Annotated in this window: 807 protein-coding genes, 9 tRNA genes, 16 pseudogenes and 1 other annotated feature (2 of these 833 running past the window's edge); of the genes and pseudogenes, 492 read left to right on the top strand and 340 right to left on the bottom strand. The window is 54.9% G+C overall.

Features of this window, described 5'->3' with window-relative positions:
- Nucleotides 1-958 carry the beginning of a methionine--tRNA ligase gene (gene metG / locus ACN28Q_RS04490; RefSeq protein WP_095845237.1) on the bottom strand. 1,070 nt of this gene lie to the left of the window's left edge, so the window shows 958 of its 2,028 coding nt (coding positions 1-958); its start codon is at nucleotides 956-958; its stop codon lies beyond the left edge, outside the window.
- 159 nt (nucleotides 959-1,117) lie between these two features.
- Between metG and apbC the strand changes: the two genes are divergently transcribed.
- Nucleotides 1,118-2,230 carry an iron-sulfur cluster carrier protein ApbC gene (gene apbC, locus ACN28Q_RS04485; protein WP_095845236.1) on the top strand — a complete coding sequence of 371 codons (1,113 nt, stop codon included), beginning with the start codon at nucleotides 1,118-1,120 and terminating at the stop codon, nucleotides 2,228-2,230.
- Between the two features lie 187 nt (nucleotides 2,231-2,417).
- On the opposite strand, the gene ACN28Q_RS04480 is transcribed toward apbC, so the two are convergent.
- Entirely contained in the window at nucleotides 2,418-3,071 is a 654-nt protein-coding gene (locus ACN28Q_RS04480) for a phosphatase PAP2 family protein (RefSeq protein ID WP_095845235.1), read from the bottom strand.
- A gap of 383 nt (nucleotides 3,072-3,454) precedes the next feature.
- Here ACN28Q_RS04480 and udk point away from each other — a divergent pair, with 383 nt between their 5' ends.
- From udk to asmA, 3 genes are all read left to right on the top strand, one after another.
- Nucleotides 3,455-4,096, top strand: coding sequence for a uridine kinase (gene udk / locus ACN28Q_RS04475; RefSeq protein WP_095845234.1), 642 nt, complete (start codon nucleotides 3,455-3,457; stop codon nucleotides 4,094-4,096).
- 121 nt (nucleotides 4,097-4,217) lie between these two features.
- Nucleotides 4,218-4,799, top strand: a complete 582-nt coding sequence (gene dcd, locus ACN28Q_RS04470; RefSeq protein ID WP_095845233.1) for a dCTP deaminase — start codon at nucleotides 4,218-4,220, stop codon at nucleotides 4,797-4,799.
- A 42-nt stretch (nucleotides 4,800-4,841) separates the two neighbouring features.
- The gene (gene asmA, locus ACN28Q_RS04465) at nucleotides 4,842-6,668 is read left to right on the top strand and encodes an outer membrane assembly protein AsmA (RefSeq protein WP_095845232.1); all 1,827 of its coding nucleotides are present in this window, start codon (nucleotides 4,842-4,844) and stop codon (nucleotides 6,666-6,668) included.
- Between the two features lie 534 nt (nucleotides 6,669-7,202).
- Here asmA and ACN28Q_RS04460 read toward each other — a convergent pair.
- Nucleotides 7,203-8,789 carry a TerC family protein gene (locus tag ACN28Q_RS04460; protein ID WP_095845230.1) on the bottom strand — a complete coding sequence of 529 codons (1,587 nt, stop codon included), beginning with the start codon at nucleotides 8,787-8,789 and terminating at the stop codon, nucleotides 7,203-7,205.
- Nucleotides 8,790-9,463: 674 nt separating this feature from the next.
- Here ACN28Q_RS04460 and galU (ACN28Q_RS04455) point away from each other — a divergent pair.
- The 18 genes from galU (ACN28Q_RS04455) (at nucleotide 9,464) to rfbD (ACN28Q_RS04370) (ending at nucleotide 30,762) form a co-directional block, all read left to right on the top strand.
- Nucleotides 9,464-10,363: a UTP--glucose-1-phosphate uridylyltransferase GalU gene (gene galU, locus ACN28Q_RS04455; RefSeq protein ID WP_095845229.1), complete on the top strand. Its 900-nt coding sequence runs from the start codon at nucleotides 9,464-9,466 to the stop codon at nucleotides 10,361-10,363.
- 45 nt (nucleotides 10,364-10,408) lie between these two features.
- Nucleotides 10,409-11,305: a UTP--glucose-1-phosphate uridylyltransferase GalU gene (gene galU, locus ACN28Q_RS04450; protein WP_095845228.1), complete on the top strand. Its 897-nt coding sequence runs from the start codon at nucleotides 10,409-10,411 to the stop codon at nucleotides 11,303-11,305.
- Nucleotides 11,306-12,093: 788 nt separating this feature from the next.
- Entirely contained in the window at nucleotides 12,094-13,230 is a 1,137-nt protein-coding gene (locus ACN28Q_RS04445) for a polysaccharide export protein (RefSeq protein WP_095845227.1), read from the top strand.
- Between the two features lie 24 nt (nucleotides 13,231-13,254).
- A complete protein-coding gene (locus ACN28Q_RS04440; protein WP_095845226.1) occupies nucleotides 13,255-13,689 on the top strand; it encodes an arsenate reductase/protein-tyrosine-phosphatase family protein in 435 nt (144 codons plus the stop codon).
- 14 nt (nucleotides 13,690-13,703) lie between these two features.
- The gene (gene wzc, locus ACN28Q_RS04435; RefSeq protein WP_095845225.1) at nucleotides 13,704-15,869 is read left to right on the top strand and encodes a tyrosine-protein kinase Wzc; all 2,166 of its coding nucleotides are present in this window, start codon (nucleotides 13,704-13,706) and stop codon (nucleotides 15,867-15,869) included.
- Nucleotides 15,870-15,941: 72 nt separating this feature from the next.
- Nucleotides 15,942-16,868 (top strand): glycosyltransferase family 2 protein, encoded by a 927-nt coding sequence (locus ACN28Q_RS04430; RefSeq protein WP_095845224.1) that lies wholly within the window; start codon nucleotides 15,942-15,944, stop codon nucleotides 16,866-16,868.
- Between the two features lie 24 nt (nucleotides 16,869-16,892).
- Nucleotides 16,893-17,981 (top strand): hypothetical protein, encoded by a 1,089-nt coding sequence (locus ACN28Q_RS04425; RefSeq protein WP_095845223.1) that lies wholly within the window; start codon nucleotides 16,893-16,895, stop codon nucleotides 17,979-17,981.
- Nucleotides 17,982-19,073 (top strand): glycosyltransferase, encoded by a 1,092-nt coding sequence (locus tag ACN28Q_RS04420; RefSeq protein WP_095845222.1) that lies wholly within the window; start codon nucleotides 17,982-17,984, stop codon nucleotides 19,071-19,073. It abuts the gene before it with no gap.
- A gap of 87 nt (nucleotides 19,074-19,160) precedes the next feature.
- Nucleotides 19,161-20,000: a glycosyltransferase family protein gene (locus tag ACN28Q_RS04415; protein WP_131928958.1), complete on the top strand. Its 840-nt coding sequence runs from the start codon at nucleotides 19,161-19,163 to the stop codon at nucleotides 19,998-20,000.
- 85 nt (nucleotides 20,001-20,085) lie between these two features.
- Nucleotides 20,086-21,111: an acyltransferase family protein gene (locus ACN28Q_RS04410; protein WP_095845220.1), complete on the top strand. Its 1,026-nt coding sequence runs from the start codon at nucleotides 20,086-20,088 to the stop codon at nucleotides 21,109-21,111.
- An 85-nt stretch (nucleotides 21,112-21,196) separates the two neighbouring features.
- A complete protein-coding gene (locus ACN28Q_RS04405) occupies nucleotides 21,197-23,044 on the top strand; it encodes a hypothetical protein (RefSeq protein WP_131928959.1) in 1,848 nt (615 codons plus the stop codon).
- 194 nt (nucleotides 23,045-23,238) lie between these two features.
- Entirely contained in the window at nucleotides 23,239-24,636 is a 1,398-nt protein-coding gene (gene wcaJ, locus ACN28Q_RS04400; protein WP_413541230.1) for an undecaprenyl-phosphate glucose phosphotransferase, read from the top strand.
- Between the two features lie 115 nt (nucleotides 24,637-24,751).
- A complete protein-coding gene (locus ACN28Q_RS04395) occupies nucleotides 24,752-26,077 on the top strand; it encodes a flippase (protein ID WP_095845216.1) in 1,326 nt (441 codons plus the stop codon).
- Nucleotide 26,078: 1 nt separating this feature from the next.
- Nucleotides 26,079-27,269, top strand: coding sequence for a polysaccharide pyruvyl transferase family protein (locus ACN28Q_RS04390; RefSeq protein ID WP_095845215.1), 1,191 nt, complete (start codon nucleotides 26,079-26,081; stop codon nucleotides 27,267-27,269).
- Nucleotides 27,270-27,419: 150 nt separating this feature from the next.
- Nucleotides 27,420-28,484 carry a dTDP-glucose 4,6-dehydratase gene (gene rffG / locus ACN28Q_RS04385; protein WP_165907007.1) on the top strand — a complete coding sequence of 355 codons (1,065 nt, stop codon included), beginning with the start codon at nucleotides 27,420-27,422 and terminating at the stop codon, nucleotides 28,482-28,484.
- A gap of 19 nt (nucleotides 28,485-28,503) precedes the next feature.
- On the top strand, nucleotides 28,504-29,373 hold the full coding sequence (gene rfbA, locus ACN28Q_RS04380) for a glucose-1-phosphate thymidylyltransferase RfbA (RefSeq protein ID WP_095845214.1): 870 nt from the start codon (nucleotides 28,504-28,506) through the stop codon (nucleotides 29,371-29,373).
- A gap of 1 nt (nucleotide 29,374) precedes the next feature.
- A complete protein-coding gene (gene rfbC, locus ACN28Q_RS04375; RefSeq protein WP_095845203.1) occupies nucleotides 29,375-29,911 on the top strand; it encodes a dTDP-4-dehydrorhamnose 3,5-epimerase in 537 nt (178 codons plus the stop codon).
- The gene (gene rfbD / locus ACN28Q_RS04370; RefSeq protein WP_095845213.1) at nucleotides 29,908-30,762 is read left to right on the top strand and encodes a dTDP-4-dehydrorhamnose reductase; all 855 of its coding nucleotides are present in this window, start codon (nucleotides 29,908-29,910) and stop codon (nucleotides 30,760-30,762) included. Before rfbC (ACN28Q_RS04375) ends, rfbD (ACN28Q_RS04370) begins: the two co-directional genes overlap by 4 nt.
- A gap of 606 nt (nucleotides 30,763-31,368) precedes the next feature.
- On the opposite strand, the gene ACN28Q_RS04365 is transcribed toward rfbD (ACN28Q_RS04370), so the two are convergent.
- The 4 genes from ACN28Q_RS04365 to ACN28Q_RS04350 form a co-directional block, all read right to left on the bottom strand.
- A complete protein-coding gene (locus tag ACN28Q_RS04365; RefSeq protein ID WP_095845212.1) occupies nucleotides 31,369-32,799 on the bottom strand; it encodes an MOP flippase family protein in 1,431 nt (476 codons plus the stop codon).
- A 705-nt stretch (nucleotides 32,800-33,504) separates the two neighbouring features.
- Nucleotides 33,505-34,740, bottom strand: a complete 1,236-nt coding sequence (locus ACN28Q_RS04360; protein WP_095845211.1) for an MFS transporter — start codon at nucleotides 34,738-34,740, stop codon at nucleotides 33,505-33,507.
- 34 nt (nucleotides 34,741-34,774) lie between these two features.
- Nucleotides 34,775-35,836, bottom strand: a complete 1,062-nt coding sequence (locus tag ACN28Q_RS04355; protein ID WP_165907139.1) for a mandelate racemase/muconate lactonizing enzyme family protein — start codon at nucleotides 35,834-35,836, stop codon at nucleotides 34,775-34,777.
- Between the two features lie 76 nt (nucleotides 35,837-35,912).
- The gene (locus ACN28Q_RS04350) at nucleotides 35,913-36,923 is read right to left on the bottom strand and encodes a LacI family DNA-binding transcriptional regulator (protein WP_095845209.1); all 1,011 of its coding nucleotides are present in this window, start codon (nucleotides 36,921-36,923) and stop codon (nucleotides 35,913-35,915) included.
- Nucleotides 36,924-37,348: 425 nt separating this feature from the next.
- Between ACN28Q_RS04350 and ACN28Q_RS04345 the strand changes: the two genes are divergently transcribed.
- Nucleotides 37,349-38,755 carry a sugar porter family MFS transporter gene (locus ACN28Q_RS04345; RefSeq protein ID WP_095845208.1) on the top strand — a complete coding sequence of 469 codons (1,407 nt, stop codon included), beginning with the start codon at nucleotides 37,349-37,351 and terminating at the stop codon, nucleotides 38,753-38,755.
- Between the two features lie 630 nt (nucleotides 38,756-39,385).
- Here ACN28Q_RS04345 and ACN28Q_RS04340 read toward each other — a convergent pair.
- Entirely contained in the window at nucleotides 39,386-39,997 is a 612-nt protein-coding gene (locus ACN28Q_RS04340) for a plasmid pRiA4b ORF-3 family protein (protein ID WP_095845207.1), read from the bottom strand.
- A gap of 275 nt (nucleotides 39,998-40,272) precedes the next feature.
- Between ACN28Q_RS04340 and galE the strand changes: the two genes are divergently transcribed.
- From galE to ACN28Q_RS04275, 13 genes are all read left to right on the top strand, one after another.
- Nucleotides 40,273-41,286 carry a UDP-glucose 4-epimerase GalE gene (gene galE / locus ACN28Q_RS04335; protein ID WP_095845206.1) on the top strand — a complete coding sequence of 338 codons (1,014 nt, stop codon included), beginning with the start codon at nucleotides 40,273-40,275 and terminating at the stop codon, nucleotides 41,284-41,286.
- A 198-nt stretch (nucleotides 41,287-41,484) separates the two neighbouring features.
- Entirely contained in the window at nucleotides 41,485-42,549 is a 1,065-nt protein-coding gene (rffG, locus tag ACN28Q_RS04330) for a dTDP-glucose 4,6-dehydratase (RefSeq protein ID WP_095845205.1), read from the top strand.
- 19 nt (nucleotides 42,550-42,568) lie between these two features.
- Complete coding sequence (gene rfbA / locus ACN28Q_RS04325; RefSeq protein ID WP_095845204.1) at nucleotides 42,569-43,438, top strand: glucose-1-phosphate thymidylyltransferase RfbA; 870 nt, start codon at nucleotides 42,569-42,571, stop codon at nucleotides 43,436-43,438.
- Nucleotide 43,439: 1 nt separating this feature from the next.
- Entirely contained in the window at nucleotides 43,440-43,976 is a 537-nt protein-coding gene (rfbC, locus tag ACN28Q_RS04320; protein ID WP_095845203.1) for a dTDP-4-dehydrorhamnose 3,5-epimerase, read from the top strand.
- Nucleotides 43,973-44,848 carry a dTDP-4-dehydrorhamnose reductase gene (gene rfbD / locus ACN28Q_RS04315; RefSeq protein ID WP_095845202.1) on the top strand — a complete coding sequence of 292 codons (876 nt, stop codon included), beginning with the start codon at nucleotides 43,973-43,975 and terminating at the stop codon, nucleotides 44,846-44,848. The genes rfbC (ACN28Q_RS04320) and rfbD (ACN28Q_RS04315) overlap by 4 nt, the downstream gene beginning before the upstream one ends.
- Nucleotides 44,849-45,612: 764 nt before the next feature.
- Nucleotides 45,613-46,446 (top strand): ABC transporter permease, encoded by an 834-nt coding sequence (locus ACN28Q_RS04310; RefSeq protein ID WP_095845201.1) that lies wholly within the window; start codon nucleotides 45,613-45,615, stop codon nucleotides 46,444-46,446.
- Complete coding sequence (locus tag ACN28Q_RS04305) at nucleotides 46,436-47,827, top strand: ABC transporter ATP-binding protein (protein WP_095845200.1); 1,392 nt, start codon at nucleotides 46,436-46,438, stop codon at nucleotides 47,825-47,827. Before ACN28Q_RS04310 ends, ACN28Q_RS04305 begins: the two co-directional genes overlap by 11 nt.
- A complete protein-coding gene (locus ACN28Q_RS04300; protein ID WP_095845199.1) occupies nucleotides 47,799-51,887 on the top strand; it encodes a glycosyltransferase in 4,089 nt (1,362 codons plus the stop codon). Before ACN28Q_RS04305 ends, ACN28Q_RS04300 begins: the two co-directional genes overlap by 29 nt.
- Nucleotides 51,884-53,707, top strand: coding sequence for an HAD family hydrolase (locus ACN28Q_RS04295; protein WP_095845198.1), 1,824 nt, complete (start codon nucleotides 51,884-51,886; stop codon nucleotides 53,705-53,707). Before ACN28Q_RS04300 ends, ACN28Q_RS04295 begins: the two co-directional genes overlap by 4 nt.
- Before the next feature lie 12 nt (nucleotides 53,708-53,719).
- Nucleotides 53,720-54,649, top strand: a complete 930-nt coding sequence (locus ACN28Q_RS04290; RefSeq protein WP_095845197.1) for a glycosyltransferase family 2 protein — start codon at nucleotides 53,720-53,722, stop codon at nucleotides 54,647-54,649.
- Nucleotides 54,650-54,662: 13 nt separating this feature from the next.
- On the top strand, nucleotides 54,663-55,481 hold the full coding sequence (locus ACN28Q_RS04285; protein ID WP_095845196.1) for a glycosyltransferase family 2 protein: 819 nt from the start codon (nucleotides 54,663-54,665) through the stop codon (nucleotides 55,479-55,481).
- A 286-nt stretch (nucleotides 55,482-55,767) separates the two neighbouring features.
- On the top strand, nucleotides 55,768-57,174 hold the full coding sequence (gene gndA, locus ACN28Q_RS04280; protein WP_095845195.1) for an NADP-dependent phosphogluconate dehydrogenase: 1,407 nt from the start codon (nucleotides 55,768-55,770) through the stop codon (nucleotides 57,172-57,174).
- 242 nt (nucleotides 57,175-57,416) lie between these two features.
- Entirely contained in the window at nucleotides 57,417-58,310 is an 894-nt protein-coding gene (locus ACN28Q_RS04275) for a LysR family transcriptional regulator (RefSeq protein ID WP_095845194.1), read from the top strand.
- A 406-nt stretch (nucleotides 58,311-58,716) separates the two neighbouring features.
- Here ACN28Q_RS04275 and ACN28Q_RS04270 read toward each other — a convergent pair whose 3' ends face one another.
- Entirely contained in the window at nucleotides 58,717-59,409 is a 693-nt protein-coding gene (locus ACN28Q_RS04270; protein ID WP_095845193.1) for an RraA family protein, read from the bottom strand.
- A 38-nt stretch (nucleotides 59,410-59,447) separates the two neighbouring features.
- The gene (locus tag ACN28Q_RS04265; RefSeq protein ID WP_165907131.1) at nucleotides 59,448-60,887 is read right to left on the bottom strand and encodes an SLC13 family permease; all 1,440 of its coding nucleotides are present in this window, start codon (nucleotides 60,885-60,887) and stop codon (nucleotides 59,448-59,450) included.
- Between the two features lie 535 nt (nucleotides 60,888-61,422).
- Between ACN28Q_RS04265 and ACN28Q_RS04260 the strand changes: the two genes are divergently transcribed.
- The 4 genes from ACN28Q_RS04260 to ACN28Q_RS04245 all read left to right on the top strand — a co-directional run bounded on the left by ACN28Q_RS04260 (nucleotide 61,423) and on the right by ACN28Q_RS04245 (nucleotide 66,671).
- Nucleotides 61,423-62,541, top strand: coding sequence for a LysR family transcriptional regulator (locus tag ACN28Q_RS04260; protein WP_131929009.1), 1,119 nt, complete (start codon nucleotides 61,423-61,425; stop codon nucleotides 62,539-62,541).
- A 91-nt stretch (nucleotides 62,542-62,632) separates the two neighbouring features.
- Nucleotides 62,633-63,676 (top strand): putative urea ABC transporter substrate-binding protein, encoded by a 1,044-nt coding sequence (locus ACN28Q_RS04255; protein WP_095845190.1) that lies wholly within the window; start codon nucleotides 62,633-62,635, stop codon nucleotides 63,674-63,676.
- Between the two features lie 4 nt (nucleotides 63,677-63,680).
- Nucleotides 63,681-64,370, top strand: coding sequence for a cysteine hydrolase family protein (locus tag ACN28Q_RS04250; protein ID WP_095845189.1), 690 nt, complete (start codon nucleotides 63,681-63,683; stop codon nucleotides 64,368-64,370).
- Between the two features lie 366 nt (nucleotides 64,371-64,736).
- On the top strand, nucleotides 64,737-66,671 hold the full coding sequence (locus ACN28Q_RS04245) for a TonB-dependent receptor family protein (protein ID WP_230469574.1): 1,935 nt from the start codon (nucleotides 64,737-64,739) through the stop codon (nucleotides 66,669-66,671).
- A 28-nt stretch (nucleotides 66,672-66,699) separates the two neighbouring features.
- On the opposite strand, the gene ACN28Q_RS04240 is transcribed toward ACN28Q_RS04245, so the two are convergent.
- Nucleotides 66,700-67,416 (bottom strand): Crp/Fnr family transcriptional regulator, encoded by a 717-nt coding sequence (locus tag ACN28Q_RS04240; RefSeq protein ID WP_095845187.1) that lies wholly within the window; start codon nucleotides 67,414-67,416, stop codon nucleotides 66,700-66,702.
- Nucleotides 67,417-67,562: 146 nt separating this feature from the next.
- Between ACN28Q_RS04240 and ACN28Q_RS04235 the strand changes: the two genes are divergently transcribed.
- From ACN28Q_RS04235 to ACN28Q_RS04215, 5 genes are read left to right on the top strand one after another with little or no spacing between them, the layout of a single operon-like run.
- Nucleotides 67,563-68,603: an ABC transporter substrate-binding protein gene (locus ACN28Q_RS04235; RefSeq protein WP_230469575.1), complete on the top strand. Its 1,041-nt coding sequence runs from the start codon at nucleotides 67,563-67,565 to the stop codon at nucleotides 68,601-68,603.
- Entirely contained in the window at nucleotides 68,596-69,615 is a 1,020-nt protein-coding gene (locus ACN28Q_RS04230) for a FecCD family ABC transporter permease (protein WP_095845185.1), read from the top strand. The genes ACN28Q_RS04235 and ACN28Q_RS04230 overlap by 8 nt, the downstream gene beginning before the upstream one ends.
- Complete coding sequence (locus ACN28Q_RS04225) at nucleotides 69,612-70,352, top strand: ABC transporter ATP-binding protein (RefSeq protein WP_095845184.1); 741 nt, start codon at nucleotides 69,612-69,614, stop codon at nucleotides 70,350-70,352. The genes ACN28Q_RS04230 and ACN28Q_RS04225 overlap by 4 nt, the downstream gene beginning before the upstream one ends.
- A gap of 37 nt (nucleotides 70,353-70,389) precedes the next feature.
- Nucleotides 70,390-70,731 (top strand): cupin domain-containing protein, encoded by a 342-nt coding sequence (locus ACN28Q_RS04220; RefSeq protein WP_095845183.1) that lies wholly within the window; start codon nucleotides 70,390-70,392, stop codon nucleotides 70,729-70,731.
- A 10-nt stretch (nucleotides 70,732-70,741) separates the two neighbouring features.
- Complete coding sequence (locus tag ACN28Q_RS04215; protein ID WP_095845182.1) at nucleotides 70,742-71,512, top strand: class I SAM-dependent methyltransferase; 771 nt, start codon at nucleotides 70,742-70,744, stop codon at nucleotides 71,510-71,512.
- 216 nt (nucleotides 71,513-71,728) lie between these two features.
- On the opposite strand, the pseudogene hisE reads toward ACN28Q_RS04215, so the two are convergent.
- The 10 genes and pseudogenes from hisE to hisL form a co-directional block, all read right to left on the bottom strand.
- A pseudogene (gene hisE, locus ACN28Q_RS04210) lies at nucleotides 71,729-71,899 on the bottom strand (phosphoribosyl-ATP diphosphatase); the annotation flags it as partial.
- Between the two features lie 223 nt (nucleotides 71,900-72,122).
- Complete coding sequence (hisIE, locus tag ACN28Q_RS04205; RefSeq protein WP_095845181.1) at nucleotides 72,123-72,737, bottom strand: bifunctional phosphoribosyl-AMP cyclohydrolase/phosphoribosyl-ATP diphosphatase HisIE; 615 nt, start codon at nucleotides 72,735-72,737, stop codon at nucleotides 72,123-72,125.
- Nucleotides 72,731-73,507 (bottom strand): imidazole glycerol phosphate synthase subunit HisF, encoded by a 777-nt coding sequence (hisF, locus tag ACN28Q_RS04200; protein WP_095845180.1) that lies wholly within the window; start codon nucleotides 73,505-73,507, stop codon nucleotides 72,731-72,733. The genes hisIE and hisF overlap by 7 nt, the downstream gene beginning before the upstream one ends.
- Nucleotides 73,489-74,226, bottom strand: coding sequence for a 1-(5-phosphoribosyl)-5-[(5-phosphoribosylamino)methylideneamino]imidazole-4-carboxamide isomerase (hisA, locus tag ACN28Q_RS04195; RefSeq protein ID WP_095845179.1), 738 nt, complete (start codon nucleotides 74,224-74,226; stop codon nucleotides 73,489-73,491). The genes hisF and hisA overlap by 19 nt, the downstream gene beginning before the upstream one ends.
- Before the next feature lie 5 nt (nucleotides 74,227-74,231).
- On the bottom strand, nucleotides 74,232-74,822 hold the full coding sequence (hisH, locus tag ACN28Q_RS04190; protein WP_095845178.1) for an imidazole glycerol phosphate synthase subunit HisH: 591 nt from the start codon (nucleotides 74,820-74,822) through the stop codon (nucleotides 74,232-74,234).
- Nucleotides 74,822-75,889 carry a bifunctional histidinol-phosphatase/imidazoleglycerol-phosphate dehydratase HisB gene (gene hisB, locus ACN28Q_RS04185; RefSeq protein WP_095845177.1) on the bottom strand — a complete coding sequence of 356 codons (1,068 nt, stop codon included), beginning with the start codon at nucleotides 75,887-75,889 and terminating at the stop codon, nucleotides 74,822-74,824. The genes hisH and hisB overlap by 1 nt, the downstream gene beginning before the upstream one ends.
- A gap of 68 nt (nucleotides 75,890-75,957) precedes the next feature.
- Entirely contained in the window at nucleotides 75,958-77,022 is a 1,065-nt protein-coding gene (hisC, locus tag ACN28Q_RS04180) for a histidinol-phosphate transaminase (RefSeq protein WP_095845176.1), read from the bottom strand.
- On the bottom strand, nucleotides 77,019-78,326 hold the full coding sequence (hisD, locus tag ACN28Q_RS04175) for a histidinol dehydrogenase (protein WP_095845175.1): 1,308 nt from the start codon (nucleotides 78,324-78,326) through the stop codon (nucleotides 77,019-77,021). The genes hisC and hisD overlap by 4 nt, the downstream gene beginning before the upstream one ends.
- A gap of 6 nt (nucleotides 78,327-78,332) precedes the next feature.
- Complete coding sequence (gene hisG, locus ACN28Q_RS04170) at nucleotides 78,333-79,232, bottom strand: ATP phosphoribosyltransferase (protein WP_095845174.1); 900 nt, start codon at nucleotides 79,230-79,232, stop codon at nucleotides 78,333-78,335.
- Nucleotides 79,233-79,302: 70 nt separating this feature from the next.
- Nucleotides 79,303-79,430: a sequence feature (His leader region), on the bottom strand.
- A complete protein-coding gene (gene hisL / locus ACN28Q_RS04165; RefSeq protein ID WP_110605893.1) occupies nucleotides 79,406-79,453 on the bottom strand; it encodes a his operon leader peptide in 48 nt (15 codons plus the stop codon). (Overlaps the previous feature by 25 nt.)
- 285 nt (nucleotides 79,454-79,738) lie before the next feature.
- Between hisL and ACN28Q_RS04160 the strand changes: the two genes are divergently transcribed.
- Nucleotides 79,739-80,563 (top strand): SDR family oxidoreductase, encoded by an 825-nt coding sequence (locus ACN28Q_RS04160; protein ID WP_095845173.1) that lies wholly within the window; start codon nucleotides 79,739-79,741, stop codon nucleotides 80,561-80,563.
- A gap of 92 nt (nucleotides 80,564-80,655) precedes the next feature.
- The gene (locus tag ACN28Q_RS04155; RefSeq protein ID WP_095845172.1) at nucleotides 80,656-81,759 is read left to right on the top strand and encodes a PQQ-dependent sugar dehydrogenase; all 1,104 of its coding nucleotides are present in this window, start codon (nucleotides 80,656-80,658) and stop codon (nucleotides 81,757-81,759) included.
- Between the two features lie 75 nt (nucleotides 81,760-81,834).
- Here ACN28Q_RS04155 and ACN28Q_RS04150 read toward each other — a convergent pair whose 3' ends face one another.
- Nucleotides 81,835-82,491, bottom strand: a complete 657-nt coding sequence (locus ACN28Q_RS04150) for an HAD family hydrolase (RefSeq protein ID WP_095845171.1) — start codon at nucleotides 82,489-82,491, stop codon at nucleotides 81,835-81,837.
- A 106-nt stretch (nucleotides 82,492-82,597) separates the two neighbouring features.
- Between ACN28Q_RS04150 and ACN28Q_RS04145 the strand changes: the two genes are divergently transcribed.
- Both ACN28Q_RS04145 and ACN28Q_RS04140 read left to right on the top strand, forming a co-directional pair.
- Nucleotides 82,598-82,834, top strand: coding sequence for a hypothetical protein (locus ACN28Q_RS04145; protein ID WP_095845170.1), 237 nt, complete (start codon nucleotides 82,598-82,600; stop codon nucleotides 82,832-82,834).
- A 55-nt stretch (nucleotides 82,835-82,889) separates the two neighbouring features.
- Nucleotides 82,890-84,095, top strand: a complete 1,206-nt coding sequence (locus ACN28Q_RS04140; RefSeq protein ID WP_095845169.1) for a serine hydrolase — start codon at nucleotides 82,890-82,892, stop codon at nucleotides 84,093-84,095.
- Between the two features lie 378 nt (nucleotides 84,096-84,473).
- Here the strand turns inward: ACN28Q_RS04140 and ACN28Q_RS04135 are convergent, their stop codons facing one another.
- The 4 genes from ACN28Q_RS04135 to ybjG form a co-directional block, all read right to left on the bottom strand.
- On the bottom strand, nucleotides 84,474-85,772 hold the full coding sequence (locus ACN28Q_RS04135; RefSeq protein ID WP_095845168.1) for an HAAAP family serine/threonine permease: 1,299 nt from the start codon (nucleotides 85,770-85,772) through the stop codon (nucleotides 84,474-84,476).
- Between the two features lie 458 nt (nucleotides 85,773-86,230).
- A complete protein-coding gene (deoR, locus tag ACN28Q_RS04130) occupies nucleotides 86,231-86,995 on the bottom strand; it encodes a DNA-binding transcriptional repressor DeoR (protein ID WP_095845167.1) in 765 nt (254 codons plus the stop codon).
- 75 nt (nucleotides 86,996-87,070) lie between these two features.
- On the bottom strand, nucleotides 87,071-87,751 hold the full coding sequence (gene deoC / locus ACN28Q_RS04125; protein ID WP_095845166.1) for a deoxyribose-phosphate aldolase: 681 nt from the start codon (nucleotides 87,749-87,751) through the stop codon (nucleotides 87,071-87,073).
- A 163-nt stretch (nucleotides 87,752-87,914) separates the two neighbouring features.
- Complete coding sequence (gene ybjG, locus ACN28Q_RS04120; protein ID WP_095848911.1) at nucleotides 87,915-88,520, bottom strand: undecaprenyl-diphosphate phosphatase; 606 nt, start codon at nucleotides 88,518-88,520, stop codon at nucleotides 87,915-87,917.
- Between the two features lie 316 nt (nucleotides 88,521-88,836).
- Here ybjG and eco point away from each other — a divergent pair, with 316 nt between their 5' ends.
- Nucleotides 88,837-89,340 carry a serine protease inhibitor ecotin gene (eco, locus tag ACN28Q_RS04115; protein WP_095845165.1) on the top strand — a complete coding sequence of 168 codons (504 nt, stop codon included), beginning with the start codon at nucleotides 88,837-88,839 and terminating at the stop codon, nucleotides 89,338-89,340.
- 72 nt (nucleotides 89,341-89,412) lie between these two features.
- Here eco and rcsB read toward each other — a convergent pair whose 3' ends face one another.
- The 3 genes from rcsB to ACN28Q_RS04100 form a co-directional block, all read right to left on the bottom strand.
- Nucleotides 89,413-90,063 (bottom strand): response regulator transcription factor RcsB, encoded by a 651-nt coding sequence (gene rcsB, locus ACN28Q_RS04110; RefSeq protein ID WP_095845164.1) that lies wholly within the window; start codon nucleotides 90,061-90,063, stop codon nucleotides 89,413-89,415.
- Entirely contained in the window at nucleotides 90,056-92,752 is a 2,697-nt protein-coding gene (rcsD, locus tag ACN28Q_RS04105; RefSeq protein WP_095845163.1) for a phosphotransferase RcsD, read from the bottom strand. Before rcsD ends, rcsB begins: the two co-directional genes overlap by 8 nt.
- Before the next feature lie 193 nt (nucleotides 92,753-92,945).
- Nucleotides 92,946-93,317: a DUF4186 domain-containing protein gene (locus ACN28Q_RS04100; RefSeq protein WP_095845162.1), complete on the bottom strand. Its 372-nt coding sequence runs from the start codon at nucleotides 93,315-93,317 to the stop codon at nucleotides 92,946-92,948.
- 737 nt (nucleotides 93,318-94,054) lie between these two features.
- On the opposite strand from ACN28Q_RS04100, the gene ACN28Q_RS04095 reads away from it, so the two are divergent.
- Entirely contained in the window at nucleotides 94,055-95,155 is a 1,101-nt protein-coding gene (locus ACN28Q_RS04095) for a porin OmpC (RefSeq protein ID WP_095845161.1), read from the top strand.
- 196 nt (nucleotides 95,156-95,351) lie between these two features.
- Nucleotides 95,352-95,810, top strand: a complete 459-nt coding sequence (tnpA, locus tag ACN28Q_RS04090) for an IS200/IS605 family transposase (protein WP_145957814.1) — start codon at nucleotides 95,352-95,354, stop codon at nucleotides 95,808-95,810.
- Between the two features lie 110 nt (nucleotides 95,811-95,920).
- Here tnpA and ACN28Q_RS04085 read toward each other — a convergent pair whose 3' ends face one another.
- Nucleotides 95,921-96,499, bottom strand: a complete 579-nt coding sequence (locus tag ACN28Q_RS04085; RefSeq protein ID WP_095845159.1) for a TetR/AcrR family transcriptional regulator — start codon at nucleotides 96,497-96,499, stop codon at nucleotides 95,921-95,923.
- Nucleotides 96,500-96,605: 106 nt separating this feature from the next.
- Between ACN28Q_RS04085 and ACN28Q_RS04080 the strand changes: the two genes are divergently transcribed.
- From ACN28Q_RS04080 to ACN28Q_RS04065, 4 genes are all read left to right on the top strand, one after another.
- The gene (locus ACN28Q_RS04080) at nucleotides 96,606-97,073 is read left to right on the top strand and encodes a nuclear transport factor 2 family protein (RefSeq protein ID WP_095845158.1); all 468 of its coding nucleotides are present in this window, start codon (nucleotides 96,606-96,608) and stop codon (nucleotides 97,071-97,073) included.
- Nucleotides 97,074-97,159: 86 nt separating this feature from the next.
- A complete protein-coding gene (locus ACN28Q_RS04075; RefSeq protein ID WP_095845157.1) occupies nucleotides 97,160-98,578 on the top strand; it encodes a PepSY-associated TM helix domain-containing protein in 1,419 nt (472 codons plus the stop codon).
- A 94-nt stretch (nucleotides 98,579-98,672) separates the two neighbouring features.
- Nucleotides 98,673-99,002: an osmotically-inducible lipoprotein OsmE gene (gene osmE / locus ACN28Q_RS04070; RefSeq protein WP_095845156.1), complete on the top strand. Its 330-nt coding sequence runs from the start codon at nucleotides 98,673-98,675 to the stop codon at nucleotides 99,000-99,002.
- Between the two features lie 155 nt (nucleotides 99,003-99,157).
- A tRNA-Ser gene (locus tag ACN28Q_RS04065) sits at nucleotides 99,158-99,245 on the top strand.
- Nucleotides 99,246-99,396: 151 nt separating this feature from the next.
- On the opposite strand, the gene ACN28Q_RS04060 is transcribed toward ACN28Q_RS04065, so the two are convergent.
- Nucleotides 99,397-101,784: a glucose/quinate/shikimate family membrane-bound PQQ-dependent dehydrogenase gene (locus tag ACN28Q_RS04060; RefSeq protein WP_095845155.1), complete on the bottom strand. Its 2,388-nt coding sequence runs from the start codon at nucleotides 101,782-101,784 to the stop codon at nucleotides 99,397-99,399.
- Nucleotides 101,785-102,700: 916 nt separating this feature from the next.
- Here ACN28Q_RS04060 and ACN28Q_RS04055 point away from each other — a divergent pair.
- The 16 genes from ACN28Q_RS04055 (at nucleotide 102,701) to ACN28Q_RS03980 (ending at nucleotide 123,879) form a co-directional block, all read left to right on the top strand.
- Nucleotides 102,701-104,170, top strand: coding sequence for an aldehyde dehydrogenase family protein (locus ACN28Q_RS04055; protein ID WP_095845154.1), 1,470 nt, complete (start codon nucleotides 102,701-102,703; stop codon nucleotides 104,168-104,170).
- 40 nt (nucleotides 104,171-104,210) lie between these two features.
- Nucleotides 104,211-104,879 carry a haloacid dehalogenase type II gene (locus tag ACN28Q_RS04050; protein WP_095845153.1) on the top strand — a complete coding sequence of 223 codons (669 nt, stop codon included), beginning with the start codon at nucleotides 104,211-104,213 and terminating at the stop codon, nucleotides 104,877-104,879.
- A 16-nt stretch (nucleotides 104,880-104,895) separates the two neighbouring features.
- On the top strand, nucleotides 104,896-106,173 hold the full coding sequence (locus tag ACN28Q_RS04045; protein WP_095845152.1) for an NAD(P)/FAD-dependent oxidoreductase: 1,278 nt from the start codon (nucleotides 104,896-104,898) through the stop codon (nucleotides 106,171-106,173).
- A gap of 33 nt (nucleotides 106,174-106,206) precedes the next feature.
- Complete coding sequence (locus ACN28Q_RS04040; protein ID WP_095845151.1) at nucleotides 106,207-107,811, top strand: ABC transporter substrate-binding protein; 1,605 nt, start codon at nucleotides 106,207-106,209, stop codon at nucleotides 107,809-107,811.
- Nucleotides 107,812-107,832: 21 nt separating this feature from the next.
- Nucleotides 107,833-108,786 carry an ABC transporter permease gene (locus tag ACN28Q_RS04035; RefSeq protein WP_095845150.1) on the top strand — a complete coding sequence of 318 codons (954 nt, stop codon included), beginning with the start codon at nucleotides 107,833-107,835 and terminating at the stop codon, nucleotides 108,784-108,786.
- Nucleotides 108,786-109,637 carry an ABC transporter permease gene (locus tag ACN28Q_RS04030; RefSeq protein WP_095845149.1) on the top strand — a complete coding sequence of 284 codons (852 nt, stop codon included), beginning with the start codon at nucleotides 108,786-108,788 and terminating at the stop codon, nucleotides 109,635-109,637. The genes ACN28Q_RS04035 and ACN28Q_RS04030 overlap by 1 nt, the downstream gene beginning before the upstream one ends.
- The gene (locus ACN28Q_RS04025; protein ID WP_095845148.1) at nucleotides 109,634-111,298 is read left to right on the top strand and encodes an ABC transporter ATP-binding protein; all 1,665 of its coding nucleotides are present in this window, start codon (nucleotides 109,634-109,636) and stop codon (nucleotides 111,296-111,298) included. Before ACN28Q_RS04030 ends, ACN28Q_RS04025 begins: the two co-directional genes overlap by 4 nt.
- Before the next feature lie 61 nt (nucleotides 111,299-111,359).
- Entirely contained in the window at nucleotides 111,360-112,691 is a 1,332-nt protein-coding gene (locus ACN28Q_RS04020; RefSeq protein ID WP_095845147.1) for an NAD(P)/FAD-dependent oxidoreductase, read from the top strand.
- A gap of 8 nt (nucleotides 112,692-112,699) precedes the next feature.
- The gene (locus tag ACN28Q_RS04015; RefSeq protein WP_095845146.1) at nucleotides 112,700-113,548 is read left to right on the top strand and encodes a GNAT family N-acetyltransferase; all 849 of its coding nucleotides are present in this window, start codon (nucleotides 112,700-112,702) and stop codon (nucleotides 113,546-113,548) included.
- Nucleotides 113,548-114,474, top strand: coding sequence for a 2-hydroxyacid dehydrogenase (locus tag ACN28Q_RS04010; protein ID WP_095845145.1), 927 nt, complete (start codon nucleotides 113,548-113,550; stop codon nucleotides 114,472-114,474). Before ACN28Q_RS04015 ends, ACN28Q_RS04010 begins: the two co-directional genes overlap by 1 nt.
- A 389-nt stretch (nucleotides 114,475-114,863) precedes the next feature.
- Nucleotides 114,864-116,183: a 4-aminobutyrate--2-oxoglutarate transaminase gene (gene gabT, locus ACN28Q_RS04005; protein ID WP_095845143.1), complete on the top strand. Its 1,320-nt coding sequence runs from the start codon at nucleotides 114,864-114,866 to the stop codon at nucleotides 116,181-116,183.
- A 280-nt stretch (nucleotides 116,184-116,463) separates the two neighbouring features.
- Entirely contained in the window at nucleotides 116,464-116,970 is a 507-nt protein-coding gene (locus ACN28Q_RS04000; RefSeq protein ID WP_095845142.1) for an Lrp/AsnC family transcriptional regulator, read from the top strand.
- 197 nt (nucleotides 116,971-117,167) lie between these two features.
- A complete protein-coding gene (locus tag ACN28Q_RS03995) occupies nucleotides 117,168-117,641 on the top strand; it encodes a GNAT family N-acetyltransferase (protein ID WP_095845141.1) in 474 nt (157 codons plus the stop codon).
- Entirely contained in the window at nucleotides 117,638-119,698 is a 2,061-nt protein-coding gene (locus ACN28Q_RS03990; RefSeq protein ID WP_095845140.1) for a hydantoinase/oxoprolinase family protein, read from the top strand. Before ACN28Q_RS03995 ends, ACN28Q_RS03990 begins: the two co-directional genes overlap by 4 nt.
- Nucleotides 119,688-121,673 carry a hydantoinase B/oxoprolinase family protein gene (locus ACN28Q_RS03985; RefSeq protein ID WP_095845139.1) on the top strand — a complete coding sequence of 662 codons (1,986 nt, stop codon included), beginning with the start codon at nucleotides 119,688-119,690 and terminating at the stop codon, nucleotides 121,671-121,673. The genes ACN28Q_RS03990 and ACN28Q_RS03985 overlap by 11 nt, the downstream gene beginning before the upstream one ends.
- Before the next feature lie 451 nt (nucleotides 121,674-122,124).
- Complete coding sequence (locus tag ACN28Q_RS03980) at nucleotides 122,125-123,879, top strand: ABC transporter ATP-binding protein (RefSeq protein WP_095845138.1); 1,755 nt, start codon at nucleotides 122,125-122,127, stop codon at nucleotides 123,877-123,879.
- Nucleotides 123,880-124,150: 271 nt separating this feature from the next.
- Here ACN28Q_RS03980 and ACN28Q_RS03975 read toward each other — a convergent pair whose 3' ends face one another.
- The 5 genes and pseudogenes from ACN28Q_RS03975 to ACN28Q_RS03955 all read right to left on the bottom strand — a co-directional run bounded on the left by ACN28Q_RS03975 (nucleotide 124,151) and on the right by ACN28Q_RS03955 (nucleotide 128,704).
- Nucleotides 124,151-125,974 carry a tyrosine-protein phosphatase gene (locus ACN28Q_RS03975; RefSeq protein ID WP_230469556.1) on the bottom strand — a complete coding sequence of 608 codons (1,824 nt, stop codon included), beginning with the start codon at nucleotides 125,972-125,974 and terminating at the stop codon, nucleotides 124,151-124,153.
- 242 nt (nucleotides 125,975-126,216) lie between these two features.
- Nucleotides 126,217-126,467 (bottom strand): annotated as a pseudogene (locus ACN28Q_RS03970) (transposase); the annotation flags it as partial.
- A 71-nt stretch (nucleotides 126,468-126,538) separates the two neighbouring features.
- A tRNA-Pro gene (locus ACN28Q_RS03965) sits at nucleotides 126,539-126,615 on the bottom strand.
- A 76-nt stretch (nucleotides 126,616-126,691) separates the two neighbouring features.
- Nucleotides 126,692-128,467: an LPS biosynthesis-modulating metalloenzyme YejM gene (gene yejM, locus ACN28Q_RS03960; RefSeq protein ID WP_095845136.1), complete on the bottom strand. Its 1,776-nt coding sequence runs from the start codon at nucleotides 128,465-128,467 to the stop codon at nucleotides 126,692-126,694.
- A gap of 9 nt (nucleotides 128,468-128,476) precedes the next feature.
- Nucleotides 128,477-128,704 carry a YejL family protein gene (locus tag ACN28Q_RS03955; protein ID WP_095845135.1) on the bottom strand — a complete coding sequence of 76 codons (228 nt, stop codon included), beginning with the start codon at nucleotides 128,702-128,704 and terminating at the stop codon, nucleotides 128,477-128,479.
- A 238-nt stretch (nucleotides 128,705-128,942) separates the two neighbouring features.
- On the opposite strand from ACN28Q_RS03955, the gene yejK reads away from it, so the two are divergent.
- Complete coding sequence (yejK, locus tag ACN28Q_RS03950) at nucleotides 128,943-129,953, top strand: nucleoid-associated protein YejK (RefSeq protein WP_095845134.1); 1,011 nt, start codon at nucleotides 128,943-128,945, stop codon at nucleotides 129,951-129,953.
- A 140-nt stretch (nucleotides 129,954-130,093) separates the two neighbouring features.
- Here the strand turns inward: yejK and rplY are convergent, their stop codons facing one another.
- Together rplY and radD are read right to left on the bottom strand one after the other, a co-directional pair.
- Nucleotides 130,094-130,378 (bottom strand): 50S ribosomal protein L25, encoded by a 285-nt coding sequence (gene rplY / locus ACN28Q_RS03945; RefSeq protein ID WP_095845133.1) that lies wholly within the window; start codon nucleotides 130,376-130,378, stop codon nucleotides 130,094-130,096.
- Between the two features lie 149 nt (nucleotides 130,379-130,527).
- Nucleotides 130,528-132,285, bottom strand: a complete 1,758-nt coding sequence (radD, locus tag ACN28Q_RS03940) for a DNA repair helicase RadD (protein ID WP_095848910.1) — start codon at nucleotides 132,283-132,285, stop codon at nucleotides 130,528-130,530.
- A gap of 527 nt (nucleotides 132,286-132,812) precedes the next feature.
- On the opposite strand from radD, the gene rsuA reads away from it, so the two are divergent.
- Together rsuA and ACN28Q_RS03930 are read left to right on the top strand one after the other, a co-directional pair.
- Nucleotides 132,813-133,526 (top strand): 16S rRNA pseudouridine(516) synthase RsuA, encoded by a 714-nt coding sequence (gene rsuA, locus ACN28Q_RS03935; protein WP_095845131.1) that lies wholly within the window; start codon nucleotides 132,813-132,815, stop codon nucleotides 133,524-133,526.
- A 526-nt stretch (nucleotides 133,527-134,052) separates the two neighbouring features.
- Nucleotides 134,053-134,397 carry a YejG family protein gene (locus ACN28Q_RS03930; RefSeq protein WP_095845130.1) on the top strand — a complete coding sequence of 115 codons (345 nt, stop codon included), beginning with the start codon at nucleotides 134,053-134,055 and terminating at the stop codon, nucleotides 134,395-134,397.
- Nucleotides 134,398-134,407: 10 nt separating this feature from the next.
- Here ACN28Q_RS03930 and yejF read toward each other — a convergent pair whose 3' ends face one another.
- The 7 genes from yejF to mepS form a co-directional block, all read right to left on the bottom strand.
- Entirely contained in the window at nucleotides 134,408-136,012 is a 1,605-nt protein-coding gene (gene yejF / locus ACN28Q_RS03925) for a microcin C ABC transporter ATP-binding protein YejF (RefSeq protein ID WP_095845129.1), read from the bottom strand.
- A 1-nt stretch (nucleotide 136,013) separates the two neighbouring features.
- A complete protein-coding gene (locus ACN28Q_RS03920) occupies nucleotides 136,014-137,039 on the bottom strand; it encodes an ABC transporter permease (RefSeq protein ID WP_095845128.1) in 1,026 nt (341 codons plus the stop codon).
- Nucleotides 137,036-138,130 (bottom strand): microcin C ABC transporter permease YejB, encoded by a 1,095-nt coding sequence (locus ACN28Q_RS03915; protein ID WP_095845127.1) that lies wholly within the window; start codon nucleotides 138,128-138,130, stop codon nucleotides 137,036-137,038. The genes ACN28Q_RS03920 and ACN28Q_RS03915 overlap by 4 nt, the downstream gene beginning before the upstream one ends.
- A gap of 11 nt (nucleotides 138,131-138,141) precedes the next feature.
- A complete protein-coding gene (locus tag ACN28Q_RS03910; RefSeq protein ID WP_095848909.1) occupies nucleotides 138,142-139,950 on the bottom strand; it encodes an extracellular solute-binding protein in 1,809 nt (602 codons plus the stop codon).
- Between the two features lie 104 nt (nucleotides 139,951-140,054).
- Nucleotides 140,055-141,629, bottom strand: coding sequence for a cyclic di-3',5'-guanosine monophosphate phosphodiesterase PdeN (locus ACN28Q_RS03905; RefSeq protein WP_095845126.1), 1,575 nt, complete (start codon nucleotides 141,627-141,629; stop codon nucleotides 140,055-140,057).
- A gap of 85 nt (nucleotides 141,630-141,714) precedes the next feature.
- Entirely contained in the window at nucleotides 141,715-142,386 is a 672-nt protein-coding gene (locus ACN28Q_RS03900) for a TetR/AcrR family transcriptional regulator (RefSeq protein WP_095845125.1), read from the bottom strand.
- Between the two features lie 148 nt (nucleotides 142,387-142,534).
- Complete coding sequence (gene mepS / locus ACN28Q_RS03895) at nucleotides 142,535-143,110, bottom strand: bifunctional murein DD-endopeptidase/murein LD-carboxypeptidase (RefSeq protein ID WP_095845124.1); 576 nt, start codon at nucleotides 143,108-143,110, stop codon at nucleotides 142,535-142,537.
- Between the two features lie 364 nt (nucleotides 143,111-143,474).
- On the opposite strand from mepS, the gene ACN28Q_RS03890 reads away from it, so the two are divergent.
- Complete coding sequence (locus tag ACN28Q_RS03890) at nucleotides 143,475-143,651, top strand: hypothetical protein (protein WP_165907126.1); 177 nt, start codon at nucleotides 143,475-143,477, stop codon at nucleotides 143,649-143,651.
- Nucleotides 143,652-143,751: 100 nt separating this feature from the next.
- On the opposite strand, the gene ACN28Q_RS03885 is transcribed toward ACN28Q_RS03890, so the two are convergent.
- Nucleotides 143,752-144,456 carry a phosphatase PAP2 family protein gene (locus ACN28Q_RS03885; RefSeq protein WP_095845123.1) on the bottom strand — a complete coding sequence of 235 codons (705 nt, stop codon included), beginning with the start codon at nucleotides 144,454-144,456 and terminating at the stop codon, nucleotides 143,752-143,754.
- A 45-nt stretch (nucleotides 144,457-144,501) separates the two neighbouring features.
- A complete protein-coding gene (locus ACN28Q_RS03880; protein WP_095845122.1) occupies nucleotides 144,502-145,476 on the bottom strand; it encodes a CobW family GTP-binding protein in 975 nt (324 codons plus the stop codon).
- Between the two features lie 322 nt (nucleotides 145,477-145,798).
- Here ACN28Q_RS03880 and ACN28Q_RS03875 point away from each other — a divergent pair, with 322 nt between their 5' ends.
- Nucleotides 145,799-146,107 carry a YmdA family protein gene (locus tag ACN28Q_RS03875; RefSeq protein ID WP_095845121.1) on the top strand — a complete coding sequence of 103 codons (309 nt, stop codon included), beginning with the start codon at nucleotides 145,799-145,801 and terminating at the stop codon, nucleotides 146,105-146,107.
- 79 nt (nucleotides 146,108-146,186) lie between these two features.
- Here the strand turns inward: ACN28Q_RS03875 and yeiP are convergent, their stop codons facing one another.
- Complete coding sequence (gene yeiP, locus ACN28Q_RS03870; protein ID WP_095848908.1) at nucleotides 146,187-146,759, bottom strand: elongation factor P-like protein YeiP; 573 nt, start codon at nucleotides 146,757-146,759, stop codon at nucleotides 146,187-146,189.
- Nucleotides 146,760-146,875: 116 nt separating this feature from the next.
- On the bottom strand, nucleotides 146,876-148,120 hold the full coding sequence (gene mtr / locus ACN28Q_RS03865; protein WP_095845120.1) for a tryptophan permease: 1,245 nt from the start codon (nucleotides 148,118-148,120) through the stop codon (nucleotides 146,876-146,878).
- 349 nt (nucleotides 148,121-148,469) lie between these two features.
- Here mtr and ACN28Q_RS03860 point away from each other — a divergent pair, with 349 nt between their 5' ends.
- On the top strand, nucleotides 148,470-148,724 hold the full coding sequence (locus tag ACN28Q_RS03860; protein ID WP_095845119.1) for a YkgJ family cysteine cluster protein: 255 nt from the start codon (nucleotides 148,470-148,472) through the stop codon (nucleotides 148,722-148,724).
- Between the two features lie 12 nt (nucleotides 148,725-148,736).
- On the opposite strand, the gene ACN28Q_RS03855 is transcribed toward ACN28Q_RS03860, so the two are convergent.
- Both ACN28Q_RS03855 and ACN28Q_RS03850 read right to left on the bottom strand, forming a co-directional pair.
- Complete coding sequence (locus ACN28Q_RS03855) at nucleotides 148,737-149,915, bottom strand: sugar efflux transporter (protein WP_095848907.1); 1,179 nt, start codon at nucleotides 149,913-149,915, stop codon at nucleotides 148,737-148,739.
- 144 nt (nucleotides 149,916-150,059) lie between these two features.
- Nucleotides 150,060-150,476 carry a nucleotide triphosphate diphosphatase NUDT15 gene (locus ACN28Q_RS03850; protein WP_095845118.1) on the bottom strand — a complete coding sequence of 139 codons (417 nt, stop codon included), beginning with the start codon at nucleotides 150,474-150,476 and terminating at the stop codon, nucleotides 150,060-150,062.
- A gap of 247 nt (nucleotides 150,477-150,723) precedes the next feature.
- Between ACN28Q_RS03850 and fruB the strand changes: the two genes are divergently transcribed.
- The 4 genes from fruB to adhP (ACN28Q_RS03830) all read left to right on the top strand — a co-directional run bounded on the left by fruB (nucleotide 150,724) and on the right by adhP (ACN28Q_RS03830) (nucleotide 155,940).
- Nucleotides 150,724-151,857, top strand: a complete 1,134-nt coding sequence (fruB, locus tag ACN28Q_RS03845) for a fused PTS fructose transporter subunit IIA/HPr protein (RefSeq protein WP_095845117.1) — start codon at nucleotides 150,724-150,726, stop codon at nucleotides 151,855-151,857.
- Nucleotides 151,854-152,795 carry a 1-phosphofructokinase gene (fruK, locus tag ACN28Q_RS03840; protein ID WP_095845116.1) on the top strand — a complete coding sequence of 314 codons (942 nt, stop codon included), beginning with the start codon at nucleotides 151,854-151,856 and terminating at the stop codon, nucleotides 152,793-152,795. Before fruB ends, fruK begins: the two co-directional genes overlap by 4 nt.
- Before the next feature lie 13 nt (nucleotides 152,796-152,808).
- A complete protein-coding gene (fruA, locus tag ACN28Q_RS03835; RefSeq protein ID WP_095845115.1) occupies nucleotides 152,809-154,509 on the top strand; it encodes a PTS fructose transporter subunit IIBC in 1,701 nt (566 codons plus the stop codon).
- A gap of 417 nt (nucleotides 154,510-154,926) precedes the next feature.
- Nucleotides 154,927-155,940: an alcohol dehydrogenase AdhP gene (gene adhP, locus ACN28Q_RS03830; protein ID WP_095845114.1), complete on the top strand. Its 1,014-nt coding sequence runs from the start codon at nucleotides 154,927-154,929 to the stop codon at nucleotides 155,938-155,940.
- Between the two features lie 108 nt (nucleotides 155,941-156,048).
- Here adhP (ACN28Q_RS03830) and nfo read toward each other — a convergent pair whose 3' ends face one another.
- Both nfo and ACN28Q_RS03820 read right to left on the bottom strand, forming a co-directional pair.
- Entirely contained in the window at nucleotides 156,049-156,888 is an 840-nt protein-coding gene (gene nfo / locus ACN28Q_RS03825) for a deoxyribonuclease IV (RefSeq protein ID WP_095845113.1), read from the bottom strand.
- A 98-nt stretch (nucleotides 156,889-156,986) separates the two neighbouring features.
- Nucleotides 156,987-158,069: a YeiH family putative sulfate export transporter gene (locus ACN28Q_RS03820; RefSeq protein ID WP_095845112.1), complete on the bottom strand. Its 1,083-nt coding sequence runs from the start codon at nucleotides 158,067-158,069 to the stop codon at nucleotides 156,987-156,989.
- A gap of 163 nt (nucleotides 158,070-158,232) precedes the next feature.
- On the opposite strand from ACN28Q_RS03820, the gene yieE reads away from it, so the two are divergent.
- From yieE to ACN28Q_RS03800, 4 genes are all read left to right on the top strand, one after another.
- Complete coding sequence (yieE, locus tag ACN28Q_RS03815) at nucleotides 158,233-159,099, top strand: DNA-binding transcriptional regulator YeiE (RefSeq protein WP_095848906.1); 867 nt, start codon at nucleotides 158,233-158,235, stop codon at nucleotides 159,097-159,099.
- 150 nt (nucleotides 159,100-159,249) lie between these two features.
- A complete protein-coding gene (locus ACN28Q_RS03810) occupies nucleotides 159,250-160,728 on the top strand; it encodes an amino acid permease (protein ID WP_095845111.1) in 1,479 nt (492 codons plus the stop codon).
- Nucleotides 160,729-160,968: 240 nt separating this feature from the next.
- Complete coding sequence (locus ACN28Q_RS03805) at nucleotides 160,969-162,051, top strand: FecCD family ABC transporter permease (protein ID WP_095845110.1); 1,083 nt, start codon at nucleotides 160,969-160,971, stop codon at nucleotides 162,049-162,051.
- A complete protein-coding gene (locus ACN28Q_RS03800; protein WP_095845109.1) occupies nucleotides 162,051-162,839 on the top strand; it encodes an ABC transporter ATP-binding protein in 789 nt (262 codons plus the stop codon). Before ACN28Q_RS03805 ends, ACN28Q_RS03800 begins: the two co-directional genes overlap by 1 nt.
- Nucleotides 162,840-163,673: 834 nt before the next feature.
- Here ACN28Q_RS03800 and ACN28Q_RS03795 read toward each other — a convergent pair.
- The 4 genes from ACN28Q_RS03795 to ACN28Q_RS03780 all read right to left on the bottom strand — a co-directional run bounded on the left by ACN28Q_RS03795 (nucleotide 163,674) and on the right by ACN28Q_RS03780 (nucleotide 168,811).
- A complete protein-coding gene (locus ACN28Q_RS03795) occupies nucleotides 163,674-165,659 on the bottom strand; it encodes a ligand-gated channel protein (RefSeq protein WP_095845108.1) in 1,986 nt (661 codons plus the stop codon).
- Between the two features lie 272 nt (nucleotides 165,660-165,931).
- A complete protein-coding gene (locus ACN28Q_RS03790; RefSeq protein WP_095845107.1) occupies nucleotides 165,932-166,927 on the bottom strand; it encodes an ABC transporter permease in 996 nt (331 codons plus the stop codon).
- Nucleotides 166,924-168,435 (bottom strand): sugar ABC transporter ATP-binding protein, encoded by a 1,512-nt coding sequence (locus tag ACN28Q_RS03785; protein WP_095845106.1) that lies wholly within the window; start codon nucleotides 168,433-168,435, stop codon nucleotides 166,924-166,926. Before ACN28Q_RS03785 ends, ACN28Q_RS03790 begins: the two co-directional genes overlap by 4 nt.
- Nucleotides 168,436-168,460: 25 nt before the next feature.
- On the bottom strand, nucleotides 168,461-168,811 hold the full coding sequence (locus ACN28Q_RS03780; RefSeq protein ID WP_131929007.1) for a hypothetical protein: 351 nt from the start codon (nucleotides 168,809-168,811) through the stop codon (nucleotides 168,461-168,463).
- 302 nt (nucleotides 168,812-169,113) lie between these two features.
- Here ACN28Q_RS03780 and ACN28Q_RS03775 point away from each other — a divergent pair, with 302 nt between their 5' ends.
- Nucleotides 169,114-170,481, top strand: coding sequence for an APC family permease (locus tag ACN28Q_RS03775; protein ID WP_095845104.1), 1,368 nt, complete (start codon nucleotides 169,114-169,116; stop codon nucleotides 170,479-170,481).
- Nucleotides 170,482-170,605: 124 nt separating this feature from the next.
- On the opposite strand, the gene ACN28Q_RS03770 is transcribed toward ACN28Q_RS03775, so the two are convergent.
- From ACN28Q_RS03770 to ACN28Q_RS03750, 5 genes are all read right to left on the bottom strand, one after another.
- Nucleotides 170,606-171,754, bottom strand: a complete 1,149-nt coding sequence (locus ACN28Q_RS03770) for an integrase core domain-containing protein (RefSeq protein WP_095845103.1) — start codon at nucleotides 171,752-171,754, stop codon at nucleotides 170,606-170,608.
- A gap of 109 nt (nucleotides 171,755-171,863) precedes the next feature.
- Nucleotides 171,864-173,291 (bottom strand): exodeoxyribonuclease I, encoded by a 1,428-nt coding sequence (gene sbcB / locus ACN28Q_RS03765; protein WP_095845102.1) that lies wholly within the window; start codon nucleotides 173,289-173,291, stop codon nucleotides 171,864-171,866.
- Between the two features lie 104 nt (nucleotides 173,292-173,395).
- Nucleotides 173,396-173,599 carry a DNA polymerase III subunit theta gene (locus ACN28Q_RS03760; RefSeq protein WP_095845101.1) on the bottom strand — a complete coding sequence of 68 codons (204 nt, stop codon included), beginning with the start codon at nucleotides 173,597-173,599 and terminating at the stop codon, nucleotides 173,396-173,398.
- A gap of 242 nt (nucleotides 173,600-173,841) precedes the next feature.
- Nucleotides 173,842-174,039, bottom strand: a complete 198-nt coding sequence (locus ACN28Q_RS03755) for a hypothetical protein (RefSeq protein ID WP_131928962.1) — start codon at nucleotides 174,037-174,039, stop codon at nucleotides 173,842-173,844.
- Nucleotides 174,040-174,488: 449 nt separating this feature from the next.
- Nucleotides 174,489-175,235, bottom strand: coding sequence for a S24 family peptidase (locus ACN28Q_RS03750; protein ID WP_095845100.1), 747 nt, complete (start codon nucleotides 175,233-175,235; stop codon nucleotides 174,489-174,491).
- Nucleotides 175,236-175,331: 96 nt separating this feature from the next.
- On the opposite strand from ACN28Q_RS03750, the gene ACN28Q_RS03745 reads away from it, so the two are divergent.
- The 3 genes from ACN28Q_RS03745 to tmaR all read left to right on the top strand — a co-directional run bounded on the left by ACN28Q_RS03745 (nucleotide 175,332) and on the right by tmaR (nucleotide 177,770).
- A complete protein-coding gene (locus ACN28Q_RS03745) occupies nucleotides 175,332-176,099 on the top strand; it encodes an N-acetylmuramoyl-L-alanine amidase (RefSeq protein WP_095845099.1) in 768 nt (255 codons plus the stop codon).
- 119 nt (nucleotides 176,100-176,218) lie between these two features.
- Nucleotides 176,219-177,289 (top strand): FUSC family protein, encoded by a 1,071-nt coding sequence (locus tag ACN28Q_RS03740; protein ID WP_095848905.1) that lies wholly within the window; start codon nucleotides 176,219-176,221, stop codon nucleotides 177,287-177,289.
- A gap of 163 nt (nucleotides 177,290-177,452) precedes the next feature.
- Complete coding sequence (gene tmaR, locus ACN28Q_RS03735) at nucleotides 177,453-177,770, top strand: PTS system regulator TmaR (protein ID WP_095845098.1); 318 nt, start codon at nucleotides 177,453-177,455, stop codon at nucleotides 177,768-177,770.
- Nucleotides 177,771-177,841: 71 nt separating this feature from the next.
- Here tmaR and ACN28Q_RS03730 read toward each other — a convergent pair whose 3' ends face one another.
- From ACN28Q_RS03730 to ACN28Q_RS03695, 8 genes are all read right to left on the bottom strand, one after another.
- On the bottom strand, nucleotides 177,842-178,234 hold the full coding sequence (locus ACN28Q_RS03730) for a c-type cytochrome (protein WP_095845097.1): 393 nt from the start codon (nucleotides 178,232-178,234) through the stop codon (nucleotides 177,842-177,844).
- A gap of 2 nt (nucleotides 178,235-178,236) precedes the next feature.
- Complete coding sequence (locus ACN28Q_RS03725; RefSeq protein ID WP_095845096.1) at nucleotides 178,237-178,719, bottom strand: TlpA family protein disulfide reductase; 483 nt, start codon at nucleotides 178,717-178,719, stop codon at nucleotides 178,237-178,239.
- A complete protein-coding gene (locus tag ACN28Q_RS03720) occupies nucleotides 178,706-179,401 on the bottom strand; it encodes an ABC transporter ATP-binding protein (protein WP_095845095.1) in 696 nt (231 codons plus the stop codon). Before ACN28Q_RS03720 ends, ACN28Q_RS03725 begins: the two co-directional genes overlap by 14 nt.
- Before the next feature lie 3 nt (nucleotides 179,402-179,404).
- Nucleotides 179,405-180,535: an ABC transporter permease gene (locus ACN28Q_RS03715; RefSeq protein WP_095845094.1), complete on the bottom strand. Its 1,131-nt coding sequence runs from the start codon at nucleotides 180,533-180,535 to the stop codon at nucleotides 179,405-179,407.
- On the bottom strand, nucleotides 180,525-181,811 hold the full coding sequence (locus ACN28Q_RS03710) for an ABC transporter permease (RefSeq protein ID WP_095845093.1): 1,287 nt from the start codon (nucleotides 181,809-181,811) through the stop codon (nucleotides 180,525-180,527). Before ACN28Q_RS03710 ends, ACN28Q_RS03715 begins: the two co-directional genes overlap by 11 nt.
- Before the next feature lie 2 nt (nucleotides 181,812-181,813).
- Entirely contained in the window at nucleotides 181,814-183,190 is a 1,377-nt protein-coding gene (locus tag ACN28Q_RS03705) for a Fe-S-containing protein (RefSeq protein WP_095845092.1), read from the bottom strand.
- 72 nt (nucleotides 183,191-183,262) lie between these two features.
- A complete protein-coding gene (locus ACN28Q_RS03700) occupies nucleotides 183,263-183,790 on the bottom strand; it encodes an iron transporter (protein ID WP_095845091.1) in 528 nt (175 codons plus the stop codon).
- A gap of 36 nt (nucleotides 183,791-183,826) precedes the next feature.
- Nucleotides 183,827-185,746 (bottom strand): FTR1 family iron permease, encoded by a 1,920-nt coding sequence (locus ACN28Q_RS03695; protein WP_095845090.1) that lies wholly within the window; start codon nucleotides 185,744-185,746, stop codon nucleotides 183,827-183,829.
- A gap of 228 nt (nucleotides 185,747-185,974) precedes the next feature.
- Between ACN28Q_RS03695 and ACN28Q_RS03690 the strand changes: the two genes are divergently transcribed.
- Complete coding sequence (locus ACN28Q_RS03690) at nucleotides 185,975-186,994, top strand: malate/lactate/ureidoglycolate dehydrogenase (RefSeq protein WP_095845089.1); 1,020 nt, start codon at nucleotides 185,975-185,977, stop codon at nucleotides 186,992-186,994.
- Nucleotides 186,995-187,055: 61 nt separating this feature from the next.
- Here the strand turns inward: ACN28Q_RS03690 and ACN28Q_RS03685 are convergent, their stop codons facing one another.
- From ACN28Q_RS03685 to ACN28Q_RS03670, 4 genes are read right to left on the bottom strand one after another with little or no spacing between them, the layout of a single operon-like run.
- Nucleotides 187,056-187,940 (bottom strand): ABC transporter permease, encoded by an 885-nt coding sequence (locus ACN28Q_RS03685; RefSeq protein WP_095845088.1) that lies wholly within the window; start codon nucleotides 187,938-187,940, stop codon nucleotides 187,056-187,058.
- Nucleotides 187,937-188,770, bottom strand: coding sequence for an ABC transporter ATP-binding protein (locus ACN28Q_RS03680; RefSeq protein WP_095848904.1), 834 nt, complete (start codon nucleotides 188,768-188,770; stop codon nucleotides 187,937-187,939). The genes ACN28Q_RS03685 and ACN28Q_RS03680 overlap by 4 nt, the downstream gene beginning before the upstream one ends.
- Before the next feature lie 25 nt (nucleotides 188,771-188,795).
- Nucleotides 188,796-189,683: a TauD/TfdA dioxygenase family protein gene (locus ACN28Q_RS03675; RefSeq protein ID WP_230469402.1), complete on the bottom strand. Its 888-nt coding sequence runs from the start codon at nucleotides 189,681-189,683 to the stop codon at nucleotides 188,796-188,798.
- A gap of 24 nt (nucleotides 189,684-189,707) precedes the next feature.
- On the bottom strand, nucleotides 189,708-190,679 hold the full coding sequence (locus tag ACN28Q_RS03670; protein WP_095848903.1) for an ABC transporter substrate-binding protein: 972 nt from the start codon (nucleotides 190,677-190,679) through the stop codon (nucleotides 189,708-189,710).
- 398 nt (nucleotides 190,680-191,077) lie between these two features.
- On the opposite strand from ACN28Q_RS03670, the gene cuyA reads away from it, so the two are divergent.
- Together cuyA and cuyB are read left to right on the top strand one after the other, a co-directional pair.
- Nucleotides 191,078-192,088 carry a D-cysteate sulfo-lyase gene (cuyA, locus tag ACN28Q_RS03665; protein WP_095845086.1) on the top strand — a complete coding sequence of 337 codons (1,011 nt, stop codon included), beginning with the start codon at nucleotides 191,078-191,080 and terminating at the stop codon, nucleotides 192,086-192,088.
- Nucleotides 192,085-192,828 carry a cysteate racemase gene (gene cuyB / locus ACN28Q_RS03660; protein WP_095845085.1) on the top strand — a complete coding sequence of 248 codons (744 nt, stop codon included), beginning with the start codon at nucleotides 192,085-192,087 and terminating at the stop codon, nucleotides 192,826-192,828. Before cuyA ends, cuyB begins: the two co-directional genes overlap by 4 nt.
- A gap of 8 nt (nucleotides 192,829-192,836) precedes the next feature.
- On the opposite strand, the gene ACN28Q_RS03655 is transcribed toward cuyB, so the two are convergent.
- Nucleotides 192,837-194,087, bottom strand: coding sequence for an LVIVD repeat-containing protein (locus tag ACN28Q_RS03655; protein ID WP_095845084.1), 1,251 nt, complete (start codon nucleotides 194,085-194,087; stop codon nucleotides 192,837-192,839).
- 9 nt (nucleotides 194,088-194,096) lie between these two features.
- Complete coding sequence (locus ACN28Q_RS03650; protein ID WP_095845083.1) at nucleotides 194,097-195,170, bottom strand: sugar ABC transporter substrate-binding protein; 1,074 nt, start codon at nucleotides 195,168-195,170, stop codon at nucleotides 194,097-194,099.
- A 389-nt stretch (nucleotides 195,171-195,559) separates the two neighbouring features.
- On the opposite strand from ACN28Q_RS03650, the gene ACN28Q_RS03645 reads away from it, so the two are divergent.
- The gene (locus ACN28Q_RS03645; protein ID WP_095845082.1) at nucleotides 195,560-196,648 is read left to right on the top strand and encodes an oxidoreductase; all 1,089 of its coding nucleotides are present in this window, start codon (nucleotides 195,560-195,562) and stop codon (nucleotides 196,646-196,648) included.
- Here the strand turns inward: ACN28Q_RS03645 and ACN28Q_RS03640 are convergent.
- Entirely contained in the window at nucleotides 196,645-197,586 is a 942-nt protein-coding gene (locus tag ACN28Q_RS03640) for a LysR family transcriptional regulator (RefSeq protein ID WP_095845081.1), read from the bottom strand. The two genes, ACN28Q_RS03645 and ACN28Q_RS03640, sit on opposite strands and share 4 nt — an antisense overlap.
- 84 nt (nucleotides 197,587-197,670) lie before the next feature.
- Here ACN28Q_RS03640 and ACN28Q_RS03635 point away from each other — a divergent pair, with 84 nt between their 5' ends.
- Nucleotides 197,671-198,603 carry a carbon-nitrogen hydrolase family protein gene (locus ACN28Q_RS03635; RefSeq protein WP_095845080.1) on the top strand — a complete coding sequence of 311 codons (933 nt, stop codon included), beginning with the start codon at nucleotides 197,671-197,673 and terminating at the stop codon, nucleotides 198,601-198,603.
- Between the two features lie 86 nt (nucleotides 198,604-198,689).
- Here the strand turns inward: ACN28Q_RS03635 and ACN28Q_RS03630 are convergent, their stop codons facing one another.
- Nucleotides 198,690-199,424 (bottom strand): IclR family transcriptional regulator, encoded by a 735-nt coding sequence (locus tag ACN28Q_RS03630; protein WP_165907019.1) that lies wholly within the window; start codon nucleotides 199,422-199,424, stop codon nucleotides 198,690-198,692.
- Between the two features lie 240 nt (nucleotides 199,425-199,664).
- Here ACN28Q_RS03630 and ACN28Q_RS03625 point away from each other — a divergent pair, with 240 nt between their 5' ends.
- Nucleotides 199,665-201,056 carry an NAD-dependent succinate-semialdehyde dehydrogenase gene (locus ACN28Q_RS03625; protein WP_095845078.1) on the top strand — a complete coding sequence of 464 codons (1,392 nt, stop codon included), beginning with the start codon at nucleotides 199,665-199,667 and terminating at the stop codon, nucleotides 201,054-201,056.
- Between the two features lie 119 nt (nucleotides 201,057-201,175).
- On the opposite strand, the gene ACN28Q_RS03620 is transcribed toward ACN28Q_RS03625, so the two are convergent.
- Nucleotides 201,176-201,814: a winged helix-turn-helix domain-containing protein gene (locus tag ACN28Q_RS03620; RefSeq protein WP_095845077.1), complete on the bottom strand. Its 639-nt coding sequence runs from the start codon at nucleotides 201,812-201,814 to the stop codon at nucleotides 201,176-201,178.
- Between the two features lie 637 nt (nucleotides 201,815-202,451).
- On the opposite strand from ACN28Q_RS03620, the gene ACN28Q_RS03615 reads away from it, so the two are divergent.
- From ACN28Q_RS03615 to ygjG, 3 genes are all read left to right on the top strand, one after another.
- The gene (locus ACN28Q_RS03615; protein ID WP_095845076.1) at nucleotides 202,452-202,841 is read left to right on the top strand and encodes a winged helix-turn-helix domain-containing protein; all 390 of its coding nucleotides are present in this window, start codon (nucleotides 202,452-202,454) and stop codon (nucleotides 202,839-202,841) included.
- Nucleotides 202,842-202,844: 3 nt separating this feature from the next.
- Nucleotides 202,845-203,450: a response regulator transcription factor gene (locus tag ACN28Q_RS03610; protein WP_095845075.1), complete on the top strand. Its 606-nt coding sequence runs from the start codon at nucleotides 202,845-202,847 to the stop codon at nucleotides 203,448-203,450.
- Nucleotides 203,451-203,850: 400 nt separating this feature from the next.
- Nucleotides 203,851-205,269, top strand: coding sequence for a putrescine aminotransferase (gene ygjG / locus ACN28Q_RS03605; RefSeq protein WP_183096534.1), 1,419 nt, complete (start codon nucleotides 203,851-203,853; stop codon nucleotides 205,267-205,269).
- A 142-nt stretch (nucleotides 205,270-205,411) separates the two neighbouring features.
- On the opposite strand, the gene ACN28Q_RS03600 is transcribed toward ygjG, so the two are convergent.
- Nucleotides 205,412-206,734, bottom strand: coding sequence for an APC family permease (locus ACN28Q_RS03600; protein WP_095845074.1), 1,323 nt, complete (start codon nucleotides 206,732-206,734; stop codon nucleotides 205,412-205,414).
- A gap of 736 nt (nucleotides 206,735-207,470) precedes the next feature.
- On the opposite strand from ACN28Q_RS03600, the gene ACN28Q_RS03595 reads away from it, so the two are divergent.
- From ACN28Q_RS03595 to ACN28Q_RS03535, 13 genes are all read left to right on the top strand, one after another.
- Complete coding sequence (locus ACN28Q_RS03595; RefSeq protein ID WP_095845072.1) at nucleotides 207,471-209,858, top strand: TonB-dependent receptor domain-containing protein; 2,388 nt, start codon at nucleotides 207,471-207,473, stop codon at nucleotides 209,856-209,858.
- Between the two features lie 64 nt (nucleotides 209,859-209,922).
- A complete protein-coding gene (locus ACN28Q_RS03590; protein ID WP_095845071.1) occupies nucleotides 209,923-210,951 on the top strand; it encodes a hemin-degrading factor in 1,029 nt (342 codons plus the stop codon).
- Between the two features lie 604 nt (nucleotides 210,952-211,555).
- On the top strand, nucleotides 211,556-212,497 hold the full coding sequence (locus tag ACN28Q_RS03585; RefSeq protein WP_095845070.1) for a sensor domain-containing diguanylate cyclase: 942 nt from the start codon (nucleotides 211,556-211,558) through the stop codon (nucleotides 212,495-212,497).
- Nucleotides 212,498-212,614: 117 nt separating this feature from the next.
- Nucleotides 212,615-213,412, top strand: coding sequence for an ABC transporter substrate-binding protein (locus tag ACN28Q_RS03580; protein ID WP_095845069.1), 798 nt, complete (start codon nucleotides 212,615-212,617; stop codon nucleotides 213,410-213,412).
- A gap of 75 nt (nucleotides 213,413-213,487) precedes the next feature.
- A complete protein-coding gene (locus ACN28Q_RS03575) occupies nucleotides 213,488-214,606 on the top strand; it encodes a succinylglutamate desuccinylase/aspartoacylase family protein (RefSeq protein ID WP_095845068.1) in 1,119 nt (372 codons plus the stop codon).
- Nucleotides 214,607-215,028: 422 nt separating this feature from the next.
- Entirely contained in the window at nucleotides 215,029-215,472 is a 444-nt protein-coding gene (locus tag ACN28Q_RS03570; protein WP_095845067.1) for a GlcG/HbpS family heme-binding protein, read from the top strand.
- Nucleotides 215,473-215,486: 14 nt separating this feature from the next.
- Nucleotides 215,487-216,215, top strand: a complete 729-nt coding sequence (locus tag ACN28Q_RS03565) for an SDR family oxidoreductase (protein ID WP_095845066.1) — start codon at nucleotides 215,487-215,489, stop codon at nucleotides 216,213-216,215.
- Nucleotides 216,216-216,238: 23 nt separating this feature from the next.
- Nucleotides 216,239-217,033, top strand: a complete 795-nt coding sequence (locus ACN28Q_RS03560) for a siderophore-interacting protein (RefSeq protein ID WP_095845065.1) — start codon at nucleotides 216,239-216,241, stop codon at nucleotides 217,031-217,033.
- Between the two features lie 78 nt (nucleotides 217,034-217,111).
- The gene (locus tag ACN28Q_RS03555) at nucleotides 217,112-217,654 is read left to right on the top strand and encodes a PadR family transcriptional regulator (protein ID WP_095845064.1); all 543 of its coding nucleotides are present in this window, start codon (nucleotides 217,112-217,114) and stop codon (nucleotides 217,652-217,654) included.
- A 201-nt stretch (nucleotides 217,655-217,855) separates the two neighbouring features.
- Complete coding sequence (locus ACN28Q_RS03550; protein WP_095845063.1) at nucleotides 217,856-219,337, top strand: UbiD family decarboxylase; 1,482 nt, start codon at nucleotides 217,856-217,858, stop codon at nucleotides 219,335-219,337.
- An 11-nt stretch (nucleotides 219,338-219,348) separates the two neighbouring features.
- On the top strand, nucleotides 219,349-219,927 hold the full coding sequence (locus ACN28Q_RS03545; RefSeq protein ID WP_095845062.1) for a UbiX family flavin prenyltransferase: 579 nt from the start codon (nucleotides 219,349-219,351) through the stop codon (nucleotides 219,925-219,927).
- A 20-nt stretch (nucleotides 219,928-219,947) separates the two neighbouring features.
- The gene (locus ACN28Q_RS03540) at nucleotides 219,948-220,664 is read left to right on the top strand and encodes a DUF554 domain-containing protein (RefSeq protein ID WP_095845061.1); all 717 of its coding nucleotides are present in this window, start codon (nucleotides 219,948-219,950) and stop codon (nucleotides 220,662-220,664) included.
- A gap of 73 nt (nucleotides 220,665-220,737) precedes the next feature.
- Nucleotides 220,738-221,610 (top strand): LysR family transcriptional regulator, encoded by an 873-nt coding sequence (locus ACN28Q_RS03535; RefSeq protein ID WP_095845060.1) that lies wholly within the window; start codon nucleotides 220,738-220,740, stop codon nucleotides 221,608-221,610.
- Between the two features lie 31 nt (nucleotides 221,611-221,641).
- Here ACN28Q_RS03535 and glyA read toward each other — a convergent pair whose 3' ends face one another.
- The gene (gene glyA / locus ACN28Q_RS03530) at nucleotides 221,642-222,883 is read right to left on the bottom strand and encodes a serine hydroxymethyltransferase (protein WP_095845059.1); all 1,242 of its coding nucleotides are present in this window, start codon (nucleotides 222,881-222,883) and stop codon (nucleotides 221,642-221,644) included.
- Nucleotides 222,884-223,084: 201 nt separating this feature from the next.
- Between glyA and ACN28Q_RS03525 the strand changes: the two genes are divergently transcribed.
- Both ACN28Q_RS03525 and ACN28Q_RS03520 read left to right on the top strand, forming a co-directional pair.
- A complete protein-coding gene (locus tag ACN28Q_RS03525; RefSeq protein ID WP_095845058.1) occupies nucleotides 223,085-224,491 on the top strand; it encodes an aminotransferase-like domain-containing protein in 1,407 nt (468 codons plus the stop codon).
- Between the two features lie 144 nt (nucleotides 224,492-224,635).
- A complete protein-coding gene (locus tag ACN28Q_RS03520) occupies nucleotides 224,636-226,147 on the top strand; it encodes an MFS transporter (RefSeq protein WP_095845057.1) in 1,512 nt (503 codons plus the stop codon).
- 64 nt (nucleotides 226,148-226,211) lie between these two features.
- Here ACN28Q_RS03520 and ACN28Q_RS03515 read toward each other — a convergent pair whose 3' ends face one another.
- On the bottom strand, nucleotides 226,212-227,375 hold the full coding sequence (locus ACN28Q_RS03515) for a dihydrodipicolinate synthase family protein (RefSeq protein WP_095845056.1): 1,164 nt from the start codon (nucleotides 227,373-227,375) through the stop codon (nucleotides 226,212-226,214).
- A 276-nt stretch (nucleotides 227,376-227,651) separates the two neighbouring features.
- On the opposite strand from ACN28Q_RS03515, the gene ACN28Q_RS03510 reads away from it, so the two are divergent.
- The gene (locus tag ACN28Q_RS03510; protein ID WP_095845055.1) at nucleotides 227,652-228,785 is read left to right on the top strand and encodes an acyl-CoA dehydrogenase family protein; all 1,134 of its coding nucleotides are present in this window, start codon (nucleotides 227,652-227,654) and stop codon (nucleotides 228,783-228,785) included.
- A 76-nt stretch (nucleotides 228,786-228,861) separates the two neighbouring features.
- Entirely contained in the window at nucleotides 228,862-229,707 is an 846-nt protein-coding gene (locus ACN28Q_RS03505; RefSeq protein ID WP_095845054.1) for a sugar phosphate isomerase/epimerase family protein, read from the top strand.
- Nucleotides 229,708-230,027: 320 nt separating this feature from the next.
- Here the strand turns inward: ACN28Q_RS03505 and ACN28Q_RS03500 are convergent, their stop codons facing one another.
- The 5 genes from ACN28Q_RS03500 to ACN28Q_RS03480 form a co-directional block, all read right to left on the bottom strand.
- Nucleotides 230,028-231,677: an electron transfer flavoprotein-ubiquinone oxidoreductase gene (locus ACN28Q_RS03500; protein WP_095845053.1), complete on the bottom strand. Its 1,650-nt coding sequence runs from the start codon at nucleotides 231,675-231,677 to the stop codon at nucleotides 230,028-230,030.
- A 23-nt stretch (nucleotides 231,678-231,700) separates the two neighbouring features.
- Entirely contained in the window at nucleotides 231,701-232,630 is a 930-nt protein-coding gene (locus tag ACN28Q_RS03495) for an electron transfer flavoprotein subunit alpha/FixB family protein (protein WP_095845052.1), read from the bottom strand.
- A 1-nt stretch (nucleotide 232,631) separates the two neighbouring features.
- Nucleotides 232,632-233,381 (bottom strand): electron transfer flavoprotein subunit beta/FixA family protein, encoded by a 750-nt coding sequence (locus ACN28Q_RS03490; protein WP_095845051.1) that lies wholly within the window; start codon nucleotides 233,379-233,381, stop codon nucleotides 232,632-232,634.
- Between the two features lie 114 nt (nucleotides 233,382-233,495).
- Complete coding sequence (locus tag ACN28Q_RS03485; protein WP_095845050.1) at nucleotides 233,496-235,082, bottom strand: GMC family oxidoreductase; 1,587 nt, start codon at nucleotides 235,080-235,082, stop codon at nucleotides 233,496-233,498.
- A gap of 22 nt (nucleotides 235,083-235,104) precedes the next feature.
- A complete protein-coding gene (locus tag ACN28Q_RS03480; protein WP_095848900.1) occupies nucleotides 235,105-236,622 on the bottom strand; it encodes an aldehyde dehydrogenase family protein in 1,518 nt (505 codons plus the stop codon).
- A gap of 317 nt (nucleotides 236,623-236,939) precedes the next feature.
- Here ACN28Q_RS03480 and ACN28Q_RS03475 point away from each other — a divergent pair, with 317 nt between their 5' ends.
- From ACN28Q_RS03475 to ACN28Q_RS03460, 4 genes are all read left to right on the top strand, one after another.
- Nucleotides 236,940-237,584, top strand: a complete 645-nt coding sequence (locus tag ACN28Q_RS03475) for a TetR/AcrR family transcriptional regulator (RefSeq protein WP_095845049.1) — start codon at nucleotides 236,940-236,942, stop codon at nucleotides 237,582-237,584.
- 379 nt (nucleotides 237,585-237,963) lie between these two features.
- Nucleotides 237,964-239,103, top strand: a complete 1,140-nt coding sequence (locus ACN28Q_RS03470; RefSeq protein ID WP_095845048.1) for a tail fiber domain-containing protein — start codon at nucleotides 237,964-237,966, stop codon at nucleotides 239,101-239,103.
- 96 nt (nucleotides 239,104-239,199) lie between these two features.
- Nucleotides 239,200-241,200, top strand: coding sequence for an S-type pyocin domain-containing protein (locus tag ACN28Q_RS03465; RefSeq protein ID WP_230469403.1), 2,001 nt, complete (start codon nucleotides 239,200-239,202; stop codon nucleotides 241,198-241,200).
- 13 nt (nucleotides 241,201-241,213) lie between these two features.
- On the top strand, nucleotides 241,214-241,468 hold the full coding sequence (locus tag ACN28Q_RS03460) for a colicin E3-like toxin immunity protein (protein ID WP_095845047.1): 255 nt from the start codon (nucleotides 241,214-241,216) through the stop codon (nucleotides 241,466-241,468).
- Between the two features lie 263 nt (nucleotides 241,469-241,731).
- Here the strand turns inward: ACN28Q_RS03460 and ACN28Q_RS03455 are convergent, their stop codons facing one another.
- On the bottom strand, nucleotides 241,732-243,240 hold the full coding sequence (locus ACN28Q_RS03455) for an acyl CoA:acetate/3-ketoacid CoA transferase (RefSeq protein ID WP_095845046.1): 1,509 nt from the start codon (nucleotides 243,238-243,240) through the stop codon (nucleotides 241,732-241,734).
- 205 nt (nucleotides 243,241-243,445) lie between these two features.
- Here ACN28Q_RS03455 and ACN28Q_RS03450 point away from each other — a divergent pair, with 205 nt between their 5' ends.
- On the top strand, nucleotides 243,446-244,474 hold the full coding sequence (locus ACN28Q_RS03450) for an aldo/keto reductase (RefSeq protein WP_095845045.1): 1,029 nt from the start codon (nucleotides 243,446-243,448) through the stop codon (nucleotides 244,472-244,474).
- Between the two features lie 72 nt (nucleotides 244,475-244,546).
- Here the strand turns inward: ACN28Q_RS03450 and ACN28Q_RS03445 are convergent, their stop codons facing one another.
- The 5 genes from ACN28Q_RS03445 to ACN28Q_RS03425 all read right to left on the bottom strand — a co-directional run bounded on the left by ACN28Q_RS03445 (nucleotide 244,547) and on the right by ACN28Q_RS03425 (nucleotide 250,295).
- Nucleotides 244,547-245,590 (bottom strand): zinc-dependent alcohol dehydrogenase, encoded by a 1,044-nt coding sequence (locus ACN28Q_RS03445; RefSeq protein WP_095845044.1) that lies wholly within the window; start codon nucleotides 245,588-245,590, stop codon nucleotides 244,547-244,549.
- A 15-nt stretch (nucleotides 245,591-245,605) separates the two neighbouring features.
- The gene (locus ACN28Q_RS03440; RefSeq protein WP_095845043.1) at nucleotides 245,606-246,622 is read right to left on the bottom strand and encodes an ABC transporter permease; all 1,017 of its coding nucleotides are present in this window, start codon (nucleotides 246,620-246,622) and stop codon (nucleotides 245,606-245,608) included.
- Nucleotides 246,623-246,642: 20 nt separating this feature from the next.
- The gene (locus tag ACN28Q_RS03435; RefSeq protein WP_095848898.1) at nucleotides 246,643-248,148 is read right to left on the bottom strand and encodes a sugar ABC transporter ATP-binding protein; all 1,506 of its coding nucleotides are present in this window, start codon (nucleotides 248,146-248,148) and stop codon (nucleotides 246,643-246,645) included.
- Nucleotides 248,149-248,153: 5 nt separating this feature from the next.
- The gene (locus ACN28Q_RS03430; protein WP_095845042.1) at nucleotides 248,154-249,116 is read right to left on the bottom strand and encodes an ABC transporter permease; all 963 of its coding nucleotides are present in this window, start codon (nucleotides 249,114-249,116) and stop codon (nucleotides 248,154-248,156) included.
- 63 nt (nucleotides 249,117-249,179) lie between these two features.
- Entirely contained in the window at nucleotides 249,180-250,295 is a 1,116-nt protein-coding gene (locus tag ACN28Q_RS03425) for a sugar ABC transporter substrate-binding protein (RefSeq protein WP_095845041.1), read from the bottom strand.
- 482 nt (nucleotides 250,296-250,777) lie between these two features.
- On the opposite strand from ACN28Q_RS03425, the gene ACN28Q_RS03420 reads away from it, so the two are divergent.
- Together ACN28Q_RS03420 and ACN28Q_RS03415 are read left to right on the top strand one after the other, a co-directional pair.
- Nucleotides 250,778-251,557 (top strand): 3-ketoacyl-ACP reductase, encoded by a 780-nt coding sequence (locus tag ACN28Q_RS03420; RefSeq protein ID WP_095845040.1) that lies wholly within the window; start codon nucleotides 250,778-250,780, stop codon nucleotides 251,555-251,557.
- A 20-nt stretch (nucleotides 251,558-251,577) separates the two neighbouring features.
- Complete coding sequence (locus tag ACN28Q_RS03415; protein WP_095845039.1) at nucleotides 251,578-252,738, top strand: glycerate kinase; 1,161 nt, start codon at nucleotides 251,578-251,580, stop codon at nucleotides 252,736-252,738.
- Between the two features lie 45 nt (nucleotides 252,739-252,783).
- Here the strand turns inward: ACN28Q_RS03415 and ACN28Q_RS03410 are convergent, their stop codons facing one another.
- The 8 genes from ACN28Q_RS03410 to ACN28Q_RS03375 form a co-directional block, all read right to left on the bottom strand.
- The gene (locus ACN28Q_RS03410) at nucleotides 252,784-254,457 is read right to left on the bottom strand and encodes an acetolactate synthase large subunit (protein ID WP_095845038.1); all 1,674 of its coding nucleotides are present in this window, start codon (nucleotides 254,455-254,457) and stop codon (nucleotides 252,784-252,786) included.
- Nucleotides 254,458-254,551: 94 nt separating this feature from the next.
- Nucleotides 254,552-255,484, bottom strand: a complete 933-nt coding sequence (locus ACN28Q_RS03405) for an AEC family transporter (protein ID WP_095845037.1) — start codon at nucleotides 255,482-255,484, stop codon at nucleotides 254,552-254,554.
- Between the two features lie 410 nt (nucleotides 255,485-255,894).
- Nucleotides 255,895-257,016 (bottom strand): M20 family metallopeptidase, encoded by a 1,122-nt coding sequence (locus ACN28Q_RS03400; protein ID WP_095848897.1) that lies wholly within the window; start codon nucleotides 257,014-257,016, stop codon nucleotides 255,895-255,897.
- Entirely contained in the window at nucleotides 257,016-257,771 is a 756-nt protein-coding gene (locus ACN28Q_RS03395) for a glutamine amidotransferase (protein ID WP_095845036.1), read from the bottom strand. Before ACN28Q_RS03395 ends, ACN28Q_RS03400 begins: the two co-directional genes overlap by 1 nt.
- Nucleotides 257,772-257,784: 13 nt before the next feature.
- On the bottom strand, nucleotides 257,785-258,864 hold the full coding sequence (locus tag ACN28Q_RS03390; RefSeq protein WP_095845035.1) for a phosphotriesterase family protein: 1,080 nt from the start codon (nucleotides 258,862-258,864) through the stop codon (nucleotides 257,785-257,787).
- Between the two features lie 3 nt (nucleotides 258,865-258,867).
- A complete protein-coding gene (locus ACN28Q_RS03385) occupies nucleotides 258,868-259,869 on the bottom strand; it encodes an ABC transporter permease (RefSeq protein ID WP_165907024.1) in 1,002 nt (333 codons plus the stop codon).
- A gap of 20 nt (nucleotides 259,870-259,889) precedes the next feature.
- Nucleotides 259,890-260,636, bottom strand: coding sequence for an ATP-binding cassette domain-containing protein (locus tag ACN28Q_RS03380; protein WP_165907023.1), 747 nt, complete (start codon nucleotides 260,634-260,636; stop codon nucleotides 259,890-259,892).
- Nucleotides 260,637-261,001: 365 nt separating this feature from the next.
- The gene (locus ACN28Q_RS03375) at nucleotides 261,002-262,021 is read right to left on the bottom strand and encodes a LacI family DNA-binding transcriptional regulator (protein ID WP_095845032.1); all 1,020 of its coding nucleotides are present in this window, start codon (nucleotides 262,019-262,021) and stop codon (nucleotides 261,002-261,004) included.
- Between the two features lie 390 nt (nucleotides 262,022-262,411).
- Here ACN28Q_RS03375 and ACN28Q_RS03370 point away from each other — a divergent pair, with 390 nt between their 5' ends.
- The gene (locus ACN28Q_RS03370) at nucleotides 262,412-263,359 is read left to right on the top strand and encodes an ABC transporter substrate-binding protein (RefSeq protein ID WP_095848896.1); all 948 of its coding nucleotides are present in this window, start codon (nucleotides 262,412-262,414) and stop codon (nucleotides 263,357-263,359) included.
- Nucleotides 263,360-263,368: 9 nt separating this feature from the next.
- Here ACN28Q_RS03370 and ACN28Q_RS03365 read toward each other — a convergent pair whose 3' ends face one another.
- Nucleotides 263,369-264,238 (bottom strand): ribokinase, encoded by an 870-nt coding sequence (locus tag ACN28Q_RS03365; protein ID WP_095845031.1) that lies wholly within the window; start codon nucleotides 264,236-264,238, stop codon nucleotides 263,369-263,371.
- Nucleotides 264,239-264,267: 29 nt separating this feature from the next.
- Between ACN28Q_RS03365 and ACN28Q_RS03360 the strand changes: the two genes are divergently transcribed.
- The 4 genes from ACN28Q_RS03360 (at nucleotide 264,268) to ACN28Q_RS03345 (ending at nucleotide 267,504) form a co-directional block, all read left to right on the top strand.
- On the top strand, nucleotides 264,268-265,110 hold the full coding sequence (locus ACN28Q_RS03360) for a BtpA/SgcQ family protein (protein ID WP_095845030.1): 843 nt from the start codon (nucleotides 264,268-264,270) through the stop codon (nucleotides 265,108-265,110).
- On the top strand, nucleotides 265,110-265,751 hold the full coding sequence (locus ACN28Q_RS03355) for a TenA family protein (protein ID WP_095848895.1): 642 nt from the start codon (nucleotides 265,110-265,112) through the stop codon (nucleotides 265,749-265,751). The genes ACN28Q_RS03360 and ACN28Q_RS03355 overlap by 1 nt, the downstream gene beginning before the upstream one ends.
- A gap of 131 nt (nucleotides 265,752-265,882) precedes the next feature.
- Entirely contained in the window at nucleotides 265,883-266,302 is a 420-nt protein-coding gene (locus tag ACN28Q_RS03350) for a TraR/DksA C4-type zinc finger protein (RefSeq protein WP_230469404.1), read from the top strand.
- Nucleotides 266,303-266,322: 20 nt separating this feature from the next.
- Complete coding sequence (locus tag ACN28Q_RS03345; protein ID WP_095845029.1) at nucleotides 266,323-267,504, top strand: CobW family GTP-binding protein; 1,182 nt, start codon at nucleotides 266,323-266,325, stop codon at nucleotides 267,502-267,504.
- On the opposite strand, the gene ACN28Q_RS03340 is transcribed toward ACN28Q_RS03345, so the two are convergent.
- Nucleotides 267,501-267,743, bottom strand: coding sequence for a hypothetical protein (locus tag ACN28Q_RS03340; protein WP_095845028.1), 243 nt, complete (start codon nucleotides 267,741-267,743; stop codon nucleotides 267,501-267,503). The genes ACN28Q_RS03345 and ACN28Q_RS03340 overlap by 4 nt on opposite strands.
- Before the next feature lie 276 nt (nucleotides 267,744-268,019).
- Between ACN28Q_RS03340 and ACN28Q_RS03335 the strand changes: the two genes are divergently transcribed.
- Nucleotides 268,020-270,074: a TonB-dependent siderophore receptor gene (locus ACN28Q_RS03335; protein WP_230469405.1), complete on the top strand. Its 2,055-nt coding sequence runs from the start codon at nucleotides 268,020-268,022 to the stop codon at nucleotides 270,072-270,074.
- 39 nt (nucleotides 270,075-270,113) lie between these two features.
- Here ACN28Q_RS03335 and ACN28Q_RS03330 read toward each other — a convergent pair whose 3' ends face one another.
- Together ACN28Q_RS03330 and ACN28Q_RS03325 are read right to left on the bottom strand one after the other, a co-directional pair.
- On the bottom strand, nucleotides 270,114-271,016 hold the full coding sequence (locus tag ACN28Q_RS03330; RefSeq protein ID WP_230469406.1) for a MurR/RpiR family transcriptional regulator: 903 nt from the start codon (nucleotides 271,014-271,016) through the stop codon (nucleotides 270,114-270,116).
- Between the two features lie 163 nt (nucleotides 271,017-271,179).
- A complete protein-coding gene (locus tag ACN28Q_RS03325; protein WP_095845027.1) occupies nucleotides 271,180-272,805 on the bottom strand; it encodes an ABC transporter ATP-binding protein in 1,626 nt (541 codons plus the stop codon).
- A gap of 381 nt (nucleotides 272,806-273,186) precedes the next feature.
- Here ACN28Q_RS03325 and ACN28Q_RS03320 point away from each other — a divergent pair, with 381 nt between their 5' ends.
- The 6 genes from ACN28Q_RS03320 to ACN28Q_RS03295 all read left to right on the top strand — a co-directional run bounded on the left by ACN28Q_RS03320 (nucleotide 273,187) and on the right by ACN28Q_RS03295 (nucleotide 280,152).
- Nucleotides 273,187-273,717 (top strand): MarR family winged helix-turn-helix transcriptional regulator, encoded by a 531-nt coding sequence (locus ACN28Q_RS03320; protein WP_230469407.1) that lies wholly within the window; start codon nucleotides 273,187-273,189, stop codon nucleotides 273,715-273,717.
- 94 nt (nucleotides 273,718-273,811) lie between these two features.
- Complete coding sequence (locus ACN28Q_RS03315; RefSeq protein ID WP_095845026.1) at nucleotides 273,812-275,143, top strand: NAD(P)/FAD-dependent oxidoreductase; 1,332 nt, start codon at nucleotides 273,812-273,814, stop codon at nucleotides 275,141-275,143.
- A gap of 52 nt (nucleotides 275,144-275,195) precedes the next feature.
- Nucleotides 275,196-276,866 (top strand): peptide ABC transporter substrate-binding protein, encoded by a 1,671-nt coding sequence (locus tag ACN28Q_RS03310; protein WP_095845025.1) that lies wholly within the window; start codon nucleotides 275,196-275,198, stop codon nucleotides 276,864-276,866.
- A 59-nt stretch (nucleotides 276,867-276,925) separates the two neighbouring features.
- Nucleotides 276,926-277,876: an ABC transporter permease gene (locus ACN28Q_RS03305; RefSeq protein WP_095845024.1), complete on the top strand. Its 951-nt coding sequence runs from the start codon at nucleotides 276,926-276,928 to the stop codon at nucleotides 277,874-277,876.
- Between the two features lie 8 nt (nucleotides 277,877-277,884).
- Nucleotides 277,885-278,769, top strand: coding sequence for an ABC transporter permease (locus tag ACN28Q_RS03300; protein ID WP_230469408.1), 885 nt, complete (start codon nucleotides 277,885-277,887; stop codon nucleotides 278,767-278,769).
- 54 nt (nucleotides 278,770-278,823) lie between these two features.
- Complete coding sequence (locus ACN28Q_RS03295) at nucleotides 278,824-280,152, top strand: NAD(P)/FAD-dependent oxidoreductase (protein ID WP_095845022.1); 1,329 nt, start codon at nucleotides 278,824-278,826, stop codon at nucleotides 280,150-280,152.
- 10 nt (nucleotides 280,153-280,162) lie between these two features.
- On the opposite strand, the gene yghU is transcribed toward ACN28Q_RS03295, so the two are convergent.
- Nucleotides 280,163-281,029 carry a glutathione-dependent disulfide-bond oxidoreductase gene (gene yghU, locus ACN28Q_RS03290; RefSeq protein ID WP_095845021.1) on the bottom strand — a complete coding sequence of 289 codons (867 nt, stop codon included), beginning with the start codon at nucleotides 281,027-281,029 and terminating at the stop codon, nucleotides 280,163-280,165.
- A 223-nt stretch (nucleotides 281,030-281,252) separates the two neighbouring features.
- On the opposite strand from yghU, the gene gss reads away from it, so the two are divergent.
- Nucleotides 281,253-283,124 (top strand): bifunctional glutathionylspermidine amidase/synthase, encoded by a 1,872-nt coding sequence (gss, locus tag ACN28Q_RS03285; protein ID WP_095845020.1) that lies wholly within the window; start codon nucleotides 281,253-281,255, stop codon nucleotides 283,122-283,124.
- Nucleotides 283,125-283,173: 49 nt separating this feature from the next.
- Here gss and ACN28Q_RS03280 read toward each other — a convergent pair whose 3' ends face one another.
- The gene (locus tag ACN28Q_RS03280; protein WP_413541185.1) at nucleotides 283,174-284,283 is read right to left on the bottom strand and encodes a YncE family protein; all 1,110 of its coding nucleotides are present in this window, start codon (nucleotides 284,281-284,283) and stop codon (nucleotides 283,174-283,176) included.
- A 381-nt stretch (nucleotides 284,284-284,664) separates the two neighbouring features.
- On the opposite strand from ACN28Q_RS03280, the gene ACN28Q_RS03275 reads away from it, so the two are divergent.
- Nucleotides 284,665-285,594 carry an aldo/keto reductase gene (locus ACN28Q_RS03275; RefSeq protein ID WP_230474294.1) on the top strand — a complete coding sequence of 310 codons (930 nt, stop codon included), beginning with the start codon at nucleotides 284,665-284,667 and terminating at the stop codon, nucleotides 285,592-285,594.
- A gap of 22 nt (nucleotides 285,595-285,616) precedes the next feature.
- Here the strand turns inward: ACN28Q_RS03275 and ACN28Q_RS03270 are convergent, their stop codons facing one another.
- Both ACN28Q_RS03270 and ACN28Q_RS03265 read right to left on the bottom strand, forming a co-directional pair.
- Nucleotides 285,617-286,123, bottom strand: coding sequence for a glycine zipper family protein (locus ACN28Q_RS03270; RefSeq protein WP_095848889.1), 507 nt, complete (start codon nucleotides 286,121-286,123; stop codon nucleotides 285,617-285,619).
- A 1-nt stretch (nucleotide 286,124) separates the two neighbouring features.
- Nucleotides 286,125-286,466 carry a hypothetical protein gene (locus tag ACN28Q_RS03265; protein ID WP_095845019.1) on the bottom strand — a complete coding sequence of 114 codons (342 nt, stop codon included), beginning with the start codon at nucleotides 286,464-286,466 and terminating at the stop codon, nucleotides 286,125-286,127.
- Nucleotides 286,467-286,837: 371 nt separating this feature from the next.
- Between ACN28Q_RS03265 and ACN28Q_RS03260 the strand changes: the two genes are divergently transcribed.
- The 24 genes from ACN28Q_RS03260 to kdpE all read left to right on the top strand — a co-directional run bounded on the left by ACN28Q_RS03260 (nucleotide 286,838) and on the right by kdpE (nucleotide 310,221).
- Nucleotides 286,838-287,224, top strand: coding sequence for a hypothetical protein (locus ACN28Q_RS03260; protein ID WP_095845018.1), 387 nt, complete (start codon nucleotides 286,838-286,840; stop codon nucleotides 287,222-287,224).
- 196 nt (nucleotides 287,225-287,420) lie between these two features.
- On the top strand, nucleotides 287,421-288,497 hold the full coding sequence (locus ACN28Q_RS03255; RefSeq protein ID WP_095845017.1) for a methyltransferase: 1,077 nt from the start codon (nucleotides 287,421-287,423) through the stop codon (nucleotides 288,495-288,497).
- 60 nt (nucleotides 288,498-288,557) lie between these two features.
- Nucleotides 288,558-289,286, top strand: a complete 729-nt coding sequence (locus ACN28Q_RS03250) for a beta-ketoacyl synthase chain length factor (protein WP_095845016.1) — start codon at nucleotides 288,558-288,560, stop codon at nucleotides 289,284-289,286.
- Nucleotides 289,279-290,073 (top strand): lysophospholipid acyltransferase family protein, encoded by a 795-nt coding sequence (locus ACN28Q_RS03245; protein WP_095845015.1) that lies wholly within the window; start codon nucleotides 289,279-289,281, stop codon nucleotides 290,071-290,073. Before ACN28Q_RS03250 ends, ACN28Q_RS03245 begins: the two co-directional genes overlap by 8 nt.
- Nucleotides 290,074-290,092: 19 nt before the next feature.
- Entirely contained in the window at nucleotides 290,093-290,350 is a 258-nt protein-coding gene (locus tag ACN28Q_RS03240) for a phosphopantetheine-binding protein (RefSeq protein ID WP_095845014.1), read from the top strand.
- A gap of 25 nt (nucleotides 290,351-290,375) precedes the next feature.
- Nucleotides 290,376-290,627: an acyl carrier protein gene (locus ACN28Q_RS03235; RefSeq protein ID WP_165907018.1), complete on the top strand. Its 252-nt coding sequence runs from the start codon at nucleotides 290,376-290,378 to the stop codon at nucleotides 290,625-290,627.
- A gap of 21 nt (nucleotides 290,628-290,648) precedes the next feature.
- Nucleotides 290,649-291,230 carry a COG4648 family protein gene (locus ACN28Q_RS03230; RefSeq protein ID WP_095845012.1) on the top strand — a complete coding sequence of 194 codons (582 nt, stop codon included), beginning with the start codon at nucleotides 290,649-290,651 and terminating at the stop codon, nucleotides 291,228-291,230.
- Nucleotides 291,182-292,567, top strand: coding sequence for an AMP-binding protein (locus ACN28Q_RS03225; protein ID WP_413541186.1), 1,386 nt, complete (start codon nucleotides 291,182-291,184; stop codon nucleotides 292,565-292,567). The genes ACN28Q_RS03230 and ACN28Q_RS03225 overlap by 49 nt, the downstream gene beginning before the upstream one ends.
- Nucleotides 292,554-292,904 carry a 3-hydroxyacyl-ACP dehydratase FabZ family protein gene (locus tag ACN28Q_RS03220; RefSeq protein WP_095845011.1) on the top strand — a complete coding sequence of 117 codons (351 nt, stop codon included), beginning with the start codon at nucleotides 292,554-292,556 and terminating at the stop codon, nucleotides 292,902-292,904. The genes ACN28Q_RS03225 and ACN28Q_RS03220 overlap by 14 nt, the downstream gene beginning before the upstream one ends.
- Complete coding sequence (locus tag ACN28Q_RS03215; protein ID WP_095845010.1) at nucleotides 292,895-294,604, top strand: glycosyltransferase family 2 protein; 1,710 nt, start codon at nucleotides 292,895-292,897, stop codon at nucleotides 294,602-294,604. Before ACN28Q_RS03220 ends, ACN28Q_RS03215 begins: the two co-directional genes overlap by 10 nt.
- Nucleotides 294,604-295,026 (top strand): acyl-CoA thioesterase, encoded by a 423-nt coding sequence (locus tag ACN28Q_RS03210; RefSeq protein ID WP_095845009.1) that lies wholly within the window; start codon nucleotides 294,604-294,606, stop codon nucleotides 295,024-295,026. Before ACN28Q_RS03215 ends, ACN28Q_RS03210 begins: the two co-directional genes overlap by 1 nt.
- Nucleotides 295,023-295,628: a LolA family protein gene (locus tag ACN28Q_RS03205; RefSeq protein ID WP_095845008.1), complete on the top strand. Its 606-nt coding sequence runs from the start codon at nucleotides 295,023-295,025 to the stop codon at nucleotides 295,626-295,628. Before ACN28Q_RS03210 ends, ACN28Q_RS03205 begins: the two co-directional genes overlap by 4 nt.
- Nucleotides 295,600-297,921 carry an MMPL family transporter gene (locus tag ACN28Q_RS03200; RefSeq protein WP_095845007.1) on the top strand — a complete coding sequence of 774 codons (2,322 nt, stop codon included), beginning with the start codon at nucleotides 295,600-295,602 and terminating at the stop codon, nucleotides 297,919-297,921. The genes ACN28Q_RS03205 and ACN28Q_RS03200 overlap by 29 nt, the downstream gene beginning before the upstream one ends.
- On the top strand, nucleotides 297,918-298,490 hold the full coding sequence (locus ACN28Q_RS03195) for a DUF3261 domain-containing protein (RefSeq protein ID WP_095845006.1): 573 nt from the start codon (nucleotides 297,918-297,920) through the stop codon (nucleotides 298,488-298,490). Before ACN28Q_RS03200 ends, ACN28Q_RS03195 begins: the two co-directional genes overlap by 4 nt.
- Nucleotide 298,491: 1 nt before the next feature.
- Nucleotides 298,492-299,649, top strand: coding sequence for a beta-ketoacyl-[acyl-carrier-protein] synthase family protein (locus tag ACN28Q_RS03190; RefSeq protein WP_095845005.1), 1,158 nt, complete (start codon nucleotides 298,492-298,494; stop codon nucleotides 299,647-299,649).
- Entirely contained in the window at nucleotides 299,642-300,115 is a 474-nt protein-coding gene (locus ACN28Q_RS03185; protein WP_095845004.1) for a hotdog family protein, read from the top strand. The genes ACN28Q_RS03190 and ACN28Q_RS03185 overlap by 8 nt, the downstream gene beginning before the upstream one ends.
- Nucleotides 300,112-300,843, top strand: coding sequence for a 3-ketoacyl-ACP reductase FabG2 (locus tag ACN28Q_RS03180; RefSeq protein WP_095845003.1), 732 nt, complete (start codon nucleotides 300,112-300,114; stop codon nucleotides 300,841-300,843). The genes ACN28Q_RS03185 and ACN28Q_RS03180 overlap by 4 nt, the downstream gene beginning before the upstream one ends.
- Nucleotides 300,840-302,072, top strand: a complete 1,233-nt coding sequence (locus tag ACN28Q_RS03175) for a beta-ketoacyl-ACP synthase (protein ID WP_183096672.1) — start codon at nucleotides 300,840-300,842, stop codon at nucleotides 302,070-302,072. The genes ACN28Q_RS03180 and ACN28Q_RS03175 overlap by 4 nt, the downstream gene beginning before the upstream one ends.
- Nucleotides 302,073-302,278: 206 nt before the next feature.
- Nucleotides 302,279-302,368 (top strand): K(+)-transporting ATPase subunit F, encoded by a 90-nt coding sequence (locus tag ACN28Q_RS03170; protein WP_121525186.1) that lies wholly within the window; start codon nucleotides 302,279-302,281, stop codon nucleotides 302,366-302,368.
- A complete protein-coding gene (gene kdpA / locus ACN28Q_RS03165; RefSeq protein WP_095845001.1) occupies nucleotides 302,368-304,059 on the top strand; it encodes a potassium-transporting ATPase subunit KdpA in 1,692 nt (563 codons plus the stop codon). The genes ACN28Q_RS03170 and kdpA overlap by 1 nt, the downstream gene beginning before the upstream one ends.
- Before the next feature lie 27 nt (nucleotides 304,060-304,086).
- Nucleotides 304,087-306,156, top strand: coding sequence for a potassium-transporting ATPase subunit KdpB (gene kdpB, locus ACN28Q_RS03160; RefSeq protein WP_095845000.1), 2,070 nt, complete (start codon nucleotides 304,087-304,089; stop codon nucleotides 306,154-306,156).
- A gap of 18 nt (nucleotides 306,157-306,174) precedes the next feature.
- Nucleotides 306,175-306,744, top strand: coding sequence for a potassium-transporting ATPase subunit KdpC (kdpC, locus tag ACN28Q_RS03155; RefSeq protein ID WP_095844999.1), 570 nt, complete (start codon nucleotides 306,175-306,177; stop codon nucleotides 306,742-306,744).
- A gap of 78 nt (nucleotides 306,745-306,822) precedes the next feature.
- Entirely contained in the window at nucleotides 306,823-309,516 is a 2,694-nt protein-coding gene (gene kdpD, locus ACN28Q_RS03150) for a two-component system sensor histidine kinase KdpD (protein WP_095844998.1), read from the top strand.
- A 15-nt stretch (nucleotides 309,517-309,531) separates the two neighbouring features.
- Nucleotides 309,532-310,221 (top strand): two-component system response regulator KdpE, encoded by a 690-nt coding sequence (gene kdpE, locus ACN28Q_RS03145; protein ID WP_095844997.1) that lies wholly within the window; start codon nucleotides 309,532-309,534, stop codon nucleotides 310,219-310,221.
- On the opposite strand, the gene ACN28Q_RS03140 is transcribed toward kdpE, so the two are convergent.
- The 4 genes from ACN28Q_RS03140 to ACN28Q_RS03125 all read right to left on the bottom strand — a co-directional run bounded on the left by ACN28Q_RS03140 (nucleotide 310,218) and on the right by ACN28Q_RS03125 (nucleotide 314,287).
- Nucleotides 310,218-311,528 carry an MFS transporter gene (locus tag ACN28Q_RS03140; RefSeq protein ID WP_095844996.1) on the bottom strand — a complete coding sequence of 437 codons (1,311 nt, stop codon included), beginning with the start codon at nucleotides 311,526-311,528 and terminating at the stop codon, nucleotides 310,218-310,220. The two genes, kdpE and ACN28Q_RS03140, sit on opposite strands and share 4 nt — an antisense overlap.
- 160 nt (nucleotides 311,529-311,688) lie before the next feature.
- Complete coding sequence (locus ACN28Q_RS03135) at nucleotides 311,689-312,324, bottom strand: N-carbamoylsarcosine amidohydrolase (protein ID WP_095844995.1); 636 nt, start codon at nucleotides 312,322-312,324, stop codon at nucleotides 311,689-311,691.
- Nucleotides 312,321-313,142 carry an alpha/beta fold hydrolase gene (locus ACN28Q_RS03130; RefSeq protein WP_095844994.1) on the bottom strand — a complete coding sequence of 274 codons (822 nt, stop codon included), beginning with the start codon at nucleotides 313,140-313,142 and terminating at the stop codon, nucleotides 312,321-312,323. Before ACN28Q_RS03130 ends, ACN28Q_RS03135 begins: the two co-directional genes overlap by 4 nt.
- The gene (locus tag ACN28Q_RS03125; protein ID WP_095844993.1) at nucleotides 313,139-314,287 is read right to left on the bottom strand and encodes an FAD-dependent monooxygenase; all 1,149 of its coding nucleotides are present in this window, start codon (nucleotides 314,285-314,287) and stop codon (nucleotides 313,139-313,141) included. Before ACN28Q_RS03125 ends, ACN28Q_RS03130 begins: the two co-directional genes overlap by 4 nt.
- A 312-nt stretch (nucleotides 314,288-314,599) precedes the next feature.
- On the opposite strand from ACN28Q_RS03125, the gene ACN28Q_RS03120 reads away from it, so the two are divergent.
- The 7 genes from ACN28Q_RS03120 to alr all read left to right on the top strand — a co-directional run bounded on the left by ACN28Q_RS03120 (nucleotide 314,600) and on the right by alr (nucleotide 323,566).
- A complete protein-coding gene (locus ACN28Q_RS03120; RefSeq protein ID WP_095844992.1) occupies nucleotides 314,600-315,652 on the top strand; it encodes a 2,5-dihydroxypyridine 5,6-dioxygenase in 1,053 nt (350 codons plus the stop codon).
- 80 nt (nucleotides 315,653-315,732) lie between these two features.
- Nucleotides 315,733-316,203, top strand: a complete 471-nt coding sequence (locus tag ACN28Q_RS03115) for a MarR family winged helix-turn-helix transcriptional regulator (RefSeq protein ID WP_095844991.1) — start codon at nucleotides 315,733-315,735, stop codon at nucleotides 316,201-316,203.
- A gap of 54 nt (nucleotides 316,204-316,257) precedes the next feature.
- Nucleotides 316,258-316,788: a (2Fe-2S)-binding protein gene (locus tag ACN28Q_RS03110; RefSeq protein ID WP_095844990.1), complete on the top strand. Its 531-nt coding sequence runs from the start codon at nucleotides 316,258-316,260 to the stop codon at nucleotides 316,786-316,788.
- Nucleotides 316,781-320,374 (top strand): molybdopterin cofactor-binding domain-containing protein, encoded by a 3,594-nt coding sequence (locus ACN28Q_RS03105; protein WP_095844989.1) that lies wholly within the window; start codon nucleotides 316,781-316,783, stop codon nucleotides 320,372-320,374. The genes ACN28Q_RS03110 and ACN28Q_RS03105 overlap by 8 nt, the downstream gene beginning before the upstream one ends.
- Nucleotides 320,375-320,947 (top strand): nucleotidyltransferase family protein, encoded by a 573-nt coding sequence (locus ACN28Q_RS03100; RefSeq protein ID WP_095844988.1) that lies wholly within the window; start codon nucleotides 320,375-320,377, stop codon nucleotides 320,945-320,947.
- Nucleotides 320,947-321,930, top strand: a complete 984-nt coding sequence (locus ACN28Q_RS03095; protein WP_095844987.1) for an XdhC family protein — start codon at nucleotides 320,947-320,949, stop codon at nucleotides 321,928-321,930. Before ACN28Q_RS03100 ends, ACN28Q_RS03095 begins: the two co-directional genes overlap by 1 nt.
- Before the next feature lie 406 nt (nucleotides 321,931-322,336).
- A complete protein-coding gene (alr, locus tag ACN28Q_RS03090; RefSeq protein ID WP_095844985.1) occupies nucleotides 322,337-323,566 on the top strand; it encodes an alanine racemase in 1,230 nt (409 codons plus the stop codon).
- A 57-nt stretch (nucleotides 323,567-323,623) separates the two neighbouring features.
- Here the strand turns inward: alr and ACN28Q_RS03085 are convergent, their stop codons facing one another.
- The 5 genes from ACN28Q_RS03085 to panE form a co-directional block, all read right to left on the bottom strand.
- Nucleotides 323,624-324,262, bottom strand: a complete 639-nt coding sequence (locus ACN28Q_RS03085; protein ID WP_095844984.1) for an RpiB/LacA/LacB family sugar-phosphate isomerase — start codon at nucleotides 324,260-324,262, stop codon at nucleotides 323,624-323,626.
- A gap of 33 nt (nucleotides 324,263-324,295) precedes the next feature.
- Nucleotides 324,296-325,057, bottom strand: coding sequence for a 2-dehydro-3-deoxy-D-gluconate 5-dehydrogenase KduD (kduD, locus tag ACN28Q_RS03080; protein WP_095844983.1), 762 nt, complete (start codon nucleotides 325,055-325,057; stop codon nucleotides 324,296-324,298).
- A gap of 438 nt (nucleotides 325,058-325,495) precedes the next feature.
- Nucleotides 325,496-326,635: a beta-galactosidase BglB gene (gene bglB, locus ACN28Q_RS03075; RefSeq protein WP_095844982.1), complete on the bottom strand. Its 1,140-nt coding sequence runs from the start codon at nucleotides 326,633-326,635 to the stop codon at nucleotides 325,496-325,498.
- A 24-nt stretch (nucleotides 326,636-326,659) separates the two neighbouring features.
- Nucleotides 326,660-328,249 carry an MFS transporter gene (locus ACN28Q_RS03070; RefSeq protein WP_095844981.1) on the bottom strand — a complete coding sequence of 530 codons (1,590 nt, stop codon included), beginning with the start codon at nucleotides 328,247-328,249 and terminating at the stop codon, nucleotides 326,660-326,662.
- A 353-nt stretch (nucleotides 328,250-328,602) separates the two neighbouring features.
- Nucleotides 328,603-329,517 (bottom strand): 2-dehydropantoate 2-reductase, encoded by a 915-nt coding sequence (panE, locus tag ACN28Q_RS03065; protein WP_095848886.1) that lies wholly within the window; start codon nucleotides 329,515-329,517, stop codon nucleotides 328,603-328,605.
- Nucleotides 329,518-329,814: 297 nt separating this feature from the next.
- Here panE and ACN28Q_RS03060 point away from each other — a divergent pair, with 297 nt between their 5' ends.
- From ACN28Q_RS03060 to ACN28Q_RS03030, 7 genes are all read left to right on the top strand, one after another.
- Nucleotides 329,815-330,795, top strand: coding sequence for a TIM barrel protein (locus ACN28Q_RS03060; protein ID WP_095844980.1), 981 nt, complete (start codon nucleotides 329,815-329,817; stop codon nucleotides 330,793-330,795).
- A 60-nt stretch (nucleotides 330,796-330,855) separates the two neighbouring features.
- Entirely contained in the window at nucleotides 330,856-331,896 is a 1,041-nt protein-coding gene (locus ACN28Q_RS03055; RefSeq protein ID WP_095848885.1) for a sugar ABC transporter substrate-binding protein, read from the top strand.
- A gap of 19 nt (nucleotides 331,897-331,915) precedes the next feature.
- Nucleotides 331,916-333,409: a sugar ABC transporter ATP-binding protein gene (locus tag ACN28Q_RS03050; RefSeq protein ID WP_095844979.1), complete on the top strand. Its 1,494-nt coding sequence runs from the start codon at nucleotides 331,916-331,918 to the stop codon at nucleotides 333,407-333,409.
- A gap of 49 nt (nucleotides 333,410-333,458) precedes the next feature.
- The gene (locus ACN28Q_RS03045; protein WP_095844978.1) at nucleotides 333,459-334,430 is read left to right on the top strand and encodes an ABC transporter permease; all 972 of its coding nucleotides are present in this window, start codon (nucleotides 333,459-333,461) and stop codon (nucleotides 334,428-334,430) included.
- Nucleotides 334,430-335,287: a MurR/RpiR family transcriptional regulator gene (locus ACN28Q_RS03040; RefSeq protein WP_095844977.1), complete on the top strand. Its 858-nt coding sequence runs from the start codon at nucleotides 334,430-334,432 to the stop codon at nucleotides 335,285-335,287. Before ACN28Q_RS03045 ends, ACN28Q_RS03040 begins: the two co-directional genes overlap by 1 nt.
- Before the next feature lies 1 nt (nucleotide 335,288).
- The gene (locus tag ACN28Q_RS03035) at nucleotides 335,289-336,152 is read left to right on the top strand and encodes a ribokinase (RefSeq protein WP_095844976.1); all 864 of its coding nucleotides are present in this window, start codon (nucleotides 335,289-335,291) and stop codon (nucleotides 336,150-336,152) included.
- Nucleotides 336,153-336,352: 200 nt separating this feature from the next.
- Nucleotides 336,353-337,789, top strand: a complete 1,437-nt coding sequence (locus ACN28Q_RS03030) for a glycoside hydrolase family 1 protein (RefSeq protein WP_095844975.1) — start codon at nucleotides 336,353-336,355, stop codon at nucleotides 337,787-337,789.
- A gap of 36 nt (nucleotides 337,790-337,825) precedes the next feature.
- Here ACN28Q_RS03030 and ACN28Q_RS03025 read toward each other — a convergent pair whose 3' ends face one another.
- Nucleotides 337,826-338,308 (bottom strand): GNAT family N-acetyltransferase, encoded by a 483-nt coding sequence (locus ACN28Q_RS03025; RefSeq protein ID WP_095844974.1) that lies wholly within the window; start codon nucleotides 338,306-338,308, stop codon nucleotides 337,826-337,828.
- A gap of 93 nt (nucleotides 338,309-338,401) precedes the next feature.
- Here ACN28Q_RS03025 and ACN28Q_RS03020 point away from each other — a divergent pair, with 93 nt between their 5' ends.
- The 3 genes from ACN28Q_RS03020 to ACN28Q_RS03010 are packed head-to-tail and all read left to right on the top strand — an operon-like array spanning nucleotide 338,402 to nucleotide 340,784.
- Nucleotides 338,402-339,343 (top strand): LysR family transcriptional regulator, encoded by a 942-nt coding sequence (locus tag ACN28Q_RS03020; protein ID WP_095844973.1) that lies wholly within the window; start codon nucleotides 338,402-338,404, stop codon nucleotides 339,341-339,343.
- 38 nt (nucleotides 339,344-339,381) lie between these two features.
- The gene (locus ACN28Q_RS03015) at nucleotides 339,382-340,224 is read left to right on the top strand and encodes a PhzF family phenazine biosynthesis protein (protein WP_095844972.1); all 843 of its coding nucleotides are present in this window, start codon (nucleotides 339,382-339,384) and stop codon (nucleotides 340,222-340,224) included.
- Nucleotides 340,225-340,268: 44 nt separating this feature from the next.
- The gene (locus tag ACN28Q_RS03010; protein ID WP_095844971.1) at nucleotides 340,269-340,784 is read left to right on the top strand and encodes a ClbS/DfsB family four-helix bundle protein; all 516 of its coding nucleotides are present in this window, start codon (nucleotides 340,269-340,271) and stop codon (nucleotides 340,782-340,784) included.
- A gap of 40 nt (nucleotides 340,785-340,824) precedes the next feature.
- Here ACN28Q_RS03010 and ACN28Q_RS03005 read toward each other — a convergent pair whose 3' ends face one another.
- The 3 genes from ACN28Q_RS03005 to ACN28Q_RS02995 form a co-directional block, all read right to left on the bottom strand.
- Nucleotides 340,825-342,147, bottom strand: coding sequence for a histidine-type phosphatase (locus tag ACN28Q_RS03005; RefSeq protein ID WP_165907017.1), 1,323 nt, complete (start codon nucleotides 342,145-342,147; stop codon nucleotides 340,825-340,827).
- Complete coding sequence (locus ACN28Q_RS03000) at nucleotides 342,137-342,820, bottom strand: oligogalacturonate-specific porin KdgM family protein (RefSeq protein WP_095844969.1); 684 nt, start codon at nucleotides 342,818-342,820, stop codon at nucleotides 342,137-342,139. Before ACN28Q_RS03000 ends, ACN28Q_RS03005 begins: the two co-directional genes overlap by 11 nt.
- Nucleotides 342,821-343,215: 395 nt before the next feature.
- Nucleotides 343,216-344,250, bottom strand: a complete 1,035-nt coding sequence (locus tag ACN28Q_RS02995; protein WP_095844968.1) for an FUSC family protein — start codon at nucleotides 344,248-344,250, stop codon at nucleotides 343,216-343,218.
- 629 nt (nucleotides 344,251-344,879) lie between these two features.
- Between ACN28Q_RS02995 and ACN28Q_RS02990 the strand changes: the two genes are divergently transcribed.
- The 4 genes from ACN28Q_RS02990 to ACN28Q_RS02975 are packed head-to-tail and all read left to right on the top strand — an operon-like array spanning nucleotide 344,880 to nucleotide 353,820.
- Complete coding sequence (locus tag ACN28Q_RS02990) at nucleotides 344,880-346,106, top strand: MdtA/MuxA family multidrug efflux RND transporter periplasmic adaptor subunit (protein WP_095844967.1); 1,227 nt, start codon at nucleotides 344,880-344,882, stop codon at nucleotides 346,104-346,106.
- Entirely contained in the window at nucleotides 346,103-349,300 is a 3,198-nt protein-coding gene (locus ACN28Q_RS02985; protein WP_095844966.1) for an efflux RND transporter permease subunit, read from the top strand. The genes ACN28Q_RS02990 and ACN28Q_RS02985 overlap by 4 nt, the downstream gene beginning before the upstream one ends.
- Nucleotides 349,297-352,395, top strand: coding sequence for a multidrug efflux RND transporter permease subunit (locus ACN28Q_RS02980; RefSeq protein WP_095844965.1), 3,099 nt, complete (start codon nucleotides 349,297-349,299; stop codon nucleotides 352,393-352,395). Before ACN28Q_RS02985 ends, ACN28Q_RS02980 begins: the two co-directional genes overlap by 4 nt.
- A 6-nt stretch (nucleotides 352,396-352,401) precedes the next feature.
- Nucleotides 352,402-353,820, top strand: coding sequence for an efflux transporter outer membrane subunit (locus ACN28Q_RS02975; RefSeq protein ID WP_095844964.1), 1,419 nt, complete (start codon nucleotides 352,402-352,404; stop codon nucleotides 353,818-353,820).
- Between the two features lie 45 nt (nucleotides 353,821-353,865).
- On the opposite strand, the gene ACN28Q_RS02970 is transcribed toward ACN28Q_RS02975, so the two are convergent.
- A complete protein-coding gene (locus ACN28Q_RS02970) occupies nucleotides 353,866-354,513 on the bottom strand; it encodes a TetR/AcrR family transcriptional regulator (RefSeq protein WP_095844963.1) in 648 nt (215 codons plus the stop codon).
- Between the two features lie 182 nt (nucleotides 354,514-354,695).
- Here ACN28Q_RS02970 and ACN28Q_RS02965 point away from each other — a divergent pair, with 182 nt between their 5' ends.
- Genes ACN28Q_RS02965 through ACN28Q_RS02955 form a run of 3 tightly spaced genes read left to right on the top strand, consistent with a single transcriptional unit; the run spans nucleotide 354,696 to nucleotide 358,092 of the window.
- Complete coding sequence (locus tag ACN28Q_RS02965; protein ID WP_095844962.1) at nucleotides 354,696-355,355, top strand: O-methyltransferase; 660 nt, start codon at nucleotides 354,696-354,698, stop codon at nucleotides 355,353-355,355.
- 8 nt (nucleotides 355,356-355,363) lie between these two features.
- A complete protein-coding gene (locus ACN28Q_RS02960) occupies nucleotides 355,364-356,740 on the top strand; it encodes a hypothetical protein (protein WP_095844961.1) in 1,377 nt (458 codons plus the stop codon).
- Between the two features lie 2 nt (nucleotides 356,741-356,742).
- Nucleotides 356,743-358,092: a carboxylesterase family protein gene (locus tag ACN28Q_RS02955; RefSeq protein WP_095844960.1), complete on the top strand. Its 1,350-nt coding sequence runs from the start codon at nucleotides 356,743-356,745 to the stop codon at nucleotides 358,090-358,092.
- Between the two features lie 105 nt (nucleotides 358,093-358,197).
- On the opposite strand, the gene ACN28Q_RS02950 is transcribed toward ACN28Q_RS02955, so the two are convergent.
- Both ACN28Q_RS02950 and ACN28Q_RS02945 read right to left on the bottom strand, forming a co-directional pair.
- On the bottom strand, nucleotides 358,198-359,742 hold the full coding sequence (locus ACN28Q_RS02950) for a nucleoside hydrolase-like domain-containing protein (RefSeq protein WP_095844959.1): 1,545 nt from the start codon (nucleotides 359,740-359,742) through the stop codon (nucleotides 358,198-358,200).
- Between the two features lie 189 nt (nucleotides 359,743-359,931).
- Entirely contained in the window at nucleotides 359,932-360,951 is a 1,020-nt protein-coding gene (locus ACN28Q_RS02945) for a NagC family transcriptional regulator (RefSeq protein ID WP_095844958.1), read from the bottom strand.
- A gap of 317 nt (nucleotides 360,952-361,268) precedes the next feature.
- Between ACN28Q_RS02945 and ACN28Q_RS02940 the strand changes: the two genes are divergently transcribed.
- The 3 genes from ACN28Q_RS02940 to ACN28Q_RS02930 all read left to right on the top strand — a co-directional run bounded on the left by ACN28Q_RS02940 (nucleotide 361,269) and on the right by ACN28Q_RS02930 (nucleotide 363,194).
- On the top strand, nucleotides 361,269-361,898 hold the full coding sequence (locus ACN28Q_RS02940) for a TetR/AcrR family transcriptional regulator (protein WP_095844957.1): 630 nt from the start codon (nucleotides 361,269-361,271) through the stop codon (nucleotides 361,896-361,898).
- A gap of 138 nt (nucleotides 361,899-362,036) precedes the next feature.
- A complete protein-coding gene (locus ACN28Q_RS02935; protein WP_095844956.1) occupies nucleotides 362,037-362,888 on the top strand; it encodes a TetR/AcrR family transcriptional regulator in 852 nt (283 codons plus the stop codon).
- Between the two features lie 144 nt (nucleotides 362,889-363,032).
- Nucleotides 363,033-363,194 (top strand): hypothetical protein, encoded by a 162-nt coding sequence (locus ACN28Q_RS02930; RefSeq protein WP_165907015.1) that lies wholly within the window; start codon nucleotides 363,033-363,035, stop codon nucleotides 363,192-363,194.
- A gap of 408 nt (nucleotides 363,195-363,602) precedes the next feature.
- On the opposite strand, the gene ACN28Q_RS02925 is transcribed toward ACN28Q_RS02930, so the two are convergent.
- On the bottom strand, nucleotides 363,603-363,932 hold the full coding sequence (locus ACN28Q_RS02925) for a DHCW motif cupin fold protein (RefSeq protein ID WP_095844955.1): 330 nt from the start codon (nucleotides 363,930-363,932) through the stop codon (nucleotides 363,603-363,605).
- A 581-nt stretch (nucleotides 363,933-364,513) separates the two neighbouring features.
- On the opposite strand from ACN28Q_RS02925, the gene ACN28Q_RS02920 reads away from it, so the two are divergent.
- The 5 genes and pseudogenes from ACN28Q_RS02920 to ACN28Q_RS02900 all read left to right on the top strand — a co-directional run bounded on the left by ACN28Q_RS02920 (nucleotide 364,514) and on the right by ACN28Q_RS02900 (nucleotide 369,446).
- A complete protein-coding gene (locus ACN28Q_RS02920; protein WP_095844954.1) occupies nucleotides 364,514-365,446 on the top strand; it encodes a nucleoside recognition domain-containing protein in 933 nt (310 codons plus the stop codon).
- A gap of 161 nt (nucleotides 365,447-365,607) precedes the next feature.
- Entirely contained in the window at nucleotides 365,608-366,270 is a 663-nt protein-coding gene (locus tag ACN28Q_RS02915) for a hypothetical protein (RefSeq protein WP_183096674.1), read from the top strand.
- Nucleotides 366,271-366,367: 97 nt separating this feature from the next.
- Nucleotides 366,368-366,543 (top strand): annotated as a pseudogene (locus ACN28Q_RS02910) (oxidoreductase); the annotation flags it as partial.
- 511 nt (nucleotides 366,544-367,054) lie between these two features.
- Nucleotides 367,055-367,885 (top strand): BglG family transcription antiterminator LicT, encoded by an 831-nt coding sequence (gene licT, locus ACN28Q_RS02905; protein ID WP_095844953.1) that lies wholly within the window; start codon nucleotides 367,055-367,057, stop codon nucleotides 367,883-367,885.
- Between the two features lie 157 nt (nucleotides 367,886-368,042).
- Nucleotides 368,043-369,446 (top strand): glycoside hydrolase family 1 protein, encoded by a 1,404-nt coding sequence (locus tag ACN28Q_RS02900; protein ID WP_095844952.1) that lies wholly within the window; start codon nucleotides 368,043-368,045, stop codon nucleotides 369,444-369,446.
- Nucleotides 369,447-369,498: 52 nt separating this feature from the next.
- Here ACN28Q_RS02900 and ACN28Q_RS02895 read toward each other — a convergent pair whose 3' ends face one another.
- Complete coding sequence (locus ACN28Q_RS02895; protein WP_095848884.1) at nucleotides 369,499-370,908, bottom strand: DUF1593 domain-containing protein; 1,410 nt, start codon at nucleotides 370,906-370,908, stop codon at nucleotides 369,499-369,501.
- A 450-nt stretch (nucleotides 370,909-371,358) separates the two neighbouring features.
- Between ACN28Q_RS02895 and ACN28Q_RS02890 the strand changes: the two genes are divergently transcribed.
- Nucleotides 371,359-373,260: a beta-glucoside-specific PTS transporter subunit IIABC gene (locus tag ACN28Q_RS02890; protein ID WP_095844951.1), complete on the top strand. Its 1,902-nt coding sequence runs from the start codon at nucleotides 371,359-371,361 to the stop codon at nucleotides 373,258-373,260.
- A gap of 304 nt (nucleotides 373,261-373,564) precedes the next feature.
- Nucleotides 373,565-375,043, top strand: coding sequence for a carbohydrate porin (locus ACN28Q_RS02885; RefSeq protein WP_230469410.1), 1,479 nt, complete (start codon nucleotides 373,565-373,567; stop codon nucleotides 375,041-375,043).
- Nucleotides 375,044-375,227: 184 nt separating this feature from the next.
- On the opposite strand, the gene ACN28Q_RS02880 is transcribed toward ACN28Q_RS02885, so the two are convergent.
- Nucleotides 375,228-375,350 carry an FCD domain-containing protein gene (locus ACN28Q_RS02880; RefSeq protein WP_230469416.1) on the bottom strand — a complete coding sequence of 41 codons (123 nt, stop codon included), beginning with the start codon at nucleotides 375,348-375,350 and terminating at the stop codon, nucleotides 375,228-375,230.
- 59 nt (nucleotides 375,351-375,409) lie between these two features.
- Between ACN28Q_RS02880 and ACN28Q_RS02875 the strand changes: the two genes are divergently transcribed.
- The 4 genes from ACN28Q_RS02875 to ACN28Q_RS02860 all read left to right on the top strand — a co-directional run bounded on the left by ACN28Q_RS02875 (nucleotide 375,410) and on the right by ACN28Q_RS02860 (nucleotide 377,827).
- On the top strand, nucleotides 375,410-375,655 hold the full coding sequence (locus ACN28Q_RS02875; protein ID WP_183096587.1) for an ABC transporter permease family protein: 246 nt from the start codon (nucleotides 375,410-375,412) through the stop codon (nucleotides 375,653-375,655).
- 124 nt (nucleotides 375,656-375,779) lie between these two features.
- Entirely contained in the window at nucleotides 375,780-375,974 is a 195-nt protein-coding gene (locus ACN28Q_RS02870; protein ID WP_257790440.1) for an ATP-binding cassette domain-containing protein, read from the top strand.
- Between the two features lie 112 nt (nucleotides 375,975-376,086).
- Entirely contained in the window at nucleotides 376,087-376,536 is a 450-nt protein-coding gene (locus ACN28Q_RS02865) for an aldehyde dehydrogenase family protein (RefSeq protein ID WP_268992143.1), read from the top strand.
- A 520-nt stretch (nucleotides 376,537-377,056) separates the two neighbouring features.
- On the top strand, nucleotides 377,057-377,827 hold the full coding sequence (locus tag ACN28Q_RS02860) for a YdcF family protein (RefSeq protein WP_095844949.1): 771 nt from the start codon (nucleotides 377,057-377,059) through the stop codon (nucleotides 377,825-377,827).
- A 372-nt stretch (nucleotides 377,828-378,199) separates the two neighbouring features.
- Here ACN28Q_RS02860 and ACN28Q_RS02855 read toward each other — a convergent pair whose 3' ends face one another.
- A complete protein-coding gene (locus ACN28Q_RS02855; RefSeq protein ID WP_165907014.1) occupies nucleotides 378,200-378,343 on the bottom strand; it encodes a hypothetical protein in 144 nt (47 codons plus the stop codon).
- Between the two features lie 90 nt (nucleotides 378,344-378,433).
- Here ACN28Q_RS02855 and ACN28Q_RS02850 point away from each other — a divergent pair, with 90 nt between their 5' ends.
- Nucleotides 378,434-379,246 (top strand): SDR family NAD(P)-dependent oxidoreductase, encoded by an 813-nt coding sequence (locus ACN28Q_RS02850; RefSeq protein ID WP_165907013.1) that lies wholly within the window; start codon nucleotides 378,434-378,436, stop codon nucleotides 379,244-379,246.
- A 212-nt stretch (nucleotides 379,247-379,458) separates the two neighbouring features.
- Here ACN28Q_RS02850 and ACN28Q_RS02845 read toward each other — a convergent pair whose 3' ends face one another.
- Nucleotides 379,459-379,590 carry an AraC family transcriptional regulator N-terminal domain-containing protein gene (locus ACN28Q_RS02845; protein WP_413541286.1) on the bottom strand — a complete coding sequence of 44 codons (132 nt, stop codon included), beginning with the start codon at nucleotides 379,588-379,590 and terminating at the stop codon, nucleotides 379,459-379,461.
- A 356-nt stretch (nucleotides 379,591-379,946) separates the two neighbouring features.
- On the opposite strand from ACN28Q_RS02845, the pseudogene ACN28Q_RS02840 reads away from it, so the two are divergent.
- Nucleotides 379,947-380,959 (top strand): annotated as a pseudogene (locus ACN28Q_RS02840) (MFS transporter); the annotation flags it as partial.
- A gap of 336 nt (nucleotides 380,960-381,295) precedes the next feature.
- On the opposite strand, the gene ACN28Q_RS02835 reads toward ACN28Q_RS02840, so the two are convergent.
- Nucleotides 381,296-382,141, bottom strand: coding sequence for an MBL fold metallo-hydrolase (locus ACN28Q_RS02835; protein ID WP_095844945.1), 846 nt, complete (start codon nucleotides 382,139-382,141; stop codon nucleotides 381,296-381,298).
- A gap of 63 nt (nucleotides 382,142-382,204) precedes the next feature.
- Nucleotides 382,205-383,395, bottom strand: coding sequence for an MFS transporter (locus ACN28Q_RS02830; RefSeq protein ID WP_095844944.1), 1,191 nt, complete (start codon nucleotides 383,393-383,395; stop codon nucleotides 382,205-382,207).
- Between the two features lie 215 nt (nucleotides 383,396-383,610).
- On the opposite strand from ACN28Q_RS02830, the gene ACN28Q_RS02825 reads away from it, so the two are divergent.
- Entirely contained in the window at nucleotides 383,611-384,555 is a 945-nt protein-coding gene (locus ACN28Q_RS02825) for a LysR family transcriptional regulator (RefSeq protein ID WP_095844943.1), read from the top strand.
- Between the two features lie 520 nt (nucleotides 384,556-385,075).
- Here the strand turns inward: ACN28Q_RS02825 and ACN28Q_RS02820 are convergent.
- On the bottom strand, nucleotides 385,076-385,921 hold the full coding sequence (locus ACN28Q_RS02820; protein WP_095844942.1) for a helix-turn-helix domain-containing protein: 846 nt from the start codon (nucleotides 385,919-385,921) through the stop codon (nucleotides 385,076-385,078).
- Between the two features lie 477 nt (nucleotides 385,922-386,398).
- On the opposite strand from ACN28Q_RS02820, the gene ACN28Q_RS02815 reads away from it, so the two are divergent.
- Nucleotides 386,399-387,799: an MFS transporter gene (locus tag ACN28Q_RS02815; protein WP_095844941.1), complete on the top strand. Its 1,401-nt coding sequence runs from the start codon at nucleotides 386,399-386,401 to the stop codon at nucleotides 387,797-387,799.
- 183 nt (nucleotides 387,800-387,982) lie between these two features.
- Here ACN28Q_RS02815 and ACN28Q_RS02810 read toward each other — a convergent pair whose 3' ends face one another.
- From ACN28Q_RS02810 to mtfA, 3 genes are all read right to left on the bottom strand, one after another.
- The gene (locus ACN28Q_RS02810) at nucleotides 387,983-388,270 is read right to left on the bottom strand and encodes an Arm DNA-binding domain-containing protein (protein WP_095844940.1); all 288 of its coding nucleotides are present in this window, start codon (nucleotides 388,268-388,270) and stop codon (nucleotides 387,983-387,985) included.
- 229 nt (nucleotides 388,271-388,499) lie between these two features.
- Nucleotides 388,500-388,575 (bottom strand) — tRNA-Asn (locus ACN28Q_RS02805).
- Between the two features lie 117 nt (nucleotides 388,576-388,692).
- Nucleotides 388,693-389,466: a DgsA anti-repressor MtfA gene (mtfA, locus tag ACN28Q_RS02800; RefSeq protein ID WP_095844939.1), complete on the bottom strand. Its 774-nt coding sequence runs from the start codon at nucleotides 389,464-389,466 to the stop codon at nucleotides 388,693-388,695.
- Between the two features lie 93 nt (nucleotides 389,467-389,559).
- Here mtfA and ACN28Q_RS02795 point away from each other — a divergent pair.
- Together ACN28Q_RS02795 and ACN28Q_RS02790 are read left to right on the top strand one after the other, a co-directional pair.
- Nucleotides 389,560-389,649: transfer RNA gene (locus ACN28Q_RS02795), tRNA-Ser, on the top strand.
- A 307-nt stretch (nucleotides 389,650-389,956) separates the two neighbouring features.
- A complete protein-coding gene (locus ACN28Q_RS02790; protein ID WP_095844938.1) occupies nucleotides 389,957-390,346 on the top strand; it encodes a DUF4260 domain-containing protein in 390 nt (129 codons plus the stop codon).
- 293 nt (nucleotides 390,347-390,639) lie between these two features.
- Here ACN28Q_RS02790 and yjiA read toward each other — a convergent pair whose 3' ends face one another.
- The 4 genes from yjiA to ACN28Q_RS02770 all read right to left on the bottom strand — a co-directional run bounded on the left by yjiA (nucleotide 390,640) and on the right by ACN28Q_RS02770 (nucleotide 395,253).
- Nucleotides 390,640-391,611 carry a GTPase gene (gene yjiA, locus ACN28Q_RS02785; RefSeq protein WP_095844937.1) on the bottom strand — a complete coding sequence of 324 codons (972 nt, stop codon included), beginning with the start codon at nucleotides 391,609-391,611 and terminating at the stop codon, nucleotides 390,640-390,642.
- Between the two features lie 18 nt (nucleotides 391,612-391,629).
- Nucleotides 391,630-391,833 carry a YbdD/YjiX family protein gene (locus tag ACN28Q_RS02780; RefSeq protein WP_004953088.1) on the bottom strand — a complete coding sequence of 68 codons (204 nt, stop codon included), beginning with the start codon at nucleotides 391,831-391,833 and terminating at the stop codon, nucleotides 391,630-391,632.
- A gap of 65 nt (nucleotides 391,834-391,898) precedes the next feature.
- Nucleotides 391,899-394,049, bottom strand: coding sequence for a carbon starvation CstA family protein (locus ACN28Q_RS02775; protein WP_095844936.1), 2,151 nt, complete (start codon nucleotides 394,047-394,049; stop codon nucleotides 391,899-391,901).
- Between the two features lie 283 nt (nucleotides 394,050-394,332).
- Nucleotides 394,333-395,253 (bottom strand): Kdo(2)-lipid IV(A) acyltransferase, encoded by a 921-nt coding sequence (locus ACN28Q_RS02770; RefSeq protein WP_095844935.1) that lies wholly within the window; start codon nucleotides 395,251-395,253, stop codon nucleotides 394,333-394,335.
- Nucleotides 395,254-395,769: 516 nt separating this feature from the next.
- Here ACN28Q_RS02770 and ACN28Q_RS02765 point away from each other — a divergent pair.
- Nucleotides 395,770-396,177, top strand: a complete 408-nt coding sequence (locus tag ACN28Q_RS02765; RefSeq protein ID WP_095844934.1) for a YidB family protein — start codon at nucleotides 395,770-395,772, stop codon at nucleotides 396,175-396,177.
- A 36-nt stretch (nucleotides 396,178-396,213) separates the two neighbouring features.
- Here the strand turns inward: ACN28Q_RS02765 and ACN28Q_RS02760 are convergent, their stop codons facing one another.
- Together ACN28Q_RS02760 and ACN28Q_RS02755 are read right to left on the bottom strand one after the other, a co-directional pair.
- The gene (locus tag ACN28Q_RS02760; RefSeq protein ID WP_095844933.1) at nucleotides 396,214-397,224 is read right to left on the bottom strand and encodes an NAD(P)H-quinone oxidoreductase; all 1,011 of its coding nucleotides are present in this window, start codon (nucleotides 397,222-397,224) and stop codon (nucleotides 396,214-396,216) included.
- A gap of 149 nt (nucleotides 397,225-397,373) precedes the next feature.
- The gene (locus tag ACN28Q_RS02755; RefSeq protein ID WP_095844932.1) at nucleotides 397,374-397,583 is read right to left on the bottom strand and encodes a hypothetical protein; all 210 of its coding nucleotides are present in this window, start codon (nucleotides 397,581-397,583) and stop codon (nucleotides 397,374-397,376) included.
- A gap of 384 nt (nucleotides 397,584-397,967) precedes the next feature.
- Between ACN28Q_RS02755 and cspE the strand changes: the two genes are divergently transcribed.
- Both cspE and dsrB read left to right on the top strand, forming a co-directional pair.
- Nucleotides 397,968-398,180: a transcription antiterminator/RNA stability regulator CspE gene (cspE, locus tag ACN28Q_RS02750; RefSeq protein WP_095844931.1), complete on the top strand. Its 213-nt coding sequence runs from the start codon at nucleotides 397,968-397,970 to the stop codon at nucleotides 398,178-398,180.
- 324 nt (nucleotides 398,181-398,504) lie between these two features.
- A complete protein-coding gene (gene dsrB, locus ACN28Q_RS02745; protein WP_095844930.1) occupies nucleotides 398,505-398,705 on the top strand; it encodes a protein DsrB in 201 nt (66 codons plus the stop codon).
- A 202-nt stretch (nucleotides 398,706-398,907) separates the two neighbouring features.
- Here dsrB and rcsA read toward each other — a convergent pair whose 3' ends face one another.
- Both rcsA and ACN28Q_RS02735 read right to left on the bottom strand, forming a co-directional pair.
- Entirely contained in the window at nucleotides 398,908-399,537 is a 630-nt protein-coding gene (gene rcsA, locus ACN28Q_RS02740; protein WP_095844929.1) for a transcriptional regulator RcsA, read from the bottom strand.
- 475 nt (nucleotides 399,538-400,012) lie between these two features.
- Nucleotides 400,013-401,425, bottom strand: coding sequence for a pyridoxal phosphate-dependent decarboxylase family protein (locus ACN28Q_RS02735; RefSeq protein WP_095844928.1), 1,413 nt, complete (start codon nucleotides 401,423-401,425; stop codon nucleotides 400,013-400,015).
- 96 nt (nucleotides 401,426-401,521) lie between these two features.
- Between ACN28Q_RS02735 and ACN28Q_RS02730 the strand changes: the two genes are divergently transcribed.
- Nucleotides 401,522-402,418 (top strand): LysR substrate-binding domain-containing protein, encoded by an 897-nt coding sequence (locus ACN28Q_RS02730; RefSeq protein ID WP_095844927.1) that lies wholly within the window; start codon nucleotides 401,522-401,524, stop codon nucleotides 402,416-402,418.
- On the opposite strand, the gene ACN28Q_RS02725 is transcribed toward ACN28Q_RS02730, so the two are convergent.
- The 3 genes from ACN28Q_RS02725 to ACN28Q_RS02715 all read right to left on the bottom strand — a co-directional run bounded on the left by ACN28Q_RS02725 (nucleotide 402,415) and on the right by ACN28Q_RS02715 (nucleotide 404,897).
- Nucleotides 402,415-402,597, bottom strand: coding sequence for a hypothetical protein (locus tag ACN28Q_RS02725; protein WP_095844926.1), 183 nt, complete (start codon nucleotides 402,595-402,597; stop codon nucleotides 402,415-402,417). The genes ACN28Q_RS02730 and ACN28Q_RS02725 overlap by 4 nt on opposite strands.
- Nucleotides 402,598-402,879: 282 nt before the next feature.
- A complete protein-coding gene (locus tag ACN28Q_RS02720) occupies nucleotides 402,880-403,371 on the bottom strand; it encodes a hypothetical protein (RefSeq protein ID WP_095844925.1) in 492 nt (163 codons plus the stop codon).
- Between the two features lie 77 nt (nucleotides 403,372-403,448).
- A complete protein-coding gene (locus tag ACN28Q_RS02715; protein ID WP_095844924.1) occupies nucleotides 403,449-404,897 on the bottom strand; it encodes an alkaline phosphatase in 1,449 nt (482 codons plus the stop codon).
- 351 nt (nucleotides 404,898-405,248) lie between these two features.
- Here ACN28Q_RS02715 and phnF point away from each other — a divergent pair, with 351 nt between their 5' ends.
- From phnF to ACN28Q_RS02635, 16 genes are all read left to right on the top strand, one after another.
- Nucleotides 405,249-405,965 carry a phosphonate metabolism transcriptional regulator PhnF gene (phnF, locus tag ACN28Q_RS02710; protein ID WP_095848883.1) on the top strand — a complete coding sequence of 239 codons (717 nt, stop codon included), beginning with the start codon at nucleotides 405,249-405,251 and terminating at the stop codon, nucleotides 405,963-405,965.
- Nucleotides 405,966-406,415: a phosphonate C-P lyase system protein PhnG gene (phnG, locus tag ACN28Q_RS02705; protein ID WP_095844923.1), complete on the top strand. Its 450-nt coding sequence runs from the start codon at nucleotides 405,966-405,968 to the stop codon at nucleotides 406,413-406,415.
- Nucleotides 406,412-406,987 carry a phosphonate C-P lyase system protein PhnH gene (gene phnH / locus ACN28Q_RS02700; protein ID WP_095844922.1) on the top strand — a complete coding sequence of 192 codons (576 nt, stop codon included), beginning with the start codon at nucleotides 406,412-406,414 and terminating at the stop codon, nucleotides 406,985-406,987. The genes phnG and phnH overlap by 4 nt, the downstream gene beginning before the upstream one ends.
- Nucleotides 406,987-408,063 carry a carbon-phosphorus lyase complex subunit gene (locus ACN28Q_RS02695; RefSeq protein WP_095844921.1) on the top strand — a complete coding sequence of 359 codons (1,077 nt, stop codon included), beginning with the start codon at nucleotides 406,987-406,989 and terminating at the stop codon, nucleotides 408,061-408,063. Before phnH ends, ACN28Q_RS02695 begins: the two co-directional genes overlap by 1 nt.
- The gene (locus ACN28Q_RS02690) at nucleotides 408,056-408,904 is read left to right on the top strand and encodes an alpha-D-ribose 1-methylphosphonate 5-phosphate C-P-lyase PhnJ (RefSeq protein ID WP_095844920.1); all 849 of its coding nucleotides are present in this window, start codon (nucleotides 408,056-408,058) and stop codon (nucleotides 408,902-408,904) included. The genes ACN28Q_RS02695 and ACN28Q_RS02690 overlap by 8 nt, the downstream gene beginning before the upstream one ends.
- Nucleotides 408,894-409,655, top strand: coding sequence for a phosphonate C-P lyase system protein PhnK (gene phnK / locus ACN28Q_RS02685; protein ID WP_095844919.1), 762 nt, complete (start codon nucleotides 408,894-408,896; stop codon nucleotides 409,653-409,655). The genes ACN28Q_RS02690 and phnK overlap by 11 nt, the downstream gene beginning before the upstream one ends.
- A 58-nt stretch (nucleotides 409,656-409,713) precedes the next feature.
- Complete coding sequence (gene phnL / locus ACN28Q_RS02680) at nucleotides 409,714-410,418, top strand: phosphonate C-P lyase system protein PhnL (RefSeq protein ID WP_095848882.1); 705 nt, start codon at nucleotides 409,714-409,716, stop codon at nucleotides 410,416-410,418.
- Nucleotides 410,415-411,551 (top strand): alpha-D-ribose 1-methylphosphonate 5-triphosphate diphosphatase, encoded by a 1,137-nt coding sequence (gene phnM, locus ACN28Q_RS02675; protein ID WP_095844918.1) that lies wholly within the window; start codon nucleotides 410,415-410,417, stop codon nucleotides 411,549-411,551. Before phnL ends, phnM begins: the two co-directional genes overlap by 4 nt.
- On the top strand, nucleotides 411,551-412,087 hold the full coding sequence (gene phnN / locus ACN28Q_RS02670; protein ID WP_095844917.1) for a ribose 1,5-bisphosphokinase: 537 nt from the start codon (nucleotides 411,551-411,553) through the stop codon (nucleotides 412,085-412,087). Before phnM ends, phnN begins: the two co-directional genes overlap by 1 nt.
- Nucleotides 412,084-412,833 carry a phosphonate metabolism protein PhnP gene (gene phnP / locus ACN28Q_RS02665; protein WP_095844916.1) on the top strand — a complete coding sequence of 250 codons (750 nt, stop codon included), beginning with the start codon at nucleotides 412,084-412,086 and terminating at the stop codon, nucleotides 412,831-412,833. The genes phnN and phnP overlap by 4 nt, the downstream gene beginning before the upstream one ends.
- A 105-nt stretch (nucleotides 412,834-412,938) precedes the next feature.
- The gene (phnC, locus tag ACN28Q_RS02660) at nucleotides 412,939-413,772 is read left to right on the top strand and encodes a phosphonate ABC transporter ATP-binding protein (RefSeq protein WP_095844915.1); all 834 of its coding nucleotides are present in this window, start codon (nucleotides 412,939-412,941) and stop codon (nucleotides 413,770-413,772) included.
- 46 nt (nucleotides 413,773-413,818) lie between these two features.
- Nucleotides 413,819-414,748: a phosphonate ABC transporter substrate-binding protein gene (gene phnD, locus ACN28Q_RS02655; protein ID WP_095844914.1), complete on the top strand. Its 930-nt coding sequence runs from the start codon at nucleotides 413,819-413,821 to the stop codon at nucleotides 414,746-414,748.
- Nucleotides 414,749-414,884: 136 nt separating this feature from the next.
- On the top strand, nucleotides 414,885-415,751 hold the full coding sequence (gene phnE, locus ACN28Q_RS02650; protein WP_095844913.1) for a phosphonate ABC transporter, permease protein PhnE: 867 nt from the start codon (nucleotides 414,885-414,887) through the stop codon (nucleotides 415,749-415,751).
- The gene (phnE, locus tag ACN28Q_RS02645) at nucleotides 415,751-416,629 is read left to right on the top strand and encodes a phosphonate ABC transporter, permease protein PhnE (protein ID WP_095848881.1); all 879 of its coding nucleotides are present in this window, start codon (nucleotides 415,751-415,753) and stop codon (nucleotides 416,627-416,629) included. The genes phnE (ACN28Q_RS02650) and phnE (ACN28Q_RS02645) overlap by 1 nt, the downstream gene beginning before the upstream one ends.
- A 79-nt stretch (nucleotides 416,630-416,708) precedes the next feature.
- Nucleotides 416,709-417,332, top strand: coding sequence for a LysE family translocator (locus tag ACN28Q_RS02640; RefSeq protein WP_095844912.1), 624 nt, complete (start codon nucleotides 416,709-416,711; stop codon nucleotides 417,330-417,332).
- Nucleotides 417,333-417,374: 42 nt separating this feature from the next.
- Entirely contained in the window at nucleotides 417,375-417,698 is a 324-nt protein-coding gene (locus tag ACN28Q_RS02635) for an isochorismate lyase (RefSeq protein WP_095844911.1), read from the top strand.
- Between the two features lie 84 nt (nucleotides 417,699-417,782).
- Here ACN28Q_RS02635 and ACN28Q_RS02630 read toward each other — a convergent pair.
- Together ACN28Q_RS02630 and ACN28Q_RS02625 are read right to left on the bottom strand one after the other, a co-directional pair.
- Nucleotides 417,783-418,280: pseudogene (locus ACN28Q_RS02630) on the bottom strand (alkaline phosphatase); the annotation flags it as partial.
- 19 nt (nucleotides 418,281-418,299) lie between these two features.
- Nucleotides 418,300-420,087: a sigma-54-dependent Fis family transcriptional regulator gene (locus ACN28Q_RS02625; RefSeq protein ID WP_095844909.1), complete on the bottom strand. Its 1,788-nt coding sequence runs from the start codon at nucleotides 420,085-420,087 to the stop codon at nucleotides 418,300-418,302.
- 277 nt (nucleotides 420,088-420,364) lie between these two features.
- Between ACN28Q_RS02625 and exaC the strand changes: the two genes are divergently transcribed.
- From exaC to ACN28Q_RS02585, 8 genes are all read left to right on the top strand, one after another.
- Nucleotides 420,365-421,885: an acetaldehyde dehydrogenase ExaC gene (gene exaC, locus ACN28Q_RS02620; RefSeq protein ID WP_095844908.1), complete on the top strand. Its 1,521-nt coding sequence runs from the start codon at nucleotides 420,365-420,367 to the stop codon at nucleotides 421,883-421,885.
- Nucleotides 421,886-421,923: 38 nt separating this feature from the next.
- Nucleotides 421,924-422,949, top strand: coding sequence for an alcohol dehydrogenase AdhP (gene adhP, locus ACN28Q_RS02615; protein WP_095844907.1), 1,026 nt, complete (start codon nucleotides 421,924-421,926; stop codon nucleotides 422,947-422,949).
- An 89-nt stretch (nucleotides 422,950-423,038) separates the two neighbouring features.
- On the top strand, nucleotides 423,039-423,749 hold the full coding sequence (locus ACN28Q_RS02610) for an extensin-like domain-containing protein (protein ID WP_095844906.1): 711 nt from the start codon (nucleotides 423,039-423,041) through the stop codon (nucleotides 423,747-423,749).
- A gap of 1,251 nt (nucleotides 423,750-425,000) precedes the next feature.
- A complete protein-coding gene (locus tag ACN28Q_RS02605) occupies nucleotides 425,001-426,119 on the top strand; it encodes a branched-chain amino acid ABC transporter substrate-binding protein (protein ID WP_095844905.1) in 1,119 nt (372 codons plus the stop codon).
- A gap of 107 nt (nucleotides 426,120-426,226) precedes the next feature.
- Complete coding sequence (locus ACN28Q_RS02600; protein WP_095844904.1) at nucleotides 426,227-427,141, top strand: ABC transporter permease subunit; 915 nt, start codon at nucleotides 426,227-426,229, stop codon at nucleotides 427,139-427,141.
- 10 nt (nucleotides 427,142-427,151) lie between these two features.
- Entirely contained in the window at nucleotides 427,152-428,441 is a 1,290-nt protein-coding gene (livM, locus tag ACN28Q_RS02595; protein WP_095844903.1) for a high-affinity branched-chain amino acid ABC transporter permease LivM, read from the top strand.
- Nucleotides 428,434-429,309, top strand: coding sequence for an ABC transporter ATP-binding protein (locus ACN28Q_RS02590; protein WP_095844902.1), 876 nt, complete (start codon nucleotides 428,434-428,436; stop codon nucleotides 429,307-429,309). Before livM ends, ACN28Q_RS02590 begins: the two co-directional genes overlap by 8 nt.
- On the top strand, nucleotides 429,306-430,022 hold the full coding sequence (locus ACN28Q_RS02585; RefSeq protein WP_095844901.1) for an ABC transporter ATP-binding protein: 717 nt from the start codon (nucleotides 429,306-429,308) through the stop codon (nucleotides 430,020-430,022). Before ACN28Q_RS02590 ends, ACN28Q_RS02585 begins: the two co-directional genes overlap by 4 nt.
- 81 nt (nucleotides 430,023-430,103) lie before the next feature.
- Here the strand turns inward: ACN28Q_RS02585 and ACN28Q_RS02580 are convergent, their stop codons facing one another.
- Nucleotides 430,104-430,940, bottom strand: a complete 837-nt coding sequence (locus tag ACN28Q_RS02580) for an urea carboxylase-associated family protein (RefSeq protein WP_095844900.1) — start codon at nucleotides 430,938-430,940, stop codon at nucleotides 430,104-430,106.
- Between the two features lies 1 nt (nucleotide 430,941).
- Complete coding sequence (locus tag ACN28Q_RS02575) at nucleotides 430,942-431,634, bottom strand: GntR family transcriptional regulator (RefSeq protein ID WP_095844899.1); 693 nt, start codon at nucleotides 431,632-431,634, stop codon at nucleotides 430,942-430,944.
- 366 nt (nucleotides 431,635-432,000) lie between these two features.
- Here ACN28Q_RS02575 and ACN28Q_RS02570 point away from each other — a divergent pair, with 366 nt between their 5' ends.
- Complete coding sequence (locus ACN28Q_RS02570) at nucleotides 432,001-433,023, top strand: LLM class flavin-dependent oxidoreductase (protein ID WP_095848880.1); 1,023 nt, start codon at nucleotides 432,001-432,003, stop codon at nucleotides 433,021-433,023.
- A 50-nt stretch (nucleotides 433,024-433,073) separates the two neighbouring features.
- Here ACN28Q_RS02570 and ACN28Q_RS02565 read toward each other — a convergent pair whose 3' ends face one another.
- From ACN28Q_RS02565 to ACN28Q_RS02535, 7 genes and pseudogenes are all read right to left on the bottom strand, one after another.
- Nucleotides 433,074-434,003 (bottom strand): ABC transporter substrate-binding protein, encoded by a 930-nt coding sequence (locus tag ACN28Q_RS02565; protein ID WP_095844898.1) that lies wholly within the window; start codon nucleotides 434,001-434,003, stop codon nucleotides 433,074-433,076.
- A gap of 13 nt (nucleotides 434,004-434,016) precedes the next feature.
- Nucleotides 434,017-434,808 (bottom strand): amino acid ABC transporter ATP-binding protein, encoded by a 792-nt coding sequence (locus ACN28Q_RS02560; protein ID WP_095844897.1) that lies wholly within the window; start codon nucleotides 434,806-434,808, stop codon nucleotides 434,017-434,019.
- Nucleotides 434,792-435,724, bottom strand: a complete 933-nt coding sequence (locus ACN28Q_RS02555) for an amino acid ABC transporter permease (RefSeq protein ID WP_095844896.1) — start codon at nucleotides 435,722-435,724, stop codon at nucleotides 434,792-434,794. Before ACN28Q_RS02555 ends, ACN28Q_RS02560 begins: the two co-directional genes overlap by 17 nt.
- Entirely contained in the window at nucleotides 435,724-436,245 is a 522-nt protein-coding gene (locus ACN28Q_RS02550) for a GNAT family N-acetyltransferase (protein WP_095844895.1), read from the bottom strand. The genes ACN28Q_RS02555 and ACN28Q_RS02550 overlap by 1 nt, the downstream gene beginning before the upstream one ends.
- Before the next feature lie 10 nt (nucleotides 436,246-436,255).
- Nucleotides 436,256-438,548: pseudogene (locus ACN28Q_RS02545) on the bottom strand (NtaA/DmoA family FMN-dependent monooxygenase).
- 71 nt (nucleotides 438,549-438,619) lie between these two features.
- Nucleotides 438,620-439,765 (bottom strand): amidohydrolase, encoded by a 1,146-nt coding sequence (locus tag ACN28Q_RS02540; RefSeq protein ID WP_095848879.1) that lies wholly within the window; start codon nucleotides 439,763-439,765, stop codon nucleotides 438,620-438,622.
- A gap of 8 nt (nucleotides 439,766-439,773) precedes the next feature.
- Nucleotides 439,774-440,805: an MsnO8 family LLM class oxidoreductase gene (locus ACN28Q_RS02535; protein WP_095844892.1), complete on the bottom strand. Its 1,032-nt coding sequence runs from the start codon at nucleotides 440,803-440,805 to the stop codon at nucleotides 439,774-439,776.
- A 441-nt stretch (nucleotides 440,806-441,246) separates the two neighbouring features.
- Here ACN28Q_RS02535 and ACN28Q_RS02530 point away from each other — a divergent pair, with 441 nt between their 5' ends.
- The 3 genes from ACN28Q_RS02530 to ACN28Q_RS02520 are packed head-to-tail and all read left to right on the top strand — an operon-like array spanning nucleotide 441,247 to nucleotide 444,433.
- Nucleotides 441,247-441,858, top strand: coding sequence for a methylthioribulose 1-phosphate dehydratase (locus ACN28Q_RS02530; protein ID WP_095844891.1), 612 nt, complete (start codon nucleotides 441,247-441,249; stop codon nucleotides 441,856-441,858).
- Nucleotides 441,859-441,908: 50 nt separating this feature from the next.
- Entirely contained in the window at nucleotides 441,909-443,402 is a 1,494-nt protein-coding gene (locus ACN28Q_RS02525; RefSeq protein ID WP_095844890.1) for an FGGY-family carbohydrate kinase, read from the top strand.
- A 2-nt stretch (nucleotides 443,403-443,404) separates the two neighbouring features.
- Nucleotides 443,405-444,433, top strand: a complete 1,029-nt coding sequence (locus tag ACN28Q_RS02520; RefSeq protein WP_095844889.1) for a 2-hydroxyacid dehydrogenase — start codon at nucleotides 443,405-443,407, stop codon at nucleotides 444,431-444,433.
- 27 nt (nucleotides 444,434-444,460) lie between these two features.
- Here ACN28Q_RS02520 and ACN28Q_RS02515 read toward each other — a convergent pair whose 3' ends face one another.
- From ACN28Q_RS02515 to ACN28Q_RS02495, 5 genes are read right to left on the bottom strand one after another with little or no spacing between them, the layout of a single operon-like run.
- A complete protein-coding gene (locus ACN28Q_RS02515) occupies nucleotides 444,461-445,411 on the bottom strand; it encodes a carbohydrate kinase family protein (RefSeq protein WP_095844888.1) in 951 nt (316 codons plus the stop codon).
- 19 nt (nucleotides 445,412-445,430) lie between these two features.
- Complete coding sequence (locus ACN28Q_RS02510; protein ID WP_095844887.1) at nucleotides 445,431-446,435, bottom strand: ABC transporter permease; 1,005 nt, start codon at nucleotides 446,433-446,435, stop codon at nucleotides 445,431-445,433.
- On the bottom strand, nucleotides 446,435-447,421 hold the full coding sequence (locus ACN28Q_RS02505) for an ABC transporter permease (RefSeq protein ID WP_095844886.1): 987 nt from the start codon (nucleotides 447,419-447,421) through the stop codon (nucleotides 446,435-446,437). Before ACN28Q_RS02505 ends, ACN28Q_RS02510 begins: the two co-directional genes overlap by 1 nt.
- On the bottom strand, nucleotides 447,418-448,917 hold the full coding sequence (locus tag ACN28Q_RS02500) for a sugar ABC transporter ATP-binding protein (RefSeq protein WP_095848878.1): 1,500 nt from the start codon (nucleotides 448,915-448,917) through the stop codon (nucleotides 447,418-447,420). The genes ACN28Q_RS02505 and ACN28Q_RS02500 overlap by 4 nt, the downstream gene beginning before the upstream one ends.
- A 47-nt stretch (nucleotides 448,918-448,964) precedes the next feature.
- Nucleotides 448,965-449,945, bottom strand: coding sequence for a sugar ABC transporter substrate-binding protein (locus ACN28Q_RS02495; RefSeq protein ID WP_095844885.1), 981 nt, complete (start codon nucleotides 449,943-449,945; stop codon nucleotides 448,965-448,967).
- Nucleotides 449,946-450,358: 413 nt separating this feature from the next.
- Here ACN28Q_RS02495 and ACN28Q_RS02490 point away from each other — a divergent pair, with 413 nt between their 5' ends.
- Entirely contained in the window at nucleotides 450,359-452,680 is a 2,322-nt protein-coding gene (locus tag ACN28Q_RS02490) for a molybdopterin-dependent oxidoreductase (protein ID WP_095844884.1), read from the top strand.
- A 60-nt stretch (nucleotides 452,681-452,740) separates the two neighbouring features.
- Here the strand turns inward: ACN28Q_RS02490 and ACN28Q_RS02485 are convergent, their stop codons facing one another.
- The 3 genes from ACN28Q_RS02485 to ACN28Q_RS02475 are packed head-to-tail and all read right to left on the bottom strand — an operon-like array spanning nucleotide 452,741 to nucleotide 454,951.
- Nucleotides 452,741-453,472, bottom strand: a complete 732-nt coding sequence (locus tag ACN28Q_RS02485; protein ID WP_095844883.1) for an amino acid ABC transporter ATP-binding protein — start codon at nucleotides 453,470-453,472, stop codon at nucleotides 452,741-452,743.
- Nucleotides 453,473-453,483: 11 nt separating this feature from the next.
- On the bottom strand, nucleotides 453,484-454,152 hold the full coding sequence (locus ACN28Q_RS02480; RefSeq protein WP_095844882.1) for an amino acid ABC transporter permease: 669 nt from the start codon (nucleotides 454,150-454,152) through the stop codon (nucleotides 453,484-453,486).
- Between the two features lie 7 nt (nucleotides 454,153-454,159).
- On the bottom strand, nucleotides 454,160-454,951 hold the full coding sequence (locus ACN28Q_RS02475) for a transporter substrate-binding domain-containing protein (protein ID WP_095844881.1): 792 nt from the start codon (nucleotides 454,949-454,951) through the stop codon (nucleotides 454,160-454,162).
- A 418-nt stretch (nucleotides 454,952-455,369) separates the two neighbouring features.
- On the opposite strand from ACN28Q_RS02475, the gene ACN28Q_RS02470 reads away from it, so the two are divergent.
- From ACN28Q_RS02470 to ACN28Q_RS02460, 3 genes are all read left to right on the top strand, one after another.
- A complete protein-coding gene (locus tag ACN28Q_RS02470; protein ID WP_095844880.1) occupies nucleotides 455,370-456,698 on the top strand; it encodes a CapA family protein in 1,329 nt (442 codons plus the stop codon).
- Nucleotides 456,699-456,905: 207 nt separating this feature from the next.
- The gene (locus ACN28Q_RS02465) at nucleotides 456,906-457,079 is read left to right on the top strand and encodes an ash family protein (protein ID WP_413541188.1); all 174 of its coding nucleotides are present in this window, start codon (nucleotides 456,906-456,908) and stop codon (nucleotides 457,077-457,079) included.
- A 137-nt stretch (nucleotides 457,080-457,216) separates the two neighbouring features.
- On the top strand, nucleotides 457,217-457,405 hold the full coding sequence (locus ACN28Q_RS02460) for a hypothetical protein (protein ID WP_095844878.1): 189 nt from the start codon (nucleotides 457,217-457,219) through the stop codon (nucleotides 457,403-457,405).
- Nucleotides 457,406-457,670: 265 nt separating this feature from the next.
- Here the strand turns inward: ACN28Q_RS02460 and ACN28Q_RS02455 are convergent, their stop codons facing one another.
- Nucleotides 457,671-458,360 carry a hypothetical protein gene (locus tag ACN28Q_RS02455; RefSeq protein ID WP_095844877.1) on the bottom strand — a complete coding sequence of 230 codons (690 nt, stop codon included), beginning with the start codon at nucleotides 458,358-458,360 and terminating at the stop codon, nucleotides 457,671-457,673.
- A gap of 469 nt (nucleotides 458,361-458,829) precedes the next feature.
- Here ACN28Q_RS02455 and ACN28Q_RS02450 point away from each other — a divergent pair, with 469 nt between their 5' ends.
- A complete protein-coding gene (locus ACN28Q_RS02450) occupies nucleotides 458,830-459,519 on the top strand; it encodes an AAA family ATPase (RefSeq protein ID WP_230469412.1) in 690 nt (229 codons plus the stop codon).
- 70 nt (nucleotides 459,520-459,589) lie between these two features.
- On the opposite strand, the gene ACN28Q_RS02445 is transcribed toward ACN28Q_RS02450, so the two are convergent.
- The 5 genes from ACN28Q_RS02445 to ACN28Q_RS02425 all read right to left on the bottom strand — a co-directional run bounded on the left by ACN28Q_RS02445 (nucleotide 459,590) and on the right by ACN28Q_RS02425 (nucleotide 463,351).
- Nucleotides 459,590-460,015: an ExbD/TolR family protein gene (locus tag ACN28Q_RS02445; RefSeq protein ID WP_183096675.1), complete on the bottom strand. Its 426-nt coding sequence runs from the start codon at nucleotides 460,013-460,015 to the stop codon at nucleotides 459,590-459,592.
- Between the two features lie 52 nt (nucleotides 460,016-460,067).
- A complete protein-coding gene (locus tag ACN28Q_RS02440; RefSeq protein ID WP_095844873.1) occupies nucleotides 460,068-460,823 on the bottom strand; it encodes a MotA/TolQ/ExbB proton channel family protein in 756 nt (251 codons plus the stop codon).
- A 58-nt stretch (nucleotides 460,824-460,881) separates the two neighbouring features.
- Nucleotides 460,882-461,733 carry an energy transducer TonB gene (locus ACN28Q_RS02435; protein WP_095848877.1) on the bottom strand — a complete coding sequence of 284 codons (852 nt, stop codon included), beginning with the start codon at nucleotides 461,731-461,733 and terminating at the stop codon, nucleotides 460,882-460,884.
- A gap of 131 nt (nucleotides 461,734-461,864) precedes the next feature.
- Nucleotides 461,865-462,821: a FecR family protein gene (locus ACN28Q_RS02430; RefSeq protein WP_095844872.1), complete on the bottom strand. Its 957-nt coding sequence runs from the start codon at nucleotides 462,819-462,821 to the stop codon at nucleotides 461,865-461,867.
- 11 nt (nucleotides 462,822-462,832) lie between these two features.
- Nucleotides 462,833-463,351 (bottom strand): sigma-70 family RNA polymerase sigma factor, encoded by a 519-nt coding sequence (locus ACN28Q_RS02425; protein WP_095844871.1) that lies wholly within the window; start codon nucleotides 463,349-463,351, stop codon nucleotides 462,833-462,835.
- A gap of 561 nt (nucleotides 463,352-463,912) precedes the next feature.
- Between ACN28Q_RS02425 and ACN28Q_RS02420 the strand changes: the two genes are divergently transcribed.
- The 7 genes from ACN28Q_RS02420 (at nucleotide 463,913) to ACN28Q_RS02390 (ending at nucleotide 474,884) form a co-directional block, all read left to right on the top strand.
- On the top strand, nucleotides 463,913-466,348 hold the full coding sequence (locus ACN28Q_RS02420) for a TonB-dependent siderophore receptor (protein ID WP_095844870.1): 2,436 nt from the start codon (nucleotides 463,913-463,915) through the stop codon (nucleotides 466,346-466,348).
- 12 nt (nucleotides 466,349-466,360) lie between these two features.
- Nucleotides 466,361-468,076, top strand: a complete 1,716-nt coding sequence (locus ACN28Q_RS02415) for an ABC transporter ATP-binding protein/permease (protein WP_230469413.1) — start codon at nucleotides 466,361-466,363, stop codon at nucleotides 468,074-468,076.
- A 19-nt stretch (nucleotides 468,077-468,095) separates the two neighbouring features.
- Nucleotides 468,096-469,349 (top strand): thioredoxin family protein, encoded by a 1,254-nt coding sequence (locus ACN28Q_RS02410; protein WP_095844869.1) that lies wholly within the window; start codon nucleotides 468,096-468,098, stop codon nucleotides 469,347-469,349.
- A 2-nt stretch (nucleotides 469,350-469,351) separates the two neighbouring features.
- Nucleotides 469,352-470,725: a TldD/PmbA family protein gene (locus ACN28Q_RS02405; protein ID WP_095844868.1), complete on the top strand. Its 1,374-nt coding sequence runs from the start codon at nucleotides 469,352-469,354 to the stop codon at nucleotides 470,723-470,725.
- A 17-nt stretch (nucleotides 470,726-470,742) separates the two neighbouring features.
- Nucleotides 470,743-472,200 (top strand): metalloprotease TldD, encoded by a 1,458-nt coding sequence (gene tldD / locus ACN28Q_RS02400; RefSeq protein WP_095844867.1) that lies wholly within the window; start codon nucleotides 470,743-470,745, stop codon nucleotides 472,198-472,200.
- 347 nt (nucleotides 472,201-472,547) lie between these two features.
- Complete coding sequence (locus ACN28Q_RS02395; protein WP_095844866.1) at nucleotides 472,548-473,621, top strand: iron-containing alcohol dehydrogenase family protein; 1,074 nt, start codon at nucleotides 472,548-472,550, stop codon at nucleotides 473,619-473,621.
- Between the two features lie 225 nt (nucleotides 473,622-473,846).
- Nucleotides 473,847-474,884, top strand: a complete 1,038-nt coding sequence (locus tag ACN28Q_RS02390; RefSeq protein ID WP_095844865.1) for an isopenicillin N synthase family dioxygenase — start codon at nucleotides 473,847-473,849, stop codon at nucleotides 474,882-474,884.
- Between the two features lie 98 nt (nucleotides 474,885-474,982).
- Here the strand turns inward: ACN28Q_RS02390 and ACN28Q_RS02385 are convergent, their stop codons facing one another.
- The gene (locus tag ACN28Q_RS02385; RefSeq protein ID WP_095844864.1) at nucleotides 474,983-476,428 is read right to left on the bottom strand and encodes an aminotransferase-like domain-containing protein; all 1,446 of its coding nucleotides are present in this window, start codon (nucleotides 476,426-476,428) and stop codon (nucleotides 474,983-474,985) included.
- A gap of 511 nt (nucleotides 476,429-476,939) precedes the next feature.
- Between ACN28Q_RS02385 and ACN28Q_RS02380 the strand changes: the two genes are divergently transcribed.
- The 7 genes from ACN28Q_RS02380 to ACN28Q_RS02350 all read left to right on the top strand — a co-directional run bounded on the left by ACN28Q_RS02380 (nucleotide 476,940) and on the right by ACN28Q_RS02350 (nucleotide 486,187).
- Nucleotides 476,940-478,316 carry an MFS transporter gene (locus tag ACN28Q_RS02380; RefSeq protein ID WP_095844863.1) on the top strand — a complete coding sequence of 459 codons (1,377 nt, stop codon included), beginning with the start codon at nucleotides 476,940-476,942 and terminating at the stop codon, nucleotides 478,314-478,316.
- Nucleotides 478,317-478,421: 105 nt separating this feature from the next.
- The gene (gene araD, locus ACN28Q_RS02375; protein ID WP_095844862.1) at nucleotides 478,422-480,167 is read left to right on the top strand and encodes an L-arabinonate dehydratase; all 1,746 of its coding nucleotides are present in this window, start codon (nucleotides 478,422-478,424) and stop codon (nucleotides 480,165-480,167) included.
- Nucleotides 480,168-480,583: 416 nt separating this feature from the next.
- Nucleotides 480,584-482,074, top strand: a complete 1,491-nt coding sequence (locus ACN28Q_RS02370; RefSeq protein ID WP_095844861.1) for a CoA-acylating methylmalonate-semialdehyde dehydrogenase — start codon at nucleotides 480,584-480,586, stop codon at nucleotides 482,072-482,074.
- 119 nt (nucleotides 482,075-482,193) lie between these two features.
- Complete coding sequence (locus ACN28Q_RS02365) at nucleotides 482,194-482,964, top strand: hydroxypyruvate isomerase family protein (protein ID WP_095844860.1); 771 nt, start codon at nucleotides 482,194-482,196, stop codon at nucleotides 482,962-482,964.
- 105 nt (nucleotides 482,965-483,069) lie between these two features.
- Entirely contained in the window at nucleotides 483,070-483,843 is a 774-nt protein-coding gene (gene garL, locus ACN28Q_RS02360) for a 2-dehydro-3-deoxyglucarate aldolase (RefSeq protein ID WP_095844859.1), read from the top strand.
- Between the two features lie 8 nt (nucleotides 483,844-483,851).
- The gene (gene garR, locus ACN28Q_RS02355) at nucleotides 483,852-484,772 is read left to right on the top strand and encodes a 2-hydroxy-3-oxopropionate reductase (RefSeq protein WP_257790443.1); all 921 of its coding nucleotides are present in this window, start codon (nucleotides 483,852-483,854) and stop codon (nucleotides 484,770-484,772) included.
- A 389-nt stretch (nucleotides 484,773-485,161) separates the two neighbouring features.
- Nucleotides 485,162-486,187, top strand: coding sequence for an L-dopachrome tautomerase-related protein (locus tag ACN28Q_RS02350; RefSeq protein WP_095844857.1), 1,026 nt, complete (start codon nucleotides 485,162-485,164; stop codon nucleotides 486,185-486,187).
- 101 nt (nucleotides 486,188-486,288) lie between these two features.
- Here ACN28Q_RS02350 and ACN28Q_RS02345 read toward each other — a convergent pair whose 3' ends face one another.
- Nucleotides 486,289-487,356, bottom strand: a complete 1,068-nt coding sequence (locus ACN28Q_RS02345; RefSeq protein ID WP_095844856.1) for an SDR family oxidoreductase — start codon at nucleotides 487,354-487,356, stop codon at nucleotides 486,289-486,291.
- Between the two features lie 93 nt (nucleotides 487,357-487,449).
- Between ACN28Q_RS02345 and ACN28Q_RS02340 the strand changes: the two genes are divergently transcribed.
- On the top strand, nucleotides 487,450-488,388 hold the full coding sequence (locus ACN28Q_RS02340; protein ID WP_230469414.1) for a LysR family transcriptional regulator: 939 nt from the start codon (nucleotides 487,450-487,452) through the stop codon (nucleotides 488,386-488,388).
- A gap of 35 nt (nucleotides 488,389-488,423) precedes the next feature.
- Here ACN28Q_RS02340 and aldA read toward each other — a convergent pair whose 3' ends face one another.
- On the bottom strand, nucleotides 488,424-489,866 hold the full coding sequence (gene aldA, locus ACN28Q_RS02335; protein WP_095844854.1) for an aldehyde dehydrogenase: 1,443 nt from the start codon (nucleotides 489,864-489,866) through the stop codon (nucleotides 488,424-488,426).
- A 1,097-nt stretch (nucleotides 489,867-490,963) separates the two neighbouring features.
- On the opposite strand from aldA, the gene ACN28Q_RS02330 reads away from it, so the two are divergent.
- Entirely contained in the window at nucleotides 490,964-492,415 is a 1,452-nt protein-coding gene (locus tag ACN28Q_RS02330) for a sugar porter family MFS transporter (protein WP_095844853.1), read from the top strand.
- A gap of 77 nt (nucleotides 492,416-492,492) precedes the next feature.
- On the opposite strand, the gene ACN28Q_RS02325 is transcribed toward ACN28Q_RS02330, so the two are convergent.
- From ACN28Q_RS02325 to nfsB, 5 genes are all read right to left on the bottom strand, one after another.
- A complete protein-coding gene (locus tag ACN28Q_RS02325) occupies nucleotides 492,493-493,614 on the bottom strand; it encodes an NADH:flavin oxidoreductase (RefSeq protein ID WP_095844852.1) in 1,122 nt (373 codons plus the stop codon).
- A gap of 92 nt (nucleotides 493,615-493,706) precedes the next feature.
- Nucleotides 493,707-495,095, bottom strand: coding sequence for an efflux transporter outer membrane subunit (locus ACN28Q_RS02320; RefSeq protein ID WP_095844851.1), 1,389 nt, complete (start codon nucleotides 495,093-495,095; stop codon nucleotides 493,707-493,709).
- 3 nt (nucleotides 495,096-495,098) lie between these two features.
- Nucleotides 495,099-498,218, bottom strand: coding sequence for an efflux RND transporter permease subunit (locus ACN28Q_RS02315; RefSeq protein WP_095844850.1), 3,120 nt, complete (start codon nucleotides 498,216-498,218; stop codon nucleotides 495,099-495,101).
- Nucleotides 498,218-499,375 (bottom strand): efflux RND transporter periplasmic adaptor subunit, encoded by a 1,158-nt coding sequence (locus ACN28Q_RS02310; RefSeq protein WP_095844849.1) that lies wholly within the window; start codon nucleotides 499,373-499,375, stop codon nucleotides 498,218-498,220. Before ACN28Q_RS02310 ends, ACN28Q_RS02315 begins: the two co-directional genes overlap by 1 nt.
- A 795-nt stretch (nucleotides 499,376-500,170) precedes the next feature.
- Nucleotides 500,171-500,815 carry an oxygen-insensitive NAD(P)H nitroreductase gene (gene nfsB, locus ACN28Q_RS02305; RefSeq protein WP_095844848.1) on the bottom strand — a complete coding sequence of 215 codons (645 nt, stop codon included), beginning with the start codon at nucleotides 500,813-500,815 and terminating at the stop codon, nucleotides 500,171-500,173.
- 518 nt (nucleotides 500,816-501,333) lie between these two features.
- Here nfsB and ACN28Q_RS02300 point away from each other — a divergent pair.
- From ACN28Q_RS02300 to ACN28Q_RS02290, 3 genes are read left to right on the top strand one after another with little or no spacing between them, the layout of a single operon-like run.
- Nucleotides 501,334-501,543, top strand: a complete 210-nt coding sequence (locus ACN28Q_RS02300) for a CbtB domain-containing protein (protein ID WP_095844847.1) — start codon at nucleotides 501,334-501,336, stop codon at nucleotides 501,541-501,543.
- Nucleotides 501,544-501,553: 10 nt separating this feature from the next.
- Nucleotides 501,554-502,339, top strand: coding sequence for a CbtA family protein (locus tag ACN28Q_RS02295; protein ID WP_095844846.1), 786 nt, complete (start codon nucleotides 501,554-501,556; stop codon nucleotides 502,337-502,339).
- A gap of 4 nt (nucleotides 502,340-502,343) precedes the next feature.
- A complete protein-coding gene (locus ACN28Q_RS02290) occupies nucleotides 502,344-502,901 on the top strand; it encodes a histidine phosphatase family protein (protein WP_095848875.1) in 558 nt (185 codons plus the stop codon).
- A gap of 73 nt (nucleotides 502,902-502,974) precedes the next feature.
- Here ACN28Q_RS02290 and ACN28Q_RS02285 read toward each other — a convergent pair whose 3' ends face one another.
- Nucleotides 502,975-504,309, bottom strand: coding sequence for an aminotransferase-like domain-containing protein (locus ACN28Q_RS02285; protein WP_095844845.1), 1,335 nt, complete (start codon nucleotides 504,307-504,309; stop codon nucleotides 502,975-502,977).
- A gap of 77 nt (nucleotides 504,310-504,386) precedes the next feature.
- On the opposite strand from ACN28Q_RS02285, the gene ACN28Q_RS02280 reads away from it, so the two are divergent.
- Both ACN28Q_RS02280 and ACN28Q_RS02275 read left to right on the top strand, forming a co-directional pair.
- Nucleotides 504,387-505,304 carry a DMT family transporter gene (locus tag ACN28Q_RS02280; RefSeq protein ID WP_413541187.1) on the top strand — a complete coding sequence of 306 codons (918 nt, stop codon included), beginning with the start codon at nucleotides 504,387-504,389 and terminating at the stop codon, nucleotides 505,302-505,304.
- Between the two features lie 60 nt (nucleotides 505,305-505,364).
- Nucleotides 505,365-506,258 carry a dihydrodipicolinate synthase family protein gene (locus ACN28Q_RS02275; protein WP_095844843.1) on the top strand — a complete coding sequence of 298 codons (894 nt, stop codon included), beginning with the start codon at nucleotides 505,365-505,367 and terminating at the stop codon, nucleotides 506,256-506,258.
- Nucleotides 506,259-506,358: 100 nt separating this feature from the next.
- Here the strand turns inward: ACN28Q_RS02275 and ACN28Q_RS02270 are convergent, their stop codons facing one another.
- Nucleotides 506,359-507,387, bottom strand: coding sequence for a LacI family DNA-binding transcriptional regulator (locus ACN28Q_RS02270; protein ID WP_095844842.1), 1,029 nt, complete (start codon nucleotides 507,385-507,387; stop codon nucleotides 506,359-506,361).
- 321 nt (nucleotides 507,388-507,708) lie between these two features.
- On the opposite strand from ACN28Q_RS02270, the gene ACN28Q_RS02265 reads away from it, so the two are divergent.
- The 5 genes from ACN28Q_RS02265 to ACN28Q_RS02245 are packed head-to-tail and all read left to right on the top strand — an operon-like array spanning nucleotide 507,709 to nucleotide 511,955.
- On the top strand, nucleotides 507,709-508,185 hold the full coding sequence (locus tag ACN28Q_RS02265; protein ID WP_095844841.1) for a PTS sugar transporter subunit IIB: 477 nt from the start codon (nucleotides 507,709-507,711) through the stop codon (nucleotides 508,183-508,185).
- 13 nt (nucleotides 508,186-508,198) lie between these two features.
- Complete coding sequence (locus ACN28Q_RS02260) at nucleotides 508,199-509,002, top strand: PTS mannose/fructose/sorbose/N-acetylgalactosamine transporter subunit IIC (RefSeq protein ID WP_095844840.1); 804 nt, start codon at nucleotides 508,199-508,201, stop codon at nucleotides 509,000-509,002.
- Nucleotides 508,986-509,837: a PTS system mannose/fructose/sorbose family transporter subunit IID gene (locus ACN28Q_RS02255; protein WP_165907010.1), complete on the top strand. Its 852-nt coding sequence runs from the start codon at nucleotides 508,986-508,988 to the stop codon at nucleotides 509,835-509,837. Before ACN28Q_RS02260 ends, ACN28Q_RS02255 begins: the two co-directional genes overlap by 17 nt.
- A 13-nt stretch (nucleotides 509,838-509,850) precedes the next feature.
- A complete protein-coding gene (locus ACN28Q_RS02250) occupies nucleotides 509,851-510,276 on the top strand; it encodes a PTS sugar transporter subunit IIA (RefSeq protein ID WP_095844838.1) in 426 nt (141 codons plus the stop codon).
- A complete protein-coding gene (locus ACN28Q_RS02245) occupies nucleotides 510,273-511,955 on the top strand; it encodes an alpha-glucosidase (RefSeq protein ID WP_269467119.1) in 1,683 nt (560 codons plus the stop codon). Before ACN28Q_RS02250 ends, ACN28Q_RS02245 begins: the two co-directional genes overlap by 4 nt.
- A 149-nt stretch (nucleotides 511,956-512,104) precedes the next feature.
- Here the strand turns inward: ACN28Q_RS02245 and ACN28Q_RS02240 are convergent, their stop codons facing one another.
- Entirely contained in the window at nucleotides 512,105-512,245 is a 141-nt protein-coding gene (locus ACN28Q_RS02240) for a hypothetical protein (protein ID WP_165907009.1), read from the bottom strand.
- Between the two features lie 200 nt (nucleotides 512,246-512,445).
- A protein-coding gene (locus ACN28Q_RS02235; protein WP_418251455.1) for an IS3 family transposase occupies nucleotides 512,446-513,959 on the bottom strand; the annotation gives its coding sequence in 2 pieces (ribosomal slippage) (nucleotides 512,446-513,509 and nucleotides 513,509-513,959; 1,515 coding nt in all).
- A 90-nt stretch (nucleotides 513,960-514,049) separates the two neighbouring features.
- On the opposite strand from ACN28Q_RS02235, the pseudogene ACN28Q_RS02230 reads away from it, so the two are divergent.
- A pseudogene (locus tag ACN28Q_RS02230) lies at nucleotides 514,050-514,510 on the top strand (isochorismatase family protein); the annotation flags it as partial.
- A gap of 35 nt (nucleotides 514,511-514,545) precedes the next feature.
- On the opposite strand, the gene ACN28Q_RS02225 reads toward ACN28Q_RS02230, so the two are convergent.
- From ACN28Q_RS02225 to ACN28Q_RS02215, 3 genes are all read right to left on the bottom strand, one after another.
- Complete coding sequence (locus ACN28Q_RS02225; protein WP_095844836.1) at nucleotides 514,546-516,063, bottom strand: FGGY family carbohydrate kinase; 1,518 nt, start codon at nucleotides 516,061-516,063, stop codon at nucleotides 514,546-514,548.
- A 261-nt stretch (nucleotides 516,064-516,324) separates the two neighbouring features.
- The gene (locus ACN28Q_RS02220) at nucleotides 516,325-517,278 is read right to left on the bottom strand and encodes a transketolase family protein (RefSeq protein ID WP_095844835.1); all 954 of its coding nucleotides are present in this window, start codon (nucleotides 517,276-517,278) and stop codon (nucleotides 516,325-516,327) included.
- A complete protein-coding gene (locus tag ACN28Q_RS02215; protein ID WP_095844834.1) occupies nucleotides 517,271-518,101 on the bottom strand; it encodes a transketolase in 831 nt (276 codons plus the stop codon). Before ACN28Q_RS02215 ends, ACN28Q_RS02220 begins: the two co-directional genes overlap by 8 nt.
- A gap of 315 nt (nucleotides 518,102-518,416) precedes the next feature.
- Here ACN28Q_RS02215 and ACN28Q_RS02210 point away from each other — a divergent pair, with 315 nt between their 5' ends.
- Entirely contained in the window at nucleotides 518,417-519,367 is a 951-nt protein-coding gene (locus ACN28Q_RS02210) for a sugar-binding transcriptional regulator (RefSeq protein WP_095848873.1), read from the top strand.
- A gap of 103 nt (nucleotides 519,368-519,470) precedes the next feature.
- Here ACN28Q_RS02210 and ACN28Q_RS02205 read toward each other — a convergent pair whose 3' ends face one another.
- Nucleotides 519,471-519,623, bottom strand: coding sequence for a hypothetical protein (locus ACN28Q_RS02205; RefSeq protein WP_165906997.1), 153 nt, complete (start codon nucleotides 519,621-519,623; stop codon nucleotides 519,471-519,473).
- Between the two features lie 427 nt (nucleotides 519,624-520,050).
- Between ACN28Q_RS02205 and ACN28Q_RS02200 the strand changes: the two genes are divergently transcribed.
- From ACN28Q_RS02200 to ACN28Q_RS02160, 9 genes are read left to right on the top strand one after another with little or no spacing between them, the layout of a single operon-like run.
- A complete protein-coding gene (locus ACN28Q_RS02200) occupies nucleotides 520,051-520,986 on the top strand; it encodes a MurR/RpiR family transcriptional regulator (RefSeq protein ID WP_095844833.1) in 936 nt (311 codons plus the stop codon).
- A gap of 40 nt (nucleotides 520,987-521,026) precedes the next feature.
- Nucleotides 521,027-522,064, top strand: a complete 1,038-nt coding sequence (locus ACN28Q_RS02195; RefSeq protein ID WP_095844832.1) for an ABC transporter substrate-binding protein — start codon at nucleotides 521,027-521,029, stop codon at nucleotides 522,062-522,064.
- Between the two features lie 35 nt (nucleotides 522,065-522,099).
- A complete protein-coding gene (locus tag ACN28Q_RS02190) occupies nucleotides 522,100-522,876 on the top strand; it encodes an ABC transporter ATP-binding protein (RefSeq protein WP_095844831.1) in 777 nt (258 codons plus the stop codon).
- Between the two features lie 14 nt (nucleotides 522,877-522,890).
- The gene (locus tag ACN28Q_RS02185) at nucleotides 522,891-523,646 is read left to right on the top strand and encodes an ABC transporter permease (protein WP_095844830.1); all 756 of its coding nucleotides are present in this window, start codon (nucleotides 522,891-522,893) and stop codon (nucleotides 523,644-523,646) included.
- 33 nt (nucleotides 523,647-523,679) lie between these two features.
- Entirely contained in the window at nucleotides 523,680-524,915 is a 1,236-nt protein-coding gene (locus ACN28Q_RS02180) for a Zn-dependent hydrolase (protein ID WP_095844829.1), read from the top strand.
- Nucleotides 524,916-524,945: 30 nt separating this feature from the next.
- Nucleotides 524,946-525,899 (top strand): N-carbamoyl-D-amino-acid hydrolase, encoded by a 954-nt coding sequence (locus tag ACN28Q_RS02175; RefSeq protein WP_095844828.1) that lies wholly within the window; start codon nucleotides 524,946-524,948, stop codon nucleotides 525,897-525,899.
- 29 nt (nucleotides 525,900-525,928) lie between these two features.
- Entirely contained in the window at nucleotides 525,929-529,138 is a 3,210-nt protein-coding gene (locus tag ACN28Q_RS02170) for a molybdopterin cofactor-binding domain-containing protein (protein WP_165907001.1), read from the top strand.
- A gap of 3 nt (nucleotides 529,139-529,141) precedes the next feature.
- Nucleotides 529,142-529,600, top strand: a complete 459-nt coding sequence (locus ACN28Q_RS02165) for a (2Fe-2S)-binding protein (RefSeq protein WP_095844826.1) — start codon at nucleotides 529,142-529,144, stop codon at nucleotides 529,598-529,600.
- A 19-nt stretch (nucleotides 529,601-529,619) separates the two neighbouring features.
- Nucleotides 529,620-530,189, top strand: coding sequence for an NTP transferase domain-containing protein (locus tag ACN28Q_RS02160; protein ID WP_095844825.1), 570 nt, complete (start codon nucleotides 529,620-529,622; stop codon nucleotides 530,187-530,189).
- Nucleotides 530,190-530,202: 13 nt separating this feature from the next.
- Here ACN28Q_RS02160 and ACN28Q_RS02155 read toward each other — a convergent pair whose 3' ends face one another.
- Nucleotides 530,203-531,966: a sigma-54 interaction domain-containing protein gene (locus ACN28Q_RS02155; RefSeq protein ID WP_095844824.1), complete on the bottom strand. Its 1,764-nt coding sequence runs from the start codon at nucleotides 531,964-531,966 to the stop codon at nucleotides 530,203-530,205.
- Between the two features lie 310 nt (nucleotides 531,967-532,276).
- On the opposite strand from ACN28Q_RS02155, the gene dpaL reads away from it, so the two are divergent.
- The gene (gene dpaL, locus ACN28Q_RS02150; RefSeq protein WP_095844823.1) at nucleotides 532,277-533,473 is read left to right on the top strand and encodes a diaminopropionate ammonia-lyase; all 1,197 of its coding nucleotides are present in this window, start codon (nucleotides 532,277-532,279) and stop codon (nucleotides 533,471-533,473) included.
- A 16-nt stretch (nucleotides 533,474-533,489) separates the two neighbouring features.
- On the top strand, nucleotides 533,490-534,899 hold the full coding sequence (gene hydA, locus ACN28Q_RS02145) for a dihydropyrimidinase (RefSeq protein WP_269467118.1): 1,410 nt from the start codon (nucleotides 533,490-533,492) through the stop codon (nucleotides 534,897-534,899).
- Here hydA (ACN28Q_RS02145) and ACN28Q_RS02140 read toward each other — a convergent pair.
- A complete protein-coding gene (locus ACN28Q_RS02140) occupies nucleotides 534,891-535,700 on the bottom strand; it encodes an XdhC family protein (protein WP_095844821.1) in 810 nt (269 codons plus the stop codon). The genes hydA (ACN28Q_RS02145) and ACN28Q_RS02140 overlap by 9 nt on opposite strands.
- Nucleotides 535,701-536,242: 542 nt before the next feature.
- Between ACN28Q_RS02140 and ygfK the strand changes: the two genes are divergently transcribed.
- From ygfK to xdhB, 5 genes are all read left to right on the top strand, one after another.
- A complete protein-coding gene (ygfK, locus tag ACN28Q_RS02135; protein ID WP_095844820.1) occupies nucleotides 536,243-539,350 on the top strand; it encodes a putative selenate reductase subunit YgfK in 3,108 nt (1,035 codons plus the stop codon).
- 3 nt (nucleotides 539,351-539,353) lie between these two features.
- Complete coding sequence (gene ssnA / locus ACN28Q_RS02130) at nucleotides 539,354-540,682, top strand: putative aminohydrolase SsnA (protein WP_095844819.1); 1,329 nt, start codon at nucleotides 539,354-539,356, stop codon at nucleotides 540,680-540,682.
- A gap of 128 nt (nucleotides 540,683-540,810) precedes the next feature.
- Nucleotides 540,811-542,211, top strand: coding sequence for a TonB-dependent receptor (locus tag ACN28Q_RS02125; RefSeq protein WP_230469512.1), 1,401 nt, complete (start codon nucleotides 540,811-540,813; stop codon nucleotides 542,209-542,211).
- 436 nt (nucleotides 542,212-542,647) lie between these two features.
- Nucleotides 542,648-544,087: a xanthine dehydrogenase small subunit gene (xdhA, locus tag ACN28Q_RS02120; RefSeq protein ID WP_095844817.1), complete on the top strand. Its 1,440-nt coding sequence runs from the start codon at nucleotides 542,648-542,650 to the stop codon at nucleotides 544,085-544,087.
- Entirely contained in the window at nucleotides 544,077-546,425 is a 2,349-nt protein-coding gene (xdhB, locus tag ACN28Q_RS02115; RefSeq protein WP_095844816.1) for a xanthine dehydrogenase molybdopterin binding subunit, read from the top strand. The genes xdhA and xdhB overlap by 11 nt, the downstream gene beginning before the upstream one ends.
- 17 nt (nucleotides 546,426-546,442) lie before the next feature.
- On the opposite strand, the gene ACN28Q_RS02110 is transcribed toward xdhB, so the two are convergent.
- Nucleotides 546,443-547,009: a phospholipase D family nuclease gene (locus ACN28Q_RS02110; RefSeq protein ID WP_095844815.1), complete on the bottom strand. Its 567-nt coding sequence runs from the start codon at nucleotides 547,007-547,009 to the stop codon at nucleotides 546,443-546,445.
- 314 nt (nucleotides 547,010-547,323) lie between these two features.
- Here ACN28Q_RS02110 and ACN28Q_RS02105 point away from each other — a divergent pair, with 314 nt between their 5' ends.
- Nucleotides 547,324-547,842 carry an isochorismatase family protein gene (locus ACN28Q_RS02105; RefSeq protein ID WP_095844814.1) on the top strand — a complete coding sequence of 173 codons (519 nt, stop codon included), beginning with the start codon at nucleotides 547,324-547,326 and terminating at the stop codon, nucleotides 547,840-547,842.
- A 312-nt stretch (nucleotides 547,843-548,154) separates the two neighbouring features.
- On the opposite strand, the gene ACN28Q_RS02100 is transcribed toward ACN28Q_RS02105, so the two are convergent.
- Nucleotides 548,155-549,174, bottom strand: a complete 1,020-nt coding sequence (locus ACN28Q_RS02100; RefSeq protein ID WP_230469511.1) for a zinc-dependent alcohol dehydrogenase family protein — start codon at nucleotides 549,172-549,174, stop codon at nucleotides 548,155-548,157.
- Nucleotides 549,175-549,314: 140 nt separating this feature from the next.
- Between ACN28Q_RS02100 and ACN28Q_RS02095 the strand changes: the two genes are divergently transcribed.
- The 6 genes from ACN28Q_RS02095 to ACN28Q_RS02070 all read left to right on the top strand — a co-directional run bounded on the left by ACN28Q_RS02095 (nucleotide 549,315) and on the right by ACN28Q_RS02070 (nucleotide 554,670).
- On the top strand, nucleotides 549,315-550,217 hold the full coding sequence (locus tag ACN28Q_RS02095; protein WP_095844813.1) for a LysR family transcriptional regulator: 903 nt from the start codon (nucleotides 549,315-549,317) through the stop codon (nucleotides 550,215-550,217).
- A gap of 288 nt (nucleotides 550,218-550,505) precedes the next feature.
- On the top strand, nucleotides 550,506-551,654 hold the full coding sequence (locus ACN28Q_RS02090) for an ABC transporter ATP-binding protein (RefSeq protein WP_095844812.1): 1,149 nt from the start codon (nucleotides 550,506-550,508) through the stop codon (nucleotides 551,652-551,654).
- 6 nt (nucleotides 551,655-551,660) lie between these two features.
- A complete protein-coding gene (locus ACN28Q_RS02085) occupies nucleotides 551,661-552,671 on the top strand; it encodes an NAD(P)H-quinone oxidoreductase (protein ID WP_095844811.1) in 1,011 nt (336 codons plus the stop codon).
- Nucleotides 552,668-553,282 (top strand): glutathione S-transferase, encoded by a 615-nt coding sequence (locus ACN28Q_RS02080; protein ID WP_095844810.1) that lies wholly within the window; start codon nucleotides 552,668-552,670, stop codon nucleotides 553,280-553,282. The genes ACN28Q_RS02085 and ACN28Q_RS02080 overlap by 4 nt, the downstream gene beginning before the upstream one ends.
- Before the next feature lie 12 nt (nucleotides 553,283-553,294).
- Nucleotides 553,295-553,744 (top strand): type II 3-dehydroquinate dehydratase, encoded by a 450-nt coding sequence (locus ACN28Q_RS02075; protein WP_095844809.1) that lies wholly within the window; start codon nucleotides 553,295-553,297, stop codon nucleotides 553,742-553,744.
- Nucleotides 553,741-554,670, top strand: coding sequence for a 2-hydroxyacid dehydrogenase (locus ACN28Q_RS02070; protein ID WP_095844808.1), 930 nt, complete (start codon nucleotides 553,741-553,743; stop codon nucleotides 554,668-554,670). The genes ACN28Q_RS02075 and ACN28Q_RS02070 overlap by 4 nt, the downstream gene beginning before the upstream one ends.
- A gap of 38 nt (nucleotides 554,671-554,708) precedes the next feature.
- Here ACN28Q_RS02070 and ACN28Q_RS02065 read toward each other — a convergent pair whose 3' ends face one another.
- Nucleotides 554,709-555,671 (bottom strand): LysR family transcriptional regulator, encoded by a 963-nt coding sequence (locus tag ACN28Q_RS02065; protein WP_095844807.1) that lies wholly within the window; start codon nucleotides 555,669-555,671, stop codon nucleotides 554,709-554,711.
- A 364-nt stretch (nucleotides 555,672-556,035) separates the two neighbouring features.
- Here ACN28Q_RS02065 and ACN28Q_RS02060 point away from each other — a divergent pair, with 364 nt between their 5' ends.
- The 4 genes from ACN28Q_RS02060 (at nucleotide 556,036) to ACN28Q_RS02045 (ending at nucleotide 560,191) form a co-directional block, all read left to right on the top strand.
- Complete coding sequence (locus tag ACN28Q_RS02060; protein ID WP_095844806.1) at nucleotides 556,036-557,067, top strand: ABC transporter substrate-binding protein; 1,032 nt, start codon at nucleotides 556,036-556,038, stop codon at nucleotides 557,065-557,067.
- 74 nt (nucleotides 557,068-557,141) lie between these two features.
- Nucleotides 557,142-557,996, top strand: a complete 855-nt coding sequence (locus ACN28Q_RS02055; protein WP_095844805.1) for an ABC transporter permease — start codon at nucleotides 557,142-557,144, stop codon at nucleotides 557,994-557,996.
- A gap of 1 nt (nucleotide 557,997) precedes the next feature.
- Nucleotides 557,998-558,816: an ABC transporter permease gene (locus ACN28Q_RS02050; RefSeq protein WP_095844804.1), complete on the top strand. Its 819-nt coding sequence runs from the start codon at nucleotides 557,998-558,000 to the stop codon at nucleotides 558,814-558,816.
- Between the two features lie 124 nt (nucleotides 558,817-558,940).
- On the top strand, nucleotides 558,941-560,191 hold the full coding sequence (locus ACN28Q_RS02045) for a flavin-containing monooxygenase (RefSeq protein ID WP_095844803.1): 1,251 nt from the start codon (nucleotides 558,941-558,943) through the stop codon (nucleotides 560,189-560,191).
- A 194-nt stretch (nucleotides 560,192-560,385) separates the two neighbouring features.
- Here ACN28Q_RS02045 and ACN28Q_RS02040 read toward each other — a convergent pair whose 3' ends face one another.
- Nucleotides 560,386-561,102, bottom strand: a complete 717-nt coding sequence (locus ACN28Q_RS02040; RefSeq protein ID WP_095844802.1) for a GntR family transcriptional regulator — start codon at nucleotides 561,100-561,102, stop codon at nucleotides 560,386-560,388.
- Between the two features lie 119 nt (nucleotides 561,103-561,221).
- Here ACN28Q_RS02040 and ACN28Q_RS02035 point away from each other — a divergent pair, with 119 nt between their 5' ends.
- The 4 genes from ACN28Q_RS02035 (at nucleotide 561,222) to ACN28Q_RS02020 (ending at nucleotide 566,153) form a co-directional block, all read left to right on the top strand.
- On the top strand, nucleotides 561,222-562,010 hold the full coding sequence (locus ACN28Q_RS02035; protein ID WP_095844801.1) for an ABC transporter ATP-binding protein: 789 nt from the start codon (nucleotides 561,222-561,224) through the stop codon (nucleotides 562,008-562,010).
- Between the two features lie 16 nt (nucleotides 562,011-562,026).
- A complete protein-coding gene (locus ACN28Q_RS02030) occupies nucleotides 562,027-562,881 on the top strand; it encodes an ABC transporter substrate-binding protein (RefSeq protein WP_230469509.1) in 855 nt (284 codons plus the stop codon).
- A 140-nt stretch (nucleotides 562,882-563,021) separates the two neighbouring features.
- On the top strand, nucleotides 563,022-563,771 hold the full coding sequence (locus ACN28Q_RS02025; protein ID WP_183096703.1) for an ABC transporter permease: 750 nt from the start codon (nucleotides 563,022-563,024) through the stop codon (nucleotides 563,769-563,771).
- Nucleotides 563,772-563,924: 153 nt separating this feature from the next.
- Nucleotides 563,925-566,153: a CehA/McbA family metallohydrolase domain-containing protein gene (locus ACN28Q_RS02020; RefSeq protein ID WP_230469508.1), complete on the top strand. Its 2,229-nt coding sequence runs from the start codon at nucleotides 563,925-563,927 to the stop codon at nucleotides 566,151-566,153.
- Between the two features lie 99 nt (nucleotides 566,154-566,252).
- Here ACN28Q_RS02020 and ACN28Q_RS02015 read toward each other — a convergent pair whose 3' ends face one another.
- Nucleotides 566,253-566,648 (bottom strand): NUDIX hydrolase, encoded by a 396-nt coding sequence (locus ACN28Q_RS02015; protein ID WP_230469513.1) that lies wholly within the window; start codon nucleotides 566,646-566,648, stop codon nucleotides 566,253-566,255.
- Nucleotides 566,649-567,271: 623 nt separating this feature from the next.
- Between ACN28Q_RS02015 and ACN28Q_RS02010 the strand changes: the two genes are divergently transcribed.
- The 7 genes from ACN28Q_RS02010 to ACN28Q_RS01980 all read left to right on the top strand — a co-directional run bounded on the left by ACN28Q_RS02010 (nucleotide 567,272) and on the right by ACN28Q_RS01980 (nucleotide 576,019).
- Nucleotides 567,272-568,333 carry an ABC transporter substrate-binding protein gene (locus ACN28Q_RS02010; RefSeq protein WP_121525171.1) on the top strand — a complete coding sequence of 354 codons (1,062 nt, stop codon included), beginning with the start codon at nucleotides 567,272-567,274 and terminating at the stop codon, nucleotides 568,331-568,333.
- A gap of 83 nt (nucleotides 568,334-568,416) precedes the next feature.
- The gene (locus ACN28Q_RS02005; protein WP_165906996.1) at nucleotides 568,417-569,754 is read left to right on the top strand and encodes an FAD-dependent oxidoreductase; all 1,338 of its coding nucleotides are present in this window, start codon (nucleotides 568,417-568,419) and stop codon (nucleotides 569,752-569,754) included.
- Nucleotides 569,755-569,855: 101 nt separating this feature from the next.
- Nucleotides 569,856-571,520, top strand: coding sequence for an ABC transporter permease (locus ACN28Q_RS02000; RefSeq protein WP_131928955.1), 1,665 nt, complete (start codon nucleotides 569,856-569,858; stop codon nucleotides 571,518-571,520).
- On the top strand, nucleotides 571,517-572,662 hold the full coding sequence (locus ACN28Q_RS01995) for an ABC transporter ATP-binding protein (protein ID WP_095844795.1): 1,146 nt from the start codon (nucleotides 571,517-571,519) through the stop codon (nucleotides 572,660-572,662). The genes ACN28Q_RS02000 and ACN28Q_RS01995 overlap by 4 nt, the downstream gene beginning before the upstream one ends.
- The gene (locus ACN28Q_RS01990) at nucleotides 572,659-573,702 is read left to right on the top strand and encodes an ABC transporter substrate-binding protein (protein WP_095844794.1); all 1,044 of its coding nucleotides are present in this window, start codon (nucleotides 572,659-572,661) and stop codon (nucleotides 573,700-573,702) included. The genes ACN28Q_RS01995 and ACN28Q_RS01990 overlap by 4 nt, the downstream gene beginning before the upstream one ends.
- Nucleotides 573,702-575,009 (top strand): NtaA/DmoA family FMN-dependent monooxygenase, encoded by a 1,308-nt coding sequence (locus ACN28Q_RS01985; protein ID WP_095844793.1) that lies wholly within the window; start codon nucleotides 573,702-573,704, stop codon nucleotides 575,007-575,009. Before ACN28Q_RS01990 ends, ACN28Q_RS01985 begins: the two co-directional genes overlap by 1 nt.
- Nucleotides 575,009-576,019: a LysR family transcriptional regulator gene (locus ACN28Q_RS01980; RefSeq protein ID WP_095844792.1), complete on the top strand. Its 1,011-nt coding sequence runs from the start codon at nucleotides 575,009-575,011 to the stop codon at nucleotides 576,017-576,019. The genes ACN28Q_RS01985 and ACN28Q_RS01980 overlap by 1 nt, the downstream gene beginning before the upstream one ends.
- Before the next feature lie 145 nt (nucleotides 576,020-576,164).
- Here ACN28Q_RS01980 and ACN28Q_RS01975 read toward each other — a convergent pair whose 3' ends face one another.
- Together ACN28Q_RS01975 and ACN28Q_RS01970 are read right to left on the bottom strand one after the other, a co-directional pair.
- Nucleotides 576,165-576,431 carry an HPr family phosphocarrier protein gene (locus ACN28Q_RS01975; RefSeq protein ID WP_095844791.1) on the bottom strand — a complete coding sequence of 89 codons (267 nt, stop codon included), beginning with the start codon at nucleotides 576,429-576,431 and terminating at the stop codon, nucleotides 576,165-576,167.
- A 208-nt stretch (nucleotides 576,432-576,639) separates the two neighbouring features.
- Entirely contained in the window at nucleotides 576,640-577,830 is a 1,191-nt protein-coding gene (locus tag ACN28Q_RS01970; RefSeq protein ID WP_095844790.1) for an iron-containing alcohol dehydrogenase, read from the bottom strand.
- Between the two features lie 369 nt (nucleotides 577,831-578,199).
- Between ACN28Q_RS01970 and ACN28Q_RS01965 the strand changes: the two genes are divergently transcribed.
- The 6 genes from ACN28Q_RS01965 to ACN28Q_RS01940 all read left to right on the top strand — a co-directional run bounded on the left by ACN28Q_RS01965 (nucleotide 578,200) and on the right by ACN28Q_RS01940 (nucleotide 585,401).
- Entirely contained in the window at nucleotides 578,200-578,649 is a 450-nt protein-coding gene (locus ACN28Q_RS01965) for a PTS sugar transporter subunit IIA (RefSeq protein ID WP_095844789.1), read from the top strand.
- Between the two features lie 14 nt (nucleotides 578,650-578,663).
- Nucleotides 578,664-578,972: a PTS fructose transporter subunit IIB gene (locus tag ACN28Q_RS01960; RefSeq protein WP_095844788.1), complete on the top strand. Its 309-nt coding sequence runs from the start codon at nucleotides 578,664-578,666 to the stop codon at nucleotides 578,970-578,972.
- Complete coding sequence (locus ACN28Q_RS01955; RefSeq protein WP_095844787.1) at nucleotides 578,972-580,027, top strand: PTS fructose transporter subunit IIC; 1,056 nt, start codon at nucleotides 578,972-578,974, stop codon at nucleotides 580,025-580,027. Before ACN28Q_RS01960 ends, ACN28Q_RS01955 begins: the two co-directional genes overlap by 1 nt.
- A 129-nt stretch (nucleotides 580,028-580,156) precedes the next feature.
- The gene (locus ACN28Q_RS01950) at nucleotides 580,157-581,041 is read left to right on the top strand and encodes a class II fructose-bisphosphate aldolase (RefSeq protein ID WP_095844786.1); all 885 of its coding nucleotides are present in this window, start codon (nucleotides 580,157-580,159) and stop codon (nucleotides 581,039-581,041) included.
- A 1,365-nt stretch (nucleotides 581,042-582,406) separates the two neighbouring features.
- Nucleotides 582,407-584,365, top strand: coding sequence for a BglG family transcription antiterminator (locus tag ACN28Q_RS01945; protein WP_095844785.1), 1,959 nt, complete (start codon nucleotides 582,407-582,409; stop codon nucleotides 584,363-584,365).
- Between the two features lie 124 nt (nucleotides 584,366-584,489).
- Complete coding sequence (locus tag ACN28Q_RS01940; RefSeq protein WP_095844784.1) at nucleotides 584,490-585,401, top strand: AEC family transporter; 912 nt, start codon at nucleotides 584,490-584,492, stop codon at nucleotides 585,399-585,401.
- A 171-nt stretch (nucleotides 585,402-585,572) separates the two neighbouring features.
- On the opposite strand, the gene ACN28Q_RS01935 is transcribed toward ACN28Q_RS01940, so the two are convergent.
- From ACN28Q_RS01935 to ACN28Q_RS01920, 4 genes are all read right to left on the bottom strand, one after another.
- Nucleotides 585,573-585,881 carry a MoaF-related domain-containing protein gene (locus ACN28Q_RS01935; RefSeq protein WP_230469507.1) on the bottom strand — a complete coding sequence of 103 codons (309 nt, stop codon included), beginning with the start codon at nucleotides 585,879-585,881 and terminating at the stop codon, nucleotides 585,573-585,575.
- 24 nt (nucleotides 585,882-585,905) lie between these two features.
- A complete protein-coding gene (locus ACN28Q_RS01930; RefSeq protein ID WP_131928954.1) occupies nucleotides 585,906-586,460 on the bottom strand; it encodes a cupin domain-containing protein in 555 nt (184 codons plus the stop codon).
- A 955-nt stretch (nucleotides 586,461-587,415) separates the two neighbouring features.
- Complete coding sequence (locus ACN28Q_RS01925) at nucleotides 587,416-588,168, bottom strand: aspartate/glutamate racemase family protein (RefSeq protein ID WP_230469506.1); 753 nt, start codon at nucleotides 588,166-588,168, stop codon at nucleotides 587,416-587,418.
- A 32-nt stretch (nucleotides 588,169-588,200) separates the two neighbouring features.
- Nucleotides 588,201-588,932 (bottom strand): GntR family transcriptional regulator, encoded by a 732-nt coding sequence (locus ACN28Q_RS01920; protein ID WP_230469505.1) that lies wholly within the window; start codon nucleotides 588,930-588,932, stop codon nucleotides 588,201-588,203.
- A 304-nt stretch (nucleotides 588,933-589,236) separates the two neighbouring features.
- Here ACN28Q_RS01920 and ACN28Q_RS01915 point away from each other — a divergent pair, with 304 nt between their 5' ends.
- From ACN28Q_RS01915 to ACN28Q_RS01885, 7 genes are all read left to right on the top strand, one after another.
- A complete protein-coding gene (locus tag ACN28Q_RS01915) occupies nucleotides 589,237-590,262 on the top strand; it encodes an ABC transporter substrate-binding protein (RefSeq protein WP_095844779.1) in 1,026 nt (341 codons plus the stop codon).
- 1 nt (nucleotide 590,263) lies between these two features.
- On the top strand, nucleotides 590,264-591,124 hold the full coding sequence (locus tag ACN28Q_RS01910) for an ABC transporter permease (protein WP_230469504.1): 861 nt from the start codon (nucleotides 590,264-590,266) through the stop codon (nucleotides 591,122-591,124).
- A gap of 3 nt (nucleotides 591,125-591,127) precedes the next feature.
- Nucleotides 591,128-591,934 (top strand): ABC transporter ATP-binding protein, encoded by an 807-nt coding sequence (locus ACN28Q_RS01905; protein WP_095844778.1) that lies wholly within the window; start codon nucleotides 591,128-591,130, stop codon nucleotides 591,932-591,934.
- Complete coding sequence (locus ACN28Q_RS01900; RefSeq protein ID WP_095844777.1) at nucleotides 591,931-592,656, top strand: maleate cis-trans isomerase family protein; 726 nt, start codon at nucleotides 591,931-591,933, stop codon at nucleotides 592,654-592,656. Before ACN28Q_RS01905 ends, ACN28Q_RS01900 begins: the two co-directional genes overlap by 4 nt.
- A 1-nt stretch (nucleotide 592,657) precedes the next feature.
- Complete coding sequence (hydA, locus tag ACN28Q_RS01895) at nucleotides 592,658-594,094, top strand: dihydropyrimidinase (RefSeq protein WP_095844776.1); 1,437 nt, start codon at nucleotides 592,658-592,660, stop codon at nucleotides 594,092-594,094.
- A gap of 242 nt (nucleotides 594,095-594,336) precedes the next feature.
- On the top strand, nucleotides 594,337-594,837 hold the full coding sequence (locus ACN28Q_RS01890) for a fumarylacetoacetate hydrolase family protein (RefSeq protein ID WP_230469503.1): 501 nt from the start codon (nucleotides 594,337-594,339) through the stop codon (nucleotides 594,835-594,837).
- A 45-nt stretch (nucleotides 594,838-594,882) separates the two neighbouring features.
- Complete coding sequence (locus ACN28Q_RS01885) at nucleotides 594,883-595,761, top strand: NAD(P)-dependent oxidoreductase (protein WP_095844774.1); 879 nt, start codon at nucleotides 594,883-594,885, stop codon at nucleotides 595,759-595,761.
- Between the two features lie 140 nt (nucleotides 595,762-595,901).
- Here ACN28Q_RS01885 and ACN28Q_RS01880 read toward each other — a convergent pair whose 3' ends face one another.
- Complete coding sequence (locus tag ACN28Q_RS01880; RefSeq protein WP_095844773.1) at nucleotides 595,902-597,086, bottom strand: MFS transporter; 1,185 nt, start codon at nucleotides 597,084-597,086, stop codon at nucleotides 595,902-595,904.
- Nucleotides 597,087-597,483: 397 nt separating this feature from the next.
- Between ACN28Q_RS01880 and ACN28Q_RS01875 the strand changes: the two genes are divergently transcribed.
- Entirely contained in the window at nucleotides 597,484-598,365 is an 882-nt protein-coding gene (locus ACN28Q_RS01875) for a LysR family transcriptional regulator (protein WP_095844772.1), read from the top strand.
- Between the two features lie 135 nt (nucleotides 598,366-598,500).
- On the opposite strand, the pseudogene ACN28Q_RS01870 reads toward ACN28Q_RS01875, so the two are convergent.
- Both ACN28Q_RS01870 and ACN28Q_RS01865 read right to left on the bottom strand, forming a co-directional pair.
- Nucleotides 598,501-598,691, bottom strand: a pseudogene (locus ACN28Q_RS01870) (integrase); the annotation flags it as partial.
- A 135-nt stretch (nucleotides 598,692-598,826) separates the two neighbouring features.
- Nucleotides 598,827-599,747 carry a LysR family transcriptional regulator gene (locus ACN28Q_RS01865; protein WP_095844771.1) on the bottom strand — a complete coding sequence of 307 codons (921 nt, stop codon included), beginning with the start codon at nucleotides 599,745-599,747 and terminating at the stop codon, nucleotides 598,827-598,829.
- A gap of 141 nt (nucleotides 599,748-599,888) precedes the next feature.
- On the opposite strand from ACN28Q_RS01865, the gene ACN28Q_RS01860 reads away from it, so the two are divergent.
- The 4 genes from ACN28Q_RS01860 (at nucleotide 599,889) to ACN28Q_RS01845 (ending at nucleotide 603,418) form a co-directional block, all read left to right on the top strand.
- Nucleotides 599,889-600,278, top strand: a complete 390-nt coding sequence (locus ACN28Q_RS01860; RefSeq protein WP_095844770.1) for a RidA family protein — start codon at nucleotides 599,889-599,891, stop codon at nucleotides 600,276-600,278.
- A 146-nt stretch (nucleotides 600,279-600,424) separates the two neighbouring features.
- On the top strand, nucleotides 600,425-601,387 hold the full coding sequence (locus tag ACN28Q_RS01855) for a quinone oxidoreductase family protein (protein WP_095844769.1): 963 nt from the start codon (nucleotides 600,425-600,427) through the stop codon (nucleotides 601,385-601,387).
- Between the two features lie 737 nt (nucleotides 601,388-602,124).
- Nucleotides 602,125-602,841, top strand: a complete 717-nt coding sequence (locus tag ACN28Q_RS01850; protein ID WP_095844768.1) for a hypothetical protein — start codon at nucleotides 602,125-602,127, stop codon at nucleotides 602,839-602,841.
- On the top strand, nucleotides 602,831-603,418 hold the full coding sequence (locus tag ACN28Q_RS01845; protein WP_095844767.1) for a hypothetical protein: 588 nt from the start codon (nucleotides 602,831-602,833) through the stop codon (nucleotides 603,416-603,418). The genes ACN28Q_RS01850 and ACN28Q_RS01845 overlap by 11 nt, the downstream gene beginning before the upstream one ends.
- A gap of 198 nt (nucleotides 603,419-603,616) precedes the next feature.
- Here ACN28Q_RS01845 and ACN28Q_RS01840 read toward each other — a convergent pair.
- Nucleotides 603,617-604,647: pseudogene (locus tag ACN28Q_RS01840) on the bottom strand (IS630 family transposase).
- A 286-nt stretch (nucleotides 604,648-604,933) separates the two neighbouring features.
- On the opposite strand from ACN28Q_RS01840, the gene ACN28Q_RS01835 reads away from it, so the two are divergent.
- Nucleotides 604,934-606,181: a DUF3644 domain-containing protein gene (locus ACN28Q_RS01835; RefSeq protein ID WP_095844766.1), complete on the top strand. Its 1,248-nt coding sequence runs from the start codon at nucleotides 604,934-604,936 to the stop codon at nucleotides 606,179-606,181.
- 127 nt (nucleotides 606,182-606,308) lie between these two features.
- On the opposite strand, the gene ACN28Q_RS01830 is transcribed toward ACN28Q_RS01835, so the two are convergent.
- On the bottom strand, nucleotides 606,309-606,986 hold the full coding sequence (locus ACN28Q_RS01830) for a hypothetical protein (RefSeq protein ID WP_095844765.1): 678 nt from the start codon (nucleotides 606,984-606,986) through the stop codon (nucleotides 606,309-606,311).
- A 308-nt stretch (nucleotides 606,987-607,294) separates the two neighbouring features.
- Here ACN28Q_RS01830 and ACN28Q_RS01825 point away from each other — a divergent pair, with 308 nt between their 5' ends.
- Nucleotides 607,295-608,581, top strand: a complete 1,287-nt coding sequence (locus tag ACN28Q_RS01825; protein ID WP_095844764.1) for a BAR domain-containing protein — start codon at nucleotides 607,295-607,297, stop codon at nucleotides 608,579-608,581.
- Between the two features lie 220 nt (nucleotides 608,582-608,801).
- Here the strand turns inward: ACN28Q_RS01825 and ACN28Q_RS01820 are convergent, their stop codons facing one another.
- A complete protein-coding gene (locus ACN28Q_RS01820; RefSeq protein WP_095844763.1) occupies nucleotides 608,802-612,428 on the bottom strand; it encodes a hypothetical protein in 3,627 nt (1,208 codons plus the stop codon).
- Between the two features lie 375 nt (nucleotides 612,429-612,803).
- Here ACN28Q_RS01820 and ACN28Q_RS01815 point away from each other — a divergent pair, with 375 nt between their 5' ends.
- The gene (locus ACN28Q_RS01815; protein ID WP_095844762.1) at nucleotides 612,804-617,132 is read left to right on the top strand and encodes an NACHT domain-containing protein; all 4,329 of its coding nucleotides are present in this window, start codon (nucleotides 612,804-612,806) and stop codon (nucleotides 617,130-617,132) included.
- Nucleotides 617,133-617,775: 643 nt separating this feature from the next.
- Here ACN28Q_RS01815 and ACN28Q_RS01810 read toward each other — a convergent pair.
- Nucleotides 617,776-618,875 (bottom strand): IS3 family transposase gene (locus tag ACN28Q_RS01810; RefSeq protein WP_095844760.1). Its coding sequence is split into 2 segments (ribosomal slippage): nucleotides 617,776-618,620 and nucleotides 618,620-618,875, totalling 1,101 coding nucleotides; the frame shifts between segments, so codons are not numbered across the junction.
- 468 nt (nucleotides 618,876-619,343) lie between these two features.
- Between ACN28Q_RS01810 and ACN28Q_RS01805 the strand changes: the two genes are divergently transcribed.
- The 6 genes and pseudogenes from ACN28Q_RS01805 to ACN28Q_RS01780 all read left to right on the top strand — a co-directional run bounded on the left by ACN28Q_RS01805 (nucleotide 619,344) and on the right by ACN28Q_RS01780 (nucleotide 630,242).
- Nucleotides 619,344-623,684, top strand: a complete 4,341-nt coding sequence (locus ACN28Q_RS01805; protein WP_095844759.1) for an NACHT domain-containing protein — start codon at nucleotides 619,344-619,346, stop codon at nucleotides 623,682-623,684.
- 65 nt (nucleotides 623,685-623,749) lie between these two features.
- Nucleotides 623,750-624,065 (top strand): annotated as a pseudogene (locus tag ACN28Q_RS01800) (transposase); the annotation flags it as partial.
- 464 nt (nucleotides 624,066-624,529) lie between these two features.
- Nucleotides 624,530-625,474: an ArdC family protein gene (locus ACN28Q_RS01795; protein WP_095844758.1), complete on the top strand. Its 945-nt coding sequence runs from the start codon at nucleotides 624,530-624,532 to the stop codon at nucleotides 625,472-625,474.
- Between the two features lie 120 nt (nucleotides 625,475-625,594).
- On the top strand, nucleotides 625,595-626,701 hold the full coding sequence (istA, locus tag ACN28Q_RS01790; RefSeq protein ID WP_413541212.1) for an IS21 family transposase: 1,107 nt from the start codon (nucleotides 625,595-625,597) through the stop codon (nucleotides 626,699-626,701).
- Nucleotides 626,698-627,483: an IS21-like element helper ATPase IstB gene (istB, locus tag ACN28Q_RS01785; RefSeq protein ID WP_095844756.1), complete on the top strand. Its 786-nt coding sequence runs from the start codon at nucleotides 626,698-626,700 to the stop codon at nucleotides 627,481-627,483. The genes istA and istB overlap by 4 nt, the downstream gene beginning before the upstream one ends.
- 635 nt (nucleotides 627,484-628,118) lie before the next feature.
- Nucleotides 628,119-630,242, top strand: a complete 2,124-nt coding sequence (locus ACN28Q_RS01780) for a hypothetical protein (protein WP_095844755.1) — start codon at nucleotides 628,119-628,121, stop codon at nucleotides 630,240-630,242.
- A 190-nt stretch (nucleotides 630,243-630,432) separates the two neighbouring features.
- Here the strand turns inward: ACN28Q_RS01780 and ACN28Q_RS01775 are convergent, their stop codons facing one another.
- The 3 genes from ACN28Q_RS01775 to ACN28Q_RS01765 form a co-directional block, all read right to left on the bottom strand.
- Entirely contained in the window at nucleotides 630,433-630,720 is a 288-nt protein-coding gene (locus ACN28Q_RS01775; RefSeq protein ID WP_048762572.1) for a hypothetical protein, read from the bottom strand.
- 106 nt (nucleotides 630,721-630,826) lie between these two features.
- Entirely contained in the window at nucleotides 630,827-631,573 is a 747-nt protein-coding gene (gene mobC / locus ACN28Q_RS01770; protein WP_095844754.1) for a MobC family replication-relaxation protein, read from the bottom strand.
- 10 nt (nucleotides 631,574-631,583) lie between these two features.
- Nucleotides 631,584-633,455 (bottom strand): type IV secretory system conjugative DNA transfer family protein, encoded by a 1,872-nt coding sequence (locus ACN28Q_RS01765; protein WP_095844753.1) that lies wholly within the window; start codon nucleotides 633,453-633,455, stop codon nucleotides 631,584-631,586.
- Between the two features lie 912 nt (nucleotides 633,456-634,367).
- On the opposite strand from ACN28Q_RS01765, the gene ACN28Q_RS01760 reads away from it, so the two are divergent.
- Nucleotides 634,368-634,523, top strand: coding sequence for a ParB N-terminal domain-containing protein (locus ACN28Q_RS01760; RefSeq protein WP_165906987.1), 156 nt, complete (start codon nucleotides 634,368-634,370; stop codon nucleotides 634,521-634,523).
- Complete coding sequence (locus tag ACN28Q_RS01755) at nucleotides 634,508-634,636, top strand: DUF3363 domain-containing protein (RefSeq protein ID WP_095844752.1); 129 nt, start codon at nucleotides 634,508-634,510, stop codon at nucleotides 634,634-634,636. Before ACN28Q_RS01760 ends, ACN28Q_RS01755 begins: the two co-directional genes overlap by 16 nt.
- 59 nt (nucleotides 634,637-634,695) lie before the next feature.
- Here the strand turns inward: ACN28Q_RS01755 and ACN28Q_RS01750 are convergent, their stop codons facing one another.
- Nucleotides 634,696-635,337: a TetR/AcrR family transcriptional regulator gene (locus ACN28Q_RS01750; RefSeq protein WP_230469502.1), complete on the bottom strand. Its 642-nt coding sequence runs from the start codon at nucleotides 635,335-635,337 to the stop codon at nucleotides 634,696-634,698.
- Between the two features lie 177 nt (nucleotides 635,338-635,514).
- On the opposite strand from ACN28Q_RS01750, the gene ACN28Q_RS01745 reads away from it, so the two are divergent.
- Nucleotides 635,515-636,498, top strand: coding sequence for a quinone oxidoreductase family protein (locus ACN28Q_RS01745; protein WP_072065868.1), 984 nt, complete (start codon nucleotides 635,515-635,517; stop codon nucleotides 636,496-636,498).
- A 166-nt stretch (nucleotides 636,499-636,664) separates the two neighbouring features.
- On the opposite strand, the gene ACN28Q_RS01740 is transcribed toward ACN28Q_RS01745, so the two are convergent.
- A complete protein-coding gene (locus ACN28Q_RS01740; protein ID WP_095844750.1) occupies nucleotides 636,665-637,267 on the bottom strand; it encodes a TetR/AcrR family transcriptional regulator in 603 nt (200 codons plus the stop codon).
- A gap of 83 nt (nucleotides 637,268-637,350) precedes the next feature.
- Between ACN28Q_RS01740 and ACN28Q_RS01735 the strand changes: the two genes are divergently transcribed.
- The gene (locus ACN28Q_RS01735; RefSeq protein ID WP_095844749.1) at nucleotides 637,351-638,310 is read left to right on the top strand and encodes an SDR family oxidoreductase; all 960 of its coding nucleotides are present in this window, start codon (nucleotides 637,351-637,353) and stop codon (nucleotides 638,308-638,310) included.
- 265 nt (nucleotides 638,311-638,575) lie between these two features.
- Here ACN28Q_RS01735 and ACN28Q_RS01730 read toward each other — a convergent pair whose 3' ends face one another.
- The 20 genes from ACN28Q_RS01730 to ACN28Q_RS01635 form a co-directional block, all read right to left on the bottom strand.
- On the bottom strand, nucleotides 638,576-638,980 hold the full coding sequence (locus ACN28Q_RS01730; protein WP_095844748.1) for a cag pathogenicity island Cag12 family protein: 405 nt from the start codon (nucleotides 638,978-638,980) through the stop codon (nucleotides 638,576-638,578).
- Nucleotides 638,964-639,992: a P-type DNA transfer ATPase VirB11 gene (gene virB11, locus ACN28Q_RS01725; RefSeq protein WP_095844747.1), complete on the bottom strand. Its 1,029-nt coding sequence runs from the start codon at nucleotides 639,990-639,992 to the stop codon at nucleotides 638,964-638,966. Before virB11 ends, ACN28Q_RS01730 begins: the two co-directional genes overlap by 17 nt.
- Complete coding sequence (virB10, locus tag ACN28Q_RS01720; RefSeq protein WP_095844746.1) at nucleotides 639,982-641,280, bottom strand: VirB10/TraB/TrbI family type IV secretion system protein; 1,299 nt, start codon at nucleotides 641,278-641,280, stop codon at nucleotides 639,982-639,984. Before virB10 ends, virB11 begins: the two co-directional genes overlap by 11 nt.
- Nucleotides 641,277-642,170: a P-type conjugative transfer protein VirB9 gene (virB9, locus tag ACN28Q_RS01715; protein ID WP_095844745.1), complete on the bottom strand. Its 894-nt coding sequence runs from the start codon at nucleotides 642,168-642,170 to the stop codon at nucleotides 641,277-641,279. Before virB9 ends, virB10 begins: the two co-directional genes overlap by 4 nt.
- On the bottom strand, nucleotides 642,167-642,850 hold the full coding sequence (locus ACN28Q_RS01710; protein ID WP_048638362.1) for a VirB8 family type IV secretion system protein: 684 nt from the start codon (nucleotides 642,848-642,850) through the stop codon (nucleotides 642,167-642,169). Before ACN28Q_RS01710 ends, virB9 begins: the two co-directional genes overlap by 4 nt.
- Nucleotides 642,837-642,983, bottom strand: a complete 147-nt coding sequence (locus ACN28Q_RS01705) for a hypothetical protein (protein ID WP_048638363.1) — start codon at nucleotides 642,981-642,983, stop codon at nucleotides 642,837-642,839. The genes ACN28Q_RS01710 and ACN28Q_RS01705 overlap by 14 nt, the downstream gene beginning before the upstream one ends.
- Before the next feature lie 86 nt (nucleotides 642,984-643,069).
- Nucleotides 643,070-644,098, bottom strand: a complete 1,029-nt coding sequence (locus tag ACN28Q_RS01700) for a TrbL/VirB6 family protein (RefSeq protein WP_095844744.1) — start codon at nucleotides 644,096-644,098, stop codon at nucleotides 643,070-643,072.
- A gap of 11 nt (nucleotides 644,099-644,109) precedes the next feature.
- Nucleotides 644,110-644,334 (bottom strand): EexN family lipoprotein, encoded by a 225-nt coding sequence (locus ACN28Q_RS01695; protein WP_095848869.1) that lies wholly within the window; start codon nucleotides 644,332-644,334, stop codon nucleotides 644,110-644,112.
- Nucleotides 644,335-644,344: 10 nt separating this feature from the next.
- Nucleotides 644,345-645,061: a TrbJ/VirB5 family protein gene (locus ACN28Q_RS01690; RefSeq protein WP_048638365.1), complete on the bottom strand. Its 717-nt coding sequence runs from the start codon at nucleotides 645,059-645,061 to the stop codon at nucleotides 644,345-644,347.
- Between the two features lie 12 nt (nucleotides 645,062-645,073).
- Nucleotides 645,074-647,821, bottom strand: a complete 2,748-nt coding sequence (locus tag ACN28Q_RS01685) for a VirB4 family type IV secretion/conjugal transfer ATPase (protein ID WP_095844743.1) — start codon at nucleotides 647,819-647,821, stop codon at nucleotides 645,074-645,076.
- Between the two features lie 9 nt (nucleotides 647,822-647,830).
- Nucleotides 647,831-648,112 carry a TrbC/VirB2 family protein gene (locus tag ACN28Q_RS01680; RefSeq protein ID WP_095844742.1) on the bottom strand — a complete coding sequence of 94 codons (282 nt, stop codon included), beginning with the start codon at nucleotides 648,110-648,112 and terminating at the stop codon, nucleotides 647,831-647,833.
- The gene (locus tag ACN28Q_RS01675; protein ID WP_095844741.1) at nucleotides 648,109-648,774 is read right to left on the bottom strand and encodes a lytic transglycosylase domain-containing protein; all 666 of its coding nucleotides are present in this window, start codon (nucleotides 648,772-648,774) and stop codon (nucleotides 648,109-648,111) included. The genes ACN28Q_RS01680 and ACN28Q_RS01675 overlap by 4 nt, the downstream gene beginning before the upstream one ends.
- A 58-nt stretch (nucleotides 648,775-648,832) precedes the next feature.
- Nucleotides 648,833-649,054: a hypothetical protein gene (locus tag ACN28Q_RS01670; protein WP_048639890.1), complete on the bottom strand. Its 222-nt coding sequence runs from the start codon at nucleotides 649,052-649,054 to the stop codon at nucleotides 648,833-648,835.
- A gap of 448 nt (nucleotides 649,055-649,502) precedes the next feature.
- Entirely contained in the window at nucleotides 649,503-649,712 is a 210-nt protein-coding gene (locus ACN28Q_RS01665) for a TraR/DksA family transcriptional regulator (protein ID WP_048638369.1), read from the bottom strand.
- Nucleotides 649,702-650,286: a DUF2857 domain-containing protein gene (locus ACN28Q_RS01660; protein WP_183092122.1), complete on the bottom strand. Its 585-nt coding sequence runs from the start codon at nucleotides 650,284-650,286 to the stop codon at nucleotides 649,702-649,704. The genes ACN28Q_RS01665 and ACN28Q_RS01660 overlap by 11 nt, the downstream gene beginning before the upstream one ends.
- Nucleotides 650,287-650,313: 27 nt before the next feature.
- Nucleotides 650,314-650,499, bottom strand: coding sequence for an AlpA family transcriptional regulator (locus ACN28Q_RS01655; RefSeq protein ID WP_095844740.1), 186 nt, complete (start codon nucleotides 650,497-650,499; stop codon nucleotides 650,314-650,316).
- Nucleotides 650,500-650,645: 146 nt separating this feature from the next.
- A complete protein-coding gene (locus ACN28Q_RS01650; protein ID WP_095844739.1) occupies nucleotides 650,646-651,590 on the bottom strand; it encodes a hypothetical protein in 945 nt (314 codons plus the stop codon).
- 214 nt (nucleotides 651,591-651,804) lie between these two features.
- The gene (locus ACN28Q_RS01645; protein WP_048638372.1) at nucleotides 651,805-653,151 is read right to left on the bottom strand and encodes an MFS transporter; all 1,347 of its coding nucleotides are present in this window, start codon (nucleotides 653,149-653,151) and stop codon (nucleotides 651,805-651,807) included.
- A gap of 22 nt (nucleotides 653,152-653,173) precedes the next feature.
- The gene (locus ACN28Q_RS01640; protein WP_095844738.1) at nucleotides 653,174-654,091 is read right to left on the bottom strand and encodes a hydroxymethylglutaryl-CoA lyase; all 918 of its coding nucleotides are present in this window, start codon (nucleotides 654,089-654,091) and stop codon (nucleotides 653,174-653,176) included.
- Between the two features lie 12 nt (nucleotides 654,092-654,103).
- A complete protein-coding gene (locus tag ACN28Q_RS01635; protein ID WP_095844737.1) occupies nucleotides 654,104-655,300 on the bottom strand; it encodes a CaiB/BaiF CoA transferase family protein in 1,197 nt (398 codons plus the stop codon).
- Between the two features lie 245 nt (nucleotides 655,301-655,545).
- Between ACN28Q_RS01635 and ACN28Q_RS01630 the strand changes: the two genes are divergently transcribed.
- The gene (locus ACN28Q_RS01630) at nucleotides 655,546-657,459 is read left to right on the top strand and encodes a sigma-54-dependent Fis family transcriptional regulator (protein ID WP_095844736.1); all 1,914 of its coding nucleotides are present in this window, start codon (nucleotides 655,546-655,548) and stop codon (nucleotides 657,457-657,459) included.
- 129 nt (nucleotides 657,460-657,588) lie between these two features.
- Here ACN28Q_RS01630 and ACN28Q_RS01625 read toward each other — a convergent pair whose 3' ends face one another.
- The 4 genes from ACN28Q_RS01625 to ACN28Q_RS01610 all read right to left on the bottom strand — a co-directional run bounded on the left by ACN28Q_RS01625 (nucleotide 657,589) and on the right by ACN28Q_RS01610 (nucleotide 662,139).
- Complete coding sequence (locus ACN28Q_RS01625) at nucleotides 657,589-658,950, bottom strand: MFS transporter (protein ID WP_230469529.1); 1,362 nt, start codon at nucleotides 658,948-658,950, stop codon at nucleotides 657,589-657,591.
- Nucleotides 658,951-659,057: 107 nt separating this feature from the next.
- The gene (locus ACN28Q_RS01620) at nucleotides 659,058-659,939 is read right to left on the bottom strand and encodes an isocitrate lyase/PEP mutase family protein (protein ID WP_095844735.1); all 882 of its coding nucleotides are present in this window, start codon (nucleotides 659,937-659,939) and stop codon (nucleotides 659,058-659,060) included.
- 656 nt (nucleotides 659,940-660,595) lie between these two features.
- On the bottom strand, nucleotides 660,596-661,432 hold the full coding sequence (locus tag ACN28Q_RS01615; RefSeq protein WP_048638379.1) for an SDR family oxidoreductase: 837 nt from the start codon (nucleotides 661,430-661,432) through the stop codon (nucleotides 660,596-660,598).
- Nucleotides 661,433-661,611: 179 nt separating this feature from the next.
- On the bottom strand, nucleotides 661,612-662,139 hold the full coding sequence (locus tag ACN28Q_RS01610; protein WP_095844734.1) for a nuclear transport factor 2 family protein: 528 nt from the start codon (nucleotides 662,137-662,139) through the stop codon (nucleotides 661,612-661,614).
- A gap of 281 nt (nucleotides 662,140-662,420) precedes the next feature.
- Here ACN28Q_RS01610 and ACN28Q_RS01605 point away from each other — a divergent pair, with 281 nt between their 5' ends.
- Complete coding sequence (locus ACN28Q_RS01605) at nucleotides 662,421-663,326, top strand: LysR family transcriptional regulator (RefSeq protein WP_095844733.1); 906 nt, start codon at nucleotides 662,421-662,423, stop codon at nucleotides 663,324-663,326.
- Nucleotides 663,327-663,787: 461 nt separating this feature from the next.
- On the opposite strand, the gene ACN28Q_RS01600 is transcribed toward ACN28Q_RS01605, so the two are convergent.
- From ACN28Q_RS01600 to dpiA, 4 genes are all read right to left on the bottom strand, one after another.
- Complete coding sequence (locus ACN28Q_RS01600) at nucleotides 663,788-665,032, bottom strand: tyrosine-type recombinase/integrase (protein WP_095844732.1); 1,245 nt, start codon at nucleotides 665,030-665,032, stop codon at nucleotides 663,788-663,790.
- A gap of 161 nt (nucleotides 665,033-665,193) precedes the next feature.
- Nucleotides 665,194-665,269, bottom strand: a tRNA-Asn gene (locus ACN28Q_RS01595).
- Nucleotides 665,270-665,381: 112 nt separating this feature from the next.
- Entirely contained in the window at nucleotides 665,382-668,468 is a 3,087-nt protein-coding gene (locus tag ACN28Q_RS01590) for a beta-galactosidase (RefSeq protein ID WP_095844731.1), read from the bottom strand.
- A gap of 201 nt (nucleotides 668,469-668,669) precedes the next feature.
- Nucleotides 668,670-669,356: a two-component response regulator DpiA gene (dpiA, locus tag ACN28Q_RS01585; protein ID WP_095844730.1), complete on the bottom strand. Its 687-nt coding sequence runs from the start codon at nucleotides 669,354-669,356 to the stop codon at nucleotides 668,670-668,672.
- Nucleotides 669,357-669,673: 317 nt separating this feature from the next.
- Here dpiA and citC point away from each other — a divergent pair, with 317 nt between their 5' ends.
- From citC to alkB, 10 genes are all read left to right on the top strand, one after another.
- Nucleotides 669,674-670,744 carry a [citrate (pro-3S)-lyase] ligase gene (citC, locus tag ACN28Q_RS01580; protein ID WP_095844729.1) on the top strand — a complete coding sequence of 357 codons (1,071 nt, stop codon included), beginning with the start codon at nucleotides 669,674-669,676 and terminating at the stop codon, nucleotides 670,742-670,744.
- On the top strand, nucleotides 670,744-671,052 hold the full coding sequence (gene citD / locus ACN28Q_RS01575) for a citrate lyase acyl carrier protein (protein ID WP_095844728.1): 309 nt from the start codon (nucleotides 670,744-670,746) through the stop codon (nucleotides 671,050-671,052). Before citC ends, citD begins: the two co-directional genes overlap by 1 nt.
- Complete coding sequence (gene citE / locus ACN28Q_RS01570; RefSeq protein WP_095844727.1) at nucleotides 671,036-671,956, top strand: citrate (pro-3S)-lyase subunit beta; 921 nt, start codon at nucleotides 671,036-671,038, stop codon at nucleotides 671,954-671,956. Before citD ends, citE begins: the two co-directional genes overlap by 17 nt.
- Nucleotides 671,953-673,458, top strand: a complete 1,506-nt coding sequence (citF, locus tag ACN28Q_RS01565) for a citrate lyase subunit alpha (protein ID WP_095844726.1) — start codon at nucleotides 671,953-671,955, stop codon at nucleotides 673,456-673,458. Before citE ends, citF begins: the two co-directional genes overlap by 4 nt.
- Before the next feature lie 2 nt (nucleotides 673,459-673,460).
- Nucleotides 673,461-674,009 (top strand): citrate lyase holo-[acyl-carrier protein] synthase, encoded by a 549-nt coding sequence (gene citX / locus ACN28Q_RS01560; RefSeq protein WP_095844725.1) that lies wholly within the window; start codon nucleotides 673,461-673,463, stop codon nucleotides 674,007-674,009.
- Complete coding sequence (citG, locus tag ACN28Q_RS01555; RefSeq protein WP_095844724.1) at nucleotides 673,987-674,883, top strand: triphosphoribosyl-dephospho-CoA synthase CitG; 897 nt, start codon at nucleotides 673,987-673,989, stop codon at nucleotides 674,881-674,883. Before citX ends, citG begins: the two co-directional genes overlap by 23 nt.
- Before the next feature lie 25 nt (nucleotides 674,884-674,908).
- Nucleotides 674,909-676,372 (top strand): anion permease, encoded by a 1,464-nt coding sequence (locus tag ACN28Q_RS01550; RefSeq protein WP_095844723.1) that lies wholly within the window; start codon nucleotides 674,909-674,911, stop codon nucleotides 676,370-676,372.
- A gap of 150 nt (nucleotides 676,373-676,522) precedes the next feature.
- On the top strand, nucleotides 676,523-677,749 hold the full coding sequence (gene agp / locus ACN28Q_RS01545; protein WP_095844722.1) for a bifunctional glucose-1-phosphatase/inositol phosphatase: 1,227 nt from the start codon (nucleotides 676,523-676,525) through the stop codon (nucleotides 677,747-677,749).
- A gap of 107 nt (nucleotides 677,750-677,856) precedes the next feature.
- Nucleotides 677,857-678,552 carry a 4'-phosphopantetheinyl transferase family protein gene (locus ACN28Q_RS01540; RefSeq protein WP_095844721.1) on the top strand — a complete coding sequence of 232 codons (696 nt, stop codon included), beginning with the start codon at nucleotides 677,857-677,859 and terminating at the stop codon, nucleotides 678,550-678,552.
- Nucleotides 678,553-678,642: 90 nt separating this feature from the next.
- Nucleotides 678,643-679,290: a DNA oxidative demethylase AlkB gene (gene alkB / locus ACN28Q_RS01535; protein ID WP_095848867.1), complete on the top strand. Its 648-nt coding sequence runs from the start codon at nucleotides 678,643-678,645 to the stop codon at nucleotides 679,288-679,290.
- Nucleotides 679,291-679,375: 85 nt separating this feature from the next.
- Here alkB and ACN28Q_RS01530 read toward each other — a convergent pair whose 3' ends face one another.
- Nucleotides 679,376-681,286 (bottom strand): aliphatic sulfonate ABC transporter substrate-binding protein, encoded by a 1,911-nt coding sequence (locus tag ACN28Q_RS01530; RefSeq protein WP_095844720.1) that lies wholly within the window; start codon nucleotides 681,284-681,286, stop codon nucleotides 679,376-679,378.
- 285 nt (nucleotides 681,287-681,571) lie between these two features.
- Between ACN28Q_RS01530 and ssuD the strand changes: the two genes are divergently transcribed.
- The 10 genes from ssuD to ACN28Q_RS01480 all read left to right on the top strand — a co-directional run bounded on the left by ssuD (nucleotide 681,572) and on the right by ACN28Q_RS01480 (nucleotide 693,647).
- Complete coding sequence (gene ssuD / locus ACN28Q_RS01525; RefSeq protein WP_095844719.1) at nucleotides 681,572-682,744, top strand: FMNH2-dependent alkanesulfonate monooxygenase; 1,173 nt, start codon at nucleotides 681,572-681,574, stop codon at nucleotides 682,742-682,744.
- 24 nt (nucleotides 682,745-682,768) lie between these two features.
- Entirely contained in the window at nucleotides 682,769-683,872 is a 1,104-nt protein-coding gene (gene sfnG, locus ACN28Q_RS01520; RefSeq protein WP_095844718.1) for a dimethylsulfone monooxygenase SfnG, read from the top strand.
- On the top strand, nucleotides 683,865-685,301 hold the full coding sequence (locus tag ACN28Q_RS01515; protein ID WP_095844717.1) for an FAD/NAD(P)-binding protein: 1,437 nt from the start codon (nucleotides 683,865-683,867) through the stop codon (nucleotides 685,299-685,301). Before sfnG ends, ACN28Q_RS01515 begins: the two co-directional genes overlap by 8 nt.
- 111 nt (nucleotides 685,302-685,412) lie before the next feature.
- Nucleotides 685,413-686,819 carry an LLM class flavin-dependent oxidoreductase gene (locus ACN28Q_RS01510; protein ID WP_095844716.1) on the top strand — a complete coding sequence of 469 codons (1,407 nt, stop codon included), beginning with the start codon at nucleotides 685,413-685,415 and terminating at the stop codon, nucleotides 686,817-686,819.
- Between the two features lie 7 nt (nucleotides 686,820-686,826).
- Complete coding sequence (locus ACN28Q_RS01505; RefSeq protein WP_095844715.1) at nucleotides 686,827-687,846, top strand: methionine ABC transporter ATP-binding protein; 1,020 nt, start codon at nucleotides 686,827-686,829, stop codon at nucleotides 687,844-687,846.
- Nucleotides 687,843-688,547: a methionine ABC transporter permease gene (locus tag ACN28Q_RS01500; protein ID WP_095844714.1), complete on the top strand. Its 705-nt coding sequence runs from the start codon at nucleotides 687,843-687,845 to the stop codon at nucleotides 688,545-688,547. The genes ACN28Q_RS01505 and ACN28Q_RS01500 overlap by 4 nt, the downstream gene beginning before the upstream one ends.
- A 2-nt stretch (nucleotides 688,548-688,549) precedes the next feature.
- A complete protein-coding gene (locus tag ACN28Q_RS01495; RefSeq protein ID WP_095844713.1) occupies nucleotides 688,550-689,425 on the top strand; it encodes a MetQ/NlpA family ABC transporter substrate-binding protein in 876 nt (291 codons plus the stop codon).
- Nucleotides 689,426-689,677: 252 nt separating this feature from the next.
- Nucleotides 689,678-691,132, top strand: a complete 1,455-nt coding sequence (locus ACN28Q_RS01490; RefSeq protein ID WP_095844712.1) for an MFS transporter — start codon at nucleotides 689,678-689,680, stop codon at nucleotides 691,130-691,132.
- Between the two features lie 10 nt (nucleotides 691,133-691,142).
- Nucleotides 691,143-692,366: an acyl-CoA dehydrogenase family protein gene (locus tag ACN28Q_RS01485; RefSeq protein ID WP_095844711.1), complete on the top strand. Its 1,224-nt coding sequence runs from the start codon at nucleotides 691,143-691,145 to the stop codon at nucleotides 692,364-692,366.
- Between the two features lie 354 nt (nucleotides 692,367-692,720).
- Entirely contained in the window at nucleotides 692,721-693,647 is a 927-nt protein-coding gene (locus tag ACN28Q_RS01480) for a WaaZ-like lipopolysaccharide core biosynthesis protein (protein WP_095844710.1), read from the top strand.
- 17 nt (nucleotides 693,648-693,664) lie between these two features.
- On the opposite strand, the gene ACN28Q_RS01475 is transcribed toward ACN28Q_RS01480, so the two are convergent.
- Genes ACN28Q_RS01475 through ACN28Q_RS01445 form a run of 7 tightly spaced genes read right to left on the bottom strand, consistent with a single transcriptional unit; the run spans nucleotide 693,665 to nucleotide 700,051 of the window.
- Nucleotides 693,665-694,858: an ABC transporter substrate-binding protein gene (locus tag ACN28Q_RS01475; protein WP_095844709.1), complete on the bottom strand. Its 1,194-nt coding sequence runs from the start codon at nucleotides 694,856-694,858 to the stop codon at nucleotides 693,665-693,667.
- Between the two features lie 4 nt (nucleotides 694,859-694,862).
- The gene (locus tag ACN28Q_RS01470) at nucleotides 694,863-695,891 is read right to left on the bottom strand and encodes a CobW family GTP-binding protein (protein ID WP_095844708.1); all 1,029 of its coding nucleotides are present in this window, start codon (nucleotides 695,889-695,891) and stop codon (nucleotides 694,863-694,865) included.
- Nucleotides 695,875-696,195 (bottom strand): hypothetical protein, encoded by a 321-nt coding sequence (locus ACN28Q_RS01465; RefSeq protein WP_095844707.1) that lies wholly within the window; start codon nucleotides 696,193-696,195, stop codon nucleotides 695,875-695,877. Before ACN28Q_RS01465 ends, ACN28Q_RS01470 begins: the two co-directional genes overlap by 17 nt.
- A gap of 16 nt (nucleotides 696,196-696,211) precedes the next feature.
- On the bottom strand, nucleotides 696,212-696,958 hold the full coding sequence (locus tag ACN28Q_RS01460) for an SDR family NAD(P)-dependent oxidoreductase (RefSeq protein ID WP_095844706.1): 747 nt from the start codon (nucleotides 696,956-696,958) through the stop codon (nucleotides 696,212-696,214).
- 21 nt (nucleotides 696,959-696,979) lie between these two features.
- Nucleotides 696,980-697,753, bottom strand: a complete 774-nt coding sequence (locus ACN28Q_RS01455) for an SDR family NAD(P)-dependent oxidoreductase (protein WP_095844705.1) — start codon at nucleotides 697,751-697,753, stop codon at nucleotides 696,980-696,982.
- 40 nt (nucleotides 697,754-697,793) lie between these two features.
- Nucleotides 697,794-699,134 carry an MFS transporter gene (locus tag ACN28Q_RS01450; RefSeq protein ID WP_095844704.1) on the bottom strand — a complete coding sequence of 447 codons (1,341 nt, stop codon included), beginning with the start codon at nucleotides 699,132-699,134 and terminating at the stop codon, nucleotides 697,794-697,796.
- A gap of 35 nt (nucleotides 699,135-699,169) precedes the next feature.
- Nucleotides 699,170-700,051 carry a polysaccharide deacetylase family protein gene (locus tag ACN28Q_RS01445; RefSeq protein ID WP_095844703.1) on the bottom strand — a complete coding sequence of 294 codons (882 nt, stop codon included), beginning with the start codon at nucleotides 700,049-700,051 and terminating at the stop codon, nucleotides 699,170-699,172.
- Between the two features lie 446 nt (nucleotides 700,052-700,497).
- Between ACN28Q_RS01445 and ACN28Q_RS01440 the strand changes: the two genes are divergently transcribed.
- Entirely contained in the window at nucleotides 700,498-701,508 is a 1,011-nt protein-coding gene (locus tag ACN28Q_RS01440) for a GntR family transcriptional regulator (RefSeq protein ID WP_095848866.1), read from the top strand.
- A 102-nt stretch (nucleotides 701,509-701,610) separates the two neighbouring features.
- Nucleotides 701,611-702,198 (top strand): nitroreductase family protein, encoded by a 588-nt coding sequence (locus ACN28Q_RS01435; protein ID WP_095844702.1) that lies wholly within the window; start codon nucleotides 701,611-701,613, stop codon nucleotides 702,196-702,198.
- Nucleotides 702,199-702,433: 235 nt separating this feature from the next.
- On the opposite strand, the gene ACN28Q_RS01430 is transcribed toward ACN28Q_RS01435, so the two are convergent.
- Nucleotides 702,434-703,171 carry a GntR family transcriptional regulator gene (locus tag ACN28Q_RS01430; RefSeq protein WP_095844701.1) on the bottom strand — a complete coding sequence of 246 codons (738 nt, stop codon included), beginning with the start codon at nucleotides 703,169-703,171 and terminating at the stop codon, nucleotides 702,434-702,436.
- A gap of 195 nt (nucleotides 703,172-703,366) precedes the next feature.
- Between ACN28Q_RS01430 and ACN28Q_RS01425 the strand changes: the two genes are divergently transcribed.
- The 7 genes and pseudogenes from ACN28Q_RS01425 to ACN28Q_RS01395 all read left to right on the top strand — a co-directional run bounded on the left by ACN28Q_RS01425 (nucleotide 703,367) and on the right by ACN28Q_RS01395 (nucleotide 709,680).
- Nucleotides 703,367-703,681: a PTS sugar transporter subunit IIB gene (locus ACN28Q_RS01425; protein ID WP_095848865.1), complete on the top strand. Its 315-nt coding sequence runs from the start codon at nucleotides 703,367-703,369 to the stop codon at nucleotides 703,679-703,681.
- Between the two features lie 109 nt (nucleotides 703,682-703,790).
- Nucleotides 703,791-705,113, top strand: a complete 1,323-nt coding sequence (locus tag ACN28Q_RS01420; RefSeq protein WP_095844700.1) for a PTS sugar transporter subunit IIC — start codon at nucleotides 703,791-703,793, stop codon at nucleotides 705,111-705,113.
- 25 nt (nucleotides 705,114-705,138) lie between these two features.
- The gene (locus ACN28Q_RS01415; RefSeq protein WP_095844699.1) at nucleotides 705,139-705,450 is read left to right on the top strand and encodes a PTS lactose/cellobiose transporter subunit IIA; all 312 of its coding nucleotides are present in this window, start codon (nucleotides 705,139-705,141) and stop codon (nucleotides 705,448-705,450) included.
- An 83-nt stretch (nucleotides 705,451-705,533) separates the two neighbouring features.
- A pseudogene (locus ACN28Q_RS01410) lies at nucleotides 705,534-705,701 on the top strand (carbohydrate porin); the annotation flags it as partial.
- A gap of 167 nt (nucleotides 705,702-705,868) precedes the next feature.
- The gene (locus ACN28Q_RS01405; RefSeq protein ID WP_095844698.1) at nucleotides 705,869-707,299 is read left to right on the top strand and encodes a 6-phospho-beta-glucosidase; all 1,431 of its coding nucleotides are present in this window, start codon (nucleotides 705,869-705,871) and stop codon (nucleotides 707,297-707,299) included.
- Nucleotides 707,300-707,714: 415 nt separating this feature from the next.
- Entirely contained in the window at nucleotides 707,715-708,770 is a 1,056-nt protein-coding gene (locus ACN28Q_RS01400) for a 2,3-butanediol dehydrogenase (RefSeq protein ID WP_095844697.1), read from the top strand.
- 130 nt (nucleotides 708,771-708,900) lie between these two features.
- A complete protein-coding gene (locus tag ACN28Q_RS01395) occupies nucleotides 708,901-709,680 on the top strand; it encodes an acetoin reductase (RefSeq protein WP_095844696.1) in 780 nt (259 codons plus the stop codon).
- Nucleotides 709,681-709,689: 9 nt separating this feature from the next.
- Here the strand turns inward: ACN28Q_RS01395 and ACN28Q_RS01390 are convergent, their stop codons facing one another.
- The 6 genes from ACN28Q_RS01390 to ACN28Q_RS01365 all read right to left on the bottom strand — a co-directional run bounded on the left by ACN28Q_RS01390 (nucleotide 709,690) and on the right by ACN28Q_RS01365 (nucleotide 716,888).
- Nucleotides 709,690-710,475: a lipoyl protein ligase domain-containing protein gene (locus ACN28Q_RS01390; protein ID WP_095844695.1), complete on the bottom strand. Its 786-nt coding sequence runs from the start codon at nucleotides 710,473-710,475 to the stop codon at nucleotides 709,690-709,692.
- An 18-nt stretch (nucleotides 710,476-710,493) separates the two neighbouring features.
- On the bottom strand, nucleotides 710,494-711,615 hold the full coding sequence (locus ACN28Q_RS01385; RefSeq protein WP_095844694.1) for an acetoin dehydrogenase dihydrolipoyllysine-residue acetyltransferase subunit: 1,122 nt from the start codon (nucleotides 711,613-711,615) through the stop codon (nucleotides 710,494-710,496).
- Nucleotides 711,615-712,634 carry an alpha-ketoacid dehydrogenase subunit beta gene (locus ACN28Q_RS01380; protein WP_095844693.1) on the bottom strand — a complete coding sequence of 340 codons (1,020 nt, stop codon included), beginning with the start codon at nucleotides 712,632-712,634 and terminating at the stop codon, nucleotides 711,615-711,617. Before ACN28Q_RS01380 ends, ACN28Q_RS01385 begins: the two co-directional genes overlap by 1 nt.
- A 29-nt stretch (nucleotides 712,635-712,663) precedes the next feature.
- Nucleotides 712,664-713,668, bottom strand: a complete 1,005-nt coding sequence (locus tag ACN28Q_RS01375) for a thiamine pyrophosphate-dependent dehydrogenase E1 component subunit alpha (RefSeq protein WP_095844692.1) — start codon at nucleotides 713,666-713,668, stop codon at nucleotides 712,664-712,666.
- A gap of 26 nt (nucleotides 713,669-713,694) precedes the next feature.
- Nucleotides 713,695-714,774 (bottom strand): ATP-NAD kinase family protein, encoded by a 1,080-nt coding sequence (locus ACN28Q_RS01370; protein ID WP_095844691.1) that lies wholly within the window; start codon nucleotides 714,772-714,774, stop codon nucleotides 713,695-713,697.
- A gap of 143 nt (nucleotides 714,775-714,917) precedes the next feature.
- A complete protein-coding gene (locus tag ACN28Q_RS01365) occupies nucleotides 714,918-716,888 on the bottom strand; it encodes a sigma-54-dependent Fis family transcriptional regulator (RefSeq protein WP_095844690.1) in 1,971 nt (656 codons plus the stop codon).
- A 668-nt stretch (nucleotides 716,889-717,556) separates the two neighbouring features.
- Between ACN28Q_RS01365 and ACN28Q_RS01360 the strand changes: the two genes are divergently transcribed.
- A tRNA-Cys gene (locus tag ACN28Q_RS01360) sits at nucleotides 717,557-717,630 on the top strand.
- A 10-nt stretch (nucleotides 717,631-717,640) separates the two neighbouring features.
- Nucleotides 717,641-717,726: transfer RNA gene (locus ACN28Q_RS01355), tRNA-Leu, on the top strand.
- A gap of 201 nt (nucleotides 717,727-717,927) precedes the next feature.
- Here the strand turns inward: ACN28Q_RS01355 and ACN28Q_RS01350 are convergent.
- Nucleotides 717,928-718,581 (bottom strand): ClpP family protease, encoded by a 654-nt coding sequence (locus ACN28Q_RS01350; RefSeq protein ID WP_095844689.1) that lies wholly within the window; start codon nucleotides 718,579-718,581, stop codon nucleotides 717,928-717,930.
- A 304-nt stretch (nucleotides 718,582-718,885) separates the two neighbouring features.
- Nucleotides 718,886-719,134, bottom strand: coding sequence for a CsbD family protein (locus ACN28Q_RS01345; RefSeq protein WP_095844688.1), 249 nt, complete (start codon nucleotides 719,132-719,134; stop codon nucleotides 718,886-718,888).
- A gap of 182 nt (nucleotides 719,135-719,316) precedes the next feature.
- On the opposite strand from ACN28Q_RS01345, the gene ACN28Q_RS01340 reads away from it, so the two are divergent.
- A complete protein-coding gene (locus ACN28Q_RS01340) occupies nucleotides 719,317-719,682 on the top strand; it encodes a cupin domain-containing protein (RefSeq protein WP_095844687.1) in 366 nt (121 codons plus the stop codon).
- A gap of 45 nt (nucleotides 719,683-719,727) precedes the next feature.
- Here ACN28Q_RS01340 and proP read toward each other — a convergent pair whose 3' ends face one another.
- Complete coding sequence (gene proP, locus ACN28Q_RS01335; RefSeq protein WP_095844686.1) at nucleotides 719,728-721,251, bottom strand: glycine betaine/L-proline transporter ProP; 1,524 nt, start codon at nucleotides 721,249-721,251, stop codon at nucleotides 719,728-719,730.
- A gap of 408 nt (nucleotides 721,252-721,659) precedes the next feature.
- Between proP and ACN28Q_RS01330 the strand changes: the two genes are divergently transcribed.
- The 3 genes from ACN28Q_RS01330 (at nucleotide 721,660) to ACN28Q_RS01320 (ending at nucleotide 722,840) form a co-directional block, all read left to right on the top strand.
- Nucleotides 721,660-721,956 carry a hypothetical protein gene (locus ACN28Q_RS01330; protein WP_095844685.1) on the top strand — a complete coding sequence of 99 codons (297 nt, stop codon included), beginning with the start codon at nucleotides 721,660-721,662 and terminating at the stop codon, nucleotides 721,954-721,956.
- Nucleotides 721,957-722,130: 174 nt separating this feature from the next.
- Entirely contained in the window at nucleotides 722,131-722,637 is a 507-nt protein-coding gene (locus ACN28Q_RS01325) for a YlaC family protein (RefSeq protein ID WP_095844684.1), read from the top strand.
- A gap of 71 nt (nucleotides 722,638-722,708) precedes the next feature.
- A complete protein-coding gene (locus ACN28Q_RS01320) occupies nucleotides 722,709-722,840 on the top strand; it encodes a hypothetical protein (RefSeq protein ID WP_257790439.1) in 132 nt (43 codons plus the stop codon).
- A gap of 175 nt (nucleotides 722,841-723,015) precedes the next feature.
- On the opposite strand, the gene ACN28Q_RS01315 is transcribed toward ACN28Q_RS01320, so the two are convergent.
- Complete coding sequence (locus ACN28Q_RS01315; RefSeq protein WP_095844683.1) at nucleotides 723,016-723,240, bottom strand: hypothetical protein; 225 nt, start codon at nucleotides 723,238-723,240, stop codon at nucleotides 723,016-723,018.
- 306 nt (nucleotides 723,241-723,546) lie between these two features.
- Nucleotides 723,547-724,677: a glucans biosynthesis protein MdoC gene (mdoC, locus tag ACN28Q_RS01310; RefSeq protein WP_095844682.1), complete on the bottom strand. Its 1,131-nt coding sequence runs from the start codon at nucleotides 724,675-724,677 to the stop codon at nucleotides 723,547-723,549.
- Nucleotides 724,678-724,973: 296 nt separating this feature from the next.
- Here mdoC and ACN28Q_RS01305 point away from each other — a divergent pair, with 296 nt between their 5' ends.
- The 3 genes from ACN28Q_RS01305 to ACN28Q_RS01295 all read left to right on the top strand — a co-directional run bounded on the left by ACN28Q_RS01305 (nucleotide 724,974) and on the right by ACN28Q_RS01295 (nucleotide 729,459).
- A complete protein-coding gene (locus ACN28Q_RS01305; RefSeq protein ID WP_095844681.1) occupies nucleotides 724,974-726,506 on the top strand; it encodes a glucan biosynthesis protein G in 1,533 nt (510 codons plus the stop codon).
- The gene (gene mdoH / locus ACN28Q_RS01300; RefSeq protein WP_095844680.1) at nucleotides 726,499-729,057 is read left to right on the top strand and encodes a glucans biosynthesis glucosyltransferase MdoH; all 2,559 of its coding nucleotides are present in this window, start codon (nucleotides 726,499-726,501) and stop codon (nucleotides 729,055-729,057) included. Before ACN28Q_RS01305 ends, mdoH begins: the two co-directional genes overlap by 8 nt.
- 156 nt (nucleotides 729,058-729,213) lie before the next feature.
- On the top strand, nucleotides 729,214-729,459 hold the full coding sequence (locus tag ACN28Q_RS01295; protein ID WP_095844679.1) for a YceK/YidQ family lipoprotein: 246 nt from the start codon (nucleotides 729,214-729,216) through the stop codon (nucleotides 729,457-729,459).
- Nucleotides 729,460-729,520: 61 nt separating this feature from the next.
- On the opposite strand, the gene ACN28Q_RS01290 is transcribed toward ACN28Q_RS01295, so the two are convergent.
- From ACN28Q_RS01290 to ACN28Q_RS01265, 6 genes are all read right to left on the bottom strand, one after another.
- A complete protein-coding gene (locus tag ACN28Q_RS01290; protein ID WP_095844678.1) occupies nucleotides 729,521-729,892 on the bottom strand; it encodes a MysB family protein in 372 nt (123 codons plus the stop codon).
- 196 nt (nucleotides 729,893-730,088) lie between these two features.
- Entirely contained in the window at nucleotides 730,089-731,618 is a 1,530-nt protein-coding gene (locus ACN28Q_RS01285) for a peptide MFS transporter (protein ID WP_095844677.1), read from the bottom strand.
- Nucleotides 731,619-732,066: 448 nt separating this feature from the next.
- Complete coding sequence (gene mdtG, locus ACN28Q_RS01280; RefSeq protein ID WP_095844676.1) at nucleotides 732,067-733,308, bottom strand: multidrug efflux MFS transporter MdtG; 1,242 nt, start codon at nucleotides 733,306-733,308, stop codon at nucleotides 732,067-732,069.
- A 192-nt stretch (nucleotides 733,309-733,500) separates the two neighbouring features.
- Nucleotides 733,501-733,785 (bottom strand): YciI family protein, encoded by a 285-nt coding sequence (locus tag ACN28Q_RS01275; protein WP_095844675.1) that lies wholly within the window; start codon nucleotides 733,783-733,785, stop codon nucleotides 733,501-733,503.
- 125 nt (nucleotides 733,786-733,910) lie between these two features.
- On the bottom strand, nucleotides 733,911-734,831 hold the full coding sequence (locus ACN28Q_RS01270) for a Kdo(2)-lipid IV(A) acyltransferase (RefSeq protein ID WP_095844674.1): 921 nt from the start codon (nucleotides 734,829-734,831) through the stop codon (nucleotides 733,911-733,913).
- A 194-nt stretch (nucleotides 734,832-735,025) separates the two neighbouring features.
- Nucleotides 735,026-736,123 carry an NADH:flavin oxidoreductase/NADH oxidase gene (locus ACN28Q_RS01265; protein ID WP_095844673.1) on the bottom strand — a complete coding sequence of 366 codons (1,098 nt, stop codon included), beginning with the start codon at nucleotides 736,121-736,123 and terminating at the stop codon, nucleotides 735,026-735,028.
- A gap of 223 nt (nucleotides 736,124-736,346) precedes the next feature.
- Here ACN28Q_RS01265 and trhO point away from each other — a divergent pair, with 223 nt between their 5' ends.
- Entirely contained in the window at nucleotides 736,347-737,402 is a 1,056-nt protein-coding gene (gene trhO, locus ACN28Q_RS01260) for an oxygen-dependent tRNA uridine(34) hydroxylase TrhO (protein WP_095844672.1), read from the top strand.
- A 73-nt stretch (nucleotides 737,403-737,475) separates the two neighbouring features.
- Here the strand turns inward: trhO and ACN28Q_RS01255 are convergent, their stop codons facing one another.
- Both ACN28Q_RS01255 and ACN28Q_RS01250 read right to left on the bottom strand, forming a co-directional pair.
- Complete coding sequence (locus ACN28Q_RS01255; protein WP_095844671.1) at nucleotides 737,476-738,054, bottom strand: YceI family protein; 579 nt, start codon at nucleotides 738,052-738,054, stop codon at nucleotides 737,476-737,478.
- Between the two features lie 24 nt (nucleotides 738,055-738,078).
- Nucleotides 738,079-738,633, bottom strand: coding sequence for a cytochrome b (locus ACN28Q_RS01250; protein WP_095844670.1), 555 nt, complete (start codon nucleotides 738,631-738,633; stop codon nucleotides 738,079-738,081).
- Nucleotides 738,634-739,170: 537 nt separating this feature from the next.
- Here ACN28Q_RS01250 and ACN28Q_RS01245 point away from each other — a divergent pair.
- Complete coding sequence (locus ACN28Q_RS01245; RefSeq protein ID WP_095844669.1) at nucleotides 739,171-740,226, top strand: AI-2E family transporter; 1,056 nt, start codon at nucleotides 739,171-739,173, stop codon at nucleotides 740,224-740,226.
- A 44-nt stretch (nucleotides 740,227-740,270) separates the two neighbouring features.
- Here ACN28Q_RS01245 and ACN28Q_RS01240 read toward each other — a convergent pair whose 3' ends face one another.
- The 6 genes from ACN28Q_RS01240 to pyrC form a co-directional block, all read right to left on the bottom strand.
- Entirely contained in the window at nucleotides 740,271-740,861 is a 591-nt protein-coding gene (locus tag ACN28Q_RS01240; RefSeq protein WP_095844668.1) for a response regulator transcription factor, read from the bottom strand.
- Nucleotides 740,862-741,024: 163 nt separating this feature from the next.
- A complete protein-coding gene (solA, locus tag ACN28Q_RS01235) occupies nucleotides 741,025-742,140 on the bottom strand; it encodes an N-methyl-L-tryptophan oxidase (RefSeq protein ID WP_095844667.1) in 1,116 nt (371 codons plus the stop codon).
- Nucleotides 742,141-742,473: 333 nt separating this feature from the next.
- On the bottom strand, nucleotides 742,474-742,728 hold the full coding sequence (gene bssS, locus ACN28Q_RS01230; RefSeq protein ID WP_095844666.1) for a biofilm formation regulator BssS: 255 nt from the start codon (nucleotides 742,726-742,728) through the stop codon (nucleotides 742,474-742,476).
- A 208-nt stretch (nucleotides 742,729-742,936) separates the two neighbouring features.
- A complete protein-coding gene (locus tag ACN28Q_RS01225; protein WP_095844665.1) occupies nucleotides 742,937-743,218 on the bottom strand; it encodes a hypothetical protein in 282 nt (93 codons plus the stop codon).
- Between the two features lie 181 nt (nucleotides 743,219-743,399).
- Nucleotides 743,400-743,639, bottom strand: coding sequence for a DNA damage-inducible protein I (gene dinI, locus ACN28Q_RS01220; RefSeq protein ID WP_095844664.1), 240 nt, complete (start codon nucleotides 743,637-743,639; stop codon nucleotides 743,400-743,402).
- Between the two features lie 74 nt (nucleotides 743,640-743,713).
- Nucleotides 743,714-744,763 carry a dihydroorotase gene (pyrC, locus tag ACN28Q_RS01215; protein WP_095844663.1) on the bottom strand — a complete coding sequence of 350 codons (1,050 nt, stop codon included), beginning with the start codon at nucleotides 744,761-744,763 and terminating at the stop codon, nucleotides 743,714-743,716.
- 226 nt (nucleotides 744,764-744,989) lie between these two features.
- Here pyrC and ACN28Q_RS01210 point away from each other — a divergent pair, with 226 nt between their 5' ends.
- Entirely contained in the window at nucleotides 744,990-745,277 is a 288-nt protein-coding gene (locus tag ACN28Q_RS01210; RefSeq protein WP_095844662.1) for a putative quinol monooxygenase, read from the top strand.
- Between the two features lie 69 nt (nucleotides 745,278-745,346).
- Here the strand turns inward: ACN28Q_RS01210 and rne are convergent, their stop codons facing one another.
- Nucleotides 745,347-748,685, bottom strand: coding sequence for a ribonuclease E (gene rne, locus ACN28Q_RS01205; RefSeq protein ID WP_095844661.1), 3,339 nt, complete (start codon nucleotides 748,683-748,685; stop codon nucleotides 745,347-745,349).
- A gap of 583 nt (nucleotides 748,686-749,268) precedes the next feature.
- On the opposite strand from rne, the gene rluC reads away from it, so the two are divergent.
- Nucleotides 749,269-750,228 (top strand): 23S rRNA pseudouridine(955/2504/2580) synthase RluC, encoded by a 960-nt coding sequence (gene rluC / locus ACN28Q_RS01200; protein WP_095844660.1) that lies wholly within the window; start codon nucleotides 749,269-749,271, stop codon nucleotides 750,226-750,228.
- A 42-nt stretch (nucleotides 750,229-750,270) separates the two neighbouring features.
- Here rluC and ACN28Q_RS01195 read toward each other — a convergent pair whose 3' ends face one another.
- Complete coding sequence (locus tag ACN28Q_RS01195; protein ID WP_131928951.1) at nucleotides 750,271-750,852, bottom strand: Maf family protein; 582 nt, start codon at nucleotides 750,850-750,852, stop codon at nucleotides 750,271-750,273.
- Between the two features lie 142 nt (nucleotides 750,853-750,994).
- Here ACN28Q_RS01195 and yceD point away from each other — a divergent pair, with 142 nt between their 5' ends.
- The 19 genes and pseudogenes from yceD to ACN28Q_RS01100 all read left to right on the top strand — a co-directional run.
- Nucleotides 750,995-751,516 carry a 23S rRNA accumulation protein YceD gene (gene yceD, locus ACN28Q_RS01190; RefSeq protein WP_095844659.1) on the top strand — a complete coding sequence of 174 codons (522 nt, stop codon included), beginning with the start codon at nucleotides 750,995-750,997 and terminating at the stop codon, nucleotides 751,514-751,516.
- Nucleotides 751,517-751,532: 16 nt separating this feature from the next.
- Entirely contained in the window at nucleotides 751,533-751,700 is a 168-nt protein-coding gene (gene rpmF / locus ACN28Q_RS01185; RefSeq protein WP_095844658.1) for a 50S ribosomal protein L32, read from the top strand.
- An 11-nt stretch (nucleotides 751,701-751,711) separates the two neighbouring features.
- Entirely contained in the window at nucleotides 751,712-752,746 is a 1,035-nt protein-coding gene (gene plsX / locus ACN28Q_RS01180; protein WP_095844657.1) for a phosphate acyltransferase PlsX, read from the top strand.
- 6 nt (nucleotides 752,747-752,752) lie between these two features.
- Entirely contained in the window at nucleotides 752,753-753,706 is a 954-nt protein-coding gene (locus ACN28Q_RS01175; protein WP_095844656.1) for a beta-ketoacyl-ACP synthase III, read from the top strand.
- Between the two features lie 18 nt (nucleotides 753,707-753,724).
- Nucleotides 753,725-754,654 (top strand): ACP S-malonyltransferase, encoded by a 930-nt coding sequence (gene fabD, locus ACN28Q_RS01170; protein WP_095844655.1) that lies wholly within the window; start codon nucleotides 753,725-753,727, stop codon nucleotides 754,652-754,654.
- A 12-nt stretch (nucleotides 754,655-754,666) separates the two neighbouring features.
- Nucleotides 754,667-755,401, top strand: coding sequence for a 3-oxoacyl-ACP reductase FabG (fabG, locus tag ACN28Q_RS01165; protein ID WP_095844654.1), 735 nt, complete (start codon nucleotides 754,667-754,669; stop codon nucleotides 755,399-755,401).
- A gap of 154 nt (nucleotides 755,402-755,555) precedes the next feature.
- Nucleotides 755,556-755,792, top strand: a complete 237-nt coding sequence (gene acpP / locus ACN28Q_RS01160) for an acyl carrier protein (RefSeq protein WP_095848863.1) — start codon at nucleotides 755,556-755,558, stop codon at nucleotides 755,790-755,792.
- 81 nt (nucleotides 755,793-755,873) lie between these two features.
- On the top strand, nucleotides 755,874-757,115 hold the full coding sequence (fabF, locus tag ACN28Q_RS01155) for a beta-ketoacyl-ACP synthase II (protein WP_095844653.1): 1,242 nt from the start codon (nucleotides 755,874-755,876) through the stop codon (nucleotides 757,113-757,115).
- Between the two features lie 169 nt (nucleotides 757,116-757,284).
- A complete protein-coding gene (gene pabC / locus ACN28Q_RS01150; RefSeq protein WP_095844652.1) occupies nucleotides 757,285-758,082 on the top strand; it encodes an aminodeoxychorismate lyase in 798 nt (265 codons plus the stop codon).
- 13 nt (nucleotides 758,083-758,095) lie between these two features.
- Nucleotides 758,096-759,127 (top strand): endolytic transglycosylase MltG, encoded by a 1,032-nt coding sequence (mltG, locus tag ACN28Q_RS01145; protein WP_095844651.1) that lies wholly within the window; start codon nucleotides 758,096-758,098, stop codon nucleotides 759,125-759,127.
- Nucleotides 759,117-759,752 carry a dTMP kinase gene (gene tmk, locus ACN28Q_RS01140; RefSeq protein WP_095844650.1) on the top strand — a complete coding sequence of 212 codons (636 nt, stop codon included), beginning with the start codon at nucleotides 759,117-759,119 and terminating at the stop codon, nucleotides 759,750-759,752. The genes mltG and tmk overlap by 11 nt, the downstream gene beginning before the upstream one ends.
- The gene (gene holB, locus ACN28Q_RS01135) at nucleotides 759,752-760,732 is read left to right on the top strand and encodes a DNA polymerase III subunit delta' (RefSeq protein ID WP_095844649.1); all 981 of its coding nucleotides are present in this window, start codon (nucleotides 759,752-759,754) and stop codon (nucleotides 760,730-760,732) included. Before tmk ends, holB begins: the two co-directional genes overlap by 1 nt.
- Before the next feature lie 44 nt (nucleotides 760,733-760,776).
- Nucleotides 760,777-761,553, top strand: a complete 777-nt coding sequence (locus ACN28Q_RS01130; protein ID WP_095844648.1) for a metal-dependent hydrolase — start codon at nucleotides 760,777-760,779, stop codon at nucleotides 761,551-761,553.
- Between the two features lie 436 nt (nucleotides 761,554-761,989).
- Nucleotides 761,990-763,423: a PTS glucose transporter subunit IIBC gene (ptsG, locus tag ACN28Q_RS01125; protein ID WP_095844647.1), complete on the top strand. Its 1,434-nt coding sequence runs from the start codon at nucleotides 761,990-761,992 to the stop codon at nucleotides 763,421-763,423.
- A gap of 295 nt (nucleotides 763,424-763,718) precedes the next feature.
- Nucleotides 763,719-764,170 (top strand): annotated as a pseudogene (locus tag ACN28Q_RS01120) (transposase); the annotation flags it as partial.
- 34 nt (nucleotides 764,171-764,204) lie between these two features.
- Nucleotides 764,205-764,984: an ATP-grasp domain-containing protein gene (locus ACN28Q_RS01115; RefSeq protein ID WP_095844646.1), complete on the top strand. Its 780-nt coding sequence runs from the start codon at nucleotides 764,205-764,207 to the stop codon at nucleotides 764,982-764,984.
- A 770-nt stretch (nucleotides 764,985-765,754) separates the two neighbouring features.
- Nucleotides 765,755-766,309 (top strand): hypothetical protein, encoded by a 555-nt coding sequence (locus tag ACN28Q_RS01110; RefSeq protein WP_095844645.1) that lies wholly within the window; start codon nucleotides 765,755-765,757, stop codon nucleotides 766,307-766,309.
- 881 nt (nucleotides 766,310-767,190) lie between these two features.
- Nucleotides 767,191-767,661, top strand: a complete 471-nt coding sequence (locus ACN28Q_RS01105; protein WP_095844643.1) for a hypothetical protein — start codon at nucleotides 767,191-767,193, stop codon at nucleotides 767,659-767,661.
- 541 nt (nucleotides 767,662-768,202) lie between these two features.
- Nucleotides 768,203-768,437: pseudogene (locus ACN28Q_RS01100) on the top strand (transposase); the annotation flags it as partial.
- Between the two features lie 76 nt (nucleotides 768,438-768,513).
- On the opposite strand, the gene ACN28Q_RS01095 reads toward ACN28Q_RS01100, so the two are convergent.
- Both ACN28Q_RS01095 and mntR read right to left on the bottom strand, forming a co-directional pair.
- Nucleotides 768,514-768,603: transfer RNA gene (locus tag ACN28Q_RS01095), tRNA-Ser, on the bottom strand.
- Nucleotides 768,604-768,798: 195 nt separating this feature from the next.
- A complete protein-coding gene (gene mntR / locus ACN28Q_RS01090) occupies nucleotides 768,799-769,272 on the bottom strand; it encodes a manganese-binding transcriptional regulator MntR (RefSeq protein WP_095844642.1) in 474 nt (157 codons plus the stop codon).
- Between the two features lie 225 nt (nucleotides 769,273-769,497).
- Here mntR and ACN28Q_RS01085 point away from each other — a divergent pair, with 225 nt between their 5' ends.
- Nucleotides 769,498-770,802 carry an Nramp family divalent metal transporter gene (locus ACN28Q_RS01085; protein WP_095844641.1) on the top strand — a complete coding sequence of 435 codons (1,305 nt, stop codon included), beginning with the start codon at nucleotides 769,498-769,500 and terminating at the stop codon, nucleotides 770,800-770,802.
- Between the two features lie 20 nt (nucleotides 770,803-770,822).
- Here the strand turns inward: ACN28Q_RS01085 and ACN28Q_RS01080 are convergent, their stop codons facing one another.
- The gene (locus ACN28Q_RS01080; protein ID WP_095844640.1) at nucleotides 770,823-771,572 is read right to left on the bottom strand and encodes an SDR family oxidoreductase; all 750 of its coding nucleotides are present in this window, start codon (nucleotides 771,570-771,572) and stop codon (nucleotides 770,823-770,825) included.
- Nucleotides 771,573-771,671: 99 nt separating this feature from the next.
- Between ACN28Q_RS01080 and ACN28Q_RS01075 the strand changes: the two genes are divergently transcribed.
- The 9 genes from ACN28Q_RS01075 to ACN28Q_RS01035 all read left to right on the top strand — a co-directional run bounded on the left by ACN28Q_RS01075 (nucleotide 771,672) and on the right by ACN28Q_RS01035 (nucleotide 778,628).
- On the top strand, nucleotides 771,672-772,049 hold the full coding sequence (locus tag ACN28Q_RS01075; protein ID WP_165906995.1) for a winged helix-turn-helix transcriptional regulator: 378 nt from the start codon (nucleotides 771,672-771,674) through the stop codon (nucleotides 772,047-772,049).
- A 155-nt stretch (nucleotides 772,050-772,204) separates the two neighbouring features.
- The gene (gene hinT, locus ACN28Q_RS01070) at nucleotides 772,205-772,555 is read left to right on the top strand and encodes a purine nucleoside phosphoramidase (RefSeq protein WP_095844638.1); all 351 of its coding nucleotides are present in this window, start codon (nucleotides 772,205-772,207) and stop codon (nucleotides 772,553-772,555) included.
- Entirely contained in the window at nucleotides 772,555-772,956 is a 402-nt protein-coding gene (locus tag ACN28Q_RS01065) for a YcfL family putative periplasmic lipoprotein (protein WP_095844637.1), read from the top strand. The genes hinT and ACN28Q_RS01065 overlap by 1 nt, the downstream gene beginning before the upstream one ends.
- A gap of 27 nt (nucleotides 772,957-772,983) precedes the next feature.
- A complete protein-coding gene (lpoB, locus tag ACN28Q_RS01060; protein WP_095844636.1) occupies nucleotides 772,984-773,568 on the top strand; it encodes a penicillin-binding protein activator LpoB in 585 nt (194 codons plus the stop codon).
- Complete coding sequence (locus ACN28Q_RS01055; RefSeq protein ID WP_095844635.1) at nucleotides 773,549-774,397, top strand: phosphotransferase; 849 nt, start codon at nucleotides 773,549-773,551, stop codon at nucleotides 774,395-774,397. Before lpoB ends, ACN28Q_RS01055 begins: the two co-directional genes overlap by 20 nt.
- Before the next feature lie 43 nt (nucleotides 774,398-774,440).
- The gene (gene nagZ / locus ACN28Q_RS01050; protein ID WP_095844634.1) at nucleotides 774,441-775,469 is read left to right on the top strand and encodes a beta-N-acetylhexosaminidase; all 1,029 of its coding nucleotides are present in this window, start codon (nucleotides 774,441-774,443) and stop codon (nucleotides 775,467-775,469) included.
- A 61-nt stretch (nucleotides 775,470-775,530) separates the two neighbouring features.
- Nucleotides 775,531-776,073 carry an alpha/beta hydrolase YcfP gene (gene ycfP, locus ACN28Q_RS01045; protein WP_095844633.1) on the top strand — a complete coding sequence of 181 codons (543 nt, stop codon included), beginning with the start codon at nucleotides 775,531-775,533 and terminating at the stop codon, nucleotides 776,071-776,073.
- Between the two features lie 331 nt (nucleotides 776,074-776,404).
- Entirely contained in the window at nucleotides 776,405-777,709 is a 1,305-nt protein-coding gene (locus ACN28Q_RS01040; protein WP_095844632.1) for an NAD(P)/FAD-dependent oxidoreductase, read from the top strand.
- A 367-nt stretch (nucleotides 777,710-778,076) separates the two neighbouring features.
- Nucleotides 778,077-778,628 (top strand): glycine zipper 2TM domain-containing protein, encoded by a 552-nt coding sequence (locus ACN28Q_RS01035; RefSeq protein WP_183096585.1) that lies wholly within the window; start codon nucleotides 778,077-778,079, stop codon nucleotides 778,626-778,628.
- Between the two features lie 80 nt (nucleotides 778,629-778,708).
- Here the strand turns inward: ACN28Q_RS01035 and mfd are convergent, their stop codons facing one another.
- Nucleotides 778,709-782,194: a transcription-repair coupling factor gene (gene mfd / locus ACN28Q_RS01030; RefSeq protein WP_095844630.1), complete on the bottom strand. Its 3,486-nt coding sequence runs from the start codon at nucleotides 782,192-782,194 to the stop codon at nucleotides 778,709-778,711.
- Between the two features lie 577 nt (nucleotides 782,195-782,771).
- On the opposite strand from mfd, the gene lolC reads away from it, so the two are divergent.
- From lolC to cobB, 5 genes are all read left to right on the top strand, one after another.
- A complete protein-coding gene (gene lolC / locus ACN28Q_RS01025) occupies nucleotides 782,772-783,974 on the top strand; it encodes a lipoprotein-releasing ABC transporter permease subunit LolC (protein WP_095844629.1) in 1,203 nt (400 codons plus the stop codon).
- Complete coding sequence (gene lolD / locus ACN28Q_RS01020; RefSeq protein ID WP_095844628.1) at nucleotides 783,967-784,671, top strand: lipoprotein-releasing ABC transporter ATP-binding protein LolD; 705 nt, start codon at nucleotides 783,967-783,969, stop codon at nucleotides 784,669-784,671. The genes lolC and lolD overlap by 8 nt, the downstream gene beginning before the upstream one ends.
- A gap of 8 nt (nucleotides 784,672-784,679) precedes the next feature.
- Complete coding sequence (lolE, locus tag ACN28Q_RS01015) at nucleotides 784,680-785,918, top strand: lipoprotein-releasing ABC transporter permease subunit LolE (protein WP_183096695.1); 1,239 nt, start codon at nucleotides 784,680-784,682, stop codon at nucleotides 785,916-785,918.
- 100 nt (nucleotides 785,919-786,018) lie between these two features.
- The gene (nagK, locus tag ACN28Q_RS01010) at nucleotides 786,019-786,939 is read left to right on the top strand and encodes an N-acetylglucosamine kinase (protein WP_095844626.1); all 921 of its coding nucleotides are present in this window, start codon (nucleotides 786,019-786,021) and stop codon (nucleotides 786,937-786,939) included.
- A 9-nt stretch (nucleotides 786,940-786,948) separates the two neighbouring features.
- The gene (cobB, locus tag ACN28Q_RS01005) at nucleotides 786,949-787,785 is read left to right on the top strand and encodes a Sir2 family NAD+-dependent deacetylase (protein ID WP_095844625.1); all 837 of its coding nucleotides are present in this window, start codon (nucleotides 786,949-786,951) and stop codon (nucleotides 787,783-787,785) included.
- A gap of 61 nt (nucleotides 787,786-787,846) precedes the next feature.
- On the opposite strand, the gene potD is transcribed toward cobB, so the two are convergent.
- The 5 genes from potD to ACN28Q_RS00980 form a co-directional block, all read right to left on the bottom strand.
- On the bottom strand, nucleotides 787,847-788,893 hold the full coding sequence (potD, locus tag ACN28Q_RS01000; protein ID WP_095844624.1) for a spermidine/putrescine ABC transporter substrate-binding protein PotD: 1,047 nt from the start codon (nucleotides 788,891-788,893) through the stop codon (nucleotides 787,847-787,849).
- Nucleotides 788,894-789,116: 223 nt separating this feature from the next.
- Nucleotides 789,117-789,899, bottom strand: coding sequence for a spermidine/putrescine ABC transporter permease PotC (gene potC / locus ACN28Q_RS00995; RefSeq protein ID WP_095844623.1), 783 nt, complete (start codon nucleotides 789,897-789,899; stop codon nucleotides 789,117-789,119).
- The gene (potB, locus tag ACN28Q_RS00990) at nucleotides 789,896-790,756 is read right to left on the bottom strand and encodes a spermidine/putrescine ABC transporter permease PotB (protein ID WP_095844622.1); all 861 of its coding nucleotides are present in this window, start codon (nucleotides 790,754-790,756) and stop codon (nucleotides 789,896-789,898) included. The genes potC and potB overlap by 4 nt, the downstream gene beginning before the upstream one ends.
- Nucleotides 790,740-791,855, bottom strand: coding sequence for a spermidine/putrescine ABC transporter ATP-binding protein PotA (gene potA, locus ACN28Q_RS00985; RefSeq protein ID WP_095844621.1), 1,116 nt, complete (start codon nucleotides 791,853-791,855; stop codon nucleotides 790,740-790,742). The genes potB and potA overlap by 17 nt, the downstream gene beginning before the upstream one ends.
- Nucleotides 791,856-791,863: 8 nt before the next feature.
- Nucleotides 791,864-792,037: a hypothetical protein gene (locus ACN28Q_RS00980; RefSeq protein ID WP_165906994.1), complete on the bottom strand. Its 174-nt coding sequence runs from the start codon at nucleotides 792,035-792,037 to the stop codon at nucleotides 791,864-791,866.
- Nucleotides 792,038-792,208: 171 nt separating this feature from the next.
- Here ACN28Q_RS00980 and pepT point away from each other — a divergent pair, with 171 nt between their 5' ends.
- Together pepT and ACN28Q_RS00970 are read left to right on the top strand one after the other, a co-directional pair.
- Nucleotides 792,209-793,441, top strand: a complete 1,233-nt coding sequence (pepT, locus tag ACN28Q_RS00975) for a peptidase T (RefSeq protein WP_095844620.1) — start codon at nucleotides 792,209-792,211, stop codon at nucleotides 793,439-793,441.
- A 118-nt stretch (nucleotides 793,442-793,559) separates the two neighbouring features.
- Nucleotides 793,560-794,645 carry a malate/lactate/ureidoglycolate dehydrogenase gene (locus tag ACN28Q_RS00970; protein WP_095844619.1) on the top strand — a complete coding sequence of 362 codons (1,086 nt, stop codon included), beginning with the start codon at nucleotides 793,560-793,562 and terminating at the stop codon, nucleotides 794,643-794,645.
- A 54-nt stretch (nucleotides 794,646-794,699) separates the two neighbouring features.
- Here the strand turns inward: ACN28Q_RS00970 and ACN28Q_RS00965 are convergent, their stop codons facing one another.
- From ACN28Q_RS00965 to phoP, 3 genes are all read right to left on the bottom strand, one after another.
- The gene (locus ACN28Q_RS00965) at nucleotides 794,700-795,821 is read right to left on the bottom strand and encodes a ribosomal protein uL16 3-hydroxylase (protein ID WP_095844618.1); all 1,122 of its coding nucleotides are present in this window, start codon (nucleotides 795,819-795,821) and stop codon (nucleotides 794,700-794,702) included.
- 148 nt (nucleotides 795,822-795,969) lie between these two features.
- Entirely contained in the window at nucleotides 795,970-797,427 is a 1,458-nt protein-coding gene (phoQ, locus tag ACN28Q_RS00960; protein ID WP_095844617.1) for a two-component system sensor histidine kinase PhoQ, read from the bottom strand.
- 5 nt (nucleotides 797,428-797,432) lie between these two features.
- Nucleotides 797,433-798,104 carry a two-component system response regulator PhoP gene (gene phoP, locus ACN28Q_RS00955; protein WP_095844616.1) on the bottom strand — a complete coding sequence of 224 codons (672 nt, stop codon included), beginning with the start codon at nucleotides 798,102-798,104 and terminating at the stop codon, nucleotides 797,433-797,435.
- A 422-nt stretch (nucleotides 798,105-798,526) separates the two neighbouring features.
- Between phoP and ACN28Q_RS00950 the strand changes: the two genes are divergently transcribed.
- The 3 genes from ACN28Q_RS00950 to ACN28Q_RS00940 are packed head-to-tail and all read left to right on the top strand — an operon-like array spanning nucleotide 798,527 to nucleotide 801,811.
- The gene (locus ACN28Q_RS00950) at nucleotides 798,527-799,777 is read left to right on the top strand and encodes a nucleoside permease (RefSeq protein WP_095844615.1); all 1,251 of its coding nucleotides are present in this window, start codon (nucleotides 798,527-798,529) and stop codon (nucleotides 799,775-799,777) included.
- A gap of 46 nt (nucleotides 799,778-799,823) precedes the next feature.
- Nucleotides 799,824-800,843, top strand: coding sequence for an ADP-ribosylglycohydrolase family protein (locus ACN28Q_RS00945; protein WP_095844614.1), 1,020 nt, complete (start codon nucleotides 799,824-799,826; stop codon nucleotides 800,841-800,843).
- Nucleotides 800,840-801,811, top strand: coding sequence for a PfkB family carbohydrate kinase (locus ACN28Q_RS00940; protein ID WP_095844613.1), 972 nt, complete (start codon nucleotides 800,840-800,842; stop codon nucleotides 801,809-801,811). Before ACN28Q_RS00945 ends, ACN28Q_RS00940 begins: the two co-directional genes overlap by 4 nt.
- Here the strand turns inward: ACN28Q_RS00940 and ACN28Q_RS00935 are convergent.
- On the bottom strand, nucleotides 801,798-802,562 hold the full coding sequence (locus tag ACN28Q_RS00935) for a GntR family transcriptional regulator (protein WP_095844612.1): 765 nt from the start codon (nucleotides 802,560-802,562) through the stop codon (nucleotides 801,798-801,800). The two genes, ACN28Q_RS00940 and ACN28Q_RS00935, sit on opposite strands and share 14 nt — an antisense overlap.
- Before the next feature lie 242 nt (nucleotides 802,563-802,804).
- Between ACN28Q_RS00935 and ACN28Q_RS00930 the strand changes: the two genes are divergently transcribed.
- On the top strand, nucleotides 802,805-803,512 hold the full coding sequence (locus tag ACN28Q_RS00930; protein ID WP_095844611.1) for a GNAT family N-acetyltransferase: 708 nt from the start codon (nucleotides 802,805-802,807) through the stop codon (nucleotides 803,510-803,512).
- A 75-nt stretch (nucleotides 803,513-803,587) separates the two neighbouring features.
- Here ACN28Q_RS00930 and purB read toward each other — a convergent pair whose 3' ends face one another.
- The 5 genes from purB to rluE all read right to left on the bottom strand — a co-directional run bounded on the left by purB (nucleotide 803,588) and on the right by rluE (nucleotide 808,163).
- Complete coding sequence (gene purB, locus ACN28Q_RS00925; RefSeq protein WP_095844610.1) at nucleotides 803,588-804,958, bottom strand: adenylosuccinate lyase; 1,371 nt, start codon at nucleotides 804,956-804,958, stop codon at nucleotides 803,588-803,590.
- Between the two features lie 21 nt (nucleotides 804,959-804,979).
- Entirely contained in the window at nucleotides 804,980-805,606 is a 627-nt protein-coding gene (hflD, locus tag ACN28Q_RS00920) for a high frequency lysogenization protein HflD (protein WP_095844609.1), read from the bottom strand.
- A 203-nt stretch (nucleotides 805,607-805,809) separates the two neighbouring features.
- Nucleotides 805,810-806,922: a tRNA 2-thiouridine(34) synthase MnmA gene (gene mnmA / locus ACN28Q_RS00915; RefSeq protein WP_095844608.1), complete on the bottom strand. Its 1,113-nt coding sequence runs from the start codon at nucleotides 806,920-806,922 to the stop codon at nucleotides 805,810-805,812.
- A gap of 111 nt (nucleotides 806,923-807,033) precedes the next feature.
- Nucleotides 807,034-807,471 (bottom strand): NUDIX hydrolase, encoded by a 438-nt coding sequence (locus ACN28Q_RS00910; protein WP_095844607.1) that lies wholly within the window; start codon nucleotides 807,469-807,471, stop codon nucleotides 807,034-807,036.
- Between the two features lie 65 nt (nucleotides 807,472-807,536).
- Nucleotides 807,537-808,163 (bottom strand): 23S rRNA pseudouridine(2457) synthase RluE, encoded by a 627-nt coding sequence (rluE, locus tag ACN28Q_RS00905; protein ID WP_095844606.1) that lies wholly within the window; start codon nucleotides 808,161-808,163, stop codon nucleotides 807,537-807,539.
- A gap of 130 nt (nucleotides 808,164-808,293) precedes the next feature.
- Here rluE and icd point away from each other — a divergent pair, with 130 nt between their 5' ends.
- Nucleotides 808,294-809,547 (top strand): NADP-dependent isocitrate dehydrogenase, encoded by a 1,254-nt coding sequence (gene icd, locus ACN28Q_RS00900; protein ID WP_095844605.1) that lies wholly within the window; start codon nucleotides 808,294-808,296, stop codon nucleotides 809,545-809,547.
- A gap of 107 nt (nucleotides 809,548-809,654) precedes the next feature.
- Here the strand turns inward: icd and ACN28Q_RS00895 are convergent.
- Nucleotides 809,655-809,882: pseudogene (locus ACN28Q_RS00895) on the bottom strand (site-specific integrase); the annotation flags it as partial.
- 24 nt (nucleotides 809,883-809,906) lie between these two features.
- Between ACN28Q_RS00895 and ACN28Q_RS00890 the strand changes: the two are divergent.
- Nucleotides 809,907-810,131, top strand: a pseudogene (locus ACN28Q_RS00890) (antiterminator Q family protein).
- Between the two features lie 125 nt (nucleotides 810,132-810,256).
- Here the strand turns inward: ACN28Q_RS00890 and ACN28Q_RS00885 are convergent.
- Nucleotides 810,257-811,420 (bottom strand): multidrug effflux MFS transporter, encoded by a 1,164-nt coding sequence (locus ACN28Q_RS00885; protein WP_095844604.1) that lies wholly within the window; start codon nucleotides 811,418-811,420, stop codon nucleotides 810,257-810,259.
- A gap of 1,721 nt (nucleotides 811,421-813,141) precedes the next feature.
- On the opposite strand from ACN28Q_RS00885, the gene ACN28Q_RS00880 reads away from it, so the two are divergent.
- Nucleotides 813,142-813,750 carry a transporter gene (locus ACN28Q_RS00880; RefSeq protein WP_095844603.1) on the top strand — a complete coding sequence of 203 codons (609 nt, stop codon included), beginning with the start codon at nucleotides 813,142-813,144 and terminating at the stop codon, nucleotides 813,748-813,750.
- A 137-nt stretch (nucleotides 813,751-813,887) separates the two neighbouring features.
- On the opposite strand, the gene ACN28Q_RS00875 is transcribed toward ACN28Q_RS00880, so the two are convergent.
- Nucleotides 813,888-814,796, bottom strand: a complete 909-nt coding sequence (locus ACN28Q_RS00875; protein WP_230474293.1) for an arsenic resistance protein — start codon at nucleotides 814,794-814,796, stop codon at nucleotides 813,888-813,890.
- A 248-nt stretch (nucleotides 814,797-815,044) separates the two neighbouring features.
- Entirely contained in the window at nucleotides 815,045-815,434 is a 390-nt protein-coding gene (locus ACN28Q_RS00870; RefSeq protein WP_095844601.1) for a nuclear transport factor 2 family protein, read from the bottom strand.
- Nucleotides 815,435-815,751: 317 nt separating this feature from the next.
- On the opposite strand from ACN28Q_RS00870, the gene ACN28Q_RS00865 reads away from it, so the two are divergent.
- A complete protein-coding gene (locus tag ACN28Q_RS00865) occupies nucleotides 815,752-816,591 on the top strand; it encodes a GGDEF domain-containing protein (protein ID WP_165906993.1) in 840 nt (279 codons plus the stop codon).
- Nucleotides 816,592-816,697: 106 nt separating this feature from the next.
- Nucleotides 816,698-817,321 carry a glutathione S-transferase family protein gene (locus ACN28Q_RS00860; RefSeq protein WP_095844599.1) on the top strand — a complete coding sequence of 208 codons (624 nt, stop codon included), beginning with the start codon at nucleotides 816,698-816,700 and terminating at the stop codon, nucleotides 817,319-817,321.
- Here the strand turns inward: ACN28Q_RS00860 and ACN28Q_RS00855 are convergent.
- The gene (locus ACN28Q_RS00855) at nucleotides 817,291-817,692 is read right to left on the bottom strand and encodes a TonB family protein (RefSeq protein ID WP_230469475.1); all 402 of its coding nucleotides are present in this window, start codon (nucleotides 817,690-817,692) and stop codon (nucleotides 817,291-817,293) included. The genes ACN28Q_RS00860 and ACN28Q_RS00855 overlap by 31 nt on opposite strands.
- A gap of 227 nt (nucleotides 817,693-817,919) precedes the next feature.
- Between ACN28Q_RS00855 and ahpC the strand changes: the two genes are divergently transcribed.
- The 3 genes from ahpC to ACN28Q_RS00840 all read left to right on the top strand — a co-directional run bounded on the left by ahpC (nucleotide 817,920) and on the right by ACN28Q_RS00840 (nucleotide 820,435).
- A complete protein-coding gene (gene ahpC, locus ACN28Q_RS00850; RefSeq protein WP_095844598.1) occupies nucleotides 817,920-818,483 on the top strand; it encodes an alkyl hydroperoxide reductase subunit C in 564 nt (187 codons plus the stop codon).
- Between the two features lie 68 nt (nucleotides 818,484-818,551).
- Complete coding sequence (gene ahpF, locus ACN28Q_RS00845) at nucleotides 818,552-820,108, top strand: alkyl hydroperoxide reductase subunit F (RefSeq protein ID WP_095844597.1); 1,557 nt, start codon at nucleotides 818,552-818,554, stop codon at nucleotides 820,106-820,108.
- Nucleotides 820,109-820,300: 192 nt separating this feature from the next.
- Nucleotides 820,301-820,435: a hypothetical protein gene (locus ACN28Q_RS00840; protein WP_257790438.1), complete on the top strand. Its 135-nt coding sequence runs from the start codon at nucleotides 820,301-820,303 to the stop codon at nucleotides 820,433-820,435.
- An 86-nt stretch (nucleotides 820,436-820,521) separates the two neighbouring features.
- Here ACN28Q_RS00840 and ACN28Q_RS00835 read toward each other — a convergent pair whose 3' ends face one another.
- Nucleotides 820,522-821,145: a methyltransferase type 11 gene (locus tag ACN28Q_RS00835; RefSeq protein ID WP_095844596.1), complete on the bottom strand. Its 624-nt coding sequence runs from the start codon at nucleotides 821,143-821,145 to the stop codon at nucleotides 820,522-820,524.
- 190 nt (nucleotides 821,146-821,335) lie between these two features.
- The gene (gene dcuR, locus ACN28Q_RS00830; protein ID WP_095844595.1) at nucleotides 821,336-822,055 is read right to left on the bottom strand and encodes a two-component system response regulator DcuR; all 720 of its coding nucleotides are present in this window, start codon (nucleotides 822,053-822,055) and stop codon (nucleotides 821,336-821,338) included.
- Between the two features lie 329 nt (nucleotides 822,056-822,384).
- Between dcuR and ACN28Q_RS00825 the strand changes: the two genes are divergently transcribed.
- Together ACN28Q_RS00825 and ACN28Q_RS00820 are read left to right on the top strand one after the other, a co-directional pair.
- The gene (locus ACN28Q_RS00825) at nucleotides 822,385-822,852 is read left to right on the top strand and encodes a MarR family winged helix-turn-helix transcriptional regulator (RefSeq protein ID WP_095844594.1); all 468 of its coding nucleotides are present in this window, start codon (nucleotides 822,385-822,387) and stop codon (nucleotides 822,850-822,852) included.
- Nucleotides 822,849-825,134, top strand: a complete 2,286-nt coding sequence (locus ACN28Q_RS00820) for an ATP-binding cassette domain-containing protein (RefSeq protein WP_095844593.1) — start codon at nucleotides 822,849-822,851, stop codon at nucleotides 825,132-825,134. Before ACN28Q_RS00825 ends, ACN28Q_RS00820 begins: the two co-directional genes overlap by 4 nt.
- Here ACN28Q_RS00820 and ACN28Q_RS00815 read toward each other — a convergent pair.
- The gene (locus ACN28Q_RS00815; protein ID WP_095844592.1) at nucleotides 825,118-826,026 is read right to left on the bottom strand and encodes a LysR family transcriptional regulator; all 909 of its coding nucleotides are present in this window, start codon (nucleotides 826,024-826,026) and stop codon (nucleotides 825,118-825,120) included. The genes ACN28Q_RS00820 and ACN28Q_RS00815 overlap by 17 nt on opposite strands.
- A 107-nt stretch (nucleotides 826,027-826,133) precedes the next feature.
- Here ACN28Q_RS00815 and ACN28Q_RS00810 point away from each other — a divergent pair, with 107 nt between their 5' ends.
- Together ACN28Q_RS00810 and ACN28Q_RS00805 are read left to right on the top strand one after the other, a co-directional pair.
- Nucleotides 826,134-826,874: an SDR family oxidoreductase gene (locus ACN28Q_RS00810; protein WP_095844591.1), complete on the top strand. Its 741-nt coding sequence runs from the start codon at nucleotides 826,134-826,136 to the stop codon at nucleotides 826,872-826,874.
- Between the two features lie 196 nt (nucleotides 826,875-827,070).
- Nucleotides 827,071-828,126 carry an NAD(P)-dependent alcohol dehydrogenase gene (locus ACN28Q_RS00805; protein ID WP_095844590.1) on the top strand — a complete coding sequence of 352 codons (1,056 nt, stop codon included), beginning with the start codon at nucleotides 827,071-827,073 and terminating at the stop codon, nucleotides 828,124-828,126.
- A gap of 73 nt (nucleotides 828,127-828,199) precedes the next feature.
- Here ACN28Q_RS00805 and ACN28Q_RS00800 read toward each other — a convergent pair whose 3' ends face one another.
- Complete coding sequence (locus ACN28Q_RS00800; RefSeq protein WP_095844589.1) at nucleotides 828,200-828,835, bottom strand: GntR family transcriptional regulator; 636 nt, start codon at nucleotides 828,833-828,835, stop codon at nucleotides 828,200-828,202.
- 235 nt (nucleotides 828,836-829,070) lie between these two features.
- On the opposite strand from ACN28Q_RS00800, the gene ACN28Q_RS00795 reads away from it, so the two are divergent.
- From ACN28Q_RS00795 to ACN28Q_RS00765, 7 genes are all read left to right on the top strand, one after another.
- Nucleotides 829,071-829,931, top strand: coding sequence for an alpha/beta hydrolase family protein (locus ACN28Q_RS00795; RefSeq protein ID WP_095844588.1), 861 nt, complete (start codon nucleotides 829,071-829,073; stop codon nucleotides 829,929-829,931).
- Nucleotides 829,932-829,942: 11 nt separating this feature from the next.
- Nucleotides 829,943-831,049, top strand: a complete 1,107-nt coding sequence (locus ACN28Q_RS00790) for a C45 family autoproteolytic acyltransferase/hydrolase (protein WP_095844587.1) — start codon at nucleotides 829,943-829,945, stop codon at nucleotides 831,047-831,049.
- Nucleotides 831,050-831,065: 16 nt separating this feature from the next.
- Nucleotides 831,066-832,613: an ABC transporter substrate-binding protein gene (locus ACN28Q_RS00785; RefSeq protein ID WP_095844586.1), complete on the top strand. Its 1,548-nt coding sequence runs from the start codon at nucleotides 831,066-831,068 to the stop codon at nucleotides 832,611-832,613.
- Nucleotides 832,614-832,626: 13 nt separating this feature from the next.
- A complete protein-coding gene (locus ACN28Q_RS00780; RefSeq protein ID WP_095844585.1) occupies nucleotides 832,627-833,568 on the top strand; it encodes an ABC transporter permease in 942 nt (313 codons plus the stop codon).
- Nucleotides 833,568-834,386: an ABC transporter permease gene (locus ACN28Q_RS00775; protein ID WP_095844584.1), complete on the top strand. Its 819-nt coding sequence runs from the start codon at nucleotides 833,568-833,570 to the stop codon at nucleotides 834,384-834,386. Before ACN28Q_RS00780 ends, ACN28Q_RS00775 begins: the two co-directional genes overlap by 1 nt.
- A complete protein-coding gene (locus ACN28Q_RS00770; RefSeq protein WP_230469474.1) occupies nucleotides 834,383-836,044 on the top strand; it encodes a dipeptide ABC transporter ATP-binding protein in 1,662 nt (553 codons plus the stop codon). Before ACN28Q_RS00775 ends, ACN28Q_RS00770 begins: the two co-directional genes overlap by 4 nt.
- 240 nt (nucleotides 836,045-836,284) lie before the next feature.
- Nucleotides 836,285-837,475, top strand: coding sequence for a serine hydrolase domain-containing protein (locus ACN28Q_RS00765; protein WP_095844582.1), 1,191 nt, complete (start codon nucleotides 836,285-836,287; stop codon nucleotides 837,473-837,475).
- Nucleotides 837,476-837,625: 150 nt separating this feature from the next.
- Here the strand turns inward: ACN28Q_RS00765 and ACN28Q_RS00760 are convergent, their stop codons facing one another.
- The 3 genes from ACN28Q_RS00760 to ychF form a co-directional block, all read right to left on the bottom strand.
- Nucleotides 837,626-838,837: an MFS transporter gene (locus ACN28Q_RS00760; protein ID WP_095844581.1), complete on the bottom strand. Its 1,212-nt coding sequence runs from the start codon at nucleotides 838,835-838,837 to the stop codon at nucleotides 837,626-837,628.
- A gap of 49 nt (nucleotides 838,838-838,886) precedes the next feature.
- Nucleotides 838,887-839,510, bottom strand: coding sequence for a TetR/AcrR family transcriptional regulator (locus tag ACN28Q_RS00755; protein WP_230469473.1), 624 nt, complete (start codon nucleotides 839,508-839,510; stop codon nucleotides 838,887-838,889).
- Between the two features lie 444 nt (nucleotides 839,511-839,954).
- Nucleotides 839,955-841,046, bottom strand: coding sequence for a redox-regulated ATPase YchF (gene ychF / locus ACN28Q_RS00750; protein WP_095844580.1), 1,092 nt, complete (start codon nucleotides 841,044-841,046; stop codon nucleotides 839,955-839,957).
- A 333-nt stretch (nucleotides 841,047-841,379) separates the two neighbouring features.
- Between ychF and ACN28Q_RS00745 the strand changes: the two genes are divergently transcribed.
- Entirely contained in the window at nucleotides 841,380-842,837 is a 1,458-nt protein-coding gene (locus ACN28Q_RS00745; protein ID WP_095848859.1) for a SulP family inorganic anion transporter, read from the top strand.
- A 756-nt stretch (nucleotides 842,838-843,593) separates the two neighbouring features.
- Here the strand turns inward: ACN28Q_RS00745 and pth are convergent.
- Nucleotides 843,594-844,184 (bottom strand): aminoacyl-tRNA hydrolase, encoded by a 591-nt coding sequence (gene pth / locus ACN28Q_RS00740; protein WP_095844578.1) that lies wholly within the window; start codon nucleotides 844,182-844,184, stop codon nucleotides 843,594-843,596.
- Between the two features lie 332 nt (nucleotides 844,185-844,516).
- Between pth and ychH the strand changes: the two genes are divergently transcribed.
- Entirely contained in the window at nucleotides 844,517-844,795 is a 279-nt protein-coding gene (ychH, locus tag ACN28Q_RS00735) for a stress-induced protein YchH (RefSeq protein ID WP_095844577.1), read from the top strand.
- Between the two features lie 169 nt (nucleotides 844,796-844,964).
- On the opposite strand, the gene prs is transcribed toward ychH, so the two are convergent.
- From prs to lolB, 3 genes are all read right to left on the bottom strand, one after another.
- Nucleotides 844,965-845,912 (bottom strand): ribose-phosphate diphosphokinase, encoded by a 948-nt coding sequence (prs, locus tag ACN28Q_RS00730; protein ID WP_095844576.1) that lies wholly within the window; start codon nucleotides 845,910-845,912, stop codon nucleotides 844,965-844,967.
- Between the two features lie 180 nt (nucleotides 845,913-846,092).
- Nucleotides 846,093-846,953, bottom strand: coding sequence for a 4-(cytidine 5'-diphospho)-2-C-methyl-D-erythritol kinase (gene ispE / locus ACN28Q_RS00725; RefSeq protein WP_095844575.1), 861 nt, complete (start codon nucleotides 846,951-846,953; stop codon nucleotides 846,093-846,095).
- On the bottom strand, nucleotides 846,950-847,573 hold the full coding sequence (gene lolB, locus ACN28Q_RS00720; protein ID WP_095844574.1) for a lipoprotein insertase outer membrane protein LolB: 624 nt from the start codon (nucleotides 847,571-847,573) through the stop codon (nucleotides 846,950-846,952). Before lolB ends, ispE begins: the two co-directional genes overlap by 4 nt.
- Nucleotides 847,574-847,881: 308 nt before the next feature.
- Between lolB and cybB the strand changes: the two genes are divergently transcribed.
- The 7 genes from cybB (at nucleotide 847,882) to kdsA (ending at nucleotide 854,130) form a co-directional block, all read left to right on the top strand.
- The gene (gene cybB / locus ACN28Q_RS00715; protein ID WP_095844573.1) at nucleotides 847,882-848,421 is read left to right on the top strand and encodes a cytochrome b561; all 540 of its coding nucleotides are present in this window, start codon (nucleotides 847,882-847,884) and stop codon (nucleotides 848,419-848,421) included.
- A gap of 357 nt (nucleotides 848,422-848,778) precedes the next feature.
- The gene (gene hemA / locus ACN28Q_RS00710) at nucleotides 848,779-850,041 is read left to right on the top strand and encodes a glutamyl-tRNA reductase (protein WP_095844572.1); all 1,263 of its coding nucleotides are present in this window, start codon (nucleotides 848,779-848,781) and stop codon (nucleotides 850,039-850,041) included.
- A gap of 34 nt (nucleotides 850,042-850,075) precedes the next feature.
- Nucleotides 850,076-851,161 carry a peptide chain release factor 1 gene (prfA, locus tag ACN28Q_RS00705; RefSeq protein WP_095844571.1) on the top strand — a complete coding sequence of 362 codons (1,086 nt, stop codon included), beginning with the start codon at nucleotides 850,076-850,078 and terminating at the stop codon, nucleotides 851,159-851,161.
- Nucleotides 851,161-852,003, top strand: a complete 843-nt coding sequence (prmC, locus tag ACN28Q_RS00700) for a peptide chain release factor N(5)-glutamine methyltransferase (RefSeq protein ID WP_095844570.1) — start codon at nucleotides 851,161-851,163, stop codon at nucleotides 852,001-852,003. The genes prfA and prmC overlap by 1 nt, the downstream gene beginning before the upstream one ends.
- A gap of 25 nt (nucleotides 852,004-852,028) precedes the next feature.
- The gene (locus ACN28Q_RS00695; protein WP_095844569.1) at nucleotides 852,029-852,427 is read left to right on the top strand and encodes a SirB2 family protein; all 399 of its coding nucleotides are present in this window, start codon (nucleotides 852,029-852,031) and stop codon (nucleotides 852,425-852,427) included.
- Nucleotides 852,424-853,233 (top strand): invasion regulator SirB1, encoded by an 810-nt coding sequence (gene sirB1, locus ACN28Q_RS00690; RefSeq protein WP_095844568.1) that lies wholly within the window; start codon nucleotides 852,424-852,426, stop codon nucleotides 853,231-853,233. Before ACN28Q_RS00695 ends, sirB1 begins: the two co-directional genes overlap by 4 nt.
- Nucleotides 853,234-853,275: 42 nt before the next feature.
- Nucleotides 853,276-854,130 (top strand): 3-deoxy-8-phosphooctulonate synthase, encoded by an 855-nt coding sequence (kdsA, locus tag ACN28Q_RS00685; protein ID WP_095844567.1) that lies wholly within the window; start codon nucleotides 853,276-853,278, stop codon nucleotides 854,128-854,130.
- A gap of 94 nt (nucleotides 854,131-854,224) precedes the next feature.
- On the opposite strand, the gene dauA is transcribed toward kdsA, so the two are convergent.
- Nucleotides 854,225-855,913: a C4-dicarboxylic acid transporter DauA gene (gene dauA, locus ACN28Q_RS00680; RefSeq protein ID WP_095844566.1), complete on the bottom strand. Its 1,689-nt coding sequence runs from the start codon at nucleotides 855,911-855,913 to the stop codon at nucleotides 854,225-854,227.
- 670 nt (nucleotides 855,914-856,583) lie between these two features.
- Between dauA and ACN28Q_RS00675 the strand changes: the two genes are divergently transcribed.
- On the top strand, nucleotides 856,584-857,669 hold the full coding sequence (locus ACN28Q_RS00675) for a GGDEF domain-containing protein (protein ID WP_095844565.1): 1,086 nt from the start codon (nucleotides 856,584-856,586) through the stop codon (nucleotides 857,667-857,669).
- A 43-nt stretch (nucleotides 857,670-857,712) separates the two neighbouring features.
- Here the strand turns inward: ACN28Q_RS00675 and ACN28Q_RS00670 are convergent.
- The 3 genes from ACN28Q_RS00670 to ACN28Q_RS00660 form a co-directional block, all read right to left on the bottom strand.
- A tRNA-Ser gene (locus tag ACN28Q_RS00670) sits at nucleotides 857,713-857,802 on the bottom strand.
- Between the two features lie 206 nt (nucleotides 857,803-858,008).
- On the bottom strand, nucleotides 858,009-860,375 hold the full coding sequence (locus ACN28Q_RS00665) for a glycoside hydrolase family 31 protein (protein ID WP_095844564.1): 2,367 nt from the start codon (nucleotides 860,373-860,375) through the stop codon (nucleotides 858,009-858,011).
- A 27-nt stretch (nucleotides 860,376-860,402) separates the two neighbouring features.
- Entirely contained in the window at nucleotides 860,403-861,710 is a 1,308-nt protein-coding gene (locus ACN28Q_RS00660; protein WP_095848858.1) for an MFS transporter, read from the bottom strand.
- 339 nt (nucleotides 861,711-862,049) lie between these two features.
- On the opposite strand from ACN28Q_RS00660, the gene ACN28Q_RS00655 reads away from it, so the two are divergent.
- The 8 genes from ACN28Q_RS00655 (at nucleotide 862,050) to ACN28Q_RS00620 (ending at nucleotide 870,931) form a co-directional block, all read left to right on the top strand.
- A complete protein-coding gene (locus ACN28Q_RS00655) occupies nucleotides 862,050-863,120 on the top strand; it encodes a LacI family DNA-binding transcriptional regulator (RefSeq protein ID WP_095844563.1) in 1,071 nt (356 codons plus the stop codon).
- A 265-nt stretch (nucleotides 863,121-863,385) separates the two neighbouring features.
- Nucleotides 863,386-864,570, top strand: coding sequence for a mannonate dehydratase (gene uxuA / locus ACN28Q_RS00650; RefSeq protein WP_095844562.1), 1,185 nt, complete (start codon nucleotides 863,386-863,388; stop codon nucleotides 864,568-864,570).
- Nucleotides 864,571-864,651: 81 nt separating this feature from the next.
- The gene (locus tag ACN28Q_RS00645) at nucleotides 864,652-866,118 is read left to right on the top strand and encodes a fructuronate reductase (RefSeq protein WP_095844561.1); all 1,467 of its coding nucleotides are present in this window, start codon (nucleotides 864,652-864,654) and stop codon (nucleotides 866,116-866,118) included.
- Between the two features lie 16 nt (nucleotides 866,119-866,134).
- On the top strand, nucleotides 866,135-867,550 hold the full coding sequence (gene uxaC / locus ACN28Q_RS00640; RefSeq protein WP_095848857.1) for a glucuronate isomerase: 1,416 nt from the start codon (nucleotides 866,135-866,137) through the stop codon (nucleotides 867,548-867,550).
- A gap of 139 nt (nucleotides 867,551-867,689) precedes the next feature.
- Nucleotides 867,690-868,466 (top strand): GntR family transcriptional regulator, encoded by a 777-nt coding sequence (locus ACN28Q_RS00635; protein WP_230469472.1) that lies wholly within the window; start codon nucleotides 867,690-867,692, stop codon nucleotides 868,464-868,466.
- An 82-nt stretch (nucleotides 868,467-868,548) separates the two neighbouring features.
- On the top strand, nucleotides 868,549-869,490 hold the full coding sequence (gene ghrA / locus ACN28Q_RS00630) for a glyoxylate/hydroxypyruvate reductase GhrA (RefSeq protein WP_095844559.1): 942 nt from the start codon (nucleotides 868,549-868,551) through the stop codon (nucleotides 869,488-869,490).
- Nucleotides 869,491-869,589: 99 nt separating this feature from the next.
- On the top strand, nucleotides 869,590-870,327 hold the full coding sequence (locus tag ACN28Q_RS00625) for a phosphatase (protein ID WP_095844558.1): 738 nt from the start codon (nucleotides 869,590-869,592) through the stop codon (nucleotides 870,325-870,327).
- 43 nt (nucleotides 870,328-870,370) lie between these two features.
- The gene (locus tag ACN28Q_RS00620; RefSeq protein WP_095844557.1) at nucleotides 870,371-870,931 is read left to right on the top strand and encodes a TorD/DmsD family molecular chaperone; all 561 of its coding nucleotides are present in this window, start codon (nucleotides 870,371-870,373) and stop codon (nucleotides 870,929-870,931) included.
- Nucleotides 870,932-871,006: 75 nt separating this feature from the next.
- Here the strand turns inward: ACN28Q_RS00620 and ACN28Q_RS00615 are convergent, their stop codons facing one another.
- The 4 genes and pseudogenes from ACN28Q_RS00615 to ACN28Q_RS00600 all read right to left on the bottom strand — a co-directional run bounded on the left by ACN28Q_RS00615 (nucleotide 871,007) and on the right by ACN28Q_RS00600 (nucleotide 873,457).
- Nucleotides 871,007-871,570, bottom strand: a complete 564-nt coding sequence (locus tag ACN28Q_RS00615; protein WP_095844556.1) for a lipoprotein — start codon at nucleotides 871,568-871,570, stop codon at nucleotides 871,007-871,009.
- 200 nt (nucleotides 871,571-871,770) lie between these two features.
- Nucleotides 871,771-872,415 (bottom strand): glutaredoxin 2, encoded by a 645-nt coding sequence (gene grxB / locus ACN28Q_RS00610; protein ID WP_095844554.1) that lies wholly within the window; start codon nucleotides 872,413-872,415, stop codon nucleotides 871,771-871,773.
- 159 nt (nucleotides 872,416-872,574) lie between these two features.
- Nucleotides 872,575-873,220 (bottom strand): annotated as a pseudogene (locus ACN28Q_RS00605) (hypothetical protein).
- Nucleotides 873,221-873,316: 96 nt separating this feature from the next.
- Nucleotides 873,317-873,457, bottom strand: coding sequence for a hypothetical protein (locus tag ACN28Q_RS00600; RefSeq protein WP_165906991.1), 141 nt, complete (start codon nucleotides 873,455-873,457; stop codon nucleotides 873,317-873,319).
- A 78-nt stretch (nucleotides 873,458-873,535) separates the two neighbouring features.
- Here ACN28Q_RS00600 and rimJ point away from each other — a divergent pair, with 78 nt between their 5' ends.
- The 4 genes from rimJ to murJ all read left to right on the top strand — a co-directional run bounded on the left by rimJ (nucleotide 873,536) and on the right by murJ (nucleotide 877,349).
- Entirely contained in the window at nucleotides 873,536-874,120 is a 585-nt protein-coding gene (rimJ, locus tag ACN28Q_RS00595) for a ribosomal protein S5-alanine N-acetyltransferase (protein WP_095848856.1), read from the top strand.
- An 8-nt stretch (nucleotides 874,121-874,128) separates the two neighbouring features.
- Nucleotides 874,129-874,770 carry a YceH family protein gene (locus ACN28Q_RS00590; RefSeq protein WP_095844553.1) on the top strand — a complete coding sequence of 214 codons (642 nt, stop codon included), beginning with the start codon at nucleotides 874,129-874,131 and terminating at the stop codon, nucleotides 874,768-874,770.
- Nucleotides 874,767-875,687, top strand: coding sequence for a Gfo/Idh/MocA family protein (locus ACN28Q_RS00585; protein ID WP_095844552.1), 921 nt, complete (start codon nucleotides 874,767-874,769; stop codon nucleotides 875,685-875,687). Before ACN28Q_RS00590 ends, ACN28Q_RS00585 begins: the two co-directional genes overlap by 4 nt.
- Before the next feature lie 123 nt (nucleotides 875,688-875,810).
- Nucleotides 875,811-877,349 (top strand): murein biosynthesis integral membrane protein MurJ, encoded by a 1,539-nt coding sequence (gene murJ, locus ACN28Q_RS00580; RefSeq protein WP_095844551.1) that lies wholly within the window; start codon nucleotides 875,811-875,813, stop codon nucleotides 877,347-877,349.
- A 113-nt stretch (nucleotides 877,350-877,462) separates the two neighbouring features.
- On the opposite strand, the gene argS is transcribed toward murJ, so the two are convergent.
- Nucleotides 877,463-879,193: an arginine--tRNA ligase gene (gene argS / locus ACN28Q_RS00575; RefSeq protein ID WP_095844550.1), complete on the bottom strand. Its 1,731-nt coding sequence runs from the start codon at nucleotides 879,191-879,193 to the stop codon at nucleotides 877,463-877,465.
- 865 nt (nucleotides 879,194-880,058) lie between these two features.
- On the opposite strand from argS, the gene ACN28Q_RS00570 reads away from it, so the two are divergent.
- Nucleotides 880,059-880,622 (top strand): VOC family protein, encoded by a 564-nt coding sequence (locus tag ACN28Q_RS00570; protein WP_095844549.1) that lies wholly within the window; start codon nucleotides 880,059-880,061, stop codon nucleotides 880,620-880,622.
- On the opposite strand, the gene ACN28Q_RS00565 is transcribed toward ACN28Q_RS00570, so the two are convergent.
- Nucleotides 880,619-881,767 (bottom strand): MalY/PatB family protein, encoded by a 1,149-nt coding sequence (locus tag ACN28Q_RS00565; protein ID WP_095844548.1) that lies wholly within the window; start codon nucleotides 881,765-881,767, stop codon nucleotides 880,619-880,621. The genes ACN28Q_RS00570 and ACN28Q_RS00565 overlap by 4 nt on opposite strands.
- Nucleotides 881,768-881,873: 106 nt before the next feature.
- On the opposite strand from ACN28Q_RS00565, the gene cutC reads away from it, so the two are divergent.
- Complete coding sequence (gene cutC / locus ACN28Q_RS00560; RefSeq protein WP_095844547.1) at nucleotides 881,874-882,632, top strand: copper homeostasis protein CutC; 759 nt, start codon at nucleotides 881,874-881,876, stop codon at nucleotides 882,630-882,632.
- Nucleotides 882,633-882,683: 51 nt separating this feature from the next.
- Here the strand turns inward: cutC and cmoB are convergent, their stop codons facing one another.
- The 5 genes from cmoB to ACN28Q_RS00535 form a co-directional block, all read right to left on the bottom strand.
- Entirely contained in the window at nucleotides 882,684-883,655 is a 972-nt protein-coding gene (gene cmoB / locus ACN28Q_RS00555) for a tRNA 5-methoxyuridine(34)/uridine 5-oxyacetic acid(34) synthase CmoB (RefSeq protein ID WP_095844546.1), read from the bottom strand.
- Nucleotides 883,652-884,395 carry a carboxy-S-adenosyl-L-methionine synthase CmoA gene (gene cmoA / locus ACN28Q_RS00550; protein ID WP_095844545.1) on the bottom strand — a complete coding sequence of 248 codons (744 nt, stop codon included), beginning with the start codon at nucleotides 884,393-884,395 and terminating at the stop codon, nucleotides 883,652-883,654. The genes cmoB and cmoA overlap by 4 nt, the downstream gene beginning before the upstream one ends.
- Nucleotides 884,396-884,502: 107 nt before the next feature.
- Nucleotides 884,503-884,898 (bottom strand): MAPEG family protein, encoded by a 396-nt coding sequence (locus ACN28Q_RS00545; RefSeq protein WP_095844544.1) that lies wholly within the window; start codon nucleotides 884,896-884,898, stop codon nucleotides 884,503-884,505.
- Nucleotides 884,899-885,000: 102 nt separating this feature from the next.
- Nucleotides 885,001-885,816 carry a DUF72 domain-containing protein gene (locus tag ACN28Q_RS00540; protein WP_095844543.1) on the bottom strand — a complete coding sequence of 272 codons (816 nt, stop codon included), beginning with the start codon at nucleotides 885,814-885,816 and terminating at the stop codon, nucleotides 885,001-885,003.
- A gap of 202 nt (nucleotides 885,817-886,018) precedes the next feature.
- Nucleotides 886,019-886,591 (bottom strand): hydrolase, encoded by a 573-nt coding sequence (locus tag ACN28Q_RS00535; protein ID WP_095844542.1) that lies wholly within the window; start codon nucleotides 886,589-886,591, stop codon nucleotides 886,019-886,021.
- A 140-nt stretch (nucleotides 886,592-886,731) separates the two neighbouring features.
- Here ACN28Q_RS00535 and ACN28Q_RS00530 point away from each other — a divergent pair, with 140 nt between their 5' ends.
- The 7 genes from ACN28Q_RS00530 to ruvB all read left to right on the top strand — a co-directional run bounded on the left by ACN28Q_RS00530 (nucleotide 886,732) and on the right by ruvB (nucleotide 892,448).
- Nucleotides 886,732-887,100 (top strand): FmdB family zinc ribbon protein, encoded by a 369-nt coding sequence (locus ACN28Q_RS00530; protein ID WP_329957331.1) that lies wholly within the window; start codon nucleotides 886,732-886,734, stop codon nucleotides 887,098-887,100.
- A gap of 16 nt (nucleotides 887,101-887,116) precedes the next feature.
- Entirely contained in the window at nucleotides 887,117-888,898 is a 1,782-nt protein-coding gene (gene aspS / locus ACN28Q_RS00525) for an aspartate--tRNA ligase (protein ID WP_095844540.1), read from the top strand.
- Nucleotides 888,898-889,344 carry a dihydroneopterin triphosphate diphosphatase gene (gene nudB / locus ACN28Q_RS00520; RefSeq protein WP_095844539.1) on the top strand — a complete coding sequence of 149 codons (447 nt, stop codon included), beginning with the start codon at nucleotides 888,898-888,900 and terminating at the stop codon, nucleotides 889,342-889,344. The genes aspS and nudB overlap by 1 nt, the downstream gene beginning before the upstream one ends.
- A 19-nt stretch (nucleotides 889,345-889,363) precedes the next feature.
- The gene (locus tag ACN28Q_RS00515; RefSeq protein WP_095844538.1) at nucleotides 889,364-890,107 is read left to right on the top strand and encodes a YebC/PmpR family DNA-binding transcriptional regulator; all 744 of its coding nucleotides are present in this window, start codon (nucleotides 889,364-889,366) and stop codon (nucleotides 890,105-890,107) included.
- A 64-nt stretch (nucleotides 890,108-890,171) separates the two neighbouring features.
- Entirely contained in the window at nucleotides 890,172-890,693 is a 522-nt protein-coding gene (gene ruvC, locus ACN28Q_RS00510; RefSeq protein ID WP_095844537.1) for a crossover junction endodeoxyribonuclease RuvC, read from the top strand.
- A 113-nt stretch (nucleotides 890,694-890,806) separates the two neighbouring features.
- Nucleotides 890,807-891,421, top strand: coding sequence for a Holliday junction branch migration protein RuvA (gene ruvA / locus ACN28Q_RS00505; protein WP_095844536.1), 615 nt, complete (start codon nucleotides 890,807-890,809; stop codon nucleotides 891,419-891,421).
- A gap of 19 nt (nucleotides 891,422-891,440) precedes the next feature.
- Nucleotides 891,441-892,448: a Holliday junction branch migration DNA helicase RuvB gene (ruvB, locus tag ACN28Q_RS00500; RefSeq protein WP_095844535.1), complete on the top strand. Its 1,008-nt coding sequence runs from the start codon at nucleotides 891,441-891,443 to the stop codon at nucleotides 892,446-892,448.
- Between the two features lie 50 nt (nucleotides 892,449-892,498).
- Here ruvB and znuB read toward each other — a convergent pair whose 3' ends face one another.
- Nucleotides 892,499-893,284, bottom strand: a complete 786-nt coding sequence (gene znuB / locus ACN28Q_RS00495) for a zinc ABC transporter permease subunit ZnuB (protein WP_095844534.1) — start codon at nucleotides 893,282-893,284, stop codon at nucleotides 892,499-892,501.
- A complete protein-coding gene (znuC, locus tag ACN28Q_RS00490) occupies nucleotides 893,281-894,039 on the bottom strand; it encodes a zinc ABC transporter ATP-binding protein ZnuC (RefSeq protein ID WP_095844533.1) in 759 nt (252 codons plus the stop codon). Before znuC ends, znuB begins: the two co-directional genes overlap by 4 nt.
- A 77-nt stretch (nucleotides 894,040-894,116) precedes the next feature.
- On the opposite strand from znuC, the gene znuA reads away from it, so the two are divergent.
- The 3 genes from znuA to lpxM all read left to right on the top strand — a co-directional run bounded on the left by znuA (nucleotide 894,117) and on the right by lpxM (nucleotide 897,522).
- The gene (gene znuA, locus ACN28Q_RS00485) at nucleotides 894,117-895,076 is read left to right on the top strand and encodes a zinc ABC transporter substrate-binding protein ZnuA (RefSeq protein ID WP_095844532.1); all 960 of its coding nucleotides are present in this window, start codon (nucleotides 894,117-894,119) and stop codon (nucleotides 895,074-895,076) included.
- A 21-nt stretch (nucleotides 895,077-895,097) separates the two neighbouring features.
- Complete coding sequence (gene mepM, locus ACN28Q_RS00480; RefSeq protein WP_095844531.1) at nucleotides 895,098-896,420, top strand: murein DD-endopeptidase MepM; 1,323 nt, start codon at nucleotides 895,098-895,100, stop codon at nucleotides 896,418-896,420.
- Between the two features lie 133 nt (nucleotides 896,421-896,553).
- The gene (gene lpxM / locus ACN28Q_RS00475; RefSeq protein ID WP_095844530.1) at nucleotides 896,554-897,522 is read left to right on the top strand and encodes a lauroyl-Kdo(2)-lipid IV(A) myristoyltransferase; all 969 of its coding nucleotides are present in this window, start codon (nucleotides 896,554-896,556) and stop codon (nucleotides 897,520-897,522) included.
- A gap of 59 nt (nucleotides 897,523-897,581) precedes the next feature.
- Here lpxM and pyk read toward each other — a convergent pair whose 3' ends face one another.
- Together pyk and ACN28Q_RS00465 are read right to left on the bottom strand one after the other, a co-directional pair.
- Nucleotides 897,582-899,024: a pyruvate kinase gene (gene pyk / locus ACN28Q_RS00470; protein WP_095844529.1), complete on the bottom strand. Its 1,443-nt coding sequence runs from the start codon at nucleotides 899,022-899,024 to the stop codon at nucleotides 897,582-897,584.
- Nucleotides 899,025-899,275: 251 nt separating this feature from the next.
- A complete protein-coding gene (locus tag ACN28Q_RS00465; RefSeq protein ID WP_095844528.1) occupies nucleotides 899,276-900,148 on the bottom strand; it encodes a MurR/RpiR family transcriptional regulator in 873 nt (290 codons plus the stop codon).
- A 354-nt stretch (nucleotides 900,149-900,502) separates the two neighbouring features.
- On the opposite strand from ACN28Q_RS00465, the gene zwf reads away from it, so the two are divergent.
- Nucleotides 900,503-901,978 carry a glucose-6-phosphate dehydrogenase gene (zwf, locus tag ACN28Q_RS00460; RefSeq protein WP_095844527.1) on the top strand — a complete coding sequence of 492 codons (1,476 nt, stop codon included), beginning with the start codon at nucleotides 900,503-900,505 and terminating at the stop codon, nucleotides 901,976-901,978.
- Between the two features lie 127 nt (nucleotides 901,979-902,105).
- Nucleotides 902,106-902,747: a bifunctional 4-hydroxy-2-oxoglutarate aldolase/2-dehydro-3-deoxy-phosphogluconate aldolase gene (locus tag ACN28Q_RS00455; protein ID WP_095844526.1), complete on the top strand. Its 642-nt coding sequence runs from the start codon at nucleotides 902,106-902,108 to the stop codon at nucleotides 902,745-902,747.
- Nucleotides 902,748-902,962: 215 nt separating this feature from the next.
- On the opposite strand, the gene ACN28Q_RS00450 is transcribed toward ACN28Q_RS00455, so the two are convergent.
- Nucleotides 902,963-903,232 carry a hypothetical protein gene (locus ACN28Q_RS00450; RefSeq protein WP_165906986.1) on the bottom strand — a complete coding sequence of 90 codons (270 nt, stop codon included), beginning with the start codon at nucleotides 903,230-903,232 and terminating at the stop codon, nucleotides 902,963-902,965.
- A gap of 135 nt (nucleotides 903,233-903,367) precedes the next feature.
- On the opposite strand from ACN28Q_RS00450, the gene mdtJ reads away from it, so the two are divergent.
- The gene (gene mdtJ / locus ACN28Q_RS00445; RefSeq protein ID WP_121525935.1) at nucleotides 903,368-903,736 is read left to right on the top strand and encodes a multidrug/spermidine efflux SMR transporter subunit MdtJ; all 369 of its coding nucleotides are present in this window, start codon (nucleotides 903,368-903,370) and stop codon (nucleotides 903,734-903,736) included.
- On the top strand, nucleotides 903,723-904,052 hold the full coding sequence (gene mdtI, locus ACN28Q_RS00440) for a multidrug/spermidine efflux SMR transporter subunit MdtI (RefSeq protein WP_095844525.1): 330 nt from the start codon (nucleotides 903,723-903,725) through the stop codon (nucleotides 904,050-904,052). The genes mdtJ and mdtI overlap by 14 nt, the downstream gene beginning before the upstream one ends.
- A gap of 49 nt (nucleotides 904,053-904,101) precedes the next feature.
- Here mdtI and ACN28Q_RS00435 read toward each other — a convergent pair whose 3' ends face one another.
- The gene (locus ACN28Q_RS00435; RefSeq protein ID WP_095848854.1) at nucleotides 904,102-904,446 is read right to left on the bottom strand and encodes a RidA family protein; all 345 of its coding nucleotides are present in this window, start codon (nucleotides 904,444-904,446) and stop codon (nucleotides 904,102-904,104) included.
- Between the two features lie 137 nt (nucleotides 904,447-904,583).
- Here ACN28Q_RS00435 and ACN28Q_RS00430 point away from each other — a divergent pair, with 137 nt between their 5' ends.
- The 5 genes from ACN28Q_RS00430 to rnd all read left to right on the top strand — a co-directional run bounded on the left by ACN28Q_RS00430 (nucleotide 904,584) and on the right by rnd (nucleotide 911,104).
- A complete protein-coding gene (locus ACN28Q_RS00430; protein WP_095844524.1) occupies nucleotides 904,584-906,488 on the top strand; it encodes a DNA repair helicase YoaA in 1,905 nt (634 codons plus the stop codon).
- Between the two features lie 78 nt (nucleotides 906,489-906,566).
- A complete protein-coding gene (gene tsaB, locus ACN28Q_RS00425; RefSeq protein WP_095844523.1) occupies nucleotides 906,567-907,268 on the top strand; it encodes a tRNA (adenosine(37)-N6)-threonylcarbamoyltransferase complex dimerization subunit type 1 TsaB in 702 nt (233 codons plus the stop codon).
- Between the two features lie 103 nt (nucleotides 907,269-907,371).
- On the top strand, nucleotides 907,372-907,962 hold the full coding sequence (locus ACN28Q_RS00420; RefSeq protein ID WP_095844522.1) for a Slp family lipoprotein: 591 nt from the start codon (nucleotides 907,372-907,374) through the stop codon (nucleotides 907,960-907,962).
- Nucleotides 907,963-908,167: 205 nt separating this feature from the next.
- Nucleotides 908,168-909,859 carry a long-chain-fatty-acid--CoA ligase FadD gene (fadD, locus tag ACN28Q_RS00415; RefSeq protein ID WP_131928950.1) on the top strand — a complete coding sequence of 564 codons (1,692 nt, stop codon included), beginning with the start codon at nucleotides 908,168-908,170 and terminating at the stop codon, nucleotides 909,857-909,859.
- A 123-nt stretch (nucleotides 909,860-909,982) separates the two neighbouring features.
- Entirely contained in the window at nucleotides 909,983-911,104 is a 1,122-nt protein-coding gene (gene rnd, locus ACN28Q_RS00410) for a ribonuclease D (protein ID WP_095844520.1), read from the top strand.
- A 236-nt stretch (nucleotides 911,105-911,340) separates the two neighbouring features.
- On the opposite strand, the gene minE is transcribed toward rnd, so the two are convergent.
- Genes minE through minC form a run of 3 tightly spaced genes read right to left on the bottom strand, consistent with a single transcriptional unit; the run spans nucleotide 911,341 to nucleotide 913,143 of the window.
- Nucleotides 911,341-911,610 carry a cell division topological specificity factor MinE gene (minE, locus tag ACN28Q_RS00405; RefSeq protein ID WP_095844519.1) on the bottom strand — a complete coding sequence of 90 codons (270 nt, stop codon included), beginning with the start codon at nucleotides 911,608-911,610 and terminating at the stop codon, nucleotides 911,341-911,343.
- Nucleotides 911,611-911,613: 3 nt separating this feature from the next.
- Nucleotides 911,614-912,426, bottom strand: coding sequence for a septum site-determining protein MinD (minD, locus tag ACN28Q_RS00400; protein ID WP_095844518.1), 813 nt, complete (start codon nucleotides 912,424-912,426; stop codon nucleotides 911,614-911,616).
- 24 nt (nucleotides 912,427-912,450) lie between these two features.
- A complete protein-coding gene (gene minC, locus ACN28Q_RS00395) occupies nucleotides 912,451-913,143 on the bottom strand; it encodes a septum site-determining protein MinC (protein WP_095844517.1) in 693 nt (230 codons plus the stop codon).
- Nucleotides 913,144-913,279: 136 nt separating this feature from the next.
- Between minC and ACN28Q_RS00390 the strand changes: the two genes are divergently transcribed.
- The 4 genes from ACN28Q_RS00390 (at nucleotide 913,280) to ACN28Q_RS00375 (ending at nucleotide 916,083) form a co-directional block, all read left to right on the top strand.
- Nucleotides 913,280-913,552 (top strand): YcgL domain-containing protein, encoded by a 273-nt coding sequence (locus tag ACN28Q_RS00390; RefSeq protein ID WP_095844516.1) that lies wholly within the window; start codon nucleotides 913,280-913,282, stop codon nucleotides 913,550-913,552.
- Between the two features lie 205 nt (nucleotides 913,553-913,757).
- Nucleotides 913,758-914,414, top strand: a complete 657-nt coding sequence (locus tag ACN28Q_RS00385; RefSeq protein WP_095844515.1) for a fumarylacetoacetate hydrolase family protein — start codon at nucleotides 913,758-913,760, stop codon at nucleotides 914,412-914,414.
- Between the two features lie 594 nt (nucleotides 914,415-915,008).
- A complete protein-coding gene (locus ACN28Q_RS00380) occupies nucleotides 915,009-915,455 on the top strand; it encodes a cysteine cluster protein YcgN (protein ID WP_095844514.1) in 447 nt (148 codons plus the stop codon).
- A gap of 139 nt (nucleotides 915,456-915,594) precedes the next feature.
- Nucleotides 915,595-916,083 carry an OsmC family protein gene (locus tag ACN28Q_RS00375; protein ID WP_095844513.1) on the top strand — a complete coding sequence of 163 codons (489 nt, stop codon included), beginning with the start codon at nucleotides 915,595-915,597 and terminating at the stop codon, nucleotides 916,081-916,083.
- An 80-nt stretch (nucleotides 916,084-916,163) separates the two neighbouring features.
- Here ACN28Q_RS00375 and ACN28Q_RS00370 read toward each other — a convergent pair whose 3' ends face one another.
- Together ACN28Q_RS00370 and dsbB are read right to left on the bottom strand one after the other, a co-directional pair.
- Nucleotides 916,164-916,310, bottom strand: a complete 147-nt coding sequence (locus ACN28Q_RS00370) for a hypothetical protein (RefSeq protein ID WP_165906990.1) — start codon at nucleotides 916,308-916,310, stop codon at nucleotides 916,164-916,166.
- Between the two features lie 90 nt (nucleotides 916,311-916,400).
- Complete coding sequence (gene dsbB, locus ACN28Q_RS00365) at nucleotides 916,401-916,931, bottom strand: disulfide bond formation protein DsbB (protein ID WP_095844512.1); 531 nt, start codon at nucleotides 916,929-916,931, stop codon at nucleotides 916,401-916,403.
- Between the two features lie 312 nt (nucleotides 916,932-917,243).
- Between dsbB and fadR the strand changes: the two genes are divergently transcribed.
- Entirely contained in the window at nucleotides 917,244-917,963 is a 720-nt protein-coding gene (gene fadR, locus ACN28Q_RS00360; RefSeq protein WP_095844511.1) for a fatty acid metabolism transcriptional regulator FadR, read from the top strand.
- A 45-nt stretch (nucleotides 917,964-918,008) separates the two neighbouring features.
- Here fadR and ACN28Q_RS00355 read toward each other — a convergent pair whose 3' ends face one another.
- A complete protein-coding gene (locus ACN28Q_RS00355) occupies nucleotides 918,009-919,544 on the bottom strand; it encodes a SpoVR family protein (RefSeq protein ID WP_095844510.1) in 1,536 nt (511 codons plus the stop codon).
- Nucleotides 919,545-919,769: 225 nt separating this feature from the next.
- A complete protein-coding gene (locus tag ACN28Q_RS00350; protein ID WP_257790437.1) occupies nucleotides 919,770-919,895 on the bottom strand; it encodes a hypothetical protein in 126 nt (41 codons plus the stop codon).
- Between the two features lie 177 nt (nucleotides 919,896-920,072).
- On the opposite strand from ACN28Q_RS00350, the gene ACN28Q_RS00345 reads away from it, so the two are divergent.
- Entirely contained in the window at nucleotides 920,073-921,377 is a 1,305-nt protein-coding gene (locus ACN28Q_RS00345) for a D-amino acid dehydrogenase (RefSeq protein ID WP_095844509.1), read from the top strand.
- A 63-nt stretch (nucleotides 921,378-921,440) separates the two neighbouring features.
- Nucleotides 921,441-922,514, top strand: a complete 1,074-nt coding sequence (dadX, locus tag ACN28Q_RS00340; protein ID WP_095844508.1) for a catabolic alanine racemase DadX — start codon at nucleotides 921,441-921,443, stop codon at nucleotides 922,512-922,514.
- A gap of 3 nt (nucleotides 922,515-922,517) precedes the next feature.
- Here dadX and ACN28Q_RS00335 read toward each other — a convergent pair whose 3' ends face one another.
- Nucleotides 922,518-922,746 carry the 3' end of a multidrug effflux MFS transporter gene (locus tag ACN28Q_RS00335; RefSeq protein ID WP_095844507.1) on the bottom strand. 965 nt of this gene lie beyond the right edge of the window, so 229 of the gene's 1,194 nt are visible here — the last part of the coding sequence; its start codon lies off the right edge, out of view — the gene reads right to left on this strand; its stop codon occupies nucleotides 922,518-922,520.

The raw sequence follows: 922,746 nt of genomic DNA, 5'->3' as shown, positions 1-922,746 counted from the left end.
GGTTGGTCGGCTTGCGGAAGTTGCTGCCTTCCAGCATCGCCGGCCAGAACAGGCTATGGAAATAAACGATATCCTTGCCGATGAAGTGATACAGATCGGCGGTGGAGTCTTTGCGCCAGAATTCATCGAAGTCCAGATTGCCGCGTTTATCGCACAGGTTTTTGAACGAGCCCATATAGCCGATCGGTGCATCCAGCCACACGTAGAAGTATTTGCCCGGCGCGTCGGGTATTTCAAAGCCGAAATACGGCGCATCGCGGGAGATATCCCACTGCTGCAGGCCAGATTCAAACCACTCCTGCATTTTGTTCGCCACCTGCTCTTGCAGCGCGCCGGAACGGGTCCAGGCCTGCAGCATTTCACTGAATGCGGGCAGATCGAAAAAGAAGTGCTCGGAATCACGCATGATTGGCGTAGCGCCGGAAACCGCTGATTTAGGATCGATCAGCTCGGTTGGGCTGTAGGTGGCGCCGCACACTTCGCAGTTATCGCCGTATTGATCCGCCGCCTTGCATCTTGGGCAGGTGCCTTTAACGAAACGATCGGGCAGGAACATACCCTTTTCCGGATCGTAAAGCTGGGAAATGGTACGGTTCTTGATAAAGCCGTTTTCTTTCAGGCGGCCGTAAATCAGGCTCGACAGTTCGCGGTTTTCATCGCTATGGGTCGAATGATAGTTATCATAGCTGATGCCAAAACCGGCGAAATCCTGTTGGTGCTCCCGGCTCATTTCCGCAATCATGTCTTCAGGTTTGATGCCCAGTTGCTGCGCTTTGAGCATGATTGGCGTACCGTGCGCGTCATCCGCACAGATGAAATAAACCTCGTGGCCGCGCATTCGTTGGTAACGAACCCAAATGTCCGCCTGGATGTGCTCGAGCATGTGGCCGAGATGGATGGAACCATTTGCGTACGGTAGTGCGCACGTCACCAATATTTTTTTCGCGACTTGAGCCATAGTGATAACTTGCTTTTCTGTAATGATAAAAGGGGCTTTGATGTTAACCGATCGCGCCCCTCGCGGCTAGGGCGGTTTCTTTCCTGCTGGGTGCGCCAGCCCCCTTGCAGTTCTGATATGCTAAGCAGGAAGCCATGTGTTTAAAACCAAGGAGCCGGGATGAACGCTAAATCCCCCGAGCAAACCAACCCTGAAGATCTGCACGCCCGGGTGGCCGATGTACTGGCCGCTTTCGAGCACCCGACGTTAAAAAATAACCTGTCGACGCTGAAGGCCATTCACCACTGTGCGCTGCTGGACGATGTGCTGTATGTCGAATTGCTGATGCCTTTTGCCTGGCAAAGCGGGTTTGCGGCATTGCAAGACCAAACCAGCGCCGAGCTGCTGCGGGTGACTGGCGCAAAAGCGGTGGACTGGAAGCTTAAGCACGATATCGCCACCCTGAAGCGCGCGAATAACCAGCCCGGCATTAAAGGCGTGCGCAACATTATTGCCGTCAGCTCCGGCAAGGGCGGGGTGGGCAAATCCAGCACCGCGGTGAACCTGGCGCTGGCGCTGGCGGCGGAAGGGGGCCGGGTGGGGATCCTGGATGCCGATATTTACGGCCCGTCGATCCCGAACATGCTGGGCACCGAGAACGAACGCCCAACGTCGCCGGACGGCCAGCATATGGCGCCGATCATGGCCCATGGCCTGGCGACCAATTCGATTGGCTACCTGGTGACCGACGATAACGCGATGGTGTGGCGTGGCCCCATGGCCAGCAAGGCGCTGCTGCAACTCTTGCAGGATACGCTGTGGCCAGATCTGGATTACCTGGTGGTGGACATGCCGCCGGGCACCGGGGATATTCAACTGACGCTGTCGCAGAACATTCCGGTTACCGGGGCGCTGGTCGTGACTACGCCGCAGGATATCGCACTGCTCGACGCGGCCAAAGGCATCGTGATGTTTGAGAAAGTGCAGGTGCCCGTGTTGGGAGTGGTGGAAAACATGAGTATGCATATCTGCAGCCAGTGCGGCCACCATGAGCCGGTATTTGGCACTGGCGGCGCCGAGAAACTGGTGCAGAAATTCCACAGCCGCCTGCTGGGCCAGATGCCGCTGCATATTTCACTGCGGGAAGATTTGGATCGCGGGCAGCCGACGGTGATCAGCCGCCCAGACAGTGAGTTTGCGCAGATGTATCGCCAACTGGCTGGCAATGTGGCCGCGCAGTTGTACTGGCAGGGCGAGGCGATCCCCACCGAGATTTCTTTCCGCGCGCTGTGATTGGCCTATTCCCTCACCCCGTCCCTCTCCCCGCGGGAGAGGGGGCGTACGATGAGGCATGGGTGTGGGCCTGTTCCCTCACCCCGTCGCTATCCCTAGGGCGATGCGGCATGGGTGTGGGGGGATAGGGCCGTGCCGGCACGGTCTGTTCCCTCTCCCTTGGGGAGAGGGTTAGGGTGAGGGGCGATTAGTCTTGCGCTACTTTTACCGGCGCGGGTGCGGGTGATGGTTTGGCGTGCAAATCTGCACGGGTAAAAGGTTTTTTCACCGGCGCGATGGTTACCGCAATGCGCTCCAGCAGCCCTTGAGTCGGCGCCGCAGTGCCGGTGTTGATCAAAAACAGCGGCAGCACCAGCGCCGCAGCGATTTTCCGGTAAGAAAGCCGTGGTGGCGGTGTGTTGCGCTGCAACAGCAGGAATGCCGCGCTGACGGTGCAGCCCAGTGCCAGGCCGGTAACCACTTCCGAGGTGGAATGCACATTGATCGCCAGGCGTGAATAGCCCACGGTCAGCGCCAGTAAATAGCCGCAGGCCACGGCTACACGGCGCACGTTGATTGAAAAGCGCCCGGCCAGTAGCCACAGCATCACCGGCCAGATGCTGGCCGAGAGCGCCGAATGCCCGCTAAAACCGGTAAAATCAAACTCACGGCTGCCAATCCCCCAGCCCATGAAGGCCAGCTTGGAGAGGCACACCACCGCCCCCACGCCGCCGAACAACAAAATCCATTGCCAGGTCGGCTTTCTGCTGGCTGGCGAAAGCATCAGAATAATGAACACAATGGCGGCGCTTGGCAGCAACAGCATACTGTCGCCGAAGAAGGTCAAAAAGTGCCAGTTCATAGGTGCACACTCTGTGGCAATAAATAACGGGATAGACTGTTCACGTGATCGCGGGTACTCAAATAAATAATCGTGGCTGAATGCTGTGATTCTAGCTTGGCCGCGGCATTAACAGTAGTGTAAAAGTTCTGAAAACAGCATATAAACCCGTCATCCCGCAGTGTGCTGGCGTGTTGGCGCACATCCCTGGGGCCATCTTTGCCCTGCAACTCGAATTATTTTGCGTATACCGCCGCATAAAAAAGCGAAATGGTTATTACGGCAACGGTTTGTATGCATATTGTTGTTGCCGCCGTCTAAATACTGGCGCCGGGCCTGCTAACTCCCTATAATTGGCGCGATTTAGTTCCCCCCTCACACTACGAAACCAGGTCTTTAATTTTATGACTGACAAGCCGCATCAATGCGTCATTATTGGTATAGCTGGCGCATCTGCCTCAGGGAAAAGTCTGATTGCCAGTACGTTATATCGAGAACTCCGCGATCAAGTTGGCGATCAACACATTGGCGTTATCCCCGAAGACAGTTACTACAAAGACCAGAGCCATCTGACCATGGAAGAGCGGGTCAAAACCAATTATGACCACCCCAGCGCCATGGATCACAATTTGCTGTTCCAGCATCTGCAAATGCTTAAGGCCGGCAAGGCAATTGAACTGCCGTTGTATAGCTACACCGAACATACCCGCAAACAAGAAACCATCCATCTGGAACCCAAGAAAGTCATTATTCTGGAAGGTATTCTGCTGCTGACGGATATCCGCCTGCGCCAGGAAATGAATTTCTCTATCTTTGTTGATACGCCGCTGGATATCTGCCTGATGCGCCGTATGAAGCGTGATGTCAACGAACGTGGCCGTTCGATGGATTCGGTGATGGCGCAGTATCAGAAAACCGTTCGCCCGATGTTCCTGCAATTTATTGAGCCTTCCAAACAGTATGCCGATATTATCGTGCCGCGCGGTGGTAAAAATCGGATTGCGATCGATATCCTGAAAGCCAAAATCAGCCAGTTCTTTGAATGATGCTGTTGGCCGGGCGGTGAATCCCCGGCCTGTCTCCCATGATTTACGCCCTGACGTAGACCTTTCGCCTATTGTGTGGCACTTTTTGTTTTAGTTTATGCGCTTTGATGGAGAAGAAGAGATGAGACTGTGTGACCGCGATATAGAAAGCTGGTTGGACTGCGGAAAGCTGGCTATTTCACCCCGTCCACCGGTGGAGCGTATTAACGGGGCCACAGTGGATGTCCGTTTAGGGAATCAGTTCCGCGTATTCCTCGGGCATACTGCGGCATTTATCGATCTGAGCGGCCCGAAAGATGAAGTCAGCGCCGCGCTGGATCGCGTGATGAGTGACGAGATCGTGCTGCCGGAGGGCGAAGCCTTCTTCCTGCACCCCGGTGAGCTTGCGCTGGCGGTGACGCTGGAATCGGTTACGCTGCCGGACGATCTGGTCGGCTGGCTCGACGGCCGCTCTTCATTGGCGCGCCTTGGCTTGATGGTGCATGTCACCGCACACCGTATTGATCCAGGCTGGCAGGGCCGTATCGTTCTGGAGTTCTATAATTCAGGTAAGTTGCCGTTGGCACTGCGCCCTGGGATGATGATCGGCGCGTTGAGCTTCGAGCCGCTTTCCGGCCCGGCTGCCCGCCCTTATAATCGCCGCCAGGATGCAAAATATAAAGATCAACAGGGTGCCGTAGCCAGCCGTATCGACAAAGATTAACGGCTGAAGGACATTGCTGCTGGGGGCTGACAAGGGGATGGCATGAAACGATTACTGACGACTTTGGCGATTTTGCTGGTGGTGCTGGTGGCCGGTATGGCTGCGCTGGTGCTGCTGATCAATCCCAATGATTTTCGCGCTTACATGGTGAAAAAGGTCGAACAGAAGAGTGGCTATCATCTAACGCTGGATGGCGATTTGCGCTGGCACGTTTGGCCGCAGCTGAGCATTCTGGCCGGCCGCATGACGCTTACGGCGCCTGGCGCCGCTGCGCCCGTGGTCAGCGCCGATAATATGCGCTTGGATGTTGAACTGCTGCCGCTGCTTTCACACCAGCTTTCGGTTAAGCAGGTGATGCTGAAAAACGGCGTTATTCGCCTGACCCCCGACAGTGAAGAGCAAACCGTGCCGGGAGCGCCCGCCGCGCCAACCAGCAACGCTGAAGAACCAGCGGTGGCCGCGTGGAAATTCGATATTGATAATTTGCGCATCGTCGATAGCCTGCTGATTTGGCAGCGGGCGAACAACGAGCAGATCAACGTGCGCGATATTAACCTGACGCTGCAACAAAACGGCCAGCATCAGGCGCAACTGGCGTTATCCAGCCGGGTTAACCGCGATCAGCGCGATCTGGCCTTTACGCTGGCGGCCGATTTGGATCTGCAGCAATACCCGCAGCAGATTAGCGCCAATATCAGCCAGTTTACCTATCAACTGGATGGGGCCGATATTACTAACGGTGGTATCAAAGGCGAGGGGAGCGTGCAGGCCGTTTATCAGCGGGTGCAGCAGCAATTGGCGCTGAAGAACATGGTACTTAGCGCGAATGACAGCCAACTTACCGGCGATGCCCAGCTGCAATTTGGTAGCGTGCCGCATTATGCGGTAAACCTGTCTTCGCTACATCTTAATCTGGATACCCTTTCAGGCTGGAAAGACAACATTGGTGAGGCGCCGCAGCCTGCGCCATTGGCGCCGGTGATTGCCAGCCCGCCGGATGAAGCGCAAAGCCTGAATGTGCTGCGTGATTTTACCGCACAGCTGGCGCTGAAGGCCGATCGGCTCACCTACCGTGGGCTGGAGATCGCCCAGTTGGCGTTACAGGCGGAGAACCAGCGTGGGCTGTTAACGTTAGGGGCGCTTGGCGGCAAGCTGGCGGGCGGCGAGTTTTCTCTGCCGGGTGAACTGGATGTGCGCAGCGCTAAACCTGCTATTACGTTACGGCCAGACATCAAACAGATAGAACTGGGCCCGGTGCTGAAAGCGTTTGATATGCCGCAGGTGATAACCGGTAAATTCAATCTACAAGGCACGTTTGGCGGCGATAAGCTGAGCGCGGAAGCCTTTAAACACAGTTGGCACGGCGATGCGCAGTTAGCGATGCAAAACGTGCAGTTGCATGGGCTTAACATTCAGCAATTGATCCAGCAGGCGGTGGCACGTAGCGATAGCCGTGTGAGCGGCCAGGAAAAATATCAACGCTATACGGAAGTGCAGCGCCTGACGGCCCGGGCGCATTTGAACGCCGGGGCGGTGAAGGTTAGCGAACTGCAGGCTGATTCATCTGCGCTGAACCTTAGGGGGGCCGGGACGCTCGATATACCTGGCAAGCAGTGTGATATGACGCTGAATGTGCAGGTGACCGACGGGTGGCAAGGGAATAACGATCTGATTGCGCTGCTACGGAAAACAGCGATCCCGCTGCGGGTTTATGGGCCATGGGACAGGCTTAATTATCAGTTGAAGGTGGATCAACTGTTGCGCCAGTCGCTGCAGAACCGCGCCAAGGACGCCCTGAATAAATGGGCGGAAAAGAATAAGGATTCGCAAAGCGGGCAGGATCTGAAAAGGTTGCTCGACAAGCTGTAATATCCTCCCAAACGGGCCGCCAAGCGGCCCGTTTCTTTTTACTATGCGAATGCCCTCATCCCGGCCTTCTCCCAGAGGGAGAAGGGGCGCGGGGTTTGGCATGGGAGTGCTGAATGCCCTCATCCCGGCCTTCTCCCAGAGGGAGAAGGGGCGCACGGTTTGGCATGGGAATACCGATAGCCCTCGTCCCGGCCTTCTCCCAGAGGGAGAAGGGGCGCAGGGTCTGACATGGGAGTGCTGAATGCCCTCATCCCGGCCTTCTCCCAGGGGGAGAAGGGGCGCAGGGTTTGGCATGGGAGTGCCGAATGCCATCATTCCGGCCTTCTCTCTAGGGGTGAAGGGGCGCAGGGTTTGGCATGGAAGTGCAGAATCCCCTCATCCCGGCCTTCTCCCAGAGGGAAAAGGGGCGCAGGGTCTGACATGGGAGTGCTAGTGCTGAAGGCCCTGATCCCTGCGTTGGTGGGGTTGGTGCGGTACTAATACAGAAACGCTGGGCTATCCCCTCTCCCTGGGGGAGAGGGTTAGGGTGAGGGGTTACCCCTCGTCATCCTGATCGGGCTCTGCCAGCGGCGTGATTTTTACCTTCAGAATACGGTGGCTGCTGATCTCCAACGGCTCATAGAGATAACCATCAATTGCCAACTGCTCGCCCTGTTCCGGGATCCGCTGGCAGTGCTCCATCAGCAAACCGGCCAGCGTATGATACTCGCGCTTCTCTTCCAATTGCAGAGGCAGGAAATGCGCCAGATCCTCCAGCGGCATATAGCCGTTGGCAATCCAACTGCCGTCTTCACACTGCTGAATATCATGGCGTGCATCGATCTCCTCGCCGGCTTCGGGCAGGTTACCGGCAATGGTTTCCATCACGTCGGTCAGGGTAACAATACCTTCAACCGAACCAAACTCATCCACCACAAAGGCGAAGTGCGTTTGCGCCTGGCGGAACTGCTCTAACGCGCTAAGCAGCGTTAGCCCTTCAGGGAAGATTAACGGCTGTATTACCAGCGCCCGTAGATCCAACGGCGCTTGCTGCAACTGCTGTTTTAACACATCAATCGTGTGGATCACCCCAAGCGGTTCATCACTGTCGCTATCTTCGATAACCACAATGCGCGTGTGTTGGTTCTTTTCCAGCAACTGTTTCAGCTTTTCCTGCGGATCGTTCAGCTCCAGGTATTCCACATCGTGCCGGGACGTCATGATGCTACTGACGGTGCGCTGTGCCATCCCCAGCACGCGCTCGATCATATTGCGCTCCTGCTGGTTAAATATTTCGCTGCCTCCACTGTTGCTGTCGGCGATCAAATCAGCCGCATCCCGATCGACTTCGGCCTCTTCATGCTTTCCACTTAGCATACGCAGCACAGCTTCTGCCGTGCGTTCGCGCAGAGGGCGCACCTGGGAAAGAAAACGGCGGCGGTTGAACTGCGCAAGCTGGTTTAGTGCTTCGATGATCACAGAGAAGCCGATAGCTGCATACAGATACCCTTTGGGTATGTGGTAGCCAAAGCCTTCTGCCACCAGGCTAAAGCCAATCATCAACAGGAAGCTCAGGCACAGGATGACGATAGTCGGGTGGGCATTAACAAAGCGGGTGAGCGGCTTGCTGGCCAACAGCATCAGACCGATGGCGATAGTGACCGCCAGCATCATAACCGCCAGGTGATCAACCATCCCGACTGCCGTTATTACCGAATCCAGTGAGAAGACGGCATCCAGCACCACAATTTGCGCCACTACCGGCCAGAAGCGGGCCCCTTTACGGGTGCCGTGCTGTTCTTCATCCTTGCCTTCCAGCCGTTCATTCAACTCCATCGTGGCTTTAAATAACAGGAAGATACCGCCGACCAGCATGATCAAATCGCGCCCACTGAAGGGATGCTCGGCAAGGAAGAACAGCGGCTTGGTTAAAGTTGCCAGCCAGGATATAGAGGCTAACAACACCATACGCATCAGCAGCGCCAGCAGTAAACCGACGACGCGAGCTTTATCTCTTTGTTCTTTTGGTAGTTTTTCTGCCAGGATGGCAATAAAAATGAGGTTGTCTATCCCCAGCACAATCTCCAGCACGACCAATGTGGCCAGGCCGGCCCAAATTGTTGGATCTGCGATCCATTCCATAAGACCAATTTCACCTTTTAGTTCGCCGGCTTATGCCGTAACGCGCATGATGGGCGTTGGCAAAGGAAAATTCAACATGAAAACAGCAGGGAAGGTAGGGATAAGAAGAATAATTAAGTGAGCCGGATAAAACCGGGAAGTTTCTGGGTGTAATAACATAAGAAACCATCGCTTTAACTGTTTATTAAAGCAACTGCAATACAATTATTATTTAAATCATCGTGTTATGAATTTCTGCTTATGTTAGAATTTTCCGAGCCATTATCAAAGAGTAGTCTTATTCCTAAAAGGCCGTGAGAAGCCGATCTAAGGCTTGTCTCAGTGGGTTAATAGTATAAGAATCCTAGCCAATAATATGTAAACAACTATCAATACTTTGTATAGAACATAGGCTTTTTTGCCCTTCTTGTGATTACCCTGCGTTGTATGCCAGTGGTTAACACTGTTCGGCTGAATACATGGTGAACATGTGCCTGTTAGCCATCCAGAATCATTTCCAGTGCATTGGTAGCTGTAAGCCAAGGGCGGTAGCGTGCCGGAAGCGATTGATAAGGAACGGTTTTTATCACTTTCCCGATCGTTGATATAGAATTTTCCTAATTCATTTCCCCCGGAAGCGTTGGCTTAGCCTGTGTCTGTTACACTTAATTGTTATTTGCTGATGGATATAAAATATGCAAAAGAGATTGAAAGCAGTCATTCCTGTGGCAGGACTGGGTACACGTATGTTGCCGGCAACTAAGGCAATTCCGAAAGAAATGCTGCCTGTGGTGGATAAACCACTGATTCAATATATCGTGAGTGAATGTGTTGCTGCCGGAATTAAAGATATTATTCTGGTGACACACTCTTCCAAGAACGCCATTGAAAACCACTTTGATACCTCTTTCGAGTTAGAAGCGGTGCTGGAAGCACGCGTGAAACGCCAACTGCTGGCGGAAGTGAAAAGCATCTGCCCACCAGACGTTACCGTGATGCAGGTTCGCCAGGGGCAGGCGAAGGGGCTGGGGCATGCCGTACTGTGTGCGAAACCGATGGTCGGGGATGAACCTTTTATTGTACTGTTGCCAGACGTGTTGATGGATGATGCAAGTGCCGATCTGCGCAAGGAAAACCTGGCGAAAATGATCCAGCGCTTTGAAGAGACCGGTTACAGCCAGGTGATGGTGGAGCCGGTGCCAGAGAAAGACGTTTCTAAATACGGTGTGGTGGATTGTGGCGGGGTCGCATTGGCCGCTGGTGAAAGCGCGCCAATGACCGCAGTGGTGGAAAAACCGGCGCTTGAGGATGCTCCTTCCAACCTGGCCGTAGTGGGGCGCTATGTGCTCTCTGCAGATATTTGGCCGCTGCTGGAGAAAACCCCTCCAGGAGCTGGCGATGAGATCCAACTGACCGACGCCATCGCTTTGTTGATGGATGAAGAAACGGTTGAAGCTTTCCATATGAGCGGCAAATCACATGACTGTGGTGATAAACTGGGCTATATGAAAGCATTCGTGCAATATGGCCTGCGCCATGCCACAGAGGGCGAAGGGTTCAGCAAATGGTTGAAACAGGCTCTCGCCAATAAATAACTGCAGCGGCCGCAGATACGATCACAAGATTGAAAGAGGACTACCATGACGAAGTTAAAAGCTGTCATTCCCGTTGCTGGCCTGGGTATGCGTATGCTGCCGGCGACCAAGGCTATTCCAAAAGAAATGTTGCCGATCGTCGATAAGCCGTTGATTCAGTATATCGTTAACGAGTGTGTCGCCGCGGGTATCAAAGATATCATTCTGGTGACGCACTCTTCCAAGAACGCGATAGAAAACCATTTCGATACCTCATTCGAGCTGGAAGCGATGCTCGAAGCGCGCGTTAAACGCCAACTGTTGGATGAAGTACAATCCATCACGCCAAAGGGCGTGACGCTGATGCATATCCGCCAGGGGCAACCAAAAGGGTTGGGGCATGCTGTGCTATGCGCTAAACCGCTGGTTGGGGATGAACCGTTTGTGGTGGTGTTGCCCGACATCCTGCTGGATGATGCGAAAGCAGATCTGAAAAAAGATAACCTTGCCCACCTGATTGCCCGCTTTGAACAAAGTGGCGATAGCCAGGTGTTGGTGCAAGCGGCCGACGATGAGAATGTGCTGTATGATTACTCGGTGGTGGAGTGTGAAACAACTACGCTGCAGCCCGGCGAAAGCGCGCGTATGACCTCTATTATTGAAAAACCAAGCCGGGAAGTGCGGCTGCAATCCAACTATTCCGCAGTAGGCCGCTATGTGCTTTCTGCTGACATTTGGCCGATTCTGGAAAAAACCAAACCCGGCGCCTGGGGCCGCATTCAGTTGACCGACGCGATTGCAGAACTGCTGAAACAACAACCGGTAGAAGCGACCGAACTGGTGGGTGAATCCTACAACTGCGGTGAAAAGCTTGGCTATCTGCAGGCCTTTGTCGCCTATGGCCTGCGCCACCCAGCACAAGGGAAAGCCTTCCGCGAATGGGCAGAGCAACTGCAGTTTTAAGCGGGTTTGTAATTAACAGCCTGGTTGTGGAATTAACAGCCAGATATATTGGTAAAAGCCGCGCCTGCAGTTCATACTCTTGAGCACTGAACGGCCCCAGAGCGTTATATAACCGGAATAGAGAGCACCACACGGCTCCCTCACCCTGTGGGGGATGGCTGGGGGTGAGGGCTCGGTGAGGAGTAAATAATTCACCCTCACTATCGCAGCACTGCACTCGTTCCTGAAAGGGAGCACCGTTCGACACCCTCTCCCTGTGGGAGAGGGCTGGGGTGAGGGCTCGATGAGGAGTAAATGATTTCTCCTCACCATCGCAGCACCGCTCTCGTTCCTGAAAGGGAGCACCGTTCGACTCCCTCTCCCCGTGGGAGAGGGCTGGGGTGAGGGCCCGGTGAGGAGTAAATGACTCATCGCAACATCGCCCGCGTTCCTTGTAGGGAGCACAGCGCAGCTCCCTCTCCCCGTGGGAGAGGGCCGGGGTGAGGGGCTCGGTGAAGAGTAAATTACTTCCCCTTACATTGCAGCACCGTTCCCTAAAGGGAATGCTGTACGACCTCTCTCCTGCGAGAGAGCGTTGGGGTGAGGGCTGCAACCCAATACCAAGTGGCTGTTTCTTTCTGTATCGTAGCAAAGCTGGGTTCAACGGTTGCTCAATGAGCACGTTCCCTTTTAACATGCATGGGGGCAGGTATCACAACCCCCATTTTGCTGAGAACCGCAACAGGTGCCACGGTTGGCCGGGGACTTAGCACAGCGTAAATATTTACTTTGAAAGTGATGATAACTCGATGGCAAAAAAACAATGGAAACTGATACCGCTCCTGGTATCGATCAGTGTGATTAGCGGTTGTACGATCGTTCCCGGCACCCACCTCTCCACCAGCGAAAAAGATGTTATTAAACAGCAGGACAGCGATTTTGACATCGACAAGCTGGTTAACGTTTTCCCGTTGACTCCACGGCTGGTTGAGCAAATGCGGGCCAAGCCGGTGGTAGCGCAGAATAATGCCGCGTTGGATCGCGAACTGCAGAATTATGAATACCGGATTGGTATTGGCGATGTGCTGATGGTAACGGTGTGGGATCACCCAGAGCTGACCACGCCGGCGGGCCAATACCGCAGCGCCAGCGACACCGGCAACTGGGTGAATTCTGACGGCACCATCTTCTACCCCTATATTGGCAAAGTGCGGGTTGCTGGTAGAACGGTGAGTGAAGTGCGCAACGACATCGCCAACCGTCTGGCGCAGTATATTGAAAGCCCACAGGTAGACGTGAGCATTGCGGCTTTCCGTTCGCAAAAGGTTTATGTCACCGGGGCGGTTACGACCTCCGGCAAGCAGGCGATCACCAACGTACCGCTCACTGTGATGGATGCGATTAACGCGGCTGGCGGCCTTGCTGCTGATGCTGATTGGCGCAATGTGGTATTAACACACAGTGGTAGGGAACAGCGGATTTCTTTGCAGGCGCTGATGCAAAATGGCGACCTGATGCAAAACCGCTTGCTGTACCCAGGCGATATTCTTTATATCCCGCGCAACGATGATCTGAAAGTGTTCGTAATGGGTGAAGTAAATAAACAAGCTACGCTGAAGATGGATCGCAGCGGTATGACGTTAACTGAAGCGTTAGGTAATTCTGAAGGAATATCTCAGGCAATGTCTGATGCTACCGGGGTGTTCGTTATCCGTCCACTGCGCGGCAGCCAGGGCAGCAAGCTAGCGAGTATCTATCAGCTAAATGCCTCTGATGCGGCAGCAATGGTGATGGGTACAGAGTTCCAACTGCAGCCTTACGATATTGTTTACGTAACTGCAGCTCCAGTAGTGCGTTGGAATCGTGTAATTAGCCAGCTGTTACCGACAATTGCTGGTTATAACGCATTAACTGAAGGGACATTGCGTATCCGCAATTGGCCGTAGTAGGTTGAAGAGGATAATATAGTTATGTTTAGTTCTATTTTAGTAATTTGTGTAGGCAATATTTGCCGTTCTCCTATAGGAGAAGGATTGTTAAAATTATATATTCCAAAAATGAGGATAAGCTCTGCTGGATTAGGAGCCCTAGTAGGCCAATGTGCTGATGAAAAAGCGAAATATGTGGCTAATAAGAGTGGCATATCGCTTACAGAGCATAGGGCAAAAATGCTAACTGCGGATATGTGTCGGGAATACGACTTGATTCTTGTTATGGAAAGAAAGCACATTGATGCAATAACAAAGCTTGCACCTGAAGTTCGGGGTAAAACTATGCTCTATGGTCATTGGATTCAGAAAGAAATACCAGATCCTTATAAGCAAAGTTTGGAATCTTTTGAACATGTATATAAGTTACTGGATGATTCTGCCCAAAAATGGGTTGGCGCGTTAAATAGAACATAACCGGGTAAAATATAGTGGATAAAAAAATTAATTCAGTATCTAAGGATACAGATACGAATGATGAGATTGACATTGCTCAACTGTATGGTTCAATTCTTGATAACCGCTGGCTGATTATTGCTATTACAGTATTGTTTACTGCAATAGGAATAATCTATACGATGTTTTCAACACCAGTATATCAAGCAGATGCTTTGGTACAGGTCGAAAAGGATGTCGGTAGTTCAATACTGAATGATATTGCTAGTTTCGCCCCTAATAATACGCCATCGTCGACTGCAGAGATTGAGCTCATTCAGTCTAGAATGATTATTGGTAAAACTATTAATGAGTTGGATTTGGAAAACTCTATTGAGCCAAAATATTTTCCTGTTTTTGGTAAAGGGTGGGCTCGTTTAATAAAGAATAAAACGCCTGAGGTAGCAGTATCGAGGTTAGCTGTACCTCCGGTAATGCTAGGACAAGAGATGGAGTTAACTATTAATGAGAATAATTCATATATATTATCGTATGATGGTGATGAGCTCATTAATGGGAAAGTTGGTGTTTTTTCTGAAAAAAATGGGGTAAGTATTCTGGTTAGTGATACTGATGCTGAACCAGGGACAACATTCTTACTTAAGAAAACATCGTTTCTAGATACAATTAGGAGCTTGCAAAGGAACTTAACGGTAGAAGATAAAGGAAAAGACACTGGAGTTTTATCTCTTACTTTAACCGGTGAAGATCCTATAAATACACAACGCGTTCTGGCTAGTATTGTAAATAATTATTTATTACAAAATGTAGAAAGAAAATCAGAAGAAGCGGAAAAAAGTCTAGGTTTTGTAAAGGAACAACTACCTTTAGTTCGTGAAAAGCTTGATGAAGCAGAAAATAAGCTTAATTTATTTAGAAAGGAAAATGATTCAGTTGACCTTTCACTTGAAGCAAAATCAATGCTCGATACTATAGTAAATGTAGAATCACAATTGAATGAGCTTACTTTCAAAGAAGCGGAAATATCAAAGCTTTATACAAAGGAGCACCCATCATATAGAACTTTGCTTGAGCAGCGTAAGACGCTGGAATTAGAAAGGGATAAACTTAATAAAAGGGTCAGTGAATTACCTAAAACACAACAAGAGATTATTAGACTGAAACGGGATGTTGATTCAGGACAAGAAATCTATATGCAGTTGCTGAATAAGCAGCAAGAATTAAGTATTAATAAGGCAAGTACTGTTGGTAATGTTCGTATTGTAGACCAAGCAATGGTTGCGAATAAACCCGTTCAGCCTAAAACAGTGGTCATAATATTTATTTCATTTGTATTAGGTGGGATTTTCTCGATACTTTATGTTTTAATTAAAACCATTCTGCATCGAGGGATTGAGAGCCCTGAGCAACTTGAGAAGAGTGGGATTAATGTCTATGCAAGTGTTCCATTATCTGATTGGCAGTTGGAAAATGATAGAAAAGCAACTTCACACAAGGCTAAGCAACTAACTGCAGGCCCTAGGCTTTTGGCTAACATAAATCCAGTAGATTTAGCAATGGAAGCTATACGTAGTCTGCGAACTAGTTTGCATTTTGCTATGCTTGATGCGAAAAATAATATATTGATGATCTCAGGTACTAGCCCTGGAATCGGTAAAACGTTTGTAAGTACAAACTTATCCGCTGTAATAGCTCAAGCAAATAATAAAGTAATATTTATCGACTGTGATATGCGTAAAGGCTACGCGCATGAACTTTTCGGTATTGAAAACGAAAAGGGGCTTTCTGAGTACTTATCAAATCAGGCTAGTATTGATGAAATTATTTCAGATAGTGGTATTAGTAGTATGGATGTAATTTCTAGAGGAAGGGTTCCACCTAATCCGTCAGAACTGTTAATGAGTGATAGGTTTACGCATTTATTAAATGAATTGCAATCACGATATGATATTGTTGTTATTGATACACCGCCTATATTGGCAGTTACTGACGCTGCAGTAATTGGTCGACATGCCGGGACTTCTATGTTGGTTGCCGGATTTGAAAAAACTACCTTGAAGGAAGTTGAGGTTAGTATTAGGCGTTTTGAGCAGAATGGCATTGATGTCAAAGGCGCTATTTTAAATCTAGTTGTCAAGAAGGCCGCTGGGTACTATGGATATGGATACTACCAATATAGTTATGAATCCAAGACTGAATAATTAATATTATTGAACACAGTCGGATTTTATCTGACTGTGTTCAAATATAATTTTTGCATAAGGATTCTTTGAATGAATGATAAAGATGCTTTGATTAGTGTTGTAATCCCTACGTTTAATCGTGCCAGTATTATTTTAAAAACAGTCAATAGTGTTTTAGCTCAATCATACAAAAATATTGAGGTTCTTGTTGTCGATGATGGATCATTGGATGGAACTGAAAAAGTTATTGCAAATATTAAAGATTCGCGATTGAAGTTTATTCCATTAGTAGAAAATAGTGGCGGCACAAAACCTCGTAATATAGGGATAGAGCAAAGTCGTGGAGAATATATTGCCTTTCTAGACTCTGATGATGAATGGCATTCTAGAAAGTTAGAACTACAGTTGAAGTTCTTTTTGGAAAATAAAATAGATAATCAAAATCAGGTTTGTATGACTGCAAAAATCAATAGAAGACCTGAAGGTGATTATGTCCGAAGAAATAAACCATATAAAGGATATGACTCTATTATGGAGTATATTCTTCTTGGCAATGACTTTCAAACAAGCACGTTATTATGTGACGCTAATATTGCAAAAAAATCATTATTTAGTGCAAGTTTGAGAAAGCACCAGGATTGGGATTTTGCGTTGCGCCTGGAGGAAAATGGAGCTAACTTTATATATTTCGATGAACCGTTAACAATTTATGATGATTCTGATGTAGGTAATAGAATCTCTAAAGACTCTAAACTTGATAAGTCATTATATTGGTTAGAGACTATTAAAACTAGAGTGCCAGAGCATATATATTATGGTTTCTATGCCAAGACAATAGCTGATACTTATATTATTAGCTCCGGAAAAAAAATAAATGGAATGATGATTTATTTTAAGTTTTTATTTACAGGGAAAATAAAATATAAACATTTTAATTCTATGATGTCTGAACGATTATCAAAACTGTTTCTTATTGTTGTAAATAAATTTAAAACTAATGGCTTATCTAAATTATAAGTTGTAATCCACTAGAGGCTATAGATGAAGTTTATTTCAATTAAAATTGGTATAAAAAAGAATAGATACGTTCATCTTGATGCTTATTCGAGTCTGATCATTTTTATTCTAATAATAATGGCTATGGTTTGTTTTTCTATGTTTAAAGAAAAAATAATGCCGGCCTATTTCTTTTTTGATCAAGTCACGATTGGTGAGATGATGAAGTATACTCATCAATTCAGCATCGGAAATTCTTACGGTAGTACAGCTTATTTCTATCGGCTATTGGGTGTGGAACCGCAGTCTATATTATTTTCGTTAGTATCATCTTTGCTAATAATGATTACTTATCTATTCATGTTATCGAAAGTAAGAGGCGGACACCTAAATATTGCTGATGCGGCTGTTTTTTTGTTTTTCTGTTTTGTTTCTATTATTAACATGACATGGCTTTCTAAAGATTTTATTGTATTCTTAGTTATGTCACCGTTATTAATAGCTTTTTATAATAAGAAAATCGGATTTACATTATGGACTGTCGCTGCATTAGTATATGCATGTTATTTTCGAACTTATTGGTTCTTATTTTTGTTGGAATTTATGGGGTTGTTTATAGCAAGTAGATTTGTTAAAAAGTCAAAATCAATTTTTATTGTTTGCCTTTTATCTTTGCTTTTTCTTGCTATAGCATTCCAGTATGGTCTAGGAATGGAAGTTGATTTTTTTAGAACGTCAGTGAATGAGGGCCGATTAGATAATAACAATTCTGGCTATAACACTATAATAACTCCATGGGTGGGGACAGGTAATCCTATATTAGGATGGATTAATGTAACAATTACATGGATTAGTTTTTATATTCCTTTTCCTTTAATATTATTATTCTCACCATATTACTTATTGATATCCGGATTTATAATACTAATGTTTTATCGAATTTGGCAGAACATTGGTGTTTTATTGCGCAGTGATAATAATTCATTGCAGTTGATTTTGTCTCTTTTAGTTATTTCATTTACGGTTGTACAAAGCATATTTGAGCCGGATTATGGCAGCTATGTAAGACATTTGGCACCTTTTTATCCAATAATGTTTTATACGTATTTATCTTGTCAGCGGAAAGGGGGGTGAATGAAGATATTACATGCAGCTGAAACTATTAAAGGTGGTGTGGCCACCGTATTAAAACAGCTGGTCCTTGAGCAAGAGCGTAACGCAGAACGTTATGATGTAAGAGTACTTATACCGGATGAACAAATCGATGAAGTTGAGGTTTTAGATTCTAATAATATAGTTCAATGGCCACGTAACGGTCGTAGTATCAAGTCACTTATATCCTTTGCGAAAAATTTTATATGCCTGGTTTTGAGATTCAGACCAGATATAGTCCATCTGCATAGCTCATTTGCAGGGGTTATTTGTCGGTTTTGTTTGATGTTATTGTTCCCCCTTTTTAGGACCAAGGTTATTTATTGTCCTCATGCATTTAGTTTTATGATGGAAACCAGTAAATATAAAAAGGTAGTTTATGTTTTCATTGAAAAATTGTTTATGAAAATAACTAATGTTGTTATCTGTGTAAGCAAATATGAATATGATGAGGGCGTTAGCTATGGACTGAATAAGGAAAAACTAAAAATAGTGCATAATGGAGTATCTATCAAAGATATTTCAGCAATAGATAAAAAGAAAGATAAAGATAATAAAAAAATCCATGTTCTTTTTGTCGGGCGATTCGATTACCAAAAAGGATATGATATTTTGATCGAGGCAGCAAGGAAACTAAGTCCTGATGCATTTACTTTTACCATCATTGGTGGATCTGTGCACAATAGTGGAAATGTTGATCGCTTAGTTAATGCCACATACACTGGGTGGTTATCTTCTGACGATATGGATAAGTATTTTCGATGTGCGGATATTGTTGTTGTGCCTAGCCGATGGGAGGGATTTGCGATGGTTCCATTGGAGGCTATGAGTTATGCATTACCTATCATTGCAAGTAATTCGACTTCACTACCTGAAGTTGTTCTTGATAAAAAAACCGGTTTTCTTTTTGAATGTGGAAATGTTAGTTCTCTATTAAAAATATTATCAGGACTAAATGAATATAATCTAATAGATATGGGGATTATGGGTAATAATTATTTTAGAGATAACTTTACCTCGGAGAATATGATAAAAAAGACACATGAAATATATGATAAGGTGATCTTTAAATAACAATCGAATTTATTATCATAATTGTTATGAGAGTGCGATTCTCTATTATGCTTTTTTTTTATAAAATAAATTAGGATGCAAATTGTCATGAATCCTATTTCTATGTTAGTTGTTCTATATAATAAGCAAATCGATGAGGCTAAGACGTTAACAACATTGTTAAATTTTGATGTTAGTAATGTTGACTTAACTATTATAAATAACGGACCTGATGTTATCAGGGGAGAAGGAGATGTATATTTAAAATTGAAAGGAAAGAGTGGTAGTATTAAATTAATAAATCACATTGATAATAAACCGTTAAGTAAACTGTATAATGAATTTATTGAAAATAATAATTCAGATGTATATGTGATTTTTGATGATGACTCGGAAATTACAGAAGAGTATATGAGGGCATTAGGGAACTGTAAAAAATATGATTTGCTCATTCCTAGGATATTATCTATAAGTGATGATAAATACTATTATCCATGTGAGAATAATAATACTGTTATGGTGGGAAAAATTGTTTCAGAACTAAATGTTATGTCTATCAGTTCTGGACTTTCTATCAGCGCCCGCGTTGTTAAAATGATGATAAAAGAATTTCATCATGTTTTTGATGAGCGTTTTGCCCTTTATGGAATTGATACATCGTTTTTCCTTCGTATCAGGAGATTGAGAAGGAAAAACATACCTATAGATATTTTATGTGCTGGGGTTCTCTTCCATTCCCTATCCCGAGTTGAAAATAAAAGTAAGTATTCAGCATTTAGGAGAATTGAACGATTATATGATATAGCGCTTACGGCGAAACATTATCCGGAATATATATCATTTTTTGCTATAATAAAACAAATTATCAAACTATCCATTAGGTTTGATTTTAAATTTATTATTTTGTTTCTCTCTTGCTATATTTCTGGGAAGCATCCACGCTGTTAAAAGCAGATTAACCGTTTGATTAAATATTCTCCATGCTCATATCAATGAGCTGTTTTTTAATTGGAATAACTTAGATGAGTTTAAAATGATCTATTCTGTGCAATATTTAAGAGGAATAGCTGCATTGATGGTTGTTATTTACCATGCGGAAATAAAAGGAGAACAGTATCAAGTAGGTTCATTATCCAGTTTTCATATTGGATATTTTGGTGTGGATTTGTTTTTCATTATTTCTGGTTTTATTATGTGCTATACAACATATAATAAAAATATAGCATTTACCGGGTTTATGTTTTCACGTATTAGACGCATATTACCTCTGTACTGGCTTATGTCGTTTGCTGCGTTGTTTATATATTTAATCAAACCTGGGCTAGTTAATAGTTCCGGAGGGGTTACTAGTATATGGGCCTCGTTTTCATTAATACCTAATGGCGACCGTTACCTTGTTTCGAATGGTTGGACATTAAGTTATGAATTTTGGTTTTATTTTATTTTCGGATTGGCTCTATTCTTCCCAAAAAAATACAATCTATTTATTGTCGGTAGTCTAATATTGTGCATGATGACTATAGGTAATACAGTAAAGCCAGATAACGAGTTTATTAAGTTTATTACTAATAATCTTCTTTTTGAGTTTTTGTTAGGTGTTATTTCATTTTATATTTTGAGGTGCAAGAAACTATCTAAAGGGATATATTTATTTCTTATTCTAATTAGTTTGCTATCTCTGCTCTACCAGAATTTATATGGTGTAATAAATAATTATTTTGGTCGTAGTTTTTATGCGGGAATTCCCATGTGTATGTTATTCATTGGGTTTGTCGGATTAGAAAAGTTTTTTATAAGTCAGCATACACAAAAAGTTTTTTCTTTCCTTGAAATGCTAGGTAATTCATCATATTCATTATATTTATCTCATGGTTTTGTTCTTAGTCCTATAGCTATTATACTTAACAAGTTTTCGATTACTAATTACTCGTTTTTATTTTCCTCAATTCTTATCTTTTCTGCAATAGTTGTTGGCTGGCTTTGTTATCGCTTTTTAGAAGTTCCGATAACAAATAAAATTAATATTTATATTAATAAACAGCAACGCCGGTCAGTTTAGTTATACCACTATATTAATTGTTCCCCTTGCTTCATTATGGATGCACGTCATTTAACCCTTTATTATGAGTTTATTGGAATTTAAGATGAAAATAAATAAAGTAATATCGAACAAAAATCTAGTTGCATTGTCCCGCAGGGAGATATTAAGTAAATTCTTTACTTCAGCAGCGCTATTTGGAGCGGGAGCTCTAGGTTATGGAGGAATACGTCGTTCATACGCATCTGTATCGCCAAGTCAAGATAAAGGGAAAGCTTCAAAAGATGTGTATCTGGATGGACAACCCCCAGGTATCGCGTTTGATAGTGCAACAACATCATGGGCAAAAATAAGAAATGATATTGCGTCAGGCGAGAATAGTGATAATTATCCATTATTTCAGCAGTTGGTTGAAGATAAAAAATATTTGGTAATTGATACACCAATAAGTGTGGCTCAAACAATAAAACTAAATTTATCTAATCAGATCATATCTGGAAAAAATGGCGGAATTATTACTGCTTTACCAGGTATGCAAGATAAGTTTATTTTTGAATTGGATGCAGATTATACAAAGATACAAAATGTTATTTTAGATAATCCTCTCTTATTGAAACAACAACGGGGTGGGAGGCAAGGTGGAATTTCAATTCAAGCTAATTTTTGTGAGGTTGAAAATTCATACTTCTACCGCATGTTGCAGTCTATTATTGCTTCTGCTAAGTTTGCTGCTTATGGCACGAAAATTGTCAATAATTGGTTTTTAGAATGTCTTGGTGCTGGTGATGGTATGAGCAACCTACAATCTTCGTTTGGCGAAGATAGAGGCGATGCAGTTACTATTTGGGGATCAGGTACTATAATTACTGGGAATCACGCTTTTTGTAAGGATGGTGAGGATGCCCGCATTGCATTTCATGCTGAGGGATTACCTAACGCAAGGAAAAGACGTGATTTTGATCGTAAAGATATTATATTGACTAACAATTTAGCAAAGGGAAGTTTCCGACGTCACTTTGCTTTTGAAAATATAACTAATGGTGTTTCAATTGGTAATGTATCCATGGGCGGGGCTACGTGGTGGGGGGAGTCCTATACACAATCTAAAAATATAATTATTAAGAATTGCATTAGTTTCACATCTAACTCTGATAATAAAAATGGTGCTGCATGGAGCCCTGTTCGAGCTGCGATAGCACTTCTAAACTTTAATAGTGGATTGGATATAAGTAGTTCCATTCTAATGGAGTCTAAATCAGAAGGATTCGGTTTTGCTATTGCGACAAGGACCGGAGATCATGATTTTTCTCTGAGCGGTAATATGATTAATGAAGGTTCTAAAAAAAATGTAGCGGTGTATTTAAATGGGCCTAGAATGGCCCGACTGAATGGACTATATACAAAAGGATTTGGTAGGGCTGTCGTTTTGGCTACAACAAGGTCATCAACTATCTATAGTAATAACTGTATTCATGAGTGCAATGGTAATGATGATGGATTTGTCATTGGTAAAGGAGCTGGCGGAGAAGTTACTTCTTTTGGCGATAAGTATCTTAACGTTCGGACGGCGTTTATTATAAAAAACATAGATAGAATTTCAATAAATAATACAACAACAAGAGTGTTAGATAAGTTTGCGCGTATTGATAAAATAGATAAAGAATTGAATATAAATAATTGTATCGAACAGGGGGAGAGGAAGGTAAGTATTGATAGTGATAATAACATCATACCAAATATTTCATGGAGCATGAATAATAATATCAATATAGAGTGCGATTTTAAATACTCTGAAAATAGTATAAGAAGCATGACATCTATTTTAAATAACTCAGATAAATATGTAGGTAAGGTTATACTTTCAGAGCATGATGATATTTATCTTTCTTCTGGTGGGCTTCCTGGTTCGTATTGGGTAAATTTAGTGACTAGGGAAAAGTTAGAACCAAAATAAAGTGATATTTTATATTGATTACCGGTTATGATTGTAATTTATTTTTTAACCTACTTATTATTCGATAAAAAATAGGATGTGAAAATTATTTTGATACGAACGGTGTTTTTTATTCGACCCTTTAGTAAAAATAAATATTATTTATCGTGCAAATAGAATTAAAAAATTCACATTATTTATAATTGATAGGCTAAATCATGACGAAGAACAACAAGGGACAGCATAAATACAATGCATCGTTAATATCAGTGTTACAACGATTCTCTGATATATTTATTATATTTTCTTCTCTCTATTTCGTTTGCTTTATCAGTAAGGTTGAATTTGATCATACGTACTGGTTATTAGGATTTGGTGTTCTCGCCATGTTCCAAATGATTGGCGGACTTACTGAGTTCTATCGTTCTTGGCGAGGTGTCAAGTTTAGCTCAGAAATGCAGTCAATACTCCAAAATTGGACTCTAAGTTTAATTTTCTCAACTGGAATTCTCTCTTTTTTTGATACATTTGATATACATTTCCATGTTTTTGTAAAATGGTATGTGTTGGTTTGTTTCGGATTCACTATTTTTAGACTCTTTATTAGATATGCTATCGGTTATGCACGTAGAATTGGTTATAACAATCGTAAAGTTGCAATTGTTGGTACTTTACCTATAGGTATTAATTTAGCTAAAAATTTTCAGGATGCAACTTGGTTGGGTTTTGATGTGAAGGGGATTTATTCTGATTCTGAGATAGAGTCCCGTGAAGGAATTCCTTATGGGGGAACATTATCTAAATTGGTATCTCAAGCTAAATCTGGACACATAGATCGTGTCTATATCGCAATGCCAATGTCTGATGAGGTAAAAATAAAACAATTAGTGACAGAATTAACAGATACTACTTGCTCTGTAATGTTAATCCCGGATGTATTAACATTCAATATGTTACAATCTAGAGTCGAAGAAGTTAACGGTGTTCCAGTTGTTTCACTTTTCGATACTCCGATGAGTGGTATAAATATGCTCTTGAAAAGAATCGAAGATATAGTCTTATCTTTATGTATTCTTCTTTTCATTTCTCCTGTTTTGGTGATTATTGCATTATTTGTTAAATTTACTTCTCATGGGCCAATTATTTTTCGTCAGACAAGATACGGAATAGATGGTAAACCTATTAAGGTATGGAAGTTTCGGTCAATGCGTGTGATGGAAAATGGTGATAAAGTTATTCAAGCTAAGAAAGTTGATTTAAGAGTCACTCCGGTTGGAGGTTTTCTAAGACGTACATCTCTTGATGAATTACCTCAATTTTTTAATGTTCTTAAAGGTGATATGTCTATTGTTGGACCAAGACCTCACGCTGTAGTTCATAATGAACAGTATAGAACTCTAATTAAAGGTTATATGTTACGGCATAAAATGAAACCAGGAATCACAGGTTGGGCTCAGATCAATGGATGGCGTGGAGAAACTGATACTCTTGAAAAAATGGAAAAGAGAGTTGAATATGATCTCGACTACATTAGGGATTGGAGTATATGGTTAGATCTGAAAATAATTTTCCTAACCGTTTTTAAGGGCTTTATCAATAAATCCGCATACTGATATATTCTTGTATATCCTTGTTACTATAGCATTTTAACCAGTTAGATTTTTTTATTGCTTGGAATATTCCAGTCAATACTTAAAAATCTATTTAGACTAAGTGAGTCTATTTTATATGGCAATATTATCGCGATTTTCAAATAATAAATCTATAGTAAATATGATGTGGTTATCCGCTGATAGCATATTTAGGCTTGGATTAGGATTTTTAGTTAGCGTTTGGTTAGCTAGGTATATGGGACCAGAAAAGTTTGGTATATTTAATTATGCATTAGCTATGATCACAATTTACACTTCTGTTGCTTCCTTAGGTATGAATGGCGTTGTTGTTCGAGAGCTTATAAGAGGCGGTGAGGAAAAGTCAGGTGTAATCATGGGGTCGTCTTTCTATTTACAAGTTATAGGAAGTTTGCTCGCAACTGGTTTGGTTATTATAAGTACTGTTCTGTTAAGGCCTAACGAATGGGACATACTACTAATGGTTTTAGTTATGTCTCCATCTATTTTACTGAGGTCTACTGATGTCATTAAGTATTGGTTTGAATCTAATATATCTTCAAAATATACAGTTATTGCACAAAATATTGCTTTTATAGTTAGCTCAGTAGTTAAAATGATAATAATGCTAACTGGAGGTTCTTATTTAATTATAGCAATAACTGTATCTTTGGAAGCATTGGTCGTTTCAATTTTACTTATATATATTTATCGAGGGAAACGAAATAAAATTAATTGGAGTTCTAATTTTACAGAAGCAAAACGACTCTTATCACATAGCTGGCCGTTAATTCTTTCTGGTTTGGCGCTAATGTTATATATGCGTATAGATCAGATTATGATTGGCAATATGATAAATAATGAGTCTGTTGGTATCTATTCTGTCGCAGTTAAAATGAGTGAGGTTTGGTATTTTTTCCCTATAGCTATTGTTTCATCATTGTTTCCTAAAATAATAAGGGAGAAAGCGAACAGCGAGGAAATGTATAATTATAGAATGCAGATCCTATATGATATCATGGTTATATCTGGTGTTTTGTTGGCTATAGTTGTAACATTTTTCTCTGACTATATTATTAATTTGTTTTTTGGTCTTCAATATAAAGACTCTTCTGACATAACAAAAATATACGCATGGATTAGCATATTTTATTTTTTAAGTTCTGCAAGTGGTCGTTGGTATATAAATGAAGGTTTACAGATTTATGCTCTCACTAGAAATTTGCTAGGGTTATTTATTGGGGTTGCACTTAATTTTATTTTGATCCCTATATATGGTGTGAAAGGTTCTGCTTTCGCTACTTTGATTGCATATATTGGTGCATCCTATATTTTTGATGCGTTCAGTAGTAAAACACGAATTTCCTTTTACCAAAAATCTAAGTCGTTATGGCTTCCAGGTGCTTTCATCCGTGTTAAAAAAATACTTGTAGGATATTTATAATATGTTTAATGATAATAGTAATAACCGGATCGTTGTTTTTTATGGTGCATTTGACCGTTATAATTACGGTGATAACCTCATGCCTATTTTATTTGAGATGTATTTGAGAAAATTCCACCATGGAAAGTTAGATAATATTGAGTTTATGTATTCATCAATAAAGGACTCTGATCTCCGCGAATATGATTGTAAGCCTACGATTGCTATGCGATCTTTAATTGATACTGATGCTCTCCCTGAAAATTCAACGATAGTTGTTGTTGGTGGTGAAGTACTCCGAGCTGATGTTAGTACTTTATTCTTACATGTACAGCATAGTCATTCTGTTGTTAACTTTTTGAAGATAGTAAAAAGAATATTCCCCTCATTTTTGGTTAAAATTGCAAAAATGAAGTATGGTACTTATTGGGATTATCCTTATATACCGGATGTGAGCTCATTTAGTAAAAAAATAAATATTGTATATAATACGGTTGGTGGTGAGCCGCATAATTCACAAATGGATAAAATAGGGAAATCTGAATATGTATCTGTTAGGGATAAAAGAACATATCAGGCACTGTCTGCTTTCGATAATATTCATCTAGTGCCTGATTCTGTTCTTATGGTGTCTAGTATTATAGACCGTGAATATCTTGAAAAGAAAGTAAGAAGTGATATTCTTAATTATGTTAAGGATAAAAGATATATAGTGCTGCAAGCTTGTCCCTATAAGGTTGATTTTTCAGCCAAGGAGGTTGCGGATGAATTAAATCTGGTTAGGGAAAAGTATAATATTGATATTGTTCTTTTACCTATAGGTTATGCTAGCGGTCATGATGATATTGTTTTTCTTGAAAAGGTACTATCATATTATAAAGAAAAATTTATATTGTTTAACGGTCTTTCTGTTTGGGAGATTATGTATATAATCGCTAGCTCGGCAGGATTCTACGGTACGAGTCTTCATGGTGTCATTACTGCTATGTCATTTCATGTACCACATTATTGCATAAACTCAGATATTAAAAAGCTTGTCTCATTCTTGGATACTTGGAGCGTTTCACCTTATAATAAACCTATTAAAATAGACCAAATACATGAGACCATTAATAAAAACAGTGACAAATCAATTGCTGAACTTCAGACGGCAGTTAATAAAGCGCAAAAAATAATATTTAATAGTATTGATGATATTTCTGATATATTGTGATTTTTTAATTTTTCGATTCAATGAAATATAAAATTTTTAAGGTTTTATTTTTCACCTATTGTTTTATATTTCATGGTGAGTTTTTTGTTTTTTGACGTTCTCTTTTTGTTCGCAGAAAGGAAAGTTAAATATATTATTTTAGGGGATATCATGAAAATTATCGTTACCGGTGGTGCTGGGTTTATTGGGTCTGCAGTTGCTCGCCATATTATTAACGATACGGCGGATGAGATCCTGGTAGTGGATAGTCTGACCTATGCAGGGAATCTTGAATCATTAAAACCGATTGCAGACAACGAACGCTTTAAATTTGAGCACGTTGATATCTGCAACCGCAGTGAGCTGGATCGTGTATTCAATGCGTTCAAGCCGGACGCGGTAATGCACCTGGCAGCGGAAAGCCACGTTGACCGCTCCATTGATGGGCCGGCAGCCTTTATCGAAACCAATATCGTGGGTACCTATACGCTGCTGGAAGCGGCGCGCCAGTACTGGAATACACTGGGTGAAGACGTTAAACAGACCTTCCGCTTCCACCATATTTCTACCGACGAAGTGTATGGCGATCTGCACGGCACGGACGATCTGTTCACCGAAACCACGCCTTATGCCCCGAGCAGCCCGTATTCCGCTTCCAAAGCCGCCAGCGATCATCTGGTGCGCGCCTGGCTGCGTACCTATGGTCTGCCAACCGTCGTGACCAACTGCTCCAATAACTACGGGCCGTATCACTTCCCGGAAAAACTGATCCCGCTGATCATCCTGAATGCGCTGGATGGTAAACCGTTGCCGGTTTACGGCAATGGCGCCCAGATCCGCGATTGGCTGTATGTGGAAGATCATGCCCGCGCCCTGTACAAAGTGGTGACCGAAGGTGAAGTGGGGGAAACCTACAACATTGGCGGCCACAATGAGCGTAAAAACATTGAAGTGGTGCAAACCATTTGCCGCCTGCTGGACGAGATGGTGCCCAACAAACCGCAGGGTATCGGCCACTATGAAGATCTGATCACCTACGTGACCGATCGCCCCGGCCACGATATGCGCTATGCGATCGATGCTTCTAAAATTGCGGCAGAGCTGGGCTGGAAACCGCAGGAAACCTTCGAAAGTGGCATCCGCAAAACGGTGGAGTGGTACCTGGCAAACGAAGAATGGTGGAGCCGTGTTAAAGACGGTTCTTACGCTGGCGAACGTTTGGGTTTAACCCGTTAATCTATAATAGGAGTTTACGATGAAAGGTATTGTACTTGCCGGTGGTTCCGGAACGCGCCTATACCCGATTACACGCGGTGTATCCAAGCAACTGCTGCCGATTTACGATAAGCCGATGGTGTATTATCCCATCTCCGTGCTGATGCTGGCAGGGATCCGCGATATTTTGCTTATCACTACACCTGAAGATATGCCGTCGTTTAAACGCCTGTTGGGTGACGGCAGCCGGTTTGGCATCAAGTTAAGTTACGCAGTGCAACCCAGCCCAGACGGTTTGGCGCAGGCGTTCCTGATTGGCGAAGAATTTATTGATGGCGACCGTTGCGCATTGGTGCTGGGTGATAATATCTACTTCGGTGAGAGTTTTGGTCGCAAGCTGGAAAATGTAGTGGCCCGTGAAGAGGGCGCTACGGTGTTTGGCTACCAGGTAATGGATCCCGAGCGTTTTGGCGTGGTGGATTTTGATGAGAATTTCCGCGCGCTGTCGATCGAAGAAAAGCCTGCGGTACCGAAATCCAACTGGGCGGTGACCGGGCTTTATTTCTATGACAACAAGGTGGTGGAAATGGCGAAGCAGGTGAAGCCTTCTCACCGCGGTGAGCTGGAAATCACCACCCTGAACCAGATGTATTTAGACCAGGGCAACCTGAACGTTGAATTGCTGGGCCGTGGTTTTGCCTGGCTGGATACCGGCACGCACGACAGCCTGATTGAAGCCTCGCAGTTTGTCCACACCATTGAAAAGCGCCAGGGGTTTAAAGTGGCGTGCCTGGAAGAAATTGCCTTCCGCAAGGGTTGGCTGGCACGGGAGCAGGTGGCTGCCGAAGCCAAACTGCTGGGCAAGACACTCTATGGGCAATACTTGGCGAATCTGGCGGGAGATAAATAACATGCAGGTCACGGATACAAAAATTGATGGCGTAAAAATCATCCAGCCAAAGGTGTTTGGTGATGCACGCGGCTTTTTCCTGGAAACCTTTGAGAAGAAACGCTATCAGGAGATGCTGAATATCGATCTGGATTTTGTGCAAGACAACCATTCCCGCTCCTCCAAAGGGGTGCTGCGGGGTTTGCATTTCCAGAAGGTGAACCCGCAGGGCAAACTTGTGCGTGTGGTGCGTGGTGAAGTGTTTGACGTGGCGGTGGATATTCGCCCGGACTCGCCGACGTACGGTGCCTGGGAAGGGGTGCTCCTGTCTGAAGAAAACAAAACCCAGTTCTGGGTGCCGCCAGGGTTGGCGCACGGTTTTGTGGTGCTCTCCGACACGGCGGATTTTGAATACAAATGCACGGATTACTATAACCCGGCACATGAAGGTTGCCTGTTGTGGAACGATCCGGATGTGGGCATTGACTGGCCGATCGATAATCCGCTGCTTTCCGAGAAAGACAAGGTGGGCAAGCGCCTGAAGGAGCTGGCGAAATGAAAGTGTTATTGACCGGTTCAAAAGGGCAGTTGGGCAGCTGTTTCCAGGATCGCCTGCCGGCGGGCTGGGAAGTTTGGGCGACGGATTCGGACACGCTGGATATCACCGATCTGGACAAGGTGAAACAGGCGGTCGCGCAGTATCAGCCGAATGTTATCGTGAACGCGGCGGCGTATACCGCGGTGGACAAGGCGGAAACCGAGCCGGAACTGGCGGCCTTGATAAATGCCACCGGGCCGAAGAACCTGGCGCTGGCGGCAAAAGAGGCGGGTGCGCGGCTGGTGCATGTGTCCACGGACTATGTCTTTGACGGCAAGGCCACTACACCGTACGTGGAAACCGATGCGACCAATCCGTTGGGCGTCTATGGTCGGACGAAGCTGGACGGTGAACTGGCGGTTGCCGGGGTGCTGCCGGAAGCGATAATTATCCGTACCGCCTGGGTATTCAGTGAGTATGGTAATAACTTTGTGAAAACCATGCTGCGCCTGGCGAAAGATCGCGATACGTTGGGTATTGTAGCCGATCAATACGGCTGCCCGACCTATGCCGGAGATATCGCCCAGGCGATTATTGATTTGCTGCAGAAAGAAGCCGAAGGTGGGATTTATCACTTCTGTGGTGATAAGGAAGTGGCGTGGAATGAGTTTGCCGAAGCGATTTTTGCCGCGGCGTTGAAACAGGGAAAATTGGCCCGCGTTCCTGTGGTTAATGCCATTACAACGGCTCAATACTTAACACTAGCTACAAGGCCAGCCTATTCGAGTTTAAACTGTCAAAAAATAAATAAATTTGGAGTTATTCCGTCGCCTTGGCAATATGCCATCATAGACTTTTTTAAGAAATTATGAATCGGTTGGTTTTTTATTTTTTTATAGGTATCTGTGACTGTAAAATATTTTAGAGTTTTCAATTTTTTATGAACAGATATTCCATAATCATTTCTGTTCAGTCTAGATTTAACATGGTTACTTCAACGATTTGCCATTGTCGGAAGTATTTTGGCCATCGTTCCAGTTTGGTGTTTTTGATCTATTTTCTCGTTTCAGATTCATCACCATTGTGCTGACTAATTACCAATTTCTTGTTACTGGCATTTCCCATAAGCTTTTAAGCTGTACAGTGCGCTTCACCTCGTCATATCAGTATCTATCTATCCTCGCCTTGTTGCCGTTAATCTGGAGTTACATATCAGATAACTATAACGGTGTTCCCGGCTATACTGGCCGGGAAATCTCTTCACCCAGTGCTACGCTTTTTCTCCTATACTATTTGTAACCTATGATTTTCCCGCTGTACAGATTTTCGGATCAGATACAGTAATACTCAAAAGTTTCGGCAACTAGTTTAGCATCCTGCGGGTATATAAAATTAATCCAGAAAATTAAATGTTCTCCTGGTTATTTAAAATCCTTCGAGGTATCCAAATTACTGCTCATTATTATATCCATGGAATATCATATTTTTCTAGTTCTAACAAGACATCTTATTTGTGCTGATAGTATGAAAATAGAAATAAAATAAATCATGGCGCCGCTGACAGACATCCATATAAGTTGGTCAGTGTTTTCTATTTTATTGCTTGATAGTAAAATATTTTTTACGAATAAAAGGAAAAATACCATTATGATAGTGGATAAAATTACTGGTGTGATTTTCTTTAAAAGTGATGATAGGTTTTCACCTATTGTCTTTAAAAGATAATACATGACAGGAAAGAAGTTAATTATGTTTGCTGAAAAGTACAGCATTGCAAAAGTAGTAATGTCGAAATTAACACCGATTATAAATGAACCTACTTGTAGAAATGCACCTAGTATGCCTAACTTCATAAGAATATCTGTGCGTCCTCTGGCCATAAAAACAGAACCACTTGTGCTTAATACAGATTGAATAATCGCTGTTGGTGCCAACCATTTCAGAATGCTTGCCGTTAAAATCCATTGATGTCCAAATACTAATATAATGAACGGCGTGCTAAGAATTGCCAGTCCACTCATAAGTGGAGCTGTGATTAGAACAATGATAAAAACACAATTTAAGTAGGTTTGACTGATTTTTTTTGTATCGTCTTGGTGTTGACTCAATACTGGGTACAAAGAGCGTGTAACAATAAATGTTAAGCTTTGCAAGGGGAATAACATAATACGATAGGCTAGGCTATAGCAGCCGAGGATGGTTGCTGACATATATTTACCTATCATGAAATTGTCCGAGTTTCTTGAAAAGTAGTTGATGAAGTTGAATAGGGAAAGATTGGCACTGAAACCAATGATTCCTTTTATTTCATCAATGTCTATCATGTTCTTGAATGATGGTCGCCATGTAGATGCTCTCCAAAACTGAACTGCGGACATTAAGCTTAAGACGATGGCTTGTACAACCAAACTATAAACTCCATATCCAATATTAGCTAGCACAACAGCAAATATAACTGAAGTAAGTGCAGAAGATACTTCAATCATGGAGACTTTTTTAAAGCGAGATTCTCTTTCCATCAGAGCAAGATGTGCTGCTGCACAACTAGAAAGTGGGAAAGTGATACTTAGCATTATTAGTACGGGGATAAGTTCTGGTTGATTGTATACCTTTGCTATTAGAGGTGAAGTTAAGCAAGTAATGATTGCCAATACACATCCCATGAGAGTGTTTAACCAGAAAACAGTATTGATTAGGTTATGGTTGAGCGTTTTTTTTTGAATGATAGCTGCTGATGTACCTAAGTCTCTAAGAAGTATCCCTAGGTTTAAGATAACAAGAGCCATGGCCATGATGCCATATTCAGTTGGTGGAATTATTTTTGCTAAATATACAACATTAACCAACTGTATTCCTATTTTAAATAATTGAGAAATGCTATTCCATTTTGCATTTGAAATTAAACTCATTAAACTATTTCCTTTTTTCTAATTTAATTTGCTCGATGTGAATGTGAAACTGGTTTTGAATAAATTATGATTAATCCCGTATATATACTAATTGATGGATTTTTTTCATTGAAAACTCCATTAGGTATGATTGAAAACAGTTATCATTTATCTTAAGGTTCACGGCAGTGATAATAATTATATTTTTATTTTATGAGACGTTAATAATTCATTGTGTAAATTGTTTTTCGTTGTCTATTAATTCCAGAAAAACATATCATCAATAATACTATGTGTAAAGGTATGCTATATTTTTAGCTTTGGTGGTTGATTGAAATGACATTTAACATTAGAAGGTTTATTTTTTAACAGAAGGTTTTATTATCTATCTAATTGTGTATTAATTGCAGATGTCTTGTTCACATCCATGGGGTGGCGCTCTATAAGATTAATGATAAATTACCACGTTGTGTATGAATTCGACTGCCATCTGGCAGTTATTAATTGTTTTTAAGGAAATATACTGAAGGTTATATTGTGAGGGTGCTAATAGTTTGTTCCTAGGGTGTTCGGAGCTCGAACAATAACGTTTTATACCAGAGGCTATTCGCCTATTTATATAGGAGCTAGAACTGGCGGCGCTACGGTGTCTGGTCTGTAGCTAATTCGAATAGGTGCCGTGATAAAAGTGGCCGTTCCATGCGGCCACTTTTTCATCCCGCTTGGCTAACTCACGACGCGGCGTTTATCGATAATTTTGCAGTAGGTATAAACGCTGATCCCCCCGGCGATGGCCACAACGCCAAGTACCACAAACCCAGGCAGGTAAGAGCCGCTAAAGGCGTGTAGATACTCCACCACGAAGCCTGCGGTGGTGCCGCCACCGCCGGCGCCGATGCCGTTAATCACCCCGGCGGCGGGCCCAACCGCTTCTTTCTTCACACTGGAAGTAATAATCGACCAGATATTGGTGGTGAAGCAACTGGTAAACCAGGCGATCGCCAGAGTAATCACGATCAGTTTTATCAACGGGCTGCTGATCAATGGCAGGGTTATCAGTAGCAGCCCTGCAACCGCCAGGCCCGAAGCGGCTATTGGGCCGCGTTTTTGTGTTTTATCGCTGTACCATGAAATCGGTATCGCCAGCACTATTGCCAGGAAATAGGGCAGCGCGCTGGCTATCCCCTGTGATGTTCCCGTAAAGCCTAATGAAGTCACGACCATTGGGATGAAGAGGGTTACCCCCCAAAAGAGCATGCCGTTTGCAAAATAGCTAAAGATCAGCAGCAAGAATGGTGCGCCGCCCAGATCGCTGAAGGTTATTTTTCCTTTACTGACCGGTGCTTCTTGTTCTGCCTCTGGCTCGGTATTAGTATCCTGATCTGTCTCATCCGGTGCATTTTTAAGAAAGAGCAGGAACATTGGCACAACAATAAATACCCCTAGCCCACCGGTAATATAAAATACCCACTCCCAGCCCAGCAGTGTGAATATGGGGGTTAGGATCACAAAGCCCAGCGCTAGCGCCATGAATTGCCCATAAAACTGAATGAGATTGGTGCCACGGGTTATTTCATCTTTGTTAAACCAGGCACGGGCAAACCTGAACTGTTGTGGCCAGTAAATTCCCTCGGCAATGCCAAGGATAATACGATAAAAAATCAGCAGTGCTGGCGAAGTTACCCAAGCGGTCATGATTTGCAGAACAGACCAAAGCAGCACCATCGTCACAACGGTCGCTTTGGGGTTGAGTTTATTTGTGAGGAACCCGCCGAAAAAATTCGCCAGGGCATAGCCAATTAAAAAGCCGGTCAGCGCCAAGCTTTTAGTGGCGGAGCCATTGATACCGAGATCTTTTTCCATGCCGGGAAGCGCAATGGAAAGGTTCGAGCGATCAAGATAAGCCACGAATAAGCCCACCATCAGGGTAACGCCTATCCGGAACCATTTGGATTTTAGCATGGTGTTTTCCTGCGATGTTTGAAAGGGATGTTTGCTATGCCGAATAGTGGGCGATCATGGTTCTGTCAACTTCAATACCCAGGCCAGGCCCTTGTGGAACGGGCATCATGGGGCCGGTGGTAAGGTCGGTTAACTGTTCGCGGAAAATATTCGGCGCCTGATCGAGCTCCAGCAACGCTCTGGTTTTTGCCTGGCGGGGAACTGCTGCCTGGATAGCCGACATCAGATGCAGGGTGGCTGCTAGCGAAATGCCGGAACCCCACTGGTGCGGATAGCACTCCACGCCCCAGAGCGTTGCCAGGGTGGCGATATTCAATGCCTCACTGATACCACCGCAAGCCGCCACATCCGGCTGGACAATATCAACACAGTCTGCAGCCAGGAAATGCCGGAACCCAAAACGGGTAAACTCCGATTCACCGCCGGCGATTTTGATGCTGACCTGCTTGCGCAGCGCTGCGTAGGCGCTAAAGTCATCTGGCAGAACGGGTTCTTCGAACCATGCGATATCATAGCGCTCAATCGATTGGGCAAAACGCAGCGCCTCATGCAGGGTATAGGCCCGGTTGGCGTCGACGGCCAGGGTTGCATCGGGGCCGATCAATTCACGTACTCGAGCCACGCGTTGTACGTCTTCTTGCAGGGTGAGGCCGCCCACTTTCATTTTGAAATCTTTGAATCCGCAGCCTAAGGTTGCCTGAGCATCCTGTTCAATCTGGCGGAAGTTATCCTGTGGCGAATAGTAAAAGCTTGAGGCATAGGCCGTGATTTGTTCATCCGGATCGCCGCCTAATAACGTGCTGATTGGTTTATCGGTGTACTTGCCAAAAATATCCCACAAGGCGATATCAATTCCTGAAAGTGCAGAAATTGCAATGCCTTTACGGCCGAATTCGCGGGTGCGGTTGTACATGGTTTCCCACAGACTGCGGCGGCGAAGTGGATCCTGGCCGGCCAGAAGCGGAGCAAAGAGTTCGTTGATCAAGCCGGCGTTGGCGTGGGCAGGGCCAAAGCATTCTCCCCAGCCGCTGATGCCGGCGTCGGTCAGGACTTCCACAATGCAAATGGCGCGCGTATCCCAAAACCACTGGGACATACCAAATTTCTCGGTTAGTTTATCTTTCAGAACCCAGGTTTTAATCTCTGTTATTTTCATCATTACCTCACCGGAATCATGTTGATTCACGTTCAATAAGGGTAGGGGGCAGTACGGTATCGGTAGTTTCTTTCAGGCCTTTTTCTTTTGTGAGCATGGGGATTAATTTATTGGCGGCGGCCTGGCCTATTTCATAAGTCGGTTGAGCGATAACGGTTAAGGGATTGCGCAATATCTGCGCCCAATCGGTGTCATCAAAGCCAACCATCAGAATGTCTTCGGGCACTCGCCTGTTGAGTGCTTTAAATGCTTTCACAGTATGCAGCGACAGCTTGCCATTGCTGGTTATCAGCGCCGGCCTGGCCGTGCGCTGCGTGCCCAGTTGGTGGATGATGTGGGCCACTGCGGCATCATCAATTTGCGTGAGCAGTTCCAGGCGGCAATCAATCGTGGCAAATTCGGCCTGCTTCGCCAGCGTGGTAAAGGCTTTTATACGTTCAAGACGTGGTGAAATGTTCCCTGGTGTGGGCGATAAAAAAGTGATGGCGGTGCAACCTTTGCTGCACAGGTGCTCCATTGCTAACGTAATGCCGCGAAGGTTATCCACCGATACTGAGTTGATCCGCGTGTTCTGGATTTTCCTGCCAACCAATACCACGGGGTATTCAAGAGAAAGCCCCATAATATAATCGTTATTTTCGCCGGTGGTGTTGATAATAAAACCATCGACGCATTTAGCGGTCATTTCTTCAATCAGTATTCTTTCACGTTCCCCTGAATCTCTGGCATCACAAATAAAAATGGTGTAGCCACAGCTAGAACATATTTCCTCAATACCTTTAAGAACATCCATCGAATAAGGGTTGAAAATATCAGCCATAATCACCGCAATAGTCTTGCTCTGCGTGCTGCGTAGTGAGCGGGCCACGTTATTGGGTTGGTAACCCATTTGAGCAATGGTCTTTTCAATCCGCAGGCGCGTTTCATTACTCATGGAATGATATTTTCCATTTAGATAGCGCGAGATAGTTGCGGTAGAAACCCCCACCATTTGAGCAATATCACGAATTGCCAGTTTGCTTTTCATGTTTAATTTATTTTGGGTAATCGATTACTCAAATATAGCGTGAAGGTTCAGGCTTACCGTGATCGGCTGCTCACTTTTTGAACTTTGTCCGGAGGGGATGGTGAAGCGCTTGATACCTGCATTTGTTCTCTGTGCTGCGCTGGTTAGTATCCCTAATGTTGGAAGCGATTACATTTTGTAAAGGGTTTTTGGCTTGTTTTATCTTGGATACATTTTGTATTTTGTAGAGAGGTATTCTTTCCTTTATTTATTTTATATTTTTCATGCGATTATGTGTTTTATTTTTTTTCTTTAGGTGACAATGAGTTTTCTTTTTTTGTGTAACCGTTATCACTTGTGTGATCGCGCTCACTTATATCCTTGGTATTGCTTCCTACCATAAGGGTTACTTGACTTGTGGATGAAGACTACCGATTGGAGGCAGTATGGGTGCTACCATCAAAGTTTCAGCGGCTGATAAAAGCCAGTCAAATGCTGGCATGACTTTTTTCGTCTGTTTTCTGGCTGCGTTAGCCGGTTTGTTGTTTGGCCTGGATATTGGCGTTATTGCCGGTGCGCTGCCGTTTATCACTCATTCTTTTAATATCACCAGTTCTCAACAGGAGTGGGTTGTCAGCTCAATGATGTTCGGCGCGGCTGTCGGGGCGGTTGGCAGTGGCTGGATGAACTTTCGTTTAGGGCGAAAATACAGCCTGATGATTGGCGCAATCCTATTTGTTGTGGGATCACTGTGTTCCGCTCTGGCGCCTAACGTTGAAATACTGTTAATTTCGCGCGTTTTGCTCGGGCTGGCTGTGGGGATCGCTTCTTATACTGCGCCGATTTATCTTTCTGAGATTGCGCCGGAGAAAATTCGCGGCAGCATGATCTCAATGTACCAATTGATGATTACTATCGGGATCCTCGGGGCCTATCTTTCTGACACCGCATTCAGCTATACCGGCGCCTGGCGTTGGATGCTGGGCGTTATCACTATTCCCGCCATGTTGTTGTTGGTCGGAGTGGTCTTCCTGCCAGATAGCCCGCGTTGGCTGGCTTCACGTAATCGCCATGAACAGGCGCGCCAGGTGCTGGAAAAACTGCGCGACACCAGTGCCCAGGCCCATAATGAATTGAATGAAATTCGTGAAAGCCTCAAGCTTAAGCAAAGCGGTTGGGCGCTATTCAAAGATAATAAAAACTTCCGGCGTGCGGTTTTTCTCGGCGTGTTGCTGCAGGTGATGCAGCAGTTCACAGGGATGAACGTAATCATGTACTACGCGCCGAAGATCTTCGGCTTGGCTGGGTTTGCCAGTACAGAGCAACAAATGTGGGGCACCGTAGTTGTGGGCCTGGTGAATGTGTTGGCCACGTTTATCGCGATTGGCCTGGTAGACCGCTGGGGCCGCAAACCCACGCTCATCCTGGGCTTTATCGTTATGGCGCTGGGCATGGGAGCATTGGGCACTATGATGAGCATCGGAATGAACTCGCTGGTGATGCAATACGTTGCCATTATTATGCTGTTGATGTTCATTGTAGGGTTTGCGATGAGCGCAGGGCCATTGATTTGGGTGCTGTGCTCTGAGATCCAACCGCTGAAAGGCCGTGATTTTGGCATCACTTGCTCTACCGCGACTAACTGGATCGCCAACATGATCGTTGGCGCAACTTTCCTAACGATGCTGAATTCACTCGGCAACGCGCATACCTTTTGGGTTTACGCGGGGCTCAACGTGCTGTTTATCTTTATTACGCTGGCGCTGATCCCGGAAACCAAAAACATTTCTCTGGAACATATTGAACGTAATTTGATGGCCGGTAAGCCGCTTCGTAACATCGGCTCTCACTAAGCGCCTATTCGTTTGGGTTTTGAACCTGGTCGATGCTGGATCGCGTTGTCTTGCGTCAATAACGTCTACTGGGAGGGGAAGACGGCTTTTTGGTACCGCCGCCCCCACCCAGTGGAAGAGGGGGCGGCGTTTGCAGCATAGGAAATAGGCACGGGAGCGGTGCTATCGTCTGTCATGCCTGTCGTTACGATGGTTTTTGTCGTATTGACCGTGTCTGTCGTTATCGTGTCTATCTGGCTGCCCGTGTCTTCCAACATGTATACACCCGCTCAATAGGAAAACGGCAAGCAGGCAACTGGTTGTGATGATTTTCTTCATAGTGGCGCTCCTTCTAAAGCGATCGTTATACCTGCCAACGTTTAGGTTACCGTTCTGCGTAACCTGAATTGTTCGTCGTATAACGGTGGATGGTTTAACCCCAGTCGGTTGGTCTGGCTGATGTGTTAAACCTTTTTTTCATTTTTCAAATAAAACTGAACTGTTCGGTTATATTTTGATGCAAAATTTTTCTTTGTCAAGCAAGGTAGGGGAGTGACTGAGGGGATTCAGAGTATTCCGGTCTGGCGGGGAAACGGCTAGGTGGTAAAGCCACCCGCTGGCGAAAACCGGTTTCCCCGCGGGGGCATCATCCTATTTTTCAAATAGCGGCAGTTGCCGGTCTCTTGACCAACGCAGATAGAGTGCCAGTTGTTCGTTTACTTCGTCTGCGGAAAAGAACGCAATAATTTCTGCTATCGCTTCTACGGCCTGTTGGCCTTCCTCCAGCCCCAGCCAATCACAATAATTGCCGTGTTCTTCGCTTTGCGGATCGCCAACGGCGGCCAGCAAATTGGCATAGCCTGCAGCTCCACCACAATCTTCTGGCGGGCCCGCCCGTTCGCCATCAAGGCAAAAAATAGGCAGCAACAGCTCTTGTTCCGGGTAGTTACTGTGCTCCAGGGTGAGGGTGTGTAGCCAACTATCGCCAAAATCATACATGTAGTGGGGCGTAGCCCCCCGGCGGGTGAGCAGTTGGTTTAATCTGACAGCCGCTTCGTTTTCTTCTTCGGGGGTTTCTGGCATTTCAAGGTAGTAGCGTTTTTTGTAGCTGAACTGGTGCAAATGCTGTTCCTCCCAGTCCATCACGATCTGGATAACATCGTGCAGGCGATCCAGCGTAATGGCGGCGGGCACCACAATACGCCGCCAGATTGCAGGGGTGATGTCTGCCAGTTCAATGCGCAATAGGTAGTATTTGCCCATGGGCCTCGCTCCTTTTCCGGTGAGAGTGGATACTGGCAGGGAGTGTATCAGGTGATATGCCGCCAGTGTGTGAACCCTGTGGGATTAGGTCTTTTCTGAAAGCGGTGGGTTACACCGGTTTTTCGTTATGCGTTCGGGTATGTTAAGCAATCAGTTGGCCGGGCTTTTATTCTGTTCTTGCCGCCGGGGGATGGCCGCAGAGAGATTAAGGCGTAAAATAGGCCACTAACTCATTGTTTTCACGCTACAGGCGTGGCGCACATTAAGGAGTCATAATGGCGATTTTAGTCACTGGCGGTGCCGGGTACATTGGTTCCCATACCGTATTGGCGCTGTTGGCGCGTGGTGAAGATGTGGTAGTGCTGGATAACCTGGTCAACTCATCCGAAGAGTCCCTGCACCGTGTGGAGCAGTTGGCCGGCAAAGCGCCAGTGTTTTACCAAGGGGATGTGCAGGATGCCGGGTGCCTGGGCCGTATCTTCACTGAGCATAAAATCTCTTCTGTGATTCACTTCGCCGGTTTGAAGGCGGTGGGGGAGTCCACCCGCAAGCCGCTGGAATATTACCAGAACAACGTCGCGGGCACCTTGGTGCTGCTGGAGGCAATGCGCCATGCTGGCGTGCACCAGTTTATCTTCAGCTCTTCCGCCACGGTGTATGGTGAAAATGCGCCGGTGCCCTATGTGGAAACTACGCCTATCGGTGGCACCACCAGCCCTTATGGTACCTCCAAGCTGATGGTAGAGCAGATCCTGCAAGACTTCGCCAAGGCCGAGCCGCAGTTTTCCATCATTGCCCTGCGTTATTTCAACCCGGTGGGTGCCCATGAGTCTGGGCTGATTGGTGAGGATCCTAACGGCATCCCTAATAACCTGCTGCCCTATATTGCGCAGGTTGCTATTGGCAAGCTGGAAAAGCTGGGCGTGTTCGGCGGGGACTATCCCACGAAGGATGGCACCGGGGTGCGTGATTACATCCACGTGATGGATCTGGCGGAAGGGCACCTGGCGGCGATGGATCACGTAGAGAAAATCAACGGATTCAGAGCCTATAATCTGGGGGCTGGGGTAGGGTACTCGGTGCTGGATATGGTACACGCCTTTGAGAAGGCCTCCGGGGTGACCATTCCTTACCAGGTGTTGCCGCGCCGCGCCGGCGATCTGCCTGCCTTCTGGGCCGATGCCAGTTTGGCGAAAAAGGAACTGGGGTGGGAAGTGCAACGCGGTATTGATGCGATGATGCGGGACACCTGGAACTGGCAAAGCAAAAATCCACAAGGTTACCGCTGAGGCATTTTGTAACGTTATCAAGAAACGGACAGGTAGCGATGGTTTATCATTTTGCGTATTATTCCGGGTTTTCTCTACGGGATTGCAAGCTATCTGTTCGCGGTAAGAGCCCTGACGAGCAGTCATCGGCATGATTTTATATTGCTAAACATAAAATTTATGGTTTATATAACCGTAATTTGTTGTTCAGAGGGATTTATGAGAATTATCGTTACTGGCGGTGCCGGGTTCATTGGCTCTGCCGTTGCACGGCATATCATTGGCAATACACAAGACCAGATCCTGGTTATGGATAGTCTGACCTACGCCGGTAATCTTGAGTCGCTGGCCCCGATTGTTGGCAGCGAACGTTATTCATTTGAACAGGTCGACATTTGTAACCGCAGTGAACTGGATCGTGTATTCAATGCGTTCAAGCCGGACGCGGTAATGCATCTGGCAGCGGAAAGCCACGTTGACCGCTCTATTGATGGGCCGGCGGCCTTTATCGAAACCAATATCGTGGGCACCTATACGCTGCTGGAAGCGGCGCGCCAGTACTGGAATACGCTGGGTGAAGACGCTAAACAGGCCTTCCGCTTCCATCATATTTCTACCGACGAAGTGTATGGCGATCTGCACGGCACGGACGATCTGTTCACCGAAACCACACCTTATGCCCCGAGCAGCCCGTATTCCGCTTCCAAAGCCGCCAGCGATCATCTGGTGCGCGCCTGGCTGCGTACCTATGGCCTGCCAACCGTCGTAACCAACTGCTCGAATAACTATGGGCCGTATCACTTCCCGGAAAAACTGATCCCGTTGATCATCCTGAATGCGCTGGATGGTAAACCGTTGCCGGTTTACGGCAATGGCGCCCAGATCCGCGATTGGCTGTACGTGGAGGATCACGCCCGCGCCCTGTACAAAGTGGTGACCGAAGGTGAGGTGGGGGAAACCTACAACATCGGTGGCCACAACGAGCGTAAAAACATTGAAGTGGTGCAAACCATTTGCCGCCTGCTGGACGAGATGGTGCCCAACAAACCGCAAGGTATCGGCCACTATGAAGATCTGATCACCTACGTGACCGATCGCCCCGGCCACGATATGCGCTATGCGATTGATGCTTCAAAAATTGCGGCAGAGCTGGGCTGGAAACCGCAGGAAACGTTTGAAAGCGGTATCCGCAAAACGGTGGAGTGGTATCTGGCAAACGAAGAATGGTGGAGCCGTGTTAAAGACGGTTCTTACGCTGGCGAGCGCTTAGGATTAACCCGTTAAATAATCAGGAGAAAACCCTATGAAGGGCATTGTTTTAGCGGGTGGTTCTGGAACGCGCCTATACCCGATTACACGCGGCGTATCCAAGCAACTGCTGCCGATTTACGATAAGCCGATGGTGTATTATCCCATCTCCGTGCTGATGCTGGCAGGGATCCGCGATATTTTGCTTATCAGTACACCTGAAGATATGCCGTCGTTTCAACGCCTGTTGGGTGACGGCAGCCGGTTTGGCATCAAGTTAAGTTACGAAGTGCAACCCAGCCCAGACGGTTTGGCGCAGGCGTTCCTGATTGGCGAAGAATTTATTGATGGCGACCGTTGCGCATTGGTATTGGGCGATAATATTTACTTTGGCGAAAGTTTTGGTCGCAAGCTGGAAAATGTGGTGGCCCGTGAAGAAGGCGCCACGGTGTTTGGCTACCAGGTGATGGATCCCGAGCGCTTTGGCGTGGTGGATTTTGATGAGAATTTCCGCGCGCTGTCTATTGAAGAAAAACCTGCGGTACCGAAATCCAACTGGGCGGTGACCGGGCTTTATTTTTATGACAACAAGGTGGTGGAAATGGCGAAGCAGGTGAAGCCTTCTCACCGCGGTGAGCTGGAAATCACCACCCTGAACCAGATGTATTTAGACCAGGGCAACCTGAACGTTGAACTGCTGGGCCGTGGTTTTGCCTGGCTGGATACCGGCACGCACGACAGCCTGATTGAAGCCTCGCAGTTTGTCCACACCATTGAAAAGCGCCAGGGGTTTAAAGTGGCGTGCCTGGAAGAAATTGCCTTCCGCAAGGGTTGGCTGGCACGGGAGCAGGTGGCTGCCGAAGCCAAACTGCTGAGCAAAACACTTTATGGGCAATATTTGGCGAATCTGGTGGGAGATAAATAACATGCAGGTCACGGATACAAAAATTGATGGCGTAAAAATCATCCAGCCAAAGGTGTTTGGTGATGCACGCGGCTTTTTCCTGGAAACCTTTGAGAAGAAACGCTATCAGGAGATGCTGAATATCGATCTGGATTTTGTGCAAGACAACCATTCCCGCTCCTCCAAAGGGGTGCTGCGGGGTTTGCATTTCCAGAAGGTGAACCCGCAGGGCAAACTTGTGCGTGTGGTGCGTGGTGAAGTGTTTGACGTGGCGGTGGATATTCGCCCGGACTCGCCGACGTACGGTGCCTGGGAAGGGGTGCTCCTGTCTGAAGAAAACAAAACCCAGTTCTGGGTGCCGCCAGGGTTGGCGCACGGTTTTGTGGTGCTCTCCGACACGGCGGATTTTGAATACAAATGCACGGATTACTATAACCCGGCACATGAAGGTTGCCTGTTGTGGAACGATCCGGATGTGGGCATTGACTGGCCGATCGATAATCCGCTGCTTTCCGAGAAAGACAAGGTGGGCAAGCGCCTGAAGGAGCTGGCGAAATGAAAGTGTTATTGACCGGTTCAAAAGGGCAGTTGGGCAGCTGTTTCCAGGATCGCCTGCCGGCGAGCTGGGACGTGTGGGCGACGGATTCGGACACGCTGGATATCACCGATCTGGACAAGGTAAAACAGGCGGTCGCGCAGTATCAGCCGAATGTTATCGTGAACGCGGCGGCGTATACCGCGGTGGACAAGGCGGAAACCGAGCCGGAACTGGCGGCCTTGATAAATGCCACCGGGCCGAAGAACCTGGCGCTGGCGGCAAAAGAGGCGGGTGCGCGGCTGGTGCATGTGTCCACGGACTATGTCTTTGACGGCAAAGCAACGACCCCGTATGTGGAAACGGATGTGACCAACCCACTGGGCGTGTATGGCCAGACCAAGCTGGACGGTGAACTGGCAGTTGCCGGGGTGCTGCCGGAAGCGATTATTATCCGTACCGCCTGGGTGTTCAGTGAGTATGGTAATAACTTTGTGAAAACCATGCTGCGCCTGGCGAAAGATCGCGATACGTTGGGTATTGTAGCCGATCAATACGGCTGCCCGACCTATGCCGGTGATATCGCCCAGGCGATTATCGATTTGCTGCAGAAAGAAGCCGAGGGTGGGATTTATCACTTCTGTGGTGATAAGGAAGTGGCGTGGAATGAGTTTGCCGAAGTGATTTTTGTATCTGCGCTCAAGTCAGGTGTACTGGCAGCAAAACCGCAGATTAACGGAATTACCACGGAACAGTATCCAACGCCAGCCAAGAGGCCGAAGTATTCAGTGATGAATTGCAGGAAAATTAATAGCCAAGGTGTAACGTTGTCGATGTGGCACGAACGAATTGACGATGTCATTGCGAAAATTATAAATAATTCGTCAACCATTTAACTGATGTATTATTCGATAGGAAAGGTTGGCGTAAAATAACGCTAGCCTTTTTTATTTATGGTACTTTCATTTTTTGTACATTAACTAATTGTAACTGTATGTATCTTTCCGCAAATTGCGGTTTTGCGGATGGTCACTTTCGTTATCTTTGTTATGTAGAAAATTTTTTAATGAAAGAATAAGTAATAATCGATGTGATATGTTGCGTAATAAGTTGTTTTGTATGGTTTTTTATTTTTGTCATCATCTGGCAGACCTTTCAGAATTCACTGATTTTGTATGAAAACACATCGATTATTATGATCTTGCTAACGAGATATGTCTTATTTTGAATGATGCAGATATCGGGGTAGAATGATTGGATCGAAAATTATGTACTTTGGGTTAAAAATTAGTTTGATGAAGCAATTTTCAATGCTTGTTGAGCAAACCTGTCACTTGGTAGCTGGCCTCGGGGGGATGTCCGGGGCTTTTTACATTAAAATGCGTAGGCGTGTGGGATTTCATCGGGTATGGGGATTGGTCATATTATGACCGCAGAGACTATGAGAGGGGTGCGAAGTTGCGAGCGATTGGCATCTGTACTCAAAAGCATCCCATCTTATGTGTATATGGATAATGTAATGTATCTAATGACGCATATCGACACTATGCCATACAGAAATCATTACGTTTTTTAATGAATTCTACTATTTATCATGATCTTGCATTTTTTTGATCTTGGGTACGAACGATTATTTAGTAACAACTAAAAGAGATTTGTAATGAATCCACATACTGATAAACCTTACTCATTAGTTTCTCTGTTCGGATCATCATGGTCTAACCGGCACCTGATCTATCAGATGATAAAACGTGAAGTGGTTGGCCGTTATCGCGGTTCATTTATGGGCATACTATGGTCGTTTATCAACCCTGTTTTCATGTTGGCTGTTTACACACTTGTTTTTTCAGTTGTTTTTAAGGCTAGATGGGCTGGAGCTGCAGTCAATGAATCTAAAACGCAGTTTGCTGTCATCTTGTTTGTTGGGCTAATTGTCCATAGTCTTTTTGCAGAAGTGCTAAATCGGTCACCAAGTCTGATTATTAGCAATGTTAACTATGTAAAAAAGGTCATTTTCCCGCTTGAAACGTTACCGTTGGTTGCCATGGGCGGCGTATTGTTCCATAGCTTTATCAGCCTTGTGGTTTTGATTAGCGCATTCTTCATCTTTAATGGCTATGTTCATTGGACCCTGCTTTTCTTGCCGCTGGTGATTATTCCATTAATTTTTTTAACGTTGGGATTGAGCTGGTTCTTGGCATCACTGGGTGTTTATGTTCGGGATGTCGGCCAGACAATCACTATTTTGATGACGGTAATGATGTTCTTGTCGCCAGTTTTTTATCCAATATCTTCCTTGCCTGAAGCACTAAGGCCCGTGATTATGATGAATCCACTCACCTTTATCATTGAACAGGCGAGAGCCGTGTTGATCTGGGGAAAATTGCCCGATTTCGTGGGCTTGGGAATTTACTCAATAATCTCATTGTTGGTAATGTGGCTGGGATATGTCTGGTTCCAGAAGACAAGAAAAGGTTTTGCTGATGTCCTCTAATGAATATGCGATTCAAATAAATAATGTTGATAAGTGCTACCAGGTATACGAAAGCCCTGCTCGGCGGCTTAAGCAGTTCATTATGCCGCGTATTGAGCAAAAGTTAGGGAAAACCCCGAGTGTTTACCACGAAGATTTTTGGGCACTGAAAGACGTCTCCTTTGAGTTGCCTAAAGGGCAAACCATGGGGATCGTGGGCAGGAATGGTTCAGGTAAGTCAACATTACTGCAGATTATCGCCGGTACGCTGTCGCCAAGTTCTGGCAGCGTAAATGTTAATGGGCGCGTTGCCGCTTTACTTGAGTTAGGGGCAGGATTTAACGCAGATTTTACCGGGCGAGAGAATGTTTATCTTAATGCCTCTTTGCTCGGGTTGTCGCATGAAGAGACGGAAGATAAGTTAGATGATATCTTGTCTTTTGCTGACATCGGCCATTTTATCGATTCTCCAGTGAGAGCCTATTCCAGCGGTATGTTGGTACGTTTGGCATTTGCAGTTCAGGCGCAGATAGATCCGGAAATTCTTATTGTTGATGAAGCGTTAGCTGTGGGTGATGCTAAATTTCAAGCCAAATGTTTTGCTCGCCTCAAGAAACTGAAGCAGGATGGCACTTCTATTCTGTTTGTATCTCATGCGACAGAGCAAATTGTTACGCATTGTGATCGTGCTTTACTGCTGGATGGCGGTGTTGTACAAGCTCAGGGGCAACCACGGGATATAGTAAACCGTTATCTGGATATTCTTTTTGGCAAGAAAAAAACGGCAGATAGCGAACGTGACGAAATTAACAAGCAGTTGGAGATTGCGGTTGCAGGTGAAAAACAGCTTGCCGTTCGTGAGAGTGTTGCCAAAAATGCGAGTGCCGAAAAACTGCCTTTGTTCAGCCATCTGAATGGTTTGTATGATAAACGACCTAACTATAATCCATCGGAATATCGTTGGGGAGACCGCAGTGCGGAGCTGGTTGATTTCTATCTGGAACAGGAGGGTGAGTCTTACCCAAGCAATATCTCTCCCAAGAAAGAAATCTTATTTTCATTCAGAGTTGTTTTTAACAACATGATAGTACGGCCTATCTTTGGTTTTGCAGTAAAAACTAAAGAGGGAGTGACAATTTATAATACCAACTCAGAATGGCAGTCTATTGATACTCTTGATGCAGGTATGCCCGGTAAAGATGCCGTTATTACGGTGACGCTCCCTGTTATGTTGTTTGAGGGGGATTATTTTGTCTCTGTGGGTATAGCCAGTAGCTCGACTGAAGGTGAAATTATTCCTCATGATCGCCGTTACGATTCAATTCATTTGGCTATAGGCCCTGTAAAAACATTCACTGGTTTGGCTGATTTAAATGCGAGAATTAAATTTGAAACCGAGTAAAGTTCACCAAATTCTGGAAAACAATGGTTTTGTTTTTGAACAGGACGTCAATGTATGGCGGCCAGCAACTTTACCGGAGTTCGCGTACAGTGATGGTGATGATGCTGAAAACTATGTGTTGGATGCTGTTACGCATGCTGATGATCTCAGTGTAAACTCATTGGAACTCGCTGCCAAGATGAAGGATTGGCCATCAACTTATCATCTTACTTCCCGCCGTTCCAATTTGCTTAAGCCTTTCCGTCAATGGTTTGCAGGCAAACGCATTCTGGAAATTGGTTGTGGTTGCGGCGCTATTACGCGTTTTTTGGCTGAATGTGGTGCGCAGGTAGTATCCGTTGAGGGGAGCTTCAGGCGCGCTCAAATTGCACGCCAACGCTGTCGTGATCTGCCCAATGTGGATGTTATTTGTTCCCCAAGTGATATTTTACCTGATTTGGGCGCTTTTGATGGTGTGATGTTGATTGGCGTACTGGAATATGCACGCATGTTCTTGGGTAAGAATGGGCAAAATACATTGCTGGATTTTTGTCGCCAGCGTTTAGTTAAGGATGGAAAGCTATTCGTCGCTATTGAGAATAAGCTTGGTATTAAGTATTTTGCAGGTGCTAATGAGGATCATGTTGGGCAGCCTATGTTTGGGATTAATAATTCCTATACAGAAAGCAGCGTTGCCACATTTGGTCGCCATGAATTGCTTACATTACTTAATCAAAATGGATTTATAGATACGCAGGAATATATTCCTCTGCCTGACTATAAATTACCTGTATCTATAGTTACGCCGATAGGTTGGCGGCGTTATTCTCACGAACTTTCACAACTTGCTATTGAGAGTAGCAATAAAGATATTCAGGGTGTTCCTGAAAATTTATTCTCGGTTGAGCAGGGAACTCGAAATGCATGGAGTAATGGCTTGGCGGTTGATTTAGCCAACTCATTCTTGGTCGTTGCCAGTCAACAGACTCAATTGGAACTGACGCCCGGTGTAGCGGCTTATCATTATTCTGATGGACGTTTGCCCGAATTCAATAAAATCACTACGTTTGAAGTTGTCTCTGATGGCGAGTTAGTGGTGAATAGCGTCCCCCTAGTTCAGGATGAGCATGAAGGTGCAGCTCTGCAACGTATTAAAAGCGTTGATGCTTTTTACTCAGGTAACAGTTTGTGGTTGGATTTGGTTGATATCGTCAACCGTCCCGATTGGTCATTAACGCAAGTTGCACTGTGGGCAAAGGAGTGGATTGATTCTTTACTGTCAATGGCAAAAGCCACTACAGATTACGATAAAGATTTTTTGCTGAAGAGCCATTATCAGGATGCTATGCCATTCAATGCTATCAGACAAAAAGATAACTCTGTCGTGTTTTTTGATTTGGAGTGGCATGCCCAGCAGGATATCACTCTTGGTTATGCTATATTCCGAGGAATATTCCATTCGTTATTGCGTTTAACCTCTGTTGCATATAGTCAACATTTATCTTCTTCAAATATTGTAGACATTTCCTATGCGGTTGTGAGGGAAATAGGTTTTGCCATAGAACCAGAAGACTTAAAGAAATATTTGGATCAAGAGTCAGAGTTTATGGCATCAATCGAAAACAAGGATAGCCATAATATCTATGAAGTCCTTACTGCGCTTGAGTTACCAATGCGCATTGCTTCAGTTGGTGCTTTGAAGAATCAGTTAACTCATATTCAAGATGAGTATCTCCGTAGTGAAACGCAGCTTGCTATAAAAGATGATGAAGTTAGAAAGACAATGGAATTGATCGATGGGTTAAAAGATGATGTTAGTTCGTTACAAAAGGAAATTGAAACGATGCATAGTGAAAAATTTCATGATCAAATTTCGGCGAAAGATGCTCAGATTGCTGCCTTACAGCATAATATTGAAGTGATGGAGCAACATATTGCTCAGCAAACGAGATTATTGGCGGAATATGAACATCAGGTCTGGCAGATCCTGCATTCGTCCAGTTGGAAACTGTCAGCGCCATTGCGTGTGATGGGAAGAAGGGTTCCGGTTTTCCTGAGAAAACCTACTCGCCTGGTGTTCCACCGGCTGTTTTATATTGGGCAACGTTGTAAGCTGAATGTAGGGAAAATCTTGCATGCTACAAAACGCGTAGGGAACCGAGGGCTTGCTGCAGTTTCATGCCATCCTTTGATGGCGCCAGTTAAACGCAATGTTAGAGAGTTCGCTCGTTCTCTGTACTATCGTCTGCCAGAAGGCTATAAAGGGCGTCTACTCAGGCTTGCAATGAAGCTCAAGCCAAGCTGGTTTTTGCATCATCCGGCGTATTCCTCTGTTGCTGCCACACACAGCGTTGATAGAGCCACGCCTGCCACATTTATTTCCCATCATCGGGACGGGATGTATCACTTTGCTAAACATCCAGACGAGTATGTTTATATACCGACACAGCGCCCATACGATCTGGAAGAGCAATTGAATAATATGCAGCAGCGTCCTCGCTTCTCAATTATTGTTCCTATTTATAATACCCCGTTGGATCTGTTGGAGAAGATGGTTAACTCCGTTCGCTCGCAGTGGTATTCCGATTGGCAGCTTATTTTGGCAAACGATGCCAGTCCATTAGAGGAAACTAAAAAGGCTCTTGATGCGTTCAATGATCCCAAAATTAAAGTGATTCATATGGAAAAGAATCAAGGGATTGCTGGTGCGACCAATGTGGCGATCGATAATGCTGATGGCGATTTCATCGTTTTCCTCGATCACGACGATGAGTTAACCGATGATTGTTTATATGAACTAGCGCTTTGTATCAACCGGGAAGATCCGGATTTCATTTATAGTGATGAAGACAAATTTACCCCCGACGGCGATTATTCTCAGCCGCACTTTAAGCCTGACTGGTCGCCTGATACCATGATGGGGACTATGTATACTTGTCATGTAGCTTGCGTGAGACTTAGTGTGGCAAAAGCCGTTGGTGGGCTGCGCTCTGAGTTTAATGGTTGCCAAGATTGGGACTTTATCTTGCGTTTGACGGAGATAACCCACCGTATTAGCCATATACCAAAGATATTGTATCACTGGCGCATTATTCCGGCTTCGGTAGCTTCGGATATGACAGCGAAGCCTTATGTGTTGGCGGCGTCCCGCGCTGTGCGTGAAAGTGCACTTGAACGCCGTGGTTTGAAGGGGACCGTTGAAGAACTGCCTAATTATCCGGGTTATTTCCGTGTCAATTATGCTCTTCGTGATAATGCCTGCATTTCTATCATTGTCCCTACCCGTGATAACCATGTGGTCTTGAAGCGTTGTATTGAGTCGATTTTGGATAAAACGGCTTATCGCAACTTCGAGATTATCATTGTTGATAATGGCTCAAAAGATGCCGGAACGTTGGCCTATTTAGAGATGGTTAGCGCCAAGGAACAGATTTCTGTCGTTCGTCATGATGCGCCATTCAATTTCTCTGAGTTGAATAATCTAGGCAGCAGACAGGCAAAAGGAGAGCTACTGTTATTCCTCAATGACGATACAGAAGTCTTACATGCTGACTGGCTAGAGCGCATGGGCGGTTACGCACAACTGAGCCATGTAGGTGCGGTGGGAGCGAAGCTGTTATATGGCGATGGTGCCACAATGCAGCATGCCGGTGTGATTAATTTGCAAAATGGCCCAATGCACGCCTATATGCATTCTCACAAAGATATTCCTGGTTACTTCCTGCGTAACCAGATTGAATACAACTGGCTGATTGTCACTGGTGCTTGCCTGATGGTAGAGCGCCGCAAGTTTGAACAAGTGGGCGGCTTCAACGAACAATTCCCCGTGGCTTACAATGATGTTGATCTGTGTATGCGTTTATGTGAAGCGGGCTTATATAACGTGATGTGTCAAAGTGTGACACTGATTCATCATGAGTCGGTCAGCCGCGGATTAGATCATATGGACCAAGAAAAGGTTGCTCGTCTACAGCGTGAACTGGGGCAGTTGAATGCTCTACATCCACACTTTTTCCAGTATGACCCATTTTATAATGTAAATTTTGCGCCTAATAGTGCTTGTTTTGAGATTCGTAAATGATGAAAAAAGATACTAAAGGTGATTACGGACAGGGAGCTGAGCGATTGAACATGGATGCATTGAGCAATGCGATTGATAAGGCATCGGTCATTTCTTTTGACTTTTTTGATACGCTTTTTGTTCGTCCATTAACTCATCCGGAAGATGCGTTTGATCTCCTTGGCATACAATTCAATATTGCTGATTTCAAGGCGCAACGTCGTAAAGCGCAGGCGGAGGCTTTCCGCCAGATGACAAAGGATGGGCGTAAAGAGATCACGCTACAAAACATCTATGACAAGTTTCCGCTGCCGCAGCATCAGCGGGATGCTATTCAGCAAGCGGAATACAGCCTTGAACTAGAACTGGTTCAACCGAACAAAGAATTGTTTCCATTATTTCAGCAATTAGTGGCGAGTGAAAAAACGGTTGTTATCACCTCCGATATGTATTTCTCCGCCAATTTTTTTGTTGACGTACTGAAACGCTATGGTTTGGAGCAAGTTCCGCTATTTATTTCTGCTGACCGTAATGCGACCAAGCGTGATAGCGGTGAGTTGTTTGATAGCGTAGTTAGTGCTTGTGGCGTTGTTGCTTCGCAAGTCTTGCACATTGGTGATAATTACCTTGCCGATGTTCAGCGCCCACAAGAGAGAGGTTTGGCCGCGTTCCATTATGTTCGGGATGTCGCGTATCTGGGGGATAAAAAGCAATGCATTGCAACCTCAATGGCGCAAGGTTTACTCAATACGGACGATGCAGAAAAGATCACGCCAGGTACTTTTCAGGCGTTGGGATATCAATTTGGTGGGCCTGCTAACTTTGGATTCCTTCATTGGATTACGCAACAGGCGAAACAGGATGCTGTTGATGTCGTGCTATTTGTTTCTCGCGATGGCTATGCTTTGGAACGCCTGGCGAAAAACTACTGTGCAGATCAACTCCCGGAGTTCCACTATTTTCTGGGCTCTCGTATTGCTTTTAATCTGGCATTGATTACTGAAGAAAACTTTGAGCAGAATATCCCGTTTTTGCTTTCTGGCAGTGTTGGTCTTTCTCCGGGAGAACTGTTTGAGCGGATCGGTGTTTGCCCGCCTGCAGATGCGGTTCTTCAGAATTTAGGGATTGATCCGCAGCGGCGTATTAGTATCGAGGACCACGAGGTACTTGGCCAACTGATGTTTGGCTATCGCAGTGAAATTATGAAAGTTTGTAGTAGGAATCGTCGCGGCTTATTTATGTATCTGTGCCAATCTGGCGTGAAAGCTGGCAATAAAATCGCTTTGGTTGATGTTGGCTGGAATGGCACGACCCAAGAGGCATTTGAGCTTGCGGTTTGCCCCATTATTGATATTGATGTTGTCGGCTATTATTTTTGCCTGGCTGATACACCAGAGCGTCAACGTCGCAGCCGTACTCTGCATATGAAAGCGATGGTTAACAAAGAGTCAACATCTTCATCGATAGTGGATAGCGTTTACGAAAATCGCGTTGCGGTGGAAATGTTCTTTTCTGCTCCACATAACACGATTATTGGCTATCGTCCCAATGGTTTGTCTGTAGAAGTCGTTGGGGACCCTGGTCGGGCAAAAGCAACCGGTCATGAACAATTCAACTTGGCGATAAATGAAGGCATTGATATGTTTGCTGAGAGTTTCACACAGCAGCAAAAAAGGCTCAATGTCTCCCTCACTCCGTTGCAGACTGTAGCTCCGATTATTGAATTAGTCTCAAATGCCCAATGGCGTACTAACCCCTTGATCGGTCAAATAGAGAACTTTGACTCTTGGGGAAGCTCACGCAATCAGGTGGTGAGATTTGCAGATTACTTTACGAATTAAGCATTGAATAATATGTCTGCTCAACAGATTAATCACGTTGCCATCTTACTCGGCACCAGGGATGGTGCCGAGTATTTGCCTGCACAATTAGGTTCTTTCGAGCATCAAACCCATCATAACTGGTCTTTATGGGCTTCGGATGACGGTTCCACCGATGGAACCCAAGAAATCATTGCCGATTTTATCGATCGAGCGGGAGTCAATGGCCGCTTGGTAAATGGACCGCAGCAGGGGGTTTGCGCGAATTTCATGTCGTTGGTGGTTAACCCAGAAATCCAGGCTAATTACTATGCGTTTGCCGATCAGGATGATGTCTGGTCGGACGACAAACTGGCGCGGGCGGTCAACTGGCTGAAAGCAATTGATGCGGATATTCCTGCTGTTTATTGCTCGCGGACGCAGTTGATTGACAGTAATGGTACTCCAGTGGGGTATTCACCTGGTTACGCCAAGGCCCCGGGTTTTGGGAATGCGCTGTTACAAAATATCGCGAGCGGAAATACGATGGTGTTTAATCATCGGGCGAGAATGTTGTTAAGTAAGGCAAGCTTGGCTCCGATGGTGATTCATGACTGGTCTTTATACCAGATTGTCACCGGGTGTGGCGGGGTAGTTCATTATGATCCGCAACCAACGGTGCTTTATCGGCAGCATAGCCACAATGTGATAGGTAATAGCATGGCTCCCTGGGTACGTTTACGTAATTTTATTGCTGCCCATGACGGTCGTGCAGCAACATGGAATGATCAAAATTGGCAGGTGCTAAACTGTGTATCGGATGATTTGACACCCCAAGCTAAACGGTCGCTTGAGGCTTTTCGCCGTATCCGCAACAGTGGCCTGTTAGGCCGACTGCGTTTAATGCGTGAATCGGGCATTTATCACCAGCAATTGCTGGGTAGTGTGACAACGTTAACTTACGTGCTGCTTAATAAAATATAATTTGGTGTAACCTGTGGAAATCATAGCTTCGCTTGTGCTTTATAAGCATAAGTATCAAGATGTTAAGCAGACTTTATCCTCGCTCTTTGGTGAGGAGAGCGTGTCGAAGGTTGTACTTGTTGACAATGGTAGCTTCTGCGATTGGCTGTCTGACTTTACCCATGAAAAGTTGGATGTAATCCGTTTACCCGAGAACAAGGGGTTTGGTGCTGGGCACAATGTCGTCTTTGAACGATATGGCGATAAAGCGGATTTTATACTGATTTGCAACCCGGATATTTTCTTTGCTAAGGGTGAAGTTGATAAGCTGTACCGTTTTAGCTTGCACCATAAAACGGGATTGTCGATCCCGAAAGTGGTTTACCCCGATGGTAGTCTGCAGCATGGTACTAAGCTGCTGCCAACCCCCTATCAGCTTTTGATTCGGCGCTTTCTTTCCACATTTTCGCACGCTATCAATGATGACTATGAATTGCGACAGGCTGATTACAGCAAGCCTTTTTTCGCGCCTTCATTATCCGGTTGTTTTATGCTGATTAGCCGCCAGGCGTTGCGTGAAGTGAAAGGGTTCGATCCGCGTTTCTTCCTGTATCTTGAGGATGTCGATTTGTCCCGTAGGGTATGCCAATCCTCATGCCCGGTAACTTATTGCCCGGACGCGTTGGTTGTTCACGAATCACAGCGCCGTTCATACACTAACTTCCGTTTTCTGTTTTACCACATCACTTCCGCGATTCGGTATTTCAATAAGTGGGGATGGTTACACGATCGCCAGCGTAATCAACTGAACAAACGTTGTTTGGCGAATTTACCATCAGAAAAATCATCGTAATGTCAGGGGAATGAAAGCCTGGTGGGATGAGTGGCACATCCTAATGCTTACATTTCTCAATGTTACCGGTAATCTAATGGGCGGTTAAGAGCAAGTAGGGTGGTTATACGAATCGACGTCGCCACCGTATGTATGAAGAATGTTATGACTATGATAGGTACATGCTCCGTTATACTCATGTACAATGGTTAGGATCGCTATCACAGCTTTGGATGTAAAATAACCCCTTCTTTCAACAGGTTATTTTCTCTCGAAGTTGACATATATTTCAGACAGGAGTTACTAAATGTCCAAGCAACAAATCGGCGTTGTCGGCATGGCGGTAATGGGCCGCAATCTGGCGCTGAACATCGAAAGCCGCGGCTATACCGTTTCCATCTTTAACCGTTCAGGCGACAAAACTGACGAAGTTATTGCTGAGAACCCAGGCAAAAACCTGGTGCCGTACTACAGCGTTGAAGAGTTTGTCGAATCCCTGGAAAAACCACGTCGCATTCTGCTGATGGTGAAAGCGGGCGAAGCCACGGACAAAACCATCGCTTCACTGACGCCGCACCTGGATAAAGGCGATATCCTGATTGATGGTGGCAACACCTACTACAAAGACACTATTCGCCGCAACCGCGAACTGTCTGACCAAGGTTTCAACTTCATCGGCACCGGCGTTTCCGGCGGTGAAGAGGGCGCGCTGAAAGGGCCTTCCATCATGCCTGGCGGCCAGAAAGAAGCTTATGAACTGGTGGCCCCAATTCTGAAGAAAATCGCCGCTGTGGCTGAAGGCGAGCCATGCGTTGCCTACATCGGTGCAGACGGCGCCGGCCACTATGTGAAAATGGTGCACAACGGCATCGAATACGGCGACATGCAGCTGATCGCGGAAGCCTACTCTCTGCTGAAACAGGCGCTGGGCCTGAGCAACGAAGAGCTGGCCAACACCTTCACCGAATGGAACCAGGGCGAGCTGAGCAGCTACCTGATTGACATCACCAAAGACATCTTCACCAAAAAAGATGAGCAGGGTAACTACCTGGTTGATGTGATCCTGGACGAAGCCGCTAACAAAGGCACCGGTAAGTGGACCAGCCAAAGCTCGCTGGATCTGGGCGAACCGCTGTCGCTGATCACTGAATCGGTGTTTGCACGTTACCTGTCTTCCCTCAAAGATCAGCGCGTTGCCGCATCCAAAGTGCTGAGCGGCCCGAAAGTAGCTGCCTTTGCTGGCGACAAAGCCGAATTTATCGAGAAAGTGCGCCGTGCGCTGTACCTGGGGAAAATCGTTTCCTACGCCCAGGGCTTCTCACAGCTGAAAGCGGCTTCTACAGAGAACAACTGGGATCTGAACTACGGCGAAATCGCCAAGATCTTCCGTGCCGGCTGCATCATCCGTGCGCAGTTCCTGCAGAAAATCACCGATGCGTATGCTGAAAACGCCGACATTGCTAACCTGCTGCTGGCGCCATACTTCAAGAAAATCGCTGACGAATACCAGCAGGCGCTGCGTGACGTGGTGGCCTATGCGGTGCAAAACGGTATCCCAACGCCAACCTTCTCTGCCGCTATCGCCTACTACGACAGCTACCGTTCTGCGGTGCTGCCGGCTAACTTGATCCAGGCGCAGCGCGATTATTTTGGCGCCCATACCTACAAACGTATCGATAAAGAAGGCGTATTCCATACCGAATGGCTGGAATAATGCTTTAGCCTGATTATCGATAACAAGGCCGCCGGGCTAACACTCGGCGGCCTTTTTTTTTGCCCGCGATCTGGGCTGGCGTATCTCAACGGCAAACGCGTAATGTGTGGGAAGAATAACGGTATAGCCAGTGCCGGCATGGTAACCTGCTGCCCTGGCATCAGAGTGATCGTGCACGTATTCAGAGCGCTTTCACAGCCCGTAAGGATTAGCGCGTTCTGCCTACTTAAGGCTCATTAACGGTGAACATAAAACAACTGCAGTATTTTTGTCGTGTTGTGGAAGCGGGCAGCGCCAGCCAGGCGGCGAAAACGCTATTGCTTGCCCCCACGGCGATCAGTATGCAAATAACGGCGCTTGAAAAAGAGCTTAACGGCACCTTGTTTAACCGTAGCTCAAGGCCAATGACGCTCACCAAGCTTGGTGAGTTTGTTTATCACCGGGCGCAGGAGGTGATATTTGGTTTTGAAAAGCTGGAAAGGGACGTCTGGCAACATGTTAACGCGAAATCAACAACGCTAACGCTGGGATCTGTCCGTTCGGTTATGTTCAACCTACTGCCGGAAGCGATAAAAAATTTCACTGAAAGCCACGGCCATATTGATATCAATCTTAAGGAGGTTTTATCGGCATACCAGCCAGAACTTTTGATAAATCACATCATTGATATCGGGTTTATCAGGAAAATGAATAACGATAATATCCTTGACGAAGGGCTACGTCATGAACTCATCCTGGTTGATCCTCTGGTGGCTGCAATTCCGAAGAATCATTACCTTAGCCGCAAGAAATTTATTACATTACGCGACTTTTGCAACTCTCCCTTTATCGTCTTCCCTAACGACCAGAAAAGTGGATTTTCCGGTCAGCTCTTTGAGAAGTTTAAAGAGCACGGCATTGTGCCAGCTATTTCCCACCATGCTTTGGAAATTCATACGGCGCTTGCTTTGGTCGGCGCTGGCTTAGGGGTGACCCTGGTTGGGAAAATGACGATACCCAATAACCGCCAGGATATTGTTTTCCTGCCAATAGAAGACTTCCGGTGTCTTTGCTGCATTTACGCTGTTTATAATCCCAAAAACAACAACCCCTATATTGCCATATTTATTGAACAGCTGAAAAGGCTCACTACCTGATTTGTTTTAGATGTGGCCCATGAACTGCGTACTCCACAGGCATGGCTCCGGCTGCCGGGCATGGGTGCGATTCAACATCTCTAAGTGAAGAACGAAAAATCTTTACGTCGTAAACCATATTTGCAAGAAACGCAGGACTACAGCGGTACAGAAAATCACCGTAACGTATTCACTGATTGGCCATACTTTTTTCTGTTTCATATAACGCTCCTCTGGGTTTAAGCAGAGTCTCGCACACGAAAATTAAAGAAATCTTAAAGTGCCGAGAATAATATCATGTTCGCGGCGTGCATGATGGGCATGAAAGCGGAGCAAACCCGGCTTTTCCATGGCCGGGCGTTGCGAGGGGATTGGGTGATATTCCCGCTATGTTTAATGGCGTTTTTGAGGATTTGTGGTCAAACACCTATTGGGTGTAGGCATCATCAATAAACTCACATTTTCTTTCACTCAGCGCCCGATCAATCCATGAGTTATCCCGGCGCCCTTCCTTGATCAAGCGAACCAGTTCCTCTTCCTTTTTATTTTTTATCAGCGTCTTTTCATAGATATCTTGCGCAACGCCGGGGCGGATGACGACGATGCCGTCGTCATCGCCCACCAGAATATCGCCGGGGTGAATCGTCACGCCGCCAACGCTAATCGGGGTGTTGATTTCACCCGGGCCGTCTTTATAGGGCCCGGCCGGCGTGACCCCGGAGGCATAAACAGGGATTTTGAGGGTGGATAATACCGCTACGTCGCGCACTGCGCCGTCAATAATGATACCTGCCAGGTTTCTTTGCTCCGCCGTACGCACCATCAGTTCCCCCATAATGGCATTGGTTAGATTAGCGTGGGCATCGACGATAAGAACATCCCCTGGCTGCGCCATTTGCAGTGCCTTATGCACCATCAGGTTGTCGCCGGTGCGGGTTTTAACAGTAAAAGCCACTCCCAAGAGATTGCTTGCGCCGATTTTTCGCAACCGCGCGTCCAGAACATTTGAGCGGTTCATCATGTCTGCGATATTGGCCACCGGCAATGCTTTGAACTTGCTGACCAGGTTTGCATCGGGGCGATTAAATTTTGAAAAAACTCTAAATCCGATATTACTCATTTCAAGTCTCCTCAGATTAAATCATTATCAGCCTGTTGTTAGAAAAGCCCCAGCCAACGCCAATATGTCGCTGCCATCAGGCTATAAACCAGCACCGCAACCGTACAGATAGGCACGCCGACTTTGGGGAAATCACTCATCCGCAATTCATCTGTGCCGTAAACCAATAAACTGGAAATGGTGTTATAGAACAGGAACAGGGGGAACCCCCCAATGATCATGCCGGCCGGCATCGCTAATATCATGGGGTTGATATTGGCGGCTTCTGCAATACTAATTACGATAGGGATGAGCATCGTGGTCATTTTTGTCGTTCCCATAAAGGGAATATGCATGTATTGCACGATAAAAATCACGATCAGCAACAGGATAATAATCGATATCTCACCATCAAATTTCAGCAGGCTAAATAGGCTGGTTGCTACCCATTTGGCCGCCCCGGTGACGATCAACAGGTCTGCGATAATAAACCCACCGCCCATGATTAACATGAACTGAAAAGCAGCCGTTTTTGATGCATCCGCCCAGTTGATCACGCCAAAAAGAAACATCAGGCAAACGCCGATGATGGCTGCGATGGTGGTATCTATTTTGGTAATACTACCGGTCATCCAAAGTAAAACCACAAATAAGAAAATCAGGCAGCTTTTCCACTCATCTGCCGATATTTTCCCCATTGTTTGCAGTTTCTCTGCAATAATTTCTTTTCCGCCGGGTATTTCATTCGCTTCTGCTTTGAAGACGGTCTTGATGAGCCACCATGCGAAAATCGTCATGATTAACGCCGGTGGGAATCCATACATAAACCACTCTGCATAAGATATTGAGTGTCCGGTTGCTTTAAATATAAAGTCTACGGTAACTGGGTTGGGGATCGTCGCAGTGAGTATGCCGGCGCTGATGATCGAATTGGTAAAGGCCAGCGTTAATAGCAACCCCACCGCAAACTTGCTTCGGCTTCCCTTCGGCTGGTTACTGTTCTTCCTGAAAAGTTCGATGATTGCCAGGCAAATGGGCAGCAGCGCTGCGGTTCGGGCTGCGGTTGATGGAATAATGAATGCCAGCACAATGTTCGCAACGGTGATCCCAAACGTGATACGAACGGCGGTGCAGCCCACTTTAGAAAGCAGCCAGTATATTAACCTGTCGGCAAAACCACTTTTTGACATCGCTGGCGCCATTAATAACGCCGCAACGATCAGGAAAATAGACGATGTCGAGAAGTTATTTAGCGTTCTGCCGACAGTCAACAGGCCCATTGAAACGACAACCGGCACCATAATCAGGCTGACAATCGCCAGCGGTACCGGCTCTGTGGCCCATAGGAAGATTATCCCAACGAATAATGCTAATGCTTTTTGCCCTTCCGGCGTTAAGCCCTCTGGTGTTGGCAGCAAACAGATCAGTAGAATAAGAAATGCTGCGCCACCAAACCCAATCAGCCGCTGGGCTTGGGTTTTTGGTTTTTTCTCAGCCATTTTTTCCTCCATTTAGCATGGATTTTTACAATAAAAGTATGCAACCTTTTTATTGGCAGTTTATTATTTGTGCTTTACTTATCGTTATTTGGCGCGTTTATTTTCATTTTTACCCTCGGGTTTTCCAGATTTCGTTTTTTATCGTAGGCTATGTTCAATTAGGTTCATTTACTGCTTTGTTGCTATTTTGTTGCGTAAAAATATAACGAAGAATCGTATTAAATACCGGATAATGCCTGGCCGGTGATTATTATTTAATATCCGCTCCATTATCAAAGTCGGCAATATGTTCATCTTGAATATAAGTTCAAAAAAAATGAACTTACCATTCATATACCCGGGGTAAGGGTAAAAAATTGATGAAAATCATAAGAATAAAAAACATTTTATAAACTATATGCTTTTTTTACTTACTTATAGGTTTTTGAATTGTGATGCTGTGGTTATTTTTCTATGCATGGGGTGGGGCGCAGGGGCCATTGGGTGGTGGTAGTGCATTATTTAATGGCTATGGCGAACGATACGGTGGCGCCATGTGCGTGATGGCTCGTATCACGTTCCCGTAACGATGAATAATCTGGCGGTGGAGGGGGCCGGTTTATCTCCGGTGGCGATGGGCAATATTATCGATGTGCTATGCCATGAAAAGATTGTTTCTGCTAGGGTGTGGCTTATAGGATCTGAAATTGGCGTTCCGTATGCCATTGGTACCCGTTTTTTCCTCACATCTCCGGTTATAAATATGAATATTACCGATATCGATCTTCGGCTGCTGCGTGTTTTCCTGGCGGTAGTGGACTCCAGAGGGTTCAGCAACGCGCAAGCGATTCTGGGGCGAGACGCCTCAACCATCAGCAGGCAGATCACTCAGCTTGAGTGCCGGCTGGGGTTCAAATTATGTGAACGTGGCCGTTCGGGGTTTGCGCTAACGGACGAAGGGGCGGTCATCTATCGCCGGGCAGTAGAGTTGTTCGCTGTAACCCGGCGCTTTGAGCATGATGCCATAGCAATGCAACGTCAGCTAAGTGGCCCCATTCGCATTGCCATGATCGATAATCTGATCACGGATGACAATTGCCCTTTGACCGCCACAATACAGCGTTTTGTTCAGCGGGAGCACAATCAGGCCGAGTTTTTCATCGATATCGCAGCGCCAGCCCGCATTGAGCAGGCCGTTCTGGATAACCGTTCTGATATTGGCATCGGTATTTTCAGCCACAATCTGCAAGAGCTTGAATACTTGCCTCTGTATCTGGAGCAGGATTTGCTGTATGCGGCAGTTACCCATCCGCTGGCCTCGCTTCGTGGCGCTGAACTGCAGGAAGGATTGCCCAGCGCGAAGAAAGTGGTTCGCGAGTTTTTAGACAGTGCGGATCTACTGCCATTGGGAGAGGAGCGGGTGCCGCCTAATGCCTGGGTCAGTAATATTGAAGCCGCTGCCATGCTCATTCTTGCCGGTAACCACATTGGTTTTTTACCCGCTCATTTTGCCAAACGCTGGGTCGAAAAGGGGGAGTTGGTGATACTCGATCCTGCTCAGTACCGGCGTTCATCTCCGATACAGGCCATAACACGTAAAAGTAAGCATGCTCCACGCCCGGTGTTGAAAGCGTTTATTGACGATCTGCTATTGGTGAGCCAAACCTGCGGGTAATCGCATGTATACATGTATTCCGCAGCATTGGATGCCCCGCGCTGAACTGACAAACTCAAGACTTGTCTCCCGTATTCAACGAGGTTGCATCATGAAACGCCTATTTTCCGCCAACGGGCTGTTCGCCGTATTTCTATTCTGTTTCTCCCTGCATGCTATCGCTGATAAACCGCCGCAGGTGCGAATTGCTTGGTCGGTCTATGTTGGCTCCATGCCGCTGGGTTATGCGCAGGAATCGGGCATCCTAAAACGCTGGGGCGAGAAGTTCGGGGTGGATTTATCTGCGGTACAGGTTAATGACTACATAGAAGGTATTAACCAATATACCGCGGGGGAATTTGAGGGGACGATAGCTATGCTGCTTGATGCGCTCACGATTCCTGCCGCTTCCGGTGTGGATACCAGTGTGCCGCTATTGCTCAGCAATTCCCTGGGGAATGATGGGATTATCCTGAAGGATGGCAAGGATCTCTCCGCCATTAAAGGGCAGCCCGTCAACCTGGTGCAATTTTCCGGATCGCATTACCTGCTGGCTCGCGGGTTGGAAAAAGCAGGCCTGTCGGAGCGTGATGTTACCGTGGTCAATACGTCCGATGCGGATATGATCGCGCTCTTCCCGAACAACACGGTGAAAGCGATGGTCACTTGGCAGCCCCAGCTGGCTTCGATTCTTTCGGCTAACACGAACGCCCATCTCGTATTCAGTTCTGCAGACATTCCCGGCGAGATCAATGACGGGCTACTTATCCGTACCGATTTGCTCAAAAAGTACCCTGGTATTGGCAAGGCTATTGCCGGTGCCTGGTATGAAGTCATGGATATTCTGGCTGCTTCGGGCCCCGAACATGAACAGGCTGTCGCCTGGATGGCCGAGGCTTCGGGGACGGACGCGGCCGGCTTTAGGCAACAGTTGAAAACGACGCATTTCTACGCACCAGCTGAAGGTGCTGCATTTGTCGGCAGTGCCGATTTTCAGCAAGGCCTGGCGCATATTCAACAGTTCAGTTTTGAGCAAGGCTTGTTGGGGGAGGGGATCCGCCAACCGGGCGATATCGGTATTGCTTTCCCGGGAAAAGTGGCAGGGAATACAAACCATATCAAGTTACGCTTTCCGGCAGAGTTTATGGAGAAATAGCACCATGAGCATCTACAAACCGCTTGCTTCCAGGCCTTATTGCTGGCCATTGTCCGAGCGTTGGTCGCCACAGGACACTGCGTTGCTTATCATTGATATGCAAGATGATTTCCTTCATCCCTATGGTTATTTTGCTTCCATGGGATATTCAGTGGCTGCGGGGCGTGCTGCAATCACGCCGATCGCCAACGTGTTGCGGGCACTACGCGCTGCTGGCATGACCGTCATCTTCACCCGTGAAGGGCACCGCCCTGATTTAAGCGATCTCAACCCAAACAAGCGGCTCCGGGGCCTTCTCAATGGCACGCCCGTGGGGGCTGAAGGCCCATTGGGCCGCTTTCTTATTCGGGGAGAGCGAGGCTGGAATATCGTATCGGAGTTGGCGCCCGCGCCCGATGACATTCTGATCGATAAACCTGGGAACAGCGCTTTTCATGCCACCGATCTCGATCAAATCCTGCGCGCCAAAGACATTCGGCAATTGATCTTAACCGGGGTGACGACAGATGTCTGTGTCCACTCAACGATGCGTGAGGCTAACGATCGCGGCTACGATTGCCTGCTGCTCACCGATTGCTGTGCGGCCGGCGAAAAAGGCCTGCATCAGGCAACCATTGACATTACCTTGCGGGAAGGGGGGATATTTGGCGCCGTGGCGCAATCTGCGGATTTGCTGGTTGCCATCGGGAAATGAAATGCCGTGTTCGGTAAGTCTGTCTGCGCCGCAGGGCTAACGCTCAGCGGCTTTTTTGTTTATATGAATACGTGAAGCTATTCCCTCGCATCGTTCTTGCCGTAAATCCATTTATTTAATATTAAAATCAATGCATTAATTCCCTGTTGCCAGGTGTTGTACCTTGACAAATGTCATAGGTCAGTCTTACCCATCGCTTATATATTATACGCCTCAAAAGGAAATAATAATCATTACAACCATAAGGAGAAGGACATGCGTCATTTACAGGCACGCTCCGTGAGTTGCTTTTTCGCTTTTTCTGCCCTGGGGATTTGCCCACTTCCATTGGCGGCGGCGCTAAATTCGCCGCCGGATACACTTATTGTGAGCGCAGCCCCAACCAGCCGGTTGGCACCTGATGAACAACGGGAAAAAGAGAAACTCGACAATGTCGCGGGGGGAACCAATTTAGCGATCGTCAAAAAAGAGACTCGCCAGGCGACCTTGCACGATGCCCTCGATTATCAGCCCGGTATTCTGATCCAAAATTTCTTTGGCGGCATCGATCAGCCGCGCCTTAACATCCGTGGTTCTGGTGTACAGAGTGCGCCGTTAGCGCGCGGCGTATTATTGATGCAAGACGGCTTACCCGTTGCGGATGCCGATGGGAGTTTCCATATCAGTACGCTGGAAATGCGCGATGCCCGCATGATCAGCGTGCGGCGCGGTGCTAACAGCCTGAATCCGCAGAGTAATAGTCTTGGCGGTGAGTTAGATCTTCTCTCCTACACCGGGCGTGATGAGAACGGGCGTTTGCGTTATGAGTATGGTTCTTATGGCCGTGAAGCGGGGCAGGTTGCCCTTGGTGGCGTAACGGAAGATGGCCGTTTCGACGGGCGTATTAATCTGACTTACGATCATTTCGATGGTTACCGTAAGCACTCAACTTCCCAACGGAAAACCATGCGCGGCAATATCGGCTATGTAACGGATAACTTTGAGAACCGCACCTGGCTGGGCTGGACGGATCTGCGTTTTGATGTTGCCGGTTCGTTGTCGGAAGAGGCATTGAACCGCAACCCAACGGATGTTTACCCCATGGTGTTGCAGCGGGATCCACACCGTAATGTGGCGCAGCTGCGTATTGCTAACCGTTCTGACTGGCTAATGGGTAACCAGCAGTTAGGGCTGGGCGTTTGGCATATCCGCACTCACGACAATTTCACCACGCCCTCTTACTATCGCTTCAGCCAAAGCCACAGTGAGGGTGCGCAGTTTACCTACAATGTTGAAACAGATCCCGTTAGCTACCGTGCGGCGCTGGCCTTGGACCAGATGGGGCTGGACACAGAACTGATGCAAAACCGGCGTGGCACGCTAACGGATAAAACCCCCATCGGCCATTTTGACGGGCGAGCGGAAAATATCTACGCCAGCCTTGGCGCCGGTTTACATATCACCCCCGATCTTACGTTAAATTTGGATGCCAAAGCGACCTATGCCCGGCGCAACGTGGACAAACGCCATAGTGATGTTTCATTGGATCAGGATTGGCGCTTTTGGACGCCGAAAGCCGGCATTATCTGGCGCCCGGCCTATAATCAGCGTTATTTTGCTAATATCAGCGCCAGCCAGGAACCGGCCACTTTTTGGGAAATCATCAACTCCAGCGATGGTAAATTGACCAGGCTCTCTCCGCAAAAAGCGATCACTTTTGAAGTGGGGGGCGACGGTGAGTTTTCCGAGCAGGTAAAATGGGATATTGCGCTATATCGCAGCCTGATTAAAGATGAATACATCACGACCTATGATTCCGAAGGGACAGTGGTCGGCGTTTTCAACTATGCGGCAAAAACCCGCCATCAGGGGCTGGAGCTGGGCCTTCGGGGAGCGCTTCCCAGTGGCCGCGGCGATGTCGAATATCGCGTGTCCTGGACTTACAGCGACTTCCGCTTTACCGGCGGGGAATATAACGGCAACTATATTGCCGGCATCCCGCGCAATATGATCGCGGCAGAAGTGCTCTATCACATCGGCCATTGGCGTTTTGGCCCCAATCTGCATTGGTCGCCAACCGATATGGCGGTGGATCACGAAAACAATCTTGATATTCAGAAACGTAAGCGCTATGCCGTGCTCGGTTTCAGCAGCAGTTATCAGCCAACGGATAACTGGTCGCTTTACCTTACCCTCGATAACCTGACGCGCGAACGCTATGCCACCACTTCTGTAGCGAGCCGCCGTGTGGCCGCCAATGATAATACGCTGTTCCCTGGCATGGGCTTTAGTGTTAATGGGGGAATTACCTACGATTTCTAGCCAACTGTGCGCTCCGCGCGGTTGGGCGTTAAAACGGCCGCTGCGCTGGGATCGCCAGCCGGTTGAGATAGGCGTCATCCTTAATATGCACAACGTCTTTATGCACATCGATAAACCCCTTGCGCCGCCAGCCGGAGAACAACCGGCTTAGCGTTTCATAGCGCATCCCCAGTTTAGCCGCCAGTTGCCCGCGGGATAGGGGCAACGCCACCACATCACCGTGCTGGCGTGTGCGGAGATCCAATAAATAAGCCGCCAGCCGTTGTTCTGCGGAACTGGAAGTTAGCCAATCGATGTAGTTAATGTGCTCATACAGCTTCAGGCTGAAGCGGGAAAGTAGCCTTTCCATCACAATGGGATAGCGGTGGCAGAGTTGCAGTATATCCCGTTTGTCCAGCAACAGGGCATCGCCGGCGGTTTTTGCCCGCAAGCTCATCGGATAACGGTTGTGCGGCATAAAAACGGCGGCAATCGCGACAAGCTCACCTGGGCTAAAAATCCCAAAGACTTTTTCCTCCCCAAGAAAGCCGTGGCGAAAGACCTCAATCTGGCCGGAAATTAATAGCGGGCAATATTTAAAGGCATCCCCATCATGGTTCAGCATATCGCCGCTGTTGAACTGCATATAAGCGCTGTTTGCCAGCCCCAGCGCCAGGCCAAAATCCGGGATCGCGCTGAATAACGGGCATGATTTAAGGCAATGCAGCTGCGTTTCTCTGGGCAATGTGTGTTTGACAAATGTCATAGGCCATCCTTGTTAGCGCGCCCTAGAATGAAGCGATCATAAGTGATAATAACACGCGTTATCAATTCAATTCTTCTAACCTTATTGCTAATAACCCTATGATAAATAGCCTATTAATACGTATCGTTCTTGTGGTTATCACCGGTATGGCCGCCAGCGCGATGGCACAGGGCACGCTCGAATTTACCGACATGGCAAACCGGAACATTCGCCTGTCTGCGCCGGCGACGCGCATCGTCGTGATCCCGATACCTGCCGCTTCCATGTTGGTTGGGTTGGATGAAAGCAGTGAGAAACTGGTGGGCATGCACCCGTTTGCCGGTGTCGCGGCGCGTGAAGGGATGTTAGGGCTCATGTTCCCCGAGGTATTGAACGTCCGCTCCGATATGGTCGGTAATAATTTTACGCCGAATATTGAGGCGCTGCTCAATGTGCAGCCTGATTTAGTGTGGCAGTGGGGGCATCGTGGCGACGATATCCTTTCGCCGATGCGTGATGCAGGCCTGACTGTCGCCACCCTCAATTATGGCAAAGAGAGTGATACCCAACGGTGGATCGCCCTGATGGGAACCACGTTGGGCAAGCCCGAAAAGGCTGCGGGCATGCTGCACTGGCGCCAGGACGTTATTAATGCGCTGGCGGCAACCACCGCGGCGCTCCCGGAGGCAGCGCAGCCCCGGGTGCTGTATTTATCCCATTTTAATCAAAGTATTCAAACCTTTGGCTCAACTTCCCACAATAACGCCGATTTCGCGCTCGCCGGCGGCGTGAGTTTAAACCGCGATCTTACCGGCCCACGAACCCTGAATATTGAACAAATTTTGCTGTGGGATCCTGACATTATTCTGCTGGGTAATTTTGAACAGGGATTAAAACCCGATGACGTATATCTGAACCCCGTGCTCAGCGGGGTCGCGGCAGTTAAAAAACGGCGGGTGTATAAACTGCCGATCGGTGGGTTTGTCTGGGATGCACCCAATCAGGAAACGCCTCTGTATTGGCAGTGGTTGTCGATGATTTTTCACCCACAAACCGCTCACTGGCCGCTGCGCGCGGAGATCCGCCGCCGTTATCAGCAGCTTTATGGCTATAGCGTAACTGAACAACAAATTGATGGCATCCTGCAATTGGAGTTAAACCGCGGCAGCCAGGATTACTTACGACTGATGGGGCAACCGCATGCATAACGCAAAAGGGTTCTGGTTCGTCCTCTCCGGATACCTGTTGCTCACGTTGCTTGGTGCGCTCGGTGCCGGCCGTTATACGGTGCCTTTTCCCGCCGTGTTGCAGATAATTACCGATGCCATAATGGGCCACGCGGATAACACGGCATACAGCCGCACAGCGCAGAATGTGGTGCTCTATGTGCGCCTTCCCCGGGTGCTGATGGCGGGGCTGGCGGGCGCGGGGCTGGCTGTCGCCGGTGCCGCACTGCAAGGTATTTTCCGCAATCCGCTGGTGGGGCCGCAGATTATCGGCGTTTCTTCCGGCGCGGCGTTGGGCGGCGCCCTGGCCATTTTGCTGTTTTCATCGCTGTTTATCACCATCGGTTTGGCGTTTATCGGCGGGTTGCTGGCGATTGTGCTGGTGTTTCTGCTGGGGTTAAACCGCCATGGCAGCAGCCTGCTGATGCTGATTTTGGCCGGCGTGATTATTAACGCCTTTTTTGCTGCCCTGATATCGTTGATCACCTATTTCGCCGATCCGAATAATACCTTGCAATCCATCGTGTTCTGGCTGATGGGCAGCCTTGCCAGTGCCTCTTACTTGAAACTGTGGGTGTTGTTACCGGCCGTGGTGCTGGCAACGGGGATCATTTTCGCGCTGCGCTTTCGTATTAATGTGCTGTCTTTGGGCGAAGAGAACGCGCAGGCTCTCGGCATGTCGGTGGCGATAACCCGTTGGGGAGTATTGCTGTGTATTACGCTGATCACCAGCGCCACCGTTGCCGTTTCTGGCACTATCGGCTGGGTTGGGCTGATTATCCCTCATATCGCCCGTCTTGTGGCCGGGCACGATCATCAACGCTTATTACCCGCCAGTGCGGCTATTGGCGCGATTTATCTGATCGCCGTGGATACGCTCGCCCGGAGTATGAGCGCCGCAGAAATTCCACTGAGTGTGATCACCGCGCTGATTGGCGCACCCATCTTCGCTGTACTCATCCATACACTGAATAAAAAGGTGACCGATCTATGATCCAGGTTGAGAAACTCAGCTACCGCCTTGGCCATCGTCAGTTGTTTAGCGATCTGAGCTTTCATCTGCCTGCTGGCAGCGTCTGCGCCATTTTAGGGCCGAATGGGCGCGGGAAAACCACGCTGTTGCGGCTGTTACTGGGTATACAGCAAGGGGCAACGGGCGATATTCGGCTCAATGCACCGGTGGCCTATGTGCCGCAGTTAGACGGTTCATTTTTTAACTATTCCGTGCGCACGATGGTAACGCTCGGCCGTGTGCGCCATCTGCCGTGGTATGCCTCACCGTCAGTGCATGATCACCGCATTGTGATGCGCTGTCTCGAATATCTGGGGCTGAGCCGTTTTGCCGAGCATCCCTTTAACCGGCTTAGCGGCGGCGAAAAACAGATGGTGATGATTGCCCGTGCGCTGGCCGCAGAACCGGAAATCCTGATTTTAGATGAACCGACCTCCGCACTTGATTTAACCAATCAGGACTGCGTGTTAAGCGCACTGCGTGAGTTGGCGGCGGATCATCAGATGACCTTGCTATTTAGCAGCCACTATCCCCAACACGCGCTGCATATCGCCGATCGCGCCCTGTTGCTGTTTGCCGATGGCGGTTATCAGTTCGGCCGCTGTGGTGAGGTGCTGACAGAGGCCGGTTTGGCGCAACTGTATCAAATCCCGGTGGCGCTCACGTCTGTTACCCGCGGTAATCGGCATACCCGTGGTGTGACGCCATTGTTTGGTTGAATACCCTGTCTATAAATGACGAAAAGGAACCACACTCATGAGCCAAAAACCCCTTTCCCCCGCAGAAGCACTGACCATTAGCGCTCTTGTCAATTACACCGAGCAAGGCATCGCCAGCCGCGTATTGGCGAAAAATGGCGGCGGCAATATTACCCTGTTTGCTTTTGATCAAGGCCAGGCACTTTCTGAACACAGCGCGCCTTTCGATGCCATCGTGATGGTGGTGGAAGGCCGGCTGCTGCTCACCATTGAGGGCCGGCCGGTAACGGCGGCGCCGGGTGAAATTGTGCGTATGCCCGCGAATATCCCCCATGCCGTCGATGCGCCAGAGCGGGCAAAAATGCTGCTGATCATGTTACGCGAACCCAATGGGAAATAAGGAGCGCACCATGGATAATGCCACCACACACCATGAGGCCGGCCATAAATTCCTGGCGCGGCTGGGTAAAAAACGGCTGCGCCCCGGCGGGCGGGAAGCAACGGAATGGCTGTTGGCGCATTCTGGGTTGAATGCAGACGCAAAGGTACTGGAAATCGCCTGTAATATGGGCACCACGGCCATTGATATCGCCCATCGTTTTCAGTGCCATGTCGTTGGCATTGATATGGATAAGCAGGCGCTTGCCCGTGCGGAGAAAAATATTGCTGCACGGGGCCTTTCCCATCGGGTTTCCACCCAGATGGCGGATGCGTCACAGTTGCCTTTTGACGATAACAGTTTTGATGTGGTGATTAATGAAGCGATGCTGACTATGTATGCGGATAAAGCTAAAGCCCGGTTGCTGCAGGAGTATCTGCGGGTGCTGAAGCCCGGCGGCCGCTTGCTAACCCACGATATTTCGCTGAAAACGGCACAAGATCGCGCCGATTTGCTGGCGCAGATGCATCAGGCGATCCACGTAAAAGCACAGCCGATGCTAAAGGAAGCGTGGGTTGATTTGTTTCAAACGGCGGGTTTTCGCCAGGTGAGCACCACGTCCGGCCCGATGAGCCTGTTGTCACCGCGAGGTTTGATTCGCGATGAAGGGCTGGGCGGCGCGTTGACCATCATCCGCAATGCATTGAAAAAAGAGAACCGTCAGCCGTTTTTGCACATGTTTCACCACTTTCGCCGCAACCGCCATAAGCTGAATTATATTGCGGTGGTCAGCATAAAATAGTCTGGCGGAGCAAACGCCCGGCCAGTGCCATATGCTTCGGTGCCCCTCACCCCGGCCCTCTCCCAACGGGAGAGGGGGCGCACATGCGGCATTGAGCTGTTATTGGCAAACCCAGTGCGGATGGATGCCGATGACATAAATCAGATACGGGTGCCGATGTGTGCACGGAGATCCCCTCTCCTGGCGGGAGAGGGTTAGGGTGAGGGCGAAAAGAGGTTACTTCTGATGCCGTGCGCGCAGGCAGCCGATCACCTTACTTAAATCTAGATCCTGATCCTGCAGCAGCACCAGCAGGTGATAAATCAGATCGGATGCTTCATTCGTTAGCTCTTCACGATCGTGCACCGTCGCCGCCAATGCGGTTTCCACGCCTTCTTTCCCCAATTTTCGCCGTAACCGCTGGATCTTCGCCATATGACTCGGTGTTGTGGTAAAGCCCCTCACCCCGGCCCTCTCCCAATGGGAGAGGGGGCGCACATGCGGCATGGGGCTGCTATTGGCAAACCCAGTGCGGATGGATGCCGATGACATAAATCAGATACGGGTGCCGATGGGGGCACGGAGATCCCCTCTCCCGGCGGGAGAGGGTTAGGGTGAGGGCGAAAGGTGGTTACTTCTGATGCCGTGCGCGCAGGCAGCCGATCACCTTACTTAAATCTAGATCCTGATCCTGCAGCAGCACCAGCAGGTGATAAACCAGATCGGATGCTTCATTCGTCAGTTCTTCACGATCGTGCACCGTCGCTGCCAATGCGGTTTCCACGCCTTCTTCACCCACTTTTTGCGCGATACGCTTGGTGCCGCTGGCATACAGTTTGGCGGTGTAAGAGGTATCCGGGCTGGCGTTTTTGCGCTCGGCAAGCAACTGTTCCAACTGGTACAGGAAACCCCAGTCGCTGGTCGCCGGGTGGAAGCAACTGCTGGTGCCCTGGTGGCAGGTTGGGCCAACTGGGTTTGCCAGCACCAGCAGCGTATCGTTGTCGCAGTCTGGCGTGATGCTCACCACGTTCAGGAAGTTGCCGGAGCTTTCGCCCTTGGTCCACAGGCGTTGTTTGGTGCGTGAGAAGAAGGTCACCTTGCCGCTTTCTTCGGTGGCTGCCAGCGCCGCCGGGTTCATGTAGCCCAGCATCAACACTTCGCCGGATACGGCATGCTGAATGATTGCCGGCATCAGGTTATCCGTTTTTTCCCAGTCCAACTGGGCCTTTTGTTGTTTTGTTAACACACGCGAATCTCCACGCCTTGCTCGGCCAGGAACTTTTTCAGTTCGCCGATATTGATAATTTGTTTATGGAACACCGAAGCCGCCAGCGCACCGTCAACGCCCGCATCGCGGAACGCTTCCAGGAAGTGCTCCATGGTGCCCGCGCCGCCAGAGGCGATCAGCGGCACTTTGCACACGCTGCGTACCTGCTTCAGCTGTTCCAGATCGTAACCGTTGCGCACGCCATCCTGGTTCATCATGTTCAGCACGATTTCCCCGGCGCCGCGTTTTTGCACTTCCTGCACCCAGTCCAGCGTTTCCCATTGGGTTACGCGGGTGCGCTGTTCGTCGCCGGTATATTGGTTCACATGATATTTGCCGGTGGCGCTGTCGTGCCAGGTATCGATCCCTACCACGATACATTGTACGCCAAAGCGGTCCGCCAGGCGGCTGATAAGCGTGGGATCCGCCAGCGCCGGTGAGTTGATGGATATTTTATCGGCGCCAAACGACAGGATCTGGCTGGCGTCTTCGGCGCTTTTAATCCCGCCCGCCACGCAGAACGGAATATCGATCACTTCCGCCACGCGCGAAACCCAGCTTTTATCCACCACCCGGCCGTCGCTGGAGGCGGTGATATCATAGAACACCAGCTCATCCGCGCCTTCCTGCGCATAGCGCTGCGCCAGCGGCACGATGTCGCCGATGATTTCGTGGTTGCGGAACTGCACGCCTTTCACCACTTGGCCGTCTCTGACGTCCAGACACGGGATTATCCGTTTTGCCAGCATGCGATTGCCTCCTCAACGCTAAATTTACCTTCCAGCAGGGCGCGCCCAACGATCACCCCTTCCACACCGCTGCCACGCAGCGCGGCGATATCATCCAGATTGCCGATGCCGCCAGACGCCTGGAAGGCGATCTGCGGATAACGGCTGCTGATTTCCTGATACAGCGCCACGTTGGAACCGGCCAGGGTGCCGTCGCGGGAAATATCCGTGCACAGCACGTGTTTTAATCCATACGGCAGGTATTGCTCCACCACCTGTTCCAGCGTGAGATCGGAGTTCTCCTGCCAGCCGCTGATGGCGACGTGCTTGTTGCCGGCGGCGTCAATGCGCACGTCCAGCGCCAGCACCATGGCATCCGCGCCGTAGCGCTCGAACCACCCTTGCACCTGCTGCGGCTGTTTCACGGCGGTGGAGCCGACCACCACGCGGCTGGCGCCGGCTTCCAGCAACGCGGCCACATCCTGTTCACTGCGGATACCGCCGCCAACCTGCACCGGCACGTTCACGCCGGCCAGCAGCGTGCGCAACAGCGGGATCTGGCGCGCCGCCGGATCTTTGGCGCCGGTGAGATCCACCAGATGCAGCACTTGCGCGCCCTGTTGCTGATAATCCTGCAGACGCAGCAGCGGATCGTTGCCGTAGGCGCGCTGCTGGCCGTAATCGCCCTGATGCAGACGCACCACGTTGCCGTTGATCAAATCCAAAGCGGGAATAATCATGCTGCCTACATCTCCAGAAAGTTTTTCAACAGTTGCGCGCCGGCGGCTCCAGAACGTTCTGGATGAAACTGCACGCCGTAGAAATTGTCTTTTTGCACGGCGGCGGTGAAGGGCTCGCCGTAGTTCGCCTGGGCAATGGTGCTTGAGCATAGGGGCATCGCATAGCTGTGAACGAAATAGAAGTAGGCATCGTCCTCGATGCCGCGGAACAGCGGGTGGCCTGCCTGCGGCGTCACCTGGTTCCACCCCATGTGCGGCAGCGGCAGACCGAAATCGGTCATCAGCTGCACCGGGGTATCGATAATGCCCAGCGTTTTGACGCCGCCATTCTCGTCGCTGCCCGAAGCCAGCAACTGCATGCCCAGGCAGATGCCGAGCACTGGTTGGGTGCTGGCTTTGATCAGCGCAATCAGTTCACGCGCTTCCAACTGATCCATCGCCGCCTGCGCGGTGCCCACGCCCGGCAGGAATAGCTTGTCGGCGCTGAGCACGATTTTCGGATCGCGGCTGATTGTGGGCTGATAGCCCAGCCGTTGTACCGCATAGGTAACGGAGGAGAGATTGGCGCAGCCGGTATCCAGAATCACCACGTTCATCACAGCACTCCTTTCGAACTCGGGAGGGTGTTGCCCTCAACGCGAATCGCCTGGCGCAGCGTGCGGCCAAACGCTTTGAACAGGCTTTCCACCCGGTGATGGTCGTTCTTGCCTTTGGTTTTCAGGTGCAGAGTGCAACCCATGGTGTAAGACAGCGAGCTAAAGAAGTGCTCGACCATTTCGGTGCTCAGATCGCCCACGCGTTGGTAGCTGAACTCGGCCTTGTATTCCAGGTGCGGCCGGCCGGAGATATCCATCGCGCAGCGCGCCAGGCATTCGTCCATTGGCAGCACAAAGCCAAAGCGCGCGATGCCGCGTTTATCGCCCAGCGCCTTGTTCAGCGCTTCGCCCAGCGCCAGCGCGGTGTCTTCCACCGTGTGGTGATCGTCGATGTACAGATCGCCGTTCACCTGGATATCCATGCGGAAGCCGCCGTGGGTGGCGATTTGATCCAGCATATGATCAAAGAAGCCAACGCCGGTTTTAATCTTGCTGCCGCCTTCGCGATCCAACCAGACGTTAACATCAATCTGGGTTTCCTTGGTGACGCGGTTAACGTGCGCATGGCGATCGCGCTGGGTGAGGCGGCGGGTGATTTCTTTCCAGTCAAAGGTGTCCCGTTGGTACAGCAGCCCTTGAATCCCCATGTTTTCGGCCAGTTGCAGATCGGTTTGGCGATCGCCGATCACATAGCTGTTGGTGGCGTTCATCACGCCCGGCTCCAGGTAGCCTTTGACCATCGCGATTTTTGGCTTGCGGCAATCGCAGTTGTCTTCCGGCTTGTGCGGGCAGATCAGGATATTTTCGAAGGTGATCCCCTGGGAAGTGAGGATCTGCATCATCAGGTTGTGCGGCGGATCGAAGGTTTCCTGCGGGAAGCTGGCGGTACCGAGGCCATCCTGGTTGGTGATCATCACCAGCGTATAGCCCGCCTTCTGCAGGGCCAGCAACGAAGGGATCACGTCTGGCTCCAGCGCCAGTTTATCCAGGCGATCGACCTGGAAATCTTCGGGTGGCTCAGCAATCAGCGTGCCGTCACGGTCGATAAAGAGAAATTTCTGACTCACATTGGCTCCTGACGAGTTAAGGCTGCGCCGCGCGGCCGGGCAACAGCCATGATATTAAGCGCCCTGAATTACTTCGCGGGCAGGGCATTAAGTGCGTCAACGACGCGCTGACATTCTTCGCGGGTGCCGATGGTGATGCGCAGGCAGCCGTTTAACCCGGGTTGTTTGCTTTGATCGCGCAAGATAATGCCCTGATCCCACAACGCCTTGAACGCATTGCTGGCCGGCGTGAAGCGCGCCAGCAGGTAATTGCTCTCGCTGTCGTAAACCTGTTCAACACAGGCGCAGTTTTGCAACGCCTGTTGCAGCCAGCGGCGGTTGCTGGAAACTTCCGCTACCCGTTGGCGCATAATGGCGATGCCCTCTGGGCTCAGCGCCTGGGCTGCGATATCAGCCACCGGCGTAGAGAGCGGGTAAGGGGCGATCACTTTCAGCAGCAGGGCGATAAGATCCGCATTCGCCAGCGTAAAGCCGCAGCGTAGCCCGGCCAGCGCAAAGGCTTTGGACAGGGTGCGCAGCACCGCCAGGTGCGGGTAATCACGCAGCCAACTGGCCACGCTCGCCTGCGGGCAGAACTCGATGTACGCCTCGTCAACCGCCACGATCGCTTTGCCTTGCGCCATATCCAGCAGCGTGCGCAAATCATCTGGGTTGATCAGGCTGCCGGTAGGGTTGTTCGGGCTGCACACATAAATCACTTTAACCCGATCCAGGCTGTCGGCGATGGCGGCCAGATCCAACTGCCAGTCGGCTCTGGCCGGGATAATGCGCCGCTCAACGCCCAGCGTTTCGGCGCTGACGGTGTACATGCCATAAGTCGGCGGGCAGAACAAAATGGCATCTTTGCCGGGCTCGCAGAAGGCGCGGATCAGCAATTCGATGCTTTCATCGGCGCCGCGGCTGACCAACACCTGCTCTTTTTTTACGCCGGCGTAATCGGCGTAGCGTTCGATCACCTGCGCAGGCTGGCATTCCGGGTAACGGTTCAGCGTTTGCTGGCTAAGCTGGAACGCCGGCGGTAGTGGGTATTCGTTGGCATTCAGCCACACATCGCCGTTGCCGCCCAGACGGCGGGCCGATTGATAAGGGGTAAGCTCGCGCACATTCTGGCGCGCCAGTTGTTCAATGCTCATGCTTGCTCCTTCAGGGCGGCGACGCGTAAGGTCACGGCGTTTTTGTGCGCGATTAACTGTTCGGCGGCGGCCAGGATTTCGATGGTGGCCGCCAGGCTGCTAAAGCCCTGCGGCGTCAGTTCCTGCACCGTCATGCGTTTTTGGAAGTCCGCCAGCCCCAGACTGGAATAGGTGGCGGTGTAGCCATAGGTTGGCAACACGTGGTTGGTGCCGGAAGCATAATCGCCGGCGGATTCCGGTGACCAATCCCCCAGGAACACCGAACCGGCGCTGGTGATGCTGTCGACCAGTTCACGGGCGTTGCGGGTTTGGATAATCAGGTGTTCCGGGCCGTACTGGTTGCTGATGGCGACGCATTCCGCCAGATCTCTCGCCACAATCAGGCGGCTGCTGGCCAGGGCCTGGCGCGCGGTTTCGGCGCGCGGCAATGCCGCCAGTTGCTGTTCCACGGCACCGGCGACCGCTTGGGCGATGGCCGCATCCGGGGTGAGCAGGATCACCTGGGAGTCCGGGCCGTGCTCAGCTTGCGAAAGCAAATCTGAAGCCACGAATGCCGGGGTGGCGCCGCTGTCGGCGATCACCAGCACTTCTGAAGGCCCGGCCGGCATGTCGATGGCCGCGCCGTCAAGGCGCTGGCTGATCTGGCGTTTGGCTTCGGTGACGAAAGCGTTGCCCGGGCCGAAGACTTTAGCCACGCGCGGCACGGATTCGGTGCCGAAGGCCAGGGCGGCAACCGCCTGTGCGCCGCCGACCTGGAACACTTCCTGCACGCCGCACAGCTTCGCCGCATACAGGATCTCATCGGCGATCGGCGGCGGCGAACACAACACCACGCGGCGGCAGCCGGCAATGCGCGCTGGCGTCGCCAACATTAATACGGTGGAGAACAGCGGCGCGGAGCCGCCGGGAATGTACAGGCCGACGGACGCGATCGGGCGGGTAACCTGTTGGCAACGCACGCCCGGCTGGGTTTCCACATCGACCGGCGGCAGAATCTGCGCATTGTGGAAGGTTTCCACATTGGCAACGGCGGCGGCCATCGCCTGCTTGACCTCATCGCCCAGGCGGGCGCTGGCCTGTTCAATTTGCTCCGGCGTGACGCGCAGCGCATCCACCGCCGTTTTGTCAAATTTGGTGCTGTATTCCCGCAAAGCGTTGTCGCCGTTGGCTTTTACGTTGTCGAGGATCTCGCGCACCGTGCGGGTAATGCTGTCTGAAGCGGAAATCGCTGGGCGCATCAGCAGTGCCGTGCGTTGTTCTGCGCTGCAGTCTGCCCAATTGACGACGGTATTGAAATTCGACATGGCGTGTTACTCCATCATTTTTTCAATTGGCAATACCAGGATTGAGCTGGCGCCCAGGGCCTTCAGGTTTTCCATCGTTTCCCAGAACAGCGTTTCGCTGCTGACCATGTGCATTGCCACGCGGTTTTGCGAACCGGCCAGCGGCAGAATGGTTGGGCGTTCGGCGCCCGGCAGCAGCGAAACGATCTCATCCAGGCGTTCGCTTGGCGCGTGCAGCATGATGTATTTGGATTCGCGGGCTTGAATCACGCCCTGGATACGGGTTAACAGTTTATCAATCAGTTGCTGCTTGGCTTCCGGCATTTCGCCGTCGCGCTGGATCAGGCAAGCCTTGGAGCGGTAAATCACTTCCACTTCGCGCAGGCCGTTGGCTTCCAGCGTTGCGCCGGTAGAAACCAGATCGCAGATGGCGTCGGACAGGCCGGCACGCGGCGCGACTTCGACTGAACCGTTCAGCAGGCAGGATTTGAAGCGAACGCCTTGTTTATCGAGGTATTGTTTCAGCAGGTGCGGGTAGGAGGTGGCGATGCGGGCGTCTTGCAGGCTTTGCGGGCCGGTGTATTCGCAATCCAGCGGCGCGGCCAGCGACAGGCGGCAACCACCGAAGTCCAGGCGGCGCAGGGTGAAGTAACGTGGGTCTTCGCCCTGTGCCCGGCGATCGAGCAATTCTTCTTCCAGCACGTTTTCACCGATGATGCCCAGATCGACCACGCCATCCATTACCAGGCCGGGAATATCGTCATCACGAACGCGCAGAATATCAATCGGCATGTTTTCCGCAAAGGCGATCAGGCGTTGCTGCTGCAGGTTGATTTTGATACCGCAACGCGCCAGCAGCTCCTGGGAATCTTCGCTCAGGCGGCCTGACTTCTGCATTGCTATCCGTAAACGTGTTTTGTCCAGCATGGTAACCTCTGTTTAACCTGTAATTTTATGAATTTATTAAAAATAACGCTTAATCTGTCTGTCCGGATCCAAAAAAAAACCCTCGGAAGGAATCTTCCGAGGGCTCTCTCTTGCATTCTGCTCGCCACTGGAAGATCCGTAAACCGTCTTCCAGCACACATCTGCCTGAAAGACTAGTCAGGATGATGGTGATGATGGTGGTTGAACTGAATGCGTGTCATTGTGTTTTCTCTTGAAAATGCCGTACTGACTGAATTGCTAATTAACCTAAACTATACAGGGGGTTTTGTGCAACCCTTTTTTGCCTGCATAATTTTAATTTATTGAAACAGTATGAATTAATCCCTGAAATAACTGGCGTGGCGGCCAATGCCTTTGCGGCTGGTAATATGACATATATAAGGTGGATGCTGATTTACCGAACGTTACGCGCCGCAGATTGTATCACCCGCAGGACAGGCGTAGCCTGAAATACATAGGCGCGGCGATCTTCAGGAGAGGAAGATATGAAAAAAGTAGCCATTGTTGGCCTTGGCTGGTTGGGTATGCCGTTGGCGCTGTCGTTGATGGGGCGCGGCTATAAGGTGGTCGGCAGTAAAACCACGCCGGACGGCGTTGAAGCAGCACGGATGAGCGGCATTGAATGTTACCGGCTGGAGCTAACGCCGGAACTGATTTGCGATCCGGACGATCTGGAGCAACTGCTGCGCGTCGATGCGTTGGTGATCACGTTGCCGGCGCGGCGCACGGTTGAGGGCAGCGCAGGGTACTTTGAAGCGGTACGGATGTTAGTAGATAGCGCCATGGCCTTTGGCGTGCCGCGCATTATTTTCACCAGCTCCACCTCCGTTTATGGCGAAACCACCGGCACGCTGCGTGAAGATGCGCCATTGCGGCCGAATACGCCTTCCGGCCGGGTGTTGGTTGAGCTGGAACGCTGGCTGCATGAGCTGCCGAATACCTCGGTAGATATCCTGCGGCTGGCCGGGCTGGTCGGGGCCGATCGCCACCCGGGGCGCTTCCTGGCGGGCAAAGTGGATGTGAAGGGCGGCTCGCAGGGGGTTAACCTGGTGCATCAGGATGATGTGATCGCGGCGATCCAACTGCTGTTGCAGCGGCCGAAAGGCGGCCACGTCTATAACCTGTGCGCCCCGGGCCACCCGGTGAAGAAAGCGTTTTATCCGGCGCTGGCGGAGCAGTTGCACCTGGAGCCGCCACGCTTTGCGGATGAGGTGGAACAGGACGGCCGGCTGATCAACGGCAACCGGATTTGTAGCGAACTGGGGTTTGAATATCAATATCCCGATCCGGCACGGATGCCGGTGAGCTGAACTTTCGCCCGCGCGCGCTGGCCGCGGGCCACACCCATCCATATCGTGGGCTAAACTGACAGGGACCGTTTTCCACCGCCCTGGAGGTGCCCATGCTTCGTCATTATCTGATTAGCGGACTCTTGTTGATTAGCAGCGGCCTGCTGTACGCGGCGCCGGTCGTCACGCAATTGCAGGATCGGCTTGAACACCCGTGGGCGCTGGCATTCTTACCCGATGAGCAGGGGATATTGATCACCGAGCGGCCAGGGCGGCTGCGGCTATGGCAAGCGGGCAAAGGGCTATCGCCGCCGATTGCCGGCGTGCCGCAGGTGTATGCCCGCGGGCAAGGGGGGCTGATGGATATCGCGCTGGCGCCGGATTTCGCCAGCAGCCGCCTGGTCTATTTGAGCTTTGCGCAAGCGGCACCGGGTGGCAAAGCGGGCACTGCGGTCGGCGTGGGGCGCCTGAATGCCGCTAACACGCAGCTGGATGATTTTCGGGTGTTGTTGCGCCAGCAGCCCGCGCTTTCAACCGGCAACCATTTTGGCTCGCGCTTGGTTTTTGATCGTCAGGGTTACCTGTTCATTACGCTGGGCGAAAATAACCAACGGCTAACGGCGCAGGATCTGGACAAACTGCAGGGGAAGGTGGTGCGCCTGACGGCGACGGGTGCCGTGCCCGCCGATAACCCATTTGTCGGCCAGGCGGGTAAACGGCCAGAGATTTGGTCTTATGGTCACCGGAATGCGCAGGGAATGGCGCTCAATCCGTGGTCCGGGGAAGTGTGGCTGCACGAGCACGGGCCGCGCGGTGGCGATGAGATCAATATTCCCCAGGCTGGGAAGAACTATGGTTGGCCGCTGGCGACCCACGGCGTTAACTATTCCGGGCTGGCGATCCCGGAAGCCCAGGGCCAGCAGGCGCCCGGCACCGAGCCGCCGCTTTACTATTGGCAGGTGTCCCCTGCGGTGAGCGGAATGGCATTCTATAACGCCACGCGCTTTCCGGCCTGGCGGCATTCGCTGTTTATTGGCGCGCTGGCCCATCGTTCGTTGCTGCGCCTGACGCTGGAAGGGAATAAGGTGGTGGCGGAAGAAACCCTGTTGGCCGATCGCGGGCAGCGCATCCGGGATGTGCGCGTGGGGCCGGATGGCTATCTCTATCTGCTGACCGACGAGGAAAACGGCAAACTGCTGCGCGTGGGGGAATCGTAAACCCGGGTTTTGGCCGGCAATCGCGCGTGCGGGCCGCTGCCCCCAGCGCAACCGCAAGCCGACAAAACCTGTGGGTTAACGTTCCCAGTAGCGGATTTCCCAACCGTGTTGCAACGCCAGCGCGTGCAAATCGCTGTCGGGGTTAATCACCGTGGCGCTGTCGGCGAACGCCAGCAGCGCTTTATCGTTGATCGAGTCGCTATAGCTGTGGCTATGGCCGAAACGCAATTCCGGGTGCTGCGCCTGCCATTGCTGCAGGCGGGTGACCTTGCCCTGCTGATAAGTGGGCGTGCCATAGATGTTGCCGGTAAAGCGCCCATCTTCGATCTCTACGCCAACTGCCAGCGCGCCGTCGGCACCCAACTGGCTGGCGATCGGCGCCACCAGGTGTTCGCCGCTGGCGGAAACGAGCAGAATGTAGTCGCCGCGTTCGCGATGCCATTGCAGGCGTTCACGCGCCGCCGGGTAGACGCGTGGCAGAATGTCGCGATGCACGTATCGGGCAATCCAACCGGCAACGGTCTTGGCGCTAAGCCCTTCCAGTGGGGCCAGGGTGGCGCGCATATAATCCTCTATCGCCAGCGTCCCCTGATAATAGCGCTGCATCAGTTGCTGTTCCTGCTGCTGCAAGGCTTCAGGCGCAAAGCCCTGCGCCACTAGCCAGCGTAGCCACAGGCTGGTGCTGTCGTCATCTATCAGGGTTTCATCCAGATCGAACAGGGCTAAATCCATCGGTTTTCTCCGGCTGTCTGTGAATACTCAGCATAGCGGATAACGCTCACCGCCAGCCAGCAAAGATGGTGATTAAACGGCGCTCGGGTCATGATAAAAAAAGCGCATGACAATTCAGCGGCAGTTTATTGACGATTCGCATAACGGGCTGGCCATTTTTCTGCACATGTACAGTTATGTAAAAATGCTGAAAATTGATGCTAAACCCTGCAAAAATAAGATGAATCTAATAAACTCACTAAAAGGCGTTTCGGGTGCGCTCCTTTCTTTGAGTGCGGCCGCAGGGAGTCTGCGGCACATGCAGGCGCACCGGGCTGCTTTCGCTGGTTGGCTGAAAACGTAAACATGTTTGAAAGTTAACGCTATTTCAATAGGTTGAATGGATACTCTGGCGACGCATGATGAAAAGACACTTTCCCCACTCATTAAAACGGCTGACGTTTGGCGTCGGCGTTCTTTTATTGGCCGTACCCGCCGTGCAGGCGGCAGAGCCCCCGGCCGCACCGCAAATTGACGCAAAAGCCTTTGTGTTGATGGATTATAACAGCGGCACCATCCTGGCCGAAGGCAACCCTGATTCCCGCCTGGATCCCGCCAGCCTGACCAAAATCATGTCCAGCTATGCCATTGGGCAGGCGGTTAAGGCCGGCAAGATTAAGCCGACCGATATCGTTACCGTGGGCAAAGACGCCTGGGCAACCGGCAACCCGGTGCTGCGCGGTTCCTCTTTGATGTTTATCAAGCCGGGCGATCAGGTGCCGGTTTCTGAATTGAACAAAGGGGTGGTGATACAGTCCGGCAACGACGCCAGCATCGCGCTGGCCGATTATGTGGCCGGCAGCCAGGACGCTTTTGTTGGCCTGATGAACAACTATGCCAACAGCCTGGGGTTGAAGAATACGCATTTTCTGACGGTGCACGGGTTGGACGCGGAAGGGCAATACAGCACGGCGCGCGATATGGCGCTGCTAAGCCAGGCGTTGATCCGCGATGTGCCGGAAGAATATGCGCTGCATAAAGAAAAAGAGTTTACCTTTAACAAGATTCGCCAGGTAAACCGCAACCGCCTGCTGTGGAGCTCCAACCTGAATGTAGACGGTATTAAAACCGGCTATACCAGCGGCGCTGGGCATAACCTGGTAGCTTCCGCCACCGATGGCCCCATGCGTTTGATTTCCGTGGTGTTGGGCGCGCCGAGCGATCGCGTGCGTTTTAGCGAAAGCGAAAAGCTGCTGACCTGGGGCTTCCGTTTTTATGAAACGGTCACGCCGATCAAGGCTGACAAACCCTTTGTGACCCAGCGGGTATGGTTCGGCGAGGCGAGCGAAGCGCCGTTGGGCGTGGCGAAAGATGCGGCGATCACTATCCCGAAAGGGCAGATGAAAAATCTGAAGGCCAGCTACAAGTTGATCCAGCCAACGCTTGAAGCGCCCTTGGCGAAGAACCAGGTGGTCGGTACGATAGATTTTCAACTGGACGGTAAAACGATTGAGCAGCGGCCGCTGGTGGTGATGCAGGAAGTGAAAGAAGGCAACTTCTTTAGCCGGATTTGGGACCGCATCATGATGACGGTGACCCAATGGTTTAGCAGTATCTTTGGCTGATTAACCTCTTCGCCCTCACCCTAACCCTCTCCCAGAGGAGAGGGGACGGTTCGTGCCCGGTTCGGGCAACGGCGCGTTAACTTCGCCCTCACCCTACCCCTCTCCCGAAGGGAGAGGGGACGGTCCGTGCTTGGTTTGGGCAATGGTGTGCTAACTTCGCCCTCACCCTAACCCTCTCCCCAAGGGAGAGGGGACCGTTCGCGCCCGGTTTGGGTAACGGCGCGCTAACTTTGCCCTCACCCTAACCCTCTCCCAACGGGAGAGGAGACGGTTCGAGCCGGGTTTGGGGAAAGGAGCGCTAATGTTCCAGCAAGACTCGGGGGGCTCCCTCTCCCGTTGGGAGAGGGCTGGGGTGAGGGGAAAACCGCCGATAATTGACTAGCTAAACAGGCTATACAGAATGGCCGACATAGCAATCAAGCCGATGGCGACCACAAAAGCGTTGCTGATATGCCCGCTGTATTTGCGCATGGCCGGCACTTTACGGATCGCGTACATCGGCATCAGGAACAGCAGCATGGCGATGATCGGGCCGCCCAGCGTCTCAATCATGCCCAGAATGCTGGGGTTCAACGTGGCGACAGCCCAGGTGGTCACCAGCATAAACACCGCAGTAATGCGGTTGAGCCGATGCGTGCTGATGGTCTTGCCGCGGCTTTTCATCGATTTGGCAATCATGCCGTTAAAGCCTTCGCGCGCACCCAGATAGTGCCCCAGGAAGGATTTGGTAATCGCCACAAAGGCAATCACCGGCGCGATGTATTCAATCATCGGGTTATGAAAGTGGTTGGCGAGGTAAGACAGAATGGAAATGTTCTGCGCTTTGGCTTCGGCCAGCTCCGCCGGCGACAGGCTCAGTACGCAACTGAAAACGAAGAACATGACGGTCAGCACCATCATGATGTGCGCATAAGCCAGAATCCGCGTGCATTTTTTTTCTGCCGCCGGGCCGTATTCGCCACGTTTTGCCACCGCAAAGGCGGAAATGATCGGTGAGTGGTTGAAGGAAAACACCATCACCGGGATCGCCAACCACAGGGTCATCATCAGGCCGTGGCCCATCGCGTTGCCGCTGGTGGGCAGCATGGCATCGGTAAAAATGGCGCTGCTCCAGTTAGGGATCAAATACATCGCCAGCAGCATCAGTGCGCCGACAAACGGGAACACCAGGATGCTCATGGTCTTCACAATCGCCTGTTCGCCAAAGCGCACGATGGTCATCAGGCCGGTGATCAGGATCAGTGACAGGATGGCGCGCGGCGGTGCCGTCATGCCCAACTGGTGGGTCATAAAGCTGTCGACGGTGTTGGTAATGGCAACGCTGTAGACCAGCAGAATGGGGTAGATCGCAAAGAAGTAGAGCAGGGTAATCAGCTTACCGGCGCTGATGCCAAAGTGCTCTTCCACCACTTCGGTGATGTCTTCACCGGGGTTCTTACCCGAAAGCACAAAGCGGCACAGCCCGCGGTGGGCGAAAAAGGTCATTGGGAAAGCAATGATCGCCATAATAACCAATGGGATTAGGCCGCCAATTCCGGCATTGATCGGGAGAAACAGCACGCCGGCGCCGATCGCGGTGCCGTACAGGCCTAACATCCACATGGTGTCTGTTTTGCGCCAGGTACTGCTGGATTCCACGGCTGTAGAGGCAATCGTGCCAGTCTGTATGGTGTCCATAGATATCTCCGAAGTGAACACGTTTATTTAACGTTCAAAGCGAAACATAAAATCGAAAACGCAGGCGCCACCGCCGCCGGGGTTAACGCTGCCGATTTTGATGGCCGCAAGATAGCGGGTTTTGGAATAAACAACCGTGATCTTGCTCTATTATGCGTGATTTGTGCGTTTATTTATTATTTTGTCGATTTTTTGTGCGTTAATCGGCGCAGGTAATGGATGTTTTATCTTGCGGGGGCGGAAGTATGATGCCTGTTTTTCATCCTGTGTGGTGGATAATTAACCACACAAAAAACTACCCTTTTATTTCTGGGTGGAAATATATTTTAACTGCTCGTGCAGATCTAGCTAAAAACCCGGATTAAGCTCTTTTAGTGATTGATATCACATTTTCATGAAATATGGCGTGTAAATGCAACGCGTGGCAGCCGAGATTTGCGCGGAACAACGACATGGCCTTAGCAATGGAGCGCTATGCCGTGTGCGGTGAAGAAATCGCTAAATTCCGCGTTCGGCGGGCGATCGGTAATCACCTGCTCAAACTGGAGCAATGGGGCGATGACGGCGGCCTTTTCTACGCCGAATTTGCTGTGATCGGCCACCAGGATCTTCTGCTGCGCCATGCGTATGGCTCGGTGCTTCATAGCCAATTCGTCGAAGTTAAAACAGGTGGCGCCATGTTGCAGGCTTAGGCCAGCGGCGGAAATGAAAGCGAGCGTCGGGCAGATATGATCCAGCTCGCTATGCTGGCCAAGACCGCTGAAGATGGCATTGGCGGGATTAAAACTACCGCCGCACAGGATCACGCGGCAGTTGGGCTTGCTCTGCAGTGCCAGGAAGGTGTTTAGCGCATGGCATATGGCGGTAAAAGGCAGACTGTCGTCAATCGCATCAATGATGGCTGGCGTGGTGGTGCCGCAGTCGAAAAAAACCGTATCGTTACTGTTAATCAGGGCAGCGGCCAGCGCACCGATGCGGCGTTTTTCCGGCAGCCGCTGGGTTTGCTGATCGGTAAGCGAATAGCGCGTGGCGGCGCCGTGGCGTAAATCGGCCACTACATACCCGCCCAGCAGTGTGACGGTGGCATGACCGGCGCTAAGATCGCGGCGCACCGTCATTTCCGAAACGCCCAAGAGGGCGGCGGCCTGTTTCACATGGAGCTTGTCCGCGTTTTTCAGGGCCAGGCTTAGTTGCTTGATACGTTCTGCGCGCCGGGTTTCCATCGGTTTCTGCTACTCAAAAAATGCCTGTGCAAGCGGGGGGGTTGCGGCGCCCGCTGGCAGGGCGCCGCCGTCGCGTCAGTAGCTGCCGTTGGCGGCTTTTTCACCGGCGATAATGGCAACGCCGGAGCTGGTGCCGATACGGGTGGCGCCGGCCTGGATCATTTTCTCGGCAGTCGCGCGATCGCGCACGGCGCCAGAGGCTTTCACGCCCATTTGCTCGCCGACGGTGGCGCGCATCAGGGCAACGTGTTCGGCCCGGGCGCCGCCGGTGCTGAAGCCGGTGGAAGTTTTCACAAAGGCGACGTCAAGCGCACGGCAGATTTCGCACAGCTGAACGATTTGTTCATCGCTGAGCAGGCAGGTTTCCAGGATCACCTTCAGTGGGATTGCGTCACAAACTTCGCGTACCGCCGCGATGTCTGCCTTCACTGCATCTAGCAGGCCGCTTTTCAGCCAGCCGACGTTGATGACCATATCAATCTCTTGCGCGCCGGCGGCAATAGCGGCTTTGGCCTCAAACGCTTTGGCAATGGTCAGGCCGGCGCCCAGCGGGAAGCCAATAACCGAACAGATTTTCACGTCGCTTTCCTGCAGCAATTGCGCCGCCAGCGGGACATAGCCCGAATTCACGCAGACTGCATAAAAATGGTGCTGTTGGGCTTCTTCACACAGCCTGGCGATCTGCGTTTCCGTGGCGTCCATGGCGAGCAAGGTGTGATCGATATAGCGCGCATAATCAATGTGTTCGGTCGTCATTGTGGTCCCTGATACGGTAAAGTGGTGATGTTAGTATCATAACATTTTGGTGAGAAAAGAATACATCACCCGCGTATAAGGCCGATATACCCAGCTTTTAAAGCTTAAATTGTGATTTTGCTAACATTGGTGTTTCTTGAGTAACAAACTAACCGCTTGCGCGTTATTCTTTTACCCAGCCTTTGCGAATCGGCAAGGCGAACAGGGCGTGATACAGGCGGCCAAGCGTACTGGCGATGGCATCGCCGTACAGGTTCCAGACCAACTGGGCGAACAGGCAGCCGACGATGCCCAGCAAGAACGCACCCACCATGTCCAGCGGCCAGTGCACGCCAAGGTACACCCGCGCCCAGGCGATGCCCACGCCGATCGCCATCAGGAGAATGCCGGACCACACCCGATGCCAGCACAGGAAGGCCAGCGCAAAGGTGAAGATGGCCGTGCCGTGGTTGCTGGGAAATGAACTATCCGGCGCATGAGCGAGGAATGTATAGCCAAAACCGGGGACAAACGGCCTTTCATAAGGCAAGAGCATGCCGATCGCCGTGGCGGTGGCCATGGCAAACAGCAGGGCGATGGTGGTTTTGCTGACCACTTCACGCTGTGATACCAGGCGATCCTTCGGGCCCCATAGCCAAAGCCCCACGATCAGCAGCGGTACGATGGCAATCATATCGCGGGCCAGGAACAGGGCGAATTCAATCAGCCATTTGGGGGATGCCGGGGTGGCATCGATCGCGATGAAAAGCACGTGATTCAGTTGTTCCATGATAATTCCCTCACAGTGGGCATTGCCTGCTGCTTGCCCACCAATAAACAGCCAGTTGGTTAGTTCATCCCCGCAGTTGCCGTTGGCTGCGGAAGGCGCTGCCCGCGAACAGCATGGCCCCGAAACCAGCAACCCGCTGACAAGTAAGCCAAAAATGCGGTTAACCATAAAAGGATGGTGCTGGCGAGTAAAGGGAAGGGCGCTTAATCTGGGGGGCTGTTGAGGGTTTATTTAATTTGGCTTGTGGTAGGCTGTGTAGCGGACGTAGCGTTTTAGCTGAATGTTGCCATTTATTAGGATTATAAGGACATAGCGGATGAAAACGATTTCTCTGGTTATCACCGGCCTGCTGATGGCTGCTTGTGCAGGGGCGAATGCGGCCGCCACGGCTGGCGCAGGCCAACCGTCACTGGAAAGTGTTGCTCCCTATCCGCCAGCGGAACAGGGCATGAGCCGCCAGGTGATCTTCTTGCCGCCGCTGGAGCACGAAGAGAACATGAAAGTGGAATTGCTGATCGGTAAAACGTTGCACGTGGATTGCAACCGCCATTTCATGGGGGGCAATCTTGAGCGCAAAACGCTGGAAGGATGGGGCTACGATTATCTGGTGCTGGAAAAACTCTCGCCGCCGGCATCCACTCGAATGGCCTGCCCGGATAGCAGCAAACAAACGCAGTTTGTCGCCGCAAACCTGGGTGAAGCCGCGATGCAACGCTACAACAGCCGCCTGCCTATCGTGGTTTATGTGCCGCAAGATGTGGACGTGAAATACCGCCTGTGGCAGGCCAACGACGCGGTGGTAAACGCGGTGCGTCAATAAGCTCTTTAAGGGGGGAACCCGGTGGGGCGTTGCCACAAAAAACGGCCAGCCGGCGTTGGCTGGCCATTTTGTTTAGTCTTTGTCCACCGGCGTCATGCTGACAGAGGAAAGGTAGTTGAGCAGGGCGATGTCGTTGTCGACACCCAGCTTCATCATCGCCGATTTCTTCTGGCTACTGATGGTTTTGATGCTGCGGTTAAGCTTCTTCGCAATTTCCGTTACCAGGAAACCTTCAGCAAACAGGCGCAACACTTCGCTTTCTTTCGGTGACAGGCGTTTGTCGCCGTAGCCGCTGGCACTGATTTTATCCAGCAGTTTGGAAACGCTTTCCGGGGTGAACTTTTTGCCTTTCTGCAACGCGGCGAGCGCCTTGGGCAGATCGGTCGGGGCACCTTGCTTCAGCACGATACCTTCAATATCCAGATCCAATACGGCGCTCAGGATCGCCGGATTATTGTTCATGGTAAGAACAATGATCGACAACTGCGGATAGTGGCGTTTGATGTATTTGATCAGCGTGATGCCGTCGCCGTACTTGTCACCCGGCATTGAGAGATCGGTGATCAATACGTCGGCGTTGAGTTTGGACAGACTGTTGATCAGCGCCGTTGAGTCTTCGAACTCCCCAACGACATTCACCCATTCAATTTGTTCAAGTGACTTCCTGATGCCAAAAAGCACGATAGGGTGATCATCAGCAATAATTACGTTCAGGTTATTCATGTGGTTGGCTACCTTGCTGCAGCAGTCTACTGACGAAAAAATCAATCTGACTGATGTTGTTCTCTATCTGAAGCGCATCACCATCTGCGATGTGCTGTTCCAACGATTCACACAGTTGCTTGCCCGGAAGCAGATTTAACATAGCAAATACGCCTTTCAGGCGGTGTGCGGTCTGTGACAGAGCCTCGAAATCACTACTGCCCGCCTCAGTATACAGTTTTTTGACATCATCGGGTACTGTATCAATAAACAAGCCATAGTAATCGCTTGATTTCAATTGTTTTTCATAGTGTTGTAGATTTTCTGCCGTTAGCGACAGCAGATCTTCCTCTTGTTCCAGCGCGGCCATTTGCTGTTCCATCAGCACCAGAATGGCATCGAGCATAGCGCTGCTCAGGTTGTAATTCACCCGAATATAACGTTTTTCCAGCTGTTGCCAGCCGGGCTCGTCGCTGGCTAGCAGCAGGGTATAGTCATCTGCCCGCTGCGGGTTGTCGGTCAGCAGAATGTCATAGTTGTGATTGGCCGCATGCTCTTCGGCAATCAGGCAGTCCGCGCCGTAGGTGTGCAGCAGGTGGGTAACGATACTGCGCACCTCTTCAGAGGTGATATCCAGTAACGCCTTGACGCCGTCCAACAATTTTTCCGGCTCTTCTTCTTCCTTCTGCTCGGCTTCCATCGTCACGTGGATGATATAGCGCGTGCCGATGTCCGGTTTGCTGTGGATATCCAGTTGGCCGTTGAGCTTTTTGCACAGTTGGTTACACAGGAAAAACGTCAGGCCGGAACCCTGGTTGAAACGATCGGCCAGCGCCTGGCCGGTGAACGGGTAGTCCAGGTTGCTGAGCTCATCGCTGGAAAGGCCAGCGCCGGTATCATTAACGTGGAATATCAACCGATCCGGGCTTGCCGGATCGCTCTCCGCCACCACAGAGATTTTGCCGCAGGCGGTGGTGATAATGGCGTAGTGCAGCAGCATTGAGAGGATTTTGCGCAGCGCATTCACATCGCCGACATAGTTTTGATCGGCGGCCAACTGGCAATGGTTGAACAGCGCCAGCCCTTTCTGGTTGATCATCGGCAAGGCTTCCAGCAACAGATCGTCAATCAACTGAACGGGGGTGAATGATTGCCGCGAAGGTTGCCAATCTTGTGTTTCAAGGCGCGTGAGCAAGGTGATGTTGTCGATCAGCGCCAGCACCGCGCTGGAGGCAGTGGACAGTTGGCCCAGCAGCGCCTGTTGTTGCTGCGGATCCGGCTGGTTGTGCAACTGGCCGGCCAGATCGTAGATCTGGCGCACCGGTTGGTTCAGCTCAATGCCCAGGTTGTGCAGCATCAGCTTGCGCGCCTGCACGTTTTTGTCGTATTCACGCCGCGCCTGCTGCAACCGCTTATTGACGATGGCTTCCTTATCCTGATCGTTGAGCAGGAACAGATAAATGTCCGGCGACAGCTGGCTGCGGAACAGGCGGATTTCATACACTTCATTGTTGACCGTTGCCTGGATCACCCCATGGTGCTGCTCGGCAATATGCGCGATTTTTTGCAGGCTGAGATGGGGCAGCAGGTGCTCTGCCGTTTGGTTGCTGGCGATGACGGTGTTGCTGGCGAAATTGTATACCAACAGGCCGGAAGGCAGATTGGCGACAATCTCCTTACACAGCGCGCGTTCGGTTTCCAGCTCTGCGGCCATGCTTTCGCTGGGGTGGATATATTGGCGGCGAATAAAGTAGATGCCAAGCAGCGAAAGCAGCAGCAACAGCAGGTGGATGGCAAGCAGCCAAATATTATTGTGCAGCAGATCGAACGCCAGGCTGATGCTGGACACATGGTAGACCAGCTTCAGCGGCGCGTTGGCCAACGGGATATGGAATTCCAGCCAACTGCCGGTCAGGGCGGTGCTGCCGGCAGCCGCGTTCTGCCCGGCCGTGCTTTCCGGATCGACATTATTCGGCAGCAGCGCAAAGTTGGCGCGCGCCAGGTTGGCGGGAATCATGTCGTTTATCGGAAGTTCAAAGGCGATGACGGTCGCCAAATGCCCCGGTTGGTTGAACGTGGTATGGATAGAGAACGAATAGGCGTTGGGGGCCCGTTGCTTGCGCAGCTCAGAGAAGCTTTCGCGTTCGTCGAGCATATTGGCCTGCTGCAGCATTTCCGCCCGGCGGTCTTCGGCCGAATTCGCCAGGTAGTTCTCCTTATAGCGGGAAATCAGCTCCTTCACCGGTTGGGTGGTCACCATGCTCAGGCTGTTATCCAGGCCGTTGAGGTAGTACATTGTGTACTGCTCTTTTTCCGCCCCCCAGAGCATGTCCAGGTAGTCCGAAACCCCGGCAATCATGGTCAGCGTATTGCTGTCATGGGTGCCGAAAATCACAGCGTCGGTTTTCTTGTACGGTTTTTCGACGTAATACACGTCCGGGCGCAGACGGGTTTCCTGCAGGTCTGGGGTGGCCGTCAGTAAAGAGGTGCTGCCAAAGCGATCGTAGACTTGGTAGGTCACATAGCGGTAATAGTCAATGCGCTGCTGCAGGCTGTTGCTGATGGCATTCAATGCGTACTTTTTTTCCGCCAGCCAGGAATTGGTGTAGTTGTAGCCGTACAGGCCAAGTGAAACTAGCAGGAGTACGATAAACAGCAGGAAGCAGCGGGTCAGATTGGTTGAGCTGATCGTCAGTTGTTTGTTTTGCATGGTTGACGGTGCGTTCCTGTGTTGGCAATGCCGGTGATAGCGGCGCGTTGGCCTGCCATTGCTTTGTAGGCAATGCACGTCTGATGCTGCGCGTGGTATCGGGCAGGGGTCATCGTGGCATCAGCAGCGGCAGTTTGCTAAAAATGAAGCCTGTTTTTATCACAAACCGCGATCCGGGTCGAAAGGATTCGCTCTACTCGCTGCCACCGCCTGCGGCTCGGCGTGCCAGCCATAGCGCGATGACCTGAACAATGTAATCTTTCTGCGCCTCATTCAGCGCTTTTCCCTGTGCGATCCCATGCCACTTTGCCAGGCAACCGCGGCAACAGGTGGCGGTGGCATGCTGCGCCACAAATACCGGGTGGCCGCGCATCGGCGTTTGTTTACCGTCGTTTTTAGGGTATGCCGCCGCCAGGCGCCGATCGATAAAATCGCGCGCATGGCTGAGGATTGTCGGCATGCCCTTGGCGGCAAAATAGTCTTGGTCTTTCGGGTTCAGGCGGAATTTTGCGCGAAAAGGCGAATTTTGCAGCCGCTGCCACAGTGCTTCAGAGTCGAGTTTCATTGCAGGTTTTCTGGCCGGGTGAATAACCGGGACAGGATAGCAGATTATCGAATCCTAACCCAAACAGGGCCAGTGCGTACGCTGCTCAACACGCTTATCCTGCAGCGTGAATGGCTTTAGGATATATGCGTAGTGGGTTGTTATTTTTGTTTTTTTTATGAATTGTCTGAACATTCTCCCGTTATTTTTTTTGACATATTGTGCGCCGGTTTATTAGCGGGATAATATCTTTATGTTATTATTTTTTGGCAAAAAGTGCGGCCGGAATCAATGGCTGCCAGGCTGTGATGAGGAGATAAAAAAACCGGCCAGCGGCCGGTTAATGTACTGAATATTATCCAATAGATAATGAAGGTAATAATGAAAATAATGATGATAGCAAGCAAAGTATAGATCCGATTTTCGTCAATTTTTTTATCACAACGTGCTTATTTTTATCGTTTTTGTATAGTTATGAAAAGTTTTTGTTTGAACTTTATAGATCGTTGATTTTGTTTGGTTAATTTATTTTTTGTGTTTCCGTGCTTTATTTTCAGTGACTGTAATCTTTTGTGATAGTTCGCGTGTTTTTACATTTTTAAACGAATTTAGTAGGTGGTGAAACACTATTTGATGCTTGGTATCAATTTCTTTATGGATTAATATCCACCTATTGCCAGAATGGTAATGCACTGTCGCGCTAATATGCTCAGAAGAGCAGTGGCCCTAGCTCGACGTAATAAATGAGGATAATAAAGATGAAACTCCGAGTTCTCTCTCTGATAGTACCCGCACTGCTGGTCGCAGGCACCGCAGGTGCGGCGGAAATCTATAACAAAGACGGTAATAAACTGGATTTGTACGGTAAAATCGACGGGCTTCACTATTTCTCGGATAACAATGGGCTGGATGGCGATCAGTCCTACATGCGTTTCGGCCTGAAGGGGGAAACCCAGATCACCGACCAACTGGTGGGTTACGGCCAGTGGGAATATCAGGTTCAATTGAATAACACCGAGTCAGAAAACAACTCCTTCACCCGTGTCGGCTTCGCTGGCCTGCGTTTTGGTGACTACGGCTCACTGGATTACGGCCGTAACTACGGTATCCTGTACGATGTCGGTTCCTGGACCGACGTGCTGCCAGAGTTCGGCGGCGACACCTACGGCGCGGACAACTTCCTGTTCCAGCGTGCTAATGGCGTAGTAACCTATCGTAACAGCGATTTCTTCGGCCTGGTGGATGGCCTGAACTTTGCCGTTCAGTATCAAGGCAAAAACGGCAGCGCCACCGAATCCAACAATGGCCGCAGCGTACTGGCGCAGAACGGCGACGGCTACGGTATGTCGCTGTCTTACGATCTGGGCTGGGGTGTTAGCGCCGCCGGTGCCTACTTCTCGTCCGATCGTACCAACGATCAAAACTCCGCAGCGCTTCTGGGCCAGGGTGACAAGGCCGAAGCCTACAGCGGCGGTCTGAAATACGACGCTAACAATGTGTATTTGGCCGCCATGTACACCCAGTCGTACAACGCTACCCGTATCGGTTCCGCCAGCAGCTCACAGTACGGCTTTGCGAACAAAGCGCAAAACTTTGAAGTTGTCGCACAGTATCAGTTCGACTTCGGTCTGCGCCCATCCGTGGCTTACCTGCAGTCAAAAGGTAAAGACATCGAACGCGGCTGGGGCGATCAGGATCTGCTGAAATACGTGGATGTCGGCGCTACCTACTTCTTTAACAAAAACATGTCCACCTACGTTGATTACAAAATCAACCTGCTGGATGAAAACGACTTCACCCGCGCGACCGGTACCAATACCGACGACGTGGTTGGCGTTGGCCTGGTTTACCAGTTCTAAGCAGCAACGTAAGCGTTTATCACGTAACGCGGCCTTCGGGCCGCGTTTTTTTTGTCTATGGAAAACCCCCAGCTAGGCTGGGGGTTCCGGAAAGCTTTCAGCTTTAAGCCAGTTATTAAAACCCCTTTTGATTTGTTAAAACATCTTGCGGTCTGGCAACTGCAAAAGTTCAACAAGAAATCAAAAGGGGGTCCCAATGGGGGACGAAAAGAGCTTAGCGCACACCCGATGGAACTGTAAATATCACATAGTTTTTGCGCCAAAATACCGAAGACAAGCGTTCTACGGAGAGAAACGTCTGGCGATAGGCAGTATCTTAAGAAAGCTATGTGAGTGGAAAAATGTACGGATCCTGAAAGCTGAATGCTGCGCAGATCATATCCATATGCTTGTGGAAATCCCGCCCAAAATGAGCGTATCTGGCTTTATGGGATATCTGAAAGGGAAAAGCAGTCTGATGCTTTATGAGCAGTTTGGAGATCTGAAATTCAAATACAGAAACAGGGAGTTCTGGTGCCGGGGGTACTACGTAGATACGGTGGGGAAGAACACCGCGAAGATACAGGAATACATAAAGCACCAACTTGAAGAGGATAAAATGGGCGAGCAGTTATCGATCCCTTACCCGGGCAGCCCGTTTACGGGCCGTAAGTAACGGAGTCTGATGCAAATGTCAGATCGTATGCGCCTGTTAGGGCGCGGCTGGTAACAGAGCCTTATAGGCGCATCAGAAAAACCTCCGGCTATGCCGGAGGATATTTATTTCTATTCTTCATGCCAGGCTAACGCCAGTGCCCGCAGCGCCTCGCCTAACGCTTGCAGTGCCTCTTCGGCCTGCTGGTCTATTTGCACCTTAACGATCGCACCGTCTATCAACATTGCCAGCGTGGCGGCCCGCGGCTGCCTGTGCGCGTTGGCCGGCAGGTAGCACGCCAGTGCCTGTGCCATGTCCGCCTTGTGGCCATGGGCTATCGTCAGGCTTTCCGGCAGCAAATCGGCCAGCTCCACCGCCGTGTTGATAAACGCGCAGCCGCGAAAGTGCGGATCGCCGAACCATTCGGCCAGGCAGCCGGGCAACGCCGTAAACACATCGCCATGCAGTTGCATCTGCTTGGCCAACGCCTGCTGGAACCAGGCCAACCACTGCGCATGGCGGTAGTCGAGAAAGGCCAAAATCAAGGCATTTTTGCTGGGGAAGTGGCGGTAAAAGGTGACCTTGGTTACCCCGGATTGTTTGATGATGCGGTCAATACCCGTGGCACGGACGCCTTCACGATAAAAAAGATCGTGGGCGGTCAAAAGAATGCGCTGGCGCGCAGGTAATGTTTCCGTTGGCAGAGTCATGGTGGCTACCGGCAAAAAGAATATCAGCCTATTGTAGACAGATCTGTCTACTTGCGCTAGCGTAAATGGGTAGACAATTCTGTCTACCTGAAAACAAGGTGCCGCTATGAAGATTAAACCCCCCATACCGCCGTTCACCCTGGCATCAGCTATCGCTAAAGTCCGTATGGCGGAAGATGCCTGGAACAGCCGCGATCCGATTTTGGTTTCCCAGGTCTATGCGGTGGATACCCGCTGGCGCAATCGCGCTGAATTTATTGACGGTCGCGATGAAGTGGTGGCGTTCCTGCAGCGAAAATGGGCGAAAGAGCAGAATTACCGGCTAATCAAAAGCCTGTGGGCCTTTGACGATACGCGTATCGCCGTGCGTTTCGCCTATGAATGGCGTGATGATTCCGGCAACTGGTTCCGCAGTTTCGGCAATGAAAACTGGGCGTTCAACCCTCAGGGCTTGATGGCCGAACGCTATGCGTGCATCAACGATCTGCCGATTGCTGAACACGAGCGAAAATTCCATTGGCCATTAGGCCGTCGCCCGGCGGATATTCCTGAACTGGGCGAATTTGGTTTCTAACGCGTTGCCGTGGCGCGCTAATTTGTTAATGCCAACCGAATAGGATAAATTCCGCAGGCGCCTATTTTTACACGGACGATGTAACCATGCCTGAAAGCCAGGGTTCTGCGTTGGCGGATGCCGCCCAATTTCATGCCGCACCACGGGGGGTAAGCCAGAGCGGGTTTATTTCACTATTGATGCGGCTTCATTTTTATATCGGCTTGTTTACCGGCCCTTTTTTGCTGATCGCCGCGCTCAGTGGGATTTTCTACGCCCTGACGCCGCAGCTTGAATCCCGTATCTATGCCGCGCAGCTATACCACCACAGCCAAGGTGAAGAATTGCCGTTGGCACAGCAAATTGCGGCAGCCCAGGCGGTGGCGCCGGCGGGCGCGCTGTTATCTGCGGTGCGCCCGGCGCCTGCCGCCGGTGAAAACACCCGCGTTTTGTTCCATTTGGCGGGATTAGGCGAGTTTGAGCGCCTGGCGGTGTTTATTGATCCGATCACGGCGCAGCCTCATGGGCAGTTGGCGGCGTACGGCACCAGCGGAATACTGCCGCTGCGCACCTGGCTGGACCGACTGCACCGCAGCCTGCAGTTAGGTGAACCGGGGCGTATTTACAGTGAGCTTGCCGCTTCCTGGCTATGGCTGCTGGCGCTTGGTGGGTTGGTGCAGTGGTGCGCCGGGAAAAAACATGCGCGAAAGAAAACGGGGCTGCGCCGGTGGCATGCGCGGGCAGGGGGCTTGCTGCTGATTGGGCTGCTGTTCTTTTCCGCCACCGGGTTAACCTGGTCGAAATGGGCCGGCGGCAATATTGGGACGTGGCGGCACCAGTTCGGTTGGGCGACGCCTGCGTTATCGACCGCGTTGGGAGAGCAAACGGCGCCGCCGGCTGATGAACATGCGCTGCACCACGGCCATGATATGCAGACGATGGCTGCGGTTGAGGGCGATCGCGATGCCGCGCTCTACGATCGCATCTTGCGCAGCGCTCGCCAGGCAGGGATTGATGCCGGAAAAATTGAAATCAAACAGCCGGTGAAAGCCGGGTTAGCGTGGACGGTCAGCGAGATCGACCACCGTTGGCCGGTGCAGGTGGACGCCGTGGCTGTCGATCCGCGCTCTTTGGCCATCATCGATCGCGTCAGTTTTGCGCAATATCCGATGGCCGCCAAGCTCACCCGCTGGGGAATCGATTTGCATATGGGGGTGTTGTTCGGCCTGGCCAATACCTTAGCGCTGGTGGTGTTCGCCACAGGCCTGGCGGCCATGGTGATCATGGGGTATGTGATGTGGTGGCGCCGCTGGCCTACGCGGCGGCTGGCGCAGCCCTTGGGTTCGCCGTTGCTGTTTTTGCGGCAAACGCCGAAAGGGCTGCTGCTGGTTATCGTGGCGTTGGCGGTATTATTTGGCTTCTGTTTGCCGGTGATGGGGGCCAGCCTGTTGGCGTTTTTGCTGTGTGATGTGCTGCGTTGGCAATGGCTGCGGCAGCGTGCGTTTTCACCTGAAGAAAGCAAATAGCGGAAAAGCGCACGCTTTCGCAAAGCCTGATTTGTAGAAAAGCCTTTCATCTTCTAGACTTAGAAGACAACAACGTACGATAAGGGGACAAGCTATGACAAAGCAATGGGTTTTGGCTGTGAGTACCGCAGCGGCATTTTCTCTTCTTGCTGGCTGTACGGCCTATGACCGGGCTGCCAGCTACGTGAAAGAGCCCGTAGTGAGCGATGTAAAAGTCGGGATGACCAAACAGCAAGTGCGCGCTATTGCCGGGCCACCATCAACCTCTGCAACATTGATTCATGCCAATGGGACGTGTGATACCTATGCGGTTGCGCCGCGCGATGGTAAAGCGCAGACGTATTTTGTCAGCTACAACGACACTGGCCACGTAATGAACAAAGGCTACCAGAGCTGCTCTGAATACGACTCTCAACCGAAATAACGTTTCTACCGGCTAAAGCAGAACCCCGGGCCACCGGGGTTCTGCTTTTTTATCGCCCAACGCGGCGTGAACTTTGAGCAAACAGTTTTTTTTGCGTTTTTTTGCTTAAAAACGGTAGACATTTCATAACGGTATCGCTAGTATTTGCGCCCATTGGAAGGATGGCCGAGTGGTTTAAGGCAACGGTCTTGAAAACCGTCGACGGGCGACTGTCCCAGAGTTCGAATCTCTGTCCTTCCGCCAAACAAGATAAGCCCATGCTGTTGTCAGCATGGGCTTTTTTCATGGTTTTCTCGTGCCAAGCCTGCTGCGCGGCAGCAAAATGATGTGGTTATTAAACGGAAAGCCCCCGGCGTTTGCACGCCGGGGGCTTTATCGTTGGTATTAACCGCGGTTATTTCTGGTCAGGCAGTGCGTAGGCGATGATGTAATCGCCCAGCGTGGTGCCAAAGGAGCCGTGGCCGCCGGCGGCGATCACCACGTACTGCTTGCCGTCTTGCTCATAGGTCATCGGCGTTGCCTGGCCGCCGGCTGGCAGACGCGCTTCCCACAGTTTTTCACCGGTATTGGTGCTGAAGGCGCGCAGATAGTTGTCGGCAGTGGCGGCGATGAAGAACACGTTGCCGGCGGTAGTCACCGGGCCGCCCAGCATCGGCATACCCATCTTGAATGGCAACGGCAGCGGCGAGCTGTCGCGTACCGTACCGATACGTTTCTTCCATACTATCTGGTTGGTTTTCAGATCCACGGCGGAAACGTAGCCCCAGGCCGGCTGTTTACAGGGCAAACCAAATGGCGACAGGAAGGCGTTCAGTTCTACGCCATACGGCACGCCGTACTGTGGCTGGATGCCGGACTCGGTGCCAGAGCCGCCTTTATCATTCGCCGGTGGTTCGATTGGGTTGCCCGGCCCCCGCGGGATCAGTTTCGATACGAACGGCAGCGCCATCGGGTTGGCGATGGCGATCTGGCGATCGGTATCCACCGCGATGCCGCCCCATTCGAACATACCCAGGTTGCCTGGGAACACCAGCGTGCCCTGTTCGGAAGGCGGAGTGAAGATCCCTTCATAGCGCAGACGGTGGAAGATCACCCGGCACACCAGTTGGTCGAACATGGTGGCGCCCCACATGTCCTTGCCGCTCAGGTTGTCTTGCGGGCGGAAGGTCAGATCGGAGAACGGCTGGGTTGGGGATAAACGGTCGCCCTGCGCTGCACCTTGTGGCACCGGGCGTTCCGGCGCCGGAACCACCGGTTCACCAGTGCGGCGATCCAGCACGAAAATATTGCCGGTTTTGGCCGGGGCGTAAATCACCGGCACGGTGTGGCCGTTTTTGTCGGTGATGTCAGCCAGCGTCGGCTGTGCCGGCAAATCCATGTCCCACAGATCGTGGTGCACCGTTTGATAAGACCACACCAGTTTGCCGGTGGTGGCGTTCAGCGCCACGATGCTGCTGGCGTAATGCTCCTGTTCCGGCGTGCGATTGCCGCCCCAGATATCCGGCGTGGAGACGCCCATCGGCAGGTAAACGATGTCCAGCTTGGCGTCATACGCCGCTGGCGCCCAGGAGTTCGGCGAGTTCAGGCTGAACTTGTGCTCGTCGTCTGGAATGGCATTCGGATCTTTGGCGCCCGGATCGAAAGCCCATACCAGCTTGCCGCTGTTGATGTCGAAACCGCGGATCACGCCGGACGGTTCGCGGGTGGAGTAGTTATCGGTCACTGCGCCGGCGACGATAATCACCTGGTTGGTGACGATCGGCGGCGAGGTCGGCTCATACTGGCCCGCCGTCGTAACCGGCTGCTTGTGCTGTAGATCCAGCACGCCGTTGTTGGCGAAGTCCGGGCACGGTTGGCCGGTGGTGGCGTCCAGGGCAAACAGGCGGCCGTCGTTCACCGGCAGTATGATGCGGCGCGCGCACAGCATGGGCGCATTGCCGTTCGTTTGCGCTGCTTGCGCTGTCTCATGATAAGACACGCCGCGGCAGGTCACATGCTGGAAGGTGGGGTTCGGCTTCAGGCCCGGATCGAACTTCCATTTTTGCTGGCCGGTTTTGGCATCCAACGCGAACAGAATCTGGTGCGCGGTGCACAGGTACAGCATATCGTTGACCTTGATCGGCGTCACCTCGTTGGTGATTTCGCCCGGATCGTTCGGGGTTTTCAGATCGCCGGTGCGGAATGTCCAGGCCACTTGCAGATCTTTCACGTTTTGTTCGTTGATCTGTTTCAGCGGTGAGTAACGGGTGCCGGCCTGGGTGCGGCCATATGCCGGCCAGTCGCCGTCAGCGATGCCCGTGCTGTCGCCAGCGCTTGCCTGCTGCTGTGAAGCCGGCAGCGTGCCGTTGATTTCCTGCGGATCGTTGAACACGGCATAGGCCAGGATCGCGCCGCTGATGACCAGGCTCAGCGCCAGCGCGATGGCCGAAGAGTTACCGGTAACATTGAAGCCACGATAAACGAATGGCAGCAGCAGCCAGATGCCGAAGATAACCAGTACGTCGGCACGCGGCGCCAGCGCCCAGAAATCGAAACCCACCTCCCACACGGCCCACAGCATGGTGCCGAGCAGCAGCAGCGCATACAGCGCCAGCGCCCGGGTAGATCGGCGGTAGATCAGCAGTGCCGTCGCCAGTAGCAGTACGCCGCTGATGATGTAATAAAATGAGCCGCCAATCGCTGACAGCCAGATGCCGCCCACCAATAAATAGGCGCCGCTCAAAATAGCGAACAATACGGTCAGGAACCGTATGACGCGCGATGATGAGGAATGATTCCCCATAGTCTTACCTCGTTTTAATTGCCATTGACGCAGAAAAACGCCCCAGCGGAGCGCTTTCCCTGTAATTATCCCCACGAGTCATGCAACATAGTAATAACGCATAGATAACATAGGGGTTTTATGTTTTTCCCCGTTCCATCGGGTATTGACTGCATAGATGTTCCATCTATGTAAATTTTATATGATTTCTTCAACAAAAGTTAAGCTCAACTGTAACGGTTTATACTCTAGGGCATTTCGTCCGCGACCTTAGCCACCAACGCTGAACATTGTCACTGCGTGTTTCAAACGGTCGCTCTGCCTTGCGGTGTGGTTCGCCGGCATCGGTATAAAAACAACCGCCTGATATATTCCCCCTGCTGCCGGGGCGCCTTATCTTCGCCCGGTTAATAACCGAAAATTTAGTCTATATATACTCGTCATACTTCAAGTCGCAGGTGTGTTGGCTTTCCTCGCTCACCCCAGTCACTTACTCAAGTAAGCTCCTGGGGACTCGCTGCGTCGCCGCCTTCCTGCAACTCGAATTATTTAGAGTATAAAGCCGCTACCGGCTGGTATTTACTCGCTGGCACGGGCTTTTATATTATTTTTCACCCGGCATATTATGCCGCCACGGAAAGCCACTGCTCTGGTTTGGTGCGAATTTAACATTTCATTTCCCTACGCTGGTGCGTTTATTTTTCATTTAAATCATTAATTTATGTGCGCGGCTTATCTGTGAATTTTACACTTCTTTTACGGCATAAAATTTTTTTCGCGCCAGTTTTTCGCATTTTTATTTTTTAGCCGGCTGGCATGCTTTCTGCATTACTTCAAATAAATCGGTGTAATTAAAGATAGGTTTTTATTCCGCCAACGGGCGGCAAAACATCGGCAGTGATTATTCCTTCGGCATGATAAATATAAGGATTTATCTATGTTAAGTTTCGATCCCGATAAAGTCGCGCTGCCCGCCGGCCATTATATCAACGGCCGGCAGGTGGCCGGGCAGGGCGAGCGCCTGGCGATTAAACGCCCTTCCGATGGCATGGTCGCCGGTGAGTTGGCGCAAGCGGATGCGGCGCTGGTGGACGAGGCAGTCAACAATGCCGATCGTGCGGTAAAAGAGAGCGGCTGGGCCAGTTGCCCACCCCGCCAGCGCGGCGCCGTGTTAAGGCGCTGGGCCGATTTGATCGACAGCGATAGCGAGCTTCCACGGCTGGAAGCGCTGGGGTCGACCCGGCCAATCAGCGATGTCGTTAACCATGAAATTCCGTTCACCGCCGAGGCGATCCGTTTCTATGCCGAATGCGCGGATAAATACATCGGCGATCTGCTCCCCACGCGCGATGCCAGCCTGGGCATGCTGGTGCCGGAGCCGTATGGCGTAATCGGCGCGATAACCCCCTGGAATTTTCCGCTGTCGATGGCGTCGTGGAAGTGTGGCCCGGCGCTGGCGGCGGGTAATGCAGTGGTGCTCAAACCGTCTGAGCTAACGCCGTACTCCACGGCGCGGATGGCCGAGCTGGCGGTGCAAGCCGGGCTGCCTGCCGGCGTGCTGAATATTGTGCAGGGCGGTGGCGCGGTAACCGGCAGCGCCCTGGTGGCGCACCCTCTGGTGCGTAAAGTCTCTTTTACCGGCTCGACGCAGACCGGCGCCCGCATCATGAGCGATGCGGCGTTTAATGGCATGAAGCCGGTCACCCTGGAGCTGGGCGGGAAAAGCCCGCAGTTGGTGTTCGACGACGCCGGTGATATCAGCGAGGTCGCCGGGCGCATCCTGCGCGGCTTTACCGCCAATGGCGGCCAGGCCTGCGTGGCCGGGACGCGGCTGATTGTGCAGCGTGGCATTGCCGAGGCTCTGATCGACAAATTGATCGCCCTTTGCCAAGGGTTTCGCCCCGGCGTGACCTGGGATGAAACCAGCCGCTACGCACCGTTGATCGACAGCCGCCAGGCCGGCAAAGTGCAGCAGATTGTTGATGCCGCCTGCCGGCAAGGCGGTGAAATATTGGTCGGCGGAGCGCGTTTTGACGGCACCGGTGAAGGTTATTTTTGGCAGCCGACGCTGATCGCCAATGTGGCCGTCGATAGCCCGGCGGTGCAGGAAGAGATCTTTGGCCCGGTGCTGACGGTGCAGCTTTTCGATGAAGAAGCCGAAGGGCTGGCGCTGGCGGCCCATCCCACCTATGGCCTTTGCGCCGGGGTGCATACCCAAAGCCTGGAGCGCGCACTGCGGGCGATGCGCGCCATCGCCGCCGGCACCGTGTGGATTAACCGCTATGGCCGCTCCGGCGACTTTATTATCCCAACCGGCGGGTTTCACGGTTCCGGTATCGGCAAGGATTTGGGGCGCCAGGCGTTCCAGGCCTGCCAGCGTTTGAAAAGCGTATTGATCGACTTCTGAGCATTACCCCCTTAATCCTTTATTTTGCAGAGGTAGCAGCATGGCCGTGTTTAAACCGAAATACATCACTTTCGATTGCTATGGCACCCTGATCAATTTTGACATGGCCGGCGCCGCCGCGACGATCTTCGCCGATCGCGTCAGCAGCGACCAAATGGCCGCGTTTACCACTGATTTTGCTCGTTACCGTATGGATGAAGTGCTGGGCGCGTTCAAACTCTATCCTGACGTGGTCGGAAACGCCTTGTATCGCACCTGCAATAAATGGGGCGTGGAGTGCACCCAACGCGACTGCGAAGCGATTATGGCCGCCTGCGCCACCTGGGGGCCGCATGCCGATGTGCCGGCCGGGTTGGCGAAGGTTGCCCAGGCGTTCCCGCTGGTGCTGCTGACCAACTCCACCGATGAACTGGTTAAAAACCATGTACCGCGCCTTGGCGCACCGATTCACCTGACCATCACGGCGGAAGAGGTGGGCGCTTATAAGCCGCAGATGAAGGGCTTCGAGTACATGCTCAACAAGCTCAACTGCGGCCCGGAAGAGATCCTGCACGTTTCCTCCAGCTTGCGCTATGACCTGATGACCGCCCACGATTTGGGCATCAAACACAAGGTGTTCGTCAACCGTGGCCACGATCCGGCCAACCCGTATTACGGCTATAGCGAAATCAACGATATCGGCGGCCTTGCCGCCGTCGTGGGCCTGTGAGCGCGAGGAGCAGGGCATGAAACTGGCGTCTTTCTGGCAGGCGACCGCACCGGCCTTTAGCGGTGCCACCCAGGGTGAACTGCCCGCCACGGCCGATGTGGTGGTGATCGGCGGCGGTTTTACCGGCATCTCCGCCGCGCTTAGCCTGGCGCGCAGTGGCTTGGACGTGGTGGTGCTGGAGGCAGCGGAGGTGATGAGCCAGGCCTCCGGGCGCAACGGTGGCCATTGCAATACCGGCGTCGCGCAAAACTTTTCGGCGCTGGCGGCAAGCCAGGGCGTTGAGCAAGCCACCCGTTACTATCAGGCTTATGCCGGGGCGGTGGATTATGTGCAGCAGTTGGTGGCGGAAGAGCAGATTGACTGCGATTTTCGCCGCTGCGGCAAGCTGAAGCTGGCCAGCAAGGCTTCGCACATGCCGGCATTGAAGGCGGCTTATGACATGATGCGCCGACATGTCGATCCGGACGTCACGCTGTTAAGCGCCGACGAAGTCAGGGGGGAAATTGACTCTCCCGCTTTCCATGGCGGGCTGTTGCAGCAGCATGGCGGCCAGATGCATATGGGGAAATTCGGCGTTGGCCTGGCCGATGCGGCAGCGCGCGCCGGCGCGCGGATTTATCCGCACACGGCCGTTACCGGCCTGACGCGGCTGAACGGCTACCGCCACCGCATCAGTACCGCGCGTGGCGATATCCTGGCGGACAAAGTGCTGATGGCGACCGGCTGTTCCAACGTTGGGCCATTTGCCTGGTTCCAGCGCCGCATCATCCCGGTGGGCAGTTTTGTGATCGTCACCGAGCCACTGGCCGCCGGCCAGCTTGAACACCTGTTGCCGGGCGATCGCACCTATGTCACCTCGCTGAATCTGGGCAATTACTTCCGTACCACTGCCGATCGGCGGTTGGTGTTCGGCGGCCGCGCGCGTTTTGCCATCAGCAATCCCACGTCAGACGCGCGCAGCGGCGAAGTGTTGCGCGCCGGGCTGGCCAATATGTTCCCTACACTGGGCAACGTCGGCATCGATTATTGCTGGGGCGGCCTGGTGGATATGACCGCCGATCGTCTGCCGCACGCCGGTGAGCATGAAGGAGTGTTTTACTCGCTTGGCTACAGCGGCCACGGCACGCAGATGTCGGTGTGGATGGGCCGGGTGATGGCGGATTTGCTGGCCGAAAAGGCCAACGAGAACCCCTGGCAGCATAGCGACTGGCCGGCGGTGCCCGGCTATTTTGGTAAACCCTGGTTTTTGCCCATGGCGGGCTTGTACTACAAGGCTAAGGATCGGCTCTCCTGAGTTATTCAACGTTTCGTTATTGAGGGTGTGCAGATGAGTAAATTTCCTAAAGCATTCAATCGCGTCAACCCAGCGTTAACCCAGGCGATCACGGATGTGGCAATTTCGCGGCGCGGCATGATGAAGCTGCTCTCTGCGGGCGTGGTTATGAGCACCGGCCTGTTGGGGTTCCCCGAGTTCGCTCTGGCGGCGGAAACCCCGGTTAAAGGCGGCAAGCTGCGTGCGGCGATGGCGAATGCTTCGGCCACCGACACGCTGGATCCGGCCAAGGGCAACAACAGCGGCGACTATACGCGCCAGTATATGTTCTATAACGGCCTGACCGAGCTGGATAAAAATCTGATCCCGCAGCCCGCGTTGGCGGCGTCTATCGACAGCAGCGACGGCATCACCTGGCAAATCAAGCTGCGCCCGGGCGTAACGTTCCACGACGGCAAAGCGCTGACCGCGCAAGACGTGGTATTTTCCCTCAGCCGCCACCAGGATCCGGCGGTGGCTTCCACCGCCATTACCCTGGCCAAGCAGTTTGCCGCCGTCAGCGCCGTTAACCCCGGCGAAGTGAAGCTGGTGCTCACCCAGGCCAACTTTGATCTGCCGGCGTTGCTGGCGACCAGCCCGTTCCTGATCCTGCAAGACGGCGCCAAAGACTTCACCAAGGCGAACGGCACCGGCCCGTTTATTTGCAAATCCTTTACCCCGGGCGTCGGCACCACGGGGGTGAAAAACCCCAATTACTGGAAGCCGGGTCTGCCGCACCTGGATGAAGTGGAACTGCTGGGCGTGACCGATCAGGCGGCGCGCGTGAATGCGCTGATGTCCGGCGATTTGCATATGATCTCCACCCTGTCGGCCAACGATGTGAAGCGCCTGAAACAGGCGGGTCAGTTCGGCATTCTCGAAAGCCGTTCCGGCATGTACACCAACCTGATCCTGCGCACCGATATCACCCCCGGCAGCAACGAAGATTTTGTGCTGGCGATGAAGTATCTGCAGCCGCGTGAAATGCTGGTGAAAACCGTGATGCAGGGGTTCGCCACTGTAGCCAACGATACGCCGGTGCCGCCGTGGCACCCGATGTTCAACCAGGATCTGCCGCAGCGCCCGCTGGATGTTGACAAGGCCAAGTTCCACCTGAAAAAGGCCGGCATGGTCGGCGCGAAGGCGGAAATCATCACCACGCAGAATATTGAGGGCGCGGTGGAAGGGGGCCAGTTGATCCAGCAGTTTGGGCGCCAGGCGGGGATCAACTTCCAGGTGCGCCGCGTGCCGTATGACGGCTACTGGTCAACCCACTGGACCAAAGATCCGATCGGCTACGGTTCGATCAACCCGCGCCCAACCCTGGATATGCTGTTTTCGCAGTTTTACCTCTCGGATGCGCCGTACAACGAATCCGGCTGGAAGAACCCGCAGTTTGATCAACTGGTGGTGGCGGCCCGCGGGGAAAGCGATCAGGCGAAGCGCAAGCAGATGTACGGCGATATGCAAAAGCTGATTTACGATCATTGCGGCACGCTGATCCCAACGTTTATCAGCTCGCTGGATGGGCACAGCAATAAGGTGAAAGGGGTGGAAGCCTGGCCATCGGGCATGATGATGGGCTACCGCTTCCATGAGTACGCCTGGCTGGCGGCCTGACGGCAGGAAGAGGAGAGGGTGATGAACAGATACATGCTGTTATTGATTGCCCGGCGCATTGGCACCGGCATCCTGACCCTGTTGATCGTGTCGGCGGTGGTGTTTTTCATTACCAGCCTGCTGCCTGGCGACGCCGCGCAGATGGTGCTGGGCCAAAGCGCCACGCCGGAAACGGTAGCGGCGTTGCGCCAACAGCTCGGGCTGGATAAGCCGTTGCCGATACGTTACCTGCACTGGCTGGCGGGCATGCTGCAGGGCGATTTCGGCACCTCTTTCGCCAGCCATCTGCCGGTGGCCCAACTGGTGGCGCAGCGCATCCCCGCCACCTTCCAGTTAGCGGGCATCACCACGCTGGTATCGGTGCCGCTGGCATTGCTGATTGGTATTTCAGCGGCGATGAAGCGCGGTTCGCTGTTCGATCGCGCGCTGATGGTCGGCACCATGTCGGTGGTGGCGGTGCCGGAATTTCTGGTGGCGACCATCGCCGTGCTGATTTTCGCAGTCAAGCTGAAGTGGGTGTCGGCGATGTCGCTCGGCACCCCTTCACTGGATGTGATCAGCTATTTGCAGGCCTACGCGCTGCCGGTCTTGACGCTGTGCTGCGTGCTGGTTGCGCAAATGGCGCGGATGACCCGTTCGGCCATCATCAACCAGATGGACAGCCCCTACCTTGAAATGGCGCGCCTAAAAGGGGTATCGCCGCTGCGCGCGGTGCTGCGCCATACCTTGCCGAATGCCGTGGGGCCGATTGCCAACGCCATTTCGCTAAGCCTGTCTTACCTGTTTGGCGGGGTGATCATTATTGAAAGCATCTTTAGTTATCCGGGGCTGGCCAGCCAACTGGTGGATGCCGTCAGCAACCGCGATCTGCCGGTGGTGCAACTGTGCGTGATGCTGTTCGCCGCCTGTTATCTGGTGCTGTTGTTGGCCGCCGACATCCTGACCATTGCCTTCAATCCGAAATGGAGGGGCTAATGAAGACACTCACGCTACCGTGGCGTTTTTTGCTGTCGCTGAGCCCCAGCGGGCGTATCGGCCTGCTGATCACCCTGTTCTGGATCCTGATGGCGGTGTTTGGCGGCGCCCTGGCCCCGCACGATCTGGAAGGCATTGGCGCGGGCGATCTGTTTGGCGGCTTTAGCGCCCAGTTTTGGTTTGGCACGGACTACCTGGGGCGCGATATCCTTAGCCGCATTTTGTACGGCGCGCGTTACTCGATCGGCCTGGCGTTGGGGGCGGCGGTGCTCGCCAGCCTGATCGGCACGCTGCTGGCGTTGCTGGCGGCGATGGCCGGCCGTTGGGTGGAGGAGATCCTTGGGCGAATAAATGATGCGATGCTGGTGCTGCCGGGCAAGATCCTGGCGCTGATGGTGGTGGCGGTGTTTGGCTCCTCGTTGCCGATGCTGATCATCACCGCCGTCTTCACCTATTGGCCGGGCGCGTACCGTATCGCCTGGGCCATGGCGTCTTCGCTACGCTCCATGGATTATGTGCAGGCATCGCGCCTGCGTGGCGAAAGCCGCGCCTATATCGCTATCCACGACATATTGCCGAATATGCTGCACCCGATGCTCGCCGACTTCGGCCTGCGCTTTGTGTATATCGTGCTGTTGCTGAGTGGCCTGAGCTTCCTGGGGCTGGGGGTGCAGCCGCCTTACGCCGACTGGGGAACGCTGGTGCGGGAAAATTTACCGGGGCTGTTTGACGGCTCACCTGCGGTGTTGATGCCGGCAATTGCCATTGCCAGCCTGACCATTGGCGCCAACCTGTTTATTGACAGCTTGCAGGCTATGCGGCCGCTCAAGCTGGCGAAGGGGGGGATATGAATATTATGCCACATGTCGCACAGCCGGCCGTTTTGGTTGAAAACCTGCGGGTGACCGCATTGGCCGACGATGGCCAGGAGATTGCGCTGGTTTCCGATATTCGCTTTAGCGTCCAGAAGGGCGAAGTGCTGGCGCTGATCGGTGAATCCGGCTCCGGGAAAACCACCATTGCCCTGGCGCTGATGGGCTATGCGCGCCACGGCTGCCGTATTGCTGAAGGCAACGTGCACATCGCCGGCGTTAACGTTACCCAGCTATCGCCCAAGCAGCAGTGTGCCTTTCGCGGCAACAAAGTGGCCTATATTGCCCAGAGCGCGGCGGCTTCTTTTAACCCGGCGATGAAAATTATCGATCAGGTGGTGGAGCCGGTGGTGATCCATGGCGTGATGAGCCGGGCCGCCGCCGAGAAAAAAGCGCTTGAGCTGTTCCGTGAGCTGGCGCTGCCCAACCCGGAGACCATCGGCCAACGTTACCCGCATCAGGTTTCCGGCGGCCAGTTGCAACGCCTGATGACGGCGATGGCGTTAATCACCGATCCGGAGGTGGTGATCCTTGACGAGCCGACTACCGCGCTCGACGTAACAACCCAGGTTGAAGTGCTGAAAGCGTTTCGCCGCGTGGTGCGCCAGCGCGGCACCACCGCGATTTACGTCAGCCACGATTTGGCGGTGGTGGCGCAGATGGCGGACCGCATTCTGGTGCTGTTGAAAGGCGCGATTGCCGAATATGGCGCCACCGAAGCGCTGCTGCGCGCGCCGGCGGCGGAATACACCCATCGGCTGCTGGACGCCGCGCGGCAGAAGGTGCGGCCGAGCAGTTGGCAACCGCAGGAAGGCATTGTTCAGCCGTTGTTGGAAGTGCGCGAACTGTGCGCCGGCTACGGCCCGTTGGACAAACACCAGCAGCCGAAGATAAAAATTCTCGACGATATCAACTTCAGGCTTTACCGCGGCCAGGCGATCGGCATTATCGGTGAGTCTGGCTCCGGGAAAACCACGCTGGCACAGGCAATCGCCGGCATGAACAAACCCTACCGCGGCTTTATGCTGTTTAACGGCAGCTATATCGACGGCGATATGCGCCAGCGGCCGGAAGACGAGTTGCGCCGCATCCAGTATGTGTTCCAAATGGCGGATACCGCGCTCAACCCGGCGCACAGCATTGAGAAAATCCTTAGCCGGCCGCTGCGCTTGTTTCACGGCTTGCGCGGCGCGGCGCTGGAAGCGCGATTGTTCCAACTGTTGGACTTGGTACGGCTGCCGCGCAGCGTACTGTGGCGGCGCCCCAGCGCGCTTTCCGGCGGGCAGAAGCAGCGGGTTAACCTGGCGCGGGCATTGGCCGCCGAACCGGATTTGATCCTTTGCGATGAGGTGACCTCGGCGCTGGATACGGTGGTGGCGGCGGAGGTGCTGGATTTGATTACCGATCTGCGCCGTGAACTGGGGCTGTCGGTGCTGTTCATCAGCCACGATCTGCACGCGGTGCGCTCGGTGTGCGATGAGATTATCGTGGTGAAAAACGGCCGCATGGTCACCCAGGTGGTGCGCAGCGATTACGACAAACCGTCCAGCGATCTTTACTATGAGCGCCTCAAGCGCGCGGTGCCGGAGCTGCGCCAGGGCTGGCTGGATGAATACGATGATAACGAGATCGCGCTGTAACGTGCGATAGCACCTTGGCGAACGGCCAATAAAACAATGAAAACAACGGAGTAATACAGCGATGCCAGCACCTATTCGATACGTACAGGACAGCCGGTATTTTCCGGAAGCGGCAGATGTGGTGGTGATTGGCGCCGGGATTGCCGGAACGGCCGCCGCGTATGAGTTGGCGAAGAAGGGCGTCAGCGTTGCGCTGGTGGAGAAGGGGCTGGTGGGCGGCGAACAATCCAGCCGCAACTGGGGCTGGTGCCGCCAGCAAAACCGTGATGAGCGCGAACTGCCGCTGATCATTTATGCACTGCAACGCTGGGAGGCGTTAGGCAAGGAAACCGGCGAAGAGCTTGGTTTTCGCCGTACCGGCCTGGTCTATGCCACCGGCGATCAGAGCGAGATCGACGCCTGGGATAACTGGGGCAAAATGGCCAAAGCCTATGGCGTGCGCAGCGATATTTTAAACGCGCAGCAGGCCAAGGCGATGACGGCGGGCAGCACCAGCAACTGGCTGGGGGGCGTGTCTTCGCCGACCGATGGGCACGCCGAACCGGCGCTGGCCTCTGCCGGGCTGGCGATTGCCGCCCAGCGCCTGGGGGCGAGCATCTTCCAGCAGTGCGCGGTGCGCGGGCTGGACATTTCCGCCGGGCGCGTCAGCGGGGTGGTGACCGAGCGTGGGTTGATAAAAACCAGCCGCGTGATCTGCGCCGGCGGCGCCTGGACTTCAATGTTCTGCCGCCGCCACGGCATTGATTTGCCGCTGGGCAACGTTATCGGCACCGCCTTTCGCACCGCGCCAATCGCGCAGGCTATCGCTGCGCCGCTTTATACCCCGTCGTTTGCCTGCCGCCCACAGTTGGACGGCAGCTACACGGTGTCGGTTTCCGGCCGGGGCCGCCTGGAACCCGGCGTGCAGGGGCTACGCTACGCCCGCCAGTTCTACCCGACCTTCAAATCGCGGCGCAAGAACCTGAAAATCAATTTGGGCATCGGGCCATTCCTCAACGGGCCGGAATCCCCGGCGCGCTGGCAGTTTGACGGTCTGTCGCCGTTTGAAAAAATCCGTATTCTCGATCCTGCCGCCGATATGGCAATGGTGGAAGAGGGGCTGGCGGCGATGCGTAAAGAATATCCGGCGCTGGCGAATATCCGCCTGGAACAGGCATGGGGCGGCATGATCGACAGCACGCCGGACGCGGTGCCGGTGATTTCCACGGTGGAAAAACTGCCGGGGCTAGTGCTCTCGGCCGGGTACAGCGGACATGGTTTTGGTATTGGCCCCGGCGCCGGGCGTTTGGCCGCGGACTTGGCGACCGATGCCCAGCCGATTGTCGATCCCACCCCGTTCCGCTACGCGCGGCTGGTGGACGGCAGCGGCCTGGATACGCCGGGCATGATGTAAAAGAAGGGATGGATATGCAAATTGTTCCAATGAATGAAAGCCACCTGGATGCCGCTTTTGCGCTGACCCAGCGCCTGCAATGGCCGCACCGTCGTGAAGATTGGCAGCAGGCGCTACGCCTGGGGGAAGGGCTGGCCGCCGTTGAGGCTGGCCGGTTGTTGGGCACGGCGCTGTGCTGGCGCTGGGGCAGCGAATACGCCACGCTCGGGCTGGTGATTGTCGCCGATGAAGCACAGGGCCAGGGCTTCGGCAAGCAGCTGATGCTGGCGGCACTGGATAAACTGCCGGGCAGCAACGTGCGCCTGCATGCCACCGAAGCCGGCCGTGGGTTGTATGAAAAACTGGGGTTTGTCGCCACCGGGTGGGTGGAACAGCACCAGAACCGCGCGCTGGGGGCGGTCGATCCGATCTCACCGGCCGCCGGGCAACGGCTGCGCACCGCCGCTCCTGCGGATATCGCGCAACTGGTGGCGCTGGATCGACAAGCGCACGGCCAGCACCGGCCTGAACTGTTTGCCTGCCTGATGCACAGCGCCGAGCGCATCCTGTTGCTGGAGGAAACGACGGGTATCGAAGGTTTCGCCTGCCTGCGCCGCTTTGGCCATGGCTACGTGATCGGCCCGGTGATCGCCCGCGATCTGGCGGTGGCCAGGGTGCTGGTCAGCCAGCTGTTAAGCGGCCTGAACGGGCAGTTTGTCCGTATTGATACCGATGCCGACAACGGCTTGGGCGACTGGCTGAGCGGCCTGGGCATGGCAACGGTGGATGCGCCCACCATTATGGTGAAGGGAATGCCGTGGCAGCCTGAAGCAGGCGGCATGCGGGCGTTCGGGTTGATGACCCAGGCGATGGCCTGATGAATATCGTCTATAAATCGGCGCCGGAGCGCGGCCGCATCTGGCAGGAAGTGATTGCCCGCCTGCGGCCGCAGGCGCGTTTCTCCCTGTGGCCGGAGGTGGGCGACGCCAACGCGGTGGATTATCTGGTGGCCTGGCAACCGCCGGAAAACATCATGCAGCAGTTCCCCAATTTGAAAGTGCTGTTTTCCGTTGGTGCGGGCGCCGATCAGTTTGACTATGCCAGCCTGCCGGCTGAGCTGCCGGTGGTGCGTATGGTGGAGCCGGGGCTGACGGCGGGGATGGTTGAATACGTCACTTTTGCGGTGCTGGGCCTGCATCGCGATATGCCGCGCTACCTGCGCCAGCAGCGTGAAGGCTGCTGGCAGGCACACCCGATTATGCCCGCCGCCCGCCGCCGCGTCGGCGTAATGGGGATGGGGGAGCTGGGCGTGGCGGTGCTGAATACGCTGGTGTCGTTGGGGTTTGAGTGCGGTGGCTGGAGCCTCAGCCCAAAAGCGCTGCCGGGCGTGGCCTGCTGGGCCGGCGATGAACAGCTCGGCGATTTTCTGGCGCGCACCGATATCCTGATCTGCCTGCTGCCGTTAACCGACAGCACGCGGGGCATCCTCAACCAGGCGTTGTTTGCACAACTGCCGCAAGGCGCCAGCCTTGTCCAGGCCGGGCGTGGTGCGCAGCTTAATCACGGTGATTTGCTGCGGGCGCTTGACGCGCAGCAGCTTAGCGCCGCAGTGGTGGATGTGACCGCACCGGAGCCGCTGCCTGCCGACCACCCTTTTTGGCGGCACCCCGCAATTTGGTTGACGCCGCATATCGCCAGCACCACCCAGCCAGAAAGCTCCGTGCGGGCGCTGCTGGAGAATATCCGCCGTTTTGAATGCGGCGAACCGATGATCGGCCTGATCGATAAACAGAAAGGCTATTGAATGCCGGCGGTGAAAATATATTTGCCTGATGATTTATACCCAAAATAATTCGAGTAGCAGGAAGGCGGCTTTGCTGCGACAAATTCGTCAGGAACGAATTTGCCTGGCCTCTGGCCAGCCTCCGGTGAGCGACAAATCTGCCGGGAGCAGATTTGAACGCTGTTGGCAGCGGCCCCGAAGGGGCGAGGCCCAGGGATGGGCCGAGTAACTAAGCCAACACACCTGCAACTTGAAGTATGAAGGGTATACCCGTATTTCAACAGTAAATGCCGCTAGCCCGTTTATTTCGGCAGCGCGGTGAAAATGCTTATTGCGATACTTCAACCTGAGGGTGTGCCTGGCGTATTGCCCGGCGCGGCCTGTTATCGTCACGTCGATGAGGAACAGAGATGCAAAATTTATTGGCAACAGAGCAGCAGACATTTTCTGATAATGCGTTATTCCTGGATGCGCGTGAAGAACATATTCCCCGCGGCATCGTCACGGCGCATCCGGTGGTCATTGCCAAGGGCAAAGGCGCTGAAGTCTGGGATGTGGAAGGCAACCGTTATTTGGATTTTGTTGGCGGCATTGGCGTTTTGAACGTCGGCCACAGCCACCCGGCGGTGATTGCCGCGGTGACAGAGCAATTGCATCGGGTTTCTCATGCCTGTTTCCAGGTGGCGGCTTACCCAGGTTATATCGAACTGGCCAAGCGCCTGAATAGCCTGGTTGGCGCGGGCGAGGCATTTAAAAGCGTGTTCTTCACCAGCGGTGCGGAGGCGGTGGAAAATGCGGTGAAAATTGCTCGCGCTTATACCAACCGCCCCGGCGTTATTGCTTTTGACGGCGCCTTTCATGGGCGAACCTTATTAGGCTGCACCCTGACCGGTATGAGCCAGCCTTATAAACAGAACTTCGGCCCATTCCCCAGCGATATTTTCCATGTGCCGTTCCCCAATCCGCTTTATGGTATTTCCGAGCAGGACTGTTTAAACGCGCTCGATACCCTGTTCGCGGTACAGATCCTGCCCGAGCGGGTTGCGGCGATCATTATTGAACCGGTGCAGGGCGACGGGGGCTTCCTGCCGGCGCCGCCGGCCTTTATGCAGGCGCTGCGTGCGATCGCTGAACGCCATGGCATTGTGCTGATTTGCGATGAAGTGCAAACCGGCTTTGGCCGCACCGGCAAAATGTTCGGCTTCCAGCATACCGGCATCGTACCGGATCTGGTTACCGTGGCGAAAAGCCTGGGCGGCGGCCTGCCGATTTCCGGCGTGGTCGGCAAAGCGGCAATTATGGACGCCCTATTGCCTGGCGGGCTGGGCGGCACCTACGGCGGTAATGCGCTGGCCTGTGCGGCTGCGCTGGCGGTGCTTGATCTGATGGAGCAGGGCAACCTGTTGGCGCGCGCCAATCAATTGGGGGAACGCTTGCACGCCCGTTTGCTGCAACTGGCGGATAAATATGCCTGTATCGGCGAAGTGCGCGGGATCGGTTTTATGCAGGCGGTGGAAATAATGGATTTCGACACCGGTAAGCCAGATGCGGCATTGACGCAGAAGATCCTTGATTGCGCTTGCCAGGAAGGGCTACTGCTGATCAAGTGCGGCCTGCATCGCAATACCGTGCGCTTTCTGGCACCGTTGGTTACCAATGATTCACAATTGGAAGAAGCGCTGCATATTTTTGATATTGCGATGGCGCGTGCGACCGGCCGGCTCGGCTAGTACCCCTTTATTATTGATATTACTAAGGTTATTTTTCAGCGGCTCTCGATGGGGCGAGCGGGTAAAACGCTGGCGCCGCAGGCTGAAAGCATGCTATACCATCGGGAGCGCGTGCACGTGACGGTTCGGTAATTTTATACCCTTCATACTTCAAGTTGCAGGTGTGTTGGCTTTCCTCGCTCACCCCAGTCACTTACTTCAGTAAGCTCCTGGGGATTCGCTGCGTTGCCGCCTTCCTGCAACTCGAATTATTTTGGGTATAGTAACATAAGGGGATGCTATGAACGGCTTGATGAAACTGGACCGTATCGACATCAACATTCTGGTGCAGTTGCAAAAAGACGGCCGCATCAGCAACGTTAACCTTGCCGATGCCGTTGGGCTTTCCCCCAGCCCTTGCCTGCAACGCGTCAAGCGGCTTGAAGCCGCGGGTTTTATCAACGGCTATGAAGCCCATATCAACCTCACCAAGATTACCGACTCGGTCACGGTATTTACCGAAGTGACGCTCGCCGGCCACCGGCGCGAAGATTTCCAGAAGTTTGAGAGCGCCATCCGCGAGGTGGAAACGCTGATGGAGTGCCATCTGATCACCGGCGGCTACGACTATCTGCTGCGTTTTATCACCCGCAGCATTGAACATTACCAGGAAGTGATCGAAGGGTTGTTGGATGCCAAAGTGGGTATCGACAAATACTTCAGCTACATCGTGATCAAATCCCCGATCCTGCGCAGCAGCGTGCCGCTGCGCTCGCTGATTGCCCGCCATTCGCCGGTTGAGTATTAGGCTGTGCCCCCAAGGCCCGTCCCCTGCGTTATCGGGCTTGAACATAGGCCCACTATGCCCTGCGCCCGCAGCAGAAAATTTCTTTTCGCGCGGCATTTCCCTATAAACACGCTGTTAGCGCCCCCTGCTACGAAAATCCCCTTGGCACGAACGCGGTAAACTCCTGTTATCTGCCGTTAAAATCGCCAGGAGTCAGCATGTTTACCCCGATTTCACCCGCAGCCGCCGAGTGGCGGCGCAACGGTTATCTGCTGAGTTTTGCCCCCGAATTGCTGGATGTGGATTGGGTGCATGAGCAACTCGCCCTGCATAGCTACTGGGCCAAAGGCCAACCACGCGAGATGACCTTGCGCTCGCTGGCCGGTTCCTTGCCCTTCGGCCTGTATGCCCAACGCCAGCAGGTTGGCTTTGGCCGCCTGATCACCGACTACACCCGGTTTGCCTATCTGATTGACGTGATTATCGCCAGGCCGCATCGCGGCCAGGGCCTGGGCGGTTGGTTAGCCGCCGCGGTGACGCAACATCCGGAGTTGCAAACCGTGAAGCGCTGGCTATTGGCAACCGCCGACGCTCATGAGGTCTACCGCCGTGCGGGCTGGCAACCCGTTTCCCAGCCTGAACGCCTGATGGAGTTCATGCCCATGCCACCCACAGAGGAGCGTTTATCGTGAGCTACCGCGTTGGCGTAGATATTGGCGGCTCGTTCACCGATTTTGCGGTGCTGGACGAGCGCGACAATACACTGCGCACCTTGAAAGTGTTATCGCGCCCCGATAGCCCGGGCAGTGAAATTACCACCGGGCTGGCTCAACTGCGCCAGCGTGACGGCATCCAACCGCAAGAGATTCATTATTTCACCCATGGCACCACGGTGGGGGTTAACGCGGTGATCCAGCGCAAGGGCGTGCGCCTGGCGCTGTTCGCCACCGCCGGTTTCTGTGACGTGCTGGAACTGGCCCGCCTGAAGATCCCCCATATTCACGATCTGTTCTCACGCCGCGCCGCGCCATTGATCCCACGCGATTGGGTGTTCCCGATCGTTGAGCGCACCGATCGCGACGGCAATGTGTTGCAGGCGGTGGATCGCCAAAGCGTGCTTGCCGCGGTCGATGCTGCCCGCGCCGCCGGCTGTGAAGGGATCGTGGTTGCGCTGCTGCACAGCTATCGCAATGCTGACAATGAGGCGCAGGTGCGCGCCATCGTGGCCGAAGCGGCGCCGGATTTACTGACCAGTTGTTCGGCGCAGATCTGGCCGATTATTCGTGAATATGAACGCACCATCACGGCGGTGATTAACGCGTATGTGCAACCGAAAGTGATCCACTATCTTAGCGCATTTGAGCATGCGCTGGCGCAGATGGGGGTGCCGGTGCCGCCGCGCATCACAAAATCCAACGGCGGGGTGATGGGGGTTAACCAGGCGAAGGCGGAATGCGTGCAGATGGTGCTCTCCGGCACCGCTTCCGGCGTGATTGGCGCTGGCTATATTGCCGAGCGCTGCGGTTTTGCACGGTTGCTAAGCCTGGATATCGGCGGCACCAGTGCCGATGTGGCGGTGATCATCAATGGGCAGCCGGAGTATGGCAGCGGCGAGATCATTGGCGAGTTCCCGATCTATATCCCGTCGGTTTCGGTCACGTCGGTGGGCCAGGGCGGCGGTTCTATCGCTTGGCTGGATAGCCTGGGCGTTTTGCAGGTGGGGCCGGATAGCGCCGGTTCGCTGCCGGGGCCGGTGTGCTTCCAGCGCGGCGGCACGGCGGCCACGGTGACCGATGCCTTTGCCGTTTGCGGATTGATCGGCCACGGCGATCTTGGCTACAACGCGGTGCAGGTTGACGTGGCGGCGGCGCGCGCGGCGGTGAAAGCGCTGGTCGATCCATTGGGGATTGGTGTGGAAGAGGCCGCGGAAAACATCATCGCACTGGCGATCTCCAGCATGTACAGCGATACCAGCGGGCTGGTGTCGCGCTTTGGTATCGATCCGCGCGAGTTTTATTTCCTCGCCTTTGGCGGCGCCGGGCCGATGATGGGGTGTTTTCTGGCGCGCGAGTTGAATATGCGCGGGGTGGTGGTGCCGCCGACGCCCGGCGTGCTTTCGGCGCTGGGCGGCCTGGTCGCCGATATTAAAAATGACTTTATTCGCACGCTCTATTGCGAACTGAATGTGCAAACCCTGCCGGCTTTGGCGAGCAAGGCGCAAGCGTTACGCCTGGAGGCTGAGAGTTGGCTGGTGCGGGAATACGGCCACGATCTACCGCAGACGCTGCAGTTTTCGGCGGAGATGCGCTATCGCGGGCAGTCGTTCGAAATCGACGTCCCGCTGGAGGCCGCCTGGATCCAACAGGGTGATATTGCGGCGATCCGCACCGCGTTTGACCGCAGCCATGAACGGCTGTTCGGCCACCAGGATCCGCAGGCGGCAGTGCAGGTGATCAATCTGCGATTGGTGCTTTCTTCCCCCACGCCCAAGCCGCAGTTGGCGCAGTTGCCGCCGGCAGAGAAGCCGGTTGCGGTATTTCGCCGGGTGGAGGCGTGGTTCGATGGCAACTGGCGGCCGGTTGATGTGATAGCTCGCAGCGAGCTGCGCGCCGGCCATCGCTTCAGCGGCCCGGCGATTGTGGCGCAGGATGATTGCACGACCTGTATCCCGCCGGCGATGGACGTGAATGTCGATCGCTTCGGCAACCTGATTATCACCCCGCAAACGGGAGAGCAACATGGCGATTGACGGGCGTAACCTGCAAGTGTTGGCCAACTACTGCGCGGCGGCGGCCGACGCCATGGCCTTTACCCTGATGCGCACGGCGCATTCCACTTTTGTGAAAGAGACGGAAGACTTTTCCTGCCAGATCGTCAGCCGCGCCGGGCTGGCCTTTGCCTCGCCCCGCAGCTTTGGCGCGCCCTGGTACAGCGGCATCGACTATGGCCCGGTGTTGGCGCTGATCGATGATTATCAGGAAGGAGATATTTGCATTACCAATGATTCCTATGCCGGCAATGTCGCCACCCACACGCCGGATATCCATATCTGGAAACCGGTGTTTCACCAGGGGCAGATTGCCTGTTTCGTGGTCGGCCATATTCATAATACCGACGTTGGCGGCGCGGTGCCGGCTTCGCTGTCGCGCTCGCTGACCGAAATTGTGCAGGAGGGCATTCGCATTCCGCCGTTGAAAATCGTCGCCGGCGGCCGATTGAATGACGATGTGGCGCGAATTATGCGCCTGAACGTGCGTGCGCCCGCGCAGAACTGGGGGGATTTCAACGCCCAGATCGCCTCCGTCAATATTGGCGAACGCAAGATCCACGAGATTATCGCCCGCTTTGGCATTGATGATTTTCTTCACGGGGTAGAGGGCATTCTGGATTATGCCGAGCGGCAGGCGCGCAGCATTATCGCCACCATGCCTGACGGCGATTACTTTTATGCGGATTATGCCGATGAAGATGGCGAAGGGGGCTACCCTTGCCGCATTGCGGTAACGCTGCGGATACGCGGCGAGGCGCTTGAGCTGGATTATACCGGCAGCGATCCGCAACTGGCCTCATCCCTGAATATGCCGACCGGCGGCCGCGAGCGCCACCCGCTGGCGCTGGTGGGTGTGACGTATGTGCTGGCGACGCTTGATCGTTCGCTGTTGCTGAATGCCGGCACCCTGCGCCCGACGCGCGCCATTTTGCCGCCCGGCACCATTATGAACTGCGAGGCGCCAGCGGCGGTGGGGATGCGCTCGCTGACCTGCGCGCTCGCGCAAATTGCCACTGTGGGGGCGTTTTCGCTGGCGATGCCTGAGCGGCTGCCGGCCAACTCGCCCGGCGGCAATTCGATTATCAACATCCGTACCGTCGACGGCACAGGCCAGGCGTTGGTTGCCTCGCTTGGCCCGGTGGGCGGTGGCGCCGGCGGCACGCCGAAGCACGATGGCCCAGACGGCTCGGGCGGCCTGTCGGCATTTTTGAAGAATACGCCGATAGAAATTAACGAAGCGGAAGTCCCGGTGCGTTTTCATCGCTATGGCCTGGTGTGCGACAGCGCCGGCGCCGGGGAATATCGCGGCGGGCTGGCGACCGAAATGGAGTTTGAAGTGTTTTCCCCTAATACCATTGTTACCGCGCGCAACCGCAACCGCTCCCGCTTCTCCTCGGCCGGGGCGGCAGGCGGGCGCGCAGGGGCGACTTCCCGCTTTTACACCCGTTCCGCGCAGGGGCAGATCCAGGAACATGGCAATACCGACGTGATCAAATGCAGCCCGGGGGATATCGTCAGTATCCGTGGGCCCGGCGCCGGGGGCTATGGCGCGGCGAAAAACCGCCGGCCGGCGGCGGTACTGAACGATGTGCGCTGCGGCTTTGTCTCGCCGCAGGCGGCGCAGCGCGATTACGGCGTTGCGATCACACAGGGCGAAGTCGATCCGCAGGAAACCGCCCGGCTGCGTGCGGCGATGCCCGGCGTGGAAGGCGAGCACTTTGACGTTGGCGCAGAACGCCGGGCGTTTGAAGCGCAGTGGAGCCGCGCGCGTTATCAATTACTGACCGAGTTTCTGGCTGTGGCGCCGGTCAGCTGGCGCCATTTCCTCAAGCACCAGGTGTTTGCCGCCGTGCAGGCCGGTGAGTTTGCCCATCTGCCGTTGGCGGAACAGATGGCGGCGCTGTTTGCTGAGTTGCGGCGGCGCTTCCCGGCTTTAGTCCAACATCGTTGTTAGATGGGGGAGGGGAAACCGACGCTGTATTTTAGGCGTGCTGGCCGGGTGATTTTATATCTGCACCGTTTCTCCCGGTTTTTTTGCTGCGCCCACTGGCCAGTCAAGGATGCCCGTGCATCCTTGATAATTATTTGGGGTATATGCCCACATAATACGAACTGCAACGGCATCATCGCTCGCGTTCCGCTCCAGTTGTGTCATTCCTCAGGTGTTCTTAATTAATTGATATCTAAGATAATCTATAATTTAAGTGTGTGAGGTGTCAGAGATACATAGGGTGAGTTCATCGACGAAAATTAAATTTTCACAAACATGAAGCATTAATGAAAAAAATATAAATTACTCTTATGCATAGGGCGTTGGTCGGCGCTAACCCCATTAGAAAAAATATAATTAACGTTGCTGACTGTGATGGCGGGACTTCGCCATACTATAAATAAAAGGTTACAACATGGAAAAGTTTTTGTTTTTGTGCAAATTTTTCAAAGAATCATCAAGCAATATAGCAAAGCGCCAGTTTATTACAATAATATCAATATCTATCGTAACCACCCTGTTATTTTCAGTGCAGCCAGTGATTATGTCTCATTTGGTTAATACGGTTGAGACAAAAGAATTCGGTTTATCTTTAGCGGTTATTATGCTTGCTATCAGTTACATTGCTCTGATGAGTATGAGAAAGCTTTCTGCAGCATTAAACTTTATCCTGATAACCTCATTGCGGAACAAGATTATCATCAGCATAACAGACAGTTATTTTAAAAGTCTGTTCAATTCAAATAAAATGAACAAAAATGAAAATACCGGTGATATAACGCAACGTTTAAACCAGGCTGTGGATGAGATGACGACCTTGCTTAGAAACATCTCGCACAACTTACTGCCTCCGCTATTGCAATTGCTTTTCAGTATTTCAATAATTTTAGTATCAGGTGATTTAATCGTCGCGTTACTATTCATTGTTTATTTCTTTATTTATCTGTATGCAAAGAAGACGTTAAACCCAAAGATTGTTAGCCTCTATTCCGATTTCTATTCTTCCTCAGTAAAAAAATACAGTATTATCACGGATAGCGTTAAGAACCTTGATGCAGTCAGAGTTTGTAATACTTATGGCTTTTTATTTGAAAGATATAAAAGACTACTGGACTCTATTGAAGAGAAACATGAGAGGTTGCTCAAGGCCGATTTTAGATTCTTGCTTATTGAATCGGTGTTAAACATATTTTTCTTCGGTACATCTTTTTTATTATCCCTTTATCGCGTAATAAACCAAGATATCACGCTTGGACATTTTGTTATGATATCTTCTTATATTATGCTGCTTGCGGGACCATTGGAAAACATTGGTTCTATGTATACAGCAATGCAAAAATCCACTGCATCGTTATATGATTTTATCAATGAGATGAGGGGGGCGACAGGAAAAATACTTTGCACCAGGAAGGTTACCCCATGCGAAAACATATCAATCACACTGTCAGATATCCTGTTTTCATATGAAAAAAACGATACTTACGCAATCAGTGATATGAACATAGTGCTATTGAATCCAGGTTTCTATACTTTAACCGGCCCCAGTGGTGCGGGGAAAAGCACGCTAGCGAAATTGATTGCTGGGGAGTTGCCCCCTGACTCGGGAAACATCTATTTTAACCATGTAGAAACACGGGAACTATCAGATGAAGAGCGTGCGGAAATAATATTTCATGTCTCGCAGAATGATTACATTTTCATGGACACCCTGCGCTTTAATTTGCAAATAGCTTGCCCGAGTGCATCTGATGAAAAACTACTTGCAGCATTGAAACTTGCTCAACTGAACGATATCCCCTGCAACGATCCTGCTGCATTGTTAGATATAAAAATCGGAGATAATGGTATGACCCTCTCTGGCGGGCAGCGTCAACGCCTGTCGTTGGCCAGACTGTTTTTGCGTCAGCCTCAGGTCATCATTCTCGATGAAGTCACTTCTTCGCTTGATATGGTGAATGAAAGAGAAGTACTGAAAAACATCAAAGCGGCCTACCCACTTTCCATCGTTATCAATATCAGTCATAGGCGCTCAACGTTTGATTACTCCGATGAAATTATCGTTTTAGATCAAGACGGTATTGTAGACCGAGGCGATTTGGCATCGCTAGCCAACAGAAATATTTATATTCAATCTATTCTGCACAAAAATTTATCAGACGCCGCTGGATGATGCCGGTTTTGCAACGTCTCAAGAAGCGCAAGATCTGGTGATGGGGTTTGAGGCCTAATGGAACGAAAATCTACGGTAAGACCATCATTAGGGCTTTATCCACTTTTTCGAGCGCGTTCAGAATTCTGTGTCACGTTAAAAAGACCACAGCATCATCAGGTTACTTTGCCCGGCATTGCGGGCATAAATTCATGTTGTCATGTGAGTCTCCTCTGGCTGAGCGTTTATTCACTTAGGCGCGTGTCCTCTATTGCTAGGTAAGATCAGTTTTTTAAAAGGCGTAAGCCACGCTCAAATTACCGCTGTATCCGTGGCTGTCGCCACTGCTTGCGACTTCAGCTTGTCCACCAAGGTTCAGGCTCAGCGCGCCACGCGTCATGCTCATACTGGCTCCGGCGTTGACCATATGGCGGCTATTGAAGGAGGAATTCTGCCCGATCTCGTATTGATAAACCTGCCCGCTGGTATGTACCGAGGGGCCGCTGAAGCTATGTTCATAGCCGATATTTACCGCAGGTGTGAAGGTCCAGCTTCCGCTGTTTTGCGGATGAAATGCGAGGCTAATATTGGCAACGCCGCTGGCGTTATTTTCACTGACGCGATCGACGTCGAGCGCTAGTTCGCTGCCGCTCTCGTGAAAGGCGTCCATTCGCAGATGGGTCAATCGGGTGCCGACGGAATACTCGATGCTGGCGAAGTCGAGTGGACTCACGTAGCCGAGACGCAGTGTGCCGCCAACCAGCTGGCCATGGGTATCGCCGATGGCAGTACCCAACCCACCATTCATCCGTCGCGTACTGCTATAGTCGATCCAGCCCGCGTTAAGATCGGCGGCAGCAAAGAAGCCATGATTGAGATCCTCGAATGCATAGCGACCGCCGATCCCCAGCAGAGTGGTATTGGCATCCGCATCGGCGTTAGCGCTGGCCAGTGAGCCCCAGCTATATCCCAGGGTGCCGTAGCCGCTAAACTGCGAGTTAACCCGCAGGTTATAGCCCAGCAACGTGCCGGTAGTATGTTCATTGCTGCTGGCGGCGCGGGCAGAGCCATCGGTGCCCAGATAGCCACTAAGCCCGGTCAGCCACAGTTTTCCTTCCCCGTCCCGCATCTGGCGGCTATCGATATTCGGCGTCAGCGCCCTGTCTAATCGTGAACCGCTACGCAGCAAATAGCTGGCGGCGTCCGCGTAGATCTGCCCGCCGACCTGAGACTCAACCCCGCCCAGGGTTCCGGCATCAATCGCCGATTGTAGATAATAGTTATAGTCGGTGTAACGACCCGATAGCTCGCTGTTTTGCAGAGCGTTAAGCAGTACCGCGCCCTGTGCCGCATTCCCCAGCAGCTCGCTTTGCCCCGGAAGCTGGCTGTACTGCACCATTTTGCCGCGCAGGACGTAGATCGTTTCCTGCGACAGCCCCAGACCTTGCTTTAGATAGTTATCAACCGAACCATACTGGCGGGTAATTTCATCCAGTCCGGCCTGCAGATAGCTGGCATCGACGCCCAGCAGTGGCTCGTAAATCGCGGCCATGGCCGGTGGCATCATCGCCAGGGTCGCTCCAATACGCTGACGGGTGTAATCGTTGGTGGCGAGGTAGTTTTCCATCATGGTTGCCTCGTCGACACCGGCAATGCTTAGCAGCATGGCGGCGGTCCAGCCGGTGCGGTCCTTGCCCGCGGTACAGTGGAATAGTGCTGCACCGTCAGCGCTGGCCAGATCGTTAAACAGCGTGGTGAACTGCGCGCGCATCCCAGCATCGCTGACAAAAGAGACGTTGGTCTGCTGCATCAACGCTTTTGCTTCAGCGGCGCTGCTGAAGGTAATTGAAGTAATGTTACTGCCCGAAACCGCGTTGCCTATGATATCAATATTCGTATACGTCGCTCCGTCCGGCAGCACGTCCGGGCTGCTGGCGATTTCGCTGGCGGTGCGTAAATCATAAACATCGCTGATACCGAGCGTGCTGAGTGTTGCCTGATCCGCGGCGGATAATGTCAGAGCATTAGAACGATAAAAGACGCCGGTACGCATGGTGCCGTCGTGGCTGGTGGTATAAATCGACGAGGTGCCAGCGATATCGCGAAAATTATCCATCGTGGCGAGCGTGGGTGTATCTATTGGCGCAGCGTATAAGACGCTCGAGACGGCAGTGGCGACCAGAGAGACAGTAACAGGAATATAGCGAATCAAAATAAGCCTCGATAAATATGGTTTGTCATTCGTTATTTATTAAAGCTTGGAATTATGAGGGGTGATTGTGGCGGAAATATTTCTGTAGCCGCTGTTTTGAAAAAGTAATAGGAGCCTGTCCGTAATTCTGTGTCACTGCCAGCGTATTAAACGTGATCGTTCAAGCGCTCACCGAACTCGATAATAAAACGGCTCATCGCCAGCCGCCAGTTCTGGATCGGCATACTCTATTTTTTGAAGCGTCCTTAATCGCCAGATAAATGACTTTTCGCACTGAGTCGTCTGTCGGGAACACGTTGCGCTTTTTGATGGCTGTGCGGATAACGCTGTTCAGCGACTTAATGGCATTCGTGGTGTAGATAGCCTTGCGGATATCGGGCGGATAGCCGAAGAACGTATTTGTGCAGTGTTGTACATAAAGCAAAGGGGCTAACCTTTCGATTAACCCCTTGATATATTTGGAATGTTTGGTCGGCATGAGAGGATTCGAACCTCCGACCCCCGACACCCCATGACGGTGCGCTACCAGGCTGCGCTACATGCCGACGCGATGGCAACAGTCTACCGTTTCCCACTGGTAATGCAAGCAGCTAACAAACTGATTGCGTTAGTTTTAAGCAGTTAATTGGCGATAAAGCGTTTTACGTCGGTTAATACCTGCAGCAGCAGGGCGAGCTGCGGTTTTTCGCCTTTTATTTCACGATCGTTTTCGTCATATGCCCGGTAAGTGCCATTGCTGTCCAGCACGATGGTTTGCGTTGGGGTGGTGATAATCAGCTGATTGTTATCGCCGGTGGCCAGCCAGTTGTTTTTACGCTGCGCGGTAAACAGATCTTCACCCTGCGAATAGTCTTTGGGCGGCGTTTGCACGTGCAGCAGGCGCTGCATCAGCGTATACATCACGTCATTGTGGCCGGTCAGCTTGTTGATGGCCTGCGCCGGCGTGCCTGGCCAGTGGATAATCAACGGCACTTTGAGCTGCTGTTGATTGAAGCTGCTGCCCGCGCCCCAATTACCGTGGCCGTTGTCATCAAACTCAACGCCGTGCTCTGCGGTGATCACCACCACGGTTTTCTCCAGCAGCCCGCGCGCTTTCAGCGTATTCAGCACCTGATTGATTTGCTCATCAGCATCCTGCGCCCCGGCGCGATAGCGCTGGATAAAGGCGGCTGGCGCCTGAGCACCGGTTAACGGCCCGGCGCCGCGGAAGTTGATGTAAGAGAACCACGGTGTGCTGCCGTTTTGCTCTGCCAGCCAGTGCTGCCACTGCTGGCGGGTGTCTGCATCGCTTTGCACCCGCGGCGCTGGCAGGGTGAAGTCTGTCAGCAGGGCCTGGCGATACAACGCGGCATTAAAGCCGTTTGATGAGAACAGGCCGAACTGGTAGCCCTGCGCGCCGAGCGCGCCGATCAGCGCCGAAGGCTTACGCGCGGCCAGCACGCTATCCAGATAGGTTGGAGAGATCCCATAGAACAGGCCGAACAGCCCGGTATCCGGGCGGTTGCCAGAGCTATAGTGATCCATGAAGTGAACGTTTTCTTGCGCAAAACGGGTGACGGCCGGCATATCCTGCGCCATGTCCTGGTTGCGCACACTGTCGACGACGATCATCAACAGGTTGTAACCGCTGCCTTTGTCCCGGTAGCTGAGATCGCTCAAGGGATACTCCACCGTAACGGCCTCTGGGTTGCCTTGCTGCATCAAACGGCGTTCATATTCTTGCTGATCGAGCAGCCCGTGTTTTTCCAGGAACTTACGCGCTGTCATCGGGTAAGACAGCGGCAGGTTGGCGCGCTGCATGGTGATCGGCCGGTAGAAATTGGCGTCGGCCCAGATATACATCAGGTGCGAAGCTGAAAACGCCGCGATAAACAATGCGGCCAGCGGTTTGCCGAAGTGATGGCGGTTCAGGCTGCGCAGCTTTTGCCAGCTCCAGGTGCCAAACAACATCTCTATCAGGAAAATGATCGGCACACAGATGAACATCAACTGCCAGTCGCGCGCCGCCTCGCCTTGATCCGGATTGACCACCAGTTCCCAGACAACCGGGTTAAGGTGCAGATGGAAGTGGGTAAAGACTTCGCTGTCGACCAGCAGCAGCGTTAAGCCGGCGGTCGCCAGCGCGGCGGAAAGAAAACGCAGTAGCCGCTGCGACATCACCACGAAGGTGAGCGGGAAGATAATCAGCAGGTAGGCGGCAAAAACAATAAAGCTGAAATGCCCCAACAGGCTGACGATGGCGTATACGCGCCCCAGCAGCGAAGAGGGCCAGTCGGTGACAAACAGGTAGCGGCTGCCCAGGCCCAGGCTGAGTAGGATATTGAACAGGGCGAACCAGTGCCCCCAGCTAATCATCTGGGAGACTTTTTCACGATAACGCTGACGGTTTGTCACCATAAATAGTTTTTAATGCGCTTTGTCTTCACGAATAGAAGCCTGCAGGGCTTCAGCAAACGATCTTGCCAGGGTCTTCCGCTGGGCGGGAGAAATGCTGGTGTTGATCAGATTGGTTACCATATTGCCCAGCACCATCAGGGAAAGATCGGTAGGGGCATGGTGTTTTTCAAGTACGTTGACCAACTCTGTGAGCAGTTGTTCAACGTGTTCGTCACTATAACGGGATGATTGTGGCATAAAGTTGTGCTCAAAACCTGACAAAGTCACCTATCTTACCGTATAGGGCCGTGATTTTCCGCTCTTTTATCGTAGGCTGATGGTTAAGCAGGAGCGCATTTGGTTAACGCGTGTTCGGCTGGCCGCCGCCGGCTCATCGGCCTTTGCCAGCCAATCCGGGCCGGTTTGTGATCGGATTTCATTGCAGCGGCCAGCCGACAGTGCTTGAATACGCGCTCAAAGAACAGGAGGATTTATCATGAGTCTGGATCTCGACCAGGTTGCTCTGCACCAGTTAGTAAAGCGCGATGAACAAACGCTGGATGTCGTGCTGCGCGATTCGCTGCTGCCCGCCAATGCCGCAGTAGAAGAGATGATGGCGGAACTGCATCGCGTCTATAGCGCTAAAAGCAAGGCATACGGCCTGTTCAATGAAGACAGCGAGCTGGCGACGGCGCTGCGCAGTTGCCGGAAAGGCGATGAAGATTTCCTGGCGTTCAGCCGTGCCGCCACCGGGCGTTTGCGTGATGAACTGGCCAAGTATCCGTTTGCCGAAGGCGGCGTTGTGCTGTTTGCCCAATATCGCTACCTGGCCGTGGAGTATTTGTTGGTGGCCGTGTTGAACAGCTGCAACAGTATGCGGGTTAACGAAGAGCTGGATATCAGCTTGACCCACTATCTGGATATCAACCATGCCGATATTGTGGCGCGTATCGATCTGACCGAGTGGGAAACCAACCCGGAGTCGACCCGTTACCTAACGTTTTTACGTGGGCGCGTGGGGCGCAAGGTTTCAGATTTCTTCATGGATTTCCTGGCAGCGGCAGAAGGGCTGGATACCAAAGCGCAAAACCGCGGCCTGCTGCAGGCGGTGGACGATTATTGCGCCGATGCCCAACTGGATAAAAACGAACGCCAGGCCGTGCGCCAGCAGGTGTACAGCTACTGTAATGAGCAGTTGCAGGCCGGGGAAGAGATTGCGCTGCAGGCGCTTTCCAAAGAGCTGGAGCCGCACGGCGAAAAGGATTTTGTGCAGTTTTCCAGCGAGCAGGGCTACCAGCTTGAAGAGAGCTTCCCGGCCGATCGCAGCACGCTGCGCCAACTGACCAAGTTTGCCGGCAGCGGCGGCGGGATCAGCATTAACTTTGATGCTCTGTTGCTGGGTGAGCGCATTTTCTGGGATGCGGCAACCGATACGCTAACGATCAAAGGCACGCCGCCGAACCTGCGCGATCAGCTGCAGCGCCGTTTAACCGGCGGCAGCAACTAACCTGAATATTACTGGGGCGAATCGCTTCGCCCTGCTACCTGCGCAACCGGGCTTTGCCGGACGGCAGGCAATAAAAAACGCCGCAGATGCGGCGTTTTTTACTTCGGCGTCCCGAAACACAAAGCTCGATAGCGTTGCGATTAAACGCGAACGAAGTCGATGTGGGTCAGTTTTGGCTTGAACGCGTGGCGCTGAACAGCCTGAACTTTAACTTTGGTTTCTTTACCGTCGATAACCAGAACGATAGGCTCACCATAGAAACCAGGCTTGGCTTCCATGTTTTTCACAGAATCGTGATCCAGTTCGATGGAGATTGCAGCGTCTTTGCCACCGTAAATGATAGCTGGGAATTTGTTTGCTGCACGCAGGCGGCGGCTCGCACCCTTACCCTGCTCTTGACGTACTTGTACATTGATAGTGAACATTGTTTTTTCTCTTAAAAGAAAATTTACCCTGCTACAGGCGACCCAGTAACAGGTTCGATAACTCGCCTTTACGCCGGGAGACCCGGGTAAAGCGGGCGGCATTTTAACGGAAAGCCACTTCAAGGGCAATGAAAACCTGCCGGCGGCGCTTAGCGTAATTCGTTGGCGCGGCGGAAACGGCCCTGATAATCGAACACTTTTTCCCGCACCTGCCAGAACTGGCCGCGCTTGCGTGCGACGACAAAATCCGGATGGCGCAGCAGCGCCTGCTGTTTAAGCACGTCTTCGGCGTTTTGCCACGGGAACGGCACGCCCGGCGCGCGCTGATGCGGGCGCAGGAACAGCATCTCGAAGGCTTTGCGCTGTGCTGGCGTTTGCAGGCGGAAACGCTCGCTGGTGCTGGTGCCGTCTTCGTCAAAGTAGGTGGCTTTCAGCCATTCGCCCTTGCCGTCGCGCCCGCTGTCCAACGCCATGCCGCCGCAGCGCAGCACCAGGGCATCTTTGAGCTTCAGCGCCGCCTTCAGCATGTCATCCGGATCGACAAGCACCTCTTGGCACTGGTGGCAACGGCGTGCGGCGATGTCGTTTTCCGCGCCGCAGTGCGGGCAGTTTTTGAAACGGAAACGGTAATCACACTGTTCGCGTTGCCCCTCGTCATCTTCCAGCCACCCCTGGCAGCGGCGGCCATAGTGCTCAATGATGGCGCCGCTTTCGGTGCATTTTCCCCAGAATAGATTGGCGAAGCCGCAGGCGGGGCAGAACACTTGCACCGGCTGGCTGTCGCGGTGCGGCTTGCTGGCGCCGACTTCCGGCGTGAACAGATCGTGCGGATTACCGGCATAATCGAGGATCAGGCAGTCTTTTTTATCGGGGGCCAGCCGCAAGCCACGCCCAACGATCTGCTGATACAGGCTGACGGATTCGGTGGGGCGCAAAATGGCGATCAGATCGACATGCGGCGCGTCAAAGCCGGTGGTCAGGACGGCGACGTTGACCAGATAGCGCAGCCGTTGTTGTTTAAAGGCTTCGATCAACGCATCGCGTTCAACGGCCGGCGTTTGCGCGCTGACCAACGCCGCTTCGCCGGCCGGCAACAGGCCATGGATCTCGCCGGCATGCTCCACGGTGGCGGCGAAGATCATCACTCCTTTGCGGTCTTCCGCGTATTCGACAATCTGGCTAATGATGTGTGGAGTGATGCGGTTTTGTTGTTTTAACTCGCGGTTGAGATCCGTTTCGCTAAACAGCCCGTTGCTATTGGCCTGCAAACGGCTGAAATCGTACTGCACGATCGGCATATCCAGGCGCTCCGGCGGCACCAGATAGCCGTGTTTGATCATATAGCGTAGCGGCAGCTCATAAATGCAGGTGCGGAATAACGTGCTGCCGTCGCCCCGGACCATGCCATGATAATGGTATTGGTAGATCCAGCCTTTGCCCAAACGGTAGGGCGTCGCCGTCAGGCCCAGCAACCGTAGCTGTGGGTTGCCGCGCGTGAGGTGCTGGATAATCTGCTGGTACTGGCTGCCATCGTCATCGCTGATACGGTGGCACTCGTCGATAATCAGCAGCGAGAAAGCGCCATCGAACAGCGCCAGGTTGCGCGCCACCGACTGCACGCTGCCAAACACCACCTTGCCCGCGCTTTCTTTCTGTTGCAGGCCGGCGGCGAAAATATCGGCTTCTAGCCCGTAGGCGCAATATTTGGCGTGGTTCTGCGCCACCAGCTCCTTAACATGAGCCAATACCAATACCCGCCCACGTGCGCGTTTGGCCAATTCGGCGATCACCAGGCTTTTCCCGGCGCCGGTGGGCAGGACGATTAACGCAGGCTCGGTGGATTTGCGGAAATGCCCGATAGTGGCTTCAACCGCTTCTAACTGATAGGGGCGTAGGGTAAATGCCATGTATGAATGCCGCTTGCTGGTCGGGGCCGCCGGGGCCGTTTGTGGCTCACGGAATGTGGGCATTGTTCCCTTGGCGGCGGAAAACTTTTCGCTATTATGCCTTCCCGGCCGCATTGGTGCGAGTTTCCCTCACCCTAACCCTCTCCCTGAGGGAGAGGGGACGATCGGCGTCGGCGGTGAGTGCGGAACCAGAGGGAGGATTTTCCCTCACCCTAACCCTCTCCCAGAGGGAGAGGGGATGTACGGCGTTGGGGTTGGCAATGGGCACGGGCGCTCCCTCTCCCCTTGGGAGAGGGAAGGGGTGAGGGAAGGGTAGCAAAAGCCGAGAGAACATTAACTGCTGGGAGGCAGCGTTTTCCACCGTTATACTCGTGGCGGCCCCCATAGATTTTTTACCGATCGGGCTGTGCCCGCCATTATACACGGGCGCAGCCTGGCACTTTCTGGCCCCGCCATGCAGCGGCAGGGCGTTGTGTTTTAGCAGTATGATCAACACGATCACAATAACGGCAGGCAAAGTAGACTCAATGCGACTGGACAAGTTTTTATCTCAGCAATTAGGTATCAGCCGTGCGCTGGTAGTGCGTGAACTCCGTGCAAAGCGCGTTACCGTGGATGGCGAGGTGGCGAAAAGCGGCGCCATGAAACTGGCGCCGGAGCAGGAAGTGGCCTTTGATGGCAACGTGCTCCAGCAAATGAACGGCCCGCGTTACTTTATGCTCAACAAACCGCAGGGCTACGTGTGTTCCACCGAAGATCCCGATCATCCCACGGTGCTCTATTTTCTTGATGAACCGGTGGCTTATAAGCTGCATGCGGCTGGGCGACTGGATATTGATACCACCGGCCTGGTGCTGATGACCGACGACGGCCAGTGGTCGCATCGTATCACCTCGCCGAAGCATCACTGCGAAAAAACCTATCTGGTTACGCTGGAGCAACCGCTGGCGGAAGATACCGCACAGCGCTTTGCCGCCGGCGTGCAGTTGCATAATGAAAAAGATCTCACCAAGCCGGCCCAGTTGGAAAAGCTGGAGGATACCCTGGTGCGCTTGACGATCAGTGAAGGGCGTTACCATCAGGTAAAACGCATGTTTGCCGCCGTGGGCAACCGGGTGGTTGAACTGCACCGTGAACGCATTGGCGCCATCGCGCTGGATGACGATCTGGCGCCGGGGGAATATCGCCCGCTGACTGAGGAAGAAATCGCCAGCGTTGGCGCCCCGCACCTGCAAGATTAAGGCGAATTGCGTTTTCTGCCCGGCCAGCCGGCTGGCCGGCATAAAAAATAATCCTGCTAATAAATTGCAAACGAATCACTGTGTATTTTTTGTTAAAATGGCGCCCGTTTAGCGGGTGCTGTTCACCTGCCAACCCTTTAATTTCTTTTCATACTCCACGTGGTGTTTACTTTTTTCAAACCAAAATTCAAATAGTTATCCATTCCTCCTCAAATCGCCTTATGGGTGCTTGTTTATTTTCTGTAAAAATATGGCGATTAAAAAGTAACGCCAATGCAAGAAAAAAGGTTGAGATCCGGCGGTGAAAGGGGTACATATAACGCAAAAATGCGAGCTGAGTCGCAAAATGCTGTACAGGCAACGCGGATGATTGCCGCAGCAGCGAACGGCAAACGCGGGATAAAGGTTATTCTTGTGTATTAATTGTTGCTAATAAGTAAAATTATGGCCATTAGGATAATTCACCGCGGCTATACTTTAGTGAGTCAGTAACGCGTACTTCACTTTTTCAACCTAGGGATTTCACGTGGACAGTATCCAACTTTCGGTGGTGCACCGCTTACCGCAAAGTTATCGTTGGCTATCGGGCTTTACCGGCGTCAAGGTGGAACCGATGCCGCTGAACGGCATAGACGAAGATAACAATCTGATTGGCTTGAAGTTGCTCAGCCATGATGGTTGCGATGCGTGGCAGGTAATGCATCAGTTGAATCTGTCTTTGCAAGAAATTCAGGTCGATTGCGCCGTGGTGGAATGGGAAGGGGAACCTTGCCTGTTTGTTCATCGCAGCGATGAAAGCGCCACCCTCTGCCGGTTAAAAAACGTCGGGGCGGCGATCGCCGAGCCGGTAAGCGCCCAATATCCTTTCTAACCCCGCTGCGTTACTCAGCCAATTGCAATAATTGCTGCGTATAGGCCGCCGTGGGGGCATTGAAGATTGCCCGGCAATCGCCCTGTTCCACCACTTCCCCCTGGCGCAGCACAATCACCTGATGGCACAGCGAACGCACCACCTGCAAATCGTGGCTGATAAACAGGTAGGCCAGCCCGTGCTGCCGTTGCAGCGATTTCAGCAGCAGCAGGATCTGCGCCTGCACCGATTTATCCAGCGATGATGTAGGCTCATCCAAAATCAGCAGCTTTGGCTGCAAAATCAGCGCGCGGGCGATGGCGATACGTTGGCGCTGGCCGCCTGAAAATTCATTCGGGTAGCGGTGGCGCAGCGCCGGATCCAACCCCACTTCCGTTAGTGCGGCAATCACCCGCTGCTCGCGCTGTTCGGCGCTAAGCTGCTGGTGCACCTCCAACCCTTCGGCCACAATCTGCAGCACGTTAAGCCGCGGATTAAGGGCGGAATAGGGATCTTGAAATACGATCTGTATCTGGCTACGGAACGGCTGCATTTGCTTCATGTTGAACTGGTGCAGCGGTTGGCCGTTAAACCAGATGGTGCCCCGTGAAGCGAGCAAGCGCAACAGGGCCAGCCCGGTGGTACTCTTGCCAGAGCCGGATTCGCCCACCAGCCCCACGCTCTCGCCCGCCCGGAGTTCAAAGCTCAGGTTTTTCAGCGCGTAGTGTTCGGCAACGGTGCGGCGCAGCAAGCCACGTTTTATCGGGAAGCTGACCTGTAGGTTCTCCACGCGCAGCAACGGCGGTTCATCGCCGGGGCCGGCGGCCGGCAGCGGCAACGGTTCACCGACGTTTTCCGCCGCCAACAGTTGCTGGGTATAGGCATGCTGTGGTGCCTGGAACAGCCGATCTCGCGCGCCTTGTTCAACGCATTGCCCCTGGCGCATCACGGCCACGTTGTCTGCCAGGCGGCGCACGATATTCAGGTTATGGGTAATAAACAGCAGCCCCATGCCCATTTCCTGCTTCAACTCTTGCAGCAAACGCAGGATCTGCGCCTGAATGGTGACGTCCAGCGCGGTGGTCGGTTCATCGGCGATCAGCAGCTTCGGCTGGGTCAGGGTGGCCATGGCGATCATCACGCGTTGGCGTTCCCCGCCAGAGAGCTGATGCGGATAATCTTTCAGCCGGCTTTTGGCATTGTGGATCCCCACACGATCCAGATAGTGAATGATTTCGCCGCGCGCCGCTTCACGCCCCATCCCACGGTGCAGTGCCAACACTTCGGCCAGCTGTTTTTCGATGGTGTGCAGGGGATTGAGCGACACCATCGGTTCCTGGAAGATCATGGCGATCTGGTTGCCACGCACTTTGCGCAATGCACTTTCTGGCGCGTGCAGCAGGGATTGGCCGCCAAACAGAATATCGCCGCGCGGGTAGACCACCGGCGGCGCGGGCAGCAGCCGCAGCACCGACAGCGCGGTTACGCTCTTGCCGGAGCCGGATTCGCCGACCAGCGCCAGCGTTTCGCCCTGCTCAACCTGCAGCGAGATGCCGTTGACCACCGGGCTAAGCTCGCCCCCCTGGCGGAAGGCGATGTGGAGCTCCTCAATGGAAAGCAGTGGGGATGTAGCCATATTAATGCGCCTTGCTGGGATCAAAGGCATCGCGTACCGCTTCGCCGATGAAAATTAATAACGAAAGCAGCAGGGCCAGCACGATAAAGGCGGTAATGCCAAGCCAGGGCGCCTGCAGGTTATTCTTGCCTTGCAGCAGCAGTTCGCCCAGCGAAGGCGAACCGAGCGGCAGGCCGAAACCAAGGAAATCAAGTGAAGTGAGGGTGGTTATTGAGCCGCATAGAATAAACGGCAGGAACGTCAGCGTCGCCACCATGGCGTTTGGCAGCATATGGCGGTACATGATCACCCGATCGGCAACTCCCATGGCGCGGGCGGCGCGAATATAGTCGTAATTGCGGGTGCGCAGGAACTCGGCTCGCACCACCCCGACCAGGCTCATCCAGCCAAACAGAATAGTGATCGCCAGCAGCCACCAGAAGTTGGGCTGCACAATGCTGGACAGCAAAATGATCAAGAACAGCGTCGGCATGCCCGACCACACCTCAATGAAGCGTTGCCCCCACAGATCGATCCTGCCGCCGTAATACCCCTGAATCGCGCCGGCGAAAATGCCGATCAGGCTGGAAAACAGCGTTAGCGCCAGGCCGAACAGCATGGAAATACGGAACCCATACAGCACCCGGGCGAGCACATCGCTGCCGTTGCTGTCGGTGCCAAGCAGGTTATGGCGCGAGGGCGGGGAAGGGAAGGGCACATCGGTGGCGAAATTGATGGTGTCGTAGTTATAGCGAATCGGTGCCCAGATTGCCCAACCGTGATTTTCGATCTGTTGCTGGATAAACGGATCCTGATAGTCCGTGGTGGTGTGCAACTGGCCGCCAAAGGTGGTTTCACTGTAGTTGACCATAAAGGGCTGATAGAAACGCCCTTCATAACGCACCAGCAGGGGTTTATCGTTGGCGATCAGGTTGGCGGCCAGGCTGAGCACGAACAACACCAGGAAAATCCACAGTGACCAGTAACCGCGGCGGTTGCTGCGAAAACGCGCCCAGCGCGCCTGATTGATCGGGCTTAAACGGCTCATTGGCGTGCCTCGAAATCAATGCGCGGATCGACCAGGGTGTAGGTGATGTCGCTGACGATATTCAGCAGCAGGCCGATCAGGGTGAAAATATACAGCGTGCCGAACATCACCGGGTAATCACGCTGGAGGGTGGCATCATAGCCCAGCAGGCCCAGCCCGTTGAGAGAGAACATCACCTCAATCAGCAGGGAGCCGGTAAAAAACATGCTGATAAACGTGGCCGGGAAGCCGGCAATTACCAGCAGCATGGCGTTGCGGAACACGTGGCGATAAAGGATCTTTTTTTCATCCAGCCCTTTGGCGCGCGCGGTGATGACGTATTGTTTGCGGATCTCATCAAGAAAGGAGTTCTTGGTCAGCATGGTTAACGCGGCAAAACCGCCGATCACCGTCGCCAGCACCGGCAGCGTAATGTGCCACAGATAGTCGGTGATTTTGCTGTACCAGGGCAGGCTGTCGAAATTGCTTGAAACCAGCCCGCGCAGCGGGAACCAGTCAAGGTAGCTGCCGCCGGCGAACAGCACAATCATCAGGATGGCAAACAGGAAGGCCGGGATGGCATAGCCGATAATAATCAGCCAACTGCTCCAGGCATCAAACGCGCTGCCGTTGTGAATGGCCTTGCGGATGCCCAGCGGGATCGACACCAGGTAGATGATCAGCGTGCTCCACAGCCCCAGGCTGATGGAAACCGGCAGGCTTTGGCCCACCAGTTGCATCACCGATGCGCCGCGGAACAGGCTATCGCCGAAATCCAGGCGCATATAATCCCACAACATGGTGAAATAACGCGTGTGCAGCGGCTTATCAAAGCCGTAGCGCTGGGTAATTTCGGCGATCACTTCAGGATCCAACCCGCGCGATCCCCGGTAGTGGCCTTCGCCCGCATTGCCGACGCCGGCTTTGGCATGGCCGAGCCCTTCGCTGACCCCACCGCCGCTAAAACCGCTGTGCTGGCCCAGCTCAATGGCGGCAATCGCCTGGTCCACCGGCCCGCCGGGGGCGATTTGCACGATGAAAAAGTTGATGGTAATAATGGCCCATAGGGTGGGGATCACCAGCAATAGTCTGCGTATCAGGTAAGCGGCCATCACCGGCTCCTTTAGTGTTGCTGTGCCGGCAAACGTGCCGCTTTGTTGACGTCATACCACCAGTTTTCAAAGCCAACGGCGTAGGCCGGGCGAATGGATGGCATGGAGAATTTGTCCCAGTAGGCGAAGCGATCGTGGTTGGAGTACCACATTGGCAGCATAAACATATTCCAGGTTAATACCCGGTCCAGCGCGCGCCCCAGCGGCAACAGCGCGGCTTCATCCCCCTGGCTTTTCAGGATTTGCGCCAACAGTGCGTCAACCGCCGGATCGCTGACGCCCGGTGAGTTATAGCTGGAGTTGATGTAGTGGGTGCCCCAATACATCTCCAGATTGGCGTTGGGGAACGGCATCGCCGGATAAACGGTTGGCATCATGTCGAAATCGCGTTCGCGCATCCGGCGGGTGTACTGGGTAACGTCTATTTCGCGGATTTCCATGGTGATCCCCAGCCGCTGCAGGTTGTGCTTGAAGGGAAGCACGTACTGGAAATTGCTGCCGCTTAACAGCATCAGTTCGAAGACAAAGGGTTTGCCGGTTTTGCTGTTGATCAGGCGCTGGTTCTTCACCTCCCACCCGGCTTCCTGCAGCAGTTGGGTGGCCTTCAACAGGTTTTGCCGATCGTAACCGCTGCCATCGGTGCTTGGGGGCTGGTAAATCTGGTTGAATACCTCCGGCGGCACCCGATCTTTAAGCGGCGCCAGCACCGCCAGCTCCGCAGCATCGGGGTAGCCACTGGCCGCATAGGGGGTGTTCTGGAAATAACTGCGGGTGCGCTGATAGGCATTGTAGTACAGCGCTTTGTTCATCCAGTCGAAATCAAACGCCAGCGTGATGGCTTCGCGCACCCGGCGGTCGGCAAAGATTGGCCGGTGGATATTAAACGCCAGCCAGCGGGTATTTTGCGCGGCCTGGTTGGTTTCATCCTGTTTGACGATGTAGTTACGTGCGAAGTTGCCCCCCTGGTATTGGGTCGCCCAGCTTTTGGGGGCGCTTTCGGTACGGAAGTCATACGCGCCGGCCTTGAAGGCCTCAAGCGCCACTTTGTCGTCCAGATAATAATCGTAGCGGAACGTATCGAAGTTAAAGCGCCCACGGTTCACCGGCAGGTTGGCTGCCCAGTAATCGCGCACCCGTTGGTAGGTGATGTATTGGCCGGCGCGGTAGCTGCTCACCTTGTAGGGGCCGCTGCCCAGCGGCGGCATTCCGAGCGGTTCGCTGAGATTGTGATCTTTCCAAAAGCTCTCCGGCAGTACCCGGGTACTGAGCAGGCTGAGCATTTTCTCCCTGTCGGCCTCCGGCAGTTCGATCCGCACCACCAGGCGGGAAATCGCTTTGACCTTTACCCCTTTGTAATAGACGCGGTACTGCGGCACGCCTTCGGTCATGAACTTGTTGAAGGTGAAGGCTACATCGGCGGCGGTGATCGGGCTGCCGTCCTGGAAACGGGCGCGCGGGTTGATGCTGAGCTCCATCCAGCGCATATCGGCAGGGTAGCGTGCCGATTCGGCGATTAATGGGTAGTAACTGGCGGGTTCATCGTCGGAGCTGGCGAACAGCGTGTCGTACAGATCGCCGGTGCTCTGGCCAGGAACGCCCCTGGAGGCAAAACGGTTAAAGTTGTCGTAGGTGCCGATAGCCGCCAGGCGCACGTCCCCGCCTTTTGGCGCGGCAGGGTTAACGTAGTCGTAGTGGGTGAAGTCGTTGGAATATTTGGGTTCGCCGAGCAGCGCGAAAGCGTAGCTTTCATTGATGGTTTCGGCGTGCAGAGCAAAACTGCATGCCGCAAACGCCAGGGCAGCAAAAACGCGCATCAACATATATACGGTAAGCTCCTGCTGTGTAAATAAAATTCGGCTGAACTGCTGCTTGATAAAATACACCCTAGCATAACACCCGATAACCCCTTACAGGGTAAAGAAAATTAAAGATCGCGGCCATTTTGCCAGGCTTGGGCAAATTCGGTGAAGGCATGAAGGCCGAGCGGTTTGCTGAAGTAATAGCCCTGCATATAGTTGACGCCTTGTTCCTGTAAGAAGGCAAACTGCTCTGCGGTTTCGACCCCTTCGGCGATGGTTTGCATATCCAGGCGCTTCGCCAGGGCGATCACGGCGTCCAGCACCGGGGTGGTTATGCTGTCCCGGCCGATGGCGTTGATAAAACCGCGATCGATCTTCAAATAATCCAATGCGAAGCGCTCCAGATAAATCAGCGCGCTGTGGCCGGTGCCGAAATCGTCAATGGCAATTTCAATCCCCTGGCTTTGCAGCCAGTTAAACACCGCCAGCGCATTGTCGACTTCCACCATGCCGCGTTCAGTGACTTCGAACACCGGTTTGCAATGATTGCGATCCATCGCCGCCAACAGCGGCTGTATATCCTGGAGGAATGCCGGATCGACCAGGTAGGAAGGGGGGAGGTTGATACCCATTTTGGCATCTTTCGGCAGCACCGGCGCCAGCGTGGGGAGGTCATGAATAATCAGTTCGAACAGGTGGCGGGTAAGCGGATCAATGAGCCCGTTGCTTTCGGCGTAGGGAATAAATACGTCTGGTGGGATCAGCCCTTCCGTGGGGTGCCACCAGCGGATCAGCGCTTCCATCCCCACCAACGCGCGGTCTGTGCAGGCAAATACCGGCTGGTATTCCACCACAAACTCACCGTGGCGTATGCCGTTAAGCAACGCGCGCTGCGGGCTCTGGTGCAGCAGGAGCATGTAATAAGCCAGCACGCCGATTAACACGGCCAAAACCAGGCTGCCCAGCAGGCTGAGCCGTATATCGTTCGATGTCAGGTTTTGGTTATAGAAGACAACGGCCAGCGGGTAATGTTTGATGGATAACCGATGGGCGTTGGTCTGGGGTAATTGTTCCACCGGCATTAACTGTGGGCTGAAGGTGGTTAATGCGCGGTTGCCCATAATAATCGCCAGCCCCGGCGCCCGATCGTCATGTGAGGAAAACAGCAAATACGGAGCCAGATCGATATCCAGGGTCGCCAATACGCCGCTGTCTTCACTGCCCGGTTGCTGTAGCCAGATAGCAGCCACCGGTTTGTCCGGGACGAACGGCGTGCCTTGTTGCAACTTCATATCCAGCGGCTGATGCCAGTTGATTTCCGGGTAAATTTCGCGCAGTTCCAACGCCATCTCGCCGGTAGCGGAAGAGCAATAGGCCACACCGTTTTTAATCAACAAGAAAGCGCGAACGCTGCTGGTAAATGCCGCCTTGTAGGTGAGTTCCGGCGTGATTGAAGCGCAGCTTTTTTGCGCCTGCGGCATAATTCCACGCATGACCGACGTCAGTTCATTGAGGTAAGTAATGGCGTACTGATGCGTACGTTCCTCGACCGAGTGCTGGTATTGCTCACGTAGTTGCTGAATCAGCAATAAAGCCACGGCGCTAAACACCATAAACGCCAACAGGGCAATCGCCCCGCAGTTAAACAAATTGCGCCGCTTTTGCGAAAGGTGCTGTGTGAAAGCTTGCTTTAAACTCATAAAACCATCCCCTGGTTAAGTATAAGGCTTTTTAATGATATCAAATAGACTTAATGCTTCCGTCAGCCTTTGTTATTTATTTGTATCAGTAGTGATCACATTTTAGATAACGCATCACCACATCGACAGTCATCTGACGATAATAAGCCAGTTTATCTTCCGCCGAGCGAGCGCTTTCGAATAACGTTTCGAAAGTATATTGATTAGCAGAATAATGAAAACACAACGAACTGATGATTCTGTGCAAATCCAGCGCGTTGACCTCGTCGGTAAAAAGCGTTAGCCGCTTGCCGCGCTGCAGGATCTCTTCCAGCGTTTGCAACGCGCTGCTGTTCAGTTGCCGGAGCTTCTCTGAACGGCGGGCATATTGCCCCCGTTGCATATTTTCCATGCTGATCAGGCGTATAAAGGCCGGGTGGCTGGCATGGTAGTTGAAATTGGCTTCGGTGAGTTGCCGTATGGCCTCTGCCGGCGGCTGGGTGGCGAGATTTAGCGCCAGTTCGTCCTGGCGGATATGGGTGTAGGCATATTCCAGTACGGCGATATACAGCGCCTCTTTGTTTTTGAAGTGATAAACCACCATTCGTTTAGTGGTGCCCGCCTGTTCAGCAATACGCTCCAGCCTGGCCCCTTTCAACCCGGCTTCGGAAAATTCGGCCAGCGCGCTGGCAAAGATACGTTGTTTCAGGCCGTCGGGATCGTTTTTACGCGGGTTTTTATGGGCGGTTTCGCGGTTAATGTTCAATGCAGGCGCCATGACATTTATCTTTCAGCAAAGAGAGGGGGCTTCCATTCAATCTAAGAGCCGGAAGGGGAAAGTGCAAATATGCCGTGAGACAGGCAAAATAAAAATGCCGCTTGGCTGCGGCATTTTTTATCGTTCAGGTAACGTAAGGGAGAGGGCGTTAACTGTTGGTCAGTACCCGCCGCGCTTCGCGGTAGCGTTTATTCCAGTAGTTGTCACTCAGGCTTGAAATCATCACGCCGCTGCTGGTGGAGGCATGCACGAACTGATCGTTGCCTAAATAAATGCCGACGTGGCGCCCGGTTGAGCCAGCGCGGAACAAGACGAGATCGCCAGGGCGAAGCTTGGTGCGCAGAATTTTCTTGCCAAGATCTTCTTGTTCGTAGGTGGAGCGGGGCAGGTCCATACCAAACTGTTCACGGAAGGTGCGCTGTACAAAGGCCGAGCAATCGATGCCACGTTTGCTTTCGCCACCTAACCGGTAGCGGACGCCTTTCCAACTCGCATACTGATCCATGATTTTTGATTTGATATCAACGTTACGCACCATGGCTTCGAATTCATCCTGAGAGGCTTGCAGTAAAAGGCCATCGCGGTCATTAACTGCACGCATCTCAGTTTGTGCGTTATCAAGATTCGAAGTGTGGTTTGAACTACAGGCGGAGAGTATAACCGCAGCGGCGATTGCAGGGGCAATCCGCCAAATATATCTCAGGAACGGTTGAGATTTGACCATTATTATCGTTTTCCCTTTTTGTCCTTAACGACAAAAGTCGCTACCTGAAAATGCCAAACTGAACGAGCCTAATGCGCTGCTGCTGTATCGACAATCGGTTATCTACCAAATTGTGCTGGAACGCACATTTTTAGTTGATTTGAGGGCGAGCCGTGCTAAAGCAGATACATTACGCCCGAGATTACCGGAAGCCATAGGCGATTGCGAGCCTTTTTCACCCCTTTTTTATATGAATTTGTGATGTAACACAGCGGGATGCGTTATAACCGATTGCCAAATACCTGGCCGGTGGCTGGATAATAAACTACTTAATATTCAATTGGTTGTTTTTTATTCGCTGTGAGTATCGGCAGCAAAGGGGGCGGTGGAAAATGCTTTAGCAAAACTTCTTGTTACAACATGGTCAAAAGTTAAACTTACCATGCGGGAAGCCGCGCATTATCGCCATTGCGGCGTAAATGGCGCCGTAGTGTCCTTTTTGAATAATGATTACCCGGCCTGGGTTTTTACCCAGGCTGATTTTTTATTGATATTGGATTGAAATCGTTTTGTTAATAAAATGCTATTTTGGGGCGCGGCCTAATTATGCGTAATTCAATATATAGATTAGGCCGGCCATATGAATAACCATGCGTGCCGGATTACTGCGGGCGGTGTTTACCCGGCAAATGGCCGTTTAGCCAGCTAATCAGCTTATCACTGGCCGGCGTCATCAGGATCCAACTGATCCCCACCAACACCACGGAAAGCGAGCCAACGGCGATGTCGGTGAACCAGTGCGCACCAATCATCACGCGTGGCAGTGAAAAGACCACGGTGATCACGAGCGCAATAACGAATGCCCACAGGTTGAAGTAGCGCAGCATAAAGCAGGAAAAAATAATCAGCATCATGCCGTGATCGCCGGGGAAGCTATCGCTGGAAGCATCTTTGGTCGGGATGCCGGTTAATTCGCTGACGCGATTAATATTATCAAAGGTCAAGGTTGGGCTGGCATGTTTAACCGGCAGCAGATGGCCCAGTTGGTTCAATACCACCGCGGTGAGCAGCATCACGATGCCGGTCATGATCAGGCGGCGGCGGCCTTCGGCATCCTGTTTCAGGAAGAAGTATAAATACAACAGGCCCATGGCGAGCAGGGATATCATATCAAAGGCGCGGTTATTGGTGAGCGCCACCAGGTGCAGAAACGCCGGATCGCTTGCCAGGTGCCGGTTGAAGAAGAAAAAGATGGACGAGTCCAGCGTAAACCAATAGCCGTGATTAGCCGGCAAATACCAAGAAAGGAAAAGTGCAATCCCCAACAGATTACACAAAAGTATTAACGGAAGATGATGGCGTGTCATGATGAAGCCTGTTGTGGTTAAACAAATCTGTTTACGGTAAAAGGGTTAACTTAAACGAATCTTAAACAAAGCCGACTGTAACCTATTCCAGTCGGCATCATCGTTGTGGATCAATTCGATACGGCTGTCTAATGGCGGCAACTGGCGCGTTTCGATATTCAGATCCTGCCCCTGGCGGTTGATCAACAATGTGCCTTCGGCGATGCGCACCACGGCTTTTGCGCGCTCAACCGGCGCCAGCCGGATCCATTCCATCATGCCGACGGTATCGAACTGCGTCTCCGCGTCAAAAATCCAACCGCAGCTGGAATAGCCCTGGCCCTGATTCAGCGCGCGCCGCCAGCGGGAGTTCTCCGGCAGGCGCAAGGCCGCCAGCCCCGGCGCTTTACTGTGCCCGTGGTGGTGGTGCGCATCGGGCAGTTTGGCATGATTGGTGCGCGGCAGATCAAGCAGCGCCACATCCATGCGCCCTTGCTCAATCACATGCAGTGGGCGCTCTGCGCCGCTTGCTGTTTGCCAGGCATCCAGCGCGGCAAAATCCGCTGGCTGATAGGTATCGCTTTTATTGGCAATAATAACGTCTGCCGCGGCCAACTGATCGCGGAAGTTCTCATTTTCCCGATAACGGGGATCGCCCAGTTGGCGGGCATCCAGCAGGCAGATCGAAGCGTGTAAATCAATCCAGCCGGCATAGGTGTCCTGCTCCAGAATGGATAAGATCTGCTTTGGGTGGCCGAGCCCAGTGGGTTCGATCAGCAGCCGGTCGGGGTTTTCCTTCTGCAACAGCATGTTCAGCCCGATCTGCATCGGCAGGCCATTGATACAACACATGCAACCACCCGGGATCTCTTTCAGGACGGCGCCGCTGTCTGCCAGCAGGGCGCCGTCGATGCCAATTTCACCAAATTCATTGACCAGAACGGCCCAGCGTTGGTTTTCCGGCTTGCTGGCCAGCAGATGGCGGATGGTGGTGGTTTTGCCACTGCCGAGAAAGCCGGTAATCAGGTTGGTTTTTGTCATTGAACAGTCCTGTTTTTAGGCTGCCGCCAGGCGCGATGCTTCAGCGGGTCGCGCCGCTATCGGCAGCAAATTCGGTGCGTAATATGCCCTATATGAATACTAGTGTGGTAAGGCAAAACGTGCTTTTTGCCGCTAAGCGCTCCGCCGTTGTTGCCGGTCGGAAAATTCCCAGCGAAAGTGCATGGTGCCACGGCTGAAGGATTTTTATTGCTTGTTTTTAAATCACTATTTCTTCGATCGCGATAATAAATTTTCCGTATCTACGATTATTCTGATAAATCTCATCTATAGTTAAAGAGGCTTAACAATAAGTGAGGTTGCCATGAATACCTGTCGGTTGTTAGTGATCGTTGGCGTATTGTTTTCATGGACGATGGCAAGCCAGGCGAAATCTTCCGGTACCATTTATTTTACGGGGGCAGTAGCGGAAAGCCCTTGTTCTTTCACGGTATCGGCTACTGTATTGAAGACGACATGCTACCGTGACGGAAGCTATTTGCAAGGGCAGCAGCGCACCTTGCAGAACACGGATTTTGCCCGCGGGGATCTGCCGCAAAACCTTGGTTATTCCGATGTAACATGGGTAAATCAACAGCAAAAACTTGCGATGATGACCATTACTTATAATTAAATCGCTTGGCGATGCCAGGCCGATCGTCCTGGCAAAGCCCATCCATACTGCCGCTAGATGCCGCCCATACCCGCTTGGGTTAGTCGGCACGGCCCATGTAGCGGCGCTCTGGAATATGAATGCGGATTTTATCGCCCGCGCTCAGGTATTCCGGCACTGAAATCACCAGCCCGGTCGACATGGTAGCGGGTTTGTTGCGCGCACTGGCGGAAGCCCCTTTGATGCCCGGTGCGGTTTCTACGATTTCCATATCTACCGTCTGCGGCAATTCCAATGCCAGCACCTGGCTTTCCAGCGTTAGCACCTGCATCCCAGGCAAACCGGCTTCGGGAATAAACAGCAGCTCATCTTCGATCTGCTCTTTCTTGAAGATGTATGGGGTGTAATCCTCTTCGTCCATAAAGACGTACTCTTCACCATCGATATAAGAGAAGGTGACTTTACGGCGTGAAAGGGTGATGGTGTCCAGAATATCATCGCCTTTAAAACGCTCTTCCACCTTTAAGCCGGTGCGAACGTCCGAGAAGCGCATTTTGTACAATGTGCTGGCGCCGCGGGCGCTTGGGCTTTGCACGTCGATGTCTTTTACCAGCAGCAATTTGCCGTTGTAGTTGATCGCCATGCCACGTTTGATTTCGTTAGCTCTTGCCATAACTATTACCTGTGAATGGGTGGTTTTAATAAGTTGCGACACGTTACCCGCGCCGCCGGTTTCAGGCAAGTACAACCCGCAAAAACCGTCGCTGGATGGCGAGGGTTACCGCCGGGTTATTTGAACACCGGTAGCAGGCCGGAAAGTGCTAATAGATAGGCGGCAGCGTTAATCCCACCAAACAGCAGCACCAACAGGATCGCAAAACCGCCACCGGGCGTGCGGTATGGCGCCTGTGGGAAACGCCGGCGGCTGGCCCGCGCCATCAGCGCCGGCGTGATCACTGCCCAAACGGTGGCTGCCAGCCCGGCGAAGCCGATGGCATACAGGAACCCATCAGGAAACAGTAAGGCGGCCAGCGTAGGGGGAATGAAGGTCACCATCACGCTTTTACCCCGGCCGGCGGGGCTATCGCTGAATTTGAGAAAGTCGGCAATATAGTCGAACAGCCCCAGCGCCACGCCCAGGAACGAACTGGCCAGCGCCATATAAGAGAATGTGTTCAGCGATTGCCGGACGGTGTGGTCGTTAGCCACATTGCCCATTTGCTGCAGCAGGCTGCCGATGTTGCCACCTTCGGCGATCACCTGTTTAAAGGCGCTGCGCGTGATATTACCCTGAATCACATACTGCCACAGGATGTAGATCGCCAGCGCCAGTAAGGTGCCGTACAACAGGCTGCGGGCAATCGTGCCGCTGTCTTTATGGTAGTACTTCACCAATCCCGGCACGTTGCCATGGTAGCCGAACGACGCCAGCAGGTAAGGCAGAGCGACCCACGCATAAGGCAGATAGTGGGCATGGCTATCGCTGTGGTTGAAGAGGATAGCCGGCTGAACCTGCGTGAACATGTCGCCAACCGACATCACAAAGCTAATGGCCATACCGCCAATCAGAATGGTGCTCAGGCGATCGACCGCGCGGGTGGAAAGCCACACGATAAACCCGACCACGCAGGAAAAGACCAACCCGCAGGCCGCCTGGTTGGCGTTGATGGCGCCGGCGAAGGTGTGCGCGACGATCGAGCCGCCGGCGGAAATATAGGCATAGGTCAGGATATACAGCACAAAGGCAATCGCTATGCCATTGAGGGTGCTCCAGCCTTTGCCGAGCAAATCTTTGACGGTGGTATGGAAGCTGGCGCCGGCAGGGTAGTTGAGCGTGGCTTCCATGATCATCAAGCCGGAAAGCAGCATACAGGCCCAGGTATAAACCAGCAGCGCCAACGAGCCGCTGAACCAGACGCCGGCCGTGACCACCGGGATAGAAAACATGCCGGCGCCGACCGCGGTGCCGGCAATAATCATGGTGCCGCCGAGTGCGGAGGGGCGGGCGAGTGGCTGAACGGTGTCCGTAGGCATGAGATTCCTGAAGGTTTCGGGTAGTGATGATTGTACTAGCTGAATGGTACGAGCGTGATTGGTGTGTGTAAAGACAATTTATTGCGTATTTTGTGCGTATTTTTGGCTGTTATTGTTTTTTGTGTGAGATGCGAGGCAGGTAAACCGATTTTTTGTTACCTGGTGGTAATGGTAAGTGCTGGTAACGGGGATGATAAGAGCGTGTCCTGGTGCCGCAAGCTGCTTATTAAAGGGGGAGAAAATAACACCGGCGAAAGTTTCCAGCGCCAGGCGTGGGATTATGCTGGCGGTAATATAGCGCCACTGCTATTGTCGCCTTTCTCTTGCCGCCAGCCTATTGGAGCGCGCCGTGGATTGTCGTACCGACTGTGGCGCCTGCTGTATCGCGCCTTCTATATCCAGCCCGATGCCCGGCATGCCGAACGGCAAGCCGGCGAATACGCGCTGTATCCATCTGGATCAACACTGGCGCTGCGGGCTGTTCCATTCCCCACTGCGGCCAAAAGTCTGCGCCAGCCTGCAGCCCAGCCGTGAAATGTGCCACGATCACCGTGATGCGGCGTTGATCTATCTGGCCAGGCTGGAAGCGGATACTGCTCCTTAGGGGCTATAGCGGCTAAGCGTCTTTCAGCCGCCACATGCACAGTAATGATCCCATCACGGCGGCCAGTGCGAAATAGAACACTGCGTGATAGCTCCATATTTCTGCCGCCGCGCCGGCAACCGAACCGGCAATGATCCAGCCAACGCGGTTGGTATTGCTATACAGCGTGGTGGCGGCACCTGCCTGGCCGGGCATCAAATCCTGGAAATAGAGCATGCCGATTCCGGCCAGCACGCCGATGAACATCGCGTTCAGCAACTGTAAGGCAATCAGTTGCCAGGTGCCGGTAATAAACAGCAGCCCGCCATAGAACAGCACGCCGGCAATCACCGCATAGCGCATCAGCAAGCGTTTCCCGGCACGTTTGGCCAGCATGCCCGCCAGCAACATCGTGGGGATTTCCAGCCCGGCGGCACAGCCCATCAGCACCCCGGCCAGTTTTTCCGACATTTGCAGCTCATGCACAACATACAGCGGCATATTGATCAGGTACATGCAGTTGGCTGTCCACATCAGAGTGCAGGCCACAAACAGCAGCAGCGTATCGCGCCGGTTCCTGCGTGGCGCTTCCAATCGGCCGCCCGCGGGCGCCAGGGCTCTGGGGACGGACGGCAGCGTTTTCCATACCAGTATGCCGCAGGCGATAAACGCGGCCGCGGCGGCCAGGTACATCATTTTGAAACCAAACCCCAGCGCCAGGGCGAAAGCCAGCGGCGGGCCAACCACCCAGGCCAATGACACCTGCGCACGCAGGATGGTGCTGAACATTACCGCTTCGCGCCCGGTATGATCGGCATGTTCACGCGCCAGGGCGAACATCTGCGGGTTGGCGGTAGACCCCAGGCTGGTCAGCACCACGCCGACAATCAGCAACAGATAATAGCTGCGGTTCCAGGCGAACAATACGCAGCCCAACGCGCCCAGCATGCAGCACAGGAAGATCAGCGTCTTGCGGTCCCCTTTTTTATCGGAGCGGCTGGCCAGGAACTGGCTAATCAGGATGCTGATCACCGCACTGCCGGTAAAAAACAACCCGACCATCGTTGGGCGAGCGTGAACCTCGGTGGTCAGGAACAGGCTCAGCGTTGGGGTTTGCAACGCGCCGGCAATGCCGGTGAGAAAAGCGACGATGATGAACGCCAGCGAAGTAAGATCGGGTTGGCGCCGGGTGACTGCGGTTGTTGTGCGCATGCGATGGTTATTTGGCCAATAAAGGGAAAAGGACGCGCGCATCATACGCGCGTTGAAAACAAACCAAAACCGGTTTCAGCGCGCTAAAACGTAAAGATATTATTCCTGCGATTAACGCCGCATATTTGTTGACGGCGGCGCAGGTTATTGCGGGTAAACACGCCCTGTTTGCCACAGCTGGATAGCGTTGCGGCTGGCCTCAAAATGGGGTTCCGGCAGGGCATCGGGCCGGCACCAGCGCCATTCGGCACATTTGTCGGGTTCTTTCAGCACCGGTTCACCGCCCGGGTGTGGCGCCAGCATGCAGATGGATACCGTATGCTTGCCTTCCTGGCGCCAGGTTTCCAGGTTGTTGCTCACGCCAATAAAGGTTGGTGGGGCAATCATCAGGCCGGTTTCCTCTGCGATTTCACGCTGGGCGCATTGTTCAAAGCTTTCGCCGCTCTCCAGGTGGCCGCCGGGGATGGACCAATAGGGCGCATGCTTGCCGCAGCGTTTGCCCAGCAGGATCTCGCCGTTTGCGTTAACAATGATCACCCCGATGCCCGTTAATACCGCCATGTTTTCTCCTTCAGCAAAATTTCAGCGCGACGTCTCATTTTGCCGTGCTGTTTAGCGCGCCCTTAAGGAAAGTGTGCGTAAGGTCAAAAATATATCACGTCGAAATTAAGAAAACTTGCTTTCAGCTTGTGCTGGTCACACACTCTTTGAAACGTTTCAGCGTTACCAAATTGACTGGGTTGGTTTGTGTAACGCTCCTTTTTCTCAATAAAGCTGAAACGATTCAATTCGGCAGGAGAGGAGAGTCATGTTCCAGTTGTCACAGCAAGACATTCACCTGGGCGCTACCGCAAGCAGCAAACAGGACGCGATCGAGCAAGTTGCCGCCGCGCTTACCGCCGCCGGGTGCGTCAGCGCCGGTTATGTTGACGGCATGAAGCAGCGCGAATTGCAAACTTCCACCTATTTGGGCAACGGCATCGCCATTCCCCATGGTACCACGGACACCCGCGATCTGGTGCTGAACACTGGGGTTCAGGTGTTTCAGTTCCCGCAGGGGATCACTTGGGGTGAAGGCCAGACGGCCTATATCGTGATTGGCATCGCTGCCCGTTCCGATGAGCACCTGGCGCTGTTGCGCCAGTTGACGCACGTCTTGAGCGACGACAGCGTGGCCGACCAAATGGCGAAAACCACCTCGGCGGAAGAGTTACGCAGCCTGCTGATGGGCGAAAAACAAGCCGATGAATTCCAATTCGACGCTTCATTAATCGCGTTGGACGTTGCCGCAGACAGCCTGATGACGCTGCAGGCGCTGAACGCCGGCCGCCTGCAAAAACTGGGCGCGGTAAACGCCAGCTTTGTCAGCGATGTGATTACCCACAAGCCGTTGAACCTGGGGCAGGGTATCTGGCTGAGCGACAGCACCGAAGGCAACCTGCACAGCGCGGCGACGGTAAGCCGCCCGGCGCAGGCATTTGAAGAAGACGGTGAAAACGTGGCGCTGCTGCTGACCGTTGCCGTGGCCGATGAACAACCGCTGGCCGTGCTGAATTACCTGAGCGATTTGCTGCAGGCGAATAAAGCTGAACGTTTGCTGAACGCTGATGCCGCCGGTGTGCTGGCGCTGCTGACCAGCGACGTTGCAGAGCAAAGCGAAGTGCTGACGGCAGAATATGTGATCCATAACGATCACGGCCTGCATGCTCGCCCAGGCGCAATGCTGGTGAACGTGATCAAGAAATTCAACAGTGAAATCACCGTGACCAATCTGGATGGTACGGGCAAACCGGTTAACGGCCGCAGCCTGATGAAAGTGGTGGCGCTGGGCGTCAAAAAAGGGCATCACCTGCGCTTTACCGCCAACGGCGAGGATGCTGAAGCTGCGCTGAAAGCGATCGGCGAAGCAATTAGTGAAGGTTTGGGCGAGGGGGCAGCATGAGCAGAAGGGTTGCAACAATTACGCTGAATCCTGCTTACGATCTGGTGGGGTTTTGCCCGGCAATCGAACGCGGTGAAGTTAACCTGGTGAAAACCACCGGGTTGCATGCGGCGGGCAAAGGCATAAATGTTGCCAAGGTATTAAAGGATCTGGGGATCGACGTCACCGTCGGTGGTTTCCTGGGGAAAGAGAACCAGGATGGTTTCCAACTGCTGTTTAGCGATCTGGGGATTGCCAACCGTTTTCAGGTTGTTCCAGGCCGCACGCGTATCAACGTGAAGCTAACGGAAAAAGACGGCGAAGTGACCGATCTGAACTTCTCCGGTTTTGACGTAACGGAGCAGGATTGGGAGCGTTTCGTCACCGACTCCCTGAGCTGGCTGGGCCAGTTCGATATGGTGGCGGTCAGCGGCAGCCTGCCGGCCGGCGTAGCGCCGGAAGCCTTTACCGACTGGATGACACGCCTGCGCGCGCAGTGTCCGTGTATCATTTTTGACAGTAGCCGCGAAGCGCTGGTCGCCGGGCTGAAGGCTTCGCCCTGGCTGGTTAAGCCAAACCGCCGCGAGCTGGAAATCTGGGCCGGGCGGCCATTGCCGACGCTGCAAGACGTGGTGGAAGCCGCGCACGCGCTGCGCGAACAGGGTATTGCCCATGTGGTGATTTCACTGGGGGCCGAAGGCGCCCTATGGGTTAACGCCTCCGGCGCCTGGATTGCCAAACCGCCGGCTTGTGAAGTGGTGAGCACCGTGGGTGCCGGCGATTCTATGGTTGGCGGCCTGATCTATGGCCTGCTGATGCGTGAATCCAGCGAGCATACTCTGCGTTTGGCCACCGCCGTGGCTGCACTGGCCGTTAGCCAGAGCAACGTTGGCGTGACCGATCGCCCTCAGTTGGCCGCGATGATGGCGCGCGTCGATCTGAAACCTTTTAACAGCTAGGACAGGAGGCAGGATGAAAACGCTGCTGATAATAGACAGTTCGCTGGGGCAAGCATCTGGTCACCTGGCGCAACGTATTTTGGGTGCTGCGACGGAAAAAGCCGGGCTGACGCTGGTTAAAACGCCGGCGGATGCGGAACTGGTGGTCGTGGTTGGCCAGGCGGCGCCTGCGGATCCGGCGCTCAATGGCAAAAAAGTGTACGTCGGGGATGTAGAGCACGCGGTGCGTGAACCTGAGGCGTTCCTGAAACAGGCGCAGGCGGAAGCGAAACCTTACCAGGCGCCGCAGGCGGTCACACCGGCGAAAAAGGCCAGCGGCCCGCTGCGTATTGTGGCGGTAACGGCCTGTCCAACCGGCGTCGCGCATACTTTCATGGCGGCAGAGGCCATCGAAACCGAAGCGAAAAAACGCGGCTGGTGGGTGAAGGTGGAAACCCGTGGCTCCGTGGGCGCCGGCAATGTGATCACGCCGGAAGAAGTGGAAGCGGCCGATCTGGTTGTGGTGGCTGCGGATATTGAAGTCGATTTGGATAAATTCGCCGGTAAACGTATGTACCGGACCACCACCGGCCTGGCGCTGAAGAAAACGGCGCAGGAGCTGGATAAAGCGGTGGCCGAAGCGGAAGTGTTCGAGCCGCAGAAAAACGGCGATCCTGCCAAAGCCGGCGGCAAGGGCAAGAAAGAAGGGACGGGGACGGGCCCATATCGCCACCTGTTGACCGGTGTGTCTTACATGCTGCCGATGGTGGTGGCGGGCGGCTTGTGTATCGCGCTGTCGTTTGTGTTCGGCATTAAAGCCTTTGAAGTTAAGGGCACGTTGGCAGCTGCGTTAATGCAGATCGGCGGTGGCTCGGCTTTTGCCCTGATGGTGCCGGTTCTGGCCGGGTATATCGCCTTTTCTATCGCTGACCGCCCGGGGTTAACCCCAGGGTTGATCGGCGGGATGCTGGCCGTGAGCACGGGTGCTGGTTTTATCGGCGGTATCATCGCCGGTTTCCTGGCCGGTTATGTCGCGAAGTTCATCAGCAGCAAGCTGCATTTGCCGCAGAGTATGGAAGCGCTGAAGCCAATATTGATTATTCCATTGGTGGCGAGCCTGGTTACCGGTCTGGTCATGATTTATGTGGTCGGTACGCCGGTGGCGAAAATCATGGAAGGCCTGACCAACTGGCTGCAATCGCTGGGTACGGCTAACGCGGTGCTGTTGGGCGCCATTCTCGGTGCGATGATGTGTACCGATATGGGCGGCCCGGTAAACAAAGCGGCCTATGCCTTTGGTGTGGCGTTGCTGAGTTCTTCGGTTTATGCGCCGATGGCGGCGATTATGGCTGCCGGTATGGTGCCGCCGCTGGCCATGGGCCTGGCGACGCTGCTGGCTGCACGTAAATTCGAGAAGTCTGAGCGTGAAGGGGGCAAAGCGGCACTGGTGCTGGGCCTGTGCTTCATCTCTGAAGGGGCGATCCCGTTCGCGGCCCGCGATCCGATGCGCGTATTGCCTTGCTGTATCGTCGGCGGTGCCTTGACCGGTGCGCTGTCGATGGCCTTTGGCGCTAAACTGATGGCGCCGCACGGCGGGTTGTTCGTGCTGCTGATCCCTGGTGCTATCAGTCCGGTGCTGCTGTATCTGGTCTCGATCATTGCCGGTACGGTCGTAGCGGGTGTCGCCTACGCGATTTTGAAACGTGCGGAAGTGCCGGCTGCCAGCGCAGCGTAATCGTAGAACAATTTATAATATTTCCAAAATAATTCGAGTTGCAGAACATAAACACAAAACGGCTGTAACTTGAAGCATTAACGGATAGATTAATAATATTAATGCCAGTCAGCGTATCTGACTGGCATTTTCTTTATGTGTTGTTGCACGGATTACGGCTACCAGAAAACAGCAAACAGCCCACCATCGTTTTGAACCCGTGAAAAACCATCCGGTGCATGTGGTAATTTCTGCTTACATATTATCGTCTTTGCGATTAAATTTCATACTGCTACGCTTTAATCGACGGATTTACCGCTTCTTGTAATTCATGTGCAAGACGCAAAGATATGCACTTCCCATTACCAAGCGTAATAATTTAAACTAGCAAGGATAATGATTTTCATTATCCTTTTTTATTGTTTAGGGAGTTAATCGATGAAAGCAGCAGTAGTTACCGCGGATCATCAGGTTGAGGTGGTGAGTAAAGAAGTTCGCCCGTTACGTCACGGCGAAGCGTTGTTGAAAATGGACTGCTGTGGGGTGTGCCACACGGATTTGCACGTTAAAAACGGCGATTTCGGTGACAGGACGGGCCTGACGCTCGGCCATGAAGGTGTTGGCCTGGTGACGGCCGTCGGCCCTGGCGTGACGTCGCTGAAAGTGGGCGATCGTGCCAGCGTGGCCTGGTTCTTTGAAGGGTGTGGTTACTGTGAATACTGTACTTCAGGGAATGAAACCCTGTGCCGCTCGGTAAAAAATGCCGGCTATACGGTGGACGGCGGGATGGCGGAAGAGTGCATCGTCATGGCCGACTATTCGGTCAAAGTGCCTGACGGGCTTGATTCCGCCGCTGCCAGCAGCGTGACCTGCGCCGGTGTGACCACCTATAAGGCGGTTAAGGTTTCGCAGATTGAGCCGGGTGAATGGATCGCCATTTACGGTTTGGGCGGCCTGGGTAACCTGGCGCTGCAATATGCGAAAAACGTTTTCAACGCCAAAGTGATTGCGGTGGACGTGAATGACGAACAGCTCAATTTCGCCCGTGATATGGGGGCGGATCTGGTCATTAACTCCCGCAATGAAGATGCGGCGAAAGTGATCCAGGAAAAAGTGGGCGGGGCACACGCCGCCGTGGTGACTGCGGTTGCCAAAGCCGCCTTCAACTCTGCCGTTGACGCCGTGCGCGCCGGCGCGCGCGTGGTTGCCGTTGGCTTACCGCCGGAGGCCATGAGCCTGAGCATTCCACGCCTGGTGCTGGACGGTATCCAGGTTGTAGGCTCGCTGGTGGGTACCCGTAAGGATCTGGCGGAAGCGTTCGCCTTCGCCGCCGAAGGCAAAGTGGTGCCGAAAGTCACCCTGCGCCCGGTGGAAGACATCAACGCCATCTTCCATGAAATGGAACAGGGCAAAATCAAAGGCCGCATGGTTATTGATTTCAAGACGCGCTAATTGCCGGCCTGCTTTGATGCAGGCGGTTCATTAAAACAGCGCTTTATCTAACCCAGCCAGGCGCTCGCCGGCTGGGTTAGCAGAGGGGCGAACCCACTTTTCCTCGTGTTATTGCTGTGCCTTCAGCCAGGCAATCTCTTCCGCCCAAATATCCGGGTTTACCGTTTCAAGAATCAACGGAATATTGTCAAAGCGAGGATCGCGCATGATATAGCTGAACGCGGTTTTGCCGATATTGCCTTCCCCCAGGCTGTTGTGACGGTCAACGCGGCTGTTGAATTCGCTCTTGGCATCGTTGAGATGCATACCGCGCAAATAATGAAACCCCACCACATCGTCTAACTGCCTGAAGGTCTTTTCGCACTCTTCCTCGCTGCGCAGATCGTAACCGGCAGCGAACGCGTGGCAGGTATCAATACATACGCCGACGCGGCTTTTGTCTTCTACGCCGGCAATGATTGCCGCCAGGTGCTCAAAGCGGAAGCCGAGATTGCTGCCCTGGCCGGCGGTGTTTTCAATCACGGCGGTGACGCCACGCGTTTTATCCAACGCAATGTTGATGGATTCGGCGATGCGCGCCAGGCAACGATCTTCATCGATCTGCATCAGGTGGCTGCCTGGATGGAAGTTCAGTAATGTCAGCCCCAGTTGCTCACAGCGCTGCATTTCATCCAGGAAGGCGTCGCGCGACTTTTCCAGCGCTTCCGCGACCGGGTGGCCAAGGTTAATCAGGTAGCTGTCGTGCGGGAGAATCTGTTCCGGGCCATAGTGATACTGCGCGCAGGCGCTTTTGAACTTATCGATGGTTTCAGCCGACAGCGGGGCGGCTTTCCACTGGCGCTGATTTTTGGTGAACAGAGCGAAGGCGGTTGCCTCCAGTTGGTGGGCGCGGATCACGGCTTGATCCACGCCGCCCGCAGCGCTGACATGTGCACCGACAAATTTCATTTTTATTCTCCTGTATTATCGGTGCCATTATGGCATTGATGGCGGCGAGATTGAATGGGGGAACAACGGGTTGCGCCCGCCCAGATGGGCGAGCGCGTTCAGGCATGCATCAGGTGTGAAATCCACAGGTTAATCGCGCCGCCGCCAATAATCAGCCAGATGAACAGCAGCGTCGCCAGCAGAATCGGCTTCATCCCGGCCTGGCGCACTGCGCCGATATGAGTAGTCAGCCCTAGCGCCGCCATCGCCATGGCCAGCAGCCAGGTATCGGCGGCGATCAGCGTATGCACTAGCGGCGCCGGCAACAGCTGAAACGAGTTCAGGCCCGCGACGGCGATAAACAACACCGCGAACCACGGAATGGTAATGGCGGATTTTTCTGCCTGCATGCCGTTGCCGCTGCGGCTGATAAAGCCGGAAAGGAGCAGCAGAAACGGCGCCAGCATCATCACGCGGATCATTTTTGCGATGACGGCGGCATTTTCCGCATCCGGGCCAATGGCGTGCCCAGCGGCCACCACCTGCGCCACCTCATGAATGGTGGAGCCTGCGTAGATGCCAAACGTTTGCTGGCTGAAGCCAACCCATTGAAAGTGCGCATTGAGCTGGTACAGCCACGGGTAGACGAAAATCGCCAGCGTACCGAAGACCACCACGGTGGATACCGCAACTGCGACTTTGCTGGAATCGGCTTTCAATACCGGCTCGGTAGCCATCACCGCCGCCGCTCCGCAGATGCTGCTGCCTGCACCGATCAGCATGGTGGTTTGGCGATCCAGGCCGAACCACCTTTTGCCCAGCCAGCAGGCCAGCAGGAAGGTGCTGCTCAGCGTCAACGCATCAATAATGATGCCGGTGGCGCCGACGTCGGCGATCTGTTGAAACGTCAGGCGGAAGCCGTAAAGGATAATGCCCAGGCGCAGCAGGCGCTGTTTGGCCAGCTGTACGCCGCTGTGGCAAACCGGTTGCAGCCAGGGGTAGAGCGTGTTGCCCGCCAGGATGCCGAAAATGATCGCCAGCGTCAGGGCGCCAAGCCCCAATTCCGCCACCAAGGGGATAGCGGCTGCCCAGACGGCGACTGCGCTGATTAACGCGGTTAGCAGCAGCCCCGGCAGCAGGTGGGTTGCCCGAAACGGCAACGTGTGCCGGCGGGGAAGAATATGGGTGATATCCGCAGCCATAGGTTCAATCCTTGTCTTATCGTTTACCCGTAAGCCTACGTTTTGGCTGTATAAAAGAGAAATTGATTATATGTTTATAATCTATCATTATAAGTGGTAACGGCATGGGGTTGGCGATAATCACCATGGGATGGCCGGGGACGGCGTTGATCACGAGACAGTTATGCATATCACACTGCGGCAGTTAGAAGTGTTTACTGAAGTATTGAAAAGCGGTTCAACCACCCAGGCTTCCGTGGTGCTGGCATTATCGCAATCGGCCGTCAGCGCGGCGCTGGCCGATCTGGAAGGGCAACTGGGCGTGCAATTGTTTGATCGCGTCGGCAAGCGGCTGGTGATCAATGAGCATGGCCGGCTGTTATACCCCAAGGCGCTGTCGCTGCTGGAGCAAGCGGGGGAGATTGAACAGCTGTTTTTGTGCGACGGCGGTGCGCTGCGCATTGCGGCCAGCAGCACCATTGGCAACTATATGTTGCCGGCGATGATCGCCCGTTATCGCCAGGATTTCCCGATCACCCCGCTGGAGCTGAACGTGGGCAATAGCCAGGATGTGATCGGCGCGGTGGCGGATTTCCGGGTGGATCTGGGGCTGATCGAAGGCCCGTGCCATATGCCTGAATTGGTGACCCAGCCGTGGCTGGAGGATGAGCTGGTGGTGTTTGCCGCGCCGGAAAGCCCGCTGGCGCACCAGCCGTTGACGCAGCAAACCCTGGCCGAAGCGCCGTGGATCCTGCGTGAACGTGGATCAGGCACGCGCGAAGTGCTGGATCATCTGTTGTTGTCACGTTTGCCCAATTTCAAGCTGGTGATGGAGCTGGGTAATTCAGAGGCGATCAAACATGCGGTGCGCCATGGCATCGGCATCAGTTGCCTGTCGCGGCGGGTTATTGAGGAACAGCTGGCGAGCGGCACGTTGGTTGAACTGGCGATCCCGTTGCCGCCGCTGATGCGAACGCTGTATCTGATCCATCACCGGCAGAAGCATATTTCCAACGCGCTGCAACGCTTTCTGGACTATTGCCGCCTGTAAGCGCTGCTTATGTGGGCGTTAATATCAGCGTTTTTTCTAATAATCCCCCCCAGATTATGAAGCTATCTTATATCAGGGCAATGTTTACTAGTCCGTTGGTGGGTATTTGCTACAATCCGGCCTCATTTTTCGACGAGCAGTAGGGTTAGAATGGCTCAGCAGGATATAAAAACACAGGGGCAACAAGCACCCGGACTACGCCGTGAACTGAAAGCACGGCATTTAACCATGATTGCCATTGGCGGTTCTATTGGCACGGGTTTGTTTGTCGCTTCCGGCGCGACGGTTTCCCAGGCTGGGCCTGGCGGCGCTTTGCTTTCCTATGCGTTAATCGGTTTGATGGTCTATTTCCTGATGACCAGTCTGGGTGAATTGGCGGCGTTTATGCCGGTTTCCGGCTCATTTTCCACCTACGGCGCCAAATATGTGGAAGAAGGCTTTGGCTTCGCTCTGGGCTGGAACTACTGGTACAACTGGGCGGTGACCATCGCGGTCGACCTGGTAGCGTCACAGTTGGTGATGGGGTACTGGTTCCCGGATGCGCCGGGCTGGATCTGGAGCGCGCTGTTCCTGAGCCTGATGTTCCTGCTGAACTACATTTCGGTTAAAGGCTTTGGTGAAGCAGAGTACTGGTTCTCGCTGATTAAAGTCACCACCGTTATCGTCTTTATTGCCATTGGCGTGTTGATGATCTTCGGCATTTTGAAAGGTGGCGAACACGCCGGCTGGCAGAACTGGACGGTGGGCGATGCGCCGTTTGCCGGTGGCTTTGCCGCGATGATCGGTGTGGCGATGATCGTCGGGTTCTCTTTCCAAGGGACGGAGCTGATCGGCATTGCGGCCGGTGAGTCCGAAGACCCGGCGAAGAACATCCCGCGCGCGGTGCGCCAGGTGTTTTGGCGTATTCTGCTGTTCTATATTTTCGCCATCCTGATCATCAGCCTGATCATTCCGTATACCGATCCGAGCCTGCTGCGCAACGATGTGAAAGACATCAGCGTCAGCCCGTTTACGCTGGTATTCCAACATGCCGGCCTGCTGTCCGCGGCGGCGGTAATGAATGCCGTTATCCTGACGGCGGTGTTGTCGGCCGGTAACTCCGGGATGTATGCCTCAACCCGGATGTTGTTCACCCTGGCTTCTGAAGGCAAGGCGCCGCGTATTTTTGCCCGCCTGTCGAAAGGGGGCGTGCCGCGTAACGCACTGTATGCCACCACCGTGGTGGCCGGGCTATGCTTCCTGACCTCCATGTTCGGCAACCAGTCGGTGTACCTGTGGCTGCTGAACACGTCTGGCATGACCGGTTTCATCGCCTGGCTTGGCATTGCCATCAGCCACTACCGTTTCCGCCGGGGTTATGAGCTGCAGGGGCTTGATCTGAACGCATTGCCGTACCGTTCCGGGTTCTTCCCGCTTGGGCCGATATTTGCGTTTGTGTTGTGCCTTATCATCACCCTGGGCCAGAATTACCAAGCATTTTTGGAAGATAAAATTGACTGGTATGGCGTGACGGCCACCTATATCGGTATTCCGCTGTTTCTGCTTATTTGGTTTGGCTACAAACTGACACGCGGGACCCGCGTGGTGAAATACAGTGAGATGGAATTCCCGACGTCCGAGGTGAAGTAATCACCGGCATCACGCGGCGGCCTGCCGCGTGATGGTTTCCCGTTTTCCTGTCTGTTTCGCCGCCGCCGTGGTTAAACCACGATTCTATATATAAGAACATGTTACCTGCGGTGAGCAGCGGCCAGGCCGATGGCTACGATTGATAAGTATTATCATTTCATTTATTGTTAGCGCGCTTTCCCGGTAAAACCGGCCCTTTGGGGCGCCGGTATGTCATTGTCGTAACAGGTATCCGAAATAATGAGCCTAACCACCGATCCCATGCCAGATGTAAAAAGCCCGCCCGGCGCAAACGTCATGGGGCGCTACCACCATATTCTCCGCCACCGCTTGTTGATCATGGGGGTGTTTGCGCTGGCGATTGTCGGATCGCTGTTACTGGATTTCACTATGGGGCCTTCCGGGCTTTCCCTTGCCTCACTGTGGCAAACGTTGCTCGATCCCGCCGCGGCGGACGCCGGCACGCGGGTTATCGTATGGGACATTCGTTTGCCCTATGCGCTGATGGCGGTGGTGGTGGGCATGGCGCTTGGCCTGGCGGGCGCGGAAATGCAGACCATCCTCAATAACCCGCTGGCCAGCCCGTTTACGCTGGGGGTTTCTTCCGCCGCCGCGTTTGGCGCGGCGCTGGCGATCGTTCTGGGTATCGGTATCCCCGGCATTTCCGATCAATGGTTTATTTCCGCCAACGCTTTTCTGTTCGCCTTGTTTGCCGCGCTGATGCTGGATGGCATTACGCGCTGGACGCGGGTTGCCACCTCTGGCGTGGTGCTGTTCGGCATCGCCCTGGTGTTTACCTTTAACGCTTTGGTTTCGATGATGCAGTTCATCGCCAGCGAAGATACCCTGCAAGGGCTGGTGTTCTGGACCATGGGCAGCCTGGCGCGCGCCTCGTGGGAAAAGCTGGGCATCCTGCTTGGCGTGTTTGCCGTGCTGTTGCCGCTTTCGATGATGAGCTCGTGGAAGCTGACCGCGCTGCGCCTGGGGGAAGATCGCGCCGTCAGTTTCGGTATTGACGTGCGCCGCCTGCGGCTGGCGACGCTGTTGCGCATCAGTATCCTGTCGTCATTGGCCGTAGCGTTTGTTGGGCCTATCGGCTTTATCGGCCTGGTGGCGCCGCATATCGCGCGCATGGTGTTTGGCGAGGATCACCGTTTTTACCTGCCGGCGAGCGCGCTGATCGGCGCATTGGTGCTGTCGATGGCGTCTGTCGCGTCGAAGAACCTGGTGCCTGGGATTATCATCCCGGTCGGTATCGTCACGTCGTTGGTGGGCGTGCCGTTCTTCCTGAGTATTATTTTGCGCCATCGGGGGAACGTCTGATGAGCGTTGGATTACGGATTGAGGATTTTTGCGCCGGTTATCCCAAGCGCCAGGTTATCCGCAACTTATCGGTGCCGATGCTGCCACGCGGCAAAATCACCGTGCTGCTGGGGCCGAACGGCAGTGGGAAATCAACCTTGCTGCGTTCGCTGGCTGGCCTGAACCCGGCGCAGGGCAAGCTGTGGCTGGATAGCAATAACCTGATGGCAATGCCGTTTGCCCGCCGGGCCGAGAAGGTGGTGTATTTGCCGCAATCGTTGCCGGCCGGTGTGCATTTGCACGTGCTGGAATCGGTGATAGTGGCGCAGCGCGCCTCCGGTGGGCGCAGCCATGCCGGCAGCGAGGCCGACGTGATGGCTCTGTTGGAACAATTGGGCATCGCCCATTTGGCGCTGAGCTATCTTGATCAGCTTTCCGGTGGCCAGAAGCAGCTGGTGGGGTTGGCACAATCGTTGATTCGCCAGCCTTCTTTACTGTTGCTCGATGAGCCGCTTAGCGCGTTGGATCTCAATTATCAGTTCCACGTGATGGATCTGGTGCGCAGGGAAACCAGCAAACGCAATATCGTTACCATCGTGGTGGTGCATGATATCAATATTGCGTTGCGCCACGGTGACCACGTCTTGATGTTGCAAGACGGCAATGTGGTTGCCGATGGGGTACCGGAGGCGGTGATTACGCCGGAGAGTCTGGCGCAGGTGTATGGCGTGCGTGGGCGCATTGAGCGCTGTTCGCGGGGAACGCCGCAGGTGCTGATTGATGGTTTGATCAATGAGCCGGTGATGTAATTGGCGTATTGCTGAAACCGCACGATGCTACCATCGGCGTAAATGGAATTGCCCGAATCTATCGCCGCCGGGCAACCTAACCACCGGTTTTGACATGGGTTAATCTCAAAGACGAGTGATTTGGTGAGTGGAGCACGGGTGTGGAAGCCATTGAAGGCGCCGAACGGCGGAACGTAGCATAGGCGAAACCGCCAGGACGGCGGTTTCAGGCGAGACAGGCAGGGACGCCTGTCGTAGCCGGCCGTGATGCGCAGTGACACAGTGAGGGCAGCCGCGCAGCGGCCGCCTGATATGGCGCAGGCGCGGGTCGTAAGGGGCCGCGCCATCGGCCCCTAACTCGGGCGCGGGCTACGGTGCGACAAAAAGCGACCGAGTTATAGCGACCGAAACCCTCTCGGTCAGGGCAAAGAACGATGCCGAAACCGTACTCTGTAACCCGCTGTGTAAGTGGAATTGCCTTAATCGTATCGAATTTCTTTGCGGCAATCGCGCACGGCAATTGTCAGGGCCGAAGGCCCGGCCCCGACACCCCGGCCTGCGCTTAACATGGCCTGCCCGCTGCGCGGGTACCCTCGCGGCGTCCCCGTCGCCGGACGGGTCGGCTACGACAAACATCCCTGTTTGTCTCGCCTCAACCGGCCGTCCGTGGCCGATTGCCCCTGGCAACGGTGCCTTGCTCGGCAGGCCAAGATGCGCGCGGAAGGTCAAAACCAGAATCTATCGCCACCGGGCAACCTAACCACCGGTTTTGACATGGGTTAATCTCAAAGACGATTGATTTGGTGAGTGGAGCACCGGTGTTGAAGCCATTGAAGGCGCCAAACAGTGTAACGCTTAGAACGTATACGCCAGCCCCACGGTATAACGCCGCCCATCCAACACCGTTTCATAGTTACTGTAATCAACCGTCTTATCCAGCAGGTTATACACCCCGCCATTCACCGTCAGCCGCTTATTCGCCTTATAGCTCACCCCTACATCAATAAAGGTATAAGACGGCGAACCCTTGCTCATGGAAACGCGGCTTAAATACTCCGAGGTTTTGCTGCGGAAATTAAGACGCGACCACACATCAAGATCCGGCGTGGCTTTCCAGTCGATAACTGTATTGAACATATGCTTAGGCATTTTGTTCAGCGGCTTGCCTTTCTGCACACCGCTTTTTTGCTCTGATTCGGTGTAGGTATAGTTGGCCGTCACTTGCCAGGCCGGGGTGATCGTCCAACTGGCGTTGCCTTCCACCCCGCGGATATTGGCCTTATCCACATTCACGCGATCGCTGATGAAGTAATAGGCCGTACCGCCCAGATCGCAAACCGGATCGCCGTTGCCACTGTCACAGCGGCGCATTTCGGTGATCTTGTCTTTAAAATCGGTGTTGAACAGGGTGAGGCCAGCGCTCATATCCTGCTGGTTGTCCCACATCACCCCAATCTCTTCACCCAGGCTTTTCTCCGGTTTCAGATCGGGATTGCCGACGATAATGGATTTCCTGCCGCCGCCGGTGATTTGGCCCCAGTTGGCCGATGCCATGCGCAGATCGGGCGAGCGGTAACCGGCGGAAACGCCGCCTTTCAGCGTCCACCGTTCGGTTAAGTGCCATACGCCATACATGCGCGGCGTCCAGTGGCTGCCGTAGTTCTGATCGTTATCCATACGGATGCCGCTGGTGAGGGCAAAATCATTGGTCAATGCCCATTCGTCCTCGGCGAACAGCGCCCAGCTCCAGCGCGTCAATTTACTCAAGCCATCGGCGGATTCCAGCTGATTGCCGCCATCGTGCAGATCTTCGTAGCGGTATTGGCCGCCGATGCTGAACAGATGGCTGCCCAGATCCAACTGGGTTTGGGTGTTGAAAATGGTGTTGTTCAGCTTCATATCGCGCCCGGGGTTGGTGGTTTCTTCGCGCTGAACGTAGCTGGTGGTATTGCCAAAATCGTAATAGCCGTTATGGGTAATGGCGTAGTTGGTGCGGGCATAAAGGCTGTTGCTGGCGCTGTTTGGCGTGCATCGGCCGTTACGGCAGTTTTCCGCCGCTATGGAAAACCCTGGCGTACTGTTGCGATCCTGCAATGAACGGCCGATTTCAAAATCAAACTCGTTTTTTTCATCCGGCGTCAGGTTGAAGACGGCGGTGCCGCTGCGCATGCGTTGTTCGTTATAACCGTTGATGATGCGATCTTCGGCACGGCGTGATAACAGGCCGTTGACGCGCAGGCCGAGCAGCCCTTCAATCAACGGGCCGGCGGCGTACGCATTGGTCTGGAACTGATCGCCGGCGGCACTGCGCTCCTGGAAGGTCGCGTCGCCGCGCACCGAGGCCAGCCAGTTTTTATTATTGGCGGTTTTCCGGGTAATGATATTGATAACGCCGCCCATGGCGTCGGAGCCGTAGAGCGAAGACATTGGCCCGCGTACCACTTCAATGCGCTCAATCGCTTCCAGCGGCGGCAACCAGCCTTGTTCTATACCGGCATTGTCGCTGTTGGGCCGGGTGCCGCGCGTATCCACGCGTTTACCGTCGATCAGGATTAGCGTGTACTTGGAAGACATACCGCGGATGCTGATATCGCTGCTGCTGGCTCCGCCGGTAACCACCACGCCCGGCACGTCTTTCAGCGCGTCGGTAATGTCCCGGTAGGCTTTATTTTCAATCTGCTGGCGCGGGATCACTGAAATCGACGCGGCGGAATCTTGAATCCGTTGCTGGAAGCCGCTGGCGGTGATCACCATGGTGTCTTCCTGGGTGGCATAAGCACCGGTGCTGGCGAGCGTTGCGATGAGTAATGCCCCGATTTTGTTCTCGTTTAGCTGGTCCATGTTGCTAAATTCCTGGCTTGAGGGGAAAAATCCCTGTTAAACATTACGTAAAGGCTTCACGGGAGGGGTCGTCGCGGACGGGCGATCTCCACACTGTGTGTTTACTGCAAAGACATTGTAAGCAAATCGGAATAAATGTAAACACAAATGATAATCACTAGCATTTGTGCGTTTATTGGGCGATCAACGTAGCAGCCAGAGTGATAGGTTGGGGAGCGATGGGGGAAGGGGACTTGCAGGGGAAGGCACGGCTGGGCGCCGTGCCGATAAGATTAACGTTTCTGGATATACGTGATTGCCAGCGCCAGCGCCAACACCAGCCCCTTGATGATATCCATGGCATAGTAGGGTACGGAAAGCATGACCAGGCCGTTTTGCAATACGCCGAGGATCACCGCCCCCACCAGCGTGCCCAACGCGTTGGGTTTGCCGGAGCCGGCCAGTGAGAAGCCGATATACGCCGCCGCGACCGCATCCATCAGGTAACCGCCGCCGGCGTTAACCTGCGAGGAGCCGATACGTGACGCGAGCAGAATGCCGCCAAGCGCCGCCAGCAGCGAAGATATGACGTAAGCAATAACCCTGTAACGCACGGTGCGGATGCCGGAAAGGCGCGCCGCTTCCGGGTTGCCGCCGATGGCGTACATGCGGCGGCCGTGCTTGGTCAGCGACAGGAACAGTTGGATCACAATGGTCACCGCCAGCATGATCAGTACAATCACCGGCACCTGCCCCAGGCTGGAAAACACCGCCGGGATCACCCCTTCCGCCATATCGCCACTTGGCAGCACCATATTCTCGGTGATGGAACCGCCGTAGCTGTAGGTCATCGCGACGCCCTGGATCACGAACAGGCTGGCGAGCGTGGCCAACATATCCGGAATTTTCAACACCACGATCAGGAAGGCGTTGAACAGGCCGACCAACATACAAATCAGCAGCGTCAGCACAATGGCGCCGGTGGTGCCGAAGCCGTACCAGACGAACAGGGAAACCACCAGCGCATTGGCCAGCGACGCGGTGGAGCCCACCGACAGATCGAACCCGCCGACGGAAAGCGAAATGGACACGCCGATAGCGATAACGGTGACGATGGCGATCGAGCGCAGAATATTGATGATGTTGTTAGGATCGAGAAAATTATCCGAAGCCAGCCCGAACAGGGCAATCAACACGACAACGGTGAGTAACATTCCCCATTTATACAAAAACTCAAACAGTTGGTGGCGCCACGGCAGCGCCCGCTGCAGGGATGATTCTTTACTCACTCTGGTTTTCCTCCGGTGGAATATAATAATAAGGTTTCTTCATCAATATCGGCGGCGTTCACTTCCGCCACCACGCGGCCATCCCATAGCACGCAAATGCGATCGCACAGCCCAACCAACTCCGAGAACTCGCCGGAGGCATAAATAATGCCTTTGCCGGCTCGCGCCAGGCCGTCGATCAGGGTAAACAGATCCTGCTTGGCCTTGATATCCACCCCTTTGGTGGGCTCATCGAAGATCAGCACGTCGGCGCCGCCGCGCAGCCATTTGCCGATCGCCACTTTTTGCTGGTTCCCGCCGGAAAGGCGTGCCAGCTTTTGCTGTGGCCCAGAGGCCCGCACCCCCAGGCGCTGCATAATATCCAGCGCCCAGCGCAGTTCCCGGCGGCGGCTGAACAGGCTCCAGCGTGAAAAGCTGTCGTCGGCGCTGACGCTAAGGTTCATTGGGATCGCTTCATCAATAAAAATGCCTTCCTTGCGGCGCTCTTCCGGCACCAGCGCCAGCCCTTGCGCGACGGAGTGGTGCGGCGAACGCGGCGCCCAGGCTTTGCCGTGCAGTTCACCTTGCTCCACATTGGCCTGGCTGGCGCCGAACAGCGCCTTGCACAGCTCGGTTTTCCCTGCGCCGGCCAGGCCGGCGATGCCGAGAATCTCGCCTTTATGCAGCGTCAGTGACACATCGTCCAGCTTGTGGCGATCGTTCAGCCCGCGCACCTGGAGCAATGGCTGCGAACCGTGCGGCGGCCGACGCGGCGGGTAGATATCATCCAGACGGTGGCCGAGCATTTTTTCCACGATCTGCTCGCCGCTCAGGCCGCGCATGGCGTCTTCGCTAACGTGGCGCCCGTCGCGCAGCACCGTGAGCCGATCGCAGATTTCGCTTAGCTCATGGATACGGTGCGAGATAAACACGATGCCGATGCCTTCGGCACGCAGGCGGCGCACAACCTTGAACAGGCGTTCGCTTTCAGCGCGATCGAGCGGGGCGGTGGGTTCATCCAGCACCAGAAAACGGCAGCGGTGCGACAGCGCGCGGGCCAGCAGCACCTGTTGTTTTTCCGCCAGGGTGCAATCGGCCAGCGGCTGGCGCGGGTTGATGGTCAGCTCAAGCTGGCCAAGCAGCGAGCGTGCCTGTTGGTGTAATTGCTTCCAACTGAGCAGGTGGCCCGGCTGGTTCAGCCAGTCCAGCATGATGTTTTCCGCAACGGAGAGCGTTGGGATCAGGGCGACGTCCACTTCCTGCTGCACCACGTGAATGCCATGGCGCCGCGCCTGCTGCGGTGAGTGAATGTCCACCTTTTCACCGTCGATGAAGATATCGCCCTGATAGTGGCTGTAGGCCCCGGACAGGATCGACATCAGCGTGGACTTCCCCGCGCCGTTTGCGCCAATCAGCGCATGGGTGGATCCGCCCTGCAGGGTGAAATCAACATTTTTCAGCGCGTTAAAGCCGGCGAAGGCGATGGAAATATTGCGCATCTCAAGGCGTGCGGGCGTTACGGTTGGCATAATGTACTTAAAGACGTTTAGGTGTTTAGATGGCTAGAGAGCCCTTTTTTAACACAGATTTATTTTTTAGCAATAAACTAAATGGTCTAACGAAGATAAAAGTGGTTATGGTGGCGTAAAAGCCCGTTTCTCGAACGATTGGCAGCATAATCTGGGTCGGCTCCGCAGCGGCGCTGATCCAATGAGAGGATAACCAGACGAATTGTTTGCCCGTTCGGATGTTTCCCAGACGATCGGTAAAAGAATAGCGGTTGTCTGTTTTATCGATCTTGCCTTCCGGCGCTTTTTTGGTGCAAAATACGCGCCGTGCAAATAACCGACGCCTTAAAGCGTCGGTTATTTTTTTGCATTTGCGTTCTGCAACCGTGTGTTTCATTCATAGAGAGGCCGGACTGAGAGCCGGATAGATAAACCGTTTTGTGCGCGATCAACCAAAACTTCATGATCGCCACTATTGAGGAATAAGTAAGATGGGGCAATTTTTCACCTTCGCGCCGGTACCCGCCGGATCCCGCTGTGTCGGCAGCGATTATGGAGCAATTCAGGCCGCTCTGCGCTGTTATCCAGCGTCAAATCCCCCTCTTTCAGCATTGGTTCGCACGTTGCGAAGTTTCCCTGCTGCCTTAAGTCTTGGCGTGTCTACTCTGCGCCAGGTTGAAGGTCAGGGAGGGCTGAACAATGTCCGATAACATCTGCACCGCCGCACCGGCACAGCGCGCGACGCTGCGTAAATCTTTGACGTTGCTGCCTGTGGTGATGATGGGGCTGGCCTATTTGCAGCCGATGACCATCTTCGATACTTTCGGCATCGTCTCTGGCCTGACCGATGGCCACGTTGCCACCGCCTACGCTTTCGCACTGCTGGCGATTCTGTTTACGGCGGTCAGCTACGGCAAACTGGTGCGTAAGTTCCCTTCCGCCGGTTCTGCCTATACCTACGCACAGAAGGCCATTAGCCCGCACGTGGGCTTTATGGTGGGCTGGTCATCGCTGCTGGACTATCTGTTCATGCCGATGATCAACATTCTGCTGGCGAAAATTTACCTTGAGGCGATTTTCCCAGGCGTGCCGTCGTGGATTTTTGTCGCGGCGCTGGTGGCGCTGATGACCTTCTTTAACCTGCGCGGCATTAAGCTGGTGGCTAACCTGAACGCCATCATTGTGGTTGTGCAGGTGGCGATCATGGTGGTGTTCCTGGGGTTGGTGATCAACGGTGTGTCACATGGTGAAGGGGCGGGTACCCTGGTGAGCAGCCGCCCATTCTGGGGCGAGGGCGCACACGTGGTGCCGATGATCACCGGTGCGACCATCCTCTGCTTCTCGTTCCTGGGCTTTGACGGCATCAGCTCGCTGTCTGAAGAAACCAAAGACGCGGAAAAGGTGATCCCGAAGGCGATCTTCCTGACAGCGCTGATCGGCGGCATTATCTTTATCGTGGTGTCTTACTTTGTGCAGCTGTATTTCCCGGATATTTCACGCTTTAAAGATCCAGACGCATCGCAGCCGGAAATCATGCTGTACGTGGCCGGTAAGTTCTTCCAGTCGATCATTCTGGTGTTTTCCTGCGTGACCGTGTTGGCTTCCGGCATGGCGGCGCACGCGGGCGTTTCCCGCCTGATGTACGTGATGGGCCGTGACGGTGTGTTCCCATCGCGCTTCTTTGGCTATGTACACCCAACGTGGCGTACGCCGGCCTTGAATGTGCTGCTGGTGGGGGTGATTGCGCTGTCTGCCGTATCGTTTGATCTGGTGACGGCGACCGCACTGATCAACTTTGGCGCACTGGTGGCGTTCACCTTTGTCAATCTGTCGGTGATTTCCCAGTTCTACATCCGCGAGAAACGTAACAAAACGTTGAAGGATAACTTCAACTACCTGGTGCTGCCGGTTATCGGCGCGTTGACTGTGGGTGCGCTGTGGCTGAACCTGGAAAGCAGCTCAATGACGCTGGGCCTGGTATGGGCGGCGATCGGCCTGATCTATCTGGCGTTCGTTACCCGCAGATTCCGTCTGCCGGTGCCGCAGGCGAGTGAAGATCTTGCCTGATAGCCATTGATGAAACAGCCCGGCCTGCGCCGGGCCGTATTCAGTTGCAAGGGGCCTGCAGAGTGTATGAACCGGGCACATAGGTTACAGATCTGACCAGCCTCATAGGTAACGCATTTATTCTTTAATCAGCCCGGATTATACGATGGTTCTGTCTATCGTACCGGGCCAATACCAACTCCCCGAACCCTATTTCGTCCGTGTCATCGTCAACTTCTTTCATCCACACCCATTCATACCTGAGGGCCTCCGATAGGAAGATTCGTCGGCCGTTGAACCATAAATCACCTTTCACTTCCACACGCAGTAACTTCGCCCCCTTTGGTACCGGCATCTCCTTTTGTGCCCCAGTATAAATCCGGGGGGAAGGACACCAGACTGATTGGGGCGTTTTTCCTCCCAGAGCCTTATGTGGCCGAACTTCATTAAATTCTTTTCTCCATGTGTTTAGCCATGTCTGTTGTTCCTCCAGAGAGGCAAATTTATGACACTGTTTCATTCCCTCTTTCATTGTTCTGTGCATTCTTTCATGACGTCCATTCTCTGTCGGTTTCCCTGGGCGAATTCGCTCGGGAGTAACACCACATTTGATTAGCCAGATAGACATCTGGCTTAATCCCCACAGCCCGGCACCGGCAAAAGGTGGACCGTTATCGGTGCGTAGAACCTGGGGCAAACCACATTCGTGGAAGACTCGCTCGAGGCAGGGAATGACAAATTTCCCATCGGGTAAATACGTGGCATCACAGGCAAGTACCATTCTGCTGTAGTTATCCGTCAGTGTGAAAGGATGACACCAACGTCCGGTTGTATGGGTGAACTTGCCTTTGAAATCCGCGCTCCAGACATCATTTGGCTGGTTTATCTTATGGAGCACATAAGACCGTTTGGGTTTGTATTTCAATCGATTACGTTTTTTTGTCAGGCCATGGATCTTAAATATGCCCCCAATAGTACTGGCAGCGGGCACATCCGAAACATCCATATTCAAAAGTAATTGTCTTATCTTTTCCGGGCCCCATGTAGGGTGCTGCTGTTTCTTCTCAAGAAGCAATTCCACCGTTGGCAGCGGTATGGAAAGTTGATGATGGCGAGCTCGGGAATGGTCAGAAAGAGAGGAAATATCATCAGGAGAAAATCGGGACAGCCACTTATAGCCAGTTTTGCGACTAATGTTGAAACGGCGGCATAGCTCAGCGACAGAAGTATCGCCCTTCAGACAAGCGGTGACAAATTGCAAACGTTGCATGGTAACACTCTCAGGCCAAGGCACAGTAAACCTCCCTATCTCGTTAACTGTGCCAGTTATAACCTGTTACCCATGTGCCCGGTGTAAAGTGTTACCCATGTGCCCGGTTCATACACAGAGCAGGCCCCTTTTGTTATTCCACCAGTTCACGGCCGTAGTCAAACAGCGCTTTCAACAGCGCCATTTTTTCCTGATCGCCCTCATACAGGTTGTATAACGCTTCCAGTTGCAGCACATAGGCTTGTACTCGCTCCGGCGTCAGCACATCCCGGCGGTGCTGCAACCAGCGCCGTTGCTCGGCGTCATCCAGCGTTTTTGGGTAGTTGCGCGCGCGGAAGCGGAACAGCAGTTCCTGCATCCGGCTGTCGTTGAAGGTTAAATCCAGCGCCGGCAGGTTTTGCGGCAGCGTTTGCTGGATAATGTTCATGGCAGCCTTGTCGGCATCACTGAAGAAGCCGTCATACAGCCGGGCATCAACGTCATCGGGTGGGGTAAAGGGGGCCGCCTCGGCATACAGCGCCACCACTTTTTCCCGCACCTGAGGATGCTGGCGCAGGATTTGCAGGTTGTTCAGGCAGGCCTGGCGGTCAATGCCCAGCCGCTCGGCGTTGGCGGGCAGCAGCGTTTTCGCCGGTGCCAGCACCGGGCATTTGTTGATATGCACCAGCTTGATCGGCACCGCCGCCTGGCCGTCTTCCAAGCGATCGCGCCGGGTGTAGAGCCGCTCACGCAGTTGATCGGCGTCCAGCTTCAGCAGTGGGGTGATGTCGCCGGCTAAATCGCACATGATCACGGCGTTTTTGTTTTCCGGGTGCCAGGCCAGCGGGGCCACCCAGCTGGTGTTGCCGCGTGCGGCGCCAAACATGCCGGAAACGTGCACCAGCGGCGCCATCTCCACAATATCGATCAGCGTGTTCAGCTTATGTTTGCTGCGATGCTGCAGCAGGTAATCAAACAGCCGCGGCTGCGCTTGCTTGACCAATTTTGCCATGGCGATGGTGGCGTACACATCGGACATGGCATCGTGCGCATGTTCGTGTTCAACCCCGTTGGCCTGCGTCAGGTGTTCCAGCCGGAAGCTGGGGAAGCCGTCTTCATTTTCCGGCCAGATAATGCCGTCTGGGCGCAGCGCATAGCAGGCACGCATCACATCAAGCAGATCCCAGCGTGAATTGCCGTTCTGCCAACTGTAGGCATAGGGATCATAGAAATTACGGTAGAAGATGTTGCGGCTGACTTCATCATCGAAACGGACGTTGTTATAGCCCAAAACACAGGTGTTGGGCTGGCTGAAGGCGGCGTGGATCTGCCGTGCGAACTCCGCTTCGTTCAGGCCCTTCGCCAAGGCTTCCTGCGGCGTGATGCCGGTGATCATCACGGCTTCCGGCTCGGGCAGGTAGTCGTCCGACGGCGCGCAGTAAATGACCAGCGGATCTTCAATGATGTTGAAGTCCATATCGGTACGTACGCCGGCAAACTGGGCCGGGCGATCCAGCGCCGGGCTCTTGCCGAAGGTTTCGTAATCGTGAATGTAGAATGTGGCCGGTGCCTTGCTACTCAACGTGTTATCTCTTCAGTGGCGGAATGCATATGCGCCTATTGTAACCTCGCCATGCCTGATGCCAAGTAAAGCTTGGCGGCAATGCGCACCAGCCCAGAGAAACGTTAGCCTTCCAGCGATGGTGTAGTGCGGTATTTCTTGAGCTGCTGGTGAAAGTAACTGCGCAAATGCGCTGGAACCTGTTTCTCGGCGGTTTTCAGGTTGGATTCGTGACCATAACGTTCGTGATAGGTCACTGTCAGCGCGAGCAAATCAGCCGCTACTCTTTCATCTTCGGCCTGTGACGAGCGAACTGTGTCTTTATCCATGATATTCACCTCCCGTTGGCTAAAGGGAATCTTCCATTGTTAACGCTGAACGTTGCAATTTGACGATTGGCACCTCGTTAATGGTCAAAATATATCGCAGATGAAGAGCAAACTGCTGATGATTGTCAACCAAAACGATGAGCAAATAATGAGTATGCCTAACCACACTTTCATGTTCATGTTATTTCCTTATAACCGAAAGGCGCCATAGCGTAGCATTACCTCACTATTGCTGGCTGTTGTTAGCCAGAATGATGGGCAAACAAGGATGCCGCCTCATAATCGTTCATTGAATGCGTTGTTGTTATGCTCTTATGTTGGTAGTGGTGCGTGGTTTCAAAAATATGTTGCTGAAGCATAAATAGGCTGGCAAACACTGTTAACCAAAACAAGGTACACAAGGCTAACATACACCACCAAACCCTGCTGTTGTAGCTCATTAGCGGCTCCTTGGCGAGAGATGATTTAAATTTCCTGTTGATTAAAACACAGGAAACCTCAATGCGAACTAAACATCAGCGGGAAATGCATAATCAATGTCTATCATTTTGTTACTTATCATTCATCAATGTAATCTAATATAATTTTATCTGAGGTTATTTGTTTTTCTTTAAAGATACGTCAATTCACGGGTGAGCGGGATAATCATAGTTTTTCTTCTTAATGGTTAAATTAATATTTTACCGTGACTTATCTATATTTCCTTATTATCCGCCATTACAGATTTTTTACCTTTTTATTTATGCTGGCGAGGGGAGAGGGTTTGCTGTGTTATTTCCTGCAGTCATTGTTGTGAAGAAAAAAGTATAAGGCAACTGACAAGGGGTGATGTAAACTTATCTATTCTCTTTAAACGAATGCGTTATTTAGGTGTGAACCCCCAGGGGATTCACCAGGACGACGACGACCAGAAAACCCGGCCGAGCACCACCAGCTGATCTCTGCGTTGCGCATAGCTTAGGTATTCATCCGGGTATTCCGCCTGATTGAGCGAGCGGATCAGCACCCCGCCGTCCGGTTGTTCAAGCAGCATTTTAACGCGCAGCAGGCTGCCGTGGCGAATGGCGTAGGTTTTGCCGTCGCGGATGCGGGTATCGGCAGTATTGATGCCGACCACATCGCCATCCTGCAGGCGTGGCTCCATGCTGGAGCCGCAGATGCGGATAATGCGCGCGGCATTCACCGCCACCCCCATTTTGTGCAGATAGTAACGGCGGAAGATCAGCGAAAACTCCTCGCGGTCGATCAACTCGTAACAGCCATCACCGGCTGAAAAATCAATATCCAGCAGTGATATTTCCACAAACTCTTCTTTGTCCTGCGGCGTGTCTTCCCACACGGCGGGCTTTAGCCGCGCCAGCTGAAAATCGGATTCCGTTGCCGCGTTGTCGAACGGGTGCGCCAGGCGCTTTTCATGGAAAACGTCCAGCCAACCTTTGGGCAGATCCAGGCTGGCCTCAATGCGCCGGGCCAGGTTATCGCCCAGGTTACGGGAGAATTTTTCACCGATGATTTGGCTGAGCGTCGGTGCGGAAGAGCCCACCCGGATGGCGAATGTATTCTGGCTAATGCCCTGGCGCGCATAATGCCCCATCAGATCGCGCAGGTTATTGCGGCGTATTTCTTTCGTTTCCATTGCGCGATACTCTCACTCTTTAGCCAAAAGATAAATCCCACCGTGGCGAAAAAGCCAGGCCGCCGGGCCGGTATTGCCAGCGAAAAGAGGGCATTAATGTTCAGTATCGATTACCACAGCTACCGGGCGGTAGCCAGTTTCAATCGCCGCGTTCGTTTCCTGGTGCTGCACTATACTGCGCAGAACTTTGCCGACTCGGTACAGTCTTTGACCGGCGATGCGGTCAGCGCGCATTATCTGGTGCCGGATCCGGCCGATCCCCGCTATCGGCAGGCCGGTTTTACCGATCTGCGTATTTTCAACCTGGTGGATGAAAACGATCGCGCCTGGCACGCCGGCGCCAGCCGCTGGGGCGATCGCACCAATATCAACGATAGCGCCATCGGTATTGAGATCGTCAATCTGGCCAGCGGCGACGGTGAAGAGGCCACTTTTCCCCCGTTTAACCCAGAGCAGATTGCGGCAGTGATCCAACTGGTGCAAAACATTCTGCCGCGCTACCCCGATATTACCCCGGCCAATGTGCTCGCGCACTCGGATATCGCGCCAGGGCGCAAAAGCGATCCCGGCCCGCAGTTCCCCTGGCACCAGCTTTACCAGGCGGGGATTGGCGCCTGGTACGATCGGGCCACTCAGCGGCACTATCAGCAGGACTATTGCCGCAGCGGCCTGCCGGATCGGCAAGCGCTATTGGCCTCTTTTGCCCAATACGGCTACGACATTGCCGGCGCGCAGAGCGAAGACGGTTACCGCCGTTTAGTGCGCGCTTTCCAGCTCCATTTCCGCCCACAGCACTATGGCGGCGTGATGGACGCGGAAACCGCTGCCATCCTGCGGGCGCTGGTGGAAAAATACACCGGTTAACGTCGTTACCCTCGGTGATATTGGCGGAGGGGAAATATCTGCCAACACAGAACTGATATACCCTGGAGTGATTCCTCCGCTAAACTATGCGCTCTTTGTTTTGGCAAGTGGGTTTCGTTGTGCGTCTGGACAGGAAAATTTCCCCCTTCGAATTACTGATTTATCGTAACCATCGCATTGTGCATGGGTTACGTATCTCGCTGGCATTCATCCTGACCTTTTTGCTCGTCCGCCTGTTGGACGTGCCCGAGGGTTCCTGGCCGCTGATTACGCTGGTGGTGGTGATGGGGCCATTGTCGTTTTGGGGCAACGTGTTGCAGCGCGCGCTGCAGCGTATTGCGGGCACGGTGTTTGGCGCGGTTTCCGGCTTGATCGCGCTCTATCTGGAGCTGTTCTCCTTACCGATTATGCTGCTGTGGTGCGGTGTGGTGATGTTTGTCTGCGGCTACCTGACGTTGGGCAAACGGCCTTATATGGCGCTGCTGATCGGCATCACGCTGGCGGTGGTGTGCGGTGCCAGCCCGGGGGATATGTATACCGCGCTGTGGCGCAGCGGCGATGTGATCATCGGCTCGCTATTGGCGCTGTTGTTTACCAGCATCTATCCGCAGCGCGCCTACATACTTTGGCGTATGCACATGGCGGATTGCCTGGACGAAGTGGGTAAAATCTACGGCGCTTACCTGTCGCTGAACATCATTGAGCGCCCCCGTCTTGAGCTGCGGCTGAAGAAACTGCTCACCAAGGTGGTCAAGTTGCGCACGATGATCACCCCCAGCAGCAATGAAACCCATATTCCCAAACCGGTGCTTGAGGCAGTGCAAACCCTAAGCCGCAATCTGGTGTGCACGCTGGAATTGCTGGCGGATGCCTACTGGGCCTCGCGTGAGACGCACTTCATCATGCTGAATGCCAAAACCTTGCGCAGCGCGCAGTTGCTGACGCTGCGCTCGCTGGAATCTCTGGCCGACATTATGCGTAACGGGGTGCAGGAAGATGAAGAGCGTGAAGTGGCCGGCGAACTGAGCGAAATCTCCAGCGAACTGAAGGCGCTGATGCAGCAGGCAAGCACCAGCCCGCACAACGAGGCACCTATCTACGGCTACGTTTGGCTGAGCATGGAACTGGCGAAACAGCTGGAAGAGCTGGGCGATTTGCTCAAGCTTTGTACCACTCCGCTGCGAAATTAGGGGGTGAGATCATGAAGCGGGTGCTTCGGGTTTTGGTCAGGGAGCCTAAAGCAGGTAAGATAGGGAAATGACCGGTTGTGTCTGGCGGCCACTAACCTGTATCTTGGTGGCATCGTGGCCGTAAGTAAATGAATCTGTGTATTACTTAAGCAAGGGTATGAAGATGGATAATGCAAATAAGCAGAGTTTCCAGGACGTTCTGGAGTTTGTGCGTATGTTCCGCCGTAAAAATAAGCTGCAGCGTGAAATTATCGACAACGAAAAGAAAATTCGTGACAACCAGAAGCGCGTACTGTTGCTTGACAACCTGAGTCAATATATCAAGCCGGGTATGAGCATCGAAGACATTCAGGCGATCATCGCCAACATGCGTAGCGACTATGAAGATCGCGTTGATGACTACATCATCAAAAACGCCGATCTGTCGAAAGAACGCCGCGATCTGTCGAAGAAACTGAAAGCGATGGGTGAAGTGAAGTAACCCTCACTGGCGTCTTTGGATAGACCGCACTGAAAAAGCCCGTAGGCAAAACGCCGGCGGGCTTTTTGCTTTTAGGGCGTTTGCCCGGCGTTGCCGGGTTCATCTGGCGCCGCCGGTTGGCCGCCGGGCGCGGTGACGTTGGGCGATAGTGTAATGATGTAATCGGCGAAGGCATTGATTTGCGCGTCGCTGAGCCGGGCTTTAGCGCGGCTGGCGGCATCAACGCCGCCGCCGTCGCGTAGCCGGGTCATGCCGGCGATGATTTCCTGCCGGGAAAGGCTCGTCAGCGGCGGCGCGCGGTTGAAGGCCGGTTTATCCGCCTTGCGGCCATGGCAGCCGCCGCAGTCGCGTTGATAATCCCGCGCAACGTCAGCCCGCGCGCTGGGGGCCGCCGGCAACAGGGCGCAAAGCAGAAGCCCTGCCGCGAGCAACGGCGAGTGGGGGGACGACAACAATGTTTTCATGGTCAGCCTTCCTGCGCCAGACGGCGAAAGATGTCCGCCAGCTCCTGCGGGCTGTGGGCGCCCTGATGCTGGGCGGTCACCCGCCCCTGGGCATCCAGCAGGAAGGAGGTTGGGGTGCCGATAACCTGGTAGCGCTCCTGGGTGATGTTAAGCTGATCGCGGATCACCGGGTAATGAATACGCCGCTGGCGCAGCAGCGCCATGATGTCCAAATCATCCGCATCGGTGTTAATGGCCAGCACCACCACCTTACCTTGCCATTGTTCACTGAGCTTGCTGAGCGTTTCCATTTCCGCCAGGCAGCCGCCGCAGCTGGCTGACCAAAAGTTCAGGTAGATCGGCCGCCCCTGCCATTGGCTGAGCGCCGTCGGTTTGCCTTGCAGATCGAACGCCGCCAGCGCCGGCGCCGGTTCACCGATTGCCAACTGCTCTTGTTTACAGCCGGCCAGCAGCAAGATAAGCAGAAAAAGATTAAGCCAACGCATGGGATGGCGCCTCCTCGCTAAGATATTTACCGTGTTGCAGGCGGATAATGCGATCGGCAAATTCGCCCAACGCCGGATTGTGCGTCACCATTACAATGGTGCGCCCCTGGCGGTGCAGGGCCTTCAGCACGTCCAGCACGCGCTGTTCGTTTTCTTCGTCCAGGTTGCCGGTGGGCTCATCGGCGAAGATCACCGGCGGCTCATTGACCAGCGCGCGGGCAATGCACACCCGTTGCTGCTCGCCCCCGGAAAGTTGGCTGGGCAGGTGAGTCATCCGGTGTTCAAGGCCAACCTGCGCCAGCACGGCTTTGGCCGCCGCCTCATCGGTGACGCTGTGGTAGTGCTGGGCCAGCATGACATTCTCCAGCGCATTCAGAAACGGGATCAGGTGGAACTGCTGGAACACCAGGCCGATTTTCTCGGCGCGGAAGCGGCGGCGGCCTTCTTCATCCAGCGTGGCGGCATCGGTGCCGTCCAGGAACACCTGGCCGCTGGTGGCGGTATCCAGGCAGGTGAGGATATTCATCAGCGTGGTTTTGCCCGATCCTGAAGCGCCCATGATGGCGACAAACTCCCCGCGTTGGATATGCAGGTTAATGTCGTCCAGCGCGGTTACCTGCCCGAAACGTTTGAACAGATGGCGGGTTTCAATCACCGTGTTGGGGCGTGGTGACAACGGCATAGGCTACTCTCCTTTCAGGGTCTTCGCGGGTTCAATACGCACCGCCTGGCTGACGGGAACAATGGCCGCCAGCGTGGCGATCAGTAACGACAGCACCAGCGTGATCGGGAACACCGGCAGGCGCAGTGAGATGGTGGCGTTAAACACCGTCAGGCCCAGCAGCTGCGCCAGCAGATAACCGAGCAGGCAGCCGCAAAGGATTGCCGCCAGCGCGATCAGCGCGGTTTCCGCCAGCATCTGGTAAATAATGTCGCGGTTGCGGGCGCCGAGCGCTTTCTGCAAGGCGAATTCACGCGCGCGTTCGCTGACAATCGCCATCAGCGTGGTGTTCACGCACAGGGAAGACAGCGCCAGGATCACCACCGATACCAGCCCCATCAGCCCCTTGATCTTATCCAGCACCTGGCCTTCAGAGGCCGATACCTTGCGGATCGGCCGGATCTCAAGCTGCGGGTATGTTTGCTGCAGCCGCGCGGCGTAGCGATCGACCTGGCCCAGATCGTTATTAACGCTCAGCAGCGCGTTGCTGATCTGTCCACTTTTGTTAAGCCATTTTTGCGCCAGATCCAGGTTGACGATCAGCATGTTGTCGGTGGCGTCGCCGGCTTCGACGATGCCCTTGATCGTCAGGCGCTGGCGTTCGCTGCCGTTGACCAGGGTAACGCTGTCGCCAAGCCGCAGGTTCAGGCGCTGGGCGAGGCGCACGCCGATCATGGCGTTGCGATCGTCAAAACTGACGCCGATCCAACTGCCGCTAACCTGCCAGTAGGGCGCCAGTTTTTGCAGCGATTCAAACCACACGCCCATCAGCGCCACTTTTTCCAGCTCGGTACGCGCCATGCCGTACAGGTAGGGGCTGGCGGCGTTGATTAACCCCGGTGGCGCGGCGTCAAGTATCGGCTGCAACTGTGCTTGCGCCAGGGTATTGCCGTGGCCCGGGCCGATGTAAAAGTTGGCGCCGAAGGTGCGCAGCTCTTCGCTCATTTTGGCATTGATATCGAACCACACGGCCGACATGGCGGTAACGATGGCCGCACCCACGGTGAGGGCGGCGAACACCACGCTCACCCGCTGTAGCCGCAGGCGCAGCGCGCGCCAAACCAGGCGCCAGAACATGCTGGTGTTAACGGCCATACAGCACCTCCACCGGGTAGAGCCGGGCGATACGCCGTGCCGGGAACCAAGTGCCGATCAGCGCAATCAGCACTGCAACCACCAGCACACAGGGCACCACCACCCAGGCAAAATCGAGCGGCGCGCCAAACAGCATCAGCCCGATGGCGCGCGCCAACCCCCAGCCTGCCAGACAACCGGCCAGCCCGCCGAGCACGCCGCTCAGCGCCGCCTCCAGATAAAACAGCAGCAGGATTTGCCACTGGCGCGCGCCGAGCGCTTTCATCAGCCCGATCTCCTTCGCCCGTTCCATAATGGTGCTGGTCATCAACGACGCAATGCCCATTGCCGCCGCCAGCAAGGCCGCTGCGGTAACCACGCCCAGCAGCAGCTGGATTTTATCGATGATCACCCCTTCGGAAGCGGCCACCTGCCAGATGGGGCGCACCACGGAACCGGAAATGGCCTCTTCAAGCTGATGGGCGATCGAGGAAACGTACGCTGTGCAGTACCACAGATCGTATTCCTCGGCATTCAGCGCATCCAGGTTCTCCCGCGCCCGGCGGGACAGGGCGTTTTCCGGCACGGTCAGCGCGGAAACGCGGATTGCCTGCACTTTGCCCTGTAGCCCTAACAGATCCTGGACGATCGCCAGCGGCATCACCAGTTGGTTATCTTCATCGCCGCCGCTGGCCAGAATGCCGCTTAGCGTTACCGTGCGTTCACCACTCGGCCCATGCAATTGCAACGTGTCGCCCGGCTTCCAACCGTAATGGCGCGCCAGCGCGGCGCCCGCCAAGGCCTGCTGCTTGCCCGGCGTTGCCGGCTCTGCGGGCCACTGGCCGCTAACCTGCCAGTATGGGCTGATCGCCTGCTGGCCGGTGCGGTAATCCTCTTCGTCCGGCACATTCACCGGCTGAAAGAAAAACGTCCCCAGCACGTTGATGCGATCGTTGCCCACGGTGACTTCACCGCTCAACAGCGGCGCAAAGCCGACGATATTGTTGCGCCAGAAAATGTCTTTGATTGCCGGCAGCTCGGCTTCATCAAGGAAGTCTTGCCCGTCCAGCGGGTTGCCGCTTTCGCCGGATATCGCCGGCAAAATGGCCTGGCTGGCGGGCTCGATCAGAATGTTGGCGCCGTAGGATTTCAGCTCGCGCGACATTTTATCGCCCACGTCGATGGAAACCGCCAACAGCGCCGAGATTAGCCCCGCGGCCAAAAACACCGTCAGCACCGCCAGCGCCTTGCGCCGCAGGTTGCGCCGCCAGGATTGCCACAGCATCCGCCAGAGCATGATTATTCCCCCTCCGCCGGCGCAACGAACTGCTCCGGCGCGTTACGGAAGCGGTTGTAGTTGGCTTCGGAGGCGAAGAACCAGGTTTTACCGCCGTATTGATATTTGTATTCCGCCTGCACGTTGGTTAACCGGCTGCCGTCTACCGGATCGGTAACTTGCAGCGTAACGATGGTAGAAAAGTAATTGACCCCGGCTTCCAGCGCTGCGCGTGGGATAGTGAGTTCCTGCTCGTTATTTTGCCAACCGTCGATCGGCACCGGGTTGCAGCCGCCGGCTTTGCCGATCGACGGGATAAAGATATGTACGCCGCAGGCCACGCAGACCACCTGGTTGCCTTCCATCACGTAGCCCTGATCGCCGCACAGCAGGCAGGCGTCGAAGACTACCCCCAGCCGCAGGCGATCCGGGTAGCGGTTGATCACAAAAAAGCGCACCGCTTTGCCATCGTCGGCAACCCAGACAAAGCGGTGCAGTTTGCCGTCGCGGATTTGGGCGATTGGCAGGTGCACCAGGCCGTCGGCGGCAAGCTGAACCGGCGTCGCTTCTGAGAGGCGCGGCGGCCTGGAGGCCACGTTGTCCCAGTACAGCTGATTGGTAACCACAAAGGCGGCTAACACCAACGGTGCGGCAAACAAACGCCAGCCGTTGCGCGCGCGCGCCAGCGCCAGCCGCCTGGCGACCGCCGCCTGGGTTTGCCGGGCAACCTGCCGGCGCCCCAGCGCCTGGGGGAGCCACAGCAACGCCTGCAGCAACAGCAGCGCCGCGGCCAGGTAGCTCAGCAGCGGCAGATTATTGGTGACGTGGGCGACAAAGCTCAGCCGCGGCTTGGTCAGCGCCAGCGCTTGCAGTTTCATCAGCAGCAACAGGACGTTGCCGGTGAGCGGCAACAGCAGGGAAAGCACGGTAATCAGCGCCACCGGCCAGCGCAGCCAGGAGATGCGGCGGCAAAGCATGGCGGTCAACACCGCGGCCAACGCCAGGCAAAAGAAAGCCAGCACCAATGCGCTAAGGTTAATGAGCAGGTCGGTGTTCAGCACGTGGGTGGTGGACAGTGCGCCAAGATTGGGGTTGTTGGCCCAATGGCGCGCGCCGCCGAAGACCAGCAGCGCCTGCCAGGCATAGACCAGGCGGGCAGGGCAGCGCCACAGGCTGAGTAAAAACAGCAGCAGCGCGGCGATCTCAACCCCCGTAATGGCCAACTGCAGCGTTTGGGATTTCGGCTCGTTCAGCCCGGCCCAGCTCCCCAGCAGCAGCCCAATCAGGCTCAGCAACAGCAGCCGGCGCAGCGCCGGCCTTGGCTGGCGGCAGCCATTAAGGCCGGCGAGCAGGGCGACGCAGGCAAACGCCTGCAGAGTAACGACAAAAAAATAGTTCATGAAAACCTGGGCTCAGCATGAAGCAAAAGGGCGGCCGCGGCGCGCCCCTGTGCGCAACCGGTTATCCTGCTGTTATTCCAGACCGACATATTTGAAGTCATAGCTGACGTCAAACGGTTTCCACCAGCGGCCAACCCCGGTTTCACTGTCGGTATGGCGGTGCATACCGGCCTTGGACGGTGGATCGATATGGTAGGTCACCTTGTAGTTGCCCACCCCCATCATTTTGATGTTGGCGCCGTAGTGCGGCCCGTCGCTGGCGACCATCGGCATGAAGGTTCCTTCCTGTTTGGCGCCGGTATCGGTGTTGACCAGCGTATAGGCGATGGTCAGGAACGGCATCCATTCGCCAGCGCCAAAGCCGTTTTTGTTGCCTTCCACCGCATGGATGTCGGCTTCCAGGTGAATATCGGCTTTGGCGGCGGGCAGCCCCATACCGCGGGGTTCCATATCAATCGGCTGCAGGTAAACGGCGGCGATTTCCATTTCATTGATCTTCACGGCTTCGCCGGCCGGGTACTCTTTGAAGGCGAAAGCGGCGGGCGCAGTGAAGACGCTGGTGATTATGGCGCCGGCGATCAGGCTTTTGTTGATGCTCATTCACTCATCCTCTTGGTTTAACGGTTGTGTGGTTCATTACATGGGTGGTAAAGCGGTATTGCGGCGCCGCATGATCCACAGAGCGACCAGCGCGGCCAGCACCAGCACCGCCTGCGGCAACAGCGTTTCGACATAGGGGTAGACGCCCAGCCAACCGATCTCCGGCCATCCCGGCAGCAGGGTCGGCTGGAACAACTTGCCCTCCACCAGTTCCAAAATGCCTTTACCGGCAAAGATAAAGGCCATCAAATACATGAACGAGCCGGTAAACATGAAGAACGGCTTCAGCGGCAGTTTGAGCACGGTGTAGCGCATGATGAACCAGGCCAGCAGCAGGATAATGCAACCCAGCACGAACCCGGCCAGCACGGCCGCATGGCCGGTAACCGTCTGGGCATCCCCCAGCAAGGCATAGTAGAACAGCACGGTTTCCGCCCCTTCGCGGTACACGGCCAGGAAGCTGGTCAGCCACAGGCCAAGCAGCGAACCGCTGGTCAGTGCGTGCGACAGTTTGCCTTCCAGATAGGCTTTCCAGTGGCGCGCTTCCACCTTGGACAGCAGCCAGTAGCTCATGAAGAACAGCATCACCACGGCGATCAGCATGGTGATGCCTTCCAGCAGCTCACGGCTTGCCCCCGAATTAGTAAATAGCCACTGGAACAGCAGTGCGGTCACCACGCTGCAGGCCAGAGCCGCCCACACCGACTGGCGGATCATCGGCAGTTTGTCATGCTGTTGGTTTTTAATCAGGTAGGCGACGATGGCGGCGACGATCAGCAGCGCTTCCATCCCTTCGCGCACGATAATCAGCAGGCTGTACACCAGCAGGCTCCACGGGCTTTCGCCGCTCTGGCCGATCAGCGCCACCGCTTGGGCCAAGTCTTGCTGCAGTGCGTCGGCTTCCGCGTTTATCTGCGCGGCGGCCTGGCCGGATTTCATCAGGCTGACCAGGCGGGTAAAGTGGCCCTCCAGCGTGGTTTTGAAGGCGGCGTCGCGCGAACCGATTTTGTTTTCCATGCCGCTGGCTTCGAAGTGATCGAAGTAGGCGTCCTGAATGGCCAGAATGGCATCCTGCGCCTGCCCGGCGCGGTATTGTTGAATCGCTGCCTGTACGCTTTGGTTAATGCTGGCGGCCACCGCGCCCCAGTCCGCCGAGGTATTGGCATCCGTATCAGCCGCTGGCTGGCCAGCAGGGCCCGGTGCGGCCACCGCCTGATCGGCGCGGGTGGTGGGCAGCCCCGGCAGTATATCTTCCAGGGTTTGCAGCAGTTCGGTGGTGCGGTAGCCCAGTTCACTCAACTGGTCTGGCTGGTTGCTCAGTGCAATCAACGCGGTAAATTGCTGATTGATGCCGGCGGCCGTTTGCGAAGCGCGGTTCTGCCGGATCGACATTTCCATTTCTGAATTTTTAAAGCCCTGGAAATGTGCCTGCTGAATGCTTTTGGCCGCCGCGGCGCGATCGCCGGCCTGATATTGGCTGATGGCCTGGGCCAGCAGATCGTCAATGGTTTTAAAACTCTGCTGCCAGTAGAGCGCGATGGCCTGGTTGTCATAGGCGCCGTGCTGCTGTTCGGCCACTAACTGGTGGCCGCCGTCCAGCACGGCTTCAACGCTGCTAAGCTCGCTTTTCAGCCAGTCGATTTTTGCCTGCACTTCCGGCTGCGGTTTTCCTTCGCCGATCATGCGGCGGATATCGCCAAAGGCGGCTTCCATCTGATAGCTTTTTTGCGCCGAGATATTAATGCGAATCGGGCCTTCAAGATTTTCAAACACTTCAAAATACGCCATTTGCACTTCGCGGCGGGCGTCATTGGCTTGTTGGTTTTGGTAAAGTGCGGCGGTTTTGTCCAGGCGGGATTGAATGTCGTCGATATAAGGCGCATAGCCGGAAGCTGACCATGCACCCGCGCTGCTCAGTACGCTGAGGAGGATGAGCAGAAAACGTATTATGGGCATTAGAGACACACACCATTAGCGTGTTAATGATAATCGTTATTATTATCATTTATTGCTATGGCGTTACATTGACCTGGATCATAAGTTGAGTTTTTAGCCATCAGTGGGAACAGAAAAGGGATGGCAATCTGGCGACGTTATCACAAAAACGGCATTGCTTATGCGAAAGGCATAGTTAGCGCTCGATAAACGCAGTAATAAGCTAGCGCCTTTTACAGGGGGATCACTATGCCGACTTTTTCTGCGCCTTTTTTGCGTGACTATGTCGCGGCCCGTTTGGGCGAGAATGGCGTTAATCAGGCAACCGCCGAACAGGTAGCTGAAAATTTAGTGGAGGCGTGCCTTAAGGGGCACGATTCGCACGGGGTCAGTATGTTGCCGCGCTATCTGGAAGCCATTGCTGAGGGTGGGCTTAACCCCGCGGCGGGCGCCGAGTTGCTGCAAGACAACGGGGCGCTATTGGCGTTTGACGGCCAGCACGGTTTTGGCCAGGTGGTGGGCCGTCAGGCGGCGGCGGCGGGCATTGCGCGCGCCGCCCAGTTGGGGGTGGCGGTGGTGGGGTTGGCCAATGCCCATCATCTGGGGCGGATTGGCGCCTTTGCGGAGCAGGCGGCGCAAGCCGGCCTGGTTTCGCTGCACTTCGCCAACGTCAACAGCCGGGCAATTGTGATGCCCTGGCAAGGGCAGTATTCGCGGTTGGGCACCAACCCATTCTGCGCGGGTATTCCACAGGCCGAAGGGGCGCCGGTGATCCTAGATTTCGCTACCAGCGCGATTGCCGGCAACAAGGCGCGCATTGCCTGGAACGCCGGCAAGCAGGTGGAGCCGGGCTGTATCGTTGACGATGCCGGCCAGCCGACGCAGGATCCGCGTTGGGTGGTGCAGCCGCCGTTGGGCGCGCTGCTGCCGTTCGGCAAACATAAAGGATCCGGCCTGGCGCTGGTCTGTTCGCTACTGGGGGCGGCGCTGACCGGCGGTATCACCGAGCGTCATGTTGCATCAGGCAAAAAGCGCATCATCAACAGTATGCTGTCGATTTATATCGATCCGGATCGCTTGGGGGGCGCCGAGAGTTGGCGGCAGGAAGTGCCGGCATTGCTGGCCTGGGTACGCAGTTCGCGCGATGATGGCGAATTGCTCTTGCCGGGCGACGCCGAACGCAACGCCTATCAACACCGCCTGCAACACGGCATTGAGGTGGACGAGGTGAGCTGGCAACAGCTGCAGGCCCTGGCGCCTGCACTCTGATATATCACGCAACCCGCCTGCCGGCCTCCATCACCGCAAGCGGGTTGCAGTAGCGCTAAGCTTAGCGCTGCATTCCCCAGCGTTTCACCGTTATCCGCTCCAGCGTGGCGAACACCAGGCTTTCCACCAGCAGGCCGATGATAATCACCGAAGCCAGGCCGGCAAACACCCGATCGGTAAACAGTTCATTGCGGTTTTGGAAGATATACCACCCCAGGCCACCCGCACCGCTGGAGGCGCCGAACACCAGCTCGGCGGCGATCAGCGTGCGCCAGGCGAAGGCCCAACCGATCTTCAGGCCGGCCAGGATCGAGGGCAACGCCGCCGGGATCAAAATATGCCAGACGTAGCGTAACCCGCTCAGGCCGTAGTTGCGGCCGGCCATGCGTAGCGTTTCGGAAACCGACATAAAGCCGGACCAGGTGGTGAGCGCCATCGGCCACAGCACGGAATGAACCAGCACGAAAATCAGGCTTTTCTCCCCCAGGCCAAACCACAGCAGCGCTAACGGCAACAGGGCGATCGCGGGCAGCGGGTTGAGCATTGATGTCAACATGCTAAGCAAATCGCGCCCTAAGCGGGTAGAAACCGCCAGTGCGCTTAGCGTCAGCGCCAACAGGCTGCCAATCGCGTAGCCCTTCAGCAAGGTGCCGATCGAAATGACAATTTTAGCCGGCAGTTCGCCGCTGAGCATATCATCAACAAAGGCGTGCAGCGTTTGGGTAAAGCTGGGCAGCATCAGATCATTTTGCTGCCAATGCGCTGCGCCTTGCCACAGCAGCAGCAGGGCCGCCAGCAGCACGCTTTTTCGTAACCAGGTTTGGTTCCATAACCGTGTGGCAAGCGGCAACGGGCGTTCAAGCGGCAGGTTGTGCAACGGCGTCAGCTCACGCTGGTATTCGGGCCGGATCGGCGGCGTTAGGGTTTCAGGGCTTGGTGTGGTCATTGCAAAGCACTCGCGGTTAGCGGCAACAGTGGGCGCGGCGCCGGCTGCGGCGCGGAAGGTTCAGGCGTAAACAGCAGATCGTGGATCTGCCGCGCGGCATGCTGGAAGGGTTCGCTGCCGCTGTCGTGCAGGGCGAACTGGTGGCTGTTCAACTCGGCGCGTACCCGCCCTGGGTGCGGTGACAGCAGCAAAATGCGGCTGCCCACTACCAGCGCTTCTTCGATCGAATGGGTGACGAACAGCAGCGTGAAGCGCTCGTCTTCCCACAGCGCCAGCAACTCTTCCTGCATTTTGCGCCGCGTCAGCGCGTCCAGCGCGGCGAAGGGTTCATCCATCAACAGGATTTTCGGCTGCATGGTCAAGGCGCGGGCGATCGCCACGCGCTGCTTCATGCCGCCGGACAAGGTATGAGGAAACGCATCGGCAAAGCCGGCAAGCCCCACCTTATCCAAAAAGTGCAGCGCCCGCTCGCGCGCTTCGGCGCGGGTGGCCTTGCGGCTGGCCAGCAGTGGGAACAGGGTGTTTTCCAGCACGGTTTTCCACGGCGGCAACTGGTCAAATTCCTGAAATACCATCATGCGATCGGGGCCGGGTTGCACCACCGGTTTGCCATCGAGCTGGATCTCACCGTTGACCGGCGGTAAAAAGCCGCCGATGGCTTTCAGCAGGCTGGATTTACCGCAGCCGGAAGGGCCGAGCAAAATAAAGCGATCGGCGGGCCAGACGTCGAAGCTGACATCATGGGTGGCGCGCACCTGGCGATGGCGGGTGCGGTATTCCAGCCCAACGCTGCGGACTTGCAACAGCGGGTTTTGGCTTGAGTGAGTCATGGTGTTTTCCCCCGAGGCCTGAAAATCAGAACGGCGCATCACCTTCGATGGTGGTGCGATACAGTTTGCGGCGCAGGTGTGCAGGGCAACCGGTCGCCAGATGGATCAACGAGCGGTTGTCCCAAAACACCAGATCGCCCGGCTGCCAAACGTGCCGGTAAATATGCTGCGGCTTGATACTGTGGGCATACAGTGCCTGCAGGATCTCGCGGCTTTCGTCTTCCGGCAGCCCTTCGATATGGGTCGTAAAACCTTCGCTGACGAACAGCGCCTTGCGCCCGGTTTCCGGGTGGGTGCGCACAATGGGCTGGGAAACGGCTTTCACCTGCGCCAACTGCTCCGCCGTTAACTGCGGCCGCCAGTGTTCGCCGAACTTCGGCTTGCTGTAGGTGGCGGTGTAGGCATGCACCGCATTGCGCCCCTCAACGGCGGCGCGCAGTGCGGCCGGCAGGGTATCCCAGGCCTGGTGCATGTCGGCGAACAACGTGTCGCCGCCTTCCGCAGGCAATTCCTGTGCGTAAAGCATCGAGCCAAGGCTTGGCAATGCTTTGTAAGAGAGATCCGAGTGCCAGTATTTGCCGGCATCGCCCAGGCCGATCGGTTTGCCGTTTTCAATGATGTTGGAAACGATCAGGATCTCCGGATGGCCGGGCAACAGAAACTGCGCCAATACGTGGATCTGCAGCTTGCCGAAACGGCGGCTGAAGGCGATTTGCTGTTCCGGCGTAATCTGTTGGTTACGGAACACCACCACGTGATGTTCCAAATGGGCACGATGAATGCGGGCAAAGTCACGCTCATTCAGCGGCTGGCCGAGATCCAGCCCTATGATTTCCACACCCAGCCCACCCAGGGGGCGTACGGTAAAATTCTGGCCGACAATCGTTGGTTCAGCGGCAAGGGCAATGGTCACAATCGTTCTCCTGTTTGGTTCGAGTTAGCTGCCTGGGTTGGCATAGGCTTCGGGGAAGAAATAATCCTTCCAGGAGTCGGCTTTATTCTTGAGCACGCCGAGCTGGTGCAGTTTTTCCGCATAAACGAAGGTGCGCTCTGGCGAAATGGTGAAGTCGATTTCCGGATCTTCCACGATCTTCTGCACCAGAGCCGGCGACAGCTTGGAGTTTTCCGCCCGGATATAGGTTTGGGCGGCGGCGGCCTTGTCTGCCTTGATGATCTGCGCGGCTTCCGCCAACGCATCATAGAAAGCGCGGTAGGTTTTCGGGTTTTGATCGTGGAACTTTTGCGTGGTGTAGAGCACATTGAAGGTGCCCGGCCCGCCCAGCACATCGTATGAACTGAGGATCTTATGCACATTTGGGTGCTCCAGCGCCTGGTACTGGAACGGCGGGCTGGAGAAGTGCGCGGTGATCTCGGTGCCGTTGGCGATCAGCGCCGCGCTGGCATCCGGGTGGGGCAGGCTGACGCTGATATTGTCAAACCGTTTGAATTCGCTGTCGCCGTACAGTTTGGCGGTTTCGATTTGCAAGGTGCGCGATTGGAAGCCAACGCCGGCGGCCGGCACGGCAATGCGGTCTTTATCACTTAGATCCTTAACGCTTTTCACCGCCGGGTTATTGCTGAGCAAATAGTTGGGCATGGAGCCGAGCGACGCGATGGCCTTAACGTTCTGCCGGCCGCGGGTGCGATCCCACACCGTCAGCATCGGCGGCACGCCGGCAGAGGCCACGTTCAGCGCGCCGGAAAGCAGCGCTTCGTTAATGGCGGTGGCGCCGGAAAGGGTGCGCCAGTCGACTTTAATATCCAGCCCCTGTTCCTTACCGTGTTTTTCGATTAATTTTTGATCCCGCACCACGTCCAGAATGAGGTAACCAATGCCAAACTGCTGCGCGATGCTGATGCTGCCTTCAGCCTGGGCCTGGGTGGCAAAGGTGCCCAGGCTGGCTAACATCAGGGCGCCGGCAACGGCGCGCAGGCGAAGCTTGCCAAAATTTAGGTTCATTATTTCTCCTGATGAAAAATCGGTATTATAAATAATGGTTCTTAATATGTTTGTTGAAGCCTACGGCTGTGCGCCTGAGTTGTTAAATTCTTTTTTGATATATTTAATATTAAAACTAATTCTATATATTTCAGTTGGATATGTGTTTTTGTCGCCGTTTCTATAGCAACCGTTTTTCTTTGTATATCTGATTAATGCATTAACGCTGGCTAATAGGCGCTATTTTATTGCTTATGGCTGCAATATCTTTTTTTTAACTATCGATAGCCATATTTTTGCTAAATAAAAATTTACCCTCGCTTTTATACTGGCCGCCTATTTGAAACGCCTCATTAAAGGAAAAAATTATGCATCTCGCTCGTTTCCCCCGCGTTCGGCTCGGCCATTTCCCCACGCCGCTGGAACCGCTGCCTCAACTGTCGAAAGCGTTGGGCGGCCCGACTATCTGGATTAAGCGCGATGACTGTACCGGGCTTGCCACCGGCGGCAATAAAACCCGCAAGCTCGAGTTCCTGTTGGCCGATGCCTTGCAGCAGGGTGCCGATGTGGTGCTGACCCAGGGCGCCACGCAGTCCAACCATGTGCGCCAGACCATCGCCGGTGCGGCCAGGCTTGGGTTGAAAACCCAGGTGTTGCTGGAAAGGCGCGTTAACGATTTCGGTGAAGAGTACCAGCGCTCCGGCAACATCCTGCTTGATGATTTGCTGGGCGGCGTGATTGTCGATCATCTGCCGGGCGGTACCGATATGCAGCAGGCCCTGGAAACGCTGGCCGCGCAGTTGCGTGACCAAGGGCATAAGCCTTATGTCATCCCGGGCGGCGGCTCCAACGCGATCGGGGCACTGGGGTATGTGGCCTGCGCCGAAGAGTTGCTTTGGCAGTCAAGCCAGCAGCAATTGCGCATCGATCACGTGGTGCACGCCACCGGCAGCACCGGCACCCAGGCCGGCCTGGTGGCGGGGCTGAGCGCCACCCACAGCGGTATCCCGGTGCTTGGCATCAGCGTGCGGGCGCCGAAGGCCAAACAGGAAGAAAACGTGTGGAATCTGGCGCAGCGCACCCGCGAATTGTTGGGCATTGCCGGGGAGTTGCCGCGCAGTGCGGTGGTCGCCAACGGTGACTACGTCGGTGAAGGTTACGGCCTGCCGACGGATGGCGTGCGCGAAGCCTTAACGCTGCTGGCGCGGCTGGAGGGCATCTTGCTCGATCCGGTTTACACCGGTAAAGGCATGGCCGGGCTTATCGATCAGGTGCGCAAAGGGTATTTCGCCAAGGACGACAATGTGGTGTTTGTCCATACCGGCGGCGCTGCCGGCCTGTTCGGCTACCGCCAGTGGCTGGAGCAGGGCGCGCAATGAGCGGGCAGCTATTGATCGGCGTGCTTGGCGGCATGGGGCCGCTGGCCACGCTGGATCTGCAGCAAAAGATTATTGAGGAAACCCCCGCCGCGCGCGATCAGGAACATGTGCCGGTGGTGGCGTGGAACGTGCCGCAGATCCCGGATCGCCAGTTGGCCCTGGCCGGTAAAGGGCCTTCGCCGCTGCCGGCGTTGCTGGCGGCGGTGGAGCGCCTCAACCGGATTGGCGCCAGCCACATTGTGATCGCCTGCAATACCGCCCACCATTGGTATGACGAACTGGCGGCGGCCAGCACGGCGCCGCTGTTGCATATTGTCGATGCCTGCGCGGATGAGCTGCGGGCAGGGGCGCCGGATAAAGTGGGGATTATCGCCACGGCAGGGACGCTGGCCGCGGGCTGGTATCAGCAGCGGTTGGCGGCGCAGGGCATCACCGCGTTGCTGCCGGCGCAGGCAGAGCTGGAACGGCTGTTTGTGCCCGGCTGTTATGCGGTGAAGCGCGGCGAGTTGCAGCGCGGCGGCGAGCTGCTGGATGAACTGGCCAACGCACTGTTGGCGCGCGGCGCGCAGAAATTGGTGCTGGCCTGCACGGAAGTGCCGCCGGCGCTGGTTGCCGTACAATCGCGCAGCCTGCCGTTGGCCCTCGATCCTGCGCGCGCGCTGGCGCGCCAATGCGTACGCCTTTGGCAGGAAAGCCAACGCCGTTCCAACGTGGATGCGGCGCTGGAACGGCGTACCTGAACTACGCGCTATCCCTGATATTCGATGATCGACAGCCCGGCGTTATAGTCGGTGCTGTAGATGATGCCTTGCGCATCAACGAACACATCGCAGGATTGGATCACCCGTGGGCGCCCCGGCCGCTTATCCATCATGGCCTGCGGGTTGGCGGGCACCAGCGCGCCGGTTTCCTTCGGCTGATAAGGGTTACTGATGTCGTAGGCGCGCACACCGGCGTTTTGGTAGGTGGCGAAAATCAGCGACGAGCTGATAAAGCTGCCCGGGCGGTTTTCATGCAGGTTGTGCGGCCCGAAGTGGGCGCCCTTGCTGACATAGTCCCGTTCGTCCGGCTGCGGGAAGGTGGCGATGCTCACCGGGTTGCTTGGCTCACGGATATCAAACAGCCAGATCAACTTTTCGCCGTCCTCCTGGTTATCCAGCACCGCTTCATCCAGCACCACCAGCAGATCTCGGTCCGGTAGCGGCAGCGCGGTGTGGGTGCCGCCGCCGAACGGCGGGCTCCAGTTGCGGTGGGCGATCAGCTGTGGCTGGCTGCGATCTTTCACATCCAGTAAAGTCAGGCCGCCGTCACGCCAACTGGCATAGGCGGTGTCGCCGCTGATGATGGCATGGTGCAGGGCGTAGCGTTTGCCTTCCGGCCAGTCTGGCGTTTCGCCGCCGGCACTGTGCATGCCCGGCAGCCACCAGCGCCCGGCGACCTGCGGGTTGCGCGGATCGGCCAGATCGACCGTCAGGAAGATGTAGTCGCTATAACCGTCGATCAGCGCCGAGACATATGCCCAGCGCCCGCCAACGTACCAGATGCGGTGCACACCGATGCCGTCCAGCGCCAGAAAGCCGATTTCCCGCGGTTTATCCGGCGTGGAGATATCAAAAACCCGCATACCGGCGCTCCAGCCGCGCCCCGCGTTATTGCCTGAAACCGTCTCGCTGATTGCCTTGGTGTAATACACTTTTTCGTCGGCAAAGCGGGTATCGGCGAACAGATCGCGCGCGTTGACCACCAGCAGCAGATCGTCATGGGCCTGCAAATGGATATTCCAGGTGCCCGGCGGGGCAGGGATAAAGCCGGCCGGGCGGGGATTTTTGGCATCGCGCACGTCGACGATGGAAAAGCCCTGTGAAACCATGTGCCCGATATAGGCATAGCCACGGTGCACCATCACCTGCACCCCGTCTGGCTTGCCGCCCTGATCGCTGTGGCCGATCAGGCGCATATTGCGGCTATATTCAGGCTGTGGAAGAGGCGGTTTCGCCATCATGACTCCTTATTTTTTCGGCTGTTGTGCTTCAAGGGTAGCGAACCAGGGCGCAACAAAATCGGCAGACTGGCCCCAACCTGGGATAATTTTCGCCAGCGAAGCAACGTTGGTGGCTTCCGGATGGCTTTGCACCAGCGCCTGTGGGATCGCGACGGCTTTAAACTCATACACCGGCGGGGTTGGTTCACCGGCAATCTTGTTGGCGATCAGGCGCAGGTTCATCGCGCCGATAAGCTTAGGATCCACCGCCACGCTGATCTTCCAGGCGCTGTCTTTGGCGTGCATCAATGCTAACACCTGGTTGGAGATATCGATACTGTAGAGCTTGATCTCCGTGCGGCCGTTTTCCTGCAGGGCTTTATACGCGCCCAGGCTGAACGGATCCCAGGTGCCCCAGATCGCGTCGATCTTGCCTTTCGGGTATTTCGCCAGGATCGCGCCGATCTTGTTGGCCGTATCGCCCTGCACATCGGAAGACACCGCGCCGATCGATTCAAGTTCGTGGATCCCCGGCTGTTCTTTCAGCATCTTTTGGTACTGCGCCTGGCGCCGCTCCATTGGCGGGAAGCCGGCGACCCACAGCTTGATGATGTTGGCCTTGCCGTTAAAGTCTTTCACCAACTGGCCAAAAGACAGTTCGCTCAGCGAAGCGTCGTCCTGTTGGGTGACGGTGACGCCGGGGATGTCGCCTTGAACCGCAGTATCGTAGACCGACACCGCGATCCCGCTTTCGCGAATGCGTTTGATCAGTGCCGTGGCGTAGGGATCGCGCCCCTGGGAGAGAATGATGCCGTCGTATTTCTGGCTGATGGCCTGGTTGACGAAGTCCTGGAATTTGGCATCGTCGCCGTTAGTGAGAAAGGTACTGACCTTAAAGCCCAGTTTGCGGCCTTCCTGGATGGCGCCGGCAAGAAACTGTGTGGTGTTGTCGTCAGAGCCGAGGTTGCGAACCACCGCAATGCGAATCTGGCCCTGGTGGTTGGCGATCGCAGCCGGCACCGGGGCGGTTGCCGGGGCGGCGAAACACGGGGTGAGCGAGAACAGGCTAAGCGCCAGCAACGAGGTTTTGAACAGCTTCATGTAAAGTTACCCTGCATGGTTAATGATAAAAACAATGTTATTTGGCCATGTTGCATGGCGTTGTTATTTCCCCAATCGCTCCGAACGCAGGATGACGATAGGGATGATAAATTGTATTCGCCGGGCCGCGCCCTGCCATGCGCCAGGTCATGGCGGGGGCTATTCGTGAGTGGTTCCTGTAAGAGGTGAGCGGCTTCCAGCCACTCGGCGCCTTTAATGGCTCCCACACCCGTGCTTCACTCACCTGATACATCGTCTTTGAGATTAATCAATTAGCCACTTCACCCATGTCAATGAGCGAAAAATCATAAGCCAATACAAAAAAGTATTCGCCATAGAATTTGCTGCCCCTATGATGGCAACAATCAGAGAGAAAGAAGGAATTCAGCATGAGTGATACCGACATTCGCGTGGTTGCCGGCCCGGCAAACTATTTTGCTTTCCCCGGCGCCATTGACCGCCTGTCGCAGTTTTATTCACCGCAACAATTGCAAAACGCGCTGTGGATTTATGGCGAGCGTGCGCTGGCGGCGGCCAAACCCTTTTTGCCGGCGGCGTTCGATGCGCCGGAGGCCTGCCGGGTGCTGTTCAACAGCCACTGCAGCGAAACCACGGTACAAGACATCGTGCGCCAGGCCGGGAATGCACGCCAGGTAGTGATCGGCGTGGGCGGCGGTGCGGCGCTGGATACCGCCAAAGTGGTTGCGCGCCGGCTGGGGCTGCCGGTGGTGGCTATTCCGACCATCGCCGCCACCTGCGCTGCCTGGACGCCGCTTTCGGTGTGGTACAACGATCAGGGCCAGGCGCTGCGCTACGAGATTTTCGACGACGCCAACCACCTGGTCCTGGTGGAGCCTGAAATTATTCTGCGCGCGCCGAAAGCGTATTTGCTGGCCGGGATCGGCGACACGCTGGCGAAATGGTATGAAGCCGTGGTGCTCAGCCCGCAGCCGGCCCAATTGCCGCTCAGTGTGCAACTGGGCATCAATACCGCCCTGACCATCCGCGACGTGCTGCTTGATGAAAGTGAGGCAGCGCTACAGGCGCAGGACGACGGGCAATTGAACAAAGCCTTTCTCAACGTGCTGGAGGCGATTATCGCCGGCGGCGGGTTGGTGGGCGGCCTTGGCGATCGCTATACGCGCATCGCGGCCGCGCACTCGGTGCACAATGGTCTGACGGCATTGCCGCAAACCGATGTCTTCCTGCATGGCACCAAAGTGGCCTATGGCATTCTGGTGCAGAGCGCGTTGCTGGGGCAACATGATGTGGTCAATCAGCTGATTGCGTTGTACCGCCGGTTGGATTTGCCGGTCAGCCTGGCGGCGTTGAACGTCGATATCCATGATGAAGCCCAGATCCAGCGGCTGATCGCCCGCACGTTGCAGACCGGTGAGTCTATTCATTTCCTGCCGGTGCCGCTTAACGACGGCACGTTGCGCGCAGCGTTAAGCTACGTGGAATCGCTGGCGGCTTAAAGCGCGCTTTGCGGCGGGGCCAGGCCCAGCCGTTGCCCGGCGGCCGCGATCACCAATGCTTTTAACTGCTGCACCGCCGGATCGCGTACGCTTTCGGCGCGCCAGCCCAGCTCGACGGAATAGGGCGGCAGCGCCAACGGGCAGGCAATGCAGCGCAGCCCGCAGTTTTCCGCCAACTGCTGCGCTGCGTGCCAGGGTAAGGTCGCCAGGCAGTCGCTGCCCGCCAACAGGTGCGGCAGCGCCGCAAAGTGGGTGGTCGATGCCCTGATTTTGCGCTGGCGGCCCATGGCGGCCAGCGTTTCATCAACGATGCCGACGAAACCGCCGGAAGACACCAAAATGTGCGCGTAGCGCAGGTAGTCATCCAGGCCGAGCGTGCTGGCGGCGGCAGGATGGCGCCTGTCGAGCACACAGGCGTAGCCACCGGTGCCCAGCACCTGGCGGCCCAGTGTGCGCATTGCCGCGCCGCCGGCGGTCAGGCTAAGATCGATATCCCGTGCCATCAGCATCTCTCCCGCCAGCAGGCTGTGGGTTTGCCGCAGAATCAGGCGCAGCCCCGGCGCGCTGTGCGGCAGGGCTGCGATAAGCGCGCCGCCTAACGCAATCTCATAATCATCGGAAAGCCCCAGCGCCAGCGTGCGCCCCACCGCGTTAGCGCTGTTGGGGGCGGCCAATACCAGGCTTTGCCGGCATTTGTCCAGCGCGTCGGCGATGAGCGGCCGCAGCTCCTGCGCTTTAGCTGTGGGCTTCAGCCCGCGGCCGGTGCGCACAAACAGATGATCGCCATATAACTGGCGCAGCCGGCCCAACGCTGCGCTGACGGCGGACTGCGTCAGACCAAGGCGGATGGCCGCTCGCCCGGCGCCGCCTTCTTCGTACAGCGCTTCAAACACTTTAAGCAGGTTGAGATCGGCACTGCTGAAATTAATTTCGTTCATAACAGATAGCCTGTTTACGTGATTGATGAATATTGCCAGTGGCGATATGGTCATGCAACGGCCTTTTCATACAGGTAATCCCCTATGTCGCAATCCACTATCGCTGCGCTGCAGATAGGCAGCTCGCCGCTTGGCAAAGCTGCCACGTTAGAAAATATTCTGTCTTATGAGCAACAGATCAAAGCGCATAACCTTAGCCTGGTGGTGATGCCTGAAGCCCTGCTGGGCGGCTACCCTAAGGGCGAAGTATTCGGCACCTATCTGGGCTATCGCCAGCCCGAAGGGCGCGAGGCCTATGCGCGCTATTTCGCCAACGCCGTGGAGGTGCCGGGGGCGGAAACCGATGAACTGGCGGCGCTGTCCCAACGTACCGGCGCGCACCTGGTGGTGGGGGTGATTGAGCGCGCGGCCAGCACGCTGTACTGCACCGCGCTGTTCTTTTCGCCGCAAGACGGCCTGGTTGGCAAACACCGGAAGCTGATGCCGACCGGCACCGAGCGGCTGATTTGGGGGCAGGGGGATGGCTCCACGCTCACGGTAGCGGACACGCCGGCCGGGCGGATCGGCGCGGCCATCTGCTGGGAGAACCATATGCCGCTGCTGCGCATGGCGATGTATGCCAAGGGCGTGCAGGTATGGTGCGCACCAACCGTTGACGAACGCGATATCTGGCAGGCATCAATGCGCCACATCGCTCATGAAGGGCGGCTGTTTGTGATCAGCGCCTGCCAGGTGCAGCCTTCCCCGCGCGAGCTGGGTATCGACGTGCCCCATTGGGATGCCGATCGCCCGTTGATCCGTGGCAACAGCATCATCGTTGGCCCGCTCGGCGAAGTGCTTGCCGGGCCGATGCAAGACGAAAGCGGCTTGTTGATCGCGAATATCGATTTGGATGAGCTGGCGCGCGCGCGTTACGATCTGGACGTGGTTGGGCACTATTCACGCCCGGATGTGTTTTCGCTGACGGTCGATGAGCGTGAAAAAAACACCGTCGCGTTTACGCCTGGTAAGCCGTAGCACACGCTTTATCCGCTATTCTCTCGCCAGGGGGAGAATGGCGGGCGAGCCATCCCATGCCGGCGGGTGCGGGGGAATGAGGGATGCTAGGCAGAAAAAATCTTCACGCACTCCTGCCGCACCTGTTTCAATGCATCCTGCATGACCGCCAGCCGGGTTTTAAAACGGTATGACGGCAGCATCACAGAAAGGGCGTGCGGCGGCTGTTGCGGGATGGGCAGTGTGATGCTCACGCCACACACGCCCTCGGCGTGTTCTTCGAGATCAAACGCAAAGCCGGTTTCCCGTACCTCGCTAATCTGGCGTAGCAGTTTTTGCGGGCTGACGATGGTGTGCTCGGTCATTGGCGCCATTCCGGCGTGCAGCAGCCCTTTAATCTCTTCATCGGCCATCATTGATAACATGGCCTTGCCGTTTGCCATGGCGTACAGCGGGCGCGGCCTGTCGTGCAACGGCACGACGCGCACCGCCTGATCGCAAATAATGCGATCCAAAAAAATCACTTCATGGCCATGATGGGTGGCGATATCCACGGTTTCGCGGGTGAGCTCGAACAATATTTCCAACGGATAGCGCAGCCGGGCGGCCACGCTGGAGTAGTTTCTTTTCGCCAGTTCGTTAATGCCCCACCCGAGCCGGACGCCGCATTCACCCGCCTCAACCAGGTTATCCGTCGCCAGCGTATCGACGATGCGCTGCACCGTTGAACGCGGCAGCCCAGTCAAGCGCGCAACTTCACCCAGGCTGATCCCTTCGTGGCCAAGAACCCGCAGGATGCCGATCGCCCGTGAAATAACCTGAATGTTTTGCTGCTTCTTCATGTCCATACCTCCTGTAAGGAAATGTACCGCCATCCGGTTATTATTGTATTGTTTTTTCCTATGCGTATGATAGCTGTATAGGTAAGTATGATAACTGTATAAGTTACAGACCGTGACCATGCGTAGATTTTTAGCTTGGCTACCTGGCACAACAACCACTGCAGTATGACTGATCACGGTATGGCATAAACGATTTTTGCGGTTGTTGGTCGGGAGCTTTTGTTCCTCAGGAGAAACCAAATGGCATATGCAACAACAAATCCCTACACCGGTGAATTGATCAAAACCTTCCCGGAAGCGACCGATGCTGAAGTTTCTGCGGCTATCGACAACGCCCATCAGGCTTTCCTTTCTTGGCGTGAAACGCCGTTTGCCGCGCGCAGTGCGGTGATGCAGAAAGCCGCTGATATCCTGCGCCAGCGTTCCGAAGAGTTTGCCCGCCTGTTAACGCTGGAAATGGGGAAATTGGTCGTCGAAGCGCGCGCCGAGGTGGAGCTTTCCGCGCAGATTTTCGAATACTACGCCCGCAATGCTGAAAAGCTGCTGGAGCCGGAAGAACTGCCGGTTGCCAACCCTGAAGAAGCAACAGCAAAAGTGGTGCATGAGCCTTTGGGCATTCTGTTGGCCATCGAACCCTGGAACTTCCCGTACTACCAGATTGCCCGCATCATTGCGCCGCAGCTGTCTGCCGGCAACACCATCCTGCTGAAGCATGCGTCAAACGTGCCGCAAAGTGCAGCCATCTTTGAGCAACTGATGAAAGAAGCCGGCCTGCCGGCTGGCGCATTCAAAAACCTGTATGCGACCCGTAGCCAGATCGAAACCATTCTGAACGATCCGCGCGTGCACGGCGTTGCGCTGACCGGTTCCGAAGGCGCCGGTGCGGTTATCGCACAGCAGGCGGCCAAGGCGCTGAAAAAATCCACGCTGGAACTGGGCGGCGCGGATGCATTCGTGGTGCTGGACGATGCCGATCTGGATAAAACCGTGAAGTGGGCGGTATTCGGCCGCCACTGGAACGGCGGCCAGGTTTGCGTCTCTTCCAAACGCATGATCATCGTCGACAGCCTGTATGACGAATTCGTCAAGCGTTACAGCGCAGCGGTAGCCGAACTGCGTGCCGGCGATCCGCTCGATGAGCAAACCACGTTGGCGCCGCTGTCTTCACAGGGTGCTGCCGACGAAGTGAAAGAAAAAATTGAGCTGGCCGTCAGCCACGGCGCGCATGCGGTGGAAGTGGGTGAAGCCGTGCCGTCAAAAGGCGCCTTTGTTCAGCCGACCATTCTGACCAACGTTACGCCTGAAAACCCGGCTTACCATATGGAGTTCTTTGGCCCGGTATCCATGCTGTTCCGCGCGGCCGACGAAGACGATGCGGTACGCATTGCCAACGATTCTCCGTTTGGCCTGGGCGGCTCCGTGTTCAGCGGCGATCCGCAGCATGGCGCAGCGGTGGCGGCGCGCATCTCCACCGGTATGGTGTACGTTAACCACCCAACCCGCGTGAAGGCCGATTTGCCGTTTGGCGGTATTCGCCGTTCCGGCTACGGCCGTGAACTGATCGGCCTGGGCATCAAAGAGTTTGTTAACCACAAGCTGATTTCCATTGTGGATATTGACGCCGAGTTCTAATCACAGCGGCCTGCCTTAGGCCGCCAATTAGCATGATAAAAAAAACCTGGATACGCAATATCCAGGCTTTTTTATGCCATCTTGCTATGGATTCACTACCTTTCGGCTGGTGAGTTGATTTACCACCAGGATGAGCTATTGATAGCATGAGGATCAGCCGCGCAGTATCGCCCTTTGAACTCCGGGGGGATAATAGCGCCCTGGCTTTTTTCTGTGTGAATATAAATGTGGCAACCGTCAACGCTTTCTACCAATTTGTAATGTGCCGAGTAAGCCTTACTGGGTATTGCTCGATGGGGGATGAGCGTTGTGCCTATTAGTGCCGTCAGTAAAACGGCTAAACTGACGGATCGCTTACTGATCTTCTTGATCTTTCTTGTATTTAACCTTGTTTTTATTGATTTTTTCTCATGTGGAGTTGTTTTTTCTATTTTTGCCGTTTTGTCGAAATAAAACCCCTTTCTGGGGACTGTAATAATCAGGTTTTTTCCGTCTTCAGATACAGCATTAAAGGCTTTTCTAAGTATGGATATATTTTGATATAGATTATTAGGGGTAACCTCCTGGCTTTTCATTCCCCATGCAAACTCATAGAGCTCCTTCTGTGAGACCAGTGCTTGTTTTTCCAGCAACAACTGCAGGCAACGGCTTGCTGGGGTTGTTAGTACTATTTTTTTTCTGTGGTTATCCTTACTTAAAATTCTGTTTTCGTTAGGTATGAATATGACATTGTCATTGATAATAAATTTATTAGTCATAACTTATTACCTACTTAGTAGTATATGGCCTGTTGGTAAGTAAATATTTTATCGAAATCCTATCATAAAAAAATAAATTGATAAGAAAGATCTTGCTTTCATTTATGGAATGTTTTGTTTTTTTGGTAAATGGACGCCTGATAAGTGAAGCTCGTATCACCGTCTTATTAACTAAGTTTTAATTATTTTATATAACTAGTTGATTAAAATGACATTTAATCAATTTAAGAACCTTAAGTGAAAAAAAATCCTTAATAAACTGTTTTGTCTTTTTATTGAGTAAAATGCCTTTTATTATCTATAGGTAATGAGTTGTTCGATTGGTGTAAGTATTTATAGTTATTAGTGTTTAGTTCTGAACTTGAGTTTAAATATGATTGTTTATTTTTATTGCTTTTTGTGTGTGGTTTTAAGCTTGTGTATGCCGTTTTATTTTTATTTTGAAATGTAATGTTGGTATTTGTTGTTTTGTTGGTGTTTTATTCTTTACTTTTCCGTTAATGTTGTGTGATTTTTTGATTTTTTTTGGGCGATTGATTTGTATTGGTTTTGCTGTTCTTGAAGGTTATATTTCTAGCGGGATATAGCCATAGTGTAATTTAGCTATGGGTTTAAATAAGACAGGAGTCTATTTCTAATGGAAAGAGTGTTAGCCGGTTATTATATAGGCCGTGATATTCGTTTTGAGTTAGAACATCGTAAATTATCTTCAATTACATTTAAAGGGCAGGAATACATACTGCGTGACACCATGATGCGCCTTTTTGTTTATCTTTTGAAAAATGCTAATGGAAAGATTGTGTGCAACGAGGATATTTTATTCCATGTTTGGGATCAGCATGGTTTGAAATCATCGAGCCAACGTTTATGGCAAGTCATGCAGCAGCTAAAAATAAAACTGATAGCATTAGGCGCTCCTCATGATTTCATTATGCGGGTGGAAGGGTTTAATGGAAAAGGGTACACATTAAAGAGTGAGCTTATCAGACCATATTATTTCATCTGTGAAAAAACAAACAAAGAATAAATAATGGATAATACTATTAATCTGTATGTTTTATCAGAGGACTTTTATTTTATCTTTGGCCTCTCGCATATTATTGATACCAACAAATATAAATTATATGCGCAACATGTCAGTAACGGATGCCTGTCGTACCATCCTGTATCTGGCCGTAACAATATCGTTATTATAGATGTGGTTACCCCTGAAAAATTGCATGAGTTAATAGAGCAAATACCTCGAGGTGTGAGGGTTGTATTTATGTCTAATATGAGTTTTCTGCCTGATTCTACGTACGGTTTTATCTCAAAAAAGGTGTCTGTTAAAACGTTGCTGGCGACGCTGGAAAGATACGTGAATTGGAATGAAATAATAAAATATCCACTCACATCCAGGGAGTTAGCGGTGATCAGCGAATTGGCCAAGGGGTATGCGCCGCACACGATTTCCCGCCGGTTAAATATTTCGGTAAAAACGATTTCGACGCATAAAACCAATGCGTTAAAGAAACTGGGAATTGTGGATAAAATGAATGGGTTATCCATGTTTTATTGCAATGATATTATTTACAAGCTCAATGTATTGATTTGCTCCAGATACTATTGGAACAGTGATTATTGTCATGGTGCTTAGTATCGGCAAGGGCGGCGAGCGGGCATGTTGTTAGAGCCGGTATGCTTCTTAACTACAGTGTGGCCTTATGGCCACCGCTAACAGTGCTACGCGATGCCGCATGGGCAGGCGGTGGGAATGTTTGTTTTCCTTGTTCCGTGCAACCTGCAGCCACCTGAGCTACCGCCAAAATGCACAATAATGGGGCAAACAGCCCCATCGTGGGGCGGAGCGCTATGCTGTCGGGCGCTGCCCATAGGTTATTTTTCTCGCACAACTGTCAGGGTTATATTTTACTTTATACTTCAAAATTCTTTATTTTTAGCTGAAGATCTTTATTTAGTACCTTGATAATTTTCTGGCGTGCTTTGTGCTTTACTTAAATTGGCATCATGTGGTGCCAACAAACAAGGAGCGCATTTTGTCCAGACAGCCTAACCATCTCAACCCGCTAGAGTGTTCTCAGCAGGCATTAAAATGGATTATGAGTGATACCCTGTCTGCGGAAGATGTTGCAGCGTTAAATAAAGAAACGCTCGATGCTTTTCGCGACTATGTTAACCCTGGGTTTTTAGAGTACAGAAAATCCGTCACGACCGGCGGCAGTTACGGCGCCGTAGAGTGGCGAGCCAACAGCCCGAACACGCTGTTGGATACGCAAGGCAACGAATATCTTGATTGCCTGGGTGGTTATGGCATTTTTAGCGTTGGTCACCGTAACCCTACGGTGCTGGCAGCGGTTGAAAAGCAGTTAAGCAAACAACCCTTGCACAGCCAGGAGCTGCTGGATCCGCTGCGCGCCATGTTGGCTAAAACGTTGGCAGCCATTACACCCGGCAAGCTGAAATACAGTTTCTTTGGTAATAGCGGTACGGAATCGGTTGAAGCCGCACTGAAATTAGCCAAAGCATATCAATCCCCTCGCGGCAAATTCAGTTTTATCGCCACGCACGGCGCATTCCACGGCAAGTCTTTGGGTGCGCTTTCCGCCACCGCCAAACCGGCATTTCGTAAGCCTTTTATGCCATTGCTGCCCGGTTTCCACCATGTGCCATTTGGTGATATCGAAGCAATGAAGAAAAAGGTTAAGCAGTGCCATAAAAATGGTGAAGGCATCGCTGCGGTTATCCTGGAACCTATTCAGGGTGAAGGCGGGGTGATCCTGCCGCCAGAGCAGTATCTGCCGGCAGTGCGCGCCCTGTGTGACGAAATCGGCGCGTTGCTGATTCTGGATGAAGTACAAACCGGCATGGGGCGTACGGGTAAAATGTTTGCCTGCGAGCATTATGGGGTTCAGCCGGATATTCTTTGTCTTGCAAAAGCGTTGGGCGGTGGTGTGATGCCTATTGGCGCCACGGTGGCGACGGAAGAAGTGTTCTCTGTCTTATTTGAAAACCCCTTCCTGCATACCACGACCTTTGGCGGTAACCCGCTGGCCTGTGCAGCGGCGTTAGCGACGGTGAACGTTCTGTTACGCGATCAATTGCCCGAAAAGGCCGCCGAAAACGGTACCTTCTTGCTCAATGGCCTGAAGAAACTGGCGGCCAATTATCCTGAGCTGATCGTAGAGGCCCGCGGCATGGGGCTGTTGCAGGCGATCGAGTTCCAGGAAAATGAAATCGGTTATGCCTTTGCCAGCGAGCTGTTCCGCCAGCGGATATTGGTGGCCGGCACGCTGAACAATGCGAAATCGGTGCGCATCGAGCCGCCGCTGACCATTACCCGTGAGCAATGCGGCCACGTATTGTTGACGGTGGAACAAGTGTTGGCCAAGCTACAGGCGCAACGAGAAAAGGGCGTTGAAGAGGCATCGGCTTCCGTTACCGAGGAGATGCTGTAATTTAGGCTTCGGTAATGCGTCTTAAAAAGCCAGTTCGATTATCGAGCTGGCTTTTTTTATCGTGGGAATTGACTAGAGGAGGCGCTGCGTTGACGCTCATGCCAGCGCCCGCAGCGGCGCCGGCAAGGGGAACTGCCGGTGGTTATGAAAACACCAGCTCTCTTTTGGTGATCCAGAACCAGACCACCCAGCCCAGGCCGATGGCGGACCAGACTAGGCCCAGGAGCATCGCATCCTTGTCCAGATTAATCCACATCCCTCCCACGCTGATAATCCCCAGCAGCGGCAACAGCAGGTTGTACAGGTACTCCCTGGCGTTGGTGAGCTTGCGGTTTCTGATGGCAAACAGCGCAATCACTGAAACGTTAACCGCGGTAAAGGCCACTAGTGCGCCAAAGCTTATCAGCGACACGGCGGTATCCAGGCCAAAGAAGACGGCGCTCATCGCCAGGCCGCCCACGAACAGTACGCAATACAGCGGGCTGCCCAGGCGCGGGTGGATATAGCTGAAAAATGCGCCGGGGAAAATACCGTCGCGCCCCATGATATGCAGCAACCGCGCGGCGCTGGCATGGGAGGCCAGCCCTGAAGCCAAGGTGTTCACCAGAATGGCAACCAGAAAAACCGATTGGAAGAAGGCGCCGCCCACATAGAGCACGATTTCCGGCATCGCTTCCGAAGGGTTTTTGAACGCTGCATTGGTCGGGAAATAGAGTTGGATAAACCATGAGGCGATAAAGAAAATGGCGCCGCCAATCAGTGCGGTTAAAAATACTGCACGTGGGATAACGCGCCGCGGCTCATGGGTTTCATCGGAAAGCGTGGTGACCGCATCGAACCCCAGGAAAGAAAAGCACAGCACGGCCGCGCCGCTGATTAACGGAATAATACTGCTATTGTCGTTCAACAGCGGTTTCAGCGTCCAGACTGCATCGCTGCCGGCCTGGTGGCTGACGCCCTGGATCACCAGCAGCACAAACACGCACATCAGCAGCACCGGCGCACCGACAAATAAAAAGTTGAGGTTCGCCAGCAGCTTGATATTGCGGCTGTTGATCCAGGTGACCAGCGTAGTGAACAGCACGATCCAAAGCCAGGGCGGCAACTGCGGGAACAGCGATTTCAGGTAGATACCGGCTAACAAGGCATTGATCATCGGTAATAGCATATAGTCCAGCAGGGAAGCCCAGCCAACCATAAAGCCCGCATGGTTGCCGCAGGTTTTACGCGTATAGGTATAGGCGGAGCCTGCTTCGGGAAATGCTCTGACCATTCTTCCGTAGCTGAGCGCCGTCAGCAATACGGCGACCAATGCCAGCAGATAGGCTAGCGGCACGCGGCCGGCGGTGATGCCAGAGACGATGCCAAACGTATCAAACACGGTCATTGGGGTCATATAGGCCACCCCAATAATCACCACTTGCCACAAACCCAGCTTTCTTTTGTCTGTTATTTCTTCAGCCATATTTTTCTCCACCCCATCTAAAAAAACGAGCACATGAGTTTTTAAGCAATAATTGTGCCTTCTGGTTAAAACACAGAATTAAACACGGGAGTGCCGAAAGAACCGGCGCTGGCCGTGGGGATGGCGCCCAGGGCGATAGGGGGAACGGATTGCATTGCGGGTTTATGCATCAAATGCCACTATTCTAATGGGTTGGAACACGGCCAGAGGATGAGTATCCCTGACATCGGCCAGGGGGATTTAGCCTTGCAGCATGCGGCCATTACCTTTCTGCCGCATAGCGGCGCATTATTCCCTAAGAGGAATATGCTGGGAAGTCTCAAACATAAAAATTTTTCATTGGTTTTGATGTGGCCGTTCCGGCGGCGCAAGGATAGCGGGAGCGGTTGCGCTGAGGGCGCACACGACCAGATTAACGAATAAATTATATTGTCAGTAATGCGTTGTCTTTAAGCACAATAATGAAAAATTATGGTTTTATTGTAAGCGTATTAATAAGAGATATTTTTATATGTTTTATTTAATGCGATCGAAGACATTATAAAAAATGTGGATTTTGCGCTTTGTTATCCTGAGGATGATATTTTGTTGATAAAGGTAATCATTCAAATTAAAATCCACCGCGTACTAATACCATATAAAAACATACATTAATCTAGTGCCTTTTATTTAAACAATTCGTCTTTTTTGGAAGCAATGTGTGAGCAAATACTAATAACAAGTCAAGGGTTATAAGATGCTCACATCCACGAAATATCAGGGATATACAAAGCAGAGGCTGATGAAATTGGCGGTTTTGGCCGCAGCTATTCACTGTGCGTGTGGCTATGCCGCAACGGGCGCCAGTACTGGCAGCAATACACAAGACCAAACTGCCACAGCGAAAAAAACCGCTAATACCGATGCGGATATTACGGTAACTGCTACCCCATTGCCAAAAGAGGCTGGCAGCAAAACCACCATTACCGCTGCACAAATGCAGCAGGAAGGCGGTAATGATTTCGGCACCATCATGCGTTACCAGCCGTTGGTGACGGCTACCGGCGCGGCCGGCGGTTCCGGTACCGGCAAGAGCGGTTTCGATCGCAGCGGCTATACCGGTTATAACATCCGCGGCCTGGAGGCCAACCGAGTTTCTATCGACATTGACGGGGTTGAATTGCCAAGCGCCACCGGGCGTAGCTATGTTAGCCGCGCCGGCACCGGCACCTTCGGCATCGGCCGTGACTATATCGATCCGTACATGTACGGATCGGTGGATATCACCCCGGGCGCAACCGAAGCCTCTAACGCTAACCAAGCGCTTGGCGGCGCGGTGTCATTCCGTTCAAAATCTGCCGACGATTACCTGTCGCCGACCAAATCCACTTACTTTGGTTACCAGAGCGATTACGATTCATCTAACCGTAGCTGGCACAACGGCTTCACGGCCGCAGGCGGCGATGAGACGTTGCGTGGCCTGGTGGCTTACAGCCGCCGCGACGGCCAGGAAACCCGCAATAACAGCGGCACGGTAGACGCTAGCCCGGCAAACTGGCACTCCGACGCGTTTTTGGCTTCGGGCATCTGGCGGGTTAACGACGCGCACCAGTTGACCGGTACTTTTGATTACTATAACAAAACCAATCACACGCATTCCGATGCCTGGAACAGTGCCGGCAGCGCGACCATTGGCACCAACGAGCAGACCAGCAAAACCCGCCGCTGGGCCGCCAGCCTGGAGGATCTCTGGACGCCGGATGCCAGCTGGATTGATGTGATCGACAGTAAAGTCTTCTATACAAGCACCGAAGCGCATGACCGCACCTATGGGCCGAACACCCTCGGCACCAGCCTGGTCACCACCTATTCGAATTACGATACCAAAACCTATGGTTTTGAAACCAAGATGTCGAAAGAGTGGGGGATTCACGAGTTCCGCTGGGGCCTGAATGCCCGCACCAGCAAAACCGAGCGCCCATTCAACCAGGATCCGACGCAGAGCTCCTATACCTACATCATGCAGCCTGAAGCAAACAGCGAGAGTTACAACCTCGGCGCGTTTGCACAAGACACCATGACCTGGAATTTGGCCGGCCACAACTTCTCGGTGGTGCCAGCGGTGCGCGTGGCTTACCAGAAAACCAAACCGGACGATCTTTCCACGCTGGCCAACAGTTCTCTGACCGAATCCGAACTGCAAACGCTGTACGGTTCAACCAGCGATACGCAGGTGCTGCCGTCCCTGAGCTTCCTGTATGACATTACGCCAAAACTGACCACCTACATCCAATATAAGCGTGGCGCCCAGTTCCCGAATGCCAGCCAAATGTACGGCTCATGGAACCTGAGTTCCAGCTATGCGGGTAGCAACCAGTATGCGCTGATCGGCAACGCCGATCTGAAAACGGAAACCAGCAACAACTTCGAATGGGGCTTGAAAGGCGAAGCGGTTGAAGGGATCACCATCAGCACGGCGGCGTTCTACAACAGCTATAAAAACTTTATCGATTACTCGCGCTATACGCGTGCGGCGAATCCTGAGCGGTTCACCAATATCCCAAGCAATATCTATATTGCCTATCAGGCTGAAAACCGCGACAAGGCGTATATCTACGGTGGCGAGATCAGCGCCAAATTCAACTTCGGCACCTGGTTCCAACAGGTTGACGGCTTGAGCGCCCGTCTGGCGTATGGCATGGCCGAAGGGGCGGCGAAATCCAGCTACCTGGGCGATAAATACGTTGATCTGGCGAGCGTTGCGCCAATGCGTGCGATTGTGGGCGTTGCGTATGACGATCCGAGCCAGGTATACGGCGCTGCGCTGACCGCAACCTTCAACAAGGGTAAACGCGCGACGGCCACCAACCGTGAAAGTTACAACAACACCGGTACGGCAATCACTGATTCCACCACGGAATACATGAAAGTGCCTGGCTACGGCCTGCTTGACTTCACCGCTTACTACCGCGTGACCAAAAACGTGAAGGTTAGCGGCGGCGTTTACAACATTACTGACCGTAAATACTGGGATTATCTCAGCAGCCGTGATATCGAAAACTCAACCAACCAGGATCTGAACGATCAGGCTCTGGCGGTACAACCAGGCCGTACCTTCCAGTTAGGTGTGAACGTTGATTTCTGATTTTGATCGTCAATAACAACCCGCCCTGGGCCTTGCCCAGGGCATTTTAATGAGTAAAAAATAAATGAGCAGCCGTTACCAACATTATTTGGCATTAAAAGCCGAACACCCTAAAAAATACGCCCGAGATCTGGCTGCGCTGATGGGGATCAGTGAAGCCGAACTGACGTTGGCGCGCACCGCCGCCGACGCCATCGCCCTGAAGCCGGATTTCAGTGACATCCTGCATGCGCTGGAAAGCGTTGGGGAAACCAAAAACATTACCCGCAATGAGTATGCGGTGCACGAGCAGGTTGGCGCATACAGCAATCTGAAGCTGGGCCAGCATGCCGGCCTGGTGCTGAACCCGCGTGCGCTGGATTTGCGCCTGTTCCCGCACCTGTGGCACAGCGCATTTTCACTCACCGAGCAGACTGCTCGCGGTGAACGCCAGAGCCTGCAATTCTTTGATCGCCACGGCGATGCCGTGCTGAAAGTCTACGCCACGGAAAATACCGATATGGCCGCCTGGGCCGCGTTGATTGCGCGCTTCACCCAATCCGCACCAGAAAGCCTGGCGCTGGCACCAGTGGAAGCGCCGCAGTATCAGGCCCATCCCGATGCCGCCGCGATTGAGCAACAGTGGCGGGCAATGACCGATGTGCACCAGTTCTTCGTGTTGCTCAAGCAGCATAATATTTCTCGCCAGCAGGCGTTCCGTGCCGTGAGCAGCGATCTGGCCTGGCAGGTAAGCAACCAGGCGCTGCGTCAGGTGCTGGAAAGCGCACTGCAGGACGGCAATGAAATGATGGTCTTTGTCGGCAACCGCGGCTGCGTGCAGATTTTCACCGGTGTGATTGAGAAAGTGGTGACGATGGAGCAATGGATTAACGTGTTTAACCCACAGTTTACCCTGCACCTGCGTGAAGATTGCATTGTTGAAAGCTGGATCACGCGTAAACCGACTGCGGACGGTTTTGTCACCAGCCTGGAGCTGTTTGCCGCCGATGGCACGCAAATTGCCCAGCTGTACGGCCAGCGTAGCGAAGGGCAGCCCGAGCAAGAGAAGTGGCGTGAGCAGGTTGCCGCACTCAGCGCGGTGGGTGCCGCCTAAGCCGTTTTATCCCTCGGCAAGCGATAAAACGGTGTAAGAACAGTGCGCCAGATATATTATTTGGCGCCTATTTAAATCAATAAATATCTTTCATATATCAGGCTGCATGTGTCTTGGCTGCGTTTCCCAGCCCGTCCAGAGGTTTCACGTCCATGGCGCCATTTGCATTATTAGCGTATGTATTTGCACAACCTCAAAAATTTCCCTTTGTCATCCGCAAGTTATGTAGCACGGTAATTACACGTGGTTTTTATATTCGAATCTATTGAATAGATTCATACTGTGCGGTGTTATTCTCCATAGCGAATGCTTTTCACCTATCCTTATTGGCAACGGTTCCTTGCGAAGGGAAGCGCTGATGCCAACAACCGCACTGCGCCTGTGTTGGCGCCAGCTTCGTCATCCCGGTGTCACCGGGATGTTGCCAGAATAAAATACAGTAACGCTTTTGCTTAATTGGATCGTGAGGCAGAATATCATAAATAAAAATTAGCAGATGGGCGGGCGGCGGACTGCCGCAAGGTAAGCGTTTATAATTGTGTTAGACATTTTTGTGGTTGAGGTAGTTTATCAACGGCAAATTTAACCCCAGGGAGTGTGATGGATGAAAGAATTATTTGAGCGGGAGAAAGGCGGGGGGATCCAATCTCATCAAGATTTGTTTATCATCCTGGATGCCTTACCGCTGCCCATTTCATGGGCGACGCTACCCGATGGAAAAATACAATTCACCAACCGCGCTTTCAAAAAAATATTCGGTTATGAAGACAACCAATTCACTGAAGTGATTGACTGGGTTGAAAGCACTTATATTAATGAAAGCGAGCGCCGGCTTGCCATCAACCATTGGAAAAAACTGTGGACACCGCAATCAACCGGGGTGTCTGAAGTCGCGCCGTTCGACATACAGGTAAAAACCGCCTATGGCACGGTACTGTTCGTTCAGCACCGCGGGATTATCCTGCACGATATCAACATCGGCATTGCGATCTTTGAAGACATTACCGCCCGCAAGCTTGCCGAGAGCTATCTGCAGCGTATCGCCTATGAAGACGCGTTAACCGGGTTGGCTAACCGCCATGCGTTGCAAATGCATTGGGACGCCATGCATGCGGGTAAGGTTGCCGAGGTTCCCAAGCGGCAGGCGCTGTTGCTGTTCGATCTGGACGGCTTTAAACAGGTTAACGATCGCTACGGCCACGATGTGGGCGATGGGTTGCTGATTATTGTCGCCGAGGAGATAAAGCGATGTTGCCGCCAACAGGATTTCGTCTGCCGCCTGGGCGGCGATGAGTTTCTGATTTTGCTCTCGGACTTCAGCGATACGGCAGTGGTGGAAAAAATCTGCCGCGATATTGAAGCGGCGTTCACCACGCCGTTTATCGTTGGGGAGCACAGCCTTTCGCTTGGCGCCAGCATCGGCATCAGCCTGTATCCCGAACAGGCCACCAGCCTGCGCGAGCTGTTCAAAAAAGCCGATCAGGCGCTGTACCGCCTTAAACGTTCGCGAAAAGGCGGCTGGGCCTGGTTTGCCCCGCCGAAATAACGCGGGTTTTGGCAGGTTCTGCATGGCGGCGATGGCGCGTTGTTTCGCTTCCGGCTTCACATCCGGCGGTGAAGTGGTTAGTCTTTTAAATCCCACAACACAATAAGACGATAATTCATGAAAAACACAACGTTCGCATCACGCCTTCGCAAGGGAATTCTGTTTAGCCTGGTCGCCGGGTTGGCTTTTAGCGCCCAGGCCAAAATCGATCACGTCCGCTTTGTGGTCGATCCAACCTATCCGCCGTTTGAATCCAAAAACCCGCAGGGTCAACTGGTGGGTTTTGATATCGATTTGGGCAACGCGCTTTGCGCGCAGATGCAGGTGAAATGCACCTGGGTGGAAGGCCAGTTTGATGGCATGATCCCCGGCCTGAAGGCGCGTAAATTCGACGCTATTCTTTCCGATATGGGCATCACCGAAGAGCGCCTGAAACAGATCGACTTCACCGTGCCGCTGTACGACACCAAGACCCAGCTTTTGGCGCGCAAGGGCATGAACTTGCTGCCGACGGCGGAATCCCTGAAAGGGAAAAACATCGGGGTGGCGCAGGGCACGGTGCAGGAACGCTATGCCCATGCCAAGTGGCAGCCTTTTGGTGTTAACGTGATTTCGTACGCCGATCAGAGCCAGGTGGAAAGCGATCTGGTTTCCGGCCGTCTTGACGCCTCATTTACCGACGCTGCACAGGCCGCTATCGGCTTCCTGAAACAGCCGCAGGGGCAGGACTTTGAACTGGCCGGCCCGATGGTGGAAGACCCTATTATTGGCCCCGGCACGGCGATTGGCCTGCGTAAAGGCGACACCGAGCTGAAAAACGCATTGGATACCGCTTTTGCCGAGCTGAAGAAAAACGGCACCTTCGATACCTTGCAGAAGAAATATTTCGAGACGGATATTTCCATCAAGCAATAAGGGGTATTTGGCCGTTTAGCCTAACCTGATGCCGGGCTTTGGCCCGGCATGCTTTCTTTCGGACAGTAATAGCTTATGCAACAACAACGCCATCCTTTACTTTCCCCCTCGCTGGGGACACAGCGCGAGATTATCAGTTACCACTACGGCCCCGCCAACGCTGAACGCCAGGTCTATATCCAGGCCAGCCTGCACGGCGATGAGCTGCCCGGCATGGTGGCGGCATGGGTGCTTAAGCACAAACTGCAGCAGTTGGAGCAACATGGCTTCCTGCAGACGCAGATTACGCTGGTGCCCGTCGCCAACCCGATCGCCCTGAACCAGCACTGGCATGGCAGCCATCTTGGCCGCTTCGAGACCGATTCCGGGCAGGATTTCAATCGCCGCTTCCCATCGCCCGGCGCGGTAGTGGCGCCGATGGTGGCGCCTGATTTGGGGGCGGACTGTGCGGCCAACCGCCGGGTTATCCGCCGGGCGCTGGCGCGCTATTTTGACCAGCAGCAGCCCCAAACGGAGCTGGAGTCGCAGCGCCTGGTGCTGATGCGCATGGCATGTCAGGCCGATCTGATGCTGGATCTGCACTGCGACTGGGAAGCGGTGGCGCATCTTTACACCACCCCCGGCGCCTGGCCGGCTATCGAACCGCTGGCGCGCTATTTGGGCAGCGACGTGCAACTGCTGGCCGATGTCTCGGGCGGGGAGCCTTTCGACGAATCCTGCGGCGAGCCGTGGCGCTATTTGCAGCAGGCCTTTGGCGATCGTTTCCCGATGCCGGAAGGGCCGCAGCCGGTGACGCTGGAACTGCGCGGCGTGCGTGATGTTTCGCTGCGGCAGGCCGAGCAGGACGCCGACGCCATTATTCACGCCCTGATCCACGCCGGCTATATCCGTGGCGAAGCGCCGCCGTTGCCTGCATTGCGCAATTCCGCCACGCCGCTGGCCGGGTGTGAATACATCACCTGCCCGCACGCCGGGGTGATATTGCACCTGCGTGAACTGGGGGAATGGATTCATCCCGGCGAAGCGGTGGCTGAAATTCTCGATCCGTTGACCGATCGGCTGACGCCGCTGGTGGCGCAATACGGTGGCCTGCTCTATGCCCGCCACTGGATGCGTTATGCCACCGCTGGCATGCTGATCACCCGCCTGGCCGGGGAAGACGCTGGCCGGGAAGGGGCGTTGTTGGTTCCCTGACGCTGCGGGAAAGGTTAACGCGCAAACGCACCGGGTTGTCTGCCGCTTAAAGGATAACCCGGTGGGTTTAGCGCGCCGCCGCGCCAATGTGATGATTGAGCGCGTGAATGTAAGTAAATATGTAAATCCACGTAACCCGCCGCAGGGCCTTTCCCCTTGCGCCGCCTGCCTGCAGCCCCTTTTCCCGATCTCTTTTTTGTGAATCTCGTGCGGCCTTTCGCGCACTGGCGCATGATTCTTCACTTGCAACCAAGATATATCATGAATATATTTTCACAGGCCGATGAGAATGATTGCTGATTGGCTTTGTCGGCGCCTGGCGGCAACAATGGGCGTTCGGCGGCGCGTTGCGCGCCACATTGCTGGGCATGCTTGCCGTTTCGGCGGCGGTGCCTTGTTATCCCCTGTGGTGAGGAGAGTATATGGACAGACAAACCGATGAGCGTGCCGTCCTGGCCGTCGCGCAGAAAAAACTGACGATTACCCTGGTGGGCGCGCGCAAGGCAATCGCCGCCGCGCAACAGGTAGCGGCAGAAAGTGGTTGGCACATCAGTGTTGCGGTGGTCGATCGCGCGGGTGAACTGGTGGCGCTGGAGCGTTGCGATACGGCGATCGGCATCAGCCCCAATGTCGCTCTGGGTAAGGCGCGCACGGCGGCCTTACTGGAAGCGCCGTCAAAAGCATTCGAAACCTTTATCAACGGCGGCCAGCCCAGTTTTCTCGCCACGCCCGGCGTGACGCCGCTGGAAGGCGGGGTGCCTGTGTTGCTGGACGGGGTGGTGATTGGTGCGGTTGGCGTGAGTGGCGCCCACGGCGCCAACGATTCTTTGGTTGCTGAAACCGCCGCGGCGGCGGTCAGTGCGTGAGTGAGGAGTTGGTGATGGCTGCATTAAACAACAAACATCTGGTGATCATCGGCGGCAGTTCTGGCATTGGTTTCACCATTGCGCAGCAGGCGGCGGCCGAAGGCGCGGTTTTAACACTCGTTGGCCGCGATCCACAACGCCTGGCGGCGGCGAAAGAAAAGCTGGCCGCGCAGGGTGGGCAGGTTAAGGCTACCCTGCAGGTGGATGCGCACGACCATGCGGCGCTCACGGCGCTGTTTGCACAGATTGAACCCTGCGATCACCTGGTTTCGATGGTGGGGGATGCCATGGGCGGTGGCTTTGTGAGCGCCGAAATGGCGGTGATTGAGCAAGTGATGTATTCCAAATTCCTCACCAATGTGCTGATCGGCAAGCTGGCGGCCGATAAGGTGCGCCGCGGCGGCAGCATCCTGTTTACCTCCGGCACCGGCGGCAAACCGCAGCATGCCTGCGCCAGCTATGTCGGCAATCTGGGAATTAAAGCGCTGGCGGAAGGGCTGGCCGCCGAGCTGGCGCCAAACATTCGCGTAAACACCGTGGCCCCCACCTGGACCGTCACCCCGTTTTGGCGCCACCAAGCAGCGGAAGACGTGGAGCAGACGCGCCGGCATTTTGCCGAGGTTATTCCGCTGGGGCGCACGGCGACGCTGGATGAACTGGCTTCCGCCTATGTATTTTTAATGAAAAACGATTTTATTACCGGGCAGCAACTGGCGGTGGACGGCGGCATTATGCTGGGCTAAGCCTTGCTCCAAGGAGAACGATTTTGCATAACAGTAAGCAACAGGATAACGGCCGTGCGCCGCAGCGGGTGCGCAACGAACTGCGTTTTCGCCAGGTTGAAGTGATCGCCAAACAGCAGATCGCCGGCTGCTTTTACCGCATTGAGTTTGGCGGCGAAGCGCTGGCGGGCTTTAGCTCGCGGGGATTTGACGACCATATCAAAGTGTTCTTTCCCGATCCTGCCGGCGGTGAGCTGCATCTGCCGGAAATTACCGAGCAGGGTATCGTCTGGCCTGAAGGAGCGCGCCCGGCGGGGCGTGATTACACGCCGCTGGTGTTCGATGCGCAGCAAAACCGCCTGACGATCGATTTTTACATCCACCCGGGCGGTATTGCCAGCGATTGGGCGGCGCGCGCCGAGCCTGGCGATACGCTGTTGTTCGGCGGCCCGCGCGGCTCGTTAATCGTCCCGGCCGATTACGCCTTCCAACTGTATGTGTGCGATGAAACCGGCCTGCCGGCGGTGAAACGCCGCCTGCAGAATATGCAGGCCAGCACAGCGAAGCTATTCGCCTTTACCGATGAAGCGGTTGGCCGCGCCTATCTGGGCGAGCTTGATGGTGTGCAGGCATGCTGGTTGGGCAGCGGCAACATGCAGGCGGCAAACCTGGCCGGGTTGATGGCCGAACTGAACCAACTTGATGTGCCGGCCGACGATTATTTTATCTGGCTGACCGGGGAAGGGGCGGCGGTTAAGACCCTGAGTGACTATTTCATCGAGCAGCGTAAACGGGACGCCGCTTTCGTGCGCGCCGTGGCGTACTGGCACCAGAAATAGCGCCCGCTGCCGCCTGTGTTGAATTTTGCCAGGCGGCGGTCTACTATCAACCCCCTTATCTTTTAGCTCAGACCGGCGATGAAACCTCAGCAATCTTCCCCCACATGGCAAGCAGACACAGACAAGCGCGCCGCCTGCGCCAAGGTGCGTAAAAAGCGCCGCGAAAAAATGCTGGATGCCAGTGATATTCGTTTGCTGATCCTGCACTTCCTGGCGCTGGGGGCGGCGCATGGCTACGAGCTGATCAAATCGATCGAAGATCTGTCTAAGGGTGAGTACGCGCCCAGCCCCGGCATCATTTACCCGAACCTGACCCAGTTGGAAGAGGCGGGTTATATCCAGGTGATGGACGATCAGGAAACGCGTAAAGCCTATTCGCTGGAAGAAAAAGGCCGATTATTGCTGCAGGAGCAGCGTGATAATTTGCTGGTTATTCTTGAGCGTTTAACATCATTGGCGATATTAGTTAACAATCGCTCTATTCCCGAAGTTGAGCGCGCCATTCACAATATGAAAACAGCGCTAAATTCCCGCCTGTCGCAGGAAAATATTTCCCAGCAGTCCTTGCATGCCATTATTGATGCCATGGATGAAGCGGCAAAGAAAATAGAACGTAGTTGATTTTACACGTTTTTTAATCCCCTTCTTTTTTCATCTAATCAATGTGTGATTTGCTTTAATTTTTATCGCAAATTGTGTTGATTTTATTACCTATACCAAAAAGATATCGTTGAGTAATATAAACGGTATTTTTATTTACAATATTCCCGGCGCTATATTCCCTGGCAGTTAGTCCGTCTTACGATATTAATCGGAGAGAATATGTCAGAGAAAAAAGCTACCGCTGTTCATGACTTACGTTCAGCCATTGAATTGCTGAAGAATATTAAAGGCGAATTTGTCAGCACCGATACCGAAGTGGATCCCCATGCGGAGCTCTCCGGTGTTTATCGTTACGTCGGTGCTGGCGGCACCTGCGAACGTCCAACGCGTAAAGGCCCGGCCATGATGTTTAACAACGTCAAAGGGTTCCCCGGCGTGCGCGTGGTGACCGGCCTGATGTCTACCCGTGAACGCGTGGGCCATTTGCTCGATTGCCCGCCGGAAAAACTGGGCTTCCTGCTTAAAGATGCGGTACACCACGCAGTGGCGCCGGTGCTGGCCGAACAGGCGCCGGAATGCCAGCAAGTGGTGCATTATGCCGACGATCCGGCCTTTGACTTGCGCACGCTGCTGCCTGCGCCCACCAATACTGAAGAGGACGCCGGCCCGTATTTCACGATGGGCATGTGCTACGCCTCGGATCCGGACACCCACGAGTCCGACATCACCATTCACCGCTTGTGTATTCAAAGCCGCGATGAGCTTTCCATGTGGCTGACCCCAGGCCGCCACATTGACGCGTTCCGCGAAAAAGCAGAGAAAGCCGGTAAACCGTTGCCGATTTCCATCAGTATCGGCGTCGATCCGGCGATAGAAATCGCCGCTTGTTTTGAGCCACCGACCACGCCGTTGGGCTTTAATGAACTCAGCATCGCCGGCGCGCTGCGCGGCCAGCCGGTTGAGCTGGCGCAGTGCCTGACCATCAACGAACGCGCGCTGGCCCACGCAGAAATCGTGATCGAAGGCGAACTGCTGCCGAACGTGCGTGTGCGTGAGGATCAGAATACCAACACCGGTAAAGCCATGCCGGAATTCCCAGGCTACACCGGTGAAGCCAAAGCGGCGCTGCCGGTCATCAAGGTGAAGGCGGTCACGCACCGTAAGAACCCGATTCTGCAAACCACCCTTGGCCCCAGCGGCGAGCACGTCAGCATGGCCGGGATCCCAACCGAGGCCAGCATCCTCGACATGCTGGAACGCGCCATGCCGGGCCGTGTGCTGAACGTCCATGCGCATACCTCTGGCGGCGGCAAACTGCTGGCGGTGCTGCAGTTCAAGAAAGCCTCGCCGGTGGATGAAGGGCGCCAGCGCCAGGCGGCGTTGATTGCCTTCTCTGCGTTTTCCGAGCTTAAGCACGTGATCCTGGTGGACGACGACGTGGATATCTTTGATACCGACGACATCCTGTGGGCGATGCAGACCCGCTATCAGGGCGATGTCGATACCGTCTTTATTCCCGGCGTGCGCTGCCATCCGCTCGATCCTTCGCAAATCCCGGAATACAGCCCGAGCATTTCGCAGCAGGGGGTTACCTGCAAGACCATCTTCGACTGCACCGTGCCGTGGCACTTGAAAGCCGGCTTTGAGCGTTCGAAGTTCAAAAAAGTCGATGTGAAACGTTTTCTTCCCGATTTTGAATAAGTGAGGTTGTTGTGAGCAGAAGGCGCATTATCGTGGGCATCAGCGGCGCATCCGGTTTCCAATACGGTATGAAGGCGCTGGAGCTGCTGCGCGGTCAGGACATTGAAGTGCACCTGGTGGTGACCAAAGGCGCGGAAGTGACGCGTGCGATGGAAACCCAATGGCAGCGCCAGGATATCACCGTACTGGCCGATGAGGTGCACAACGTTGCCAACCTGGGCGCGTCGATTTCAAGCGGTTCGTTCAAGACCCTTGGCATGATCATCGCCCCCTGCTCAATGAATACGCTGGCGTCCATTGCCCATGGGTTGACCAGCAACCTGCTCACCCGGGCGGCCGACGTGATCCTCAAAGAACGCCGCCGCCTGGTACTGATGGTGCGGGAAACGCCGCTTAACCTCACGCATATCAAAAACATGCATCTGGTGACCGAAATGGGCGGGATTATCTATCCGCCCGTTCCCGCCTTTTACCAACAACCACAGTCGGTTGATGACATTGTCCGCCACAGCGTGGCCCGCGCGCTCGATCTGTTTGAGCTGGATGTCGGGGGCCTTAACCGCTGGGGTGAGAAACACAACGAACAATAACAATCATTAAGGAGTAAACCATGGTAGTGGGCCCTTTTGTCAACGGGAGCGCCGTGCTGATCGGCGGCCTGATTGGCGCATACCTGGGGAATAAAGTTCCGGAGCGCTTGCGTACTGCTCTGCCGATGACCTTCGGCCTTTCCTCTATGGGGCTGGGCATTGTATTGATTGGCAAAATCCATAGCCTGCCGGCGGTGGTGTTGGCGCTGATTATCGGCGCGGCGCTGGGGGAATGGGTATTTCTGGAAGAGAAGATCGGCCGGCTGGGCAACCTGGCGAAAGGCCTGGTGAGCCGCTTCCAGACCGATGATACCGGGCTGGATCCGAAGGCGTTTACCGAGAAATATGTGGCGATCCTGGTGCTGTTTTGCGCCAGCGGCACCGGTATCATCGGCGCAATGACCGAAGGTATGACGCACGATCCCAACATCCTGTTCGTGAAATCGATCATGGATATCTTTACCGCGGCGATTTTCGCGACGGTGCTGGGCTATGCCGTCGCGGTGATTGCCGTCCCGCAGTTGATTATTCAACTGTTGCTGGCGTTCTCCGCGGTGCTGATTATGCCGCATACCACCCCGGCGATGATGAATGACTTTACCGCTGCCGGTGGGTTTGTGATGCTGGCCGCTGGTTTCCGTATTGCGGGGATAAAATCCTTCCCGGTTGCCAATATGCTGCCGGCGCTGGTGCTGGTGTTGCCGGTGTCTTATCTGTGGGCGCTGTATATCCACTAATCTGTTTAACCGGCGGTTGGCTCTTGGCGGGCCATGTTACAATTGCGGCGTGTGGAAGCAGGCCGGAGGAACCATGGATCTTAAAAGATTGCAGTATTTTTGCTCAATAGCGGAACAGGGCTCGATCAGTAAAGCCGCGAGACTATTGAACATCGCCCAACCGCCGTTAAGCAAACGCCTGCAGGAGTTGGAAGAAGAGATTGGTTCGCCGCTGTTTATCCGCTCGCCGCGAAAAATGCAGCTGACCGAAGCCGGCACCTTTCTTTACCGCCAGGCATGCACCATCCTGAGCAGGGTTAATAGCCTGAAGCGGCAGACCATTATGATCGCCACCCGCAAAAAACATGTGGTGAACATCGGCATTTCCTACCTTTATCTGCGCTATTTCAACCAGATGTTGCTGGATTATTACCACAACCGGCCGGACTGGGATATCAATGTGGTGGTGTCTGACTCCAGCCACCTGGAAGAGATGCTGATCGGCCAGGCGATTGATATCGCCCTGATGCAATCCCCGGCGGACAAACAGCCGTGGTTCGTGCGCGAGCTGGAAGCCGTCGACACGATCGCCGTCATTTCTGCGCATTACGCCGCCATGTTTGCCGGCAAGGCGCTGCATTTTACCGATCTGAGCGGCGTGCCGTTAATTCTGCTGCACCGGATCGGCGGTGAAGGCACCTATGAAATTCTGCGCAACAAACTGTATGAGAAGATTGAACAGGTGAATATCAGCATTAAGGTTTCCGAACCCAAGCTGATTCTTGAAATGATGGAGCAGGGGTTTGCCGGCGCCGCATTTATTCCCCGCTCCGAGTTTGTGCCCAGCCCGCAGGGCAAATACATCAGTTGCCCGCTGGCGGAAAGCTTTGCGATTTACAAACCCGCGATGGTGACGCTGAGCACCACGCAGGATCGTCAACTCTGGGCGCTGCCGGCGGAAGAGTAGCCCCGCGCCCTTTACCCCTGGCGCGAGTAGGCTAGGGCAGCGGCCGATTAACCGGAAAGCGCGCACACAGCGTCAGCGCCGCATCGCGCACCCGCGCCAGCACGGCATCATCCTTCGGCGCCTCCAGCACATCGGCAATCATCCCGGCCAGCGCCCGCGCTTCGCGTTCCGTAAAACCTCGCGTGGTCATGGCCGGCGTACCGATACGGATCCCGCCGGTCACCGTTGCCTTGTATTCGTCGCCGGGCACCGCATTCTTGTTCAATGTGATATGCACGCTTTCCAGCAGGGCCTCCGCCGCCTTGCCGCTGATATTTTTACTGCGCAGATCGACCAGGAACATGTGGCAGTCGGTGCCACCGGAAACAATGCGTAGCCCGCGTGCGCGCAGGGTTTCAGCCATCACCCGCGCATTGGCGATCACCTGCTGCTGGTAGCGTTTAAAACTTGTCTCGGCCGCTTCCCGAAACGCCACCGCTTTGGCGGCGATAATATGCATGAGAGGGCCGCCCTGGTAGCAAGGGAACAGGGTTTTATCCAACGCGGCGCCAAATTTCGCCTTGGCCAGAATCAGCCCGCCGCGCGGGCCGCGCAAGGTTTTATGGGTGGTTGAGGTGACAAAATCCGCGCAGCCCACCGGTGAAGGGTAAACGCCCGCGGCGATCAGCCCGGCATAGTGAGCCATATCCACCATCAGATAAGCGCCCACTTCATCGCAGATACGTCGGAAACGGGCAAAATCAATGATGCGAGCATAGGCGGAAGCACCGGCGATGATCAGCTTTGGCCGGTGTTCGCGGGCCAACCGCTCCACCTGCTGGTAATCGATAGTTTCACTGGCCGCATCCAGGCCGTAAGAGACGGCATGGTACATTTTGCCGGAAAAGTTGACGCTGGCGCCGTGGGTCAGGTGGCCGCCGTCGGTCAGCGCCATGCCCAAAATGGTGTCGCCGGGGTTCAGCACCGTCAGAAACACCGCCTGATTGGCCTGGGAGCCAGAATGGGGCTGCACGTTCGCATATTCTGCGCCGAACAGCGCGCAGGCGCGTTCAATCGCCAGCGTTTCTACTTTGTCCACCACCTCACAGCCGCCATAATAACGTTTGCCGGGGTAGCCTTCGGCGTATTTGTTGGTCAGCACCGAGCCTTGGGCGGCCAGCACCGCAGGGCTGACGTAGTTCTCGGAGGCAATCAGTTCAATGTTGTTTTCCTGCCGTTGCTGCTCATCGGATAGCAGCGTAGCAATCTGCGGATCGCGTGTTGAAAGTTCCATATTTATTCCCGTTTTGTTGTTATTGATTCATACTCATCAGCCTGGTTTTCACCGTGCCTTGCTCCTTTGTGGCCGGCAGGGTGTTTATTAATCTATTGATCTTCATCTTTATTTATCTTTAACCCTGTGGCTTGCAGGGAAATGTACCGTCAAAACCGGCCGGGCGATATGCACAGTTCGGTGCGATATAAGGCAGAACAGATGGCAGAACAGATATGCCGCTACCGTGAGATCGCGGAGCAGCTAAAACGGGCAATCATCAACGGCGTGCTGCCGGCCGGGCGCAAACTCCCTTCGGTCAGAAAGCTGGCTACACAGTACGGCGCCAGCATGACCACCACGCTCAAAGCCTTGCGCACGCTGGAGGATGAGCACTACGCCCAGGCCAGGCCGAAGTCCGGTTTTTATGCGGTATTGCCTGAACAGGCGCCAACTGCGCCGCTGCGGCCGGTGGAGATTGCGCCGCTGGATGCGCAAACGGAGCTGCATCTGGCCATGTTGGGCAGCGATTGCCGCGTGCGGCTGGATTTGGCGAACGGCGCCGGCAGCCTATACCCGATCCGCAAAATCAGCCTGCTGATGCGCCAGCTTAGCTACCGCAAGCCGCAACTGTTGGGCAATGCCATCAAGGGGGCGGGCTACCCGCCTTTGCAAACCGAAATTGCCCGCCGGGCGCTGGACTATGGGTGCAGCCTGGAAGCCGGCGAGATCATGGTGACCAATGGTTGCATTGAAGCGCTGGCGTTGGCGCTGCGCGCGGTAACCCAGCCGGGCGACAGTGTGGCGGTGGATTCACCCTGTTATTTTGTGCTGTTGCAGATGCTGCGCCATTTGGGGCTGCGGGTGGTGGAAGTGGGGCGCGGCGAAGATGGCGTTACCGACGCCGGGCAATTGGCCGCGCTGTTCCAGCAACGGGTGGTCACCGCCTGGGTGGCGCTGGCTAATGTGAACAACCCGGTGGGCACCACCATGGGGGATGAAACTAAAGCCTTTTTGGCCCAGTCGGCGGAGCAGCACGGCGTCACCATCATCGAAGACGATACCTTTGGCGATACCGCCTTTAGCGCCGCGCGGCCTTTCCCGCTGCGCGCGTTCAGCGAAAATGTGATTTTGTGCAGCGGTTTTTCCAAAACCATCGCGCCCGGCCTGCGCGTGGGCTGGTTGAGCGGCGGCAAGTGGAGCAGAAAAATCGCTGCGCTGAAGTACACTTCAACGCTCGGCACCAGCCTGTTGCCGCAGGCCGCAGTGGCGGAACTGCTGAAAAACGGCGGCTACGACGCACACCTGCGCAAGCTGCGGCGGGAGCTGGCGCGGCAGGTTGCCGCCCTGCGCGCCGGGGTGATGCGGCATTTCCCGCCCGGCACGCGCGTTTCAACGCCGCAGGGCGGTTATGTGCTGTGGGTAGAGCTGCCGCCGGGCTGCCTGCCGGCACATGAACTGTCGCACATTGCGCGTGAACAGGGCATCGGCATTGCCCCCGGCCACCTGTTTGCTACCGATCGCCGTTTCGATCACTGCCTGCGGTTAAACGCCGGCTTTGGTTGGAATGACGAGGTCGACAGCGCCCTGCAATCGTTGGCGAAGTGGTGCATTCCTGCAAAAAAATAAGGCTGATAACAATCAAAAACATAAGCTATACCAACTAATTATTATTGCGATCTCGATCATAAAGTAACCAACAGGTTAGATACTTAACTTGGTGGGTGTTGTATGTTTTTTTAACAAAAACATAACACTCACGGGGATGGTTTTATGGCGATACCGCAGGTCAGACTCAAACACTACCTGGCTTATGGCTCGGGGGATTTTTTCGGCATGGGCACCACGGCGCTGACCGGCGCCTGGCTACTGTTCTTTTACACCAACTTCTGTAACCTCACCGCGATCGAAGCGGCGTCCATTTTCGCCATTGCGCGCGTTTTTGACGCCGTCGCCAGCCCGCTGATGGGCTTTTTTACCGATAACTTTGGCAAAACCGCGCTGGGCAAGCGCTTTGGGCGGCGCAAATTCTTTATCTTGCTGGGGATACCCGCGGTGTTCTCGTACTGCTTTATCTGGGTCAGTGATATGAATTATTTCTATTACCTGATCACGTACCTGGTGTTTGAAATCGTCTACAGCATGGTGCTGGTGCCTTATGAGACGCTGGTGCCTGAAATGACCAATGATTTCAAACAAAAGACCAAGTTTTCCGGCGCGCGGATTGCCTTCGCCCAGGTGTCCTATATTGTGGCGGCGTATTTGCCCGGGCTGTTCTTTACCTGGTACGGCAAGGATAACGCCAGCGTGTTTTTTTATTCCGGCATCGTGGTGGCCGTTATCTGCGCCGTCGTGCTGTGCCTGGTGTATTGCTACACCTGGGAAAGGCCGCGGCCAGCCGAAGCGGTGGTTGAAGACGGCGAAAAATCCGCTTTTAACCATACCGCCAGGAAATTTGTCGCCGAAGTGTTCTCTACCCTGAAGGTGAAAATGTTCCGCAAGCATTTGGGGATGTATCTGGGCGGGTTTATCGCACAGGATCTTTTCAATGCGGTGTTCGCCTATTACGTGATTTTTGTGATTTACCAAACGGCGACGGTGTCGTCTGAGTTGCTCGGCATCATGTCCGTATTACAGTTTGTCGCCGTGCTCGCGATGATCCCGCTGTGTATTTCCTGGGGGCCGGCGCCGGCATATCGGCTTTCCGTGGTGCTGTTCGGCATGGCCTGCGCCGCCTATGGCCTGCTGTGGCTGGGGGATCACAACAGCCTGCTGTTGCTGATGCTGGTGTCGGCTTTGGCCGGCGTGGGGCGCGGGGGCATCAACTATATTCCGTGGAATACCTATACCTACATGGCGGACGTTGATGAGGCGATTACCGGGCAACGCCGGGAAGGGATTTTTGCCGGCGTGATGACCATGACGCGTAAAGCCTCCCAGGCCGGGGCAATCATGGTGGTGGGGTTGTTGTTGCAGGCCGCCGGGTTTATGCCGGGGCAAAACCAGCAGCCTGAAAGCGTGCACCAGGTGATCCTGCTGGTGCTGTGCGGCGGCACGCTGTTGCTGCTGTTAGGCGGCTATGTGGTTTCACGCGGGTTTATCCTGAACGTGAAAAACCATGCGGTTTTGCGTGCCAGCTGTACGCAGATGCAGGCGGCGGGCGGGCCGGTGGCCGGCAGCCTGTCGGTGGAAGATCAGCAGATCCTGGAGCAAATCACCGGGCTGCCGTACGAACAACTGTGGGGCAATAACACGGTGGCCTATTACAACCGCTGCCCCGATTAATGCCCGCAATAGGATGATAAAAAAAACGCTGCCGATGATCACCGGCAGCGCTTTTTTACGCTTTTCAATAACCGTATATTTTAAGCAGCGCCTGCATTCTTTGCAGCGCTAACTCCGGCTGGTGCAACAGCCCGGCCTGGTCGGCCAGGCGGAAGATTTCTGCATAGTGGCTGATTTCACGCGCGGCCTGCATGCCGCCCGCCATCGCAAAGTGGCGCTGGTGGCCATTCAACCAGGCGAGAAAAACCACGCCCGCCTTGTAATATTGGGTGGGGGCTTTAAAGATCTCGCGCGCCAGCGGTACGGTGGGCGCAAGGATACGATGATATTGCGCACGATCCCCTTGCGCCAGCGCATTTAGCGCCTGGCTGGCGGCAGGGGCGATGGCGTCAAAAATCCCCAGCAGGGCATGGGAGTAGTGCCCCTGTTCGCCTTCGATCAAATCCGGATAGTTGTAGTCGTCGCCGGTATACATTTTGACCTGCTCGGGCAGGCGCTGGCGAAAGGCGATTTCGCGCTCTTTGCTAAGCAACGACATCTTGATGCCTTCCACTTTGCCGGGATTGGCGTTAATGATCGCCAGCACCGTATCGGCGGCGCGGTCAATGTCGGTGCTGCCCCAGTAACCGGTGAGCGCAGGATCAAACATGTCCCCCAGCCAGTGCAGGATCACTTTGCCCTGGCTCTGCTGCAACAGGCGGTTATACACCCGCAGATAATCTTCACTGCCGGTTGCTACCTTGGCCAACGCCCGGCTGGCCATCAGCACTATCCGCCCGCCATGCTGTTCCACCAATTCCATCTGTTCTTCATAGGCGGCGATGACCTGATCGAGCGACGTGGCCGCATTGGCGTCTAGCTGATCGGTACCCACGCCGGCGGCAAGATCGGCGCCCGGCGTCGCTTTGGCCGCCGCCAGCGAACGGATGATCAACTCCCTGGCGATCGGCCAACTGATCCCCATGCCGCGCTGGGCGGTATCCATCGCTTCGGCCACTTTAAAACCCAATTGCCACAGATGGTGGCGGTAAGCGAGGGTGGCATCCCAGTCGATGGCGGGTTTTTCAAGCCAGTTGGCCGTTTGGGCTTCGGGCGCAATCACCACGTGTGCGGCGGCATAGGCGATGCGGTTGAATGCCGGCGGCGTTTCCGGCCACGCCGGGGCGGCGCCCAGCAGTTGATAGTCGGCAAGATTTCCGTGGCGATCCGGCAGGCGTAGGGTAGACATATTTTTGTTCCTTATAAACTATCTGTTTAGTTACTTGTGATTCATGTTTACTCATCGATTGTTTAAAAGTCAAGCGCCGGCCGGCCAGAGTGTTCGCTCGGTCAAGGCGGCAGAATATGCCGTGGCGACAAGCGGCAAAATTCTGTTGTACAGCTAACAGTTATCGCCGACGGGCATTGACTTATTCACCTGTAGATTGTAGTAACTATCTAGTTATTTAATTTAACCGTAATGCAACGATAATGATACCGAGTATCAACAGGTGGGAGGGGAACCATGTATTTAACTGAGATCCATCAACAGATTCGCGATATGACCCGTAAGTTTGCCGACGAAGTGATCCGCCCGCAGGCGGAAGAGCTGGATCGCGAAGAGCGTTTTGCCGGTGATATCTACCAGCAGATGGGGGAACTGGGGCTGTTTGGTATCACCGTGCCGGAAGCCTACGGCGGCGTCGGGTTGGATGTGGTGGCCTATGCGGTGGTGATGGAAGAGCTGTCGCGCGGCTATGCGTCAGTGGCCGATCAGTGCGGCCTGGTTGAACTGCTGGGCACGCTGTTGTCGCAGCATGGCAACGATAGCCAGCGCGCCAGGTGGCTGCCGGGCCTGCTTAATGCCTCGCTGAAAGGGGCATATTGCATCACGGAAGCCGGCGCGGGTTCCGACGTCTCCGGCGTGAAAACCACGGCGACGCGCAGTGAAAACGGCTGGGTGTTGAATGGCAGCAAACTGTGGATCCATAACGCCCCGGTGGCCGATGTGGCTTTTGTGCTGGCGCGCACTGATAAAGAAGCCGGCCACCGCGGCATGAGCATCTTTATCGTTGACTGCGCGCTGGCTGGCGTATCCAAAGGGCCGAAAGAGCACAAAATGGGGCAGCGCTCGTCGCAGGTGGGCGAACTGCACTTTAACCAGGTGCAACTGCCGGCGGATGCGCTGCTGGGGGCGGAAAACCGTGGTTTCCACATGATGATGAGCGCGCTGAATAAAGGGCGTGTGGGGATCGGCGCGTTGGCGGTCGGCATTGCGCGCGCCGGGCTGGAGGCCGCCACGGAATATGCCAAACAGCGCGAGCAGTTCGGCCAGAACATTGCCGGGTTCCAGGCAGTGCAGTTTATGTTGGCGGACATCGCCAAAGACACCGAAGCCGCACGCCTTTTGGTGCACAGCGCCGCCTATAAAATTGACACTGACGCGGCCGACGCCACTGCTGCCTGCTCAATGGCCAAGTGCTTTGCCGGCGATGTGGCGGTGCAGCATAGCGCCAATGCGGTGCAGATCTTCGGCGGCAGCGGCTATATCCGTGGCGTAGAGGTGGAGCGGCTCTATCGCGATGCCAAAATCACCCAGATCTATGAAGGCACCAACCAAATCCAGCGCATGATCATTGCGCGCCATTTACTGGCCTGACGCCGCGGCGTTCCCTCGCTTGGCCGGGGGAACGCGCTTTCCTGTCTGCAACGATATAAAGACGACGAGGAGCATCATGCGTGAACTGAAAGGGCGCCGCGATCTGCTGGCGATCAACACTGCGACCTTGGGTTACCAGCAGCCGCTGGACCAAACCATTCATCTGCTGGCCGAAGCCGGGATCGGCGGTATCGCGCCCTGGCGCCAGGAGGTCGAGGCGCTGGGGGTGCAGCGCGCTGCTGCTCTGATCCGCGCCGCCGGGCTCACGGTGACCGGCTATTGCCGCAGCCATTACTTCACCGCGGCGAGCCGGCAGGCGCGCGAGCAGGCGCTGGCGATCAATCTGCGGGCGCTGGATGATGCGGCGGAGCTGGGGGCGCAATGCTATGTCATGGTGGTAGGGGGCTTAAGTGCTGATAATACCGCGCTACCGGCGGTATGCGATCAGGCGCTGGAAGGGGTGATGCGTCTGGCTGAGCACGCCCGCCAGTGCGGCGTGCCGCTGGCGCTGGAGCCGCTCCACCCGATGTACTGCGCCGAGCGCAGTTGCCTGGTGACGCTGGCGCAGGCGATCCAGTGGTGCCGGCAAATCAACCACGAATATCCGGCCAGCGCGGGCATTGCTGCTGATGCCTATCACCTGTGGTGGTCGCCGACGCTGGAGGAGGATCTGCTCCAGGCGGGCGAGTTATTGCTGGCCTGCCATGTTTCGGACTGGCTGGTGCCGACGCGCGATATGTTGAACGATCGCGGCATGATGGGGGACGGTGTCATCGCCCTGCCGGCTTTTCGCGCGCAGGTTGAAAAGGCCGGTTACGGCGGTTTGATTGAAGTGGAGATTTTTTCCCGCGATAACTGGTGGCTGCGCCCGCCGGCCGAGACGCTGGCCACCTGTATCACACGCTTTGAAAGTGTGGTTTGACTGGGAGATGTTTTCCCTCACCCCAACCCTCTCCCAGAGGGAGAGGGAGCTGCCCGACGCCGTGTGTTGGTTCGGTATTTCAAGCCTGCCTTATTACGTATGCCGTCACAGTGGGCACGGTGTACTTTCTCTCCCAGTGGGAGAGGGAGCTGCCCAGCGTCGTGTATTGATTGGGCATTGCTTTGCTGCGATCAAGTCTGCCTTATTACGTATGCTGCCACAGCGGGCACGGTATACTCCCTCTCCCTTTGGGAGAGGGTTGGGGTGAGGGCAGAGGGCAGAGGGCAGAGGGCAGAGGGCAGAGGGCAGAGGGCGGTGCATCACATATTCGGATAGTTCGGGCCGCAGCCGCCTTCCGGCACGGTCCAGACGATATTCTGCGCCGGATCCTTGATATCGCAGGTTTTACAGTGCACGCAGTTCTGCGCATTGATCTGAAATTTCTTCTCCCCGGCGATCTCGACAATTTCATACACCCCGGCCGGGCAGTAGCGCTGTGCCGGCTCGGCGTAGCGGGGCAGGTTATCCCGCAGCGGCACCTGCGCATCCCGCAGTTTCAGGTGGCAGGGCTGGTCTTCGTCATGGGCGGTATTGGCAAGATAGACGGAAGAGAGCTTATCAAAGCTCAGCACGTTGTCGGGCTTGGCGTAGTGGATCGGGGCGCACTCGCTGGCGGGTTTCAACTGCAGATGATCGGGGTGACGATCGTGCAGCGTAAACGGCAGTTTGCCCTTGAACCAGTTCTGATCGAAATAATTGAACACCCCGCCCAGCAGGGTGCCGTAACGGTGCAGCGCCGGGCCGAAGTTACGTGACTGGCGCAGTTCATCGGCCAGCCATGAATGGTTAAAGCGCGTGGCGAATTCGGCCAGATCCCGCTGCCCGTCTGGCGACTCCTGCAGCGCGGCGAACACCGATTCGGCGGCCAGCATGCCGCATTTCATTGCGGTATGGCTCCCCTTGATCTTGGCGAAATTGAGCGTGCCGGCATCGCAGCCAATCAGCAAACCACCGGGGAAGTGCATTTTCGGCAGGGCGTTAAAGCCGCCCTTGGTGATGGCGCGCGCGCCATAGGCAACGCGTTTGCCGCCCGCCAGCACCTGGCTGAAAACCGGGTGGTGTTTCATTCGCTGGAATTCATCGAACGGGCTAAGCCAGGTATTGCGGTAGTTAAGATCGACGATCAACCCCACCGCCACCTGATTGTTGGCGGTATGGTAAAGAAAACTGCCGCCGGAGGCATCGCCGGTCAGCGGCCAGCCGGAGGCGTGGATCACCTGGCCGGGGCGGCTTTTTTCCGCCGGGATATCCCACAGCTCTTTGATGCCAATCGCATAATGCTGCGGATCGCTGTCGGCGGCCAGGTTGAAACGCGCGATCAGTTGTTTGCCCAGGTGGCCGCGGCAGCCTTCGGCAAACAAGGTATATTTCGCGCGCAAATCCATCCCGGGCGTGAAGCCCGGTTTGTGATGGCCGGCGGCGTCCACCCCCATGTCACCCAGCCGCACCCCGCTGACCGCGCCGGCCTCGTCAAACAGTATCTCGGCGGCGGCGAAACCGGGGAAGATATCCGCGCCCAGCGCTTCCGCCTGCCTGGCCAGCCAGCGGCATAGCTCGCCCAGGCTTATCACGTAGTTGCCCTGGTTGTGCATCGGCGCGGGGATCAGGGCGTTGGGGATCGCCCAGGCCTGGTCGGCGTTGCGCAGTAAATACAGCGCATCTTCCGTCACCGGGGTATCCAGCGGCGCGCCGCGTTGTTGCCAGTCGGGAAACAGTTCGTCCAGCGCCTGCGGCGCGAACAGCGCGCCGGAAAGAATATGCGCCCCGATCTCCGCGCCTTTTTCGATCACGCAGACGCTCAACGTTTGTTCCTGCTGTTGCGCCATTTGCATCAGGCGGCAAGCGGCGGACAGCCCGGCGGGCCCGCCGCCGACGATCAGGACGTCAAACTCCATTGATTCACGTTCCATTGCTACCTCCCTTGCCGTGCGGCTTAAAGCCGCTCAATCAACTGCGGCACGACCTCAAACAGATCGCCCACCAGGCGGTAATCGGCAATCTGGAAAATCGGCGCTTCTTCGTCGTTGTTGATGGCGACAATCACCTTCGAGTTGCTCATCCCGGCCAGATGCTGGATAGCGCCGGAAATGCCGACGGCGATATACAGCTCCGGCGCCACCACTTTGCCGGTTTGCCCCACCTGCAGATCGTTGGGCACCATACCGGCATCGACCGCGGCGCGCGAGGCACCCACCGCGCCATGGAGTTTGTCAGCCAACTGCTCGATCAGGGCGAAGTTCTCCCGGCTGCCCAGCGCTCTGCCGCCGGAAACCACCACGCGCGCGGTGGCAAGCTGCGGCCGTGGGGAAACCACCCGATCTTCACCGACAAAACGGGCGCCGCCGCCGGTAATCGCTTGTTCAAGGGGTTCTATCGGCGCTGTGCCGCCTTCCGCAGCGGCGGCCGGGAAGCTGGAAGCGCGCACCGTCAGCACCACCGGATCATCATGGCTTTCCACGGTGGCGATAACGCTGCCGGCGTAAATTGGCCGTTTAAAGACGGTGGGGCTTTCAACGGCGATGATGTCAGAGATTTGCGCTACGTCGGCCAGCGCGGCGACGCGCGGCATGATGTCTTTGCCATTGGCGTTGGCGACGGCCATCAGGTGGCTGTAGCCGCTGCGCTGCGTATCAAGCAATGCGGCGATATTTTCGGCTAACGGGTGCCGATAGGCGGCGTTATCCGCCAGCAGTACGCGCGTAACGCCGGTCACCGCCGCGGCCTGTTCGGCCACTGCCCGGCAATTTTCACCCGCCACCAACACGGTGAGTTCGCCGCCGATCGCCTGTGCGGCGCTGATGGCATTCAGGGTGACGGCATTTAGCGTGGCATTATCATGTTCGGCCAGAAGTAATGTATGCATATCAAATTACCTTCGCTTGGTGTTTCAGCTTATCGATCAGTTCGTCGACGTTGGCTACCTGAACGCCCGCCTGGCGGGCCGGCGGCGTTTCCACTTTCAGCAGACTGACGTGCGTGCGCGGTTCAATGCCGTAGTCGCTAAACGGTGTGACGTTGAGCGGTTTGCGTTTTGCCTTCATCAGGTTCGGCAGAGAGGTATAGCGGGGTTGGTTAAGGCGCAGATCGGTGGTCACCACCGCCGGCAGAGACAGCGCCAGGCGCTGCAGACCGCCGTCAACCTCACGGGTCACCAGCGCCTCGCCGCCTTCAATCGCTAACGCTGCGGCAAAGGTCGCCTGCGGATAGCCGCACAGGGCCGCCAGCATCTGCCCGGTTTGGTTGTTATCGCCGTCGATCGACTGTTTGCCCATTAAGATCAGCTGCGGTTGTTCCTGTTCCACCACCTTTGCCAGCACTTTTGCCAGCGTGAGCGGTTCCAGCGGGCTATCGCAGGCGATCAGCAGGCCGCGATCGGCCCCCATCGCCAGCGCGGTGCGCAGCTGTTCTTGCGCAGCATCCGGGCCAATCGTCACCACCACGATCTCACTGGCGATGCCTTTTTCTTTCAGCCGCACGGCTTCTTCTATCGCGATCTCACAAAAAGGGTTCAGCGCCATTTTGGTGTTGGCCAGATCGACCTGGCTGTGATCGCTCTTCACTCTGACCTTGACGTTGTGATCGACAACGCGTTTGACGGGTACCAGAATTTTCATCAGCTTATTCCCCTTCAAGATGGTATAGGGTTCTTGTTTTACATTTAAGTAAATAACTATTTAGTTATAAATTCAACCGGTTTTTGCCCACGGCATCCGGCGTGACATCCGTGATTAACGTGCTGCGATAATCAGATCGCTGGCTTTCTCCGCGATCATAATCGTCGGTGCGTTGGTGTTGGAACTTACCAGGCTTGGCATCACCGAAGAGTCCGCCACGCGCAGCCCGGCGATGCCGTGTACGCGCAGGGCGGTATCCACCACGGCCTGCGGATCGCCGCCCATTTTACAGGTGCCGACCGGGTGGTAGCAGGTGCGGCCGAACTGGCGGATATAGTCTTCCAGCGCGGCGTCGTTTTGCACGCCGTCGCCGGGCATATGTTCACGGCGTAGGTAGGGCGCGAAGGCACTCTGCGCCATGATCTCGCGCATCAGTTTGATGCCCGCCACCGTCATCTTGAGATCCCGCGGATCGGCAAGGTAGTTGGGGTTGATCAGCGGGGCATCAGCGGCGTTGGCGGTGCGCAGGCTAACGCTGCCCCGGCTGTGTGGGCGCAGGAAGTAGCTGTTGATGGTGACGCCGGAGCCTGACTTGACCGGCGGGATGCCGGCTTCCACTCCGGCGCCGGCCAGGAAATGGATTTGGGTGTCCGGCGTTGCCGATTGCGGATCAACAGACCAAAAGGCGCCGCCTTCGACAATGTTTGAACAAACCGGCCCCTTACGGAACAGCAGGTATTCCAGCCCGGCCCACAGCATCCAGTGCGGCTGTTTGTATTTGTCGTAGCTCAGCGGCTGGCGCAGTTCGTAGATCAGATCGACCCCGAGGTGATCCTGCAGATTTTGCCCGACGCCGGGCAGATCGGCCACCACAGGGATGCCCAATTGGCGCAGGCTATCTGCCGGGCCGATGCCGGAAAGCAACAACAGCTTGGGGGAGCCGATTGCGCCGGCGCTGACAATTACTTCGCCGCTGGCGCGCAACTGCTGCAACTGGCCGTTGCGCACCACTTCCACGCCGACCGCCCGTTGGTTTTCCACCAACAGCCGGGTGATCTGGCAGCCGGTGATAATGGTCAGGTTTTTGCGTTTGCGCGCATCTTTCAGGTAGCCCACGGCGGCGGAGCAGCGGCGGGCATGGCGGGTGGTGGTTTGGTAAAGCCCGCTGCCCGCCTGTTTTTCACCGTTGAAATCGGGGTTATAGGGCAACCCGGCTTGCTGGCAGGCTTTGGCGAAGGTTTTGCTCATCAGGTTGGGGTTTATCGGGCTGGATACGCCGAGCGGCCCGCCGTTACCGTGCCAGGGCGCGGAAAAGGTATCGTTGTCTTCCGCCTTGATGAAATAGCGTTGAATATCGGCAAACGACCAGCCTTCGCAGCCTTCCTGCGTGGCCCAGCGGTCATAGTCCGCCGGGTTGCCGCGGGTGAATACTTCGGCGTTGATCGAGCTGCTGCCCCCCAGCACGCGCCCTTGGGCGAACAGCATTTCGCGCTGATTCATATGCGGCTGGGCCGCGGTATGGAAGCCCCAGGTCAATGGGCCGCCGGTCATTTTGCTGAACCCCACCGGCAGGTGAATGTAAGGGTTGGTATCCTTGGGCCCGGCTTCAACCAGCAAAACGCGGCATGCCTGCTGCTCGCTCAACCGCGCCGCCAGCACGCTGCCGGCCGAACCGCCACCAATAACTATATAATCGTACATGCCTGATTCCCCGATAATTAACTCAATCAGCCAGCCATTTATTGCGTTGCCCCAACTGGATATGGACCGATTTCAGTTCGGTATACTCGTCAACGCCGTAGGTGCCGCTTTCACGGCCAATACCGGATTGCTTAAAGCCGCCGGAGGGCAGCTCGGGGCCGCCGGCAATGGTGGTGTTCACCCACAAACGGCCGGCTTTTAAATCACGGAACCCCTGAATGGCGCGATCCAGATTGGCCGTCCAGATGCTGGCGGCCAGGCCGTAGCAGGAGTCGTTGGCGATGGCGATGGCTTCTTCGTCGCTGTCAAACGGGGTGACACACAACACCGGGCCGAAGATCTCTTCGCGGAAAATCGCCATTTCGGGCGTCACGTTGTCGAAGATGGTCGGTTCGATGAACCACCCGCTGTTGCTGGCAATGGCGTTGCCGCCGGTCAGCAGCGTCGCGCCTTCTTGTTTGCCCTGGGCGATATAGCCCAAAATGGTTTGATGGTGCTTTTCGCTGATGATCGCCCCAACCTGGGTCGCTTCGTGCAGCGGATCGCCAATCTTGACCCGCTGCGCCCGCTCCACCAGGCGTTGGCAGAAGGCTTGATGGATTGAGCGCTCCACCAGCAGGCGGCTGCCGCTGACGCAGCACTGGCCGGTATTGAACAAAAAGCCGAACAGCGTGCCGTCCAGCGCGGCATCCAGATCCGCATCGGCAAACACGATCTGCGGGTTTTTGCCCCCCAGTTCCAGCCCCAGCCGCTTGATATTGCCGGCGGCGGCGCGCAGCGTGCTTTGGCCCACGCTGGTGGAACCGGTGAACGACACCATATCCACGTCGTTATGTTCGGTGATGCGCTGGCCGACCACGTTGCCGGCGCCGGTCACCACGTTGAATACCCCGTCCGGCAAGCCGGCTTCCTGCAACAGTTCCGCCAGCAGCAGCGTAGTGCCAGAGGTGATCTCGGCCGCTTTCGCCACCAGCGTGCAGCCGGCCGCCAGAATATAAGGGTAGCGTTCCGCCCCGATGAAGAACGGGAAGTTCCACGGTGTAATCACGCCCACCACCCCGATCGGTTCGCGGGTGACCAGGCCAAACATATTCTGGCCAAGGTTGTTGAAGCTGTCGCCGCTGATGCTGCGCGCCACCCCGGCGGCGTATTCCCAGATATCGGCCGCCCCCAGGATCTCGCCGCGCGCCTGGCCCAGCGGTTTGCCGGTTTCCAGCGTTTCAAGCAGGGTGAGCTTATCGAGGTGTTTACGGATCAACTGTGCGGTGGCAAGCAGCACCTGCGCGCGTTCTGCACCGCTGCGGCGCGACCACACGCCGGAATCAAAGGCGTGGCGCGCGGCCTGAATGGCGGCATCGGCATCTTCGGCGGTGCCGGCCGGATAGCGGCTGACCGGGATACCGTGCGCCGGGCTATTGCGGGTGAAAAACGCCGTTGCGTGCCCTTGGGTCCATTCGCCATTGATGAACATCTGGAACTCATGTGCTTTTGCCGGCAGCAATGGATGATTCAAGTCAACATTATGAAAAAAGTTACCCATACTCTCCCTCTCATCATTCTTGAACAGGCCGGCGCACGGTGCGGTGTGGGCCAGCGGCGCGGGCTGCATGCGGTTAGCCAGCTGTATTGATTACATTTGCAATTAATCGTCTGTTTAGAAAAAAGATTTCACACTATATATAACCAATTAGTTACATATACTAGCACGGGTTTTATCATCATCTGGGGGACGTAAGGGGTTTTGTAATAAAATTGTTATCCGCTTAGCAGAAAAAACATAAAGTGGAAAAATTCTCTTGATTTCCATAAAGTGATAAAGATGTAATCACAGGCCATCTACGCGATAAAAAACGAGAAATGACTAAAATAACAGCCGAAAAACCAACACAGGTACGCGATCCCGTTGCAACGCAGAAGCGGATTCTTAAAGCGGCAAAGCGGGAGTTTGCGCAAAAAGGGTTGGGGGGCGCGCGTATTGATATCGTTGCTGAAAAGGCAAAATCCAATAAACGTATGATCTACCACTATTTTGGCAGCAAAGAAGAGCTGTTCCAGAAGGTGGTTGAAGATTCCTACCTGGACATCCGCGAGGCGGAAAAGAAGCTGCATCTTGAGCGGTTGCCGCCGCAGGAAGCGATCGAAACCCTGGTGCGTTTTACCTGGCACTACTACCTGAAAAACCCGGAGTTCCTCACGCTGGTCAACAGTGAAAACCTCCACCGCGCGGTGCACCTGAAAAAATCCGAGGCGATTAAATCGGCGCAGCAATCAATGGTCAGCCTGATGGGCAATATACTTAAGCGCGGGGCGCAGGAAGGGATCTTCCGGCCGGGGGTGGATCCGGAACAGCTGATCATTACCATCGCGGCGGTGAGCTACTATTACTTCACCAATAAATACACCGGCGCTATCTTGTTTGACCGCAACTTTATGGGTCCCGACGCGTTGCAAAAGCGCCTGGATTTCAACATCGACACCATCATGCGTATCCTGAAGCCCTGACGGCAGCCTTTGCCATTGAAAACCGCCCGTTGAGCCAGCCACGGCGGTTTTCTCTTCGATTCCATCCGCCGTTCTGTTTGCGAAATCCCGATTAAATCGGCATGGGCCATAGCCTGCATTTCTCTCATCACGCCACGTTGTTTACCCATCGCCAATCCGCTGATTTTGTATCACTCACCACACAACAACTGATTATCACTCTCAATTGACGCGCCATATTCACAACGCTATTTTACTGGTTATACATACAGTAATTTCTGTGTGTTATTCCTGGTCATGCAGCCTAACTATGAATTCCGGTACCTGTTCGCCAGGTTTCCAGGGAGGATACAGAGCGCTGCCAATCACCAGAAAACAAGCGTGAAAATGGAGAAATACAATGGCTGAAGAAAAGAAAAATGCGCAGGTGATTAACGGTGTTAATGAGGATATTACCGAGCTGAAATCGCTGTCTACGTTGCGCAAACGTGTGATCAGTGATGCTGAGGTGGTGTCCAAATCGGCAAACGGTTTCCGCCTGGCATACGGCAACACCGGCGTTATGTTACGTAATGACGGCAAGGACTTTTATGCCCTGACCACGGCTAGCGGGCAGGCGCAGGATGGGCAGTGGAATACGCTGCGGCCGCTGTCTTTTAATCTTTCAACCGGCAGGGTTTCCCTGCGTAACGGTGTTGACATTTCCGGTGGCGCGTTGGTGTCGCATAACGCGGGCATTGCAGCCAAGACCACCGGCCCGGCCTCCCTTATTAATGGGCAAACGTATAACGCACCGGCGATAAAAACCTGTTTTACCAGCGGTGATGTGACCACCACGATGATGATGGGGGCGCGGGTTGTCACGGGCAAGGAGGATTATGGGTTGCTCTCCTATCAGGATTGGCAAGGGAACTGGAACGAACTTCAGGTCAGACCCAATGCTGAGCTTTCTGTGGGGCAATTGACCAAGCGCAATCCCGAAGGGTGGATTATTGCTTCGGGTAACCGCAGCGTGGATAACAACACGGGCAGGAAAACCAATGGCCTATGGATTCAGGCCCGGGCCGATATGTCTGCGGACTTTTACCATTATGAACGTATCGGCCAGCACCATTTCCTGGGGCTACATGTTGCTAATGGTGGCGCACAGGGTTGGTATGAGTTCCGTAATGATGGCCACGCCTACACCAACGGGAGTTGGCACAGCAGCTCAGATGTGCGGATGAAAACCGACGTTGAGAAGATTGCCGACGCACTGGATAAGCTGGAAAAAATCAGCGGCTATACCTACCTCAAACAGGGGGTTCCGGAAGCTGGGGTCATTGCCCAGGAAGTGGAAAGCGTGTTGCCACAGTCTGTGACCACCACGATGCTGACACTCAACGATGGCAGCATGCTGAAAGACGCACGGGGCATCAACATCAATGGTGTTGTGGCGTTGCTGGTTGAGGCGTTGAAGGAAGAACGAGAGGCCCGGCTGGCCTTGGAACTGCGATTAGCGGCGATGGAAGGGGATATTTCAACACCTCGTCATTCTTAAAACGGGTAACCGAGTATTTTTGAGCAGGATAAATAGTGTCTTTAACATTTAAAACGTTTATCCCGCTGTCTTCATAAAATAAATAAGGAGAAAGCGATGCCTGGATTTAATTATGGTGGAAAAGGTGATGGCACTGGCTGGAGCAGCGAGCGAGGGGATGGCCCAGATCCAGGCGGGGGCTCCAGTGGAAATGCTGGTAATCGTGACACAAACAACAATTCCAAAGAATCTGCCGCGCAACGCCAAGTAAACGCCGTTCGGAATGATCCGGCGATTAAAAACATGCTCATTGATCTACTAAAAAGAGCCCGTTCCATTAACCCATCAGCGAAAGTTACCCTAACGAAATTAGATAGAGACGGTATATTAAACCTAGAGGTCTCCGGGATACGTCAAGACCAAGCTGACGCTATAGTAAAAACATTTGAGACAGTAAAACCAGAAGTAAAACGCCAGTCGCTAAGCGTGGTGGCCGCCAATCCTGGTGACGCAGGAGTTTTTGGCTGGGTTGAGACTGGGCATAAGCTATTTAATTATCCAAACAAACCCAAAGGCTCCAATAATGATAATGTTACAATGGCTGAAAATAAGGTGACTCTTGATACATATTCCGCCGTATTACGTGGTGAGATACCTGATGGTTTCTGGCTTGATAACAATAAGGTCATGACCGAAGTCGTCACCAAAAATGAGATTAGTTCGGGCAAAAACGATAATGTCAAGATAACCTACTTGAAGAATAACGTAGAAGTCCCTTCCCTGACCGACGCCTACAATCAGTGGAATAAAATACAGAACGAAATGGTCGAAGAAGTTCGTAGAACTGAAGAGGCCCGTAAAGTCGAAGAGGCCCGTCGAGAAGAAGAAGCTCGTAAAGCTGAGGAAGCACGAAAAGCAGAAGAAGCCCGTAAAGCAGAAGAAGCCCGCAAGGCCGAAGAAGCACGCAGAACAGAAGAAGCGAGGAAAGCTGAAGAGGCAAGAAAAGCCTTGTTCGCCAAGGCTGGTGTTTTGGATGCCCCAACCTACACCCCGGAAATGGTGAAATCCGCCAATGCCGCATTGGCGGCGGCGGGAGCGACAATTCTAAACCGCACACCCGGCATGATACAGTGGTCTTCGGTCGCGAAAGGCGTCGCGACGGCAACCAGCGAGTTTTCAGGTTGGGTGTCCAGTGCGTTGTGGCGAGGTGCTTATGAGGTTGGCAGTATACGTGCCAGCACTGTTGTCGCCACAGGGTCGGTGCTCGGTGCATTTACTCTCGCTTTCTACTCGAAGGAAGCCGGAACAGGAAGTGACCAGGTTCCAGGGCGGGATGTCAATCTGTTTGCCTTTCAGGCAAGCCTGGCAGCGGCAGGTCAAACCACTATCCAGCCTGGAATGACCTCGGTGGATTTGCCCGTTCGCGGGTTTATTTCAACCGACAGCGACGGGAAGCAGAGTGTAAACTTCGTCAAAACAGGCGTTGGCGGCGTGTCTCCAAGCGTCCCCGTGTTCAGACCTGTCCGTGATGAGAAAACGGGGCTTGATAAAATCACCTTGCCCGCGATGGAAGGTGTACCTGCACGGACGATACTGATAAACCCGGTGCTGACTGGCCCTGCGGCTCCAGCCCATACCGGTAATGATTCGCCAGTGCCAACGACACCGGTACATACCGGGTCGGAGGTGAAGCAGGCAGATAGCATCGTCGTAACGACTTTCCCTGCAGACGTTGTTCATGATATGCAAGACTTCATCCTGTGGCAGCCGGATGCAACAGGGACTGGGGTTGAGCCGATTTATGTGATGGCTAGTAAACCAAGGAGAGGTGTTAAAGAAAAAGGCCATGAGTATCACTCCGCCCCTAAAACTGAAGAGATTAATGGGCTGGGTGATTTAAGACGTGGTAAAGAAAAAACGCCTAAACAAGGTGGAGCGGGTACACGTAAACGTTGGATCGATGATAAAGGTCGTAAAATCTATGAATGGGATTCCCAGCATGGAGAACTGGAAGGGTACAGGGCTAGCGACGGTCAGCATATAGGTGCATTTGATCCGAAAACTGGCAAACAACTAAAACCCGCAGACCCTAAACGAAACATCAAAAAATATTTATAAGGAGATTAACATTATGGGCATAAAGATAAATTTAACTTGGTTTGATAAAAAAAACGAAGACTTTATTGGTGAAGAGTATTCTCCAGATTTAGGAGATGATGATACCGTCATTGAACAGACGGTTAATCCAAAAGAGAACATCATTAACAATGGCGGCTTTGATGTTATTCCTGCTTGGGTTCCCTACCTTCAGAAATACCTGATTCATCAAATTGATCTGGGCAAATATGACTATCAAGTGTCATTCGATTACCGCGATCAATGGTAACCCGCCCCTCCCCTCCGGACGAGGGGAGTTTTTATGCTTTCGGCGAATCTGGCCGGTTTATCCGGCCATTGACTTGTATTTTCCAACCTCGCCTTCAGAGATTCAATTTCATCCATCAGCGCTAAAATTGCCTCATGGTGCGGTGCGACTGCTGATCCGACAGTGTCGATTGCCAGCAGATTATCGATAACCTCACCGTCTCTTGTGATTAGCGCCCCGTAATGCTGGGCGCCTGGGGCTGTATACCGCCTAACGGTCTGCGTTCACAGGGCAATGTCCTGCACGTTGTCGATTCTGGGGCGGAACTGCATGCGCTGCAAAATATCCTGTTCCAGATCGGTGCCTTTTACCTTGCCAATCAGCGCCAGCCCTTCGTCGGTCAGTTTGAAAATGGCGCGTTCGGTAATGTAGATCACCTCCTGGCCACGTTTTAACGCTTCCGGGCCGCTGAAGGTGATATGGCGGACCTTTTCAACCAGCTTGGGCAACTGGCCGTAAGATTCGATATGCAAGGCATCGCCGCGTTGGGCAACCGCCAATCCCTTGGCCTCAAAGGTGCCGCAGAACACCACCTTTTGCGCGCCGCAGGTGATGTCGATGAACCCGCCGGGGCCGACAATGGTATCGCCCAGTTGCGAAACGTTGACATTCCCCTCTGCGTCCATTTCGCCCATGCCGAGGAACGTGATGTCCAGCCCGCCGCCGCTAAACAGATCGAACTGATCGAGCGAGCTGACGATCGCATGCGGGTAGCGCGCGGCGCCAAACAGGGCGCCGTCCAACAGCTCGCCGTTATGGATGCCTTGTTCCACCATCTCCCAGCAGGAATCCACCACTGTTTTATCGGCCATGGCCGAAACGCCGCCGGGAATGCCGAAACCATAGTTGATGCGCATATTGGGCCGCAGTTCGCGTGCGGCCAGTGCAGAAACGATGCGCCGAATCCCCTCCGGCTGCACCGGCGGGCTTTTTTGCTCCGGCGGTGCGGCCTGGCCGGAGATCGCCGCATCGTATTCGCCCAGGTAGCTCTGCTGCTGCTGCGGATATTCAACCACATAATCCACCATCACCCCAGGCACACGGACCTTGCGCGCCGGGGTGAAGTGGGCCTGCTGCAGCGATTTCACCTGGGCAATCACGATCCCGCCCGCGTTGTGGGCCGCCAGGGCGATGGCGTAAATATCCAGATCGGCGGGTTCTTCGCTGGTGGAGATGTTGGCGTCCAGATCGGCCTGCGAGCCGCGGATAATCGCCACGTCAATATGGAACGGCTTATAGTGCAGGTAGGTTTTGCCATCAAGCGTGATCCGCGTAACGATCTCTTCCTGGGTGAGGGTATTGCATTTGCCGCCGTTATGGATGGGATCGACAAAGGTGCCCAGGCCGACGGTGGAAATTACCCCCGGCCGGCCGGCGCCGCTTTCCCGGTAAAGCGTCATGATGATGCCGGTGGGCAGGCAATAGGCTTCTATTTCGTTATCGCGCGCCATTTTTTGCAGCTCCGGCGCCCAGGACCAGTGGCCGCCGATAATGCGCTTAACCATGCCCGGCAGGGCCATGCGGCCCAGGCCGCTCCCTTTGCCGTTGCCAATGCCCAGCGCATGGATCAGCGTCAGATTCCGCGGGTGCCCGGTTGTGCGGTAGCGCTCGGCCAGCGCCGCCATCACGTAATCCGCTTCCAGTAAACCGCCGCCTGAACCGGTAAAAGCAACGGTGGCGCCATCTTTGATCCGCGCTACCGCATCGTCCACCTGCACCAACTTTCCACTCATGGTCCTTTTCCTCTTCAACAGGGCTTCACAATAAAATTACTAACTGGTTAGTTACCATGTCAAGAAAGAGCAGGGCGGGCAATGGGAAAAATAACGCTTTGCAGGCGAGTTAACATTTTTAAAACATATCTTCTTATATAACTATCCTGTTAGTTATTTGTATGCTGAATGTGAATCTCTTTTTCTCCCGCACAGGAGCCGTGATATGAATCCAGCAAAGAAGCGTTTTTTGGGCCGCACCGGCATTGAGGTAACGGCGATGGGGTATGGCGCCGCGCCCATCGGCAATATATTCAGGCCGATCAGCGAAGCCGAATCCGACAAAATGATCCACCTGGCCTGGGAAAACGGGATCCGCTATTACGACACCGCGCCGATGTATGGGCATGGGTTAAGCGAAGCGCGCGTCGGGCACGGGCTGCGCTGGTATCCGCGCGATGAGTTTGTGCTGTCGACCAAGGTCGGGCGTTTGCTCAAGCCGAAGAAACGGGCGGAAATCGACTCCGGGGTATGGGTGCAGCCGTTGCCGTTTGAGGCGGTGTTTGATTACAGCTACGACGGCACGATGCGTTCGATCGAAGACAGCCTGCAGCGCCTGGCGCTGGAGCGCATCGACATTGCGTTTATCCACGATTGCGATGTTTATACCCATGGCGAACGGCAGCCGCACTATTTCCGCCAGGCGATGGAAGGCGCCTACCGTGCACTGGCGCAACTGCGCGATGAAGGCGTGGTGAAGGCGATTGGCGTGGGGGTAAACGAATGGCAGATATGCCATGCCGCGCTGCAGCAGGGCGATTTCGATTGCTTCCTGTTGGCCGGGCGCTACACCCTGTTGGAACAGGACGCGCTGGATGACTTCCTGCCGCTGTGCGAAGCGCGCAACGCCGCGGTGGTGGTCGGGGGCGGGTTTAATAGCGGCATTCTGGCCACCGGCGCGGTGGAAAACGCCAAATACAACTATGGGCCGGCCAGTGCGCAGGTGCGGCAGAAAGTGGCTGAAATCGAACAGGTTTGCCGCCGCTATCAGGTCAGCCTGCCGGCCGCCGCTCTGCAGTTCGTGCTGGCGCACCCGTGCGTGCCGACCATCGTGCCCGGTACCCGCGATGCGGCGCAGCTGCAAAATTGCCTGGAGTGGATTGCGGCGCCGATAGCGGATGATTTCTGGCAGACGTTGCGCGAACAGGGCCTGTTGCATGAGGCCGCGCCCACGCCCGGCGCGGTATCGGCCTGAAACAGCGCGGGGGCGGCCTGGTTCGGCTGCCCCCGCTGATGACGCTTTGCCGCTCGCGCGGCAAAGCGAGGCTTAGTTAGCGGCGATTTGTATCTGCATTTTCAGGTACTTCGGCGCGGCTTTCAGCTCGTCGAACACCTGCTGAATATTATCCAGTGGCCGAATGCCCGAGCAGAACGGTTCGGTATCAAAGCGCTGGTGGCTCAGTAACTGCAGCGCCTGATACATATCTTCCCCCATCCCGGCCACGCTGCCCTGAATACCTTGTTCCTTCAGAATGATGTCATGCGGTTTAACCGCAATGTCGGTGGCTGCATCGGTCAGGCCGAATGCCAGCAGCCGCCCGCCGGGGCGCATAAAGGTCAACGCCTGTTGGTACAGCATCGGGTGGCCGACGCTTTCGATCACCACATCGGCGCCGCGCCCCTGCGTCAGGCTTTGAATGCGTTCCAGCGCCCCTTCGGGGTTGGTGATCACTTCATCGGCGCCGCAGCGTTTCGCCAGCTCGGCGCGCTGCGGGTTCAATTCCACGGCGATAATAGGCGCGGCGCCCAGCAGGCGCGCCAGTTGAATATGCATGTTGCCGATGGCGCCGGCGCCGATGATGACCACGGATTCGGCAACGCTCAGGCGGATTTTTTTGTGGGCGCGCACCACGCAGGAGAACGGCTCGGTCAGGCAGGCTTCGCTGTAGGACAGGCTATCTTCGATCGGGATCACCAGGTGCGCCGGCACCGCCACGTATTCGGCAAAGGCGCCGTTGCGATGGATGCCGATTTGCTGCACGTCTTTGCAGTTGAGGATCTCATTGCGGCGGCAGTAAAAGCAGTGGCCGCAGCCGATATTGATATCGGCGATCACCCGTTGGCCCAGCTTGATGCCGGAAACCCGTGCGCCGGTGGCGGCGATCTCGCCGGCAAACTCGTGGCCCGGGATTAACGGCAGTTTGTCCGCCGAGTAGTGGCCGTTGAAAATGTGCATATCGGTGCCACAGACCGAGCAGTGCGAAACGCGAATCAGCACCTCGTCGTCGCCGCATTCGGGCACGGCCACCTGCTGGATCTCAAAGTGGTGCGGTGCGGTCAGCACGGCGGCTTTCATTGTGGCTGGGATCATAAATTTTTCCTCTATTTATTTTACGGTAATCATTTTTGAACGGTCGATAGTGAAAGCGATGGCAACGATCATCAGCGCGCCGAAGAAGATTTGCTGCGCCTGTGCTTCCACGTTCAAATAAGTCATGCTGGTTCGTATAACGGCCACGATTAACGTGCCGATCAGCGTATTGAGAACCCCGCCGACACCGCCGGTCAGCGGCGTGCCGCCCAGCAACACGGCGACGATGGCGGGTAGCAAAAACTGGTCTGCCATGGTCGGCGAGGCGCCGGAAAGGCGGGCCGCCAACAGGATGCCGGCGAAAGCGGAAAACGCGCCGGCGATGGCGAAGGTAATAATTTTCACTTTCATCACCTTCACGCCGCTGGCCCAGGCCGCGGCTTCGCCGGCGCCGATGGCCTTCATTTGGCGCCCGAGCGTGGTTCTGCGCTCAACGAACAGCGCGCCGAGCAGCAACACCGTGGCGATCACGATCTCGTTAGGGAGGCTAAACAGGGTGCCGGTCATCCAGCCGACGGTTTCGTTGCGTATATCCGCCGGAATATAGAAGGCGCGCTGGCCCGAGAGCACCTGGCCGGTGGCGTAGGCCACGCCGCCGATCGCCAGAGTGGTGATGAACGAAGAGATTTTAAAGCGCGTGTGCACCCAGCCGGAAATGCAGCCGAACAGCGCGCCGCCCAGCAGGGCGACGGGCAGCGCCAGAATGCCGATCTGCGTAAGCAGCACCACCAGCACCACCGTCGACATGCTGGCGATCGATTGCGCCGACAGATCGATGCCGCCGATATAGATAACGAACGTCATGCCCAGCGCCATGATAAACAGCGTAGAGGCATCTTGCAGCAGCTGGAATAGGTTATTGAGCAGGAGAAAATCGGGGTTATACAGGCTCACCAGCATAACCAGAATGGCCAGGGTCAGGATCGGCAGGTAACGTTTTAGTGTGTCGAACGAAACAGCATCCAGGCGTTTTTTGCTCTGCGCCGGGTTGGCGGCGGCGAGGACGAGCGGCTCGGTACGATTAATTTTCATCGGGGTCAGACCTCTGTAATCTATACGATATGCTGCAACAAGTCATATTGGCCGGGGGGATTGGCCCCACAGCAATCGAACTGCTGCATCCGCTTGCCATCCTTAAACACGATGATGGTATGGGCGAGGCCGATGGCCTCTTCCAGTGAATCGGCAATCAGCAACACGCCGCACTGTTCGTCGGTGAAATCACGCACCAGATCGTACACATCCTCCTTGGCGCCGATATCCAACCCTCGGGTGGGGTGATCGAGCAAAATGATCGTGGCGCCCGCGGTGCGCCATTTGGCCAGCACCACCTTTTGCTGGTTGCCGCCGGAGAGTTTGCCGCATTGGGTATCAATGGACGCTGTTTTGACGGCCAGTTTCCTGACCCATTCCTGCGCCAGCCGGCGCTCGGTGTTTACCGCCAGCACGCCGGCGCGCGCGTAGTCGTGCAGGTTGGCCAGCGTGATGTTTTCCGCCACCGACATGCCTTCCACAATACCTTCGACTTTGCGTTCGCGGGGGATATAACCGACCCCCCGGCTGATGCTGTAGGCCGGGGAAAATGACTTAACCGGTTTGCCATAAATCGTGACTTCGCCTTGTTCGGGCTGCGCCAGGCCAAAAACGGTGCGAATAATTTCTTCGGTGCCAGCGCCTTCGGTGCCCACCAGCGCTAATACTTCCCCGGCGTGCAGGCGTAATGAAATATTGCTGTAGTGGCCCGGCAAACTGATATTTTTTAGCTCGAGTAATAATTTCTCGGCGTTATAAGCCACTTTCCGATGTTCACGAAAATAACGCTGATCAATATCACGGCCGACCATTTTACGCTGGATTGCCGCGACGTCAAATTTATCACGTGTGACCATGTCCATTATTTGCCCATCTTTCATGACATAAATGCGATCGGCCAGGTTAATAACTTCATCCATTCGGTGCGATACAAAAATAAATGAAGCGCGGCTGGTTAATTCGCGCACTAAATCGAAAAGAATATCAATCTCTTTTGCAGGTAATACCGATGTTGGTTCATCAAGTAAAATAATCAGCTGGCCATCGCTGCGTTCTTCCAGCGTCAGCACTTTGGCAAGCTCAACCAATTGCCGTTGGGTAAAAGACAATTCGGCGGTAATGGTTTTTGGATCGATATCCAGCTTTACCTTGGCCAATTGCTGGCGTGCGGCTTTCGCCATTCGCTTCCAGTTAATCACGCCCAGGGTTTTAAACGGCTGCTCAAAACCCAGAAAAATATTCTCCATCACCGTCAGGTTGGCGATCAGCGATTGTTCTTGAAACACCATGCCGATGCCTTTCATCATGGCTTCGCGCGGCGTGCGCAGTACCACCGGTTTACCGTCGATCAGCACCTCGCCGCTGTCATGTTGATAGGCGCCGTAGATAATTTTCATCAGCGTTGATTTACCCGCGCCGTTCTCGCCGACCAGCCCGACGATTTCGCCGGGTTTTATTTGCAGGTTGATGTTTTGCAAGGCAATCACGCCGGGGAAGGTCTTTCCTACATTTTTGAATTCAAGCATGATGATCACTTCACAATTTGTAAGCGTTTACGCTGGGTAACCAGCGCCACGGCCACAATCACCAGGGCGCCCAACACCCCCTGCTGGATATAGGTGGGGAAACCCACCAGGACCATGCCGTTGTTGATAACGTTGATGATCAGCACGCCGATCAACGTTTGCCAAATGCCGCCGTTGCCGCCCATCAGCGAAGTGCCGCCGACCACCACCGAGGTAATCGCCACAAAGGCGTAGCCATCGCCCAGGTTGCTGGCCACCGAACCCAGGCGGGCCACGGCGAAAATCGCTCCCAGGCCATAGAACGCACCGGCCAGCGCAAAGCCCAGCACGCGGATACGATTAACGTGCAGCCCCGAGGCATAGGCCAGGTGCTCACCGCCGCCCACGGCATAGAAGTTGCGCCCGAGCGCGGTGTACTCCTGGATAAACCAGGCGGTAAAAAAGCCGATCCAGGCCAAATACACCATCAGCGGGAAATCAAGATAACGCTCGGTCAGCAGCAGGCGGAATACCGGATCCGCCAGCGGAATACGCTCCCCGCCAGTGATCACCATGGTGGCGCCCACCAGGCTAAAGCCAACCCCCAGGCTAACCAGAAAAGAGGGGATTTTAAGTTTGATATGAATAATACCGGTCAACAGCCCCAGGCCGGCGGACAATAATAAGGTAGCCGGAATAGCGAGATAACCCAGCCCGGTAAATCCTCCCCAGTGAATCATCATCATTGCCAGCAATGCGCCGCTGAATGCTAAAACGCCCTCAATGGAAAGGTCGATTGAGCCCATGATAATGATAAAGGTGATGCCTAATGCGACCATTAACGGCGCCGCGGTGGCGGTCATAATACGTGAGAAATTGCGCATGGATAAAAAGCTGGGGTTAATGGCGCTAATTATTATGCAGAGCATTAATAACACCATCACCGGCGCCCATTTGCGCAATAGGTCTTTAACATGCAATTGTGACATATTCCACCTTTTATAAAGGTATTATTAACAAGTAGCGATTGATCCTTGGCGTGTGGCAACGGTTTATAAGTTGCGATATTTAATTTGTCCTTCTGACTGCGCCCAATAATTATTCCAGTCAACGGTTGGGGTGTTGTCGATATTTTCCTTGTACCACTGTTGAGCGTCATTTTTGGTAATCAACACCGTGGGGCCATAAAATTCGCGGTGTTCGTGGGGTTCCGCCGAAGGTTTAAAACTGCCGATAGCGGCATGGTGCGCCAACGACAGCGCGATGCCGCCGGCCCAGTAAGGGCTGGTGCTGACGGTACACAGCACCTCGCCTGCGATGCACAGCTTGACTACGTCGGGGGTGCCGTCGTAGGACACAATCGGGATCTGCCCGGCCAGGCCTTCGGCGCGCAGCGCTTCGATAATCCCGAGGGTCATGCTGTCGTTGGCGGAGAAAATGCCTTTAATGTCGTCGCCAAAGCGGGTCAGCATGGTGGCCATCATGTCATTGGCCTTGGAGGTGCTCCAGTCGGCATCCTGCCAATCGAGCAGTTTGATCTCCGGGTGTTCCTTCAATTTTTGCATCAGCCCGGCCTTGCGCTCAATGGCCGGAATGTTGGAGGCGATGCCGCCCAGCCCGACAATACCGCCGCTGTTGCCCATCGCTTCAAACAGGATCTGGGCGCACTGTTGCGCCGGTTCGTAATCCGACCAGCTAATGTGGCACACATAGTTATCGCCGAAGTCCCAGGGGTGCAGATCGTCGGTTTTGTTCCAAATGGTACTGATGAAAGCGCCGCGCTCCTGGCAGGCCGTCACCACCGCGCGGGCGTTGGGGGCATCGTTGGCGTCGGCGGCCAGCGCCAGTTTCCCCTGGGTTTTGGCCAGCAGCGCTTTGACATCCGAAAGCACTTTTTCATTGTTCCCGCCGTTGATCAGGCTGACCATATCGGCGTTCTGGCTTTGGGCATAGGCGCGCCCGCCGGCGGCAATCGCATTCCAGTAGTCGTTGTCGGGATCGCGGTAGCCCCAGGCGAGGGTGAATTGTTGCGTGCCGGCAGCAAAGGCTTTCGACAACGGCGCGCTCAGCGGTAATGCGGCTACGCTCCCCAGGCCGAGCGCGCTTTTCAGAATAAATTCACGGCGACTAACCACGCTTTTTTCGATGAAATTTTTAATAAATGACATGGCGTTGGTTCCTGTTGTGGTGAAGCCTTCGGGTACAGTGGGTAGGGTGTTTTTTTATTTACATGTAAGTAACTAATTACTTACAAGTGATGATATAACACCCAGGTGATCAAATGGCAATTCTCCCCGGCGGCGGTGTTTATTCCTGCCTGAATCGTGATTTGTTTTTTAGTTAACTCGCTGTTTTAAAAATGGTTAGTGGGATTTTTTATAGCGGATGGCATAGCGCGTTTTTCCCTCTTTGGTCGCTGGGGAAATAAGCTAGTTTTATGATTTTAATGATTTTTATTATCGGCTTGGTGGCGCCGGGTTTTACCTGTGTTTGGGATATCAATCACAAAACATCGGCGAATCAACGCTAACAGTTTCATATCCCTGCAATAAGGATCCTAAACAAGATAAGTAAGTAACTATATATTTACAAAATGGCGATATTGGCGCTATGCTTCCTGGCACTTTTATCAAACATTTAGGTAACAGTGATGGAACAACAGACTCAACAGGTGGCCTTTATTACCGGCGGCGGCCGCGGTATCGGTTTTGAAATTGCCTGGCAGTTGGCGCAGGCCGGTTTCCACATTGCGCTGAATGACTATCAGGATTCCGATGAGCTGCGCGCCGCGGTTGCGCGCCTGGCCGGCTGCGGCGTGCAAGCGATGGCGGTGCCGGGGAACGTGGCGGATATCAGCCAGCATGCCGCGATGCTCGAACGGGCGGAGGCCGCGTTGGGGCCGCTAACCACTTTTGTGAATAACGCCGGGGTTTCGGTGTTGCAGCGCGGTGATCTGCTTGAGGTTACGCCGGAAAGCTACGATCGCTGCCAGGCGGTTAACACGCGAGCGGCGTTTTTCTTTTGCCAGGCGTTCGCCAGGCGCTTGCTGGCGGGCCCGCTCGCGGCGCATCTGCACTACAGTCTGATCGTTGTCTCCTCGTCAAATGCGGTGGCGGCCTCAATCAACCGCGGCGAATACTGTGTTTCCAAGGCGGGCGCCGCCATGGTGGCAAAACTGTTTGCCGGGCGGTTGGCCGAGGCCGGGGTGCAGGTATTTGATATCCAGCCCGGCCTGATCGTGACGGAAATGACGCAGCCGTCGCTGGCAAGCTACCAGCAGCGGGTTGATGCCGGGCTGACGTTGCTCCCCGCGCTGGGCACCCCAGGCCAGATCGGCACGATCGTTAAAACCCTGGCCAGCGGCGGCATGCCTTACCTGACCGGGCACACCATTAGCGCCGACGGCGGTATGCTGGTGCCACGTTTCTGACGCACAGGGAGGGCGGGCCGATGAAAGTGATTATTGCACCAGACTCTTTTAAAGAAAGCCTTGGCGCCAGTGCTGTGGCAGAGGCGATCGCGCGCGGAGTGCAACGGGCAATCCCGGGGGTGGAAACGGTGAAGCTGCCCGTGGCGGATGGCGGCGAAGGCACCGTCGATGCGCTGTTGGCGGCCACTGGCGGCCGGAAAGTGCCGGTGCCGGTCACCGGGCCGCTGGGGGAACCGGTGGCCGGATTTATTGGCCTGTTGGGCGATCGGCAGACGGCAGTGATCGAAGTGGCCGCCGCCTGCGGCCTGCAATGGGTGGCGCCGGAAAGCCGTAACCCGCTGCTGGCCACCAGCTTTGGCGTTGGGGAACTGATCCGCGTGGCGCTGGATCATCAGGTGAGCAACATCATCATTGGGTTGGGCGGCAGCGCCACCAATGATGCCGGCATCGGCATGTTACAGGCGTTGGGCGCCCGTTGCCGAAATGCGCAGGGTGAAGAGATCGCCCGCGGCGGCGGGGCGTTAAACGCGCTGGCGGCGATCGACACCCGCGGGCTGGATCCGCGCCTGCGCAACGTGGCGCTCCAGGTGGCCTGCGATGTGACCAACCCTCTGGTGGGGCCGCGCGGCGCAACGGCGGTTTTCGCGCCGCAAAAAGGGGCCACGCCGGCCATGCTGGCGCAGTTGGAGGCGAATTTGCAGCATGTTGCCGCTGTCATCAGCGCGCAAACCGGCCAGCGTATTGCCGATTATCCAGGCGCGGGCGCCGCCGGTGGGCTGGGCGCCGCCCTGATTGCGGTGTTGGGCGCGCATATGCGGCCGGGGATCGAGGTGATCCTGGATGCGTTGGATTTTGATAATCAGCTGCAGGGCGCCGATCTGGTGATCACCGGGGAAGGGCGCATTGACGCGCAAACCGCCAACGGCAAGGCGCCGGCGGGGATAATGCGCCGGGCGGCGGCGCAAGGTTGCCCGTGCGTGGTGCTGGCCGGCAGTCTGGGCGCCGGCTATGAACAGTTGTATACGTTGGGGTTAACGGCGGCGTTTTCGCTGGTGCCTGGGGTGATCGCCTATGAGCAGGCGCTGCGTGAGGCAAACAGTTTGCTGGAAAGCGCCGCCTATAATCTTGCGGCGCTGTGGCTGCTGGGCGCCGAACGGCAAATCCTGCCGGTGGGCGGCTGAACCCGGCTGCGCCCCTGCCGGTGTCTGACAGGGGCGCGGCAGGGCTTACAGGGCGATGCTAAGCTGGCCCAGGGTGTTAATCAGGTTCATGTTTTCGCTGTAATCGACCGGGCAGGCGATCACCGAGACGCCGTTTTCCTGCAGGGCTTTTTCCAGCGTCGGGCGCAGCGCCTGCGCGCTGTCAATCAGGTAGCCTTTGGCGCCAAAGCTTTCGGCGTATTTCACAAAGTCCGGGTTGGTGAAATCCACGCTGTCGTGGGAGCCTTCTTCGATATCCATTTTCCATTTGATCAGGCCGTAGCTTTCATCAACCCAGATCAGCACCGTCAGTGGGATCTTTTCGCGCACCGCCGTTTCGATTTCCTGCGAGTTCATCATAAAGCTGCCGTCCCCCATCACCGCCAGAACCTGGCGTTCCGGGCAGGCCAGCTTGGCGCCAATTGCCCCCGGTAGGGAAAACGCCATGGTGGACAAGCCGTTGGAAATCAGGCAGGTCAAGGGTTGATAGGTGGGATACAAACGCGCCATCCACATTTTTATCGCCCCGGTATCCGCCAGCACGATATCGTTGTCGCCCATTACGGCACGGATATCGGCAACGATACGCTGCGGTTTTAGCGGGTAATCGCTGCTGGCCTGGCCTTTTTTCAGTTCATTGCCGAGCAAATCGCGGATCTTCGCCACGTTTCCCTGCGCTTTCAGTGGGCTGTCGCCCAGCTTCCCGGCCAGCGCCGCCAGGCACAGGCCGATGTCGGCTTCAATGCTGACGTCCACGCTGTAATGCGCATCGGTGTCTGGTGAAAACGTATTAACGTGAATGATTTTTTTATCGCCGTGCGGGTTCATGCGCTCTGGGGCAAACTCTTGCAGCTCATAACCGACGGATAAGATCAGGTCCGCTTGATCAAAGGCGAAGTTTTCATAGTCGTGCTGCATAAACCCAATCACCCCCAGCGCCAGAGGATTGCGATCGCTAATCACACCCTTGCCCATAAAGGTAGTGGCGACCGGAAGGTGGTAACGCTCGGCAAAGGCTTCCAGCGCCGGCGCATAGCCGGTTCTGGCAACCCCGTGCCCGGCCAGAATCACCGGGTTGCGCGCGGCACGCAACAGCGCCACGGCGCTTTCGACCGAGGCCGGAGAAGGGTAGGTTTGTGTGGCGCGGGTTGGCGTTAATGGCCGTAGCTCTGCGGGCATGACGGCGCTTTCCACATCCTGCGGGATCGCCAGGTAGGTGGCGCCGGGGCGTTCCTCCTGCGCCAGCGCAAAGGCCTTGCGCACCATTTCCGGCACGGCATGCGGCGTCAGCACCACATCGGCCCATTTGGTGATCGGTTTGAACATGGAAACCAGATCGACAATCTGATGCGACTCTTTATAGATGCGATTCAGGCCGACCTGGGCGGAAATCGCCACCAGCGGGCTGGAATCGGTTTGCGCATCGGCGGTGCCGAGCAGCAGGTTGATGGCGCCCGGCCCCAACGTGGCCGTGCAAACCCCGGCCCGGCCGGTTAAGCGCCCGTAAATATCCGCCATAAAGGAAGCGCCTTGCTCATGGCGCACCAGAATGAAACGGATATGTTCGGACGCGGCGACGGCGCGAACCAGTTTGATATTTTCCTCGCCGGGGATGCCAAAGACGTATTTAACGCCTTCGGCTTCCAGACAAGAGACAATAAATTTTGCGACATTCTTCTGTTTGCTATTCGGTGTGTTCATCTCAACTCTCCGTTAAAGAAGGTGTGTACCCTGGCGGCTTTGCGCACGGGCCAAGGCCCAAATAACCGTGTAACAACGCTGTTGGGTGGCGCTCTTAGTGCAAATAGATGAGCAGCCCGCCCATGGTGATAATCGAACAAATGGTGCTGAAAAATAATGTGGATGCCATTTCCTGCTCGGCGGTGTGATATTGCACCGCCAGAATGACGCAAATGGACGCCGTTGGGATCGCCAGGGTAACCACGGAAATATTCAGCGTATTGCCGGTGACGCCCATCGCCAGCCCGCACAGCAGGATTAGCCCCGGCAGCAGAATATTTTTCGCCAGTACGGAAAGCACCACCGTCAGATTCAGGCTGACGTGATAGGAATATAAAATAATCCCGGAGGCAAATAGCGCCACACCACCGGTGGCGCTACCCAATAATTGCAACGATGAGCGAATTTGGCCTGGAATATGCACGTTAAACAGCAGCAGGATAAACGCTAAAATAGGCGACCACACGACCGGCTCTTTGAGCGTCGCCTTAATATTGGCGAGAAAGGTTTTATTCCCGCCGGCCGAATCTGCAGCGCCGTGTGAAAGTATCAGCAGCGTAATGGGCACCTGAACCAGGTTCATTATGATGCTGCATAATGCTATCGGCACGGTGCTTAACCCACCGTATAGGAAGCCCAGCACCGGCACGCCCACAAAAGGCACCGCCGGGCCGGCGATCGCCAGCGCCTGCAAGGCGGCGACTTTACTGGCAACGCGGAACAGATAGCGCGAGACGATAAAAACGGCGGCGTAGCCGCCCACCATACCGATCACCAGCAGCAACGCCATGGTGCCCTGTTGCAGAAGCGTTGCGCGTTCCACCCCCATCATGCCGGCAAACAGCGTTAGCGGCAAGGCATACAGCATTACCATGCGGTTGAGCACCGCGCCCTGTTTGGAATCGAAATCATGGTGCCAGCCGGCAAAAAAACCAAGAAATAGCGTCACAACGATGGGCAGCAGTGATGCAATAATTGTTTCTTCCACAGCGCATGCCTTATTCAATAAACAACGTAATAGTGACCCTACGCCGTTATTTTCATTTTGGCTCAACGAAAAGTGCTGTTATTTTTTGAAATGAAATAACTCATTATTTCATTCTTAACCCATGGTGTTCATCAATTAGTGAGAGGATAATGACAATAATTCTACCTGATTACTCTTTAATGAATTTTTTATAAAGATAATTTCTATCATGTGTTATTCAATGCGGAATTAATTATTAGGCGGGCGTTAATTTCCCTGGTTTTTTCGCGTAGAGCCGCAGCCCATGCACAGTCATGCATGGGCAAAGCGGCGTTAACCCGCTATACCCTTCATACTTCAAGCTGCAGATGCGTTGCCGCCTTCCTGCAACTCGAATTATTTTGGGTATATAGGCAGGCTGTTTTTCACCGTTACTGTTTATTCATCCAGGATAAAATAATGTCGCCGTACAGTTCTTCGGCCTGGCGGAGTTTTTCCAGCTCGCAATATTCATCCGTCTGGTGCGCCATGGCCGGCTCGCCGGGGCCGAGAATCACGCAGGGCGGGTGGTTAAGCGCCGGCAACAGCAACGAGGCGTCGGTAAAATAGGGCACGATACGCGGCGCCAGGGGCGCATCATGGTAGGGCTGGCATAGCCGGTAGAGGGTTTGGATCCAGGGCGTGGCGGCTTCTGTCAGCACGGCCGGCAGATCGACCAGCGGCGACAGGCTAACGCCGCTTCCCAGCAGGCTGTGCAGCCGGCCGCAGATTTCCTCATGTTGCAGATTGGGGGCGGTGCGGATGTCGACGTCGAACGCCGCCTTATCGGGAACCGAATTGATATTCAAGCCGCCCTGGATCCTGCCGACGTTCAGCGTGGGTTGGCGCATCAGCGGATGGGGCGGCCCGGGGGAAAAATGCCGGATTTTCACCAGCGCGTCCGCCGCCAGATAAATGGCATTGATGCCCAATTCCGGCATGGCGCCGTGCGCCGTTTTGCCCTGGATTTCACAACGCAGCCAAAGCGCGCCCTTGTGGCCGATCACCGGGTAGTTGGCGGTCGGCTCGCCGACGATCAACGCGCCGATTTCGGGCAGCGGGCCGTGTTGCATCAGCGCTTTGGCGCCGTCGCAGCCGGTTTCTTCCCCGCCCGTTAGCAACAACACCACGCCGCAGCCCGCCTGGATCTGCTGGCGGTGGCGCACGCAGGCGCAGGCAAACGCGGCAATCGCCGCTTTCATATCGCTCGCGCCGCGGCCATACAGTTTGCCGTCTTCGACATCATGGCCGAAAGGATCGTAGCGCCACGGCCGATTGCCTAACGGCACCGTGTCCAGGTGCCCGGTAAAGCCGAGCGGCGCCCCGGCCTGTTGCCCGGGGATGACGGCAACCAGATTGGCGCGCTTATCGCCGAATTCATGCAGTGCCACCTCAAAGCCGCGGGCCTGTAGCCAGCCGGCCAGGAACGCCATACAGGCCTGTTCGTCACCCGGCAGATTAATGGTATTAAAGCCCAATAGCTGCCTGGCCAGCGCAAGAGCGGCATCGTTCATCAGCATACGCGGGTTAACCAATTCAGGCAGTTGATCCACAGGCGGCGGTAGCCTTCCCAGGCGCTGAACTCTTCCGGCAGCCAGTGGGCCGACATATCGCTGGTCCAGACCAGCGAACGCCCGTGCTGATACTCGCGCACTGCGATCAGCGGGTGGCCGCTGCCGGCTATCGTGGCGAGCAGTTGTCCCTCGGGGTGCATTTCCACTTCGTTATAGCCCAGCAACCACGGCCATTCGCCTTGCAGCCCTTCCAACACCGGGTGCTGCGCCACCAGCTCGGGGTAACAGCCTTCCGGCACTTCCACCCGGTCATCCCAGGGCAGGCAACGCACCGGCAATACCTTCTCAACGGCCGTATTGCGAAAACGCGCCGCGCCGTTAATGCCCTGGAAGCTGAAGTAGCCGCCAATCATCATCAGGTTGCCGCCCGCGGCGACGTAGTCGTGCAACAGCGCCAACCGGTTCGGCGTGCGGCGGCTTTTCAGCCAAGTATCCGGATGAAGCAGCAGGGTGTTGGCGCCGATATCCGAAAGGATAATCACGTCCCACTGCTGCAACGCTGCCAGCGTGGTTGGAAAACGGCTCTGTGCTTCGTGGGCCGGCATATGGGTGATCTGATAGTCACTGTCCGCCAGCGCGTCGAGAAAGGCATCCGCGCCGCTGTGCCAGGTGGAGGTAAAAAACTGATCGAAGCCCTTTACGTGGGTGGCGCTGCTGTTCCAGGACTCACCGACCAGTAATACTGTCTTTTGCATTATTTTCTCCTTGTTACCCGCCAAAAACACGCTGTGGATTGGTGATCATCAGCGTTTCCAACTGTTCGCCGCTGACGCCATGGCGGCGCAAACGCGGCACAAAGTGCTTAAGGATGTAGCCATAACCGTGGCCGCCGTAGCGGGTGAGCATGGTTTTCAAAAAGACATCCTGCGACAGCAACAGCTGATGGATAAAACCGTCATCGATAAGTTCGCGGATGGCGCGGGCGTTTTCTTCATCGGAAGGGGACTGGGCGGCCTCGTCGGCATAATAATAGCTCATGCCGATCATGTCGTACTCAAGGAACGCCCCGCGAGCGGCCAGGCTGCGCTGGTAGGCTTTATCGGCGAAGCTGGGGTTCATATGGCAAAGCACGGTGTGGCGCAGATCGGCGCCTTCTTCCGCCAAAATATCCAGCACCTTATGCCCCAAGCGCTCCCAGCCCGGCAGGTGTACTTCGATGGGCACGCCGGTTGCGGCATTGGCGCGCCCGGCGGCACGCAGCGATTTTTCTTCATCCGGGGTGAAGCGGCTGGAAATGCCGATCTCGCCGATCAGCCCGGCGATCACCTCGGGTTTTTCTTCCCGCCCGCCCAGATCATAAATCAGCTTTTCGGCAAGGGCGTCGACGCCGATCTCCTTGACCCACTGCGGGTGCGAAGGCTCCAGGTATAGCCCGGTTCCCATGATGATATTCAGCCCGCTGAGCCTTGAAATGCGCTGCAACGCCTTCGGATCGCGGCCGATGCCGATGTTGGTCGGATCCACCACCGTTTCCCCGCCCAGCGCCCAATACTTCATCAGCTCTTCAATGGCCAAATCGACGTCGAACAGCTGGCAGTTGTCTCTGCTCATTAACGGATTGAGGGACAGTTCGCCCAGGTTTTCCATTCGCACCGGCATTTCCGCAATGTGCCGTTCGCTGCAGCAGCAGGGCGGCACCCATTTGCCGGCGGCATCCAGTAAAATATGCTCATGCATCAGCGTCACGCCCATCTGTGCCACCGGCAGCGGGCCGAGCACCGTCATCACATAACCGCTGCCGACGCCGACCGGCAGCGGTTCCGGGTGGCGAAAAATCGATCCTTTCATGGCCTACCCCTTTGCTGGCGAACGCGTTGGGTTCAGGATGCGGGTGTTCAGCCAGATGGCCAGCAGAATAATGGTGCCGGTGGCGATCTGGGTATAGAACGGTGAGATGTGCGACAGGATCAACCCGTTTTGAATCACGGCGATGGACAGGGCGCCCAACAGGGTGCCGATAATGGTGCCAAAGCCGCCGAACAGGCTGGTGCTGCCCAGCACCACCGCCGCAATCACCTGTAATTCAAAGCCCTCGCCCTGGTTGGAGGAGCCGCTGCCCAAGCGGGCGGTGATGATCATCCCGGCCAACGCGGCGGCCATGCCGCTGAGCATATAGACCCGCAGGGTGACGGTTTTGGTGTTGATGCCGCTGCGGCGCGCCCCTTCGGCGTTGGCGCCGATCGCGGTGACGTAACGGCCAAAGCGCATATGGTTCAGCGCGATATGAGCGACGATCAGCACCACAATGCCAATCAGCGCCGGCATCGGAATACCCAGCACCCAGGCCCGGCCCATAAAGGTAAAGGCGCTGTTTGCCGGGATAGGGATGGAATAACCCTGGGTGATCAGCAATGCGATCCCGCGCACCACCGCCAGCGTCGCCAGGGTGACGATAAACGCCGGTATGCCTTCCCAGGCGATAAAAAAGCCGTTGATCAGCCCCACCAGCGCGCCGACCAACAGCCCGCCGATCAGCACCACCGGCCAGGGCAGCCCCCACTGATTCAGGGCGATGGCCGACAGGGCGCCTACCAGCGCCAGCGTGGAACCGACGGAAAGATCGATCCCGCCGGTGGTAATGACGAAGGTCATGGCGCTGGCGACAATCAGCAGCGGCGCGGTTTGCCGAATGATATTCAGCCAGTTGTTCCCGGTTGGGAAATTACTGGTGATCAGCGAAAACACCACGCAGCAGAAGATAAAAAACAACGCGATGCTGACTACGCCGGAGTGGTTATACAATATTCGCTTGGGCAATGAATGTTGGCGCATGCGCGGGCTGGTCATATTAATCATACTCATCGTTGATTCCCTTAATGGGCGCGAGCCGAATGGGCAGTGAATTTATCGCCCACGATAAGATTGACGATCTCCCCCAGATCGGTGTCTGCGACATTGCGATCTGCGGTATTGGTGCCTTCGTACATCACCATGATCCGATCGCAGACCAGAAACAGATCCTGCAGGCGGTGGGTGATCAAAATAACGCTGACGCCACGGGCGCTGACGCGTTTGATCAGCGCCAACACCGCTTCGACTTCCGCCACCGCCAGGGCGGCGGTGGGTTCATCCATAATCAGCACCTTGGGCGAAAACGCCGCCGCGCGCGCAATGGCGATCGCCTGCCGCTGGCCGCCGGAAAGGTTGCGCACCATCAGGCGCGTATCGGGAATCGAGATCCCCAGCCCTTTAAGCATTTCCCGCGCGTCGGCGTGCATTTTTTCCTGATCGAGAAAGGGCACGCCGAAGATCTTCCTGGTGGGTTCGCGCCCCATGAACAGGTTGCCGGCCACGTCCACGGTGTCGCACAGCGAAAGATCCTGATACACCATTTCGATATGGCAGCGGCGGGCGTCCGCCGGCGAGAGAAACTGCTGCTCGGCGCCGTCGATCCGGATACTGCCGCTGGTCGGCACCACCGCGCCGGACAGTATTTTGGTTAACGTTGATTTACCGGCGCCGTTGTCACCCACCAGCCCCAGCACTTCACCGGGGGCCAGACGCAGGTTAACGCCGCGTAAGGAGCGTATCGAGCCGTACGTCTTGGTGATGTTCACCATTTCGACGCGGGCGGGGATTGACTGTTGTTGCATGCCAGTACTCCCAAGGTCTGTTGACGGTGGATGCTGCTGTGCCGGTGCCGCCGGGTGCCACGTGACCGATCCACATCATGTAAACCGGTTTACTAAAAAGTGACACGTAAAAGGCGGTTACTGCTTTTCCCGCGATGTTCGCTATTTGTTCGCCAACCGGGCTAAAGCAGCAAGCATGCCAAATCGGGCAAAGAGGCGTGCAGAAACCGCTAACGGCATGATAATCATTCAATAAAAATTGGGTAGGTGAGTAAACCGGTTTACTAAGTACAGGGAAGGCCAGGTAACGGGGCGATGCGGTTGCGCTAAAAGCGTGCAATATTTGCGCTATTTTAGCGCGCGGCGGGCAGGGGAAGAATGGAATCCCGGGCGACCCATTCCACCGGCAGGCGCGTCAGTTCGGGCACCGTTTCGCCATGCAGCAAACGCAGCATCAGCGTGACGGCGGTGTGGCCCATCTGGTGAGCCGGCTGGCGGATGGTCGAGATTCGCGGTTGGGTAAAGTCTGCGTAGCTGGCGTCATCAAAGCCGACCACGGAGAGCGCTTCCGGCGCCCGCAGGTTGCGCGCGCGCAGCCCGTCTAGGATACCGAGCACCAGATAATCGCTGGCGGCGAAGATGGCGGTGGGTTTTTCCCATGCGCTGAACAGGATATTCAGGGCATCGGTGCCGTAGGTGCGCTGGTATTCGCCATGCATCACCCACTCCGGTGGGCACTGCAGGCCAGCCTGTTCTAGCGCCTCGCAAAACCCCTGATAGCGTTCACGCACGCTCATCAGCGCGTCCGGCCCGCCGACGAAGGCGATGCGCCGGTGGCCGGCGGCAATCAACTGCTCGGTGGCGATCCGCCCGCCCTGTTGGTTATCGGCAAACACTTTCGGGGCGCGGCTGCCGGGGATGTCTTCGTCCAGCAGAACAATGCGCGAGTGGCGTTGGATCTCGCGGCGTAGCAGCCCGTCGTCCGGGCGGTTGGTGGTGAACAGCAGGCCGTCCACCTGGCAGGTATCCAGCCAGCGGATAAACTGGCGCTCTTTTTCCGGATCGTTACGCGTGACGCACAGCACCAGGCTGTAGCCCTGCGCCGATGCGGCTTCTTCCGCGGCGTCCGCCAGTTCGGCGAAAAACGGGTTAGTGATGTCCGGCAGCACCAGCCCCAGGGTTTCGCTGCCTCCTTTGCTTAGGCGCCGCGCCAGGCTGTTGCCGCGATAATCCAGTTGATGGATAGCCGCCTCTATCCGCGCTGCAGTTTGCTGCGGCAGGACAAGGCTGTTGTTGAGATAGCGCGATACGGTGGCCTTGGAAAGCCCGGCCAGGTTCGCGACGTCGGCAAGTAAAACCCGTTTTTTAATCATATACCCAAAATAATTCGAGTTGCATAAGGGCGGCAACGCATCTGCAACGTGAAGTATGAAAGGACCAGACTGCGTCATCGGTGGCTACCGGATATTACCAGTAACATAAAAAACCCGCTGGCATACAGCTTTTTGTCGCCCCGTGGGCAGCGGCGGGCGGTAAGAAAATTATTACTTGACAATAGGCGTTAAACAGAGAATTTTATTAACCTGTTCCCGAAGCCGTGCCGGCTTTCGCTTTCCCTCACTGCCAACGGAGTGCCAGAGGAAAAGCCGCTTTGTTTTGTTGCCTCCGCGCCTTTTTTGGCGCTGCGCTCCGCTATTTGCCCGCTAAAAAACATCCCGCTGCTGCCGTGCGGCCGGGGGAATCAACTTTTATCGAGGGCATTTATCATGTTATTCAACACCGGAAATAAACGGCTTATTACCAGCGCACTGGTTATCTCTGCTTTATTTATCGGCAAAGCGATTGCCGCCGCCCCCACCTACGCACTGGTGCAAATTAACCAGCAGGCATTATTTTTTAATCTGATGAATAAAGGCGCCCAAGAAGAGGCTAAAGCCACGGGCAAAAACCTGGTTATTTTTAATGCCAACGATAACCCCGTAGCGCAAAACGATGCGATCGAAAATTATATTCAGCAGGGGGTGAAGGGGATCCTGGTGGATGCTATTGATGTTAATGGCATTATGCCTGCGGTAAAAGAAGCCGCCGCGAAAAATATCCCGGTCATTGCTATTGATGCCGTTTTGCCTGCCGGGCCACAGGCTTCCCAGGTGGGCGTGGATAACATCGAAGGCGGGAAAATTATCGGTAACTACTTCCTCGATTATGTAAATAAAAACAGCGCCGGCAAAGCGCGCATCGGTATTGTCGGCGCGCTCAATTCCGCGATCCAAAATGACCGCCAAAAAGGTTTTGAAGACACACTGAAAGGCCATAGTGGTATTTCCGTCGCCAATGTGGTGGATGGGCGCAATATTCAGGACGACGCCATGACAGCGGCGGAAAACCTGATCACCGGCAACCCGGATCTTACCGCTATCTATGCCACCGGCGAGCCGGCGCTGCTTGGCGCGATTGCAGCGGTGGAAAATCAGGGTAAACAAGGGGATATCAAGGTCTTTGGTTGGGATCTGACCGCGCGCGCCATCAGCGGCATTGATGCCGGCTACGTGGCCGCCGTGTTGCAGCAGGATCCTGAAACTATGGGCCGTGAAGCGGTGAAAGCGCTTAATGCGTTAACCAGCGGCCAAAGCGTGGAAAAAAACATTCTGGTGCCGGCTACGGTGGTGACAAAAGCCAACGTGGATACTTACCGCTCACTGTTTAAATAATCCGCCGGCTTATTGCCCGCTTTGCAGCAGCGCCGCCAGCGTGGCGCCGTTGGGGAATGCCCGGTAGGTGCCGCGGCGGCCGATGGTGAGCGCGGCGGCACGGCTGGCGTGCAGCAGCGCTAGCCTGTCGGGCAGGCCGCCGCGCAACAAGGCAGAGGCCAGCATCACTGCCAGGAAGGTATCGCCAGCGCCGGTGGTGTCGACGGCGGCGGCGGGGCAGGCGGGCACGTGCGTGCGCTGCTGCTGGTGATAAAGCACCGCGCCCTGCGGGCCTTGGGTGATCACCACCTGGGTTGTGGCCGGATCGGGTGCTAGCAGGCGGGCTTCGTGCTCGTTAAGCACGGCGATGTCCACCAGCGGCCACAAGGCGGCAAAGCCGGGCTGCACCGGCGAGGGGTTAAATACCGTCAGCATTTTTCGCTGGCGGGCAAAGGTGAACAGCGCACGGGTTTTTGCGACGGAGAAATTCCCCTGTTGCAACAGCACGTCCCCCGGTTGGGCCTGGCCCAACGCTTGGAGGATCATTTCCGTCGCCAGCCGCTCGGCGGCTTCGCTGCTGGTCATGATCGCATTATCGCCATCGGCGGTAGTAAAAATAATGGAGGTATCGGAATGTGTGGCTAATGGGGTGGGCGGGTAAAATTCCAGCGTGTCATTACGGAGGTTTTCTGTTATCCATTGCCCGTAATGATCGTCGCCATGCCCGGCAATTAAAGTGACCGGTAGCCCGCAGCGGGATAAAATAATGGCCTGGTTTGCTCCTTTGCCGCCGATATCCTGCGAGATCTTTTTACCCAGAAGGGATTCACCTTTGGTGGGCAATGTTTCACATTGCCAGGTTTCATCCACGGTAATATTACCGGCAACATAGATATGCATAGCCATTTCCTTTTAATAAGAGGTCAATGATGGGTTCTATATCAGCAGAAAAAACCAGCGCTATTCAAGATATTTTTTCCCGGAGTAAAGTGGTGATTGGCGTTATTCACTGCGCGCCTTTTCCGGGTGCGCCAAAATACCGTGGTAAAACAGTGGGTGATATTACAGACCGCGCTTTATATGATGCTGAAAATTATCTTTCCGGCGGTGTTCACGGTTTGATTATAGAAAATCATGGCGATATTCCATTTTCTAAACCCGAGGATATCGGCCCGGAAACCGCGGCGTTGATGGCGGTGATTACCGATAATATCCGCCGCCGGTTTCAGGTGCCGCTGGGGATTAATGTTTTGGCCAATGCCGCTGTTCCCGCGCTGGCGACAGCGCTGGCCGGCGGCGCGGATTTTATTCGCGTTAATCAATGGGCCAATGCCTACATCGCCAACGAAGGGTTTATTGAAGGCGCGGCGGCCAAAGCCCTGCGCTACCGCAGCCAACTGCGAGCCGAGCACATCCGGGTTTTTGCCGACAGCCATGTTAAACACGGCAGCCATGCGATCGTCGCCGATCGCACCATTGCGGAATTAACCCGTGACGTTGAGTTCTTTGACGCGGACGCGGTGATCGCCACCGGGCAGCGCACCGGCGACAGCGCCACGCTAAGTGAAATAGACGACATACGCAGTGCGACGTCCTTGCCTTTGCTGGTGGGCTCGGGCGTGACCCCTGGCAACGTGGTTGAGATCCTGGGCCGTACCCAGGGGGTGATCGTCGCCAGCGCGCTGAAACAGGACGGGGTGTGGTGGAACCCGGTGGATCCGGCGCGGGTTAAACACTTTATGTCCGTGGCGAAAACGGCGTTGGAGGCATGATGGCATCATTCAGCGAACGTCTGTTGCACGAACACCAAACGGGGTGGCAGGCCATGCAGCAGCACCGTTTTGTGCGCGCGATTGAAAACGACGATCTACCGGCGGCGGTGTTTAACCGTTACCTGGTCTATGAAGGCGATTTCGTTGCCACCGCCGTGGCTATTTTGGCTTTGGGGGTAAGCCATGCGCCGGATACGGCGCGCCAGCGCTGGCTTATCGGCGGGCTAAATGAGTTGGTGGATACGCAAATCAGCTGGTTTGAAACGGTGCTGGCGAAACGGCGCATCAACCGGGCGAGCTATCTGCCGGCCCCGGCCGGCGTGCAGCATTTCCAACAGGGGATGCTGCACGCCGCGCGGCAAGGGGGTTACCCGGACATCATCACCCTGATGTTTGGCGCCGAATGGATGTATTACCACTGGTGCGCACGTGCGGCGCAGCGCCCCCAGCAAGATGACGATCTGCGCCAGTGGGTGGAGATGCACGCTGCGGCCACGTTTTTCCAGCAGGCTAACAGGTTGAAAGCCGAACTGGATACCTGTGCGCAGGCGCTGGATGAAGGGGAAAAGCAGCGGCTTTCGAGCTTGTACGGCAATGTGCTGCGTTGGGAAATCGACTTTCACAGCGCCGCCTGGGAATAAGGCACATCTTACGCGCCGGGCCGATGGTGGAAATCGGCTGGCCCGTAGCCCGGTTATTTTCCTGCTCTGGTATTTTGGTTTTGTTATGTTATAACGTAATTCGTTAAAGCCAAGCCAACCAGGAACGTGGTATGCCAAAAACCGCAACAAAAGAAGAAGACCTCATCATGGCCATGCCCGCGGAAGACTATATGAACGCCCGGCAACGGGCGTTTTTCCACCAGCGATTATTGGCCGAACGCGCTGCATTATTACAGCACATTGATGAACTGAAGGCCGGGCTTCAGCCCGGCGAACCAAAGGGCGATGAAGGCGAGCAGGCTGCCCGGGAAGAGGAACTGCGTTTCCTGTTCCGGCAAATCGACCGTGAAAGCCGGTTGCTGCCCAAACTGGATGCGGCCCTGCAACGCATCAGGGCCGGTGAGTACGGCTACTGCCAGGAAACCGGCGAACCTATCGGCCTGCGCCGCCTGCTGCTGCGGCCTACCGCCGAGCTGAGTATCGATGCGAAAACCCGGCAGGAAAACAAAGAAGCACATTACCGCAAATAGCTACTGTGGGCGGAGGAGGCATGGCGCGAACCGCGTTAACCATACTGAACGGCTTTCTCGGCGCGGGGAAAACCACGCTGCTGAAAAGCCTGCTGGCCCAGGCCAACCAACGGAAGTTGGCGATCGGCGTAATTGTCAATGATATGAGTACGCTGGACGTGGACGGCGTGCTGATTGCCAACAGCGAGATCGTCTCGGCCAACAAGCAGAACTTTGTGACGATTGCCGCCGACAGCATCAGCAGCCGCAGCGGCATCCAAAAGCTGGATGTCGCGCTGGAGACCCTGCTGGCAAGCCAACGTTTTGACCATATTTTTCTCGAAACCTCCGGCAGCAGCCACCCATTGCCGCTGATTAAACGGCTGCGCGATCATCCGCGGGTGGCGCTGAAAGGGTTTCTCTCATTAGTGGATGCCGCCATGCTGGATAACGACTACGCCGCGGGCGCCGCGCTGTTGCCGCGTTGGCAGGCCCGTTTGGCGCAGGGGCGGCGCGGTATGGAGAACCTGCTGGCGGAGCAAATCCTGTTTTGCAGCCATCTGCTGCTGACCAAAGTCGATCATTTACCGGCGGCGCGCGTGCTGGCGGTCGCCCATGCGATTCACCCGATAAACCCCGGCGTGGCGGTCGTCGCGACCCGCTGGGGTAACCTGAAGCTGGACGATGTGCTGGCCATGCCGGATTACGATTTTTATCGTGTGGCCAGGCTGGTGGACGAGTTGGAACAGCAGGTCGAGAACGAAACCTTTACTCTCGCATCACGGGTGATTGAAGACGATCGCCCGTTTCATCCCCAGCGCCTGTGGGATACCTATCATCAATACCTCGGGGCCGGTATTCACCGCAGCAAAGGGTTTTTCTGGTTGCCAAGCCGGGACGATCTGGCGCTGCTGTGGAACCAGGCCGCCGGGCGCATCAGCCTGGAGTTCATCAGCTATTGGAAGGCGGGCGTGCTGGCCCATCAGGATGGCCGGTTGAACGCCGACGAACGGCGGATCTTGCAGCAACAGTTGGCGAGCATGCCGGGGCGCTTTGGCGACAGGCGCTGCAGCCTGACGGTCATCGGCCGGCACGATCAGGTTGAACCGTTCGCCGCCGCCCTGCGGCAATGCTTTCTCACGCCGGAAGAGATCGACTGGTGGGCGGCGGGCGGCCAGTTTGCCGATCCCTGGCCCAGCACGGTAGCCAGGCTCAAGGCCTAGCGGCCGATGTTGCGCAATTGGGTGCAGAAGGGGCAGCCGCAGCCATTGATTGATGCGGCGGCACACTGGCCGCCGGGGCGCTGCGCCTGTAACGCCATCAGGTGGAAGCCGTTAAAGGGTTGTTCCGTCGCGCTGGCGCCATTCGCTGTCGGTTGGCTTTCGGGGGCGATTTTCGCCTGAAAAGCCGCAGCGTGGGTCGCGATAAACGCCAGCAAGGCCAGCGACAGTTTGAGTTTCATGGCAACGCCTCCGTGTCATTTTGGTGGTAATCATAGCACCGCCCGGCCAGAACGCCCATTAATCAAACTGCTCGGGCAGCTTTGGGCTGCCTGGCATATCACCACGGGTGCTGTAATGTAGTAATGCTTTTGATAAGCATTACTACATTCATTACTATTATAATCAACGGAACTCATCCCGTATTTTGAGATAACATGATGATTAACCGTTGTTTTTTGTCTTCTGCTCTGCCTGTTTCCCCTGTGTTGCGTAAAAAATTGCTCGCGTTGAGCGTAATGGCTATTTGTAGTGGCGCCCATGCCACGGATGAAACGCTCACCGTTACCGCCGCCGGCGGCACTGCGGATGCCAACCGTAGCTATAGCAGCGACAGCAGCACGACGGGCAGCCGCACGGCGGCGCCACGTAATGAAACGCCGCAGTCGATCAGCGTGGTCACACCGCAGGTGATCAAGGATTACCAGGTTAAAAAGGTTAATGATGCCATTAAGTTTGTCAGTGGCATTGCGCAGGGCAATACCCTGGGCGGCATAGAAGACGGTTTTGTCAAACGTGGTTTTGGTGCCAACTCCGACGGCTCCGTTTTTATCGATGGCGTTCGCAGTAACCAAGGGTTGGCGATGGACGCTTCGATTGACCGCATCGAAGTGCTGAAAGGCTCGGCCTCGCTGATGTACGGCATCCTCAACCCCGGCGGCGTGATCAACCTGATCAGCAAAAAGCCCCAGTACAGTTGGAATACCCATATCAGCGGGCAAACCAGCAGCTTTGGTGGGGGAACGGGCCTGGTTGATGTCACCGGCCCGCTAGGCAACGGTTTCGCATTCCGGATGATTGCTGAACGCCAACGTGAAGACTATTGGCGCAATTTTGGCGTTAACGAACACACCCTGATCGCGCCGTCACTAAGCTGGTATGGCGATCGCGCCTCTTTCAATATTGGCTATGTGGAATATAAATACGATATTCCGTATGACCGCGGCACCGCGTTTATCGGCGGCAAGCCTGTCAACATACCGTATAACCAGCGGCTGGATGACAGCGCCAACCACGCCTGGGGGAAAAACAAGCGGCTGAATATCAACGGCAGTTGGGCACTGAATGACACCTGGGAAACTCACCTGAACTACGCGTGGATGCAACGGCGTTACGACAGCAACGAAGTGCGGGCGACGGCGATTAATACCACCACCGGCATCGTCTCGCGCCGGGCCGACGCCAACCGCGGCTTTAACCACCAAACGGAGTATGTTTCCTGGGACGTCAGCGGCAGCCCGCAATTATGGGGGATGCAGCACGATCTGATGCTGGGCGTGGATTATGAACAAAACGAAACCTACAAAGCCTATTCCTGGCGCGGCGCGGTATCGAACTCGTTCAATATGTACGATCCGGTCTATGGCGAGGAGCCGGTGATTGGCGACAGCACCTACAACGACGCTAACAGTAACCTGCGCACCAACCTGTACAGCCGTTCGCTGTTCGTCAAAGACAGCATTCACCTGAACGATAAGTGGATCGCCGTGCTGGGGGGGCGTTTCCAGCGTTATACCCAAACGTCCAGCAGCGGCTTCGTCACGCCGGAATCCACCCTTAACGATCGCGGCAATACTTTCTTACCGCAGTTGGGCCTGGTGTATAAACTGACGCCGGACGTATCGCTTTACGGCAGCTATAGCCGCTCTTTCACCCCGTCGACGCAGACCGACGACGACGGCAACGTTGCTTCGACTGAAAAGGGCACGACCTATGAAGTTGGCGGCAAATGGCAGGTGACGCCGGCCTTTTCCGCGACGATGGCGCTGTATCGTATTGATGAAAAGGACATGTCGATCTTTATCAACGGCGTTACGCGCAGTATTCCCAAAGCGCGCTCCACCGGGGTGGAGTTTGAGCTGAATGGCGAACTGTCGCCGGACTGGAACGTGATCGCCAACTACAGCTACGACAAAACCGAGATCGTCGAAGACAATGTTAACCCGGATAACGTTGGCAACCGCCTGGTGAACGCGCCACGCAATATGGGCAGCCTGTACCTGACCCATACGCTGCGCTTTAACTGGCTGCCCGGTGAACTGCGCGTTGGCGGCGGTGGCCGCTATGTCGGCACCCGGGCGGGTGATCCGGAAAACAGCTTCACCATGCCGGATTACACCGTGGCTGATGCGTTTGTCGCCTGGGACAGTACTCTGATCGGCAAGCACACCCAGCTGAAGCTGAATGTGAACAACCTGTTTAACAAGGAATACTACGAATCCAGCGCCGGCAACCTGCGCGTCATCGAGGGCGAGCCGCGGGTCGTCTATGTGCAGGCTTCAGTAGACTTCTGATGCTTTGCCGCATGGTAACGCCTGCCGATCGGCAGGCGGTTATCGCACCGGCTTTTTGGGTTTTGTGATGGAGTTATTCAGCTCATAAAGCCGGTTCATGGTTTGCAGCGGCACCTGCGGGGAAGCGGCGGTAAGCGCCAATACCAAAATCTCTAGGCCGACCAGCGGGGTGCCATGAACCGGCATTTTCCCCGGCTGCGCGCTGCGGGGAATGAAAATCACCGCATCGGCGGCCTTACCGAACACCGAATCGTGGGTGCCGGTCAGTAAAATCACCGGGATGCCCAGCCGGCGGGCTTCATTTAGCGTGGTAATGCCTTCACGGTGGGCGCTGCGCTGCGCCATCATGATCAGCACATCCCCCTTGGCCATGCCGATCAGTTGTTCATTCAACGATAACCCGGTGCGGTTGAGCACATAGGCCGGGGTGCCATTGCGGTTGAACTGCCGGGCGGTGTATTCCGCCAGAATGGCGGAGGCGCCCAGCCCAAACACCGCCACGCGCGCCGCCCCCTGCAGCAAGGCCGTCGCCTGCGCTAACGCCCGGCGGTTGTTTTCTTCGGCCAGCGTTTCACAGGCCACGCGGTAACCCTCCAGCACAAAGTCAATACTGGCGTTGACGTCGGGTTTTAATGCATTGATGGTGGAGGCCATCTTGGCGGCGGGGGAGAGCGCTTGCCCCAGATAGCTGGTCAGCACGTTTTTCAGATCGCGCAGCCCGGAAAAGCCCAACGCCTGGATGGCCCGCACCACCGATGCGTCCGAGGTGTGAGTTTCCGCCGCAATCTCAATGGCCGTTTGATTCAGCACGGCGCTGCGGTGCTGATCGATATACATGGCAACCGTATACAAACGCGGGGACAACAGATGCTTGCGGTGACGCAAGCGTTCGCCGTACAGATCCTGGGGCGCAGGGGTTTTTTTAGCGTTTGGCGTTTTCACGGTATGACCAGTCAGGTTGTATCAAGATATACCCTTCATTGGCCGGGGATGGGTGCTTTGATAAGCGTTATCATCTGCCGGTATGCCGCATGATGGATAATGTTGCCGGTGGAGTCAATGCTTGCACCGCATTGCCGGTATCAGCGGCAATGCGATCAGGGGGTTAGCGTTCGCTGCCGGGGATGGCGCTCACCAGCTTTTGGGTATAAGGATGGTGCGGGGAAAAGAACACCTCATGCGGGGTGCCTTGCTCAACGATCTCGCCCTTGTACAGCACGGCGATTTCATCGCAAATCTGGCTCGCCACGCGCAAGTCGTGGGTGATGAACATGATGGCGACCTGGGTTTTTTGCTGCACGTCGGCCAGTAATTGCAGCACCTGCGCCTGCACGGAAACGTCCAGCGCGGAAACCGACTCATCGGCCACCAGCAATACCGGATCAAACATTAACGCCCGGGCGATGCCGATGCGCTGGCGCTGCCCGCCGGAGAACTCGTGTGGGTAGCGGTTATAGGCGCTTTCATCTAGCCCAACCAGCGCTAACAGACGCAGCGCCTTTTCCCGCACTTCATGGCGGGTCATGCCGCCATGGGTCAGCGGGCCGACCGATAAAATTGTGCCGATGGTTTGGCGCGGGTTAAGGGAGGCGAAGGGATCCTGAAATATCATCTGGATCCAGCGGCGCAGCGGGCGAAATTCCGCTTCGGAGATCGCCACGATATCGCGCCCGTCAAACAGAATCTGCCCGGAATCCGCCGCCAGCAGCTTGACCAGAATGCGGCCCAAAGACGATTTCCCCGAGCCGGATTCGCCGACGATCCCCAGCGTTTTGCCTTTGTGGATGGTGAAGTTAACGTTATTAAGCGCCCGCACCTGGCGTTTCTTCGTCAACCAGCCGCCAGAAGCGTTATAGGTTTTTTGCAGGTTATTCACCTGCAGCACGATCGGGCTGCTCTCCTTAGCCGGTTTTGGCTGGCTGGCCATGCGCGGCACCGCGGCAATCAATTGTTGGGTATAGGGGTGAACCGGCTGCGACAGCACCTGGCGCGCATCGCCGGCCTCAACCAGGCGGCCTTTTTGCATCACCAGCACGCGGTCGGCCATCTCTTCCACCACGCCGAAATCGTGGGTAATAAACATCACGCTCATGCGTTTGCGCTGCTGAATCGTGCGGATCAACTGCAGTATTTGCGCCTGGGTGGTGACGTCCAGCGCCGTGGTAGGCTCATCGGCGATCAGCACGTCCGGATCCAACGCCAGCGCTATGGCGATCATCACCCGCTGGCGCTGGCCGCCGGAGAGGTTGAACGGATACTGATGTTGCACCGTCAGCGGGTCGGGCAGGCCCACTTCGCTCAACAGGGAAAGTACCTTTTGCTGGCGTGATGCGGGCGTGCCGACCTTATGCGCTTCCATCACTTCGGCGATCTGCTGGCCGATGGTCATGATCGGGTTCAGCGCCGAGAGCGGATCCTGGAAAATGATCGCAATGGCGCGCCCCTGCAGGTTGCGCAGTGCGGCCGGCGTTTCCTGCAGCAGGTCTTTGCCGTGCAGGCATATCTCACCGTGTTGCACCGTGAGCACCTTCGGCAGCAACCCCATCGCCGCGTGCGCCGTCACGGATTTCCCGGAGCCGGATTCGCCGATAATGCACAGAATTTCACCGGGATAGAGTGCGAACGAGAGGTTTTCCACCGCGTATTGACGATCCATACCCGCCGGCAAGGCGACGGTTAAGTTTTTAACCGACAGAATCGGGGTCGTTGGGGCTGGTTTAATCTGTGTCATGGCAAGCGACCTCTTTCCCTAACGTGCGTGACGAGAAAAGCACCGTTTCCGGGCCAGCGGCTTCCCCCTGGCGCGCAGGTATTTATTTAACAGATTATGTAAGGTGATTGTTATTAACCCATACCCTATACAGCCGTCGCTGATATATAAAATATGTTTTTATTATGGGTGGTGTCTTGGCGTATAAATGCCGGCCGGTTGATTAATGACGATTTTTCCCGAAGGATAAATGCCAGTGGCGGTGCGTTGGGTTAAATGGCGCTGAATGCACCAAAGAGAATAAGAAAAAGCTATGATTAAATTAGTTGTAATTGTCTACTAACCTACCAATAATAATTTTGCAACCTTGAGTGGGCGATTGTTATTTTTCTGGTGTTGATTATGGATATCTTTCGTGAGGTGTCGATGGCAGATCAAGAAAAGAAATTGGGCCGCCACAGCACCGAGGCGCTGGATCTGGGCGTGCTGGGGCAACTGCTGAGTTTTTATATTCGCAGCACCAATATCGCCGTCTCGCGCGATCTGGATAAAAAGCTGGCCGGGCTGGAAGTGGCGAAAGGAACGGGGAAAATCAGCACGTTATTAATTGTTGCGCGCTATCCCGGCATCCGGCCTTCGGCAATCGCCGAAGTGATAATGCGCGATCGTTCCGCCATGGGCCGGCTATTAAATCAAATGGAAACCCAGGGGTTATTAATCCGCAAAATTGCCATCGACGACAGCCGATCGCAGGCGCTTTATCTCACTGAACACGGCCAGGAACTGGCGGAAAAAGTCACTAAACTGGTCGCGGAACAGGAGGAGACATTTTTCCAGGCGGTTTCTGAACGAGAGAAAGGCTTCGTGATTAATATCCTTAAACGGGTGCTACATGATAACGGCGCATTTGAATGGGCGGCGCAAGAATATTAATTCATTCCCGTTGCAATCAGCACGATGAAAATAGCATTGCGGCGTTAAACATACGGCCGATTTTATTTTTCCCACCGGAACAGAGAGCAGAATAATGCCTGGACCTTTTGTGGTGCCTGTGCACGGCGATGGCGCATTGCCAAAAAACGTCGATGTCGTGGTGATTGGCGGGGGTATCATCGGCGCCGCGACGGCGCTGGAGCTTGCCGAACAGAAGGTAAGCGTGGCCCTGTGCGAAAAGGGCGGTATCGGCCATGAGCAATCCAGCCGCAACTGGGGCTGGGTGCGGCTTTCGCGCCGCGATCCGCGGGAGATCCCGCTGATGGTGGCGGCGCTGAAGATTTGGCAAACCCTGGACAGCCGGCTGGCTGCGGATACCGGCTATCAGCGTGCGGGCATTGTCTTTACCTGCCACAGCGAAAAAGAGTTCGCCGAGCATCAGCGCTGGTGCCAATCCATCAGCGATTACGCCTTCAGCACGCATATGCTCGATAGCCGCCAGTTCCAGCAACGGTTTCCGGCCACGCCGGTGGTGCCGCTGGGCGCGATGTACGCACCCGAAGATGGCCGGGCCGAACCGCAAAAAGTGGCGCCGGCGCTGGCCGAAGCGGCGCGCCGCAACGGGGCGGCGATCTTGACCGAATGTGCGGTGCGCGGCATTGAAACCAGCGCCGGGCGGGTTTCCGCCGTGATTACCGAGCGCGGCGCCATTGCCTGCCAAAGCGTGGTATTGGCCGGCGGCGCCTGGTCCGGGCTGTTTGCCGGCCGTTTTGGGCTGCGCCTGCCGCAGTTGAAAGTGATGAACAGCGTGTTGCGCACCGCTCCGTTGGCGGGCGGGCCGGAAGAGGCGCTGTGGTATGAGGATTTCGCCATCCGCAAGCGGCAGGACGGCGGCTATACCGTGGCGTCCGGGCATGAAAACATCGTGGATATCGTGCCCGACGCCTTCCGCCATGCGCGCCCGTTTTTGCCGGCGCTGCGCAGTGAATGGCGTTCGTTGCGCCCGCGCCTTGGCTGGCGTTTTCTGGATGAGGCGCGCCTTGGCCGACACTGGGCGATGGATGAAGCCAGCCCGTTTGAATACTGCCGGGTGCTGGATCCGAAGCCTTCCATGGCGCTTTCCCAGCGGCCGTTTGAGCAGCTTAAACGCCATTTCCCGCAGTTCAACCAGGCGCGTATCGTCCAGCGCTGGGCCGGGTGCATCGACGTGGTGCCGGACGCGGTGCCGGTTATCTCGCCGGTGGATAGCCTGCCAGGCTTTTTTATCGCCACCGGTTTTTCCGGCCACGGCTTCGGCATTGGGCCGGCGGCGGGGAGGCTGATGGCGGATCTGGTGCTGGGCAGGCCACCGATTGTCGATCCGCGGGCGTTTCGTTTTTCACGTTTTTCAGACGGTTCCAAAATCGACATCATCAGCGGCATTTGATCGTTAGCCTGGCCGCGATGGCCTTGTCAGACCTTAACCTGAGGGAATCACGATGACCGATAAGCTTACCGACGCATTACCCCAGCTTTCCCGCCGCAAAGCGCTGATCTATATGGCAGCCGGCGCAGCCACGCTGGCGCTGCCTAACCTGTTTGGTGTGGGGCGCGCGCTGGCGGCCCCGCCGGCCCAGCGCAAGGGGCAGATGATTATCGGTTTCTCGCAGGAGCCCACCGTGTTCAACCCGCATTTGCCGCATATCGAAGTTGATGAGGGGCTGCATTTCAGTTTATTTGATCCGCTGTTTGCCATCGATCCGCAGGGCAATTTCACCCCCTCGCTGGCGGTGGAAGTGCCGACGGTGGCGAATGGCGGCATCTCTGCCGATGGCCTGCAGTTTCGCATCAAACTGCGCGACGGCGTCAAATGGCATGACGGCCAGCCTTTCACCGCCCAGGATGTGAAGTTCACTCTCGAGCTGCTGGTGGATCCCAACTTCCGCAGTTGGCGTAAAACCGGGCATGAGCTGGTGCGGGATATCCAGGTGGTTTCGCCGACGGAAATCACCTGGCGCATGGCGAAACCTTTCGCGCCCTATACCTCGATTCTGGCGTCAACCTTCATCGTGCCCGAGCATATTCTTGGGCCGCTGGCCGACAAGAACACCGCGCCGTTCAACAATGCGCCGGTGGGCACCGGGCCTTACAAATGGCAGCGGCGCATCCCCGGCGATCATATTGAATTGCTGGCCAATGCGGACTACTTCAACGGCGGGCCGTACCTGGAACGGATCATTTACAAATACATCCCCGATCTGAACGTGATGTATACCCAGTTCGCATCAGGGGATATTGATGTGGTCGGCCTGCAGTGGATTACGGCCGATCATTACGACGACGCCAAAAAGTTGCCGGGCAAGGCGGTGGAAGTGGTCGCCAGCGCGACGGTGGAAAACTTCGCCTTTAACCTGGGCAAGCCGCAATTCCAGGAGCTGGCGGTGCGCCAGGCGATCTATTACGCCATCGATAAGCAGACCATTATCGATTCCCTCTACTATGGGCTACCGAAGCCAACGGAAACCTATATGCCGGTTGGCTCCCAGTATTACAACGCCGCGTTGCCCAAGCATGAGTTCAACCTCGATAAGGCCAAACAGATCCTTGATGAAGCCGGGTGGCAGCCCGGTTCCGACGGCATCCGCCAAAAGAACGGCGTTCGCCTGTCGTTTAACAACTCCACGACCGCAGGCAACCACCTGCGCGAGCAAATGCAGCAGTTCCTGCAGCAAACCTTCCAGGAGGTGGGCATTGAGATGAAAATCGCCAACCTGCCGCCGGCGGTGATGTGGGGTGAATTCTGGATGATGTCGCAGTTTGATTCCTCCATCGTCGGGCTGAACTTCCTGACCGGCGCCGATCCGGACACCTCCGACTATATGCGTTCTACCGCGATCCCGGCCAAAGGGGGATCGGGACAGAACACCTTCCAATATCAAAACCCGGAAGTTGACCGCCTGTTGAGCGAAGGCAGCGCCACCTTCGTGCCGGAACAGCGCAAGGCGGTGTATATGAAAATCCAGGAAATCGTGCGCCAGGATATGCCTTTCCTGCCGTTGTTCCCGTTTGCCACCGTGCGCGGGCACAAGCAGGGGATCGAAAATGTTATTCCGAATATCAATGTGCGTATCGACAGCTGGAACGTGGGCACCTGGTATTGGCATAGCTAATCGCGTTCAGCGGCCGGCGGCGCGCTGCCGGCGGGATGTAATCAGGTGGGGAGGTGATCATGCTGAACTTTTTGATACGGCGGCTGTGGCAAAGCGTTGTGCTGCTGTTTTTGATCTCGCTTATCGGTTTCGCGGCGCTGAATCTGGCGCCGGGCGGCCCGCTGTCGCAGTACACGCTCACCCCCGGCATGAGCCAGGAGGCGCTGAACCGCATTGCCGAACAGATGGGGCTGAACCGCCCGCTGCCGGTGCAGTATCTGGACTGGCTGAGCCATTTGCTGCGCGGCGATTGGGGCCGCTCATACCGGGACGGGCAGCCGGTGCTGACGATTATTTTCGCCCATATTCCCGCCACCTTATTGCTGATGGTGACGTCAGGCGTGCTGGCCGCCACTATCGGTACCTGGGTGGGGATCCGCAGCGCTGTGCGGCGCTATAGCCTGTTTGACGATATCGCCACCGTCGCCTCGATGATTGCGCTTTCCATTCCCACCTTCTGGTTCGGCCTGGTGGCCATTTACGTTTTTGCGCTGAAGCTGCAATGGCTGCCGGCGGGCAATATGTACACCATGGGCGATGGCTCGGTGCTGGATGTGGCGCGGCACCTGGTTTTGCCGGTGCTGGTGCTGACCTTTGTCGATGTCGCGATCTGGAGCCGCTATATGCGCAGCGCAACGCTGGATGTGATCAACCAGGACTTCGTGAAAACCGCCAGAGCCAAGGGGCTGACGCCGCGCCGGGTGTTGATGAAGCATGTGGTGGGCAACGCGTTGTTGCCGATGATCACATTGGCGGGGATGCAACTGCCTACCTTGCTGGGCGGGGCGCTGGTGGCGGAAACGGTATTCACCTGGCCCGGCATGGGGCGGCTGTTTCTCGACAGCCTGGGATACAGCGATTACCCGGTGGTGATGGGGCTGTTGATGTGCTCCGCCATTCTGGTATTGCTGGGCAACCTGCTGGCAGACGTGCTGACCGCCGTGATCGATCCGCGTATTCGCCCCGCATAAAGGAGACGATGATGACCGCTTCTTCGGTTATAACCGCGCATTCTTCCGCGCACCATTGGTGGCACAGCCGTACGCTGCGCCGCTTCCTGCGCCATCGTATGGCCTGCGCCGGGCTGATTATGATTGTGTTGATGACCCTGGCATGCGCCTTCGGCCCGCTGCTGTTGCCGTTTGACGATCTGCATATCGATTTACGCAACCGTTTCGCGCCGCCGCTCACCGGCTGGCACCTGCTGGGCAGCGATCCGCTGGGGCGCGATACCCTGGCGCGGTTGCTGATGGCCGGGCGTATTTCGCTGCTGGTGGGCTTCTTTTCCATGCTGCTTAGCATTCTGTTTGGCGTGGCGATCGGCATCACTGCGGGCTATTTCGGCGGCCGCATCGGCAACCTATTGATGCGCGTGGTCGATGCCTTCCTGTCATTTCCCAGCGTCTTTTTGCTGCTGGCGCTGGCGGCGTTTATTAAACCCAGCCCGCTGATGATCACCGTGATTATCGCCGTCACCAGTTGGATGGAGGTGGCGCGCATCGTGGAGGCCGAAGTGCGTTCGCTGCGCGAGCGTGAGTTTATCCTGGCGGCCCGGATGCTGGGGCTGTCGAACCGCTGGATCATGTTCCGTGAACTGCTGCCCAACGTGATCGGGCCGATCATCGTGGCCGCCACGCTCACCGTGGCGCGCGCCATTTTGCTTGAAGCCTACATCAGCTTCCTGGGCTACGGCATTCAGCCGCCGTTACCCAGCTGGGGCAACATGTTGAACGGCGCTCAACAGTATCTGGTGCGCGCGCCCTGGCTGGCGTTGGCGCCGGGCATCGCGATTACGCTCGCCGTCACCAGCTTCAACTTTATTGGCGACGGCCTGCGCGACGCACTGGATGCCCGCAGCGACTAGGCCGAGTCCCCGGTTAACGGGATCGAAGAAAAGAATCATTGAGGTGGGGGAAATATGGGGCCGAATGTTGATTTGGTGGCGTCATCGCCTGAATTTCCGCATGAAACGGAAGTTGTGGTGGTTGGCGGCGGGATCGTGGGGGTGGCGACGGCGCTGGCGCTGGTGGCGCGCGGCGTGCCGACGGTGCTGTTGGAAAAGGGCCTGGTGGCGGCCGAGCAATCGAGCCGCAACTGGGGGTGGTGCCGCCGCACTGGGCGCGATCTGCGCGAGCTGCCCCTGATCAACCTTAGCATGCAGCTATGGCAGGGGATGAATGAACGCTTGGGGCGGGAAACCGGCTTTCGCATCACCGGCATCGGCTATGCCGCGCGCAGCGATGCGCAGCAACAGCGCTTCCAGCACTGGGTGCAAGAGGCGCGCCAGCACGATATACACAGCGAATGGCTGACGCAGGCCCAGTTGCAACATAAGTTGCCCGGTTTGAGCGCCGGCGTGCAGGGCGCGCTGTTTACTGAACTGGACGGGCGGGCAGAACCGCAGAAAGCGGCGCCGGCGATGGTGGCCCACGCCATGGAGCAGGGGTTGAACCTACAGCAACACTGCGCCGTGCGCGCCATCGAGCGGGCGGGGGGCCGCGTCAGCGAAGTGGTGACCGAGCGCGGCGCCATCCGTTGCCGCACTGTGGTGGTGGCCGGCGGCGCCTGGTCGCGGCTGTTGATGCAAGGCTGCGGCGTAACCCTGCCGCAGCTTAAGGTGCTGTCGACGGTGTTTCGTACCGGGCCGACGGATTTTGATCCCGGCAGTTGCATCAGTCTGGGCACGGTGGCGCTGCGCAAACGGCTGGACGGCGGATTGACGGTGGCAAGCTCCATGACCAGCAAAGCGGACATCACCCCGGATTCGCTGCGCTTTGCCCGCTTGTTTATGCCGGCCTATCGGGTGGAACGCCAGACATTATCGCTGCGGTTGGGCCGGCGCTTTATGGAAGAGTTGCTGTATTGGCGGCCGGGCCAGGCGGATAGGGTGTCGATTTATGAACACATTCGGGTGCTCGATCCGCAGATTGATCCACGGGCGGTGCAGCGCATCGCCGATAATCTGCTGCAGGCGTTCCCCGCCCTGGCGCCCCTGCCGATTGCGCAAAGCTGGGGCGGCATGATCGACACCATGCCGGACGCCATTCCGGTGATTTCCGATGTGCCGGCGGTGCCGGGGCTGTTTCTGGCCACCGGCTTCTCGGGGCACGGCTTCGGCATCGCGCCGGGCGCCGGCCAACTGATGGCGGATTTGGCGACCGGCGCCCCCCCCAGTGTGGATCCACACCCGTTCCGCCTGGCGCGCTTTAGCGATGGCGAACGGATCCGCGCGCAGCACTGGTTGTGAGCCGCTGCGGCTATGCCTGGCGCTTATCTTCAGTATTGTTGATGAAATCGCTGGCGGCATGGCGCTCATGCAGTTGTTCATCAAGCGGGCCAAAACTGCGGTTAACGATGCGCCCGCGTTTGACCTCCGGGCGGTTGCCGACATCGTTGGCCCAGCGCAGCACGTTGGTGTAACTGCCGGCATCCAGAAACTCCGCCGCGTTGTAGACATTGCCAAGCACCACGTTGCCGTACCACGGCCAGATAGCCATATCGGCAATGGTGTATTCGCTGCCCGCTACGTACCTGCCGCGCGCCAGCTGTTTATCCAGCACGTCCAGTTGGCGTTTGGCCTCCATGGCAAAGCGATCGATGGCGTACTCGATTTTCACCGGCGCATAGTTGTAAAAATGGCCAAAACCGCCGCCAAGGAACGGTGCGGAACCTTGCAGCCAGAACAGCCAGTTCAGGGTTTCAGTGCGCCCGGCCAGATCCTGTGGCAGGAAGTGACCGAACTTTTCCGCCAGATACAGCAGGATATTGCCGGATTCGAATACGCGGATCGGCGGCGTGGCGGAATGGTCGCTCAGCGCCGGGATTTTCGAGTTGGGGTTGACGGCAACAAAACCGCTGGAGAATTGCTCGCCTTCGTTAATGCGGATCAGCCAGGCATCGTATTCCGCTGCGCTAACGCCGAGCGCCAGCAACTCTTCGAGCAGGATGGTCACTTTCTGGCCGTTGGGCGTGCCTAGCGAGTAAAGCTGCAGCGGGTGTTTACCCACGGGCAGGGCCTTTTCATGCGTCGGCCCTGAAACCGGGCGGTTGATGTTGGCGAACGTGCCGCCGTTATCTTGCTTCCATTCCCATACCTTTGGCGGTTGATAGTGATTGTCTGACATGTTGCCTGCCTTGTTGATGGATGTTCAGGTAGTTTAACAGGTGTTGGCGAACGTGCCTGCCTGGCAGGCACGGCGCTAAAAAGTGCGGATTCTCGGGTTTGGCGCCGTCATCCTGGGCCAGCGGTGCTATGATAATTCTCTTGTTTCAGCTATTGCCTGGACGGGGCTCTCAGGGGATTTTCTTCGGCCGGCTGTCTGGGCAGCATGAAGGTAAGGTCAGGTAATGAGTAAGGAAACAGCAGACAACGATGCGCCGTTTGGCACGTTGTTGGGGTATGCGCCGGGTGGCGTAGCGATTTATTCATCAAATTACAGCAGTCTTGATCGGCAAAACCTGCCGGATGACGCTTCATTTCGCAGCTATATCGATAACGAATACATGGGGCACAAGTGGCAGTGCGTTGAGTTCGCCCGCCGCTTTCTGTTTTTGACCTATGGCTTCGTTTTTACCGATGTCGGCATGGCCTATGAAATCTTCTCGCTGCGCTTTTTACGCCAGGTGGTGAATGACGATATCCTGCCTTTACAGGCCTTTGCCAACGGCTCGCGCCGCCCGCCGGTAGCCGGTGCACTGCTGATCTGGCAAAAAGGCGGCGAGTTCAGTAAAACCGGCCACGTGGCGGTGATCACCCAGTTGCGGGGCAATAAAGTGCGCATTGCCGAGCAGAACGTGGTTGACGCACTGTTGCCGCAGGGGCAGCAGTGGACGCGCGAACTAGCGCTTGAGGTGGCCGATGGCCATTACACCCTTCGCGATACCTTCGATGACACCACCATCCTCGGCTGGATGATCCAGACCGACGACACCACGCACAGCCTGCCGCAGCCAGGTATTCCCGGTGAAGAGTTGGTCATTCATGGCGCCCGGCTGGAAAACCACGGCCAGTTCGACGGTAAATGGCTCAACGAGCAGGATCCGTTACAGATGGCCTATGTCCAAGCTAACGGTGGCCACATTATCAACCAGGATCCCTATCAATATTTCACCATCACCGAAAGCGCCGAGCAGGAGCTGAACAAGGCGACCAATGAACTGCATCTGATGTACCTGCACGCGACGGACAAGGTGCTGAAAGATGACAATTTGCTGGCGCTGTTTGATATTCCGAAAATTCTCTGGCCGCGTTTACGCCTCTCTTGGCAGCGCCGCCGGCACGATATGATCACCGGCCGCATGGATTTCTGCATGGATGAACGCGGCTTGAAAGTGTACGAATACAATGCGGATTCCGCATCCTGCCACACCGAATGCGGGCTGATCCTCGAACAGTGGTTGCAAAAGGGCTATAGCGGCCAAGGCTACAACCCTGGGGAGGAACTGCTCGGCGAGCTGACCGGCGCGTGGAAACACAGCCTGGCGCGGCCGTTTGTGCACATCATGCAGGATGCGGATCTGGAAGAGAATTACCACGCCCAGTTTATGCAGCGTTCGCTGACGCAGGCCGGCTTCGACAGCAAAATCCTCTACGGGCTTGATGAACTGAGCTGGGATGCCGCCGGGCAGCTTATTGATGGCGACGGCCGGCTGGTGAACTGCGTGTGGAAAACCTGGGCCTGGGAGACGGTGATTGAACAGGTGCGCGAAGTCAGCGCCGCCGAATATGCGGCGGTGCCGATCCGCACCGGCCGGCCGGATCACGAAGTGCGCCTGATCGACGTGCTGATGCGCCCCGAAGTGATGGTTTTCGAGCCGCTGTGGACGGTGATCCCGGGCAATAAAGCGATCCTGCCGGTGCTGTGGTCGCTGTTCCCTAACCACCGCTACCTGCTGGATACCGATTTTGTGGTCAATGAGGAGCTGGCGAAAACCGGTTACGCCATCAAACCGATTTCCGGGCGCTGCGGCAGCAACATCGATCTGGTCAGCCACCACGATGAGGTGCTCGATCAGACTTCCGGCCAGTTTGTCGATCGCAAAAATATCTACCAGCAACTGTGGTGCCTGCCAAAGGTTGCCGGTAAGTATATCCAGGTCTGCACCTTCACCGTTGGCGGCAACTATGCCGGCAGCTGCCTGCGTGGCGATGATTCGCTGGTGATCAAAAAAGAGAGCGATATTGAGCCGTTGATTGTGCTGAAGGATAACCAGAAGTAGGGCGGAGGGCCGCCTGATGATGCAGCCAGCATGGCTGGCTGCATTATTCCTAGTGTGCCGGCGCCGCCGGGTTCAACGGGATCCGCACCACCTTATCCGGCCCTTTGGATGAGGTGTCTTTGTTCAAATCCTGTTTCACCGTCACGTACAGCGTTTGGCCATCCGGCGACACCAGCAGGCTATTCGGGTGCGGCTCGAACGTCCAGCTCTGTTTCACCGCATAGCTAGTGGCATCCACCTGCAATACCTTGCCGGCTGCACGTTGCGTGATGTAAAGCTCGTTGCGCACCGGGTTGAATTTGATGCCCAGCGCGTCGCCGGTATCCAACCGTTTAATCACCTTGCCGCTGTGCTCATCGAATACCAGCGTGGTTTTCGCTTTGGAATTGTCGGTCACAAACAGCCGGCCAGTGGTGGGATCTTCCGCCAGGTTGAGGAACAGGTATTCCTTGCCGTCGTCTGGCCGCCAGCGCGCTTCGATCTGCTGATTACGCGGGTTGATCACCAGGATTTCACCGCCGCCGTTGGCGGCATAAATACGCTGAGCCGTCGGCGACCACAACAACCCCGTCACCCATCTGCCGGCGTTTTTGATGCGCGATTTCAGCTCCAGGGTTTTCGCGTCCACAACCCAAATGACGCCTGGATCGCGCACGCCGCCGACATACAACGCGCCGTCATGATAGATAATTTCACGTGCGCCGTAAAAGGTGCCCTTTTGGTTTTTATCGCCGATCAACAGGCGATTTTTTACTTTGCCGGTTGCGGTATCCACGGCGGTAACGCCGCCATCGAGGGTGTTGGTGAGATACAACGTGGTGCCTGCGGGATCGATCGCCATACCAAAGTTTTTCAGATCGGTATGGGTGGTGCCGGTCAGCGCCAGCGTTGCCGGGTTAAGGCGGTAAACTATGCCGCCGTTAACCCCTTTGAACGATTGCGCGCTGGCGACAAAAATAGCCTGCGCCGGCTGGCTGTAGGCCATTTCGTACAGGCCATCGCCCAGCTCATTTTGCTGCACGTTGGCAGGCGTTGCGGCGGCGGGTGGTTGCACGGCGGCCTTCGGGGCCGGCGCCTGGCAGGCCGTCAAGGTGAAGGCGGCCACGATGGCCACCGCCAGCAGCGGCATACGGGGAGTAAACGGGTGTTTTATCATCATACTTTCCATAGTAAATGCACGATATCGCTCGGCAGCAATCCATTCTTGATAGTCAACCGGCTGCGGTATCTTGCTGTTTTTCCGGTGGTAATGAGCATTATGCCGGTGCGGCATAATGCCCCCACCATAGCCTAAAAAACGCATGCCATATAAATGATAATCGTGCTCATTATCATTTATGGTGTAAGTAAATGTAAATATCCGCGGTTACCGCCATCGTCGTGGGGGCGTCGGCCCTGCCGCAGGCCAGGGCGACTATATTCATATCAGTTGCCAATGGGTTTGTTCACCACGGGGGTTCGCGATGGATACCATAAACAATCAGTTGAAAGGGGCGGCATTGGGCTGCCCGCGTTGCCGCCGGCGGGAGGGCGGCGGGCGATGGCCGCGTTGAACCGGCGCCAACTGTTGCGCCTGGCGGCGGTGTGCGCCACCGGCGGGGTGTTGCGGGTGGCCACCGGGGCGCCGCCAGGCCCCACGCCACAGGCCCGGCCGATGCCCACCCGGCCTATCCCCAGCAGTGGGGAGGCACTGCCGGTGATCGGGCTTGGCACCTACCGCAGCTTTGACGTCAGCCCCGGCAGCAGTGACTATGCCAAACTGCCCGCCGTGCTGGATGCGCTGTTTGCCGCTGGTGGTAGCGTGATCGACAGTTCCCCGATGTATGGGCGGGCGGAACAGGCGGTGGGGGAACTGCTGAGCGTGCGTCAGCCACGGCCGCGGGCGTTTCTTGCCACCAAGGTATGGACTTCAGGCCGCATGGCCGGCATCCGGCAGATGGAAGAATCTTTCCGGCTGCTGCAAACCGATCGCATCGATCTGATGCAAATTCATAATCTGGTGGACTGGCAGGCGCATTTGCCGGCGCTGCGCGAGATGAAAGCCGCGGGGCGTATCCGCTATATCGGCGTAACGCACTACACCAGCACGGCTTATGACGCGTTGGAAAAGGTGCTGAACAGCACCGAACTGGACTTTTTGCAGATCAATTACGCGCTGGACGATCGTGACGCCGAAGCGCGCCTGTTGCCGTTGGCGCAGGCGCGCGGTGTCGCGGTGATTTGTAATACGCCGTTCGGCGGCGGCGGCCTGCTGCGCCGGTTGGCTTCCCTGCCGTTGCCCGCCTGGGCCGCCGAGGTGGGCGCGGCGTCATGGGCACAGCTGGCGTTGAAGTTTTTGCTCGCCAACCCGGCGGTGACCTGCGCGATACCGGGCACTGGCAACCCGCGTTACATGGCCGAAAATGCGGCGGCGGCCAACGGGCAGGCCCTAAGCCCGCAGCAGGTAAGGGCACTGGTTGCCCTTGCCTGAGCGCGCCAGTCGGTTGCGAGCGTTAGGGATGGTAATCGGGCGGCACCTCTGGCGCGGCGTCCTGCTCGGTGCGTTCATCCCAGGTGTATGACTGCGGCACCTTGTTGCCCTTGGCATACATACACTGAATGTAAATGACGTCGTACTGATCCTGCAGCGAACCCTGGCTGTAGCCGCCGTTGCCATTGGCCACCGCCGTGCCGGCCAGCAGCCCGCCGGCGGCGCCGATCGCCGCACCGTTGGCGGTGCCGCGTGGGCCGCCGGCTGAACCAAGCAGCGCGCCGGCGGCCGTACCGATGGCGGTACCGGCGGCGACGGTGGCCAGGCCTTGGTTGTTGGAGGCGTCGGCGGCGCCGCCAAGGGTATTGTAGGCCGCGTTCCTGCAGGTGGCGTCATCCAGCCTGAACTGTTCGTAAGATTTGCTGCTGCCCGGCATCGCCATTACCGAAGGCGCCGTGGGCGTTGAGACACAGCCGGCCAGCGCAACGCCTGCAAGCAAAAGCGACAACTGCGTATAAGCCTTTTTCATTTTAATCATCTTCTCTATCGGGTTGGGCATGATCGGCCACGACTTTCATCCATCCTCTCGGGCAGCGCGCGATCTGCGGATAGTACCCGGCCGGATCGGGGCAGTAGTAGCGATAATGCGGCGCCTTTTCCACCCATGCCTGCGGGTGTGGCGGCTCAACGTAGATCACATGCGGCGGCGGGGGCGGGTAGTCGATAATCACCTCGCCCCAGGGCACGAACGGCGGGCCCCAGGGGTAATCTCTCCCCGGGCCAGGCCCATGCGGCCAGGCAAATATCGGCGCACTGAAACCGGCCATCACCAGCAGGCCGGCCACAGACAAGGCTCTCTTCATCTTTCTCATGATCCTCTCCGCAAATGATAACGGCTCTGGCACTATAGGCCGCCCGTGGCGCGGCGTCCTGCAACGGTGTTTAAAGAAACCGATAAGAAGAATCAGCAAGTTTGTTTACATGACATATTATGTCTACATTGCGCTTTATACCCTTCATACTTCAAATTGCAGGTGAATTGGCTTTTCTCGCTCACTCTGTTTCGCTTTGTTGGCGAATTAATCCGCTATTGTAAATAGTGTAATTTTGTTTATTTGTGCTATCATGCGCGCGGAATTGTAATAAATTATCTTTAAACTGTGGAAAAGCTTACATTTCACAGCGGGTGTTGGTTATCTTATAGCCAACGCAGGATTGGATTATTCACAGGGACTTGGACCTTATGAAAAAACGTTATTTTTTAGCCACGTTGTTTTGTGTTTTCACTCTGGCTGGTTGCGCGCGTACGGCACCCGTTCTTAATGTTTCTACACCAATTACCGCGCAATACTCTGGCGATCAGGTGAAGAGAGCGATTCTTCAGGCGGGGTTAGAGCGTGAATGGATTATGACCCCAACCGCACCTGGCGTAATTAATGGGCATATCGATCAACGTGGTCACGTTGCAGATATTCGTATTAACTATTCTTCTAACGGTTATTCCATAACCTACGTCAATAGTCAGAACCTGCTGGCAGCGCAAGGAAATATTCACCGGAATTATAATCGGTGGATTAATAATCTGAATCGTGAAATTCAGTTGAAACTCGCGGCAGAAAAAATTCAATAATTGCTGTATAGGCCGAATATCCCGCAATAATTCGAGTAGCAGGGCAAACGCGTTTTTGAACGGCGCGGGCAGCGCCCTCATCGCGGTGCGGCCCAGGGATGGGCCGAGTTACCAAGCTAATACATCGGCAACGCGAGGCATGGCGGGCTTATTCAGCCGTTAATCACTGCCAGACCTGAAACTGAAGGAAGATGTTGTGCCCTACGGATATGACAAAGAAAAACTAAGTGGGTTGGAAGCGATAACGGAAGCTCAGCGTATTGCTTTTGCCCCAATGCTGTTTCAGGCCGCGGTGAATTTACGCGATTTCGGTATTCTGGCTTACCTCGATCGGTGTGGCCAACAGGGCGCATTGAGCGAAGATATTACTCGCGAAGTATCGTTGAGCCGCTATTCCGTTGAATTATTGCTGGATGTCGGGTTAAGCAGCCGAATCATTCTGCAACGCGAAGGGCGTTACTTTCTGGCAAAGGTCGGCCATTTTTTACTGCATGATGCGATGACCCGCATCAATATGGATTTTACCCAGGATGTTTGTTACCAGGGCTTGTTCCATTTAAACGCGGCACTGCGGGAAAATAAACCGGCGGGGCTATGCGTTTTTGGCGATTGGCAAACCATTTATCCTGCGTTAAGCCAATTACCCAGTGCCGCGCAGGAAAGCTGGTTTGCGTTTGACCACTATTATTCCAGCGCCGCCTTTGATGCCGCATTACCCCATGTTTTCGGACTGCAACCGAAGATCATGTATGACGTGGGGGGCAATACCGGCAAGTGGGCGATGCGCTGCTATGACGCTATGCCTGATGTGCATACCACGATTCTTGATTTACCCGAACAGATCGCGCTGGCGGCGGCGAATATTAACGCCGCGGGCAAGTCCGAACGTATCAAGGGGATGGCGGTGGATATGCTATCGGATACTCCGCTTCCCGCGGAAGCGGATGTCTGGTGGATGAGTCAATTTCTTGACTGTTTCAGTGAAGAACAAGTGGTCGCTATTTTGCGCAAAATTGCTGGCGTAATGAAACCCCAGGCGCGGGTATGCATCCTGGAAATATTTTGGGATCGTCAGCGATGGGAAGCCGGCGCGCTTAGCCTCAATGCTTCCTCACTTTATTTTACCTGTTTGGCAAACGGTAACAGCCGTTTTTACGCCGCCAGGCATTTTTTACCGTTGGTGATGGAAGCCGGTTTCGAGATTGAAAAGCAGATTGATGGCTTGGGTATCGGCCATACGCTGCTTATTTGTAAAAAAAAGGCTGTGGGTTAATACACCGGCATCTTTGATCTGCGCATTGCCGCCGCTAATTCAGATGAGAAAAAAGAACCTATGAAATTAGCCTTTTCACTCCTTGACTGGCAGGCCCGGGCGCCGGGGCTGGACCAGCCTGACGAATGGTTGCAGTGGGCGCATAGGGCCGGTGTGATTGATGCTCAACAGCCGCTGGCCAAATGTAGCCAGATCCCCATGATGGCCGCGCGCCGTCTTAATCGGGGCAGCGCCGCTGCCGTTGACTGCGGGTTGGCTTTGATGCGCAGGCAACATGTCAACGCCATCGTCTTCACCAGCCGCCACGGTGAGCTGGAGCGTAATTTGCGTATCCTGCAGGCGTTGAGCCGCGATGAGACGCCATCGCCTACCGATTTCGCGATGTCGGTTCACAATGCCGCCGCCGGCAGTCTCACGATCGCCGCCGCCGCCGCGCTGCCATCAACCTCGCTGGCGGCGGGCATAGACTCATTTCAGCAAGGGCTGGTCGAAGTAGCGGCTTTGCACGGCGCCGGTTACCAGCGCGTTTTACTGGTGGATTTTGACGGCGATATTCCCGCGTTTTATCACGGCCAGATACCGGCGCAGATGCCGCGTTACCCCTATGCCGTCGCGATGGTGCTGGCGCCCGGCTCGGCATTGGCTTGCGAATCGTTTACTTGCACTACGCGGGAGGAGCCTGCCATGGTGCAAAGTCTGCAGTTTATGCAGGCGTTGCTGGCGGATAAGCCCGTCTTTGCCATCGGCGGCGAACGAATTAGCTGGCACTGGGCGCGGCACGATGGTTAAGCCGTTTTCACTTACGGCGGGTATTTTCCCGTACCTGAATCGCATGTGGCGGCTGGTGATGACCGGCTGCTGTTTTATCTTGTTTGCCTTGGGCGGGCTTTGGCTTTCGCTGGGGTGGATGAATCTGCTGCGCGTGGTGCAACCTGATAAGCGTAAACGGCGCCAACAGGCCAGGCGCAGCATTGCCACCAGTTTTCGCTTCTTTTTGTCTTGCGCCCGGGCGACTGGCGTACTGGATTACCGTATTGAAGGGCTGGAGACGCTGCAGCGGGAACGGGGCTGCCTGGTGGTGGCCAATCATCCTACCCTGATTGACTACGTATTGCTGGCATCGGTTATGCCTGAAGTCGACTGTTTGGTAAAAGCCGATTTGCAAAGGAATATCTTCTTCCGCGGCGTGATCCGTGCTGCGGATTATCTGATTAATAGCCAGGCTGACTCGCTGTTGCCTGCTTGCCGGCAGCGGTTGGCGCAGGGGGATGTGATCCTGATTTTCCCGGAAGGCACCCGTACCCGGCCGGGGCAACCCTTGGCATTGCAGCGCGGTGCGGCGAATATTGCCGTCCGCTGCGGCTGCGATCTGCGTGTTGTGCACATTCGCTGCAGCCAACAAACGCTGGGCAAACATAGCCGCTGGTATCAGATCCCGAATGAGAAACCGCTTTTTACCCTCACGGTGACGCAGCGCGTCAGTAGTGCTTCATTTATCACCAGTCATGATGCGCTACCGCTAGCGGCACGCCGTCTGAATCGTTTTTTGCAACATGCTTTAACACCAGAGCATTGATAACTTCTGAGAAATATATATGGACGAATTATCCCTTGAAATAAAGCAAATGATTATCGACGCCTTGAACCTGGAAGAGGTCTGCGTAGACGACATTGACACCAACGCCCCTTTGTTTGGCGATGGGTTGGGTCTGGATTCTATTGATGCCCTGGAACTGGGGCTGGCGGTGAAAAATCGCTATGGCGTGATGCTCTCGGCAGAGAGTAATGAAATGCGTCAGCATTTTTTCTCGGTGGCTACGCTCACCGCCTTCATCAACGCTCAGCGCGCGTGAGTGCCTGATATATCAAAACGAGTCAATGATGGATAAGAACGAAATTTATCAGGAAATCTCCGGGCTGCTGGTCAAACTGTTTGAAGTCGATGTGAATGATATCAAGCCGGAAGCGCGGCTGTATGAAGATCTGGAGCTCGACAGTATTGACGCTGTGGACATGGTCGTGCATCTGCAAAAGCGTATTGGCCGCAAAATTTCACCGGAAACGTTTAAGACGGTGCGTACGGTACAGGATGTGGTGAATGCCGTTGAGCAGTTGCTGCAGGCGGATTAAGCGTACAGGTCACCAAGGCTGATGCAAAGGGTTCAAGGTTTTTTACGCGCGGCGGGCTGGGTTGGGTTGCTGGCATGGCCGCCGTTGATCTGGCTAAGCCTGTCATATGCACAGTATCGCTGGTTGTTGCCGCTGCTTGGCTTGTTGTTTGCGCTGCGTTTTTTTTCGCTATGGCAGCAGAACGGCACGCTGCCAGGTACGGCCAAATGGCTGGCCGCCGTGGGCGTCGGTTTGTGCTCGGCCAGTCTGCTATTGGGGAATTATCACCTGCTGTTATGGTACCCGGTGGCGGTCAACGTGGTCATGCTGGCGCTGTTTGGCGCCTCGCTTTGGAGCGCGATGCCGTTGGTTGAGCGCCTTGCCCGTTTGCGCGAAAACACCTTACCGCCAGCGGCGGTGGCATATACCCGGTGGGTGACGCGGGTTTGGTGCGTTTTTTTCATTGTAAACGGCAGCGTGGCGGCCGCGACCTGCCTGGCGGGAAATTTACTCTGGTGGACATGGTGGAACGGCATGATTAGCTACTTGCTGATGGGCTTATTGATGGCGGGCGAATGGTTAATCCGCCGGCGGCTGAGGGCGGCGGCATGCAACCGGTGTTGACACGCGGCGTCGCGCAATGGTTACAGCAAGCGTGGCCGGAACGTCTGGTGGCCTGCGAAGGGCAACGCCAGTTTTCCCGTGCGGATCTGCGTCGGCAGGTGTGGGGGCTATGGCAGCAGTTGCACGCGTTACCCCAGCAGCATTGGGCACTGTGTTTTGAAGATAGTTACCGTTTTACCGTCGCGCTGCTGGCGGTGCTGCACGCGGGCAAAACGCCGGTGATCCCAGGCCACTGTCGCCAATCCCTGTTACAGGAGCAGGCGGATACCTTCGATGGATTAATCACGGATGCCGAGCTGGCGCTGTCTTGCCCGGTGCTGGCCGTGCCTGACGATGTGCCGGGCGCGTCCTGTGGGCCATTGCCTGAAATCAATCCGCATGCCCGCGTCATACTGTTTACCTCCGGCTCCACCGGGAAACCCCGTCAAGTCAGCAAGCCCATTCGCTGTCTGGATGAAGAGGCACGCTGGTTGGCCGCGCACTGGGGTGAACGCCTGCGGGGGTGCCATGTATTGGCCTCGGTGACCCATCAGCATCTGTATGGCCTGACCTTTTGCATCTGGTTGCCCATGTCGATGGGGCTGAGTTTCAACTGCCGCCAAATACTGTATAGCGAACAGTTGGTCTGCCAACGGCAAGCGGGGCGTTATGCCTTGATCAGTAGCCCGGCATTTTTACGCCGTCTCGATCTGCACCTGCCGGCGCCACCGTGTCAACTGATCGTCTCTGCCGGTGGCGTGTTGCCGTGGGAGCACGCGCAAAACAGCATGCGGTGGTTTGGCCGCGCGGTGGATGAAATCTATGGCAGCACTGAAACCGGTGTGCTGGCCTGGCGCAGCCGTGAGCGCGATGAGCAAACCTGGCGTTTGTTCTCCGGCGTGACGCTGCGCCGTGACGAACAGGATCACTGGTGGGCGCGTTCTGCGATCATCCCCGTCCCGGAAGGTTTAAAGCTGGACGACAAACTGGTGATCACGGCCTGCGGCGGCGTTCGTATCTGTGGGCGGCACGATCGTATCGTCAAAATTGAAGAAAAGCGTATCTCGCTGAGCGAAATTGAGCGCCGCCTGTTGGCCTTGCCGGAGATTGTTGATGCTGCGGCGCTGCAGGTCGTGCGCCCAGAACGCAGTAGCATCGGCGTTGTGCTGGTGCTGGATCCGGCGGTTCAACCGGCGGAGCTGGGCCAACTGAAATATCAGTGGCGCCATGAATTGCTCAAGTGGCTGGAGCCTGTCGCGTTACCGCGTTTCTGGCGCGTGGTTGACGTTATTCCGCACAACAGCCAGAGCAAACGTGCCTGGCCGCAGATACAGGAGTTATTTTATGCTGCCCGTTGAATTAGCCAAACAGCTTGAAGGCCATCAGGCTCAACTGCTGTTAAAAGTGGAGCCCGAGCTGTTCTGGTTCCGCGGCCATTTTCCCGGCCAACCCTTATTACCCGGCGTGGCGCAATTGGAGTGGGTGATGCACTACGGCTGCCAGTTGTTGGCTAACGGGTGGCGGTTTAATCGGGTCGATAATATTAAGTTCCAACATCCTATCGTGCCGGGCAAAATTCTGCGTTTAACGTTGACATGGCAGCCTGAGAAACAGCTGTTGGCCTTTACCTATAGCCTGGCCGAAGGCGAGACGGAAAAAACGGCCAGCAGCGGGAAGATTAACCTATGTCAGTAAAGGCAGCATTCGCGCCCTGTGTGGTGATCCCATGCTACAACCATGGCGCCATGATCGGCCAGGTTCTGGCACGGCTTATGCCGTTTGGGCTGCCCGTATTCATCATTGACGATGGCAGTGACGCCGCTACTCAAACCCAGTTAGCCGCGCTGGCAAGCCAGTATGATGCCGTTACGTTGGTGCGGTTGGCGTGTAATAGCGGTAAAGGGGCGGCCGTTATTCGTGGGTTGGAAGCCGCTGTGGGCGCGGGTTTCACACATGCGCTGCAGGTCGATGCCGATGGCCAGCACCAAATTGAAGACATACCGCGCATGCTGGCTGAAGCGCGCCACTTTCCCCATCAGTTGATTTCGGGCCGGCCATTGTACGATCGTTCGGTGCCGCGTTCTCGCCTGTATGGGCGCTATGTGACGCACGTCTGGGTGTGGATTGAGACGCTCTCATTTTCCCTGAAAGACAGCATGTGTGGCTTTCGCGTGTACCCATTGGCCGAGACGCTGCGCTTGACGTCGCAGCGCAATATCGGCAAACGCATGGATTTTGATACCGAGATCATGGTGCGTTTGTATTGGCAGGGCACCCCCAGCCGCTTTGTCGATACCCGCGTAACATACCCTCCTGACGGGCTCTCCCATTTTGATGCCGTGCGCGACAATCTGCGCATTTCCTGGATGCACACCCGGCTGTTTTTCGGGGCGTTGCCGCGTATCCCGCGGTTGTTGCAACGGCGCCGTCGCCTGCACTGGTCTGCTACCAATGAGCGCAAAGGGCTCGCCGGCATGCGTTTTATGCTGGCGGTCTATCAGTGCCTGGGGCGTAACGTGTTCAGCGTGTTGCTCCGGGGGGTTATTGCATTTTATTGGCTAAGCGGCACGGTACAACGCCGGGCTTCCCAGGCCTGGCTGCGCCAGGTGAAAGCCTATGCGCAACAACAGGCTATCGCGCTGCCGGCCCCGTTGAACAGTTACCGCCACTTTTTACGTTTTGGCCATGCGATGCTGGATAAGGTCGCCAGCTGGCGTGGCGATCTGCGTTGGGGCCAGGACATTGATTTTGCCCCCGGCTCCGGCGCGGTGGTTGAAGCCGGCAGCCATCAGGGCCAACTGATTCTGGCATCCCATCTTGGTGATATCGAAGTTTGCCGGGCGATGGCCAGCCAGGTGCAGGGGCCGGTCATTAATGCGCTGGTGTTTACCGACAATGCGCAACGCTTTAAGCGGGTAATGGAAAGTATCTCTGCGCAGTCTGGGATCAATTTAATCCCGGTCAGCGATATTGGCCCGGATACCGCGATGTTATTGCAGCAAAAGCTGGATGCCGGCGAATGGGTGGCGATCGTCGCCGACCGCACGGCGGTTAACCGCCAGCGTGGTGGTGAGCGCCGGGTGGTCTGGAGTCCGTTTCTTGGGCGCGAAGCGCCTTTCCCGCAAGGGCCGTTTTTGCTGGCGGCAGCGTTACGCTGCCCGGTTTTGCTGATGTTTGCCTTGCGCGAGAATGCGCGGCTGCGGGTCTATTGCGAACGTTTCGCCGATCCCATTCTGTTGCCGAGAGCGACACGCCAACAGGCTCTGCAGGCGGTTGTTGATCGCTATGCCGCGCGGCTGGCGCATTACGCGCTGAAAGCGCCGCTGGACTGGTTTAATTTTTTTGATTTCTGGCGTTTGCCTGCGGCAGAGCCAACCAGGGACAAGGGGGAATAGTGGTTAATGAAGCTCGACTGAGCCATGAAATAGAACTGATCGTATCGTTTCACGATTGCGATCCCATGGGGGTGGTGTGGCACGGCCACTATTTTCGTTTTTTTGAGGTTGCGCGCGAAGCCTTACTCGGCAAGTTCAACTACGGCTACCGGGAAATGAAAGCCTCGGGTTACGTCTGGCCGGTTGTCGACACCCGGGTCAAATATCGCCTTCCCCTGACGTATGAGCAGCATATCCGGGTTCGCGCCACCATTGAAGAGTATGAGAACCGGCTGCGCATCGGCTATGCGATTTTTGATGTGGAAAGCGGGCAACGCACCACCACCGGTTACACCGTGCAGGTCGCCGTGCGGGAAGGCGAACGGGCGTTGAGCTTCGTTTCCCCCGCGATTTTGCTGGATCGTTTGGGAGTCGCCCGATGAAATCTATCTTGTTTGCCTTACTGGCGCTCATGTGCGGCAGCGTACAGGCCGTCACTCTGGAAGCATTACAGCAACGCTTTAGTCACCAGCCGGTGGTGCGCGCCGATTTTACTCAACAGCGCGAAATCAAAGGCATGGCGCGGCCGCTGAAGTCCAGCGGTTCAATGCTGATTGCGCAGGATAAAGGGTTGTGGTGGCATCAGGCCGTGCCTTTTCCCCTCACTTTGGTGCTGGACGAGCGGCGCATGGTGCAAGTGATGAATGGGCAGCCGCCCCAGGTGGTGACCGCTGATAGTAATCCGCAAATGTTTCAGTTCAATCACTTGTTGCGCGCGCTGTTCCAGGCCGATCGCAAGGTGCTGGAGCAGAATTTCACCCTCAGTTTTAGCGATCTCGGCAACCAACGCTGGCGATTAGTGCTTACCCCCATCAGTAGCCCGCTGGATAAATTATTCAACGACATTACGCTCAACGGCGGCGAGTTTCTGGAGGGGATAGATCTCAATGATCGGCAGGGCGACCGGACGCGCATTGCACTGTCTAACCAGCGAATCACGCCACAGGTTTTAAGTGATGAAGAGCGAAAGCGTTTTGAGTTCTAAACGTTGGCGGCGCTACGCCATGCTGTGGGGGCTGTGTTGTTTGGCATGCGTTGCCTTATTGGCGCAACAGTTGCCTCATGCCCGCATCAACAACAGCGTATTAGCCTTATTGCCGAAACAGGCCATGGGCAGTATCCCGCCGGCGCTACAGCAGGGGTTTATGACACGGCTGGATCGCCAACTCATGTGGTTGGTTTCTGCCGGGGAGGAGGCTGATCCGCGGGTGGCGCAATGGTGGCATGAGCATTTACAGCGTCTCGGCGCGCTGCAACGGGTCAGTGGCCCTGTCGATGCGGCTTGGCAACAGCGCTGGGGGCAGTTTGCCTTTGCGCATCGCAACGGCCTCATTGATGACGTGACGCGTGCGCGATTAGCCGATAATGGGCAACAGCAAGCCGATTGGGTGTTGGCGCAGCTTTACTCTGCCTTTGCCGGGGTGAGCAGCCAGGAGATCAATCACGATCCGCTGCTGCTGGTGCGCGGCGCACAGTTGGCGCTGCTGCAGAACGCCAGCCGCATGGGGATTTCGCAGGGCTGGCTTAGCGTGCAGGATACGCACGGGAAAACCTGGTATTTCCTGCATGCCGAACTGAACGGCAGTTCGTTCGATATGGCGCAAAGTCAGCAACTGGTCGCCAGCCTGGCGGCGCTGAACAGCGACTTTCGCGCCGAGTTTCCCGCAGGCGAGGTGCTGACCCGCGGCACCGTGTTATTTAGCGATTATGCCAGCCAACAGGCCAAGAAGGATGTATCCACGCTGGGCGCCGCGACGGTGATCGGTGTGTTGCTGCTGGTGTTATCGGTATTTCGATCGCCGCGGCCGCTGCTGCTTTGCCTGCTGTCAGTGAGTATCGGCGCGGTTGTCGGTACGGTAACCACGCTGGCGTTGTTTGGCGAATTGCATCTGATGACGCTGGTGATGAGCATGAGTATTGTGGGCATTTCCGCCGACTATACGTTGTATTACCTGACCGAGCGTATGGTTCATGGCGCCCAGGTGGCGCCGCTGGAGAGCTTGCGTAAGGTGTTGCCGGCGCTGTTGCTGGCGTTGGGCACCGCAGCGATCGCTTATCTGATCATGGTGTTGGCGCCGTTTCCGGGGCTGCAGCAGTTAGCTGTTTTCGCCGCGTCGGGGCTGACGGCCTCGTGCTTAACCGTGGTGTGCTGGTATCCCTTTCTGGTTAAGGGCCTGCCGGTGCGCCCGGTGCCGGCAATGGCGCTGCTTGGCCGCTGGCTGTTAGCCTGGCGGCGCAACCGCATGGTGCGCATTGGCGTTCCGTTGCTGGCGGCGGCGGTTGCCATTATGGGCGTGTGGCGCCTACAGATTGATGACGATATTGCACAGTTGCAATCGCTGCCGCCGGCGCTGTTGCAACAGGAGCGGCAGATTACCGCGCTGACCGGGCAAAGCGCCGATCAAACCTGGTTTATGGTGTATGGCAGCAGCGAGCAGCAAACGCTGGCTCGCCTTGAACAACTGGTGCCGAAATTAACGCAAGCCCGGCAGCATCAGTGGCTTGATAGTTGGCGCCAATTGCCGCTCGCCTCGCTGGCACGGCAACAACAGGACGCAACGCTCATCGCTGCGGCGACGCCGACGGTGACAGCGCGGCTGCAACAGGCTGGCGTAGAGGTTGCTCCGCCGGATGTGGCGCCGATGCCGGTGACGCCGGCGCAGTGGCTGGCCAGCCCGCTTAGCGAAGGGTGGAACTTGCTTTGGATGAGCCTGCCTGATGGGCAAAGTGGGGTGTTGGTGCCGGTGAGCGGCGTGAAAGCCAGCGATAAACTGAGCGAACTGGCGCAGAGTGTGCCGGGCGTGGCGTGGATCGATCGTAAAGCGACCTTTGATCGGTTGTTCGGCTTTTATCGCGTGATGCTAAGTTGGCTGCTGCTGGCGGCGCTGGGGGCGATCGCTGCCAGCTATATGGCGCGTATGGGGTGGCGGCAGGGGTTGTTGTGCATGATCCCTTCCGTGCTGTCGCTGGGGATAGGGCTGGCGGCGCTGGCGCTGACCGGGCATAGCCTTAATCTATTTTCCTTACTGGCGCTGGTGCTGGTATTGGGGATCGGCATTAATTACACGCTATTTTTCAGCAATCCTCGCGCAACGCCGATGACCGCCTTATTGGCGGTGACGCTGGCGATGTGCACCACCTTATTAACGTTGGGCATGCTGGTATTCAGTAGCACACAGGCCATTAGCAGCTTTGGCATCGTGTTGTGCAGCGGTATTTTCACCGCATTCCTGTTATCGCCCTTGGCGCTGCCATCTTCAAAGGGAAAACGGAAATGAAAAAAATAACAACAGGGATGATCCTGCTCTGTTCGCTGTGTCTCGCTGCCTGTGCCGGCAAACCGAATAATACCCGCCCGCAGGCCTGGCTAAAGCCGGGGGTTAAGGTCACCCTCCCAGCGCCGGCGATGGTGCCGCCGGTCAATGAACAGCAGTTGCTGACCGGCAGCTTCAAAGGGCAGCAGCAATCGTTGCTGGTGTTGTTAAATGCCGATGAACACCAGCTCTCGCTCGCTGGGCTTTCGTCATTGGGCATCCGCCTGTTCCGCATCACTTACGATGAACATGGCATTCACACCGAGCAGTCCATCGTGCTGCCGGATATGCCGCCGGCCAGCCAGGTGCTGGCGGACATTATGCTGAGCCACTGGCCCGTAAGCGCCTGGCGGCCCCAGTTGCCCAAAGGTTGGCTGCTTGAGGACCGTGGCGACCAGCGCGTGTTGCTTGATGCCGACGGCAATGTGGTAACCGAGATTCAGTATATGAATCGCAACGGCCGCCGGGAGCCCATCAGCGTGCGCCAGCGGGTGTTTGGCTATCACATCGTTATTCAGTCTCTGGACAGTTAATATGATCATTATCTCTGCCGTCGGCATGCTCAATGCGCTGGGCAATCATCCGGATGAAATCGCCGCCAATCTGGCGATAGGGCACGCGCCGGGTATGGGGCCTGACGATGGCTGGCTGGTGCAGGGCAAACCGTGCTGGGTGGGCAAAGTGACTGCCCGCCTGCCGTGTATTCCCGAAGCATTGGCCGAACATCAGAGCCGCAATAATCAACTGCTGCTGGCAGCGCTGGCGCAGATTCGTGAGCACGTGGATGCAGCAATCGCCAAAGTGGGCGCCGATCGCGTTGCGGTTATTTTGGGCACCAGTACCTCTGGGCTGGATGAGGCGGATCGCTATGTTAGCCAGCAATCGGCCGGCTATCGCTACACACAGCAGGAGTTAGGCGATCCGTCGCGCTTTCTGGCCGCTTTCCTCGGTTTGAGCGGGCCGGCGTATACATTGTCGACAGCCTGTTCATCCAGCTCCCGGGCGATTATCAGCGGCCAACGTCTGATTGATGCCGGCCTGGCCGATGTGGCGATCGTTGGCGGTGCGGATACGCTTAGCCGCATGCCGCTAAACGGTTTCAACAGCCTGGAATCGCTTTCCTCTGCACGCTGCCTGCCGTTTAGCAAACAGCGCACCGGCATCACCATTGGCGAAGGGGCGGCATTAATGCTATTGGAGCGTGGCGATCGTGGTATCGCCGTGCTGGGTGTAGGTGAGTCTTCCGATGCCTGGCATATGTCTGCGCCGCACCCGGAAGGCGCCGGGGCTATCCGGGCGATCGAAATGGCTTTGCAACAGGCGCAGTTGCAGCCACAGGACGTCGGCTACATTAATCTGCACGGCACCGCGACCCGGTTAAACGATCAGATTGAATCCCGTGTGATAAATGCGATTTTTGGCTCGGCCATCCCCAGCAGCTCTACTAAACATCTGACTGGCCATATGCTGGGCGCCGCCGGCATTGGCGAAGCGGCGCTCTGCTGGCTGTTGCTGGCACGCGAAATGCGATTGCCGCCGCAGGATTTTTCACAATGCGAGCCCGACGATGCGTTGCCGCCCTGCGGCCTGCTGCGCGCGCCGGCCCGGCTTGAACGGCCGGTGATCCTTTCAAACTCGTTTGCATTCGGCGGGAATAATGCCTGCCTGCTGGTAGGAACTGTTGATGGCTGATTATTTCCCGGCTGCACATTATCTTCCCCACGCTGCGCCGATGGTGCTGGTGGAACGCGTCATTCAGGTGGATGACAACGGCGCGCATTGCCGCAGCCAAGTGAGCCGTTGCGGCGCATTGGCGCCGTTTCTAAACCCGGACGGGCATCTGGCCGCCTGGTTCGGTATTGAAATTATTGCCCAGACCATCGGCGTTTGGTCGGGCTGGCATGGTCAGCAGCAGGGCTTGCCGCCCCGTCCCGGCATGTTGCTCGGTGGGCGGGGGTACCGCTGCCAGCGCGCGTTCTTCCCGGCCAACAGCGTGCTGGATATCAAAGTGGCGTTGCTGATGCGTGATGAAAAAATGGGAAGTTTTGACGGCGAAATTTTTATTGATGGTGAGCGCTATGCCAGTGGCCGGTTGAATACCTATCAGCCAGATGAATTTGAATTACAAAAACTTTTACAACAGGGTAAACAAGCATGAAGCGTTCCGTATTAATCACGGGAGCCAGTAAAGGAATCGGCCGGGCTATTGCGCTGCGGCTTGCGGCTGATGGTTTTACCGTGGTGGTGCATTATCACCGTGATTTGGCGGGAGCCACCGAGACACTGGGCCAGATCGAACAACGTGGCGGCACAGGGCGGATCCTCGGGTTTGATATTGCTCTGCGTGAACAGTGCCGGGAGCGGATTGAACAGGATATCGACGCTCACGGCGCTTATTACGGCGTGGTTAATAATGCCGGGATCACCCGTGACGGCGCATTCCCTGCGCTGGATGCCGATGCCTGGGATAGCGTCATCCATACCAACCTCGACAGCTTTTACAATGTGATCCATCCCTGCGTCATGCCGATGATTGGGCTGCGCCGCGGCGGCCGGATTATTACGCTCTCTTCGGTTTCCGGCATGATGGGCAACCGTGGGCAGGTGAATTACAGCGCAGCGAAGGCGGGCATCATCGGCGCTACCAAAGCGCTGGCGATTGAACTGGCGAAGCGTCATATCACCGTCAATTGCATCGCCCCTGGGTTAATTGATACCGGCATGGTTCAAATGGCGCCGGCGGCGATGGATGAGGCCATGAAGATGATCCCCATGAAGCGCATGGGGCAGGCGGATGAAGTTGCCGGCCTGGCCGGCTATCTGATGTCTGATATCGCCGGCTATGTCACTCGCCAGGTGATTTCCATTAACGGAGGAATGTTATGATGCGGCGTGTAGTGATCACCGGGATGGGGGGCGTGACCGCGTTCGGCAATGATTGGGGCAGCGTATCCGCCGGGCTGCTGGCCGGGCGCAATGCCGTGCGCAACATGCCGGAGTGGCAGGTGTATGACGGGCTGCATACGCTGCTTGGCGCGCCGATTGATCATTTCAGCCTGCCGGAACACTATACCCGGAAACGTATTCGCTCAATGGGGCGCGTATCGCTGCTGGCCACCCGGGCCTGTGAGTTGGCACTGGAGCAGGCAGGTTTGCTCGGCCATCCGGTGTTGACCAACGGTGAAACCGGCATCGCCTATGGCTCGTCTACCGGCAGCACCGGCCCGGTAAGCGAGTTCGCCACCATGTTGACGGAAAAGCATACCAACAACATTACCGGTACGACCTATGTGCAAATGATGCCGCACACGACGGCGGTCAATGCCGGGCTGTTTTTTGGCCTGCGTGGGCGAGTGATCCCCACTTCCAGCGCCTGTACTTCTGGCAGCCAGGCGATAGGCTACGCCTGGGAAGCGATTCGCCACGGTTATCAGACCATTATGGTCGCCGGCGGAGCGGAAGAGCTCTGTCCTTCTGAGGCGGCGGTTTTTGACACCTTGTTCGCCACCAGCCAGCGTAACGATGCGCCGCATACCACGCCGTCGCCTTTTGATGCGAAACGTGATGGGTTGGTGATCGGCGAGGGGGCGGGAACGTTGATCCTTGAAGAGCTTGAGCACGCACAGGCGCGCGGTGCGACGATCTACGCTGAACTGGTTGGCTTCCATACTAATTGCGATGCCGCCCACATTACGCAACCGCAACGCGAGACCATGCAACTCTGTATTGAAGGTGCGCTGCGTTGTGCGGGCCTGCAACCGGCCGATATCGGCTATATCAGTGCGCATGGCACGGCCACCGACCGTGGCGATGTTGCCGAGAGCCAGGCGACCGCCGCGGTGTATGGCGCAGCGACGCCGATTTCGTCGTTGAAAAGCTATTTTGGCCATACGCTCGGCGCCTGTGGCGCGCTGGAGGCCTGGATGAGCATAGAGATGATGCGTGCTGGCTGGTTTGCCCCAACGATTAATCTGTCGCAGCCGGCGCAGGATTGCGGTGAGCTGGACTACATCATGCATGAGCCGCGCCGCGTTGAGACGGATTTTATCCAGTCGAATAACTTTGCTTTTGGCGGCATCAATACTTCGCTGATATTCCGCCGCTGGGCGGCATAAACATCCATAGATGGAGCGGGGCGAACGGCCCCGCCTTTCATTGGGCACCAGGCCGCGCCCATCATCGCCCCTCGCTGTAACAGATCGTCCTGTCAACCCACCCGTTTTTATACTTTTTTTACAGCCCGCAGCGCTATTTTTTCATCTTCTTTTTACCCCTCACCCTAGACTCCCTCTATCCAAAATCACACCTGTGGGGGTGTCTTGTGAATATCAGCGTTATTGGCGGTGGGCTATTGGTGCTGCTGCTATTGGGCTACCTGGTTTACGCCCTGTTCAATGCGGAGGATTTCTGATGGCGGCACAGGCGTTTTTATTGACCGCCAGCTTCCTGCTGGCGCTATTGGTGCTTGCGCAGCCGTTGGGGCGCTTTTTGGCGCGCCTGATCGAAGGCGAACCCTTGCCGGTGGCGCGGCCGCTTGAACGCGTGCTGTGGCGCTGCTGTGGCGCCGGCAACCAGGCGGAAATGAACGGCTGGCAGTATGCGCTGGCCATTTTGCTGTTCAACCTGTTCGGCCTGTTGTTGCTGTTTGCGCTGCTGATCGCGCAGGGCGCGCTGCCGCTCAATCCGCAGGGGATGCCGGGGCTGTCATGGCACCTGGCGTTGAATACCGCCGTCAGCTTTGTCACCAACACTAACTGGCAGGCCTACAGCGGTGAAAATACCCTGAGCTATTTCAGCCAGATGGCTGGGTTGACCGTGCAAAACTTCCTGTCGGCCGCCAGCGGCATTGCCGTGGCCTTTGCGCTGATCCGCGCGCTAACCCGCCAGGGCAGCGCCACCGTCGGCAACGCCTGGCTGGATATCCTGCGTATCACGCTGTATGTGTTGCTGCCGCTTTCCCTGCTGCTGGCGCTGTTTTTTGTCAGCCAGGGCGTGTTGCAGAACCTGCAGCCGTACCTGCATCTGCAAACGCTGGAGGGCGCAGCGCAGGTGTTGCCTATGGGGCCGGTGGCCTCGCAGGAGGCGATTAAAATGCTGGGCACCAACGGCGGCGGCTTCTTTGGCGCCAACTCCGCCCATCCGTTTGAAAACCCAACGGCGCTGACCAACATGGTGCAGATGCTGGCGACGTTCCTGATCCCCTGTGCCCTGTGCCTGGCCTTTGGCCAACTGGCCGGTGAAAACCGCCAGGGCCACGCGCTGCTGTGGGCGATGAGCCTGATCTTCGTGGTGGCGGTCGCGGCGGTGATGGCCGCCGAACTGGCGGGCAACCCGCACCTCTCGGCGCTGGGCGGCGCAAGCAACATCAATATGGAAGGCAAAGAGGCACGCTTCGGCATTCTCGCCAGCAGCCTGTTTAACGTGGTGACCACCGCCGCCTCCTGCGGCGCGGTGAACGCCATGCTGGATTCATTCACCGCGCTGGGCGGCATGGTGCCGATGTGGCTGATACAGATAGGCGAGGTGGTGTTCGGCGGCGTCGGCTCCGGCCTGTACGGCATGCTGCTGTTCGTGTTGCTGACGGTGTTTATCGCTGGGCTGATGATCGGCCGCACGCCGGAATACCTCGGCAAGAAGATCGACGTGTACGAGATGAAAATGACCGCGCTGGCGATCCTGATCACTCCAACGCTGGTCTTGCTGGGCAGCGCATTGGCGATCGCCACCGCCGCTGGGCGTGCCGGGATCCTGAACCCCGGCGCGCATGGGCTGAGCGAGGTGCTGTACGCCGTATCCTCCGCCGCCAACAACAACGGCAGCGCGTTCGCTGGGCTGAGCGTCAACACCCCGTTTTATAACCTGCTGCTGGCGTTCGCCATGTTGGTCGGCCGCTTCGGGGTGATCGTCCCGGTATTGATGATTGCCGGTTCACTGAGCGTGAAACCGCGGCAGCCAGTGGGCAATGGCACCCTGTCAACCTATGGGCCGCTGTTTATTGGCCTGCTGATCGGCACGGTGTTGCTGGTGGGCGCACTGACCTTCATTCCGGCGCTGGCGCTGGGGCCGGTGGCCGAGCATTTACAGCATTGGCTGGCTAACTGATCACCGTTATCAAGAGAGAGAAAATCGATGACACGCACACAACGCGCACTGTTTGAGCCTGCTCTGGTGCGCCGCGCATTATTCGACGCGGTGAAAAAACTCGATCCGCGCGTGCAATGGCGCAACCCGGTGATGTTCGTGGTGTATCTCGGCAGCATTCTGACCAGCGGTATTTGGTTGGCGATGCTGACCGGCAACGCCGAGGGCGATGCCGCCTTCACCGGCAGCATTGCATTATGGCTATGGTTCACCGTGCTGTTCGCCAACATGGCCGAAGCGCTGGCGGAAGGGCGCAGCAAGGCGCAGGCGGAAAGCCTGAAAGGCACGAAAAAAACCCGCTGGGCGAAAAAACTGGCCTCGCCGGACCGTGAAGGCGCCAGCCAAAAGGTGCCGGCGGAAAGCCTGCGTAAAGGCGACGTGGTGCTGGTGGAAGCCGGCGATACCATTCCCTGCGACGGCGAAGTGCTGGAAGGGGGCGCGTCGGTGGATGAAAGCGCCATCACCGGCGAATCGGCCCCGGTGATCCGCGAATCCGGCGGCGATTTTTCATCGGTGACCGGCGGGACCCGCGTACTGTCCGACTGGCTGGTGGTGCAGTGCAGCGTCAACCCCGGCGAAACCTTCCTTGACCGGATGATCGCCATGGTGGAAGGGGCCAAACGCCGTAAAACGCCGAACGAAGTGGCGCTGACCATTCTGTTGGTGGCGTTGACCATCGTGTTCGTGTTGGCCACCGCAACGTTGCTGCCGTTTTCCGCTTACAGCGTGGCGGCGGCGGGCAGCGGCACGGTGGTAAGCATTACGGTGCTGGTGGCGCTGCTGGTGTGCCTGATCCCCACCACTATCGGCGGGCTGTTGTCCGCCATCGGTGTGGCCGGGATGAGCCGTATGCTGGGCGCCAATGTGATCGCCACCAGCGGGCGAGCGGTAGAGGCTGCCGGCGACGTGGACGTGCTGCTGCTGGATAAGACCGGCACCATCACCCTTGGCAACCGCCAGGCCTCGTCGTTCCTGCCGGCACCGGGCGTGGAAGAACAGGCGCTGGCAGATGCCGCGCAGTTGGCTTCGCTGGTGGATGAAACCCCGGAAGGGCGCAGCATCGTGGTGCTGGCCAAACAGCGCTTTAACCTGCGCGAGCGCGACCTGCACACGCTGAACGCCACCTTCGTGCCGTTTTCCGCCCAGACCCGGATGAGCGGCGTCAACGTGCAACAACGGGCGATCCGCAAAGGCGCGGTGGATGCCATCCGCAAATACGTGGAGTCCAACCAGGGGCACTTCCCGCCAGCGGTCGATAACCTGGTGGAAAGCGTGGCGCGCAGCGGCGGCACCCCGCTGGTGGTGGCCGAAGGGCCGCGGGTGCTGGGGGTGGTCGCGCTAAAAGACATTGTCAAAGGCGGTATTAAGGAACGCTTTGCCGAACTGCGCAAAATGGGCATTAAAACGGTGATGATCACCGGCGATAACCGGCTGACCGCCGCCGCGATTGCCGCCGAAGCCGGGGTGGACGATTTTCTGGCCGAGGCCACGCCGGAAGCCAAGCTGGCGCTGATCCGCCAGTACCAGGCGGAAGGGCGGCTGGTGGCGATGACCGGCGACGGCACCAATGATGCGCCGGCGCTGGCGCAGGCCGATGTCGCGGTGGCGATGAACTCCGGCACCCAGGCGGCGAAGGAAGCGGGCAACATGGTTGATTTGGACTCCAACCCCACCAAGCTGATCGAAGTGGTGCACATCGGTAAACAAATGCTGATGACGCGCGGTTCGCTGACCACTTTCAGCATCGCCAACGACGTGGCGAAGTATTTCGCCATTATTCCGGCGGCGTTCGCCGCCACCTATCCGCAGTTGAACGCGCTGAATGTGATGGGGCTGCATTCACCGGCTTCGGCTATCCTGTCGGCGGTGATCTTCAACGCGCTGGTGATCGTTTTTCTGATCCCGCTGGCGCTGAAAGGGGTGAGCTATCAGGCAATGAGCGCGGCGGCGCTGCTGCGGCGCAATTTATGGCTGTACGGTGTCGGCGGCCTGCTGGTGCCGTTTGCCGGCATTAAGCTGGTCGATCTGTTGCTGGTTGGCCTGCATCTCGCGGGTTAAGATAACGAGGAAATCATGATGGCTTATTTACGTCCTGCGTTGGTGATGCTGGTTGTGCTGGCGCTGCTCACCGGTATCGCCTACCCGCTGTTGACGACCGGGCTGGCGCAACTGCTGTTTGCCGAGCGCGCCAAGGGTTCGCTGCTGTACCAAGGGGGCCGGGTGGCCGGCTCGGCGTTAATCGGCCAACCGTTTAGCCGGCCGGGGTATTTCTGGAGCCGGCCGTCGGCCACCGCCGATTCCGCCTATAATGCGCTGGCTTCGGGCGGCAGTAACCTGGCCGCCAGCAACCCGGCGTTAGACCAGGCCGTCAGCGCGCGTGCGGCCGCGTTGCGCCAGGCGAACCCGGCGATGCAGGGGCCAATCCCGGTCGATTTGCTCACCGCATCGGCCAGCGGGCTGGATCCGCAAATCTCGCTGGCGGCGGCGCACTATCAGGCGGCCCGCGTAGCGAGCGCCCGCCACCTGCCGCCTGCCACGGTGGCGAAACTGATTGAACAGCACACCGTGCGCGCCACCCCTGGCTTTATGGGCGAAACGGTGGTTAATGTGTTGTCATTGAACATGGCGCTGGATGCGTTGAAATAATCGCGCCGCCCCGGCAGGGGGCAATACCCCGGGGCTGATATCTTGGCCCCGTTTTGCGTTAAGCATAAAGGAACAGCGATGGTAGAGCAGGAACCGCAACGCCCCGATCCCGACAGCCTGCTGGCGGTGGCGAATGAAACGCCGCGCGGCCGGCTGAAGGTGTTTTTCGGCGCTTGCGCCGGCGTGGGGAAAACCTATGCCATGCTGCAGGAAGCGCAGCGCCAGCGCGCCCAGGGATTGGATGTGCTGGTGGGGGTGGTGGAAACCCACGGTCGCCGCGAAACGGCCGCGTTGTTGGCCGGGCTGGCGCAGTTGCCGCCAAAGCGTATTCGCCACCGCGGGCGGGTGCTGGCGGCATTCGATCTGGACGCGGCGCTGGCTCGCCGCCCGGCGCTGATCCTGATCGACGAGCTGGCCTACAGCAACCCGCAGGGTTCACGCCACCCCAAACGTTGGCAGGACGTGGAAGAGCTGCTGGATGCCGGCATCGACGTGCTGACCACGGTCAATGTGCAGCATTTGGAAAGCCTGAATGACGTGGTCGGCGGCGTGACCGGGGTGCAGATCCGTGAAACGGTGCCCGACCACGTCTTTGACGAGGCGGCGGAGGTGGTGCTGGTGGATTTGCCGCCGGACGATCTGCGCCAGCGCTTGAACGAAGGCAAAGTGTATATCCCCGGCCAGGCCGAGCGCGCCATCGAGCACTTTTTCCGCAAGGGCAACCTGATCGCCCTGCGTGAGCTGGCGCTGCGCCGCACCGCCGATCGGGTGGATGAGCAGATGCGCGCCTTCCGCGATCCGCTCGGCCAGGACAAGGTTTGGCACACCCGCGACAGCATTTTGCTGTGCATCGGGCCGGGCGGCGGCAATGAAAAGCTGGTGCGTATCGCCGCCCGCCTGGCCGCGCGGCTTGGCTGCCAGTGGCACGCGGTGTATGTGGAAACGCCGCAGCTGCATCGCCTGCCGGAAAGCCAGCGCCGCGCTGTGCTGCGGGCGCTGAAGCTGGCGCAGGATCTGTCGGCAGAGACGGCGACCCTGGCCGATCCCAGCGTAGAGCGTGCGGTGCTGCGTTATGCCCGTGAGCATAATTTGGGCAAGATAGTGATTGGCCGGCGGCCCGAACGGCGTTGGCCGCTGCGCCGCCGCTTTGCCGATCGGCTCGCCAGGCTCGGCCCAGATGTTGATCTGCTGGTGGTGGCGCTGGAGGAAACCCGCACGCCGCCGCCGGTGAAGGAAGCCGATAGCCGCCCGATGGGCGACAAATGGCGCGTTCAACTGCGTGGCTGTGCGGTGGCGTTTGCGCTGTGCGCGTTGATCACGCTGTTTTTCCAGTGGCTGCTGCCGGGCTTTGACCAGGCCAACCTGGTGATGGTGTATCTGCTCGGCGTGGTGATTATCGCGCTGTTGTTCGGCCGCTGGCCTTCGGTGCTGGCGGCCGTGATTAACGTTGCCAGCTTCGATCTGTTTTTCGTCCAGCCTGAATGGTCGTTTTCGGTCAGCGATGTACAATACCTGCTGACGTTCGGCGTGATGCTGATCGTGGGCATCACCGTCGGCAACCTGACCGCCGGGGTGCGCTACCAGGCGCGGGTTGCCCGCTACCGCGAGCAGCGTGCCCGCTATCTGTATGAAATGTCGCACGGCCTGAGCCAATCGCTGACCGCGGCGGATATCGCCAAAACCAGCAGCCATTTTCTGGCCAGCAGCTTTCAGGCCAAGGCCGCGCTGCTGTTGCCGCAGGAAGACGGCCGCTTGCAGCCGCAGGGCGGCGAGAACAGCCTGCAGGCGGTGGATGAAGCGATCGCCCGTTGGAGCTTTGATAAAGGCCAGCCGGCCGGCGCCGGCACTGATACCCTGCCGGCGTTGCCTTACCAACTGTTGCCGCTGCGTGCCTCGCAGCACACCTTCGGCCTGCTGGCGATCGAGCCACAAAGCCTGCGCCAGTTGATGGTGCCGGAGCAGCAGCGCCTGTTGCAGACCTTCACCGTGCTGATCGCCAGTGCGCTGGAGCGCTTGCATCTGGCGCACAGCGCGGAACAGGCGCGGCTGGATACGGAGCGCGAACAGCTGCGCAATTCACTGTTGGCGGCGCTGTCCCATGATTTGCGCACACCGCTGACGGTGCTGTTGGGCCAGGCCGAACTGCTGGCGCAGGCCCTGGTGGCGGAAGGTTCGCCCCAGGCGCATCAGGCCGGCCAGATGCGCCAGCAGGTGCTTAGCACCACCCGGCTGGTGAATAACCTGCTGGACATGGCGCGCCTGCAGTCCGGCGGTTTTAGCCTGCGCAAAGAGTGGCAATCGCTGGAAGAGATCGTCGGCGCCGCGCTGCATATGCTTGAACCGCTGCTTAACCCGCGCCAGATCAAGGTGGACCTGCCGGCGCCCATGGTGCTGATCAATTGCGACGGCAGCCTGCTGGAGCGGGTGTTTAGCAACCTGCTGGAAAATGCCATCAAGTATGCCGGCCCCGATGCTATGATGGGCATCCGCGCCCGCGTGCAGCCAGGCTGGCTGGCGGTGGAGGTCTGGGACAACGGCCCCGGCATCCCGCCGGAGCAGGTGCAGCAGATTTTCGATAAGTTCGCCCGCGGCAACAAAGAGTCGGCGATCCCCGGCGTCGGCCTGGGGCTGGCGATTTGCCGTGCGATTGTTGAAATACACGGTGGGCGCATTTGGGCGGAAAACGGCGCCAACGGCGGCGCCAGCTTCAACTTCCGCCTGCCGTTGGAAACACCGCCGCTGATGGATGAGGAACGTTTTGATTTGCCATAACGCCGAAGGGGACCTGTGACCAGCACGCCAACCAATATTCTGATTGTCGAAGACGAGAAAGAGATCCGCCGCTTCGTGCGCACCGCGCTGGAAAACGAAGGGCTGCGGGTGTTTGAGAGCGAAACGCTGCAGCGCGGCCTGATCGAGGCCGGTACGCGTAAGCCGGATCTGATTATTCTTGATCTGGGGTTGCCGGACGGCGACGGGGTGAGCTATATCCGCGATCTGCGCCAGTGGAGCGCCATCCCGGTGATTGTGCTGTCGGCGCGCCATGCTGAAGAAGACAAAATCGCCGCATTGGACGCCGGGGCGGATGATTATCTTAGCAAGCCGTTCGGCATCGGCGAACTGCTGGCCAGAGTTCGGGTGGCGCTGCGCCGCCATGCTGGCAGCCAGCAGGAAAGCCCGCTGGTGACGTTTTCGCAGGTGACGGTGGACTTAATCAACCGCCAGGTGCAGCGCAACGGCGAAGCGCTGCACCTGACGCCGATTGAGTTTCGCCTGCTGGCCGAACTGCTGGCCAACCCCGGCAAGGTGATCACGCAGCGCCAGTTGCTAAGCCACGTTTGGGGGCCAAACTACGTGGAACACAGCCACTATCTGCGCATCTACATGGGCCACCTGCGCCAGAAGCTGGAAGACGATCCGGCGCGGCCCCGCCATCTGCTGACGGAAACCGGCGTCGGTTACCGTTTCATGCCTTAGCGGTTCACCACCCGCGCCGGCAGCGCCACCACCAGCAGTGAACTGAGCAGCAGGCAGGCGGCGAAGGCCCACAGCGCGCCGCTGCCGCTGCCGGTCAGATCAATAGCCAACCCCATCAGCGAATTACTCACCAGCCCGGCAATGTTGGCCAGCGAGCAGGCCAGGGCAAAGCCGGTGGCCGCCGCCGCGCCGCGCAAGAAGGTGGCCGGCAGGCTGAAGAACACCGGCACCGCGCCGATAATCGTCGCCTGCGCCACGGAAAACAGCAGTACGGTGGCGAAGACGTTATGGGTGAAAAAGGTGCTGGCGGCCATGGCGGCGGCGCCAATCCAGAACGGTGCGATGATATGCCAGCGCCGTTCGCGGTGGCGATCGGAACTGGCGCCGATCAGCAGCATGCCAAGCAATGCCGCGATGCTTGGGATGGCGGTCAGCATCCCGATGTGGGTGATGTCCGCCACCCCGGCGGTTTTGATAAACGAAGGCATCCAGAAGCCCATGGCATAGGCGCTGAGCAGTATCGAAAAATCAATCCCGCCGAGCATCCACACTTTGAGGTTGAAAAAGCCGTCGCGAAAGCGGTGGTTGGTGTGGTCGGTTTCGGCCTCATCGCGCTTCAGATCGCTGGCTAACTGCTCTTTTTCTTCGGTGTTCAGCCAACTCACCTGCTGGTAACGGTCCGGCAGCATCCAGAAGGTCATGATACCCAGCAGCACGCTCGGCAGGCCCTCAAGCAGGAACAGCCACTGCCAGCCGTGCAGGCCGTGGCGCATATCGAAATGCCCCATGATCCAGCCGGACAGCGGCCCGCCGATCACGCTCGACAGCGGCAGCCCCAGCATAAACAGCGCGATGATGCGGCCACGGCGCCAACTGGGGAACCACATGGTCAGATAGAACAGCACGCCCGGCAGGAAGCCGGCTTCGGCAACGCCGAGCAGGAAGCGGATAACGTAAAACTGCATCGGCGTAGTGACAAACATGGTGGCGGTGGAAAGCAGCCCCCAACTGATCATGATGCGGGCAATCCACAGCCGGGCGCCGACGCGCTGCAGCACCAGGTTGCTCGGCACTTCGAACAGAATATAACCGACGAAAAACAGCCCGGCGCCCAAACCGAAGGCTGCTTCGCTCAACGCCAACTGATCGGCCATTTGCAGCTTGGCCAGGCCCACATTGATGCGGTCAAGGTAAGCGGCCAGGTAACACAGGCAGAGAAACGGGATCAGTCTCCAGGTGATTTTGCGGTACAGCAACGGCGATGTTGCGTGCGCTTCCTGAGAAGGGCGTGGGTATGCAATAGCCATGTTTACATCTCCGGCAATGGCAGTCTGGATCCCCCGGCGGACAGGGAGCGATCTGCAGGTGAATGTGTTCCGCCTGGGGGCGGATAAGGCGCGTTATAACAGCCCGCGCCTGGATTTACATCAGTTTCCGGCGCGATGTGCCGGGTAGCCAATGGGGCGGTTACGCCTGCGCCAGGGTGGCCAAATAGTCGAGGGCTTCCTGCCGGCTAACCACGTCGCCATACTTGCTGTCGATATCGAACAGGTTGGCCTCATGCGGGGCCGGATGGCGATCGCCGACGCATTCACGCACGACAATGGTGCGAAAGCCGTGCTGCACGGCATCAACGGCGCTGGCGCGAATGCAGCCGCTGGTGGAGCAGCCGGCCAGCAGCAGCGTATCAATACCCTGCGTATGCAAGAGGGAAGCCAAAGCGGTGCCGAAAAAGGCGCTGGCGTATTGTTTGCTGATCACCAGCTCTTCCGGCAAAGGGGTGACGCTTTCGCAGAAGGCGGCCTGCGGGTTGCCTTCCACCATGCTTTTCATCACCGGCGCCTTTTGTACCCACCTGCCGCCGTCGGCGAAATGAGGGGGATGATAGCGGATATTGGTATGAATAACCGGTATTTCCGCACTGCGCGCCGCAGCCAGCAGCACGGCCGCGTGTTCCACGGCGCTGACCACGCCAGGGGCAAACAGCGGTGCGCCGGGCGTGGTGTAGCCCTGCATAAAATCGATCACCAGCAGTGCCGGGCGCAGGCCAAAACCAATGCGGTTGCCCCACACGCCCTGATAATTTGCCTGTGGATCGCTCATTTGGCCTGCCCCCCGTGTTGCGCCTGCAGCGGAAAATCGCCTAACGCGGCGAAAAAGCCGTCAAAGTCGTCCCAGGGGATCATATGCCCGGCGTCTGGCACGTGGCGCACCGCCAGCGACGGCAGCAGCGCGCACAGCTCGGCCTGATCGTCGGGCTGGATCACGCCGCCTTTGCCCGCCACCATCAGCAGGGCCGGCTGCGTCACCGCCGGCAAATCCCGATGGAAATCCACCTCGTGGAAATCGTGATAGGCTTTGACGATCGCCGGTTCATAGCAGGTGTGCAGCCATTCGGCGCGCAGCCGCAGCTGTTCTTCCGTCCAGGTGGGGCAGTATTCGCGCATGGCGTCGGCATCCATCCCCTGCAGCGATTGGCGGATGGAATCGACGTACCAGGGCAGTTTGCCCGGATAGGCCCGCCGCCCCGGCCCGGAGACCGGCGGATCGATCAGCGTCAGGCTTTTTACCCCGGCCGGGTGGCGCACGGCGGCGCGCAGGATAAAGCGCGCGCCCATCGAATGCCCCATCAGGTGGTATTCCTCCAGCCCGACTGCCGCGGCGAATGCGCTGATATCGCCGGCGCAGGCATCGGTGCCGTAATCCAGCGCCGGGCCGCTGGCGGACAGCCCGCGGCCGCGCACGTCCAGCACCCAGGTGTCATAGCGTTCGGCCAGGCGTTCGGCCACAAAGCCCCAGGTAATCGCCGGGCTGGTGATGCCGGGGATCAGCAGCAGCGCCGGGCCTTTGCCGCCGTAGCGCAGATAGTGCTGGCGGATGCCGTTGGCGGTTACGTTGCCGCCGTACAGAAACTGGCTCATGCGGCGCTCTCCGTTTTCAGCGGCTGTGCGTACAGATCATAGCCATACACCCAGGCCGGATCTTCCTGGGTGCGCAGGAAGGTATTGGCGTTCGACACCGCCTGTACGCGCGAAGCGCGCTCTTTGCGGTTGGCTTCGTACAGCCGAAAGGCGGTGGTGAAATCCGCCAGGCCGGTTTCCGCCAGGCAGCGCGCCAGCATGGCGCCGTCTTCAATCGCCATCGCCGCGCCCTGTGCCATATGCGGCTTCATCGGGTGGCAGGCGTCGCCCAGCAGTACCAGCCGGCCCTGGCTCCACAACGGCAGCGGCTTGCGGTTAAGCAACGGCCATTTGGTCACCTGTTCACTGCAGGCGATCAGCGCCTGCACCGTCGGGTGGTAGCCGGCGAACGCGTCGTACATCTCTTGCTGACTGCTGTCGACGTAGCTGCCCTGGAAATCCCAGGCCGGGTGCGGCACCCCGCTGACGTAGTAGTATTCATCGCGGCGGGCGGTGGTGTAATAAACCATCAGGTGACGATCTTCCGACCACCACTTCACGCAGTCTTCGAAGCGCAAATCATACTTCGCCAACTGGCTGGCGCTGATCATCGCGCGATGCGCTACCCAGCCGCTGTAGGTCGGCGCTTCCACGCCCAGCAGGTGCTCGCGGATTTTCGAGTTGATGCCATCGGCGCCGATGACGATATCTGCCCGTGCCTCGCTGCCGTCGCTAAAGCGCAGGTGCACATCGCTGCCGTTATCGTCCACCTGCTGTAAACATTTGCCGAAATGCACGCTGCCGGGGGTGAGGGCGGTCATCTGCAGGGCTTGCAGATCGCCGCGGTGCACGGTGACATAGGCGGCGCCGTAGTGCTGGCGGGCGTAGTCGCCCAGGGGGATACGGGCCAGATAGTCGCCGCTTTGCGCCTCGCGGCTGAACCAGAAATCAGGGTGGGATGCCATCTGCTCCAGCGCCTTTTCAATCCCCATGCGGCGAAAGATCTTCAGCACGTTTGGCCCCATATGGATGCCGGCGCCCAGCCGTGAAAACGCCGGGCTTTGCTCGTAGACATCCACCTTAAATCCCGCTTTCTGTAACAGCGCCGCCGCCGCCGCGCCGCCTAACCCCGCGCCGATTACTGCGATCCGTTGATTACTGCTCATAGCCCATCCTCATCGTGAGCGTGTTCACCTGTGACTCGGGTTTTATTAAGTAGATATTTAAAGTGTACACACTGTAAATAATCGTGTTAACAAAAGGATTCATCAGGTTATTGTCACGCTTGTTTTTGTTAAATTAACGTTATACCCATTGCTGTATGCGGATAAAATAGGATTTTCTTATGCGTGGTTATCGCGTGTTGCATTTGGTGAATGAGTTGGCCTATAAGTTAATTAAAGCGTATTCACTTTAATTTGTTGTTAATTTAAGCAGTGTGCGGCGGTGGTTACCCAAACCGTTACGAGGAGAACGACATGGCAGTGAACGACAGCCAGTTAGGGCAAATGTTTGAGCAGGTGCTGGGATTGTCCCGGGTTGATGCCACGCAAAGCGTAGCGATACTGAAAAGCCACTATTCCGATCCGCGCACGGTGCGTGCGGCCACCGACGCCGCGCTGCGGCTTGGCGCCAAGGTGTATACCGTGGAATTGCCGGCCTTCAACCATACCCGGGCGATGGGCAACGACATGACGGCCTGGTGCGGCGACACCGCGCTGACCGGCAATACCGCGGCGCAGCGGGCGCTGGAAGCGGCGGATCTGATTGTCGATACCATGATGCTGCTGCATTCGCCGGAGCAGGAGCAAATCCTGAAAACCGGTACCCGCATTCTGCTTGCGGTGGAACCGCCGGAAGTTTTGGCACGAATGTTGCCTAATGAACAGGACAAAGCGCGGGTGATGGCGGCGGCGGCGGTGCTGGAAAAAGCCCGGGTGATGCAGGTGAAGTCCCGCGCCGGCAGCGATTTTCGCGCGCCGCTGGGGCAGTACCCCACCGTGACCGAATACGGCTTTGCCGATGAACCGGGGCGTTGGGATCACTGGCCGAGCGGCTTTTTGTTTACCTGGCCGAACGAAGAACAGGCCGAAGGGACGCTGGTGCTGGACGTGGGCGATATCCTGTTGCCGTTTAAAACTTACTGCCGCGAGCGCATCACGCTGGAGATTGATAAGGGTTTCGTCACCGCCATTCACGGCGGCTTTGAGGCGGAATACCTGCGTGATTACATGAAGTATTTTAACGATCCGGAAGTGTACGGCATTTCGCACATCGGCTGGGGGTTGCAGCCGCGGGCGCAGTGGACGGCGATGGGGCTGCACGATCGCAACGACGGCATGTGCATGGATGCGCGGGCGTTTTACGGCAACTTCCTGTTTTCCACCGGCCCGAATACCGAGGTGGGGGGAACGCGCAAAACGCCGTGCCATATGGACATTGCGCTGCGCCATTGTGATATCAGCCTGGATGGCGAAATGGTGGTGGCCGACGGCGATGTCATCGCGCCAGCGGCTTCGCGCGCCGGCTAAGCGCGCGCAGATGTACATTGCCGCCGGGATCGCGGCTTTGTACTATTCCGGTAGGCTTTCTGACCCGATAGGGAAACACGATGACAAGTTTACCGGACAACGCCGCAGGGCCGTGCGCATATCAATATACCGAGCAGGTGGGGCACCTGTTGCGCAAGGTATACCAGCGGCACCAGGCGATTTTTCAGCAAAACGTGGGCGATGCCCAACTGACCGCGGTGCAGTTCATCACCCTGTGCGCCGTCCACGATCTGGGGCCGAGCGCGCAAACCGATCTGGTGCGCGTCACGGCGGTGGACCAGGCGACCATCCGCGGCATTGTCGAACGGCTGAAGGCGCGCGGCCTGGTAGTGCTCAACCCGGATCCTTACGACCGGCGCAAAGTAATTGTCGCGCTGACCGAGGCCGGCGCGGCGCTGGTGGAAGCCACGGTGCCGCACGCGCTGCGCATCAGCGAACTGACGATGGCCCGGCTCAATCCGGCCGAACGCATAGCGCTGGTGTATCTGTTAAGAAAAATGTTGGATGACGGTGATGTCCAGATAGAGTAAGGCGTCTGCTCTGCTGGCCGCTGTCACCGTGGCCGAAGCGGAGAACGGAGCATCATGAAGGGGCGCCCCGATAGTGAGTTAATCGCAGTACGTCTATTGCCGGAAGTGTCATTTACGCTGCGGGTCAACGGGCAGGAACGGCGCTTTACCACCTTTAAAGATACCAGCCTGCTGGCGGTGCTGCGTAACGATCTGCAACTGAACGGCCCGAAATACGGCTGCGGGCTGGGTGAATGCGGTGCTTGCACCGTGATGATTAACAACGTTGCCGCACGCGCCTGTGTGATCCCGGCCGCCGGCCTGGTTGGGCGTGAGATCACGACCCTTGAAGGGCTCGGCAGCCGTGCTGCGCCGCATCCCATCCAACAGGCTTTCATCGAACAACAGGCCGCCCAGTGCGGCTACTGCCTTAACGGCATGATCATGACCACCGCGGCGCTGCTGCGCCGCAACCCAGCCCCGACGGAAAGCGAAATTCGCCGGGCGCTCTCTGGAAACTTGTGCCGTTGTGGAACCCACCTGGAAATTTTGCGCGCCGTGCGGCGCGCCGCTGAACTTTGCCGTAAGGATCCCCGCCATGACTAACGCTCCTTCGCCTACCCAGGCGGCGCTACTGGCCCGCGAGGGTGTGTTGCTGATTGTCGATCATATCCAGCCGCCTTCCGGCCCAGTGCCGAAAGGCAGCACGCCGAAACAACAGCCTACGGAACTGGGGCTGTTTATCGCCCTGTGCGACAGCGGCGAGGTTTATGCCTTTAACGGCCATGTCGATTTGGGTACTGGCGTGCGCACGGCGCTGACGCAAATCGTCGCCGAAGAGCTGTATCTGCGTATGGAACAGGTGACGATGGTGCTGGGCGACACCGCCCGCGCGCCCAATCAGGGGGCGACGATCGCCAGCGCCACGCTGCAAATTTCCGCCGTGCCGTTGCGCAATGCCGCCGCCGAGGCGCGGCGTTGGCTGCTGCAACAGGCGGCGGCGCGCTTCGGCCAACCGCAGGAAGCACTGGTGCTGAACGACGGCGAAATTATCGCCCCCGACGGCCAACGCCTGCGCTATAGCGAGCTGGTGGCCGGGCGCCGCACGCAGCTGTTTATCAGCGGCAGCGCGCCGCTCAAGCCGGCGGCGGCGTATCGCCTGGTCGGCACTTCCTCACAGCGGGTGGATATTCCCGCCAAGGCCACCGGCGAAACCACCTACGTACACGATATGCGCCTGCCGGATATGCTGCATGGCCGGGTGGTGCGCCCACCCTATGCCGGCTATGACAGCGGGGATTTTGTCGGCAATAGCCTGATCGGGGTTGATGAATCGTCAATCGCCCATATTCCGGGCATTGTGAGCGTGGTGGTGATCCGTGACTTTATCGGCATCGTCGCCGAGCGCGAAGAGCAGGCGGCCAAGGCGGCGAGCGAGTTGCAGGTCGAATGGAAGCCGTGGCAAACGCAACTGCCGGACATGCACGATATCGCCCAGGCGCTGCGCGACAACCCCAGCAGCCAGCGGGTGGTGCACGATACCGGCGATGTTGACGCGGCGCTGGCGAAGCTGGAACGCCGCTTTACCCGCAGCTATCTGTGGCCGTACCAGATGCACGGCTCGATCGGCCCTTCGTGTGCGCTGGCGGACTATCGGCCGGAAGCGTTGCGGGTCTGGTCGGGCACCCAGAACCCGCACCTGCTGCGGGCCGATCTGGCCTGGCTGCTGGAATACCCTGAATCACAGATCGAGATCTGCCGGATGGAGGCCGCCGGTTGTTACGGCCGCAACTGCGCGGATGACGTCTGCGCCGATGCGGCATTGCTCTCGCGGGCGGTGGGGCGGCCGGTGCGCGTGCAGTTGACCCGCGAGCAGGAGCACCTGTGGGAGCCGAAGGGCAGCGCACAACTGATGGAGGTGGACGGCGGGCTGGACGCCGCCGGCAACCTGGCGGTGTACGACTTCGCCACCTCGTACCCTTCCAACGGCGCGCCCACGCTGGCGTTGCTGCTGACCGGCCGGGTGGAGCCGATTGCCCAGGCCTATGAAATGGGGGATCGCACCAGCATCCCGCCCTATGACTACCCGGCGATGCGCATCACCATCAATGACATGGCGCCGCTGGTGCGCGCCTCCTGGATGCGCGGCGTATCGGCGATGCCGAACACCTTCGCCCATGAGTCGTACATGGATGAGCTGGCCGCAGCGGCCGGCGTCGATCCGGTGGAATACCGCCTGCGCTATATAAAGGATGAACGGGCCGCTGAATTAATTCGCAGCACCGCCGCCCGCGCTGAATGGACGCCGCGCGCCGATGCCGCGCCGCAGCCGGATGCCAACGGCGTGCTGCGAGGGCGCGGCTTTGCCTATGCCCGTTACATTCACAGCAAGTTCCCTGGCTTTGGCGCCGCCTGGGCGGCCTGGGTGGCGGATGTCGCCATTGATAAACAAAGCGGCGAAATCGCCGTAACGCGCATTGTGGTGGGCCACGACGCCGGCATGATGGTCAACCCGGACGGCGTGCGCCACCAGATCCACGGCAACGTGCTCCAATCCACCAGCCGGGTGCTGAAGGAAAACGTCACCTTTGAACAATCGACCATCGCCAGCAAAGAGTGGGGCGGTTACCCGATCCTGACCTTCCCGGAAGTGCCGGCGGTGGATGTGATGATGATGCCGCGGCCGGAGGAGCCGCCGCTGGGCGCCGGCGAATCGGCTTCGGTGCCCAGCGCGGCGGCGATTGCCAATGCGGTGTTTGATGCTACTGGCATCCGCTTTCGCGAACTGCCGATCACCTCGGATAAGCTACGGGTGGCGCTCAACGGCCCAGACAGTGAGGACAGCGGCCGGCTGGCAGGGCCGGCGGCAAAAAAGCCCCGCTTTAGCCGCTGGCTGCTGGGTGGCGTGGCGGGCATCGTCGGGGCGGCCGTGGGGCTGGCCACCACCGCCTTGCCGTGGCGCAGCGCGATTGCGCCGATCGCCACGCCGGCGGCGGATACCTGGTCGGCGGCGACGCTGGAACGTGGGCGCCAGTTGGCGGCAGCGGGCGATTGCGCGGTATGCCACACCAGCGAACACGGCGCCACCAATGCCGGCGGACTGAAAATGGATACGCTGTTCGGCGCGCTCTACAGCACCAATATTACCCCGGATGTGGAAACCGGCATCGGCTCCTGGTCGTTCACCGCCTTCGATCGCGCCATGCGCCAGGGCATCAGCCGCGATGGGCACCATCTTTACCCGGCTTTTCCCTATACCTCTTTTCGCCTGATGAGCGATGCCGATATGCAGGCGCTTTATGCCTGGCTGATGTCCCAGCCGGCGGTGCAACAAGCGGCGCCGGAAAATGACATGCGTTTCCCGTTTAACCTGCGCCCGCTGATGGCCGGTTGGAATGCGTTGTTTCTTGGCCGTGGCGAATACCGCAACGATCCGCAGCAAAGCGCGCAGTGGAACCGTGGCGCGTATCTGGTCAACGGCCTGGGGCACTGCGGCGCCTGCCATTCGCCGCGCAATGCGTTGGGGGCGGAAAAGGGCGGCGCCGATTTTTTGGCCGGCAGCAACGTCGACGGCTGGGATGCGCCGGCGCTGAACGGGCTGTCGGTGGCGCCCAAACCCTGGACGGAAGCGCAACTGTATCAGTATTTGCGCACCGGCTATGCCAGCGAACACGGGGTGGCAGCCGGGCCGATGGGGCCGGTGGTCAGCGAATTGGCTACGCTGCCGGAAAGCGACGTGCGGGCGATCGCCCACTACCTGGCGGCGCAGGGAGGCGCAGCGGCACCAACGCCTGCGCCCCAGACAGCGCCGCTGGCCGCCAATCCGCCGCCGGTGCCTGACGGCCTGCGCGCGCTGCGTAGCGGCGAGCAACTGTTCAATGGCGCTTGCCAGGCCTGCCACAGCGCCGACAGCGGCGGGCCGGTGCTGTATGGCGTCAGCCCGGCAATGGCCAACAATACCAGCGTGCACAGCACGGCGCCGGATAACCTGATCCGCGTGATCCTGTATGGCATTCCCGAACCGGCGACGGGCGATCTGGGTTATATGCCGGCGTTTGGCGGCAGCTTTTCGGATCGGCAGGTGGCGGACTTGGCCGCTTGGATCCGCCATCGCTACGCGCCGGATAAGCCGGCATGGGCGGATTTGCAATCGGCGGTTGCCGAGGTGCGCGCTCACCCGGGGGGCCATTAAATGGTCACGGTATTGTTGCTGGCGGCCGGTGAAAGCCGGCGCTACCGGGCAGCGGCGGGCTGCCACAAGCTGTTGGCCGCAGGGCCGGATGGGCAACCGTTGTTTGACGTCAGTTTACGCCGGGCGTTGGCGCTAGGGTTGCCGGTGCAGGCCGTCACCCGGCCGGGTTCACCGCTGGCGGCGCGGGCGAAGATTCACGGCTGTGGCGTGACGCAACTGGCCAGTGCCGGGCTGGCGCAATCACTGGCGGCCGGCGTGGCGGCAACGCCGGATGCCGAAGGCTGGCTGATACTGCTGGCGGACATGCCCACCGTGCGCATTGAAACCTGCCGGCGGGTCTTGGCCGCGCTGGGCCAATATGCCTGTGTGCGGCCGGTGTATCAGGGGCTACCGGGGCACCCGGTGGGTTGGCGGGCCGACCAGCGCGAGGCGCTGTTGGCGCTCGGTGGCGAATGGGGGGCACGCCAACTGATGCGCCACGTGGGCTGCCATTTACTGCCGGTGGACGACGCCGGCTGTGTACAGGATGTCGATCTGCCGGGCGACTGGCAGGCCATTAGCGAGGGCAACTGATGGAATCACTGGATATCCGCGTCGTCCGCCAGGCGCAGCGCTGGCTGGAAAGCGGCCAACCTGTTTGGCTGTGCACGGTCTTGCATACCTATGGCTCGGCGCCGCGGGTGCCGGGCTCCCTGCTGGCGGCCACCCGCTCCGGAGCGTTCAGCGGCTCTTTATCCGGCGGCTGTATTGAAGATGATTTCATCACCCGTTTGAGCCGTGGGGCGTTTGCCGCCGACAGCCAGATTATTCGCTACGGCGCGGGCGGGTTGCCGGCGGCCGTGGCTTTGCCGTGCGGCGGCAGTATCGATGTGCTGGTGGAGCGGATGACGGCTGCCGATCGGTCACAGCTGGCGGCGATGCTGGCGGCGCTGGAGGGGCGGCAGGCGCTGGTGCGGCGCATCACGCTTCCCCAGCGCGCCGGCTGGCAGTGGGATGCCGGCGGGGTGGCAGGCCAGCAGATCCATTGGCAGGGCGAACAGGTGGTTATCCCAATGGGCGCTGCGCCGCGGCTGATCGTCGCCGGTTATTCCGCGGTTGCCCATGACTGCATCCTGTTGGCGCAGATGCTGGGTTTTGAGGTGTTGCTGTGTGAGCACCGTGAAGAACAACAGCGGCAGTTTCGCCAGGATTTCCCGGCCCCTGAATCGGCGCTGCGCTTTTCACCGCGTTTCCCGGCACGCTATCTGGAGCTGGAAAGCGCCCACGCGCGCTGCGCCATCGTGGCGTTAACGCACGATCCGCGCATTGACGATTTGACGCTGGCCGAGGCGGTTAATACCTGTGCGTTTTACATTGGCGCGATGGGCTCCGCACGCAACAGCCAGCGGCGGCGTGAACGGCTGGCAACCGTTGGTGGGTTGAGCGCGGCCGAGCTGGCGCGTATCCAGGCGCCGATTGGTTTGCCGATCGGCAGTAAAACCCCGGCGGAGATCGCCCTGGCGGTGATGGCGCAGATTGTGATGGCAAAGAACCGGCTGCAATCGCCGGCGGGGTGAGCGAGAAAAACCAACACATCTGCAACTTGAAGTATGAAGGATATATTTGATGCCGCTAATAAGTCGGCCTTTATTGCACTGTGTTGATCCCTGCGCTGTTCTATTTTAGTGCATGTGAATTTTTCTTGTTCAAAAAATATCTTCTTCCGCCGCTATCGTTTTACGGAAAAATTACGCCCTCACCCGATTGATTATTTTTTATCGCTATTTATTAATGACGGGATTTTTGCTGATTTTCTCAATATAAACCCACGCCAAATGAATTGTTATTCACTCTATCACCTTGTTTTTACCATGAAATTTGTCTGGTGGTCATCATGGCTGCTGTTGGCACGGTTGATGCTACACAACCGTTGTGTGATGGGTGGTTTTTTAAATAAAAAATGAGTGAATATAAGGTTAAAATATGAAGTTTAAAGTAGCACTTTCCGTACTTGCGATCTCTTTGGCGTTAAATAGCAGTGCCCTGTTGGCAAAGGAAACGAATACCGGAGTGGTTATTCCTCCGCTGGCAAAATCACTGACGCAATATCATTCCTGGGTGGAAATCTCTCAGCCGGCATTTCAGCATAATATTGAAACCATGCAGCGTTATCTGGATGCGAAAAGCCGGCTTTGCGCGGTGATGAAGGCCGACGCCTATGGTCACGGCATCGGTTTGCTGATGCCGCAGGTGATAAAAAGCGGTGTGAACTGCATTGGCATTACCAGTAACGAAGAGGCGCAAACGGTGCGCGCCAGCGGCTATAAGGGCCAACTGATGCGGCTGCGCACGGCGACCCTCGGCGAGGTTGAAGCGGGCCTGCCTTTTCATATTGAAGAGCTGGTGGGCAACTTGGCCCATGCGCAGCAGGTCGCCGCCATCGCCGCCCGCCATCATCGGACTATTGCGATACATCTCGGGTTAAACGCGGCGGGCATGAGCCGCAACGGCCTGGACGTTTCCACTGAACAAGGCAAACAGGATGCCATCGCCATTACCCGGCTGGCTAAACTGCACTTGGTTGGCATCATGACGCACTTCCCGGTGGAGGAAAAAGAGGATGTGCGGCAAAACCTGGCAAAATTCAACCAGCAGTCGGCGTGGTTGATTCAGGCTGCGGGGCTGGATCGCAGCAAGTTGATTCTGCATGCGGCCAATTCCTTCGCCACCCTGGAAGTGCCGGAATCCCAGCTTGATATGGTCAGGGTTGGCGGCGCGTTGTACGGCGATACCGTCCCCAGCCACACGGAGTACCAGCGCGTTATGCAGTTCAAATCGGCAGTGGCCAGTGTTAACGCGTATCCGGCTGGGAATACGGTTGGCTACGATAAAACCTATACGCTGAAACGTGATTCGCTCCTGGCCAATATTCCGGTGGGGTATTCAGACGGCTATCGCCGGGTATTTACCAATAAGGCGTTTGTGCTGATCGACGGCAAACGTGCGCCCGTGGTGGGCAAGGTTTCGATGAATACCCTGATGGTGGATGTCACCGATATCCCCAATGTGAAAATGGAAGATGAAGTAGTGTTGTTCGGCAAGCAGGGCAATGAGGAGATCAGCCAGGCCGAACTTGAAGATATTAACGGCGCCTTGCTGGCGGATCTTTATACCATCTGGGGCAACTCCAACCACAAGGTGCTGGTGAAATAACCCTGGGGACACGTGATGTGCGGTGGCCGTTGTGCCGGCCACCGCGGCGTGGGGCCGTTATTTGAGCAACTGTTCAACGAAGGCCAGAACCTCTGGCTTTTTGCCCTGTTCGAACAGGCACTGCTGGAAACGCGTGCCACCGATGGCGGTGCGCACCAAGGCCGGATCGATGGCTCGCAGGCCGTCAAGGTAGTCGTCTTTCAGCAGGGCGCTTTTCACCTGGCCCAGGATGGCCGCGTTGCGTACCTGCGGCGCTTTGCGCTCCACCGGGTAGCCTTCCCCTTGGCGCCCGCTAAACAGCTTCTCGAAAACATAGCGCAGGTTCAGTTCTGCGCCCCAGCCGAAGCCCTTGGCAAACGGCAGCGAGATGGCATTGCCGTTGTTGATCTGGGCGAACAGGAAGGCATCGGCGGGATCGATGCAGTAACCGCAGATCACCCCCGGGTGAAGATTCAGCGCCAGCAGCGCCCCTTGCCCGGTGCCGCAACCGGCCACCACAAAATCCACCGCCTGCGCATTCAGCAATAGGCTGGCCATAATGCCCAGGTGGATATAGGTCAGAGGGTAGTCTTGCTCGTCGCACATGCCGACGTTAAAGACCCGATCGTGGTTGGTATCGGCGACGGCCTGCAGTTGTTCCAGCACCAGTGCGTTCTTGCCTGCCTGGCTGTTTTCCATCATTAATGCAATGTTCATCGTTATCTCCTCAAAAATGTACCGGCGTCGCCATCAGCGCGCCAGCCAACCGCCGTCGACGGCCAGTGTGTGACCGTTGATATAGTCCGCCGCCGATGAAGCGAGGAAAACCACCGGGCCGGCCAGATCGGCAGGCTCACCCCAGCGGCCGGCCGGGATACGTTGCAGGATTTCCTGGCTGCGTTCAGTATCGTCACGCAGTTGCCGGGTGTTATTGGTGGCCATATAACCCGGGGCAATCGCATTAACGTTGATGCCGTGCTGCGCCCATTCATTGGCCATCAGGCGGGTTAACCCCAGCACGGCGCTTTTGGATGCGGTATAGGAAGGCACCCGAATACCGCCCTGAAAAGAGAGCATTGAGGCGATGTTGATGATCTTGCCGCCCTGGCCCTGGGCAATAAACTGGCGCGCGGCCAACTGTGAAAGGAAAAATACGGTTTTGGCGTTCAGGTTGATCACGTCATCCCAATCCTGCTCGCTAAACGCCAGTGCGTCCTGGCGGCGAATAATGCCGGCGTTATTGACCAAAATATCAATATGGCCAAATTCCGCCACCGCCTGCGCCATCAACGCCGGCAGCGCCTCTTGTTGGCTGAGATCGGCCTCCAGGCTTAAAAAGCGCCGCCCGAGCGCGGTGACGCCGGCGACGGTGTCTTGCGGCGGCACCCGATTGATGCCGACGATATCGCAACCGGCCTGCGCCAGGCCGAGCGCCATGCCCTGGCCTAGCCCGGTGTCGCAGCCGGTGACGATGGCGACTTTGCCGTGCAACGAGAAACTCTTCAGACTCATTCTGTTCTCCTTGGTGCTATGGGCATATGCTCGTCATACTTCAAGTTGCAGGTGTGTTGGCTTTATTACTCGGCCCATCCCTGGGCCTCGCCCCGATGGGGCCGCTGCCAGCAGCGTTCAAATCTGCTCCCGGCAGATTTGTCACTCACCCCAGTCACTCACCCCAGTCACTTACCTGAGTAAGCTCCTGGGGATTGATGAGAGACATCCTTGTCTCTCACCGGAGGCTGGCCAGAGGCCAGGCAAATTCGTTCCTGACGAATTTGTCGCAGCATGGCCGCCTGCCTGCAACTCGAATTATTTAGAGCTATACATTTCATGCTTCAGGCCGCCTCGATGCGGCTTGGATCATTTCGTATATATTCACCCGGTTAATATGGAAGTACGCCCCCCGACAGGCGGCGCGGGCTTGTGCCGGGGCAGACAAGCCCAGCGTGTTTACAGATAGACATGCAGATATTCCACCAGGCACAGGATCGCCATCGCCTGGCCATACGGCATGGCGGTCAGCGGAATCTGCCGGTAGTCGTCAAGTTGTTTGCCCATGCCGGTGCCGAAGGACACCTGGGTCAGTTCGCCGTCGGCGTTAATCCGCTCGACCAGCCCGCGCAACGCGTTTTCCGCCACGGCCTGGTAATGCGGGGCGATATAACGCTTGCGTACCGCTTTCAGTATGCCGAAGGCGAAACCGGCGGTGGCCGAGGCCTCCAGATAAGAGCTGGGATCGTCCAGCAGGGTGTGCCACAGCCCGCTGCTATCTTGGCATTGCGCCAGCGCGGCCACCTGGCTTTCGAGCACCTGCAATAAAAAACGCCGCGTGGCGTCCTGCTCTGGCAAATCCAGCAGCTCGAGAAATTCCGGGATCACGATGGTCAACCAACTGTTGCCGCGTGCCCAGCGGGCGCGGGCGAAATTATGGTTGCCGTCGAAAGTCCAGCCGTGGAACCACAGGCCGCTTTCACGCTCCATCAGGTACTGGGTGTGGACGAAAAACTGGTATTTGGCTTCTTCAATATAAGCGGGGCGATCCAGTAATTTGCCGATTTTGGCCAGCGGCAGCACGCTCATCATCAGCGTGTCGTCCCACAGTTGTTGATGGTTCTCTTCGGCCAGCGTGACGTGCTGCATGCCGCCGCGCGGCGTGCGCGGCATGTCGTGCATCACCCATTCGGCCCAGCGTTCCAGATAGGGCAGCCATTGCGGGTTGCCGGTCTCTTCGTAGCGATAGGCCAGGGTGAGGAAGGGGCTGACGGTGTTCACATTTTTGGTCGGCGTACCTTCGGCAAAGCGTTGTGCGAACCAGTCGTCGATGATGGCGCTCAGCGCGCTATCGCCGGTCAGGCGAAAATATCGGTGAATGCCGTACAGGCCCACGCCATGCGTCCACTCCCAGCCGGCCCAGCCTTTGGTATCGATCACGCGCCCGTCGTCAAGCCGTAATAAAAATTCACCGCTGTCATCCGTGATGTGGATGAGGTTGTCCACCAGGCGTTGAATCAATTGGTGCAGCGCTTCGCGGCTGATGAAGCGTTCTGGCTGGCGCAACAGCGGGCTATGTTTTACGGGGTATATCAGCATAATGCGGCTCTCAGTAAAGATTAATCAGGGTTGATAAGGGGATGCGTGCGTTGCGTCATCGCCGTTGGCGAGCTTCACGCTCGCGGTGATCGCCGGCTTATGGCGGTTGAGATAGCCAATATTGTTGTTGCCCCACAGGGCCTCATACGGCATGCCCGCCAGCATTTCGACGGTGGTGCGCGCCTGCGGCGTAATGCGGTTTGGCACCACCTGGCCGGCAGCGCGCATTTTGGCGACTTCTTCACGCAATACGCTGTGCGTGGCGAGGTTCAATTTGAAACGCAGCGAAATGATAAAGCCGAGGGTCAGCACCGCTAACGTGCCGAAGCACAGCACCAGCAGGATGGTGTGGCTGACGGCGGGAGTTTGGACGCTTTGGCCGGAAACAAACCCCGACAGTTGCAGGATAATGCCGACCAGCATCACGGCACCGGCCTGCGAGGCCTTGCGCGTCAGCGTCATGATGCCGGCGAAAATGCCTTCGCGCCGCTGGCCGGTGATAGCCTCGTCCACGTCGGCAATGTAGGTATAGATGTTCCAGGGCACATAGTTGATCCCGCCGCGCCCCAGCCCTGCCAGGGCGGAGATCAGCAGCAGCAACGAGAAGATATCGCTAAGGTTGGCGTAATACAGAATGGCGTAAGAAATGGCGCTCAGGCCGAACAGGGCGGTGACGACGCGGTAAGACGGCGCCGGGCCAAAGCGGATGCACAGCGGGATCATGCCGATCACCGCGATGAACTGCATGATCGCCATCACCCCCATCAGGTTGGAGGCCATCGACGGCGTCTGCATCAGCACAAACACCACGTAATAAGTGAAGACCGCGTTGAAGACATCCTGCGCGATGTAGCCGCCCAGATACATGCCCAGGTGCTGGCGGAAGATGCGGATGCGCAGCGTGGAGGTCAGCTCAACGTTCAGGCGCTTCAGGCTTTGGCGCAGGGTAAGCTTTTGTTGCTCGGCCTGCAGGGCTGCGGCTGATTTTTGCTCCGGAGCGCGCTCCCAGGTAAAGCAATACACCAGCGTCAGCACGCAGGCGCAAATGATGGAAAACACCATGCTGGAATAGAAGAAGGAAACCGCGTTGTCCTTGCCGAAATAGCTCAGCAGGATCCCCGGCAGAAACGCCGCAAGGATCGCGGAAAGCTGCGCCAGGGAGATACGCGCGCCGGAGAATTTGGTCTTTTGCTTGAAATCATCGGTCATCTCCGGCACCAGGGTTTCATAGGGCACCAGGATCATGGTGTAGATCACGTCGAAGAACAGGTAGGTAAACAGGTAGTACCAATAGTCCATATGGCCCACCCACATCAGGCTGTAGCTGAACACCAGCGGGATGCCGAGCAGGATGAAAAACTTGCGGCGGCCGAAGCGTTTGCCCAGCCAGGTACCGCCAAAGTTGTCGGTCAGGTAGCCCATCAACGGGCTGACCACCGCGTCGAGCACCCTGGCCATGGCGAAGATAAACGTGGCTTCAATGGGGCTAAGGCCGCAAAACGTGGTGTAGAAATAGAGTAGCCAGGCGGCGGTTAATGCCGTGGTGCCCGCGCCCAGGAAATCGCCCGAGCCGTAGGCCAAATAGTTAATAAGTCCGATTTTTCTTTTTTTCATGACTGTTATTCCCATAGCCATAAGAGACGTCGTGTTCCCGCCATAGGTACGATCAGTGGGGGTGCATCTGTAAGGTAGGGGGATGTGCAATCGCTAGCCTTTGTGTTTTTGCCATAGGGGCGTATTTAATGGCAGCGGTGAAAAGAATAGGGTGGCCAACCTCTCAATAAATTAAAAATCGTGTTTTATTTTTAATGAAATGATGTTTTAAAAATATGAAGTGTAAGTCTGGCGGAAGACGGAAGACGGAAGACGGAAGACGGAAGACGGAAGACGAAAAGGGGAAGGGAAGTATTACTGCGGTTGCCGGCCAGGCATGGGGCTTATCAGGCCCCACGGCACTGGCGGGGGGATTATCTTGCCTGCTGATACACCGACAGGTGGGTGTAAACGGCATTCAGTAATGGAGCATTCACCGCATGGGCGGCGGCAATGCGCACCAGATCGCCAATAATGTGGTCGGCTTCCACCGCAAAGCCTTGCACCATGTCGCGGTACATCGATGAGGTTTGCGGCGACTCGGGGTCGGTCAGCGCATTGATGGTGCTGGCCACCATCCCTTCGCGCTCACGGTATCCGCCCGCTTTGATGGTCGCGGCAATTTCGTGGATCAGGGCGGTGGCAAAGGCTTTGCCGCCGCTGGCCGCCGCCACCTGGCCGATATTGCCGCGCATCAGGCAAGTGATGGCGCCCAGGCTGGACAAGAACAACCACTTTTCCCACATTTCACGGGTGATGTCGTCAGCAAGGCGGGCATTAACGCCAATCCCCTGGAACTGCGCGTCGATCTGGCGAATGCGCTCGCTGTGCTCCCCGGATAGTTCACCGTAGGCGATATCATGCAGCGGGGTCATCTGCACGATATTGCCGTCGGCATCCACCGTGGCGTTGATTTTGCAATACCCTCCGATAACCGCTTCGGCACCAAAACGTTGCTTAAGCACGGCCAGGTGGCCCATGCCGTTCAGCACCGGCATGATGGTGGTATTGGCGCCCACCGCCGGTGCGATGTCGTCCAATGCGGCAGCGAGGCCAAAGCTTTTCACCGTCAGCAGGATCAGATCAAAAGGCGCGTTGAGATCTTTCGCCTGGGCAATGTTCGGCGCCAGTGAAAAGTCGCCCTGCGGGGTGATGACGTTCAGGCCGCTCGCCCGCAGCGCCGCCGCTCGTTTTTCCCGCACCAGGAAGGTTACGTCTCTGCCGGCCTGTGCCAGCCTGGCGCCAAAATACCCGCCGGTTGCCCCGGCGCCCACCACGAGAATGCGCATATTGTTGTCCGCTAAAGAGTTCAAGGTAAAAAAGACTATAGCAAAAGACGCGGTGCAATAGCATACGCGCCGTTGGCCTGAACTCTGCGATAGCGCTTTCGGCGAAAGGCCGCGCATTTCGCAAACTCTCCGGCTTTGCCGGCCCCTACGGGCAAATTCGTGAATCACTTCGCAAATTGATTATTTAAACATCCAGCGATCTTGCAGCCGCCTGCATGCAATGATAGTAATGCACTAGTTCACTAATATTTGTGAATAAGTAAAGTACATTACGAGTCAACACATGAAGGACACCCCATGTCGGAAATTAAATTTGCCACACGTCTGAACTCCTTTGCGTCAGGGGCCTTTCGCTACTGGCCGGGATTGAAGGGCAAGCCGTCGGTATTGCAAATGATTGAACGTGCCGGAACGGTGAAAGGCTTAACCCACCTGGATCTGAACTATCCCCAGCACATCACCGACGATCTGAAGACCTTGCGTCAGAAGATTGAAGACGTGGGGCTGGCGGTCAACGGTATGCAAATGCGCTGGGACGCGCCGGAGTTTAAAATCGGCGCGTTTACCAACCCGGATGCAACAATCCGCCGTCAGGCGATCGAACTGACCAAACGCGGCATTGACGCCGGCCGTGAATTCGGCGCGGGTTTAATGACGCTGTGGATGGGGCAGGACGGCTTTGATTACTGCTTCCAGGCCGATTACAAAAAAATCTGGGAAGATGCCGTCAGCGCAGTGCGCGAAGTGGCGGAGTATGCGCCGGATATCGACATCAGCATCGAATATAAGCCCAACGAACCCCGCGCCTTCAGCATTTTCCCCAACGCGACCACCTGCCTGCTGGCGGTGGAAGAAGCCGGCTGCCGTAACCTGGGCATCACCCTTGATTTTGCCCATGTGCTGTTTGCCAATGAAGTCCCGGCCTTTGCCGCCGCCATGGTGGCGCGCCGCTCACGCCTGCTCGGCCTGGATCTGAACGACGGTTGGGGCAAGCGCGATGATGGCCTGATGGTCGCTTCCGTCAACCCGCGCGCCACGCTGGAATTCCTCTGGCAGATGAAGCGCGACGGTTATCAGGGCGCTTACTACTTCGATACCTTCCCGGATGCCAGCGGCCTTGATCCGGTGCGTGAAGCAGAAACCAATATCGCCACGGTGACCCGCCTGTTAGCGCTGTGCGAAAAACTGGAAGGCAACGCCGAACTGTTGGCGGCCATTGGCCGGCAGGATGCGGTGGCTTCACAGCAGATCGTCAACGACCTGATGCTGGCCAGATAATCCCTACACCGCCGCAGCCCACTGCGGTATTTCCATCAATAACAACAGGAAAGATAGATGATGAAAAAACAATTACTCTCTGTACTCGCTTCTACCCTGTTTTGCACCAGCGTTTACGCGGCGGACCTGCCGCCGCTGCAATCCGACACCGAGCCGGATCGCACCGACTGGACGCAATTGGCCACCAAGTATGGCCCATTGCCCACCGTTGACAGCAAGCTGAAGATCGGTGGCGTCTCCAAAACGCTGACCAATGAATATTGGCGTTCGCTTGGCGAAGGCTATCAAAACGTGGCGAAAAAGTACGGCTTCACGCTGGCCTACCAGGCCGCGGCCAATGAAGACGATCAACTGGGCCAGCTCTCCATTGCCGAAACGTTAATTTCCCAAGGGTTTAATGGCCTGCTGGTTTCCCCGCAGACTGACGCGAATTTGCAGCCGGCCTATGAAGTTGCCAAAAGCAAAGGCATTCCGGTGGTGAATGTGAACGATGCCGTGATGCCGAACGTGCAGTATTACGTGGGCAACGTTCAGAAGGATAACGGCGTCAGGGTTGCCGACTGGTTTATCAAACACCATCCGCAAGGCGGCAAGGTGGCGGTTATCGAAGGACAACCGGGCGTTTACGCCGCAGCGCAGCGCACTAAAGGGTTCCGGGAAACGATCGAAACCAACGGCAAGTTCACCGTGGTGGCCAGCATTCCGGCCAACTGGAGCCGTGAAAATGCCTACAACGCCGCCTCCACCATTTTGCAGCAGCACCCGGATTTGATTGGCTTTTATGCCAACAATGACGGGATGGCGCTGGGGGTTGTGGAAGCCGTGCGCTCGCTGGGCAAAGCCAGCCAGGTGGCAGTGTTTGGCACCGACGGTATCTCTGATGCCTATGCCTCGATCAAGCGCGGTGAGCTGACCGGCACGGTGGATAGCTTCCCGGTGCTGACCGGCGAAGTGGCGATGGAAGTGATGCTGCGCCTGATCGACGGCCAGAAACTCTCGCGCGTGGTTTCCACCCCGCAGGCGTTGATCACCAAAGAAAACGCGGATGCTTTCTCGACCAAAGACAACGCCAAGCTGCGCCAGTTGCTTGAGCAGCACTAAGCAAGGCAACGGAGGGGTTATGGAACAGTTCTGTTTAACGATGCGCAGCATCAATAAAACCTACGGCAGCGTGGCGGCAGTGCAGGACGTTGATTTTTCAGTCCGGCGCGGCGAAGTGCATGCGTTGATTGGTGAAAACGGCGCGGGCAAGTCGACGCTACTGAATATTCTCTCGGGCGTGCGGGCGGCGGACTCCGGTGAAATCAGCGTGGAGGGCCAGGCGATTCAAATGAAAAACCCGCTTTCCGCGCGCCGCGCCGGGATTGCGATGATCCACCAGGAATTGCAGCACGTTCCCGAACTCTCCGTTGCGCAGAATATGTTTCTTGGGCGGCCGTTGACCAAATATAAAGGGTGGTTCGTGGACAGAAAGGCCCAGTACGCGCGGGCGAAATCGATCCTGCGGCGGCTGGATCCCAGCATTAATCCCGACGAGCCGATTAAAAACCTGAAGGTTTCCCAGCAGCAGATTGTCGAGATCGCGCGTGCGCTGCTGGATGAGGCCAAAATCATCGCCATGGACGAACCGACGTCGAGCCTGACGCCGACCGAATTTGACCGGCTGGCGGAGCTGATTTCCGATCTGAAATCCATGAACGTCTCGCTGATTTATGTCTCGCACAAGATGAACGAGATTTTTAAGGTGTGCGATCGCGCCACGATTTTACGCGACGGCAAACAGGTCGGCGTGGTGAATATCTGCGACGAAACGGAAGAGAGCATCGTCACCAAGATGGTGGGGCGCAAGATTGAGAAAGTGCAGCACCAGTCGTTCGTCACGGATCAGGAAGTGCTGCGGATCGAAGAACTGGGGCGCGATAGCGCCGTGCTGCCGGCCAGTTTCAGCGTGCAGGCCGGGGAAGTGCTGGGCATCGCCGGGCTGGTGGGCTCCGGGCGCACCGAACTGCTAAAACTGATCGCCGGGATTGACGCCAAAACCAGCGGCCGCGTGCTGATCGATGGCGTGCCGGTGAAAAACCTCAACGTCAGCAGCGCGATTCGTGCCGGGATTGGCCTGGTGCCGGAAGATCGGAAAAAAGAGGGCATCATTAAGGAACGGGCGGTGAAAATGAATATGGCGCTGCCTTCCATGGGGAAATTCACCCGCTATGGGCTGCTGAAAAACGCGCGCTTAAACCAGATTACGCTGGAAGTGATGAGCGATCTGAAACTGCGGCCGTTAAATATTGATAAACCTATCGGCACCCTAAGCGGCGGTAATCAGCAAAAGGTGATAATCGGCCGCTGGGTTGCCGCGGATAATAAAGTGTTTTTATTTGATGAGCCAACCCGGGGGATTGATATCGGAGCCAAGTCGGAAATTTATAATCTGATAGAAAAACTGGCCCGGCAGGGAAAGGCGATTGTGGTCGTTTCTTCAGAGATGCCGGAAATTATACGCATCTCGGATCGCGTATTGGTCATGCGTGAAGGGAAGGTGACCAAAGAACTGAAAGGCGATGCGATTACGGAAGAAAATATTGCACGCTATGCGATTAACGATCTGACTTAAAACATAACCACTGTAACTGTAACCTGCTTTTATCACTAAGGTAATCATTATGATGGCACAAGGTAATACTCAGCCAAAAGTAAACCCTGCATCGCTGTTTAAGTTTAATTTGCGTGATGCGGGCACGCTTATTGGTTTGCTCATTATTGTTGTCACCTTCTCTTTTCTTTCACCGATGTTTTGGACCGTGCCCAATTTGCTGAATATTTTGCAGCAATCGTCTATTAACGGCATTATTGCGCTGGGGATGACGCTGGTGATCATTTCCGGCGGCATCGACCTTTCCGTGGGGCCGACGGCGGCGCTGTCGGCGGTGCTCGGCGCCACGCTGATGGTGGCCGGCGTGCCGGTGCCGCTGGCGGTGATGGCGACCCTGGGCATTGGGGCGATGTGCGGGGTGTTCAGCGGTACGCTGGTGGCTTACGCCGGGTTGCAACCGTTTATCGTGACCCTTGGCGGCTTGTCCCTGTTCCGCGCGCTGGCGCTGATCTTCACGAACGGTAACCCGATTTTTGGCATCCCGGTGGAGTTCCGTACCCTGATCAACAGTACGGTGTTTGGGGTGCCGGCGCCGATTGTGATTGTTATCACCATTGCCGTCATTTTGTGGGTATTGATGAATAAAACCCCGCTGGGTGAATATATTCTTGCCGTCGGTGGCAATGAAGAAGCCGCCCGCGTGGCCGGGGTGCCGGTAAAAAGAACCAAGGTGACGGTGTTTGTTATTTCCGGCGTGTTGGCTTCTTTGGCTTCGCTGATTCTGATTGGCCGCCTCGGCGCTGCCGAACCGACGATGGGGAATTTATGGGAACTGGACGCTATCGCGGCGGCCGCCATCGGGGGCGCTTCGCTGATGGGGGGCAAGGGGAGCATTATCGGTACCCTGATCGGCGCCATTATTCTGGGGGCGCTGCGTAACGGTTTGACGCTTCTGAATATTCAGGCGTTTTATCAATTGCTTGCTACTGGCCTTATAATTATTATAGCGATGTTGATTGACAGAGCGACAAGAGGCAAGTAATGAAGCAAGATCCGCGAGCAATAGGCGCTCAAATTCGCATGCGATTGCCACACCTGACGCCATTGGAAAGGAAAGTTGTCGATTCAATTACTTCGAAAACGGATTTGTCCGAGCAAACGTCGTTAAAAGAGATTGCTCAGGGGAATAATGTTTCTGAGGCAATGGTAGTGAAATTAGCCAAGAAACTTAATTTCTCAGGCTTCCGGGAATTTAGAAGTAGTTTAATTTATTATAACTATTCTGAAGTGGCCGGCTTACATGCGGAAATTGAACCCGATGACTCGTCGGAGCAATTACTGGCAAAAGTATTCAGAACCTCTATTCAGGCAATAGAAGAAACCATTTCTATTTTGGATATTTCTGAATTCAACCGTGCAGCTGACATTTTGTTTAAAGCCAGGCACATCGATTTATATGCCGTCGGCGGTTCGGCAACCGTCGCCCGTGATTTGTCGCATAAATTGCTCAAAATCGGGATCAAAACAACGGTCTATGATGATGCCCATATTATGCTGATGTCAGCGGCGGTTTTATCGGATGATGACGCGGTGATCGCCATTAGCCATTCCGGCGCAACCCGCGCGGTGAACGATCCGATCAAACTGGCTGCGCGTAACGGTGCCAAAGTGATTGCCATCACCAACTATGCCGAATCGCCCATTGCGCGCAATGCGCACGTGGTGCTCAATTCAACCTCTCAGGGATCGCATTTGCTTGGGGAAAATGCAGCGTCGCGCATTGCCCAGTTAAACATACTGGATGCACTGTTTGTGGCGATTGCACAAAAGGATCTGAAGAAGGCCGAAAAGAACCTGATGAAAACCCAGCAGGCGGTTCAGGACCTACGAGAATATTAACATGGGTAAAATACTCGTTACCGGCAGTCTCCATTACGACATCATGCTGCAGGCGCATCACCGCCCGGAAAAGGGGGAAACGGTTATCGGCAGCGCCTGTTCCTATAAATTCGGCGGCAAGGGCGGCAACCAGGCGGTATCGGCGGCTAAGGCCGGGGCGCAGGTGAGCTTCGCCGGTGCGGTGGGGGCGGATTCCCAGGGGACATTTTTGCTCTCGGTGCTCAACCAGCACGGCGTAGACCACTCGCAGGTGACAGTGACCGCCGCCTCGCCCTCCGGCATGAGCGTTGCGATCACGGATGCGGAAGGCGACTATGGCGCGGTGGTGGTTTCAAACGCCAATAACCATATCGATCCGCAGTTGTTTCATGATGATGCCGTGTGGAACCAGGTGAGCATGCTGTTGTTGCAAAACGAGGTGCCGGAGGCGGTGAACTTGCAGGCGGCCAGCGAAGCGAAAAAGCGCGGCGTGACGGTGTGCCTGAATGCGGCGCCCGCCCGGGCGCTGAGCACAGCCCTGCAATCCTGTATCGATCTGCTGGTGGTCAACGCGGTGGAAGCGCGGGATCTGAGCGGCATCCCGGTGCCGGATCTGCCCGGTGCCTGCGCCGCCGCCGAAGCGTTGAGCCAGGCCTATCCGGCGGTGGTGGTCACCGCCGGCGAACACGGCGTGGCTTTCTGTGAAGCGGGGGAGAGCAGCCAATCCCTGCCGGCGCAGAAAGTGGTGTTGATCAGCACCCACGGCGCCGGCGACTGCTTTATGGGCATATTGTGCACCTCGCTGTTACAGGGCCACCCTCTGGCGCAGGCGGTGGCCAACGCAAATCAGGCCGCCGCCGAGCACGTTTCGCGCCCACACTCCTGACCCTCTCTTGAGGTTATTCGCCCCCCGGCTGCGGTTGGGGGCGCTGACCGCCCGCCGGGCTGTCGGCTTCTCTGCTTTTATTTTAGAATCTCTGTGCGCCGCCATCGCGCAAGGACGGATGGCTAGCCAAATAGCGCCGCCTGGCCGCACGGGCCAGCGAGTGCTGTGACACAACCCGCGTTCATACAGAGACGAACTCAATGAAAAATCGGTTTCCGCAAGGCTTTTTATGGGGCGGTGCTACGGCCGCCAACCAGGTTGAAGGGGCTTATGATCAGGAGGGAAAGGGGCTGTCGATTGTCGATGCGATTCCAGGCGGCAAGCAGCGGTTAAATATTGTTTCATCGGCCGAATTTGACTTCACCATTGAGCCGGAAAAGTACAGCTACCCAAACCATAAAGGCATCGACCATTATCACCGCTTTCGCGAAGACATCGCGCTGTTTGCCGAAATGGGCTTTAAGTGTTACCGCTTTTCCATCGCCTGGACCCGGATATACCCGAATGGCACCGAAGAAACGCCGAATGAAGCCGGCCTGCGCCATTACGATCGGGTGATTGACGCCTGTATTGCGCACGGTATTGAACCGGTGGTGACCATTTCCCACTATGAAATGCCGCTGCACCTGGCCACCGCCTATGGCGGGTGGAAAAACCGTGCGTTGATCGCCTGCTATGAACGCTTTGCCCGCACTGTGCTGGCGCGCTTTGGCCACAAGGTCAGATACTGGATGACCTTCAACGAGATCAACAGCGCCGCCCATTTCCCGGTGATGAGCCAGGGGCTGATCGTCAAAACCGGCGCGCTGGAGACCCAGGCCAAATTCCAGGCCTGGCACAACCAGTTTGTTGCCAGCAGTATGGCGGTGAAAATCGCCCATGAGATCCGCCCGGATATCCAGATCGGCTGTATGATCCTCTACGCCACCACCTACGCCTATGACTGCAACCCCACTAACCAGTTGGCCGCCCTGCAAGAAACGCAGGCGTTCAACTTCTATTGTGCGGATGTGCAGGCCGGCGGCAAATACCCTTACTATGCCAAACGCCTGTGGGAAACGCTCGGTGTGGAATTGGCCATCGAACCCGGCGATCTGGCGTTAATCCGGCAGCATACCGTGGATTACATCGGCTTTAGCTATTACATGTCGTCAACGGTCAATAAGACCGAGCCGGATAGCCAAGCGGCGCAGGGGAACCTGCTGGGCGGGGCGCGCAACCCATTTCTGGCGGCCAGCGAGTGGGGCTGGGAGATCGATCCCGTTGGCCTGCGCATCGCGCTTAATCAGCTGTATGATCGCTACCAAAAGCCGCTGTTTATCGTCGAGAATGGCCTGGGGGCGGTCGATCAGCCGGACGCCAACCACTATGTGGCCGATGATTACCGCATCAATTATCTGCGCCAGCACATTGAAGCGATGGCCGAAGCGATTGAGGATGGCGTGGAACTGATGGGCTATACCCCGTGGGGCTGTATCGATCTGGTTAGCATGTCCACCGGTGAAATGTCGAAGCGCTACGGCCTGATCTATGTCGATCTGGACGATACTATCGCCGGCAGCGGCAACCGTTATAAGAAGAAATCTTTCTACTGGTACCAGAAGGTGATCGCCACCAACGGCGATGATATCGGCTAATCGCCAGGCCGCCCCGGGTGCACGGGGCGGCAAGCCTCATTGCGCGGTAGCCATGTTGTGCAGAGAATCCCCTTCTAGCCTGTAGCGGATCCACTCTGCCTGCGGTTCGCCGCCCAGCCGGTTGTACACGTCGATCGCCGGTTGGTTCCAGTCCAGCACGCTCCACTCCAGGCGGCCGCAGCCGCGCGCGACGGCCAGTTGCGCAATGTGTTTCAGCAAGGCTTTCCCGGCGCCCTGGCCACGGCATTCAGGGGTGACGTATAAGTCCTCCAGGTAGATGCCATTGCGGCCCAACCAGGTGGAATAGCTGCTGAAGAACACCGCAAAGCCGATGGGCGTGCCGTTCGATTCGCAAATCAACGCTTCGGTGGCGGCGCGCTCGCCGAACAGCGTTGCCTCGATTTCCGCCGGGGTGGTTTTCACCTCGTGCAGCGCTTTTTCATACTCGGCCAGTTGGCAAATGAACGAAAAAATAGTGGCAGCGTCGCGCTTTTCCGCCGGGCGAATGTGTAATGTCATGATGGTCTTCCAGTGTGTTTATCAGTGATGCATCATCATAATCACTGCTCTATACTGCATGAAGTGCAATATCATCAATAGACAGTGAATTTTATGCATTCTTATTTACGCCGGATGGATCTCAACCTGCTGCTGGTTTTTGACGCTATTTATCGCCACCAGTCGGTTACGCGAGCAGCGGACGAGCTGGCAATGAGTAACTCGGCCTTAAGCCACGCGCTGGGGCGCCTGCGCAATGCGCTGAACGACGAGCTGTTTTACCGCTCCGGCCAACAAATGTGCCCAACGGTATTGGCGGAAAGCCTGGCTGCGACCATCGGCGACAGCTTGCGCACGCTGGAGCGCGAGCTGAATACACAGCCGCGCTTTGCGCCGCTGCACAGTCATGAACAATTTACCTTTTCCGTCACCGATTACACCGCGTTTTGCCTTTTTCCAACGTTAATGGCCGCTCTGCAGGAGCGCGCGCCTTATTTGCAGTTTCAACTGTTGCATGGCGATCAAAAAGTGGCGATCGAGGATTTACTGGCCGGGCGTATTGATTTCGCGCTGGGTTTCACCGAATCTACCGATAGCCTGCATGAGGATATTGACGAGATTGACTGGATGGAGGATCGCTACGTCGCCATCACCGCGGCAGCGCAGCGCAATGATCTTACGCCGCTGTCGTTGGCCGAATACCTGGCGGCAAAGCACGTGGTGATCACCCCCTGGAACGAGGCGCGTGGGGCGATTGATTACGAACTGGATAAACTGGGGCGGCAGCGCACTATTGCTTTGCGTATGCCTTCGCTGCTGGCGGCGCCGTTTATCATCGCCCAGAGCCGGCTGTTTATGACGCTACCGGCGTTCGCCGCCCGGCAGCTGGCGCCATTGCACCATTGGGCGATACATGAATTACCGTTTTACGTGCCGCCGTACCGGATCAAAATCTATTCTCACCGGCGTAACCAACGCCGCGAGGCCAACCGTTGGCTAACCGAGCAAATCCGCGCGCTGGCTTTTTCCGGCGCATTGGCCGCTGCGGGCGTATAAACCGCAGCGGCGTCTTATTTTGGGCAGGAGAAGATCCGTTGAGCATTGATGTTTTACGTATTGCCGCGTTTTCCGAGGGGCAGACAGGCGGCAACCCGGCGGGGGTGCTGATCGCCGAACAACTGCCGGATCCTGCCGAGATGCAGCGGATCGCGGCCGACGTGGGCTATTCGGAAACGGTTTTCGCGGCGCCCTGTGAACAGGGCTGGCGGGTGCGCTATTTCTCGCCCCTGATGGAAGTGCCGTTTTGCGGCCATGCGACCATCGCCCTGGGCGCGGCATTGGCCCTGCGCCAGGGGAACGGGGTGTTTACCCTGGTGCTTAATCAGGCGACGATCACCGTTGAAGGGGCGCAGGCCGAAGGCCGGCTTTCGGCGGTGTTGCAATCGCCGCCGACCCATAGCGCGCCCGCTTCAGCGCCGCTGGTGGCAGAGGTGTTGGCGTTGTTTGGCTATACGCCTGGCGATGTCAGCAGTGCGATTGCGCCGGCGCGCATCCACGGCGGTGCCGATCACTTTGCCTTGACCCTCAACACGCGTGAAGCGCTGGCGGCCATGCATTACGATATCGCAGCCGGGCAGGCGCTGATGCTGCGTGAAGGCTGGGCCACCATCATGCTGGCCTATGCGCAAACGCCGCAGCGTTTTCATTGCCGCAATCCGTTCGCCTCCGGCGGGGTGTATGAAGATCCGGCAACGGGCGCGGCGGCCGCCGCTTATGCGGGTTACCTGCGGGATATTGCCTGGCCGCACGCCGGGGCGATCGACATTATTCAGGGTGAGGATATGGGGATGCCTTCGCGTATTCACGCTGACATCACCTCGGTTACGGGGGCGTCAATCCGTGTTTCCGGCACCGCGCGCCGGATGACGGCGGAGTAACCGGCTGCCCCCGATTATGGCAGGAAAAACAAAAGGAAGTGACGATGGCCGTGCCGGAATCAAAAGGCGCATTGATCAAAGCGGTGAACAGCAATTTCGCGCTGCTGATGAAAAAACTGGACGACATACCGGCAGAAAAGGCGTTTGAGCCGCTGATGCCGGGGCATGCCAAGGGCAGCGTAATGAGCGTTGCCCAACTGGTGGCCTATCTGATTGGCTGGGGGGAACTGGTTTTGTCCTGGCATGCGAAAGAAAGACAGGGCCTTGAAATCGCCTTCCCCGAAGACGGTTTTAAGTGGAACCAATTGGGGTTGCTGGCGCAAAAGTTTTACCGTGATTATGCGCAGATTACGGACTACGGCGCCCTGCTGATGCGGCTTGCCGATAATAAACGGCAGATTATCGCGTTGATTGACGGCTTTAGCGATGAGGCGCTCTACGGCCAGCCGTGGTACGGCAAATGGACGCGTGGCCGGATGATTCAGTTCAACACGGCGTCACCGTATAAGAACGCCTGCGGCAGGCTAAACGCATTGCGAAAAGTAGGCTGTGTCCCGTAATAGTGCATGACACAGCCTAGCCTGGCGCTGGCGTTAGCCCCTACTGGAAAATCGGCTGAGGGGTGTTGATGCCGGCAACCTGTGCGTGTTGCATCATCTGCAGCACGTGGTCGAGCGGGCACAGTGTTCCGCGCGCGGTTTTATGGCAATGCTTATCGCTGTAATCCTTGCTGAGCAAGGGGTGGGCGGCGTCTATGCGGTGCAGGCTGCGCCACTGATCCAGTGACATGGCGGTAAACGCCAGGCGCACCAGGCGTTGGCCGCTGCGTTTATCGCGGTAGCGTTCAAAAACCAGGCTGCCGCCCGGCGGGATGTCATTGGGCGGGTATTCCCCCAGCGCCCAGTTCATGTTTAGCATGGTGTGGATTTGCGCAATATTGGTGTCATGGCCGATAAACAGCGTGAGCCGTGGGGCAGGAGTTTTGGCGGCCGGCTGTTCCAGCGGCGTGCCCTGCTTCAGTGCGGTGGCGAGCTGTGCCATCAGTAATGTGCCGCCATGGCGCGCCAGCTCCGGCGTATCGCTGATCAAATCGTATTTCGCCGCGTGCAGCGCCATCAGAGCCGCCACCTGTTTGGCGTTGGCGGCATGGCCGAAGGCGACCTGGCTGAGCGGCAACCCTTCGCTGTATTGCAGGCGGATAGTTTCGCCGATATTCGCTCCGGGCGACAGCGGGCCTTTCAGCGCAAAACCGTTTTCTTTCTCAACCAGCTTCCACGGTTCGTGCAGGAAGGCGCACGCCTGCGTATCGTCGGCGCAAACCGCGGCGCGCAGGAGTTCCACGTCGGGCTGATAATGCGCGGCCGCCGCGGCTTCGCTGCCGCCCATGCGCGCCATGATCTGCTGCCTGGCCAGCGCCTTATCCGGCTTCGCCAGGCCCATATCTACGCTTTGAAACAGCGGATCGTAGCGGTTGCGGGTGTGGCCGGCAGCCAGGCCGCAGCCGGGAAACATGCCGTCAAGCAGCGCCTGCGCGGTGGCTCTGGTGCGTTGCAGTGGGCTGGCCCAGGCAAACACCGCACCGGCCGGTGGGCACGCCGGCCCGAGCGCTAACCCGGCGCGGCGCCAACTGGCGATCTGGTAAGCCGCCTGGTTAATGATGCCGGCGTAGCCGTGGCCGGAAAGGTGGCCGTCCTCGACGTTCCATTCCGGCCATTGCTGGCCGGTGGCCTTGTTCAGCTTTTCCGTGTCGGTTTGTGGGCGCACGCCGTGGCGGCTCAGCATCACCACTTTTTCCAGCGTGTAGCGTTCGCCTGCCGCATGTGCCGGGGCAGTGGCCAACAACGGCAAGGTGCTCAGGGCTAACAGGGTGGCGCTGAACATGGGGTTATACATGCGGCGGTGTTTACGGAGGTTAAAAAGCATATTCAACCCCCGTGGTGTAGACCGTCTGCCGGCGTTCGCTGTTTTTTGCCACTGATTCATTACTGACTTCCATGACATATTTCCAATGGGTGAAGAATTTAATCTTCATGGCCACCTCGTGCTTATAGTCGGTGTCTTTTTTGGCATAAATCGGTTTGTCGCTAAAGTAGCGTGCGTATTTATAGACCAGTGTTGCCGGCTGTATTTTGTATTTTGCACCGATGTCTATGCGGTGCGTGTGTTTAGTGGGTTTTTCATCATAGTCGGTTATTTCATAACGGTAGCGCGTGGCGAAAGACAGCGATTTATTATAATCCCAGCGGATCTCCAATCCGGGCTTCCAGGTTTTTTTCTCATCGTACAGATTGAGCGACAGGCCGGGCGTTAGCGTGAAGTTGGCCGGCGCATTAATCGCATAATCAATGCCGAACACCTTTTTTTTATTTTTTAAATGGTTGAATGCCTGCCCGCTGCGGCCATCTTCGGTTTCGCGCGGTGAGTACTCAAGCTCTGTCGAGACGCCAAGGCCGTTTTCAAAACCGTGGTTTAATTCAAATTTATCGGTATGCTCACGGGTAACGTCAGCAAATTCGTGCGCCCAGGAAAGCGACAGCGCATGGGCATTTATGGAAAAAAGCAAACAGGGTAAAACAAATAAATTACGATTATACATTTGTCTTGTTCAGCTAATTGATAATTATTCAGGAAACAACTTCCTTCGAGGCGCTATTTTTCCAGCGAGAAAAAATAAAAGCAAGGAAACGGGAGGCTACTCATCTTTTCTTAATAAAACCTTCATGAAAAATTATTATTCATGCTGAAATGTTTAAACGTTAATTATGGTAGCGTCATCTATATATTCAGGAAATATACCCAAAATAATTCGAGTTGCAGGAAGGCGGCAACGCAGCGAATCCCCAGGAGCTTACTTGAGTAAGTGACTGGGGTGAGCGAGGAAAGCCAACACACCTGCAACTTGAAGTATGAAGGGTATAGATTGTCGCGAGATCATTTCCCAATCCATTATGTCTGGCACAGGCGCTTATTCTCCGGTGCGGCAATCGCGGTTCATTTATTGACGATTTGCCGCCGGGTAAACAGACGGGTCATCATGACGGCAAAGATCGCAAACATCCCGCCGAGCGCGGTCGATTCCAGGCGGTGCGTGGCGACATCCACCTGCGAGAAGCCCAGACTGGAAATCATAAACACCACCATCAGGGTGACGAAGAAAGTGAAGATAAAATAGGATTTTGAAATCAGCGAATAGGAAAAGGTAAAAGCGATATAGCCAAACAAAATAAACCCGCTGACAAGCAGCAGCGGGCTGTGCCAATAGGCTATCAGCGTGGCCGCCAGGATACTGCCCATCAACGTGCCCAGCACTCTCGCCTGCACCCGCGCTACCGTGTCCTTATAGTTATTGCGCAGGCAAAACAGCAGCGTCATACCGGCCCAGTAGCCATTTTTCAGGTGGAACAGTTCGACGGTGCTTAATGCCAGGCACATGGTCAGTAGGGCGTAAAAAATCGACCATTGCAGATGGATCTTGCGCTTGTATTTGCTGGTGGTGATGCGCAAAAAACGCAGCCATGAACGTGGGCTGAAATCCTGCCGGTGAAAGCCGTAACGGCGGAAGACCAACGCCAGAAACAGCATTTGCAGCAGGCCGCCGCCGCCCGTCATGGCCGCACGGGCGGCGGCGTGTTCCGCAGAGCCGGCGAAATAGCCGGAAACCAGATAGGCGATCGCCCATTGCAGCAGCATCCACCAGGCGCTGCTGTCTACGTTCGCCATCGTGACGTAGACCCCGGCATACAGCATGGCGCCGGCGATGTATAACGGTAAAAAGTTCCCCGTCAGGCAGCCCAGCCAGGAAGAGAAGGCCAGCCCGAGCGTGGTGGTGATGAGCAGTGAAAACGCCGAGCCGCCCCAGGTTTTGTTGGCGCCAAACGCCAGCGTTAATGCGCCGCTTGCCACCACGCTTGCCGCCGGGACGCGATCCAGCGCAAAGCCGACCAGGTAAATCACGATAATGGCCGGCAAGCAGCACAGGCCCAGCAACATATCCTGCTGTAAGGTGATGGGAAGGCGAATCGGCAAACGGTGTCTCCTGAATCTGATGGGCAGCGGGCGTATCCACGGCGGCAATAAAGCCTATTGTAGCCTAACGGGCGGCGGGCTAAGGCCGAACAAATTGCATGCCGCGGTGGGGGCTTGTTAAGGTTATCCACGCCTGTTGGCAGAGGCTGGCCGTGGATGCATCCGCCGGCGGCTGAAAATAGTGAAGCCTTTTAACGAAAACCTTACAGTTCAGCTATAGAAAGCAGTTAGCATAGTTGACGATAATAAGCGCCTATACCCAAAATAATCCGAGTTGCAGGAAGGCGGCAACGCAGCGAATCCCCAGGAGCTTACTGGAGTAAGTGACTGGGGTGAGCGAGGAAAGCCAACACACCTGCAACTTGAAGTATGAAGGGTATATACACGTCATCCTTCAAGTTGCTTCTTTGTTGGCTGCGTTCAGAAACCCCGGTCACAGAGTTATCTCTGCTCCCGGGGATTTCCTCACTTGCCGCCTCGATGCATCTTGAATGATTTTGTGTAGATACCCAAAATCATTCGGGTTGCCGCAAGGCCAACACATCGGCAGCGTGAAGTATCAAGGGTATATACCTTCCTTATCCCGCAAGTGGGTGAGGTGTCCTTTTCTCATCAACATTAAGATTTTCATGACTAAGCCATCGCGTTCTCGATTATTGAAACTTCTGTTACTTGTCATCTTGGTTCTGATCGTTGCCGGCGTGGTCTGGCGCCTGTGGCCGCAAGGGCAGAGCGGCCAAAGCGGTATGCGTGGCCCCGGTGGTCACGGCGGCCCAGGCCGGATGATGATGAGCGGTGGCAATACGCTGGTTCATGCTGGAACCGCCACCCAGGCCGATGTGCCGGTGTACCTCAATGCGCTGGGTACGGTGACGCCGAACGCCACGGTAACGGTGACCAGCCGGGTCGATGGGCAGCTCATGAAAGTCTATTTCACCGAAGGGCAGAAGGTTGAAGCCGGTCAGTTGCTGGCGCAGATCGATCCGCGCAGTTACCAGGCCACGCTCGCGCAGTATCAGGCCGAACTGAGTGAAAACCAGGCGCTGCTGAAAAGCGCGCAACTCACGCTGACCCGCTACAAAAAACTGTTCGCGCAGGATTCGCTCTCACGCCAGGATCTGGATACGCAGATCGCGACAGCCGGGCAGTACAGCGGCGCGATTAAAGCCGATGAAGCGCAGATTGCCGCCGCCAAGCTGAACATCGAATACGCGCGCATTACCGCGCCGATCAGCGGGCGCGTGGGCCTGCGGCTGGTGGATGCGGGCAATATGGTGACCAGCAGTGATACCACCGGCATCGTCACCATTACCCAGACGCAGCCCGTCGCCGTGACCTTCAGCGTGCCGCAAAGCAATATTCCGGTGCTGCTGAAAGCGTTGCACAACGGGCAGAGCATGCCGGCCACCGCGTTTGATCAGGATAACAAAACGCAGCTTGCCGAGGGCAAAGCGCAGTTTATCAGCAACAGCATCGATACCAGCACCGGCACCGTGCAGTTAAAAGCCCTGTTCGACAATGAGGATGAGGCGCTGTACGCCAACCAGTTCGTCAACGTGCGTCTGCAAACCGGCCTGCTGTCGCAGGCAACGGTAATTCCTTCCCAGGCGCTGCAGCTTAGCAGCGACGGCAGTTTTGTCTTCGTGATCAATCAGGACAACACCGTGACGCGCAAGGTGGTGGCGACCGGGCCGAGCTTCGGTGAAGACCAGCGGGCGATTATTTCCGGCGTGGCGCCAGGGGATCGGGTGGTAACGGAAGGCGTCGATCGCCTGGCCTCCGGCAGCAAAGTCAGTGTGGTCACGGCGGAGCAGACACAGACCGGCGCGGCCAGTGGGAGCGCTAAGGCTCAATGAACCCGTCACGAATATTTATTGAGCGCCCGGTCGCGACCATCTTATTGATGGTCGGCGTGTTGATTTCCGGGATTTTTGCTTATCGCACGCTGTCAACTTCCGCCCTGCCGCAGGTTGACTATCCTACCATCCAGGTGACGACGCTCTATCCGGGCGCCAGCCCGGACGTCATGGCGTCATCCGTGACCGGGCCGCTGGAGCGCCAGTTGGGGCAAATGGCCGGCCTGAGCCAGATGACCTCCAACAGCAGCAGCGGTTCTTCGCTGATCACCCTGAAGTTTTCGCTCGATCTGTCGCTGGACGTTGCCGAGCAGGAAGTGCAGGCGGCCATCAATGCCGCCGATAGCCTGTTGCCAAGCGATCTGCCCAACCCGCCGACCTATAAAAAGGTTAACCCGGCGGATAGCGCGGTGATCACCCTGGCCGCCAGTTCCGATACCCTGCCGCTGATCAAAGTACAGGACCTGGTGAACACCCGTATCGCGCTCAAGCTGTCACAGATTTCCGGCGTGGGGATGGTGACGTTGGCCGGCGGGCACCAGCCTGCCATCCGCGTGCAGGTGGATCCGAAAGCGCTGGCGGCGCGGGGATTGACGCTGGAAGACGTCAATACGCTGATCGGCAACAGCAACGTTAACGGTTCGAAGGGCGGCTTTGACGGTAAATACCACTCGGTCACCATTGATGCCAATGACCAACTGCGCACCGCCGAAGAGTACGGCAACCTGATTCTGGCTTACCAGAACGGTGCGGCGCTGCGCCTGCACGATATCGCCCATATTGAAGAAGCATCGGAAAACAGCTATCAGTCGGCGTGGGCCAACCGCAGCCCGGCGATTGTCATCAGCGTGCAGCGCCAGCCCGGCGCCAACGTTATCTCGGTAGTGGATAATATCAAGGCCCAACTGCCGACGCTGCAGGCGGCACTGCCGGATGGCGTGAAAATGGAGATATTGTCCGATCGCACGCAAACCATTCGCGCTTCAATCAGCGACGTGCAGTTCGAACTGATGCTGTCGATTGCGCTGGTTATCATGGTGACCTTCCTGTTCCTGCGCAATATCGCCGCGACGCTGATCCCAAGCGTAGCGGTTCCTTTGTCGCTGGTGGGCACCTTCGGCGTGATGTATCTGGCCGATTTCAGCCTCAACAACCTGTCGCTGATGGCGCTGACCATCGCCACCGGCTTCGTTATCGATGACGCCATCGTGGTGGTGGAGAATATTTCCCGCCGGCTGGAAGAGGGCGAAACGCCGATGCAGGCGGCGCTGAAAGGCTCGCAGCAGATTGGCTTCACCATCATCTCGCTGACTTTCTCGCTGATTGCGGTGTTGATCCCGCTGCTGTTTATGGGCGATGTGGTCGGGCGGCTGTTCCGCGAATTCGCCATTACGCTGGCGGTGGCGATACTGGTGTCGATGCTGGTGTCGTTAACCTTAACGCCGATGCTGTGCGCCTATTTGCTGCGCCACATCCCGCCGGAAAAACAGTCGCGCTTTTCGCGCAAGGGCGGGGAGTTTTTCGACAAGGTGATCCACGGCTACGATCGTTTGCTGACGGTGGTGCTTAACCATCAGAAGTTGACGCTGCTGGTGGCGCTGGGCACCTTCGTGCTGACGGCGCTGCTTTATCTGATTATCCCCAAAGGCTTTTTCCCCACGCAGGATACCGGGTTGATTCAGGGGATTAGCGTGGCGTCGCAGGATGTTTCTTTTGGTGAAATGGCCAAGCGGCAACAGGCGCTGGCGGATGTGATTTTGCAGAATCCGGCGGTTGAGAGCGTGTCGTCCACCATCGGTATCGACGGCAACAACACCAGCCTGAACAGCGGGCGCCTGCAAATCAATCTTAAATCGTTCGATGAGCGCGACGATCGCGCCGACACGGTGATCGCCGAGCTGAAACAAGCGGTGCGCAGTGTGCCGGGCATCGAGCTGTATATGCAATCGGCGCAGGATCTGACGGTGAACGACCAGGTGACGCCGAGCCAGTATCAGTTCACGCTGGATGACGCCGACAGCGAAAACCTGGTGAAGTGGTCGCCGCAACTGGTGGCGGCGTTGGCAAAACGCCCGGAATTCAACAACGTGGTCAGCAACCTGCAGGATCAGGGGCAGGTGGCCTATGTCGAACTGAACCGCGATAAAGCGGCGCGCTACGGCATTACCGCGTCCGATGTGGATACCGCGTTATACAACGCCTTCGGGCAGCGCCTGGTTTCGACCATCTTTACCCAGTCGAACCAGTACCGCGTGGTGCTGGAAGTGGCGCCGGCCTATCAGCAGTCCCCGGCGTCGTTCGATGACGTTTGGCTGGCCAGTACGGTGTCTTCCGACAGCAGCAGTTCATCCACAACATCGACGTCTTCTACCAGCTCAACGTCCTCCACGTCGTCGTCAACCAGTTCGACCAGTTCGACGGCCAACATGGTGAAACTGACCTCGATCGCCACCATCCATCAACGCCCCGGTTCGCTGATGCATATGCGGCTGAACCAGTTCCCGGCGGTCACGGTGTCGTTCAATCTGAATGACGGCTATTCACTGGAAAACGCGCAGCAGGCGATTACCGAGGTCAGTAAGCAACTGGAACTGCCTTCCAGTATTACGCTGCGTTACCAAGGGGAAGCTTCCGCCTTCCAGAGCGCCAACAGCAACACGCTGTGGCTGATTCTGGCGGCGTTGCTCACTATGTACGTGGTGCTGGGCATTTTGTACGAAAGCTTTATTCATCCGGTCACTATCCTGTCGACGCTGCCTTCGGCGGCGGTGGGGGCGCTGCTGATCCTGCTGCTGGCCGGCACCGAATTCAGCCTGATTGCGCTGATTGGTGTGATTTTGCTGATCGGTATCGTCAAGAAGAACGCCATCATGATGATCGACTTTGCGCTTGAGGCCGAGAACCATCAGCACCTTAGCCCGCGTGAAGCGATCCATCAGGCCTGCCTGCTGCGCTTCAGGCCGATCCTGATGACCACCATGGCGGCATTGCTCGGCGCGCTGCCGCTGATGTTGGCTTCCGGTTCCGGGGCGGAGCTGCGCCAGCCGTTGGGGCTGGTGATCGTCGGCGGTTTGATCGTCAGCCAGGTGTTGACGCTGTTCTCCACGCCGGTGATTTATCTGTGGTTCGATGGCCTGGCGCAGCGTGGGAAACGCTATATGCGTAAAGCGCAGCAGTCTCAGGGCGGGGAGTGAATATGGTACGGTTGTTTATCTTCCGTCCGGTCGCCACGCTGTTGCTGACGCTGTCGATCCTGCTGCTTGGCATGCTGGGTTATCGTCTGCTGCCGGTGGCGCCGCTGCCGCAGGTGGATTTCCCCACCATCATGGTGACCGGTTCATTGGCCGGCGCCAGCCCGGAAACCATGGCCGCCACGGTGGCGACGCCGCTGGAGCGGGCGCTGGGGCAGATCGCCGGCATTACCGAGATGACCTCCAGCAGTTCGTCCGGCAGCACCAATATCATTTTGCAGTTTGAACTGAACCGCGATATCAACGGCGCGGCGCGCGACGTGCAGGCGGCAATCAACGCCGCCCGCAGCCTGCTGCCCAGCAGCATGTCGACGCTACCGACCTACCGCAAAGCCAACCCGTCCGATGCGCCGATCGTGATGCTGGCGCTGACTTCGGCAACGCGCCCGGCCGGCGAACTCTACGATCTGGCGGACAGCAAGATCGACCAGAAAATCGCCCAGGTGCAGGGGGTCGGCGAGGTGTCGCTGATGGGCAGCGCGCTGCCGGCGGTGCGTATCGATCTGCAGCCGCAGATGCTGACCCACTTTGGCGTTTCGCTGGATACGGTGCGCGCCGCCATTGCCGATAGCACCACCAACCTGCCAAAAGGCATTTTGAACGGCGGCAGCCAATCGTGGGTGGTGGACAATAACGGCCAACTGGATAAAGCGGCGCAGTATCGTAACCTGGTGATCAGCTATCAGAACGGCCGGGCGATCCACCTGAGCGACGTGGCGACGGTGTACGATGCGATCGAAGACAAATACCGGGCCGGTTACTACAACCAACAGCCGGCGGTGATGATTGGCGTGACGCGGCAGGCGGGCGCCAACATGCTGCAAACCATTGATGCGATCAAAGCATTGCTGCCGGATCTGCAAAAGGAACTGCCGGCGGATACGCAGTTGAAGCTGGTGGTCGACCGCTCCACCACCGTGCGCGCCTCGCTGTATGACACCGAAGAGACGCTGCTGATCGCCGTGCTGTTGGTGATCGCCGTGGTGTTCGTGTTCCTGCGCAATGTGCAGGCGGTGATTATCCCGGCGCTGGCGTTGCCGGTATCGCTGATCGGCACCTGCGCGGTGATGTACCTGCTGGATTACAGCCTGGATAACCTGTCGCTGATGGCGCTGATTATCGCCACCGGTTTTGTGGTGGATGACGCCATCGTGGTGTTGGAAAACATCACCCGCTATATCGAAGCCGGCCTTAGCCCGGTGCGGGCGGCGCTGAAAGGGGCGCGGGAAGTTAGCTCCACCGTGCTGTCAATGACCTTATCGCTGGTGGCGGTGTTTATCCCAATCCTGCTGATGGGCAGCGTGATCGGGCGGTTATTCCGCGAATTCGCGGTGACGCTGACGGTGTCGCTGTTGATCTCGATGTTGGTGTCGCTGACGCTGACGCCGATGCTCTGTTCGCGGCTGCTAAAACGCAAACCGGCGGTGACGAAACGGCCGCATCCGCTGTACCAGTGGATTGAAAATCAGCTCAACGCTTTGCTGGCGGCCTATTCCCGCGGGCTGGACTGGGTGATGAAGCACCAGCGCCTGACGTTGTTCAGCCTGCTGTTGACCGTGGTGCTCAACGTTTTCTTGTACACCGTGGTGCAGAAGGGCTTCTTCCCGACCCAGGATACCGGGCTGCTGATGGGCATGGTGCGCGCCGATCAGAACATCTCGTTCCAGGCGATGAAGCCCAAGATGCAACAGGCCGCCAAACTGATTGCCGCAGATCCGGACGTGGATGGGGTGATGGCATCGATGGGCAGCGGCGCGTTCGGTTCGCGCAACAGCGCCAACTTCTTCGTGCATCTGAAAGACTTTAACCAGCGCAGCGCCACGGCGAGTGAAATCGCCAACCGCCTGAGCGCCAAAGCACAACATCTGGCTGGCATGCAGCTGTTCTTGATGGCGGCACAGGATCTGCGTGTCGGCGGCCGCAGCGCCAACGCCAGCTACCAGTACACCCTGCAGGCGGACGATCTCAGTACCCTGCGCACCTGGACGCCGAAGGTGCAGGCGGCGCTGGCGCAGATCCCGCAACTGACCAGCGTGGATTCCGACTCGCAGAACGGCGGGCAGGAAGTGATGATCAATATCGATCGCGATAAGGCCACGCAGTTGGGCATTGATGTCAATATGCTCGATACGCTGCTGAATAACGCCTTCAGCCAGCGCAAGATTGCCACCCTGTACCACACGCTTAACCAGTATCATGTGGTGATGTCGGTGGATGACACCTTCACCCGCGATCCGGATACGCTGAAAGATCTGTTCGTGGTGAACGACAACGGCGATCAGGTGCCGCTGTCTGCCTTCGTCACTTTCAGCAGCGACACTGCGCCGTTGTCGGTGGCGCATCAGGGGCAGTCCGCCGCCAGCACCGTCGCTTTCAACCTGCAGGACGGCGTTTCGCTGGAGCAGGCGCAGGTGTTGATTAAAAACGCCATGGCGCAGATCGGCCTGCCGAGCGACGTGCAGGCCGGCTACAGCGGTACTGCCCGTGAGTTCGGCGAGCTGACCGCCACCATGCCGTGGCTGATCCTGGCGGCGCTGGCCGCGGTGTATATCGTGCTGGGTATGCTGTATGAAAGCTATATCCACCCGTTGACCATTCTTTCAACGCTGCCGTCGGCCGGCGTGGGCGCTTTGCTGTTGCTGCTGTTGACCAACACCCAGCTTACGGTGATCGCGCTGATCGGTATTTTGTTGCTGATCGGTATCGTGAAGAAGAACGCCATCATGATGATCGACTTTGCGCTAATGGCCGAACGCCAGCAGGGCATGTCGCCGCAGCAGGCGATCACCCAGGCCTGCCTGATGCGTTTTCGCCCGATTATGATGACCACCCTGGCGGCGTTCTTCGGCGCGCTGCCTCTGGCGTTGGGCAGCGGCGGTGACGCCGATTTGCGCAGCCCGCTGGGCCTGGCGATTGCCGGTGGTCTGGCGCTCAGTCAGTTACTTACGCTGTTCACCACGCCGGTGGTGTACCTCTATCTTGATCGCGCCAGCCGCGCCACTCGTCGTCAGTGGCAGCGTTTGCGCCATGCTGAATAACCATTTATGAAACTGAAAAATATTGCCTTTACTCCGCTTTTTCTTGCTCTGGTGCTCAGCGGCTGCGCCGTGGGGCCCGATTATCAGCGCCCGGCTCCTACCAGCGTGCCGTTGCAGTATAAGGAAGCCAAAGGCTGGCAGCAGGCCAAACCGCAGGATCAGGCCAATAAGGGCGAATGGTGGGCGGTGTATCACGATGCCACGCTATCGTCGCTGCTCGGCCAGGTGAGCATTTCGAACCAGAACGTGGCGCAGTATGAGGCGCAATATCGCCAGGCCAAAGCGCTGGCGGCGGAATCGCGTTCTGATTTGTTCCCCACCCTCAGCGGCACCGGATCGGGCACCCGCAGCGGCAGCAAGGCCAGCAGTAGTGCCAGCCAGCGTTCCGTCAGCAACAGTTTCTCGGCAGAGGCCAGCGCCAGTTGGGAACTGGATCTGTGGGGCAAGCTGCGCCGCACGCTGGAAGAGAACAAGGCCAGCGCGCAGGCCAGCCAGGCCGAGTTGGCCAATATAACATTGAGCGCCCAGTCGGAGCTGGCGCAGGATTACTTCCAGTTGCGTATTATGGATCAGCAAATTGCCCTGTATCAGCAGAGCGTGCAGGCCTATGAACGCTATCTGCAGGTGATCAACAACAAATATCAGGCCGGCGCCGAATCACGCAGCACGCTGGCGCAGGCGCAACTGCAACTGGAGAGCGCCAGAGCCTCGGCGCTGGATTATGTTTGGCAACGGGCGCAGCTGGAACACGCGATAGCGCTGCTGATCGGCAAAACGCCGGCGGAATTCAGCCTGGCCGCCGCGCCGCTGAGCGCAACCATGCCGGCGATCCCACATGCGCTGCCATCGGAACTGTTGCAGCGCCGGCCGGATATCGCCTATGCCGAACGCAACGTAGCGGCGGCGAATGCGGCGGTGGGGGTGGCGATCGCTGGTTACTACCCGGATCTGACGTTAAGCGCCAGCGGTGGCTTCACCAGTTCGGCGCTGCATAATCTGATCTCGCTGCCGAACCGCGTCTGGTCGCTCGGGCCGGAGCTGAGCGGCACGCTGTTGGACTTTGGCGCGACGTCGGCGAAGGTGGAGCAGGCGCGCGCCGCCTATGACGCCAGCGTCGCCAGCTACCGCCAAGCGGTGCTGCAGGGCTTTACCGAGGTGGAAAACTATCTGGTGCAGTTGAATACCCTGCAGGATGAGCTGGCCGCGCAGCAGCGCGCCGCCACCGCGGCGCAGGATTCCGCCCGCGTCACACGCAACCAGTATGAGGCCGGGATGATTGATTACCTGGATGTCGCCACCACGGAAAACGCCAGCCTGAGCCAGCAGCAAAGCCTGCTGTCGCTGCAAAGCACGCAGTGGGTGGCCAGCGTGGAACTGATTGCGGCGCTGGGCGGCGGCTGGGATGCGAAAACCCTGGCGCCATAGCGGCGCCGGCGCGGCACGCCTTCCCTGATGTCAGCGGGCGTGCCGTTATGCCTGGCCTGGCTGGATGCCGCGCAGGAAAATCGCCAGCCGTTGTTTAATGTGCTCCGCTCGGCGCGCGTAGTCCGGCGCCTGTTGCGCTCTTCGGCGCGGCAGCAGCGCACCAAACACGATATCCATCAGCATCCCGGCGCAGACCTCGGGATCGTCAACCACCATACGGCCGCGTTCAGCCTCCAGCTGGAGCCACTCGATGAGCGCTTCCCGTGAGCGAATGATTTCATTTTCATAGAGATAATCGGACAGCTCGGGGAACTGGATCGATTCCCTGACGATCAAATTGAGTATCGCTTCGCGCGCCAGGGCGGTTTCCTGATCAATGTTCAGGCGGAAAATTTCGATCAGCGTTTCCAGCAGCGGCAGTGCTTCGCCCGGCGGGCGCGGCAGGGCCAGGATCAGGTGTTGTTTCTCTTGGATCACGGCGGCGAAGAGCGCCGTTTTGTTACTGAATACTTCATAGATCGAGCGCTTGGAGACTTTGGCTTTCGCCGCGATAACGGCCGTTGTGGTGTGCGCAAACCCCAGTTCGATAAAGGCCTCATAGGCCCCGGCGATGATGGACTGCCGGCGTTCCTGTTCCCCGAACACTTTGGGCCGCCCGCGTTTGGGCGCGGTTTTTTTTGGGGTGACGTCCATCCGTTCTCCTGGTGCTGGTTTTCTCATTGACAGCCTGCATCGGCTACAATATGGTACTTTTCTAGTACCATATCAGTGAGCAAGGCTTTCTTCAAGGCAGGCCCAGCCTGCGGCGAATATCGGCCGCATTTGAGCTGCCTGGGTTGCTTTGCTACGGTTAGATTAGGTAATGGAGGTTGATCATGCCAAAGGCTATTCCATCCCAGGGAACCGGGCCAAGCCCTATCCGGGATCCCCGCGTTCTTGAGGTTATCGCCCGGATGAACGCTGCGCGGCGCTTCCCGGAACCGGGCGCGTTTCAGGGCGCTGCGGGCAAGGCGCCCGAGGCCTTCGCCGATTACGGTTTTTCCATCCACCCCGATCAAGGGGATCTGATATACCTGCTGTGCCGCGGCATGGGGGCGAAACGGGTGGTGGATTTTGCGACCTCGGTCGGCATGTCGGCGCTGTATTTTGCCGCCGCGATGCGCGACAACGGCGGCGGGTTGGTGATCGGCGCGGAATATGTGCAGGCGAAGGTCGATGTGGCGCGGCGTAATCTGGCCGATGCCGGGCTGGCGGACTATGCGGATATTCGCGTGGGCGACGCACGCGAAACGCTGCGCGACCTTGGCGAACCTATCGATTTTGCGTTGATCGACGGCTGGCCGGTTGAGCAGGGGCCTTCGCTCGCTCGCCAGATCATTGAGATTATCGCGCCGCAGTTGCGCACCGGCGGCTATGTGCTGAACGATAACGCCGAGCCGGATTTCCTTGAATATATTCGCGATCCTGCTAATGGGTTTATCTCCGTCACCCTGCCGATCAAACGCGGCACGGAGCTGGCGCTGAAGGTCGGTTGAGGTCTGGTATGCAATCACGGCGGCAATTTCTGTTAACGGGCATCGGCCTGGGGGCGGCGACTCTGCTGCAACCGTTGGTAGCGGCAGCAGGCACGCCAACGGCATCGGCGCTCCGGGCTGGCGCCGGGCGGGCGGAGATCGTCTTTCCCGCCGCACTTTTCCCGCTGGACGGCTTTGCCGGCATGCACGATCCGCTGGCCGTCCGCGTGTTGCTGCTGGATGACGGCCGCCAACGCCTGAGCATCGCGGTTGTCGATCTGACCTCGATCGCCGAAGGCATGATCAGCGCGATAAAAACCATCCTGACTGAGGTGGCGGGCGTGCCGCCTGACAACACGCTGGTTTGCGCCAGCCACACCTTTTCCACTCCGCATATTTTTCCGGCCGGGCAAGCGCCCGCCGGTACGGATACCGTGCGCAATGAAGCCGCCTGGCGCGCGGTGCTTGCCGCGTTGCGCACCGCGGCGGAGCACGCCAACGCCGGTTTGCAGCCGGCCCGTTTGGGCTTTGGCGCCGGCACCAGCCGGGTGAATGTGAACCGCGATGTACCGACACCGCACGGCTGGTGGCTGGGGGCCAACGATGCCGGTTTTGCCGATCCTTTCCTCGGCGTATTGCGCATTGATGGCCGTGATGGCAAGCCGCTGGCGCTCCTGATGAACTTTGCCGTGCAGTCGTCGATTATGGACGGTTCGCAGCAGGCCGCCGGCGGGAAGTTGATTTCCGCCGATCTTGCCGGCGCCGCGGCGCGTTACGTTGAGGCACATTACGGTTCGGATACCGTTGCGCTGTTCCTGGTGGGGGCGGCTGGGGATCAGGCGCCGTATTTGCAGGCCAACCGCCACGTCGTCAACAGCGATGGCAGCGTGGGTCAAATTGATGTGCACGAAGCGGGGTTCACGCTGGTGGATTTGCTGGGCGAGCGGCTCGGCGCCGGCGTGGTGCAAGTTGCCGGGCAAATTGTGCCGGCATCCCAGGCCACGCTGGCGGTACGGCGCGCGCAGATAAACGTGGCCGCGCAAGAGATTACGCCGGAAGATCGGCCCACCGGCCCCGTTACCGCGTTCAACTATCCGCCCAGTGCCAAAACGCGTGCTGTGCCGCTCGTAATGATGCGTATTGGCGCCATGGTGTTGGTGGGAATGCAGCCAGAGCTGGCTGCCCGCGTTGGCGCACAGATCCGTGCGGCATCGCCGTATCCGCAGACCCTCGTCGCCACTATGGTCGACGGCGCGGCCAAATACCTGCCCGATGCGCAAAGCTATGCGCGTTTCACTTATGAAGCGCGCAATTCGCCCTATGCCAAAGGCGCGGCGGAAGCGGCCGCAGCGGCGATAGTGGATAAACTGAAACAAATGAAAGCCAGCAACGGCGAAGGAGAATAAAGATGCCATCACGTCGGGAATTCCTGCTTATGGGGGTATGCACCGGGGCCTTGATTGCGATTAATGTTCCTGTGTTTGCCAAAAATGGGGCTCTGCATGCGAAGAGCGCAACGGCCATCACGCAGGTATATGGCGATGGCATCCGGCTGGCGGCGGTCGCCGTGGAATACGACGTGCCGATCAACAGCGCGGATTTACAGGCGGCGAGCTTCCAGGTGGAAGGGCGGACGGTCACCGGTGTTTTCGCCAGCACCTCGGCTAATCCGGCCGATCGTGCGCAGGCAGGGCGCTTTGCGATCGTGACGCTATCGCCCGAGGATGCCAACGCCACGCTGGCCGAGAAAGTGGAGCCGCAGGGCGCGTCTGGCAAGGAGGCTGGCAAAGGGATGAAAGGCGGCGGCCCTGGCAATGCGGGGGATATTCCCACCTATGACACCGTCTACAAAACGGCGGCGGCCAAGGTGTTGCAGGCAGCGCCCGTCACGCTGGCAAACGGGGATGTGATACCTGCCAGCAGCCAGGCGCTGGCAACTACGCAGGTGGAAAACCCGATCGTTGATGATTTTCAGCCGTTGGAATTCCACGATCCAAAGACCGGCAAGCTGCTGCGTTACAACCTGTTCGTGCCGAAAGGCTATGATGCCAACAAAGCCTATCCGCTGGTGTTGTTTATGCACGATGCGGGCGCAACCAGCGATGTGACGCGGACGACGCTGTATCAGGGATTGGGGGCGATAGCCTGGGCCAGCCCGGCCGATCAGGCCAAACGGCCGTGTTTCGTTCTGGCGCCGCAGTATGCGGAAATCATCGCCGATGATGATTCAAAAACCTCCGATATGCTGGATATCACCATTACGTTGATCAAGACGCTGGCGGAGAAATACAGCATTGACCGCAACCGGCTGTATACCACCGGCCAATCCGGCGGCTGTATGATGTCGATCGCCATGGACATCAAATATCCGAGCTTCTTCGCCGCTTCGTTTTTAGTCGCTGGCCAATGGGATCCGGCGTTGGTGACGCCGCTCGCCGGGCAGAAACTGTGGATCCTGGTTTCGCAGGATGACGACAAAGCCTACCCTGGGCAGAACGCCATCACCGCCAACCTGGAGAAGGCCGGGGCGAAGATCAGCCGTGCGGTTTGGGACGGTACCTGGTCGCCGGAGCAGTTCCGCGCCGCCTTCGACAAAATTACGGCGGAGAACAACCCGATAAATTACGTGACTTTCCGCAAAGGCACCGTGATCCCGCAGGGCCAGTCCGCCGCCGGCGCCAGTGGCCATCGCAACACCTGGCGCATCGCCTACACCATTGAGCCGATTCGGGAGTGGATCTTCCGCCAGCATAAATAGGGCGGTTAGCCAGGCGGCACGATGAAAAAAGCCACGGCAAGCATGAAGGCGCCGTGGCTTTTTGTTTGGCGCAGCGAACGCTGTGCCGGTGTTGAATGCGTGCGGTTATTGCGCCGTAATGATGATGCGGCGGTAGGCGGTTAAGGCCGGGCTGCCATCGTCGGTTACGGCCAGGATAATATGTTCCGTTCCCTTATTTTTCACCTGCACGTCTATCGTCTCTTTGCCATTCGCCCCTAATGCCAGCACCTGTGGTTTTTGCAGGAAATCTTCTCCCGACTTGCCGACGATCTGATCCATCGTCACCTGGTGGGAAATCGAGGAGGTGGCTTCCGGGTAGAGGATCCAGTTATAGCTAAGTTTATCGCCATCTGGATCGTGGCTTCCTTTCGCGCTCAGCTTGACGGTTTCCCCAACGTGGGCGGTGATGTTGAGCACCTCTTTGCCGGTTTTACCGTTCACTACGACCAGCGGATTATGGTTGGCTGAGGCGTAGTCCTTTATGCTCCAGTCCATTCTGGCAGCGAAGTCATGCTGGAATGCGGTGCGCCAACGCCAGATGGTCGCCTGATTAGAGGTGTATTGCTGGCCGTCGCTGCCGATGACCGTATCCGCCGCGTTGGGGTTGCCTGGGAAGAAATCGCCGCCGTTGCTCCAGATCGGGCGGGTTTCACCCTGCGGCTGGCGCACAATGTAGCGGCCGCCCCAGCCACCCCAGCCGGGGTTCATCTCGCTGTTGAGGCCATTGCGGATCAGGCCGAGAAACGCCGGTGTGTCGCCTTCCATAATAAAGGCATATTGCAGATAGCCTTTCCCCAACGGCCCTTTGCTGCGGATGTTTTTGTCCAGCCAGCTTTGCGAAACCGTGGTGAAATCTGCGCCGGGCGCATTGCGGTAATATTTGTCGCCGCTGATGCCGGTCCAGGTGGCGCGGGCGTAGTCTTCCCCGTTTTGGCTGGATGGATCGACGATATAAGTGATCTGCGGGTAGTGCTGCCTGACCCACGCCCCAGCATCGTCTTGATCGGAGATGGAATAGACCACCAGGTTCCGCGTCAGGGCATCAACTTGCGCCGCCGGGTGTTTTTTCGACAGATCGATCAGCGCCTGCGCCAAGGTGTTGGCGCCGCCCCAGAGGTTAATGAAGAGCGGGTGGGCTGGATCGCTGCTTTTCTCAATCGACTTCAGCAACAAATCCGAACCCTGGGTATTTTTCCCTTCCCCGGTAGCGGCCATGCCGTAAGCCGGCTGGCCGGAGGCGATCAGCGTTTTCAGCAACGAAGCGGCAGGGTAGTGCGGATCGTGTTTCAGCAGGTTCGGTTGCACCTCGGCGTAGTGGTTCACCACCAGCTCAATCATATCAGGATGCACCTTTTCCCGTTGCCAGGTGGAGGTGGTGGCGACCAGGCCTTCAACGTTCAGCTCGTTGCTATAGAGCAGAAAACGGGTGAGCGACATTTGGTCGTCCGGCTCGTTACCAATATCGCTCAGGATGAAAACGCGCGGCTTTTCCTGGTAGGGCAGGGTTTTGCCGGCGATCTGCTGCATAGACTCATTGGCAACCGCGGCGGCAGGCAGCGCCGCAGTGAACAACACCGGGGCGATAAGCAACAGACCTTTGGTGATGGCGTTGTGCGTTACTTTGATCATTGGGAACCTCATGGCTAATGAAATCAATGAATTATTTTTCTTTGTGAGGCGATGAATAGCGGATGAGGACACATTAGTTAACAGTGGAAACAAAGTAAAAAATAAAAATCATTTTTGCTAATTGAATCACAAAAAAGAGATCTGCCGCCGGGGCGCAATGCCATAGCAGGAAGGGGCTCTGCGGCGTGTTTAAAGCAGGGTGGCGGTGATGGCGTCTGAACTGAGCTGAACCAGCCCGACCATACTGTAGTTGTAGCTGGCTTTCATGTATTCCAGGCGGATGGTGTTGATATGCTCGCTGGGGTTTTCACGCAATAGGCGATGGGTGATCGGCATGATCAAATCTGCGTAGTCTTCAAACAGCTCGCCGGTCAGGATCACGCGTTTAATATTGTGTATCGGCGCGGTACAGCAGATGGCAAAAAAGAGCGCTTCGGCCGTGCGTTGCGCGGATTGTTGCGGCGCGGCGGGATCGAACAAAAAGGCGTTTTCCAGCCCGGAAGCATAGGGCAAATGGACGATTTCAGGATAGAAACCGTTGTCGCCCAGGCCCGGCTGGCCGTTGATGCAATAACCAAACCCCAGGCTGCCGAAGCCCGGCATAAATGCCACCCAGGATTCGCGGGAATGGGTACGCTTATTGATCATGTAACATGAGCACCAGGCGATATTGACGATCTGCGTTGCAATGCCGCTGTGGCTGCAAATAATATCGCGCAGGTTGATATTGCGCTCTTCCAGCACCGGGCACCACCTCACGACGCCGGAGTGTTGTTCGATCCCGCCCTGCAACGCCACGCCAAGGGCTTTTACCTGTTCGCGCGCCACATTTGCCTGGGCGCATAGCTCGGCCGCCAGCACATCGAGCATTTCAGCCAGGCGTTGCGCGCTCATCGGGCCGCTCAACGGATAGTTTGCCGTGGCCAGCGCTGGCCGGGTGGTGTTGTAATCGTTGAGCGAGGCTTGCAGGCCATAGGTTCTGATCATGACATTGATGCTAAACAGGCTGCCGGTTTTTACGGCCAGCAACTGTTGCGGGCGCCCCAGCGGAGCGTCTTTCACGTCACATTCTTCGATGATACCGTCGCTGAGCAACGCCGCAGTCAGCTTGGTCATATAGGCGCGGGTGATATTCAATGTTTTGGTCATGGCGACCCGCGAGGCTGGGGTGCTATGCAGAATATTCAGAATTTGCTGTTTGTAGTCCATGATCAGCCCCGCATGGTAGAAGCGTATAGCCAATACCTTAGCATTTTATTCTCACACAGTGCGTTGTTGTAGAATCATTTTCTTTCGTATTACCAACAAATATTTTAACATTTTCCAAAGCTGAGAGGGGGTTATTAATAACTGAACCATGTGGTATAGTTTATCTTTGTTGCGTTTATGAGAACATTTGTCCACGACATGATGCATGTCTTAACGTTGGCCGTATTAGCGTGGCATAATGGTTTATAAACTGTACTGTTTAGTTATGGCGTTCGTTTTGCTGATGATAAACGCTTCAGCAGACCCAAGGAGATTGCATGAGAACATTAACAGAAGAACGGCGAGAGGCCATCATTGCCGCCGCTGCGCAGGTTTTCCAGGAGATCGGCTATGAGCGCGCTTCAATGAATGAAGTCGCCAAGCGTGTCGGTGGCTCTAAGGCGACCCTGTATAACTATTTTTCATCGAAAGAAGAGCTGTTTGAAACGGTAGTCCGTAAATTCAGCGCAAATTTTTTGACGGAAGCGGCTGCCGAGTTGGTGGCCCCTGGCAGTGAAAAACTCTCGCTTGAGCAAAAGATTACCCGCTTTGGCGAACGGATGCTTCAGGTGCTTACCGGCGACAATCAGGCGTTGCAGATTTACCGTGTGGTGGTGGGCGAGGCCGGGCATTCCGATATTGGCGAACGTTTTCGCGAGGCCGGCATTCGGCAAAGCATGGAAGCGCTGGCCGAGGTCATGAGAGAAGCCATGCAAAAAGGTGAGCTGACTGAAGGTGAGCCGATGCTGCGAGCAAAACAATTTACCGCCCTGGTTAAATCGGAGACGGATACGCTCCTCTTTGAGCGCGAACTGCCGCGTTTTACCAACGCGAAAATCAAGCAAATGGTCAAAGGTGCCGTCCGGTTATTTTTGAACGGCGCAATACCGCGGGAAGAGAATAAATAATCATTACCCGAGATCGCTCTGTTTTCCCCATCGCCTGTCTGCGCATTATGGCACCCACATCCCTCTGAATAGGCCAGCCCTCGGCCTTTCAGAGTTGGCACTCTTCACCCTGTATGATCTGCCTTTACGGTTCAGGCCATGGGGCCATTTCACCTTCTCCACTTTGCGAAAGCGCGGGCACAATTCTTAGGCAAACCCCTTGCCGATACCAGAGAACGCCGGATGATCAAGGCGATATTGATTATAACTGTACGGGGTGGTTTTTCGTTGCTATCATCGCTTTGCCAAAAAAATGTTTCTGGATTTAGGGTTTCTTTACATTCAGCAACAACGGAGGAGAGCATGAGAAAGGGCTCGGATATCCTGAGGGAACACATCATCACTGAGGCGGCTGCGATACTTCAAAGCCAGGGGTATGAGGCATTAACATTCCGGCTGTTGGCTTCCCGCTTGGGCTGCGTCGAGCGGGCGTTGCTTAACCATTTTGCCCATCCAGAGGAGCTGCTTACGGCGGTGATCCGCACCTATGCCACCCGGCATTTAACGCAGGCCGTATCCGTGATATCCGACACGCAGAGTTATCCGTTGCGTACCATGCTCACCCGTTTTGGCGTGCGGATGCTGCTTGTGCTGCAAGACGATCGGGATGCGCTGGATATCTATCGCCGTGTTTTATCCGATGCCGCATGCACGAATATTGGTTTGCTTTTTTATGAAGCGGGTTTTCGCGATGCGCTGGAAAAACTCACACAAGCGCTGGATATCGCTATGGTTCGCCGGGAAATCCGGCTGGGCGATCCGCGTATAATGGCCCAACAGCTACTCTCGCTTTTCTTCGCCGTCGGTGAAATACGCCTGCTGGAGCGGGAGCCCGAACCCATCAACCTGTGCCAGATAAGAAAAATGGTTCGCGAAGCGGTGCACGTGTTCCTGTACGGTGCCGCGGTGAGGCCTGACGCGACAAGAGGGCGCGCCAAAGGGGGGGAATGAGCATGGCATCCGTGCCGGATTGCATTAATGGCCGATTGATATTCAATGCTGGTGTAAAGTAGGATTTATGGCGACCAGCCTGGTGCCCCCGAATTTGACCACCGGAGCAGCGATGCGAACAGTCTGAGAAAAAGGGCGATATAGATGATGGAACTGCTTGATTTGATCTCCGATATATTAATGTATTGGCCAGGGAGAAAGAAAAAAAGAGATTATAAAAACAAAAGGTTATTGGATATTAAATACAAGCCTATCGTTCCCATAATGAAAGATAAAAGTAATGATGATAATGCTAATACGTTGTGATTTTATATATCTTTCCCGGCACTTAAGTAGCCAGGTCAGGAAAGTAGTTGCAAAAGTTTCTGTCGCCGCCTTATAAAAATGAGCCGCTCTTTAACCGGAGTAGCTTAGGTTATCTCCCTCACAGGCCGTGGTGCTGCCGCTCCGTGGATATTTTCTCATGTTATTTCAGCACGACAGGGCGATAATACTGTTTGCGAAATTTCTGTGTCTGATAAAGGAAAATAGGGGAAATCACGCTTGGCAAAAAGAGGATATTATGGATTCGGTAAGATACAACTAAGTAATTATCTGCAGATATATCCAGTATCAGGAAAAATAGCGAAAGATGAAACAGAAAGACAACAGCAATTGAGAGGCCCCTTGCTGGAGGGCCATGTCACACACGTCTTCGGTGAAGGCGGATTTTACTTAGTCTACGATGAACAATCTTGCACCATTTGGTGCAGATGAATGATGGGCTTCAGCGTTATCGGCTACCTGATAGCTCACGCCTGGTGTTAAAATAAAAGTACGCCCATCATCCAATTTTGTGTGCAGCTCGCCTTTAAGGCATAGCAGTATATGGCCTTTTTTACACCAATGATCGGCGACATATCCTTCAGAATATTCAACAAATCTGACTCTTATATTACCGAAGTTCTGTGTTCTCCATAAAGCAAACCCGATATCACCAGAATGTTTGGTTGGCTCGATTTCTGACCAGTTTGTAATGCCGAACGGGAGATTATCTATATTCATATGTTTTACCATTGATAGTGGGGTTATAGTTTTATAACTAACATGGAATTATAAATAAGTCTATGCTTCTATCGTCCCTCTCCGAGTGATAGCCAATTTTTATAAAAAAAATTTAAATAAAATAGATGATATCCACTATTACCATCTGTGAAAGTGTCGTGCTAATAAAAGTATATGCATGCTTGAAGGTTTTTTTGACTATGATTTGACGGATTCTTTATATTTTTATCTAAATTATGGATGCAAGAAAATGAGTTCGAGGCTGAACTTCGCATTCTCGTGAATTCCTTCAGGAAGCACGTAAACTGGCTACATGTATCGGGGTGGTGGCGGCTCAGCCGGTATGCAGCACAGCTGTAATCCTGGCGTTGGTAAAGCAACGCTATGGTGCGCCGCTTGGCTAATGATCAACTGCGAACACGGCCTCTCTGTGCACAGAAAGCCGGCTGGTTGCATCAGGCCGTAATTATCGGCCTGAAGTTGTGTTTCCCTTCGTTAAAAAAATGGCACCCTCTGTTTAATCCCGCATGATGGTGCTAAGGTACGCGTTCAATAAATAAGTGGCCCGAAAGAGTTTGGTCATGGACGTAATCGGAATCATCATCTCAGCGGGGAAATCCTCCGTTGATGTCGCGCTGTATACGCTACTCCCCATCATGGTCGTGATGCTGGTCATCATGAAATTTCTCGAAGTCAAAGGCGTTTTGGACGTCGTCGTTAAGTGGATGACGCCCTTGCTGCGGCCCTTCGGGCTTAGCGGTATGAGCACTTTTGCCATGATTCAGCTTAACTTCGTGAGTTTTGCCGCGCCGCTTGCGACGCTATCGATCATGGAGAAGCGTGGGGTATCCGACCGCCATCTGGCGGCGACGTTGGCGATGGTTTTCGCGATGGGGCAGGGCAATACGTTTTATCCGTTAACGCCTTTCGGCTTGCACTGGGGCGCCGCGATCGTGATCTCCATCATCGGTGGGTTGAGTGCGGCAGCGTTGACCTACCACTGGCTGGGACGAAAACTGTCAATGGCGGAAGGCGCCCGTCTAGAGGCGGCGCGACCAGAAGAGCAAACGGCCCGCGGGATTATCGGGATTATCAATGGCGCAGGTTCAGACGCCATCCGGCTGGCGATGGGCTCGGTGCCGATGCTGCTCTTATCGATGGTGATCGTAGGCATGCTGACAGCGGTTGGGGTGGTGAGTGGGTTGGAGCATTTGCTGTCGCCGCTGCTGGCGGCGATGGGGATCCCAGAGGTATTCGTTATGCCGACGCTGGTGAAATGTCTGGCAGGCGGCACCGCCTACTTTGGCGTGATTTCTGATCTGGTTCAGCAAGGCAAAATTACCGCTAGCCAAATTAACGCCTCTTCAGGGCTGTTGGTACAAACTTTTGATTTACCTGGGATTGGCATTTTTCTCGGTGTCGGCTCGCGATTCACCCGGGTTTTCCGCTATGCCGCACCGGGCGCGATGTTCGGCATTTTAGTGCGTACGCTTCTGCATCTGGCACTTTTTTAATACAGCAGCGGTGAGGGCGTGTTGCTATCAGAAAGATGTGAGGGGGATATTCATTTTGTCTGGTTTTTGTTAAGACCATCAGCCTGACATTCATCTCAATATCGTTATCAGTTATGATGTTAACCAAGTCACAAAAAATCTGATAGGAAGATGTTGCCAACATGATTAACCGTTTCACTCTGATTGCCATCACCGCTGCGCTTACGTTGACCGGATGTGCGAAGATCACCGCGGCAACTTCAGCGGCCAAGTCCTCGGTGAGTGCAGTATTGACCCCGGCGGAAGCTAAAATTGTCGATTTTTCTACCGGACCTACGCTGGTCAGCGTTACTCATGTTGCCACGCCGGCAGACGATGGTGAACCGATCTACGTCACGGTTGATGGTATTGATGCGGGTATTCTTGCTATTGGCCAAACCGTTGAGTTGCACGTCAGTGAGGGCAAACATAAAATCGGTGGTTATGCTCGTTCTTTAGTGGGCCGTGTGACCATTCCTGCGGTAGAGGTGACGACGGAGCCGCACACCAAGCAGCACGTCAATTATGCCATAACGCGTAAAACGCCTAAATTCACCGTTGGGCCGTCTACGAAAGTGATCGTAAGCGCCCCGGTTGCTGCTGCAACGGCGCCGGCGGCGACTCCGGCCGCAACAACCACGCCCTCAACGACAACGGCTCCGGCCGTAACAACCACGCCAGAAACGACATCCACACCCGCAGCAACCACGCCGACGACGACCACGACGCCAGCAACAACATCAACGCCAACAACCACCTCGGTGCCAGAAACGACTACACCGGCAGCGACGACCACCACCGAATAGCGTCAATGGCAAGGTGCGTCGTCGTTGTTCGATGAAATCTTGATATGCGCCCTGCTAATACCGCAGGGCAGCATATGAGGATCAGGAGGATGAAACGATGCCTTTGAATCCAACCATTGCGCTTATTTGGCCGGGCGCTATTGGCACGACCATTGCCGCGGCGCTGCATGAGGTGGTACGCCACGCCTTTGCGGGCGTACTGCGCATTCGCAGTTGAAACTGCGCTACGATGGCGGCCAGATTATTGTCCCTGGGCCGGTGCTTACCCATCCTACCATCCCGGCTAGACGCGGGGTTTGTGCATTGGGAACGTCTGCGCTAACGGTCAGTTCCTTCCACTTTTCAACGTCTTTATGCATGGCATCAAGTTTGGCCCGTATCAATGGGTAGGCATCGCTGACAAGCGTCGGCATGAATCACTGCCGGGGTCTTCGCTTCGGTGCAGGTTTTTAAAATGTGGGTAAAGCCGTTGGGCGGTAGTTCATGATTATCATCACAGTTCCTTGAGAGGGCACTTGAGCCTGCCGGCGTGATTGGTTATAACAACCTACTGGACGGACGTTATCAGATAACTCTGAGCGAAACCTGATTGCGTTGAAACCATTATGGCTTCAACGCAATCAGGTTTTTTTTGTCTTTTTTGTGATGCTATGGGCTGGAAAGCCGAGACTGGTGCTGTAACCAGGTAGCAAATTGCAGGCAAAGGGTATGCGTTCTGAATGCAATGGATGAGTCGTTCAGATGATAAATTTTGTGAAAAAGGTCACGTAGAAAGATGGCTGCAATGATAGTAGATAAAATACTTAGCAATAACGCGGTCCTACTCACCAATGCGAAGCACGAAGAGATCGTGGCGATCGGGCGCGGTATTGGCTTTGGTAAAAAGCCGGGCGATAGCGTGGACGCCAGAGAGATTGAGAGCCAGTTCGTGAAAAAATCCGAGGGGCTGGCCGATGTTTTTTCCCAACTGCTGGCTGAGATCCCCCCGGCATATCTAGCCGTCACGCAGCGCATCATCAACCTGGCGCAGCAGCGGCTGGCGATTACGGTACATGACACGCTTTTTCTGGCGCTCAGCGACCATATTAATTTCGCCATTCAGCGCCTAACCAACGGGCTAGTGATAAAGAACTTTTTGCTGTGGGACATTAAACGCTTTTATGCCGAGGAATTTGCCGTCGGGCTGGAAGCGCTGGCGCTGATCGAGCAGGCGCTGAATATCACGTTGCCACAGGATGAAGCCGGATTTATTGCTTTGCACCTGGCCAATGCTAAAAATAACAGTGATATGCAAAGCACAATGCACAGCGCGACCATCATTAAAGATGTCCTGAGCATCCTGCAGTATGACCTGAAGATAACGTATGATGAGGAGTCGCTGGACTACCAGCGTTTTGTCACTCATCTCAAATTTTTCGCCCTGCGCCTGCTGAATCGAAAAACCGTGATGCACGGCGATGACAGCATATATCAAGGGATCACCGAAATGATGCCGACAGCCTACGCCTGCGCAAAGAAGATCTATCACTACGTGGATAAAAATTATGGTTGCCAGCTCACCACCGATGAGTTGATGTTTCTGACTATCCATATTAATCGCCTTAACGGCGGTTAATGCTATTATCAGGTCACTACAGGGCGTAACTGAACCAATCAGGCGAAACCTGCTTCCGCACCGGCATTCAAATCTGCCGGTGCGGAAGCGGGTTTTTTTGTTTTTAGGCCTCCCCTGACTGCGGGCAGGTGAATTGAAGATAAAGGAGAACGTAACAATGAATATGGCATTCCCTGAAGGATTTTTGTGGGGCGGTTCGATTGCGGCCAACCAGGTAGAGGGCGCGTGGAATGAAGCGGGGAAGGGGATTTCCACCTCCGATCTGCAGCCGCAGGGCATCCACGGTAAGGTAGTGGAGCGCGACGGGGTCAGCAGCGGGGTGAAAGATGTGGCTATCGATTTTTATCACCGTTATCCGGAAGATGTGAAGCTATTTGCTGAAATGGGGTTCAGCGTGCTGCGTACTTCCATTGCCTGGACGCGTATCTATCCCGAAGGGGATGAAACCCAGCCAAATGAAGCGGGGCTGGCGTTCTATGACCGCCTGTTCGATGAAATGGCGCGCTATGGTATTCAGCCGCTGATCACTCTGTCCCACTATGAAATGCCCTATGGCTTAGTAAAAAAATACGACGGCTGGGGCGGCCGCGAAGTGATTGCGCTGTTTGAGCGCTATGCGCGTACGGTATTTACCCGCTATCGCGATAAAGTGAAATACTGGCTGACGTTCAACGAGATCAATATGGCGCTGCATGCGCCGTTCACCGGCGTCGGGCTGGCGGGTGAGAGAAGCAAGCAGGAGATTTATCAGGCGATTCATCATCAGTTGGTAGCCAGCGCCCGCGCGGTTAAAGCCTGCCATGAGATTATCCCGGATGCCAAAATCGGCAGTATGCTGCTGGGCGGCATTCGCTATCCCATTACCTGCAAACCGGAGGACGTACTGAAGGCGCAGAGCGTTAATCGCGACTGGTTGTTCTTTGGTGACGTACAGGCCCGGGGCGCCTATCCGGCATGGATCCAGCGTTTCTTCCGCGAAAACGACATCGCGTTGAATATGACCGCACAGGATGCGGCCGACCTGAAAGAGACTGTGGATTTTATCTCTTTCAGCTATTATATGAGCGGCTGTGCGGCAGCGCAGCCGGAGCTGTATCAAAGTTCACGCACCAATATTATGCGTATGATCCCCAACCCGCATCTGCAAAGCTCGGAATGGGGCTGGCAGATTGATCCGAAGGGGCTGCGCTTCCTGCTTAACGAGCTGCATGACCGTTACCTGAAACCGCTGTTTATTGTCGAAAACGGCCTTGGCGCGAAAGACGTTCCGGCGGAAGATGGCTCGATTCAGGATGATTACCGCATCCAGTATCTGCAGGCGCATCTGGTACAGGTCAGAGAAGCCATCGAAGATGGCGTCAAGCTGCTGGGTTACGCCTGCTGGGGGCCGATCGATCTGGTCAGCGCCGGCACCGCTCAGATGTCCAAGCGTTATGGTTTTATCTACGTTGACCGTGATGATGAGGGTAACGGTTCGCTGGAGCGCCACCGTAAAAAGAGCTTCTTCTGGTATCGCGATGTGATCGGCAGCAACGGCGCCAGTTTGAACGATCCGTTCTGATAGCCGCAGTGCAGCACGCCTGGGCACCATGCGGTCCCCAAGCGTGCTGCTGTTATGGCGTTACCGTGACAATAGCGCGGCGATAAGAGAACATTGACGGTGTGCCGTCGTCCTGCACCTGCAGGATGATATGGAACGGCGTTGGCGTTTTCACCGCCGGTGCGGTAAAGCTCAGTTCCTCGCTTTCGCTCTTTTCCAGTTTCAGTTCCGGACTGAAGTGGATATTCATGGCGGTAGCCGTTGGCTCTTTATACTGCCACCAGCGGTAGCTAAGGCGATTGTTATCGACATCGTGCGACCCCTGCGCTGTTAACTTAACCACCGCGCCCGCCTTCACTTGCAGCGTGACGATCCCCCGTCCCGGCTGTCCATTAAGAACCAACTGCGGGTTGTGGTTGGTTTGCTTCACGTCTGGGTTGACGCTCCACTGCATGCGCGCGGCAAAATCATTCTGATAAGCTTCGCGCCAGCGCCAGATAGTTGCGCTGGCGGTGCGGTGATTTTTGCCATCAATGCCCATCACTGTGTCGGAAGTGCTGGTGCGCAGCCCGCTGCGGCTATCGGGAGTAACCGCAGCATAGCGCCCGCCCCAACCGCCATATTCAGGATGTTCTGGGGCATTCAGCCCGTTTTGCAGCAAATAGAGAAACGAAGGCGTATCACCTTCCATCGTGTATTCAATTGCTGGATAGGCCGCGCCCAGCGGGCCCTGGTTGCGGATGTGTTTATCAAGCCAGCTATTGTTCACCTGGCTCATATCGCCGCCCTCGGCAAAGCGCGACGACATACCGCTCCAGGTGGCGATAAAGTAGTCATTCCAGGCGTGAATACTGGTGATATAGCGCAGCGTGGGGAACTGAGCGCGGATCCACTCGCCGGTATTATCCTGATCGGAAATCGCATAGACGCGGATTTTGCTGACAAAGGTGTCAAGCTCTTCAGCACTGCGCGTGGCGCGCACGTCATATAACGCCTGTGCGAGATCCACTGCACCGCCCCAGACATTGATCCACAGGGGGCGCGTATCGGGTTTATCTACAGACTGAATAATCAGCGCCGAGGCGGCGGTTGATTTCCCCGAGCCAACATAATCCATGCCGTAACCGGCGCGGCCGGCCCGCACTACCGCCCTTAGCTTGGCGGCACTTGGATAGCCTGCCGCGTGCTGGCGCAGATTGGGCAGTGCGAGTTCATAGGCGTCAATTCGCTTAAGCATCATTTCCGGATTAACCCGATCCCGCAGCCAGGTTGAGGTCGTGGCAATCAGCCCCTCAACGTTGAATTCATTGCTGTACACCAGGAAGCGTACCAGCGACTGCGAGTCGTCTGGCTCATTACCAATGTCGGACAAAATCAGAATCCGCGTTTTCTCCTGCTCCGGCTGTACCGGGGCGGCGAGGGCGCAGGCGCTGGAAAGGGTACACGCGAGCAGCGCACTGAGTAGTGGGTTTAGCGGGGCCATAATATTTTCTCTGAAGGGAATCGCCAAAAACAAAAAAACCTGCTTTCTGTTGCCGGGTAGCAACAGAAAGCAGGTTTCGCCGATAAATCATGTAACGTCCTGTGGGGGTAGTTATAAGAACAGGATGGAGCCGGAGCAACCAGTATTCTTGATAAATGTGACGCAGGCACAGTATTTAACGCTTTTCTTCGCGCAGCGGAATTAAAATTTAGTGATGATTTTCACAAAAATGAATATTTTAATGGCGTTTCCCCGAGAGTATTGTTAAAAAAGGCATTCGTCAGGACGTAACCAGAATTTTTTGGGCGAAACCTGGATAAAGCAGTGTGTTTTTCCACACTATTTTATCCAGGTTTTTTTTTGCTTTTTTTCCTGCTGGCCAGCGGATACAGGCAACGATCGCATAATGCACTGGCAATTACTGTCGTATGTAAAACGGGAATTATCATCATGAATACTGAAGTGCTGGCAGGAAATATTCTTAAGTTAGTGGGTGGGGAGAACAACGTTGCTACGTTGGTGCATTGCGCCACCCGGCTACGCTTTAAAATTATCGACAACAGCAAGGTCAACCAAGCGGAACTGGAAGCGCTGGACGGCGTTATCACCGTGGTCAAAGGCTCCGGCCAACTGCAGGTAGTGATCGGTAACCGAGTGCCGGACGTATTTCGCGCCATTGGTGCGATTTCCGGGCTGCTGGGCGAAAATAAAGCCAAACAAGTGGCGCCAGAGCAGAAAAACAACACTTCACTACTGGGGCGGCTGATCGATCTGGTGGCGGGGATTTTCACCCCGTTGCTGGGGGCGATGGCCGCAGCCGGGGTACTAAAAGGCGTGCTGGCGATAGTGCTGGCGGCAGGCTGGATGACCAACGACGAAAGTACCTATGTTATTTTACATGCGGCATCAGATAGCCTGTTCTATTTCCTGCCGATGCTGCTGGCGATTACCTCGGCACGTAAATTTGAAACCAATATTTTTGTCGCGGTCTCGATCGCCGGAGCTTTGATTTATCCCAGCATTCAGCAGTTATTTACTGCGGGTAATCCGGTAACCTTTTTTGGCCTGCCGGTGATGATGATGAAATATACCGGTACGGTGATCCCGATTATTTTCAGCGTTTGGCTAATGTCGATTTTTGAACGTTTCCTTAACCGCCATATTCACGAAAGCGTGCGTAATATTCTGACACCGTTCTTCCTGTTAACGCTGATGGTGCCGCTGACATTAATGACTATTGGGCCGATTGGTGTCTCGGTCAGTGAGTTTGTTGCCTCGCTGTTTGTCACCATTTATAGCATTAACCCGATTATTGCCAGTGCGTTAATGGCTGCGGCCTGGCAAGTGTTAGTGATTTTCGGCATACATTGGGGCTTCGTGACGGTCTTTATTAACGACATATCGGTGATGGGCCACAGCTACCTGAAGGCGGCGTCCAGTCCGTCGGTATTTGCTCAGTCTGGTGCCTTGCTGGCCGTGATGCTGCGCACAAAAGATAAAAAACTGAAAGCGCTGGCGGGAAGTAGTTTTATTGCCTCGTTATTCGGTATCACCGAGCCGGGTGTTTATGGCGTGACGCTGAAACTGAAGAAACCGTTTATCTGTGCGGTCATTGCCGCTGGGTTCGGCGGAGCCATCGCGGGCTATGCCAAAAGTTCGGCGATTTCAATGGGCATGCCGGGGCTGCTAACCCTGCCAATCTTCTACGGTGAAGGTTTTATCGGCTTTATTATTGGCTGCATCGTGGCATTTGCCGCCAGTTTGGTACTGACGTTGCTGGTCGGGTTCGATGATCCCGCACAGCAGCCCGCCCCCCAGCCCACATCTTCTGCGCCCACACCAGGGGAAAAATGCACCGTAACCGGCGAAACGACGGCGGCAAACGCCGCGCAGGTGGTGGACGAGCAGATTGTCGCGCCGATTTCCGGCATGGTGATCCCACTGACGGCGGTAGATGACAAAGTTTTTTCATCGGGAATTGTCGGACAGGGCTTCGCCATTGTTCCGGATGAAGGCCGGGTTTATGCGCCGGTTGATGGCCATATCGCCAGTACCTTCGCTAGCGGTCATGCCATCGGCATCAGTTCCACCGGCGGTGCGGAGATATTGATCCACGTGGGCATTAATACTGTTCAACTGGAGGGGCAGTATTTCCATATGCAGGTGAAAGAGGGTGAGGCGGTGAAAAAGGGACAGCTCTTGTTAACGTTCGATCTCGATGAGATTAAGCATGCGGGTTATGACACGGTGACGCCGGTAGTCGTTACCAATAGCGGAGCATGGCGCGAACTGCATATTAGCGATAAACCACATTCTCGCTTTGGCGAACCGGTGATGGCGCTGTCACTGTGAATAAAGCTGATAAATAGAGTCAGTTGCGGCGAGCGTGGTTTTCGTCGCAGTAAATAAAACGATACTGATAATTTAATTTATCCATCCCTTCAGGACGTAACTGATTTAATTCAGGCGAGACCTGCAACTGGCGGAAGTCATATTCGCTGGCTGCGGGTCTTTTTTTGTGGGGATGCAATATCTAGGGGAAATGATGAAAGCGAAGCAACAGAATTATAAAAAAACTATTATCGCGGCGGTTTTATTATCTTGTTATGCCGTCAGTGGTGAAGTTATAGCGCAAAAGTTAACGCTGGAACAGCGTATGGAAATGCTGGAAGCGCAACTGCGCGCCACCCAGCAGAAACTGCAGGCCTATGAGGATAAAGCGCTGGCGCAGCAGCAGACTATCGCCACTGCGGCCCCGGCTGCATCCGCCTCGCCTGCGGCGTTGGCTGCTGCCTCTGGCGCTCCGGCTGCGCAGCCGGAACTGTCGCCTGATACGCTGAAAAAAATCAGCCAATATGTGCAAGATGATACCGGATTTAAATACTCCGGTTATTTCCGTTCCGGCTGGGCCACCACGACTAACGGCGGGCCGAAGTCTTGGGCGGTGGGTTCACTGGGGCGCTTCGGTAATGAATATGACGGCTGGTATAATTTGTCGCTAAAAAAACGCGCGTGGCGTGAAGGTGACAAATCAATCTGGGCCAATGTGCAGTTTGAAGGTGACTTAGGCCTGACCCAGAGTAATGAAAGTTTTGAAAAGGGGATGTCCGGTGGCGGAATGGGGAAACTCAGCAAACTGTATGTGGAAGGTAAAGGTCTGCTGCCATTCGCGCCGGAAGCATCGGTGTGGATCGGTAAACACACGCTGCCGCAGTATGAAATTCAACTGCTGGACTGGAAAAGCAACCGTACGCTCTCTGGCGCTGGCATTGGGATAGAAAACTGGGCGTTGCCGGTGGGCTCGCTGAGTATGGCTCTGACGCGCAACGACATTGATAACTACAGCACGGTGTGCGTGGCTGGTTCTTCAACCTGCAGCGATACCACCCAGGTCAACGTTAATATCGCAGAGGTTCGCTACAAAAATCTGCCGATAACCGATGATGTTACGCTGGAGCTAGGGGCGAAATATGTCTTCGCCAATCAGACCGACGAACAGAAAGAAGCGCAAGCGGATAACGATTACTACCAGGTAAAATCCTCCTGGCTGGGCCAGGCGATTTTGCGTAATCCGCTGCTCAACGGCACCAATGAGCTGACGCTGCAGGTGGCCGATAATTCGCTGGGCAGCCAGTTTATGAACATCTCCAACGCTAACCCAGACTTCGATTACAACAGCTCATACTACGGAATTCACAGTGGCGGCATCGGCTGGCGGCTGGTGAACCAGGGCGAGGTTTATCTGAGCGATAAGATCATTATGGCGCACTCCCTGGTGTATGGTCGCGGCCACGATCTCTATTCCACTTATACTGGTGCGCACACCGATTTTGAAACGGCGCGTGTGGTGATTCGCCCGTCGTGGATCTGGAGCCGTAATATGCAGACTGCGCTAGAACTGGGCTACTTTAACCAGCAGAATCGCGTAAATAATCTCAGTTTTGATGAATCCGGTTATAAAGTGACGCTGGCGCAAGTATTTAAGGTGGATACCAGCATTCTCAATTCACGCCCGGAAATCCGTTTATATACTACGTATCTGAAAGCGCTGGAAAACGAGATCGACAATACCACCTTTAATGATGGTAAAGACTATCAGATCAGCTTAGGCGTACAGGCAGAAGTGGTGTTCTGATTTCACGCGGTGAGAAAAATCCTGAGCTCTCCGCCGTCCCGGTGGAGAGCCTTTATCGTTATCGGTAATCCCTATCAGTAGTACGTGCTTGAAGCGCCAACTGGCGGAACGGCATGAGGAGACTGATCTTACCCACGTAAAGTGGGCACATCGCTATGCGCAAGCCGTAACAGTGTGAACATTCTTAACCCGCCCAGTCACCCACCATATGGCTGAGGTGTTTTTTCATCAGTTGGCCGGTTAATTCCGTGTCGCCTGCCAGCATCGCATCAAGGATGGGTTGATGTTCCTCAGCGGATTTAACCAGACCGCCACTTTCGCGTAGTGCTTTCAGGCCATACTGACGCGACAGGCCAACTGATTGGAATGCTCAAAACCACCTCGCTGGTCAGCGTAATTGCGATGCAGGATCTGCTTTATTCAGCACAGCTGATTTACACCAACAACTTTCAAACCATCTCGCTGCTGATCGTGGCCTTGCTCTGGTATCTAGTGCTGACCACGGTGCTTTCTGTGCTGCAACACTACCTGGAAAAATACTTCGCCAAGAGTGAACAGCGCTCCAGCGTCACCGCATCAGTTACGCAGGATCAACCGGAAAAGAGTTGTTGATATGGCCACAACCTATTCACCCGTTATGCCAAGCCAGTTCGCCGTTGTGGCAAGGGGTATCGAAAAATCGTATGGCGATCTCTCGGTGGTGAACTGTATCGATCTGATCGTGTAGTATGGCCGTGTGTGTTGCATCCTGGGGCCATCGGGTTTCGGTAAAAGCACCTTTCTGCGTTGTATGAATCATCTGGAGCGCATCGATCGCGGCCTGTTGCAGGTTGGCGGCGAAATGGTGGACTACCGCGAACATCACGGTAAATTGTATGAGATGAAAAAGTCTGAAGTGGCGCGCCAGCCTGCTGGAACAGCATACGGCTGAATTGGCCCAGTTGGATTCCATTGATGCCGGAAAACCGATCTCTGACTGTGAGAATTTCGATCTCCCAGGCGTTGTGAATAACGTGTGCTGGTAAGCCGAGGCTATCGATAAAGTGTTTGGCAAAGTGTCGCCGACAGGTGAAGGCAACCTGGGGTTAATCGTGCGCGAACCGGTCGGGGTGGTCGGCATGGTATTGCCGTGGAATTTCCCGGCGGCAACGCTTTCCTGGAAGATTTCCCCGGCACTGGCTGCAGGTAACTCCATTGTGGTGAAACCGGCCGAACTGGCTTCGCTGTCGACACTGCGTATTGGCGAGCTGGCTCTGGAAGCGGGGATCCCCGCCGGCGTGGAAGTCAGCGATGCGATGGTGCATGGAGGCCCTTATCCGGCAACTTCCGACGCGCGTGGAACATCGGTAGGAACACTGGCAATCGATCGTTTTCTGCGCCCGGTGTGTTATCAGAACTATCCACCTGTGTTGCTGCCGGTAGCGTTAAAACCGGAGAATCCGTTGAAGCTGCTGCGGCTAGTGAATTGTGTTTATAGTCGGGAACGTGGATGAGATTAAAGTACTTGAATTATATCAGGAAAAAGTAAGAAAAAAACACAGGAGCCGCCAAGAAGGCGGTTCCTTACCATAGGCGGTCTTGCTCGGTAACGTTGGACACACCTTCACGAGGTTTCTTTCCTCAAATTGTATCGGTCCCAACCCGCCATTGGCACGATGCCGTCGATGTCGGTTGCAATCAATTTCGTTGTAATCCATTCAATGTACCCGAATACCACTTTTTCATACCCTCCCGCTCGGCGAGCTGGCGTTTAAGGTGGGCATTTCCCGTGGCCAGTTGTTGCTCACGCTCAGAAGCTGTGCTTTGCTGGCGTATATTGATTACGTGATGTCTTTTTCATGGATTTTGCTTGCGTCATGGTTCAGGTTGTTAACGGCTTTACTCGTTTAACAACGTGTCCACTCTTCGTGGGTAAGATCATTTCCTGTAACTTATTGATATGGGTATTGGCTATCGCTCGACATCGGTTGTTTTAGGGGGGGGATTCCCAGAGCGACAAAGAAAGAGGTCGTTATGAATTTATCTAGTGGCGTAATCCATGATCTGAATATGCTGGCTGATTGGCTTTCACCTGACGAACTGGCTGCTGCTGAAAGTATCAGCCCGGATCTGCTAATCCTGGCAGGCCATGCGATCATGCCTAATATTACCGGCGCTATGCGGTTTATTGCTGAAACCGGGATTCCGGTACTTTTTAGTGGGGGTATAGGGCATTCGACGGCGCTTCTGCGGCAGGCAGTTAAAAATAATCCCCTGACCACTGCCATTGAAATCGAAGATAAAAGTGAAGCGGAGATCCTTGCGGATATTGCCGAGCGAATTTTCGCCATACCGAAAAATAAGATTTTTATTGAGAATCAATCAACCAACTGTGGTCAAAACGCTGATTTCAGTAGGGAGCTGATATTGCAGCATAATTTGGCGCCATCAACGATCATCCTTGTGCAAGATCCCCTGATGCAGCGCAGGACTTATGAATCTTTCGAATTCAGTTGGAAGAAGAAAAATATTGCGGGGCGTTTTATTAACTGGCCGGTTTTTAAACCCCATTTAATCATGGCCGGTAACAAGCCGATTATTACTGGTGCGCAATTTTGCGGCGTATGGGCGCTTAATCGCTACATTTCAATGATATTAGGTGAGGTGAAACGTCTTCGTGATGATGTGTCTGGTTACGGCCCATTAGGGGCAGGATTCATAGGCCATGTTGATGTTCCTGAAGAAATAGAGTGTGCGTGGCAGCGTCTCATCGGAGATAGCAAACTGGCAGAAATCGTTCGCTAACGGATCGCCTGATGGTATTACGTCATCGCGCTGACAGGAATAGGTTGAAATCAGTATCTACTGGTAAAAACGAAATAGAACCAGCTTTACCCGTACTTTTACCAGCACAGTTATGCAGCTTGAGTGGGTTTTAACCGGCGGGTGTAGACGTGGGGGAAGGAATAGCCCATTGATGAAAAGCAAAAAACCAGACGCCCGTAGGTATCTGGTTTCTCTAAAATGGCCCCTGACGGGACCTGAATCCAAGCCTTAACCAATTGATGAAAGTAAGAACGCATATTCAGCCGCAATTGGATGGGGGGAATGTCAGATTATAATTAATCCCACGCTAAAGATGTTTAGTGAATTAGTGGTTTTTTTCGTTAGTGTTATTTATGTATATTTTGTCTGGAATGGGACGGTACCGTTGCTGCTCATTGAGTATGCGCCAACTTCTTTTTTCACGGCCGCATCGAGCAGCGCGCTGCGAAGGTTGCCGTGGTGATAAGCACCTGCTTTCTTGGTCAGTCTTCCCATGGAAACCACATCTATCTTGACATTGTATAGACTACAATCTAAAAATCATTTAGATATAAGCACCCATTTGTCATCTGTGAGCCCATGACCATGAACAGCCAGAACCCCGTAGAAAATCCTGTCGTGCTCATCACGGGCGCGAGTTCCGGAATCGGTCGGGAGATGGCTCGGCAGCTTGCAGCCCGCCATTGCGACCTTGTTCTCGTCGGTCGACGCCGGCCAGAGCTTGATCAGCTTGCGGGCACTTTGCGCACCGAGCACAGCATCCAGGTTCATGCAATCGCGGTCGACCTGGGAAATGCGGGCGCGGCAGCCCAACTCTACGACGAAGTGAAACACCTTGGCATCGTTGTTGATTGGCTCATCAACAACGCGGGTGTAGGGCTCTATGGTAACCACGCCGCGCTTGATAGCGCAGAGCTGGAGAGCATGCTGCAGCTGAATGTCGTCACGGTATCGGCTCTCTGCCGTCTGTTCGGTGCCGATATGCTGGCCCGGCGTTCGGGGAAGATTTTGAACATCGCTTCGACGGCCGCCTATCAACCCTCACCATATTTCGCAGCTTATGGCGCCTCTAAATCCTTTGTCCTGAACTTCTCCGAAGCTATTGCGAAGGAGTTTGAAGACCATGGCGTCAGCGTAAGCTGCCTGTCACCAGGTCCTACGGCCACTGGCTTCTTCCGCGCCGTGGATGCGCAGGGCATCACCACCGGTCATTTCCAAAATCGGGACGAGCCCGCTGACGTTGCGAAACAGGGCATCGAGCTGATGCTTCGCGGCGGCCTCTCCAAGATCGTAGGCAGGAAGAATTTCTTGCGCGCGCTGTCGACACGGTTTGCCCCTCGCCGCGTCGTGGCCAACATCTCCAAGCGCGTATTGGCGGCCGGTCACACGAATACCTAACGCGCCAGAGAAGCGGGACTGCTCCTGCTTCATCTGGCCAGGCACTTCATAAACTCCCCCTTTTTTCCACTTCATAAGTTGCTTCTGATATTGAATGGGCGTCATCGACGTTACTGCTTTGAACTGGCGATGAAAGGCGGAAGGGCTCAGACTAGCTTCGGCGGCCATGTCGGCAATCCGGAGCAGTTTGGAGAACTGTTCTCACAACTGGCCTATCGTGCTTGTGGCCTGGTCCCAGCGGTCATGGCGATAATCATGCCTCCCGCAGGGCCAACAAGCAGCCAATAGCTCAGTTCTTGAATCAGCAGTGGAGCGAGAATCTGAATGGCTTGGGGCCGATCCATTCTGTCCGCCATCGATCGCACCACCGCTGGGGCTGGCACATCTCTGGTCGGTCGAGTTGGGGAAGGATGTGATCTTTCCAGCATGGCGTTTGCCCATTGACTGACAGAAAGCACATGAATCGCGCCACCCCGAGGCGGCACTTGCCGGGAGGTGTTTTAACCGGGTCGATAGCCCTTACGGAAAACCCTCCCAGCGCGGTTGTCGGACACATTCTCAATCCGACAGCGATTTTCTGGCAGTCCAGCATCATTCATGGGTAGATCCTAAAGGGTATGTAAGAGTTGAGCCTACACGGACGGCACGCCTCATCGCTTGAGGAGGATAACCATACAGACGAATGAATGCGCGACGCATTGCAATCGGCTCGGTACTGGCGGCCATTCCATTGACCATCGCCACCCGCGGCTGGCGGCGACGCAATGTGCTGCTGCTCACAATTATCGGCTTTTTAGTGTTCAACTCCATCACCGCGCTGTCGTCGAATTACTGGCTCACGTTGATTGCGCGCTTTCTTGCCGGCGTCGCAGCCGGCCTGGCCTGGAGTCTGCTGGCGGGTTATGCAAGGCGCATGGTGCAGCCCCATCAACAGGGCCGGGCGATGGCGATCGCGATGGTCGGCACGCCTGTTGCTCTGTCTCTGGGGGTACCTGGATGGGCGGCGTCATAGGCTGGCGAAGTGCGTTCGGCGTCATGTCCGCGTTGACTCTTGTGCTCATCGTTTGGGTACTGACCAGGGTACCTGATTACCCTGGCCAGTCCGGGCGCGAACGCATGGCATTACGCAAGGTGCTCATCACGCCGGGTGTGCGTCCGGTGCTCGCCACGGTCATGGCCTGGATGTTAGCCCACAACATCCTCTATACCTATGTCGCCCCGTTCGTGGCGCAGGCTGGGCTGCTTGACCGGGTCGACGTGGTGTTGCTTGTTTTCGGTATTGCCGCGCTGCTGGGGATCGGGATTACCGGTCGGCTGGTGGAGCGCCACTTGCGCAGCACTGTCCTGGTCAGCTTGGCCACGTTCCTCATCGTATCGCTGCTTTTCGTCTGGTTGGCTACTGTCCCGGCGGCCGTCTACATAGGCGTGGCAGTTTGGGGGTTGACCTTCGGTGGTGCGGCGACCCTACTGCAGACCGCTCTGGCGGATGCTGCCGGCAATGGTGCCGACGTGGCGCTGTCGATGAATGTTGTGGCATGGAACAGCGTGATTGCTGGCGGCGGTGTTCTGGGCGGCGTGCTTCTGGATCGCTGGGGGGCGCGCACTTTCCCCTGGGCGCTGGCCGTGTTGCTGGTGATTGGCTTGCTCATCGCATGGTCGGCCAGGGCGCACGGATTTCGTCCCGGCCCGCGCACAAGCAGCACCGGACACTGAACTGACGGTACATCAGCCGAGTTTCAGGAATACCTCTTTCTTCTTTCACCCTCCATTCCACAAAGGATTTCATTGTTATGTTCAAACCTGTTGTCAACAAGCTCATTCTCGGAGCCAGCGTACAAGCTGGTCACCCATTTCAGCGGTGGCAAGCAATTTGATTTGGTGGCACACGACATCGGGGTCTGGAACACCTACCCGATGCTGGTCCGGCACCAGGACGACATCCGCCGGGTGGTATATATGGAGCCCGTTCAGTTGGCGTCAGCCCAGAGGCCTTCGAAAAGGCCTCTTCATGAAAACAGAAAGCGCCTGTGGCCATGGGGCACCCTGGGACTATGCTGGGTTGTGCTGATGCAAGGTATACCCACCCTCACAGCAGTCGCGGATCTTCCCCATTCCCATCACATGCGGGCCAGCGACAAGCGTGTCTTCGGTTGCCAACCTGACCAGTAACTGTAAGCGGGTAGCCAGTGCCTGAGGAGGATCCATATCGAACCCGATACTCCATTGCGGATACCGTAGCTGGAGTAACGTCGAATGGATAACATCTCCCCAGATGAGTAAACGCTGGTTGCCATCGGTGATTTCAATGCCGCTATGACCGGGTGTATGACCATGCAGCGGCACCAGATGTACCCCCGGCATCACTTCTCCAGTCGCGGCAACCGCCTTCACCGAGCCTTCATAAGCCTGCAGCACCGACGCTATCAGAGAAAAAAGCCCCGATTCTGCCAGATGCGGATAGTGTTCCTGCGAAGACGCACTGGTCCAGAAGGCTAACTCTTCCTGTGAAATAAACAGTGTGGCCTGAGGATAGAGTGGTGTGCCGTCTTCGTTAATTAACCCTCCGATATGGTCCTCATGCAGATGGGACAAAATGATCCCCCCGACCTGAGCCAGCGTGAAGCCCGCTTTTTGCAGTGCCGCCGGTGCCTTGCCAAATCGCGGGCCCAGTTCCCGGCCGCAACCCGCGTCAATCAGCCAAAGCTGATCCCCCTTTTTCAGCGCAAAGGCGTTGATGGGTTCAGGCGATGGACCGACAGCAGGCAGTCCCACGCTTTTGAACAGGGTTTCCCCTTCTTCGGATTTGGCGGCAGGGATAAAATCCGTGTCGCAGAGAAATATCCCATCAAGCAATGTCATGAGTGTAAATTCACCAATCTGATGTTCTTCAATCATATTAAGCTCCTGTGGTATCAAAAAACGGGTGTGTGGCAGGTGTGCCTGCGGGTATTTGTGTATTTAATGTTTTGGAATACGGATGGATTGCAGACACATAGCCAGGAGAGAGAACGCTGCCGACATTATCATTACTGCGGTCCATCCCCCATGTTCCCAGGCAACGCTGGCAGCGGCGGAACCGGCCGCGCCGAAAGCGAACTGTGCCGCCATGAACACGGTATTAAAACGGCCACGGGCACTTCCGGCCGCGGCAAGAACAATCGTCTGATGACTGATCAGAGAAATTTGCAGACCAGTAGTCATAAGGATCACGCCGATGCCCAGCCCGATAAGGTTTTGCAACGGGATCATCAGAAGGAAACTGGCAACGACCAGAATAACGCCAAGACGTACGGCGCCCTGTGGACCTCGTTTACCCGCGATACGACCGCAAAAAGGAGCCAGCGCAGCTCCAGCAAGCGCCACTATCCCGAACAGACCAGCAATACCGCTGTTCAGCCCAAAACGGGGCGTCTGGAGTAGCAGGGCCAAAATCGTCCAGAATGCACTGAAGCCAAAGAACAGCAGGCTTTGCGTCAGTGCCGCTTTCCTGAGAACAGGCTCGGAGCGTGCCAGTACAAACAGTGAACTGAGTAATTTGAGGTAGGGGAGCCGCGAATCCGACTGGCTCCGCGGCAGCTTTACTGCAAGGCAAGCCATCATCAGCACAGACAGCACGGCCCCCAGCAGGAATACAGAACGCCAGCCGTACCAGGCACCCACAAAACCACCGACGGTTCTCGCAACCAGCACGCCCACCAGAAGTCCGCTGGTAATCGTTGCCAGAGCTCGTTCACGCTGGGGGGAGGATGTGAGCCCGGCTGCGTGTGGGATCATCTGTTGAGCGATGGTGGCAAACATGCCGATCAGCACGGAGGAGAATGCAAGGCTGTATAATCCGGGGGAAAGGCTTGCGGCAACCATCGCTAACGCCAGTCCCAGGCACTGGAACAGTATCAGCGTACGTCGCTCCATCTTATCGCCAAGCGGCACAAGCAGGATGAGGCCCAGGGCATAGCCGATTTGAGTGGTTGTGGCAACCAGACCGGAGGCGGTGCCGAAATCATCAGCAATCATGCCCAGCAGAGGCTGATTGTAATACTGGCTACCTACGGCGATCCCTGTCGCTGCGGACATTATCAATACCAACCCATGGCTGAGAACGCGACCATTCGGCAATTTTCCGGCGGCGTTATAGCGTGAATCCGTCATGATGCGGGCGCCTGATAAATGAAGCCGAATCCCGAAGACGAAAATACAGTAATTACATGAAATTTAAGCATATAAACTCCTTGCGTCCGACAGGGGACGGGATAAATTGTCATGGGAGGAAAACCGGATTTGTTAACAGTCGGGCGATGGCGAAATATTGACAGATTGATTTATATCTGGGAAATTGATAATAGGAATATAAACTATCTCTAAAAATGATGAAAACACCAACCCTCCGAAGTCTTGACCTGAATCTCCTTTATGCCTTTTCCATCCTGATGGAAGAGCTGAACGTTAGCCGTGCGGCAGAGCGGATGTTTATTGGTCAGCCGGGACTCTCCAGCGCTCTTGGCCGTTTGCGGGAAGCGCTTGGTGATGAACTGTTTATCCGGGTGGGACGCAGGTTACAACCTACCCCGCGTGCTCTGGCGATTGCGCCCGATATCGCCAGAGCTTTGGCCACTATCGAGCGTACGGTACAACTGCCGGACGCCTTTGAGCCGGCCACCTGGAAAGGGGAATTTCGGGTAGGATTATGCGATAACCTGGAGATGGCTTTCTTCGGCGCATTAACGGCACGTGTTCGCGAACTGGCACCGCATGCGCGAGTGGTGGCGGTTGCCGCGACTAAGCGTGATTCGGTACAACTGCTGGAGGAAGGGGCTTATGATTTCAGTGTTGCCGTGCACGATAAGCCTGCATCGTGGCATATCCGCCAGCCGCTGTTTGATCAGCATTTGAAGTGTCTTTATGATCCCCGACGGCTGAAACTGACGTTGCCTCTCAGCATTAATGAGTATGCCAGCCAGCAGCACATCATCGTGTCATCCGTGGGCAACGATGCAAGAGATATTGATGTCTTTCTGGAACACGCAGGAATAAAGCGGGAGGTGGTTGCCAGTGTATCGCGTTATTCAGCTGTTGGTCCGGTATTACAGGCCGTATCGGCGATAGCTACCGTTCCGGAGACTGTGGCGCATTGTATGGCGCGACTGTATGGACTGAGTGTCATTTCAGCACCTCTCGATCTTCCGGTTGAGCCGATCTCGATGCTTTATCGTAGAGTTGATGAAGCAAAGGGAGACTCGGCCTGGTTTCGGCAACTATTCATTGACGTCGCTGCGCAGGCTTTAAAACTCTCAGGTTGTAAATCTGAGTGACACATCTGACGTTCCACGGCATCATGCGAACACAGGCCAGACTCCATCTGGACATTACAGGCCATTGCCCTGAATTACCGATCCACTACACGTCAATGGCAGCGTGAAGGCGTGGTGATGTTAAATCCGGATAAGCCAACAAAACGCATCAGAAAAAGCAGCCTGAAAACTCATTAAGGGTGACAACTTCGTTGACAGCTACCGCGCACACGGCGCTGGGGTATCGCTCGCCACGGGAATTTATACGCAGGAAGTTATTGCAACCGTAAGAGAGAAAAAACGTCTTGATATATAGGATCAAATGCGGGCAGCATCTAACTATGATAATTATTCAGCGTATAACCCGCACTTTATAATAAAATCACTATCGACAAACTTATAGACTACAATTTAAAAAATAGAAAATCCAACGGAACCAATGAAATAAGCTCAAATGGAACATATCCCCAATTTAAATAAAACGCAGAATTCTGGTCGATACAAATACATTCATTATAATGTAACCATTGGATTTTCTGTACTATACACGATTCATTACTGCCTTCAAAAGTTGCAGATCAACTTCATTTTGAGGGTAGTAAATATTTAATCTGCTACTGGAATAGCCACTAAAATTCCACCACAACTGTTTATCTAATGAAATTAATCCTAGTTCAGCATGATCATATATATACGATAGTTCTTCTGGGTGCAATACGGTATTATCAGTCCATGCTTTATCGAAAACATGCGACAGTTCTCTAAAATCATCAGTTTTTTGTTTTAGCACTTTATCATCAGGTCGCGTAGCCAGAGTCTCTCTAAGAAACCCTGCCATCCTTGTTAGTTGCAGTTCCAATTTTTCATCATCTTTGATACACAATAGTCTTTGCCATGAAGGATTATTAATCGTTAGGTAAAGGTAATTTTTTTCGCTGGCTGGAAGTGAGTCAAAACTAAAACCAACCATATGACTAAATGCATAATTACATGTAACAATATCTAGATAATCGTTCATTAATAGAGCGGGAAATGGATTTAGATGTAATAAAAGCTGAGATGTATGCTCGGATATAGTACAGCAAGGTTGTTTGTTAGTTCGTGCCTGGGGTAAAATTAAATTGCATATATATTCGTATTCTGATTCGGTAAGTCGCAAGGTCCTCGAAATAGATATGAGTACTTGTGATGATATACCAGTTACTTGGCCACGCTCAATTTTGCTATACCAGATTGTACTAATACCTGAAAAATATGCCACATCCTCTCTTCTCAAACCTTTAGTTCTACTTCTGATTGGCTTCACCAAACCAATCTCTTCAGGAGATATGCTTTCTCTTTTCGTTCTTAGGAAATCGCCCACCAACTTTAGATTATTTTCATTCATTGATTAACCTATACAATTTATACGTGTCTAGCCTGTTACTTGTACGATATAAAACAAAGGTCAAAATGTCCATGTTCTATTAGAGACGAACTATAGGGGTTTTTGGTGTATGGACAAAAAGAACGTGTGTGAAAAAAATTTTTCTTTTAAAAATCATATAGTAAAAAAGGGAAAACACTATCAAAACAACCAGTATTGGGGAAGTCATTCAGTAAAACCCTGCTCCAAATGCAAAGCAGTTAAGTATCGGGGTACAGACAGAATGGAGATATTGATGCTCAGCAGTACCTTTCATGCATGTCCACAGCATGAGGTCGACCAAATCACATCCTCAAGGCGGAGGTTGATAACCTATGATACCAAAGACTGTAACATGTGTTCCCAGAACAGGGGAAAATTAGTCAGACACTATTATGCTTTATATACCTCAGACTTAACTATAGCTCATTAAAAAATGGCCAAAGTGGAATTAATTCAATGTTAAGTAAAACTAAAGAACTGTCGTCATTTGGTGTATTGCTCCTTGTCGCAGGACAGATACTGCCTCAAATAAATTTCTCAATAGTTAATGTTGCACTTGACGTAATTGGTAAAGCATTAAAAACAGATGCGACAGGACTTGTTTTGATTGTTTCGCTATATGGATTAAGCTTCGCAGCTCTAATTGCTACAGGAGGCCGACTAGGAGATAAGTACGGAAGAAAACGCCTTTTTATGATTGGTACGGCAGGTTTTTGTATTGCATCAGCGATTTGTGGGTTTGCCACTGATATTATCTCTATGCTATCAGGACGTTTGCTCCAAGGTTTTTTTGCCGCACTTTTATTACCGCAAATACTAGCTACAATCCACACAACATTGGAAGGGGAGCGCCACCGGTACGCGGTAGGTCTTTATACGGCGATTGCAGGTCTTTCTGTCGTTATTGGCCAAGTTGTTGGAGGCTGGTTAGTTTCCGCCAACTTATGGGGCTTAGGATGGCGAATTGCTTTTTTTATTAACATACCTATTGGCGTAATTATATTTACAGCTTGTTATTTTGTTATCCCAGAAACGAAATCAGATGAAGAGCAATATATGGATATGGGGGGGGGTGTATTACTGATTTTGTGTCTGTCATTTATAATGATACCTGTATCTTTAGGGAAACATTGGCCCGAATTATGGTGGTTATTGCTAGGCGCACTGCCTTGCGGGATTTTATTATGGAAGGTAGAAAAGTTACATGAACTCGCAGGCCGCAAGGCAATTTTACCACCATCCCTTTTCAAAACACCAATGGTCATAAATGGTTTTGTAAGTGAAATGGCAGTTACCTTTTCCTACCCTGGATATCTATTTATCACAGCCTTATGTTTGCAAAGCAAGTTAGGTTTCACACCGTTTGAATCAGGAAATACATTTATTGCACTCGGAACAATGTTTTTTATAGGTTCAATACTCAGTAAGCCGTTGAGCCAACGGATTGGAGATGTCAAATCATATTCTATAGGGGCAATTCTTACAGTTATAGGATTTTTAGGCACAGTCTATTTATTTCATAAGTTTAAATTTGACTTAAGGTTTTATAATTTATGGGTAGCTACAGGCGTGGTAGGCTTAGGTAACTCGATAATGTTAACCTCCGCTTACAGACTTGCATTATCGCGGGTTGGGAAACATCATGCCAGTGAAGCAAGTAGTGCTTTAGCAACAGTACAGCAGGGCTGTTTTGCGTTAGGGACAGCATTTGCTGGCGCAATCTATTCGTTTACATTATCTCAAGGATATTTAAACGCAATTACAATATCAATCAGTATTTTGTCGTTATTGGTCATATTGGCAGGCGTCCTTATGTATATCAAAAGCAATCGATATACATCAGCGACGTCTAAATAAATTCTTGCATTGATGCTTCACTTCTCATCATGCGAGGCAACACTGGTGGGATATCATGTCATGTAAGAGGAACACTATCATGCGAAACTATTTAATAATATTTACCTAACCAGATAATCATAGTGCCCAAATATTACTGATGGGCACTATGATTATTACCGAGGCTAACGATTATTATTACTATTAAATAGCTGCGCCAAATAGTAGACCCCTTTGAGGGAACTCAGCCCTGATTGATCCTTGTGCCAACAAAGCCGAAGCCTGATCTCTTGCCTGTCTGGCTTCACGTAATGTCATCTCAGGGTATTGGCCCAGGGACATTCGCTTTTGTTTTCCGCACCAGTAATAGCGGAAATGCCAGGATTTTCCACCCTTTGGCGCGACGGCAAGTGAAAGGCCAGTATCATCAGGGAGGGTATAGGATTTACCGGTTGCTTTGGCCCGGCGGACTGCGGTATCGGAAAGTGCCATAATCGTCGCTCCTGGTTACAGGTCAGAGCTGGATTCTGGTTTCCGGCCGCAAAGACTAAAAGCAAGAATGCGAACACAATCCACCCGCTTGTCCGATGGACTTAAAAATGGACTTGAAAGTATCGGATTTAGGTGGATTTCAGGGGACGTCAGTAGAACGTAGAAGAAGGGATTTCACCCTTCTTTCAATGACCTGTGGATATCAGTAGACATCAACAGAACAAGAATTTGGCTCCCCTGACTGGACTCGAACCAGTGACATACGGATTAACAGTCCGCCGTTCTACCGACTGAACTACAGAGGAATTGTGTGAACGGGGCGCATCATATCCAGCCCCCCGAAGAGTGTCAACGCAAAATTGGCAAATTCAGCGCGACTGCTCAGCATCTGAACAATGCGCGTATGGTGAGCTGCGCCAGGATTAATTATCGCCCAGGCTGCACTGTATACGTGCCAGCGGATCCTGCTTGTAGAAACGGCTGAAATGCTGGTACAGGGCAGGGAAGCGGTTGGCCAGCAACTCTGGCGCACTGAAAAAATACTCCGACAGCACGGCAAAGCATTCGGCGGGATCGGAAGCGGCATAGGCATCCATACTGGTTGCCTCTTCACCCACCATATCAATCTCTTCCTGCAGATTATCCATCGCGGCGTGCAGATCGTGCTCCCAGGCCGCGACATCGCGCATCGGGATGGGGGGGATGCCGGTGGCAATGCCGCCGTTGCGCATATCCAGCTTGTGGGCGGCTTCGTGGATCACCAGATTAAAACCGGAGAGATCAAACGAGTCTTGCACATCTTGCCAGTTGAGTACGATCGGCCCTTGTTCCCAGCTTTGGCCCGACTGAACCACCGGCCCTGTGTGCACCAGGCCGATGTCGTCTTGCCATTCGTCCTCAACAACAAAAGGCGAAGGGTAAAGCAGAATTTCGTTGAAGCCATCCAGGCATTCAGCCCCGAGCTCCATCACCGGCAAGGCGAACAGCAGGGCGATGCGTACCTGCATTTGCGATGTCAGCGCCAGGCCTTGTAACGGCACAATACGTTTGTTTTGCATTAATTGGCTGGCAACGGCAATTAACCGCCGCTGTTCTTGTTCACTCAACAGAGACAGCAGGGGGATTGCCAGGGCATCCTGCCAAGAGGCAAGCATTTCCGCTTGCGGTTGGTTCGCTTTCCACGGCCATTTAATCATCGTGTTGCTCGTAAAGTCGTCACTTGAACATTCGGCTGGGGGGCTTTCTCTACAAAAGTGCCGTAAAATGGTGCATGATAGCAAGCACTTATTGGAGAGATGCCGGAGCGGCTGAACGGGACGGTCTCGAAAACCGTTGAAGGGGCAACCCTTCCGAGGGTTCAAATCCCTCTCTCTCCGCCATTATTCAATCACTTACGCGCCAACTTTTCTGTGATCAACCACCCACCTAGAATATAACTGCAGCTAAACACGCTACTGATTTTCCTTTTTTAGCATTGGATTATCCTGTTATGGGGTAACGTTGACCTTCCGGGCATACAGCAAAACTTTTCTTGCAATTTTATGCCTGCTGAATGGCTGATTATCTCTGCGTGATCCTTCATAGTGTGAATGGCTGGGAGTGAACATGTCGCTCTAGCCATTCATTCAAGCCGATACCGCTATGCTGCGCGGTTTAACTTAGGTGTGAGGCGTCAGGAGAAACTTCATGGCAGGTGCAGCATCAGGCGGTGTGCGGGTCTTGCTCCGCGTCGAGGGATTATGCGTTTTTGTGGTCAGTCTGCTGGCCTATGCAAAGTTCGGTGGTGGCTGGGGCATCTTTGCTTTGTTCTTTTTTGCGCCAGATTTATCTTTCTGCGGTTACTTGGCAGGTTCAAGGATTGGCGCGGTGTCGTACAATTTCGCGCATTCTTTCATCGGTGCCCTGGCGATATTAGCAGCGGGTATTCTTTTGTCGATACCCATGGCGGTGACTGCCGGCATTATATGGGTGGCCCACATCGGCTTTGACCGTGCGCTAGGCTATGGCCTTAAATATTCCACAGGTTTTGGCGTGACACATTTGGGGCTCATTGGTCGTGTGCGATCTGGCACCTGACAACCGGGCCTGATTAGTGCACTGATACGGCCAAACGTTATCCAGTGTTAACAACGCATGGTTGTTTCAGAACGCCTTATCCGGCAATTAAACCATTCTCGTTATTCACTACACTCGACAGATATCATTCATAAAACGAGGGGAAAATAACGAGTACTTATATTGTAAACATGGATCATCCTGCCGGAACAGGATATTCAAGAGTGGGAACCTTTGTTTGGTCATCTGGCTGAATTATCCCGCTACGGGCCTGAACAAATATCCCATGCCAGCAACACCATGCTGTTGCCGCTTTACTGAAGCACGTTCAGCCCGGCAAAGCCCTCGCGGATCTCGTTTTCCGGCAGGTTGATACCGATAAACACCAGGGTGCTTTTTTTCTCTTCATCCGGCGCCCATTCGCGATCCCAGTCGGCGTTATACAGGCGCTGAACGCCCTGGAATAGCAGGCGGCGCGGCTCGTCTTCAATCCAGAGAATGCCTTTGTAACGCAGCAGGCTATCGGCGTATTGCAACAGCAGGTTTTGCATCAGATCGGAAATTTGCCCCAGTGCCGCCGGGCGATCGAGATACACCACAATCGACTGGATGTTATTTTGCGGTTGTGGGATCAGGCGGAAGGCTGGCGTGGCGATGTTAAGGCGGTCGTTCAGAATAAAGCCTTCCACGTTGAATAATACCGCCAGATCAATCTGGCCGTGGGTTACGTCGTAAATCGGTGCGCGTGCATTCATCCGTTGCAGGCGCTGGCGCAGTGCTTCGCATTCATGCGGCGGTGCAACGTCCGTTTTGGTTAACAAAATGCGATCGGCATAGCCCACCTGCGCCTGCGCGATGCTGAATTGATCGAGTTGCTGTTGGCCGTGAACGGCATCTACCAGAGTGATAATCCCGTCGAGCAGGAAACGTTCGCAGATCACCTCATGTGCGAAAAACGTTTGGGCGATCGGCCCGGGATCGGCCATGCCGGTGCATTCAATGATCAACCGGTCAAACGCCAACTGGCCGTTATCAATGCCGTTGAGCAGATCCAGCAGCGCATCGGCCAGTTCATTGGCGCGGCTACAGCAAATGCAGCCGTTGCTCAGGGTGGTGATACGGCTGGCGCGATCGCCGAGCAGCGCATCGTCGATCGGCACCTCGCCGAATTCGTTTTCAATAACCGCAATTTTGTAGCCGTGTTCTTCGTTCAGAATATAGCGTAGCAGGGTGGTTTTCCCGGCGCCGAGAAAGCCGGTTAGTAGGGTAACTGCAATGGGTTTCATCGTTTATCCTTATTCGGCCTAGCAGCAACGCATGCCGCCTTTGCCGTCGCCGCCGTAACGCGCCTGCTGGCGCTCACGGAAGAATTCTTTGTAGGTCATCACCGGTTTGTCCGGGTGGTTATCTTTCATGTGTTGCACATAGGTATCGTAGTCAGGCACGCCAACCAGCATGCGCGCCGCCTGCCCTAAATACTTCCCGGCCTGGCCAAGGTTTCCAAACATCTTCCTTCTCCCAATGTACCCTGCATAACTTACCTTCATTATGCAGGGTATCGGTTAAATCACCATTAGTGCGAGGACGAAACTTTGACGCCGCCCTCAGGAACCGGCACATATGGCGTTTCTTTGTCGGTGCGCTCTGGGGCTTTGTGCGCCTTCAGCGCAGTCTGGATGCCGTAGAAGATGATGCTGTAAACCACCACCAGGAACAGGATGCTTAAGCCAGCATTGGTGTAGTTGTTAACCACGATATGCTGCATATTGGCAATCTGCTGGGCGCTCAGATCGCCGCCTTCGGCGATTTTGCGCTTGTATTCGTTAGCCAGATAGAAGAAGCCTTCCAGCTGCGGGTTGTCGCTAAACAGCTTCAGCCCCAGCGCCCAGGTGGTGCAGATCAGCAGCCAAATGGCCGGTGCTACCGTCACCCAAATATATTTGGTGCGTTTCATCTTGATCAGCACCACGGTGCCCAATACCAGCGCGACGGCGGCCAGCATCTGGTTGGAGATGCCGAACAGCGGCCACAGGCTTTTCACCCCGCCGAGCGGATCGACCACACCCTGGTACAGCAGGTAACCCCACAGCCCAACGCAGCCGGCGGTGCCGACAACGCCGGCAACCAGCGAGTCGGTTTTTTTCAGGAATGGCACAAAGTTTCCTAACAGATCTTGCAGCATAAAGCGGCCGGAACGGGTGCCGGCGTCCAGCGCCGTCAGGATGAACAGGGCCTCAAACAGGATACCGAAGTGGTACCAGAAGCCCATATCCGCCGCTGGAATGATTTGGTGGAACACATGCGCGATGCCCACCGCCAGCGTTGGCGCGCCGCCGGCGCGGTTCAGCACCGAGGGTTCGCCGATATCTTTGGCGGTTTGCAGGATTTGTTCCGGGCTGATGACAAAGCCCCAACTGCTGATGGTTGCCGCCGCATGGGTGGTAACATCCTTCAGCGAAGCCATGATCATTGGCGCGTCTTCGGTGCCCAGCTTATGCAGATCGGGCATGGTAATGCCGAGCGCGGCCGGCGGGGTATTCATCGCGAAATACAGCCCTGGCTCAATGATAGAGGCAGCCACCAGCGCCATCACCGCGACGAAGGATTCCATCAACATGGCGCCGTAGCCGATAAAGCGCGCGTCGGTTTCGTTGGCCAGCAGTTTTGGCGTGGTGCCGGAAGCGATCAGCGCATGGAAACCGGAAACCGCGCCGCAGGCGATGGTGATAAACAGGAAGGGGAACAGCGTGCCTTTCCATACCGGGCCGGTGCCGTCAATAAACTGGGTGACCGCCGGCATTTTCAGCTCTGGGTTAAGGATCAGAATGCCGATCGCCAGCCCGACGATAACGCCGATTTTCAGGAAGGTCGCCAGATAATCGCGTGGCGCCAGGATCAGCCATACCGGCAACAGCGCAGAGATAAACGCGTAACCGATCAGCGTGAAGGTAATGGTGGTGTCTTTGAACGTCAGTGCCGGGCCCCAGTAAGGATCGTGCGCAATGACGCCGCCGAACCAAATTGAGGCAACCAGTAGCAGAATGCCGATCACCGACACTTCCCCCACGCGCCCGGGCCGGATATAGCGCATATAGATGCCCATAAACAGGGCGATCGGCACCGTTGAGCAAACGGTGAATACCCCCCATGGGCTTTCCGCCAAGGCTTTAACCACGATCAGCGCCAGCACCGCTAGGATAATAATCATGATCAGGAAGCAGCCAAACAGGGCAATGGTGCCGGGGATCGGCCCCATTTCTTCCTTGATGATCTCGCCGAGCGAAGCGCCGTTACGGCGTGAAGAAATAAACAGTACGATAAAGTCCTGTACCGCCCCGGCTAACACCACGCCGCCGAGCAGCCACAGCGTGCCGGGCAGGTAGCCCACCTGCGCGGCCAGAACTGGGCCAACCAGCGGGCCGGCGCCGGCGATCGCGGCGAAGTGGTGGCCGAACAGCACATTGCGGTTGGTTGGCACGTAGTTCAGGCCGTCATTATTAACCACGGCCGGCGTTGCGCGGTTGGCATCCAGCTTCATCACCTTGGTGGCGATATACAAGCTGTAATAGCGGTATGCCACCAGGTACACCGCGATGGAGGCGACGATAATCCATAGCGCACTGATGTGCTCGCCGCGCCGTAGGGCTACCACGCCCAGGCAGGCCGCACCAATGACCCCTAATATCATCCACGGGACATGTTTTAAAATTCCATCTCTTTTCATGAGACACCTTTAATTATTTGAGCTGTAAATTTTGCTGCAACATCCAGCCAGGGGGCCGGTGGGGTTCGCAGCAGGGAGAAGAGGTACGCCATCATCGCAACCACGGATACGGCAAGGCAGCGGATTATCAGTGAGTGGTTACATGGGGCGCTAAGCGGTTGGTTTTTCGCCGTGAGTGGCGTGGCTGTTTTTGCCCGGCGTGTTTGCAAGAAAGCGAGTGAGGGGGTGACGATGCCGGGTGCCGCTATAAACCGCGGCACCACGCGCTATTGCGGGGCACAGCCTAGTACAACGAAAGCTCGCCTTCCGGCCGCGTTTTGAAGCGGCGGTGCAGCCACATATATTGGTCAGTGGCCAGCAACACCTGTTCTTCCACTACGCGGTTCATATACGCGGCAGCCTGGGTTTCATCATTCAGCGGGAACTGTTGCAACGGCGGCTGCACAATCAGCTCATAGCCTTTGGCGTGCGGTAAACGGCGCGGCACAAAGGGCACGATGGCAGGGCGAGCCATGCGCGCCAGAATATAGGTGCCGGTTGTTGTTGCGGCCTTCTCGACGGCAAAGAAGGGCACAAACACGCTGCTCTGGGGGCCGTAGTCGTGATCCGGTGCATACCAGAGGATTTCGCCCTGTTTCAGGCAGCGAATCATGCGTTTCACATCCTTGCGGTCAATCATGTATTTGTTTGAACGCAACCGCCCCCAGGTTTGTACCCACTCCATCAGCTTATTATTGTGCGGGCGGTGTACGCCGATGCCGGGGTTTTGCATGCCAAAAATACGCGCGCCCAGTTCCAGCGTCAGGAAATGCAGCCCGATCAATAAAACGCCGTTGCCGTTCTGGCGGGCCTGGTGCATATTCTCCATCCCGCTGACCTGGAACCAGCGAGCAATCCGCCAGTCGGGCCAGAACCAGGCCATGCCAACCTCAAACAGCCCCATACCCACGGATTCGAAGTTCTTGACGAGCAGCGCCTCGCGCTCTTGCACCGGCATATCCGGGAAGCAGAGCGCCAGATTACGCCGGGCTATTTTTAGCCGGCGTGGCATAAAGTGCATGGCAATTCGCCCCAGCCAATGGCCCAGGCGATAAATGACCGGGTAGGGAAGCAAGACTAAAAGATAAAGTACGCCAAGGCCCAACCATAGCAGCCAGTAACGGGGGTGTAGAAAAGCGCGATCAAACGTGGGGGATAATAACATTTCCTTTAACCTTCCTGGTATTTTGGTGCTGACCCTCAACCTGAATAGCGTATTTAGCCTAACATAACCCTATTTTTGTTGTGTATTTTTTCCCAGTGTTGCCATTGCCGTATATTTTGGCCAGCACTTGCAGAGGAATATCTGGCTAAAAAATACACGCTACAGCGCGCCATAAATAATACTCACCCGCAACCATTATTTTGTATATATATTCCACGTTGTTATTGTGCCAATAAGAATTGATATAGCCTAAAGTGGGTTGAATTACCGTTCTACCATTTAAAGTAGGGCGGGATAAACACCTTTGCGCGGCGGTACCTATGGGGGCGCTCATAGCAAGTCTATCGCCAGAAGGATAAACAATCGCTAACATAGCTGCGATTAATGCCATTGGCTGTTGTTTTCGGTATAACAGCAAGGGTGTATCAGGATGCCAGCGGCGTGCTTTTACTACGGCGCTGGTTGTGGTGAGGGAATATCGCACGGCTGCGGCTGGCGATCGGAAAGAGAATTATTATGGGTTTGTTAGATGGCGCCCTGGGTGGCGTATTAGGTAATGTGCTGAATGACGTTTTGAAAAACCAGGGCAGCGAAGGGGGCATCGATATTGCCGCCATTATGCAATGGGTTCAGCAACAAGGGGGGCTGCAGGCGATATTGAATAAGCTACAGCAAGGGCAACTGGGCGAAATCGTCGGTTCCTGGCTGGGCAACGGGGAAAACCAGGCGATCACCGGTAACCTGGTGCAGCAGGCGCTGGGCAGCGATGCCATTGCGCAACTGGCGAACAAGCTGGGGGTTGAACCGGCTCAGGCGTCTGACACGCTGGCGCAATGGCTGCCGCTGTTGACAGATAAAGCCTCGGTGGATGGTGAAGTGAAGCATGATGATTTGGCCAACACGGTCGACAAACTGTTCCGCTAACCGGTTGCTCCCGTAGCCTGGCTACGGGAGTTCAGGTTACTCAAGCACCAGCATGATCTTGCCAATGTGCGCGCTGCTTTCCATCAGCGCGTGAGCGGCTGCGGCCTGTTCCAGCGGGAAGGTTTGGAATATCTGTGGTTTCAGCGCGCCGCGTTCCATCATCGGCCACACTTTTTGCCGCAGGTCGGCGGCAATCTGCGCTTTGTCTTCCACACTGCGCGGCCGCAGGGTGGAGCCGCTGTGCGTCAGGCGTTTAACCAACATCGGCATCAGGTTCAGTTCTTTGGCGATGCCGTTTTGCGTGCCGATTTGCACGATGCGCCCGTCCATCGCCGCCGCCTGGTAGTTTTTGGCGACGTAGTCCCCGGCGATTAAATCGACGATCACGTTCGCGCCTTTGCCATCGGTGGCCAGCCGGGTTTGCTCAACAAAATCCGCCGTACGGTAGTTGATGGCCACATCCGCCCCCAGAGCCAGGCTGGCCTGGCGTTTTTCTTCCGAGCCGACGGTGGTGATCACCCGGGCGCAAAAGGCCTTCGCTAGCATGGTTGCCACCGTGCCAATGCCGGAAGTGCCGCCGTGAATCAACACGGTTTCCCCTGCTTTCAGGTGGCCGCGTTGGAACACATTAACCCAAACGGTAAAAAAGGTTTCCGGGATGGCGGCGGCTTCAAGCAGGCTAAAGCCCTGCGGCACCGGCAGGGCATTGCTTTCATGCACCTTGCAGTATTCGGCGTAGCCGCCCCCGGCAATCAGCGCGCAAACCTGTTCGCCAATGGCATAGCGGGTGGCGCCGGGGCCGATGGCGACCACAACGCCGGCGATCTCCAGCCCCGGAATGTCGGAAGCGCCTGGCGGTGGCGCATACTGGCCGCGGCGCTGCAAGACATCAGGGCGATTAACGCCCGCCGCCGCAACCCGCACAAGAATTTCCCCCTGTGCCAGCGTGGGCAGCGGGCGTTCCGTCATTACCAATACGTCAGGTTCACCTGGCTGGCGGATTTCGATGGCTTTCATGGTGACGGGCAATGACGCATCATTCGGCATACCGTTTCCTCATCGTGATGGTTTGGGCTATTCAGCGCACCGGCTGAAATTGCCGGCTGTTAATGGTGTTGCCAGCTTACAGAAATCCCCGATGAGGGAATGATCAGGAAGAGCGGTTTTTATTGGCCGATAGGAGGATAGGGGGGCGATCAGTCGTTAGGGGGAATGCGCAAGCCTTTTAGAGAAACGATGAAATATTTTTTGCCTTTGGTGATTTTGGCGCCTTTATCACACCATTGGCTGGCCAGTTGAAAGAAATCATCGCTGCCGATGTCGTAGGCCAGTTCGATTTTTTTGGCTACGCCAGCGCGAATCAGGTTTTCTGCTTCCTGGTGGCTTGCCGCTTTAATCGTCGTCATATACAAAATCCTTGGAGTTGCACCGCTAGGAATAACTGTTCGTGATTATAAGGCGGCTGTATGTCAGTTATGTGACAGCAGAGTGACAGGCGTAACGGGTGCTGCATTGCGCACCAGAAGAGACAAACTCTGTACAGTTGGCCGGCCTTTTTCGCTCTTGGCAACGAAAAGAGTTGCTATTCATTGGTGAGCGTGCGTTAATGTCCTTGGCCTGTGGTACAGACCTATTTATGCACGACATCTTGATTAAAGTGGTTCAAATTTAAAGCGTTATCCTCGATAGCACTTCATCTGACGAATTTCTTTCTAGTGCCTCCATAAGTAACTGATGACCGGCTATAACATGCCCATGGTGGCTTAAATTTTATATCGAAGGAAATTATTATGTCTAACCTGATCAAAGGTCAAGTGAAGTGGTTCAACGAGTCTAAAGGTTTTGGTTTCATCACGCCTGCAGACGGCAGCAAAGACGTGTTCGTACACTTCTCTGCAATCCAGGATCAAGGCTTTAAAACGCTGGCAGAAGGCCAAAACGTACAGTTCTCTATCGAGAACGGCGCTAAAGGTCCTTCAGCGGCTAACGTTACCGCTATCTAATCAGCTCTGCTGATTAACAAGAACCCGCTAAGGCGGGTTTTTTTATGCCTGTTTTTCGGGCAAAAAAAAGCCCGCAAGCCGGCGGGCGAAATTTCCTTGTTACTTCTTCTTTATTAACAGGCACTTCTCTGGGGGGAAGCACCTTGGGGAAAGAGCTTACTCGTTGTGCGATCAGGATTCCGTGATTAAAACGTTAAGGAAGTGAAAATGTTAACGAGCTGAAACTAAGCGCTCGCCCGCTGAACGCTTTCTCTCGGCGGCAACGGTATATTTTCCCCGCTATTCTGTAATACACTGGCGGGCCTGTTGCTAATGAGGTAAATCATGAAGGTTAACGATCGGGTTTCGATAAAGACTGACGGTGGTCCGCGGCGTGAAGGTGTGGTGCTGGAGGTTGAAGAGTTCAGTGAAGGGATAATGTATCTGGTTGCATTGGAGAACTATCCAGAGGGTGTTTGGTTTTTCAACGAGATTGATAGCCACGACGGCACCTTTGTTGAGCCGGTTTCCCCTACTGATAAATAACGATTTTACCCGCCTGTGCCGGTTCGTGCCGGCCATTTTCACGCATGCATAGTAAATACTGCGCTAATTATAGGTTGTGTAGGGTTTGGGTATATTAAAAATACAAACGCCCGCCGCGCTTTACCGCTCTTTGATCGCGGGGCGCTGGCCACACTCATCAATAAGCTGGGAAAATGCGTTCTGTAGGCGACTTTTGGCTTGGCTAGCGGCTGTTAACAAATATACCGCTCGTCAATGTATCGGTTAAACGCACCACATGATAGATAATCTGTTTGTTATGCGTTTTAATTTTTCTTTTTATATTGCCTTTGTGGGATGAAACCGTTTTGGCTTTAATTTGCATCTGATCTGATATCTGAATGGTATCTTGCCCAGACATCCACATACGCAACATATTTGATTCGGTTTGGCTTAGCGTGACTGGCGTTTGATCTAGCGGTACTTTTTCGCTGCGTGAAGGCTTGCCTTCCAGGTAGTGCCTGAGAAGCAGGTTCATAGTTTCTGGCTTGATCGATTTTGATGAGATAATGACATTATTACGCACGTACAGATAATCATTAAAATGTACGTTGGTTATCGCCATAAAAATAAAAAACAACGTGTTGGGGTGAAGAGAGATAATGTGTTTTATTCTTTCGGTCGCGTTGGCCTCATGTATAAAACAGTCTTCGTTAATAAATACCAGCGTGGGTTTGTGGCTATTGCATTTCTCATGCAGTTCATCAATATCAACAATGGCATTGATGTGCTTTTTTTTTACCCCGTGCGCGGCCAGATAATCTGTTAAGCCCCGTCGGGTATAACTGCAAGAATCCATAATGATTGTTGGCATGTTATTCCCCCCCATTTAAATCCATTTTACTGCGGCTATATGACAAAATGGCGATAAAAAAATAAAACAAAAAGTATGTTATAGGAGTGTTCTATCAACAAATGCATGCGTACTCAACGATATTTTATTGATAATTGTAGTTGAATGCTGAATTTGTAAGCTTATCTTAAGTAATGCTGATGATTTTGAGGACGGCGTTTTTCTGCGGCAACGCCCGGCTGCCGCGTGATAGCCATTCATGTTACTGGTCTATGTCAGTCCCTCGGCTTGCAGCCTGGCGTGCTTTATTTTTACTTATGGGAAAATTCTTAAAAAAAATTCATGATTTCCTTTTCTGTACTACCCAGTTTCTCTATGGTATGGCACCGGTGGTGTAAATGAAATGTTGTTTTTTGATTAACCTATTGCGGACCAGGCTGCCATTTGCCGCCTTTCGGTTACGCTAAATTGAACAGCGGAACTCCGCTGCTGGTCATTAGGCTTCCTGGCGGCAGGTGCGTATTGCGTCAAGCGCGATCTGGATATCGTGTTCCCCCGTCAGCCAATTAACCAGCGCAGCGCGGATGCCGGGCTGGCCGTGGTAAGCGGTGGGGGTACAACGTACCGCCCCATGGCGGTCAAGGCGGGTGAGAAAACGGTCACGGGCGGCCACGGCATCGCCTTGCACTCCCTCAAGGGCGAAGCAGATGATATTCAGGTTAACCGGGGCCAGCAGGCGAAAGCCGGGGCTGGCCGCCAGCGCTTCACCCAGCTGTTGTGCCAGGCCGACGTTGCGTTCAATGATGTCCCGTATTCCGCTACGCCCATAGGCTTTAAACGCCATCCACAGCGGCAGGGCACGGAAACGGCGAGAGTTCTCTGGCGTCAGGTGCAGGTAGTTATCCGGGCGCAGCTCGGCCGCCTCCAGATAGCTGGCGTGGTTGTTGAACACCTGCATCTGCACTTCCAGGTGGCGGGTTAACTGAATGGCGCTGTCATAAGGTACGTTAAGCCATTTATGGGCATCGACGGTGATCGAGTCAGCCTGCTGCCAACCCGCCAACAGGTGAGCATAGCGTTCGGAGCCGGCGGCGATACCGCCGAACGCGGCATCAACATGCAGCCAGAATGGGTAGCGTTCCCGCAGTGCAAGCAGGGCCGGCAGGTTGTCAAAGGCGGCGGTATTTACCGTGCCGCCGCTGGCCAATACCAACGTGGGCAGCCCGTTGCCTGCGGCCAGATGGCGCTCCAGCGCCACCGGATCGATAGCTTCGCTGTTGGGCAGGGTAGCAACGATCGTCAGCGCTTCGCGGCCAATCCCCAGCATGCTGAGCGCTTTAACGCTGCTGGAGTGCGGGTTGGCAGAGAAAACTTGTAGGGGGCCGAGCGCCCACAGGCCTTGCCGGGCAACGTCGATGCCGCGCTGTAGGCCCAACCACTGGCGGCCGATAGCGAGGCCGGTAAAGTTGGCCATGGTCGCGCCGCTGACAAAACTGCCGGTGAACGCCGCCGGCAGCCCCAATAACGCCTTTAGCTGTTCAATGGTCGCCAGTTCAACGGCTGCGGCAATCGTGTCATGGCTTAGCTGGCTATTCTGGTCGGTTGCACTAACCAACCAGTCGGCTGCCAGTGCCGCCGGGGTGCTGCCGCCGGTCACAAAGCCGAAGTAACGTGGGCCGGCGCTGCCGGACAACCCTGCTGCATAGCGTTGCCAGAAGTGTGCCAGTGCCGCTAACGCACCTTCGCCGTTTTCAGCCAGCGACCCCTCCTCTGCCTGTAGCTGCTGCCGTTCAGGCGCTGGGCATACCGGGCGGGTGGCGATATTGGCCAGGAATTCTTGCGCCAACGTGCAGGTATATTCAAGAATTTGTGGTAGTTGGTCTAAATCCTGCTGTAAACGTGGGTGCATAAGGCGCTCCGATAATCAATGATGCCCCACCATAATGTCTTTACTGCGGCGCGAAAATCGATAATAAATAACCTTTATGGTTAACAGGGCTAACCAATGGCGTTTGAACGTTTCCCTTTGCATCTGCTGCCGGCGTTTGTTGTGGCGGCGCGGCTGGAAAACCTGCGTGCAGCGGCACAACAGATACATTTGACCCACGGCGCCGTCAGCCAGCAAATCCAACAGCTGGAGCGGGCGATAGGCCACCCTTTGTTTGAACGGCAGGGCCGTGGGATAAAGCTGAATGCCGCCGGGCGTGAACTGCTGGCGGTAGCGGAACAAACCTTAACCGCTCTGCAACAGGGGATTGGCCGCGTGCGCCGCGTGGCGGCAAGCCAGGTGCTGCGTATCAGCGTGCTGCCTTCATTTGCCCATTATTGGCTGCTGCCGCGCTTGCCGGTTTTTCGGCAGGCTTGCCCAGAGATTGCGCTGGATATCGATGCTTCTCTTCGCGTACAGGATCTGGCGCGCGGTGGTTTTGATGCGGCGATCCGCATCGGTGGCGGCCAGTGGCCGGGGCTGCATGCTGAATGGATTGCCCCCGGCGATGTGGTGCCGGTTGCGGCGCCTGCGGTGGCGCAACAGTGGCGGGTAGAATTCGCACAGGGCGCCCAGGCTTTACCGCTGTTGGCGCATGATGTGATGCCCTGGCGCTGCTGGTGGCAGGCAGAGGGTAAAGTTGAGTGCGGCCAACAATTGGCGCTGTTTAACGATGCCAGCCTGTTGGTGCGCGCCGCGCAGCAGGGGTTTGGTATTGCGTTGGTGAAAACGCTGCTCGCCGGGGATGCGCTGGCCACTGGGGCGTTGCAGGCGCTGGCGGCGCCACGCCGGCTGGAAGATAACGATTATTATCTGGTGTGGCCGAAAAGCGCTGAGCAACCCGCAGCGGTGCGTGCCTTATTGCTCTGGCTGCAGCGTGAACTGACTTCGGCAGGCAGAGCGGGCGGCGGTTAGAAGCTCTTTACCATCACCTCGTGCGCAGGCAGTTCAACCCCGGTTTTCAACAGATGGTCGAATGATTTTTCGGTGATTTTTAACTGTCGCAGGAACTCCTGCGGTGAGAGATCGTGCTTTTTACCGCTCATATAAGCCAGCGCCAGCTCTTTTGCCTGATAGCGTGAAAAGTTGTACATGTATTAGCCCCCGAAGTAATGAAAAGTCACTGCGAACGAGGCTAGTGTAGGGGAATAGAAAATAATGAATAGTCGCTTTGGCGTATAGAATCGATAGCTGTACCCTTCATACTTCAAGTTGCAGGTGTGTTGGCTTTCCTCGCTCACCCCAGTCACTTACTGGAGTAAGCTCCTGGGGACTCGCTGCGTTGCCGCCTGCCTGCAACTCGAATTATTTTGGGTATAAACCTTAGGCTGTTTTTTGCACGCCAAATGCAGCCATTTGGCGTGGGTTGGCGTGGTTTAGCGATCGGTAATCGGGATTGCCGGGATTGGCGCTAATCCTGGCAGCTTCAGCGTTACCTCGGTCACCGTGGCCGGCGGGGCGACAAACTTGCCTTGCCAGGTGCCGACACGCGGGTTCTTTTTGCGATCGTAACTGAAGTTCAGGCGCAGTTCCGCCGGGGCCTTTTGCTGGCCTTCGCTACTGAGTGGCCAGCGCTGGCCGTCGGCTTCAACGTAGAACTGGTTTTTCCAATCTTCAGGCTGTAGGTTGCCGTAGATGATCTCGCCGCCGAAGGTATCGGCGGTGGTTTCAAAGCGCAAATCGACCGTCAATTCGCCGTTTTTGCGAATGGCGCGCATCACCTGCGCTTCGGCATTGGTGCTGGCCGTGGGGACGGTGGGGCGTTCTGCCGCATGTACGGCGGGCAGGGATTGCAGCAAAAGCAGGCCGCAGAGCATAAGCGCATGCGGCCAGCGGGCGCGGATTGAGGTTAATGCTGAAATAGTCATCAATGTCTTACATCTCGTGATAAAGCGGGAAAACACAACGCCGCACGCGTCAGGCTGTGTGCGGCGTTGCTTCAGGCTTACTGCTGTTGCGCGGTGTTAATGCCGAAGGCATTGGCTACCGTGCGGAAGATATCGGTATTATCGACGTACTGTTGGTTTTCTTCCGGCACGTGGTAAGCGGCCAGCCCGGCGTTCGCTTTGGCGACGCTGGTCAGGAAGTCCGCGCCAGGGCCTTTGGCGAATACCGGCACCAGTTCACGGGTGTGGGTGTCGGTGTGCCAGCGTACCAGCGGCAGTGCGCCGGCGCCCTGATTAACGATGTCGGAGAACGCATCACTGTTGGAGTCTGGCCCCAGCAGCAGGCCGTTACCGTGGTCGGTGGTCACGATCACCAGGGTTTCATCCCATGAGCTGTTCTCTTCAACCCATTCCGTTACCGTTTCAACCGCGCGGTTAAAGTCGATTTGCTCTTCGATCAGGCGGGGCAGGTTGTTGGCATGGGCCGCCCAGTCTACCGCGCCGCCTTCCACCATCAGCATAAACCCGGCTGGGTTTTTAGCCACCAGGTTCAACGCCCCTTTGGTCATGGTTGCCAGATCCGGCTGGTTAGGCAGCAGGTTGCCGGCGGCGACGCCATCGCGGTTGAACTGCAGCGTGGCGTGGTTCTGCACGGTGCCGATCAGCTTGGTTTTGTTGCCCATATTCAACTTGTCGTTGGCCAGCGCAACGAAATCAGCCTTGGTTTCGATATGCTTGTAGGCGGTTTTCCCTGCTACCAGACGATCCCACTCTTCCTTACCGCCAACGTAGCGATAGGCCTTGTCATTTTTTGGCGTAGTGGCTTTACCGTTTTCGTCATAGAACGGGTGCCCAGAGCCCATGACCACCGTGGCCAGGCCGGAATCGATGATCTCTTTGCCGATAGCGGCGTATTCGTTGCGGCTGACGTTATGCGCCAGGAAGCCGGCCGGCGTGGCGTGGCTCCACTGCACCGAAGTGATGACACCCAGCGCTTTGCCGTTTTCTACCGCGTATTCGCCGATGTGCTTGAGCTTCTTGTCATCGTTGGACCAGTTAATGGCGTTGTTATAGGTCTTGTGGCCAGATGCCAGTGCGGTGGCTGCCGCAGCGCTGTCGGTGAAATCAGCACGCAGATAATCGTAGCCAGAGAAGAAGCCGGGGTAGTTGCCGAGGCTGCCTTTGAACACGCTATCAGATTTGTCTTTGGTCCAGATCTTATCGGCATCGAAGGTGACGGCGCCGTTTTGCGTACGAGTCGGAACGTTAGAGGTATTCAGCGGATAGGTGGAGGCAAACAGCTTCACGTCGAAGTCGTCATAGGCCTCGTGGCCTAATGCGCCGTGGCGGTAATAGCTGGCGGCATGCCAGGTATTGATGCCGGCGCCGTCAGTGATCAGCAGGATAACGTTTTTAGCCTTAACCGGAGCCGCGTTTTGCTCAGCGGCCTGGGTTACCAGAGGGAAGCTGAGCGCAAACGTCAGCAGGGCGGTTGAGTATATACGCATGGAATAGAAAACCCTTGTAGTGAATTTTTACATTTTGATAAACCAGCGTTACGTTATCCGCTGTTGATGACATTTTTTTGATGAAAATAAAACAGAAAAATGACAGCGTGCGGATCCGTGCGCTTTGCCCCCCGTTATTTTGCCCGTCAGACACCATGCTAAATCCTGCATTATCCCTTGCTGGCTGCGGCTTGCGGCCATAAATCCGCACTTTTGCCATCGCCAATGTGGTGATTTATTCATCAAGCCGACATCTGGCTTTCACGCCGCGGTCACATTTTTCTTGCAGGCTTGTGCTCTATCTTAACGGGATGTTTTTTATCCAGCCGGTTTGCCATGGAGTTTTTTTATATGCCGCAGTTATCCAGACATCCGACCACTGTCTACCAGGCCGTCGCCGCCGAGTTGGAAGCGGAGCTACGCACCCATTACCGCAGTGGCGATTATCTGCCTTCAGAAAAACAACTGGCGGAGCGTTATGCCGTCAACCGCCATACGTTGCGCCGCGCGGTGGACGATTTGGTGAAAAAAGGGCTGGTACAACGCCGCCACGGCATCGGCATCCTGGTGTTGATGCGCCCCTATGACTACCCGCTGCATTCGCAGGCCCACTTTAGCCAGAACCTGCTGGAGCAGGGCAGCGAGCCCAGCAGCGAGCGGTTGCTGGCGGTACTTAGCCCGGCCAGCCAGGACGTGGCGGCCTCCCTGGCCTGCTGCGAAGGTGACAGCGTGATCCACCTGCGCACTCTGCGCCGGGTCAATGGCGTACCGGTCTGCGTGATAAACCACTTCCTGCCGCAGCTTGCCTGGTGGCCCGAACTGCAACAATTCCGCAGCGGCTCACTGCACGATTTTATTGCGCAACGGCTGGATCAGGCGCTGATCCGCACGCAAACGCGCATCAGTACCCGCCAGGCACAGGCGAAAGAGAGCCGGTTGCTGGAAATTGAACCGCAGGCGCCGTTGCTGTGCGTGCGCACCCTCAACAAAACCGCAAGCGGTGAAATGGCGGAATACTCCATCAGCCTGACCCGCGGCGACATGATCGAACTGACGCTGGAGCATTGAATGGAACAGTTAAAGCAACGCCAACAGTGGCTTTCCGTGCTGGCCCACAGCCCGGCCGCAGAGCTGGAAAAACGCTGGCAGCCCCTCAAATTGCAGCCGCAATATCAGCTGTTGCGCGCGCCGGAGATCGGCCTGGCCCGTTTGCAGGCTCGCATGGGGGGCACCGGCAAGCGCTTCGTGCTGGGGGACATGACCGTCACCCGCGCCGTGGTGCGCCTGGCCGACGGCACCTGCGGCTACAGCTATGTGGCGGGGCGCGATAAGGCGCATGCCGAGCGCTGTGCGGTGATTGATGCCTTACTGCAGCAGAGCGAGAACCACGGCCTGTTGCAGGAGCAGTTAATCAAGCCGCTGGCGGCGCAGCGGGAGGTGCTGCGCTTGCAGCGCGCCCGTGAAATCGCCAGCAGCAAGGTGGATTTCTTTACGCTGGTACGTGGAGATAACGCATGACATTACAGGCAAGTTTTAATCACCCGGTGGCCGATGCCCAGCACGCCTTTCGCCGCATCCTGAAAGCGATGAGCGAGCCGGGAACGGTGGTGGCGCTGCCGTTGCAGCAGGGGTGGGGGCAGGTATCGCCGGCGGCCACGGCGGCGCTGCTGACGCTGGTCGATCATGAAACCCCGGTATGGCTCGACGCGGCATTAAGCGATGACGCCGTGCGCAGCAACCTGCGGTTTCATACCGGCGCTGCGCTGGCCGAGGATCAGGCCGCGCCTTTCGCCCTGATCCAGGCCTCTTCAGCAATCGATTTTTCACGCTTTGGCGCCGGCGACGATCTGGCGCCGGAGAAAAGCACCACGGTGATTATTGACGTGGCCGCGCTGGCCGGTGGGGAACCGTTGCGTCTGCGCGGGCCGGGGCTACAGGCGCCGCGCACCGTCGCGCCACAGTTGCCGGCAGCGCTATGCCGCTACCTGTGCCAGCGCGCCAACGCTTTCCCGCAAGGTATCGATCTGATATTGACCAGCGGCACGGCATTAATGGCGCTGCCGCGCACAACGCATGTGGAGGTGTGCTGATGTACGTTGCCGTTAAGGGTGGTGAAAAAGCCATCGAAAATGCCCACCGCTTGCAGGAGGATTTGCGCCGCGGTACGCGTGATGTGGCCGAGCTGGATTGCCGGCAGGTTGAACAACAACTGGGGCTGGCGGTGGATCGCGTGATGACCGAAGGCGGGATTTACGATCGCGATCTGGCCGCACTGGCCATCAAACAGGCCAGCGGCGATCTGGTGGAAGCCATCTTCCTGCTGCGCGCCTACCGCACCACGCTGCCGCGCCTGGCCGACAGCCAGCCGCTGGCGACCGGGAACATGCGCATCGAGCGCCGCATCTCGGCGGTTTACAAGGATTTGCCCGGCGGGCAGGTGCTTGGCCCCACCTACGATTACACGCACCGTCTGTTGGATTTCACGCTGTTGGCCGGCGGCGAAGCGCCGGTGCCGCAACGTGGCGAAGCGCCGGAGCAGGCGCCGTGCCCGCACATGTTTGATCTGATGACCCGCGAAGGTTTCGCCGCGCTTGAAGAAGATGACGGCAGCGAACCGCTGGATATTACCCGCGAACCACCCAGCTACCCCGCGCCCCGTAGCGCCCGGCTGCAACAGCTGGTGCGCGGCGATGAGGGTTTTCTGCTGGCGCTGGGCTATTCAACGCAGCGCGGCTATGGCCGTACCCATCCCTTTGCCGGCGAGATCCGCAGCGGCTTTGTTACGGTCGAGATCGCACCGGAAGAATTGGGCTTTGCGCTGGATATCGGTGAAATCCTGCTGACCGAATGTGAAATGGTCAACGGTTTTACCGATGCGCCAGGGGCCGCGCCGCACTTTACCCGCGGCTATGGGCTGGTGTTCGGGCGCTCGGAGCGCAAGGCGATGGCGATGGCGCTGGTGGATCGCGCCCTGCAAACCGCCGAGCATCAGGAAAGCGTCGCCAGCCCGGCGCAGGACGAAGAGTTTGTCCTGTCACATGCCGACAACGTCGAGGCGGCGGGCTTTGTTTCGCACCTCAAATTACCGCACTACGTCGATTTCCAGGCCGAGTTGGAACTGTTGAAGCGCCTACGCCAGGAATACCAGGAGAATAACGATGCGTGAGTTGAGCGGTTATAACCCAGGCTATCTGGACGAACAAACCAAGCGGGCGATCCGCCGGGCGATACTGAAAGCGGTGGCGATCCCCGGCTATCAGGTGCCGTTTGGCGGCCGCGAAATGCCGATGCCCTACGGCTGGGGCACCGGCGGCATTCAACTGACTGCCAGCCTGATCGGCGAAAACGATGTGCTGAAGGTGATTGACCAGGGGGCGGATGACACCACCAACGCGGTGTCGATTCGCCGCTTCTTCCAGCGCGTCAGCGGCGCGACCACCACCGAGCGCACCACCGAGGCGACGCTGATCCAAACCCGCCACCGCATTCCGGAAACACCGCTGCGGGAAGATCAGATCCTGGTTTACCAGGTGCCGATCCCCGAGCCTTTGCGCTTTATCGAGCCGCGTGAAACGGAAACCCGCAAAATGCACGCCCTGGAAGAGTATGGCGTTATGCAGGTGAAGCTGTATGAAGACATTGCCCGCTACGGCCATATCGCCACCACCTACGCCTACCCGGTGAAGGTGAATGACCGCTATGTGATGGATCCGTCGCCGATTCCGAAGTTCGATAACCCCAAGATGCATATGATGCCGGCCCTGCAGCTGTTCGGCGCCGGGCGTGAAAAGCGCATCTACGCATTGCCGCCCTACAGCAAGGTGGAAAGCCTGGATTTTGACGATCATCCTTTCAGCGTCCAACAGTGGGAGCAGCCTTGCGCACTCTGCGGTTCGCGCCACAGCTACCTGGACGAAGTGGTGATGGATGACAGCGGCACGCGCATGTTTGTTTGCTCGGATACCGATTATTGCCATCAGCAGCAGGAAAAAACACATGAACAGTGAACAGCCGCTGCTTGCGGTAAACAACCTTACCCACCTTTATGCGCCGGGCAAGGGCTTTGAAGAGGTCTCGTTTTCGCTTTTCCCCGGCGAAGTGTTGGGTATCGTCGGCGAATCCGGCTCGGGAAAAACCACGCTATTGCACGCCATCTCGGCGCGCTTAACTCCCCAGCAGGGGCAGGTCGATTACCAGGGGCGCGATCTCTACCGCATGAGTGAAAGCGAACGGCGCCGCCTGCTGCGTACCGAATGGGGCGTGGTGCACCAGCACCCGCTGGACGGCCTGCGCCCACAGGTGTCGGCCGGCGGCAACATCGGCGAGCGGCTGATGGCGGTGGGCCAGCGCCACTATGGCGAGATCCGCCGGCAGGCCGGCCGCTGGCTACAGGATGTGGAGATCCCGGTTTCACGCATTGACGATTTGCCCACCACCTTTTCCGGCGGCATGCAGCAGCGCCTGCAAATCGCCCGCAACCTGGTGACCCAGCCGAAGCTGGTGTTTATGGATGAGCCGACCGGCGGGCTGGATGTGTCGGTGCAGGCGCGCCTGCTGGATTTACTGCGCACCCTGGTGCGCGAGCTGAATCTGGCGGTGGTGATTGTCACGCACGATCTGGGCGTCGCGCGCCTGTTGGCGCACCGGCTGCTGGTGATGAAGCAGGGGCGGGTGGTGGAAAGCGGCCTGACCGACCGCGTGCTTGACGATCCACAGCACCCTTATACGCAACTGCTGGTGTCGTCTGTCCTGGGCTGATGTGCATTGCCGCCGCGGCTTTTCCAGCGCGGCGGGTGGCGACCAATTGGAGCACAACATGAACACACAACTTCGCGTTGAACATCTTTGCAAGACCTTCGTCCTACACAATCAGCATGGCGTTGCCTTGCCGGTGCTGCACGACGCCAGCCTGGAGGTGAGCGCCGGCGAATGCGTGGTGCTGGATGGCCATTCCGGCAGCGGCAAATCCACGCTGCTGCGCTCGTTATACGCCAACTATCACCCCAACAGCGGCCATATCTGGGTGAAGCACCATGCGAACTGGGTGGACCTGGTCGACGCGCCGGCCCGGCAGGTGTTGGCCATCCGGCGCGATACCATTGGCTGGGTCAGCCAGTTTCTGCGGGTGATCCCACGCACCTCCACGCTGGATGTGGTGATCCAGCCGCTGCTGGAACGCGGCGTTGAACGCAGCGTGTGCGAAGCGCGCGCCAAACGGTTGCTGGCCCGGCTCAACGTGCCGGAGCGGCTGTGGGGGCTGGCGCCCTCGACGTTTTCCGGCGGTGAACAGCAGCGCGTGAATATTGCGCGCGGTTTTATCGCCGATTACCCGATTCTTTTGCTGGATGAACCCACCGCGTCTCTCGACAGCGCCAACAGCGATGCCGTGGTGCAGTTGATCGAAGAAGCCCGCGCGCGCGGCGCCGCCATCGTCGGTATTTTCCACGATGATGCCGTACGCGAGCGCCTGGCCGATCGCCTGCACGTAATGAAGCCTCTCCACCAGGAAATGCAAGCATGATTATCAATAACGTTCAGTTAGTGTTGGAAAATGAGGTCGTTTGCGGTTCGTTAGAGATACAGAACGGGCTGATCGGCAGCATCAGCGATTCTGGCAGTGCGTTGCCCGAGGCACTAGACGGTGAAGGGGGCTTCCTGCTGCCGGGCCTGGTCGAGTTGCATACCGACAACCTCGACAAGTTTTTTACCCCGCGCCCCAAGGTTGACTGGCCGGCCTATTCGGCGATGAGCAGCCACGATGCGCTGATGGTGGCCAGCGGCATTACCACCGTGTTGGACGCGATCGCCGTGGGCGACGTGCGCGACGGCGGCCACCGCCTTGATAACCTCACCAAGATGATTGATGCCATCCGCCATAGCCAGGAACAGGGCCTGAACCGCGCCGAACATCGGCTGCATCTGCGCTGTGAGCTGCCGTATGACGCCACGGTGCCGCTGTTTGAGCAACTGATGCATACGCCCGGGCTATCGCTGGTATCGCTGATGGACCATTCCCCCGGCCAGCGCCAGTACACCTCGTTGCAGAAATACCGCGAGTACTTTCAGGGCAAATACCAACTCAATAACCAGCAGATGGCCGAATTTGAAGAGCAACAGACGCGCCTGGCGGCCCTCTGGTCGCAGCCCAACCGGCGGGCGATCGCCGCGCTGTGCCGCGAACAGGGGATTGCGCTGGCCAGCCATGACGACGCGACGGCGGAGCACGTTGACGAATCGCAGCAGATTGGCAGCGCCATTGCCGAATTCCCGACAACCGAGGCCGCCGCGCAGCGTTCCCGCGAACTGGGGCTGTTGGTATTGATGGGGGCGCCCAACGTGGTGCGCGGTGGTTCGCATTCCGGCAACGTCTCGGCGATACAGCTGGCGCAACAGGGCCTGCTGGATATTCTTTCCTCTGACTATTATCCCGCCAGCCTGCTCGATGCCGCGTTCCGTCTGGCCCAGGATGACAGTGCCCCCTATGACCTGCCGCGCGCCGTGGCGCTATTGACGCGCAACCCGGCGCACGCCGTTGGGCTGCGCGATCGCGGCGTGATCGCGCAAGGGCTGCGTGCCGATTTGGTGCTGGCGCATACCCGGCACGGCCATGCGCATGTCCGGCATGTGTGGGCGCAAGGCCGGAAGGTGTACTGATGGCGCGCTTAATCTGGCTGATGGGCGCATCGGGCGCGGGCAAGGACAGCCTGCTCAATGCGCTACGCGAGCAGCCGATTGACAATATGCTGGTGGCGCACCGCTATATCACCCGCGCCGCGGACGCCGGCGGTGAAAATCACCTGGCGCTGAGCGAAGCCGAATTTTTGCGCCGCCGCGCGCGCGGGCTGTTTGCCCTTGATTGGCAGGCGCACCGCTACCGCTATGCGCTGGGAATCGAAGTGGATCTGTGGCTGGCGCAGGGGTGGGATGTGATCGTCAACGGTTCCAGGCTGCATCTGCCGCAGGCGGCGGCGCGCTATGGCGCACAGTTGCTGCCGGTGTGCCTGCAGGTCTCGGCGGCGGTGCTGGCGAAGCGCCTGCATGAGCGTGGCCGGGAAAGCGACAGCGAGATTGAACAACGGCTGCAGCGCGCACGCGAAGCCGCGCCGACGCACGGCCTGCAGTTGAGTAACGACGGGCCGTTGGCCGCCACGGTGGCGACGCTGCGCCGGCTGCTGGAGGAAAACGCATGAGGCTCACCTTTTTGGGCACCGGCGGGGCGCAACAGGTGCCGGTCTTTGGCTGTGATTGCCTTAGCTGCCGGCGGGCTGAGCAACTGCCGTTATACCGGCGCGGCCCCTGTAGCGCGCTGATCCAGTGTGACGGGGAGAGCACCCTGCTGGATGCCGGGCAGTGCCATTTGGAACAGCGCTTTCGGCCAGGCGAGCTGCAGCGCATCCTGCTGACCCACTATCATATGGATCACGTTCAGGGGCTGTTCCCGCTGCGCTGGGGTGTGGGCGCCGCTATCCCAGTGTATGGGCCGCCGGATGACGCCGGTTGCGACGATCTGTTCAAACACCCGGGGTTATTGGCCTTTCAGCCGCCGGTCACGCCGTTTGTGGCGATGGCGTTCGGGGCGTTGAGCGTCACGCCCATCCCGCTGATTCACTCGAAGCTGACCTACGGCTACCTGCTTGATTACCGGGGCCGGCGGTTGGCCTGGTTGTGCGACACCGCCGGCCTGCCGGCGCAAAGCCTGCAGTTTTTGCGTACGCAGCCGCTCACGCACCTGGTGCTGGACTGCAGCTACCCACCCACGCAGCCCGCGCCGCGCAACCACAACGATGTCACCCAGGCATTGGCGATTTGCCAGGCGCTGTCACCCGCACAGTGCTGGTTCACCCATTTAAGCCATGAAGTGGATAACTGGCTGATCGATAACGCTTTGCCGCCCGGGATGGCCGCCGCTTACGACGGCCAGATCCTGGCGTTATAGGTTGTCGTGGTTTGTTCATCTTTTAATCATTTAACGGTCATAAAGACATCACATTGCTTGCCCTTAATAAGTGGCAACCTTCACGTTTAATAAACGGATACCAAGATGGCACAGGCACTATTGAAATCCGCTCCTGAATACAGCACGCCGCTGCGGCCGGTCCGCCAGGCACGGGTGCTCTCCGTGCGCGGGCTGGGCAAAGCCTGGACGGCGCAGCGCCGGGTACTGGACGATATCAACTTCGATCTGCACGCCGGCGAGTTGGTGGCAGTGATTGGCCGCTCCGGGGCGGGGAAATCGACGCTGTTGCACATGCTCAACGGCACCATTTCCGCCACTGACGGCGAAATCATCAATTACGGCGCTAATGGCGAGCAGCAGGATGTGATCAAGCTGAACAGCCGTCAAATGCGCCAGTGGCGCACTGACTGCGGTATGATCTTCCAGGATTTTTGCCTGGTACCCCGCCTGGATGTGCTCACCAACGTATTGCTCGGCCGCCTTAGCCAAACCTCAACGCTCAAATCCATCTTCCGCGTGTTCTCCGACGAAGACCGCGCCCGCGCCATTGAACTGCTGCAATGGTTAAACATGTTGCCGCAGGCTTTGCAGCGTGCGGAAAACCTCTCCGGCGGCCAGATGCAGCGCGTCGCGATTTGCCGCGCACTGATGCAGCAGCCAAAAATCCTGCTGGCCGATGAGCCGGTGGCCTCACTCGATCCGAAAAATACCCGCCGCATCATGGATGTGCTGAGCGAAGTGAGCCAGAAAGGGATCAGTGTGATGGTCAACCTGCATTCGGTTGAGCTGGTGAAAAGCCACTGTACGCGGGTGATTGGCATTGCCCAAGGCCGCATTGTGTTTGACGGCCACCCCACACAATTAGACGAAACGCTGCTTCAGACGCTGTATGGCGATGAGGTTAATCAACTGAATTAACACTTTTTTGCACCCTTTATTTTTTAATACAACAGCAGGCGACAACATGAAAAAGATCCTTGGTTTGACCACGATGTTAACCGGCGCGCTGATGGCATTTGGCGTTGCTGCAGCCCCCACAGAGCTTAACCTGGGAATTTTGGGCGGGCAGAATGCCACACAGCAGATCGGTGATAATCAGTGCGTCAAACAGTTCTTCGATAAAGAGCTGGGCGTTGAGACCCGGCTGCGCAACTCTTCCGACTACACCGGTGTGATCCAAGGGCTGCTGGGCGGCAAAGTGGACCTGGTGCTGAGTATGTCCCCGTCATCCTTTGCCTCGGTGTACCTCAAAGATCCTAACGCGGTGGATATCGTCGGGATCGCGGTGGACGATAAAGACCAGTCGCGCGGCTATCATTCGGTGGTGGTGGTCAAAGCCGACAGCCCCTACAAAAAACTGGAAGATCTGAAAGGGAAATCCTTTGGTTTTGCCGATCCGGATTCCACCTCTGGCTTCCTGATCCCCGATCAAACGTTTAAAAAGACGTTTGGCGGCAATAGCGACGACAAATACAACAACTTTTTCTCCAGCGTCACCTTCTCCGGCGGCCATGAGCAGGACATCCTCGGTGTGCTGAACGGCCAGTTTGACGGCGCCGTTACCTGGACATCGATGGTGGGGGATTACAACACCGGCTATACCGTGGGTGCCTTTACCCGCCTGATCCGGATGGATCACCCCAATCTGATGCAGCAAATCCGCATTATCTGGCAATCGCCGCTGATCCCGAACGGCCCGGTGCTGGTCAGCAACAAACTGCCGGCGGATTTTAAACAAAAAGTGGTTGCCGCCATTCACAAGCTGGATAAAGAACAGCACGCCTGCTTCATTAAAGCGATGGGCGGCACGCAGCATATCGGCCCGGCAACCCTGGCCGACTATCAAAACATCATCGACTTGAAACGCGAATTGATGAAGGGCGGCCGCGGTTAACGGTTGGCTATTGCGCCCCTGCTGAACGGCGGGACTGGCCGGGTGCGGTGTAAGCCGTAGCCCGGCTTTGCTTCAGGGAAGGGCAAACAGCGTGCGGGGCGACCGACGGCTGATTAAGAGCCTACAGGATACTGTTTTGAATAACGATTTTGAGTGCTATTACCAACAGATCAAAGGGCGGCAAAAGCGTGATGCCTTGCTTTGGTCTTTGCTGCTGGCCGGCCTATTTCTTGGCGCCGGCAAGGTGGCGGAATTCAATCTGGCGACCATCTGGCATGCGTTGCCGAACTTCTTTGACTACCTGCGTGAAACGCTGCCGGTGCTGCACTGGCGGCTGCTGTTCGCCGATGGCCGCACCGAAGGCTCTCTGGCCTATTGGGGCTACCGTTTGCACATACAGCTGCCGCTGATTTGGGAAACGCTGCAACTGGCACTGGCCGCTACCGTGGTGGCGGTCATCGCGGCGGCGATACTGGCTTTTTTCGCCGCGGCCAACACCCAAAGCCCGGCGCCGCTGCGCTTTACTATCCGGGCGGTGGTCGCATTTTTGCGCACCATGCCGGAGCTGGGCTGGGCGGTGATGTTCGTGATGGCGTTCGGCATCGGCGCCATCCCCGGGTTTTTGGCGCTGGCACTGCACACCATCGGCAGTTTAACCAAGCTGTTTTATGAAGCGATTGAAAGCGTCTCGGACAAGCCGGTACGCGGGCTAGCGGCCTGCGGCGCCAGCAAGCTGCAGCGGATGCGCTTTGCCTATTGGCCGCAGGTCAAGCCGATTTTTCTTTCCTACAGCTTTATGCGCATGGAGATTAACTTCCGCTCGTCGACCATTCTTGGCCTGGTCGGCGCCGGCGGGATCGGCCAGGAGTTGATGACCAACATCAAGCTCGATCGTTACGATCAGGTCAGCATCACCCTGTTGCTGATTATCATTGTGGTGTCTTTGCTGGACAGTGTCTCCGGCCGTTTACGGCGCATCGTGGTAGAGGGGAAAGCAGCATGATGGCGGTTGTACAGCCCGACGTGGCACGCATGAAAACCGAACACCCGGAACTGTTCCAGATACAGCGGCGGTATTTGCGCCGCGTTACTTTGCTGATACTGGCGATCGTGTGTTATTACCTGTTCTTTTTCCATGCGTTTGGTATCAGTGGGGCGCAGTGGATCAACGGTGTTCAGCAGTTGGGGCGGTATTTTGCCCGTATGTTCATCTGGAAAGATTTTGTTAACTGGCCGTTTGGTTATTATCTCTCGCAAATTGCCATTACGCTGGCGATTGTGTTTGCCGGCACCATCACCGCCACGCTGCTGGCGCTGCCGATCTCATTCTTTGCCGCCCGCAATGTGATGCAGGGCCGCCTGCTGCGGCCGATTGCCTTGCTGGTGCGCCGGCTGCTGGATATTTTCCGCGGTATCGATATGGCCATCTGGGGGCTGATATTCGTGCGCGCCGTGGGGCTGGGGCCACTGGCCGGGGTGTTGGCGATCGTTATGCAGGATGTCGGCTTGCTCGGTAAACTCTATGCCGAAGGGCATGAGGCGGTGGAGCGCTCGCCGGGCCGTGGCCTGAACGCGGTGGGCGCCAACGTGTTGCAAAAGCACCGCTTCGGTATCTTTACCCAATCCTTCCCGACGTTTTTAGCGCTGAGCCTGTACCAAATCGAATCCAATACCCGTTCCGCCGCGGTGTTGGGCTTTGTCGGGGCCGGGGGCGTTGGCCTGGTGTATGCAGAAAACATGCGCCTGTGGAACTGGGATGTGGTGATGTTTATCACGCTGATTCTGGTGGTGATCGTCATGGTGATGGATGCCATCTCGGCGCGGCTGCGGCAGCGCTATATCGTGGGTAAGGATATCCCGTTGTTTAATCAGGGCGAATAAGCGTGGGCCACAGCCGTTGCCTGCCGGGGTTAAAAGCGTATTATTGTACTAATACGATGGGTTATTTGAAGGTGGTACAATGTTGACAACCGTGTTGATGTACGCGCTGGCATCGCTGGCGGTTACGGTGATACCCGGCCCAACCATGTTGCTCGCACTGACAAACGGCGTGAGCAAAAGCAAGAAAGTTATTTTGATGGGGGTCGCCGGGGCAGCGCTTTCCGATTTTATCCTGATTGGTATGGTAGCGCTGGGGCTAGGCTCGCTATTGCTTGCCTCCAACACGTTGTTTTCAGTGGTCAAATGGCTTGGCGCCGGCTACCTTTTTTGGCTCTCCTGGAAGTTATGGCGCTCAACGCCGGCGATGTTAAAACCGCTGGCCGGTGAGCCGGCCACCCAGCGCAGCGGCAAGCGGGCGTTTATGCGCAGCCTGCTGGCGGCGTTGTCAAACCCGAAAGGGCTGCTGTTTTTTTCCGCTTTCCTGCCGCAGTTTATCGTTGTCAATCATCCCCTGGTGCCGCAATACGTTGCGTTTGCCTGCACAACGGTGGCGATAGATGTGGCTATCATGCTGCTTTACGCCTTTGGCGGCATGCAGGCTGCGCGCTTACTCACAGTGGCCGGCTTAAAAAGGCTCAATCGCATCAGCGCCGCACTGATGTTCTTTCTTGCCGGCGGCCTGGCCGTCTGGCGCCGTAATTGAAAGGGCAATAACGAATTTTTTCATTTATCCAGGGAGGAATACATGACCTATAAACAAACGGTTACAGCGGAAAACTGCGCCAATATGGCGGAGATCAGGCACGAGATTGACGCACTGGATCAGGAAGTGATCCGCCTGCTTGGGCTGCGCTTTGGCTATGTAAAAGCGGCGGCGCCGTTTAAAAGCACCCCGGATGAGGTGCAGGCGCAGGCGCGCTTCAATAGTATGCTGGCGCAACGGCGCCAGTGGGCGCAAGCGTGCGGGCTGGATGGCGCGGTGATTGAGAAAATGTACCGCGATCTGGTGAGCTGGTTTATTGCCCAGGAAATGGCCCACTGGTCAGAGCAACAAACCACCTCGCGGTAAACGCATTGCGGCGGCGGAACCGTCACCGCCGCCGCACAGACGTTATTTGATGCCCATTGCGTCGTGCAGGGTGTAGAACAGATCGGTCTGATCGGTCAGGCCAATGACGTTGGCGGCATGATCCTGTTTATCGATGGATGCGCCTTCCACCTGCAGAAAGAAGCCATTGTCATTTTTGCTCAGCAGCTCAATGGCTTTATCCGTCATCTGCGCCAGCGAAGGCGTATCCGCCGTGCGTTGCGGGTTGGCCGTACAGGTGACCGGCGGCTGTTGGTTGTTGCCGTGGTAGGTCGCCTTCGGCCCCTGCCAGCGCACCGGCATATTGCCTGCGGCAAACAGACCCAGCACCGGTTTGTTTTGATCGGCTTTGGTCAGGCCGCTCAGGCCGTTAACATCGCTCACCACCTGATATCCCAGCATCTGCGCCTGCTCGTGCAGCGTTTTACCCTGGTATTTTCCCGCCCTGGCGGTTTCGTTGAAGGTTTTCTCACCGCCGCCGAAGGTGACGTCGGCACGCGCGACCAGCAGCTGTTCGGCGATGGCGCCTTTGCCGCTGTTTTCCAGTGCTGTGGCCAGGCACTGCGCGGTGCATGGGGGGATGCTACTGGCAGTTCGCCCTTTCCAGCCGGCGGTAGAGCGTGCTGCGGGAAATACCCAGCTTTTTCGCCGCCAGGCTCATATTGCCGTTGGCTGCGCGAATCGCCGCCTGTTCATCCAGCGCCTCCGGCGCCGCGGGAGCGCTTGGTGGCGGGAGAGGGCGATCGATCTCCTGCGGCAGATCCGCCAGGCTAATTCTGTCGCCGTCATTGGCCAGCGCCAGCAGCACCTTCAGCACGCTCAGCAACTGGCGCACGTTACCCGGCCACGGTTGGCGCGCAAGGTGGCTTACAACCTCTTCCGGCAGTGCGATGTCGCGCTGCTCTGCACCCAGCTCCTGCCACAGGCGGCGGATGAGGCGCGGCACCTGCGGCCATGCCCGCAATGGCGGAATGTGCAGGCGGTATTCCTGAATGCGGTAGAGCAAATCCTCGCGGAATTCGCCGGCCTGCACCATCGCGGCAAGATCGCGGTGGGTGGCGCAGATCAAGGCAAAATTCACCGGGAAGGCGCGGCTACCGCCCAACGGCGTGACGCTTTTCTCCTGCAATACCCGCAGAAGACGGGTCTGCAGCGTCAGCGGCATATCGCCTATTTCATCCAGGAACAGCACGCCGCCGTCGGCTTCGCGCAGTTTGCCGATATAGCCTTTGGGGTTGGCGCCGGTGAAAGCGCCGGGAACGTAGCCAAACAGCTCGGATTCAATCAGGTTTTCCGGCAGCGCCGCGCAGTTGATCGCCACAAAACGCCCGTGCTGCCATTTGCTGGCGGTATACAGGCGGTGGCTGAAGTGCTCTTTGCCGCAGCCGGTTTCACCGGTGATGCATAAGGCGATGCCGGCGTTGAGTATCCGCAGCGCCTTCTCTTTATTGATGCCGTTATCTTCGAGGGGTTCTTCCGCCGGCGCCAGCGAGAAGTAACGCTGCGCCGGTGCGGAACGGGTGGCGAAATACCGTTGCTGGTTGCTGGCCAGCAGCGTTTGCAGGCCGCCTGCCGGTGGGCATTGTGCAAACAGGCTGTTGAACTGCATGGCGCCGATGTGTTTTGGCGCCAGGTGGAACGCATTCATGGCCAGCTTGTTGGCCGCCATCAACACATCGTCTTCAAACACCAGCAGCAGTTCCTGCGTGCTGCCGAGCTGGCTGCTATCGCTGTGCAGCCGCAGCAGCCAGCGCCGGGCGGAAACGGTGCTTTTCACCCAGCGGTATTCAATATCGCGCACCGCCTGGCGGATCAGCCTGCCGGCATGGTGGTGGGGCTGCAGGGCGGGGGCGGACAGATCCAAAATGCCGGCGATGTGGCCGTCGGGGCGAAATAACGGCGCGGCGGAACAAAAGAGTGTGGCGTTCTGCGCCAGAAAATGCTCGTCGCCCGCCACTTCGCAGGCCGTATGCAACGCCAGCGCGGTGCCGATCGCGTTGGTGCCGCGGGCATGTTCTCCCCACAGATTGCCCGGCGCCAGGGCGACACGCTCTGCTTTATGCAGAAAATCATGATTGCCGCAGGTTTCCAGCACCAGCCCGGAGGCATCCGCCAGCACCAGAATGGCGTTTCGTCTGACGATCTCGGCAGTCAGGCGCCGGAGCAACGGGCGCGCGATAGGGATAATCCAGTGGTTTTGTTCTTGAGCTTCTTTAAGCAGGGCGCTGGGCAGATAGGGGAGCGCTTCGTCATCACGGCACAGACCGTAGCGCTGGCTGCGTTGCCAGGAATCGGTCAGCAGGCCGGAGAGGTGAGGGGCCGTGACGCAGGGTACAGAATGCCGGGAATGGCTCGCTATTCTTTGTGGCATCGCGCGCTCCAGGATAATTCAATGTGATTTTTATGTATCATTTTGGTGTATTTGTTGTTGCGACACGCGACACAAAAACGAAACAGTAAATTATGGTTTTGCCACTATTTTGCCAGGTCGGCGCTGTGTTTTTTATTATAACTTTTTGTTAAAAAACAGTTTTATGCCATTCCCTCAATAAGTTTCCTCAGTTGGCATAAGAGATGCTTATACCTCACGGTGCCGGCGCATTGCGCGTGTGGCCACTGTAGCGTCACTTTCTGATGAGGAGCTTCCCATGAAATATATTCATCCTGGACAGCCCGGTGCGCGTATCGCTTTTAAAACGCGTTATGGGAATTACATTGGCGGTAAATTTGTTGAACCTGTTTCCGGAAACTACTTCACCAATACCACACCGGTAACGGGTGAAGATGTGGCGCAGTTCCCGCGCTCCGACGCGCAAGATATTGAGCTGGCGTTGGATGCCGCCCATGCCACCGCAGACGCATGGGGGAAAACCAGTGTGCAGGAGCGCAGCAATGTGCTGCTGGCGATTGCCGATCGCATTGAGAAGCATCTGGAAACGTTGGCGTTGGCGGAAACCTGGGATAATGGCAAACCGATACGTGAAACCCTGAATGCCGACATCCCGCTGGCCGCCGACCATTTCCGCTACTTTGCCGGTTGCCTGCGCGCGCAGGAAGGCAGCGTGGCGGAAATTGACCAGCACACGGTGGCCTATCACATCTACGAACCGCTCGGCGTGGTGGGGCAGATTATCCCCTGGAACTTCCCGCTGTTAATGGCGGCCTGGAAGCTGGCGCCGGCGCTGGCCGGGGGCAATTGCGTAGTGCTCAAACCGGCCGAACAAACGCCGCTTAGCATCTGTGTGCTCATGGAGTTGATTGGCGATCTGCTGCCGGCTGGGGTAGTGAACGTGGTGCATGGCTACGGCATTGAAGTGGGTGAACCCCTGGCGCGCAGCAAGCGCATTGAGAAAATCGCCTTCACCGGCTCAACCCCGGTGGGGCGGCGCATTCTGTCTTGCGCGGCAGAAAACATTATCCCCAGCACCGTAGAACTGGGCGGCAAGTCGCCCAATATTTTCTTTGAAGATATCTTCCGCGGCGAGCCGGAGTTTCTTGATAAGGCGGTGGAAGGGGTTATTTTGGGCTTCTTCAACCAGGGCGAAGTGTGCACCTGCCCGTCGCGCGTGCTGGTGCAGGAATCGATTTACCCGCAGTTTGTGGAGAAGGTGCTCGCCCGCATCGCCACCATTCACAAAGGCGATCCGTTTGATACCGCCACCATGGTTGGCGCGCAGGCATCGAAAGAGCAGTTCGACAAAATCCTTTCTTATATCGAGATCGCCAAAAACGAGGGCGGCGAGATCCTGACCGGCGGCTCGCAGGTGCGGCACGACGCCGCGCTGCGCAACGGTTTCTACATCCACCCGACGTTGATCAAAGGGCACAACGGCATGCGTTGTTTCCAGGAGGAAATTTTCGGCCCAGTGATCGGCATCACCACGTTTAAAGATGAGGCGGAAGCCATTGCGTTGGCCAACGACACCGAATACGGCCTGGGTGCCGGCGTATGGACGCTGGATGCCAACCGGGTGTGGCGCATGGGGCGGGCCATCAAGGCCGGCCGCGTCTGGACCAACTGCTACCACATCTACCCGGCACACGCCGCTTTCGGTGGTTATAAAAACTCCGGCATCGGCCGGGAAACCCACAAGGTTGCCTTGTCGCACTACCAGCAGGTGAAAAATCTGTTGGTGAGCTATGACACCAAGCCGCTCGGTCTGTTCTAGAAAACGCCCTGTTATCCCTACAAAATACGAGGTTTACTATGAAAAAGATGAAAGCCGCTGTGGTTAACGCCTTTGGCAAACCGTTGGTGATTGACGACGTACCGGTGCCGGAAATCACCCCAGGCAAGATCCTGATCAAAATCGAGGCCACCGGCGTCTGCCACACTGATCTGCACGCGGTGGACGGCGACTGGCCGATCAAACCCAACCCGCCCTTTATTCCCGGCCACGAAGGCGTGGGCCATATCGTGGCGGTCGGCAAAGGCGTGAAACACCTGAAAGAGGGCGATCGGGTTGGCGTTCCGTGGCTCTATTCCGCCTGCGGGCATTGCGAACACTGTTTGGGCGGTTGGGAAACCCTGTGCCACACCCAGCAAAACGCCGGTTACTCGGTCAACGGCAGCTTTGCGGAATATTGCCTGGCGGACGCCAACTATGTGGGGATCCTGCCCAAAGGCGTCGACTTTATCGGCATTGCGCCGATCCTGTGCGCCGGCGTGACGGTGTACAAAGGGTTGAAAATGACTAACACCAAAGCCGGTGACTGGGTGGTGATTTCCGGCATTGGCGGCCTGGGGCACTTGGCGATCCAGTATGCCCGCGCCATGGGGTTGAACGTGGCGGCGGTGGATATCGACAACGACAAGCTGGAGTTTGCGAAAAGGCTGGGGGCAACGGTGGTCGCCAATGCCAAAGAGGTTGATCCCGGCACCTGGTTCCACGAGCAGTTCGGCGGGGCGCATGGCGTGCTGGTAACCGCCGTTTCGCCGAAGGCGTTCGCCCAGGCGACGACCGTGATGCGCCGCGGCGGTACCATGGTGCTCAACGGGTTGCCGCCGGGCCGGTTCGATCTTTCGATCTTTGATATGGTGCTGGACGGCATCACGGTGCGCGGTTCGATTGTCGGCACGCGTAAGGATCTGCAGGAAGCGCTGGACTTCGCCGGCCATAAAAAAGTGGCCGCGGAGGTGACGGCCGAGCCGTTAGAAAACATCAACGATATCTTCACTCGCATGCGCGAAGGCCATATTACCGGCCGCGTGGTGGTTGATATGTCGCTGTAACCCCGCCGGGCCGCCGCTTGCCGGCGGCCTTGTCCGCATGCTCTATACTGGTTCCTTATCACTAATCTATCGTAAGGAACCGCGCTAACGTGAAGCTCCTGCTGGGATGGGTACTGATTATTGCGGCGCTGGCGCTCTTGTTGCCCTGGGGCCTGCGTTATCTGCCGGCGGCCTATAACCCTTTTGCTCCGCTGTCGGTGAGCGATCCGCCCACGCTGATTACCCGCTACAAGCTCAAACGCCTGGTTGACGATCCGGCCGCCTGTATGGCGGTGCTGGAGCGCGCCCGCGCCGCCGGTTTCGTCACTTTCAGCACCGCCACCCCGGTGACGGGCAACTGTCCGCTGCCGGCGCCGGTGCGCATCCAGCGATTTGCCGGCGTGGCTTTAAGCAGCAGTTTTCTCAGCAGCTGCGCGATGGCGGTCAGCAGTACGATGTTTGTGATGGAGGCGAAAACCCTCACCGCGCAAAGCCCGTTGAATTCGCCGTTGGTGCAGATTGACCATCTGGGCAGCTATGCGTGCCGCAACGTTTACCACCGGGCTCAGGGGCGGCTAAGCGAACACGCCACGGCGGAAGCCTGGGATCTGGCAGCCTTCCGCTTGCAAAACGGCGAGCGGCTTAGCGTGCTGGATAACTGGCAGCGGCCGGCGGAGAAGGCGGCGCTGCTCCGGCAGTTGAATCTGGCGGGATGTGATTACTTTGGCAATGCGTTGGGGCCGGACTATAACGCGGCGCACGCCAACCATTTTCATTTCGGCATGCGGGGTTTTGGGCTGTGCTCCGTACCAGGTCGGTGAGATTTCATGTAGTTCGGTGAGGTTTCAGTCGCCACGATACCGTTGTTTTTTTGCAGCGCCGCAGCCCGCTACCGCCTGCGCCTTTGGTTAATCGTTTTTCGTCCCACCGAGCGGGCTTTTTTGTGGGTGTTACACGTCACGGCAGGAATCACGAGTTAGTTAGGTGAACCTCTCTTTTTCCGTCTCCCATTCGCGTGGCTCAATGCAGGCTTTACCTTCGTTACGAGGTAGGCTATCCACTCACCACATAAATCGTCTTTGAAATTGAATAAATTAGCCCATGTCAAAACCGGTGGTTAGGTTGCCCGGTGGCGATAGATTGGGGTGTTGACGTTTAGCGCGCATCTTGGGCTGCCGAGCAAGGCACCGTTGCCAGGGGCAATCGGCCACGGACGGCCGACCCGCCCGGCGACGGGGACGGGGACGCGGCGAGGGTACCCGCGCAGCGGGCAGGCCATGTTAAGTGCAGGCCGGGGTGTCGGGGCCGGGCCTTCGGCCCTGACAATTGCCGTGTGCAATGGCCGCAAAGAAACACAGTACGATTAAGGCAATTCCACTTACGCTGGTGACGGCAGAATACTGTTTTAGCAACGTTCTTTGCCCTGACCGCGAGGGTTTCGGTCGCTATAACCCGGTCGTTTTTTGTCGCATTGTAGCCCGCGCCCGAGTTAGGGGCCGTGGGCGCGTCCCCTAACGACCCGCGCCTGCGCCATATCAGGCGGCCGCTGCGCGGCTGCCCTCTCTGTGTCACTTCGCATCACGGCCGGCTACGACAGGCGTCCCTGCCTGTCTCACCTGAAACCGCCGTCCTGGCGGTTTCGCCTATGCTGCGTTCCGCCGTTCGGCGCCTTCAATGGCTTCCACACCCGTGCTCCACTCACCACATGAATCGTCTTTGAGATTAATGAATTAACCCACATCAAAGCCGATACCACCACCGTATGCCCCGACGTTGCACCCGGATGGTGCAAACCAATCGCCGCTGGCCTATGCGCCACGGCGACCGGCTTTATTGAATGCTCAAATCCCCCCGTTATGCCTGCTTTGCTCACCAGTGCTTCACCTTTTCCGCCCTGATGGCGCAAGAAAAGTAAAAAAAACGGCGGTATTTCAATACTGGCGGGATTTTTGCTAGTGAATTGTGGGGGGCGTCTCATTAAGCCCTCGCGTAATTTATTTTTTCTATCTACACATAAACGTGACTACTCCACGCCGCTGGCGTCCGCTAAAACAGTGCTGAGGAAAAGAATAATGTCAGTGAAATTGATGAAAAGTCCGCTCGCTGCTCTGCTTATCGGTTGTTTTAGTTCTGCTTTCTATGCTCATGCCGATATTGTTATTGGCGTTGCCGGGCCATTCTCCGGCCCGAATGCCACCTATGGGGATCAATATTGGCGCGGGGCCTCGCAGGCCGCCGCGGATATTAACGCCGCTGGGGGCATCAAAGGGGAAAAGATCAAGCTGGTGCAGGGGGATGACGCCTGTGAACCGAAGCAGGCGGTGGCCGTTGCCAACCGGCTGGTGGATCAGGAGCACGTTGCCGCTGTAGTTGGGCATTTTTGCTCATCGTCAACCATGCCGGCCTCGGAAGTGTATGACGAAGCCGGTATTCTGGCGATCACTCCCGGCTCCACCAACCCGCAAATTACCGAGCGCGGCATGACCAACATGTTCCGCATGTGCGGCCGCGACGATCAGCAGGGTGGGATTGCCGCCGACTATATGATCGACAAACTAAAGGCGAAAAACATCGTCATCATCCACGATAAAGATACCTATGGCCAGGGGTTGGCGGATGCGGCCAGGGCGGCGCTTGCCAAACGCGGCGTGAAAGAAGTGATGTATGAGGGGCTGTCGCGCGGTGAAAAGGATTTCAACGCGCTGGTCACCAAAATCGCTTCGGTGAAGCCGGACGTGGTCTACTTTGGCGGCTGTCACCCAGAGGCCGGCCCGCTGGTGCGCCAAATGCGTGAACAGGGCGTGCAGGCGAAGTTCTTCTCCGGCGACTGTGTGGTGACGGAAGAGCTGGTTACCGCCGCTGGCGGGCCGCAGTACACCAACGGTGTATTGATGACCTTCGGCAGCGATCCACGCCAGATCCCGGACGGCAAAGCGGTGATCGCCAAGTTCCGCGCTGCGGGCTTTGAGCCGGAAGGCTACACCCTCTATTCCTATGCGTCTATTCAGGCCATCGCCGCTGCCTTCAGCGCTACCGGCGGCAAAGACAGCGCCAAGGCCAGCGAATGGTTGAAATCACACGATGTGGATACGGTGATGGGCAAAAAAGCCTGGGACAGCAAAGGCGATCTGAAAGTGTCCGACTACGTGGTTTATCAGTGGGATGACCAAGGGAAATACCACCAGCTGTGATCCCCGGCTGGCGCAGCAACGGGCCCATGTGACGTGGGCCTGTACCCCAACCCCTTTTGGCCGCCTGTTGTTAAGCTTGCGGCCTGCCACAGGCGAGACTGCTTATTATGGATGTTTTCTTTCTGCAACAGTTGGTTAACGGCCTGACCCTGGGCGCGGTATACGGTTTGATCGCCATTGGTTACACCATGGTGTATGGCATTATCGGCATGATCAACTTCGCCCATGGCGAGGTGTATATGATCTCCGCCTACCTGTGCGCCATTGGCCTGGCGCTGCTTTCGTTCTTCGGCCTGCAATCTTTCCCGCTGCTGATCCTCGGCACGCTGGCCTTTACCATCGTGGTGACCGCCGTTTACGGCTGGGTGATTGAGCGTATCGCCTATAAGCCGCTGCGCAACTCTACCCGCCTGGCGCCGCTGATTTCCGCCATCGGCATGTCGCTGATCTTGCAAAACTACGCGCAAATCAGCCAAGGGCCGCGCCAGCAGGGCATCCCGACGCTGCTCGACGGCGTGTTCCGCATCAACTTTGACGGCGGCATCATCCAGATCACCTATACCAAAGTGTTTATTCTGGTTGCTTCGCTGCTGGGCATGGCGATCCTCACCTATATCATCCAGCACACCCGGTTAGGGCGCGTGTGCCGCGCCACCCAGCAGGACCGCAAAATGGCGTCCATCTTGGGGATTAATACCGATCGGGTTATCTCGACGGTGTTTGTGATCGGGGCCGCGATGGCCGGGCTGGCCGGGGTGCTGGTCACCATGAACTACGGGACCTTCGATTTCTACGTCGGCTTTATCATCGGCATCAAGGCGTTCACCGCGGCGGTGCTGGGCGGGATCGGCTCGCTGCCGGGCGCCATGCTCGGCGGGCTGTTGCTGGGCGTGGCCGAAGCGCAGTTTGCCGGCATGGTGAACTCCGATTACAAAGACGTTTTCTCGTTCGCACTGTTGGTGGTGATCCTGATTTTCCGCCCTCAGGGCCTGTTGGGCCGGCCAATGATCGCCAAAGTGTGAAGGAGCCGTTATGTCACAAACCCAAGTACACCCAGGGCTGGATATCAAACGCAGCCTGATGGATGCCGTGTTGGCGGGGCTGATTGCGCTGATCGTGTTCGGCCCTATCGTTGGCATTGTGCTCAATGGCTACAGCTTTAATTTTGAACCGCAGCGGCTGGTAGGGATTATCGCCATCGTGATGGCCGGGCGCCTGCTGCTGAGCCTGTTTTTGCAAACCCGTCCGGGGCGCAGGCTACAGGCCCGCTTTGAAGGCGGCAACGACGGCGTCTACGTGCGGCCGCTCGGTGCCAAAAGCAACCTGCGCTGGATTATCCCGCTGTTTGCCGTGCTGGCGCTGCTGCTGCCGTTCGTTGCCAGCAAATATTTGCTGACGGTGGCGATCCTCGGGCTGATCTACGTGCTGCTCGGGCTGGGCCTGAATATTGTGGTGGGGCTGGCCGGGCTGCTCGATCTGGGCTACGTGGCGTTTTACGCCATCGGCGCCTATGGGCTGGCGCTGGGGTATCAGTACCTGGGGCTGGGATTTTGGGCGATGCTGCCGCTGGGGGCGCTGATGGCGGCGCTGGCCGGCGCCTTGCTCGGCTTCCCGGTGCTGCGTATGCACGGCGACTATCTGGCGATCGTCACCCTCGGCTTTGGCGAGATCATCCGCCTGGTGCTCAATAACTGGGTATCGCTGACCGGCGGGCCGAACGGCGTTTCCGTGCCGTCGCCGACCTTTTTCGGGCTGGAGTTTACCCGCCGCGCCCGCGACGGCGGGGTGCCTTTCCATGAGTTTTTCGGCCTGAGCTACAACCCCAACATGAAGTTTATCTTTATTTACGCGGTGCTGTGCCTGGTGGTGCTACTGGTGCTGTTCATTAAACACCGGCTCACACGCATGCCGATTGGGCGGGCCTGGGAAGCGCTGCGCGAAGATGAGCTCGCCTGCCGCTCCCTGGGGCTGAACCATGTGCTGGTCAAGCTTTCGGCATTTATGATTGGTGCCTCTACCGCCGGGATTGCCGGGGTGTTCTTCGCCAGCTATCAGGGGTTTGTTAACCCCACCTCCTTTACCTTTTTTGAATCGGCGCTGATCCTGGCGATTGTGGTGCTGGGCGGCATGGGATCTACCCTGGGCGTGGTGCTGGCGGCGTTCGTGCTGACGGTGGCACCAGAACTGCTGCGCAGCTTCGCCGAATACCGCGTGCTGCTGTTCGGCGTGCTGATGGTGTTGATGATGATCTGGCGGCCACGCGGGTTGGTGCGTATTGGCCGCAGCAGCTTTGCGCCGCGGCAGGGGGTGCGCCATGAGTGATGCGATTTTGCGTGTGGAGCACCTGATGATGCATTTCGGCGGCATCAAAGCGCTAAACGACGTTAATCTGGAGGTGGCGCGCGGTTCCATCACCGCCCTGATTGGCCCCAACGGCGCCGGGAAAACCACAGTGTTCAACTGCCTGACCGGGTTTTATCGCGCCAGCGGCGGCCGCATTTTGCTCAATACGCAGCACCGGCCCACGGATGTGATCCGCGTGCTGGGGCAACGTTTCCGCGCCGATGACTGGATTAAACCCGCCCAGCTTGGCGCGCGCCTCTACTATAAAATGTTCGGTGGCACCCACCTGGTCAACCGCGCCGGGCTGGCGCGCACCTTCCAAAATATCCGCCTGTTCCGTGAAATGTCGGTGGTGGAAAACCTGCTGGTGGCGCAGCACATGTTGAGTAACCGCAACTTGCTCGCCGGGGTGTTTAATACGCCGGCCTACCGCAAAGCGGAAAACGAAGCGTTGGATCGCGCGTTCTACTGGCTGGAGGTCGTGGAACTGGTGGACTGTGCCAACCGGCTGGCGGGTGAGATGTCTTATGGCCAGCAGCGCCGGCTGGAGATTGCCCGCGCCATGTGCACCGTGCCGGAGATGATCTGCCTTGATGAACCGGCGGCGGGGCTGAACCCGGTAGAGACGGCGACCCTGAGCCGGATTATTCGCTTCCTGCGGCAGCAGCACGGCATTACCGTGTTGCTGATTGAGCATGATATGGGCATGGTGATGGAAATTTCAGACCATGTGATCGTGCTCGATCACGGTGACGTGATCGCCCGCGGTACGCCGAAGGAGATCCAAAATAACGACAGCGTGATCGCCGCTTATCTGGGCGCCGATGAGGAGGAACTGGCGGGATGAGTGATGTGATGCTGGAATTTCGCGATGTGGATGTGCACTACGGCCCGATACAGGCGTTGCAACAGGTGTCGCTGCAGGTTCATCAGGGGGAGACGGTGGCGCTGATCGGCGCCAACGGCGCGGGTAAATCGACGCTGCTGATGTCTATCTTCGGCCAGCCGCGCATCAGCGGCGGCCAGATCCTGTTTCAGGGGCAGGATATCAGCCGGCGTTCAACGCACTTTATCGCCAGCAACGGTATCGCCCAGGTGCCGGAGGGGCGGCGTATTTTCCCGGATATGAGCGTGGAGGAAAACCTGCTGATTGGCGCCATTACCCTAGGCAATCACTATATTGATGAGGACATACAGCGTATGTTCGCGCTGTTCCCGCGCCTGAAGGAGCGGCGCAACCAACGGGCGATGACCATGTCCGGCGGCGAGCAGCAGATGCTGGCGATTGCTCGTGCGCTGATGAGCCGGCCAAAACTGCTGCTGCTGGATGAACCCAGTCTGGGTTTAGCGCCGCTGATCGTCAAACAGATCTTCAGCATCCTGCGCGAGCTGGCGCAGGAAGGGATGACGATTTTCTTGGTAGAGCAAAACGCCAACCACGCGCTGAAGCTCTCCGATCGCGGCTATGTGATGGTCAATGGCCAGATTCGCCTAAGTGGCCAGGGCGCGGAACTGCTGAGCAATCAGGAAGTGCGCAAGGCCTACCTGGGCGGGGCATAAGCTTGGGCGCATTTGGGGGAGCATGCGTATACCCGCCAGCCAGGCAGGTGCGGCGTTAGGCCGCACCTGGTCGCGCCGGGGTTACCCATTGCTCTTTTGCAGGCGCAGGCCGTGGTTGCCCTGGTAGTCCGGGCGAGCGGGGGGCTGCCAGCCGGTGAGCAATGCCGTGTCCGGCCGATAGATTTCGATCCCCAGCGGGCGGCAGACGGACAGCGTATCCTGCGCGTCATCCCCCCACATCGGCAGCGATAAGTCACCGCCCGGGCAGGTGGAAATGGCGCACAGCAGATCGATTTCGGCAAAAAACTCCAGGTAATCGCCCTTGCGTGCCGGGCAGGCCTTCATAAAGTATTTGTCTTCATCGTTCAGGCCGGTGCACTGGAACACGTTCATCACATCGTGCACGTCAAACTCGGTGAGCCCGTAGGGCTGCACGGCCCGCGTCAGGTTGGAGTGGCAGTGGAAGTCAAAGTCTTCGCCGGTCAACAGTTTATTCACATAGGGATCGCAGCGGGTGCCTAGCAGATCGTGCACCCGCCCGCCGTGTTCATCAATGCCATAGTCCGCCAGCGTATCGGCGGTAATAGTGGCGATCGGGCGCATAAACGGCAGGTTCGACCACAGGCGATCAAAGGTGGACAAATGGGCGCGCTGCAGCTGGCGGGTGCGCGCCACCCACATCCTCTCGCGTGGGTTATGGCGGTTCCAGATATTCAAATCGCCCACCTGCGGGCCTTCCGGCGTGGTGATGCGGAACAGATGCCCGGCCGGCACTTCCCAGGCGAAGCCGGTGCGAATAGGCACCCGATGTTGCGCGGTCAATACCCGTTTGCCATCGGCCAGCGCCTGATAAAAATCGCGGTCGACATCCAGGGCGGAGCCTTTGGTGCTTTGGTATGCGGCAGGATAAGAAGACATATTAAACTCCATTCATTCGCGTGTTGAACGCACGCATAATTTGTTGTTCGGACTGTTCGAGATAGGCGGTCAGCGCCTGGCAGGCTTCTTCTTTGCGTTGTTCGCACAATAGCGCCCACAGCGCCCGATCGCGTTCCAGCCAGGGGCGTTGGAAGCTCGGTTCGTGTTCGCCGGTGGCGAACAGCAGGCGCAGTTGCGCCAGCAGCACGCTGAAAAAATCGTTAAAGCGGGAGCAGCCCAGCATATGGACAATGCGCTGATGAAACCGCAGGCTGTGCGTGCCGAAGGTGCGCCAGTCATTTGCATCGGCGGCGGCAGCGGATTGATCGAGGTGCGTTTTCATTTTTTGCAGGTGAAACGCGCTGATGGTGTCGGCGGCCTGTATTGCCAGCACTTCCAGGTGGCGGCGGGCCTTATAAATATCCCGCACGTCGCGTTGCGTGAACTGGCAAACGAACACCCCGCGATGGTGGTGATAGTTGACCAGCCCTTCGCCATGCAAAAAACGCAGCGCTTCACGCAGGGTGTTGCGCGACGTGTCGCACAGCGTGGTTAGTTCGTTCTCCGCCAGCGCCTGGCCTGCCCGCAGGTTGCCGTTGATGATATTTTCCCGCAGCAGTATCGCAATGCGTTGGAAGGCGGGAACATTCTCCAGCGAGGCGTCTTCCGGTATTTCAATTTTTAAACTGAGCATGCCTTTGGCCCCATATCCTGAATGAAACGGTGAATCCTCTATTTTTGTTCAACAATGTTTAAGCACTATTTGTGCCAATAGTTAATTGGCTGGGAAATAACGCATTGGTTGACGTTCAGGTCAAGCAGAAGACCCAAAATGATGCGGGGAAACACGAAAGCGTGCATTGCTTGCACTATCGCGGTTCGATTTGGCTGCCCGCAGAGTGAAAAAATCGCTCGATTGGCATCCTTATGTTTTTAGAAACAGACTATGATGAGGGTTTGATAAAATCGGCAGGGCGAAGCGGCGTGATGCCTGTTGTTCAACGGGGCGGCGCTTTTGGGCTTGTACGCCATGCTGAACCAACATAAGGACTATTACGCCATGAAAAAGATTGGATTTTTGTCGTTTGGTCACTGGACGCCCTCGTCGCAATCGGGCACCCGTTCAGCGGCGGATGCCTTGCTGCAATCCATCGATCTTGCCGTCGCGGCAGAGGATTTGGGGGCCGACGGCGCCTATTTCCGCGTGCACCACTTTGCCCGCCAGCTTAGTTCTCCTTTTGCGTTATTGGCCGCCGTTGGCGCGAAGACCCAGCGTATAGAGATTGGCACTGGCGTTATCGATATGCGCTATGAAAACCCAATGTATATGGCTGAAGACGCCGGCGTGGCCGATCTGATCTCGGGGGGGCGTTTGCAGCTTGGTATCAGCCGCGGCTCGCCGGAGCAGGTGGTCGACGGCTGGCGCTATTTCGGCTATCAACCTGCCGAAGGCGAGACGGATGCCGACATGGCGCGGCGCCACACCGAAGTGCTGCTTGATGTGCTGCGTGGCGAAGGCTTCGCCAAGCCCAACCCGCAGCCGATGTTCCCCAATCCGCCCGGGCTGCTGCGCGTTGAACCGTTTTCCGCCGGCCTGCGCGATCGCATCTGGTGGGGCGCCGGCTCGAACGCGACGGCGGTGTGGGCCGCCAAGCTCGGCATGAACCTGCAAAGCTCCACGCTGAAAGACGACGAAACCGGCGAGCCTTTCCATATTCAGCAGGCGAAGCAAATCCGCGCCTATCGCGCGGCGTGGAAAGAAGCGGGGCACGCCCACGAACCGCGGGTGTCGGTCAGCCGCAGTATTTTTGCGCTGGTGGACGAGCGGGATCGCGCCTATTTCGGCAATAGTGGCCGTGAAGGCGATACCATCGGTTTTCTCGACGAGAAAACCCGCGCGGTGTTCGGCCGTAGCTACGCCGCTGAACCGGATGCATTGATCAAACAGTTGGCGCAGGACGAAGCGATCGCAGAAGCCGATACGCTGCTGTTAACCGTGCCTAACCAACTGGGCGTGGACTATAACGCGCACGTGATTGAAGCGATCCTGACCCACGTTGCGCCAGGGCTGGGTTGGCGCTGAGTTGCCCCCGGCAGAAGCGGGGGGCTAGTACGGGCGATGCGCAATGCAGCCTAATAGCTGATCCCCGGCGGGTTTAACTGGGAAGCGCTTATCGCTTCCCCGCCTTCCCCCCAGCGTGCCAGCACCTGCTGGTACTGGCCACCGGCGATAACGCCGTTAATCGCGGCCTGCAGCGCCGGCGCCAGGCCGTTGCCCTTTTTGGTGGTGGTGGCTACCCAGGCGCGGTAAGGGCTGGTGCCCACCAGGCGGGTTTTGCCGGTTAACGCAGATTTATAGGCCAGCGCGGAGTGCGGCCCAAACTGCACGTCGGCCCGGCCCGCCTGCAGATACAGGCTGGCGGAGGCATCGTCCGTCAGGTAAATCGGGGTGACCGGCGCACGGCCGGCGGCGCGGTTTTCGGCATCCCACTTCAACAGAATCCTTTCCTGGTTGGTTCCCGATCCCACAATCACCCGCAGGCCGGCGATATCTTTCGGTTCGCTAATGCGTTGAATCGGGCTGTTTACGCTGACTAAAAAGCCCAATGGATCGACCCGGTAGCTGGCGAAATCGAACTTCTCCTTGCGCGGTTCGGTCACCGCGATATTAAACAGGGCGACGTCATACTTGCCGGCGGTGATGCCAAGCGGCCAGTCCTCCCAGGATGCCGGGATCAGGTTCAGGCGCAGCCCAAGGCTGTCGGCCAGGAGCCGGGCAATATCCGGATCGCTGCCAATCCGCGTTTTATTGTCGCTGGCCAGCAGGGACAGCGGCGGCGAGCTTAACGTCTGGATCGCCACCGTCAGGCTGCCGGGCTGGATAAACCGATAATCCTTCGGCAGCAGGGCGATCGCCTGTGGGTTGGCCGGGGCGTGGATCGGGGTTTCGTTCGCCAGCAGATCGAGGGTGTTTTTGCCGCTGGCCGGCGCGGCGATGGCAACCAGGCCGAGGGCAAGAACCGGGGCGGCGCCCCGGATGATCAGTGAGTCATAGCCTGACATGAGCACTCCTTGCTTAAAGTACGCTGGCGAGAAAGTTCCGGGTTCGCGGGTGCTGCGGGTGGTTTAACACCTGATCGGTGCTGCCCTGTTCCACAATGCGCCCGTCCACCATGAACACCACATTGTCTGCCACTTCGCGGGCAAAGCCGATTTCATGCGTGACCACCACCAGCGTGGTGCCGGATTGCGCCAGCTTCTTGATCACCGCCAGCACTTCCCCCACCAGCTCCGGATCCAGCGCCGAAGTCGGCTCGTCGAACAACATCACTCGCGGCTCCAGCGCCAGCGCTCTGGCAATGGCGATGCGCTGCTGCTGGCCGCCGGAAAGGTGGCGGGACCAGGCGTTGGCCTTGTCCCGCAGGCCCACCACGTCCAGCAGGCGTTCAGCGCGGGCGATGGCGTTTTTACGGTTCAGCTTGCCGTGCACGATCGGCGCCTCAATGATGTTCTCCATCACCGTCAGGTGCGGGAACAGGTTAAAGTTCTGGAACACGTACCCCACGTTGATCCGCTGGCGCAGAATGTCTTTCTCTTTAAGCTCATAGAGCTTATCGCCCTTGCGGCGGTAGCCGATGTACTCGCCGTCAATCTGGATAAACCCTTCATCCACCCGCTCCAGGTGGTTAATGGTGCGCAGCAGGGTCGATTTGCCCGAGCCGGACGGGCCGATAATCACGGTAACCGAGCCGGGTGCCAGCTCCAGGCTGACGTCATCCAGCGCTTTGTGGCGGCCAAAGTATTTGCTTACGTGGGTAATTGCGATATGGCCTTGCGTGGTTGCGGCGGCATTAAGGGAGTGGGGCATGGGCGGCCTCCTGTGGGTGTTGGCGCGTGCGCGCAGGCCAGCGGAACGTCTCGGGCAGCAGGCTGGCCACCGAACGGCGTTCACTGCGTGCCAGCCAGCGCTCCACCACGTGCTGAATGACGGACAGCACGCTGGTGATCACCAGATACCAGACGGCGCCGACCATCAGCAACGGGATCACCTCCTGCGTGCGGTTGTAGATCATCTGAATGGTGTAAAACAGCTCCGGCATCGCCAGCACGTATACCATCGCCGTGCCTTTGGCCAGACTGATGATTTCGTTGAAGCCGGCGGGCAAAATGGTGCGCAGCGCCTGGGGCAGGATAATGCGCAAGGTACGCCGCCAGGTCGGCAGCCCCAGCGCGGCGGCCGCTTCGTACTGGCCGTGATCCACCCCCTGGAAACCGCCGCGGATAATCTCTGCGGTATAGGCGCTTTGCACCAGGGTCAGCCCTACCACCGCGGTGGTGTATTGCCCCAGCACGTTAATGGTCTGGAAGTGGCCCCAGCTCAGGGCGGTGAATGGGATCCCCAACGACAACGAGTCGTACAGGTAGGAAAAGTTATAAAGAATAATCAGCACCACAATGAGCGGCAGCGAGCGAAACAGCCAGATATAGCTCCAGGCCAGGCCGCGCAGCAGCCAGGATGGGGACAGCCTGGCCAGCGCCAGCAGCCCGCCCAGCACAATGCTAAGCAGGGTGCTAACCAGCGTGAGGGACAGCGTTTGCGCCAGCCCTTCCAGGATCACCGGATCAAAGAACCAGCGGGCGAACACCGCCCATTCCCAGCGTGGGTTCAGCGCCATGGACTGAATCACGCCGGCCAACAGGAACAGCGCCACCGCCGCGCCCAACAGCCGCAGCGGGTAACGCGCGGGCACAACCTGTACCCGGTGGGTTGATGGCGTCGTCATTACGCCTCCTTCACGGTTGCGGCGGGCACGGCCACGCCGATAGGTTTGATAAAACGCAGCCGGCCGTCAAAGGGCGGTTGGCTGTACTCTTCAGGATTGCGGTGAATATCGAACTGCGGCTGATAGCCCAGGCTCAGGTAAAGCCGCACCGCTTCCGGCTGGCGAAAGCCGGTGGTGAGAAATAGTTGCCGGTAACCGGCGCTCAAGGCCCGCCGCTCAAGCTCGTTGACGACCCGGTCCGCCAGCCCCTGGCGGCGCAGATCGCGCCGTGTCCAGATGCGTTTTAGCTCCGCGGTCTGCGCTGCGTAGGGTTTATAGGCGCCGGTGGCGATAATTTCCCCGTCCTGTTCCAGCAGCAGAAATAGCCCGTGCGGCGGCAAATACCATTCGGTCAGTTCCTGCTCCTGATCGCGGGAAAAGTAATCCCCGTAGCGCGCGGCATATTCATCAAACAGGCCGCTTAATATCGGTTGCAACTCTGGCGCTTCTGGCGATACAACCCGAAAAGTGATTCCAGACATGCTGCGCTCCTTAATCACCCAAACCGGCGGGGTTAATCTCAGACGCGGGGATACGCTCCACGCTCTCGCCCCAACGGCTCAGCACTTTGTCGTAGTCGCCGTTGGCGATCGCGCCGTTGAGCGCCAGTTGCACCGCATTCACCAGGCCGCCGTCTTTTTTCAGCGTTACGGCAATGTGCGCCGCCTTCGGCCAGCCGCCGTTGACGCTGCCGACTAGACGCGTGGTGCCGGTCAGCGCTGATTTCCAGGCGCCGATCACATTCGGCCCGAAGTAGGCGTCCGCGCGGCCGGATTGCAGCGCCAGCGTTTGCGCGGCATCGTCTTTGGTGTAGATCGGGGTAAAGGGTTTCAGCCCCTTGGCCTTATTGGCCTGATCCCAGGCCAGCAGTATCGCTTCCTGATTGGTGCCGGAGCCGACGATGATCCTCAGGCCGGAAATGTCTTCCGGCTTGGCGATGGCTTTGAGCGGGCTGCTGGTTTTGACGTAAAAACCCAGTGAGTCCTGGCGGTAGGTGGCAAAATCGAATTTCGCTTTGCGATCTTTGGTGACGGTGATGTTGCTGATGGCCGCATCGTATTTGCCGGAGGTGACGCCCAGCGGCCAGTCTTCCCATGAGGTGGGCACCACCTTGAGCTGCAGGCCCAGGCTGTCGGCCACCAGGCGGGCGATATCCACTTCGCTGCCGAGCAGGGTTTTGTTGTCATCGGAAAACACCGTCAACGGCGGCGAGTTCAGGGCCGCTATCGCCACGGTAAAGGTGTTGGGGTGCGCGAAGCGGTATCCGGTTGGAATAGCGGCGATGGCCTGGGGGTTCTTCACCGTATTGATGGGGGCTTTATTGGCTTCCAGGCTGACGGCATGCCCGTTGATACTGACGGATTCAGCATTGGCCAGCGCCGAATGGGCGAACACCATTAGCGCGGCGGCGGCCAGGAGTGGCGTTTTCATCTGCATAGCGTTTTCTCGTTATCAGCGATTATTGTTTATTGTTGTTGGCGGTGAACTGATTGGCTGGATCCGGCAAGCCGAGGCTGGCGCGCAGGGTTTCGCCGGGGTATTCACGGCGGAACAGGCCACGGGCCTGCAGCAGCGGCACCACCTGATCGACAAAGCGGGGGAAGGTGTCCGGTGTCCCGCCGTTGATGATGAAACCGTCCGTCGCATGCTGTTCAAACCAGTGTTGCAGGCCGTCGGCCACCTGCTGCGGGGTGCCGTGGAACAGCGGGCGCGGCGTGGTGGCTTCCAACGCCACCTGGCGCAGGGTCAGGCCGCGTTCGCGCGCGTTGCGCTTGATTTCATCGGTGGTGCTGCGGAAGCTGTTTTGCCCCAGATCGCCGATGTCCGGGAAGGGGGCGTCAAGCGGATACTGGCTGAAATCGTGGTGTTCGAAATAGCGGCCCAGGTAGTTCAGCGCGTTTTCTATCGACACCAACGCGGCGGTGGCCTGGTACTGCCGTTCGACATCCGCGGCGTCGCTGCCGACAATCACGCTCACCCCCTGAAATACCTGCAGGTGCTCCGGCCGGCGCCCGTAGGCTTCGAGCCGGGATTTCACGTCCTGGTAAAAGGCCTGCGCGTCTTCGAGCGTGTGCTGGTGGGTGAAGATGGCGTCGGCGTGGCGTGCGGCGAGTTGCTTACCGTCGTGCGAGGCGCCGGCCTGGAAGATAATCGGGCGGCCTTGCGGCGTGCGTTCGATATTGAGCGGGCCTTCCACCTGGAAAAAGTCGCCGTGATGATGAAGGGTATGCAGCTTTGCCGGATCGAAGAAGCGCCCGCTGGCCCGATCGCGCACAAACGCGCCGGCTTCCCAGGAATCCCATAATCCCTTCACCACCTGCAGATATTCATCCGCAATGCGGTAGCGAAGGGCGTGCTCGGGGTGCGCAGCGCGGGAAAAGTTTTTGGCGGAGCCTTCCAACGGCGACGTCACGACATTCCACCCTGCGCGCCCGCCGCTTAGGTGATCCAGGCTGGCAAACTGGCGCGCCACGTTAAAGGGCTCGCTGTAAGAGGTGGACAGGGTGCCGACCAGGCCTATATGACGGGTCACGGCGGCCAGTGTGGATAATAACGTGATAGGTTCAAAGCGATTTAAAAAATGCGGGATGGATTTTTCATTGATATATAACCCGTCCGCCACGAACAGGAAATCAAATTTTCCCTGTTCGGCTTTTTGCGCCACGCTTTTCACAAAATCAAAGTTAATACTGGCATCGGCCTTGGCCGCCGGGTGGCGCCAGGCGGACATATTTCCCGCAGCGCCTTGCACTATTGTCCCTAAACGTAATTCTCTTGTCGCCATAATGCATTTCCTGAAAAAAAGATAAAGCAGCCCTGGGTAGCGTAAATGCCACCCTGATATTCAACGGTTATTTAGGCCAGGGCAGACTGGTTTTCTTCCGCTGCGATATTGATCAATGCATTTTCGGCCAGCCGGGCGAAATAATGCGCCGCCGGCCCAATCAACGCTTCATCCGGGTTAAAACGCGGATGGTGTAAACCATATTGGCTTTCACTGCCGATACTGACGAACGCGCCGGGAATGTGTTGCAAGTAGATGGCGAAATCTTCGCCGCCCATATGCAGCTCGGCCGTGCGGGTCTGGTAGCCGGATTGCGCCGCCTCACGGCTGGCGAACTCGCTCCAGCGGGCGGTGTTGACCAACACCGGTGGGCCGGCAAACCACTGCACCTCTATCCCGGCATCAAAGCTGGCCGCCAGGCCTGCGGCGATCTGGCGCACGCGTTTTTCCACCGCCAGGCGGACTTGTGGATTGTGGGTCCGCACCGTGCCTTCCAGTTCGGCGCTTTCCGGCAGCACGTTCCAGGTATTGCCGCCCTGAATGCGCGTAACGCTGACCACCACCGATTCCAGGGTATCGATGCTGCGGCTGGCAACGCTTTGCAGCAGGTTGACCAATTGGCTGGCAATCAGAATGGCGTCTTTGCCTTCGTGCGGACGGGCCGCATGCGCCCCTTTACCGGTGATGCGGATAGCGAAACGATCAACGTTTGCGTAAAACGCCCCGGCGCGAGTGGCGAAGGTGCCGATGGGCAACCCCGGCTCGTTATGCATACCGAAGATTGCCTTCACCCCCTCCAGCGCGCCGGCCTTCACCAGCCGCGCGGCGCCGCCAAACTGCTCTTCGGCCGGTTGGAACAGAATCCGCACCCGCCCGGGCAGTTGCGCTTCGCGCTGCTTGAGCAGCAGGGCGGCACCCAGCATCACGCTGGTATGGATATCGTGCCCGCAGGCGTGCATGATTCCGGCGTTGTGGGAACTGAAGGCAACGCCGCTGGCTTCGTCGATCGGCAGGGCGTCGATATCGGCGCGTAGCGCCACCTGCGTCTCGCCCTGGCCCACTTCGGCGATCACGCCGGTAGGCAGATCAAACGGCAGCAGGCGCACCCCTTGTTGTTGCAGCCAGCCGCGGATGCGCTGCGTGGTGGCGAATTCCTGGTTCGACAACTCGGGATGCTGGTGCAGCTCCCTGCGCCATTCAATCAGCTGTTTTTCCATTGCGTAGCTCACGAAGCCTCCTCGGTTAACAGGTCGGTGCCGGCGGTTGGCCGTGCATATTCGGCCAGAAGCTGCAGGGATGTGAGCCGCGCCTGGCCGTCTTCGATTGGGGTGTCGATAATAAATTCATCAATGCCGAACGCCTGATGCAGGGCGGCCAGTTCGGCATGCACCTGCGCCGCGGTGCCTTTCAGCAACGACGGTTCACGTGGTTCGATGCGCCGTACCGGGCTTTCCGCCTGGCGCGCGAAGGTATCGGCCTGCTCCTGGGTTAATACCGTGACGTGCTGGCCATTTTCCAACTCTACCCGCCACAGCGGCTCAGGCCGGGTGAGGGCCTGCGCCTGCTGGCTGCTGGCGGCGACGATCGCCTGCACGGCGACAATAAACTGCCCCGTGCTATTCAGCGTTCGCCACAGCGCGCGAATGCGTTGCAGCGCGCTGCGATCGCCGTTAAGTTGCGCGGCGAACACGAAGTGCCAGCCAAGGCGGGCTGCTAATCGGGCGCTCTCTTCGCTGGCGCCCAGCAGGAAGCGCTGCGCAGGGATGCGCGGCAGCGGCGTGGCCAACAGCGTATCGTTATCCTCCGTAGCCGGTGAGGCGGCGCTCAGCCAGGTATCCAGTTCTGCCAACTGTTCGGCGAAGTTGCCGCGCAGCGCCGGATCAACCCCGCGCTGTAACGCCCGGCTTGCCAGCGGCAAACCGCCTGGCGCTTTGCCGACGCCTAAATCGACGCGCCCCGGCGCCAGGTTGGCTAATAAATTGAAGCTTTCCGCCACCTTATAAGCGCTGTAATGCTGGAGCATCACGCCGCCTGAACCGATGCGGATATGGGTGGTATGGGCCAGCAGCCAGGGGATCAGCACTTCGGGCGCCGGGCTGGCGAGCCGCGGGCTGTTGTGGTGTTCCGCCAGCCAGAAACGGTGGTAACCCCAGCTTTCCGCCTGGCGGGCAAGGGCCAGCGTCCGTTGCAATGCCCGTTCGGCATGTTCGCCTTCCGCCAGTGGGCTTTTATCAAGAATACTCAGTCGGTAGGACATCCCTAATTTCTCTGCATCATGTAACGTGAAATTATTATTAGAATTATCTCTACCTAAGGAGAAATATTAAATTCTCATATCCAAAGTTAAAATTTTGAGGGAATTTATGCATGCTTAATAAGGATATTAAGCTATACCCTGCCTACGTCACGTTGCGGGAGAAAACGCAAAAGCGTTTTGTTCCGCGGCGAAATTATCCTGGAAAAGTCGTTTTTATTTTCTGCCGGTTTCCAGCAGTTCGAATTATTTTTACTATTTATCAATATGCTAAAACGGAATATGAAATTCTTTTTTCATATAAATGAGTAATATTGCCCAAAGCGATCCGCGATGATAGCATCGAAAAATCAGCCATTTATACTCTAAATATTTCATACCGCGGGCGGCGAGCCTATCGGCTGCCGGCGGCTATCGGTCGCACGTTTTAAGTGAGGAAATTGTATGTGGCAAGAACAACTGGCGCAGTTGGTGACCGCCTGTCATTGGATTGGCGCCAAGGGCTGGGCGCCGGCAACCGGCGGGAATATGTCGCTTCGCCAGGACAGCGAGTGGTGCTGGCTCAGTGAGTCTGGCCGGGATAAGGGCAGCCTGACCCCGGCAGATTTCCTGCAGGTTGAGATTGCCAGCAATCAGGCGCCGTCGGGGCGCAAACCTTCTGCCGAGACCGGGTTGCATACCCTGATTTACCGCCTTTTCCCGCAGGCCAATGTGGTGCTACACGTGCATACGGTGAATGCCACCGTGCTGTCGCGCATTGAGAAGCGCGCGCAACTGGTGCTGCAGGGCTATGAGATGCAAAAAACGCTCAGCGGCCAGCATAGCCACCTGGCCAGCGTGCCGATTGCTATTTTTGATAACGATCAGGATATTGCCGCGCTGGCGAGCCGCATCGAAAGCTATGCGCAGGCGAACCAACTGCAATACGGCTTCCTGCTGCGCGGCCACGGTCTGACCTGCTGGGGAGAAGACGTCAACGTTGCCAAACGCCACCTGGAAGGCCTGGAATTCCTCTTCGAATGCGAGATGCAGCGCCGCCTCTACGAGCGTGATTAACCGCGCGCCGGCGCCAGAGTTTCTGGCCTGACAACAGAGAGTCTTCGTGTATGGATTTGTTTCTGGGCATTGATATCGGCACGTCGCGCGTCAAGGCCGTGCTGTTTAACCGCGATTTTCATGCTATCGCCAGCGCGGCGGAGAACACCAGCCCGAACCTGGCGCCCGATGGGGCGGCGGAACAGGATATGGAGCAACTGTGGCAATCGGTGTTGCGCACCTTAAGCCGCGTGGCGCAGGCGCCGGAACTGCAACAGGGGCGGATCAGGGCCATCGGCCTGGCGGGGCAGGGGGAAGGGGTTTGGCTCAGCGATGAGGCGGGCAACCCGGTCGGCCCCGGCATCTTGTGGAGCGATACCCGCAGCCATGCGCTGATGACGGAACTGCTTGCTCGGCCAGGGCTTGATCAGCTCCTGTTCGCCGAAACCGGTACCCATCTGCAACCGTGCAATACCAGCCTGCAACTCTGTTGGCTCCGGCGCTTTCAACCGGAAAGGCTGGCGGCGGCGCGTTACCTGTTCTGTGCCAAGGACTGGGTTCGCTTTCGTTTAACCGGCATCGCCGCGCTGGACATTACCGATGCCAGCGCTTCGTTGCTCAATCAGGCCACCGGCGCGCTTTCGTCGCTGATGCTGGAAGAACTGGGGCTGGAAAGCCTGCGGCCATTATTCCCGCCGCTGTTGCCGCCGGATGCCCAGGCCGGCACTTTGCGCCCCGAGGTGGCCGCGCTGTGCGGCCTGGCGGCCGGCACGCCGATTGCTGCCGGCGCGCTGGATGTGTGTAGCGCCGCGCTGGGATGCGGCGCGATTAACGACGGTGATATCTACACCATTCTCGGCACCACCTGCTGTACCGGCATCGTCTGTCATGGCCGGGAAACCGTCAGCAGCGGCACCCGTTTCGTGACGCACACTGAAGCCGGCAGCTTTATCAACCTGTTCCCCATGCAGGCCGGCACCCCGAATATCGACTGGCTGCAACAGCAGATCTCGCTGGCGCCGGATCTGGTGGCGCTGGAGCACGAGGTCGCCGCTGTGGCGCCCGGCTGCGGCGGCGTTTTCTGGCAGCCGTATTTAAACGGTGAACGGGCGCCGTTTTTCAGCCCCACCGCCCGGGCGGGATATTTTGGCGTGAGCCAGCATACTACCCGCGCGCAGCTTCAACGCGCGGTCTTCGAAGGGCTGGCCTATGCGATCGTCGATTCGCTGCAAGGCTACCCCAATGACGGCAGCCTGTATCTAACGGGCGGCGGTGCGGCCTCGGCCACTTGGTTGCAGATCATCGCCGATTGTACCGGTAGAACCGTGGTGGCCAGCCATTTTAACGAACTCAGCGCCCGCGGGGCGGCGATTCTGGCCGCCCGCAGCGTTGGGGCGCTCAGCCACTACCCGGATATTGAACAGACACGCTACCTGCCCAACCAGCAGGCGCATGCCACCTATCGCGCCCTGTTCCCGGTCTATCGCCTGTTGCGCGAACGGTTGCAGCCGGTGTGGCAGGCAAGGCACGACGCATTACAAAGCCTCCATTCTCAGGAAAACTAACCATGAAAATCGTTTTTACCGCTGAATATGCCGGCGATTTGCAGCCGTTCCATGCCCTGGGGGAACTGGTGGTGGCCGGGTGGGCGATCGGCAAACCTAAACTCCAGCCCGAACAGATGGTCGCGCTGGCGCACGATGCCGAGGTATTGGTCACCAGCTACGACGATATCACCGCGGAGGTGATCGCCGCCTGCCCCCACCTGCAGGTGATCGCCTGTACCCGGGCGAACCCGGTGAATATTGATATTCAGGCGGCGCGTGCGCGCAAGATCACCGTGCTGTATACGCCGGGGCGCAATGCCGACGCCGCAGCGGAGTTAACGCTCGGGCTGATGCTCAGCCTGATGCGCCATATTCCCCAGGCCCACGCGGCGTTAAAGCGCGGCGCTTTCACACGCCAGGCACAAAGCGAAGCCCAAACCCAGGCGGGGCTGCGGCGCGATGTGGTGTGGGACGTTAGCCCGGAGAGCCCGTATGAAGTGTTTAAAGGCGGCGAGCTGCGTAATAAAACGCTGGGGCTGGTTGGCTATGGCAACATTGGCCGCCGGGTGGCGCGTATCGCGCGGGCCTTCGGCATGAATATTCTGGTGGTCGATCCGTTCGTCGCCGCAGAGGATATTGATGAGCCGGGGCTGCATAAAACCACGCTGGCGGCACTGTTTGCCCAGGCGGATATCGTCAGCCTGCACCTGAGTAGCGGGCCGCACAGCGATGGCCTGGTCAACGCCCAACTGCTGAGCACAATGAAACCCGGCGCGTTACTGATTAATACCTCGCGCGCCGCGGTGGTCGTGGAAGCGGATCTGATTGCGGCATTACGCCACGGGCCGTTGGGCGGCGCGGCGCTGGACGTTTATCATCAGGAACCGTTGTGGCGTGAGCACCCGTTCATCAATGAGCTGGATAACGTCATCATTACCCCGCATATTGCCGGCGCAACGCGTGAAAGCATCCAAAAACACACCGCCATGATCGCCGCGGATTTGCAGCGCTATGTGGCCGGTGAGCCGCTGTTGTACGCCTGGCGCTAAGACTTGGGGCCGTCAGGCCCCGGTTGATTACCCGGCGTACACCGGCGTGTTGGCCATAAATGCCTGCGTGTGTTCCCAATCCACCACTCCCGCATCCGAACCGAGCCCGGTCGCCACCAGCGCCGCCACCGCCGAGGCCACCCGGCACGCCTGTTCAACCGCCAGCCCGCGCGCCAGTGCGGCAATAAAACCGCCGCAGTAGCTGTCGCCGCAGCCGGTGGTGTCCAGCGCGGTAACCTGCCAGGCCGGGATATGCTGCGCTTTTTCCCGGGTGAACAGCCATGAGCCGTGCGGCCCGTCTTTGAAAACGCAGTTGCCGACGCCAAGCGCAAAGAAAAACGCGGCGATCTGCGCAGGATCCTGCAGCCCGGAGAGGAAGGCGGCCTCTTCAAGGGAAGGCATAAAATAGTCAACGTGGGGCAGCAATGGGCGCAACAACGCCAGCGTCTCGCTGTTCGGTGCGATCAAATCGAAGCTGGTCACCACGCCTCGCCGCTTGGCCGCCGCCAGCAGGCGGGCGCTTTGCCCCTGATCCATCGCGGCCAGCAGCCCGGTTCCTCCATGGTGCAGGAAGCGGCAGTTCAGCACCTGGTCGAACTGGTCGTCCGCCACAAACAGTTCATCGGAAGCGCCGCGGCAGTGCAACGCCGGCCGTTCGCCGTTAGGGCGGATTGGCAACAGCGTGGCGGAGGTTTCCTTGTTGGCGGTTTGCTGGATCAGCGAACAATCAATGCCCAGCCGGCGGTAGCTGCTGAGAATAAAATCTGCCTTTTCGTCATAGCCCAGGCAGGCGACGGCCGCGGTGTTAATGCCGAGCTTGGCGGCGTTGATCACCGCGCCCGCCGCGGTGCCGGCCGGGTTAAGGCGGATCTGCTCGATAAACTGCACGCCGCCGCCGGCAGGAATGCCGCTCACGGGCCGCCCGGCAATATCCAGAATCGTAAGCCCGACGAAAACCGCGTCAAACGGGGAAGACATAGCCCAATCTCCTTAAAAATCAGTAACGGTGCTGGCGCAGGCGCGCCTGCCAAAATGAAACGGCCAATGCCACCACCAGGATCACCCCGATCAGCGCATCTTTAACCAGGTAATTGAGCCCCATCAGGTTGAGCCCATTGTCGATGACGGCAAGGAACAGCACCCCGCCCAGGGTGCCGGCCATACTGACGCGGCCCTGGCGATTAAACGCGGTGCCAATGAAAACCGCGGCGATCGCGTCCATCAGGTAGGCCTGCCCGGCCAGCGGGGTGAATTGGCGCAGGTTGGCGGACAAAATAACCCCGCCGACCGCACACAGCGCCGACGCGGCGATCAGCACCCAAAACAGGGTTTGGCGATCGCGGATCCCGGCGATACGCGCGGCTTCGCCGTTCTGCCCCACGGCACGCACCCGTTTGCCGAACAGCGTGCGTTCGGTGATCAGCCATGCGGCCAGCCAGAGAACCAGCACAATCACCACCGGCGTGGGGATGCCCCCTAGATTGCCCACCGCCAGATCGTGATATTCCGGCGCCATCCGCCGGTAGGAAATGGCGCCGCCGCCGTCGGTATAAATCCGCTCGACGCTGCTGGCGATAAACCAGGTGCCGAGCGTGGCGAGAAACGGCCTGATCTGGCACACCAGAATCAAAAACGCATTGAGCAAACCGATGGTTACGCCCCCCAGCAGGGCGCACAGCACCGCGATCTCCCAGGGCAGTTGCCAGGTCTTCAACGCCACCAGGGCGAAGGCGGCGCCGAAGTCGAGCGCCACGCCGACGGAAAGATCGATGGCGCCGGCGCTGACGATCAGCGTCATCGCCATTGCCACGATCAGCAAGATGGCGCAGCCTTGCAGCAGGTTGCCCCAGTTACCCAGCGTTAAAAAAACCGGGTTGGCCCAGTTGAATAGCGCGATAACCAGCAGCGTGATCAGGGCGAACCCCGCGCGCGAAAGCCAGGCCAGCGGCGTGCGGCCGGTGTTTTCCGCCACGCCGCCACGCATCAAGGTGAATAAACGCATTATTTGCCCCCTTTGTGCTGCAATGCGGAGGCCGCCAGCACCACCAGGATCAGCGCGCCTTTAATGGCGCCCATCCAGAAAATATTCACTCCCAATAGCCCCAGCCCGTTGGACAGGGCATTGACCAACACGGCGCCGAGCAATGCCCCCCAGATGGTGACGACCCGGCGGCGGGAAAAGGCGGCGCCGATAAAGGTCGCCAGCACGGTTTCCAGCAACAGCGGGGTAGCGGTGCCGCTGCTGCTGCCTGAACCCTGGCTCAGCAAGGGGAATACCGCCAGCCCGGCCGCCACGCCGGCCAGCAGCCAAACGCTGAACGTCAGCCCACGTACATTCAGCCCGCACATCTGCGCCATGTCGTGGTTGCCGCCCACCGCCTGGATATGCTGGCCGAAGCGTGAATGGTGCACCAGATACTGGAACAGCAGAAACACCGCCAGCAAATACAGCAGCGGGTAGGGGAGGCCAAACAGGTTGTCGTCGCGAAATGCCACCATCAACGGATCGCTGACGCTGATTCGCCGCTGGCCGGTCAGCAGATCGGTCAGGCCGGTAAACGCCACGGAGGTTGACAGCGTGGCCAACAGCGGCGGCAGCCCGGCCACCAGCGCCAGCAGGGCGTTGATCGCCCCGCACGCCAGGCACGCCGCCGCCAGCAGGGCCAGCAGCAACGGATAAGGCAGCAGCCATTCGGTCATCCCCAGGCTTAGCAACGCCACGCCCAACACGGCGATCGCCGGTAAGGAGAGATCGATGCCGCCGGACACCACATCATCACCGCCGACGGCGATCACACACACCAGGCCAAAACTTAAAATCGCCAGCGGCACGCTTTGCACCAGCATCAAACTGATGTTTTGCCAACTGAGGAACCACGGCGACTGGATGCTGAGCCAAATCAGCAGGGCGAAGAATAAGATTAACGGGAATCGTTCAATCAGCGCCGAGGCGCGCAGCGCGCCGCGCGGCTGGATATCAGTGCTCATACCGGTTGTTCCTGTCCACCATTGATTGCCACTAACAAGGCATCCAGCGTTAGCGCTGCCGTGGGCAAATCCGCCACCAGCTCACCCCGCCACATCACCAAAATACGGTCGCACAGGCCCAGCAGTTCGGTGGCGTCGCTGGAAGAAACCAGCACCGCTCTGCCTTGCTCGGCCAGTTGCCGGGTGCGCTGATAAATATCGCTGCGTGCGCCAATGTCCACGCCAAGCGTTGGCTCATCGAGAATAAACAGGCGTGCATCGGTGCCCAGCCAACGGGCCAGGATCACTTTCTGCTGATTACCGCCGCTCATATAGCGCACCGGGATCTCCGGACGGGCCGGGCGAATACTTAACCGCGTAATCCAGTCCTGCGCCTTTTTCCGCGCCAGCGCGCGCCGTTCCCATCCCAACGTGGCCGTCTTGGGCAGCGAGGCCAGATTAATGTTATCCGCCGCGGAAAACGGCAGGATCAGCCCCTGATGACGCCGATCCCGCGGCACCAGCGCCATGCCGGCACGGATCGCCTGCTTGGGGGAGGTGATGCGGCGCGGGCGCCCGTCGAGCACGATCTCGCCCTGTTTGGCGGTTTTCAGCCCGTACAGGGTATCGATCAGAATATCCCGGCCGGCGCCCAGCAGGCCCGCCACGCCGACAATCTCGCCCGGCTTTACCTCAAAGCTGACGTTGTGCAACTGGCGGCCGTCGGAAAGCCCCCTGACCGCCAGCAGCGGCGCGCTTGTGGCGGCCGCGGCGTTTTGGCGCGGGGTATAGAGCTGTTCGATATCCCGCCCGACCATCAGGTTGATCACCGCATCGGTGTTTTGCAGCAGATCGCGGTCCGGATAGCCGACCACTTCGCCATTGCGTAATACCGTCGCCCGATCGCACAGCGCGGCGATCTCATTGAGATAGTGGGAAATATACAGAATGGCGATCCCTTGCTCGCGCAGGCGCACGATCGCGGCGGAAACCAGGCTCGCTTCATGGGCCTCGAGCGGCGCGGTGGGTTCGTCGAACACTACCAGGCGTGCGGCGCCATCGATCAGCGCGCGGGCAATCTGCACCAGTTTACGTTCGGCCAGGCTCAGATCGCGGATCAGGCGCCGGGCGTCGATATTCAGCTGCCAGGTGCTGCGGAAGAAGGCTTCGGTGGCGGCAATCATCCGCCGGCGATTGAGCCAACCGCCCGCCCGCCGATACTCCTGGCCAAGAAACACCGACTCCGCCACGGTGAAGTGGGGGATCAGGTTCAGTTCCTGGTGAATAACGCGGATGCCCAGTGCTTCGATGGCGGCGGGTTTGCCCTGCGGCAGGCTGACGCCGTCCAGGGTTATACTGCCGCCGTCCGCCTGGTAGACGCCGGCGAGAATTTTAATCAGGGTGGATTTACCGGCGCCGTTCTCGCCGATCAAGCCATGAATTTCACCGGGGTTGATGGTTAGGGTGACCGCATTGAGCGCGGCCACGTTGGCAAAGCGTTTACTGATCTGGTGCATCACCAGGCCAGACGGGGGCGCTCCCCCGTGCGTGGTATTGGTGTTCACTACTTCAGCTCGCCGTAGCCCAGTTGCTTGTAAACGGCTTTCGCTTCTTCCGGCCCCTTAACTGGCACCACCGGGATGAAGGTCTGGATCGGCAGTTTTGCCCCGGCGAAATAATGGGCGACGTTATCGGCGGACGTCTGGCCGATCAGGTGCGGCTGCTGGGCGATGTTGGCGACAAACGGGCTGTCTTTTTCCGCCATGATCTCCAGCGTTTCCGGGCCGGCGTCAATCGCGGTCACTTTGACGTCTTTATCCCGCCCGGTTTCTTCCAGCGCCTGAACCACGCCGATGGCCGGCTGATCCCAGCAGGCGACGTGAATTGCATCCAGTTTGCCTTTTGGATATTGGCTTAATAATTCCAGGGTTTTCTTGCGCGCATCCTCAGGGGAATTGGCAAACTGTTCAGCTAATTCCGGCTGGATAATGTGGATATCCGGGTAATCCTTCAGCACGTATTTCCATTGATCGTAGCGAATGCCACAAATGCGCAGGGAATTGGAGAAGGCATTGAATACCGCCACGTTGCCTTTACCCCCTAATTCATCAGCCGTATAGCGGCCAATGGTTGAGCCAAGGGTATAGTTATCGGAGGTGGTATTATTAATAGAGTATTGTGAAACATGATCCACGGTGAAAACCGGGATGCCCGCCGCGCGCAGCGCTTTGAATTTAGGCTCTACGGCACTGTCGCCCAGGATACTGATTACCGCATCCACCTTGCGCGCCAGCAAAATATCATGGTTATTGGCATGTACCTGATTATCACGGCCGCCGTCAACGCCGATCACTTTCCCGCCCAGCTTTTCGACTTCTTCGGTTGCGCCCTTATAGGCTTCGCGATCCCAGAAGTGCTGGGTGCCGACGACGGCGATACCGATGGTTTTCCCTTGTAGCGATGGTGCGTCGGCGGCGTGAATCGCTGCCGAAACGAGTGACAACAGACCGGCGGTTGCAGGTAAAAGTCTTTTTTTAAGCGTCATTGTTATTATCATCCAGAGTGTTATGGGTCAGCAGGCAGACAGAATGACAATAACCCCAGACAAGCCCAAATAAAAAAAACGTCTAACTTATTCCCGGAATATCAAATGGAATAAAGCGCACTCGCTGGAATGAAAATGGCCGCGGATTGGCGTTGAAAATAACCACTGGGCTATTAAGCCATTATTTTTGTGTGCCATTATCTTGCGGCGAATAAATTTGCAAGATAAAAACAACTTAAAAAACCTGTTGGCCGCTTGCGGCTTAGGGTTAATGCCATGAAATAGCCAAAAGCACAGATTATTATCCAGTGGCTTTCGCGCCGGCGGGATATTTTATTGTTGTCGGCAGTTTATTTTTCGCCGCCGGCCGCTTTATGATAGCGCCCTTAAACATATTGAAAAGTGATGAATGAATGAAAGCGGAGCATAACCTGGCTGTGATGCACTGGGGGACTTACCGTGTGGCCACCGAAGGCGGCCACATCTCGTCGGTTTCGCCGGTGGAATGGGACAAAAACCCCTCGCGCATCGGCCTGTCTTTAGCCGATGCCGTCACTAGCAACACTCGTATCCGCCGCCCGGCGGTGCGCCTGGGCTATCTCCAGCACGGGGCCGCCGCACGCGATGGCCGTGGCAAGGAACCCTTCGTGGAAGTCAGTTGGGAACAGGCGCTGGATCTGGTGGCGCGCGAAATGCAATCGGTGAAACAACGCTGCGGCAACCAGGCGATTTTCGGCGGCTCCTATGGTTGGGCCAGCGCCGGGCGCTTCCATCATGCCCAGAGCCAACTGCACCGCTTTCTAAAAAGCTACGGCGGCTATACCGCCAGCACCAACACCTACAGCAGCGCCGCCGGCGAACGCATCCTGCCGCATATTCTTGGCCCGCTCAGCCCATTGCATAAGCAGCATACCCACTGGTCGGTGTTAGCCGAGCATTGCGAGCTGTTCGTCGCCATTGGCGGCTTGCCGCTGCGCAATGCGCAGGTCAACGGCGGCGGCGCCAATGACCACATGTTGAAATACTGGCTGGAGCGGATGCAAAGCAATGGCGTCCAGTTTATCAATCTCAGCCCGGTGAAAAATGATCTCAGCGCGGTGAGCAATGCGCAGTGGCTGGCGATCAAGCCGGGCACCGATACCGCGCTGCTGCTGGCGCTCTGCCATGTGCTGATTGCCGAAGAACGTTACGATCGGGCGTTTATCGCCAGCCACACCACGGGCTTCGAGCAACTGAAGCCCTATGTGCTGGGGGAGCGCGACGGTGTGGCAAAAACCCCCGCCTGGGCCGCCGCCATTACCGGCATTGCCGAAACGCAGATCGTCGAACTGGCCCGCACCATGGCGGCGAAACGCACCATGGTGAATATTTCCTGGTCGATACAGCGGGCGCGCCAGGGCGAGCAGGCCTATTGGGCCACCGTTGCTCTGACGGCCCTGTTGGGGCAAATCGGTACGCCGGGCGGCGGCCTGGCGTTTGGCTATGCCTGCACCAACCTGGCAGGGGCCGAACGCATCGCCTTTTCCGGCCCACGCCTGCCAAGCGGTGAAAACCAGGTGAATACGGTGATCCCCGTGGCGCGGCTGGCGGATATGCTGCTTAACCCCGGCGGCAGCTATGAGTTTGACGGGCAGCATCTTCATTATCCGGATATCCGCCTGGTGTACTGGGCTGGCGGTAATGCGTTCCACCATCATCAGGATCTCAATCGCCTGATCGAAGCCTGGCGCCGGCCGGAGACGGTGATCGTACATGAACAGTTCTGGACCGCGCAGGCGAAGTTTTCCGACATTGTGCTGCCGGTGACCACCTCGCTGGAGCGCAACGATATCGGCAGCGGCGGCCATGACGGCTTTATGATCGCCATGCGCCAGTTGATCGAACCGGTGGCACAGGCCCGCGATGATTACGCCATTTTCTGCGGGGTGGCGGAGCGGCTGGGCTTTCACCCGCAGTTCAGCGAAGGGCGCGATCCCGATCAGTGGCTGCGCAAACTGTATGACGATTCGCGCCCGCGGGCAGAAGAAGAGGGGGTTGAATTACCCGATTTTGACGATTTCTGGCAGCAGGGCAAGCTGGAGTTCGCGCCTCCCGCCAGGCGGCAGGTGTTCCTGGCGGATTTTCGCGCCGATCCGCAGCGCTTTCCGCTTTCAACGCCTTCCGGAAAGATAGAGCTGTATTCGGCGACGGTCGCCGGGTTCGGCTACAGTGAATGCCCCGGTCACCCGTGGTGGGATGAGGAAGAAGCCCAGGCACAGCGGCGCATGGCGCAGCAGTGGCCGCTGCATTTGTTATCAAGCCAGCCGCGCACCCGCCTGCACAGCCAGTACGATCACGGCAGCGTCAGCCGGGCGACTAAGATCCACGGCCGCGAGCCGTTGTGGATGCACCCGGCGGATGCCCGCGCCCGCGGCGTTGCGGAAGGTGAGGTGGTGCGCGTGTTTAACCAACGCGGTGCGATCCTGGCCGGGGTGCATATCAGCGACCAGATCCTGCCCGGCGTGGTGCAGATCTCCACCGGCGCCTGGTACGATCCGCTGGACCCGCGCGTTCCTGGCTCGCTTGATAAACACGGCAACCCGAACGTGTTGACCGAAGATCGGGGAAGTTCCCGCCTGGGGCAAGGATGCAGCGCCCAAAGCTGTTGGGTGGAGATTGAGCGCTGGCGCGAGCCGCTGCCGCCCATCACGGCCTTTGATCCGCCGGCGTTCGTCGAAGCGGATACGCTGCTGTAGCTTGGGGTTTCGCGCGTTATCGCCCGCCGTGGCGGGCGATAACGCAGTCATGGACGGGGTTTACAACCCCGGTTGCAAAAAGCGGCGGGTACGTTGGTGTTGCGGGTTATCGAATAATGCCGCAGCGCTATTGTCTTCGACGATTTCGCCGTCGGCCATGAAGATCACCCGATCGGCGACGTCCCTGGCGAACGACATTTCGTGTGTCACCAGTATCATGGTGGTCTGGTGATCGACAATCGAACGGATAACCTGCAGCACTTCATTGACCAGTTCCGGATCGAGCGCTGAAGTGGGTTCATCAAACAACAACACTTTTGGCTTAACCGCCAGCGCCCGCGCGATGGAAACGCGCTGCTGTTGGCCGCCGGATAGCGTTGCCGGGTAGCTGTCTGCCTTGTGGCGCAAACCCACTTTATCCAGCAGGGCATAGCCAATCTCGTTTGCCTGGGCCTTCGTCATTTTCTTCGCGATAATCAGCGATTCCGTCACGTTCTCCAGCGCGGTCTTGTTTTTAAACAGGTTGTAATGCTGGAACACCATGCCGGTATGCTTGCGCAATTCATTCTCTTGCTGCCTGGTGATGTTGCCGGCGGTAACCTGGGTATCGGCGATCTTCAGGGTGCCGCTGTCCGGCGTTTCCAGCAGATTGATACAGCGCAGCAGCGTCGATTTGCCGGAGCCGGAAGGGCCGATAATCGCCACCACCTGGCCTTGATCGATCTGCAGCGAAATATCGTTCAACACGCGGTTGTCGCCAAAGGATTTGGTTAAATGGCCGATCGTTAACATGGGCTGGCTCCTCATTGGTACGGGCGATTGAGCCGGCGCTCAATGCGTTTCTGTAACAGGGTCAGCAGGATGGTGACCGCCCAGTAGATCAGCGCCACGGCAAGGTAGCTTTCAAGAAAACGAAACGAGTTGCTGGCCAGTATCTTGGTTTGTGAAAAGATCTCGGTGACGCCGACGGTAAACGCCAGCGATGATTCTTTAATCAGCATGATCAGGTAGTTGCTCATGCCCGGCACGGCGACGCGCACGGTTTGCGGCAGCACGACGCGGCGGAACCCCTGCCAGCGCGTTAAACCAACGGACAGGCAGGCCTCCATCTGGCCTTTATCCACTGAGTTCATCGCCCCGCGGAACTCTTCCGCCAGGTTGGCGGCATTCTTGAAGCTCAGTGCGATGATGGTGGCGGAAATCGCGTTCATCATACTGATGCCGGGGAACAACTGCGGAATACCAAAATAGAAGATAAACAGCGTCACCAGCGTTGGCACGGAGCGGAAGAACGAGATATACACTTCCGCAGCGGCGGTAAGGATAAAAATCCGGTTGCGGATGATCAGCGCCAGAACCATACCCATCAGCGATGCGATAACCATAGAGGTTACCGCCAGGAAAAGCGTCATGGGCAAGTAACTGAGCAGTACCGGAAAAGCTTCAAGCATAAAGCTCAGATCAAAATTCATGCGCTTATTATTCCTTGCTTACATCCTGTTTGAGATATTGCTGCGACAGCTTGCTGAGCGTGCCGTCACTTTTCAGCGCCGTGAGCGCTTCATCGAACTGTTTGCGCAGGGCATCGCCTTTCTCATTCTTCACGAACGGAAACGCTTCCTGGTAACGATATACCGGCTCGCCCGAAGGTTTTAACGGCAGGCGAGAGTTATCGATCAACAGCTGCGCGCCGGCACGGTCCATGATGTAGGCATCAAGACGGCCGAGGGCGACGTCCTGGATGATGGCGCTGGGTTCGTCATAGGTGTGGATGTTGATCCCGGCATCCGGGTAATTTTTACGCAGGAAGTTTTCCTTGCTGCTGCCGACGTCAACCCCCAGGCGCTTGCCCTTCAAATCTTCAATGCGGTTGATGCTGTTATCGTCTTTGCGGGTCACCAACTGCGCGCCGGAATAAATGTAGGTTTGTGAGAACTGGTACTTTTCACGGCGCTTGTCATTCACTTCCACCTGGTTGGCGATCGTGTCGATTTTGCCTGAGTCGAGCATGCCGAACAGGCCGGTCATGTCGGCGGTGGTCAGCTCAACGCGTGAGTATCCCAGCTTTTTGGCCACGGCATTGACCGTGGCGATGTCGTAGCCTTCGTAGTCCTTACCATTTTGCTTGTAAGAGAAGCCGATGCTGACGCCAAAGGTGCCCACGTGCAGCACTTTTTCATCCTCTGGTTTGTTATCAGAATTATCGCAGCCGGCCAATAACAACACGCCGAGCACAACAGAGGATAACACTCCCTTATTGAATTTTTTCATTATTTTACCCTGGATTTATTGAGATCTGATTATTATATGTGATGAAAATAAACCGCTAGTGTATAGGATCCGGTAAAGCCGGCATTATTCATATTTGGTATAAGTTATAATGCAATAAGCTAGAGGAAACAATGACGAAAAGCTTTATCATTTTATCAGTAGAACGAAATAACCATAAATATTTAATGGCTTAATCTATACCCAAAATAATTCGAGTTGCAGGCAGGCGGCAACGCAGCGAATCCCCAGGAGCTTACTCAGGTAAGTGACTGGGGTGAGAGACAAATCTGCCAGGAGCAGATTTGAACGCTGCTAGCAGCGGCCCCATAGGGGCGAGGCCCAGGGACGGGCCGAGTAATAAAGCCAACACACCTGCAACTCGAAGTATGAAGGGTATATAGGTAAACCAGGGGAACCGATGAGAATTATAGCTTGTGGCGATTTATTATTTTCCAGCCGAAATATGGTAAATCGGCTGGATAAAAGAGTTATTGATTTGCTTGCCAGCGCAGATGCCGTATTTGCTAACGCAGAGTTCAGCTGTCCGCAGCCGAATATTCCGCCAGCCGCAGGCCGCGGTTATATTACGGCGGTTAAACCGGCAACGCTCGATGAGTTCGCCGATCTGAACATTCGTCTGGTGTCTTTCGCCAATAACCATACCGGCGATTTCGGCTGGGAAGGCGTGGTGAGCACCATCGAGGCGGCGGAAGCACGTGGGCTGATCCCGTGCGGGCTGGGGCGCAATCTGGATGATGCCCGTTTGCCGCGTTTCCTGGATACGGCAAAAGGGCGGGTCGCCGTTGTGGCGCTGGGCTCTACACGTTCTGAAGTGTTCCTGGCGGCCAATGCCGGCGCCGGCACGGTTGCCCGCCCCGGTTTGAACCCGCTGCGCTGGGGGCGTGCTTATGTGCTGCCCGATGAGCAATTTGAGCAGTTGAAAAACATCACCCGGCTGCTGGGGATTGACGAAAGCGTGCGCGAGGGGATGCGGGTTGAAGTGATGGCGGATAAGGGCGATGACGAATTCAAGTTCGGTTCGCTGTTTGAAAGTTCATTGCAGATTGAACGCGGCGAGCAGGCGAAGGTGCGCACTTGGTTCAACGAACAGGATTGCCTGGCCAATGAACACAGCATCCGCGACGCGGCAAATCGCAGTGATTTCACGCTGGTAAGCCTGCACACCCATGAAGGCGACAACGACAGTTGGTATTCCCCCAACGCGCCGGAGTTTATCGAAGCCTTTGCCCGCCGCGCGGTGGATGCCGGCGCGGACGCGGTGGTTTGCCACGGCGCGCATTTTATGCGCGGAGTCGAGCTGTATCACGGCAAACCGATTTTCTATAACCTCGGCAGCCTGTTGATGGAGTTTGAAGCGGGCGAATCGATTATCGGGCCGGAAATGTACGAAGCCTATGGTCACCCGGCCAATGCACGCCCTTCGGATCTGCATAAAGCGCGGGCGAAAAACAGCGCGGGCGAGTTTATCGGCTTTAACGCTGAAGCGCGTTTTTCTCAAAATGCGTTGGCGATATTTGATCTGGTGGAAGGTGGGTTGGCTTGCCAACTGCTGCCGCTGGATCTGGGGATGAACCGCGAGCGCCCACTGTCGCGCGGGCTGCCGCAGATCGTCACCGCCGAGCAGGGGCATGAAATCGCCACGTTGCTCACGCGGCTGAGCGAACGCTACGGCACGCAGTTTAGCTATGATGAAACCAGCGGCCTGGTGACATTCAGCGCTGCCTGACGCTTTTATTAAACAAACGTCATGTACGGGAATAACCTCAGGTTATTCCCGTTTTTCATTTTGTTCTCCCTCGTGCCAAAAAGCAGATGAATTGCGTTGCACCTCGCAAATAAAAACAGTTCAGATTAAAATGATTTGCTGTCGCCGTCACCGGCGGGATACCATTCTTCGGTTGCCGTAAATATCGGCAACCGGGGTTTGCAGCCCGTGTATGTTGTCGGCGACAGTAGACGTGCCATGCGTCTTTTTATTGTCGTAGCCTTGAGCACCCACGGTACGTACCGTGCAGAATCAATGGTGGCTCTGGCGGGGCAGCCTTCGGGCTGGCCGGTTTCCGATAACGCCGGTACTGCAAACTCCGTCTGGGCCACCACCAATTAAGAGATTTGCAGCTCTGGTGGTAGTAAATTTATTGTTATCGGAGGCTACTATTATGGTTGCTACCCCTACCCATATTCACTCTGAATTTGCCTTTTTATGCTTGGCTGCGCGCCATCTGCCGATTGAGGAGGTGTGCGATGTTCGATAATACGCCGCTGGAGTTGGAAGAGATTATCGACCAGTGCCGGGCACTGGCCTATGCGCTGATTGAACTGAAGCATCCGCAGGCCAAAGAGATCCTGATGTTTGTCCTGTCGGAGCGGCTGGAATGTTTGCACCGCGTTTTTTTATTAGCAGAGGGTTACAGCGGAGCAATCGACAGTTGATGTGGCCTTAAAGGCTTGTTATCTGTGGTCGCCTTGTCATACTTCGAGTTGCAGGGAAGCTAACACGCCTGCAACTTGAAGGGGGTAAAGCATTAAAGCCATTTTGAGTAGCGTATGTACAGGACACAAATTAAAACAGCCCATGCAACGGTGAAATAAAATCCGTAATTAGGCATTAATGTAACAAAGCAGATTCCCCCGATAATAATTAATATAATAGGGATGAGATAAGCGAAAGACTGACCAAACCACTCAAATAACCATTTCATTTTACTAGCATCTTATTAATCAGGAATATGATTTCATCTTCGTTAGAAGAACCAGATCTGGTTAAGTATATTATTTTTGACATCTCAGGCTCAATCATAAAGTAGAGGAGTTCGAGGTTTTCTTTGTATAATTCAAAGTAATAACTTGGATCAGTAAATTCTAATCGCCTTGCTGATAGTGCTGCCTTTTGCATTTTTCCATAAAAGCTTAAAACGTTGACCGCTACCAGACTACTTTTATTGATTATACTAATATGTGATGTTTTGAAGTCATGAGACTCAGTGATCAACTTAGCTATTATGGCGGCTATTGATAGTTTTGAAAATTTTGATGACGCGTGATGAGCTAACTTTTCTGCAATGGTTAACATAATATTATGCTGCCCAGTCTCACTGATTCTACGAAGCTTCATTTTGACGTAAATCTCGACCATATCGAGAACAACATCGCTCCTTTGATACACTTGGCGGACAGCAAGCAACATGCGAGTATCTTCTTGGCGTAGTGTTTTACAAACGTCCTTATAATCATCAAAGAGACAGGAACCATACCAACTGACTCGTTGTGCTCCCGCACTAACGCTATGTGCAGTGCTAAGTACGTCTTGTTTTATCTGAATGAGCGCTTTTTCAATATTTAGAGTGATAGTTCTATCAGCTTGCATCTTCAGTTTAAGATAAGACATGCGTTAAAACATCCTTTGATGTAGAATTTATTATAGCCTATTATATACTGAGCCGAAGATGATGCAAGGATAAGGATATGAAAAAATTTAAACTAGCTATCACCTATATAATTATTGCATTGGTTTATTTTGTTGTTTTGGCCGAAATTATATTTCGACATTTGTCCGAAGAAACATACCTCTTTGTCGCCAAGATTTCTAACCCGCTTAATATTATGAGTTCTTCATTCGATTCGCTTATTTTATTGATGCTATTTTTTTCTATGCTATTGTCATGGCTATCTATCGTTTTTTTCAAATCTAGTTGCAAAGGAAAAAAACAAAGTATTTTTTGAATGGCGCTTATCCTGGTGCCAATGAGAGGATGGCTGAATGATTATGATGATGTCATCACTAAACCGCCGGCAGATAACGTTGATTGGGTAAGCCGATGAAAGAGATATATAAGCCTTATTTAATCAAACTTGAGATGAAAGGACTCGAAGGCATTGATGCTGGCCGCTATCCTTTTAGTCTTCCTGCGGTGAAAGACATCGGTGATATTGTATTTCATCCTGACGTCACCTTTTTTGTCGGCGAGAATGGTTCGGGCAAATCAACCCTGCTGGAAGCTATCGCTGTCTCCATGGGGTTCAATGCAGAAGGGGGCAGCTTTGCCGTTAATTTCTCTACACTGGAAAGCGTCTCGCCGTTGCACAACCACCTGCGGCTGATCCGTGGCCCCAGCAGGCCAAAGGACGGCTATTTTTTACGTGCCGAGAGCTTTTTTAACGTTGCCACCTACCTTGATGAGTTGCCGGCGTTGAAAAGCTTTGATCACAAACGCATCCATAACTATTCGCACGGTGAGGCGTTTATCAAGTTAATCATCAACAAGTTTCAGGGTAACGGTATTTACTTGTTGGATGAACCGGAGGCGGCATTGTCTCCAGGCCGGCAAATGGCAGCGCTTAGCGCCATCGATCAGTTGGTGAAGAATGGCTCCCAATTGATTATCGCCACCCATTCGCCGTTACTGCTCTCATACCCCAACGCGCGGATTTATCAATTTGATGAGACGGGCGTGGCTACGGTGGATTATGAAGAAACCGAATGCTTCCGTTTGATGCGGGATTTCCTGAACAATTACGACCGGCGGTTACAACAGCTGCTGGGGTAATACATCCTTTCCCGCCCACCAGGGGCGTAACGCCGGCCCAGCGGTGCGGCGTTACGTGGGGCGATGCGGTTTACTGCGCATTTTTATCGACGACGAAATCAAACTTCGTCAGGCCGACGCCCTGCGCGCTGGTCATCACATAGGATACGCGGCCGTATTCCGCAGCCTTGTCGGCGTAAATACGCAGATGGGGCAGCTGTGGCCGTTTGGCGGTTTCTTCCAGCCGGGATTTTAAGGTGGCGTCGTCAACGGGCTGTTTATCCCAGGCGATACTGCCGTCGGCCAGCACCGAAATATCAATGGCCTGAGGGTCTTTTTCCAGCGCGCTGGCGTTCGCCTTGGGCAGATTGACTTTTACCGCGTGTTTGATCACCGGCAGAGTAATCATAAATACAATCAGCAGCACCAGCATGACATCGATAAACGGCGTCATGTTGATATCGTTGACCAGCCCGTCGTCTTCGCTTTCGAACTGCGAGTTGCCTGACATACTCATTATTCGTTTTCCCCTCTTAGAGCCTATCCCATTAGGGCTATTTTACTTGCCATTACACCGACTGGCCGGCACGGAACGGCTGGACGCGATGGCCGGTTTCCGCATCGACAGCGCGCAGTTCGGTAACCTCGGTGGAGGTAATGCGCGAACCGGTGAGGTAATAGGCATGCAGATCATGGGCAAAGCGGGCGATGGCATGCTGCAAGGTGCGGTTGCGCCGGCTGATGGTGTTAAAGCCCAGTACGGCCGGGATAGCCACGAACAGGCCGAACGCCGTCATGATCAGCGCTTCGCCGACCGGGCCGGCGACATGGGCCAGATCCGGCTGGTCGACCATGCTGATGGACTGCAGTGCATGATAAATCCCCCATACGGTGCCCAGCAGGCCAACGAACGGCGCGGTGCTGCCGATGGAGGCGAGGATACCCAGGCCCGATTGCAGGCGCGCGCTATTGTCGTCAATGCTGTTTTTCAGCTCGCGCGCCAACCAGTCGCTGATATCAAGATTGTTACTGATGCCGGCCTCGATATTGTACTGGTGGGACATCGCCGCATGGCCGGCTATCGCCAGATCGCGGAACGGGTTATTCGCGCTGTTGCCCAATGAGTCGATGGCGGCCGGCAGCGTTTTTTCGCTCCAGAAACGGTGTTTAGTGCGCAGGGCGATTTTGCGTAACCCCGTGCCCTGTATGCATTTAATCACAATCACCGACCAGGACATCACGGACATGACCAGCAGGACCAGGGCCACCGAGCGGGTAACAATGTCGCCCTGCTGCCAAACGTGCTCAATGCCAAACTCATTCATTTTGCTTCCTCGATTATCAATAAATGCTATCGGTCATGGTCATCCACCGCCAGATGGGCTAACGGGGTAACTTGAAGGTAATGGGTTGAATCGTCATCACGGAAATCGCCTGGCCGTTTTCCATATATGGGTTACAGCGTATGCCGGAAACCGCCGCCAGCGCCGCTTGGTCAAGATCTTGATAACCGCTGCTGCGGGCGATTTCGCCGCGCCCCAGACTGCCGTTGGCGTTGATCGCCAGGCGGATCAACACTTCACCTTCCTGGCGCAGCCGTTTGGCCTTGCGGGGATAGTCGGGCGCCGGCACCATGCAGCCAATGGTAGAAACCATCTTCGGCGTGGCGTTGGGCGCGCTTTTTAGCATTTCCCCCTTGGCCGTCGCCTGCAGCGCGGCCTTATCGGCGACCCTGGCGTTTTGTACCGGCAAGGGCTTTTCTTCGCTCACCGGACGCGTGACTTCACGCACCGGTTTGGGTTTTGGCTCGACCTTGGGGGTGGGTTTGGGCTTGGGTTTTGGCTTTGGCGGCACCGGCGGTGCCACCGGCGCTGGCACTGGCGGCGCTTCTTCGCTTTGCGCCACTTCGCGTTCGCTATTTTCCGCCGTCAACAACGCCGGTGTTTCGGTGGCTGCCTGGGGGGCCGGCGGCGGTTCGGGCTGCGGCATTTCGACCATGGTCACCTGCACACTGCTTTGTTCGGCTGGGTTGATGATGTCCAGCGGCCGGTATTGCGTGGTGTGCGTAATCGCCGCGCCAATCAGCGCTAAGTGGGCCAACGCGACGGCTGCAATAGCCAGCTTGGGCAGGCGATCTTTTTTCGCCGCTGCAAGCCCAATGGGTAAAAGCATGGCGGGCGCTGCGTTTTTCGGCACTTCAATCCTTTCTTTCACTATCAGGTGCTGTGCTTTCACCACGACCTCTCGATAAATCCTGACTGCTTGCTAACCGGCACGATCCGCAATCGGGGGGAACTTATCTTGTATGTGCAATGAGGAAGCAAAAGTGACACCGGCCAGGATAAAAAAGTGGGAAAAAAGCGGGATCACGCGTCGGCTGCGGTGATGCGGATCCAATACCCCGTGGTGCGGGTAATGGCGATCGGCATGGTTTGCGTCAGGGCATCAAGCGTGTATGGCACATCGTCCAGCGGGAAGTTGCCGCTGACGCGCAGGCTGGCAATCGCCGGATCCAGGCGGATAACTGCCGGGCTGTAATTTCTTAGCGAATCGATCACCGAACTCAGCGACGCATCCTGCACTTCTAACCGTCCCTGGGTCCAGGCGGTTTCGGCATAAGGGGAAATGGCGACTGGCAACAGCGTGTCATGGTTGAACCATAGGCCGTGGCCGGCTTCGAGCAGCCGGTTTTCGCCGCGCAGGTTAGTCACTTTAACCACGGATTCCAATACCGCCAGATGGATGCCGCCGGATTCCTGGCGCACGTTAAAACGCGCTTCGCTTGCCAGGATGCGCCCCATCCCGGTATTCACATTAAACGGCCTGGCGTCATTCACCACGTCGGCAATAAACCCGCCGGTGCGCAGTTCAACGTTGCGCAGGCTATCGTTGATCGCGATATTCAGCGCCGTGCGCGCGTTCATATCCAGAACGCTGCCGTCGTTCAGTTCGATCCGCCGCCGTTGGGCGGTATTGGTGTGAATATCAGATAACAGGTAAGGCACCGGATATTTTTGGTTCACCACCAGGCCGCCAACCACGGCCACGGCGGCAATGCCCAGGGTGTTTTGCAAAAACTTGCGGCGGCTGGAGGGGGCGAGCAGGGTCTGGCGCACGTTTTCACTTGGCATGGTATGCGTCAGTGATTGAATTTTCCCCAGCGTGGTTTCTATTTGGGCGCAGGCGGCGTCGTGGCTGGCATCGGCATAACGCCAGCGTTCGTATTCACGGAAATCCTCATCCGTGGCTTCGCCAGAGCGTAGCAGCACCATCCATTCAATGGCTTGTTGGGCAGCGGGATCGGGGCGTTGAAATGCTCTCATTATTTTATGGGTTACTCAGTCTGGCCGGCGGTCGCCAGGTAACAGTTGGTGAGCGCTTTCGCCACGTATTTGCGCACCATGCTGGCCGAAACATTCAACTCTTTGGCAATCTCAGCATAGGTCATACCGTCTAGCTGATTAAATAAAAACGCCTTGCGTGCATTAACAGACAAACCATCCAGCGCGCGGTCAATGGCCAGCAAGGATTCGATCACCATCTCTTGCTCTTCCGGCGAAGGATGGCAGTGCTGCGGGCTGCTTGCCAGCGCGTTGAGATAAGCCTGCTCCAGATCGCGGCGGCGCCAGGTTTCATACAATATCCGCTGGGCCAGCGTGGTGAGCATTGCGCGCGGCTCACGGATTTTAAGCAAATCCGGGATTGCCGCCAGCCGGGCAAAGGCCTCGGAGGCGATATCTTCCGCGCCGGTGCCATGGCTGATCCGCCGTCTCAGCTTATCAGTGAGCCACCGGTAATCGCTACGAAAAATTAGCGTTAATGCATCTGTTCGGCTGGTAAATTCGGCAGGCATTGTCTCATCCGTCTTTCTTAATTCTTAGCGTAAAACCTTTCACAGGCCGCAAAAAGGATCGTTACCGCCGATCCTGGAATGGCGCCGTTCTTAGCCACGGAGGCACCGTGAGCAAAGCGGAAGGTTAATTCAAACCTGCCCAGCAATAAACGAGCCAATAATATTTATCTCTAGCTTATATCTATAGAATATAAGTATATTTTTTTCTTTACTAAGGCAACTTTTGTTATATGCGCAGCACAAGAAATGTGAGATTGCACAATAACGGATAGCCGAGTGAGCATTAAGCCATCAGTTTGCACTTGCGTGGTGCGCTATTGGCGTGATTTTCCCATCTACTGGGCAACATACTGGTAATGGAATGAGTAACGGCAACGAATATTAACGAAAAAAGACTAAATGAATTAAAGCATTAGATAGAGAAGTTCAATTTTCTGCAAAAAATATTCGCTATCCGGTGACACATTTGGCCCCCCGTTGCACATACACACTGAGAAAACTAACTGAGCCATAACAATATGGCGTCGCAAAACCTTTGCCTTTTCACCGGGAGCCGAATCAATGAGTAAAGCACTGCAGCGCGCATGGAAGAAACGTATTAGCCCAAGCCGGCTGGCGTTGGCGATCAATATCACCTTTGCCGTGGCAAACGGCGCTTTATTGCTGCCGCAGGCAGCCTACGCGGCGGCGGCGGCCGCGCCAATACACTTTTCGGTGCAGGCGGGTTCCCTGGAACAAGGGCTGTTAACCATTGCGCGCCAGAGCCAGCAGACCATTTCTTTCAATCCCACGCTGGTGGCGCCTTACCAGGCTAAACCCATTGATGGCAATTTCACGCTTGAACAGGCGATCGTGCACCAGTTGCAGGGCACACCGCTTTCCGTCACCACGACGGCTAACGGCACGCTGACCATCGATGCCGTTACCACGGCAATGCCGACGGCTGCCGCATCGGATTTGCAGGCGGCAAAGGACAGCGGGCAAACGCTGCCGACCATTACCGTTGTTGGCAGCGCGGATCAAAGCGAAGATGCCACGGTGTATAACCCGTCGACGTCCAGCACCGCTACCCGCACTAATTTATCCTTGCAAGAGACGGCGCAGTCGGTGCAGGTGGTGAGCCGCAAGCTGCTTGACGATCGTCAGGCTGTTTCGGTGGAAGATGCTTTGCGCAACACCGGTGGTGTGACGCTGCAGGATGGCAGCCGGGGTTCTAAATCAATATATATCCGCGGTTTTAACGTGACGGGCGGTTCGACCGACGGCGTCTCTAACCCCAACAGCACCGTGAACGGCAGCGCTACCGGCTATTCCAGTATCGACGGTATTGAGCGTGTAGAAGTGTTAAAAGGCCCGCAAGCGGTGCTGGCAGGCAACAGTTCGCCAGCCGGTTCGGTCAACGTGGTGCGTAAAGCGCCAACCGCCGATCCGCTGCACACCTATAAATTTGAGGTGTCAAAATATGGCGAAGTGAAAAACGCCATCGATCTGGGCGGCCCGCTGAACGACGACAAAACCTTCCTTTACCGTTTTAATGCTTCCACCATGCGGGCGGATAACAGTTTCCCTGATTTTAACGGTAAACGCGGTGAGTATGTCGCCCCTGTGCTGGCCTGGGTGACGGATAGCACCAATTTTAAAGTCGGGGCGGAGTTTAATACTGGCAGAACGTCCGGACCGGCGGCCACCTTGTACAGCAATGGCCGTATCCAACGCCTGCCTGAATATCGCCTGGGCGATAAGGACAACCATTTCTCCATTAATGCCAAGACTGTTTATTACGAACTGAACCAGGATTTGTTCGATGACTGGTCCTTTAACAGCAAGGCGACCTATCTTGACAACACCACAAACTATCGCCTGCATGAACTGTACGGAGCAAGCTCTGATGGCACATTAACCGCCCATGAACTGGGGAATAAGCAGGATTTGAACTCCATCAGCCTGCAAAATGATATCCGTGGTAAGTTTTCTATAGGGCCGATGACCCATAATATTCTGGTTGGTTACGACTTCCAGCGTGCGAAAACCACCAGTTGGGATTTACCTTCCGGCAGAATTTATACCACCGCTAATTATAACGATCCCGACAGCATCTCGTTCCCGGCGATCCCGGATCCCAGCTATAAATCCTATACCATGCTGCAGTATCAGAAGGGGCTGATCCTCCAGGATCAGATCGATTTCTGGGATCGGCTGCATTTCCAACTGTCCGTCAAACAGGCTAAATGGTCTTTGCGCACAACAACGACCAAAACGTCAGAGAAAAATGTCACCCAATGGGTGCCGAGCTATGGCGTCAGTTTCGATATCACGCCAGAAATCACGGCTTATGCCAACTTACTAAACAGTTTTGCGACCGTAGGGACGATAAATACCCTTACCGGCGAACAGTTGGATCCTTCAACCGGCAAGTCAAAGGAAGTCGGGCTTAAATTCAGTTTATTGGATGATAATCTGACCATCACCACTGCAGCGTTCCATATCGTGCAGAAAAACGTGGTCGTGACCGATATCACCGGTAATGCGGTTGGTGCGGAAGGGCGGGAGACCAAAGGCTTCGATTTTGATTTGAACGGCCGGATCTTGCCGGGCTGGGATATTACCGCCAGCTATACCTTTGCTCAGCCTAAGGATCCGGACAATTCCTCAGTTACCGGCGCGACATCCCAGGCAAGGGTTACCGCGCAGCCAAAACATTCCGGCAGTATCTGGACCACCTATGAACTGCAGGAAGGGCGGTTCCAGGGGCTGGGTGCGGGCATCGGCGTGCAGGCGGCCAGCGATACCTGGAACGGTTCGACCAATAATTACTTCAAGATGGGCGGTTGGGCGCAAACCGACGCCTCCGTTTTCTATCACCAGCCGAAGTACACGGTAACGTTGGGCGTGAACAATATCTTTGATCGCGATCTCTACTATTACTCAACCTCGGTGAATTATATCGGCGTTAAACCGGGCCGTACCGCGCGCTTATCCGTGACGTACTCGTTCTAATTTGTGGGAAATATGACGGAACAATCAATCGATAAAACGCTGCCCGGCGATGGCAAACGGCCGGGCATAGGGCAGCTCATTAGCCCTTTTTGGGCATCGTCGGAAAAGTGGCTGGCCTTATCGTTAATCGCCGTGGTTTTGGCCATTAACTCCAGCAGTACCTATGCCCATGTCGCCTTGAATAAGCTACATGGGCAGTTAACCGATGCTTTGGTGGCGCTTGACTGGCCGCTGATCAGCACCACCTTGCTGGAGACCCTGGCGATCGGCGTGGTCACGACGTTATTGCCGCTAATTAGCGTATTGGCCATTGATTATCTGACTCTGCGCTGGCGCACCTGGATGACCGCCCGCTATGTGGAGCGCTGGACCCAGCGCTCCGCGTATTACCAGTTGGAGCGGGATAATTTAATCAGCAACGGCGATCAGCGTATTGCGGAGGATATTAATCTTTTTACCGACGTCACCATTAACCTATCCACCAATATTATCCATGTGGTGGTAAATACCGTAACGTTCACCATTATCCTGTGGAGTCTGTCCGGTGCGTTATCTATTCCCCTGGGGAGTGAGACGCTATCGATCCCCGGTTATATGGTCTTTGCCGTCTATCTCTATTCATTTCTCCATCTTGCGCTGAGCCACTGGTTAGGCAAAGTGCTGATTGGCGTCAATATGAATAAACAAACGGTGGAAGCAGATTTCCGTTTCCTGGGTATGCAAGTGCGTGAAAACGCCGAGCAAATTGCCTTTTTCGGCGGCGGTGAACGCGAGGGGCAACGGTTGCTGTCTCGCTTCGATCGGGTGCGGGCCAATACCCTGTTGATGATGCGTAAAACCTTTAAGCTGAAATTTTTCCAAAGTATGTTCACCCAGGCCTTTTCGCCGCTGCCGACCCTGTTGGCGATGCCGTTATTGCTATCGGGGCAAATCACCCTCGGCGGCATGACCCAGATAACCCTGGCCTACGGCACTGTGCTCGGTACGCTGGCCTTTTTCCCTCAGGCTTATCAATCCTTCACCAACTGGATGGCCCTGGCCAACCGGCTGCGGGATATGCTGTGGGCGTTAAATAAGGCGCGCGATCAGCCTGCCGGCATCCGGCTGGAAAACCGCGGCGCGGCGCTACGCTGCCAGGATGTCACCTTGCAACGCCCAGACGGCGCGGTGCTTGCACGCCTGCCGGCATGGCAGGCCGCGGCAGGCGAACGCTGGGTGGTGCGCGGCCGTTCGGGCAGCGGCAAGAGCACGCTGCTGCGTGCCTGCGCCGGGCTATGGCCGTTTGGCGTGGGTGAGATCACCCGCCCCGCGGCGGCGCGCATGCTGTTTTTGCCGCAGAAAAGCTATATCCCGGTCGGCACGCTAAAAAGCGCGCTGGCGTATCCCGATGAGCCGGAAACCTTTACCGATCAGCAATACCGCCAGGCGCTGGTGGACTGTTGCCTGGCAGAGCGGGTTGATTCGCTGACCCAATTCGAACGTTGGCAGCAGGTATTGTCCGGCGGCGAACAGCAGCGGTTGGCGATGGCGCGGGTGCTGTTACACCGCCCGGATGTGATCTTCCTTGATGAAGCGACCAGCGCGTTGGATCCGGAAACGGAAAGCCAGCTCTACCAGGCACTGATCGAGCAACTTCCCAACAGCACCATTATCAGTGTGGCCCACCGCAAAGAGCTGGAGCACTTCCACCAGCATACGCTTACCTTGACGCCCGAACGGGGCAGTTAACACCGAGACAGGATCCCCCATGTTGAATAAACCAAACGAATTAACCGACGCCAGCCTGGACAGTTTCTTGGCCGACGCGAAATTGCCGGTGCTGGTCGATCTGTGGGCGCCGTGGTGCGTGCCCTGTCGCACGATGTCGCCGATTATCGACAAGCTGGCAAAAAACAGCGCGAGTAAGCTGCTGGTGGCCAAGATCGATGTGGAAAAATACCCGGCGGTTATGGCGCGTTTTGGCGTGCGCGGTATTCCTACGCTGCTGTTGTTCAAGGGAGAGGCGCAGCCGGAGCGGCAGGTAGGCGCGCTGTCCCAGGGGCAGCTTAACGCCTGGTTGGCCGGGCACCAGGTGGATGTGAGCGCGCAACCGACGGTGGCGCATACCGAAGCGCTGGCCTGGGCCAGTTTTTATGGCGACGAGGGGCTGCACGATTTCATCGCCCAGCGCGCCATTGGCCATGCGGCGGCGGGCGATATCAGCGTGGGGCTGGGCAGTTTCTGGATTGACGGCAAGGGCAGTACGTCGGCCTCGATGGTCCATCAGGCCGACAGCCAGATCTTTGAGCGCATCACCGGATTGCCCATCGCCGTTGGGCGGCTGCTCGATATCTGCGGTTATCTAACGGCGGAGCAAATGGCTGCGCTGTTTGCGGCGCTGCGCGCCGGTAAGGACTACCGGCTGGTGCCACTGCGCTTTATGCACTGGTGGTTGAGCGAGGGATCGGCGCCCTGGGCCAGCTATTTGCGCGATCCACAACTGGTGCAGTTGCTCGCACGCTGGCAGGCATTGTGCGCCGATCGGCTTGCGGGCCGTGAAACCGCGCCCAGCGCTTGGGAGGAGGTGGGTGAGCAGGCGGCGTTGTTACTACAGGGCTATCAACGGCCGGATCGCCAACTGGAACAGCTGTTCGCCACGCTGCTGCAGCTGCTGTCGCCGGTGCCCGTCACCAGCGAGGGCGATAAATGGAGCCATATCGCGATCAACATCCACTGGGCGCAGTTCCAACATCTGGAGATCCTCTCGGGGTGGAGTGATGAGGATCGGGCCACGCCGGGTAAACGCATGGGCTGGTTTAACGAAAAAGAGCGCCAATCGCCAGAGGGTAAGCTGAGCCAGGATGAGATCGCGGCGCTCAGGGCGGAGTGGGCGGCGGAAAATGCGGAATTCCTTGCTAAAGAAAACGCTTTCCATCAAAGCATCCCACAGCTTTTCCTGCCGGTGAAAGTGCGGATGCAGCAGGAACTCAACCGCTTGCTGGCCGAAGCGCCGGAGTTTTAACCATGACTGATGACCAGGAGGCCACCATGGCGAATACCTTTGCCCATAGCCAACGGCAACTGGCGGAACTGGCCGACAGTGTGATTGCGCAGGCGATCCAGGCCGGCGCCTCTGCCGCGCAGGTGATTTTTTCCGAAAGTAACGGCCTGTTGATTGAAATGCGCCAGGGCCGGCTGCGGGCGCGCACCCGTGATGCGCAGTCCGGCATGGCGCTGACGGTCTATCGCGGGCAGCATCAGGGCACCACCAGCACCACTGACTTTTCACCGGCGCGCCTGAGCGAAACCGTTCAGGCCGCCTGCCGGATTGCCGGCTATACCGGCGAGGATGCGTTTGCCGGGCTGCCGCCGGCGCAGTATCTGTGCCAGGCTCCGCGCGAACTGGATCTGTGGCACCCTTGGGCGGTGGACGAAACCGGCGCGCAGGCGCTGGCCCAACGTATAGAGAGCGGTATTGCGTCGGCGGGAGCCGGGGTGGTCAGCGACGGCGCCTGGGTGCGCAGCGGCCAATCCCAGTGGTTCTTGATGAACAGCCAGGGATTCGCCGAGGGCGGTCGGCAAACCAGCCACGTGATGAGCGCCAAGGCGTTGGCCAGAAAAGAGGGCCGCAGCCAACTGGATTTCTGGTATTCCCAATCGCATCTTGCGCCGTCACTGATGGCGCCGGAGACGATCGGCCAACGGGCCGGCAGCGGGGCGCTGGCCGCGCTCGACGTTGCACCGTTGACCGGCAGCCGCCGCTGCCCGGTGCTGTTCGATGCGCGCAGCGCCCTGTCGCTGCTTGAACACCTGGTGCAGGCAGCCGGCGGCGCGGCGCTGTATCGCAAAAACAGCTTCCTGGCCGAGCGCCTCGGCCAGCGTATTTTCAGCGAGCATATCAGCGTTGAGGAAGATCCGTTTGTCCCGCAGGGGTTAGCCAGCCGGGCATTCGACGGCGACGGCATCAGCGGGGTGGCGCGCAGGGTGGTGGATAACGGCAGCCTGCGCGGTTTCTTCCTGTCCGCCTATGCCGCGCGCCGCCTGGGGATGGAACCCACCGGCAACGGTTCCGGGCCGGGCAACCTGATCCTGCGCAGCAGCCGCACCCAGGCCAGCGATGATTTCTCCGCCATGGTGAAAAAACTCCATACCGGCCTGCTGGTGACCAGTTTCAGCGGCGGCGGAGCACGTTTGATTAACGGGGATTACTCCCGCAGCCTGCGTGGCTTTTGGGTAGAAGAGGGCGAAATTCGCCATGCGGTTGACGGTGTGACGGTAGCGGGCAACCTGGCGGATATATTCCTCAACATCGTTGCCGTCGGCGCCGATACCCTGACCCAGGGCGCGTTGACCAGCGGTTCCGTGTTAATCGATAGCCTGCAGGTGGCGGGGCGCTAAGCCAGAGGATTTTTATCATGAGTGAATCAGTAACAACATTGCATCTGGCGCAGGCGAAACAGCAACTGCTGGAGCCGCACGGCGTCAGCGATGCCGATTTACAGGCGGTGATGGATCAGGTGCTGGCGCACCGGGTGGACTATGCCGATCTGTTTGTTCAGAGCCTGCGCCGTGAAACCTGGGCGATGGAAAACGGCGTGGTGAAAGGCGGTTCCTTTAATGTCGATCAGGGCTTTGGCCTGCGGGCGGTGGAGGAAGACCAGACGGCATTCGCCTATTCCCAGCATATCGACCGGCAGCATCTGCTGGATGCCGCCCGCTCGGTCAAAACCATTGCTGCGCCGGGGAAACGCGCCCTGGTTGCATTGCCGGCCGATCGCGCGCAGCGGCTGAATTTCAACGCCGACGATCCATTGCTGGCCTGTGAGGCCGCGCAGAAAATCGCCCTGCTGGAGAAAATCAACCACATGGCGCGGGCGATTGACCCGCGGGTGGTGCAGGTGACGGCCAGTTTGGAGTTGACCCATTCGGTTAACTATATTCTGCGTCATGATCTCCATCAGGCGGCGGATATCCGGCCGATGTTGGTGTTGCGCATGAGCGTGGTGGTAGAACAACAGGGCGTACGTGAGACGGCCAGTACCGGCATCGGCGGGCGTGGCGATTTCACGCTGTTCGATGATGAGCATGTGCAGGCCGCGCTGCAGGCGATCGTCAATACCGCATTGCTCAATCTGACGGCGATCGCCGCGCCGTCCGGCAGCATGCCGGTGGTGATTGCCGCAGGTTGGCCCGGCATGCTGTTGCATGAGGCGATGGGGCACGGTTTTGAAGGCGACTTTAACCGGCTGGGCACCTCGGTGTATTCCGGGCGCATCGGCGAGCGGGTGGCGCAACCCGGTGTGAATATCGTTGACGACGGCACCGTAGCCGGGCAGCGCGGTTCATTGAACGTTGATGATGAAGGCCACCCGGCCCAGTGCACCACGCTGATCGAAGACGGTATCCTGAAAGGCTATATGCACGACAGCCTGAGCGCGCGCCTGATGAAGCTGCCGCCTACCGGTAATGGCCGCCGCCAGTCTTATGCGCATTTGCCGATGCCGCGCATGACCAATACCTTTATGCGCAACGGGCAATATGCGCCGGAGGAAATTATCGCCTCGGTGAAACGCGGCCTGTATCTGGCCGATTTGGGCAGCGGGCAGGTGGATATCGTCAGTGGTCAGTACAGCTTCCAGACCGCGCTGGCATATTTAATTGAAGACGGCAAAATCACCACGCCGGTTAAAGGCGCCACGCTGACCGGCAACGGCCCGGAAACCCTGAAGTTAATCAGCATGGTCGGCAACGATCTGGCGCTGGATCACGGTACTGCCGTGTGTGGCAAGGCCGGGCAAAGCGTGCCGGTGTGCGTGGGGCAGCCGACGCTGAAGGTGGACAATCTGGTGGTGGGGGGGACGCGGCAGGGCTGATCGGCTTAGGTGCCGCTTGCGGCACCCAACCGGCGAGGCCGAAAAACATCGCATCGCCATGAGCCGCTTATAGATATCGAATAACTGCGTTGATCCAGCACAATCCGTAAGCCTTTTATTTTCTATTGCTGAATTTAATCTATCTATATGCAAATTTGCAAAATTGAAATAGCCGTTCAGCCGTTGCTTATTTTTTCCTTTCTCGTAGCATGCTGGGAATAACACAGCTATTCGGTTAATGCCCCGCCATTGCAGCCTTTATTTTTACGATAAGATTTTGGATTATTCCCCACCGGGAAAGGGCTGTTTACGCCGGTTATTTATCATTAAATAAAACAGGTATACACGTGCTTACGATAAAGTCACCGAACATCTATTTGCAGCAGCCAGGCCTGGCTGCCCGCGTGGGGGAATACATTGCGCCGCACGCCAGCACCATCGCCATCCTTACCACGCCCCATGCCTGGCAGGCGGTAAACCCGCAGTTGGAGGCCAGCCTGCAGGCGCATCACATAAACTACCAGCTGAGTTTCTTTGAAGGGGAATGTAGCGACGCCGCAATTAGCCTGCATCAGGCGCGTGTGCAGCAGTTTGGCGCCGAGCTGGTACTGGGCATCGGCGGCGGGCGGGTGCTTGATTGCGCCAAAGCGGTCGCCAATGCGCTGGATGGCGTGGCGGCGGTGACGGTTCCTACGATTGCCGCCACCTGTGCCGCCTGGTCGCCGATGAGCATTATCTACCATCCGCAGGGTGGCCAGGATCGCCGCCTGATGTTAAACCATATGCCCCTGATGGTGCTGGTCGACAGCGAAGTGATCGCCCAGAGCAGCACGCGTTATCTGAAGGCCGGCATCGTCGATGCGCTGGCCAAGTGGTATGAGTATGTTCTTTACCAGCAAAAAGACAGCGATAGCCTGGCGCTGAGTCTTAAAGTGCAGGCGGCGAAAATGGCGCTGGATACCTTCGAACAATACGGTGCAGCGGCGGTGCGTGATAACCAGCGCCAGCAGGTGACCCCCGCATTGATCAAGGTGATTGACGCCAATATCGCGCTGGCGGGGCTGGCCAACAGTATGAGCGGTAAGGATCCGGTGCCCGGCGTGGCGCATGTGATCCACAACCGGCTGACCTATCAACCCGAAGTGCATGCGTTGCTGCATGGCGAAATAGTCGGCTTTTGCTTACTGGTGCAGTCTTTGCTGGCAAACGGCGACGGGCAGCCGGATCAAAAGCTGCTGTCTTTGCTGCGCCAGTATGATGCGCCGCTCACGCTGGCGCCATTGGCGGGCGATCGTGCGGCGGCCTTTGCCGCTATTGCGCGCGAAGCGAAGTTCTCCGCGGATATCGCCGCCCGTTTGCCTTTTTCGCTCGCCCCAGCGGCGATTGAGCAGGCGTTGCTGGCCACGGATCGCTTGTTTTAGCGCGTCATTCTGCCGGTGGCATTGTCCGGCTGCCGCAATTGCGCGGCGCACGATAGCCATTATCTGAATGAGCTTTTCCATTATTGGCATTTCTGGGGCGTTCGAACGGGACTACTATCTGCCCAAGGCCTTTATCGCGAGAACTTGCCATGAAACATTATCGTTGCTGTAGCGAGTCTGAATTTGATCTGAGTAATTTCTATTGGGCAAATCATGGAGTCTGCTATGAGCAATATTACCGCCTTGCCGATACTCGATCTGTCGCAGCTTGACGGCGGGCCTGAAGCACGAGCGAACTTCCTGGCAAAGCTAAACCGGGCCGCGCGCGACGTTGGTTTTTTCTATTTGGTTCATCATGGCGTCAGCCGTGAACTGCAACAGCGCGTGCAGCAGTTGGCGCAAGCGTTTTTTGCCCTGCCGGATGAAGAAAAACGGCGTGTCGCCATGATCCACTCCCCCCATTTTCGTGGTTATAACCGGGCCGGCGCCGAATTGACGCGCAGCCAGCCGGACTGGCGTGAACAGTTCGACATCGGCGCAGAGCGCCCGGCATTGCCACCGTTGGCCGGCGCCCCCAGTTGGCGGCGTTTGCAAGGGCCAAACCTTTGGCCGGCGGCGCTTCCCGAACTGAAAACGGTACTTTTGCAATGGCAGCAAGCGATGACGCGCATGTCGCTGCGCCTGCTGCGGGCATTTGCTGAAGCATTGGAGCTGCCGGTCAACGCCTTTGATGTGTTGTACGGTGAAAAGCCCAATGAGCATATCAAGCTGATCCGTTATCCCGGCCAGCAAAATAACGGCAGCCGACAAGGGGTTGGGGCGCATAAGGATTCCGGCTTTTTAAGCTTCTTATTGCAGGACAATCAGCAGGGTTTGCAGGTGGAGGTCGCTCCGGGCGATTGGATCGACGCATTGCCGTTGGCGGAGTCGTTTGTCGTTAATATTGGCGAGCTGTTGGAACTGGCGACCAATGGCTACCTGCGGGCGACCGTGCACCGCGTGGTTTCGCCGCCGGCAGGGCGCGAGCGGCTATCGATTGCCTTCTTTCTTGGCGCGCAACTGGATGCCGTGGTGCCCATCTATCAATTGCCCTCCCACCTTGCCGCGCAGGCGCTGGGGCCGACCAGCGATCCGCAAAACCCGTTGCTGCGCGATGTGGGCTGGAATTATCTCAAAGGGCGGTTACGCTCCCACCCCGACGTCGCCGCGCGCCACTACGGCGATGTGTTGCAGGCCAACGCCACGACGGCTATTCAAGAATAGGCCATCTTTTCATTAGCCGATATGTCGCCTTCGTTTGGGCCAAGCTGCCGCCGCCATGAGTAAAACCGGCGTTTTGCCCCAACCCGCCGAAACGCCGATTAATTATTGCCGTTGCAAATTCTAATGCAATCTTCACTTTTCAAAAAAGAGATAAGTATATTTTTATGCGTAAGTGAATACGCAACATTAAAGCGTATCCATGGGCTTCTCATATGTTGCGGATGAAAAAGATAGCCGGGGGCAAATATTAATCCGTCTTTTTTGGCGCGTTCGGCTAATGTCTGCGCATCCATTTTTGAGCCTCTGGGTTTTGCATAGATATAAAAGCCATTTTTAGGTTGAATAAATAACTCCCAACCTAATTCTTGCAAAAAACGGCCCACTTCGGCTTGCGCTAATGCCAATTTTGCGCGTAATTTCTCCAGCGACTTATGATAGTGGCCCTCTTTCAGTAGGCTTAATACGATTCGTTCAACAAATTCGGAGGAGGTCAGGCCACTCATCATTTTGTACTGTGTCAACCGGTTGATTGTTGGCACATCGGCGACAACATAACCGACGCGCAGGCTGGGCGATAGCGTTTTTGAGTAACTGCTGATATGTATCACGCGCTCAAGCCCGCCGAGTGAGGCCAGCGTGACGCTATTTGGCGGCATGAGATCGCCGGATACATGGTCTTCGACGATTTTTATGCCCTGTTGCTCGGCGATCATCAAAACCTGATAAGCGACGTTAAGGCTCATACAGGTACCGGTGGGGTTATGCAACCAGGGGTTGGTAAAATAAAGTTTTGGCCGGTGTTTTTTTATCAGCTTTTCCATCACTGAAATATCGGGCCCCTGATCTGTCCAGGGTATTCCAATAGCGCGTACGCCTTTCATCAGCAATGACGTCAGGAAGTTACAGTATCCTGGCTCATCAACCAGCACGGTATCCCCGCTTTCTAAAAAAGCCGCGGAAATGATATCCAGCGCGCGGCTTGCTCCCTGCGTCAGCAGAATATTATCCGGCGCGGCATAAAGTGAGCGATCGGATAAATAGCCACTTAAATATTCTCTTAGTGGGGAAAAACCTTGGGGCTCGCCATAACCATTGGCAGAGATATTTTGCCGAGCAACGGCGCGTAATGCCCGTGATAAATCATTATTGGGATACCAGTCTGAAGGTAACCAACCGCAACCAAAATGACTATAGCTGGTATGTGAATAATATACGTTTGTTAATAACCAATAGTCATCAATAGGGAAGTCGACGGCCTTTTGGTTTTTCTGTTGGTCATTGACATAATTCATTGGCTTGTCAATAACGAAAAAACCCGAGCCAGGAATCGATTTTATCAGGCCCTCGGCAATTAATTGGTCGTAAACAATGACAACCGTTGAAGCGCTGACCTGACACATTTGCGCACAGCGCCGGATGGAAGGCAGTTTCCCACCGGGAGGAAAATGTTTGGAACGTATCGCGAGCTGAAATGCCTGCATAAGCTGTTCTACGAGCGTAACTGAAGATTGCTTATCAATAGATAACGTTAAAAAATTGTTCATGATTAACCTGTGTTATCAACTGCAGAAGGCGGGTTACAATGATAAAAGCGTTGTCTTGGCGCTGCCGGTATCTTCGTCCAATGTGATACAAATCCCAAATTTTTAAAAAAATCCTAATACCAGTATACAGACAGGTGTAATCAGCCAACCCGGTAATAATTGTTTTTGTGATGGCGATCACTATCTTAATTTTCTCATTTAATGCTGTTTATTTGTTTTTTGTGATCCTGAATCGGAATGAATAAATAACCAACAGACTTAACCTTATGAATGCAATGGCTTATTGCATTGAAGGAAACTGTATGGGTAAAAATTACAATACTGTTTATCTGATTATTTTTAGAATTGTACGTATACATAAATCGCTTAGTGTTTAAGATGCCAATTAAAGGTGCGGTTGAGGTAAGTAAAATAATTAACACCGCCTGATGGTAGCCGTTTACCTGACAATTTTTAATCGCAGATTTATAAAAATAAATAATGTTGTTTAATCCGATTCTGGAGTGAAATTATGACTGATATCACAGAACAGATAAAATTAAAGAAAACCGGGTTTATCCGTTATCTTGTCGTGTTTATGTTATTCATCGTGACTGCGGTTAACTATGGCGATCGTGCGGTACTTTCTATTGCCGGTGTGCCAATGTCTGAAGAACTTGGCATCAGTTCGGTCAGCCTGGGGTATATTTTTTCTGCCTTTGCCTGGGCTTACGTCCTGGGGCAAATCCCAGGGGGGCGGCTGCTTGATAGGTTCGGCTCGCGGCGGGTTTACTTCTGGAGTATTTTTCTTTGGTCGCTGTTCACTATGCTGCAAGCCGGCGTCTTTCTGCTTCATGGGGTAACGCTATTCGGCACCGTTTCCCTTGCGGTGGCCGTGTTGTTCTTGCTGCGGTTTATCGTCGGGTTAGCCGAGTGCCCGGCATTCCCCGGTAATAGCCGCGTGGTGTCGGCATGGTTCCCGTTAAAAGAACGGGGAACTGCCTCGGCCGTTTTCAATTCGGCGCAATATTTCGCCACAGCGATTTTTGCGCCGATAATGGGGTGGTTTACCCACAACTATGGCTGGCACAGCGCCTTCATCTTTATGGGCCTCATCGGTATTATCATTAGTTTCATCTGGTTAAGAATCATTTACCCACCTTCCCAGCACCCCTGGGTATCAAAAGATGAACTGGCGTATATAGAACAAGGCGGTGCTTTAGTTAATCTCGATGCATCGTTGGGGAAAACAGAACCACAGGCCGCCGCTTTCGTTGAAAAAGAAACGGAGAAAAAAATCACGGTTAAGATGCTGTTGTCACAGCGCCTGTTGGTCGGGGTTTATTTAGGGCAATATTGTATTTCGACGCTGACCTGGTTTTTTATTTCCTGGTTCCCGGTCTATCTCATCAAAGAGCGGCATATGACGATATTGGGCGCAGGTTTTGCTGCATCACTGCCGGCGCTGTGCGGTTTTGCCGGTGGGATCCTGGGCGGGATTGTGTCTGATTTTCTGATAAAGAAAGGGTGTTCACTCTCATTGGCACGTAAGACACCTATTATCTTAGGCATGCTGTGTTCGATGTCGATGCTGATCTGCAATTATGTCGATTCAATCAGCTTGGCTATATTCTTTATGTCGCTTGCTTTCTTTGGCAAAGGGTTTGGCGCGCTGGGTTGGGCCGTGGTGGCGGACACCTCACCAAAAGAAGCGATCGGGCTAAGCGGCGGCTTGTTCAATACGATTGGCAATATCGCCGGCATTGTTACACCGATCATTATTGGCTATATCGTTGCTGCTACCGGTTCTTTCCATGGTGCGTTGATGTATGTGTCGTTCTTTGCTGCATTGACTATCTTCTGTTATGTCTTCCTGGTCGGTGAAATTAAACGCGTCGAATTTTCCTAAAAACAATAGCGGTAATGATGTGATCGTAAGGTTATTCAAGAGCAAATCGTGGTTCAAATAAATAATACGGTTTGATGTAAATGATACAAAGTCAGTGAGGAGCCTATGTCAACTAATAAAAAAGTGAGTCCTGAATCTTTACGCAGTTATCGTTGGTATGGCGCACCCGTGTTTCGTTCATTGGGGCACCGTGCCAGAATGGCTCAACAGGGGTATGCCAGAGAAGACTATATGGGCAAGCCGGTTATCGGCTTAATTAACACCTGGAGTGAAATCAATCCTTGCCATACGCATTTTAAAGATCGGGCAGAACAAATAAAGCGTGGCATTTTCCAGGCCGGTGGTTTTCCGATTGAATTGCCGGCAATGTCGTTGGGCGAGCCCTATGTTCGCCCGGCAGCGATGCTGTATCGTAATCTGCTGGCGATTGAAACGGAGGAATTACTGCGCTCGCACCCGATTGATGGCGTAGTGCTGATGGGCGGATGCGATAAAACGACCCCTGGGCTTATCATGGGGGCAATTTCGATGAATATACCGGCGATTTATTTCCCGGCGGGCCCGTCTTTACGTGGGGATAATAAAGGGAAAACGCTGGGTTCCGGCACCGATCTGTTTGCCTCCTGGTATAAGTACAAAGCCGGTGAATATACCGAACAGCAACTGGAAGAAGTGGAGAATGGTATCTCGCGCTCGGCCGGTACCTGTATGACCATGGGCACGGCGCCGACCATGATGAGTATGGCCGACGCCATGGGGTTTTGTTTGCCGGGGGCATCGTCGATTGTCGCACCGGATTCCCGGCATGCGATCATGGCGGAAAGAACCGGGCGCCGCATCGTTGAAATGGTATGGGACGATTTAAAACCGTCGGACTTTTTAAGCGCGGCCTCGTTTGATAATGCTATCGCGACCGCGTTGGCATTAGGCGGTTCAACGAACTCCGTCGTGCATGTTATCGCCATGGCCCGGCGCGCTGGCGTACCGTTAACCGTGGAACGCTTTGATGAAATTGCGCAAAAGGTGCCGCATTTAGCCAACATCCGCCCTGCAGGGAAATATCTGATGGAGGATTTCTACTATGCCGGCGGCTTAAAAGCGTTGTTGGCAAGAATGGGGGATTTGATTGATGGTTCCGCGCTCACCGTGACGGGAAAAACAATAGGCGAAAACATCCAGGGGGCTGAAGTTTATAACGACGACGTGATACTGCCGCTGGAGCAGCCGCTTGGGGAATTGGGCAGCCTGGTCATTTTGCGCGGCAATCTGGCGCCCAACAGTGCGGTACTGAAAATTCATGCGGCGGATCCAGGGTTGCGGGAGCATATCGGCAAAGCCGTGGTGTTTGAAAACGTGACGGATCTGCAAAGCCGCATCGATGACCCGGCGCTCGAAGTGGATAAGGATTCGGTGCTGGTGCTGAAAAACGCCGGCCCGTTGGGCGCGCCAGGGTTCCCTGAATGGGGGCAAATTCCCATTCCGAAGAAATTACTTGAGCAGGGCGTCCGGGATATGGTGCGCATTTCTGATTCAAGAATGAGTGGAACCAGCTTTGGCTCCTGCGTGGTGCATATTGCGCCGGAATCTTTTATTGGCGGGCCGCTGGCCTTTGTCAATAATGGTGACCTTATCGAATTAAGCGTTTCGAAGCGGCAGCTTAATTTACTGATATCAGAACCGGAAATGGAACGCCGCCGGGCGGCATGGGTAAAACCCGCACCTTATTATCCACGGGGATATGGGAAAATGTTCACTGAACATGTTAGCCAGGCGGACGATGGCTGTGATTTCGATTATCTGGAAACCGTTGCCGGCGAGCAGGGCAAAATCCCAGAGCCGCCAATACAATAAAGTCCAGCAGGAATTCGGTATTTGTAATAAGCCGTGAGGATACGCTTGTTTATTATTTTAGTTATGGGTGTACGCCGGTTGCTGGCGTACACCTACTCTCCGTCTGAACGTTATTGGCGGTAATTTGATGAAGGAGATTGCTATGTGATAACCAATTTCGCGAATAAAACGATAGCGGATGAATGCTCTATGTTCTTATTTAAGTGAGGAAGTGGGTTTTTACCAGAACGCAATGTGTCAATATTCTTCAACGGTTCCTATTAAAGGATGTTGATTAACTGCAGCCTTGTGCTGGTGGATATGAAGATCGTTCTGTTTAAACCTGAGATCGTTAAACCATTGTGATTTGAAACGCATAATATTGATATGTCTCGATAGGCTGCGGTTATATTGCTGACTTGCGTAGGAGATGACTTATGAAGAAAATCCAACACTTTATTCAAGGGAAATACGCCGCCGGTTCTTCCCAACAAACGAAACCGGTTTATAACCCGGCGCTGGGTACACAAAGTGGCGAAGTGATCCTGGCGGATCAAGGGGACATTGATGCCGCGGTCGCCGCCGCTAAAGCCGCATTCCCGGCTTGGGCGAATACCACGCCGCTGCGTCGTGCGCGGATTATGTTCCGTTTTAAGGAATTGCTGGAAAAAAACGCGGCTAAAATCGCCGAAATTATCTCCCAGGAACATGGCAAGACGGTATCGGATGCCAAAGGCGAACTGACCCGGGGTATTGAAGTGGTGGAATTCGCCTGCGGTATCCCTCAGGTGCTGAAGGGCGAATATTCGGCGCAGGCCGGCACCGGCGTTAATAGCCATAGCTTGCGTCAACCTTTGGGGGTTGTGGCGGGGATCACGCCGTTTAATTTTCCAGCCATGGTGCCGTTGTGGATGATCCCGATGGCGCTGGCGTGTGGCAATACCTTTATTTTGAAGCCTTCGGAGCGGGATCCAACCACTGCATTGTTATTGGCGGAGCTGCTTAAAGAGGCCGGGTTGCCGGATGGTGTCTTTAACGTGCTGCAAGGGGACAAGGTTGCGGTGGACGGCTTGCTTTTCCACCCGGACGTGGCGGCCATCAGTTTCGTTGGCTCTACGCCGATTGCGCGTTACATCTACGAACAAGGATGCGCCCATGGCAAACGCGTTCAGGCGTTGGGTGGGGCAAAAAACCATATGTTGATCATGCCGGATGCCGATCTGGATGTGACCGTTGAAGCGTTAATTGGCGCGGCCTATGGCTCGGCGGGCGAGCGTTGCATGGCCATTTCGGTCGCGGTTGCCGTTGGGGACGATGTCGCCGACCGGTTGAGCCAAAAGCTGCAAGCACGCATTGCTACGCTGCAGGTGGGCGTCGGCAGCGACGATCAGGCGGAAATGGGGCCGTTAGTTTCTGCTGAACATCAGGAAAAGGTGAAAGGTTACATCACCGCGGGTGTTGAGGAAGGCGCAACGTTGCTGGTGGACGGCAGGGATTTCACGCTTTCAGGCTATGAAAAGGGGTTCTTTGTCGGGCCGACCCTGTTTGACCAGGTTAGCACCTCAATGCGGATTTATAAGGAAGAAATTTTTGGGCCGGTTCTGGCTATCGTGCGGGTGGATAGCTTTGATGAAGGGCTGCGCCTGATTAACGAGCATGAGTTCGGCAATGGCGCGAGTATTTTTACCGATTCCGGCCGGGCCGCCGATGAGTTTGAACACCGTGTGCAGGCGGGGATGGTCGGTATTAATATTCCAATTCCAGTTCCCATGGCGTTTCATAGTTTCGGCGGTTGGAAGGCCTCGCTCTTTGGCGATCATCATATGCACGGGCCGGAAGGCGTTCGGTTTTACACCCGGCTCAAGACGGTGACCTCCCGTTGGCCCAAAGAGCATACCAAAGCCGAATTTAATATGCCGACCCTGTAAATATTCAGCAGCCCGGTGCCACCGGGCGTACTGAAAATAACCGGGAATGTGCAGGGTATGGGCGCCGCTTGCAAGGCGCATACGCAAACCATCAACCTTTGGGTTAAGGCGGAGGGGGAATGTTCTATCCGAATATTGGGTTTTTATTTACTGAATATCCGTTGGCGCAGCGGTTCGCGGCGGCGAAGCAATGTGGGTTCGATATTGTTGAATGCCCTAATCCGTATAGCATTCCCCTTGATGAACTCACGCTTTTGCTAAAGAACAGCCGGGTTTCCATCGCCAGCATGAATACGCCGAGCGGTGATCCGGCCCAGGGGGAGTTTGGTTTTGCCGGTGTTCCCGGTAAAGAGGCGGTTTTTTTGGCGCATTGGCAAATGGCATTGGCCTATGCAACGGCGTTGGGGGTGAAAAAGATCCATGTCACCGCTGGTATTGTCGAACCGCAGCAACGGCAGGCGGCGTTGGCCACGCTGGTTAAAAACCTGCGTGCGATCGCACAACAAGCCGCTGCCGCCGATATTATTTTGTTGCTTGAGCCGATTAACCAACGCGATATGCCCGGTTACCTGGTTTCTCACAGCGATCGGGTTGCACAGCTGATCGGTGAAATTGGGGCGGACAATATCAAGCTGCTGTTCGACGTTTATCATATCCAAATTATGGAAGGGGATTTGATTAACCGGATCGAACGTTATGCCGAGATTATCGGGCATGTTCAAATTGCCGGCATTCCCGCCCGGAATGAGCCGGATGAAGGGGAAGTTAACTTTCGGGCCGTCATCTCGGCATTCAAGCGGATAGGGTTCCGCGATCCTATCGCGCTGGAGTATCGCCCCAGAGGCAAGACCGAGGAGGGACTCAATACATTGAAAACGTTGGCAGTATAACTCTAAATAATTTGAGTATAACGCTTATCCCACGTTGGCATGGTTTCTCTTTGAGTAACAAATGGCCAGCGCCCAACCCCTGATGTTTGCGCAAGGTGAAAAGAAATGAATACGTGTATAAATGAATTCAGAAAAAATGTGCTTTCGCAGAAAAACCAAATTGGCTGCTGGTCTTCGCTGGGCAGCCCGATCACCACAGAAATTTTGGGATATGCCGGTTTTGACTGGCTGTTGCTTGATGGGGAGCACGCCTGTAATGATATTATGACCTTTATTCCGCAATTAATGGCGCTAAAAGATAGCCGCAGCGCGCCCGTCGTCCGGCCGGAATGGAATGATGTTATCGTTATCAAACGGCTGCTGGATATTGGTTTTTCTAATTTTCTCATCCCGTTTATCGACACTGAGGCTGACGCCATTAAGGCCGTTACTGCAACGCGCTATCCGCCTCAAGGTATTCGCGGGATTTCGCTGGCGCAAAGAAATAATAAATACGGCACCGTGCCTGACTATTTTGCCAATATTAACGACAATATTTGCATCATGGCGCAAATTGAAAGCCAGACCGGCATCGATAATGCGGAAAAAATCGCGGCTGTTGATGGGATCGACGTGCTGTTCGTTGGGCCGAGCGATCTCTCGGCCAATTTGGGCTATTTTTCGGATTTACACCATCCTGAAATGCAAAAAGCTATCCAACATGTTTTTGATGTCGCCAGGGCTCATCATAAAGCGGCGGGGATCCTTGCGCCCGTCGAGGCGGATGCCCAACGTTATTTGGCGATGGGGGCAACCTGCGTTGCGGTGGGCAGCGATTTAGGTTTATTCCGTGCGGCGACTAAAAAGCTGGCTGACGGATTTATCACGAAAGAATCCTGATTCCCTGGCTGGAAACCGTCTATACAGATGAGGAGACATCAATGAATATCGGATTTATCGGTTTAGGCATTATGGGCAAGCCCATGAGTAAAAATTTGCTAAAAGCAAATTACTCGTTGATTGTTAGCGATCTAAATCAAACCTCGGTAAACGAGCTCGTCGCCCTGGGGGCGATGGGCGCCACCAGTATCAAAGCGCTCGCAGCGCAATGTGACGTGATTATCACCATGCTGCCGAATTCGCCGCAGGTGAAGCAGGTTGTTTTGGGGGAAGAAGGGGTGATTGCCGGTGCAAAACCGGGCAGCGTATTGATTGATATGAGTTCCATCGCGCCTTTGGCCAGCCAGGAGATCGCCGCCGAATTAGCAAAGAAAAATATTTCAATGCTGGATGCGCCGGTGAGCGGCGGCGAACCGAAGGCGATTGACGGTTCGCTTTCGGTGATGGTTGGGGGCGATATTGCCCTATTTGAAAAGTATTACGACTTACTCAGCGCCATGGCGAGTTCTGTGGTACACACCGGGGATGTTGGCGCCGGGAATATCACCAAGCTTTCCAATCAAATTATTGTCGCCCTTAATATTGCGGCCATGTCGGAAGCCTTTATATTGGCGACCAAAGCCGGCGTGGATCCCCAGGTGGTATATAACGCTATTCGCGGCGGGTTAGCCGGCAGCACCGTCCTTGACGCGAAAGCGCCGATGGTTTTGGCTCGGAACTTCAAGCCGGGTTTCCGCCTGAATTTACACATAAAAGATTTGCAAAACGCCCTGGACACCTCACACAGCATTGGCGCGCATTTGCCCTTAACTTCAATGGTAATGGAAATTATGCAGGCGCTGCGTACCCATGATATGGGGGAGTTGGATCACAGCGCAATAGCGCGTTTTTATGAGGCGCAGACCGGCACGGAAATAAAAGCTAATTAGCGTTGTGCCAACGTATCCGCCGCTTGCAATCTTACGGGTAGATCATCGAGTGATATTCTTCTGCGGTAATGTGCTGCTGACAAAATAGCAGTGCGGTTGGCGCATGGTATGTCAATACGCCCGCCAGTATTTGTCGGTAAATAATGAAAGCCTGCTTCTTGCTATGACGTATATTTTTTATGGTGAATACGGCCGTATTTTGTGGCCCTTTATTATTAACGGAAATTTTAATGATGAGGTCGATGATGCATATAAAAGCCGATGTGGGAACAACGTCTTATCGTGTCCCAGCAAATAGAAAAAAATGTAGCCAATCAACTAATCGCGCCGGGCGGCACGGTAAAACGTATTATGCGGCATTGATTACCGGCGTCATGCTGGCGTGCGGTATGTGGTCGGTGCCGGCGGTATCCGCGCCGGCCCAGTTGGAAACGGTGATTACCACGCCCTACCAAATAAACGGTATCGCCGTTGCCCAGGATGGCCGGGTATTCGTCGGTATGCCGCGCTGGGTGCAGCAGGCCTCGTTTTCGGTTGGCGTGGTGGTGAACGGCGAGGTCGTCCCTTATCCCGGCGATAGCTGGAATACGTGGGCGCCGCAGTCCGATCCGGCGCAGCATTTTGTCAACATCAATGCGCTGCGCATCGAGCCGGATAAGCCGGATCACCTGTGGGCGGTGGATTGTACGTTGGGCAAAGGGGGCGCGAAGCTGGTCGATATTGATATTAAAAAGAATCAGATCGGGCGTGTGTACCCGCTTGATGCATCGATTGTGCCGGTACCGGGCGGCTGCCTTAACGATGTGCGCATTGTTAACCAGATCGCTTTCCTGACGGAATCGGGCACCGGTGCCATTATTACGCTCGATTTAGCCAGCGGGCAGGCGCGCCGTTTGTTGGCCAACAGCCAGAAAACCAAAGCGGAGCCGGGCAAGGTGGCGGTGATCGACGGCGTGGCGGAGAAAACGCCTGAAGGCGGCATCCCGATCGTCAATGCCGACGGCATTGAAATCAGCCCTGATAAACAGTGGCTGTATTTCTGCCCGCCGTTGGGGGGCACGTTGTGGCGTGTGCAGTTAAGCGATCTGCTTAACACCCAGCTTGATGAAGCCTCGCTTGATCAGCGGGTGGAAAATCTTGGGCCATTGATGCCGGTTGGCGGCATTCTGATGCTGCCCAGCGGTGATATGCTGCTGTCGGATGTGGAGCATTATGCCATCCAACTGCGGCGGCCGGATGGCTCGCTGCGCCAGGTGGTTACGTCGGCGCTGCTTGACTGGCCGGACGCCATGGCGATTGGGCCGGACGGCAAGGTTTACACCGGCGCCGCGCAGGCGCATCGCACGCCGGCCAACAATGGCGGCCGTGATGATACCCATCCACCGTTTCGTGTGTTGCGCTTCCCACTGCCGTGATGATGACGTGCGGCACGTGCAAAGAAAGGCGTAACCATTAACCGGCAACCGGCCGTTGATAAACCGGGGCCGGTTGCCGTGCACGGCGGGGCTGCCGGCGTTTACGCCGGAATAAGGCGCTGGGCCTTTAGCCGCTCGAACAGATCGACAAACGCATCAGGCGTGCTTTGGTAATCGAGGAACCCGGCCTTGCGGCTTTTCGTCATATCCGTCACCACTTCCATCGGCCGGCCGAGATCGGCATCCGTATGCCACCACGAAGCCAGGCGTTCAACGTTCGGTTCTTGTAACTGATATTTGGCTGCGATATCGGCCCATTGGCGCGCTGCATCCTGCATTCGGCCTTCCAGTGGGCGAAGCGTGCCGTCAAACGGCGCGGCCTCAATGCCGAAGTAGCCGGCCAACTGCGCCCACATCGATTTCCAGCGAAAAATATCGCCGTTTACCACGTTGAAATCCTGGTTTTTGACCTGTTCATTCAGCGCCGCCCATGCCAGGTGCCGTGCCAGCAGGCGCGCATCGGTCATGTCCGTGAGGCCGTTCCACTGCGCCGCCGAACCTGGGAAGACAAAGGGTTGGCCGCTGTGTTTGCACAGCGTGGCATAGACGGCCAGCGTCTGCCCCATGTTCATCGCGTTGCCGAGTGCGAAACCGATAATCGTATGGGGCCGATGCACGCTCCAGCTAAAACCGTAGCGATTGGCGGCTTCGAACAGCCGGTCTTCCTGCTCGTAGTAGAAATTTTCCACCGGTTGGCGGCCTTGTTCTTCACGAAACGGCGTGATCGGCACTGCCCCTGCGGCGTAGGCTTCGAACGGCCCGAGATAGTGTTTCAGGCCGGTGACCAATGCCGCGTGTTTAAGCTGCGCCGTGCGTCCGAGCGGTTCAAGCACGTTGCGCACCATGGCGCCGTTCACGCGAATATTCTCTTTCTCGTTTGCCTGCCGTGACCAGGCAGTGAGGAACGCATGGGTGATACCCAGCCCGCTAACCGCCGCCGCAACGGACTCGCTATCCGTAAGATCGGCGATGATCGGCTGGCAGCCAGGGACGATGGCGTTGCGCCCGCGTGACAGGCCGTAAACCGTCCAGCCGCTGGCAAGAAGGTGTTCAGCCAGTGCGCTGCCGATGATGCCACTGGCGCCGATAATCAGTGCTTTGTTGCTCATACTGTCGCTCCTGTTCTGGATGGCGTGGACTTCATGCTCTCCCGATATCATACTGAGGATAAATATTCCTGTTCATGATAAGATTTCCATCAATTGAAGAATTTAATTCATCAATCATCAACGGTTTTGCGCAGCGAGCGGCTCAAAGGCATCGTCCCGTTTGTCTGCGCCGCTGAGGCCGGCAGTTTTACCGCCGCCGCACAGCAGTTGAATCTCACCAGTTCAGCCGTGAGCAAAAGCGTCGCCCGGCTAGAGCAGCGCCTGGGGGTGGCGCTGTTTGAGCGCACCACGCGTCGTCTGAAGCTTTCCGACGCTGGGCGTGCCTATTACGAAACCTGCACCCAGATCCTGATGGAACTCAGTGAAGCCGAGGCCGTCATGCTGGCGCAAAAGCGGGAACCGACCGGCACGGTGCGCGTAGCGTTGCCCGCTTCGTTTGGGCGGCTTCGCGTGGTGCCGGTGCTGCTAAAATTTTCAACGCAGTATCCGGATGTGCGCCCGCACCTGACCTTTTCCGATCGCTTCGTCGATTTCGCCGAAGAGGGCATCGATCTGGCGGTGCGCATCGGCGGGCCGCCGAACCTCCCGCCATCGCTGGTTCAGCGCTGCCTGGGCAGCGAGCGCCTGATTTTCTGCGCCGCGCCAGGTTATCTTGAACGGCGCGGCGTGCCGCTGACCATGCCGCAGTTGCAGGAACACGATTGCATTGTTTACGGGCGGCCTGACGGCACGCAACCGCCCTGGGTGTATGCCACCGGTAACGGTGAAATCGGCCACTGTTTCGTGCGCCCGCGAATTGTCGCCAGCGATGCTGAAGCCCAGTTGGCTTACGTGCGGGAGGGGATGGGGATCGCGCAGCTGGCGACCTGGCTGGTGGAGGACGATTTGCGTACCGGTAAACTGGTGGAGATTATGGCGCAGCAGGCGACGGACGGACTGCCGCTCCATCTGTTATGGCCGGTGGCGCGGCAATTGACGCCCAAGGTCAATGTATTGGCGCAGTTGCTCGAAACCCATCTGCGGATTCGCTGAACGCGTTGGGGCGGCGGGCACCGCCCCAGGCGCTATCAGGCTTGGTACTGCAGGTAGACCACGTGGGTTTGCAGATACTCTTCCAGCCCGTGGCGGCCATCGGCGCCGCCGACGCCGGATTTACGCCAGCCGGCGTGGAAGCCTTGCATAGCTTCGAAGTTTTCCCGGTTGATATAGGTTTCGCCAAACTTCAGCTTTTTCATCGCCGCCATGGCGGTATTGAGATCGTTGGTATAGATGGAGGAGGTCAGGCCGAACTCACAGTCATTCGCCATCGCGATCGCTTCATCCAGCGTGTTGAAGGTGGCGACCGGTAAAACCGGCCCAAACGTCTCTTCATGCATGATGTCCATTTCCTGGCGCACATTGACCAACAGGGTCGGTTGGAAGAAATAGCCCTTGCCGCCGGCGCGTTTGCCGCCCACTAGCACCTGTGCCCCTTGCGCGATCGCGTTGTCCACCTTGGTCTGAACCGCATTCAGTGAAGCGGCATCGATCAGCGGCCCCATATCCAGCGCTTTTTCATTTGCCGGGTTGCCGTATTTCACGTTGTTAAAGGCGGCGGTCAAACGTGTGATAAACGCATCCTTGATGCTGTTTTGCACGTACACCCGTTCGGCGCAGTTGCACACTTGCCCGCTATTAATCACCCGCGAAGCGACAATGGCGTTTACCGCCAGATCCAGATCGGCATCTTGCATGACAATCGCCGGCGCTTTGCCGCCCAGTTCCAACGACACTTTGGTGATGTTTTGCGCTGCGGCGGCCATGGTTTGTTCCCCGGCCGCCACGCTGCCGGTCAGGCTGACCATCCCGACTTTCGGGTTGCTGGCCAATTCATGGCCCACCACCGAGCCACGCCCGGTGACCAGATTGAAGACGCCTTTCGGCAGCCCGACCTGGTGAACGATTTCAGCAAAGGCGATGGCATTGTTCGGGGTGAGCTGGCTGGGTTTGACCACGATGGTGTTGCCGGTGATCAGGGCGGGCGCCGCTTTACGTGCGATCAGGAAAAACGGAAAGTTCCACGGCAAGATGCCGGTCGTTACCCCAATGGCCTTCTTGAACACAAAAATATTCTCATTGCGCCGATCGCTTTGCACGATTTCACCTTCGTAGCGGCGCGCCCATTCCGCCATATAGTCAAGATAATCCGCGGTGAACAAGACTTCGGTATTGGCCAGCGCCTGGGTCTTACCCCCTTCGGCGACAATGATGTCGGTCAGTTCCTGCGCACGCTCACGGATCCCAGCGGCGATTTTATGCAGCCAGATGCCGCGCTCATAGGCCGGCGTCTCTTCCCAGGCGGCCTGGGCCTGCTCTGCGGCATCAATGGCGCGGCGCACCGCTTCCAGGCCCGCGTCCGGCACCTGCGAAATAATTTCCTCCGTGGCAGGATTCAACACATCGATCCATTTCTCGCCTGCGTGAGGGACGAATTCACCATTGATGTAAAATTGTTGTTGTTTTATAGCCATGGTTTCAACCTCGATAACAATATGTGGGGTATTTGTTTCTTATTTGTATGTGCTTTTACTCTGCCGGCATCAATAATGCAAACAGGCCGCAACGGCATAAAATGGAACGGAGAGTCGGGTGAACGGAAAGGGTAAGTAAAGCGCGTTTGTTTAAATAATTAACTAAAAAAACAAGGTGTTATTTTATGGCTGGCCGCGCAGAATAGCGTATCGCCAGGCATTACGCCGTATGATAAAACCTTTTATCATAACCGGGGTAACGCTGATAAACCTTTTGCTGATTGCCGCCGGCCTATTAATGATGGCAAAAATATCAGGCAACGAGCGCTTCTCTTCACAAAGTCATCGCATTTCTCTCGGGCTTTTTTTTGCCTTCCCGAAGTGCTGTTAGCCTGAACTTACGGAAAAATTTCAGGAAAATATGATCGGCTTCACAATTTTTCCTCATAGGTAAATTGCCAGGAAAGTTAAAAAAACAAAGCTACGTAGGGTGTTTTCACCAATATGCTCGCCGGGTATTTTATTATGGTTGAACGGCATGAACTAAGCGTTTAAATAATGGGCTGGTTATAAGTTTACAAACACGACATTCCAGGAATATCTATTCTACTTGTTATTTTATTAGCCTGAAAAATAACAAGGGATTCCTGTTGAGATTATTCAATGTATTGGAATGATAAATGGAATAAAATAAATCAGCCGCTAAATCCCCCCCCTGGAAATAGCAAGGCCACTCCCGTGATGCACTGATGGAATTATCAGAACAGGCCTGATGTGGTGCTGGATGCTAGGAATATCCTGAAATTTACAAAAAAATCACACGCACATTTACGGCCATATTGGTGAAAAGGTTCTTTATTTTGTTTTGTTATAATTATTTGATTATATTGGTTGTTTTATTTTGTCTTGTTGGTTTTCTCGTGATTCCTGTGGGGGTTTTTATTGGGATTATTTCGCTGAATAAGCGGGAAATTTCACTTCTACGGCTATTTTATACCTGATAGCGGCTATACTTATACGCTGAGCGTAAAAGAATCCCGGAATTTTAAGGGATAATTCATACTTCAAACTAAAAACATAGAGATGTAGAGATTATTATGGATTCCCACGATTCGACTTTGTCTCAGACCAGTGAAACACCCCGTGCAGTAACCGTAAGGCAGCGGATTTTTTTTGTGGTACTCGTTGCGACGATGGGCGCGCTGGCATTTGGTTATGACACCGGTATTATTTCAGGGGCATTACCTTACATGTCTTCTCCCACAGCCGAAGGTGGGTTGGGGCTGACCTCGTTCACTGAAGGGTTAGTTGCGTCGTCACTGGTTTTCGGTGCGGCAATCGGTTCCTTTCTCAGCGGTTTTTTCTCCGATAAGTTTGGCCGCCGTATCACCCTGCGTAGCCTGGCCGTTCTGTTTGTTGTTGGCTCCCTGGGCACCGCACTGGCCCCTTCAGTATCGACGATGGTTGCCATGCGTTTCCTGCTCGGGATCGCCGTTGGCGGCGGTTCCTCGACCGTGCCGGTCTTTATCGCGGAGATCGCCGGGCCAAAGCTCAGGGCGCCGCTGGTAAGCCGTAATGAATTAATGATCGTCACCGGGCAGTTGGTGGCCTATGTGGTCAGTGCCTTGCTCAGCTATCTGCTGCACGATGGGCATCTGTGGCGTTATATGCTGGCGATCGCTATGGTGCCGGGCGTGCTGCTGTTTTTGGGGACCTTTTTTGTTCCGGTTTCTCCGCACTGGCTGGTGGGGGAAGGGCGCCACGAGGAGGCCAGGGAGGTGCTTCACGAGCTGCGCGAAACGCCGCATGAGGTGCAAAAAGAGCTGAAGCAGATGCGTAAACAGGCCAAAGAGGCCGAACGCGGGCCCGACGTCATGACGCTGATTCGCGAAAAGTGGGTGCTAAGGCTGCTGGTCATCGGCATTGGGCTGGGTTTTGCTCTCCAATTCACCGGTGTGAATGCCTTTATGTATTACACCCCGATCATCCTGAAGTCCACGGGCCTGGGCACCACCGCCGCCATTACCGCGACCATCGGCAATGGGGTGGTTTCCGTTATTGCCACCATCGCCGGGATTTGGGCCGTGAGCCGTTTCTCAAGACGCCATATGCTGATTACCGGGTTTTGCTTTGTCATCTTTGCGCAGCTTTCGTTGGGCGCGGTGTTGACGCTGTTATCCGCCGATCTGACGCAAAGCTTTATTGCTTTAGGCTGCATACTGATCTTCCTGTTTTTCATGCAGATGTTTATCGCCCCGGTTTACTGGCTGCTGATGTCCGAATTATTCCCCATGCAGTTGCGCGGGCGGCTGACGGGGACCGCAATTTCGCTACAGTGGATTTTTAATGCGTTGGTCGCTTTCAGCTTTCCGCCGCTGATGGCCTTTGCCGGCAGCAAAACCTTCTTCATTTTCGCGTTGATTAACGTGGGCTCTTTGCTGTTTATCATGCTGATGGTGCCGGAAACGCGCGGGAAAAGCCTGGAAGAAATTGAAACGCATATGCGCGAGAAGTATGGCGAGAACAACGATAAGGCCACTCAGGCATAGAGCCAGGGGCCGCCGTAAAAACATCGCCCGCCGCATTTGCGGCGGGCGGATGCGTACAACAATGCCCGGGTGCCCGTTTAAGCCAGCGTCTGCAACGCGGCGGCGTTAAAATCTTGCAATGCAGCGTGGTTACCCGTGTGGATTTTGACTGCCCAATGGGGATCGCTCAACAGCGCGCGGCCCACAGCGATCAGATCAAATTCGTTGCGCGCCATGCGCTCAATCAGGTTATCCAGGCTGGCGGGTTTGGCGCTTTCACCGGCAAATGCGCCCATAAAATCGCTCGACAGGCCGACGGAGCCGACGCTAATGGTGGCGGCACCGGTCAGTTTTTTCGCCCAGCCGGCAAAGTTCAACCCCTGGCTGCCGTCGATCTCGGGAAACTCCGGTTCCCAGAACCGCCGCTGCGAGCAGTGCAGGATATCCACCCCAGCGTCGACCAGCGGCACCAGCCAGTCGCTCATGGCCTCCGGCGTCGGTGCCAGACGGGCCGCATAGTCCTGCTGTTTCCATTGGCTAACGCGCAAAATCAGAGGGAAATCAGGGCCAACCGCTTGGCGCATGGCTTTTACCACCTCGGCGGCAAAACGTGAGCGCTGTTGCAAGGTTGCGCCACCGTAGCCGTCGGTACGTTGGTTGGTGCCGGCCCAGAAAAACTGGTCAATCAGATAACCGTGCGCACCGTGGATTTCCGCCACGTCAAAGCCCAGGCGTTTGGCATCCGCCGCTGCCTGCGCGAAGGCGGCAATGGTGTCGGCGATAGCTTCTTCGCTCATCGCCACGCCGCGCGGCTGGCCCGGTGCGATCAGCCCCGATGGGCTCTCCACTGCCGTATCCGGCACCCAATCCGTCTGGAAACTGATGACCGAACCGGTATGCCACAGCTGCGGCCCCATCTTGCCGCCGGCGGCGTGAACGCCATCGATAACACGTTTCCAGCCGGCCAACGCGTCCTCGCCGTAGAAAAACGGGATCTGGGCATCGTTGCGAGCTGCAGGCCGGTTGATCACCGTGCCTTCGGAGAGGATCAGGCCGACTTCGCCTTCTGCACGGCGCCGGTAATAGGCGGCGATTTTTTCGTCAGGTACGCCGTTGGCGGCAAAGGAGCGCGTCATCGGCGCCATCACGATGCGGTTTTTCAGCGCCAGACTTTTCAGGTGGAAGGGTTGAAACAGGACATCGATATCAGAGCTGACCACAGGCTATATCTCCGCATTAGATTAACAACCTACCTAGTATAGCGTCGATCGGGTTTGCCATAGGCGCGCCGCACCGGGCGGCGCACGAAACGCTACTTCACACCGCCCCCCAACGATTCCCACAGCGTGATCCGGTTTTCGAAATCGGTTTGTTGCAGCGCGACCAGATCCAACTGCGTCGACCACAGCGTGCGCTGATCGGTTAATACCGTCAGGTAATCGCCGGTGCCCACCTCATAGCTGCGGCGGGCGATGTCGTAGCTGCGCTGCGCCGAGGCGACCGCCTGCACCTGCGCGTCCATTTGCTCATTCAATGTTTCGCGGCGGGCCAACGCGTTTGCCACATCTTCAAACGCGGTCTGGATCGTCTTTTGGTAAGTGGCAATCAGGCCCTTTTTCTCTGCCTCGGCGTAATGCAACTGCGCCAGATTGCTGCCGCCGGCAAACAGCGGCAGCGTGATACTGGGCGCAAACGACCAAACGTTGGTGCCGTGGCTAAACAGGTTCGATAGCGAACTGCTGCCAACGCCGGCGCTGGCGGTCAGTGATATGGTCGGGAAAAAGTTCGCACGCGCGGCGCCAATGTCGGCATTCTCACTCTTCAAATTGTGTTCGGCTTCAATCACGTCGGGCCGCCGCAGCAACACGGTGGAGGAGACGCCGGCCGGCACCAGGGCAATCGCCTGCGGCGCCAGGTTTTCGATCGGGCCGGGCAGCAGGTTTTCTGGCACGGTTTCGCCCACCAACAGGTTGAGGGCGTTGATGTCCTGCGCGACCAGCGTTTTATCACTGGCGACGCTGGCGCGCGCCTGCTGATAGGTGGTTTCCGCTTCGCTGACGTCGGCCGCCGACGCGGTGCCGACGCCTAACTGCCGTTGGGTAATGCGCAGCGTATCCGCCGCGCTGGCCATAGTTTGCTGGCTCAACGCCAGGTTGCTTTTATCCGCCGCCAGCGTTATCCAGGCGGTGGTGGTTTCGGCAACCAGCGTAATCCGCGTATTTTGCGCCGTGGCTTCGCTGGCAAGCCAGGTTTCTTTAGCGGCGCGTGCCAGGCTGCGGTTGCGGCCAAACAGATCAAGCTCAAAGCTGCTGATCGCGCCGTCGGCTTCGGCGGAACTGCTCACGCCTTCGCTTGCCGTGCGGCTGCGGGTTTGCGTCAGCTCCGCGTCAAGCGTTGGGAACAACGCTGCCCGCTCTTCGCCGTACAGCGCACGGGCGGCCTCAATATCGGCAATCGCTTTTTGCAGATCGCGGTTGCTGACCAGCGCGCGCTCCACCACCTTGTTCAGCCGCGGGTCGGCCAGCACCTGTTGCCAGTCGCTAAGTACCGTTTTGGCATCGCTGTTGTTCCCCTGCGTGAGCCAGGTTTGAGGCACCGGCGCCGCCGGGCGCTCATAGTGCGGATCGAGCGAGACACAGCCAGCCAACAGCAGCGACAGGCTGATGATGCTCAAATGAAATACGTTTTTATGATGAAACATCCGTTATTCCTCGTTCACATGGCGGCGAGTGAAAAAGTGTTTCACCAGCACAAAGAACAGGGGCACAAAGAAAATCGCCAGCAGCGTCGCCGTCAGCGTACCGCCGATGATGCCGGTACCGATCGCGATGCGGCTGTTCGCCCCGGCACCGGTCGATAACGCCAGCGGCAAGACGCCGGCGATAAACGCAATTGACGTCATCAGGATCGGCCGCAACCGTGTTTTCGCGGCAGAAATCGCCGCCGCCGACAACGACTGGCCCTGTTTAACCGCCGCTTCGGCGAACTCGACGATCAGGATGGCGTTCTTTGACGACAGCCCGATGGTGGTCAACAACGCCACCTGGAAATAGATGTCGTTATTCAGGCCGCGCAGCGAAGCCGCGAAAGACGCGCCGAGAATACCCAGCGGGATAACCAGGATCACCGAGAAGGGCACCGACCAGCTTTCATACAGCGCCGCCAGGCACAGGAACACCACCATAATCGAAATGGTATACAGGCTGAGGGTCTGGCCGCTCGCCAACTGTTCCTGCAGCGACAGGCCGCTCCAGGCATAGTTGGAGCCTTTCGGCAGCTTCGACGCCAGTTCCTCCATCTTGGCCATCGCCGCGCCCGAGCTGTAACCGTCGGTATTTTCACCGTCAATTTCAAACGAGGTAACGCCGTTATAGCGCGCCAGGCTTTGCGGCCCGAAGGCCCAATGGGTGGTGGCAAACGCGGAGAACGGCGTCATGGTGGTTTCACCGCTGCTGTTGGTGCCGCGCACAAACCATTTGTTCAGATCCTGCGGCTGTGAGCGGAACTGGCTGTCGCCCTCGATATACACTTCTTTTACCCGCCCGCGGTCGATAAAGTCGTCCACGTAGGTGCCGCCCCAGGCGCTGCTCAGCGTGGCGGTGACGTCGCTAAGATCCAACCCCAGCGCAACGGCCTTGTTGTTATCGATATCGACTTTCAACTGCGGCGTTTCCGGCAGGTCTGCGGCGCGTACGGATTGCAATTCCGGGCTGTTATTGGCTTCGGTAATCAACTGATTGCGCATTTTCAGCAGATCGTCATGGCTGGTGCCGCCGGCCGACAGTAGCTCAAAGGTGAAGCCGTTGCTTTGCCCCATGCCCGATAGCGAAGGCGGCGTCATGGCGATGACTTTTGCATCGCGAATGTCGGCCAGCGCCTTGTTCGCAGCCTCGGCGATGGACTGGGCGGTATTTTGCGCGCCGGGGCGCAGGCTCCAGTCTTTGAGCGCCACGAAGGCCATGCCGACGTTGTCGCCGCTACCGCTGAAATTGAAGCCGGTCACCGAAAACACCACGTCGGTATTGGCTTTTTCGTGGGTGAGGAACCAGTTGGTCACCTCGCTATTCACCTGGTTGGTGCGGTTAACCGACGATCCTGCCGGCAGCGTGAACTGCACCATCACCTGGCCCTGATCTTCGTTGGGCAGGAAACTGGTGGGCATATGCATCATCAATACGCCCATGGCGGCGGCCAGGGCGGCATAAACCAGCATCATCATGGCGGGGCGGCGCAGCCCCTTTAGCACGCCGTGCTTGTAGCGGTGCTCGGTGTTGGCATAGAAGCGGTTGAACCCGCCGAAGAAACCGCGGTTGTGGGGTTTGCTATGGCGCAGCAACGCCCCGCACAGCGCCGGCGTCAGCGTTAAGGCCACCACCACTGACAGCGCCATGGCGGAAATCAGCGTCACCGAGAACTGGCGGTAAATCACGCCGGTGGAACCGCCGAAAAACGCCATCGGCAGAAATACCGCGGAGAGCACCACGGCGATCGCCACCAGCGCGCCGGAGATTTCCCCCATCGATTTTTCCGTCGCGGCGCGGGCCTTTAGCCCCTCCTCGCGCATGATTCGCTCGACGTTTTCCACCACCACGATCGCGTCATCGACCAGTAGCCCGATGGCCAGCACCATGGCAAAGAGCGTCAGGGTGTTAACGGTATAGCCAAACGCCGACAGCACGCCGAAGGTGCCCAGCAGCACAACCGGCACCGCCAGGGCAGGGATCAGCGTGGCGCGCACGTTCTGCAGGAACAGGTACATCACGGCGATCACCAGGGCGATCGCGATCAACAACGTTTCTACCACGTCCTGCACCGACAGCTTGATAAATTCGGTGCTGTCTTTCGGATAGGCCACGTCATAACCTGCCGGCATACTGCTGCGGTATTTTTCGACGGTGGCCTTCACGGCCTTGGCCGTTTCCAGCGCGTTAGCGCCGGCGGACATCATCACCGCCACCCCTGCGGCCGGGTGGCCGTTGAGGCGTGACGTCGCGATATAGTCCTGGCTGCCCATCTCCACGCGCGCAACGTCGCCGATACGCACCACGGAACCGTTGGCTTCGCTTTTCACGATAATATTGCGGAACTGCTCCGGTGTTTGCAGGCGTGATTGCGCCTGTACCGTGGCGGTAATCTGCTGGGTGGGCGAGGTAGGCGCCGTACCAATGCTGCCGGCGGACAGTTGGATATTTTGCGATTCGATGGCGGTTTCAACGTCTGAAGGCATCAGATCATAGGCGGCCAGCTTGGTGGGATTCAGCCAGATGCGCATCGCGTATTCGTTGCCGAACACGTTAAGGCTACCGACACCCGGCACGCGCGCCAACGGATCTTGCATATTACTGACCAGCCAGTCGGCAATGTCGTTGCTGGTTGCCTTATTGGTCTTGTCGTACAGCGCCATGATCATCAGGAAGTCGGACTGGGATTTGGTCACCGTTATCCCAGCTTCCTGTACTTCGGTCGGCAGGCGTGATTCCGCCTGTTGCAGCTTATCTTGCACCTGAACCTGTGCGGTATCCGGGTTGGTGCCCAGTTTAAAGCTGACCGTAATCTGCACCGTGCCGGCGGAGCTGCTGGTGGAGGTAAAATAGAGCAGGTTATCCAGGCCGGTGAGCTGTTGTTCAATTACCTGGGTGACGCTGTTTTCTATGGTTTCGGCCGAGGCGCCGGCATAGGTTGCCTTGATTCTGACCGAAGGCGGCGCAACTTCTGGATACTGCGCCACCGCCATCGAACGGATGGCAAGAATCCCGGCCATCATAATCAGCAGGGCGATAACCCAGGCAAATACCGGGCGCCGGACAAAGAAGCGTGAAAACATCAGGCCGCTCCTTCTGTTGCTGCCGGTTTAGCCGCGGGCGTTGCCGCTGCGGCGCTGACCTGCACTTCAACCGGTTTGACGGTGTCGCCCGCGTTGACTTTGCCTGTGCCTTCAACGATCACGCGATCGCCGGCCTGCAGCCCATGGGTGATCAGATAGTTGTCGCCGGCATTGGTCGCGGTGACCACGTTGCGCAATACCACTTTGTTGCTGGCATCCACGACGAACGCCGTGGCATTGCCTTTCGGATCGCGAATGATGCTTTGCTGCGGCGCCAGCACCGCGTTTTCAATCACCCCTTCATCCACGCTGGCGTGAACGAACATGCCCGGCAGCAAAACGTGCTGCGGGTTAGGGAAGATGGCGCGCAGGGTGACGGAACCCGTTGATTCATCAACCGACACTTCGGTTAACTCAAGCTTGCCTTTTTCCGGGTACACCGAGCCGTCTTCCAGCGTCAGCGTGACGTCAAGCGTGTCGCTGTTGGTGGCGAGCGCGCGTTTACGCAGTTGCAGCAGATCCACGCTGGAGCGGGTGAGGTCAACGTACATGCTGTCGAGTGCGGTAATAGTGGTCAACGCAGTGGTCTGATTGGCGGTGACCAGCGCGCCTGGCGTGACGGTGGAGATCCCGATATGCCCGGAGATAGGCGCGGTTACGCGCGTCCAGTTGAGGTTGATTTTATCGGCCTCAAGCGCCGCGGCTTTTTCCGCCACGCTGGCCTTGTCTTCGCCGCAGGTGGCGGCGGCATCATCGGCATCCTGTTTGGATACGCCTTGTTCTTTCACCAGGATCGCATAGCGTTTGGCTTTTTGGCAGTCGGCAATCACCAGCGCCTTGGCGCTTTGCAGTGCGGCGGCGGCCTGATCGTAAGCGGCCTGATAGCTTGAAGGATCAATCTGGTACAGGGCTTGCCCGGCCTTGACCTCATCGCCTTCTTTAAACAGACGGCGTTGAATAATGCCGCCGACCTGCGGCAGCACGCTCGACGTCAAGGTTGCGGTGGTGCGGCCGGTTAGATCGCTGGAATAGGTGAAAGGTTGCGCTTTTAACGTGACCACGCCAACCTGCGGCGGCGCGGTTTTTTCCAGCGTGGTGGCGTCATGGCAGCCGGCTAATCCGAACAGGGTCAATATACATAAAATGCGTAATTCCATAGCAGGGGTCCAAATTAATAGTGGAGAATTATTTCCGGTGTGCAATGCTTCCAATGACAGCGTGTTTATCCCAATAAGTAATATCCGGAGAGCATAATTCCTCCGGATGACGTTTTAAGAATGGTTGGGTTAAAAAACACATCTCCGATTAAGTTTCATCAATACTCTTCCCCACCAAGCTGGATTTCTTGCACAGTTTTTGGCGTTTTGGGACGATGTCTTCATTACGCATTTTTCTCTCGATTGCTTTGGTGGGTATTCTTACATAATGATTTGTTCGGCTTTTTTCAGTTTTCCTCAGCGTGGAAAACGGTATTGGCCAGAAAAAATCAAGATATATCTCAGCTCGGATGGGGTCAAGATAGAAGGTTCATAAGTTGTTTTGTGGTAACTGATTGTATTATATGTAAATTATAGAATAATGGGGGCAATGTGAAGGCGCTGGCTTGTTCGTCCGGGGCGAAAGAGTGAATGTTTAATATATTGTTTTTATTGTTTTTTTATGGGGGCACCACCTATGGTGGTTAGAATATAAAAATTGAAGTGTAAAAAAATCGAAATAATTAAGTAACGGCATGCGTCTGTGTAAAAGATATATGACAATTGTTGCTCGCTACTATTTTGTTTTTAATTTTAAAAAAACATGCTTTGTTTCATGTGTTGATGAAAAACGTAATGATGAGACGAAAAATTACATATTATTGGCGATAATTTAATCTTGGCTGGAGTAAATATGAATAACTGTGCCCGCCGCAGCGTCGTTGCTGCGGCTTTGTTTATATTCAAGAGGGGCGATTACAGGCGCGTAATCACCTGCTCTTGTGCAAGACGTGATTTTGGTAATTTTGCATTAAAATCATTGCCGTCATGGTAACCCACCGCGGCAAGCACCACGCTGGTCAACTGCTTTTCTTCCAGCCCCAGTGCAGAGTCCAGTTTATCGGCGAAGAACCCTTCGATCGGCGTCGCATCCAGCCCCATGCTTGCCGCACCCAGCAGCAGGAAGCCCAGGGAAATATATGCCTGGCGAGCCATCCAGTCACGCTGTTGCTCCGGGGTATTGCTGTTACGGTTTACAAAATAGCGGCGGCCTTTATCCTGATTTTGCTCCTGTTCTTCACTGGCAAAGCGTCCGTCCTGTTTCTCTTGTGCCAGAAGGTTTTTCAGATGCGCTTCGGTTATTTTCGTATGGGTAGTGAAAACCACCACCATAGCGGATTTTTTGATCTTGTTGTGGTTCGCTTCGGTGACGGCAGGCAAAATTTTCTCTTTCGCTTCGTCGGATACCAGAGCGAAGAAATGCCAGGGCTGCGAATTCACCGAAGACGGGCTATAGCGCAATAAATCAAAAAGCTGTTGTTCCTGCTCCGCAGTGAGCGTTTTCGTTTCATCGTAAAGTTTGCTGGCGTAGCGGGTGCGCAATACTTGATCGATGCTCATGGATAAACTCCTTGTAAACCCTGTTGCAATGAGGGTTATTGATGGCGAATTTAAGCCGGTTTCAGGGAAACTGACGCTGTACTTATAGTAAATTATCGCCGCCGCAGGCGACAGGGGTACCGGCCAGCTTTACTGCTGTTTTCACCCTGCGCACCATTTATGCTCCATCAGAGGGAATCGGTTGCACTAAAAACGCGCTTGCCGGCAGTGTTCCTCGATGCGTTATCTTGTTAATAATGAATGCGCATTGGTTAACATTTTGTTTTTTCATGGCTAATTCTAAACGGGTTAATCATGGCATTGTTATTGCTTTGTAACAGCGTTGGCAGAAGCTTCCCTGTTGATTGGTGTATGCATTCTGGCGGCAGTAACAGCACGAAATAAAGACATGAACATGGCAAAGATGCCCCTGTAGCTCATAAGAGCTTAGGGGTTTTTTTTTGCCTTCAATAATCCCGGTAATCCTGTGTACTCCGGGAAACTGGCTGTTTTATACACAAACATCAAGGGGAAATAAGATGAGTAATATGACAATGGTTTCTGATGTGCAGTATGAGCCGATCCCTGTCGCTGAACTGGCGCCTTGGGCGCTTTTCGCCACGTTGCTGGTGCTGCTGGCGATTTATTTCGTTGGCGCGGAACAAGGGGCGACATCGATGTTTTCCGGTACGCAGGTGCATGAGTTTTTCCACGATGCGCGCCATTTACTGGGTTTCCCTTGCCACTGAGGAGTGCGCCATGATTGGAAAGTTATTATTCAGGGGGATGATTGCCGGCATTGTGGCCGGCGCCATCACCTTTGTTTTTGCCCATCATTTTGCGGAACCGCAAGTGGAGCGCGCTATCGCGTTTGAAGAGCATGGCGGTGGGCATGCCCATGGCGGTGACGCACATGCCCATGCCCATAGTCATAGCCATGGCGACGATAGCGAAGGTGATGGAGAAGCGTTCAGCCGCCAGACGCAGTCCGGGGTGGGCTTGCTGGCGGGGATGATGCTGATGGGCGCGGCGCTGGGCGGTGGGCTGGCGCTGGTCTGGGCGTTCAGCTATCAGCGCGTTGGGCCATTTGGCCCACGCACGCTGGCGTTGCTGTTAGCCCTGGGGGGCTTTCTGGCGTTGAGCGTGATGCCGGGGATTAAGTATCCGCCTAATCCGCCGGCGGTCGGAAACCCCGACACCATTGGTTATCGCACGGCGCTCTACTTCATCATGCTGCTGGTATCCGTCGGCATTATTGCCGTTTCTGCGTGGTGCGCCCGGCGCTTGCTTCCGCGCCTTGGCGGTTGGAATGCGGCGCTGTCGGCTTGCCTGCTCGGCGTTATCTTGTTGCTGGCGGCTTGCGCGCTGTTGCCGGCGATAAATGATGTGCCGGAGACGTTTTCAGCCGATTTGCTCTGGCGCTTCCGCCTGTCCTCTATTGGCATTAGTTTTGTGCTGTGGGCGGGGATCGGTGTGATGTTTGGCGCGCTCGCCGAAAACATGCTGCCAGCACGCCGGCAGCGCATGTCTTTCGGGCATGGTTGAAGCGATGCCGACATTATTGACCCTGATATGCCAGGGGGAAACCGCAGCGGCCAGGCGTTCGCGGTTTCCCCTGGATGAACCGCTGGCGGCGCAGGTGCCGCCGCAGATACAGCATCTACCGCAGGCGGCGTATCAGGCGGTGTGGTGTGCGCCCCAGTTGGCCGCCCGGCAAACCGCCCAGGCGCTAGGGTTGCACGCCAACGTAGACGAAGCCCTAAGGGACTGTGATTACGGCACCTGGGCGGGGTTGCCGTTGATGCAGGTGATGGCCGAGGATAGCCACCATTTTGCGGCCTGGTTGGAGGGGGGCGCGCCGCCGGGCGGCGAGTCGGCCGGGCAACTGATCGCGCGTTGCAACAGGTGGCTGGCGCAGCGGATGAATGCCGGCGGCCGGCACTGCGCGGTGGTTCCCGCCGCCGTGATCCGCGCCATAGCGGTCGGTTTGCTGGGCGCGCCGGTTCAGGCGCTCGCACGGCTTGATATTCATCCGCTGAGTATCAGCGAGCTGAGTAGCGACGGCCGCCGCTGGCAGCTATGCCAACTGGGCCGGCGCGTTGATTAGCGCCTGATGAGCCGCTCCCCCACGTTGGCGATGGGCTTTTTTACGTTACGCGACCGGTGACGGCGCATCGGCATCAGCGGTATTGCTCAAACTCAATGGCCTGTCTGACCTGCAAAAGCGCCGTGCGCAGGTTGTCGATGGAGACGGAGCCCAGCGCAATCCGTATCGCCTGCGGCACGTTCGCGGCGGTAGTGAAGGGCTCGGCGGTCGAGACTGAAATGTGGCTGTTCATTAATTCCCGAACCACGCGGTCGGCTCTGCTGTCTTCCGCGAGCGGGAGCCAAAGAAAATACGAAACCGGGTGGGCGATACAGGGGAGTGCGCCGAGGCTTTCTCTCGCCACAACCTGGCGCCGGCGCGCGTCGCGCCTTTTGAGCGTTTCAAACCGCGCCACGGTGCCATCCTGGATCCAACCGCAGACCAGGGCCGTCATGAGGGAAGGCGTATTCCAGGTGGTTGCCCTTATTGCCCGCTCAAGCGCCGGCCGATATTGATTTGGGCAGATCACGCTACCCACACGTAATCCAGTGGCGATATTTTTCGAAAAACCGGTGACATAGACGGTTCTTTCCGGCGCATAAAAAGCCACGGGTGGGGGTGGGCGCCCGATTAAATACGCATACGCAGCATCTTCTATGATGAGCAGATCATGCTGGCGGGCAATGTTTGCCAGTTCCTTCCGCTGCCCATGATTGAGCACCCAGCCCAGTGGATTGTGCAGCGTGGGCATGGTGTAAAGCGCACGAACATGGCGTTTTAGACAAAGCTGGCGGAGCGCACCCAAATCCGGGCCTTCGGCGTTGTATGGGATGGCAATCAGCTCAAGATGATAGAGCGCTGCAAGCGCTTTAAAACCGGGATAAGTCAGTGCATCAACCGCCACCACATCGCCGGGGCTGAGAAGCCCCATCACGGTGATGGCAAGCCCGTGCTGGGCACCATTGACGATCAGTACATTTTCGGCATTTGGCACAAAGCCATTGCCGGCAAAATGACGGGCGATAATCTCCCGTTCCGCCTGCCGCCCGGCATGAGGCTGATAGCGGAGATGTGATTCAATATCGCCCACGGTCGAGACTTGCCGGAGAGCGTCGCGCAGCAATTCCCCCTGTCCGGGCAGGGAAGGGTAGTTGAAGTTCAGATCCAATACGTCGGTTGCTACGGCGTGTTGATCCACACCGTGCCCCATTGGCAGCGAAATTTCCCGGACAAACGTTCCGCGCCCGGTTTCGCCGCTGACCAGCCCCATTGCTTCCAACTCGGCATAGACGCGGGTCGCCGTCGCCAGCGATATGTGCGCTTCGCACGCCAGCCGCCGGTGGGTGGGCAACTGGGTGCCTGCCTGAATCTGCCCAGAGCGGATGGCCTGCGCGTAGTTATCGACGATGGCTTTGTAGCGCGCCTTCATGAAATGTATCCATGACAATAATTTGATTGTATTAGATTGAGCAGATTAACATCGACCCATTGATAGCTCAAATCTTCATGACATACAGATACAGTGAGGTAAGCGTGGTTAATCCAGTGGTCGATAAAACAGGGCCGGGGGCGCTATCCGGTTGGCTTAATGGTTTACTGGGCGTACTGATTTTTAGCGGTTCGCTGCCGGCAACCCGTATTGCCGTACTTGATATGGATCCCTTCTTTCTGACTTTCCTGCGGGCCGCTATCGCTGGCGTCCTTGCGGCCATGCTGATCTTTGGTTTTCGCGAGAAGCGCCCGCATCCGGCGCAGATTGGCCCACTGCTGATTGTCTCACTGGGCGTGATCATTGGATTTCCATTGCTGACGGCGATGGCGTTGCAGCATATCACCGCTGCACACTCCATTGTCTTTCTGGGGTTGTTGCCGCTCACGACGGCGATCTTTGGCGTGCTTCGCGGCGGAGAACGCCCGCGTGCGGCTTTCTGGCTGTTTTCTGTGCTTGGCAGCCTTCTGGTGGTGGGATTCGCACTTTCGCAAAGTGCCTCGGTCTCACTGACGGGGGATCTGTTGATGCTCGCGGCGGTTATCGCCTGTGGTCTGGGTTATGCCGAGGGTGCCAAACTGACCCGCCAGTTAGGCGGTTGGCAGGTCATCAGTTGGGCGCTGATTATTTCGCTGCCATTTATGCTGATAGCCGTGTTTATCACGCAGCCTGCGTCTTTCAGCACCATCGGTACTTCCGCATGGCTTGCGTTGGGCTATGTGTCTATCTTCAGCATGCTGATCGGTTTCATCTTCTGGTACAAAGGGCTTGCCGCCGGCGGTATCGCCGCCGTAGGCCAATTACAACTGCTGCAGCCGTTCTTCGGGCTTGCATTGTCCGCCACGCTGTTGCACGAAACCGTCAGCCCCCTGATGCTTGCCATTACGCTTGGCGTTATTCTGTGCGTGATCGGATCGCGCAACTTTGCGCGTTAGCTCACCTATCATACCGTGCCGTACAATGGCACATCGCCGCTACTTTTACAGGAATCAACGATGTTTAAAGGTCTTAGTGCTTTTCCGCTCACACCGTTGGTCGGTGGTGAGGTTGATGAAAAATCGTTTCTTGCGCTGATCGAAAATCTGGCCGGTGCCGGGGTGGATTCCATTGGGGCGCTAGGCTCAACGGGCAGCTATGCCTATCTGACGCGTGAGCAACGATTTCATACGACGCAACAGGCGGTCAGCGCGGCAGCGGGGATCCCGGTGATAACCAGCATTGGCAGTGTCAGCGCGGAAGAGGTGCTAAGGCTGGCGGAGGATGCTCAAAAAGCCGGCGTGAGCGGCGTTCTTCTGGCCCCGGTTTCCTATCAACCGTTGACCCATGATGAAGTTTTCTCGCTGTATGAGCGCGTGAGCCGCGAACTGTCCGTTCCGCTCTGTATCTATGACAATGTGGCGACGACCCGGTTTGAATTTACGGACGAGCTGCTGATTGCGTTATCCAGGCTCAATGCTATCGGCTCGATCAAACTCGGCGATCTCCCGGCCGATCGCGATGCGGCCAGGGAACGCGTCAGAAGGCTAAAAGCGCGCGTTTCTGACGGTGTCACTATCGGGATCAGCGGCGATGCTCAATCTGCGGCAGGGTTGATTGCTGGTTGTGATGTTTGGTACTCCGTGCTCGGGGGGCTTTTCCCGCACTATGCCCTGCGCCTGACAGAAGCGGCATTACGCCAGGATGAGAGTGAAACGCATGAGCTGGATGTGGTGTTGGCGCCATTGTGGGCATATTATCGCCGCCACGGTAGCCTGCGGGTGATCGCCACGGTGGCGGAGATCCTGGGGGTTGTTTCGATGCCGTGTCTGCCGTTTCCGCTACAAACATTGAGTGGCAAAGAGCGGGATGCGTTGCAACAGACGCTGGAATCACTGCATTTTCTGGCCTGATAGCAGGTTTTGTTGTAAACGCTTTTGCCGGTTGCTGCAGCGTCCGGCGGGGGTATTCCCGTGCGCTAAAAGTGTACAAGAAATAACATTAACGCTCCGATTATTTTTCTTGTTTATTATCTGATAATTTTGCAACAGATTCATTCTCTACAATCCGGTGGGGCACAACGAATTTCATTCCATGAGATTTCTTTCCGTTTATCTGTTCCACAAGATGTTTCAAACTATATTTCGCCAATAAATCAACATTTATATCTATAGTTGTAATGTATGGATGAGATAATGTAGAGAATATTGTATTGTTAAAACTAATGACGGATATATTCTGTGGGACAGCGTAACCAATATATTCAAGATGCTTGATGACTTTAAACGCAAGGAGATCTTCAATAATAACTACAGCAGTAGCTTTGGTTTCCTTTAGAATACTGCCAATGTTTTCTAAATCTTGGGGTTTTTCAATGTCAATTGCATCAAAAGGGATAAGATCTTGCATCAGCAAGGCTTTTTGATAACCAAAATATCGTTCAAAATGAACATTTTCTTTTATTCTGTTTGTGATGAAAAGGATTTTTTTATGACCATTTTTTATGAGGTAATCTGTCGCATGCTTGCCTAATAACTGGTTATCATTATCAACATAGGTAATGCTGTCTTCATTTTTACATGGCATACCTGTCAACGTGAAATTGAATTTATTTTTGTGCAAATACTCAATGACAGGATCCTCTATATTTGAATAAAAGAGAATAAAGCCGTCAACCTGTTTTTGATCATGCATCCGTTTTACATTCAATAACAGCTCATCAAAATTTTTTGACACGGCCAAAGCCACTGAAAGCCCAAATTTCTGGGCCTCGGTATTTACTGATTCAATAAACTCGAGAAAGAAAGGGATACTCATTTCTTCTCTTGATTTTAACGGTGGCAAGATTATCGCAATGGCATTTGCTTTCCCTTTTCCTAAGCTTCGCGCCGTTGAGTTAGGGGTGTAACCCAAATCCTGCATAATCCTGTTAACTCTTTCTTTCGTTTTTTCTGAGATATTGGCGCTATCGTTGATCACTCTGGATACTGTCGATGTGGCTACACCGGCCTTGAGCGCGACATCCTTAATCGTGATTGCCATTTAAATCGTTCCCCTAAAAAGATATCCAGCTCAACAACAATGGGTTAAACGATCAAGCTTAACAAACTTATTAAAAAAGTAAAGTTAGCATATAACCATATAAAAACAATGACATACAAAAACGCACTCCAAACACCCTGTTTGTCTCTACCACACTGAAACGCATCAGCCACCCACCATTTATGTGAGTAAAATCACATTCCTTAAACAATTCACTTTACCAAGGTTGGATAGCTATTATCATCCAATGCAAGCGGTTGCATTGATATTGCATTAGTTTGCATTAATACAAGAAAACAGATTGATTACTAAGGGGAAATTATGAGTGTTGTTCTGGCAAGAATTGATCAACGTTTGATTCACGGCATCGTTGTGACTCAATGGACTGGTTTTACAAAAGCAAAAAGGTTGATGGTTGTAGATGACGAAATCAGCCAGGATGAAACGCAAAAAGAAGTTATGCGGATGAGTAAACCGGTGGGTACCAATATGTCAATTATAGATACAACCACCGCGATAAATAATTTTAAAGGCGGGAAATATGATGGGCATAACGTATTTCTTATTGTGAACACGCCTGAAACATTATTGCGACTGGTTGAGGGTGGTGTAAAAATTCCTAAAATTAATATAGGTATTATATTTGATGGCGAGGGTAAAACCACATTGAAGAAAATGGTCTCCGTCAGCCCTAAAGAAGTCGAAGATTTGAAGAAGTTATCTTCACTTGGCATACCGGTAACTTTTCATTTTGTGCCAAATGATGCAGAAGAACCATTAGAAGCCTATATTAAATAGCAAAGGTGAGTAAATGGACATCATACAGGCCGTATTAATAGTGGCTTTAGCTTTCTGGATTGTTATCGACCAACAAGGGTTATGCCTGAGCACTTGGTTCCCAATAATGGTTTCTTTCTTTTCAGGCCTAATACTGGGGGATATGACAACTGCCATGATGATTGGCGGTACTTTTCAATTGATGTCGTTGGGTGTGGCGAATATCGGAGGTTCGTCCGTTCCAAACTGGGGCCTGGCAACGCTGGTCGGCATTTATGTGGCGATGAAATCCACAAGCAACATTGATGAAGCAAAGGCCATCGCTTTAGCTGTAGGCGTGCCCGTGGGTATGTTGGGGATCCAACTGGATGTACTGGCAAAGTTGCTGAATACCTACGTAGCAAATGCTGCCCAAAAAGCTGCCAACAATAAAAAATATCATAAAATGAATATGATATTCTGGGTAGGGCCGTTAATCTTCGGATTATCTACTGCCATCCCGGCTGCATTATGCGTTATTTTTGGTGACACGATCGTCAGAATGGTTTTATCAATCGTTCCCCAATGGTTTACGGATGGGTTGTCGATCGCAGGGAATATATTGCCTGTTGTAGGTATCGCGCTACTTCTTCAGGTAATGCCTGTGAAAAAGTATTTAAGTATGCTGCTGATTGGGTTTGTTGTCTCAGCGTATCTGAAGTTACCGATACTGGGTATTTCGGTACTTGGTTTTGCATTTGCATATTATTACTTTACTCAAAAAATGGCTGAACCCGATCAACAGTCAGCTAATCTAAAGACAACTCCGGCAGAGGGAGGCGATGACTTTGATGAATAGTCAATGCAATTCAGATTCAGAAAGTGCTGAAAGAAAAGAAATTGTCTTAACAAAAAAAGATATTAACAAAGCTGCGTTAAGATATATGTTTATGGCGTGCAATATATTCAACTATCAGACACAGCAAGGTCCTGCTGTTGTGTATGGTTTACAAAAGGCACTAAGAAAAATTCATCGTAATGATGAAGATTATATTGCATCACTGAATAATCATTTTAAATACTTTAACACTACCACCTGGATGGCTAACCTTTTACTCGGTGCAAGTTTAGCTATGGAAGAAAAGGATGGGCGGTCGTCTTTAAATGCCGTCCAGGCTTTTAAAACCGGCATGATGGGGCCTCTGGCTGGTGTGGGCGATACGCTCATTTGGGTTTTGTACCCTACGATTATGGGGTCTATTGCTGCATATATGGGGCTGGAAGGCAGCCCGGTTGGTGCGGTGATCTGGCTTTGTCTCAACATGATATTTCTTGTGTTCCGCTTCAAACTATTTCATATCGGATATAGCTCCGGGTTGAAGCTCGTGACCGCCTTAGGGAATAAGCTGACTATATTTACCGAAGCGGCATCAATAATGGGGTTGACGGTCGTTGGGGCCTTAATTCCAGCCGTTGTGAAAGTTAACGTGGGGCTAACCTTTACTTCCGGAGAAATATCATTACCGATTCAGTCTGAAATCTTAGATAAGATTATGCCATCGCTTATCCCAGCGGCATTAACATTAGTTGTATTTAAACTAATATCATCTAAAAAAATCAGCATAATGAATATTATATTTCTTGTGATTGGAGTGGCGTTACTGCTCTCATATTTTGGCATTTTGAAAGTTTAAAGAGAAGATGAAAATGAGGAAAATAATCATTGCCACACATCATCGGCTGGCTGAAGGCATGAAAGATACGGTAAAATACGTGCTGCCAGATACTGCGGATATTATCGCTATTTCCGCGTATTTAACAAATAAGCCTATTGATGAAGAAATCTCATCTGTACTTGCGGACGTTAACTTTCAGGAAGATGAAGTCATTGTCTTTACAGATATGTTAGGAGGCTCTGTTAATCAAGCATTTGCCCGGTATCTTAACAACGATAACTTGCATATCATTACCGGGGTTAACTTACCGGTTATTATGTCAATTTTGTTTGACCTTAATGAGGGGTTTATTGACCGGGATGCAATCAGAGAGGCCGTTAATGAGGCCAGGGAGCAACTTATTTATGTGAATGATTTTGTCGCTACAGCACCTGCTAATGATGAAGGGGATGAATGATGAGTGAGCGCTGGTGGAAACAATGCGTTGTATATCAGGTATATCCTCAAAGCTTCAAAGACTCAAATGGTGATGGCATCGGTGATTTAGCGGGGGTGGTTGAAAAGTTACCTTATATCAGTGAATTAGGTGCCGATGTTATTTGGCTTAACCCTATCTATGAGTCACCTCTCATTGATAATGGCTATGATATTTCTGATTATTATAATATCAATCCAATTTTTGGCTCGTTGGCTACTTTTAAGCAATTACTAAAAGCTGCACATGACCTGAATATAAAAATCATCATGGACCTGGTAGTCAATCACACCAGTGACCAGCATTATTGGTTTCAGGAATCCAGAAAAAGCAAATCTAATCCGTACGCAGATTTTTATATATGGAAGGACCCTGCAGAAGATGGGTCTCCCCCCACCAATTGGGGTGCGACTTTTGGCGGTTCCGCTTGGGAATATGTACCCGAGCGGAATCAATATTACCTGCATCTCTTTGCTAAAGAACAACCAGACTTAAACTGGGAAAATCCGGCAGTAAGAAAAGAAGTCTACAGGATAATGAAGTACTGGCTGGATATGGGTATTGACGGTTTCCGGATGGACGTAATCAGTCTAATCAGTAAAAGGCCCGATTATCCTGACGCACCCAGCGATGCCATCTATAGTAAGTCATACTACACCGGTGCGTCCAATGGCCCACGTGTCCATGAATTTCTACAGGAAATGCACCATGAAGTATTGAGTCAGTACAGTTGTATAACTGTTGGCGAGACGCCTAACACAAACAGTACACAAGCGTTATTATACACTTTACCAGAGCGTAAAGAGCTTAATATGATTTTCCAGTTTGACCACATGCATCTGGACTATGGTAAATATGGAAAATTTTCTGATGTTCGTTTCAAAATGAGCGATCTCAGAGCCACAATGACTGAATGGCAACAAAAGCTTGATGCTGGTTGGAATTCATTGTACTGGAGTAATCATGATCAGCCCCGTGCGGTAACCCGATTTGGGAATGATGGGCAGTTCAGAACAGCGTCGGCCAAGATGCTTGCGACATTATTACATATGATGAAAGGGACTCCCTATATTTACCAGGGGGAAGAGCTGGCAATGCGTAATGTTCCTATAGACGCTATAGAAAAATATAAGGACATTGAAACATTATCTGTTTACGAATCGTTTAAAAATGCCGGTCTTGATGATGATTATATAAAAAAGGCAATTTATTTAAAATCACGAGACAATGCCCGCGTCCCCATGCCTTGGGATGCTACTGAAAAAGCGGGCTTTACGACCGGGGAACCCTGGATAAATTTTTCTCCTGATAATGCGTTTATCAATGTCAAGGATGCTTTGAATGATGAAAACTCTGTTTTTTATCATTATAAGGAATTAATAAAAATCAGGAAAACGTATCCTGTTGTCGTGGATGGCAGATATGAATTAATAAATGATACGGATTCTGATGTTTACGGCTATATCAGGGTTTTGAGGGAAGAGATGCTGGTTGTTATCTGCTCTTTCTCTGAGAATAAGGTAAATTATATATTACCTGAACACTTGTTAACACACAGTGCAAAACTTCTGTTATCAAACTACGCGGGTTCTCAAGAATTGCTTGTTCAGAAACTGGAGTTACGGCCATACGAGGCACTGATTTATCATTGTATAATGTGAGTCTTCTCCCGAACGGTGAGTGATTTGTCGCAGCAGATGCGCATCTGCCCGAAAAGGAATAATAGGGTGGTGGCGTTCATTCTGCGGGCTCACGATGGGGTGTTTTACCGATGAATTTTGCAGGTTGCCAGCGCCAGGTAGCTAAAAATTTAGCTGGTCGACAGAATGTCGACCAGCTTGTTGTTCAATGCAGAAAGAGACGCTATCAGCACCGCAAAAATACCCGCTAAGGCGGCGCTAATATCCTGCGGCGTTGCCGCTTCCGGCTGTTTGAAATATTGACGTTTCATCTATGATTCAGCGGGGAATGCGTCATTCAGTAATTGCACGGCATTGCGTAGAGCCTGGTCCGCTTTAGGCAGTAGCCTGGCAAACAAATGCCATACGTGGAACACACCTGCAACTTGAAGTAGGAAGGGGATAAAATAGATTCTCTGTTTGGGTGTAACCGATGCGGTAAGTGTCAAGATAGTTGGCACCCCCGGTTAATTTAGGCTGCCTGTTTTTCCCGCTCTGGATTCAACATTACCTCGCCTATCGGTTGCCAGTTCCGTGTCCTGCCAGACCAGCGTTCAGGTCGTTGCGCTTTTGCCATCTGGTACACGTCATCCCGCTTCTTCAGCACCGTGCCATCTTCACCACGGTGCCGTTGGCCTGGCGTTACATACCTGATGCCGCTATGTCGATGCGTTTCGTTATACCACCGGGTAAAACTCTCTACCCATTCACGCGCATCATCTAACTTGTCGAACCCCGATGACGGCCACTGCGGCACATATTTCAGCGTCCTGAACAGCGACTCCACATAGGCATTATCGTTACTGACCCTTGGCCGGCTGTGAGATGGCGTTATTGCCAACTCATGCAGCTTCATCTGCAACGTCTGTGACTTCATCGCCGCCCCATTATCCGCATGCAGCACCGGCGGACATTGCCAGCATCCTTCCCGACGTACCGTGCGCTGTATCAGGGCGGCTGCCTGCTCGCCACTTTCTGCTTCATGCACTTCATATCCCACGATTTTTCGGCTGAAGAGGTCTTCCACCAGATACAGGTAAAACCAGCGTCCCTTCACGGTTGACGGGAGCCATGTGATATCCCATGTCCACACCTGATTCGGCCCACTGGCCTGCCAGGTCGTTGCCGGGGTGACTTTCTGTGCCGCTCGCTGTCGTCCCCTGCGATGCGCTTCTCCATGCCGACGCAGCACACGGTAGAAGGTTGATTCACTCGCCAGATAAATCCCGTTATCAGCCAGCTCCGGCACGATTTGTGACGGGGGCAGGCTGGCATACGCGGGTTGATGGCACACCGCCAGTATCTGTTGCTCTTCTTGCGCACTTAGCCGGTTCGCCGGCGAGGGTCTGACTGAGCTGGCACGCTTGTCCTCCATCGAGATTTGCCAACGCCGCCATGTCCGTTCACTTAATCCGGCTTCAGTGAGCGACACCGACAACCGAGCGCCTGACACCATCGCTTCGCGCACATAACCCACCAGGACCTGTCGCTCTGTGCCGGATGTCAGTCGTCCTCGTCGGTTTCCCCGTAGAAGTCCCGCAACTGCTTTCGGAGCACCAGTATCGCTGCCGCCTCCGCCAGCGCCTTTTCCTTACGAACCAGTTCGCGTTTCAGTTGCTTGACTTCTTTCTGGCTTTGTCTGAGCGCGGCTTTATCATTAGGCGAAGATACCTGCAAAAATCCTTGTTTCCACTGACTAATCTGCTCAGGATAAATCCCTTTCTTACGGCAGTATTGCGCCAGTTCCGCTTCACTGAGTGTGGCGGTTTCGATAATCACTGCCAGCCGGGCATCGGCTGACCATTGGTCTGTGGTTTTGTCTGCACCCGGCACCGGTATTCCCTCTGTTTTCGCCTTGTTACGCCAGTTATAGAGGGTAGCTTCTGATATCCCTTCCATCTGTGCAACTGCGGTGACGGTCATGTTGTAGGGCGGCAGTAATTTAGCCAGTGCGGCTGATTTACGTTCTGGTGAAATACGTTTCACGATCGGGTCCCATCTTGTCATTAGTGTTTTCGATAGGGGGTGCCATCTATCCTGACAGAGGGGGGATGGGAAAGCGTATAAAATGAAGCTATGATCGTTGTTGATATGCAAAACGGCGTATTCGCTACGCCGCGCCATGACCGGGAAGGTAAAGCTAATTTGATCAATCAGCTGATAGCAGCGGCGGGTCGGACGATATTTATTCAACATATTGAAGGCGAAATGGTCGAAGGCAGCGAGTTATGGCAAATTTTGCCGGAGCTTGAACAGCCGAATGGGGCGATTTATGTTAATAAAACGGCGTGTGATGCCTTCTGGAACACGAAACTGACAGATGTATACTTAGCCAACTGGGCACCAATAACTTCGTAATCTGCGGCTGCGCGACGGATTATTGTTTAGATACGACAATAAAAGTCGGCGCCAGCCAAGGTTATGCCATTACCGTCGCTTCCGACGCTCATACAACCTCAAACCGAATTTATGCGACGGCGCCACAGCTGATTGGTCAGCATAATGAGGTGTGGGCGGCGCTGAGTATTCCGGGGAATCCTGCTATAGCTATCATGTTTATGTCCTTTGTGTGTTATTTATTTAATCCTGATTTCCAGAGTGTGCGTTCCACGGCGTTCTGCCATTCACGCCAGCGCTTTTGTAAACGCCCATGGCGTTCCATATTCGGACGGAACTGAGTATGTTGAGAAAGTAAAGGGCGAAGCTCGTCAGACGTTGAACCATCGAGGGCTTTTCTGGCCAACAGTGCGGCGCCAATGGCAGAAAGTTCAGCAATATCGCTGCGCATTACCGGGCAGCCGAGCAGATCTGCCTGGTATTGCATTAACCAGTTATTTTTTGTTGGTCCGCCATCAACCATCAGTGCATTCAGGGTAAAATCTGAATGCTGACGCATCGCGATGACGACATCGGCAATTTGGTAGGTGATGGATTCCAGTGCGGCGCGAATCAGATGCGCCCGTTTTATCCCCCGGCTTAAGCCGCAAATTAACCCCCTGGCGTTCTCGTCCCACCAGGGTGCCCCAAGGCCCGTGAGCGCGGGAACGAAATAGACCCCCATCGTCGATTCGACGGAAGCCGGCAACGTGCTTAATTCGTGTGATAATTCATCGGCGGGGAGTTCGCTTAACCCCGTGCTGTCTGCCATCCATGCCACGGCATCGCCAGTATGTGGGATATTGCCTTCAAGGCCATAGACGATTTCATTGCCATCATGCCAGGCGATAGTGGTTGCAAGCGAATCAATATCACACTGAGCGGATTTAACCGGCGCCATGACAGAGGAACCGGTGCCATAGGTGGCTTTAACACAACCGAGTTCCCCTAAGGCATGGCCAAATAAAGCGGCATGAGAATCGCCGATCATCGCAAGCACGGGGATATTGTCAGGAATGCCGCTTAATCCTTTGGTAACGCCAAAATGGCTGCTGGAGGGTTTTACTTCAGGTAATGCAGCTTCCGGGATCTGAAAAATGGAGAGCATTTCAGGATCCCATTCACCGGTATGAATATTCAGTAGCTGGGTTCTTGAGGCGTTAGAATAATCGCAGTAAAAAGATTTCCCTCCGGTCAAGTTCCAGAGTAGCCAGGCATCAATGGTACCAAGGCAAATTTCGCCTTTTGCGGCAAGCGAGTAACCATTCGGTGTCGAATCCAGTAGCCAGCGCATCTTGGAACCTGAAAATAGCGGGGCGACGGGGAGGCCGGTGGCGGATTTTATATTTTTTTCGAGCTGATCTTTACGAATGCTCTCGCAATACTCTGAGGTTCTGGAACATTGCCAGGTTATTGCCGCGTTTAGCGGCTTGCCATTGCCGCGATACCAGCCAATGGCCGTTTCACGCTGGTTGCTGATGGCCAGTGCGGCCACTCTTTCTGAACCGACAAAATCAATCGCCTGGGCAATGACTTTCGTTGATGCCGCGATCAGCATCTCTCCTGATTGCTCTATCCATCCTTCGCGTGGGGTTTGGATCGATAATGCCTGAGAGAATTTACACAAGACGTTACCTTCGCCGTCCAGGGCCACGGCTTTGGCGTTTGTGGTTCCCTCATCAAGGGCAATAATAATATTATTTACAGCTGACATAGGTTTTCTCCAAATCATATTTGAATTGTTAATGTCAGTCAGCTTCGCTGGCTGTCGCCCTTGATGTTTTTAATGAATATATATTCAGTGGCGATTGTGTATAATTGTCAGGGCCGGAGACCCGGTTACGACAAACATCCCTGTTTGTCTCGCCTCAATCGTTCGCCCTTGGATGATTGCCCTGTCAACGGTGCCTTGCTCGGCAGGCCAAGACGCTCGCTGGAGGTCAAAACCCGAACCTATTGTCACCGGGTAATCTTGTTATTTTTTTGCCTGCGCCTGAAGCAGGGCGGTGGCATTTTTCACGATGCCGGCGGCATCTATTTCATGATGGGCGCGCGTTGCCGCACGATCGCCGGCGATGGCATACCCGCCGTTCGCAATGCCCAGGCGGCGTAATGGAATTGCGCAACCCGCCTCGGCAAGAACTTCTGCTACCAGGCTGCCGACGCCGCCGTTAATGTTATGCTCTTCTACGCTGACCACGGCCTGATGCGGTTTGAGGATTTCCAGCAGTTGCGCGGTATTGCATGGGCGAATGGAAGGCACATTGATCACCGTGGCTTCAATACCGTGCTCCGCCAGTTGTGCCGCCGCGGTGACGATTTCGTGCACGGTTGAGCCCATGGCGACCAATGCGACATCGTGGCCCTGGCGCAGGACGTCAATCTGGCCTGGCGTAAACTGGTAGTTTTCATCGTGCAGTTCAGGCAGCGCTTTCCCATCAAGACGGATATATACCGGGCCAACGTGCGCCAGCGCGTAATCGATAATCTGCCGGCATTCCAGCGGGCTGGACGGCGCGTATATTTCAATGTTGCCAAAGCCGCGCATGACGGAAATATCATCAATACTGTGGTGCGTGCTGGCCAGTGGTCCGTAGCTGGCGCCGGCGTTGAGGCCAAACAGTTTTACGTTGGTGTTGTTGTAGCAGACATCAACTTTAATTTGTTCGTTGGCGCGGGAGATTAAAAAGGGCGCGGCATTACAGGTGACGGCAACTTTACCGCCCAGCGCCAGCCCCGCGGCGGTGCCGACCAACGCTTGTTCGGCAATGCCGACGTTAACCAGGCGCTCTGGATATTGCTTGATAAACGGCGATATTTTGGCGGTTGATGTTGAATCGGCCACTACCGGCACCAGATCCACGCCGCGCTCAACGGCATCAATAAATGCATTCACCATGACATCGGCGAGATGTGCGTTATTACTCATCTTTCAGTTCCTCCAGCGCCAGTTCAATCTCTTCGCCTTTTGGTACGCGGTGGTGCCATTCGGGGCGCCCTTGTATAAAGGAAACGCCTGCGCCCTTGGTGGTATGCGCGATAATGACGTGTGGCTTGCCATTGGGTTGCAGACCTTCCAGCGTATTGACCACGTCGGCCATATCATTCCCTTTACATTCAGTGACTTCTATGCCAAAAGCGCGCCATTTTTCATCTAGCGGATCGGTATTCATAATGTCTTTGGTTGGGCCTGCCAACTGAAGGTTATTTTTATCATTAATAATGATGAGGTTATCCAACTGATAATGGGCGGCGACCAGCGCGGCTTCCCAGTTGCTGCCTTCCGCCAGTTCGCCATCGCCGGTCACGACGAAGACACGGCGCTGGCTGTTATCGCGTTTGGCCGCCAGCGCGATACCAACTGCAACGGGCAGCCCGTGGCCCAATGCGCCGGTATTTAATTCAATGCCCGGCGTTTTGTGGCGCACCGGGTGCCCCGGCAAGTGCGAGTCGGCATGCTGATAAGTGGCGAGCCAATCTGTTGGGATAAATCCTGCTTCTGCCAGAACGCAATAATAACCGCCCACGGCATGCCCTTTGGACTGGATGTAAATATCCCGCTCTTCACTGTTTTGCAGTTGCGGCGAGCAGTTAAGGATGCGGAAGTAGAGCGCAGTAAGCAGTTCAACCTGCGACAGGTCTGCGCCAGTGTGCCCACCGGCAGGGCTTTCAGCGTTTAACACAATGATACGGCGGCGGATCGATCGTGCTTTCTTTTCTAACGCCGCGATGGAGAGCGAAAACGGATTCATAGAACACCTCTTGAATGTAAATGCCGTTATGAATAAATATTCAATCAGGGTGAAAAAGAGCCTCGGCTGTTCTGATATTGCTAACACGCTGACAGAACAGGTGATTGCGTATTGCTCTGAATATATATTCACTACTGATTTATTATTCATAGGGGTAAGATAGGCTCTGTTGCCGGGTTTGTCTACGACTTGTACCGGCAATTTTCTAAAAAAGGAGAAAACGATCACATTTGAATAAAGAGGTGGAAGGGATACGCGCTTGTTATCTATTCAGCGATGAATAAAAATAACAAACATGAATCCAAGGGGAATGCCATGTCGAAACAGGATGAACAGCGTTTGCTGGTGAAGATCGCCACACTTTACTACAGCGAGAACAAAAAACAGTCGGAGATAGCTTCATTACTGCACCTGTCGCAATCTTTTGTCTCAAGAGCGTTGACGCGTTGCCAGAAAGAAGGGCTGGTGAAAATCACCGTCGTACAACCGACCAACATATTTGTCGAGCTGGAAAAAGCCATTGAACAACGCTTTGGGATTCGCCAGGCGGTCGTTGTGGACGTGGGGGATAATGCCGGCAGTGAGCAAATCAAGCGTGCCATTGGCAGTGCAGCTGCGCATTATGTTGAAACACGTTTACGCCCGGAAGATCTGGTTGGGATCTCCTCCTGGAGCGGTACGATTCGCTGCATGGTGGATGAAATGCACCCGCAGAACATTCATGCGGCGGGGGTTATTCAGCTTTTAGGCGGCGTTGGGCCAAACGGCAACGTTCAGGCAACGATCCTCACCCAGCAACTGGCGGCGCATCTCGCTTGCCCGGCATGGTTACTGCCCTCGCAAAGTATTGAACATTCCGTTGATGAACGAACCCGGCTGGTTAATAGCCCGGATGTGGCGGCCGTGGTGGACAAATTTGCGCAAGTGGATGTGGCGATTGTCGGTATTGGGGTGCTGGAACCCTCGCAGTTGTTGAAAAACTCCGGTAACTACTACAACGAAGAGATGCTCCAACTGCTGGCCGAACGCGGTGCGGTAGGGGATATCTGTTTACATTACTACGATGCCAGCGGCAAACCGGTATTAAGCGCTGATGAAGATCCGGTTATCGGTATGGAGCTGGCGCAAATTCACAGTTGCCAACATGTGATTGCATTAGCCGGGGGCGTGGAAAAAAGCAACGCGATTCGCGGCGCGCTCCAGGGCGATTATATCGATGTTTTGATAACCGATTATCCAACGGCCCGTTCACTGATCAAAGAATGATTTTTATCTTTTTAAAATGCCGGGTAGCGGGGTGATGGTCATCGCCCAGGAGCCGATGATGCCAGCTTTCCACTGCGTGTTTTCTGCCGGCAGAGTCATCATTTTATAGCTTGGGCAATATCGCCAAAATAGAACAGCCCCCAGTTGCCTCGCTGATGACGATTGAGCTATCCCAATGGCAGTCCCATGGCAGCGGCGCCAAACGTTTGGCGCGGCCTTCTTCGAGAATTTGCCGCAGGAAAGCAATACGCGCCACGCTTTCGCCTTTCAACTTGCCGCCGTGTGGCCAGACAGATCTCAGCGATCAACCTCCGGCGACATGGCGCTTCATCCCCGCAGATAAACGTTGCCGTTAGCCAGGAATCAGTAAAATGGCTTGGTTTAGTGTGGTTTCCTCGCTGCTCCTTTAGCTTCATTGTGGTGCGCTGCGCGCGGAATTTGCACCATAATTGTTTTGTTGTCTTCCTTTCCGCTTCGCCATGCGTATTTTTCCTTTCGCGTAAAAGAATAAAAGCATTATTTATCAAGTTAATAAAAAAATCCTTTTTGTCAGTATGGGTTTGGCCCACGCTTTGCTTAATGTTGGTACAGGTGTTTCTTTGATTATTAATTAATAAAACATTTGTGCCATTTCGTGGCACAGATTGCACCACGAAACGCTAAGTATCACGTAGACAGAGGGCATGATGAATAACGCGCTATCCGCACCAGAAGAACACACAAGCGTATTAAGTGAGTTACAAACCGCCATCCGCCTGAACTACGGCGCTTTATCGCCGGCGGAGAAGAAGTTGGTGGATGTCATTCTTGCGCATCAGTATCAGCTGGCGAGTTACAGCGCGACGGAGTTGGCACAGTTGGCTAGTGTTTCCAAATCCACGGCTGCACGCGTATTTCGGCGCCTTGGTTTTCAGGATTTCAACCAATTTCGTATGAAGTGCCGTGGTATTGAACCGATGGGTTATTCGCCGCTCACCAATCTGGAACAGCGCACGCCACACCCGATGACGATACACGAACGGCTTGATGTTCATATTGAGCGGGAACGCGAAAATCTGGCGGGCATGCAGCGCGATAGCCTGTCAGAAGAGCTGGAACGCGCGGTGCAATTGTTGCGTGATGCGCGGCGCGTTTGGGTTCTGGGCTTTCGCAATAGCTATGCGCCTGCTTTCTACGCTCAATCGCTGTTTTCGCACGTATTGAATGACGTGCAACTGGTGAACGATCCCGCTGCAAAATTTGCCGATGTGCTGGCAGATATCCGCGCGACGGACGTGCTGTTCGTCGTGGATTTCCCTCGCCAGTTCCAGTTGCTCCCACACCTGGTGCGGGTGGCGAAAAATTATCAGGCGCGCATTGTGGTGCTCAGCAACACCCTTGTTTCTGACGTCTGCGCGCTGGCTGATGTGGTCATCCCCTGCGCCGCAAAATACAGCGATATTTTTGATTCCTACACCGCCGCCATCAGCATGGTCAATTTTATCGGCAACGAGCTGGCGGCCTGTTGTTCCGAGAAGGCAAGCCAACGCATGCAACGCATGGAGGATATTCATCAGCAGATTGGCGACCTGTATCAGCTTGCTCCGCGCTCATCGGCGGACGACAAAAACCGTGGTTAATCCTGTTACACATTGACTTTCTAAATCGAGGACATTCGTGATGTTGACATCCACATTCGCAAAAATGCACAAATTGGGTTGTTCGGCGCTACTGTCTCTATCCGTATTAGCCACACAGGCCTATGCGGCAGATCCCGTCAAGGTGAAATTTTCGCTCGATTGGCGTTTTGAAGGCCCATCGGCCCCATTTTTAATGGCCAAGGCCAAGGGCTATTTCGCTCAGGAAGGGCTGGACGTACAGATTGACTCGGGCAACGGTTCCGCCGGGGCGGTGACCCGTGTGGCAACGGGTGCCTATGACATGGCATTTGCTGATTTTAACGCATTGATCGAACAGGAATCTCTGCATCCCGGCACTGGGATCAAAGGTGTTTACATGTTGTATAACGTCACTCCGGCCGCCGTGTTCCTGCTGAAAAGTTCTGGGGTGAAAACGCCGGCAGATTTGCAGGGCAAAACGATCGCTGCCCCTGTATTCGATGCGGCGCGCAAAGCCTGGCCGGCTTTCGCAAGAAAAGTGGGGCTAAACAAGGATGCGGTCACCTGGCAATCCGCGGATCCTACCGTTACCGCCAACCTGCTGGTACGTAAAAACGTCGATGCCATTTCCGGTTTCTATTTTACCAATTTGCTGAATCTGGAAGCGCGCGGGGTCAAGGCGGACGATCTGGTTGTCTTCCCGTATGCGCAATATGGCGTCGATCTGTACGGCAACACCATTATTGCCAGCAAAGAGATGTTGGAAAAACACCCGGATACCATCAAAGCCTTCTTGCGTGCCTTTAATAAAGCCGTGCAAGAAACGCTCGCCGATCCCATCAGCGCAGCCAAATTTGTCAAACAGCAGGATTCATTGATTGACCTGCCGCTGGAAACCCGCCGCCTGGAGCTGGCGTTTGGCCAACTGGTTGTGACGCCGGAGACCAGGAAAAACGGCTTGGGCGATGTGGACGCCCAACGTTTGAACAAAGCCATCGCCGATGTGGTTGCCGCCTTCGATTTGAAAGAGACGCCTAAGGCTGATGTGTTGTTCACCAGCGCGTTGTTACCGGCGCCGGCAGATCGCGCAGTGCGGTAATTTCTTCAAGGCAGCATGATTTCAGGTGGTGATAAATGAGCTTCGTTAAATTCGAGAATGTCAGCCTGGCATACAACAGCGAACAGCTGGCCATAAAGGATATTAATTTCAGTATCAATGAAAATGAATTCGTGGCGCTGGTCGGCCCTTCCGGCTGTGGTAAATCGACGTTCATGAAGTTGACCTCGGGGCTGATCGCGCCAAGCAAGGGCTACGTTTTCGTCAATAAGCGTGAAGTGTCGGGGCCGCAGAAATGCGTCGGAATGGCGTTTCAGGCTTCTAACTTACTGCCGTGGCGCACTACGCTGCAAAACGTCATGCTGCCAATGGAGATCGTGGAGCCTTACCGCTCTACGCGGCGTAAAAAAGGGCGCGAGTATGAAGAGCAAGCACGTGCGTTGCTCAAACGCGTTGGGCTAGAGGGGTATGAAGACAAATTCCCGTGGGAACTGTCCGGCGGCATGCAACAGCGTGCCTCTATTTGTCGCGCGCTGATCCATAAACCGCGTTTGCTGATGTTGGATGAACCGTTCGGCGCGCTGGATGCATTCACCCGTGAGGAGCTGTGGTGCATGGTCCGAGATCTGTGGCAGGAAGCGCCTTTCACCGTGGTGCTGGTCACACACGATCTGCGTGAAGCCGTATTTCTGGCCGATACCGTGTACGTGATGAGTGCGCGTCCAGGGCGGATTATTGCGCGCCGGGAGATCGAGATACCACGTCCACGCGATCTTCAGGTGGCCTACACCGATGCCTTTTCTCGCTATGTGCTCGAACTGCGTGAACACATTTCTTCCCAGCATCATGCATAAATGGAGAGCCAATCGTGATATCTCGCCATACGTTAATCAAGATTGCCCCTTGGGCTTTGTTGGTCCTGCTCGGGGTCGTCTGGCAGGTCGTGGTGGTGGGGCTTAATGTTCCCAGCTACCTGTTTCCCTCACTGAGCGATGTAGGTCGTTCATTGATTGCTGACTGGCGCCCTATTGCCGCCCATTCATTACAGACGCTTTATACCACGCTGGTGGGCTTTGTGCTGGCGGTTGCCTTCGGCCTGGTGTTGGGGGTAGCCGTGGGCGCCTCCACGCTGGTGTATAAATCCGTATACCCGCTGCTGGTGGGGTTTAATTCTATCCCTAAAGTGGCTTTTGTCCCGGTGCTGGTGGTGTGGTTCGGCATTGGCACCGTGCCGGCTATCGCCACCGCCTTCCTCATTTCCTTTTTTCCGGTAGTGGTCAATGTGGCCACCGGGCTTGCCACCGTGGAGCCGGAGATGGAGGACGTGCTGCGTTCACTGGGCGCTTCGCGTATCGACATTCTGAAAAAGGTCGGGTTGCCCCGTTCGCTGCCTTACTTCTTTGCCTCATTGAAAGTGGCGATCACGCTGGCGTTTGTTGGCTCGGTCATTTCAGAAACGGTGGCCTCCAACCTGGGTATTGGCTATCTGATGATGTCTGCAAGTTCCAACATGAATATGGCGTTGGTGTTCGCCGGTTTGATCGTGATCGGTGCGATGGGCGTGGTGATGTACGAGATCTTCGCCTTTGTTGAAAAACGGATGACGCACTGGGCGCATCGCTGATAACGGCCCAGCCAAAATGAGGACAGATATGCTATGACGAGCGATTTACACATTAACGGCGAACGCCTGATGGCGTCGCTATATGAACTGGGCGCGATTGGGGCGTTGCCACAGGGTGGCGTGTGCCGTCTGGCGCTCAGCGATGAAGACAGGCAGGGACGGGATTGGGCCGTTGCGCGCATGCGGGCGTTGGGGCTGGATATCACGATAGATGCTATTGGCAATACCGTTGGCATCTACGCCGGCTTAACCGATGCACCGCCGGTGATGATGGGTTCGCATATTGATACCGTGGCGACGGGCGGACTTTATGACGGCAACTACGGTGTGCTGTCTGGATTAGAGGTGATTGCTACGTTGAAAGATGCGGGGTTGCGCCTGCGTCGGCCCCTTGCCGTCGCCTTTTTTACCAACGAAGAAGGTTCGCGTTTTCAACCGGACATGATGGGCAGCCAGGTGTATCAGGGCGGGCTGTCACTGGAAGCCGCGTTGGAATCGCGCGGTATCGACGGCGTTACCGTGGGCGAAGCGCTACGGAACATCGGCTATGACGGCCCGGCTCCGGTCGGTAACAACCGTGTGGACAGCTATGTCGAACTACACATCGAGCAAGGACCGGTGCTGGATGAAGAAGGGCTTACCATTGGGGTGGTGGAGGGTGTGCAAGGCATCTCTTGGACCGAATTCCAATTGCAAGGTGTTTCCAATCATGCGGGCACCACGCCGATGCGTTTGCGCCGAGATGCCGGGTATGTAGCTGCCCGCATTGGCGTTTTCGCCCGTCAATTGGCGCAAGAACTGGGCGGCGATCAGGTGGCAACCGTCGGGCACGTGGTGTTCAACCCTAATCTGGTCAACGTAATCCCCGAAATCGTGACCTTGACGGTGGATTTACGCAATACCGATGCGCAGGTACTGCGCCAGGCAGAACAGAGCCTATGGGCCTTTGCCGCACAGGCGGCAGAAGAGGAAGGGGTAGCGCTGTCACGCAAAACGCTGGCTCGTTTCGAACCGACCCGGTTTGCATCGGACATGGTAGCGCTGATTGCGGAACAGGTGCGCGAACGCGGTTTACCGTCCCGCCGCATGCCGAGCGGCGCCGGGCATGATGCGCAAATCATGGCGGCTATCTGCCCGGCAGGGATGATCTTTGTGCCAAGCCGGGCGGGGCTAAGCCACAACATTCAGGAATTTACGGCACCGCAGGATTTGATCGCGGGTGCGAACGTTCTGCTAGGCGTGGTGATACAGCGCGCCGACCGTGCCTGATACCGAATGCATTTAGAGGAGAAAATACACATGGCGCGTTATGTCAATGTTGCTATTGGCCAGTTAGGGCCGGTCAATAAAAAGGATTCCCGTGCCGCCGTGGTGGCGCGGTTGATGAGCCTGATGCGGGAAGCTCACCAACTGGGCGCAGACCTGATTGTTTATCCTGAGCTGGCGCTCACCACCTTTTTCCCACGTTGGTATATCGAAGATGAAGCGCAGTTGGACGGTTGGTGCGAAACGGCCATGCCGGGAAACGAGACGCAGCCGCTGTTCGATCTGGCGCGTGAATTACAGGTGGGTTTTTGTCTGGGCTACGCCGAACTGAGCGTGGAACAGGGCAAAAAACGACGTTTTAACACCTCGATTCTGGTGGATAAAAACGGTGACATCGTCGGCAAATACCACAAAGTACACCTGCCGGGGCACCGTGAATATGAACCTTGGCGTGAGTTTCAGCATCTGGAGAAACGTTATTTCACGCCGGGCAGTGAGTTTCCGGTATTTGACGCCTTTGACGGCCGGTTTGGCATGGCGATTTGTAATGATCGCCGCTGGTGCGAAACCTACCGCGTTATGGGGCTACAGGGCGTGGAAATGGTGTTGATCGGCTATAACACCCCGGTGCACAACGCCCCTGCGCCGGAGCATGATGACCTGTCGCTGTTTCATAATCAGCTTTCCATGCAGGCAGGCGCTTATCAGAACGGCACCTGGGTTGTCGGCGTGGCCAAAGCCGGCACGGAAGAGGGCGTGGAGCATATCGGCGGCAGTTGCATTATTGCGCCTTCTGGCGAGGTGGTGGCCAGTTGCGTCACCAAAGGCGATGAGGTGGCGATCGCACACTGCGATCTCGATTTCTGCCAGATCTATAAACGCACCACGTTTAATTTCGACTTGCATCGCCAGCCCAATGCGTACGGCCCTATTACCATGCTCAAGGGTGAAGCGCTTCTGGCAGATGGCAACCCACGTTGCAAATGAGGTTAGTCATGGCAGAAGAGAAAGGCGTGATGAAAATGCAAGTGGTTGGCCATGAAGTGCCGCGCGTGGATGGCTTGGCCAAGGTCAAAGGCAGCGCAGTATACGGTGATGATATCGTCCTGAAAGGCATGTTGTACGGCGTGTGCCGCTATGCAGATATCGCCGCGGGGCGGGTGGAGGCGGTTGATCTTAGTGCGGCATTACAGGTACCTGGCGTGGTGAAGATCGCCACTTGGCGTGATGTTCCCGGTGAGAGTCACATTGGTGTGGTGATGGCCGACTATCCGCCACTGGTGAACGAGAACATCGCTTTTCGTGGCGATGTCATTGCCGTGATTGCCGCTGAAAGCTATGAGTCAGCCTGTCTGGCGGCGGATAAGATTCATGTGCGTTATACGCCGTATGAACCCATCACCTGCGTGGATGATGCGCTGAAGCCGGGGGCCCGGCTGATCCATCCCGGCAGCGCCAGCAACGTGATCAATCACCACCATACGATCAAAGGCGATGTTGCGGCGGGTTTCGCTGCTTCCAGCCATATTTTTGAGCGGGAATATGAGGTGGGGTATCAGGAGCATGCCTACATTGAACCGGAATCGATCATTGCCTGGTTCGATGATAACGAACAGATCATGACGCTATCGGGTTCGGTACAGAATGCCCATCGCGTGCGCGGCTTCGTGGCGAAATATCTTGCTCTGCCGCAAGCGCGCGTTAACGTCAAACGAGCTGTCGTCGGGGGCTCCTTTGGCGGCAAAGACGATATTATCGATCATCTGGCGTGCCGCGCGGCGTTGCTATGTCACTTGACGGGCCGGCCGGTTAAATTTACCTACAACCGCGAACAATCGATGCGGGAGAGCTACAAGCGCCATCCCTACAAGATGAAATATAAAATTGGTCTGGATGACGACGCACATATTCAGGCGATCAAGATTGACGTGCTGGCGGACGGCGGTAGCTACGCCGGGCAAACGCCGTTTGTCACCTGGCGTAGTTCTGTACAGGCGGCGGGGCCGTACCGCATTCCAAATGTACGTGTGGATGTGACGGGCGTGTATACCAATAACAACTACACCTCGGCGTTCCGTGGTTTCGGGGCGCCGCAGGTCATTCTGGCTAACGAATCGTTGATGGATGAAGTGGCCGCCGCGCTCGGACTGTCGCCGTTGGAGCTGCGCCAGCGCAATATCCTGAAGCAGGGGGATACCAGTATGGCAGGACAGGTATTCAGCGAACACCGGGTATCTGCCGAAGAAGTTCTGATGAAAGCAGCTAACAGTGTCGGGTTTATGGCCAAGCGCGAACGCTACCAGCAGTTGAATGCGCAGGGGGGGCCGATTAAATACGGCATCGGTCTGGCATTAAGCCACCGGGGATGTTCACTGGGTGCCGAGGGATTAGATGCCTCGTCAGCGCTGATTCAGGTCAATGCGGATGGCAGCGTCAATATCTCCACAGCGGTATCGGAGAATGGTCAAGGGCTGCAAACGGCGATGTCGATGATTGCGGCAGAAGCCTTTGGTTTGCCGCTCTCATGGATCATGTTTACCGATCCGGCCACGGCGATGATCGCCGATGGCGGTTCCACTGTGGCGTCACGCGGTACGCTAATGGGCGGGCAGGCCGTGCTCAACGCGGCAGGTAAGATCAAACGACGCATGGCTGACGCCGTTGCAACGCAGTTGGGGGCGAGCGGGATTGATGAGCTAATGTGGCGAGAGGGTAAAGTATTCAACCGCGTTGACCTGAGCCGCAGTATGGATTTTTGTCAGGTGGTTACGCTCACCAGAGCCACCGGCGCTAATCTCTCCGCCTACGGCTGGCATGTGGCACCCTCCATTCACTGGGACGAGGAAAAGGGATGCGGCAGCCCTTATTTCACCTGGGTATACGGTTGTCAGGTGGCGGATGTGGCTGTCGATACCCGTACCGGCAAGATCACTCTGCTGGATATCACGGCGGTGCATGATGTGGGCAAGGTCGTTAACCGCGTCGGTTTTGAAGGGCAGGTGTATGGCGGCGTGGTGCAGGGCATGATCGGCTACGGCATGCTGGAAGATTTCAATATCGAAAATGGGGAGGTTAAATCAGAGAATTTTGATACCTACCTGCTGCCGACGATTCGTGACATACCGAATATTACGGTGATTGCGGTGGAAAACCACGACAAAGCCGGTCCCTACGGCGCCAAGGTGATTGGCGAGCCGGTGCTGGAACTGGGCGGTGCAGCGCTGAACAATGCGGTGAGTTTTGCCATTGGCCGTTGGAATCGCACGCTACCGCTGACGCTGGAACAGGTACGGCTGAGTTACAACCTGAAAAAACCGGCGCGGCAGAGCGAAGTGCAAGCGCATGAAGGTGAGCGTAAACAGGTGCAGCGCCTGAACACGCTGACGGTCAGCCAGCCCGCCAATTTGGAACAGGCATTGGTACTGCTGGCTCAAGAGGGCGTACAGGCATTGGCGGGAGGTACCGATGTGCTGGTGCAGGCTCGCTTGAAAACAACCCCGGTACGCCTGGTGAATATCGCTGGGTTGAACGAATTACGCTGTATTCATGAGGAAAACGATACTTTCAGCATTGGTGCCGGGATGTGTTTCACCGATTTGGTGGCCAACGCGCGTTTGGTTCGGGACTACCCGCTGCTGGTCACCGCGTGTCGCACGATAGGATCTTTGCAACTGCGTAACCGGGCCACGGTGGGGGGAAACATCATTAATGCTGCGCCCTGCGCGGACTCTGTGCCGCCGCTCATCATCTATGGTGCTGAAGTTGAGCTGCGTACCGTCAGTGGCAGCCGTCGCGTGCCGCTCGAATCGTTTATTACTGGTGGTTACCGTACAGCGTTACGTACGGGGGAATTGTTAACCCGCATTATCTTACCGCCCCCGCCAACGGGCGTGCTGCAACAGTTTTATCTGCAACTGGGGCGGCGTATCGCCGTGAATATCACACGCCAAAGCCTGTCTGCGCTGTTTCGCTTAGATGTACAAAAGCATATCGAACTGTGCCGCCTGGTGGATGGCGCCGTATTCGGCAAGCCGCAAAGGCTGACGATGGTAGAGGACGCGTTGTTGGGTAACCCACCGACGAAAGCGGTGATCGATCATGCGGCCGCTGTGTTGGAAACCATGATGACGCAGGCTATCGGCGGCCGCTGGTCCGCCCCTTATAAGATCCCGGTTTATCTTGATATGTTCCGGCAGGTAATGGCGGAACTGGCGGAACAGGAGTGACAGATGATTGATGTAGAAATGAAGATTAATGGTATCCGGGTGCAGGCCAGCGTTGATGACAATGTCCGTTTGCTGGATTATCTGCGCGAAGTACGTCGTTTGACCGGCACCAAGGAGGGGTGTTCCGTCGGGGAATGTGGTGCCTGCTCGATCATCATGAACGGCCGTGCGGTGTGTTCCTGTCTGCTGTTGGTGGCTCAGTGCGATGGCGCTGATATCACCACGGTGGAAGCGCTACATCAGGATCCTGTGGGGCTTAAACTGCAAAATGCCTTCATTCGCTACGGCGGCGTGCAGTGTGGCTTCTGCACCCCCGGCGTATTGATCAGCGCCAAAGCGCTTTTGGATACCAACCCGTTGCCGAATGACGAACAGATCCGCGAGGCGCTGGAAGGCAACCTGTGCCGCTGCACGGGTTACCAGCCGATTATCACCTCGATTAAAGCGGTGTTGGCCCAGTGAGCGCGCTGGAGCGGGCAAGATGAAACCAAAGGTTTGTCTGATGCTGGCGGCGGGGCTTTCCAGCCGCATGGGGCAGTGGAAAATGATGCTGCCGTGGGGCGAGGGAACGGTGCTCGACGGCGCGCTAGCAGCGGCGTTATCTTTCTGCGATCGCGTGGTGCTGGTCACTGGCTTTCGCGGCGCGGAGCTGAACTGGCGCTATGGCGATAATTCGCGCATCACGCTGCGCCATAATGAATGCTTTACCGAAGGCATGTTCTCTTCTATCCGCTGCGGCGTAGAGGCCGTTGGCGGTGGACATTTCTTTCTGGCGTTGGGGGATATGCCCGCTGTCAGCGGGGCGGTGTACCGCACGCTGTGGCAACAACGCGATGCGCGCTGCCTGATCCCAGAATACGCACAAGGAAAGGGGCACCCGGTACTGTTGCCGCCCGCCATGCGCGGGCGAGTACTGGCAGCGGATAACGACACGTCGATGAAAGTACTTATCGCACGTCACGGCCAGCGGCGGGTGCCGGTGGCCGATGGCGCGATCCATTGGGATATGGATACGCCGGAGCAGTACCAGCGGTTGCTCCGCCGGCGTTAGCCGACTGAGCAGGCTAGTGAATATCGCGCAGTTCGTATTTTTTGATTTTTCGATATAGGGTAGCAACGCTGATATCCAGCTCTTGCGCCAGTTGCGTTTTGCTCATGCCACGGCGCAATGCTTCTTCAATACGTTGGTGCTCCAATTGCTTCAGGCTGGGGGGCGCGGCGCGCGAGGCGTCACTGGCGGCGGTTTCAGCCGCCGGCCGCACTGCCGCCGCCGTGTTATGGAAGTGCGGCGGCAGCAGCGTGGGATCAATCACCTCGCCGTCGGGCACGATATTCACCAGGTACTCCACCAGATTACTCAATTCGCGCACATTGCCCGGCCAGCGGTAATGGCGCAGCAATGCCATGACTTCCCGGCTAACGCCAGGGTAGGTGCTGCCAATGCGCCGGGTATGCAGGTTGAGAAAATGGTGCACCAGCAGTTCGATATCCGCAGTGCGTTCGCGCAACGGCGGGATCTCCACCGGAATCACCTTAAGACGATAGTAAAGATCTTCACGGAACGTTCCGTCTTTGAGCGCTTGCGCCAAATTTTGATGGGTAGCGGAAACGATCCGAATATCCACCGCTACCGGCTTACTGGCCCCCAGCGGCATAACCTCGCGCGTTTCCAGAACCCGCAGTAGCTTGGCCTGCAACGCCAGCGGCATATCGCCAATTTCATCAAGGAAGAGCGTGCCACGATGTGCAGACTGAATCAGCCCTGCCTTGCCGTTGGGGGCGGCGCCGGTGAATGCGCCTTTGACATAGCCGAACAGTTCGCTCTCAAGCAGGTGTTCTGGGATCGCTGCACAGTTAATGGCAATAAACGGATGCGCGTTGCGCCGTCCCATCTGATGGATGGCACGTGCCAGTACCTCTTTACCGCTGCCGCTCTCCCCGGTGATCATGATGCTAGAGGGGCTGTCGGCAAAGCGGGCGATGAGCTGCTTTAACGCCTGAACCGCGGGCGCATTGCCAATAAACTGGCCAATATGGGGGGTGCTGTCCGCCTTTTCGACCGGCGCTGGGCGTTCGGATTGATGGAAGGCAAACAGAAACAACTGCCGGTTTTTGCCATTATGGTGCTGCCCGATCACCACTTCCTGCCGGGCCGCGAAGGAAATCACGTGTTGGGCATTGCCGTTGGCAAAGTCTTTACTGGCGACTAACGGGCGGATGGTTACCGGCGTTTGGGCAAGCGTCTCCCAACGCGTGTTGAGCAGCCTCAGCGCATTCTGATTGGCAAAGGTAATGATGCCATGCTCATCAAGCACCAGAATGCCCTGATCCATGCTGTTGATAAGCGTGGTGAACAAAACATCCATATCATCGTTGGCCGTGGGATTTTTCGTCAGGTTAGCCATCAACAACGAGGAAATATGCCGCACATAATCGGAGAAAACAGCGATATTTTCTTGTAACCGCTGTTGCTGTTCCGGGTTGATCGCCGCAAGGCTGATTACGCCTAAGCAGGTGCCTTCATGCATCACCGGCAGACCGAGAAAGGCCAGTTCGCCGCAGTGGCCATATTGACCGCAGCTTTGGCAGATAGGATCGTGCTGCGAATGAATGACCACTTTCTCTTTCTTGTTATCAATAACGTATTGCAATAGGCGGGTATTATCCGACTGACGGCCGATGTGGGAACGATATGGGCCACTTCCCGCGACGCGTAGCAACTGGTTATCGACGATTTCGACTTCAAGCCGCAATACCTGACTGAGCATCTGTGTGAAATGCCGGATAGTGGGCTGGATGTGCATCAGAGACAGGGTCTGGCTCGTCATAGGCTACGCTCTTGTACCTGGTGAAGTCGGGATCTGCCGTCAAGGACAACGCTGCGCGGCAGTTTCTCATTTTGAGAATGTGCATCATCTCTTCGCCTGTCGCAACGAGGCGTGATGGGGGAATGGCGCCAGCCAATGCTGGAAATGCTGGGGAACGACGCCGTGAGCGGCCACGCAATGGGGTGTGATGTCTCATTTTCCCCCTGTTTTTGATTATTCGACATTGCTGTTTCTGCTGCAACTACAAATTGGCACAGATATTGAACCCATCGAAGATGAATAATTCCATCAACGTCATCAGGATGCCGACATGTCAACATTTTCACTACGGATGCAAATTGCCGATAACGCTCACTTTACCCCACAAGGGAATGCCTTATTCAGCCGGGAGCAGGCGGAACAAGCGCGCGCCTTTCATCAGCGGATGCCGGGCTACTGCCCCACGCCGCTGTACTCACTGGCGGCGTTTGCCGCTGAACTGGGGGTGGGACGTGTGTTGGTGAAAGATGAATCTCAGCGTTTCGGGCTGAACGCGTTCAAAATCCTCGGGGGCGCTTATGCCATTGCCCGTTGCGTATGCGAAAAATACCACTTGGCGCTGGAGGATTTTACCTTTGAGCAAGGCCGTAGCGCGCTGCCGGAACGTATCACCTTTGCCACCACCACGGACGGCAACCACGGCCGCGGGATAGCCTGGGCCGCCAAGGCGCTTGGGCAACAGGCGGTTGTTTATATGCCGAAGGGCGCATCCGCCGAACGGGTGGCTCACATCACCCGGCTGGGGGCGGAGTGCATCGTCACCGACATGAACTACGATGATACCGTGCGCCTGACCATGCAAACTGCACAGGAAAATGGGTGGACGGTGGTACAGGACACCGCCTGGCCGGGTTACGAAAAGATCCCCGCCTGGATTATGCAAGGATATGCGACGCTGGCGGTGGAGGCAGTAGAACAGATAGCTGAGCATCATTGGCCAACGCCGACACATGTTTTCCTGCAGGCCGGTGTTGGCGCGATGGCGGCGGGGGTGTTGGACTATCTGGTCAACAGTTACGGTGCGGCGCCGTTACACGCGGTTATTGTTGAGCCGGATCGTGCCGATTGCTTGTTTCGCTCCGCACAGCAAGGGGAGATTGTTGCCGTGGGCGGCGCTATGGACACCATGATGGTGGGGCTGGCCTGTGGTGAACCTAATCCATTGGGTTGGCCACGCCTGCGTGACTGTTCCCGCCAGTTTATTTCCTGCGAAGACAGCGTGACGGCGCTCGGTATGCGTGTCCTGGGCAATCCATTAGGGCAGGACGCACGCATTGTTTCCGGCGAGTCAGGCGCGATCGGCATGGGGGTGCTGGCGGCGATATTGCACAGCCCCCGGCGCAAGGCTCTGATGGCTCAACTGGGGCTGGATGCCGCTTCCTGCGTGCTAATAGTCAGTTCTGAAGGTGATACCGATCGCCAGCACTATCGGGAAGTGGTGTGGGAAGGCATCCCGCAGATGCGTTAACTATCCCCTGTTGCAGATGGAGAGCCTTATGACGCGTTTACTTAAGGGCGGTACGTTGGTTGATCATCAGGGGCAATATGATGAGGATTTGCTGATTGAACGTGGGCGGATCGCGCAGCGCGGACACAATATTACCATCACGCCGGAGATGGAGGTGATTGATGCCTCCGGGTATCAGGTGATGCCTGGAGGCATCGATGTGCATACCCATTTCAACATTGATGTGGGGATCGGCCGCAGCTGCGACGATTTTTTTACCGGTACCCGTGCAGCGGCGTGCGGCGGCACTACCACCATTGTCGATCATATGGGCTTTGGCCCGGCAGGGTGTAATTTGCATCATCAACTGGCGCGTTATCATGCCTATGCCGACGGCCAGGCGGTTATCGATTACAGTTTCCACGGCGTGGTGCAGCATGTAGACGACGCTATTCTGGATGAAATGGCCGCCATGGTGGAGCAGGAGGGGATCAGCAGCTTCAAACTCTACCTGACTTACCAGTACAAACTGGATGACACAGCGGTATTACAGGTATTACAGAGGCTGCGCCAGATTGGGGCGTTAACCACGGTGCATCCGGAGAATGATGCGGCGATTCGGTTACGTCGCGATGCTTTTCTGCGGCAGGGTAATACCGCCCCTCACTATCATGCCTTGAGCCGACCGGTAGCTTGCGAGGCGGAGGCGATCGCGCGCATGATCAACCTGGCGGCGTTGGCAGACAGCGCGCCGCTGTATATCGTTCACCTATCTAATGGCCTGGGGCTGGATTATATCCGGCTGGCGCAGCGCAATGGTCAGCCGGTGTGGGCTGAAACCTGCCCGCAATACTTGCTGCTGGACGACAGCCGTTACCGCGAGCCAGACGGGTTGAAGTATATTCTCAGCCCGCCGTTGCGCCGGCAGGAGGAACAAGCGGCGTTGTGGCAAGGGTTGGTTGACGGCAGTATCTCGACGTTGGCGACCGATCACTGCAATTTTTCTTTGCGCCAACGCCAAGCGCTCTCCGGCGGGGATTTTAGCTGTTGCCCCAATGGGCTGCCGGGTGTAGAAAACCGTCTGGCGCTGCTTTACTCTAGCGGCGTAATGGCTGGGCGCATCAGCCCGGAGCAGTTTGTCATGCTGACCAGTGCCCGCCCCGCGCAGCTGTTTGGTCTGTGGCCGCAGAAAGGCAACCTGATGCCCGGTGCTGATGCCGATCTGGTGTTGTTCGATCCCACGCGTCACGTCACGCTTCGCCATGAGGAAATGCACGATAACGGCGACTACTCTCCCTATGAAGGAATGGCGTGCCACGGCTGGCCTGTTATGACCCTCAGCCGGGGCGAGATCGTTTGGCGGGATGGCGCGTTCATCGGCCACCCTGGCCATGGGCGCTTTTTGCGGCGTGAGCCCTTTAGCGCGCCTATCGACGGGCTATTCTGATACTGCCGCTACCAGATCGGATTGGAGTGATGCCGCACTGGCGCCGTTTTTCACCTGGAGGATCTCCGCCAGCACGCTGATGGCGATCTCTTCCGGCGTCTCTGCCCCGATATCCAGTCCGATGGGGGAACGCAGCGCAGCAATAGCAGCGGCATCAACACCGTTTTTTTCCAGTTCGGCTCGGAAGGTTTGGATTTTGCGTCGGCTGGCCAGCAACCCCAGATAGCGCACCGGGCTGCCAATGGTGCGCTCCAGCGCCTCTTTGTCCTGGTGGTTAGTGGCGATGACGACATAGCTATGTTCGTCCAGCGTCAACTGTTGAATACCGACAGTAAAACTCTCTGCAAGCAGCTTGCGGCTGGCGGCGGGGAGGTCAGGGTGGCCCAGATTTTCCGGCCAGGTATCAACCAGCGTAATTTCGAAGTTCAGCGGTGCGGCAACCACGGCGATGGCTCGGTTAACGTGGCCCGCGCCGAGCAGCACCAGTTGTGGGCGGCGCGGCTGCACCGCGATATGTACCTTCATGGCCCCGCCGCAATCTGAACCTACCGCACCTTCCCCCTGGCGCGCCATGCGCCCACAGAACACGCGGGACTCTCCTTGCGCCAAGGCTTCTTTAGCCTGTTCCAGTACCAATCGTTCCATCATACCTCCGCCAATGGTTCCCATGCTGTTGCCGTCCTCATCGACCAGCATACTGGCGTTATGGCGGGGTGTTGAACCCCGGCTTTCGACAATCTGGATAAACGCAAAAGCCCGGTTGTTTTTTTCCAACTCCGCTGCCTGAGTAAAAAGTCCCATTCCGTACCTCGCGTAAATAAAAAAGAGTAATAATGGGAGAATGCAAATTTTGTGCCTGCATATTGCATGCCGCGCAGAGCAAATGAAGCGGTGGTATAACGGAAATACACGCATTATTTTCTCAAAATGAGAAACACGATTATTAATTTGCAAAAACACGGCCCTGAACCAAATAACAATGGGCCGCTACCATCATCATAATTATTTCGTCTGGTCGAAAGAAGCCGCTATAGCGCGCTATTGCCAGGCTTCTTCTACCGGCTCCCCATTTCTGGCCTGCATATTGCTTTTATTTAAAGACAAAGAGTGTGAGGAAAAATAACCATTGGCGATAGTGCCCGCATTGTGGCGATATCGCCAACCTATCCCCTTCATACTTCAAGTTGCAGGTGTGTTGGCTTCACCCCTTCGGGGCCAGCGCTAGTGCTGTTCAAAAACGATTTTGCGTTTTTGTCCTGCAACTCGAATTATTTTGGGTATAAAACGTTGTCTCAGTATCATTTAATTTTCAAAAAAATAACAAATAAATAAAGGAGAGTAATGTGGCTGATGTCATGCGTCCCATTCCGTTTGAGCAATTACTGAAGAGAATGTTTTCTGAATACCAGCAACATCGCTCTATTTTTGGCATCCCGGAGAGCCAGTTTTATCGTCGTAACCCCACTCGGCAAATGGGGGTGTTTGGCGAATCCTGCGACACTCCGGTGGGGCCGGCGGCAGGGCCACACACCCAGTTGGCGCAAAATATCATTACCGCATGGCTGACCGGCGGCAGTTTTATCGAGCTGAAAACGGTGCAGATTATGGATCGTCTTGCGCTGGACAAGCCGTGCATTGATGCGCAAGACGAAGGGTTTAATACTGAATGGTCTACAGAGCTTACGTTGGTGAAAGCTGCCGATGAGTATCTGAAGGCATGGTTTGCCCTGTGGCTGCTGGAGTACCTGTTTGCACCGCGCTCCACTGAACAGGGGCGTTCGTTTATTTTCAATATGAGCGTGGGTTATGACTTGAAAGGCATTCAACAGGCACCTATGCAAACTTTTATTGCGAGCATGATGGATGCCGCTGATTTACCTGCCTTCCAGCGCTATCGTCAAACGTTGGCATGCTGGATTGCCAGCGTTGATACGCTGCGTGATATCGTGCCGCAGGCCAATCTGGCCGCGTTGGCTACGCTGCCGGAGCGAATTCCTTCCCGGCTCGTCACCGGTGTCACCTTATCCACCATGCATGGTTGCCCACCCGATGAAATTGAAGCGATTTGCCGTTACATGCTGGAAGAAAAAAAGCTGCATACGTTCGTAAAGCTGAATCCAACGCTGCTCGGCTATGCGCGCGTTCGTGAAATCCTGGATTGCTGTGGGTTTGATTATATTCAATTAAAAGAAGACGCTTTCCTGCATGATTTGCCCCTTGAGCGGGCGCTGACCATGCTGGAGCGGTTGCTGACTTTGGCGCGCCAACAGGGATTGGCGTTCGGGGTTAAACTCACCAATACGCTGGGCGCCGGCAACCATAAGCAACGCCTGCCGGGGGATGAGATGTACATGTCTGGACGGGCGCTGTTTCCTATTTCGATTAATGTTGCCGCCGTCTTATCACGTCATTTTCAGGGGAAATTACCCATTTCTTATTCCGGCGGCGCTAGCCAGCTCAACATCCGCGCGATTCATGAAACCGGCATTCATCCCATTACTATGGCAACCGATCTGCTGAAACCCGGCGGCTACCTGCGCCTGGCTGCCTGCGCGCACGAATTGGAAAGCTCCGCGGGCTGGGGGATGACCGCGGTGGATGTCGCTCGGTTGGAAGCGCTGGCGCAGACGGCGTTAACAGCGGAATACCACCAGAAATCCTGGAAGCTTGAAGCGACGATAGAGGCGGGCGGTACGTTACCGACTTCCGATTGTTACGTAGCCCCCTGTGTCAGCGCCTGCGCGATTCATCAGGATATTCCTGAATATCTTCGCCTGGCAGGGGCGGGGCGCTATACCGATGCGCTGGAACTGATTTATCAGCGTAACGCGCTGCCGGCGATTACCGGCCATATTTGCGATCACCAGTGCCAGTCAAATTGTACCCGTCTGGATTACGACAGCGCGCTGAACATCCGTGAAATCAAACGTATCGCGCTGGAAAAAGGGTGGGAGGGGTATCGACGCCGTTGGTATAAACCGACGGGATCGGGCAGCCGCCACCCAGTGGCGGTTATCGGCGCGGGTCCGGCGGGTCTGGCGGCGGGATATTTTCTGGCTAGGGCGGGCCATTCAGTTACCCTGTTTGAACGGGAACAAAGTGCGGGGGGCGTGGTTCGCCATGTGGTGCCGCAGTTTCGTATACCGGCGGAAAAAATCCAGCATGATATCGATTTTGTCGCGCAGCATGGCGTACGGTTTGAATATGGCTGCGATAGCGGGCTGACGGTCGATGAGCTGCATCGGCGCGGATATCGCTATGTTTGCGTGGGGACCGGCGCCTATCGCAGCCGTGATGTGGCGTTGGATGGCGATAACCACGCTGTGTGGCCGTCGTTCCAGTTCTTAAGGCGCTTCAACCGCGCAGAGCCGCTCACCCTTGGCCGTTCTGTGGGAGTGGTTGGTGCAGGAAATACCGCAATGGATTGTGCACGCGCCGCACTGCGCGTTCCCGGCGTTGAGCAGGTGACCATCCTCTACCGGCGCGGAGAGAAAGATATGCCTGCCTGGCGTGAAGAGGTGGCGGAAGCACGCCAAGCGGGGGTGGCATTCCTCTTCTGGGTTAACCCGGAACGGTTTGATGCAGACGGCGCATTAACGCTGCGGATCATGCAGCCCGGCGAGCCGGATGCACAGGGCCGGGCTCGCCCCCTGGCAACCGAGTGTACCAAGACGTTCCATCTGGACACGCTCATTTCGGCCGTTGGGGAAGAACCGGACTATGAGGCGCTGGCCCAGATGGGCATCCCGCTGGCGGCAAACGGTGTGCCGGGCGTGGACAACAAAACCCAAGAAACAGAACGCGAGAATGTGTTCCTGATTGGCGATGTGCAAAGTGGCCCGGCATCTATTGTCGCAGCAATAGGCGCGGCGCGGCGCGCCACGGACGCTATTTTACGCAGAGAGAATATTCATGATAGCCACGCGGCCAAACGTTGGCTGAATACCGATCCTATGGATATCTACCGCCGTAAAGGGGCGATCGAGATACAGTTGGTCAGCTCGGATGAGCAGGATGCATTTGTTCAGCAGGAGGCAAAGCGTTGCCTGTCGTGCAACTATGTGTGCGCCAAGTGCGTGGATGTGTGCCCTAACCGCGCGAATGTTTCCCTCGCGGTGCCCGGCTTTCGTGACCGCTTCCAAACGCTTCATATCGATGCCTATTGCAATGAATGCGGCAATTGTGCCCAGTTCTGCCCTTGGGATGGTAAGCCCTACCGGGATAAGGTGACCATCTTCAATTTACCTCAGGATTTTGCTGCCAGTAGTAATCCCGGTTTTTTATTGGATGAAGACGGCGTTTTGGTGCGCCATGAACAGCAGATCTATCACTTGGCGATCGATCTGCACGGCATCATTGCCAGCGCCCCGCCGGAATTGGCTGACATGTGCCGCATTATTTCAACGGTTTATCAACATCATCACTACTTGCTTGGTGCAGTGGAGGAGTAATTCATGCTGATTTTACGTAACGCCACAGCGGTACAGTTTGTGCCCGCGCTGGTGAATGAGGGCGTGGACATCGCCATTGACGGCACCACGATTGTTGCAGTGGAAAAAAATCTGACGGTGCGTTATCCGGCAGCAACGGTGAAAGAGATGCAGGGGCGGTTGGTCATGCCGGGTATCGTCTGCGCCCACAACCATTTTTACTCCGGGTTGGCCCGCGGGCTTCTGGCGCGTATTGAGCCTTGCCCAGATTTTATCTCCACGCTAAAAAACCTGTGGTGGAAACTGGATCGCGCGCTGGATGAAGAATCGCTGTATTACAGCGGGTTGGTTTGCTCGCTGGAAGCCATTAAACAGGGGTGCACGGCGGTTATCGATCACCATGCCTCACCGTCGTTGATTAGCGGATCGCTGGATATTTTACGCCGGGGATTTCTTACCGCAGGTCTGCGTGGCATGACCTGCTATGAAACCACCGATCGCAATGGTGGCCTGGGTGAACTGCGCCGTGGCGTGGAAGAGAACATCCGCTTTGCGCATCGTATCGATCTGGATAAAAAATCCGGTAAAACGCCATATTTGGTCGAGGCCCATATCGGCGCACATGCACCGTTTACCCTGAGCGATGCCGGGCTTGAACTGCTGGCGGATGCCATACAGGACACGGGGCGTGGGCTGCATATTCACGTAGCGGAAGATCGCTATGACGTATCTCACAGTCATCATCATTATGGCATTGACCCAATGGAGCGGTTGGCGCGGGCTGGGTTGATCAATGGGAAAAGCCTGATCGCGCACGGCCTCTTTCTATCGGCTCAGGATGTGGCGGTGATTAATACGTTTGACGCGTTTCTGGTGCATAACGCGCGATCGAATATGAATAATCAGGTGGGCTACAACCCGCGACTGGCTGAATACCGCCATGTGGCATTGGGGACGGACGGTATCGGCGCAGATATGTTTGAAGAGCTAAAGTTTGCCTGTTTCAAACACCGTGATGCGGGGGGGGCGCTGTGGCCGGACAGCTTCCTGCGTTTCCTGCATAAGGGCAACCTGCTGTTGGAGCGCAACTTTAACGCCCAGTTTGGTTCGCTGGCGGCGGGGTATCAGGCTGATTTGACCATTTGCGATTATCATTCGCCCACACCGTTGCGTGCAGAGAACCTGGCCGGGCATCTGGCGTTTGCGCTTAGCTCCGCCAGTGTCCATAGCGTCATGGTGGCGGGTAACTTGGTGTATGAGGAGCGCAACTTCCCGTTCGACGTGGAGGAAATTTATTTTCATGCCCGTCAGGAGGCGGAGAAATTATGGCAACGGATGGATAATTTGGCGTAATGAAATGAATTTCAACCGGCATAAAAGGTTTTTCTGGTAGAAACGCCCCTAAATAAGGTGCGGGCAGCGAATTGATAGTGTTTTTTAAAATAATAATCATTAGCCTGCAAAAATAAGGTTCATCGCAGTTGCTCTACTTGGTGACGCCTCGTCGCAAAGTGGCTTTCTCTCATTTTTGTAGGAATATAACAGTGAAAAATAGCATTGTATCTTTATTCCCCAGGGATATTAGCGCGGCTCGTCTATTTTCCAGCAGTGTGGCTGCCGCCGCTATGTTATTACATGTATCAGCCTTTGCCGATTCGACAACGGTGGTAAAGCCTGTTAGCAGCAATCTGGGGCAAAGCTGTACGCAAAATGCCTATGGGGTGGAAAATGCGCTTGATGCGCTACGCTGTGGTTCAGTGCACGGTTCGCTGCGTACACTTTATTATTCCACAAAGAATGCCTATTTTGTCAGGGATAATAATCAGGATACCGCCAGCTACGGCGGCAATATCCTGTTTCAAACGGCACCTTATTACGGTTTCAGCGCGGGTGTCGGTGGTATTTATCAGCAACAGTGGCGTTCACCGGGCGCCGGGCGTGGGGTTACGGAACTGGCGACTAATCAAAACGGCCTGGGAGAAGCTTGGCTGCGTTGGCAATATCAGAACTTTCGTTTTACCGCGGGCGATCAGCGTATTGATATTCCTTTTATGAGCGACTATGACTGGCGTATTACCCCGATCCTATTCCGCGCAGTTGATCTGCACTGGGGGGATAAAACCGATTTCCTGCATGCGACCAAGATATATCGCTATAAGCCGTGGCGCAGCGATCAATTCCTGGCGACCAGTTCCTATAGCGCTATAAAAGAGAAAACCAACGGCGCCTGGGCGGTTGGCGCCGGGCGTTCAACGCAGGTTGGCAGCATGAGCCTGAGTGGTCAATTATGGTATGAAAGCTATGACGACTACGTGAATATTTTTTATAGCGAAGCGCATAGTCAGTGGAAAACCGCGTTATGGCAGCCAGATATCGGCATGCAGTTCATTCGCGGCAGCGGTGAAGGCGAACGCTTGCTTGGTGAGGTGGACAGTACGTCTTATGGCATACAGTTGGCTTTGACGCCCGTTAGCCAAGTTAAGTGGTCTATTAATTATAACCACATCGTCTCCAACCCCACATCGTATCTGACCGGGGTGTTGGTTACGCCGTATTCCAGCAGCACCTCATCGGGGAAATATTTCGCGCAGCCGTACTTTACCAGTACTCAAGATCTTGGTACCGGCAATGCCTATTCTACCCGTATCACTTATCAGATTATGCCTGCATTGAGCATTGGGACTTACTATTCTTTTATGGATCTGAAAAGTTCAGCAAGTGCGCCTAGCCGTAACCAGTCTGAATATGTCGTCTTTGGCATTTACCAGTTTGGTGGCGTATTGAAAGGGTTAAGTCTGTCTAATTTCCTCGGGGTACAAACGTCTCCTGTTTATGATTATGCTTTCTGGCAGAATCGCGTTGCCCTTCAATATAATTTCTAATTTATCTTGCTTAAAAAGGTATCCATTATGGATACCTTTTTTATTAATAATTCATCCGCAAAGAAATAGCATAACCATGCACTTAATGAGGGCATTGTGTGCCGCTTATGCTGTATCTTGGTGCAATATCAGAAATTAATTTAAGTTAATAAGGAAAGCGTCATGTCTTTCCTGGCCAAAGTAATCGTTTGCTTATCGATAATAAACATTGCGGCAAGATAATTTTTATTTTGGTATGAGAATTGCTGTTTATCTAATCACTATCGATTAATCACATAGGATAAAACAGCATGACAGTATGCCACCGTTACCCTATTCGAAGCGCTGGTTTTGATATCGCGGCGTCAGTAGAGAGCCTGCAGCAGAGCCTGGTTCCCAATGGGGATGATTATCATGGTCGTTCTGTTTGGCTGGCCGACTGTCAGGAGGTTGCCGCATGATCCAATTTTTGCAGCACAACACACTGGTGGTTGAACGGGATCTCGATCCTACCCTGACGGTGTTGCAGTATCTGCGGCAGCATAAGCGCCGTACGGGAACCAAAGAGGGCTGCGGTTCTGGCGACTGCGGCGCGTGCACCGTGGCGTTGGGGCGCGAGGAACAGGGGCGAATGTGCTATGAGACCGTTAATGCCTGCCTGATGCCTGTGAGCGCGTTGCATGGCAAGCAACTGATTACGGTGGAAGATTTACGCCAGGAAGGGGCCCTCCATCCCGTGCAGCAGGCGGTGGTCGATCTGCATGCCTCGCAGTGTGGTTTCTGTACGCCAGGGATAGTGATTTCACTGTTTGTGTTGCAAAAAGAAAGTGAGGGCTGGGATCTTCAACTGACAGAACAGGCACTGGCGGGGAATTTATGTCGTTGTACCGGTTATCGACCGATTATGGCCGCTGCACGCTACCTGTGCGAGCAGCCGATAGAGGATAGTTATACCCGTGACGAGATATTAACCGCCACGCGACTGAAGGCGCTGAAGGAGGGGGCGGAGACATTGAACGAGGGCGCGCGCCAATATTTTATACCTGATGCGCTGGAGAAACTGGCGGCCTATTATCTTCGTTATCCTCAGGCTCGCCTGTTGGCGGGCGGTACCGATCTGATGCTGGAAATGGCGCAAGCCGGGTATGGCCGTCCTCCTTTGATCTCTTTGGCGCAGGTGGCAACGCTGCGCCGCTGGCATATGGATGACAGCTACATTCATCTTGGCGCCGGGGTGACTATCACACAATGTGAAAAGCTGCTACACGCGCAGATCCCTGCCTTTGCACGTGCGTTGCAGCGTTTCGCTTCACGTCAAATCCGCAACCGCGCCACCTTGGCAGGGAATATCGCCAATGCGTCGCCAATAGGCGATACGCCCCCGATGCTGCTGGCATTGGATGCCGAGCTACTGCTACAACGTGGTTCGGACCAGCGCACGCTGCCACTGCGCGACTTTTTCCTGGCCTACCGTCAAACGGCGTTAGTCGAGAGCGAGTTTATTCGTGAGATCCTAATCCCTCGCGGGGAGTTACTGGATAATTTTCAGGCATGGAAGGTTTCGAAACGGTCGGATGATGATATTTCCATTGTTTTTGGCGCGTTTTCATTACAAATCCAACAGGGGCGAGTCGTGAACGCTCGCGTCGCCTTTGGCGGAATGGACGCCATTCCCCGGCGGGCTGAGCGTTGTGAACAGGCCCTGCTTCACCAGCCCTGGAACAGGGCGACCGTGACAGCCGCTTGTCAGGCGCTGGAGCAGGATTTCACACCATTGAGCGACGCACGCGCCAGCGCAGAATACCGCCTGCAGGTGGCCAGGAATCTGTTGCTCCGTTACTACTACTGGTTACAAGGCGAGGAGTTTGAGATGGAGACCGCACACCATGTCGCATAATCCGTTAGTGTCCGCCCCAACGCAAATGGCGTTGCAGGAGCGGTTCCATCAGACGCAACCCTGTGGCGTAGGGCACAGTCATACACATGAGAGCGCGATACTGCACGTCAGCGGTGAAGCGCGCTACATTGACGATCGCCCAGAGCCGGAAGGGCTATTGCATCTTTGCCCGCGCCTGAGTGAACACGCGCATGCCCGTATTATCAAGCTGGATGTTGCACCCTGCTATCGCATTCCTGGTGTGGTAACGGTGCTGACCCGGCAACAAATACCGGGCAACCCGGATATCGGCGCGTTGGCGCCGGGCGATATGTTGCTGGCCGATGGCGAAGTGAACTATGCAGGGCAGATCGTGTTGGTGGTGGCGGCAGAATCTCGTGAGGCGGCCAGGTTGGGCGCTCAGGCGGCGGTGGTTGACTACGAAGTGCTGACACCGATATTGGATGTGCAAGACGCGTTGGAAAAACAACACTATGTGGAGCGTCCTTTTGTGCATCAACGCGGTGATGTCGAGGCGGCGTTGGCACGAGCAGCCCATCGTCTGTCGGGCGAGTTTCACATTGGCGGGCAGGAACATTTTTATCTGGAAACGCAGGCGGCCCTCGTCTGCCCGGCAGAGAACCAGGCCGTAACGGTCTATGCGTCCAGCCAAAACCCCAGTGAAGTACAAAAGCTGGTGGCTTCGGTTTTGGGTGTTAGCCAAAGCCAAGTGACGGTAGAAACACGGCGAATGGGGGGCGCTTTCGGCGGCAAGGAATCGCAGGGGGCGGGCGTCGCCTGCCTGTGCGCGCTTGCTGCGCGCCTGACGCGGCGCCCGGCAAAAATGTGTCTGTCGCGGCGTGACGATATGCGCATCACTGGCAAGCGCCACGCTTTTTTCGTGCGTTACGAAGTCGGTATTGATGAACGTGGTGTCTTCAGCGGCGTAAAGATCGATCTGGCAGCAAACTGTGGTCATTCGCTGGATTTGTCGGGATCGATTGTCGATCGCGCCATGTTCCATGCGGACAACGCCTATTATCTGGGAGATGCGCTCATCACCGGATACCGTTGCCGCACCCATACTGTCTCCAATACCGCGTTTCGCGGCTTCGGTGGGCCGCAAGGCATAGCGGCCATTGAACAGGTGATTGAGCACATTGCGCGCACTTTGCATCTGGATCCGCTCGAGGTGCGCAAACGAAATTATTATGGGATCACGGAACGCAATGTGACCCATTACTACCAGCCCGTCAGGCAGAATATGCTTAACGATATCACCGAACGGCTGGAGCACAGCGCTGAGTATCACCAACGTCGTGCCGAGATCGATACTTTCAATACCCGCCACCCCGTGCTGCGGCGCGGCTTAGCGCTAATGCCGGTCAAATTCGGCATTTCCTTCACCTCCACCTTTCTCAACCAGGCCGGAGCGCTGTTGTTGGTATATACCGATGGCAGTGTACAGCTAAATCATGGCGGAACTGAGATGGGGCAAGGGTTGAATACCAAAGTGGCGCAGATTGTGGCGCAGGTGCTACAAATTGACATCGAGTCAATCCAGGTCACGGCCACTCATACCGGCAAGGTGCCCAATACTTCGCCGACAGCAGCCTCCAGCGGTGCTGATTTGAACGGTAAAGCGGCGCAGCAAGCAGCCGAAATCATCAGACAGCGGCTAGAGGAATTACTGTGTCGCCTTTATGCGTGTTCCCCCGCAGAGGTTGTATTCCACAATGGTGTAGTGCGGGCGGGCAAGCATCATTTGACCTTCGCGCAGGTAGCGCACTTGGCATGGGTTAATCAGGTACCGCTTTCGGCTTCGGGTTACTACCGGGTTCCGGGCATCCATTACGATCGTGAGGCAGGGCGCGGACAGCCTTTTTACTACTTTGTGTACGGCGCGGCATGCGCGGAAGTGATCGTGGATACGCTGACCGGAGAGTATCGGGTGAAGCGGGTAGATATTCTGCACGATGTAGGTGCTTCCCTGAACCCTGCGCTGGATATCGGGCAGGTCGAAGGTGGGTTTGTACAGGGCATGGGCTGGGTTACCACCGAAGAGCTGATGTGGAACGGGCAGGGATGTTTGTTAACGGATACCGGCGCCACCTACAAGATACCGACGGTAGCGGATATCCCGCATGATTTTCGCGTGCAGCTATTGCCGCATACGCACAATGCGGCTGAAACCGTTTTCCGTTCTAAAGCCGTTGGTGAGCCGCCTTTTATGCTGGGTATGGTCGTCTGGTGTGCCCTGCAGGATGCGATCGCACGCCGGGCCGATGGTATCGTGCATTGCCTGCTTGATCTTCCCGCCACGCCGGAACGGGTGTGGCGAGCGTTACAAAGGTCATGAAAGGGATGGTGAAGGCATCACCCCTGCGAACGAGCCGCCAGTGGCTGACGGATTAAAACCGGGGGGGGCTTACTGGGGCTGGCTTCACGCCATAACCGGTTAAATTCCTGCTGATATTTTGCCGCCAGGGCAGGCACGTTGCGGATCAGCAGGGCATTTTCTGCGTTGCGCTTGTCGGCGCTGGATGTGTAGTTGAACGAGCCAGTTTCGACCGCATGGCCGTCTGCCACAATAAATTTGTTGTGCATGATGGCGTACTGCCCGTTAAGGCGCACCGGCACCCGGTGGTTAACCAGGAAGGTGATGGCAGTGTACCGATCGCTATTGGCTGCCTGGTCTGCGACCACCCGTACCGATACCCCGCGTTTTTGCGCGTTTACCAGCGCTGTCGCGATGGGCTTGCTGGTGAACTGATAGGCCGCCACATCAAGGTTGTGCTGGGCGCAGTTAATGATACTTAAGACAATATTTAAAGCGTCATGCCGTGCGCTGGGTGAAAAGCCGATGGCAAGCTCTGGCGACGCTGCCGCCAGAACGGGCATGGCTAGCACCATGATAGCCAGCACAAAAATGCGTTTACGCATAGGGTATTAACTCCAACTGCGACGGTATAGCCACGGAAAATATGGCTGTGCGTGGGCTTGCGATGGGGTGTTTTACCTATGAATCTTGCATGTTGCCAGTGCTGGGTCGCTAAAACTTTAGCTGGTCGACATTTTGTCTACCAACTTGTGGTTCAATACACAGAGAGACGCTATCAGCACCGCAAAAAATAGCCGCTGCTTCAGGCCGTAGCCCGGCAAATAAATGCCATACGTGGAACGCACCTGCAACGTGAAGTAGGAAGGGGATAAAATAGATTCTCTGTTTGGGGGTAACCGATGGGAAAGAGCATAAAATGAAGCTATTGATCGTTGTTGATATGCAAAACGGCGTATTCGCCACGCCGCGCCATGACCGGGAAGATAAAGCTACTCTGATCAATCAGCTGATAGCGGCGGCGGAACGGACGATATTTATTCAACATATTGAGGGCGAAATGGCCGAAGGCAACGAGTTATGGCAAATTTTACCGGAGCTTGAACAGCCGGATGGGGCGATTTATGTTAACAAAACCGCGTGTGATGCCTTCTGGAACACGAAACTGGCAGATGTTCTTAGCCAACTGGGCACCAATAACTTCGTGATTTGCGGCTGCGCGACGGATTATTGTTTAGATACGACAATAAAAGTCGGCGCCAGCCAAGGTTATGCCATTACCGTCGCTTCCGACGCTCATACAACCTCAAACCGAACTTATGCGACGGCGCCACAGCTGATTGGTCAGCATAATGAGGTGTGGGCGGCGCTGAGTATTCCGGGGAATACCGTCCAAGTGAAACCGACGGATAGGATTATCGCTGAGTGGCAGGGCTGACGCGTTGTGCGTGCGGATTTTTCGGCGCGGGTGAATGTAACCGGTTGTTGGATCTTGCCAATATTTGCAATAGTACAGGCAATGCTCACCGTAATTAGATGTTTCGCCGTTCTCAATAGGACATTATTCTTGAAAGCTGGTTTGCGCTATGAAAGGCTCGCTGGGACATTAAACCGAGGGGGAAACATACTTTATCCATCCCCAATAACCCGCCCCTGTGCAATCTGTCTGTTTCCAGCCAAGCCGTTCCAGTTCCAACGAAATATAAGCCTTATGCGGTATAGCAAGCAAGCCAACTAAAATGTCTTCATTCTACCGGGCGACATCAAGCACGATCTTGCCGAATGGCCTTTGACCCAAATGGTCGAACGCGGCGGGAAGGTCCTCTAATGAATAGCGGGAATCGACAACCGGCGTAATGCCTGTGTGATCGATAGCGAAAATGAATCGTTCCAGAGCCTTTCGGCTGCCGGTGCCAATCCCATGGATTGTGATGTCTTTTAGCATCAAGGGCATTGCTGGTGCGATGATGTCCCAACCGTCGAGTGCGCCGATCTGGCAGACATGGCCGCCCACCGCTGTAACCTGAACAGATTCTCCCAGATGCTTACCGCCTATAACCTCTAAAACGATGTCCGTACCTCGGTCGGATGTGAGTTGGTAAACAGCTTCCACCCAGTCGCTATTCGCGTTGATAAAGTGGTCTGCGCCGAGCGCTTTTGCTCGTTCCTCGTATTCCGGTTGGCTGCAAACAATGACCCGGGCGCCGTTTGCCTTGGCGATCTGCACGCCAAAAAGGGCGACTCCGCCGGTGCTGGGGATCAGGACCGTATCCCCGGCACGGACTCCTGCTCGGTCGACAAGCGCAAACCAGGCGGTGAGACCTGCAATTGGTATTGTGCAAGCCTGCCAGGGCTCGAGCGTCTTCGGCGCCGAGACAAACCAGTCTTCCGGCATAGCAACATATTCGGCGAGCACACCCGGATAAAAGCCACCCAAAGTCTGATAGGCTGGCGTTCTGGCGGTACCAGCACGCAGACCGTCGATCCAGTCTGGCGTTGCGGTGGAGATGACTTTCATACCTACTTCGAAGCGGGATGCGCCTTCGCCGAGAGCGATCACCTCTCCAGCAAGTTCGGAGCCGGGTGTGAACGGAAATGTGAGAGGAAGTCCCCGGCCGGTTTCCACTACCATTTTGTCACGGTAGTTCAGTGCGACTGCGTTCACTTTGACCAGCATCTCTCCCGGGCCCACTCGCGGGATCGGGACATCGTTCAATTTAAGATACTGTCTGCCTATTGCATTGATTTCCCAGCGTTTCATCGTGCCCATTTTTACGCTCCAGCCGTAACGGCGGGTAGGCTTCCAGCACCATACTGGACACTTCGCCGTCTTTTCACACAGTATGCAGCATACTATTATGCTTTAATATGGTACTTATCTGGCATGAAGTATTGTGTCTGGAGATCATAATGAACGGGACGGAATTTACACAGTTAAGGGCTTTTGTCATTGTTTGTGATGAGCGGGCATTTGGACGCGCTGCCAGACGGTTGGCAGTATCGCCATCGGCACTGAGCCGCACTGTCCGTTCTTTAGAGAGCCGTCTTGGCATTCGCCTCCTCAATCGTACAACCCGCAGTGTCGGGCTGACAGAGGCCGGAACTGTTCTTTACGATCGTATCAAGCCAATGATGACGGATATGGACGAAGCTGTGCAGGCGGTCGGGGCCTACCAGGAAACGCCGAAAGGTGTGGTTCGCATTAACTTGCCAAGCATCGCCGCGCGGATCGCGGTCATGCCGAGATTACAGCAGTTCCGTCTTGCTTATCCGGAAGTCCGCCTGGATCTCGTTATAGACAATGACATTACAGATGTTGTTGCCCAAGGCTTCGATGCCGGGGTTCGGATTGGTGGGCAAATCAGTCGCGATATGATTGCGGTACGTATTACAAACGATCTGCGAATGGCGGTTGTCGGGGCTCCCTCTTATTTCACCGACCGGCAACGGCCCCAAGTGCCGGCAGATCTGAAAGACCACCTCTGCCTTAGCTACAAATGGAAAAGTACGGGGGCCTTATATCAATGGCGGTTCGAAGATAGCGACGGCGTGATCGATATTGATGTCGACAATATTCTTACCGTAAATGACACGGACCTGCTGTTGTTGGCCGCCTGCAAAGGGATCGGATTAGCTTACCTTATCGAGGATCTGGTGGCGCCACACCTGGAAAAGAAAGAACTCATCCGTGTTCTGGAACCATGGTGTAAAGTTTTTCCGGGGTTTTACCTCTACTATTCAGAGCGTACACACATGCCTGCTTCTGTGCGCGCGTTCATCGACTTCATGAAAGTTGAGGAGCCGCGTACATGACACAACAACCACAGGGGGAAATACGTTTAGGCACAGTGCGTTAGCCTGGCCGATTTTGGCTCTGACCCGACAAGCTCATCAGCATCGGGTATTCGGATACCTGGCGCCATGCTGCGCCGTCTGGCTGTTATTGATGTGTCAGTAACGGTTAATTTGGCGTGATGAAATTACGCCACGCGTCTGCTTTATGTTTTCAAAACGCTAGCTTCAGGAAGCACTAACCGCATGACGCACACATAAGCCTTATGCTGGATAGCAAGCATTGATAGCCTGTTTTCTGGAGATCCCATGGTAAGTGCAGACGTCACCACATTCCCACAGTCCACTCGGCCTCATCTCGCCTCCCACAAGACCCCTGTCGCCGTACGACTCGATGGCGTGTTGAAACGCTTTGGCGATGCCATCGCACTGCATAAGATTTCCTTGATCATTAACGAAGGGGAATTTATTACCCTGCTGGGCCCCTCTGGCTGTGGCAAAACCACACTGCTGAACCTGATGGCCGGTTTCACCGAAACCGACGGCGGCGAAATCTTTATTGATGGCGATCTGGTTACCGAAATCCCGCCGTATCAACGTGAGATTGGCATTGTGTTTCAGAACTATGCGTTGTTTCCGCACATGACGGTGGAAAAGAACGTGGGTTATGGGCTGCGAATGCGCGGTGTCTCGAAGGCGGAAATTGCCGGGCGCGTTGAACAAGCGTTGGCACTGGTGAAGTTGGCCGGTTATGGCCACCGTAAGCCACGCGAGTTGTCCGGCGGGCAGCAGCAGCGTGTTGCGCTCGCGCGTGCGCTAGTGATTCGTCCGAAAGTGCTGCTATTGGATGAGCCGTTTTCCGCGTTGGATAAAAACCTGCGCTTATCGATGCAGGTTGAGCTGAAAGCCATCCAGCGCAAACTCGGCGTGACCACGGTGTTTGTTACCCACGATCAGGGTGAAGCCTTGAGCATGAGCGATCGTGTGGTGGTGATGTCGGCGGGCCATGTGCGTCAAATTGGTACGCCGGATGAGATCTACCGTCGTCCACAGGATCCGTTCGTTGCGAGCTTTGTCGGTGACGTCAACATTTTACCCGGCCGCTATGCCGGGCGGGATCACGCTGTGGTGGTGGAGTCGGGCGGCAACGCGCTGCGTATACCTGCTGAGCGTGTACAGGCCGCCGTCGGCGATCGACTTGATATCTATGTGCGCCCGGAAAATATTCAACTCGGCCCACTTGGCGCGCATTCATTCCTCAGCGCCACGGTGATTACCCATGTGTTTCAGGGCGACCATGTTGATGTGCATCTGGATGTACCGGCACTCGGCAACACCACGCTATTTGCACGTCAATCCGGGCTGGACTCACTTACACGCTGGCCGGTGGGCAGCGTAGTCGGTGTGACCTTTGCTGATGAAGGCGTGTGCGCCTTTAGCGCCGAGAAACAGGGATAAGCGCCAATGATGCCTGAAATGATGAATGCGGTGATTGCACGTGAACCTGGCGGCGCAGACGTCTTACAGCAATTGCAACGGCCGGTGCCGCGGCCGGCCGCCGGTGAAGTATTGATCCGCGTGGCGAGCGCCGGTGTTAATCGGCCTGACATTATGCAGCGTAACGGAATGCCGTTACCGCCGGGTATTACGGATATCTTAGGGCTTGAAGTTTCCGGTACGGTGCTGGCGCTGGGCGAGGGGGTTGATAACCTGGTGGTCGGCACGCACGTGATGGCGCTGCTGAACGGCGGCGGCTATGCCCAGTTTGCGGTAGCGCATGCCGATTTGTGCCTGCCGGTACCCGCAAACCTGCCGTTGGATCACGCTGCGGGTATACCGGAAGCGGCCTTCACCGTCTGGCATACTCTATTCGAGCTGGGGCGATTGAGGCCGGGTGAAACCGTGCTGATTCACGGCGCCGCCAGTGGCGTGGGCACTTTTGCCATACAGTGTGCGAGGGCCTGTGGCGCCCGCGTGATCGCCACGGCCGGCGGTGCGGATAAAATCGCGGCGCTGCTGCGGCTGGGCGTGTGGCAGGCGATTGATCGCCATAGCCACGATTTCGTTGCCGTGATCCTGGATGAAACTCAGGGCCGCGGCGTTGATGTGGTGCTGGATAACGTCGGCGGTGAGTATGTCGCGCGTAACCTCAGTGTACTTGCGCCGGGCGGCCGTCATGTCAGCCTGGCGTTTATGCAAGGCGCAAAGATCGAGCTCGATCTGCAACAGGTCATGCGCAAAGGGCTTAGCCTCACGTCTTCCACGTTACGCCCGAAAAGTGCGGCGGAAAAAGCGCGCCTGGCGCAGTGCGTTCGCGCTCATCTGCTGCCGTTATTGGCCGAAGGAAAAATCACCCCGGCCATCCATCAGACGTTGCCATTAGCGCATGCTGCACAAGCCCACCGCATCCTTGAAGTCAATGCCAATATTGGCAAGGTGTTACTGCGGGTTGATCTCTCTGGAGAGCCAGCATGATGCAACTCTATTACGCGTCCACATCGGCTTATGTACGCAAAGTGATGGTGACGGCACATTGTTTGGGCCTGGCCGACAGCATCGAACTGTTGGCGTCGGCGGCGCATCCCATTGAACGCGACGAGCGTATCGCCACGTTTAATCCGTTAGCCAAAGTCCCCGCGCTGCGTACCGAAGAGGGGCTTTGCCTGTATGACAGCCGGGTGATTTGTGAATACCTGAATGCGCGGGCGCAGGGTTCTTTACTGCCGCAGCACGGCGACGCGCGTTGGGTAACGCTCACGCGCCTGGCGCTGGGTGACGGCCTGCTGGATGCGGCGTTGCTGGCACGCTACGAATTCAGTGTACGCCCGGCAGATAAACAGTGGAAAGGCTGGCGCGATGCACAGTTGAAGAAGGTTGCCGCCGCGCTGGCGGAAATCGAACGTCAGGCGAGCGGTTTTAGCCCGTTACCTGATGACGTTGGGCTGATCGCCATCGGCTGCGGCCTGGGTTATCTCGATTTCCGCTTTGCCGATCTTAACTGGCGCGCGACACATCCGCTGAGCGCCGCCTGGTTCGCCACTTTTGACGCGCATCCGGCAATGGCTGCCACGCGCCCGCACGTTTAATCAGGAGTTTGAATGTCGCCGCAGATTTTTTTTCTTAATGGGCCGAACGCCAATCTGTATGGCATGGATAAAAACGGCGCCTACGGCAGCGAGAGTTTTGCCAGTATTAGTGAACGCTGTCAGCGCCGTGCCGCGGCGCAGGGTATCACGCTGCAGTTTCGTCAGAGCAATCACGAAGGCGTATTGGTCGACTGGATCCAGGAAGCGCGTCAGCACGCGGCTGGATTAATTATCAATGCTGCGGGTTTGAGCTATAGCTCCGTGCCCATTCTCGACGCGCTCCTGATGTTTGACGGCCCAATTATCGAAGCGCATATGAGCAATATCTGGCAGCGTGAGCCGTTCCGTCATCATTCAATGGTATCTAAAGCGGCAACCGGCGTGATTGCCGGCCTCGGCGTGCTGGGTTACGAGTTAGCCATTGATGCAGCGGTCAATTTAGTCAAGGCGGGCGCTGCATGAGTATCCTGGTGTTTTACAGCGAATTCGACAGCTTTGAAGGGTGGTCAGCGCTGCTTGCGCCGCATCTGCCGGGGATAACCCTTTGCCGCGCCGATGAGGTGCAGGATGCCGATTCCGTTCATTACGCGCTGGCGTGGAAACCGCCGCACGGCTTTTTCACGCCATATCGCAACCTTAAGTTACTGGTGAATCTGGGTGCCGGCGTCGATTCTCTGGTAGGGCGTGACGATCTGCCGGATATCCCGATCATCCGCCTGTCAGATCCGGATATGGCACGGATGATGGCGGGCTATGTGTTGTTTGCTGTGCTGCGTTACGCACGTGATATTCCGGCGTTTGAGCGCGCACAGCGTGAGCATCGTTGGCATTATCTGCATCCTCGCTTGCCGGCCAGTATACGTGTGGGCGTGCTGGGGTTGGGGGAGTTAGGATCTTATGCGGCTCTGGAACTGGTGAGACAAGGATTCGACGTGCGTGGCTGGTCACGCTCGCAGAAAACGCTTGAGGGCATTGTCTGCAGCAGCGGCATCGCGTCGCTGGATGATTTTCTCTCCACCACTGACATATTGGTGGTGATGCTGCCATTGACGCCAGAAACGCAAGGGTTGCTGAACGCAGAACGGCTGGCACGTTTGCCCAGCGGTTCTTCGTTTATCAATGTGTCGCGCGGTGCCATCGTCGATCAGGCTGCGCTGACGCAGGCGTTGTGCAATGGACAGATTGCCGGGGCCACGCTGGACGTGTTTGATCGCGAACCGTTGCCTTCTGATGATCCGCTATGGGCGATGGAGAATGTGCTGATTACGCCGCATCTGGCATCCGTGGCGATCCCTGCCAGCGCCGCACGGCAGGTAGCAGACAATATTCTGCGCATCACACGCGGTGAGCCGGTGCTGAATCAGGTATTTCCAGCACGCGGCTACTGAGTCGTCGCCCATCACCGGCGTGCTGGGCGATGGCGCGGTTATGCGACTTTCACCACTTGCGGATCGAAATAACTCGGTGCTGCCATGCCGGGTATGTACTGATCCGAGATAAACATGCGGCAGCGTTCGGCGAAGGCATTGACCACCATTGAGTGCTGCACATGGGCGATAGTTGCATAGCCGAGATGCATCGGCTTATTAACGCCCGCCAGTCGCACACGAATCACACGCTTGCCATCTTGCGACAGGTTAGCTTTTGGCCGCACGTTGGTGATACCAAAGCCGACACCGTTGGCCACCATCGCTCGCACGACTTCCAGATTTCTCGATCGCATGACGATATTTGGCACCACACCGGCTTCACTAAACAGCCCGATGAAGTATTCACGACTCCACGGTATGTCCAGCAACACCATCAGCTCGGTGGCTAAATCCTGAATGGTCACTGCCGATTGCGTAGCAAAAGGGTGATGCTCGCCGACCATCACATACGGCGGCAACTGGGCCAACGACTGAAACGTAATGTCGTTGGCCGGCACCAGATCGTAGGTCAGGGCGATATCGATATCGGCGGAACGCAGCTGTTTCAGTAATTGCTCATGATTGCCCTCAACCAACGTGATACGCACCCCCGGGAAAGCGCGGCCAAAACCGAATACCAACTCTGGGATTAGCATCGGCGCCAGCGTATCCAGACAGCCGACCCGTAATGGGCCGCGCACGTTGTTGAGTGATTCTGACGCAATGGTGTAGAGGTTTGACATCTGTTCCAGGATCAGCTTCGCCTCTTTTAATACCTGATGCCCGATAGCCGTGAGCGATACGCCTTGCGCATGATGGCGCACGAATAACTGTACGCCGAGCTCGGATTCAATGTGTGTGATAGCGGCAGAAATTGACGGAGATGAAACATGGATACGTTCCGATGCACCGATAATGCTGCCAGCCTCCCCGGATGCGACAAAATATTCCAGCTGACGCTGGGTTATGCGACTGAGCATGCAGGTTCTCCTGAGATCGCCGACGAGATAATGTCTCGTCAGTCATTCTAATAGTGCTGGTCACCATGCATTTATCATGCCTGGATTTCAATGGCAGCATAATTACCTACTTTATGCCTGTAACCCATTCGCTTCTGCCTTACCCATGCTTAAGGAAATCTGTTGCAAAGCAGCGCTTTTTTTAGCGTCAGAAATTCTGATGCAAGAGCAAGGGAAATGCTGTTTTACCGAATCTCTGCGTGGCGGCAGAATCGGTTTCACACCAGGGAGCCACCTTTGCACTGTTTTAGCGCGCCGCGCCGTGGGGCATCAGTGGTGGTTCAGAGCATCCATAACGGCCATTTCATTCATTGGGGACGAGAATATGTTGCGTAAGATGTATGCCTTGACGTTGTTGACGACGACTGTGTTCAGTGCCGGGAACGCGATGGCTGCAGATAAGCTGATCGTCAGCACCTGGGGCGGCAGTTTTAAGGATCTCATTGAGCAAACCATCGCAAAAGAATTCACCAAAGAAACCGGCGTGGACGTGCAGTTTGTCACCGGCGGCACTATCGATCGCTTGAGTAAAGCCAGGCTGGCGGGGGGAACACCGGAAACCGATGTCACCTTTACTACCGCACATGTCGGCTACCTGTATACCAACAGCGGTCTGTTTGAAAAGCTTGATATGACTAAAATCCCCAATTCGGTCAATCTGGTGAAGCAGGCTAAGGTCAGCCCGTATCACTTAGGCGTGTGGGGGTATGTCTACACCATCGGCTATCGTCCCGACCTGGTACCCGAAGGCGAAACCTTCGCTAGCTGGAACGACCTGTGGAAACCTGAGCTGAAAAGCACATTGGCACTGCCGGACTGGGATCCGAGCCATATTATTGCGGTATCCGCAAAACTCTCTGGCACTGATGCTGCGCATTGGGAACAAGGTCAGGCGAAGTTGAAAGCGCTGATGCCTAATATTAAATCCTTCTATATCGACGATGCCAATAGCCAACAGCTGATCTCCACCGGCGAAACCCCGGTGCAGGTGATGTTATCAATGAATGCCTACAGCATGATTAAGGAAGGCGTCGATATTAAGCTCGCCATCCCGAAAGAGGGCGCAATTCTTGGTGTGGATACCATCGGCATCAATAAAGGCACTAAACACGTCGATCTTGCCTACACGTTCCTGAATATCGCGCTGAGGCCGGATATTCAGGAACAGGTGGCGACGATTTACCGCGGTAGTCCGACGGTAACCAACGCGCATATTGATCCAGAACTGGCGAAACTGCCGGGCATGCTGACCACCGCCGCTCAATGGGATGCCACCATCAACACCGACCCGGAACTGCGTGCCGAGAAAACCGCGGAATGGCGGCAGTGGTTCTCTGAAAACATCATGTCGCATTGAGTTCAACGGGCGGCGCTCGCTGCTGCCCGTCACTTAACGGTTGGCCGCAACACTTTATTCAGGCAGTCACGTCTATGACGAAAAATCCGACATTTTTACCCTGGTTCATCATTCCCGCCATGCTGACTGCGCTCGGGCTGATTGTCGCTATGTTCACCGTCATGCAGTTTAGCGTGCGGGCGTATATTCCCGGCGCGCTAGACGTGGGTGGATTTACCTTGGCCAATTTTAACAGCTTGTTTAAGACGGTGTATGCCAATGCGTTTATCAACACGGTGATGCTCAGTGCTAAAACTGCCGTGTTTGGCCTGCTGATGAGCTATCCGCTGGCCTATGCACTGGTGCGCACGCGCACGGCGTGGATCAAATCTGTCATCCTGATCGTGGCGATTACGCCGCTGTTTCTTGGTGAAGTAGTACGTACCTATTCCTGGATTATTGTGCTGGGTAACAGCGGGTTTCTGAATAGCCTATTGCTGAGTATTGGGCTAATCGATAAACCGATTCAATTTATGTTTACCCAGAGCGGCGTTGTTGTGGCGCTGGTGCATGTAACGATGCCGATCATGGTATTGATGCTGGCTACCGCGCTTTCACATATCAACCCGGACTACGAAAAAGCCGCGATGAGTCTGGGGGCGGGGCCCGTTCGCACTTTGCTGACGGTGACGATTCCATTATCCATTCCCGGTATTGTCTCCAGTTTGACCACTGCCTTTGCCTGGACATTCAGTGCGTTCGCCACGCCACAGCTGATTGGCGGCGGTCGTGTGAGCACAGTGGCAACCCTGGTTTACCAACTTGGCTTTTCGTCGATGAACTTTCCGTTTGCAGCGGCGCTGAGTATTGCCGGATTAGTGCTGACAATTTTGCTACTGGCGTCTTTAAAACGAATGACCCGTTTCCTGAACGAGATGGGAGGGCATTAAGGTGACGCGATCAAATAATGATAAATGGGTCACACTGCTCGGCCGGATGCTGGTGATCGCTATTCTGGTCTTTGTCATGCTGCCGACTATCGTGGTCTTTATCTCTGCATTCAGCAGTACATCGGTGCTGTTCTTCCCGCCGAAAGGCTGGTCACTGCGTTGGTTTGAGCGTGCCGTCAGTTATGACGATTTTCGCCAGGGTTTTTATTCCGGGCTGATTGTTACCGCATGGGCTTCGACGCTGGCGGTGATCATTGGGACAACGCTGGCCATTGCCATTGAGCGTTACACGTTCTCTTGTAAACAGGTGCTGGAAGGGGTGCTGTTATCGCCGTTGTTCATTCCCCATTTCACTATCGGCCTTGGCTTGTTGATGCTGGTTTCGCAACTGGGCCTTAGCCGTGGCTATGGGCTGGTGATTTTCTGCCATATCGTGTTGGTGCTGCCGTTTGTATTGCGTAGCGTATACGTTTCACTGAAAAACCTGGAACAACGCATTGAGCTGGCGGCCGCAAGTCTCGGCGCATCGCCGCTGCGCGTGGTGTGGACCATCACCATACCGCTGATTCTACCTGGGCTGTTTGGTGGCTGGATGTTTGCAGCCATTCTTTCTTTCAATGAATTCACGGCTTCGCTATTTATTACCACGCAGGCGACGCAGACCTTGCCGGTTGCCATGTACAACTATGTGCGTGAATTTGCCGATCCGACTCTGGCGGCACTTTCGGTAATTTATATTACCGTGACAGCGGTGATATTAATTGTTGCCAACAAGTTTTTAGGATTAGGGAAGGTATTGAATGTTGAAGCAGGGCACTGATTGATTCCACCAGTGCCTTATTTTTCCTGAACACTGTATTTAAATATCCTGATTATCATTAATACGACACCCGATGATGATCAGCAATGAAAAGATTGGGGTCGATTATATTTAGGGATTCCATATGCTAGTAGAAAAAATCAATACCGTGATTGTCGGTGCGGGTCAGGCCGGTATTGCGATGAGTGAGCATCTTTCACTTATGGGCGTACCGCATACCGTATTAGAGCGCAGCCGCATTGCTGAACGCTGGCGTTCTGAACGCTGGGATTCGCTGGTTGCCAATGGCCCCGCCTGGCATGATCGCTTCCCATCGCTGAAATTCGATGATCTTTCCCAGGAAGCTTTCCCGCCTAAAGCGCGCATGGCGCAATATTTCGAAGATTACGTCAAAATGCTCAACGCGCCGGTACGTACCGGTGTCGACGTCTACCGGGTCACGCGCCTGTCGGGGCGCAGCGGTTTTAACGTCATCACCTCGGCGGGGGAGTTTGAAGCGGCCAATGTGGTAGCGGCTACCGGGCCATTCCAGAAACCGTCATTTCCGAAGATTGTGCCGGAGAGTGCGGCACTGCACCAGATCCATTCTTCCGCATATAAAAATCCACGGCAGCTGCCGGCTGGCGGCGTATTGGTGGTCGGTGCCGGCGCGTCCGGGACGCAAATTGCCGAAGAGCTGAGACATTCCGGCCGCGACGTGTATTTGTCGGTGGGTGAGCATTATCGTCCGCCACGTTCGTATCGCGATCGCGACTATTGCTGGTGGCTTGGCGCGCTCGGGTTATGGGATGAAGTGAAAATTAAACCCAAGAAGGAGCATGTGGCGTTTGCGGTGAGTGGTTATGAAGGTGGCAGAACCGTTGACTTTCGCCGTCTTGCGTACCTGGGTATTACCCTGGTGGGCATCACCAAGAATTGGGAAAACGGCATGTTGAGCTTTGCCGAGGGGCTGGCGGAGAATATTGCGGAGGGTGATAAAGCTTATTTTGACGTATTACGCGATGCCGATGCCTATATTGAACGTAATGGCCTCGATTTGCCGCCAGAACCGCAAGCCTGGCACTTGCTGCCGGATCCAGAATGCCTGATCAATCCGCTATCACAGTTGGATATTGCCGCTGCCGGCATCACCAATATTATTTGGGCCACGGGGTTTAAATTTGATTTCAGCTGGTTGCAGGTGGATGCATTCGATGAGAACGGCTTGCCTTTTCATAAACGTGGTATTTCCGCGGAACGTGGCATTTACTTTGTAGGCCTGCCGAATTTGGTCAACCGCGCTTCTTCATTTATCTATGGCGTATGGCATGATGCAAAGTATATTGCCGACCATATCGCGTTGCAGAATGCGTACACCGATTACGTTAAATCATAATTTTTTGTGTTGCCGTGCATAGGCCAACGATACACCGGGATCAGCGCCTAAACGCTATGTTGATGCCAAACCAGCACCAACGGCGGCTCTTTAGTTTTGGTGGATAACTCGTGGTCTGGTTGCTGTATCGCCATCCAGGCCGCGCGGGCATTTATGGCATCATTCTGGTTAGCGATAACGAACACCTTCTTTTTTCACCCGTTACTCCAGGTGAATTCATAGCGTTCCGGGATGATGTAAAACACAGTGTGTTCAGCACAATGGTTGTCTGCGAACCATGAGATTCGCTCCATCTGAAACAGTGGCGCCCCCTTGTTGATCTGCAGAATACCGGCAAGCGCTTTGTCGGCATAAGTGAGCCGGATGGCGATTTCCGATCGCAGGATCGGCTGCCGGGCACTTTTCTCCAGCAGCGACCAGGTTGTCTCCTGTTCGGTTTGTTGCCAGGTTAATTCCTGCGTAAAGACTGAAAAATGGCTGTAGCCTACGGCAATGGGTTCATCATCCACCAGATGAAGCCGTGCGACAAAGGTCAGGGCCGCATTCTCGCCTAACAGCTCGCGTAGTGCATTGGGCGTTGCCACCGTTTTGCGCTGCAGCAGCCGCATTGTGGCATTTAGGCCCTGCTGTTTCAGCGATTCGTGAAAGCTGCGCATGATGTGAATACCGTGCGCCACTTTTTTTCCTGAAACATAGGTGCCTTTCCCTTGCTTCCTCTCCACCAGACCGTTTTCAGTCAGGGACTTTAATGCAAGACGCACGGTCACCCGGCTGACGCCAAACCGTTGTTCCAACGCGGATTCCGACGGCAGCTTGCCGCTCGGCTGATAGAGCCCCGCCGCAATCTCTTGCTGTAGCGTATCGGCTATTTGCCGATATAACGAGGTCAGATTTTCACGCACTAGTGTCATGCACTCTCCAGATAGGTTGTATTCCGTTCGGATCTAATTTAGTGAGAAGCGATCTTAGATCAGCTTGTATTAATACGTATTATTACTTCATCCACTTATTCTTTCACAGAGCGGCCCAGATGAATATACGCAGTACACCCACGCTGAAGGTAGACCAGATAACGTTTTGCTATCCCGGCGGCGCAACGGTGTTCCGTGATTTTAGCTTCCACGCCCGGGACGGCGAGTTTGTGGTGTTACTGGGCCCCTCCGGCTGCGGCAAAAGCACACTGCTGAATCTGCTTGCGGGTTTTACTCAACCCGAACAGGGCAGCATACGGGTGCGCGGGGAAAAAACGTACCCAGAGAATGCTGCTCTGGGATATGTCTTTCAACAACCTCAACTGTTTGGCTGGCTTAGCGCACTGGAAAATGTGCGCTTCGGCCTGCGTATGCGCAACCAGGGTGATAAGAAAGCGCAACGCGCGCTTGCTCGGCAGTACCTGGCGCGCGTGGGCCTCGACCATGCGGCAGACTCTCTGCCACATCAAATGTCTGGTGGTATGCAGCAGCGCGTTTCGCTAGCGCGAGCGCTGGCACTGGAGCCCAGCGTGCTGTTAATGGACGAACCGTTTGCCGCGCTTGATGCCATTACGCGTGGTGACATGAACGAAGAGACGCTGCGCCTATGGTCTGCCCTTGGTCAGACGACGGTATTTATCACGCACGATATTGATGAGGCCGTGTTCCTTGCCGATCGCGTCATCGTGCTTAACCGGGCGCCGGGCGGTATTCACAGTGAACTCACTATCGATTTGCCACGCCCGCGGAGCAATCTTGAAACACGCCAATTACCCGCTTTCACCGCTTATCGCAATGAACTCCTCAAGCGCATCAGTGACGTGATGCAACAGTCGCCAACACACTAAAAACAGAGACATTATTATGAGCAAATCACTTTTCACCGTGTTGATACCAGGGCTTCTTATCTCCTCATCTGTCTTTGCGGCAGATACCGCACCGCTGCGCATTGGCTGGGTTTACGCCCTGGCAAACGCGCCTGCGCTGATCGCAGAGAAAGAGGGCTTTTATAAACAGGAAGGGTTGAACGTTGAGCTGAAATCTTTTGGCGACGGGCCGGTGATTAGCCAGGCACTGGCGGCGCACGAGTTGGATGCCGCGTACATTGGCGCACCCCCCGTATTTCAGTGGTATTCACGCGGCCTGAAGGGGCAGATCATCGCCAAAGTAAACAGTGGCCAGGCGGCGCTGATGGTACCGACTGGCAGCAGTATCACGCAGTTGTCCGGCCTGAAAGGGAAACGAATTGCCGGCGTGAAAAAAGGCAGCGGTATGGATGTGTTACTGCGTGGTTTGGTGCTGGAGCAGCAGGCAAAATTGACAGCGGATAAAGATGTACAGGTTGTGAGTATGCCCGCTGGTAATATGCCCGCCGCCCTGCGCCAGGGCGTGGTGGATGCCGCCTTCACCTGGGAGCCCTTCATCAGCGAGGCGGTACTGCGTGGCGATGCCAGAGTATTGTTTGACGTTAATCAGGCGCAGCCAAACTATCCCTGGTATGTGCTGATGGCACAGCCGGAAACGCTGAAAGATCGTCCTGATGACGTGGTTAAACTGCTGCGCGCCCACAAAAAAGCGGTCGACTTCATCAATCAGCATCCTGCGGCAGCCGACAAAATCATCGCCGATGCCTTCAGGTTACAGGCAATCAAAACAGCACAGGGAAAAACGCTTTCACCTGAAGAGCTGGTCAAAAATGCGCGTCAGCGTATCGGCTGATCGGTCACCTTAACCGATAAGGATAAAGCCTTTATTCAGCGGTTGATGGTTGATTCACAGGCGCTGGGTTACATGCAGCAAGCGCCTGATGTGAATGAGGTAGTCGATACGCAATGGCTGCAAAAGGCAGGGTTGCAGCCGTGAAGGGGGTTAAACCTAACTGGGGTTGGGCATCGCTTCCGTTTCTGTTGCTGGTCTGGATAGCCGTGGCCAGCCGTTATCCCGCTTACGTATTGCCACAACCCTGGGATGTCTGGAACGAAGCGGTGCGCTGGTTCAGCGACGGCTCGATCTGGGCTCAACTGTGGGCCAGCCTGTTGGAGGAATTTGCAGGCTTTACCCTGGCGGTACTGATGGCACTGATTCTGGGCACCAGCGCCGGCTTGTCCGATCGTTTTCGTGATTTCATCACGCCGCTCAACAGCCTGTTTATGGCTATTCCCCCCATTGCCTGGGCACCGTTGATGCTGCTGATTTTTGGTTTGGGCCTCACCTCAATCGTGGTGGTGATCTTTATCGCGGCGTTGTTTCCCATGTGTATCACTATCCAGGAAGGCATCCGCGGAATTCGCGGTGGTGAAGTCCGTGCCGCACGCACGCTGGGAGCGAGCGCCAGTCAATTGTTACTGCACGTTTATCTGCCCAGTTCGCTGCCATTCATCACCGCGGCGATGCGTATTGGCTTTAGCCAAGCCTGGCGCGCACTGGTGGCGGCCGAAATGCTTGGCGCTTCGCAGGGGATTGGCTGGATGGTCGCCATGGGCGGCCAGACAGGCAACAGCAGCCAGGTTTTGCTGGGGATTTGCCTGATCGGGCTGATCGCCTGGCTAATGGAAAATCTTGTTTTTCGCCGCGTTGAACAGCGCTATCAGCGCTGGCGTGCCCGTTAATATTCAAAGAGGTATACCGTGAGTCAGTTTGATATCCGCGATGCGGGAGAATACATTGCACCTGAAGGGTTGTATGAGCAGAACAAAGCCCGGTCGTTTTTGGGCAGCGTTCACTGTTCCCACCGGCGCATTACGGCCGGCTCCTGGGAGGAAATGGTGTTGACCTATACCGTCGGTGCCAGTGGGCTGGCCGACGGGGCGTGGCTCAAGCTTGCCTTTAAATTTTATTCGGACTGGGCGCTTTTTCAGACCAGCGATCCCGCAGCGGCAAACTTTGTCAGCGCGGAGTATCAGGCAGGCCCCTTACTGCCCGGCCAAAGCCCGGCCACCGTGCAGCATCTTAAGGTGCGCTTCGATCAGAAAGGGCATGAGCGGCCGTTTCAGAAAGCCATTCTGATCGATATCATTGATGGATATCTCAATCCTGGGGACCAGATCCACATTCGTCTTGGCGACCGGCGCCGGGGTGGTGGTGGCACGCGCGTGCAGAGTTTTGTGGAAAAAGACTTCCGATTCCGTCTGTTTGTTGATCCGTTGGGCAGTTCAAAATTTGCAGAAGTGCCGGGCGATGTGCTGCTTGATATCGTGCCGGGGGCACCCGCGTCGCTTTCCGTTATCGCGCCGCGGCTGATCCCGCCGGGCACCGCATTCGATGCGATCGTTCGCCTGGATGACGTGTGGGGGAATACCTGTCGTGAGCTGCCGCTGGCGGGCAATCTCACGCTGACGTCCGCATCCGGGCGGATGCAGCAGCAGCGCTTTACCCTGGCTGCGCAGGGCTGGGCGGTAACCCGTATTAGCGGTCTCACTCTGAGCGCGGGTGAATGGCAGATTAGCGCCGTGCTGGACGACCTACCGCAACTGCCGGGGCAGGCGTGGATCACCATTGAAGAGACTGCCACGAAACTGCGCCCGCTCTATGCCGATCTTCATGTGCACTCCGACGATACCGTCGGCACCAATGACACGCTCTATAACCTCAGTTACGGACGGGATGTGGCGGGGTTGGATATCCTCGGTTATACGGCAAACGACTTCAACGTTACCGAGGCGCGTTGGAAACACGCGGTCAAGTTAATCAACGCGCTGAATACGCCCGACCGTTTCGTCTGTTATTCCGGTACGGAATGGTGCGGTAATACCTGTGCCGGTGGTGATCACAACGTGGTGTTTCTTGAAGACGACGAACCACAGTTTCCTTTCGATAATCAGGGCCGGCTGGTTCGCTCGTTTGAATGGAACGAATTCACGGCCGGCACAATCAAGCCAGGTGCCTGGCCTCTGGACGAACTCTATGCCGCCTATGCGCGCGAGCCGCACAAACACCTGTTAATCCCACACATCGGCGGGCGCCGTTGTAACCTTGACTGGCACCATCCGGAACTGGAGCGTCTGATTGAAGTCGGGTCGGCATGGGGACAGTTCCACTGGGTGTATGCCGAAGCGCTGGAGCGTGGTTATCGTCTTGGTGCTTCGGCAAACAGTGATGAACATCAGGGGCGGTGCGGCGGCGGCGTCCCGGCGACGGCGGTCTTTGGTTCGCGCGGCGGCCTGACCGGTGTTCTGGCGGAACGGTTTGATCGCAAAGGCGTGGCGCAGGCATTACGCGCTCGCCATACGTTTGCAACTACGGGCGAGCGCAGTTATGCCGAACTGCGTGCAGGTGATGCATTGATGGGTGATGTCGCCGCTTTCAGCACTGCCAGTGCACTCACTTATCGCTTGTTGGGTGATGCAGGCTGGGAGTCCGTTACGCTCTTTGATGGGAAAAAAGTGGTCTGGGAGCGGGATTTACACGCTGAACTGGGGCGCTCAACGCGTGAATTTCGTGTCAGGCTCAGCGGCGCGCGCATTAAAGATCGTTATCGAGGGGCATACTGGCATGGCGAAGTTGAGGTCCTGGGCTCGCCGATCAATCATTTCCGGCTCACCGGCGCGGACCACCCGGAACAAACCCTCTGGCGTAAAAGCCACACACAGATCGGTTTGCGCACCGACACCAATGGTGACAGCGACACCATCAACGTCATTACCGGTGGGCTGGAACAGGCGCGCATTCGCCTGCAACTGGATATTAATGGTTATATAAAAGTTGGCGATCCTCTGGCACCTAATCCACATGCATACGCCCCCACGTTTTTCACTGAACTGGATGGTAACGAGCTATTGCGTGCAGGGAAACTGACATTTAGCCTGCCAGGAACAGAGTTACAGATTGAGATCGAAGCCGTGACCGAGAAAGCGTTGCCGCGTGATCTCAGCGGTGAAATTCAGATCGGTGAATTACCGTTGCCTGAGAAAAAGGAACACGCGCTATTTATCAGTGCCCGGCAAAGTGATCAATCGCGCATATGGACTTCTGCGCTTTTCCTGGCACGTTGAACATTCAGTTCGGATTTTATTACGCCGGCTTAGGTGCCTGGAGGGAGAGCGGTTGGCAACGAGGACATGCCGTTGCCAACCGCCATTTTGGCTGCCTTGCTAGACCGGATTTAACAGCGGCAGCACATGGTCTTTTGTAAGTGGCGCCAGGTTCACTCCTTTATCTTGTCCCGGTTGAAACCAGATGATTTCTGCTATCTCGGCGGCTGGGGAAACAGGTTCTGAAATGTGAACCTTGAATATTTCGGCTACAACCGTCCAGCCTGGCTCGTTGACGGCGGGTGCGGCGAACTTACCGATATACTCGGGCGCGGACGCGGAAACCTGCACATTCAGCTCTTCCTGAAGCTCACGGCAAAGCGCTGCTATGGGTTTTTCGCCGCGTTCTATCTTGCCGCCGGGCTGCATGAAAGCGGCGGTGCCGCGTTTTCTGACCAACAAGACTCGTCCATCCGAACGAACGATGAGCGCGGCAGCGATATGTATTTCTTTGATGGTTGCCATGTCGTTTTTCATATTCCCTATTAAAGCGAAATGTAGTTACAGAGAGCCCTTGTTTGAAAGAAAAACGTGTCCCCATCGAGCTCGCTAGATGAGCCTCCAGCAGAAAACCGATGCCTTTGACGGGAACGAAAGGGCTGTTATCTCCGGCATGCCGCTAGCATAACCTGTATGAAATCCGTGGGCTACACCCGGCAAATTTGTCGCTACCCAGTCACTGACTCAAGTAAGCTCCTGGGGATTTCTTATCTCTCTGGGGGCCAGCGCTAGTGCTGTGCAAAACGCTTTCACGATAATTTCTAAAAATAGATAAAAGTTTTGCGGGCGAAATTAATCAACCGAAAAAAGAATGCAAGCTATTGGTGAAGTCATAAAGTTAGCAAAGGATTTTGATATTAAAATCAATACCAAAGCTGTGCTTCTGTGCCAGTGGCAATTAGGGCCAGAGACCTTAAGGGATATACATCCCTGGTGCCTATTTATACCAAAAACAATATAAGAATATACAAATATATTTGTTTTAAACTATTAGTATTGATCGTAGTTTGCTCTCTCACCCAACAGGTATCCCTGATTGTGCTCAGGTCGATACGGTTAACTTTAACAAGAGAGCTGCTATGGATGCTCAGACACCAGACCGCTTATGGTATACCCGCTGCCCTGTTCCTACTGCGTCAGGAATCGCTATTCACAAGAACTGGTTAAGTGAAGCTTTTGCACCTGAAGGGATTGAAGTGACCTCTTTGCGCGCTTCACCGGATAGGGCAATCCGGGAGTCACATTTTGACCACGTTCAGATTAATTCTTTTCGTCAGGGAGGCAATGCGCCACCAATCTGGTCGCGCTCAGAAGGGCGTGATGTGGTCGTGGTGGGGCTGACGTGGCTGCCTCAATATCAGTCAATCCTGGCTTTGCCGGGCTCCGGTATTAAGAGCGTCCAGGATCTTCGTGGTAAGAAACTGGCACTGCCGCGGCGTGTTAAGGACAAAATAGATTTCTGGCGCGCTTCTGCTTTACAGGGGTATCTGCAATCGCTTGCGGCAGTAGGGCTCTCAGCAGAAGATGTTGAACTGATCGATTTGCCGGTTGAACGGGCCTATATCCAGGAGCAAACCGCGTCTGAGCGCGGGGGATTATTTGATGCGCGCCAGACAGCAAGTTCCGCACGTGAGGAAGCGTTCGCGCTAATCCGTGGTGAGGTCGATGCCATTTACCATTATGGGGCGCTGGGGCCGCAACTTCAGGAGTTTCTGGGGGCGATTACCGTCGTTGACCTTAACCATCACCCTGATCAACGTGTTGCCATTAATAATGGTACGCCGAATGTGTTGTCCGTCAGTGGTCAACTGGTGCGAGAACACCCGGACCTGGTGGCGCGCTATCTTGCTGAAGTATTGCGTGCGGCGCGCTGGGCGAAATCCCATCGGCAGGAAGCGCAGCAGATTGTCGCCAGGGAAGTGTCCGTGGTGGATGAGTGGGTGCCTGCTGCGTTTGATGACAGCTTGTTTGACAATCTTGAACCGAGCCTGCGCCCAGAGCTGATTAATGCATTACGGATTCGAAAGGATTTTCTTTTAAAGCACGGGTTTATACGAAAAGACTTTTCCATCGATGAGTGGATTGAGCCTGGCCCTCTTGCCGCAGCACACGCATTACTGAATAAAGAGGGCGCAAAATGACCCTATCCCCTGGGCTGGAGGCTCTGCGTCTCAGCGTTGAGCATGAGCTTGAACTGATTGCGCCACGTCCTCGGGAATGGACATTGCGTAAACGCTTTAGGAATCAGCCGGTCTTGGACGTGCTCATCGTGGGGGCCGGGCAGGTCGGCCTGGCAACGGCATTTGGCCTGCGCCAGGCGCGTATCAATCAGGTGATGATGATTGATCAACGCCCACCTGGGTTTGAGGGGCCATGGCTGACCCATGCCCGCATGCATGAGCTGCGCACGTCGAAAAATGAGACGGGCCCCAGTCTGGGGGTTCCCTCGCTTACGCCTCAGGCATGGTATGAAGCCCGTTATGGTCAGGAGGCATGGCAAAATATTGGGGCAATATCACGTAAAGATTGGGCTGAATATCTGGCCTGGTTTAGAGATACGTTGGGTTTTACGGTAACCAATCATGCCAAATTGGTACAGATAATCCCTCAGGATGAGATATTGCAGGCGGTCTACGAAACGCCAGAGGGAAAAGCGTCGGTGCTGGCGCGGAAAATCGTTCTGGCTACGGGATTTGCAGACAGTGGTGGATTAAATGTCCCAGAGGTGCTGAAAAATCTGCCTTCTCATCTCTACGCTCATTCAGCACAACACATCGATTTTACTCAACTTGAAGGGAAACACATTGCGGTTATGGGGGCTGGGGCAGCGGCGTTTGAAAATGCAGCCACAGCCCTGGAAAACGGCGCGGCCAGCGTCGATATCTTCGTCCGTCGTGCGCAGGTTCCTCGGGTCAATATGTTCCACTGGAGCGATTTTTACGGTGTGATGAACCATTACGGTGATATGCCCGATCTTTATCGCTGGCGTTTTAGCCGCCACCTGCTGGAAGCCGGCCATCCACCGCCTGCGGGATCATTCAAACGTTGCGAACCGTTCAAAAACTTTCGGGTGCTCACGGGGCAGTCTTGGCTGGAGACACAGCCTAAAAATGATGGGCTTACTGTACGCACTGCAGCAGGCTGGTTTGATTATGACTTCGTTATCTGTGGCACCGGCAATAACCCGGACGTTCGCCATTTTAGTCCGCTGGCGGCGTTTGCAGACAATATAGCGGTATGGGCTGACCGGCTGGAGCCTGAGGTGGCGCAGGAAAACCCGGTACTGTCGACCTATCCCTATTTAGGTGAGCACTTTGAACTGGTGCCGCTTGACCCGCAACGTATGCCTTTGCTGCGCAGCATCTATTGCCCTAACAGCAGCGCTCAGGTCAGCATGGGCAATTCAGGTGGGGTGCCGGGTATGCGTGCGGCAGTGCCGCGCCTGATGCAGGGGTTGGTACGGGATCTGTTTGTTGAGGATGTCGAGACATATTACCAGCAGTTCATTGATTACGATGCTCCTGAGCCGGATGACATTGCGTTTCTTAACGGAGGGGCATAGCGGTGGGCGCGTTTTGGTCATTGTTGCGCAGATGGCGCTGGAAGGGGCGATATTACCCAATACTCGTTCTTCTTATCCTGTTACTGGTGTGGCCTGCCATCATGCTGTTAATCGGTGGTTTTCGCAGCGCTCCGCCCGGTTCGCCGGCGGACTGGACGGTTCAGGCAATACCGGCATTGCTTGCAAAGGCGGAGTTGTTTCAGGCGATATTCAATTCATTTAAACTGGCGGTTTCGGCAACGTTACCTGCACTTATCCTGGCCATCCTTTTTGCCTGGTTATCGCAAAGAACCACGATGACACTCAGGCGTGTTATTACACCGGCAATGATGCTGGTTTTTGCCATGCCTTCGTTATTTTATGCGCTTGCATTCGATCTGTTCGCGAATCGTTATAACGGCTATGCCAATAGTCTGATTAACTTATTAGGCGGTTCTCAGATATTCCAGGTTGATGCCGAGTCCTGGTCTGGTCTGATTGGCGTGACATTCTTGCGTGCCACCGCTTTTATCTATTTATTCATCGCACCTGCATTTCGTGGATTAGATATCGCTCATGAAGATGCATCATTAACCTGCGGCCGCGGTCGACTTGCCACTTTTCTGCTCATTAGCTTGCCAATGCTTGCGCCAGCGATAACCGGCGCGGTAATCCTGAGCTTTGTCGCCGGCCTGCATTCGTTTGATACGCCATTGATTTTGGGGGAACCCGTCGGTATTCGTGTCATCGCCACTGAAATATATGACATGTTAGTGAATAGCTATCCTCCTGCCTATGCCGAGGCGAGTCTACTCTCAGTCGCTCTGGTCGTGTTTGTCGCACTGCTATGCATTGTGCAATCTTTTATCATGGGGCGTCGTGGTTATATAACGGTGACAGGCAAGAGAACAACACAGCCTTTATTACCATTAGGGAAATGGGCATGGGCAGCCAATACACTGGTGATTCTCTTCTTGTTGCTTGCCATCGTCGCGCCGTTCCTGTCATTGATTTATGGCGCATTGCAGCCTTATCCGGGCGTTTATGGGCAGATCAGCCTGATGCATTTCGGGCGTGTATTTACACAACCGGGTATCTGGCAAGCCATCATCACTACCTTAAAGCTTTCGGTTACGGTAGGGGCCGCGGCAATGGTGCTGGCCGTGATGCTTTGCCTTACATCCCGGCATTTTAGCCCGCGTATCCGCTCCGTTGTGCGCTTTAGCACGTTATTACCTTATGCCATGCCTGGCATCGTTGCCGCGTTGTCGGTCACCTGGGCCTGGTTAAGTTTGCCGGGATTAAAACTGCTTTATGGTACGGTCTGGATGATGATGCTGGCATTTATTGTCGTCGTCATGCCTTTCGCCATGCAGGCGGCTAATGCGGTCACCAGCCAGTTATCTCATGAACTTGGCGAAGCCGCACGTATCGCCGGCGCATCCATGTTGCAGAGCGTATTTCAGATCACCGGCCCGCTAATCCTGCCTGGATTTTTAGTCGGCTGGTTTTTTATCGCCATTATCATCGCAGGCAATCTGGATATCCCCCTGTTATTGGGGTCCCCCACCTTATCCACCATTGCTTCGCAAACTTACCTGTTGCAGTCGCAGGGACAAACCGGGGACGCAGCGGCGTTACTGATTTGCACACTGCTATTACTGATTGCGGTCGCACTCATCGGGGCAGGTATTAAATTTGTCTGGCGGCGGCGTCATGCGCGGCTCAGGCAACAACCCGCCCCAGCATCCTCGGTTTTGCGTCCACAGGAGTCTGAATACTCATGAGCCATATTGAGATTAATGCACTGCGTAAACGTTATCCTAATGGCGCAGGGCTTGCCCGATTGGATTTGACAATAGAACACGGTGAATTTTTTGTGCTGTTAGGGCCAAGCGGCTGTGGCAAAACCACCGCCTTACGTTGTCTTGCCGGGCTGGAAATACCGGACAGCGGGTGGATTAGCCTCGATAACACGCGTGTTGTTGAACCGCAACAGGGGCGGTTTGTTGCCCCACAACATCGTATGCTGGGGATGGTCTTTCAAAGTTATGCACTTTGGCCGCATATGACCGTTGAACAGAACGTAGCATATCCCTTAAAAGCAAGGCGCTACTCGCGTTCTGCGCGGGTGCAGGCGGTTGAAGATGCGCTCACGCTTGTCGATCTGAACGCTGTTGCACACCGTTATCCTGGTGAATTGTCCGGGGGGCAGCAGCAGCGGGTGGCGCTGGCGCGCGCACTGGCAGCACGACCAACATTGGTGCTATTTGATGAACCGCTATCGAATCTGGATGCGCAGCTACGTATACGTTTACGTCAAGAGCTGCGCCGTGTGCACCATGAAGTCAACTATACCGCCGTTTATGTCACTCATGACCAGGATGAAGCGCTGGCCTTAGCCGATCGTATTGCGGTTATGCGTGATGGTCGGATTGAGCAATTAGGTACGCCGGTACAGATTTTCCAGCACCCTGAAACGCGCTTTGTCGCTGAATTTGTCGGTTTCGATAACTTTTTATCCGGGCGTGTCCGATCAACGGATAAAGGAAGCATGACTGTGGCTGTTCCCGGTCTGGCTCATCCGGTTAACGCCAGGGCAATGCGGCATTTTGCCGTTGGTGAGCCGGTTGAACTGGCGATACGTTCGGGCAATTTGCAGTGGAGTTTGACCGGCGACCGGTTAAGCGCCAATACCGTCCCGGTTGCACTTATTGATGCGCAATATCAGGGGGATGCCTATCAATGCGTGTTTTCCTGTTCAACGGGAATACGTCTAAATGCGCGGTTATCTGTTCATCAATGGCATGAGATGACATCTTCTGTTCCCTCATCAGAGGGCGGCTTCCTGCACTTTCCTGCTGATGCTTTAGTCGCATTGCCTGTTGAGTTACTTTCCACCTCGAATAAGCTTGAGGAACTACCATGAAAACCTTATTGGGCCGGGTATTGTTGGGCTGTGCTCTGTTGACTATCGCGGTTAAATCGCTGGCAACCACAGCAGATGAATCACTCTCTCAGCTGTACAAACAGGCTAAAGCGGCGGGGCAGTCACAGGTGGTTATCTATCTTCCCTATGGGAATTTGCAACCTGTGTGGGATGCCTTTACTCAGGCCTGGCCGGGGATTACGGTGCGGCCAGCCGTTATCTCCGGTGGCGGGGCGCCTCTACTTGCTCGTATCCGGGCAGAGGCAACCAGTGGAAATTATACCGGTGACGTTGTGATCAGTGGCCTGGGCGATATTCACACTCTGCAGCAGGAGCATCGGCTCGAAAAAGATGTTCCCCCGCAAGCTACATCGCTCCCGGAACAATATAAAGACAGCGCAGGTTACTATCAGATCCCCTTCAATACGCTATTTACTCTGGTCTACAACCCCAATTTGATTAAGCCGGAGCAGTTGCCTCAAACATTTGACGAAGCGGTAAGTCAAAAAAACCAGGGGCATTTTGGTTATGCCCGATTCACCGGTGCCGCGGCCCCGGATCTCGCCGGCAGCGTCTTATTCTGGAATAACGCGGTGAGTGATGAACAGTTAAAACAGATCAAAGCCAATGGGCGCGAAGTGCCCACCGCTATTGCATTGCTGACCAATATTGCTCAGGGGCGGCTTGCTTATGGTTTATGGGCACCTACGCAGAATGTGAAGAAAATTCAACAGGATGGTGCTCCCCTGGCCATCCATTTATTGAAAGATTCTGCCGTGTTGATGGGCCCGGGTATGGCAATGTTAAATCATGCGCCAAACAAAGCGGCCGCTCAATTGCTCAGAGGATGGCTTTTAAGCGATGCAGGGCAACGGGCACTTGGCGAATTAGCATCAAGCTATGGAACCCAACCAGGGGCGCCCGTTCCACCAGGATTGCCTGATGTCTCTGATTATGCCTTTAAAACCATTCCTCTCTCTCATTGGGAAGAAACGCTGCGGGCTTTCCGCTCTCATACTCAGGCTATCTGGGGGAACTGATGGCACAGAATAGATCCCATTTGCATTTCAATTTTCATGGCAACAGTTCAGGGGAGCATCTGGCGGCATGGCGGCGCGAATCAACCGAACTGCCGGCTCGCTTTCTGCCAGAACATTATATCCAGATTGCTAAACTGGCTGAAAAAGGACTGTTTGACGCGGTGTTCTTCGCTGCTGGCCTGGCTATCCCTGATGATGGCCGTCCGGTCAGGCCATTAATCGATCCCACCGTTTTAATCCCTGTTCTTGCCGCGCAGACTTCACATATTGGCTTCGTCGCGACATTGTCGACCACTTTCAATGAACCCTATAACGTGGCTCGTACTCTGGCCTCGCTAGACCATGTTTGCGGTGGGCGTATTGGTTGGAACATTGTCACCACTTATGATGAACAGGCCGCCGCGAATTTTGGCATGACATCACTGCCCGATCGGGCTTCGCGATATGCCCGTGCGGAAGAGTTCGTTAATGTGGTATGCAAATTATGGGGTAGTTGGGCTGATGACGCGGTGCTGTCAAAGCGCGGTGGTGAGGTTGATATCAATAACCAACATATCCATCCTGTTCATCATGTGGGGCGATTTTTTTCCGTGAAAGGAGCTTCTCAGACACCGCGGACGCCGCAGGGGCGGCCAGTACTGTTTCAGGCGGGCGGTTCGCCGGCAGGAATGGCGCTGGCTGCCCGCTATGCCGATGCTGTGTTCAGCATTGGTCTTGAGCTGGAGCAGGCGCAGAACTTTTACCGTGAATTAAAAAAACAGGTGGTGGAAGCGGGGCGATCCCCTGATGATCTGGCCGTGTTACCCGGTGTTTATCTTTATCTAGGGGGAACTGAAGACGAAGCCGAACGTAAGCGGATCGCGCTACTTGAAGCTCCGGGCGCGTTAGAAGGGTATGTTAAACAGCTTGCGACACGGCTGGGCGTTCAGGCTGAAGCGCTTGTGCTAGACGCCCCTGTGCCGGAGTCTATACTACGCGATGCAGAATCACGTGCGGGTTCAGTGGGGCATACCCGCGCGCTTGTCGCATCATTAGGTTCTGGCCATCAAACGCTAAGGCAATTTATTGCACGGCAGCCCGTTGGCGGGCCACACAGGGTAATTATTGGTACTCCTGAGCAAGCCGCCGCCACACTGGCAGACTGGTTCCGTCAGGGGGCGGCAGATGGTTTTAATATCGGCAATTTATCTTTACCTGAACTGGAGATGTTTGTGGAAGGCGTTGTGCCAATACTACAAAAACAAGGTCTTTTTCGTGAAGGTTATAGCGGTAACACTTTACGTCATCATCTGGAGGCGTTGCACTGATGGCTGCCAGGCATTCTGATATTCAGGCGGGCGCTGCTGGTATCAGCCTCGGTAAGTTACGCAGTTTTGTCGCGGTTGCGGAAGAGGGGCAATTCAGCCAGGCGGCTCGCCGCTTAGGGGTCGCTCAGCCTTCATTAAGTTCTCAAATCCGTGAGCTGGAAAAACTATTGGGTGTGGTTTTGTTTAATCGAACGACGCGCTCATTAGCACTTACGGCGGAAGGTGAACGTTTTTTGCAACGGGCCCGTCAGTTACTCCGGGATCTGAACTCCGCAGTCGCTGATTTACGCAATTTAGCGGAACTGAATCATGGACGTATTGTTGTGGCGGCAACGCCATCGCTTTCTTCTGCTCTGTTACCGCAGGCGATACAGGATTTTCGTCAGCGCTTTCCAGATATCGTGGTCCAGGTGCGGGAGGGGTTGTTTTCCGACGTGGAAGATATGGTGATGAATGGTATCGCGGATATCGGTGTCGGCCCACGTCCGGAACGCCATCGTAGCCTCGTATTTAATCCGCAAATTATGGAGCAATTTGTCGCGCTCGTTCCCCCAGAACACCCTCTGACAGCGCAGCAGCCTGTAACGCTAGAGGCGCTTGCCGTTTGGCCAATGATTGCGCTGGCCACAGGGGCGGGTATCCGAAGCGTGATGGAAAATACCTTTCAGGACAAAGGGTTATTTCCAGAGATTCATCATGTATTAACACGCCAGGACAGTGTGATCGCGATGGTGGAGGCGAATTTAGGCATTGCCTGGTTGCCTGCGCTGGTGGCACTCTCTGGTCGGCCGCGGCGGGTCCGTATTCTGCAGGTCGAGCAACCTGGAAACAATCGCGAATTAGGCTTTATTCAACGGCCGGGGGGAAGCCCTTCAGTGGCTGCAACCGCTTTCGGAGAGCATTGTTTTAGTGAAGCTGTGTTGACTGCTGCGTGGGCTGCGAATGATACCGAAAAAATGATAAAGAGAGCGTTGTTAGCCTGCATTTTTAGCCGGCCCATTTCATCATAGAACGGGGCGTGGGCTGGTATCCGGAGTAGGCCCGGCGGATGTCTGAAGATGCCTGGGGCTTGCTGCTGGCCATCGGCTTCATCCTGTATAAAAAATGACATCCTTGGTACCTGCTTTGTGGCTGGAGTTCTCTTCTGGCTCGTAGTCACTCTTCGCCAAAGCCCGATGCAAAAAGGGTTTTAATTTCGTCCATGGCGTCCTGTTCATCCTGTCCATCGCAAATGACCTCAAGTGCGGACCCCGACCTGATGCCGGCTGATAATATGCCAAGAACGCTTTTCAATTTAATAACCTTATCATTATGGATAAGTTCAATCGTTGACTGGTATTTACGGGATAGTTTCGCCAGCACTGTCGCTGGTCTGGCGTGCAACCCCGTTTTATTCCTGACAATCACTTTTTCTTTTAGCATATAATCACCTTTATTATTTCAGTCAGGAAAATATTCGTTGACCGGATTATGTGGTGTGATCCGCTTCACATTGGAAAATCATCCCTTAACATTTCAAGTTGGTTGCCACCGTGTTACTTTCCTTGTTATATAGAACCGTCGCATACGTTGGGCGTAATAGTGGCAGCGGAAGGTCAATCGGCCTTAATTATTTAGGGTGTGGATAGCGTTATTTAGCATTGTGATAAATATTGATCACATCCTCTTTGGTTAATTCTCTGAAGTATTTACCGATACTCCCATTTCCCGTTGCAATGGCATTTTCAGCCATATGTTCTATTTCCTCATTGGTTGGATGAATATCGAGTTCAGCCAGCGTCGTCGGCATCCCTATTTTTTGGCACCATTCATCCCATGCGGAAATACCCAACAGGGCTGTCTCTTCCAGATCATTATAATTCGTGGCAATACCAAACACGTTGGTGGCAAACTGAGCGAAACGGGGAATATCTGTCTGATAAACGTAGCGAGACCAAGTTGACCATATCGCGGTAATACTGGCGCCGTGAATCACGTCAAAAAGCGCGCTTAGCTCTTGGGCAATTTTGTGGACGGGGAAGTCCGATTCTCTCCCTGTGCCGGTCAGACCGTTGTGAGAGAGACTTCCGGCCCATGCCAAATTGGCTCTGGCTTCATAATCATCAGGACGCTTCAATACTTTCTCTATTTCTTCTTTTACGGTGACTAGCAGTCCCTCCGATATTCTATCTGTTAATTTAACGTCACGCGTACGGGTAAAATAACGCTCCATCGTATGGAACATGATATCCGCCCCGCCGCTGGCGGTATGATAAGCCGGGACCGAAAAGGTAAATTCCGGATTGATGATGGCGAATAACGGACGGGCACAATCATGATTATACGAGCGTTTAAAGGTTTCACCCTTGCCGTTTACAATTGTCACGACCGTAGAATTGCTGGTTTCGGAACCCGTGGCGGCGATCGTGGAAATACAGCCAACTGGTGCGATCTTGCTCGTCGTCACCTTGTTTAGGAATAGATCCTCCAGGTTAAAATCATTGGCTAACCCGTAAGCGATCGCCTTGGAGGAATCAATCGCGCTGCCGCCGCCGATGGCAAGAATGAAATCAACGCCTCTTGCCTTGCACAGCTTCACCCCCTCCTGGGCCAAAGATAATCTGGGATTGGGTACTACGCCACCCAGGTCGACATAGTCGATGCCATATTCTTCCAGACTCTTATGCACGCGATCCAGAAGCCCATTTTCGTATAAATAGGTCCCACCAAAATGGATTAGCACATTCTTATAGCCAAGTGCCTTGATTTCGGCCCCTACACGGGATTCGACATTTCGGCCAAAAATGACTTTTGTGGGAGTATGATATTCAAAATTTATCATTTATTACTTCCTCTGGTTGTATTCGGTTTTTTAAAATTATAAACAAGGTTATCAAAATAAAAATAGAATAAATTTCACTAATATAGTGCATTAAAAAACGTATGCACCAGCAATGAAAAATAAGGTTGTTTTATGATAAGCAGGTCACATTTATTAAATTGAATGCGAGTAATAGGTAATCATTGGATCGAGGTGATGCGAGATTTATATTAAAAAATTCATGTGGTTACATTAATAAAACAATCATTTCACTTATATTTTCACTACCTTGATGAAATTTATTGAATTGTTCGTATTTTTTTATCTTGTTAGGGTGGCGATAGTTATCAGATGAGCGATTTTATTTAAAATTTAGGGCGGAGGTTAAATATGGATCTCGTATCCATGCTTGATGCAAGGCTGGTCAGGTTTGATTTTGAAGTATCAGACAAGCATGACGCGATATGCAAGATAAGCCAGCTCATGTTCGATGCTGGGAAAATTAGCGATAAGGAGACATATATAACAGGTGTCCTCGAGCGCGAAGAGGAACAATCAACCGGGATTGGCATGGGGATCGCTATTCCGCATTGCAAAAGTGATTGCGTAAAAGAAGCCTCTTTCACCCTAATCAAACTGCGCCGTGCTATTGAATGGGATGCCGTCGACGATCAGTTGGTTGAATATATTATAATGCTGGCCGCGCCAAATACATCTGACAATATACACCTGAAGGTATTATCACGATTGGCTGTTTGTCTAACTGACAATGATTTCAGAGAGAAGTTGTTAAGAATCACAACAATGGATGAACTGAGAGTTTTATTTGAACGATTATAATCGAGGAAAAAAACATGTACATTGTTTGTGTAACAAGCTGTGCAGTAGGCATAGCTCATACTTATATGGCGGCCGCCAACTTGAAAAAAACGGCGGAGAACATTGGGTTAGAAATAAAAATAGAAACCCAGGGCGCGCAGGGTACCGAAAACGAAATAACTAACGACGATATTATTCGTGCAGATGCTTGCATTATTGCCAGTGACGTACGTATTCGCAATGGAGATCGATTTGACGCTCTACCTACCTTAACTGTGAGCGCCAGTGAAGCCGTACGCCATCCGGAATCAATAATCAAAGAATTAATGGAGGCTTTAGAATAATGGTAGAGATCAAACGCAAAACATCAAATAAGAAGAGTCAGCTATCGTTCATTAAAGACTCACTGATGAGCGGCATTTCTTACATGATCCCCGTCATTGTGGGGGGAGCCATCCTGCAAGCAATTGCCAAAGCAATGGGCGGGTATGACATCGGCGCCCATATGGCGCAAGTCGACAGCTTGTCCAAAGTCATCTTCCTCATCGGCACGGCATTGATGAACTTTACTGTTCCTGCCATCGCTGGCTTCACCGCCTATGCGATGGGGGATAAGCCAGCGCTAGCTCCCGGCCTGGCCATGGGGACCTTGGCCCTGAATCTCAGCACTGGATTCGTGGGCGGGCTAGTCGGCGGCATCATCGTCGGCTACCTGACCATTGCTATCAAGAAAATCAATGTCCCTAAAGCAATGCAGGGTATCATGCCCATTCTGGTTATTCCGGTGTTCGTGACGCTAATTGCCGGCCTGCTGATGTACTACGTCTTCGGTACGCCGATAGCCATCTTCATGGAAGCCTTGACGGAATTTCTCGTTTCGCTGAACGGCGGCTCCCGCTTTATTCTCGGTGCGGTTATCGGCGCCATGATGTGCTGCGACAACGGGGGGCCCGTAAGTAAAACGGCTGCAACGTTCGTGAATGCCCTGAATGCCAGTGGCGTCCTCATTCCGACGTCGGCTAAAATGTGTTCGGGCATGACATCGCCGTTGGGAATCGGCCTAGCGACGTTCCTTGGTGGAAAAAGGAAATTCACCGACGGGGAGAAAGAACAAGGGAAAACGTTATTATTTCTGTCGTGTTGTTATATTCAGGAAGGTGTTATTCCATTCCAGATCAACGATCCGCTGCGCGTGACCTTATGCTGTATGACCGGTGGTGCGATCACCGGCGGGTTATGCATGACATTTGGTATTGAATCCCCAGCGGTACATGGCGGCGCGTTCGTTATTCCGATGGTATCCAATCCGTTGCTGTTCTTTGGCCTGTGGGCATTGGGCGGCATTATTACCGGCGTGCTTTATGCCATAGTCAGGCGGCCGCTATCCCCGGAAGCGTAGAGTTAATTCAGGAGGATTATTGAGAGGTAACTGAGTGACATTATTCTCCATAACTCAAAAAAGGTGAAGACATAGCGAGAAAATAATCTCTTCACTATTTTAAATAATACCCCTTTTGAAGGAAATATTATGTACGTTTCAATGAAAGAGATGCTGTGGCATGCACACAAAAATATGTATGCCGTAATGGCTGTAAATTGTGTCAATATGGAACAAGTAAAAGCCTGTATAGAAAGTGCCGAAGAAGAGTTCTCACCCATCATTATCAATATTTCGCCACGGCAGATGAAAGCTCACGGCAGTGGACATATTATGGCACCAATGATCGGCAACTTGGCCGAAAAGGCTAATGTTCCCATTGCATTTAATCTGGATCACGGTACGAACTACGACGATATTGTGGCCGCTATTCGATACGGTTTCTCCAGCGTCATGATCGACGCGTCTTCCTGTGATTTTGAAGAGAATGTGAAGCGAACCCAGATGGTTGTCGAACTCGCCCACGCTGCAGGTAAATCGGTTGAAGCGGAATTAGGGCATGTTGGCTCGACGGCGAACGCAGATGAATTCCGTGCTGATCTCTATACAGATCCCTTACGGGCCAAAGAATTCGTTGAACGCACCCGGTGCGATTGCCTGGCCGTGGCGATCGGCACCGCCCACGGTCACTATCCCAAGGGCTTTACGCCTACTCTTGATTTTGCTAGGTTGCAATTACTGAAGGAAACATTAGACATGCCGCTGGTATTACATGGTGGCAGCGGCGCTGGTGAGGAGAATATCCGTAAGGTCGTCTCTCTGGGCATCAATAAAATCAATGTCTGCACCGATCTGATGAAATACATCACTAACGCAATAAAGGATGCACTTACCGGAGACCCCGCGATCGACTATATGGATCTGTGTATTGTTGCACAGGAGTCGATGAAAATATTTGTGAAAGATTATATACGACTGATTGGATCAAATGATAAGTATACGTTTGATAAACACATCGGTCCAGAATATGAGTGATCGTTAAGAGATGCTGATGGAAATTTATGCCAGGATATTATTAATTGTCAGTTTATCACCTGCTTTTATCATGTATTCGGGAATAAAATTTCATCAGCTATTGAAATGCTGGCGAAATGGTTTTATATAGGGATTTACTCCAGTTTCATCGAGTTATTATTTTCCCTTAAAATCCTGCACAAAATGGCTAAAAGCCATTGGCTTAAAAATCAACTTGGCGCCCTATGATTTTTACAGATAGTCAGGTCCAATAATGATAATTCGCTGTGGGAATATATCATATATTATATTGTCGAGTGGTGTTTATCTGTTGAAGATCAAGATTTACGTTAGGGCCATATATAACTCCCGCTATGTGATTATTTAGTCTAAAACGGCCAAAAAATTCTGTTCAATGAATGCACTCCTGGGCACAGAGTTGACGGCGTGTTCCGAGTGAGCCTATTTTTAACTAGATAAAATATGTTCCTGTCCATCGCCATGACATTCAAACCAGGTATGAACTGTGGAGATCATCGTTCTTACCTTTTCAGCCGTTTCCAGCAGTGCTTCCGGCTGGAACGGGATTTAGCCGTTCGGAGAGTATCAGCGTGCTTGGCTGCGGGCGCATTCTTTTTTTGTTAATAACATTCCCAAGCAGCTAAATGGGTTGCGCTAATGAATATCTCGTGAAATTTTTATAACTTAATGATTTTAAAAGAAAGAACAATTCTCTAGAACGATAATAACGTGGCCCAAGACATGATGTTCACTAATCAGGTGATTTATTTAACGCTATAAAAATATACAGGGATCGCAATTTAAAACACTGAGTGTTGATGAGATAGAAAACATATATACAATATTCTTAGACTGTTCACCAGATTAAGCATCTACCGACGTAGGCATAATTTTCGCAGGCAATTTTAACACGGGCAGAAAGCAGAAACCGCGAGGCTAGTATTGCCAGCACACTTGCAATCTGAAGTATGACGGCGCGTTGTCGAATAAAGGGAACTTTCGGTGAGAAACAGATCCGATCATTATCTTCCCTGATAGAGAGTAATGCACCGTGGCAAAGCAAAAATTTCAAATGATAGTCTGCGCCAATTTGTCGCTCAGCGGCGTGACAGACGCGCAGGTTTACCGGGGGGATGATAAGCCAGACACACCAGAAGATGGCCGGATGGGGACTACGATAGGCAATGACGCCAGATAAAGCGTTAAACCCCCTGACGTTGCTGGGGTGATACCGCTCAGTGAGCACGTCGTCTGATATAGGATTAGCTAGAGAAACTGCCCCTTAAAAAGGATGTATTCAACAAAAGCCGTATGACGGGGATAGCGCCAAGTATGATAAATGTTTAACTATTAAGGAGGAAAAAAATGTTATTGCCGCGTGAAAGAAAAATTTTAGCATTATTATACCAGTGCAAAAACGGTATGACTACGACAGAACTGGCGAACTCTATTCATGTTAGCTCAAGAACGATAAAAGAAGACGTTAAAAACCTGAAGACCGGCTTGCCAAACAATCATTGCGTCATTGGAAGCAAGACAGGAAAAGGAATATGGCTGTCATATACTGAAGAAGGCAAGAACTATCTTAACGATCTCTTGCTAAATGAGGATGTAAGTGCTCCAGTGTCTCCTGAAATCCGTAAATATTATGTCGCCATCCAGTTACTGGACGCCGAAGGGTTTATCTCCATGGAGAAAATCTCCGAGGCCATCTTCGTAAGTAAGAGTACGATTGTCAATGACATCAATAAACTCATACCACTATTTAAACAGCAATCGTTACGCCTTGAAAAGAAAGTGAAATATGGTATCAGATTGATTGGCAGCGAAAGCCAGTTAAGAATCACTCGCGCCTATATCGTGAGAAAGATCGTGACCCATCAGGGCAATCAGATCCTGAGTAAACTGCAACCATTTTTTGCCAATATCGATTTGGGCGTCATCAACACTATTTTGCAAGAGGTTGAAGAAAACTTCGGTTTCATTCTTTCCGATTCATCTTACACCGATCTGATGATTCATTTGTCAATTATCGTGAGAAGATTACGTAAAGGCGCGATCTGTCCCGTCGATCTGGAGGAGCTCAAAAGAGACAAGGCGCGGGAAGAATGGAAAATCTGCGAATTTTTAGCGAAGAAACTCAATGAGAGCTTTGATGTAGAGCTGTTCGACGGCGATAAATCCTATATTTTGCTCAATATTACCGGCGCGAAGTTGTTAGGTGATTCTAAGCTCGGTCTCTTGGATAAATCAAATAAATCCGATCTTCTTTTCGAAACATGGGAGAAAATCGTCGCCAAAGCGGGTGCGATGTATCGCGAGAATCTCAGTGAAGACGATACTTTTATTCGGGGACTGTTCGTCCATCTCAAAGCAATGTTTCACCGCATCCAGAATCAGGTCCATTTGGAGAATCCACTGAAGAGTGTTATTAAGGAAGAACTGGTGTATGAGTTCGAAGTAGCGACCTATATCGCCAAGTTACTCTATCTGGAATACAATATAGACTTAGGCGAAGATGAGATCTGCGATATCGCATTGTATTTTGGCGCAAATTTGGAGAGAAAAAAGGCCATGTCCGCCGTGGAAAAACCGTGCGTAACGGTGGTGTGCGGTTCTGGAACCGGCACCTCCCAGTTTTTCCAGGCAAAACTGAAATCCATTTTCCCCAATATTGTGGTCAATAAAATCATTCCGATATCCAGGATCGAAGCCGAACTGGAATATTCGCAACAAAATTTTATTATATCGACGGTGCCGCTAACGATCGATAATGTCGATGTCCTGCATGTGTCGCCGATGCTGAGCAGTAAAGACATCATTCTGATTGAAAATAAATTACATCCGGATAAAGCCAAATCGTTGATGCAGAACAAGGAACATTACCATACCTTATTCAGCCAGTTTGCCGAAAATATTACTCTGTTAAAGAGTAACTGCCGCACAAAAGACGAAATAATAAATACGTTAGGCACTCAATTAGTAGAGAATGAATATGTCAAAGATACGTATATTTCCTCTGTCTTTGAGCGTGAAAAATTAGCACCAACGTCCATTGGAAATACCTTCGCCATTCCTCATGCTTTCGAGGGAAATATCTTAAAACAGGGCATCGGTCTGATGACGCTGAAAAGGCCTATCGAATGGGGAGGGTACAAGGTACAAATCATCTTAATGCTGGCCATAGACGTCAGAAACAATGAGTCATTTCAATCTATCTTCGAGGAATTGGCGTGCATCACCAAAGATCTGTCGATTGTGGAGGATTTACTTATGGCCAATGATTTTCAGGATGTGAATAATATCCTCAAGTGCCTTACCTGACGTAATAATTTTTTCTACCTGAGGTCACTCTTAAATTTTATTGCTATATGGTTTGTATTGGCTTGTTGTTCTGTCGTTAAAAGTGCGAATGTAACAGTTGTCTTTGTGGTATTGAGGAATCAAGATGATTGATGTACTTATCAAGGCCTTCTCGTTTGTTTTTGTTATCATTATTGGATATTTTCTGAAACAGCGCGGCGTATTACAACGGTCCGATATCATAGCCTTGTCCAGGATCATGATGAATATTACGTTGCCTGCGGCGGTCATCACCGGGTTCGTCAGTTTTAAAGTTGATCACTCCTTATTGATTCTGGTCCTGCTGGGATTGGGGTGTAATATTTTACTGATGGGCGCCGGATATTTTATTGCCCGAAACAGCCCGGATGATAAGAAAGCCTTCTATATGATCAATTCGCCAGGCTATAATATCGGTTGTTTCACCTTGCCTTATGTTCAAAGTTTTCTTGGGCCGGCAGGCATTGTCGCAACTTGTTTGTTTGATGCCGGGAACTCCATTATTTGCACCGGCGGCAGCTATGTTGCCGCATCGCATGCTACTGGCCGTAGCGCCGGTTTAAAAAGTACGGTTAAACGTTTGTTTTCCTCCGTTCCATTTGATGTCTACATGCTGTTGCTGATCACGGCGCTATGCGGTTTGCATCTTCCCAGTCAGGTAATGCTGATCACCTCGACCATTGGCAACGCCAACCCGTTTCTGGCCATGTTGATTATCGGTATGATGTTGGAAATTAATATTAACCGGGCGGCGTTGGCGAATGTTCTTAGGGTGCTGGTTATCCGCTACAGCATTGTTTCTGCATTCGCCGTGTTGTTTTACTATTATACGCCGTTTCCGCTGGAGATCCGTCAGGTGCTCGCTGTCGTGGTGTTTTCGCCGGTGTCGTCACTGGCACCTTTATTTACCTCAAGATTTAGTGGGATGTTCGCATCTGTCTCCAGTTTTACCAATTCTGTATCGGTCATCATCAGTATTACTGTCATTACAACGCTGTTAACACTGATGAAATCATAGCTGGCTGACGGGATATAACAGTGAACGGCCTCATGAATCCCTGAATAACCTGACGCAGGAGGAATACCTGAAAACCCGGAAATTTCAAAATGTATCTGGGACTAAAACCGGTATGCTTACATAACGACACCACCTGATTTTAAAAACCAGCAACCAGATGGCACCGGTATTTTATGCTATCTTACCTTCCATTACATAAAAATCTCCCTTCATTGTGGTGTAATAAGCATAAGATTTTTTCTTCTCAAAGTTATCACAGTGTACAACTGTAGATTTATCGTTCTCTTGCCAGGAAATCAAAAAATTTCCATCTGATAAGGGCTTCCATGCAAAAGTGGTTTGCATTTTTTCGCCCTTTAAATCACCACTAAGAAACTCAACTTCGATGGTTTTTCCATCATCCAAGTAATGGTTTACAACTTCCAGACCATTATTCATGGTAAGCGTGAATTTTTTTCCAGCGTAAGGGAATTTTTTCATGATTTTTCATTTTAAACTTACTTTCTATTTAATAAAAGAACCACCTGCCATACATCTTTTGTCTGAGATGTTTTTAGGCAGGGAATCTACTTGTACAACCAGAACTCTGGCAGGCACATCGCCAGGATTACCAGATAAATGACCTATTTTCCCATCGTTAAGCGTTGAAATACTATCGTATCCAAATGATAACTCCCCTGGACCAAATTCAACACGATGATTATCCATAGACTCTATATACCACTTCCCTTCGGTAGGGATAACCCATTGTGGTTGCGGGCTTTTATGCCAATTTCCTTTCCATCCTATCGGCATAATATTAAATATATATCGTGAGGCCTTCATATCATCGGTAGAGACCCATTCAGGCGCGCCAGACACGCTAAAGTTCTGTAGTGATAAACTATCAAGTTTACATAATGACTGGTGAGAAACGCCTTTTTCATCCGTCCATAGACTCCAATATCCTATTTCATTGTTCTTAATGGATTTTTCGTTATTTATTGAATTGGTTATTATTTCGGCATGTGCGTAAGAAGATAGTATCCCAGCCACTAACAATAAAGTCATTTTTTTCATAGAAATCCTTAGCATATATATTCCATTAGTCTGAAAGCGCAGGTTCCGCTAAATCCTTTCATACCCCGGCTAGCCTAACCTGAAATTTTTCGCCGAACTTTCAAAAAATCCGCGTGGCGCAATATAATAATCCCTAATAATTTCTCTTAGTCATTATATCCTGACAAGTGGACGGATCTTTTGCTTTCAAATCATCAATGTCAGCAGCACCGGACAAGAAGGGAATGCTGGCTGTTACGGCAATGATAAACGTTTTCAAGGATTTTCCCACCCTGATTAATATCGAGGATATCATCAAGCAGATGTCTGCATTTTTTTATTATAGGTCATAAATACAGATTGCGAACCATTAATCGAGCAGGGATTCGTGATGATAAGAGGTATCCGGTGTTTAGCTACTGTAAATAACTACATATAAAATAATTACGCAAAACTTACGCTATCTTTTCCAGGCATCTGACAATAAATTATTGTGGCGGTGTTGTTCAGTTGACCTACTGCACTGAGTGGACTGACGCTATATTGAAATTAAAGAAAGGTCGAAAGTATATGTCACTGGTGTTGGCGATAATATAGGAGTGCTGGACTTGCTAAACCAATAATAATGAAAGTTATGGTATGGGGGATAATAAAGATGATTCGGATATAGGTTTTGTCCAGAATTGTCATAATGTGAGTGAACCCGTGTTTTAACCATAGGATAAATGGCGCGATCAGGCGGTAGTGGCAAATTCAGGGGGAATGCCTCCTCTGGTTGCAGATTTACTGGGTTATACCCAGCCGTATGTTTATGGCCGACAAAGCACGCCGACCTCGACAGCACTGCAAGAGGCGATGCAGCCCAGAAGACCAGTCAGAAATTTCAGGGGTGGAGATTTAACGTGCAAAGGTTGGGCAAGCGGGTTGTTCTGGCTCTGCGGCTGATATTTCTGATCTTGGCCGCTTTGCGCGCTACCTATCCGCGATTGTGCAACAGCAGGGCTAGCAGAGCGTCATCCAACCCTTGATTGGGCTTGAGCGGAGGAGGTGCAACGCTTCCTGCCTGCGCGACCCCCGCGTTCAGACGGTGGAGCACCTGCGCCTGGGCAACGCCGCAGGATACGCCATCGACAACCGGTACGGGAATTTTTCCCGCCAGCGATCTCGCCAGGCCCGCCAACGGTGCACCGGCGAGAATCAGTACATCAGCACCATCATCATTCACGGCCTGATGACAAAGTGCCAGCAGGCGGTCCGCGTGATCCTGCTGCACACTACCGGCATCTCGAAGTGGGCTATCCAGATATCGAATGCTGACGAGGCGGGACAGCATTCCGTACTGTTCCACGCACTCACGATACCAGTTGGTGATTCGCTGGGAGATAGCAATGATCGAGAAACGGGGACCAAGCTGTGCGGCGGTCATTAACGCCGATTCGGTCATGCCGACCACGGGCACATCCAAAACTTCTCTTAGCGGTAGAAGGCCGGGGTCGCCAAAGGCAGCCACGAGCAACGCATCGTAGCAGCCAATCTGTTGACCCGCGATCGTGGCGGCGGCATGCCCGCCTAGCATCGCTTCAAACCGGGTTTCAATATAGGTCACGCCGCGCTGTGCGGTGGCCATGATAATTTGCGTATCCGCAGCTGCCGTTCGGCGGGCTTCGGTTTCAATCAGTGCGGTAACGCTTTGCGAGATATTTGGATTTATTATCAATAATCGCATCATGACTCCAGAGAAGGTACGCAGGGTTTCAACCGTTAGCTGAAAATTGCCTCCAGGTCGACATCGGTATCGTCGTTGACGGATAGATCCAACATTCCTTCGATATGATCAAGGTGCCCAATCATCAAGCGAATAGCTTCTGCTTCATTATCTTGCTCCAGCGCTTCGACGATGGCGGTATGTTCATGATTAGGACACGCCGGAACGTTCGGAGAGTCATACAACAAAATAATCAGGCAGGTCAGTGATGCGAGCTCGCGCATTAATTTCGTTAGCGGCGCGCTATCCACCATCTGCGCAATAAGCAGGTGAAATTCGCCGGAGAGTCGAATGACCTCATGTTTATCTCCCGCCTCGCGGGCCGCTCTTTCCAAACTGATATGTTGATGTAAGCGCTCATACAGCGAACGGTCCGCTTTGGCAACCAGGCTGCGGATTAACGCTGGCTCAAGTATCCGCCGGGCCTGAAAGATATGCCGGGCTTCTTCTACTGAGGGGCTGGAAATAAAAGCGCCTCGGTTGGGGATCGTTGTCACGATGCCTTCATAAGCTAAGCGAGCCAGTACTTCACGGATTCGGGTGCGATTTACCTGAAAAACGTTGGCCAGCTTCTCTTCCACTAATTTCGTGCCTGGAATGAGGCGATGCTCCATGACTGCGTTGAGGATACGTACGTAAATGACGTCACGTTTATCGCTCGTACCAAGGATTTGCCCTGCGTTACGCGTTTTACGGGATCGAGGGGTTTCATTATTTTGGGTCAGCACGTGAGAAGTCCTTCTTAAATTGCCACTATTTATATTAATGATGTCACAAGAAATAACAAGCCCTATGCTATCCATGCACTATTATGGTTTATATTTGCTAACAATTCACCAAAATGGTGCGCAATAATGAAGGCGGATAACGTTTTTTGTTCGATGAGTATGAAAAAATAAAAATATAAAAATCAATAAGTAATTTCATTATTTTCTTTCCGGAGAACAAAATTTTCGTTTGCCGCAGTTGTGGCATAAAGCCTGCATTAACATTGTCACAATCTACAATACATTAGTGACAATTGGAGGCGTTATGCTGGCTTTGAATTCGACATCCCGCGTGATAATACGTACCGCCCTGGCATTGCTGCTTTGTCTGGGTGCTATGACGACGGCCCAGGCCGAAGATGAAGACACGATTAAACTCGGCTATGCAAAGTGTGCACACTGCACATCAATGTCTCTGACGCCGGAAAATGCCACGGGAGTGAAGCTGGAAGCCATCCCTTTCAATACCGGTAACGATGTATTAACGGCGTTGCTGTCCAAAAGTATTGATATTGCTCAGGTCACCTATCTGCATTATGCCACTGCGCTGGATAAGGGGTTTGAGGTCGTGGCGATATCAGGACAGGTAAGCGGCGGTTCGCAGATTCTTATCGCCAACGCCTTGCCCGTGCAGGCCGGCGATTGGGAAGGGCTGGTCAAACTGATCCGCCAATATAAGGCAGAGGGTAAACCGTTCCGCGTGGCGGCGTCGCGCGGCAATGCGCAGGATATTCAGATGCGTGGCGCTTTCCTCCGGCACGGTATTGATATTAATAAAGACGTTCAGTTCGTCAATATTCCTAACCCAGCCGATCACACGCAGGCTTTGCGTCGGGGGGAGATGGAACTGGTGACCTCTGTAGAGCCATTCGCTACGCAGATCCGCGACGTTAAGGCAGCGAAATTCTTTGATTATCCCTACGACCAGGCCGCCGGTAAGTTGACGAACCTGATCATTACTCGCCCGGACGTGATTAAAGCGCATCCGCAAGGCGTGCTGGAGACCGTTCGCGCTATCGTAAAAGTCAACGGACTCATATCAGACAATAAAGCGCTGTTTGCCGATACCATCCAGAAAGTAACGGGTCTCGACGCAACCATCGCGCGTGGTGCGGTTGATAACCTTTACCCCGACTATAAGATGCATCGCGCCTCAGCGATTGCCATCGCGCAAATGATGCGACAGCTCAAGTATATCAATGGCGATGTCAGCGATGCCGTCGAAAAAAATATGGACTACCAGTTCCTTGAAGCCGTCACTGGCAAACCGAAGACTGAATTAGGGTTTTGATATGAAGAGCTCCGCCATGCCAAACCGCGTGACAGGCAGCGTGAGCCGCGCTTCTCTGATTGGGCGCTGCTACCGACGCATTGAGCGTTTTATCGTACCCGTACTGCTGATTGTCGGCTGGGAACTCTTCTCGCGCTCTGGGATCTTACCCCGCGCGCTGCTACCGGCACCTTCCCAGGTGATCATTGCGTGGGCTGATTGGGTGTTTGCCACCGATGGTAATACGCAGAACTACAGCGGCCACTGGATTATTGACGTCGCATCGAGTTCATACCGCGTATTCGCCGGCTTTGCACTTGCTGCCGTACTGGGAATTGCCATTGGTATGGCGATTGGCTGGTCGCGAACGATTGAGAATCTGTTCGAGCCGGTATTGCAAATTTTGCGCCCAGTCCCGCCGGTCTCCTGGATCCCGCTGGCGATAATCTGGTTTGGTATTGCCGACAAACCGGCGATTTTCCTCGTCTTTATGGGTTCGTTCTTTCCGGTTCTGCTCAGCACGATTCATGGCGTGAAAAGCTGCGATCGCAATCTGCTGCGGGCAGGGGCCATGACGGGAGGAACTCCGGGGAAACTATTGATGCATATCGTTTTCCCGGCGGCGCTGCCCGCTATTTTCTCGGGTTTACGTATTGCCATCGGATCCGCGTGGATGCTTACCGTTACCGCAGAAATGGTTGCCGTGAAAAGTGGCGTTGGCTATGTGCTGTGGGATTCGTACTACTTCCTGCGTTACGACATCGTCATTGCTTCGATGATCAGCATTGGGCTGCTGGGTTTCCTCAGCGATTACGTCATTAAGCGCGTTGGTGCGTATTTTCTGCGCTGGCAGCGCGGTTCCACTTTGCAAAAGGAGGGATGAGACATGGCACTTATCACGGTGGACCGCGTATCGCGCGTATTCGATGATCCTAAACGTTCGACCGGCGTGCGGGCGCTGGATAACGTCAGCGTCTCCGTTGCGCGCAATGATTTTCTTTGTCTACTAGGCCCCAGCGGCTGCGGCAAATCGACATTGCTGAACATGATAGCCGGGTTCGATCACCCCAGCGAGGGCAGCGTGATTGTGGGCGGGCAACCGGTAAGCGCCCCGGGTGCCGACCGTGGCGTGGTTTTCCAACAGGCGAATCTGATGCCCTGGCTGCCCGTCTGGGAAAATGTTGCTTTCCATCTGAAAATGCGCGGCTTCGGCAAAAACATTCGCCGGGAAAAAGCGCAGAAATTTATCGAAATGGTTGGCCTTAACGGCTTTGAAAACCACTATCCAAGCGAGCTTTCCGGGGGGATGAATCAGCGGGTAGGTATTGCCCGTGCGCTGCTGATGAACCCGGAAGTTATCTTGATGGATGAGCCTTTCGGCGCCCTGGATGAACAAACCAAAATGGATATGCATGCCGAACTTATCCGTATCTGGCGGGAGAGCAAGGCGACAATTGTCTTTGTTACCCACGGTATCGATGAATCCCTGGCGCTGGGAACTCATGTTGCCGTTATGTCTGCTCGCCCAGGGCGGATCCGCGAACTGCTGCCGATCGACCTTGAACGCCCGCGTGATCCCACGAGCAAGGTCTTTAACGATTATAAACGCCATATTTTGTCGCTATTACGACCAGAGCCGACGGAGGAGTTCAGCCTTAATGAAAACAAAGCACAACAAGGAGCGTCAGCATGACTAAGCGAATTCGGCTGGGCGTACTCACCCCGTCGTCAAACACGGCGCTTGAGCCGCTGACCCAGGCGCTGGTTGCCGAGTTCCCGGAAGTGAGCGTGCATTTTTCCAGATTTCGCGTGACCGAAATTGCGCTCAGCGATAATGCGCTGGGGCAATTTCAACACGAACCTGTCATCGAAGCCGCGCGATTGTTGGCCGACGCGAAAGTCGACATCATTGGCTGGAGTGGGACATCCGCAGGCTGGCTGGGGTTCGACACCGACGTTGAGCTGTGTGCCGCTATTTTGAAAGCAACTGGAATACCGGCGACAACCTCAGTTCTTGCACTGAATCGCGCCCTTGCTCTCTGGCAGGTTCGGCGGCTTGGGCTGGTGACACCGTATCTGGCGGAGGTGCAGGCGCGAATCATCGCTAACTATGCGCAACTGGGGATTGACGCCACGCATGAGAGCCATCTGGCGCTACAGGATAACTTTTCTTTTGCCGGGGTGGACGAGAGCACGTTGGAAAAGCAAATCGCTACGGTCGTCGCTTCCGGCGCGCAGGCGGTAACCACATTTTGTACGAACCTGAACGCGGCTCGCGGCATTGCGCGCTGGGAGCAGCGGTTTGGGGTTCCCGTGTTTGATACCGTTGTCACCGTTGTGTGGGATATGTTACAGGCAGCGGGCGTGGATACGCGCCGTGCGACCGGCTGGGGCCGGTTGATGGCGGAGGGGTGATATGCAGCAGTTCGATACCGTTATTCGCCGTGCCCGGGTTGTCACCGCCGCAGATATTTTTACCAGTGATATCGGAATTATTGATGGCCGGATTGCTGCGTTGGGCATCGCCTTACCACCCGGTACGCAAGAGATTGATGCCGCTGGCCGTTATGTCACGCCGGGTGGGATAGACAGCCATGTCCATTTCGATCAGCCGAGCGAGGATAGGGCGATCATGGCCGACGACTTTCTCAGCGGGACAATCTCCGCCGCATGCGGCGGCACGACAACGGTCATTCCATTTGCTTGCCAACAAAAGGGGGGCTCGTTGCGCGATGCCGTCGAAGATTATCATCGGCGAGTGGGTGACAAACCGGTGATAGATTACGCCTTCCATCTGATCGTGACCGACCCCACGCCAGAGGTGCTCGAGAACGAACTGCCGACACTGATTGCTGAGGGCTATACCTCGTTTAAAATCTACATGACGTATGACGCGCTAAAGTTAGGCGACCGGCAGATCCTTGAAACGCTGTCTTTGGCTCGTCGTGAAGGGGCGATGGTGATGCTGCACGCGGAGAATAGCGATTGCATCGCCTGGCTGACGGAGCGCCTGCTGGCGGCCGGATTGCGCGCGCCGCGCTACCATGCCGTGTCGCGCCCAATGCTTGTTGAACGTGAGGCAACCCACCGGGCGATAGCCTTTGCCGAACTGGTCGATGTACCGATTCTCATTGTACATGTCTCGGGCCGTGAGGCTGTGGAACAGGTGCGTTGGGCACAAAGCCAGGGCCTGAAGGTTTATGCCGAAACGTGCCCACAATATCTGTTTTTAACCGCCGATGACCTGGGTTGCGATGATAGTTTTGAGGGGGCACGCTGTATTTGCAGCCCGCCGCCGCGGGATGCTGCAAACCAGCAGGTTATCTGGGATGGTCTGGAAAGCGGCGCTTTCGAGGTTTTTTCCTCTGACCATGCTCCCTATAGATTCGATGCCCCAGACGGTAAGAAAGCGCATGGTGAGCAGGCTTCCTTCGATAAGATTGCTAACGGGATTCCCGGCGTGGAAACCCGAATGGCGTTGCTGTGGTCGGAAGGGGTTCGTACCGGGCGGATTACGCCACAGACCTTTGTCGCCCTGACATCAACCCATGCGGCGGAACTGTACGGCCTCTATCCCCGTAAAGGCAGCATTGCTATTGGCGCAGATGCCGATCTGGTTATCTGGGATGATGATCGTGTCTTTACCCTGACGAATGACATGCTGCACCACAATGTCGATTACACCCCCTATGCCGGTATGCAGTTAAGCGCCTGGCCGGCGATGACCCTTTCGCGGGGGGAGGTTGTTTGGGATGGCGAACCGCGAGGAGAAAAGGGGCGCGGACGATTTCTGGCTTGTGAGCGGCCGGGGCCGGCTCAGGCTCGGCGGCGAAAAAGCGAGCTGCCTTTATGACAATGGTAGAGTGCGTAGCCGCGCGATTAGTTCGTGGATGGCAAACTGGCACGCGGCAATCGACTGGTGGATTAAGCCTGGCGTCGGACGCCGACGCGTATGCGGTGCAGCAGCAAGTTGCCGATGCCCTGGGGTGGTTTCGCGGCGGAACGGCAAATATCTGGAAGTTGGGCGGGGCACCGGGAGGGGCACCCAGTACCGCCAGGGTGCCGGAGGCGGCGGTATATGCTTCTGGTTGGCAGGTGCCGTCGGGATTCTGTTTTGCTCGTGGCATTGAGGCCGAGATTGTTGTCCGACTGGGGCGCGATCTGGATGCCGGTTGTGATTTATCCACGGTTTACTCCGCTATTGACGCCTGGATGCCGGGGATCGAGCTTTGCGATACCCGGTGGGACGAGGCCGATGCGGCGGACGCGTTGTTACGATTGGCGGACCAACAAATTAGCCGCGCGTTGATTCTGGGCGAGGAACAGGCGTTTACACCCAATCCGCTATGGCGCACGATGGGCGTCTCTATACAGGTGGATCAGGTGCTGCTAATGACCGGGTGTGGGAGCCATCCTTTCGGCGACCCGTTGAGCACCATCCCCTGGCTTGCCCGCCATACGGCAAGTCAATCTCAACCACTACGTGCGGGGGATTTGATCGCGACGGGCAGTTGGAGCGGGTTGTTTTGGGCGCCGGCAGGGGGGCGTATTGCGGTGAACTTCGTCGGCGCAGAGCCAGTGCTGCTGCTGACATAATCCACGTAAAAATATATTGGCACTAATCAGGACGCAGGGAAAAAAATGATGAATTTACCAAAGGTTACGGTATTGGGGCTGGGAGCCATGGGGCATGCTTTTGCCCATAACTTGCTGAAGAAGGGTTTTACCGTTGCAGCATGGAACCGCTCGCCGGGAAGAGGTGATGATTTACTGGCCTCTGGCTTAACATGTTATGCGCTGCCACAGCAGGCCGTGGCTGATGCCGATGTTATTATCAGTATGTTGAGCGATGGCGATGCCACTCTCTCGGTACTGGCTGATATCGCACCGGCCTGTAAGCCTCAGGCAATTTATTGCCAGATGGGAACCATTGGTGTGCAGGAAACCCTGGATGCTATCGCGTTGCTCAAGCGGCTACAGCCCGGCATGCCGTTTGTTGATGCACCTGTTTCCGGTACCAAAGCGCCAGCAGAGAACGCACAAATTCTGGTCCTCGCCAGCGGTGAGCAAGAGAAGAGTGCTGCCGCCGAACAGGTCTTCGCGGCCATATCACGCGGTACGCAATGGTTCGGTGTTGCGGGTAACAGCCAGAAAATGAAGCTGATACTGAACGCCTGGCTTATTTCGATGATGCAAGGGGTTGCAGAGAGTACGCTTTTAGCGAAAAGTCTGGGCTTCACCCCGGAGCAGTTCTGGAGCGCGCTTGAGGGCGGCCCGTTGGCTGCACCCTATATCAAAGTAAAACTGGATGCGATCGCGAAGCATCAATATGCGCCGCAAATGCAACTCACTCATGCATTGAAGGATGCAAAGTTGGCACTAACGCTGGCTCCTCCGACGACGATGCCGGTACTGGATAAAATTGCCGACCTCTGGCAAGAGGCGGTGGAAGATGGGTTTGGCGCTCAGGATCTGTCGTCGGTTTATCAATGGCTGGATAATCAGTCTTCGGAAGTTTAATCCCCTGGTAAACCCAACTGGGTATTCAGTTGGCCATGGCAGTGACGCAATTTCAGGTCTGGAGAGAGATTCTCCAAACCTGCAACCTTGACTAACGCAATGCTAAGGCCGCTTTCATTTCCCGAGCCCCATTAAAAATGTCAGATATTGGCCTGGGGGTTAACAGCAGGCTGATCGTAACGGTTATTTTTCAAAACAGGCAGTAGGGTGACAATCGCTAAACTGGCAAGGAAAATACCGATCAACGCCGGAGAGCGATAACCCAAGCCTTGGTCAATGGCATAGCCGCCGCCCCAAGAGCCGACAACTACACCAAGGCAAATCACTGAAGTATGCATGGTATTAATCAGTGACGTATTCGGCGCTGCTTTAAAAACGCGTGAGGACATGGCAGGCGTGAGCGTAATACCTGTAAGCCCTAATACCATGACCGATATCAGAACCAGTATTTTATTATCAAAAAAGGTGTAAAGTCCAAACAGCGCAAGTACCAGCACGATGCTACCGACGAAAACCACTTTAATCGGTGATTTATCGGCTAAGCGACCTACCAGGAAATTACCTATTACCGTAAATACACCGTAAGCAAAGAGAATGGCTGGAATATAAGATGAATCGAAACCGACAGTTTTTTCAAAATAGGGCACGAAGTAGCTGAATGTCGCGAAGGTCGCCGCAATAATAAAAAAGCTCGTGACAAATGCACCCCAGATTGAGCCGTTTATAATTGAGCTGAATTCAGCCTTAATACTGCCCGTAACCTCTGCCGTGAATTTAGGCACAATTAGAATAATACCTATTCCGGCGAACGCGGTGAGGGCAATAATCAATGCGAAGGAGACTCTCCAACCATAATACTGGTCAAGGATTGCCGATATTGGCAGCCCCGCAACCGTCGCTATCATCATCCCGCCCAATACGATGGAGGCTGCAACGCCAAAGCGTTCCGGCGGAACCATTTTTGCCGCCGTCAACAATGCAAAGCCGAAGAAAGCTGCCGAAGATAATCCGGTCGCGAACCTTGCCACTGCTAACAGATCATAGGTTGCAGAAACGGTTGCGACGATCTGTGCGACAAGAAATATGCCGGTAATTGTCAATAATGCTGCTTTATTACTCAGTTTGACTAAAAACGTTGCGAGTAATGGACCGCCGAAAACCATACCTAATGAATAAATGGTAATTAAATATCCAACTTTAGGAATAGAAACCCCTAAATCAGAGGACATTGATGTTATTAATCCTGCGACCATGTATTCCGATGTGGTCATGGCAAATAGGGTAAACCCTAAGACATATATTGCCGCTGGAAGTGGTTTGCTCATGTGAATTTACTCGGCGTGGTTAAGAGTAATTGAATTAATACTCTCGCTTGTTGGTTTTTGTAAATAAAATATTAATCATAATTGTTATGATTTTTTTCACTAATAAAATGGTGAGGATTATTGAGGCGCCGTGTTAGGTTGGCAAGATGTGATGGAGTATTCCTTAATTTGCACCCGCGGCAGTCTCTGGCTGTTACCGGCACAACCCGCACGCGGTGCATCAATGATGCCGGCACGCAAGGATATTGCAATAATTGTGGCGACATAGCGTTAACTTTTAACTAATCTCATATTGATATTAAACTTTCGTCAGGACTTTTTGTATCTTGAGCCATAATGTTGCTTTACTGCCTCCACGAGGCATAGGTGTTCGCGCAAGGGATGGAAGAGAAGACTTATGGATTTGAATGCGCTTAAAATCTTTATCAAGGTAGGAGAGACGCAGAGTTTTACCAAGGCCGCACAGGCATTGGGTCTCACCCAGTCAGGGGTCTCACGTGCAATTGCCAGGCTTGAGCTCGACCTTCGCGTTACCTTGCTAAACCGTAATACCCACTCTGTAAGTCTGACTACCGACGGCATATTTTTATATGAATCCTCTCGAAGCCTGATGCATGAAATGGATGAGGTCGGACAATCGCTTACCGGAAGAACTGTATTTCCTGAAGGCGAGCTAAGAATAACCACGCCTTCTGCCTATGGCCGATTGGTCATTATTCCTATACTCAAAGAGATCCTCGACAGATATCCGGCATTATCAATTGACGCCGTCATGACCGACCGATTGGTTGATCTGGTGGAAGAAGGCTTTGACGCGGCGATAAGAATTGGCAGCGTACAGGACTCACGGCTTATCGCGAGAACCATCAAGCATTTGCGCTTTGTCACCGTTGCGTCGCCGGAATATTTAAACAGCCATGGGATCCCTAAAGAGCCTGCGGAATTGGTACAGCATAACTGCCTGGCTGTTAAAGCACAGAGAACAGGGCGTAGCACCAAGTGGTTTTATTATATCGACGGAGAACAGCAGCCTTTTGATATTAAGGGCAATTTTGTCGTTGATACGGCGGATGTGCTGTTAGAGGCGGCACTCAGCGGGATGGGTGTTGTACAAATAATGGACTTCGCAGTCGGTAAATATCTGGAGAACGGTAAGCTGGTCGAGCTACTACCCGAATACTCCAACGCTTCTATTCCGCTGTCATTAATCTATGCAAAATCGCGCCATCGTTCGCCTAAAATTAGTACATTGCTGGCGGCATTCGGGCTAGCTATTTGACCCCCAACGTAGATGCCATTGCCCTTGCGTCTTGAGGGTGGCCCAGATTCATGATCCTGCTTCATTCTGCGGCTGAAAAGCCACGCTCGGTTATTTAGCTGCGGGGATATCAGCGGCCTGAACTCCGTTACGTTATTGGTGGCTAATCTGCTGCTCAACGGCATCCCGTGTCCACAGGCTTGATTCCATCACTGCTCTACAACCATTGCCCGGAAACCGTGGCCGCAGACTTCATCTTTTGTGTCATAACCCATCAGACGAAGCGCCTTATTGACAGTGTTTTCACTCATCGGTTTATACGGATTATGGTCGCCAGGGAGTATCAGTACCTGATGCCCGGATACTGCATGTATTTTTTTCAGAATAATTGTCGTGGGAAATCGGACGGCAGCGTGGAGTTTCGATTTAACAGGTCGGTTGTATAGCGACTGATACCGTTGTCGGAGCGAATCAGGGGGCTGTTATTTATTGTTGGAATTTGGGGTATGCTGCTGCATCAATTCAATGATCCAATCAATAAAAACTCGCAGTTTGACGTTGACATGGCGGTTCGGCGGAAATGCCAAGTACAGGGGCATGGGATCAATACGCCATTGTTCAAATAACGGAATCAAGGCGCCACAAGCCTGATGTGCTGCCGCCATATAGGTTGGCAGCGCAATCACGCCTAACCCAGCTAACCCAGCTTCGAGGTACGCATTGCCATCATCCACAGCAAGCACATAGCTGCTCTTGATTTCAATATGTTCACTCTCACAGTGCAGTGCCAGAGGCGCAATCTTACCGGTGCGTGAGGACAAGAATCCCACTATGCGATGGTCGGTGTTTTCCAGCTCTCGCGGATGCGCAGGGGCGCCAAGGCGTTCCAGATAACTCGGTGCGGCGTAGGCACCGATTTGCAAATCGCCGACATGGCGTGCGATCAGGGACTGGTCGTTGATTTCGCCACCGCGCAAGACGCAATCCACGTTGTCGCCGATCAGATCCACCACCCGGTCGCTCACGCCCATGTCGAACTGGATGTCCGGGTAGCGCATGTGGAAAGCCGGTAGCGCCGGCACTATGACGAGGCGGGCCAGCGGACTGGGCACATCCACCCGTAGCCGTCCCCTGGGTGTAATCGCCGCACTGGACAGGCTGGTTTCTGCATCGTCCATGTCCGCCAAGAGGCGGATGACGCGCTCGTAGTAGGCTGCTCCCTCGGGAGTGACGCTGAGCCTGCGGGTGGTGCGATGGAGCAACTTGACGCGCAGGCGCGCTTCCAACTGCTGAATGAGTTGCGTCACCGTGGTTTTGCTCATATGAAGTGTTTGGGCAGCCTTTGTGAAGCTACCTGCCTCCACCACACGCGCAAAGGCGCGCATCGCATCGAAACGATCCATTCCTTGTCCTTTCTTTTCACAGATTGTTTGGATTTTACAAACAATGAAGGACAAAGTCGCTTGTTTATCCGTCCGTTCTAGCGCCTGTAAAGTGTCTTTTTGTTCATTGGGCAGATTTTGCCCCATTGCAAAGGTACAAACATGACAACACGTGAAGCAGTTTTTCCCTTCGGTCGGCAGGCGCTCTATGAGCGCAATCGGTATTCACCGGCCATCAAATCTAACGGCTTCTTGTTTGTTTCGGGGCAGGTTGGTAGCCGCGAGGATGGGTCGCCTGAACACGATCTAAAAGCGCAGGTCAGGCTGGCATTCGATAACCTTAATGCTGTTCTCGCGGCTGCGGGCTGCACATTCGATGATGTGGTTGATGTGACCCTCTTTGTCGTCGATCCCGAGTCGAACCTCGACGCTATCTGGAGTATCTTGCCAGAATATTGGGGGGAAGCACCTTACCCCACGTTGACCGGGATCGGCGTGACGTGGCTTTACGGATTCCAGTTTGAGATTAAGGTGATTGCTAAGCTGCCCTAAGCGTTACGGGGCTTTCTGCCAGTCGAAAATTCAACGGGGCAGCTCGCCGCCGGTGACGATCACCGAGTGCCGATCGAACGCTTGAACGGCAAGGCCCATTACGCCGCGCGACTCGGCACCCTGAATCAGTTCGGTCGAGGTAAGCGATGAAAGCAGTTGTCTATGATCAACCCGGATCACCGGATGTCCTTCGTTATACGGATGTTCCCGATCCAGTCTGTCCGCCCAACGGCGTTGTCATTCGGGTAGAGACTGCCGCCCTGGAAAGAGGAGACCTGATCAACCGCGCGTCATCGCCGCCGCCTTATCCTGGCTACGTCCTCGGCTATGCGGCGGCAGGCGAGGTCGTTTCAGTGGGCTGCGATGTTCACGACCGTAAGGTTGGTCAGAAGGTCACAAGCTTCGATGTGTCGGGCTCGCATGCCGAATTGCGCGCCGTAGCCGCGAGCAAGACTTGGCTGGTACCGAAGGGCCTAGACATGGCGATCGCAGCAGCATTGCCGATCGCATATGGAACCGCGCATCACTGCCTTTTCGCGCGCGGCGGCTTGAAGCGTGGCGAAGCCGTCCTGATCCAGGCGGCGGCCGGTGGCGTGGGAAGCGCCGCCGTACAGCTCGCACATCAGGCTGGTGCAACAGTGCTCGGGACGGTATCCGGTGTGGAAAGGGGCAAACACTTAGCGGCACTTGGATTGGATCATGCAATCGACCGTCGGAGAGTTGACGTGGTGGAGACGGTCATGCGCTTGACCGAGGCCCGAGGTGTCGACCTTATTGTGGACCCGGTGGGAACAACCATACAGGACTCCCTGAGGATGTTGCGTTCGGAAGGCCGCTTGGTCTTCGTCGGCAACGCCGGTGGACCAACGCTGCAGGTTGAGCTGTGGCCCGCGCTTCAGGCGAATCAGTCGTTGTTCGGCGTATTCATGGGAACGCAGTTTGAAAAGCTCGAGGTTCACCAGACGGTTTCCCGGATGTTGGCGCAGGCAGCCGATGGGGGGCTTGAGGTGCTCATAGACCGGACCTTTCCGCTTGCCGATGCGGCACAGGCCCATGCGTATGTCGAAGGCAATCCTACGCCCGGACGTGTCGTTCTTGTCTGCGGCTGATTCGCCGTCTGTGGGCAATCAGTCTGCATCAGATACACCACTGTTTAATCTATGTACACAAGGATGCATGAAATGCAAAAATCCCGCTTAAGTTTCCTTAAGCGGGATTTTTAAATCTTGGCTCTCTGACTGGGATCACCTTTGCCAGTAACTGGCTAATAAGTAAGCTAAACCTGAAAGCTCGCCCTGTCAAGACCACCAGAGTGACCACCAATAGGCCGGATTACATAAATCTGGTTTGAGCAGTTCCACTGCATGGGTGATCATTATAATGGTGTTCCTTGTAGGAAGCGCAGTCGGAGCGAGTAACGAGGGGCTTTCCCTGTACTGTAACAGCTGACAGTCTGTTTATTCCGAAGCGGACGTTTCAGACTTAACAATATGTTCAAAGATGAGGAGCAGGTCATAATGAATGTGTCAGATTAAGTATGGGTTAAGCATAGCTTACAAATATTTTTTTAAAACTCTCCACAGTCGGATTCACTGCCATATCCCGCAACACTTGATTAGGCAGCAGTATGCCGAGAACGGTAGAGACAGATTGATGGCTCAGGGCAGGCATCAGTGCTGACTTGGCCCGGTGGTACGAGACCAGTATGTAGCTATACGATAATGTTTTGATAATAATAAATAATGTATGGCACCATGAGGCAGACAACTTCATAGTTGAAGGTGTTCTCGGAAAAGATGTATGAAAGAAAAATATCACGTGGTTATTGAGCAGCGGAAGGACGATCGTGAAACTGTATGAAAACGTGGTGATTGGTAATTTCCTTTATGGATTGGGCGTTTCCATAGGGGGAAGGCTCAAATCTGGATATCTTCCGGGGGCTGTCAGTTTGTTGCAGCAGACTCCGGAAGATAAGGCGCTAGGTGATGTCCTGCTAGATTTTCCAGGTACATTGCGGCTTATCGAGTTCAAGGCACAGGGGAACCGCTCTAAAAAGGAACTCACCCGGTACAGGAAACTATTACCGACTATACAAGAGCAGCAGGAAATGCTGAGAATCTCCCGCAGAGTTCACTGGTACGTGGAAACGGCACCAATTCCTTTGAAAGGGGTTGAAGCATTTTTTTCTCCTTATCTTGATGCATTCGACACACAAAAACCTGCTAAAAAGCCATTTGCTTTGGAGAGGTTCATTGAATCCGTGGCGGATGATGTTGTTTCGTCGAGAAACGATGAGCGGGATAGACAGGAGAAGGATTATCTGAAGCTTGTTCGCTGGTGCCAGGGTACGGGAGAAACAGGTTCTGGCGCGCTGATCGTGGTTGTGGGCTCTGGTGGCGGCATGGAATTTGTTGCGCTGGAGGATCTGATGGCGCTGAACATGTCCCATCAAAAATGGATGACATACGGACAAGAAAGGGAATTGAAAATGGAAAGAGCACTGGAACTGGAGCTTGAGAAAAAAGAACTGCGAATGGAGCGAGGATGGAGCTATGGGAGATAACGTGGACAAACGCTTAACGGACCGTGATGTTCAGTTGTTCTTTGACGCTGCCGAAAAACTGCGCGAGGCAGCAGAGCGTGACGGTGAGAAAGCTAGAGAAGCAACAGTGGCTTTGGCTTCTTTTGTCACCAAGATGAATGCCAATCTACAGAAGCTAGAAGATGGTGTTCGCCACAACATAAATAGTTCAGCGGAAACAACCGCCAACCGGGCGGCGGAGCTGCTGAGTGTCAAGTTTCAACAAGCAAATGATGCAGCCAAAACAGCAACAGAGCAGTATCAGAAAGCGGCAAAGAACCTCAATTTTAGGAGCTGGTGCTATATTCTAGGCACACAGTTTATATTGATACTGGTTTTCATCGCATCCATTTTATATCTGATCCCTTCACTGGACGAGGTTCAGCAACGTCGAGCGGAGCTGTCATCTCTTAATGAGCAGATCCATAATTCCCGTCTAAAATGGGCCTTCTGCGAGGAAGGTAAAAAATGTTTCCGGACAGATGAACGTGAGAATGGCGGTGGGCCGTACAGAGACAAGCAAGATGGCGGTACCTGGCGTGTTCCATGGAAAGAGTAACTGTACTCAAATTACTTTTCGAAGCAGCCTATAGCTAGGTTCACTGCTCTCCTCAGAAAAACCATGCCCGGAGCAGGACCAACAGCGGGCACGCTGCAAACCTAGATTCTTTCTTGGTGGCGACTTTGTACCAGAAGTGTATATGCATAATTCTCATTTGCATATCAGGGGCAATCTAAATAGCCGCGCCTAATACCGCTACACTTTAGCCAGACCATGTTTCCCTCCGGGGAACGGGCTGGCGGTTTTCATAAAATGGTGAACTTTTTTTAGTAACTGCCACATTGAACGGCATTGACGATTACGGGTTATCGTATCGTGCAACGCCTGCCTAACCGTTCGACATGATTCACCCATGGCGAGTATACAGGCTGATAAATAACGTTAAATTTGGGATTCGCTTTCAGCCAGTTTCGTGTTTTTTCGCTCTTGTGAATAATGTAGATATCCACGATAAGCGTGATCGTTTTGGCTCTGCGGTACGTCGCTTTCAGGTGTTGAAGCAGGCTGATAAACAAAGACGAAGCTTTGCTGCTACCGCTCACGTAGCTGACTTTTCCTGTACCGCTGTGCAACGCCCCTGCCAGATAATATTTTTCATTCTGTCCGGGTGTGACCACGCGTTTTTGCTGCCCACGTACCTGCCAGTCAGCACCGATTTTGGGATTGAGATGAATATCCACTTCATCTTCATAAAACACCGGATGTTCAATGCTGCATTTATCCAGAGCCTTGCGGATGGCCGCCATTTTTTCATTCTTGTGCGGATCGCGTATATGCAGAGTGGGGGCCGCTCTGCGCCACACCAGCCCCGCTGATGGCATCCAGCGGCGGACAGTGCCAGGATGAAGTTTACAGCCAGTTATCTCGTTGATTTTTATTGCCAGAAGTTCAGTACTCCAGCGGGAACGTTGATAACCAAAATCACCGGGAGAGCGGTTGATAAGCTGTACCAATAGTGCGCAAATTTGCTCAAATGGCCACCGGCGTTCACGGCCCGGATGTAGAGATATCAGGCCTTCAGCACCATACAGGGTAAACCAGTTAAGCCAGCGTCCCACGGACGAACGGGCACAGCAAAGCGTTCTGGCAACGTCAGTAACACGACTTCCCCGGTGCAACATCAGCATTGCAGTCAGTCTGCGGGCATGATTTTTATCGCGCGTTCTGTGGATGGTTTTCTGCATCATGCGTCGTTCGGTACGGGGTATTGGTGCTATGAGCGGCATCGCTCAGTCCGGTGGGTGATTTGTGATGTTTGGCGATTGATCAGATCGCACAATCCGGGCTGAGTTCCCTTAAAGTGATCTACTATTCCGCGCAGCTATTTAGAAGCGGACGTTACTAAGCTGGGATTAATAATGTCTTCGATGTAAGTTATACATGTGTTTGAATTTAAAGTTTTGTGACTGTATTGTTGACTTCAATTACTTCAAACCATAGAAACAACATGCGAGCACTTCTGGTGAAAATTTCCGCTTCAGCAATAAGACATTTAGATGAGGGGTATTTATAATGAGCAAGTTTGATAAAGTTGACCTGGCATATGATTTTTTAGTTTCGAGAGAGAAAATCCAAGAATCGTTTACGATAGAGGAGTTAGCAGCAGCCACAGGATGGAAAGTCCAAACCTGTAAAACATATCCAACCAAAACTTGGAATAAATTCATTTCTAGAGATGGTAAGCAATATACCACTCTTGGAGTGAAATATATTAGCAAGGAAGATTTTCGATATATAAACACTCAGAAGCATATGGATTCAATCCCTCAATCAGAACGAAGTGTTAATTTAAAAAAAGCCAGGGAGTTTGCATTGCTTGCAGTCGCGACATATAATAATCCTTTTACTGACTTCAAAACTTTCGGTTTCATAGTAAATATTATTATTGCATACACCTCTCTTTTTCACGCTATTTTCGCCAAAAATGGTATGTCCTATAGTTATCTCGAAGATGATGGAAGTCCTAAGTTAGTAGATGGGCAAGAGAAGGCATGGGAGTTAAAAACCTGCTGTCAAGAGTATTGGCCCGGCATTGAGTCTGCTGAAAAAGCAAATTTACTGTTTCTCATTGGACTGAGGAATATAATTGAACATCGGGGGCTTCCAGCTATTGATTTATTAACATTTGGTGAGTGTCAGGCTGCGATTAATAATTTTGAAAATATTATCATAAAAGAGTTTGGAGAGGATAATGCACTGATGATTAATTTGGCTCTTGCAATGCAGTTGACAAGGGCTACTCAGCAAGCACAAATTGATGCCATAAAACAATTTCAAACTGAAAATTTTAATGTGGTTAAAAATTTTATGGTTGATTATAAAAATGAACTCTCTGATGATATAGTTCAAAGCCAGCAATATAGATTAAGAGCGTTACTAGTGCCACTAGTCGGAAAAAATGCCAAGCAATCAGATTTAGCAATTGAATTCATAAATGTCAGTAATCTGAGTGAAGATGAAGTGGAAAAATATGAGTCTGGCATAGCTTTCATAAAGAATGTCGAAAATCAATTCAAATTAAAGCCAACAAAAGTTGTTTCATTAGTTCAAAAGAAAGAAAAAAGCTTCAATATTACAACTCATACCAAATTTTGGAAGCACTATGAGGCCAGGCCTATTGAAAACGACAAGAAATTTAAAGGTAAATATTGTGGTTACGTTGAGGGGTTCGATGGATATCTGTATTGCCAGGAATGGGTCCGCTTTATTTTGGCTGTATATAAAGATAAAGATGAACTAAAAAAGATTCTCGCCTACTAACACAATAAATTAATTACAAACTGTTTGGCTCCATAGTTACACTGACTAAATAATTGTTAATTAAAACGCAATCATATATAAATGATTGCGTTTTAATATCATTCCGCACGTACTTTAATATAGGGGGTTATATCAGCCCTGCCTTACGTCCTCTTGACGTCATTTCATTCTGATATGCAATTGTTCCATCTGCAACAAGACTTGAAAGTTCATTTAACCCACCACGTATTCCCTGCGAGACCCTAAAGTAAATATTTCTCTGAGCCAGTACAGGGATTAGAAATTCATACTGTCCAGAGTCATCACAAAAATCCATAGCGCACATATCCCACTCGGAATTTATAAATGGATCTATAACCTCATAAATAAACTGAGATGTCAGTTGTGATACATCTATATTTGGAGCAGCAAAATGTTGAATGGAGTTTCTCAACTTTCCAAAGTCATTGTATAACTTAAGGTTGTTAATCTTCTTGCCAGTCGCAGCCCAAACCTTCTCAGGTAACTCTGAATAAGTAATTGCTTGCCCTTTTTCTAATAAACTTTCAAAATCAAGAAACCCTGTTGTTTTATTTACACAATCAGCTGTTGATTTTGGTAATGACTCAAAAATTAAAAGAGGATGTTCCTGAGCAAGACGAGCTTTGAGAAAAATTTCACAAGCATGGGCTGCCTGTAAGACGCCCAATTGGGACCACATAGAATTATTCATGTCATAAAAATGAGCAAGGTAGTTAGCATGAGCAAGTGAACCTGTGCCTAAATTAATCATATGCTTATAGACTTTTTTTAAATTAATATCCATTTATATTACTCAAAATAAAATATTGGTATAATTTATCAGGGTAACTTGGATGTTGTGCATATTTCAATAAAAATAATAAATTAAAGTTATTGAGAGATATCGCAGAAATACGAGGTGCTTGATTTTAAGTGAAAGATACTATATCCACTTTTCGCTAAAAGCTTCCTCATGGGATTTCCTACTGTCAGCATGAAATGGACATTTCTAACACCCTAGTACACCAATCAATGGAAAGCAGGTCAGATTTCTTTCAATTACCAACACATGCAAAGATTTCTGATAATGTAGGCCAAAGGAGGGGATACGCAATGTCAGAGATGAATCCACACGATGCCGCACCGACTTTACCCCAGGATCGGGAAACGCTGTACCACTTGGTCTGGAGCGAGCCCGCGGAACGTATAACTGTGCTGTATGGTATCAGTTCTGAGTTACTGGCAAAACGATGCAGCGCAATGTGCATACCCAGGCCGCTTGCTGGTTATTGGAAAGCGCTGGCGAAAGGGACTGCGCCTGCAATTCCCGCTCTGAAAAAGGTTAAGGTGGTAAAGGTAGGTGAGAATGACAATCCATCAATGCAATCTTCTGCCATTACGGCATTAAAAGCAGCATCTTCAGTAGTCCAAAAGCAAGCTTCTGTTACGAGTAATGGCTATGGATTGATAAATGATCTTAAAATGTATCTGCCAGTCTCCTCAGTTACTGAAGATGGCTATTATAAACCTGCAAAAAAGAAATTACTGGATCTCAACGTTTCTGATTCTGGATTTGATAACGCAATTGAGTTCCTGAGTCGGTTCACTGAAGCTCTGGGAAAAAAGGGTTATAGGGTAACGCTGGGTGCTCCGGGAGAAAGGCTACATCGTATGGATATTGATATTAAGGAAGATCTAAAAGCGGGAGGATATCGCTGGGACAATTTATGGCGGCCTTATACGCCAAGTATTATTTGTGTCGGTGATATGTACTTTGGGTTTAATCTTGCTGAAATGACGGAGTATGTTCCGGCGAAAAAAGTCAAAAATCGCTATGTTCGTGACGAACAGATGGGACGGTGGATACGGGGAAAAAATATTGAGTCTTTGATACACGTATCGAAACATACCCTACCTACCGGGCGATTTTTGTTGCAACTTTACTCGCCTTATTCTTCCGCAGAATGGCTGGTTCAGTTCCGGCAGACAAAACAGTGTGGGTTGATTAGCCAGATCCCTAATATGATTTCTGCGATGCAGAAGGCTGTTCCGCTAATTTCAAAGCAGCTAGAAGAGGCCAGAATCAAAGCTGAGGAGTGGTGTGTCCAGCGTGATCGGGAATTCGCCATATATCTTGAAAAGGAGCGGATAGGTCGGGAAGAGGAAGCTTACCGTGCCAGCCGTACTGAGCTGAAATCTATTATGGTTCAGTGGGCTGAAGACAAACGGCTGGAGCAGTTTTTTCACGAAGCAGAATCAGATACGGCAACGCTTGATGTACAGCAGAAGGTGCAGGTTATGGAACGGCTGCAACTGGCTCGCCAGTTCTTGTCAGAGGATTCGGCGATTGAAAGGTTGCTGAAGTGGAAAACGCCGCAAGAGCGCTTAAACAAAGAATGAACATATTATTCAATGGTTTACCCAGCACAAAAATGAGGGGTGTTATTCTGCGCGAAATATTACTTGGCTGACGGTTAGGTTGAAGCAGTGAGTATTTTAATGCTACCGCCTTTAGAGGTATATCTATGATCAATAATTTCACCACACTTACCATTCCACTCCTCCATCAGTCGCATATCAATAGGGCGTTTCAGTGACCGTCTGAATCCTCAGCACCAGCTCAGGCGGTTCGGATTTTAAGGTCAGCAATCAGGAACACTACAGCTATTTCCCGATGGTCGACGTTATAGGTCGCTAAATAGCCGCTTGTCTCAAAATCAGGAGGCGTCAATGCCTCGCAACCACGGTATGAGAGCGATGGTAAAATTTCATGCTCAAGCATTCTCCTGACATAATCAAGGAGGGGTTTTACATCCTGTGCATACGAGTAAATAACGTGAAAATAGATATCGCAAGTTCCGTATGCCAGCAGCTTGTCGAAATGCTTCTTGATGTTTGTCCTGTCTAATCCTTTACAAACGAGTGCTTCATAAACAGATATTTCTTGTCCCGACACCCGAATGACCGCGTCTCTCTCGCCGGGATTTCCGTTTGCCGTTGTTCCACCGAGAGACTGGTCAGCAACATCCCATTTAGCTAATGCAAGGGAGGCACTTAGAATCTCTCGCACTGCACTGTTAAGGTCATTCTCGATCCTTGCTTCATCCGCTGAGTTTTTCCTGTCGCGGAGCATCCCTGCTATACGTTGAAGTGATGCCACGGCTTTGGAGACTTCTCGTATAAGATATCCACGGAAACCAAGCCCAGGTGGACCGAGAACGTCTCCAACCTGGGAAATTGGGAGCTGAGACAACTGCTGCAAGGCGGCACGTATAGATGAAATAGAGTCGACAGCAACCGTTGCAGAAGTGACACTGGATGCAGGAGTACCTGCCTGTAGGTCCTCCTTCAACAAGACAAGACGCTTGTCCGTCTCGAATTCTTTAATGGCCGTATCAAGAATTGCCATTGCCTCGTCCTGATGCCCCATCTTGTATTTTGCAAGTACGACGACCATTTCTAACTCTGAGCTTCGCACTGCACTGCGACGTTTAGCTACGCTTTCCAGCGCCGCTGCAGGCCTTTGTAGGGCGAATAAGAGATATGCACGATTGGCAAGTAATGAATTACTTGCAAGCTTGTTATCAGCAGCAACAGCGTTGTTAATTTCTCCAAGCAGACGTTCTCCGGTCAACTTGTCCGCCCCGCTCAGCGGGTGAGAAGTGGGTCCAATAATCTGTTGAATAGCGACAGCAAAGTAGTTATCTCTGTATGTTGAACTTGCACCCGGTTTTGATGAAAGACGCTGCAGCTCAGTCCGGGCACTTGCAAGATCGCCACCAGGGCGCAAAAGCTGCGAGGTCGCTCTGTAGAAGTCAAGCTGATCATTTGCTTGCCGCGCTGTCGCCGCATCCAGCTTCGATGGGATCGTCGTGCTATCCAGTGCAGTCCATTTCTCCTCTTTTAAAAACAGTTGTAACTCCAGAGCAAAAAGTGCAAGCCAGTACTGCTGGGGTGCCTTACCTAAGTCCTGCCTGACATCCTCCAGATGTTCCCGGGCAAGCTCATATTCCCCAGCAATCAATAAGGTTTCAATACGATGGTGTAACTCGGGCCAGGTCCAGAATACCGATGCTTCAGCTGGTTTGAGTTGCCGCAATCTTGCTTTGATACCGGGTTTTGCTGTAGTGGGTAGGAACTGACAAAGCTCGGCGAGAAAAACGGGATCGTCAGATTGTCCGAATACCTGCAACAAGTCTCCCTGATTGCTTTTGTCCAGTTTACTCCACGCGGATGCAAGATCCTGTGCAGGTGACCCCGTTTCCCGACTCTGAGAGTGTGTGGGGCTATATCTGTCCGTAAGGGCGCCAATTCTCCCTTTTTCATCATGCTCAATAACACTGCGTGAAATAAGCTTTTTAAGGATTTCGCAGAGCACCGAAGGTAAGGTTTCGTAAGGCCATCCAGATACGGCACGTGCGAGCAGTCGTATGTGTATTCTCATCGTCCGGGCAACAGAGGAGCGGACAGTGGGTTCCTCATCGCGCGAAGCCTCATGAATAAGCTCCATGCCGTCAAATGGAATCAGAAATGCATCACGGTCAGAAGTGGCTTGCGCACACGCTGCTGCAACGAGGCGCCCGGCCATGTCTGACGATAATCCTGCAACGTCTGTCCAATCTAAGCGCTGCTTGCGCGCAAACACTGAGTAGAGTGCAATAACTGGCCTTATTGCAGCCTCCGTCACCAGTGGGAGGCTATTCATCCCATCCAGTACACCGGAAAAACACGCGCGGGGTATATTGTTCTCATAGGCAGCCTGATCCACGAGGTGTCGTAACACTTCAGATTGAACTTGTTCATCTTGCTTGGCGAATATCCCCAGAAGCTGGCGCCCAACGGGCCGACGGGGATCTGCAATGGCCCGTCCCATGCCAGTGCTATCGGTATAGCACCAGGTAATCAAAGACGCGCACTCCTCAAGACTTATCGAACTTGCGTTTAAATGGTAAGCAATGACCGACAGGGAATCCTGCACCGCAAATGTTTTGGTTTGAGCTTCACGGCCTCTGTTAAGATCATTGTTGCGACCCGATTTAGGCTGCCACTCAATAGTCCATTTGGCCGCTAGGCATGCAGTTGGCCGGTATAAAAGCATATCGACCAGCAGCCCAGGATTGGAATCGACACGGAATCGGAGCTGCAACAAAGCCATAGGATGATTCACCGCGTAAGACAGAATTGCCTCAGCTGCAGCCATGATGCCTGGCCCAATATCGGTCTTTTCAAGTTCGGAACATAGCAGACCAAACGCAAAGTTGACCGTATTCTGACCGTGCCGTTGCATCATGAGCCGCTCCATCATGAGGTGTTCGACTTCGCGACTTGCAAGCCAGCCGGCCCTTGCAACTATGGTACGCGGTGGCGCCTTTCCCGCACTGCTTGCGAATCGCAGTTGGTTCAGAGGGATCGCATATGTTTCCTGCAGTACCTTTACATAACGAGCAAGATCACAGTCCCACCCGTTCCACAGCGTTTGACGAGCCAGGGCGCGGTGCGCCGCCTCACGACAGAATCGCTGCTGTGAGAGCGACCATTGACGTTCCCATTTACCATAACCTCTAATGACATGGCACCAAGCTGTCCACTCGAGGAAAGCACAGTCTACAGCGTCAGTATTGGCAGCTTTAAATGAAGCCCTATTTTCAGACACGGGCGCCTGCAATGAAGTCACATTATTTTCAGTATTAATAGGCTCGGCAGGGCAAAGTCGCTCCCATAATCGACTCAGGAACCACTCCGGGTTTTCAATCGGAACGTACTGCTCAAGCCAAAACTCAGCCAGAATTTTCTTTGCGAGAGCAAGAACTGCCGTCGGTTGCTGGTCAGTCTTTGCAATAAGTCGGGGCTTGCTGAGACCCTCAAGAAAGATTTTTGTACTCGGGCTCGGGTAGTTGATGAGAGAAAGTGTTCCCAGTGGGGTTCCCTGCATGATCCAACGGCCACCATCAAAGAAAACCCAGCCCAGGCGGACGAGTTCGTTGAAAAACGGACCATCATCAGCCTTCCGTTCTTCAGATTCGTCCCAGCTTTTTGCCAGGTCTTTCGCTTCTCCGGGATACTCCAGGCGCCAATGTTCGCACAGGCTAAGCAGATCCAGCTCATTCACCTTTTCTCCTGACCCAAGAGCGACGCGGGTGTCGTAGGGTCTGGGCAGCCAGCGCACGAACGCCTGTTTAAGCTCGCTGCGAACATCTAACGGTGCAAACATTCCGTCTAACGGGGGCACTTCTTCAAATCCTTCCACAATTTTTTCCTTGAGTACAAGGCTCACATTCTCACGCGTCAAGTTATCCAGCAAAATGGTGGATACTCAGACAGTATTTTCCAAAAGGAACTGACTTATCAATTCATAGCCAGCAAAGATTCTATAGTGTTGACCCATAGCTCACCGAGAGACCCAGAAAAACGCTAGAATATGAATCACCCGCAGAGCGATTTAACTAGTGTGTTGCATTGATCATTTGAACTCAAAGCTAAAAGCGAACATCGAGAACGGATCCTGATTGGTGCTGCAACATCATTCATGATGGGAAATCGATGCTATCAACGCCGGGCGTTCATCTCTATAGCTGTGTTCTTGATTTTTCTGCGATACTCAAAACGTTTCATGAGGCAAAGAATGGAATTTAATGATGCCAAGTCACAATTGGCTAAGGCCTTGCGTTCATTAGACCCTGCTGGTTCGCTTGGTTTTGAAGGATTGCTTCGCGACATATTGGTCGAAGTGACTAAACTTAATTTTGGACTTGCTAAGTCTGGGCCGCAAGGCGGATCGGATGTTCGCTCGCTTGGTTTAAACCTCTTCGAAGTTGCTCTTGAAGCAAAACGTTACGGAGAAAACACAACCCTAAAAGTGGATGCTCTAAAGGCCAAGCTTTTTGAAACAAGTCGTAGCGAGAATGGAACGGATCTTTGGATACTTGCAGCAACAAGAGCAATCAGTGCTACCGATAACGAAGAGCTAACGCTAGTAGGGGAGGGGCTTGGTATCACCGTACTGATACTCGACTGGCCCGCCGAACCGGGGCAACTTCCCGACCTTGCTGTCCTGTGTATCCAGGCCAAAACTGCGCTCAACCGACACCTTAACGGTATTGATAACATCAATGAAATAACCGCGGCTATCCGATCCCACCCAGAATTTCTTGCTGCAGCAGATCGCCTCCAGTGCCGGCTAACTGCTCCTGATATCGGCTATGCAGCTGCGACTGAGGCAATGAAGCAATGGATGCTTACTGGTCTGAGCAATGACCGTAATGCCGCCAGCAGACTCGGGGGGAAGTTCAATGATGTACTCGATCCAGGTCGCGCTAGAATTCCTCGTCCTAGATATGAAGTGCAACTTGATCAATGGGTTACATCAGGTAGGCCCTCAGTGCTGCTTGGGGATGAAGGGCTGGGCAAGACTTGGCTATTTTTGTCATGGTGGCACGCACGGATCAACGCCGCGGCTGATCTTCCCTTGACTCTTTTTGTACCTGCAAAGGAGGTTGGGCAGGGTTCGCTCAGTGAATTAATTGCACAGTTTCTTGAAAAGCGTCTTAGCCATGGCAGCGTTCAGTTCTGGCAACGTCGAATAGCGCAATGGGTAAAGCTTAGAACGGACGGGCCACAGATCTTGCTGATGATTGATGGATTAAATCAGTACTGGCAAAAAAAAGATTGGGCAGACCTCATTCAGCCTGCTTTCGATGACAAGTGGAACCATCGCATCTCTATTCTGATGAGTTGTTGGCCCGACCACTGGAATGATTTGCAAAAACTCGGGTCCTTGATCCCAAGACCAAGCGAAATTCGGGTAGACCGTTTTGACGACAGTGAACTTGATGCGTTGCTCAAGGAACATGATTTAAGCAGAGAGAACTTTAACACCGCCATGCTTTCGTTGATGAAGGTTCCGCGCTTGTCAGCTTTGGCGATTGAGCTACAGCAGGAATTGATTGCGAGTGGTGACATCACGCCGGAACGGCTTGCATTCGAAGACTGGAAACATCGTATTGAGTTGCGTGGCGCACAGTTGGCGATAAGCGATGCCGAGTTTCAAATGTTTATTACGGAACTCGGCATGCAGTTGCGTAGCTCAATCGATAATACAAGCCTTACCCGGCATAGTGTTATTGAACAGTTGGGGCGAGACAGCGGTAAAGATCGAGCAGATCTGCTATCAACGGTTGCTGAACTGATTTCTGGACAATGGCTTGTTCCCACTGGACAAGCCAACCGGTTCCAAGTCAATCCCACACTGATACCATTCGCGTTGGGGATGGCTTTGGTCCACCATCTGAAACCAACTGATGGGAATGCCACAGCCAACGATATTATCGCTGAACATATCGACCCCTTTAGTGGGCAGAGCCTTGGCGTGAAAATACTCAGAGCAGCTGTCACTACAGCCTTGCTCGACAATACTGTCTCACGTCAGGTTCGACGGGCACTGCTTAGCCGATGGATATCCGAGCAGAATTTCTCGAGTCTCGATTTTGAAGCTTTTTGGCGAATCATCGGGCTTGATGTTGAACTAGTCCTGCAAATCGTAGAGGAGATTTGGCTCGGGGAGAGCTCTGGTTCAATCGTAAAAGATGAAATTATGATCAAGGGACTGGCTAACGCTTATCAGTTCGAGGCTGTCGCACCGTTGATCGAGGCTAAAATCACATATTGGCTTGGTTTGCTCTGGAGTGACCCGCTACAAGGTACCGTCTTGGGACGTATTGATCAGACGTCGCCAAATTCGCTGCGACGGCAAGAAAAGACAGCCGCAAACCTAGATGCATGGCAGCAATTTGAGGGGCGCGAAGCTTTTCCGGCGATAGAACTTTGCGGTCCCGGTAACCCGAGTTGGCTCAGTCATCGTGTCTTCGGCATCATCTCATTATTGCCGCGGGCTCGCTTCATCGAAGCAATCGCTGCCTGGGGTATTTCGCGGGCGGTGATGGGCAGTAACAGTCATTTTGATGAGCTGGCCTGGATGTTGCGGCTTAATCGTATGGATTCGGTGGAAACACGTAATAAGATGTTAGACCTTGTCGACAGACTGCACGAGACCGGGCATCAGCTAGCGCTTGACGCTGCGCGCTGGCTTCTTGAAGCTCTCGCCGATCCACAATCTGAAAACAAGCGTCGGCAACTAAATACATCAGTAGGGCCCATTAGCAATACGTCGGGTCGACGCCCTATAATGCCAGAAGATGACATTCTTAACCCTAGGGTTGATGTTGATCCCGATAAGATCAAAGACGCCGAGCACATTCGTCCTGCTGATTTTGATGTTGATGTTACCTCAAGTCGCAAATTGCTGATTCTGGCGAGAACCAATCCGAACCGGCTACGCGAGGTTGTTGGTGAGCGGGTTACTGGCGCTGAAAGAATGACAGCTGTACCTCTTCGACAGCTTTTGAGGCAAATGCGCGGTTTCCTGACAATATTGAACGATGATGAACGCAATGTACTTGAAGCAGGGATCGATTTTGTCCTAAAGGAAAATTCTCCTGAAATACATAAGGAGCTCAACTGGTGGCACGCTAGACGTCTGGATCTGCAACTTGCTAGCCGTAATGGATTGGTGCAACTGGAGTTTTTACTAAAGGAAGCGTGCGATCGGAGGCTAATGGGTAGCATCAATATTGATCTGTTAAATTTTACTCAAGATGACATTAGGTCGATCCTTGGGCGATTTGAGATTGAAAGTAACCGCGAGACGGTACTGAGTTGGCTCATGTTGTTCGAAGAATTTGCCGATAGTAGCTCGATCGATGGGTGGTCGGAGCTCCCTGCATTGCTTTGTCATGTAGATGATGAAATTGCAGAGTTGGCTATTGGGCTTTCCGCTTACTCCACTAATCCCGATGTCTACAATATTATTGCAAACAGCAATTGGACGGCTAACAACGTTACCGACAGAAAGCAACGCTACAATCGATCTGTTGCCTTGTTGAATGTAAGCATGGCTCTTAAGCGCCCTGAGCTGTTGGAGCGGGCCGATAAGGAAATTATGGCGTTTTGGTTGCAACGTGAGCCAGATAATCCAGATGCTATTCGAAGCTATGAGAATTATATCCGAGGTGCAATTGACGGGCTTCACTCACCCGGAAGAAGTATAAATATTGACCCTCTGATTAATCATAAGCCTGCAGTTGCCACGTTGCTTGACCGTGTAGATGAGGACTTCTGGTGTTGGTTGGAGCAGAAGATTAAGAATGAGATTAGAGTATCCAGCGTCGACTTAATGGCTGCGTTTCCATTGCTTGTGATGGCGGAAGCATTGATGAGCCGACGCCCGGAATTGGGATTGATACTTTGGGACAACTTCAAAAAGGCAATGAAAGATGACTCTTTCAAAATAACGGGCATGGCTTGCCTGCCGTTTATAGCTTTTAACGATATAGCTGATGTGGCTCGCAATAAAGCCCTTATGGATGTTGTTAACGATCAGGATATCGCCGATCTTTTGAATCAGATTGAAGATCATGGGCAAACGGCATGGCTGGTAGACAAGGTACTTGAGCTTGTGAGTTCTGGAGATACAGAGTCACTGGCAATGTCCGCCACACTACTGGGTTTTGCCAACGAAAGTCAAAGAGTGGAGCTTGCTTGGGGGGAGATCGAAAAGCGAATACCACGTGGTGGTTGGCTGGAAGACGTATACAAAACCAGCCGCCAAAATTTCGAGCGAAATCGCTGGGCCCGACATTGGTTCAACTGTTATATCCAGGCGACTACCGATAGTGAGGCAATCGCTGCACACTTGCTATTGGGGGCAACTATGGATAAAAGAGCGAGATTGTGGCTAAAGCGATGCCGCTTGAAAGTACTTAAATTATCTTTACGCAAATACTGGGATCTGAATATGGATCTGCTTAACTCAGCGAGCAAGAAGCGACGAACAAAGCTAAAAGATTCACTTTTTTGGACTAAAACCATGAAGCAAACTCAATGGCCGTGGCTCTGATATGTAGCAAGTCAGTGCAGCCTATCCATGCCTAATGCACGGATTTTTGTGTGATTTATCGGGATCGACACATTGAAAATGTTTTGCTTACGGATCAAATTCTCACCATTGGTGATAATTGACAGGGGGATTTTGTTAATCTTAAGCATTTATAGCAGGTTGTTATTTTGCCTTTTGCGGGGGTACAACCGCAAAGGGTACGCTCTATCGAACCAGGTGGAGAATTTTCTGACCTTTGAAAATACTGTTTCGAGCTTCTGGCTATCAACATACAACGTGTTTCTCAGCAACCACATGTTATCTACATTACTGCCTTTGATCTCAATATCAATGAGTAGTACGCGTTCATGGTCGCTAAGGAAAAAAGGATTTAGATGTTTAACCAGAGCACTCGGTGCGTATATTGGTGTGATACGCAATAAAGTCTTAGAGTGCTGCATCTGATTTTGAGCCAAAATGAGTTGTTCAGCATAGCGATGTTCACACCACTGTCTACAAAACGTACCCCAAGTTTTTCCGCAAACACTGTCTGATAACCCAGGAGCCACCCCCGATTTTTAAACATCTTTTTCTTTTCACTTGGCTCGCGTTAGATCAAAGCCTTCTGCTATTGACCCTGGCCCAAAATCAGTGCAGTGCTAAATCAGAGATCTTCGGCTTTCCGGAGACTTCGGATAAATTCAGCCGGAGTCATATCATTTAATGATGAATGTGTTCTCTCATGATTATATTCCCTGCGCCAGTTGTCGAGTTTGTCCTGCGCATCTTCCAGTGACAGGAACCGGTGAATGTTCAGACACTCATCCCGCAGACTGCCGTTAAATGATTCAATAAACGGGTTATCTGTCGGCTTTCCGGGGCGCGAGAAGTCCATGGTCACTCCGTGTTCATACGCCCATTTATCCAGACTTTTTGAGATAAACTCGCTGCCGTTATCTGTCTGAATACGTACCGGCAGGTGCTTACCCAGCACCCGCAACCCTTCCATCACACCGACCACATCCTCACCTTTCAGCGACCTTCCGGCATGGATCGCCATACACTCCCGGCTAAAATTATCGACTACAGTCAGCGCCCGGAAACGCCGCCCGTTAAACAGATTATCCGACACGAAATCCATACTCCAGCACTGATCGATATGGGTCAGCACTGGACGTTGCAGGCGATGTGCTGCACTGACATGTCTGCGGGGGCGCTTTCTGCGCAGGTTGAGACCTTCCAGACAGTAAATCCGGTGTGTTTTCTTATGGTTAACCCGCCAGCCTTCCCGCCGCAGCTGGATATGAATACGCGGACACCCATACCGTATCCGGGTCTCTGCAATCTCCCGGATACGCAGGGTTATCGCCCGATCGTCACGCCGGCTCTGCCAGTGGTAGACAGTTCTGTTCTGCATCAGCAACCCGCATCCCCGACGGACGCTGATACGGTATGCTTCCTGCAGGAAATGCACCGCCTGGCGCTTCTGAGCCGGCCTCAGAACTTTTGCTTCAGTACCTCCTGCAGCATTTCTTTATCCAGACTCAGATCAGCGACCAGCTTCTTCAGCCGCTGGTTTTCATCTTCCAGTTGCCGCAGACGTCGCAGTTCCGTCATGCCCAGACCGGCGAATTTCTTCTTCAAGTTATAAAAAGTGGCCTCAGAAATGCCCATCTTTCTGCAAACTTCCCCGACGCGGGTGCCGGTTTCGGCCTGTTTCAGCGCAAACGCAATCTGTTCTTCGGTATAGCGGGTCTTTTTCATGGCAATAAGCCTCTCTGTGAGCGGGAAGAAAGACCGGAGACTTCAGTTTAGACTGGTACTGTTTTCAGGGAGGAGATCACTGAAACAGGGTACAGTTAGTGGATAAATTTAGTACGCTGTTCCAGAAAACTGATTACGTTAATTGAGTATCTCCGCTATAGATGATGCTAATTATATGGCCATTCATTAAGTATGGTTATTGGTATCGAACATACCGTTCAACCCAAAATTATCAATGATATGAGGAGATGAATGTGTGCATTGCCAATGTCTGACATTAACTCCTTGAACGAATCGCTACCAGCTTCTGATTGCTTCTTTGGAAATCATACCTCTCGTCAGCTATATAATTGAAATTAATTAAAATTAATTGGTTATTTATCACATCAATGCACTGAATAATTTCCCAATGAGCTTTGGATTCAGATATATTTCTTGGTAAATATTCATAGTGTTTGCTGAGGGTGCATGGCCAAGAATAATCGAGATGATTTCTCTGAGAGAACCAAACTCCAGATCGCGAAGCGTGTTGGATGGTTATGCTCATTCCCTATGTGCCGTAAGTGGACAGTAGGCGCAACGTCAGATGGGGAAAGTGAAATCAACATCGGTACAGCAGCACATATATGTGCTGCTGCTCCGGGTGGGCCTCGCTATGACGGGAATATGTCACCGGAGGAGCGATCTTCTGCCAAGAACGGTATGTGGATGTGCCGCGATCACGGTAAAGCAATAGATTCAAGCGATCCAGAGTTTACCGTAGAGAAACTGCTCAAGTGGAAACGAGAGGCAGAAATAGAAGCTTGGAAGAGGGTACTGCATAGCGATGTGGTTCGTGGTACTGGAGGGTGTGCAGATACAGAGGTAGTGATGCGGGCTCGGGTTGCTGCCGTAAATGATCTCGAGGTATTCCGTCGAACCCATAAATGGCCTGGTTCGTCTGTGGCTCTCATGTTAGATATTCAAGGTTTAGATGAGCCAGTAATAACCAGTGCGATCGCAGGGATGGCTATAAGGCTGGATGATTTAATTCTTGTCGCCGGGCCAGGAATGGGTAAAACCACAACGCTTTTCCAGATAGCGGAAAGTATGTTGACTACAAACCTTGGTACGCCTCTTGTCGTGTCGCTGGGGGATTGGGCTACCGAAAATACGACGATCCTCGACTCTATTCTTAAACGACCCGCTTTCCGAGATGTTTCAGAGGATGACTTGCGTAAGGTCGCTAATCACCCTGGTGTTGTGTTACTACTCGATGGTTGGAACGAATTGGATGCTAGCGCACGTACCCGTGCTCGAACTCAAATCACCAGACTCAAAGCAGAGCTGCCTGAACTTAGCTTTATCATCTCGACGCGTAAGCAATCTCGGGACATTCCTTTTGAAGGAACACATGTAACACTTTTACCGCTTAATCAGGATCAGCAAATCCAGATCGCAGTTGCCTTACGCGGGAATTATGGCAAAAGGATCTTGGATCAAGCCTGGCGTACCGCTGGCCTACGTGAACTTGTAACAATACCTCTCTATCTGATGGCGTTGACCTCACTTCCAGAAAACGCCCCGGTTCCGACAACAAAAGAACAAATACTTCGGCATTTTGTTGAGGCGCATGAAAAGGAAGCAAGTCATGCCGAAGCGTTGTATTCCGGTACTTATGGATTTCAGCAAAACTACATGAAAGGGCTAGCTGAAGTCGCCACGCGGGTAGTTAACTCAACTATTGTTGACTTTAGTGCACGGAAATCGATATCCGACACGGCAACTTTGCTGGTGGACAGCGGGCAGATAGCGATCAAACCCCAACCAGAAATTGTACTAGATGTGCTCGTCAGCAATCATGTACTGATGCGTACAGGGAATACTCCTGGTTATTCGTTTCAGCATCAGCAATTTCAGGAATGGTATGCCTCTCACTTGGTTGAACGCCGGTTGATTGCGGACATCAATGCCCGGGAAACACGAGAAGCACTTAAAGCAGAGGTATTTAACTATCCCAGATGGGAAGAAGCCATACTTTTTGCCATAGAGCGTATGGCATACAGTGATGCGAAACAGCAGGTTATTTGTAGCAAGGCGATAATTGCTGCATTTGAGGTCGACCCAATTCTCGCTGCAGAGATGATTTTTCGATCAACAGACGATGTATGGTCGCAAATATCGACTGTTATTCAGAATCTCGTGGCTCATTGGCATGTGCCAGGAACAGTGGATCGCGCTGTCCGTTTCATGATTACATCTGGCCGTCCTGAATTCCTTGATTATGTCTGGCCGTTGATCTCTGATGAAGATGAGCAGATCAGCCTTCATGCTTTACGCAATTGCAGAATATTCAGGACTTCGATTTTCGGGGAGGCGGCAGGAGAAATAATCAATACCCTGTCTCCCAGAATGCGTTCATTACTTTTATCCGAGATAGCATCTCGCAGTGGTATCGATGGCCTCGATCTTGCTGTCTCCATTGCGAAGAATGACCCTGATTCGCAGGTCCAAGTCTCTGTCATTGATGCTTTGGTATTTCGGCGAGCAGATCTCCATGTGGCTGAAATGTTGCGAGAGGTGAATAGCACAATCTTAGATCTGATTGTGAGCAAAGGCGTTGCCGATGAGATACAGGATGAAAACGTTAGAGAAATACTCGCGACAGCACATAAGCGGCAAGAAATGCAGGCCGTATCACCCTCTAATCGGCTTCGCGCGCTGATCGCTACAGAGAATACTGAGGACGATTACGCTGAATTAGTTGGCATCATCAGCACAATGGAGATTGAATCAAATGAAGAACAGCTGATCGATAAGCTACACCGCAGTTACCCTCAAACTGTTGCAGAGGGATTATTAGAGCGTGTAAGGGCTGGACGATCACTTTGTACTAGTGTGGGCGCTATTCTGGCATCAGCCAGATTTACTTTAGAAGATGAAATGCTGGTGAATCTGGTGCTGGTTAACCCTGAAGACTATGACGCTCGTGCTAACGCCGCGGCCTCAGTACTTGGGCCAGGGGCTGTTGGTCATCTTATTGATGTATTGGCCGATCTTGAGTTATGTAATCAGGCCGAAGGTAAATACGAAGAGTCCAAATGGAAACGCTATCAAGGGCTGAGAACTCGTATTGGCTCTGCCCAAGGTTCAAGCCTTGTTGACGCTATTCTCAAGCGAGCTGTACCGGCCGAAGACAGGCTAATTGAATTGTTTACTGACCTGCTTTTATCCCATCCCAACGGTGAGGAATCTTATAGCAGATCTTTCGATGCAGACACTATTCTGGTAATACAACGGTTATTTGAAGAGTGGGCTAATCGTATGCTTGCTTCGAAAAAAGCAAAGCGTAGGGTAAAAGCAAGAGTTGCAATGCTTGCGAGTCTTGCCCCATCAGTGAAACAGTTACCTCTTTTGAAACAACTGCTGGACGATAACCTCCAGCGTTACAGAGAGTTTCGAAAAGAAGCGGAGACAGCCGGGTGGAGACCATGCGAAGCGGTTAATGAGGCTAGAACCCCGATGCTCAACGAATATCAGAGCGCCTTTCAGACAATTCAATCTCCAGAAACAACTGCAATTATGCAGACGTATCTGTGTGACAAATATTTTGGTGCGCTAGCGGCACGAGTCCTTGCCGAACAATGGCGAACGTTAAACGCTCCATCAAGTGGAAAACGATTTTTAAGTGGTGTTGATTTCTCAAATGTGAAGGCGAAACATATGGCTCTAACCCACTCCCCTGATGAAACATCTCTTGAAGCAGAAGCTATATTTAACGCAATTGACCAACTGATTACGCAAGACGCGACGAGCGAACAAAAACAGCTTGCTGTCGAACTGGGTATTATTGCATCGCAGTTGCCCCATGGGCGGCGTGATGATGTTATCAAAACTCTCATTGCAGTTGCACCGAGGCAAATACGAGCAGATTTGCTTACCAGCATCGTGCTATCGGGAGATGGTATAGATACAAAGGTCGTTGTTGAAAGTACCGTTGAGCTTATAGAGGCAGCAATCGCTGAACCGTGGATATTAAGCGAGGGGCAAGGGTATCAATTAAAAGCGTGGTTACGGCTTTTACCGTTTATGAAGGAGCCTGAAGAAGCCTTGAGCGTCATTCGTAGTCTGCCTGCCTCATATCGGGATCCCTATTTTTTGGAAGAGATGGTCAGAGGATTTTGCCATTCACCTTCCCCATATGCAGAAGATGCCCTTTTCAAGTTAGCCGAAGAAAACACAAGCCTCTATGCGAACTACCACTGGAGAACCACCGCTTTACGTCTTGAAACACTATCTTCGGTGCACCGTATCATCGACTTAACTGCTCAGGGTGTATTTGAAAGCCGATCCAGTGATAACTGGCATTTTGAGAAAATACTTGGGAACCTGCTTGAGATTCATTCTGGTTTGCGTGCGTACATATACGGTTTGTTGATAGATGGACCAATCTCACCGGGCCTTGAGGCGCTCGCCCGTATTATTGCGCAGAGCCCAGACGAAGAGGGAGTACTATTACTGCTCAATTTTGAGAGGAGCTTGAATCGTAGATTTATGGATTGGCGAACAATAAATAAAATGATCACCCAAGATATTCCGTCAGAAACGTGGCAAGGTACGTTTGAAATTGTACCCGTTCCGGCAGGCAGTTTACGGATGAAATTGTTTGAATTGGTGACGGACGGAGGCCCCGATGACGTAGCTGCCTACTGGATGCGTAAGATAGACTGCAGCAGGGATGAATACGGAATTCCAGAAGATGAGCCGCGCCATCCGGACATCGCATCCGGTAGGCCGTGGCCTGTCTCCCTAGCGCTGTTAGATGTGTAGTGGCACACTGATTTGGCCACCTGAATAGAAGTGATATGCTCACCTCAGTACATTACAGGTACCCATTGGAAAGCAGAAATTTCAGCGCAGAGTTCAAACGCGAATTTGCTCAACTGGTTCTTGACCCAAACTCTATCGTTGCAGATGCAGCAGAGCTATGGGGGGCCTTTTCATAATTGCGCGATGGGTAAAACAGTTTCGGAAGGATCTACAGGGCAAAACGCAAAAAAACCTCCTATGACCTCGGAATAAACTGGAATACGCCAGCTGAAGAAAAAGTTACAAGTTTTTGAAATAATAAATGAAAAAAGGCTATCGAGCTCTTGATGTCAGACTCCTGAAAAGTTCTCATTAATCTGGACACTCATGACGCGTTACCCGGCTCAAGCTGGCGAAGCGAATCCAGCAATTTCTGACGCGATATTTTCTGTTCCAGACAACCGAACCATCAATCATCTAGACACATACCTGAAAAAATAGCTTTGGCAATATCGATACCTACAACTCTGATCTTGTTCATGTGATGTCACTCCGGAGTTAACGCAGTCAGTGAAAGTATGGCACTGGCTATGTTGGGAAGGGCATCTATCACATCACTACAAAACTCAAACCCATTTCACCACTGCGAAGCAAGGGGCGCTATACCCCGTCTATGCAGGATAAGTTTTTTCTCTCGTGTGGTTTCCGTTCCCGCGTCAGCTTCCGGCTAATCGTTTCCCAACACAACCCATCCCGCAAGGATAAATAGCACGCATTCTGCGTCCTTGCAGGCTGGAACGACGCCGGGAAAGCGAACCGTCAGGCGATACGAAGACGAAAATCACACCACTGACGGAGAAAAAATCATGACTATTTACCTGCATACCCAGGTTAGCGCCCCTAACACCGCAGCGGCGACCAGCATATCCCCGCTGGACCCGTCAGGCTCCTCAAAAACGAAATTTTCCAAAACCAAAACTGATATTTATCAGACCGTCACTGACAGCATTATTTCTGCGCTAGAAGCAGGCGTTAAACCGTGGTCCTGCCCGTGGCAGCGTGTAACGGGCATGTCAAGATTACCCTCAAATTACGCTACTGGTGCTGCTTACAGTGGGATGAATATCATGTTGTTGTGGAGCAGTGCGTCCGAGCAGGGATTCAGTGATTCACGTTGGATGACCTACAAACAGGCGCAAGCGGAAGGCGGGCTGGTGCGTAAAGGAGATCACGGCACTACCGCCTTTTTCTATACCACGCTGGAAAAGGAAAATGACGACGGAGAAACTGACTATATCCCGATGCTGAAGACGTTCACCGTGTTTAATGTTGAGCAAATTGATGGTTTGCCTCTGAGTAACGAAGTAGTTTTCCCGGCAGAGACCTTTGAGCCCTTACCGCGTGCGGAAGCGCTTTTCCGTACCAGTGGTGCAACAATCATCGAGAAGGGACAGAATGCCTTTTTTGCACCATCAACTGACGAAATCCGCTTACCGGAACGGTATCTTTTTGCAGACGCGGCCAATTTCTACGCTACGGGCCTGCATGAGCTGGTTCACTGGAGCGGGGCGAAAAGTCGGCTGAACCGAGAAATGAAAGGGAAGTTTGGCAGTGAAGATTATGCTTTTGAGGAGTTGATCGCCGAACTGGGAAGCACGTTCCTGATGGCAGACTTGGAGATTGTCGGAGAGGTTCAGCATGAAAGCTATATCGCTTCCTGGCTGAAAGCACTGAAGAACGACAAACGCTATATTTTCAAGGCCGCCAGCGCGGCATCCAAAGCGCATCGTTATTTGATGGATAAAGCCTGAGGGAAGGGGGAAAGAAGCAACAAAAGAATGTGGCTTTAATCTTGTAGGTAAGTGGGATGTGAGCAGCGGTTGTAATGTAATACAGCCAGCGATTGAAACTTGATACACCGCTTTGAGAAAATGGTTGCTTTCGGAGCAGCCTTGAAACCCAACGAGGTGTACGTGGAAATTCAATTGTTGAACAAGCATGGTTTCAGTTTGCGCAAGATCGCCGCTGAAGTCGGCTGCGCTGTCAACACGGTGCGGCGGCACCTGGCTTTAACGGCTGCGCCGAAATATGAACGCAAGGTCAAGCGCGTCACCAAGCTGGCCGAGTACGAGGACTATCTACGTGAGCGGCAAACAGCGGCTCGGCCAGACTGGATCCCGGCGACTGTATTGCATCGCGAAATCGTCGAGCGCGGCTACCAGGGCGGCCTAAGCCAACTGCGGGCGTTCATGCGTTCACTGCGGCCGATGTTGCCGGAGGAACCGCCGGTGCGCTTCGAAACAGCGATGGGCGAGCAGTTGCAGGTCGATTGGGTTGAGTTCCGCAAGGGCGCTGCGCCGTTGTATGCGTTCTGCGCCACGCTGGGCTACAGCCGGGCCAGTTACGTTGAGTTCGTCAGCGACATGAAAGTGACCACACTGATCGCTTGTCATGAGCGGGCCTTTGCCGCATTCGGCGGCGTGCCGCGCAAGGTCCTGTACGACAACATGAAGACCGTGGTGCTCGAACGCGATGCGTACGGCGAGGGTCAACACCGCTACCATGCCGGTTTTCTCGACTATGCCAGGCACAGTGGGTTCATCATCAAGCTGTGCCAGCCGTACCGCGCGCAAACTAAGGGTAAGGTCGAGCGCTTCAACGGCTACCTGCGCCGTTCGTTTTATGTGCCGCTGGCGAGTCGCCTGAGCCAGAGCGGCTTGCAGCTCGATGTCGTCACCGCCAATGCCGAAGTGGCGCGTTGGCTGCGAGAGGTGGCCAATGAGCGGGTGCATGGCACGACCCAGGAAAAACCGGCCGCACGGCTGGCAGAGGAAGTGCCCTATCTGCAAGCGCTGGCGGCGCCGTGGCGCGGTGATATCGCTGCTGCGCGGCCGCAAGTGCAAGCCGCAAAGGAGCCCGCCCCGCCGCGTCGGCCGGCAATCGTCACTGAACGGCTGGCAGAAACGACGCCTGAGCAGCACCCCCTGGCCGTCTATGAGCAACTGCTGTTCAACGTCCGGCAAGGGGTGGCGGTATGAACTTACAACATGAACGGATAGCCCGGTTGTGCGAGGCGCTCAAGCTCTCCTTCGTGGCACAAGGCTACGGCGCGGCGGCTCAGCAGGCGGCCAAGGATGAGACGGCTTACAGCGACTTCCTGGAGGCGTTGCTGCGCGAAGAGGTCGCGGGACGGAACGTGCGAAAGCAAAGCATGATGACCCGCATGGCGGGTTTCCCGGCGATCAAGACGCTGGAACAGTTCAACTATGACTTCGCTAAAGGCGTTAAGCGCAGCCAGATTGAAGAACTGGCCGGACTGGGCTTTATCGAACGCAACGAGAACGTGGTGTTGGTGGGCCCCAGCGGCGTGGGCAAAACTCACCTGGCGATGGCGCTGGGTTACAAGGCGACTCAGGCCGGCATCAAAACGCGCATTACGACAGCATCGGACTTGCTGCTGGCGTTGAGCACGGCACACGCGCAAAACAGCTTGAAGACGGTGATGCACCGGGCCATCAAGGCTTACCGCCTGCTTATCATCGATGAAATAGGCTATCTGCCGATGAACCGCGAGCAGGCTAACCTGTTCTTCCAGGTGATCGCGGCGCTCTACGAAAAGGGCAGTTTAATCGTGACCAGTAACCTGCCGTTCGGGCAGTGGGATGCAACATTCGCGCAAGACGCCACTCTGACGGCGGCACTACTGGATCGGCTGCTGCATCATGCCCATATCGTGCCGATTGCCGGCGAGAGCTATCGGCTCAAGCACCAACGACAGGCCGGAATGGTCTATGGAACACCCGCAGACAAAGCGGGCTAAACCGGCAGTGAAGAAAGTAAAAAGCTAGTCATTGCTGGCGATGGGGGTGTATCAGTTTTAAATCGCTGTTAACGTCAAAACTGTATTCGTTTTAAATCGCCGTTGACATGGGAAGAGTAAAGCTTGTTTCAGGGGGGTATAATTCCCCCTGAGAATTTTCCTGGTGCTTGATGCCAGGAAAATTCTCAGGCTGCAGGGCGGGCGGCAAAGAGCCCGCTCAGCCCTTTATATATATTACCTCAGACTTGATCTGGTGACCTGCTCCCCCCTAATTAATGCAGTGCGGACTTGGCAACATCCGCTAATGGCACGGAGCGGCCAGGTTTAAGAACAAGGAAGGTCTACAATGAGCGAAGAGCAGAAGTCCGTAGTTGAGTCACCATGAATTTTGCTAACAATGGCGTTTGTCAATCAACTGGGAACAGGTCAACCATGGTCTGGCTAAAGTGGATCGGTAATATGCAAATTTATTTAGGTAGATATAATAAAAAGTTCAACGGAATTCTATAATGTCTGTTGTTGTCTGAGGGCGGTTCTTTGAACCGCCTGCGATTTGGCTACGGTAGACGTATTGAGATTTTGCAGACCACCATGGCGAAGGTCGTCGGTGCCAGCTACGGGAAAGGGAGATCATCTTGTTCGTAAATATTGACTTCGACGATAAACTGGAAGCTGCCAGTATTTCGTTGGAAGGTTGGGCTCAGCCGCTTGTCGAATTCCTCGCACGGTATTTTACCATCCACAAAGACATGCTTCGTCTGGACTACTCCCACCTATCAACTGAGAACCTCAGGTTTACGGATACGAGTTGGCCATATAATTCGCAAACTGAGCGTGAGCACTTTACGGCCGAATTCGTGGCTGCAGCACAGCAGGGGCAGATAGCGCTGACCTTAAAAATTCTCGGACACGGATCCACGGGGATCGAGAAGTCGTCCTCTATCTTGGACCCAAATTCTTACCGGCGCGCTCAGGATATCTTCTGGGATGGCATACTTAATGGCGATCCCCTGGGCTTACGTGAAATCATTGTGGCGGAAATCGAGCCACGTGCGATTTGGGTTAAATGGTTGCTCGCTAACCGTTCATATTCTCGGAATAAATATTTGGACGATCAGCAGATCATGAAGGCGTTGGTGGTCAATACGTCCGAGGAAGATTGCATCTATGTTCTTCAACTAGTCGACCCTCATCAGGGGGCGAATGCTTGGGCTTTCGAACAACTGGTCCAGCAGTATTGGCATCGTGTACGCGACTACTTGGAAAAAAATATCGACATGACGTCGGACTATTCAAACCGCGGAATGCTTGAGTTCGTCTCCTCTCTATTTGCGCATTCGCCGACAGTGCAGACATCCCGGTGGGCTTGCGAACAGGTTTTTGAACGAGCAGATCCGTCAGTCTTTCCTGAGCTAATCCAACATTGCCGCGCGATATTGCCGGAGGATGTACGTAATCTGTTCCTGCGCTGGAACATCCGTTCGAAGAAAGAGAAGAAAGACAATATCAAGGATTGCGTTGCCAAGGCCTTCTCTAGGCTTACTACATTGTCCGTGGACACTATACCCTCGGACCTCGCACTTGCGGCGGCTTGGTACGGGTTTGGAGACCCAGCGCGGTCTAGTCAGCAAAGCGTCGTTGCCAGCCTCAGAGAATTGCCATCCCCGGCGTGGGATCGAGAAACGCTGTGGACCCAACTAGGCCCGGACGCCCGCGAGGCCTGGCGGCAGGATCTGTTCGATCAGGTGAATGAGGAACCTGAGTTAGCCCAGGGGCTCCTCAATTTTGCCTGCCTTTGGCTCGAGCAGACGGCATTCGCCGAAGTCGAGCCAGTGCTTTTGCGATTAATGGATGACGAGGAGCATCTGGCGTTTGCGAATCGGCTTGTTGGCACTCATGTACGGCAACTACAACTGAGGGGCAAGGGACTACTACGGTCCAAGCAAGGGGCACTGGATCTGGAGGGGCCAGTTGGCCGAGGCGAGGGTGCTACTGCGTTGCCTAGCGTAGGAGCCCAAACTTGGCTGAGCGACCCTTCCGTGGAGCGCGTCATCCATAGGGCGCTTAGCCAGATTGAGGAAGCATTTTGTCGCGAATATTCGGAGACCTGGGGAGAGGACGAGGAGGTCCATACGGCGCGCCTCCTGGCTCTGACAAAGGAGGCGATTGGCAACGCGAGCAGCCAGTTGCGCCAACTCTCGGTTACGACGCGGGCGACGTATCCGAGCCTGACAGTGAAGGTGCGTCAACCCAGCAAGCGAGAGGAAGGGGCGAACACACCAGCTGGGGCTCCGCTGGGGGCAGACGTGCTGTTCCTGAGCCGTATCGTGGACAAGGGGGAAACAGTGGTCCAGCGTGCGACCCTTATGCAGGTGAAAAAGCGCAAAGGCACTAATTCGGGACGGGCCTTCAGTTCGACGGTAGGCATCGACCTGAAGCAGTGCGAGGACATACTCAAGCAGTCAGAACACGCCTACTACCTATTCACGACTCCGGCCTCGCCTCGCCCGGTTCTCTGGGTTGCCCCAGCGCGGCTCGTCAGAAATTTGACCCAATTGCACACGAGCAAATCCACGGTTTTGGCGATGCAGGTGCGCGACGCTAGCTGCTCCTACGCGGATTTTTTTCTGCACGAGCTTGTTGGCCTGTGGGCTGGCGACGAGCATGAGGACATCATCGCCGTCGCCAACGGCGATCCTCGGCTTGGGCGAACACCTCGCCACATTGTTGAAATCGAGGTTCGCCGCCAATCTGATTAATGCTTCGGGGAGAAATTCATGCTCCAACTATAGGGCAGGATCGTCTACCGAGGCGGGGGCAGTCCAGTCTAATTGACCTACACCCCGTTGATTGCCACAGATTGTTCTCATTAACGTCCGCTCTTGGCACAGAGCTGCCTGTCAAATTAGGCTTGGCCCTGTGTCGTAGTTGTGTCAGGTCAAGTCTGAGTTAATACAAATTATCAGTATCTTTCTGAAGCGTCTGCAGCCGCTGTTCCAGGCTATCCAGTCTTTCTTCGAGTTCATGGCTCTGCTGCTCAATATCTTCCAGTGTTTCTGACAGCACATCACGTAGCAGCACAAAATTTGCGTGCAGGGCGTACACAAAATCGTGGCCGCGAACCAGTAATGCTTCGCGCGGTATGTCCTGCAATGCGGAATGCGTCATCCATGTCACCAGCGCTTTTGCGCTCATTTCGGTCAGTACGTCCGAAAGTCGGTCAGTTTTTCTGTTCATTCTGGACTCCTGTCTGTTCTGATGTTGGGGAGTATTTCGGTAGGGCATTACTTCCGGTCGTTGCGCTGCTGGTGGGCTGATTGGGGCAGTTGGTGATACAGAACAACTATATGCAGTTGCCTAAATCCAGCCGTTGCAACTCGTCGAGCGTGTAGATGCGGAAGACATTTCGGTGGCGGGTTTCAAGCGGGATGTGCTGATGGTTAACGATGACGTGCCGGATACTGTCAAACAGCCGTTCAAGACCGCGCTTTTTCTGCGGGTCGGGCACGATATAAAAAACGTAAATCCAGTCTTTACGGGTCCGGGCCAGTAAATGGCTGGCGATGATCGACTGATAACGGGCTCTGGTTTTCAGGCGACGCTCGGTCTCAATAGCGATCACGGTGCCGCCGGGCAGGGTGATCAACCCGTCCGGGCGATGACCGACCTGATACCGGCTGAGGAAGGTTGTGCGATCGCCATTGATCCACCCTGACGCGCCTTTTTTCTCAAGGGTGATGCGGGCTGCCTGATTATCAAGGTGATGCTCCAGCGTCCAGCCGGTAATTTTTGAAGGCTCAAACCGCGCCGGGAAAAGCACATCGTCGGGAGTTAACACAACGGCCAGTCCGTCACTGGTTATGCCCCACAATGAAATTTTCATGGTGCGCGATACCAGGACGTGCTTTTGTATTAACCCCATGCCCTCGACTTTTGAAAGCAGGGAATATAGCGATTTATGGTCTCTGAAGCCAAATAGCAGCATCAGCGTTTTAAAGTCACTGTACGTCTCTTCTTTCAGAAAATTCAGAAGTCGTTGTATTTTTTCGCGGTGCCGCGTCTGGCGTTCGCTGTATGCGGTGATAAGCATCATTCCCCCTTTAAAAGTCCAGCAATGACGGGTTTTCTTCTTTATCGGCATTCGGTGTTGTCGTGTTTTTTTCGTCCGTATCAAAAAAAAGATCGGGCCGCGTTGTGGTGATATCCGGCGTTGATGCCGGTCCGGGAGACGTTTCCTCCTCGCTAAAATCCAAGGCGATGTTTACCGTTGCGGCGGTGGCGGCAATGGCGGGCGACACGGTGCAGATCTCCAGTTCGCGTTTTCTCACCCTGATGGGCGAAATCAGAGAGGCCGACGGGAGTGTTTTTGTCGTGAAGATGAAGCTGACAAAATCGGGTAGGTTCAGGATCATATTGCTGTCGGTAAAAAAACGCTCGGCCTGCCTGATGGTGCGTTCATCGTCGATAGTCTCTGTCAGCACGGCGTCGGTTTTCGCTTTGCGGACCTCATCATCGACTAATATGGTGCCGGACATCCTTGCCACCCATTCAGCGGTATCCGGGTCCATGACACGGTAAACCAGTTTGAATTTGGCGTTCTCAACGACAGCGCCGACAACAGCGTCCCCTTTCAAATCTGCCGGGCAGTCTTTTAAATCGTCAATCGACTGATGGTCCATAATAATATGCACGCCTTTATCGCGTGCCGCGCCTAAGCCTTCCAGCGCGGGTCTGGATAAATGGTATTTCAGCTCGGAAAGATAAATAGCAATAGGGCGGGGAACGTCTTTCACTCGCTCGCGCCTTTCTGCCAACTGGTACAGGCGAACCAGCAACATGCGCTGAGCGGTAATGATTTTGCTGTTGCGCATTGAGCCAATCACATAACAGCAACCGCCTTCCTCAAATATCGTATTAAGCGAAAATCCGGTGGGGGCATTAATGGCATTGAGTAAAGCCAGCTCTTCAATTTTCCCGAAAAAGGCTTTTATTTTATCTGCAATGCCCTGAACGTAGTCTCCGTTATACACATCCCGAATGGTTGAGGCAGTATTACGGGTGACAAACTGCGCGGCTATTCGTGCCGCTTTCCGGTCGTCAATCCGGTAAAAGTCCGACTCCTGGCCTTTTTCCGCCAGACTGAAACCGGCAACAAAAAGCTCTTCCAGTTCATCGGCGGTGATCTCTTCAATCAGGTTTAACTGGTATTGGGGTTTTCGCAGGTCAATCAGGGCAAAAGGTTTACCGGCATCCTCGCAGGCTTTGCGGTAAAGGTGCGGAGCCCATTCATCATCCTTGGGGTCCATCACAAATACGCCTTCACCGGCCAGAATACTTTGATAAAGTAATATCCCGGTGGCAACGCCCTTACCGGCACCGGTGGTGCCGATAATATCCGCGTGTTGTTTTTGCCAGTCTTTTAACGGCAAATACATCGGCTGAATATCTCGGTCAATGCCGATAAATAACCCTTTGTTCAGGTCGATATAATCCAGCGGGTCATAATGCAGCGTTTCCGGCAGCAGGGATTTTACCGTGCGGACATCGGTGCGCAATTCCCGTTCAAGCGTGGTTTTCCTCACGAGGTGTTTCTTTATTTTGTCTAATTCAGGGGTTAATACCCTTCGCAGCAGAATATGCAAAATAAAACCCGATACAGTAAAGATAATCAGCACCGGCCATGCCAGAACGGGAATGCTGGCGACTACCCGCCCTTGATAAAGCCACTGGAAAATCCAGATAAGTACCGGCCCCATGGTACCGGAAAGAAAACACAGCAGGGAAAAAGCAATAATCAGCTTTTGCCACAGCGGGGCTTTTTGCCGTTCATCGCTTTTCATCGAGGCGAAAAACGGCATCGTCAGCCCCGATAACAGCGCCAGCATCAGCTGATGCTGTTGCATAAAAGCCATGAAGTTCAGCGCGCCATTCACTATCGGCGACAGTGAAACGGCCAGCTTATTCAAAATCACGATGCCTCCTTCGTCAGCAGTTGGCCCCATGACGTCGCCCCATTAATTCGCCCCACGGTGTTGGGCGAAAAGGCGGGGCGAACGTCAGGGACGGAGAAGGTGGCCGCGATGCGGCCATGTGCAGGAAAGCATGCTCCCCTGCACCAAACGGCGTGCGCCAGTTCATGCGGGCTGGACGCCCTTATGATATGTCACATGGGGGTAATGTCGCGGCTGGACGCCGCGGCAAAACCCCCAACGTCAACGGCGGCACACCGTCGCCCGCTACGCGCGACCACCCCCTTTGAGACGCCGTTTTTCGCCTATTTTTTCTTTTGTCCGTTCCGGCCAAGCGAAAAAATGGGAAAACGCCTTCAAAGAGGGTGGTCGCGTCACGCTACCGGCTTTTTGCCGGAGACTTAGCCGCGACGGTGTGCGGGGCTGCGCCCCCCAAATAAACCGCTATCGTGGGCGATAGCTTTTCGCTCGCTGGGGCGGCGAAATTTATTCGGCTCCCCCCGGCCAGCTCGGTTCACCTGGGGGTGAACGCTCGCCGGTGGGTTCGGCGACGCAAATTAGCCATTTCTGCGAAATTGAATTTACTCGCCTCATGCCACGTTTAATTCCATGACTGAGCATGGAATTAAACGCCGAAAATCGTTGTCTGCGTGCATTGTTATTATTTTTAGCGGTTGATGTTTGTGAACCGGTGGAATTAACAATCTTATGGATTGAATTTCACCGGCAGGACTGACGAGTAATCAGAACATATCCGGCAGGAATTGAGAGGCTTTCATTGCGATCGCTCCTTTTATCCGTTCGTGGGATTTGGTCAGCCGCTTATACGACCCAAGCGCGATAATATTTGACTGACGGCGGCCGGATCTGCGCTGGCGCACTGTGTGAAAAAAATCCCGGCGCATAGTAAACACCTTGTCCGGGTTGAAGCTGTTGGCGAAGAAGAAGCGCATCGCCGCCGACTTTGAGGTGCCTTGCCTGCTGGTGCCCGACGCTTCGGCCCGTACCGTCAGCTTCGCGGAAAACCTGCTGGCGACGCTACGCTCGATGGCGGCATGGCCTTCTCGCTAGTGCCGTGGAAGCCGGTGATCGAACAGCTGCTGGGCCAACAGCTCGCCGCCATGATGCGCGTCCGTGGGGGGGCGTGGGAAATCGGGCGGCCACAAGGCATAACCATTTCCTGACCGTTTACCCCTCTGTTACTACATATGTATCCAGCGATAGCAAGCTGATGCCAACCGGATCATTCCCGCTTCCCTCGCTTTTTTGAAACGTTCCCCGAGCGCGGGGCGGCCATTCCCGCAAGCCCTACAGCGGTGGCTTGAAGCAGATGACGGAGACGAGGGCCGAAGTCGAGTGCAACATGCCCCCATTCCGGTACTTGTTCGTATAGCCGGGCGAGCGTCGGCGTCGGATGTGATACCTGCCAGAAGCCGGCAGCCAGCATGATCGTCGTCGCCAGCAAATTCTGTATCTGTTCGGTGGTCATACTGCTGGCCTGAACCAGCGCGGCCACGATGTCGTCATGGGCGGCGAACGCGTTAGTCTTGTAGCGGCGAGCGCGCTCCATGTCCACACTACCTTCCAGACTCAGCGTCACATGGGTTAAGAGGTCGCAGAAGACCGGGAGAGAAGTGATGGTATCGGCAACGACTTCTGCAACATCTTTCGACTCCAAGCCCGCCTGATTACACAACCCGGCTCTGATCGCATCGCGCCACTGGTACCAGCCACGCTCCGCCAGTTCGAGGAACAGTTCCTCCTTGTTGGCGTAATAGCGCCGCACGCCCGTTCGGTGCAAGCCCGCATGCTCGGTAACCGCCGCGACCGTCACGAAGCGCACGCCTCCCAGTTCCTGGGCAAGGGACTCGGCTGCGTCGAGCAAATCCTCGGAACGCTGCTGCTTATCTTCGACTGAACGGGCTCTCTCTCTCATGCCTCGATGTTAACGCATCCTAACGTGCGTTACACGAGGAATCGTGCTATCGTCCACTTAACGCATCACAATGTGCGTTAAAAATTGGCGCACGCTCCCACAAACCGTCTCGCAAAGGAAAGTCCTATGAAGGCCGTTCAAACTACCCGGTTCGGAGACCCAACCGTCCTCGTCGTTACGCAGTTGCCCGATCCGACACCCGGTCCAGGTGAAATCGCCATCGACGTCACTCATGCTGCGGTTGGGCTTGTCGATGTCTTCTTCCGTCAAGGGCACTTCAAAGACGTACCGGGAATGGCTCAGCCACCCTTCATTCCGGGTCTTGAAGTGGCAGGTACGGTGCGTGCGCTTGGCGAGGGCGTCACCGGCTTCACGGTTGGCGAACAAGTCGTTTCGATGTCAGCGGGTACTGGCATCGGCGGCTATGCCTCCGTATACATCGCCCCGGTGCGCGGCGTCGTGTCGATCGAAGGCACCGGCATAGATCCGGCTCTCGCTGTCGCGGTCATACCCAACGCGGCGATGGCGCATGTTGCCCTGACTCAAGTTGCGCATCTATCCAAAGGCGAGAGCGTGCTCATTCATGGCGCGCTCGGTGGCTTTTCCGCTGCATTTCCGGGGATTGCCAGGCAGCTCGGTGCGTCTCGTGTGGTGGGTACGGTACGCCCAAGCAAGCTGGATGCCGCAGCGGACACGAAGCTACCCTATGACCGGATCGTCGATTCCAACGAATTGCCAGGAATTCTCGGTGACGAGAAGTTCGACATCATCATCGACCCTGTCGGTGGCGCAGTCCGCAGCCACAGCTTCGCGTTGATGAAGCCAGGTAGTCGGCTCATCGTCGTTGGGAATGCCAGCGGTGATTGGGAACACCATGTAAAGACCAACGACCTCTGGCTGGCCAGTTCGACCGTGTCCGGATTCAATGCAGGCGCCTACCTACCCACGCATCCAGATGTGATCCGTCCCGCGCTTGAAGCCGCGTTGAAGATGGTTGTTTCGGGGCTGGGCGAGACAGCGATCGACGTGCTTCCGTTCGAAAAGGCCGCTACTGCGCACGAACGGATGGAAAGCCGTTCGCTCAATGGCCGCATCGTCCTCACGCCGTAAGCCGCATCTCCGTTCTAAGTGCAGAACGAATCCGAATGGCGAGCAAGAGATATGAAAATTCGGAAACTTCGCTGCGTTATAGCGGTAGCCAAAGAACCAGCCCTGCGCGGTACCAGCCTCGCCATGGAACGGGCGTGCAAAAGGCCGGCGACTCAATCTTGCTAGTTCATATCTCGGCTTTCAAATTTGCGAAAGTCTCTTCCAGTAATTTAGCTACCGGTCGCTTGCCACTTTGCTTACCCCAGGCTTCAAGGGCAAGGCGCATGGCACCAATGGAAACCATCGCAACGATGCGTAGGGAGGAACGACGTTCTGGTTGCCGCCACACTTCGCACAAGGTGTCGTAAAGCGATTCTTCCTGCATTGCATAAGCGGCCTGTTTTCGTGCCATGAGTGCTTCGCTCGCACGCATCACCCGGTCGATGGCAATCATTTTGCTGGATTCGTACTGGGATACGTGATTGACCATCGTCTTGCGCACCGCATCCAATGGGGCTTCATCTGGTGACACTTTGAGTAGCTCCGCTCTCATTGCATCCCATACCCCTGCCTGCCAGGCAATGACGATGTCTTCCTTGGATTTGAAGTAGGAAAAGAAGGTACGCCGGGAGATCCCGGCTTCCTCAGCGATGGCGTCGAGCGTTGTGCCGTCATACCCGTTAGCCAAAAAAAGCTTCAATCCGGTTTCGATGATGCGCAGCCGCGTTTCGCGCTGCTTTCGTTCGCGCCGGCCTTCCTTAGGGGGACGGCCAATGAATTCCGACGTCACGTAATTTTCCTCTTGCGAAAATGCACTGAGTGCATTAATGTGTGCACCTAGTGTAACACTCACAACCTTTGAAGGGCAAGATCATGACAACGTGGAAGACATCGGACATACCGTCTCAAAGCGGCCGCACGGCCGTCGTCACGGGTACTGGCGGCCTCGGGCTTGAGGACGCCATTGCTCTCGCCGCTGCCGGAGCGGAGGTAATCATTGCGGGCCGCAACCTGGCCAAGGGGAAAGTGGCCGTTGCGAAAGTTCGCCAGGCCGCGCCCGACTCGTCCGTGTGCTTCGAAGTGCTCGATCTTGCCAACATCGAATCCATCACGGCCTTCGGATCACGCCTGCGGGCAAAGCGGCAAAGCCTTGATCTTCTCATCAACAACGCTGCTGTGATGATGCCTCCGCAACGCAAGGTCACAGACGATGGCTTTGAGTTGCAGCTCGGCACGAATTACCTTGGTCATTTCGCTCTGACCGCCCAACTGCTTCCCCTATTGCGCAACGGCCACAATCCTCGCGTCGTTACCCTTTCCAGCATCGCCAGTCGCAACCGCGATGCCTCGATCAACTTTGACGACCTGCAAGCGGAACGCGAATACAAGCCGATGACTGTTTATGGGCAGTCGAAACTGGCCTGCCTGATGTTTGCCCTGGAATTGCAACGCAGAAGCGATGCGGCTGGTTGGGGTATCTCCAGCATGTCAGCTCATCCGGGTATTTCCCGCACAGACCTGCTGCCGAACGGAGCGGGCCCGAATAGCGTACTGGGGCTTTGGCGAAAGTACCTTTGGTTCATGTTTCAGCCCGCAGCCCAGGGCGCACTGCCTACACTTTTCGCCGCCACTTCACCGGAGGCGAAAGGCGGGACCTATTACGGTCCTGACAAACTCGGCGAAACGCGAGGTTCACCTGCGATCGCAAAGATTCCTGAGCGAGCGCTGGACATCAATGTGGCCTCTCGGCTTTGGGGTGTCTCCGAAGAACTGACGGGCATGACATTCGGTGCGGCGAGTACGGACCTCTCCAATGTGCCCCCGTTTTCCTGACAGTCCGTCTCATGATTCTGCCTGAGATGCATGACGAATAGTAATCCAGACTCCACGTCACAATCACGGCTGCCGCCGCTGTTGCCGGTGGCTTTGCCATACAGACACAACACAATTTCGCAGGGATCGGCCGCAAATGACGGAGCGGAAAAGCCGACGGCAAGGCACAGGAGCGTCGCCGCGATAACGGTATTTTTCATGGTGGTATCCTTTTATTGCAGAAGATAAAGGCCGGGTGAATTGCGAACGTGGATGACAGTCGAGTTCAGCGGTAAAAATAAATCACGGTGGAATGACTGGCGAGGCGGTCAGTTGCTTTAGGTTGATAAGTCACGACGGCGCGATAACCGTGTTTTCTCAGCCAGGACTTCGCCCTGAAATAACTCGCCCCATCGGGCGTATTGACGACAACCTGTTTTGAGTGCGCGACGGCATACCAGACGCCGGTCGGATATATGGCTTCAGGGCTGAAAACGATGGACGTTGACCAGCGGCCGTCGACGTCGGGGGACGATACGATAATACGATTTTCCGACCACTGCGGGAGCGTGGCGTTAACGGCCGCGCCGGGTGTATCCCATGCGGGCTGAACGGGCTCTGGCGGCGATGCGCAGCCGGAGAGCATCACCAGCGCCGCACCGGCATACAGTATTTCAACGATTCGCCTCATTAAAGACCTCCTTCATGCTGTTCAGATGAAGATGTTTAAAATAAATCGCGCCCATGCGGCGAATATCGCCGTGAATATCGACGCTGACGATGACGTCCACGCTGTTAAGCACCTTGCGCAGCAGGACCGAAAACGGGATATTTTGGCAGTCAGGATGTTCGTAGCAGCGGTCGATGATCCCTTCGATGCAGGCTTCAGGGCTGCCCGCGTGCATAGAGGTGATGAGTCCCTCATGGCCGGAGCCGACGATTTTTAGCGCGTCCCAGGCTTCTTTTCCGCGAATTTCCGCCAGCAAAATCCGATCCGGATTCATGCGGTAATTGGCCCGGATCAGCCTGCCGGGGCTGACGATGGCATCCTCCCCGGCGTCCGCCGGGTAAAACAGATGGACATAATTGGCGTGGCGGTAAAAGCGGATTTCGGGGTTGTCTTCGATGGTGGTCAGTCTGAGATGCGGCGGAATATAGTGCAGCAACGTTTTCATATAGGTGGTTTTACCCGACCCGGTTTCGCCGACGATAAATAGCGTCTTACCGTATTCAACCGCCTTTTCGATAAAGCGGGGGATCTCCCCGCGATTATAGTAACCGGCCAGTTCATCCTCTTTACTTTCCGTTTGCTCCTTGCCGGTCACCCGGTGATAAAAACCGGCGTTTATCCAGGACTGATGCGTTTTTTGCTCGAATGAGGGCTTGCGCAGCGTGATGGAAACGGTGTCGCGCTCGCAGGCCGGGGGAACAATGGTCTGGATACGCTCGCCCGATGCCAGCGTGGCGGACAGGATCGGCGAGGTATCATCCACGTTGTCCTCATTCCAGGAGGCCAGTGCTTTGGCGAAAGCGTAGCACTGACGCAGCGTAACCGGGGCGTCGTGCCTTTGCCATTTTCCGCGTATTTTGGTGTGGATCTCGCCGGGACGGTTAATGGCGATTTCGGTCAGGCCCGCCAGCGGCAGAAAATCGCCGAACAGCCGGTTTTTCATGAACTCAAGAGACAGGTTGTCAGCGCTCATACCACCTCGTTTTCAGCCGCAGTTGATAGACAGAAGAGAAATCGATATCCGTACCGGTCATGATGCCGATCACATCGCCCTGGTTCAGGTACATCGTGGGCGGGATATTGATGCTGTTTTCCAGCGTCGTTTTCGCCATTTCCGCCGTGGCCGCGCGGGTGTTTTCGGTGTAGTCGGTATTGCGGTCTTTGCCCGGTGCCGAATCCGACGCCGCAGCGGCCACGTCTTGTACGGTACTCAGCATCAGGGCATTGCCGAACCGTTCCCAGAAATGGGTATCGATCCAGCCGGCAATACCGGCTTCACCTAATTGGCCGCTAGCCTGCGTATCGATCAAGGGAATTTGTAGCTGGCCGGGCGTGCGCAATTCCGTCCAGATGACAAACATCCGGCTGCGGCCGTGTTGCAGCGCGCCGGTGCGATAAATGCCCCTGGCGATGGTGCCCGCCGGGATCAGCTTCACATGGTTGCTGGCGCTGTAAACGTCCTCGCTGATAAGGCAGGAAAGTGTGCCGCCCACGTCGGACACGAAGCGCCGCATCATTGAGCAGGGAATATAGCGGTCAACCGGGATATAGAGGTCCGGATCGAGGGGCAGTCGTTGAACGCCAGTGATTTTCGCCGCGCCAGGATTGTCGTCTCCGGTTGCCGGTGTGTCGGCGTCTTGGCAGCGTAGCCGGCCGTCGCTGCCTTTGACCATCACCGATTGACACGGCGTATAGGCGTCTGACGTTGCCGGATGGCTGGGCGTGCCTGCATCGCCGGGCGATCCATTTTGACTCGGGCTTGTATTGCTGCGCTGAGTCGTCGCCGGAGCGTTGTTCATCCCGTTCGCCAGTGCGGCGGCCTTGTTTAAAGCGGGCGGCTCAGGTGGTAACGGCGACACTTCGTCCTGAGCCTGACGGCTGTCGGCGGGCGTTTCCGATTTCCCCTGTTCGAACAGGCCGAATGGATTGCTGTCCAGCCCGAGGTTTTTGCGCTCATTGCGTGCCGCGCCGGATGAGGGCGGCGGTGCGGTCTTCGCCGTTTTATTCTCGTCCTTCTTCAGCATGCCAAGAAAATGGTCGCCGCCGAGCGCCAGCGCCATCAGTAAGGTCAGGCTCAGCAGGCTGACCAGCAGCGTCCGTCGGCCGGTTTTTTTGCGAAAACGCGTAACTTCGGGCTGGCCGGGGGGCGTTTTCTGCTCCGGCGTCTGGCTGGCCATTGCCGCGCGGGCGCGTTTGCGGGCCTCGGCTTCGAGCTCGGCCGTGGTTTTTTGCGCGTCTTCCGGGGTAGATTTATCGGTCATTTGGCCTCCAGCGTGACGCCGGGGGAGACGGTGTCACCGTTAGCCACGGTCGCGTCGCCGAATGCCGTGTTTTCAATCCCGACTACCGCATTGCCGTAGCGCAGCACCAGGCGCGGCGACAGAGAACGCACCACCATTACGGTGTAATTGCCCTGGCTGACAACTCGGGGCGTCACCGCCTGCTCCCGGCCGTTAACGACCGTAAAGGCGGAGGGCAGGATTTTGGCGGGCGAAAAGCCGAGGTAGGTAAAGCGGCCGTCATCGTAAGTGAAGTCCGGCGCAATGGACGCCGAACCTTCCGCCACCCGTTTGGTGTAATACCAGTTGCGCGGCGTGGCGGCCTGCCGAAATGCCGCCGCTATCTGTTGCTTTTCCTGTATTTCCTGAAGCTGTTTCAGGCGGGCGGCGCTGGCTGCGACGGATTGCCGGCGGGCTTCAGCCGGATAGCGATAGCGGATAACGAAGGCCTGCGCGGGCGAGTCGTGCTCCAGCACGTTCAGCTCCAGGCTGTAATCGCGTTTTGACGTCACGACGAAAAGGTTGGTTTTCCAGTCCCTCGCGGTCGGCAGGAACACCTGACTGACGTTATTGCCGTTGGCATCGGTCACCGGCTGGGTGATGGGGCTGGGGCTGACGCCCACCCGGTTATCGCTCTTGGTTACTGTCCAGCCTTTGGGAAAACCCGCCTGCGCGTCGATAACGGTTTCATCGTCGTCAAATAGCAGCGTAGTGACGTAGCCGGGGCGGGTGTTCACAACGGTGGCGTTCTGGCTGTTATATGACACGTTCTGCATCCGGCTGTCATATGCGCTTCCGCGCGGCGTCGCCGCACCCCAGGCTGCGAATGCCGTCAGGAAAAAAACACCGGTCAGCATTGTTTTCAGCATCATTCGCTCCTTAACTCTTTATCGCGTTGGTAGCTGGTGACGATGAACCCCAGCGGGTTCACTTCACGCTGGCTGTCCGTCAGTTGTTTACGAGGAAGGTAGCGGTAGGTCAGGCGGATATTCCAGACATCGGTTTTCACCGAATTATCCGCAACGCGGCGAATGGTTCGCTTGATGCGTAACGTCGCCAGACGGTCGGGGGCGGTGGCGGGCGCATGAACGTTGGAAATAATGTCGATAGCGACGACATATTCCGCTTTGTTGAAAATAACGTCCGGCGCCATGTCGCCGTTAAATCCGTCCAGATAATCCTTATTCACGTCGTCGCTGTTGAATAACTGCACGTCGTCATAATCGCGCTGAAGGGAAAAATAGTTATAGCCTTCGCGGCGTTTGACATAATTTGCGGCCAATGCGTGCGCCAGCGATGCTTCGGTGGCAATATCCCGCTCTTTAATGCGGGTCATATAGTCATAACGCCCGGTTTGTTTATCCACCGACCAAAGTTCGATTTCGGTGGTTTTCAGCGGCAGCAGAATAATAATGGCTGCAATCGCCATTGCGGCCAGAACAAATCCGACCGCCGCCATCAGCCAGGCCACTTTTTTCTCGCGGATGTCTTTTTCCAGAATGGCCGATTCAAAGCTTCTGGATGCATCAATGATGTTGTTAACCTCGGACATGGTTTGTCAGCTCCTGAATAATGGCCGGGGAGTTCATTGGCTGAACGTCGCCGGATACCGGCGGCAGGCTGTCGTTATGCTGCGCGCAGCCCGTGAGTGCGCATAGCATCAGCAGAAAGAGGCTGGATTTCATATCGATTCCTCTGTTTGACGGATACAGGGATGTCGCACCGGCAGCGATCGCTACGGCGCAATGTGGATATGTGGATTAGGGAAGGATCAGCGGTTACGCTGCTGGTTGAAACGCTTCATGCTCTCTATTGCGGCGGTGCGTTTTTGCCAGGCTGTGACGGTGTTGTTCACGCCGGTACCAATAAGCTGGCCCGCCATAACGCCGCCTTTGGCCGCTAGTCGGGCGCCGGCAGCACCGGCCTTCAGCGTCGGTTTGGCCGCGCCTGGGGATCTTTTTACCAGCCCGCTTATACCGCTCATGGCCGCGCCCTGTAACACGGCCTGAACGGCGATGCCGCCGAGTGCGCTGGCGATTTTTGCCGAGAAGAAAATGATGATGCCGGAGATAATACCGGCAACACAGCATTGAACGCCAAGCGTAATAATATTGGCGTTATCAGCGAAATTAACCGCCTTATCCAATATGCCATTGAGATAGTTAATAACGATCCGGATCGACAACGCCGAAAATAGAATCGTCAGGATGACGGTGAATATGATTTTCAGCCAGTTATTAAACATGGGAATCAAAAAACCATACAGCAGGCAGAAGATAAAAAGTGGGGCGGTGGTAGTCATTAACACTATCGTGAGTTCAGCTAAAAGGTTAACGGCAGAACCGAATAGCAAGGTAACAATAGCGCCGCCCCAGACCAGAAGTTCGGCAAGCCCCCCATTGAGTTTCACATAGGCGGCGTCATCCTGTTGATAGAGTTTTTGCCCGATGGTTTGCGCTTTAATCCAGACGGTATCCAGCAACACCCAGACATTTTCATCACCGCTGACGCCATCTTTTAATCCGTTAATGGCCGAAATAGTGAGATCCAGCCACCCCCCCAAATTTAAAACGAATGTCATGATGAGTAACATGCGCCCGACATCCCAAATGACATCTTCTAGAGGCGTTTGAAGTTTTCCGGCCAGGGTTTGATAACCCCGATATGTGACAAATAACGTGAAGGAGCTGACGGCGATAACGCTTATCATATCGCCGTACACGGAAGTTTGTCCCCGCAGTACGGCATGTAAACCGTCAGTGATCGTGTTGTTCATGCCAACAAACATACCACCTGACATAGATTACCCCTTTAATTCAAATCGGGAACCTTGGCACTTTCCTGACGGAGTTCAAATCGCGCTTCACGGGCATTTCTGCAATCCTGGGAATCTTCACCAGACGCTTCGCAGGCCGTATATCGGGTGTTCATCTCATCTTGATGTTCTTTATGCCATTGCTTTGATTTAGGATTATCACACCCCGTCAGAAGCAAGGCGCCTGAAATAATCGGGAATAGGTAAAGTGACGTTTTCATTTTTGCCCTCTCAATCATTAAAGTCAGGAACGGGCGCGGCGAGCTGCTGTTCATCAAATGCTTTTTGCCGCTGTTGGGCCAACAGGTTGGAGCGTTGCTCAGCCTGTTTGACGGATATTTCCCACTGGCTGGTCAACGCATTCAATTGTACGCTTCTGGCCGCCACGGCGTTAGTCAGGTCCTGTGACTCTTTAGAATCCTGCGCATTCGATATGCGGTCGGATAATGCGGCGATATCGTTGAGCGTGCCGGCGATCTTGTTTTCAACGTCGGACGTATTTTCTATCGCCACCGCCTGATTCAGGATGATCTGTTTGCAACTATCCAGATAACGCGGCGAGGAACTGGACTGATTACAGGTATCGAAAGATTGATATTTTCCATACAAGCGCTGAAGCTCGGAAGAATAGGCGCCGCCCTGATTGGTCAGCAGATCATCCAGTGAAACGCCGTTTTTGCGGAGGTTATCAATATCGCTTTTGAGGTTTCTCGCCTCGTTAAGAAACCCCTGAATATCCCGCACGCCCGTCGCCGTGGCTAATTGCCGCTTGTAGGCGTCAAGCTCGCTTTTATAGTGGGTGACGGTTTCCTGCCACTGCTGGAGTTTTTGCACCCACTGGTTAATGGATTCGGTATTCTGCACGCCGTCGAAAACCGGGATCCCGGCGCTGAACGCCGGAGTGGAGAGAAAGAGTGCTAACGCCAGCACGGTGTTTCGGGTACGCATTGTTATCACCTCTCAGATAGCCATTTCAAGAAACTGCGCTTTCCATGCTTCAGGCTTCATGCCTTCCTGATAAAGGGCATCGAAGATTTTCAGGTTGTCTTCGCTCCCACTCAGCAGTTTTGTGACTTTCCCCAGGCCCGACAGATCCATTTTCGCCATCGTCACGAATGGCCGGGTTTCGCCGGCACGCAACGGCGTTTTCAGGATCACCATATAGCGCTCGCCCGGATCCAGATTTTTGACGATGTCATACACGCTTTCCGGTACTTTCATTTTCTCCACGTAGTCCGCATGGCTGGCCTTTGGGTTGGCGAGAAAAATCTGTGTGCCGCACTGTTCGATGATCGCCGGGGCGATGGGATGCCTGACGATCTCGTCGGGTGACTGGGTGGCGGGGACAAAGATGCCGTTCAGCTTGCGAATAACCTTGAGCATGTTGAGCGAGAACCGGGAGAATTCCACATCAGCCAGCCACTTCCAGAACTCGTCCATACACATTACCAGCCGACGGCCGTCCAGCAGGCTGGTGACGCGATACAGCAGGTAAAAGGTAATCGGCCCTCGGATATCGTCGTCATCCAGAAACTCCGTGCCGTCGATGCCGAAGTTATCGATATCGCTGATATCGAACGTATCCGCCTCGTTATCAAATACCCAGCCGAACTCGCCGCCCTGCGCCCACTGTTTCAGCCGGATGCGCAGCCCATTGACTCGGGCCGCCTGGGTCGGCGGCTCCGGCAGCACTTCCAGCAGTCGTGTGATGCCGCAACGGCGGTATTCCGGCGGGTAGTCCAGCATGATGGTGTTCACGGCGGCGCTGATACGCGCTTCGTCGCGCGGATCGAGCGGCTTGCCGTTGCGGCGGCACAGCATTCGTACCAGTTGCTTGATAAAGTTGATGTTCCGTCGGGTCGGCGCCAGCGAAAACGGGTTGAACCCGGTGGTCTCGCCGGTACGGAGTCGAAAATAACGCCCGCCCATCTGGCGTATCGCCATCTCCGCCGCCCGGTCTTTGTCGAAATAAACGGTGGTCAGCCGCTTGATGGTGGCCGAAGCGGCAAACGTCGCCGGGTTGCGGTATTTCTGCATCAGTTGTTGCATCACGGTCATCAGCATCGTTTTCCCCGAGCCGGTTTTCCCGATAATCGCCGTATTGCCCGGCGTTTTCTCGTTAAAGTCATCCCGTCCGGCCTGGCTGTCGTGCAGATTGAGGTAATAACCGCCGCCGCCTGGCGATGTGAGGATAGCGATGGCCTCGCCCCAGGGATTGCCGTCGCGCTTGTGGGGATGAAAGTTGTGCAGACTCGCCATATCGGCATAGTTCTGGCTGCTGACGGCCACCAGCCGGGGCCGCAGGGTATAGACCCCCGGCAGTTGCGCCAGATAGGCGGCGGGTAACGACAGCGTGGAGAGCGTCGTCATAATGCCGAGGTCGGCGAAGGGCTGCGCCAGCGTCGTGGCATCCTTCACCACCCGGTCAGCGCTCGCGGATGAAACCAGCAGGGAGAAGTGGTATTTGCCGCATGACACATGCCCGGACTGGAGCAGATCGCGCAGCACAATCAGCTCTTCGCGCTGCGACAGAGCATCGTCATCGGCCGAGTTCAGCCGTTTTTCCGCCAGCCGGATATGGTTCTGCGCTTCATCGCGCGCCAAGCAGGTAAAGGACTGCGTCAGCACATACTCGCTTTCGGCGTACAGGAGCGCATCCAGTAAACCCGTGGTGGTTTCGGGCGAATAGTCCTTGATTTCGAGACTGCGGAAGTAGCGGGAGCCGTCTACCGTCTGGCATTCGGCGGTATCGGTGGTGAAAAACACGTCTGCCGTGCCGAGCTGGTGGTAAAACGGCGCGCGCGTGACCGCTACCTTCTGCCATTTACCAGTGAGCAGCCGGTGATAGAAAGAAAGCTGCGAGGAGTACACCCGCCCGTTTGCTTCATAAACGCCCAGCGGCGTCGCGGTATAGCGGGATAAGGCGGCGTTCAATGACGCCCAGTGCTCAAGCATGACCTTCAGGGCGTTATCCTGCGCCGCCTGCCTTTTGCCGACCGGCTGTCGGCTCAGCACCTTTTTCTCCAGCGATGAGAATGGCGCGAAACAGACGGTAAAGAATAACCGGTGTCGCCAAAGTGGTTTGTCTTTGAGGGGCCGGTAGTACAGTTCCGTCACCTCATCGGCAAAGGGAATGCCCGATTGCGCCGCAAAGGCATCCTGGTAGGGTTCCCGGATACGGTGAATATAGAAAGTGACCGGCTGCCCTTCATACGACCGGATCAGGTTATTCAGGTGGGTCGCCAGAAAAGTGAGATGATGTTCATCCTCGCATTCGAAAACGGTGCCGCCCAGCTCCCAGGTCGCTACCAAATCCCGGTGCCGGTTGCTGATGATGTGAGGGTGAATATGGGAGGAATACGGAATGTATTTATCCAGCGTGATGCGCGCGTTTAATTTCATCTTGTCGGTAAACTCCGCAATATCGACGGCGTCATAGCGGTTAGCCAGGATGGCGTTGGCGCCAAAATAGCGGTTGGCGGCCCACTGGCCGCGCGTTTTAAACGCCAGCCAGAGCAGCCCGAAATAGTGGATATCTTTACGGGCCCTGGCCTTCATTTCCATCCAGGCAGGGAGCAGCAGCAATGCCAGGTAATAGCTGAGGTAAACCGCCAGCAGGACGATAGCCCCGCTGACGATCACGAACGGCACGAGGGGAATGCCCATGATGGCGGCGGGCCGCGTCAACGCCTTGTTCAGCGTGGTCATCGGCTCCCCCTACGCGGCCCAGTAGGCGCCGAAGCCCGACGCGCCGACAATCAGGATGGCGCCGATAATGACGTTGCGCATGTCATGCAGGCTCTTGCCGTCGAACAGCACCTTGTAGCCGATCCACATGGTCGCCAGCGTGATGGTGACGGCGGCTAGCCCCAGCAGGCCGGTGGAGGTGTTGCTCAGCGTCTCATTGGCTTTATTGAATCCACCGTCGGCTGCCAGCACGCGCGAGGAAAGTAATACGGCGGTAACAGCAGACCAGAATTTGACTTTTCTCATCGTCATTTTTCCTCATGAATCTCAGGGACGGGTAACGCGCCGCGCATAACGGCGTTCGGGTAGCGCACGGACGGTGGCGCTGGTGTGGCGTTATCGGCCATGTCGCCGCGCAGGACGACGGTGGGATAATGGATTGTCGGGATGGCATTTTCGGTTGGGGGGCGTTGTTTCTCTTCCCGCGTCGACGGGACGGCATAGCCGATACGTTGGACATAGCTAGTGTCGTCAAAGGCGGCTTCCGGCCGCTGGCCGGTATCAAAGTCACCAGAGTAGTAGCAACTGAGCGCGCGTTTCAGGGAGCGGCCGCGTCGGTAGCAGTCGGTGAGGATGCGCTCGAAGACCGACAGATTGATGCAGGGATCAAACAGCTCATGTGCGGTAACGCCATAGTGACGGAAATTGGTGCTGGTGATTTGCATCAGCCCGACCGAATAGCGGCGACCTTGCGCGGCCAACCGCCTGGCGATGCCGACGGCGTCCGCCTTGTCGGCGGGATAATGAGAAATCACCCCATGGTCGCCGGGCGCGCGCTCATGCTTCGGCACTATCTCCGCGATGGCGTAAGGGTGAAAACCGGATTCCACCCTCGCTATGTCGAGCGCGGTGGTCGGGTGAACGCTGGCGGCGCACTGCATGGCCGCCGCCAGAAAGGCGGTGGTGGAAAGCATGGCGGCCTCAGAAGGGTAAAATGCAGGATGGTTGCGACAGAAAGGAACGGGAAGCGTATTAATCGGCGGCAATATTTTGCGGCGCAGTGTTGTCCTCTCTGGGTTCAAGCAACACCAGCTTGCCGGAGACGGCGATGCCGGGTGTGAACACCACATTCAGGCCGGATTTGCCGTGATGGGCGAAGGCAACGCCGACTTTTGTCCAGTAGGTGCTTTTTTCGCCCTGCGCATCGGGCTGACTTTCCTGCGTGACAAAGACGTGATAAATGGGTTTTCGCATGATTTTTCCTCTGATAAAAAGCGCATGAAACATTGGTCACATCCCGATCCTGCATTCCGGTTTTAACGGGTCAGCGAGAATATTCAGCGGCACCCTGAATTGTGGTTGTGTGACAGCCCGAACCCGGTTGTTAAAGAGCGTATTCAGGCAATCCCGGCCCGGTGAAATAAACGTCCTGAACATCGCCAGCAAATATCGGCGTGGTCAGGGTGCGCTTTCTGATTCCGGCGGGTAACAAGAAAATCAAATCGGAAAATAAAAGAAAAAGGACGCGAAATTATCTTGATATGATTTTGAGTTTTATCTGGCGGGTAAATTTTTTATGAAAATCTGTTCGGTTTTTGTTTTTCGACACGCTTCCCAATATTAAAAATCAGGATGTTCTTGCTGAGGAGAAATAAAATACGTGCGGAAACGCCTTGTTCTCCGCACGTAATCGATATTGCTTTCAGCGCTGACGGCGTTCAAGTTTTGCCTGGCATTGCGTGCAGGTCGTCACGCCCGGCAACGTCTGCCGCCGTTTCTCGGGAATGGGCTTGCCGCAGAAACGACAATGCAACAGTGATGGCGTGGGCGCAGGTTTGAAACGGTTCTGTTCGATCATCTCTTCCAGCCGCTGCTCGTTAAATTCCTGGTCGCGATCGATCTCATCCGGCATGCGACGCCCTCCTGTCCGAAGCTTCCCGTTCGCAAAGCGTGATGCGGTTCCAGACGCTGGTAAGTGAAGGCCCTGCCGTCGGCGCGGACAGCGCCTCGGTGACCTGCATCATCGCCGTCAATGCTTCGGGTGATTCGAGGTTCTCCACGCGGTGTTTTTGCCATTGCCGCCAGATCTCGGCATCGGTTTGTTCATCCGGAATGGGCGTCCTGCCTTGCGGAATAGCGACGCCCAGCAAGCGGCGACGCACGCAGATTTCATTGGAGGTGAGGCCAAAATACTGATTCAGCAACGCAATAGAGCCACCCAGACGAATAGCCCGATTAATCAGTTGCTGACGCAGTGCCTCCTGATGGGACAGTATCAGCAACTGACGTAATACGTCATGGCGTACAGAGATATCCATGAGCGGCGCTGATGTTCGACTCAGGGTAAAGAGTTCGTCCAGAGACAATTGATTGAGAGCGTTCATTTCGTCGAACGTGAATCCCAAGGTTTCGCAGCGACGAATGTTGCCTTCTTTCAGTGCGTGCAGAACGTCTGTTAATATGGAGTAATTCAGTGACGGGATCATAATAGGGTTCCTCACGTTTAAACGTTTTCAACGGCTGATTAATTTAAGGTTTATCCATTCGTCGATTTCAGATTCGAGCCAGGCCACGCTGGCGGGGCCAATTTTGATTGAGCGGGGAAAGGCTCCACTTTTCATATAAAGATAAATCTGTGAGCGTTTCAGACCGGTTTTTTCTTCAACCTGTCTCAGACGCAATAACTGATGTGAAGTCATGAGTTTCTCCTGTGTCGGAAATAAACGGGGCAGGTCCGGAGAGGACAAAAAAACACAGGAAGGGAGAGGCAGGGAAGTGGTTAAGCCCGTATTACGGATGTCGTTATCCTTAATACGGACTTTTGTGCTGACAGATAACTATCATATTATTTTGATGATGAAGAGGATGACGGAGAACCTCGCTCCAGTGCAGTTTTCAGCGTGTCTCCGCTGAGCCGGTCTGTGATGCCATCATCTGAAGCCCATTGCTCAAAGATGGACAGAAGCTTATAAGGCTGTCTCATTAGGGGGCTGATCTCCTTATTATGTTTACAGGCGAGCCAGAACAGACGGGATAGTGGTGTGGATATTCGCGTTGCGGAAGGGGATGTTGTTTTATTTGTGAATGACATATTGATTAGTTTTTCAAGTTCGGCATGTCGAATGACAAAACAGGCATCTTCTGGCAAATTATGAATTGGGAAATATCCTCTACGTTCTTTTCGATACATTACCTGGGATGAGCTCTGTGCAAAAAACTCAGATAAGCAATTCTCAGGTAGTTGCATAATTCCCTGATTTATTTTTTCCTGCCATGTCATTTTTTCGAATATTTGAAATGTATCCCCACCTAAGGTAACTGTAATACCATAATTGCTCACATTCGCTCCTGTTAAAGGTAATGGAATCTTAAGAGAGCTGGCAAGTAATCTCTGTATCAAAACGAATTCAAAACCGGATAATGTTGTGTCAATGACACGCTGTATAGGATAGATGTATCTTCCCTCAGTACTAAAAGTTAAATTTTCCCCTGTAATAAAGCCTTTCTTGTCGAGAAAACACAGTCTTGATATAAAAGAGTTTTCTACTGGCGCTAGTTTTAATTTCTGGTTGATGGTTTTAATTTTTCTTAAAATAACAGGGGATGGGAAATATATTGAAATATAAATCCTCCCATGTAAAGCATGACGGTAAATATCACTGTCTTTCAATTTTTCACCAGTTGTTTTATTTATTAACTTAACAGCCTCTCGAATGGTAACCCAGTCAGATACTCTATTCTTGACATGGATGATGGAGTTTTTTTTTGGACATGATTTACCTCCTTTTATAAGCTAATTATTTTATTGAAAAAAAAAGAATGACCACCTTTTGAGAATGAGCCAATATTCCGAATTGGACTGCTGCAAAACCGTGGGCGTATTTGTCTATACAATAGATGACTTCCCTCGTCTTTCTGTGGATAGGATACTCATAAGTGTCAGGTTAACCCTGAAGATTAGGGGAATCGACAAAAAGGGGGCCTGAATGACCCCCTATGAAAGATTAACCGTAAACGACTTTCACATTTTTAGCTAAAGGCTCGACCACACTTGATACCAACAGGAAACACAGAACACAGAATCCTGTCATCACCATGAAAACAGTGTTCCAGTTATAAGCATCCAGAGTAGCGCCTACGATAAGAGGCATACACATTCCACCGAGCTGTCCTCCCATGTTGATTACGCTATAAGCAACGGGGTAAGTCTCTTTATCCGCACGTTCCATTGCATATACGGAATAGGCTGAATAACCAAGAGCGAGCATCAGACCCAGGATGAACAGCATGAATGCTAATAAATACTTGCTTTCCGGTGCATAGACCAATGAGTACATTGTGAAGATAGTCGCGCCGGCGCTGAGTAGCATTAGTGGCTTACGCCTCTTATTCAACAATCTATCGGATAGCCATCCTCCGAAAAAGTTTCCTAAGACGCTTCCCAGAAAAGGAGATGCCGCTAACAGGGCGGAACTGGTAAGATCGAAACCTCTCTCTGTTATTAAATATTTTGGCAACCATGACATAAGAACGCTGACAATACCTACCATTGAAAAATAACCTAAGGCAACACCGTAGATATCCCAGCACCGAAAAACTTCTCTCGATGTTGAAAGTTCAACAACCTGTTTAGTCCGGATAAGCTTATCAAGCCAACAATATTTAAACTCAGTAGTTTTATGTCCAGTCGATGTATCTGCACTCTTTTCAGGGTAGTTGTCACGAATATAGGCAACTTCTTTTTCATTAACATATTTGCTTTCTTCGGGTTTGTTCCTGACCATAAAATACCAGAAGATAGAAAGCAAAATACCCGGTATGGCGAAAAAAACAAAAATATATCGCCATCCTAATGTCATAATAATCCATGCGCAAATAGGAGGTACAATCAAAGGACCAACTTTTGAACCCGCAAGGAATAAACCTGTCGCAGTCCCTTTTTCTTTGGCGGGAAACCATTGATTAATCGTCACGGTGGAGCCGATTACCACCGGAGATTCACTTACGCCGACTAGAAATCTGAGGATCTTCAATATAAATATATTATTAACGATACCCATCATGCCAGTAAAAAACGAGGTCAGCAGCATGCCAAGGGTAAAAGCGTTTCGCATTCCAATTTTTTTTATCAAAAATCCTGCTGGAATTTGAAAAAAGGAATATCCAGCGAAGAAAAGGCTAATCAAGAGACCAGCCATTGTATTTGACATCTGGAATTCTTCCTGAATAAATGGAATGGCAAAGCCAATATTAGCACGGTCTGCATTTGCAATAGTATAGATAATGAAGATAAAGCTCATTACCCACCATCTGTAATGAGACATTTTTGTAGTGTCAGAGGAAATATTCATAATATTAATCCCGGTGAGTTATTTATATTTTTGCGCTGCAAAAGTCGAACTCGCTATAGGTTCTTGCACGGGACAGACTACTCAGTAAATTAGGTTCGATATGATCACGAACTATTTTTACTACCTCAAGCAATCGTTCAAGTGAAATGCCGGTTTGGAGGCCCATTCGGTTAAATAAATTGACTGCGTCTTCAGTGCCTGCGTTGCCCGCCGCCCCGGGAGCAAAAGGACATCCGCCAAGGCCGCCGACGGCCGTTTCAAATCGCGTGACGCCTGCTTGCAGGCCTGCCATCATATTTGCCAAAGCCATACCATGCGTATTATGCATATGTAATCCAACATCCATTAAGGGGAATTTTTGGCTAATGGCTTGCAAAATATGTGACGTCTGAAACGGATTCGCTACACCGATGGTATCGCATAAAGTCAATGATTTGATCTCATGGTCGTCAGAAAATTTAATAATATCCAGCAAGCTGTCTATGCTTGTTTCACCGATAAACGGGCAACCAAAAACAGTGGCCAAAGAAAGTGTGATATTCAGTTCAGGATATTCATGCCTGATTTTATACAGGTCATCTAAAGATTCCTGATGCGTTCTGTTAATATTGGCTCTGTTATGTTCAGGACTGACGGAGACGACATAATTTATATTCCTGATACCCGCGTCATAAACTAACTGAGCTCCGCGCACATTAGGAACTAAAACGAATGGAGTAATATTTTTATGATGTTCTAAAACATAGGCGATGACTTCTTTAGAGTCAGCCAGCTGAGGAATAGCTTTAGGACTCACCATAGAAGTTATTTCTATTTTGTTAATTCCGGTTTTAATTAATTGATCAATGATATTTATTTTTAAGTCTGTAGGGATGGGTTTTTTTATGTTCTGAAACCCATCCCGGGGACCTACTTCAGTAATCTGGATAAATTTTGACATTTTATATAATCCTTACAGTATTCCGTTATTGATTAATTCATCAATTTTTTCATCAGAGTAATTAAACAACTCTTTCAATATTTCATAATTATGCTGCCCCAGCGTAGGTGCCGGAGTTCTTATTGTCGCTTTTTTATTAGTAAATTTTACCTGATTACCTGTTAATGTTGTTTTACCCGCTACCGGGTGTTCAATATCAACAAACATTTCCCTGGCAACAGCAATATGAGGATCTTTAGTAACACGATCGATGGTATTGATCGGGGCTGACGGTATGCCTGCAGCCAGTAAGAGTTCCACTATATGATCAATAGACAGGTCTCGTGTCCAGGATTCTATAATAGACTTGAGTTCAGCATGATTTTCGACACGCTTAATATTGGAACTGAATTTTTCGTTGTCCAGTTGATGGATTTGTACTGTGTCTTTTAAGAGTCCAAAAAGTTTATCATTGCCGCAGGCAATGATGACATAGCCGTCATTTGCCTGAAATGAATCATAAGGATAGATTGATTCATAACGGTTTCCGATACGGGTTGGTATCCTTCCTGAACATAAATAAATAATGTTGATGATTTCTAATGAGGAAACCATTGAATCGACCAACGAGACATCAACTTTTTCGCCAATCCCCGTCTTCAGTCGGTTTACGTATGCAGCCAGTACTCCAATAGCGCAGCTCATACCTCCAACAACATCTGCAATCGCAGTACCGGTGCGCGTAGGGGGGGTATCAGGCCAGCCCGTTGTGCTCATGAGACCACTCATCGCCTGGCCAATAATGTCATAACCGGCACGTTTAGAATATGGGCCTGTATGCCCAAACCCCGAGACAGCGCCATAAATAATGGCCGGATTGACTTTCCTGAGATTTTCATATCCCAGTCCCAGTTTCTCCATCACACCGGGGCGATAATTTTCTAAGACAATGTCGCTTTCTTTAACCATGTCCAGAAAAATTTTTCGACCTTCGTCAGTTTTTAAATTAAGAGTAATACCGCGCTTATTTCGATTGAGATTCATAAAATAAGCGCTTTCCCCATTCACTTGTGGGGCATTAGCACGAGAATCATCACCTTTTCCTGGCATTTCAATTTTGATTACGTCAGCGCCAAAATCCGCTAACATCATGCCGCAATAAGGTCCTGCTAATACTCGGGTTAAATCCAGAATGCGTACGCCGCTCATTACTCCTGCCTGCTTTTCCATCTTTAATTCCTTCTACAGTTACATTGACAATATGGATATTTGGTAAGTGATTACCGTTGTTGCGCTTAAATGATTACAAATTCCATGCCAAAAAATAAAAAATGACGGTAGTTGTTTAACGTATTGATATATAAAGTTTTATATTTTATATCGAGAGGGGTATCAATATTTTTGTTTGTATCATTTGTGAAATTCATATCACATATGATATGAATGATTAATATTAAACAGCGTGAGGATTTTTTATGCCTTCTAAAACTCTGCCTAATTTAGCGCTCATAACGCCATATCCGAGTTTGGGTACAATCGTTACTGAACAATGCGTCGGGTTGTTTAATTGTCATGTTTATCATGGCAGTCTGGGAAAGGCGTCTAACATTGCTAAAAACCTTGATCCGGAATTTTACGATGTCATCATGAGTCGTGGTGGAACGGCGGATTATATTGAAAAATCCACCACAATCCCTGTTGTTCGCATCGTCATTTCGGCAGCAGATCTACTGAAATCACTTATTCCTCTTAAAAATAACCGGGAAAAAATTGCATTTTTTAATTATGAAAACTATTTGCCTGAGGTGGATTTAGTTGCTCAGGCATTAAATGTGGTTATTGATGAGTTCACTTTTTCAACGGAACAGGATATTAACGAAAATCTTAAAAGATGCCATGAGGAAAACTATCAAACCATTATAGGTGGTAGCCCGGCAGCCAAAATTGCTCAGCAATACAATATGGAATGCATTCTTATAGAAAATGGTGTTGAATCGGTAAACAGTTCTTTAAGGGAAGCACTGGCAATCGTTGAAACGACAAAACGTAAGCATATGCATATGGCACGGCTTGAAATGATATTATCTTCTATTACGGAAGGGATCATCGTCACCAATGAAAATAATGCTGTGCAATATTTTAACAAAGCTGCGCAGAAAATATTTGGTATAGAAGAAAGTCAGATTATTGGTAAGCAGGTTGATACTGTTATCCAAAATACACGAATTAATCAGGTTTTGCTGTCAAAGTCTCCAGAAATCAGGGAGTTACAGGAAATTGGTAATACGTCTATTATTACGAGCCGGGTTCCTATTCTTATGGGTAATAAATGTATCGGTGTTGTTTGTTCGTTTACTGATACTCCTCAAATACAGCGCGTTGAACGTAAAATTCGTGGAAAAATAATAAAGAAAGGGTTTACTGCGAAATATAAGTTTGCTGATATTATTACAAACAGTGATAATATGCGTGATGTTATAAAGTTGGCTGAAATTTATTCTAAAACTCATTCTCCGGTGATGATTCATGGCGAGTCGGGTACGGGAAAAGAGCTGTTTGCCCAGAGTATTCATAATCACAGCTTGAGGAAAAACGACCCTTTTGTAGCAATAAACTGTGCCGCGATACCCGAAAATCTACTTGAAAGTGAATTATTTGGTTATGAAGGTGGCTCCTTTACGGGAGCTAAACGAGAGGGGAAAGAAGGGTTAATTGAATTAGCACATGAAGGAACCTTATTTTTAGATGAAATTGGTGAGCTTCCCCTTTCCATTCAAAGCCGTTTATTACGGGTGCTTCAGGAATATGAGATCATGCGTATTGGCGGGAAAGACCTCATCCCGGTTAATGTCAGAATTATTGGCGCAACTAATCGATCGCTTGATGATATGGCAAGTGCAGGCACCTTCAGAAGCGATCTCTACTATCGTTTAAATGTATTACCATTAACCGTCCCGCCTCTGCGTGAGCGTGATGGTGATGTGGAATATCTGGTAAAAAAATTTTTGAAAGAACCTGATTCAGAGCAGCAGGTACAGAATTTTCTGGAGGTGTTTTCTTCATATCCTTGGCCAGGGAATGTCCGTGAACTCAGGTTTATCCTGGAGCGGCTGTCTTTATTATCAAAAGGATTTCCCGGGGCTTCATGGTTTGAAATACTTGAGCTAACAGGTTTCAAAATAAAGGATCTGAATAATGCGCCTGAAGCGAGCAGAACTATAACTGTAGATCTTAAAATAAAACATTTAAAAGGTATCGTGAGAGATGTTGAGCGGCAGATAATTTCTTTTTATTTGAAACTTTACAATAATGATCAAGAAAAAGTAGCGACTAAACTGGGCATCAGTAAAATGAGTATGTGGCGTAAATTAAGGGAAAAAGAGGGATAAAGCTTTTGCCGTTCCTGTTTTAGGGGGGCTTTTCTGTAAAGTGGATATCCTGATATTTCCAGCATCCCGGTAAAAGGAAGCTAAATGGGGCGATGCTGTGCCCCATTACCTTGTGAATAAAACGGTATGTCAATGAGCGATTTTATGACCTGTGACAAACGTCTGGTCTGTTTCCTTTTGCTGACCGTCAGGCAGTGGCTCTGTAATTGTGCAGACAAAAAGCAGACATAACATGGCGCCCACCGACAGAGTGAAAAAAACCATGCTCCAGTTATAATGATCCAGGATCATACCAACGATAAAAGGCATACACATACCCCCCAGCTGTCCACCCATATTGATTATGCCGTAGGCGATGGGATACGTCTTTTTATCCACTCTTCCCATTGCGTAAACTGAAAACGCCGAATAACCCAGGCCCAGGAATAATCCGGTGATAAAAAATAGCACGGTCAGGATAAGTTGGGTGGCAGGAGCATTCACAATAAGCAGCATGGACGCAATAGTAGTAATTGCACTGACCATCATCATGGGCTTGCGGCGTTTCCCCAACAGGTTATCCGATATCCATCCACCTAGCAGATTACCGCACAGCGTACCAACAAAGGGTGCTGCTGCCAGGTAAGCGGAATTCATCATTGAAAACCCTTGCTCCTGGAGAAGATATTTAGGTAACCATGACATCAATACGCCGACGGTTCCAACCATGAAAAAATAACCCAGAGCGGCACCATAAATATCCCAGCATCCGAAGCACTGGCGCGTACTGGTAAGGATTTCGGAATGCCGTGTTCTGATGATTTTATCCAGCCATACTGCTTTGTACTCTCTGACCTTTTTGACTTTTTTTGCTGAAACGCCGCTGCGAATATAATCAAGTTCCTGACGGGAAACAAAGCGGCTTTTCTCGGGACTATTATTGACCATCACAATCCAAAGTAAAGCGAGTACAATTCCCGGAACACTAAAAAAGATAAAAATATAGCGCCAGTCGAAGTTCATCAATATCCAGGCACTTATTAATGGGACGACCAATGGTCCCATGTTGGAACTGGCCAGGAAAATACCGGTTGCCGTTCCTTTTTCCCTCTCAGGGAACCAATTGTTGATGGTAACGGTAGAACCGATAACCACAGCCGCTTCACTAACACCTACCAGAAAGCGCAGGATATTCAGGTGGATAATTGAATCAGCCAGACCCATCAGGCCGGTACATATAGCAGTCGTAAGAATACCGAGGGTGTAAATTTGTCTGACGCCGAATTTTTTTATTAAAAAACCAACCGGGATTTGCATTATGGCATATCCGGCAAAGAATAAACTGACCAGTAAACCACCCTGAGTATTATCCAGATTAAATTCTTGTTGCATAAGGGGTAAAGCAAAACCAATATTTGCCCGGTCGGCATATTCTACCGTATAAACAATAAAAATAAGCGCCATTACCCACCAATGAAAATGGGGTACTTTTAAATTTCTTAACGTGCTCATTTCAACCTCAATAAGTAGGATAACCAGAGAGTGTTATTATTTCTCTGATAAGAATGACAGATAGAGGAGCTACCCCTTCCCATCTGTCATTTCTTGTTTTTCAATTATCAGTAACTGGCTTTTCGCCCGGTGTTATATTTTTCTTCTGCGAGACGAATTTCCGGCAATCCTGTTAATCGGTTAAACTCTTCGAAAGGGATCATTTTGGGCAGGAAACTTTCGGTGGTGCCGTGTTGTTTTAATGTTTTCATCAATTCCGTTACGGCATAGGCTTCCGCATACACTGAGGCGACACAAAAGATGACCAGCCGGTAACCGATTTCCTGCAGCTTTGGTGCCGGCAACAAAGGCGTCCGTCCATGTTCAAGCATATTCGCCAGCACCGGGACGTTGAAACTTCGGGTCACGATCCGCATCTCTTCTTCCGATTCCACAGACTCTATAAAAAGTACATCCGCGCCAGCCTGTTCATAAGCCTTGCCACGACGAATGGCTTCGTCCAGGCCATAGTTTGTCCGAGCATCGGTCCGGGCCATAATTAACATATCGCCCCGGCGGGCATCGCAGGCTGCCTGTATTTTTCCCACCATTTCTTCAGGCGGGACAACTTCACGGCCCAGCATATGGCCGCATTTTTTCGGCGCAATCTGGTCTTCAAGCTGCATCATGGCCACCCCGGCATCCTCATACAAACGCGTCGTGCGGATGACATTAATGGCATTACCAAAACCGGTATCAGCATCAGCGATCACGGGAATATTAACGCGTTCAACAATATTCCTGGCGCGTGTCGCCATTTCAACCTGTGTCAGCAGGCCGACATCGGGCTGTCCCAGAATACTGGCGGCTGAACCATAACCGGTCATATAAACAGCTTCGAAACCTGTGTCTTCAATTATCTTTGCGGTGAGTACATCATGCGCACCAGGAGCAATCAGGATGTCTTTCTGTGAGAGCCTCTGTTTTAGCTTACTACCCATGCCAGTCATATCTTTTCCTTTGCTGTATCTGGAGTGATATTGGCAAATAAAATTATTTGCCGCCAAACGTATAACGCATGACTCATGCCAATTTATAAGGGCAGGTGTGATTTTTTAACTTGTTGTTTTAAAGGTAAATTAATATGAATGGAGGAGATGAGGTATTCGCTTGTCGTTTCGGATATATCACTTGTGATAGAGCTTTTTCATTTTTGTTGTAGAGACTCTCTTTTATTTGTGTGTAATGCCATTGAACTCACCAGCCAAATCGCGTGTTAAGTTTGTAGTATTAATGGGAGGCATGTTCTATGTCTATTCCCGGCAGGTGAGCGGTGCTCTGCGGTTATGGCGAGGAAATAACATACATGTCTCCTGGCTTCGCAGGAGCCTGTGTGGGCTAATGGGGTACGCCTTGTGAAGACACAAAGCGTTTTTGATGAAAATTCGCAAAAGGCCTGCTCAATGATATGGTGAATGTCCGGGGTGTAGGTAATGTCCAGGGTAGTCAAGCACAAGCGATCGCCGTAACGGGACTTCAAATCATCCACACTGTTCAACTGGCGGAAGGTTCCTGCGACGCTTCGGTCAAATGGCGACCGAAGCCGCTGCTTATACCGGTGATAATCCGTTTCGCTGTGTCATATATCCAATCCTTTAAAGGTTAATCAGGCCGGGAAGTCGGTGGAAAAGGCAATATCCTTCTGCGCTTCCAGTGCGGCAAGCCGTTCGGTGAGGGCTGCTTTTATGTTGTTGTAGGCATCTGAGCCAAGTGCAAGGCGTTTCGGCGCGGGGACTTGATCGACCGAGACGATCATTGCTTGCGCCATCTTCGCCGCATCCCCCGGCTGGCCTCTGAAGCCCGGCTCAATGACGCGCCGCACCGCACCGGCGGGGGTTTGCGCATAGACGTCCATGGCTGGGGAAATGGCCGCGCTGTTCGCGGCGAATTCAGTGCGCGCGCTGCCCGGTTCGATAAGGGTTACCTGGATATTGAATGGTGCAATGTCCTGCATCGTGGATTCGAAGAAGCCTTCCACCGCCCATTTTGATGCGTGGTACAGCGAAAGACCCGGCATGGCCCACTGTCCGCCCATACTGGATAGCTGCAGGATCCTGCCGCCTCCCTGGGCACGCAGATGTGGCAATGCTGCGCGTACCACCTGTATTGAGCCCACCACATTGGTATTGAGTTGATGGATTATCTGCTCATCCAGCAATTCTTCGGCCGCGCCAACCAGGCCATATCCGGCATTATTGACCACCACATCGATGTGGCCAAAGTGGGCGAAAGCCGCATCGACGACGCGACAAATTTCCGGAGTATCGGTCAGATCAAGCTGTTCAAGCCAGAGCCGATCGCCATATTTTTCCTGCAGGTCGCTTAATGCATCCATCTTGCGGGCGGTGCCGGCAACACGATCGCCACGCTCCAGAAGTTGTTCCGTCATCAGTCGGCCAAAGCCGCTGTTCACGCCGGTGATGAACCAGGTACGTTGAGTCATATATTTCTCCTAACAGTTGAAAGTATCGCGCTGTCATCCAGCATATTCAGACTACTTGTACAGCGGCGCGCATATTGCAGTGGCCTCGTCTTGATAGGGCCCGGTGCGGCGTGCAGCCATGTAGTCCCTCCCGGACGGCTTACCTGAGCTATGGCGGGGGATACCATTATTCGCGTCCTTTAATTACTGACAGGCACGCGCGTCCAGAGATCATTGAACGCAACGCTATCGAAAAACGCGGTTCCCTCGACGGCCAGGCCGTCTTTCATTTTGAGAAACCACGCGTAATTGTTGACATAAGGCTTGCCATCGTTGGCAATCCCACGCCCCTGGAAGTACGCGATCACCATGTCTCCGTCGCCATAGATGCCTTTGATAGTGACCGGGCGGAATTTGTCATTTGACCGGGCAAAGCGGGCTCCGAAGGGAACATTGATTTTCGCATTCAGTTCGTCCTTGCCAACGGTCGTTCCAGCAATGAGTGAGTGGCCGGGAATCGTCCACTTGATATCTTCCGACAGAACGCTCAGGACGCTGCCTGTGCCACGGCTCCAGGCGGTCAGCGCCGCCTCGACTTTCTGTTTGTTCGACGCGGTGGTATCCGTCGCGTTTTGTGCTAATGCCAGCGGTGCGAAGAACAGCGCAAATAGTGTTGCGGCGAAGCTAATGGACAGGATGGCGCGTCGCCCGGTATCGATTATTTTCATAGTGATATCCTCATTTTTTTATCCAGACTGATTTATGAATTCCTGTTACGGGTGGTTCCGGCAACGCGTTCACCACGTTTTAGAAGCTGTTCCTTCATCCGTCGTCGGCCAAAGCTTCTGTTGACGCCGGTGATAATCCAGGTACGAACGGTCATAGCACTATCCTCCCTGCGGTTGGAGCAACAATTGCCGTGCGATGAAAGACGAGGTTACTTTATGGGATTGGGTTGATAAACTGCGTAAAGCGGGATGGGCTATCAACTCAGGGTTTATAATTAGCAATGCAAAAAGATCAACTCGACGGTATCATTCCGTTCCTCACCGTTGCTAAATACCTGAGTTTTACCCGGGCCGCGCAGGTGCTGAACATTTCTTCGACGGCGGTCAGCAAGGCTGTCCAGCAGTTCGAGCAGCGACATGGTGTCGTGCTGTTCCAGCGAACAACCCGTAGCGTAGCCCTGACGGAGCCCGGCCTCGCGCTGTTTGAGCGTCTCCAGCCCGCCACCGCCGAAATCGGCGATGCACTGGCGTATCTGTCAAACTACCAGACGCATCCGACGGGCACCTTACGCCTGACCATGACACGTATTGCAATGATGTTGCTCGTTGAGCCATTTGTACCGGATTATTGCCGCGCTTATCCGGAGGTCACGCTGGAGCTGTCGATTGATGAGGGAACGGTTGATCTGGCGAGCGGGCTTTATGACGCCGGTATCCGGTTAGGAGAAACGGTTGAGAAAGATATGGTGGCCGTGAGACTCACACCGGACCTCCGTTGGTCCGTGGTTGGCTCATCAGCTTATTTGGCGAGGGCCGGGCGGCCCCGAAATCCTGAAGAACTGACGCAGCATGAAGGCCTCATTTACCGCTTTGTCTCGTCGGGACAACGGCATCGGTGGGAATTCAATCGCAGCGGCCGTGATTTCTTCGTGGATATGCCAGGCCGTATCGTCGTCAATGACCGTGCGTCGTTATTGTCGTTCGCCCGGCAGGGCTTAGGCCTTGCTTATGTGGCTGACATTGAGGCCGCTGACGATCTGGCTGAGGGACGTCTTGAGTCAGTATTGAGAGATTTTATCCAGCCGACCACCGGCGTATATCTTTATTTCCCGGCCAGAACACAGGCTCAGCCCAAGCTGCGTGCGTTTATTGATATGGCAAAGCGTAAAGGACTGGGAGCCGGGTAAGCGGGTTGTGTCCGCTAAAGTTTTCTCAGGAATAAATTACCTTGCGAGGATTATGGAGCCGAATTAGCTGTACTCCGGGCATAACGCAAGAGAGGAAGGAGATAGCAGAAATAGCTGACAGACTTACCAGGTATTTGCTGTGCCTTGTCATGCGGAAGGGGGGCTTTACAGGCAGGGATTAAAATACAGGATGCATCTGACGAGCCAGGTTGAACCCATGTCCAGGGAACGCGTAGCGCTTCTGGCAGGTAAGAATTTAATCCGCGTGAGTTCCCGACCAGATCCTGAGACTGCTGATTTGCTATGAGGTAGAGATGTGTTTAAAGGTATGGGTTCGTCTGCAGTGATTTTTTCTGATTATTGGAGCAGAAGAAAAGCAGATCATTAACTGGCCAGATCTGCTTTTAATTTACGCGTCAATTGCAGGATTTAATGATAAGACAACCTTACGCTTTGTCCCATCAGCGCCAGACATAGGGGGGGATAAATCTATCCCGGCATGCATCCAGATAATCCGACCACCACTGCATCATCGCTTTGCGGGCTTCAAGATGTGCGGCTTTATGGATATAGGCCGCCCGCACGCTGTTGCGCTCCTGGTGGCTCATCTGGCGTTCAACCGCATCCTGCGACCACTGGCCGGACTCCATCAGGGCGCTACAGGCCATCGTCCGGAAGCCGTGACCGCAGACATCCGTTTTGGTGTCATAACCCATCAGCCGCAGCGCTTTGTTGACCGTGTTTTCACACACTGGTTTATACGGATTATGGTCGCCGGGGAACACCAGTTCCAGATGGCCTGAAATCGCTTGAATTTGCTTCAGAACGTCGATGGCTTGCCGGGACAGCGGCACGATATGCGGCGTGCGCATTTTCGCGCCGCGCCCGGAGTAGCGGACGCCGGCAATCGCGTCGCGGGTGGCGGGAATGGTCCAGATCTTGTTTCTGAAATCAATTTCACTCCACCTTGCGAAACGCAGTTCGCTGGACCGGATAAACAGGTGCAGGGTGAGCAATACCGCCAGCCGGGTCAGTTCCCGGCCTTGCTGATAATCTTCAATACTCCCCAGCAGCTCAGACAGACGCTCCAGCGGCAGAGCCGGATAATGGCACCTGACCGGCGGAGCCGTTACGCCGACCAGATTCAGCGCCGGATTGCTTTCTACCCATCCCTGCTGAACCGCGTAACGCATAATGTTGCACAGGTGCTGGCGCGTGCGGGACGCAACTTCCAGCAAACCTTTTTCCTCAATACCTTTCAGCAGGGCAGTGAAGTGTCGGGTTTTCAGTTCCGTGATAGGCTGATTACCGATCGCCGGAAAAACATGATTGTTCAGGCTAGCAAGCAGGCGGGTGGCGTGGTTCTCCGACCATGTTGTGTTGCTTTTATGCCAGCTCAGCGCCACGGTCTTGAAACTCTTTTCTGGTGAACGAGCAGTTTTTTCAGCAGCACGCTGTTGCGCCGGGTTGATATTCTGCGCCAGCAGTTTGCGGATGCCGTCGCGCTGTTGCCGGGCATCGGTCAGAGAGACATCGGGATAAGCGCCTAAACTGAGGCGGGACTCTTTGCCATTGATACGATATTTGAGATACCAAAGACGTGAACCGCCGGGATTGACCAAAATGTATAGGCCATGAGAATCGGAAACTTTGAAGGGTTTAGCGGATGATTTTAAGTTGCGGATTTTCGAGTCGTTAAGAGACATTTGGGGGTCACTCCATAATCGAACCAACCTGACCCCAAATCTGACCACCAAATTCTCCCGATGCAGAGGGAAAATTGAAAACGCATCGGGAAGATTTTTCACGCTAACTTATTGAATCTGAATCACATAAGAATTCGCAAAGAGGCATGAAAACAAGAAATTGGCTCCTCTGACTGGACTCGAACCAGTGACATACGGATTAACAGTCCGCCGTTCTACCGACTGAACTACAGAGGAATTGTGTGAACGGCGGGAATCATAGCGGGCTACTGTGGGCATGTCAAAGGGGGATTGCACATTCTGCGATTGTTTGCTTGCAGAATGTGCAATCCGTTGAGTTTTGGCAGATTTACCCCTTGTTCACCTGCCGGAACTGCAGCTGATAGTGGTAATGGCCGGGGGGCAGCAGGTCATCCGGATGGACGCTTGGGCTCCATGAGTCGTCGCCGCCAACGCCCATGTGGTAACCATCCACATGCAGCCATACGCCGTCTTCCTCCTGCAGCAGGTGCTGGTGGCTGCAGGCCATGAGTTGGCGCAGGCTGTAGCGGCTAAGCGAAAAGTGGAAACGCCCGCTGATTTGCCAGGTGCCATACTGCAGGCGCCGGGTATCGCAACGCAGCCCGTTTTCACCGGGGAAGATATAAGGCGTATGCAACTGCGCTAACGGCAGCCGCCACAGGCCAAACTGCGCCGCCAGCTTACGGTCGGGGTAGTTTTCGTGTGGGCCCAGCCCCAGCCACTGCACCTGTAGCTGCACCTGCGCGAGTTGGGCGCACAGGCCGATCCTCGCCAGCGGCGGCAGGCAGGTGGCGCATTCAACATCAACGCTGACCGTTACCGTACCGTGGCTATCGAACAGCCACTGCTTCCGGCTTTGTAGCAGCGTTTGCCCGGTAACGCTGAAAGTATGCTCGCTGACCACGCGCACGCCATCGGCCAGCGTGTCCGCCTGCAAATGGGTACAGCAGGTTTCCAGTTGATACAGGCCGGCCTGCTTCCAACGTTCAACCCAGGCGTTGGGATCGATACGCTCCACTTCGCTGATGCCGATATCGTTATCCAGCGGCGCGCGGATAAAGCAGTCATGCAGCGGCGTCTGCAACAGTGGTTGATCATCCTGCCACCACTGTGCCAACTGGCCGCTGGCGCGCTCAAACTGCCAGCGTTGATTGCCGTAGGCTATGGCGATCTCGTGGTCGTTCTGCAGCCATTGCGGCACCTCGCCGACGGGTTCGGCTGGCGTGGTCAGCAGCGGGCGCGGCAACGGCCATTGATCCCAGGCACAGCGGTGATTGGCTTCCGCCCACATTGTGGCGTGCGGCTGCACCACTTCAACCTTCAGCCATAGCTCGCCAGGGCGTGGGATAACGGGCATGCGCTCCAGCAGAATAAATGTGGCGCTGCCTCGTGGGGGCAGGCTGAGTTCGATAACGCCGCTGGCGCGCTGTTCGCCGTCAAGCTCAATACACCACCTCAACTGCTCGTTGTCGGTAGTGCGGAACAGGTATTCGCTGGTGACGCTAAGCGCCAACCGTTGGGGATCAAGCGTGAACTGGAAAAACTGCTGGGCGCGCTGCGCTTCGAACAGCGCCGGGTGCGGCGTGCGATCGGGGAACACCAGCCCGTTAAGGCAAAACTGGCGATCGTTAGGTTTATCGCCAAAGTCGCCGCCATAGGCCCAATAAGCATTGCCGTTTTCATCATGGCGCGTCAGCGCCTGGTCAACCCAGTCCCAAACAAAGCCGCCCTGCAAGCGTGGATATTTGCGAAAGGCCTGCCAATAACGGGCAAAACCGCCCAGGCTATTGCCCATGGCATGGGCGTATTCGCACAGGATTAACGGGCGGTTTTCTCCCGGCAGGCCGATCCACTTACTAAGCGACCACTTGGGCACGGCAGGGAAGGGCTGATCCTGATCGACGCGGGCATACATCGGGCACACAATATCCGTGGCGGTGCTATTGGCGCCGCCGCCTTCATATTGCACCGGGCGGCTCGGATCCTGGCTTTTCACCCATTGATAGAGCGCATCATGGTTTGCGCCATGGCCGGATTCGTTACCCAATGACCAAATGATGATGCAAGGATGGTTGCGATCGCGCTGCACCATGCGCGTCACGCGTTCGCTCATTGCCGGCAGCCACTGCGGATCGTCCGCCAGGCGGCCCATCGGCTGCATGCCGTGGGTTTCAATGTTGGCTTCGTCCACCACGTACAGCCCATAGCGATCGCACAGCTTGTACCACAACGGGTGATTCGGGTAGTGCGAGCAGCGCACGGCGTTAAAATTGTGCTGCTTCATCAGCAGAATATCGTGGCGCATGGTGGCTTCATCCATCACCTGGCCATGTTCCGCGTGGTGCTCATGGCGATTGACGCCACGGATCAACAGCGGCTGGCCGTTTAGCGTCAACAGGCCGTTGCGGATTGCGATCTGGCGGAACCCCACGTCGTAGGCTTCCGCTTCCACCACCTGCCCGTCAGCACTTAGCAGGGCAACCACCGCACGGTACAGATGTGGCGTTTCGGCGCTCCACAGCAAGGGGGCGTCTACCGCCAGGCGCAGCGTGGCGCGGTCGTGATAGGCCCCGCGTTCATCAATCACCTCGCTGCCGAAGGGCTGCGTCAATGCCGCTAGCTGCGTATCATCGCGCCATAGCTGCACCTGCACCTGGTGGCCAGCCGGCTGCTGCGCCTGCACCTCGACAACCAGCTCCGCGCGCTGGAAACCGTCATACAGCGGTGTACTGATGCGAATATCACTCAGGTGGCAAGCGGGCTTATGCAGCAGGCTGACATCGCGGAAAATACCGCTCATGCGCCACATGTCCTGATCTTCCAGATAGCTGCCGTCGCACCAGCGCAGCACCATCACCGCCAGGCGGTTCTCGCCAGCGTGCAGGTAAGGGGTGAGATCGAACTCCGCCGGCAGGCGGCTGTCCTGTGAATAGCCGGCCCAGTGGCCGTTGCACCAGAGGTAAAACGCCGAATTCACGCCGTCGAAGATAATGCGCGTTTGCCCGGCGGCCAGCCAGGCTTCGTCGACGGTGAAGGTACGGGAATAGCAGCCGGTCGGGTTATCCTGCGGCACCCACGGCGGGTTAAGCGGGATCGGATATTTTACGTTGGTATAAATGGGCGCATCGAAGCCGGCGAGCTGCCAGTTGCCGGGAACGGCAATCGAATCGGCGCCGGCCAGATCCTGCTGCAACCAGCTTTCCGGCACCGCTTGCGGGCGGGGAAAGTAGCTAAAACGCCAGTTGCCGTTTAACAGGCGCCGGCTTGGGCTGGCAGCGTCGTGGCGGGCTGCGTCCGGATCGCGCCAACTGGCAAACGGGGGATGCGCCGCCAGGCGGCGGTAAGACGTGCAGGCCGGGTTTTGCCAGTCCTGGCGGGCGAGGATTTGCATCAGGGGCGAAGAGTCACACTGCATGGGAGCCTCATTAACGGTGCCATTGGCGCATAATTTGCGCCAGCATCGCTTCAGCCCTGATGTTTGTAAAGGTGGGTTGCACAGGAAAATGAACGCGATCACAGACTGATATTCCCAGTTGGGATCGCCAGCCCAAATAGAGCGCTGGCTGCTATTCCACGCCGGCTTCCCGCAACCAGGGCGGGTGGCGCAGCAAGGGCGTTACTCCTTGGCGGGGGCGTGATAAATACGCTGCGGGCGGCCGACTTTGCCGTAGATGATCTCGGCACTGAGCAGGTGGTTGCTGGCGCAAAACTCCAGATAGCGCCGGGCGGTGGTGCGGCTGATGCCGGTTTCCCGCGCCACGCTTTCTGCGGTGTGGCGGGTGGTCGGATCGGCGAACAGTTCACGCACTTTGATCAGCGTCAGTTCATCAATGCCGACCGGCAGCGCCAGTTGTTGCTCATGGCGGGCATAGGTGTTGAACATTTCATCAATCTGGCGCTGGTTAAAACGTTCTTTGTCTTTCAGCGCCAGGTGGCGCTGGCTGAAACGCTGTAGCGTCTGCGTTAGGCGATCGTAAGCCAGGGGCTTGATCAGGTAATCAAACACGCCGTAGCGCAGCGCTTCGGCCACGGTATCCATATCGCTGGCCGCGGTAATAAAAACGATGCCGCCGCCATAGCCGCTGAGCGCTAATTCGCGCAACAGTTCAATGCCCTGGCCATCGGGGAGGAAGTTATCCAGCAGGATCAGATCCGGCTTGAAGCGTGCGGTCATGGCGCGTGCCTGCGCCAAGTTGCCCGCCAGCCACACTTGCCGGCAGCCGCCGTTTTGCTTGATGAATTCCGCGTGCATCTCCGCCAACGGCGTTTCATCTTCCACGATCAAAATATTAAGCCATTCCATCATCCCTCCTGCAATGTGCTCATGCTAACCAAATGTACATCCAATTGTTAATGAATTGAATGATATCACGATAATAAACTCGATAAAAATAATTAAGTAAATAAAAACCATTAAATAACTTATTGACGTCGGTGGGTTTGTGAAATAGGTCAATAATCGTCTTCGTTTTTTGTCTATTCTGGTGCAACTCAATACACCGCCTGGCGATGTGCGTATTTTAATCTATCCTTTTCAAACTGTTATGTTGTGTTTTTATGTTGTTTGCTCTGGGTTGGTGTATTTTAAATGTTATCTTTTAGTTACTCAGAGAGTGAACCATGTTGGGCGATACCGTATTTAATCGGGTAAAACGTTCGGACCATAAGGCTATTTCAGAGATAAAAGCGTTCCTGCGTAATAATGACCTGAATATAGATACCACGGTCGAAATATTTATTACCGTGACGCAGAACGATAAATTGGTCGCCTGTGGCGGCATTGCCGACAACATTATCAAATGTGTCGCCATCAGCCCGGCGTTACGGGGCGAAGGGTTGGCGCTGACGCTGGCGACGGAGCTGGTGAATCTGGCCTATGAGCGCCATCACACCAAATTGTTTATCTACACCAAAACGCAAAACGAACATTTATTCCGGCAGTGCGGGTTTTATCCCATCGTCAGCGTGCCGGGGATTGTGGTGCTGATGGAAAACAGCCCATGCCGCCTGCGGCGCTACGCCGCCAAGTTGGCCACGCTGCGCCGCCCGGGGGGAAAAATCGGCAGCATCGTGATGAACGCCAACCCTTTCACCCGCGGCCATCAGTATTTGGTGCAGCAGGCCGCGGCCAGTTGCGATTGGTTGCATCTGTTCCTGGTGCGTGAAGACAATTCCCGCTTCCCGTATGCAGACCGGCGCGATCTGGTGCTGGAAGGGACGCGCGGTATCGCCAACCTCACGGTGCATGAAGGCTCGCAATACATTATCTCGCGCGCCACGTTTCCCTGCTATTTCATTAAGGATCAGGGCATTGCCGATGACTGCTACACCGAGATCGATCTGAAAATCTTCCGGCAGTATCTGGCGCCGGCGCTGGGTATCACCCACCGTTTTGTGGGCACCGAACCGTTTTGCGAAGTGACCGCCAAATACAACCGCGATATGCGCTACTGGCTGGAAACGCCAACGCTGCCCAGCCCACCGATCACCTTGGTGGAAATAGAACGTTTGCAACATGCGGGCGTGGCGATCTCCGCCTCCTGGGTACGCAAGCTGTTGGTCAGCGGCGATATCGATGCCATCGCGCCGCTGGTGCCGGCGGCGACTGAACATTATCTGCGGCGTTTGCTGGCACTGCGCCAAGCCAAACCCGCACCGCAAAAATTTGAATCTGCACAATCAGGTGAATGATGAAAATAATCAGAGAAGCAGTGGCCGGCACGCTGGAATCCAGTGATGTCATGGTGCGTATCGCGCCGGCAGAAGGCCAGGAACACGATCTGCTGATTGCCAGCAGCGTGGAGAAACAGTTTGGCGCCGCGATCCGCCGCACGCTGTTACAGGTGTTGCAACAGTACGGCGTGGAGCCGGTACAGGTGATCGTCGATGACAAAGGTGCGCTGGACTGCGTACTGCGCGCCCGGCTGGAAACCGCGTTGATGCGAGCCAGCGAAGCCGGCCAACTGCCATGGGAGGCGAAAAATGAAAACGCTGAATAAACAGCGCATGCGCCGCAGCATGCTGTTCGTGCCCGGCGCCAATGCCGCAATGGTCAGCAATTCCTTTATCTACCAGGCCGACTCGCTGATGTTCGATCTGGAAGACTCGGTGATCCTGCGTGAAAAAGACGCCGCCCGCCGGCTGGTTTATCACGCCTTGCAGCACCCGCTGTACCAGGAAGTGGAAACCATCGTGCGCGTGAATGCGCTGGATTCGGCCTATGGCCTGGACGATCTGCAGGCCGTGGTGCGCGGCGGGGCGGATATCGTGCGCCTGCCGAAAACCGACAGCGCCCAGGATGTGATCGACATGGAGCGGGAAATCGCCGCCATCGAAAAAGCGTGCGGCCGTCCGCTGGGCAGCACCGGCCTGTTGGCGGCGATAGAGTCCGCCGCCGGCATCACCAACGCGATTGCGATCGCCCATGCCTCGCCGCGCCTGATCGGTATTGCGCTGGGGGCGGAAGACTACGTGCGTAATCTGCGCACCGAGCGCTCGCCCGGCGGCGTGGAACTGCTGTTTGCCCGCTGCTCGCTGCTACAGGCGGCGCGCGCCGCCGGTATTCAGGCTTTCGATACCGTCTATTCCGATGCGAATAACGAAGCCGGCTTTCTGCAGGAAGCCCAGTTGATCAAACAGTTGGGCTTTGATGGCAAATCGCTGATCAACCCGCGCCAGATTGAGCTATTGCACAACCTGTATGCACCAACCGCGAAAGAAGTGGCGCATGCGCAGCGGGTGGTGGACGCCGCCGAAGCGGCCGAGAAAGAAGGGCGCGGCGTGGTATCGCTGAACGGCAAAATGGTGGATAGCCCGGTTATTGAACGTGCGCGGCTGGTGCTGGAACGCGCGGCCCTTTCCGGGGTGCGTGAAGAAACCAACCACACGGAGGAGGCCCAATGAAACAGCAACAACGCCTGGCAAACTGGAACAACAACGCCGATGTCCGGCTGTATCAGGAAGCCTCAAAGGCCAATCTACAGGCGGCGAAACCGCGCGGCATCAAACGCTGCGATTCGCTGCAGGAAGCCATCCGCCGCAGCGGCCTGCAAGACGGTATGACCATTTCCTTCCACCATGCTTTCCGCGGCGGCGATCTGACGTTGAACCAGGTGATGGCAGCGATTGCCGAGATGGGGTTCCGCAACCTGACGCTGGCATCCAGCTCGCTCAGCGATTGCCATGCGCCGTTGGTGGAACACATCCGCCACGGGGTGGTGAGCCGTATTTATACCTCCGGCCTGCGAGGCCCGCTGGCGGAAGAGATTTCGCGCGGCTTGTTGAAACAACCGGTGCAGATCCACTCCCACGGCGGCCGGGTCAACCTGATCACGTCCGGTGAGTTGAAAATAGACGTTGCCTTTCTTGGGGTGCCGAGCTGTGACGAATTCGGCAACGCCAATGGTTACAGCGGCGAGGCCTGCTGCGGCTCGCTGGGTTACGCACGCGTCGATGCCGAAAGCGCCGATAAAGTGGTGCTGCTGACCGAAGCCATCGTGCCTTACCCGCATCATCCCGCCAGCCTGATGCAGGACCAGGTGGATCTGATCGTGCAACTGGAACACGTGGGCGATGCCGACAAGATTGGGGCCGACGCCACGCGCATGACCTCTAACCCGCGCGAGCTGTTGATCGCCCGCCGCGCGGCGGAAGTGATTGCTGCTTCCGGTTACTTTACCGCCGGTTTCTCGCTGCAAACCGGCACCGGCGGCGCCTCGCTGGCGGTGACGCGCTTCCTGGAAGACAAAATGCGCGCGCGCGGCGTGCACGCGGCCTTCGCGTTGGGCGGCATTACGTCCACCATGGTGGCGCTGCATGAAAAAGGGCTGATCGGCAAGCTGCTGGATGTGCAGAGTTTCGATCGCGCCGCCGCTACCTCGCTGGCGCGCAACCCAAACCATATTGAAATCAGCGCGAATCAGTACGCCAACGTCAGTTCGAAAGGCGCCGCGGTCGATCGTCTGGATGTGGTGGTGCTCAGTGCGCTTGAAATCGACACCGGCTTCAACGTGAACGTGCTGACCGGCTCCGATGGTGTGATCCGCGGTGCCTCGGGCGGCCACTGCGACACCGCCGCCGCCGCGCGATTGGCGATTATCGTTGCACCACTGGTGCGCGGGCGTATCCCAACGCTGGTCGAAGAGGTCACCACCTGCGTGACGCCGGGCGCCAGTATCGACATTTTGGTTACCGATCACGGTATTGCCGTTAACCCGGCGCGGCCGGAGCTGGCGCAGCGCCTGCGCGATGGCGGGCTGAACGTGGTCAGTATCGAATGGCTGTACCAACGGGCGCTGTTGCTCACCGGCGAGCCGGAGCCGATTGCCTTTACCGACAACGTAGTCGCCGTGGTGCGCTACCGCGATGGCTCGGTGATCGACGTGGTGCACCAGGTGGCGGAATAGCCATGCATGCCGTCGCGCCAGAATTGGCGGCCAACCGCACCGTTTTGCTGCCGGAACTGCTTACCAGCCGTGAATGCCGGCAGGCTCGGCAGCAGGCATGGTTGGCTCGCCATCACACCACATTGTTGGTGCTGACGCTGGTCATGCCCGGGGCGATGAAAGATACCCCATTGTCGCGGCGCATATTCAATCTGGGCTGGCAGGCGTTGTTGCAGTTGTGCCGGCAGCAAGGCTGGCCATGTCCGCAGGCGGAAACCCTGGCGCTGCCCACCGGTAGTGAGGGCTACCTGGCAATCAACGCCGATGCGTTGCGGGTCAAGGATTGCGCCATGCAGTTGGAAGTGCGGCAGCCGATCGGCCGCCTGTGGGATATCGACGTGTTGACCCCAGAGGGGACGATCTTGTCGCGGGCCGATATCGGCCTGCCGGCGCGGCGCTGCCTGCTGTGCGCTCAACCGGCCAAGCTGTGCGCCCGCCAGCGCTCGCACAGTACGGATGAACTGCTGGCTGAAATGGAGAGGTTACTCAATGATGCGCTTGCAACCCGCTAGCCGGCCGCGTTACCAGCCGCCACCCGCCAACCCGTTTGCCCGCGCCGCCTTTCGGGCGCTGCTGGTTGAGGTCAACCTCACGCCCAAACCCGGGCTGGTGGACCGTGCCAACAACGGCGCACACCGTGATATGGATATTGGCCATTTCTACCGCAGCGCCAGGGCGATCGGCATCTGGTTGCCGCGTTTCATCAACCAAGGGCGCGAAGATGCCGCACTGCCGGCCACGGCGCTGCTGGCCCGCATTCGCCCGCTGGGCATGGCCTGCGAAAGCCACATGTTTCGCGCTACCGGCGGCATCAATACCCATAAAGGCAGCGTGTTTTCACTGGGGCTGCTGTGCAGCGCCTTTGGCCGTTTGCAGCAGCAACAGCGGCCCATCAGCGCCCAAACCCTGGGCGGCGAAGTGGCGGCGATGTGCCGTGGGCTGGTGGCGCGTGAACTCCAGTGCAACAACCGTGGGAAAACCGCTGGGCAACGGCTGTTTAGCGCCCACGGTATGAGCGGCGCGCGCGGTGAAGCGGAAGCGGGGTTTCCGCTGGTGATTAACGGCGCGTTGCCGCTTTTTCATCAACGGCTCCGCAGCGGCTGCGGCGAGCAGATCGCGCTGTTGGACAGCCTGCTGTGGCTGATGGCGCATAACGGCGATACCAACGTCGCCGCCCGCGGTGGGGTAGAGGCGCTGCTTTGGCTGCAAGATCACGCCGCTGATTTGCTGGCGCAGGGGGGCGCCGGCGCGGAGCACGGGATAGAACGGCTTCGGCAGTTTGATGCGGCCTGCATCGCGCGCAACCTCAGCCCCGGCGGCAGCGCCGATCTACTGATAATGACCTGGCTGCTGGCGCAACTCCCGCGATTGGAAGCAAAAGAATAATAACGTAGTTTTTAGGAGAGTACCCATGTCTGAAGTTCAAGAAAAGATCTGGAAAGCGATTGCGCCGCTTGCGGTGCTCGCCATCCTGTTATTGATCCCTGTGCCCGACGGGATGCCGCCGCAAGCCTGGCATTATTTCGCTATTTTCGTCGCCATGATTGTCGGCATGATCCTGGAGCCGATCCCGGCGACGGCGATCAGCTTTATCGCCGTCACCGTCAGCGTGCTCAGCGCTGATTGGGTCTTGTTCGGCGCCAATGAATTGGCCAACCCCAGTTTTAACGCCGGCAAAGAAGCGCTCAAATGGGGGCTGGCCGGTTTTTCCAGCACCACCGTTTGGTTGGTGTTCGGGGCGTTCATCTTCGCGCTGGGCTACGAGGCCACCGGGCTGGGGCGGCGGATTGCGCTGTTTCTGGTGAAGTTTATGGGCAAGCGCACCCTGACGCTCGGCTATGCCGTGGTGATTATCGATATCCTGCTGGCGCCGTTTACCCCGTCTAACACCGCACGCACCGGCGGCACCGTGTTCCCGGTGGTGAAAAACCTGCCGCCGCTGTTCGATTCCTTCCCGAACGATCCTTCCGCCCGCCGTATCGGCAGCTACCTGATGTGGATGATGATCGTGGGCACCAGCATCAGTTCCTCAATGTTTGTTACCGGTGCTGCGCCCAACGTGTTGGGCATCGAGTTTGTCAGCAAGATAGCCGGCATTCATATCAGTTGGATGCAATGGTTCCTGGCCTTTCTGCCGGTGGGCCTGTTGCTGTTGATTGTCGCGCCGCTGCTCTCTTATTACCTGTACAAACCAGGCGTCACACACAGCAGCGAAGTGGCCGCCTGGGCCAAGGTGGCGTTGAGTGAAATGGGCGCCTTAAGCACCAAAGAACGCACCTTGATCGGCCTGGTGCTGCTTAGCCTGTGCCTGTGGGTGTTTGGCGGCTCGGTGCTGGATGCCACCACCGTCTGCCTGTTGGCGGTGTCGTTAATGTTGGCGCTGCACGTGGTTTCCTGGAAGGACATCACCAAATACTCCAGCGCCTGGAATACCCTGGTGAACCTGGCAACGCTGGTGGTGATGGCCAACGGCCTGACGCGTTCTGGCTTTATCGACTGGTTCGCCGGCACCATGAGCACGCACCTGGATGGCTTTTCACCCAAAATGACCGTGGCGGCGTTGGTGCTGGTGTTTTACTTCGCGCACTACCTGTTCGCCAGCCTGTCGGCACACACCGCCACCTTGCTGCCGGTGATCCTGGCCGTGGGGAAAGGGTTGCCCGGCGTGCCGATGGAACAGCTTGCCATTCTGTTGGTGCTGTCGATCGGCATCATGGGCGTGCTCACGCCGTATGCCACCGGCCCGGGGGTGATCATCTATGGCTGCGGCTACGTGAAGTCGAAAGACTATTGGCGCCTGGGCGGTATTCTCGGCGTGGTCTATATCGCGGCGTTGCTGCTGGTGGGCTGGCCGATTATCAGCCTGTGGTATTAATCCTGATTCAGCGGCCCGGTTCCGGGCCGTTTCTCATTCCGATAAAGTGAACCCTGTCACTTTTCCTTCGTGATTTCTTGCCATAGTAGGCTATTCCCCAAAGCGATATGCGTTAACCTGTGATGTCACCCGATTCAAGGAGATAAGGGTATGAGAGCGAAAGTTTTATCGTTGTGTTTGCCGTTACTGTTCAGCGGCACGGTGCTGGCGGTCCCCAATGGCTACCAGTTGCAGCAGGTGCTGGTCGTGAGCCGGCACAACCTGCGGGCACCGTTGGCCAATAACGGCAGCGTGCTGGCGCAGGCCACGCCGCTCGCCTGGCCGCAATGGGAAACGCCGGGCGGCTTTCTGACCACCAAAGGCGGGGTGTTGGAAGTGTATATGGGGCACTACTTCAACGCCTGGCTGCAGCAGGCCGGCTTGCTGCCCCAGCAGGGGTGCCCGGATAAGGGCAGCGTTTATGTCTATGCCAACAGCCTGCAACGCACGGTTGCCACCGCGCAGTTTTTCACTAACGGCGCCTTCCCCGGTTGTGACGTGGCCGTTCATCACCGCGAACCGTTGGGGGAGATGGATCCGGCCTTCAACCCGATCATCACCGATAGCAGCCCTGAATTTAATCGCCAGGCGCTGGCTGCCATGCATGCCCGGCTGGCGGCGTTGCAGCTCACCCCGGCTTACCAACAGTTGGCCGAACTGATCCACTACCGTGATTCCGCCGCCTGCAAAACGGATAAACAATGCGATCTGGCGAAAGGCGATAACGTGATGAGCGCAGTGCCGGGCAAAGAGCCGGGCGTCGCCGGGCCGTTGCGGGTGGGTAACTCGCTGGTGGATGCCTTTATGCTGCAGTATTACCAAGGGCTTCCGTTACAGGATGTGGCCTGGGGCAAGATCACCACGCCGCAGCAGTGGCAGCAGTTAACCCAGTTGAAGGAAGGCTATCAGGACGTGCTCTTCACGCCGGCGGTGGTGGCGCAAAACGTGGCTAAGCCGCTACTGCGCTACATCAATAAAGCGCTGGTGGAGCCTGGCGCAGCCAGCGCCAAACTGACCGTATTGGTCGGCCATGATTCCAACATCGCTTCGCTGCTGTCGGCGTTGAAGTTCAAACCTTACCAATTGCCGCAGCAGTACGAGAAAACCCCGATCGGCGGCAAAGTGGTATTCCAGCGCTGGCATGACGCTGAAAAAGGGCAGGACTGGCTGAAGGTGGAATACGTTTACCCCTCCACCGAGCAGTTGCGCAATACGGATGTGCTGACGCTGGCCAACCCGCCACAGCGCGTTACGCTGGCGATTGAAGGCTGCCCGGCGGATCAAAACGGTTTTTGCCCGTGGCAAGATTTTGAAAAATTGATGCGTGAACGGCTGTAATCAGCCTGCGGCCAGGGAAGGCCGCGTTGGCTGAACATTTCCGCGCTGGCGGCAAGGCCGGCCAATCCTATACACTTTCCTGATTGCCAACCCATATTGGACGTTACGTGCTCTCTGAATTTCTGACACCTATTGAATGGCTTGCCATTGGCGGCTACCCGGGGCGCATCGGCCGCTGCCGTTTTGAGCTTCACCGTTATCAGGATGCCTTGTTTAGCGCTGCGGCGATCCCGTTTCCCGAACATCTCACCCCGACGGTGCCAAAGCGCCGCGCCGAATTTCTGGCCGGGCGCCACCTGGCGCGCCAGGTGCTGGCGGCGCTGGGGCATGATGGGGTCATTGTGGCGCGCGGCGACGATCGGGCGCCGATCTGGCCGCCGGGCGTCGCCGGGGCGTTGAGCCACAATAGCGATACCGCGTTGTGCGCCGCGCATCACGAGCCGGGGTTAGGCGGCGTGGGGCTGGATGTGGAAACGCTGCTGGCGCCCGAACGGGCCGAAGCGCTGTGGGAAGGCATCGTTGGGGGCGCGGAGTATGCCTGGCTTTGTGAGCAGCCCATGGCCTTCAATGCGTTGCTGACGCTGGTATTTTCCGCCAAGGAAAGTCTGTTCAAAGCGCTGTACCCGCAGGTGCGCCGCTATTTTGATTTCCACGCCGCCCGGCTGGTGGCGCTCGATTGCGCCGGGCAGCGCTTTGAACTTGAGCTGTTGGAGACGCTGACCGCGCACTGCCTTGCCGGGCGGCGCTTCACCGGGCACTTTTTTATTGATGGTGACAACGTAACTACATTTATTTACTTATAAATCAATAAATAATACGGTTGTTTGGTCATGACTGGACAAACCGTGAACGATGGCTACAATAACTACTGTTTAAATAAACAGGTATTGATGATGACCATCGATCTTTTTGAAGATGCCTTGCCGCCGCCGTGGCGCGAAGAGATTGCCCCCGGCGCCGTGGTGCTGCACGGCTTCGTGCGTGAACACGGCCCCGAGCTGCTGGCGGCGGTGCACAGCGTGGTGGCGAAGGTGCCGTGGCGCCATATGACCACGCCGGGCGGCTATACCATGTCGGTGGCGATGAGCTGGTGCGGCAACGGCTGGAGCAGCGACAGCCGCGGCTACCGCTATTCAGAACGTGATTCCCGTAGCGGCAAACAGTGGCCGCCGATCCCGGCCATCCTGATGGCGCTGGCGGATGAAGCCGCATTGCAGGCCGGGTTTGGTCATTACGTGCCGGATTCCTGCCTGATGAACCGCTACGATCCGGGCAGCAAATTGTCGCTGCATCAGGATAAGGACGAGCGCGATTTCAACGCGCCGATTGTTTCTGTGTCGCTCGGGTTGCCAGCGGTGTTTTTATTCGGCGGCTTGCAGCGCAGCGACAGGGCGCAACGTATCCCGTTGGCGCACGGCGACGTGGTGGTGTGGGGCGGGCCTTCGCGGCTGAACTTTCACGGCATTCAGCCGATCAAGGAAGGCTACCATTCCCTGGTGGGACCGCACCGCATCAACATTACGTTGCGCAAGGCGCTTTGAGCCGGGGCTCTTATATCAGCGCGGTAAAAATGAAGCAGGGCCAACGGGTGGTGCACTATGGCTTGGCGTAGCGGCACGGCATTCGCTACAACTGCCACACGGCCTCACGCACGTTAATCGCCCTCGGCAGCAGGCCGAGCGCATAGAAACGATCAGCGATGACCTGCTGTTCACGGATCACTTGCCAATCCATCCCCCGGGTTTCATGGTTGCGGCGCGCCAGCGCTTGCGCCAGTGACGCCGGTGGCAATCCCAATTCGCTGGAGAGATAACGCGCCGCCTCTTCGGGCTGCGCGGCGATGTATCGCCCGGTGCTTTGCAGCGCTTCGATAATCTGCCGCAGCAGATCGCCGCTGTGCTGTGCAAAGTCGCGCCGCGCCAGATAAAACTGTTGGTTCAGCACGCGCTGGCTGCCGTCGGCGATCACGCGCATGGTGCCGGAGCGCTGGGCATCGCTGAGCAGCGGATCCCACATCATCCAGGCATCAACCGCCAGATGATCGGTGGCGGCCAGCGGATATTTGGGCGGCGCATAGACAATGCGCACATCACTGCTGCTTAGCCCATGCTCATCAAGTATTTGCAGCAGCAGGTAGTGGACGTTCGATCCTTTGTTTACCGCAATACGTTTGCCGCGCAGATCGGCCGCGCTGTGGATCGGGCTGTCGTTGGTCACCACCATCGCCACGCTTTGCGGCGCCGGTGGTTCATAGGCCACATACACCATGGTGTTGCTCTGCGCCTGGGCAAACAGCGGCGGCACCTCGCCGGTGGTGCCAAAATCAATTTCATCGTTGTTCAACGCATGCAGCAACTGCGGCCCGGCGGGGAACTCGCTCCACAAAATGCTGATTTGCTGATTGGCGAACTGTTGCTCCAGGCTTTGCCGCGCCTTGAGGATGCCCAGATTGCCGAATTTCTGGTAGCCAATGCGGATCTCCCGTTCCAGCGTCGTAGCCTGTGCGCCCGGCAGCCGGCTGATGGCCTGCGCTTCACGCCGCCGGCCCTTAATCAGCCCCTGATGCGCCAAATGGGTGCGCAGCGTGTTGCGGCTAATGCCGAGCAGGGCGGCCGCCTGCATCTGGTTACCGGCGCTGGCTTCAAAGGCGCTGCGCACCAACGAATCGATAACCCGCTGGTACAGCTGCGGCGTGTTGGCCTGTAACTGCTGGCGCAAAAAGGTTTCCAGCGCGTCATCGCCAAAGGCGCCGCCTTCCTGCAGGTTTTGCGTCAACCGCAGTTGCTGCGGGCGAATCAACGGCTCTTTGCTCAATAGCACCGCGTTATGCAGCGTGTTTTCCAGTTCGCGCACATTGCCGGGCCAGTGATAATCCAGCAAGGCCTGCAGCGTTTCCGGCGCCAGCTTCAACTGTGGGCGCCCCAAGCGCCGCGCATACAGCGAAAGGAAGTGGTTGGCCAACACCGGGATGTCATCCCGCCGCTGGCGCAGCGGCGGCAGTGTCACAGCCGCCACGTTGAGCCGGTAGTAGAGATCTTCGCGGAACTGGCGCTCACGGATCGCGTTGGCCAGATCGACATGGGTAGCGGCGATCACCCGAACGTCCACCTTGATCGCCTTGCGTGAGCCGACGCGGGTAATTTCCCGTTCCTGCAGCACGCGCAGCAGTTTCACCTGCAATTGCAGGCTCAATTCGCCGATCTCATCAAGCAACAGCGTGCCCCCTTCGGCCGCTTCGAACCAACCCTGGTGCGTTTGCGTGGCGCCGGTAAAGGCGCCTTTTTCGTGGCCGAACAGTTCAGCTTCCGCCAGGCTTTCGGTCAGCGCGCCGCAGTTCACCGCCAGGAAAGGTTGGTGCCGGCGCGGGCTGTTATGGTGCAGATAGCGCGCCACCACTTCTTTACCGGTGCCGGTTTCCCCGATGATCAGCACCGTGGCGTCCGTGGGCGCCAGGCGGTCCAGCACGCTCTGGAACGCGATGGAGGCCGGGTCAATCAGGATCGGGCTGTCAGAAGCGTAAGGCTGTGGATTATGCATGGGGTTACTCCGGTCTTCCCAGTGGCGTGGCAAACGCCGCTATCTTAGCGTGGCGGCGGCAGGGTGACGATAGGGCCCAGGCGCCGCTGTGTTGCATTTGCAACGTTGTGCCCACAGCAACTGTTGCATTTGCAGCAGTATTGTCTAACGCGGATTTATCTAATTAATTGATAATTAATGTATTTAACCTTTTTGCACATTGGCACGCATTCTGCTAACAGGTTTATAACCAAACGATATCTTTCTATAGATAAAAACTGATAATAGTTATATAGGAAACGCATAATGAGTGACGCCAAACAGGAAAATATCAACGTCTTCTGGTTTTTGCCCACCCATGGCGATGGCCGCTATCTGGGCACCGCGAAAGGGGGCCGGCCGGTTGATTTGGCTTATCTGCAACAGGTGGCGCTGGCCGCCGACAACCTGGGCTATTACGGTGTGCTAATCCCTACCGGCAAAAGCTGTGAGGACTCCTGGTTGGTGGCGGCAGCGCTGGCGCCGTTGACCCGGCGCCTGCGTTTTCTGGTGGCGGTGCGCCCAGGCTTGCAGCCGCCAAGCCTGGCTGCGCGCATGGCGGCCACGCTGGATCGCCTGTCGGAAGGGCGCTTGCTGATCAATGTGGTCACCGGCGGCGATCCGGTGGAAAACAAGGGCGACGGCATTTTCCTTAGCCATGCCGAGCGTTATGCCGTCACCCAGGAATTCCTGCAGGTGTATCAGCGCCTGTTGGCGGGTGAAAAGGTCGATTTCATCGGCGAGCATATTCATGTTGAAGGTGCCGAGGTGCTGTTCCCTCCGGTGCAGGAAAATGGGCCGCCGCTCTATTTCGGCGGCTCGTCGCCAGAGGCCATCGACATCGCGGCGCAACAGATTGACACCTATCTCACCTGGGGGGAGCCGGTGGATCTGGTGGCGGAAAAACTGGCGGTGGTGCGCCAGCGTGCCGAACAGGCCGGGCGCCGCCTGGATTACGGTATTCGCCTGCACGTGATTGTGCGTGAAACCGAAGAGGAGGCCTGGGCTGCGGCCGATCGACTGATCGCCCACCTGGATGACGACACCATCGCCGCCGCACAGAAGATTTTCTCGCGTATGGATTCCACCGGCCAACAACGCATGAGCGCGCTGCACGGCGGTTCGCGCGACGGCCTGCGCATTGGGCCAAACCTGTGGGCCGGCGTTGGGCTGGTGCGCGGCGGCGCCGGCACCGCGCTGGTTGGCAACCCACAGCAGGTGGCCGAACGCATTCGCGAATACCAAGCGCTCGGTATCACTAACTTTATCTTCTCCGGGTACCCGCATCTGGAAGAAGCCCATCGCTTTGCCGAACTGGTGATGCCGCTGTTGCCGCTGGCGCACCCGGCAGGCTACGGCGCCAATACGGTGAATACCGGCCCGTTTGGCGAAACCATCGGCGGCGATCGTCGCCCAGGCAAAGCGGCTAGCGCCAGCTAAATCCAACAGCAACCGGAGGTCGCCATGACGTCACAACAAGCACGCCAACCGATTCAATTTGCCTACTGGGTTCCTAACGTATCCGGTGGGCTGGTGGTCAGCAAAATCCCCCAGCGCACCCACTGGGATCAGCATTACAACCGCAAGCTGGCGCAGATTGCCGAACGCGCCGGGTTTGATTATGCCCTGACGCAGATCCGTTTTACGGCGGGCTATGGCGCTGACAACCAGCATGAATCGGTGTCGTTTTCACAGGATTTGCTCGCGGCCACCGAGCGCCTGAAAGTGATCGCCGCACTGTTGCCTGGCCCGTGGAACCCGACGCTTGCGGCGAAACAGATCGCCACCATCAGCCACCTTTCGGATGCGCGCATCGCGGTGAACATCGTCAGCGGTTGGTTCCGCGGGGAGTTCAAGGCGGTGGGCGAGCCGTGGCTGGATCACGAAGAGCGTTATCTGCGTTCTGAAGAATTTATCCGCTGCCTGCAGGGGATCTGGCGTGAGCCGAGCTTTACCTTCGCTGGCGATTTTTACCGTTTCCGCGACTATTCGTTAAAGCCCAAACCGCTCGATCCGCTGCCGGAGATCTTCCAGGGCGGCAGTTCCCGCGCGGCCCGCGATATGGCGGCGCGCGTTTCCGACTGGTACTTCACCAACGGCAATACGGTGGAAGGCATCCGCGAACAGGTGGCGGATATTCAGCACAAGGCGGCGGCCAACCAGCACCAGGTGCGGATCGGCGTTAACGGCTTTGTGATTGCCCGCGACAGTGAACAGCAGGCCAAGGCGGTGTTGCAGGATATTCTGCAACAGGCCGATCCGGAGGCGGTAAAAGGCTTCCACCACGAAGTGCAGAACGCCGGCAATGCGTCACCGGAGAAACAGGGCAACTGGGCGCAATCTACGTTCGAAGACCTGGTGCAATACAACGACGGTTTTAAAACCAACCTGATCGGCACCCCGCAGCAGATTGCTGAACGTATTATCGCCTATAAACAGGCCGGTGTGGATCTGATGCTGCTTGGTTTCCTGCACTTCCAGGAAGAGGTGGAGTATTTCGGCCGGGAAATCATCCCGCTGGTGCGCGAACTGGAGCGGCAGCAAACGCCGGAGTTGACCCATGGCTGAACCACAGATCCCGCACGTGGTGATCATCGGCGGCGGCTTTAGCGGTACCGCGCTGGCGATCCATTTGGCGCGCCAGGCCAGCGCGCCGTTGCGGGTTACGGTGATTGAGCCGCGCGCGCAACTGGCGCAGGGTGTGGCTTATTCCACCACCGAGCCGGCGCACCGCATCAATGTGCCGGCCGTACGCATGCAATTGTCTGGCGATGAGGCGGGGGATTTTGACCGCTGGTATCGCCGGCAGCCCGAGTTTGAGCAAGATCGCGCCGCGCAATGGATTGACGGGCAGGTGTACCCACAGCGCGGCGCGTTTGGCCGCTATATCGCCGCCAGGTTTGCCGAAGCCGCGCAGCATGGCCCGGCGCAGCTACGGCATGTACGCGATCGCGCCGTGGCGTTGGTGGACGGCGTGGTAACAACCGCCAATGGCGCACGTTTTCGCGCGGATGCGGTAGCACTGGCGGTGAGCCATCCGCCGCCGGCGCTGCCTGGCTTATTGGCCGGTGAACTGGCCCGGCATCCGGCGCTGATCGCCAACCCCTGGCAGGCCGGCGCTTTCGCGCAGGTGGGGGCAATGGAACGCGTGGCGATCATGGGCACTGGGCTGACCATGGCGGACGCCGTGGCCATGCTGCATGCCCAAGGGCACCGCGGGCCGCTGCTGGCGTTCTCGCGCCGTGGGCTATTGCCGCGGCCGAACGTCACCGGCGAGTATGCCCCTTGGCCGCTGGATTACGAGGGGGACAACCCCGGCTCGTTGCGCTACTGGCTGGGCCGCGTGCGCCAGGCCGTGGCAGCGGCCGCGTGCCAGCAGGTGCCCTGGCAAGCGGTGTTGGACGATGTTCGCGCCAATGGTCAACGGCTGTGGCAGCAGTTGCCGCAGACCGAACAGCGGCGCTTCCTGCGCCATTTGCGCAGTTGGTGGGATGTACACCGCTACCGTATCGCCCCCCAGGTGCACCAGGTGCTGGATGAAAAACGCCAGCGCGGTGAGTTGCGGGTGATCGCCGCCCGTTTGCAGGCGGCCGAGAGCCAGGGCGATACCCTGGCGCTGCGGTTGGCGCGGCGTGACGGCACGCAGGAAGCCGTCACGGTGGATCGACTGATCGTCACGACCGGCCCGGCGCATGCCGGGTTGCTGGAGAGTCAGCCGCTGTTGCAGCAACTGGCCGCCAGCGGCGCGCTACAGGCTGATTCGCTCGGGCTGGGCATTCTGGTGAACGCCGATTCGGCGGCGCTGGGCGCCGACGGTAACGCCAACCCGCGCCTGCGGGTGGTGGGGCCAGCCGCACGTGGGCGCTTTGGCGAGCTGATGGGCCTGCCGCAGGTGGCCGATCACGCACAGGCCGTCGCTAGCCAGCTATTGGCCACGCTGTTGGCCGCATCCCCCGCGGCGGCGCGATGTCCCCCTTTGATGCTGAATACGGATTAGGCCGGGCTTTGCCTGCACGGCTCTGCCGGCCCCATACCCCAATAGATAACGAGATAATTGCGATAAGCCTGCCGGGCTTGGCCCCGGCGCGCGATCGCATTGGAGAGCGCTATGTCATCGCAACGTGAAATTCGTCTGAATGCATTTGATATGAACTGTGTTGGCCACCAATCGCCGGGGCTGTGGACGCACCCGCGCGATCGCTCCTGGCAGTATAAGGATTTGGAATACTGGACCGATCTGGCGCGTTTACTGGAACGCGGAAAATTCGACGGGCTGTTCATCGCCGACGTGCTGGGGATCTACGACGTACTGGATGGCAACGGCGACGCCGCCATTCGCCAGGCGACGCAGGTGCCGGTTAACGATCCGCTGGCGCTGGTGACGCCAATGGCGCTGGTCACCGAGCACCTGGGCTTTGGCCTGACCGCCTCGCTGTCTTTTGAGCACCCGTATCCGTTCGCCCGTCGGCTGTCGACGCTGGACCATCTGACCAAGGGGCGCGTTGGCTGGAACATCGTCACCTCCTATCTGGAGAGCGGCGCGCGCAATATCGGCCAGCAGGCGCAGACCGACCACGACGCGCGCTATGACTACGCCGATGAATATCTGCAAGTGATTTACAAGCTGCTGGAAGGCAGTTGGGAAGACGGGGCGATCCTGCGCGATCGCGAACGGGGGATTTTCAGCGATCCGGCCAAAGTGCACCCGATCAACCATCAAGGGCAGTTTTTCCAGGTGCCGGGCATTCACCTGTGCGAGCCTTCGCCGCAGCGCACGCCGGTGCTGTATCAGGCAGGCGCCTCCAACCGCGGCAAGCAGTTTGCCGCCGAGCATGCCGAGTGCGTATTCGTCGCCTCACCGTCGAAGGTGTTGCTGAAAAAGACCGTGGCGGACATTCGCCGCCGCACCGCCGAAGCCGGGCGCGATCCGCGCAGCGTACTGATCTTCAACCTGCAAACGGTGATTGTGGGGGAAACCGATCGACAGGCGCAGGCCAAGTGGCAGGAATACAAGTCATACGTCAGCTATGAAGGCGCGCTGGCGCTGGTCTCCGGCTGGACCGGCATCGATTTTGGCCAATACCAGCCGAATCAAGTGCTGAAGCATTTGCACACCAACGCCATCCAGTCGGCGGTGGAAACCTTCTCCACCGCCGATCCCGATCGCCAATGGACGGTGGAAGCGTTGGCCGACTGGGTGGGGATCGGCGGCTTCGGCCCGCTGCTGGTGGGCAGCGCGCAGACGGTCGCCGATGAGTTGCAGGCATGGGTAGAGGAAACCGACGTCGACGGCTTTAATCTGGCCTATGCGGTCACCCACGAAACCTTTACCGATGTGGTGGAACTGTTGATCCCCGAATTGCAAAAGCGCGGCGTGTTCAAGCAGGACTATGCCCCCGGCACGCTGCGGGAAAAATTGTTCAACCAGGGGCCACGGCTGGCATTGCCGCATCCGGGGGCCGGCTACCGTTGGGCACAAGCGGAATCCCCCTTGGCCGCCGTTGCCGGCAAGTGAGGGGCCGATGATCGAAATTGACGATTTACATAAACACTACCGCGCCCCGAACGGCGAGCAGATCCCGGTGCTAAAGGGCATCTCGCTGCAGGTGCCGGCGGGTTCCATTACGGCGGTGGTCGGCCCCAGCGGCGCCGGCAAATCAACGCTGGCCAAGTGCATTAGCCTGCTGGAAAAGCCCAGCGCCGGCAGTATCCGCGTTAACGGCCAGGATCTGTCGCGCCTGTCGGGGGAAGCGTTGCGCCGCGAGCGGCGGGCGATCGGCACGGTATTCCAGTCTTCGGCGCTGCTGCAACGCAAAACGGCCTGGCAAAACATCGCTCTGCCGTTGGCATATCTTGGTGTGGTGCCGCGCGATATCGACCAACGCGTCAAGACGCTGCTGGCGGCGGTGGGGTTGGCGGATAAGGCCAATTTTTACCCTGCGCAGCTTTCCGGCGGCCAACGCCAACGGGTGGGCATCGCGCGGGCGCTGGCGCTGCGGCCCTCGGTGCTGCTGGCCGATGAGGCGACCTCCGGGCTGGATCCCGAAGCCACGGCGGCCATTCTGAACCTGCTTAAGCAACTGCGTGACGAGTACGGCCTGTCGATCATCCTGATCACCCATGAAATGGATGCGGTGCGCAACGCTGCCGATGCGGTGGCGGAGATCCGCAACGGCGCCATTGTGCAGCAGGGGCCGGTGCGCGAGCTGCTGGCTTCGCCGGATTCGTTGCTGGGCAGCCAACTGTTCCCGCTGCAGGCGCTGCCGGTGGCGGATGCGCTGCGTCTGCAGGTGACCTATTCGGCCGAGCAGACGGTGGCCACCGATTGGATCAGCCGCATCAGCCAGCAATTCAACCTGCACATCGATCTGCTCGGCGGCCACGTGGAGATGGTGGGCGGCCAACTGGCCGGGCGGTTGGAGATCGCCGTGCGCTATGGCGCGGGCCAGCCGGCGCTGGATGAACTGCGCGCGGCACTGCTGCGGCTTGGGGTGATTACCACGGTGTTGCAACAGCCGGCGGCGCTGCGGGAGGCGGTATGAAAAGCGTTGACGATAGCGTACTGAGCCAGGACACGCCCTGGAACCAGATTCACCATTTGTTGCTGCCCGCCTACGGAGAAACCTGGCTGATGGTGGGCATCGTCATGCTGTTTGTGGTGACCTTCGGCGGGCTGGTGGGTGTGGTGCTGTTCAACACTGCCCCGCGCGGCCTGTTCCCCAGGCCGGCGCTGCACCGCACGCTAAGCTGGCTGGTGAATATGGGCCGCTCGCTGCCGTTTCTGGTGCTGATGGCGGCGATCATTCCGTTCACCTACTGGCTGACCGGCACCACCATCGGCATCCCGGCGGCGGTGATCCCGATGATTGTCGCCGGCGTGCCGTTTTTTGGCCGGCTGGTGGAAAACGCCCTGCGTGAGCTGCCTGCAGATGTCACCGCGGTGGGGCTGGTGTCCGGCGGCTCCCACTGGCAGATCATCGTGCATGCCCAGTTGAGCGAAGCCCTACCGGCGATTGTCGCCGCCATCACGTTGAATGTGATTTCGATGATTGAGTACTCGGCGATCGCCGGCACCATCGGCGCAGGCGGCATAGGCTATCTGGCCGTGGTCTACGGCTACCAGCGTTTCGATAACCACATCATGATCGCCACCATTGTGGTGCTGATTGCCACGATCCAACTGATTCAATTTATCGGCGATCGCCTGGTCGCCGCGTTACGTCCCCATCAGGAAACCCGTTAACTATGTCAAATCACGAGTTTGAGATTCGTAAGAAAAAGCGCTGGCCGTTGCCGCTGGCGATTGTCGTGCTGCTGATTGCGGCGGCGGCAGTGTGGTATTTCACTACCGGCAAGAGCCAGGCGGTGCAGTTCGGCACCACGCTGAAGGTGCATTATGAGCCGGCGATGGCCGGGGAACAGCGCGTGATTCAATACGTTGGCGAGCATATCGCACCGGATTACGGCATCAAGCTGGAAGCGGTTGGCTTGCAAGACCCGGTGCAGGCGGACCGGGCGGTGGCGCAAGGGCAATATGCCGCCACCATTTACCAACACCAGTGGTGGCTGAAACAGGTGGTGGATGCCAACGGCTTCAAATTGACGCCAACGCAGCCGGTGTTCCAATGGGCGTTCGGCATTTATTCGGATCGTTACCCTTCGATAGACGCGTTGCCCGACGGTGCCGAGATTGTGGTGCCGAACGACGGCGCTAACCAGGGCCAGGCGCTGTGGCTGCTGCAGCGTATTGGGCTGATTGGGCTGGATCCCACCATCGAACCCCGCACTGCCAAGCTGAAAGACATCACCGTCAATAAGCGCAACTTCAACTTTAAGGAGCTGGATCTGCTGACCATGCCGCGTGCGCTGAATTCGGTGGATGCCGCCATTGGTTATGTTTCGCAGTTTGACGCGGGCAAAGTGCCGCGCGAGAAGGGGATTTTGTTCCCACCGGCGCCGAAGACCTTCGCCTCGCAGTTGGTGATTGGCACGCCGTACCTGGAAGACGCCAATATCAAGAAACTGCAGCAGGCCTTTGCCGATCCGCGCGTGCAGCAATACCTGCAGCAAACGGACGATCCTTTGGTGAAAGGGGTTTTGGTACCGGTATCGGCGGAGTAACCCTCTGTATTCACCCAGGTGGATGCGCAGTGCCGGCGGCGGCCACAGCGCTGCACCTGAAAGCGTTTGGCCGGCCCAATCAATGTGGCTAACAGCACCGGATTAACCCAGGTTAACCCGGTGCTCGCGTTACGTAGTGTTTTTAAATTAACTTATTGATATTTAATATTTTTATAGCGATTTTTGTTGTTTGTGCAGCGCCCCGGTTGGTTCTATAACAAGAACACCTGCACAAAATAATTAGAGGTCGTTATGAGTACGTTGAATATCGATACGGCAGCGCCGCTGTCCACACCGATTGGATCGGTGAGCGATGTGGCGCGCTTAATCAATCAACGCAGTGATAAGAACAGCCACGCGCGTATGATTGTCCTGCTGGCGTTGGGCGGCGTTTTTCTTGACGCCTATGACCTGACCACGCTGTCTTACGGCATTGATGACGTGGTGCGCGAGTTCAGCCTTAGCCCGCTGCTGACTGGCGTGGTGACGTCTTCGATTATGGTGGGAACCATCATCGGTAACCTGGTCGGCGGCTGGCTGACGGATAAGTATGGCCGCTATCAGGTGTTTATGGCGGATATGCTGTTTTTTGTGGTATCGGCGATTGCCGCCGGGCTGGCGCCCAACGTTTGGGTGCTGATCGGCGCACGCTTTCTGATGGGGATCGGGGTGGGGATCGATCTGCCGGTTGCCATGGCCTACCTGGCGGAGTTTTCCAAGTTTACCGGCCAGGGCAACAAAGCGGCGCGGCTGGCCGCCTGGTGCCCGATGTGGTACGCGGCTTCCTCGGTGTGCTTCCTGATTATCTTTGCGCTCTACTTTTTGTTACCCGCGCAGCACATCGATTGGCTCTGGCGCGCGTCACTTTTGTTCGGCGCGGTACCGGCGCTGCTGATTATCATGGTACGCCGGCGCTTTATGAACGAATCGCCGCTGTGGGCCGCCAATCAGGGCGACTTCAAGGGGGCGGCGCGCATTCTGCGTGAATCGTACGGCATTGATGCCCATGAAGAGCCCAGCGCCGCCGGCCGGGAAAAACCGCAGCCGCCCAAAGTCAGCTTCCGCGTGCTGTTCCAAAAACCGTATCGCGAGCGCACGATAGTGGCCAGCGTAATGAACGTCTGTATCTCGTTTGAATACACCGCGATCGCGTTTTTCCTGCCGTCGATCCTGGCGCAGTTCCTCGGCGCCGGCGTGTTTGAAACCATCTCCGCTTCGCTTGGCCTGAACGTGCTGTTCGCCTTTACCGGCGGCCTGCTCGGCATGCGCCTGGCGTGGAAATACCCTTCGCGCCACGTGGCGATCGCCGGTTTTGCCCTGCAGTTCATCGCGCTGATCGCGCTGGCGTTAATCGGCCAGCCGCACGCGGCGCTCGGCATCGGGCTGGCGCTGCTAATGCTGGGCCTGTGGCTGTTTGCCGAAGGCTTCGGCCCGGGCGCACAAATGATGATTTACCCGGCGCTCTCTTATCCAACATCGATCCGCGCCACCGGGGTGGGCTTCGGCCGCTCGCTATCAGGCATCGGCAGCGCGCTGGCGTTGTTCATCCTGCCTATTCTGCAGGCGCGTTTCGGCACCGATATGTTCTGGATTGTTTCGCTGGCGGCGTTCATCCCGATCGTCTTTTTGCTGGCGATCCGTTTTGAACCCACCCGTAATGATATTGATGACCGAGGTGAACAAACCGCCGCGGACACGTCACTGTGAGGAATTTGCCATGAGCCAACATCTGTTATCGACCGGCGCCGATTATGCCCAACTGGCGCAGCGCTTCCGCCCGATTTTTGCCCGCATCGCCGCCGGTGCGTTGGAGCGCGAACTGACGCGCACGCTGCCCTATGAACCGATACGCTGGCTGAAAGAGGCCGGGTTCGGCACGCTGCGCATTCCGCGGGAGAAAGGCGGTTACGGCGCTTCGCTGCCGCAGCTGTTTGAATTGCTGACGGAGTTGGCCGAGGCCGATTCCAACCTGCCGCAGGCGCTGCGCGCGCACTTTGCCTTTGTGGAGGACCGGCTTAATCAGCCGGATAGCCCGCAGCGCGATCGCTGGTTCAGCCGCTTTTTGGATGGCGAGTTGGTCGGCAGCGGTTGGACGGAAATCGGCGCGGTGCAGCTTGGCCAGGTGATCACCAAGGTGACGCCGCACGACGGCGCCTGGCGGTTGAACGGCGAGAAGTTTTACAGCACCGGCAGCCTGTTCAGCGACTGGATTGATGTGTATGCCGAACGCAGCGATAACGGCGGCGCAGTGATCGCCATCGTCAATGTCAACCAGGATGCGGTAGAACGTGACGATGACTGGGATGGCTTTGGCCAGCGCACCACCGGCAGCGGCACCACGCGCTTTAACAATGCCCATGTGGAAGCGGAACACCTGTATGACTTTGCCGATCGTTTCCGTTACCAGACGGCGTTTTATCAGCACGTTTTGCTGGCCAGTTTAGCCGGCGTTGGCCGCGCGGTGCAGCGTGACGCCGCCGCGGGCGTGCGCAACCGGCGGCGTATCTATAGCCACGGCAATGCCACGCTGGTGAAAGACGATGTGCAGATCCAGCAGGTGGTGGGGCAGATTGCTTCCTGGGCCTATGCGGTGGAAGCCACGGTGCTGAAGGCGGCGGCATCCTTGCAGCGTGCCTATGAGGCGCACGTATCGCAGGATGAGGCGCGGATACAGGCAGAGAACATTGCCGCTGAAGTGGATGCCGCCAAGGCGCAGGTGATCGCCAGTGAATGGGTGCCGCGCGCCGCCAGTGAGCTGTTTAATGCGCTGGGGGCTTCCGACACCCGGGTGAGTAAGGCGCTGGACCGCCATTGGCGCAATGCCCGCACGCTGTCTTCACACAACCCAGTGATCTACAAGGCGCGCAACGTCGGCGCCTGGGCGATCAACGGCAGCGAGCCAACATTCATCTGGCAAATTGGCAGTAGCCCACAGGCGTAACTCGCAGAGCGCAGAAAAAGCCCCGCCATCCAGCGGGGTTTTTGCTATAGCGCCCAGCCAGGCGGTGAAATAATCGGCCAAGTTTGGAGGTTGATCACAAAACAAATGCTTGCGTAATATTTTATTACATCTCTTATTGTTAACCTGCTAAAGAATTCAAGTTCACTAAATTGCCTCGATCACTAAATCACTTAATACTTGGCCTACAGCAATACGCGGCCCGGTGGCGCAGCGGTGTGGTAGGGATATTCCCGGTTTCGGCGGGGCGCCATTTCCAGCCATAGCGTGAAAATAATTCAAATAAATCCAGCCAGGTGCGGTGATAGATCGTAGCGATAACAGGAAATTGGCCTTATGGGATCGTTTTTTAAACAGATATACCGTTATTCTCATCCACGTCCCTATCGCCATAATGAGAATCTCTGGCCCCATGTAAAGATTGAACGCGCCGCCAGCGGGGAAATCATTGCGCTGCGTTATAAAAAACAGCCGGTACCGATCGCCGATCTGGCGATGCTGAAGGGCAGTTGCCACGGCGATGTGCTGTTAACCGCCACCGGGCCTTCAATCAACAGTATGCAATTCGACGCCTTGCCGCCGATGCCGGCGATTGGCGTGAACGGCGCCTATTTCTTGCATAACGAGGTAGACTTCCGTTTCTACGTGATTGTCGATATGGGGTTTATCGACCGCCGGCCGGATATCGTGGAAGGTATTATCCGCGACGAAAATATTTTATTGTTCACCACCGTGCAGGGCGTCGCCAAAATTATTGATAAAGCCACATTAGCCAATGTGAAATGCCGCTTCGCCGTTATTGAAGACGCCGCCTACAAAACGTATCAACCGCGAATTCCTACCCAAGCGCTGCGCCCACATTATTGCCATGCCGCCAGCGTCAGCTTTTGCCCGGAAAATCACGCCATCGCTTTTAACCATGATATTCGCAGCGGTATTTTTGACGCCGGCACCGTGGTGTATTGGGCATTCCAGATTATTTCTTACCTTGGGTTTGAGCAGTTACTGATCGCCGGCCTGGATATGAATAATTTCCACCTGCCGCGCTTTTATGAAACCGCCGCCAATAAGCTGCCGACGTTTTTGGCCGATAAAGTGGATGATTTGATTATCCCGGCGTTCGCCCATGCCAGCCACCAGATGAAGCTCAATAATATCGCGGTTAAAAACCTGTCGCCGACCAGCGCAATCAGCAGCGATATTTTTGAAAAAGTGGACAGTAACGAACTGTTCATCCAACCGGCGATGGCGGCCGGCGAATAACAGCCGCGCCTGGGCCTTCAGGCGCGCAGAAAATCATGCCAGCGCCGCACCAGATAGTTATGTTCGTCCATCACCGAATTCCACACCGCAATATGGCTCATCCGCTGTTCGTAACTGCCGCCGTCGCGCTGCTCGCCCTGAGGGATCAAGCCATTGCCATAGGCATCCGGCAAATCTTCGCTGGCCGGTTTGCCGGCGTACCAATAATCCCACTCTGCGCGGGATAGGTAGGGGCGGCTGCGCTGTGGGTTAGAGATGTAGTAGCCCTGTTTGGCCATCACCGCCCCCGGCCAGCCGGATTGCCACCAGTTGAGGTAATCATAGGCGGCGTCCAGCACGCGGCCGCTGGCGCAGCGCGAGATCGACAGCCCGCCGTACCAGGCGCGGTAGCCCTCACGCGGCGTCGCCAGCGTATAGCCGCGCTGCTGGAAATGGTGGCGGAAATAGGTGGGCGCCCACAGGCTTTGGATCCCGACGCGCCGGTCGTCAATCAGCCGGCAGGCTTCGTCCTGGCTGGCCCAGAACGCGGCGAAATGCCCGTGGCGGTGCAGTTCGGACAGCACGCTTGTCAGGCGGTCGATCTCTTCCAGGCTTAGATTGCCGATGTTGGCAAAGCGCGCCAGCCCCGCGCCCTGTGCCGCCAGCGCGGCATCCAGCCCGCCCATCGCCGCGTCGTTCTGCAACGCCACCTGGCCGCTGAACGCCGGGTGCAGCAGCCAGCCCCAGCTCTCTTCTTCATCCCGCAGGATCCTGGGCAGCCGATCCCGATGGTAGGCGAAGCTGTCGGCGTTGTGGGTCAGCGGCAGCATGCTGATCCGCTCGGTGGGCGTGCTGCCGAGGCTGTGATCGTGCTGCACATAGAGCCGCTTGACCGGCACGCTGCCGTCGCCCAGCCGGCCGCCGGGGAACAGGGTGCCTCGTTTCGGCAGATCGTTGATTTCGTCCCAGTAACGCAGGCGATTGATATCCAGCGGCTGAACCGCCCGGGCCGGCCAGACGAAATCCACATTGTGGAACCATTGATCGTAAAGATCGTAGCGCTCGGGGTGCATCACGGCGATGCGCTGCGCGTCCTGTACATCATGGATCTGGTATTCGATGCGCAGGCCCAGATCCTGCTCGGCGCGTTGACGCAAAATTTCCAACAGGGTGACCGAGGTGCCCAGCACCCGCAAGGTGGCTGGCGCGCTGGCGATGGAGGAGCGGGGCATGCGGTTAGATCTCCGTAAGCGGTGGAGCCACCGGCGTGGTTGCAGCAACCGACAGCATAAAACGGTGAAAGGCATCTTGCACCCGCGCGGGGTCAATGCCACGCATAATCAACACCACTTGCGAACGCTGCGCGCCCGGCGGCCAGGCGGTGAGGTGCAGCGGCGGGTGCAGGCTGTGCTGCACGCCTTGGATCACCACCGGCGTGGCGCTTTCCGCCACCTTCAATATCCCTTTGATGCGCAATATTGATTGCCCGTGGCAATGTAATAGCATTGAAAGCCAAACGGCGAAAGCCGACCAGTTGATCTGCCGATCAAATTCGATTGTGCAGGTTTGCGTCGCCGGGTGCCGTGCGCCGTCGGGCGGCGGCGCAGCGGCGGGTAACGGGCGCAGGCGCTGGAACGCGAGCGTGTCCGGCCAGCCGCCGAACAGGCTGAGATCGCCATCCGCCAGGGTGCTGGTCGGGGCAATATGCGCCAGCGGGTTCAGCCGTTGCAGGTAATCCTGAAGCGGCGCGAGCGCGCCGTCCGCCACCCGATCGGTTTTGCTGAGCAGCAGCCAATCGGCCGCGGTGACCTGTTCCAGCCATTCCGGCTGATGCTGCGCTTGCTGCCAGGCGTGTTCGCTGTCCACCAGGGTAATCATCGTGCCCTGGCGGAAATGGTGCTGGAGCTGACGATCGTGCAGCAGGGTGGCGAGGATCGGCGCTGGGTCCGCCAACCCGGTGGTTTCCAGGATCACCTGGCTGAACGCCGGCACCTCGCCCCGTTGGCGGCGCTCAAACAGCGCCAACAATGCCTGTTTCAACTCACCGCGCATGGCGCAGCACACGCAGCCGCTGGGCAGTAGCACCGTATCCGGCGCCACTTCGGCCAATAGCAGATGATCGATGCCCACGGCGCCGAATTCGTTTACCAGCAGCGCGGTGTCACGCTGATCCTGGCCTTGCAGCAAACGGCGCAGCAGGGTGGTTTTGCCGCTGCCGAGAAACCCGCTGAGCACGTGTACCGGTATCTTAAACATTGCCGCCATCCGCGCCTCCGTCCGATAACGCCGCCAGGTAGCCCGGTTCGAGCGGATCGGCCGGGCGCCTGATCAACCGTTCAACCTCGCCCCACAGTTGCTCAAGGCCGGTTACGATGGCCTGTTGCCCGGTCGGGCCAGCCAACAGCCAGGTACTGCCGTGCAGATCGCGCAGCGTCAGGCGCCACGGCGCCAGCGTGCGGTTCAGCAGCGCCAACTGTTGCAGGCGCTGCTGGCGCGGCGGCAGGTGTTGTTGGCGCAGCGGATCGCTCCACTGCGGCCCTTCAGAAAGTAAACCACATAGCCCGCACATTGCTGTTCTCCTGTCTTCAGGGCATCACGTCGCCCGAGTTTGGCCCCAGCGTCTGGCCGACAAACAGATTGCCGCCGGGATCGCTTGCTAACAGCAGCGCCGCCGGGGCGACCTCTTCGGCGCGGCCAAACCGCCCGAGCGGCAGCTCGCGGGCTTTGGCGCTTTTCCAGGCGCTGCTGATGCCGGCGACCAGCGGGGTTTCTATCGGGCCGGGGGCGATGGCGTTCACCAGCACGTTTTGCCCGGCGGTTTCCAGCGCCAGCGATTTGGTAAAGCCAATCACCCCCGCTTTGGCGGCGGCGTAATGGCACAGTTCAGCGCCGCCCTTGATGCCCAATTGCGAAGCGATATTGATGATGCGCCCCCAACGCTGTTGCAGCATATGCGGCAGCGCACGCTGCGAGGCCAAAAATACGCTGCGCAGATCGACGGCCATCATCTCGTCCCACATGGCCAGCGTCAGTTCCGTGCAGGGCGCCTGCGTCAGCATACCGGCGTTATTGACCAGAATGTCTATGCCGCCGAGCAGGCGCACGCATTCATCAACGCCCCTTTGCGCGCCCGCCGGTTCGGCGACGTCGGCGATCACGCCGTGGCAGGCGGCGCCCAGCGCACGGCAATGCTCAACCGTTGCCGCAAGCCCGGCAGGGTTACGATCGCTGAGCACCAGCGCGGCGCCTTCAGCGGCGAAGGCACTGGCGATGGCGGCGCCGATGCCGCTGGCCGCGCCGGTAACCAGCGCGCGGCGGTGTTGCAATAACATAGCGTAGCTCCTTGATGGCGGTTAATCAGGCCAGCGGACCGTCAGCCCGCCGTCAATGATGATGCTTTGCCCGGTGATGTAGGCCGCGTCATCGCTGGTGAGGAAACGAATCAGGCCGGCGACGTCTTGCGGCTGGCCCACGCGCCCCAACGGGATAGCGCGCGCCGCCTTCGCCAGCCCTTCTGGCCCCAGCGAATTGACCTTATCCAGCGACTGCGGGGTTTCGATAAGCCCTGGGATCACCGCGTTGCAGCGAATCCCCCGCGGCGCCAGCTCCACCGCCATTGAACGGCAGATGCCGGGTACTCCGGCCTTGGCCGCCGCATAATGCGCGTGATCCTGCCAGCCGTAGAACGCGCCGGCGATCGACGAAATCGCCACCATACTGCCGGGGCCCGTCATACGATTGGCCGCCGCGCGAAACAGGCGCATCACCCCGCTAAGATCGACATCCAGCATTTTGTGCCACTCGGCATCGCTCATTTCGCCGATGGGCGAGCGGTACAGCAGACCGGCGTTGGCCACCACGTAATCAATCCGGCCGAAATGTTCCAGCGCGCGCTGGGCGAAGGCGTCTACCGACGCCGTTGCGGTGACGTCAAGTTCCAGCCATAGCGCGCCGCCGCCGGCGGCATCAACCGACGCGGCCGCCTGACGCGGATCGTGCGGATCGGCCGGATAATAGCCGCCGGCGACGCGTACGCCGTTGCGGGCATAGGCCTGCGCCAGCGCCAGCCCGATGCCGCTGGCCGCGCCGCTGATCAGCGCGACCGGTGAACCGTTGAGTTCAGTCATAAGCTCGATTCTCCTGGCGCCGGGGTTGCCCCGGCGCGGTTTATTTCACGCTGTGCGGGGCCACGTGGCGGGCGAACAGCATAATGATGCCGGAGATAAAACAGGGTATCGCGCCAAACAGCAGCGCCGCCGTTTGCCAGTGGCCGCCGTCGCCAAGTACGGTGGTGGCGCCAATGCCGGCAATGATTGCCCCGACCGGCCCCATCGCGGCGATCAACGCGCCGGCGGTGGCGCGAATGGCGGTGGGGAAGCTTTCGCTGATGAAAAACAGCGCGGCGGCATAAGGGCCGATCAGGAAGAACAGACCGACGCTGTACAGCGCAACGATGATGGTGAAATCGCTTGGGCAATAGAGCATGGCGGTAAATGCCAGCCCGCCGAGCATCCAACCGACGGCGATGGTGTTGCGGCGCCCGAAACGATCGCCCAGCCAGCCGTGCGTCAGGTAGCCGCAATAGCCCACCAGATTGGAGAGCACCAAAATCAGCAGCGAGTTGGCGAACGAGACGTTGTGCACCTTAGTGATCACCGTGGTGCCCAGCACGCTGAAGATCTGAATGGCAAACCAGTTGAGTAGAAATGCGCCTCCCAGCACCAGCGTGGCGCGCAGCGATGCCCCGCGGAACGCGGCGGCCAGGCCGGCGTTCTGATGGGTGTCGTAATCCACCTGGTAGTCGTCGGCGACCTGCCGGGCCTGTTGCGCCTCGCCGGCCTTGTGCAACTGGTGGATATGGCGGTGGATTTGGAACTGTGGGGTTTCTTTCAGCTTCATCGCCAGCAACGCGATGACAAATGACGGCAGGGCGGCGAAGATAAAGCTGCCCTGCCAGCCAATGAGCGGCATCAACAGCGCCGTCAATGCTGAAGCGACCAACGCGCCAATGGGCCAGCCGCCCTGCACCAGGCTGTAGATAAAGCCTTTGCGGCGGTTCAGTTTTGGATCGTTGATGGCAGCATACATTTCGGTAAGGTAAGTGGCATTTACCGTCTGTTCGGCATAGCCCAGCCCGGCGACCGAGCGGATGCCGATCAGCGCGCCTTTGCTCCAGCCGCCGCCGAAGGCGGTCAGCAACGAACACACGGCGGCACCACCGACGGTGAAAACAATGCCCAGCCGCCGCCCAAGCCTGTCGACCAATGGGCCGATAGCCAGCGCGATCACCGCACCGCCCACCGCGACCCAGGTGGCCAGCTCTGCCTGTTCCACTTCGTTCCAGCCGAAATGCGCGCCGATTTCCGGCAGCAGGGTGCCGAACAGAATAAAATCATAGACGGCGAATACCCAGGCAAAGAACGCGATCCAAGTGGCGAATTTAACATCCCTGATGGTGAGTTGCTGGGGTTGCCAGCCGTTGACCGTGGTTTTTGTGTAGATGTTCATGTTTGCTGTCACTCATTCAATAGGGTGAATCAGGCTCAGACCGTGCGCGGTTTGCGGCGCAGGAAGTCATCGGCAATTTCATCGAAGGTCACGAAGCGCACGCCTTCATGGCTCTGGATGTGCTTGATCAGCCGTTCCAGCATCAGCAGCACCTGCGGGCGGCCGGAAACGTCGGGGTGGATCGTCATGGTGAACACCGCGTAGTCGTTTTCGCGGTACACCCAGTCGAACTGATCGCGCCACATTTCTTCCAGGTGGCGTGGGTTGACGAAGCCGTGGCTGTTGGGGGATTTCTTGATGAACATCATCGGCGGCAGATCGTCCAGGTACCAATTGGCGGGGATCTCGACCAGATCGGTTTCCTCGCCGCGCTGCAGCGGTTTCATCCAACTGTCGGGCTGCTGGCTATAGTCGATGCGCGTCCAACTGTCGCCTACGCGCACATAATAAGGGTGGAAATCGTTGTGCATCAGGCTGTGATCGTACTTGATGCCCTTTTTGAGCAGCAGTTCGTTGGTGACGTTGCTAAATTCCCACCACGGGGCGACGTAGCCAGTCGGGCGTTTGCCGGCCAGTTGCGTCACCAACTCGATACAGCGATCCAGCACGGCTTCTTCCTGCACTGGCGTCATGGCGATCGGGTTTTCATGGCTGTAGCCATGCACGCCGATTTCGTGCCCGGCCTCCGCCACCGCTTTCATTTGTTGCGGGAAGGTTTCGATGGAATGCCCTGGGATAAACCAGGTGGTGCGCAGATTGTGATCGGCAAACAGCTTCAGCAGGCGCGGGGCGCCCACTTCCCCGGCAAACAAGCCGCGTGAGATATCATCCGGGGAGTCTTCCCCACCGTAAGAGCCCAGCCAGCCGGCAACGGCATCCACGTCAACGCCAAATGCACACAGTATGTCTTTAGCCATGGTGTTTTCTCCTGGTTTGCGAGTTATCGCGGGTATCGGCAGCCGCGGCCGCCGGTTGAAAATCGTTGCTCACGCCGCCTGCGGCAGAAAATTGTTCATTTAATGATCTTTAAAATGTATCTTTTATATAAATGTACATTTTATGCAAGCAAGCAAAATGCCAAGTCGGCGGAATAAAGGGCTAAAAATGGCGCTTGGAGGCGGGAGAGTGGCTAACCTGATGTTATTTATGGCGTTAAAATTCGACGATTTGTCTGTTCCAAGCGTGAGCCGGCACCTGGCCGCCCATGGTGATAAAATGAATTTTTGCATTAACGATCCATTATTGTGCGCGGTATGAGAGCGTTGTGCGATCCGGGGGCAAGGTATCGGGCGCGCCAACTGGCGGCAGGAGTGTGCCATAATGCCTGTTATTCACCTGAGGACGGTTGCTGGGTTACAAACGGATGGAAAAAGCCATAGCGGAAAAAAACGGCGGGGAAACGCGGGCGGCGGCGCGTTATGAGACGATCCGTCAGGTGCTGGATGACGCAATCCGCAGTGGTGCGGTGCCGGCCGGGCTGGTGCTGCTGGAAGGGCCGCTGGCCGAGGTCTTCGGCACCAGCCGGGTGCCGGTGCGCCGTGCGCTGGGGCTGCTGCATGAAGAAGGGCTGATAACCCGGTTTGAAGGGCGTGGCTTTATGGTCGCCGGCGCTGGGCAAACGGTGGAGCCGCAGCGCTTGCCGCTTAACCGCGCCGTGCTGGGGCTGGATCAACAGGAAGCTCTGGTGGATACACGCAGCACCGGTGAAAAGGTGTTCAGCGATCTGCAGGAAGCGCTCTCTACCTGCATGGTGTTTGGCCATTATCAGGTGAATGAAGGGCACGCCGCGGCGTTTTACAACGTTAGCCGCAGCATTATCCGTGAGGCGCTGATGCGGCTGCGCGATCGCGGCCTGGTGGAAAAGGAGCCGTACTCGCAGTGGCTGGCCGGGCCGCTGACGGCGCGCCAGATCGCCGATCACTATGAAATTCGCGCCAGCCTGGAGCCAATTGCGCTGCGCAAAGCCGCTCCGGGCGTGGCGCGCGAGCAACTGCTGGCGGCGCTGGCGCGCCTGGAACAGCTAGAGCAGGGCCGTTTTAGCCTGGCGCTGCTGGAACAGGTAGAAGAGGATCTGCATATTCTTTGCCTGGCGCCGGCCGGCAACAAAACCCTGCTGGCGATGTTGCGCCAAAGCCAATCACCGCTGATCGTCACGCGTATCTTCTATGACACGCTCGGGGTTAACGTGGAGGCGGCGATGCTCAATGAGCACCGGCTGGTGCTGCAACTGTTGCTGCAGGGGGCGTATGACTCCGCCGCGCTCGGCCTGCAGGAACACCTCAACCGGGCCCAGACGCGGACCTTGCAGCGCTTGAAGGTGCTTTCCGTCCTGCCCGAGCCGGATCTACCGCCTTACCTGCGGCGCCTGAGCTAGGCGGTGTTTAATGTGCGGGATGGCACAAAATCGAAATTTTTTTCACCTGACATATGGGATTATCAAGCGGTTTACCTTCTGTTTACATCATGAGAGATGCTTATGAGCCAGCTAAGAACCCCCGAGTACCCGATAGATGCACAGTTTGTTGAACGTTGGTCGCCGCGCGCGTTGAAGAATGATGCGATCGATGATGAAACCCTGCTGAGTCTGTTTGAAGCCGCGCGCTGGGCACCTTCCGCCTATAATCTTCAGCCGTGGCGCTTTAGCTATAGCAAGAACGGCTCCGCCAGCTGGGGCGATTACCTGGATTTTCTGATTGATTTCAACCGCGGCTGGGCGCAGCACGCCTCGGCGCTGGTGGTGGTGGTGTCGAAGACCACCAGCCAGAATGGTGAGCGCGAAGTCAGCAACCCGAGCCATGCGTTTGATACCGGCGCCGCCTGGGCCAACCTGGCGCTGCAGGCGCATCTCAAAGGTTGGCAGACCCACTGCATGGGTGGCGTGCACCATGACAAGATCAAAGCGGCGTTAAAGCTGCCGGACAACTATGCGGTGCACGGTATGATCGCCATCGGCAAGCCCGGCGATAAGGCGCTGCTGCCGGACTTCCTGCAGCAGAAGGAGGCCCAAAGCGGCCGCCTGGCGGTAGCTGATACGGTCGCCGAAGGGTTGAACGTTAAGCTGTAAGCCATGCCGCGTTTGCGCGGCGCAAGCCTATTAACGACCAGCAGGCCGGGCAGGGGATGATGCCCGGCCTGCTGCTTTTTACACTGTTGGGGAATAAGCATGGCGAAACAGCACGATGAGCCCGGTAAACGACAAAAAACTGTAGCAGAAGCCGTTTGGCAGTAAAGGTTAAGCCCGCGTGGCTTTTATCGTTGTGGATGCAAACCGTGTAAATAAAGTAAACAGTCGCAACATGTCATTCTATGAAGGTATTCCCCTCAGCGCTAAAGTTTCGTGGGAAGTAATATTTTATCTGGAATTCATACATATTGGTATAAAGAATTGAGTAGTCAATGGGATGGTCTTCCTCATCAACGGCTTGGGTATACATTTTTATAATTGGATCTTGCGTGCTAGTCCTTAAAATAGTGGCTAATTCTACAGAAGGATTCATGGCTAACACAGATTGATAACTCCCTTTTATTTTTACCCCGCATTTATCCTCTATGTATGAATATTTTGATTGTAAGACATGCGAAAATGACAGTTCAGGAAAACGGGTTGCTGACATCCAGCTTTCTTCTAACTGTATGGGAATATTGTTGATAAGGCGTAATCTTTTTACATAGTAGACCGGTTCCCCAGGGAGAAGTTGAAGCATCTTCGAGATTTCCTCAGAGGCATGCTGTAACTCGAATTTAAGCACCTGGCTAGACGGCGTTTTATTTTCACTATTAACAATCTGTGTAAAGCTAAAGCTATCTGAACGGTTGGTTGCTGTCTGAAAGTATTTTTTCTTGATCCAGCTTCCTGAACCATGACGTCGTTCAATCCATCCATCATCTTCCAATTCTTTCAGTGCTTTACGAAGCGTGTTACGTGAGATGGCGTATTGCTTGGCCAGCTCTTTCTCCGATGGAAGGAAATCCCCAATGTTATAATTAGAACCATTGATTTCTATTTTAAGCATATTGATTATGTTCTTATAGATCATTTATGAACCTCTTGGGGGCCTTATAGAACATGATGTTATCATTAATCCATTAATTTCTAAAAAAATAGGTTCATAGTTTAGGCTTTTTTTGAACGACTTTACAATTTCTAACTGTGATCTGCTTCACAGTTGCACATATTTATACTTATTAAAGTACCTGTCAATTAATGTCGTTAAATGAAAAGGATGAATGGCGTGACTAATATATTATTAGTATGTGCGGCTGGGATGTCGACCAGCATGCTGGTTAATCGAATGAAAGTGTATGCTCAAGGCGAAAACATTTCAGTGAATATCAATGCGCTGGCTATTTCTGAGGCCAAGGAAAAAATCAAAAAAAATGAAGTTGATGTTGTTCTGCTTGGGCCACAGGTGCGTTTTCAGAAAAAAGAAATAGAGGATGTGGCGCAAGGTTTGCTGCCAGTAGCGGTTATTGATATGAAGTCTTATGGAGAAATGAATGGCAAGGCAGTGTTGGAATTTGCGCTGGCGTTACTGGCGAAAAAATAATCCTTCAGTTGATTTTCAGGTTGCAATGAAAGGTCTTATTACTGGCGCTATTAGTCTATGTACGTTTCCTGAATAAATTATATTTAATGATTGAATATAGGGATTTATCATGAGTTTTATGGGCGCTTTTGAACGAGGCATGGAAAAAATCCTTGTTCCCATCGCAATAAAATTAAATTCGCAGATCCATGTATCGGCAATCCGGGATGCGTTTATTTTGTCTTTTCCGATTGTCATGGCCAGTTCTCTGATTATTCTCATCAATTTTGCTATTTTATCCCCCGATGGTTTTATCGCCAGTCTCCTACATTTAGGGGAGATATTTCCGCATCTGGCCGATGCACAGCAAGTTTTTACCCCGGTAATGAACGGTTCAGTCAATATCATGGCGCTATTAATTGCTTTCCTGGTGGCGCGAAATATCGCGATTAGCTATCAGCAAGACGATTTGCTCTGCGGCCTGACGACGATTGGCGCATTCTTCGTGGTGTATACGCCTTACACCATTATTGACGGCCAAGCCTATCTGACCACCAAATACCTTGGGCCACAAGGGCTGTTTGTTGCCATCATCGTCGCGCTGATCGCCAGCGAAGTCTTTTGCCGCCTGGCACGTAATCCAAGGGTTACGATTAACATGCCGGCCGCAGTGCCACCTGCGGTGACGCGGTCGTTTAAAGTGCTTTTGCCGATTTTCTGTGTGATGGTTTTCTTTTCTATCGCCAACTACCTGTTGACGAAGATTTCACCTAATGGGCTTAACGATCTGATCTACTCCTTGATCCAGGCGCCGTTAAAAGAGATGGGAACCAATATCGTCACGGTATTGATTCTTGGTGTAGTGACTAACTTCCTTTGGATCCTGGGAATTCATGGGCCAAATACGATTGCCACGATTCGTGAAATGATTTTCTCGGAAGCTAACCTGGAAAACCTCGCCTACACCGCTTCGCACGGAACCACCTGGGGAGCGCCGTATCCGATAACCTGGAGTAGTATCAACGATGCCTTCGCCAACTGCGGCGGGTCGGGAATGACGCTGGGCCTGTTGCTGGCGATCTTTATCGCCTCCCGGCGCCAAGATTACCGTAGCCTGGCGAAAATGTCTTTCGTACCCGGCCTGTTTAATATTAATGAACCCGTGATGTTTGGTCTGCCGATTGTGCTGAACCCGATTCTGGTTATTCCGTTTATCCTGGTGCCTTTTGTTAACGCACTGATTGGTTATTTCTTTATCAGCATGGAGTTTATTCCACCTGTCGCTTATGCCGTGCCGTGGACGACGCCGGGCCCGCTTATCGCCTTCTTCGGCACCGGCGGCAACTGGTTGGCGCTGTGTGTCGGTTTCCTATGCCTGGGTGTTTCTACCCTGATTTATCTACCGTTTGTGATTGCCGCTAATAAGGTGAATGCCGCTGTGGCCGCTGAATAATTCAATATTTTCAGGAGAGATGAATATGTTTGCTGATGAAAGCACGATTATGGAGCTGCTTATCCATGCGGGGCAGGCGCGCTCGGATGCAATGGAGGCGATAGCCGCTTCGCGTTGCCGGGAGTGGCCGCGCGCGGAGGCGTTGATGGCCAGCTCGGAAGCCGCCTGCCGTGAAGCGCATCGGATACAAACGATACTTATCGGGCAGGATGAAGGATGCGGAAAAATTAATGTTAACCTGATCCTTGTTCATGCACAGGATCATTTAATGACCGCTATGCTGTGCCAGGATTTAGCCAAAGAAATTATTGCCCTACGTAAAGAAATGACTACCTGAAGCTACTTGTTTTGGCCTCACGGCTGAACGAAAATTATAATAATACGTAAAGGCACCCTATGAATACAAATAAATTAAAGGTTGGATTACATGCGCTCAAAGTTGGGGAAACCTTATTAGAATCTCGTCCTGAAATTCGTTTTTACGGAACGTATATTAATATTCTGGACAACGAATTGTCTCGCTTTAAGTTTAGTCAAGATAGCAAAGATGAATTTATGTTTGGCGTGCAGGCAGAGGTCTGGTGGTAACTGTTATCCCTTTCGGTGCCTGCATTTATAAACGTGTCAATATATTCGAACTGCTATCGATATTAATTGGCCGCGATATCGTCGAACGCTTGAGATTATTAGTGCGGTTTATCACGTCAATAAAAAATATAGCTCGCTGAATAAGCGAGCGCTTATGAGGAGAAAGTATGTCTGGATTTAAAGAAGGTTTTCTGTGGGGCGGGGCGGTCGCTGCGCATCAGTTAGAGGGCGGTTGGAAAGAAGGCGGTAAGGGAGTGAGCATCGCCGATGTGATGACGGCTGGTGAACATGGCATGCCGCGCGAAATCACCGACGGCGTGCTGCCTGGTAAAAATTATCCTAACCATGAAGCCATTGATTTTTATCACCGTTATAAGGATGACATTCAGCTTTTCGCCGAGATGGGGTTTAAATGTTTCCGCACTTCGATTGCCTGGGCGCGTATTTTCCCATTGGGCGACGAACTGGAACCCAACGAAGCCGGCCTGCAGTTCTATGATGACCTGTTTGATGAATGCCTGAAGTTCGGCATTGAACCTGTGATAACGCTCTCTCACTTCGAAATGCCTTACCATCTGGTTACTGAATATGGTGGCTGGCGTAACCGTAAACTGATCGACTTCTTTGTGCGTTTTGCCCAGGTGGTATTTACCCGTTACCAGCACAAAGTGAAATACTGGATGACCTTTAACGAGATTAACAACCAGGCGAATTTCCATGAAGATTTTGCGCCGTTCACTAACTCCGGTTTGAAATACCAGCCAGGTGAGGATCGCGAGCGGCTAATGTACCAGGCTGCGCATTATGAGCTGGTGGCCAGCGCGCTGGCGGTGAAAGTTGCTCGTGAAATTAATGCGTCGATGCGGGTAGGTTGTATGATAGCGATGTGCCCAATTTACCCGTTGAGCTGTGCGCCGAATGACATGATGATGGCGATGAACGCTATGCACCGTCGTTATTGGTTTACCGATGTTCATGTGCGCGGCAAGTATCCCCCGCATCTGCTGAACTACTTTAAACGCCGCGGTTTTGCTTTGGATATTACGGCAGACGACTGTCAAGCGCTGGCCCAGGGCCGCGTCGACTATATCGGCTTTAGCTACTATATGTCGTTTGCCACTAAAGCCACCGATGACAATCCGCAGTTGGATTACCATGAAACGAAGAGCCTGGTTTCTAACCCCCATGTGCAGAAGTCGCAGTGGGGCTGGCAGATTGATCCGGTGGGGCTGCGTTATTCCCTGAACTGGTTTTGGGATCATTATCAACTGCCGATGTTTATCGTAGAGAATGGTTTTGGTGCTATTGATGTGTTGGAGAACGACGGTATGGTGAACGACCAGTACCGTATCGATTATCTCTCTGCGCATATTGCGGAAATGAAAAAAGCCGTGATGGAAGACGGCGTCGATTTAATGGGCTACACCCCATGGGGCTGCATCGACCTGGTTTCCGCTGGCACCGGCGAAATGAAAAAGCGCTATGGTTTTATTTATGTCGATAAAGATAATGAAGGCAATGGCACCCTGGCGCGTAGCCCGAAGAAATCTTTTACCTGGTACCAGAACGTTATCGCGAGTAATGGCGAAACGCTGTAAAGATTAAAACGGCACGTTTGTGCCTGCTTGCCGCTTGCTTCAGCGGATGTTCAGCATGGGAATAATCCGCTATTTGTCTTGCCACCAGTAAAATCTCACGCTGTCGGCGGCCTCGTCGCCGCCATTCAATTATATTTGCAGTCGGTTTCGCCACAGTTGCGGTTGTCACCTGTGACACCTGTAGCATCTTCCCTCGTCTTTTTTCCTCAATGGCATCCTTCGCTTTTTATCACTTTGATTTAACAACCATTAATTATTTTCTACCGTTGGCACGGCTTTCGCTTATCTGCTGGCATGCCGGTTCGGCAAGCTCTCGGTATTTTCAGCTCTCGGCGGTCGGCCGCAGGCTGAAATCTCGCACGGTATAAACCGGTGAACTGGGATTCATTCTTCCGACTCTTGACTGGAGGTATTTGTGAAAGCAGCGCGTTGGTACAAGGCCCGCGATATCCGGGTTGAGGACATTGCAGAACCTACCGCCTCTGCCGGGCAGGTGAAGATCAAAGTAGCGTGGACGGGCATTTGCGGTAGCGATCTGCACGAATACATCGCCGGGCCGATTTTTATTCCGGTTAATGCGCCACACCCGCTTAGCCACGATCGCGCGCCGATTGTGCTTGGCCATGAGTTTTCCGGTGAGGTGGTGGCCGTGGGCAGCGGCGTGACGCATTGCCAACCGGGCGATCGGGTGGTGGTGGAGCCGATTCTGGCCTGCGGCCACTGCGCCGCCTGCAAGCAAGATAAGTACAATCTGTGCAGCCAGCTTGGTTTCCACGGCCTGTCGGGCGGCGGCGGCGGGTTTGCCAGCTATACCGTGGTGCAGGCGCAGCGGGTGCACAAGATGCCGGATGCGCTGTCCTTTGAACAGGGGGCGTTGGTGGAGCCGGCGGCGGTGGCGCTGCATGCGGTGCGCATGAGCCGGTTGAAGGCCGGCGACAAGGCGGCGGTGTTTGGTGCCGGGCCAATCGGCCTGCTGATTATTGAGGCGCTGCGTGCGGCGGGCGCCAGTGAGATCTATGCCGTCGAGCTTTCTCCGCAGCGGGCGGCCAAGGCGACGGAATTGGGCGCCAGGGCAGTGATCGATCCCGGCAAAGAAGATGCGGTTGCCCGCTTACAGGCGCTGAGCGACGGCGGGGTGGATGTGGCGTTTGAAGTCACCGGCGTGCCGGCGGTGCTGGCGCAGTGCATTAACAGCACCCATTACGAAGGGGAAACCGTTGTGGTTTCCATCTGGGAAAAAGAAGCCTCGTTTCAGCCCAATACGCTGGTGCTGCATGAGCGCTCGGTGAAAGGCATCATCGCCTATCGGCATATATTCCCAGCGGTAATGGAACTGATGACCCGCGGCTATTTTCAGGCCGATAAGCTGGTGAGCAAGAAGATCCTGTTAGACGACATTGTCGAGCAGGGGTTTGAAACCCTAGTGCGCGAAAAGCAACAGGTTAAAATTCTGGTGCAGCCGCCGGTATAGCGCACGTTTTAGCCCTCGCGGCGGGCAGCATTACCTATGCTTAATCATAAGCGCTATTGATGTGCGCACCGCCGCCGGCGGTGCCTGATGTGCTGTTGGATGTCGAAACTCAAATCAGGAGGTTGTTCAAGTGAAATTACAACAGAAAGTGGCTTTGGTTACGGGTGGTGCACAAGGGATTGGCCGGGCCATCGCCCTGCGGTTGGCAACTGACGGCGCCAATATCGCCCTGGTGGACCTTAATGAAGAAAAATTGGCGCAAGTTGCCGGCGAGATCCGGGCTTTAGGGCGTGAAGCAACAACCTTTGTTGCCGATATCAGCCGCCGTGACGAGGTGTATGCCGCCATCGAACATGCCGCAGGTGAACTGGGTGGGTTTGATATCATGGTGAATAATGCCGGCATCGCGCAGGTTAACCCACTGGCCGATGTCAGCGAAGCCGAAGTGGCGCGCATTTTCAGTATCAACGTTAACGGCGTGCTGTGGGGCATCCAGGCCGCGGCGGCCAAATTCAAGGCGCTGGGGCACAAGGGCAAAATCATCAGCGCCTCTTCCATCGCTGGGCATGAAGGCTTCGCTATGCTCGGGGTGTATTCCGCCACCAAGTTTGCCGTGCGCGCACTCACGCAGGCGGCGGCCAAAGAATATGCCAGCGCGGGCATTACGGTGAATGCCTATTGCCCGGGGGTGGTCGGCACCGATATGTGGGTTGAGATCGACCAGCGCTTTGCTGATGTGACCGGCACGCCGGTAGGCGAAACCTATAAGAAATTCGTCGACGGTATTGCGCTCGGCCGCGCGCAAACGCCAGAGGACGTGGCCGCACTGGTGACGTTCCTCGCCAGTGAGGATTCGGATTACATCACCGGCCAGTCGATCCTGACCGACGGCGGCCTGGTTTACCGTTAAAACAAGGCGCTAGCGGGTGGCAAACGGCGCTGCCCGCTGGCGCACACTTTCCCCCAGCGCCGTGCTTACCTGCTGGCATAACGCCTGCTGCCGTTCGGGGCCGGCATTCATCAACGCCGCCATATCCACGGTTTTCGCCGCATCGTAATGGCGGCCGCTGCCAATCTGCTGTTCAAACGAATTCGCCCACTGATGCACCCGTGGCAAATCCACCGCCACCAGCAGCACCGCGTGCGCCAGCACGATGTGGCGCCGGGCTTGGCCGTCCGTCTGGCCGGGCAGTGGCTGCCAGTACTGTGCCGTGCCAGCGATCTTGCGCGCATCGTCAGGGTTGCCGCAGGCCAGGTTAAAGCGGCCATCGCAAAAGGAGCCGCTCACCGCCTGAAAGCGGCTGGCAATGCCGAATGTTTGCAGCGTGTCGCGCAGTATTTCGCACAGATGCAGGTAAACCGGCGTTGCCGCGTCCCCCAGGCTTTGTTGCAGCGGATAGGCCAGGCTAAGATTGATGATGCCCGGCCCCTGCGGCACCAGGCCGCCGCCGGATTTGCGCAGGAACACCGGGCAACCCTGAGCGCTAAAGCGTTGGCGCACCTGTTCCAGGGGCGCATGGCGTGTGTAAGTTCGCGGGGCGACCAGCGCTTGCGGCGCCTGCCAGATTTTCGCCACCGCCGTGCCCGCCGCGGCATAGCCAAACAGCTCGTCCTCGGCGGTTGTCGGATCGTCGCAGTGCTGTAATTGGTTGTGTAACCAGTGAAACAGGCCGCAACGCGCGGTTGCGGCCGATGTGTGCGGCATGTGTTCACCATCCAGCGGTTAAACGGCGCCCAGATGCTGCTGCAGTAGCGAGTTAACTTCCGCGGCCTTTTCCATCTGCGGCATATGGCCGGCAGCGCTGAGGATTTCCACCTGGGCATGCGCCGGCGCCTGTTGTGCGTGTTGAACAGGGATAATCTGATCTTCCGCGCCCCAAATCAACAGCAGCGGTATGCCGGCATCATGCAACTGCAGGCCCGGCAGCGTGCTTTGCTCGCCTCCGGCAAACAGGCTATTTTGCAGGGCCGTGAGTGCATCGTCCACGCCATCCAGCCGTTTGTACCTGAGCAGATCGTCGAGCATTTGCCGGCTGACCAGGGCGGGATCGGCAAACAGCAACTCAACCACCGGTTTCAACTCCCTGCGCGCCTGGGCGTTGATAAAGCCCTCAATATAACGCTGATTGATCTCCTGGCCGAAGCCGGCGCTGCCGATCAGCGCCAGTGAGCGCACGCGCCCAGGTTGGCGCAGCGCCAGTTCGGCGGCGACAGCGCCGCCCAGCGAGTGGCCGATCAGGTGGGCGGCAGGCAGCGATAGCGCATCCATAAAGGCAGCGATGAAATCCGCCAGATCGCTCAAGCGGGCGCCCGGTAACGGGGTGGCGGATTGCCCGTGGCCGGGCAGATCGAGCGCCACTACCCGGTAACGTTCGGCCAGCGCGTCCAGATTGAACAGCCAGTTGTCCAGATCGCCGCCGAAGCCGTGGATAAACAGCACGGTTTCTTCGCCGGCGCCGCGGCTGGTGTAGCGAATTTGCAGGCCGTCCACCGTCAGCCAGGCGGTGCTTGCCTGCTCGTCTTCGCTCTCTTCGTCGCTGTCGGCCGGGGTTTCCCAGGCGCTGATAAAGGCATCTATCTCCGCTTCGCTAATCGCTGGCGGTGCCAGCACGCCCAGCAGGGCTTTCACCGGCAGAATATCGCCCGCTTGTGCGACCTTGCGCCGCAGGATACCGGCATCGGTGGCTTCAACCGCGTTGGCGATTTTATCGGTTTCCACATTCAGAATCGCCATGCCCGGCGCGATCTCGTTGCCTTCCTCAACCAGCCACTCATTGACCGTGCCTTCACGCATCGACAGCCCCCACTTGGGCATAACAACGGGAATAATGGTGTTATCGCTCATCAGTGTGCCCCCTTATGGCCGAGCGTGCGTTGTACGGCGCTGATAATGCTGTCTACGCTTGGCAGATAGCGGTCTTCCAGCGCGGGCGAGAAGGGGACGGGGGTATGGGGTGCGCTGATCATCTGCGGCGGCGCTTTCAGCGCACCGAACGCATGCTGCACCACCTGGGCGATAATATCGGTGGCAATGTTGCAGCGGGGGTGCGCTTCATCCACCACGACCAGGCGGCCGGTGTTTTCTACCGTTTCGATAACGGTGTCGAGATCCAGCGGTGACAGCGAGCGCAAATCAACCACCTCCACGCTGATGCCCTGTTTCGCCAACTGCGCCGCAGCGTCGAGCGCGCGGTGCACCATCAGCCCATAGCTAATGATGGAGACATCGCTGCCGTCACGCACGATGCTGGCTTCGCCAAACGGGATGGCATACGGCTTTTCGGGCACATCGCCTTCAATGCCGTACAGGTTTTTGTGCTCGCAGAAGATCACCGGATCGTTATCGCGGATGGCCTGGATCAGCAGCCCCTTGGTATCGTACGGGGTGCTGGGGCAGACGACCTTTAACCCAGGAATATGGGTAAACAGCGGCGTCAACATTTGGGAATGCTGTGCGGCGGCGCGGAAGCCGGCGCCGACCATCGCGCGGATCACCACCGGCGTTTGCGCTTTGCCGCCGAACATATAGCGGAACTTGGCGGCCTGGTTGAAGATTTGATCGAAACAGACGCCCATGAAATCGATAAACATCAGTTCGGCGATCGGGCGCATACCGCAGGCCGCGGCGCCGATGGCTGCGCCGACGTAGGCCGATTCCGACAGCGGGGTGTCCAGCAGGCGATCGCCATGCTTGGCGTATAGCCCTTTAGTGACGCCCAGCACGCCGCCCCAGGCGTCTTTTTCTCCGTCGGCGCCCATTCCGCCGACGATATCCTCACCGAGCATAATCACACTGGGATCGCGTGCCATTTCCTGGTCTATCGCTTCATTGATAGCGAGCTTCATACTAAGTTTACGAGCCATGTCCATTCTCCTTTCGGGTGAAGTTGTCGCTAGTAGCTGACATAAACGTCGGTTAACAAATCGTCGGCGCTGGGTTCGGGCGCGGCTTTGGCTTCTTGTACCGCCTGTTCGATCAGCGCGGCCACTTCGCGGTCGATGGCCTGGAACTCGTCAAGGCGAATGGCGCCGCTTTGTTGCACGTGGTTGATAAAGTGCTTCAGGCAGTCTTGGTGTTCGCGGATCGATTCCAGCTCGTCCGGGGCGCGGTAGGTTTGCGCGTCTCCTTCAAAATGCCCGTAGAAGCGCACCATTTTGCATTCGAGCAGCGCGGGGCCGCCGCCGGCGCGGGCATGGCGGATCAGTTCGCCGGCGGTTTCATAGACGGCGAAAAAGTCGGTGCCATCGACGGTCACGCCGGGGATGCCAAAGCCGGCGGCGCGATCGACATAGCTATCTACCGCGGTGGCATACTGGCGCGAGGTGGCTTCGGCGTAACCGTTGTTTTCAATCACGAACAGAACCGGCAGGTTCCAGACCGCGGCCAGGTTCAGGCTTTCGAGAAACGTGCCCTGGTTGGCGGCGCCGTCGCCGGCGAAGGTAATGCCGATTTCACCCTTGCCGCGGAATTTGGCCGCCAGCGCCGCGCCGCACACCAGCGGCGCGCCCGCCCCCAAAATGCCGTTGGCGCCCATCATGCCTTTGCTTAGATCGGCGATGTGCATTGAGCCACCCTTGCCGTTACAGGCACCGCCGGTTTTACCGTAGATTTCTTTCATCATGGCGATAACGTCGACGCCTTTGGCAATGCAGTGCCCATGCCCGCGGTGGGTGCTGGCGATGCGATCGCCATCGGTGAGGTGGGATAAAATGCCGACAGCCGTCGCCTCCTCGCCGGCGTACAAGTGGACAAAGCCGGGAATATCGCCGCGTGAAAAATCGACGTGTAGCCGTTCTTCAAAATCGCGGATGGTGCGCATACTGCGATAGGCGCTCAGCAAGGCTTCGCGGGTGAGCGGCAGGGAAGCAGAGTGTGGATTGTTATCGGTATTGTTCATAGCCATCTCCAGACAGTGAGTGGTGATTAAAGTAGGCCGCCGCTACCGCTAGTGGCAGCCCGCAATAATTGGTTTTCCGCGGCACAATGCAGGCAGGCGTTGATATTGAGTGAGCGAAAAGCGCGTTCATGCAGCGTGATCTGCACACTGTCCTGCGAGCCGAATGTCATTTCGCGTTCGCCATCCAGGGCAATGACGCCCTGGCGCAGGTGTGGGGTGCTGGCGGCGCCGTGTTCGATGCGTTGCCAACGGGCGATAGGGATGCGCTGTACCAGGCCTGGTGCCAGCGGTGCCAGCAGCGTGCCGCCGCCGCTGCCGAAAGTAACCCCCAGCCCGCCGGGCGCATGGCGGCCGATCGGCATCAATAAGCCGCCGATAGAAGACAGGCCCACGGTATGGGGTTCGGCAAAGCACAGGTAGAGCTGTGACAACTGTTCAGGGCGCCACACCGAGCGGGCGCCGACAAACCGCTCGGCCAGGATGGCGGCGTCAACAATGGCAATATCCTGGCGGGCATTCGGGTGGCCGGCATTGATAGCGATATCCAGCCGTTTGTTCCACTGCAGCGCCTGCGCGCCGGGGACTTTACCGTTGGCATACAGCCCCACCGCCAGCCCGACGATGGTGGGTTCGCGCAGTTCTGGCCAGGCGTTATTGGTGCCGGTGGAGATACCGACGATCGGCACCGTGCCGCACGCTTTTGCTACCGCCCGATGGGTGCCGTCGCCGCCAAGCACCACGATGGCGCGGGCGTCGTCGGCCTGCATCATGCGTGCCGCCTGTACGCTATCGTTAACCGTGGCGCTGACGCTAAGCGGCAGCCAGCTTAACCGTGGAAGGGGAATAGTGTGACGCTGTGCCAGCATACGGGTCAGGATCGCCTGTAGCCCTTCACGATCCGGCATCATGCGCACATCGGCGATGCCCGCGGCGCCCAGCGCCGCCAGCAGCCGAAAAATCAGGTTGGCACGTTCGGCCAGCGTCAGGCTGCCGGCATGGCCCACCACACGGCGGATATCACGGGCCGAAACCGGATTGGCGATAATGCCAACCCAAGGGGCGGATACGGCACGGCGGCGAATGGAGCTATTTGCAGGATCAGACATGGGAGCACCTCTTGTCATCAACTGAAATCGCTATCGCAAATTCCGGGCCAGGTTTTGTTGTGGTTTAAAATCAGTATGTTATTTGGTTTTTTCAGCGATTGCCGGCGAGGGTGATACAGGTGTCACCGGCCAATTGAGACAGATCAGCAGCGGGTATCGGTTTGGTTTGGCGAGCGGATACCCAAGCGCTGCATGCGGCGGTAAAGCGTCATGCGGCTGATCCCCAGTTGGCGGGCGACCGCGCTATGGTTCCACTGCGCCGCCCGCAGGTGCTGTATCAGCGCCTGGCCTTCGGGGCAAGTGGCGGAGGTGATGGTGTTTGGGCGCGCCGGCGTAGCCGTTTCGGCAGGCGGTGCTGCGGCGGGCTGTTGCAGTTCTTCGGGCAGATCATCGGGGTGAATACAGGCGTTTTCGCAGATGGCGCAGGCGTATTCCAGCGCATTGCGCAGTTCGCGTAGGTTGCCCGGCCAGCGGTGGCGGTGCAGGTGCGCCCTGGCTTTGGCGGTGAGCGTGCAACGCTTGCCCGCCAGCATATTGTCAATCAGCCAGTCCAGATCGCTGCGCTCACGCAATGGCGGCAGGCTGATACGGGCGCCAAGCAGGCGGTAATAGAGATCCTCACGGAATGCGCCTGCGGCGATCAGCCGTTCCAGCGCCCGGTGGGAAGCAGAGATGACCCGGATATCAACCGGTATCGGGCGGGTGGCGCCCACCGGCAACACTTCGCGCTCCGCCAGCACGCGCAGCAGGCGCGTCTGCATTTCCAGCGGCATATCGCCAATTTCATCCAGGAACAGGCTGCCGCCATCGGCTTCCTGAATGAGCCCGCGGCGTGGTTTATTACCGGCGCCGGAAAAGCTGCCCGGCATGGCGCCGAACAGTTCGCTTTCAATCAGCGAGGGCGGGATCGCCGCGCAGTTAACGGCGATAAACGGCCGCTGGCAGCGGTTGCCCGCCTGGTGTAACGCCCGGGCAAAGAACTCCTTGCCACAGCCGGTTTCGCCGTGGATAAACAGGTTCACCGGGGTATTCACCAGCTTCATCGCGCGCTGTAACTGCACCTGTAACGCCGGATCGCCGCCGCTGATGGCTTTTAACGGGGTGGGCAAGATGGCTGATGCGCCCGCCATACGCCGGCCGCGGCGGTTGATCGGCTGTTGGGCGGTAACGAATAGCGTGTTATCGCTGTTCGCCAGATTAATGGTGCATGGCCGCAGGCCCTCGGTATGCAGGTAGTTCGGCAGTTTATCGAAGCTGGCGTTGAAAACCTGCTCAAAGCGCAGCCCTAACAGCGGGCTGGCCGCGTGCTGCGTTGGCGCCGGCAGGCCAAGTTCATTTTGCAACAGGCGCAAGGCCGGGTGGTTATGCCCCACGATTTTACCGCTGGCGTCAAAGGCCAGCAGATAGTCCGGGTTGACGTTAACTAACGGGTATGACGTGCTAAGCTTGAGCATCCAGTCGCTACGGTGCAGGTGTTCAAAATAGGCGTTTTCAATCTGGCTGGCATAAATGCGGGCGATTTGCAGCGCCAACTGCTGGCTGGATTTGGGCTGTGGCGAGTTGAGTGCGGAGATATCCAATATCGCGTGCAGTTGCCCTTGCGGATCGAACAGCGGGACGGCAGTACAGGTCAGCGGGATGTGGGTGGCGTCGAAGTGATCGCCCTGGTGCACCGTGAGCGCTTCACCGGTTGCCAGGGCGGTGCCTACGGCGCATGTGCCGGCACAGGCCTCTGACCATTCGGCGCCCAGGAATAACCCGGCGCGCCGCAGGCTGATTTCGGCGTTGGCGTCGCCCAGATAATCAACGGTGATGCCTTTGGCGTTATTCAGCAGCACCACATAGCCCGCCGGTGCAATGTGGTGAAACAGGCGCTCCATGCCCTGATGGGCGATACGCCTGAACTCTTCCAGGTTTTCCTGGTGTTCGCGCAGTTCGTGCCAGGTGAGGATGCGCGCGTCTTGCATGCGGCTAGGATCAAGCCCGTGATCGTTAACGCAGCGTTGCCAGGAATCGCGGATAAGCCGATCGTAGCTCTGCAGGGTGGCTGAGGCGGGAGTTCCGTTAATGGTTTCGACTACCGTGTCAATGTGGTCGCGCTGGTGTTGATTCACAGTCGTGTACTCCTGAATTGACGTTTTGCCCAAAGCCCAGAAACGGTTATCAAGACGAACAGTCCTTGCTGGCTGCTCTTTATCTATTTTTATTAACAATAAATTAACATTGTGAGTATTGCAGATGGTCGCCATTTTTTCTGTGATCGAATGCAAAAGGCGGTTATTGAACTGGGGGCAGGCCGTTACGCCGGGCTTTCCACCTGACGCAATAAGGTAAACGGATGCTACGATTAACCGTGTGCAGGTGCTGGTGAAGCACTACGTGCAGGCTGTGTGGGGCGTTTCAGCCGGTAAATCGCAGTTTGACGCCAAAACCAGCACAATACTAAAGCAATAGGTTAGTAGCAGGGTGGGAAAGCATAGTTTTTTTGGCGGCTTTTCAAGCGCTAAGTGAATGTTGTATGATAAAATTTGTGCATTAAGTTCAATTGTTCAACGGATTTTAGCGCCTTTGAGGCAATTGTAACCAGTTGAGCCAGGAAGGGGCAGAAAGGGCTTGCCATGCACCACGAACCGGTACATAATAGCGACCATTCCTGAAACGGAACGGGCAAAAAATCATTTAAATCAAATGGTTAGGCGTTAAAGTTCTTAGTCGAATGTCCTAAGAGAATCACATTAAAGCGGGTTGTACCGGCTTTAAGCCGAAAGGCAAACAGAATTACGGCGCGTTAACAAAGCGGTTATGTAGCGGATTGCAAATCCGTCTAGTCCGGTTCGACTCCGGAACGCGCCTCCAATTTTCCCGAGCCCGGGTGGTGGAATCGGTAGACACAAGGGATTTAAAATCCCTCGGCTTATGGCTGTGCGGGTTCAAGTCCCGCTCCGGGTACCAGGGAATAAAAGCTTATTAAAATCATAACGATGTAAGCAATGTTTGAACCGCCGAAAGGCGGTTTTTTTATGCCTGAAATTTGGTGCGCCGGCCCTGTTGACGACGTTCAGTTAACGGTTTTCTTCAATGCAATACCAGGGCCGGTTCTCGGCCCTGGCTGGCAGTCGCCGTGCTTTATGCCATGATGGGTTGCTAACTGAACTAGTTCCCCTTGCCGCTAATGAAGTAGCTGACATCATAGCGTTCCTTTTCTTTTATCCCTTTGGTAACCAGGCCATACTCTGTGGCTTTCACAATGTCAGGCATCAGCCTGTTGTTTTCGGCCGACAGGATGTTTTTTATCTGGGGGGCGGGGAGCCGGGTGCAACTGCGATAGATATCGAAAAATAACTGGTTATACATATCGTTCTGTTCAGCCAGTAATCTTGCTTCGTCTGGTTTGACGTAGTCTTTACCAATATTTGCCGCGGCTGACGGGTGCAGAAGAAAATGCGAGAGCGGGGTTGCGTAGCGCGCATCAGCCGCGCAGTAGATCATGGTGGCGGCAGAGCCCGTCATGGCGGTATTAACGGTTTCAAGCTTTATCGGTGAATTTTTGAGCGCGGCGTAAATCGTATAGCCGGCATCCATGTCGCCGCCACTGCTGTTAATGTAGAGCACCACTTTCTCTGCGTGTGGGAAGGTATCGGCGATCTCGGTTACCGCGGCGATAATATTGATCGCACTCTCATCGTTTACTTCCCCCGAAAAATAAATGCCGGCGGTTTTTACCTTGGCGTTTTTAATCTCGTCTTTTTTCGTGACGATGGTCCCAGCGGTTGCCAAATGAGCAACCAGTAAAGCTCCAGCGATCATTATTCTAATCACAATAATTCCCTGTTGGTTAAAACTATCATATCTTTCATGTGGATAGGTGTAATCCTCATAGAATATCTTTGCTAAATAATTTAATCCATATTAATAGTATGTGATTATTGCATTAGCGCGGGCGCACTCAAGTGGCGTAATGATCTGACGCCGCCGGGCAATACAGCCATGCGTTGGCACACAAGTCGAAATGGAATGTCTTTGGGAGCGTTTGGCCCGTGAGGGCACGGCTGGGAAGGCCAGAAAGGGAATACCAACCAGCTTGCGCTGGTCGGCATGTTCACATTAGCGGTTATTTACGGCCAAGCAGGTAGCCAAATACGATACCCACTGCGGCTGCGATAGCAACGCCGGCCAGCGGGTTTGATTCAACCTGGCCTCTGACGGTGTCTGCAGCATCACGGGCCGCATAGCTGGCCTGAGAAACGTATTTACGCGCAGCGCCCTTAACCTGATGCTCGGGTGAGTCGGTGGCATCACCGTAAGCTTCCTGGGCCGCACCAGCGGCTTCTTTTACTTTATCTTCTGCTTTCCCAAACATATCTACTCCTTGGTTTTGTTGTAAAAGTCAGAATAAAGCGTAGCAAACTCTGGGGGCAATGCGCGTTATTTCACAATAATCCTAAAAAAAGTAGCCCTGCCGCTGGAGCAAGGTTTTTGGCTGTGGCGCTTATCCCGTGACGCAGTATAAGGGCAGGATGTAATCAGATTAGAGGATCGTTAATGAGTGAAAATACAGTAGGTTTTGTTACACCGCCGGCGCATATCAATTTTTTAGCGAAAAAACTGTTTGCCGAATGCGGCAATGTGATTGACGGGGCTATCGCTTATCTGGCGCCGGGCGGCGGTGGCCCCACGACCGCGCATACCCATTCTCACGCACATTTATTTATTGTTGTCAGTGGCAAAGCGAAGATCGTCGCGGGGGATGAGGCGTTTGTTATCGGCCCGAATGAGGCGAAAATAATTACAGGCAGTATCCCGCATTCCGTGTGGAACGCTGCTGAGACAACGACGGTGATGATAGGGATTTCATTGGCAGGCGAGAATGCAGAACGAATAAGCCCCGCTAACGGTGGGGAAGGTTAGCGGGACGGCGGCCTTACCCCGCAAAGGGATAAGGCCCGGTTGCGATCAGTCCAGTTTCGGGTGCTGATCGATCAACGTCTGTTTTTTCTTCTCCAGTGCGTTGATTTGCTCTTGCAGGTCGGCCAGCTCATCGTTGATGTTATCAACTTTCAGCTCGATATTGTCGTAGGTTTCTTGCAGCAGCTCTTTCGCTTCAGAGCGGTCAGAAGCCGCCGGCGTTGCTCCGCGCAGCGGTTTGTTGGCCGTTTCCTTCATATACAGACCGGTGACCAGACCAACAATCGCCACGACCATCAGATAGTAAGCCGGCATATACAGATTGCCGCTGGATTCCACCAGCCAGGCCGCGACGGTCGGCGTTGCACCGGCAACCAGAACGGAGATGTTAAAGGAAATCGCCAGCGCGCTGTAGCGAATGTGCGTTGGGAACATTGCTGGCAACGTAGAGGCCATCACGCCGGTAAACGAGTTCAACAATACTGCCAACACCAGCAGGCCCACAAAGATCAGCCCGATCACATTGCTGTTGATCAGCATAAAGCAGGGCACAGCCAGGAACAGCATACCGATGCTGCCGCCGATAACGAACGGTTTACGGCCGATGCGGTCACTGGTCAGGCCGATTAACGGCTGTATAAACAGCATACCAAGCATGATGGCGATAATGATCAGCACGCCATGGCTTTCCGAGTAGTTGAGGTTATGCGACAGGTAGCTCGGCATGTAGGTCAGCAGCATGTAGTAGGTAACGTTGGTCGAGATCACCAGCCCCATGCACACCAGCAGGTTTTTCCAGTTTTTGTTGGCGATTTCGCGGAAAGAGGTCTTTGGCGGGTTCTGAATCGCCTCGCGATCGCCTTTTTCCATGTTGTCGACGTGTTGTTGGAACGCCGGGGTTTCTTCCAGCGCATGGCGCAGATACAGGCCGATAATGCCCAACGGCGCAGCCAGGAAGAACGGCAGGCGCCAGCCCCACTCAAGGAATTTGGCTTCGCCGATGATGCTGGAAATCAGCACCACCACACCGGCGCCAAGCACAAAGCCGGCGATGGAACCGAAATCAAGCCAACTGCCCATCAGGCCGCGTTTTCTGTCTGGTGAGTACTCGGCCACAAAGATTGCCGCGCCGGAGTATTCACCGCCTACAGAGAAGCCCTGCGCCAGTTTGGCCAGCAGCAGCAGGATAGGTGCCCAGATGCCGATTGAGGCATAAGATGGTATCAGCCCGATACAAAAGGTACTGATGGCCATGATGATGATCGTGACCGACAACACCTTCTGGCGCCCAAATTTATCCCCCAAACGGCCAAAAAATACGCCGCCGAGCGGGCGAACCAGGAAGGGAACAGAGAAGGTGGCAAGTGCGGCGATCATCTGCACGCCGGGTGAGGCGCTGGGGAAAAACACTTGCCCAAGAGCATAGGCAACAAAACCATAAACACCAAAGTCAAACCATTCGACGGCGTTACCCAGTGCGGCAGCGGTGATGGCTTTTTTCAGTTTGCTGTCGTCAATAATTGTTATGTCATTGATATTTAGCGGTGTGTGGCGCTTTTTTCTTAACTTCATGAACTCATCCCTTAAAAAATTATTCGGCGCGAAAACGCACTCTCCCTTCACGCTGTGCGAAGCATAAACATCAGTATATATAATATTAATGTAGTCTATTGGAGAGCCAGCGATTTAGTGAAATCGGCTGTGGAAATCGCATGTATTGAATCTATCCTCCAGGTTTATCGCTATACGTTGGATAATTATTTTATGCATATAGCTTAACGTTATATCAAGATGAGATCAAATGAGGTGGGTTACATTAACTTTTCTTGTGTTGCGGGCGGCCACGATGCGGCCGTATAAGCCCTGGGCCTGGCAGCGTTTTCATCCGCTGCCAATGTGGCTGGCGGCATGCTGTTTCCCGGTGGTTTGCTAAACTTGTTATTAAGATACAATTTTCTGTCGCGCCAAAGTGAGGTCGCTATGCCTGAACACGATCAACTGCAACAGCTCATGGAACGCGTGGCAGCATTAGAGGCCAGAGAGAAGTCATTGACCGCTGCTTCAAGCGTCTATCAGACGGTTATCACTACCATCCTTGCGAATCTGGACAAAACCACCCGCGATAATATTATCGCCACTATCGATCAGGCTTATGACATTGCCTATGTACGCGCCATCCACAGCCGCGATACGTTGCAGCAACAGAAAATCAAGCAGGCTGATGACATCGCACAGCGCATCTTCACCTTTGCCCAGGGGGATACCTCAAAGGAATAACGGCTGCCTGGCGTACTCTCCGCCGTGTAAGCCGCTGAAGCCGGCAACTCATCACCGTAGCCGCTTTTTCGTTGCGCAACAGATCTACCCGGCAAAAGGGGACTTATGTTAATTTAGGGGCCGATAATCAAAACAATCGTCATTCCCTGCATAACCATCGCTAAGGTTGTACCCATGGACCCACTCAAAGAGATCCTGAACGAAGAAATCGATTGCATTAACAAGCGTGAGGGGCGCGATGGCAAACCGCGTTTCAATAGCAAGTTTGCCCGCGAGCATCGCTATTTGTGCCTGGCAATGTTCGCCGGTTACTTTGCGGTGATTGCCGTCATGTACCCGGTGCCTTATATGGGGCTGCTTTCGTTTTTGATGTTTACCGCCTTCGTGCTGTTTATGTTTGCCATGCTGCTGCTGGAGATCAAACCGCGCTACCGCTTTGAAGATATCGGCGTGCTCGATCTGCGCGTTTGCTATAACGGTGAATGGTACTTTACGCGTGCGCTGTCGCCGGCGGCGGTAGAGGCGTTGTTGAGCCATCCCGGCATTAGCCCGGTATTGAAAGAACGCGTGCGGGAAATCATCGCCAACAAAGGTGAAGTTGATTTTTACGACGTATACGATCTGGCCTATGGCAAAAAATTGCACGAACGCGTCGCGCCCACGGCGGCAGCGCTGAACTGAACGTTTTCGCCGGCGGCATTGTCGCTTATACTTGAAGGCTGCGTTCGTTGAGTAAGAGTGAGGATGTTGTAATGAGTGATGATATCTTTGATTTTGATATCGATGCCGAATTAGCCGCGGCTGAAAAGAAAGCGGCCGAACAGGCGAATGCGCTGCCTGAAGCCGTTGAAGACGAAGCGGACTGCGAAAGCTGCAAGATCTAACGCCGCCAAGAGCAGCAATAAGCAGTAATAAACTAGCAACACCCTGTGAGCTGAACGCTGGCAGGGTGTTTTTTTATGTATATGGCCGGGTTGGCATCCCGCAATGGTTGGTGAGCGCCCCGGTGGGGTGAAACCATTAACCCCAGTAGGGGTTTAATGGTTTGTGCTGGCGGGCTTAGTGATCGAGGGATTGCAGAGCGCGCTTGATAAGCTCGCTGGCAAGCTTTCTTTCGGCTTCAGAAACGCCATCAAGATTAAAATTGGAAAGGTCGTTTACCAGAACGCTGCGATCTTTTCCGCTGATGGACGCATCCAGCGCTGAAAGCAGGCGGCCAAGTATCTTCAGCAGCGTCGCATTTACCGGTTCAGCTTCCTGCACCGTTTTATCTTGGTCAGTCATCAAAAATCCTCTCTGTCGTGACGGAAGGGGCACCGGCTAACCGGCCCAACCCTCAGGGTTCAATGAGCCCAATCGCTACCGTGAGGCAGGGATATGGATTTCCACTTATGCAATGCAGTTATAACAACTCACTACAATATACTCCAGCACCAATTTGGCGCAATGTGAGGTTGCGGGTTGAACAATCTGTGCGCAATATGCGTAAAGTATGGTGCAATTCCCTGCGCTATGGTGAGGTTTTTTTACCCGGGAGCGGCTCTGGTGAGCCGCTGGCGCCATGCGCTATTGCGGGAGCCTGCCCCTGGGTTATTGCGGTTTGCCGGAAAAGAGAAAGCGCAACAACGGAATGCGTTTATGCAGTTCGTATAACGCAAAAGCCAGGGTAAACACGAACACCAGGCCACACAGAAAACCCAGAAGGTTATTGCTGATATAGGGTGTAATAAATGCGCCATATATCAGCGTCAAAGGATGGTGCACCAGATAAATAAACAGTGACGCATTAACCAGATAGGTGACACGTGGGGAATGGTAATTGAGCAGCGTATGGCCAAATGAGAATACGACGTTAGTCATCAGGATACCGAGGACGGATTTGATCAGAATATCCAGGTCGAACATATAGTCACTTTGGGCCAAGAACGACTGATTGAGCATATACGCCGCCAGCAGCGCCAGCGAGCCCAGCGCCGCAGGCAGACAAGGCTTGAGGAAAATTTCTTTTAGCCACACATACTTGAAGGTGTAGGCGCCCAGGATGAAGAACGGCAGATAAAACAGCGTTTCCATCACTACAAAATTGAACAGGCCGTTAGATAATAACTTAGGGTCGAAATTTAAAATCAAACGATGCGCGGCTATATATAATAAAGCATATAAACTAAAAAGCAGTGAGATACTTCCTAAACTTATTTTTTTATTTTCGGTGGCGGTATCTTCTTGCTCTTTGGTTGGGAGCATAAAGCGGAAAAGATAAAAACACGCGCAGGTGAGCAAAGAGAGTGTTAATAAAAACCACAGATGAGAAATCAACTCCCAGACACCGGCATTCATCTTTTGATAAAACGAAAATGTATCCCAGCCGTCCAGTTTATTTGTAAAATATTTTAACATGAAGAACTGAGGCAATGTGATTAACGGAATGGAGCTCAACATCGGGATCGCCACCCGTTCCAGGCGTACCTTGAGCCACTTGTGGCGCTCATAGCGGGCAAACAGCATGAAGGAGAAGTAGCCGGATATCACGAAGAACACCTGCATGCGGAAGGCGTGGATGAAGTCGTTCAGCACCGTCAGCGAAAAGGAGGGGTTGGCGCTGTTGACGGCCCAACTGTGGCTGGAGTAAATCAGAGAAAGATGAAAAGGGATGCCGAGCAGCATCAAATACGCCCGGATAGAATCGAGGAAAAACTCGCGTTGGTTGTGGCTTGTTGTCATAGGATACCGCTGATGGTTTTTTATTGAATGGTGATTAATCGGTTTATTAAGTCAGCATATGTTAAATCATCGTGCAAACCCTACTATAGCCATTCGCATTTTTCCATAGCGTCTTTCTTCAGGGCTTGCTACGCTGGTGTTTCATCAGTTGCTTAAACTCTGAACCATAAACATGAACGATCCATTTATCATGTTGTCGGAAAGCTGAATAATCCATTAATATGGTTTTTAATGATTTGAGCACACGAATAGGGGGGGATGTGCTAGTTAATATATTATCCAGGCAACCACGTGCGATGACCGCGCGTTGGTTAGGCGTTACCGTATTGTTCTCACTGTTTACCTCGCAGGCATGGGCATTTTCCATCGATGATGTGGCCAAACAGGCACAAGATCTGGCGGGGAAAGGTTTCGAAACGCCGAAGAGCAACCTTCCTTCTCAGTTCCGTGAAATGAAGTTCGCGGACTACCAAAAGATCCAGTTCAATCACGACAAAGCCTATTGGAACCAGCTTCAAACCCCATTTAAGCTTGAGTTCTACCATCAAGGGATGTACTTCGACACGCCGGTCAAAATCAACGAAGTGACCGCAACCAGCGTGAAGGAGATCAAGTACAACCCGGATTTCTTCAACTTTGGCGACGTGAAACACGATCCGGAATCGGTAAAAAACCTTGGCTTTGCCGGGTTTAAAGTGCTGTATCCGATCAACAGCGAAGACAAAAATGATGAAATCATGAGCGTGCTGGGTGCCAGCTATTTCCGCGTCGTGGGGGCAGGGCAGGTGTATGGCCTTTCTGCGCGCGGCCTGGCGATCGACACCGCCCTCCCTTCTGGTGAAGAATTCCCGCGTTTCCGCGAGTTTTGGATCGAACGGCCAAAACCGGGTGATAAACACCTGGTGATTTATGCGCTGCTTGATTCCCCGCGCGCAACCGGCGCTTACCGTTTTATCGTTTATCCAGGGCGTGATACCACGGTCGACGTTGAGTCCAAAGTCTTCCTGCGCGATAAAGTGGGTAAACTGGGCATCGCACCGCTGACCAGTATGTTCCTGTTTGGGCCGAACCAGCCATCGCCAACCTTGAACTACCGCCGTGCGCTGCACGATTCCAACGGTCTGTCGATTCATGCCGGCAACGGCGAGTGGATTTGGCGCCCGCTGAACAATCCGAAGCACCTGTCGGTCAGCACTTATACGATCGAAAACCCGAAAGGCTTCGGCCTGCTGCAACGTGGGCGCAACTTCAAAGATTATGAAGATCTTGATGATCGTTACGATCTGCGCCCAAGCGCATGGATCGAACCGCGCGGTGATTGGGGCAAAGGCAAGGTGGAACTGGTCGAGATCCCAACGGCTGATGAAACCAACGATAACATCGTCGCTTTCTGGACGCCGGATGTGCTGCCGGATACCAAAACGCCGCTGGCGTTGCGCTACCGCTTGCACTTTACCCGTGACGAAGACAAGTTACATTCACCGGATATTGCCTATGTCAGCCAGACGCTGCGTTCAACCGGTGATGTGCGTCAGTCCAATTTGATCCGTGAAGCGGATGGCAGTATTGCTTTCCTGATCGATTTCGTCGGTCCGGTGCTGAAAGGCCTGGATCAGAATACGCCGATAGCTTCACAGGTGAGCATTGGCGATAATGGTGAAATGGTTGAAAACAACATCCGCTATAATCCCGTCACCAAAGGCTGGCGCTTAACGTTACGGGTGAAAGTGAAAGATGACAAAAAACCAGTAGAAATGCGCGCCGCACTGGTTAACGGTGACACGGTCTTGTCGGAAACCTGGAGCTATCAGCTACCTGCCAATGAATAAGTCAACTCAAACTGCCCAGGAATATCTTGCGGCAATGCCCCTGACCGCGGAGCGGTCAGGGCAGCTTAATGCGCAGTCAACGGCTGGCGATGATGCGTTTGATACGCTTCACCGCCAGTTGGGCGCGGCTGACGCCAATGCTGCCACATTGCCCGCGGATGACGTGGCGCTGGCTTCGGTTAAACCTCGTATCGAGAGCGCCTGGCCGGATGCGGTCAGCGAAGCGGATTTTTCCGCCGATGCAGAAGGGCGCTCTGTCTTGAAGGCAACGCCGCCGATCAAGCGCACCAGCATGTTTCCCGACGCCTGGCGCACTAACCCGATCGCGCGCTTTTGGGATACGCTGCGCGGGCGTTCGCCGCACAGCCGCCACGCCAACAAGGAAGAAGCCGACGCTGAAAACCGCTGGCGTGCGGTAGGCTCCATGCGCCGCTACGTTCTGCTGGTGCTGATGCTGGTGCAAACCGGTATCGCCACCTGGTATATGAAAACCATTCTGCCGTATCAGGGCTGGGCATTGATCGATCCGATCGCCATGGTGAACCAGGATCTGATGCAGTCGGTGCTGCAACTGCTGCCTTATGTGCTGCAGACCGGGATCCTGATCCTGTTCGCCATCTTGTTCTGTTGGGTTTCCGCAGGCTTCTGGACGGCGCTGATGGGCTTCCTGCAATTGCTGATCGGCAAGGATAAATACAGCATATCGTCGACTATCAAAGGCGATGAGCCGATCGATCCTGCGCACCGCACGGCGCTGATCATGCCGATTTGTAATGAGGACGTGGAGCGGGTGTTCGCCGGTTTGCGCGCCACTTATGAATCCGTGGCGGCGACCGGGCAGTTGGATCACTTCGACGTGTATATCCTCAGCGACAGTTACGATCCGGATATCTGCGTGGCGGAACAGAAGGCGTGGCTGGAGCTGTGCCGCGATGTGAACGGCCACGGGCGTATTTTCTATCGCCGCCGCCGCCGCCGCGTGAAGCGCAAAAGCGGCAACATCGACGATTTCTGCCGCCGCTGGGGTGGGCAGTACAGTTACATGGTGATCCTGGATGCCGACAGCGTAATGAGCGGTGAGTGCCTCACTGGTCTGGTGCGCCTGATGGAGGCAAACCCGAACGCCGGTATCATCCAGTCCGCACCGAAAGCGTCCGGCATGGATACCCTGTACGCGCGTGCGCAGCAGTTCGCCACCCGCGTCTATGGGCCGCTGTTCACTGCGGGGTTACATTTCTGGCAGTTGGGGGAATCGCACTATTGGGGCCACAACGCCATTATCCGGGTGAAACCGTTCATCGAGCACTGCGCCCTGGCGCCGTTGCCGGGAGCGGGGTCGTTCGCCGGTTCCATCCTGTCGCACGATTTCGTGGAAGCGGCATTGATGCGGCGCGCCGGGTGGGGCGTGTGGATCGCCTACGATCTGCCGGGCAGTTATGAAGAGCTGCCGCCGAACCTGTTGGATGAACTGAAACGTGACCGCCGCTGGTGCCACGGCAACCTGATGAACTTCCGCCTGTTCCTGGTCAAGGGCATGCACCCGGTGCACCGTGCGGTGTTTCTGACCGGGGTGATGTCATACCTGTCGGCGCCGTTGTGGTTTATGTTCCTGGCGCTGTCTACGGCGCTGCAGGTGGTGCATACGCTGATGGAACCGCAGTATTTCCTGCAGCCGCGGCAGTTGTTCCCGGTGTGGCCGCAATGGCGGCCGGAGCTGGCGATAGCGCTGTTTTCCACCACCCTGGTGCTGCTGTTCCTGCCGAAGTTGCTCAGTGTGATCCTGATCTGGGCCAAGGGGGCGAAGCCCTACGGCGGCGCATTCCGCCTGTTGCTCTCCATGCTGATGGAAATGATGTTCTCGGTGCTGCTGGCGCCGGTGCGGATGCTGTTCCACACGGTGTTTGTGGTCAGCGCTTTCCTGGGCTGGGAAGTGGTGTGGAACTCTCCGCAGCGTGACGACGACGACACCCCGTGGGGCGAAGCGTTCAAGCGCCATGGGTCGCAAATGCTGTTGGGCCTGGTGTGGGCCGGCGGTATGGCCTGGCTGGATCTACGTTTCCTATGGTGGCTGGCGCCGATTGTGTTCTCGCTGGTGTTGTCGCCGTTTGTTTCCGCGCTCTCGAGCCGGGCGACGCTGGGCATCAAGAGCAAGCGCGCCAAGCTGTTTTTGATCCCGGAAGAGTACCAACCGCCGCGTGAGCTGGTTGCCACCGAAGAGTATCTGAAGCTGAACCGCAGCCGTGCTTTGGCCAATGGCTTTATGCACGCGGTGGTGAACCCTTCCTATAACGCATTGGCAACCGCGATGGCGACGGCGCGCCACCGCATTCGCAGCGTGATTGAACGCAACCGCGAGCTGCGGCTTGATGAGGCGATGCAACTGGGGCCGCAAAAGCTGGATAAGGCCAAACGGCTGGAGCTGTTGAGCGATCCTGTGGTGCTGGCGCGCCTGCATCAACGGGTCTGGCAGCAGCCGCAGGGGGAAAGCTGGCGCAGCTATTACCAAACGTTGCCACACAATGAGCTGGCGCATCCTGCCAGCCAACGTTAAGGCTAATCACCATAATGAAACGGGGAATGCGCACTGCGTGTTCCCCGTTTCATTGGGCTTTACGTTATGCTTACAGGCCGCCGATCGGTTGCTGTGATAAACTTTGCACAAAATGTTAACGTATGATTTAACTAATCAGGGTAACGAGTTAATCCGGTGAACTTTTCGTTTTTAGCCCGTCTGGCCGTGCTGGCGGCGAGCATCACGCTGCTTTCCGGCTGCGGCAGTATTATCAGCCGCACCATACCCGGTGCGGGGCATGGGCATCAATATTACCCCGGCGTGCAGTGGGATTTGCGTGATACGCCCTGGCGCTATATCACGGTGATAGACGTGCCGCTTTCCATGGTCGTCGATACCTTTATGTTGCCGTTCGACGCGCAGCACGGGCCGTATGAGTAAGCGTTAGGAGCCGGGGCGAAGCCCCGGCTTAATGCACAGCGCAGGCTTATTGGCAACGCGTTTAGCGTTCGTCCCACTCGTCAGCGGCGGTTTGGCCTTCTTCGGTATCCAGCGGCGGCTCGAGTTGGAAATCGTCTTCGCTCCATTCGTACAGCGTGTTCTCATCCAGCCACTCTTCACGGATTTCAACTTCATCAAAGTCACCGTCGAAAATCGCTTGCGCGGCGTCACCGCTGCGGAACGTCAGGCATTCCGTCGATTCGCCTTCCTCGGCAAAGAACTCCGCCTGCCACATGATGTCGCCGTCTAGCATCACATAGCGCTGCAAGTTGAATTGCTGGACGGCCGGCTCGTCGGTCGTGCTTTCCGAGGATTCAATAAATTCTTCTCGCGCTGCGTCAATGGCTTCTTCTAACGTTGCATACAGGCTCATGATTTTCTCCCGGTCATGGTGCGGTTAATCCCTCTCTCTGGGTATCCCCAAAGTGTGATGACAAGCGTCAGCATTAATTGTTGTCGCCCGCGGGCAAGATGCAAATTTTTTTGCCGCCAGCGTAGGGTGTTGCCAGAAAAACGAAACAGCCAGCACCGGGGCGCTGGCTGCAATGGCAACAGGATTGCCGGGGAGGTTATGCGCTGGCTTGGGTATTCGCTAGCATACGGCGGATAGGCACGATCAGCAGGATCAGCACTCCTGCGCAAATCAGCAGCGCGATGGAACAACGCTCGAACAGCGTCGGCAGCAGCGCCAACTGGTCGGCTTTGACGTTGCCGCCGATCAGGCCCGCAGCCAGGTTGCCCAGTGCGCTGGCACAGAACCACAGGCCCATCATTTGGCCGCGTATTCTGGCCGGCGCCAGCAGGGTCATGGTCGCCAGGCCGATGGGGCTCAGGCATAGCTCACCGAGCGTGAGCATCAGGATGCTGCTGACCAGCCACAACGGCGAAACGCCGGCGCCGTTGTTCGCCAGCACTTGTTGTGCCGCCATCATCATCAGGCCAAAGCCCGCTGCGGCAAACAAAATACCGATAACAAATTTGCTGATGCTGCTCAACTGTATCTGCTTACGCGCCATAGCCGGCCACAGCCAGCTGAACAGCGGTGCGAGCAGAATGATGAACAACGCATTGATGGACTGGAACCAGACTGCCGGTATTTCAAAACTGCCGACCATCCGGTTGGTGTAATCATTGGCGAACAGGTTGAACGACGTCGGTTTCTGCTCAAAGGCCGACCAAAAAAACGCAGCGGAAATCAGCAGGATGAAACACACCAGCAGGCGCGCGCGCTCTTCACGGCTTAACCCGGCGAAGGCGGCCAGATAGATGAAGTACAGCGTCACCGCGGCGGCGATGATATAAACCAGTGTGCTGGCTACGGCGACCGGGTTGATCACGATAATGCCTTGGGCGATCAGGCCAATGATGACGATCATACCGGCGGCAATCGCCGTGACCCACGCGCCCACGCCGCTTCTTTTCGTTACCGGGCTATTCCAGGTGGAATCCAGCCCCACCTCGCTATCGTAGCGTTTCATGGCCGGCACGGCGAACAGGCGAAAAATCACCAGCGCCACCAGCATGCCAAGCCCACCGATGCCGAAGCCCCAGTGCCAGCCGTTGGTGCGGATCAGCACGCCGGAAATCAGCGGGGCAATAAAAGAACCCATATTGATGCCCATATAGAACAGCGAAAAACCGCCGTCTCGCCGGGCGTCATCCTGTTTGTACAGCGTGCCCACCATTACCGAAATACAGGTTTTGAACAGGCCGGAACCGATCACAATCAGCGTCAGGCCAATAAAGAACAACGCGGTGCCCATAATGGCGGACAGCGCGATGGCAAGGTGGCCCAGAGCAATTAAAATCGAGCCGTACCATACGGCTTTTTGCTGGCCGAGCCAGTTATCCGCCAGCCAGCCGCCGGGCAGCGCAGCCAGGTACATGCTGCCGGCAAAGATACCGACGATCGCCGAGGCATTCTCACGCGCCAACCCCATCCCGCCTTCATAGACCGTAGCGGCCATAAACAGGATCAGTAACGGACGAATGCCATAGAACGAAAAGCGTTCCCACATTTCGGTGAAGAACAGCGGGCCCAGCGGGTAGGGGTGGCCGAAGAAAGTACGGCCCGGTTGGTTATTGATGGAAGATGACATACCTAATTCCCGATTGCAGTGGCCGGCAAAGACGGCTTAAGAGGTGATTATGGGTATAATTTTGCTGATAGAACGCCAAAGGCGGATTACCCGGCATTATCCGCACAATGGCTCGGTTCACAGTGGCTATCGCAACTTTTTTCACTTTGCCAGGCTTGCGGCCTGGCGTGATATCAATCGCCCATTTGATAAGCAAACACGGGTTTTGTCTAGAACAGTGGGTCGTTTTTTAGTTAAAAGGTCGATGAACTTCTGATTTTTCAGATTTTATGTTCGTGAGCGGGGAAAAAAAGTTGACGGAAGGCCGCTGGGAATAGCTGCCAGATATGTGCTGGAAAACAATGGGCTGGATGCGGGATGCCGGGCGCGTGCCAGCGCGGTAAACCGCAGAAAAAGTGCGAAAAACAGATAAAATCCGCCGCAACAGCCCGAAGGCTAATAAATCCGCTTATTGCTCGTTTTGCAGGCGGTCATCGCTACTGCAAGCCGGGCGGCGGCGTTGCAGGCACCACCAGGAATAAACGACATTGAACAATACGGTTAACGCGGTGACCAGGAACACCGCGCGGAAACCATAGCTGGCGGATACCGCCGCGCCAAGCAGCGGCCCGCTGACGTTGCCGATATCGCGAAACGATTGGTTATAACTGAAGATGCGGCCCGCGACCTGGTTAGTGCAGTTGTAGATCAACAGCGTTTGCACCGCCGGCAACAGCGCGCCATCGGCGGCGCCCAGCAGGAAGCGCAAAATACCCAACTGCAAAGGGGACTGCACAAACGCCATCGGGATCAGCAGCAGGACGGAAACAATCAGCATACAAATCAAAATACGTTCAGGGCCGATCTTGTCCCCCAGCTTGCCAAGGCGGGGTGCGCTCATCAGTGCGGCGACGCCGGGCACGGAGGCAATCAGCCCACTGATAAAGGCCAGGTTGTTGGTATGGCCGGCCAGATCGCGAACGAATAGCGTCAGGATCGGGGCAATAGAGCCGGTTGCAACCTGGATAATCATGGTTGTTACAAACAGCCCCAGCACCAGCTTCGGGCTTTTTAACGAAGCAAATACCTGGCGCGCATGCAGCATGTCTTTTTTTTGCACCGGGGTAAACTGTTCTTTGACAAACAGCAGCGTCAGGATAAAACAGATAAAAAGTACGCTGGCGGTAACGTAAAATACCGGCCGTAGGCCGTACTGATCGGCCAGCAGCCCACCGATCAGCGGGCCAATCAACGCGCCGCTGACGCCGCCGGTGGAGAGCGTCCCCAGCGCCCAGCCGCTACGGTTGCGCGGCACCTGTGTGGCGATCAGCGCATTGGCGTTGGGGATGAAACCGCCGAGCAGCCCGAGCAAGGCGCGCAACACCAGGAACTGCCAAATATTTTGCGCCATCCCCATCAGCACCATGACGATCGCCATGCCAAGCGCCGAGCGCAGCAGCATCAGTTTGCGCCCGCGCCGGTCGGCCAACCCGCCCCAAAACGGCGCGGCAATCGCGGAAAACAGAAAGGTAATGCTGAACACCAGGCCGGACCACATATTCAGCGCCTGATGCCCGGTGACGCCCAGCGCCTCAACGTACAGCGGCAGGAACGGCATGATCAGGCTAAACGCCGCACCCGTCAGGAAGCAGCCTAGCCAAGTGACGAATAGGTTACGTTTCCAGTTAACAGGTTCTGATGCCGAAGCCATAAATTACCGATGCAGATGAAGGAAAGCTTTGTGATCGCGAGGTGCAATAGGGCAAAGCGGAAAAAATTAGCGCGATAAGTATGCGCCTAATAGCTGCGGACATCAATTGAACGGGGGCGCGAGGGCAGGAAAATGGGCGGCGGATCGAAAAAAGATAACCCCCACACAGGGTAGCGTGAGGGCATACGGGCTTTACGCGTTTATCAGCGCCTCAAAACCCGTTGAGGCGGTGCTTAACGCCACGTCGGTGACCTCATAGTTGGCCACCGCGTTAAACGGATCCTCTGCCAGGATCGTATCCAACTGCGCCCGTGCCACACCTTTCACCAGAATAACGCCGCCGGTACGCGGGTTCTTGCGGCCGGAAGCGATAAACGTCCCCTGTTGGAAATACTTTTTCAGCCAGGCAATGTGGTCGGCGAGCAGCGCATCGACTTCTGCAATAGGGCGATGGTAGGTGAGGTTTACGATATACATAAGGGCTCCCTGATACGGATGAGAAAGGCCATACCTTCACACGGTTTGCGGTTATTCTCAAGGGCGGCAATAAAAAACCCGCATGAGCGGGTTTATCAACAGGCTAGGCGGTTAAAGGGTAACCGTTAGTACAACGACGGTTCCCCTTCCGGGCGGGTTTTGAACCGGCGATGCAACCACATATATTGTTCCGGTGCCATCATGATTTCCTTTTCCACCACGCGGTTCATAAACGCCGCGGCATTCAGTTCATTGTCCAGCGGGAAACCCTCCACCGCCGGTTGCATGATCAGCTCATAGCCTTTGCCATCGGGTAGCCGCCGTGGCGTGAAGGGAATGATCGCCGGTTTGCCCATGCGCACCAGCATATAGCTGCCCATGGTGGTCGCGGCCTTTTCCACGGCAAACAGCGGAGCAAACACGCTGCTGCGCGGGCCATAGTCGTGATCCGGCGCGTACCAGATGATTTCACCCTGCTTTAGGGCACGGATCATGCCTTTAACGTCTTTGCGATCTAGCATGGATTTATTGGAGCGCATCCGCCCCCAGGTTTGCAGCCAGTCCATCAGCTTGTTGTCGTGCGGGCGATAGACGCCGATCCCAGGGTTATAAATACCGAAAATACGCGCGCCCAACTCCAGCGTCAGAAAATGCAGGCCGATCAGCAACACCCCCTGGTGGTTATCGTGCGCTTTCTGAATGTGTTCAAGCCCACGTACGGTAAACCAGCGTTTGATGCGCCAGTCGGGCCAAAACCAGGCCATACCGGTTTCAAACAACCCCATGCCGACCGAGGCAAAGTTTTGGGCGATCAGTTCTTCACGTTCAGCCTCTGGCTTCTCTGGAAAGCACAGCTCCAGATTGCGCCGCGCGATGGCGACCCGGCGCTTGAGAAAGCGCATGGAGAAACGACCAAGCCGGGTTCCCAACTGATAAATAACGGGGTAAGGCAGGAGTACCAGCAGGTACAGCAGACCAATGCCAAACCAGGTTAACCAGTAACGCGGGTGCAATAACGAGCGGTTAAATGAAGGGAGTTGGGTCATGTATTCTTCGCTTAGGAACGGTTGTTTTATATAAAGAACAGAATGTTAGCATGACCGGTTACCTCTGGGGCCATATCCATGCCGATGACTTTCTGCCGGTTATAGCCCGCTATTGTGGCATTTTTCTGGCGTAACAGGAAAACACACCGCATTAAAACGCCATTTGGGCCGGCGCTGATCACCGGCCATCAGGGTTAATCGGTGTTGAAGAGTCCCTTCAGCACATGAGGCTCACTGCGCCAGTATTGCGGCGGCGCATTGACTTTTTCGCCCAGCTTGGCAGCGGCGTGCCACGGCCAGCGCGGGTTATACAGGATACCGCGGGCTAGCGCCACCATATCCGCCTGCCCGGTGGCGACAATGGCCTCGGCCTGTTCAGGTTCGGTAATCAGCCCAACGGCGATCGTCGGCATGCCGGTTTGTTGCTTGATACCCTCGGCAAAAGGCACCTGATAATTTGGCCCGACCGGGATTTGTTGCTGCGGCGAAAGGCCACCGCTGGAAACGTGGATGTAAGCGCAGCCCAGGGTTTTCAGCTCTTGCGTCAGGGTGATGGACTGCGCTTCGTCCCAACCGCCGGCCACCCAGTCTGTGGCGGATATACGCACGCCGATCGGTTTGTGCGCCGGGAATACCGCCCGCACCTCGGTGAAGATTTCCAGCAGCAGTCGCATGCGGCCCGCCAGCGAACCGCCGTATTGATCGGTGCGCTGGTTGCTTAGCGGGGATAAGAATTGGTGCAGCAGATAACCGTGTGCGCCATGCAGTTCGATCAGATCAAACCCCAGGCGATCGGCGCGCCTGGCGGCAGCGACAAACTGCGCTTTTAATTGCTCGATTTGCGTCAGGCTCATCGCCTGCGGCGCTTCGTCTTGCGGTGCAAAGGGCAATGCCGAGGCGGAAAGGGTTTGCCAGCCGCCGTCGGCGGCGCTTAACTGGCCGCCGCCTTGCCACGGCACGGCACAGGCGGCCTTGCGCCCGGCATGCCCAAGCTGAATGCCGATCGGCAGTGTGGCGTGCTTTTTTACCGCCTGAATGACGGGCGCCAGGGCGCGTTCGGTTTCATCGTCCCACAGGCCGAGATCGTGCGGGGTAATGCGGCCTTCCGGCGATACGGCGGTGGCTTCGACAATCAACAGCCCGGCACCGGAAAGCGCCAGGTGCCCCAGGTGCAACAGGTGCCATGCGCTGGCTTTGCCGTCGTTGGCCGAGTATTGGCACATTGGGGCAATAATTATGCGGTTGGGTAGCTTCAGTTGCCCGAGGCTAATTGGTTTGAAGAGTTGACTCATATTTTCCTCGTGATCCGTTAGCGGTTGGCGCTGATGATTGATACGTGCATGCCGTTAGGCTTAACGGGATTTGTGAATGGCGTCAAGCGTTGTTCGGTGTGCGAAACCGTAAAGGGTTAATGCTGTGTTGCGTATTCTTTTCGGGTATGATGTGCGCCGCGCGCGGCCGTGGCGGCGGCGCGCAGATGAACAGTGACCGACTCAAGAAACAGGAAAGAACACCATGCCAGTGTTACATAACCGAATTTCTAATGAGGAACTGAAGGCGCGCATGTTGGCGGAAACCGAACCGCGCACCACCGTTTCTTTTTATAAATATTTTCATATCGCCGATCCGAAAACCTTCCGCGACACGCTATACCAGCAGTTGGAAAAACTGAAGGTGTTTGGCCGTATTTATGTGGCGGCCGAAGGCATCAACGCACAGATCAGTGTGCCGCAAGGCAACTTCGACGCATTCAAACACCTGTTGTTTAGCGCAGATCCGGCGTTGGATAACATTCGCCTGAATATAGCCCTGGAAGACGACGGAAAATCTTTCTGGGTGCTGCGGATGAAAGTGCGTGAGCGCATCGTGGCTGACGGCATCGATGATGACAGTTTCGATCCGACCAACGTCGGCGAATATCTGCAGGCGGATCGGGTTAACGCCATGATTGACGATCCGGACACGCTGTTTGTTGATATGCGCAACCACTATGAATATGAAGTCGGCCATTTTGAAAATGCGCTTGAAGTGCCTTCAGACACTTTCCGCGAGCAGTTGCCGATGGCGGTAGACATGCTGAAGGATAAGAAAGACAAGAATATCGTGATGTATTGTACGGGCGGCATTCGCTGTGAAAAAGCCAGCGCCTATATGCGGCATAACGGCTTCCCGAATGTCTACCATGTTGAAGGCGGTATTATTGAATATGCGCGCCGAGCCAAAGAACAAGGGCTGCCGTTGAAATTCATCGGTAAGAATTTTGTCTTTGACGAGCGTATGGGCGAGCGTATTTCTGACGATGTGATTGCGCATTGCCACCAGTGCGGCGTGCCGTGCGACACCCATACCAACTGTAAAAATGACGGCTGTCATCTGCTGTTTATTCAGTGCCCAAGCTGTGCGGCCAGCTTTGAAGGCTGCTGCAGCGAAACTTGCCGCGAAGAGCTGAAGCTGCCGCGCGAAGAGCAACGGGCGCGCCGCGCCGGGCGTGAAAATGGCGTCAAGATCTTCAATAAGTCAAAAGGGCTGTTGCAGACCACGATGCACATTCCGGCGCCGGAAGAAAAGTAAGCGCGGTTTTGTCACCGTGCTAGACAATGCCAGCCGGGTTAACCGGCTGGCATTGTTACGTTAAAGCGCGCCGTTATTTTTCGCGCACGCCCTCAACAGAGATGATCAGCTCAACGTCTTGCGAAGCCGGGCCCAAATCGGTGGTGATGCCGAAGTCTTTCAGCGCGATCTTGCCGTTGGCTTCAAAACCGGCGCGGTAGCCGCCCCAGGGATCGTTACCCTGGCCAAGCAGCTTGGCGTCCAGCGTCACCGGCTTGGTCACGCCATTGAGCGTCAGGTTACCCACAACGGCGTAACCATCGCCGGTTTTCTTCACTTCAGTGGATTCAAACGTCGCCTGCTTATGTTTTTCGACGTTCAGGAATTCTGCGCTGCGCAGGTGTTTATCGCGTTCGGCATGGTTGGTGTCCACGCTGGTGGTATTGATGGTGACGCTCACTTTGTCTTTGGCGGGATCTTGCTCATCGAAAGTGAAGCTCCCGTCAAAGTCCTTGAAGGTACCATACAGCCAACTGTAGCCCAGATGCTGGATGCGGAACTGAATAAAGGCATGCTGGCCTTGTTTATCGATCTTATAGTTGGCGGCGAGCGCCGAACCGGCGCTGAGCAGCAGTGCGCCGGCGGTAAGGCCTAATACGGTCTTCTTCAACATAGCAATCTCCATAAGTCCAAGAGGTTAATCGGTGCTGCGACCCAGCATCCGTTTCAAAGTGGCATCACGATCGATGAAGTGATGCTTAATAGCGGCCAGGCCATGCAGTACTGAAAGCACCACCATGGCCCAGGCCAGATAAAGGTGAACCGTGCCGGCGGTGTCGGCCTGCTCGGCCATACCGGCGACGCTGGCCGGCACGTTGAACCAGCCGAAGACGCTGATCGGTTGCCCATCGGCGGTAGAAATCAGGTAACCGCTGATCAGGATGCCAAACAGCAACAGGTACAGCGCCAGGTGCGCCAATACGGCGCTGGCGCGGGTAAAAGGGCTATAACTCGCCAGCGGTTTTGGCGGCGGTGAAATAAAACGCCATGCGACGCGCACCAGCATCACGATAAATAATACGATGCCGATACTCTTATGTAATTCCGGTGCCCGGTGGTACCAGATATCGTAATAACCTAATGTCACCATCCACAGGCCAAGGGCAAACATACCGTAAACGGCCAATGCGACCAGCCAGTGGAGTAAAACTGAAAAATGACCAAAGCGGTCTGCGGTATTTTTCCAAAGCATGGTGATTATCCTTTTATGCGCATGCTGCTCTATTTCGCCTGCAAACGTGCAGCGCGTGTTCCACCCTCCATGGGCTACGGCCCTGCGGGGCAGCGCCCGGGCTGTACAAAAACGCGAATTGTTTTGGCTATAGATACGGTTTGTCATAATTAAACGTTAAAAACACATAAAATCAATAATAAATTGCACTATGTTACGCCTGAAAAATATTAATCAATGGATTTGTCTGATATTACCGGAAGTTAATCAAAAGAATCGCTGGAGTTAATAGGGGATCACCGCCGGTGATTTATTTATTGCCTGATAAAAAGGCTTTTCTATTTAATTGTCATCTTTTGTCATTTTTTGTCAGCGGCCGATGGCGTTACGCACAGAGTGGCATTTTATTTATGCCTCATCATTATCCCCGTTATTGGGTTATTCCCCTTGCACGCTCCACAATGATTTACCTGCGTACCGCAGCGGGAGTTTGCTAACATAGCGCGTATCACTGGGCCGACACGGCCCGTTATCAGGGAAACGACAAAAGGAAACGTCATGGGGCGAACTTTACTGACCGATCGCAGCTTGCGCCTGGTGATTATGTTAGCGATGTTAGTGGTGATCTTGGCCGGTATCAAAGCCGCTGCCTCTATCGTAGTGCCTTTTTTACTGGCGCTGTTCCTGACTATTGTGCTGAACCCGCTGGTCGCGATGCTTGAGCGCTGGCGGGTGCCGCGCGTGCTCGGGGTGGCGCTGCTGGTGGTCACGGTGGTGGTGTTACTGATGCTGTTGCTTGGCACGCTGGGCGCCTCGCTCAATGAGTTTGCCCGCTCTTTGCCGCAATACCGCGGCGTGATGATGGAGAAGGTGAGGGAATTGCAGCATTACGGCCAGCGGTTCAACATCCCCATCTCCAGCGAAGCCGTGATTCAGTATGTCGATCCCAGTGCGGCAATGAATCTGGTTACCCGCCTGCTAAGCCATCTTTCCGGGGCGATGACCAATATTTTCCTGCTGCTGATGACGGTAGTGTTTATGTTGTTTGAGGTGAATCTGCTGCCTTACAAGCTACAGCAGGCGATGGAGCAACCGCAGAAGGGCATGGTCAATATCCGCCGGGCGCTGGACGGCGTGACGCATTATCTGGTGATTAAAACCGTGATCAGCCTGGCGACGGGCGTGATCGTCTGGCTATTTCTGGCGGCGGTTGGCGTGCGCTTTTCCTTTATCTGGGGGCTGATGGCTTTTCTGCTCAACTATATCCCCAATATTGGCTCGGTGATTGCCGCCATACCGCCGTTGATCCAGGCGCTATTGTTTAACGGTTTTGGCGATGCCTTGGTGGTGGCTGGCGGTTTTATCCTGATCAACCTGGTGATTGGCAACATGATTGAGCCGCGGGTAATGGGCCGTGGGCTGGGGCTGTCTACGCTGGTGGTGTTTCTGTCGCTGATCTTCTGGGGGTGGCTGATGGGGCCGGTGGGGATGCTGCTTTCAGTGCCGCTAACCATTATTGCGCGCATCGGGCTGGAAGCGACGGAAGGCGGCCACCGGTTGGCGGTGGTGCTGGGGGATGGCCAGCCGGCGCGCGGGAAGACCAACCCAGAGTGAATATGTCTGGTTCGCCGGGAGCCGAGCCATTCGGGGAACCCCGTTTAAACCGGAAGTAGCCTGTGCGGCGGGTAGTAAAAACGCAGTAGGTGGTATAAAGCGTAAAACTCCAGGCGATTGCGCGTCTGGAGTTTTTCTGTGATGTTGCGTTTATACACATATACCGTCGAGGGGCTGATATGCAACTTGCGGGTAATCTTGTGGGTGGACCACTGTGCCATCCAGTATTTCATCACTGCCTGCTCCTGCGAGCTAAATAGCGGAGTGCTCCACGGTTGGTGGGCGTTAGGTAGATCTTGCAATACGCTAGCCAGTATCGCCTTGCGGAAGAGGAACGTGTGTTCAGCGATTTGCAGCGGCTGCTCACCGGCGGGATAGGGCGCATCAATATACATATACAGCGCCAACGGTTGGCAGGCGGCGATGAACGCGGGCAACAACGTATCGCCTGCGTGATTGCGGTAGTGCTCCGTCATGTTCACCAGTACCAAATTCGGCAGGTCGTTTTGCAATAGCGCCATGGCCTGCTCGATACTGGCGCAGCATTTTACGCAGGCATTGTTTGTCGCTGCGGCAACATAGCTGGCAACGCCTAAGCGGGTATAACAACACTCGTCGACAACGAGCAGTCGCATGGTAACGTCCTTGTTATGATGTAACTGGGGGGTAACATAAGATGTGCAACAGGGGGAATCAATTCGGAAATCCAGATGCCAGGAACAGGGATTTCCGTTTTATTGTTATGGCGTGGGGATGGGGTGGGCCTGAGCGTGTTCATACCCGCCCAGACCGTGATGGTTAACTAAAGCGCTGCAGCGAGAAGGGCGTGATATCTTGGGCCGGGGATTTGCCCTGCGCGAACAGGGCGGCAATTTCACCAAGTACGCTGGCAAATTTAAAGCCGTGCCCGCTTAGCCCGGTAATCACCATCATGCGTTCGCTGCCAGGCACGGTGTCGATAATGAAATCCTCATCCGGGCTTATGTCGTAGGTGCAGGCCTCGCCATGCAAACAGACGCCAATCCCAGGCAGAAATTGGCGCAGGAAGCCGAACACTTCGGTGCCGTCTTGCGCTACGCTACCAAACGGCGTGCGTTGCTCCTGGCGTTCGATCGGTTGGCCGCCATCGTGTTTGCCGACCTTAAGACCATTGTTGTCTGCCGGGAAACCATAGTAATGTGCGCCGTCCTGCGCTTCGACGGTGAACGCCGGGAAGCGATTATTCTCGCTGTATCGGCCATCGGCCTGGTGCCAGGAAAACACTTTGCGCAGTGGTGTAACGGGCAAGGCGGGGAGCAGCTTCTTCACCCAGGTGCCAGCGGTGATAACGGCTTTGCGGCCGCGAAAACGCCCTTCGGCCGTAACAACCTCGACGCCGTTATCATCAGGCACAACTGCGCTGACTGCACAGTTGAACAATTGGGCGCAGCCCGCTTCGCACGCCAGCCTGATATAGCTGGCAACCGCCTGTTCACACAGCAAAAAGCCGGCATCCGGCTCGAATACCGCCGTATAGCCTTCCGGCGGGGTGAACTCCGGCCAGCGCTGGCTGACTTCCTGCCGGGTAAGCCGCTGGGCATTCAGCCTGAACGTCCTGGCGCTCTGATAGGCGTTATTCACAAATTCAGCGCCTTCCGGCCCCAGGTTGAGCACGCCGCAGGGGTGGAACAGTTTGCTGCCGCATTCCTTTTCCAGCCCATTCCACAGTGCCTGGGCACGCAGCGCCAGCGGCACATATTTTTCGCCCTCGCCATAGGCGTGGCGGATGATGCGGGTGTCGCCATGGTGGCTGCCGTTGCGGTGCGGCGGGATAGCGCTGTCGATCATCAGCACGTTTAGCCCCGCTTGTGTCGCATAGTAACCGGCGGCGGCGCCCACGGAGCCGCTGCCGACGACGATCAGGTCATATTCCACGAGCTATCCCCTCTCTGCTTTATTTTTAGACTTGAAGTATGGCGAGTATCTCGCATCATGATAGAAGGTCAGCGGCGGTAATGCACTGGTATATACCCTTCATACTTCAAGTTACAGGTGTGTTGGCTTGGTTACTCGGCCCATCCCTGTGCCTCGCCCCTTCGGGGCCGCTGCTAACAGCGTTCAAATCTGCTCCCGGACCCCAGTCACTTACTCCAGTAAGCTCCTGGGGATTCGCTGCGTTGCCGTCTTCCTGCAACTCGAATTATTTTGGATATAAAACAGAAAAGGCGCCGAAATAGTCGCGGCGCCTTTGTGAGGGGGAAATGTGAATTAATGTTTTTTACGATCAAGATCTTGATAATCCGTTGACTCTATCTTGGCGATGCCAGCTTCTAAAATATTGATCAATTGGCGGGCGACATCTGTGGTTAGCCAAAGCGTTCTGTCCACTTGGGCTTCTTCGGGTGTCTGATCCCGTGAAGACAGGTAATGAAGACGAATCATCATGGCGTTGTAGACGTCCACGGTACTGATATCCCAACCAACAAGTGGGTGTGTCTGAATTACTTCATCATTTCTGTCCATAAAGACCCCTTATTAAGTAGTAACTGGCATGAGTAACTAACGAGGATCAATGCGGCTCATCATCATGATGAGCAGTAAGAGTATAAGCATCTCGGCGCCGCGTTGGGGCGTATTTTGTAAAATAAAGTTTATTTGATTAATTATTCAACAGTGGTGGTTTGTGCGGTGGTGGCGACACGGGGTGGGCGTAACCCCAGCCCGTGTGCTGTTATTGCTCGGTAGGAACCGCCTGGGAAGGGGGCTGGATCCGCTTTTCCAGTTCCTCGGCCAGATGCGCGAAATGCTTTTGCGTTTCGGCATCGCGATTCTGGTTTTGCGATTCCAGCTTCAGGCTATGTATCAGCAATTGGTTGGCTTTGTCATCCAAACCAAAGGCCAGATAGGAAAAGGCGACTTCCAGTACGTGCAGGCGCCTTTTCTGATCGCCGATCAGCGCCAGCAACTCGCCAAAGGTCATTGCCTCTTCTGACTTCTCTTTGTCCGGGGCCATATAAACACCTCCTGTTCAAACATCGCCAGATACTACCACTTATTACAGACCAGATAGTACTTTTCTTCCAGCCGGTTACAGGCAAGCGCCAGAAATAAAAAAGCCGGAGAGCGACCCCCGGCAAAAACTGCATTGCAGTATTTAACTGTTCCGCGGCGGCGTTTAAGCGCGTTGGCTTCTGCTAGCCTGCGGTAAACCAATCATCGGCGCTTTCCCAGGTTTCCTGGAGTATCTCGGTGATCAGTTCTTTAGCATCCTTGGCGCCGCCCAGTACGGAAAGGCCGTTGGAGCCGGCATAGCGCACCTGAACCACGGCATCAGGGAAGTGACGATTGACGCGTTTGCCCAATTCGCTGCTCAGGGCTTCTACAGCACCCGCAGGGAGTGGCCTGGTTTTATCGATAGTAACTTCAACACGCATGATTGCCCCCGAAGTAATTGACTGTGTATTTATACAGTATCGGAACCCGCGGGGCAAGCGGCTTTGATAAAAAATCAGCCGTTAACCACCGACCACGCAACGCTTTCGCCGGCCAGGAAAGGCACCACGGCTTCGTCGCCGAGCGCAATCTCTTCCGGCATGGTTACCGGCTTACGTTGCAGTTCTATAAAGCTGTCGTTCACCGGCAGGCCGTAGAAACGCGGGCCGTTAAGCGAGCAGAAGGCTTCCAGGTGTTCCAGCGCGTTCAACTGCTCAAATACCGTGGCGTAGGCAGCCAGAGCGCTTGGCGCGTTGAATACCCCAGCGCAACCACAACTGGATTCTTTCCGATGTTTGGTGTGCGGTGCAGAATCCGTGCCCAGGAAGAAACGCTCTGAACCGCTGGCAACCGCCTGGCGCAAGGCTTCCTGGTGGATATTACGCTTGAGGATCGGCAGGCAGAACAGATGCGGGCGGATACCGCCAACCAGCATATGGTTGCGGTTGAACATCAGATGCTGCGGGGTAATGGTTGCACCCAGGAAGCGATCGCCTGCCAGAACGTACTGGGCGGCTTCTTTGGTGGTGATGTGTTCAAAGACGATTTTCAATTCCGGGAACTGTTTACGTATAGGCTCCATGATTTGCTCAATGAAACGCGCTTCCCGGTCAAAAATATCAACGGCCGCATCGGTGATCTCGCCGTGAATCAGTAGCGGCATGCCGATCTTTTGCATCTGTTCAAACAAAGGGTAGATGCCTGTTACATCGCTAACGCCATGCGCCGAGTTGGTGGTGGCGTTGGCAGGGTATAATTTGGCGGCGGTAAAAACCCCTTGTTCGAAGCCGTCAACCAACACTGAAGACGCCAGGGAATTGGTGAGGTAACAGGTCATCAGCGGGGTGAACTCATGGCCTTGCGGTACGGCGGCGAGGATCCGCTCACGATAGCTGCATGCGGCTTCAATCGTGGTTATCGGGGGAACCAGATTGGGCATCACAATGGCTCGGCCAAAAAACTGGCTGGTGTAGGGCAAAACCGTTTTTAGCATATCATCGTCGCGCAGGTGGATATGCCAATCGTCGGGGCGGCGTATTTTCAGAACTTGAGGTTGTGCAGTCATGTTGTAAGGCTCCGGCGGTCAAAAGGACATCGTGATAAAAGCGAATAATGGGGGTATTCACGCCGGGGGGTAAGGATAAGCGGAAACTGCCCACGATGCACTCGTTTGTTGCGGATGGCTTGAAATCAATGGCTTAATAGGCGCATAGTAATAAGGGATTTTAATGATTCCCCGGCAATTTCCGTGTCGGGGATATCTGATTTAGCATTCGGAATGGGAGAATAAAATGGAAGTCCGCATCGTTGCCATCCTGCAGGCGAAACCTGAGTATATTGATGCCGTCAGTGAAGCCGCGCACCAGGCTGTAGAACCAAGCCGCGCAGAGTTGGGCAATCTGCAATACGACTTGCATAGCGAGCCGGGTAAAACGGGTACCTTTGTCTTTTTTGAGCGCTGGGCCAGCCCGGAAGCGGTGGAAAAACACAACGGTACTGAACATTTCAAACACTTGATCGGCCAGCTTGACGGCAAACTGGCACATCAGGAAATCAAGGTGTTGAAACAGATCGCCTAAACGGCGGTGTGAGCCATAAGAAAAAAACCGCCAAACGGCGGTTTTTTTACTAGTGCGGCATAGCCAGGTTTAATCGTTAGTTGGCTGTGGCCGCGTTGCCGGCGCAGTTGCCTGGCTGGCGGCTGCATGCCCACCGGCTGAACCTTTACCGGTAAAGTCGAAGGCCGGGCGCTGCCAATCGCTATGCTTCGTCGCCTGTGGCTCATAAGCCGGCGCTGGCGCTTTGGTCATCGGCGCACTGGCGATATGCTTGTAGAACTCACTTTGGGCAGGCTGAACGGCCGCTGCGGGTGCAGGCTGCGCTGCTTCTGCAACGGCTGCCGGTTGCTCTTCGGCAACCACTGCGGGTGCCTCTGGCTGTGCATCTTGCGCCACAGCCACAGGGGCTACAGGCTCGGCCGGTGAGGCCGGTTGTTGTGGCTCAACCTCGGCAATCGGCGCTTCAGGCACGTCGTCTGCCGCAGCCTGTTCCGGTGCGATTGCTTCGACAGCCTCGGCTTCAGGAACTACCGTTGGAGCTTCAACTTCAACGGCAACGCTCTCTTCGGCCGGTGCGGCAGGCTGAACAGCCGTTTCATATGGCGCTTCGCTTGGCTGCGCGGGCTCTTCTTCGGTGGCAACTGCTACCGGTTGTACTGCCGGCGCTTCTACCGGGACGGTTGGCTCAACAGCCGGAACATTTTCTGCCTGTGCGGGAGTGGCAACCAGCGGCGCGATCGGTGCTTCTGGTACGGCGATCTGCTCGGCCGGTTGCGGCTGGTTAGCCGCTTCTTCCACTGCCTGTGGCGCCTGTGTGACAGGGTAACTCACCCATACCTTGCCTGATGCCAGTTCAGGTGAAGCCACGGCAGCCGCCAACGGCATTGGTGATTGGGTTGGGTAACGCTCGTCACGGTAGCGACGGCGACGCTGGCCGCTAACACGCAGGTGGCGTGGCGAACGACGTGAACGGCGCGGCATGCCATTTTCACCATTGCGGCCTTCAGCCTGCGCCTCATTTTCAGGTTGTGCAGCTTCTTCCGGCAATGCTTTAACGGTTTCTTCGTTGGCAATAGCCGGCAACGCTTGTTGCTGCTCAGCCACCGGGGCTTTTGGCGCCAGCAGTTCTTCCGCAGCCTGTTGCAGTTCTTCTTCTGCCGACAACACGCGGATTTTCTGCGACAGTTGGCGTGGTTTACGGCGTTGTGCTGGCTGTGCGCTGCGCTCTTCCTGCTCTTCGTCGTTGGCCGGTGCTTCAGCTCGTTGCTCCAGCGCTTTAACCTCTTGCAGCGCCAGGCGTTTTTCTTCCTGACGGCGGCGTTGGCGTTCTGCACGCTGTTCACGACGTTGCTGCTGCTCTTCGCGGGCTTTGGCGATGGCCTCGTCAGACAGTTCTTCTTCTTTCACTTCCGGTGCGGGGGCCGGCGTAACGTTATTCCGGCGGTTCCGGCGTTGCTGCTCATCACGTGCTTCACGCGTATCGCGCGTTTCGGTACGCTCTTTACGTTCAGTACGTTCAGTACGTTCAGTACGTTCAGTACGTTCAGTCCTCTCTGTCCGTTCCCCGCGTTCTTTGCGGGCCGGGCTTTGGCGGCGCTGGCTACGGCGATCCTGGCGGCGGTTATCGGTGCTTTCCGCTTTTGGCTCTTCAACCGGCGCAGCGGCTTCTGCCGGGCTAGCACTGGTGGTATCCGCTGCAAACAAGCCCTTCAGTTTGCCCAACAGGCGGCCGACCAGCCCGGTTTGTGCAGTGGCGGTTGCCGAAGGAACAACGGCTGCAGATTGAGGCTGAGCCTGTTCTTCTGCCGGTGGCGGCACGTCGGATGCCAGAGAGAAGGCTGCCAGCGCCGGTTGTTCAGGAAGCTTACGCTCCATTGGCGCATCTTCCTGCGGCTGAGCCATTTCCTCTTCATGCAACTTCGGCAGCAGGTAGCTGAGCGTGCTGGTTTCTTCGCCCTTGCGCACCCGCAACACGGAGTAATGTGGCGTCTGCATTTCATCGTTAGGCACGATGATCGCTTTCACGCCGCCCTGGCGTTTTTCGATGGCGCTGACGGATTCGCGTTTTTCGTTCAGCAAGTAAGAGGCGACTCGAACCGGCACGATGGCGTGCACCTCTTTGGTGTTTTCTTTCAACGCCTCTTCTTCGATCAGACGCAGGATGGAAAGCGCCAGTGATTCGTTGTCACGAATGGTGCCGGTGCCGTTACAGCGCGGGCAGACATGGTGGCTGGATTCGCCCAGCGATGGGCTCAGGCGCTGGCGCGACATTTCCAACAGGCCAAAACGGGAGATACGGCCAATTTGGATACGGGCGCGATCCTGGCGAACGGCGTCGCGCAGGCGGTTTTCAACTTCACGCTGGTGGCGCACCGGGGTCATATCGATAAAGTCGATAACGATCAACCCACCCAGATCGCGCAAGCGCAGTTGGCGGGCGATCTCATCGGCCGCTTCCAGGTTGGTGTTAAAGGCGGTTTCTTCGATATCGCCGCCGCGCGTGGCGCGGGCCGAGTTGATATCGATAGCGGTCAACGCTTCAGTGGTATCAATCACAATTGAACCGCCGGACGGCAGGCGGACTTCACGCTGGAATGCGGATTCAATCTGCGATTCAATCTGGTAGTGGCTGAATAGCGGGATCTCACCGCTATAAGGCTTAATTTTGCTGCTGAAATCCGGGCGGCCAAGCGCGGCGATATGTTCGCGCGCCAGATCGAGCACCTTCGGGTTGTCGATCAGAATTTCGCCGATGTCCGGGCGCAGGTAGTCGCGGAACGCGCGCACGATAACGTTGCTTTCCTGGTGGATCAGGAACGGTGCAGAGCGGCCTTCAGCGGCTTTTTTGATGGCTTCCCAGTGTTTCAGGCGGAAGGACAGATCCCATTGCAGTGCTTCGGCGGATTTGCCAACGCCGGCGGTACGTACAATCAGGCCCATGCCATCCGGCAATTGCAGGGAGGAGAGCGCTTCTTTCAGTTCGGTGCGATCGTCACCCTCAATGCGGCGGGAAATGCCGCCGGCACGCGGGTTATTGGGCATCAGCACCAGATAGCTGCCTGCCAGGCTGATGAAGGTGGTCAGGGCTGCGCCCTTGTTGCCACGCTCTTCTTTATCAACCTGAACGATCACTTCCTGGCCTTCGCGCAGCACATCTTTGATGTTTGGGCGGCCATGGGAAGAATAGTTGCTAGGGAAGTATTCGCGGGCGATTTCTTTCAGAGGGAGGAAGCCATGCCGTTCGGCGCCATAATCCACAAACGCGGCTTCGAGACTGGGTTCAATGCGGGTGATTTTGCCTTTGTAGATGTTCGCTTTTTTTTGCTCATGACCCGGACTTTCAATATCCAAATCATACAGCCGCTGTCCATCTACCAGGGCAACGCGCAACTCTTCCTGTTGAGTTGCGTTAATCAACATTCTTTTCATCTTAACTTACTCGTTATTTTTACATTATCGACAGAGCTGCGGGCGAAATAACCGCATGACCGGGTTAAAACCGAAAGCCCCGTGTCTTCTCGCAATGCCGTCAACCTCACGGTTGTCGCCTGCATAGGGGCGCATTATCTCGGTAAGCCTGCATTTCTTTGCGAAAAAACAGCGCTTTTACTGTGGGAATAGCCTCTGATTTTCGTCGACAGGTCTGATTCCAGTTTCCGGCCAAGCTGCAACCCGCAGCCCGCTAATTGTTTGATTTCACATTACGTCTTACGCCATTGCTGCGCTTCTGCTCAACCCAACAAACTATATAATTCCACCATTTTCCCTGTTTTAACGAGAATCAACGCGGAAGTAACATCATTATTCCATTGCTGACACTGTTATAGCAAGGTGACTTTTTCTCAACGCATTAAGAAAAGTTGCCGGTTGCAGGCTAAACCAACCGTTGCTGGCGACGGATCGCTCAACGCGGGGTTCATCCTGCTGCAACATTAACTTTACGCTGAGTTTGACAGTTAAGCACATAAAAAGAGGTGGCGCTATTTGGTGGTGCTATTTAGAATTCCGCACCATGAAAACGAACAATCCTGCAGTACAACTTATTACCATCTCTGCTGACGAAGCTGGCCAGCGGATCGATAACTTTTTACTTGCGCGCCTGAAAGGGGTGCCGAAGAGCATGATTTATCGCATCGTGCGCAAAGGCGAAGTGCGCGTTAATAAAGGGCGCATTAAAGCCGAATATAAGCTGATGGCGGGCGACGTGGTGCGCGTGCCGCCGGTGCGTATCGCTGAACGGCTAGAGGCGCCGGTTTCTCCCCGGTTGGATAAAGTGGCCGCATTAGCCGATTGCATCCTTTATGAAGACGATCATCTGTTGCTGCTGAACAAACCCTCCGGCACGGCGGTGCATGGCGGCAGCGGGCTGAGCTTCGGCGTGATCGAAGGGCTGCGCGCGCTGCGCCCGGAAGCGCGGTTTCTGGAGCTGGTTCATCGCCTGGATCGCGATACCTCTGGCGTGCTGCTGGTGGCGAAGAAGCGTTCGGCGCTGCGCGCGCTGCACGAACAGTTGCGGATGAAAGGGATGCAGAAAGACTATCTGGCGTTGGTGCGTGGCCAGTGGCAGTCGCACTGTAAGGTGGTTCAGGCGCCGCTGTTGAAGAATATTCTGCAAAGCGGTGAACGCATCGTGCGCGTCAATAGCGAAGGCAAACCGTCGGAAACCCGTTTTAAAGTGGAAGAGCGTTATGAGTTCGCCACGCTGGTGAAGGCCAGCCCGGTTACCGGGCGCACCCACCAGATCCGCGTTCATACGCTGCATGCGGGCCACCCGATAGCCTTTGATGATCGCTACGGCGATCGTGATTTTGATCGCCAACTGGCCGGCACCGGGCTTAAACGCCTGTTCCTGCACGCGGCGGCGCTGCGCTTCGAACACCCAGGCACCGGCGAAACGCTGCGTATTGAAGCGCCGATGGACGACGAACTGCGCCATTGCCTTACGGTATTGCGCAACGCCACCCCCCGCTAAGGCGGGGCGGCCAGCAGCGGCATCGCCTGCCGCTGCTATGGATTACCGCAACGGGTCAATGCCTTCGGCCCGTAGCATCTCCAACAGCGCAATCAGCGGTAGCCCTATCAGCGCATTGGGATCGCGCCCTTCCAGGCGATTAAACAAGGCAATCCCCAACCCTTCGCTTTTGAAACTGCCCGCACAGTTCAGCGGCTGTTCCTGGCGCACATAGCCGGTAATTTCCTCATCGGTCAGGTTGCGAAAATGAACGTGGAAAGGCTCGCACAACGCTTGCAGGCGCTGGTTTTTGCTATTGTATAAGGCAAGCCCGGTGTAAAACGTCACTTTACGGCCGCTGGCCAGGCGCAACTGGGCGCAGGCGTTTTCTTCCGTATGGGGTTTGCCGGTGATGTTGCCATCGATAACGCAGACCTGATCGGAGCCGATAATCAGGTGATCGGGGTAGGCGGGCGCCAGGGCCTGCGCCTTCGCGATTGCCAGGCGCAACACCAGCGCTTCGGCATCTTCACCCGCAAGCGGGGTTTCATCCACCCTAGGGGCGGCGGTAATAAAAGGCAGGCGCAGCTTTTCCAGCAGCATCTTTCGGTAGGCGGAGGTCGAAGCCAAAAGTAATCTGTGCATAAATTTTTTCGTAAACCATAGCGTAAACAGGTTCGACATTTTAAACTGTCGGCCGCTGCGGAAGCGAATATTGGTGAAAGGCACCGTTTTTACGGCCTTTTTCTTTGACTCTATGTCGTTACAAAGTTAATATGCGCGCCCTATGCAAAAGGTAAAATTACCCTTGACCATCGATGCGGCCCGTACCGCTCAGAAACACCTGGACTATGTTGGTGTCTATGTGCCTGAGCAGGTGACGCGTGTTGCCGAGTCTGTGGTCAGTGTGGACAGCGATGTGCAGGTCTCGTTATCGTTTAATATCGATAACCAGCGCCTGGCGGTAATCACCGGCCATGCGGACGTCACGGTAACGTTGATGTGCCAGCGCTGTGGGGTGCCGTTTGTGCATCATGTCCACACGACATATTGTTTTAGCCCGGTCGTCAATGATGAGCAGGCTGAGGCATTACCGGAAGCGTACGAACCGATCGAAGTTGATGATTTTGGCGAAGTCGATCTGTTGGCAATGATTGAAGACGAAATTATTCTTTCACTGCCGGTCGTTCCGGTACATGAATCTGAACACTGTGAAGTGTCCGAAGCGGACATGGTATTTGGCAAACTGCCTGCAGAGGCGGAGAAACCGAATCCGTTTGCCGTATTAGCCAGTTTAAAGCGTAAGTAATTGAGGAGTAAGGTCCATGGCCGTACAACAGAATAAACCAACCCGTTCCAAACGTGGTATGCGTCGTTCACATGATGCACTGACCACCACCCCTTTGTCTGTAGACAAAGTATCCGGTGAAACTCATCGTCGTCACCACATCACTGCCGACGGTTTCTACCGTGGTCGCAAGGTTATCGGCTAAGTAGCGATACCTTGACTCGTCTAACCCTGGCGTTAGATGCTATGGGCGGGGATTTCGGTCCCTGCGTCACAGTGCCTGCATCATTGCAGGCACTGGCCTCTAATTTACAGCTTCATCTCTTGCTGGTCGGCGATCCCGCCGCTATCTCTCCTTTGCTTGCCAAAGCCGATCCGGTTCTTCTGGAACGCCTGCAAGTCGTGCCCGCCGAATCCGTGATTGCCGGTGACGCCAAGCCTTCACAAGCAATCCGTGCCAGCCGCGGTACGTCCATGCGCATGGCGCTGGAGCTGATTAAAACCGGCGAAGCGCAGGCCTGTGTCAGCGCGGGGAATACCGGTGCACTGATGGGGTTGGCAAAAATGCTTATCAAACCCCTGAAGGGCATTGAGCGACCGGCGCTGATGACGGTGCTCCCCAACCAGCAGCTCAGCAAAACCGTGGTGCTGGATCTGGGCGCCAACGTGGCATGCGATAGTACCATGCTGGTGCAGTTTGCCATTATGGGCGCGGTGATGGCGGAAGACGTGGTTGGTATTGCACAGCCACGCGTGGCGTTGCTGAATATCGGCGAAGAAGAGAGCAAAGGCCTGGATAATATCCGTGAAGCGGCCGCCGTTTTAAAACAGATTCCGGCAATCAACTATATTGGTTATCTGGAAGGAAACGATCTGCTCACGGGTAAAACCGATGTTTTGGTCTGCGACGGCTTTGTGGGTAACGTAACGCTGAAAACCATGGAAGGGGTGATAAGGGTGTTTTTGTCACTGCTGAAATCTTCAGGGGGAGGGGGCAAGCAGGCCTGGTGGTTAACATTGCTGGGCCGCTGGCTGCAAAAGCGGGTGCTCAAGCGTTTCGGCCATTTGAACCCCGACCAGTATAATGGCGCATGTCTGTTAGGATTGCGGGGCACCGTAATTAAGAGCCACGGCGCTGCGAACCCGCGAGCGTTCGCAGTGGCTATCGAGCAGGCTGTGCAGGCGGTGCAGCGGCAAGTTCCTGACAGAATTGCTGCGCGCCTTGAGGCTGTATTACCTAAGAGTGACTGATCGTACATGTATACAAAGATTCTCGGTACGGGGAGTTATTTACCCGTACAAGTGCGCACCAATGCTAATTTGGAAAAAATGGTGGATACCTCGGACGAATGGATCGTCACGCGTACCGGTATCCGTGAGCGCCGTATCGCCGCAGCGGATGAAACCGTTGCGGCGATGGGCTTCCACGCTGCAGAAAAAGCGATGGAAATGGCAGGTGTGGCTCCCGATGACATTGGCTTGATTGTGGTAGCGACTACCAGCTCAAGCCACGCGTTCCCAAGCTCTGCCTGCCAGATTCAGCAGCAGCTGGGCGTGAAAGACTGTGCGGCATTTGATTTGGCGGCGGCCTGTGCCGGCTTCACATACGCCTTGAGCGTGGCCGATCAGTACGTGAAAAACGGCGCGGTGAAATATGCGCTGGTGGTAGGCGCCGACGCACTGTCACGCACGTTGGATCCGGAAGATCGCGGGACGATTATTCTGTTTGGCGACGGCGCCGGTGCGGTGGTGTTAGGGGCTTCTGAAGAACCGGGCATCCTGTCTACCCATCTGCATGCCGACGGCGCCTACGGCAACTTGCTGACGTTGCCGTATAAAGACCGCCAGGATCCGAGTAAGCCTGCCTATGTCACCATGGCAGGGAACGAAGTTTTCAAGGTTGCGGTCACTGAACTGGCGCATATCGTTGATGAGACGCTGCGCGCCAGCGGATTGGAACGCGGCCAGTTGGATTGGCTGGTGCCGCATCAGGCCAATCTGCGCATTATTAGCGCAACGGCGAAAAAACTGGCGATGGGAATGGACAAAGTGGTGGTGACGCTCGATCGCCACGGTAATACCTCTGCCGCCTCGGTGCCTTCGGCACTGGATGAAGCGGTGCGCGATGGGCGCATCCAACGCGGCCAACTGGTGCTGCTTGAAGCGTTCGGTGGCGGCTTTACCTGGGGCTCAGCGCTGGTCCGTTTTTGATTAAACAGGAAGAGTAACATGACGCAATTTGCTTTTGTTTTCCCCGGCCAGGGTTCACAGGCCGTGGGGATGTTGGCTGACCTGGCCGCGCAGTACCCCGTGGTTGAGCAGACGTTCAGCGAAGCCTCTGGCGCGCTGGGCTACGATCTGTGGCAACTGGTGCAGCAAGGCCCGGCGGAAGAGCTGAACAAAACCTGGCAGACCCAGCCGGCGCTGTTGGCGGCTTCTGTGGCGATTTTCCGCGTATGGCAGCAGCAGGGCGGCAGCATGCCGGCGCTGATGGCTGGCCATAGCCTGGGTGAATACTCGGCGCTGGTGTGCGCCGGCGTGCTGGATTTCACCGCTGCTGTCCGGCTGGTTGAACTGCGCGGCAAATTGATGCAGGAAGCCGTGCCTGCCGGCACGGGTGCTATGTATGCAATCATCGGCCTGGATAACGACGCCATTGCGAAAGCCTGTGAAGCGTCTGCTGAAGGGCAGGTGGTTTCCCCGGTCAATTTCAATTCACCGGGCCAGGTGGTGATCGCCGGCAACAAAGAAGCGGTTGAACGTGCCGGCGCTGCCTGTAAAGCGGCGGGCGCCAAGCGTGCGCTGCCGTTGCCGGTGAGTGTGCCTTCCCACTGCGCGTTGATGAAACCTGTGGCGGATAAGCTGGCCGTGGCGCTGCAGGAAGTGGCTTTCAACGCGCCGCAGGTTGCGGTGGTCAATAACGTTGATGTGCGTACTGAAAACGATCCGGAAGCGATCCGCAGTGCGTTGGTGCGCCAATTGTATAGCCCGGTTCGTTGGACCGAGAGTGTAGAATACATCGCGGCGCAGGGCGTTACTTCGCTGCTGGAGATCGGCCCGGGTAAAGTGCTGACCGGCCTGACCAAACGTATTGTTGACACCTTGACGGCGGCGCCTGTGAATGACCCTGCGAGCCTGTCAGCGGCGCTTGAGCAATAATAGAGGAAAACCATGAGCTTCGAAGGAAAAATCGTCCTGGTGACCGGCGCAAGCCGCGGTATCGGCCGGGCAATTGCAGAATCGTTTGTTGCCCGCGGTGCGACGGTTATCGGCACGGCGACCAGCGATAGTGGCGCGGACGCAATCAGTGCCTATCTGGGAACCCACGGTAAAGGCTTTAAACTGGATGTTGTCGATGCGCAATCTATCGACAGCGTGCTGGGCGCAATCCGAGAACAATTTGGCGAAATCGACATTTTGGTCAATAATGCTGGCATCACGCGTGATAACCTCCTGATGCGCATGAAAGACGACGAGTGGCAGGATATCCTGGACACCAATCTGACTTCAGTATTCCGGCTGTCAAAAGCGGTTATGCGCGCGATGATGAAAAAGCGTTTTGGCCGCATTGTTACCATCGGTTCGGTTGTCGGAACTATGGGGAACGCCGGGCAAGCTAACTACGCTGCAGCGAAGGCGGGCCTGATTGGCTTTAGCAAATCGCTGGCGCGTGAAGTGGCTTCTCGTGGCATAACGGTTAACGTCGTTGCGCCTGGTTTTATTGAAACAGACATGACTCGGGCGTTGACAGAAGAGCAGCGTGCAGGCATTTTGACACAGGTTCCGGCCAACCGGCTCGGCGATGCTAAAGAAATCGCCAATGCTGTTGCATTTTTAGCCTCTGATGAGGCTGGCTATATCACCGGTGAAACATTACATGTCAATGGCGGCATGTACATGATTTAAAAAATGCGAAAACTATTTGCGTTATTTGGGGCAAAACCCGCAAAATAGCGTAAAATCGTGGTTTGACCAGCCGGGATTTAGTTGCATCTTTTTCAACATTTTATACACTACGAAAACCATCGCGAAAGCGAGTTTTGATAGGAAATTTAAGAGTATGAGCACTATCGAAGAACGCGTTAAGAAAATCATCGTTGAGCAACTGGGTGTTAAACAGGAAGAAGTTTTGAATAACGCTTCTTTTGTTGAAGACTTGGGCGCTGATTCTCTTGACACCGTTGAGCTGGTAATGGCACTGGAAGAAGAATTCGACACCGAGATTCCAGACGAAGAAGCTGAGAAGATCACTACTGTTCAGGCAGCTATTGATTTCATCAACGCTAACCAGCAGTAAGCGAACATATCTAGGCGGTCACTCGACCGCCTAAGTTTTTTCTATTCTTGGTGTTATTTTTTCCCTCCTTGGAGGACACACGTGTCTAAGCGTCGAGTAGTTGTGACCGGACTGGGCATGTTGTCTCCTGTCGGCAACACGGTAGAGTCCACGTGGAAAGCTCTTCTTGCCGGTCAGAGTGGCATCAGCCTGATCGACCATTTCGATACTACAGCCTATGCAACGCGTTTTGCCGGCTTGGTAAAGAATTTTAATTCTGAAGATTTCATCTCACGCAAAGATGCGCGCAAGATGGATGCCTTCATTCAATACGGTATCGTCGCTGGCATTCAGGCTATGCAAGATGCCGGCTTGGATATCAACGAGGCTAACGCTGCCCGCATGGGCGCTGCGATTGGTTCCGGTATTGGTGGCTTGGGGTTGATTGAAGATAACCACAGCTCACTGCTCCACGGTGGCCCACGCAAAATTAGCCCGTTCTTCGTGCCGTCCACTATTGTCAACATGATTGCAGGCCACCTGACCATCATGTACGGGCTGCGTGGCCCAAGCATTTCTATCGCCACCGCCTGTACCTCAGGCGTGCACAATATCGGCCATGCTGCGCGTATCATTGCCTACAATGATGCTGACGTTATGCTGGCGGGTGGGGCAGAGAAAGCCAGTACGCCGTTGGGCGTAGGTGGTTTCGGCGCCGCGCGCGCACTGTCTACCCGCAACGATAACCCGCAGGCGGCAAGCCGGCCGTGGGATAAAGATCGTGACGGCTTCGTGCTGGGTGATGGCGCAGGCATGATGGTGCTCGAAGAGTACGAGCATGCCAAAAAGCGTGGTGCGAAAATTTACGCAGAAGTCGTCGGTTTCGGTATGAGCAGCGATGCCTACCACATGACGTCGCCACCGGAAAACGGTGCCGGCGCCGCGTTGGCGATGGAAAACGCGCTTGCAGATGCAGGTGTGACGGCGTCACAAATCGGCTATATCAATGCCCACGGCACCTCAACGCCGGCTGGCGATAAAGCTGAAACCCACGCGGTGAAAACCGTGTTTGGCAGCGATGCCAAGCGCGTGCTGGTCAGTTCGACCAAATCGATGACCGGGCACCTGTTGGGTGCGGCGGGCGCGGTTGAGTCGATCTTCACCGTTTTGGCGCTGCGCGATCAGATTGTGCCGCCAACCATCAACCTGGATAATCCGGATGAAGGTTGCGATCTCGACTTTGTGCCGCATGAAGCGCGTCAGGTGAAGGATTTGGAGTATACGCTGTGTAACTCCTTTGGTTTCGGCGGCACCAACGGCTCTCTGATTTTCCGCCGCGTGTAATTGCCGATCCCCACTTATTGCTCGAGCCCGGTATTTTACCGGGCTTTTTTTTACCTGTATTGCAACGGGGTTCAGAAAGCTCTGGTAATCCGGCTACGTGGGCTGCAATGCTGCGATTGCCGGCAACGCCTGTTATGCTGTGAGAAGTCTCTATCATGCGGAGAAGGCCATGTATTGGATTAATGGACAGCAGCACGATGCGCTGGCGCCGAGCGATCGTGGTTTACAGTTTGGCGACGGCTGTTTTACCACTGCCCGAGCCATTAACGGCCAGGTTGAACTGCTCGGGTGGCATATTGAGCGCCTGCAGCAGGCCGCTGAGCGCTTGATGCTGCCTGCCATCGACTGGGCGGCATTGGAAGCCGAAATGGCGCATGCGGCGCAGGCGGTTCCGCTTGGCGTTATTAAGGCAATATTGACGCGCGGCAGCGGTGGGCGCGGCTATAGCCCGCACGGTTGCAGCCATCCGACCCGTATTGTTTCCCGCAGCACCTACCCACAGCATTACCTCCAGTGGCGTGAGCGCGGCATTCACCTGGCGTTGAGTCCGGTGGCCCTGGCGTGTAACCCAATGCTGGCAGGGCTAAAGCATCTTAACCGGTTGGAACAGGTGTTAATCCGCACGCATCTTGACCAGACTGATGCCGATGAAGCGCTGGTGCTTGACACCGCCGGCCGGCTGGTGGAATGCTGTGCGGCTAATTTATTCTGGCGTAAGGGAAAAAACGTATTTACGCCGGATTTGAGCCAGGCGGGAGTGGCGGGGCTAATGCGCCGCCGCGTGATGGCTGTGCTAGCAGGCAGCGGGTACCAGTTGCATCAGGTTGCCGAGCCGCTGGAAACCCTGGCCAGCGCCGACGAAGTGATGGTCAGCAATGCGCTAATGCCGTTGCTGCCGGTGAATAGCGCGCATTCATGGCGTTATCATTCGCGCCAATTATACGATTTTTTGTGTTCGCAGTGTTGAAGATGGCTGATTGATGAAGAAAAGCAAGTTGAAGCGTATTTTGCTGTTGCTGTTGCTGGTGGTAGTGATAGCGCTGTTGTTTTGGGGTTACCAGAAGGTGGAACGTTTTGCTGATACGCCGCTGGCGATCCAGCAGGAAACGATCTTTAAATTGCCGGCCGGCACGGGGCGTGTCGGGTTGGAAGGTTTACTGGTGCGTGACAGGTTAATCCACAGTGGCAAATGGTTCCCGTGGCTGCTGCGGCTGGAGCCGAAGCTGGCGGAGTTCAAGGCCGGCACTTACCGCTTTACGCCCGGCATGACGGTGCGCCAGATGCTGCAACTGCTGGCCAGCGGTAAAGAAGCGCAGTTCAGCGCGCGTTTCATTGAGGGTTCGCGCTTGCGCGACTGGCTGCAGATACTGCGGCAGGCCAAATACCTCAACCATACGCTGGCGGGGAAAAACGAGCAGGAGATTGCGCAGGCGCTGGGGCTGCCGAAAGACGCCGTGCTGGAAGGGCACCTGTATCCGGATACTTATCTTTATACCGCAGGAATGAGCGATGTAGCGCTGCTCAAGCGCGCCCACGCGCACATGAGCAAAGTGTTGCAGGAAGTCTGGCAGGGCCGGGATGCTTCGCTGCCGTACAAAACGCCGCAGGAACTGCTGGTTATGGCGTCGATTGTCGAAAAAGAAACGGCGATCCCGGCTGAACGTACCAAAGTGGCTTCGGTTTTTGTTAATCGCCTGCGTGTGGGCATGCGGCTGCAGACTGACCCCACGGTGATTTATGGCATGGGCGAAGGGTACAATGGCACTATCAGCCGTAAAGATTTGGAAACGGCAACGCCCTATAACACCTATGTGATTAGCGGCTTGCCGCCGACGCCAATCGCGATGCCGAGCCAGGCTTCGCTGGAAGCCGCGGCTCATCCGGCAAAAACGTCCTACCTGTATTTTGTTGCAGACGGCAAGGGCGGGCACACGTTTACCACTAACCTGGCCAGCCATAATCTGGCCGTGCGGGCCTATCGCCAGGCGTTAAAGGAAAAGAATGAAAAGTAAATTCATCGTCATTGAGGGGCTGGAAGGCGCCGGCAAAACGACTGCGCGCGATACCGTCGTGCAGGCGCTGAATGAACAGGGTATCCATGACATCGTGTTTACCCGCGAGCCGGGCGGCACGCCGCTGGCAGAGAAGCTGCGCGATCTGTTCAAGCGCGGCTATGAAGGTGAACTGCCTACGATCAAAGCCGAAGTGCTGATGCTGTATGCCGCGCGCGTGCAACTGGTGGAAACGGTGATTAAGCCAGCCCTGGCGCGCGGCGCCTGGGTGGTGGGCGATCGCCATGATTTATCCTCACAGGCCTATCAGGGGGGCGGCCGCGGAGTAGATCCGCAACTGATGGCGGTGTTACGTGATGCGGTGCTGGGGGATTTTAAACCGGATCTTACCCTCTATTTGGATTTGCCGCCGCTGGTGGGGCTACAGCGTGCCTGCGCGCGCGGCGATCTGGACCGTATTGAACAAGAGGCGCTGCCATTCTTCGAACGCACGCGCGAACGATACCTGGCGCTGGCGGCGCAGGACGACACCATCGTGACTATTGATGCAGCGCAGCCGTTGGCGCAGGTTAAGGCCGCCATCAACCAGTGCCTCTCCCAGTGGTTACAACGGGGCGCGCTGTAATGGATTGGTATCCGTGGTTAAACGGCCCTTACCGGCAACTGATCGGGCAGTATGCGGCTGGCCACGGCCACCATGCGTTGCTGTTGCATGCCGCACCCGGCAACGGCGACAGCGCGTTATTTTATGCCCTTAGCCGCTGGCTGCTCTGCCAGCACCATCAGGGCGGAAAAAGCTGTGGTGAATGCCACAGCTGCCGCCTGATGCTGGCGGGCAATCACCCGGATTACCACACGCTGACGCCGGAAAAGGGCAAAAGCAGCCTGGGTGTCGAGCCGATCCGCCAGGTGATCGAAACGTTGTATACCCATGCGCAGCAAGGGGGGGCCAAGGTCGTTCTGCTGCCGCAGGCGGAACAACTGACGGAGGCGGCGGCTAATGCGCTGTTGAAAACGCTGGAAGAGCCGCCTGCCAATACCTATTTCTTGTTGGGGTGCCGGGAACCCTCACGGCTGTTGGCGACGTTGCGCAGCCGCTGTTTTTACTGGCACTTGTCCAGCCCGGACGAGCAACACAGCCTGCAATGGTTGGATCGCCAACTGCAGCCGGGCAACCCGGTTGAGCGGCTTACGGCGCTGCGCCTATGCGGCGGCGCGCCGATTGCCGCAGAACAGTTATTGCAGCCTGCGCGCTGGCAACAACGCGCCGCATTATGCACGGCGTTAACACAGGCACTGGCAACCCATGACATGCTGGCGCTGTTACCTGTATTGAATCATGATGACGCCGGCGAGCGGATACACTGGTTATGCGCCTTGCTGATTGATGCCATGAAGTGGCAGCAGGGGGCTTCGGCCTATGTGATGAATCAGGATCAACAGGTGCTGGCGCACCAATTGGCCAGTCACTACGCTAGCCCCACGCTACAGGCCATTGTGCAGCAGTGGTTCCAGTGCCGTCAGCAACTGTTGACCGTGGTGAGTGTTAACCGTGAATTGCTGTTGACCGAGCAGCTACTTAACTGGGAACAGCAGGGCGCTTAGGCCGGCGGTTCCTCACTCCCTTTGTTGTAAAAGAGCTGAAAATTATGTTGTTAGTAGATTCACATTGTCACCTGGATGGCCTGGATTATGACACGTTGCACCAAAACGTGGATGACGTGCTGGCTAAAGCGCAGGCGCGTGACGTCGGCTATCTGCTGGCGGTGGCGACAACATTGCCTGGCTACCAGGCGATGACACAGCTGATCGGCAAACGTGACAACGTCGCTTTTTCTTGCGGTGTGCACCCGCTCAATCTGGAAGGCGGTTACGACTATGCGGAACTGCGCCGCCTGGCGGCGGCAGATCAGGTGGTGGCGCTGGGTGAAACCGGGCTGGATTATTTTTATCAGAAAGATAACTGGGCGTTGCAGCAGGAATCTTTCCGCGAGCATATCCGCGTGGGGCGGGCGTTGAATAAGCCGGTGATTGTGCACACCCGCGATGCGCGCGAAGACACCTTGAACATCCTGCGTGAGGAAAACGCCCAGGATTGCCGCGGGGTGCTGCACTGCTTTACTGAAGATCTTCCCACTGCGCAGGTGTTGCTGGATATGGGATTTTATATCTCGTTCTCTGGCATTGTGACGTTCCGCAACGCCGAGCAGTTGCGTGACGTGGCGCGTTACGTTCCGCTGGATCGCTTGCTGGTGGAAACCGATTCCCCCTATCTGGCGCCGGTTCCACACCGCGGCAAGGAGAACCAGCCTGCCTATGTGCGCGACGTTGCCGAATATCTCGCCGTGTTGAAAGGCGTGAGCCTGGAGCAACTGGCCGAGGCCACCACCGCCAACTTTTCACACTTATTTCACATTAAGCTGTAATCCTGTTCGCTGGCTTTGCCCGCGCCATTTTGCGATGTTGCGCGGCAGGGCCGTTGGCCGTTTTCGCCACTGGGCCGCTGTTGCGCGTTTGGCGCCGGCGCGGCATGGACAGGTAACGGGTGGGGACGGTGGGCGGAATTTTTTTTAAGCTCGTAATTAATGATCGAAACAGGTAATGTTTGCACCCGTTTTAGCGCGCGTGAAAGGCGCTTTTCCCGTTCAGTTTCTGATAACGAGCTGAAATTGTGAAAAATGAACGTGCTGATTCATTGAAACGTGACAGTCATCAAACATTATGCAGGCTATTTATTTTACGCTGCGTAAAAATTAAAGGGGTGCTCAGACACCCTGCGTCGTTGGGGAGGTTAGTCATCTCTGGTTGCGCGAAAAATCGCGAGAAATCGCAAAGCATTATTACTCAGGAGCACACTCAACTATGTTTAAGAACGCATTTGCAAACCTGCAAAAAGTAGGTAAATCGCTAATGCTGCCGGTATCCGTACTGCCCATCGCAGGTATTCTGCTGGGTGTCGGTTCCGCCAACTTTAGCTGGCTACCAGCGGTAGTCTCCCATGTGATGGCGGAAGCCGGTGGTTCGGTGTTCGCCAATATGCCGCTTATTTTTGCTATCGGCGTGGCGCTCGGCTTTACCAATAACGACGGTGTGTCTGCACTGGCCGCCGTTGTGGCTTACGGTATCATGGTGAAAACCATGGCCGTTGTTGCACCGCTGGTTCTGCATATGCCGGCCGAAGAAATCACGGCCAAGCACCTGGCGGATACCGGTGTGCTCGGGGGGATTATCTCGGGTGCCATTGCGGCCTATATGTTTAACCGCTTCTTCCGCATCCAATTGCCGGAATACCTCGGGTTCTTTGCCGGTAAGCGTTTCGTGCCGATTATCTCCGGCCTGGCCGCGATTATCATGGGCCTGATCCTGTCCTTCATCTGGCCACCCGTCGGTACCGCGATCCAAACCTTCTCCCAGTGGGCTGCATACCAGAACCCGGTTGTTGCCTTTGGCCTGTATGGTTTGATCGAGCGTTCTCTGGTGCCGTTTGGTCTGCACCACATCTGGAACGTACCGTTCCAAATGCAGATTGGTGAGTTCACCAACGCGGCTGGCCAAGTGTTCCACGGCGATATCCCACGTTATATGGCAGGCGATCCAACGGCAGGTAAACTGTCTGGCGGCTTCCTGTTCAAAATGTACGGCCTGCCTGCTGCGGCAATTGCCATCTGGCATTCAGCCAAGCCGGAAAACCGTGCAAAAGTCGGCGGTATCATGATCTCCGCGGCGTTGACCTCGTTCCTGACCGGTATTACCGAACCGATCGAGTTCTCCTTCATGTTCGTCGCACCGATCCTGTATGGCATCCATGCGATTCTGGCCGGTCTGGCATTCCCAATCTGTATCCTATTGGGTATGCGTGACGGCACCAGCTTCTCTCATGGCCTGATCGACTTTATCGTTCTGAGTGGCAACAGCAGCAAAATCTGGCTGTTCCCAATCGTTGGCGTTATCTACGGCCTGGTGTACTACACCATCTTCCGCGTGCTGATCGCTAAACTGGATCTGAAAACCCCTGGCCGCGAAGACAGCTCTTCCGATCAGGTAGTACAGGGCAGCACCGAGATGTCCGCTGCGCTGGTTGAAGCGTTTGGTGGTAAAGAAAACATCACCAACCTGGATGCCTGTATCACTCGCCTGCGCGTTAGCGTGGCCGATGTGTCCAAGGTTGACCAGGCTGGCCTGAAGAAACTGGGCGCGGCCGGTGTGGTTGTTGCTGGCTCTGGCGTTCAGGCTATCTTCGGTACCAAATCTGATAACTTGAAAACCGATATGGATGATTACATCCGCAATAACTGATTTCGGTTATCATTTTTAAAGGGAGGCGAAAGCCTCCTTTTTTTATAGCGGCGCTTGATTCAGTGCGGTTCGGACAGCATACGATCACAAACCGAGTTCCCTGAGTATGTTTACTTCCTCGCCAGTGGTGTGAAATATGCTTGTTTCATCCGCTTTTTATACACAAAATCATTCAAGATGCATCGAGGCGGCAAGTGAGGAAATCCCCGTGAGCAAAAAAACCTGGTAATCCCCCCGAAAAAGCGCAGTGTTCATAAGTAAAATTTTCTCGTAATCTAAGCGCAGGAGATTCGCTATGAAAACATCACGTTTTACCGACAGCCAGATCATCGCCATCCTCAAGCAGAGCGAGGCAGAACTCCCGTGCCTAAACTGTGCCGGGAACATGGCATCAGTAGCGCCAGTTTTCACAAGTGGGGACTAAATTCGGCGGTATGGATACGTCGCTTATGACTCGCTTGAAAGAACTGGAAGACGAGGATCGTCGTCTCAAAAAGATGTATGCGGAAGAACGAATTAAGGCTGAGAGAATTCAGGAAGCCATGCAAAAAAAGTGGTAAAGCCATCTGAACGTCGGCAGATGACAAAAGGCGCCGTGGAAACAGAAAAATCAGTATTCGTGTTGCCTGTCAGATATTTTCAGTCAGTGAAAGTTGTTACCGCTATAAGCCGAAATTTGATGAGGAAAATCATCAGATTGCAGAGTGGTTATTGTGTATTACCGACAGCCAGCGAAATATGAAGTTTTACATGGATAAATATCAGGAAAAGGATAGTTATTATGCAAATAATTTACCCGAGTGATTATTATTATCTGAATAAAGCTGATGAAAACTATGAGGATGAATTCAATTGCGCAAGGCAATATGGGTTGAAATGTGTTCTATTATCGTCAAAGCATTTATTAGATAGTAAAATTAAGCTTTCAGGAAGTCTTGAGGCTCATGAACCTGTGATTTGGCGAGGTTGGATGCTTAAACAGAAAGAATATCGAGCATTGTATAACGCTGTTAGCAGTAATAGCGCAGGCATGCTGATCTCTCCTGATGATTACGCTTCTTGCCACTATATTACGGGGTGGTACGATTTGTGTCGTGATTATACACCAGAAACTATATTCCTGAAAGAAAGTGATGATCTTGAAGAAATAACAACCCAATTAAATTGGGATTCGTATTTTGTTAAAGACCATGTTAAATCGCTTACTACATCACGTGGTTCGATAGCAAAAAATGCTGAAGAAATACGAGAAGTATTGAGATACATTAGGCAATATCGTGGTGAAATAGAGGGTGGGGTCGCACTTAGAAAGGTTGAGGATTTGAGATCTGAAACTGAGCGAAGATATTTTTCATTCTATGGAACAGTCTACTCTTCTGATAATATCATCCCTGCTATTGTTCACGAAATAGCGAAACATATACGGTCTCCTTTTTTCTCAATAGATATGGTTGAGACGAGTTCATCCAATCTTCGCTTGATTGAAATCGGAGATGGGCAAGTTTCAGATATTAAAGAATGGGACATCAAAAAATTTATTAAAATGATTGCAAGCACCTGATTGTGTGGAAAATATATGTTTTAATATAAGTTTGTTTTATGATTTTTAAGGGGTTCGGCTCAAAGAAATGAACAAACTTAACAATATAAAAACTTATTTTTCTAGAGTGGTTGGTAAAAAACATCAAATATGAAACAGCTGAGGTTTATTTGGATGGGTGGAAATCTTGGAATGATTTACCCATTAGAATCTATTTTGAAGGCGGTGAGGCTATTTCTATTGCATGGTCTAAATTTGATGAATTATGGATTACTTAATCATTGGAACTAAAAAAATAGAAGTATTCATCCATTTCTTGATCTATACGAATAATGGAATTTTGGATGTATTTAATAATCTAGATGAAAATGGCTACTCATTGTTATCAGATTTTGATGATAAAACAATTGATATTATTTGAATGGTATCCTTTTTATAATTAAATTGTATGATACGTAGTAATAAATATAATGGATGTTATATCAAGAAAGAAAATTAAAATGTTGGTATGCGGTTTTGTTTGCATCCTTATAATAAATTTTTAATTTATTATAAGGATGCCCTGAGTGAAGGGGGAAGAATAAACCCAGAGCAAGCGAGAACTTGGTATGGGCTGGCATGTAAGAATGGGCATAAGGAAGGCTGTCAACGATATAAACATTCATTAGGGCAATAACCTTCGCTAATATTATGGTGAAAATCAGTCACATACATTATGTTATTCAATAATGTTGTTATTATGAATGTGTGGCTGTATTATCTGGACTATTATATATTTAAGGATTGAAACAATGCCAATACCCGAACGGATGAGACCAGTTAAAGTTAACAACAAAAAAATTAAAGAACTGGCAAAGAAAGCTGAGCAGATACTTGCGAGTATTGATGGCGGTGCAAGTGAAGAAGATCCTTTATTAAAGGAAATGATGGATAATTGGAATAGCCAAGTAGCATGTCCATATGCGTTTTCAGATTTCAGGGACTTTTCCTCATGGACTGATGCACATGAATTTACCCGTATAGCTTTTAACTTGGAAAAGTTCTACGAGGATTTCACTTGGGACGAATTACTTCAGACGATCAATTTTGTGCGCGATCCGAAATCAAGAGAATCAGAGCAAAATTTTGTTCTTTCGTTACTCGAAAAAAATTTTCATGGCAATCCATCCGATCTTATTTTCTGGCCAAATTATTGGTTTAATAAACCTGATATGTTACATGTAGATCTGAGTACCGAAGAGATTGCAGGGTATTTGATGGCTCGATCTGGCAGACAACTGGCTGACGCGCCTCAAATCGACCTGAAATACCCAATTCCAGTGACTGATTCAAAAGAATGTTTATAAACAATTGTCAATTGCAAGAACAGGTCAGTTCTAATACATCTGATGTAAAAAATCTGATCTGATTTTTTAGAATAAATAGTTTATATTCACTGGCAATAAAAGGAGTGAAATACGATAAGGTATTCAATCGGATTTTAATAGTCATGTTACTAATCATATTGTCTGTTTTTTAGGTTCTTTGACATGCACATATATAGTGCAAGGAGAGGGGTGTTAAATACAATACAAAACATATAAACAAACAAGAAGAGATTTTTTGATGAGCCAATATCACTAAATCCTTTTTTCCACACTTTATGGGGTATTATTTTTAGCAATAATTTTTCTACAGCATAATATGCAAATGGATATGTTATAGCACCAATCGTCAGGTATGTTGCAACATAAGGCATATAAGAAATATAAGAATGATATATGTTGCCACGAAATAAATCGGTCAAAATGTTGTAAACCAAATATCCACAACCGACTAAGCCCCACAAACAATGTCTTAGATAATATATAAAAGTCACATAATCACCTTAATAATGTAAAACCATAAATATTATAACATATAACGAGAACGTTGTAAGTAAAGGGCTTTGAGTCAAGTGATGAGGATTACTTTTCTATGGGCGATGATGTTACAGAGTTAATATACTTTTAAAAAGAAAAGTCATGTCCGCTTTAAAATAATATATCACACGCACATAGCCATGCTGGTTTTGTATAGTTTATTTAGTGCGGTTCTTTGTTCTGAAATCAGATTTTTTTGACAAGCCTGAGCATGATATTTAATTCTAATATTAGAAACCAACTGCAAAGATCATTAGCTTATTGCATTAAAATTAACAAAATGCTACTATTTTTTAACTTCTAAATAAAGGTGAAAATAGATAAGCATGGGAAATCATAGGAAAAGGTATATAAAAAATAAACTTTATCGTTCCGTAAATACGGCTACATATAATGTACAGCACCTACATGGTGGTGAGTATCGTTGGAAGCGACATAAGAATAAATTAATTCAAGGAGATCAACCACATTTTCAGTCTATGTCAAGTAAACAAAAACGTGGTCTTGATTACACCCCATTATTTATGTTTTTACTAAGTAAAATCGATGAAAAATGGGACCTCGTTTATAGTGAAGCGATTCGACGGCTGGATAAGCCTGAGCCGATCTTCTGGCTGGTTGCTCTACATGCAGAAGACCGAAGAGATTTTGTCCTCTGTGGTCAATCCAGCTATTACAATGGGCTGTATGTTGATGAGGATGGTTTCTTGAGAAAAGTTTCTCCGGATTTAAAGGCATCTGACATACCAGTATTATGTGACTGCTGCACTTATACGTTCAATGGACAGCCCTGTTAAAATTTTATCTTTATAGTCTCTGATGTTTAAAATTAGTTATTTCAATAAGAGAATTATATTTTAAATGTGATGTTCCTAATATGTAGCGTTGACCAAACTAATAAACTTTTATTTCACGAGCTGATTATTGAAAGTATTTTTAGCTATTTAATGGTTCGTTAGGGAGATACTTGGCTGACATACTGCAATATCTAATCCCCATGACTGAAACGATTTATTTAAAATCTAAGACCGTATTATAAGGTTTAAACCAATACAGTTAATAACATTACTACATGATTTTATTATAAATATAGCTTACATATGCGTTTTATAGCGAGGTATAATCTCATTCTTGCTCTCAAACTCTGATCAAATATAAAAGAGCTTTTCAAGACTATATTGAACAGTACGTTGAAACTCCAGCGCTGCTTCTTTTCATTGTTTTATGTCCATAGCAACGATTTCATCATCACTTCTTTCTATAATTGGGTACTCCCTCCGAAAAAGCGGAGTGTTTATAAGTAGAATTTTCTCGTAATCTGAGCGCAGGAGATTCGCTATGAAAAAATCACGTTTTACCGGCAGCCAGATCATCGCCATCTTCGAGCAGACCGGGGCAGGAACACCCGTGCCTGAACTGTGCCGGGAGTCGTGGCATTAGTAGCGCCAGTTTTTACAAGTGGCGGACTAAATTCGGCGGGATGGATACGTCGCTTATGACTCGCCTGAAAGAACTGGAAGACGAGGGTCGTCGTCTCAAAAAGATGTATGCGGAAGAACGAATTAAGGCTGAGTGGGTTCTCACCCTCCCGGTATGCACAATATAAACGAAAAAAGCCTGAATTTGCGTTCAGGCTTTTTCTTTGAATATGGCGGTGAGGGAGGGATTCGAACCCTCGATACGCTTTCGCGTATACACACTTTCCAGGCGTGCTCCTTCAGCCACTCGGACACCTCACCGTTTTTCGTTGCGTACTCATCAGTGCAACGGGGCGCTACTATATGGAGTCAGGCGGAATGGGTCAAGAACAATTTCTCTGTTTTTCATCATCTGGTTAAGCAATGTTCGCTTTGCTGGAAAGCGCAACGGAACTTGCTCCGGCGAGGGATCAGGAAAGCAAAAAAACGCGGCCATACATCATAAAAAGCCAGGCGTCAGCCAGGCCCATCATGCTGTAAAAAACGCTCAAACACCGCCAGCGTTTCGTCAGAGATATGATGTTCAATTCCTTCGCTGTCCAGCTCGGCGGTCGCGCCCGGCACGCCCAGCTTCATCAGCAGCTCAATCACCACCCGGTGGCGGTGGCGTACCTTTTGCGCCAGCAGCGTCCCCTCGGTGGTAAGAAAAATGCCGCGGTAGGGGCGCGATTCAACCAGGCCGGCGTTTTTCAACCGAGCGATATTTTTAATGGCGGTCGGGTGAGAGACGCCAAACCGCTTGGCGATGTCGGTGGTGCGCGCTTCGCGCTGGGTAGAGAGCAAGTCGTCGATCAATTCGACATAGTCTTCAATCAGCACATTGGCCTGCGCTTCACGCGCACGGGTAAAGCGGAGCGCCTGTGCGGCCTCATCCGGCATTTCTGCCGCATCAATGGGCGATTCTGTTTCATCCGGTATGCTGGCTACCATGTCAACGCATCCTGTATGCAAAACTTAGCGGCCCCAGAGTAAAGGGATTAGCGTTACGGTAGACCAAAGTACACGGCTTATCAATTCGATATCCCGCGAAAGCGGGCGTCAGAAATATTTATATACAAAGCCAGCTTAGTTTCTTCGTTGCATGAAGTGTAGCCAGTGCTACATTTTGCTGTGTGGTGCACGTAGTCACCATCAACGTGACAGGACGATTAACCCATGCGGCAAGTAACACCCGAACCCTCATTAACTGAACGCACCAATATTGCGATCGGCAACGCGCTTGCCGGCCGTAGTAAGGGGCTGCTGACGCCGTTCCTGTTTGCCGGGCCAGCGGTGGTGGCGTCGATCGCCTATATGGATCCGGGTAACTTCGCAACCAATATTCAGGCCGGCTCCCGTTATGGCTATAGCCTGCTGTGGGTGGTGGTGATGGCGAACCTGATCGCGATGCTGTTTCAGGCGCTGTCCGCCAAGCTTGGCATCGTCACCCAGCGCAATCTGGCGGAAATGTGCCGCGATCAGTTTTCCCGCCCGGTGGTGATCGGCATGTGGGGGCTGAGTGAGGTCGCTGCGATGGCGACGGATCTGGCCGAATTCCTTGGTGGCGCGATAGCGTTGGCGTTGCTGTTCCATATGCCGTTGCTGGTGGGCATGGGCGTGACGGCGGTAATTACCTATGCGTTGTTGCTGGTCGAGAAAAAAGGCTTCCGCCCGATTGAACTGGTGATTGGCGCTCTGGTAGGGGTGATCGCGCTGTGCTATCTGATCGAGATGTTTATTGTCCCGGTCGACTGGGCGGCGGCCGGCATCGGAATGGTAAAGGTACAGATACCGGATGCGCAGGCGCTGACCATTGCCGTCGGGATTATCGGTGCCACGGTGATGCCCCATGCCATCTTTTTGCACTCGGGCCTGACACAACACCGGACCATGGCCAGCAACGACAACGAACGGCGTAAACTGCTGCGTTTTTCCAATATTGAAGTCGTGGTAGCCCTGGCGATTGCCGGCATGGTGAACATTGCGATGGTGATCATGGCCTCCAGCGCATTTCATGAAGGGCACAGCGAGGTGGCCGAAATTGGCACTGCCTACCACACGCTGACGCCGCTGTTGGGCATTGGCGCCGCAGGCGTGTTCCTGATGTCGTTGATCGCTTCGGGGATTTCAAGCTCGGTTGTCGGCACCATGGCCGGGCAAATGATCATGCAGGGCTTCGTGGGTTTTCATATTCCAATATGGCTGCGCCGCCTGGTGACTATGCTGCCGGCCTTTGTGGTGGTAGCGATGGGCGTTAATGTCACCGATGCGCTGGTATACAGCCAGGTGGTATTGAGCCTGGCCCTGCCTGCGCCGATGATTGCCTTGGTGATGTTCACCCGCCGGCGCGACATCATGGGGCCATTCGCTAATGGCCGCCTGACCAGCCTGATCTCGGTGATCGGCACCGTGGTGATCATTTTGCTCAATGCGATCCTGCTGCTGCAAACCTTCGGCGTGGGGATCCCAGGGCTGCGTTAGGCGCCCTGGGCGTGCCCGGGTTATAGGTTGCCCATGCCGCCATCCATCTGCAATTCCGCGCCTACCATAAATGCTGATTCATCCGAAGCAAGAAATACTGCCGCTTGCGCCAGCTCAAGCGGCGTGCCCATACGGCCAATCGGCACCAGGGCGCGGATGCCATCTTTCATTGTTTGCTGTTGAACGGCATCGGCAACCCCCAATTTGTTGAATGCCGGCGTATCGGTCGGCCCAGGGCTAAGGCCATTAATGCGGATGCCACGGTGGTGCAACTCGCCGGACAGTGTGCGGGCTAAAGACAATAGCCCAGCCTTGCTGGCGGCATAGGCACTGCTTTGCGGCAGGCCGATATGGGCGCTGACTGAACCGCACAGAATAATAGATGCAGGGTTGGCTAACAGAGGGAGAAGGGCCTTAATCAGGAAAAATGGCCCTTTGAGGTTAGTCTCCATCAGGCGGTCATAGCTCTGTTGATCCCAATCGGCCAGTGGGCGATGAGTAACGTCGCCGGCATTAACGAACAGGACGTCCAGCCGCGGCCAACGCTGTGCCAACTGCCGCGCAATATCGCTCTGCCCGGCGACATCTCCGGCATCGCTATGGAGCAGCAGAAGCTTCCCCAATTCCTCGCCTGCGGCGGTAAGTCCTGCCGGGTTGCGCCCGGTAATGGCGACGGTCGCACCCTCGCGTACAAATTGGCGTGCCGTTTCCAGCCCGATGCCGCTGGTGCCGCCGGTAATCAGTGCATACTTGCCTTGCAATCGTGTCATGGCGCTTTCCTCTGGTTGAACGTCGCACGATTATTTGCGCTATAGTATCTTTTTAATAGTAGGTACCATTTGGATACTAAGGGGTGAGGGTGGGATGCAATGACAGAGGCTGCGGCACTAACGAAAGAAAAAAATTTAATGGCGCTACCGGCGATTGGCGAACCCTGTCCGATGGTGGATTTTATGAATTTGCTGTCTGGGAAATGGGCAATCCCCATTCTTTATCGGCTAATTATTATTGATGGCCCCGTTCGTTTTGGCGTATTGCAACGGGCGGTTGCGCCTATTGCCCAGAAAGAGTTGACGCGCCAGCTACGGCAATTTGAGCAGCGTGGGCTGGTGTTGCGCACGGTGTATCCGGAAGTGCCGCCGCGGGTTGAGTATCAGATTACCGAACTGGGCAGAACGCTGCGGCCGACGCTTGATTCGCTGGCTGACTGGATGCGTGTGCACACGGCACAGTTAAATGGGGGATGAGCGCGATTGTCTGCTGCCGCGGTGTGGCGCCGGCATGGGCGCTAACTGTGCGATTTGGCACCATTCAACGCGGGAAATGTGCAATCAGGTTGAAAACAGGAGAATTTGTCACTCATACTGCATGTGTCTTCTTTATCAATCATAAGGAACGCCAGATGGCCGAAGAAACGATTTTCAGTAAAATTATCCGCCGCGAAATCCCTGCTGACGTAGTCTATCAGGATGAACTGGTTACCGCTTTCCGCGACATCTCCCCCCAGGCGCCGACTCACATTCTGATCGTGCCAAACCTGTTGATCCCAACCGTTAACCATGTAACAGCCGAACATGAGGCCGCGCTGGGGCGGATGATCACCGCCGCGGCGAAAATTGCCGAACAGGAAGGCATTGCCGAGGACGGCTACCGCCTGATCATCAACTGCAACCGCCACGCCGGGCAAGAGGTCTACCACATCCATATGCACCTGGTCGGCGGCCGCGCGCTTGGCCCACTGTTGGCGCGCTGATGAAAAGCCTACGGCGCCTTTTCAACCGTAAGCCGTGGCTCATCGCTCTGGCGATGCCGGTTATGCTGCTTAACGGTTGCAGCCACCCGGCGGCGATCGCGCTTAATGAGCGGCAAACGGTGGTGATGGATTCTTCCGTCATGGTCGCCGGGATTTTTGCCAGCCAGCCAACCATCAAAGGCGCATCTGGGCGCGTGATGGCCACCTCGGTGCTCACTAACAGCCAGCCGACCCCAGTGACGGTGCACTACCGTTTTTATTGGTATGACGCCCAGGGATTGGATATCCTGCCCGTTGAAAAAACGCGTGAAATTACCGTCGCGCCCAATTCGGACGCCGAGGTGTACTCCATCAACGGCAATCTGGATGCTAAACGCGTCCGGCTGTATTTACTCTTGTAAGCGCCTTATTTTCAGTGGAGAGGGATGATGAAAAAGTATTTATGGGTAGCGGTGGCTGCCTTGATATTAAGCGGTTGTCAGCTACAGCCTCCCGCACAGCAACAAGAGCCGGCGCCGATTGAGCCGGTCCAGCCAACGCCGCCGCCGGAGCAACCGCAGCCGCCCACGACCCAACCCGTGCCGCAGCCGCCCAAAATCCAGCAGCTCGACTGGTTGGGCAGCGTTCAGCCGCTGGTTAACCAGATGCTGCAGGCGGACGGCGTGCAACCCGGTAGCGTTCTGTTGCTTGATAGCGTGAAAAACAACACCAACGGCGCATTGCCGACCGGCAAGGCGACCGGCGCCCTGCACAAGGCACTGGCAGCCAACTCGACCTTCAGCGTTGTGCCGGACAGCCAACTGGCTACCGCCAAGCAAACGCTTGGGCTATCGGTGGATGACAGCCTGGGGTCGCGCAGCAAGGCCATTGGCCTGGCACGTATCGTGAAGGCGCAGTATGTGCTGTATACGGATGCCAGTGGCGATGTCAAAGCGCCAACGCTGGATATGCAACTGATGCTGGTTCAGACCGGTGAAATTGTCTGGTCGGGCAATGGCACCGTTAAAAACTGAAGCTGAGTTGCTGCACCTGCTTCAATCCCAACTGCCGGCGGTGAAAACCGCCGGTTGTCGTTTCAGCCCGGTGGCCGGGCTGAGTGATGAAAGCTGGCGAATTAGTGGCGAGGGGGTGCAACTGCTGGCCCGCCGGGAACAGACGGCCAATACGGTGTTTGGCGTGAACCGCCGCCGCGAGGCCAATGTGCTGCGCCGCTGTGGGAACGGCCTTGGACCAAGGGTAATGGCGCAAAATCACCGTTGGTTGGTGGTGGAATGGCTGGTTGGTGACGTTGTCACCGAGGCGCAGTTTGCGCAACTGGCGGATAATGGTCGCCTGGCCGCCGGTATTGCGCAATTGCATCACCGCCCGCTCTGCGGCTATCGCCTTAATTTACAGCAACAATTTGCCCGTTACTGGCAGTTTGTCGATCGCCGCCGCGTTACGCCAGGCTGGCTGCGCCTGCAGCAGCGTTTCCTGCACGCCCGGCCGCCGCAGCCGCTGCACCTGGCGCCGCTGCATATGGATATTCACCCCGGCAACCTGGTGCTGGATGGCGAACGGCTGCGCCTGATTGATTGGGAATACGCCGCCGATGGTGATATCGCGCTGGAGCTGGCGGCGCTGTTTTACAGTAACCGCTGGTCGCCGGAGCGGCAGCAACGCTTCTTGCAGCACTATGCGCATCACTACCCGCCGGCGCAGTTGCGCCAGCAGATCCGCCGCTGGCAACCGTGGGTTGAATACCTGATGCTGTTGTGGTTTGAAGTCCGCTGGCAGCAAAGTGGCGATTGCACCTTTTTGCACTGGAGCGCGGCGCAGCGCCAGCGTTTTTGTTTATCATAGCCTTGTATCGTAATAATGAAGTGAGGTGGCCGTGGGCCCAGTAATGCTAGACGTCGCCAGCTATGAGCTGGATGCGGAAGAACGTGAAATTTTACAGCACCCATCGGTTGGCGGGCTGATCCTGTTTACCCGCAATTTTTATAATGCAGAACAACTGCGCGAGCTGGTGCGGCAGATCCGCGCCGCCTCGCGCGAGCGGCTGGTGGTGGCGGTGGATCAGGAAGGCGGCCGCGTGCAGCGTTTCCGTGAAGGGTTCACCCGCCTGCCGGCGATGCAGTCTTTTGCCGCCCTGAACGACATGCCCGAAGCGGGCCGCCTGGCGCAGGAAGCGGGCTGGCTGATGGCCGCAGAGATGATCGCCCAGGATATTGATATCAGTTTCGCGCCGGTGCTGGATATTGGTCATATTAGCGCGGCGATTGGCGAACGTTCTTTCCATAGCGATCCGCAGCAAGCGCTGGCGCTGGCCGAGCATTTCATTCAGGGCATGCACAGCGCCGGCATGAGCACCACGGGTAAGCACTTCCCTGGCCACGGTGCGGTCAGCGCGGATTCGCATAAGGAAACGCCGCGCGATCCGCGGCCTTTGGCGGAGATTCGTCGCCATGATATGGCGATTTTTCGTGAGCTTATTCAGCGCCAACTGCTGGATGCTGTTATGCCCGCGCACGTCATCTATACTGAAGCCGATCCGCTGCCTGCGAGCTGCTCGCCGTATTGGCTGCAGCAGATCCTGCGCGATGAGCTGGGCTTTGGCGGCATCATTTTCTCTGATGATTTGTCTATGGAAGGGGCGGCGATCATGGGCAGCTATGCTGAACGCGGCCAGGCCGCGCTGGATGCTGGCTGCGATATGATTCTGGTGTGCAACAACCGCGCCGGTGCGGTAAGCGTGCTTGATAACCTGTCCCCGGTCAAAGTAGAAAAGCTGCAGCGGTTATATCATCGTGGGCGGTTTACCCGGCAGGAGCTGTTGGATTCCGCTCGTTGGCAGCAGGCGCACCAAACGCTGAGCGCTCTAAGCGAGCGTTGGGAAGAAAGCAAACAGCATGCGAGTGGGCCGGCTTCGTAAGCTTTAGCATTGCGTGAACACGCGGGGGCATGGACGTGCCCCCTTGCAAGGAGGTTCCCAGATGATTATTTATTTGCATGGCTTCGATTCCAGCAGCCCAGGCAACCACGAAAAGGTGCTGCAATTACAGTTTCTCGATCCGGATGTGCGCTTGATCAGCTACAGTACGTTGCACCCGCGGCACGACATGCAGTATCTGCTGAAAGAGGTGGATAAGGCGGTTCAGCAGGATGGCGATAGCCAGCCGTTGATTTGCGGCGTCGGCCTGGGGGGTTTTTGGGCTGAGCGTATCGGTTTTTTGTGCGGTATCCGGCAGGTAATGTTCAACCCCAACCTGTATCCGGAAGAACACATGCATGGCAAAATTGATCGTCCGGAAGAATATCGGGACATCGCCACCAAGTGTGTGAGTGATTTTCGCGAAAGAAATCGCGATCGCTGTCTGGTTGTGCTTTCGCGTCATGATGAAATTCTGGATAATCAACGTTCAGCCGCGCTGTTACACAAGTATTATGAAATCCTGTGGGATGAGCAGCAGACGCATAAATTTAAAAATATCTCGCCGCATCTGCAACGCATTAAGGCGTTCAAGACCGCGGGTTAACAAATTTTTAACTTATTCGGCGGCCATGATGCCTGCGATCCACCGGTAAACGCGGCGGGCAGAATGGTCGTTCAGACGAAAACGTTGCGTGCCAGCACAAATATTGAAAAAAGTGATCTGGCGCTAACTATTTGAATATTCATCACTCGAAATTTTCACTGTCCAGCCTTTAACCAAAAAAAATTGATGCACATCAATTTTGGTATGACCAAATAACCTCGCATGTTATTCTTGCTCCAATAGCAGGATTATTTTACGCGAACCCTATGTATTCTAAGGATATTATTTGTTTACCCTTGGATAACAAATGGTTCACATTTAGGGGGTTATTTTGACAACGGCAAAGAAAAAAATCGTTATTGTGGGCGGTGGCGCCGGCGGTTTGGAACTGGCAACCAGCCTGGGGCACAAGCTCGGCCGCAGCAACAAGGCTGAGATTACACTGGTGGATCGCAACCATAGCCACCTGTGGAAACCGCTGCTGCACGAAGTGGCAACGGGGTCGCTCGATGACGGCGTGGATGCGCTGAACTACCTTGCTCATGCGCGCAACCATCATTTTTGCTTCCAACTGGGCTCCATGACGAATATCGATCGTGAAAAGCAGACGGTGCACTTGGCGCAAATCTGTGATGAAAGCGGCGAAGAGCTGGTGCCCGATCGTGAGTTGCCTTACGACATCCTGGTGATGGCGCTTGGCAGCACCTCGAATGATTTCGGCACGCCGGGCGTAAAAGATCACTGCATCTTCCTCGACAACCCGCATCAAGCACGTCGTTTCCATAACGAAATGCTTAATCTGTTCCTGAAATTCTCCGCACAGCCGGAGAAGAGTGAAAAAATCAATATTGCCATCGTCGGCGGCGGCGCCACCGGGGTGGAGCTTTCAGCAGAACTGCACAATGCGGTTAAACAGTTGCACAGCTATGGCTATCAGGGGCTGGATAACAGTTCGCTGAATGTCACGCTGGTGGAAGCCGGCGAGCGTATTCTGCCTGCGCTGCCGCCGCGTATTTCCGGCGCGGCTCATCAGGAACTGGTCAAGCTGGGCGTGCGTGTGCTGACCGGCACCATGGTCACCAGCGCCGATGCCAACGGCCTGAACACCAAAGGCGGTGAGTTTATCGATGCCGATCTGATGGTTTGGGCGGCGGGGATTAAAGCGCCGGACTTCATGAAAGACATCGGCGGGCTGGAAACCAACCGCATCAACCAACTGGTGGTGGAACCCACGCTGCAAACCACGCGCGATCCGAACATCTTCGCTATCGGCGACTGCGCTTCCTGCCCGAAACCGGAAGGGGGCTTTGTGCCACCGCGTGCGCAGTCTGCACACCAGATGGCTTCACGCTGTTACAGCAATATCCTGGCGCTGCTGAACGGCCAGGCGCTGAAATCCTACGTGTATAAAGACCACGGCTCGCTGGTTTCGCTGTCGCGCTTTAGCACCGTGGGCAGCCTGATGGGCAACCTGATGCGTGGCTCGATGATGGTGGAAGGGCGTATCGCGCGCTTTGTGTATATTTCACTGTATCGTATGCACCAGGTTGCGCTGCACGGCTACACCAAAACTGGCCTGATGATGCTGGTGGGCGGTATCAACCGCGTGATCCGCCCGCGCCTGAAAATGCACTGATCCACTGCACTGCTGCCAGCAGACAACCCATGCCATATGCGGCATGGGTTTTTTTTCGCCCGTATGATGCCCATGGGATCTGTGTGTAATTGCCTTAAACGCAGGATAAAATGCCATCGCTATGGGGGATGGTCTTAAGAATCATCCTAAATGCCTGGGCGGGGCATGATTTCCCGCATTTTTGGTGGCCTAGTCTTATTGCGGGCCAGGGGTTCCTTGTGCAGACTTCACTTTGTTTACAGACGGCGAGTCGCGCACGCCGTGAGCCGGGGCTCTGTGTGCCGCCTATGCGCAAAATAACAAGCGCGGCGCACCATCGCAGAACGCCCGGTGAAAATGCGTGGTAATACTTTCAGGAGGATTTCCTGTGAACAAGTCAATGTTAGCCGGTATCGGGATTGGTATTGCAGCTGCTCTGGGGATTGCTGCGGTTGCCAGCATGGATGTGTTTTCTTCTGGTCCGCAATATGCACAGGTATTGTCTGCCACACCGATCAAAGAGACCATCAAGACGCCGCGTCAGGAATGCCGCAATGTGACGGTGACGCACCGTGCGCCGGTGCAGGATGAAAACCGCATTGCCGGTTCCGTGCTGGGTGCGGTAGCTGGTGGGGTGATTGGTCATCAGTTCGGCGGTGGTCGTGGCCGTGACGTAGCGACCGTGGTGGGCGCATTGGGCGGCGGTTACGCCGGTAATCAGATCCAGGGTTCGTTGCAGAACAACGACACCACCTCCAGCGTGCAGCAGCGCTGTAAAACGGTCTACGACAAATCCCAGAAAATGCTGGGCTATGACGTGACCTACAAGATTGGCGATCAGCAGGGCAAGATTCGCATGGATCGCGATCCGGGTACCCAGATCCCGCTGGATCGAAGCGGCCAGTTGGTGCTGAACCGTAGCGACGACAATAAGGCGTGATTGCGCAAGCCGCAGAGCAATAAAACAACGGGCATGGGGTAAAACCCATGCCCGTTGTCGTTCCAGGCTGCCAACGGCAGCTAGCTGGCCAGCGCTAAGGTATGCGCGTGGAACGCGGCCAGTAGTTCGCTAACAAACTTCATCCGTTTTGCCCGGTCGCTGAGATCCAGCATGAATTTCAGTTTGGCGGGGCCATCGAGCCGGTAGACCTGTGGTTTGCTTTGCAACAGGCCGATCAAATAGGCCGGATCCACCCGGTTTTTCTCGCCGAATTCAATAAAGCCGCCGCGTTCGTTGCCTTCAATCCGCTTGATGCCCAGCGTTAACGCCTGCTGGCGCAGCGCCGCGCTGTGCAGCAGATTGCGCGCCGCATCCGGCAGCACGCCGAAGCGATCGATTAATTCCACCTTCAGTTCTTCCAGCTCATCCTGGTTTTTGGCGCTGGCAATGCGTTTATAGAATGAAAGGCGGGTGCTGACGTCCGGGATAAAGTCGTCCGGCAGCAGCGCCGGCATGCGCATTTCCACTTCGGCCTGGCTGCTGGTGAGATCCTCAAGCGAAGGTTCACGGCCGTGTTTCAGCGCATCAACCGCGCTTTCCAACAGATCCATATACAACGAGAAACCGATGGTCGTCATCTGGCCGCTTTGATCCTCGCCCAGCAGTTCACCGGCGCCGCGAATTTCCAGATCGTGCGTGGCCAGCGCAAAGCCGGCGCCCAAATCCTCCAGCGACGCGATGGCTTCCAGCCGCTTGTGGGCATCGGCGCTCATCGCTTTCGGGTTCGGCGTTAGCAGGTAGGCATAGGCCTGGTGGTGCGAGCGCCCAACGCGGCCGCGCAGCTGGTGCAGTTGCGCCAGGCCGAAGCGATCGGCCCGCTCGATGATAATGGTATTGGCGCTGGGGATATCGATGCCGGTTTCAATAATGGTGGTGCAAACCAACACGTTGAAGCGCTGGTGGTGAAAATCATTCATCACCCGCTCCAGATCGCGTTCGCGCATCTGGCCGTGGCCAATGGCGACGCGCGCTTCCGGCACCAGCTCCGCCAGGCGCTGTGCCGCCTTTTCGATATTTTCAACGTCATTGTACAAGTAGTAAACCTGCCCGCCGCGCAGCACCTCACGCAGGATGGATTCACGCACCAGCAGGTTATCGTACTCACGGACAAAGGTTTTCACCGCCAGCCGGCGTGCCGGTGGGGTGGCGATAATCGACAAATCACGCATGCCGCTCATCGCCATATTCAAGGTGCGCGGAATGGGGGTGGCGGTCAGCGTCAGGATATCGACATCGGCGCGCATGGCCTTGATGCGCTCTTTGTGGCGAACGCCAAAACGGTGCTCTTCATCAACGATCAGCAGGCCAAGGTCTTTCCAGCGCAGATCGCTTTGCAGCAGTTTGTGGGTGCCGATAATGATATCCACCTTGCCTTCGGCCGCGCTGTCCAACACCTGTTGCTGCTCTTTGGCGCTGCGAAAGCGTGACATCATTTCAATGCGGATCGGCCAGGTGGCGAAGCGATCGCGGAAATTGTCAAAGTGCTGCTGCGCCAGCAGGGTGGTGGGCACCAGCACCGCCACTTGCTTGCCGTTTTCCACCGCCAGAAAGGCGGCGCGCATCGCCACTTCGGTTTTGCCGAAGCCGACGTCGCCGCACACCAGGCGATCCATCGCCAGCGGCTGGCACATATCACTTAGCACCGCGTTGATCGCCTGCTGCTGATCCGGCGTGGTTTCAAACGGGAAGCTTTGGCAGAACAGTTGATACTGTTCGCGGTTGTGCTTGAAGGCATAGCCACTCTTGGCGGCGCGCAGCGCGTAGATGTCCAGCAGCTCGGCGGCCACGTCACGCACTTTCTCTGCCGCTTTCTGGCGCGCGCGTGACCAGGCATCGCCGCCCAGCTTATGCAGCGGGGCATTTTCGTCTGCGCCGCCGGCATAGCGACTAATCAGGTGCAGCGAAGATACCGGCACATACAGCTTGTCGTCGCCGGCATAGGCGAGGATCAGGTATTCGGCTTTGATGCCGCCGGCTTCCAGCGTGGTGAGGCCCACGTAGCGGCCCACGCCGTGCTCCAGGTGCACCACCGGCTGGCCGGAGTGCAACTCCGCCAGGTTGCGGATCAGTATGTCGGTATTGATGGTGCGGCGGTTATCCTGCCGCCGCCGGCTAACGCGTTCGCCCAGCAGATTGCTTTCGCAGATCAGCGCCCGGTTGCGGATGCCGTCCAGGAAGCCGTGTTCGGCGGCGCCAATCATCATATAACGCCCTGGCGCTTCTGCCTGATCGAGCCGGGTGAGCAGGCTTGGCGCCAGCTTGATGCGGCCGAGCATGTCCTGTAGCGTTTCACGCCGTCCTTCGCTTTCCACCGAGAAAATAACGCTGCCGTCAAAGCTTTCGATAAAGCGGCGCAGGTTGTCCAGCGGTGATTTCTGTTGCGCCTGCACCGCCAGATCCGGCAGCGGCCGGTAATCCAGGTTGGTATTGCCGGCCCTGGCGGGCAGGGTGTCGGTTTTCAGCTCCATGCGCGGCCAGGCTTTTAATTCGGCAAACAGGGCATCCACGCGCAGCCACAGGCTTTCCGGCGGCAACAGCGGGCGCATGGGATCAACCCGGCGGCTTTCATAGCGGCTTTTGACATCCAGCCAGAAGCGATCGGCGGCGCTTTGCAGATTGCCGGTGTTCACCAGCAGCGTGTTGGCCGGCAGATAGCTAAACAGGGAAGGCAATTCCTGGCTGAAAAACAGCGGTTGCCAGTATTCAATGCCGGCCGGCCAGGTGCCTTTGCTGACCTGCTGGTAAATGTGTTCGGCGTCGCGCCGCACTTCAAACTGTTCGCGCCATTGGCTACGGAACAGCTCAATGGCGTTTTTATCGGTCGGGAACTCATGCGCCGGCAGCAGGTTGATCGCCTCGACTTCACTGAGTGTGCGTTGGCTGTCGACGTCGAAAATGCGCAGGCTGTCGATCTCGTCGTCGAAGAAATCGATGCGGTAAGGTTCTTCGCTGCCCATTGGGTAGAGATCGAGCAGGGCGCCGCGGGTGGCGAACTCACCGTGCTCCATCACCTGATCAACGCTGCGGTAGCCGGCCTGTTCCAACTGCGCCCGCAGTTTATCGCGTGACAGGCGCTGGCCCTTTTTCATCACCAGCGCATGGCCATGCAGGAATTCATGCGGGCAGACGCGCTGCATCAGCGTGTTCACCGGCAAAATGATCACGCCGCGCGCCATGGTTGGCAAGTGATACAGGCTGGAGAGGCGCGCGGAGATAATTTCCTGGTGCGGGGAGAAGCTGTCATAAGGCAGCGTTTCCCAGTCCGGCAAGGTGGTCACCAACTGATCGGTGAACTGCTGGATCTCATCGCGCAGCCGCAGGGCATTTTGCATATCCGGGGCGATCAGCAACACCGGCCCGTTATGGCGCTCGACGATCTCGGCGCATTCCACCGCGCAGGCCGCCCCCGTCAGTTGCCCCAATTGGCGCACATCGCCCGCGCGTTCTGGCAGGGAATAACGGGATGAGGAGGATTGGGAACGGCTGTGATTGTCAGAAGTGCTCATTCAGTTTTCTTTAATCAATTTATACCCTTCATTCTTCAAGCTGCAGGTGTGTTGGCTTGGTTACTCGGCCCGTCCCTGGGCCTCGCCCCTTCGGGGCCGCTGCTAACAGCGTTCAAATCTGCTCCTGGCAGATTTGTCGCTCACCCCAGTCACTTACTCCAGTAAGCTCCTGGGGATTCGCTGCGTTGCCGCCTTCCTGCAACTCGAATTATTTTGGGTATATATGGTCACAGTGATTCGGTTCTCACCGCGGTGCATAACGGTGAAAACCACAAAACCCGGTTTGCCCGGCATGGATTCAGGGGCGTTAACTGTGGCTATACTAGCCCACTGGCTAATAAACTGACATAGGCAAAACGCCATTGGCTGCACCTTGCGGGCATTATTTAATCAATTTAATCATGGGGGGCGGGTAGGGCGCGGCGATTATCCAGCATGTCGCCACGCGCTGGTTTACAATCTGTAAAGGTGAGACGCACCCGGAAAGAATAAAACCGGCTGAGTGGTTCCCTAAAGCAGGCGCAGCCTTTATTATCCTTAGTCACTTTGCTTAAGCTACGGCAACAAAACGGATTTCATGTATCAACCAGTCGCGTTATTCATTGGCCTGCGCTACATGCGTGGGCGAGCCTCAGACCGCTTTGGGCGGTTTGTCTCCTGGCTGTCCACCATCGGCATTACGCTGGGTGTGATGGCGTTAGTCACCGTGCTGTCGGTGATGAACGGTTTCGAAAAGGATCTGGAAAGCAATATTCTGGGCCTGATGCCGCAGGCGTTAATCACCAGCCCGCAGGGGGCGATCGATCCGCAACGGTTCCCCGCCGCCAGCCTGCAAAATTTGCAGGGCGTCACCCGCATTGCGCCGTTGACCACCGGCGATGTGGTGCTGCAAAGCGCCCATAGCGTGGCGGTGGGCGTGATGTTGGGCATCAACCCGGACGAACCGGATCCGCTCACGCCCTATCTGGTCAACGTGAAGCAGCAACAGCTGCAGCCCGGCCAGTACAATATCATCATTGGCGAACAGTTGGCCGATCAACTGGGTATCAAACGCGGTGAACAGCTGCGCCTGATGGTGCCGAGCGCCAGCCAGTTTACCCCGATGGGGCGTATACCGAGCCAGCGGCTGTTCACCGTGGTTGGCACCTTCCACGCCAACAGCGAAGTGGACGGCTATCAACTGCTGGTCAACCAACAGGACGCATCGCGCCTGATGCGTTACCCGGCCGGCAGTATTACCGGCTGGCGTCTGTTCCTGCAACAGCCGTTGTCTGTCGATGTCCTGAGCCAGCAAACGTTGCCGCAGGGCGCGAAGTGGCAAGACTGGCGCGAGCGTAAAGGCGAGTTGTTCCAGGCGGTGAGCATGGAAAAAAACATGATGGGGCTGCTGCTGAGCCTGATCGTGGCCGTGGCCGCCTTCAATATTATTACGTCGCTTGGCCTGCTGGTGATGGAAAAACAGGGCGAGGTCGCCATTTTGCAAACCCTGGGGCTGACGCGGCGCCAAATCATGGCGGTGTTCATGACCCAGGGGGCCAGCGCCGGGATTATCGGCTCGCTGCTTGGTACGGCGCTTGGCGTGCTATTGGCCTGTAACCTGAATACGCTGATACCGGTGCTCGGCATCCTGGTTGACGGCGCGTCGCTGCCGGTGGCGGTGAACCCGCTGCAGGTGGCCGTCATCGCCGTATCGGCGATGGCGATATCCTTGCTGTCTACGCTTTACCCTTCATGGCGCGCTGCCGCCGTACAACCCGCTGAGGCTTTACGTTATGAGTGACCATCTTTTGCTGCAGTGTGACAACCTGAGCAAGACCTATCAGGAAGGCAATCTGCAAACTTCTGTGCTGCGCAACGTCAGTTTTGCCATGCAGCCGGGTGAGATGATGGCGATTGTCGGCAGCTCGGGTTCCGGTAAAAGTACGCTGCTGCACCTGCTGGGCGGGCTGGATTCGCCCACCTCCGGCGAGGTGATTTTTAAAGGGCAGGTGCTGAACAAACTCTCTTCCGCCGCCAAGGCCGAGCTGCGCAACCGCGATCTGGGCTTTATCTATCAGTTCCACCATTTGCTGCCCGATTTCACCGCGCTGGAAAACACCGCCATGCCGTTGCTGATTGGCGGCATGAAGCCGGCGCAGGCGCAGGAAAAAGCGCAGGAGATGCTGGCGGCCGTCGGGCTGGATAAACGCAGCGCGCACCGCCCTTCGGAGCTTTCCGGCGGCGAACGCCAGCGTGTGGCTATCGCCAGGGCGTTGGTCAATAACCCTGCGCTGGTGCTGGCGGATGAGCCCACCGGTAACCTTGACCAGCGCACCGCCGACAGCATTTTTGATCTGCTTGGCGAACTTAATGTTCGCCAGGGCACCGCCTTCCTGGTGGTGACGCACGATCTGCAGTTGGCGAAACGCCTTAGTCGACAGTTGGAAATGCGCGACGGCCATCTGCAAGCGCAACTGACCCTGCTGGGGGCTGAGTAATGGCCGGTTTGCCCCTTTCACTGCTGGCCGCGCTGCGCTTTAGCCGCGGCCGTCGGCGCGGCGGTATGGTTTCGCTGATTTCAGTGATTTCCACCGTTGGCATTGCGTTGGGCGTGGCGGTGCTGATCGTCGGGTTGAGCGCCATGAACGGCTTTGAGCGCGAGTTGAACAACCGTGTGCTGGCGGTGGTGCCCCACGGCGAAATCATGCCGGTTAAACCGCCGTTCGCCGGCTGGCAGCAGGTGCTGCAGCGGGTGGAAAACGTGCCGGGCATTGCCGCCGCGGCGCCTTACATCAACTTTACCGGCCTGTTGGAAAACGGCGCCCAACTGCGGGCTGTGCAGGTAAAAGGCGTTGACCCACAGCAGGAAAGCCGCCTGAGCGCGTTGCCGAAGTATGTGCAGGGCGATGCCTGGAGCCATTTTAAAAGCGGCGAGCAGCAGGTGATCCTGGGGAAAGGCGTTGCCGATGCCTTGGGCGTTAAGCAAGGCGCCTACGTGACGGTGATGATCCCCAACAGCGATCCGCAGATGAAGCTGTTGCAGCCAAAACGCATCCGTTTGCATGTTACCGGTATTCTGCAACTGAGCGGGCAACTGGATCATAGCCTGGCGATGGTGCCGCTGGTCGATGCACAGCAGTATCTGGCGATGGGTGACGATGTCAGCGGCATCGCCATTAAGGTCAACGACGTGTTTGCCGCCAATAAGTTGGTGCGCGATGCGGGCGAGGTGACCAATGCCTATGTGTATATCAAAAGCTGGATTGGCACCTATGGCTATATGTACCGCGATATCCAGATGATCCGCGCCATTATGTATCTGGCGATGGTGTTGGTGATCGGCGTCGCCTGCTTCAATATCGTCTCCACCCTGGTGATGGCGGTGAAGGATAAAAGCAGCGACATTGCGGTGTTGCGTACGCTGGGGGCGAAAGACGGCTTTATTCGCGCTATTTTTATCTGGTACGGTTTGCTGGCCGGGCTGGTAGGCAGCCTCAGCGGTGTGGTGGTTGGCATCATTGCCTCACTGCAACTGACGAATATCATTAAGGCGATAGAAAAGATGATCGGGCATGCATTCCTGTCCGGTGATATCTATTTTATCGACTTCCTGCCTTCCGAGCTGCACGGGCTGGACGTTGCCAGTGTGTTGGCGACCTCCATCGTGCTGAGCCTGCTGGCCAGTTGGTACCCGGCCAGGCGAGCCAGCCGGATCGATCCGGCGCGCGTGTTAAGCGGGCAGTAATGCTAAAACGGGGCTTCAGCAATGCGGCCCCATTTTTATTCCCTCGTCCGTTGGCGGCCTTCGCTCACCGGCGCTGGGGGATCTGGCCTGGGGTAAGGTTATGTACTACGGTTTCGATATGGGCGGCACCAAGATTGAACTGGGGGTCTTTGATGCCAACTTGCAGCGCGTGTGGCAGAAGCGGGTGCCGACGCCGCGTGACGATTATCAGCAACTGTTGACGACCCTGTGCGATCTAACCTTTGAGGCCGATGCCTTTTGCGGCGAGCAGGGCATGGTGGGCATCGGTATCCCCGGTTTGCCCAATGCTGATGACGGCACCCTGTTTACTGCCAATGTACCTGCGGCCATGGGCCAGGCGCTGCCGCGCGATCTGGCCGCGCGGATCGACCGCGAAGTGCGCATCGACAACGACGCGAACTGTTTTGCACTGTCCGAAGCCTGGGATGAAGAATTTCGCCGCTATCCGATGGTGCTCGGCATTATCCTTGGCACCGGCGTGGGCGGCGGGCTGGTGGTGGACGGGAAGGTGGTTTCCGGGCGCAATTTCGTCACCGGCGAATTTGGCCACTTTCGTCTGCCGGTAGACGCACTGGCGGTGCTGGGCCGTAATATTCCTCTGGTTGCCTGTGGCTGCGGGCAGCGAGGCTGCATCGAAAATTATATTTCCGGACGTGGGTTTGAGTGGCTGTATGCGCATTTTTACCAGCAGGCGCTGCCGGCCACGCAGATCATCGCGCATTATCAGGCCGGCGAGCCGCAGGCGGTGGCGCATGTCGAGCGCTTTCTGGACGTGCTGGCGGTGTGCCTGGGCAACCTGCTGACGATTATTGACCCGCACCTGGTGGTGATCGGCGGTGGGCTGTCGAATTTTTCAACCATTTATCAGGCGTTGCCACAACGCCTACCGGCGCATTTGCTGCGCGTAGCCAAACTACCCCGCATTGAAAAAGCGCGGTATGGCGACGCCGGCGGTGTCCGTGGGGCTGCATTCCTCAATGTAGTGGATAGAATTAGATAAGGAGAGGTTATGCGCATTCGCCATCGGCTGTGCCGATTCCGTAAAAGCAAACACATGCTGCACCAACGCGAGCGATCGCGTATTTTTCACCGAGACACCATGGCGGCGGCGGAGCTGAAAAAGCCGTTTGTGGTGGTGCTGACCGGCGCCGGGATCTCTGCTGAATCCGGTATTCGCACCTTCCGCGCCGCCGATGGGTTGTGGGAAGAGCACCGGGTAGAAGATGTCGCCACGCCGGAAGGCTATCAGCGCAATCCCTCGCTGGTGCAGGCATTTTACAATGCCCGTCGCCGCCAGCTACAGGAGCCGGGCATTGCGCCTAATGCCGCTCACCGTGCGCTGGCGGATCTGGAAGAGTGGCTGGGGGATAACTTCCTGCTGGTAACCCAGAATATCGACAATCTGCATGAGCGTGCGGGTAGCCGCCGCGTTGTGCATATGCATGGTGAACTGTTGAAGGTGCGCTGTACCCGTTCCGGCCAGGTGTTTGACTGGCCGGGCGATCTTAGCGTGGACGATCGCTGCCACTGCTGCCAATTCCCGGCGCCGCTGCGGCCGCATATCGTTTGGTTTGGCGAAATGCCGTTACGGATGGACGATATTTATCACGCGCTGGCGAAGGCCGACTTTTTCATTGCCATCGGCACCTCCGGCCATGTGTATCCGGCGGCCGGCTTTGTGCATGAGGCGCGCCTCGGCGGGGCTTATACCATGGAATTGAACCTGGAGCCCAGCCAGGTTGAAAGCCAGTTTGAAGAGAAACACTACGGCCCGGCCAGCGAAGTGGTGCCGAAGTTCGTGCATAAATTCCTGGTGGGTAAAATCGAGCGGGCAGACATACCCTAAGCGGTGCGATGCCGGGGAAGGGGGAAATGCCCCCTTCCCCGCAGAGAGGGAAACGGTGCGCTTAACGCCCGGCTTTCAGCTTCTGGAAGTAGGTTTCATACAGCGTGCTGGCGCTGCCGACGTCGTTCTGCCATTCGCCGTTTTTGATGGTTGCTTCATCCGGGTACAGCGACGGATCGTCGGCAATCTCTTTCGGCAACAGCTTGCGTGCGGTCAGGTTCGGCGTGGGGTAACCGATGGTTTTGGCTACCTGCACGGCAATTTCCGGGCGCAGCAGGAAATCAATCAGCTTCAGCGCGCCTTCCACGTTTTTGGCATTGGCCGGGATGGCCAGGCTGTCCATCCAGAAGATCCCGCCTTCCTTCGGCCAAACCACCTCTAGCGGCGTGCCGGCCTGGCGCGCAACGTACGCGGAGCCGTTCCAAATCATGCCGAGGTTGACTTCCCCTTCCATAAACGGGTTGCCCGGGTTATCGGAGTTGAACGCCACGACGTTGGGCATCAGCTTTTGCAGCTCGTTATAGGCGGCTTCAATCTCTTGCGGGTTGGCGGTGTTGCCGGAATAGCCGAGCTTGCGCAGCGCAATCTGGAAGACTTCGCGCGCATCGTCAGTCAGCAGCAGGCTGTGTTTATATTCCGGTTTCCAAAAATCGGCCCAACCGGTGACGGTTTTCGGATCGATGGCATCGCTATTGATGCCGATAGCGGTGGCACCCCAGATATACGGGATGGAGTAATCGTTATTCGGATCGAATGGCTTGTTAAGCAGGTTGGGATCCAAATCCTTGAAGTGGCTTAGTTTGCTCTTGTCGATCTTTTGCAGCATGCCTTCATTGCGCATTTTGGCGATAAAATAGGTGGATGGCACCACCAGATCATACGCGCCGTCTTTATACGTTTTCAGCTTGGCATACATGCTTTCGTTGGATTCATAGGTGGAATAGATCACCTTGATACCCGTTTCTTTGGTGAACTGGTCAAGCAGGCCCGGCGGTACGTACTCCGTCCAGTTGTAGAAATAGAGGGTTTTGCCGTCATCAGCGGCATTTGCAGAGCAAATGCTCAGTGCCATCATCCCGGCTGCGAGCAGATGTGACCACTTTTTCATGCAGCGTTTCCTTCAGCAGTTATGGTGCGCGTATTACGGTGCGGCATTTCGCTGTGAAGCGGTGTGCTACACCCCAGAGAGCGGCCATTATAGGTGGCGCGCCGTAGAGGGTAAAGCCGGTTGAGGCCGATGCTTAGCAGATAAACCAACAAGATGTGCAGGGGGAGGAAATGGTGGTGTGGCAAAGAAACAGGCGCAGCGATAATCGCTGCGCCTTTGCGGTTCAGGCCGCCCTGGCGGTGCGATCGCGCATGATTAACTGGCTGGCCAACACCAGCGCCAGCGACAGTATCAGCAGGATGGTCGCCAGTGCGTTCACCTCCGGCGAGACGCCGACCTTCACCATAGAATAGATCTTCAACGGCAGGATTTCGTAGCTTGGCCCGGTGACGAACGACGAAACAACCACGTCGTCCATCGACAGGGTGAAGCTCAATAACCAGCCGGCCGCCACGGCCGGCATCGCCAGCGGCAGAATGATTTTCCGCAGGATGGTGAACTCGCCCGCGCCAAGATCGCGTGCGGCTTCCAGCATTTTCACGTCGAAGCCCTTCAGCCGTGAATACACGGTGACCACCACAAACGGCAGGCAAAAAGTGATGTGCGAGAACAGCAGCGACCAGAAGCCCAGCGAAATGCCCAGCAGCATGAACAGCACCAGCAGGGAAATCGCCATCACGATATCCGGCGACATCATCACCACAAACAGCATGCCGCTGACGAACGGTTTGCCGCGGAAACGGTAGCGGTAAAGCGCCACCGCAGTTAGCGAGCCAATCAGCGTGGCGAAGCTGGCGGAAAGCACCGCCATGGTCAGCGAATGGCCGGCAGCCTGCAGCAAACTGTCGTTGTTCATCAGCGTGCTGTACCAACTGGTGGTAAACCCTTGCCAAGTAATGCCGAAGCGTGACGCGTTGAACGAGTTGACGATCAGGATCACGATCGGGATATACAAATAAGCATAAATGATGGTCATAAAGCCACCGCGTAGCAGGCGCCCGATCATTCCAGTTCCACCTTCTTGTTCAGCAGTTTAGCCGCGCGATAATACACCAGCAGCAGTAACCCCATAACCAGCGTCAGCGTGATGCTGGTTGCGGCCCCAAACGGCCAGTCGCGGATGTTAAGGAACTGGCTCTTGATAATGTTGCCGATCAGCAGGTTTTTGGCGCCGCCCATCAGATCCGCCACATAGAACAGGCCCATAGCCGGCAGCAACACCAGCAGACAACCGGCGATAATGCCCGGCATGGTCAGCGGCACGATAATGCGGATAAAGGTTTGCAGCTTGTTGGCGCCCAGATCGCGTGCGGCTTCCAGGCAGGATTTATCCAGCTTCTCGATGCTGGAATAGAGCGGCATAACCATAAACGGCAGCAGAATATAGATAAGCCCCAGGATCACCGCTTCAGAGGTGTACATAATCCGCAGCGGCTTATCAATGATGCCTAACCCCAGCAGGAAGTCGTTTAAATAGCCGCGGGTGCTCAGGAACAGTTTCAGGCCGTAGATGCGGATCAGTGAATTGGTCCAGAAAGGCACGATCAGCAGGAACAGCAGCAGCGGCCGTACTTTCTCCGGCAGGCGCGCCAGGATAAAGGCGAACGGGTAGCCGATGATCAGGCAGCACAGCGTGGCGATGACGGCCATGTTCAGCGAATGCAGCATCACCTCGGCATACAGCGGATCAAACAGCCGGGTGTAGTTGTCCAGCGTGAACACCATCTGAACCAGATTGGCGTCGTCGCGGGTCAGAAAGCTGGTGCCGATAATCATCAGGTTCGGCAAGAACACGAACAGCAGCAGCCAGGCCACTACGCCGGTGATCACCACATTCTGTAACAGCTTACGCGATTTCTTCATCGGCCAGCACCACCTCCCAGCTTTCAACCCAGGTGACCGCCATCTTCTGATCCAGCGAATGGTCAACGTCCGGATCGTCTTCGTTGAAGAACTCGCTGACCATCACCATCTTACCGTTTTCCAGTTCGACCACCGATTCCAGCGTCATGCCTTTGTAGTTGCGCTCGCGCACGTAACCGATCAGGCCGTCGACATGCTCGCTGTCGTTGATCTCTTCCACGCGCAGATCTTCCGGGCGCAGCAGCACTTTCAACTGTTGGCCTGGTTCTACCGGCAGGTTGACATAGATGTCGCACTCGCGGCCTTCCACGTTGGCGCGCACTCGCTGCTCGTCGATGCGTTGCAATACCGTGGCGTCAAAGATGTTGATTTCGCCGATAAAGCTGGCGACGAACAGGTTTTTCGGTTCTTCGTAGATTTCACGCGGGCTGCCGTCTTGCTCAATGCGGCCGTCGCGCATCACCACGATGCGATCCGACATGGTCAGCGCTTCTTCCTGATCGTGGGTGACGAACACAAAGGTAATGCCCAGCTTGCGCTGCAGTGCCTTCAGTTCGTTTTGCATCTGTTTGCGCAGCTTGTAATCCAGTGCGGACAGCGATTCGTCCAGTAGCAGCACCTTGGGCTTGTTCACCACCGCACGGGCGATGGCAACGCGCTGCTGCTGGCCACCAGACAGGTGGCTTGGGCGGCGCTGGGCAAATTCGGCCAGTTGCACCATGTGCAGCGCCTCTTCCACCCGCGGGGCGATCTCCGCGGCCGGGGTTTTCTGCATCCGCAGGCCAAAGGCCACGTTGTCGAATACGCTCATGTGCGGGAACAGGGCATAGCTCTGGAATACGGTATTCACGTGGCGCTGCTCGGCGGGGATATCGGTAATATCCAGGCCTTCCAGCATAATCTTCCCGTGATCAAGGTCTTCCAGCCCGGCGATCAGGCGCAAAACGGTGGTTTTACCGCAGCCGGAAGGCCCGAGAATGGTCAGGAATTCGCCGTCGTTAATGGTGAGGTTGAGATCGGAGATGATCTCCTTGCCGTCGAACCCTTTGCTTATAGCATGCAGTTCAACGAGAGAAGTCAGAGAGGGTTTCTCAGTCATTTAGGGTGTCACTCTATCCCGTAGGCTAATGCAGATAGAACCGCTACTGGAAAAGACTGCGTGAGCTTGTAGGGTGAGCGTACCAACCCTTGCCGCTCAAAACCAGTGGCGCCGATCGAAATTTTAGAGCGCGCATGATAGACGTTGAGCGCATTAATTGAAAGCTGATCCCAGCCGTTCATCCGGTTTTTCATTATTTTATATGTGAAATGTGTCCGTTTTATGTGATTGCCGGATAATTACCCATCAAGATGATTAATGATTTCAATTAATTCTGGTTAATAATGACCTGTCTCAATATTTGATCAGGATCGGTTCCGCATAATGAAACGCGGCATATTGAGGGCGGAACCATGGAAAAACTACTAGATCGCTTTTTTAACTACATCTCATTCGATACGCAATCGAAAGCGAATGTCAAACATGTGCCCAGCACCGATGGGCAGATGAAGCTGGCGCGCGCGTTGCAACAGGAAATGATTGAGTTGGGGTTTGAACAGGTATCGTTGAGTGAGCATGGCTGCGTCATGGGTACGTTGCCGGGCAATGTCGCCTGGCCGGTTCCGGCCATTGGTTTTATTTCCCACCTGGATACGTCACCGGACTTTACCGGGAAAAACGTCAATGCGCAGGTGGTGGAAAATTATCGCGGCGGCGATATTGCGTTGGGCATTGGCGATGAGGTGCTGTCGCCGGTCATGTTCCCGATCCTGCATCAACTGCTGGGCCAAACGCTGATCACCACCGACGGGAAAACGCTGCTCGGGGCGGACGATAAAGCCGGGATTGCCGAAATCCTCACGGCGATGGTGCGGTTAAAACAGCGAAAAATTCCGCACGGGGATATTCGCGTGGCCTTCACGCCGGATGAAGAAGTGGGCAAGGGCGCTCGCTTTTTTGACGTTGCGGCGTTTGATGCCGTCTGGGCCTACACCGTGGACGGCGGCGGGATGGGGGAACTGGAGTGCGAAAACTTTAACGCGGCTTCAGTAACGGTGAAAATCGTCGGCAACAACGTGCATCCCGGCAGCGCCAAAGGGGTGATGGTGAACGCGCTGGCGTTGGCCACCCGTATCCATCAGGCGTTGCCAGCCGATGAAACGCCGGAAAACACTGAAGGCTATCAGGGCTTCTACCACCTGCATGGCATCAAGGGCAACGTCGAGCGTGCCGAAATGCACTATATCCTGCGTGATTTCGAGCGTGATGGCTTTGAGGCGCGCAAGCGGCGGATGATTGACGCGGCGCAGCAGGTCGGCAAGGGGTTGCCGCGTGATTGCTATATTGAAGTGACCATCGAAGACAGTTACTACAACATGCGCGAGCAGGTGGCCGAACACCCGCATGTGATCGCGCTGGCGCAGCAGGCGATGCGCGATTGCGGTATTGAGCCCATCATGAACCCGATTCGCGGCGGGACGGATGGCGCACAGCTTTCGTTCCGCGGCCTGCCGTGCCCGAACCTGTTTACCGGTGGCTACAATTATCACAGCAAACATGAGTTCGTCACGCTGGAAGGGATGGAGCAGGCGGTAGCGGTGATTATGCGTATCGCTTCGCTGGCGGCGGAGCGGGTAAAAAAATAAGCGCGGGCTTTTTATCGCATTGGCGAATAACGCCGGCGATGGCCGCGCAGCTGCTTGCAGCAGCCGGTGTTTATGCTTAGTGTGTCAGTACCTTTTTTACGCACAAGGAACTGGCAGTATGAGTACCGAGTATCGTATCGACAGCGAACATCTTAATGCATTTGTGCAAACACTCTGGCGGCACGCGGGCAGCACGCCCCGTGAAGCGGAGCTGGTGGCAGAGCATCTGATCCAGGCCAACCTTGCCGGCCATGATTCCCACGGCGTCGGGATGATCCCAACCTATATGTCGTCGCTGGCGCAGGGGCATTTGCAGCTCAATGGCCAGATCAACGTGGTGCGCGACGCCGGGGCGGTGTTGACCATCGACGGCGGCAAGGCCTTTGGGCAGGTTGCGGCCTACCAGGCGATGGAAAAAGGCATTGAGCGCGCGCAGCAATTAGGCTTGGCGGCGGTGGCGTTGAACAATTCCCATCATATCGGCCGTATCGGCCACTGGGCCGAACAGTGCGGCCGCGCTGGTTTGATCTCCATCCATTTTGTCAACGTGGTGGGCGATCCGATGGTGGCGCCGTTTGGCGGCAGCGATCGGCGTTTCGGCACCAACCCATTTTGTGTGATTTTCCCCCGGCCAGGCAAAAAGCCGCTGTTGCTGGACTTTGCCACCAGCGGTATCGCCTTTGGCAAAACCCGCGTGGCATACAACAAGGGCCAGCGCGTGGCGCCCGGCTACCTGATTGATGCCGAGGGGCAACCCACCGTCGAGCCGAAAGTGATGCACGAACAGCCCTATGGTTCGCTGCTGCCGTTTGGTTTCCACAAGGGCTATGCGCTGGCGACGCTGTGTGAAATTCTCGGCGGGGCGTTGTCCGGCGGCCAGACCACCCACGATGAAACGCTGCAGACCAGCAACGATGCCATCTTTAACTGCATGACCACCATGATCCTCAATCCGCAAGCCTTTGCCGCGCCACAGATGCAGCAAGAGGCGGAAGCGTTTCTTGCCTGGGTGAAAGAATCGCCGCAAAGCGGTGAGGCGCCGATACAGGTGCCGGGCGAGTGGGAAGAGGCCAACCGCGCGGAGCGGCGTGAGAAGGGCATCCCGGTGGATGCCAATACCTGGCAGCAAATCTGCGAAGCAGCGCATAAGGCTGGCGTGCCGGAGGCAGAGATAGCGCGCTATCAGGCGTTGGCGCACGCTTAATGCCCGCAGTGGGTGCCTTGCCCCCGGCCGTAGACAGCGCCGGGGGAGGGAGGATTAATCGTTAAAGAACCAGTAGCCGCTGTTGACCAGCGCGCTAAGCAGGGCGAGGAACGACGGATCGTCCAGCGCCGCCCCCAGCATGGCGGCATCCACACTGTAGTGCTGGCACAGGGCATCCGCTGCCTGCAGGTGCGGGGTGTCTATCAACTCGCCGTTAACGAAGCAGCGGTCGCCGACGCGCAGCACGCGCAAGCCCCCCAGCCGTTGCAGCGATTCCCCCTGTTGCAGCAGATCGTAAATTTCCCCGGCCTGGTAAGGCGGCTCTGGCTGCGCTACATCCAGTTCATGGCGTGATTGCGAAATAAACTCGCCAAACCAGTGCTGGAATTGTTCCGGTTGTTCAACCAGTTCCAGCATCATCTTGCGCAGGGCGTCCACTTCCTGCGGCAACACGCTGGCTGGGCTATCGCGCAGGGCAATGTCCGGATCGCCATAGCGCCGGCTGCCCAGTTCGTGCGCCAGCACGTAGTCGGCAAAACCGCTCACCAGTTCACGGCCATTCGGCGCCCGGAAGCCGACGGAATAATTGAGCGCACTTTCCAGGGCATAGCCTTCATGCGGGAAGCCCGGTGGAATATACAGAATATCGCCCGGCACCATCTCTTCATCAATGATGGCGTCGAAGGGCTCCACCTGCAGCAGATCCGGGTGTGGGCAGTGCTGTTTCAGCTGCGTTTTTTCGCCAACGCGCCAGCGGCGGCGCCCGGCGCCCTGAATGATGAAAACATCGTACTGATCGAGATGCGGGCCGACGCCGCCGCCCGGTACGGAGTATGAGATCATCAGATCGTCAATCCGCCAGTCCGGCAATGTGCGGAACGGGCGCATCAGCGCGCTGGAAGGCTCATGCCAGTGATCGACGGCCTGTACCAGCAGTGACCAATCGTTCTCCCCAAGATGATCGTAGCTTTCGAAGGGGCCATGCGCGACCTGCCAGCGGCTATCCTGGTGGCTGACCAAGCGGCTATCCACTTCGTTTTCCATCGCCAGCCCGGCCAGCTCATCCGGGGTGATGGGATCGATAAAATTCTTGAAGCCTTGTTTGATAATCACCGGGCGCTTTTGCCAGTAGCGTTGCAGAAAGTCGTTCCAGTCCAGTTCGAGTTGATAGTCCATGTTCTATTCCAGGATAGAGGAGTGAGCCTGATGGCGATTATACCTATCAAACGCCACGTTGTATGTGCGTTAGCCTTGTTACTCGGCGATCCCTGGGCCATCGCCCGATGGCGCCGCTGGCCGCTGCATTCAGGCCAGGGCGACACATTTACTCATGGTGGTGCGGCTCATGCTGGCGGGAGAAGGTGACCTGCATGCGCGCGCCGCCTAACGGGCTGTCGCTGATGGTGATTTGGCCGTCGTACTGTTCAATGATTTCTGCCGCGACCGATAGCCCCAGCCCCTGGCCGGGGCGCATGGTATCGACGCGGCGCCCGCGTTGAAAAATAAGCTCACGTTTGCTCTCCGGGATCCCGGGGCCGTCATCGTCAATGACGATGGTCAGATCTTTCTCCGAGTGCAGCGAGGTGATCTCGACAAACTCCAGGCAATATTTGCAGGCGTTCTCCAGAATATTGCCCATCACTTCCATAAAGTCGTTTTTCTCGCCGACGAACGTCACTTCCGGCGAGATATCCAACGTCAGCACCACGCCTTTGCGCTGATAAACTTTGTTTAGCGCCACCACCAGGCTATCAAGCAGCGCCGGCACGGAGTGGATCTCGCGCGTCAGCACCGTTTGCCCGGAGTTGATGCTGGCGCGGTGCAGGTAATAACCGATCTGCTGCGAAATACGGCTGATCTGCTCGAGCATGATCGGCTCGGCGGATTCGATGGTGGTTTCTTTGCCGGCGCGCAGTGAGCGCAGGGTGGTTTGCAGCACCGCCAACGGCGTTTTCAGGCTGTGGCTCAAATCGGATAACGTCGTGCGGTACTTGGTATAACGCTGGCGCTCGTTGTTCACCAGAATGTTCAGGTTGCGTACCAGCCCGCGCAGCTCGCTGGGTGGGTTTTCGTCCAGGTGCTCGCGCGCGCCTTCTTCCAATTCTCCGACCTGTTTGATCAGCATTTTGATTGGCCGCAGGCTCCAGTGGGCCGCCAACCAGAGCAGCGGCACCACCAGCAGCAGGTTGGCCAGCAGCACATAGCTAAACCAATCCCACACTACATCGGAGCGTTGCAGTTCCTGCGGGATGGAATCAACCACCACAATGGTCAGCGCCGGCAGGCTGGCGGTAGCGGCGTACTTGTTCACCGCCACCGAGTGGGTAAGCGCGTCCTGATCGGTATCGTCGTAGCCTTTCAACTGCGCGCGCGCTTTGGGGTTATCCCCCAGCACTTCGCTACTGATACGCACGTTGGTGTCGATCTCGTAAAAACCGGATTCCTTCAGCCACTCTTTTTGAATCAGCGGCTCCAGTTCCGGCATTTTGCGCTGGCTCCACAACAACTGGCCTTGCTCGTCATAGATAAACACCAGCGTTGGCACGTTGAGATCGAGCCCCGGCGGAATGGCGATGGTCAGGCGGCCGCTGTTCCATTGCGCCAGGCTGAAATACAGGTTGCTTTCACTGCGCAGCAGGCGGAAGGCGTTTTTGTCGAAACTGACGATATACCCCACCACGGCGACCATGCCGTAAGACAAGGAGAGCGCCAGAATGACCCCCGCCGTGGCCATCAAAAAGCGGGCGCGCAGCGAAAATGGTTTTTTATCCTTATAGAACATGAGACTCACTTAGTGTCGAATCGGTAGCCCTGACCACGCACCGTGGTAATCACTTCCTGTGGATGAACGGCCTGCAATTTTTTGCGCAGACGCCCCATGAGAACATCAATGGTATGGCTTTCGCGCAATTCCGCATCCGGGTAGAGCTGCAGCATGAGCGAATCTTTGCTGACCACTTTGCCGGCGTTGCGGATCAGCGTTTCAATAATGGTGTATTCGAACGCCGTCAGTTTGATTTGTTCTTCGTTAACGCTCAGTTCACGGCGTGAGAGATCGATCTGGAACGGCGGCATCACGATGACTTGTGAAGCCAGGCCGCTATTGCGGCGCATCAGCGCCTGCATGCGCGCGATCACCTCTTCCAGGTGGAAGGGTTTGGTGACATAGTCGTCGGCCCCGGCTTCCAGCACGGCCACCTTATCCTGCCAGCTTTCGCGCGCGGTGAGCACCAGAATCGGCAGCTTCATCTGGTGGGCGCGCCAGCGGCGAATCAAGCTTAGGCCGTCTTCGCCCGGCAGCCCCAAATCGACAATGGCAATATCCGGCGCGTGCTCTTGCAAGAAATAATCCGCTTCCTTGGCGTCTTCGGCGGCATCCACCTGGTGCCCCATATCACGCATTTGTACTGAAAGGTGATGCCGTAGCAAACCATTATCTTCGACTACCAATACTCGCATGGGGCTCTCCTGTGAAATATGCGGGCGGAACACCTGTCTCTCGCCTTTAAAGGTAACGCGTTTGGCGCCAGGGGAATAATAAACCGTCGTCAATTATCATATAAGTTTGCCGTTATGGTAGGTATTACCTTCCCCGGAGGCAAGCCGCCACGGATTGGCGGCTGAAAAACAACGCTATTGTTATCGGATACCTAACCATTATCAGCAACGGCGGATAAACCACGGGTCAACAATGCCGCGCTCTGCTTAAAACAACGTTAAACGGCTATGTGATGAATAAAATGTGACCAGGATCGTAGTAAAATCACAAAGGTATTATTAAGGTATTCTATAGGTGTCATATTGATGCCAACACCAGGGTCTTCCACCGCCCGCCTGGCTGCTAAAGTCGGGCGGGTCTTAAAGTCAGCAAGGATATAACAATGAAACGTCCTCATCTGAAGCTGTCTGTCATGATGTTTATTGAGTGGTTTATCTGGGGGGCGTGGTTTGTCCCTTTATGGCAATACCTGAATAAACTGGGTTTTACCCCGGGTGAAATCGCCTGGGCCTACAGCAGTACGGCGATTGCGGCTATCCTGTCACCGGTGTTGGTTGGGGTTATCGCCGATCGCTATTTTGCCGCGCAAAAGATACTGGGCTGGTTACACCTGGCCGGCGGGGTACTGATGTTTATCATTGCCTGGCAGAGTGAGTTTGCGGTGTTTTTCCCCTTGCTTGTGGTTTATGCCATTACCTATATGCCTACTGTGGCGCTGACCAACAGCATCGCGTTCGCCAATATTGAGGATACTGAAAAAGAGTTCCCACGCGTTCGTGTGCTGGGAACGCTGGGCTGGATTGCTTCTGGCTTGGTGATTGGCTTTATGTTGCCGCCGCTGCTTGGCATGGGGAATATTTCCGATACTAACCTGCCGTTGATCATTACCGGCGTCGCTGCCATTTGCCTTGGCCTATACAGCTTTATCCTGCCGGACACGCCGGCAAAAGGCAGTGGGGCCGTGGATATCAAAGCACTGTTGGGCCTGAACGCTATTGGGCTGTTGAAGGATCGCTCGTTTGCCACCTTTGCGTTGTGCTCTTTCCTGTTCTGCATGCCGCTGGCTTTTTATTACCAGTTTGCCAACGGCTACCTGACGCAGGTTGGCCTGCCGGATGCCACAGGCTGGATGACGCTTGGCCAGGTCTCGGAAATTTTCGCCATGCTGGCGTTGCCGTTATTGCTTAAGCGCTATGGCATCAAAAAGGTGTTGATGCTGGGGTTCATTACCGCCGCTATCCGCTACATTTTCTTTATCTACGGCGGCACTGCCGATGTTTGGGGTTATAGCATGCTGTTCCTCGGCATTTTGTTGCATGGGGTCAGCTACGATTTCTATTTTGTGACCGGTTACATCTATGTCGATAAAAAAGCGCCGGCGCATATGCGCACCGCTGCGCAAGGGTTGATCACGCTGATCTGCCAGGGATTGGGCAGCTTTATCGGCAATTGGCTCGGTGGGCGTGCAATGACAACCTTTGCCTTAGCGCAGCCGCGTGACGGTATGACCTTTGACTGGTTTGCGGTATGGGGTATGGGCGCCGCCATGGTTGTGGCGGTGATGTTGCTATTCCTGCTGTTCTTCCGCGAACGCAGCCATACCATCACGCCGATAGCGATGTCGCAGAATTAACCGCCAGGCCGGGTGCCCGGTAATAAATTATTTTCAGGAGCAATACATGAAGCAATTAACCCAGCGTCAACGCGTGGTGGGCGCACTTTATGGGCAAATGCTGGGCGATGCGTTAGGCATGCCCTCGGAACTGTGGCCGCGTGAAAGGGTTAAGCGCCATTTTGGCTGGATTGATCGGTTTCTTGATGGGCCGGCTGAAAATAACGCGGCCTGTTATTTCACTGCGGCGCACTATACTGATGACACCGCGATGGCGCTGGCGCTGGCCGATGCGTTGGTGGAAGCCGAAGGCAAAGTGATACCGGAACGGATTGCACACAACGTACTCTGCTGGGTCGACGGCTTTGATGCGTTCAACAAGAACATTCTTGGCCCGAGCTCGAAACAGGCGCTGCGGGAGCAAAAGCAAGGTACACCGATAGGCGCGCTGGAAAACAACGGTGTGACCAACGGCGCGGCTATGCGCATTTCACCGTTGGGGTGCGTATTGCCCGCTGCGCCGCTGGAGCGCTTTTACCAGCAGGTCTGGCTGGCTTCCAGCCCTACGCATAAATCCGATATTGCCGTGGCTGGGGCCGTCGCCATTGCCTGGGCGATATCCCGGGCGATCGAAGGCGCAAACTGGGCGGAGATCCGCCTGGCATTGCCGGGCGTGGCGGACTATGCCCAGCGCCGCCGGGTAACGACCTTCAGCCCATCCCTTGCCGCGCGTATCGAACTGGCGTTTCAGGTGGTCGATCAAGCGGCAGGCACTGAGCAGGCATCTGAGCGGATATACCAACTGGTGGGTGCCGGCGTCAGCACCATCGAGTCCGTTCCTGCGGCGTTGGCTATGGTGGAACTGGCACAAACCAATCCTAACCAATGTGCGATCCTTTGCGCCAATCTGGGCGGTGATACCGATACTATCGGCGCAATGGCCACCGCCATCTGCGGCGCATTGAATGGCGTTGATGCGTTTGACCAGCAACTGTTGGCGGAACTCAAGCGCGTTAACCCGGTTGATATCAACGCCTATGCGCAGGCGTTCCTGCGTTTCCGCCAGGATTGGCAGGAGGGCGAATGAGCAATGACGAACGGTATGATTTGCTATACCGCCTGGGCCAAGGAGCATGGCGCCAGCAGAATCCGGTAATGGTTGTGGGAGCAGCCGTGTTGGATATGGTGGTCAAGGCCAATGCGTTGCCGGTGCGCGGCGGGGATTTAGCCGTTCAACTACAGGGGTATCATCTTGGCGGCTGTGCGCTCAATATCGCCGTTGCGCTTAAACGACTAGGGATCGCCAGCCATAATCTGCTCCCGCTGGGTCAAGGCCCTTGGGCAGAGCGGCTGAGAGTGGAAATGGCGCAGCGCGGCGTACATTCCGCTCTGGAGGTTGGCGGGCAGGACAACGGTTGGTGCATGGCATTGGTAGAGCCTGACGGTGAACGCACCTTTATCTCCATCGATGGCGTTGAGAACCAGTGGCGCCTGGCGTGGTTGCCGGCCACGGTTGAAGGGCTACTGTACCTTTCCGGCTATCAGCTTAGCGGGAAACAGGGCGCGGTGCTGGTGGATTGGATGCTGGGCCTGCCGCCGCAGGTGAGGATCGTACTGGATCTTGGCCCGCGTATTGATGTGATGGAGCCCGCGTTGCTGCAGCGGTTGATCCGCCCCGGCGTAATTCTTACGATCAACCAGCGCGAAGCGCAGCATCTGGGGCTGCAACATGATCTTGCTGCATTCAGCCGCCAACAGTGGCAGATCACACGGCAACCGGTCATCGTACGCTGCGGTAGCGAAGGCTGCTATTACTACGCGCAAGATGATGATCACGGCTGGGTTGCGGCTTGCAAAGTGAAGGTGGCGGACAGCATTGGCGCCGGCGACAGCCACTGCGCAGGCGTGTTGGCCGGGCTGGCGCTAGGGCTAACCACGCGCCAGGCGATACTGCTTGCCAACAGCGTCGCCGGCTATGTCGTGGCGCAGCCCGGTGGCAGCAACGCGCCCACGCTGGCACAGATGTTGGCAAGCGAAGGGATCAGTCTTCGCTGATAAATTCGTACATGTCGCTGCGGCAGTAGCTTTCGCTGTATTCAATCGGTTTTTTCTGGCGATCGAACAGTGTCTGCTTGATGATCAACAGCGGTATCGGCTCTTGTAACTGCAGCGCCAACTGGGTTTCCTCATCGGCCATCGCGGCGCTGACCTGGCTGCGTAGGCTGCCTAGCTCCATATTGTGCAAGCGGAAATAGTCATACAGCGAAACGCCGATCTCTTCAACGTTGCCGATAGCTTCCGCCACCACATAGGAAATAGCGACAGACATTGGGCGCTGATCAATGAAGTGAATACGCTTGAGTTTGTACACCAGAGCGTTTTCCGCCAGGGCGAGTTTTTCGGCCAATATCTCATCGGCAGGGATCTGTTCGCGGCTGATCCACACCGTATCGGGTTTGCGCCCCTGCAGCATCACTTCCCGTGAGAAGCCTTTGGCATCGGCCAGCGAATAGGCCAGCTTCGGTTCTGGCGGGCGGGGCTGGATAACGGTGCCGTAGCCGCGGGTGCGGCCAATGATGCCATCCTGTTCCAGGCAGGCCAGCGCTTTTCGCACCGTGATACGCGAAATACCAAGCTGTTCGGTGAAGTGGCGTTCGCTGGGCAGAAAATCCCCTGAGCTTAGCACGCCCTGCGCAATGGCCTGGCGCACGGACTCGTTAAAACGCAGGTATAGCGGCGTGGCACCTGCGTTGGCCAGATCCTGCTGCAGTTTGTCCAACAGTTGCTGGTTGGTATCGATGCTCATGGCTGCCCGAAATCCTGTTGTCTCAAAGCGATAATCCTTACTTTAAGGTGAGCCGTCTGGGCGTGCAACTGTGTTGCGTCACCGCCGTTGGTGGATGCTAAATGCTTGTTGGATAGTTATACCCCAATGTGGGTGCAATAAAATGGGGCTTCCCGGCTCGGCGGATTGGCTGGTTTTCTCTCCCGCTGTCGTGGCGTATTCTCTAACGATAAGCGGCGTTTGGCTGCCTTAACGGAGGATGTATGGCGATCAATCAATATGGTCAGCCCGTGGGCGAACCGCTGGCAGGCTGGCAGGGGGCGCAGCGGCCGGTGGGAAAAACCTTGGCGGGACAGTCTTGCCGGCTGGAGCCGCTGGAGCCGGAACGCGACTATGAGGCGCTGTACCAGGCGTATGCGCAAATACCCGACGGGCGGGACTGGACCTATTTGCCGACCGAACGGCCGGAAAATGCCCCGGCGCTGTTGCAGCACTTGCAAAACATGCTCAACAATCCTGGCTTGGTCAACCTGGTGGTGGTGGATACGCAGGCGCAGCGGCCGGTGGGGTCGGTGGCCTTTATGCGTATTGATCAGGGCAACGGCGTGCTGGAGATCGGCCACGTGTGCTGGTCACCCCTGATGAAGCGGCAAACCAGCGCCACCGAAGCCATCTTTATGATGCTGCGGTACGCCTTTGATGAACTGGGTTACCGACGTTGCGAATGGAAATGCGATAGCCTGAACGCGCCTTCACGCCAGGCGGCGTTGCGCTTTGGCTTCCTGTTTGAAGGCCGGTTCCGCCAGGCCGTGGTCGTTAAGGGGCGCAGCCGCGATACCGATTGGTTTGCGATAACCGCCGATCGCTGGCCGGCCATTAAAACGGCGTTCACCCACTGGCTGGCTGCTGAAAACTTTACCGCAGATGGGCAGCAACGGCAGCGGCTACAGGCGTTTATGCATGTAGCGTAAGTATGCGGCCAATAAAAAAGCCGGCCGGTTGTAACACCGGCCGGCCTGATATGTGAAGGGCGCTTGCCCAATGCGTTATTTCAATTCGTCGACCATGCGGGTGGCGCGGCCGATGTAGTTGGCCGGCGTCATTGCCTTCAGGCGGGTTTTTTCTTCTTCCGGCAACGCCAGGCCGTCGATAAACGCCTGCATGCCGGCCGCATCTACGCGCTTGCCGCGGGTGAGCTCTTTGAGCTTCTCGTAAGGCTTCTCGATGCCGTAACGGCGCATTACGGTTTGAATCGGCTCCGCCAGCACTTCCCAGTTGTGATCCAGTTCGTCCAGCAGGTGCGCCTGGTTCACTTCCAGTTTGCTGATGCCTTTCATGGTCGCCTGATAGGCGATCAACGCATAGCCCACGCCGACGCCCAGGTTGCGCAGCACGGTGGAGTCGGTCAGATCGCGCTGCCAGCGGGAAACCGGCAGTTTGCTGGCTAGGTGGCCCATCACCGCGTTGGCTAGGCCCAGGTTACCTTCGGAGTTTTCAAAATCGATCGGGTTGACTTTATGCGGCATGGTGGAAGAACCGATTTCACCGGCGATGGTTTTCTGTTTGAAGTGGTTCAGCGCCACGTAACCCCAGATATCGCGATCGAAGTCGATCAGGATGGTGTTGAAGCGTGCCACGCAGTCGAACAGTTCGGCAATGTAGTCATGCGGCTCAATCTGGGTGGTGTACGGGTTCCAGGTGATGCCGAGCGAAGTGACGAACGCTTCGCTGAAGCGGTGCCAGTCTACTTCCGGGTAGGCGACAATGTGGGCGTTATAGTTGCCGACGGCGCCGTTGATTTTACCGAGGATCTCAACGCGTTCCAGTTGGCGGAACTGGCGTTCCATCCGGTAGGCGACGTTAGCCAGCTCTTTACCGATGGTTGACGGCGTTGCTGGCTGGCCGTGGGTGCGCGAAAGCAGCGGGATATCACGATATTGCTGCGCCAGGCCCTTGATGGCGTCGATCAGCTTGCGCCAGTGCGGCAGCAGCACGTCCTGACGCGCGGTTTGCAGCATCAGCGCATGGGACAGGTTGTTAATGTCTTCCGAGGTGCAGGCAAAGTGGATGAATTCAGAAACCGCATGCAGGGCCGGCACCGCCGCCACTTTTTCCTTCAGGAAATACTCAACCGCTTTGACGTCGTGGTTGGTGGTGCGTTCGATGGTTTTAATGCGCTGGGCGTCCTGTTCGCTGAATTCCGCGACGATCTTGTCAAGGAAAGCGTTTGCGTCGGCATCAAATGGGGGAACTTCCCTGATTTCTGCGCAGGCCGCCAGTTTTTGCAGCCAGCGTACTTCAACCTGTACGCGGAATTTCAGCAAACCGAATTCGCTGAAAATGGTACGCAGTGCGCTGACTTTATCACCGTAGCGTCCATCAACGGGGGAAACGGCGGTCAGTGAGGATAATTCCATCGGTAGCAACTCCTGGGAAGATTAACAATGAGCAACGATATTTTGCGCCTGCTTGAACAGACGATTACGGGAAAACATTAACTGCAGGCGGCTGCCGCCAACCTGTTGCCACAGCACGGCGGCACGGATGCCGGCCAGCAGCGTGGCGCGAACTTTGGCCTGCACCTGCGGGTTTTGCAGCACGGCAGGTGAGCCGGTGACCTGAATACGCGGGCCCAGCGGCGCGACCACGTCGACATAGATACCCGCCAGGGCGCTGATGATGGTGTCCGATTCCAGCTCAAAGTGCGCCAGTTGGCGCTCCAACTGGCCCAGGCGCTCGCCCAGCGTATCCATCGCCTGTTTCTTGGCGTTCAGCTTGCGTTCCAGCACCATCAGGCTGATGGTGTAGCGCGTCAGTTCGGCGCCCATGCCTTTGTTGTTGGCATTGAGCACGCCCATCAGCGTTTCCAGGCCCACCTTAAGGTTGCGTTCTTCGCCGCCGAACACGGCCAGCGTTGACGGCGGATCGGTTTGCAGCAGGCTGTTCAACGATGTATGAAACGCTTCGCGATCGCATTGCCCTTCATGCGCCAGTTGTTGAACCAGGCGCGCCGACTGGCTGATGCCAGCCATGGCCAGCGTGATATCGTAATAATTCTTTGCCACGATGACTCCTGTGAACGTTGTCGGCAGCCTACCGCAGCATATGTTGCCGGGTTGGCAGGGGGCCGGCGCCGCGTGAGCGGCCTGGCATGGCAACAACGGGTGACACTCTTTGCCGCGGATCATGCCATAAAACGTGGGCTAAACCCAGCGTGGCATGCGCATTGCACCCGCTGCTGGCGGCCCGGCAGCGGCCTTGCGCCTGATTAGGCCTCGGTGAGCGGCAGGCGCTGTTCAATGATCCCGCCGCCCAGGCAGACTTCGCCCTGATAGAATACCGCAGACTGGCCAGGGGTGACTGCCGCAACGGGATCATCAAACCGCACTTCGATGCGATCGGCATCAAGCGGGGTAACGCTGCAGGGCAGATCCTGCTGACGATAGCGGGTTTTCACCGTGCAGCGGAAAGTGCCCGCCAGCGGTTCGCGGTCGACCCAGTGCAGCTGTTGGGCAATCAGCCCGACGGACATCAGGCGCGGGTGCTCGTGGCCTTGAGCGACAACCAGCACGTTATTGGCGACGTCTTTATCCACCACGTACCACGGATCTTCACTGCTGTCTTTCATACCGCCGATGCCCAGGCCCTTGCGTTGCCCCAGCGTATGGTACATCAGCCCCTGGTGCTCGCCGATGGTTTGGCCGTCGACGGTGACGATCGGGCCCGGCTGCGCGGGCAGGTAGCGCGCAAGGAAATCACGGAATTTGCGCTCGCCGATAAAGCAGATGCCGGTAGAGTCTTTCTTTTTCGCGGTGACAAGATCCAACTGTTCCGCGATGCGGCGCACCTGGGGTTTTTCCAGCTCGCCCACTGGGAACAGGCTTTGCGCCACCTGCTCGTGGCTTAGGGTGTACAGGAAATAGCTCTGGTCTTTGTTGCCGTCGACGCCACGCAGCAGGCGGCTTTTACCGTCAACGTCCTGGCGGCGCACATAGTGCCCGGTGGCGATGTAATCCGCGCCCAAATCTTCCGCCGCAAATTCCAGGAAAGCTTTAAATTTGATTTCTTTATTGCACAGAATATCGGGGTTTGGCGTGCGCCCGGCTTTATATTCTTCCAGGAACAGCTCAAACACGTTGTCCCAGTATTCCGCCGCAAAGTTCACCGTGTGCAGTTCAATGCCGAGTTTATCGCATACGGCTTGCGCATCGGCCAGATCGGCCGCGGCAGAGCAGTATTCCTCATCATCGTCCTCTTCCCAGTTTTTCATGAACAGCCCAGCGACTTGATAGCCCTGTTGCTGTAACAGATAGGCGGTAACGGATGAGTCGACGCCGCCGGACATCCCGACGATTATTTTTTTCTGGCTATTGTCTGACATGGGAATCTCACGAGCTTGAACACGAATGAACCGTGCAGGTAAAAACAAGCGCAGGATTTTATCACGGTGCCGCCGGCGACGCACGGCACTTCTTGCTGCGTGGCCGAACCGTTATTGGTAATGGCTGATCAGCGACAGCGGGTAATGTTCATTGCGTTGGTAGCAGCGCAGGCTTTCCGCCACCAGCGGCGAACGCAGGTTGCCGGCAGAAAGAATTTGCTCGGCCGGCAGCCATAAACAGCGATCGATATCGCTGTCGTGCGGCTCGGTTGGCAGCGTTTCCGCTAACTCAATGGCGAAGCTGAAGCGCAAGAACGGCGTGTTGTCGGGGGCGGTCCACTGGTGCAGTTTGAGGAATGACTGCGGTGTGGCGCGGATGCCGGTTTCTTCCCACAGTTCGCGTTCTGCCGCTTCGATCAACGTTTCGTTGGCTTCCAGGTGGCCGGCCGGTTGGTTCCACAACGCCTTGTGATTAATGGTTTCCTCAACGATCAGGAAACGGCCTGCGGCGTGCACCACGCAGGCCACGGTAACGTGGGGTTTGAACATGCTGTTTCCTTTGTTTTGCTATTCTGATTCTTTACTCGGCCGCTTTCCCCTTGGCGAATGCGGCGCTAAACGGCATCGAGGGTTTTCCATTCGCCGGGCTGCAGATCGCCAAGGGAAAGCTCTCCCATACTGTAGCGAATCAAACGCAGGGTAGGGAACCCAATGTGCGCCGTCATGCGCCGCACCTGGCGGTTACGCCCTTCAAAAAGGGTGATTTTCAGCCAACTGGTGGGAATGGATTTGCGCTCACGGATCGGCGGATTACGCGGCCACAGCCAGTCCGGCTCTGCAACATGCTCGATGCCGGCGGGCAGCGTCATGCCATCTTTCAGCTCTATGCCCTGGCGCAGTCGGGCCAGATCATTTTCCTGCGGTTCTCCTTCCACCTGCACGTAGTAAACCTTGCCGGTGCGCTTGCCTGGCTGGGTTAACTGCGCCTGTAACTTGCCGTCGTTGGTCAACACCAGCAGGCCTTCGCTGTCGCGATCCAACCGCCCGGCGGCGTAGACATCGTTAAAAGGGATAAACGCCTTTAGCGTGGCGCGGCCGGCTTCATCGGTGAACTGGGGTAATACGTCGAAGGGTTTATTGAATAACACCACCCGGCGCGGCCCCTGGGGCACAGGGCGCGGGCGTTGGCGGGTTTTGCTGAATCGTTTAACTTGGTGATTTTTAACAGGGAATTTAGTCATAATAGTTGAGATTATGAAGGATTAGCGCATTATAACGCAATCCGTTTTGGATTGGCGTGAACTGAATATTCGAGTAGTATTGACACGTATCTTACAAAGCATTAACAAATTGCGCTTGAAGGAGAGGTTGATGGAAAGCAAAGTAGTGGTTCCGGCGGAAGGTGAGAAAATTACGGTTGATGCCAAGGGTAAACTGGTTGTTCCCAATAACCCGATTATCCCCTTCATTGAAGGCGACGGTATCGGCGTAGACGTTACCCCGGCGATGATTAATGTGGTTGATGCCGCGGTTAACAAAGCCTACGGCGGCGAACGTAAGATTGCCTGGATGGAAATTTACACCGGTGAAAAATCCACCCATGTTTACGGCAAAGACGTTTGGTTGCCGGATGAAACGCTGGAGCTGATTCGTGATTACCGCGTTGCCATCAAAGGCCCCCTGACCACCCCGGTCGGCGGCGGTATCCGCTCCCTGAACGTGGCGCTGCGTCAGCAGTTGGATTTGTACGTCTGCCTGCGCCCGGTGCGTTACTACCAGGGCACGCCAAGCCCGGTAAAACACCCTGAACTGACCGATATGGTGATCTTCCGTGAAAATGCTGAAGACATCTATGCCGGCATTGAATGGAAAGCCGGCTCTGCCGAAGCGGATAAAGTGATCAAATTCCTGCGCGACGAAATGGGCGTGAAGAAGATCCGTTTCCCAGAGCAGTGCGGTATCGGCATCAAGCCATGTTCAGAGCAGGGCACCAAACGCCTGGTGCGCGCAGCGATCGAATACGCTATCGCCAATGACCGCGATTCAGTCACGCTGGTGCACAAAGGCAACATCATGAAGTTCACCGAAGGCGCCTTTAAGGATTGGGGCTATGAGCTGGCGCGTGAAGAATTCGGCGGCACGCCAATCGACGGTGGCCCGTGGCTGACGATCAAAAACCCGAAAACCGGGAAAGATATCGTGGTTAAAGACGTGATTGCCGATGCGTTCCTGCAGCAAATTCTGCTGCGCCCGGCGGAATACGACGTGATCGCTTGTATGAACCTGAATGGTGACTACATCTCCGACGCCCTGGCGGCACAGGTTGGCGGTATCGGCATTGCCCCGGGCGCTAACATTGGCGACGAGTGCGCACTGTTCGAAGCCACCCACGGCACGGCGCCAAAATATGCCGGCCAGGACAAAGTGAACCCAGGTTCAGTGATCCTGTCTGCAGAAATGATGCTGCGTCACATGGGCTGGGTTGAAGCGGCCGATCTGATTGTTAAGGGGATGGAAGGTGCGATTGCTGCCAAGACCGTCACCTATGACTTCGAACGCCTGATGGAAGGCGCTAAGCTGCTGAAATGTTCAGAGTTTGGCGACGCTATCGTTAAACATATGTAAGTGTGTTTTAGCGCTGAATGATTACGGGAGCTTAATGCTCCCGTTGTTTTATTATTAAAATCGCAACTTTTATCAAAACATTATCAAAACCCCTTCCGTTTGCTCGATCAGATAGCGACAGTTATCCAATCTTTACCTCGATCATCATGATAACTATCGGTCTGTTTTCTGGATTTATGACCAAGAAAAAGTTGGGTATTGAGCCCCTGTTCGCTATACAGCCGTTCAGATAAAGATCGTTGTTCATGAAATGTGGCCGGCGTTCCTGCTCCCCAGTCAATATTTGCCTTTTCTCGGGCCTTAGTGAAATTCCTTGTCAGCGTATTTCCCGTAACCAAACTGCACGAGGGTGATGCGGCGTGGACTATTCTCCGATTGCTGCAGGTTTCAAGAGGCTGTTGCCACAGACAGACCTCAAAAACGAGGCTGTCCTGCTGTGATGATGATGGGCTGAACATGGGGGAAGCTTCATTGAGGGCTGCCTGGCAATGCGGGATGTGCGGCTTGAGATGGACCCGGAAACAGTGCGTGAAAATATTTATGAAAAAACGCTAACGCGGTCCGAAAATTGTACTTTAGTTTGATAAGAATGGTCACGTAGCTTATTTAATAAAACCTCGCTTGTGCGAGGTTTTTTATGCTCTCATATTCATATGAATATATCTGCGGCATTATTAATGCATGACCAGATTATTATGAGTATGATTTATTAATGGCGACGCAGAATTATGACCGCGCTGAATAGGGTGAATATTAACATAATCCATGCCATCGTCCACGGCGTGCCATCGTGAAAACACGCAAGCAAAAGCGAAGAGATAATGCCGCTGCCATATTGCAATGCGCCGATCAGTGCCGAGGCTGAACCCGCTAGTGATGGCACTGCATCCAATGCTGCGGTCGTTGAGGTAGCGGCGATGACGCCGTTCATTGAGAAGAACAGGAATACCGTCACCACCACTGCAACAATGCCGCCAAGTTGCAGTTTTGAAACCAGCGCTAAAGTCAGTGTTGCAAGTGCTGCCACAGCCACGGCGATTTTCAGTAGTCTGTCCAGCGGATGTCGCGACACCAGACGCCGATTCACCATGCTCATCATCATCACGCCGACAATATTGAGCGCGAACAGCCAGCCGTAATATTGCGGATCAACGCCGTAAAAACTGATATAAACAAATGGTGAGCCAGTCATAAAGGCATATGCGGCAACGTAATAAAAGGTCAGACACAGAGTAAAGCGCATAAACACACGGTTACGTAGTAACGATGAGTAGTTATGAAATACGCCCGCCAAAGATATCTTTATCCGTTTTTCCGGTGGTAGCGTTTCTGGCAGGGCAAACAATGAGAGAAACATCAGCCCGCCAATTACCACCAGTAACCAGAAAATGGCATGCCAACTGGTGAGCTTGATGATTTGCCCTCCTGCCAGCGGCCCGATAATAGGGGCGATCGCCATAATGAAAAGTAGCGTTGAGAGCATTTGCGCGGCGCGGATGCGGGTAAACGAATCGCGGATCATCGCCCGCGCCAGCATTGGCCCAGTACAGGCTCCAAAGGCCTGGAACACTCGCCAGAAGACAATCTGCTTAATATCGGTCGATAGCGCGCATCCGGCAGAACCGATAACAAACAGCCCCATGCCGATAAATAACGGCAGCCGGCGGCCAAACGCATCGCTGATCGGTCCCCACACCAGTTGTGCTAGCGCAAAGCCAATGAGAAAACCAGTGATAGTCAGTTCAATATCACCCTGTAGCTCGCTTGCCATCAGCGGCATCGCAGGGAGATAAATATCCGTTGACAGAGACGCGAAGGCCATTAGCGTGCTAAGAATCGCCAGAAACAGCGGCCCGTGAATCTTGTTGTCCATATACTCTTTTTAACCTGTAAGTGATTATTCCTGTATCTAAGAATTGTCGTTAATACGGCAGCCCCGTTTTTCCGCTATATTGGTAACGTATGATCAAAGAAGTCGTTTATCGTCCTCCTGGAAGCTTCTTGCTGTGGCAAAGAACTGATGGTACTGGGCATACTTATTCACGACGAACGCCAGTCCTGAATCAGAGATATGCGGTGATAGGGTGTGCCGCCCACACAATATCGTTAAGGTTGAATGCACCAATGATATTTGACCGGCTGCGGCAGAGTCGCCACTCTCAGGAGCTAGCTTAGCCGCCCGAAACTGAGCCGCGCCAAGCAGATAGCAGCATACAACGCATAATTATTGCAGCCACGGTGGTAGCAACTCAGCCGGTGTTGAGTCTTGAATGTGACAATCTGTTCAAGTATTAGGCCAAAACTAATTACCCAATGCTCCTCCTTATACTTAGTAAAATCAAGCTGTTCCTATGATTTCAGGTATAGAGCCGACGAGAGATATAATTTTGACAACTCGTGTAATACCTATATTTGTGATACGGGCACAAGCGAACCTTTGCCAGGGTTGCGAATAGCAGGACGAGCGTAACATATTGAACTTCAACTCCAATCCTGGCCGGATAAACCGGCCAGGAAAAATCCCCTCGACTGGGGGAGAAGGATAACGGATTTACACAGAATCCGTTACTGGCTTAATAAGTCCTGCTAGAATCTTTCTTCTTTCAATTTTAATATATAGTCGTAAACTGTTTTCTTATTTTCTTATCCATAAAGATAAAATGGTTTTAGCAATCAGATAAAGTAATTGTCCATGGTGTCAAGTTTTTCTGAAAAATAATCCGGAATAACATATTTACATGTGCCATCGAGAGTTTTTATATGGAATTTTTTATTGGGCTGGGGCTTGTTTTTAAATAAGTTCACTCCTATATCAATGCTTTTGTCTGGGGCACAAATTACATACCATGACCTTCTGGAGAAAAATAACTTTCTTTTATTTTAAATATTTCATCAATCTTTGGGTTGTTTTCATCATGTATCTTTTTTAAAGCTTTAGATATACAAATATTTGCCACTACGTGATCGATTGTGGTAATTGATAACGCGAAGGTGCAGAATGCAATAAATGATATCCCCACGCTTTTTACTATATTGTCGGAATAAACGATGTAAACAATCATAGTTATGAATGCAAGAAATATAAAACACCCAAGTATTTCTTCTCTTCTTTTTTTTTGGACTTTATTATCTTTATAATTAAATAAAGCAAAAAGAATGTTAATAATCCATAAATGAATATTAGTGAACGGTCCGGCATGTTTTATATCCTTATAATCATCATACAACGGTTGGTTAATGATACATCACTAGCAGCATTGTGTTAACCATGACATTATAAGGTGTATTTCATATAGGTTCATTCATGAGTTAAAAAATTTCCAAAGAAACTTCCGTTGCTGGGGAGCCGTAGCTACCGAATGTGGGTGAACGGCGCAACTCGGCTGTATATTTGGTGTTTTATTGATAAGTTTATTTAATGTTTAATTTTTTACTGCAAAAAGATGAAGTTATTAATCCCCGCCGTTCGAGCAGACCACTGCGTGTTTAGCCCAGTTTTCAATACATTATCTCGGCAGGCATGAGCACTAATAGCAAAGTCTCATGGCGTTAAAACAGTAGAATATGATATTTGTTTCACTGGAAACTATTAGCATGAAATTCATTTTTAAACAGTCCCTGTTCCTGTTGCTCTCTGTACTGATTGTGGCGCTTGCGGTCGTCGCGTTATTTCTAGACATCCACTGGTTGCACAATGATGTGAAAGAACTGTCCATTACCGAAGTTTCTCAAGAGATTATCCTGGCTGTGATCATCGGTATAAACGTTTTTCAGGCGGTGAGGGGTAGGGAAAAAACGCGTATTTCTGTATTAATCGCCGGTTTTTTCGGCTGTATGCTGATCCGTGAAATGGACTTTCTATTTGATGCGATCGCCTTTGGCTCATGGGTGTGGTTTGCCCTGGCCGTTGCCGCCGTGAGCCTTTTCTTGGGCCTTAAAAAACCGGCCGAGGCCGTTAACCAACTGGCTGTTTTTATGCGCCATCCTGCCTATGGCATGATGTTTTCCGGCCTGCTCTGCATATTGATATTTTCGCGCCTGTTTGGGATGCATATCCTGTGGCAGCAACTGCTGCAGGATGAATATATTCGGGTGGTAAAAAACACGGTGGAAGAAGGCAGTGAGCTGTTCGGTTATCTGCTCTGCCTGATGTCGACATGCTGGTATCTGGCAACCAACAGGAAAACAGACCGCTGCGGCTAGTCCCTGTTCTCTCGGCATAACCGGCCGCGTTGTCAATAAACCCAACGGGAACCCAGCGGTTCCCGTTTTTTGCAACTGTGCTGAAAATGCGTATGCCAGCCAGGCTGGTTATCATCGCGGCTTTGGATGACTGCCTGTCAGGCCGCTGGCTCTTGCTGGCGGATAAAGCGCGGGATGGCCCGTGTGTAAATAATTTCGCTCACCAGTTCAATCAGCGTTTGCGTTATCACCGCGGCGGCGGCCAGCACCCTGATATTTTCCGGCAATGCCAGCGCAAGGGGGAGCACCACCAGCGAGTTGCGCGTTGAGGCGCTAAACGCCACGGCACGGGCGCTTGCAGTGGGCAGGCGGAAAAGGCGCGCAGCGAAGGCGCCGGCCAATGGCGCCAAAACCGCGAAGCACAGATAAACGGGCACCACCGGCAGCAGCCACGTGATTTCTCTTACCACGGTGTTAATCTGTGAGCCAATCACCGCAACTAAAACCGCTGCCATCGCGGGAACCGGTAACCAGCCCCACATGGCGTTCCATGCGCTAACGGCTTTTGATTTCCTGGAAAAATAGAGGGTAATCACCGCTAGGCACAGCGGTATGAGAATCAAAAAAACGAAGGCTTCGATAAACGGCTCTACAGATATCGTTATGGTGATCTGGCCGGCGGCGATGATCTTAAGATAAAGCGGCAACAGCATGAGCTGTAGGATCAGCAGCAAGGGGGTGGCGGAAAGCACCAGCCGTGAATTCCCTTTCCCTATATGCGTGAATACCACGACATAATCAATACACGGGGTAAGCAACACTAAAAGTGCGCCAATAAAAATAGCGGTATTGTCGTCGATCGCTAGCGTCAGCAAGCCGACAATCACCGGAATAAAAATAAAGTTTGCGGTCATCAGGGCGAAAAGAAACCGTTTATCAGAGAAGGTTTCTTTCAGCGCTAGAAAGGGGATCTGTAAAAACATGGCGTACATCAGAATGGCGATAAGAGGGGTGACCACTAAGCTCAGGCGTTCAAAAACATGTGGTAATACTAAACCAGATGCCATGGCAACAATCACACAAATGATATAAATCCAAACCTGATTTTTCTCTATTGAGTCTCTGCTCAAAACATTAACCCTCTAAACGATGCGGAAATCGCGGGCATATGGCCATTCATAAGCCCTGATGTTACAAGATGTTAAGATTAACACGCTTTAAAAACACAGTAAAAGCCGCCACCACGAGGGTTAAACAAAAAAGAAAATAGCGCAGCCCGTGAAAGTTGACCGGGCAGGTTTACGCTATCGCAGCGTTACTGCCGCGAGCCCAGATCTTGATCCCCGGATGCGCCGCTAATTTGCCGTGTCAGCTCATAACAACGGATAATTTTGCCGTCTTTAAGGCGAAAACGTGCAAATACTTCAAATTCACTCACTGTATTATCAGATTTTGTTGCCTGAACAAAATGATGGGTATGTACATTATCAGCGGATTCCGCAATTGATGCTATGCGGATACTGATGCTTTTGGTCGCTGCTTTTAAGTGGAGCATGTGGGAAATGAATCCTTGGTAATCCAGCTCTATGCCATTAACAATTTGTGTGTATTCGCTAGAAAAATACTTTTCAATAAGCGCCTTGTCGCCAATATTGGCACCAAGCACCTGTGTTAAGGCGTTTTGCACGATTTCTGACTGCGTCACGGATTCTTCTCCTTATGATCAATAGATTAGCATTATATACCTCATAGACGTAAAGTTGTAGGCGATTGAAGTTGTCTCTGGATTTCACCCTGTAACCGAAAGAAGAGTAGAGTAAATGCCAGTGATTCAGCGTCCTGTGTTGTGTGGGTGCAGGCAGCGCTGCGTTGTTTTGTTGCGAATAAGTCATTATGATAATTTATCAAGCAATAAGTGAATGTTCGCCGGGTGTGTGTATGATATTTTCGAAGTCTGGTCGCCGGCCATTCCGGCATTATTGCGCAATGCGAGTAATAAACATTAAGGTGTGGTTTGCTTGCTTGAGTATCGCCCTAGTGCTTGCCTTTAATTTATATTACTTTAATCTTATTAATCCTTGGCCCCGTACGTTAACCAATCCAGGTTTTTACATCGATGCATTATCGTTGCTTTTTCCGTTGTTTATTTTTTATGCGATAACGGCGTTAACGATAAGTATTATTTCCGCTTTTTGGATCCGCCTTGGTCTCTATCTTTGGATTGTTGGGCAAAGTTTTGATTTAGCTGACGAGATCGTTTATCAACCTAAATGGGTTGCCTATTTTCTTGAAGATACCACAAGGCTATTGGGGATGTTCTTTGTCGCTATCGGCGCTTATAAACTGATCGGGAAGATCAATGCCATGTATATGGCGGCGCGGGTCGAATCTTTTAGCGATCAGTTGACGCAACTCCCCAACCGGCGTTTCTTTATTGATACGCTGAGAGAAAAGAAGGGCACTATCGCGTTAATGATCATTGATATTGATTTTTTCAAGCAAGTGAATGATACCTACGGCCATATCGTCGGCGATGAGGTGCTTTATAACTTTGGTAAACTGCTTGCCGGCATGATTGGCGAGCAGTTTTTTGCCGCCAGGATAGGTGGTGAAGAATTCGCCGTTATTCTTGACGATGTTTCTGAGATAGAGGCCCAGACCATTGCGGCGACGATTCTCGCCTCTGCAAGAAAGATACGGGTGAATAATGACTATCCCTTGTCGGTCAGCATGGGGGTAGGGATAAAACATGCTGGTGAAACGCAAGATGTGCTGATTAAAAAAGTCGACGAAGCGCTATACCGCGCAAAGAGAAACGGCCGCGGCAGGATCGAATGGGCCGCGGGCACAGGTTTCAGTTGATGTTCCTGAGCGGCAGGGCTGTTTAGCGGCGTGCTGCGGTTGGCTATCTTCGGTTGCAGCCTGCATTATGGGTTTTTTGGGGCACCCTCATTGAGGAAACCGTATTATGCTCAAGATACTCGGTAAATCGTCATCTATTAACGTGCGCAAAGTGCTTTGGCTGTGCGAAGAGGCAGCGATTAGCTATGAACAACAAGATTATGGCTCGGGGTTTACCTCTACGCAGACTGCGCAATTCAAGGCGTTGAACCCCAATGGCCTGGTGCCGGTTATCGTTGATGATGGTTTCGTGCTGTGGGAGTCTAACACTATTTGCCGCTATCTGGCCGGGCGTGAGCAGCGTGACGATCTGCTGCCGGTGGCGCCTCGGCAACGTGCGCTGGTTGAAAAATGGATGGATTGGCAGGCGACGGAGCTGAATAACGCCTGGCGCTATGCCTTCATGGGGTTGGTGAGGAAAAGCCCGGCGCATAGCGAACAGCCTGCGATTGCGGCCAGCATTGCCAGGTGGAATGCGCTTATGGGCATACTGGAAGCCCAGTTGGCGGCAACCGGCGCTTATGCGGCTGGCGAAACCTTTACGCTGGCGGATATCGTATTAGGACTGTCGGTCAACCGCTGGAAAATGTCGCCGATAAATCGCCCCGCGTATCCGGCAATCGATCAATACTATGCGCTGTTAAATCAGCGGACTGCCTTTCAACGATATGGCAATAATGGCGAACCCTGACTGGTCGCATGGGTTATTGGTTTATCAGGACGGTTCAATATAAACCTCACGGTTTGCACCATGCCTTTATAAGGCTTGTTTTTTTCGAACTGCCATTTTGCGACCGCTTGGATCACTGCACCGTCAAACAGGTAACGCGGTTGGGATTTTATAATGCGTATCTGGCTGACTTTGCCGTCAGCCCCCACATCGTATTCAAATTGAACATAGCCGGTTAGGGCGTTAGCTCGCGCATACGCCGGGTACAGTGGATATTCGGCACGGAGTAATTTAGGTATGGCGTCATCTTGCTTGGCAGGTGGTGCCGTGTGGGATGTGCAGGCGCTTAACGGCAAAGCCAGTATGGCGGCCAGCATGAGAGGTTTGATCATCGTTTCAGTCCCTTGGTGAGAATGGTTTTCATTATAATGTTGGCCGTATTCCAAGGCTATATTTTTATGTTGCTTACCAGCATGTTAGCCATAATTCCTGCCCATCGAAAGGCCGTAGCTATTCTGTCTGTTAGATTCCACTTATCGATTCAATAAAGCATACGTATTGGAAAGCTATCTAAAACCCCTGTAGTTTCGTTCCTGTCATTAACCCGGAGGAAATAGATATGTCTTTGATCAATACCAAAATCAAACCATTCAAGAACCAAGCGTTTAAAAATGGTGAGTTTATTGAAGTAACGGAGAAGAACGTTGAAGGGAAATGGAGCGTATTCTTCTTCTATCCTGCCGATTTTACCTTTGTTTGCCCAACTGAACTGGGTGATGTTGCCGATCACTACGAAGAATTCCAGAAACTGGGCGTAGACATCTATTCCGTTTCCACCGACACCCACTTCACTCACAAAGCGTGGCACAGCAGCTCCGAAACTATCGCTAAAATCAAATACGCGATGATCGGTGACCCAACTGGTGCGCTGACCCGTAACTTTGACAACCTGCGTGAAGCTGAAGGCCTGGCCGACCGTGGTACCTTCATCGTTGATCCTGAAGGCATCATCCAGGCTATCGAAGTAACTGCAGAAGGCATTGGCCGTGATGCATCCGATCTGCTGCGTAAAGTGAAAGCGGCACAGTACGTTGCCAGCCACCCAGGTGAAGTTTGCCCGGCTAAGTGGAAAGAAGGCGACGCAACGCTGGCTCCTTCTTTGGATCTGGTCGGTAAAATTTAATTACCTCGCTTTTTTTGCTATTCACGTAATCGGGTGCATTGCACCCGTTTTTCTGCCAGGGAGACATCATGCTCGACACTACTATGAAAACCCAACTCAAGGCCTATCTTGAGAGATTGACCAAGCCAGTTGAGTTGATCGCCGCATTGGATGATAGCGCCAAATCATCCGAAATCAGGGAGCTTCTGGCAGACATCGCTGAATTGTCAGAAAAAGTTTCTTTTGTTGAAAAAAACGATCAACCCGTGCGTAAACCGTCATTTTTGGTGACCAATCCCGGTTCTGAACATGGCCCGCGCTTTGCCGGTTCCCCACTGGGGCACGAGTTTACCTCGCTGGTTTTGGCCCTGCTGCAGGTGGGCGGGCATCCATCGAAAGAAGCGGAAACGCTGCTGGAGCAAATTCGCCAGCTTGACGGCGAGTTCCACTTTGAAACCTATTATTCATTAACCTGCCACAACTGCCCTGATGTGGTTCAGGCGTTAAACTTGATGGCGATCCTCAATCCGCGCATTACTCATACGGCGATTGACGGCGGCGCTTATCAGAACGAGATTCAGGAACGCAATATCATGGGCGTTCCGGCGGTATTCCTCAACGGCAAAGAATTTGGCCAGGGCCGCATGACGTTGAGTGAAATCGTTAACAAAATCGACACCGGCGCGGAAAAACGCGCGGCGGCGGAATTAAGCAACCGCGATGCCTATGATGTGTTGATCGTCGGCAGCGGCCCTGCGGGCGCAGCCGCTGCGATATATTCCGCACGTAAAGGTATCCGTACCGGCTTGATGGGCGAACGCTTTGGCGGCCAGATTCTGGATACCGTGGATATCGAGAACTATATTTCCGTGCCTAAAACGGAAGGGGCCAAGCTGGCTGCGGCATTGAAAGTGCACGTCGATGATTACGCCGTGGATGTGATCGACACGCTAAGCGCCACCAAATTAATTCCTGCGGCGGGTGAAGGCCAACTGCACCATATCGAGACTGCATCCGGCGGCGTATTAAAAGCCCGCAGCCTGATCATCGCCACCGGGGCGCGCTGGCGTAACATGAACGTGCCGGGCGAAGAGCAATACCGGACCCGCGGTGTCACCTATTGCCCACACTGCGACGGCCCGTTGTTTAAAGGTAAACGCGTGGCGGTTATTGGCGGCGGCAACTCCGGTGTGGAAGCGGCGATTGACCTGGCGGGTATTGTTGAGCACGTTACTCTGTTGGAGTTTGCTCCAGAGATGAAAGCCGACTCGGTGCTGCAGGATAAGGTCCGCAGCCTGCCAAACGTCGACATCATCCTGAATGCGCAAACGCTGGAAGTGAAGGGCGATGGCGCCAAGCTGACGGGGCTGCAGTATAAGGATCGCGTTACGGAAACGGTGCACGATCTGTCGCTGGCGGGGATCTTCGTGCAAATCGGCCTGTTGCCGAATACCAACTGGCTGGAAGGCACCGTTGAGCGCAATCGGATAGGTGAAATCATCATCGATGCCAAATGTGAAACGACGGTTAAAGGCGTATTTGCCGCCGGGGATTGCACCACGGTTCCTTACAAACAGATTATCATTGCCAGTGGTGAAGGCGCCAAGGCCTCTCTGAGCGCCTTTGATTATCTGATCCGTAGCTAGCCGGCAAGATAAACGGCGCGTATAACCATTAAGTAAGGCGGCATATCTATGCCGCCTTTTTGCGTGCAAAATCACCCGCGCCAGTAACAAAAACGCCAGGCAAAACCTCTTTACCTCAGCTTTTCATACCGCATACGAACTAACCCCTGGCGCCATATGTCCAACCGTGTTTAACGGCGAGGCTTAGTGGCAATGAAGAAACTCTCAGTTGTGTTCGCGTTGTGTATAGCAGTATTGCTGGCCGGCTGCGCCGACAGCGGGCGCAGTGGCCAGGGGGAAGGCACCACGGTGCATGGCACAATTAGCATGGGCACCACAATTCACTGATAACTCTGTAGTGCCTCCGATTGCGAAGGCACTATCCCTGCTGATGGGCTGTCGGCGTTATCCCGTCTGTTTAGAGCCGCGGGGTATTATGCGCCGCGTTGAAAATCCATTCGGATAAACTGTTTGCCATTGGGCAGGGTGGTGCTTTCCTGGCCTATGCCGCCAAACCCCGCAGCGCGCATCGATGCTTCCAGTGTGCTTTCCTCGATATCAAGATGGATGGAAGCAACGTCCTGCAGTTTATCCAGATAGGGCGACTCAGAGACGAAATCACAACCTCGGTTTTTTTGGATAACGCAGGACACGTAGTGGATTCTGTCGTTGTTGAGCAACCGGGTGAAAGCCGGCAGGCCGATGTATTCAATCAGCAGGTTGGCGACAACCAGTTCGCTGTCCGGCAGGGTGGTGTTTGCCGCGCCCAAATCGAGGTTTAACAGGGTTAAGGTGTTTTTTAATTCAGGATAACGTTCGGCACAGGCGGATAAATAGTTTTCATTTACGTCCACGCCATAGGCTTTCTGTATTTTTTTCGGGTTAATATGCTCCAGTCCGTTCCCACCGGCAACGCCAAGGATGCAAATAGTTTCAACCGGAAAGTTATTCAATTGGCCCCGCATAATTTCATTTAGCGTTTGCAATTGTTTAACATTATCGAGCTTCATATGGGATTCATAAATAGATAATGAAACTTTCTCCCAAGGATTTGACATATTGGTTTTCCTTATTTTTTGTGAACAACGGTTCATTTACCAATAAGCCAGTATACAAAATCAATAAAATTATTCCCTGGTGGGGATATAAAGCGATATGTTTGGTTTTTTAATCTGCCGTTAGCGTAAAAGACTAAAAAATTATCGATAGAAAAAGAATACGTTACGGTTTAATAATAATGATTATTGCTTAGCGATAATATGCTTGCAGTTGAGGCAACCCCTCGGCCTTTAACTGGTATAGATGATGTGGCCTGCCGGTTGAGCCGTTCAAAACGCGGGTGCTGAGAATGTTTATTTCAGTAAGGTAAATCAAGTATTTACGGCAAGAAATGCGTGAAACGCCAATCGCTTGAGCCAATGTGTCAGTGGTGAACTCCATGCCGTTCTGGCACCCAATCCATTCGCAAACCGTGCCGAGGGTGATGCTGGTCAGCCCTTTTGGCAGCTTGGAGGTTTTATTATTGCCGCCGGGTAGCCGGCGCAACAGGCTATCAACCTCGTCCTGGCCGCAGCATTCATGCCGCGCCAAAAGCTGTAATTGTTGCCGGTAGCGTTCCAGCGCGGCTTTAAAACGGCTAAATGGCACCGGCTTTATTAAATAATCCACCACCCCATAGTGCAAGGCTCGGCGCACCGTATTGGCGTCCCTGGCCGCAGAAATAATAATCACCTCTGTTCTTTCCTCCCGTTTACGTAATATCGGTAACAGTTCAAGTCCGTTTTCCTGATGGACATGGATATCCAGCAGTACCAGATCGATCCGGGTCGTGTAGTCACTAAGCAGCATTAGCGCCTGTGCCAGCGTGGCAACGGCCGCGTGGCAGTGAAAGCCGCTTATTTGGCCCAGATAAGCCGTGTTGAGCTGGCTTATTTTGGGGTCGTCTTCAACAATGAGTACGTTAATCATGGATGCAGTTCTTGCCTTGGTTCCATATCTACATTGCCGCCCGCTGCATCATGCCATGCGTAAACCTGTACGTTCCGCGCCGTAAGGGCAAGTCTGCGCTCACAAAAGCAGGGGGCTGGCGCAATCCCTGTGGCTACAGTGTAAATGATTATCCCGAAGGGGAAAGTGCGAATTGCTGATTGGGCACTGGCCGAGTCAATGGCGCCCGTGTTTTACGCCGTAGTAATTGATAAATGGTTTCCAAATGGAAACCATATTGCTAATATTGTGCCTGTTTAAGACTTTTAAAGTTTCTTTTTTGCATTCAATTGGCAATAGAGCACACAGTTATGACAACAGTAAATCGTACGGACTCCCCCAGCCCCCTTGAGGACGCATTGTCTCGGCTGCAATGTGTGCTGGTGGCACGCCGCTCCCGTTATAACCCGGAAACCGTTACATGGGGCCAGTACGATATTCTGGAACTGCTGCGCCTGCACGGCGCGGCGACGCCTTCTACCTTGGGCGAGCGCTTGGGCATGGCGCGCACCGGCGTATCTAAAGCTTTGCGCGTGTTGAAAGATCAGGGGCTGGTGGCGCAGGCGCCGGCCGAAGGCGATCGCCGTGAGCAAGTAACGATACTGACCGCGCTTGGCGAAGATTTCCTGGCGCGCGCAGCCAGTGGCCGCCATGATGCCGCTCAACGCCTGGCAAGTGCCTTGACGCCGGGCGAACAGGCTATCTTCACGGAGCTGTGCCATAAGGCAAGCGCCGCGCTGGAAAGCGAGGGGCTTCATGACGTGGCCGGCCGCCGATGAGCACTCAGAGTAATCACCGGCACGCTATCGAAATCTTCGGCGCCCGTGAGAATAACTTGCAGAATATCAGCCTGCGTATCCCCAAACAGCGTATTACCGTGTTTACCGGCGTTTCCGGTTCGGGCAAATCCTCACTGGTGTTTGGCACCCTGGCCGCCGAATCGCAGCGCCAACTGAATGAGCACTACAGCGCCTTTGTTCGCCACCGCCTGCCGCATTATGGGCAGCCGCAGGCCGACAGCCTTAAAAATCTGCCGGCTTCGATTGTCATCGATCAAAAACCGCTGGGCGGCAATGCGCGCTCAACGGTGGGCACGGTAACCGATATCCAGCCGTTGCTGCGGCTGTTGTTTTCACGCGCTGGGCAGCCATTTGTCGGCTACGCGAATGCCTTTTCCTTCAATCATCCCCAGGGCATGTGCCCGGAGTGTGAGGGGCTTGGGGTGGTCGACCAACTGGATCTCTCGCGGTTGTTCGATCGCCGCAAATCGCTGAACCAAGGAGCGATTAATTTTCCCACCTTTGCCCCAGGGACTTTCCGCTGGAAGCGTTATGTGTGCTCGGGGCTGTTTGATAACGACATGCCCCTTCGCGACTATAGCGAGGCGCAGTGGCAAACCCTGCTGTATGCCGACGATCTGGCCGTGCCGGCCCCGTTGCCGGGCTGGCCTGCCACCGCGCGTTATCAGGGCGTGGTGCCGCGTTTGCGGCGCGCCTATCTGGATCACGAACCCCGCCGCCTGAGCCAGGCGGAGCGGGAGGGGCTGGCGCATGTTATCACTCGCCAAATCTGCCCTGGGTGTGGCGGCGCGCGGCTCAATCCAACCATTTTGTCTTGCCGTATCCAGGGGAAATCCATTGCCGATTGTGCAGCGATGGACGTAGCGGACTTACTGGCGTTTATTCGCAGTATCAATATTGCGGCGGTAGCCAGCGTGGTGGCGGCTATTGCCGAACGGCTGGCGCAGATGGTGGAGATTGGCCTGGGATATCTGAGCCTGGCGCGTGCGACGGCCAGCCTGTCTGGCGGCGAGTCGCAACGGGTCAAGATGGTGCGCCATCTTGGCAGTAGCCTGGCCGACATTGCCTATATTTTTGATGAGCCGAGCGTGGGGCTGCACCCGCGTGATGTGCGCCAGCTCAACATACTGCTGTGCAGGCTACGTGACAAAGGGAATACCGTGCTGGTGGTCGAGCACGATCCTGATGTGATCGCGATAGCCGATCATGTGGTGGATATCGGGCCGCAGGCCGGTAGCGCGGGCGGTAACGTGGTCTATCAGGGCAGCTATGCCGGCTTATGCCAGGCCGATACACTAACTGGCCGCTGCCTGGCACAACGCCCAACGCTTAAGCGCCCGCTTCGCCAGCCAACGGGCCAACTGCCACTGCGTGACCAGTCATTACATAGCCTGCGGCGGGTGAATGTCTCTTTTCCGACCGGCGTGCTGACCGTGGTAACCGGAGTGGCTGGCTCCGGCAAAAGTACCCTGGTCAATCACCTGTTGCCGCATGCATACCCCCACGCGGTGTTGATAGATCAGCGCGCGCTGGCCGCAAGCCGCCGTTCTTCCATCATCAGTTACCTCGGGGCGCTGGAACCGCTACGCGCGCAGTTTGCCCGTAGTAGCGGCCGGCCAATCAGCCTTTTTAGCAATAACGGCCAGGGGGCGTGCCCGATATGTAAGGGGCTTGGGCTGGTGCAGACGGACCTGGCTTTTATGGACAATGTGGAAACGCCCTGTGATGCCTGTGATGGCACCGGGTTTACGGCCGCTGCGCGCGCCGTGCTCTGGCAGGGGCTGAATATTGCACAGGCTCTGGCGTTATCGGTGGCGGCCGCAGCGCAGCGTTTTGCCGCGGATGCAGCTATCGCCGTGCCATTGCAGCGCCTGGCGCAGGTGGGGCTGGGGTATGCCTGCGTGGGGCAGCGGCTGAACACGCTCTCCGGCGGGGAACGGCAGCGTTTGAAACTGGCCGCCAGCTTAGGCGGTGTGCACCCACTGTATGTTTTTGATGAACCGACCAGTGGGTTGCATATGGCGGATGTTGCGCGTTTGCTGGCGGTATTCGATGATTTAACTGCCCAGGGGAGCACGGTTATCGTGGTGGAGCATAACCTGGATGTTATCGCTCATGCCGACTGGCTGGTTGAAATGGGGCCGGGTGCCGGCAAGCAGGGTGGGCAGGTGATTTTTAGCGGGACGGCAACCGAGATGCTGGCTTCCCCGGCATCGGTGACGGGGCCATTTTTGAAACAGCATATCAGCGGGCACGGTTGATATTGGCTTGGGCGATAAAATCCAAAAATGCCCGCAGCGGCGGCGCCATCTGGCGCCGGCTTGGGTAGTAAAGGTAAAAGCCGGGGAAGGCGGGCGTCCACTCCGGCAGCAACTGCACCAGCCGCCCTTGAGCGATATCATTATCAACCTGATGCGCAAACTGGTATGCAATGCCTGCGCCGGCGCACGCCACCTGGGTGAGCATCGCCGGCTCATCGACCATCAACGGGCCATCGACCACCACCTCCAGCTTTTCATCCCCCCGCTCAAACTCCCAACGGTACAGGCTACCGTCGCTTGGCCGGCGATAACCCAGGCAGCGGTGGTGGATCAGATCCTGCGGCCGTTTGGGCTCCCCGGCGCGCGCCAGATAGGCCGGGCTGGCGACCACTTTCATCAGTAAATCGCCGCTCAGACGGGTGGCGATCATGTCCTGATGCAGCTTTTCGCCCAGGCGAATGCCGGCGTCGAAGCGCTCGGCGACAATATCGATCAGCCGCTCCTCGGTCACGATATCCATGCGCACATCCGGGTATGCCAGTAAGAACTTGCCCAGTATCGGCGCCAGATAGGTGATGGCGGCAACCCGTGAGGTATTCAGCCGGAGCACCCCTGCAACACGGTGCGCGGTTTGTTTCGCGTCAAGCACCGCGCCTTCAAGCTCCTGCAGCGCCGGCGCCAGCCGCCGTATCAGCCGTTGGCCGGCCTCCGTAGGGGCAACGCTGCGGGTGGTGCGGTTAAGCAGGCGCACGCCAAGGCGCTCTTCCACCCGGCGAACCGTTTGGCTAAGTGTCGAGGCGGTAACACCCAGATGGGCCGCGGCCCGGGTGAAGCTGCCATGTTCTATGATTGCTGCGAAAGCACGCAGTTCAGCATATTCAGTGCCGCGCATTATGTTTGTTTCCCCACATAGCCTGCTTGGTTTTTTCATATTTTTTAAATAATAGCAAAAGTCTATTGTTGCCTGGGTGAAAGAAACCAACACGGGGGGAGCAACAGATGGGGCGATTTAGCGGCAAAAACATATTGATCACCGGCGCAACCAGCGGCATTGGCCGTGCCGGAGCGCTGCGTATTGCGCACGAAGGCGGGCTGGTGATCGCCACCGGCCGCAATGCGGCAAAGCTTGCGGCGCTGCGGCAGGAACTTCCAGACAGCGCGCGGGTGATTTATAACGACGCAGCGGCGCCAGAGCCGGCTGCCGAACTGGTTGCGCTTGTTAGTGAGGTCGGTTCGTTGGACGGCCTGTGGCTGAATGCGGGCTATGCCGCCGTCGGGGAAGTGGCGCAGGTTACGGCCGCTGCTTTTGATGCCATGATGAATGCCAATGTCCGTGGGCCCGCGTTACAGCTGGCGCAACTTTCCGCGCAGCTTAACGACGGCGCATCGGTGGTTGTCACCGCATCAACATCGGCCTATGAGGGTGCGGCCATCGCCAGCCTGTATGCCGCCACTAAAGGTGCGCTGATCTCGCTCGCACGCTGCTGGGCTTCGGCGCTGGGGCCGCGAGGGATCCGGGTGAACACCCTGGTTCCCGGCCCGATCGCCACGCCTTTTCGGGATTTTATGGCCCCGTCTTTACGCGCAAGTTTCGAGGCCGAGGTGGCCGGGCGCCTGGCTTTGCCTCGTATTGGCACCGCCGAAGAAGCCGCTGCGGTCGCCTTGTTTTTGTTGTCTGATGAGGCAGCCTTCGTCACCGGTAGTCAGTATCTGGTCGACGGCGGGCTAACCCTGCTGTAGGCCCGCGCGGGCAATGATGTGGGTGATAGGCAACAATGAACTCCACGTGGGCGATATTGTCTGGATCTCTGTAAAGGGCAAACACCGTCACGGGGCATATCGCCAGTGCCGCCAAGAGGCCGGCGCCCGTGAGCAGTGCGTATTGTTCGGGTCAGTCTGCTTTTTATTCTGCTAGGTAAAACAAGAGGATACCGTAATGACATTTAACGTACTAGGCTACGCCGCACAGTCATCGAAAGCACCGCTGGCGCCGTTCCATTTTGAACGCCGTGAACCGCGTGAAGATGATGTTGTGATTGAGATTCTCTACTGTGGCGTTTGCCATTCCGATCTGCATCAGGCCCGTAACGACTGGGGCTTTAGCCAGTATCCGATCGTGCCGGGGCATGAAATCGTCGGGCGAGTGGCCGCGGTCGGCGCGCAAGTCAGCAAGTTCAAGGCCGGCGATCTGGTGGGCGTTGGCTGTATGGTGGACTCCTGCCGGGAATGCTCGCCCTGTAAAAAAGGGCTGGAGCAGTATTGCGAACAGGGCAATGTGCAGACCTATAACGGCATCGATCGCCATGATCATAGCGTGACCTACGGCGGTTACTCGCAAAAAATCGTTTGTTCGCAAGACTTTGTATTACGTGTTCCTGAAAAACTGGATTTGCAGGCGGTGGCGCCGCTGTTGTGTGCGGGCATCACCACCTGGTCGCCGCTGCGCCGTTGGGGGGTAACCAAAGGCAGTAAGGTCGCCGTGGTGGGGCTGGGCGGGCTGGGGCATATGGCGCTCAAGTTGGCGCATGCGCTGGGCGCCGAGGTGACGCTTTTTACCCGCTCGCCGGGCAAGGAAGCTGACGCCAAGCGCCTCGGCGCCGATCATGTGGTGATCTCCACCGATGCCAAACAGATGGCGGCGGTGAAAAGCGAGTTTGAACTGATCATTGATACCGTGCCTTACATCCACGATATCAACCCGTATATGCCCACGCTGACGCTGGACGGTACGCTGGTGTTTGTCGGTTTGCTCGGCAATATCGATCCGGTGTTGAACACTATCCCAATGGTATTGGGGCGCCGCTCGGTCGCCGGTTCCTGCATTGGCGGGATCGCGGAAACCCAGGAAATGCTGGATTTTTGCGGCGAGCACAACATAACGGCGGATGTTGAACTGATCAACATGGATGAGATCAACCACGCCTATGAGCGGATGCTGAAAAGCGATGTGAAATACCGCTTCGTGATTGATATAAAAACGCTGGTTGCGTAAGGGGATTGGCGGGCAGGCCGGCGGGTGCTGCGGGCCTGCCCGTTTTTTGCGCATGGCTACCGTTCTGCGCGCCTTAGCCGTGGCGGCGCGGGTTGTCGTCTTGCAAAATATGTTGTTGCAACAGCTCCACCAGCGCGGCGGTGTCGCGCTGTTCCAGCGCCGCCACCATGGCGAAATGCTCTTGCGAAGATTTCACCACCCGCGCATGCGAGGTCCACTGGCCGAGCGGGGCCGATGGCACCCGGCTGCGCAGATCGAAAATCAACTCAATCAGATCGTGATTGGGGCAAGGTGCCAGTAGCGCGCGATGAAACGCCAGGTTGGCTTCATACTGCTGCAGCAGATTGCCGTAATGGGTTTCATGCTCGAACTGTTCGGCGCAGCTTCGCAGCGTTGCCAGGGTTTGCTCATCAATATGGGCGACGATGCCTGGCGCCGCCGCGCATTCCAGGGTGGCGCGAATTTCGGAGATATTGCGCCGCTGCTGCTCATTAGGGGAATACACGTGGTAACCACGGTTGGGCACGTGCTGCACCAAACGTTCGCTCACCAATTGATCCAACGCCCGGCGTACCTCGCTGCGGCTGCAGGCATAGCGCTGCGTCAACTCGACCTGTTTCAGCCACGAGCCAGGAGGAAACACGCCCTTACTGATATCCATTGCCAGATCGTTGGCGACATTCACCAATACACTCTTCAATTGCTCCATCCAGATTGCCTTTTCACTGATTACTCTCGCTTAATGATGCGATGCCCATTGCATTTTAGCCAGATTTCCCCGGTTATCATGCGTTTTTCCTCTGGCTGCGTTTGTTGAAGATCGCGCTTTCCCGCCAAAGTGTTACCTCTGTCAGATCTTTTGTTTATATATTGGTAATTAAATTGGCGCCAATTTTGGTTGTGTGTTTATATCGGCCTGAACAGTCATTGACCAGGGCACCGTTATGCAATCAACCGACAACACCAACGTTGCGGATAACGCTGAACAGCGCAGCCGCACGTTGTACTACCGCGGCAGCACCACCATCTTTTCCTGCCGCCACGATCCGCGGTTTCAATATTGTCTCTATGTTCCACCCGGTTTCGATCGGGATCGGCATGGTTACCGCCTGGTAGTGGCGATGCACGGCACCGGCCGTTCAATGGTCCAATACCGCGATGCGTTCGCTGAATTTGCCCGCTACAACCGCTGCGTGGTACTGGCGCCGCTGTTTCCTGTCGGGCCGCTGGGCGACGGCAATTCTCACGGCTTCAAATACATCATTGAGCAGGATATTCACTACGACCAGGTGCTGCTGGCGATCGTCGACGAAGTGAGCGCCTTGCTGGCGCATGACTTCGGCCGATTTCTGCTGTTCGGCTATTCCGGCGGCGGCCATTTCGTCCATCGTTTCCTGTATCTGCACCCGGAAAAATTGCTGGCGGTATCGATCGGCGCGCCCGGCTCGGTGACGCTGTTGGACGAGACGAAAAACTGGTGGGTTGGGGTGAAGGATTTCGAAGCTATCTTCGGCAAGCCACTGGATTATGCGGCGTTGCGCCAGGTAGCGGTGCACCTGGTGGTGGGGAAGGTGGATGTGGAAACCTGGGAAATCACCCATCAGCCAACCGGCAAATATTATCAGCCGGGTTGCAATGACGCCGGCAAGACCCGTATCGATCGCAACACCGCCTTGCTGAACAGCCTGCGTGGCAAAGGGATTGATGCGGTGCAGGATATCGTGCCCAACGTCGGCCATGACGGCATGAAAGTGCTGGATTACGTAAAAGATTTCTTCCTGTCGGTATTGCAGAGCACGCGCTGAGGAGCCTGAAGATGACGCAATCGTTTCCCCTTATTGAAATCAGCGGCTCCCCAGAGGAACGCGGCCGGCAATACGGCGAACAAGCCCGCGATCGCATCCATGCCTGCGTGGCGATCTACGGCGACCAACTGGATAAATTGGCGATCGGCCAGGCGCAGCGGCAACGGCTGATCGACGATTTCAGCGCCATCATCGCCGACTTCGATCCGAACTACCTGCAGGAGATGGGCGGTATCGCCGCCGGCGCCGGGGTGCCGCTGGAAGCGATCGTGATGATCAATGCGCGCACCGAAGTGATCGCCCAGGCGCGGCGCTGGCAGCAATGCGCCACGCCGCATGACGATAGCATCAAGGATGGTTGCAGCGGCGCGGTGGTGCTGCCGGAGCGCAGCCGTCACGGCAAGCTGATCCACGGCCAAAACTGGGACTGGCGCGCCGAATGCGCCGAAACCTCGGTGGTGGTGAAAATCCACCGCGACGACGGGCCGGATGTGCTCACCTTCGTTGAAGCCGGCGGCCTGGCGCGCAGCGGCCTCAACCAGGCCGGCATCGCCATTACCGCCAACTATCTGCGCTGCGAGCGCGATTACAGCCAGCAGGGGGTGCCGCTGTCGCTGATCCGCCGTAAAGCGCTGGAGCAGCAACATATGGCGTTGGCGATGCGCGTGGTGGCTACAACGCCGAAATCCTGCTCCAACAACATGATCCTTAGCACACAAGAAGGGTTCGCCATCGATTTTGAATGCGCGCCGGACGAAAGTTTCACCTTATACCCGCAGCAGGGGCTGCTGGTGCACGCCAACCATTGGGAAAGCCAGGCGGCGCGCTGCAAAGTGCGTGAAGAGGGCATCATCGCCTCGCCGGATTCGTTGTACCGCAGTTGGCGGGTGGCGCAACTGTTGTCCGCCAAAACGCTGCTCGACGAGCAGGACATGAAACAGGCGTTCTTTGATGATTTCGGCAGCCCGTATTCGGTCTGCCGCCCGCCGCGGCCGGGCTTCGACAGCGATCTGTCGGCCACCGTGGCGATGATAGTGATGACGCCGGCGGACGGGGTGATGGAGGTGGCGCCGTTGCCGGCCATCAATCAAACCTTTACCCGCTACACACTCGATTAATCTGGGGAGAGGCACAATGAAAAGAACCGTATTGGCGGCCGTGCTGGCGGGGCTGGCTTTGCCGCTGGCAGCGGCCGAGCCGAACGTGATCCGCTTTGCACTGAATCAAGATATTCGCAGCAGCCAACCGGGCGTCAACCGGGACGGCAATACCGACGACGTGCTGATGCACGTGGTGGAAGGGCTGGTCGGCTACCGCGAGGACGGCACCGTTGGGCCGATGCTGGCCGAAAGCTGGCAGGTTTCCGACGATGGCCGCACCTATACCTTCACCTTGCGCAACGGGGTGAAGTTCCACAACGGCGCGCTGCTCACGGCCCAGGACGTGGTGTGGAGTTGGCAACACTGGAACGATCCTAAAACCCAGTGGCGCTGCCTGCGTGAATTCGATGGCAGCGGGTTGAACCACGTAACATCGGTGACCGCGCCGGACGACCACACGGTGGTGATGAGCCTGGCGCAACCGGTGGCGCTGTTCCTCGACACGCTGGCGCGCACCGATTGCGGCGCGGCGGCGGTGATCAATCGGGCGTCGGTAGACGGCGAAGGCAAATGGATCAAGCCCATCGGTACCGGCCCGTTCACCTTCGGCACCTGGAAACACGGCGAGTACGTGGCACTGGAGCGCTTTGCCGGTTACGCGGCCCGGCCCGGCAAACCGGATGGTTTTGTCGGCGGCAAACAGGCGCTGGTGGATGAGGTGCGCTTTATGGCAGTGCCGGATGCCGCCACGGTGAAAGCGGGGCTGTTGTCCGGCGCGGTGGATTTGGCGCAGGTCAGCCCCATAGATGCCAGCGATCTGAAGCAAAACGCCAATATCGGCATCGAGGCGGCCGCCAACGCCCAGCGCCACGTGATGCTGATCCAAACCCGCGATCCGCTGTTGAAAAACGTCAAACTGCGCCAGGCGATCGCCGCCGCGCTCGATACCCAGCAGATTGCGCACGGCACCAGCCAGGGCATGGCGACACCGAGCAACGCGAACGTTTCCACGTCGTCGGCGTTCTACGGCGAGGTGGAAAAACAGGGCTATCACCATGATGCGGCGCGGGTCGCGGCGTTGCTGAAAGAGGCTGGTTATAAGGGCGAAACCCTGGAAATCATCGCCAATAAGCGCTCTACGGTGCCCAGCTTTGATATGGCGATCATCATTCAGGCGATGCTGCAAGCCGCCGGCATCAACGCCAAAGTCACCACCATGGAGTGGGCCACCCAACTGGAACGGTATCAGTCGGGGCGTTATCAGATGATGACCTTCACCTACTCGGCGCGTTTTCATCCCGCGCTGGCCTATGAGCAAATCGTCGGCGATAAAAACAAACAATCGCGCAAGGTATGGGACGATCCCGAGGCCATCCGCTTGACCGATCAACTGGCGCACCTGGATGACACGGCCCAGATGCAGCCGATCGTTGATCAGTTGCATAAACAGATGATTGCGCAAGTGCCGCTGATTGTGTTCTACCCCGGTTTGGACATCGTCGCCCACCGCAAGGTGATCCAGGGCTATACATCGTGGTTGGCGGCGGCGGCTCGCTTGTGGAATGTCAGCAAAACCCAATAGCTAAGGAGCACCCATGGTGCAGTTTCTGTTATCGCGCCTGTTGTCGGCGATCCCGACCTTATTGCTGGTGACGGTGCTGGTGTTCCTGCTTACCCGGCTGGTGCCGGGTGATCCGGCGCTGCTGATGCTGGGGGACATGGCCACCGAAGCCAGCCTGGCGGATTTGCGCCATAGCATGGGCCTGGATCAAACCTTGCCGCAGCAATTCCTGATCTGGTTCAGCCAGGTTCTGCACGGCGATTTCGGCCACTCGATCCAAACCGGGCAGGCGGTGTTGCCGCTGATCCTGCAACGTTTCGGTGTGACCCTGAGCGTGGTGCTGGCGGCAATTATCATCGCTTCGCTATTGGCGGTGCCGGCCGGCATGCTGGCGGCCTGGAAACAAAACTCGCGCTGGGATATCGGCCTGGTGATGTTTTCCACCTTTCTGCTGTCTATCCCCAGTTTCTGGATGGGGCTGCTGGTGTTGCTCACCTTCGGCCTGAGCCTGGGTTGGTTGCCGGTGGTGGGGTATGTCTCGGTGGCGGATAACCTGCAGTTGGGGGTGCTGTATCTGTTGATGCCGGTGCTGACCCTGGTGCTGGTGGAGATGGGGGCGCTGGTGCGCATGATGCGCGCCAGCACCCTGGAGGTGTTGCGCCTGGACTATGTGACCCACGCCCGCGCCAAGGGCTTGCCGGAGCGGCGGGTGCTGGCGCGCCATGTGTTTCCCAATGCTTTCGGCCCCACCTGGACGCTGATCGGCTTAACCCTGGGCAATCTGTTGAGCGGGGTGGCGGTTACCGAAACGGTCTTCAGCCTGCCGGGGCTTGGGCGCCTGTTGGTGGACGCCATCTACGCGCGCGATTATCCGGTGATCCAGGGCTGCATGCTGTTTATCGCCGCGCTGTATGTGCTGACCAATCTGCTGATTGACGCGCTGTATCCGCTGTTTAACCCGAGGGTGACCGCCTGATGAAACGACAAACCGCCATTGCGCCCAATGCCTGGCTGGGGGCGGTGCTGATTGGCTTGATAGTCATGGCCGGCGTGTTGGGCTTCCTGTGGACGCCTTACGATCCGGGCAGTATCAATATTCTGGCGCGCCTGCATGGGCCGGATGCGCAACACTGGTTCGGCACCGACGAATATGGCCGCGATGTTCTGAGCCGCCTGCTGGCCGGCGCCAGCGCCAGCCTGACGATCTCATTGGTGACGGTGGCGTTTGCGCTGACCATCGGCATCTTTCTGGGGCTGGTCAGCGGCTATCTGCGCGGCGCAATCGATCGTCTGATCATGATGGTGACCGATACCCTGCTGGCGTTTCCCGGCATTCTGCTGGCGCTGGGGCTGCTGAGTATCCTGGGCAATAACCGCTACGGCATTATCCTGGCGTTGGGGCTGGCCTATACCCCGTCGGTGGTGCGTATGGTGCGCGGCACGGTGATGGCGCTGCGTGAGGCTGACTTCGTGGCCGCCGCCCGCGTGATGGGCCACAGTGAAACGACCATTCTGCGCCGGCATATCATGCCCAATTGCATCGCGCCGTTGACGGTACTGGCCACCTCGATGCTCGGCTGGGTGTTGATCTCTGAAAGCGCGCTGTCGTTCCTCGGCCTGGGCGTGCCGCCGCCGGAGCCGACCTGGGGCAATATGCTGGCCGCCAGCCGCAGCTATCTGGCGCAGGCGCCGTGGCTGGCGTTGTTGCCGGGAGCCTGTATTTCTCTGGCGCTGTTGGGCGTCAATTTATTGGGCGATGCCCTGCGTGATTATCTCGATCCGAGGATGCAATGATGACAAGCCAAGTGATGCCGTTGTTGCAGGTGGATAACCTGCGGGTGACGGTCAACGGCCAGGATGTGGTGAAGGGGATTTCGTTCACCGTGGCGGAGCGGGAGATCTTGGCCGTGGTAGGGGAATCGGGCAGCGGTAAAACCCTGGCGATGCGTGCCCTGATGCAATTGTTGCCTGCCGGCGTAGATTTTCAGGCCGGCGCTATCCAGTTCGCCGGCCGCGATTTGCGCCGGCTAAGCGCGCTCGAGCTGCGCAAACTGCGCGGCGCCGGCATCGGCATGGTGTTTCAGGAACCGATGACCTCGCTCAACCCGGCGATGACCATCGGCAGGCAATTAGATGAAGGGCTGGCGCTGCATACTGCATTGCCCCCGCAGCAGCGGCGTGCGCGGATCATCGCGATGCTGGAGCGGGTGGGGCTGGCGCAGGCGGAGCTGCTTTTGAACCGCTATCCGCACGAATTTTCCGGTGGCATGCGGCAGCGGGTGATGATCGCCTCGGTGATGTTGCTGGAACCGAAGCTGATCATCGCCGATGAGCCCACTACCGCGCTGGACGTGCTGGTGCAGCATGAAGTGATGGCACTAATGCTGTCGTTGACCGCCGAGAAAGGCAGCGCGGTGATCTTGATCAGCCATGATCTGTCGATGGTGGCTCATTATGCGTCGCGCATTATGGTGATGGAGCAGGGAGAACTGGTGGAGCAAAACGCCAGCCGGCAACTGTTGGCTAAGCCGCAGCACCCTTATACTTGCCGCCTGCTGGCCGCGTTGCCAGTGCGTAAAGCGGCGCCGGATCGGCGAAAACTGCTGGCGGCGGAGAGCGTGATTGCGCTGCATAATGTGGATATCGTTTATCGCGGCCGCCGCGCCTGGTTCAAGCCTGCCCAGGTGACCCATGCGGTGCAGGGGGTGAGTTTCAACGTTCGGGCCGGCGAAACCGTGGCGTTGGTGGGGGCCAGCGGTTCGGGCAAAACCACCATTGGCAAACTGATCGCCGGCATGGTGCCGGCGGCGGCGGGCATTTTAAGCTTTCGCGGCACGGTTGTGGCGCAGGCCAGTAAACGGCAGCGGGACGAATGGCGGCGCGAATGCCAAATCATTCAGCAGGATCCGTTCTCGTCTCTCGATCCACGCATGCGTATCGCTGCGATTCTGGCCGAGCCATTGCTGCTGGATGCGGCCATTACCCGCAAGGCGCGCGAACAACGGGTGCGTGAGATGCTGCAAGAAGTGGGGCTGGGCGAGCATTTTTTGACGCGCTATCCGCATCAGCTTTCCGGCGGGCAACGGCAGCGGGTGGCGATCGCCCGTGCCATTATTCGCCGGCCCGCGTTTATCATCGCCGATGAGCCAACCTCGGCGCTGGACATGACGGTGCAAAAGCAGATCCTGCAGTTGTTGAAGCGGCTACAGGAAAACTACGGCTTTGCCTGCCTGTTCATCACCCATGATTTAGGCGCGGTGGAGCAAATCGCCGATCGCATTTTGGTGATGGAGCAAGGGCGGCTGGTGGAAAGCGGCTGGAGCGATGACGTGCTGGACGCGCCGCGCCATCCTTATACGCAACGCTTGCTGAACTGTTTGCCGATGCTGAAGCCGCTGGCGGGCGGCGGTTATCAACTGCAGCAGCAACCGGCCGGCATGGGCGGGAAATAGCCTGCCGCCGGTTTAGCGTTCGTTTTGGCTGATGATGGCAAGGCGCGCGCGATACCCATTGCGGATGTGTTGGCAGACGGCCTCTTGCGCGGCGGGCGTCGACTATCGCAATGCCTCCTGGCCTTGGTTGTCGTTTAATTAAGGACATAAAATTCCGTACACCAAGGAACTACAGCCTACTTTTTCTTTAATCCTGCAATTCATATCGTTAGGGCATCCCGTTTTTTTGAGGAACTTGCCATGACGAATTTCACTGATTCACTGCGCAGAGGCGTTCCGCCCGAGCAGCTATCCAGCAGCGTTCACACCGTGGTGCAGCAGGCAGTTGACGAACAGCGGTTGGTCGGCGCTGTCATTCTGATTGCCCGCAATGGCGAGTTGATCCACCAGCAAGCGGCCGGTTTTGCCGACCGCGAAAGTGCGCGGCCGATGGCCCTGGATGCGGTATTCCGGCTGGCTTCTGTCAGCAAGCCCATCGTCTCCACCGCTGCGCTTGTGCTGGTGGCACAGGGCAAAATCGGCCTTGACGATCCTATCGCAAGCTGGCTGCCCGCGTTTCAGCCCCACCTGGCTGACGGCCGCCCGGCCCGTATCACCGTGCGGCAGTTGCTTAGCCACACCGCTGGCCTTGGCTACCGATTTTTTGAGGCCGATGCGCATGGCCCCTATGCGCGAGCTGGTGTGTCGGACGGTATGGATGCCGCGGGCATCAGCCTGGCGGAGAATTTGCATCGCCTTGGCCGCGAACCGTTGCTGTATGAGCCGGGCACCGCCTGGGGCTATTCACTGGCGACCGACGTGCTGGGAGCGCTGATCGCGCGTATCCATGGCACGCCGTTGGATGAGGCGGTGCGCCGGTTGGTGACAGACCCATTGGGCATGGCCGATACCGGCTTTGTCGCTCGCGATCCGCAGCGTGTGCCCACCGCCTATGTGAACGATACCCCACAACCTCACCGGCTGGCAGAAAGCGAGACGGTTTCGGCTTTCGAAGGCGCGGTTGGGATCGCCTACAGCCCGGCCCGCATCTTCGATCCGCAGGCCTTTCCCTCTGGCGGGGCCGGCATGGCGGGCAGCGCCGGGGATTTTCTGTGCCTTCTGGAAGCCTTACGCCAGGGCGGTAGCGGGCTGCTGCCCAACGAACTGGTGGAAGAAATGGGGCGCGATCAGACCGGCGGATTGGAACTGCCCGATGCGCCTGGCTTCGGTTTCGGTCTGGGCTTTTCTGTATTACGCGATCCTGCTCTTGCGGCTTCGCCGGAATCGGCAGGCACCTGGCGTTGGGGTGGTGCCTACGGCCATTCCTGGTTTGTGGATCGGGCGCAGGGCCTTAGCGTTGTCGCTTTCACCAACACGCTGTATGAAGGTATAAGCGGCCGTTTTGTAACGGATTTGCGCGACGCGGTTTACGGCGCGCTGGAGGTGCAATGATGGCAAACGCTTCCCGCATGGCAGCGATGGGGTTTCGCCGCGGTTCTGCGCTATCCGAACCTCTGACTGGTGGCATCGTTGGTAACGTGGTTGTGGCGCGTTCCGTGGCGGATACGGCATGGCAAAGGCCGGATTAGGTGTTGGCTGGAATCATTGAGAGCGTCCTTCCATCGCCCAGTACGCCAATGCCGCGATGGGCAGCGCAACGCCAAAGCCGGATGCCCACGCCCAGCCGCCGTGGGCATAAGCCCAGGCGCCGATCGCCGAGCCAATTGCACCACCAATGAAGAAGGTGGTCATGTAGAGGCCATTTAACCGGGCGCGAAATTCTGCGCCCAGGGCGAAGATGGCGCGCTGGCTCAGCGTCATATTGGCCGATACCCCGAAATCGAGCACGATAGCCGCCAACACCAGTAGGCCCAGCGACCAGGACGATCCCGGCGTGGCGATGTGAGTTAGCAGGAAGCCCGCCGCTACCGCCAGCATGGACAGTGCCGTAGCCGGGCGGCTCCAGCCCCGATCGGCGACGCGGCCTGCAATGGGGGCGGCGATGGCTCCGGCAACGCCGGCGAGGGCGAATAGGGCAATCCCCCCCTGTGAGAGGCCGAACACCGGCCCGGCAAGCAACAGCGGCGTGGTTGTCCAGAACAGGCTAAAGGCCGCGAATAGCGCAGCGTGGTAAAGGGCGCGCCGGCGCAGCACGGGTGTGGCGCGCGCCAGGTGGCTCATTGATACCAACAACTGAAGGTAACGCAACCGCCCGGTGGGAAAGCGTGCCGGCAGTTGCCAGGCCAGTATGCCCGCCAGCAGCGCCATCGCTACCGCAGAGATGAAGAAGATTGTATGCCACGATGAAAGCTGAGTGATAAAGCTTGATACCGGGCGGGCCAGCATGATGCCCAGCATCAGGCCGCTCATCACGTTGCCCACGACGCGCCCACGCATTTCCGCTGGCGCCATATGTGCGGCATAGGGCACCAGCACCTGCACCGCTACGGTTCCAACGCCGATACCCAAGGCCGATAGCAGGAAGGGCAGTGGATGGGTGGATAGCCCTGCGCCCAGCAGCGCCAGCGTGGCAATGCCTAATAATGCCAATGTCAGCCTGCGATTTTCGACCAGATCGCCCAAAGGCACGATCAACAGCAAGCCGAGGCCGTAGCCAATCTGCGTCAGCGTTACGATCAGCCCGGTTGCTTCGCCTGACATTCCGAGTGCGGCACCGATCGGCCCGGCCAGCGGCTGGGCATAGTAGATATTGGCGGCAATCAGGCCGCAGGCAGTTGCCAATAGCAGGAGCAGCCAGGGGGAAACCGTCTGGGGCGGGTTCACTGCCGCTTTGGGGGACGCTGGAATGTTCATCGGAACCTCTTCAATAAGGGAATATTTATTTCCTAAATGGGTAAAAAAATCAGCCCAACAATTTCAGCGCAGCATCGGCCACCGCCTGCATCTCCTGCTTGCTGCGGCCAGCCTTGCCGATGACGCGCATGCCTTGCAGCACGCACAGCATCAAGCGAGCCGTGGTCTGATAGTCCAGCGCTGTGGGAATCGAGCCATCGGATTGGCCCTGTTGGATCAGTTCGCTGAGCAGTGCTTCACTTCTTTCCAGCGAACCTGTGACACGTTGTGCAATTTCGTCATCGAAGGTAGCCAATTCGGCCGCACCACCCACCACCAAACAGCCTAACTGCCCTTGTGCACCGTAGGATGATGCGGCGAAGAAATTCAGGGTATTGCGTAACCGCTCACGGCCATTGCGCCCTTGGTTAATTGCGGCACGCAACTGCGTATCGCGCACCGTCTTGTAGCGATCAAATGCCGCAAGGAATACCGCCCGTTTGTCCTTGAACGCCTTGTAGACGCTACCGGAAGCCAGTTCCATCGCCGAGGTCAGATCGGCAATAGAGGTGGCATGGTAGCCACGCGCACAGAACACCCGCACGGCTTTATCCAGCGCATCGTCCATATTGAACTCGCGCGGCCGGCCGCGGCTGCGGGAGGGGCGGTTTGGCAGATGACCAGTAGCAGACATATGCGTTTTCCTAAATTAGGGAATGATATTTTCCTAATTTAACACGAAATCAGCTTTGCACAAGTCAATGACGGGTTGCTCACTGGGTTAATCGTTCCATGCTTACTGTTTGCTTAGGGGGGGGGAATGGCATAAATCCTTAGTGTTGCTTCTTTCCATTGATTATGTGATTCGTGTAGAAAGCCTTGGTATGTAGCAACTTCAACCGCTGTTGAAACGGGCCAGTCTTCGGCTAAAATCGAAGCTTCATTAGAAACCACGCGTAAGAAGTCTGCTCATCTCCGTCTTGCGGTTTAATCATTACTCTTTCTTTTCCCGCCCACTATCTATGTACTCATTTAACTACGATTCCATGAGACCTATATGAAAAAAATCCACGCAAATGCGTGGATTTTTGTGGCTTTCATGAGATTCAATGAAACCTCATGAGACAACAAATTTTATTTAGACGTTAAACAAGAAGTTCATGATATCGCCGTCTTTAACGATATAGTCTTTACCTTCTGAACGCATTTTGCCGGCTTCTTTTGCCCCTTGCTCGCCTTTGTACGTGATGAAATCTTCATAGGCGATGGTTTGGGCGCGGATAAAGCCTTTTTCAAAGTCGGTGTGGATCTTGCCAGCGGCCTGCGGTGCCGTTGCGCCAACCGGGATGGTCCAGGCGCGGACTTCTTTCACACCGGCGGTGAAATAGGTCTGCAGGTTCAGCAGTTCATAACCAGCGCGGATCACGCGGTTCAGGCCGGGTTCTTCCAGGCCGAGTTCAGCCATGAACTCGTCGCGCTCGTCGTCTTCCAGTTCGGCAATATCGGATTCCACCGCGGCGCACACGGCAACCACTACAGAACCTTCTGCCGCAGCGATTTCACGCACTTTATCCAGATACGGGTTGTTCTCAAAACCGTCTTCGTTCACGTTGGCGATGTACATGGTTGGTTTCAGCGTCAGGAAACTTAGATAGCGGATGGCGGCTTTATCTTCCGGGGTCAGATCCAACACGCGCAGCATACCGGCGTTTTCCAGGTGCGGCAGGCATTTTTCCAGTGCGGCCAGCTCGGCTTTGGCGTCTTTATCGCCGCCTTTGGCTTTCTTCTGCACACGGTGCATGGCGCGCTCGCAGGTTTCCAGATCGGAAAGAGCCAGTTCGGTATTGATAACGTCAATATCTTCCACAGGATCAACCTTGCCGGAAACGTGCACGATATTGTCATTTTCAAAGCAACGCACCACGTGGCCGATAGCTTCAGTTTCGCGGATATTGGTCAGGAACTGGTTGCCCAGGCCTTCGCCTTTGGATGCGCCTTTAACCAGGCCGGCGATGTCGACAAACTCCATCGTGGTCGGCAGGATGCGCTGGGGTTTGACGATCTCGGCCAGTTTATCCAGACGCGGATCGGGCATCGGCACCACACCGGTGTTTGGTTCAATGGTGCAGAACGGGAAGTTAGCTGCTTCAATGCCCGCTTTGGTCAACGCGTTGAACAGGGTGGATTTGCCAACGTTAGGCAGACCGACGATACCGCATTTGAATCCCATGTTTATATCACCTTAAATATCTTAACTATCAGCTAGTTAAAGTTAACCAACCGTATAAATGGCAAAATTATGGCGCCATTATACACGTAATGCGCCTTTATCTCGACTCACTGTTGCCGCCGTGCCGTTGAACACCGGTGCCGAACGGGCGTTTGCCATTGAGATATCGATCACATTTCAACATACTGGCACGCAATGTTGGCGAAACACATCTGTGCCAGGAACGCAGCGAAACGGCACTGTCACTTGAAGGCTGCTAACTTTTCTGGTTGCAGGATAACCGTCGCGTAGTGGTTAACTGATGCAGGTATGATGAATAAATTTGGGAAGTGTATGTTGAACCTAAAAAATATCAGGTTTGCTGATATTAAAAACGAAGTGTTGGCCGGTTTTGTCGTCGCGGTATCCATGGTGCCGGAAGCGGTTGGCTTTGCGTTGGTTGCCGGTTTTTCACCGATCGTTGGGCTGCATACCGCGTTTATCATCGGGTTGACCACCGCGTTATTCGGCGGCAAGCCAGGCATGGTTTCAGGAGCTGCAGGCTCGATCGTAGTGGTGCTTATGGGGTTGGCGGCGCAGCATGGCATGCAATACGTGCTGTGGGCGACCATTTTTGCCGGCATTATCCAGATCTTGATTGGCGCGTTCCGCCTAGGGAAATTTATTCGACTGGTGCCGTTGCCGGCGATCCATGGCTTCGTTAACGGGCTGGCGATCGTGATTATGTTGGCCCAACTTCATATGATCGCCGGCCAGGGGATGCTGATGTATGCGCTGGTGCTATTAGCGATATTGGTGGTGGTGCTGTTCCCTCGTTTGACCAAAGCTATCCCGTCGTCACTGGCGGCGTTGATTATCATTTCTGCGTTGGCTATCGGCTTGCATTTGAACACGCTGCGGGTCGGCGATCTGGCGGATATTTCCGGCAGCTTGCCGCACTTGGGTTTGCCGTTGGCGGCATTTAACCTAGAGATGCTGCGCGTGGTGTTGCCTTATGCCTTGGTGATTGCGCTGGTGGGCCTGATTGAATCATTGCTGACGATGACCGTGCTGGATGATATGGGCGGCAGCAAAGGCGATGGCAACCGGGAAAGTATTGCACAGGGGGCAGGCAACACCCTTTGCGGCCTGTTTGGCTGTTTTGCCGGCTGTGCGATGATTGGGCAATCGATCATCAATTTCACCTCCGGTGGCCGCGGGCGCATTTCATCCACCCTTGGTGCGCTGCTGTTGATACTCTTTGTGGTTAGCCTTTCGGCGTATATTGGCGTGATCCCGGTTGCCGCCCTGGCCGGCATTATGCTGGTGGTGTGCTATAACACCTTTGAATGGAGTTCACTGCGCCGTTTTAAACATATGCCCAAAGCCGACCGAGTTATTTTGATTGTGGTAACGGCAATTACGATTTATGCGGACCTGGCCGTGGCGGTGATAAGCGGGGTAATTATCTCTGCGTTGGTATTTGCCTGGCAGCATGCGCGTATTACGCTGCGTTCCGTGAAGCAGGAAGATGAACAGGTTATCTATTTTTTGCAGGGGCCGTTATTCTTTGGTTCGGCTACTGCCTTTGCCGAACTCTTTCGGCCGGAAAATGATCCTGCCACCGTGGTGTTGGATTTTGCGCAAACGCGCGTGTTAGATTCCAGCGGTGTAGAGGCGATTGATAAACTGACCGCCCGCTATGTGGCCGAGGGGAAAAGTATCCGCTTGCGCCACCTGAGTGAAGACTGTATTCATCTGCTCAAACTGGCCGGCCCCTTCTGCAGCCATGAGTTAGACGGGCCTAAATAAATGATACAAGCCACTTTAAGAAGTTTCTGATGCTTGGATTTTTTTCTCGGCCCTGAGGGGCCGTTGCTTATAACATTCGATTTGCTCATGGCAGCTTTTTCGTTTACCCCCAGTCATTTCTTGGAGCAAGCATCCACGCGGTATTTTTGGCGGTATATACTCGTCATACTTCAAGTTGCAGGTGTGTTGGCTTTATTACTCGGCCCATCCTTGGGCCTCGCCCCAGAGGGGCCGCTGCCGGCAGCGTTCAAATCTGCTCCCGGCAGATTTGTCGCTCACCCCAGTCACTTACTCCAGTAAGCTCCTGGGGATTCGCTGCGTCGCCGCCTTCCTGCAACTCGAATTATTTAGAGTATATATTTAATTTTAATTTGTCTTGTGGTGAAATTCATTTGCTGAATGATATATTTCCTGTTTATATTGCTTTGATGAAATAGCGATTTTTATTGATGTTTAAATTAATTGTTTGTCTTTTTATTTTCAGATAAAGTGCGGCTCATTAAATACATGTTGTGAATGGAATTCACGTGTTGGCTATATTATTGCTATTAATCTTTACTTCAATATTTGCATTCAATAAACATGCGCGCCTTGTTCGCAAACGGAGGATTATTGTGCATGGCAAGGCGCGTTATAAGCGCAATTTTTTTGGCAACAGCATAATAAAATAGAGGTATACCTGTCCTACTTTAAGCAGCAGGTGTATTGGCTTTATTACTCGGCCCATCCTTGGGCTTCACTCCATCGGCCCGGCGTTTAGCTGCCGGCTTTGAAAGTATGAAGGCGATTCATCGCTTTTGTCATGCCTTCTTGCAACAACAGCTCGGTACAACGCAAGGATTCATCAATCGCTTCATCGATGAGGGCCTGCTCGGTTGCCGGCGGTTTGCCCAGCACAAAACCCACGACTTTATTTCTGTCGCCCGGGTGGCCGATACCGATCCGCAAACGATAGAAATTGGGGTTATTGCCCAGCTTGCTCTGGATATCTTTAAGGCCGTTATGGCCGCCATTGCCGCCCCCCAGTTTCAATTTGGCAACGCCAGGCGGCAGGTCCAGTTCGTCATGCGCCACCAGGATTTCATCGGGCGCAATGCGGTAAAACGTCGCCATCGCAGCGACGGCCTTGCCGCTTAGGTTCATGAAGGTGGTTGGCACCAGCAGGCGCACATCGTTGCCGGCCAGGTTCAGGCGGGCGGTATAGCCGAAGAATTTGCTCTCTTCTTTCAGCGCCTGGTTATGGCGCCCGGCCAGGAGATCAACATACCACGCCCCGGCATTGTGCCGCGTTTGGGCATATTCAGCGCCTGGGTTAGCCAGGCCGACAATTAATTTGATACTGCTCACTGAAAATTCACTTTAGCTGGGATAGAGAAAGATAAGTAGTCTACCTTCCCGCGTCCGGAATGACAAAAGGCCGGCGCAATAGATCATTTAATTAACATTGTTAATAATTTCGCTACCAAAATAGCGCTGGGCCTGATGATCATTTTGCGCTGCTTTTGCACCCTGTGGTGATTAATACGCTGTTTACGTAAAGATTTGTCAGTGTTTATTGCCATTATGTGATCGTTAACGCAACAACGCCGCCGATAAGTTTCCTATACTCAACTCATCAAACAGGATTAATCATTCATCCCACTTTGCTGATGAAATATGTGACTCGATGGAGGTGACATATGAAACGTAAAAATGCAGACCGGTTTGGCAATATCCTCATGGGGCTTGGCCTGGTAGTGATGATTGGCGGCGTCGGGTATTCGATTATTGCCGAGGTCTCCCAATTCAATCTGCCGCAGTTTTTCTCACATGGCGCGGTTCTGAGTATTTTTGTTGGCGCCTTGCTGTGGTTGGTCGGCGCCAGGGTGAGTGGTCATGAACGGGTTGCCGATCGCTATTGGTGGGTCAAACACTTTGACAAACGCTGCCGGGATAACCAGCACCGCGCTTCGCATTAAGCGTAAGTGAAAGGGTGGGGCACCGCGTTTTTCCACTAATCCGGGCGTGAGGCTTGGGCTGATGATGAAAAACAGAAAACCCGTTGATGCAGGGCGTCAACGGGTTTTGCTTTTCTGCCGCAGGATTACGCGATAACCGGGTATGGCATGCGGCCATGCCCGGTTACGATTAATGCTCGAACATGGCAGAAATTGACTCTTCGTTGCTGATGCGGCGGATAGCTTCAGCCAGCATGCCGGAGAGGGTCAGGGTACGGACGTTTTTCAGCGCTTTGATTTCCGGTGACAGCGGAATGGTGTCACAAACAATCACTTCATCAATCACCGAGTTTTTGATGTTGTCCACGGCGCTGCCAGAGAAGATCGGGTGCGTTGCGTAGGCAAACACGCGTTTGGCGCCACGATCTTTCAACGCCTCGGCCGCTTTGCACAGGGTGCCGCCGGTATCAATCATGTCATCCACCAGCACGCAATCGCGGCCTGCAACGTCACCAATAATGTGCATCACCTGAGAAACGTTTGCGCGTGGGCGGCGTTTATCGATGATGGCCATGTCGGTATCGTTGAGCAGTTTGGCGATAGCGCGGGCGCGCACAACCCCGCCGATATCCGGTGAAACCACGATCGGGTTTTCCAGATCCTGTTGCAGCATGTCTTCCAGCAGGATAGGGCTACCAAACACGTTATCGACCGGCACATCAAAGAAGCCTTGAATCTGCTCGGCGTGCAGATCAACCGTCAGAACACGGTCGACGCCTACGCTAGAGAGGAAATCGGCAACCACTTTGGCGGTGATTGGCACACGTGCCGAACGCACACGGCGATCCTGGCGCGCGTAGCCGAAGTAAGGGATAACGGCGGTAATTCGCCCTGCGGAGGCGCGGCGCAGGGCATCGACCATAACAACCAACTCCATCAGGTTGTCATTGGTGGGTGCGCAGGTGGACTGGATGATGAAAATATCACCGCCGCGTACGTTTTCGTTGATTTGCACGCTCACTTCGCCGTCGCTAAAACGACCTACAGCGGCGTCACCAAGGCTGGTGTACAAACGGTTGGCAATACGTTGTGCTAGTTCGGGGATGGCGTTACCAGCAAAAAGCTTCATATCAGGCACGAGAAGAACCTCAGGCTTGCGTCCAGAGAAGATATTGTCATACGGCCTTCGCTAAGGGGCTGTTAGCGACGCCGGCGCAATATGCATACGGGTATGTAAAACTGCATGAAACCGCAGGCAGCGCAGTGATTACAGGGCTATATGGGGCTAGCCTTGCGCAGCGCAACGTTGGGCTACGGTTCATCGTTGCCCGGAAAGGGTGCGATGCAGCGGGGAAATGTTGACACCACGCGCTACAAAACCACGCAACCACGCCGGGGCTTGATTTAACACCTTACGGGCAGCGCACTCGGTATCGAACTCGGCAAATACACAAGCGCCTGTACCCGTCAGGCGCGACGGCGCGTATTGTAACAGCCAAGAAAGAAGCTGTTCAACCTCGCGAAAACGTTTTCTTGCGATCGGTTCGCAATCATTTGCGTACGGAGCCTGCAATAACGCCTCAAGTGGCCGGGCCGGCGTATCTCTGGTTAAATCGGCGTCGCCGAAGATAACCGGCGTGGGGATACTGACGCCAGGGTGGGCGACCAGATACCATTTTTCCGCGGGTTCGGCTGGCTGCAGTTGCTCGCCAATGCCTTCGGCAAAGGCGGCATGGCCGCGCACAAAGACCGGCACGTCAGCACCGAGCGCCTGCCCCATTTGCGCCAGTTGATCCTCACTCAACCCACATTGCCACAGCGCGTTGAGCGCCACCAGCACCGTCGCCGCATTGGATGAGCCGCCGCCCAGGCCACCGCCCATCGGCAGCACTTTTTCAATGCTGATATCCGCGCCGCACGCTGCGGTGGCGATCGCCTGTTCACGGCAATGTTGCTGTAGCAGGCGGGCGGCACGCACAATCAGGTTCTGTTCATCCGGCACGCCGACAACCGGCGTGAGCAAACGAATTTGTTGATCGGCACGTGGTTCGATGGTCAGGGTGTCGCCGTAGTCCAGAAACTGAAACAGCGTTTGCAACAGGTGATAACCGTCGGGGCGACGGCCGGTGATATAAAGAAACAGGTTTAATTTTGCCGGAGAAGGCCAGCGGTGAATCATTTGAGTGTCCAGTTATCCATTTTCAGCTTGATGCGTTGGTTCCCCTGTTGCAGCTCCAGGCGGCCCGGCAGCGAGGGCTGAACCTCGGAGTTGTAGTCCTGATAGTCCACAACCCAGCTTTGATCGCCCTGGCGGTAGGTCAGCTTGCTGAGCCGATACTGGCTGTCCAACGTGAAATCGGTCGCGTCGCCCGGCAAGCCCAGCATCCATTGGCGCAAGTTGTCCAGCGGGATCGTCATACCGGAAAGTTTGCGGATCATCTCTTCGGCGTTGTCGCCCACGTAGCGTTTGCCGTTGCTGTCGGTGAGCTGCACCACGTTTTGCTGCACATTCAGTTCCAGCACGCTGCTGCCAACCGGGGTCGTGAGCAGCAGGCGATAGCGCTCAGGTGAGAACTGCTGCAGGAAAAAGCGCGCGTACTGCCGTTTTTCATCGGAAAGATAGGCGAAAGCACCACGAGTTTGGTATTGACTGATTTGCTGTACCGCCTGCTCATGGGCGCGCCATTGCGGGGAGGTAGGGCTGGTCGCCGGCCCGCTGGGTTTGGTGGTGGTACAGGCCGCCAGCACCAGGCTGGCCAGCGGGATTAGGCGAAGCAAATTGACTTTGCGAATTGGCATAACGTTTTATCGTCCTTTTTCCTTGCTGCGCCCACGTAAAGAGGGAATGTGCAGCGTCAATAACAGATCACCAAAGGTGCTCATAAGGGCAACGTGCTGCCCCAGCGGCGGGGCTGCCTCTAGGGTAACACAATCACCTTACGCTGCATTGCATGGCGCCATAACATCCTGCTGTCTTAATTTTGTGGTAATGCTGTGACCGTAGCAAGCCAGCATGGGCGCGCAGCGATTTTTGCCGCTTTCTTTCGCTGTAACATTTGGTTACTATCAGGCCATAATTTCTTTACGCACAGAAAATAGGTGGAATAGTGGAAAACCGATATGCACCGGTACAGATTCGCCTGCATTGGTGGGTGTTTATCCTGCTAGTGATCACCTGCGCGACCATCGAATTGCGCACCATGGCAGAGATTGGCACCGGGCCATGGTATGTTTTGGTCGTCACCCATTTTAGCTGCGGGGTGGTGGTTTTCTTTCTGATGATCTTCCGTCTGATCCTGCGCCACCGTTATCCCACCCCGGCGATTGTCCCTCCTCCGCCGAAATGGCAAGCCGCCGCGGCCAGCACGGCCCATATTTTGATTTATCTGCTGTTGTTCACGCTGCCGATTTTGGGCGTCTATTCCCGTTATATCGGCGGCAGGGAATGGTTCCTGTTTGGTATCCCAATGCCGTTTGCCGAGCCGGCCGACAGGGGCGCTGCCCGTGCGGTTATCGGCTGGCATAAAACGCTGGCGAATCTGGGGTATTGGCTGATCGGCTTACATGCGGCGGCGGCCTTGTTCCACCACTATCTTGTCAAAGACAACACCTTGCTGCGCATGATGCCGTTTCGCAAGAGGGATTGACGCCGGCAGTCGTGTGCCCTTGCCGTTGCGTGGGGCGCACCGCCGTTTCCCTTTAGGGGGCGTATTTTGGCGTTTTGTGACGGCGTCACTTTTATTTGGGCGATTAATGCTCCACAAAAACCATATGTAACCTATTGATATATGGCTATGTTAGCGTCTGAATTTCAGATGCCGGATAAATTTCAGGCGCCGCAGGCGTAATTTCATACTGCGTTGATATTAATCGGTAATTTTTGATTACTGTGGCCTATGCCAGTGATTGAACGGAATATGCGGTTGTTACTTTAATTGATCCAGCTCATCAAGTAGAATGCCGTTCAACGAGAACCCGTACCAAGATAAGTATTACTCGAAGCAATGAGCCTGCTCGCGTTAGGTATTAATCACAAGACCGCTCCGGTTTCTCTACGAGAACGTGTTGCCTTCTCCTCAGAGTCAATCGAAAAAGCGCTAAATAGCCTGCTCCAACAGCCGTTGGTGCAGGGCGGTGTTGTGTTGTCTACCTGTAACCGCACGGAGCTCTACCTTAGCGTTGAGCAACAGGAACATATCCACGAGCAACTGGTGGCCTGGCTGTGCGAATATCATCAGTTGCGCCCGGAAGACGTGCGTAAAAGCCTGTACTGGCACCACGGCAATGACGCCGTCAGCCATTTGATGCGCGTCGCCAGCGGCCTGGACTCTCTGGTGCTGGGCGAACCTCAAATTCTTGGCCAGGTGAAAAAAGCCTTCGCCGATTCCCAACGCGGGCAGTCGCTTTCCGGTGAGCTGGAGCGGCTGTTTCAAAAATCGTTTTCTGTCGCCAAACGCATACGCACCGAAACCGAGATCGGCGCCAGCGCGGTGTCGGTGGCCTTTGCGGCCTGCACCCTGGCACGGCAGATCTTCGAATCCCTGGCCGAGTTGAACGTCTTGCTGGTCGGCGCGGGTGAAACCATCGAACTGGTGGCGCGCCACCTGCGGGAGCATAAAGTTCAGCATATGATTATTGCCAACCGTACCCGTGAACGGGCGCAGCAGCTGGCGGAAGAGGTGGGCGGCGAAGTGATCACGCTGCCGGAAATCGACGAACGCCTGGCCGATGCGGATATTGTCATCAGTTCCACCGCCAGCCCGCTGCCGATTATCGGCAAGGGCATGGTGGAGCGGGCGCTGAAAGCGCGCCGCAACCAGCCGATGCTGCTGGTGGATATCGCCGTGCCGCGCGACATCGAACCGGAAGCCGGCAAGCTGGCCAACGCCTACCTCTACAGCGTTGACGATCTGCAGGCCATTATTCAGAACAACCTGGCGCAGCGCAAAGCCGCCGCGGTGCAGGCTGAAACCATCGTTCAGCAGGAAAGCTCCAACTTTATGGCTTGGCTGCGCTCGCAAGGCGCGGTGGAGACCATCCGTGACTACCGTTCCCAGGCCGATCACATCCGCACGGAAATGGAGGCAAAAGCGCTGGCCGCGATTGCCCAGGGCGCGAGCGTCGAGCAGGTTATTCACGAACTGGCCTATAAACTGACCAACCGCCTTATTCATGCCCCTACCAAATCCCTCCAGCAGGCCGCTATTGACGGCGATGTGGAGCGGTTGCAAATTTTACGCGACAGCCTTGGGCTGGATCAGCATTAGTTTTCTTTATTATTAACAAGGTTTAATACCACGCATGAAGCCTTCTATTGTTGCCAAACTGGAAGCGTTACAAGAACGCCATGAAGAAGTTCAGGCTTTGCTTGGCGATGCCGGCGTGATCGCCGATCAGGAACGTTTTCGCGCGCTGTCGCGTGAGTATGCGCAACTGACCGATGTGAGCCGCTGTTTCCTTGAATGGCGCCAGGTTCAGGACGATCTGGCAACGGCCGAAATGATGCTGGACGATCTGGAAATGCGCGAGATGGCGCAGGAAGAACTTAAGCAGGCCAAAGCGGCCAGCGAAACGCTGGAGCAAGAGCTGCAAGTGCTGCTGCTGCCGAAGGATCCCGATGATGAGCGCGGTTGCTTCCTGGAAGTGCGCGCCGGCACCGGCGGCGATGAGGCCGCGTTGTTTGCCGGCGATCTGTTCCGCATGTACAGCCGCTATGCGGAAGCGCGCCGCTGGCGGGTGGAGATCATGAGCGCCAGCGAAGGCGAACACGGCGGTTATAAAGAAGTGATCGCCAAAGTCTCCGGCGACGGGGTGTACGGCCAACTGAAGTTTGAATCCGGCGGCCACCGCGTGCAGCGTGTGCCGGAAACGGAATCGCAGGGCCGTATCCACACCTCTGCCTGCACGGTTGCGGTGATGCCGGAAGTGCCGGAAGCCGAATTGCCGGAAATCAACCCGGGTGATTTGAAGATCGACACCTTCCGTTCCTCGGGCGCGGGCGGCCAGCACGTTAACACCACCGATTCTGCGATCCGCATTACCCACTTGCCGACCGGTATTGTCGTCGAGTGTCAGGACGAGCGTTCGCAGCACAAGAACAAAGCCAAAGCGATGTCGGTGCTGGGTGCGCGCATCCGTGCGGCGGAAATGGCCAAGCGCCATCAAGAAGAGGCGTCGACCCGCCGCAACCTGCTGGGCAGCGGCGATCGTTCCGATCGCAACCGCACCTATAACTTCCCGCAGGGGCGGGTCACCGATCACCGCATCAACCTCACGCTTTACCGCCTTGATGAGGTGATGGAAGGCAAGCTCGATATGCTGATCCAGCCGATTGTGCAGGAATACCAGGCCGATCAGCTTGCTGCGCTCGCCGCCGAGCCCGAATAATGGATTATCAGTCCTGGCTGCGGGCGGCGGCGGCCCGGCTGGCGCAAAGCGGCAGCGCTAAGCGTGATGCGGAAATTCTGCTGGGCTTTGTGACCGGCCGCGCCAGAACCTTCCTGTTTGCCTTTGGCGAAACGTTATTAACGGCGCAACAGCTTGAACAGTTGGAAACGCTGCTGGCGCGGCGCGAGCGCGGCGAGCCGGTGGCCTATCTGGTTGGCGAACGCGAGTTCTGGTCGTTGCCGCTGTCTGTTTCACCCGCCACCCTGATCCCGCGCCCGGATACCGAATGCCTGGTTGAGTTGGCGCTGGCGTGCTTGCCATCATCCCCTTGCCCTCTGCTCGATCTGGGCACCGGCACTGGCGCAATTGCGCTGGCGTTAGCCTGCGAGCGCAAAGACTGTGCGATTACCGGCGTTGATCTGCAACCCGCTGCGGTGGCGCTGGCCCAGCATAATGCGCGTAAATTGGCGATCGCGAACGCCACTTTCCTGCAGGGCAGTTGGTTTGCTCCGGTCAGCGGCCAGCGTTTTGCGCTGATCGCCAGCAACCCTCCGTATATTGATGCGGCCGATCCGCACCTGGCACAGGGCGATGTGCGCTTTGAGCCCAGCAGCGCGCTGGTGGCGCCGGAGCAGGGGCTGGCCGATCTGGCCGCCATCGTGCGCCAGGCCCCAGGCTACCTGTTGCCGCAGGGCTGGCTTTTGCTGGAGCACGGTTGGCAGCAGGGGGAGCCGGTGCGTGAACTGTTGCTGGCCGCGGGTTTTGGCGCAGTGGCTACCCATCGGGACTATGGCGGCAATGAACGCGTCACGTTAGGCCAGTGGGCCGGCAGCGGGAAATAATTCTAATTCTATCAGGGAGCAATGAATGACTGCATACATGGTATTGAAACATCTCCATTTGCTCACGGTGGCGATCAGCATCACCCTGTTCGTGTTGCGTTTTGTCTGGCAGTGGCGTGGCTCGGCGATGAGCAGCAAGCGCTGGGTAAAGATTGCGCCGCATATTAATGATACCGTGCTGTTTATCAGCGGTATCTCACTGGTGATCACGTTTAAATTTTATCCGCTGTTAGGCATGGACTCATGGCTGACCGAGAAGCTGTTTGGCGTTATTATCTATATCTTGCTTGGTTATATCGCGTTAGGCAGAAGAACAAAGAGCCAGAATGTGCGCACCGTGGCATTTATACTGGCCCTGGGCTGTTTGTACCTTATTATTAAACTGGCCACGACGAAGATACCGTTTCTGATGGGATACCTATGAGTAGCATCGCTGATTTTGAATTTAACGCTTCACCGTTGAGTGATGGCGTCATCCTGGTTTCGCAAGCCATACGGCAGGATTTCCCCACCGCGGAAGTGCAGCGCAGGCTACAGCAACTGGTGGAAGAGGCGCGTGTGGCGATCCCGGAACACCTGAGCCAGGAACAGCAGATGGATGCGCTGATTGCACTGTTCTATAAAACATGGGGTTTCGGTGGGGCCAGCGGCGTGTATCGTTTGTCCGATGCCATCTGGCTCGATAAGGTGCTTGAAGCCCGGCAGGGCACACCGGTATCGCTGGGGACGATTTTCCTGCACATTGCCCACCAGCTTGATTTGCCGCTGATGCCGGTGATTTTCCCCACTCAACTGATCATGCGCGCCGATTGGCTGGATGACGAAATGTGGCTGATCAACCCGTTGAACGGTGAAACGCTCAGCGAGCATACGCTCGAAGTGTGGATCAAGGGCAATCTGGGGTTGGGCGCGGAGCTTGAAGACGACGATCTGGACGAATCCGAGAATATTATGGTGGTGCGCAAGATGCTTGATACGCTGAAAGCGGCCCTGATGGAAGAAAAACAGATGGAAATGGCGCTGCGCGCCAGCCAAACGGTGCTGTGTTTTGATCCGGACGATCCCTACGAAATCCGCGATCGCGGCCTGATTTTTGCCCAGTTGGATTGCAACCACGCCGCCATTTCCGATCTTAACTATTTTGTTGAACAGTGCCCGGAAGATCCGGTCAGCGAAGTGATCAAAGTGCAAATCCACGCGATTGAGCCGAAACAGGTTACTTTGCACTGAAGACAACCCCTTTATCCTTACCCCTTACACATAGGTGCCTGCATGAAACAGAAAGTGGTTAGCATTGGTGACATCAACGTAGCGAACGATTTGCCGTTTGTACTGTTTGGCGGTATGAATGTGCTGGAATCGCGCGATTTGGCGATGCGCATCTGCGAACACTATGTCACCGTAACGCAAAAACTGGGTATTCCATACGTTTTCAAAGCCTCGTTTGACAAGGCCAACCGCTCTTCCATCCACTCCTACCGCGGCCCGGGGCTGGAAGAGGGGATGCGTATTTTTGAAGAGATCAAAAAGGCCTTTGGCGTGAAAGTGATCACCGACGTCCATGAACCGGCTCAGGCGCAGCCAGTGGCCGAAGTGGTGGATGTGATCCAACTGCCGGCATTTTTGGCGCGGCAGACCGATCTGGTTGAAGCGATGGCGAAAACCGGCGCGGTGATCAACGTGAAAAAACCGCAGTTCGTCAGCCCAGGGCAAATGGGCAATATCGTTGAGAAATTCAAGGAAGGCGGTAACGATCAAATCATCCTGTGCGATCGCGGCAGCAACTTTGGCTATGACAACCTGGTTGTCGACATGCTGGGCATTAACGTGATGAAAAATGTCAGCGGTGGCCACCCGGTGATTTTCGACGTGACTCACGCCCTGCAAACGCGCGATCCGTTCGGTGCTGCCTCTGGCGGCCGCCGCGCGCAGGTGGCTGAACTGGCCCGTGCCGGGATGGCGGTTGGCCTGGCGGGGCTGTTTATCGAAGCACATCCGGAGCCGAACAGCGCCAAATGTGATGGCCCATCGGCACTGCCGCTGGACAAACTGGAGCCGTTCCTGGTGCAAATGAAAGCGATTGATGACCTAGTGAAGAGTTTCCCAGAGTTGGATACCAGCAACTAAGTCCGTTTTAAATCCGGCGATAAAAAGCCCGGTGCAGGTTAATCTGCGCCGGGCTTTTTGCTGTTGGGCTATCACCCGCCCAGGCGGGCCGCGTTTACTGATCTAATGCGTTTAGGGCTTCCGGCAGCGTGGCATAAAAAGCCAGTTTCCCTTCAATCGGTTGAACGCGCGCACGCGCCAGCGTTTTGAGCGGCTGGAAAGGAATGTCGGTAATAACCAGCTGTTTCCCGTCAGGCAGCGTTTCGATGAAGCGTTGCAATGCCTGCAGGCCGCCGGCATCCAGCACTGGCACTGCATCCCACTGCAGGACTATCTGGTTGTAGCTTTCGCTGCGTGTCAGCAGTTCGTTGAAGATGCGTTCGGCAGCGGCGAAGAACAGCGGCCCATTGACGCGCAACACCAGGCGGTGATGTTCTTCGCTGATCGTGCTCAGGCGCGTCATCCGTGCAATGCGGCGCATAAACAGCAGCGATGCCAACACAATCCCCACCGTAATCGCGATCACCATATCGAACAGCACGGTCAGCGTCAGGCACAGCAACATGACCAGGATGTCATCTTTCGGCGCACGGCGTAGCAGATAAACCACCTTATGCGCTTCACTCATGTTCCAGGCCACGATCAGCAGCAAGGAAGCCATGGCTGCCAGCGGTAGGTAGGAGAGCCACGGAGCCAGCACCAGCAGCGCCAGCAGCACCAATAAGGCGTGGATAACGGCAGAAATCGGCGATGTCGCGCCGGCGCGCACGTTGGCGGCCGAACGGGCGATAGCCGCAGTGGCCGTGATGCCGCCAAAAAACGGCGCGATGATATTACCGATGCCCTGGCCGAGCAGTTCGGTGTTGGAGTTGTGTTTTTTGCCGGTCATGCCGTCGAGCACCACGGCGCACAGCAGGGATTCGATCGCGCCAAGCACCGCCATCGAGAATGCTGCCGGCAGCAGGGCAGAAACTGTCTGCCAGCTCAACGCCATGTGTTTGCCATCGGCGCCGGGGATGTCCCATGGCAGAACCAACTGCGGCAGGATAGGTGGAATGCCCTGGCCGTGGGTGCCATCGGCCAGAATATAGCTAAAGCGTGAACCGATGGTGGCGACGTGGTGGTCAAACATCGCCAGTACGCCCATCACCGCCGTACCTGCCAGCAAGGCAGGCAGGTGGCCGGGAACGCGCAGGCCCAGCTTGGGCCAGTAAATCAGGACCGCTAACGTCACCACGCCAATCAGCGTATCGCCGTAATCCAGCGTGGGCAGGGCGTGCAATAACGCATAGACCTTGCCGATATAGTTTTCCGGCAGGGCGGTCAATTGCAGGCCAAAGAAGTCTTTAATCTGCATTGTCGCAATGGTGATGGCGATACCGGAAGTAAAGCCCAGCGTGACCGACAGCGGAATGTATTCAATCAGCCGGCCAAAGCGCGCCAGGCCCATGATCACCAAAAACACCCCGGAAAGCAGCGTGGCAATCAACAGGCCCGAAAGGCCAAATTGTTGCGATACCGGGAACAGGATCACCACAAAGGCGGCGGTGGGGCCGGAAACGCTAAAGCGTGAGCCGCCGATAACCGCAATCACAATCCCTGCGATGGCGGAAGTATACAGGCCGTATTGTGGAGGGACGCCACTGGCAATCGCCAGCGCCATAGCCAATGGGATGGCGATAATACCGACGGTAACGCCGGCAATGGCATCTTTTAATAAGCGATTCAGAGAATAGGATTCCCGCCAGCAGGCATCTATTAATGCGCTGAAGGGACGAATGTCGTTTATTTCGTGCGTTTTCATCTGAGGTGCAAACCAAGTCTGGAAAAGAGAACGGAATGGCGGGCCAGCTGAGGTCCGTCTCGAATAGCTGCCTATCAGCATACGCCTTTCTAACTAGTGATTTCTAGATGTATGTCAATTGGTATGCGAAATAAGATTTTCGCCACTTTTGGAATTCGCTATTTTTTTTGGGGCTATAGCCAGCATGGGATTGCGGCAGGTAACTATTTTGTTACCTCTGCTTTTGTGGGTTAACACGCCGTTGGGTGGGATAAGCCGAGAAAGTGCATGCCACTTGCGGCGGGCTGTGGAACAGCCCAGGCGTCAGGCGGATCGCCGGGCACGCGTTTGGATTGCAGGCCGTCATACTTTTGTTTTTTCGCGCGGCTATGTTATCTGGGCGGCAAGGCCGCTGCGGCGGTATGCCACAGGCGCTAGATGGGTAAGGGGCATACGTTTTTATTGCAACGTATCGTCAATATTTATGCGGCTTTCCCTGCTATCCTGCCGAATAACGGCTATCCTGAACGCTGCCTATAGCAAATTCGCCAGGTAATAACGTTGCGCTGCTGACTTATTACCTGGCTTAACGCCCCAAGATCAATGGGGCGATAGCGCGCTCGGAACACAGAGATGCTACGACAACAATCACAAAGCACAACGTTATATCCGTGGGGCCAACCGAGAGCTTATGATTTATGATGTATTGATACCTTCTTTATATAGGGATGTGTGTATTACCTGTGCCACATTGTCGGTCAGTTATTTTGCGTTAAGTAATAAAGCCCCGTTTTCCTACCAGTCGGAGTGGTGGCGCCGCGTGTTGTTCGGCATCTTTGCCGGCGTGGCGATGATCGTACTTAGCCAGCATCGGCAGTTTTTTAGCGCCAGCATTTATTACAGTTTTGCCGCGTTGCCGATGATCCTGGTGGTGTTTTTCGGTGGGGGATTAAGCGGGCTGGTCGCTTTCTTGCTCTGTGCCGCTTTCACCGGCGGTTTGACCGTGGATAACCTGTTTACCGCTTTCATTCTTACGCTGTTGCTATTAACGCAGGTGTGGCTGAAAAGATCGAACCGCGTTTTTTACACCACGATTGGCCTGATTGCGCTGTATCGTATCGCGGTGGTCAGCAATGAGGTTGATGTCGCCGTACAGTGGCTGGACATTTTGCTGTATCAGGCGGTTTCGTTGCTTTTCCTGGCGGTTTGTTACCATGCGCTGAGCTTTAAAGAGCGCTATATCCAAACCTTTTTTGCCATGCGCGACAAAGCAACCCTGGACAGCCTGACCTATATCAATAACCGCGCCAGCGTAGATTACAAGATGATGCTGCAACACGCCCAGCGCAAGCCCTGCGGGATGCTGATTATCGATCTCGACAATTTCAAAACGGTGAATGATACCTACGGCCATGTCTCGGGCGACATGCTGCTGGCCAGCGTGGCGCGGCTGCTGCAGGATGGGGTGCGTAATGAAGACTTTGTCGGCCGCTATGGTGGGGAAGAGTTTATTGTGATCACCGCCAGCCACGATCCCAAAGTGGTTAACGCGGTGGCGGAACGCATCCGCCAGGACGTTCAGGATACGCTGTTTATCGTTGCGGAAGGCGAAGAGATCTGTATCACCTTATCGATTGGCGCTTCGCTGTATCTGCCGGGGATGGGGATAGATAAAGCGGTCGAAATTGCCGATGAAGCCTTGTACCGGGCGAAACACGCCGGCAAAAACAACGTGGCGTGCAGCCGGCTGATGCAGCTTTCAGAGTTGGTCAGTTGATACAAAAAAGCCTGAACTTGCGTTCAGGCTTTCTCTTTGAATATGGCGGTGAGGGAGGGGTTCGAACCCTCGATACGCTTTCGCGTATACACACTTTCCAGGCGTGCTCCTTCAGCCACTCGGACACCTCACCATATTGTTGCCGCAGCGGCCTGGCCGCTCTCGACGGGCGCTAATGTAGGAGAAACTGATCCCAGCGTCAACACTCTTCACGCAAATCCGTGCGCGTTTAGCTAAAGTTGCAGCAATTTGTTGGTTTCACGAGCGATTCCTCCACCGTAACGCGTACCCCCCCCGGCGGGCACCTTGCCGGGGGGGCGGTATCACCCAATAAGAGGTTTACTCTCGCTGCCAACGGGATTGCTGTTGCCCGTTGATATACAGCGTGCGCTGCTCGCTGGCCGGCAGCCGAACGTCGAGCGTGCGCCATGCCGGCTGGTAATTGCCTTCCGCCTCTAACTGTACATCAATGCGTTGATTGTCACTGGTGATTTGCCAACGCAGCCACAGCGCGTCACCCTGTTGCCAGCCGTTGGATTCGCCGTCGTCTTCAAACAGCAGGCCGTTGTCCTGGCCTTTCCCCATCGGCGGGAACAGCAGCATCTCGCGGCGATCGTCAGCCCGGTGTTCAACATGCGCAATGCGCCCGGAGAGCGGCAGCATCGCGCCGGCTCTGACCAGCAGCGGCAGCCGCTCAAGCGGTGCGTCGAGCGTGATGGTTTGCCCACCGCTGAACCACGTGCCGCTGTGAAAATCGTACCAGCCAGACGCATTGCGCGGCAGGTATACCGCGCGCTGGCGTTGGCCCGGTTCGACCACGCTGGCCACCAGCAGATCCCGCCCCAGCATAAAGTCATCGGTTTCATTAAAAGTGACGTCGTCACTTTCGTGATCCAGGAAGGTGGGGCGCAGCATCGGTTCGTCATCATGGCTGGCCTGCCACAGCAGGGTATAGAAATAGGGCAGCATGCGGTAGCGCAACGCAATAGCCGCGCGGATAGCCGGCGTGACGGCCGGGTACATCCAGGGCTCATTGACGGTATGATCGTCATTCCAGGAGTGGATGGTAAAGCGCGGGTGCATGACGCCATTTTGCACCCAGCGAACAAACAGTTCGGCATCGGGCTTGTCGCCAGAGAAGCCGCCGACGTCATGGCCCACGTTGTATAAACCGGAAAGGCTCATACCGACGCCCATGCGAGTGTTGTAGCGTAGGGTTTGCCAACTGGTGCGGTTATCGCCGCTCCAGGTTTGCACGTAACGTTGCATGCCAGCACAGCCGGAACGGGAGATCAGATAGGGGCGTTTTTCCGGCGCAAAACGCTGCTGCGCTTCCATCGAAGCGCGCATCATCAGCAACGGCATCACCGGGCGGATGTGCTTGATGGCAATCTCCTTGCCGAAACCGTGGCAGCGTGCTTCGCTGTCCCACACTTCATATTCGTTGTTGTCGTTCCAGGTGGAGTCGATGCCCATGGCCAGCAGTTGCTGTGTGACATTGTCTTGCCACCAGGCCACCGTTGCCGGGTTGGTGAAGTCAAGATGTGAGCCTTCGTCATCCCAAAAACACGAACGCTCCGGCGCGGCGTTTTGCGAATCGCGGATGAACAGGTTTTGCTCGGCGACCTGCGGATACATCGGGTGATCCTGCAGCAGGCAGGGCTTGATGTTGGCCGCCAGTTTCAACCCCGCATCATGGAACGCCTGGCTCATCACCTTCGGCTGCGGCACTTTGTCGTAATTCCAGTTGAACACGTAACGCTTATCGTTGATCGAGGTATAACCGGAAGAAAGCTGAAAGGAATCGCAGGGAATATCATGCTGTTGGCACAGCGCAATGAATTTCATCAACTGCTGCTGTGCATCGGGCGCGTCAGTATAGTGCATGGTAGAGCCGCTGTAGCCCAGGCTCCATTTGGGGCCAAACAGCGTTTTGCCCGTCAGGCGCACGAAGGTCTTGGTGACATCCAGTACCCGCGTGCCGAGGAACAAATAGTAATCCAGATCGCCGGCTTCGGCGTGGTAGCGTCGGTAGGGCTGATGATAGTTGTCCAACTCGTTGCCCAGATCAAGCCGTGTGGTGCTCAGGTTATCGTAAAACAGGCCAAAGCTGACCTCGCCGCGCCGGGTAATGGTAAAGGGCACATGCTTGTAAAGCGGATCGGTACTGGCCGCGTTGTAGCCCATGGCGTCCAGGTTACGGAACTCAAAGCGGCGGCCGGCGCGGTTAAGATCCCCGGCCTTTTCCCCCAGCCCATAATAGCGCTCCTGCGGGTAGCGGCGCTGGTAGTGTTCCACACCGTCGCCAAACGGGTTGAGTAGATAGGCGCTGGTGGGCCGATCGGCGGCCAGCGGTTGCCATATACCTTGTTGATCGCGATATTCCCACTCCAGCCACAGCGGCTGGTGTAGGGTGACGCGCAGTTTTTCACTGCTCAGGCGCAATTCATTGCCCAACGGTTCCAGTTCAAAGCCCGGCAGGCTGAACCCTGCGCAGCTTTCACGTGGGCGCCCCTCCCAGGGAACATCCTGCTGCGGTGCGATGCTCCAGGTGCGATCCAGCGCCAGTTCGCCCTGGCGTTTGATCAGCACACGGAACATATCCGCTTCCAGCACGTAAATACGGAACAGGTGCTGCCCATCCACTTTCAGTTCGGCAAACTCGGCGGTGTGCTGATTCAGTACCCAGTGTTTCAACATTTTCATAAACGATTACCCCAACAACTCAGACAATTAAACGTTGCGCGCTTTGCTGCGGCGCTCGGCGATGAAGGCGATCAGGAACACGGCGCCGATCAAGTCAAAGAACCCCATCGCGATAAATAGCGGGTTATAGCCGATGGTATCGGCCGTCAGCCCGATCAGCAGCGAGAACAGGAAGCTGGCAATCCAGGCAAAGGAGCCGCGCATGCCGTTCACCGTCGCCATTTGGCCCTTATCAAAGGATTCCACCACCAGGGCGCTGAGCATGCAGGAGATCACCTGGTGGCCAAAGCCGCCAATGGAGATCAGCAAAATGGTGATGTAGGGATCGCGGGTGAGCGCCACCAGCGCCAGGGAAATCATCAAAAATGCGCCGGTCACCGAACTGGCGACAATCGAGTTAACCCGTGATCCATTGAAAAATCTGCCGTACAGCCGAGTTAAATAACCGCTGGCGACGCTGCCCAGATCGGCGGCCAGGAACGGCAGCCAGGCGAACATGGCGATCTGTTTAAGATCCATACCGCGTTCGTTGGCCAGATACAGCGGTACCCAGAAGCTGAGTACCGCCCAGGCCGGTTCTGCCATAAAGGCGGGAATGGCGATGCCGTAAAAACGTTTGTTTTTGCATACCGTCTTCAACGCGGTGAAAAAGGGGAGTTTGACCGGTTCCGGTTCGTTATCCTGTTTGATGTATTCCAGTTCGCGGCGGCTCAGGTTGGGGTGCTTTTCCGGGCTGTGGTAGAACAGCCACCACAAGACCACCCAGCACATGGCCAGCAGGCCGGAGAACAGGAAGGCGCCTTGCCAGCCAAAGTTGATATGCGCGACCACGATAATCGGCGGAGCCAGCATGGCGCCGATGGAAAAGCCGACGCCGGCCCAGCCAGCGGCAATCGGGCGCTCTTTTTTCGGGAACCAGTCGCCCAGGGTTTTGGCGTTGGCCGGTGTCGCTGCGGCTTCAGCTGCGCCCATAAAGAAGCGCAGCACGGCCAGTTGGAACCAACTGCCGGCGCCGGCATGCAGCATACACATCAGCGCCCAGATACTGGCGCAAATCAGAAAGCCGAGCTTGAGCCCGATAACATCGATCAGCCAACCACACAGCGGTTGAAAAAGGGTATAGGCCAATTGAAAGGCGCCCACCACCCAGGAGTATTGTTCAGTTGTCATCCCCAGGCTGTCTTTCAGCTCCGGGGCCAGAATGCCCAGTGAGTTACGCGTAATATAGTTTACCGTTACCCCCAGCAGGAAAAGGCTCAGTATCCACCAACGTAAGTTGCTGATTTTGCGTTTTTCCTGCGTTGTAACCGCAGCATTATCAATATTGAGATTCACCGTCATATCCTCATTTTCTAGCCGCTGAATGGTGGCCCTGGCATTGGAACCCACCGTATTTGGCTGCGTGATGATCCTTAATCGCTACAGAGCCGGCACTGTGGCGCATCTTTTTTTATCTCTAGATTCAGTCAATTAGATGGCCCTAATTGAAATACCAGTTATGTAAATTGGTTTACCAATTCAGAGTAGATGAGTTGAAAACGTGGTGATACGCACTTTTTTGCAAGTTTTTTCATGGCAGACTGCGGCGGTGTGGAAAAGAGCGGGAAATGCTTATTACCGTAGTTTTTTTGCCGTGAAAACTTTGTCATTTTCAAACTTGAACTGGATCACAAAATGAACGGAAAGTTAAAAATCAAAGAGATCGCCCTGCAAACTGGGCTTTCGATCAGTACCGTTTCCCGCGTGTTGTCAGGCAAAGCCAATTCCAGCGACAAGGCCAGAAGCAAGGTATTGGCCTGCGCGCGGCAACTGGGCGTATTGGATGAATTGGCTGATGGCCGGCTGCTGCTGAATGGGGTGATGATTTTTGCGCCGGCGCGGGCTTTTGATGCGCGCACCGACGTTTTTTACTACCAGGTGATCCAGGGGATCCTCACCGCGCTGCGTTCCTATGAGGTGCGGGTGCGCTATTGCGCGTTAGAAGAGTACGACAGCGACGCGGCGCTATTTATGGAGAAAACGCGCGATCCGCAGACGGAAGCGGTACTGATGATTGGCATCGACGACAGCTACATCCATGCGTTGGCGGCCGATTTGGGCAAGCCCTGTGTGCTGATTAACTGCCGCGATCGCAAGATGCGTTTACCCAGCGTGGCACCGGATCACCCGGCGATCGGCGAGGCGGCCGCCGGCTATTTGCATGAGTTGGGGCACCATCACATCCTGAGCCTGCTTTGCCTGCGGCGCTACACCATGGAGCATCGGCTGCAGGGCATTAAAGCGGCGATGAAGGCCCATAACCTGGCGTTTGACGAGCAGCGCCATCTGCTGCCGGTCGCTGGGTTCAGCGCCGCCGAAAGCTATCAGGCGGTGAGCGAATTTTTGCGCGGCTGCCCGCAGGAGGAGCGGCCCACGGCCCTGTTGGCCGGTGGCGACTTTATCGCCGCCGGCGCGGCGGCGGCGTTGCAGGATGCCGGGCTGCGCGTGCCGCAGGATATCTCGCTGATGAGCATGGATGGCTTTAATTCACCGCTGATTCATGACATTCCGCTGACCGCGCTGCACGTTCCGCGTGAAGAACTCGGGGAAGAAGCGGTGCGTATGTTGCAGCGCCGCGTTATCAGCCCCACACAGCCCAGCGGGAATCTGTTGCTGCATGGCGCGCTGGCGGTGGGGAAATCCGTTAAGCGCATTCGAGCCGATCACGCGCATACCCCGGTCAATGAAGAAGGGTTGTATGACTAAGTGGCTAAAACGCGATCTTTGTCACAGATAAAGCGGGTTGCGACGGCCGTACCGTGGTGCCCGCGTTATTTTGGTTGACTAACATTTTTCAATGGTTGAGTATCTTCGCTAAATTGGTTGACCAATGTTGCAATCCGAATGTCCGCCGGCCACGGCGGGGGATAGTACCGGGCAACCGCCACCGTTAACTCCCTTTTTTGCCGGCTGCCAAACGGCGGCGCAATCAGAAAGGGAAGGCGATCACCATTATTGTGAGGTATTCAGCATGAAGCAGACCTGGCGTTGGTATGGACCGAACGATCCCGTTAGCCTGGCCGATGCCCGGCAGGCAGGGGCCACCGGCATTGTCACTGCGCTGCACCATATCCCGAACGGGGAAGTCTGGCCGGTGGACGAGATCCGCAAGCGCAAGGCTGAGGTGGAAGCGGCTGGGATGGAGTGGGCCGTGGTAGAGAGCGTGCCGATCCATGAAGAGATAAAGACGCAGTCCGGGCAGTATGAGCGCTGGATCGCCAATTACCAGCAAACGCTGCGCAACCTTGCCGAATGCGGCATTGGCATCGTGTGCTACAACTTCATGCCGATCCTCGACTGGACCCGTACCGATCTGGCATACGGCCTGCCGGACGGTTCAAAAGCGCTGCGTTTTGATCAGATCGCGTTTGCCGTTTTCGAGCTGCACATCTTGCAGCGCCCCGGCGCAGAAGCCGACTACACCGCCGAAGAAATTGCCCAGGCGCAGGCCCGTTTCGCCGCCATGTCCGAAGCGGAGAAAACGCAGCTCACCGGCAATATCATCGCCGGCCTGCCCGGTGCCGAAGAGGGCTATACCTTGGATCAATTCCGCGCGCAGTTGGCGCGTTATGAAGGGATCGATAAAGCGAAACTGCGTGAGTTTTTTGCCTATTTTCTGCGCGCCATTATCCCGGTCGCGGAAGAGGTGGGCATCCGTATGGCCGTTCACCCGGACGATCCGCCGCGCCCGATCCTGGGTTTGCCGCGCATTGTCTCCACGGCTGAAGACATGCAGTGGATGGCGGATACGGTACCCAGCGCGGCCAATGGCTTCACCATGTGCACCGGCTCCTATGGCGTGCGCGCGGATAACGATCTGGTCGCGATGATCAAGCATTTTGGCCCGCGTATTTATTTCCTGCACCTGCGCGCCACCAAACGGGAAGAAAACCCGCGCAGCTTCCACGAGGCGGCGCATCTGTATGGCGATGTCGACATGTTCAACGTGGTGAAGGCCATTGCCGAAGAAGAGCACCGGCGCAAGGCGCTGGGCGAAACGCAGCCGATCCCGATGCGCCCCGATCACGGCCACCAGATGCTCGACGATCTTAAAAAGAAAACCAACCCGGGCTATTCGGCAATCGGCCGCTTGAAAGGGCTGGCGGAAGTGCGTGGGGTGGAACTGGCTATCCACCGCGCTTATTTCAACCACTAACGATGCTTGGTACGGCGTGCGGCTCCCCGCAGCCCACGCCCCGCGGCCTGACTTCTGGCCGCGGACTTAAAGGAGTCCGTCATGGAAAAAAATCTTGCCAATAGCCCGGTTTCCGTTGCCCGCCCTGGGTGGGATAAATCGCGGCTGGTGGCGCGCATTGTTCATCTGGGGTGCGGCGCGTTCCATCGCGCCCATCAGGCGTTGTTCACCCACCATCTGCTAGAAAGTTCCGACAGCGATTGGGGCATTTGTGAAGTGAACCTGATGCCGGGCAACGATGCCACACTGATCGCCAACCTGAAGGCGCAAGCGCTGCTGTATACCGTGGCCGAATGCGGCGAAAAGAGCACGGAATTGAAAATCATCGGTTCCATGAAAGAGGCTCTGCATCCGGAATTCGATGGTTGCGCAGGGATCCTGCAGGCGATGGCGCGCCCGGAAACCGCCATCGTTTCGTTAACCGTGACCGAGAAAGGCTACTGCACCAACGCCGCCAACGGCCAGCTGGATCTGGCCAACCCGCTGATTCAACACGATCTGAGTCAGCCCGCCACACCAAAATCCGCCATTGGCTATATTGTCGAAGCCCTGAATATTCGCCGCCTGAAAGGGGAAAAAGCGTTTACCGTGATGTCGTGCGACAACGTGCGCGAAAACGGGCACGTGGCGCGCGCCGCAGTGCTGGGGTTGGCGCAGGCGCGCGATCCGGCGCTGGCCGCCTGGATTGAGCAACAGGTGAGTTTCCCCTGCACCATGGTCGATCGCATCGTGCCGGCGGCCACGGAGCAAGCCTTGCAAACCATCGCCAGCCAGTTGGGTGTTTACGATCCCTGCGCTATCGCCTGTGAGCCGTTCCGCCAGTGGGTGATTGAAGACAACTTCGTCAACGGCCGGCCGGCCTGGGACACGGTCGGCGCACAGTTTGTCGAAGATGTGGTGCCGTTCGAAATGATGAAGCTGCGCATGCTTAACGGCAGCCACTCGTTCCTGGCCTATCTGGGTTACCTGGGGGGTTACGAAACCATCGCGGAAACTATGACAAACCCGGCGTATCGCAAGGCCGCGCTGGCCTTGATGCTCGATGAGCAGGCCCCGACGCTCGCCATGCCGGAAGGTACCGACCTGGTTAAATACGCCCATCTGTTGATTGAGCGCTTCAGCAACCCGGCGCTGCGGCACCGTACCTGGCAGATCGCGATGGACGGCAGCCAAAAACTGCCGCAGCGCATGCTGGATCCGTTGCGTATCCATTTGGCGAACGGCGGCGGCTATCGGCATTTGATCCTGGGCGTGGCCGCCTGGATGCGTTATGTCGGGGGCTTGGACGAGCAGGGCGCGGCCATTGAAGTGGTCGATCCATTGGCGGGTGAATATCAGCGCATTTATCAACAGCAGGCTGAACCGGCAGCGCGGGTAAAGGCGTTGCTGGCCATCGAAGGCATCTTCGGTACTGATTTATCGCAGAACCACGCGGTTGTCTCTGCAATCACCGATGCCTATCAGCGGTTATTGCGCGACGGCGCGCGTGCCGCCGTTGAAGCCCTTTAAACGCGAGGAACAGCTTATGGCACGGTTTATGACAGAAGATTTCCTGCTGAAAAACGCCACCGGCCGCGCGTTGTATCACGACATCGCGGCAGACATGCCGATTTATGACTATCACTGCCATCTAAGCCCGCAGGAGATTGCTGAAGATCGCCGCTTCGACAACCTGGCGCAAATCTGGCTGGCCGGCGATCACTACAAATGGCGGGCACTGCGCGCTGCCGGTGTGGCTGAAGCCCTGATAACCGGCAACGCAACCAGCGATTATGAAAAATACATCGCCTGGGCGAATACGGTGCCGATGACGCTGGGCAACCCGCTGTATCACTGGACGCACCTGGAGCTGCGGCGGCCGTTCGGCATTACCGATACCCTGTTCGGGCCGCAGACGGCCGATCGCATTTGGCATCAGTGCAACGAACGGCTGGCGGAGCCGGCGTTCTCTGCGCGCGGCATCATGCGGCAAATGAACGTGCGCATGGTGGGCACCACGGACGATCCGGTTGATTCGCTCGATTATCACCGCCAGATCGCCGCCGATAGCCAGTTTGATATTGAGGTTTTGCCCAGTTGGCGGCCGGACAAAGTGTTTAAAATCGAACTGGATGGCTTTGCCGACTATATCCACAGATTGGAGCAGGCGGCGGATATCGCCATCAGCCGGTTTGAGGATTTGCGCGCCGCGTTGCTCAAGCGCCTGGATCACTTCACGGCGCATGGCTGCCGAGCGGCCGATCATGGCATTGAACAATTGCGTTTTGCTCCGGTGCCGGACGATAGCCACCTGGATGCTATTCTGGCCAAGCGCCTTGGCGGCGCGAGCTTGAGTGAGGATGAAATCGCGCAGTTTACCACCGCCGTATTGGTGTGGCTGGGGCGCCAGTACGCTGCCCGCGGCTGGGTAATGCAACTGCACATCGGGGCGATCCGCAACAACAACACGCGCATGTTTCGTCGGCTGGGGCCGGACAGCGGTTTTGATTCGATTGGCGACGGCACGATCGCCTGGCCGCTGGCGCGCCTGCTCGACAGCCTGGACGTTACGGATGAACTGCCGAAAACCATTCTCTACTGCCTGAACCCCCGCGACAACGAAGTGCTGGCGACGATGGTGGGCAACTTCCAGGGCGAAGGCATTGCTGGCAAGGTGCAGTTCGGCTCCGGCTGGTGGTTTAACGATCAGAAAGACGGCATGCTGCGCCAGTTGGAACAGCTGTCGCAGATGGGGCTGTTGAGCCTGTTTGTCGGTATGCTGACGGATTCACGCAGCTTCCTTTCTTATACCCGCCATGAATATTTCCGCCGCATCCTTTGCAACCTGATTGGGCAGTGGGTGGAAGAGGGGGAGATCCCCGACGATAGCGCGATGCTGGGCGAACTGATTCAGAATGTTTGCTTCAATAATGCGGCGCGTTATTTTGCCCCCGCCGGTTAACCGCCAGACGTTTGCACGCCCACAGGAACAGTGGGCGTAATCTGGCCGTGCGCCTGTAATTGGCAGACCAATCGTGCCATAATTACACCACTTTTTTCACTGTCGGCCCCAGCGCAAAGCAACGATGAAAATACAGCCTATGACCACGCAACCCGCAGCGGCGCTCCAGCGGCCTTATCAGGAGGTCGGGGGCATACTGCGTTCAATGATTTCGCAACAGCAGTATCGCATTGGCCAGCGCTTGCCGCCGGAGCGGGAGTTGGCGGATACGTTGAACGTTTCACGTACCGTGGTGCGTGAGGCACTGATCATGCTGGAAATAGAAGGGCTGATTGAAGTCAAACGCGGGGCGGGCATTTTCCTGCTGAAGAACCCGCTTGAGCATGCGCCCGGTGCGGCGCTCGACGCGCAGAGCAATAATGCCGGCCCGTTTGAAATGCTCCAGGCGCGCCAACTGCTTGAAAGCAATATTGCGGAGTTTGCCGCGTTGCAGGCCACGCGGGAAGATATCATCAAAATGCGTCAGGCGCTCCAGGTTGAAGAGTATGAGCTGGCGCACAACGGCAAGGAAAGCGGCGATATGCAGTTCCACCTGGCGATTGCCGAGGCGACGCATAACAGCCTGATGGTGGAGCTTTTCAAGCATTCCTGGACATGGCGCGAAAATAACCCGATGTGGATGCAACTGCACAGCCGCCTGATCAACAACGATTACCGCAAGGAATGGTTGACCGATCACAAGTACATTCTCTCTACCCTGGTGAAAAAAGACCCCGGCGCCGCCAAGCTGGCCATGTGGCAGCACCTGGAAAACGTGAAAAATCGCCTGCTGGAGTTTTCTGACGTCGACGACATCAACTTCGATGGTTACCTGTTCGAGTCCTGGCCGCTTAGCAACGCGGGTGCTGCTGATTGACGCCGGGCCGGTGTGAATGTACTTGCATTGGCGCTGAAATCAGGGAAGGCTTAAAGGCATTTGACGCGCAGGGACTCTGATTATGGACATCATTTTCTACGATCGCACCACCGATCCCGATATCTGGTTTGCCGGCTTAACCCGGCGTTTGCCGCAGGCTAACGTGCGCCAATGGCTGCCCGGCGATCGGCGCCCGGCCGACTATGCGCTGGTGTGGCGGCCGCCGTTCGACATGCTGGCGGGCCAGCCGCAGTTGAAAGGCATCTTTTCATTAGGCGCCGGGGTTGACGCCATTTTACAGCAAGAGCGGGAAAACCCTGGCCTGCTGCCGGAGGGCGTGCCGCTGTTTCGGCTTGAAGATACCGGCATGGCGCAGCAGATGCAGGAGTATGTGTTGAGCTATGCGCTGCGCTATTTCCGGCGCTTCGATGAATACCAACTGCAGCAACAGCAGGGGTGCTGGCAACCGCTGGCGCCCCACACCTACGCTGATTTTACCGTGGGGATACTGGGGGCGGGCGTGTTGGGTAAACGCGTTGCGCAGGCATTGGCGGCATTGGGTTTTAACGTGCGCTGTTGGAGCCGCAGCCCCAAGCAGATTGCGGGAGTGGCAAGCTATGCGGGCGAGGAACAGCGAGCGGCCTTCCTGCACGGTGTGAAGTTGCTGATCAATCTGTTGCCCAACACGCCGCACACGGCCGGCATCCTGAATAATGCGCTATTTTCCCAACTGGCCCCGGGCGCCTACCTGATTAACATCGCCCGCGGTGGCCATCTGGTGGAAGACGATTTACTGTCTGCGTTGGCATCCGGGCAGATCACGGCGGCGGTGCTGGATGTTTTTGTCACCGAGCCACTGCCGGCGCAGCATCCGTTTTGGCGTCATCCGCGTGTCACGCTAACCCCGCATATTGCCGCCATGACATTGCCGGAGCCGGCAATGGATCAGATTGTGGCCACCATTCGGGCGCTTGAAGCCGGGGAAGTGCCGGCTGGCAGGGTTGACCGCCGGCGTGGTTACTGATGAGTTCATTTTTTGCATCGCGCCCGGCCGCCGTTTTTGACGATAAAGCCCCGTAGCCCCGGCCCGCGATGCACTGCGGGCAATTAAACAGGAGAGCCCATGTACCCCGTTGATTTACATATGCATACCGTTGCCAGCACCCATGCCTACAGTACGTTGCATGACTATATTGCCGAAGCCAAACGCAAAGGGATCGCGCTATTTGCCATCACCGATCACGGCCCGGATATGGCGGATGCGCCGCACTATTGGCACTTTATGAATATGCGGGTATGGCCGCGCCTGGTGGATGGCGTAGGTATCCTGCGCGGCATTGAGGCCAACATCAAGAACCTGGAAGGGGATATCGACTGCACCGGCCCGATGCTCAATGAGCTGGATCTGATCATTGCCGGCTTTCATGAGCCGGTATTGGCGCCGCAGGATAAGGCGGCCAATACCCAGGCGATGATCGCCACCATGGCCCAGGGCAACGTGCACATCATCAGCCACCCCGGCAATCCCCGTTATCCGATCGACATTGCCGAAGTGGCCGCCGCCGCCGCCAAATACAATGTGGCGCTGGAGCTGAACAACTCGTCTTTCACCCATTCGCGCAAGGGCAGCGGGCCCAATTGCCGGGCGATCGCCGCCGCCGTGCGCGATGCCGGCGGCTGGCTGTCATTAGGCTCTGATTCGCACATTGCCTTTTCATTGGGCAACTTCGCGGAGTGCGAACGCGTTATCGATGAGGTGGGGTTCCCCCAGGCGCGTATTTTGAACGTCAGCCCTCGCCGCCTGTTAAATTTTCTTGAGCAGCGCGGCAAACCGGCAATTGCGGAACTGGCGGATTTGTGACATCGTCACGCAAATTTTTTACGTTATTGAATAGGCCGCTATTATGAATGAATTTTCCATCGTCTGCCGCGTGTTGGGGACGCTGTTTTACCGCCAGCCGCAGGATCCTTTGCTGGTTCCGTTGTTTACCCTGATTAAAGAGGGCAAGCTGCAGGAGAACTGGCCATTGGAACAGGACGCCCTGCTGGCACGTTTGCAGCAAGGCTGTGAGCCGCCACTGCTGGCTGCGGATTTCAACGCCCTGTTCGTGGGCAGCGAATGCAGCGTACCGCCATTCCGCTCCGCCTATGTTGAAGGGGAAGACGAAGCGCCGGTCAGGGCTTTCTTGCAGCAGCGCGGCATGCCGCTGGCGCCATCGCCGGTGGACCATTTTGGCCTGTTGCTGTTGGCCGCCTCCTGGCTGGAGGACCAATCCCAGGAAGACGAAACGCTGGCGCAAATTACCTTGTTTGATGAATTTCTATTGCCGTGGTGTGGCCGTTTTCTCGGCAAGGTGGAATCGCACGCCACCAGCGGTTTTTACCGTACGCTGGCCGAAATCACGCGCGCGGCGTTGCAGGCGATGCGTGACGAACTGGCGGAGTATCAGCAGGGCGAAGAGTAATCATCTGAACATTGGGCGCAACAGATTGCGCCCGTGTGGCGTTGCCCCGCAGGCGCTCGCAGGGCAACCGGTGGGTTAGTCGGTAAAAGGGATCACCAATTCACCCGGTTTCACTTCCAGCCCCTTCGCCAGTTTTCTTGCCAGCGCTTCGGTTTTGCTGTTTTCCGGGTTTAGCACATAGGCCGGTTTCTGATTGAAATAGCTCTTCAATGACTGGTTCAGATACGGCGTTAATGCTTTCATCACGGTATCCATTTTTTCTGGCTGCACTTTATAGTCGGTCAGCTCCATGTCTTTCAGGAATACCGCGCCTTGCTCACGATCGTAAACCGGCTGCGCCTTCAGCGACAGTTGCAGATCGGCTTCCTGCGGGCCGAGGATCGACGTAATGTTCACTTTGGCATTGCCAGACAGCGTAACCTTGCCCGGCTCGCTGCGGCCGATCTGGCTTTGCAACTGGGTTAGCACGATGTTGGCATCCACCAGCCCCGGTACCCCAATCTGTTTTTTGTAATCGTTATGCTTTTGCAGGTAGTCGTTCACTTCCTGCTCGCTGAGCGTGTACTGGGTTAGTTGGTTACAACCGGCGATGGCGCCGGTGAACACCAGGGCTGCCACGCCCATCCAAATCTTTTTCATTTAGGCCTCATCAAACTGTCGGTGCATAAAGCCGCTTAGTATACTCTGCGGCACCCGCGGGCGAAACGGCAGGCCGTCGGGGGAACGATCGTGCGTGAGATGGCGGCGGGAGCCTATCGGAAAACGCTGAAACCAGGCGCTGGGGGAAGGCGATGGCAACGCGTAATGCCGGCGGCACCCGCCGTTGCCCATCGTAGTGATTACTGTTCCATATCCAGCAACAGCGGAATGTCGCTGCGTTCAGCCATGCGGTTACGGTAGGCTTCGACATTGGCCGGCAGGGTGACGCCGGCGACGATCGACAACGAACGCAAGGTGGGGAACAGGTGAATATCATCGTCGGACAGCTCGCCGTTTACCGCCTCGGCGGAAACGATCAGCGGGGAAAGCCGCTGTAAATCTGCTTCAAGCTGGTCGATCAAATCAGCGCTGTTGGCCAAATGCGCCGCGAAGTCGCCAATGGCGGCCTGTTTCTTATGGGTGAAGTATTGGCGCGCGCTGTCGGTGGCGAACTCTTCGAAATCGGCATGGGCAAAGCGCGGCAAGAGTAATTTATTGATGTAGCCGGTTTGATTCAGCCAATCGGCGATAGCCGGGTTACTTGGCCCGGTCAGCACCGGTTTGCCGTCAAGCCGATCGACGTAGTGCACGATGTCCATGCTTTCCGGCATGTAAGTGCCATCGTCCTTTTGCAGGATGGGCGCCATTTTTTTGCCGATCATGGTAATTGGCGTGGTTTCATCGTCGTTCAGCAGGGTAATCAGGCGGACTGGCAAATTTTTTAAGCCAAAAATCATGCGCGCCTTTACGCAAAATGGGCAATGGTCATAAATAAACAGTTTCATATTTGCTCCCTTTCCTGTAACTGAGGTAACAGCAATGGTTACTATGGCATTGCGCAGTGGTTGAGCAATGTTGCTGCCAGATAATCTACTAATGATAGCGGTTTTGTGTGGTAATTACATATTTTATAGTGGGTTATTTGGCTCCGGGCAGGGCCGGGCTTAATGGCCGCGTAGCACCGCCGGCGCGGCCGAGTGTACCGTGAACTGCCGGTAAAGCGTCGCCAGCGTGGCGAAACCAACGATCCCCAGCATCAGCCAGGGCATTTCCGGCATGGCCAGGGCGCGGCCGGTATCATACATCCAACCGCCGCCGGCATAGCCCAGCGCCCCGCCAAGCGCCAACCCCAGGCGACTAAATAGGCAGCATCAGCATCACCTGCACGGCCAGCATATAATAGCCGGTTAGCGTCAGCACGTAGGTCAGGAAGCGGCGATCGCGCACCACGCGCATGACGCCGTCTTTCATCGGGGCGCGCACGGTAGATATGCGATACGCCGGCAGCAGCCAGGGTTTATCCGCCATCGCCATGGTGGCAAAGCCTGCGGCGCGCAGCAGCATTCCACTCACAATCATCGGTTTTGCGCCGAAGCGATCGGCGATTGCGCCGCCAAACACCCCTAATCCCTGCTGCACCAGTTGGCGTAGCCCCAACGCAATACCGACCACCAGAGCCGCCCAGCCGAGCTGATCGACAAAACGAATTGAAATAAGCGGAAAGACGACAAAAAAGCCTAAAACCACTAACAGGTTATCGAGTAATAAAAAGCCTTTACCCAAGCGCCGCGCTTGCGAGACCAAAGACATGCTTCACCACGAGCAATAAAGAAGGAAAGGGGAGATTAACCCAGCTATTTTGCGCCCAATATCCTTGTTCGGCTAGGGGAGTAGGTGGAATATTTTTTAGCTTAATCGGCGGCTAGCACGCTGAAAATGCATAAAAATCAAGAAAAATGCCTGAATGGCGATTTCCTGAGCGCCGGGGGTTTTACCTGTGGGGGCGGCTGTGGGTATATTACCTATTAATATATCCTTTATTTTCATCTTGCCTGCACCTGCAAGGTGAAGCGCCGATGGGCACGCCCTTTCTTTAAATGAATCGCTCAGACCACGAGGGAAATGATGTTTGGCTACCGCTCTGCATCACCAAAAGTACGCCTTGCCACCGACAGGCTGGTTGTCCGTTTAGTCCATGAACGGGATGCCTACCGCCTGGCCGACTATTACGCGGAAAATCGCGCCTTTCTCAAGCCTTGGGAGCCGGTGCGTGATGAAAGCCACTGCTATCCTTCCGGCTGGCAAGCGCGCCTGGGTATGATTGCGGATATGCAAAAGCAGGGCAGTGCCTACTATTTTATCTTGTTGGATCCCGATGAACAGGAAGTGCGCGGCGTGGCTAACTTCAGCAATGTATTGCGCGGCTCGTTTTACGCCTGCTTTCTCGGCTATTCGCTGGGCGAAAAGTGGCAAGGGCAAGGTCTGATGTATGAAGCCTTGCAGGCCGCCATACGTTACATGCTGCGCCAACAGCGTATGCACCGCATTATGGCCAACTACATGCCGCATAACCGGCGCAGCGGTGCGTTGCTCACCCGCTTGGGTTTCGAGCGCGAAGGTTATGCCAAGGATTACCTGCTGATCGACGGTAAATGGCAGGATCACGTTTTGACCGCTTACACCAATAAAGAGTGGCTACCGCCACGCTGAGAGCTGACATGAAATATGAACTGAGCGCCCCGGAAGCCCGGGTTATCGGCTGCCTGTTGGAAAAGCAGGTCACCACACCGGATCAGTACCCGCTGTCGTTGAATGCCATTACGCTGGCCTGCAACCAAAAAACCAACCGCGATCCGGTGATGGAGATGGCTGAAACGGACGTGCAGCAGGTGATCGATCTGCTGCTAAAGCGCCATTTCCTGCGCACGCTGAGCGGTTTCGGCAACCGGGTGGTGAAATATGAACAGCGCTTTTGCAATTCCGAATTTGGCCAGCTTAAGCTCTCGCCGGCTGAAGTGGCGGTGATCGCAACGCTGTTGTTGCGCGGGCCGCAGACGCCGGGTGAGTTGCGCACCCGAACCAACCGGATGTATGAATTCAGCGACGTCGGCGAAGTTGAGCAGGTATTGTCCACCCTGGCCGAACGGGAAGACGGGCCGTTCGTGGCGCGGCTGGCGCGCGAGCCGGGCAAGCGGGAAAGCCGTTTTATGCACTTGTTCAGCGGTGCGGCGAGCGATGTGCCGCTGCCTGCAGAAGACAGCGGAGATAGCACATTAAGCGCGCGGGTTGCCCAACTGGAAGACGAGGTTGTGGCGTTGAAGCAGCAACTGGCGCAACTGTTGGCGCGGGGGGAAGCATGAGCAAGCTACGCATTGGTGTGGTAGGGCTGGGCGGTATTGCGCAAAAGGCCTATCTGCCGGTGCTAAGCCAGGCGGCGGACTGGCAACTGGTCGGCGGGTTTTCCCCCAATCAGCATAAGGCGCAGGCAGTGTGCGACAGCTATCGCATGGCGTGCTTCCCGCGTCTGGATACGCTGGCGCGGCAGTGCGATGCCGTATTCGTGCACAGCAGCACCGCCAGCCATTATCCCGTCGTGCAGGAACTGCTGAATCTTGGCGTGCATGTGTATGTCGATAAACCGCTGGCAGAAACCCTCGAACAGGGCGAACGGTTGCTGGCGCTGGCCGCCGCGCGCGGCAAAGCGCTGATGGTCGGCTTTAACCGCCGTTTTGCGCCGCTGTATCAGCAGCTAAAGCAGCAGATGCAGGCGCCGGCCGCTATCCGCATGGATAAACACCGGGCGGACAGCGTTGGCCCGGGAAAGCTGCGTTTTACCTTGCTGGATGATTACCTGCATGTGATCGATACCGCGCTGTGGCTGGCGGGGGATGACGGTAAACGGCTAAGCGGGGCGTTGCGCACCAACGAGGCCGGTGAAATGCTGTATGCCGAACACCATTTTCAGTGCGGCGAAGTGTGGGTGACCACCAGTATGCACCGCTGCGCAGGCAGCCAACGTGAAAGCGTGCAGGCGGTAACCGAGGGCGCGCTGTATCAAATCAATGATATGCGTCAGTGGCTGCGCGAGGATAAGCAGGGTATCACCGAGCAACCGGCGCCCGGTTGGCAAAGCACGCTGGCGCAGCGCGGTTTCACCGGCGCCATCCAGCATTTTATTGCGGCGGTCGGTAACCAGACGGCGCCGGACACCAGTGGTGAGCAGGCATTGATGGCCCAGCGGGTGGTCGAAACGCTGCTGCGCGAAGCCGGTGTGTAAGGCAACCCTATGTAACATATGGCGGTAGCTATTCTTTTGCAGATGCGTAAACTGACTCGGCATCTTTCACTGGCGCCTGCAGCTTGCAGGCGTTGATATTTCAGTACACACCAGAAAAACCACATGAATCTATTAAAATCACTGGCCGCCGTAAGCTCCATGACGATGTTTTCACGGGTGCTGGGCTTTGCCCGCGATGCTATCGTGGCGCGCGTGTTTGGCGCGGGTATGGCAACCGATGCCTTTTTTGTGGCGTTTAAACTCCCCAACCTGCTGCGGCGTATTTTTGCCGAAGGGGCATTTTCTCAGGCGTTCGTGCCGATCCTGGCTGAATATAAAAGCCAGCAGGGCGAAGAGGCGACCCGCACCTTCATTGCCTATGTCTCCGGCCTGCTCACGCTGGTTTTGGCGCTGGTCACCGTGCTGGGCATGGTGGCGGCGCCCTGGGTTATCTACATCACCGCGCCGGGCTTTACCGATACGCCCGATAAATTCGCGCTGACTTCGGCGCTGCTGCGCGTGACTTTCCCTTATATTCTGCTGATCTCGCTGGCCTCGCTGGTGGGGGCGATCCTCAATACCTGGAACCGTTTTTCTATCCCGGCGTTTGCGCCAACCCTGTTGAACGTCAGCATGATTGGCTTTGCGTTGTTTGCCGCGCCGTATTTCCACCCGCCGGTAATGGCGCTGGCCTGGGCGGTGGTGGTGGGCGGCCTGTTGCAACTGTTCTACCAACTGCCGCATTTGAAGAAAATCGGCATGCTGGTGCTGCCGCGCGTCAAGTGGCGCGATGCCGGCGTGTGGCGGGTTATGCGCCAGATGGGGCCGGCGATCCTTGGCGTTTCGGTCAGCCAGATTTCCCTGATTATCAATACCATCTTTGCCTCGTTCTTGGTCTCTGGCTCGGTCTCCTGGATGTACTATGCCGATCGCCTGATGGAGTTCCCCTCCGGGGTGCTAGGCGTGGCGTTGGGCACCATCCTGCTGCCTTCACTGGCGAAAAGCTTTTCCAGCGGCAACCATGATGAGTATTCGCGCCTGATGGACTGGGGGCTGCGCCTGTGTTTCCTGCTGGCATTACCGAGCGCTATCGCGCTGGGCATTCTGGCGAAACCGCTGACCGTGTCGCTGTTCCAGTACGGCAAATTCACCGCGTTTGATGCCGCGATGACCCAGCGCGCGTTGGTGGCCTATTCGGTGGGCTTGATCGGGCTGATCGTGGTGAAAGTGTTGGCGCCCGGTTTCTATTCGCGCCAGGACATCAGAACGCCGGTCAGGATTGCCATAGTCACGTTAATCATGACCCAGGTGATGAACCTGGCGTTCATCGGCCCGCTGAAACATGCGGGGCTGTCGCTGTCCATCGGCCTGGCCGCCTGCTTGAACGCCTCGCTGCTGTATTGGCAACTGCGCAAGCAGAAAATTTTCCAGCCGCAGCCGGGCTGGGGCCGGTTTTTTGGCAAACTGGTGATCGCGGTGTTGGTGATGTCTGCGGTGCTGGTGGCGCTGATGTGGGTGATGCCGGCCTGGGATCAGGGTTCGATGCTGGCGCGCCTGTTGCGCCTGGCGGCTGTGGTGGTTGCCGGTATCGTCGCGTATTTCGGCGTGCTCGGGCTGCTGGGGTTCCGCCCGCGCGATTTCGCGCGCCGCGTTGCGCAGTGAGCGCTGGGGCGGGGGGATTCCCCCGCCGTGGTTAACATAGCGGCTTAAAAAAAGCCCCCTTATCGGCAACGGTAAGGCGGCTTTTTAACACCTGGCGGCCGCAGGGCCGGCGGTTACATGCGCTCGACGGTTTCGATACCCAAGGTATCCAGGCCGGTTTTCAGCGTTTTCGCCGTCAGCAGCGCCAGCTTCAGCCGGCTTTGGCGCACGGCTTCGCTTTCTGCATTAAGGATTTGGCAGTCCTCGTAGAAACCGGAGAACAGGCCGGCCAGATCGTACAGGTAGGCGCACATCACGTGCGGGGTGCCTTCACGCGCCACGGTGGTGATGGTTTCTTCAAACTGCAGCAGGCGGGTCGCTAGGGCGATTTCACGATTTTCAGTCAGTTGCATCGGCAGGGTGAGATCGCTCTCCTCCAGGCCGGCGCGTTTGAATACTGAAGACACGCGGGTATAGGCATACTGCATGTAAGGGGCGGTGTTGCCCTCAAAGGCCAGCATGTTGTCCCAGTCGAAGATGTAGTCGGTGGTGCGGCTTTTTGACAGATCGGCATATTTCACTGCGCCGATGCCAACCGCATTGATCAACTGCTGCAGTTCTTCCGCCGGCAAATCTGGGTTCTTCTCGGCGATAAGCTTACCGGCGCGCTCAACGGCTTCATCCAGCAGATCGGCCAGCTTGACGGTGCCGCCGGAACGGGTTTTAAACGGCTTGCCGTCTTTGCCTAACATCATGCCGAACATATGGTGCTCAAGCGAGACGGAATCGGGCACGTAGCCGGCTTTGCGCACGATGGTCCAGGCCTGCATCAGGTGCTGGTGCTGGCGTGAGTCGATATAGTACAGCACGCGATTGGCGCCCAGCGTTTCGTAGCGGTATTTGGCGCAGGCGATATCGGTGGTGGTGTACAGGTAGCCGCCATCCTTTTTCTGGATGATGACCCCCATTGGTTCGCCTTCTTTGTTTTTGTATTCATCCAGGAAGACCACAGTGGCGCCTTCGCTTTCCACCGCCAGCCCTTTGGCTTTCAGATCGGCGACGATGCCTGGCAGCATCGCGTTGTACAAGCTTTCACCCATCACGTCATCTTCAGTGAGCGTGACGTTCAGGCGGTTATAGGTTTTCTGGTTTTGCGCCATGGTAACGTCGACCAGCTTGCGCCACATCTTCAGGCAGTAGTCATCGCCACCCTGCAGTTTCACCACATAGGCGCGTGCGCGCTCCGCGAAGGCTGCGTCTTCATCGTAGTGTTTTTTGGCTTCGCGGTAGAACTGTTCCAGATCCGCCAGTTCCATATCGCTGGCGCTCTCGTTTTGCATTTTTTCCAGATAGGCGATCAGCATGCCGAACTGGGTGCCCCAGTCGCCGACGTGGTTGGCGCGGATCACTTTATGGCCGAGAAATTCCTGCGTGCGGGCGGCAGCATCGCCAATGATGGTGGAGCGCAGGTGGCCGACGTGCATTTCTTTTGCCACGTTCGGCGCCGAGTAGTCGATCACGATGGTCTGCGGTGCAACCGGGGTAATGCCAAGCTTCGGCGCGGCCAGGATACGTTCGGCCTGTTGAGCTACCCATGTGCTATTCAAAAAGATATTGATGAAGCCAGGACCGGCAATTTCAACTTTGCTGGCGATATCGCCAAGATCCAACAGTTGCACGACCTTTTCGGCCAATTGGCGCGGCGGCATGCCGAGTTTTTTGGCCACGGCCATCACGCCGTTTGCCTGATAATCACCAAACTGGGCCTTAGCGGACTGGCGCACCTGCGCTTCGCAATCGGCTGGCGCGCCTGCGGCAATCAGCGCCTGGCTGATTTTATCTGAAAGAAGAACCTGAATATTCACCGGGTTACCTTAAATGACAAACGAGGGACGCTGGCGCGCCCCTCCGGATTCAATGCGGGTTAACTGGCCGTGTTGAGAAACGGCGGCCAACCACAAAACAGCGCATAATTGTAACTGATCTGCGGCGCCGCGTCAGTAGTTGCCGCGCAGGAAGCGGTGAAGGAAGAGGGAAATGCCAAGGCCTTGGCGGTGATAGATAGGAACGATAACCTGTTAAAAATCCGACAGCCGGTTGGTTAACTAAAAATAATAAATACGCGTTAGTGTTTTTTATTATGACGGCCAGAACTGAGCGTGTTATTGCGGCGCGTTTTGAAATGCCGATAAATCGCATAGCTAGCGACCACGATCAGAACTAAGCATATCGTTAAGAGCAACATGTTTATCTATCCCGTATTTTTAACATTTCGCCAAAGTAGCCCAATAGTAATTTTGAATCAATTAGCCGGAACGCATTTAAGATAAGTCTCATCATGAGTAAATAATAAATACAATAAAAACAGTCATATGGTGCATTTTTTGGCCGTTTTTTATCGTAAAGTCAATATTATGCTATTAAATGACGATTAGTGACGGTTAACTGCTATTTTTTACGTGCCTTATCGTCTGTATAGGTTCCCGGGTGTTAACGGCAATCCCTGATATCCTAAAGTATTCCTGGTGAGATAATTCTTAAAATTTGAATGGAAATGACGTGGCACTGGCGGTTTCAATAAAGTGCCGTTTTTGTTGTGCCTTTATTTTTTGTGGGATTAGAGGGCGCAACGCCGTAAATCGCAGCCAGCAACATGTGCTGCGCGTGGATACGCGCAGCGTAAACAGGTAAATTAGGCGCCTATGGTCTTTGTTTACTACCGGGAGAGTTATGGCCCCTTTATCAGCCGTTGCTGAGCTGAATGATTTAGCGCTGGATTTGCCGCGTTTTACCCAGGCGCTGGCGCAATTTGCTGACAAGCTCGATCTTGATTTGTCATTGTTTACCGCCGATCACATCGCCGTGCGTTGCCACCAGAATGCCACCGCAGAACGCTGGCGCCAGGGGCTGTTGCAGTGCGGCACGCTGTTATCGCAAGCCATGATTAACGGGCGGCCGATTTGCCTGTTTGATTTGGCGACGCCGTTGCAGATTGGGCCGTGGCAGATCGATTGCGTTGAGCTGCCGTATCCGGGTGAGAAGCGCTATCCCCATGAAGGCTGGGAACATGTCGAACTGGTGATCGGCGGCGAGCCGGCCGCGTTATACGCCAATGCGCTGCAACACTTGCCGGATGCGGCGTTACTGGCGCCCGGCATCAAGCTGAAATACAGTGCGCCAAAAGGGGAAGGGGAACGCCTGGCCAATCCGACGCTGGCGATTAGCGACGGCAGCGTGACCCTGAAATTCCATCCGTACTCTATTCGCGAGGTGGTCGCCAGCGAACGCGGTTAAGGCGCCAGCGCAGCAATTGCCTGCTCCATGCGATCGAGCGCGCTATCAAGCAATTCACGCCGGCAACCGAAGTTGAGCCGTACAAAATGGCGGTTGCCGAATTCCAGCCCGGGGCTGAGCCCCACGCCGGCTTGTTCAAAGAACGCGTGTGGGTTTTCTACCGGCAGCCCGCTGCAATCACACCAGGCCAGATAGGTGGCCTCTATCGGCTGCAACTGCAAGCCGGGCATCGCGTTGATCCGTTGGCTAACGCGATCGCGGTTAGCCCGCAGATAGTCCAGCAGTTCATCCAGCCAGGCTTGGCTATCACGGTAGGCGGCATGGGCGGCGGTCAGCGCCAATATGTCCACCGGCGGCACAAGGCCGCTGCGTTGGCGGTTGAAGCGCTGGCGCAATGCCGGATTGGGGATAATCGCCATCGCTGCGCCTAAGCCGGCGATATTAAAGGTTTTCGACGGCGCCATTAACGTGATGCTCCGCTGTTCGGCATCGGCGTTGAGGGTGGCGAAAGGTATATGGCGCAGGCCCGGCTCCAGCAGCAGATCACAGTGGATTTCGTCGGAACAGACAACCAGATCGTGCCGTTGGGCAAAGGTGTGTTGTGCCAAGAGTTCATCGCGGCGGTAAACGGTGCCGCCGGGGTTTTGCGGATTGCACAGCATCAACAGCCGTTCTTTGCCGGTGAGCTGGGCTTCGGCAGCGGTGAGATCCATCACCCAGCGCCGCTGGCGCAACGCCAACGGAATGGCAATCTGCGAGCGCCCGGAAAATTTCGCCGCTTTGCGAAAGGGTGGGTAGATGGGATTGGGCGCCAACGTACCTTCCCCTGGCGCGCTGAACGCCTGCACACACAGGTTAAGGCCGCTGATAAGCCCCGGCAGAAACACCAGCCATTCCGGTTTGATGTGCCAACCATATCGCTCTACCATGCGCTGGACAAACACCGCGATCAGATCAGGCGAAGGGTGGCCGTAGCCAAATATACCGTGTGCGACGCGCTGTTGCAGCGCCGCGATCACGGCCGGCGGCGAGCGAAAATCGGTGTCGGCCACCCACAGCGGAATAATATCGCGGCCATGATATTTATCCCATTTAACGCTGTCACTGTGACTGCGGTCTATCTGTTGATCAAAATTGAATGCCATAGTGTTTCTCCTAAGCCCAGGATGAGTGGGTGAGATCTTGAGCCTACGCGAGAATTCTTGCGGATAACAACTGCGTTGTATTTTGGCCGTCATTGAGGAGGTAATGATGATAAAACTGGAAGTTTGCTGCTATAGCGTCGCGTGTGCGCTGACGGCTGAACAGGCGGGGGCCGATCGCATTGAACTGTGCGCCAGCCAGAGCGAAGGGGGGCTAACGCCGAGCTATGGCGCATTGCGCCTGGCCAAAGCGCAGGTTAAGGTGCCGGTGCACCCGATTGTGCGCCCGCGCGGCGGCGATTTTTGCTACGGTGAGGAAGATTTTGAGGTGATGAAATACGATATCGCCCGGATCCGTGATATGGGCTTCCCCGGCGTGGTGTTCGGCATTCTGGATCAGGACGGGCACATCGATTTGCCGCGCATGCGCGAAATGATGGCGCTGTGCGGCTCGATGGCCGTGACCTTTCACCGCGCGTTTGATATGTGCCAAAACCCGATGGTGGCGCTTGAGCAACTCACGCAGCTTGGCGTGGCGCGCATTCTGACCTCTGGGCAACAGCAAAACGCCGAGCTTGGCCTGCCGCTGCTGCGCGATCTGGTTTACGCCAGCCAGCGGCCGGTAATTATGGCCGGTGCCGGGGTGCGGTTGAGCAACCTGCAAAAGTTTGTTGATATCGGCATTCAGGAGTTGCATAGCTCATCGGGGCACAGCATCCCTTCGTTTATGCGTTATCGCAAAGCGGGGGTCACCATGTGTGCAGATAATGATTTTGATGAGTTCAGCCACTATTGCGTTGACGGGGATATGGTGGCGGCGATGAAAGACGCGCTGTTGCAAGCCAACCCGCTGGCAAAAAGCCTGTAGCGAATAGGGCGACGCAACGGCAGGCGTTTCACCTGCCGTTGCATATTAGGCCTAGGGTTTTCTTGCCACCAGCACCGCGCGCAGCGGCGCTGGGTAGCCTTCCACGGTTTTACTGTGATCGTCGGGATCGAGAAAATCCGCCAGCGACTCGCTGGTCATCCAACCGGTGCGGCGCTGTTCTTCCGTGCTGGTGACGCACACATCCGCCACTTTTACATCAACAAACCCACATTTCTCCAGCCAGGATTTCAGGGCTTCGGTCGACGGAATAAAGTACACGTTGCGCATCTGCGCGTAGCGGTCACCCGGTACCAACACCTGATGGCGATCGCCTTCCACCACCAGCGTTTCCAGCACCAGCTCACCGTCATGCACCAACTGGTTTTTCAACTGGTAGAGATGATCCAGTGGTGAACGGCGGTGGTAGAGCACGCCCATGGAGAACACGGTGTCAAACGCCGCCAGTTCCGGCAACTGTTCAATGCCCAGCGGCAGCAGGTGCGCGCGCTGATCGCCGCCCAACAGTTTGCGCACCGCCTCGAACTGGCACAAAAATAGCTGCATGGGATCAATACCCACCACCAAATGGGCGCCTGCGCCGACCATGCGCCACATGTGGTAGCCGCTGCCGCAGCCGACGTCCAGGATCGTGCGGCCGGCCAGTGGGGAAATGTGCGGCAGCACGCGATCCCACTTCCAGTCCGAATGCCATTCGGTGTCGATATCAATGCCGTACAGCGAGAATGGCCCTTTGCGCCAGGGCATCAGGTTACGCAGCATTTTCTCAATGCCTTCCCGCTGGCCGGCCGACAGCGGCTGTTCCAGCGCGGCGCACACGCCGTTTTGCAGATCCAACTGCGTGGGCGTGAGGGCCGGCAGATGCTCAACGGCGTTAAACCACTGTTTGAATTTGCCGTGCAGCGATTCGCGCTGCCAACTGCTTATCTGCGCCGGCAGGGTATCCAGCCAGTGGCTAAGCGGGCTTTTCGCGATGCGCTGATAAAAATCGCCAAATTCAATCATGCCGCATCCTCCGCTTTCAGCGCGATCAGGGAACCGAAGTTGAAGCACTGGAACCAGACTTCCGCATGCTGGAAGCCCGCCTGTTGCAAACGCGCTTTGTGCACCTGCACGGAATCGGTCAGCATCACGTTTTCCAGCATGCTGCGCTTCTGGCTGATTTCCAGCTCGCTGTAGCCGTTAGCACGCTTGAAATCGTGATGCATGTTGAACAGCAGTTCGCCGACGTTGGCATCTTCAAAACTGAATTTTTCCGACAGCACCAGCGCGCCGCCTGGGCGCAGGCCGCGGTAAATCTGCTGCAGGATACACAGGCGGTCGGCCGGTTCGAGGAATTGCAGGGTAAAATTGAGCACCACCATGGAGGCGTTTTGAATGTCGATGTCCAGAATATCGGCTTCAACCACCTCAACCGGCGTGTCGGCGCGGAAGGCATCAATATGGCGACGGCAGCGTTCAACCATCGCCGGCGAGTTATCAACGGCAATGATGTTGCACCCCGTTACCCGGATATTCCGGCGCATTGACAGCGTTGCGGCGCCGAGTGAACACCCCAGATCATAGACCTGGCTATCGGGCTGTACGAAACGTTCGGCCAACATACCAATCATGGAAATGATGTTGGAGTAGCCGGGAACGGAGCGCTGAATCATGTCGGGGAAGACTTCAGCGACGCGCTCGTCAAAGGTCCAGTCGCCCAGTTTGGCGATTGGCGCAGAAAAAAGGGTATCGCGGTTTGGCATAGCGGCAAATCAGATAAGAATTCGAGGGGGCATATTCTAGCAGATAACCGCATATACCCCGTCAATTTTATGCTGGGCCGGGAAAATTTGCCGGCGGCGTGGGTCAGTTAATAAAAGGTGAAAATCAGCTCCCAGGGCAGATAGAACAGGTTGGCTAACACCATCAGCACCAGTGAAAGATAGGTGGCGGCCATGCCCGAGCGGCGCCAGCGAATTTCCCGGTTTTGCAGCCCGTAGTAGTGGAGCAGCCGCCCGGCAATCAACAGTATGCCGCAAATGTGAACCATCCAGACCTGCGCGCCGTTCATTTCCATCAGCACCAGCAGCACGGCGGCAATCGGGATATATTCCACCGCGTTGCCATGCACCCGGATCGCCGTTTGCAGTTCGTAAAAGCCGCCGTCGCCATAGGCCACGCGGTACTGCATTCTGAGTTTCACTACGTTATAAGAGAGTTTTATCAACAACAATGCGCCGAGCACCACATAAAGCGCGCTTACCATTTCTAACTCCATTCCCTAACCAAAACTGGCACTGAGCATGATAGCCGTCATTCTGGAAACTGTCGCGCGGAAAAACAGAAATTTATCCCGCTGGGCAACGGGTTAAAACAGCGAGTCCTGTTCCGGCCAGTCCGGCGCGGGCGGCAAGGTTGGGATCGCCTGGCGCAAGCGTTGCCAGATCTTCTGCGCCTGCTGGGGGGAGTCACCGTTGTCCGGCGTGTGGATAAACAGATAGGGCTGATACTGCTGTTGCCACTGGGGCAGCTTCTGTTGCCAGGGTTCAAACCAACGCAGATTGTCTTCCAGCCGATCGCCGCCGATAAAACGCACCAGCGGGTTCCTGGCGGTAACCAGCGCATGCACCGGCACCTTGGGTTTTTTCTGTTGCGCATCACGTACCGCCGGGCTGGTGGGGGCGGCGTGATGCACCGGGCGGCTGTCCATCACCACGCGGTTGATGCCGCGCTGATGTAAGCCCTGATTAAGCTGCCGTTCAGCTTCCCCTTTGGCATAGAATTCCGGGTGGCGCACTTCAACGCCGTAGGTGAACTCGTTGGGCAGCGCGTCGAAAAAGGCCCACAGGGCGGGCAACTCGGCCGGGCCGAACGCGGCGGGCAGTTGCAGCCACAGTTGGCCAATACGCTGATGCACCGGGGCCAGGCAGTGGTAAAACGCCTGAATTTCCGCCGCGCAGTTGCGCAGCGCCGCTTTATGGCTGATGTCGCCCGGGAACTTAAAACAAAACCGGAAGTTATCATCGGTCATGTCGTGCCAGCGCTGCACAATTTCCTGCCGGGGCAAAGCATAAAAGGTGGTATTGCCTTCCACGCAGTTGAAATAGCGGCTGTAGTCCGCCAGATCGCGCAGCCCAATGCGGTTCCAGGCCGGGTGTTGCCATTGAGGTAAGCCGATATACATCAACGCCGTTCTTTTCCTTTATACTCGTCATACTTCAAGTTGCAGGTGTGTTGCCTTTCCTCTCTCACCCCAGTCACTTGACTTCGGTAAGCTCCTGGGGATTCGCTGCGTCGCCGCCTTCCTGCAACCCGAATTATTTAGAGTATATCTGTTATGTGATGCCGGGCAAGGCAAGGACTCGTTCATCACGCTAACCCGGCCGTTACAGCGCGGCAAGGATTTCGCTGGTGCTGCGTACCCGTGCCAGGCGTGGGAAGATATGGTCAAACGCAAACTGGTGCATTTCGGTGTTTTGCGCGCTGCACATGTCTTCGGCAATCACCAGCTCATAGCCATGCTCCCAGGCGGCACGGGCGGTGGATTCTACACCGATATTGGTGGATATGCCCCCCAGCACCAGGGTTTTGATACCGCGGCGGCGCAGTTGCAGATCAAGCTCGGTGCCATAGAACGCCCCCCACTGGCGTTTGGTGATCAAAATGTCGCTGTCGCTGACCGCCAGGGTTTCCGGCTGTTCCCACCAGGCAGCGGGCAGCCCACCGGCCGGCTCCGGCACCGGGCGGTCGACCGCCTGTTTGAGCGCATCGGCAAATTCGGCAGACCAGCCTACCCGCACCAGGAACACCGGCGCGCCAAGCGCGCGAAAACGCCCGGCCAGATGGGCGGCGTGGGTGACGACCTGTTCCGCGCTGTGTGGGCCGCCGGCATAGGGCAAGATGCCTTTTTGCAAATCGATCAGCACCAGTGCGGTGGTATGGGCATGAAGTGTCAGCATTAGGATAATTCCATTGATAAAGATCGCATGATAACGGTGTGCCGGGCTGCCTGCACAACCTGTAACCCCGGCCGGCCCGGTGAGGGCGTTTACGATTATGTGCAAATTCTGCCGCAAGTTAATGCTAAATTTGTTAATCAATGTATTGTTTCGGCTATCACCCGCGATTTAGTGTATCAACAATGCCGTGTTCGCACTTATCGACCGGGGGAATTTCCTTTATAATGCCTGCCTTTTTTCAACACTCTTTAATCAAACGACCTATGCCGATTTACGAATATGCATGTGGTGCTTGCAATCATCGGTTAGAGAAATTGCAGAAATTTTCCGACGCGCCGCTGACAGTCTGTCCGGCGTGCGGGCAACCCGCGTTGGCAAAATTGATCTCCGCCGCCGGTTTCCAACTCAAGGGCACCGGCTGGTATGCGACAGATTTTAAACCGGGTAGTAAAGGTTCATCAGATAATAGCCGGGCCAAGGGTAACCCATCTGGCTCGGAGTCGGCTTAAGCCAAAAGGATAGCGTATGCGTACTGAATATTGCGGGCAGTTGAATCTGTCCCACGTGGGCCAGGAAGTCACTTTGTGTGGTTGGGTCAACCGCCGCCGCGATCTGGGCGGCCTGGTCTTTATTGATATGCGTGACCGTGAAGGCATCGTGCAGGTGTTCTTCGATCCCGATCAGAAAACCGCTTTCGACAAAGCGTTCGAATTGCGCAACGAATTCTGCATCCAGATCGTCGGTACCGTGCGTGCTCGCCCGGGCAGCCAGATCAATAAAGATATGGCCACCGGTGAAGTGGAAGTGTTCGCCCATCAGCTTGAAATCATCAACCGTTCCGAGCCGTTGCCGCTGGACTCTAACCATAACAACACGGAAGAAGCGCGTCTGAAGTACCGCTATCTGGATCTGCGCCGCCCGGAAATGGCCGATCGCCTGAAAACCCGTGCCAAAATCACCAGCTTTGTGCGCCGCTTTATGGACAGCCACGGTTTCCTGGATATCGAAACCCCGATGCTGACCAAGGCAACGCCGGAAGGCGCGCGTGATTACCTGGTGCCAAGCCGTGTGCACAAAGGCAAGTTCTATGCGCTGCCGCAGTCGCCACAGCTGTTCAAACAACTGCTGATGATGTCCGGTTTTGATCGCTACTACCAGATTGTGAAATGCTTCCGTGATGAAGACCTGCGTGCCGATCGTCAGCCGGAATTCACCCAGATCGATGTTGAAACCTCGTTCATGACCGCCGAACAGGTGCGTGAAGTGATGGAGCAACTGGTGCGTGAACTGTGGCTGGAAGTGAAGGGTGTGGATCTCGGGGCCTTCCCGATCATGACCTTTGCCGAGGCGATGCGCCGTTACGGCTCTGACAAGCCAGACCTGCGCAATCCGCTGGAATTGGTGGACGTGGCCGATCTGGTTAAAGATGTCGAATTCAAAGTATTTGCTGGCCCTGCCAACGATGCCAAAGGCCGGGTTGCGGTAATCCGCGTGCCGGGCGGCGCGCAGTTGACGCGTAAGCAGATTGACGAATACGGTGCGTTTGTCGGCATTTACGGCGCGAAAGGCCTGGCCTGGCTGAAGGTGAATGATCGCGCTGCCGGCATGGAAGGCGTACAAAGCCCGATCGCCAAGTTCCTGAGTGCGGAAGTACTGGAAGCGATTCTGGCGCGCAGCGGCGCGCAAAGCGGCGACATCCTGTTCTTCGGCGCCGACAGCGCCAAGATCGTGACCGACGCCATGGGCGCGCTGCGCCTCAAGTTGGGCCGCGATCTGGCACTGACCCAGCTCGACAGCTGGCAGCCGCTGTGGGTGATTGATTTCCCAATGTTTGAAGACGACGGCGAAGGCGGCCTGGCGGCTATGCACCACCCGTTTACTGCGCCGCGCGACACCTCGCCGGAAGAACTGGCCAAGGATCCGACTGCGGTCACGGCCAACGCCTACGACATGGTGCTCAATGGCTACGAAGTGGGCGGCGGTTCGGTGCGTATCCACCGCAGCGAAATGCAGCAAACGGTGTTCAGCATTCTGGGTATTGATGAACAACAACAGCGTGAGAAATTCGGCTTCCTGCTGGATGCGCTGAAATACGGTACGCCGCCGCATGCCGGCCTGGCCTTTGGTCTGGATCGCCTGGTGATGCTGCTGACCGGTACGGACAATATCCGTGACGTGATTGCGTTCCCGAAAACCACCGCTGCCGCCTGTCTGTTGACCGATGCGCCAAGCTTCGCCAACCCGGCATCGCTGCAGGAATTGTCCATTAGCGTAGTGAAAAAAGCCTCAGAGCAAGAGAGCGAGTGATGAATTACAAGCGGCCCGAGTCGATTCTGGTGGTGATTTATGCGCAGTCCAGCGGCCGGGTGCTGATGTTACAACGGCGTGATGACACCGAGTTCTGGCAGTCGGTTACCGGCAGCCTGGAGGCGGGCGAGTCAGCGTTGCATGCCGCACGGCGTGAGGTCAGGGAAGAAGTCGGCATCGATATCGAAGCAGAGAATCTGCCGTTGTTCGATTGCCAGCGCTGTGTGGAGTTTGAACTCTTTGTCCATTTGCGACATCGCTATGCGCCGGGAACCACGCGCAATAAAGAGCATTGGTTCTGTCTGGCGTTGCCCGAAGAGCGGGTGCCGGTGATCACCGAGCACAACGCTTATCAATGGCTTGCGGCGGCGGATGCCGTCAAACTGACCAAGTCATGGAGCAACCAGCAGGCGATTGAAGAGTTTGTGATTAATTCAGTGCAGTAGTCCTTTTGGAGATATTTTTATGGCAGGTCATAGTAAGTGGGCCAACACAAAACACCGCAAAGCAGCACAGGATGCCAAACGCGGTAAGATTTTCACCAAGATTATTCGTGAGCTGGTGACGGCCGCCAAACTTGGCGGCGGCGATCCGGACGCTAACCCGCGCCTGCGCGCAGCCATGGACAAAGCGCTGGCCAACAACATGACGCGCGATACCATGAACCGTGCAATCGCGCGTGGCGTTGGCGGCGATGATGATTCCAACATGGAAACCATCATTTATGAAGGCTACGGCCCTGGCGGCACCGCTGTAATGATCGAATGCCTGAGCGATAACCGCAACCGCACCGTGGCGGAAGTGCGCCACGCGTTCAGCAAAGCCGGTGGCAACCTGGGGACCGACGGTTCCGTGGCCTACCTGTTCAGCAAGAAGGGCGTGATCACTTATGAACCGGGCCTGGATGAAGACGCGGTGATGGAAGCGGCGCTGGAAGCCGGTGCCGAAGACATCATTACCTATGACGACGGCGCTATCGACGTTTACACCGCCTGGGAAAACCTGGGTGAAGTGAAAGACGCACTGACCGCAGCGGGCTTTGTCGCCGACGCGGCGGAAGTGTCGATGATCCCATCGACCAAAGCCGATATGGATGCTGAAACCGCGCCGAAACTGTTGCGCCTGATCGATATGCTTGAAGATTGCGACGATGTGCAAGAGGTTTACCACAACGGTGAAATCTCTGACGAGGTGGCGGCAACGCTGTAATGCGATTTTTGCGCGCAACGGCTAACTGGCGCCTGGCTGCGCCTGACACAGGGTGGATGTAGGGATGGCGATCATACTCGGTATCGATCCTGGTTCGCGCATTACCGGCTATGGCCTGATCCGCCAGCAAGGCCGCCAGTTGACCTATGTCGCCAGCGGCTGTATCCGCACCGCGGTGGATGATATGCCAACGCGGCTGAAGCTGATCTATGCCGGCGTTAGCGAGATCATCACCCAGTTCAAACCTGATTTCTTCGCCATCGAACAGGTGTTCATGGCCAAGAACGCAGATTCTGCGCTAAAGCTTGGCCAGGCGCGCGGGGTGGCGATCGTTGCAGCGGTGAACCAAAACCTGGAAGTGTTTGAATATGCGGCACGCCAGGTGAAACAAACCGTGGTCGGCACCGGTGCGGCAGAAAAGAGCCAGGTGCAGCATATGGTACGTTCGTTGCTCAAGCTCTCGGCCAGCCCGCAGGCCGATGCCGCCGATGCGCTGGCGATCGCCATCACCCACTGCCACCTGAGCCAGAACGTGCTGCGCATGCGGGAAGGGCGCTTGAATCTGGCACGCGGGCGGTTACGCTAAAACAAAATTCGCGTTAACATGGGCTGGATATTCATCCAGCCTTTTTTATGGTATAAGCTGTAGCAACAAAACGCAGCGTTCAGCCGCGTAGATGAATCCGAGCAGGAGGGTAAATGATAGGTCGTCTCAGAGGGAATATTCTGGAAAAGCAGCCGCCGCTGGTGTTGCTGGAAACAAACGGCGTAGGTTATGAAGTCCATATGCCGATGACCTGCTTTTATGAACTGCCGGAGCTGGGCAAAGAAGCGATCATATTTACCCACTTTGTGGTGCGTGAAGACGCGCAACTGCTGTATGGTTTTAATGATAAACAAGAGCGCGCCTTGTTCCGTGAGTTGATCAAGGTTAACGGCGTGGGGCCGAAGCTGGCGTTGGCGATTCTGTCGGGTATGTCCGCGCAGCAGTTCGTGAGTGCGGTTGAACGTGAAGAAATTGGCGCATTGATCAAATTGCCGGGCGTGGGTAAGAAAACCGCCGAACGTCTGGTGGTCGAGATGAAAGACCGCTTTAAAGGGCTTAATGGCGATCTGTTCAACAACAGTAGCGAAATCAGCCTGCCTGCCGCCGCGCAAAAAACGGCGGAAATGGACGCCGAAGCCGAAGCCGCTTCTGCGCTGGTGGCTTTGGGCTATAAGCCGCAAGAAGCCAGCCGCATGATCAACAAGGTGGCCAAAGTGGGCGCCGACTGTGAAACCCTGATCCGCGACGCATTGCGCGCCGCCCTGTAAGGCCCAAAAGGGATAGAAGATGATTGAAGCCGATCGCCTGATTTCTGCCGAACCCATCAGCGAAGAAGAGGTGCTGGATCGTGCCATTCGCCCCAAGCTGTTGGGGGAATACGTCGGGCAACCGCATGTGCGCGAGCAGATGGAAATCTTTATCCAGGCAGCCAAGCAGCGCGGTGATGCGCTGGATCATCTGCTGATTTTCGGCCCGCCGGGGCTGGGCAAAACCACGCTGGCGAATATCGTGGCCAATGAGATGGGCGTCAATCTGCGCACCACCTCGGGCCCGGTGCTGGAGAAAGCGGGCGATTTGGCGGCGATGCTGACCAACCTTGAACCGCACGACGTGCTGTTTATTGATGAAATTCACCGCCTTTCGCCAGTGGTTGAAGAGGTGCTGTATCCGGCGATGGAAGATTATCAGCTGGATATCATGATCGGTGAAGGGCCGGCGGCCCGCTCGATTAAGCTGGAATTGCCGCCGTTTACCCTGGTGGGGGCAACCACGCGCGCCGGCTCGCTGACTTCACCGCTGCGCGATCGCTTTGGCATTGTGCAACGGCTGGAGTTTTATCAGGTGGCTGATTTGGAGCACATCGTCGCGCGCAGCGCCAACTGCCTGGGGCTGAATCTGTCGGCCGATGGGGCACACGAAATTGCTCGCCGCGCGCGCGGTACGCCGCGTATCGCCAACCGTTTGCTGCGCCGGGTGCGCGATTTCGCAGAAGTGCGGGCCAGTGGGCTGATGAACGGCGATGTTGCCAAACAGGCGCTGAACATGCTCAACGTGGATGCCGAAGGGTTTGATTACATGGACCGTAAACTGCTGCTGGCGATTATCGAGAAGTTCACCGGCGGGCCGGTCGGGCTGGATAACCTCGCGGCGGCGATTGGCGAAGAGCGGGAAACTATCGAAGATGTGATTGAACCCTTCCTGATCCAGCAAGGGTTTATCCAGCGTACTCCGCGCGGGCGCATGGCGACCAACCACGCGTACAAACATTTCGGCATCGCGCCCAACGATGCTTAACGGGCTTTACCCCAGCGCCTTCACGTAAAGCGAAAGCGCTGGGCAATTCACTATCCCCGCTGTTTTTTCATCAGGCTCAACACAAACAGGATGGCGGCGCTCAGCACCACCGAAGGGCCGGCCGGCGTGTCGTAAAACGCAGAGAAGGTCAGGCCGCCGGTAACCGCAATCACCCCCAGCAGCACCGCGTAACCGGCCATCTGTTCCGGCGTGCGGGCAAAGCGGCGGGCGGTGGCCGCCGGAATAATCAGCAATGAAGTAATAATCAGCGCGCCGACGAACTTCATGGCCAGCCCGATGGTTAACGCGGTAACCAGCATCAGCACGGTGCGCGCCCGCGCCAGGTTCACGCCATCGACATGCGCCATTTCCGGGCTGATGGTCATCGACAGCAGATCGCGCCATTGCCACCACAGCACCAACAGCACGACCGCCACGCCGCCGGCAATCATGCCAATATCGCTTAAGGTCACCGACAGCAGATCGCCAAACAGGTAGGCCATCAGATCGACACGGACGTTGGACATCAGCGCCACCACCACCAGGCCGAGTGACAGCGCGCTGTGCGCCATAATGCCCAGCAGGGTATCAACAGACAGCTGCGGGCGGCGCTCCAGCCAGACCAGAATCAGTGCCAGCACCAACGTAACGGCAATCACCGCATAAAATGGGTTTACGTCCAGTAATAACCCGAACGCCACGCCGAGCAGCGAAGCGTGCGCCAGCGTATCGCCGAAGTACGACATACGGCGCCACACCACAAACGAGCCCAACGGGCCAGCCGCACCCGCCAACAAGGCGCCGGCCAGCCAGCCGGGTAAAAGCAGTTCAATCATGCCTCGCGGCCCCCGGTTTTTTTCAACACAATTTTTCCTTGCAGATCGTGACGATGGTTATGGTGGTGGCGATAAATCGCCAACTGCTCGGCGCCGCGGTTGCCGAACATGGCAATGAATTCTGGGTGTGTGGAAACCACTTCCGGCGTGCCGGAGCAGCAGATGTGCTGGTTGAGGCACAGCACTTCATCGGTTTTTGCCATCACCAGGTGCAGATCGTGCGAGACCATGAGCACCGCGCAGCCCAGCTCTTGGCGCAGCTGATCGATAAGATCATACAGCGCAACCTGGCCGTTAACGTCCACCCCCTGGGTGGGTTCATCCAGCACCAACAGCTGCGGCCGGTTGAGCAAAGCCCGTGCCAGCAGTACGCGCTGGTTTTCACCGCCGGAGAGTTTTTGCATAGGCTGTTCAAGCAGATGTGCGGCGTGCACGCGTTTTAGCGCCGGCAGGATATCGGCTTTTTTCACCCCGGGCTTGAGGCGCATAAAGCGGCTGACGGTCAGCGGAAGGGTAGCGTCCAGGTGCAGCTTTTGCGGCACGTAGCCGATGCGCAGCCCCGGAAGGCGTTCAATGGTGCCCTCGGTGGGCGGCACCAGCCCGAGCACCACGCGCACCAGCGTTGATTTGCCCGCCCCGTTGGGGCCCAACAACGTCAGGATGCGCCCCGGCTGAAGGTTAAGCGATACGTTCGCCAAAACCCGCCGGTTGTCGAAGGCCACGGAAATATTTTTTAGCGTTGTCAGTGTAGACATGTCTTGATTACGTTTGCAGAAGTTACCGAATGTTATAATATCACGCACTGCCGACGAAAACGATGGGATAACTGACGATGGTACAGAAAAAGAGATGGTTACGAAATGCCTTGCTGGCCAGTGCGCTGATGGTGGCCGGCAGTGCTTCTGCTGCGGTGCTCACTTCAATCCGCCCACTGGGTTTTATTGCCTCGGCGATCGCCGATGGCGTAACGGAAACGGAGGTGCTGCTGCCGGATGGGGCGTCGCCGCATGATTTCGCGCTGCGCCCTTCGGACATCCAGCGCCTGCGCGCCGCCGATCTGGTGATTTGGGTCGGGCCGGATATGGAAGCCTTCCTGACCAAAGCGGTGGCGCCGCTGCCGGCGAACCGGCAACTGGCGATCAGCGAACTGGCGGCCGTGAAACCGCTGTTGATGAAAGGCGATGACGACGACGATCACGAACATCATCATGACCATGGCGAAGCGGCAGATAATCATGCTGAACATGACCACGATCATGACGATGGCCATCACCATGGTGCATATAATTTACACGTCTGGCTGTCGCCGGAGATTGCGAAACTGACTGCGATCGCAATTCACGACAGATTATTGGAACTTATGCCGCAAAATAAGGACAAATTAGACGCAAACCTGCGCCAGTTCGAGAATCTGCTGACGCAAACTGACAAAAATGTTGTTAATATGCTAACGCCTGTGCAGGGCAAGGGATATTTTGTTTTTCACGATGCTTATGGCTACTTTGAGAAACACTACGGGTTGAGTCCGTTGGGCCATTTCACCGTTAATCCCGAAATTCAGCCCGGAGCACAGCGTTTACACCAAATTCGAACACAGTTGGTTGAGCAGAAAGCCGTATGTGTTTTCGCTGAGCCACAATTCAGGCCAGCCGTAATCAATGCCGTTGCCAAGGGAACCGCTGCGCGTTCTGGAACGCTGGATCCGCTGGGCATGGGCATCGCATTGGGGAAAGACAGCTATGGCAACTTCCTGAGCGCCTTGTCGAACCAATACGTGAGCTGCCTGAAGTAAAGCTTATGAGGATAATATCGAGTGCAGCAGATAGTCAGAACTATCTCTCTGGCGTATAACAACCTGCCACGGCCCCATCGCGTTATGCTGGGGTCGTTGACAGTCGTGACATTGGCCGTGGCGGTCTGGCGGCCTTTTGTTTATCACCCAGAACAGAACCCCATCGTTAAAACCGTCGAATTAGAATCCAGCCAGCTACGCTCTTTGCTCCCCGAAGCCAGTGAACCGATCGATGCCGATCAACCCACCCCCGATGACGACATTCCCCAGGATGAACTGGATCAGAAAGTCGCGGGTGAAGACGGCGTGCATGAATATGTGGTTTCTACCGGTGATACGCTCGGCAGCATTCTGACGCAGTACGGCATCGACATGTCTGACGTGACACTGCTGGCTTCGCAGAACCGCGATTTGCGTAACCTGAAAATCGGCCAGCAGTTGTCATGGACGGTCAATGACGCCGGCGATCTGCAACGCCTGACGTGGGAAGTCTCACGCCGTGAGAGCCGCACCTACGATCGCGTTGGCAATAATTTCAAAGAAACCCAGGAAACCCAGAAGGGTGAATGGCGCAACCACGTGCTGAACGGCCAACTGAACGGCAGCTTTGTCAACAGCGCTGCCGAAGCTGGGCTGAGCCGTGCGGAAATTAATGCCGTGATCAAAGCGCTGCAGTGGCAGCTCGATTTCCGCAAGCTGCGCAAGGGCGACCAGTTCTCGGTGTTGATGTCGCGCGAGCAGTTCGAAGGCAAGAATGAGCAAAGCCAACTGCTGGGGGTGCGCATGCGCAGCGGCGGTAAAGACTATTACGCGATTCGCGCTGAAGACGGTAAATTCTATGATCGCCAGGGCTCTGGCCTGGCGCGCGGCTTTATGCGTTTCCCTACCATGAAGCAGTTCCGTATCTCCTCCAACTTCAACCCGCGCCGGGTCAACCCGGTTACCGGGCGCGTCGCGCCGCATAAAGGCGTTGATTTCGCCATGCCGGTGGGTTCGCCGGTGCTGGCGGTTGGTGATGGTGAAGTGGTTATCGCCAAGCGCAGCGGCGCAGCCGGTAACTACGTGGCGATCCGTCACGGCCGCCAGTACACCACACGCTATATGCACCTGAAAAAGCTGTTAGTGAAACCAGGGCAGAAAGTGAAACGTGGCGATCGCATTGCGCTTTCCGGTAACACCGGGCGCTCTACTGGCCCACACCTGCACTATGAATTCTGGATCGGCCAACAGGCGGTTAACCCGCTAACGGCTAAGCTGCCGCGTTCCGAAGGGTTGAGCGGCAAAGATCGCAGTGATTACCTGGCGCAGGTGAGAGAAGTGGTGCCGCAGTTGCAGCTGAACTGATTTCTCATCGTCCGATCTTTTCTTCATCGGCCCGTGGCGGGCCGATGTTTTTTTATTGGTGATTTGGCGGGTTAATTGTAAATTCATCATCTGTAATTATTATTAGCCAAATCGCTGCGTTAAGAGTTTGTGCATGCAAAACGATAAAAAATCCAACGTTGAGTTTATTCCTCAATTCCAGAAAGTCTTTCTCCACCCGCGCTATTGGGGCGCCTGGCTTGGCATCGGGCTGATGGGCGGTGTTTCGCTGGTGCCGGCGCGGCTGCGCGATCCTGCCCTGGGGGCGATAGGTAAACTGGCCGGCAAAGTGGCCAAAGGCGCACGCCGCCGGGCGCGTATCAACCTGCTGTATTGTTTGCCTGAACTGCCGGAGGAAGAGCGCGAACGCATTATTGACGAAATGTTTGCCACGGCGCCGCAGTCAATGGTGTTGATGGCGGAGTTGGCCTGCACCAGCCCGGAAAGAGTGTTGCGCCGTGTGCGCTGGCACGGTGAAGAGGTGTTGGAAAAGATCCGGGCCGAGGGCCGCAACGTGATTTTCCTGGTGCCACACGGTTGGGCGGTGGACGTGCCGGCCATGCTGCTGGCCGCGCGTGGGCAGCCGATGGCGGCGATGTTCCATAACCAAAGCAACCCGTTGATTGACTATATGTGGAACGCGGTGCGGCGTAAGTTCGGTGGGCGCATGCACGCACGCAACGACGGCATCAAACCGTTTATCAGCTCGGTGCGCCAGGGTTATTGGGGCTACTACTTGCCGGATCAGGATCACGGCGCCGAGCACAGTGAATTCGTTGATTTCTTTGCCACCTATAAAGCCACCTTGCCGGCGGTTGGGCGGCTGAAGAAGGTGTGCCGGGCGGCGATCGTGCCTTTGTTCCCGGTGTATGACGGCAAAACCAGCATGCTGGATATTTATATTCATCCGCCAATGGACGATCTGGACGGCGCTGATGATGTCTATATTGCGCGCCGGATGAATGAAGAGGTTGAGAACCTGGTGCGGCCGAATCCGGAGCAGTACACCTGGATCCTCAAGCTGCTGAAAACCCGCAGGGAAGGGGAGATTGAACCGTACTCGCGTGATGATCTGTATCGCTAGCCAGCGGTAAAAAAAATGCCAGCCGATATGGCTGGCATGTTGTGCGGTTTGCCGTTGGGTTATTCCACCAGCAGAATGCGCACGGTATTGGTGGTGCCGATGGTGCCCATGATATCGCCCTGGGTCACCAGCACCAGATCGCCGGACACCAGGAAGCCGCGATCGCGCAGGCGGTTGATGGCGTCATCGGCGGCCTCGGCACCGTCGGTGTGGCTGTCGTAATACACCGGCGTCACGCCGCGGTACAACGCCGTCAGGTTAAGCGTGCGCTCGTGCCGCGACATGGCGAAGATCGGCAGGCCGGAGCTGATGCGCGACATCATCAGCGCCGTGCGGCCGGATTCGGTCAGCGCGATAATGGCGGTGACGCCTTTCAGATGGTTGGCGGCATACATCGACGACATGGCGATCGCTTCTTCAACGTTGTCGAACTCCGCGTCCAGCCGGTGTTTGGAAATATTGATGCTCGGGATCTTTTCTGCGCCCAGGCAAACGCGCGCCATCGCGGCAACGGTTTCCGCCGGGTATTGGCCTGCGGCGGTTTCCGCCGAGAGCATAACGGCATCGGTACCATCCAGCACAGCGTTCGCCACGTCCATCACTTCGGCGCGGGTCGGCATTGGGTTGGTGATCATCGATTCCATCATTTGAGTGGCGGTAATCACCGCGCGGTTGAGCTTGCGGGCGCGGCGGATCAGCTTCTTCTGGATCCCCACCAGCTCCGGATCGCCGATTTCAACCCCCAGATCGCCGCGGGCCACCATCACCACGTCGGAAGCCAGAATGATGTCGTCCATCGCCTCATCGGTACAAACGGCTTCGGCGCGCTCGACTTTCGATACGATTTGCGCGTTGCAGCCGGCATCGCGCGCCAAGCGGCGGGCGTAGTTAAGATCTTCGCCGGTGCGAGGGAAAGAAACCGCCAGGTAATCAACGCCGATTTTGGCTGCGCTGACGATATCGGCCTTGTCTTTTTCCGTTAGCGCTTCTGCCGACAGGCCGCCGCCCAATTTATTGATGCCTTTATTGTTCGATAGCGGGCCGCCCACCGTAACTTCGGTAAATACCCGCATACCTTGCACTTCAATGACTTTCAACTGAACACGGCCATCGTCCAGCAGCAGCACATCGCCGGGGACAACGTCGGCAGGCAGGCCTTTATAGTCGATGCCGACTCTTTCTTTATCGCCTTCGCCTTTGGAAAGATTGGCGTCCAGCACAAACTTGTCGCCAACGTTGAGGAAGATTTTGCCTTCTTTGAAGGTGGATACACGGATTTTCGGGCCCTGAAGATCGCCAAGAATAGCGACATGGCGCCCCAGCTTGGCGGCAATCTCACGCACTTTGTTTGCGCGTAGCAGGTGATCTTCCGCCGTGCCGTGAGAGAAATTAAGCCGAACTACGTTTGCGCCAGCGGCAATAATCTTTTCCAGATTATTGTCACGGTCAGTAGCCGGACCCAGGGTGGTAACAATTTTGGTTCTTCTGAGCCGTCTGGACATGCATTACTCCGTTGACTGGTGAAGCAAATAATAGTGATGCGATTATCTTGGATAACCAACGCAAAGATGAATGCCGCTTCACTGGCGCACGCGATCCCCTGGGGTTATCCGTATATTATGTATCGGCTGCGAGCCACGATGCGAACTGGCGGGCAGACGCATGGCGGATCACAGACTAACACGGTACAGCCAATGATGCCGCCGGGCAAATACACCTTATCATGCCGCCTGCCGGCGGTGTTTATCGCGTATCAAGGTTCAAAGCCGTTGGGCAGAACCACGCCCTTATCAAAGCGCGATTCTTTCAACGCTTCCTTGACCCGCTTCAAGTTATCTCTGAATTTCGCGCCGCGGCGCAGGGTGAAACCGGTCGCCAAAACGTCGATCAGCGTCAGTTGCGCGATGCGCGAGACCATCGGCATATAGACATCCGTATCTTCAGGCACATCGAGCAGCAGCGCCAGCGTGGCTTCGCGGGCGAGGGGGGTATCGCGGGAGGTAATGGCAATCACCGTGGCGTCGTTTTCGCGCGCCAAATGCGCCAGCTCCACCAGGTTTTTCGTGCGGCCGGTATGGGAGATCAGCACCACTACGTCACCTTCTCCCGAGTTCATGCACCCCATGCGCTGCATCACGATATCATCGAGGTACACCACCGGGATGTTGAAGCGGAAGAATTTGTTCATGGCATCGTGTGCGACCGCCGCCGAAGCGCCCAGGCCGAAAAAAGAAATTTTCTTGGCCTGGGAGAGCAGATCCACCGCGCGATTGATGGCGGCAATGTCCAGGTTGGTTTTGACCGCATCCAGGCAGGCCATCACGGATTCGAAAATTTTACTGGTATAAGCGTCTACACTGTCATTTTCTTCCACGTTGCGATTTACGTACGGCGTGCCGTTCGCCAGGCTTTGGGCCAGATGCAGTTTGAAATCGGGGAACCCTTTGGTGTCGAGGCGGCGGCAAAAGCGGTTGACCGTCGGCTCACTGACGTCGGCCATGCGCGCCAATGTCGCAATGCTGGAGTGAATAGCGGTTTGCGGTGAGGCCAGGATGACCTCGGCAACTTTCCTTTCAGATTTGCTCAGGAGCTCCAGATGGCTCTGGATCTTTTCCAGCGTATTCATATTGACGGGAGTCCCTCATGGGTTTTGTCGATTTCAGTTAAAGGAGAAATCAATACCGGTTTAATGAAAATATACTACGTGCTGGTAACCGTTGGCAGTACTGACTGAGCGCATACTGGGTTTTTTCATCAGAATATGACTTGTGTCTAACTTTCATAACGGTAATCAAGCGCCAAAAAAGACAGAAAATTACAGCTTTCCCCGTGGAGGGCAGGTTTGGCGCCGTTTGCGGGGGTAACACCAGAGTTTCTGGGGCTTTTTTGCGTTTTTGATCCGGGTTTACTGGCCGTAGGCAAAGAGAGTACATTAGTAATGTAAGAAAATTACAAATATCCTGCAACGAGGAGATTGAACATGGCGGTAACCTCTACAGCCCAGGCGTGCGACCTGGTTATTTTCGGCGCGAAAGGTGATTTGGCGCGCCGTAAGCTGCTGCCTTCCCTGTACCAACTAGAAAAAGCCGGCCACATCCACCCGGAGACCCGCATCATTGGCGTGGGCCGCGCGGATTGGGATAAAGAAGCCTACACCAAAGTGGTGAAGGAAGCGTTGACCACCTTCATGAAAGAAGAACTGGATGATGCGCTGTGGGCGACGTTGAGCGAGCGCCTGGATTTTTGCAACCTGGACGTTAACGACAGCAAGAATTTTGTCAAACTGGGCAAGCTGCTGGACCAGAAGCACCGCACCACCATCAACTATTTCGCCATGCCGCCGAGCACCTTCGGCGCCATCTGCAAAGGGTTGGGAGAAGCCAAGCTGAATAAAGAGCCGGCGCGGGTTGTGATGGAAAAACCGCTCGGCACCGATTTGGCCTCTTCGCGCGTGATCAATGATCAGGTGGCGGAGTATTTCGACGAATGCCAGGTTTACCGTATCGACCACTATCTGGGCAAAGAAACGGTGCTCAACCTGCTGGCGCTGCGTTTCGCCAACTCGCTGTTTGCGTCCAATTGGGATAACCGCACCATCGATCATGTGCAGATCACCGTGGCGGAAGAGGTGGGCATTGAAGGGCGCTGGGGCTATTTCGATCAGGCCGGCCAGATGCGCGATATGATCCAAAACCACCTGCTGCAGATCCTGACGATGATCGCCATGTCGCCACCGGCGGATTTAACGACTGACCGTATCCGTGACGAGAAAGTGAAAGTGCTGCGCTCGCTGCGCCGTATCGATCAGAGCAACGTGCGCGAAACCACTGTGCGCGGCCAGTACACGTCCGGCTTCGTGCAGGGCAAAAAAGTGCCGGGCTATCTGGAAGAGGAAGGGGCGAACAAAAGCAGCAATACTGAAACCTTCGTCTCTATCCGCGTGGATATCGATAACTGGCAGTGGGCCGGCGTGCCGTTTTATTTGCGCACCGGTAAGCGCCTGCCGACCAAATGTTCGGAAGTGGTGGTGTACTTTAAAAACCCACCGCTCAACCTGTTCCGCGATTCCTACCAACAGTTGCCTCAGAACAAACTGACCATTCGCCTGCAGCCGGACGAAGGGATTGAAATCCAGGTATTGAACAAGGTGCCGGGCCTGGATCACAAACACCGCCTGCAAACGACCAAGCTGGATCTGAGCTTCTCTGAAACCTTCAATCAGGCGCACGTGGCCGACGCCTACGAGCGCCTGCTGTTGGAAACCATGCGCGGTATCCAGGCGCTGTTTGTCCGGCGTGACGAAGTGGAAGAAGCCTGGAAGTGGGTGGATTCCATTATGGACGCCTGGAAAGCGGATAACGAGGCGCCGAAGCCGTATCAGTCCGGCACCTGGGGGCCGGTGGCTTCGGTGGCGATGATCACCCGCGACGGCCGGTCCTGGAACGAGTTTGCGTAGCTAATGCGTTACCGGCATTTTTTTACCGGTATTATGCAAGCCTGAGGTCCTGTTGCCGCGCCCTTGGTGGGCGTGGCATGCAGGGGCGTGCGATACCGTACACCAACCTCAATAATGGAGCCCTAAAATGAAAAACTGGAAAACCAGCGCAGAGCAGATCCTCACCGCTGGCCCGGTCGTCCCGGTGATTGTGATTAACCAACTGGAACATGCAGTGCCGTTGGCAAAAGCGCTGGTTGCCGGCGGTGTGAAGGTGCTGGAAGTGACGCTTCGCACCGCGTGCGCCCTGGAGGCCATTCGCGCCATCGCCAAAGAGGTGCCGGATGCCATCATCGGTGCCGGCACTGTGATCAATCCCCAGCAGTTGCAAGATGTTACCGATGCCGGTGCGCAGTTCGCCATCAGCCCTGGCTTGACGGCCGATCTGCTGCAAGCTGCCACCGCAGGAACCATCCCGCTGATCCCGGGCATTAGCACCGTTTCCGAACTGATGCTGGGGATGGATTACGGCCTGCGTGAATTCAAGTTCTTCCCGGCGGAGGCCAATGGCGGGGTGAAAGCGCTGCAGGCGATTGGCGGCCCGTTCCCGCAGGTGCGTTTCTGCCCGACCGGCGGCATCACGCCGAACAATTACCGTGACTACCTGGCGTTGAAAAGCGTGCTGTGCATCGGCGGCTCCTGGCTGGTGCCGGCCGACGCGCTGGAAAAAGGCGATTACGCACGCATCACCGAGCTGGCGCGCACGGCGGTTGCCGGCGCAAGCGCTTAACCGCAACTCGTCTGCTGATGCCAACCTCACGAGGTTGGCATTTTTTTTACCCCCGCCTGGATACCCATTGGCCGATTCAACATGGTGCGCCGACCCGCAGCCCGACAGGCTTGCGCTGTAATTTTGTACAATCCTTATCGTAACCGTGCTATCCGCAGCACCACGATTTTTCATTTTTCAAAACAGTAACTTTATTATTTTTAAACGCTTTTTGATTATTGATTGCTGAAAACGGCAGTTTGCTTTATTAAATCGGCTATGGTACAAATGATGCAGCTGAAAATTTTATATTGATGAGGATATTGGGCAAATCGCACGGTGTGCGGCTGAAGATAGAGAATAATTATGATGATAACTAATGGAATTACCCCCAGAACTTCTGGTTGCCAGCTTTTCCTTTCCGCCATTCTTGCCAGTGAACACCACTGGTCCAGCGAGCTATAGCGTCTTTCTCCCTTAACCGGTGCTGATGGCAGATCTGCCATTGCGTGTCGCCGGGCAAACCACCTTGATTACGTTTGGGTCAGTTTATCCCCAGAGATCTCCGTATCCGCTATGGATGAGATAAATCGGGATAAATATACCTTTGCGTGCGTTATTCGCCGTTTGGGAGAAAAATAATGATTTATTGGATTTTTTTAGCATTAGCCATCGTGACCGAGATTATCGGCACGCTTTCGATGAAATATGCCAGCGTGAGTGGCGGCATTACCGGCCATCTGGTGATGTATATGATGATTACGGCTTCGTATATGTTGCTGTCGGTGGCGATAAAACGCGTCGCGTTGGGGGTCGCCTACGCCCTGTGGGAAGGCATCGGCATCCTGCTGATTACCGTATTCAGCGTGGTGTGGTTCGATGAGCCGATCTCCCCGCTGAAGGTGCTGGGGCTGGCAACGCTGGTCGCCGGTATTCTGCTGGTGAAATCAGGCACCTGTAAGGCACGAAAACCGGGCAACATTTCGGGTGGCGGCCATGCAACAGCTTGAGTGGTATCACATTGGCTTTCTGGCATTGGCTATCGTGCTGGAAATCATCGCCAACATTTTTCTTAAAATGTCCGACGGCTTTCGCAAAGTATGGCTGGGAGTGTTATCGCTGCTGTCGGTGCTGGGGGCCTTCAGCGCGCTGGCGCAGGCGGTCAAAGGCATCGATCTTTCGGTGGCTTATGCGTTGTGGGGCGGTTTTGGCATCGTGGCGACCGTGGCCGCAGGCTGGATCCTGTTCGGGCAACGTTTGAACCATAAAGGCTGGATCGGGCTGGCCCTGCTGCTGCTGGGGATGGTGATCATTAAACTGGCCTAACCGCCAGCGTTTAAAACCGCGGGTGTGGATACCCCCGCGGTTTTGTGGCTTATTGCGCGGCGATGATTTTAATTTCCACCTTGTATTTGGGGTTCATCAACCTCGCTTGCACGGTGCAGCGGACCGGCGCACTGCCTGCGCTAACCCAGGCATCCCAGGCGGCGTTCATGGCGGCGAAGTCGGCGGCGTCGGCCAGGAATATCGTGGCGTCGAGAATGCGGCTTTTATCCGATCCCACCCGGGCCAACAGCACATCGACGGCCGCAAGGGCATTCGCCGTTTGCGCGGTGGCATCATCATCCAGATTGTCTGGCACGCTGGTGTAATAAACGGTGCCGTTATAGATCACGGCTTCAGACCAGCGCTGTTCCGCATCGATACGTTCAATACTCATGTCGGTTTTCTCCCGGTTAATCATCCTGCTAGGGTAACACAGCCATCGCCTGGCGTGGGGCGCGATCAAGACGGTGGTAGCCGTGGCAGGCCATGCTTGGCATAATCACCGCTGAATGTTCCTGGCAGAGAGATAGCGTGGCAGACGATTTTGCAACAGACGGCGCATTGGCGCAGGCAATCAACGGGTTTAAACCGCGAGAATCCCAACGGCTGATGGCCAACGCGGTGGCGGAGGCGATCAATTTTAAACAGGAATTGGTGGTGGAAGCGGGCACCGGCACCGGCAAAACCTTTGCTTACCTGGTTCCGGCGCTGCGGGCCAACCGTAAAGTCATCATTTCCACCGGCTCCAAGGCGCTGCAGGACCAACTGTACGCGCGCGATCTGCCAACGGTTGCAAAGGCGATAAAGTTCAAAGGCAAACTGGCGCTGCTGAAAGGGCGTTCCAACTACCTGTGCCTGGAGCGGCTGGAACAACAGTCAATGGCCGGCGGCGAGTTGGCCGGGCAGGCGTTGATCGATCTGGTTCGGCTGCGCACCTGGTCTTCGCAGACCACTGAAGGGGATATCAGCACCTGTAGCGACGTGGCTGAAGACAGCTTTGTCTGGCCGCTGGTGACCAGCACCAATGACAATTGCCTGGGCAGCGACTGCCCGCTTTACAAAGACTGCTTTGTGGTGAAAGCGCGCCGCCGGGCGATGGACGCCGACGTGGTGGTGGTGAACCATCACCTGTTCCTGGCGGATATGGTGGTGAAGGAAAGCGGCTTTGCTGAACTGATCCCTGACGCCGACGTGATGATTTTCGATGAGGCGCACCAGATCCCTGATATCGCCAGCCAGTATTTCGGCAAGCAGTTGACCAGCCGCCAATTGCTGGACCTGGCCAAAGACATCACCATTGCCTATCGCACCGAAGTGCGCGATATGGCGCAGTTGCAAAAAAGCGCCGATCGTTTAAGCCAAAGTACGCAGGATTTCCGGTTGGCGCTGGGCGAGCCCGGTTTTCGCGGCAACCTGCGCCAGGTGATGGGGCAGCCTAATGTGCAACGGGCCTTGCTACTGCTCGATGACGCGCTTGAGCTGTGCTATGACGTGGTGAAAATGGCCCTTGGCCGTTCGGCGCTGCTGGATGCCGCCTTTGAGCGTGCCACGCAGTACCGCGCGCGCCTGAAACGGCTGAAAGAAATTAATGAACCGGGCTTCAGCTATTGGTTTGAATGCAGCTCACGGCACTTCGTGATGGCGCTGACGCCGTTGACGGTTGCCGAACGCTTCCGTGAATTACTCAATGAAAAGCCGGGCGCCTGGATTTTTACTTCCGCCACGCTGTCGGTGAATGAACAAATGGGGCACTTTACCGAGCGCCTGGGGCTGAACAAGGCCAAAACCTTACTGTTGCCTAGCCCGTTCGATTATGCCAATCAGGCGTTGTTGTGCGTGCCGCGTTTCCTGCCTTCGCCGAACCAACCCGGCGGCGCACGCCGGCTGGCCCAGATGCTGCGCCCTTTGATTGAGGCCAACCAGGGGCGCTGTTTCTTCCTGTGTACTTCACACCAGATGATGCGCGAACTGGCGGAAGAGTTCCGTGCCAGCATGACCTTGCCGGTGCTGGTGCAGGGCGAAACCAGCAAAGGGCGCCTGCTGTCGCAGTTTGTTGAGGCCGGCAATGCCTTGCTGGTGGCCACCAGCAGTTTCTGGGAGGGCGTGGATGTGCGCGGTGACGCGCTATCTTGCGTCATCATCGATAAGCTGCCGTTCACCTCACCGGACGATCCGCTGCTCAAGGCGCGGATTGAAGATTGCCGCCTGCGCGGCGGCGATCCGTTCAATGAGGTGCAACTGCCCGACGCGGTGATCACCCTCAAGCAGGGTGTTGGCCGCCTGATCCGCGATACTGACGATCGCGGCGTATTGGTGATTTGCGATAACCGCCTGGTGATGCGCCCGTATGGCGAGGTGTTTCTCAACAGCTTGCCGCCAACGCCGCGCACCCGTGATTTGGCCCAGGCCATCGCCTTTTTGTGCGGCGCCGCTTAGCGGATAGGCTCGGTTCCGTGGCTGTGCTACAATGCGCGCCCTGATTGAAACCCATTGATTTTCACGCCAGAGGTTGGCATGTCCACGCGAATTTTAGCGATCGATACGGCAACGGAAGCCTGTTCCGTCGCCATTTGGAATCAAGGCGAAACCCGCGCCCTGTTTGAACTTTGCCCACGCGAGCATACGCAACGCATTCTACCGCTGGTTGAGCAGGTATTGGCCGAGTCCGGCCTGTCGCTCTCGCAGCTGGACGCCCTGGCGTTTGGCCGTGGGCCGGGCAGCTTCACCGGCGTGCGTATCGGTATCGGTATCGCGCAGGGGCTGGCATTAGGGGCCGATCTGCCGATGATTGGTCTTTCCACCTTGCAGACGATGGCGCAGGGCGCGTGGCGGGTCAGCGGCGCACAGCGGGTATTGGCCGCCATTGATGCCCGGATGGGCGAAGTGTATTGGGGCCAGTTTGAACGCCAGGCCGATGGGCATTGGCTGGAAAGCGAAGGCGAAGCGGTGCTTTCACCCCAGCAGGTGCAGGAAAGGGCGGCGCGGCTTTCCGGGCAATGGGCTACGGTGGGCACCGGCTGGCAAACCTACCCCGATCTGGTGGCCGGCCAGGCGCTGGCAATCAGTGATGGGCAAATACGGCTGCCACATGCGGAAGATATGCTGCCGCTGGCGCTCCAGGCCTGGCAACAAGAGGCGGTGGTTAGCGTAGAAAACGCGCAGCCAACGTATTTGCGCAATGAAGTGACCTGGAAAAAGCTGCCGGGGCGTGAATAAGATGTCATCTGGTTGTGCTACCGTTGAGGTTATGCTGGCCTGCGGCGGCAACTTGCCGGAATAATTGGGGTCTAATTAGCGGGTATTTCAGGAGATTACCACGATGCGAACCCGTACTGTAATGAACAAATGGCTGCTGGCCGCGGTGGTCGGCAGCGCGTTGGCACTGTCTGGCTGTGTGAGCGTGCCGGATGCCATCAAAGGCACCACCGAAACGCCGGTAACGGCGCTTTCGTCGGTGCAGGCAGCGCCGAAAACCTTCAGCGGCGCGGAAGGGCGCTTTGGCGGCAAGGTGGTTGGCGTCGCCAACGATCGCGGCAGAACGGTGCTCGAGATAGCGGCATTGCCGTTAGATGCTGCTGCGCGCCCACTGCTCGGCGAGCCGTCGCAGGGGCGGCTGTTGGCTTCGGTAAACGGTTTCCTCGACCCGGTGGATTTCAAGGGGCAAATGGTGACCGTCGTCGGGCCGATTACCGGTTTGCATTCGGGCAAAATCGGCAATACGCCGTATGACTTCGTCACGCTGAACGTTACTGGTTATAAGCGTTGGCGCCTGGTGCAACAGGTGGTGATGCCACCCGCTCCAATGGGGCCGTGGGGTTGGCGTCATGGCCCATGGGGCCCCGGTTGGGGGCCAGGCTACGGCTGGTACGGCCCAACCCCTGCGCAGGTTCAAACCATCGTGGCGGAATAAACAAGGCGTAGTTTGCCCTTGTGAATAAGGCGGCTCAGGCCGCCTTATTCTTTTAGCGGCATAAACCGTTAGCAATTAGTGATATGCATCGCAACCTGAATATTGTTTAAAACAGAAGCTGGTATGATGAGTTAAAATATTGTTAATTTGCGGTTGCGCGTTAGAGGCTGCGATGATGATGAGTAATGATTTCAGGAGTAATACCTTGGATAAGGTCTGGTTAAAACGCTACCCGGCAGATGTTCCGGCGGAAATAAATGCCGATCGATACGCGTCTTTAGTGGATATGTTTGAACGTGCCGCAGTGCGTTATGCGGATCAACCGGCGTTCATCAACATGGGCGCGGTAATGACCTTCCGCAAGCTGGAAGAGCGCAGCCGGGCCTTCGCCGCTTATCTGCAAAATTCGCTGGGGCTGAAGCCCGGCGATCGCGTTGCGGTGATGATGCCCAACCTATTGCAATACCCGATCGCATTATTCGGCATCCTGCGCGCCGGGATGGTGGTCGTCAACGTTAACCCTCTCTATACGCCCAGGGAACTGGAACACCAGCTTAACGACAGCGGCGCCGCGGCGATTGTCATCGTCTCTAATTTTGCCCACACCCTGGAAAAAGTGGTTTATAAAACCCAGGTGAAGCATGTGATCCTGACGCGCATGGGCGATCAGTTGTCCACGGCCAAAGGTACGCTGGTGAACTTTGTGGTGAAGTATATCAAGCGCCTGGTGCCAAAATACAACCTGCCGGACGCCATCTCTTATCGCGCAGCCTTGCAACAGGGGCGGCGGCTCCAGTATGTGAAGCCGGCGATTACCAACGACGATCTGGCCTTTTTGCAGTACACCGGCGGCACCACCGGCGTGGCCAAGGGGGCGATGCTCACTCACCGGAATATGCAGGCTAACCTGGAGCAGGCGAAAGCCGCTTATGCCCCGTTATTGCAGGGCAACCAGACGCTGGTGGTGACGGCGTTGCCGCTGTATCACATTTTTGCGCTGACGGTGAACTGTCTGCTGTTTATCGAGCTGGGGGCCAACAACCTGCTGATTACCAACCCGCGCGATATTCCAGGGATGGTCAAGGAGCTGGCCAAATATCCCTTTACCGTAATGACCGGCGTAAACACGTTGTTTAACGCGCTGCTGAATAATACGGATTTTTGCCGGCTCGATTTTTCCACCCTGCGGTTGTCGGTGGGCGGCGGTATGTCGGTGCAGAAGGCCGTTGCGGATAAATGGCAAAGCATTACCGGCAGGCATCTGCTGGAAGGCTACGGCCTGACCGAATGTGCGCCGCTGGTGACCGGCAATCCTTATGATCTGCAGCGCTACAGCGGCAGTATCGGTTTGCCGGTGCCTTCAACCGAAGTTCGCCTGCTGGACGACGCTGGGCACGATGTGCCTGCCGGATCGCCGGGTGAACTGTGGGTAAAAGGGCCGCAAGTTATGTTAGGCTATTGGCAACGCCCTGAAGCGACGGCAGAAGTATTGCAAGACGGCTGGCTTGCCACCGGTGATATCGTTACCGTGGACGATGAAGGTTTTATCCGTATTGTCGATCGTAAAAAAGACATGATCCTGGTTTCCGGGTTTAACGTTTATCCCAATGAGATTGAAGAGGTGGTCAGCCAACATCCCAAAGTATTGGAATGCGCGGCCATCGGTGTGCCGAGCGATGCCTCCGGCGAGGCGGTAAAGATCTGCGTGGTGAAGAAAGACGCCTCGTTGACGGCCGAAGAGCTACAGGCGCATTGCCGCCGGCACCTGACAGGGTATAAAGTGCCTAAACTCGTTGAGTTCCGCAGTGAGTTACCCAAATCGAACGTGGGTAAGATCTTGCGGCGTGAACTGCGGGATGAGCAAAAAAAACCGTTGGCGGCTGATGCCGCTGCTTAGCGGGCTCATGCGCCGCTGCGGGCACCGCCCGGGGTTTTTACCAGAGAGTTCTTATCAACAGCGCCGGTGTATTGCCGGCGTTGTTATGTTGTGAATCATACAAATAGCAAAGAGAATGATGTTTTGAATTATCAGTTGATCACTACAGACGCCGGGTTGCAGCAGGTCTGCGAGCAGGCAAGAAACCATGGCCAGATCGCACTGGACACCGAGTTTGTCAGAACGCGCACCTACTACCCGCAGTTGGGTTTGATCCAATTATACGATGGTGAACAACTCTCGCTGATTGATCCGCTGCCGATCGTAGAATGGCAACCCTTCATCGACCTGTTGGCGGACAGCCGCGTGGTCAAGTTCCTGCATGCTGGTAGCGAAGATTTGGAAGTGTTTCTCAATGCGTTCAAAACGCTGCCGGCGCCGTTGGTGGATACCCAGATCCTGGCGGCGTTCTCTGGCCGTTCATTATCCTGCGGTTTTGCCAGCCTGGTGGCGGAATACATGGGGGTTGAGCTGGATAAGAGCGAGTCGCGGACCGATTGGCTGGCCCGCCCGTTGACCGAAAAGCAGTGTGTTTACGCCGCTGCCGATGTGTTTTACCTGTTGCCTATGGCGAAGCGCCTGGTGCAGGAAACCGAAGAAGCAGGGTGGACGGCGGCGGCGGCCAATGAGTGCCTGCTGCTGTGCCAACGCCGCAGCGAGGTGCTGGCGCCGGAATTGGCTTACCGTGAAATCTCCAACGCCTGGCAACTGCGCCCACGGCAGTTGGCCTGCCTGCAAAAACTGGCGGCGTGGCGCCTGAACCAGGCGCGCGAGCGCGATCTGGCGGTGAATTTCGTCGTGCGCGAGGAAAACCTGCTGCAGGTGGCGCGTTGTATGCCATCTTCGCTCGGGGAGTTGGATTCGCTGGGGCTGAGTGGCCCGGAGATCCGCTACCACGGCAAAACGCTGCTGGCGCTGGTGGCCGAAGCCAACGCGCTGGATGACGCTGCGCTGCCTGCGCCAGTGGCGAATCTGGTCGATCACCCTGGCTACAAAAAGGTGTTTAAGGATATTAAAGCGGCGATTGCCACCGTCAGCGAGCAAAGCGGTTTAAGCAGCGAGCTGCTGGCTTCCCGCCGCCAGATTAACCAATTGCTGAACTGGCATTGGCAATTGAAATGCGGTGATAACCAACCAGAATTAATCAGCGGCTGGCGCGGTGAGTTATTGGCCGAAGCGCTGCAGAATATTTTGAAAAATTATTAAGCAAACTGAATTGATAATGGAGCAGCGGCAACTCTGCTTCATCATTATTTTAATGAAATAGGTTCTTTCAGGTAATTTTACCGCCACGATTAACTCTAAGGGAAAAATAGGCGAACTTAACTGAGATTAATCCCAAAGAGAAATAGGCGGTGATTTAGCGGGTGCAGAGAATATAACTGGATGCACATACAGTCCCCTCCGGCAAATAAGCCGGGAGGGGATTGAATGTGCTGCTATCATTTAGCCGTTTCTTCCGATTCCGGTAACGTTACGTTAAGTTCAAGAACCGAAATATCATCCCCTTTCTGCTCAAACTGCACGTGCAGCATCTCTGGGTCAATTTGAATGTATTTACAAATGACGGCTAAGATGTCACGTTTCAAATCAGGCAGATAAGGGGGCTCACTGTCCCCACGGCGACGTTCTGCAACGATAATCTGTAACCGTTCCTTGGCTACACTGGCTGTCGTTTTTTTGCGGGACAGAAAAAAATCTAACAAAGCCATGGTTTATCCCCCAAAAAGGCGTTTCAGGAAACCCTTCTTCTCTTCTTCGATGAAGCGGAAAGGGCGTTCTTCTCCTAATAAACGGTGAACGGTATCCTCGTACGCCTTACCGGCGTCAGAGTCGTTGTCCAGGATCACTGGTTCGCCCTGGTTGGACGCACGCAGCACGGATTGGTCTTCAGGAATGACGCCGACCAGCGGGATACGCAGGATTTCCAGCACGTCTTCCATGCTCAGCATGTCGCCCCGGTTAACGCGGCCAGGGTTGTAGCGGGTGAGCAGCAGGTGTTCCTTGATCGGCGCTTCGCCTTTTTCAGCGCGGCGCGATTTGGAAGACAGAATGCCGAGAATACGGTCCGAGTCACGCACTGAAGAGACTTCAGGGTTGGTGGTGATCACCGCTTCGTCGGCAAAATACAGCGCCATCAGCGCACCGGTTTCGATACCGGCCGGTGAATCGCAAACGACGAAATCAAAATCCATCTCGTTAAGGCCGTTCAGCACTTTTTCAACGCCTTCGCGGGTCAACGCGTCTTTATCACGCGTTTGCGAGGCGGGCAGGATGTAAAGGTTTTCGGTGCGTTTGTCTTTGATTAACGCCTGATTCAGCGTGGCATCACCCTGAATCACGTTGACGAAATCATAAACCACACGGCGCTCACAGCCCATAATCAGGTCAAGGTTACGTAGGCCGATATCGAAATCGATCACCACGGTTTTCTTACCTTTCTGGGCAAGGCCGGTAGCGATGGCCGCGCTCGAAGTGGTCTTGCCAACGCCCCCTTTACCCGATGTAACAACAATAATGCGTGCCATGAATGGATTCCTTGTCAAAAGGGCTTAATTTAACGGTTGTATGGTTAAAACGTTATCCAACAGGCTAAGCCGCGCAGCCTGACCGAAGTAATCGGACGGGATCTGATCGCTTAACCAATACTGCCCTGCGATAGAGACTAGCTCAGCCCCCAGGTGCGTGCAAAAAATCTGGCATTGGGTATCGCCGGAGGCGCCTGCCAGTGCACGGCCGCGCATCATGCCATAGATGTGAATGTTGCCATCGGCAATCAGTTCAGCACCTGCGCTGACGCTACTGGTGACGATTAAATCGCTGTTGCGGGCATAAATTTGTTGGCCGGAACGGACAGGGGTGCTGATGATGCGTGTTTTGACAATGGCCGGCTCTTCAACCGGCGCGGGTGCGGGTTCCGGCGCGGCCATTTTCTGGCCTTTGCCCTCACTCAGCAGCGGCAGGCCGGCGCGGGCTATGGCGCGTTTTTGCTGCTCATCTTTGCATCCGCTGATGCCGACAACGCGCAGACCCGCCGCAGCGACAGCCTGTTGAAGTTCCTTCCAGTCCGCATTGCCATTTAGCGCTGCGACGTTGATAACAACAGGCGCGTTTTTCAGGAAAGCTGGAGCTTGATCCACTTTTTCCTGCAACGCCAGACGTATTACCTCGGGTTCTGAATTATGCAAATGAACAACCGATAGGGTAAAACTGCTGCCTTTTAGCTCAATTGGCGATTGTGACATCTATCCTGACTCAGTTTCAGCAACTTTAAATCCCCGGAATACCTCTCGGGGTACGATATTCCGATGTACTATATGCATGTTATAGTCAGAGTTATATCCAGGCAAGATACCGTTCCAATTAATTAGAGTTAAAAAAATGCTTTGTGTGATCTATAGAAGCCCAAAACGCGATCAAACTTATCTTTATGTCGAAAAAAAAGACGATTTCTCTCGAGTGCCGGAAGATCTGCTGAAAAGTTTTGGTGCGCCCCAGTTTTCCATGATGGTGAATCTGGCCGGGCGTGAAAAATTAGCCAATGCGGATATTGATAAAGTAAAAACTGCCCTGCAGGATGAAGGGTTTTATCTACAGTTCCCACCGCCGGTGGAAAGTCTATTAAACCAGCACTTGGGCACCAAGGAAGCGTAATCGGCGGCGCCCTGGCCGGTGAATGGTGCCGGCCGCAGCGCGATTGGCGTTAGCACCGAATGATATGCAGGTAAAGCGTGATTGATTTATGGTAACGTTTCTGTTTCATGCACTGCGTGTGCACCTTACGCACCGGCGCAGAGGCATGCATCGGCTTATTCAGGGGCGCGGTTGATCCGGCCCTATTTTCGTCAGGAGAAGCGGTATGTATCAACATCGAGACTGGCAGGGCACGTTGCTTGATTTTCCGGTAAACAAAGTGGTGTGCGTGGGCAGCAACTATGCCGATCACATTAAAGAGATGGGCAGTGCCGTAGCCGCTGAACCGGTGGTGTTTATCAAGCCGGAAACCGCGCTGTGCGACATCCGCCAGCCGGTGGCTATTCCTAAAGGCTTTGGCCCGGTGCATCACGAGGTGGAGCTGGCGGTGCTGATTGGCACGCCGTTGAAACAGGCCAATGAAGATCGCGTTGCGCGGGCGATTGCCGGCTATGGCGTTGCGCTGGATTTAACGCTGCGCGAGCTACAGGCTTCGTTCAAGAAAGCGGGGCAGCCGTGGGAAAAAGCCAAAGGCTTTGACGGCTCGTGTCCGATCTCGGGCTTTATTCCGGTGGCGGAGTTTGGCGATCCGCAAAATGTGGATTTGTCTCTGACGGTGAATGATGAAGTGCGCCAGCAGGGCAACACGCGCGACATGATCACGCCGATTCTGCCGTTGATCAGCTATATGAGCCGCTTCTTTACTCTGCGCGCGGGGGATATCATCCTGACCGGCACGCCGCAGGGCGTTGGCCCGATGAACTCCGGCGATATGCTGAAAGTTTCCGTTAATGGCAAAACGCTGACCACCCGCGTTATCTAGGCTGTGTCCCGTAATAGTGCGTGAGTGCCGCTGGCGGTCATTGGGCTGCGCGTCAAGGCGCAAGCCGTGCGGTTTGGCGGGCCCAAATAAACGGCGAGCAACGCAGGAGCGCGGCCCAATGGCCCCAGCCCGGAGGGTCGTGCCCCCAAAGCCCGTCCTCTGCGTTATCGGGCTTGAACATAGGCCCACTATGCCCTGCGCCCGAAGCCTTGATGACGGGCTTTGGACGCAACGACGGCACCACGACCTATTGCGGGACACAGCCTAGCATCGGTTCTGCCGCCGCGTGGCGGCGGCAGGGCTGATTTTCCGCTATAATAGCTATCAGTGTGTTTTTTAACTGAATTACGCTTTACTGCTTTGATTCTCTTAGGCTTTTATTTCCATTCTTCGGCGGGTTTCGCTATAGTCCCGCCCTTGCGCCTGCTTGCGGGCTTTTATTGGCTTATACTCTAAATAATTCGAGTTGCAGGAAGGCGGCGACACAGCGAATCCCCAGGAGCTTACTCAAGTAAGTGACTGGGGTGAGCGAGGAAAGCCAACACACCTGCAACTTGAAGTATGACGAGTATAGATTTATTACCGGATTTTACCATGTCACAACGCCCTTTTTGGCAAACCAAAACCCTGGCGGAGATGTCAGAACAAGAGTGGGAGTCGCTGTGCGACGGCTGTGGGCAGTGTTGCCTGAATAAACTGATCGATGAAGATACCGATGAGATTTATTTCACCAACGTGGCCTGCGATCAACTGAACATCAAATCCTGCCAGTGTCGTCACTACGATCGCCGTTTTGAACTGGAAGAGGACTGCATCAAGCTGACGCGGGAGAATTTGGTGACCTTCAACTGGCTGCCGCCAACCTGCGCCTACCGGCTGATCGGTGAAGGCAAGCCGCTGTATGCATGGCACCCGCTAATCAGCGGCTCCAAAGCCGCAATGCATGGCGAACGCATTACCGTGCGCCATATTGCCGTGCGTGAAAGTGAGGTCGTTGATTGGCAGGACCATATTTTGAACAAGCCTGACTGGGCCAGATAACGGCGCCCGGTTGGTGTTGATTTTTGGCCATGGATATACCCCCAATTAAATTTTCATTAAAACGCCCAGTCTGTTGATTCAACAGATCCTGTTTTCTGCGCGCGAGGCAATCGCGCCGGATTGGGCATAGGAGAACGTGATGGCAAAGAAGCAGCATACTTACCGGGTCAACGTGGTCTGGACTGGGAATGAGGGCAGCGGCACCGCCAATTACCGCGCCTACAGCCGCAACCATGAAATCAGTGCGGCAGGTAAAACGCCTGTTTTGGGTTCGGCGGATCCGAGCTTCCGTGGGGATCCGGCGCGCTGGAACCCAGAGGAACTGCTACTGGCATCACTCAGTGCCTGCCATAAGCTTTGGTATCTTGGCCTTTGCGCCGCCGCTGGCGTCATGGTGGTGGCTTATCGCGATGAGGCCGAGGGCGTTATGTTGGAAGAAAGCGGCGGCGCCGGCCAATTTTCATCGGTTACGCTGCGGCCCCGGGTTGAGATAACGGCTGATTCGGATCGCCAAACCGCTCTGGATTTGCATCATAAGGCCCACGACATGTGCTTTATTGCGCGGTCGATGAATTTCCCGGTGAACAACGAGCCGGAAATATCCATACGCAGCGGTGCGGTTTCTTAATCGGCACGACGATTTTCTGCCGATGCGATAGCGGATGGGCGACGCCGGCGGCCCGAGTTCAATGTTATGTAAATTACGGGCTATTGGCAGGGGGAAGGCTTCATTTCCAACCGCAGGTTCAGTAGGCTGTGGCTATATTCCCGCTTGCGAGAAAGCCAACAATGAAAATGGTGCGCCTGTTTGCGATAGCTGGAGCACTGATCGTGCTCGTCTATTACTTCACTCATCTTTAAGCCGCCGTCAGGCTGATATTTATGGCGACGGCAGAGCCAATTAAAAACGGTGCCGCCAGGGCACCGTTTTTAATTATCGGCCTATCAACGGCCGAACAGATCGCGTTTGCGCGGGCGGACAAACTGGCTCAGCAGCACAATCACGCCAACTACCAGGAAGGCGGCAAAAATACCGACCAGCCATTGCGGCATCTCTAACGTCAGGAATTGCCATTGGCGTACAGAGCAATCGCCTGATGCTTCGAATACCGCCGGCAGCCATTTATTCAGCGGCAGCCAGGATGGGAAGCTGACGAAAAAGTCACAGGTATTGAACGGCGAAGGGTGCAACTGGATCATGGTGTGCTTCCAGGCCAACTGTACCCCTTCCCACGCGCTGTAGATCCACAGCAGGATAGCGGCATAGCGCAGCGGGGTTTTCGGTGCGACGGCGCCAAGCAGGCCCGCCCCCAAAATACCAAACAGGGCACAGCGTTCATAAATACACATCACGCAAGGCTGTAGCAGCATGACGTGCTGAAAATAAAGCGCAGCCAGCTCCAGCAGCAGCGCAATCAATGCCATCAGCAGCCAGGCACCGCGCCCGCGCGAGCAGCGGTTAAAAAATTGCAACATAATGATCGCTCTTCCATGTAGTAAGCAATTGAACGGGCAGTGTAAACCAATTCAACCCTGCTGCCAGCTATCCGTGGCGGATTCTGTGTAAAAAAGCGTTCCAAAGCAGGGTTTATTGGTGCTGATATGCCGGCGGCCCCCTTAGTATGGCTGGGCAGGGGAACGGGCCGTTTGGCATTTTCGCTCGTTTTTTGCCGGTTTATGCACACTTTCGTTTAATGTTTTTTGCTCAGGCTATGTCATGCCGGAGGCGATCTGGTATGATCAGCTGATTCTACTTTCTGATTATCGTCGTTACGGAATATCAAATACATGGTCATCAAGGCGCAAAGTCCTGCCGGTTTCGCGGAAGAGTATATTATCGAGAGTATCTGGAATAATCGCTTCCCCCCTGGCTCTATTTTGCCTGCGGAACGTGAGCTTTCAGAGTTGATTGGCGTAACGCGCACCACCTTACGTGAAGTTTTACAACGTTTGGCGCGTGATGGCTGGCTGACCATTCAGCACGGCAAACCCACCAAGGTAAACAACTTCTGGGAAACGTCCGGCCTGAATATTCTTGAGACGCTGGCGCGCCTTGATCACAACAGCGTGCCGCAGCTTATCGACAACCTGCTTTCCGTTCGCACCAACATCGCCTCCATCTTTATCCGTGCTGCGGTGCGCAATTATCCGGAGCAGGCACAGGAAGTGCTGGCGAAAGCCGCCGAAGTTGAAGATCAGGCTGATGCGTTCAACCATCTGGATTACGAGATTTTCCGCGGCCTGGCGTTTGCTTCCGGCAACCCGATTTACGGCCTAATCCTGAACGGTTTGAAAGGGCTGTATACGCGCGTGGGGCGGTATTATTTCTCGAACCCGGAAGCGCGCAAGCTGGCGTTAAGCTTCTATAACAAGCTTTCCACCTTATGCCATGAGCGGCTGTATGAACAGGTGATGGACACGGTGCGCAGCTACGGTAAAGAAAGCGGCGCCATCTGGCACAGCATGCAAGGCACGATGCCAAGCGATCTCACAGAGGCCCGCCGTTAAAGCGGCCCTTTCGGGCCGCGTGGCGTTGAGTAGGTGGTCTTATCGTTAAAGCGGCGCAGGCCGCGCCGGGCAGCGTTCCAGCAGTTCAACGCTGTTATCCTCGTTTTGCTGTTCCAGAATCACATCAAATCCCCACAGCCGGTGCACATGCTTCATCACCTCGCGGCGGCTTTTATCCAACGGTGCGCGATCCTGCGGGATATAGCGCAACGTTAGCGAGCGGTCACCACGCAGATCCACATTCCAGATCTGGATATTCGGCTCAAGGTTGCTGAGGTTATACTGCGCCGAAAGCTCTTGGCGGATTGCGCGGTAGCCTGATTCGTTGTGAATTGCCGATATCTCCAGGAAATTATTGCGATCGTCATCCAGCACGGTGAACAGCCGGAAGTCGCGCATGATCTTCGGTGACAGGAACTGGCTGATGAAGCTTTCGTCCTTGAAATCACGCATGGCGAAGTGCAGCGTATCCAGCCAGTCTTTGCCGGCGATATCCGGGAACCAGTAGCGGTCTTCTTCGGTTGGCTCTTGGCAGATGCGCTTGATGTCCTGGAACATAGCGAAACCCAGCGCATACGGGTTAATACCGTTGTAATAGGGGCTGTTGTAGGGCGGTTGGTACACCACGTTGGTATGGCTGTGCAGGAACTCCAGCATAAAGCGATCGGTAACCCGCCCTTCGTCATACAGGTGGTTAAGAATGGTGTAGTGCCAGAAGGTGGCCCAGCCCTCGTTCATCACCTGGGTTTGCTTTTGTGGGTAAAAATACTGGCTCACCTTGCGCACAATGCGCAGCACTTCGCGCTGCCACGGTTCCAGCAGCGGGGCGTTCTTCTCCATAAAGTAGAGAATATTTTCCTGCGGCTCGCTTGGGTAGCGGCGCACCTGTTCCGGCACCGCCTCACGATCAACGCGCGGCAAGGTTTTCCACAAGGAGTTCACCTGGCTTTGCAGATATTCTTCGCGGCTTTTCTGGCGCGCTTTCTCTTCCAGCAGTGAAATTTTCTGCGGGCGCTTATAGCGATCGACACCGTAGTTCATCAATGCATGGCAGGAATCCAGCAGCTTTTCTACTTCCTCCATGCCATAGCGCACTTCGCACTGGCTGATGTAGTTACGTGCAAACAGCAGGTAATCCACAATGGAGCTGGCATCCGTCCAACTGCGGAACAGGTAGTTATTTTTGAAAAACGAGTTGTGCCCATAGCAGGCATGCGCCATGACCAGCGCTTGCATCGTGATGGTGTTTTCTTCCATCAGGTAGGCGATACAGGGATTGGAGTTAATCACAATCTCATAGGCAAGCCCCTGCTGCCCGTGCTTATAACGCTGTTCTGTCTCAATGAATTTTTTGCCGAATGACCAGTGGGTATAGTTGATCGGCATCCCAACGCTCGAGTAAGCATCCATCATCTGCTCGGAGGTGATGATCTCAATCTGGTGTGGATAGGTGTCAAGCCGGTAGTGCTTGGCTACGCGGTCAATTTGCTCCAGATAAACCTGCAGCAGATCGAACGACCAGTCTGGTCCATCGCTCAGACGTTTGTCATCCTTAACCTTTTCATATGTTGAAGTAGTCATCAGCGCACCCTCGTTATTAACGGGCTATGCTCATTACGGCGAGCCCTAATTACAAGCGTAGCTCAATCTGGCCGTAGCGAATAATCATATAAAGTTTAAAAATTCAACGGAATGGCGTTGACGGCGTAAAGGGCGGGCAGATGCGCTGAGTTTTTTCTGCTACCGGCATACCCATCCCCACCAACACAAAAATCTCTTAAGTCGCCATTTTGTTAGCATATTGGTCTAATAAAGTGCCAGTGAGCGTTTGATGCCGTCTGTTAGCGGCTTGTTATTCAGTGGCGCTTTTTGATTGATGGCGTTGCTGTCATTGCTAGCGTATTGGCCGTATTTTTCTTCGATACCGGCCATTGGGCGATATCTTATCGCTATTTTTTCCCGGCTATTGCAAAAGCATAGTGCATGAAGGATAAATGAAATGTGACAGTATCGTGTCTAATGGTTAACTTTCTGTTTGGCGATTTCCTCTGGGCTAATCCTTGGTGAGCAGAGGATTATGCTTGGGGTGGCCTGAGCTTGGAGTCTGCTATGCGAGTGGTGATTTTAGGTAGTGGCGTTGTGGGCGTGGCGAGCGCTTGGTATTTGGCGAAAGCCGGTCATGAAGTGACAGTGATTGAGCGCCAACCCGGGCCGGCGCTTGAAACCAGCGCTGGCAATGCCGGGCAGATCTCACCGGGCTATGCCGCTCCCTGGGCTGCGCCGGGGGTTCCTTTAAAGGCCGTCAAATGGATGTTCCAGCGCCATGCGCCGCTGGCGATCCGCCCAGACGGCAGCAGCTTCCAACTGCGCTGGATGTGGCAGATGCTGAAGAACTGCGACACCGCACATTATATGGCGAACAAAGGGCGTATGGTGCGCCTGGCGGAGTACAGCCGCGATTGTCTAAAAGCGTTGCGCCAGGAAACCGGCATTCAGTACGAAGGGCGGCAGGGGGGCACTTTACAGCTGTTTCGCACGGCCCAGCAGTTTGAAAATGCGGCCAAAGATATCGCGGTGCTAAAAGACGCCGGCGTGCCGTATAAACTGCTGGAAGCCGCGCAGTTGGCAAGCGTTGAGCCCGCTCTGGCGCAGGTGGCGCATAAGCTGACCGGCGGCCTGCAACTGCCGAACGATGAAACCGGCGACTGCCAATTGTTTACCCAACGGCTGGCGCTGATGGCGCAGCAGGCGGGCGTCACCTTTTGCTATAACCGCAGCATTGACCGGTTGTTGGTGGAAGGCGATAGCATCGTTGGGGTGCAGTCCGGGGATGAGGTATTTACCGGTGATAGCTATGTGGTGGCGCTGGGTTCTTATTCCACCGGGCTGCTGCGCGATCTGGTCGCGATCCCCGTCTATCCGCTGAAGGGCTTTTCACTGACCATCCCCATCGCCAGTGAGGCCGATGCGCCGGTTTCCACCGTGCTGGATGAAACCTACAAAATCGCCATTACCCGGTTTGATCAACGGATCCGCGTGGGCGGCATGGCCGAAATTGTCGGCTATAACACCGCGCTGGAGCAAAAGCGGCGCGCTACGCTGGAAATGGTTGTGCGCGATCTATACCCCCAAGGCAGCCACGTTGAACAAGCCACCTTCTGGACTGGCCTGCGGCCGATGACCCCGGACGGCACGCCGGTGGTAGGGCGCACCCCGGTGAAAAATCTGTTCTTGAATACCGGCCACGGCACGCTGGGTTGGACCATGGCCTGCGGTTCGGGGCAACTGCTGGCCGATTTGATTTCCGGCGTGGCGCCGGCTATCCCGTTTGAGGATTTGTCGGTGGAGCGTTATCGTACGGGTTATGGCAAGCAGGGGGCGGTGCCGCACAAAAGCGCGCACCCTGTGCGCTAACCTTAATTATCGCTGCCGCCGTGGGCGCTCTATGGCGGCATCAACAGGCTCTAAGGAGAGGCCATGCCCCGCCCAATTACAGCAACACTGCACCTTTCTGCGTTTGAACACAATTTGCAGGTTATTCGCCGCCATGCGTCACAGCCCAATATTTGGGCGGTGGTGAAGGCCAATGCCTATGGTCATGGCCTCCAGCGGGTGTGGCACCGGCTGGCGCAAGCCGATGGTTTTGCCTTGCTGGATTTCGCCGAGGCAATATTGCTGCGCGAGGCGGGCTGGCAAGGGCCGATCCTGCTGCTGGAGGGGTTCTTCCGGGCCGAGGATTTAGCGCTGATCGACCGATACCGATTAACGACCGCCGTGCACAGCGCCTGGCAACTGCAGGCGATTGCCGATGCTAACCTTACGGCCCCGCTGGATATCTATTTGAAAGTTAACAGCGGCATGAACCGCCTGGGCTTCCCTCCTTCGGAGTTACAGGCAAGCTGGCTGCGGGCGCGCGGCATCGGTAATATCCGTTCCATTACGCTGATGAGCCACTTCGCCACCGCAGATGGCCCGGAAGGGGTTGAACAACAGATCGCGACTATTGAGCAGGCGGCCAGCGGTATAGACCTGCCGCGCTGCCTGGCGAACTCGGCGGCGACGCTCTGGCACCCTGAAACCCACGGCGATTGGATCCGGCCCGGCATTATTCTGTATGGCGCATCGCCGACTGGCAACTGGCGCGATATCGCCGGTTTCGGCCTGCAGCCGGCGATGACGCTCAGCAGTGAGATCATCGGCGTGCAACTGGTGCAGCCCGGTGCGCGCGTAGGCTATGGCGGCCGTTATACCGCCAGCGGTGTACAGCGCGTGGGCGTGGTCGCCTGCGGGTATGCCGATGGCTATCCGCGCCATGCGCCCACTGGCACGCCGGTGTGGGTGGATGGTGTGCTGACCCGCACGCTGGGCACCGTATCGATGGACATGCTGGCGGTGGATTTAACGCCGTGCCCGCAGGCGAATCTTGGCGCAGAGGTGGAACTGTGGGGGCGGCGGTTACCGGTTGATGATGTGGCCGCCGCAGCCGGAACGCTGGGTTACGAGCTGCTGACGGCATTAACGGCGCGGGTGCCGGTGGTGGCCGGCCAGTAAACTTCAGGCAATCTTCTCAATATGGCTGGTGCTCTGGCGGCTGAGCTTGCGCGCGTGCAGCGCCAGCAGGCAACTGGTCAGCATCACCAGCGCCAGCGCCAGCTTAGGCGGCAATGGCAACGTCATCGCGATGAGCCCTAGCGCGGCACCGCCCGCCATCTGCACAAAGCCCACCAGCGCAGAAGCGACGCCGGCCTCTGTCGAGTAGGGCTCCAGCGCATAGCTGGTGGCT

Origin of the sequence: Gibbsiella quercinecans (assembly GCF_002291425.1) — a bacterium.
Lineage (GTDB): Bacteria > Pseudomonadota > Gammaproteobacteria > Enterobacterales > Enterobacteriaceae > Gibbsiella > Gibbsiella quercinecans.
The sequence above is the reverse complement of the archived record's forward strand: the minus strand, read 5'-3'. Positions and strand labels throughout refer to the sequence as shown.

Excerpts from the sequence above, each read along its gene's own strand:
- apbC (WP_095845236.1), top strand. The coding sequence starts at position 1,118 with ATGAACGCTAAATCCCCCGAGCAAACCAACCCTGAAGATCTGCACGCC.
- ACN28Q_RS04480 (WP_095845235.1), bottom strand. The coding sequence starts at position 3,071 with ATGAACTGGCACTTTTTGACCTTCTTCGGCGACAGTATGCTGTTGCTG.
- udk (WP_095845234.1), top strand. The coding sequence starts at position 3,455 with ATGACTGACAAGCCGCATCAATGCGTCATTATTGGTATAGCTGGCGCA.
- dcd (WP_095845233.1), top strand. The coding sequence starts at position 4,218 with ATGAGACTGTGTGACCGCGATATAGAAAGCTGGTTGGACTGCGGAAAG.
- asmA (WP_095845232.1), top strand. The coding sequence starts at position 4,842 with ATGAAACGATTACTGACGACTTTGGCGATTTTGCTGGTGGTGCTGGTG.
- ACN28Q_RS04460 (WP_095845230.1), bottom strand. The coding sequence starts at position 8,789 with ATGGAATGGATCGCAGATCCAACAATTTGGGCCGGCCTGGCCACATTG.
- galU (WP_095845229.1), top strand. The coding sequence starts at position 9,464 with ATGCAAAAGAGATTGAAAGCAGTCATTCCTGTGGCAGGACTGGGTACA.
- galU (WP_095845228.1), top strand. The coding sequence starts at position 10,409 with ATGACGAAGTTAAAAGCTGTCATTCCCGTTGCTGGCCTGGGTATGCGT.
- ACN28Q_RS04445 (WP_095845227.1), top strand. The coding sequence starts at position 12,094 with ATGGCAAAAAAACAATGGAAACTGATACCGCTCCTGGTATCGATCAGT.
- ACN28Q_RS04440 (WP_095845226.1), top strand. The coding sequence starts at position 13,255 with ATGTTTAGTTCTATTTTAGTAATTTGTGTAGGCAATATTTGCCGTTCT.
- ACN28Q_RS04430 (WP_095845224.1), top strand. The coding sequence starts at position 15,942 with ATGAATGATAAAGATGCTTTGATTAGTGTTGTAATCCCTACGTTTAAT.
- ACN28Q_RS04425 (WP_095845223.1), top strand. The coding sequence starts at position 16,893 with ATGAAGTTTATTTCAATTAAAATTGGTATAAAAAAGAATAGATACGTT.
- ACN28Q_RS04420 (WP_095845222.1), top strand. The coding sequence starts at position 17,982 with ATGAAGATATTACATGCAGCTGAAACTATTAAAGGTGGTGTGGCCACC.
- ACN28Q_RS04415 (WP_131928958.1), top strand. The coding sequence starts at position 19,161 with ATGAATCCTATTTCTATGTTAGTTGTTCTATATAATAAGCAAATCGAT.
- ACN28Q_RS04410 (WP_095845220.1), top strand. The coding sequence starts at position 20,086 with ATGATCTATTCTGTGCAATATTTAAGAGGAATAGCTGCATTGATGGTT.
- ACN28Q_RS04405 (WP_131928959.1), top strand. The coding sequence starts at position 21,197 with ATGAAAATAAATAAAGTAATATCGAACAAAAATCTAGTTGCATTGTCC.
- ACN28Q_RS04395 (WP_095845216.1), top strand. The coding sequence starts at position 24,752 with ATGGCAATATTATCGCGATTTTCAAATAATAAATCTATAGTAAATATG.
- ACN28Q_RS04390 (WP_095845215.1), top strand. The coding sequence starts at position 26,079 with ATGTTTAATGATAATAGTAATAACCGGATCGTTGTTTTTTATGGTGCA.
- rffG (WP_165907007.1), top strand. The coding sequence starts at position 27,420 with ATGAAAATTATCGTTACCGGTGGTGCTGGGTTTATTGGGTCTGCAGTT.
- rfbA (WP_095845214.1), top strand. The coding sequence starts at position 28,504 with ATGAAAGGTATTGTACTTGCCGGTGGTTCCGGAACGCGCCTATACCCG.
- rfbC (WP_095845203.1), top strand. The coding sequence starts at position 29,375 with ATGCAGGTCACGGATACAAAAATTGATGGCGTAAAAATCATCCAGCCA.
- rfbD (WP_095845213.1), top strand. The coding sequence starts at position 29,908 with ATGAAAGTGTTATTGACCGGTTCAAAAGGGCAGTTGGGCAGCTGTTTC.
- ACN28Q_RS04365 (WP_095845212.1), bottom strand. The coding sequence starts at position 32,799 with ATGAGTTTAATTTCAAATGCAAAATGGAATAGCATTTCTCAATTATTT.
- ACN28Q_RS04360 (WP_095845211.1), bottom strand. The coding sequence starts at position 34,740 with ATGCTAAAATCCAAATGGTTCCGGATAGGCGTTACCCTGATGGTGGGC.
- ACN28Q_RS04355 (WP_165907139.1), bottom strand. The coding sequence starts at position 35,836 with ATGTCCCAGTGGTTTTGGGATACGCGCGCCATTTGCATTGTGGAAGTC.
- ACN28Q_RS04350 (WP_095845209.1), bottom strand. The coding sequence starts at position 36,923 with ATGAAAAGCAAACTGGCAATTCGTGATATTGCTCAAATGGTGGGGGTT.
- ACN28Q_RS04345 (WP_095845208.1), top strand. The coding sequence starts at position 37,349 with ATGGGTGCTACCATCAAAGTTTCAGCGGCTGATAAAAGCCAGTCAAAT.
- ACN28Q_RS04340 (WP_095845207.1), bottom strand. The coding sequence starts at position 39,997 with ATGGGCAAATACTACCTATTGCGCATTGAACTGGCAGACATCACCCCT.
- galE (WP_095845206.1), top strand. The coding sequence starts at position 40,273 with ATGGCGATTTTAGTCACTGGCGGTGCCGGGTACATTGGTTCCCATACC.
- rffG (WP_095845205.1), top strand. The coding sequence starts at position 41,485 with ATGAGAATTATCGTTACTGGCGGTGCCGGGTTCATTGGCTCTGCCGTT.
- rfbA (WP_095845204.1), top strand. The coding sequence starts at position 42,569 with ATGAAGGGCATTGTTTTAGCGGGTGGTTCTGGAACGCGCCTATACCCG.
- rfbC (WP_095845203.1), top strand. The coding sequence starts at position 43,440 with ATGCAGGTCACGGATACAAAAATTGATGGCGTAAAAATCATCCAGCCA.
- rfbD (WP_095845202.1), top strand. The coding sequence starts at position 43,973 with ATGAAAGTGTTATTGACCGGTTCAAAAGGGCAGTTGGGCAGCTGTTTC.
- ACN28Q_RS04310 (WP_095845201.1), top strand. The coding sequence starts at position 45,613 with ATGAATCCACATACTGATAAACCTTACTCATTAGTTTCTCTGTTCGGA.
- ACN28Q_RS04305 (WP_095845200.1), top strand. The coding sequence starts at position 46,436 with ATGTCCTCTAATGAATATGCGATTCAAATAAATAATGTTGATAAGTGC.
- ACN28Q_RS04300 (WP_095845199.1), top strand. The coding sequence starts at position 47,799 with ATGCGAGAATTAAATTTGAAACCGAGTAAAGTTCACCAAATTCTGGAA.
- ACN28Q_RS04295 (WP_095845198.1), top strand. The coding sequence starts at position 51,884 with ATGATGAAAAAAGATACTAAAGGTGATTACGGACAGGGAGCTGAGCGA.
- ACN28Q_RS04290 (WP_095845197.1), top strand. The coding sequence starts at position 53,720 with ATGTCTGCTCAACAGATTAATCACGTTGCCATCTTACTCGGCACCAGG.
- gndA (WP_095845195.1), top strand. The coding sequence starts at position 55,768 with ATGTCCAAGCAACAAATCGGCGTTGTCGGCATGGCGGTAATGGGCCGC.
- ACN28Q_RS04270 (WP_095845193.1), bottom strand. The coding sequence starts at position 59,409 with ATGAGTAATATCGGATTTAGAGTTTTTTCAAAATTTAATCGCCCCGAT.
- ACN28Q_RS04265 (WP_165907131.1), bottom strand. The coding sequence starts at position 60,887 with ATGGCTGAGAAAAAACCAAAAACCCAAGCCCAGCGGCTGATTGGGTTT.
- ACN28Q_RS04255 (WP_095845190.1), top strand. The coding sequence starts at position 62,633 with ATGAAACGCCTATTTTCCGCCAACGGGCTGTTCGCCGTATTTCTATTC.
- ACN28Q_RS04250 (WP_095845189.1), top strand. The coding sequence starts at position 63,681 with ATGAGCATCTACAAACCGCTTGCTTCCAGGCCTTATTGCTGGCCATTG.
- ACN28Q_RS04240 (WP_095845187.1), bottom strand. The coding sequence starts at position 67,416 with ATGACATTTGTCAAACACACATTGCCCAGAGAAACGCAGCTGCATTGC.
- ACN28Q_RS04235 (WP_230469575.1), top strand. The coding sequence starts at position 67,563 with ATGGCCGCCAGCGCGATGGCACAGGGCACGCTCGAATTTACCGACATG.
- ACN28Q_RS04230 (WP_095845185.1), top strand. The coding sequence starts at position 68,596 with ATGCATAACGCAAAAGGGTTCTGGTTCGTCCTCTCCGGATACCTGTTG.
- ACN28Q_RS04225 (WP_095845184.1), top strand. The coding sequence starts at position 69,612 with ATGATCCAGGTTGAGAAACTCAGCTACCGCCTTGGCCATCGTCAGTTG.
- ACN28Q_RS04220 (WP_095845183.1), top strand. The coding sequence starts at position 70,390 with ATGAGCCAAAAACCCCTTTCCCCCGCAGAAGCACTGACCATTAGCGCT.
- ACN28Q_RS04215 (WP_095845182.1), top strand. The coding sequence starts at position 70,742 with ATGGATAATGCCACCACACACCATGAGGCCGGCCATAAATTCCTGGCG.
- hisF (WP_095845180.1), bottom strand. The coding sequence starts at position 73,507 with ATGCTGGCAAAACGGATAATCCCGTGTCTGGACGTCAGAGACGGCCAA.
- hisA (WP_095845179.1), bottom strand. The coding sequence starts at position 74,226 with ATGATTATTCCCGCTTTGGATTTGATCAACGGCAACGTGGTGCGTCTG.
- hisH (WP_095845178.1), bottom strand. The coding sequence starts at position 74,822 with ATGAACGTGGTGATTCTGGATACCGGCTGCGCCAATCTCTCCTCCGTT.
- hisC (WP_095845176.1), bottom strand. The coding sequence starts at position 77,022 with ATGAGCATTGAACAACTGGCGCGCCAGAATGTGCGCGAGCTTACCCCT.
- hisD (WP_095845175.1), bottom strand. The coding sequence starts at position 78,326 with ATGTCGAATTTCAATACCGTCGTCAATTGGGCAGACTGCAGCGCAGAA.
- hisG (WP_095845174.1), bottom strand. The coding sequence starts at position 79,232 with ATGCTGGACAAAACACGTTTACGGATAGCAATGCAGAAGTCAGGCCGC.
- ACN28Q_RS04160 (WP_095845173.1), top strand. The coding sequence starts at position 79,739 with ATGAAAAAAGTAGCCATTGTTGGCCTTGGCTGGTTGGGTATGCCGTTG.
- ACN28Q_RS04155 (WP_095845172.1), top strand. The coding sequence starts at position 80,656 with ATGCTTCGTCATTATCTGATTAGCGGACTCTTGTTGATTAGCAGCGGC.
- ACN28Q_RS04150 (WP_095845171.1), bottom strand. The coding sequence starts at position 82,491 with ATGGATTTAGCCCTGTTCGATCTGGATGAAACCCTGATAGATGACGAC.
- ACN28Q_RS04145 (WP_095845170.1), top strand. The coding sequence starts at position 82,598 with ATGACAATTCAGCGGCAGTTTATTGACGATTCGCATAACGGGCTGGCC.
- ACN28Q_RS04140 (WP_095845169.1), top strand. The coding sequence starts at position 82,890 with ATGATGAAAAGACACTTTCCCCACTCATTAAAACGGCTGACGTTTGGC.
- ACN28Q_RS04135 (WP_095845168.1), bottom strand. The coding sequence starts at position 85,772 with ATGGACACCATACAGACTGGCACGATTGCCTCTACAGCCGTGGAATCC.
- deoR (WP_095845167.1), bottom strand. The coding sequence starts at position 86,995 with ATGGAAACCCGGCGCGCAGAACGTATCAAGCAACTAAGCCTGGCCCTG.
- deoC (WP_095845166.1), bottom strand. The coding sequence starts at position 87,751 with ATGACGACCGAACACATTGATTATGCGCGCTATATCGATCACACCTTG.
- ybjG (WP_095848911.1), bottom strand. The coding sequence starts at position 88,520 with ATGGAACAACTGAATCACGTGCTTTTCATCGCGATCGATGCCACCCCG.
- eco (WP_095845165.1), top strand. The coding sequence starts at position 88,837 with ATGAAAACGATTTCTCTGGTTATCACCGGCCTGCTGATGGCTGCTTGT.
- rcsB (WP_095845164.1), bottom strand. The coding sequence starts at position 90,063 with ATGAATAACCTGAACGTAATTATTGCTGATGATCACCCTATCGTGCTT.
- rcsD (WP_095845163.1), bottom strand. The coding sequence starts at position 92,752 with ATGCAAAACAAACAACTGACGATCAGCTCAACCAATCTGACCCGCTGC.
- ACN28Q_RS04100 (WP_095845162.1), bottom strand. The coding sequence starts at position 93,317 with ATGAAACTCGACTCTGAAGCACTGTGGCAGCGGCTGCAAAATTCGCCT.
- ACN28Q_RS04095 (WP_095845161.1), top strand. The coding sequence starts at position 94,055 with ATGAAACTCCGAGTTCTCTCTCTGATAGTACCCGCACTGCTGGTCGCA.
- tnpA (WP_145957814.1), top strand. The coding sequence starts at position 95,352 with ATGGGGGACGAAAAGAGCTTAGCGCACACCCGATGGAACTGTAAATAT.
- ACN28Q_RS04085 (WP_095845159.1), bottom strand. The coding sequence starts at position 96,499 with ATGACTCTGCCAACGGAAACATTACCTGCGCGCCAGCGCATTCTTTTG.
- ACN28Q_RS04080 (WP_095845158.1), top strand. The coding sequence starts at position 96,606 with ATGAAGATTAAACCCCCCATACCGCCGTTCACCCTGGCATCAGCTATC.
- ACN28Q_RS04075 (WP_095845157.1), top strand. The coding sequence starts at position 97,160 with ATGCCTGAAAGCCAGGGTTCTGCGTTGGCGGATGCCGCCCAATTTCAT.
- osmE (WP_095845156.1), top strand. The coding sequence starts at position 98,673 with ATGACAAAGCAATGGGTTTTGGCTGTGAGTACCGCAGCGGCATTTTCT.
- ACN28Q_RS04060 (WP_095845155.1), bottom strand. The coding sequence starts at position 101,784 with ATGGGGAATCATTCCTCATCATCGCGCGTCATACGGTTCCTGACCGTA.
- ACN28Q_RS04055 (WP_095845154.1), top strand. The coding sequence starts at position 102,701 with ATGTTAAGTTTCGATCCCGATAAAGTCGCGCTGCCCGCCGGCCATTAT.
- ACN28Q_RS04050 (WP_095845153.1), top strand. The coding sequence starts at position 104,211 with ATGGCCGTGTTTAAACCGAAATACATCACTTTCGATTGCTATGGCACC.
- ACN28Q_RS04045 (WP_095845152.1), top strand. The coding sequence starts at position 104,896 with ATGAAACTGGCGTCTTTCTGGCAGGCGACCGCACCGGCCTTTAGCGGT.
- ACN28Q_RS04040 (WP_095845151.1), top strand. The coding sequence starts at position 106,207 with ATGAGTAAATTTCCTAAAGCATTCAATCGCGTCAACCCAGCGTTAACC.
- ACN28Q_RS04035 (WP_095845150.1), top strand. The coding sequence starts at position 107,833 with ATGAACAGATACATGCTGTTATTGATTGCCCGGCGCATTGGCACCGGC.
- ACN28Q_RS04030 (WP_095845149.1), top strand. The coding sequence starts at position 108,786 with ATGAAGACACTCACGCTACCGTGGCGTTTTTTGCTGTCGCTGAGCCCC.
- ACN28Q_RS04025 (WP_095845148.1), top strand. The coding sequence starts at position 109,634 with ATGAATATTATGCCACATGTCGCACAGCCGGCCGTTTTGGTTGAAAAC.
- ACN28Q_RS04020 (WP_095845147.1), top strand. The coding sequence starts at position 111,360 with ATGCCAGCACCTATTCGATACGTACAGGACAGCCGGTATTTTCCGGAA.
- ACN28Q_RS04015 (WP_095845146.1), top strand. The coding sequence starts at position 112,700 with ATGGATATGCAAATTGTTCCAATGAATGAAAGCCACCTGGATGCCGCT.
- ACN28Q_RS04010 (WP_095845145.1), top strand. The coding sequence starts at position 113,548 with ATGAATATCGTCTATAAATCGGCGCCGGAGCGCGGCCGCATCTGGCAG.
- gabT (WP_095845143.1), top strand. The coding sequence starts at position 114,864 with ATGCAAAATTTATTGGCAACAGAGCAGCAGACATTTTCTGATAATGCG.
- ACN28Q_RS04000 (WP_095845142.1), top strand. The coding sequence starts at position 116,464 with ATGAACGGCTTGATGAAACTGGACCGTATCGACATCAACATTCTGGTG.
- ACN28Q_RS03995 (WP_095845141.1), top strand. The coding sequence starts at position 117,168 with ATGTTTACCCCGATTTCACCCGCAGCCGCCGAGTGGCGGCGCAACGGT.
- ACN28Q_RS03985 (WP_095845139.1), top strand. The coding sequence starts at position 119,688 with ATGGCGATTGACGGGCGTAACCTGCAAGTGTTGGCCAACTACTGCGCG.
- ACN28Q_RS03980 (WP_095845138.1), top strand. The coding sequence starts at position 122,125 with ATGGAAAAGTTTTTGTTTTTGTGCAAATTTTTCAAAGAATCATCAAGC.
- ACN28Q_RS03975 (WP_230469556.1), bottom strand. The coding sequence starts at position 125,974 with ATGGATAATTTTCGCGATATCGCTGGCACCTCGTCGATTTATACCACC.
- yejM (WP_095845136.1), bottom strand. The coding sequence starts at position 128,467 with ATGGTGACAAACCGTCAGCGTTATCGTGAAAAAGTCTCCCAGATGATT.
- ACN28Q_RS03955 (WP_095845135.1), bottom strand. The coding sequence starts at position 128,704 with ATGCCACAATCATCCCGTTATAGTGACGAACACGTTGAACAACTGCTC.
- yejK (WP_095845134.1), top strand. The coding sequence starts at position 128,943 with ATGAGTCTGGATCTCGACCAGGTTGCTCTGCACCAGTTAGTAAAGCGC.
- rplY (WP_095845133.1), bottom strand. The coding sequence starts at position 130,378 with ATGTTCACTATCAATGTACAAGTACGTCAAGAGCAGGGTAAGGGTGCG.
- radD (WP_095848910.1), bottom strand. The coding sequence starts at position 132,285 with ATGGCATTTACCCTACGCCCCTATCAGTTAGAAGCGGTTGAAGCCACT.
- rsuA (WP_095845131.1), top strand. The coding sequence starts at position 132,813 with ATGCGACTGGACAAGTTTTTATCTCAGCAATTAGGTATCAGCCGTGCG.
- yejF (WP_095845129.1), bottom strand. The coding sequence starts at position 136,012 with ATGGCTACATCCCCACTGCTTTCCATTGAGGAGCTCCACATCGCCTTC.
- ACN28Q_RS03920 (WP_095845128.1), bottom strand. The coding sequence starts at position 137,039 with ATGAGCCGTTTAAGCCCGATCAATCAGGCGCGCTGGGCGCGTTTTCGC.
- ACN28Q_RS03915 (WP_095845127.1), bottom strand. The coding sequence starts at position 138,130 with ATGGCCGCTTACCTGATACGCAGACTATTGCTGGTGATCCCCACCCTA.
- ACN28Q_RS03910 (WP_095848909.1), bottom strand. The coding sequence starts at position 139,950 with ATGTTGATGCGCGTTTTTGCTGCCCTGGCGTTTGCGGCATGCAGTTTT.
- ACN28Q_RS03905 (WP_095845126.1), bottom strand. The coding sequence starts at position 141,629 with ATGAGTTTAAAGCAAGCTTTCACACAGCACCTTTCGCAAAAGCGGCGC.
- ACN28Q_RS03900 (WP_095845125.1), bottom strand. The coding sequence starts at position 142,386 with ATGGCGCCTGCATTGAACATTAACCGCGAAACCGCCCATAAAAACCCG.
- mepS (WP_095845124.1), bottom strand. The coding sequence starts at position 143,110 with ATGGTCAAATCTCAACCGTTCCTGAGATATATTTGGCGGATTGCCCCT.
- ACN28Q_RS03885 (WP_095845123.1), bottom strand. The coding sequence starts at position 144,456 with ATGACACGCCATCATCTTCCGTTAATACTTTTGTGTAATCTGTTGGGG.
- ACN28Q_RS03880 (WP_095845122.1), bottom strand. The coding sequence starts at position 145,476 with ATGACAAAAACCAACCTGATTACCGGCTTTCTCGGCAGTGGCAAAACC.
- ACN28Q_RS03875 (WP_095845121.1), top strand. The coding sequence starts at position 145,799 with ATGAATACCTGTCGGTTGTTAGTGATCGTTGGCGTATTGTTTTCATGG.
- yeiP (WP_095848908.1), bottom strand. The coding sequence starts at position 146,759 with ATGGCAAGAGCTAACGAAATCAAACGTGGCATGGCGATCAACTACAAC.
- mtr (WP_095845120.1), bottom strand. The coding sequence starts at position 148,120 with ATGCCTACGGACACCGTTCAGCCACTCGCCCGCCCCTCCGCACTCGGC.
- ACN28Q_RS03855 (WP_095848907.1), bottom strand. The coding sequence starts at position 149,915 with ATGCGCACAACAACCGCAGTCACCCGGCGCCAACCCGATCTTACTTCG.
- ACN28Q_RS03850 (WP_095845118.1), bottom strand. The coding sequence starts at position 150,476 with ATGGCGGTATTAACGGGCATCGGGGTGATCATTGTTAACGCAAACGGC.
- fruB (WP_095845117.1), top strand. The coding sequence starts at position 150,724 with ATGTTCCAGTTGTCACAGCAAGACATTCACCTGGGCGCTACCGCAAGC.
- fruK (WP_095845116.1), top strand. The coding sequence starts at position 151,854 with ATGAGCAGAAGGGTTGCAACAATTACGCTGAATCCTGCTTACGATCTG.
- fruA (WP_095845115.1), top strand. The coding sequence starts at position 152,809 with ATGAAAACGCTGCTGATAATAGACAGTTCGCTGGGGCAAGCATCTGGT.
- adhP (WP_095845114.1), top strand. The coding sequence starts at position 154,927 with ATGAAAGCAGCAGTAGTTACCGCGGATCATCAGGTTGAGGTGGTGAGT.
- nfo (WP_095845113.1), bottom strand. The coding sequence starts at position 156,888 with ATGAAATTTGTCGGTGCACATGTCAGCGCTGCGGGCGGCGTGGATCAA.
- ACN28Q_RS03820 (WP_095845112.1), bottom strand. The coding sequence starts at position 158,069 with ATGGCTGCGGATATCACCCATATTCTTCCCCGCCGGCACACGTTGCCG.
- yieE (WP_095848906.1), top strand. The coding sequence starts at position 158,233 with ATGCATATCACACTGCGGCAGTTAGAAGTGTTTACTGAAGTATTGAAA.
- ACN28Q_RS03810 (WP_095845111.1), top strand. The coding sequence starts at position 159,250 with ATGGCTCAGCAGGATATAAAAACACAGGGGCAACAAGCACCCGGACTA.
- ACN28Q_RS03805 (WP_095845110.1), top strand. The coding sequence starts at position 160,969 with ATGAGCCTAACCACCGATCCCATGCCAGATGTAAAAAGCCCGCCCGGC.
- ACN28Q_RS03800 (WP_095845109.1), top strand. The coding sequence starts at position 162,051 with ATGAGCGTTGGATTACGGATTGAGGATTTTTGCGCCGGTTATCCCAAG.
- ACN28Q_RS03795 (WP_095845108.1), bottom strand. The coding sequence starts at position 165,659 with ATGGACCAGCTAAACGAGAACAAAATCGGGGCATTACTCATCGCAACG.
- ACN28Q_RS03785 (WP_095845106.1), bottom strand. The coding sequence starts at position 168,435 with ATGCCAACCGTAACGCCCGCACGCCTTGAGATGCGCAATATTTCCATC.
- ACN28Q_RS03780 (WP_131929007.1), bottom strand. The coding sequence starts at position 168,811 with ATGAAACACACGGTTGCAGAACGCAAATGCAAAAAAATAACCGACGCT.
- ACN28Q_RS03775 (WP_095845104.1), top strand. The coding sequence starts at position 169,114 with ATGTCCGATAACATCTGCACCGCCGCACCGGCACAGCGCGCGACGCTG.
- ACN28Q_RS03760 (WP_095845101.1), bottom strand. The coding sequence starts at position 173,599 with ATGGATAAAGACACAGTTCGCTCGTCACAGGCCGAAGATGAAAGAGTA.
- ACN28Q_RS03755 (WP_131928962.1), bottom strand. The coding sequence starts at position 174,039 with ATGAGCTACAACAGCAGGGTTTGGTGGTGTATGTTAGCCTTGTGTACC.
- ACN28Q_RS03750 (WP_095845100.1), bottom strand. The coding sequence starts at position 175,235 with ATGGAAACGAAAGAAATACGCCGCAATAACCTGCGCGATCTGATGGGG.
- ACN28Q_RS03745 (WP_095845099.1), top strand. The coding sequence starts at position 175,332 with ATGTTCAGTATCGATTACCACAGCTACCGGGCGGTAGCCAGTTTCAAT.
- tmaR (WP_095845098.1), top strand. The coding sequence starts at position 177,453 with ATGGATAATGCAAATAAGCAGAGTTTCCAGGACGTTCTGGAGTTTGTG.
- ACN28Q_RS03730 (WP_095845097.1), bottom strand. The coding sequence starts at position 178,234 with ATGAAAACATTGTTGTCGTCCCCCCACTCGCCGTTGCTCGCGGCAGGG.
- ACN28Q_RS03725 (WP_095845096.1), bottom strand. The coding sequence starts at position 178,719 with ATGCGTTGGCTTAATCTTTTTCTGCTTATCTTGCTGCTGGCCGGCTGT.
- ACN28Q_RS03720 (WP_095845095.1), bottom strand. The coding sequence starts at position 179,401 with ATGCCGTTGTCACCACGCCCCAACACGGTGATTGAAACCCGCCATCTG.
- ACN28Q_RS03715 (WP_095845094.1), bottom strand. The coding sequence starts at position 180,535 with ATGGCCGTTAACACCAGCATGTTCTGGCGCCTGGTTTGGCGCGCGCTG.
- ACN28Q_RS03710 (WP_095845093.1), bottom strand. The coding sequence starts at position 181,811 with ATGCTCTGGCGGATGCTGTGGCAATCCTGGCGGCGCAACCTGCGGCGC.
- ACN28Q_RS03705 (WP_095845092.1), bottom strand. The coding sequence starts at position 183,190 with ATGAACTATTTTTTTGTCGTTACTCTGCAGGCGTTTGCCTGCGTCGCC.
- ACN28Q_RS03700 (WP_095845091.1), bottom strand. The coding sequence starts at position 183,790 with ATGAGCATCAACAAAAGCCTGATCGCCGGCGCCATAATCACCAGCGTC.
- ACN28Q_RS03695 (WP_095845090.1), bottom strand. The coding sequence starts at position 185,746 with ATGCCCATAATACGTTTTCTGCTCATCCTCCTCAGCGTACTGAGCAGC.
- ACN28Q_RS03690 (WP_095845089.1), top strand. The coding sequence starts at position 185,975 with ATGCCGACTTTTTCTGCGCCTTTTTTGCGTGACTATGTCGCGGCCCGT.
- ACN28Q_RS03685 (WP_095845088.1), bottom strand. The coding sequence starts at position 187,940 with ATGACCACACCAAGCCCTGAAACCCTAACGCCGCCGATCCGGCCCGAA.
- ACN28Q_RS03680 (WP_095848904.1), bottom strand. The coding sequence starts at position 188,770 with ATGACTCACTCAAGCCAAAACCCGCTGTTGCAAGTCCGCAGCGTTGGG.
- ACN28Q_RS03670 (WP_095848903.1), bottom strand. The coding sequence starts at position 190,679 with ATGTTAGCCAGCCTGGGCACCTTTGCCACCCAGGCCCAGGCTGAAGGC.
- cuyA (WP_095845086.1), top strand. The coding sequence starts at position 191,078 with ATGCATCTCGCTCGTTTCCCCCGCGTTCGGCTCGGCCATTTCCCCACG.
- cuyB (WP_095845085.1), top strand. The coding sequence starts at position 192,085 with ATGAGCGGGCAGCTATTGATCGGCGTGCTTGGCGGCATGGGGCCGCTG.
- ACN28Q_RS03655 (WP_095845084.1), bottom strand. The coding sequence starts at position 194,087 with ATGGCGAAACCGCCTCTTCCACAGCCTGAATATAGCCGCAATATGCGC.
- ACN28Q_RS03650 (WP_095845083.1), bottom strand. The coding sequence starts at position 195,170 with ATGAAGCTGTTCAAAACCTCGTTGCTGGCGCTTAGCCTGTTCTCGCTC.
- ACN28Q_RS03645 (WP_095845082.1), top strand. The coding sequence starts at position 195,560 with ATGAGTGATACCGACATTCGCGTGGTTGCCGGCCCGGCAAACTATTTT.
- ACN28Q_RS03640 (WP_095845081.1), bottom strand. The coding sequence starts at position 197,586 with ATGAACGAAATTAATTTCAGCAGTGCCGATCTCAACCTGCTTAAAGTG.
- ACN28Q_RS03635 (WP_095845080.1), top strand. The coding sequence starts at position 197,671 with ATGTCGCAATCCACTATCGCTGCGCTGCAGATAGGCAGCTCGCCGCTT.
- ACN28Q_RS03630 (WP_165907019.1), bottom strand. The coding sequence starts at position 199,424 with ATGAAGAAGCAGCAAAACATTCAGGTTATTTCACGGGCGATCGGCATC.
- ACN28Q_RS03625 (WP_095845078.1), top strand. The coding sequence starts at position 199,665 with ATGGCATATGCAACAACAAATCCCTACACCGGTGAATTGATCAAAACC.
- ACN28Q_RS03620 (WP_095845077.1), bottom strand. The coding sequence starts at position 201,814 with ATGACTAATAAATTTATTATCAATGACAATGTCATATTCATACCTAAC.
- ACN28Q_RS03615 (WP_095845076.1), top strand. The coding sequence starts at position 202,452 with ATGGAAAGAGTGTTAGCCGGTTATTATATAGGCCGTGATATTCGTTTT.
- ACN28Q_RS03610 (WP_095845075.1), top strand. The coding sequence starts at position 202,845 with ATGGATAATACTATTAATCTGTATGTTTTATCAGAGGACTTTTATTTT.
- ACN28Q_RS03600 (WP_095845074.1), bottom strand. The coding sequence starts at position 206,734 with ATGGCTGAAGAAATAACAGACAAAAGAAAGCTGGGTTTGTGGCAAGTG.
- ACN28Q_RS03595 (WP_095845072.1), top strand. The coding sequence starts at position 207,471 with ATGCTCACATCCACGAAATATCAGGGATATACAAAGCAGAGGCTGATG.
- ACN28Q_RS03590 (WP_095845071.1), top strand. The coding sequence starts at position 209,923 with ATGAGCAGCCGTTACCAACATTATTTGGCATTAAAAGCCGAACACCCT.
- ACN28Q_RS03585 (WP_095845070.1), top strand. The coding sequence starts at position 211,556 with ATGAAAGAATTATTTGAGCGGGAGAAAGGCGGGGGGATCCAATCTCAT.
- ACN28Q_RS03580 (WP_095845069.1), top strand. The coding sequence starts at position 212,615 with ATGAAAAACACAACGTTCGCATCACGCCTTCGCAAGGGAATTCTGTTT.
- ACN28Q_RS03575 (WP_095845068.1), top strand. The coding sequence starts at position 213,488 with ATGCAACAACAACGCCATCCTTTACTTTCCCCCTCGCTGGGGACACAG.
- ACN28Q_RS03570 (WP_095845067.1), top strand. The coding sequence starts at position 215,029 with ATGGACAGACAAACCGATGAGCGTGCCGTCCTGGCCGTCGCGCAGAAA.
- ACN28Q_RS03565 (WP_095845066.1), top strand. The coding sequence starts at position 215,487 with ATGGCTGCATTAAACAACAAACATCTGGTGATCATCGGCGGCAGTTCT.
- ACN28Q_RS03555 (WP_095845064.1), top strand. The coding sequence starts at position 217,112 with ATGAAACCTCAGCAATCTTCCCCCACATGGCAAGCAGACACAGACAAG.
- ACN28Q_RS03550 (WP_095845063.1), top strand. The coding sequence starts at position 217,856 with ATGTCAGAGAAAAAAGCTACCGCTGTTCATGACTTACGTTCAGCCATT.
- ACN28Q_RS03540 (WP_095845061.1), top strand. The coding sequence starts at position 219,948 with ATGGTAGTGGGCCCTTTTGTCAACGGGAGCGCCGTGCTGATCGGCGGC.
- ACN28Q_RS03535 (WP_095845060.1), top strand. The coding sequence starts at position 220,738 with ATGGATCTTAAAAGATTGCAGTATTTTTGCTCAATAGCGGAACAGGGC.
- glyA (WP_095845059.1), bottom strand. The coding sequence starts at position 222,883 with ATGGAACTTTCAACACGCGATCCGCAGATTGCTACGCTGCTATCCGAT.
- ACN28Q_RS03525 (WP_095845058.1), top strand. The coding sequence starts at position 223,085 with ATGGCAGAACAGATATGCCGCTACCGTGAGATCGCGGAGCAGCTAAAA.
- ACN28Q_RS03520 (WP_095845057.1), top strand. The coding sequence starts at position 224,636 with ATGGCGATACCGCAGGTCAGACTCAAACACTACCTGGCTTATGGCTCG.
- ACN28Q_RS03515 (WP_095845056.1), bottom strand. The coding sequence starts at position 227,375 with ATGTCTACCCTACGCCTGCCGGATCGCCACGGAAATCTTGCCGACTAT.
- ACN28Q_RS03510 (WP_095845055.1), top strand. The coding sequence starts at position 227,652 with ATGTATTTAACTGAGATCCATCAACAGATTCGCGATATGACCCGTAAG.
- ACN28Q_RS03505 (WP_095845054.1), top strand. The coding sequence starts at position 228,862 with ATGCGTGAACTGAAAGGGCGCCGCGATCTGCTGGCGATCAACACTGCG.
- ACN28Q_RS03500 (WP_095845053.1), bottom strand. The coding sequence starts at position 231,677 with ATGGAACGTGAATCAATGGAGTTTGACGTCCTGATCGTCGGCGGCGGG.
- ACN28Q_RS03495 (WP_095845052.1), bottom strand. The coding sequence starts at position 232,630 with ATGCATACATTACTTCTGGCCGAACATGATAATGCCACGCTAAATGCC.
- ACN28Q_RS03490 (WP_095845051.1), bottom strand. The coding sequence starts at position 233,381 with ATGAAAATTCTGGTACCCGTCAAACGCGTTGTCGATCACAACGTCAAG.
- ACN28Q_RS03485 (WP_095845050.1), bottom strand. The coding sequence starts at position 235,082 with ATGTACGATTATATAGTTATTGGTGGCGGTTCGGCCGGCAGCGTGCTG.
- ACN28Q_RS03480 (WP_095848900.1), bottom strand. The coding sequence starts at position 236,622 with ATGGGTAACTTTTTTCATAATGTTGACTTGAATCATCCATTGCTGCCG.
- ACN28Q_RS03475 (WP_095845049.1), top strand. The coding sequence starts at position 236,940 with ATGACTAAAATAACAGCCGAAAAACCAACACAGGTACGCGATCCCGTT.
- ACN28Q_RS03470 (WP_095845048.1), top strand. The coding sequence starts at position 237,964 with ATGGCTGAAGAAAAGAAAAATGCGCAGGTGATTAACGGTGTTAATGAG.
- ACN28Q_RS03465 (WP_230469403.1), top strand. The coding sequence starts at position 239,200 with ATGCCTGGATTTAATTATGGTGGAAAAGGTGATGGCACTGGCTGGAGC.
- ACN28Q_RS03460 (WP_095845047.1), top strand. The coding sequence starts at position 241,214 with ATGGGCATAAAGATAAATTTAACTTGGTTTGATAAAAAAAACGAAGAC.
- ACN28Q_RS03455 (WP_095845046.1), bottom strand. The coding sequence starts at position 243,240 with ATGAGTGGAAAGTTGGTGCAGGTGGACGATGCGGTAGCGCGGATCAAA.
- ACN28Q_RS03450 (WP_095845045.1), top strand. The coding sequence starts at position 243,446 with ATGAATCCAGCAAAGAAGCGTTTTTTGGGCCGCACCGGCATTGAGGTA.
- ACN28Q_RS03445 (WP_095845044.1), bottom strand. The coding sequence starts at position 245,590 with ATGATCCCAGCCACAATGAAAGCCGCCGTGCTGACCGCACCGCACCAC.
- ACN28Q_RS03440 (WP_095845043.1), bottom strand. The coding sequence starts at position 246,622 with ATGAAAATTAATCGTACCGAGCCGCTCGTCCTCGCCGCCGCCAACCCG.
- ACN28Q_RS03435 (WP_095848898.1), bottom strand. The coding sequence starts at position 248,148 with ATGCTTGAATTCAAAAATGTAGGAAAGACCTTCCCCGGCGTGATTGCC.
- ACN28Q_RS03430 (WP_095845042.1), bottom strand. The coding sequence starts at position 249,116 with ATGTCACAATTGCATGTTAAAGACCTATTGCGCAAATGGGCGCCGGTG.
- ACN28Q_RS03425 (WP_095845041.1), bottom strand. The coding sequence starts at position 250,295 with ATGTCATTTATTAAAAATTTCATCGAAAAAAGCGTGGTTAGTCGCCGT.
- ACN28Q_RS03420 (WP_095845040.1), top strand. The coding sequence starts at position 250,778 with ATGGAACAACAGACTCAACAGGTGGCCTTTATTACCGGCGGCGGCCGC.
- ACN28Q_RS03415 (WP_095845039.1), top strand. The coding sequence starts at position 251,578 with ATGAAAGTGATTATTGCACCAGACTCTTTTAAAGAAAGCCTTGGCGCC.
- ACN28Q_RS03410 (WP_095845038.1), bottom strand. The coding sequence starts at position 254,457 with ATGAACACACCGAATAGCAAACAGAAGAATGTCGCAAAATTTATTGTC.
- ACN28Q_RS03400 (WP_095848897.1), bottom strand. The coding sequence starts at position 257,016 with ATGAACGATGCCGCTCTTGCGCTGGCCAGGCAGCTATTGGGCTTTAAT.
- ACN28Q_RS03395 (WP_095845036.1), bottom strand. The coding sequence starts at position 257,771 with ATGCAAAAGACAGTATTACTGGTCGGTGAGTCCTGGAACAGCAGCGCC.
- ACN28Q_RS03390 (WP_095845035.1), bottom strand. The coding sequence starts at position 258,864 with ATGAAAGGATCGATTTTTCGCCACCCGGAACCGCTGCCGGTCGGCGTC.
- ACN28Q_RS03380 (WP_165907023.1), bottom strand. The coding sequence starts at position 260,636 with ATGGTGAACATCACCAAGACGTACGGCTCGATACGCTCCTTACGCGGC.
- ACN28Q_RS03375 (WP_095845032.1), bottom strand. The coding sequence starts at position 262,021 with ATGATTAAAAAACGGGTTTTACTTGCCGACGTCGCGAACCTGGCCGGG.
- ACN28Q_RS03365 (WP_095845031.1), bottom strand. The coding sequence starts at position 264,238 with ATGCATATCTATGTTGCCGGTAATATTACCGTGGATGAAACCTGGCAA.
- ACN28Q_RS03360 (WP_095845030.1), top strand. The coding sequence starts at position 264,268 with ATGGGTTCTATATCAGCAGAAAAAACCAGCGCTATTCAAGATATTTTT.
- ACN28Q_RS03355 (WP_095848895.1), top strand. The coding sequence starts at position 265,110 with ATGGCATCATTCAGCGAACGTCTGTTGCACGAACACCAAACGGGGTGG.
- ACN28Q_RS03350 (WP_230469404.1), top strand. The coding sequence starts at position 265,883 with ATGCCAAAAACCGCAACAAAAGAAGAAGACCTCATCATGGCCATGCCC.
- ACN28Q_RS03345 (WP_095845029.1), top strand. The coding sequence starts at position 266,323 with ATGGCGCGAACCGCGTTAACCATACTGAACGGCTTTCTCGGCGCGGGG.
- ACN28Q_RS03340 (WP_095845028.1), bottom strand. The coding sequence starts at position 267,743 with ATGAAACTCAAACTGTCGCTGGCCTTGCTGGCGTTTATCGCGACCCAC.
- ACN28Q_RS03335 (WP_230469405.1), top strand. The coding sequence starts at position 268,020 with ATGGCTATTTGTAGTGGCGCCCATGCCACGGATGAAACGCTCACCGTT.
- ACN28Q_RS03325 (WP_095845027.1), bottom strand. The coding sequence starts at position 272,805 with ATGACACAGATTAAACCAGCCCCAACGACCCCGATTCTGTCGGTTAAA.
- ACN28Q_RS03320 (WP_230469407.1), top strand. The coding sequence starts at position 273,187 with ATGGATATCTTTCGTGAGGTGTCGATGGCAGATCAAGAAAAGAAATTG.
- ACN28Q_RS03315 (WP_095845026.1), top strand. The coding sequence starts at position 273,812 with ATGCCTGGACCTTTTGTGGTGCCTGTGCACGGCGATGGCGCATTGCCA.
- ACN28Q_RS03310 (WP_095845025.1), top strand. The coding sequence starts at position 275,196 with ATGACCGATAAGCTTACCGACGCATTACCCCAGCTTTCCCGCCGCAAA.
- ACN28Q_RS03305 (WP_095845024.1), top strand. The coding sequence starts at position 276,926 with ATGCTGAACTTTTTGATACGGCGGCTGTGGCAAAGCGTTGTGCTGCTG.
- ACN28Q_RS03300 (WP_230469408.1), top strand. The coding sequence starts at position 277,885 with ATGATGACCGCTTCTTCGGTTATAACCGCGCATTCTTCCGCGCACCAT.
- ACN28Q_RS03295 (WP_095845022.1), top strand. The coding sequence starts at position 278,824 with ATGGGGCCGAATGTTGATTTGGTGGCGTCATCGCCTGAATTTCCGCAT.
- yghU (WP_095845021.1), bottom strand. The coding sequence starts at position 281,029 with ATGTCAGACAATCACTATCAACCGCCAAAGGTATGGGAATGGAAGCAA.
- gss (WP_095845020.1), top strand. The coding sequence starts at position 281,253 with ATGAGTAAGGAAACAGCAGACAACGATGCGCCGTTTGGCACGTTGTTG.
- ACN28Q_RS03280 (WP_413541185.1), bottom strand. The coding sequence starts at position 284,283 with ATGATGATAAAACACCCGTTTACTCCCCGTATGCCGCTGCTGGCGGTG.
- ACN28Q_RS03275 (WP_230474294.1), top strand. The coding sequence starts at position 284,665 with ATGGCCGCGTTGAACCGGCGCCAACTGTTGCGCCTGGCGGCGGTGTGC.
- ACN28Q_RS03270 (WP_095848889.1), bottom strand. The coding sequence starts at position 286,123 with ATGAAAAAGGCTTATACGCAGTTGTCGCTTTTGCTTGCAGGCGTTGCG.
- ACN28Q_RS03265 (WP_095845019.1), bottom strand. The coding sequence starts at position 286,466 with ATGAGAAAGATGAAGAGAGCCTTGTCTGTGGCCGGCCTGCTGGTGATG.
- ACN28Q_RS03260 (WP_095845018.1), top strand. The coding sequence starts at position 286,838 with ATGAAAAAACGTTATTTTTTAGCCACGTTGTTTTGTGTTTTCACTCTG.
- ACN28Q_RS03250 (WP_095845016.1), top strand. The coding sequence starts at position 288,558 with ATGAAATTAGCCTTTTCACTCCTTGACTGGCAGGCCCGGGCGCCGGGG.
- ACN28Q_RS03245 (WP_095845015.1), top strand. The coding sequence starts at position 289,279 with ATGGTTAAGCCGTTTTCACTTACGGCGGGTATTTTCCCGTACCTGAAT.
- ACN28Q_RS03240 (WP_095845014.1), top strand. The coding sequence starts at position 290,093 with ATGGACGAATTATCCCTTGAAATAAAGCAAATGATTATCGACGCCTTG.
- ACN28Q_RS03235 (WP_165907018.1), top strand. The coding sequence starts at position 290,376 with ATGATGGATAAGAACGAAATTTATCAGGAAATCTCCGGGCTGCTGGTC.
- ACN28Q_RS03230 (WP_095845012.1), top strand. The coding sequence starts at position 290,649 with ATGCAAAGGGTTCAAGGTTTTTTACGCGCGGCGGGCTGGGTTGGGTTG.
- ACN28Q_RS03225 (WP_413541186.1), top strand. The coding sequence starts at position 291,182 with ATGGTTAATCCGCCGGCGGCTGAGGGCGGCGGCATGCAACCGGTGTTG.
- ACN28Q_RS03220 (WP_095845011.1), top strand. The coding sequence starts at position 292,554 with ATGCTGCCCGTTGAATTAGCCAAACAGCTTGAAGGCCATCAGGCTCAA.
- ACN28Q_RS03215 (WP_095845010.1), top strand. The coding sequence starts at position 292,895 with ATGTCAGTAAAGGCAGCATTCGCGCCCTGTGTGGTGATCCCATGCTAC.
- ACN28Q_RS03205 (WP_095845008.1), top strand. The coding sequence starts at position 295,023 with ATGAAATCTATCTTGTTTGCCTTACTGGCGCTCATGTGCGGCAGCGTA.
- ACN28Q_RS03200 (WP_095845007.1), top strand. The coding sequence starts at position 295,600 with ATGAAGAGCGAAAGCGTTTTGAGTTCTAAACGTTGGCGGCGCTACGCC.
- ACN28Q_RS03195 (WP_095845006.1), top strand. The coding sequence starts at position 297,918 with ATGAAAAAAATAACAACAGGGATGATCCTGCTCTGTTCGCTGTGTCTC.
- ACN28Q_RS03190 (WP_095845005.1), top strand. The coding sequence starts at position 298,492 with ATGATCATTATCTCTGCCGTCGGCATGCTCAATGCGCTGGGCAATCAT.
- ACN28Q_RS03185 (WP_095845004.1), top strand. The coding sequence starts at position 299,642 with ATGGCTGATTATTTCCCGGCTGCACATTATCTTCCCCACGCTGCGCCG.
- ACN28Q_RS03180 (WP_095845003.1), top strand. The coding sequence starts at position 300,112 with ATGAAGCGTTCCGTATTAATCACGGGAGCCAGTAAAGGAATCGGCCGG.
- ACN28Q_RS03175 (WP_183096672.1), top strand. The coding sequence starts at position 300,840 with ATGATGCGGCGTGTAGTGATCACCGGGATGGGGGGCGTGACCGCGTTC.
- kdpA (WP_095845001.1), top strand. The coding sequence starts at position 302,368 with ATGGCGGCACAGGCGTTTTTATTGACCGCCAGCTTCCTGCTGGCGCTA.
- kdpB (WP_095845000.1), top strand. The coding sequence starts at position 304,087 with ATGACACGCACACAACGCGCACTGTTTGAGCCTGCTCTGGTGCGCCGC.
- kdpC (WP_095844999.1), top strand. The coding sequence starts at position 306,175 with ATGGCTTATTTACGTCCTGCGTTGGTGATGCTGGTTGTGCTGGCGCTG.
- kdpD (WP_095844998.1), top strand. The coding sequence starts at position 306,823 with ATGGTAGAGCAGGAACCGCAACGCCCCGATCCCGACAGCCTGCTGGCG.
- ACN28Q_RS03140 (WP_095844996.1), bottom strand. The coding sequence starts at position 311,528 with ATGGCTATTGCATACCCACGCCCTTCTCAGGAAGCGCACGCAACATCG.
- ACN28Q_RS03135 (WP_095844995.1), bottom strand. The coding sequence starts at position 312,324 with ATGAGCGATCCACAGGCAAATTATCAGGGCGTGTGGGGCAACCGCATT.
- ACN28Q_RS03130 (WP_095844994.1), bottom strand. The coding sequence starts at position 313,142 with ATGAGCCAGTTTCTGTACGGCGGCAACGTAACCGCCAACGGCATCCGC.
- ACN28Q_RS03125 (WP_095844993.1), bottom strand. The coding sequence starts at position 314,287 with ATGAGCAGTAATCAACGGATCGCAGTAATCGGCGCGGGGTTAGGCGGC.
- ACN28Q_RS03120 (WP_095844992.1), top strand. The coding sequence starts at position 314,600 with ATGGCAGTGAACGACAGCCAGTTAGGGCAAATGTTTGAGCAGGTGCTG.
- ACN28Q_RS03115 (WP_095844991.1), top strand. The coding sequence starts at position 315,733 with ATGACAAGTTTACCGGACAACGCCGCAGGGCCGTGCGCATATCAATAT.
- ACN28Q_RS03110 (WP_095844990.1), top strand. The coding sequence starts at position 316,258 with ATGAAGGGGCGCCCCGATAGTGAGTTAATCGCAGTACGTCTATTGCCG.
- ACN28Q_RS03105 (WP_095844989.1), top strand. The coding sequence starts at position 316,781 with ATGACTAACGCTCCTTCGCCTACCCAGGCGGCGCTACTGGCCCGCGAG.
- ACN28Q_RS03100 (WP_095844988.1), top strand. The coding sequence starts at position 320,375 with ATGGTCACGGTATTGTTGCTGGCGGCCGGTGAAAGCCGGCGCTACCGG.
- ACN28Q_RS03095 (WP_095844987.1), top strand. The coding sequence starts at position 320,947 with ATGGAATCACTGGATATCCGCGTCGTCCGCCAGGCGCAGCGCTGGCTG.
- alr (WP_095844985.1), top strand. The coding sequence starts at position 322,337 with ATGAAGTTTAAAGTAGCACTTTCCGTACTTGCGATCTCTTTGGCGTTA.
- ACN28Q_RS03085 (WP_095844984.1), bottom strand. The coding sequence starts at position 324,262 with ATGAACATTGCATTAATGATGGAAAACAGCCAGGCAGGCAAGAACGCA.
- kduD (WP_095844983.1), bottom strand. The coding sequence starts at position 325,057 with ATGAGTCTGAAGAGTTTCTCGTTGCACGGCAAAGTCGCCATCGTCACC.
- bglB (WP_095844982.1), bottom strand. The coding sequence starts at position 326,635 with ATGCTGATATACCCCGTAAAACATAGCCCGCTGTTGCGCCAGCCAGAA.
- ACN28Q_RS03070 (WP_095844981.1), bottom strand. The coding sequence starts at position 328,249 with ATGAAAAAAAGAAAAATCGGACTTATTAACTATTTGGCCTACGGCTCG.
- panE (WP_095848886.1), bottom strand. The coding sequence starts at position 329,517 with ATGCGCATTCTCGTGGTGGGCGCCGGGGCAACCGGCGGGTATTTTGGC.
- ACN28Q_RS03060 (WP_095844980.1), top strand. The coding sequence starts at position 329,815 with ATGTCGGAAATTAAATTTGCCACACGTCTGAACTCCTTTGCGTCAGGG.
- ACN28Q_RS03055 (WP_095848885.1), top strand. The coding sequence starts at position 330,856 with ATGAAAAAACAATTACTCTCTGTACTCGCTTCTACCCTGTTTTGCACC.
- ACN28Q_RS03050 (WP_095844979.1), top strand. The coding sequence starts at position 331,916 with ATGGAACAGTTCTGTTTAACGATGCGCAGCATCAATAAAACCTACGGC.
- ACN28Q_RS03045 (WP_095844978.1), top strand. The coding sequence starts at position 333,459 with ATGATGGCACAAGGTAATACTCAGCCAAAAGTAAACCCTGCATCGCTG.
- ACN28Q_RS03040 (WP_095844977.1), top strand. The coding sequence starts at position 334,430 with ATGAAGCAAGATCCGCGAGCAATAGGCGCTCAAATTCGCATGCGATTG.
- ACN28Q_RS03035 (WP_095844976.1), top strand. The coding sequence starts at position 335,289 with ATGGGTAAAATACTCGTTACCGGCAGTCTCCATTACGACATCATGCTG.
- ACN28Q_RS03030 (WP_095844975.1), top strand. The coding sequence starts at position 336,353 with ATGAAAAATCGGTTTCCGCAAGGCTTTTTATGGGGCGGTGCTACGGCC.
- ACN28Q_RS03025 (WP_095844974.1), bottom strand. The coding sequence starts at position 338,308 with ATGACATTACACATTCGCCCGGCGGAAAAGCGCGACGCTGCCACTATT.
- ACN28Q_RS03020 (WP_095844973.1), top strand. The coding sequence starts at position 338,402 with ATGCATTCTTATTTACGCCGGATGGATCTCAACCTGCTGCTGGTTTTT.
- ACN28Q_RS03010 (WP_095844971.1), top strand. The coding sequence starts at position 340,269 with ATGGCCGTGCCGGAATCAAAAGGCGCATTGATCAAAGCGGTGAACAGC.
- ACN28Q_RS03005 (WP_165907017.1), bottom strand. The coding sequence starts at position 342,147 with ATGCTTTTTAACCTCCGTAAACACCGCCGCATGTATAACCCCATGTTC.
- ACN28Q_RS03000 (WP_095844969.1), bottom strand. The coding sequence starts at position 342,820 with ATGTATAATCGTAATTTATTTGTTTTACCCTGTTTGCTTTTTTCCATA.
- ACN28Q_RS02990 (WP_095844967.1), top strand. The coding sequence starts at position 344,880 with ATGACTAAGCCATCGCGTTCTCGATTATTGAAACTTCTGTTACTTGTC.
- ACN28Q_RS02985 (WP_095844966.1), top strand. The coding sequence starts at position 346,103 with ATGAACCCGTCACGAATATTTATTGAGCGCCCGGTCGCGACCATCTTA.
- ACN28Q_RS02975 (WP_095844964.1), top strand. The coding sequence starts at position 352,402 with ATGAAACTGAAAAATATTGCCTTTACTCCGCTTTTTCTTGCTCTGGTG.
- ACN28Q_RS02970 (WP_095844963.1), bottom strand. The coding sequence starts at position 354,513 with ATGGACGTCACCCCAAAAAAAACCGCGCCCAAACGCGGGCGGCCCAAA.
- ACN28Q_RS02965 (WP_095844962.1), top strand. The coding sequence starts at position 354,696 with ATGCCAAAGGCTATTCCATCCCAGGGAACCGGGCCAAGCCCTATCCGG.
- ACN28Q_RS02960 (WP_095844961.1), top strand. The coding sequence starts at position 355,364 with ATGCAATCACGGCGGCAATTTCTGTTAACGGGCATCGGCCTGGGGGCG.
- ACN28Q_RS02955 (WP_095844960.1), top strand. The coding sequence starts at position 356,743 with ATGCCATCACGTCGGGAATTCCTGCTTATGGGGGTATGCACCGGGGCC.
- ACN28Q_RS02950 (WP_095844959.1), bottom strand. The coding sequence starts at position 359,742 with ATGATCAAAGTAACGCACAACGCCATCACCAAAGGTCTGTTGCTTATC.
- ACN28Q_RS02945 (WP_095844958.1), bottom strand. The coding sequence starts at position 360,951 with ATGGACTACAAACAGCAAATTCTGAATATTCTGCATAGCACCCCAGCC.
- ACN28Q_RS02940 (WP_095844957.1), top strand. The coding sequence starts at position 361,269 with ATGAGAACATTAACAGAAGAACGGCGAGAGGCCATCATTGCCGCCGCT.
- ACN28Q_RS02935 (WP_095844956.1), top strand. The coding sequence starts at position 362,037 with ATGGGGCCATTTCACCTTCTCCACTTTGCGAAAGCGCGGGCACAATTC.
- ACN28Q_RS02930 (WP_165907015.1), top strand. The coding sequence starts at position 363,033 with ATGATGGAACTGCTTGATTTGATCTCCGATATATTAATGTATTGGCCA.
- ACN28Q_RS02925 (WP_095844955.1), bottom strand. The coding sequence starts at position 363,932 with ATGAATATAGATAATCTCCCGTTCGGCATTACAAACTGGTCAGAAATC.
- ACN28Q_RS02920 (WP_095844954.1), top strand. The coding sequence starts at position 364,514 with ATGGACGTAATCGGAATCATCATCTCAGCGGGGAAATCCTCCGTTGAT.
- ACN28Q_RS02915 (WP_183096674.1), top strand. The coding sequence starts at position 365,608 with ATGATTAACCGTTTCACTCTGATTGCCATCACCGCTGCGCTTACGTTG.
- licT (WP_095844953.1), top strand. The coding sequence starts at position 367,055 with ATGATAGTAGATAAAATACTTAGCAATAACGCGGTCCTACTCACCAAT.
- ACN28Q_RS02900 (WP_095844952.1), top strand. The coding sequence starts at position 368,043 with ATGAATATGGCATTCCCTGAAGGATTTTTGTGGGGCGGTTCGATTGCG.
- ACN28Q_RS02895 (WP_095848884.1), bottom strand. The coding sequence starts at position 370,908 with ATGGCCCCGCTAAACCCACTACTCAGTGCGCTGCTCGCGTGTACCCTT.
- ACN28Q_RS02890 (WP_095844951.1), top strand. The coding sequence starts at position 371,359 with ATGAATACTGAAGTGCTGGCAGGAAATATTCTTAAGTTAGTGGGTGGG.
- ACN28Q_RS02885 (WP_230469410.1), top strand. The coding sequence starts at position 373,565 with ATGGAAATGCTGGAAGCGCAACTGCGCGCCACCCAGCAGAAACTGCAG.
- ACN28Q_RS02875 (WP_183096587.1), top strand. The coding sequence starts at position 375,410 with ATGCTCAAAACCACCTCGCTGGTCAGCGTAATTGCGATGCAGGATCTG.
- ACN28Q_RS02860 (WP_095844949.1), top strand. The coding sequence starts at position 377,057 with ATGAATTTATCTAGTGGCGTAATCCATGATCTGAATATGCTGGCTGAT.
- ACN28Q_RS02855 (WP_165907014.1), bottom strand. The coding sequence starts at position 378,343 with ATGGGAAGACTGACCAAGAAAGCAGGTGCTTATCACCACGGCAACCTT.
- ACN28Q_RS02850 (WP_165907013.1), top strand. The coding sequence starts at position 378,434 with ATGAACAGCCAGAACCCCGTAGAAAATCCTGTCGTGCTCATCACGGGC.
- ACN28Q_RS02845 (WP_413541286.1), bottom strand. The coding sequence starts at position 379,590 with ATGGATCGGCCCCAAGCCATTCAGATTCTCGCTCCACTGCTGATTCAA.
- ACN28Q_RS02835 (WP_095844945.1), bottom strand. The coding sequence starts at position 382,141 with ATGATTGAAGAACATCAGATTGGTGAATTTACACTCATGACATTGCTT.
- ACN28Q_RS02830 (WP_095844944.1), bottom strand. The coding sequence starts at position 383,395 with ATGACGGATTCACGCTATAACGCCGCCGGAAAATTGCCGAATGGTCGC.
- ACN28Q_RS02825 (WP_095844943.1), top strand. The coding sequence starts at position 383,611 with ATGATGAAAACACCAACCCTCCGAAGTCTTGACCTGAATCTCCTTTAT.
- ACN28Q_RS02820 (WP_095844942.1), bottom strand. The coding sequence starts at position 385,921 with ATGAATGAAAATAATCTAAAGTTGGTGGGCGATTTCCTAAGAACGAAA.
- ACN28Q_RS02815 (WP_095844941.1), top strand. The coding sequence starts at position 386,399 with ATGTTAAGTAAAACTAAAGAACTGTCGTCATTTGGTGTATTGCTCCTT.
- ACN28Q_RS02810 (WP_095844940.1), bottom strand. The coding sequence starts at position 388,270 with ATGGCACTTTCCGATACCGCAGTCCGCCGGGCCAAAGCAACCGGTAAA.
- mtfA (WP_095844939.1), bottom strand. The coding sequence starts at position 389,466 with ATGATTAAATGGCCGTGGAAAGCGAACCAACCGCAAGCGGAAATGCTT.
- ACN28Q_RS02790 (WP_095844938.1), top strand. The coding sequence starts at position 389,957 with ATGGCAGGTGCAGCATCAGGCGGTGTGCGGGTCTTGCTCCGCGTCGAG.
- yjiA (WP_095844937.1), bottom strand. The coding sequence starts at position 391,611 with ATGAAACCCATTGCAGTTACCCTACTAACCGGCTTTCTCGGCGCCGGG.
- ACN28Q_RS02780 (WP_004953088.1), bottom strand. The coding sequence starts at position 391,833 with ATGTTTGGAAACCTTGGCCAGGCCGGGAAGTATTTAGGGCAGGCGGCG.
- ACN28Q_RS02775 (WP_095844936.1), bottom strand. The coding sequence starts at position 394,049 with ATGAAAAGAGATGGAATTTTAAAACATGTCCCGTGGATGATATTAGGG.
- ACN28Q_RS02770 (WP_095844935.1), bottom strand. The coding sequence starts at position 395,253 with ATGTTATTATCCCCCACGTTTGATCGCGCTTTTCTACACCCCCGTTAC.
- ACN28Q_RS02765 (WP_095844934.1), top strand. The coding sequence starts at position 395,770 with ATGGGTTTGTTAGATGGCGCCCTGGGTGGCGTATTAGGTAATGTGCTG.
- ACN28Q_RS02760 (WP_095844933.1), bottom strand. The coding sequence starts at position 397,224 with ATGCCGAATGATGCGTCATTGCCCGTCACCATGAAAGCCATCGAAATC.
- ACN28Q_RS02755 (WP_095844932.1), bottom strand. The coding sequence starts at position 397,583 with ATGACGACGATTAAAGCGGCAAGCCACCAGGAAGCAGAAAACCTGATT.
- cspE (WP_095844931.1), top strand. The coding sequence starts at position 397,968 with ATGTCTAACCTGATCAAAGGTCAAGTGAAGTGGTTCAACGAGTCTAAA.
- dsrB (WP_095844930.1), top strand. The coding sequence starts at position 398,505 with ATGAAGGTTAACGATCGGGTTTCGATAAAGACTGACGGTGGTCCGCGG.
- rcsA (WP_095844929.1), bottom strand. The coding sequence starts at position 399,537 with ATGCCAACAATCATTATGGATTCTTGCAGTTATACCCGACGGGGCTTA.
- ACN28Q_RS02735 (WP_095844928.1), bottom strand. The coding sequence starts at position 401,425 with ATGCACCCACGTTTACAGCAGGATTTAGACCAACTACCACAAATTCTT.
- ACN28Q_RS02730 (WP_095844927.1), top strand. The coding sequence starts at position 401,522 with ATGGCGTTTGAACGTTTCCCTTTGCATCTGCTGCCGGCGTTTGTTGTG.
- ACN28Q_RS02725 (WP_095844926.1), bottom strand. The coding sequence starts at position 402,597 with ATGTACAACTTTTCACGCTATCAGGCAAAAGAGCTGGCGCTGGCTTAT.
- ACN28Q_RS02720 (WP_095844925.1), bottom strand. The coding sequence starts at position 403,371 with ATGACTATTTCAGCATTAACCTCAATCCGCGCCCGCTGGCCGCATGCG.
- ACN28Q_RS02715 (WP_095844924.1), bottom strand. The coding sequence starts at position 404,897 with ATGCGTATATACTCAACCGCCCTGCTGACGTTTGCGCTCAGCTTCCCT.
- phnF (WP_095848883.1), top strand. The coding sequence starts at position 405,249 with ATGCCGCAGTTATCCAGACATCCGACCACTGTCTACCAGGCCGTCGCC.
- phnG (WP_095844923.1), top strand. The coding sequence starts at position 405,966 with ATGGAACAGTTAAAGCAACGCCAACAGTGGCTTTCCGTGCTGGCCCAC.
- phnH (WP_095844922.1), top strand. The coding sequence starts at position 406,412 with ATGACATTACAGGCAAGTTTTAATCACCCGGTGGCCGATGCCCAGCAC.
- ACN28Q_RS02695 (WP_095844921.1), top strand. The coding sequence starts at position 406,987 with ATGTACGTTGCCGTTAAGGGTGGTGAAAAAGCCATCGAAAATGCCCAC.
- ACN28Q_RS02690 (WP_095844920.1), top strand. The coding sequence starts at position 408,056 with ATGCGTGAGTTGAGCGGTTATAACCCAGGCTATCTGGACGAACAAACC.
- phnK (WP_095844919.1), top strand. The coding sequence starts at position 408,894 with ATGAACAGTGAACAGCCGCTGCTTGCGGTAAACAACCTTACCCACCTT.
- phnL (WP_095848882.1), top strand. The coding sequence starts at position 409,714 with ATGAACACACAACTTCGCGTTGAACATCTTTGCAAGACCTTCGTCCTA.
- phnM (WP_095844918.1), top strand. The coding sequence starts at position 410,415 with ATGATTATCAATAACGTTCAGTTAGTGTTGGAAAATGAGGTCGTTTGC.
- phnN (WP_095844917.1), top strand. The coding sequence starts at position 411,551 with ATGGCGCGCTTAATCTGGCTGATGGGCGCATCGGGCGCGGGCAAGGAC.
- phnP (WP_095844916.1), top strand. The coding sequence starts at position 412,084 with ATGAGGCTCACCTTTTTGGGCACCGGCGGGGCGCAACAGGTGCCGGTC.
- phnC (WP_095844915.1), top strand. The coding sequence starts at position 412,939 with ATGGCACAGGCACTATTGAAATCCGCTCCTGAATACAGCACGCCGCTG.
- phnD (WP_095844914.1), top strand. The coding sequence starts at position 413,819 with ATGAAAAAGATCCTTGGTTTGACCACGATGTTAACCGGCGCGCTGATG.
- phnE (WP_095848881.1), top strand. The coding sequence starts at position 415,751 with ATGGCGGTTGTACAGCCCGACGTGGCACGCATGAAAACCGAACACCCG.
- ACN28Q_RS02640 (WP_095844912.1), top strand. The coding sequence starts at position 416,709 with ATGTTGACAACCGTGTTGATGTACGCGCTGGCATCGCTGGCGGTTACG.
- ACN28Q_RS02635 (WP_095844911.1), top strand. The coding sequence starts at position 417,375 with ATGACCTATAAACAAACGGTTACAGCGGAAAACTGCGCCAATATGGCG.
- ACN28Q_RS02625 (WP_095844909.1), bottom strand. The coding sequence starts at position 420,087 with ATGCCACAAAGAATAGCGAGCCATTCCCGGCATTCTGTACCCTGCGTC.
- exaC (WP_095844908.1), top strand. The coding sequence starts at position 420,365 with ATGAAATATATTCATCCTGGACAGCCCGGTGCGCGTATCGCTTTTAAA.
- adhP (WP_095844907.1), top strand. The coding sequence starts at position 421,924 with ATGAAAAAGATGAAAGCCGCTGTGGTTAACGCCTTTGGCAAACCGTTG.
- ACN28Q_RS02605 (WP_095844905.1), top strand. The coding sequence starts at position 425,001 with ATGTCAGTGAAATTGATGAAAAGTCCGCTCGCTGCTCTGCTTATCGGT.
- ACN28Q_RS02600 (WP_095844904.1), top strand. The coding sequence starts at position 426,227 with ATGGATGTTTTCTTTCTGCAACAGTTGGTTAACGGCCTGACCCTGGGC.
- livM (WP_095844903.1), top strand. The coding sequence starts at position 427,152 with ATGTCACAAACCCAAGTACACCCAGGGCTGGATATCAAACGCAGCCTG.
- ACN28Q_RS02590 (WP_095844902.1), top strand. The coding sequence starts at position 428,434 with ATGAGTGATGCGATTTTGCGTGTGGAGCACCTGATGATGCATTTCGGC.
- ACN28Q_RS02585 (WP_095844901.1), top strand. The coding sequence starts at position 429,306 with ATGAGTGATGTGATGCTGGAATTTCGCGATGTGGATGTGCACTACGGC.
- ACN28Q_RS02580 (WP_095844900.1), bottom strand. The coding sequence starts at position 430,940 with ATGTCTTCTTATCCTGCCGCATACCAAAGCACCAAAGGCTCCGCCCTG.
- ACN28Q_RS02575 (WP_095844899.1), bottom strand. The coding sequence starts at position 431,634 with ATGCTCAGTTTAAAAATTGAAATACCGGAAGACGCCTCGCTGGAGAAT.
- ACN28Q_RS02570 (WP_095848880.1), top strand. The coding sequence starts at position 432,001 with ATGAAAAAGATTGGATTTTTGTCGTTTGGTCACTGGACGCCCTCGTCG.
- ACN28Q_RS02565 (WP_095844898.1), bottom strand. The coding sequence starts at position 434,003 with ATGTCAGGCTATGACTCACTGATCATCCGGGGCGCCGCCCCGGTTCTT.
- ACN28Q_RS02560 (WP_095844897.1), bottom strand. The coding sequence starts at position 434,808 with ATGCCCCACTCCCTTAATGCCGCCGCAACCACGCAAGGCCATATCGCA.
- ACN28Q_RS02555 (WP_095844896.1), bottom strand. The coding sequence starts at position 435,724 with ATGACGACGCCATCAACCCACCGGGTACAGGTTGTGCCCGCGCGTTAC.
- ACN28Q_RS02550 (WP_095844895.1), bottom strand. The coding sequence starts at position 436,245 with ATGTCTGGAATCACTTTTCGGGTTGTATCGCCAGAAGCGCCAGAGTTG.
- ACN28Q_RS02540 (WP_095848879.1), bottom strand. The coding sequence starts at position 439,765 with ATGGAAAAACAGCTGATTGAATGGCGCAGGGAGCTGCACCAGCATCCC.
- ACN28Q_RS02535 (WP_095844892.1), bottom strand. The coding sequence starts at position 440,805 with ATGTCCTACCGACTGAGTATTCTTGATAAAAGCCCACTGGCGGAAGGC.
- ACN28Q_RS02530 (WP_095844891.1), top strand. The coding sequence starts at position 441,247 with ATGTGGCAAGAACAACTGGCGCAGTTGGTGACCGCCTGTCATTGGATT.
- ACN28Q_RS02525 (WP_095844890.1), top strand. The coding sequence starts at position 441,909 with ATGGATTTGTTTCTGGGCATTGATATCGGCACGTCGCGCGTCAAGGCC.
- ACN28Q_RS02520 (WP_095844889.1), top strand. The coding sequence starts at position 443,405 with ATGAAAATCGTTTTTACCGCTGAATATGCCGGCGATTTGCAGCCGTTC.
- ACN28Q_RS02515 (WP_095844888.1), bottom strand. The coding sequence starts at position 445,411 with ATGTCTTCCCCGTTTGACGCGGTTTTCGTCGGGCTTACGATTCTGGAT.
- ACN28Q_RS02510 (WP_095844887.1), bottom strand. The coding sequence starts at position 446,435 with ATGCGTTTATTCACCTTGATGCGTGGCGGCGTGGCGGAAAACACCGGC.
- ACN28Q_RS02505 (WP_095844886.1), bottom strand. The coding sequence starts at position 447,421 with ATGAGCACTGATATCCAGCCGCGCGGCGCGCTGCGCGCCTCGGCGCTG.
- ACN28Q_RS02500 (WP_095848878.1), bottom strand. The coding sequence starts at position 448,917 with ATGCACCAGATCAGTAAACGCTTTGCCAACGTGGCCGCGCTCAATGCG.
- ACN28Q_RS02495 (WP_095844885.1), bottom strand. The coding sequence starts at position 449,945 with ATGACGCTTAAAAAAAGACTTTTACCTGCAACCGCCGGTCTGTTGTCA.
- ACN28Q_RS02490 (WP_095844884.1), top strand. The coding sequence starts at position 450,359 with ATGAAAGCGGAGCATAACCTGGCTGTGATGCACTGGGGGACTTACCGT.
- ACN28Q_RS02485 (WP_095844883.1), bottom strand. The coding sequence starts at position 453,472 with ATGTTAACGATCGGCCATTTAACCAAATCCTTTGGCGACAACCGCGTG.
- ACN28Q_RS02480 (WP_095844882.1), bottom strand. The coding sequence starts at position 454,152 with ATGAATTTTGATCTGAGCTTTATGCTTGAAGCTTTTCCGGTACTGCTC.
- ACN28Q_RS02475 (WP_095844881.1), bottom strand. The coding sequence starts at position 454,951 with ATGAAAAAATTCAATAAGGGAGTGTTATCCTCTGTTGTGCTCGGCGTG.
- ACN28Q_RS02470 (WP_095844880.1), top strand. The coding sequence starts at position 455,370 with ATGAGAATTATAGCTTGTGGCGATTTATTATTTTCCAGCCGAAATATG.
- ACN28Q_RS02460 (WP_095844878.1), top strand. The coding sequence starts at position 457,217 with ATGTTCGATAATACGCCGCTGGAGTTGGAAGAGATTATCGACCAGTGC.
- ACN28Q_RS02455 (WP_095844877.1), bottom strand. The coding sequence starts at position 458,360 with ATGTCTTATCTTAAACTGAAGATGCAAGCTGATAGAACTATCACTCTA.
- ACN28Q_RS02450 (WP_230469412.1), top strand. The coding sequence starts at position 458,830 with ATGAAAGGACTCGAAGGCATTGATGCTGGCCGCTATCCTTTTAGTCTT.
- ACN28Q_RS02445 (WP_183096675.1), bottom strand. The coding sequence starts at position 460,015 with ATGAGTATGTCAGGCAACTCGCAGTTCGAAAGCGAAGACGACGGGCTG.
- ACN28Q_RS02440 (WP_095844873.1), bottom strand. The coding sequence starts at position 460,823 with ATGAATGAGTTTGGCATTGAGCACGTTTGGCAGCAGGGCGACATTGTT.
- ACN28Q_RS02430 (WP_095844872.1), bottom strand. The coding sequence starts at position 462,821 with ATGAGAGCATTTCAACGCCCCGATCCCGCTGCCCAACAAGCCATTGAA.
- ACN28Q_RS02425 (WP_095844871.1), bottom strand. The coding sequence starts at position 463,351 with ATGCCTGCCGAATTTACCAGCCGAACAGATGCATTAACGCTAATTTTT.
- ACN28Q_RS02420 (WP_095844870.1), top strand. The coding sequence starts at position 463,913 with ATGAGTAAAGCACTGCAGCGCGCATGGAAGAAACGTATTAGCCCAAGC.
- ACN28Q_RS02415 (WP_230469413.1), top strand. The coding sequence starts at position 466,361 with ATGACGGAACAATCAATCGATAAAACGCTGCCCGGCGATGGCAAACGG.
- ACN28Q_RS02410 (WP_095844869.1), top strand. The coding sequence starts at position 468,096 with ATGTTGAATAAACCAAACGAATTAACCGACGCCAGCCTGGACAGTTTC.
- ACN28Q_RS02405 (WP_095844868.1), top strand. The coding sequence starts at position 469,352 with ATGACTGATGACCAGGAGGCCACCATGGCGAATACCTTTGCCCATAGC.
- tldD (WP_095844867.1), top strand. The coding sequence starts at position 470,743 with ATGAGTGAATCAGTAACAACATTGCATCTGGCGCAGGCGAAACAGCAA.
- ACN28Q_RS02390 (WP_095844865.1), top strand. The coding sequence starts at position 473,847 with ATGAGCAATATTACCGCCTTGCCGATACTCGATCTGTCGCAGCTTGAC.
- ACN28Q_RS02385 (WP_095844864.1), bottom strand. The coding sequence starts at position 476,428 with ATGAACAATTTTTTAACGTTATCTATTGATAAGCAATCTTCAGTTACG.
- ACN28Q_RS02380 (WP_095844863.1), top strand. The coding sequence starts at position 476,940 with ATGACTGATATCACAGAACAGATAAAATTAAAGAAAACCGGGTTTATC.
- araD (WP_095844862.1), top strand. The coding sequence starts at position 478,422 with ATGTCAACTAATAAAAAAGTGAGTCCTGAATCTTTACGCAGTTATCGT.
- ACN28Q_RS02370 (WP_095844861.1), top strand. The coding sequence starts at position 480,584 with ATGAAGAAAATCCAACACTTTATTCAAGGGAAATACGCCGCCGGTTCT.
- ACN28Q_RS02365 (WP_095844860.1), top strand. The coding sequence starts at position 482,194 with ATGTTCTATCCGAATATTGGGTTTTTATTTACTGAATATCCGTTGGCG.
- garL (WP_095844859.1), top strand. The coding sequence starts at position 483,070 with ATGAATACGTGTATAAATGAATTCAGAAAAAATGTGCTTTCGCAGAAA.
- ACN28Q_RS02350 (WP_095844857.1), top strand. The coding sequence starts at position 485,162 with ATGTGGTCGGTGCCGGCGGTATCCGCGCCGGCCCAGTTGGAAACGGTG.
- ACN28Q_RS02345 (WP_095844856.1), bottom strand. The coding sequence starts at position 487,356 with ATGAGCAACAAAGCACTGATTATCGGCGCCAGTGGCATCATCGGCAGC.
- aldA (WP_095844854.1), bottom strand. The coding sequence starts at position 489,866 with ATGGCTATAAAACAACAACAATTTTACATCAATGGTGAATTCGTCCCT.
- ACN28Q_RS02330 (WP_095844853.1), top strand. The coding sequence starts at position 490,964 with ATGGATTCCCACGATTCGACTTTGTCTCAGACCAGTGAAACACCCCGT.
- ACN28Q_RS02320 (WP_095844851.1), bottom strand. The coding sequence starts at position 495,095 with ATGTTTCATCATAAAAACGTATTTCATTTGAGCATCATCAGCCTGTCG.
- ACN28Q_RS02315 (WP_095844850.1), bottom strand. The coding sequence starts at position 498,218 with ATGTTTTCACGCTTCTTTGTCCGGCGCCCGGTATTTGCCTGGGTTATC.
- ACN28Q_RS02310 (WP_095844849.1), bottom strand. The coding sequence starts at position 499,375 with ATGGAATTACGCATTTTATGTATATTGACCCTGTTCGGATTAGCCGGC.
- nfsB (WP_095844848.1), bottom strand. The coding sequence starts at position 500,815 with ATGAGCATCGATCAAGTATTGCGCACCCGCTACGCCAGCAAACTTTAC.
- ACN28Q_RS02300 (WP_095844847.1), top strand. The coding sequence starts at position 501,334 with ATGAGTAATATGACAATGGTTTCTGATGTGCAGTATGAGCCGATCCCT.
- ACN28Q_RS02295 (WP_095844846.1), top strand. The coding sequence starts at position 501,554 with ATGATTGGAAAGTTATTATTCAGGGGGATGATTGCCGGCATTGTGGCC.
- ACN28Q_RS02290 (WP_095848875.1), top strand. The coding sequence starts at position 502,344 with ATGCCGACATTATTGACCCTGATATGCCAGGGGGAAACCGCAGCGGCC.
- ACN28Q_RS02285 (WP_095844845.1), bottom strand. The coding sequence starts at position 504,309 with ATGAAGGCGCGCTACAAAGCCATCGTCGATAACTACGCGCAGGCCATC.
- ACN28Q_RS02280 (WP_413541187.1), top strand. The coding sequence starts at position 504,387 with ATGACATACAGATACAGTGAGGTAAGCGTGGTTAATCCAGTGGTCGAT.
- ACN28Q_RS02275 (WP_095844843.1), top strand. The coding sequence starts at position 505,365 with ATGTTTAAAGGTCTTAGTGCTTTTCCGCTCACACCGTTGGTCGGTGGT.
- ACN28Q_RS02270 (WP_095844842.1), bottom strand. The coding sequence starts at position 507,387 with ATGGCAATCACGATTAAGGATGTCGCGCTCAAGGCCGGTGTAGCCACA.
- ACN28Q_RS02265 (WP_095844841.1), top strand. The coding sequence starts at position 507,709 with ATGAGTGTTGTTCTGGCAAGAATTGATCAACGTTTGATTCACGGCATC.
- ACN28Q_RS02260 (WP_095844840.1), top strand. The coding sequence starts at position 508,199 with ATGGACATCATACAGGCCGTATTAATAGTGGCTTTAGCTTTCTGGATT.
- ACN28Q_RS02255 (WP_165907010.1), top strand. The coding sequence starts at position 508,986 with ATGACTTTGATGAATAGTCAATGCAATTCAGATTCAGAAAGTGCTGAA.
- ACN28Q_RS02250 (WP_095844838.1), top strand. The coding sequence starts at position 509,851 with ATGAGGAAAATAATCATTGCCACACATCATCGGCTGGCTGAAGGCATG.
- ACN28Q_RS02245 (WP_269467119.1), top strand. The coding sequence starts at position 510,273 with ATGATGAGTGAGCGCTGGTGGAAACAATGCGTTGTATATCAGGTATAT.
- ACN28Q_RS02240 (WP_165907009.1), bottom strand. The coding sequence starts at position 512,245 with ATGAAACGTCAATATTTCAAACAGCCGGAAGCGGCAACGCCGCAGGAT.
- ACN28Q_RS02225 (WP_095844836.1), bottom strand. The coding sequence starts at position 516,063 with ATGTCAGCTGTAAATAATATTATTATTGCCCTTGATGAGGGAACCACA.
- ACN28Q_RS02220 (WP_095844835.1), bottom strand. The coding sequence starts at position 517,278 with ATGAGTAATAACGCACATCTCGCCGATGTCATGGTGAATGCATTTATT.
- ACN28Q_RS02215 (WP_095844834.1), bottom strand. The coding sequence starts at position 518,101 with ATGAATCCGTTTTCGCTCTCCATCGCGGCGTTAGAAAAGAAAGCACGA.
- ACN28Q_RS02210 (WP_095848873.1), top strand. The coding sequence starts at position 518,417 with ATGTCGAAACAGGATGAACAGCGTTTGCTGGTGAAGATCGCCACACTT.
- ACN28Q_RS02200 (WP_095844833.1), top strand. The coding sequence starts at position 520,051 with ATGATGAATAACGCGCTATCCGCACCAGAAGAACACACAAGCGTATTA.
- ACN28Q_RS02195 (WP_095844832.1), top strand. The coding sequence starts at position 521,027 with ATGTTGACATCCACATTCGCAAAAATGCACAAATTGGGTTGTTCGGCG.
- ACN28Q_RS02190 (WP_095844831.1), top strand. The coding sequence starts at position 522,100 with ATGAGCTTCGTTAAATTCGAGAATGTCAGCCTGGCATACAACAGCGAA.
- ACN28Q_RS02180 (WP_095844829.1), top strand. The coding sequence starts at position 523,680 with ATGACGAGCGATTTACACATTAACGGCGAACGCCTGATGGCGTCGCTA.
- ACN28Q_RS02175 (WP_095844828.1), top strand. The coding sequence starts at position 524,946 with ATGGCGCGTTATGTCAATGTTGCTATTGGCCAGTTAGGGCCGGTCAAT.
- ACN28Q_RS02170 (WP_165907001.1), top strand. The coding sequence starts at position 525,929 with ATGAAAATGCAAGTGGTTGGCCATGAAGTGCCGCGCGTGGATGGCTTG.
- ACN28Q_RS02165 (WP_095844826.1), top strand. The coding sequence starts at position 529,142 with ATGATTGATGTAGAAATGAAGATTAATGGTATCCGGGTGCAGGCCAGC.
- ACN28Q_RS02160 (WP_095844825.1), top strand. The coding sequence starts at position 529,620 with ATGAAACCAAAGGTTTGTCTGATGCTGGCGGCGGGGCTTTCCAGCCGC.
- ACN28Q_RS02155 (WP_095844824.1), bottom strand. The coding sequence starts at position 531,966 with ATGACGAGCCAGACCCTGTCTCTGATGCACATCCAGCCCACTATCCGG.
- dpaL (WP_095844823.1), top strand. The coding sequence starts at position 532,277 with ATGTCAACATTTTCACTACGGATGCAAATTGCCGATAACGCTCACTTT.
- hydA (WP_269467118.1), top strand. The coding sequence starts at position 533,490 with ATGGAGAGCCTTATGACGCGTTTACTTAAGGGCGGTACGTTGGTTGAT.
- ACN28Q_RS02140 (WP_095844821.1), bottom strand. The coding sequence starts at position 535,700 with ATGGGACTTTTTACTCAGGCAGCGGAGTTGGAAAAAAACAACCGGGCT.
- ssnA (WP_095844819.1), top strand. The coding sequence starts at position 539,354 with ATGCTGATTTTACGTAACGCCACAGCGGTACAGTTTGTGCCCGCGCTG.
- xdhA (WP_095844817.1), top strand. The coding sequence starts at position 542,648 with ATGATCCAATTTTTGCAGCACAACACACTGGTGGTTGAACGGGATCTC.
- xdhB (WP_095844816.1), top strand. The coding sequence starts at position 544,077 with ATGTCGCATAATCCGTTAGTGTCCGCCCCAACGCAAATGGCGTTGCAG.
- ACN28Q_RS02110 (WP_095844815.1), bottom strand. The coding sequence starts at position 547,009 with ATGCGTAAACGCATTTTTGTGCTGGCTATCATGGTGCTAGCCATGCCC.
- ACN28Q_RS02105 (WP_095844814.1), top strand. The coding sequence starts at position 547,324 with ATGAAGCTATTGATCGTTGTTGATATGCAAAACGGCGTATTCGCCACG.
- ACN28Q_RS02100 (WP_230469511.1), bottom strand. The coding sequence starts at position 549,174 with ATGGGCACGATGAAACGCTGGGAAATCAATGCAATAGGCAGACAGTAT.
- ACN28Q_RS02095 (WP_095844813.1), top strand. The coding sequence starts at position 549,315 with ATGAACGGGACGGAATTTACACAGTTAAGGGCTTTTGTCATTGTTTGT.
- ACN28Q_RS02090 (WP_095844812.1), top strand. The coding sequence starts at position 550,506 with ATGGTAAGTGCAGACGTCACCACATTCCCACAGTCCACTCGGCCTCAT.
- ACN28Q_RS02085 (WP_095844811.1), top strand. The coding sequence starts at position 551,661 with ATGATGCCTGAAATGATGAATGCGGTGATTGCACGTGAACCTGGCGGC.
- ACN28Q_RS02080 (WP_095844810.1), top strand. The coding sequence starts at position 552,668 with ATGATGCAACTCTATTACGCGTCCACATCGGCTTATGTACGCAAAGTG.
- ACN28Q_RS02075 (WP_095844809.1), top strand. The coding sequence starts at position 553,295 with ATGTCGCCGCAGATTTTTTTTCTTAATGGGCCGAACGCCAATCTGTAT.
- ACN28Q_RS02070 (WP_095844808.1), top strand. The coding sequence starts at position 553,741 with ATGAGTATCCTGGTGTTTTACAGCGAATTCGACAGCTTTGAAGGGTGG.
- ACN28Q_RS02065 (WP_095844807.1), bottom strand. The coding sequence starts at position 555,671 with ATGCTCAGTCGCATAACCCAGCGTCAGCTGGAATATTTTGTCGCATCC.
- ACN28Q_RS02060 (WP_095844806.1), top strand. The coding sequence starts at position 556,036 with ATGTTGCGTAAGATGTATGCCTTGACGTTGTTGACGACGACTGTGTTC.
- ACN28Q_RS02055 (WP_095844805.1), top strand. The coding sequence starts at position 557,142 with ATGACGAAAAATCCGACATTTTTACCCTGGTTCATCATTCCCGCCATG.
- ACN28Q_RS02045 (WP_095844803.1), top strand. The coding sequence starts at position 558,941 with ATGCTAGTAGAAAAAATCAATACCGTGATTGTCGGTGCGGGTCAGGCC.
- ACN28Q_RS02040 (WP_095844802.1), bottom strand. The coding sequence starts at position 561,102 with ATGACACTAGTGCGTGAAAATCTGACCTCGTTATATCGGCAAATAGCC.
- ACN28Q_RS02035 (WP_095844801.1), top strand. The coding sequence starts at position 561,222 with ATGAATATACGCAGTACACCCACGCTGAAGGTAGACCAGATAACGTTT.
- ACN28Q_RS02030 (WP_230469509.1), top strand. The coding sequence starts at position 562,027 with ATGAGCAAATCACTTTTCACCGTGTTGATACCAGGGCTTCTTATCTCC.
- ACN28Q_RS02020 (WP_230469508.1), top strand. The coding sequence starts at position 563,925 with ATGGTGTTGACCTATACCGTCGGTGCCAGTGGGCTGGCCGACGGGGCG.
- ACN28Q_RS02010 (WP_121525171.1), top strand. The coding sequence starts at position 567,272 with ATGGATGCTCAGACACCAGACCGCTTATGGTATACCCGCTGCCCTGTT.
- ACN28Q_RS02000 (WP_131928955.1), top strand. The coding sequence starts at position 569,856 with ATGCTGTTAATCGGTGGTTTTCGCAGCGCTCCGCCCGGTTCGCCGGCG.
- ACN28Q_RS01995 (WP_095844795.1), top strand. The coding sequence starts at position 571,517 with ATGAGCCATATTGAGATTAATGCACTGCGTAAACGTTATCCTAATGGC.
- ACN28Q_RS01990 (WP_095844794.1), top strand. The coding sequence starts at position 572,659 with ATGAAAACCTTATTGGGCCGGGTATTGTTGGGCTGTGCTCTGTTGACT.
- ACN28Q_RS01985 (WP_095844793.1), top strand. The coding sequence starts at position 573,702 with ATGGCACAGAATAGATCCCATTTGCATTTCAATTTTCATGGCAACAGT.
- ACN28Q_RS01980 (WP_095844792.1), top strand. The coding sequence starts at position 575,009 with ATGGCTGCCAGGCATTCTGATATTCAGGCGGGCGCTGCTGGTATCAGC.
- ACN28Q_RS01975 (WP_095844791.1), bottom strand. The coding sequence starts at position 576,431 with ATGCTAAAAGAAAAAGTGATTGTCAGGAATAAAACGGGGTTGCACGCC.
- ACN28Q_RS01970 (WP_095844790.1), bottom strand. The coding sequence starts at position 577,830 with ATGATAAATTTTGAATATCATACTCCCACAAAAGTCATTTTTGGCCGA.
- ACN28Q_RS01965 (WP_095844789.1), top strand. The coding sequence starts at position 578,200 with ATGGATCTCGTATCCATGCTTGATGCAAGGCTGGTCAGGTTTGATTTT.
- ACN28Q_RS01960 (WP_095844788.1), top strand. The coding sequence starts at position 578,664 with ATGTACATTGTTTGTGTAACAAGCTGTGCAGTAGGCATAGCTCATACT.
- ACN28Q_RS01955 (WP_095844787.1), top strand. The coding sequence starts at position 578,972 with ATGGTAGAGATCAAACGCAAAACATCAAATAAGAAGAGTCAGCTATCG.
- ACN28Q_RS01950 (WP_095844786.1), top strand. The coding sequence starts at position 580,157 with ATGTACGTTTCAATGAAAGAGATGCTGTGGCATGCACACAAAAATATG.
- ACN28Q_RS01945 (WP_095844785.1), top strand. The coding sequence starts at position 582,407 with ATGTTATTGCCGCGTGAAAGAAAAATTTTAGCATTATTATACCAGTGC.
- ACN28Q_RS01940 (WP_095844784.1), top strand. The coding sequence starts at position 584,490 with ATGATTGATGTACTTATCAAGGCCTTCTCGTTTGTTTTTGTTATCATT.
- ACN28Q_RS01935 (WP_230469507.1), bottom strand. The coding sequence starts at position 585,881 with ATGAAAAAATTCCCTTACGCTGGAAAAAAATTCACGCTTACCATGAAT.
- ACN28Q_RS01930 (WP_131928954.1), bottom strand. The coding sequence starts at position 586,460 with ATGAAAAAAATGACTTTATTGTTAGTGGCTGGGATACTATCTTCTTAC.
- ACN28Q_RS01925 (WP_230469506.1), bottom strand. The coding sequence starts at position 588,168 with ATGATGCGATTATTGATAATAAATCCAAATATCTCGCAAAGCGTTACC.
- ACN28Q_RS01915 (WP_095844779.1), top strand. The coding sequence starts at position 589,237 with ATGCTGGCTTTGAATTCGACATCCCGCGTGATAATACGTACCGCCCTG.
- ACN28Q_RS01910 (WP_230469504.1), top strand. The coding sequence starts at position 590,264 with ATGAAGAGCTCCGCCATGCCAAACCGCGTGACAGGCAGCGTGAGCCGC.
- ACN28Q_RS01905 (WP_095844778.1), top strand. The coding sequence starts at position 591,128 with ATGGCACTTATCACGGTGGACCGCGTATCGCGCGTATTCGATGATCCT.
- ACN28Q_RS01900 (WP_095844777.1), top strand. The coding sequence starts at position 591,931 with ATGACTAAGCGAATTCGGCTGGGCGTACTCACCCCGTCGTCAAACACG.
- hydA (WP_095844776.1), top strand. The coding sequence starts at position 592,658 with ATGCAGCAGTTCGATACCGTTATTCGCCGTGCCCGGGTTGTCACCGCC.
- ACN28Q_RS01885 (WP_095844774.1), top strand. The coding sequence starts at position 594,883 with ATGATGAATTTACCAAAGGTTACGGTATTGGGGCTGGGAGCCATGGGG.
- ACN28Q_RS01880 (WP_095844773.1), bottom strand. The coding sequence starts at position 597,086 with ATGAGCAAACCACTTCCAGCGGCAATATATGTCTTAGGGTTTACCCTA.
- ACN28Q_RS01875 (WP_095844772.1), top strand. The coding sequence starts at position 597,484 with ATGGATTTGAATGCGCTTAAAATCTTTATCAAGGTAGGAGAGACGCAG.
- ACN28Q_RS01865 (WP_095844771.1), bottom strand. The coding sequence starts at position 599,747 with ATGGATCGTTTCGATGCGATGCGCGCCTTTGCGCGTGTGGTGGAGGCA.
- ACN28Q_RS01860 (WP_095844770.1), top strand. The coding sequence starts at position 599,889 with ATGACAACACGTGAAGCAGTTTTTCCCTTCGGTCGGCAGGCGCTCTAT.
- ACN28Q_RS01855 (WP_095844769.1), top strand. The coding sequence starts at position 600,425 with ATGAAAGCAGTTGTCTATGATCAACCCGGATCACCGGATGTCCTTCGT.
- ACN28Q_RS01845 (WP_095844767.1), top strand. The coding sequence starts at position 602,831 with ATGGGAGATAACGTGGACAAACGCTTAACGGACCGTGATGTTCAGTTG.
- ACN28Q_RS01835 (WP_095844766.1), top strand. The coding sequence starts at position 604,934 with ATGAGCAAGTTTGATAAAGTTGACCTGGCATATGATTTTTTAGTTTCG.
- ACN28Q_RS01830 (WP_095844765.1), bottom strand. The coding sequence starts at position 606,986 with ATGGATATTAATTTAAAAAAAGTCTATAAGCATATGATTAATTTAGGC.
- ACN28Q_RS01825 (WP_095844764.1), top strand. The coding sequence starts at position 607,295 with ATGTCAGAGATGAATCCACACGATGCCGCACCGACTTTACCCCAGGAT.
- ACN28Q_RS01815 (WP_095844762.1), top strand. The coding sequence starts at position 612,804 with ATGGAATTTAATGATGCCAAGTCACAATTGGCTAAGGCCTTGCGTTCA.
- ACN28Q_RS01805 (WP_095844759.1), top strand. The coding sequence starts at position 619,344 with ATGGCCAAGAATAATCGAGATGATTTCTCTGAGAGAACCAAACTCCAG.
- ACN28Q_RS01795 (WP_095844758.1), top strand. The coding sequence starts at position 624,530 with ATGACTATTTACCTGCATACCCAGGTTAGCGCCCCTAACACCGCAGCG.
- istA (WP_413541212.1), top strand. The coding sequence starts at position 625,595 with ATGGTTGCTTTCGGAGCAGCCTTGAAACCCAACGAGGTGTACGTGGAA.
- istB (WP_095844756.1), top strand. The coding sequence starts at position 626,698 with ATGAACTTACAACATGAACGGATAGCCCGGTTGTGCGAGGCGCTCAAG.
- ACN28Q_RS01775 (WP_048762572.1), bottom strand. The coding sequence starts at position 630,720 with ATGAACAGAAAAACTGACCGACTTTCGGACGTACTGACCGAAATGAGC.
- mobC (WP_095844754.1), bottom strand. The coding sequence starts at position 631,573 with ATGCTTATCACCGCATACAGCGAACGCCAGACGCGGCACCGCGAAAAA.
- ACN28Q_RS01755 (WP_095844752.1), top strand. The coding sequence starts at position 634,508 with ATGGCCTTCTCGCTAGTGCCGTGGAAGCCGGTGATCGAACAGCTGCTG.
- ACN28Q_RS01745 (WP_072065868.1), top strand. The coding sequence starts at position 635,515 with ATGAAGGCCGTTCAAACTACCCGGTTCGGAGACCCAACCGTCCTCGTC.
- ACN28Q_RS01735 (WP_095844749.1), top strand. The coding sequence starts at position 637,351 with ATGACAACGTGGAAGACATCGGACATACCGTCTCAAAGCGGCCGCACG.
- ACN28Q_RS01730 (WP_095844748.1), bottom strand. The coding sequence starts at position 638,980 with ATGAGGCGAATCGTTGAAATACTGTATGCCGGTGCGGCGCTGGTGATG.
- virB11 (WP_095844747.1), bottom strand. The coding sequence starts at position 639,992 with ATGAGCGCTGACAACCTGTCTCTTGAGTTCATGAAAAACCGGCTGTTC.
- virB10 (WP_095844746.1), bottom strand. The coding sequence starts at position 641,280 with ATGACCGATAAATCTACCCCGGAAGACGCGCAAAAAACCACGGCCGAG.
- virB9 (WP_095844745.1), bottom strand. The coding sequence starts at position 642,170 with ATGATGCTGAAAACAATGCTGACCGGTGTTTTTTTCCTGACGGCATTC.
- ACN28Q_RS01710 (WP_048638362.1), bottom strand. The coding sequence starts at position 642,850 with ATGTCCGAGGTTAACAACATCATTGATGCATCCAGAAGCTTTGAATCG.
- ACN28Q_RS01705 (WP_048638363.1), bottom strand. The coding sequence starts at position 642,983 with ATGAAATCCAGCCTCTTTCTGCTGATGCTATGCGCACTCACGGGCTGC.
- ACN28Q_RS01700 (WP_095844744.1), bottom strand. The coding sequence starts at position 644,098 with ATGTCAGGTGGTATGTTTGTTGGCATGAACAACACGATCACTGACGGT.
- ACN28Q_RS01695 (WP_095848869.1), bottom strand. The coding sequence starts at position 644,334 with ATGAAAACGTCACTTTACCTATTCCCGATTATTTCAGGCGCCTTGCTT.
- ACN28Q_RS01690 (WP_048638365.1), bottom strand. The coding sequence starts at position 645,061 with ATGCGTACCCGAAACACCGTGCTGGCGTTAGCACTCTTTCTCTCCACT.
- ACN28Q_RS01685 (WP_095844743.1), bottom strand. The coding sequence starts at position 647,821 with ATGACCACGCTGAACAAGGCGTTGACGCGGCCCGCCGCCATCATGGGC.
- ACN28Q_RS01680 (WP_095844742.1), bottom strand. The coding sequence starts at position 648,112 with ATGACGATGAGAAAAGTCAAATTCTGGTCTGCTGTTACCGCCGTATTA.
- ACN28Q_RS01675 (WP_095844741.1), bottom strand. The coding sequence starts at position 648,774 with ATGCTTTCCACCACCGCCTTTCTGGCGGCGGCCATGCAGTGCGCCGCC.
- ACN28Q_RS01670 (WP_048639890.1), bottom strand. The coding sequence starts at position 649,054 with ATGCGAAAACCCATTTATCACGTCTTTGTCACGCAGGAAAGTCAGCCC.
- ACN28Q_RS01665 (WP_048638369.1), bottom strand. The coding sequence starts at position 649,712 with ATGCCGGATGAGATCGATCGCGACCAGGAATTTAACGAGCAGCGGCTG.
- ACN28Q_RS01660 (WP_183092122.1), bottom strand. The coding sequence starts at position 650,286 with ATGATCCCGTCACTGAATTACTCCATATTAACAGACGTTCTGCACGCA.
- ACN28Q_RS01655 (WP_095844740.1), bottom strand. The coding sequence starts at position 650,499 with ATGACTTCACATCAGTTATTGCGTCTGAGACAGGTTGAAGAAAAAACC.
- ACN28Q_RS01645 (WP_048638372.1), bottom strand. The coding sequence starts at position 653,151 with ATGAATATTTCCTCTGACACTACAAAAATGTCTCATTACAGATGGTGG.
- ACN28Q_RS01640 (WP_095844738.1), bottom strand. The coding sequence starts at position 654,091 with ATGTCAAAATTTATCCAGATTACTGAAGTAGGTCCCCGGGATGGGTTT.
- ACN28Q_RS01635 (WP_095844737.1), bottom strand. The coding sequence starts at position 655,300 with ATGGAAAAGCAGGCAGGAGTAATGAGCGGCGTACGCATTCTGGATTTA.
- ACN28Q_RS01630 (WP_095844736.1), top strand. The coding sequence starts at position 655,546 with ATGCCTTCTAAAACTCTGCCTAATTTAGCGCTCATAACGCCATATCCG.
- ACN28Q_RS01625 (WP_230469529.1), bottom strand. The coding sequence starts at position 658,950 with ATGAGCACGTTAAGAAATTTAAAAGTACCCCATTTTCATTGGTGGGTA.
- ACN28Q_RS01620 (WP_095844735.1), bottom strand. The coding sequence starts at position 659,939 with ATGACTGGCATGGGTAGTAAGCTAAAACAGAGGCTCTCACAGAAAGAC.
- ACN28Q_RS01615 (WP_048638379.1), bottom strand. The coding sequence starts at position 661,432 with ATGACTCAACGTACCTGGTTCATCACCGGCGTGAACAGCGGCTTTGGC.
- ACN28Q_RS01610 (WP_095844734.1), bottom strand. The coding sequence starts at position 662,139 with ATGAAAATAATCGATACCGGGCGACGCGCCATCCTGTCCATTAGCTTC.
- ACN28Q_RS01605 (WP_095844733.1), top strand. The coding sequence starts at position 662,421 with ATGCAAAAAGATCAACTCGACGGTATCATTCCGTTCCTCACCGTTGCT.
- ACN28Q_RS01600 (WP_095844732.1), bottom strand. The coding sequence starts at position 665,032 with ATGTCTCTTAACGACTCGAAAATCCGCAACTTAAAATCATCCGCTAAA.
- ACN28Q_RS01590 (WP_095844731.1), bottom strand. The coding sequence starts at position 668,468 with ATGCAGTGTGACTCTTCGCCCCTGATGCAAATCCTCGCCCGCCAGGAC.
- dpiA (WP_095844730.1), bottom strand. The coding sequence starts at position 669,356 with ATGGAATGGCTTAATATTTTGATCGTGGAAGATGAAACGCCGTTGGCG.
- citC (WP_095844729.1), top strand. The coding sequence starts at position 669,674 with ATGTTGGGCGATACCGTATTTAATCGGGTAAAACGTTCGGACCATAAG.
- citD (WP_095844728.1), top strand. The coding sequence starts at position 670,744 with ATGAAAATAATCAGAGAAGCAGTGGCCGGCACGCTGGAATCCAGTGAT.
- citE (WP_095844727.1), top strand. The coding sequence starts at position 671,036 with ATGAAAACGCTGAATAAACAGCGCATGCGCCGCAGCATGCTGTTCGTG.
- citF (WP_095844726.1), top strand. The coding sequence starts at position 671,953 with ATGAAACAGCAACAACGCCTGGCAAACTGGAACAACAACGCCGATGTC.
- citX (WP_095844725.1), top strand. The coding sequence starts at position 673,461 with ATGCATGCCGTCGCGCCAGAATTGGCGGCCAACCGCACCGTTTTGCTG.
- citG (WP_095844724.1), top strand. The coding sequence starts at position 673,987 with ATGATGCGCTTGCAACCCGCTAGCCGGCCGCGTTACCAGCCGCCACCC.
- ACN28Q_RS01550 (WP_095844723.1), top strand. The coding sequence starts at position 674,909 with ATGTCTGAAGTTCAAGAAAAGATCTGGAAAGCGATTGCGCCGCTTGCG.
- agp (WP_095844722.1), top strand. The coding sequence starts at position 676,523 with ATGAGAGCGAAAGTTTTATCGTTGTGTTTGCCGTTACTGTTCAGCGGC.
- alkB (WP_095848867.1), top strand. The coding sequence starts at position 678,643 with ATGACCATCGATCTTTTTGAAGATGCCTTGCCGCCGCCGTGGCGCGAA.
- ACN28Q_RS01530 (WP_095844720.1), bottom strand. The coding sequence starts at position 681,286 with ATGCATAATCCACAGCCTTACGCTTCTGACAGCCCGATCCTGATTGAC.
- ssuD (WP_095844719.1), top strand. The coding sequence starts at position 681,572 with ATGAGTGACGCCAAACAGGAAAATATCAACGTCTTCTGGTTTTTGCCC.
- sfnG (WP_095844718.1), top strand. The coding sequence starts at position 682,769 with ATGACGTCACAACAAGCACGCCAACCGATTCAATTTGCCTACTGGGTT.
- ACN28Q_RS01515 (WP_095844717.1), top strand. The coding sequence starts at position 683,865 with ATGGCTGAACCACAGATCCCGCACGTGGTGATCATCGGCGGCGGCTTT.
- ACN28Q_RS01510 (WP_095844716.1), top strand. The coding sequence starts at position 685,413 with ATGTCATCGCAACGTGAAATTCGTCTGAATGCATTTGATATGAACTGT.
- ACN28Q_RS01505 (WP_095844715.1), top strand. The coding sequence starts at position 686,827 with ATGATCGAAATTGACGATTTACATAAACACTACCGCGCCCCGAACGGC.
- ACN28Q_RS01500 (WP_095844714.1), top strand. The coding sequence starts at position 687,843 with ATGAAAAGCGTTGACGATAGCGTACTGAGCCAGGACACGCCCTGGAAC.
- ACN28Q_RS01495 (WP_095844713.1), top strand. The coding sequence starts at position 688,550 with ATGTCAAATCACGAGTTTGAGATTCGTAAGAAAAAGCGCTGGCCGTTG.
- ACN28Q_RS01490 (WP_095844712.1), top strand. The coding sequence starts at position 689,678 with ATGAGTACGTTGAATATCGATACGGCAGCGCCGCTGTCCACACCGATT.
- ACN28Q_RS01485 (WP_095844711.1), top strand. The coding sequence starts at position 691,143 with ATGAGCCAACATCTGTTATCGACCGGCGCCGATTATGCCCAACTGGCG.
- ACN28Q_RS01480 (WP_095844710.1), top strand. The coding sequence starts at position 692,721 with ATGGGATCGTTTTTTAAACAGATATACCGTTATTCTCATCCACGTCCC.
- ACN28Q_RS01475 (WP_095844709.1), bottom strand. The coding sequence starts at position 694,858 with ATGCCCCGCTCCTCCATCGCCAGCGCGCCAGCCACCTTGCGGGTGCTG.
- ACN28Q_RS01470 (WP_095844708.1), bottom strand. The coding sequence starts at position 695,891 with ATGGCGGCAATGTTTAAGATACCGGTACACGTGCTCAGCGGGTTTCTC.
- ACN28Q_RS01465 (WP_095844707.1), bottom strand. The coding sequence starts at position 696,195 with ATGTGCGGGCTATGTGGTTTACTTTCTGAAGGGCCGCAGTGGAGCGAT.
- ACN28Q_RS01460 (WP_095844706.1), bottom strand. The coding sequence starts at position 696,958 with ATGTTATTGCAACACCGCCGCGCGCTGGTTACCGGCGCGGCCAGCGGC.
- ACN28Q_RS01455 (WP_095844705.1), bottom strand. The coding sequence starts at position 697,753 with ATGACTGAACTCAACGGTTCACCGGTCGCGCTGATCAGCGGCGCGGCC.
- ACN28Q_RS01450 (WP_095844704.1), bottom strand. The coding sequence starts at position 699,134 with ATGAACATCTACACAAAAACCACGGTCAACGGCTGGCAACCCCAGCAA.
- ACN28Q_RS01445 (WP_095844703.1), bottom strand. The coding sequence starts at position 700,051 with ATGGCTAAAGACATACTGTGTGCATTTGGCGTTGACGTGGATGCCGTT.
- ACN28Q_RS01440 (WP_095848866.1), top strand. The coding sequence starts at position 700,498 with ATGGAAAAAGCCATAGCGGAAAAAAACGGCGGGGAAACGCGGGCGGCG.
- ACN28Q_RS01435 (WP_095844702.1), top strand. The coding sequence starts at position 701,611 with ATGAGCCAGCTAAGAACCCCCGAGTACCCGATAGATGCACAGTTTGTT.
- ACN28Q_RS01430 (WP_095844701.1), bottom strand. The coding sequence starts at position 703,171 with ATGATCTATAAGAACATAATCAATATGCTTAAAATAGAAATCAATGGT.
- ACN28Q_RS01420 (WP_095844700.1), top strand. The coding sequence starts at position 703,791 with ATGAGTTTTATGGGCGCTTTTGAACGAGGCATGGAAAAAATCCTTGTT.
- ACN28Q_RS01415 (WP_095844699.1), top strand. The coding sequence starts at position 705,139 with ATGTTTGCTGATGAAAGCACGATTATGGAGCTGCTTATCCATGCGGGG.
- ACN28Q_RS01405 (WP_095844698.1), top strand. The coding sequence starts at position 705,869 with ATGTCTGGATTTAAAGAAGGTTTTCTGTGGGGCGGGGCGGTCGCTGCG.
- ACN28Q_RS01390 (WP_095844695.1), bottom strand. The coding sequence starts at position 710,475 with ATGCCGCACACATCGGCCGCAACCGCGCGTTGCGGCCTGTTTCACTGG.
- ACN28Q_RS01385 (WP_095844694.1), bottom strand. The coding sequence starts at position 711,615 with ATGAGCGATAACACCATTATTCCCGTTGTTATGCCCAAGTGGGGGCTG.
- ACN28Q_RS01380 (WP_095844693.1), bottom strand. The coding sequence starts at position 712,634 with ATGGCTCGTAAACTTAGTATGAAGCTCGCTATCAATGAAGCGATAGAC.
- ACN28Q_RS01375 (WP_095844692.1), bottom strand. The coding sequence starts at position 713,668 with ATGAACAATACCGATAACAATCCACACTCTGCTTCCCTGCCGCTCACC.
- ACN28Q_RS01370 (WP_095844691.1), bottom strand. The coding sequence starts at position 714,774 with ATGTCTGATCCTGCAAATAGCTCCATTCGCCGCCGTGCCGTATCCGCC.
- ACN28Q_RS01350 (WP_095844689.1), bottom strand. The coding sequence starts at position 718,581 with ATGATCGCTGGAGCTTTACTGGTTGCTCATTTGGCAACCGCTGGGACC.
- ACN28Q_RS01345 (WP_095844688.1), bottom strand. The coding sequence starts at position 719,134 with ATGTTTGGGAAAGCAGAAGATAAAGTAAAAGAAGCCGCTGGTGCGGCC.
- ACN28Q_RS01340 (WP_095844687.1), top strand. The coding sequence starts at position 719,317 with ATGAGTGAAAATACAGTAGGTTTTGTTACACCGCCGGCGCATATCAAT.
- proP (WP_095844686.1), bottom strand. The coding sequence starts at position 721,251 with ATGAAGTTAAGAAAAAAGCGCCACACACCGCTAAATATCAATGACATA.
- ACN28Q_RS01330 (WP_095844685.1), top strand. The coding sequence starts at position 721,660 with ATGCCTGAACACGATCAACTGCAACAGCTCATGGAACGCGTGGCAGCA.
- ACN28Q_RS01325 (WP_095844684.1), top strand. The coding sequence starts at position 722,131 with ATGGACCCACTCAAAGAGATCCTGAACGAAGAAATCGATTGCATTAAC.
- ACN28Q_RS01320 (WP_257790439.1), top strand. The coding sequence starts at position 722,709 with ATGAGTGATGATATCTTTGATTTTGATATCGATGCCGAATTAGCCGCG.
- ACN28Q_RS01315 (WP_095844683.1), bottom strand. The coding sequence starts at position 723,240 with ATGACTGACCAAGATAAAACGGTGCAGGAAGCTGAACCGGTAAATGCG.
- mdoC (WP_095844682.1), bottom strand. The coding sequence starts at position 724,677 with ATGACAACAAGCCACAACCAACGCGAGTTTTTCCTCGATTCTATCCGG.
- ACN28Q_RS01305 (WP_095844681.1), top strand. The coding sequence starts at position 724,974 with ATGACCGCGCGTTGGTTAGGCGTTACCGTATTGTTCTCACTGTTTACC.
- mdoH (WP_095844680.1), top strand. The coding sequence starts at position 726,499 with ATGAATAAGTCAACTCAAACTGCCCAGGAATATCTTGCGGCAATGCCC.
- ACN28Q_RS01290 (WP_095844678.1), bottom strand. The coding sequence starts at position 729,892 with ATGAGCCTGTATGCAACGTTAGAAGAAGCCATTGACGCAGCGCGAGAA.
- ACN28Q_RS01285 (WP_095844677.1), bottom strand. The coding sequence starts at position 731,618 with ATGTCATCTTCCATCAATAACCAACCGGGCCGTACTTTCTTCGGCCAC.
- mdtG (WP_095844676.1), bottom strand. The coding sequence starts at position 733,308 with ATGGCTTCGGCATCAGAACCTGTTAACTGGAAACGTAACCTATTCGTC.
- ACN28Q_RS01275 (WP_095844675.1), bottom strand. The coding sequence starts at position 733,785 with ATGTATATCGTAAACCTCACCTACCATCGCCCTATTGCAGAAGTCGAT.
- ACN28Q_RS01270 (WP_095844674.1), bottom strand. The coding sequence starts at position 734,831 with ATGACCCAACTCCCTTCATTTAACCGCTCGTTATTGCACCCGCGTTAC.
- ACN28Q_RS01265 (WP_095844673.1), bottom strand. The coding sequence starts at position 736,123 with ATGAGTCAACTCTTCAAACCAATTAGCCTCGGGCAACTGAAGCTACCC.
- trhO (WP_095844672.1), top strand. The coding sequence starts at position 736,347 with ATGCCAGTGTTACATAACCGAATTTCTAATGAGGAACTGAAGGCGCGC.
- ACN28Q_RS01255 (WP_095844671.1), bottom strand. The coding sequence starts at position 738,054 with ATGTTGAAGAAGACCGTATTAGGCCTTACCGCCGGCGCACTGCTGCTC.
- ACN28Q_RS01250 (WP_095844670.1), bottom strand. The coding sequence starts at position 738,633 with ATGCTTTGGAAAAATACCGCAGACCGCTTTGGTCATTTTTCAGTTTTA.
- ACN28Q_RS01245 (WP_095844669.1), top strand. The coding sequence starts at position 739,171 with ATGGGGCGAACTTTACTGACCGATCGCAGCTTGCGCCTGGTGATTATG.
- ACN28Q_RS01240 (WP_095844668.1), bottom strand. The coding sequence starts at position 740,861 with ATGCGACTGCTCGTTGTCGACGAGTGTTGTTATACCCGCTTAGGCGTT.
- bssS (WP_095844666.1), bottom strand. The coding sequence starts at position 742,728 with ATGGACAGAAATGATGAAGTAATTCAGACACACCCACTTGTTGGTTGG.
- ACN28Q_RS01225 (WP_095844665.1), bottom strand. The coding sequence starts at position 743,218 with ATGGCCCCGGACAAAGAGAAGTCAGAAGAGGCAATGACCTTTGGCGAG.
- dinI (WP_095844664.1), bottom strand. The coding sequence starts at position 743,639 with ATGCGTGTTGAAGTTACTATCGATAAAACCAGGCCACTCCCTGCGGGT.
- pyrC (WP_095844663.1), bottom strand. The coding sequence starts at position 744,763 with ATGACTGCACAACCTCAAGTTCTGAAAATACGCCGCCCCGACGATTGG.
- ACN28Q_RS01210 (WP_095844662.1), top strand. The coding sequence starts at position 744,990 with ATGGAAGTCCGCATCGTTGCCATCCTGCAGGCGAAACCTGAGTATATT.
- rne (WP_095844661.1), bottom strand. The coding sequence starts at position 748,685 with ATGAAAAGAATGTTGATTAACGCAACTCAACAGGAAGAGTTGCGCGTT.
- rluC (WP_095844660.1), top strand. The coding sequence starts at position 749,269 with ATGAAAACGAACAATCCTGCAGTACAACTTATTACCATCTCTGCTGAC.
- ACN28Q_RS01195 (WP_131928951.1), bottom strand. The coding sequence starts at position 750,852 with ATGCACAGATTACTTTTGGCTTCGACCTCCGCCTACCGAAAGATGCTG.
- yceD (WP_095844659.1), top strand. The coding sequence starts at position 750,995 with ATGCAAAAGGTAAAATTACCCTTGACCATCGATGCGGCCCGTACCGCT.
- rpmF (WP_095844658.1), top strand. The coding sequence starts at position 751,533 with ATGGCCGTACAACAGAATAAACCAACCCGTTCCAAACGTGGTATGCGT.
- ACN28Q_RS01175 (WP_095844656.1), top strand. The coding sequence starts at position 752,753 with ATGTATACAAAGATTCTCGGTACGGGGAGTTATTTACCCGTACAAGTG.
- fabD (WP_095844655.1), top strand. The coding sequence starts at position 753,725 with ATGACGCAATTTGCTTTTGTTTTCCCCGGCCAGGGTTCACAGGCCGTG.
- fabG (WP_095844654.1), top strand. The coding sequence starts at position 754,667 with ATGAGCTTCGAAGGAAAAATCGTCCTGGTGACCGGCGCAAGCCGCGGT.
- acpP (WP_095848863.1), top strand. The coding sequence starts at position 755,556 with ATGAGCACTATCGAAGAACGCGTTAAGAAAATCATCGTTGAGCAACTG.
- pabC (WP_095844652.1), top strand. The coding sequence starts at position 757,285 with ATGTATTGGATTAATGGACAGCAGCACGATGCGCTGGCGCCGAGCGAT.
- mltG (WP_095844651.1), top strand. The coding sequence starts at position 758,096 with ATGAAGAAAAGCAAGTTGAAGCGTATTTTGCTGTTGCTGTTGCTGGTG.
- tmk (WP_095844650.1), top strand. The coding sequence starts at position 759,117 with ATGAAAAGTAAATTCATCGTCATTGAGGGGCTGGAAGGCGCCGGCAAA.
- holB (WP_095844649.1), top strand. The coding sequence starts at position 759,752 with ATGGATTGGTATCCGTGGTTAAACGGCCCTTACCGGCAACTGATCGGG.
- ACN28Q_RS01130 (WP_095844648.1), top strand. The coding sequence starts at position 760,777 with ATGTTGTTAGTAGATTCACATTGTCACCTGGATGGCCTGGATTATGAC.
- ptsG (WP_095844647.1), top strand. The coding sequence starts at position 761,990 with ATGTTTAAGAACGCATTTGCAAACCTGCAAAAAGTAGGTAAATCGCTA.
- ACN28Q_RS01115 (WP_095844646.1), top strand. The coding sequence starts at position 764,205 with ATGCAAATAATTTACCCGAGTGATTATTATTATCTGAATAAAGCTGAT.
- ACN28Q_RS01110 (WP_095844645.1), top strand. The coding sequence starts at position 765,755 with ATGCCAATACCCGAACGGATGAGACCAGTTAAAGTTAACAACAAAAAA.
- ACN28Q_RS01105 (WP_095844643.1), top strand. The coding sequence starts at position 767,191 with ATGGGAAATCATAGGAAAAGGTATATAAAAAATAAACTTTATCGTTCC.
- mntR (WP_095844642.1), bottom strand. The coding sequence starts at position 769,272 with ATGGTAGCCAGCATACCGGATGAAACAGAATCGCCCATTGATGCGGCA.
- ACN28Q_RS01085 (WP_095844641.1), top strand. The coding sequence starts at position 769,498 with ATGCGGCAAGTAACACCCGAACCCTCATTAACTGAACGCACCAATATT.
- ACN28Q_RS01080 (WP_095844640.1), bottom strand. The coding sequence starts at position 771,572 with ATGACACGATTGCAAGGCAAGTATGCACTGATTACCGGCGGCACCAGC.
- ACN28Q_RS01075 (WP_165906995.1), top strand. The coding sequence starts at position 771,672 with ATGACAGAGGCTGCGGCACTAACGAAAGAAAAAAATTTAATGGCGCTA.
- hinT (WP_095844638.1), top strand. The coding sequence starts at position 772,205 with ATGGCCGAAGAAACGATTTTCAGTAAAATTATCCGCCGCGAAATCCCT.
- ACN28Q_RS01065 (WP_095844637.1), top strand. The coding sequence starts at position 772,555 with ATGAAAAGCCTACGGCGCCTTTTCAACCGTAAGCCGTGGCTCATCGCT.
- lpoB (WP_095844636.1), top strand. The coding sequence starts at position 772,984 with ATGAAAAAGTATTTATGGGTAGCGGTGGCTGCCTTGATATTAAGCGGT.
- ACN28Q_RS01055 (WP_095844635.1), top strand. The coding sequence starts at position 773,549 with ATGGCACCGTTAAAAACTGAAGCTGAGTTGCTGCACCTGCTTCAATCC.
- nagZ (WP_095844634.1), top strand. The coding sequence starts at position 774,441 with ATGCTAGACGTCGCCAGCTATGAGCTGGATGCGGAAGAACGTGAAATT.
- ycfP (WP_095844633.1), top strand. The coding sequence starts at position 775,531 with ATGATTATTTATTTGCATGGCTTCGATTCCAGCAGCCCAGGCAACCAC.
- mfd (WP_095844630.1), bottom strand. The coding sequence starts at position 782,194 with ATGAGCACTTCTGACAATCACAGCCGTTCCCAATCCTCCTCATCCCGT.
- lolC (WP_095844629.1), top strand. The coding sequence starts at position 782,772 with ATGTATCAACCAGTCGCGTTATTCATTGGCCTGCGCTACATGCGTGGG.
- lolD (WP_095844628.1), top strand. The coding sequence starts at position 783,967 with ATGAGTGACCATCTTTTGCTGCAGTGTGACAACCTGAGCAAGACCTAT.
- nagK (WP_095844626.1), top strand. The coding sequence starts at position 786,019 with ATGTACTACGGTTTCGATATGGGCGGCACCAAGATTGAACTGGGGGTC.
- cobB (WP_095844625.1), top strand. The coding sequence starts at position 786,949 with ATGCGCATTCGCCATCGGCTGTGCCGATTCCGTAAAAGCAAACACATG.
- potD (WP_095844624.1), bottom strand. The coding sequence starts at position 788,893 with ATGAAAAAGTGGTCACATCTGCTCGCAGCCGGGATGATGGCACTGAGC.
- potC (WP_095844623.1), bottom strand. The coding sequence starts at position 789,899 with ATGATCGGGCGCCTGCTACGCGGTGGCTTTATGACCATCATTTATGCT.
- potB (WP_095844622.1), bottom strand. The coding sequence starts at position 790,756 with ATGAAGAAATCGCGTAAGCTGTTACAGAATGTGGTGATCACCGGCGTA.
- potA (WP_095844621.1), bottom strand. The coding sequence starts at position 791,855 with ATGACTGAGAAACCCTCTCTGACTTCTCTCGTTGAACTGCATGCTATA.
- ACN28Q_RS00980 (WP_165906994.1), bottom strand. The coding sequence starts at position 792,037 with ATGAACGGCTGGGATCAGCTTTCAATTAATGCGCTCAACGTCTATCAT.
- pepT (WP_095844620.1), top strand. The coding sequence starts at position 792,209 with ATGGAAAAACTACTAGATCGCTTTTTTAACTACATCTCATTCGATACG.
- ACN28Q_RS00970 (WP_095844619.1), top strand. The coding sequence starts at position 793,560 with ATGAGTACCGAGTATCGTATCGACAGCGAACATCTTAATGCATTTGTG.
- ACN28Q_RS00965 (WP_095844618.1), bottom strand. The coding sequence starts at position 795,821 with ATGGACTATCAACTCGAACTGGACTGGAACGACTTTCTGCAACGCTAC.
- phoQ (WP_095844617.1), bottom strand. The coding sequence starts at position 797,427 with ATGTTCTATAAGGATAAAAAACCATTTTCGCTGCGCGCCCGCTTTTTG.
- phoP (WP_095844616.1), bottom strand. The coding sequence starts at position 798,104 with ATGCGAGTATTGGTAGTCGAAGATAATGGTTTGCTACGGCATCACCTT.
- ACN28Q_RS00950 (WP_095844615.1), top strand. The coding sequence starts at position 798,527 with ATGAAACGTCCTCATCTGAAGCTGTCTGTCATGATGTTTATTGAGTGG.
- ACN28Q_RS00945 (WP_095844614.1), top strand. The coding sequence starts at position 799,824 with ATGAAGCAATTAACCCAGCGTCAACGCGTGGTGGGCGCACTTTATGGG.
- ACN28Q_RS00940 (WP_095844613.1), top strand. The coding sequence starts at position 800,840 with ATGAGCAATGACGAACGGTATGATTTGCTATACCGCCTGGGCCAAGGA.
- ACN28Q_RS00935 (WP_095844612.1), bottom strand. The coding sequence starts at position 802,562 with ATGAGCATCGATACCAACCAGCAACTGTTGGACAAACTGCAGCAGGAT.
- ACN28Q_RS00930 (WP_095844611.1), top strand. The coding sequence starts at position 802,805 with ATGGCGATCAATCAATATGGTCAGCCCGTGGGCGAACCGCTGGCAGGC.
- purB (WP_095844610.1), bottom strand. The coding sequence starts at position 804,958 with ATGGAATTATCCTCACTGACCGCCGTTTCCCCCGTTGATGGACGCTAC.
- mnmA (WP_095844608.1), bottom strand. The coding sequence starts at position 806,922 with ATGTCAGACAATAGCCAGAAAAAAATAATCGTCGGGATGTCCGGCGGC.
- ACN28Q_RS00910 (WP_095844607.1), bottom strand. The coding sequence starts at position 807,471 with ATGTTCAAACCCCACGTTACCGTGGCCTGCGTGGTGCACGCCGCAGGC.
- rluE (WP_095844606.1), bottom strand. The coding sequence starts at position 808,163 with ATGACTAAATTCCCTGTTAAAAATCACCAAGTTAAACGATTCAGCAAA.
- icd (WP_095844605.1), top strand. The coding sequence starts at position 808,294 with ATGGAAAGCAAAGTAGTGGTTCCGGCGGAAGGTGAGAAAATTACGGTT.
- ACN28Q_RS00885 (WP_095844604.1), bottom strand. The coding sequence starts at position 811,420 with ATGGACAACAAGATTCACGGGCCGCTGTTTCTGGCGATTCTTAGCACG.
- ACN28Q_RS00880 (WP_095844603.1), top strand. The coding sequence starts at position 813,142 with ATGAAATTCATTTTTAAACAGTCCCTGTTCCTGTTGCTCTCTGTACTG.
- ACN28Q_RS00875 (WP_230474293.1), bottom strand. The coding sequence starts at position 814,796 with ATGGCATCTGGTTTAGTATTACCACATGTTTTTGAACGCCTGAGCTTA.
- ACN28Q_RS00860 (WP_095844599.1), top strand. The coding sequence starts at position 816,698 with ATGCTCAAGATACTCGGTAAATCGTCATCTATTAACGTGCGCAAAGTG.
- ACN28Q_RS00855 (WP_230469475.1), bottom strand. The coding sequence starts at position 817,692 with ATGATCAAACCTCTCATGCTGGCCGCCATACTGGCTTTGCCGTTAAGC.
- ahpC (WP_095844598.1), top strand. The coding sequence starts at position 817,920 with ATGTCTTTGATCAATACCAAAATCAAACCATTCAAGAACCAAGCGTTT.
- ahpF (WP_095844597.1), top strand. The coding sequence starts at position 818,552 with ATGCTCGACACTACTATGAAAACCCAACTCAAGGCCTATCTTGAGAGA.
- ACN28Q_RS00840 (WP_257790438.1), top strand. The coding sequence starts at position 820,301 with ATGAAGAAACTCTCAGTTGTGTTCGCGTTGTGTATAGCAGTATTGCTG.
- ACN28Q_RS00835 (WP_095844596.1), bottom strand. The coding sequence starts at position 821,145 with ATGTCAAATCCTTGGGAGAAAGTTTCATTATCTATTTATGAATCCCAT.
- dcuR (WP_095844595.1), bottom strand. The coding sequence starts at position 822,055 with ATGATTAACGTACTCATTGTTGAAGACGACCCCAAAATAAGCCAGCTC.
- ACN28Q_RS00825 (WP_095844594.1), top strand. The coding sequence starts at position 822,385 with ATGACAACAGTAAATCGTACGGACTCCCCCAGCCCCCTTGAGGACGCA.
- ACN28Q_RS00820 (WP_095844593.1), top strand. The coding sequence starts at position 822,849 with ATGAGCACTCAGAGTAATCACCGGCACGCTATCGAAATCTTCGGCGCC.
- ACN28Q_RS00815 (WP_095844592.1), bottom strand. The coding sequence starts at position 826,026 with ATGCGCGGCACTGAATATGCTGAACTGCGTGCTTTCGCAGCAATCATA.
- ACN28Q_RS00810 (WP_095844591.1), top strand. The coding sequence starts at position 826,134 with ATGGGGCGATTTAGCGGCAAAAACATATTGATCACCGGCGCAACCAGC.
- ACN28Q_RS00805 (WP_095844590.1), top strand. The coding sequence starts at position 827,071 with ATGACATTTAACGTACTAGGCTACGCCGCACAGTCATCGAAAGCACCG.
- ACN28Q_RS00800 (WP_095844589.1), bottom strand. The coding sequence starts at position 828,835 with ATGGAGCAATTGAAGAGTGTATTGGTGAATGTCGCCAACGATCTGGCA.
- ACN28Q_RS00795 (WP_095844588.1), top strand. The coding sequence starts at position 829,071 with ATGCAATCAACCGACAACACCAACGTTGCGGATAACGCTGAACAGCGC.
- ACN28Q_RS00790 (WP_095844587.1), top strand. The coding sequence starts at position 829,943 with ATGACGCAATCGTTTCCCCTTATTGAAATCAGCGGCTCCCCAGAGGAA.
- ACN28Q_RS00785 (WP_095844586.1), top strand. The coding sequence starts at position 831,066 with ATGAAAAGAACCGTATTGGCGGCCGTGCTGGCGGGGCTGGCTTTGCCG.
- ACN28Q_RS00780 (WP_095844585.1), top strand. The coding sequence starts at position 832,627 with ATGGTGCAGTTTCTGTTATCGCGCCTGTTGTCGGCGATCCCGACCTTA.
- ACN28Q_RS00775 (WP_095844584.1), top strand. The coding sequence starts at position 833,568 with ATGAAACGACAAACCGCCATTGCGCCCAATGCCTGGCTGGGGGCGGTG.
- ACN28Q_RS00770 (WP_230469474.1), top strand. The coding sequence starts at position 834,383 with ATGATGACAAGCCAAGTGATGCCGTTGTTGCAGGTGGATAACCTGCGG.
- ACN28Q_RS00765 (WP_095844582.1), top strand. The coding sequence starts at position 836,285 with ATGACGAATTTCACTGATTCACTGCGCAGAGGCGTTCCGCCCGAGCAG.
- ACN28Q_RS00760 (WP_095844581.1), bottom strand. The coding sequence starts at position 838,837 with ATGAACATTCCAGCGTCCCCCAAAGCGGCAGTGAACCCGCCCCAGACG.
- ACN28Q_RS00755 (WP_230469473.1), bottom strand. The coding sequence starts at position 839,510 with ATGTCTGCTACTGGTCATCTGCCAAACCGCCCCTCCCGCAGCCGCGGC.
- ychF (WP_095844580.1), bottom strand. The coding sequence starts at position 841,046 with ATGGGATTCAAATGCGGTATCGTCGGTCTGCCTAACGTTGGCAAATCC.
- ACN28Q_RS00745 (WP_095848859.1), top strand. The coding sequence starts at position 841,380 with ATGTTGAACCTAAAAAATATCAGGTTTGCTGATATTAAAAACGAAGTG.
- ychH (WP_095844577.1), top strand. The coding sequence starts at position 844,517 with ATGAAACGTAAAAATGCAGACCGGTTTGGCAATATCCTCATGGGGCTT.
- ispE (WP_095844575.1), bottom strand. The coding sequence starts at position 846,953 with ATGATTCACCGCTGGCCTTCTCCGGCAAAATTAAACCTGTTTCTTTAT.
- lolB (WP_095844574.1), bottom strand. The coding sequence starts at position 847,573 with ATGCCAATTCGCAAAGTCAATTTGCTTCGCCTAATCCCGCTGGCCAGC.
- hemA (WP_095844572.1), top strand. The coding sequence starts at position 848,779 with ATGAGCCTGCTCGCGTTAGGTATTAATCACAAGACCGCTCCGGTTTCT.
- prfA (WP_095844571.1), top strand. The coding sequence starts at position 850,076 with ATGAAGCCTTCTATTGTTGCCAAACTGGAAGCGTTACAAGAACGCCAT.
- prmC (WP_095844570.1), top strand. The coding sequence starts at position 851,161 with ATGGATTATCAGTCCTGGCTGCGGGCGGCGGCGGCCCGGCTGGCGCAA.
- ACN28Q_RS00695 (WP_095844569.1), top strand. The coding sequence starts at position 852,029 with ATGACTGCATACATGGTATTGAAACATCTCCATTTGCTCACGGTGGCG.
- sirB1 (WP_095844568.1), top strand. The coding sequence starts at position 852,424 with ATGAGTAGCATCGCTGATTTTGAATTTAACGCTTCACCGTTGAGTGAT.
- kdsA (WP_095844567.1), top strand. The coding sequence starts at position 853,276 with ATGAAACAGAAAGTGGTTAGCATTGGTGACATCAACGTAGCGAACGAT.
- dauA (WP_095844566.1), bottom strand. The coding sequence starts at position 855,913 with ATGAAAACGCACGAAATAAACGACATTCGTCCCTTCAGCGCATTAATA.
- ACN28Q_RS00675 (WP_095844565.1), top strand. The coding sequence starts at position 856,584 with ATGATTTATGATGTATTGATACCTTCTTTATATAGGGATGTGTGTATT.
- ACN28Q_RS00665 (WP_095844564.1), bottom strand. The coding sequence starts at position 860,375 with ATGAAAATGTTGAAACACTGGGTACTGAATCAGCACACCGCCGAGTTT.
- ACN28Q_RS00655 (WP_095844563.1), top strand. The coding sequence starts at position 862,050 with ATGAACGGAAAGTTAAAAATCAAAGAGATCGCCCTGCAAACTGGGCTT.
- uxuA (WP_095844562.1), top strand. The coding sequence starts at position 863,386 with ATGAAGCAGACCTGGCGTTGGTATGGACCGAACGATCCCGTTAGCCTG.
- ACN28Q_RS00645 (WP_095844561.1), top strand. The coding sequence starts at position 864,652 with ATGGAAAAAAATCTTGCCAATAGCCCGGTTTCCGTTGCCCGCCCTGGG.
- uxaC (WP_095848857.1), top strand. The coding sequence starts at position 866,135 with ATGGCACGGTTTATGACAGAAGATTTCCTGCTGAAAAACGCCACCGGC.
- ACN28Q_RS00635 (WP_230469472.1), top strand. The coding sequence starts at position 867,690 with ATGACCACGCAACCCGCAGCGGCGCTCCAGCGGCCTTATCAGGAGGTC.
- ghrA (WP_095844559.1), top strand. The coding sequence starts at position 868,549 with ATGGACATCATTTTCTACGATCGCACCACCGATCCCGATATCTGGTTT.
- ACN28Q_RS00625 (WP_095844558.1), top strand. The coding sequence starts at position 869,590 with ATGTACCCCGTTGATTTACATATGCATACCGTTGCCAGCACCCATGCC.
- ACN28Q_RS00620 (WP_095844557.1), top strand. The coding sequence starts at position 870,371 with ATGAATGAATTTTCCATCGTCTGCCGCGTGTTGGGGACGCTGTTTTAC.
- ACN28Q_RS00615 (WP_095844556.1), bottom strand. The coding sequence starts at position 871,570 with ATGAAAAAGATTTGGATGGGCGTGGCAGCCCTGGTGTTCACCGGCGCC.
- grxB (WP_095844554.1), bottom strand. The coding sequence starts at position 872,415 with ATGAAACTGTTTATTTATGACCATTGCCCATTTTGCGTAAAGGCGCGC.
- ACN28Q_RS00600 (WP_165906991.1), bottom strand. The coding sequence starts at position 873,457 with ATGAAAATAAAGGATATATTAATAGGTAATATACCCACAGCCGCCCCC.
- rimJ (WP_095848856.1), top strand. The coding sequence starts at position 873,536 with ATGTTTGGCTACCGCTCTGCATCACCAAAAGTACGCCTTGCCACCGAC.
- ACN28Q_RS00590 (WP_095844553.1), top strand. The coding sequence starts at position 874,129 with ATGAAATATGAACTGAGCGCCCCGGAAGCCCGGGTTATCGGCTGCCTG.
- ACN28Q_RS00585 (WP_095844552.1), top strand. The coding sequence starts at position 874,767 with ATGAGCAAGCTACGCATTGGTGTGGTAGGGCTGGGCGGTATTGCGCAA.
- murJ (WP_095844551.1), top strand. The coding sequence starts at position 875,811 with ATGAATCTATTAAAATCACTGGCCGCCGTAAGCTCCATGACGATGTTT.
- ACN28Q_RS00570 (WP_095844549.1), top strand. The coding sequence starts at position 880,059 with ATGGCCCCTTTATCAGCCGTTGCTGAGCTGAATGATTTAGCGCTGGAT.
- ACN28Q_RS00565 (WP_095844548.1), bottom strand. The coding sequence starts at position 881,767 with ATGGCATTCAATTTTGATCAACAGATAGACCGCAGTCACAGTGACAGC.
- cutC (WP_095844547.1), top strand. The coding sequence starts at position 881,874 with ATGATAAAACTGGAAGTTTGCTGCTATAGCGTCGCGTGTGCGCTGACG.
- cmoB (WP_095844546.1), bottom strand. The coding sequence starts at position 883,655 with ATGATTGAATTTGGCGATTTTTATCAGCGCATCGCGAAAAGCCCGCTT.
- cmoA (WP_095844545.1), bottom strand. The coding sequence starts at position 884,395 with ATGCCAAACCGCGATACCCTTTTTTCTGCGCCAATCGCCAAACTGGGC.
- ACN28Q_RS00545 (WP_095844544.1), bottom strand. The coding sequence starts at position 884,898 with ATGGTAAGCGCGCTTTATGTGGTGCTCGGCGCATTGTTGTTGATAAAA.
- ACN28Q_RS00540 (WP_095844543.1), bottom strand. The coding sequence starts at position 885,816 with ATGTATATCGGCTTACCTCAATGGCAACACCCGGCCTGGAACCGCATT.
- ACN28Q_RS00535 (WP_095844542.1), bottom strand. The coding sequence starts at position 886,591 with ATGCTGACACTTCATGCCCATACCACCGCACTGGTGCTGATCGATTTG.
- ACN28Q_RS00530 (WP_329957331.1), top strand. The coding sequence starts at position 886,732 with ATGTATTGTTTCGGCTATCACCCGCGATTTAGTGTATCAACAATGCCG.
- aspS (WP_095844540.1), top strand. The coding sequence starts at position 887,117 with ATGCGTACTGAATATTGCGGGCAGTTGAATCTGTCCCACGTGGGCCAG.
- nudB (WP_095844539.1), top strand. The coding sequence starts at position 888,898 with ATGAATTACAAGCGGCCCGAGTCGATTCTGGTGGTGATTTATGCGCAG.
- ACN28Q_RS00515 (WP_095844538.1), top strand. The coding sequence starts at position 889,364 with ATGGCAGGTCATAGTAAGTGGGCCAACACAAAACACCGCAAAGCAGCA.
- ruvC (WP_095844537.1), top strand. The coding sequence starts at position 890,172 with ATGGCGATCATACTCGGTATCGATCCTGGTTCGCGCATTACCGGCTAT.
- ruvA (WP_095844536.1), top strand. The coding sequence starts at position 890,807 with ATGATAGGTCGTCTCAGAGGGAATATTCTGGAAAAGCAGCCGCCGCTG.
- ruvB (WP_095844535.1), top strand. The coding sequence starts at position 891,441 with ATGATTGAAGCCGATCGCCTGATTTCTGCCGAACCCATCAGCGAAGAA.
- znuB (WP_095844534.1), bottom strand. The coding sequence starts at position 893,284 with ATGATTGAACTGCTTTTACCCGGCTGGCTGGCCGGCGCCTTGTTGGCG.
- znuC (WP_095844533.1), bottom strand. The coding sequence starts at position 894,039 with ATGTCTACACTGACAACGCTAAAAAATATTTCCGTGGCCTTCGACAAC.
- znuA (WP_095844532.1), top strand. The coding sequence starts at position 894,117 with ATGGTACAGAAAAAGAGATGGTTACGAAATGCCTTGCTGGCCAGTGCG.
- lpxM (WP_095844530.1), top strand. The coding sequence starts at position 896,554 with ATGCAAAACGATAAAAAATCCAACGTTGAGTTTATTCCTCAATTCCAG.
- pyk (WP_095844529.1), bottom strand. The coding sequence starts at position 899,024 with ATGTCCAGACGGCTCAGAAGAACCAAAATTGTTACCACCCTGGGTCCG.
- ACN28Q_RS00465 (WP_095844528.1), bottom strand. The coding sequence starts at position 900,148 with ATGAATACGCTGGAAAAGATCCAGAGCCATCTGGAGCTCCTGAGCAAA.
- zwf (WP_095844527.1), top strand. The coding sequence starts at position 900,503 with ATGGCGGTAACCTCTACAGCCCAGGCGTGCGACCTGGTTATTTTCGGC.
- ACN28Q_RS00455 (WP_095844526.1), top strand. The coding sequence starts at position 902,106 with ATGAAAAACTGGAAAACCAGCGCAGAGCAGATCCTCACCGCTGGCCCG.
- ACN28Q_RS00450 (WP_165906986.1), bottom strand. The coding sequence starts at position 903,232 with ATGGCAGATCTGCCATCAGCACCGGTTAAGGGAGAAAGACGCTATAGC.
- mdtJ (WP_121525935.1), top strand. The coding sequence starts at position 903,368 with ATGATTTATTGGATTTTTTTAGCATTAGCCATCGTGACCGAGATTATC.
- mdtI (WP_095844525.1), top strand. The coding sequence starts at position 903,723 with ATGCAACAGCTTGAGTGGTATCACATTGGCTTTCTGGCATTGGCTATC.
- ACN28Q_RS00435 (WP_095848854.1), bottom strand. The coding sequence starts at position 904,446 with ATGAGTATTGAACGTATCGATGCGGAACAGCGCTGGTCTGAAGCCGTG.
- tsaB (WP_095844523.1), top strand. The coding sequence starts at position 906,567 with ATGTCCACGCGAATTTTAGCGATCGATACGGCAACGGAAGCCTGTTCC.
- ACN28Q_RS00420 (WP_095844522.1), top strand. The coding sequence starts at position 907,372 with ATGCGAACCCGTACTGTAATGAACAAATGGCTGCTGGCCGCGGTGGTC.
- minE (WP_095844519.1), bottom strand. The coding sequence starts at position 911,610 with ATGGCTTTGTTAGATTTTTTTCTGTCCCGCAAAAAAACGACAGCCAGT.
- minD (WP_095844518.1), bottom strand. The coding sequence starts at position 912,426 with ATGGCACGCATTATTGTTGTTACATCGGGTAAAGGGGGCGTTGGCAAG.
- minC (WP_095844517.1), bottom strand. The coding sequence starts at position 913,143 with ATGTCACAATCGCCAATTGAGCTAAAAGGCAGCAGTTTTACCCTATCG.
- ACN28Q_RS00390 (WP_095844516.1), top strand. The coding sequence starts at position 913,280 with ATGCTTTGTGTGATCTATAGAAGCCCAAAACGCGATCAAACTTATCTT.
- ACN28Q_RS00385 (WP_095844515.1), top strand. The coding sequence starts at position 913,758 with ATGTATCAACATCGAGACTGGCAGGGCACGTTGCTTGATTTTCCGGTA.
- ACN28Q_RS00380 (WP_095844514.1), top strand. The coding sequence starts at position 915,009 with ATGTCACAACGCCCTTTTTGGCAAACCAAAACCCTGGCGGAGATGTCA.
- ACN28Q_RS00375 (WP_095844513.1), top strand. The coding sequence starts at position 915,595 with ATGGCAAAGAAGCAGCATACTTACCGGGTCAACGTGGTCTGGACTGGG.
- ACN28Q_RS00370 (WP_165906990.1), bottom strand. The coding sequence starts at position 916,310 with ATGAGTGAAGTAATAGACGAGCACGATCAGTGCTCCAGCTATCGCAAA.
- dsbB (WP_095844512.1), bottom strand. The coding sequence starts at position 916,931 with ATGTTGCAATTTTTTAACCGCTGCTCGCGCGGGCGCGGTGCCTGGCTG.
- fadR (WP_095844511.1), top strand. The coding sequence starts at position 917,244 with ATGGTCATCAAGGCGCAAAGTCCTGCCGGTTTCGCGGAAGAGTATATT.
- ACN28Q_RS00355 (WP_095844510.1), bottom strand. The coding sequence starts at position 919,544 with ATGACTACTTCAACATATGAAAAGGTTAAGGATGACAAACGTCTGAGC.
- ACN28Q_RS00350 (WP_257790437.1), bottom strand. The coding sequence starts at position 919,895 with ATGGCCGGTATCGAAGAAAAATACGGCCAATACGCTAGCAATGACAGC.
- ACN28Q_RS00345 (WP_095844509.1), top strand. The coding sequence starts at position 920,073 with ATGCGAGTGGTGATTTTAGGTAGTGGCGTTGTGGGCGTGGCGAGCGCT.
- dadX (WP_095844508.1), top strand. The coding sequence starts at position 921,441 with ATGCCCCGCCCAATTACAGCAACACTGCACCTTTCTGCGTTTGAACAC.